Origin of the sequence: Loktanella sp. PT4BL, from assembly GCF_003201935.1 — a bacterium.
GTDB lineage: Bacteria > Pseudomonadota > Alphaproteobacteria > Rhodobacterales > Rhodobacteraceae > Yoonia.
The window spans coordinates 223290-965680 of record NZ_QJJL01000002.1 but is presented as its reverse complement, the minus strand read 5'-3'; the positions used below and the strand labels follow the sequence as shown (position 1 = coordinate 965680).

At 58.0% G+C, this 742391-nt stretch carries 711 protein-coding genes, 13 tRNA genes, 1 other RNA gene, 3 pseudogenes and 2 riboswitches (1 of these 730 only partly in view); of the genes and pseudogenes, 377 read left to right on the top strand and 351 right to left on the bottom strand.

Features of this window, described 5'->3' with window-relative positions:
• Window positions 1–16: 16 nt before the first annotated feature.
• Window positions 17–93 (top strand) — tRNA-Met (locus tag C7964_RS09655).
• A gap of 270 nt (window positions 94–363) precedes the next feature.
• Here C7964_RS09655 and C7964_RS09650 read toward each other — a convergent pair.
• Window positions 364–684, bottom strand: coding sequence for a hypothetical protein (locus C7964_RS09650; protein ID WP_110279412.1), 321 nt, complete (start codon window positions 682–684; stop codon window positions 364–366).
• Window positions 685–1353: 669 nt separating this feature from the next.
• Between C7964_RS09650 and C7964_RS09645 the strand changes: the two genes are divergently transcribed.
• Window positions 1354–2874 carry a tyrosine-type recombinase/integrase gene (locus C7964_RS09645; RefSeq protein WP_110279411.1) on the top strand — a complete coding sequence of 507 codons (1521 nt, stop codon included), beginning with the start codon at window positions 1354–1356 and terminating at the stop codon, window positions 2872–2874.
• Between the two features lie 885 nt (window positions 2875–3759).
• Here C7964_RS09645 and C7964_RS20330 read toward each other — a convergent pair.
• The 6 genes from C7964_RS20330 to C7964_RS09610 form a co-directional block, all read right to left on the bottom strand.
• Window positions 3760–4059 (bottom strand): excalibur calcium-binding domain-containing protein, encoded by a 300-nt coding sequence (locus tag C7964_RS20330; RefSeq protein ID WP_110279410.1) that lies wholly within the window; start codon window positions 4057–4059, stop codon window positions 3760–3762.
• 201 nt (window positions 4060–4260) lie between these two features.
• On the bottom strand, window positions 4261–6330 hold the full coding sequence (locus tag C7964_RS20220; RefSeq protein WP_110279409.1) for an AICE element replication initiation protein: 2070 nt from the start codon (window positions 6328–6330) through the stop codon (window positions 4261–4263).
• The gene (locus C7964_RS09625; protein WP_286163870.1) at window positions 6327–6638 is read right to left on the bottom strand and encodes a hypothetical protein; all 312 of its coding nucleotides are present in this window, start codon (window positions 6636–6638) and stop codon (window positions 6327–6329) included. Before C7964_RS09625 ends, C7964_RS20220 begins: the two co-directional genes overlap by 4 nt.
• Complete coding sequence (locus tag C7964_RS20325) at window positions 6635–6844, bottom strand: helix-turn-helix transcriptional regulator (RefSeq protein WP_110279408.1); 210 nt, start codon at window positions 6842–6844, stop codon at window positions 6635–6637. Before C7964_RS20325 ends, C7964_RS09625 begins: the two co-directional genes overlap by 4 nt.
• Before the next feature lie 112 nt (window positions 6845–6956).
• Window positions 6957–7775, bottom strand: a complete 819-nt coding sequence (locus tag C7964_RS09615; RefSeq protein ID WP_110279407.1) for a BTB/POZ domain-containing protein — start codon at window positions 7773–7775, stop codon at window positions 6957–6959.
• Window positions 7756–8934: a tyrosine-type recombinase/integrase gene (locus C7964_RS09610; protein ID WP_110279406.1), complete on the bottom strand. Its 1179-nt coding sequence runs from the start codon at window positions 8932–8934 to the stop codon at window positions 7756–7758. Before C7964_RS09610 ends, C7964_RS09615 begins: the two co-directional genes overlap by 20 nt.
• A gap of 1009 nt (window positions 8935–9943) precedes the next feature.
• Here C7964_RS09610 and C7964_RS09600 point away from each other — a divergent pair.
• The 6 genes from C7964_RS09600 (at window position 9944) to C7964_RS09575 (ending at window position 21144) form a co-directional block, all read left to right on the top strand.
• On the top strand, window positions 9944–10537 hold the full coding sequence (locus tag C7964_RS09600) for an HNH endonuclease (RefSeq protein WP_286163867.1): 594 nt from the start codon (window positions 9944–9946) through the stop codon (window positions 10535–10537).
• 358 nt (window positions 10538–10895) lie between these two features.
• Window positions 10896–11609, top strand: coding sequence for a response regulator transcription factor (locus tag C7964_RS09595; protein ID WP_110279405.1), 714 nt, complete (start codon window positions 10896–10898; stop codon window positions 11607–11609).
• A gap of 75 nt (window positions 11610–11684) precedes the next feature.
• On the top strand, window positions 11685–12419 hold the full coding sequence (locus C7964_RS09590; RefSeq protein ID WP_181417143.1) for a redoxin domain-containing protein: 735 nt from the start codon (window positions 11685–11687) through the stop codon (window positions 12417–12419).
• A gap of 367 nt (window positions 12420–12786) precedes the next feature.
• Window positions 12787–16044: a PAS domain-containing sensor histidine kinase gene (locus C7964_RS09585; RefSeq protein WP_110279403.1), complete on the top strand. Its 3258-nt coding sequence runs from the start codon at window positions 12787–12789 to the stop codon at window positions 16042–16044.
• Between the two features lie 17 nt (window positions 16045–16061).
• The gene (locus C7964_RS09580; protein WP_181417142.1) at window positions 16062–16460 is read left to right on the top strand and encodes a response regulator; all 399 of its coding nucleotides are present in this window, start codon (window positions 16062–16064) and stop codon (window positions 16458–16460) included.
• 367 nt (window positions 16461–16827) lie between these two features.
• Window positions 16828–21144, top strand: coding sequence for a PAS domain-containing protein (locus tag C7964_RS09575; RefSeq protein ID WP_110279401.1), 4317 nt, complete (start codon window positions 16828–16830; stop codon window positions 21142–21144).
• 101 nt (window positions 21145–21245) lie between these two features.
• Here the strand turns inward: C7964_RS09575 and C7964_RS09570 are convergent, their stop codons facing one another.
• The 4 genes from C7964_RS09570 to C7964_RS09555 form a co-directional block, all read right to left on the bottom strand.
• Window positions 21246–21866, bottom strand: a complete 621-nt coding sequence (locus tag C7964_RS09570) for a hypothetical protein (protein ID WP_110279400.1) — start codon at window positions 21864–21866, stop codon at window positions 21246–21248.
• Between the two features lie 137 nt (window positions 21867–22003).
• Window positions 22004–22189, bottom strand: a complete 186-nt coding sequence (locus tag C7964_RS09565; protein WP_146214846.1) for a hypothetical protein — start codon at window positions 22187–22189, stop codon at window positions 22004–22006.
• A 192-nt stretch (window positions 22190–22381) separates the two neighbouring features.
• Window positions 22382–24577, bottom strand: coding sequence for a calcium-binding protein (locus C7964_RS20215; RefSeq protein ID WP_110279398.1), 2196 nt, complete (start codon window positions 24575–24577; stop codon window positions 22382–22384).
• Between the two features lie 114 nt (window positions 24578–24691).
• Complete coding sequence (locus tag C7964_RS09555; protein ID WP_146214845.1) at window positions 24692–25402, bottom strand: thioredoxin domain-containing protein; 711 nt, start codon at window positions 25400–25402, stop codon at window positions 24692–24694.
• Between the two features lie 152 nt (window positions 25403–25554).
• Here C7964_RS09555 and C7964_RS20385 point away from each other — a divergent pair.
• The 7 genes and pseudogenes from C7964_RS20385 to C7964_RS09520 form a co-directional block, all read left to right on the top strand.
• Window positions 25555–25719, top strand: a pseudogene (locus C7964_RS20385) (IS481 family transposase); the annotation flags it as partial.
• A gap of 176 nt (window positions 25720–25895) precedes the next feature.
• Complete coding sequence (locus C7964_RS09545; protein ID WP_110279480.1) at window positions 25896–28766, top strand: monovalent cation/H+ antiporter subunit A; 2871 nt, start codon at window positions 25896–25898, stop codon at window positions 28764–28766.
• 1 nt (window position 28767) lies between these two features.
• Entirely contained in the window at window positions 28768–29124 is a 357-nt protein-coding gene (locus C7964_RS09540) for a Na+/H+ antiporter subunit C (protein WP_110279396.1), read from the top strand.
• Window positions 29121–30662: a monovalent cation/H+ antiporter subunit D gene (locus C7964_RS09535; protein ID WP_110279395.1), complete on the top strand. Its 1542-nt coding sequence runs from the start codon at window positions 29121–29123 to the stop codon at window positions 30660–30662. The genes C7964_RS09540 and C7964_RS09535 overlap by 4 nt, the downstream gene beginning before the upstream one ends.
• Window position 30663: 1 nt before the next feature.
• Window positions 30664–31164, top strand: coding sequence for a Na+/H+ antiporter subunit E (locus C7964_RS09530; RefSeq protein WP_110279394.1), 501 nt, complete (start codon window positions 30664–30666; stop codon window positions 31162–31164).
• On the top strand, window positions 31161–31448 hold the full coding sequence (locus C7964_RS09525; protein WP_055291822.1) for a K+/H+ antiporter subunit F: 288 nt from the start codon (window positions 31161–31163) through the stop codon (window positions 31446–31448). The genes C7964_RS09530 and C7964_RS09525 overlap by 4 nt, the downstream gene beginning before the upstream one ends.
• Window positions 31445–31816: a Na+/H+ antiporter subunit G gene (locus C7964_RS09520; protein WP_110279393.1), complete on the top strand. Its 372-nt coding sequence runs from the start codon at window positions 31445–31447 to the stop codon at window positions 31814–31816. The genes C7964_RS09525 and C7964_RS09520 overlap by 4 nt, the downstream gene beginning before the upstream one ends.
• A 9-nt stretch (window positions 31817–31825) precedes the next feature.
• Here the strand turns inward: C7964_RS09520 and iolB are convergent, their stop codons facing one another.
• From iolB to C7964_RS09435, 16 genes are all read right to left on the bottom strand, one after another.
• Window positions 31826–32632 carry a 5-deoxy-glucuronate isomerase gene (gene iolB / locus C7964_RS09515; RefSeq protein WP_110279392.1) on the bottom strand — a complete coding sequence of 269 codons (807 nt, stop codon included), beginning with the start codon at window positions 32630–32632 and terminating at the stop codon, window positions 31826–31828.
• Window positions 32633–32830: 198 nt separating this feature from the next.
• Window positions 32831–33736: a myo-inosose-2 dehydratase gene (gene iolE, locus C7964_RS09505; protein WP_110279390.1), complete on the bottom strand. Its 906-nt coding sequence runs from the start codon at window positions 33734–33736 to the stop codon at window positions 32831–32833.
• A complete protein-coding gene (gene iolD / locus C7964_RS09500) occupies window positions 33737–35569 on the bottom strand; it encodes a 3D-(3,5/4)-trihydroxycyclohexane-1,2-dione acylhydrolase (decyclizing) (RefSeq protein WP_110279389.1) in 1833 nt (610 codons plus the stop codon).
• Between the two features lie 10 nt (window positions 35570–35579).
• A complete protein-coding gene (locus C7964_RS09495) occupies window positions 35580–37502 on the bottom strand; it encodes a bifunctional 5-dehydro-2-deoxygluconokinase/5-dehydro-2-deoxyphosphogluconate aldolase (RefSeq protein ID WP_110279388.1) in 1923 nt (640 codons plus the stop codon).
• A complete protein-coding gene (gene iolG / locus C7964_RS09490; protein WP_110279387.1) occupies window positions 37495–38490 on the bottom strand; it encodes an inositol 2-dehydrogenase in 996 nt (331 codons plus the stop codon). Before iolG ends, C7964_RS09495 begins: the two co-directional genes overlap by 8 nt.
• 93 nt (window positions 38491–38583) lie before the next feature.
• Window positions 38584–39366, bottom strand: coding sequence for an ATP-binding cassette domain-containing protein (locus tag C7964_RS09485; protein ID WP_110279386.1), 783 nt, complete (start codon window positions 39364–39366; stop codon window positions 38584–38586).
• A 1-nt stretch (window position 39367) separates the two neighbouring features.
• Window positions 39368–40489, bottom strand: coding sequence for an ABC transporter permease (locus C7964_RS09480; protein WP_110279385.1), 1122 nt, complete (start codon window positions 40487–40489; stop codon window positions 39368–39370).
• 120 nt (window positions 40490–40609) lie between these two features.
• On the bottom strand, window positions 40610–41551 hold the full coding sequence (locus C7964_RS09475; RefSeq protein ID WP_110279384.1) for a sugar ABC transporter substrate-binding protein: 942 nt from the start codon (window positions 41549–41551) through the stop codon (window positions 40610–40612).
• A 118-nt stretch (window positions 41552–41669) separates the two neighbouring features.
• Complete coding sequence (locus C7964_RS09470; RefSeq protein ID WP_110279383.1) at window positions 41670–42485, bottom strand: MurR/RpiR family transcriptional regulator; 816 nt, start codon at window positions 42483–42485, stop codon at window positions 41670–41672.
• Between the two features lie 186 nt (window positions 42486–42671).
• Window positions 42672–43559, bottom strand: coding sequence for a metal ABC transporter substrate-binding protein (locus C7964_RS09465; protein WP_181417141.1), 888 nt, complete (start codon window positions 43557–43559; stop codon window positions 42672–42674).
• A 5-nt stretch (window positions 43560–43564) separates the two neighbouring features.
• A complete protein-coding gene (locus C7964_RS09460) occupies window positions 43565–43900 on the bottom strand; it encodes a hypothetical protein (RefSeq protein ID WP_110279381.1) in 336 nt (111 codons plus the stop codon).
• Entirely contained in the window at window positions 43897–44673 is a 777-nt protein-coding gene (locus C7964_RS09455; RefSeq protein ID WP_110279380.1) for a DUF4198 domain-containing protein, read from the bottom strand. Before C7964_RS09455 ends, C7964_RS09460 begins: the two co-directional genes overlap by 4 nt.
• Before the next feature lie 15 nt (window positions 44674–44688).
• Complete coding sequence (locus C7964_RS09450; RefSeq protein ID WP_110279379.1) at window positions 44689–45858, bottom strand: ABC transporter permease; 1170 nt, start codon at window positions 45856–45858, stop codon at window positions 44689–44691.
• Window positions 45855–46523 carry an ABC transporter ATP-binding protein gene (locus C7964_RS09445; protein WP_110279378.1) on the bottom strand — a complete coding sequence of 223 codons (669 nt, stop codon included), beginning with the start codon at window positions 46521–46523 and terminating at the stop codon, window positions 45855–45857. The genes C7964_RS09450 and C7964_RS09445 overlap by 4 nt, the downstream gene beginning before the upstream one ends.
• Window positions 46523–47101, bottom strand: coding sequence for a hypothetical protein (locus C7964_RS09440; RefSeq protein ID WP_110279377.1), 579 nt, complete (start codon window positions 47099–47101; stop codon window positions 46523–46525). The genes C7964_RS09445 and C7964_RS09440 overlap by 1 nt, the downstream gene beginning before the upstream one ends.
• 114 nt (window positions 47102–47215) lie before the next feature.
• Entirely contained in the window at window positions 47216–48244 is a 1029-nt protein-coding gene (locus tag C7964_RS09435) for a LacI family DNA-binding transcriptional regulator (RefSeq protein ID WP_110279376.1), read from the bottom strand.
• A gap of 115 nt (window positions 48245–48359) precedes the next feature.
• On the opposite strand from C7964_RS09435, the gene C7964_RS09430 reads away from it, so the two are divergent.
• The 5 genes from C7964_RS09430 to C7964_RS09410 all read left to right on the top strand — a co-directional run bounded on the left by C7964_RS09430 (window position 48360) and on the right by C7964_RS09410 (window position 53794).
• Entirely contained in the window at window positions 48360–49427 is a 1068-nt protein-coding gene (locus tag C7964_RS09430) for a carbohydrate ABC transporter permease (protein ID WP_220000167.1), read from the top strand.
• Window positions 49424–50257, top strand: coding sequence for a carbohydrate ABC transporter permease (locus C7964_RS09425; protein ID WP_110279375.1), 834 nt, complete (start codon window positions 49424–49426; stop codon window positions 50255–50257). The genes C7964_RS09430 and C7964_RS09425 overlap by 4 nt, the downstream gene beginning before the upstream one ends.
• A 96-nt stretch (window positions 50258–50353) precedes the next feature.
• On the top strand, window positions 50354–51556 hold the full coding sequence (locus C7964_RS09420) for an extracellular solute-binding protein (protein WP_220000166.1): 1203 nt from the start codon (window positions 50354–50356) through the stop codon (window positions 51554–51556).
• A gap of 74 nt (window positions 51557–51630) precedes the next feature.
• A complete protein-coding gene (locus tag C7964_RS09415) occupies window positions 51631–52731 on the top strand; it encodes a glycoside hydrolase 5 family protein (RefSeq protein WP_110279374.1) in 1101 nt (366 codons plus the stop codon).
• Window position 52732: 1 nt separating this feature from the next.
• The gene (locus tag C7964_RS09410) at window positions 52733–53794 is read left to right on the top strand and encodes an ABC transporter ATP-binding protein (protein ID WP_110279373.1); all 1062 of its coding nucleotides are present in this window, start codon (window positions 52733–52735) and stop codon (window positions 53792–53794) included.
• Between the two features lie 121 nt (window positions 53795–53915).
• Here C7964_RS09410 and C7964_RS09405 read toward each other — a convergent pair whose 3' ends face one another.
• From C7964_RS09405 to C7964_RS09400, 3 genes are read right to left on the bottom strand one after another with little or no spacing between them, the layout of a single operon-like run.
• The gene (locus C7964_RS09405; RefSeq protein ID WP_181417140.1) at window positions 53916–54137 is read right to left on the bottom strand and encodes an acyl carrier protein; all 222 of its coding nucleotides are present in this window, start codon (window positions 54135–54137) and stop codon (window positions 53916–53918) included.
• Window positions 54127–54741 (bottom strand): GNAT family N-acetyltransferase, encoded by a 615-nt coding sequence (locus C7964_RS19945; RefSeq protein ID WP_181417139.1) that lies wholly within the window; start codon window positions 54739–54741, stop codon window positions 54127–54129. The genes C7964_RS09405 and C7964_RS19945 overlap by 11 nt, the downstream gene beginning before the upstream one ends.
• Window positions 54732–56141 (bottom strand): class I adenylate-forming enzyme family protein, encoded by a 1410-nt coding sequence (locus C7964_RS09400; protein WP_110279371.1) that lies wholly within the window; start codon window positions 56139–56141, stop codon window positions 54732–54734. The genes C7964_RS19945 and C7964_RS09400 overlap by 10 nt, the downstream gene beginning before the upstream one ends.
• A gap of 167 nt (window positions 56142–56308) precedes the next feature.
• Between C7964_RS09400 and C7964_RS09395 the strand changes: the two genes are divergently transcribed.
• From C7964_RS09395 to C7964_RS09375, 5 genes are all read left to right on the top strand, one after another.
• Window positions 56309–56569, top strand: coding sequence for a hypothetical protein (locus C7964_RS09395; RefSeq protein ID WP_110279370.1), 261 nt, complete (start codon window positions 56309–56311; stop codon window positions 56567–56569).
• 401 nt (window positions 56570–56970) lie between these two features.
• A riboswitch (TPP riboswitch) is annotated at window positions 56971–57059 on the top strand.
• Between the two features lie 48 nt (window positions 57060–57107).
• Window positions 57108–57881: a hydroxyethylthiazole kinase gene (gene thiM / locus C7964_RS09390; RefSeq protein WP_110279369.1), complete on the top strand. Its 774-nt coding sequence runs from the start codon at window positions 57108–57110 to the stop codon at window positions 57879–57881.
• Entirely contained in the window at window positions 57881–58522 is a 642-nt protein-coding gene (gene thiE, locus C7964_RS09385) for a thiamine phosphate synthase (RefSeq protein WP_110279368.1), read from the top strand. The genes thiM and thiE overlap by 1 nt, the downstream gene beginning before the upstream one ends.
• Complete coding sequence (thiD, locus tag C7964_RS09380) at window positions 58519–59328, top strand: bifunctional hydroxymethylpyrimidine kinase/phosphomethylpyrimidine kinase (protein ID WP_110279367.1); 810 nt, start codon at window positions 58519–58521, stop codon at window positions 59326–59328. Before thiE ends, thiD begins: the two co-directional genes overlap by 4 nt.
• 138 nt (window positions 59329–59466) lie before the next feature.
• Entirely contained in the window at window positions 59467–60153 is a 687-nt protein-coding gene (locus C7964_RS09375) for a TenA family protein (RefSeq protein WP_110279366.1), read from the top strand.
• Between the two features lie 115 nt (window positions 60154–60268).
• Here the strand turns inward: C7964_RS09375 and C7964_RS09370 are convergent.
• The 5 genes from C7964_RS09370 to C7964_RS09350 all read right to left on the bottom strand — a co-directional run bounded on the left by C7964_RS09370 (window position 60269) and on the right by C7964_RS09350 (window position 64764).
• Window positions 60269–60343 (bottom strand) — tRNA-Gln (locus C7964_RS09370).
• Window positions 60344–60406: 63 nt separating this feature from the next.
• On the bottom strand, window positions 60407–61693 hold the full coding sequence (locus C7964_RS09365) for a mechanosensitive ion channel family protein (RefSeq protein WP_110279365.1): 1287 nt from the start codon (window positions 61691–61693) through the stop codon (window positions 60407–60409).
• Window positions 61694–61743: 50 nt separating this feature from the next.
• The gene (kdsA, locus tag C7964_RS09360) at window positions 61744–62577 is read right to left on the bottom strand and encodes a 3-deoxy-8-phosphooctulonate synthase (protein WP_110279364.1); all 834 of its coding nucleotides are present in this window, start codon (window positions 62575–62577) and stop codon (window positions 61744–61746) included.
• Window positions 62577–64127, bottom strand: a complete 1551-nt coding sequence (locus C7964_RS09355; protein ID WP_110279363.1) for a KpsE/RkpR family capsule polysaccharide export protein — start codon at window positions 64125–64127, stop codon at window positions 62577–62579. Before C7964_RS09355 ends, kdsA begins: the two co-directional genes overlap by 1 nt.
• Window positions 64105–64764, bottom strand: coding sequence for an ABC transporter ATP-binding protein (locus C7964_RS09350; RefSeq protein ID WP_110279362.1), 660 nt, complete (start codon window positions 64762–64764; stop codon window positions 64105–64107). The genes C7964_RS09355 and C7964_RS09350 overlap by 23 nt, the downstream gene beginning before the upstream one ends.
• 158 nt (window positions 64765–64922) lie before the next feature.
• Between C7964_RS09350 and C7964_RS09345 the strand changes: the two genes are divergently transcribed.
• On the top strand, window positions 64923–65507 hold the full coding sequence (locus C7964_RS09345) for a uracil-DNA glycosylase family protein (RefSeq protein WP_110279361.1): 585 nt from the start codon (window positions 64923–64925) through the stop codon (window positions 65505–65507).
• On the top strand, window positions 65504–66283 hold the full coding sequence (locus C7964_RS09340) for an SseB family protein (protein ID WP_110279360.1): 780 nt from the start codon (window positions 65504–65506) through the stop codon (window positions 66281–66283). The genes C7964_RS09345 and C7964_RS09340 overlap by 4 nt, the downstream gene beginning before the upstream one ends.
• Here the strand turns inward: C7964_RS09340 and C7964_RS09335 are convergent.
• The 8 genes from C7964_RS09335 to C7964_RS09295 form a co-directional block, all read right to left on the bottom strand.
• Window positions 66280–67212 (bottom strand): 2-hydroxyacid dehydrogenase, encoded by a 933-nt coding sequence (locus C7964_RS09335; RefSeq protein WP_110279359.1) that lies wholly within the window; start codon window positions 67210–67212, stop codon window positions 66280–66282. The two genes, C7964_RS09340 and C7964_RS09335, sit on opposite strands and share 4 nt — an antisense overlap.
• On the bottom strand, window positions 67212–68351 hold the full coding sequence (gene rodA, locus C7964_RS09330; protein WP_076657895.1) for a rod shape-determining protein RodA: 1140 nt from the start codon (window positions 68349–68351) through the stop codon (window positions 67212–67214). The genes C7964_RS09335 and rodA overlap by 1 nt, the downstream gene beginning before the upstream one ends.
• The gene (mrdA, locus tag C7964_RS09325) at window positions 68348–70288 is read right to left on the bottom strand and encodes a penicillin-binding protein 2 (protein ID WP_110279358.1); all 1941 of its coding nucleotides are present in this window, start codon (window positions 70286–70288) and stop codon (window positions 68348–68350) included. The genes rodA and mrdA overlap by 4 nt, the downstream gene beginning before the upstream one ends.
• Window positions 70285–70824, bottom strand: coding sequence for a rod shape-determining protein MreD (locus tag C7964_RS09320; protein WP_110279357.1), 540 nt, complete (start codon window positions 70822–70824; stop codon window positions 70285–70287). The genes mrdA and C7964_RS09320 overlap by 4 nt, the downstream gene beginning before the upstream one ends.
• A complete protein-coding gene (gene mreC / locus C7964_RS09315) occupies window positions 70817–71740 on the bottom strand; it encodes a rod shape-determining protein MreC (RefSeq protein WP_110279356.1) in 924 nt (307 codons plus the stop codon). The genes C7964_RS09320 and mreC overlap by 8 nt, the downstream gene beginning before the upstream one ends.
• A 24-nt stretch (window positions 71741–71764) precedes the next feature.
• A complete protein-coding gene (locus C7964_RS09310) occupies window positions 71765–72802 on the bottom strand; it encodes a rod shape-determining protein (RefSeq protein ID WP_055291896.1) in 1038 nt (345 codons plus the stop codon).
• A gap of 307 nt (window positions 72803–73109) precedes the next feature.
• The gene (locus C7964_RS09300; protein WP_110279354.1) at window positions 73110–74669 is read right to left on the bottom strand and encodes a 2-isopropylmalate synthase; all 1560 of its coding nucleotides are present in this window, start codon (window positions 74667–74669) and stop codon (window positions 73110–73112) included.
• Between the two features lie 223 nt (window positions 74670–74892).
• On the bottom strand, window positions 74893–75654 hold the full coding sequence (locus C7964_RS09295; RefSeq protein ID WP_110279353.1) for an SdiA-regulated/phytase-like domain-containing protein: 762 nt from the start codon (window positions 75652–75654) through the stop codon (window positions 74893–74895).
• Between the two features lie 63 nt (window positions 75655–75717).
• Here C7964_RS09295 and C7964_RS09290 point away from each other — a divergent pair, with 63 nt between their 5' ends.
• Window positions 75718–76380 carry an SDR family NAD(P)-dependent oxidoreductase gene (locus tag C7964_RS09290; protein ID WP_110279352.1) on the top strand — a complete coding sequence of 221 codons (663 nt, stop codon included), beginning with the start codon at window positions 75718–75720 and terminating at the stop codon, window positions 76378–76380.
• Window positions 76377–77900, top strand: a complete 1524-nt coding sequence (locus C7964_RS09285; protein ID WP_110279351.1) for a cryptochrome/photolyase family protein — start codon at window positions 76377–76379, stop codon at window positions 77898–77900. Before C7964_RS09290 ends, C7964_RS09285 begins: the two co-directional genes overlap by 4 nt.
• A gap of 102 nt (window positions 77901–78002) precedes the next feature.
• On the opposite strand, the gene C7964_RS09280 is transcribed toward C7964_RS09285, so the two are convergent.
• Entirely contained in the window at window positions 78003–78428 is a 426-nt protein-coding gene (locus tag C7964_RS09280) for a c-type cytochrome (RefSeq protein WP_110279350.1), read from the bottom strand.
• A 297-nt stretch (window positions 78429–78725) separates the two neighbouring features.
• Window positions 78726–80135 (bottom strand): MORN repeat-containing protein, encoded by a 1410-nt coding sequence (locus C7964_RS09275; protein ID WP_502693560.1) that lies wholly within the window; start codon window positions 80133–80135, stop codon window positions 78726–78728.
• 140 nt (window positions 80136–80275) lie between these two features.
• Between C7964_RS09275 and C7964_RS09270 the strand changes: the two genes are divergently transcribed.
• From C7964_RS09270 to gltX (C7964_RS09255), 4 genes are all read left to right on the top strand, one after another.
• On the top strand, window positions 80276–81937 hold the full coding sequence (locus C7964_RS09270; protein WP_110279349.1) for an NAD+ synthase: 1662 nt from the start codon (window positions 80276–80278) through the stop codon (window positions 81935–81937).
• Window positions 81927–82454: a hypothetical protein gene (locus C7964_RS09265; protein ID WP_146214844.1), complete on the top strand. Its 528-nt coding sequence runs from the start codon at window positions 81927–81929 to the stop codon at window positions 82452–82454. The genes C7964_RS09270 and C7964_RS09265 overlap by 11 nt, the downstream gene beginning before the upstream one ends.
• Before the next feature lie 151 nt (window positions 82455–82605).
• Window positions 82606–82899 (top strand): DUF1801 domain-containing protein, encoded by a 294-nt coding sequence (locus C7964_RS09260; RefSeq protein WP_353652413.1) that lies wholly within the window; start codon window positions 82606–82608, stop codon window positions 82897–82899.
• Window positions 82900–83026: 127 nt separating this feature from the next.
• Complete coding sequence (gene gltX, locus C7964_RS09255) at window positions 83027–84349, top strand: glutamate--tRNA ligase (RefSeq protein WP_110279347.1); 1323 nt, start codon at window positions 83027–83029, stop codon at window positions 84347–84349.
• A gap of 186 nt (window positions 84350–84535) precedes the next feature.
• On the opposite strand, the gene C7964_RS09250 is transcribed toward gltX (C7964_RS09255), so the two are convergent.
• Window positions 84536–85300, bottom strand: a complete 765-nt coding sequence (locus tag C7964_RS09250; protein WP_110279346.1) for an HpcH/HpaI aldolase family protein — start codon at window positions 85298–85300, stop codon at window positions 84536–84538.
• Window positions 85301–85510: 210 nt separating this feature from the next.
• Between C7964_RS09250 and C7964_RS09245 the strand changes: the two genes are divergently transcribed.
• Window positions 85511–86908, top strand: a complete 1398-nt coding sequence (locus C7964_RS09245; RefSeq protein WP_110279477.1) for an MATE family efflux transporter — start codon at window positions 85511–85513, stop codon at window positions 86906–86908.
• On the opposite strand, the gene C7964_RS09240 is transcribed toward C7964_RS09245, so the two are convergent.
• The 3 genes from C7964_RS09240 to C7964_RS09230 are packed head-to-tail and all read right to left on the bottom strand — an operon-like array spanning window position 86888 to window position 90635.
• Complete coding sequence (locus C7964_RS09240; protein ID WP_110279345.1) at window positions 86888–87433, bottom strand: gamma-glutamylcyclotransferase; 546 nt, start codon at window positions 87431–87433, stop codon at window positions 86888–86890. The genes C7964_RS09245 and C7964_RS09240 overlap by 21 nt on opposite strands.
• Window positions 87430–89946, bottom strand: coding sequence for an ABC transporter permease (locus C7964_RS09235; RefSeq protein WP_110279344.1), 2517 nt, complete (start codon window positions 89944–89946; stop codon window positions 87430–87432). The genes C7964_RS09240 and C7964_RS09235 overlap by 4 nt, the downstream gene beginning before the upstream one ends.
• Complete coding sequence (locus C7964_RS09230) at window positions 89943–90635, bottom strand: ABC transporter ATP-binding protein (protein ID WP_110279343.1); 693 nt, start codon at window positions 90633–90635, stop codon at window positions 89943–89945. Before C7964_RS09230 ends, C7964_RS09235 begins: the two co-directional genes overlap by 4 nt.
• On the opposite strand from C7964_RS09230, the gene C7964_RS09225 reads away from it, so the two are divergent.
• Window positions 90634–91317, top strand: a complete 684-nt coding sequence (locus C7964_RS09225) for an arylesterase (protein ID WP_502693564.1) — start codon at window positions 90634–90636, stop codon at window positions 91315–91317. The two genes, C7964_RS09230 and C7964_RS09225, sit on opposite strands and share 2 nt — an antisense overlap.
• 84 nt (window positions 91318–91401) lie before the next feature.
• Here the strand turns inward: C7964_RS09225 and C7964_RS09220 are convergent, their stop codons facing one another.
• Together C7964_RS09220 and C7964_RS09215 are read right to left on the bottom strand one after the other, a co-directional pair.
• Window positions 91402–91611 (bottom strand): cold-shock protein, encoded by a 210-nt coding sequence (locus C7964_RS09220; protein ID WP_055291916.1) that lies wholly within the window; start codon window positions 91609–91611, stop codon window positions 91402–91404.
• Between the two features lie 237 nt (window positions 91612–91848).
• Window positions 91849–92055 (bottom strand): cold-shock protein, encoded by a 207-nt coding sequence (locus C7964_RS09215; protein WP_055687912.1) that lies wholly within the window; start codon window positions 92053–92055, stop codon window positions 91849–91851.
• Window positions 92056–92631: 576 nt separating this feature from the next.
• Here C7964_RS09215 and C7964_RS09210 point away from each other — a divergent pair.
• A complete protein-coding gene (locus C7964_RS09210; RefSeq protein ID WP_110279341.1) occupies window positions 92632–92925 on the top strand; it encodes a hypothetical protein in 294 nt (97 codons plus the stop codon).
• Window positions 92926–92956: 31 nt separating this feature from the next.
• Here the strand turns inward: C7964_RS09210 and C7964_RS09205 are convergent, their stop codons facing one another.
• Window positions 92957–93220 (bottom strand): hypothetical protein, encoded by a 264-nt coding sequence (locus C7964_RS09205; RefSeq protein ID WP_110279340.1) that lies wholly within the window; start codon window positions 93218–93220, stop codon window positions 92957–92959.
• A 168-nt stretch (window positions 93221–93388) separates the two neighbouring features.
• Between C7964_RS09205 and lepA the strand changes: the two genes are divergently transcribed.
• Both lepA and C7964_RS09195 read left to right on the top strand, forming a co-directional pair.
• Window positions 93389–95188, top strand: coding sequence for a translation elongation factor 4 (lepA, locus tag C7964_RS09200; protein ID WP_110279339.1), 1800 nt, complete (start codon window positions 93389–93391; stop codon window positions 95186–95188).
• Window positions 95189–95345: 157 nt separating this feature from the next.
• Window positions 95346–96584: a hypothetical protein gene (locus C7964_RS09195; RefSeq protein WP_110279338.1), complete on the top strand. Its 1239-nt coding sequence runs from the start codon at window positions 95346–95348 to the stop codon at window positions 96582–96584.
• A gap of 57 nt (window positions 96585–96641) precedes the next feature.
• Here C7964_RS09195 and C7964_RS09190 read toward each other — a convergent pair whose 3' ends face one another.
• The 3 genes from C7964_RS09190 to C7964_RS09180 all read right to left on the bottom strand — a co-directional run bounded on the left by C7964_RS09190 (window position 96642) and on the right by C7964_RS09180 (window position 98047).
• On the bottom strand, window positions 96642–96998 hold the full coding sequence (locus C7964_RS09190; protein ID WP_110279337.1) for a hypothetical protein: 357 nt from the start codon (window positions 96996–96998) through the stop codon (window positions 96642–96644).
• 88 nt (window positions 96999–97086) lie between these two features.
• Window positions 97087–97200 carry an entericidin A/B family lipoprotein gene (locus tag C7964_RS09185; RefSeq protein WP_055291933.1) on the bottom strand — a complete coding sequence of 38 codons (114 nt, stop codon included), beginning with the start codon at window positions 97198–97200 and terminating at the stop codon, window positions 97087–97089.
• A gap of 109 nt (window positions 97201–97309) precedes the next feature.
• Complete coding sequence (locus tag C7964_RS09180) at window positions 97310–98047, bottom strand: alpha/beta fold hydrolase (RefSeq protein ID WP_110279336.1); 738 nt, start codon at window positions 98045–98047, stop codon at window positions 97310–97312.
• A gap of 79 nt (window positions 98048–98126) precedes the next feature.
• Between C7964_RS09180 and C7964_RS09175 the strand changes: the two genes are divergently transcribed.
• Entirely contained in the window at window positions 98127–98495 is a 369-nt protein-coding gene (locus tag C7964_RS09175) for a hypothetical protein (RefSeq protein WP_110279335.1), read from the top strand.
• Window positions 98496–98539: 44 nt separating this feature from the next.
• On the opposite strand, the gene glyA is transcribed toward C7964_RS09175, so the two are convergent.
• Window positions 98540–99835: a serine hydroxymethyltransferase gene (gene glyA, locus C7964_RS09170; RefSeq protein WP_110279334.1), complete on the bottom strand. Its 1296-nt coding sequence runs from the start codon at window positions 99833–99835 to the stop codon at window positions 98540–98542.
• Between the two features lie 187 nt (window positions 99836–100022).
• Here glyA and C7964_RS09165 point away from each other — a divergent pair, with 187 nt between their 5' ends.
• Complete coding sequence (locus tag C7964_RS09165; protein WP_110279333.1) at window positions 100023–100787, top strand: NAD kinase; 765 nt, start codon at window positions 100023–100025, stop codon at window positions 100785–100787.
• Between the two features lie 138 nt (window positions 100788–100925).
• On the opposite strand, the gene prpE is transcribed toward C7964_RS09165, so the two are convergent.
• Entirely contained in the window at window positions 100926–102818 is a 1893-nt protein-coding gene (gene prpE, locus C7964_RS09160; protein ID WP_110279332.1) for a propionate-CoA ligase PrpE, read from the bottom strand.
• Between the two features lie 98 nt (window positions 102819–102916).
• Window positions 102917–105196 carry an NADP-dependent malic enzyme gene (locus C7964_RS09155; protein ID WP_110279331.1) on the bottom strand — a complete coding sequence of 760 codons (2280 nt, stop codon included), beginning with the start codon at window positions 105194–105196 and terminating at the stop codon, window positions 102917–102919.
• A gap of 125 nt (window positions 105197–105321) precedes the next feature.
• Here C7964_RS09155 and C7964_RS09150 point away from each other — a divergent pair, with 125 nt between their 5' ends.
• The 6 genes from C7964_RS09150 to upp are packed head-to-tail and all read left to right on the top strand — an operon-like array spanning window position 105322 to window position 110952.
• The gene (locus C7964_RS09150; protein WP_110279330.1) at window positions 105322–106407 is read left to right on the top strand and encodes a cupin domain-containing protein; all 1086 of its coding nucleotides are present in this window, start codon (window positions 105322–105324) and stop codon (window positions 106405–106407) included.
• Between the two features lie 5 nt (window positions 106408–106412).
• A complete protein-coding gene (locus tag C7964_RS09145) occupies window positions 106413–106859 on the top strand; it encodes a cytidine deaminase (RefSeq protein WP_110279329.1) in 447 nt (148 codons plus the stop codon).
• Between the two features lies 1 nt (window position 106860).
• Entirely contained in the window at window positions 106861–108162 is a 1302-nt protein-coding gene (locus C7964_RS09140; RefSeq protein WP_110279328.1) for a thymidine phosphorylase, read from the top strand.
• Window positions 108162–109337 carry a phosphopentomutase gene (locus C7964_RS09135; protein ID WP_110279327.1) on the top strand — a complete coding sequence of 392 codons (1176 nt, stop codon included), beginning with the start codon at window positions 108162–108164 and terminating at the stop codon, window positions 109335–109337. Before C7964_RS09140 ends, C7964_RS09135 begins: the two co-directional genes overlap by 1 nt.
• Window positions 109334–110323: an adenosine deaminase gene (locus tag C7964_RS09130; RefSeq protein ID WP_110279326.1), complete on the top strand. Its 990-nt coding sequence runs from the start codon at window positions 109334–109336 to the stop codon at window positions 110321–110323. The genes C7964_RS09135 and C7964_RS09130 overlap by 4 nt, the downstream gene beginning before the upstream one ends.
• Window positions 110320–110952, top strand: a complete 633-nt coding sequence (gene upp, locus C7964_RS09125) for a uracil phosphoribosyltransferase (protein ID WP_110279325.1) — start codon at window positions 110320–110322, stop codon at window positions 110950–110952. The genes C7964_RS09130 and upp overlap by 4 nt, the downstream gene beginning before the upstream one ends.
• 3 nt (window positions 110953–110955) lie before the next feature.
• On the opposite strand, the gene C7964_RS09120 is transcribed toward upp, so the two are convergent.
• The 9 genes from C7964_RS09120 to C7964_RS09080 all read right to left on the bottom strand — a co-directional run bounded on the left by C7964_RS09120 (window position 110956) and on the right by C7964_RS09080 (window position 121654).
• Window positions 110956–111972, bottom strand: a complete 1017-nt coding sequence (locus tag C7964_RS09120; RefSeq protein WP_110279324.1) for a hypothetical protein — start codon at window positions 111970–111972, stop codon at window positions 110956–110958.
• Window positions 111973–112295: 323 nt separating this feature from the next.
• On the bottom strand, window positions 112296–113921 hold the full coding sequence (locus tag C7964_RS09115) for an AMP-binding protein (RefSeq protein ID WP_110279323.1): 1626 nt from the start codon (window positions 113919–113921) through the stop codon (window positions 112296–112298).
• A 253-nt stretch (window positions 113922–114174) separates the two neighbouring features.
• Window positions 114175–116373: a 3-hydroxyacyl-CoA dehydrogenase NAD-binding domain-containing protein gene (locus C7964_RS09110; RefSeq protein ID WP_110279322.1), complete on the bottom strand. Its 2199-nt coding sequence runs from the start codon at window positions 116371–116373 to the stop codon at window positions 114175–114177.
• A 22-nt stretch (window positions 116374–116395) separates the two neighbouring features.
• The gene (locus C7964_RS09105; protein ID WP_110279321.1) at window positions 116396–116878 is read right to left on the bottom strand and encodes a hypothetical protein; all 483 of its coding nucleotides are present in this window, start codon (window positions 116876–116878) and stop codon (window positions 116396–116398) included.
• A 3-nt stretch (window positions 116879–116881) separates the two neighbouring features.
• A complete protein-coding gene (locus C7964_RS09100) occupies window positions 116882–118093 on the bottom strand; it encodes an acetyl-CoA C-acetyltransferase (protein WP_055291963.1) in 1212 nt (403 codons plus the stop codon).
• 12 nt (window positions 118094–118105) lie between these two features.
• Complete coding sequence (locus tag C7964_RS09095; protein WP_110279476.1) at window positions 118106–118735, bottom strand: glutathione S-transferase family protein; 630 nt, start codon at window positions 118733–118735, stop codon at window positions 118106–118108.
• Window positions 118736–118825: 90 nt separating this feature from the next.
• Complete coding sequence (locus C7964_RS09090; protein WP_110279320.1) at window positions 118826–120601, bottom strand: acyl-CoA dehydrogenase C-terminal domain-containing protein; 1776 nt, start codon at window positions 120599–120601, stop codon at window positions 118826–118828.
• A 41-nt stretch (window positions 120602–120642) separates the two neighbouring features.
• Window positions 120643–121044, bottom strand: a complete 402-nt coding sequence (locus C7964_RS09085) for a MerR family transcriptional regulator (protein WP_055291968.1) — start codon at window positions 121042–121044, stop codon at window positions 120643–120645.
• 241 nt (window positions 121045–121285) lie between these two features.
• On the bottom strand, window positions 121286–121654 hold the full coding sequence (locus C7964_RS09080; RefSeq protein ID WP_110279319.1) for a MerR family transcriptional regulator: 369 nt from the start codon (window positions 121652–121654) through the stop codon (window positions 121286–121288).
• A 133-nt stretch (window positions 121655–121787) separates the two neighbouring features.
• Here C7964_RS09080 and C7964_RS09075 point away from each other — a divergent pair, with 133 nt between their 5' ends.
• The 3 genes from C7964_RS09075 to C7964_RS09065 are packed head-to-tail and all read left to right on the top strand — an operon-like array spanning window position 121788 to window position 124049.
• Complete coding sequence (locus C7964_RS09075; RefSeq protein ID WP_110279318.1) at window positions 121788–122228, top strand: PaaI family thioesterase; 441 nt, start codon at window positions 121788–121790, stop codon at window positions 122226–122228.
• Window positions 122225–122719 carry a PaaI family thioesterase gene (locus C7964_RS09070; RefSeq protein ID WP_110279317.1) on the top strand — a complete coding sequence of 165 codons (495 nt, stop codon included), beginning with the start codon at window positions 122225–122227 and terminating at the stop codon, window positions 122717–122719. Before C7964_RS09075 ends, C7964_RS09070 begins: the two co-directional genes overlap by 4 nt.
• The gene (locus C7964_RS09065) at window positions 122712–124049 is read left to right on the top strand and encodes an MATE family efflux transporter (RefSeq protein ID WP_110279316.1); all 1338 of its coding nucleotides are present in this window, start codon (window positions 122712–122714) and stop codon (window positions 124047–124049) included. Before C7964_RS09070 ends, C7964_RS09065 begins: the two co-directional genes overlap by 8 nt.
• Here the strand turns inward: C7964_RS09065 and C7964_RS09060 are convergent.
• Together C7964_RS09060 and C7964_RS09055 are read right to left on the bottom strand one after the other, a co-directional pair.
• On the bottom strand, window positions 124026–125078 hold the full coding sequence (locus tag C7964_RS09060; RefSeq protein ID WP_110279315.1) for a quinone-dependent dihydroorotate dehydrogenase: 1053 nt from the start codon (window positions 125076–125078) through the stop codon (window positions 124026–124028). The genes C7964_RS09065 and C7964_RS09060 overlap by 24 nt on opposite strands.
• Window positions 125078–125407, bottom strand: a complete 330-nt coding sequence (locus C7964_RS09055; protein WP_110279314.1) for a DUF952 domain-containing protein — start codon at window positions 125405–125407, stop codon at window positions 125078–125080. The genes C7964_RS09060 and C7964_RS09055 overlap by 1 nt, the downstream gene beginning before the upstream one ends.
• Before the next feature lie 151 nt (window positions 125408–125558).
• Here C7964_RS09055 and C7964_RS09050 point away from each other — a divergent pair, with 151 nt between their 5' ends.
• The 14 genes from C7964_RS09050 to C7964_RS08985 all read left to right on the top strand — a co-directional run bounded on the left by C7964_RS09050 (window position 125559) and on the right by C7964_RS08985 (window position 144913).
• Window positions 125559–127121, top strand: coding sequence for a bifunctional metallophosphatase/5'-nucleotidase (locus C7964_RS09050; RefSeq protein ID WP_110279313.1), 1563 nt, complete (start codon window positions 125559–125561; stop codon window positions 127119–127121).
• A gap of 150 nt (window positions 127122–127271) precedes the next feature.
• Complete coding sequence (locus tag C7964_RS09045) at window positions 127272–128297, top strand: LacI family DNA-binding transcriptional regulator (RefSeq protein ID WP_110279312.1); 1026 nt, start codon at window positions 127272–127274, stop codon at window positions 128295–128297.
• A gap of 95 nt (window positions 128298–128392) precedes the next feature.
• Entirely contained in the window at window positions 128393–129706 is a 1314-nt protein-coding gene (locus C7964_RS09040; protein WP_055291981.1) for an ABC transporter substrate-binding protein, read from the top strand.
• A gap of 127 nt (window positions 129707–129833) precedes the next feature.
• Window positions 129834–130697, top strand: coding sequence for a carbohydrate ABC transporter permease (locus C7964_RS09035; RefSeq protein ID WP_110279311.1), 864 nt, complete (start codon window positions 129834–129836; stop codon window positions 130695–130697).
• A gap of 4 nt (window positions 130698–130701) precedes the next feature.
• Entirely contained in the window at window positions 130702–131532 is an 831-nt protein-coding gene (locus C7964_RS09030) for a carbohydrate ABC transporter permease (RefSeq protein ID WP_110279310.1), read from the top strand.
• 12 nt (window positions 131533–131544) lie between these two features.
• Window positions 131545–132549 carry an ABC transporter ATP-binding protein gene (locus tag C7964_RS09025; protein ID WP_110279309.1) on the top strand — a complete coding sequence of 335 codons (1005 nt, stop codon included), beginning with the start codon at window positions 131545–131547 and terminating at the stop codon, window positions 132547–132549.
• Complete coding sequence (locus C7964_RS09020; protein WP_110279308.1) at window positions 132546–133316, top strand: L-iditol 2-dehydrogenase; 771 nt, start codon at window positions 132546–132548, stop codon at window positions 133314–133316. The genes C7964_RS09025 and C7964_RS09020 overlap by 4 nt, the downstream gene beginning before the upstream one ends.
• Entirely contained in the window at window positions 133316–134815 is a 1500-nt protein-coding gene (locus C7964_RS09015) for a mannitol dehydrogenase family protein (protein WP_110279307.1), read from the top strand. Before C7964_RS09020 ends, C7964_RS09015 begins: the two co-directional genes overlap by 1 nt.
• Window positions 134816–134900: 85 nt before the next feature.
• Window positions 134901–136139 carry an AGE family epimerase/isomerase gene (locus C7964_RS09010; RefSeq protein ID WP_110279475.1) on the top strand — a complete coding sequence of 413 codons (1239 nt, stop codon included), beginning with the start codon at window positions 134901–134903 and terminating at the stop codon, window positions 136137–136139.
• A 119-nt stretch (window positions 136140–136258) separates the two neighbouring features.
• On the top strand, window positions 136259–138457 hold the full coding sequence (gene glgB / locus C7964_RS09005) for a 1,4-alpha-glucan branching protein GlgB (RefSeq protein WP_110279306.1): 2199 nt from the start codon (window positions 136259–136261) through the stop codon (window positions 138455–138457).
• 28 nt (window positions 138458–138485) lie between these two features.
• The gene (gene glgC / locus C7964_RS09000; protein WP_110279305.1) at window positions 138486–139742 is read left to right on the top strand and encodes a glucose-1-phosphate adenylyltransferase; all 1257 of its coding nucleotides are present in this window, start codon (window positions 138486–138488) and stop codon (window positions 139740–139742) included.
• Window positions 139739–141169: a glycogen synthase GlgA gene (gene glgA / locus C7964_RS08995; protein WP_110279304.1), complete on the top strand. Its 1431-nt coding sequence runs from the start codon at window positions 139739–139741 to the stop codon at window positions 141167–141169. The genes glgC and glgA overlap by 4 nt, the downstream gene beginning before the upstream one ends.
• Entirely contained in the window at window positions 141166–143250 is a 2085-nt protein-coding gene (gene glgX / locus C7964_RS08990; RefSeq protein WP_286163855.1) for a glycogen debranching protein GlgX, read from the top strand. Before glgA ends, glgX begins: the two co-directional genes overlap by 4 nt.
• Window positions 143251–143281: 31 nt before the next feature.
• Window positions 143282–144913, top strand: a complete 1632-nt coding sequence (locus tag C7964_RS08985; protein ID WP_110279303.1) for an alpha-D-glucose phosphate-specific phosphoglucomutase — start codon at window positions 143282–143284, stop codon at window positions 144911–144913.
• Here C7964_RS08985 and C7964_RS08980 read toward each other — a convergent pair.
• A complete protein-coding gene (locus tag C7964_RS08980; RefSeq protein ID WP_110279302.1) occupies window positions 144910–146520 on the bottom strand; it encodes an alpha-glucosidase in 1611 nt (536 codons plus the stop codon). The genes C7964_RS08985 and C7964_RS08980 overlap by 4 nt on opposite strands.
• A 355-nt stretch (window positions 146521–146875) precedes the next feature.
• On the opposite strand from C7964_RS08980, the gene C7964_RS08975 reads away from it, so the two are divergent.
• From C7964_RS08975 to ureG, 7 genes are read left to right on the top strand one after another with little or no spacing between them, the layout of a single operon-like run.
• The gene (locus C7964_RS08975) at window positions 146876–147676 is read left to right on the top strand and encodes an urease accessory protein UreD (RefSeq protein WP_110279301.1); all 801 of its coding nucleotides are present in this window, start codon (window positions 146876–146878) and stop codon (window positions 147674–147676) included.
• A gap of 3 nt (window positions 147677–147679) precedes the next feature.
• Window positions 147680–147982 carry an urease subunit gamma gene (locus C7964_RS20120; RefSeq protein WP_110279300.1) on the top strand — a complete coding sequence of 101 codons (303 nt, stop codon included), beginning with the start codon at window positions 147680–147682 and terminating at the stop codon, window positions 147980–147982.
• A gap of 6 nt (window positions 147983–147988) precedes the next feature.
• Complete coding sequence (locus tag C7964_RS20115) at window positions 147989–148294, top strand: urease subunit beta (protein ID WP_110279299.1); 306 nt, start codon at window positions 147989–147991, stop codon at window positions 148292–148294.
• Window positions 148294–150003: an urease subunit alpha gene (gene ureC, locus C7964_RS08960; protein ID WP_110279298.1), complete on the top strand. Its 1710-nt coding sequence runs from the start codon at window positions 148294–148296 to the stop codon at window positions 150001–150003. The genes C7964_RS20115 and ureC overlap by 1 nt, the downstream gene beginning before the upstream one ends.
• Before the next feature lie 8 nt (window positions 150004–150011).
• Complete coding sequence (locus tag C7964_RS08955) at window positions 150012–150485, top strand: urease accessory protein UreE (protein ID WP_110279297.1); 474 nt, start codon at window positions 150012–150014, stop codon at window positions 150483–150485.
• On the top strand, window positions 150430–151122 hold the full coding sequence (locus C7964_RS08950) for an urease accessory protein UreF (RefSeq protein ID WP_286163854.1): 693 nt from the start codon (window positions 150430–150432) through the stop codon (window positions 151120–151122). The genes C7964_RS08955 and C7964_RS08950 overlap by 56 nt, the downstream gene beginning before the upstream one ends.
• A complete protein-coding gene (ureG, locus tag C7964_RS08945; protein WP_110279295.1) occupies window positions 151119–151742 on the top strand; it encodes an urease accessory protein UreG in 624 nt (207 codons plus the stop codon). The genes C7964_RS08950 and ureG overlap by 4 nt, the downstream gene beginning before the upstream one ends.
• Here the strand turns inward: ureG and C7964_RS08940 are convergent.
• Window positions 151726–152325 carry a LysE family translocator gene (locus C7964_RS08940; protein WP_110279294.1) on the bottom strand — a complete coding sequence of 200 codons (600 nt, stop codon included), beginning with the start codon at window positions 152323–152325 and terminating at the stop codon, window positions 151726–151728. The two genes, ureG and C7964_RS08940, sit on opposite strands and share 17 nt — an antisense overlap.
• Window positions 152326–152396: 71 nt before the next feature.
• Here C7964_RS08940 and C7964_RS08935 point away from each other — a divergent pair, with 71 nt between their 5' ends.
• Window positions 152397–152849: an Lrp/AsnC family transcriptional regulator gene (locus C7964_RS08935; RefSeq protein WP_110279473.1), complete on the top strand. Its 453-nt coding sequence runs from the start codon at window positions 152397–152399 to the stop codon at window positions 152847–152849.
• A gap of 317 nt (window positions 152850–153166) precedes the next feature.
• Here the strand turns inward: C7964_RS08935 and C7964_RS08930 are convergent, their stop codons facing one another.
• A complete protein-coding gene (locus C7964_RS08930; protein ID WP_110279293.1) occupies window positions 153167–153382 on the bottom strand; it encodes a DUF1127 domain-containing protein in 216 nt (71 codons plus the stop codon).
• 248 nt (window positions 153383–153630) lie between these two features.
• Here C7964_RS08930 and C7964_RS08925 point away from each other — a divergent pair, with 248 nt between their 5' ends.
• The 10 genes from C7964_RS08925 to murD all read left to right on the top strand — a co-directional run bounded on the left by C7964_RS08925 (window position 153631) and on the right by murD (window position 164879).
• On the top strand, window positions 153631–154704 hold the full coding sequence (locus C7964_RS08925; RefSeq protein ID WP_110279292.1) for an Mrp/NBP35 family ATP-binding protein: 1074 nt from the start codon (window positions 153631–153633) through the stop codon (window positions 154702–154704).
• Window positions 154704–155198 carry a GNAT family N-acetyltransferase gene (locus C7964_RS08920; RefSeq protein WP_110279291.1) on the top strand — a complete coding sequence of 165 codons (495 nt, stop codon included), beginning with the start codon at window positions 154704–154706 and terminating at the stop codon, window positions 155196–155198. The genes C7964_RS08925 and C7964_RS08920 overlap by 1 nt, the downstream gene beginning before the upstream one ends.
• A 641-nt stretch (window positions 155199–155839) precedes the next feature.
• Window positions 155840–156331: a division/cell wall cluster transcriptional repressor MraZ gene (locus C7964_RS08915; RefSeq protein WP_110279290.1), complete on the top strand. Its 492-nt coding sequence runs from the start codon at window positions 155840–155842 to the stop codon at window positions 156329–156331.
• Between the two features lie 3 nt (window positions 156332–156334).
• The gene (gene rsmH, locus C7964_RS08910) at window positions 156335–157315 is read left to right on the top strand and encodes a 16S rRNA (cytosine(1402)-N(4))-methyltransferase RsmH (RefSeq protein ID WP_110279289.1); all 981 of its coding nucleotides are present in this window, start codon (window positions 156335–156337) and stop codon (window positions 157313–157315) included.
• Window positions 157316–157675 (top strand): cell division protein FtsL, encoded by a 360-nt coding sequence (gene ftsL / locus C7964_RS08905; protein WP_181417138.1) that lies wholly within the window; start codon window positions 157316–157318, stop codon window positions 157673–157675. It begins immediately after the preceding gene.
• On the top strand, window positions 157672–159456 hold the full coding sequence (locus tag C7964_RS08900) for a peptidoglycan D,D-transpeptidase FtsI family protein (protein ID WP_110279288.1): 1785 nt from the start codon (window positions 157672–157674) through the stop codon (window positions 159454–159456). Before ftsL ends, C7964_RS08900 begins: the two co-directional genes overlap by 4 nt.
• A gap of 13 nt (window positions 159457–159469) precedes the next feature.
• Window positions 159470–160957: a UDP-N-acetylmuramoyl-L-alanyl-D-glutamate--2,6-diaminopimelate ligase gene (locus tag C7964_RS08895; RefSeq protein WP_110279287.1), complete on the top strand. Its 1488-nt coding sequence runs from the start codon at window positions 159470–159472 to the stop codon at window positions 160955–160957.
• A complete protein-coding gene (locus C7964_RS08890; protein WP_110279286.1) occupies window positions 160954–162378 on the top strand; it encodes a UDP-N-acetylmuramoyl-tripeptide--D-alanyl-D-alanine ligase in 1425 nt (474 codons plus the stop codon). The genes C7964_RS08895 and C7964_RS08890 overlap by 4 nt, the downstream gene beginning before the upstream one ends.
• Before the next feature lie 18 nt (window positions 162379–162396).
• Window positions 162397–163479 (top strand): phospho-N-acetylmuramoyl-pentapeptide-transferase, encoded by a 1083-nt coding sequence (mraY, locus tag C7964_RS08885; RefSeq protein WP_110279285.1) that lies wholly within the window; start codon window positions 162397–162399, stop codon window positions 163477–163479.
• Window positions 163479–164879 carry a UDP-N-acetylmuramoyl-L-alanine--D-glutamate ligase gene (murD, locus tag C7964_RS08880; protein WP_110279284.1) on the top strand — a complete coding sequence of 467 codons (1401 nt, stop codon included), beginning with the start codon at window positions 163479–163481 and terminating at the stop codon, window positions 164877–164879. Before mraY ends, murD begins: the two co-directional genes overlap by 1 nt.
• A gap of 18 nt (window positions 164880–164897) precedes the next feature.
• Here murD and C7964_RS08875 read toward each other — a convergent pair whose 3' ends face one another.
• Window positions 164898–166076, bottom strand: a complete 1179-nt coding sequence (locus tag C7964_RS08875; protein WP_110279283.1) for a BaiN/RdsA family NAD(P)/FAD-dependent oxidoreductase — start codon at window positions 166074–166076, stop codon at window positions 164898–164900.
• 186 nt (window positions 166077–166262) lie between these two features.
• On the opposite strand from C7964_RS08875, the gene ftsW reads away from it, so the two are divergent.
• The 16 genes from ftsW (at window position 166263) to C7964_RS08795 (ending at window position 183320) form a co-directional block, all read left to right on the top strand.
• The gene (ftsW, locus tag C7964_RS08870; protein ID WP_110279282.1) at window positions 166263–167432 is read left to right on the top strand and encodes a putative lipid II flippase FtsW; all 1170 of its coding nucleotides are present in this window, start codon (window positions 166263–166265) and stop codon (window positions 167430–167432) included.
• On the top strand, window positions 167429–168526 hold the full coding sequence (locus C7964_RS08865; protein WP_110279471.1) for a UDP-N-acetylglucosamine--N-acetylmuramyl-(pentapeptide) pyrophosphoryl-undecaprenol N-acetylglucosamine transferase: 1098 nt from the start codon (window positions 167429–167431) through the stop codon (window positions 168524–168526). The genes ftsW and C7964_RS08865 overlap by 4 nt, the downstream gene beginning before the upstream one ends.
• Before the next feature lie 17 nt (window positions 168527–168543).
• Window positions 168544–169941, top strand: a complete 1398-nt coding sequence (murC, locus tag C7964_RS08860) for a UDP-N-acetylmuramate--L-alanine ligase (RefSeq protein WP_181417137.1) — start codon at window positions 168544–168546, stop codon at window positions 169939–169941.
• Window positions 169905–170189 carry a DUF2484 family protein gene (locus C7964_RS08855; RefSeq protein ID WP_286163853.1) on the top strand — a complete coding sequence of 95 codons (285 nt, stop codon included), beginning with the start codon at window positions 169905–169907 and terminating at the stop codon, window positions 170187–170189. The genes murC and C7964_RS08855 overlap by 37 nt, the downstream gene beginning before the upstream one ends.
• The gene (locus C7964_RS08850) at window positions 170190–170477 is read left to right on the top strand and encodes a UDP-N-acetylmuramate--alanine ligase (RefSeq protein ID WP_110279280.1); all 288 of its coding nucleotides are present in this window, start codon (window positions 170190–170192) and stop codon (window positions 170475–170477) included.
• A gap of 106 nt (window positions 170478–170583) precedes the next feature.
• Complete coding sequence (locus C7964_RS08845; protein ID WP_110279279.1) at window positions 170584–170928, top strand: hypothetical protein; 345 nt, start codon at window positions 170584–170586, stop codon at window positions 170926–170928.
• The gene (locus C7964_RS08840; protein ID WP_110279278.1) at window positions 170925–171224 is read left to right on the top strand and encodes a hypothetical protein; all 300 of its coding nucleotides are present in this window, start codon (window positions 170925–170927) and stop codon (window positions 171222–171224) included. The genes C7964_RS08845 and C7964_RS08840 overlap by 4 nt, the downstream gene beginning before the upstream one ends.
• A complete protein-coding gene (gene murB / locus C7964_RS08835) occupies window positions 171208–172146 on the top strand; it encodes a UDP-N-acetylmuramate dehydrogenase (protein ID WP_110279277.1) in 939 nt (312 codons plus the stop codon). The genes C7964_RS08840 and murB overlap by 17 nt, the downstream gene beginning before the upstream one ends.
• Before the next feature lie 117 nt (window positions 172147–172263).
• Window positions 172264–173142, top strand: a complete 879-nt coding sequence (locus C7964_RS08830) for a D-alanine--D-alanine ligase (protein ID WP_286163879.1) — start codon at window positions 172264–172266, stop codon at window positions 173140–173142.
• On the top strand, window positions 173130–174029 hold the full coding sequence (locus C7964_RS08825) for a cell division protein FtsQ/DivIB (RefSeq protein WP_110279275.1): 900 nt from the start codon (window positions 173130–173132) through the stop codon (window positions 174027–174029). The genes C7964_RS08830 and C7964_RS08825 overlap by 13 nt, the downstream gene beginning before the upstream one ends.
• Window positions 174030–175364, top strand: a complete 1335-nt coding sequence (ftsA, locus tag C7964_RS08820; RefSeq protein WP_110279274.1) for a cell division protein FtsA — start codon at window positions 174030–174032, stop codon at window positions 175362–175364.
• A gap of 175 nt (window positions 175365–175539) precedes the next feature.
• Window positions 175540–177132 (top strand): cell division protein FtsZ, encoded by a 1593-nt coding sequence (gene ftsZ, locus C7964_RS08815; RefSeq protein ID WP_110279273.1) that lies wholly within the window; start codon window positions 175540–175542, stop codon window positions 177130–177132.
• 221 nt (window positions 177133–177353) lie between these two features.
• Window positions 177354–178271, top strand: coding sequence for a UDP-3-O-acyl-N-acetylglucosamine deacetylase (gene lpxC / locus C7964_RS08810; protein WP_110279272.1), 918 nt, complete (start codon window positions 177354–177356; stop codon window positions 178269–178271).
• 139 nt (window positions 178272–178410) lie between these two features.
• Entirely contained in the window at window positions 178411–179259 is an 849-nt protein-coding gene (locus tag C7964_RS08805; protein ID WP_110279271.1) for an outer membrane protein assembly factor BamD, read from the top strand.
• Between the two features lie 36 nt (window positions 179260–179295).
• Window positions 179296–180948 carry a DNA repair protein RecN gene (gene recN / locus C7964_RS08800; RefSeq protein WP_110279270.1) on the top strand — a complete coding sequence of 551 codons (1653 nt, stop codon included), beginning with the start codon at window positions 179296–179298 and terminating at the stop codon, window positions 180946–180948.
• Window positions 180949–181709: 761 nt separating this feature from the next.
• On the top strand, window positions 181710–183320 hold the full coding sequence (locus C7964_RS08795; protein ID WP_286163852.1) for a chloride channel protein: 1611 nt from the start codon (window positions 181710–181712) through the stop codon (window positions 183318–183320).
• On the opposite strand, the gene C7964_RS08790 is transcribed toward C7964_RS08795, so the two are convergent.
• The 3 genes from C7964_RS08790 to cobT form a co-directional block, all read right to left on the bottom strand.
• A complete protein-coding gene (locus C7964_RS08790) occupies window positions 183317–183658 on the bottom strand; it encodes a DUF427 domain-containing protein (RefSeq protein WP_110279268.1) in 342 nt (113 codons plus the stop codon). The two genes, C7964_RS08795 and C7964_RS08790, sit on opposite strands and share 4 nt — an antisense overlap.
• A gap of 76 nt (window positions 183659–183734) precedes the next feature.
• Window positions 183735–185519, bottom strand: a complete 1785-nt coding sequence (locus tag C7964_RS08785; protein WP_110279267.1) for an aminopeptidase P family protein — start codon at window positions 185517–185519, stop codon at window positions 183735–183737.
• 67 nt (window positions 185520–185586) lie between these two features.
• The gene (gene cobT / locus C7964_RS08780; protein ID WP_110279266.1) at window positions 185587–187464 is read right to left on the bottom strand and encodes a cobaltochelatase subunit CobT; all 1878 of its coding nucleotides are present in this window, start codon (window positions 187462–187464) and stop codon (window positions 185587–185589) included.
• A 150-nt stretch (window positions 187465–187614) separates the two neighbouring features.
• Here cobT and C7964_RS08775 point away from each other — a divergent pair, with 150 nt between their 5' ends.
• Window positions 187615–188199 (top strand): NADPH-dependent FMN reductase, encoded by a 585-nt coding sequence (locus C7964_RS08775; protein ID WP_110279265.1) that lies wholly within the window; start codon window positions 187615–187617, stop codon window positions 188197–188199.
• A gap of 53 nt (window positions 188200–188252) precedes the next feature.
• On the opposite strand, the gene C7964_RS08770 is transcribed toward C7964_RS08775, so the two are convergent.
• The 3 genes from C7964_RS08770 to cobS all read right to left on the bottom strand — a co-directional run bounded on the left by C7964_RS08770 (window position 188253) and on the right by cobS (window position 190182).
• On the bottom strand, window positions 188253–188612 hold the full coding sequence (locus C7964_RS08770) for a hypothetical protein (RefSeq protein WP_110279264.1): 360 nt from the start codon (window positions 188610–188612) through the stop codon (window positions 188253–188255).
• A 94-nt stretch (window positions 188613–188706) separates the two neighbouring features.
• A complete protein-coding gene (locus tag C7964_RS08765; protein ID WP_146214842.1) occupies window positions 188707–189096 on the bottom strand; it encodes a hypothetical protein in 390 nt (129 codons plus the stop codon).
• Window positions 189097–189195: 99 nt separating this feature from the next.
• Entirely contained in the window at window positions 189196–190182 is a 987-nt protein-coding gene (gene cobS / locus C7964_RS08760; protein WP_055687866.1) for a cobaltochelatase subunit CobS, read from the bottom strand.
• Between the two features lie 447 nt (window positions 190183–190629).
• Here cobS and C7964_RS08755 point away from each other — a divergent pair, with 447 nt between their 5' ends.
• On the top strand, window positions 190630–191169 hold the full coding sequence (locus C7964_RS08755) for a hypothetical protein (protein WP_146214841.1): 540 nt from the start codon (window positions 190630–190632) through the stop codon (window positions 191167–191169).
• Window positions 191170–191217: 48 nt separating this feature from the next.
• On the opposite strand, the gene C7964_RS08750 is transcribed toward C7964_RS08755, so the two are convergent.
• Window positions 191218–191853 (bottom strand): J domain-containing protein, encoded by a 636-nt coding sequence (locus C7964_RS08750; RefSeq protein ID WP_055687868.1) that lies wholly within the window; start codon window positions 191851–191853, stop codon window positions 191218–191220.
• 78 nt (window positions 191854–191931) lie between these two features.
• On the opposite strand from C7964_RS08750, the gene C7964_RS08745 reads away from it, so the two are divergent.
• Complete coding sequence (locus tag C7964_RS08745; protein WP_110279261.1) at window positions 191932–192183, top strand: BolA family protein; 252 nt, start codon at window positions 191932–191934, stop codon at window positions 192181–192183.
• Here C7964_RS08745 and C7964_RS08740 read toward each other — a convergent pair whose 3' ends face one another.
• The 4 genes from C7964_RS08740 to pepN form a co-directional block, all read right to left on the bottom strand.
• Window positions 192184–192546, bottom strand: coding sequence for a DUF4177 domain-containing protein (locus C7964_RS08740; protein WP_110279260.1), 363 nt, complete (start codon window positions 192544–192546; stop codon window positions 192184–192186). It abuts the gene before it with no gap.
• Window positions 192547–192622: 76 nt separating this feature from the next.
• Window positions 192623–194134: an Asp-tRNA(Asn)/Glu-tRNA(Gln) amidotransferase subunit GatB gene (gene gatB / locus C7964_RS08735; RefSeq protein WP_110279259.1), complete on the bottom strand. Its 1512-nt coding sequence runs from the start codon at window positions 194132–194134 to the stop codon at window positions 192623–192625.
• Between the two features lie 73 nt (window positions 194135–194207).
• The gene (locus tag C7964_RS08730; RefSeq protein ID WP_110279258.1) at window positions 194208–195077 is read right to left on the bottom strand and encodes a 1-acyl-sn-glycerol-3-phosphate acyltransferase; all 870 of its coding nucleotides are present in this window, start codon (window positions 195075–195077) and stop codon (window positions 194208–194210) included.
• A gap of 101 nt (window positions 195078–195178) precedes the next feature.
• Window positions 195179–197731, bottom strand: coding sequence for an aminopeptidase N (gene pepN / locus C7964_RS08725; protein ID WP_110279257.1), 2553 nt, complete (start codon window positions 197729–197731; stop codon window positions 195179–195181).
• A gap of 113 nt (window positions 197732–197844) precedes the next feature.
• On the opposite strand from pepN, the gene C7964_RS08720 reads away from it, so the two are divergent.
• The 5 genes from C7964_RS08720 (at window position 197845) to C7964_RS08700 (ending at window position 202238) form a co-directional block, all read left to right on the top strand.
• Window positions 197845–198000: a DUF2256 domain-containing protein gene (locus tag C7964_RS08720; RefSeq protein WP_110279256.1), complete on the top strand. Its 156-nt coding sequence runs from the start codon at window positions 197845–197847 to the stop codon at window positions 197998–198000.
• A 113-nt stretch (window positions 198001–198113) separates the two neighbouring features.
• Window positions 198114–200261, top strand: a complete 2148-nt coding sequence (locus C7964_RS08715) for a malate synthase G (RefSeq protein WP_110279255.1) — start codon at window positions 198114–198116, stop codon at window positions 200259–200261.
• 41 nt (window positions 200262–200302) lie between these two features.
• The gene (locus tag C7964_RS08710; RefSeq protein ID WP_055292099.1) at window positions 200303–200731 is read left to right on the top strand and encodes a GlcG/HbpS family heme-binding protein; all 429 of its coding nucleotides are present in this window, start codon (window positions 200303–200305) and stop codon (window positions 200729–200731) included.
• A 141-nt stretch (window positions 200732–200872) separates the two neighbouring features.
• On the top strand, window positions 200873–201640 hold the full coding sequence (locus tag C7964_RS08705) for a gamma-glutamyl-gamma-aminobutyrate hydrolase family protein (protein ID WP_076657990.1): 768 nt from the start codon (window positions 200873–200875) through the stop codon (window positions 201638–201640).
• A 67-nt stretch (window positions 201641–201707) separates the two neighbouring features.
• Window positions 201708–202238 (top strand): flavodoxin domain-containing protein, encoded by a 531-nt coding sequence (locus tag C7964_RS08700; RefSeq protein ID WP_110279254.1) that lies wholly within the window; start codon window positions 201708–201710, stop codon window positions 202236–202238.
• A 14-nt stretch (window positions 202239–202252) separates the two neighbouring features.
• Here C7964_RS08700 and C7964_RS08695 read toward each other — a convergent pair whose 3' ends face one another.
• The 3 genes from C7964_RS08695 to C7964_RS08685 all read right to left on the bottom strand — a co-directional run bounded on the left by C7964_RS08695 (window position 202253) and on the right by C7964_RS08685 (window position 206201).
• Complete coding sequence (locus C7964_RS08695) at window positions 202253–204487, bottom strand: xanthine dehydrogenase family protein molybdopterin-binding subunit (RefSeq protein WP_110279253.1); 2235 nt, start codon at window positions 204485–204487, stop codon at window positions 202253–202255.
• Window position 204488: 1 nt separating this feature from the next.
• On the bottom strand, window positions 204489–204956 hold the full coding sequence (locus tag C7964_RS08690; RefSeq protein WP_110279252.1) for a (2Fe-2S)-binding protein: 468 nt from the start codon (window positions 204954–204956) through the stop codon (window positions 204489–204491).
• Between the two features lie 81 nt (window positions 204957–205037).
• On the bottom strand, window positions 205038–206201 hold the full coding sequence (locus C7964_RS08685) for an FAD-binding domain-containing protein (protein ID WP_110279251.1): 1164 nt from the start codon (window positions 206199–206201) through the stop codon (window positions 205038–205040).
• A 104-nt stretch (window positions 206202–206305) separates the two neighbouring features.
• Here C7964_RS08685 and C7964_RS08680 point away from each other — a divergent pair, with 104 nt between their 5' ends.
• Window positions 206306–207754 carry a TrkH family potassium uptake protein gene (locus C7964_RS08680; RefSeq protein WP_110279250.1) on the top strand — a complete coding sequence of 483 codons (1449 nt, stop codon included), beginning with the start codon at window positions 206306–206308 and terminating at the stop codon, window positions 207752–207754.
• Complete coding sequence (locus tag C7964_RS08675; RefSeq protein WP_110279249.1) at window positions 207754–209361, top strand: 5-guanidino-2-oxopentanoate decarboxylase; 1608 nt, start codon at window positions 207754–207756, stop codon at window positions 209359–209361. The genes C7964_RS08680 and C7964_RS08675 overlap by 1 nt, the downstream gene beginning before the upstream one ends.
• Here C7964_RS08675 and C7964_RS08670 read toward each other — a convergent pair.
• The gene (locus C7964_RS08670; RefSeq protein ID WP_110279248.1) at window positions 209336–211063 is read right to left on the bottom strand and encodes a serine protease; all 1728 of its coding nucleotides are present in this window, start codon (window positions 211061–211063) and stop codon (window positions 209336–209338) included. The genes C7964_RS08675 and C7964_RS08670 overlap by 26 nt on opposite strands.
• 176 nt (window positions 211064–211239) lie before the next feature.
• On the opposite strand from C7964_RS08670, the gene C7964_RS08665 reads away from it, so the two are divergent.
• The 8 genes from C7964_RS08665 to glmM all read left to right on the top strand — a co-directional run bounded on the left by C7964_RS08665 (window position 211240) and on the right by glmM (window position 221875).
• Complete coding sequence (locus tag C7964_RS08665) at window positions 211240–212160, top strand: glycine--tRNA ligase subunit alpha (protein ID WP_110279468.1); 921 nt, start codon at window positions 211240–211242, stop codon at window positions 212158–212160.
• Window positions 212160–212681, top strand: coding sequence for a DUF6446 family protein (locus C7964_RS08660; protein WP_286163878.1), 522 nt, complete (start codon window positions 212160–212162; stop codon window positions 212679–212681). The genes C7964_RS08665 and C7964_RS08660 overlap by 1 nt, the downstream gene beginning before the upstream one ends.
• Window positions 212681–215017 carry a glycine--tRNA ligase subunit beta gene (glyS, locus tag C7964_RS08655; protein WP_110279247.1) on the top strand — a complete coding sequence of 779 codons (2337 nt, stop codon included), beginning with the start codon at window positions 212681–212683 and terminating at the stop codon, window positions 215015–215017. Before C7964_RS08660 ends, glyS begins: the two co-directional genes overlap by 1 nt.
• Before the next feature lie 79 nt (window positions 215018–215096).
• The gene (locus C7964_RS08650; protein ID WP_110279246.1) at window positions 215097–217652 is read left to right on the top strand and encodes a putative PEP-binding protein; all 2556 of its coding nucleotides are present in this window, start codon (window positions 215097–215099) and stop codon (window positions 217650–217652) included.
• Window positions 217653–217840: 188 nt separating this feature from the next.
• Entirely contained in the window at window positions 217841–218509 is a 669-nt protein-coding gene (locus C7964_RS08645) for a cell wall hydrolase (protein ID WP_110279245.1), read from the top strand.
• A 95-nt stretch (window positions 218510–218604) separates the two neighbouring features.
• On the top strand, window positions 218605–219525 hold the full coding sequence (locus tag C7964_RS08640; protein WP_110279244.1) for a dihydroneopterin aldolase: 921 nt from the start codon (window positions 218605–218607) through the stop codon (window positions 219523–219525).
• Window positions 219522–220535: a dihydropteroate synthase gene (folP, locus tag C7964_RS08635; RefSeq protein WP_110279243.1), complete on the top strand. Its 1014-nt coding sequence runs from the start codon at window positions 219522–219524 to the stop codon at window positions 220533–220535. Before C7964_RS08640 ends, folP begins: the two co-directional genes overlap by 4 nt.
• A complete protein-coding gene (glmM, locus tag C7964_RS08630; protein ID WP_110279467.1) occupies window positions 220532–221875 on the top strand; it encodes a phosphoglucosamine mutase in 1344 nt (447 codons plus the stop codon). The genes folP and glmM overlap by 4 nt, the downstream gene beginning before the upstream one ends.
• Here glmM and C7964_RS08625 read toward each other — a convergent pair.
• On the bottom strand, window positions 221872–222771 hold the full coding sequence (locus C7964_RS08625) for a DMT family transporter (protein ID WP_110279242.1): 900 nt from the start codon (window positions 222769–222771) through the stop codon (window positions 221872–221874). The genes glmM and C7964_RS08625 overlap by 4 nt on opposite strands.
• A gap of 86 nt (window positions 222772–222857) precedes the next feature.
• On the bottom strand, window positions 222858–223880 hold the full coding sequence (ilvC, locus tag C7964_RS08620) for a ketol-acid reductoisomerase (RefSeq protein ID WP_110279241.1): 1023 nt from the start codon (window positions 223878–223880) through the stop codon (window positions 222858–222860).
• Window positions 223881–224010: 130 nt separating this feature from the next.
• Between ilvC and C7964_RS08615 the strand changes: the two genes are divergently transcribed.
• From C7964_RS08615 to C7964_RS08605, 3 genes are all read left to right on the top strand, one after another.
• Window positions 224011–224466 (top strand): Lrp/AsnC family transcriptional regulator, encoded by a 456-nt coding sequence (locus C7964_RS08615; RefSeq protein WP_110279240.1) that lies wholly within the window; start codon window positions 224011–224013, stop codon window positions 224464–224466.
• On the top strand, window positions 224463–224915 hold the full coding sequence (locus C7964_RS08610) for an Lrp/AsnC family transcriptional regulator (protein WP_110279239.1): 453 nt from the start codon (window positions 224463–224465) through the stop codon (window positions 224913–224915). The genes C7964_RS08615 and C7964_RS08610 overlap by 4 nt, the downstream gene beginning before the upstream one ends.
• 66 nt (window positions 224916–224981) lie before the next feature.
• Window positions 224982–226109, top strand: a complete 1128-nt coding sequence (locus tag C7964_RS08605; RefSeq protein WP_110279466.1) for an aminotransferase class V-fold PLP-dependent enzyme — start codon at window positions 224982–224984, stop codon at window positions 226107–226109.
• On the opposite strand, the gene C7964_RS08600 is transcribed toward C7964_RS08605, so the two are convergent.
• Both C7964_RS08600 and C7964_RS08595 read right to left on the bottom strand, forming a co-directional pair.
• Window positions 226106–227296: a UbiH/UbiF family hydroxylase gene (locus C7964_RS08600; protein WP_110279238.1), complete on the bottom strand. Its 1191-nt coding sequence runs from the start codon at window positions 227294–227296 to the stop codon at window positions 226106–226108. The two genes, C7964_RS08605 and C7964_RS08600, sit on opposite strands and share 4 nt — an antisense overlap.
• A gap of 38 nt (window positions 227297–227334) precedes the next feature.
• Window positions 227335–227982, bottom strand: a complete 648-nt coding sequence (locus tag C7964_RS08595) for a pyrimidine 5'-nucleotidase (RefSeq protein WP_110279237.1) — start codon at window positions 227980–227982, stop codon at window positions 227335–227337.
• Window positions 227983–228083: 101 nt separating this feature from the next.
• Between C7964_RS08595 and C7964_RS08590 the strand changes: the two genes are divergently transcribed.
• Entirely contained in the window at window positions 228084–228737 is a 654-nt protein-coding gene (locus C7964_RS08590) for a GntR family transcriptional regulator (RefSeq protein WP_110279236.1), read from the top strand.
• A gap of 107 nt (window positions 228738–228844) precedes the next feature.
• Here the strand turns inward: C7964_RS08590 and carA are convergent, their stop codons facing one another.
• Window positions 228845–229981, bottom strand: a complete 1137-nt coding sequence (gene carA / locus C7964_RS08585; RefSeq protein ID WP_110279235.1) for a glutamine-hydrolyzing carbamoyl-phosphate synthase small subunit — start codon at window positions 229979–229981, stop codon at window positions 228845–228847.
• Between the two features lie 174 nt (window positions 229982–230155).
• On the opposite strand from carA, the gene C7964_RS08580 reads away from it, so the two are divergent.
• Window positions 230156–230617, top strand: coding sequence for a GatB/YqeY domain-containing protein (locus C7964_RS08580; RefSeq protein WP_110279234.1), 462 nt, complete (start codon window positions 230156–230158; stop codon window positions 230615–230617).
• Here C7964_RS08580 and C7964_RS08575 read toward each other — a convergent pair.
• Together C7964_RS08575 and ctaD are read right to left on the bottom strand one after the other, a co-directional pair.
• The gene (locus C7964_RS08575) at window positions 230598–231116 is read right to left on the bottom strand and encodes a DUF2244 domain-containing protein (protein ID WP_110279233.1); all 519 of its coding nucleotides are present in this window, start codon (window positions 231114–231116) and stop codon (window positions 230598–230600) included. The genes C7964_RS08580 and C7964_RS08575 overlap by 20 nt on opposite strands.
• Before the next feature lie 139 nt (window positions 231117–231255).
• Window positions 231256–232929 carry a cytochrome c oxidase subunit I gene (gene ctaD / locus C7964_RS08570; protein ID WP_110279232.1) on the bottom strand — a complete coding sequence of 558 codons (1674 nt, stop codon included), beginning with the start codon at window positions 232927–232929 and terminating at the stop codon, window positions 231256–231258.
• A gap of 213 nt (window positions 232930–233142) precedes the next feature.
• Here ctaD and C7964_RS08565 point away from each other — a divergent pair, with 213 nt between their 5' ends.
• On the top strand, window positions 233143–234276 hold the full coding sequence (locus C7964_RS08565) for a carboxylate-amine ligase (RefSeq protein WP_110279231.1): 1134 nt from the start codon (window positions 233143–233145) through the stop codon (window positions 234274–234276).
• Between the two features lie 34 nt (window positions 234277–234310).
• Here C7964_RS08565 and C7964_RS08560 read toward each other — a convergent pair whose 3' ends face one another.
• Together C7964_RS08560 and lipB are read right to left on the bottom strand one after the other, a co-directional pair.
• Window positions 234311–234586, bottom strand: coding sequence for a hypothetical protein (locus C7964_RS08560; RefSeq protein WP_110279230.1), 276 nt, complete (start codon window positions 234584–234586; stop codon window positions 234311–234313).
• Between the two features lie 564 nt (window positions 234587–235150).
• On the bottom strand, window positions 235151–235801 hold the full coding sequence (gene lipB / locus C7964_RS08555) for a lipoyl(octanoyl) transferase LipB (protein ID WP_110279229.1): 651 nt from the start codon (window positions 235799–235801) through the stop codon (window positions 235151–235153).
• Between the two features lie 107 nt (window positions 235802–235908).
• Between lipB and C7964_RS08550 the strand changes: the two genes are divergently transcribed.
• Window positions 235909–235995, top strand: a tRNA-Leu gene (locus C7964_RS08550).
• A gap of 49 nt (window positions 235996–236044) precedes the next feature.
• On the opposite strand, the gene C7964_RS08545 is transcribed toward C7964_RS08550, so the two are convergent.
• The gene (locus C7964_RS08545) at window positions 236045–236461 is read right to left on the bottom strand and encodes a VOC family protein (protein ID WP_110279228.1); all 417 of its coding nucleotides are present in this window, start codon (window positions 236459–236461) and stop codon (window positions 236045–236047) included.
• Between the two features lie 87 nt (window positions 236462–236548).
• A complete protein-coding gene (locus C7964_RS08540) occupies window positions 236549–237100 on the bottom strand; it encodes a pseudouridine synthase (RefSeq protein ID WP_110279465.1) in 552 nt (183 codons plus the stop codon).
• Window positions 237101–237318: 218 nt separating this feature from the next.
• On the opposite strand from C7964_RS08540, the gene C7964_RS08535 reads away from it, so the two are divergent.
• Window positions 237319–238599, top strand: a complete 1281-nt coding sequence (locus tag C7964_RS08535; RefSeq protein WP_110279227.1) for a DUF3422 family protein — start codon at window positions 237319–237321, stop codon at window positions 238597–238599.
• Window positions 238600–238664: 65 nt separating this feature from the next.
• On the top strand, window positions 238665–239975 hold the full coding sequence (locus tag C7964_RS08530; RefSeq protein WP_110279226.1) for a cytochrome-c peroxidase: 1311 nt from the start codon (window positions 238665–238667) through the stop codon (window positions 239973–239975).
• 50 nt (window positions 239976–240025) lie between these two features.
• Here C7964_RS08530 and C7964_RS08525 read toward each other — a convergent pair whose 3' ends face one another.
• Together C7964_RS08525 and C7964_RS08520 are read right to left on the bottom strand one after the other, a co-directional pair.
• Window positions 240026–241492 (bottom strand): CRTAC1 family protein, encoded by a 1467-nt coding sequence (locus C7964_RS08525; RefSeq protein WP_110279225.1) that lies wholly within the window; start codon window positions 241490–241492, stop codon window positions 240026–240028.
• Window positions 241489–242742 carry an ROK family protein gene (locus tag C7964_RS08520; protein WP_502693559.1) on the bottom strand — a complete coding sequence of 418 codons (1254 nt, stop codon included), beginning with the start codon at window positions 242740–242742 and terminating at the stop codon, window positions 241489–241491. Before C7964_RS08520 ends, C7964_RS08525 begins: the two co-directional genes overlap by 4 nt.
• A gap of 220 nt (window positions 242743–242962) precedes the next feature.
• Here C7964_RS08520 and xylF point away from each other — a divergent pair, with 220 nt between their 5' ends.
• The 8 genes from xylF (at window position 242963) to C7964_RS08480 (ending at window position 252239) form a co-directional block, all read left to right on the top strand.
• The gene (gene xylF / locus C7964_RS08515; RefSeq protein WP_181417136.1) at window positions 242963–243991 is read left to right on the top strand and encodes a D-xylose ABC transporter substrate-binding protein; all 1029 of its coding nucleotides are present in this window, start codon (window positions 242963–242965) and stop codon (window positions 243989–243991) included.
• Between the two features lie 91 nt (window positions 243992–244082).
• Entirely contained in the window at window positions 244083–245348 is a 1266-nt protein-coding gene (locus C7964_RS08510) for a sugar ABC transporter permease (RefSeq protein WP_110279223.1), read from the top strand.
• Complete coding sequence (locus C7964_RS08505) at window positions 245348–246097, top strand: ATP-binding cassette domain-containing protein (protein ID WP_110279222.1); 750 nt, start codon at window positions 245348–245350, stop codon at window positions 246095–246097. The genes C7964_RS08510 and C7964_RS08505 overlap by 1 nt, the downstream gene beginning before the upstream one ends.
• The gene (xylB, locus tag C7964_RS08500) at window positions 246097–247536 is read left to right on the top strand and encodes a xylulokinase (protein WP_110279221.1); all 1440 of its coding nucleotides are present in this window, start codon (window positions 246097–246099) and stop codon (window positions 247534–247536) included. Before C7964_RS08505 ends, xylB begins: the two co-directional genes overlap by 1 nt.
• Window positions 247533–248834 (top strand): xylose isomerase, encoded by a 1302-nt coding sequence (gene xylA, locus C7964_RS08495; protein WP_110279220.1) that lies wholly within the window; start codon window positions 247533–247535, stop codon window positions 248832–248834. The genes xylB and xylA overlap by 4 nt, the downstream gene beginning before the upstream one ends.
• A 105-nt stretch (window positions 248835–248939) precedes the next feature.
• The gene (locus tag C7964_RS08490) at window positions 248940–249854 is read left to right on the top strand and encodes a hypothetical protein (protein ID WP_286163850.1); all 915 of its coding nucleotides are present in this window, start codon (window positions 248940–248942) and stop codon (window positions 249852–249854) included.
• The gene (locus tag C7964_RS08485; protein ID WP_286163849.1) at window positions 249851–251062 is read left to right on the top strand and encodes a hypothetical protein; all 1212 of its coding nucleotides are present in this window, start codon (window positions 249851–249853) and stop codon (window positions 251060–251062) included. The genes C7964_RS08490 and C7964_RS08485 overlap by 4 nt, the downstream gene beginning before the upstream one ends.
• Window positions 251052–252239: a glycerate kinase type-2 family protein gene (locus C7964_RS08480; RefSeq protein WP_110279218.1), complete on the top strand. Its 1188-nt coding sequence runs from the start codon at window positions 251052–251054 to the stop codon at window positions 252237–252239. The genes C7964_RS08485 and C7964_RS08480 overlap by 11 nt, the downstream gene beginning before the upstream one ends.
• Window positions 252240–252309: 70 nt before the next feature.
• On the opposite strand, the gene C7964_RS08475 is transcribed toward C7964_RS08480, so the two are convergent.
• Window positions 252310–253563, bottom strand: a complete 1254-nt coding sequence (locus tag C7964_RS08475) for a cytochrome-c peroxidase (RefSeq protein ID WP_110279462.1) — start codon at window positions 253561–253563, stop codon at window positions 252310–252312.
• Between the two features lie 33 nt (window positions 253564–253596).
• Between C7964_RS08475 and C7964_RS08470 the strand changes: the two genes are divergently transcribed.
• A complete protein-coding gene (locus tag C7964_RS08470; protein WP_502693558.1) occupies window positions 253597–254097 on the top strand; it encodes a tetratricopeptide repeat protein in 501 nt (166 codons plus the stop codon).
• Between the two features lie 307 nt (window positions 254098–254404).
• Here C7964_RS08470 and C7964_RS08465 read toward each other — a convergent pair whose 3' ends face one another.
• Complete coding sequence (locus C7964_RS08465) at window positions 254405–254644, bottom strand: hypothetical protein (protein WP_146214840.1); 240 nt, start codon at window positions 254642–254644, stop codon at window positions 254405–254407.
• A gap of 129 nt (window positions 254645–254773) precedes the next feature.
• Between C7964_RS08465 and C7964_RS08460 the strand changes: the two genes are divergently transcribed.
• Window positions 254774–256036, top strand: a complete 1263-nt coding sequence (locus C7964_RS08460) for a PqqD family peptide modification chaperone (protein WP_110279216.1) — start codon at window positions 254774–254776, stop codon at window positions 256034–256036.
• Window position 256037: 1 nt separating this feature from the next.
• Window positions 256038–256622 (top strand): PepSY domain-containing protein, encoded by a 585-nt coding sequence (locus C7964_RS08455; protein WP_110279215.1) that lies wholly within the window; start codon window positions 256038–256040, stop codon window positions 256620–256622.
• Window positions 256623–256677: 55 nt separating this feature from the next.
• Here C7964_RS08455 and dctP (C7964_RS08450) read toward each other — a convergent pair whose 3' ends face one another.
• The 6 genes from dctP (C7964_RS08450) to C7964_RS08425 all read right to left on the bottom strand — a co-directional run bounded on the left by dctP (C7964_RS08450) (window position 256678) and on the right by C7964_RS08425 (window position 262580).
• Window positions 256678–257733 carry a TRAP transporter substrate-binding protein DctP gene (gene dctP / locus C7964_RS08450; RefSeq protein ID WP_110279214.1) on the bottom strand — a complete coding sequence of 352 codons (1056 nt, stop codon included), beginning with the start codon at window positions 257731–257733 and terminating at the stop codon, window positions 256678–256680.
• A gap of 22 nt (window positions 257734–257755) precedes the next feature.
• On the bottom strand, window positions 257756–259327 hold the full coding sequence (locus C7964_RS08445; RefSeq protein WP_110279213.1) for a TRAP transporter large permease: 1572 nt from the start codon (window positions 259325–259327) through the stop codon (window positions 257756–257758).
• Window positions 259327–259923 carry a TRAP transporter small permease gene (locus tag C7964_RS08440; RefSeq protein WP_110279212.1) on the bottom strand — a complete coding sequence of 199 codons (597 nt, stop codon included), beginning with the start codon at window positions 259921–259923 and terminating at the stop codon, window positions 259327–259329. The genes C7964_RS08445 and C7964_RS08440 overlap by 1 nt, the downstream gene beginning before the upstream one ends.
• Before the next feature lie 106 nt (window positions 259924–260029).
• Window positions 260030–260533, bottom strand: coding sequence for a flavin reductase family protein (locus C7964_RS08435; RefSeq protein WP_110279211.1), 504 nt, complete (start codon window positions 260531–260533; stop codon window positions 260030–260032).
• Window positions 260533–261423, bottom strand: a complete 891-nt coding sequence (locus C7964_RS08430; RefSeq protein WP_110279210.1) for an aldo/keto reductase — start codon at window positions 261421–261423, stop codon at window positions 260533–260535. The genes C7964_RS08435 and C7964_RS08430 overlap by 1 nt, the downstream gene beginning before the upstream one ends.
• Entirely contained in the window at window positions 261423–262580 is a 1158-nt protein-coding gene (locus C7964_RS08425) for an LLM class flavin-dependent oxidoreductase (RefSeq protein ID WP_110279209.1), read from the bottom strand. The genes C7964_RS08430 and C7964_RS08425 overlap by 1 nt, the downstream gene beginning before the upstream one ends.
• A 104-nt stretch (window positions 262581–262684) precedes the next feature.
• Between C7964_RS08425 and C7964_RS08420 the strand changes: the two genes are divergently transcribed.
• Both C7964_RS08420 and C7964_RS08415 read left to right on the top strand, forming a co-directional pair.
• Window positions 262685–263392: a GntR family transcriptional regulator gene (locus C7964_RS08420; RefSeq protein ID WP_110279208.1), complete on the top strand. Its 708-nt coding sequence runs from the start codon at window positions 262685–262687 to the stop codon at window positions 263390–263392.
• Window positions 263393–263397: 5 nt separating this feature from the next.
• Entirely contained in the window at window positions 263398–264486 is a 1089-nt protein-coding gene (locus tag C7964_RS08415; protein ID WP_110279207.1) for a Gfo/Idh/MocA family protein, read from the top strand.
• Here the strand turns inward: C7964_RS08415 and C7964_RS08410 are convergent.
• The 11 genes from C7964_RS08410 to pobA form a co-directional block, all read right to left on the bottom strand.
• Window positions 264483–264779: a hypothetical protein gene (locus C7964_RS08410; protein WP_146214839.1), complete on the bottom strand. Its 297-nt coding sequence runs from the start codon at window positions 264777–264779 to the stop codon at window positions 264483–264485. The two genes, C7964_RS08415 and C7964_RS08410, sit on opposite strands and share 4 nt — an antisense overlap.
• A gap of 218 nt (window positions 264780–264997) precedes the next feature.
• A complete protein-coding gene (locus tag C7964_RS08405) occupies window positions 264998–265867 on the bottom strand; it encodes an MBL fold metallo-hydrolase (protein WP_110279205.1) in 870 nt (289 codons plus the stop codon).
• Window positions 265868–265952: 85 nt separating this feature from the next.
• Window positions 265953–266324 carry a ferric reductase-like transmembrane domain-containing protein gene (locus tag C7964_RS20210; RefSeq protein ID WP_286163877.1) on the bottom strand — a complete coding sequence of 124 codons (372 nt, stop codon included), beginning with the start codon at window positions 266322–266324 and terminating at the stop codon, window positions 265953–265955.
• Window positions 266273–266563: a hypothetical protein gene (locus tag C7964_RS20205; RefSeq protein ID WP_286163847.1), complete on the bottom strand. Its 291-nt coding sequence runs from the start codon at window positions 266561–266563 to the stop codon at window positions 266273–266275. Before C7964_RS20205 ends, C7964_RS20210 begins: the two co-directional genes overlap by 52 nt.
• A gap of 115 nt (window positions 266564–266678) precedes the next feature.
• Entirely contained in the window at window positions 266679–267728 is a 1050-nt protein-coding gene (locus C7964_RS08395) for a 3-carboxy-cis,cis-muconate cycloisomerase (RefSeq protein ID WP_110279204.1), read from the bottom strand.
• Window positions 267725–268504 (bottom strand): 3-oxoadipate enol-lactonase, encoded by a 780-nt coding sequence (gene pcaD, locus C7964_RS08390; protein ID WP_110279203.1) that lies wholly within the window; start codon window positions 268502–268504, stop codon window positions 267725–267727. The genes C7964_RS08395 and pcaD overlap by 4 nt, the downstream gene beginning before the upstream one ends.
• 22 nt (window positions 268505–268526) lie before the next feature.
• Window positions 268527–269363, bottom strand: coding sequence for a 3-oxoadipate:acetyl-CoA acetyltransferase (locus tag C7964_RS08385; RefSeq protein WP_110279202.1), 837 nt, complete (start codon window positions 269361–269363; stop codon window positions 268527–268529).
• 6 nt (window positions 269364–269369) lie between these two features.
• Window positions 269370–269966, bottom strand: a complete 597-nt coding sequence (pcaG, locus tag C7964_RS08380; RefSeq protein ID WP_110279201.1) for a protocatechuate 3,4-dioxygenase subunit alpha — start codon at window positions 269964–269966, stop codon at window positions 269370–269372.
• Between the two features lies 1 nt (window position 269967).
• Window positions 269968–270687, bottom strand: a complete 720-nt coding sequence (gene pcaH, locus C7964_RS08375) for a protocatechuate 3,4-dioxygenase subunit beta (protein WP_110279200.1) — start codon at window positions 270685–270687, stop codon at window positions 269968–269970.
• Complete coding sequence (gene pcaC / locus C7964_RS08370) at window positions 270684–271067, bottom strand: 4-carboxymuconolactone decarboxylase (protein ID WP_110279199.1); 384 nt, start codon at window positions 271065–271067, stop codon at window positions 270684–270686. The genes pcaH and pcaC overlap by 4 nt, the downstream gene beginning before the upstream one ends.
• A gap of 42 nt (window positions 271068–271109) precedes the next feature.
• Window positions 271110–272279: a 4-hydroxybenzoate 3-monooxygenase gene (pobA, locus tag C7964_RS08365; protein ID WP_110279460.1), complete on the bottom strand. Its 1170-nt coding sequence runs from the start codon at window positions 272277–272279 to the stop codon at window positions 271110–271112.
• A gap of 93 nt (window positions 272280–272372) precedes the next feature.
• On the opposite strand from pobA, the gene pcaQ reads away from it, so the two are divergent.
• On the top strand, window positions 272373–273275 hold the full coding sequence (gene pcaQ, locus C7964_RS08360) for a pca operon transcription factor PcaQ (protein WP_110279198.1): 903 nt from the start codon (window positions 272373–272375) through the stop codon (window positions 273273–273275).
• On the opposite strand, the gene C7964_RS08355 is transcribed toward pcaQ, so the two are convergent.
• The 4 genes from C7964_RS08355 to C7964_RS08340 are packed head-to-tail and all read right to left on the bottom strand — an operon-like array spanning window position 273244 to window position 278173.
• Window positions 273244–274533 carry a flavin-dependent oxidoreductase gene (locus C7964_RS08355; protein WP_110279197.1) on the bottom strand — a complete coding sequence of 430 codons (1290 nt, stop codon included), beginning with the start codon at window positions 274531–274533 and terminating at the stop codon, window positions 273244–273246. The two genes, pcaQ and C7964_RS08355, sit on opposite strands and share 32 nt — an antisense overlap.
• Before the next feature lie 12 nt (window positions 274534–274545).
• Entirely contained in the window at window positions 274546–276072 is a 1527-nt protein-coding gene (locus C7964_RS08350; protein WP_110279196.1) for an acyl-CoA dehydrogenase family protein, read from the bottom strand.
• An 8-nt stretch (window positions 276073–276080) separates the two neighbouring features.
• On the bottom strand, window positions 276081–277259 hold the full coding sequence (locus C7964_RS08345; RefSeq protein WP_110279195.1) for a cytochrome P450: 1179 nt from the start codon (window positions 277257–277259) through the stop codon (window positions 276081–276083).
• A gap of 26 nt (window positions 277260–277285) precedes the next feature.
• Complete coding sequence (locus tag C7964_RS08340; RefSeq protein ID WP_110279459.1) at window positions 277286–278173, bottom strand: amidohydrolase family protein; 888 nt, start codon at window positions 278171–278173, stop codon at window positions 277286–277288.
• Window positions 278174–278270: 97 nt separating this feature from the next.
• Here C7964_RS08340 and C7964_RS08335 point away from each other — a divergent pair, with 97 nt between their 5' ends.
• The 4 genes from C7964_RS08335 to C7964_RS08320 all read left to right on the top strand — a co-directional run bounded on the left by C7964_RS08335 (window position 278271) and on the right by C7964_RS08320 (window position 282100).
• Complete coding sequence (locus C7964_RS08335) at window positions 278271–279056, top strand: crotonase/enoyl-CoA hydratase family protein (protein ID WP_110279194.1); 786 nt, start codon at window positions 278271–278273, stop codon at window positions 279054–279056.
• Window positions 279057–279128: 72 nt separating this feature from the next.
• Complete coding sequence (gene dctP, locus C7964_RS08330; protein ID WP_110279193.1) at window positions 279129–280178, top strand: TRAP transporter substrate-binding protein DctP; 1050 nt, start codon at window positions 279129–279131, stop codon at window positions 280176–280178.
• A 66-nt stretch (window positions 280179–280244) separates the two neighbouring features.
• Entirely contained in the window at window positions 280245–280775 is a 531-nt protein-coding gene (locus C7964_RS08325; RefSeq protein WP_286163846.1) for a TRAP transporter small permease, read from the top strand.
• Window positions 280772–282100: a TRAP transporter large permease gene (locus C7964_RS08320; protein WP_110279192.1), complete on the top strand. Its 1329-nt coding sequence runs from the start codon at window positions 280772–280774 to the stop codon at window positions 282098–282100. Before C7964_RS08325 ends, C7964_RS08320 begins: the two co-directional genes overlap by 4 nt.
• Here C7964_RS08320 and C7964_RS08315 read toward each other — a convergent pair.
• Genes C7964_RS08315 through C7964_RS08305 form a run of 3 tightly spaced genes read right to left on the bottom strand, consistent with a single transcriptional unit; the run spans window position 282097 to window position 285145 of the window.
• Complete coding sequence (locus C7964_RS08315) at window positions 282097–283881, bottom strand: feruloyl-CoA synthase (RefSeq protein ID WP_110279191.1); 1785 nt, start codon at window positions 283879–283881, stop codon at window positions 282097–282099. The two genes, C7964_RS08320 and C7964_RS08315, sit on opposite strands and share 4 nt — an antisense overlap.
• Window positions 283882–283895: 14 nt before the next feature.
• Window positions 283896–284663 carry an SDR family NAD(P)-dependent oxidoreductase gene (locus C7964_RS08310; protein WP_110279190.1) on the bottom strand — a complete coding sequence of 256 codons (768 nt, stop codon included), beginning with the start codon at window positions 284661–284663 and terminating at the stop codon, window positions 283896–283898.
• Window positions 284663–285145: a MarR family winged helix-turn-helix transcriptional regulator gene (locus C7964_RS08305; RefSeq protein WP_110279189.1), complete on the bottom strand. Its 483-nt coding sequence runs from the start codon at window positions 285143–285145 to the stop codon at window positions 284663–284665. The genes C7964_RS08310 and C7964_RS08305 overlap by 1 nt, the downstream gene beginning before the upstream one ends.
• Before the next feature lie 91 nt (window positions 285146–285236).
• Between C7964_RS08305 and C7964_RS08300 the strand changes: the two genes are divergently transcribed.
• The gene (locus tag C7964_RS08300; RefSeq protein WP_110279188.1) at window positions 285237–285701 is read left to right on the top strand and encodes a DUF3237 domain-containing protein; all 465 of its coding nucleotides are present in this window, start codon (window positions 285237–285239) and stop codon (window positions 285699–285701) included.
• Between the two features lie 30 nt (window positions 285702–285731).
• On the opposite strand, the gene C7964_RS08295 is transcribed toward C7964_RS08300, so the two are convergent.
• The 7 genes from C7964_RS08295 to C7964_RS08265 form a co-directional block, all read right to left on the bottom strand.
• Complete coding sequence (locus C7964_RS08295; RefSeq protein ID WP_110279187.1) at window positions 285732–286733, bottom strand: endonuclease/exonuclease/phosphatase family protein; 1002 nt, start codon at window positions 286731–286733, stop codon at window positions 285732–285734.
• Window positions 286730–287767 (bottom strand): ABC transporter ATP-binding protein, encoded by a 1038-nt coding sequence (locus C7964_RS08290; RefSeq protein WP_110279186.1) that lies wholly within the window; start codon window positions 287765–287767, stop codon window positions 286730–286732. The genes C7964_RS08295 and C7964_RS08290 overlap by 4 nt, the downstream gene beginning before the upstream one ends.
• Before the next feature lie 9 nt (window positions 287768–287776).
• Complete coding sequence (locus C7964_RS08285) at window positions 287777–288628, bottom strand: ABC transporter permease subunit (RefSeq protein ID WP_110279185.1); 852 nt, start codon at window positions 288626–288628, stop codon at window positions 287777–287779.
• Window positions 288629–288639: 11 nt separating this feature from the next.
• On the bottom strand, window positions 288640–289521 hold the full coding sequence (locus C7964_RS08280) for an ABC transporter permease subunit (protein WP_110279184.1): 882 nt from the start codon (window positions 289519–289521) through the stop codon (window positions 288640–288642).
• 73 nt (window positions 289522–289594) lie between these two features.
• On the bottom strand, window positions 289595–290896 hold the full coding sequence (locus C7964_RS08275; RefSeq protein ID WP_110279183.1) for an extracellular solute-binding protein: 1302 nt from the start codon (window positions 290894–290896) through the stop codon (window positions 289595–289597).
• A 361-nt stretch (window positions 290897–291257) separates the two neighbouring features.
• On the bottom strand, window positions 291258–293396 hold the full coding sequence (locus tag C7964_RS08270; RefSeq protein WP_110279182.1) for an esterase-like activity of phytase family protein: 2139 nt from the start codon (window positions 293394–293396) through the stop codon (window positions 291258–291260).
• A gap of 133 nt (window positions 293397–293529) precedes the next feature.
• Complete coding sequence (locus tag C7964_RS08265; RefSeq protein ID WP_110279181.1) at window positions 293530–293985, bottom strand: MarR family winged helix-turn-helix transcriptional regulator; 456 nt, start codon at window positions 293983–293985, stop codon at window positions 293530–293532.
• A gap of 93 nt (window positions 293986–294078) precedes the next feature.
• Here C7964_RS08265 and hmgA point away from each other — a divergent pair, with 93 nt between their 5' ends.
• Genes hmgA through C7964_RS08240 form a run of 5 tightly spaced genes read left to right on the top strand, consistent with a single transcriptional unit; the run spans window position 294079 to window position 299527 of the window.
• The gene (gene hmgA / locus C7964_RS08260) at window positions 294079–295437 is read left to right on the top strand and encodes a homogentisate 1,2-dioxygenase (protein WP_110279180.1); all 1359 of its coding nucleotides are present in this window, start codon (window positions 294079–294081) and stop codon (window positions 295435–295437) included.
• A gap of 34 nt (window positions 295438–295471) precedes the next feature.
• Complete coding sequence (gene fahA, locus C7964_RS08255; RefSeq protein ID WP_110279179.1) at window positions 295472–296728, top strand: fumarylacetoacetase; 1257 nt, start codon at window positions 295472–295474, stop codon at window positions 296726–296728.
• A gap of 13 nt (window positions 296729–296741) precedes the next feature.
• Window positions 296742–297692 carry an MBL fold metallo-hydrolase gene (locus tag C7964_RS08250; RefSeq protein ID WP_110279178.1) on the top strand — a complete coding sequence of 317 codons (951 nt, stop codon included), beginning with the start codon at window positions 296742–296744 and terminating at the stop codon, window positions 297690–297692.
• A gap of 24 nt (window positions 297693–297716) precedes the next feature.
• Window positions 297717–299342, top strand: coding sequence for an FAD-dependent oxidoreductase (locus tag C7964_RS08245; protein ID WP_110279177.1), 1626 nt, complete (start codon window positions 297717–297719; stop codon window positions 299340–299342).
• Between the two features lie 2 nt (window positions 299343–299344).
• Window positions 299345–299527 (top strand): DUF2783 domain-containing protein, encoded by a 183-nt coding sequence (locus C7964_RS08240; protein WP_110279176.1) that lies wholly within the window; start codon window positions 299345–299347, stop codon window positions 299525–299527.
• A gap of 108 nt (window positions 299528–299635) precedes the next feature.
• On the opposite strand, the gene C7964_RS08235 is transcribed toward C7964_RS08240, so the two are convergent.
• A complete protein-coding gene (locus C7964_RS08235) occupies window positions 299636–300046 on the bottom strand; it encodes an RrF2 family transcriptional regulator (RefSeq protein ID WP_110279175.1) in 411 nt (136 codons plus the stop codon).
• A 107-nt stretch (window positions 300047–300153) separates the two neighbouring features.
• Between C7964_RS08235 and C7964_RS08230 the strand changes: the two genes are divergently transcribed.
• Together C7964_RS08230 and C7964_RS08225 are read left to right on the top strand one after the other, a co-directional pair.
• Window positions 300154–301362 (top strand): GTP-binding protein, encoded by a 1209-nt coding sequence (locus C7964_RS08230; protein WP_110279174.1) that lies wholly within the window; start codon window positions 300154–300156, stop codon window positions 301360–301362.
• Entirely contained in the window at window positions 301359–301667 is a 309-nt protein-coding gene (locus tag C7964_RS08225; RefSeq protein ID WP_110279173.1) for a DUF6525 family protein, read from the top strand. Before C7964_RS08230 ends, C7964_RS08225 begins: the two co-directional genes overlap by 4 nt.
• Window positions 301668–301692: 25 nt before the next feature.
• Here C7964_RS08225 and C7964_RS08220 read toward each other — a convergent pair whose 3' ends face one another.
• The 18 genes from C7964_RS08220 to C7964_RS08135 all read right to left on the bottom strand — a co-directional run bounded on the left by C7964_RS08220 (window position 301693) and on the right by C7964_RS08135 (window position 312208).
• Window positions 301693–302592, bottom strand: a complete 900-nt coding sequence (locus C7964_RS08220; RefSeq protein WP_286163845.1) for an energy transducer TonB family protein — start codon at window positions 302590–302592, stop codon at window positions 301693–301695.
• A complete protein-coding gene (locus C7964_RS08215; RefSeq protein ID WP_110279171.1) occupies window positions 302592–302978 on the bottom strand; it encodes an ExbD/TolR family protein in 387 nt (128 codons plus the stop codon). Before C7964_RS08215 ends, C7964_RS08220 begins: the two co-directional genes overlap by 1 nt.
• Window positions 302975–303355, bottom strand: coding sequence for a biopolymer transporter ExbD (locus tag C7964_RS08210; protein ID WP_286163844.1), 381 nt, complete (start codon window positions 303353–303355; stop codon window positions 302975–302977). The genes C7964_RS08215 and C7964_RS08210 overlap by 4 nt, the downstream gene beginning before the upstream one ends.
• On the bottom strand, window positions 303348–303998 hold the full coding sequence (locus tag C7964_RS08205; protein ID WP_110279169.1) for a MotA/TolQ/ExbB proton channel family protein: 651 nt from the start codon (window positions 303996–303998) through the stop codon (window positions 303348–303350). Before C7964_RS08205 ends, C7964_RS08210 begins: the two co-directional genes overlap by 8 nt.
• Complete coding sequence (locus C7964_RS08200) at window positions 303995–304429, bottom strand: hypothetical protein (protein ID WP_110279168.1); 435 nt, start codon at window positions 304427–304429, stop codon at window positions 303995–303997. The genes C7964_RS08205 and C7964_RS08200 overlap by 4 nt, the downstream gene beginning before the upstream one ends.
• Before the next feature lie 159 nt (window positions 304430–304588).
• Entirely contained in the window at window positions 304589–305059 is a 471-nt protein-coding gene (locus C7964_RS08195; RefSeq protein ID WP_110279457.1) for a Dps family protein, read from the bottom strand.
• Window positions 305060–305169: 110 nt separating this feature from the next.
• A complete protein-coding gene (locus C7964_RS08190) occupies window positions 305170–305640 on the bottom strand; it encodes a hypothetical protein (RefSeq protein ID WP_146214838.1) in 471 nt (156 codons plus the stop codon).
• Window positions 305637–305897 carry a DUF1289 domain-containing protein gene (locus tag C7964_RS08185; protein WP_110279166.1) on the bottom strand — a complete coding sequence of 87 codons (261 nt, stop codon included), beginning with the start codon at window positions 305895–305897 and terminating at the stop codon, window positions 305637–305639. Before C7964_RS08185 ends, C7964_RS08190 begins: the two co-directional genes overlap by 4 nt.
• A 54-nt stretch (window positions 305898–305951) precedes the next feature.
• A complete protein-coding gene (locus C7964_RS08180) occupies window positions 305952–306434 on the bottom strand; it encodes a hypothetical protein (protein WP_110279165.1) in 483 nt (160 codons plus the stop codon).
• Window positions 306431–306595: a hemin uptake protein HemP gene (locus C7964_RS08175; protein WP_400088881.1), complete on the bottom strand. Its 165-nt coding sequence runs from the start codon at window positions 306593–306595 to the stop codon at window positions 306431–306433. Before C7964_RS08175 ends, C7964_RS08180 begins: the two co-directional genes overlap by 4 nt.
• Before the next feature lie 5 nt (window positions 306596–306600).
• Window positions 306601–306840, bottom strand: coding sequence for a hypothetical protein (locus tag C7964_RS08170; RefSeq protein ID WP_146214837.1), 240 nt, complete (start codon window positions 306838–306840; stop codon window positions 306601–306603).
• A 109-nt stretch (window positions 306841–306949) separates the two neighbouring features.
• Entirely contained in the window at window positions 306950–307318 is a 369-nt protein-coding gene (locus C7964_RS08165; RefSeq protein ID WP_110279162.1) for a glyoxalase superfamily protein, read from the bottom strand.
• The gene (hmuQ, locus tag C7964_RS08160) at window positions 307315–307641 is read right to left on the bottom strand and encodes a heme-degrading protein HmuQ (protein WP_110279161.1); all 327 of its coding nucleotides are present in this window, start codon (window positions 307639–307641) and stop codon (window positions 307315–307317) included. The genes C7964_RS08165 and hmuQ overlap by 4 nt, the downstream gene beginning before the upstream one ends.
• 10 nt (window positions 307642–307651) lie before the next feature.
• Entirely contained in the window at window positions 307652–308401 is a 750-nt protein-coding gene (locus tag C7964_RS08155; protein ID WP_110279160.1) for a ChaN family lipoprotein, read from the bottom strand.
• Between the two features lie 11 nt (window positions 308402–308412).
• The gene (locus C7964_RS08150; protein ID WP_110279159.1) at window positions 308413–309195 is read right to left on the bottom strand and encodes a heme ABC transporter ATP-binding protein; all 783 of its coding nucleotides are present in this window, start codon (window positions 309193–309195) and stop codon (window positions 308413–308415) included.
• A complete protein-coding gene (locus C7964_RS08145; RefSeq protein WP_110279158.1) occupies window positions 309192–310259 on the bottom strand; it encodes a FecCD family ABC transporter permease in 1068 nt (355 codons plus the stop codon). The genes C7964_RS08150 and C7964_RS08145 overlap by 4 nt, the downstream gene beginning before the upstream one ends.
• A gap of 3 nt (window positions 310260–310262) precedes the next feature.
• Window positions 310263–311159 (bottom strand): heme/hemin ABC transporter substrate-binding protein, encoded by an 897-nt coding sequence (locus C7964_RS08140; RefSeq protein ID WP_502693557.1) that lies wholly within the window; start codon window positions 311157–311159, stop codon window positions 310263–310265.
• Window positions 311156–312208 carry a hemin-degrading factor gene (locus tag C7964_RS08135; protein WP_110279156.1) on the bottom strand — a complete coding sequence of 351 codons (1053 nt, stop codon included), beginning with the start codon at window positions 312206–312208 and terminating at the stop codon, window positions 311156–311158. The genes C7964_RS08140 and C7964_RS08135 overlap by 4 nt, the downstream gene beginning before the upstream one ends.
• A gap of 196 nt (window positions 312209–312404) precedes the next feature.
• Between C7964_RS08135 and C7964_RS08130 the strand changes: the two genes are divergently transcribed.
• Window positions 312405–314447: a TonB-dependent receptor domain-containing protein gene (locus C7964_RS08130; protein WP_110279456.1), complete on the top strand. Its 2043-nt coding sequence runs from the start codon at window positions 312405–312407 to the stop codon at window positions 314445–314447.
• Window positions 314448–314585: 138 nt separating this feature from the next.
• Here C7964_RS08130 and C7964_RS08125 read toward each other — a convergent pair whose 3' ends face one another.
• Window positions 314586–315500 carry a hydrogen peroxide-inducible genes activator gene (locus C7964_RS08125; protein WP_110279155.1) on the bottom strand — a complete coding sequence of 305 codons (915 nt, stop codon included), beginning with the start codon at window positions 315498–315500 and terminating at the stop codon, window positions 314586–314588.
• Window positions 315501–315602: 102 nt separating this feature from the next.
• On the opposite strand from C7964_RS08125, the gene C7964_RS08120 reads away from it, so the two are divergent.
• The 3 genes from C7964_RS08120 (at window position 315603) to C7964_RS08110 (ending at window position 318572) form a co-directional block, all read left to right on the top strand.
• A complete protein-coding gene (locus tag C7964_RS08120) occupies window positions 315603–316247 on the top strand; it encodes a peroxiredoxin (RefSeq protein WP_110279154.1) in 645 nt (214 codons plus the stop codon).
• A 114-nt stretch (window positions 316248–316361) separates the two neighbouring features.
• On the top strand, window positions 316362–317234 hold the full coding sequence (locus C7964_RS08115; RefSeq protein WP_110279153.1) for an MBL fold metallo-hydrolase: 873 nt from the start codon (window positions 316362–316364) through the stop codon (window positions 317232–317234).
• Between the two features lie 120 nt (window positions 317235–317354).
• Complete coding sequence (locus C7964_RS08110) at window positions 317355–318572, top strand: TsoY family (seleno)protein (RefSeq protein ID WP_110279152.1); 1218 nt, start codon at window positions 317355–317357, stop codon at window positions 318570–318572.
• Between the two features lie 111 nt (window positions 318573–318683).
• Here C7964_RS08110 and C7964_RS08105 read toward each other — a convergent pair whose 3' ends face one another.
• Window positions 318684–319151 (bottom strand): RrF2 family transcriptional regulator, encoded by a 468-nt coding sequence (locus C7964_RS08105; RefSeq protein ID WP_110279455.1) that lies wholly within the window; start codon window positions 319149–319151, stop codon window positions 318684–318686.
• 129 nt (window positions 319152–319280) lie between these two features.
• Here C7964_RS08105 and cydD point away from each other — a divergent pair, with 129 nt between their 5' ends.
• The 11 genes from cydD to C7964_RS08050 all read left to right on the top strand — a co-directional run bounded on the left by cydD (window position 319281) and on the right by C7964_RS08050 (window position 331330).
• Window positions 319281–320948, top strand: coding sequence for a thiol reductant ABC exporter subunit CydD (cydD, locus tag C7964_RS08100; RefSeq protein ID WP_286163842.1), 1668 nt, complete (start codon window positions 319281–319283; stop codon window positions 320946–320948).
• The gene (locus tag C7964_RS08095; protein ID WP_110279151.1) at window positions 320945–322585 is read left to right on the top strand and encodes an amino acid ABC transporter ATP-binding/permease protein; all 1641 of its coding nucleotides are present in this window, start codon (window positions 320945–320947) and stop codon (window positions 322583–322585) included. Before cydD ends, C7964_RS08095 begins: the two co-directional genes overlap by 4 nt.
• Window positions 322586–322708: 123 nt before the next feature.
• A complete protein-coding gene (locus C7964_RS08090) occupies window positions 322709–324331 on the top strand; it encodes a cytochrome ubiquinol oxidase subunit I (RefSeq protein WP_110279150.1) in 1623 nt (540 codons plus the stop codon).
• A 5-nt stretch (window positions 324332–324336) separates the two neighbouring features.
• Complete coding sequence (gene cydB, locus C7964_RS08085; protein WP_110279149.1) at window positions 324337–325500, top strand: cytochrome d ubiquinol oxidase subunit II; 1164 nt, start codon at window positions 324337–324339, stop codon at window positions 325498–325500.
• A 15-nt stretch (window positions 325501–325515) separates the two neighbouring features.
• Window positions 325516–325656: a cytochrome bd-I oxidase subunit CydX gene (gene cydX / locus C7964_RS08080; RefSeq protein ID WP_110279148.1), complete on the top strand. Its 141-nt coding sequence runs from the start codon at window positions 325516–325518 to the stop codon at window positions 325654–325656.
• Between the two features lie 81 nt (window positions 325657–325737).
• Window positions 325738–326715 (top strand): SLAC1 anion channel family protein, encoded by a 978-nt coding sequence (locus C7964_RS08075; RefSeq protein WP_110279147.1) that lies wholly within the window; start codon window positions 325738–325740, stop codon window positions 326713–326715.
• Window positions 326716–326781: 66 nt separating this feature from the next.
• Complete coding sequence (locus C7964_RS08070) at window positions 326782–328098, top strand: NAD(P)/FAD-dependent oxidoreductase (RefSeq protein WP_110279146.1); 1317 nt, start codon at window positions 326782–326784, stop codon at window positions 328096–328098.
• 11 nt (window positions 328099–328109) lie between these two features.
• Window positions 328110–328466, top strand: a complete 357-nt coding sequence (locus C7964_RS08065) for a DUF5368 domain-containing protein (protein ID WP_110279145.1) — start codon at window positions 328110–328112, stop codon at window positions 328464–328466.
• 316 nt (window positions 328467–328782) lie between these two features.
• Window positions 328783–329778: a tRNA dihydrouridine(20/20a) synthase DusA gene (gene dusA, locus C7964_RS08060; protein WP_110279144.1), complete on the top strand. Its 996-nt coding sequence runs from the start codon at window positions 328783–328785 to the stop codon at window positions 329776–329778.
• Between the two features lie 11 nt (window positions 329779–329789).
• Window positions 329790–330608, top strand: a complete 819-nt coding sequence (locus tag C7964_RS08055) for a sulfite exporter TauE/SafE family protein (RefSeq protein ID WP_110279143.1) — start codon at window positions 329790–329792, stop codon at window positions 330606–330608.
• On the top strand, window positions 330602–331330 hold the full coding sequence (locus tag C7964_RS08050; RefSeq protein ID WP_110279142.1) for a hypothetical protein: 729 nt from the start codon (window positions 330602–330604) through the stop codon (window positions 331328–331330). The genes C7964_RS08055 and C7964_RS08050 overlap by 7 nt, the downstream gene beginning before the upstream one ends.
• Here the strand turns inward: C7964_RS08050 and C7964_RS08045 are convergent.
• Window positions 331327–331986 (bottom strand): helix-turn-helix transcriptional regulator, encoded by a 660-nt coding sequence (locus C7964_RS08045; RefSeq protein ID WP_110279453.1) that lies wholly within the window; start codon window positions 331984–331986, stop codon window positions 331327–331329. The genes C7964_RS08050 and C7964_RS08045 overlap by 4 nt on opposite strands.
• 206 nt (window positions 331987–332192) lie before the next feature.
• Between C7964_RS08045 and C7964_RS08040 the strand changes: the two genes are divergently transcribed.
• Genes C7964_RS08040 through C7964_RS08025 form a run of 4 tightly spaced genes read left to right on the top strand, consistent with a single transcriptional unit; the run spans window position 332193 to window position 334681 of the window.
• A complete protein-coding gene (locus C7964_RS08040) occupies window positions 332193–332405 on the top strand; it encodes a twin-arginine translocase TatA/TatE family subunit (protein WP_110279141.1) in 213 nt (70 codons plus the stop codon).
• Between the two features lie 31 nt (window positions 332406–332436).
• Entirely contained in the window at window positions 332437–332862 is a 426-nt protein-coding gene (gene tatB, locus C7964_RS08035) for a Sec-independent protein translocase protein TatB (protein ID WP_110279140.1), read from the top strand.
• Window positions 332859–333842: a twin-arginine translocase subunit TatC gene (tatC, locus tag C7964_RS08030; RefSeq protein ID WP_110279139.1), complete on the top strand. Its 984-nt coding sequence runs from the start codon at window positions 332859–332861 to the stop codon at window positions 333840–333842. The genes tatB and tatC overlap by 4 nt, the downstream gene beginning before the upstream one ends.
• Window positions 333839–334681 (top strand): ATP-binding protein, encoded by an 843-nt coding sequence (locus tag C7964_RS08025; RefSeq protein WP_110279138.1) that lies wholly within the window; start codon window positions 333839–333841, stop codon window positions 334679–334681. The genes tatC and C7964_RS08025 overlap by 4 nt, the downstream gene beginning before the upstream one ends.
• 34 nt (window positions 334682–334715) lie before the next feature.
• On the opposite strand, the gene C7964_RS08020 is transcribed toward C7964_RS08025, so the two are convergent.
• From C7964_RS08020 to purF, 6 genes are all read right to left on the bottom strand, one after another.
• On the bottom strand, window positions 334716–335912 hold the full coding sequence (locus tag C7964_RS08020) for a M23 family metallopeptidase (protein WP_110279137.1): 1197 nt from the start codon (window positions 335910–335912) through the stop codon (window positions 334716–334718).
• A gap of 61 nt (window positions 335913–335973) precedes the next feature.
• A complete protein-coding gene (locus C7964_RS08015) occupies window positions 335974–336615 on the bottom strand; it encodes a protein-L-isoaspartate(D-aspartate) O-methyltransferase (RefSeq protein WP_055292419.1) in 642 nt (213 codons plus the stop codon).
• On the bottom strand, window positions 336612–337397 hold the full coding sequence (gene surE, locus C7964_RS08010) for a 5'/3'-nucleotidase SurE (RefSeq protein ID WP_110279136.1): 786 nt from the start codon (window positions 337395–337397) through the stop codon (window positions 336612–336614). Before surE ends, C7964_RS08015 begins: the two co-directional genes overlap by 4 nt.
• Before the next feature lie 112 nt (window positions 337398–337509).
• Complete coding sequence (locus C7964_RS08005) at window positions 337510–338163, bottom strand: SDR family NAD(P)-dependent oxidoreductase (RefSeq protein WP_110279135.1); 654 nt, start codon at window positions 338161–338163, stop codon at window positions 337510–337512.
• 38 nt (window positions 338164–338201) lie between these two features.
• The gene (locus tag C7964_RS08000; protein WP_110279134.1) at window positions 338202–338468 is read right to left on the bottom strand and encodes a hypothetical protein; all 267 of its coding nucleotides are present in this window, start codon (window positions 338466–338468) and stop codon (window positions 338202–338204) included.
• 134 nt (window positions 338469–338602) lie between these two features.
• Window positions 338603–340060, bottom strand: coding sequence for an amidophosphoribosyltransferase (purF, locus tag C7964_RS07995; protein ID WP_110279452.1), 1458 nt, complete (start codon window positions 340058–340060; stop codon window positions 338603–338605).
• 238 nt (window positions 340061–340298) lie between these two features.
• Between purF and C7964_RS07990 the strand changes: the two genes are divergently transcribed.
• Window positions 340299–340493 carry a hypothetical protein gene (locus C7964_RS07990; RefSeq protein WP_146214836.1) on the top strand — a complete coding sequence of 65 codons (195 nt, stop codon included), beginning with the start codon at window positions 340299–340301 and terminating at the stop codon, window positions 340491–340493.
• Between the two features lie 74 nt (window positions 340494–340567).
• On the opposite strand, the gene C7964_RS07985 is transcribed toward C7964_RS07990, so the two are convergent.
• The 8 genes from C7964_RS07985 to pyrC all read right to left on the bottom strand — a co-directional run bounded on the left by C7964_RS07985 (window position 340568) and on the right by pyrC (window position 348006).
• On the bottom strand, window positions 340568–341158 hold the full coding sequence (locus tag C7964_RS07985; RefSeq protein ID WP_110279132.1) for a CvpA family protein: 591 nt from the start codon (window positions 341156–341158) through the stop codon (window positions 340568–340570).
• Window positions 341159–341180: 22 nt separating this feature from the next.
• Window positions 341181–342545: a DNA repair protein RadA gene (radA, locus tag C7964_RS07980; RefSeq protein ID WP_110279131.1), complete on the bottom strand. Its 1365-nt coding sequence runs from the start codon at window positions 342543–342545 to the stop codon at window positions 341181–341183.
• A 41-nt stretch (window positions 342546–342586) separates the two neighbouring features.
• Window positions 342587–343033 carry a paraquat-inducible protein A gene (locus tag C7964_RS07975; RefSeq protein WP_110279130.1) on the bottom strand — a complete coding sequence of 149 codons (447 nt, stop codon included), beginning with the start codon at window positions 343031–343033 and terminating at the stop codon, window positions 342587–342589.
• A 57-nt stretch (window positions 343034–343090) separates the two neighbouring features.
• A complete protein-coding gene (gene alr, locus C7964_RS07970; RefSeq protein ID WP_110279129.1) occupies window positions 343091–344128 on the bottom strand; it encodes an alanine racemase in 1038 nt (345 codons plus the stop codon).
• Between the two features lie 57 nt (window positions 344129–344185).
• On the bottom strand, window positions 344186–344548 hold the full coding sequence (locus tag C7964_RS07965; RefSeq protein WP_110279128.1) for a hypothetical protein: 363 nt from the start codon (window positions 344546–344548) through the stop codon (window positions 344186–344188).
• A gap of 34 nt (window positions 344549–344582) precedes the next feature.
• Window positions 344583–346070: a replicative DNA helicase gene (locus C7964_RS07960; protein WP_110279127.1), complete on the bottom strand. Its 1488-nt coding sequence runs from the start codon at window positions 346068–346070 to the stop codon at window positions 344583–344585.
• Between the two features lie 201 nt (window positions 346071–346271).
• On the bottom strand, window positions 346272–346940 hold the full coding sequence (locus C7964_RS07955) for an orotate phosphoribosyltransferase (RefSeq protein ID WP_110279126.1): 669 nt from the start codon (window positions 346938–346940) through the stop codon (window positions 346272–346274).
• Window positions 346941–346953: 13 nt separating this feature from the next.
• Window positions 346954–348006 carry a dihydroorotase gene (gene pyrC, locus C7964_RS07950; RefSeq protein ID WP_110279125.1) on the bottom strand — a complete coding sequence of 351 codons (1053 nt, stop codon included), beginning with the start codon at window positions 348004–348006 and terminating at the stop codon, window positions 346954–346956.
• Window positions 348007–348141: 135 nt separating this feature from the next.
• Here pyrC and C7964_RS07945 point away from each other — a divergent pair, with 135 nt between their 5' ends.
• Together C7964_RS07945 and C7964_RS07940 are read left to right on the top strand one after the other, a co-directional pair.
• On the top strand, window positions 348142–348429 hold the full coding sequence (locus C7964_RS07945) for a hypothetical protein (protein WP_110279124.1): 288 nt from the start codon (window positions 348142–348144) through the stop codon (window positions 348427–348429).
• Between the two features lie 111 nt (window positions 348430–348540).
• Window positions 348541–348753 (top strand): YjiS-like domain-containing protein, encoded by a 213-nt coding sequence (locus C7964_RS07940; RefSeq protein ID WP_110279123.1) that lies wholly within the window; start codon window positions 348541–348543, stop codon window positions 348751–348753.
• On the opposite strand, the gene C7964_RS07935 is transcribed toward C7964_RS07940, so the two are convergent.
• Both C7964_RS07935 and C7964_RS07930 read right to left on the bottom strand, forming a co-directional pair.
• A complete protein-coding gene (locus tag C7964_RS07935) occupies window positions 348744–349688 on the bottom strand; it encodes a phosphoadenosine phosphosulfate reductase (RefSeq protein WP_146214835.1) in 945 nt (314 codons plus the stop codon). The two genes, C7964_RS07940 and C7964_RS07935, sit on opposite strands and share 10 nt — an antisense overlap.
• Window positions 349689–349788: 100 nt before the next feature.
• Window positions 349789–351012, bottom strand: coding sequence for an acyl-CoA dehydrogenase (locus tag C7964_RS07930; RefSeq protein ID WP_110279121.1), 1224 nt, complete (start codon window positions 351010–351012; stop codon window positions 349789–349791).
• A 114-nt stretch (window positions 351013–351126) separates the two neighbouring features.
• Between C7964_RS07930 and C7964_RS07925 the strand changes: the two genes are divergently transcribed.
• The 7 genes from C7964_RS07925 to C7964_RS07895 all read left to right on the top strand — a co-directional run bounded on the left by C7964_RS07925 (window position 351127) and on the right by C7964_RS07895 (window position 359126).
• Entirely contained in the window at window positions 351127–352032 is a 906-nt protein-coding gene (locus C7964_RS07925; RefSeq protein WP_110279120.1) for an AAA family ATPase, read from the top strand.
• The gene (locus C7964_RS07920; RefSeq protein WP_110279119.1) at window positions 352032–353279 is read left to right on the top strand and encodes a vWA domain-containing protein; all 1248 of its coding nucleotides are present in this window, start codon (window positions 352032–352034) and stop codon (window positions 353277–353279) included. The genes C7964_RS07925 and C7964_RS07920 overlap by 1 nt, the downstream gene beginning before the upstream one ends.
• A 58-nt stretch (window positions 353280–353337) precedes the next feature.
• The gene (locus C7964_RS07915) at window positions 353338–354312 is read left to right on the top strand and encodes an XdhC family protein (protein WP_110279118.1); all 975 of its coding nucleotides are present in this window, start codon (window positions 353338–353340) and stop codon (window positions 354310–354312) included.
• Window positions 354309–355289, top strand: coding sequence for a molybdopterin-binding protein (locus tag C7964_RS07910; RefSeq protein ID WP_110279117.1), 981 nt, complete (start codon window positions 354309–354311; stop codon window positions 355287–355289). Before C7964_RS07915 ends, C7964_RS07910 begins: the two co-directional genes overlap by 4 nt.
• A 106-nt stretch (window positions 355290–355395) precedes the next feature.
• On the top strand, window positions 355396–355881 hold the full coding sequence (locus C7964_RS07905) for a (2Fe-2S)-binding protein (RefSeq protein WP_110279116.1): 486 nt from the start codon (window positions 355396–355398) through the stop codon (window positions 355879–355881).
• 71 nt (window positions 355882–355952) lie between these two features.
• Complete coding sequence (locus C7964_RS07900; protein WP_110279115.1) at window positions 355953–358322, top strand: xanthine dehydrogenase family protein molybdopterin-binding subunit; 2370 nt, start codon at window positions 355953–355955, stop codon at window positions 358320–358322.
• A 12-nt stretch (window positions 358323–358334) separates the two neighbouring features.
• Window positions 358335–359126 (top strand): FAD binding domain-containing protein, encoded by a 792-nt coding sequence (locus C7964_RS07895; RefSeq protein ID WP_110279114.1) that lies wholly within the window; start codon window positions 358335–358337, stop codon window positions 359124–359126.
• 54 nt (window positions 359127–359180) lie between these two features.
• Here C7964_RS07895 and infC read toward each other — a convergent pair whose 3' ends face one another.
• Entirely contained in the window at window positions 359181–359675 is a 495-nt protein-coding gene (infC, locus tag C7964_RS07890; protein WP_502693563.1) for a translation initiation factor IF-3, read from the bottom strand.
• 248 nt (window positions 359676–359923) lie between these two features.
• On the opposite strand from infC, the gene C7964_RS07885 reads away from it, so the two are divergent.
• Window positions 359924–360700, top strand: coding sequence for a hypothetical protein (locus C7964_RS07885; RefSeq protein WP_110279112.1), 777 nt, complete (start codon window positions 359924–359926; stop codon window positions 360698–360700).
• Between the two features lie 72 nt (window positions 360701–360772).
• Here C7964_RS07885 and C7964_RS07880 read toward each other — a convergent pair whose 3' ends face one another.
• The 6 genes from C7964_RS07880 to cysG all read right to left on the bottom strand — a co-directional run bounded on the left by C7964_RS07880 (window position 360773) and on the right by cysG (window position 366189).
• Window positions 360773–361621 (bottom strand): ferredoxin--NADP reductase, encoded by an 849-nt coding sequence (locus C7964_RS07880; protein ID WP_502693562.1) that lies wholly within the window; start codon window positions 361619–361621, stop codon window positions 360773–360775.
• Window positions 361622–361709: 88 nt separating this feature from the next.
• Entirely contained in the window at window positions 361710–362120 is a 411-nt protein-coding gene (locus tag C7964_RS07875; RefSeq protein ID WP_110279110.1) for a DUF934 domain-containing protein, read from the bottom strand.
• Window positions 362117–362836, bottom strand: coding sequence for a phosphoadenylyl-sulfate reductase (locus C7964_RS07870; RefSeq protein WP_110279109.1), 720 nt, complete (start codon window positions 362834–362836; stop codon window positions 362117–362119). Before C7964_RS07870 ends, C7964_RS07875 begins: the two co-directional genes overlap by 4 nt.
• On the bottom strand, window positions 362826–364496 hold the full coding sequence (locus tag C7964_RS07865) for a nitrite/sulfite reductase (RefSeq protein ID WP_110279108.1): 1671 nt from the start codon (window positions 364494–364496) through the stop codon (window positions 362826–362828). Before C7964_RS07865 ends, C7964_RS07870 begins: the two co-directional genes overlap by 11 nt.
• 2 nt (window positions 364497–364498) lie before the next feature.
• A complete protein-coding gene (locus C7964_RS07860; protein ID WP_110279107.1) occupies window positions 364499–364798 on the bottom strand; it encodes a DUF2849 domain-containing protein in 300 nt (99 codons plus the stop codon).
• Window positions 364798–366189, bottom strand: coding sequence for a siroheme synthase CysG (gene cysG, locus C7964_RS07855; RefSeq protein WP_110279106.1), 1392 nt, complete (start codon window positions 366187–366189; stop codon window positions 364798–364800). The genes C7964_RS07860 and cysG overlap by 1 nt, the downstream gene beginning before the upstream one ends.
• Window positions 366190–366324: 135 nt before the next feature.
• On the opposite strand from cysG, the gene C7964_RS07850 reads away from it, so the two are divergent.
• The 3 genes from C7964_RS07850 (at window position 366325) to C7964_RS07840 (ending at window position 368016) form a co-directional block, all read left to right on the top strand.
• Window positions 366325–366786, top strand: a complete 462-nt coding sequence (locus C7964_RS07850; RefSeq protein WP_110279105.1) for an Lrp/AsnC family transcriptional regulator — start codon at window positions 366325–366327, stop codon at window positions 366784–366786.
• Window positions 366787–366870: 84 nt separating this feature from the next.
• Window positions 366871–367206, top strand: a complete 336-nt coding sequence (locus C7964_RS07845) for a hypothetical protein (RefSeq protein ID WP_110279104.1) — start codon at window positions 366871–366873, stop codon at window positions 367204–367206.
• Between the two features lie 12 nt (window positions 367207–367218).
• Entirely contained in the window at window positions 367219–368016 is a 798-nt protein-coding gene (locus C7964_RS07840) for a DUF2145 domain-containing protein (protein WP_110279451.1), read from the top strand.
• Between the two features lie 2 nt (window positions 368017–368018).
• On the opposite strand, the gene C7964_RS07835 is transcribed toward C7964_RS07840, so the two are convergent.
• Window positions 368019–369188: a cytochrome P450 gene (locus C7964_RS07835; RefSeq protein WP_110279103.1), complete on the bottom strand. Its 1170-nt coding sequence runs from the start codon at window positions 369186–369188 to the stop codon at window positions 368019–368021.
• Between the two features lie 197 nt (window positions 369189–369385).
• On the opposite strand from C7964_RS07835, the gene C7964_RS07830 reads away from it, so the two are divergent.
• On the top strand, window positions 369386–370216 hold the full coding sequence (locus tag C7964_RS07830; RefSeq protein ID WP_110279102.1) for a cobalamin B12-binding domain-containing protein: 831 nt from the start codon (window positions 369386–369388) through the stop codon (window positions 370214–370216).
• Here the strand turns inward: C7964_RS07830 and tpiA are convergent.
• The 3 genes from tpiA to C7964_RS07815 form a co-directional block, all read right to left on the bottom strand.
• On the bottom strand, window positions 370213–370944 hold the full coding sequence (gene tpiA / locus C7964_RS07825; protein WP_110279101.1) for a triose-phosphate isomerase: 732 nt from the start codon (window positions 370942–370944) through the stop codon (window positions 370213–370215). The genes C7964_RS07830 and tpiA overlap by 4 nt on opposite strands.
• A gap of 195 nt (window positions 370945–371139) precedes the next feature.
• Window positions 371140–371502, bottom strand: coding sequence for a HesB/IscA family protein (locus tag C7964_RS07820; protein WP_110279100.1), 363 nt, complete (start codon window positions 371500–371502; stop codon window positions 371140–371142).
• Between the two features lie 95 nt (window positions 371503–371597).
• On the bottom strand, window positions 371598–371960 hold the full coding sequence (locus tag C7964_RS07815) for an SUF system Fe-S cluster assembly protein (RefSeq protein WP_110279099.1): 363 nt from the start codon (window positions 371958–371960) through the stop codon (window positions 371598–371600).
• Between the two features lie 998 nt (window positions 371961–372958).
• Between C7964_RS07815 and tgt the strand changes: the two genes are divergently transcribed.
• The 5 genes from tgt to C7964_RS07785 all read left to right on the top strand — a co-directional run bounded on the left by tgt (window position 372959) and on the right by C7964_RS07785 (window position 377904).
• On the top strand, window positions 372959–374092 hold the full coding sequence (gene tgt / locus C7964_RS07805; RefSeq protein WP_110279097.1) for a tRNA guanosine(34) transglycosylase Tgt: 1134 nt from the start codon (window positions 372959–372961) through the stop codon (window positions 374090–374092).
• Window positions 374093–374356: 264 nt separating this feature from the next.
• Window positions 374357–376762: an endopeptidase La gene (gene lon, locus C7964_RS07800; RefSeq protein WP_110279096.1), complete on the top strand. Its 2406-nt coding sequence runs from the start codon at window positions 374357–374359 to the stop codon at window positions 376760–376762.
• Window positions 376763–376889: 127 nt separating this feature from the next.
• A complete protein-coding gene (locus tag C7964_RS07795) occupies window positions 376890–377204 on the top strand; it encodes an HU family DNA-binding protein (RefSeq protein ID WP_110279095.1) in 315 nt (104 codons plus the stop codon).
• A 22-nt stretch (window positions 377205–377226) separates the two neighbouring features.
• A complete protein-coding gene (locus tag C7964_RS07790) occupies window positions 377227–377787 on the top strand; it encodes a histidine phosphatase family protein (protein ID WP_110279094.1) in 561 nt (186 codons plus the stop codon).
• 41 nt (window positions 377788–377828) lie between these two features.
• Window positions 377829–377904 (top strand) — tRNA-Val (locus C7964_RS07785).
• Between the two features lie 140 nt (window positions 377905–378044).
• Here the strand turns inward: C7964_RS07785 and C7964_RS07780 are convergent.
• From C7964_RS07780 to C7964_RS07760, 5 genes are all read right to left on the bottom strand, one after another.
• A complete protein-coding gene (locus tag C7964_RS07780; protein ID WP_110279093.1) occupies window positions 378045–378707 on the bottom strand; it encodes an aspartate/glutamate racemase family protein in 663 nt (220 codons plus the stop codon).
• Window positions 378707–379993, bottom strand: coding sequence for a TRAP transporter large permease (locus C7964_RS07775; protein WP_110279092.1), 1287 nt, complete (start codon window positions 379991–379993; stop codon window positions 378707–378709). Before C7964_RS07775 ends, C7964_RS07780 begins: the two co-directional genes overlap by 1 nt.
• Window positions 379993–380514, bottom strand: coding sequence for a TRAP transporter small permease (locus C7964_RS07770; protein ID WP_110279091.1), 522 nt, complete (start codon window positions 380512–380514; stop codon window positions 379993–379995). The genes C7964_RS07775 and C7964_RS07770 overlap by 1 nt, the downstream gene beginning before the upstream one ends.
• Window positions 380515–380534: 20 nt before the next feature.
• A complete protein-coding gene (locus tag C7964_RS07765) occupies window positions 380535–381515 on the bottom strand; it encodes a TRAP transporter substrate-binding protein (protein ID WP_110279090.1) in 981 nt (326 codons plus the stop codon).
• Window positions 381516–381735: 220 nt separating this feature from the next.
• On the bottom strand, window positions 381736–382569 hold the full coding sequence (locus tag C7964_RS07760) for a MurR/RpiR family transcriptional regulator (protein WP_286163838.1): 834 nt from the start codon (window positions 382567–382569) through the stop codon (window positions 381736–381738).
• A 356-nt stretch (window positions 382570–382925) separates the two neighbouring features.
• On the opposite strand from C7964_RS07760, the gene C7964_RS07755 reads away from it, so the two are divergent.
• The 3 genes from C7964_RS07755 to C7964_RS07745 all read left to right on the top strand — a co-directional run bounded on the left by C7964_RS07755 (window position 382926) and on the right by C7964_RS07745 (window position 384374).
• The gene (locus C7964_RS07755; protein WP_110279088.1) at window positions 382926–383864 is read left to right on the top strand and encodes a pirin family protein; all 939 of its coding nucleotides are present in this window, start codon (window positions 382926–382928) and stop codon (window positions 383862–383864) included.
• 71 nt (window positions 383865–383935) lie between these two features.
• A tRNA-Asp gene (locus tag C7964_RS07750) sits at window positions 383936–384012 on the top strand.
• Window positions 384013–384297: 285 nt separating this feature from the next.
• Window positions 384298–384374, top strand: a tRNA-Asp gene (locus C7964_RS07745).
• Between the two features lie 58 nt (window positions 384375–384432).
• Here the strand turns inward: C7964_RS07745 and mgrA are convergent.
• Together mgrA and C7964_RS07735 are read right to left on the bottom strand one after the other, a co-directional pair.
• Entirely contained in the window at window positions 384433–385500 is a 1068-nt protein-coding gene (mgrA, locus tag C7964_RS07740; RefSeq protein ID WP_286163837.1) for an L-glyceraldehyde 3-phosphate reductase, read from the bottom strand.
• Window positions 385501–385557: 57 nt separating this feature from the next.
• Complete coding sequence (locus tag C7964_RS07735; RefSeq protein WP_110279086.1) at window positions 385558–386931, bottom strand: M20/M25/M40 family metallo-hydrolase; 1374 nt, start codon at window positions 386929–386931, stop codon at window positions 385558–385560.
• Window positions 386932–387233: 302 nt separating this feature from the next.
• On the opposite strand from C7964_RS07735, the gene hemA reads away from it, so the two are divergent.
• From hemA to C7964_RS07685, 10 genes are all read left to right on the top strand, one after another.
• A complete protein-coding gene (gene hemA / locus C7964_RS07730) occupies window positions 387234–388457 on the top strand; it encodes a 5-aminolevulinate synthase (RefSeq protein WP_110279085.1) in 1224 nt (407 codons plus the stop codon).
• A gap of 116 nt (window positions 388458–388573) precedes the next feature.
• Window positions 388574–389770: a helix-turn-helix domain-containing protein gene (locus tag C7964_RS07725; RefSeq protein ID WP_110279084.1), complete on the top strand. Its 1197-nt coding sequence runs from the start codon at window positions 388574–388576 to the stop codon at window positions 389768–389770.
• A gap of 77 nt (window positions 389771–389847) precedes the next feature.
• Window positions 389848–390969: a flavodoxin-dependent (E)-4-hydroxy-3-methylbut-2-enyl-diphosphate synthase gene (gene ispG / locus C7964_RS07720; protein WP_110279083.1), complete on the top strand. Its 1122-nt coding sequence runs from the start codon at window positions 389848–389850 to the stop codon at window positions 390967–390969.
• 7 nt (window positions 390970–390976) lie between these two features.
• The gene (locus C7964_RS07715) at window positions 390977–391633 is read left to right on the top strand and encodes a hypothetical protein (protein WP_110279082.1); all 657 of its coding nucleotides are present in this window, start codon (window positions 390977–390979) and stop codon (window positions 391631–391633) included.
• A 62-nt stretch (window positions 391634–391695) separates the two neighbouring features.
• Window positions 391696–392841: a pyridoxal phosphate-dependent aminotransferase gene (locus C7964_RS07710; RefSeq protein ID WP_110279081.1), complete on the top strand. Its 1146-nt coding sequence runs from the start codon at window positions 391696–391698 to the stop codon at window positions 392839–392841.
• Window positions 392838–393992, top strand: coding sequence for an N-acetylmuramoyl-L-alanine amidase (locus tag C7964_RS07705; protein WP_110279080.1), 1155 nt, complete (start codon window positions 392838–392840; stop codon window positions 393990–393992). Before C7964_RS07710 ends, C7964_RS07705 begins: the two co-directional genes overlap by 4 nt.
• A 135-nt stretch (window positions 393993–394127) precedes the next feature.
• A complete protein-coding gene (locus tag C7964_RS07700) occupies window positions 394128–396644 on the top strand; it encodes a penicillin-binding protein 1A (RefSeq protein WP_110279079.1) in 2517 nt (838 codons plus the stop codon).
• Between the two features lie 75 nt (window positions 396645–396719).
• The gene (prfB, locus tag C7964_RS07695; protein WP_110279078.1) at window positions 396720–397844 is read left to right on the top strand and encodes a peptide chain release factor 2; all 1125 of its coding nucleotides are present in this window, start codon (window positions 396720–396722) and stop codon (window positions 397842–397844) included.
• 43 nt (window positions 397845–397887) lie between these two features.
• A complete protein-coding gene (locus tag C7964_RS07690) occupies window positions 397888–399264 on the top strand; it encodes an amidase (RefSeq protein WP_110279077.1) in 1377 nt (458 codons plus the stop codon).
• A complete protein-coding gene (locus C7964_RS07685; protein ID WP_110279076.1) occupies window positions 399243–400013 on the top strand; it encodes a DUF2189 domain-containing protein in 771 nt (256 codons plus the stop codon). Before C7964_RS07690 ends, C7964_RS07685 begins: the two co-directional genes overlap by 22 nt.
• 49 nt (window positions 400014–400062) lie before the next feature.
• Here C7964_RS07685 and C7964_RS07680 read toward each other — a convergent pair whose 3' ends face one another.
• The 4 genes from C7964_RS07680 to bcp form a co-directional block, all read right to left on the bottom strand.
• Complete coding sequence (locus tag C7964_RS07680; RefSeq protein WP_110279075.1) at window positions 400063–400557, bottom strand: bactofilin family protein; 495 nt, start codon at window positions 400555–400557, stop codon at window positions 400063–400065.
• Window positions 400547–401854, bottom strand: a complete 1308-nt coding sequence (locus C7964_RS07675) for a M23 family metallopeptidase (protein WP_181417135.1) — start codon at window positions 401852–401854, stop codon at window positions 400547–400549. Before C7964_RS07675 ends, C7964_RS07680 begins: the two co-directional genes overlap by 11 nt.
• 155 nt (window positions 401855–402009) lie before the next feature.
• Complete coding sequence (locus tag C7964_RS07670) at window positions 402010–402822, bottom strand: ferritin-like domain-containing protein (protein ID WP_110279074.1); 813 nt, start codon at window positions 402820–402822, stop codon at window positions 402010–402012.
• 11 nt (window positions 402823–402833) lie between these two features.
• Complete coding sequence (gene bcp / locus C7964_RS07665) at window positions 402834–403301, bottom strand: thioredoxin-dependent thiol peroxidase (RefSeq protein WP_110279073.1); 468 nt, start codon at window positions 403299–403301, stop codon at window positions 402834–402836.
• Window positions 403302–403347: 46 nt separating this feature from the next.
• Here bcp and C7964_RS07660 point away from each other — a divergent pair, with 46 nt between their 5' ends.
• The 5 genes from C7964_RS07660 to lpdA all read left to right on the top strand — a co-directional run bounded on the left by C7964_RS07660 (window position 403348) and on the right by lpdA (window position 411308).
• Window positions 403348–406692, top strand: a complete 3345-nt coding sequence (locus tag C7964_RS07660; protein WP_286163835.1) for a YhdP family protein — start codon at window positions 403348–403350, stop codon at window positions 406690–406692.
• The gene (gene queA, locus C7964_RS07655; RefSeq protein WP_110279072.1) at window positions 406689–407756 is read left to right on the top strand and encodes a tRNA preQ1(34) S-adenosylmethionine ribosyltransferase-isomerase QueA; all 1068 of its coding nucleotides are present in this window, start codon (window positions 406689–406691) and stop codon (window positions 407754–407756) included. The genes C7964_RS07660 and queA overlap by 4 nt, the downstream gene beginning before the upstream one ends.
• A gap of 77 nt (window positions 407757–407833) precedes the next feature.
• Window positions 407834–409105, top strand: a complete 1272-nt coding sequence (locus C7964_RS07650; RefSeq protein ID WP_110279071.1) for an MFS transporter — start codon at window positions 407834–407836, stop codon at window positions 409103–409105.
• A gap of 125 nt (window positions 409106–409230) precedes the next feature.
• On the top strand, window positions 409231–409812 hold the full coding sequence (locus tag C7964_RS07645) for a DUF924 family protein (protein ID WP_110279070.1): 582 nt from the start codon (window positions 409231–409233) through the stop codon (window positions 409810–409812).
• Window positions 409813–409913: 101 nt separating this feature from the next.
• Entirely contained in the window at window positions 409914–411308 is a 1395-nt protein-coding gene (gene lpdA / locus C7964_RS07640) for a dihydrolipoyl dehydrogenase (protein WP_110279069.1), read from the top strand.
• An 80-nt stretch (window positions 411309–411388) separates the two neighbouring features.
• On the opposite strand, the gene C7964_RS07635 is transcribed toward lpdA, so the two are convergent.
• Entirely contained in the window at window positions 411389–412240 is an 852-nt protein-coding gene (locus C7964_RS07635; protein WP_110279068.1) for a DUF4394 domain-containing protein, read from the bottom strand.
• A 298-nt stretch (window positions 412241–412538) separates the two neighbouring features.
• Between C7964_RS07635 and uvrA the strand changes: the two genes are divergently transcribed.
• A complete protein-coding gene (gene uvrA / locus C7964_RS07630) occupies window positions 412539–415397 on the top strand; it encodes an excinuclease ABC subunit UvrA (RefSeq protein ID WP_110279067.1) in 2859 nt (952 codons plus the stop codon).
• On the opposite strand, the gene C7964_RS07625 is transcribed toward uvrA, so the two are convergent.
• The 5 genes from C7964_RS07625 to C7964_RS07610 all read right to left on the bottom strand — a co-directional run bounded on the left by C7964_RS07625 (window position 415398) and on the right by C7964_RS07610 (window position 419120).
• The gene (locus C7964_RS07625) at window positions 415398–415724 is read right to left on the bottom strand and encodes a hypothetical protein (protein WP_110279066.1); all 327 of its coding nucleotides are present in this window, start codon (window positions 415722–415724) and stop codon (window positions 415398–415400) included.
• Window positions 415725–415727: 3 nt separating this feature from the next.
• Complete coding sequence (locus C7964_RS19935) at window positions 415728–415877, bottom strand: hypothetical protein (protein WP_181417134.1); 150 nt, start codon at window positions 415875–415877, stop codon at window positions 415728–415730.
• Window positions 415878–416024: 147 nt separating this feature from the next.
• Window positions 416025–416891, bottom strand: a complete 867-nt coding sequence (gene mmsB, locus C7964_RS07620; protein ID WP_110279065.1) for a 3-hydroxyisobutyrate dehydrogenase — start codon at window positions 416889–416891, stop codon at window positions 416025–416027.
• Window positions 416888–417934 carry an enoyl-CoA hydratase/isomerase family protein gene (locus C7964_RS07615; protein ID WP_110279064.1) on the bottom strand — a complete coding sequence of 349 codons (1047 nt, stop codon included), beginning with the start codon at window positions 417932–417934 and terminating at the stop codon, window positions 416888–416890. Before C7964_RS07615 ends, mmsB begins: the two co-directional genes overlap by 4 nt.
• A gap of 49 nt (window positions 417935–417983) precedes the next feature.
• Entirely contained in the window at window positions 417984–419120 is a 1137-nt protein-coding gene (locus tag C7964_RS07610) for an acyl-CoA dehydrogenase family protein (protein ID WP_110279063.1), read from the bottom strand.
• A gap of 438 nt (window positions 419121–419558) precedes the next feature.
• Here C7964_RS07610 and C7964_RS07605 point away from each other — a divergent pair, with 438 nt between their 5' ends.
• Window positions 419559–419975 (top strand): Hsp20/alpha crystallin family protein, encoded by a 417-nt coding sequence (locus tag C7964_RS07605; protein ID WP_110279062.1) that lies wholly within the window; start codon window positions 419559–419561, stop codon window positions 419973–419975.
• A gap of 187 nt (window positions 419976–420162) precedes the next feature.
• On the opposite strand, the gene C7964_RS07600 is transcribed toward C7964_RS07605, so the two are convergent.
• Window positions 420163–421662, bottom strand: coding sequence for a CoA-acylating methylmalonate-semialdehyde dehydrogenase (locus C7964_RS07600; protein ID WP_110279061.1), 1500 nt, complete (start codon window positions 421660–421662; stop codon window positions 420163–420165).
• A 100-nt stretch (window positions 421663–421762) separates the two neighbouring features.
• Here C7964_RS07600 and C7964_RS07595 point away from each other — a divergent pair, with 100 nt between their 5' ends.
• The 4 genes from C7964_RS07595 to C7964_RS07580 all read left to right on the top strand — a co-directional run bounded on the left by C7964_RS07595 (window position 421763) and on the right by C7964_RS07580 (window position 424473).
• The gene (locus tag C7964_RS07595; protein ID WP_110279060.1) at window positions 421763–422665 is read left to right on the top strand and encodes a LysR family transcriptional regulator; all 903 of its coding nucleotides are present in this window, start codon (window positions 421763–421765) and stop codon (window positions 422663–422665) included.
• A 38-nt stretch (window positions 422666–422703) separates the two neighbouring features.
• A complete protein-coding gene (locus tag C7964_RS07590) occupies window positions 422704–423138 on the top strand; it encodes a CBS domain-containing protein (protein WP_110279059.1) in 435 nt (144 codons plus the stop codon).
• A gap of 67 nt (window positions 423139–423205) precedes the next feature.
• Window positions 423206–423700, top strand: a complete 495-nt coding sequence (gene coaD / locus C7964_RS07585; RefSeq protein ID WP_110279058.1) for a pantetheine-phosphate adenylyltransferase — start codon at window positions 423206–423208, stop codon at window positions 423698–423700.
• On the top strand, window positions 423697–424473 hold the full coding sequence (locus C7964_RS07580) for an alpha/beta hydrolase (protein ID WP_146214833.1): 777 nt from the start codon (window positions 423697–423699) through the stop codon (window positions 424471–424473). Before coaD ends, C7964_RS07580 begins: the two co-directional genes overlap by 4 nt.
• A 48-nt stretch (window positions 424474–424521) precedes the next feature.
• Here the strand turns inward: C7964_RS07580 and C7964_RS19930 are convergent, their stop codons facing one another.
• From C7964_RS19930 to gap (C7964_RS07570), 4 genes are all read right to left on the bottom strand, one after another.
• A complete protein-coding gene (locus C7964_RS19930; RefSeq protein WP_181417133.1) occupies window positions 424522–424680 on the bottom strand; it encodes a hypothetical protein in 159 nt (52 codons plus the stop codon).
• 180 nt (window positions 424681–424860) lie between these two features.
• The gene (gene gap / locus C7964_RS07575) at window positions 424861–425862 is read right to left on the bottom strand and encodes a type I glyceraldehyde-3-phosphate dehydrogenase (RefSeq protein ID WP_110279056.1); all 1002 of its coding nucleotides are present in this window, start codon (window positions 425860–425862) and stop codon (window positions 424861–424863) included.
• A 71-nt stretch (window positions 425863–425933) separates the two neighbouring features.
• Window positions 425934–426077, bottom strand: coding sequence for a hypothetical protein (locus tag C7964_RS19925; protein ID WP_181417132.1), 144 nt, complete (start codon window positions 426075–426077; stop codon window positions 425934–425936).
• Between the two features lie 82 nt (window positions 426078–426159).
• Window positions 426160–427161: a type I glyceraldehyde-3-phosphate dehydrogenase gene (gene gap / locus C7964_RS07570; protein ID WP_110279055.1), complete on the bottom strand. Its 1002-nt coding sequence runs from the start codon at window positions 427159–427161 to the stop codon at window positions 426160–426162.
• A 218-nt stretch (window positions 427162–427379) separates the two neighbouring features.
• Between gap (C7964_RS07570) and C7964_RS07565 the strand changes: the two genes are divergently transcribed.
• Complete coding sequence (locus C7964_RS07565; protein WP_110279054.1) at window positions 427380–428177, top strand: phytanoyl-CoA dioxygenase family protein; 798 nt, start codon at window positions 427380–427382, stop codon at window positions 428175–428177.
• On the opposite strand, the gene C7964_RS07560 is transcribed toward C7964_RS07565, so the two are convergent.
• On the bottom strand, window positions 428174–428719 hold the full coding sequence (locus C7964_RS07560) for a DUF4329 domain-containing protein (protein WP_181417131.1): 546 nt from the start codon (window positions 428717–428719) through the stop codon (window positions 428174–428176). The genes C7964_RS07565 and C7964_RS07560 overlap by 4 nt on opposite strands.
• 18 nt (window positions 428720–428737) lie before the next feature.
• Window positions 428738–430756 (bottom strand): transketolase, encoded by a 2019-nt coding sequence (gene tkt / locus C7964_RS07555; protein ID WP_110279052.1) that lies wholly within the window; start codon window positions 430754–430756, stop codon window positions 428738–428740.
• 261 nt (window positions 430757–431017) lie between these two features.
• On the opposite strand from tkt, the gene C7964_RS07550 reads away from it, so the two are divergent.
• Complete coding sequence (locus C7964_RS07550; protein ID WP_110279051.1) at window positions 431018–431488, top strand: hypothetical protein; 471 nt, start codon at window positions 431018–431020, stop codon at window positions 431486–431488.
• Window positions 431475–431861 (top strand): cell division protein ZapA, encoded by a 387-nt coding sequence (locus tag C7964_RS07545; RefSeq protein ID WP_110279050.1) that lies wholly within the window; start codon window positions 431475–431477, stop codon window positions 431859–431861. The genes C7964_RS07550 and C7964_RS07545 overlap by 14 nt, the downstream gene beginning before the upstream one ends.
• Before the next feature lie 35 nt (window positions 431862–431896).
• Here the strand turns inward: C7964_RS07545 and grxD are convergent, their stop codons facing one another.
• The 4 genes from grxD to C7964_RS07525 form a co-directional block, all read right to left on the bottom strand.
• Complete coding sequence (gene grxD, locus C7964_RS07540; RefSeq protein ID WP_110279049.1) at window positions 431897–432256, bottom strand: Grx4 family monothiol glutaredoxin; 360 nt, start codon at window positions 432254–432256, stop codon at window positions 431897–431899.
• 70 nt (window positions 432257–432326) lie between these two features.
• Window positions 432327–432563, bottom strand: coding sequence for a BolA/IbaG family iron-sulfur metabolism protein (locus C7964_RS07535; protein ID WP_110279048.1), 237 nt, complete (start codon window positions 432561–432563; stop codon window positions 432327–432329).
• 98 nt (window positions 432564–432661) lie between these two features.
• Window positions 432662–434821 carry a phosphoribosylformylglycinamidine synthase subunit PurL gene (purL, locus tag C7964_RS07530; protein WP_110279047.1) on the bottom strand — a complete coding sequence of 720 codons (2160 nt, stop codon included), beginning with the start codon at window positions 434819–434821 and terminating at the stop codon, window positions 432662–432664.
• Between the two features lie 373 nt (window positions 434822–435194).
• Window positions 435195–436100 carry a LysR family transcriptional regulator gene (locus C7964_RS07525; protein WP_110279046.1) on the bottom strand — a complete coding sequence of 302 codons (906 nt, stop codon included), beginning with the start codon at window positions 436098–436100 and terminating at the stop codon, window positions 435195–435197.
• Between the two features lie 156 nt (window positions 436101–436256).
• Here C7964_RS07525 and C7964_RS07520 point away from each other — a divergent pair, with 156 nt between their 5' ends.
• From C7964_RS07520 to C7964_RS07470, 11 genes are all read left to right on the top strand, one after another.
• Window positions 436257–439673, top strand: a complete 3417-nt coding sequence (locus C7964_RS07520) for an indolepyruvate ferredoxin oxidoreductase family protein (RefSeq protein ID WP_110279045.1) — start codon at window positions 436257–436259, stop codon at window positions 439671–439673.
• A 69-nt stretch (window positions 439674–439742) separates the two neighbouring features.
• Complete coding sequence (locus C7964_RS07515) at window positions 439743–440654, top strand: lysophospholipid acyltransferase family protein (RefSeq protein WP_110279044.1); 912 nt, start codon at window positions 439743–439745, stop codon at window positions 440652–440654.
• Window positions 440632–441444 carry a glutamate racemase gene (locus C7964_RS07510; RefSeq protein WP_110279043.1) on the top strand — a complete coding sequence of 271 codons (813 nt, stop codon included), beginning with the start codon at window positions 440632–440634 and terminating at the stop codon, window positions 441442–441444. Before C7964_RS07515 ends, C7964_RS07510 begins: the two co-directional genes overlap by 23 nt.
• A gap of 37 nt (window positions 441445–441481) precedes the next feature.
• The gene (gene argC / locus C7964_RS07505; protein ID WP_110279042.1) at window positions 441482–442510 is read left to right on the top strand and encodes an N-acetyl-gamma-glutamyl-phosphate reductase; all 1029 of its coding nucleotides are present in this window, start codon (window positions 441482–441484) and stop codon (window positions 442508–442510) included.
• Window positions 442507–442977 carry a cytochrome c maturation protein CcmE gene (ccmE, locus tag C7964_RS07500; protein ID WP_110279041.1) on the top strand — a complete coding sequence of 157 codons (471 nt, stop codon included), beginning with the start codon at window positions 442507–442509 and terminating at the stop codon, window positions 442975–442977. The genes argC and ccmE overlap by 4 nt, the downstream gene beginning before the upstream one ends.
• Window positions 442978–443022: 45 nt before the next feature.
• On the top strand, window positions 443023–443634 hold the full coding sequence (locus C7964_RS07495) for a holin-associated N-acetylmuramidase (protein ID WP_110279040.1): 612 nt from the start codon (window positions 443023–443025) through the stop codon (window positions 443632–443634).
• Window positions 443625–444125, top strand: coding sequence for a holin family protein (locus C7964_RS07490; RefSeq protein WP_110279039.1), 501 nt, complete (start codon window positions 443625–443627; stop codon window positions 444123–444125). The genes C7964_RS07495 and C7964_RS07490 overlap by 10 nt, the downstream gene beginning before the upstream one ends.
• Window positions 444115–444318 carry a pseudouridine synthase gene (locus C7964_RS07485; protein ID WP_055292571.1) on the top strand — a complete coding sequence of 68 codons (204 nt, stop codon included), beginning with the start codon at window positions 444115–444117 and terminating at the stop codon, window positions 444316–444318. Before C7964_RS07490 ends, C7964_RS07485 begins: the two co-directional genes overlap by 11 nt.
• Before the next feature lie 75 nt (window positions 444319–444393).
• Window positions 444394–446370 carry a heme lyase CcmF/NrfE family subunit gene (locus C7964_RS07480; protein ID WP_110279038.1) on the top strand — a complete coding sequence of 659 codons (1977 nt, stop codon included), beginning with the start codon at window positions 444394–444396 and terminating at the stop codon, window positions 446368–446370.
• Complete coding sequence (locus C7964_RS07475) at window positions 446367–446807, top strand: cytochrome c-type biogenesis protein (RefSeq protein ID WP_110279037.1); 441 nt, start codon at window positions 446367–446369, stop codon at window positions 446805–446807. The genes C7964_RS07480 and C7964_RS07475 overlap by 4 nt, the downstream gene beginning before the upstream one ends.
• A gap of 69 nt (window positions 446808–446876) precedes the next feature.
• Window positions 446877–447653 (top strand): enoyl-CoA hydratase-related protein, encoded by a 777-nt coding sequence (locus C7964_RS07470; RefSeq protein WP_110279036.1) that lies wholly within the window; start codon window positions 446877–446879, stop codon window positions 447651–447653.
• On the opposite strand, the gene C7964_RS07465 is transcribed toward C7964_RS07470, so the two are convergent.
• From C7964_RS07465 to gltX (C7964_RS07455), 3 genes are all read right to left on the bottom strand, one after another.
• Complete coding sequence (locus tag C7964_RS07465; RefSeq protein WP_110279035.1) at window positions 447638–448135, bottom strand: GNAT family N-acetyltransferase; 498 nt, start codon at window positions 448133–448135, stop codon at window positions 447638–447640. The genes C7964_RS07470 and C7964_RS07465 overlap by 16 nt on opposite strands.
• 36 nt (window positions 448136–448171) lie before the next feature.
• The gene (locus C7964_RS07460; protein WP_110279034.1) at window positions 448172–449467 is read right to left on the bottom strand and encodes a citrate synthase; all 1296 of its coding nucleotides are present in this window, start codon (window positions 449465–449467) and stop codon (window positions 448172–448174) included.
• A gap of 98 nt (window positions 449468–449565) precedes the next feature.
• Window positions 449566–450960 carry a glutamate--tRNA ligase gene (gene gltX / locus C7964_RS07455; protein ID WP_181417130.1) on the bottom strand — a complete coding sequence of 465 codons (1395 nt, stop codon included), beginning with the start codon at window positions 450958–450960 and terminating at the stop codon, window positions 449566–449568.
• An 83-nt stretch (window positions 450961–451043) separates the two neighbouring features.
• Between gltX (C7964_RS07455) and C7964_RS07450 the strand changes: the two genes are divergently transcribed.
• Window positions 451044–453155: a ComEC/Rec2 family competence protein gene (locus tag C7964_RS07450; protein WP_286163832.1), complete on the top strand. Its 2112-nt coding sequence runs from the start codon at window positions 451044–451046 to the stop codon at window positions 453153–453155.
• A 12-nt stretch (window positions 453156–453167) separates the two neighbouring features.
• On the opposite strand, the gene lexA is transcribed toward C7964_RS07450, so the two are convergent.
• The 7 genes from lexA to C7964_RS07415 all read right to left on the bottom strand — a co-directional run bounded on the left by lexA (window position 453168) and on the right by C7964_RS07415 (window position 458669).
• Window positions 453168–453854 carry a transcriptional repressor LexA gene (lexA, locus tag C7964_RS07445; protein ID WP_110279031.1) on the bottom strand — a complete coding sequence of 229 codons (687 nt, stop codon included), beginning with the start codon at window positions 453852–453854 and terminating at the stop codon, window positions 453168–453170.
• 131 nt (window positions 453855–453985) lie between these two features.
• Entirely contained in the window at window positions 453986–455158 is a 1173-nt protein-coding gene (locus tag C7964_RS07440; RefSeq protein WP_110279030.1) for a molybdopterin molybdotransferase MoeA, read from the bottom strand.
• Entirely contained in the window at window positions 455155–455631 is a 477-nt protein-coding gene (gene moaC, locus C7964_RS07435; protein ID WP_110279029.1) for a cyclic pyranopterin monophosphate synthase MoaC, read from the bottom strand. The genes C7964_RS07440 and moaC overlap by 4 nt, the downstream gene beginning before the upstream one ends.
• Window positions 455631–456437: an indole-3-glycerol phosphate synthase TrpC gene (gene trpC, locus C7964_RS07430; protein ID WP_110279028.1), complete on the bottom strand. Its 807-nt coding sequence runs from the start codon at window positions 456435–456437 to the stop codon at window positions 455631–455633. The genes moaC and trpC overlap by 1 nt, the downstream gene beginning before the upstream one ends.
• A complete protein-coding gene (locus C7964_RS07425) occupies window positions 456434–457075 on the bottom strand; it encodes a uracil-DNA glycosylase (protein ID WP_110279027.1) in 642 nt (213 codons plus the stop codon). Before C7964_RS07425 ends, trpC begins: the two co-directional genes overlap by 4 nt.
• Entirely contained in the window at window positions 457075–458091 is a 1017-nt protein-coding gene (gene trpD / locus C7964_RS07420) for an anthranilate phosphoribosyltransferase (RefSeq protein ID WP_110279026.1), read from the bottom strand. The genes C7964_RS07425 and trpD overlap by 1 nt, the downstream gene beginning before the upstream one ends.
• Window positions 458088–458669: an anthranilate synthase component II gene (locus C7964_RS07415; protein WP_110279025.1), complete on the bottom strand. Its 582-nt coding sequence runs from the start codon at window positions 458667–458669 to the stop codon at window positions 458088–458090. Before C7964_RS07415 ends, trpD begins: the two co-directional genes overlap by 4 nt.
• A gap of 122 nt (window positions 458670–458791) precedes the next feature.
• Between C7964_RS07415 and C7964_RS07410 the strand changes: the two genes are divergently transcribed.
• A complete protein-coding gene (locus C7964_RS07410) occupies window positions 458792–460366 on the top strand; it encodes a divergent polysaccharide deacetylase family protein (protein WP_181417129.1) in 1575 nt (524 codons plus the stop codon).
• 35 nt (window positions 460367–460401) lie between these two features.
• Here C7964_RS07410 and trpE read toward each other — a convergent pair whose 3' ends face one another.
• From trpE to fabI, 5 genes are all read right to left on the bottom strand, one after another.
• Window positions 460402–461910 carry an anthranilate synthase component I gene (trpE, locus tag C7964_RS07405; RefSeq protein WP_110279023.1) on the bottom strand — a complete coding sequence of 503 codons (1509 nt, stop codon included), beginning with the start codon at window positions 461908–461910 and terminating at the stop codon, window positions 460402–460404.
• A 9-nt stretch (window positions 461911–461919) separates the two neighbouring features.
• Window positions 461920–463755 carry a peptidylprolyl isomerase gene (locus tag C7964_RS07400; RefSeq protein WP_110279022.1) on the bottom strand — a complete coding sequence of 612 codons (1836 nt, stop codon included), beginning with the start codon at window positions 463753–463755 and terminating at the stop codon, window positions 461920–461922.
• Window positions 463756–463817: 62 nt separating this feature from the next.
• Window positions 463818–464993: an aminotransferase gene (locus tag C7964_RS07395; RefSeq protein ID WP_110279021.1), complete on the bottom strand. Its 1176-nt coding sequence runs from the start codon at window positions 464991–464993 to the stop codon at window positions 463818–463820.
• A 21-nt stretch (window positions 464994–465014) separates the two neighbouring features.
• Complete coding sequence (gpt, locus tag C7964_RS07390; RefSeq protein WP_110279020.1) at window positions 465015–465518, bottom strand: xanthine phosphoribosyltransferase; 504 nt, start codon at window positions 465516–465518, stop codon at window positions 465015–465017.
• A gap of 11 nt (window positions 465519–465529) precedes the next feature.
• On the bottom strand, window positions 465530–466336 hold the full coding sequence (fabI, locus tag C7964_RS07385) for an enoyl-ACP reductase FabI (RefSeq protein WP_110279019.1): 807 nt from the start codon (window positions 466334–466336) through the stop codon (window positions 465530–465532).
• A 152-nt stretch (window positions 466337–466488) separates the two neighbouring features.
• On the opposite strand from fabI, the gene pdxH reads away from it, so the two are divergent.
• From pdxH to C7964_RS07365, 4 genes are all read left to right on the top strand, one after another.
• The gene (gene pdxH / locus C7964_RS07380) at window positions 466489–467094 is read left to right on the top strand and encodes a pyridoxamine 5'-phosphate oxidase (RefSeq protein WP_110279018.1); all 606 of its coding nucleotides are present in this window, start codon (window positions 466489–466491) and stop codon (window positions 467092–467094) included.
• Window positions 467095–467206: 112 nt separating this feature from the next.
• Window positions 467207–467734: a cold-shock protein gene (locus C7964_RS07375; protein ID WP_110279017.1), complete on the top strand. Its 528-nt coding sequence runs from the start codon at window positions 467207–467209 to the stop codon at window positions 467732–467734.
• Window positions 467735–467760: 26 nt separating this feature from the next.
• Window positions 467761–468207, top strand: a complete 447-nt coding sequence (locus C7964_RS07370) for a DUF192 domain-containing protein (RefSeq protein ID WP_110279016.1) — start codon at window positions 467761–467763, stop codon at window positions 468205–468207.
• Window positions 468208–468251: 44 nt separating this feature from the next.
• A tRNA-Pro gene (locus C7964_RS07365) sits at window positions 468252–468328 on the top strand.
• Window positions 468329–468391: 63 nt separating this feature from the next.
• Here C7964_RS07365 and C7964_RS07360 read toward each other — a convergent pair.
• Entirely contained in the window at window positions 468392–469471 is a 1080-nt protein-coding gene (locus C7964_RS07360; RefSeq protein WP_110279015.1) for a glycosyltransferase family 2 protein, read from the bottom strand.
• A complete protein-coding gene (locus C7964_RS07355; protein WP_110279014.1) occupies window positions 469446–469676 on the bottom strand; it encodes a hypothetical protein in 231 nt (76 codons plus the stop codon). The genes C7964_RS07360 and C7964_RS07355 overlap by 26 nt, the downstream gene beginning before the upstream one ends.
• Before the next feature lie 728 nt (window positions 469677–470404).
• Here C7964_RS07355 and C7964_RS07350 point away from each other — a divergent pair.
• Complete coding sequence (locus C7964_RS07350; RefSeq protein ID WP_110279013.1) at window positions 470405–474043, top strand: vitamin B12-dependent ribonucleotide reductase; 3639 nt, start codon at window positions 470405–470407, stop codon at window positions 474041–474043.
• A 14-nt stretch (window positions 474044–474057) separates the two neighbouring features.
• Window positions 474058–474588: an ImmA/IrrE family metallo-endopeptidase gene (locus tag C7964_RS07345; protein ID WP_110279012.1), complete on the top strand. Its 531-nt coding sequence runs from the start codon at window positions 474058–474060 to the stop codon at window positions 474586–474588.
• A gap of 128 nt (window positions 474589–474716) precedes the next feature.
• Here C7964_RS07345 and C7964_RS07340 read toward each other — a convergent pair whose 3' ends face one another.
• The 7 genes from C7964_RS07340 to tyrS are packed head-to-tail and all read right to left on the bottom strand — an operon-like array spanning window position 474717 to window position 480530.
• On the bottom strand, window positions 474717–475136 hold the full coding sequence (locus C7964_RS07340) for a cupin domain-containing protein (protein WP_110279011.1): 420 nt from the start codon (window positions 475134–475136) through the stop codon (window positions 474717–474719).
• Window positions 475133–475720 carry a GNAT family N-acetyltransferase gene (locus C7964_RS07335; protein WP_110279010.1) on the bottom strand — a complete coding sequence of 196 codons (588 nt, stop codon included), beginning with the start codon at window positions 475718–475720 and terminating at the stop codon, window positions 475133–475135. The genes C7964_RS07340 and C7964_RS07335 overlap by 4 nt, the downstream gene beginning before the upstream one ends.
• Window positions 475717–476994, bottom strand: a complete 1278-nt coding sequence (eno, locus tag C7964_RS07330; protein ID WP_055292598.1) for a phosphopyruvate hydratase — start codon at window positions 476992–476994, stop codon at window positions 475717–475719. Before eno ends, C7964_RS07335 begins: the two co-directional genes overlap by 4 nt.
• A 41-nt stretch (window positions 476995–477035) precedes the next feature.
• Window positions 477036–477926 carry a DMT family transporter gene (locus tag C7964_RS07325; RefSeq protein ID WP_110279009.1) on the bottom strand — a complete coding sequence of 297 codons (891 nt, stop codon included), beginning with the start codon at window positions 477924–477926 and terminating at the stop codon, window positions 477036–477038.
• A gap of 2 nt (window positions 477927–477928) precedes the next feature.
• Window positions 477929–478348 carry a Fur family transcriptional regulator gene (locus C7964_RS07320; RefSeq protein WP_110279008.1) on the bottom strand — a complete coding sequence of 140 codons (420 nt, stop codon included), beginning with the start codon at window positions 478346–478348 and terminating at the stop codon, window positions 477929–477931.
• 59 nt (window positions 478349–478407) lie between these two features.
• Window positions 478408–479259, bottom strand: coding sequence for a PhzF family phenazine biosynthesis protein (locus tag C7964_RS07315; RefSeq protein WP_110279007.1), 852 nt, complete (start codon window positions 479257–479259; stop codon window positions 478408–478410).
• A gap of 20 nt (window positions 479260–479279) precedes the next feature.
• Entirely contained in the window at window positions 479280–480530 is a 1251-nt protein-coding gene (gene tyrS / locus C7964_RS07310) for a tyrosine--tRNA ligase (RefSeq protein WP_110279006.1), read from the bottom strand.
• A 63-nt stretch (window positions 480531–480593) separates the two neighbouring features.
• Between tyrS and C7964_RS07305 the strand changes: the two genes are divergently transcribed.
• Window positions 480594–481682 (top strand): anhydro-N-acetylmuramic acid kinase, encoded by a 1089-nt coding sequence (locus tag C7964_RS07305; RefSeq protein WP_110279005.1) that lies wholly within the window; start codon window positions 480594–480596, stop codon window positions 481680–481682.
• A gap of 224 nt (window positions 481683–481906) precedes the next feature.
• The gene (locus tag C7964_RS07300) at window positions 481907–482536 is read left to right on the top strand and encodes an outer membrane protein (protein WP_110279004.1); all 630 of its coding nucleotides are present in this window, start codon (window positions 481907–481909) and stop codon (window positions 482534–482536) included.
• 118 nt (window positions 482537–482654) lie between these two features.
• Here C7964_RS07300 and C7964_RS07295 read toward each other — a convergent pair whose 3' ends face one another.
• From C7964_RS07295 to soxR, 4 genes are read right to left on the bottom strand one after another with little or no spacing between them, the layout of a single operon-like run.
• Entirely contained in the window at window positions 482655–483464 is an 810-nt protein-coding gene (locus C7964_RS07295; RefSeq protein ID WP_110279003.1) for an isocitrate lyase/PEP mutase family protein, read from the bottom strand.
• Window positions 483461–484522 (bottom strand): bifunctional transcriptional activator/DNA repair enzyme AdaA, encoded by a 1062-nt coding sequence (locus C7964_RS07290; protein ID WP_110279002.1) that lies wholly within the window; start codon window positions 484520–484522, stop codon window positions 483461–483463. The genes C7964_RS07295 and C7964_RS07290 overlap by 4 nt, the downstream gene beginning before the upstream one ends.
• Window positions 484523–484572: 50 nt before the next feature.
• Window positions 484573–485748 carry a pyridoxal phosphate-dependent aminotransferase gene (locus tag C7964_RS07285; protein ID WP_110279001.1) on the bottom strand — a complete coding sequence of 392 codons (1176 nt, stop codon included), beginning with the start codon at window positions 485746–485748 and terminating at the stop codon, window positions 484573–484575.
• A gap of 33 nt (window positions 485749–485781) precedes the next feature.
• A complete protein-coding gene (gene soxR / locus C7964_RS07280) occupies window positions 485782–486225 on the bottom strand; it encodes a redox-sensitive transcriptional activator SoxR (RefSeq protein ID WP_110279000.1) in 444 nt (147 codons plus the stop codon).
• 77 nt (window positions 486226–486302) lie between these two features.
• Between soxR and C7964_RS19920 the strand changes: the two genes are divergently transcribed.
• A complete protein-coding gene (locus C7964_RS19920) occupies window positions 486303–486479 on the top strand; it encodes a hypothetical protein (protein WP_181417128.1) in 177 nt (58 codons plus the stop codon).
• 2 nt (window positions 486480–486481) lie between these two features.
• Window positions 486482–486871 (top strand): VOC family protein, encoded by a 390-nt coding sequence (locus C7964_RS07275; RefSeq protein WP_110278999.1) that lies wholly within the window; start codon window positions 486482–486484, stop codon window positions 486869–486871.
• Here C7964_RS07275 and C7964_RS07270 read toward each other — a convergent pair.
• Together C7964_RS07270 and C7964_RS07265 are read right to left on the bottom strand one after the other, a co-directional pair.
• Window positions 486862–487200: an MmcQ/YjbR family DNA-binding protein gene (locus C7964_RS07270; protein ID WP_110279448.1), complete on the bottom strand. Its 339-nt coding sequence runs from the start codon at window positions 487198–487200 to the stop codon at window positions 486862–486864. The genes C7964_RS07275 and C7964_RS07270 overlap by 10 nt on opposite strands.
• A 291-nt stretch (window positions 487201–487491) precedes the next feature.
• Entirely contained in the window at window positions 487492–487779 is a 288-nt protein-coding gene (locus tag C7964_RS07265) for a hypothetical protein (protein ID WP_110278998.1), read from the bottom strand.
• Between the two features lie 370 nt (window positions 487780–488149).
• Between C7964_RS07265 and cysS the strand changes: the two genes are divergently transcribed.
• The 3 genes from cysS to C7964_RS07250 are packed head-to-tail and all read left to right on the top strand — an operon-like array spanning window position 488150 to window position 491972.
• The gene (gene cysS, locus C7964_RS07260; RefSeq protein WP_110278997.1) at window positions 488150–489583 is read left to right on the top strand and encodes a cysteine--tRNA ligase; all 1434 of its coding nucleotides are present in this window, start codon (window positions 488150–488152) and stop codon (window positions 489581–489583) included.
• Window positions 489583–491208 (top strand): citramalate synthase, encoded by a 1626-nt coding sequence (gene cimA / locus C7964_RS07255; protein ID WP_110278996.1) that lies wholly within the window; start codon window positions 489583–489585, stop codon window positions 491206–491208. Before cysS ends, cimA begins: the two co-directional genes overlap by 1 nt.
• A complete protein-coding gene (locus tag C7964_RS07250; protein WP_110278995.1) occupies window positions 491205–491972 on the top strand; it encodes a squalene/phytoene synthase family protein in 768 nt (255 codons plus the stop codon). Before cimA ends, C7964_RS07250 begins: the two co-directional genes overlap by 4 nt.
• Before the next feature lie 61 nt (window positions 491973–492033).
• Here C7964_RS07250 and C7964_RS07245 read toward each other — a convergent pair whose 3' ends face one another.
• The 3 genes from C7964_RS07245 to cobA all read right to left on the bottom strand — a co-directional run bounded on the left by C7964_RS07245 (window position 492034) and on the right by cobA (window position 495470).
• Complete coding sequence (locus C7964_RS07245; RefSeq protein ID WP_110278994.1) at window positions 492034–493248, bottom strand: MFS transporter; 1215 nt, start codon at window positions 493246–493248, stop codon at window positions 492034–492036.
• Between the two features lie 44 nt (window positions 493249–493292).
• Window positions 493293–494546 carry a cobyrinic acid a,c-diamide synthase CobB gene (locus tag C7964_RS07240; RefSeq protein ID WP_110278993.1) on the bottom strand — a complete coding sequence of 418 codons (1254 nt, stop codon included), beginning with the start codon at window positions 494544–494546 and terminating at the stop codon, window positions 493293–493295.
• A 72-nt stretch (window positions 494547–494618) separates the two neighbouring features.
• A complete protein-coding gene (gene cobA / locus C7964_RS07235) occupies window positions 494619–495470 on the bottom strand; it encodes a uroporphyrinogen-III C-methyltransferase (RefSeq protein ID WP_110278992.1) in 852 nt (283 codons plus the stop codon).
• 98 nt (window positions 495471–495568) lie between these two features.
• On the opposite strand from cobA, the gene C7964_RS07230 reads away from it, so the two are divergent.
• The 12 genes from C7964_RS07230 to C7964_RS07175 all read left to right on the top strand — a co-directional run bounded on the left by C7964_RS07230 (window position 495569) and on the right by C7964_RS07175 (window position 507161).
• Entirely contained in the window at window positions 495569–496618 is a 1050-nt protein-coding gene (locus tag C7964_RS07230) for a cobalt-precorrin-5B (C(1))-methyltransferase (RefSeq protein ID WP_110278991.1), read from the top strand.
• A complete protein-coding gene (locus C7964_RS07225) occupies window positions 496615–497337 on the top strand; it encodes a cobalt-precorrin-6A reductase (RefSeq protein WP_110278990.1) in 723 nt (240 codons plus the stop codon). Before C7964_RS07230 ends, C7964_RS07225 begins: the two co-directional genes overlap by 4 nt.
• Entirely contained in the window at window positions 497319–497963 is a 645-nt protein-coding gene (locus C7964_RS07220) for a DNA-3-methyladenine glycosylase family protein (protein WP_286163831.1), read from the top strand. The genes C7964_RS07225 and C7964_RS07220 overlap by 19 nt, the downstream gene beginning before the upstream one ends.
• A complete protein-coding gene (locus C7964_RS07215; protein WP_110278989.1) occupies window positions 497960–498628 on the top strand; it encodes an alpha/beta hydrolase in 669 nt (222 codons plus the stop codon). The genes C7964_RS07220 and C7964_RS07215 overlap by 4 nt, the downstream gene beginning before the upstream one ends.
• 163 nt (window positions 498629–498791) lie before the next feature.
• Complete coding sequence (locus C7964_RS19915; RefSeq protein WP_181417127.1) at window positions 498792–499241, top strand: EF-hand domain-containing protein; 450 nt, start codon at window positions 498792–498794, stop codon at window positions 499239–499241.
• Window positions 499242–499340: 99 nt separating this feature from the next.
• Window positions 499341–499979, top strand: a complete 639-nt coding sequence (locus C7964_RS07205; protein ID WP_110278988.1) for a TIGR02466 family protein — start codon at window positions 499341–499343, stop codon at window positions 499977–499979.
• Window positions 499980–500195: 216 nt separating this feature from the next.
• On the top strand, window positions 500196–500783 hold the full coding sequence (locus C7964_RS07200; RefSeq protein WP_110279446.1) for an HNH endonuclease: 588 nt from the start codon (window positions 500196–500198) through the stop codon (window positions 500781–500783).
• A gap of 84 nt (window positions 500784–500867) precedes the next feature.
• A complete protein-coding gene (zwf, locus tag C7964_RS07195; RefSeq protein WP_110278987.1) occupies window positions 500868–502322 on the top strand; it encodes a glucose-6-phosphate dehydrogenase in 1455 nt (484 codons plus the stop codon).
• Between the two features lie 57 nt (window positions 502323–502379).
• Window positions 502380–503051 carry a 6-phosphogluconolactonase gene (gene pgl / locus C7964_RS07190; protein ID WP_110278986.1) on the top strand — a complete coding sequence of 224 codons (672 nt, stop codon included), beginning with the start codon at window positions 502380–502382 and terminating at the stop codon, window positions 503049–503051.
• A 3-nt stretch (window positions 503052–503054) separates the two neighbouring features.
• A complete protein-coding gene (gene pgi, locus C7964_RS07185; RefSeq protein WP_110278985.1) occupies window positions 503055–504656 on the top strand; it encodes a glucose-6-phosphate isomerase in 1602 nt (533 codons plus the stop codon).
• 49 nt (window positions 504657–504705) lie between these two features.
• The gene (locus tag C7964_RS07180) at window positions 504706–505164 is read left to right on the top strand and encodes a prepilin peptidase (RefSeq protein ID WP_110278984.1); all 459 of its coding nucleotides are present in this window, start codon (window positions 504706–504708) and stop codon (window positions 505162–505164) included.
• A gap of 92 nt (window positions 505165–505256) precedes the next feature.
• Window positions 505257–507161, top strand: coding sequence for an alpha-amylase family glycosyl hydrolase (locus C7964_RS07175; protein WP_110278983.1), 1905 nt, complete (start codon window positions 505257–505259; stop codon window positions 507159–507161).
• A 6-nt stretch (window positions 507162–507167) separates the two neighbouring features.
• Here the strand turns inward: C7964_RS07175 and C7964_RS07170 are convergent.
• A tRNA-Gly gene (locus C7964_RS07170) sits at window positions 507168–507241 on the bottom strand.
• A gap of 145 nt (window positions 507242–507386) precedes the next feature.
• Between C7964_RS07170 and C7964_RS07165 the strand changes: the two genes are divergently transcribed.
• Window positions 507387–508004 (top strand): dioxygenase family protein, encoded by a 618-nt coding sequence (locus C7964_RS07165; RefSeq protein ID WP_110278982.1) that lies wholly within the window; start codon window positions 507387–507389, stop codon window positions 508002–508004.
• Here C7964_RS07165 and C7964_RS07160 read toward each other — a convergent pair.
• Both C7964_RS07160 and C7964_RS07155 read right to left on the bottom strand, forming a co-directional pair.
• Window positions 508001–510037, bottom strand: a complete 2037-nt coding sequence (locus C7964_RS07160) for an ASKHA domain-containing protein (RefSeq protein WP_110278981.1) — start codon at window positions 510035–510037, stop codon at window positions 508001–508003. The two genes, C7964_RS07165 and C7964_RS07160, sit on opposite strands and share 4 nt — an antisense overlap.
• A 93-nt stretch (window positions 510038–510130) precedes the next feature.
• The gene (locus tag C7964_RS07155; RefSeq protein WP_110278980.1) at window positions 510131–510832 is read right to left on the bottom strand and encodes a hypothetical protein; all 702 of its coding nucleotides are present in this window, start codon (window positions 510830–510832) and stop codon (window positions 510131–510133) included.
• A 108-nt stretch (window positions 510833–510940) separates the two neighbouring features.
• Here C7964_RS07155 and guaB point away from each other — a divergent pair, with 108 nt between their 5' ends.
• The 3 genes from guaB to C7964_RS07140 all read left to right on the top strand — a co-directional run bounded on the left by guaB (window position 510941) and on the right by C7964_RS07140 (window position 515995).
• Window positions 510941–512389 carry an IMP dehydrogenase gene (gene guaB, locus C7964_RS07150; protein ID WP_110278979.1) on the top strand — a complete coding sequence of 483 codons (1449 nt, stop codon included), beginning with the start codon at window positions 510941–510943 and terminating at the stop codon, window positions 512387–512389.
• 3 nt (window positions 512390–512392) lie between these two features.
• Window positions 512393–513553: an RsmB/NOP family class I SAM-dependent RNA methyltransferase gene (locus tag C7964_RS07145; RefSeq protein ID WP_110278978.1), complete on the top strand. Its 1161-nt coding sequence runs from the start codon at window positions 512393–512395 to the stop codon at window positions 513551–513553.
• A gap of 159 nt (window positions 513554–513712) precedes the next feature.
• Window positions 513713–515995, top strand: coding sequence for an ATP-binding response regulator (locus C7964_RS07140; RefSeq protein WP_110279445.1), 2283 nt, complete (start codon window positions 513713–513715; stop codon window positions 515993–515995).
• An 18-nt stretch (window positions 515996–516013) separates the two neighbouring features.
• On the opposite strand, the gene C7964_RS07135 is transcribed toward C7964_RS07140, so the two are convergent.
• The 3 genes from C7964_RS07135 to C7964_RS07125 are packed head-to-tail and all read right to left on the bottom strand — an operon-like array spanning window position 516014 to window position 519349.
• Window positions 516014–516985, bottom strand: a complete 972-nt coding sequence (locus C7964_RS07135; protein WP_110278977.1) for a glucokinase — start codon at window positions 516983–516985, stop codon at window positions 516014–516016.
• 8 nt (window positions 516986–516993) lie between these two features.
• A complete protein-coding gene (locus tag C7964_RS07130) occupies window positions 516994–518316 on the bottom strand; it encodes a GH1 family beta-glucosidase (RefSeq protein WP_110278976.1) in 1323 nt (440 codons plus the stop codon).
• Window position 518317: 1 nt separating this feature from the next.
• A complete protein-coding gene (locus tag C7964_RS07125) occupies window positions 518318–519349 on the bottom strand; it encodes a substrate-binding domain-containing protein (RefSeq protein ID WP_110278975.1) in 1032 nt (343 codons plus the stop codon).
• A gap of 276 nt (window positions 519350–519625) precedes the next feature.
• Here C7964_RS07125 and C7964_RS07120 point away from each other — a divergent pair, with 276 nt between their 5' ends.
• The 6 genes from C7964_RS07120 (at window position 519626) to C7964_RS07095 (ending at window position 526956) form a co-directional block, all read left to right on the top strand.
• A complete protein-coding gene (locus C7964_RS07120; protein ID WP_110278974.1) occupies window positions 519626–520984 on the top strand; it encodes an ABC transporter substrate-binding protein in 1359 nt (452 codons plus the stop codon).
• Window positions 520985–521088: 104 nt separating this feature from the next.
• Window positions 521089–522096: a carbohydrate ABC transporter permease gene (locus tag C7964_RS07115; protein ID WP_055292641.1), complete on the top strand. Its 1008-nt coding sequence runs from the start codon at window positions 521089–521091 to the stop codon at window positions 522094–522096.
• The gene (locus tag C7964_RS07110; protein ID WP_110278973.1) at window positions 522096–523253 is read left to right on the top strand and encodes a carbohydrate ABC transporter permease; all 1158 of its coding nucleotides are present in this window, start codon (window positions 522096–522098) and stop codon (window positions 523251–523253) included. Before C7964_RS07115 ends, C7964_RS07110 begins: the two co-directional genes overlap by 1 nt.
• Before the next feature lie 128 nt (window positions 523254–523381).
• Window positions 523382–524998: an alpha-glucosidase gene (locus C7964_RS07105; RefSeq protein WP_110279444.1), complete on the top strand. Its 1617-nt coding sequence runs from the start codon at window positions 523382–523384 to the stop codon at window positions 524996–524998.
• A gap of 18 nt (window positions 524999–525016) precedes the next feature.
• Window positions 525017–526108, top strand: coding sequence for an ABC transporter ATP-binding protein (locus C7964_RS07100; protein ID WP_110278972.1), 1092 nt, complete (start codon window positions 525017–525019; stop codon window positions 526106–526108).
• An 80-nt stretch (window positions 526109–526188) separates the two neighbouring features.
• Window positions 526189–526956, top strand: coding sequence for an HpcH/HpaI aldolase family protein (locus C7964_RS07095; RefSeq protein ID WP_110278971.1), 768 nt, complete (start codon window positions 526189–526191; stop codon window positions 526954–526956).
• 74 nt (window positions 526957–527030) lie between these two features.
• Here C7964_RS07095 and C7964_RS07090 read toward each other — a convergent pair whose 3' ends face one another.
• The 3 genes from C7964_RS07090 to C7964_RS07080 are packed head-to-tail and all read right to left on the bottom strand — an operon-like array spanning window position 527031 to window position 529378.
• On the bottom strand, window positions 527031–528098 hold the full coding sequence (locus tag C7964_RS07090) for a methyltetrahydrofolate cobalamin methyltransferase (protein WP_110278970.1): 1068 nt from the start codon (window positions 528096–528098) through the stop codon (window positions 527031–527033).
• A gap of 12 nt (window positions 528099–528110) precedes the next feature.
• Window positions 528111–529040 (bottom strand): methylenetetrahydrofolate reductase, encoded by a 930-nt coding sequence (locus tag C7964_RS07085; RefSeq protein ID WP_110278969.1) that lies wholly within the window; start codon window positions 529038–529040, stop codon window positions 528111–528113.
• A 41-nt stretch (window positions 529041–529081) separates the two neighbouring features.
• On the bottom strand, window positions 529082–529378 hold the full coding sequence (locus C7964_RS07080; protein ID WP_110278968.1) for a virulence factor: 297 nt from the start codon (window positions 529376–529378) through the stop codon (window positions 529082–529084).
• Between the two features lie 251 nt (window positions 529379–529629).
• On the opposite strand from C7964_RS07080, the gene C7964_RS07075 reads away from it, so the two are divergent.
• From C7964_RS07075 to C7964_RS07065, 3 genes are all read left to right on the top strand, one after another.
• A complete protein-coding gene (locus tag C7964_RS07075) occupies window positions 529630–530742 on the top strand; it encodes a Ppx/GppA phosphatase family protein (protein ID WP_110278967.1) in 1113 nt (370 codons plus the stop codon).
• Window positions 530743–530757: 15 nt separating this feature from the next.
• Entirely contained in the window at window positions 530758–531483 is a 726-nt protein-coding gene (locus tag C7964_RS07070) for an RlmE family RNA methyltransferase (protein WP_110278966.1), read from the top strand.
• Window positions 531484–531639: 156 nt separating this feature from the next.
• The gene (locus C7964_RS07065; RefSeq protein WP_110278965.1) at window positions 531640–532224 is read left to right on the top strand and encodes a hypothetical protein; all 585 of its coding nucleotides are present in this window, start codon (window positions 531640–531642) and stop codon (window positions 532222–532224) included.
• 51 nt (window positions 532225–532275) lie between these two features.
• On the opposite strand, the gene C7964_RS07060 is transcribed toward C7964_RS07065, so the two are convergent.
• The gene (locus C7964_RS07060) at window positions 532276–533034 is read right to left on the bottom strand and encodes a DeoR/GlpR family DNA-binding transcription regulator (protein WP_110278964.1); all 759 of its coding nucleotides are present in this window, start codon (window positions 533032–533034) and stop codon (window positions 532276–532278) included.
• A 172-nt stretch (window positions 533035–533206) separates the two neighbouring features.
• On the opposite strand from C7964_RS07060, the gene glpD reads away from it, so the two are divergent.
• Both glpD and glpK read left to right on the top strand, forming a co-directional pair.
• Entirely contained in the window at window positions 533207–534748 is a 1542-nt protein-coding gene (gene glpD, locus C7964_RS07055) for a glycerol-3-phosphate dehydrogenase (RefSeq protein ID WP_110278963.1), read from the top strand.
• 25 nt (window positions 534749–534773) lie between these two features.
• Complete coding sequence (gene glpK, locus C7964_RS07050; protein WP_110278962.1) at window positions 534774–536264, top strand: glycerol kinase GlpK; 1491 nt, start codon at window positions 534774–534776, stop codon at window positions 536262–536264.
• On the opposite strand, the gene C7964_RS07045 is transcribed toward glpK, so the two are convergent.
• Window positions 536261–536863, bottom strand: a complete 603-nt coding sequence (locus tag C7964_RS07045; RefSeq protein ID WP_110278961.1) for a gamma-glutamyl kinase — start codon at window positions 536861–536863, stop codon at window positions 536261–536263. The genes glpK and C7964_RS07045 overlap by 4 nt on opposite strands.
• 194 nt (window positions 536864–537057) lie before the next feature.
• Here C7964_RS07045 and recA point away from each other — a divergent pair, with 194 nt between their 5' ends.
• From recA to C7964_RS07025, 4 genes are all read left to right on the top strand, one after another.
• Window positions 537058–538140 carry a recombinase RecA gene (gene recA, locus C7964_RS07040; RefSeq protein ID WP_110278960.1) on the top strand — a complete coding sequence of 361 codons (1083 nt, stop codon included), beginning with the start codon at window positions 537058–537060 and terminating at the stop codon, window positions 538138–538140.
• Window positions 538141–538318: 178 nt separating this feature from the next.
• The gene (gene alaS, locus C7964_RS07035) at window positions 538319–541018 is read left to right on the top strand and encodes an alanine--tRNA ligase (RefSeq protein ID WP_110278959.1); all 2700 of its coding nucleotides are present in this window, start codon (window positions 538319–538321) and stop codon (window positions 541016–541018) included.
• A complete protein-coding gene (locus tag C7964_RS07030) occupies window positions 541015–541302 on the top strand; it encodes a DUF1330 domain-containing protein (protein WP_110278958.1) in 288 nt (95 codons plus the stop codon). Before alaS ends, C7964_RS07030 begins: the two co-directional genes overlap by 4 nt.
• On the top strand, window positions 541299–541775 hold the full coding sequence (locus tag C7964_RS07025; protein WP_502693555.1) for an MOSC domain-containing protein: 477 nt from the start codon (window positions 541299–541301) through the stop codon (window positions 541773–541775). Before C7964_RS07030 ends, C7964_RS07025 begins: the two co-directional genes overlap by 4 nt.
• A gap of 5 nt (window positions 541776–541780) precedes the next feature.
• Here C7964_RS07025 and typA read toward each other — a convergent pair whose 3' ends face one another.
• Window positions 541781–543598, bottom strand: a complete 1818-nt coding sequence (typA, locus tag C7964_RS07020) for a translational GTPase TypA (protein ID WP_110278957.1) — start codon at window positions 543596–543598, stop codon at window positions 541781–541783.
• A gap of 290 nt (window positions 543599–543888) precedes the next feature.
• On the opposite strand from typA, the gene C7964_RS07015 reads away from it, so the two are divergent.
• Window positions 543889–544797, top strand: a complete 909-nt coding sequence (locus C7964_RS07015; RefSeq protein WP_110278956.1) for a transferrin-binding protein-like solute binding protein — start codon at window positions 543889–543891, stop codon at window positions 544795–544797.
• Window positions 544798–544861: 64 nt separating this feature from the next.
• On the opposite strand, the gene C7964_RS07010 is transcribed toward C7964_RS07015, so the two are convergent.
• Both C7964_RS07010 and C7964_RS07005 read right to left on the bottom strand, forming a co-directional pair.
• Window positions 544862–546070: an NADP-dependent isocitrate dehydrogenase gene (locus C7964_RS07010; protein WP_110278955.1), complete on the bottom strand. Its 1209-nt coding sequence runs from the start codon at window positions 546068–546070 to the stop codon at window positions 544862–544864.
• A 96-nt stretch (window positions 546071–546166) separates the two neighbouring features.
• Window positions 546167–546243, bottom strand: a tRNA-Ile gene (locus tag C7964_RS07005).
• Window positions 546244–546399: 156 nt separating this feature from the next.
• On the opposite strand from C7964_RS07005, the gene purM reads away from it, so the two are divergent.
• From purM to C7964_RS06985, 4 genes are all read left to right on the top strand, one after another.
• Entirely contained in the window at window positions 546400–547443 is a 1044-nt protein-coding gene (gene purM / locus C7964_RS07000; RefSeq protein WP_110278954.1) for a phosphoribosylformylglycinamidine cyclo-ligase, read from the top strand.
• A complete protein-coding gene (gene purN / locus C7964_RS06995) occupies window positions 547440–548036 on the top strand; it encodes a phosphoribosylglycinamide formyltransferase (RefSeq protein ID WP_110278953.1) in 597 nt (198 codons plus the stop codon). The genes purM and purN overlap by 4 nt, the downstream gene beginning before the upstream one ends.
• Window positions 548037–548112: 76 nt before the next feature.
• Window positions 548113–549270, top strand: a complete 1158-nt coding sequence (gene rnd / locus C7964_RS06990) for a ribonuclease D (RefSeq protein ID WP_110278952.1) — start codon at window positions 548113–548115, stop codon at window positions 549268–549270.
• Window positions 549271–549330: 60 nt separating this feature from the next.
• The gene (locus C7964_RS06985; protein ID WP_110278951.1) at window positions 549331–549741 is read left to right on the top strand and encodes a SufE family protein; all 411 of its coding nucleotides are present in this window, start codon (window positions 549331–549333) and stop codon (window positions 549739–549741) included.
• Here C7964_RS06985 and C7964_RS06980 read toward each other — a convergent pair.
• Genes C7964_RS06980 through C7964_RS06970 form a run of 3 tightly spaced genes read right to left on the bottom strand, consistent with a single transcriptional unit; the run spans window position 549738 to window position 551300 of the window.
• Window positions 549738–550364 (bottom strand): DUF1638 domain-containing protein, encoded by a 627-nt coding sequence (locus tag C7964_RS06980; protein ID WP_110278950.1) that lies wholly within the window; start codon window positions 550362–550364, stop codon window positions 549738–549740. The genes C7964_RS06985 and C7964_RS06980 overlap by 4 nt on opposite strands.
• Complete coding sequence (locus C7964_RS06975) at window positions 550354–550542, bottom strand: hypothetical protein (protein WP_110278949.1); 189 nt, start codon at window positions 550540–550542, stop codon at window positions 550354–550356. Before C7964_RS06975 ends, C7964_RS06980 begins: the two co-directional genes overlap by 11 nt.
• 50 nt (window positions 550543–550592) lie before the next feature.
• Window positions 550593–551300, bottom strand: coding sequence for a cobalamin B12-binding domain-containing protein (locus C7964_RS06970; protein ID WP_110278948.1), 708 nt, complete (start codon window positions 551298–551300; stop codon window positions 550593–550595).
• A gap of 133 nt (window positions 551301–551433) precedes the next feature.
• On the opposite strand from C7964_RS06970, the gene C7964_RS06965 reads away from it, so the two are divergent.
• Entirely contained in the window at window positions 551434–552516 is a 1083-nt protein-coding gene (locus tag C7964_RS06965) for a PA0069 family radical SAM protein (protein WP_110278947.1), read from the top strand.
• Window positions 552517–552587: 71 nt separating this feature from the next.
• Here C7964_RS06965 and bmt read toward each other — a convergent pair whose 3' ends face one another.
• Window positions 552588–553604 carry a betaine--homocysteine S-methyltransferase gene (gene bmt / locus C7964_RS06960; RefSeq protein WP_110278946.1) on the bottom strand — a complete coding sequence of 339 codons (1017 nt, stop codon included), beginning with the start codon at window positions 553602–553604 and terminating at the stop codon, window positions 552588–552590.
• 155 nt (window positions 553605–553759) lie between these two features.
• A complete protein-coding gene (locus tag C7964_RS06955; protein ID WP_110278945.1) occupies window positions 553760–554074 on the bottom strand; it encodes a DUF1476 domain-containing protein in 315 nt (104 codons plus the stop codon).
• A gap of 132 nt (window positions 554075–554206) precedes the next feature.
• Between C7964_RS06955 and purC the strand changes: the two genes are divergently transcribed.
• The 6 genes from purC to C7964_RS06925 all read left to right on the top strand — a co-directional run bounded on the left by purC (window position 554207) and on the right by C7964_RS06925 (window position 562115).
• Window positions 554207–554971 (top strand): phosphoribosylaminoimidazolesuccinocarboxamide synthase, encoded by a 765-nt coding sequence (gene purC / locus C7964_RS06950; RefSeq protein ID WP_110278944.1) that lies wholly within the window; start codon window positions 554207–554209, stop codon window positions 554969–554971.
• 32 nt (window positions 554972–555003) lie between these two features.
• Window positions 555004–555234 (top strand): phosphoribosylformylglycinamidine synthase subunit PurS, encoded by a 231-nt coding sequence (purS, locus tag C7964_RS06945; protein ID WP_110278943.1) that lies wholly within the window; start codon window positions 555004–555006, stop codon window positions 555232–555234.
• Complete coding sequence (gene purQ, locus C7964_RS06940) at window positions 555234–555902, top strand: phosphoribosylformylglycinamidine synthase subunit PurQ (protein ID WP_110278942.1); 669 nt, start codon at window positions 555234–555236, stop codon at window positions 555900–555902. The genes purS and purQ overlap by 1 nt, the downstream gene beginning before the upstream one ends.
• 53 nt (window positions 555903–555955) lie before the next feature.
• Entirely contained in the window at window positions 555956–557701 is a 1746-nt protein-coding gene (locus tag C7964_RS06935; protein ID WP_110278941.1) for a sensor histidine kinase, read from the top strand.
• A 10-nt stretch (window positions 557702–557711) separates the two neighbouring features.
• A complete protein-coding gene (locus C7964_RS06930; RefSeq protein ID WP_110278940.1) occupies window positions 557712–559043 on the top strand; it encodes a sigma-54-dependent transcriptional regulator in 1332 nt (443 codons plus the stop codon).
• A gap of 420 nt (window positions 559044–559463) precedes the next feature.
• On the top strand, window positions 559464–562115 hold the full coding sequence (locus C7964_RS06925; protein WP_110278939.1) for an Rne/Rng family ribonuclease: 2652 nt from the start codon (window positions 559464–559466) through the stop codon (window positions 562113–562115).
• A 282-nt stretch (window positions 562116–562397) separates the two neighbouring features.
• Here the strand turns inward: C7964_RS06925 and C7964_RS06915 are convergent, their stop codons facing one another.
• A complete protein-coding gene (locus C7964_RS06915; RefSeq protein WP_110278937.1) occupies window positions 562398–562625 on the bottom strand; it encodes a sulfurtransferase TusA family protein in 228 nt (75 codons plus the stop codon).
• Window positions 562626–562728: 103 nt separating this feature from the next.
• Here C7964_RS06915 and C7964_RS06910 point away from each other — a divergent pair, with 103 nt between their 5' ends.
• From C7964_RS06910 to C7964_RS06895, 4 genes are all read left to right on the top strand, one after another.
• Window positions 562729–563484, top strand: a complete 756-nt coding sequence (locus C7964_RS06910) for a cytochrome c biogenesis CcdA family protein (RefSeq protein ID WP_110278936.1) — start codon at window positions 562729–562731, stop codon at window positions 563482–563484.
• Window positions 563485–563557: 73 nt separating this feature from the next.
• Complete coding sequence (locus tag C7964_RS06905; protein ID WP_110278935.1) at window positions 563558–564832, top strand: hypothetical protein; 1275 nt, start codon at window positions 563558–563560, stop codon at window positions 564830–564832.
• Window positions 564832–566184 (top strand): cytochrome P450, encoded by a 1353-nt coding sequence (locus C7964_RS06900; RefSeq protein ID WP_181417126.1) that lies wholly within the window; start codon window positions 564832–564834, stop codon window positions 566182–566184. Before C7964_RS06905 ends, C7964_RS06900 begins: the two co-directional genes overlap by 1 nt.
• Before the next feature lie 243 nt (window positions 566185–566427).
• A complete protein-coding gene (locus C7964_RS06895; protein ID WP_110278934.1) occupies window positions 566428–566670 on the top strand; it encodes a hypothetical protein in 243 nt (80 codons plus the stop codon).
• Here the strand turns inward: C7964_RS06895 and C7964_RS06890 are convergent.
• The 7 genes from C7964_RS06890 to ssrA form a co-directional block, all read right to left on the bottom strand.
• The gene (locus C7964_RS06890; RefSeq protein WP_110278933.1) at window positions 566667–566888 is read right to left on the bottom strand and encodes a ribbon-helix-helix domain-containing protein; all 222 of its coding nucleotides are present in this window, start codon (window positions 566886–566888) and stop codon (window positions 566667–566669) included. The two genes, C7964_RS06895 and C7964_RS06890, sit on opposite strands and share 4 nt — an antisense overlap.
• On the bottom strand, window positions 566888–567064 hold the full coding sequence (locus C7964_RS06885) for a DUF4169 family protein (protein WP_110278932.1): 177 nt from the start codon (window positions 567062–567064) through the stop codon (window positions 566888–566890). Before C7964_RS06885 ends, C7964_RS06890 begins: the two co-directional genes overlap by 1 nt.
• Window positions 567061–568452, bottom strand: coding sequence for a class II fumarate hydratase (gene fumC / locus C7964_RS06880; protein WP_110278931.1), 1392 nt, complete (start codon window positions 568450–568452; stop codon window positions 567061–567063). The genes C7964_RS06885 and fumC overlap by 4 nt, the downstream gene beginning before the upstream one ends.
• An 85-nt stretch (window positions 568453–568537) precedes the next feature.
• Entirely contained in the window at window positions 568538–569008 is a 471-nt protein-coding gene (locus C7964_RS06875) for an SspB family protein (RefSeq protein ID WP_110278930.1), read from the bottom strand.
• A gap of 66 nt (window positions 569009–569074) precedes the next feature.
• On the bottom strand, window positions 569075–570328 hold the full coding sequence (gene chrA / locus C7964_RS06870; RefSeq protein ID WP_110278929.1) for a chromate efflux transporter: 1254 nt from the start codon (window positions 570326–570328) through the stop codon (window positions 569075–569077).
• Window positions 570329–570344: 16 nt separating this feature from the next.
• Entirely contained in the window at window positions 570345–570995 is a 651-nt protein-coding gene (locus C7964_RS06865; RefSeq protein WP_110278928.1) for a DUF1194 domain-containing protein, read from the bottom strand.
• A 73-nt stretch (window positions 570996–571068) separates the two neighbouring features.
• Window positions 571069–571419: a transfer-messenger RNA gene (gene ssrA, locus C7964_RS06860) on the bottom strand.
• A gap of 44 nt (window positions 571420–571463) precedes the next feature.
• Between ssrA and C7964_RS06855 the strand changes: the two genes are divergently transcribed.
• The 3 genes from C7964_RS06855 (at window position 571464) to C7964_RS06845 (ending at window position 573916) form a co-directional block, all read left to right on the top strand.
• Window positions 571464–572102, top strand: coding sequence for an SOS response-associated peptidase (locus tag C7964_RS06855; RefSeq protein WP_110278927.1), 639 nt, complete (start codon window positions 571464–571466; stop codon window positions 572100–572102).
• A 188-nt stretch (window positions 572103–572290) separates the two neighbouring features.
• Window positions 572291–573067, top strand: a complete 777-nt coding sequence (locus C7964_RS06850; RefSeq protein ID WP_181417125.1) for a helix-turn-helix domain-containing protein — start codon at window positions 572291–572293, stop codon at window positions 573065–573067.
• 210 nt (window positions 573068–573277) lie between these two features.
• On the top strand, window positions 573278–573916 hold the full coding sequence (locus C7964_RS06845; protein WP_146214831.1) for a hypothetical protein: 639 nt from the start codon (window positions 573278–573280) through the stop codon (window positions 573914–573916).
• Between the two features lie 277 nt (window positions 573917–574193).
• Here the strand turns inward: C7964_RS06845 and C7964_RS06840 are convergent, their stop codons facing one another.
• From C7964_RS06840 to C7964_RS06825, 4 genes are all read right to left on the bottom strand, one after another.
• Complete coding sequence (locus tag C7964_RS06840) at window positions 574194–574541, bottom strand: DUF4345 family protein (protein WP_110278924.1); 348 nt, start codon at window positions 574539–574541, stop codon at window positions 574194–574196.
• Window positions 574542–574606: 65 nt separating this feature from the next.
• Window positions 574607–575956, bottom strand: a complete 1350-nt coding sequence (hemN, locus tag C7964_RS06835; RefSeq protein WP_110278923.1) for an oxygen-independent coproporphyrinogen III oxidase — start codon at window positions 575954–575956, stop codon at window positions 574607–574609.
• A gap of 62 nt (window positions 575957–576018) precedes the next feature.
• Complete coding sequence (locus C7964_RS06830) at window positions 576019–576621, bottom strand: SCO family protein (protein ID WP_110278922.1); 603 nt, start codon at window positions 576619–576621, stop codon at window positions 576019–576021.
• Between the two features lie 144 nt (window positions 576622–576765).
• A complete protein-coding gene (locus C7964_RS06825) occupies window positions 576766–577500 on the bottom strand; it encodes a FadR/GntR family transcriptional regulator (RefSeq protein WP_110278921.1) in 735 nt (244 codons plus the stop codon).
• Between the two features lie 73 nt (window positions 577501–577573).
• Between C7964_RS06825 and C7964_RS06820 the strand changes: the two genes are divergently transcribed.
• The 16 genes from C7964_RS06820 (at window position 577574) to C7964_RS06745 (ending at window position 594691) form a co-directional block, all read left to right on the top strand.
• On the top strand, window positions 577574–578341 hold the full coding sequence (locus C7964_RS06820; RefSeq protein ID WP_110278920.1) for a DUF2182 domain-containing protein: 768 nt from the start codon (window positions 577574–577576) through the stop codon (window positions 578339–578341).
• A 14-nt stretch (window positions 578342–578355) separates the two neighbouring features.
• Entirely contained in the window at window positions 578356–579066 is a 711-nt protein-coding gene (locus tag C7964_RS06815; protein WP_110278919.1) for a DUF1326 domain-containing protein, read from the top strand.
• The gene (locus C7964_RS06810) at window positions 579063–579569 is read left to right on the top strand and encodes a DinB family protein (protein ID WP_286163821.1); all 507 of its coding nucleotides are present in this window, start codon (window positions 579063–579065) and stop codon (window positions 579567–579569) included. Before C7964_RS06815 ends, C7964_RS06810 begins: the two co-directional genes overlap by 4 nt.
• Window positions 579569–580669 carry a dimethylsulfoniopropionate demethylase gene (locus C7964_RS06805; protein WP_055292707.1) on the top strand — a complete coding sequence of 367 codons (1101 nt, stop codon included), beginning with the start codon at window positions 579569–579571 and terminating at the stop codon, window positions 580667–580669. Before C7964_RS06810 ends, C7964_RS06805 begins: the two co-directional genes overlap by 1 nt.
• Before the next feature lie 102 nt (window positions 580670–580771).
• Window positions 580772–581755: an acryloyl-CoA reductase gene (gene acuI, locus C7964_RS06800; protein ID WP_110278918.1), complete on the top strand. Its 984-nt coding sequence runs from the start codon at window positions 580772–580774 to the stop codon at window positions 581753–581755.
• 269 nt (window positions 581756–582024) lie between these two features.
• Complete coding sequence (locus C7964_RS06795; protein ID WP_110278917.1) at window positions 582025–582447, top strand: universal stress protein; 423 nt, start codon at window positions 582025–582027, stop codon at window positions 582445–582447.
• A gap of 48 nt (window positions 582448–582495) precedes the next feature.
• The gene (locus C7964_RS06790; RefSeq protein ID WP_110278916.1) at window positions 582496–584151 is read left to right on the top strand and encodes a BCCT family transporter; all 1656 of its coding nucleotides are present in this window, start codon (window positions 582496–582498) and stop codon (window positions 584149–584151) included.
• Window positions 584152–584220: 69 nt separating this feature from the next.
• Entirely contained in the window at window positions 584221–585438 is a 1218-nt protein-coding gene (locus tag C7964_RS06785) for an aminotransferase class V-fold PLP-dependent enzyme (RefSeq protein WP_110279440.1), read from the top strand.
• Between the two features lie 30 nt (window positions 585439–585468).
• The gene (locus C7964_RS06780) at window positions 585469–586887 is read left to right on the top strand and encodes a cryptochrome/photolyase family protein (protein WP_110278915.1); all 1419 of its coding nucleotides are present in this window, start codon (window positions 585469–585471) and stop codon (window positions 586885–586887) included.
• Between the two features lie 125 nt (window positions 586888–587012).
• On the top strand, window positions 587013–588221 hold the full coding sequence (locus C7964_RS06775) for an SAM-dependent methyltransferase (RefSeq protein ID WP_110278914.1): 1209 nt from the start codon (window positions 587013–587015) through the stop codon (window positions 588219–588221).
• 37 nt (window positions 588222–588258) lie between these two features.
• The gene (locus C7964_RS06770) at window positions 588259–588702 is read left to right on the top strand and encodes a TrgA family protein (RefSeq protein ID WP_110278913.1); all 444 of its coding nucleotides are present in this window, start codon (window positions 588259–588261) and stop codon (window positions 588700–588702) included.
• A gap of 3 nt (window positions 588703–588705) precedes the next feature.
• Entirely contained in the window at window positions 588706–589821 is a 1116-nt protein-coding gene (locus C7964_RS06765; protein ID WP_110278912.1) for a gamma-glutamylcyclotransferase, read from the top strand.
• Between the two features lie 68 nt (window positions 589822–589889).
• On the top strand, window positions 589890–590918 hold the full coding sequence (locus C7964_RS06760) for a cysteine synthase A (protein ID WP_110278911.1): 1029 nt from the start codon (window positions 589890–589892) through the stop codon (window positions 590916–590918).
• Window positions 590915–593320, top strand: a complete 2406-nt coding sequence (locus tag C7964_RS06755) for a DUF3772 domain-containing protein (protein WP_286163819.1) — start codon at window positions 590915–590917, stop codon at window positions 593318–593320. The genes C7964_RS06760 and C7964_RS06755 overlap by 4 nt, the downstream gene beginning before the upstream one ends.
• Window positions 593317–594033, top strand: a complete 717-nt coding sequence (locus C7964_RS06750) for an alanyl-tRNA editing protein (RefSeq protein WP_110278910.1) — start codon at window positions 593317–593319, stop codon at window positions 594031–594033. The genes C7964_RS06755 and C7964_RS06750 overlap by 4 nt, the downstream gene beginning before the upstream one ends.
• Before the next feature lie 13 nt (window positions 594034–594046).
• Window positions 594047–594691 (top strand): M35 family metalloendopeptidase, encoded by a 645-nt coding sequence (locus tag C7964_RS06745; protein WP_286163875.1) that lies wholly within the window; start codon window positions 594047–594049, stop codon window positions 594689–594691.
• Here the strand turns inward: C7964_RS06745 and C7964_RS06740 are convergent.
• Window positions 594688–595833, bottom strand: coding sequence for an AI-2E family transporter (locus C7964_RS06740; RefSeq protein WP_181417124.1), 1146 nt, complete (start codon window positions 595831–595833; stop codon window positions 594688–594690). The genes C7964_RS06745 and C7964_RS06740 overlap by 4 nt on opposite strands.
• 129 nt (window positions 595834–595962) lie before the next feature.
• Between C7964_RS06740 and C7964_RS06735 the strand changes: the two genes are divergently transcribed.
• Window positions 595963–596052 (top strand) — tRNA-Ser (locus tag C7964_RS06735).
• Window positions 596053–596163: 111 nt separating this feature from the next.
• On the opposite strand, the gene C7964_RS06730 is transcribed toward C7964_RS06735, so the two are convergent.
• From C7964_RS06730 to C7964_RS06710, 6 genes are all read right to left on the bottom strand, one after another.
• A complete protein-coding gene (locus C7964_RS06730; RefSeq protein WP_110278908.1) occupies window positions 596164–596622 on the bottom strand; it encodes a hypothetical protein in 459 nt (152 codons plus the stop codon).
• Window positions 596623–596737: 115 nt separating this feature from the next.
• Complete coding sequence (locus C7964_RS06725) at window positions 596738–598393, bottom strand: phage major capsid protein (RefSeq protein WP_181417123.1); 1656 nt, start codon at window positions 598391–598393, stop codon at window positions 596738–596740.
• The gene (locus tag C7964_RS06720; RefSeq protein WP_110278906.1) at window positions 598390–598761 is read right to left on the bottom strand and encodes a hypothetical protein; all 372 of its coding nucleotides are present in this window, start codon (window positions 598759–598761) and stop codon (window positions 598390–598392) included. Before C7964_RS06720 ends, C7964_RS06725 begins: the two co-directional genes overlap by 4 nt.
• On the bottom strand, window positions 598761–599084 hold the full coding sequence (locus tag C7964_RS06715; protein WP_146214830.1) for a hypothetical protein: 324 nt from the start codon (window positions 599082–599084) through the stop codon (window positions 598761–598763). The genes C7964_RS06720 and C7964_RS06715 overlap by 1 nt, the downstream gene beginning before the upstream one ends.
• A 402-nt stretch (window positions 599085–599486) precedes the next feature.
• The gene (locus tag C7964_RS19910) at window positions 599487–599654 is read right to left on the bottom strand and encodes a hypothetical protein (RefSeq protein ID WP_181417122.1); all 168 of its coding nucleotides are present in this window, start codon (window positions 599652–599654) and stop codon (window positions 599487–599489) included.
• Between the two features lie 49 nt (window positions 599655–599703).
• A complete protein-coding gene (locus tag C7964_RS06710) occupies window positions 599704–599931 on the bottom strand; it encodes a hypothetical protein (RefSeq protein WP_110278904.1) in 228 nt (75 codons plus the stop codon).
• A gap of 48 nt (window positions 599932–599979) precedes the next feature.
• On the opposite strand from C7964_RS06710, the gene C7964_RS06705 reads away from it, so the two are divergent.
• Window positions 599980–600228 (top strand): helix-turn-helix domain-containing protein, encoded by a 249-nt coding sequence (locus C7964_RS06705; RefSeq protein WP_146214829.1) that lies wholly within the window; start codon window positions 599980–599982, stop codon window positions 600226–600228.
• A gap of 376 nt (window positions 600229–600604) precedes the next feature.
• Here the strand turns inward: C7964_RS06705 and C7964_RS06700 are convergent, their stop codons facing one another.
• The 7 genes from C7964_RS06700 to C7964_RS06670 all read right to left on the bottom strand — a co-directional run bounded on the left by C7964_RS06700 (window position 600605) and on the right by C7964_RS06670 (window position 607849).
• Window positions 600605–602968, bottom strand: a complete 2364-nt coding sequence (locus C7964_RS06700; protein WP_110278902.1) for a virulence-associated E family protein — start codon at window positions 602966–602968, stop codon at window positions 600605–600607.
• A gap of 101 nt (window positions 602969–603069) precedes the next feature.
• Window positions 603070–603264, bottom strand: a complete 195-nt coding sequence (locus tag C7964_RS06695) for a helix-turn-helix transcriptional regulator (RefSeq protein WP_110278901.1) — start codon at window positions 603262–603264, stop codon at window positions 603070–603072.
• 78 nt (window positions 603265–603342) lie between these two features.
• Complete coding sequence (locus C7964_RS06690; RefSeq protein WP_220000165.1) at window positions 603343–603768, bottom strand: hypothetical protein; 426 nt, start codon at window positions 603766–603768, stop codon at window positions 603343–603345.
• Window positions 603755–605014, bottom strand: coding sequence for a tyrosine-type recombinase/integrase (locus C7964_RS06685; RefSeq protein ID WP_286163818.1), 1260 nt, complete (start codon window positions 605012–605014; stop codon window positions 603755–603757). The genes C7964_RS06690 and C7964_RS06685 overlap by 14 nt, the downstream gene beginning before the upstream one ends.
• Before the next feature lie 206 nt (window positions 605015–605220).
• Window positions 605221–605865, bottom strand: a complete 645-nt coding sequence (locus C7964_RS06680) for a TPM domain-containing protein (protein ID WP_110278898.1) — start codon at window positions 605863–605865, stop codon at window positions 605221–605223.
• 9 nt (window positions 605866–605874) lie between these two features.
• Window positions 605875–606480, bottom strand: a complete 606-nt coding sequence (locus tag C7964_RS06675) for a TPM domain-containing protein (protein WP_220000164.1) — start codon at window positions 606478–606480, stop codon at window positions 605875–605877.
• 133 nt (window positions 606481–606613) lie between these two features.
• Entirely contained in the window at window positions 606614–607849 is a 1236-nt protein-coding gene (locus C7964_RS06670; protein WP_055292719.1) for a urate hydroxylase PuuD, read from the bottom strand.
• Between the two features lie 101 nt (window positions 607850–607950).
• Between C7964_RS06670 and C7964_RS06665 the strand changes: the two genes are divergently transcribed.
• On the top strand, window positions 607951–608871 hold the full coding sequence (locus tag C7964_RS06665) for a LysR family transcriptional regulator (protein WP_110278896.1): 921 nt from the start codon (window positions 607951–607953) through the stop codon (window positions 608869–608871).
• Here the strand turns inward: C7964_RS06665 and uraH are convergent.
• Window positions 608856–609209 (bottom strand): hydroxyisourate hydrolase, encoded by a 354-nt coding sequence (gene uraH, locus C7964_RS06660; protein WP_110278895.1) that lies wholly within the window; start codon window positions 609207–609209, stop codon window positions 608856–608858. The two genes, C7964_RS06665 and uraH, sit on opposite strands and share 16 nt — an antisense overlap.
• Window positions 609210–609358: 149 nt before the next feature.
• Here uraH and puuE point away from each other — a divergent pair, with 149 nt between their 5' ends.
• From puuE to C7964_RS06645, 3 genes are read left to right on the top strand one after another with little or no spacing between them, the layout of a single operon-like run.
• Window positions 609359–610771, top strand: coding sequence for an allantoinase PuuE (gene puuE, locus C7964_RS06655; RefSeq protein WP_110278894.1), 1413 nt, complete (start codon window positions 609359–609361; stop codon window positions 610769–610771).
• A complete protein-coding gene (locus C7964_RS06650) occupies window positions 610768–611253 on the top strand; it encodes an ureidoglycolate lyase (protein ID WP_110278893.1) in 486 nt (161 codons plus the stop codon). Before puuE ends, C7964_RS06650 begins: the two co-directional genes overlap by 4 nt.
• A 56-nt stretch (window positions 611254–611309) precedes the next feature.
• On the top strand, window positions 611310–612743 hold the full coding sequence (locus C7964_RS06645; protein ID WP_110278892.1) for a nucleobase:cation symporter-2 family protein: 1434 nt from the start codon (window positions 611310–611312) through the stop codon (window positions 612741–612743).
• Between the two features lie 52 nt (window positions 612744–612795).
• Here the strand turns inward: C7964_RS06645 and C7964_RS06640 are convergent, their stop codons facing one another.
• From C7964_RS06640 to C7964_RS06625, 4 genes are all read right to left on the bottom strand, one after another.
• Window positions 612796–613554 (bottom strand): ABC transporter permease, encoded by a 759-nt coding sequence (locus C7964_RS06640; RefSeq protein ID WP_110278891.1) that lies wholly within the window; start codon window positions 613552–613554, stop codon window positions 612796–612798.
• A complete protein-coding gene (locus C7964_RS06635; protein ID WP_110278890.1) occupies window positions 613554–614339 on the bottom strand; it encodes an ABC transporter ATP-binding protein in 786 nt (261 codons plus the stop codon). Before C7964_RS06635 ends, C7964_RS06640 begins: the two co-directional genes overlap by 1 nt.
• A gap of 53 nt (window positions 614340–614392) precedes the next feature.
• Window positions 614393–615400 (bottom strand): ABC transporter substrate-binding protein, encoded by a 1008-nt coding sequence (locus C7964_RS06630; RefSeq protein ID WP_110278889.1) that lies wholly within the window; start codon window positions 615398–615400, stop codon window positions 614393–614395.
• A 175-nt stretch (window positions 615401–615575) separates the two neighbouring features.
• A complete protein-coding gene (locus C7964_RS06625) occupies window positions 615576–616409 on the bottom strand; it encodes a bifunctional allantoicase/(S)-ureidoglycine aminohydrolase (RefSeq protein WP_110278888.1) in 834 nt (277 codons plus the stop codon).
• 250 nt (window positions 616410–616659) lie between these two features.
• On the opposite strand from C7964_RS06625, the gene C7964_RS06620 reads away from it, so the two are divergent.
• Entirely contained in the window at window positions 616660–619014 is a 2355-nt protein-coding gene (locus C7964_RS06620) for a methyl-accepting chemotaxis protein (RefSeq protein ID WP_181417121.1), read from the top strand.
• Between the two features lie 125 nt (window positions 619015–619139).
• On the opposite strand, the gene C7964_RS06615 is transcribed toward C7964_RS06620, so the two are convergent.
• Together C7964_RS06615 and C7964_RS06610 are read right to left on the bottom strand one after the other, a co-directional pair.
• Window positions 619140–619214 (bottom strand) — tRNA-Asn (locus tag C7964_RS06615).
• Window positions 619215–619574: 360 nt separating this feature from the next.
• Entirely contained in the window at window positions 619575–620477 is a 903-nt protein-coding gene (locus C7964_RS06610; protein WP_110278886.1) for an MBL fold metallo-hydrolase, read from the bottom strand.
• Between the two features lie 44 nt (window positions 620478–620521).
• On the opposite strand from C7964_RS06610, the gene C7964_RS06605 reads away from it, so the two are divergent.
• Window positions 620522–621841 (top strand): ATP-binding protein, encoded by a 1320-nt coding sequence (locus tag C7964_RS06605; RefSeq protein WP_110278885.1) that lies wholly within the window; start codon window positions 620522–620524, stop codon window positions 621839–621841.
• Here C7964_RS06605 and C7964_RS06600 read toward each other — a convergent pair.
• The 3 genes from C7964_RS06600 to C7964_RS06590 are packed head-to-tail and all read right to left on the bottom strand — an operon-like array spanning window position 621838 to window position 624919.
• Window positions 621838–622890 carry an extracellular solute-binding protein gene (locus C7964_RS06600; protein ID WP_110278884.1) on the bottom strand — a complete coding sequence of 351 codons (1053 nt, stop codon included), beginning with the start codon at window positions 622888–622890 and terminating at the stop codon, window positions 621838–621840. The two genes, C7964_RS06605 and C7964_RS06600, sit on opposite strands and share 4 nt — an antisense overlap.
• Window positions 622860–624260: a sensor histidine kinase gene (locus C7964_RS06595; RefSeq protein ID WP_110278883.1), complete on the bottom strand. Its 1401-nt coding sequence runs from the start codon at window positions 624258–624260 to the stop codon at window positions 622860–622862. The genes C7964_RS06600 and C7964_RS06595 overlap by 31 nt, the downstream gene beginning before the upstream one ends.
• Window positions 624257–624919 carry a response regulator transcription factor gene (locus tag C7964_RS06590; RefSeq protein WP_110278882.1) on the bottom strand — a complete coding sequence of 221 codons (663 nt, stop codon included), beginning with the start codon at window positions 624917–624919 and terminating at the stop codon, window positions 624257–624259. Before C7964_RS06590 ends, C7964_RS06595 begins: the two co-directional genes overlap by 4 nt.
• Before the next feature lie 142 nt (window positions 624920–625061).
• Between C7964_RS06590 and C7964_RS06585 the strand changes: the two genes are divergently transcribed.
• The 9 genes from C7964_RS06585 (at window position 625062) to C7964_RS06545 (ending at window position 635499) form a co-directional block, all read left to right on the top strand.
• Window positions 625062–626045 carry a Bug family tripartite tricarboxylate transporter substrate binding protein gene (locus tag C7964_RS06585; protein WP_110278881.1) on the top strand — a complete coding sequence of 328 codons (984 nt, stop codon included), beginning with the start codon at window positions 625062–625064 and terminating at the stop codon, window positions 626043–626045.
• 78 nt (window positions 626046–626123) lie between these two features.
• On the top strand, window positions 626124–626621 hold the full coding sequence (locus C7964_RS06580; protein WP_110278880.1) for a tripartite tricarboxylate transporter TctB family protein: 498 nt from the start codon (window positions 626124–626126) through the stop codon (window positions 626619–626621).
• 3 nt (window positions 626622–626624) lie between these two features.
• The gene (locus tag C7964_RS06575; RefSeq protein ID WP_110278879.1) at window positions 626625–628148 is read left to right on the top strand and encodes a tripartite tricarboxylate transporter permease; all 1524 of its coding nucleotides are present in this window, start codon (window positions 626625–626627) and stop codon (window positions 628146–628148) included.
• A gap of 59 nt (window positions 628149–628207) precedes the next feature.
• Window positions 628208–628990 carry a maleate cis-trans isomerase family protein gene (locus tag C7964_RS06570; protein WP_110278878.1) on the top strand — a complete coding sequence of 261 codons (783 nt, stop codon included), beginning with the start codon at window positions 628208–628210 and terminating at the stop codon, window positions 628988–628990.
• Entirely contained in the window at window positions 628987–630141 is a 1155-nt protein-coding gene (locus C7964_RS06565; RefSeq protein ID WP_110278877.1) for a M24 family metallopeptidase, read from the top strand. The genes C7964_RS06570 and C7964_RS06565 overlap by 4 nt, the downstream gene beginning before the upstream one ends.
• Window positions 630142–630199: 58 nt before the next feature.
• Window positions 630200–630285: riboswitch (glycine riboswitch) on the top strand.
• A 160-nt stretch (window positions 630286–630445) separates the two neighbouring features.
• Complete coding sequence (gcvT, locus tag C7964_RS06560) at window positions 630446–631567, top strand: glycine cleavage system aminomethyltransferase GcvT (protein WP_110278876.1); 1122 nt, start codon at window positions 630446–630448, stop codon at window positions 631565–631567.
• Between the two features lie 15 nt (window positions 631568–631582).
• A complete protein-coding gene (gene gcvH / locus C7964_RS06555) occupies window positions 631583–631942 on the top strand; it encodes a glycine cleavage system protein GcvH (protein WP_110278875.1) in 360 nt (119 codons plus the stop codon).
• A gap of 18 nt (window positions 631943–631960) precedes the next feature.
• Complete coding sequence (gene gcvP / locus C7964_RS06550) at window positions 631961–634804, top strand: aminomethyl-transferring glycine dehydrogenase (RefSeq protein WP_110278874.1); 2844 nt, start codon at window positions 631961–631963, stop codon at window positions 634802–634804.
• Window positions 634805–634971: 167 nt separating this feature from the next.
• On the top strand, window positions 634972–635499 hold the full coding sequence (locus tag C7964_RS06545) for a GNAT family N-acetyltransferase (RefSeq protein WP_110278873.1): 528 nt from the start codon (window positions 634972–634974) through the stop codon (window positions 635497–635499).
• Window positions 635500–635919: 420 nt separating this feature from the next.
• Here C7964_RS06545 and C7964_RS06540 read toward each other — a convergent pair whose 3' ends face one another.
• Window positions 635920–636378: an Lrp/AsnC family transcriptional regulator gene (locus tag C7964_RS06540; protein WP_110278872.1), complete on the bottom strand. Its 459-nt coding sequence runs from the start codon at window positions 636376–636378 to the stop codon at window positions 635920–635922.
• 153 nt (window positions 636379–636531) lie between these two features.
• Between C7964_RS06540 and C7964_RS06535 the strand changes: the two genes are divergently transcribed.
• The 3 genes from C7964_RS06535 to C7964_RS06525 all read left to right on the top strand — a co-directional run bounded on the left by C7964_RS06535 (window position 636532) and on the right by C7964_RS06525 (window position 640980).
• Entirely contained in the window at window positions 636532–637545 is a 1014-nt protein-coding gene (locus C7964_RS06535) for a 1-aminocyclopropane-1-carboxylate deaminase (RefSeq protein WP_056031896.1), read from the top strand.
• A gap of 63 nt (window positions 637546–637608) precedes the next feature.
• The gene (locus C7964_RS06530; RefSeq protein WP_110278871.1) at window positions 637609–640005 is read left to right on the top strand and encodes a thiamine pyrophosphate-binding protein; all 2397 of its coding nucleotides are present in this window, start codon (window positions 637609–637611) and stop codon (window positions 640003–640005) included.
• Window positions 640006–640143: 138 nt separating this feature from the next.
• Entirely contained in the window at window positions 640144–640980 is an 837-nt protein-coding gene (locus C7964_RS06525; protein ID WP_110278870.1) for a protein NO VEIN domain-containing protein, read from the top strand.
• A gap of 1112 nt (window positions 640981–642092) precedes the next feature.
• Here C7964_RS06525 and C7964_RS06515 read toward each other — a convergent pair.
• The 6 genes and pseudogenes from C7964_RS06515 to C7964_RS06490 form a co-directional block, all read right to left on the bottom strand.
• Window positions 642093–643361, bottom strand: a pseudogene (locus tag C7964_RS06515) (DUF6538 domain-containing protein).
• A gap of 907 nt (window positions 643362–644268) precedes the next feature.
• Entirely contained in the window at window positions 644269–646008 is a 1740-nt protein-coding gene (locus C7964_RS06510; RefSeq protein WP_110278869.1) for a DEAD/DEAH box helicase, read from the bottom strand.
• A gap of 1 nt (window position 646009) precedes the next feature.
• Entirely contained in the window at window positions 646010–646630 is a 621-nt protein-coding gene (locus tag C7964_RS06505) for a hypothetical protein (protein ID WP_110278868.1), read from the bottom strand.
• 326 nt (window positions 646631–646956) lie between these two features.
• Complete coding sequence (locus C7964_RS06500; RefSeq protein WP_110278867.1) at window positions 646957–647193, bottom strand: hypothetical protein; 237 nt, start codon at window positions 647191–647193, stop codon at window positions 646957–646959.
• A gap of 41 nt (window positions 647194–647234) precedes the next feature.
• Window positions 647235–648152, bottom strand: a complete 918-nt coding sequence (locus C7964_RS06495; RefSeq protein WP_110278866.1) for a hypothetical protein — start codon at window positions 648150–648152, stop codon at window positions 647235–647237.
• A 347-nt stretch (window positions 648153–648499) separates the two neighbouring features.
• Window positions 648500–648853 (bottom strand): hypothetical protein, encoded by a 354-nt coding sequence (locus C7964_RS06490; RefSeq protein ID WP_110278865.1) that lies wholly within the window; start codon window positions 648851–648853, stop codon window positions 648500–648502.
• A gap of 369 nt (window positions 648854–649222) precedes the next feature.
• Between C7964_RS06490 and C7964_RS06485 the strand changes: the two genes are divergently transcribed.
• Window positions 649223–649867: a hypothetical protein gene (locus tag C7964_RS06485; RefSeq protein ID WP_110278864.1), complete on the top strand. Its 645-nt coding sequence runs from the start codon at window positions 649223–649225 to the stop codon at window positions 649865–649867.
• Here C7964_RS06485 and C7964_RS06480 read toward each other — a convergent pair.
• Complete coding sequence (locus tag C7964_RS06480; RefSeq protein WP_110278863.1) at window positions 649862–650746, bottom strand: hypothetical protein; 885 nt, start codon at window positions 650744–650746, stop codon at window positions 649862–649864. The genes C7964_RS06485 and C7964_RS06480 overlap by 6 nt on opposite strands.
• A 1506-nt stretch (window positions 650747–652252) precedes the next feature.
• On the opposite strand from C7964_RS06480, the gene C7964_RS06475 reads away from it, so the two are divergent.
• Window positions 652253–652786, top strand: a complete 534-nt coding sequence (locus C7964_RS06475) for a recombinase family protein (protein ID WP_110278862.1) — start codon at window positions 652253–652255, stop codon at window positions 652784–652786.
• Between the two features lie 156 nt (window positions 652787–652942).
• Here the strand turns inward: C7964_RS06475 and C7964_RS06470 are convergent, their stop codons facing one another.
• The gene (locus C7964_RS06470) at window positions 652943–654337 is read right to left on the bottom strand and encodes a DUF6538 domain-containing protein (protein WP_146214828.1); all 1395 of its coding nucleotides are present in this window, start codon (window positions 654335–654337) and stop codon (window positions 652943–652945) included.
• A gap of 86 nt (window positions 654338–654423) precedes the next feature.
• Window positions 654424–654513 (bottom strand) — tRNA-Ser (locus C7964_RS06465).
• A gap of 148 nt (window positions 654514–654661) precedes the next feature.
• Between C7964_RS06465 and C7964_RS06460 the strand changes: the two genes are divergently transcribed.
• Window positions 654662–655495, top strand: coding sequence for a DUF2059 domain-containing protein (locus tag C7964_RS06460; RefSeq protein WP_181417119.1), 834 nt, complete (start codon window positions 654662–654664; stop codon window positions 655493–655495).
• Between the two features lie 69 nt (window positions 655496–655564).
• Entirely contained in the window at window positions 655565–655969 is a 405-nt protein-coding gene (locus C7964_RS06455; RefSeq protein WP_110278859.1) for a hypothetical protein, read from the top strand.
• On the opposite strand, the gene C7964_RS06450 is transcribed toward C7964_RS06455, so the two are convergent.
• Window positions 655966–656313, bottom strand: a complete 348-nt coding sequence (locus tag C7964_RS06450) for a hypothetical protein (protein ID WP_110278858.1) — start codon at window positions 656311–656313, stop codon at window positions 655966–655968. The two genes, C7964_RS06455 and C7964_RS06450, sit on opposite strands and share 4 nt — an antisense overlap.
• 177 nt (window positions 656314–656490) lie before the next feature.
• Between C7964_RS06450 and C7964_RS06445 the strand changes: the two genes are divergently transcribed.
• The 7 genes from C7964_RS06445 to C7964_RS06415 all read left to right on the top strand — a co-directional run bounded on the left by C7964_RS06445 (window position 656491) and on the right by C7964_RS06415 (window position 662154).
• Window positions 656491–657174 (top strand): 50S ribosomal protein L21, encoded by a 684-nt coding sequence (locus tag C7964_RS06445; RefSeq protein ID WP_110278857.1) that lies wholly within the window; start codon window positions 656491–656493, stop codon window positions 657172–657174.
• An 11-nt stretch (window positions 657175–657185) separates the two neighbouring features.
• Complete coding sequence (rpmA, locus tag C7964_RS06440; RefSeq protein ID WP_110278856.1) at window positions 657186–657455, top strand: 50S ribosomal protein L27; 270 nt, start codon at window positions 657186–657188, stop codon at window positions 657453–657455.
• 126 nt (window positions 657456–657581) lie between these two features.
• Window positions 657582–658124, top strand: coding sequence for a GNAT family N-acetyltransferase (locus C7964_RS06435; RefSeq protein ID WP_110278855.1), 543 nt, complete (start codon window positions 657582–657584; stop codon window positions 658122–658124).
• Window positions 658125–658208: 84 nt separating this feature from the next.
• On the top strand, window positions 658209–658697 hold the full coding sequence (locus C7964_RS06430; RefSeq protein ID WP_181417118.1) for a GNAT family N-acetyltransferase: 489 nt from the start codon (window positions 658209–658211) through the stop codon (window positions 658695–658697).
• 38 nt (window positions 658698–658735) lie between these two features.
• Window positions 658736–659785 carry a GTPase ObgE gene (obgE, locus tag C7964_RS06425; protein WP_110278853.1) on the top strand — a complete coding sequence of 350 codons (1050 nt, stop codon included), beginning with the start codon at window positions 658736–658738 and terminating at the stop codon, window positions 659783–659785.
• Window positions 659773–660879, top strand: coding sequence for a glutamate 5-kinase (gene proB / locus C7964_RS06420; RefSeq protein WP_110278852.1), 1107 nt, complete (start codon window positions 659773–659775; stop codon window positions 660877–660879). Before obgE ends, proB begins: the two co-directional genes overlap by 13 nt.
• 12 nt (window positions 660880–660891) lie before the next feature.
• Window positions 660892–662154 (top strand): glutamate-5-semialdehyde dehydrogenase, encoded by a 1263-nt coding sequence (locus C7964_RS06415; protein WP_110278851.1) that lies wholly within the window; start codon window positions 660892–660894, stop codon window positions 662152–662154.
• On the opposite strand, the gene C7964_RS06410 is transcribed toward C7964_RS06415, so the two are convergent.
• Window positions 662151–662744, bottom strand: a complete 594-nt coding sequence (locus C7964_RS06410) for a histidine phosphotransferase family protein (RefSeq protein WP_286163813.1) — start codon at window positions 662742–662744, stop codon at window positions 662151–662153. The two genes, C7964_RS06415 and C7964_RS06410, sit on opposite strands and share 4 nt — an antisense overlap.
• Before the next feature lie 26 nt (window positions 662745–662770).
• On the opposite strand from C7964_RS06410, the gene C7964_RS06405 reads away from it, so the two are divergent.
• The 3 genes from C7964_RS06405 to olsA all read left to right on the top strand — a co-directional run bounded on the left by C7964_RS06405 (window position 662771) and on the right by olsA (window position 664669).
• Window positions 662771–662950: a DUF3553 domain-containing protein gene (locus tag C7964_RS06405; RefSeq protein ID WP_110278850.1), complete on the top strand. Its 180-nt coding sequence runs from the start codon at window positions 662771–662773 to the stop codon at window positions 662948–662950.
• A 122-nt stretch (window positions 662951–663072) separates the two neighbouring features.
• Window positions 663073–663852, top strand: coding sequence for an L-ornithine N(alpha)-acyltransferase (gene olsB / locus C7964_RS06400; protein ID WP_110278849.1), 780 nt, complete (start codon window positions 663073–663075; stop codon window positions 663850–663852).
• A complete protein-coding gene (gene olsA, locus C7964_RS06395; protein WP_110278848.1) occupies window positions 663845–664669 on the top strand; it encodes a lyso-ornithine lipid O-acyltransferase in 825 nt (274 codons plus the stop codon). Before olsB ends, olsA begins: the two co-directional genes overlap by 8 nt.
• On the opposite strand, the gene C7964_RS06390 is transcribed toward olsA, so the two are convergent.
• On the bottom strand, window positions 664666–665292 hold the full coding sequence (locus tag C7964_RS06390) for a thiamine phosphate synthase (protein ID WP_110278847.1): 627 nt from the start codon (window positions 665290–665292) through the stop codon (window positions 664666–664668). The two genes, olsA and C7964_RS06390, sit on opposite strands and share 4 nt — an antisense overlap.
• Before the next feature lie 140 nt (window positions 665293–665432).
• Between C7964_RS06390 and C7964_RS06385 the strand changes: the two genes are divergently transcribed.
• The 3 genes from C7964_RS06385 (at window position 665433) to C7964_RS06375 (ending at window position 668878) form a co-directional block, all read left to right on the top strand.
• The gene (locus tag C7964_RS06385) at window positions 665433–666182 is read left to right on the top strand and encodes an RNA methyltransferase (RefSeq protein WP_110278846.1); all 750 of its coding nucleotides are present in this window, start codon (window positions 665433–665435) and stop codon (window positions 666180–666182) included.
• 85 nt (window positions 666183–666267) lie between these two features.
• Entirely contained in the window at window positions 666268–667404 is a 1137-nt protein-coding gene (ctaA, locus tag C7964_RS06380; RefSeq protein WP_110278845.1) for a heme A synthase, read from the top strand.
• A 4-nt stretch (window positions 667405–667408) separates the two neighbouring features.
• Complete coding sequence (locus tag C7964_RS06375) at window positions 667409–668878, top strand: carboxypeptidase M32 (RefSeq protein ID WP_110278844.1); 1470 nt, start codon at window positions 667409–667411, stop codon at window positions 668876–668878.
• Window positions 668879–668926: 48 nt separating this feature from the next.
• Here the strand turns inward: C7964_RS06375 and C7964_RS06370 are convergent, their stop codons facing one another.
• Window positions 668927–669745 (bottom strand): enoyl-CoA hydratase, encoded by an 819-nt coding sequence (locus C7964_RS06370; RefSeq protein WP_286163874.1) that lies wholly within the window; start codon window positions 669743–669745, stop codon window positions 668927–668929.
• A gap of 15 nt (window positions 669746–669760) precedes the next feature.
• On the opposite strand from C7964_RS06370, the gene C7964_RS06365 reads away from it, so the two are divergent.
• The 3 genes from C7964_RS06365 to rpsI all read left to right on the top strand — a co-directional run bounded on the left by C7964_RS06365 (window position 669761) and on the right by rpsI (window position 671283).
• A complete protein-coding gene (locus tag C7964_RS06365; RefSeq protein ID WP_110278842.1) occupies window positions 669761–670180 on the top strand; it encodes a PaaI family thioesterase in 420 nt (139 codons plus the stop codon).
• Between the two features lie 144 nt (window positions 670181–670324).
• Window positions 670325–670786 (top strand): 50S ribosomal protein L13, encoded by a 462-nt coding sequence (gene rplM, locus C7964_RS06360; RefSeq protein ID WP_055292774.1) that lies wholly within the window; start codon window positions 670325–670327, stop codon window positions 670784–670786.
• The gene (rpsI, locus tag C7964_RS06355) at window positions 670786–671283 is read left to right on the top strand and encodes a 30S ribosomal protein S9 (protein WP_110278841.1); all 498 of its coding nucleotides are present in this window, start codon (window positions 670786–670788) and stop codon (window positions 671281–671283) included. The genes rplM and rpsI overlap by 1 nt, the downstream gene beginning before the upstream one ends.
• A 411-nt stretch (window positions 671284–671694) precedes the next feature.
• Here rpsI and C7964_RS06350 read toward each other — a convergent pair whose 3' ends face one another.
• Complete coding sequence (locus tag C7964_RS06350) at window positions 671695–672588, bottom strand: LysR family transcriptional regulator (RefSeq protein WP_110278840.1); 894 nt, start codon at window positions 672586–672588, stop codon at window positions 671695–671697.
• Window positions 672589–672737: 149 nt separating this feature from the next.
• On the opposite strand from C7964_RS06350, the gene C7964_RS06345 reads away from it, so the two are divergent.
• Window positions 672738–673586, top strand: coding sequence for a TauD/TfdA dioxygenase family protein (locus tag C7964_RS06345; protein ID WP_110278839.1), 849 nt, complete (start codon window positions 672738–672740; stop codon window positions 673584–673586).
• A gap of 54 nt (window positions 673587–673640) precedes the next feature.
• Window positions 673641–674675, top strand: coding sequence for a zinc-dependent alcohol dehydrogenase family protein (locus C7964_RS06340; protein WP_110278838.1), 1035 nt, complete (start codon window positions 673641–673643; stop codon window positions 674673–674675).
• Window positions 674676–674797: 122 nt separating this feature from the next.
• Here the strand turns inward: C7964_RS06340 and C7964_RS06335 are convergent, their stop codons facing one another.
• Window positions 674798–675250: a helix-turn-helix domain-containing protein gene (locus tag C7964_RS06335; RefSeq protein ID WP_146214827.1), complete on the bottom strand. Its 453-nt coding sequence runs from the start codon at window positions 675248–675250 to the stop codon at window positions 674798–674800.
• A 252-nt stretch (window positions 675251–675502) separates the two neighbouring features.
• On the opposite strand from C7964_RS06335, the gene C7964_RS06330 reads away from it, so the two are divergent.
• The 5 genes from C7964_RS06330 (at window position 675503) to C7964_RS06310 (ending at window position 682590) form a co-directional block, all read left to right on the top strand.
• Window positions 675503–676891: an alginate export family protein gene (locus C7964_RS06330; RefSeq protein ID WP_286163810.1), complete on the top strand. Its 1389-nt coding sequence runs from the start codon at window positions 675503–675505 to the stop codon at window positions 676889–676891.
• Between the two features lie 28 nt (window positions 676892–676919).
• A complete protein-coding gene (locus C7964_RS06325) occupies window positions 676920–678215 on the top strand; it encodes a serine hydrolase domain-containing protein (protein WP_286163809.1) in 1296 nt (431 codons plus the stop codon).
• 382 nt (window positions 678216–678597) lie between these two features.
• The gene (locus tag C7964_RS06320; RefSeq protein ID WP_110278834.1) at window positions 678598–679104 is read left to right on the top strand and encodes a hypothetical protein; all 507 of its coding nucleotides are present in this window, start codon (window positions 678598–678600) and stop codon (window positions 679102–679104) included.
• A complete protein-coding gene (locus tag C7964_RS06315; RefSeq protein WP_110278833.1) occupies window positions 679101–680615 on the top strand; it encodes a phospholipase D family protein in 1515 nt (504 codons plus the stop codon). Before C7964_RS06320 ends, C7964_RS06315 begins: the two co-directional genes overlap by 4 nt.
• A 304-nt stretch (window positions 680616–680919) precedes the next feature.
• A complete protein-coding gene (locus tag C7964_RS06310; RefSeq protein ID WP_110278832.1) occupies window positions 680920–682590 on the top strand; it encodes an alpha/beta hydrolase in 1671 nt (556 codons plus the stop codon).
• 37 nt (window positions 682591–682627) lie between these two features.
• On the opposite strand, the gene C7964_RS06305 is transcribed toward C7964_RS06310, so the two are convergent.
• From C7964_RS06305 to C7964_RS06275, 7 genes are all read right to left on the bottom strand, one after another.
• On the bottom strand, window positions 682628–683386 hold the full coding sequence (locus C7964_RS06305; RefSeq protein WP_110278831.1) for a YbaY family lipoprotein: 759 nt from the start codon (window positions 683384–683386) through the stop codon (window positions 682628–682630).
• Between the two features lie 516 nt (window positions 683387–683902).
• On the bottom strand, window positions 683903–684421 hold the full coding sequence (locus C7964_RS06300) for an acyloxyacyl hydrolase (RefSeq protein ID WP_110278830.1): 519 nt from the start codon (window positions 684419–684421) through the stop codon (window positions 683903–683905).
• Window positions 684414–685046, bottom strand: coding sequence for a TetR/AcrR family transcriptional regulator (locus C7964_RS06295; RefSeq protein ID WP_110278829.1), 633 nt, complete (start codon window positions 685044–685046; stop codon window positions 684414–684416). The genes C7964_RS06300 and C7964_RS06295 overlap by 8 nt, the downstream gene beginning before the upstream one ends.
• On the bottom strand, window positions 685039–685908 hold the full coding sequence (gene ppk2 / locus C7964_RS06290) for a polyphosphate kinase 2 (protein ID WP_110278828.1): 870 nt from the start codon (window positions 685906–685908) through the stop codon (window positions 685039–685041). The genes C7964_RS06295 and ppk2 overlap by 8 nt, the downstream gene beginning before the upstream one ends.
• Before the next feature lie 81 nt (window positions 685909–685989).
• Complete coding sequence (locus C7964_RS06285) at window positions 685990–686976, bottom strand: alpha/beta fold hydrolase (protein ID WP_110278827.1); 987 nt, start codon at window positions 686974–686976, stop codon at window positions 685990–685992.
• Entirely contained in the window at window positions 686966–687883 is a 918-nt protein-coding gene (gene metA, locus C7964_RS06280; RefSeq protein WP_110278826.1) for a homoserine O-acetyltransferase MetA, read from the bottom strand. Before metA ends, C7964_RS06285 begins: the two co-directional genes overlap by 11 nt.
• Window positions 687884–687920: 37 nt before the next feature.
• Window positions 687921–688784 carry an ATPase gene (locus C7964_RS06275; RefSeq protein WP_110278825.1) on the bottom strand — a complete coding sequence of 288 codons (864 nt, stop codon included), beginning with the start codon at window positions 688782–688784 and terminating at the stop codon, window positions 687921–687923.
• Between the two features lie 148 nt (window positions 688785–688932).
• On the opposite strand from C7964_RS06275, the gene C7964_RS06270 reads away from it, so the two are divergent.
• On the top strand, window positions 688933–689277 hold the full coding sequence (locus C7964_RS06270) for a rhodanese-like domain-containing protein (protein ID WP_110278824.1): 345 nt from the start codon (window positions 688933–688935) through the stop codon (window positions 689275–689277).
• A gap of 42 nt (window positions 689278–689319) precedes the next feature.
• Here the strand turns inward: C7964_RS06270 and C7964_RS06265 are convergent, their stop codons facing one another.
• The 3 genes from C7964_RS06265 to mnmA all read right to left on the bottom strand — a co-directional run bounded on the left by C7964_RS06265 (window position 689320) and on the right by mnmA (window position 692244).
• Window positions 689320–689778 carry a YHS domain-containing (seleno)protein gene (locus C7964_RS06265; protein ID WP_110278823.1) on the bottom strand — a complete coding sequence of 153 codons (459 nt, stop codon included), beginning with the start codon at window positions 689776–689778 and terminating at the stop codon, window positions 689320–689322.
• 125 nt (window positions 689779–689903) lie between these two features.
• Window positions 689904–690968, bottom strand: coding sequence for a Hint domain-containing protein (locus tag C7964_RS06260; protein ID WP_286163806.1), 1065 nt, complete (start codon window positions 690966–690968; stop codon window positions 689904–689906).
• Between the two features lie 136 nt (window positions 690969–691104).
• Window positions 691105–692244: a tRNA 2-thiouridine(34) synthase MnmA gene (gene mnmA, locus C7964_RS06255; RefSeq protein WP_110278821.1), complete on the bottom strand. Its 1140-nt coding sequence runs from the start codon at window positions 692242–692244 to the stop codon at window positions 691105–691107.
• 131 nt (window positions 692245–692375) lie between these two features.
• Here mnmA and sciP point away from each other — a divergent pair, with 131 nt between their 5' ends.
• From sciP to C7964_RS20200, 5 genes are all read left to right on the top strand, one after another.
• Window positions 692376–692654: a CtrA inhibitor SciP gene (sciP, locus tag C7964_RS06250; protein ID WP_110278820.1), complete on the top strand. Its 279-nt coding sequence runs from the start codon at window positions 692376–692378 to the stop codon at window positions 692652–692654.
• Between the two features lie 91 nt (window positions 692655–692745).
• A complete protein-coding gene (ctrA, locus tag C7964_RS06245) occupies window positions 692746–693459 on the top strand; it encodes a response regulator transcription factor CtrA (RefSeq protein ID WP_110278819.1) in 714 nt (237 codons plus the stop codon).
• A 118-nt stretch (window positions 693460–693577) separates the two neighbouring features.
• Window positions 693578–695722 (top strand): NAD-dependent DNA ligase LigA, encoded by a 2145-nt coding sequence (gene ligA / locus C7964_RS06240; protein WP_110278818.1) that lies wholly within the window; start codon window positions 693578–693580, stop codon window positions 695720–695722.
• Window positions 695719–697809, top strand: a complete 2091-nt coding sequence (gene recG, locus C7964_RS06235; RefSeq protein ID WP_110278817.1) for an ATP-dependent DNA helicase RecG — start codon at window positions 695719–695721, stop codon at window positions 697807–697809. The genes ligA and recG overlap by 4 nt, the downstream gene beginning before the upstream one ends.
• A gap of 103 nt (window positions 697810–697912) precedes the next feature.
• A complete protein-coding gene (locus C7964_RS20200; RefSeq protein ID WP_278247265.1) occupies window positions 697913–698035 on the top strand; it encodes a hypothetical protein in 123 nt (40 codons plus the stop codon).
• A gap of 181 nt (window positions 698036–698216) precedes the next feature.
• Here the strand turns inward: C7964_RS20200 and C7964_RS06230 are convergent, their stop codons facing one another.
• Complete coding sequence (locus tag C7964_RS06230) at window positions 698217–698663, bottom strand: iron-sulfur cluster assembly scaffold protein (protein WP_110278816.1); 447 nt, start codon at window positions 698661–698663, stop codon at window positions 698217–698219.
• A 66-nt stretch (window positions 698664–698729) separates the two neighbouring features.
• Between C7964_RS06230 and hisI the strand changes: the two genes are divergently transcribed.
• The gene (gene hisI, locus C7964_RS06225; RefSeq protein WP_110278815.1) at window positions 698730–699074 is read left to right on the top strand and encodes a phosphoribosyl-AMP cyclohydrolase; all 345 of its coding nucleotides are present in this window, start codon (window positions 698730–698732) and stop codon (window positions 699072–699074) included.
• Here the strand turns inward: hisI and gluQRS are convergent.
• The 3 genes from gluQRS to gyrA all read right to left on the bottom strand — a co-directional run bounded on the left by gluQRS (window position 699071) and on the right by gyrA (window position 704070).
• A complete protein-coding gene (gene gluQRS / locus C7964_RS06220; RefSeq protein ID WP_110278814.1) occupies window positions 699071–699901 on the bottom strand; it encodes a tRNA glutamyl-Q(34) synthetase GluQRS in 831 nt (276 codons plus the stop codon). The two genes, hisI and gluQRS, sit on opposite strands and share 4 nt — an antisense overlap.
• Window position 699902: 1 nt before the next feature.
• On the bottom strand, window positions 699903–701261 hold the full coding sequence (gene trmFO / locus C7964_RS06215) for a methylenetetrahydrofolate--tRNA-(uracil(54)-C(5))-methyltransferase (FADH(2)-oxidizing) TrmFO (RefSeq protein WP_110278813.1): 1359 nt from the start codon (window positions 701259–701261) through the stop codon (window positions 699903–699905).
• Window positions 701262–701325: 64 nt separating this feature from the next.
• Window positions 701326–704070: a DNA gyrase subunit A gene (gene gyrA, locus C7964_RS06210; RefSeq protein ID WP_110278812.1), complete on the bottom strand. Its 2745-nt coding sequence runs from the start codon at window positions 704068–704070 to the stop codon at window positions 701326–701328.
• A 195-nt stretch (window positions 704071–704265) separates the two neighbouring features.
• Here gyrA and C7964_RS06205 point away from each other — a divergent pair, with 195 nt between their 5' ends.
• The gene (locus tag C7964_RS06205; protein WP_110278811.1) at window positions 704266–704532 is read left to right on the top strand and encodes an usg protein; all 267 of its coding nucleotides are present in this window, start codon (window positions 704266–704268) and stop codon (window positions 704530–704532) included.
• A 207-nt stretch (window positions 704533–704739) separates the two neighbouring features.
• On the opposite strand, the gene ocd is transcribed toward C7964_RS06205, so the two are convergent.
• Window positions 704740–705786: an ornithine cyclodeaminase gene (gene ocd, locus C7964_RS06200; RefSeq protein ID WP_110278810.1), complete on the bottom strand. Its 1047-nt coding sequence runs from the start codon at window positions 705784–705786 to the stop codon at window positions 704740–704742.
• Entirely contained in the window at window positions 705783–706712 is a 930-nt protein-coding gene (gene rocF, locus C7964_RS06195; protein ID WP_110278809.1) for an arginase, read from the bottom strand. The genes ocd and rocF overlap by 4 nt, the downstream gene beginning before the upstream one ends.
• Before the next feature lie 86 nt (window positions 706713–706798).
• Between rocF and C7964_RS06190 the strand changes: the two genes are divergently transcribed.
• A complete protein-coding gene (locus C7964_RS06190; RefSeq protein ID WP_110278808.1) occupies window positions 706799–707218 on the top strand; it encodes an Lrp/AsnC family transcriptional regulator in 420 nt (139 codons plus the stop codon).
• Here the strand turns inward: C7964_RS06190 and C7964_RS06185 are convergent.
• Window positions 707175–707666: a disulfide bond formation protein B gene (locus tag C7964_RS06185; protein WP_110278807.1), complete on the bottom strand. Its 492-nt coding sequence runs from the start codon at window positions 707664–707666 to the stop codon at window positions 707175–707177. The genes C7964_RS06190 and C7964_RS06185 overlap by 44 nt on opposite strands.
• The gene (locus C7964_RS06180; protein WP_110278806.1) at window positions 707663–708241 is read right to left on the bottom strand and encodes a YqaA family protein; all 579 of its coding nucleotides are present in this window, start codon (window positions 708239–708241) and stop codon (window positions 707663–707665) included. The genes C7964_RS06185 and C7964_RS06180 overlap by 4 nt, the downstream gene beginning before the upstream one ends.
• Window positions 708242–708579: 338 nt before the next feature.
• On the opposite strand from C7964_RS06180, the gene C7964_RS06175 reads away from it, so the two are divergent.
• Both C7964_RS06175 and C7964_RS06170 read left to right on the top strand, forming a co-directional pair.
• Window positions 708580–708665, top strand: a tRNA-Leu gene (locus C7964_RS06175).
• A 381-nt stretch (window positions 708666–709046) separates the two neighbouring features.
• Complete coding sequence (locus C7964_RS06170; protein ID WP_110278805.1) at window positions 709047–709745, top strand: Hint domain-containing protein; 699 nt, start codon at window positions 709047–709049, stop codon at window positions 709743–709745.
• Here the strand turns inward: C7964_RS06170 and C7964_RS06165 are convergent.
• Window positions 709735–710331 carry a nucleotidyltransferase family protein gene (locus C7964_RS06165; RefSeq protein ID WP_181417117.1) on the bottom strand — a complete coding sequence of 199 codons (597 nt, stop codon included), beginning with the start codon at window positions 710329–710331 and terminating at the stop codon, window positions 709735–709737. The two genes, C7964_RS06170 and C7964_RS06165, sit on opposite strands and share 11 nt — an antisense overlap.
• A 148-nt stretch (window positions 710332–710479) precedes the next feature.
• On the opposite strand from C7964_RS06165, the gene C7964_RS06160 reads away from it, so the two are divergent.
• Window positions 710480–712891 carry a GcvT family protein gene (locus C7964_RS06160; protein WP_110278804.1) on the top strand — a complete coding sequence of 804 codons (2412 nt, stop codon included), beginning with the start codon at window positions 710480–710482 and terminating at the stop codon, window positions 712889–712891.
• Here the strand turns inward: C7964_RS06160 and C7964_RS06155 are convergent.
• The gene (locus C7964_RS06155) at window positions 712888–713445 is read right to left on the bottom strand and encodes a lipid-binding SYLF domain-containing protein (RefSeq protein ID WP_110279435.1); all 558 of its coding nucleotides are present in this window, start codon (window positions 713443–713445) and stop codon (window positions 712888–712890) included. The two genes, C7964_RS06160 and C7964_RS06155, sit on opposite strands and share 4 nt — an antisense overlap.
• A gap of 158 nt (window positions 713446–713603) precedes the next feature.
• Window positions 713604–714602 (bottom strand): porphobilinogen synthase, encoded by a 999-nt coding sequence (gene hemB / locus C7964_RS06150; protein WP_110278803.1) that lies wholly within the window; start codon window positions 714600–714602, stop codon window positions 713604–713606.
• A 125-nt stretch (window positions 714603–714727) separates the two neighbouring features.
• Here hemB and C7964_RS06145 point away from each other — a divergent pair, with 125 nt between their 5' ends.
• Window positions 714728–715252 (top strand): hypothetical protein, encoded by a 525-nt coding sequence (locus tag C7964_RS06145; RefSeq protein ID WP_110278802.1) that lies wholly within the window; start codon window positions 714728–714730, stop codon window positions 715250–715252.
• Between the two features lie 38 nt (window positions 715253–715290).
• Complete coding sequence (gene mfd / locus C7964_RS06140; RefSeq protein ID WP_110278801.1) at window positions 715291–718743, top strand: transcription-repair coupling factor; 3453 nt, start codon at window positions 715291–715293, stop codon at window positions 718741–718743.
• Window positions 718744–718790: 47 nt separating this feature from the next.
• On the opposite strand, the gene C7964_RS06135 is transcribed toward mfd, so the two are convergent.
• Genes C7964_RS06135 through C7964_RS06125 form a run of 3 tightly spaced genes read right to left on the bottom strand, consistent with a single transcriptional unit; the run spans window position 718791 to window position 722129 of the window.
• On the bottom strand, window positions 718791–720005 hold the full coding sequence (locus C7964_RS06135; protein ID WP_110278800.1) for a multidrug effflux MFS transporter: 1215 nt from the start codon (window positions 720003–720005) through the stop codon (window positions 718791–718793).
• Window positions 720002–720646, bottom strand: coding sequence for a DsbA family oxidoreductase (locus C7964_RS06130; RefSeq protein ID WP_110278799.1), 645 nt, complete (start codon window positions 720644–720646; stop codon window positions 720002–720004). Before C7964_RS06130 ends, C7964_RS06135 begins: the two co-directional genes overlap by 4 nt.
• Window positions 720633–722129 (bottom strand): class I adenylate-forming enzyme family protein, encoded by a 1497-nt coding sequence (locus C7964_RS06125; RefSeq protein WP_110278798.1) that lies wholly within the window; start codon window positions 722127–722129, stop codon window positions 720633–720635. Before C7964_RS06125 ends, C7964_RS06130 begins: the two co-directional genes overlap by 14 nt.
• A 65-nt stretch (window positions 722130–722194) precedes the next feature.
• On the opposite strand from C7964_RS06125, the gene C7964_RS06120 reads away from it, so the two are divergent.
• Window positions 722195–722818 carry a helix-turn-helix domain-containing protein gene (locus C7964_RS06120; RefSeq protein WP_110278797.1) on the top strand — a complete coding sequence of 208 codons (624 nt, stop codon included), beginning with the start codon at window positions 722195–722197 and terminating at the stop codon, window positions 722816–722818.
• 85 nt (window positions 722819–722903) lie between these two features.
• Here the strand turns inward: C7964_RS06120 and C7964_RS06115 are convergent, their stop codons facing one another.
• On the bottom strand, window positions 722904–724718 hold the full coding sequence (locus C7964_RS06115) for an extracellular solute-binding protein (protein WP_110278796.1): 1815 nt from the start codon (window positions 724716–724718) through the stop codon (window positions 722904–722906).
• Between the two features lie 269 nt (window positions 724719–724987).
• Here C7964_RS06115 and C7964_RS06110 point away from each other — a divergent pair, with 269 nt between their 5' ends.
• Both C7964_RS06110 and C7964_RS06105 read left to right on the top strand, forming a co-directional pair.
• Window positions 724988–725761 carry a 3-hydroxybutyrate dehydrogenase gene (locus C7964_RS06110; protein WP_110278795.1) on the top strand — a complete coding sequence of 258 codons (774 nt, stop codon included), beginning with the start codon at window positions 724988–724990 and terminating at the stop codon, window positions 725759–725761.
• The gene (locus C7964_RS06105; RefSeq protein WP_110278794.1) at window positions 725758–726789 is read left to right on the top strand and encodes a patatin-like phospholipase family protein; all 1032 of its coding nucleotides are present in this window, start codon (window positions 725758–725760) and stop codon (window positions 726787–726789) included. The genes C7964_RS06110 and C7964_RS06105 overlap by 4 nt, the downstream gene beginning before the upstream one ends.
• Here C7964_RS06105 and C7964_RS06100 read toward each other — a convergent pair.
• From C7964_RS06100 to C7964_RS06080, 5 genes are all read right to left on the bottom strand, one after another.
• Window positions 726782–727384: a LysE/ArgO family amino acid transporter gene (locus C7964_RS06100; RefSeq protein WP_110278793.1), complete on the bottom strand. Its 603-nt coding sequence runs from the start codon at window positions 727382–727384 to the stop codon at window positions 726782–726784. The two genes, C7964_RS06105 and C7964_RS06100, sit on opposite strands and share 8 nt — an antisense overlap.
• Before the next feature lie 3 nt (window positions 727385–727387).
• The gene (locus C7964_RS06095) at window positions 727388–728113 is read right to left on the bottom strand and encodes a DUF502 domain-containing protein (protein ID WP_110278792.1); all 726 of its coding nucleotides are present in this window, start codon (window positions 728111–728113) and stop codon (window positions 727388–727390) included.
• An 80-nt stretch (window positions 728114–728193) separates the two neighbouring features.
• On the bottom strand, window positions 728194–729099 hold the full coding sequence (locus C7964_RS06090; protein WP_110278791.1) for a pseudouridine-5'-phosphate glycosidase: 906 nt from the start codon (window positions 729097–729099) through the stop codon (window positions 728194–728196).
• Window positions 729096–729989 (bottom strand): PfkB family carbohydrate kinase, encoded by an 894-nt coding sequence (locus tag C7964_RS06085; protein ID WP_110278790.1) that lies wholly within the window; start codon window positions 729987–729989, stop codon window positions 729096–729098. Before C7964_RS06085 ends, C7964_RS06090 begins: the two co-directional genes overlap by 4 nt.
• Before the next feature lie 38 nt (window positions 729990–730027).
• Window positions 730028–730828 carry a DUF4198 domain-containing protein gene (locus C7964_RS06080; RefSeq protein ID WP_286163802.1) on the bottom strand — a complete coding sequence of 267 codons (801 nt, stop codon included), beginning with the start codon at window positions 730826–730828 and terminating at the stop codon, window positions 730028–730030.
• Here C7964_RS06080 and C7964_RS06075 point away from each other — a divergent pair.
• The 3 genes from C7964_RS06075 (at window position 730827) to tsf (ending at window position 734170) form a co-directional block, all read left to right on the top strand.
• A complete protein-coding gene (locus C7964_RS06075) occupies window positions 730827–732239 on the top strand; it encodes a HupE/UreJ family protein (protein WP_286163801.1) in 1413 nt (470 codons plus the stop codon). The two genes, C7964_RS06080 and C7964_RS06075, sit on opposite strands and share 2 nt — an antisense overlap.
• A 202-nt stretch (window positions 732240–732441) precedes the next feature.
• A complete protein-coding gene (rpsB, locus tag C7964_RS06070; RefSeq protein WP_110278789.1) occupies window positions 732442–733224 on the top strand; it encodes a 30S ribosomal protein S2 in 783 nt (260 codons plus the stop codon).
• 73 nt (window positions 733225–733297) lie between these two features.
• A complete protein-coding gene (gene tsf / locus C7964_RS06065) occupies window positions 733298–734170 on the top strand; it encodes a translation elongation factor Ts (protein ID WP_110278788.1) in 873 nt (290 codons plus the stop codon).
• 385 nt (window positions 734171–734555) lie between these two features.
• Here tsf and C7964_RS06060 read toward each other — a convergent pair.
• A pseudogene (locus tag C7964_RS06060) lies at window positions 734556–735320 on the bottom strand (autoinducer binding domain-containing protein).
• Window positions 735317–735763 (bottom strand): type II 3-dehydroquinate dehydratase, encoded by a 447-nt coding sequence (aroQ, locus tag C7964_RS06055; protein ID WP_110278787.1) that lies wholly within the window; start codon window positions 735761–735763, stop codon window positions 735317–735319. Before aroQ ends, C7964_RS06060 begins: the two are co-directional and overlap by 4 nt.
• Before the next feature lie 263 nt (window positions 735764–736026).
• On the opposite strand from aroQ, the gene C7964_RS06050 reads away from it, so the two are divergent.
• Together C7964_RS06050 and C7964_RS06045 are read left to right on the top strand one after the other, a co-directional pair.
• The gene (locus C7964_RS06050) at window positions 736027–736806 is read left to right on the top strand and encodes an FkbM family methyltransferase (RefSeq protein ID WP_110278786.1); all 780 of its coding nucleotides are present in this window, start codon (window positions 736027–736029) and stop codon (window positions 736804–736806) included.
• Between the two features lie 11 nt (window positions 736807–736817).
• The gene (locus tag C7964_RS06045) at window positions 736818–737399 is read left to right on the top strand and encodes a hypothetical protein (protein ID WP_110278785.1); all 582 of its coding nucleotides are present in this window, start codon (window positions 736818–736820) and stop codon (window positions 737397–737399) included.
• Window positions 737400–737446: 47 nt separating this feature from the next.
• Here C7964_RS06045 and C7964_RS06040 read toward each other — a convergent pair whose 3' ends face one another.
• From C7964_RS06040 to C7964_RS06025, 4 genes are all read right to left on the bottom strand, one after another.
• Window positions 737447–738292: a hypothetical protein gene (locus tag C7964_RS06040; RefSeq protein ID WP_110278784.1), complete on the bottom strand. Its 846-nt coding sequence runs from the start codon at window positions 738290–738292 to the stop codon at window positions 737447–737449.
• A 148-nt stretch (window positions 738293–738440) separates the two neighbouring features.
• On the bottom strand, window positions 738441–739418 hold the full coding sequence (locus C7964_RS06035; protein ID WP_286163800.1) for a glycosyltransferase family 2 protein: 978 nt from the start codon (window positions 739416–739418) through the stop codon (window positions 738441–738443).
• Window positions 739419–739498: 80 nt separating this feature from the next.
• Window positions 739499–740533 (bottom strand): glycosyltransferase family 2 protein, encoded by a 1035-nt coding sequence (locus C7964_RS06030; RefSeq protein WP_110278783.1) that lies wholly within the window; start codon window positions 740531–740533, stop codon window positions 739499–739501.
• Window positions 740530–742391, bottom strand: partial view of a glycosyltransferase family protein gene (locus C7964_RS06025; protein ID WP_110278782.1) — the 3' portion only. 25 nt of this gene lie beyond the right edge of the window; only the last 1862 of its 1887 coding nucleotides appear in the window; its start codon lies off the right edge, out of view; its stop codon occupies window positions 740530–740532. Before C7964_RS06025 ends, C7964_RS06030 begins: the two co-directional genes overlap by 4 nt.

Here is a 742391-nt window from a genome sequence, read left to right as displayed (position 1 = left end):
AACTGCAACACGGTAGCGCGGGATGGAGCAGCCCGGTAGCTCGTCAGGCTCATAACCTGAAGGTCGTAGGTTCAAATCCTACTCCCGCAACCAAATGTAAACAAACAAAATCAATATGTTAAACGCCACCTTCGGGTGGCTTTTTGCGTTGGCGAAATGCGCGGTGCTACAGCGGTGCTACGTTTGCGGCGATTGACGAGCAGTCAGTCGGCTACGCTCCTAAGCTCGCACGAAGGGCGGAAAGCAGACCTTGGCTGCTTCTGCACACTCGCAGCTTACTCACTTCGGAACTCTCATGTGATTTCGGCTTTCTGCAGTTCTACCACCCAACGGCATCTTACAAGAGATGTATGGAGTGCACTTCTAGAACGGAACTACACCACGCATGATTGCCCATTTAAAAACAATGAGGACAATAGCTGCAATTGCAGCCAGTCTTACCCACAGGAACAAAACCAGCCAGACACCGACGAAGATCATCGCGTTCCAATAGAGCTGATCATGATAGTAGCCCATGCCCATAGGTTCGATAAGGAACGAAATCTCTGCAATTGGTCGTATGAGAATCCGGAATGATCCGCACAGTCCGATGGTAAGAAACACGCATCCAACAAACATCGAGACGACTTGCGATATTTGAAAAAGGAAACCCTCGGAAAGAGAACGCATAAGATAAACAATCATCAAGTTATGCGTGTTAGGATAAAACACTTTTCGCGTGTGGCCAATCTTATTTCGGCAATAGAAGGTAAAAAGTCGATACTTAAGACTGACAAAGTAGCGCGTTCATTAGGCTTCAGAACGTTGAGAAACCGCACCAAAAGATTTCTTGGTGTCTGCAGAGCGTTGCGACGGCGATCCTATTACCACAACAACGCTCAGCAGCATTATCAGAACTAATTCAAACATTTACTTAACTCCATTATTCGCCACAACAGGCTGCATTCGCTAATCTAGCACTGAGTATTCTTTTAGTTGTGCGACCGCCAAAAATACACCTATCCTAAAGGTCAGTGACCTAGGGTAACTGTGGCGGTTCAGACAGAACCGTGCCTGCTTCGTGCCGCATTGTGAGCTTTTGGCACTGTAATGACATAGTTGTCGGAGACGGATTGCAGCACAAAGCATACCTTGGCGACAGTGAGTCGTTTTGGGTCGGTAGGTTCTATCTCGATCTAATCCCTGCCGACCGTCACATGAACTATTGGCTATAGGATCAATTCAATGATCTTACGCGTAGACAGGCTGGATGTGGTCCAGTCTTGGGCACCGGCAACGGAGTTCTGCTTTTTGGTGTTCTCTTGCGTTTGAATACATGTTTAGATTGCAGGGGTCACACTAGAGAAAAACGACATGTCATTTTCCCGGAAAGCGACGCGATGCCTGAAGTCAGAAGAACTCGACAATCCATGTGCCTTTCAGACTTACAGGCAGATTGAAGAGCTGAACGTCCGATCTACCGCCTATTGGCATTCACTCTATCAAGGTCGGCACATCGGAATTCACAAACCTGACGCGTCAATCTGCAATTGGACTGCAAGAATACTTACGAAGGATAAATTGTATCGGCAAAAGTGCTTAGGCTCGGCTTTGGAACTTGGGAGCGGATCCATCAACTATCGCACCGCTTTGACCAGAGCGTTTGAATGGTTTGAAACGCGTGAGATCAAAGCGATGGCAACGTCACCTCGCGCGATTGGTCGGATCAAAGACGTCAACATTTGCCCGATTGGTGAAGTTTACACCGTAGGGCATGCTTTGAAGGACTATTGCGAATGGACGCGGATCGCCCGTTCAGAAGGTGGCCACTACAACAACCTGGTCCTTATCAATTATCATCTGGTCCCAAACTTCGCGTTGTTGCCTCTAGAGGAGTTCAATGCACGGCATCTCAGAGAACTTGCGCAACAAGTTCTGGAAACACCTCCCAAATATGGGTTTCGGGAACGTCTACCGCGCGTCGGCATAGAGGAGTTATCCAGCGATGAGTTACGACGTCGCAAGCGGACCTTTAACTCGCTCGTGACCATCCTAAAGATGGCATTCAAACATGCATGGGATAACGCAGCCATTGACTCCGAAAGACCTTGGCGATGTCTTAAGCGAATTCCAATCAATCACTCGCCAAGAACGATTTTTCTGGACCGGAAGGAATGCACACAGCTTCTTGAGGAATGCACCCCAGCGCTTAAGAAGCTTGTGCTTGCGGCTCTCTACAGTGGTTGCCGTGTAGGAGAGTTGGGCAACCTCATCGTGGGGGATGTAGGCAAGCAAGGTTTTGGCATCCGCGTTGATGCTTTCAAACGTTCACCTGCCCGCTTTGTGTTTCTGCCGGATGAGGGAATGGCCTTCTTCATGGCGCAGTGCGAAGGCAAATCTGCGCAGGACTTTGTTCTGACTTCGGACATGGGCAAACCTTGGCGCAAGCAGCACACGCAACTGTTTCGTAGAGCGGTTGCGAAAGCCGGACTACCGCGTGCGTTCGTGTTTCATGGACTGCGTCATACCTATGCTAGCGATCTTGTCCGAGCAGGCGTGCCCTTAGACATAGTGGCCAAACAACTCGGACACGCGAGCAGCATTACCGTCAGCAACACTTATGGCCACCTCGCCGAACAGTATCGGGAAGATCAGATCAGGACGAAATTCTCACCTTTGAGCATTCGGGAAGTCCAAGATGCAACACTACGACGAAACGAACTCAATCAGCTTTGGAGCAGTGTCCAGACTGAAAACTGGCGGGAGTATGCACAGACAGCTCCAGACAACGTCCAGCCACGGCAAGCTTTTGCCAATCCCGTCAAAGAGATCGCTGAATACTTCAGTGATGTGGATAAATTGATCTCCGGAAGCGATCCATCGAAGCTGAACTGAATGCGTGATCTAAAACAGCGCTTTTTGATACAATTCCTCAATTAATCTTCTGGCCAATTAATACTTTCTTAACCGTTTTGGGTGATCAACGATGCCAAGAAAGAGTAATATCATTATGCTAGAACCGACCTATGACTTAGAAAAGATCAGGCGCTTGGAGGCCGCACTCATTGAATATGTGGAGCGCTATGGCCTCACCGATAGTGCTAGGGACGCTCTTGAGCAGTTGGAAGGCATTCAAGGGCCTCCGAATGAGAAGACTTGATTTCAGGTCTATGGACTGCATCGCCGAATAAACCGATTGAACCGAGGTCAGCTTTGGGCCGCTAATGACCAAAAAACTGAGCAATATTGAAAATTTGGAAGTATACTAACACTGGTGATTGCGCCAATACCGATCCCATTGGAGCGCAGTTCCGCTTTGAACCATCGCGCAATTGATATCGCCGTTGACAGGTGAGACACACCATGCCGCAGTTCGTGTTCCTCCAGCCGACCCGTCAGAGACGCAACGCATTGTTGGTCCGCTAACGAGAATATGCCCATGCCTGCTAACACCAGTTGGGCTGCCTAACAGCGCAACTAAAGTGCCCCTTGCCACGTCAGCGCTCGTATCAGGGCAGGGGTGACCCGGCGAACAGCGGCCATCCATTTCCCTTGCTGCGATGCCAGACAGCCTAACGCGCGGGCCCTCGCTGCACCATATTGGACCATCGCCGTCCCATACATGAGTTGGGGTGCAGAGAAATGATTGGCCCGCCACAATTACAGGAGTATCAGCAAATGCAGCGAGCGAACTTGTGATGAAACACGTCAATACCCAGAAAGTCAGCCGAATTGAGCAATTCCTCATCTGATTTCCTTTTTTGGAGATTGGTTTGGCGACTACCTTAGGCTCTCGCACGCAATACCATCGTTGTCGGCATCAAGTCGATGTGGATCACCGCGCCCTGCGTTTTCATAGAAAGCCTGTGCTTCCCGCCATGTACGAAAGTCGCTGCAATCTCTATCACCAGAGGTCCTTGATGGTGCTGGGCGAGGGGCAGCCTGACTACGATGACAATGGTAAGGTTGCGAGCCAGCGTGACATCCCTGTGCATTCAGGCCGCCAGAGTGAGCCAATGCAAAGTTTGGGGCTAATTGTGAAGTCAAAAAAGTAAGACTTAGAACAACAATATATCGCATTGTTGAAAACCTATTTATGAATGAAGTTTGTTAAACGAGCTTGATCCTTGATACACGCTATGTGTGTCTCAAATGTGGCAACAGCAAGTTTAGATTGTACCAGGCTTTTCCAATGCAAACTGTGTCGGTCTTAGTTACTGAGCCAATAATTCTATCGTCAGTATCGTCAGTCGTGCGCTTGCTGACGATACTGACGATCAATCACGCCCTTTCTATTCTGAGAATACGCTCACCAGACTGGCCTTGGCGGGCAAAGCTGATCTCTACGCCCATCCGCCGCAGCGGCGGCGTGATCCGGCGTATTGCGGCGGAAAGTTTGTTTTCCTGACGAGGGAATGTGTAGGCGTCATCTGTCAGCAAGGGATACCGATTGCGGAGCGTGGTTTTCAGCTCCGTCATGGTCCCAGACCAGCGCACCTCGTCCTGCACCAGCTTCAGGATAGACAGTCCCACCGGGTTGCCTTCGACGGTGGCCCTGTCCCCATTGTCACGGTTCGCTGCGTAGGCCGCCAAAAACGCCCCCTCAGGCCATCTGAGCGCAGGTTCTGCAGCAGATACCCATTTGGCGAAGTCGGCCATCCTAGGCCGCTCTGAGAGTCGCACAGAGCTCAGGTTGCCAAGTGCGGCCGATACAGCGTCTAACAGACCTGCCAGAATGCGCGGCATGGCAGCGTCCAAGGCTTTGTTGAACTCCCCTTCAAAAGCCCGCTCCGTTGGTGGAATGACGGGCAGGCTGACCACAATCGCCCGATCAGCCAAGTCAGGACGGCCTGCGAGATCGGGAATGCCGTTCAGAAGGCAAGGCCGCGTTGCACTAAATAGCATTTCATCCGCATCGGTGTGCAGTTTGCGCGTCCCAAACCCGCCCCCGGTGGCGATCCGACAGAACGCATCCGCCATCATTGGTTTGATAGTGGAGAGGTTGTCGAAGGCCAGCACGTGATTGTGCTTGGCTGCGATGACCAAATCCTGCTCTGAGTTGGGCGCGCTGCGGGCAATCGGGTTAGCAGGATCGATGAGGTTACGCAGGACACGTGCCGTTGTGCTTTTGGCGCTGCCTTGTTCACCGTTGAGGATCAAGATTGGATAAGGCCCTTTGGGGTGGAAGCAACCGATCAGCCAAGCTACCAGCATTTGAAAGTCTGCCTCATTCCCCGTGTTCAGGAATGGACGTAGCAGGTTGATGTCACCGCCGTGGCTGGCAGGCAGAGGCAAGGCTTGCATAGACTTTGCACGTGTAAACCGGGCAGGGGGGTGATCTATGACCTGCCAGCCTTCCGCATTGATGGCCACGGCTTTCCAGTCAGTGTCTCCAAGGTCAAGATAGAGCGTTCGCCCAAGTGCTCCGATCCGATTGAACACGGGGTATTCTTCGCCTCCAAATAGAGCTTGGCCCTCATAGGTCCGTCGCTGATCATCCAGCGCCGATTGCGGCAACATCTTTTCGGTCGCTTGATAGTGCTGGTACGACAGGAACTTTTTGAATGTCGCAGAGGCAATCGGCCAGTGTTCAAAATGACCGTCCAAGCGGAGCGTGGCGTAGGCTTCACCCTCTGGGGTTTTCCAAACATCGATATCGGCGTGATTTCTGATTGGTTCTGGTTTGCCCGAATGCACGGGGTTTTCATCGATGTTCAGGGCGCTGGCAATCAGTGCATCAATCTCGGCAACGCCCCAACCGTTGGAAATGGCGTCTGCAGCATCCCATCCTTTGCCGATTTGCACGGGGTTTTCTTGCATATTTGCCAATTTTTGATCAGCTTTACTCCGTTTGTAAAATTCCATGATTTGCACGGGGAAATCGTCAACTTTTAGAATTTGCACGGATGCAGAAAACCCCGTGTTTAATGTAGCGGCGATCTGGTCTGCGTACTTGCGCCCCGCGTCATCATTGTCAGGCCAGATGATCACACGATGACCTTGCACGGGGGAAAGATCAGTTTTGTGCGCCGCATTCGCGCCACCGAAGGTGGTTGTCGTGATGTAGCCAAGGCTTGCCAAGGCGTCGGCACATTTCTCACCTTCCGTGATGATCACCAGACTATCGGGTTTTGCAGCCAGCAACTCTGGCAAGCGATAGAGTGGACGGCTGTCAGGTGCTGTCCAGCTCTGGGTCGTAACTGAGTAGGGCAGAAAAGACTTCTTTCCAAAAGCACGATCGAAGCGATTGGCAATGAGGACAACCTCGCCTTGTGCGTTGTGATAGGGATATTGCGCCGTTGGTGTGCCCGCTTTGGAATGGCGCAGCGCCTTGATTTCAGCGAGGTTCATTTGAGCCCCCATTCTTGGCTGAGAGCGCGGGCGGCATCGCCTTGGCGCATCCCATTGAGGTAGGCATAAAGGCTGACAGGATCGCCCCCCTTGTCGCCCGTGGCAAAGTCAGCCCATTGCCCTGTGATCATATTAATCTTGAACGAGCCCGCGTGACGGTCTGCGCGCGTCGGGTTCAATGCGACCCATTCCTGCCCTTGTTTGCGCCCGTCAGGTAGCCAAGCCGACAACAGGCTGGGAAGGCGGGCACGGCAGGCCAGATTTACGGAGTGGAAGAAGACGCTGCGCGGTACGGAATGCATGCTCATAGCCCAGACACCTCATGCGACCGAGCGGCCTCAAAGGCTTCAACATCCGACAGGCGGTAGCGCACCAATCGTCCGATTTTGACGTAGGTCAGCGGGTAGCGTTTGGTGCAACGCCACGTGGCAAGCGTAGTGATTGAGACCCCAATTCTAGTTGCCACGTCTTGTGGGGTCAGGAGGGTCGTAGGTTTTGGTAAGTTGCTGCTCATTTAAGCCTCTTTCATCAATAAACGTCGATGAAGGCAAAGTCGCAGATAAGCAGGGCAATCATCTATTGCTGTAGTCAGCAACCATTGTGCGTAACGTAGAGAAAGTGATGCTCTAATCGCTACGCATTTCCGCCTGAAGTTGTGCATGGATATTTTCGATGGCTGTCCCGGGCAAACTTTGGGCCACTGTCGGGTCAAGTTTGGCAATGATGGCAAACAGAGCATCAGCCGGTTTGCAGTCGTAGCCGCCAATCTCGTGTTTGTAGCGGCCTCGCCTGTATGGCAGCGTTGAGCATTCCTCCCATAGCGGTCGGAAAGCCCGTGCGGCCTCTAGCATCGCATGATTTCTATGAAGTGGCTTCTTGGGTGCATTATTCGCCTGATTGACGAACTCAAAAGCCTGTCGCCTGACATCTTTTTCTTCCTCGTCTTCGTATGGAAGTGGGATGATTGTCCCAATTGCTTCCTCCAAGGCCGATGCCAGCTCATGGATTGCAGTCAGCTGCGATTTGGGTCCGTTGTGGAATTGGATTGAAAGATAGGTTCTCTTTCCAAAGGGACGGGTATCCGATGCAGCAAGCGCCTTTTGCACCTCGGATTGGACGGCTTTGGAAACTTTGGCCGACTTGTTGACTTGGGATAGTTCGTAAGAAAGGCGGCGGGCAGAAAGCCCCGCGCCGATCAGATGAACACCAGAGAACTTCAGCAGATTGCTGTTTGTTGCCTTTTGCGCCCACTTTCCCATCACGTAGGCTTGGCCCGTCTCGTGGACACCTTTAAATAGATCGAACACCTTGGGGTTCCGATCAAAGTGAGATGCAAATTCATCGAAGAAGTCGGCATCGTATATATCGCATAAGTCGCCGAAGATGTTGCCGCTGGTCAGAAGTTTTTTCCAAGGGGCGAGCGTTCTAGTCTGCCGTGGGCTCATCAGCGGTCGTCCTTGCATATCCAAACATTGCGTCCGTGGCCTTGTTCACCGAGTCCCGCACCGGATCAAGGTTTAGCCGTGCATAAACGGCAGTGGATTGCTGGCTGCGATGGCCCAAAGACTTGCCGATGATGTAGCTGTTTGCCCCGGTCGCGGCCTGCCAGCTTCCTAAAGTGCGGCGCAAGTCATGAATGCGCAGATCGGCAATGCCAGCCTCTTTCAATATCCGCATCCAAGCCTTCTTTGGGTCTGCTAAGTGACCCGAGGCCCCGCCACCGGGAAACACCCACGGGCTCAGAGAATGTAGTTTGCGCTCTTTCAAGATTTCCATGGCTTGTGGCGATAGATGCACAATCTGCGGATCATCATTCTTAGTGAGGGCAATCCGCCATGTTGCACGGTGGAAGTCGATTTCATCCCAGCGCATGGCAAGAGTGTTGGATTTGCGCGCGCCTGCCAGCAGAGAAATCATAAAGAAATCCCGTGCTGCCTCATTAGGCTCGTTTGCCAGCGCCTCAAAGAAGCGGGGCAGTTCCTCAGGCTGCAAGAACCGATCACGGCTCTTTTCACGGAACTTCTTGATCCCCGCTGCGGGGTTCACGCCACCCCAACCCCAATCGGTCGCCTTGTTAAAGATCGACCGTATGCGCTCCAAAAGGCGGTTGGCCTGATAAAGGCCGTTGTCTTTGCCAACCTTGGCATGAAGTCGCTCCACATCCGCCTTTTCGATGCTGGAAATTTTGCGCTTGAACCAATGCTTGAGGAACTTGTTCACTTCGCGCTCGTCATAGGCCCAAGACCTCTTATGCACCTTGGAATGCTTTTCGAGATATTCCGTAAAGAGCGCGCCAAAGGTCATCTCGTCGCGGATTGACCGCTTGGCCTTTTGCGGGTTTTCCCCCATCGCGATCTCACCCTTGGCGCTGGCGGCCAGCTTGCGGGCATTCTCAACCGTTAGATCAGGGAATTTGCCCAGCAAGAGCCGCTCAGGACGTCCGTCGATCCTTTTGTAAAGATAGAAGGACTTGCCACCCGCTGGCGTCACTGCCAGCACGAGGCCTTTTTCCCGTTCGTCGTAATAGTAGTCCCGTTTGCCCTTTGCGGCTGCACCCGCCGCTGTCAGCGCCGCCTTGGTGAAGTTGATCTCAAAGCTGGCCATTCATCTCTCCCGGTGCGCGGTGCTACACTGGTGCTACACTGAAGCGCAAAAATGGACAATCCAGAGAGTTGCAGAGCAAAGTCATATTCTAACTAATATATTGATATATATACTATAAAATACTTACAGCAAACATGGGCAAACACTAGCCTGTTAGACTCATAACCTGAAGGTCGTAGGTTCAAATCCTACTCCCGCAACCAAATCTTCCAAATAATATCATACACTTAAACCGGCATTGCGCGGGGCTTTTGTGTTGGCAAAACCGCAATAAAAGAAATGGCGAAACAACTGGGAAGAGGTTGCTGCCGTCGAGTTGCTCCCCTGAAAAGTCCTGTGTTTCTGGTCAGTCTGTTCTCCAACTGAGGAGTGAGACTATGAAGGGAAGTGCAGATGATCGGGATATTCAAAGAGCATCAGTCAGGCGCGACGGCTGCTGATCTGTGTCGCAAACATGGTGTAAACGATGCGACCTATTAGATGTGGCGGTCACCCGTGCGTTGATACCGCGCAAAAGCGAGCATAGCCCGTAGCATCAAATATATTGTTGATGGACGCGTATCACCGCGCTCTGTCATTCACGGTGCCAGATGCCATGTTGCCGCTTAGTGTTTACTGCGTTTGTCCAAAGGACATGCTCTGTGCTCTTCCGCATTTTTGCCGCTTGGCTGCCCACGACTTTCCGGGCATCCTCAACGGCATGGCATTTGGCGTTTTTATCCACCGCACAGATTCAATCTAAGATGACGTCCCTTCGGAACGGTCTCAGTTTCCGAAGCAGTACCTGTCGCGCGCACAGCAGTGTGAAGGTTACTGGATCGTTTACCTTGAACCCAGCAAGGTCAGGAATACCAAGGGATACTTCGCTGCAGCGAAAGTACAAGAGATCATCATAACCGATCCAAGAAATGTCGACATGCACTTGGCCATCATCGAGCCCAGAACCTAACTCGACTTCGGTGATCCGGTCCCTTTTCGCGATGCTGACGATGTCGTTGAGCAAGACCTATTGAAAGACGATAGAAGAACATCTGGCCGTGCCCAAGCAGCTGTGCGGCTGCTTTCTCCGATGGACTTTGCCCGTATTGTCGAACGTGGTCTCGGAGAAGATCAGGATATTCTGCCCCGGGTTGATCAAGCCAAGCAGTCTGGCGGGTTTCAGCATACGCAAGCGCCGTTCGAGCATCTATCAGCTCGTGATCGTGTTAATCAGTTGACCAGCCGCATTGTCCGCGATCGCAACTTCAGAAAAAATGTGCTCCGTGCATACGGTGAACGCTGTGTGATTACGGGGCTCCGCCTGATCAATGGTGGTGGACGGGCCGAGGCGGAGGCTGCACATATCAGGCCTGCAGAGCATAACGGTCCCGATATCGTGAGCAACGGGCTCGCATTATGCGGAACTGCTCACTGGATGTTTGATCGCGGTCTTGTGGGGGTGGCTGAAGATCAGACCATACTCGTTTCTCGGCAAAGCAATGACCTGGATGGCGTCACGGGACTTCCAAATAGGTCAGGTAAGCTCTGTTTTCCTGTACGTCCAGTAAACCGGCCCAGGCCCGAGTTTCTGACTTGGCACAGAGAGACTTGCTTCAAGCATTAGTGGTTTTTCCGAATCCGCAAACGTTGATACTTTCGTGCCATACTGGTCCCTTTCAAGCCGAGGAAAAGTAGCCGAACACTCTATGCTCAAACGCTTCAGTTTTCATTGCGTATTGTAGAAGTGCCGCGCTTTAGACCTCGAAGTGAGCAGAAAACGTCGCCTGATCACCGACTATCATGCATTTCACCGGATGGCTGAGCAAAAGTGACACACCATTTTATATGTATGAGCAAAAAGAGATATAGGTGTTGCTTAACTGCACTAGAGGCGACATCCATGGATTATGTGTGTTTGTTAATGTCGAAGGGCGCATGTATCGCGCGAACACGAATGCAGTATACAGTCCACGGAACTTTTGATGGCCCTAGAAACAGTTCTAATTGTTGAAGACGAACCGGATATCGCATCAATGCTGGGAGAAGCGCTTTCTCTTGCGCAGTTTGATGTTGTCATGGCACCTAACCGCAAAGCAGCGTTGAATGCACTGGAAGGGCAAGCCTTTGATATCGTACTCATTGATCTGAGGCTCCCGGACGGAAGCGGTCTTGACCTGGCGCGCGAAATACGTGCTGCCTCGGCAACACCGATTGTCATGATGAGCGGTCAGGCGGATGATATTGACAGGATTGTTGGGCTGGAAATGGTCGCTGACGATTATCTGGAGAAACCGTTTTCACATCGCGAACTGATCGCACGGTTCCGTGCCATCTTGCGGCGATACGAAAACGACACAAGCGGTAGCAATAACTCTGCGATCCCTACAGCAAATACGACACTCGCGTTTCATGGTTTCACTCTGGCACGGGCAGGAAGAGAGCTGTGCGATAGCGAAGGCAATCAAGTTGAACTCACGACGCGCGAATTTGATGTTCTCTGGATTTTGGCAGAAAATCAGGGCAAGGTCCTGTCGCGTCAGGAAATCTATGTCTCTTCTGGCATGGGCAAAGGCCTTGCCGACCGGCAGGTCGATGGCCTGATCAGCAGATTACGGTCCAAACTCTATAGTAACGGGGATGGCCCGCGCAAAATTCGGACTGTGCACGGACGCGGCTATATCCTTACGGATGCCTAGAGTTTACGAGTTCTTGACTAATTTGCATATATTTCATCATTGGCGCCCTGCAGCGGGCTAATTCTTATTGCTTATTTGGATCAGTCACTCATCCGAGGTAAGCAAATGTATCAATTTTTCGCACCACGCAGTTCAAGCAAATCCCCTGTACGGCTTCCACAAGAGTATCGTGAAAGGGCACGTTGGCACCCTCGGCTTGGCGACACTTTCCCTTTTTGCACGTTTAATACAAGTGTTGGGACAAAGAGCCTCGTCGAACTTGCTGGCAGCAACTGGATCTACTTTTTTTCACTCCCCCAGGCCTTCACACCGGTTTGCACGGCAGAACTTGTCAGTTTCGCACGCTACCAGGCCGACTTTCATGCAAACGGTGTACGTTTGATCGCATTCAGCCAATCAACGGTTCAGTGTCAGCGCGATTGGTTTGCCATGGTCGATGCACAGTTCGGGATCAAGATTGATATCCCGTTTATCGAAGATCCGAACCTGGCGCTCGCCAAGTGTTTCGGGATGGTCCACCCCAAAGAAAGCTCTGAACATATGATCAGAAAGAGTTTTGTGCTGGACCCCAAGCAGACAATCCGCAGTATGGTCGAATATCCTGCTGGTATCATGCGCAACGCGGCTGAAGCTTTGGATCATGTGACAAACCTGCAGCAATATGACCGGACCGCTGGACGGATCGCAACGACACAAGAGCGCGCCAGTGCACCATTGTTGTTGCTTGATCGTGCCGAACCGGTTGTCCCGCGGCGGGTGAGCTCAAAACCTGTCTTTAAGGACGACATTTCCCTTCAGGTTGTCGACTGAAGCAGTTTGACCTGTCAGGTCCATTGTGCAGGTGAAAGACTTCCCGTTGGGCAGCTGAACAACCCGATCCATGTGTGAGTTTTTAACAAACTTTTACAAAGTTTAACAGTCTCGCGAAACAAAAGCACCTGAATGCAATATATGACCTTACGGGTGCGTTACGAGGCGATGTTGTGACGCTGGATGTTCCGTGTTTGAAGTGTTTCATAGGATCACAACGGATCGTTCCCTAGACGTTGTCGAGGGTCAGTGTATCCCGACCAGACCATAGGAGGCATGCGTGATCAAACTGTGCGAGAAATAATCATTGCCAGGCAATCCTAAGCTCGTAGCTTGGACTGAACCGGAAAAGCTTTGGAGCTGCACCATGTTACATCGTTACGCGCGTGAAAGTGCTGCAGAACCTGTGGATGCCGTTCCAAGCCCGCACCAAGACAATTCACTTTCACCATATGCGCAAGAGACCGCTCCAATAAAGAAGAGCGTGATTGCTGTCCTCGTTCTGGCGGTATTTTCATATGCGGCGAATGCCGCAGACCTGACACTCTTCAATTCGATTTCATTCATTTTTGGTTCAATCTTTGCCATTGCCGCACTGCGATTGGTCGGGCTTCCTGCTGCCGTCTTTGTCGCATTTGTCGGTGGAATCTACACTGTTTTTGCATGGGGGCATTACTTTGCTCTCATCACAGTTGTCTGTGAGGTGGCCTGCGTTGGATATCTGCTGCGACGGATGGAAAACGTGGTCTTGGCAGATATGGTCTTTTGGGCTGCTATCGGGCTACCGCTTGTTGCCTTCTTCTATGTGACAGGGCTTGATCTGTCATTTGAGAGCGGCTCGTTTATCGCCATCAAACAGGCGGTCAATGCTGTTTTCAACGCTGTCCTTGCGGGACTTTTGCTTTTCCTCTTGCTGGTTACCGGCCTGTCGAAGGCATTGATGCTGGGCGACATGACGCTCCGGGCCATGATGTTTAAAGTCGTCGCATTCGTGGGGGTTACATCGACGGTCGTCATCATCATTCTGGAAAGCCGCGCGCACTACCAACAAGCGATTGATAACATCGAAAGACTTTCGTCGGCGGTATCAACAACAGTGGCAAGAACCATCAGCGAAACAGGCGAGGTTGCACCACTTGAACCGGCCGAGTTGCAAAGGCTGCGCGATTTATTTGCCCTTTCTACAGTCACTTTCGAGCCCTTGCGTGATCTGTCTGTTTCCGTCATCGCACCAGATGGCGATGTGACCGTTCTGCTGGGCGATCCCACGTTTTCCCGGTCTGACGACGATACGGAATTTTATTCGCCGCAGTTCGGCCGGTGGTCACCGCCGGCCGAGATGCCGGAAATGCAGCGTTCATTAGACAGCCGCTATATCCACGTAGCTGAGGTGGCGACGACAGATTTCGACGGAGTGCTCACGATCGAGCTGTCTGCCATACCGGTCATCAACTTTCTGGAAAGCGACGGTCGGCAAAATTTACTGTTAATGGCCACGATTACCATCCTGATCCTGAGCGTCACCCACGTTCTGATTTCCTGGCTTGTGTCGCCATTGTCTGTTCTTTCTTCCGCCAGCAGGCAGATGGGGAACCGTATCATCTCAGGTGAGAAACTAGAGCCTTTGCCAACTTTCCACCTGCGTGAACTGGATGAACTTGCAGGGACAATGGGCGGTATGGCCGACTCTTTGTCCGAGAGTTTCAAGAAGCAAGACGATCTGGCGAGAACGCTGGAACAGCGCGTCAAAGAGCGGACAGAACAGCTCTCTTTGATGTCGCGGGTTGCGCAGCAAACCACGGATGCCGTGGTTATCACGGACGACCATGGGCTCACGACTTGGGTGAATAGATCATTCGAGCGTCTGACCGGATATAAACTGGAGGAAATGCTTGGAAAATCCCCTGGCAGTGTTCTCCAAAAGCAGCCACCGGCCGAACATGTACTTGAGAACATGCGGACCAGCCTTGCGCGTGCGGACTCATTTCATGTCGAGCTTGTGAACCATAAGAAAGATGGCACGCCTTTTTGGGTAGAGATCCGATGCAGCCCGATGGTGGGAAGCGATGGGCGGCACACCGGCTTTATCGCGATCGAAACAGATATCACTGAGCGCAGGGATCTGACCAGATATCTCAATACTTCGCTGCAGCGCCTGCAACTTGCAACCGAGGCCGCAGAGCTTGGGGTTTGGGTATATTATGAAAAAACCAAGAAGCTCGATTGGAATGACCTGAACTATAAGCTTCATGGCTTTGATGAAACTGCGACTGACGATCTTTTGTCATTCTGGCTTGCGCATGTTTTCGACGAAGACAGAGGTCTTGTCGAAGGTATTTTTGACAGTGACATATACGAAGGCGGTACGACGAAGACTTTGGAGTATCGCTTTGTGTGCCGCGAGCGCGGGATCAGAACGATGATTGCGACCTTTGGTGCATTCCGTACGTCGGATGGTGACAAGAGAGTTACTGGCGTGACACGAGATGTGACAGAAGAACGTAATACACAACGCGAAATTGAAGAGACAGCAAGTCACACACGGGCAATCCTCGATAACGTGATTGATGGTGTTATCGCAATTGATGTCGAAGGAAAGATCACTTCGTTTAACAAGGCAGCCGAGAAAATGTTCGGCTATACCGCCGAAGAATTATTGGGGAATGATATTTCCATTCTTATGATGGAAGAGCATGCCATCTCGCATTCGGGTTTTGTCAAAACCTATCTGTCAACCGGCAGAAAGAAAGTCATGGGCCGGCTGACTGATTTTCGGGCGCAGCGTAAAGACGGGTCCGTCTTTCCAATCCTGCTGGGCGTTACAGAAGTGAAAACGAAAAGCAGTCATTTCTTTATTGGGATCATCCGTGACGCCTCGGCTGAAAAGCAGTTGCAAGAGCAACTGCGTCAGTCGCAGAAACTGGAGGCGGTCGGCCAACTTACAGGTGGCATCTCGCATGATTTCAACAACCTGCTGACAGTCATCCTTGGCAGTGCCGAGATGCTTGCAGATCAGCTGGATGACCGTCCTGAGCTCAAACGATCCGCGGAACTGGTATTATCTGCAGCTGAACGTGGTGCAGAGTTGACCTCTCGTCTTCTCGCGTTTTCCCGCAGGCAAGCACTTTCACCCAAAGTCGCCGATATCTCACTTCTGCTTGATGGTATGCATGAATTGCTGGAACGCAGTATTGGCCAATTGATCTCGATCGAAATCACAACAAAAAAAGAAGAGTGTCTTGTCAAAGTGGACACAGGACAGTTTGAAGCGGCGATCTTGAACCTTGCGTTGAATTCCCGGGATGCAATGCCGGATGGTGGGACGTTGAAGATCGAGATATCCGAGAGGACAATCTCAGACGCGCGTGATCGGGAGGACCATGACCTTCCTGATGGAGAATATTTCTCGGTAGCTGTCTCTGATACCGGCGCTGGTATGGATGATAATCAGCTGATACACGCGTTCGAGCCGTTTTATACAACCAAGGATGTCGGTCGCGGTTCGGGTTTGGGTCTCAGCATGGTCTTTGGCTTTGTGAAACAGTCTGAAGGGCATATTTCAATTGCTTCCAAGATTGGCGAAGGGACAAAGGTCGAGCTCCTGTTTCCGGCCGTGTCAGGTTAACAAGAATGGACGCGTTAATGAGTACTATGAATTTACCCACGGTGGACAAAACAACGATTCTGATCGTAGAGGACAACGCGCTTGTGCTTGAACATGTTGTCGGATTGGTCAAATCTCTGGGATACAACGTCATTGAGGCGTCTGACGGCGTGCAGGCCTTGTCAAAACTGGATCAGGATATCACGGTTGACCTTCTCTTTACGGATATGGTGATGCCCGGTGGTATATCCGGCAGAGAACTCGCGGAAATTGCGCTCGAGAGGCGCCCAAACCTGAAGTTGCTTTTTACGACTGGGTACTCGACAGTTGTCAGTCATTTCAGCGACACCATGGATCAAAATGTGAATGTCTTGAAAAAACCCTACAGGAGGGCGATGCTGGTCGAGAAGTTAAACACGGCCTTAGGATTGCAATAACTTTCGGGGCCGGCACCATAAGCGCCTAGGACGCAATTCAATCAGTTTTTTTAATGGTCTTGATCTGGAATTACTAATCAATTCACTGAAGTGAGGCATATTGATGAAGGCCGACCCTTCGTTGGATTACTCCGACGGGTAATAAAAAATTACTGGAAAGCGTAGGCTACTCGAAAAGCAGAATGCAAACTTGTAATAGAACGATAAAGAGCATTTTAACCCCTTCACTTTGTGAATAGAATCTGCAACGTTTGATTGATTGCAGAGTACTGATACGCGCAAAAAATTTCTCTGAAAGGTATTTGCACGTAATTGCGATGGATAATTCCACTATTCGATAATTCCACAGAGTGATGGAGGAACGAACATGGACGTTACGAAAGACGATCTGTTCTTGTATCACCCGGACCCGATGTGGATCTATGATCTAGAGACTTTGCGGTTCCTGGATGTAAACGAAGCTGCAATCGCGAAATACGGTTATGCTCGGCGTGAATTTTTGACGATGACGATCGCTGATATTCGCCCGCAAGAAGACCTCGCTGCACTGACCGCCGATCTTGCCTTGCCAAACGAAGGGAGAAGTGAATCCGGCGTATGGCGGCATCTCCTGAAGTCCGGGGAAATCATTCATGCCGATATCACCAGTCACACACTCACACGCGATGGACGCACCGCAAAATTGATCGCAGCACGAGATGTTTCGCGTCTTGTAAGAGCAGAAGAGAGCGCGCGAAATGCTTTTGAGCGCGAACAGGCTGCCCGAAGAGCCAGTGATGGGCTGGCCCGTCACTTCCAGAGCATGTTTGACTCTGTTCCCGGCATGTTTGTGGTTTTTTCACCGGATAGCTTTGATGTCGTCGCCGTGAGTGACGATTATCTTGTGACCTTGCGCCTCAGTCGCAATGAAGTCGTTGGTCAGACGCTGTTTCATATCCTGCCGGATTTGCCGGAAGATGGCTCTTATACACAACTGCGTGCTTCGTGCGATCGTGTAGTCGGAAGTGGTGCGACAGACAATCTGGAAGTGTTTCGCGTCCTTGTGCCGTTGGCCGATCCTGCGCAGGGCGAAAGGATACACCATTGGATAGCATCCAATTCTCCGGTTGCGGGTCCGGATGGTAAGTTGCTTTATCTCGTGTTGCGTCTGCAGGCCGTTTCAGCTTCAGGGGTTTCGACTGATGTCGATATTGACTTGAATGATCAAACGTCCGCCCCTGCCAGCCTGAGCTTCGAGAGTGTTGCGCACAGCGCAGAGCTGGAAAAAGACAATCTGCGCCTGTTGAAGCAGTCAAACCAACTGAAAACGACACAGCGGCTGCTCGACACAGGGACATGGAGCTATACAGTTAATTCTGACTATCTCGAATGGTCAGGCAATCTCTATCCCATGTACGGTGCAAGGAAGCAGACCTTTGGTCATGGGTTCGAAGATTACATCGCTTTGGTTCACCCTGCTGATCGTGAACAGATCGTCGAAAGTTTCCGGCTCTTCATGGAGTCGGATGAGGCAATCTTTTCATTTGGGCACCGCATTATCCTACCCGACGGCAAGGAGGTTCACCTTCAGGGCGTCGGCGAACGTATCGAGACCGATCAAGGTGAGGTGTTGCAGGGTGTGGTTCAAAACGTCACGCAAAGCGTCGAGACCGACCGGACCCATGCCCGTGCCAGACGGATGCTGGAAATTGCCGGGCGGGCAGCAAGGTTCGGAGCATGGCGCTATGATCTCGCAGCCCAGCAAGTCTACTGGTCTGACGAGACAGCGCGTATCCACGATGAATTACCGGGTTTTTCACCAAATGCCGCAGAGGCCAGTAAATATTACCTTCCGGCAGACCGCGACCGTATTGATCAGAAATTTGTTTCCTGCCTCGAAAATGGCACGCCATTTAATGATGTTTTCGAAATCATTTCAGCCAAGGGCCGCCGTCTCTGGGTTCGGACAACCGGTGAGCCGGAACGCGGTGAGAACGGCGAAATAATCGGGTTGCAAGGCGCTTTTCAGGACATCACCGAACTGATGACCGAGAAAAGAAGTGCCATGCAGTCGAAAAGGCTTCTGGAGATCGCGGGGCGTGCGGCGAAGCTTGGTGGGTGGAGTGTGTCACTGGATGATCAGCGGGTCTCATGGAGCGATGAGATTGCGGTTATCCACGAGTTGCCACCAGGGACCCGCCCGACCTATGAAAGTGGGATTTCCTACTTCGCACCGGAAGACCAAGAAGGTGCGCGGCAGGCTTTTGAAGCATGCGCAACCAAAGGCATACCCTTTGATGACCTCCGTTATCTTATTACTGCCAAGAACAACCGGATCAGAGTGCGTTCGCTCGGGGTCCCCGTCAAGGACAACACCGGCAAGATCATCGCAGTCCAGGGGGCGCTGCAAGATATAACCGAGCTTGCGAACGCACAAAGGGAAGCTGACGAACTGAGCATGCGGCTCGCGGATACCCTGGAAAATCTAGGCGAGGCGTTCTTCACATGCGATCGTGAGCGGCGCTTCACATATCTGAACAGTTGGGCAGAAGACCTGCTTGGAAAGGACCGCGGCGAACTTGTCGATCGCTACCGTTTTGACGATTTTCCCGCGATCTTTGGGGACATGCGGGACAACAACCTTGTAGCCGCACTCGAGACGGGTCAAACCGTGCGTCTTGACCATAAGTGCGACCAAAGCGGCAAGATATTCAACATCAGCGCACACCCCACTGCGACAGGCCTTGCGGTCTACGTCAAGGATGTCACTGAAGCGCGTCATCGTGACGAGCAATTGTTGCTTCTCGGGGAGGCGGTTGGACACATCAATGATGTGGTCATCATTACCGAAGCCGACACTGTCGAGAATGCACTGAAAAGCAAAATCATCTATGTGAACGAAGCCTTTTCAAACCTGACCGGGTTCTCAAGTCAGGAGATTATTGGTCAGACTCTCCGCGTGTTGCAGGGCCCCAAAACCCAAAAGGCCGAACTGAAGCGTATCAATAAAGCGCTCTCGGCATTCCAGACTGTCACGGCCGAACTTATCAATTACACCAAAGACGGAAGGGAGTACTGGGTAGAGCTGGCAATCATGCCAATCGTCGATAGCGAGGGATGTTGCACACATTTCGTTTCGATCCAGAAAGATATCACCGCGCGTCGCCATGCAGAGGAAACGCTGCGTTTCTCCGATGAACGTTTTCGTCTTTTGTCCAAGTCGACCAAGACCGCGATTTGGGACTGGGATATCAAGCAAGAGCGCCTGTGGTGGAGCGATGAAATGGCCGATATATTCGGTCATCGCCCCGCACCAGAAGGCAGCATCCCAACAGTCTGGCAGTCACATGTCCATACGGATGATCTTGATCGTATCCTTGACGCGATGCACCGCCTGCTGTCCGGCGAGACGGACGCGATCAGCGAACGTTACCGGTTCCGCAAGGCCGATGGAACATGGACGACTGTCGAAGACCGCGGGTTTGCCATCCGCGACGAGACCGGCAAGGCGATCCGCGCCCTTGGCAGCATGATGGATGTGTCTGAAAAGATACGGATGGAAGAGAGACTTTTCCATTCACAGAAGATGGATGCAGTTGGCCAGCTCACGGGTGGTGTTGCGCATGACTTCAACAATTTGCTGACCGTCATTATGGGCAATAGCGAGATGCTCCAAGAAAGATTGGACAAGGAACATCCCTTGCGCCGATATGCCGATCTTACCGCGATGGCCGCAGAACGGGCGGCGGAACTGACCAGCCGGCTTTTGGCGTTTTCGCGCAAGCAGGCGCTGCAGCCTCAGGTTCTTGACGTGAATTTTGTGATAGCTGGTCTGGAAGGAATGCTCCGACGCACCTTGGGCGAGAACATCGACATAGAAATTGTCCGTGCCGGTGGCCTGTGGAAAACCGAGATAGATCTGGGGCAACTGGAAACAGCTTTGCTGAACCTTGTGACCAATGCGCGTGATGCGATGCCGGATGGCGGAGCGTTGACCATCGAGACCGCCAATACCTACCTCGGCGACGAATACGTCGCCGTGGAAGATGGTTTGACGGTTGGTCAGTATGTGGTCATCTCGGTAAGCGATACTGGGCATGGCATCGATAAGGGTTTGGTCGACCGCGTTTTTGAGCCCTTCTTTACGACAAAGGCGATCGGAAAAGGTACCGGCCTCGGGCTGAGCATGGTCTATGGCTACGTCAAACAGACAGGTGGACACATCAGGGTCTATTCCGAGACCGGTGAAGGCACGACATTCAAACTCTACTTTCCACGATCCTACGCCAAAGAAGCGAGCCTACGGCCGGATAAGGCAAACCAACGACTGCGTGGCGGTGCGGAAACGATTCTGATCGTTGAAGATGATAGCCTGATCAAAGAGCAGTTGACGTTGCAGTTGAGAGGACTGGGCTACACAGTTTTCAGTTCAGCAGAGGGACAGTCAGCGTTGGCCAAATTACGCGACCATCCAGAAATTGACCTGCTATTGTCGGATGTCGTTCTTCCAGGAGGAATGAACGGACGTCAGATCGCCGATGCCGCCCGTGCAGAAAGACCCGATCTCAAGGTTCTCTATACCTCCGGGTACTCCGAAAATGCGATCGTCCATCATGGGCGCGTTGATCCGGGCGTCGATCTTTTGGTCAAACCCTACAGGCGTGCAACGCTCGCGGCGAAAGTCCGCAAGGTTCTCGACAACTGATCAGGCGGTAGAGTTGCCTCAGGAAAGTGGCGCATCAAACGGCACGGATTGCCCTAAAAACAGAGGGTTCAGTGTTGTTGCGAACATGGAATGATCGCGGATTATTGCACGGCAAGAAATGTTCCGACAACCGGACCCGTGATAGCGTCATTGACAGTGGCCTCACCAGCAGCACTGCCGCCCACAGCACTTGCATCGCTCCCCAAGAAATCTCCGTTCATGGCCACATCAATCCCAATGACTGTGCCTTCATTTGTCATGAGGTTGCCAATCAGATCAAAACTGATTGGGTAGTCGGGGCGATTATCCATGTTAAATCCGCCTGTAAATGGAATTTCATTGGTCAGGCTTGGATCTGCATTTGTATCAACGACGGTCAGCTCCACGCCGTCATCGCTGTAAAAACCGCTTGCATGGCCGCTCACGCCCGTTGTCTCGAAATCCACATTGACTTGAATATCGCCTGCGATGTCAGAGATTGGCGCATTTGCGACAGACAGCATGACATAACCGGAATAGGCAGCACTGCCTGCATCGGGCCCCCGTGGCATATTGTCGAGGGGTGTTAGGTTGTTGATGTCATTTTCTCTTGCCAGTTGGCTGTAGGCACCGCTGATCTGATCATATGGTGTCTCTAACGGCTCGGATGTACCGCCTCCGCCGCAGCCAATCAGCAAAAGAACTGGTAGAAATGCTATAATTTTCGGGTGCGCAATCGCCATATCAATTTCCGCTCTAAAACTCCGCGTTCAACGTCGAACCAAAATGAGGCAGCTTAGATCTAAATCGCAGGGCCTTCGCCAGGTGAGGATATGGCGAAGGCCCTGCTTCCGGTGAGTGGCCGGGGCTAGGTAACATTTCAAATCACGATGGTTCTTCGGGTCGGATCTTCGGCCTGCATGCTGCTTTGCCACAAACCGCCGCGGGATGCCTTGGTCAGGGATTTACGCATGCGTACGGCCAACGCGAAAGCAACGGCAGTTTCCCGCGTCGAAGCTGAAAACTCCCTGAACGCATCCAGGTCGTCGCTGTGGATTTTCTTCATGCAAACATACATTGGCCTATCCTTTCGACTGCAAGTTATACCCTTCGTAAACTAAGTAGCTGATCTGATTGTGAAATGGGTTCAAGAGTTGTGAAATTTCGTATCAAACCATGTAGTCGTGCCGTTTGAGGGGCGGGGGTGCGCTCAGCACGGACATCAGCATTGTTTCGGGATCAGGCAAACGGCGTACAGTTAGAAAACGAAGTGATCCGCGTGTTCGTAAACAGTCATGCTGCCAAGGAAATCATCAATTTCGTCAACACCACGCAGGGTGAGGCTGTGATCTGCCGAGAAAAAGACTGTCGCATCACCGTCTTCAAAATGGGTATTCTCCGCCACCCAGCTTTCCAGAGACGTATCTTGCAGCAAACTGTCAGCAATCAAGATGCTATCCACACGGTCGTCGAAGTCATGGATGACGTCGTGGCCCGCATGAAAGACAAAAGTGTCAAAGCCGCTGCCGCCCCAGAGTTCATCGTTTCCAAAGCCGCCATCCAGCAGATCGTTTCCTGCAAACCCGCGCAGGCTATCGTTTCCATCGCCGGCAAATATGAAATCGCCGTGACCATAGCCAAGTTCGGTTGCCTGCGCGGCACTGTCTGCACCCTGCATCAGGTTTACGTATCCGCCGCCACCGGTGAGAGTCTCATCAAGATCGCTGCCAAGGATTATGTCGCTTCCCAAATTTCCGACAAGCGTGGTCATCGTGGGTTCCCCCATGATCAGGTTGATCGCAAGCGGGTTATCCAGCGTATAGCCGATAATCTGTTCGATTGTCTCAAGCGCAAGAAACCTCGCGCTGTCGTTCTTGTTGATTGTTAGCATCACGACTTCATGTGATTGGTCAAAGTCGATGACGACTCTGCCATCCTCCACGGTCTGCACGGCTTCGGTCAGCCGCGATTCACCGCTGGCTGAACCGTTTGCGATATCCAGATTTGTAATGGTGACAGACTCAACGTCATTCAGGACGCCTAGATCAAAGTCAAACTGGATCGCCTCATCCGCGAGACTCCCGACTGTCACAAAGACAGTGAACGCATCGTCAGTTTCGTAGTAATAGCGCATCTGGCTGCTTGCAAAGTCTCCCACGGCACCAAGGAAATCACTTTCAATGACATTCTCGGTCAACAGCTGAAGGATCGCGGCTTGCGGTGAAAGGAAGTCGGACAACCTGTCAGTCACTGTTGTCGACGACATGGTGTCTCTAAAGCGGAATTCGCTTGTGATGCCCCAGGCCGCGGCGCTATCGACACCCGCTTTCATGAAATACGCAAATAGCTCCAGCGTATTTGCCGCCCCTGCAAGCTCGTATGGCAAGCCGCCAGCGTCATTCGTGCTCGTCGTCCAGGCTGAAACGTAGTATTTGAAGTCATCTCGGCCAATCCCGTATTGGGCCAGATGTTCAGCCCAGAAATCAACGATTGCACCACGCTGGTTCAGCGCGCTTTCCGCATGACCCAGTATGTTTGAATTGACCGACAAAGCATGGTGACGCACTGCATCAATATATTGGGCGGAATCGTCAAGAATACTGGCCATAATGCGATCGATGGCAACCTGACGTTCGCTATAGCTGAGTGTCTCAGAAAGCAGATCATCCAATCCATCGAGTTCAGGTATCGGGTCGCCGGACCCATCAAAGAATGTGTCAAAGTAGCCAGCATCTTTGAGGTTGTTGAACTCGAAGCTGCCGCGGCCCATCTGGAAATTGATCTCATAGTTAATGCCACTGTCCCGCAGTTGAACAGTGATCTCTGACATCATCGCTTTTGCAATCAGGGCGTATTCGATTGGATTCGAATACGCCTCGTTGCCGATGTCGAACATGATGACTTCGGGCAAGACGCCATTGTTGAAATGTCCTGCTTTCAATCTCTCCAGAAACACTGTGACATCATCGCGGGCGATATTCATGGCCAACTGCCGCACAGATTCATCTGTGAAGTCCGCACCCTGAAAATATCGCTCTACAGGAATGATGACACCTAGGTTCACTCCGCGTGACACTGCAAGATCAAGTGCTTGGCTGAATGTCGCCACATCATCGCGCAGGAGATGATTTAGTTCGTCATATTCCAGCGCGACAGGGCTGATCAGTTCTGGATGGGTCAAGTCAAAAGCAAAGTTTGATCTGTCGCCTTGCAGTGACGCAAGGTTGACCTCGTCAGTCCCAAGACGAATACGCCCATCGATAACATAGCCAGCCTCTGAAACCTGACCGCCGGGAAAGCGTATATCGGTCAGTCCCAACGTATCGATATGTTCCTGAAAATAATTAAAGCCGAAATTATTGACGCCGATGGCACCAAAATGGTCTCTCGTCAGTTGTCCGACTATGTCAGGGCTATTGGAGGAAAAGATATCGTCATTTATTTGTATGCTCATAATTGACCCTTCCTATGGAAATGACCTGGCCGATCGGATTGTGGGCGGTCATTTTTCCATCTGCGATAATTCCAGAACAAGCACTCGGCGCTTTGCTAGCGGGGAGTTTCATTTCTATGATTGCGGCACAGGAAGTTTCGCCCGCAGATCAGATAATTTTTGTGGCTCTGACACTCTTGACGCTGCGCGCTGCATCGAGGTCACAAGTTGCATTGTTTGGTGACATGTCCGTCTGATAGGTGACGACGAGACCTCGATTGTCTTGATCCGGAGATCAGGCCCGATAAGGAAACTTTTGTGGAGTGTCGCGCTAGAACCGTCACTTTTCTCTTGCAAGCCAAGGCTTTGCGCAAGTTTAGCGCCTTGATCAGCGACCAGCCTCGCAGTCAGGGGTTGTCCCGCGATTGCCGAAACGTCTACTGACAGTTCCTGCAACAGCCCAAGGTTCATCGTGCTGACACACAAGACTTTGACACCTGCGCCATCCAGAACATCAGAAGCAACTGCATAGGAGAACAGCTGGTCGAATGATGCAGAGAAGGAACCGCTCAATTCGAAAATATGGACCCAGTTCCCTTCGGCCCAGTCCCAGAAATTCATTGGACCTGCTGTTGTCGGTGATAAGAAATTCGGAAAGATATCACCTGGACGACGGCCGTGTTTGCCGTTGAGCGCAAGCCTTGGTGTTCCGATTAGGGACTGCCGGACTTTGTTTAACAAAAGTAATGAGTTTAGCGGCATCGCGATCTCCTGTCCAAAGCGTTGCCTCATTTCTAAAAATGCAAACGGTCCGGCATTAGGACGAGGATGTAAAATTATGTCCAAAGTTTCGTCTGAAATGTGAGAATCATTTTAATGCCTAGTGAGGTGTTTGAGCCCATGGTTTGATGGGCGATCCTTTCGCAACAATGGAAGGAAGCATTATCGGACAAGTTCGTCACGGGAGCGTCACGACCATGCACGCCGTCTGAGCCGCAATAAAGCGATCGCAAGCTTTGCTCTCGTAGTTGGGCATCAATCCCAAGACCGTAGCGAAGTGGCGCAAACGCCAGACTGTTGAAGACCTCAAGACTGGTCCGAAGGCGCCGCGCTCAAATGTTCTGATCGAAGCCGGGGAGGCGACCATCGTCGCAAGCAAACAAAGCGACTGTGAGGCTGAATGAATAGCTGCCGCACAACAGAGAGCCGGCCCACCACCCCAATTCTCAGACGCATCTGCTAATAAATCCCACGTTTTGCGCCAGAAAAGCGCATTTCGCTCTTTTCAAGCCGCCCAGGATTACCCACAAGTTGAATGGCCAAAACACGGGGAGTTGCTGTGTCTCTCTTTATCATCGTCGCAATGCCATTCTTTGGGGCTCTCTTGCCTGGATTGATGAATCCTGCGGGCCGAACCGCCTGTGCAGGCGTTACATTTACCGTCACCCTAGCCGCATTTGTCGGTTTGCTGACCAACTTGCCTGCCGTCCTTGCAGGAGAAGTTGTGACAGCGGGCATCGACTGGATGCCTGCGCTTGGACTGAATTTCACATTGATGCTTGATGGTCTGGGCTTCTTTTTTGCCCTGTTAATCCTTGGTATCGGTCTGCTCATTATCGCTTATGCGCGGCAGTATCTGAGCCGCAGCGACAACATGGGCGAGTTCTTTACCTATTTGCTGCTATTCCAGGGCGCGATGGTCGGGATTGTTCTGAGCGACAACATACTCTTGTTGTTGATTTTCTGGGAGCTCACCTCGCTCTCGTCATTCCTGCTGATCGGGTATTGGAAGCATCTTCCCGCCGGTCGACAAGGCGCGCGCATGGCGCTGGCCGTGACCGGGATGGGGGGGCTTGCGATGATCGGTGGCATGCTGATCCTTGGCCAGATCGTGGGCAGCTATGATCTGAGTGTCATCCTTCAGAACCGTGACCTGATACAGGCAGACCCACTTTATCTGCCCGCGCTCATCCTGATTTTGCTAGGGTGCTTTGCGAAATCCGCGCAATTCCCGTTTCACTTCTGGCTACCGCACGCGATGGCCGCGCCGACGCCGGTGTCAGCCTATCTTCACTCCGCGACCATGGTGAAAGCCGGTATTTTCCTGATGGCACGCATGTGGCCGGTTCTGTCCGGTACGACCGAATGGTTTGTGATCGTCACCACGGCGGGCTTGGTGACCATGGTCTTGGGGGCGGTGATTGCGCTATTCAAACATGACCTGAAGGCGCTGCTTGCCTTCTCCACCGTCAGCCATCTGGGTCTGATTACAATGCTCTTGGGAACCGGCACGGCGTTCGGGGCAATGGCGGCGGTGTTTCACATCCTGAACCACGCAACCTTCAAGGCGGCTTTGTTTATGTCCGCCGGCATTATCGATCACGAGGCCCATACGCGTGACATCAGGCGCTTGGGAGGCTTGCGCAGCCTGATGCCTGTCACATTTGTCATCGTATCGCTCGCGGCTTTGTCGATGGCCGGCATCCCGTTGCTCAACGGCTTCTTGTCCAAAGAAATGATGCTGGAAGAGGCCAACCACACGGTTCTGTTCAGCAGCCCGTGGTTGGTGCCCGTGCTCGCGACGATCGGCGCGCTGTTCTCGGCGGCTTATTCCTTCCGCCTGATCAGCCATGTGTTCTTTGGTCCGGTGCGCGATGATTATCCGGCCAAGCCGCATGACCCGCCCGCGGGCATGTGGTTGCCGCCTGCACTACTGATTGTTCCCGTCGTGCTGATCGGTGTGGCCCCGTTCCTGGCCGAGCCATTCGTCAAACTGGTAACGGCTGCGGTGCTGGGGGATGCTGCGGAATTGCCGTCGGCGCATCTGAAAATCTGGCATGGGCTGGTGCCGGCGCTTTATATGTCGATCATTGCCGTTGTCGGTGGTTTGACCATGCTTGCCGTCTTCAAACCTGCCTTGCGCGTCTGGGATGCTTTGCCGCGCCCCGAGGCGAAAACGATTTTCGATGCGATCATTGCGGCAGCCGTCAAGCTGGCGCAGATGCTGGTCTTGCCGCTCCATAACGGCGCGTTTACCCGCTATGCCGCAATCGGCACCGTCACAATCGTTGTTGCCGGTTATTATGCATGGACGACCGGTACAGTGGGTGCGCCGGTTCATGCGTTGCAGACGCCTGACCCTGTCCTGCTCTCCGGATGGGGGATGCTCGTGGCAGCGACCATCGGTATGGTGTTCCTGCACCGCAACCGGTTCCTGTCACTGATCCTGATCGGGATTGTGGGGCTGATGGTCTCGATCGGGTTTGTGTTCCTGAGCGCCCCCGATCTTGCGATGACCCAGTTTACGGTCGAGGTGGTGACGATCATCCTGATGCTGCTTGCCCTGAACTTTCTGCCCAACCGGACGCCGGTTGAAAGCAGCGTACTGCGCCGGATGCGGGACGTGGCGGTTGCCACGGCCGGTGGATTGGCGAGCTTCGCACTGGCTTATTACTACATCCTGCGTGATCCGGTGAGCACGTCGATTTCCGAGTTCCATCTGGCGAATTCCTACAAGGGCGGCGGCGGCACAAATGTGGTGAACGTCATTCTGGTGGATTTCCGTGGTTTTGATACCTTCGGCGAGATCATCGTACTCAGCATCGCAGCCTTGCTGATCTATGCGCTCACCGAAACCTTGCTGGGTGGCCCTGTCCGGGCGCGCCTTTTGAACCGCAAACCCGATCAGCCGCAGGCAGGCGGTGTCCACCCGATGATGATGGTGGTTCTGACGCGGGTCATGATGCCTATCGTGATGATGGTCGGCTTCTACATCTTCCTGAGCGGTCATAATGAACCGGGCGGCGGGTTTATCGCAGGTCTGATCGTTTCGATCGGTGTTGTCATGCAATATATGGCCAGCGGTTTTTCATGGGCCTCCGCGCGCCTGAGGTACCCGTACCATGGTGTTATCGGGGCAGGGGTGCTTGTTGCGGGCCTGACCGGTATCGGATCGTGGTTTGTCGACAAACCGTTCCTGACGTCGGCCTTCACCTATGTTCGCATCCCGCCCTTCGAGAAATTCGAACTGGCGACGGCTGCCCTGTTCGATGTTGGCGTGTTCCTTTCTGTGGTGGGCGCGGTGATGTTGTCACTCGAGAGCTTCTCACGGTTGGCGCGCCGCTCTGAATCAATTGAAAGCGAATACCCGATGGATATTGATCCTTCGCGAGAAGACCTGCCCAACCAAGCGACGCGGGAGGGTGTGTAACATGGAATTTCTGATTGCTTCCGCCATTGGCATCATGACTGCTGCGGGCATTTACCTTGTGCTGCGTTTGCGGACGTTTCCGGTGATCTTGGGGATTTCGCTACTCACCTATGCGGTGAACGTCTTCTTGTTCACCTCGGGCCGCGTGATCGTCGGTGCTCCGCCCGTCCTGCGCGATAATGTCACGACATATACCGATCCGTTGCCTCAGGCCTTGGTCCTGACGGCGATCGTGATTTCCTTTGGCATGACAGCGGTGGTTGTCATGATAGGCTTGGGTGCCTTCCTTGGCTCTGATGATGACCACGTGGATGATCAACCCGACACGGCCCATGACAAGCCGGAGGGTTCAGCATGACCCATTGGCTTATTGCACCTGTTGTGCTGCCTGCGATGCTCGCGCCTTTCATCATCCTGGCGGCGCGTTTTCATATCGGTATCCAGCGCGTGTTCTCGATCGCCGGTGTTGTGATCCTTGTTGCGATCTCCGGTGCTTTGGCATGGGCGACTGCTGACGGAAGCATCATGCTCTACCAGTTGGGCGACTGGTCAGCCCCTTTCGGAATCGTTCTGGTGGGTGACCGTTTCTCGACGATGATGATCCTGCTCACCTCGGTTCTGGCACTCTTTGTGCTGATTTACGCGGTCAGTTCCGGCTGGGATAACCGCGGCTGGCATTTTCATGCGCTTTTCCAGTTTCAGCTGATGGGGATCTTGGGGGCGTTTCTGACAGGGGACCTGTTCAACCTGTTCGTGTTCTTCGAAGTGCTGCTGATCGCCTCTTATGGGCTGATGATCCACGCGGGCGGCACGGTGCGTTTGCGCGCCGGTGTCCAATACGTGCTGTTCAACCTGATCGGATCAACGCTGTTCCTGTTCGCACTGGGAGCGATTTATGCGGAGACGGGCACGCTCAACATGGCTGATCTGGCTAATCGGGTCACGCTGATCAGTGCGGAAGAGACCGTTGGTATTCGCGTGGCCGCTGTGCTGCTTTTGCTGGTCTTTGCGATCAAGGCGGCGGTGGTGCCTCTGCACTTCTGGTTGCCGTCGAGCTATGCCGAGGCGCCAGCGCCGGTCGCGGCACTCTTTGCGATCATGACGAAAGTCGGCGCTTATGCGATCATTCGCGTCTATACCCTGATCTTCCCGCCTGATTTGGAAGTAACCGCCGGTCTGCATGACACGTGGCTGCTTCCTGCGGCACTTGTCTCGCTGGCGATCGGGATGACGGGTGTGTTGGCGGCAAAACGCTTTGACAGACTGGTCGCTTTTTCGATCATCGGGTCAATGGGCATGGTGATGGTGTCCATTGCCCTGTTCACGCCCGAAGGGATCGCCGCTGCCCTTTACTACATTGTCCACTCGACGCTTGCAGGGGCTGCACTGTTCCTGATTGTGGACCTGGTGCGATCCAGTCGTGCAAATCTTGAACTGACGCCACAAGCACCCGTTGCAAGTGCGACCCTTACCGCCAGCCTGTTCTTCGTTGCGGCAATCGCCATGGCGGGCCTGCCACCGCTGTCAGGGTTTCTTGGAAAACTGCTGGTATTGGATGCCGCATTCGGCACAGATCATATGGTCTGGATATGGGCAATTGTGCTTGGCTCAAGTCTGATCAGCATCGTGGGGTTTGCACGCGCTGGCAGCGTGTTGTTCTGGAAAGCACAAAGTGTGCAACCGCCCGGCGACGCAGCTAAAGTGACGGCACCTGCAACCATGTCTTATGTGGCGATAGGCGGGTTGATCTTGTGTTTGATCCTGCACACAGTTTTCGCAGGCCAGGTGCACCGGTACACCACCGCGATTGCGGCGCAGCTGTTCAGCCCCGCGCCCTATATCACGACAGTTGTCGATACACCGGGCAAACTGAGCGAACCGACGGAGGATCAATGACATGAGCCGCGCATTCTATTGGTTGATTCCGCACCCGCTTTTGACATTGATACTGACGATCGTCTGGATACTCCTGCAAAACGAAATTTCGGCAGGGATGATGGTCTTTGGATTTATCTTGGGCATCATTATTCCTTGGGGCACCTCCGTGTGGTGGCCCGACACGCCAAAGAGCTTTCGTGTGGGTAAGATGGCTGTCTACAGTCTTGTGGTGATCTGGGACATCATCGTTGCCAATATCGAAGTCGCCTGGATCGTGCTGACAGTGCCGACATCAAAACTCAAACCGGCATGGATCGTGGTGCCGCTTGAACTGCGCGAGCCAGAAGCCATTACCATGCTTGCCGGGACGATCACGCTGACACCCGGGACCGTTTCGGCGGATCTGTCCAGCGACGGGCGCAGTCTGCTTGTGCACGTCTTGCACACGGATGATCCTGATGCGATCCGCGATGATATCCTCACACGCTATGAGGCACGTCTATTGGAGATATTTGCATGATACTTGCAACGCAGTTTCTGAATATTGCACTGGCGATTACCTTTCTGGCGCTTGCGCTGGGGCAGGTGATGTCGATGGTCCGTCTGGTCCTTGGTCCCACTTCGGGTGACCGCGTCCTTGCGCTTGATACGATGGTGATCAACGCGCTGGGGCTCGTGATTGTGCTGGGCATCTTCAAAGGCGTGCAAATCTATTTTGAGGTGGCCCTGCTGATTGCAATGTTGGGTTTCGTGTCGACCGTTGCCTTGGCACGGTTCATTTTGCGGGGGGACATCATCGAATGACAGCACAGATTATCGGAACCTATTTCGTTTGCCTGTCCCTGATCATCGGGTCCGGCTTTGTACTGGTCGGCGCCATTGGTTTGCTGAAGTTCAACGACCCCATGACACGCCTGCACGCGCCGACCAAGGTCGGGACGATCGGCATCGGTATGTTGCTGGTCGCGTCGATTATCCATTCCTTTGATATCGGGCAGCCATCCAGCCATGAGCTGCTGATCATGGTGTTCCTCTTTGTGACGGCGCCGATCTCGGCGAATTTCATCGCCAAGGTGAATATGCACCGTCAGGCCTGTGACACACCGCCACCGCCGGTGAATGGTGATACGTGGTCCACCCTTGATGTGCCTGAGCCAGACAAAGACACCTGATCGCTGATCCTAGGCGTCCCGCTCCATGATCCATGCGACCTCGGGCGCAGGGACGAAGCGCCATTTGCGCTTGGGACCCGCCATAACATTGAGATAATACATCTCGAAGCCGTAGGGCGCACCGCAGGGGTGGTGCCCGCGTGGAACGCAGACAACGTCGCCGTCCGAGACGGCCATGGTTTCGTCTAGCTGGCCATCATCCGTATAGACCCGCTGGATACCAAAGCCCGAAGCAGGGTTCAGGCGGTGATAATAGGTTTCTTCCAGATAGGTGATCCGGGGGTAGTCGTCCTCGTCATGCCGGTGGCTGGGGTAGGAGGACCAATGACCCGCCGGTGTGAAAACTTCGGTCACCAGCAGGCTGTCGCAATAATCCTCGTTCTCCATCGCGATATTGTTGATGTAGCGGGTGTTTGTGCCCTTTCCGCGTTCCGTCAGCGTAATGCCGTCAGGGCCGATCCGCCGCGCCGCGTGTCCACCAATGCCGGGTGCATTGCAAACAGCTATGACGCAATCGGTCTGGGCCGTGGCCTCCCATTCGGTGCCATTGGGCAGGTACAGGCAATGTGGCGGGGTCTTTTCAAAAACATCCATCCGCTCGCCCAGGACACCCCAGTCCTGCCCCGCACCAGTGATCTGCGCCTTCCCCTCAACCATCACCAGAATGACTTCGCGCTCACCTGTCGCCTCTGCTGCGGTATCGCCCGCCTTGAGCCGGTAAAGCGAGAAACCAACATAACGCCACCCCGCGCTTTCAGGGGTGATCTGGTGCACTTTGCCACGCGTGCCGAAAGGTTTCTTCAGAAGGTCAGACATCGATAGTTCCTTATGCTTGTGGATCCGGCTTTATGAAAAATGCGTAGATGCAAATCAAACCAAGGCACAGGGCAAAGATGGCCCATCCGGGTGCGCCGAAAACAAGTTCAAACAGGCCATAGACCGCAATCACCGCCACTGTGGCAATCCGCCGGATCAAGGGGCGGAAAAACGGATGGTGGAGGCCAAGGAAGTCTATCATTGCGCGACAGCAAGTCCGGCTTTGGCACAGGCGGCGATGATATAGTCATAGCCCATCTTGGAGTACTCATAGGGTGGGGCTGCGGCCGGGTCTTGTTCCGCCTCGACAACGATCCAGCCGTTGTAATCCATTGATTTGAGCTTGGCCGTGACTGCATCAAAGTCGATACAGCCTTCGGGATCCCCCGGAACGGTAAAGACGCCGCCTGCAACAGCATCCAGAAAGCTCGCGTCCTTGGCATGGATCGCGTCCAGGACCGGCTGGCGGACGTCTTTGTAGTGGACGTGATGCACACGCTCCGCCCATTTGTCCAAAACCGCGACAGGGTCAGCGCCGGCAAAATGCAAATGACCCGTGTCAAAAAGCAGGCCCAAGGCAGGATCAGAGCCTTCCATCAGCCAGTCGATATCCTCGGCATCCTGGATCATCGCCCCCATATGGTGGTGATAGGCAAGCTTCACGCCTTGCCCTTGGGACCATTTGGCAAGCTCGGAGAGTTTCGCGGCGTAGTCCAGCACCTCGTTCCGCGTCAGTTTTGGACGCGTGGACACCGGAACGCCCATTGCGCCCTGTATCGTGTTGGAACATTCGGCATAGACGATGCACGGCGCTTGCAGCGCTGCGAACTGTGCGACCTGTTCGGCAATCGCGTCCGCTTCTTGCGCGACGGTCGACACCATAAGATTGCCGGAACACCAGCCGCCGCAAAGCGACACGCCATAGGCGTCAAGGTATTTGCGGAGGCCTTCGGTGTCCGCTGGCATCCGGCGGCCCCGTTCAACGCCGCTATAGCCGATGCGCGCGGCGTCTGCCATCGCGCCTTCGGTCGTGTAGTCTTTGGTAAGCTCCGGCAGATCATCATTCTGCCACGCAATCAGGGAAATGCCGACTTTGACAGTCATTTAGTCAATCCTTTGGGATTTTTTGTTTTCTATATAGCTTGCATAGGCCGCGTTCACTTCGGCCCGCTCCGAGACTTCGGGGACACCGACATCCCACCATGTGCCGCCGTGTGGTGTGGACGGGTAGGGATCGGTATCAATGACGATGACATAGGGGCCCTTGATGTCGTGGCGTTTCGCCAAGGCCGCTTCCAGTTCGGCAATCGTGCCGACCTTGACCGCCGTTGCACCCATAGATGCCGCATGGGCCGCGAAATCGATTGACGAATTCTCTCCGCCTGTCGCGTGCGCCAGCAGATTGTTGAATTCCGCACCACCCGTTCCCATCTGCAACCGGTTGATACAGCCATATCCACGGTTGTCGGTGACCACGACAGTAAATGAAACGCCCAGCATTGCAGCGGTCGCCATTTCCGAGTTCGCCATCATATAGGTGCCGTCTCCGGTAAAGCAGATCACATCCCGCGAGGGTTGGGCCATTTTGATGCCCATGGCGCCTGCGATCTCGTACCCCATGCAGCTAAAGCCGTATTCCATATGGTAGGCGCCCGGTTTGTTGGCCTTCCATAGCTTGTGCAGTTCTCCCGGCATGGTGCCTGCCGCACACATCGCCACGGTTTCTTCTGTTGCACTGCGCTGGACGGCACCAATAACCTGCATATCCGTTGGCAGAGCGTTGGTGTCAGCTGGCGCATCAGTCAGCGGATCAACCTTGCCGAACCAATCGTCCTTCAACGCAGGCGCGGGTGCGGTCGCCTTGTAGCTGCCAATCGCGTCACCAAGCTCGGTAAGGCCTACTTTGGCATCGGCCATCAAAGGCATGGCACCATGTTTGGCCGCATCATAGGCGGCGGTATTCAGGCTGATGATCTTGCGTTGCGGATTGGCGAATAGCCCCCATGATCCGGTCGTGAAATCCTGAAACCGCGTGCCGACACCCAGCACGAGGTCGGCTTGCGCGCAGACCGCATTTGCTGGCTCGCCACCCGTCACGCCGATGGGCCCGAGGTTCAACGGATGGTCCCACGCAAGTGCCGATTTTCCGGCCTGCGTTTCAGCAACCGGAATACCGTGGGCTTCGGCAAAGGCCTGAAGGTCCTCACATGCGTCCGCGTAATGCACGCCACCGCCTGTAACAATCACGGGGTTCTTGGCAGCTTTGATAGCCTCTGCCACACGCGCCAACTCACCCAGATCAGGACGGATGCGGCGCTGGTGCCAGACCTGCGGCGCAAAGAAGCTTTCAGGGTAGTCAAAGGCCTCGGCCTGCACATCCTGACACATCGACAGCGTGACAGGGCCGCAATCAGCCGGATCCGTCATCGTGCGAAAAGCCCGTGGCAGTGCGGTGAGCAGCTGTTCAGGGCGCGTGATGCGGTCGAAATAGCGGCTGACCGGCTTGAAGCAATCATTCACGCTGACCGTGCCGTCATTGAAGTCTTCGATCTGCTGCAGCACCGGATCCGGCCCGCGATTTGCGAAGACATCACCGGGCAAGAGCAACACAGGCAGGCGGTTCACATGGGCAAGGCCCGCTGCGGTGACCATGTTCAACGCCCCCGGCCCGATAGAGGATGTAACGGCCATCGCGCGCTTGCGCTTCAACTGTTTGGCATAGGCGATGGCCGCATGGGCCATGGTCTGTTCATTGTGCCCGCGATAGGTGGTCAGGGTATCTTTCGCACCGTGCAGTGCCTCACCGATACCGGCGACATTGCCGTGGCCGAAAATCGCCCAACAGCCAGCGATGAAGCAATCGCCATCCTCGTTCATCTGCGCACCTATGTAGCGCACCAAAGCCTGCGCTGCGGTCAAGCGGATTGTCTTAGTCATTTTTTGCTCCTCAGGCGGCGTTCAGCCGGACATCTGCCCGCGCCTTGTCCCACGTCTTGCATAACCGATCAAAGCGGTCGGCCATTTGGGACACAGCTTCGGCATCGGTCATGTCACCCTTCATCCACGCGCGCGCCGCATCGCCAAAGATTGTGCGCCCAACGGCAAAGCCTTTGACCAGGGGCTGTTTGGCCGCCAGTGCAAAGCTTTGCGCCAATTCATCCTCGGGCGCATCAAGGCCCAGCACGACGATCCCGCGGGTGCGTGGATCATTGGTTTCAATGGCATTGACGGCATTGGACCACGCGGCGTCTGTCTTGAACGGCTCAAGCTTCCACCAGTCAGGATAGACGCCGGCATCATAAAACTGCTGGATCAATTGGGACGTCGTAGTGTCATCCACCGGACCAACTTTGGAGGGAATGATCTCCAACAGAAATTCAAGTCCATTGCGCCGCGCAGCTGTGAACAGCCGCTTTACGCGTTCTTCCTGTAAGGCGCGCAGGTCAGGCGCGTCGGTCGGGTGACAAAAGACCAGAAGCTTCACGATGTTCTCTCGTGCCCATTCGCGGAACTGGCCGAAATCCTCACCAAGTTCGGGTTCAAAGGTAATCGGGCGGCTGCCGGGCCATTCGGTCGGGCGGCCAATCCAGAGCCCAGTACCGGACGCGCGGTGCAGGGCAGAGCGGCCAATTCTGTTGTCACACAGGATGCCATAACCGTCCTGACCGTCCGCGACCTGCAGTGCTGCATGGAGGCAAAGCTCTTTGAACGCAGCCCCCTTTTGCGCGGAGTACCCGGGGATCTCTTCAAGCTGGGAGCGGTGATCAAAGGCAAAGGTGCGCACATGATCCCATGTGTTGCCGGTGCGTGTGACACGTGTGGTTGCCCAGTGCACCTGTTCGAGTATGGCGTCATTGCGCAAATCCGGTTGCTTGATGCCACGCTCAAAGAAGAAATTCAGCTCTTCCCACGTAGGATAGGCAGGGGTGCATCCGTGACGGCTGACGGCAAAGGCACCACAGGCATTGGCGTATTTCAACGCAACGGGCCAGTCTTCGCCATCGAGCCAGCCTTTGAGCAAGCCCGACATAAACCCGTCACCCGCCCCGAGGACGTTGAACACCTCGATCGGAAATCCGGGACCGGTTTCGCCATCATCAAGGCTGGCGGGAATGTCGCCGGTGAAGGCTGTCGCCCCGAGCGCGCCGCGTTTGCACACCAAGGTCGCGCCTGAGACAGCACGCACCGCGCGCAGCGCCGTCAAGGTGTCGGTTGATCCACCTGCTATATGAAACTCTTCTTCGGTGCCGACGATCAGATCGAACAGATGCAGCGATGCCTGCAGCTTTTCGGTGACTGCCGCGCTTTCGACAAAACGGCTTTCGCCGTCGCCATGACCTGCCACGCCCCACAGGTTGGGGCGATAGTCGATGTCCAAAGCCGTCAACTGTCCGTTCTCGCGCGCAAGATTGAGTGCTTTCAAGGTTGCGGCGGCCACTTGCTGGTTGCTCAGATGGGTTCCCGTGGCGACAATCGCACGCGCGCGTTTGATGAACTGCGGGTCAATGTCGTCTTCGGTCAGCCCCATATCGGCGCAATTCTCGCGGTAGAAAATCAGCGGAAACTGATCCTCGTCGCGAATGCCAAGCAAGACCAGAGCGGTCAGGCGATCCGCGTCGACTTTCACACCATCAATTGCCACGCCCTCGCGCTGGAGCTGTTCGGTAATGAAACGCCCCATGTGTTCATCGCCTACACCTGTGATAACGGCTGATTTCAGACCCAACCGTGCCGTGCCGCAGGCAATATTGGTGGGTGAGCCGCCGATGTATTTGTCAAATGACCCCATGTCTTCCAGACGGCCGCCGATCTGGGCGCCGTAAAGGTCAACCGATGAACGCCCGATCGTGATCAGATCCAGATCAGACATCTTCGATTCTCACCGGTTTGCCTTCCTTGGCCGAAAGCGTTGCCGCCTCTGCCATCGCCAGCGCGTTGACACCATCCTGCAAGGTCACGGGCATCGCCGTACCCTTGGTTACTGCGGTTACAAAGCTATCCCATTCGGCGGTGTAGGCGGGCATATAGCGCTCCAGAAAAAAGAACGTGGGTTTCGCACCGGTAACGCCCTGCTTGGTGGATTTGACCACAAGGTTTTCCAGCATGTTCTGGGCCTGCAACAACCCCTCAGAGCCAAGCACTTCAAGGCGTTGGTCATAGCCATAGGCCGCACGCCGCGAATTCTTGATCACGGCGATCCGTCCATCGGCATAGGTCATCGTCACGACAGCCGTATCGACATCGCCCGCTTCGCCAATTGCGGGGTCAACAATGCTTGTCGCCGCAGCCGTCAGACTGACCGGTGTGGCACCCATGATAAACTGCGACATATCAAAATCATGGATCATCATGTCGCGGAACAAGCCGCCAGAGACCTTTACATAGGCCACAGGTGGCGGGGCAGGGTCGAATGAGGTGATGCTCAAAAGCTCGGCCTTGCCGATCTCGCCCGCGTCCAAGGCCGCTTTCAGTGCTCCGAAACTTGGGTCAAAGCGGCGGTTGAAGCCGATCATGACCGGTTGACCGGTTTCTGCCACGACCTTTTGGCAGGCGCGCGCGCGTTCAAGGCTGAGGTCCACCGGTTTTTCGCAAAGCACGGCTTTGCCTGCGGCTGTCGCTTTCTCCATCAGGTCCGAATGCGTATCGGTGGAGGTGGCAATCAGGATCGCATCAATCGCGGGGTCCGCGATAATGTCATCTGTGCTGCGGGCCTCACAGCCATATTCGGCCGCCAGTTTCTGGGCGCTTTCTGGGATAAAGTCCGATACCGCAACCAAAGTACTTCCACCATGCGCAGTGATCGCTTTTGCATGGACCCAGCCAATTCGGCCCGCGCCGAGGAGACCAACTTTCAACATAAGATTCGCCTTCGTTTTCGTCCCAAGGCAGCAGCCGGTTGGGCGTTGATGTAAAGTGCAGCCGCACGGTGCCGGGCGGCTGTTGGTATCTGTTTACTGGCCCTGCTTGCCCAGTTCAGGCACGAGTTTGGCAAGTTCGTCGCCACCTGCCATCATATCGTGCAATTCGTCATATTCGATCTCGCCGCGTTTGGCCGTACCAAGTGTCTGACCACGGTTCAATACTGTAAAACGGTCACCCACAGCCAGCGCATGACGCACGTTATGCGTGATAAAAACAACCCCGATCCCCTGTTCGCGCACCTTATGCACGGTGCTCAGGACGTTGGCGGTCTGCCGCACACCCAACGCTGACGTCGGTTCGTCCAAAATCAGGACCTTTGCGCCGAAATAGACAGCACGGGCAATAGCTACCGTTTGACGCTCACCACCCGACAGGGTGCCGACGGCCTGATCAGGGCCACGCAGGTTAATGCCCATTTTGCGCATTTCCTGCATGGTGATTTCATCTGCTTTTTGCTGATCAAGAAAGTTGATCCCGAATTTCTTTTTCACAGGTTCGTTGCCCATGAAGAAGTTGCGGCTGACGCTCATCAGCGGGATCATCGCAAGGTGCTGGTGTACCGTCGCAATTCCGGCTTCCATGGCATCCCGCGGGTCTTCAAAGGACATGGGCTTGCCTTCGAAAAAGATCTCGCCCGCGGTTGGCTTGTGAACCCCCGACATCGTCTTGATGAAGGTCGATTTACCCGCACCGTTGTCACCCAAAAGGCAGTGGCATTCGCCGGGGAAAACATCAACCGACACACCGGCCAGAGCGATGACAGAGCCAAAGTGTTTCTGGATGTTTTTCATCTGAATGATGGGATCAGACATATCAACGCTCTCCTGTGATGAGACGGCGGATGTAGGTGTTCAGGATCACAGCACCCAAGAGGATGGCGCCCAGGAACACGCGGAAAAGTGAGCTTTCAACTCCGGCGAAAAACAGGCCCTGTTGTACGACGCCAAAGATCAGCGCGCCCAATGCGGCACCTATGACCGACCCGTAGCCGCCCGTCAGAAGCGCGCCGCCGATCACGACGGCGATGATCGCCTCGAACTCTTTCAAAAGTCCACGGTCCGCACCTGCTGACCCGAACTCCATCACCTGACAGGTGGCAAAGACGGTCGCGCAAAAAGCGGTGAACATAAACATCTGGATTTTGACTTTGGTCACCGGCACACCCGAGTTGCGGGCTGCTTCCGCGTCACCGCCGGCGGCAAAGATCCAGTTGCCAAAGCGTGTGCGGGTCAAAAGCACATGACCGAAGATAACCAGACCAAGGGCCCAGACGATCAGCATCGGAATGCCATCGACAACAGGCTCACCGGCACGGGTGCCGCGTTCGAACACGTCGATGATCCCCATGTCACCCAGCCATGTAAAGATCGGGCCGCCTATTTTGCCGCCAAAGACAGGGGCGAGCCAATCGCCCTCAGCGGCCTCTTTGATGCCGCCGATGATTGTTTTGCGCTCGAACGTTTGCGGAAAGAAAATTGTGAAACCGCGCAGGATAAACAGGAACGCCAATGTGACGATGAAACTTGGCAATCCCGTCCGGATGACGATGAACCCGTTCAGCGCACCGATCGCGATGCAAATCGCGAAAGTCAGCAGGATCGCGACCCAGACAGGCCAACTGAGCGTGACAGAGAAAATCGCAATCAACATGCCCGCAAAGCCGATCATTGAGCCGACCGACAAGTCAAACTCGCCCGCGATCATCAGCAAACAGGCACCGACAGCGATGATCATGAACTGGGCCGATACGACAGACCAGTTCAGAATGCCTTGTGTGTTGAACATACCGCTATCAGCAGCGGTCAGCAGGAAGAATGTAAACACAGCGATGGTGCCGACAATTCCGCCGAGTTCTGGACGAATAAGAGCCTTGCGGATGAACGAGGTTTCCTTGATCCGCTCGTCTGCAACTCCCGCTTGGGTACTACCGGTCATGGCGCAGCATTCCTTTGTCAGATTTGGTGGGTTTTGTTGGTATCAGGGCGTCCGGAAAGGACGCCCTGAACCACGTGTCGGTCAGGGCGCACCGCACCCTGGCACGACAGGGAGGAGACCTTAGCGGTACTCGCCGGCGAACTCTTCAATCTTCGCCAGGCCGTCAGCTGTCACAAAGCCAGGGCCAGAGTTGATGTTGTTACCGGGCAGAACGCCGTAACGGTGATAGTTCGCCAAGACGATCACGGGCAGATAGGCCTGCAGGAACGGCTGCTGGTCGATACCCCAGTTGATCACGCCGGACTTCAGGCCATTGACGATTTCTTCGCCCAGATCGAACGTCCCGAAGTAGATGTCACCAGCCATGCCGTTTTCCTCCAGCGCAAGGATGGTGGGATCAGCGGATGTCGGCCCGAGTGTCAGAACAGCTTCGGTTTCAGGGTTGGCAGACAGGTAAGCCAGAACCTTGTTCTTGATTTCCGCAGGGTCCTGACCGCTGTCGATCATCTGGTTGCCCAGTTCCACACCAAGACCATCTGCGAAGCCCTGGCAACGCTCTGTGGATGAAGGCGAGTTGATGTAGTGGTTCACGCACAGGAACGAACTGATGCCATCGCCCGCCGCGCGCTGACCGGCAGCAAAACCTGCGTCATATTCAGGCTGGCCTACATACATCAGCGCGCCCACTTCGCGGGCCTGATCCGGCGAACCGGAGTTGATGATGATGACATCAACACCACTATCGACAGCCGCGCGGATCGGACCGGACAGAACGTCATAGTCGGCCAGCGTTGTGATGATGCCGTCAGGGCCAGAGGCCGCAGCCTGTTCGATGATACGGGCCATGTCGGCCAAGTCACCCGTTGGCGGGTTGCGGTACTCGACCTCAACGCCCATTTGATCACCCGCAAGTGCGACGCCATTCTTGATGGTGTTCCACCAGCTATCGCTGTCTGGTGCGTGGCTGACCAGTACATATCTTTCGCCCTCGGCATGCGCCGGAGCGACAACACCGACGACAGCAAATGCTGCCGCAGCAATTGCGGTAAATGTCTTCTTCATGAGAACCTCCCGTTGTTTTCTCCCGGCCAGTTCCTCAGCTGACCGCACAGAAAGAATCATCTCTCCTGCAAATGGAATTATTATTCTATTTGAGGATTAATCAACATGAATTTGTCATTTATCGCGATCTTCGGGCGCCGGTTGCAACCGCCAATGAGATCGCCAGAGATAAAGTTGCCGAGAGGGAACGGAACGCGCCAAAGTCAATTTCCGAGACGATGAGCGGCACAAGAGATGTGCCTTTTATCGGCAAAGAAGGGCTGTCGCTCATCAGGATGACAGGCAGCCCGCGGCTCACCGCTTCATCCGCAAGTGCAATGGTTTCAGGACTGTAAGGCGCAAATGTGATCGCGACCAAAGCGTCTCCCTCACGCATGGCTTCGGCATGGGTCAAGCGCCCGCCACCACCATGCAATACACTGGGTATATGCAGCTTTTCAAAGGCGTAAGACAGATATGACGCAACAGGATATGCCCGTCGCATCCCTACCACATGGATCAATTGGGCCTGTGCGAGCGTTTCCACAGCCTGCTCCAGTGAAGCTTCGTTTACAGTTGCTGAAAGCTGTTCCAGGGATTTCCGGCCGGCTTCAACGAACTCTGCCAAAATTGCGGTCGGGCTGTCGTCGCCGGATTCGCGCAAGTTCTGAATACGTTCGTTGTAGTCGGGCATCTTTGGCTGGATCGTCTGCCGGACAAGCTTCTGCATGTCCGTATAGCCGCCAAAGCCGATGACCTGACAGAAGCGCATGACGGCTGACGGCTGTACATTTGCCCTTTCGCTGATTTCGGCAACAGTGGAAAAGGCAATCTCGTGCGTATTCTGAAGAATGTAGTCGGCGCACTGGCGCAAACGCTTGGGCAATGTCTGCTGCAATTGCGCAATTCTGTCGGTGAGTTCCTCTAGGTTTTCCGGCGATCGGACTTCATCCATCTCTTGCGCTCCTCACGGGTTTTCAGTGAGGGTAGAATGAAGTCTCGAAAAATGGAATGCATATTCCAGAGTGATCGCGCAGTTGCGCCTTCAGGTCAAACGAGAACTCAGGCCGCGCTGGGCCATCTGATGGGTCAAGCAGCGGCTGCCAGCGCGTCCAGACAGCGACCCCGCATCGCCTGCAATCTACGGCTTGGCTTCGGAAATTGCCGTCAAAGCGTTGGCTATAGCCTGAATGTATGTTTGGTCATCAACCCCCTGCGCGAGGGTCGGGAAGACGATGTTTGCAAGGCCAAGCTCGGCCGCGACAGCAAAAGCTTCGGCCGGGGGGGCGGCTTCCCAGATCAGGACCTGCGCGCCTGTTTGCGCGGCAAGTGCGACAAGGTCAGCCTGTTCTGCTTCGGTCGGCATGGCGCCGGCTTCCCATTCCAGTGATGAGATCGACAGGCCATAGCGCTGTGCCAGGTATTGATAGCGCGGGTGCGTTGCGATCATCGCGATGTCTTGCATGCCATCAAATGCGCCGGTGGCCTGCCTGTCCAACTCCGCAAGGTCCGCCCGCAACGCGTCGAGCCGCGTTGCAACCGCATCATCAGGTGCGATCCCGCGTGCAGTGATCGCCGCAGCAACGGCTTCGGCCTGTGCGATCGCCAGTATCGGGTCAAGCCAGGTATAGGAGGCAAGCCCTTCGTGCGAATGTTCGTCGCCGTCACCATGGCTGTGTGTGATGCTTTCGGTGCGGATGAACTGGTCTTCGATTGCGGCGGTCGAATTGACGACCTTGGCGCGCGGCAGGGAAACCCGATCAACCCAGGTGGCAAATCCCGCACCGTTCAACAGGATCAGATCGGCAGACTGGATCGTGCTGATATCGGCAATGGATGGGCGCCAGAAAGAGGGGTCAACATCCGCCGGAACCGGAAAAATGACCTCTGCTTCATCCCCGGCGAGACGTTCGGCAAAATACTGTAAAGGATAATTCACAGCAACAACGCGCGAACGATCCTGTGCCGCGACAGGGTTGGCGGCAAGAAGTGTCAACACGACGGCGAGGAACGGTCTGAGCAGGGGCATGGTCATCAACTCTGGCAGCTGCGTGCAATGTCGTCTGGTGTCACGATCCAGTAATTATCGTGGCTGCCGGTGTCGACTTCGATCACAAGACCGCCGGAGTGGTCCACACTGTCAAGCGGAATGGCGACGGTGCCATCCTCGTTGATCGGCAGCGTCAGCAGCAACGTGTTGTTGCCATCCAGCACGCGCACATCGGCGAGCATGACGGGATTTCCGTTTGAAAACTTGGCTTCGACTGTCACCATTTCGCAGTTGGTTGCGGCGAATACCGTCAACTGATGTGCCGCCGCCCCCATGGGGGCGACAGCACAAATGCTAGCCAAGGCAATGGCCCGGATCATTGTCCGGTCCATTCTTCGAAGTGAACCCAGATCACGGCGCCAAGTTCGACGGCCTTCTCTTCGCCCGATGTTTCTTCGACCAAAGTATAATCAGCGGTGTTCAGAGCGGCGAAACCCCACCAGCCATCGGATGGTGGCGCGTAGGTGAAGACACCGTTCGCATCGGCCTTGACCGTCTGCGTAATCATCAGTTCGTCCGGGACGGTCGCCCCTGCGCCATCATTGAAGAATTCGACCTCGACCTCTGCATAGGGCACGGCTTCGCCGTCCATCTTGACGATGCCCTGAAAGACGTTGTGCTCCCACAGGCCGAAGGGTTTGGACAGCGGGACAATCTCGGTTTTCAGGCCCAGTTCGGTATCCCAGCCCTCGTCGTCGCCATAGGCGGTCACATAGGTTTTTGTGTAGTGGATGATAAAGGCATCTTCGGCAGGTTCCCAATAGGGCTGTGGTTCCATCGCGAAGATATAGGTGCCAGGACGGTCCAGCGGATAATCAAGCGTGTAGCCCTGATCGTCCATCACGGTCGCACTTTCAAGATCGCCGAGCAGGTCCGTGGTGGTGCCCTCATGTGTGACCGAGAATGCCACAGGTGTATCAAGCATCATGCCGTCCATTTCGAACGGATGCGAGAACGACATCGTCAGCGCAACACTGCGTCCGTCTTCCTGACTGATCATCGGATCATTGGGAATAATCATGCCGTAATGGGCCAGGGCGGGCGTTGCAGCGATAATGCTGGCGAGTGATGCAGTGATAAAATGACGTTTCATGGAGCCTCCTAATGATCATGAACCGAGCGCGAGTAGCCAACCTACCCAGGCTTCTGAATTGCGCGACACGATGGCCGCGCCTGTTGCAGCAATAAGTGCTGAAAGAGATAGTAATGTGATTGTCTCGGCCGACAAGAGACGCAAAACCATGCCGCGACGCGCCCCCAGTTTGACGGCCGTTGCGATCTCGCGGGCGCGTAAGCGGTAGCTGAGGAACACGGCTAGCCCGATTGCCGCCAATGCCGCAACCGCAATGATCAGCGTGACCACGTCCAGCAGCGATTTGATCCTGAAAATACGGTCCACAAGGCCTTGGATCACGCCGGCGGGTTCGATCAGTTGGGCGGGATTTTCGCTATCCAGATAGCGGCCCTTCAGGATTGTGCCGGACCGCGCGTCATTGGGCACCACGATCACGGCAGAGGTCGGGAAACCGTCCTGACTGCCATGAAAATGAAAGCTGTCAATATTCTCGTCAGTGATCCGCTGATACTGCACAACGGCCGCATTCGACAGTGCCGCGGTGCCTGCCGCGACCTCGGCCGCCGTCACCACATCTTCATGGCCGTGCCCAATGCCCTGAATGACCCAAGCGGTTTTGATATCCACAAAAATCGCCTGATCATCGGGGGAATTGGTGGGTGCCAGAACGCCGACAATCGGCATCTCGAGTGGGTAGACACCATCCAGATCAAACAGGTTCTCAGGCGAGGACACCAGAGTGTCACCAACGCCTTTGCCAAGTGTTTGCGCAACATCCGCGCCAATCACCGCATCACCAAGAATGGACAAGCCACGCCCGTCCGACACGGTCAGGCCGCGAAAGTCGAAGTAGTCCAGCGTCGTGCCCACAATGCGGAACCCGGCCGATGAAAAAGCAGAATGCACAGGGATCGGCACCGCCAGCCCGCTGTCCCAGACCGCTTCAACCTCGCGCATAGTCACAGGGTCGGGCCGTTCGTCCGAAAAATAGAGGGCAGCCATTGTCAGGTCCAATTGCGATCCCCGGCTGCCCAACAACAGCGGCGTCGCATCGCCCCGCGCAACCAGCGCACGTTCGCTGGTGGACAGCAGGATCTGCGTTGCAATCGGAACAAACATGATCAGTGCGGCCACCAGTGTCAGCACAAGGCTGCGCCCCCAGTGATAGCGCAGATAGGCAAAAGCAAGGTAGAGCGCGTTCATGCGTCGGCCCCCTGTCTGAACTGCGCGAAATCCAGCACACGCTCGAACCGTGGCAAGAGTTCGTGGTCATGGGTCACGGCCAGAACGGCTGCACCCGCTTCGCTGGCCTGCTCAAACAGCAGATCAAGGATGCGGGCCTTGCTTTCAGGGTCAAGGTTACCTGTGGCCTCATCCGAAAGGATCAGTTTGGGCTGGGTCACCAAGGCGCGGCAAATAGCGACGCGCTGTTGTTCACCCTGGCTAAGTGCCGTCGGATGACGGTCCAGTTTGTCGCCGATCCCGCAGGCCGCAGCCAGCGCTTCTGCCCTTTCGCGGGCGGCGGCGTTCAACGTCAGGGCAGGTGTGATCCGGTAAGGGTAGAGGATGTTCTGCCGCGCCGACAGATAATCCAGCAGCGCAAAATCCTGAAACACAAAGCCGATCGTGCTGGCGCGAAAGCGCCGGCGCTCCACCTCGGAGAGGGTGGCGACATCGGTGCCTGCAACGTCGATCCGGCCCGCCTCGGGTGTCAGGATGCCCGCGATCAGGTTCAGCAGTGTGGTCTTGCCGCTGCCGCTTGGGCCCACGATAGCCACGCGTTCGCGGTCTCGCAGATGAAACGCAGGGACGCGCAGACCAAAGCTGGTCGCGCTATAGCGGAAAGAAAGGTTTTCGACGGTAATCATCAGTTGATTTGCGGGGCCAGAAAGGTTTCGCCGGCTGCATCCCGATTGACTTCCAACAGTTCGAAATCGGTGATCCGCCAGGCGCCCTCGACAGGGGATACCAGAAGATCGGCACTATAGGTGTTGCCGCGCACATGCAGGTGTTCGGCATGTCCGACCGTGCCGATGACCTGCCATGAGGCGTCAATAGCCAATGCGTCACCATCGCGCGAAACGCGTGTGTTCAGCAGCTTGATTTCGTGGATTGTCTGATCAGCCTCTTCAAGGCCACCGCCCGCCATCGCACCCACGCGCTCCAGATAGAGGTACTCGAGGGCGTCGCCATGTGTGACACTGGCAAGGGTGTCATAGATCGCATCTTCTTGGGTCTGGCCGAATGCATCATAAACCACCAACAGCAACGCGGGTGTTAGGCGCCAGAACTCTGTGCGCGCCTCTTCAATGGTCATCGGATCAAGGCCGGGTGCGGCAAACGCGTCTGTTTCCGACACCGTATCCCGCATCGGCATCATGAGAAAGGCACCAACAGCCACAGCGCCCAAGACGGCAAGACCGGAAAAAAGAGAAATTCGGTTCATCGTCCGCGCGCGTCCGTGTGAAAAATCAGCTATCCCAATAATTTGTCGCATAGCGGCAGGGACTGCAAGCAGGCAACATCACAATGTCGGCATCCACAGCGCGGCAAAGGGCCACTAGGGGGCAGATCTGTGCGAGGCGCGCAGAACAAGCGGACATTCCATCCGCTCTATCACAACCAGCTGTGCGTCTGGCGATAGAAGCTGTTCGACACACCATTGGCCCATTTCACGGTGAGGCAAGAGCACGGTTGAGAGGGCAGGGGACAGGTGCTGTGCAATTTCCTGATCGTCATAGCCCATCACGGCGACAGACTTGCCAACCTGAACACCCAGTTCCTTGAGTGCTTCATAGCAGCCCACTGCCGTCAGATCGTTCGCACAGAAAATTGCATCTGGCGGCACGGATGCCTGCATCAGTTTCAGCGTCGCATCACGCCCGCCACTTGGCAGAAAATTCCCTTCCATGATCAAAGACGGATCAACGGGAATGCGTGCCGCGCGCAACGCCCGCTCATAGCCTTCCATCCTTTGATCCGATGCCTCCATCCACGGTTCGCCCGAGATAAAGGCGATCCGGCGGTGCCCTGCGGCAAGCAAGGCTTCCGTCGCGACCTCGCCGCCGCGGCGTTCGGCGGGCACCACAGACGAATACTGTTTGTCATGATCATAGCAATTCAAAAGAACGGCACGGTGTCTTGCCAGCCCTTGCGGAGGGACCAGTTGGCGCGTCAGGATCGATCCGTAGACAACACCGATTGCATTGTCGCCGGACCACTTTTTCAGCACCTCGGTCTCGTAGTTCTTGTCGCCGCCAGTCATGACGACCTCTACGATCAGATCATTTTTCCATGCCTCTTCCTGAACACCCTCGATTGATATCGCGGCAAAAGGGCTGGTCGCGATCTCATCAATCATCAGGCCGATGACACCGGTCCGGTTCGACTTGGGCGGGCGGCCAGCGCCGCGGGGGCGGTAGCCAAGTTCATCGACCGCCTGCATGACGCGCTTGCGCGTTTCGCGGCTGATGCGCATGTCCTCCAAACCGTTCAACACAAAAGAAACAGTGGACTGGGAGACGCCCGCATGCAGGGCAACATCCTTCATTGTTACCCGCGTCGGGGTCTCTTTCTCGGTCAATTTCATTCCAGATCCGATTTCCCTTGTCGGATGCTAATAAATATTGCTAATAATATTAGCACAAGAGGAATCGGCATAGCTCTGGGGGGAGGGAGAGATGCGGACCAGAACTTCAAGACAAATGACCCAAACACAGGCGGCCTACACGTTGCTGCTCCCGTTTCTGGCGGTCTATGCCCTTTTCCTGATTTACCCCTTCTTTCGCGGGGTCTGGATCAGCCTGCATGACTGGAACCTGCTTGCTGTCGCGTTCAACCCTGATGCCAAGGAATTTGTTGGCCTGCGCAACTACGAGCGCGTGATGTGGGGACGCAATATCGAATGGTCGCTGTTTGCAGCGCCATTCTGGCAGGTCCTTGGCCTCATTGGACTGGCACTCGCAGTCCTGTTGCGCCTCGGGGACAAGTTAAGCCGTTTCAATGCGATTGCCCTCGGTGTGGCGTCGTTGCTGCTGATTGTTATTCCCGGTTTTCACGCGGGCGAGGGTGGTCGCTGGTTTGACCGCAGGTTTTGGCCCACCGTTGGCAATACGCTCGTCTTTGTCGGTTTGGCAGTGCCGGGCGTGACGATCTCCGCGCTCTTGCTTGCGGCTGCCGTCAATCGTGAAACCCGCGCCATGTCCATGCTGCGCACGTTGTTTTTCCTGAGCCAGGTTCTCTCTGTAACTGTTGTGACATTGATCTGGCAGATCATGTTTTCGCCCCGTCAGGGCCTGATCGCAAATATAACCCAAGCGGTGGGTGGCACGCCGATCAACTGGCTGACCGACCAGCAATTCGCCATGGCCGCCATTGTGATCGCCACAATCTGGTGGAGCCTCGGGATCGCGATGATCCTCTTTCTCGCAGGTTTGCAGGATATCTCGAAAGATCTTTATGAAGCGGCGGCGCTTGATAACGCCACGGGCGCGCGGGCGTTCTGGTACATCACTCTGCCAAACCTCAAGCGCACCATCACCGTCGTCGTCATCTTGCAGATCATCCTGCACTTTCAGGTTTTCGGGCAATCGCATCTGATGACCCAAGGCGGGCCGAATGACAGCACACAGGTCCTTGTCCGCTACATCTACCAGACGGGGTTCCGCGATAGCGAGCTTGGTCGGGCAAGTGCGATGGCGGTCTTTCTTTTTGTCATCATGGGCTGCTTTTCCATCATCCAGTTTGTTGTAGGGCGGGAGATACCGGAATGAACCGTTCATATTACTGGCTGGTCACAGCGCTCGCCATTCCCGCTTTCACCTGGCTTGTCCCGACCATCTGGATGGTCTCACTCTCTTTCCAGCCCAATGATGTTCTGGCGCGGACGACGTCCTCCACTGCCTTCGGGCTGATCCCTTTGCCGTTTACATGGGACAACTACGCAGCCCTTTTCAGTTTCGGGCAAACACCTGCATGGTTTTTGAATTCATTGATCGTTGCCGTCGGCATGACGCTCGGCGTGCTCGCGGTCTCAACAACAGCGGGCTACGCGCTTGCGCGGCTAGAGTTCCCGTTCAAGAAGACGATCACCGTGATTTGCCTGATCGGGCTGATGGTGCCCGAACAGGCTGTTTTCATTCCGCTTTATACGATGTTTGCAGATTTCGGCTGGCACAACAGCTACCACGCGCTGATCCTGCCGCGCATGGCCGTGCCGATCGGCGTCTTCTTGATGATGCAGTTCTTTCGCGCCATCCCGAAAGACATCGAAGAGGCCGCACGGCTTGATGGCGTCACATGGCTCAGGATTTTCTGGTACGTCATGCTGCCGCTCGCGCGGCCTGCCATGATGACCTTGGCGATCCTGACGTTTCTTTATGCGTGGAACGATTACCTGTGGCCGCTCGTCAGTGCCCAGCAGCGTGAATACTTCACGATCACTTTGGGCCTAGCGTCCATCCAATCCAACTTCGCGCAATCGGAAGGGCTGGGCCGTGTCATGGCCTCGGGCGTTATCGCGTCCCTGCCGGTTGTCATCCTGTTCCTGATTTTCCAGCGGTACGTGGTGCAAGCCATGACCGTGGGCGGATCAAAGGGCTAACCGCACATTCTAGGGAGGAATACCATGAAACATGTGCTACTCATCGCGGCCGCAACCGCGCTCATTGCCACCGAAAGCGTGGCATAGGAAATTACATTGGGCCGCTTTTTCGGCGCCTGCGAGGATGCAGGCACCGACACCACGACAAGCGCGGGCGAGGCTTGCATCATCCAGTCGATCATCAACGCTGCCGATGCGGAACTGGACGGGATCAGCATCAACACGCTGCCAACCGACTGGGGCAACTACTACGACCAGATCAAGGCGGCCTACGCCGGTGGCACGCCGCCCGATGTGCACGTCATGCACCGGCACCGCATCCCTGAATTTGCCGGTCTGGGGGCGCTCGCTGAGATTTCCGGTGAGCTGGAAGCGGCAGGCATCGACGCATCCGACTGGTCCCCTGCGGCACTTGATGCAGTCAGCTACAATGGCGGGATCTACGGCGTCCCGATGGATTTCCACGCCAACCTCTGGCATGTGAACATGGACATCATGGAAGCAGCCGGATTGGTCGAGAACGGCGCGCCGGTATTGCCAACATCTCCGGCTGAAATGATGGAACATGCGGCAATGGTCAAAGAGGCCACCGGTCAGGACTATCTGGCAGCGGACTTTGCACAGTTCCCGATTGGTGTGCGTCTGGTGCTTGCCCTGATGTGGCAGCAAAACGCGAACATCTTTACAGATGACGGCACCGCCACAATCAACACCGAAGCCGGCAAGAACGCCGTTGAAGCGATCACACAGCTCTTCGACGCGGGCTACGCCAACCCGCAGCTCAACTATGCGGACAGCCAGCAGGCTTTCCTGAACGGCGAGGCTGCGGTTCTTGTGAACGGCACATGGGTTGTGGATTTCTACAGCGCAGAGGCTGCGAAAGAGGAGGTGGCACTTGATAACTACTATGTTGCCGACTTCCCAACACTCTTTGAAACAGGCGCAACCTGGGCGGACAGCCACATGTGGGCAATCCCTGCATCGCTGGAAGGGGCCGAGCGCGAAGCGGCGCTGAAAGTGCTGGCTTTCATCAATGATCACAACATCGACTGGGCCCGCACCGGCCATATGTCCGTGCGTCAGTCGGTGGTGGACAGCGAAGCCTATCAATCCTTGCCACACCGCGATGAATACACAGGCACCGCCGCCATCGCCAGGGACACGCCACCATCCGAGCGTTATGGTGCAATCCAGGATGTGCTGAACCGCGAATTGCAGGCCATCTGGCTGACCGACAAACCGGTGGAAGCGGCCCTGCAGGATGCAGAGTTCGAGGTGCAGGACTTGCTTGACCGCTAGGCACGCCCCCCCCGTCGCTCCGATCTCTCGGGTCGGGGCGACGTCTTCATTATTCTAGCATTACGGACACGTGCATGGACCGCTGGACAACCAAAGACGCAAACGCATGGTGGGACGCCCAACCTTGGGTATGTGGGTTTAACTACTTGCCATCCACGGCGGTGAATTTTCTCGAAATGTGGCACGCAGACAGCTTTGATCTGCCAACAATCACACGGGAACTGCAATGGGCGGCAGACATCGGCTTCAATGCGATGCGTGTCAATCTCCACCCGCTTTTCTGGGAGCACGACCGCGCCGGTTTTCTGGAGCGTATCGACAGCCTGCTGGCGGTTGCGGACCAGTGCCGGATCAAGACCGCGCTCTGTCTGTTTGATGACTGCGGTTTTGGAGGGGTCGAACCTGTCTATGGTCCACAGCCGGATCCGATTGCGGGGGTGCATAACAGCCGCGCGATTGCCAGTCCGGGGCGCGATGTGGTCATGGATGCGGAACGGCATGACACCCTGCGGGCCTATGTCATCGGCGTTGTGCGCGCTTTCCGGAATGACCGGCGGATCCTGTTCTGGGACATCTACAATGAACCCGGCAACAGGATGCAATTCAGCAAAGACGGATTTTCGCGCTACCCCCGTGATCTCGAAAGCCATTCGCTTGCCTTGATGGAAAGCGCCTTTGCATGGGCGCGCTCGCAATATCCCATGCAGCCTTTGACGGTTGCTGCCTGGACAACACCTTTGCCGGGCGAGGCGGCACACCCCTATCAGACAGAGATTGACCGCAGCGCATTGCTGCACTCTGACATCATCACATTCCACGCCTATTGGCGCACCGATCAGGTAGAGCGCTTTATTGATTATCTGTCCGTTCTCGATCGTCCGATGCTCTGTACCGAATGGATGGCACGGGCGGTGGACAGCACAATTTCCGACCAGTTGCCCATGTACCACGACCGCAAGGTGGGTTGCTTCCAATGGGGATTGGTGCAGGGCCGCTCACAAACGCATCTGGCTTGGCCACAAGATCTCGTGCGCGCCCATGGAGGACACGCAACGGATGATCTTTGGTTCCATGATCTGCTTCATCCCGATGGCAGGGCTTATGAGTCCCGTGAAGTCGAGACGATCCGCACCCTCACAAAGGGCCACCAAAACCAGTCTATCAAAGGAGCCTGATATGTCCGGTGTCACGATGCGCAGCATCATCAAGAAATATGGCGACGTTCAGGTTATTCACGGCATCGATCTTGAGATTGATGATGGTGAGTTCTGTGTTTTCGTTGGTCCTTCCGGCTGCGGGAAGTCAACCTTGCTGCGCATGGTCGCCGGGTTGGAGGAAACGACCGAAGGCCAGATGCATATCGGTGCCCGTGATGTGACACGGCTTGACCCCTCGGACCGTGGCGTGGCGATGGTGTTCCAGACCTACGCCCTTTACCCGCATATGACCGTCAAGGAGAACATGGGCTTTGGGTTGCGCATGAACAAACACCCCAAGGACGTGATCGCGGCCAAGGTGGCCGAGGCCTCGCGCATTTTGAAACTGGATGACTATCTTGACCGCAAACCCGCCGCTCTGTCAGGCGGGCAACGGCAGCGCGTGTCCATCGGACGCGCCATCGTGCGCGGGCCGGACGTGTTTTTGTTCGACGAACCGCTGTCCAATCTTGATGCCGAATTGCGTGTGGAAATGCGGGTGGAAATCGCGCGTCTGCATAAGGAAATCGGCGCAACGATGATCTACGTCACGCATGATCAGGTCGAGGCGATGACGCTGGCCGATAAAATCGTTGTGCTTCGCTTGGGGCGAATTGAACAGGTCGGCGCACCGATGGAGCTTTACCACGACCCCGACAACAAGTTTGTCGCGGGTTTCAATGATAGCCCCGCAATGAATTTTCTGGATGGAACAATCACCGAAGCGGGTGTGGAAATAATTGGTCTCAAGCAGACCGTGCCGACCGGTCTCGCAGGTGGCCACAGGGGGCGGCGTGTCACGGTGGGGCTGCGCCCCGAGCATCTGATGATCGATCCGGCGGGTGACGCCGTGACCGTCGATCTGGTTGAAAGCCTTGGTGGGGTCTCATATGCCTATTTGCTCACGGAAGAGGGCGAACGGATTGTCGTCGAGGAACGTGGCGATAAGCGTGTTTCGGAAGGCCAGCGCGTTGGTCTGACCTTCGAGACGAAAAGACTGTATCTGTTCGATCCGGAAACCGAGCAGCGTATCCGCGACTAAGTCTTTGGGAGCGTGCCATATGCGGGATTATTGCCCGAAGAAAAGGCCTGCTTGGGCTGCCAATGCTGTGCCTTCCCATTACCGTTCAAGGCATGCGGGCCCTCTGTTAACGACAGGGGCGCTAGGCGTGGTCCAAGAGCGTCATTACCGCAGAGAAATCTATCAGAGTTGTGATTTCGACAGGGTCGAGCGGACGCCCAAGTCTTTCTTCCAGAGACAAGACAATGCGGAAATGTGCCAGACTATCCCATTCCGTGGTCGTCATCAGGCTCGTTTCTGCGGTGATGCTCTCTTCGCTCACACCAAGCGCTTTGGCGATGATCGAGACGGCCTCACTGTGCATCTGTCTTGTCCTGTCCGTTGCGTTTCTTTTGCCAGTCTTCTGCCAGCATCTCGTAATAGATTGTATCGCAATGCTCGTCTGTGACGGGGGATAGCCACGCCTTGCGATCATAGCCGATCATGCGGAACCCCATCTTGTTGTAATTGTAGATTGAACTGAAGTTGCGACTGAGCACACGCCCCTGAAACCGGACAACGCGGTCAGAGGCGCTAAAGTGATCCATGATTCCTGTACGGACCTCTTCAAAGACATCCTTGCCCCACCAACTCCGCGCATGGATGACGAGTGCAAGGCTTGCATTGCCTGACCTGTCGATTGTCACCCTATGTGTGCCGATCGTTCCTTTGATCTCTTTCGCAACAATCGCATGAAAGAACCGCGAGTGGCCATCTGGCCGCCCGATGACCTTGACCCACTGAAAGTCGGTGTAGGCTGCCTTGGGCATCATCAGGTTATGCAGAATTTCACTGTCGGTCCGCCAGGGTGCTGTGGATTTGATGGCTTGCTGACGCGTACAGTTCACCAGATTGAAGCGATCGGTAATGATCGGCTTGCACAGATAAGGATCAGGGGGCTCTTTTCGGCGCATGAGTTTCAGGACCATTTGGCAATCATCCTTGCTTTGACATCCACTCTTGCAATCTTACCACGGTCATTCTTGGGGATTTCATCAACAATTTCAATCTTGGAAGGCACCGCGTCCGCCCGCGCGTTCTGTCGGCACCACAGGATCAGATCCTGTGCAAGCAGATCAGGGGTGCGTGCCCGGACGATCGCTGCGACGCGCTCGCCTGAAACGGCATCCGGAATACCGAAACTACAGGCTTCCGCAACGTCTGGATGTGACTCAAGCAGCATGTCAACTTCTTCGGCAAGGACCTTGATCCCCGCGATGTTGATTTCGTTCTTGCTGCGTCCGACCAGCCGGAGTGACTGGTCAGCCGAGAGCTGCCCCAGATCGCCTGTCAGCAAAAAACCGTCCATCATCGTTTCGCGCGTCTTGTCTGCATCGCGCCAGAAACCCAGCATCTGGCCCGGGCTCTTGACGGCGATTTCCCCCTCGCCAGTGTCATGCAGATGCCCGTCGCGGAGAACCCTGAATTCACCACCCCAAGGGCGGCCGACATAGCCGTCGGTGCTTTCGGTTTCACCGAAGGCTCCGCCGGAAATCCAGTTTGCGGTTTCTGTCATCCCGTATGTGTTAAAGACATTTCCGGTCCCGCACCATTCACCGATTTTCCGCCACAGGTCCGCCGATAGCGGCGCTGAACCGACGTGGACGCGCTGCATCGGCGCTTTTGGCGGGAAGGATACTGCCAGAAGCATACGCCAGAATGATGGAACGGAACTGAAGAACGTAATCCCGTTGCTATCGAGAGTGGCCCCAAAAGAGGAAAGTTCGTTCATCTGCACCTTGGGCCAAAGAAAGAGATGCTGTCCTGCGTAGAGTGCCGTGAGCGCGTTTCCAATCAGCCCGTGGCCGAAGAACAGGGGCAGGGTGCAAAGGGTCCGCTGCAGCGCCGCTGGACCGATCGCCTTGAGGTTTTCTTCAAGTCGCGCCTGCAGTCCGGCAAGACTATGGGTCACGCCTTTGGGCACGCCTGTCGTACCTGACGTCATCAAAATGAGTGCGGCGTTCTTGATGTCATCATCGCGAGGATCAAAGGCAAGGGGCTGAACCGCGTGGCCGTCTTCAAGCCATAGCGATGCGCCAGTGCTTGCGATCACATTTCCCCGTTCCTTGTCTTTGATGTCCGGATTGACCATGACAGCGCATCTGCCGCACTGCCAGACAGCAAAGAGGCTGACAAGGCAGTCGATGGGGTCATTTATCGCAATGACGATGCGGGCAGGGCTTGGCGGTATGTGCTTTTTGATCTCCGTTGCACGGGCATCAACCAGCTGCCCGAACGCGGGACGATCAACCGTACGACCGGACCTGACACAGGTCATGCGCGCGGGTCCAGATATGAGGTTGCGCAAGGCGTCGTCTACTTCTGCCATCAATTTGAAACGCCCTTTTTGCCATCCTAGTGTCAACGTGCCTCGGGACGAATAAGTTGAAACCTTAGTATGCTGTTATCTTTACTATCGTTAACTTTTTCTTGCTTCAAGTAAGCCTTTTGCTTATCATATAATGCGCAAAGATTATAAAAATAAGGGTGATCAATATGCTTAAACGTTTTAAGGCCACGCTCACCGCCGCGACGGCGATTGCGTTATCGGGAACAGCTGCAACGGCTGGTGGCTTGGCCGACGAGATCGTAGAAGCGCCTGTTGTCGTAGAAGATCCGGTCGAGGTTGCACCTGCTGCCGGCAGTATTCCCAGCTGGGTTATTCCCGTTGCTGTTGTGGCGCTGTTTGTCGGTCTGGCCTCGCGTGACAGTGGCGACAGCGGCGGCGAAAGCGAGAGCGAGCTAGGCGATAAGTAGTCGTCTTCAATCGAATAGTTTTAGGATAAAGCGACTGCACAGCGCGGATTGACTAGCCTTCTCATGAATCCAATAATGTTAAATAACACGGCAGCTTAGCAATCAAGATCACACAGACCTCCGGCGTTACCGCCGGGGGTTTTATTTTATTTGCTGCCTTTGGTGCCCTGATTGTAACAGTCTTTTGACAGCTGCACGATCCCGTTCGGCGGTTGCAGATATCGCCTGACACCCGTGCGAAATTGTAATGTCGCACAGGGCGGGGCGCAGCCATCTGCAGTGCAGAGCAGCAAGGTTTGCTGTGCGCATGAAACGATGCGACCATGACGTGCGGCGTATGTCCGCATGTCGCACGTAAGCGTTTCATACTGTTTGACGAGCGGCGCGAAAACCAATAGCCATCTACTCACCAGGGGCGCCGAAAGGCTGAGATGTACCCTTTGAACCTGAACCAGATAATGCTGGCGGAGGGAGGTCGTATGTTTCTTTGCGCTGCATACATAGTCCCTCTTTTTGCCTGCAAAAAAGAGGAATGACTATGGTAGCACACGCCCTTCTGACAGCCCTACGGGACGAAAAACCCCTCGTTCATTGCATGACAAACTATGTGGCGATGAATATCGCGGCAAACGTCGTTTTGGCGGCGGGTGCCTCGCCTGCGATGGTCCACGCAGCCGAAGAAGTGGCCGAGTTCACACCGCTTTGCGGTGGGCTTTCAATCAATATCGGGACAATTTCCGCGCCATGGTTTGCCAGTATGACAGAGGCGGCGGCGGTGGCAAACACACACGACATTCCGTGGGTTCTGGATCCGGTGGCGCATTTCATCTCGGCGTATCGCCGGGGGGCTGCACAGAAACTTCTGGCCCAGCGTCCCGCGATTGTCCGTGGCAATGCGTCAGAAATACTGGCGCTCGCGGGCGAGGCCGGTGCCGGAAAAGGGGTTGATAGCGGGGACAGTGTGACGGCAGCACAGGGCGCTGCAAGGGCGCTTGCGACGCAGTTTGACACGGTCGTGGCAGTCACAGGGCCCGTTGATTACCTGACCGATGGCAAGCGAGAGGCGGAGGTCTCGGGTGGCTCGGTCTTGATGCCACAGGTCACCGCGCTGGGCTGTTCGCAGACCGCTTTGATGGGGGCTTACGCTGCGACCGGTCCTGCCTTTGATGCAGCCCTTGCAGCCCTTGCGCATTTCAAAGTCGCGGGAACCGCCGCCGCAACGCGCGCGCATGGGCCCGGCAGTTTTCAGATGCATTTCCTCGATGCACTCGCCGCTGCCCAGCCGGACGATCTGGCGGGGGTCATCGGCTGATGGGAAGCCTCAGAAAACAATTGCGTCTCTATCTGGTCACCGATCCGCTGCTTTGCGCGGGGATCGGCGTTGTGGAGACTGTGCGCCGCGCTGTGGCGGGCGGTGTGAGCATGGTTCAGTTGCGCGATAAACACGCCACCACCGCCCAGCGGACCGATCTGGCGGTCGCCCTGAAAACCGCTTTGCAAGGGTCAGGCGTGCCGCTGGTGATCAATGATGATGTCGTGGCGGCTGCGGCGGCCAACGCGGATGGCGCGCATATCGGGCAGGGGGATATCTCGCCTGCACAGGCGCGCGCGATCATGGGTTCGGGCAAAATACTCGGGCTGTCGTGCGAAACGCCGCAAGCGGTGCGTGATGCTGATCCTTCTTTGGTCGACTACCTCGGTCTGGGCCCTGTGTTTGGCACGGCCACAAAAACCGATCATGCGCAGCCGATAGGTTTCGACGGTTTGGCGCAGCTGGTCGCGCTGTCGTCTATACCGAACGTGGCGATTGGCGGTCTGAAGCCCGATCATATCAGCGGTGTTCTTGCCAGCGGTGCAGATGGCATGGCCGTTGTCTCTGCCATTTGCGGCCAGCCTGACCCGTGCATCGCATCCCGTGCATTCGCGACGTTCCAACCGGAGGGCCGCGCATGATACCCAACGTGCTGAGTATTGCGGGGTCTGACCCGTCGGGCGGGGCCGGCATTCAGGCCGACATCAAGGCGATTTCTGCCAGTGGCGCGTTTGCGATGGCTGCCATCACGGCTTTGACGGCGCAGAACACCACGGGTGTCACGGGCATCCACCTCGTGCCGCCCGCCTTTGTCCACGACCAGATCGCAGCCGTCTTTGCCGATATCCGCGTGGACGCCGTCAAGATCGGGATGATCGCCAACGCGGATATTGCAGCCGCAGTGGCGGACGCACTGGCCGGATACAAAGGGACTCCAATTGTGCTTGATCCTGTGATGATCGCGAAAGGGGGCGCGGCATTGCTGCAACCGGACGCAGTAAGAACGCTGCGTGACATGCTCTTGCCGATGGCTGCGGTGCTGACGCCGAACCTGCCCGAAGCTGCGCATTTGCTGGGCGCTGCCACGGCGAGCACGCGTGATGCGATGGCAGCGCAAGGCAAGGCGCTCTGTGATCTGGGTGCGACCGCCGTGTTGATGAAAGGCGGTCATCTTGAGGGGCCGGACAGCCCTGATTGCCTTGTGACCGATGACGATGTGACGTGGTTTGAGGGCCTGCGCACCGCAACGGCAAATACCCACGGCACCGGCTGTACGCTCTCGTCTGCCTTGGCGGCACATCTCGCCAAAGGGCTCAGCGTCGCGCAGGCCACATCCGCCGCCAAATCCTATGTCGCAACAGCCATTGAGCGGTCTGGTGACCTGTCCGTCGGCAAAGGCCACGGCCCCACACACCATTTTGCCAGCCTTTCCCCCAAATCAGAGTGAGTATGCTATGAGAACCACTATTTTAACCACTGCAATTCAAATTGGCCGCTGTGCGACATACGGGACGGTTACGGCTGATGTGGGTCAGTTCCCGTCACGCCATACTGCTGATGATACCCACTCTGCGGGGGCCGTGGCATGACCGGTTCCGTTTATGGTGAAACCTTTGCCCATTGGCGGGCCGGTTGCCCCGGTCCATGGCGCGACTATACCCATCATGCCTTTGTCGAAGGTCTGCGGAACGGTTCTTTATCGCGCGCATCTTTCCTGCATTACCTTGTACAGGACTATGTCTTCCTTGTGCATTTTGCGCGGGCCTGGTCCCTCGCCGTGGTCAAGGCCGAGACGCTGGACGAGATGAAGATTTGTGCGGGCACAGTTGATGCTTTGGTCAATCACGAGATGGCGCTGCATGTGACAACATGTGCCGCCCAAGGCATTGATGAGGCGGCACTCTTTGGCGCAGTCGAGGAATTCGAAAACCTTGCCTACACGCGATATGTGATGGACGCGGGGCTGCAAGGCGATTTCCTTGATCTGATGGCAGCACTTGCCCCATGTTGTTTTGGTTACGGGGAAATCGGCTTGCGGCTTGCACGCTCGGCTGCCCCGGACACGCCCTACCGCGACTGGATCGACACCTACAGCGACCCGGAATATCAAACCGTGATGGCGTCAGTCGGTCAGATGATAGATGGTGCAATCGCTCGGCGATTGGGCCCCGACCCAACCACATCCCAGCGCTGGCCGAACCTTCAGGCACGGTTCACAACAGCAACACGGCTCGAGGTTGCGTTTTGGGATATGGGACTGCGCGGCGGGTGACCTGCCACCGGACTTTCATACAGTTGCGACCGGAGCCAAGTGATTGCGCCGGAGTATCTTCAACGTGCCCCAAAATGTGAGCAAAGCTTTCAGCGCGAAAACAGGGGAGGAAGGCTGGCTGGGATGGTAGGATTCGAACCTACGGTACACTGTACCAAAAACAGTTGCCTTACCACTTGGCTACATCCCATCAGCGTGGGGCTAGATACTGCGAAGGCGGGATTGGTTCAAGCCCGTTTTGCAAAGAAATGTGCTATTCTTTCATGCTGTCCTGACGCAGCAAATCTTCGGTGATTTCTTCCTGCCGTTCGGCGTCCACAATCCGGTCCAAAGCGGCGTCTTCGCTGGCCTCGACAGTTTCGACCTGCGTGCTTTCCAGAAGCTCCTGCGGGAGCGGTTTGGTCTCTCTCGTTAGTTGGATGGCTTGCGTCGCATCGGGAATCACAATGCCGGCGGCCTGTATGGCAAGCTTTACCTGCCGCAGTGCTTCACCCTTGGCACGCACGATGGATGTCTCGTTCTGGTCAACCCAGCCTGTCACCACAAGCTCGACACCAGAGGCGTGCAACGCCTCGATCCAGGTTTGTGCGGCAGGTTCCTCCAAGATGAATGGAAGCTCCTGCACCGTCTGTTCCACCATCGCGCGCGCCGCTTGCAGGTCGGTATCGCGCTCAACCATGATCGAAAACATGAACCGGCGCTCGGCGTTCTGGGTGTAATTGATGATCCGGCTCTTGAAGACAGACGAATTGGGGATCCGGATGTGGTTGCCGTCAAAGGACAAAAGAATCGTTGCGCGGCTGGTCAGGCGGATGACCTTGCCGATATCGCCGTTGATCTCGACCGTGTCATTGGGGCGGAACGGTTGGCGGAATGACAGCATGACCGAGGCGATAAAATTCTCCACCGTGTCGCGCACCGCAAAGCCCAATGCCAGACCGATGATACCCGCAGCACCCAAAATTGTACTCAGAAGCGCTGTGGCATTGAGGATATCAAGCGCGATGACGATACCGAAGATCACAAAAGCGATGCGCAAAAGCTGGCGGTAGATCTCGGCGATAAAGGTATTGGGCGCGAGCCGTTCCCACGGTTGGCGCATCCGCGCCAGTGCAAAGCCCAAAAACACCACAAGCGCAAAGGCCGCGCCAGCGATCAGCGCGAGCGGCACAAAGTTAATAAACTGGTCCAGACGCGCCCTGAACCGGTCGATTGCGGGGTTCAGCCTGTCGCCGATATCGGTTGTTTCGGTCACCTGGTTGCGCACGGCCACGACACCCGCAACACGCGCGGCCAGCGGATCAAGAGCGACCGCTTCAACGGCAGAGGTGGTTGTGCCCCGCAGGGTCACGACACCTTCGCTGACCGTGACCGTCACGTCTTCATAGTTGCCCAATTCGCCAAGAATTTCACGGATGCGCAGGGCGATGGCCGCGTCCTGCTGGGCCGAGGTTTCCGTGGCAATCGTGCCGGTGGCCTCTTGCGCCGGAGCAGGCAGCGCTACCGCAAAAAACAGTAGGAAAGGGAGGAAAAGGCGCATGTGAGTAATCCAGCTGACAATGCGCCCTTATAGCAAGGAAAATCGCCCTGTCACACGCGCAGAGGGTCCGCCTTGGCCAGTGCGTCAAACGCCATCAGGCTCTTGATCACGCCGTCCATTTGATCCAGCGAGATCATATTTGGTCCATCGGACGGGGCATTGTCGGGGTCTTCGTGCGTCTCGATAAAGACCGCTGCGATCCCCAAAGACACGGCCGCGCGGGCCATCACAGGGGCAAATTCGCGCTGTCCGCCAGATGATCCGCCCATGCCACCAGGCTGCTGGACCGAATGGGTCGCATCCATAACCACCGGATAGCCGGTGCGCGCCATAATCGGCAAAGACCGCATATCCGCCACTAGCGTGTTGTAACCGAACGAAGACCCGCGTTCGGTCAGCAAAATCCGTTTGTTGCCTGTGCTTTCAATCTTGGACACGACATTGGGCATATCCCAAGGTGCAAGGAACTGACCCTTCTTGATGTTGATCACCGCACCGGTTTCGCCGGCAGCGAGCAACAGATCCGTCTGGCGGCACAGGAATGCAGGGATCTGCATCACGTCGCAGACCGCGGCAACCGTCGTGCATTGCTCGGGGCTGTGGATATCCGTCAGAACGGGGCAGCCGATGCTGTCCTTGACCGACTGCATGACCTTGAGGCCCTCATCCATGCCAAGGCCGCGCTTGCCACTCAGCGATGTACGGTTGGCTTTGTCGTAGGAGCCTTTGAAGATAAATTGCGCTCCATGGGCGGCACAGATTTCGGCCATCTTGCCTGCGATCATCTGCGCGTGCTCGATACCTTCGAGCTGGCAGGGGCCGGCAATCACCAAAAGCGGGTTATCATTGCTGACCGAAAGATCGCCGATTTGTACGTTATGCATCAAGAGCTTACCTGTTCGCGGAGGATCGAAGCGGTGATCGAAATCATCAGGTAGATGCCTGAAAAGATCAAAAACGCGAGGACCGTGTTTTCAAAAGCACGTGGATAGCTGGCCTGATCGGGAATGACCGGCCGCACGCTTTGCGACAGGTAACGGACCTGACGGTTGGCTTCAATGCGGGCCGTTTCCATCTGTGTCAGTGCCTGCTGCACCATGGCTGTCTGGAATGCGTAATTCTCTTCGGCTGTGCGCAATTCTGTATTCCGCGCCGCCAAAGACACTTCTTCGCCCGCGCCGCCGACAAGCTGGTCGCGCAATTCAGCGATCAGGTTATCGATATTGGCGATCTGGTCGCGCAAGGACTGCACTTGCACTTCGCTTGGCCGGTCCACGTTGAGGCGAGATTGGAGAACAAGCTCCAGACGCTGTTTTTCGCTCTCAAGCGAGTTGATCTGCCCCATGCGGGCGGCACTTTCGCTTTGCGGGTCGATCTGGCGCACGTCCTCTTGAATGGCAAGCCATGTGGCAAGCGCATCCGCGCGACGCTGTTCGGCCTCTTCATAGCTTTGCAGCGCACCGCGCATCTGGTCTTCGCGCAGACGCGCGGTCAGCTGATCCACCTGTTCTTCGGCGTAACCGATCAGTGCTTGCGAAAACTCATAGCTTTTGACCGGATCCGCGGCGATCACTTCCATCCGGATCAATCCCTCGGTGGGATCGTAGCTGATCTTAACATGGTTGCTGTAAAGACCGAATGCCGCTTCGTTCGTGGCGTTCTCTTCCAGCCGTTGAATGGAATCAATCGCGGGGTCCGAAAAATGTTCCTTGAACCCGAAATCGGCATCGAGCCGCAGCATCGCTTCGCGCGATGCCAGATAGGATTGCACTGCAATACTGTCCTGCTGGGTTGCCATGGACGTGCCCTGAAACAGCGTGGCAAGTCCGGTCGGGCCGCCGCCTTGGGGTTGTGCCTGCTGGATCACGATTTCGGAATTCGTGGCATACATCGGAGTGGCAATCTTGTAGAAATACCAGCCGACAAGAAAGGTGGGCAGAAAGACAAAGAACGACAGCCGCGTGAACAGCAGGGCAAGCTTGCGTCTGCGCCGCCGCGCGATGTCGCGCTGGATTTGGAGAATCTCCGATGCGTGCCGGTTCAGGGTCGCGGCACTATTGGTTGAAGGGAGAGAGATGCCGTCCTCTTGGGTCGTATCCGGCAACTGGATGCGCCCGCTCCGGCTGGGGATTTTCGCACTGTCGGGCTTGACCAGTTCAAGTATCGAACTGCGCTGGAACGGATCAATCCCTGCCGCACGCAATTGCCGCACGGCATCATAATCTGACGAGGCCTGAAACCCGTTCTTGACAGCAACGCGCCGCGCCATCCGCAACTGCCGCCCTGTCAGCCCCTCTTTGCTGATCGCGGCAATCTGTTCAGCGTGGGAAGGGGCCTTCACCTCTTCGGCTGCGTCTACGCTCGGCTCCTGCTCTTGCGCTTCATCCGTCTTGCGCCGGATGCGGAATTTTTTAACCCTGGGTTTGGTAGTCATAAAGCACGCGCGCCTCTTCCAAGGTGTCAAACATATGCAGTTGCCCGTTCTTGAGCACCGCGGCGGATTTACAAAGCCGTTCCAACGTGGCCGGCTGGTGTGAAACAATAATCACTGTCGCCTTTTCCAATCTTTGCCGCAGGATTTCACCGGCTTTGCGGTTAAATTCCGCATCTGTCGCACCCGGCATCCCTTCGTCAATGAGGTAGATATCAAAGTCCAGCGCCAAAAGCAGCGCAAAAGAGAAACGTTGCTTCATGCCCGATGAATAAGTGCCCAGCGGCATGTCAAAATATTCTTCCAGACCGCAAAGCCACCGACAGAAAGCCTCGACATAATCGGGGTCCAGACCGTAGAGGCGGGCGATGAAGCGGCTGTTTTCCATCGCCGACTGGGTGCCGTCCGTACCCCCCATAAAGCCCAAAGGAAACGAGATCCGGCAACCGCGACGGATTGTGCCCTCATCGGGTTTTTCCAGACCGGACATCATGTTGATCAGCGTTGTCTTGCCGGTTCCGTTTGGGGCCAGAATCCCCAGTGAATTGCCCAGCTCCACGCGAAAAGAGGCGCGATCAAGGATCACCTTGCGCTGCGTCCCTGTCCAAAAGGATTTGCTCACTTCTGCAAATTCAAGCATGCCGTTTCCGCTCTTGCCCGCTGACCGGTGCGTATTTTTCTTACAGGCAAGGTATTAACATGCCTATGCCGTTTTCCATACAGCGACTTTGTGGCATCAATATAGCGACAATTGCGTGAGCGGGCATACGCGCCGCATCATCAGGCCGAGAGCGTACCTTGAGAAGTCTCCAATACGAAATTTCCGCATGTCGGATCTGCGCGGATCGTTTTGCGCAGACGAAAACGCGGCATAGCCCGCGCCCCGTGGTGTGGTTTCAGAACAGCCCCCGTATTCTGATTGCAGGTCAGGCACCCGGATTGCGTGTGCATGAAGCAGGCAGGCCGTTTGCCGACCGTTCTGGCGACCGTTTGCGCGATTGGTTGGGGATGGACAGCGCAAGTCTTTATGACCGCGAAAGGGTTGCGATCGTCCCGATGGCGTTTTGCTTTCCCGGATATGACGCAAAGGGCGCAGATCTGCCGCCGCCTGCCATCTGCGGAGCCACATGGCATGACCGCGTGATGGCGGCCCTCGGCGATGTGCCGCTGACGATCCTTGTCGGCGGTTACGCGCATCGCTGGCACCTTGGCCCGCAGAAATCCGTCACTGCGACGGTGGCAGGGTGGCGCGGCCTTGCGCCGCGTGTCTTCCCCTTGCCTCATCCGTCGTGGCGCAATACCGCTTGGCTCAAGAAGAATGCGTGGTTTGAAACGGACCTTTTGCCGGCCTTACGCGCAGCAGTGAAAGATGAAATGCAATGACCGACCTTGATCTGGCCCATGCCGCAATGGAAGCGGCCCCCGATGACGACACCGCGCGCCTGCGGTTTTACGAACGCCTCGCTGATACCGAACTGTTCATGCTGCTGGGCGCCGAGGCGGAAGGCGACCAGATCACGCCCGAGCTTTTCGACATCGAAGACCAGCGCTTTGCCCTTGTCTTCGACCGCGAAGAGCGGCTGTCGCAATTTGTGGGGCGTGCTGCACCCTATGCAGGCATCCCGGGCCGCGCCTTGGCGCAAATGCTGGCAGGGCAAGGGATCGGTCTGGCGCTCAACCTCGAAGTCGCGCCTTCTGCCATGCTGATCCCTGCCGAGGCGATTGACTGGCTGGTGCAAACCCTGTCGCACGGACCCGATGAGACCGAGGCACGCCTGACCGAAGTCTCTGCCCCCAAGGGCCTGCCCGAGGCGGTCGTTACCGGGCTTGATCGCAAACTGGCAATCGCCGCGGGGCTCGCGCGTTTCGCCTATCTTGCAGCGGCCACCTATGAAGACGGCGCGCGCGGCCACGTTCTGGCCTTCGTCGATGCGCTGGAAGGTGCGGAAAAGGCGCTGGCCTCTGCGGCAGGTGAGGCGCTGACCTTCTCGGGCATCGAAGCAGGCATGATGGATGTGCTCTTTGTGCGCGCCGCCGATCCGCTGGCCGCACATCTGGCGCGCGTCGGGTTGCGCTTTGATTTGCCCGCGCTGGAAGCACCGCAAACCCCGGGCAGCGCACCGGGGATGGACCCTGCGAAACCGCCGAAACTGCGCTAGTAGCCCCGCGCGCGATCCACCAGATAGTGAAACGGCTGGCCCGCCTCGCCGCGCACGATGTTGTCCACAATCACCTGTGCTGCGGTCTCGGGCCGTGTGGTGGATGCGATATGCGGCGTGACCGTCACCTGTGGATGCGCCCAATATTCGTGCTCCGCCGGCAGCGGTTCGATCCGGAACACATCCAGCGTTGCATGGGCAATCTGGCCTGCATCCAAGGCGGCCAGAAGTGCCTCATCATCAATCAGCGGCCCACGGCCGGGGTTGATGACGAAACTGCCCTTCGCCATCAGCGCCAGCGTCTCGGCGTTCAGAATATTCGTCGTTTCGGGCGTTTGCGGTAGCAAAAGCACGACAATCTGCGCGTCGGTCAGTGCCTCGCGCAGCCCGTCATCGCCATGCAAGCAGCGCAGACCGGTGATATTTTTGGGATTGCGGCTCCACCCTGTCACCGGAAAGCCCAAAGCCGCAAGCGCCTGACCGCAGGCTGCCCCCAAGGCACCGATCCCGAGGATCGTCACAGGGCGTTTGGCGGCCACAGGCGGAAAGCTGTCATCGCGCCACACACCGTCCTGACCAAAGATATGGGTATCCATCCCCAGATGATGGCGCAGCGTATGCCCTGTCACCCATTCCACCATCCCCGCTGTCAGGCTCTCATCCACCAATCGGCAGAGCGGTTGGGTCAGGGTTTCATTGTTCACAATCGTCTCGACCCCGGCCCAAAGACCCATTACCGCCTTGGTTTTTGTATAGGGGCGAAAGTCCGTTACGGGCCCGTTGGGGGCAAAAATGATGTAGTCCACATCCTGCGGCGCGTGCGTGCGCGACAGGTTTGCGGACAGGCCAGCCTCGGTCAGGGCCGCATTCAGCGGCCCTTCATATTCCTCCCACGCGGCAGGTTTGGCAGAGAAAAGGATATTCAGCATCAGCGTGGCCTATGGATATGGGCGCTCTGAACAAGGCCGAAAGCCACCAGCAGGACGAGCATGGCGGACCCGCCATAGCTGACCAGCGGCAAAGGCACACCGACGACAGGGGCAAGGCCCATCACCATCGCCATGTTCACAGCAAAAAAGAGAAAGAAGGTCATCGCGACACCAAGTGTCAGCAAAGAGGCAAAGCGGTCACGGTTGCCCATTGCCGAAATGATGCAGAAAACGACAATCAGCAGATAGAGCACCAGCAAGGTGAAAGCACCGACAAAGCCGAATTCCTCGGCCAGGGTCGTGAAGATAAAATCGGTATGTTTTTCGGGCAGGAAATTCAGGCGCGATTGTGTGCCTTGCATGAAACCCCGTCCGGTCCACCCACCAGAACCCAACGCAATCTTGGCCTGCGTGATGTGATAGCCTGCGCCCAAGGGGTCATTTGCAGGGTCCAGAAAGGTATCAATCCGGCGATACTGGTAATCCTGCAAAAGCTGCCACGGCGTGCCGCGGCTTTGCAGGGCGGCGACAACGGCGGCGATCCCGCCCCCGCCCACGGTTGCAAAATAGGCCCAATGGACCCCGGCAAGGAACATTACCGTGGCGCCACCGATAAGCAGCAAGAGCGCTGTCCCCAGATCCGGCTGACGTAGAACCAGCAGTGTCGGCACGACAATGATGACCACCGGCACGACCACCCAAAGCGGATGCGAGGTCTTCTTGTTCGGCAGCCAGTCATAGTAAGCGGCGAGAAACATCACCAAGGTTATTTTCATCAGCTCCGAAGGCTGCAAGCGCATGAAACCCAGATCAATCCAGCGCTGGGCGCCCATGCGCACCTCGCCGAAAAATTCAACGCCCAGAAGCAAAACCAACGATCCGCCATAGGCGACAAAGGCCATGTTGCGCCAGAACCAGATCGGCACCATCGCCACGATCAGCATCAGGACCATGCCAAGCGCAAAACGCTGCATCTGTGGTTCCACCCAAGGCGTCATCGACCCGCCTGCGACCGAATAAAGCATGAGAAAACCGGCACTTGCGACCGCAATGAGCAACAGAATAATCGCCCAGTTCAGGTGCAGCACCTTGCGAAATCCGGTCGGGACATACTTGGTGTTATACTCAAGATAGCTCATACGCGGCTGCGCCCTGTTGCACCCTGCGGAACACGGGCTTCAATCCGGCGTTGTTGCTCTGCAATACGGTCACGCACTGCGGCGGGATAGGCCTCAAGCGGGGGCGGGCCGCCATATTGGGCCTGCAACAGAATATCACGCGCAATCGGTGCCGCCGCAGCCGATCCGCCACCGCCATGTTCCACGACGACCGACACGGCATAGCGCGGGTTGTCATAAGGCGCATAGCCCACAAATAGCGCGTGGTCGCGGCGTTCCCACGGCAGGTCCTCGTTGCGGGTGACACCGGCTGCGCGTTCCTCGGGCGTGATGCGGCGCACCTGACTGGTTCCCGTCTTGCCAGCCATCTTATGCGCTTCGTCAATAATCCGCGATCCATAGGCTGTTCCGCGACGGTGGTTGCACACATCCTCCATCGACGCGCGGATGCGGCGCAGGGTGTTCTCATTCAGCCCCAGACTTTCGCCCAAACCGGAGGGTTGCTCGACCCCGTCAATCAGCCGGATCAGGCGCGGTGTCACGACACGGCCCGTGGCAAGACGCGCAGTCATCACGGCAAGCTGCAAGGGCGAGGAAAGCACATAACCCTGTCCGATCGAGGCGTTCACAGTATCGCCGATCCGCCATTCTTCGCCGCGCACGCGCGCTTTCCATTCCTTATCGGGTGCCAGCCCCTCGGCCACCGCCGAGAGCGGCAGATCATGGCGCACGCCCAAACCCAGCTTGCGGGCCATCTCTGCCATCTTGTCGATACCGACGCGCTGGGCGATCTCATAATAATAACAGTCGCAGCTTTGCTTGAGGCTTTCGTGCAGGTTCATATTGCCGTGGCCGCCACGTTTCCAGCAGTGGAACCGGATGTTGAAGACATCCGTATAGCCCGGGCAATAGACTGTTTCATCAGGGGTGACGACACCCGCCTCCATCGCTGCCAAAACCGTGACCATCTTAAAGGTCGAACCCGGAGGATAGGTGCCTTGCACCGCTTTTGCGGCGAGCGGGCGGTATTTGTCTTCGTTCAGCGCAGTCCAGTCCGCCACGGAAATACCGCGCACAAAAAGGTTGGGATCAAAGGCAGGCGCGGACGCGATGGCGCGCAAATCACCATTCTCAAGGTCGATGACAACCGCACCGGCGCTTTCATTGTCCAGCCGCGCCTGCACATAGCTTTGCAGCCGGCTATCCAGCGTCAGTTGCACATCCTTGCCCGGATCACCCTCTTGGCGGTCAAGCTCGCGCATGATGCGGCCTGCGGCATTCACCTCGATCCGGCGCGTGCCTGCAGTGCCGCGCAGCGTGCGTTCCAGCCGGTTTTCCGCGCCGGTTTTGCCGATCTGGAACTTAGGAATTTGCAGCAGGGGATCAGGATCATCGATCCGGCTGAGATCATAATCGCTCACAGGGCCAACGTATCCGACAACATGGGCCAGATCAGCCCCCCAGGGGTAAACACGGCTCAGACCAACTTCGGCCTGAATGCCGGGCAGGGCGGGGGTATTGAGGTTGATCTGCGCCACATCTTCCCAAGACAGACGGTCCGCAATCGTGACAGGCACAAAAGGCGAGCGGCGGCGCATTTCTTCCATCGCACGCGCAAGATCACGGGGGTCGATCTCCACGATCTCGGTCAGCTTTGCCAAAACCTCGCCCACGTCGCCCGCATCTTCGCGGACCATGACAACGCGGTAATTCTGCTCATTGGCGGCGATCGGAATCCCGTTACGATCAAAGATCAGACCGCGCGACGGCGGAAGCAGACGAATGTTGATCCGGTTTTCCTCGGCCAAGAGGCGGAATTGGTCGGCCTGTTCGACCTGCAAGGACTGCATCCGCCAGCCCAGGGCCCCCACGATCCCAAGCTGGACACCGCCCACAACCAGCGCGCGGCGACTGACAGTGCGTGCGCCTGCAATCACATCTTTGGGTGCGCGCTTCATAGAACCTGTCCCTTACTGCCAACTTCACCCGGTGACATGCGCGACACCCCGAAGATGAAGTGCGCTGCAATAAGTACTATAGGATAAACCAGAATAGTTGCGACCATTTCAATCAATGTCGGCGCCAAAGGTGCCACTGGCGCCATGACCACCACGAGCACGATACGGTTGATCACGGTGATGGCAACAATCCCGAAGGCGATTGTGCCCCATTCGACCAGGAAAGGCATCGTGCGGAATTCGCGATGCTGGCGGCGGATCGCCTCGGAAAGCACAACAACCAGTGCCGCCCAAAGCCCCGGCGGGCGCAGGAACAAAAAGTCTGTCAAAAGCATGATCATCGCAATGATGAAGACAGGAACATAGCTTGGCTTGCGCGCGACCCAGGCAAGTGTCGCCGCCAGTAGCACATCCGGTGCGGCCCAAAGCGAAGGGCGCATATCCAGCGGCACCAGATCAAGCACGATCAACACAAAGGCCAATGCGATAAAGACAAGCCTGTTCGACCACGTTTTGCTGTCTGCCCATTCAGCCATCGCCAAACTCCGATGCGTTCAATGCGGCAGGGTTGATGGCTGCGGGGCCAAAGAACTCGGCCTCGGGCGCAAGCAGATTTCCCGGATCGCCGATGCGTTCGTGGGGTTGCGAGCGCAGAACACGCAAGAATTCCAGTCTTTGATAATCGGCCGCCAGACGGACCCGCAACCGGTTGTCCGTGCCCAAAGCAACCTGACCCACCAACAGATCAGCCGGAAACACACCGCCATCACCGGACGAGACAACCCTGTCACCGGGCCGGACAAGGGCTGCATCCTCCAGAAACTCCAGTGGCGGGTTCAGGGAATTGTCGCCGGCAAGAATAGCGCGTTGACCAGAGGGTTGGATGGTGACTGGGATGCGGCTCGAGGTATCTGTCAGCAACATCACACGGCTGCTGTTTTGCCCGACACCCGCGATCCGGCCCACCAGCCCGATGGCATCCATTGTGGGCCAGCCATCAAGAATGCCGTCGCGCGCGCCCACATTCACCAGAACCGATTGGCGGAACGGCGATCCGCTGTCTGTAATCACGACACCCGTGACAACAGTGAGTTTCGGATCAAGGCTCACGTTATTCAGATCAAGCAGCTTCGCGTTTTCCTGTTCCAGCTGTAGCGCGGCCTCGCGCCACGCGCGCATCTGTTGCAGCTCGCGGCGCAAATCCTGATTCTGGGCGCGCAGTTGCTGATAGCTTTGGAAATCGCTCACCAGATTGGCGGCACCGGTGATCGGGGCCATCGCCCAATTGAAAGACGGCACAACGGCATCAACGGTGGCCGCGCGCAGCCTTTCGACGCGCGGACTGTCGATCCGCCAGACTAGAAACAGACCGACAAGCGCCAAGACCAACACCCCAACCAGCAATCTGCGGATCGGGCCGATGAAGTCTTCACTATTCTTGTCGCGTGCCAAGGGCGGATATTCCCTCGCTATCTGTTAGCTGTCGTAGTCTATCACATGCCGCAGCTGTTTTTCATATTCCAGTGCGCGGCCCGTGCCCAAGGCTACACAATTGAGTGACTCGTCGGCGACAGAAATCGCCAGACCCGTCTGTTCGCGCAGCGCCAGATCAAGCTGGCCCAGCAAGGCACCGCCTCCTGTCAGCATCACACCGCGGTCCACGATGTCGGCGGCAAGATCCGGCGGTGTGGCCTCCAGTGCGGTCATCACAGCCTCGCAGATCTGCTGCACTGGTTCGGCAAGCGCCTCGGCGACCTGCGCCTGGCTGATTTCGGTTTCCTTCGGCACACCGTTCAGCAGATCACGGCCACGGATATGCATCGACTGGCCGCGCCCATCGTCGGGCATACGGGCGGTTCCGATAGATGTCTTGATCCGCTCGGCGGTGCTCTCGCCGATCAACAGGTTATGCTGACGGCGCAGATAGTTGATAATCGCCTCATCCATCCGGTCGCCGCCCACGCGCACAGAGCGTGCATAAACAATGTCACCCAAAGACAGCACCGCGACCTCGGTCGTGCCGCCACCAATATCGACAACCATGTTCCCGGTCGGGTCCGTGATCGGCATACCTGCCCCGATAGCCGCAGCAATCGGTTCGGCAATCAGACCGGCACGGCGTGCACCGGCAGAAAGCACAGACTGGCGGATCGCACGCTTTTCGACAGGCGTTGCACCGTGCGGGACACAGACGATGATCTTGGGTTTCGAAAAGGTCGAGCGGCGGTGCACTTTGCGGATGAAGTATTTGATCATCTCTTCGGCGGTATCAAAATCCGCAATCACACCGTCGCGCATCGGGCGGATCGCCTCGATGCTGCCGGGCGTGCGGCCGAGCATCAATTTGGCATCCTCGCCCACCGCAAGGACCTTCTTGACGCCGTCCTTGACGTGGTAGGCGACCACAGAAGGTTCAGACAAAACGATGCCCTTGCCTTTGACGTACACAAGCGTGTTCGCTGTGCCGAGGTCAATCGCCATATCTGATGAAAACAATCCGCCAAAGCCTGCCATTTGAGAGGTCGTCCCGATAATAAAGTGTTTGTCCCGCTCCACTGCGCACTGGCGGGTTTCAATTGGTTATAAAGACACTCTCGAAGGGATAGAAGCCCTCCATTTTTGAAACGCGGCGGCAATCTGCCACTTGTGATTTATCAATCTGAAAATGATAAAATTTGCCCCAAAATGCCCATTGGTTATACTTTTGCAACATCGTGTGTGATATCGGGTCCTGTCATCTGTATGACCCTTGCCGCCGAACGACAAACGGCGACCCAAGTCAATGGATCGCCGTTTGTTTATTGAGTCGGTGCAGATTGCCTCAGGTGTCCTTGTAGCTGACACCCTTTACGTCATATCCAGGCTCTGATTGTTCGCGGCGCACAAGCAGGCGGTTCAGCGCGTTGATATAGGCTTTGGCACTTGCCACTACGGTATCGGTATCGGCCGATTGTCCCGTCGCGATGCGGCCCTCTTCTTCCATCCGGACCGAGACTGTCGCCTGCGCATCTGTACCCTCGGTCACTGCGCTGACCTGATACAGTTGCAGGCGCGCACCATGCGGGAACAACGCCTTGACGGCGTTGAAGGTCGCATCCACCGGACCGTCACCTGTGGCCGATGTTTCAACATCGGCGCCGTCAATTTCCATCACCATATCGGCTGTCTGGGGGCCTTGGGTGCCGCAGACAACACGCAGGGATTTCAGCTTCAGCCGGTCCTCGGCGCTGTCGTTTTGATAGACCAGCGCCATCAGGTCATCGTCAAAGACTTCCTTCTTACGGTCCGCCAGATCCTTGAAGCGCACAAAGATATCGTTCAGCTGGTTGTCCGCAAGATCGAACCCTAGCTCCGCCAGTTTCGCACGCAGTGCTGCACGGCCCGAATGTTTGCCCAGGGGCAGGGATGTCCCCGCCAGACCCACATCCTCGGGTTTCATCACCTCGAAAGTCTCGCGGTTTTTCAGCATCCCGTCCTGGTGAATGCCGCTTTCATGGGCAAAGGCGTTCTTGCCGACGATGGCTTTGTTGAACTGCACCGCAAAGCCCGACACTGTCGCCACGCGGCGCGAGATATTCATGATCTTCCGCGTATCGATCTTGGTGGTGTAGGGCATGATGTCATGGCGCACTTTGAGCGCCATCACGACCTCTTCCAGCGCGGTATTGCCCGCACGTTCGCCCAGACCGTTGATCGTACACTCGATCTGGCGCGCGCCACCCTCGACGGCTGCCAAAGAGTTGGCGGTCGCCATCCCAAGGTCGTTGTGGCAGTGGGTTGCAAAAATCACGTCATCCGCACCCGGCACATTTGCGATCAGGCGGCGGATCAGATCGGCGCTTTCGCGCGGCGCGGTGTACCCAACTGTATCAGGAATATTGATCGTGGTGGCACCCGCCTTGATCGCAATCTCGACCACACGGCACAGGTAGTCCCATTCGGTCCGTGTCGCATCCATCGGCGACCACTGCACGTTGTCACACAGGTTGCGCGCATGGGTGACCGTATCGTGAATACGCTCCGCCATCTCGTCCATGGTCAGGTTCGGGATCGCACGGTGAAGCGGGGATGTGCCGATAAACGTGTGGATGCGTGGGGATTTCGCGTGTTTCACTGCTTCCCAGCAGCGATCGATATCCTTGTAGTTGGCGCGCGACAGACCGCAAATAGTGGCGGATTTCGACAGTTTCGCAATCTCGCTCACCGCCTGAAAATCACCTTCCGAGGCAATCGGGAAACCCGCCTCGATAATATCAACGCCCATCTCGTCCAGCAGTTCGGCGATTTCGAGCTTTTCGTTATGGGTCATGGTCGCGCCCGGAGATTGCTCGCCGTCGCGCAATGTGGTGTCGAAAATCAACACTTCGTTCGATTTGGTCATTTTGGTATTCCTTTTGTCCCTAGCATATCTTGGCGCGTTTCACCCTCTGAGCGGTCGCGCCGACAGGCACGCTCAGAGGCAGCTAAGGAGTAGGATGTCGCGCGAAAGCAGCCCTTTGCAGGCAGCAGAAGTGATATGTGCACGGTTCATCATGCGCGCGACTATAGACACGATTTCCGTGATGAAAACCCCGAAATGCCATCCCGGGCGCGGAAATTACGCCCTAAAACATCAGGCAATCGGATTCCGGTGGCAGTGGCGGGGCACCGTCGGGCAGGGTGGGCTGGTAATCAAAGGCCGCAATGCTGGCGCCGCTGTCAAAGGCGATAAAGACCTGGTTTGATCCGGGGCGGATCGCTATTCCTTCCGGGTCCCGCCCATACGGCAGCAGAGACGTGGTGCCCAACAGTTCACCTTCGGCGTTGAATTCATAAAGGCTATTGGTGCCTTCCATGTCATCCACGATCAGCAAATGCCCTGTGCGCGTGTCCCGTGCGATGCCTTGCGCCTCGGACAGGGGCGGGTTCAAGGACATCGTGTTGATTTGTCGCTCCACTTGGCCTGTGGGCGACAGCCAAGTCATCCGCTCGGGATCATCCTCGACGGTCACGATCATGCCATCGTCATCAATCACCATACCTTCGGTATCGGCCCAGCCCTGACTTGATGCGAAAGGGGCCTCAAGTGCCACCCCATCCTTGCTGATCCGCTGGAAATTCCCGAAACCGTCCGCGACCAGCAGGTGATTATCCTCAACAGTCACGGCCTTGATACGGTTCAGATCACTTTGAAAGCGGCGCAATTCATCGCCCTGCAAGGTCACCAGCAGTACCTCGCGGCTTTCATTCGCAATCCACAGGCCGCAGAACGTGGGGTCGTAATCAAGGCTGGAGGGCCGCGCGAGGTCGTAGCTCGTCTGGAACGTCAGCTCCAGCGCCGCCGCAGGGGTGGCCAGCAAGGCCAGCAGTGGAATTACCTGACGCATGGGTCTTCCTCCTTGTCCCTTCCAAAGGTGGCGCTAAATCGCGGCAAGTCAAAGGAGAAGAACATGCGTGCATTGGTGATCGGGGCAACAGGCGGCATCGGGGCGGCGGTCACAGCCCAACTACAGGGCGATGGCTGGGACGTTACCGGCCTGTCACGGTCGATTGATGGCTTCGATGTTGGCAACCCGGCCTCGGTAGAACGCTGCATGGCGGCGCAAGAAGGCCCGTTCGACCTGATCTTCGTCGCGCTTGGGATCCTTGCCCCGCTTTGGGGCACACCGGAGAAATCCCTCTCTGCGATCAAGTCCGAGGACATGGCAGCGGTCTTTACCGTCAACGCCATCGGTCCGGCGCTGATCCTGCGCCACGCCGCGCGCCTTTTGTCCAAAGACGACCGCGGGGTGATCGCCACGCTTTCGGCACGGGTCGGCTCGATCGGGGATAACAAGATCGGCGGCTGGTATTCATACCGCGCGTCCAAGGCGGCGCTGAACCAGATCGTGCATGGCGCCGCAATCGAGCTGGGCAGGTCACACAAGCAATCCATCTGCGTAGCCCTCCACCCCGGCACGGTCGCGACATCATTTACTGCGGATTATGCAGGCCGCCACAAAACCGTGGAACCACAGGACGCCGCGAAAAACCTGTTGAACGTCATCGCGAACCTGACCCCTGACAACACCGGCGGCTTTTATGATTACGCCGGTCAGGAGATTGTCTGGTGAGGCTGCTTCTCGTTCTGGGTGACCAGCTCTCGCCCAACCTGTCGGTGCTGCAAAAAGGCGATAAGGCCCAAGACGTTGTGGTTATGGCCGAAGTTGCGGACGAAGCGTCCTACGTGCCCCATCACCCCAAGAAAATCGCCTTCACTTTTGCTGCCATGCGCAAATTCGCGCAAACCCTGCGCGATGATGGCTGGACCGTGGCCTACACCCCGCTGGATGATCCCCACAACAGCGGCTCTATCACCGGCGAATTGATCCGCCGCGCGTCCGAACATAACGCTGCTGGTGTCGTCTACACCGAACCGGGCGAATGGCGGCTTATCGCGGCCTTGGGGGACATGCCGCTGAAAACCCACTGCCTGCCCGACACCCGTTTTATCGCGTCCCATCAGGAATTCGATGACTGGGCCGAGGGGCGCAAACAGTTGCGGATGGAGTATTTCTACCGCGAGATGCGCCGCAAAACGGGCCTGCTGATGGACGGCGATCAGCCCGAGGGTGGCAAGTGGAACTACGACCACGACAACCGCAAACCGGCCCCCGATCAGGTGACCTATGGCGGGCCGATGCAGTTTACGCCGGACGACACGACCAAAGAGGTGCTGGCGCTGGTCGCGGACCGTTTCGGTGACAACTTCGGCGATCTGGAACCCTTCTGGTTTGCCACCGACACCGGACAGGCGCGCCAGCATCTGGCCCATTGGATCAAGGGCGGTTTGCCCAATTTCGGTGACTTTCAGGATGCCATGCTTGATGACAACCGCTTTCTCTATCACGCGGTTGTCGGGCTTTATATCAATGCGGGCCTGCTTGATCCGCTGGAGGTCTGCCAGAAAGTCGCTCAGGCCTACCGCGACGGTGACGCGCCGCTGAATGCCGTTGAAGGCTTTATCCGGCAGATCATCGGCTGGCGCGAATATGTGCGCGGCATCTATTTCCGCGAAGGGCCGGATTACACCGCCCGCAATGCGCTAGGCCACGACCGTGCGCTGCCCGAGATGTACTGGGGCGGTGAGACCAGGATGAACTGCATGTCCAAGGCCATCGGTCAAACCAGGGCCGAGGCCTACGCCCACCATATCCAGCGTCTTATGGTGACAGGTAATTTTGCGCTGCTTGCCGGCATTGACCCCGCGCAGGTGCATGAATGGTATCTTGCGGTCTATGCCGACGCCTACGAATGGGTCGAGGCCCCCAATGTGATCGGCATGAGCCAATTCGCCGATGACGGGATCATCGCATCAAAACCCTATATTTCGTCAGGCAACTACATCCATAAAATGTCCGACCACTGCGGTGCCTGCGCCTACCGCGTGCAGGATAAGACAGGCGACAAGGCCTGCCCGTTCAACCTGCTCTACTGGCACTTCCTTGACCGCCACCGCGACCGTTTTGAGGGCAACCCGCGTATGGGCAACATGTACCGCGTCTGGGACCGGATGGACGAGGACCGCCGCGAAACAGTCCTGTCCGAAGCCGACGGGTTCCTCAAAAAGCTGGAAGCGGGTGAAAAGGTCTAGAGGCAGTGATAATCAAACGCGGCAACGGGTGCAGGTCTTTCAGAAAGCTTTGCGCCGAGCGATTTTTGGCGCATTCAGCCAGTTACACTGTGGCAAGGGCGTTCACTGTTGATCCTGGATTGTCGCAAGATAGAAGACCAACTCAAGCACACGGGCTTGTGCTGTAGGCATTCCGCTACGACCAGTCCCAAATTCCCCTTCTTGGGCAATGATATCAGCGTTAAATCTGTTTCCCCAGATTGGCATTTCGCTGGTTCCATGACCACGGTTCTGATCAGCGTCAGCGATGACTTCATAAACGCGTTTGAAAGGAAACTGCCCGCCATTTCGCTCTGAAAGTCCCGTCAGGTCAGAGGGCGCGGTCTTCAAGAAGTCGAGAATTGGGCCATTGCCGGTTCCATCCGCACCATGGCAAGCTGCGCAGTTCGCCATAAACGACGCCTCTCCAATTTCTTGCGCGGCTGACGCACCAGGAATGGCAAGGATGACTGCCATCGCCGAAAGAAAACGTTTTGTATGGTCGATCATTGCCTTCTCCAATTCCAGTAGATGAGTTCTCCAATGAAATTTCAGGCTAGATAGTTCTTGATGATCGCGTGTTGATTTTTATCAATGCGTAGGCGCCGCACTCAGACGTTTGCAGCTTTGCCCGTGGTCCGGTCATAGAGATGGTCTGCATGCTGCACGAACGGCTGTCTTCGGCGAGGCCCTGAGCTGGGTTATCTGCGCTTAGACTGGCAGCTCTTGGCATTTCCAATGCGACCTGAACAAAAGCAAAAGGGCCAGAGAAACCCCTGACCCTTTGCAATTCGTTGTCTGACGTCTTTAGTTGCCGGTTGTCTCTGACACCAAAGCGCCGTCTGACCAGATGCCAACGCTTTCCTGCCCTGTGGCATAGCGCATCGTGCCTTCGCCTTCGCGGCGGCCACGGACGAAGCCACCCTCATAGACGTCGCCATTGGCATAGGTCGCAACACCTGTGCCGTTGATCACACCGTCCTGCCATTGGCCGACATAGGTAAAGCCATCGGGCAGGGTGATTTCACCCTCACCGTTGCGCTGTCCGTTCAGGAACTCGCCCACATAGACCGCGCCGTCGGCATAAACCGCCCGGCCCAGACCGTTGCGCTGGCCCTCGGACCACTGGCCTTCATAGACATAGCCGTCAGCATAGGTCATTTTCCCTTGGCCGTGGTTGCGGGCATTCAGGAACTCGCCCTCATAGACCAGACCGTTGCCAAGCGTTGCAACACCAACACCATTGATCACGCCGGCGTCCCATTCGCCTTCATAGGTTGACCCGTCCGTATAGGTGATTTTGCCGGTGCCATCGGCAAGGCTGTTCACGAAGGTGCCGACGTAAACGGAGCCGTCCGGATAGGTCACTTCGCCTTGGCCTTCAATGCGGCCTTCAACCCACTCACCCACATAAACATACCCATCTGTACCACGGAAAGTGCCTGTGCCGTGCCGCAGATCGTTCACAAAGGTCCCTTCATAGACATCGCCGTTGGAATAGGTGGCCACGCCTTCGCCTTCACGTTTGCCATCGACGAAGTTTGCCACATAGACATCACCGTTGGGCTGCGTGAGTGTGCCAGCACCCTGAATGCGCCCATCGACCCATTCGCCTGTGTAGACCAGACCGTCCGCCATGGTCATCGTGCCGGTGCCATCACGTTCGCCGGCTCTGAGAGTGCCTTCATAGACGGCACCATCCGGATAGGTGATCTTGCCCTCACCTTCCTTCTCGCCATTCACCCACGCACCTTCATAGATATAGCCGCCGGGGCTGGTCATGGTACCGATGCCGTTATGCATGGCATTGCGGAATTCACCCTCGTAGACAACACCGTTGGCATATTCGGCAATGCCTTGCCCGGTAATGTTGCCATCGACCCATTCGCCTTCAAATGTGCCACCATCCGCAAATGTGATTCGACCCTGGCCTTCGGGCTTGCCTGCGACAAAAGCCCCCTCATAGACAGACCCGTTGGGGAATATCGCTCTGCCTTGGCCGCGGATTTCACCCGCAACCCACTGGCCGGTGTATTCATACCCGTTCGGAAGCCGGTAGGTGCCGGTGCCATCCTGCTTGCCATCGACGAAGGTTCCTTCATAGACACCGCCGTCATCATATTGTTTTGTCTGGACATCCTGGGCGAACCCGCTGGAAGCGATGGTTGCGGCCAATATCGCAATAGTCGCAGTCTTTGGTAGTACAAACATCGTCATCCGTCTCTCCGTTCACTTCCGTGTATCTGCAGCTTATGAGAGGAGTTGCCACCTGACAACGGCCTTGGGCCGAAGTCGTCTAACGGCTTTCCCCCGCGCTTCTTTCTGCTACATGCATGCCAAGGCTTTTGGACAAAACTATGACAAAATTATTTCGCCTTACAATGGCGCAGCTCAATCCGACCGTGGGCGACATCGCAGGCAACGCCGATCAGGCGCGCGCGGCGTGGTCGGCGGGCAAAGCCGCTGGCGCCGATCTTGTCGTGCTGCCCGAGATGTTTCTGGTCGGCTACCAGACCCAGGATCTGATCATGAAACCGGCTTTTGTTGCAGATGCGATGGCGCATCTGACGCAGCTTGCCAAAGACTGTGCCGACGGTCCCGCCCTGTCGATTGGTGGCCCTGCGCTGGAAGACGGCCGGCTTTACAATGCCTATTTCACGCTGCGCGGTGGCGAGATCGTCGCCCGTGCCCGCAAACACTTCCTGCCCAACTTCAACGTCTTTGACGAAGTCCGCCTGTTCAAAAGCGCCGATATCGCAGGCCCCTTTGCGCTGCCTGACGGCCCGCGCATCGGCCACCCCATTTGCGAAGATGCATGGTACCCCGATGTCTGTGAAGCCATGGTCGAAAGCGGCGCCGAGATTTTGGTGGTGCCCAATGGCTCGCCCTATTTCCGCGATAAATTCAACATCCGCATGCAGACGATGCTCAGCCGCGTGATCGAAAACGATGTGCCGCTCGTCTACCTCAACATGGTCGGCGGACAGGACGACCAGATGTTTGACGGCGGCTCCTTCGTGCTCAATCGTGGCGGTAAACTGGCGGTGCAACTGCCTGTGATGGATGCCACCATCACGCATGTCGATTTCGAACGCACCGATGACGGTTGGGTGGCCAAAGAGGGCGAGAAAGCCTCGCTGCCGGATACGCTTGAACAGGACTACCGCGTGATGGTCGAAGCCTTGCGCGACTACATGCGCAAGACCGGTTTCAAAAAGGTCCTTCTGGGCCTGTCGGGCGGGATCGACAGTGCCATCGTCGCTGCCATTGCCGTCGATGCGCTGGGCGCGGGCAATGTGCGCTGCGTGATGCTCCCCTCCGAATACACTTCCCAAGGCTCGCTCGATGATGCCGCCGCTGCCGCCAATGCTTTGGGTTGCACCTACGACACAATCAGCATCGCAGGTCCGCGCGCTGCGGTGACCGAGGCGCTTGCGCCACTTTTCGCGGGGCTTGCGCCCGACCTGACCGAGGAAAACATCCAGTCCCGTATCAGGGGCCTTCTGCTGATGGCACAATCCAACAAATTCGGGGAAATGCTGCTGACCACCGGCAACAAATCCGAGGTCGCCGTTGGATACGCCACGATCTACGGCGACATGGCGGGCGGCTATAACCCGATCAAGGACATGTATAAAACGCGCGTCTTTGCCGCCTGCCGCTGGCGCAATGCCAATCACCGCGACTGGATGTGTGGCCCCGCAGGCACGGTGATCCCCGAAGCCATTATCGACAAACCCCCTTCGGCGGAACTGCGGCCTGACCAGAAAGACGAAGACAGCCTGCCGCCCTATGATGTGCTGGACGGGATATTGGCAATGCTGGTGGATCAAGAGGCCTCGGTCGCCGATTGCGTGGCGGCCGGTTACGCGCGCGAAACTGTCAAACGGGTCGAACACCTGATCTACATCAGCGAATACAAGCGCTTCCAGTCGGCCCCCGGTCCACGGTTGTCGGCACGCGCCTTCTGGCTTGACCGGCGCTATCCGATCGTCAACCGCTGGCGCGATGACAGCTGAGACACGGATCAGGGACAGCTTTCGCATTAGGCGCGTGGCAGGCGGCGCACTGCTTTTTATCAGCCTTCCGCTCAACCTCATCCTCGTGCGTTTTGCATGGCCGAGGGTGGATGGTCCGACCGATGCGCTCTTTCTGCTCTCAGCACTCCTGCCTGTGGCCCTGGGCCTTTGGGCCGCCTTTCCCCTACGCAAGCCTGCCCTGCGCATGACAATCAGAGATCAGGCCGTGACACTCCACAGCCCTCCCAGAACGATCCAGCTTGCGGCACTCCACAGCATCCGCCTGCACAGACCTGCATTGGCCAAACATGACCAGATCATCTTCAAGACAGACGAAGATTTGATCCCTTTCAATATCGCCCACCTCACACATGACGCGCCCGATATCATCAACCTCATCGGGATCCGCCTTGAAAACCAGGGGCGCCACCTGCGCGAAAAACGCTCGGAGGTGCTGGGTGCGCGGACGGGGCTTTGGGAGGTCGTCACGGGCGCCGCCTTTGAGCAAAGGCCCTAATCTGCTAAGGTGCGGTATGCCAGCGAACAAGACACAAGCCACCGATCAGGATGTGCGCGCTTTTTTAGCGGCCATCGCACACCCCACACGTGCGGCCGATGCGCAAACTCTCGACAGATTGTTCCGGCAAATTACAGGCTAGCACCCCACAATATGGGGAGACAGCATCATCGGCTATGGCCGCTATGACTATCGGTACGACAGCGGGCGTGGCGGCTCATTTCTGGCAACGGGGTTCAGCCCGCGCAAATCCAGCCTCTCTGTCTACATCATGCCCGGCTATGCGGATTTCGGCAGCATCCTTGCAAGGTTAGGCAAACACAAAGCCGGCAAATCTTGCCTGACGATCAACACGCTCTCGGACATCGACATAGACGTGCTCGCCGAACTGATCAGCGCGGGTCTCAAAGACCTCAACACCAGATGGCCGGTCAGTCCCGGCTAACCTGTTTTCCATGTCCAATCAAACTTCGGGGTGAGGCGCAGCCGAGGGGCAGCGCCCCTCAAACCACCCCTCAACTGGACATCGCGCGCATCTCATGGTCAAAGCCCCTTCAACAGGAGATGCACCCATGACCACCACCAGATTCGCCCCATCACCCACCGGTTGGATCCACATCGGCAACCTGCGCGCCGCATTGTTCAACTATGCGATTGCGCGCCAGAACGGGGGCACCTTCATCCTGCGGATCGACGACACCGATGGCGAACGCTCCAAGCCTGAATATGTGGCGGGCCTGAAAGAAGACCTGACATGGCTCGGCTTCACATGGGACCGTGTGGAACATCAGTCCGCGCGCATGGAAAACTATCTGGCGGCCAAGCAAAAGCTCATCGACATGGGTCGGCTCTATGAATGCTTCGAGACGCCGACCGAGCTCGACCTCAAGCGCAAGAAGCAACTCAACATGGGCAAGCCCCCGGTCTATGACCGTGCGGCGCTGGCGCTCTCGGAGGATGAGAAAAACACACTGCGCGCTGAACGCGGTTCGCATTGGCGTTTCAAACTCGATCACAAACGCATCGAATGGACCGACGGCATCATCGGCGACATCTCGATCGACGCGGCCTCGGTCAGCGATCCTGTGCTTTTCAAGAACGACGGCCAGATCCTCTACACGCTGGCCTCTGTTGTCGATGACACCGAAATGGGCATCACCGATATCGTGCGCGGCTCTGACCACGTCACAAACACGGCCACCCAGATCCAGATGATCGAAGCACTGGGCGGCACCGTGCCGACATTCGCGCACCACTCGCTTTTGACCGGCCCTCAAGGCGAGGCGCTCTCCAAACGCCTCGGCACCTTGGCATTGCGCGATCTGCGCAAACAAGGCATCGCGCCACAGGCGATCCTGTCACTGATGGCGCGCCTTGGCTCATCCGAGCCTGTGGAACTGCGCGCGAATATCGACGAGGTCGTCGCCCATTTCGATCTGTCGAAATTCGGCTCTGCCCCCACCAAATTCGACGCAGCCGATCTGATCCCGCTCACCGCCCGCCATCTGGCCACGCTCAAGGCCAGTGATGTGGCCGATGTCTTGACATCGGCTGGCGTGCCCGCCGCTCTGGCCGAGCCTTTCTGGCAGCTTGTACGCGACAACATCAACAGCCTCGACGAGGTTGCCGATTGGTGGGCGCTCATGCGCGATGGTGCCACGCCGCTGGTTGACGACGAAGACCGCGATTTCGTGGCGCAGGCTTTCGCCATGTTGCCCCCCATGCCCTACACTGCAGACACATGGGGGACATGGACCACTGCCGTGAAAGAGGCCACAGGCCGCAAGGGCAAGACCCTTTTCATGCCACTGCGCAAAGCTGTCACAGGCCGCGCCCGCGGTCCTGAAATGGCCGAACTCATGCCGCTTTTGCAAAAGGCGCCCAAGCTGGATTGAGGGACAAGGAAAGGGTAGCACGATGCCTGCTCAGGAGTGTCCCACTCTGCGGGACAAGGCGACCTTTTTCGGCACCTACTGCACCGCATTTGGCAAGGCAGTGTGTCAGTGAGCCGTTCTTGCCTGTCTACATCGATGCTTTACCCATTCTACGTGGTCCAGAGCGGGGTATCCGGCAAGGTACGCCTATTGTGTCCATGATTGTGTTTCCGCAGCCATCGCCTTGAGCCACAGAATGTCAAAGCCGGCGATGATGCGGTAACCCTTCGCGAAAAGCGCATCAGCCTGTGACTTTGCGAGGCCAACGTTGCCCAGCGGGATACCTGCCGCGTTCGCGGCTTTTTCTACCTTTGCAATGGCCGCAAGAAAATCTGGGTGGTCGAACTGGCCCGAAATGCCCAAATCTGTCGATAGGTCGAATTGCGCCGGAATAATCGCATCAATCCCCGGCACCGCACATATCGCCTCAATGTTTTCAATCGCATCCCGTGTCTCGACCAGTAAACAGCAAACCAGACGACCATCGACGGTTCCGCGGTAGTCCATGAGTGACGTCCCCCAACGGGAATGTGCGAGAAATGGCCCGAAACCACGCGTGCCATTTGGCGGGTAACGCAGCGAGGCGACAGCACGGGCAGCATCTTCGGCACTACGGATCAACGGAAACACAATACCTTCAGCACCAAGATCCAGCACACGTTTTACCTGTGCCGCATCGTTTACTGTGACCCGGACAAGCGGAGCACATGACGTGCCGGCAGTTGCTGCGATCATTGCATGGGCCGACGCGTAATCAATCGCACCATGTTCCAGATCAATTATGACCGCGTCGCTGCCAGCGGCTGCCATCGCTTGGGTCACGGTTGCAGAGGGTATGGTGCAGACATGCGCCGTCAGTCGTTTGGTGGGATCGGACAACTTTTCTTTGAATGTCATAGGCTGGGATTGCATGGGGGCCTCAATTGAACGGTGCTGTCATGAATGTCATTGGTGGCCACGTTCGCGGTTGAAACAGAACTTATCAAGCGTCTTGTTGCGCCAGCGTTCAAAGCTGACGTGCACTGCGCCGCGCTGCTTCTGCTATTTGCGTATAACCCGCCTTGTCATCCCCCCGTCCTGCGCGTCATGGTGACGGTGACGCATGATGCAAGGCACCCCCGCATGGCCGACACCCAGGCAAAATTTACCCGAGGCAGCCTCTTCGGCCACATCTCCGTGATGTCCCTGACCGCCTCGGTCGGCCTCATGGCGGTGTTTCTGGTCGATTTTGTCGACATGATCTTCATCTCCATGCTGGGCAAGGCCGAGCTCGCGGCGGCAGTCGGCTATGCCGGTGCTATCCTGTTTTTCACCACCTCCTTCGGCATCGGTATGGCGATTGCGGCAGGGGCCCTCGTTGCCCGCGCGCTGGGCGCCGGCGCACGCGAAGAGGCCCGCCGCCGCGCCACCAACGCGCTGATCTATGGTGTCATCTTCGGTGCTGTCTTCGCGGCCCTTGTCTGGATGAACCTCGCCACATTCGCGGCCCTGCTCGGTGCCTCGGGCGAAACACTTGACCTTGCCGTCCACTATCTGCAGATCATCGTGCCCTCGCTGCCATTCCTGATGATCGGTATGATCGGTGGTGCAATCCTGCGTGCGCATGGTGATGCGCGCCGTGCCATGATGGCGACAATCTGGGGCGGTTTGGTCAACGCAGTCCTTGATCCGATCCTGATCTTCGGTCTTGATCTCGAACTGACAGGGGCCGCCATGGCCAGCGTTTGTGCGCGGGTGGCCATCGCCGTGACGGCGCTGCTGCCCCTGATCCGTCACTACGGCGGCTTTGACAGGCCCACCCCGGCCAGCCTGAAAATCGACCTTGCCCCGATCCTTGCCATCGCCTTTCCCGCGATCCTGACGCAACTGGCCACCCCGATCGGGCAGGCCTATGTCACCCGGGCTATGGCGCAATTCGGTGAAGAGGCCGTGGCAGGTATGGCCATCGTCGCGCGTATGTCGCCCGTGGGCTTTGCGGTGATCTTCGCGCTTTCAGGGGCCATCGGGCCCATTATCGGGCAAAATGCAGGCGCCGGACTGCATGACCGCGTGCGTGGGGCGTTCCGTGACGGGCTGCTTTTTACCGCCATCGTCGTAGTCGTGGTCTCGGGGCTGTTTTTCCTTGCCCGCCCCGCGATCCAGATGCTGTTCAGTCTCGACAACGGTGTGGCTATGACCATCGTGTTCCTCTTTGCGGGCCCGCTGTCACTGATGTTCTTCTTCAACGGGGTCATCTTTGTGGCCAATGCCGCCTTCAACAACCTTGGACACCCTTTCTATTCGACAATCGTCAACTGGGGCCGCCATACCCTTGGGACGATGCCCTTCGTGATGGTGGGTGCCGCATGGTTCGGTGCGCCGGGCGTACTGATCGGGCAATATCTCGGTGGCGCTGTCTTTGCGATCATCGCTTTTTGGCTGGCGCGAAAGGTGATTGCAGATCAGGGGGAGAAACCCGAAAAGGGCGAACCCTTTGCAAGACAGGCGCGTCTCTTTAGCCTACTTCATCACCGCCGCTAGATGCGCATCGACAAGCGCTGTCTCACGGGGGCTTAGAACCTGATGGCGGGGATAAAGCGGGGCCGCACGGTCATCAAGAACCGGCATGGTCCAGCCATCGGTTGTCTCAAAGAAATGCGCAACGCCTGCCTCGCCATGGACGCGCAGATAGCCCTGCACAACCACGTCCAGATAGCTGCGCAAGATGGGATGATCCGCAGCGTCCGACAGATGCGCGGGCTTGACCTGATAGACGGCTGTTTGGGCTTTGGCGCCGTTATGCTGGATGGCGCTGGTCACATCATGGCGCTGATATGCGGCCTCGCGTTGGTCAAGGGCCAGCCAATCGGCTCCCGGCACGCGCGCAATCACCCCGTGCAGTACGGTATCAGGGCAGGGGACGACCGACAGAAAGGCTGCCTTGCGCAAGTTTGTCCGCTGCCATACGCGCCGCCAACCGCGCAGAACTGCCGGACGCGGATCATCGTAGCTGTGGGTGGCAAGGTTGACGAGGCTGCCGTACCCGAAAAAAGCCGGATCGCTCATTCGCGCGCCCGCAGCACTTGCGCCGGTTTCGCCGCAAGTGGGCCCCACGCAAAGGCCAGCCCCGCCAGCAGCGATGCCAGAACGCCGCCGCCGATGATCAGCAGGGCATTGGACCAGATCACGGTATAGCTTGTGTCCATGATAAAGGTCGAAACAGCCCAGCCGCCCAGAATACCCGCGCCAAGTGCCACACTTCCTGCCGCAAACCCGAGCATCGCCGCACGCAAGGCAAAGCTCAGCATGATCCGCCCGCGCGAGGCGCCGAGCGTTTTCAGCACCGCCGCTTCAAAGGTCCGCGCCCGCTCACCGGCCGCCGCGGCCCCGATCAGGACCAGAAACCCTGTGACAAGCGTGATCAGGGCACCATAGCGCGTCGCAGCCGAGATGCCGCCAACCAGTTCGATCACCTGATCAATGGCATCACGAATACGGATCGCGGTAATGTTGGGATAGGCCGTCGCCAGATCGCGCAGGATCGCGGCCTCGGCCTCGGGCGTGGCATAAACGGTCGAAATCCAGCTATGGGGTGCCCCCGCCAGAGCGCCCTGGTTCATCGCGAGCACAAAGCCGATGCCTGCGTCTTCCCAACTGACATTGCGAAAACTCGTCACTTCTCCGGTGATGTCACGGCCCAGAATGTTCACAGTCATCATGTCGCCCAGTTGCAGGCCGATCTCGGCGGCTTCTTCGGCGGCAAAGCTGATCTGGGGCGGCCCGTCATACCCTTCAGGCCACCATTCCCCCGCCGTGATCTCGGTGCCGCTGGGCTGCGCGTCAGCATAGGTGATCCCGCGGTCGCCGCGCACAACCCAGTGACCGCCGGCCACTTCTTCCGCGGGGCGGCCATTGATCTGCGTAATAATTCCGCGCAGCATCGGTGCTGTGTCATACCGGCTCACGGCATCATCCGCATCAAGCCGCGCACCAAAACCCGCGATCTGGTCAGGCTGGATATCCACAAAGAAATAACTGGGTGCCACAGCAGGCAGATCATCCGAAAACGATGTGCGCAGGTTCCCGTCAATCTGGCCGACCGCCGCCAGCACCGTCAGGCCCAGCCCCAGTGAAAGCACGACCGATGTCGCCTCACCCCCGCGCGCACCAATCGCACCAAAGGCCAGACGCAGGGCAGGGCGCCCGCGTGTCGGTTTGCGAAACCGCCGCGCAATCCAGCGAATGGCGATCGCGGCAAGCACCAGAATGGCCAGCGCCCCCGCAATTCCGCCTGCGGTCCAGAGCGTCAGGAACACGGTGCCGGAAAACAGGATCGCGGCCCCGATCAATCCGGCCAGCAACACGGCAATCGCCACCAGATAGCGCGGTGCGGGCAGGGTGGCACTGGCAGCAAAGGCATCACGAAACAGGGTTGCCGCGCGAATATCCTCGGTCTTGGCAAGTGGCCAAAGGGTAAAGATCAGCGCCGCCAGCAGGCCATAGACAGCCGCTTCGAAAAGCGGTGCCGGATAAACGGCAAAGACCGCAGGAATAGGCAATTGTGCCTCAATCACAGGGCCAAGCAGCACAGGCAGCCCCGCGCCAATCACGAGCCCCAGCACCACGCCTGCAAGGGTCAACACGCCGATCTGTATGAAATAGGTCTGAAAGATCACCCTACGGGTCGCCCCAAGCGTTTTCAGCGTGGCAATCACCTGCGTCTTGCCTGCCAGATAGGCCCGCACCGCGGCCGACACACCCACGCCACCCACAGCCAGACCTGACAGCCCCACAAGGATCAGAAACGCGCCGATCCGGTCCACGAATTGCGCGACACCACCCGCACCACGGCGGCTATCGCGCCAGCGCAAACCACTGTCACGAAACTGCGCCTCGGCACTGTCTTCCAGTGCTTGCAGGTCCGCGCTCTCGGGCAAATCCAGCCGGTATTGCGTGGAAAACAACGTCCCCTCGACGATCAGACCCGAGTTTGCCAGATCCGCAGTCTTCACAATCGTGCGTGGCCCAAGGCCAAAACCACCCGCCGCATTATCCGGATAGCGATCCAGTATGGCCCGCAGGGTAAAATCCTGTTCGCCCAACCTGAAACGATCACCGGGCGCAAGGGCCAGCCGATCAGCCAGCACCCGCTCCATAACCCCGCCATGATCGGCCAGCGCTTCTGCCAGCGGGATCGGCGGATCTAGCGTCACCTGACCAATCAAAGGATAGAGATCATCAACCGCGCGAATTTGCGTGAGCCCGCGCTCTGCCGCGCCACCCCGTTCCACCACGGCCATCGAGCGGAAATCAACCGTTTCCGACACACGTGTTGCAATGCTGTTCAGCCAGGCCAGTTCCTCTGCGCGCGCGAACCGATAGGTAAATTCAACCTCCGCGTCGCCGCCCAAGAGCGCCGCACCATCCCGCGCCAACCCCGCCTCAATGCCTGCACGCACGGTGCCAACAGCCGCGATTGCCGCGACACCCAGCGCCAGACAGGCCAGAAACACACGAAAACCGCGCAAGCCACCGCGCAATTCGCGCGCGGCAAACCGTGATGCAATCGCAAGGCTCATTCCGCAGCCTTCGCAACAGGGCTGTCGATGCGCCCGTCACGCAGACGGATCACACGGTCACAACGCGCGGCCAGTTCATTGGCGTGTGTCACCAAAATCAAGGTCGCCCCGTGGCGGTCCCGCAGATCAAACAGCAGATTGATAATGGCAGCGCCGTTTGTCTCATCCAGATTGCCTGTCGGCTCATCCGCCAGCAAAATCTTGGGGCGCGGGGCCGAGGCGCGCGCCAGAGCAACCCGCTGCTGCTCACCGCCCGACATCTGGTTGGGGTAATGATCCATGCGATTGCCAAGCCCCACAGCCTCCAATTCGGCGGCCGCCCGCGCAAATGCGTCCTTCGCGCCGGCCAGTTCCAGCGGGGTTGCGACATTTTCAAGCGCCGTCATTGTCGGGATCAGGTGGAAAGACTGGAACACGACCCCCATATGGTCTCTACGAAAGAGGGCAAGCTGGTCTTCGTTCATCGCCGTCAGATCCTGGCCCAGTGCCGTGATTGTGCCCGATGTCGCCTGTTCCAGCCCGCCCATCAACATAAGGAGCGATGACTTGCCCGATCCACTTGGCCCTACCAGCCCCAGCGTCTCGCCGCTGGCCACCTCAAGCGAGATGTCATGCAGAATGTCGACGCGGCCTGCGTTGCCGTCCAGCGACAGGTGCGCATGGGAAATGGAGAGAACGGGATCGGTCATCGCGGGTGCCTTTTGTCGTATCAATGCCTCTGCATATGGGGCCGTTTTGCGCTGCAGCAACCTTCTCGCGGCGGTTTTGCTGACCACAACGCTGGCACAGGCCGAGACCGTCACAATCGCGGCTCTGGGCGACAGCCTGACACAGGGCTATGGGCTGCCGCAGGCTGATGGCTTTGTGCCGCAACTCCAAACCTGGCTGGCAGATCAGGGCGCGGATGTGAAGGTAATCAACGCAGGTGTGTCCGGCGACACCACAGCAGGCGGGCTCAGCCGTGTCGGCTGGACACTCACCCCCGAGGTTGACGCGATGATCGTGGCCTTGGGCGGCAATGACTATCTGCGCGGTCTTGATCCGGCGATCAGCCGCGCGAACCTCGATGGTATTCTGGCGGCGGGGCAGCAGGCGGGTGTCGAGATGCTCTTGGTGGGGCTGACGGTCGGGGGCAACTACGGGCAGGACTACAAGCAGGACTTCGAAAACATGTATGCCGATCTTGCCGCAAAATACGACGTTCCCCTTTATCCCGACTTTCTGGGCGCATTGCGCGCAGAGGCGGGCACGCAAGATGCCGCGCGCGCATATTTGCAAGCTGACGGAATTCACCCCAACCGTGAAGGTGTTTCCCTGATCACGGCCGCCATCGGGCCGTCTGTGCTCGCGCTTGTGAATGCCGTGCCATAGCCGGTCGGGGGCAGAACCCTGTCACATGCAAAAATGGGCGCCAAATGCAGGCGCCCATCGAACATACAGATTAATCAGCCCACTTTAGTCGGCGAGGGTCAGGTTCACAGCGCTTTCGCGCCCGTCGCGGCCTGCTTCGATGTCAAAGTTGACCTTCTGGTCATCCTTGAGACCTGTCAGACCCGACCGCTCGACAGCTGAAATATGGACGAAAACATCCTTGCTGCCGCCGTCGGGTGCGATAAAGCCATAACCTTTGGTAGTGTTGAACCATTTGACAGTGCCTGAAGCCATGTCCTTGTTTCCTTTATATTCTCCGCTCGCGGGACTGCAGCGGACCGGCTCGGTCAAACGTGATCGAGAGACTGGGCCGTAAGTGGAAACAGTGGTCGATAGGTCAACGTTGCATGCCGAAGATGCCACATTATCCGTATAAAATCAAGGAAACTTGGGTGATTGTGCGCGCTCGGCGTACAATGGGTGGCGAGCGCGCGCTCGGGCGCGCGCTACAGCCGTCTTTTCAAAATTCGCTTACGCGAGTGCGAGGTTCACAGCGGATTCGCGACCATCACGGCCAGCTTCGATGTCAAAAGTGACTTTTTGATCATCCTGCAGGCCTGTCAGGCCAGAACGCTCAACAGCGGAGATGTGAACGAAAACGTCCTTGGATCCGCCATCAGGTGCGATAAAGCCGAAGCCTTTAGTTGTGTTGAACCATTTCACGGTGCCAGTAGCCATCGTGTTTTTCCTTTAGTATCAGTGCTGTCCGCGATATTGCGACAGCTCGGCTTAGTCAGTGTCAAAATCGAGAGACTGTAGCCGAAAGGGAAAACAGTGGTCGAGTTGCATAACGTCTGCACCCCGCGTGTGAGGGGTAGCACTGCAAAAAGCAAGTGAATTCTCAAGAAAAACGCCGATAAGCGAAAAATGACCGGCGTCTTGTCATCCTTGTCTGGCTAGCGCGGTCCGGATGGATTGATCCGGCGCTGTGACGGGCGGATGGCAGTTATGACGACATGGTCCTGGCCATTCCGGCGCGGCCTGTACTGCTTGCGATTCACCAGATCAGGGCCTTCAGGCGCACAGGCCTCTTGTCATGAAATTACCGTATAGTTCCGCCCTTTTGCGTTGAAATGTTGGCAATAATTCCCGAACGACATTATAGTCCACAGATCGGCGACAGTATTAAGGCTTTTTTGGGTCTTTTGGCGTCGTCAACTTGCTTTGGCCGCCAATAAGGTGACACATATAACGAAAGAGACCTTGGCGTTTCTCGTAGGACCAGTTGGATCTGTTTGATCAAAGGATGACGTTATGACCGTGAAAGAGATTAACCAGGCGTTGGAAAGCTGCCTGACAAGCAAAAGCAATTACGCAGGTCTTGTGCATAACCTTTACGAATTGGAATGCTCTGACGAATTGATCGAAGCAATCGTTGTCGGCGCATTGGGTGAAACGGTCCGGAGCCGGATTGCACCACTGATCACCATGGTGCGTGCCTATGAAAACCTCACCTCATCCGAGCAAATCGACATGCTCTATTCCATCGTGGACAAGCAGGACGCGCGTTCACAGAGCGATGCACTCGACAAACGCCTGACAGCCTAAACCGGTCCGGCGACATCGTGTTTCCCCGTCGTTACGCAGATCGGGGAAACTCTGGCCCTGTGGCCCGTTCAATGTACCACGATAGCCCGCGCTTGTTGCCACAGCGCTTGCAGACAAAGTCCTTGGCGACCGTCTCAAGCGGGAGATGTTCGTGAAAGCGCGCATAGATGACATGGGGTGCCACCCAATAGGCCTTGTGACAGGCAGGGCAGGACACCACCAGCACATCACGTCCGGTCAGGTGGTGGACCCTGATCGCGAACTTCAATCCAAGCGTGACCGGTTCATATGGCATTCTGTAAAACTACAGTAGTGTTCATGTTATGTTCTAGCCTGAATCTGTCACCCCGAGACAAAAACGACCGTCCATCTGTCAGCCGTGGTTTGGGCGGCCCGCAAGGCACGATCATCCTGCGTCACTATCCGCATTGACGAGGCGCAAAAACCCCACCATATCCCAGTTATGACAGACCTTTCGCACATCCGTAATTTCTCGATCGTTGCCCATATCGACCACGGGAAATCGACCCTCGCAGACCGCCTGATCCAATCCACCAATACGGTGGCTGAACGGGATATGAAGGCGCAGCTTCTTGATAGCATGGATATCGAGCGCGAGCGCGGTATCACGATCAAGGCCAACACGGTGCGGATCGACTATGTCGCCGACAACGGCAAGAAATACGTTCTCAACCTGATCGACACCCCCGGTCACGTGGACTTCGCCTATGAGGTCTCGCGCTCGATGCGTGCGGTTGAAGGCTCGCTTCTGGTGGTTGATAGCACCCAAGGGGTCGAGGCGCAGACGCTGGCCAACGTGTATCAGGCGATCGACGCCGACCACGAAATCGTGCCGGTCCTGAACAAGATCGACCTGCCCGCGTCAGAATGTGACCGTGTTGCCGAGCAGATCGAGGATGTGATCGGCATCGACGCCTCTGGCGCGATCCGTGTCAGCGCGAAAACCGGCATTGGCATCCACGAAACGCTGGAGGCCATCGTCAACCTGCTGCCCGCCCCCACGGGCGACCGCGATGCGCCGCTCAAGGCGATGCTGGTCGATAGCTGGTACGACAGCTACCTCGGCGTCATCGTGCTGGTGCGCATCATCGACGGCGTGATGAAGAAAAACGACCGCGTGAAATTCATGTCCAACGGGGCTGTCCACGGCATCGACAAGATCGGCGTCTTCCGGCCCCAGATGCAGGACGTGGCCGAACTCGGGCCCGGTGAAATCGGCTTTATCACAGGGTCGATCAAACAGGTGCGCGACACCCGCGTCGGCGACACCATCACATCCGAGAAAAAGGGCGTCGAAAAAGCACTCCCCGGCTTTAAGCCCGCGCAACCGGTGGTCTTCTGCGGGCTCTTCCCCGTGGACAGCTCCGAATTCGAGGACCTGCGCGACGCCATCGACAAGCTCGCCCTCAACGACGCCTCTTTCAGCCACGAGATGGAAACATCCGCCGCCCTCGGCTTCGGCTTCCGCTGCGGCTTTCTCGGGCTGCTGCACCTCGAAGTGATCCGCGACCGGATCGAGCGCGAATATGACATCGAGCTGATCACGACCGCCCCTTCCGTGGTCTACCACGTCTATATGCGCGACGGCGAGATGATCGAACTGCACAACCCCGCCGACATGCCCGACCTGACCCATGTGGACCATATCGAGGAACCGCGGATCAAGGCGACGATCCTTGTGCCCGACGACTATCTGGGTGATGTGCTGAAACTCTGCCAGGACCGGCGCGGCGTGCAGCTTGACCTGACCTATGCAGGCTCCCGCGCGATGGTGGTTTACGATCTGCCGCTGAACGAGGTGGTGTTCGATTTCTACGACCGCCTGAAATCCGTGACCAAGGGCTATGCGTCTTTTGATTACCAGATGACAGGCTACCAGCAGGACAATCTGGTGAAAATGTCGGTGCTGGTGAATGAAGAACCTGTCGATGCGCTCTCCATGATGGTGCACCGCGACCGCGCCGAGATGCGGGGCCGCGCGATGGTCGAAAAGCTCAAAGACCTGATCCCCCGCCACATGTTCAAAATCCCGATCCAGGCGGCTATTGGCGGCAAGGTCATCGCCCGCGAAACGCTCTCCGCGCTGCGCAAGGACGTGACGGCGAAATGCTACGGTGGCGACGCGACCCGCAAACGCAAACTGCTGGACAAGCAGAAGGCCGGTAAGAAAAAGATGCGGCAGTTCGGGAAAGTGGATATCCCGCAGGAAGCGTTTATTTCCGCTCTTAAAATGGACAGCTAAGCTGGCCATTTTTGGAGCGTGTCTGGCCATTGTTGACGGGCGGTGCTGTCGCCTTCGTTATTCTTTGCCAAAAACCATACTATACGGGCGTGGGTGTTGACATTCTGCTTTAGGCCTTGGACGGTATCGCAAAAGTTGTATCCAGATTGTTTTACCAATGGCAGAAACCCAAGAAATCCGTCCTCCCTCAACAATACCTTTCCAGTTCTTTTCGAAGTCGGAGAACAAAACAACCCAGCTCGCCGATCCAGAGGGTGACGTTGTTCTGGATGGTGCGCAAAGATGGTTCGTATTTGAGTTTACTGAACCAGTCTATTTGACTCAGATTGAGATCAATTCGTCGGGTTATGAGCGTTGGGACAAGTTTGAAGTTCAAGTCTCTCACATCGATGGAACGCGACATGAAGAACAACTTAGAGTCGAAGAAGGATCAGTTAAGCTTGGATTGGGAAAGCTGTGTTCGGGCTTCCAGTTTAAACCTGATCGAAAATGGTATGGCCAAGTAAAGATTAATAAAGTGGTCGCTGAGGGTTACACCCTTAGCCAATTCCATGACCTTGAGTGGGCAGTGAAAGGCCTCACAGCGCGAGAAGCTGGAGTAGTTGAGAAAGAGACAAGTCTCGCAAACGCTGAAGATAGACTAACTACACTTCAGAAAGAGAGGAGTATCCTTCAGTCCGAGGTTGCAAAGTTAACAAACCAAAAAGTGGATTTGGATGGGCGTCTAGTATCTGCGCAAGAACAAATACAGAAGTCAGAAGCCCTGAGGAAGGACGCGCAAAAGGAAGTGGAAACGCTCCAAGAGGAGCGAAGAAATATTCGGTCGGAGATAGCAGCAGATCGCAATACTCTCGACGAACTAACTAACGAGATCAGACTTTTTCCATCAGAAATCAAAGGCTTCGTAGATCAAGGCACTCAGAACATCAAGACATATCTTTGGATTGGTCTGCCCTTTGCGGCGATACTTGCGATTATACTTTATTCGCTTTTTAGCAATGCAATAGATTTGACACAGCTTTGGCGCCTTGAAGATGGAGTAGATGTTTGGACGATATTTTTGACCAGAATTCCGTTCGTGGTTGTCGCCTTTGCTCTGATTGAGGCCTGCGGTTTTATCGTAGGGCGTTTGGTTTTCGAGATCGTGAAAATCAATAGGCAGCGACTAGAGTTTGCTAAGTTAAGTATTGTTGCAAAAGATGTGACCACTGCTGCTGCATCAGTAGCTGGATTGACCGAAGAGGAACGTTTCGCCGAGGAAACACGTATGAAGATGCAGCTACTTTCCGAACATATGAAATCCGTTTCTTCCGAAGAGTTCAAATATCAAGGGACGTCGATTAGTTCAGCCATAATCGGGCTGGCTGGCAAAATGCTAACTCCAAAAGGTGATTGAAACCGTAGGCTTCATAAAGCCCACGCGCCCCACAAAACCACCTCTCACGAAAGGGTTTCACCCACCCCGCACCTCCCGCCACGCATCCTCATCCACCGCCTTCAACCGCGCGAGCGCCGCTTCGGCCTCGGCCCGCAGCGCCTCTTTCGCGCCTGCTTTCACCGTCTCGACCTCTGCCACCAGCGCGTCGATCTCGGGCAGGGGTGTGTCTGTCGCGGCCGAGAGCGCCTGCAGGGCCTCGAGCACTTTGCCGAGTTGCTTGCCGTAGCTCGCAACCTCGCGCACGACCTTTTCCTCGATCGCGGGGCTGCCTTTGATGTCGGGGGACAGAAAGCGCGGCGTGATCTCTTGTGTCACGTCACCGGAAAACGGCGCGCGGAAAATCGGGGACCAGATGTCAAACGGGGTCGGCATGGCAATACTCCTGATGAAAAATACCGGAAGTATCGCTGCAGTGCAGAAATTCTGTCAAGTGGGCAGGCGGGCTGCCCTTGCCCCGCCCTTAGAGCGAGCGGTCGATCGCCGCGCCCGCGTTGGTGATATCACGCCCAACCCCTTGAACGGTTTCACAAGCGGCAAGACCAAGGATGGCGATGATCAGGGCGATACGGGTCATGGAAGGCTCCTTCGAGAGTGATGTTTCCGCAATCCTAGCACTGCCCCCCGCCGTGGCAAGAGAGTGCATCGCGTATGTACAGGTTGTGTACACGTTGTGTACAGGATGTTTACGCCAGAAATGCGCTGACCGCCGCCGTGAACTCGCGCGGCTTTTCCGCGTGCAGCCAGTGCCCCGCGCCGGGAATTTTGGCAAAGATCGCACCCGGGAAAAGCGCCTTGATCTGCGGCCGTGCCTCGCGCTGGACATAGGGCGAATTGGCCCCCGACAGGAAAAGCGTCGGCCCGTCGAACTGCCCAGAAATATCCGGAAACCCGATGATCTTGTCCATCTCGGCGGCCAGCACATCCAGATTAAGCCGCCAGCGTTTCTCTTTTATATCAAGGCTTTGCAGCAGAAATTCCGCCACCCCCGGTTCCAGCCCTGTCAGTTGCGCCTTGGCGTCCCCGCGGGTCTCGATACCTGCCAGATCAACCGCGCGCATCGCCGCAATCGGCCCCATCTGGCTATGGGTATAGGTCACCGGCGCGATATCGGCGACAACCAGCCGGTTCACCAGCGCAGGCTGCGTCAGCGCCAGCACCATCGCCGCCTTACCCCCCATGGAATGTCCAATCACATCAGTGGGTTGCGTGATAACCTCGCCCAGATCCGCCGCCATGTCGGGATAGCTGTGGCTGTCATACCACGCGCTGCCCGCATGATTGCGCATATCAACGGTGATCACAGGTCGCGTGGCCGACAACCGCTTGGCAATCACCCCCCAGTTCCGCGCGGACCCGAACAGCCCATGCGCGATCAGCAAAGGTGTGCCCGCAGGCCCGTCATATGTCACCGTGTTCAACATGCATCTACTTGCTACCTGTCTGTGCCATCGGGTGCCAGAGGGATTGAGCAAATTTCCGACACGCACTAACGGTGGCCCCATGGCAGAAACGATGCGTCAAATGGTGGATGAGGTGCGTGCCGCGTTGCAGGACAAGCTGCGCGTGCGCGGGCGTACGTTGGATGCGCAGATCCGCAGGGCAGGGCGCCAGTTGCCTCGCCACGTCCGCAATGATGCCACCTATCTGGCGCAGGCCGTGGCGCTGAGTGACAACCCCAAACTTGCGCGCATGATCGATATGGCCAAGGCAAAAAAGGCCCATCGCAATATACTGGCCCATCTGGAAACGGTCGATATTGGCGCGCAAAGACGCAACGCCGCACTGAATATGCTGGCATCGGTCATGTTTGCATTGCTGATGACGGGGGTTTTGCTGCTTGGCGTGCTGTGGGTGCGCGGGTTTATCTAGGCAGCGGGGGTGCGCCCGGCGTTGCCGCCGGGCTGCTTGATCTTTTACAGGTTCGGATAAATCGGGAAGCGGTCACAGAGCGCTTCGACTTCGGCGCGCACTTTGGCTTCGACGTCACCGTTGCCGTCCTCACCATTGGCGGCAAGACCTTCGGTCACTTCCACGATCCAGTCGGCGATCTGGCGGAATTCAGGTTCGCCAAAGCCGCGTGTCGTACCGGCAGGGGACCCCAGACGGATGCCGGATGTGACCATCGGGCTTTCCGGATCAAAGGGGATGCCGTTTTTATTGCAGGTGATATGGGCGCGCTCCAACGCCTTCTCGGTCGCGTTGCCTTTGACGCCTTTGGGGCGCAGATCAACCAGCATCAGGTGCGTGTCGGTGCCGCCGGTGACGATATCAAGGCCACCTTTCATCAACTGGTCGGCCAGCGCCTGCGCGTTTTTGACAACCTGTTCCTGATAGGTCCTGAATTCAGGGCGCAGCGCCTCGCCAAAGGCGACAGCCTTGCCTGCGATCACATGCATCAGAGGCCCGCCCTGAATGCCCGGGAAGATGGCCGAGTTGAACTTTTTCGCCAGCGCCTCGTCATTGGTCAGGATCATGCCGCCGCGGGGGCCGCGCAGGGTTTTGTGCGTTGTCGTTGTCGCGACATGTGCGTGCGGGAAAGGCGAGGGGTAGAGGCCAGCGGCCACAAGACCTGCGAAATGCGCCATATCCACCAGAAGGTAGGCCCCGACGCTGTCCGCGATTTCGCGCATTTTTGCAAAGTCGATGATGCGCGGAATGGCCGAGCCACCGGCGATGATCAGCTTGGGCTGATGTTCGGTTGCCAGTTCCTGTACCTGATCATAATCCAGCAGGCTGTCCTGCTGACGCACGCCGTACTGGATGGCGTTATAAATCTTGCCTGACTGGTTCGGTTTTGCACCATGTGTCAGGTGGCCACCCGCATCAAGCGACATCCCAAGGATGGTGTCGCCCGGTTTGATCAGCGCCTGAAAGACACCCTGGTTGGCCTGAGACCCGGAATTTGGCTGCACATTGGCAAAGCTGCAGCCGAAGAGTTCGCAAGCGCGCTCAATGGCGAGGTTCTCGGCCACATCCACGTGCTCGCAGCCGCCGTAATAGCGCCGGCCGGGGTAGCCTTCGGCGTATTTGTTGGTCATCACGCCGCCTTGCGCTTCCATCACGGCGGCACTGACAATGTTTTCCGACGCGATCAGCTCAATCTCTTTGCGCTGGCGTTTCAGCTCCGCCTGCATCGCAGCGTGCAGTGCTGGGTCGCGTGTTTCCAGTGTTTCGGTGAAAAATCCGTTGTCGCGGACAGTGACGTTCATGGGTGCATCCCCCCTAAAGGTGCCAAAAAATAACAGACTTGCGCCCTCTTACCCTAGGTCGTGCCGCGCCAAAAGCATCAAAACGACCAAGATGTTTATGAGCGCGCCATTAAGGGTTTCGTATCGGCGGCTTGCGTTTCGGGTCCGATCACCGCACAACTTATCGGAACTGAAAGGTTTTTATGTCATGCCGCGCCCCAAGATCGCCTTTGTCGCCAGTCCTGTGCCGATTGCACAAAACGCCTTGCGCGCTTTGGCCGCAAAGCATGGGGACGTGCCGCAGGATGAGGCTGATGTGATCGTTGCCCTCGGGGGGGATGGTTTCATGCTCCAGACCCTGCACGCCACACAGGGATTGGATGTGCCGGTCTACGGGATGAACCGCGGCACTGTCGGGTTCTTGATGAACGAATATCACGCCGATGATTTGCAGACGCGGCTGGATGAGGCCGAGGAAGAGGTGATCAACCCGCTGACCATGACAGCGCTGACCGTTGATGGCGCGATGCATGAGGCGCTGGCAATCAACGAGGTGAGCCTGTTGCGCGCGGGCCCGCAGGCGGCGAAACTGCGGATTACTGTGGATGGCAAGCTGCGCATGAACGAGCTTGTTTGTGATGGCGCGCTGGTCGCAACACCTGCGGGGTCAACGGCCTATAACTACTCCGCCCACGGGCCGATCCTGCCCATCGGGTCGGACGTTCTGGCGCTGACGGCGATGGCCGCCTTCCGCCCGCGCCGCTGGCGCGGGGCGCTGTTGCCGAAAAAGGCCGTGGTGCGGTTTGATGTGATTGATCCGGGCAAACGCCCCGTGATGGCCGATGCCGACGGGAAATCGGTGCGCAACGTGGTGAGTGTGGAAATTCATTCAGAGCCCAGCATCCGCCACCGGATCCTGTTTGATCCGGGGCATGGGCTGGAGGAACGGTTGATCAGGGAGCAGTTTGCCTGAACCCACGGGCCATGAGGCGCGGATGGAGAACTGCAATGCGAACACAATTGCCTTCTTCGTTTCACACAACGACACCCCCAAAGCACAACCGGCCCGCGCCTCGGGCGGCACATTCGGCGCGAAGCCACCATGCGCGACTTAACCGCCCGCATACCCTAACGGCTTCAGCGCTTCCTTGATCTCGTCCAGAATCGCCGGATCATCAATCGTCGCGGGCATCTTGAAGTCTGCCCCATCCGCGATCTTGACCATTGTTCCGCGCAGGATCTTGCCAGACCGTGTTTTTGGCAGACGGTCCACCACGGCGACCAGTTTGAACGCAGCCACAGGGCCGATCGTATCGCGCACCCGTTTGACGCAGTCTTTCACGATCTGTTCCGGCGTCGTTTCGCAGCCTTTGTTGAGGCAGACAAACCCCATGGGCAACTGCCCCTTAAGCTCGTCTGTCACCCCGATCACAGCGCATTCACCGATGTCGGGATGCCCCGCGAGCACCTCTTCCATCGCACCCGTCGAAAGCCGGTGCCCCGCCACGTTGATCACATCATCCGTGCGCGCCATGATATAGAGGTACCCGTCCTCGTCGATCATGCCTGCATCGCCGGTTTCATAGTAACCCGGGAAGGTCGTCAGGTAGGATTTCACAAAGCGGTCTTCGGCGTTCCAGAGCGTCGGCAACGTGCCGGGGGGCAGGGGCAGTTTGACAGCAATGGCACCTAATTCGCCGGGTTTCATCGGGTGGCCCGCTTCATCCAGAATTTGCACGTCATAGCCCGGCATCGCGACAGTGGGCGAACCGATCTTGACGGGCAGCGCCTCGATCCCCGCAGGGTTGCCCGCGATGGTGTAGCCGGTCTCGGTTTGCCACCAGTGGTCATAGACCGGCACGCCCATAATACGCTGGGCCCATTGAATCGTGTCAGGGTCCGCACGCTCACCTGCCAGATATAACGCGCGCAGGCCGGAAATATCGTAGTTCTTGATCAACTCGCCCTTGGGGTCCTCGCGTTTGATCGCGCGGAAGGCCGTGGGGGCGGTGAAGAAGGATTTGACGTTATATTCTTCAATGACACGCCAGAAGGTGCCTGCGTCGGGTGTGCCTACCGGCTTGCCCTCGAAGACGACGGTGGTGTTGCCGTGGATCAAGGGCGCGTAGCAGATATAGGAATGGCCCACGACCCACCCCACATCCGAGGCGGCCCAGAAAACTTCGCCGGGATCGACGTTGTAGATCGCCTTCATCGTCCAGTTCAGCGCCACAAGGTGGCCTGCGGTGGGGCGCACAACACCTTTGGGCGCGCCGGTCGTGCCCGAGGTGTAGAGGATATAGGCGGGGTGATCGCCTTTGACGGGCACACATTCAGCAGGTTCAACACCGGCCTGAAACCCGTGCCAGTCGTAATCACGCCCCTCGATCAAGGCGGCAACTTCCTGTTCGCGTTGAAAGATGACGCAGAAATCGGGCTTGTGCGTCGCCATCTCAATGGCCCCGTCCAGCAGAGGCTTGTAATGCACGACGCGCCCCGGCTCGATCCCGCAGGACCCCGCGATGATCGCCTTGGGGGTGGCGTCATCAATGCGCACTGCCAGTTCGTTTGCCGCAAAGCCACCAAAAACAACCGAGTGGATCGCGCCCAGTCGCGCACAAGCCAGCATCGCCTCGAGCGCTTCGGGGATCATCGGCATGTAGATGATGACGCGGTCACCTTTCTCGACGCCTTTGGCGCGCAAGGCCCCCGCAAGCGAGGCCACGCGCGTCTGCAATTCGGCATAGGTGATCGTGTGCTTGGTATGGGTGACGGGGCTGTCGTAGATAATGGCCAGCTGTTCGCCACGCCCGTTTTCCACATGGCGGTCTACAGCGTTATAACAGGTGTTCACCTCGGCATCGGTGAACCAGCGGTAAAGCGGGGCCTTGCTGTCATCAAGCGCCTTTGTCGGGGGGGTGACCCAGTCGATTGACTTGGCCTGCTCCATCCAGAAACCTTCCGGATCGTTCTGCCACGCGCCATAAACCTCAGCATATCCCATGTCGTCCTCCCAAACGTGTTGGCAGGATTGTTAAGGTTCGGGTCAGGCCTCTGCAAGCATCGCTGCGGCGCAAATGACCGATCTAGTCAAAAACTTAACTAGCCGTAATGCGCCACGGGCGTCCCTGCGATGGCGGACATGTTCAAAAGACCGCGCGCGGTGATCGACGGTGTCACAATATGACAGCGGTTGCCCATGCCCATCAGGATCGGCCCGACTTCAAGCCCGCCACCCTTCATCTTCAGGATATTGCGCACGCCAGAGGCTGCATCTGTGTTGGCAAACACAAGCGTATTTGCCGCACCGGGCAGGTGCGCCGCAGGGAAGACGCGATTGCGCAGTTCCACGTCCAAAGCGGCATCGACATGCATTTCGCCCTCATAAGCAAAATCACGCGGTGCGCTGTCGAGGATTTCCATCGCCGCACGCATCCGGCGTCCGCTGTCGCTTTCAAGGTTGCCGAACTGGCTATGCGAACACAGTGCGATTTTGGGATCGACACCAAAGCGGCGCACGTGCCGTGCCGCTCCGATCACGGTCTCGGCGATTTGGGCGGGCGTTGGTTCGGGATGCACTTGGGTGTCGGCAATAAAGAGCGGGCCATCCTCAAGGATCATCAACGACAGGCCCGCAATGGGGTGATAGCCGTCAGTGCCCAGCACCTGACTGACGTAGTTGAGGTGCCAGAGATACTGGCCGAATGTGCCACAGATCATGCTGTCAGCCTCGCCGCGTTGCACCATGACGGCGGCAATCGCGGTGCTGTTGGTGCGCATCACGGCCTTGGCCAGATCAGGGGTCACCCCCCTACGGGCCATCAGATCGTGATAGGTGCCCCAATAATCCCGATAACGCGGGTCGTCCTGGGGGTTCACGATGCTGAAATCCACACCCGGTCTGATTTTCAGGCCTGCGCGTTCGCAGCGTGCCGCGATCACCTCGGGACGGCCGATCAGGATGGGCGTATCTGTGGTTTCTTCCATAATCGCCTGAGAGGCACGCAGCACGCGCTCGTCCTCGCCCTCGGCAAAGACGATCTGGCGGGTGACTGTGCGCGCAGCCTCGAACACAGGACGCATGATCATGGCGGATTTGAACACGGAACCGTCAAGTGCCGCCTTATAGGCCTGCATATCGTCGACAGGGCGGGTGGCGACACCTGTTTCAATCGCGGCACCGGCCACGGCGCTGGCGACAACACCCATCAGGCGCGGATCAAAGGGTTTCGGGATCAGATAATCGGCCCCGAAGGTCAGTTTCTCGCCTTGATAGGCCGCTGCGGCCTCGGCGCTTGTTGTGGCGCGGGCAAGTGCGGCGATGCCTTCGACGCAGGCAATCTTCATCTCGTCGTTGATCTCGGTCGCGCCAACATCCAGCGCCCCGCGGAAGATGAAAGGGAAGCACAAGACGTTGTTGACCTGGTTTGGAAAGTCGCTGCGCCCCGTGGCGATGATCGCGTTGGGGTTCACTGCGCGGGCTGCTTCGGGGTCAATTTCAGGGTTGGGGTTGGCCAATGCAAAAATGATCGGGCGCTCGGCCATTTTGGCAACCATCTCGGGCTTGAGAACGCCAGGTCCGGACAATCCAAGGAACAGGTCAGCGCCTTCAATCACTTCGGCCAGCGTTGCAGGCGTTGTCCCTTGGGCGTATTCGGCCTTTTGTGGCGTCATGTCTTTTTCGCGGCCTTCGTAGACAAGGCCCTCGATATCGCAAAGGTAGACATTCTCGCGCTTCACGCCCAGTTTCAGCAGCATATTCAGACAGGCAATGCCCGCCGCACCGCCGCCCGTGCTGACGATCTTGATCTCTTCGAATGTTTTGCCAGCGATCCGCAAAGCATTGGTTGCCGCGGCACCTACGACAATTGCTGTGCCATGCTGGTCATCGTGGAAAACGGGGATATTCATCCGCTCGCGGCAGATTTTCTCGACGATAAAGCAATCAGGGGCCTTGATGTCTTCAAGGTTGATCGCGCCGAATGTCGGCTCGAGCGCGCAGACGATATCGGCGAGCTTTTCCGGGTCGGGTTCATTCAGTTCGATATCAAAGCAATCGATATTGGCGAATTTCTTGAACAGAACCGCCTTGCCTTCCATCACCGGTTTGGAGGCCAGCGCACCGATGTTGCCAAGGCCCAAGACGGCCGTGCCATTTGTGACAACCGCCACCAGATTGCCGCGCGAGGTATAGTCGCGGGCGGTGTCGGGATCATTCTTGATCTCGATACAGGCCTCGGCAACACCGGGGGAATAGGCGCGCGCAAGGTCGCGGCCTGTGGCCAGCGGCTTGGTGGCGCGGATTTCGAGTTTTCCGGGCTTGGGGTACTTATGATAGTGAAGTGCGGCCTCTCTCAGGCTGTCTTTTGCATCGTCTGTCATAGCGTCCTCCAAATATGGTTTAACGTTAAACCATTTTCCCTTGTCCCTACGGAAAGCACAGCGCGGGGTCAATTGCGTAGCGCCTACTCTTGCAAATATTTTGCGACAAGGACAGGGTGCAAAAGATGACAGAGTTGAATGAAATACGCGCCGAACTGTGCCTGCCGACAACAGACCTGCGGGCTGATCTTGGATTTTTCGGCGGCACCTTGGGGATGCGGCTGGATATGATTTATCCTGCCGATGACCCCTCCGTGGCGGTTTATTCCGGTCACGGTGTGCGGGTGCGGCTTGATCAAGGCACCGGCGATAGCCCTGGCCTTTTGCGTATTCTGACGGATGATGCAGGATTTGCGGATGGGCAAAAGACGCTGACATCCCCGGGTGGCACACGGGTTGAGGTGCATCCGCTGCACCCGCCCTTGGAACTGCCGCCAACCGATCACGCCTTTGTCGTTCGCCGCCTTGCGGATCAGGCCCCTTGGGTGATTGGCCGCGCAGGGATGCAATACCGTGACCTGATCCCGACCCGATTGGGCGGGTCGATAATTGCCAGCCATATTCGTATTCCAGACGGCGGGCCGGTTCCGGATATGGTGCATTTTCACAAGGTCGGGTTTCAGTTGATCTTCTGCTACCGTGGCTGGGTCGATGTGGTCTATGAGGACCAAGGTCCCCCGATCCGCCTAACCGCAGGTGATTGCTTTATCCAGCCCCCCGAAATCCGCCACCGCGTGCTGGAAGCCTCGGACGGGATTGAAGTGATCGAAATCGGTGTGCCCGCAGAACACATCACCGAGATTGATCACGACATGACGTTGCCGACACCGCACCTGCGGCCTGATCGCGAATGGCAGGGACAGAAGTTTGTCTTCAACGAAGGGGCAAAGGCCGCGTGGGAGCCTGCCCGCCTGCCAGGTTTCATCGCGCGTGACACGACAATTGCGACAAATACGAAAGGCGTTGCAGGTGTACATGTCCTGCGCAAAGGCGCGGGCGACCCGGTTTGGTCCAGCCATGATGCCGACATCCATTTTACTTTTGTGATGGAAGGCACGATGACATTGGAAGGAGAGGGCAAAGACCCGTTCACTTTGTCCCCCGGTGATGCCTTTGTGATCCCTCCGGGTATGCAGACGCGCTATGCCGATCCTTCGGATGATCTGGAGCTACTTGAAGTAACCTTGCCGGGCGTCTTTGCAACGACCTAAGCCTCTTGCATCCGCACGCGGTCCGTCACACTCTGGACACCATCAATACCGGAGGTCTCATGTCATTGATTGATCACGCGCGCGCGGTACGCGAAAACGCCTATGCGCCATATTCGAAATTCAAAGTCGGGGCGGCGCTGCGGGCGACCTCGGGTGCTGTACATGTCGGCTGCAACGTCGAGAACGTGGCCTATCCCGAAGGCACCTGCGCCGAGGCTGGCGCGATTGCCGCGATGATTGCGGCAGGTGATACTGCAATCGCCGAAATCGCTGTCATCGCCGACAGCCCCAAACCCGTCAGCCCCTGTGGCGGATGTCGCCAGAAAATAGCTGAATTTGCCAAGGGCGACGTCAAAGTGACCCTTACGACAACCGATGGCATCGTGCATGAAACCACGGTCGCGACCCTGTTGCCGGGCAGTTTCGACGCAGACTATATGAGCCGCGTCTGACATGGACGCCCGTGCCATCATCGCCGCTGTCAGGGACAAGAAGGCCCCCACGCAGGAGGAACTGACATGGTTCGCCAAAGGGTTGGCCAGTGGTGCGGTAAGTGACGCGCAAGCGGGTGCTTTTGCCATGGCGGTGGTGTTGAACGGGCTGGGTGATGCGGGGCGCACGGCGCTGACGATCGGGATGCGTGATAGTGGCGACGTGATGACATGGGATTTGCCGGGCCCAGTGATTGACAAACATTCAACCGGTGGTGTGGGCGATTGCGTGTCGCTGATCCTCGCGCCGGTGCTTGCGGCCTGCGGCGTCTATGTCCCGATGATTTCAGGGCGTGGTTTGGGGCATACCGGCGGCACGCTGGACAAGCTTGAAGCGATCCCGGGTGTGAACATCAACGTCTCTGAAAAGCAGTTGCGCCTGATCACCCGCGAGGTGGGTTGCGCGATTGTCAGTGCGACCGGCCAGATTGCCCCTGCCGACCGCCGCCTTTACGCGGTCCGCGATGTTACGGCGACCGTCGAGAGCATTGATCTGATCACAGCGTCGATCCTGTCCAAGAAGTTGGCGGCGGGGCTGGATAGCCTGATACTGGACGTCAAATGTGGTACGGGTGCGTTTATGAAAACGCATGATGAGGCGCGTGCGCTGGCACGGGCGCTGGTAACTGCCGCCAATGGTGCGGGTTGTACCACGGCGGCAATGATCACGGATATGAATGAACCTCTGGCCCCCGCGCTGGGCAATGCGGTCGAGGTGGCGATCTGTATGGAGGTGCTGGCGGGCAATACAGAGGTCGCACCGCGGCTCTATGACCTGACTGTCGGGCTGTGTACCCAGCTTTTGATGATGCAGGGCGAAGAGACCGCTGCTGCCGTGCAGCGTGTCAAGGAGGCCCTGAGCAGCGGTGCCGCGATGGAGCGGTTTTCCCAGATGATTGCAGCCTTGGGCGGCCCGCCCGATATGGCGCAGGACTGGCATACGCATTTGCCCAAGGCGCCCGTTGTGGGCGATGTGACTGCGCCTGCGTCGGGCTATATCTCGGCCATTGATGGTGAGGCGCTGGGCCTTGCGGTCGTGGCCCTCGGGGGCGGACGGAATGTGGAAACCGATCAGGTCGATCCGGCGGTGGGTTTAACCGAGGTCGTCCGGCTTGGTGCAAAAGTTTCGCGCGGCGATCCACTTTGCGTGGTCCATGCCGCTGATGAGGATGCGGCCATTGCCGCTGCGATGGCGGTTCAGGCCGCCATGACAATCGGTGAGGCGGTCACCCCCGGCCCGCTGGTTATTGAAGGAATGACCTGATGGCACGCGCCTTTTTGATCGTCATTGACAGCGTCGGGATCGGCGGGGCACCGGACGCGGACCAGTTTTTCAATGGTCAACTGCCCGATACAGGTGCCAATACCGTCGGTCACATTGCGCGGGATGTCGGCCTCAATGTGCCGACACTTGAGGCGCTGGGTCTGGGAGCTGCGGTAAAGCTCGCGTCGGGCGAGGCAGCGGTCGGTCTGGATGCCACCCCAACAGGCGCATGGGGCGCAGCAACGGAAATCTCGCGCGGGAAGGATACGCCGTCAGGCCATTGGGAACTGGCCGGTGTGCCGGTGCCGTGGGACTGGCATGTGTTTCCCGATACCGATCCTGCCTTTCCACCGGAGCTTACTGCGCTGATCTGTGAATTGGCGGGCACCGAAGGTATCCTGGGCAATCGTCATGCATCGGGCACGGCGGTGCTGGATGAAGAGGGCGAAGCACACCTGCGCACGGGTTGGCCGATTTGTTATACATCGGCCGATAGCGTGCTTCAGATCGCCGCCCATGAAGAGGCGTTCGGGTTAGAGCGGCTGATCAAGCTCTGCCATGACCTTGCCCCCGCCGTGCATGACATGCGGGTCGGGCGGGTCATCGCCCGTCCGTTCCTTGGCGAAGTCGGCAATTTCAAACGCACCGCCAACCGCAAGGATTTCGCCATCGCGCCGCCGGCGCCTACGATTTGCGATTATGTCCATGATGCAGGGCGCACTGTACATGCCGTCGGAAAAATCGGCGACATCTTCTCGATGCGTGGGATTGATGATCTGCGCAAAGGGCGGGATGCGGCCCTGATGGGGCATATCCATGATCTGGCGGACGAGGCGGCGGACGGGGATTTTGTTTTTGCCAATCTGGTCGAGTTTGACAGCGAATACGGACATCGGCGCGACGCGGCTGGATACCGCGACCATTTGCAGTGGTTTGACGGGGAACTGGCGGCACTTTTGCCCAAACTCAAACCCGATGATCTGTTGATCGTCACCGCAGACCATGGCAATGACCCCACATGGGCCGGCACCGATCACACCCGTGAACGTGTTCCGGTTTTGGTGCATGGCTTGGGTGCGCGCGCGCTGGGCCAGCTGCAATTTGTCGACGTGGCCGCCACCGTTGCCGCCCATTTGAATGTGCCTTACGCAGGCCAAGGAAAGAGCTTTCTATGAGTTTTCGCACCCTCCCCAAAGTCGAGCTGCATACACATCTCGAAGGTTGCGCGCCGCCGGATTTTATCAAAGGGCTGGCTGCGGAGAAGAAGATCGACATCAGCAAGATATTCACGGCCGACGGCGGCTATGCCTTTCGCGATTTCGACCATTTCCTGAAGGTTTATGAGGCCGCTTGCACGACGTTGCAAACGCCCGAGGATTTCCGCCGCCTCACCATGGCTGTGCTGGAAGAAACGGCATTTCACGGTGTCGTCTATATGGAGACTTTCGTGTCACCTGATTTTTGCGGCGGTGGCGATCTGGCGGCGTGGAAAGACTATCTTGCCGCGATACAAGATGCGGCAGCCGAAGCGGACGAAAAGCTGGGGATTACGCTGAAAGGGATCGTGACAGGCATCCGCCATTTCGGGCCCGAGGCCTGCAAACCCGCTGCGCGCTGTGCGGCTGAAACCTTTGGCGACTTCATCGTGGGCTACGGCATGGCCGGTGGTGAGATGGTCGGTCGCCCCGGTGATTACAGTTACAGCTTCGATATGGCCCGCGAGGCTGGAATGCCGTTGACCTGCCACGCGGGTGAATGGGGTGGGGCGGCAATGGTGTCTGAAACCCTGCGCGATTTGCAAGTGGCGCGGATCGGCCACGGGATCGGGGCGATAAGCGATCCTGCCCTGATTGAAGAGATCGCCGAGAAGGAGATCGTGCTCGAGGTCTGCCCGGGCTCGAATGTGGTTTTGAAAGCTGTCAAAGACTGGGACAGCCACCCGATTGCGAAACTGCGTGACGCCGGTGTGAAGGTGACTGTTTCAACAGATGACCCGCCCTTCTTTCACACGACAATGACCGACGAATACGAGATGCTGCACCGCACCTTTGGCTGGGATGAAGACGATCTTAAATCCCTGAATGAAACGGCACTTGCCGCAGCCTTCTGCGATGACGCCACCAAAGCCCGCATTGCCAAAAGACTGGAGCCCACCCCATGACCGAACACGTCACACACGTCACCCACCCGTTGGTCCAGCATAAGCTGACACTGATGCGCCAAAAGGATACGTCCACAGCCGTTTTCCGGCAGTTGTTGCGTGAGATCAGTCAGTTGCTGGCCTATGAGGTGACCCGCGACCTGCCGATGACAACCAAACGTATCGACACGCCGCTGGAACCCATGGATGCGCCGGTAATTGACGGCAAGAAGCTGGCACTTGTGTCGATCCTGCGGGCGGGGAACGGGCTTCTGGATGGGGTATTGGAATTGATCCCGTCTGCCCGTGTCGGTTTTGTCGGCCTTTACCGCGATGAGGAAACACTCAAGCCGGTACAGTATTATTTCAAGGTACCAACAGAACTAGAGGACCGTTTGGTCATTGCCGTCGATCCGATGTTGGCAACCGGCAATTCCTCTGTTGCGGCAATTGATTTGTTGAAACAGGCAGGGGCAACAAATATCCGGTTCCTTTGCCTGCTGGCAGCCCCCGAAGGGATTGCGCGCATGCGCGAAGCCCATCCCGATGTGCCGATCGTGACAGCCGCGATCGACAGCCATCTCAACGAGAAGGGCTATATCGTGCCCGGGCTCGGCGATGCCGGTGACCGGATGTTCGGGACAAAGTAACGCCTAGATATTGCAGATATTCTGTAGGCTGACCCAGTCGCTATCTGTCAGGATGAGGGGGACGGTCTGGCCGTCAAGCGGATCAGGGCCGATTTCTGGCATCGTGCCACTGCGGGCATCTACGGCAGCCAAATAAGGGGTCTGGGGTATCTGTGCCGCCGCCAGCGTTTGACGCAGAAGCGTCGGATCTGGTGTCGCGGCAGCGCCCGCCAATAGCATTGCCGCATTGTCGCGCAGGATTGCGTCCGGAACTTCGCCGGTTGTCAGCAGGCGGAATGTGGTGCCAAGCCCGGCCTGTTGCAGCAAGGCTTCCAGCGGATCCATGTGCAGGACCGAGGCGCGCGCGGCAAGAATAAAACCCGCCGCAACCGCCGGATCATCCGAAAGCTGCAATACCCCGTAATCCAGTGCGACGATGCCACCCGGCAAAGCCAACGCGCCCTGCGCAAGCGCGGGTACCACAATGATCCGCGCTGCGGTTTGCGGCCCGAAAAGCCGCCGTGCCAGACGTCCCGCCGCAGCATTTGCCCGTGGCGACTGACAGGCCGCACCGGTGTCTTCCTGCACATAGCCCAGAAGTTTCGTTCCGATCTCCATGCGCTTGGGGGCTGGCACCACAGCAAGGGTCTGCCGTGTCAACGCACCGGGTAGCCAGAAGATGGCCAAGAGCAGGGTTACAACGATCAGACCGGCCGTCAGCCAATGGCGCAGTGTTCCCGGATGGGGCCGCGACTTTGCCAAGGCCTTGCGCACCTCCTCGATCGCCTCGATCATGGTGCTGTCAGCAATCTCCAGTATCTCGCTGGCCTCTTCGTCTGGCGCGTAGATTGCGGGCGTCTCCTCGGGGTTTTGCCGGATCAACGCAGGCAGCGACCAATGGGCCAAAGGACGCCCCGTAGCATCTGCAATCACAAGTGTCGCATCGCCGAACGACAGCGTGACATCACGACGCTGCCCTTCCGGCTCAGACCGCCAGAGCGCTTCGCTTTCCAGCCGTACATATCGGTCCAGTGCCGTCATCTGCTCTTATGCCCTTTTGGTAACAGAGTACTGATTTCGGACTGGGTTGTCATGTCGGAAACAACCAGCGGGTGGCATCATGCGGAGCACGACCTGATGCCTCCGGCGGAAGTTTGATTGGACATGGAAAGTGGAAAGGTTGCGCGCTGGCCGGTTGCCCGGTCCAGGCTGATCTTTTCAGATCCCCGCCAGCGCGACTTTCCACGTCACGGTCATCAACGCTTCCGCCTGTACCGTAGCCGCGAGTCTAGAGTTGCTTGGTTAACGAAGCCTTGATTTTCCATGTCCAATCAAACTTCCGCCGGAGGCATCCTGCCGCCTGCCTAAAACGTCTTCGCCAGATTGCGCAGCTCAAACTTCTGGATTTTTCCGGTCGAGGTTTTGGGCAGTTCCTGGAACACGACTTTCTTGGGGCATTTGAACCCTGCCAACCGCGTCCGCGTGAAAGCGATGATGTCTGCTTCTTCCGCGCTGGCGCCATCCTTCAGTTCTACAAAAGCACAGGGCACTTCGCCCCATTTGTCGTCCGGTTTGGCAACCACTGCACAAAGGTTCACTGCCGGATGGTGCATCAGCGCGCCCTCGACTTCGACCGAACTGATGTTCTCACCGCCGGAAATGATGATGTCCTTGGCACGGTCGGAAATTTGCATCGCCCCGCCCGGGTGCTGGATTGCGAGGTCCTCGGAATGGAAATACCCGCCAGCAAAGGCCTTTTCCGTGGCTTGGGGGTTCTTGAGATAGCCTTTCATCACAGCGTTCCCGCGCATGACGATCTCGCCCTGTGTCGCTCCGTCACGCGGGACTTGCCGCATGTGTTCATCGACCACGGTCACATCTTCCATGATTGGAAAGCCGACGCCCTGGCGTGCCTTGATCGCCGCCTGGTCGGCTTCGGGCAAGCTATCCCATGCGTCTTCCCAGATGCATTCGGTGACATGCCCGTAGGTTTCGGTCAGCCCGTAGACCTGTTTCACGTTGAACCCCAGTTTGCCGATCGCGGCCAGCGTTGCAGGGGCAGGGGGCGCGCCGGCAGTAAAGACCTCAACCACATGATCAAAGGCGCGGCGTTCGGCGTCTTTCGCGTTTACCAGCAAATTGAGCACAATTGGCGCGCCGCCAAAATGCGTAATCTTTTCATCGCCAATCGCGTCATAGATTGCCTTGGCCGTTATGTCGCGGCAACAGATCGCAGTGCCGCCCAAGGCCGGTAGCATCCACGTGTGGTTCCAGCCATTGCAGTGAAAGAGCGGGACGATTTGCAGGTAGCGCAGAAAGAGCGGTAACTCCCAGCTGATCGGTGTACCCATCGTCATCAGGTATGCACCACGGTGATGATAAACCACGCCTTTGGGGCGGCCGGTGGTGCCGGATGTATAATTGAGCGCGAGGCTTTCCCATTCGTCCTGTGGCAGGATCCAAGCAAATTCGGGATCTCCTGTCGCCAGAAAATCTTCGTAATTCTGCTGCGCGCCCATTGCATGGACCCCGGCCTGATCATCAGGCACTTCGATGATCAAGGGGGCAGGGCCCTCCATTATGTCGATTGCGGCCATGGCAAGCGGCAGGAACTGGCTGTCTACCAAAGCGACCTTCGCTTCGCCGTGGTCAAAGATATAGGCCACCGTATCCACATCCAGACGGGTGTTGATCGTATTCAGGACGGCACCACAGGCGGGAACACCAAAGGCTGCTTCGGATTGCGCAGGGATATTGGGAAGGAGTGTTGCCACGACGTCACCCGGTTGCACACCAACCTTGGTCAGCGCCGAGGCCAACCGCGAGACCCGCCGGTAATATTGGGCATAGGTTATTCTGGTCTTGCCATAGACCACCGCTTCACGATCAGCAAAGATCAGTGCGGCGCGCTGCAAATGCGACAAAGGCGTCAGCGGGACATAGTTCGCCGCCCGCTTCTCAAGCCCGGTTTCATCGCGCATCCAACCCATGACATGATCCTCCCGCAGATTGTCTTTGGACGGCGAGTATTGCGCTATGTTGTGGACTTGGAAAGTGGGAATTGGCCTGCGAGGGGTCCGCGGGATTGCCCTCCGTACATCAATACTTAGCTATAATACTAAATATAAATTTGAAGGCAGCGCTGTGTGTCGAAACTCTCGCCTTGAAATACGCAATTCAAAGCATTGATTATGATAGAAAAATACTATGGCGCACCCCATGGGTGGGGTGCGCCATAATCGTTCAGGCCGCTTGGGCTGCTGCGCTGAAGCGCTTGTAGAACTCTTGCCCTTTATCAGCCATTTCACGCAAAAGAGCAGGTGTTGTGAAACGTGCGCCGAATTCTTCGGTCAGTTGATCACACCGCTCCGCGGCATAAGGCGCGCCGATGATATCCAGCCAGCTGAACGGGCCACCCGACCATGGTGCAAAGCCCCAGCCCAAAATCGCGCCGACGTCGCCTTCGCGGATGTCCTCGAGAACGCCTTCTTCCAACGCGCGGACCGCTTCGAGGACCTGTGCGAACAGCAGGCGGTGCTGGACCGTGATCAGGTCAGGCTGTTCATCGGCTACAGGGTACTGTGCGCCAAGCCCATCCCACAGACCCAGACGTTTGCCCTTGTCGTCGTAGCTGTAGAAGCCCGCGTTGGATTTGCGGCCCAGACGGTTCTGATCAAACATCCAGAACAGCACCTCGTCCACCTCACCATCAGGATAGGCATCGCCCATCGCGGCTTTGGTCGCCTTGGCGATCTTCACGCCCAGATCGACAGAGGTTTCATCGACCAGTTGCAGCGGTCCTAGCGGCATGCCGACCAGTTTGGCGGCATTTTCGATCAGGGCCGGTTCCACCCCTTCCTTCACCATCCGAATACCTTCGTTGATGTAGGGAATGATGCAGCGGTTGGCGTAGAAGAACCGTTCGTCATTGACGACGATCGGGGTCTTCTTGATCTGGCGCACATAGTCGAGCGCCTTTGCTACTGCCACGTCTCCGGTCTCTTTACCCTTGATGATCTCGACCAGCAGCATCTTGTCCACAGGGCTGAAGAAATGGATGCCGATAAATTTCTCGGCATCCTTCGATGCCTTAGCCAGTTCGGTGATCGGCAGGGTCGATGTGTTGGTTGCGAAGATGCAGTCAGGGCCGGTTACGGCTTGCACCTTGGCTGTGACTTCTGCTTTGACACCCACGTCTTCGAACACCGCCTCCACGATCAGATCGCAGCCCTTGAGCGCGTCATAATCGGTGGTGGCATTGATCAGGCCAAGGACGGCGTCTTTCTTCTCTTGGGTCACTTTCTTGCGGGCCATGCCTTTGTCGAGATGTGCCTCGGTATAAGACTTGCCCTTGTCTGCGGCCTCTTGCGTACTGTCGATCAGGACAACTTCGATGCCAGCCAGCGCCGAGACCAGCGCAATGCCCGCACCCATCATGCCCGCGCCGATGACGCCCACTTTTTTGACCTTCTGGTCGGGGGCTTCGGGACGGTTGGCACCTTTTTCCAAAGCTTCCTTGTTGATGAAAAGGCTGCGGATCATGGCTGAGGACGAGGGGTTCATCAGGACATTTGTGAACCAGCGCGCTTCGATTTTCAGGGCCGTGTCAAAAGGTACCAGCGCCCCTTCATAGACAGCCGACAGCAGGGCCTTGGCCGCAGGGTAAACGCCCTGGGTCTTGCCGTTGACCATTGCCGATGCGCCCACGAAGGTCATGAAACCGGCAGGGTGGTATGGTGCGCCGCCAGGCATTTTATAGCCCTTTTCATCCCATGGTTTGACGATATTCGGCTCGGAAAGAACCCATGCTTTCGCAGCGGACAGCAGTTCGCCCGCAGGAACCACCTCGTCAATCACGCCAGCCGCTTTTGCCTTTTGCGGGTCGTTCAGTTTGCCCTCAAGCAAGAGCGGCGATGCGCCCATTGCGCCCAGCTTACGCGACAGACGTGTCGTGCCGCCAGCACCGGGGAAAATACCGACCATGATTTCCGGCAGGCCGATCTTGGCCTTGGGGTTGTCGGCAGCAAAAATGCGGTGACAAGCCAGCGGCACTTCAAGGCCGATGCCAAGGGCTGTGCCGGGCAGGGCGGCTGCTATGGGCTTGCCGCCTTTATTTGTCTTGGGGTCCATGCCTGCGCGTTCGATCTTGCGCAGGATCGCGTGCATCCCCATCAGGCCGTCAAACAGGCCGCGCGCAGGATCGTCTCCTGCGCTGTCTTTCATCTTGGCGATGATGTTCAGGTCCATACCGCCCGCAAAAGAGCCCTCCTTGCCGGATGTGATGATGACACCCTTGATGCCGTCATCTGCAAGCGCCTGATCAATCAGTGCGTCCAGATCGGTGAACCCTTGCTGGTTCATCACGTTCATGGATTTGCCTTGCGTGTCCCAGACAATCGTTGCGACGCCATCGGCGTCAGTGGTCATGGTAAAGTCGGTCATTTCATTCTCCAAATCCGGGAGGTTATTGTTCAGTCCGCGCCGGGCGCGGTGTATCTTTGAGTGTGGCGCCTTGGCGAAAGGCCATCGCCTGCCACGAGGTATCGTTGATGGCATTCTCGGACGATGTGACCCGCCATGTACCTTCGATGAATTCCAAGGTTGCCCAGACCTCATAGGGATCACGCAACCGGTTGCCGTTGCGCAATAACTCGGTGGTGTGTGACGCGATGATTTTAGTTGGCGTCAATACCGCAGCACCGGTGCAGATCCGGATGAAATCGGTCACACCAAGCCCTTTCAGGTAACCGCGAAACGCGTCAAAGGCCTCTTTCATCTGGGCACAGGTCGTGATCAGCTGCTCATTTCCCTTGGTGCTGTATCGATGGGGGACATGTAAGGCGTTCTGAAAAGCGTCGAAATCATTCTCGAAATAGGCAGCGCAGATTTTGTCCAGCAGGTGCTGGTAAATTTCGACTGCCATTTCTTCGGTGATTTCTGACGCCATTGCTTATACCCGCTCGATAATCGTCGCGGCCCCCATGCCGGATGCGATGCAAAGGGTGGCAAGGCCTGTGCCTTGGCCCGTGCGCTCCAGTTCGTCCAGCAATGTGCCGATGATGATCGCACCGGTCGCGCCCAGCGGGTGACCCATCGCGATGGAACCGCCGTTGACGTTGACCTTGCTGTTGTCCACATCAAAGGCCTGCATGAAGCGCAGCACGACCGAAGCGAAAGCTTCGTTGACCTCGAAAAGATCAATGTCGCTGATGCTCATGCCGGAATCCTTGAGGATTTTTTCGGTCACAGGAACAGGCCCGGTCAGCATGATCGTTGGATCGGTCCCGATCTTGGCAGTCGCCTTGATCCGCGCGCGCGGTTTGAGGCCCATCGCCTCGCCCCATTCCTTGGACCCGATCAGAACACCAGCGGCGCCGTCCACGATCCCCGAAGAGTTGCCCGCATGGTGGATGTGGTTGATCCGCTCCAGATGCGGGTACTTCATCAACGCAACCTTGTCGAAGCCGGGCATGACTTCGCCCATGGCCTGAAACGCAGGGTTCAGTGAACCCAGTGTTTGCATGTTCGTCTCGGGGCGCATGTATTCGTCGTGATCCAGAATGGCCAAACCGTTGATATCGCGCACAGTGACGACGGATTTATCAAAGCGCTTGTCGTCCCAAGCGGCTTTCGCGCGCTTCTGGCTTTCCATCGCAAGCTGGTCGGCATCATCACGGCTGAATCCATATTCGGTGGCGATGATATCGGCAGAGATGCCTTGCGGGACAAAATACGTCTCCATTGCAATCGACGGATCAACGGCAATGGCCGCGCCATCCGAACCCATGGCAACACGGCCCATCATTTCAACGCCGCCCGCGATATAGGCCTGACCTGCACCGCCCTTCACCTGATTGGCGGCAAGGTTCACCGCTTCCATGCCCGAGGCACAGAACCGGTTGATCGCGAGGCCGGGGATGGACTGATCCAGATCCGATGCCAGCACGGCCGTGCGCGCAAGGCAGCCGCCCTGTTCGCCAACTTGCGTGACGTTGCCCCAGATCACATCTTCAACGGCGTGACCTTCGAGGTTGTTACGCTCTTTCAGCGCATTCAACACGCCCGCGGACAGGCGCGCGGATGTCACCTCGTGCAGGCTGCCGTCCTTGCGGCCCTTGCCGCGCGGGGTGCGGATGGCATCATAGATATAGGCTTCGGTCATAGTGTCCTCCGGTTACGCAGGCGCAGGAAAGGCGCGCTGCATCAATTCATAAGGTGGTTTCCAACCGGGCTGGGCGGCGATGGCATCAAGCCAGCGGTTGATATTGGGGTAATCGGCACGGTCAAATGTGAACGGCTCGGGGTAAAACAGGTAGCCTGCGCAACTCAGGTCGGCGACGGTGATGTCATCACCGGCAAGCCACGCGTGATTGCTCAACTGGTCGTCAAGCGTTTTGAGTGCGCCGGCCAGACGCCCCGCCAGAAAGGCGATGACATCGGCATTGCGTTTCTCTTCCGGCAGATAGTTCATTTGGAACCGCAGAATGCCTGCAATGCTCGAGACTTTGTGGTTGTCAAAGAACATCCACCGCAGCACTTCACGGCGTGCATCAGCGGAACGGCCGCCCATTTTGCCTGTCTTTGAGCTGAGGTAATCAAGGATCACGCCCGATTGCGTCAGGGTCAGTTCACCGTCTTCCAGCACGGGCGCTTCGCCCATAATGTTGAGTTCGCGGTATTCCGGGCTGCGGCTTTCGCCTTTGAAGAAGTCGACGAAAACCGGCTCCCACTCGACATCCATCATCGAGAGCGCCATCGCGACCTTGTAGGAATGGCCACTTTCGCCAAAGCAGTGCAATTTCATCATGTCGTGCAGGCCTCCCAACCCGATCGCGGCTACGGTTGTTTCCGCAGCGGACAAAGGCGCGTCAAAAGCGACGCGCCTTTGTCGAGCCTAGAAGTTTGCAGCTTCTAACGCCATGACAGTCTCGCCGCCGGTGTTGATGCGTGCGAGGTGCATCGCAGTGGCAGGCAGTTGGCGGGCCATATAGTAGCGGCCGGTCGCGATCTTGGTTTCATAGAACGCGGTGTCGGATGCGCCGCTTTCAAGTGCTTCCATTGCCGCTTTCGCCATGCGCGCCCACATCAGGCCAAGGCAGACGTGGCCCATCATGTGCATGAAGTCATATGACCCTGACAGCGCGTTGTTCGGCTTGGTCGCGTTTTGCATGAAGTACATGCCGGCAGCTTGCAAATCCTTTGACGCCGCTTTGAGTGGAACCAAGAAGTCCTTGTTCAGGGCCTCATTGCCTTCGTTTTCCTTGATGAAGGTTTTGACCATCTCAAAGAAGGCCATCACATGCTTGCCGCCATCCAGCGCCAGCTTGCGACCCACGAGGTCAAGCGCCTGCACGCCGTTCGCGCCTTCATAGATCATCGCGATCCGCGCATCACGGGCGTATTGGGACATGCCCCATTCTTCGATGTAGCCGTGGCCGCCGTACACCTGCTGTGCGGCTGTCGCGTATTCAAAGCCCTTGTCGGTCAGGAAGCCTTTGATCACAGGCGTCATGAGAGAAATCAGGCCATCGGCGTCTTTGTCCTGGTTTTTGTGGGCCCGGTCGATCAGGTAGGCCCCCCAGAATGTGAATGCGCGTGCACCTTCTACAAAGGACTTCTGGTCCATCAGGTTACGGCGAATATCAGGGTGCACGATCAGCGGATCGGCGGGGCCGTCAGGGTTCTTGGCACCGGTCACATCGCGCCCTTGCAAGCGGTCGTTGGCATAGGCAACCGCATTCTGATAGGCCGCTTCCGCTTGCGCATAACCTTGCAGGCCCACGCCCAGACGCGCTTCGTTCATCATGGTGAACATAGCGCGCATGCCCTTGTGTTCCTCACCAACAAGGAAACCGGTCGCCTCGTCATAGTTCATCACGCAGGTCGAGTTGCCATGGATGCCCATCTTTTCTTCGATCTTGCCCACGGACACGCCGTTGCGCGCACCCAGCGAGCCATCATCGTTGACCATGAACTTTGGCACGATGAAAAGCGACACACCTTTGATGCCCTCAGGCCCGCCCTGAATTTTTGCAAGAACAAGGTGGATGATGTTTTCCGCCATGTCGTGCTCACCAGCCGAGATAAAGATCTTCTGGCCAGAGATTTTGTAAGACCCGTCACCGTTCGGCACAGCCTTGGTGCGCATCAGGCCCAGATCGGTGCCGCAGTGCGGTTCGGTCAGGTTCATTGTGCCGGTCCACTCGCAAGTGGTCAGCTTTGGCAGGTAGGTCTGCTTTTGCGCGTCAGACCCGTGCGCATAGATCGCGGAATAGGCGCCGTGTGTCAGGCCCTGATACATGTTGAACGCCATATTCGCGGACACAAAAGGCTCCTGTGCCGCTGTGTGCATGACATAAGGAAGGCCCTGACCGCCATACTCGGGGTCACAGTCCATCGCGGTCCAGCCGCCGTCTTTCATCTGCTGGAATGCTTCCTTGAAACCGGTTGGCGTGCGTACAACACCGTTTTCCAGCACACAGCCCTCTTTGTCGCCGACCACGTTCAGCGGATGCAGCACTTCAGAGGCCACTTTGCCCGCCTCTTCGACCACAGCGGCGGTAAAGTCGCGGTCAAGGTCCTCGAAACCCGGAATGTCCTGTTCACTGACTTTCAACAGGTCATGCAGTACAAACTGGATGTCTTTGGTGGGTGCATTGTAGCTTGGCATCTGTAGTCTCCGGTTGGTCGTTTTGGGGCTTCACCTAGGTGTCAGGCAGCAGCCGTTTTTTCTTTGGCCAGTTGGGCAAGCTTTTCAGCGCCCCACGCCATCTGTTCTTTCAACTCGCCAATCGCCTCTTCCAACTCGGCCTTCTGGGCCTCCATGTCGGCAAGGTGGCGTTCAGCAAGAACGTAGGTCTTTGACAGTTGCGCTTCTTGCCCGTCGTCCATGTGGTAGAGGTCAAGCAATTGGCGGATTTCTTCCAACGAGAAGCCAAAGCGTTTGCCGCGCAAAATCAACTTCAGGCGCGCGCGGTCGCGTTTGGTGAAAAGGCGGCGCTGGCCTTCCCGAATTGGAAAAAGCAGTTCTTTGGCTTCGTAAAAACGAAGCGTGCGTGGTGTGACATCAAAGGCGTCACACATCTGACGGATATTCAATGTATCGGTCGTCATCACTCATATCTTTCTGTGCATGGGGTTAACGAATGCCACGCAACTGCAAAGGATATAGACAGCATACAAGTAAAGTTGACGCGCACGTAAACGTAACGTGGCGTCACGGTTCGGTTGACGAAAGGTCAGGAAAGGTGACGCTGGGTGATGCGCAATAAAAAAACGGGGAAAACGCGGCGTTTTTCCCTCTAAACCGTAATTTTTACTGGTGTTGCTGAGTCGCGTTGACGGGCGCTGTCGCCTATCCGAGGGTCTTTGCCGTCTCGTCCCGCAGGTTCTTGAGTTCGGCAATCGTATCTTCAAGCTGCTTTTTCTGCTCGGCAAGCTCGACCAGTTGCTTGTCCGCCAGTGTCACCCATTCGTGCATCTGCGCCTCGGTGCCCTCATGTTCGTAGATCAAGAGCCATTGGCGGATATCCTCCAACGAAAAGCCGAACCGCCGTCCGCGCAGGATCAGTGTCATGCGCGCAAGTTCTTTTGCGCCATAAAAGCGCGACCGTCCTTCGCGTTCGGGCCGCAAGAGTTCGATATACTCATAGTATCGCAAAGTGCGCGGTGTGACGTCGAATTTCGCGCACATCTCTTTAAATGACAGCCGTGTTTCGGACATCTGCTTCTCCCTCGGCGCAATGGTAGCGGCAACAAAGAAACGGGGCAATATGGATTGCTAGCCACCAGGCGCGTAGAGGTGGTCAAAACCGCAATTCAGCGTTACCCATCTCAAGAACCTTTCAGGAGCACACATGTCTGATGCGCAGAAAACCCGCCGCGATAAATTGGCCCGCCAGTTTATTGCCGCAATCCCGCATGCCCAGGCCTTGGGCATGCAGGTGACCGAAATTGATGACGGCAAGGCTGTGATCGCCATGGATTATGATGCCCGTTTCATCGGTGATCCCGAAACAGGGGTCATCCACGGAGGCGCTGTTTCGGCGCTTATGGATACCTGCGCAGGGGCGGCCGTGATGGCGCATCCGGCGGCAGCACTTGCGACGGCGACGCTGGATTTGCGCATCGACTATATGCGCCCCGCCACCCCCGGTGACCGGATCACGGCGACGGCAGAGTGCTATCACGTGACCCGTTCGGTTGCTTTTGTGCGCGCCACGGCTGTGGATGCAGACCCCTCGCGCCCGGTCGCCACGGCAACGGGCGCCTTTACGATTGAAAGGGGCAAATCATGAGCCGTCGCCCTGAACCCGTGCAAGTCATCAAACAGCGCCGCGATGCGACCCTTGCTACGCTGGTCGCAGGCGTGCCCTATATCCAGTTTCTGGGGATCAAGATTGACCGGCGCGGCGATGAGCTGACCGCTATTCTTCCCTACGATGATAAACTGATCGGCAACCCGATGTTGCCGGCCTTGCACGGCGGTGTCACGGCCGCCTTTCTGGAAGTGACCGCGATTGTTGAACTGAGTTGGGCCATGATCTGGGAGGATATGGAGGCGGGCAAGTACACGGACGATGCGCCGCGCATTCAACTGCCAAAGACGATCGACTTTACCGTCGATTATCTGCGGTCGGGTCTGCCGCGCGATGCCTATGCGCGTGCGCGTGTCAACCGTTCGGGCCGGCGCTATGCCTCTGTCCATGTCGAAACATGGCAGGATAACCGCAGTCGTCTTTTTGCCTCTGCCACGGGTCATTTCCTGATGCCCGAACGCGATGGCTAGCGCACTCACCCACAAACGGGTGCTTGCAATTGCCTTGCCGATTGTGCTGTCGAATGCGACGGTCCCGATCCTCGGTGTGGTCGATACCGCTGTTGTCGGGCAGTTGGGCGAGGCCGCACCGATTGGCGCAGTGGGCATCGGCGCGATTATCCTGTCCGCGATCTACTGGATTTTCGGTTTCCTGCGCATGGGGACTACGGGCCTGACATCTCAGGCAAGCGGGGCAGGGGACAGGGATGAGGTAGATGCGCTTTTGTCGCGCGCGCTCTTGATCGGCATATCGGCGGGCCTTGTCATGATCATCGCGCAGGTGGTGATTTTCAACGCCGCCTTCTGGATATCCCCTGCAAGCGCCGAGGTGGAAGCCTTGGCGCGCGACTATATGGTCATCCGCGTCTGGTCTGCCCCTGCCACAATTGCGCTTTATGGTATTACCGGCTGGCTGATCGCGCAGGAACGCACGCGGGCGGTGCTGGTCATTCAGGTGGGGATGAATGGAGCGAATATTGCCCTGAGTTTCTGGCTTGGCCTGCAACTGAGCTGGGGTGTTGAGGGGGTGGCTTGGGCCACGTTCATAGCGGAATGGGGCGGTCTGGTGTTGGGGCTGTGGTTTTGCCGCAGTGTCTTTGGGCGTGCTGCCTGGTTGTCGGCGGCGCGGGTGTTCGATCTGATACGGCTGCGGCACATGGCGCTGGTCAACTCCGACATCCTGATCCGCTCGGTGCTTTTGCAGGCGATCTTTGTGAGCTTCCTGTTCTTCGGCGCGGACTTTGGCGATGTGCAATTGGCCGCCAACCAGATCCTGATGCAGTTTTTGCAGGTCACCGCCTACGCGCTTGACGGGTTCGCTTTCTCTGCAGAGGCGCTCGTCGGTCAGGCGCTGGGCGCGCGTGTGCGGGCCGCGTTGCGGCGCAGCGCGCTATTAAGCAGTCTGTGGGGCGGCATTGTTTGTGCAATCCTCGCGCTGAGTTTCGCGCTCTTTGGCGGGCGGGTGATTGATGTCATGACAACTGCACCCGAAGTGCGCGAGGTCGCGCGCATTTACCTGCCCTATATGGTGCTGGCCCCGATTGTAGGCGTCGCGGCATGGATGCTGGACGGGATTTTCATCGGTGCCACCCGCACCAAGGACATGCGCAACATGATGGTGATTTCCGCGCTGGTCTATTTCGCCACGGTGTTGCCGCTGATGGCACTTTTCCAAAACCACGGGCTCTGGATTGGCTTGTTGCTCAATTTCGTGGTGCGCGGTGCAACGCTGGCGTGGAGATACCCCGCGCTCGAGGCCGAGGCCGACAGGCCACGCTCAAGTCCAGTCGCCGCGCCCTGATCCCACAGCGTCGGCGACAGTCGCGAAACCATCACGTTGCAGCAGAGTGTCGAGGCCTTGTGCGATCTCACCTGCGAGGGAAATGCCGCTGTAGACAAGGGCTGTGTAAAGCTGCACCGCAGAGGCTCCTGCGCGGATTTTCTGATAGGCCTGCTCCGCCGATCCAACGCCGCCCACACCGATAATCGGCAGTGTCGTCAGCCCTGCCAGTTGCGCGAGCACCCGCGTGGATTTTTCAAACAGCGGTTGGCCGGAGAGCCCGCCCATTTCCGCCTTATGCGGCCCATGCAGACCCGCGCGATCAAGTGTGGTGTTCGTGGCGATGATCGCATCAATGCCTGACGCATTTGCGACCTCGGCCACTTCGGCAATTTCATCGGCGCTGAGGTCCGGTGCGATTTTCAGGAATACAGGGATCGGGTCAACCAATGCCGCGCGTGCCTCCATCACCCCGTCCAGCAACGCGGCAAGGGCGGCCTTGCCCTGCAGATCACGCAGCTTTTCGGTGTTGGGCGAGGAGACATTGACAGTCGCAAAGTCCACGACCGGACCGCAGCGCGTCAGCACCGTTGCGAAATCTGCGGCCTTGTCGGCACTATCCTTGTTGGCCCCAAGGTTGAGGCCGATCACGGTACCTTTAGGCCGCTGGGCAAGGCGGGCGGCAATCGCCTCCATCCCGTCGTTGTTGAACCCGAAGCGGTTTATCGCGGCCTGATCCTGGGTCAGGCGAAAGAGGCGCGGTTTCGGGTTGCCGGGCTGGGGGCGGGGGGTTGCGGCGCCGACCTCAAGAAAGCCAAAACCGGTTTTGGACAGGGCGTGCAAAGCGGTGGCGTTCTTGTCAAAACCGGCGGCAAGACCGACAGGGTTCGGCAGGTCCAGTCCGGCCAAGGTGGTGCGCAATCGCGGGGACGTCACGGGACCGCTGCGCGGACCAAGCCCGGCGTTCAACGCCTTGAGCGCGAGGCCATGTGCTGTCTCGGGGTCAAGCAGGCGCAGCGCGGGCAGACCGATTTGTTCTAGCGCCTTCATCACAGCTCCGGAAACTGATGCACGCCGTCCACCACAGGCAGTGGCTTGCTCCATACCACATCGTCCATGCGCAGTTTGCGGTAAAGATGTGGGAAGAGCACACCTTCGCGCGCGGGCTCCCATTTCAGCGGGTCCAGCGTGTCGGCCTCGACCGCCAAAAGCACCAGCCCTTCAACGCCGGAAAAGTATTTGGCCGCCGTCTCGGCCACGGTCGCAGCGGTCGAGAAATGGATATAGCCATCTGCCACATCAATTGGTGCACCGACGGTTTCGCCAGCGGCCTGCAGGGCGGCCCATTCATCGGCCCGGAATATTTTATAAATCAGCATGGGCGTGTCATGGCTTTTACACATGCGTTGGTCAAGCATCCACGCACAGTCAGTTGACGCAAGGGCCACTAAACTAGGCAGTTATTAAATTTGACTCTCGCAAATCGCCTCGCCACTCTGACAACATTCCAACCTTGGGGGACCTAGACCTATGATGTTACGTATCATGACAACGACCTGTGCCATGGCCATGATGGCAAGCACAGCTATGGCTGATTATACTTTGCACGTTATTCACACCAATGACCTGCATAGCCGGATCGAGCCGATCAACCGCTTCGATTCCACCTGTAGTGCCGAAGATAACGCGGCTGGTGAATGCTTTGGCGGGATCGCGCGGGTGATTACGAAAATCAACGAATTGCGCGAAGAGTTGGCTGGCGAAAACGTCATTCTTCTTGATGCAGGCGACCAGTATCAGGGCAGCCTGATGTACACGACCTACAAAGGGGATGTGGAAGCTGAATTCATGGAACTGATCGGCTATGATGTCATGGCGGTTGGCAACCACGAATTCGATGACGGTGACGAAGGTCTGCGCAAGCTGACTGACGCTGTGTCCTTCCCTGTAATCTCGGGCAATATTGATGTTTCAAGCTCGAACATTCTGGCAGGGCAGGTGGACAACCACGTCGTTCTCGAAGTCGGTGGCGAGCGGATTGGTATCATTTCGGCACTGGCTGTTGATACGGCTGAAACATCCAGTCCGTCGGACGCCGTGATTTTCACACCCGAGACCGAGAGCCTTGCGGCGGACGTCGCGGCTCTGGAAGCGGACGGTGTGACCAAGATTATCGCGCTCAACCACGTTGGTGTGACTAAGGATATGGCGATTGCCGAAAGTGTTGCAGGCATTGATGCGGTTGTGGGTGGTCACTCGCACACGCTGTTTTCAAACACCGAAGAAGGTGCGATGGCCTATCCGACGATGGTTGGTGACGTGCCCGTTGTGCAGGCCTATGCCTATTCAAAATACATTGGTCATCTGACACTGGTGTTCGACGACGCCGGCAATCTGACATCTGCGACGGGTGATACATATCTGCTGGATGCCAGCGTGGCTGAGGATGAAGCCGCAGTTGCGCGTGTCGCCGAACTGGCCGGTCCTATCGAGGTCATGAAGACCCGCATTGTCGCCGAGGCTGCAGATGTGATCACCGGTGACCGCGAAGTCTGCCGTGCGATGGAATGCCCGATGGGCAACCTTGTGGCGGATGCGATGCTTGATCGTGTCAAGGATCAGGGTATCCAGATCGCAATCCAGAACGGTGGCGGTCTGCGCGCAACCATCGACGCCGGTGAAGTGACCATGGGCGAAGTGCTGTCGGTGCTTCCTTTCCAGAACACGCTGTCGACCTTTCAGGTGACTGGCGCAGATATCGTCGCGGCGCTTGAAAACGGTGTTGGCCAGATTGAAGAGGGTGCAGGCCGCTTCCCTCAGGTCGCAGGCATGTCCTTTACGGTTGATGCTGCTGCAGCGCCCGGTTCGCGTATTTCTGACGTGATGGTCGGTGGCGCGCCGATTGATCTGGCAGCAACCTACGGCGTGGTTTCAAACAACTACGTGCGCAATGGCGGTGATGGTTACAGCATGTTCGAGGATGCGATGAATGCCTATGACTATGGCCCCGATCTGGCTGATGTCACGGCAGAGTACCTTGCCGCGAACGCACCCTACCAGCCTTATACGGACGGTCGCATTACCATGCGCTAAGCTGACTTGGTGAAACATCGGATGCGCCGCGGGAAACCGTGGCGCATTTTTTGTTTCGGCTTGTAAAAGATTAATCAAACTTCATTCTTGACGCGCGCAAAGAAATTGTTTCCGATGGAAAAGTGCGCTCGGTACAAAGGATGGGTCGCGATGGCCGAGAAAAAGATCAAGAATATGGAAGAGTTTTCAGCCGTCAGCGGTATTTCGCGGCCGACGGTGTCAAAGTTCTTCAACAATCCCGACAGCGTGCGCCAATCGACCCGTGCCAAGATCGAAGCGGCGGTTGAGAAATACGACTACCGGCCCAATATTTTCGCGATGAACCAGAACCGCAAGCTGACCAAGAATGTCGGGATTGTGGTCCCATTGCTGACAGACCCTTATTTCGCCGAAATCGCGCGCAACCTGGAACAGCGCTGTCTTGATGCGGGCTATCGGCCCACGCTGTTCAGCGCGCATGGCGATCCTGCTCTCGAAGTCGAGGTTCTTGACAACCTTCGGTCGATGAAGCCGGCAGGTGTTCTATTGGCACCCTTGGGGCGCGCATCGGACCGCGTCGCCTTGGAGAAATTCTGTCGGGATGTGCCGACTTTGATTTTTGACAGTAGCGTGGATCAGCTGGGTCTGGCCTTTGTGGGATCGGATAACTTTCAGTTTACATCGCATATTACGGACTATCTCTGCCGCACCGGCGAACCCCCTTGCTTTTTCGAGATGAAGACACCGGCAAACCCGAACGCGCACAGGCGCAGGCAAGCCTATCTGACCGCCATGGAAACCTTCGGCTATACGCCGCAGGTGATTTCGGTTGAAGGTGAAGGCTGGGGCTTTGAAGAGATCGGGCGTCTGGGGGGGCATGATGCCTTGGCGAACCGGAGCTTTGGCACCAATACGGTCCTGTGCAGCAATGACCGTTTGGCGATCGGTCTTTTAACGGCCTGTTATGAACGGAACGTCCGTGTGGGGCGCGGACCTGACTGTACGATTCGTGTGGCCGGGCAGGACGGGCATCCGCATTCGCGCTATACCTGCCCGCCGCTCACGACGATTTCACATGACTATGACGCCGTTTCGAAGCGTGCCGCCGAGGCGCTTTTTGAGGCGATCGACGGCGATGTATCACCTTGGAAAAGCACGCGAATAGAGGGCAAGCTCGTCCTGCGGGACTCGGCCTAGCCTCTAAATACTTTACGCGCGTAAAAATTTAGTTGACGGCGCGTTGTTCTTTCCCTTAGCGTGGGTTCATCACATCCAATAGGGAGGAACACCGGATGTCTTTGAAGAGCACTCTTTGTGCTGCCACTGCGCTTACGCTGGTCACAGCTGGCGGCGCTTTCGCAGACGCACACTCCGCAACGATCACCATCGCGACCGTGAACAACGGCGACATGATCCGTATGCAGGGTTACACCGATCAATTCACTGCAGAAACAGGGATCGCCGTTGAATGGGTGACGCTGGAAGAAAACGTTCTGCGCCAGCGCGTAACAACTGACATCACCACAAACGGTGGTCAGTTCGACATCATGACTATCGGCATGTACGAAACACCGATCTGGGGTGCAAACGGCTGGCTGGTTGCACTGGATGATCTGTCCGCAGAATACGATGCGGCCGATATCCTGCCTGCGATGGCCGGCGGTCTTTCCTATGACGGGACACTTTTTGCAGCGCCATTCTACGGCGAAAGCTCAATGGTCATGTATCGCACAGACCTGATGGAAGCCGCTGGCCTGGAAATGCCAACTGCGCCGACATGGACATTCATCCGCGAAGCCGCGGCTGCGATGACTGACCGCGACGCCGAAATCAACGGTATCTGCCTGCGCGGCAAGGCCGGTTGGGGTGAGGGCGGTGCTTTCATCACAGCAATGTCCAACTCTTTCGGCGCACGCTGGTTCGACATGGACTGGAACGCACAGTTCGACACAGAAGCTTGGGCGAACACGCTGAACTTCTTCAAGGGCATGATGGATGAAAGCGGCCCTGCCGGTTACGCGACCAACGGCTTTAACGAAAACCTGTCGCTGTTCAACCAGGGCAAGTGCGGCATGTGGATTGACGCGACTGTTGCGGCATCCTTCGTGACAGGCGCTGACTCGACTGTTGCTGACAGCGTTGGTTTCGCACTGGCACCTGACAACGGTCTGGGCAAGCGTTCCAACTGGCTCTGGGCATGGGCGCTGGCAATTCCTGCGGGCACACAGCAGGAAGCAGAAGCCAAGCAGTTCATCGAGTGGGCCACGTCCAAGGACTACATCGAGCTGGTTGCAGCCAACGAAGGCTGGGCAAACGTTCCTCCCGGTGCGCGTACATCCCTGTACGAAAACCCCAACTACCAGGCGGTGCCTTTCGCGCAGATGACGCTGGACTCGATCCTGTCGGCTGATCCGAACAACTCGACCGTTGAGCCAAGCCCATATGTTGGTGTTCAGTTCGCTGCGATCCCGGAGTTTGCAGGCATTGCGTCGGAAGTAAGCCAGGAATTCTCTGCCGCATATGCCGGTCAGCAGACTGTCGAAGAGGCGCTCGCCAAAGCTCAGGCGATCACCAACGAAGCAATGGAAGCTGCTGGCTACCGCTAGCACTCCTCCCAGGCCAAGGGGCAGTACCCGTAGCTGCCCCTTGGTGCAAAACCCTTCTGCACTTACACTTTCACCTGACAACAACGCGTAATTATTCCGTGGTTGTGACCAGAGGAGATGCATCCAAATGGCGACCAAAGCTTCCCGATCCGCTGCCAGACTAATGATGGCACCCGCTGTGATCCTGCTCTTGGGCTGGATGTTGGTTCCCCTCATCATGACCTTGTGGTTCTCTTTCCGTGTCTATCTGCCGCTGCGTGGCGGCGACCAAGGCTGGGCCGGATTTGACAACTACATCCGCTTTGTGACCTCGAGCGCCTTTTGGCCCTCGGTCCAGACCACCCTGATTATCGTTATCGGCGTTTTGGCCATTACAGTAATCTTCGGCATCCTGATCGCGCTCTTGCTGGATCAGCCGATCTGGGGGCAGGGCGTTGTCCGTATCCTTGTCATCGCACCATTCTTTGTCATGCCGACTGTGTCGGCGCTGGTGTGGAAGAACATGTTCATGGATCCTGTGAACGGTCTTTTCTCGCACCTCTGGCGCTTTTTCGGGGCCGAGCCTGTCAGTTGGCTATCGGACGCCTCCTTGCCCTCGATCATCATGATCGTCAGCTGGCAGTGGCTGCCGTTTGCCACACTCATCCTGCTGACGGCGGTCCAGTCGCTTGACAGTGAACAACTCGAAGCCGCTGAAATGGATGGCGCGCCTTGGCACAAACGTTTCTGGTTCCTTGTGCTGCCGCATCTCAGCCGCGCGATAACGATTGTGATCCTGATCCAGACCATCTTCCTGCTTGCGATCTTTGCCGAGATTTTCGTGACCACAGGGGGCGCTTTTGGAACACGGACACTGTCCTACCTCATCTTCCAACGCGTGCTGGAAAGCCAGAACGTGGGTCTTGGTTCCGCCGGTGGTGTCTACGCCATCATCCTTGCAAACATCGTCGCGATCTTCCTGATGCGGATCGTCGGTAAGAACCTGGACTAATATCATGGCACGCTCTGTTACCCCCCGCCGGAAGCTTCTCAACACCACCGCCGCATGGGCGATTGGCCTGCTGATCTTCTTTCCGATCCTCTGGACGATCCTGACCAGCTTCAAGACCGAAGCACAGGCGATTGCGGCGCCGCCGATCTTTCTCGGGTTTGATTGGACGCTCGAAAACTACCGTGTTGTGTTGGAGCGCTCGGACTATGCCCGCTTCTTGTGGAACTCGATCATCATCGCGGGTCTGTCGACGCTGATAGGTGTTGCGATTGCGGTTCCCGCTGCCTGGTCGATGGCGTTTGTGCCATCCAAGCGGACGAAAGACATCCTGCTCTGGATGCTCTCGACCAAGATGTTGCCTGCGGTGGGTGTGCTTTATCCGATCTACCTGCTGTTCATCCAGCTGGGACTTCTGGATAGCCGTGCCGGTCTGGTGGTTGTCCTGATGCTGATCAACCTGCCGATTATCGTCTGGATGCTCTATACCTACTTCAAGGAAATTCCCGGCGAAATCCTTGAGGCGGCCCGCATGGACGGTGCAACCTTGCCACAGGAACTGCTCTATGTGCTCACGCCAATGGCAATCCCGGGCATTGCGTCGACCATGTTGCTCAACTTCATTCTGGCATGGAACGAGGCCTTCTGGACCCTGAACCTGACAGCCGTCAACGCCGCACCATTGACCGCCTTTATCGCCAGCTATTCCAGCCCCGAGGGTCTGTTCTTTGCCAAGCTCAGTGCGGCTTCGACCATGGCGATTGCGCCGATCCTCATCCTTGGCTGGTTCAGCCAGAAACAACTTGTCCGCGGCCTGACGTTCGGCGCGGTGAAATAAGGAACTGTAGACATGGGACAAATCGAACTGAAGCAGGTGACCAAGTCTTTTGGCGACGTACAGGTCATTCCACCGCTTGATCTGACCATCCACGATGGCGAGTTCACGGTCTTTGTCGGCCCATCTGGCTGCGGTAAATCCACACTTTTGCGGCTGATCGCAGGGCTTGAGGACATCTCATCGGGCCATATCGAGATCGACGGCAAAGACGCCACCGATCTGGTACCCGCCAAGCGCGGCCTTGCGATGGTGTTCCAGTCCTATGCGCTTTACCCGCATATGTCGGTGCGCAAGAACATCGCTTTCCCGTTGCGGATGGCCAAGATGGACCCCGCCGAAATTGACCGCCGCGTGAATGCCGCAGCCGAGGTGCTGAACCTTGCCGATTATATCGACCGGCGTCCCGGGCAGTTGTCTGGTGGTCAGCGTCAGCGCGTGGCGATTGGCCGTGCCATTGTACGCGAACCTTCGGCCTTCCTGTTCGACGAACCTTTGTCCAACCTTGATGCGGCTTTGCGTGTTGGCATGCGGATGGAAATCTCCGAGCTGCATAAAAAGCTCAAGACGACCATGGTTTACGTGACCCACGATCAGGTCGAAGCGATGACAATGGCCGACAAGATCGTGGTCTTGCAGGCCGGTGTGATCGAACAGGTCGGCTCTCCGCTCGAACTCTACCGCCGCCCGCGCAACACTTTTGTGGCAGGCTTTATTGGCTCACCCAAGATGAACCTGATCGGTGGCGAAGAGGCTGCCAAGCATGATGCGGCCACGATCGGAATTCGCCCCGAGCATATCGACGTGGTCGAAAGCGACGGCATGTGGCAGGGCTCTGTCGGCGTGGCCGAACACCTTGGTTCTGATACGTTCTTCCATATCCACAATACTGGTCTGACAGAGACGATCACTGTCCGTGCAATTGGCGACATCAACCTGACGCATGGTGACACGATCCATCTGAATCCGCGGATGCACGAACTCCACCGCTTTGATGCTCAAGGTCTGCGGATTGACTGATGCAACTGGCCGGTAAAACTGCGCTGATTACAGGGGCCGCCCGCGGCATCGGGCTTGCCTTCGCGAAGGCCTATACGGCTGAAGGCGCGCGCGTTGCGATTGCGGATATTGATCTGGCGCGGGCGCAGGAGGCGGCGTCCGGGATCCAAGGTGCTGTGGCTGTAAGGATGGATGTTTCCGATCAAGCCAGCATTGAGGCGGCGGTTGGCGAGGCCGCCGAGGGGCTGGGCCAGATCGACATTCTGATCAACAACGCTGCGATTTTTACGGCAGCCCCGATTTCAGAGATCACGCGCGCCGACTATCAGCGTGTCTTTGACATCAATGTCGGAGGCACCCTGTTCACGATGCAGGCCGTTGCAGCCCATATGATCGAACGGGGTATCAAGGGCCGCATCATCAACATGGCGTCACAGGCAGGCAGGCGGGGTGAAGCCCTTGTTTCGGTCTACTGCGCATCCAAGGCAGCAGTGATCAGCCTAACGCAATCGGCAGGGCTAAACCTGATCGCCCACGGGATCAACGTCAACGCCATCGCACCCGGAGTGGTGGACGGCGAACACTGGGACGGGGTGGATGCGTTTTTTGCCAAATACGAAGGCAAGGCCCCCGGGCAGAAGAAAAAAGAAGTGGGCGAGGCGGTACCTTTTGGCCGGATGGGCACTGCCGAGGACCTGACAGGGATGGCCGTCTTTCTGGCCAGCGATGCGGCAAATTATATCGTTGCGCAGACTTACAACGTCGATGGCGGGAATTGGATGAGTTGATGAATATCCGGCAGAGAACCGATCTGGTGAAACTGAGTGATCAGACGCTTGCAGAGTTGCCTGAGGATATCTTGCGGCCAACCTACGACCGCTCCGCGCTGACGGCGGGGATCGTCCATATCGGTCTGGGCAATTTCCATCGGGGGCATCAGGCATGGTACTTGCATCGCCTGATGCAAAAGGGACTGGCCCATGACTGGGCGATTGTCGGAGCTGGCGTGCGTGCTGGCGACGCGGCGCAGCGTGAACGATTGGCCGCACAGGATTACCTGACCACACTGATTGCCTTGGATCCGGCAGGCAGCACAGCCGAGGTTGTCGGTTCCATGATCGATTTCGTGCCGGTTGAGGAAAGCAACGCCGCGCTGATTACGCAAATGGCCGACCCTGCAATCCGCATTGTCGCGCTGACCGTCACCGAAGGTGGTTACTATCTGGATCCCGCCACCAAGGGATTTGATGCCGAGCACCCTGATATCCTGCATGACGCAAAGACGCCGGACGCACCCGTCACCGCCTTTGGTGCGATGATCGCGGCCCTTAAAAAGCGTCGTGCCGCGGGGGTTGGCCCTTTCACCTGCCTGTGTTGCGACAACCTGCAAGGCAATGGCGCGATCCTGCGCCAAACAGTGGTATCCTTGGCGCGCCTTTCTGATCCGGACCTCGCGGACTGGATCAATGACAACGCCAGTTTCCCCAACTCGATGGTCGATTGCATCGTGCCTGCGACGGGTCCGAATGAACTTGCGCTCGTGCGCAGCCTCGGCATTGATGACGCCTGCCCTGTGACCCACGAGACCTTTCGCCAGTGGGTGATCGAGGATGATTTTTGCGCTGGCCGGCCCGATTGGGACCTTGTTGGTGCGACCTTCACCGATGATGTGCATGACTTTGAGGCGATGAAGATCCGCGTGCTGAACGGCGGCCACCAGATCATTGCGAACGCGGGCGAGTTGCTGTCGATCGAGACGATCTCGGGATGTATGGCCAATGACGATATCCGTGCGCTCTTTGAAAAGGTTGCTACTTCAGAGATCCTGCCGCACCTCAAAGCGGTGCCCGGCATGGAACCCAATGCCTATGTTGATCTGATTTCGCGCCGGTTCTCCAACACACGGATCGTCGACACGACGCGGCGTGTGGCCTTTGACGGCTCATCGCGGCACCCCGGATTCCTGATCCCGTCCATTCAGGACGGATTGGCGGCGGGCACGCCTGTTGCAGGGCTTGCATTGGTTGAGGCAATCTGGGCGCGCATGTGTGCAGGCCTGCGCGAAGATGGCAGCGAGATTGCGCCGAATGATCCCAATTGGGATACGTTACAGTCATTGGCGCAATATGCGCGCGAAAATCCGGCGCTGTGGCTCAAGCAGACAAAGTATTACGGCACACTCGGTCATGAGGCACGTTTCGCCGATGCCTTTGCGGCGTGGCTCGACATGCTCTGGACAAAAGGCACGACGGCAACGATCCGCGCCTATCTCACGGTTGCGGGCTAGATTTTCCTCTCTTGCATCACGATGATGGAGCTTCGGATATTTGTCTTGCAGAGCAAGACAGCCAAAGCAGGGTGCCGCAATGACGATGACTGACATACAAGGTGGAAATCCCGGAGCCGCTGACGCACAGGGTTTCTGGATGGACGATGCGCGTCATCGCGCCTGGCTTGGTGCCCAAAGTGAAAGCCAGTTGAGATTTTTCGCTGCCAGTGCAGGGGACGCGCCGGGCTTTTCAATGCTGGATCACGGCGGCGAAGTGCTGGGTTCGGATGTGCAGGAACTGCATGCGACCACGCGCATGATCCACGCCTACAGCCTTGGCCACTTGCGCGGGTATCAAGGAGCAGACCGGATCATTGATCGGGGCATGGCCTATATTGCAAGTCACCACAAAGACCCTGTGCATGGCGGCTATTTTTGGGCGCTGTCGGACAAGGGCGTGCATGATGAACGCAAGCTGGCTTATGGCCATGTCTTTGTCTTGCTGGCCGCGAGCAGCGCAAAGATCGCGGGTCATCCAGACGCTGATGCGCTTTTGACGGATATCGCCGAGGTGCTTGACCGAAGGTTCTGGGAGGAAGACGCCGGTCTGTTCAGCGACGAATGGAACCGCGACTGGACCCCGTTTTCCACCTATCGCGGGATGAATGCCAATATGCACGGTGTCGAGGCTTTGCTGGCAGCATATGAAGCGACGGGTGAGGCCATGTTTCTTGACCGTGCCGGACGTATCCTCGATTTTTTCCTCCATCAGATGGCACCGCAGAATGCTTGGCGTTTGCCCGAGCATTATACGAACGATTGGAAGATTGATCGTGCCTACGCGGGCAATCATATGTTCCGCCCTATGGGCACCACGCCGGGCCATTCGTTTGAACTGGGGCGTTTGGCGCTCCAGCACTGGGATTTGTCCGGGCGGCCTGCGAACGGCGCACCCAAAGCTGCGCGCAAACTGATTGAACGTGCCCTTGCCGATGCATGGCTACCGGAGGGTGGCTTGGCCTATACGCTTGATTTTGACGGAAAGGTTGCCGATGGATCGCGGTTCTGGTGGCCCGTTACCGAGGCGATTGGTGCGGTGACGGCCCTGATTGTCATGGACCGAAACCCAGCCGATGAAATCTGGTACAGGCGGTTGTGGGCTTTCGCGGATGCGCATTTCGTCGATCACGCGCGCGGCGGCTGGTATCCTGCCATTGACGACCATGGCCAGCCCACAAGTTCAATCTTCACCGGCAAGCCTGATATCTACCATTCATTGCAGGCCTGTTTGTTACCTTTGGCGGGTCGTCTGTCACGTCTGGTGCTTGCACCCGGGACGTAAGTCGGGTCATGTAGCGTTAGCGCTAACCCTTTTGGTTGACGTAGCGTGGTGGCACTGCTTGAGTCAGCCTCGTTAGGTAGCAGTGTCTTGCATGTAAAGAAATTCGTCGGAGTGACACCATGACAAATTCTGATCGCGTCGATAGACCGGATTTTCTGACGCAGGATGTACTGGTGGCGCTGAATGGCGGGGGACACGCGGCGCCCTATGAGGTCTTGGGGCCGCATAAAAGTGGCCGGAAACGCTGGATTGTCACGTTCCAGCCGGCAGCGGTTGAGGTTTTTGCCACTGTTGCAGGGAAAGACACCCCTCTGGCGCGTATTGCGGGCGATGTTTTTGCGGCACCTGTGGCAGGTAAAACCTATACGCTGACCATGCGCTACCCAGACGGCAGCACCTTTACCACACGCGATCCCTATGCCTTTGATCCGGTGCTCAGCGATGTCGATGAATACCTGATCGGTGAAGGCACCCATAAAGAGCTTTGGCGCGCTTTGGGCGCGCATGTGATGAAACATCAGGGTGTTGCGGGCACCCATTTCGCCGTCTGGGCCCCCAACGCCCAGCGCGTCAGCGTGATTGGCGATTTCAATACATGGGACGGACGCCGCCACGCTTTGCGACCCGTAGGGCAAACCGGTGTGTGGGAGATTTTTATCCCCCAGGTTGGCGATGGTGCCCTTTACAAATATCAGGTCACCGGGGCTGATGGACAGACCCGCGACAAAGCCGATCCGATGGGGTTTGGCTCGCAACATCCGCCAGAACAGGCGTCGGTCGTGCGTGATCTTGCGGGCTACGGCTGGAAAGATGCCCAATGGATGAAGTCGCGCGCTGCGCGTGCTGACCGGGCCAGCCCGATGACGATCTATGAGGTGCACCTGGGCTCTTGGCGGCGGCGCTATGATGATGGTGGGCGGCCGCTGAGCTATAAGGAACATGCCCGCGATCTGATCGCTTATGCGAAATACATGGGCTTTACCCATATCGAACTGCTGCCTGTCTCCGAGTTTCCTTTTGACGGATCATGGGGCTATCAGCCTGTAGGGCTTTATGCACCCACAATCCGATTTGGTCCCCCGAATGAATTCCGTGATCTGGTGGATACAGCCCATGCCGAAGGCATCGGCGTCCTGCTGGACTGGGTGCCGGGGCATTTCCCGACGGATGCGCATGGTCTCGCGAAATTTGATGGCACGGCGCTTTATGAACATGCTGATCCGCGCGAAGGGTTCCATCAGGACTGGAACACGTTGATCCCGAACTACGGGCGGCGCGAGGTGAAGAATTACCTTCTGGCCAACGCGCTTTATTGGCTTGAGGAATACCATCTTGACGGTCTGCGGGTCGATGCCGTGGCGTCCATGCTTTACCGTGATTATTCGCGCGCCGATGGCGAATGGGTGCCCAACAAAGACGGCGGGCGCGAGAATTACGAGGCGATCGCCTTTTTGCAGGATATGAACATTGCAGCCTATGGGGCTGATGCCAGCATCATGACCGTGGCCGAGGAAAGTACATCTTTCCCCGGTGTGTCGCAGCCGGTGCATGCGGGTGGGCTTGGGTTCGGGTACAAATGGAACATGGGGTGGATGAACGACACCCTGCGCTACATGGAAAAAGACCCGATCTATCGCCAGTATGATCACCATCTGATGACCTTCCCGATTGATTGGGCCTTTACCGAGAATTTCATCCTGCCGATCAGCCATGATGAGGTGGTCCATGGCAAAGGCTCTATGATCGCCAAAATGCCCGGAACCGAATGGGATAAATTCGCCAACCTGCGCGCCTATTATGCTTTCATGTGGACCCAACCGGGCAAGAAGCTTTTGTTCATGGGGTGCGAGTTCGCCCAGCCCGAGGAATGGAACCACGACGCGGAGTTGAATTGGGGTGCGGCCGAGCAGCCCGCCAACAAGGGCGTGCAGCAGTTGGTGCGTGACCTGAACAGGCTGTACCGTGAAACGCCCAGCCTGCACGTCAAAGACTGCGAAGCGGCGGGTTTCCAGTGGATTAGCAATGATCCGAGCCAATCGACAATTGCTTTTCTGCGCCGTGGCAACGCGGGTGATGCACCGGTTGTGGTGGTTTGCAACCTTACGCCCGTGACCCGTGAGGGCTTTCAGGTCGGCGTGCCAGAGGCCGGTTTCTGGGAGGAAGTGCTGAATACTGACGCCGCCGTCTATGGCGGTGACAACCGTGGTAATCTGGGAGGATGCACGACGGAAAATAGCCCCGCTGACGGGCAGGCGCAGTCGATCCGGCTGACGCTGCCGCCCTTGTCGGTGGTCGTTCTGCGTAAGCAAACTACGTAAAATTAAAGATAAAAGAGGGGGAGACGACATGCCAACAAAGCGTATCACACAAAGATCTATGGTTTTCGTGCTGGCAGGGGGACGGGGAAGCCGCCTGAAGGAACTGACCGACCGCCGCGTCAAACCTGCGGTGCCGTTTGGCGGCAAGGCACGAATTATTGACTTTGCTCTGTCGAATGCCGTCAATTCCGGCATCCGCAAAATGGCGATTGCCACGCAGTACAAAGCGCACAGCCTGATCCGTCATACCCAGCGCGGCTGGAACTTTTTCCGTGCTGAACGCAACGAGTTTCTCGATGTGCTGCCCGCCTCTCAGCGCGGAGGTAATGAAAGCTGGTACAAAGGCACCGCCGATGCCGTGACCCAGAACATCGACATCGTCGACAGTTATAATGTTGATTACGTGATCATCCTTGCGGGCGATCATATCTACAAGATGGATTACGAAATCATGCTGCGCCAGCATGTGGAATCCGGCGCTGATGTCACCGTCGGTTGTCTGACTGTTCCGCGTCAGGAGGCCACGGCCTTTGGTGTCATGGATACCGACGCCGAGGGGCGGATCACCAGTTTTCTGGAAAAACCGGCCGATCCGCCGGGCATGCCCGACAACCCCGATATGGCGCTGGCGTCGATGGGGATTTATGTCTTTGATTGGAAATTCCTGCGTGATCTGCTGATCAAAGACGCCGAAGACCCCAATTCCTCGAATGATTTCGGCAACGATCTCATCCCCGATATCGTCAAGAACGGCAAAGCCATGGCGCACCGTTTCGACGAAAGCTGCGTCCGCGCCGACGGCGCGCCGGCCTACTGGAAAGACGTCGGAACCGTTGATGCCTTCTGGCAGGCCCATATCGACCTGACCAATTTCACGCCCGAGCTTGATCTCTGGGACAAGAACTGGCCGATCTGGACCTATAACGAAAGCGTGCCGCCTGCAAAATTCATCCATGATGAACGCGACAGGCGCGGGATGGCGATTTCGTCGATGGTATCGGGCGGCTGCATCATATCGGGGACAGAGGTGCGCAATTCGGTGCTTTTCACCAATGTGCACACCAATTCCTACGCCGTGCTGGATCACGCCATTATATTGCCTGATGTCGTCGTCCACCGCTCGGCCAGACTGCGTCAGGTCGTTGTCGATGGTGGTGTTGTGATCCCCGAGGGTCTTGTGGTGGGTGAGGACCCGCATGAGGATGCCAAGTGGTTCCGTGTCACCGACCGCGGTATTACCCTGATTACCCAGGATATGCTGAACAAAAGGGCCGCTGCTTTATGACCAAAGCCCTCTTTGTCGTCTCGGAATGCGCGCCGCTGGTGAAGACCGGCGGGCTCGCGGATGTGGCGGGCGCTTTGCCCGGCGCATTGGCGCAGCACAGTGTGGCTGTGCGCGTTCTGCTGCCCGGGTACCGTGTGGTGCTGGGGCAGATTGGCAAGGCAAAGGTGGTGGCGACCTACAAAGACCTGTTTGGCGGCGCGGCGAAACTGCGCGCCTGCAACATCGCGGGTGTCGATCTGCTGATCCTTGACGCCCCGCATCTTTATGATCGCGATGGTGCGATTTATGGTGATGCCACGGGCCGTGACTGGCCTGATAACCCCGAACGCTTTGCAGCGCTTTGCAAAGTGGGCGCAATGATCGCGGCCGAAGGGGTGGACGGCTGGACGCCTGACATCGTGCATGGTCATGACTGGCAAGCGGGCCTTACGCCTGAATATATGCGGGACTTGGACGTTGATGTGCCCTTTGTTTTTACGATCCACAACATCGCCTTCCAAGGGAATGCGGATGCAGGCAAGCTGAAAGCACTTGGTCTTGATCCTGCGCGCTTTACGACCGAAGGCTTTGAATTTTGGGGGCAGATATCGGCACTCAAGGCGGGATTGGTCGGTGCTGCCAAAATCAATACGGTCTCGCAAACCTATGCAGAAGAGTTGCTGACGCCTGAATTCGGCATCGGTATGGACGGCGTTTTACGCATGCGACAGGCGGACCTTTCGGGGATCGTTAACGGGATTGATCTGGATGCGTGGAATCCGCAGACCGATCCGAATATCACACCATACAAAACGGCAAGCGGGAAAGACGCTAACAAGAAAGCGCTCCGCAAAACCTTCGGGCTTGGCAAATCGGATGGTCCGCTCTGTGTTCTCGTTTCCCGCCTGACCGAGCAGAAGGGGATTGATCTGTTGTTGGAGGCGCTGCCTGCACTGTTGGATCGCGGCGGTCAGTTGGCGCTTCTGGGTTCGGGTGATCCCAAGCTTGAGGTGGCTTTATTGGAAGCCGCAACAAGTAACCCAAATGTTGCTGTCAAAATCGGCTATGACGAAGCGCTGTCCCACAAAATGATGGCAGGGGGCGATGCAATCCTTGTGCCTTCACGGTTCGAACCCTGCGGCCTGACCCAGCTTTACGGGTTGCGCTATGGCACCGTGCCACTGGTGGCGCTGACTGGTGGTCTGGCCGATACGGTGATCAATGCCTCACCCGCAGCCCTTGCGCGTGGTGTTGCAACTGGCGTCCAGTTCTTTCCGATCAATGCACAGGCGCTTGCCAATGCGTTCACCCGCCTTGGCGATCTTTACGCGGACGGCAAAACGTGGAAAGCGATGCAGCGCAACGCCATGAAACAACCTGTCGGCTGGGAGACCTCGGCCTTGGCGTATAAAGCCATCTATGCAGACCTGACAGAGGCAACACCTTGAACCTTGGACCTTTCGCAATCCGGCCCGGTCGTCCGACACCTCTTGGGGCAACGGTGGACCCTGACGGCGTAAACTTTGCAATTTTTTCGCGCCATGCCACCAAGGTGATGCTGTGTTTGTTTGATGAGAATGGTGTTGAGAACCAGATCATCACGCTGCCAGAACGGGAAGGCCATGTCTGGCACGGCTATTTCCCCGGAATGAAGGCAGGCCAGCAATACGGTGTCCGGATGGACGGGCCATATGCGCCCGAAGAGGGGCACCGCTTTAATCCGTACAAACTTTTGATTGATCCCTACGCCAAGCAACTGACGGGCCATCCGACGTGGCATAATGCGCTCTTCGGATATCAAACAGGGCATAAGGACAAGGACCTCAGTTTCGACAAGACCGACAGCGCGCCATACATGCCGCGCTGTGTCGTTGTTGATCCAACGTTCAACTGGAACAACGCGAACGAGCCCCACCATGCGATGGAAAGCACAGTCATCTACGAGGCCCATGTCAAAGGCCTGACAGCCGGTCGTCCCGATATTCCCAATCGCGGAACCTATCTGGCGATGGCCTCGGACCCGATCCTTGAGCATCTCAATAATCTTGGTGTTACGGCCGTCGAGCTTTTGCCGGTCCAGGCCTTTATAAACGACAAATTCCTGCTGGATCGTGGGCTGACGAACTATTGGGGTTACATGACTTATGGGTTCTTCGCCCCCGATCCGCGCTATATGCAAGGCACGGATATTGCCGAGTTCCAGCAGATGGTGCGCCGCTTCCATTCCGCGGGCATCGAGGTGATTTTGGACGTGGTCTATAACCACACCGCCGAAGGCTCAGAGCTTGGGCCGACACTGATGTTCCGGGGACTGGATAACGCCAGCTACTACCGTCTGGCCGATAATCCGCGTTACTACATCGACGACGCAGGTTGCGGGAATACGCTTGATTTCGAAAACCCCTTTGTGATCCGGCTTGTGATGGACAGTCTGCGCTACTGGGTTGAGGTCATGCATGTGGATGGCTTCCGCTTTGATCTTTGCACAGCACTTGGGCGCACCGCTCGGGGGTTTGAACGCGACGGGCCGTTCTTCCGTGCGATCGGGCAGGACCCTGTGCTGAACAAGGTCAAGCTGATCGCGGAGCCTTGGGATATCGGGCCGGGGGGATATCAACTTGGTGCATACCCGGCACCCTTTGCCGAATGGAACGACAAATACCGCGACAATGTACGTGAATTCTGGCGCGGGGATGCGGGCAAGGTCCCTGACATGGCGGAACGGCTCACAGGCTCTGCGCCCTATTTTGACCATGACGGGCGTGCGGCGACATCGTCTCTGAATTTCCTGACGGCGCATGACGGCTTCACCTTGCACGACACCGTCAGCTACAGCCGGAAGCATAACAAGGCCAATGGCGAGGATGACCGCGACGGTCATGCGCACAACTATTCGGACAATATGGGTATTGAAGGGCCAACCAAGGACGCGGATATCAATGCCGCGCGTATGCGCCGCAAGCGCAACATGATGGCCACATTGATGCTGTCCCAAGGCACGCCGATGGTGCTGGCGGGGGATGAGCTCAGCAATTCGCAAGGTGGCAACAACAATGCCTATTGTCAGGACAACGAGATCGGCTGGGTCAACTGGCCTGACAAAGAAGACCCGTTTTTTACCTTCTGCCAGCAGGCGATTGCCTTTCGCAAAATGCATCCGCTGTTGCGCCAGACCCGTTTTCTGCATTCGCGCCAACGCCTGATTGATGGCGAGCCTGATCTGTTCTGGCGGCGTGTCGACGGCAAGGCGATGAGCCAAGAGGATTGGGACGACGCGGGCCTCGATACCTTGGTGGTCGAAATGCGCATGGCGTCGGGATCACCGGAATATGTCAAACGTGAAGGCGCTTTGTTGGTCGTTCTGAACCGCGGGGAGGCGGTTGAGATTACGGCACCCGAGTTGCCAGAAGGCGACCAGTGGGTGCGTCGCTTTGATACCAGCCAGGAGGATGCCATTAAAGTGACGCCGGGGCTCACCGTCGCGGCAGACAGCGTTGTGGTATTTTCACACGAAAGCGCAGAGAGGTAATCTGCGACAACGACGAAAGGGAGGACGAGATATGCCGATGCAAAATGTACGGACCACTCCGATCGAAGGGCAAAAGCCTGGAACCAGTGGGTTGCGCAAGAAGACAGCCGTGTTCCGCCGTCCGCATTTTCTGGAAAACTATGTCCAGGCGATCTTTGACGGGATCGGCGGTGTCGTGGACAAGACGCTGGTCGTGGGTGGCGATGGGCGGTTCTTCAATGATGACGCGGTTCAGATCATTTTGCGCATGGCCTCTGCGAATGGTGCCGCGAAATGCATCGTCGGGCAGGGCGGTATTCTGTCCACGCCTGCTGCGTCGCATATGATCCGCCTGCGCAAAGCGGATGGTGGTTTGATCCTTTCGGCCAGCCATAACCCCGGTGGTGCGGATGCGGATTTCGGGTTGAAATACAATGGACCGAACGGTGGCCCCGCTTCCGAGGCCGTCACTGATAAGATTTACGAATGCACCAAGACGCTTGACCTTTACCGTATTGTTGCAGCCGCGGATATCGACCTTGGCGCGCTGGGCGAACAATCAGTCGAAGGGATGAAAGTCGAGATCGTTGATCCGGTCGCCGACTATGCGGCTCTCATGCAAACTATCGTTGATTTCGACAAAATCCGTGCGCTCTTTGCCGGTGGTTTTACCATGTGCTTTGACGCCATGCATGCGGTCACGGGGCCTTACGCCCACGCGATCCTTGAGGGGATGCTGGGTGCGCCGAAAGGCACGGTCATCAACGGCATCCCAAGCCCCGATTTCGGCAAGGGCCACCCTGACCCCAACCCGATCTGGGCCAAGACTTTGATGGACAAGATGTATGGCCCGGGCGCACCTGATTTCGGTGCCGCTTCTGACGGGGACGGTGACCGCAATATGATTGTGGGGCGGGGGGCCTATGTCACACCGTCTGACAGTCTGGCGCTCTTGACAGCCAAGGCGCATCTGGCCCCTGCCTACCGGGGTGGTCTTGCTGGTGTGGCACGCTCGATGCCGACTTCGCGTGCGGTGGACCGTGTGGCGGAAAGCCTCGGGATTGATTGCTTTGAAACGCCGACGGGGTGGAAGTTCTTTGGCAACCTGCTGGATGCGGGCAAGGTCACGCTCTGCGGCGAGGAAAGCGCCGGTACAGGTTCGGATCACGTGCGCGAGAAAGACGGGCTTTGGGCGGTGCTGCTGTGGCTGAACATTCTGGCCGAGACCGGGCAATCCGTGTCTGACCTGATGGCGGATCTTTGGAAGGCGCACGGGCGCTGCTATTACGCGCGCCACGATTATGAGGATGTCGAAAGCGCGCCAGCCCATGACATGATGGATGCTCTGCGTGGCAAGCTCGCCACGCTGGCAGGCACCACGATTGGCGGTATGACCGTTTCAGAAGCGGATGAATTCGCCTATCTCGACCCCGTTGATGGCTCAAAATCCACAGGCCAGGGCATCCGGATCAATTTTGAAGGCGGCGCGCGTGCGGTGTTCCGCCTGTCAGGAACGGGCACGCAGGGTGCAACGATCCGGCTTTATCTGGAACAGTTGGTGACCGATCCGGACCGTCTCATGGACGATCCGGAACAGGTGCTGGCTGCTGTGCGCGATGCAGCACTTGGTCTGTCGGATTTGCAGGCGCTCACCGGACGCGATGCGCCCGATGTGATCACCTAGAGCGGCGCTTTCGGCCCGTGCTTGAGGTAGGCAAAACCGTTGCCTTCCAGCGTCAGCGTATCCACATTGATGCTGGCCGCTTGTCCCACGGCAATCTCTGCGGGGGCTTTCAACGCGAGCTCATGGGTGATCTTGGAGAGGTTGAAAACACAGGTCAGCGTTTCGTCCTCGGCTTGGCGGGTGAAGGCCAAAAGCGGTTCGGGCAGGTTGATGAACGTGGTCTTGCCGCGTGTCAGCGCGGGGCTGTTTTTGCGGTAGGCAATCATGTCTTTGTAGTAGGACAGGATGCTGTCCGGCCCTTGCTGTTGATCCACCGCTTTTGCCGCTTGTGGGGCCTTGACGGGCAGCCAAGGCTTGCCCGTTGAAAAGCCGGCATTCGGCGCGTCCTTTTCCCAGACCATCGGTGTGCGGCAGCCGTCGCGGCCTTTGACCGACGGCCAGAACCGCAATGCGGGCGGATCGGTCAGCTCGTGATATTCCATTTCGGTTTCGGTCTGGCCCAGCTCTTCGCCCTGATAGATGCCGATTGTGCCTTCAAATGACATCAGCATCGCACAGGCGAACCGCGCCATACTGTCTTCTGACACCGCATGCTCGGCCCAGCGGGTCACCTGACGCGGTACGTCGTGGTTGCTGAAGGACCAGTAAGGGTGGCCGTCGGGCGCGCCGCGCTGAAAGCCTTCGATGCAATTGCGGAAATGCTCGGCGTTGAAATCAGGGCCCAGCATCGCAAAGCTGTAGGCCATGTGCAGACGGGTATTGCCAGCGGTATATTCGCCCATAATCTCGATAGAGCGGTGGCCCATTTCGCCCACTTCGCCGACCATCATGATGTCGTCGTATTGGTCGGTCAGCTTGCGCAGCTTTTCCAGAAATCCGAGGTTTTCGGGCCGTGTCTTGTTATAAAGATTGCGTTGCATCCCATAGAGATCGGTCGCCATCACCTGCGGGCGTGTTTGTGCCGGCGGGTTTGAGCGCAACTCTTTGTCGTGGAAATAATAGTTGACCGTATCAAGGCGGAACCCGTCAAGGCCGCGATCTAGCCAGAATTTGCAGGTCTCGAGGATTGCTTCAACGACATCAGGATTGTGGAAGTTCAGATCCGGCTGCGAGGTCAGAAAGTTATGCTGGTAATACTGCCCGCGCTGCGGATCGAATTCCCAAGCGGGACCGCCAAAATGGCTATGCCAGTTTGTAGGCGGCGAACCGTCAGGCAGCGGATCAGCCCAGACGTACCAGTCTGATTTCTCGTTATCGCGGCTCAGGCGCGATTGCTTGAACCATTCGTGTTTGTCCGAGGTGTGTGACAGCACCTGATCGACGATCACCTTCAGGCCGCGCGCATGGGCCTCTGTGATCAGCGTATCAAAGGCGGCCAGATCACCGAACAGCGGATCCACGGCCAGATAATCGGACACATCATAGCCCATATCGGCCTGTGGCGATTTGAAGATCGGCGACAGCCAGATGCAATCGACCCCCAGTTCCGCGATATGGTCAAGGCGGCTTGTGATGCCGCGCAGGTCACCAACGCCGTCGCCGGTGCTGTCCTGATACGACCGCGGATAGACCTGATAAATCACGGCACTTCGCCACCATTCGCGCATGATGCGGCTCCTTGTTTTAGCGCTAACATTCCTGAATTGCGTAGTGCGAAACGCGCAAGAGGTAAACCGTCTCGGATGCAAGGCCGCGGGATTTATTGCCGCGGGTGATAAATAGCCTGCCGTGCCGTGTTTTGCCTGAGCGCGTTGTTCGCGCAACTGTGGGTTCGCCGCCAGTCCAATGGGCAGTTTCCGGGTTTACTGCACAATATATAGGCATTTGAGAAAAGCGGTGTCGCATGCAGTGTGAAGGCCTGCCTTCGCCGCACAGTTTATGCGCAAACTCTAAGCGAAATAAGAATCTCCGGAGCATCAAATTAACCGTCCCGTCCATATCACGCCGCAAGACGCGCAAGCAGTGCAACTGCGTGCGCGGGGCAGTGCGTCTTTGACTGTGGCAGGGGATGTGACTGGGCGAACGGGGCTTGTTGATCTGCGCCATGCGGGATCGTCCAAACTGGTTTTTCCGCGCAATTTCAACAAAGGGCTGGAAGCAATCCTTGTGAATACCGCAGGCGGGATCACTGGAGGCGATCATTATACACTAGCCGCGACGGTCAAGGGCGGCGGTGCGCTGACACTGACCACACAGGCTGCCGAGCGCGCCTATCGCGCGCAAGTCAGCGAAATTGGCCGCGTTGAAACCACCCTGACGGTTGACGCAGATGCTACGCTTCACTGGCTCCCTCAGGAATTGATCCTCTTTGATCATTGCGCCCTGCGGCGGCGGTTGCAGATTGACCTGCATGGCAACGCGAACCTGCTGATGGTTGAGCCCGTCGTGCTGGGGCGTGCTGCGATGAAAGAAACACTCCGCCAGATCTACTTTGAGGACCGTATCCGCATCGATCGTGATGGTGCGCCGATCTATATCGACGGCATAGATTTTTCTGGTGACGCAGCCGCCCATGTTGCCCGCCGTGCGATTGCGGATGGTGCACGTGCAATGGCGAGTCTTGTTTTGGTCCGCCCGGATGCCGCTGCGCAACTGGACGTCCTGCGCGCCATGTTGCCGCCCACTGCAGGTGCCAGCCTGCTGGCCGATGATGTGCTGGTCATACGCCAGCTGGCCGAAGACAGCTTTGTGTTGCGCCGTGATCTGATGCCGATCCTCAGCCGTCTGACGAACAATTCCCTGCCCATTTCATGGAGGCTTTGAGCCATGCAACTGACCCCCCGCGAAAAAGACAAATTGCTGATCGCCATGGCCGCCGAGGTGGCGCGCAAGCGGCTGGCGCGCGGTGTGAAACTCAACCATCCCGAGGCAATTGCCCTGATCACCGATGCGGTCGTTGAGGGCGCGCGCGATGGTCGCTCCGTTGCCGATATGATGGAGGCGGGCGGGCGCGTCATTACCAAAGACCAGTGCATGGAAGGGATCGCCGAGATGATCCACGAAGTGCAGGTCGAGGCCACATTTCCAGATGGCACCAAGCTTGTCACAGTTCACAACCCAATCAGGTAGGCGCATATGATCCCCGGAGAACTCTTTCCCGCCGATGGCAAACTTGTTCTGAACGCAGGCGCTGATGCCATCACACTCATGGTTGCCAATACCGGCGACAGGCCGGTGCAGGTCGGCAGCCACTATCATTTCGCCGAAAGCAATCCAGCGCTTGAGTTTGATCGTTCTGCCGCGCGCGGTATGCGGCTTGATATTGCCTCGGGCACCGCTGTGCGTTTCGAACCTGGTCAACGCCGCGAAGTGCAGCTGATCCCGATCAGTGGCGCGCGGCGCATTTTCGGCTTTAATCAACAGATCATGGGGGACCTGTAATGCCCGTCGAGATTTCCCGCGCGCAATATGCCGCAATGTACGGCCCCACCACCGGTGACAGGCTCCGCCTTGCCGACACCGATCTGGTGATCGAGGTTGAGCGCGACCTGACCACCTATGGTGAAGAGGTGAAATTCGGTGGTGGTAAGGTGATCCGCGACGGTATGGGCCAATCCCAGGTCACCCGCGCAGGCGGGGCCGTTGACACGGTGATCACCAATGCGCTGATCGTGGATCATTCCGGTATCTACAAAGCAGACGTTGCTTTGAAAGACGGGTTGATCCATGCCATCGGCAAGGCCGGGAACCCCGACACCCAGCCCGGTGTCGATATTATCGTAGGCCCCGGCACCGAGGTGATCGCGGGCGAGGGCCGCATCCTGACCGCAGGTGGCATGGACAGCCATATCCACTTTATCTGCCCCCAGCAGATGGAGGATTCCCTGCATTCCGGTGTGACCACCTGCTTTGGCGGCGGCACGGGGCCAGCCCATGGCACGCTGGCCACGACCTGCACGCCGGGGCCTTGGCATATCGGGCGTATGTTGCAGTCTTTCGATGGCATCCCGATGAACATCGGTCTGTCGGGCAAAGGCAACGCCAGCCAGCCTGATGCTCTGGTGGAAATGGTCAAAGGCGGGGCCTGTGCGCTGAAACTGCACGAGGATTGGGGCACGACACCCGGCGCGATTGATTGTTGTCTGTCGGTCGCTGATGACATGGACGTGCAGGTGATGATCCACACCGATACGTTGAATGAATCGGGCTTTGTCGAACATACCGTGGCGGCGATGAAAGGCCGCACGATCCATGCCTTCCATACCGAAGGGGCAGGTGGCGGGCACGCGCCGGACATTATTAAAATCTGTGGCGATGCGAATGTCCTGCCATCCTCGACCAACCCCACACGGCCTTTCACGGTGAACACGTTGGAAGAGCATCTGGACATGCTCATGGTCTGTCACCACCTCGACAAATCCATCCCTGAGGATATCGCCTTTGCGGAAAGCCGTATCCGCCGCGAAACCATCGCAGCCGAGGATATTCTGCATGACATGGGCGCGTTTTCGATCATCGCCTCCGACAGTCAGGCCATGGGCCGCGTGGGTGAGGTGATTATCCGCACATGGCAGACCGCCGATAAGATGAAAAAGCAACGCGGGCGGCTGGCTGAGGAAACCGGCGAGAACGATAATTTCCGTGTGCGCCGCTACATCGCGAAATACACGATCAACCCCGCGATTGCCCAAGGTGTATCCCACGTGCTGGGCGATATCAGTGTCGGCAAACGGGCCGATCTGGTGCTGTGGTCGCCCGCGTTTTTTGGGGTGAAACCCGAGATGGTGCTGATGGGCGGCATGATTGTGGTGGCGCAAATGGGTGATCCCAACGCCTCGATCCCGACGCCCCAGCCCGTTTATACGCGGCCCATGTTCGGGTCTTATGGTAGCGCGCTGCGGCACACCTCTGTCAGCTTTATTTCCGGTGCGGCAGAGGCTGCGGGTTTGCGCGATACCCTTGGTCTGGCTAAACAGACCGTGGCGATCAAGAATGTGCGCAAAATCAGTAAGACCGACATGGTGCTGAACGCCGCTCTGCCGAAAATCGACGTCCATCCCGAAACTTACGAGGTGCGCGCCGATGGTGTCTTGCTGACCTGCGAACCGGCTGAGACGCTGCCAATGGCGCAGCGCTATTTCATGTTCTGAGGGGCACCATGCAACAGTTACCTATCGCGCAAACCATTCACCGTGCAGGCCATTGGTCCGGCCTTGCCGCGCAATGCGAACTTGATTATGCCGCGCGGTTCCTGCGCCGCAAACGGCTGATGACCACCACCGGCGAGCCTTTCCTGATTGATCTGGCGCAGACGATGTCGCTGGATCATGGGGACGCTCTGGAACTGGACGACGGGCGTCTGGTTGAGATTTGCGCGGCCCAAGAGGCGCTTTATCGCGTCACCGCCGCCGACCTTGTGCGCGTGGCGTGGCATGTGGGCAACCGCCATACGCCTTGCCAGATTGCGGATGATCACCTTTTGATCCAGGCCGATCCGGTGATCGGACACATGCTGGAACATGTCGGTGCCACGGTCACACCTGTGACGGCAGCATTTACCCCCGAAGGTGGCGCATATGGCCACGGACGCACCCATTCCCACGAACATGTCGCCACGGCCCATGACCACTAACCGCGACATCCTGACCTTGGCGCAATGGCTTTCGCCTGCCTTTCCGGTCGGGGCCTTCGCCTATTCGCACGGGCTTGAGGCCGCGGTTCGGGCGGGGTGGGTTACCTCGGGCGATGATCTGGCAGCATGGCTGGCGGATGTGATCGCCCATGGCAGCGGGCGCAATGATTGTATCCTGTTACGCGCGGCTTATGCCGCCAAAGATGATGCCGCACTTGCCGCAGTTGATGCGACCGCGCGGGCCTTTGCCGCCTCGCGTGAGCGGCAGTTGGAACAAGCCTTGCAAGGAGCTGCCTTTTGCAAAACCACCGGTGCGATCTGGGGTGCTCAGGGTGCTGAATACCTTTATCCCGTCGCCGTTGGTGCTGCCGCCGCAGAGCTACGGATTGACGTCACCCTAACCGCTGCCATGTATCTGCACGCCGTCACCAGCAACCTGATTTCTGCGGCGCAACGCCTGATGCCATTGGGTCAGACCGAAGGGCAGGCGGTGCTCTCGGACCTTGCGCCGCTCTGCGAAGAGGTGGCACAAGCCACGGCCGCGCTAGGATGCGATGACTTACAAAGCACCGCCTTTCTGTCCGATATCGCCGCCATGCGGCACGAAACACTTCAACCAAGGATTTTCCGGTCATGACGGCTATGAATGGACCGCTTCGCGTGGGTATCGGCGGCCCTGTCGGGGCAGGCAAGACAACGCTGACGGCAGCATTGGCGCGTGCGCTGCACCCGACCTATTCGATCGGTGTGATTACCAACGATATTTACACACAGGAAGACGCCGAGGCCCTGATGCGGATGCAAATTCTGCCGCAAGACCGTGTGATCGGCGTGGAAACGGGCGGCTGCCCGCATACGGCAATCCGCGAGGATGCCTCGATCAATCTGGCGGCGGTGGCCGAGATGCAAAAGCGCCACGCCGTGCTTGATCTGGTGCTGATCGAAAGCGGCGGTGACAATCTCTCTGCCACGTTCAGCCCCGAACTGGCGGACCTGACGATCTATGTGATCGACGTCGCGGCAGGCGAGGAAATCCCCCGCAAAGGTGGCCCTGCGATCACGCGGTCCGATCTGCTGGTGATCAACAAGACCGATCTGGCCCCCCACGTGGGCGCTTCATTGGACGTCATGGACCGTGACAGCAAGCGGATGCGCGGGGATGGTCCGTTTGTGTTTTGTGCACTTCGCCACGGTAAAGGCGTCGATGCCGTTGTGGATTTCATCAAAGAGGCAGGCGGGCTTAGTGCGTCAGCATAGGGTAGAGCGAGACCACCAAGAGAACGGCCATCGTCACGTTGAAGCCCCTTAGGCGCCGTGCGGTGCCGAGCCAGCGGCGCACCTGTACGCCCATCCATGCCCAAACGGTGACGGACGGCAGGTTCACAGCGGCAAAGACGACGGCGACCATCACAGAGCCGACAATCAATCCGCGATCTTGCGGCGCATAGGCGCTGATCGCGGTGATCGCCATGAACCACGCTTTGGGATTGACCCATTGAAAGGCTGCGGCCTGAAGGAAAGTGAACGGTTTGCCCGTCACCTCTTTTGCCTCAGGCGGGACAGCGTTGGCGATTTTCCACGCCAGCCACAGCATATAGGTGGCGCTGAGCACCTTTAGCGCGATGTTCAGCACTGGATAGGTCATGAAAATCTGCAGCAAGACAATGCCGACCATCGCCACCATAAACGCATGGCCAAGGGAAATCCCCAGCATATGCGGCAATGTGCGCCGCAACCCGTAGTTTGCGCCCGAGGCCATGAGCATCAGGTTGTTCGGCCCCGGTGTGACCGAGCTTGCAAAGGCAAAGCCGACAAGTGCGATGAGGATTTCATAAGTCATAAGCAATATTGCGCGACAACTGGCACAATGAAATTGCCAAGTTGTGCGTTTTTACAATATCTCTGCAACTTATGATGAAAATTGATTCAATTAACCACAATATATTGCGCTGTCTTTCTCGTGACGGGCGGATCAGCAATATCGAACTTGCGGACCGGGTCGGCCTGTCGCCGTCGGCTTGCTTACGACGCGTACAGGAACTGGAAAAATCGGGCGTGATCAAGGGCTACCGCGCGCGTCTGGACCCCGCCCAGACCGGTCGCGCTTTTGTGGTTTATGTTGCCGTTGGCCTGTCGGAACATACAAAGGCTGCGCAAACGGCATTCGAACAGGCGATGGAACGCACCGATGAGGTAACTGAATGTCACAATGTCGCAGGGGCGTTCGAATACATGCTGCGTGTCGAGGTTGCGGATTTGCGCGCCTATAAGGCGTTTCACACCGATATATTGGGAACTGTGCCGCATGTGCGTTCGATCACGAGCTATATGGTGATGGGGTCGCCGAAAGACGTGCGCGCATAAAAAAACGGCCATGCCCGGGAGGAGGTGGACATGACCGTCTTTATTTATCAGCGCCTCCTTGCGTCTCGGGAGGAGAAGAAGCAAGGCGCGTCCTCGCTGGCGTTGCTCGGGAGGAGGTGAGCGCGGCCTGCGGTATCATCGGTTCCACCCGGGAGGAGGATGGGCGGTTCCGAAACTGGTATGATAAAGCGGCGGCACCCGGGAGGAGGTGGATGCCGCCACCTTATTGCTGACCCAAAGCCTCGGGAGGAGGTGAAGCGATGGGCCTTGGTTCAAATCTGCCTAAAGGGAGGAGGTAGCAGATCTGAATTCGTGAATTACTTTCCGTATGCGGCCTCATAGGCGACAGACTGGATCATGCTGCGCGACATGCCCAGATCGGCAAGGTCACGCGAAGACAAGCTTTGCAGTTCGCTCAGCGTTTGATTGTAAACGCGGCGCTTGGCGGCTTTCACGGCAAGCTCGGCGCGGAATGAAGCGATACGCTCACCCAAGGAAGTGCCAGTGAAGAATGTTTCGGTACGAACGGTCATTTTACTACTCTATTATCTGTTTGCTCTGCGACTTCTGCCGCTGTGTTGTGACCAAGATGTATGATTATGCTGCAGTTGCACAATAGATCTTTCTGCAATGCAGCTATGCGGTAAATGCATAAGCACTCCTGACCTATTGTTATGAAACTGTCACAAAATTAAGCATCGGCGCCCGAGGCCTTGCGCTCCGACATAAACCTGCCAAAGGTTGGCGCGAATTTGAACACAAACGAAACAAGGGTCCTGTAATGGCTGTCACACGCGATGAAATTTTAGGCGCTCTGTCCCGACTCACTTTGCCCGGCGGAGAGGATCTCGTGTCGCGCGACATGATCCGCGCCTTGACGATTGAGAATGGTGCCGTTCGTTTCGTGATTGAGGCGGCTGATCCGGCCGAGGCCGCCAAAATGGACGGGGTCCGCCGCGCAGCGGAAGATATCGTGCGCCGTTTGCCCGGTGTTGAGGCGGTCTCTGTAGTGCTCACGGCGCATGGTCCGGCACCAACACCTGCCGCGCCACCCTCGCTGAAGGTCGGGCGTCACCCGACGCCGCAGGCTGGACCTGCAAAGGTGTCCGGTGTCGATCGCATTCTGGCGATTGGTTCAGGTAAGGGCGGGGTCGGTAAATCTACTGTGTCTTCCAATCTTGCGGTTGCGCTTGCGCGCGAGGGGCGTCGGGTGGGCCTGCTGGATGCGGATATCTATGGCCCGTCGCAGCCCCGCATGATGGGCGTGAACAAGCGCCCCGGCAGCCCGGATGGCAAGACCATCATTCCGCTGCAGGCGCATGGCGTCACGATGATGTCCATTGGTCTGATGCTGGAGGAAGGAAAGGCTGTTGTCTGGCGCGGACCGATGTTGATGGGGGCTTTGCAGCAGATGCTGGGACAGGTCCAGTGGGGCGAACTTGACGTGCTGATCGTCGATCTGCCGCCCGGGACAGGTGATGTGCAATTGACACTGTGCCAGAAAACCGAACTGACCGGAGCGGTTGTCGTCAGCACGCCGCAGGATGTGGCGCTGATTGATGCGCGCAAGGCGCTCGATATGTTCAACAACCTTGGCACACCGGTTCTGGGGTTGATCGAGAATATGTCGACCTTCCACTGTCCGAATTGCGGGCATGAATCGCAGATATTCGGTCATGGCGGTGTTGCTGCCGAGGCCCAGAAGATCGGGGTGCCTTTCCTCGGTTCACTGCCGATTGATCTTGATACGCGGCTTGCAGGCGACGGTGGGACGCCGATTGCGGCGGGCGACGGGCCGATGGCCGATGCCTACCGTGCCTTGGCGCGGCGCTTTATCGAAGGTGGCATGGCCTGATGATCCGCAAGGCCGGGGCTGCGGACTTTGATGCCATCTGGCCGCTGTTGCGTGATGTCTTTCGCGCAGGCGATACTTATGCGGTGGATCCCGCAATCGGCAAGGAAGATGCCCTGCGTTATTGGACGGGCCGCGCGGCCTGTTTCGTGGCTGAAGACACCCGCGGGATCATCGGCACCTACTATATTAAGACAAACCAGGCCGGTGGCGGCGCGCATATCTGCAACTGTGGTTATATCGTAGCACCTGCCGCGCGGGGGCAGGGGCTGGCCGCGCAGATGTGCGTCCACAGCCAGAAGGCGGCACGCGCGCTGGGCTACCATGCGATGCAGTTCAACTTGGTTCTTGCCAGCAATACCGGCGCTGTCCGGCTGTGGCATCGGTTGGGCTTTACCACTGTCGGCACGATCCCTGATGCGTTTGCACATCCGTCGCAGGGCTTTGTTGACGCCTATGTCATGCATAAACGGCTGATTGATACGGCGCCTGAGTGAAGAGAGCACCGCAGCCAAAATCAGCTTCAGACTCCTAGACAGCAGAACCTGCCGAGCGCCGACAGGATCAAATCGGGATTTCATGGAATCTTCTTGTTCAACGAATCAAACGCGGCAAGGATTCTTCGTCTGAACTGATCAAATTTGCTCTAGTTTCAGTTCTGACGTTGAATAGCTGTTTCCATGGCCGGAAAAACCGGAAGATTTAGCGGCATCAAGAAGTCATAAATTTATCACTACATATTGTGTTTGACGTCAAAATTACCGCTACAATTGCGATACTCAAGTGCGATTTCATCCACATGTTGTTCGCGGGGCACCCTTGAAACACCATGTAGTACCATAAAATCCCAAAAAACTGTTGATCGAAGCGGCAACTGGTGCCACAACTGTTTCACGGTAATGACGAACACGACTTCAAAGGGGCAAATTAAGAACCCCAACCGGCAAAAGCAGGTTTCATACAGGCTTCGCCATTACCGAAACTAGATCCGGCGCGTGAGCGAGCAGACATCCCCCCAGGTGGCACGCGCAGTCGGACTTCCCGTAAGGGACGAGACGGCGGATTGATCAGTGGCAGCAGATCAATCCGCCGTTTTCACATCTAAGGCAAATTCGGGGGTGTAAGGACGCAAGGGGCAGTGGATCAAAGTTTCACGGGCACACACACCCAGAAGGTGGACGGAAAGGGGCGCATGTCGATCCCTGCTGATTTCCGCCGTGTGCTTGAAGCGGGCGATCCTGACTGGGCTCCGGGCCTTTTTCCCCGCATGTATCTGCTTTACGGCGATCACCTGAAAAATAACCTGCAGGGCTATACGGTTGATGAATTCAACGCGCTGGCGGCCCAGATCAAGGCCTTGCCGCGCGGTTCGGAACGCAAGCGCAAGCTGTCGCTTCTGATTATCGGTCAGTCCATCAAGCTGGACGTTGATAAAGACGGGCGCACCGTCATGCCGATCAAACAGCGCGAAAAACTGGGCCTGACCGATGGCGAACTGACGTTCGTGGGCCTCGGTGACTATTTCGAAATCTGGAAAGCAGACGTCTTTGGCGCGGTGTCCGAAGGGGTCACCGGCTGGCTGGACGAGCAGGGGGAAGACTTTGACCCGCTCATCCTATTGGATGAATGACCCATGTCTGCTGCCGCTGAAAAATCACCGCATATCCCCGTACTGATCAGACCGCTCATTGCAGCGGTCTCGCCTGTTTCCGGGGTCTGGCTGGATGGTACATTTGGTAACGGTGGCTATACGCGCGCATTGCTGGCAGCGGGGGCGGATAAAGTCATCGGCGTGGACCGTGACCCGCTGGCCTTCGAGATGGCGGCGGACTGGATCGGCGACTATGGCGACCGGATTGAAACGGTCGCGGGCGTCTTTTCGAAACTGGATGAATATGGCACCGATCTCGATGGTGTCGTGCTCGATCTCGGGGTCAGTTCAATGCAGCTTGATCTGGCCGAACGTGGCTTTTCCTTTATGCGCGACGGGCCGCTTGATATGCGGATGTCGCAGGACGGGCCTTCTGCCGCTGATCTTTGCAATTCGGCTGATGAAGCCGAGTTGGCCGACATCATCTATCTTTACGGCGAAGAGCGCGCATCGCGGCGGATCGCCAAGGCGATTGTTGCAGCGCGCCCGCTGACGACAACACTACAACTGGCCAAGATCGTTGAGGGCTGTCTGCCGCGCGCAAAACCCGGCCAATCACATCCCGCGACGCGCACCTTTCAGGCGCTGCGCATTGCGGTGAACAACGAATACGGCGAATTGGCCGAAGGCCTGATGGCCGCTGAACGCGCCTTGAAACCCGGTGGCCAACTGGCAGTTGTCACCTTCCATTCCGTCGAAGACCGTATGGTGAAACGGTTCTTGCAGGCACGTTCCGGCAATACGGCTAACGCAAACCGTTATGCACCAGAAACGGAACAGGTGACGCCTGCCTGGCGCATCGAGAAGCGCAAGGCGATCGGACCGGATGAACAGGAACTGGCCGAGAACCCACGGTCGCGTTCGGCCAAGTTGCGCGTGGCCATCCGCACAGATGCGCCAGCCGAAGCGATTGATCCGGCGCTCTTGGGGATGCCGATGAAAAAGAAGAAAGGGGGCCGGTAAGTGCGGGGTTTGTTTTATGTTTTGACAGCTATGGCCGTCATGGGGCTCGCGTTTTGGGCCTATCACGAGAATTACAAGACCCAAGCAGCCATCGCGGAAGTGCGTGACCTGCACGGGCAGATTGGCGCGGCACACGAACGTATCAGCATGTTGCGTGCCGAATGGGCCTATCTGAACCGTCCCGACCGTCTGGCCGATCTGGCGGATCTGAATTTTGATCGTCTGGGTCTGCTGCCCCTGATGCCGGATGCCTTTGGCGCCGTGGACCAGATCATTTATCCGCTTCCGCCGATCCTGCCGATCACAAACCCGATCGAACTGTCGTATGATCAATTGAAAGCGATGGAGAACGATCTGTGAGCCGTATTCCCCTTCGCCCGCTGGCCCGTATCCTCAATGCCCGTGCACGGGGCGAAAACCCCGATGTGATCGAAGCCGAAAACCGCGCCCGCCGGCATGAGGCCATGGCCGACAAACAGCGCCAGCGTGCCGAAGGGCGTCTGCTGGTGCTGGGCCTTGCGTTTTTCTGTGCTTTTGGGGTGATCGGTCTGCGGATGGGGACTTTGGCTTCGTCTGTGCCTGAAGAGCCGCGCGTCTCGGCCGTTGGTAACCCGATTATCGGTCAGCGCTCTGATATTGTTGACAGAAACGGGCGCATTCTGGCCACGAACCTGCAGACCCACTCGCTTTACGCGCACCCGCGCGACATGATTGATCCGGTCAATGCCGCCAAAGGTCTGGCCGAGATTTTCCCCGAACTTGATGAAGAAGAACTGCTCAAGGATTTCCAGGGCGACCGCCGTTTCCTGTGGATCAGGCGCCAGATCAGTCCCGAGCAGATGCAGGCTGTGCATGATATTGGTTCGCCCGGTCTGCTTTTCGGACCGCGTGAAATGCGGCTTTATCCCAACGGCCCGCTGGCTGCACATATTCTGGGTGGTGCCAGCTATGGCCGCGAAGGTGTCGCCAGTGCCGAAGTCATCGGTGTGGCCGGGGTTGAGCGCCAGTTCGACAGCTACTTGCGCGATCCCGCAAACGAAGGTGCGCCGCTGCAATTGTCGCTTGATCTGACAGTGCAGGCCGCAGCCGAGCAGGTGCTTGCAGGTGGCATGTCGATCATGAATGCCAAAGGGGCTGCGTCGGTCTTGATGGATATCCACACCGGCGAGATTATTTCGATGGTCTCATTGCCCGACTTTGACCCCAACAACCGCCCGCGTGTCCTGACAACAGGTGACCAATCGGACAGCCCTTTGTTCAACCGTGCAGTGCAGGGGGTCTACGAGCTTGGCTCGGTCTTCAAGATATTCACGACCGCCCAAGCAATGGAGCTTGGGCTTGTGAACGCCAATACGATGATCGACACGCAAGGCCCCCTCACATGGGGCCGGTTCCGCATCCGTGACTTTCATGATTATGGACCGGAGCTCAGCACCACGGACGTGATTGTCGAGAGTTCGAACATCGGGACGGCGCGGATCGCGATGCAGATTGGCGCCGAACGTCAGCGCGCATTTCTGGATTCGCTTGGATTTCTGGAACCAACACCGCTGGAAATGATCGAGGCCCCAACCGGTCGCCCCTTGCTGCCGCCCAACTGGTCCGAGATTTCGACGATGACCATTTCTTACGGCCACGGTCTGTCTTCTTCTCCGGTCCATCTGGCGGCGGGATATGCGTCGCTCTTGAACGGCGGCACGCGCGTCACGCCGACCTTGCTGCGCCAGACGTCGACAGAACCAGGCCCGCGGGTGGTGTCCGAAGCCGTAAGTGCCGCGTCGCGCAGCATGCTGCGTCAGGTGGTTGAGCGCGGAACGGCCTCTTTCGCAGAGGTCGAGGGTTATGCTGTAGGTGGCAAAACGGGAACCGCGGACAAGCCGCGCGCCGCAGGTGGCGGATACTATGATGATAAGGTCATTTCGACCTTTGCATCTGTGTTCCCTGCCAATGATCCGCAGTACGTTCTGGTCGTCACGCTTGACGAGCCATCAGAGAATTCAGGCGCAGAGCCGCGCCGCACTGCGGGTTGGACTGCGGTCCCGATTGCGGCCGAAATGATCCGGCGGACCGCACCTCTTTTGGGGCTGCGACCACAAGTAGACAGGCCTCAGCAGGTCGGTGTAACACTGACCTCAAACTGATCGAGGGCGGGCAATGAAATCACTGGCGGAACTTGGGCTGACAGCACGCGGTGGCGCAGAGGCGCAGATCACGGGGCTGGCCGTGGATAGCCGCGAGGTAAAGCCGGGGTATCTCTTTGCCGCATTGCCGGGCGCGCGCGTGCACGGAGGCGAGTTTATCCAATACGCATTGCGCATGAAGGCCGCAGCGATCCTGACCGATGCGCAAGGCGCCGAGATTGCCGCCAAAGAGTTGGTTGGTAGCGATGTTGCGCTGATCGTGGCGCAAGACCCGCGCGCGACGCTTGCGCAAGCGGCGTCACTTTGGTTTGGCGCACATCCCGCCACGGTTGTTGCTGTTACCGGCACCAACGGCAAGACATCTGTGACGACATTTTGCCGCCAGATCTGGGAAGAACTGGATTTGCCTGGTGTGAACCTTGGCACGACTGGCGTAGAGGGCGCATGGAACCACCCGCTCAAACACACAACGCCCGAGCCGATCACGCTGCATCGTGTGCTGGCCGAGGCGGCAAAAAACGGCATCACCCATGTCGCGATGGAGGCCTCATCGCACGGCTTGGACCAACGCAGGCTGGATGGCGTTATTTTGGCCGCCGCCGGTTTTTCGAACTTCAGTCAGGATCACCTTGATTATCACGAAACCTTCGAGGCCTACTTCGATGCCAAAATGGGGCTGTTTCGTCGCGTCCTCTCCGAGGACGGTGTCGCAGTGATCAATCTGGACGACCCCAAAGGCCCCGAGGTTGCAGCAATCTGCGCCGCCCGCGGCCAGGAGGTGATCGGCGTAGGCCGCCACCCCGATGCGCGCTTACGCCTGACCGGACAGCGCTTTGATGCCACCGGGCAGGACCTGCTGTTTGAATGGCAAGGCCGTTCGCGCCAGACCCGGCTGGAACTGCTCGGCGGATTTCAGGCTGACAATGTATTGCTGGCCGCTGCCTTGGTAATCGCGGCAGGCGCTGATGCGGCGGATGTCTTTGACACTCTGCAATATCTGACGACTGTGCGGGGCCGGATGGAGCTTGCAGCGACACGCGAAAGCGGCGCTGCGGTATTTGTAGATTATGCCCATACGCCTGACGCGATTGAAACCGCCCTGAAGGCGATGCGCCCGCATGTGATGGGGCGGATCGTTGTCATTATCGGCGCAGGTGGTGATCGCGATGTGGGCAAGCGGCCTTTGATGGGGGCGGCAGCGGCGCGCAATGCGGATACGGTCATTGTGACCGATGACAACCCGCGCTCTGAGGACCCCGCCGCAATCAGGTCAGCCGTGATGGCGGGCGCACTCAACGCAGGCGGCACGCAAAGCATCAGTGAAGTGGGCGACCGTGCCGAGGCAATTTTGCGCGGCATTGATATGCTGGGGGCAGGGGATGCGTTGTTGATCGCGGGCAAAGGCCACGAAACAGGCCAGACCGTGGGGGACACGGTGCTGCCATTTGACGATGTGGAACAGGCCAGCGTGGCCGTCGCTGCTTTGGAGGGTTGGGTATGACCCCGCTCTGGACCTCAGCCGAGGCGGCTGCGGCGACGGGTGGACATGTCACCCAACAATGGCAAGCAACAGGCGTTTCGATTGACACGCGAACCTTGCAGAAGGGCGATCTTTTCGTGGCGTTGGCTGATGTGCGCGATGGTCACGATTTCGTCGCGCAAGCCTTGGAGAAAGGTGCCGCTGCCGCTTTGGTGACGCATGTCCCTGATGGTGTGGCCGCCGACGCGCAACTTTTGATCGTGCCGGATGTGTTGGATGCATTGGGTGCCATGGGCCGCGCCGCCCGTGCGCGCACTGCTGCGAAAGTCGTCGCGATCACCGGTTCTGTTGGCAAGACATCGACAAAAGAGATGCTGCGCGCTGTGCTGGCGCGCCAAGGCAAATGCCACGCGGCAGAAGCCTCATATAACAACCATTGGGGTGTTCCCTTGACCTTGGCGCGGATGCCTGCCGATACCGACTATGCTGTGATCGAAATCGGGATGAGCAACCCTGGCGAGATCACGCCCTTGTCGCAAATGGCGCGCCCGCATGTGGCGATGGTGACGACGGTGGCAGCGGCGCATCTTGCGTCATTCGAAAGCCTTGCGGGCATTGCAGTGGAAAAAGCCTGCATCATGGACGGGCTGGAGGCGGGTGGTATTGCGGTCCTGAATGCGGATATCGAGACCAGCCACATTTTGCAGGACCATGCCAAGGCACGCGGTGCCAAACCGGTGCTTTTCGGTGAGACTGCCCCTGACTGGGTCGTCAAAGACGTGCGCATCGCAGGCGATGTCACGGTTATCACCGCCGCGGGCGATGGCGTGGATTATCTGTTCAAACTCTCCGTCCCCGGCCGTCACTTTGCGATGAACGCTGTGGGTGTGCTTGCTGTGGCAGAGGCGCTCGGGGCCGATCCGGTGGCCGCTTCACTTGATATCGCCGCTTGGGTGCCGCCTGCGGGGCGGGGCACGCGCGAAATCATTGTCACAGATATGGCCAATGACGGCGAAAGCCTCGAATTGCTTGATGATGCTTTCAACGCAAACCCCACATCGCTTGCCGCGTCACTTGAGGTGCTCGCGGCGTCCTCACCTTCAGATAACGTAGGACGGATCATCAAGGGGCGGCGTGTGGCGATCTTGGGTGATATGCTGGAACTGGGCACCGCCGAGGTCGCAATGCACCGCGACATGGCGCAAAACGAACACCTGAAGTCACTTGACCTGATCCATTGTGCGGGTCCCTTGATGCGCCACCTCTGGGAGGCGCTGCCGGAAGAACAACGGGGCCGCTGGGCCGAAACGGCAGCGGAGCTTGTTCCGCAAGCGTCGCAACTGGTGGATGCCGGCGATGTTGTGCTGGTCAAGGGCTCAAAGGGCAGCAAAGTCAGCCTGATTGTTGACGCCATCCGAAAACTGGGGCATCGCCGCCTGTAACAAGATTAAGGTATCAAAATGCTCTATTGGCTTACGGCACTTTCGGACGGCGGCGACTTTTTCAACCTGTTCCGCTATATCACTTTCCGTGCAGGTGGGGCGTTCATGACAGCGCTGCTGTTTGGCTTTATCTTCGGCCCCCCGCTGATCAACGTGCTGCGGCGCAAGCAGGGCAAGGGTCAGCCGATCCGTGATGATGGCCCCGAAGGGCATTTTGTGAAGGCAGGCACGCCAACGATGGGTGGTTTGCTGATCGTGGGTGCGCTAACATTCTCGACACTGCTTTGGGCGCGGCTGGATAATCCCTTTGTCTGGATGGTACTTTTCGTCACGCTGTCTTTCGCAGCCATCGGTTTTGCGGACGACTATGCAAAGGTGTCCAAGCAGAACACCTCGGGCGTGTCAGGCAAGGTGCGGATTTTATTGGGAATTCTGATCGCAGGCATCGCGGGATATTGGGCGGCTGCCTATCATCCCGATGATCTGACCAACCAGCTGGCACTGCCGATCTTCAAGGATACTCTGATCAATCTGGGCATCCTGTTTATTCCCTTCGCGATTGTGGTGATTGTCGGGGCGGCCAATGCGGTGAACCTCACCGACGGTCTTGATGGTCTTGCTATCATGCCGGTGATGATCGCTGCAGGCACATTTGGCGTGATTGCCTATGCTGTGGGGCGGACCGATTTTACCGAATATCTGGACGTGCATTATGTGCCGCAAACCGGCGAAATCCTGATCTTTACCATGGGCCTGATCGGGGGCGGTCTGGGCTTTTTGTGGTACAATGCGCCACCGGCAGCGGTCTTTATGGGCGATACAGGCTCGCTTGCCTTGGGCGGTGCGCTTGGTGCGATTGCCGTGGCCACAAAGCACGAAATCGTGCTCGCGATCGTAGGCGGGCTTTTTGTGGTCGAGGCGCTCTCGGTCATCATTCAGGTGCTCTATTTCAAGCGCACCGGGAAGCGCGTGTTCCTGATGGCTCCGATCCACCATCACTATGAGAAGAAAGGCTGGGCCGAACCGCAGATCGTGATCCGGTTCTGGATCATCTCGCTGATCCTCGCGATGATCGGCCTTGCGACGCTGAAGGTGCGGTAATGATACCGGTTCAGGGATATGCGGGCCAGACTGTGGCTGTTCTGGGTCTGGGGCGGTCCGGGCGCGCGACCGCCGCGGCATTGCAGGAAGGCGGCGCGCATCCGGTTGTCTGGGATGACAGCGCAGTAGCTCGCGATGCGGCTGAGCAAGCTGGTTTTGATCTGCGTGACCTGACCAAGCCACGTGCGTTTGAAGGCGTGTCTTTGCTGGTTGTCAGCCCCGGTATTCCGCATCTTTACCCCACGCCAAACCCGGTGATCGCGGCGGCATGGGACGCAGAAGTGCCGGTGGATAACGATATCGGTTTGTTCTTTCGGTCCTTTGCGACCGCAGAATGGGAAGACTTCGACACGATGCCGCGCGTGATTGCCGTGACGGGGTCGAACGGGAAATCAACGACTTCGGCATTGATCCATCATATCTTGGTCGAGAACGGCCGTCCTGCGCAACTCGCAGGCAATATCGGACGCGGCGTTCTGGATATTGAACCTGCCCATGATGGCGAAGTGGTGGTGCTGGAACTCTCCTCATACCAGACCGATCTCGCGCGCAGCCTGACGCCGGATGTGGCGGTGTTCACGAACCTCAGCCCCGATCATCTGGACCGCCATGCCGGACCGGGCGGCTATTTCGCCGCCAAACGCCGCCTTTTTGCAGAAGGCGGGCCGGATCGTGCGATCATCGGTGTGGATGAGGTCGAAGGGCGCTACATGGCCAATCAACTGAGCGAAGGGCCGGGGGATGACCGCGTGATCCGGATTTCCTCGGGCCAGAAGCTGACAGGTGAGGGGTGGAACGTTTTTGCGCGGAAGGGGTTTTTGGCCGAGCACCGCAAAGGGCGGCAGATCGGGTCGATTGATTTGCGCGCGATTGCCGGATTGCCGGGCGCGCATAACCATCAAAATGCCTGTGCGGCCTATGCGGCGTGCCGGACTTTGGGGTTGGGGCCCAAGGGGATCGAAGCTGCGATGCAAAGCTATCCCGGATTGCCGCATCGCAGTCAGGTGGTTGCGGTGAAGGATGGCGTCACCTTTGTAAATGACAGCAAAGCGACGAACGTGGACAGTGCAGCCAAGGCGCTGGCAGCTTTCCCGAAGATCCGCTGGATTTGCGGTGGTTTACAGAAAGAGGGCGGGCTTGACGGTCTACTGCCGTATCTGGACCACGTCAGCAAAGCCTATGTCATCGGGCGCGAGGCCGAGAGTTTTGCCCGCCAGCTGACTGGTGCGGATGTGGAGGTTTGCGGCACGATGGCCACGGCGGTGGCGCAGGCAGCGGCTGATGCAGAGGCCGGAGAAGTCGTACTCTTGGCGCCTGCGGCGGCATCGTTTGATCAGTACGACAGTTTTGAGCGGCGCGGCGAGGATTTCATCCGCTGTGTGACAGAAGCGGTGGGGTAAGGTGGATTGAAATCCACCTTACTGGTTGGCAATGGCTTGCCCTGCCGCCCACCCCGAGGACCATGCCCACTGGAAATTATAGCCGCCCAGCCAGCCGGTGACATCCACGCATTCACCTATAAAATAAAGTCCCGGCACTGATTTTGCGGCCATGGTTTTGGAAGACAGCGCGCCGGTATCAACGCCGCCCAAGGTCACTTCTGCCGTGCGGTAGCCCTCTGATCCGGCAGGCGTCAGGGTCCAGTCGGCCAGTCTCTCGCAAAGTGCCGTCAGCTTTGCATCACTTTGATCGGCGATATTTCCTTCAAGCGGCAACTCTGCCTTGAGGTGATCCACAAGTCGGGCAGGCAGGTGTTGCGCCAGTACAGTGGTCAGCGCTTTGCGCCCGTCGCTTTGGCGATGGCTTTGCAGACCTGCCAGAAGATCGCCTTTGGGGATCAGGTTCACGCTGATCGTCTCGCCCTCGTGCCAATATGATGAGGCTTGCAATACCGCAGGCCCAGAAAGGCCGCGGTGGGTGAAGAGGATCGCTTCGTCAAAGCTGGCGTCATTGGCCGATACGCGCGCATGGGTTGCGACACCTGCAAGCGGTTTAAATCTTTCATCCGAGAAGGTCAGCGGCACCAGCCCCGGACGCGGGTCGATCACGGGCAGGCCGAACTGTGTCGCGATCTGGTAGCCCAGCCCCGTCGCACCCATTTTCGGGATGGATTTGCCGCCACACGCCACGACCAGATTGCGTGCGGTTACCGTTTGATCGCTTCCCTCACGGGTCAGGGTCGCGCGAAAGCCACTGCCGTCGTGGCTGATCTCGCTCACAGCGGTTTGCAGCCAAAGCTGCGCACCCGCCTTGTCCATTTCGGCGCGCAGCATTGCGATAATGTCTTTGGCACTGTTGTCGCAGAAAAGCTGCCCAAGCGTTTTTTCATGCCATGCGATCCGGTACTGATCGACCAGCGCAATGAAATCCCACTGCGTATAGCGCCCGAGGGCAGATTTGCAGAAGTGTCTGTTCTGACTGATGAAGTTCTGCGGGCTGGCGTAGAGGTTTGTGAAATTGCACCGTCCGCCGCCCGAGATCCGGATCTTTTCACCGGCCGCTTTGGCATGATCGACAACGAGCACGCCGGGCCCTGCGTGGGCCGCGCACATCATGCCTGCGGCACCTGCGCCGATGATCAGAGTTTCTACCTTCATAGCGGCCCATATGGCGCAAGCGCCGCGGGAGATCAAATTCAGAAAATTTGATCATGCCTCCGGCGAAAGTTTGATCGGACATGGAAAGTGGCAGGGGGCGGTTTTTCAGTGGAATCGTGGTCAATTGACGGTTAAGGTACCAGCAGACCCGGCAAACGGGCGATATAGGCAAGTGAGCGGTGATCCATGACGGAAATGGTCTATGGGACGGTCCCGGTGCAGTCCGGCGACCCGGTTCTGCCCCGATGGTGGCGGACAATTGATAAATGGACAATGTCCTGCATCCTGATCCTTTTCGGGATCGGGTTGTTACTGGGCCTGGCCTCGTCGCCGCCTCTGGCTGCCCGAAACGGGCTGGAGCCGTTTCACTACGTCACCCGACAGGCGATTTTTGGCGGTATGGCAATGATCGTGATGTTTGTCGTCTCGATGATGTCGCCGACACTGGTGCGGCGTCTGGCGGTCTTGGGGTTCCTGTGCGCCTTTGTGGCTTTGGCCTTTTTGCCGGTCTTCGGTACCGATTTCGGCAAGGGGGCAACCCGCTGGTATTCACTGGGCTTTGCCTCGGTGCAGCCGTCCGAGTTTCTCAAACCCGGTTTTGTGGTGATGGCGGCGTGGCTTTTGGCGGCGTCCCAGCAATTGGGCGGACCGCCAGGCAAGGCTTATTCCTTTGTGCTGACGATCATGATCGTTCTGATGCTGGCGCTGCAGCCGGATTTCGGGCAAGCCGCACTGATCCTCTTTGCCTGGGGTGTGATGTATTTCGTGGCCGGTGCGCCAATGCTATTGCTGATTGTTCTGGCTGGTCTCGTCGTCTTTGGCGGAACCATCGCCTATAGTTATTCCGAGCACTTTGCCCGCCGTATCGACGGCTTTCTATCGCCTGACCTCGACCCAAATACGCAGTTGGGTTATGCGACAAATGCGATCCGTGAGGGCGGATTTTTCGGCGTCGGTGTCGGCGAGGGGCAAGTGAAATGGTCGCTGCCTGACGCGCATACCGATTTCATTATTGCGGTCGCTGCTGAAGAATACGGGCTGATCTGCGTTTTGGTGATTATTGCGCTTTACGCCGTGATTGTGGTGCGCTCTCTGCTGCGGCTGATGAAGGAGCGCGATGTCTTTATCCGTCTTGCGGGCACGGGGCTGGTTTGCATCTTCGGGGTGCAGGCGATGATCAACATGGGCGTTGCTGTGCGCTTGTTGCCTGCCAAGGGCATGACCCTGCCTTTCGTGTCCTATGGCGGCTCCTCGCTGATCGCGGGCGGAATTGCTGTCGGGATGCTTTTGGCGTTCACGCGCAGCCGGCCGCAAGGCGAAATGGCCGATATCCTGATGCGCAGGGCAAACCGCTGATGGCGCCGCTGCTGATCATTGCCGCTGGTGGCACGGGCGGGCATATGTTTCCGGCACAGGCCCTGGCCGAGGCAATGCTCGAGAAGGGCTGGCGTGTGCATCTTTCGACGGATGCGCGCGGGGCGCGGTACACGGGTGGTTTCCCTGATGCGGTCAAGGTCAATGTCGTCGGCAGTGCGACCTTTGCACGGGGGGGCATCGTGCAAAAGCTGGTGGTGCCGTTCCGGATTATAGCAGGCATTGCTGCTGCCAAGTGGCGGATGTTGCGTGATCGACCCGCGGTTGTTGTGGGCTTTGGCGGTTACCCTGCGATCCCGGCCATGACTGCCGCATGGGTGCTGCGTGTCCCGCGCATGATCCACGAACAAAATGGCGTGCTTGGGCGCGTGAACCAGCTTTTTGCCAAGCGGGTGAACCAGATCGCCTGTGGCACATGGCCTACTGAGTTGCCGGGTGCGGTGGAGGGTGTGCATACCGGAAATCCTGTGCGGGCGGCGATTTTGGAACATGCCGGTTCGCCCTATATTCCGCCGGGTGATTACCCCATGTCGATCCTCGTCATGGGGGGGTCGCAGGGTGCGCGGATCATGTCAGATATCGTGCCTCCCGCAATCGCAGCCTTGCCGGAACACATCCGCCGTAATATCCGGGTCAGCCATCAGGCACGCCCTGAGGATCTTGACCGCGTCTCTGCCTATTACGAGGCCGAGTTGATTTCGGCGCAGGTCCAGACCTTTTTTGATGACGTGCCGCGCCGGATGGCGGATGCACAACTGGTGATTTCCCGTTCGGGGGCTTCAACCGTTGCGGATGTCAGCATCATTGGCCGCCCCGCGATCTGGGTGCCCTATGCCGGTGCAATCCGTGATGAGCAGACCGCAAATGCGCGCCAGCTTGTCGAGGCGGGGGCGGCGGTGCTGATGCCTGAGGCGGAATTCGAGGTGGCGGCTTTGACGGCCAAGCTGACCGAGCTGCTGTCCGATGAGAAGGGCATGCTGCAAATGGCCCAAAAAGCACTGGCCTGTGGTGTGCCGGACGCCACGACGCGGCTTGTACAATTGGTTGAAAATCTGGCAGAGGCGGGAAAGAAATAATGGATGGGAACCCTGTGATGAGCGCTGCAACCAAACTGCCACTTGATGTGGGCCCGATCCATTTTGTGGGCATTGGCGGGATCGGGATGTCCGGCATTGCCGAGGTCTTGCTGAACCACGGCTATACGGTTCAGGGGTCTGATCTGAAGGCATCGAAGATTACGGACCGCCTGAAGTCACTGGGTGCGATCATCTTTGAAGGTCAGCGTGCGGATAATCTTGAAGGCGCGGAGGTGGTTGTCATTTCCTCTGCCATCAAACCGGGTAATCCTGAACTGGATGCGGCCCGCGCCAAAGGGCTGCCTGTTGTGCGCCGCGCGGAAATGCTTGCCGAATTGATGCGCCTGAAATCCAACGTCGCGGTTGCTGGAACCCACGGAAAAACGACGACGACCACGATGGTTGCGGCACTTTTGGATGAAGGCGGGATTGATCCGACAGTCATCAATGGCGGCATTATCCATGCCTATGGCTCGAATGCACGTATGGGGCAGGGCGAGTGGATGGTGGTTGAGGCTGATGAGAGCGACGGGACATTCAACCGTTTGCCCGCGACCATCGCGATTGTGACCAATATCGATCCTGAACATATGGAGCATTGGGGAACGGAAGAGGCGTTGCACAAGGGCTTCTACGACTTCGTGTCGAATATACCGTTCTACGGGCTCGCTGTCTGTTGCACGGACGATTCTGATGTGCAGTCTTTGGTGGGCAAAATTACCGACCGCCGTGTGGTCACCTATGGCTTCAATGCCCAGGCCGATATCCGCGCCATCAACCTCACTTATGCAGCAGGTGTCGCGCATTTTGATATCGCGCTTCAGGCCGAAGGCGCGCTGATTGAGGATTGCGAACTGCCGATGCCGGGGGACCATAATGTGTCGAACGCGTTGTCGGCTGTCGCAGTCGCCCGTCACCTTGGCATGAAGAAAGAGGAAATTCGCGCGGCGCTGAAAGGTTTCAAGGGCGTGAACCGCCGCTTTACCAAAGTTGGCGAAGTGAACGGCGTCACAATCGTTGATGACTACGGCCACCACCCTGTTGAAATCGCCGCCGTTTTGAAAGCGGCGCGTCAGGCAACCGACGGGCGCGTGATTGCTGTGCACCAACCCCACCGTTTTACCCGCCTGTCGCATCACTTTGATGAGTTCTGTGCCTGCTTCAACGACGCAGATGTGGTGGGGATCGCCGAGGTCTTTTCGGCAGGCGAAGCCCCGATTGAAGGTGCGAGCCACCGTGATCTTGTCGCCGGTCTGATCCGCCATGGTCACCGTCACGCGCGCGTGGTGGAAAGCGAAGACGATCTGGAACGACTTGTCCGCGAACAGGCCGGTCCGGGTGATATGGTCGTCTGCCTCGGGGCAGGGACGATCAGCACTTGGGCGAACGCATTGCCGGCCCGCCTGAACGCGTGAAAGACCCGGTCATTCTGATCGGGCTTTGGGTCGTGCTGGCCTTTGCCTTGTCGGCATTCCCTTCAAACGACAGTCATTGGCGGCGGGCCTATGTGCTGCTGGCAATCGGAGCGCCGCTTCTGGTTTGGATTACAATCCAGCACGGGATTTTCATGGGGTTGCTGGGTTTGGCAGTTGGCGGCCTCGTTCTGCGCTGGCCGGTCTACTATCTGTGGCGCTGGATCAAGAACAACATCGCGAGGTCATAGATGGCGGATCTTTGGATATTCCTTGGCATGCTGCTCTGCGCGATGATCCCTTTCGCCGCGTTGACAAGGTTCATGCGGGCGGGGCGGTCCGGCCTGTCACTCAGTATTGCGTCGGCCATCGGTGCCGTGCTGGTCATCGCGATTTATGCGAGCGGCCGTCCCTTTGGCGTTGATCCTGTACTTGCCATGACTGTTGCGATGCTCGCCTGTGTGCCTGCGCTTCTGGGCGCTTTGGCCGGGGCACTTCTGGGATGGTTGCTGCGTCGTCGGGATGACCGTCTGCTATAATGGGCGGCTGCACTATCGCTTAAATTCCATAAGCGCTGAAAATAACTATTGAACATCGTTCATCATTCGCGTAAATATTGAACATTGTTCACGTAAGGGTAGAATCATGGGTAGCGAAGAAATTGCATTGATCGGGATCGGGTGTGGCAGCTTTCTTATTCCGCTGGGTCTGACCCTTGTGGCAGGTTTGCGCAGAAGCAAGATGGCACTCGCCGTGATGACCTTCTTCTGGGCGGGATTTACCGTGCTCATGTTTTATCAGCTAAGCATCACCGGAGGATGGGATGCGCTTCTTTACGTTCTTCTGCTGCTCTTTTTCAGTGCACCGGCGGCAGTGGGCGGACTGATTGGCGGCCTTGTTGGATGGAGCCGAGCGGATCAGGCTCAGCCAATAGAAGCAACACCTGCCGTATTGGCCAGCGGTGTTGATGAAAAAGGATCATCGGCATGACCTTTGGTGATTTCATGGCTTACGGGATCCCATTTTCCATCTTTCTTGCCACAGGCTTTGGCAACTACTGGTTGGCCAAGCGCCACCTAACCACTGGCATCAAGATCTACTGGATTGTCTGGGTACTTTTCACGGTTGGCATGCTTTCTGGCATGGCCGCACTAGGAAGTTGGGACGGACTGCTTTATGTCGCACTCCTGATGGGCATCAGCGCACCTTCGGGGCTTGGCGGCGTGGTTGGTGCCTTGGTCGGAAGGGCAAAGCAAGAGAGAGCAGAGGATGATCAGACTCCCTGAAGTGCGGGGCACATTGACGGCCAATCGCCCGCTGGCCGATTTGACGTGGATGCGCGTGGGCGGCCCTGCCGAGGTGCTGTTTCAGCCTGCCGATATGCAGGATCTGTCCGATTTTCTGGCGGCTCTTGATCCTGCGGTTCCGGTGCTCCCGATGGGCGTCGGCAGCAACCTGATCGTCCGCGATGGCGGGATCAGTGGTGTGGTGATCCGCATGGGGCGTGGCTTTAACGGGATCGAGGTCAGTGACGATGCAGTTATCGCAGGGGCGGCGGCGCTTGATGCGCATGTGGCGCGCAAGGCTGCCGATGCCGGTTTTGATCTGACGTTCCTGCGCACGATCCCCGGCACAATCGGCGGGGCGGTGCGCATGAATGCCGGTTGCTATGGCAGCTATATGGCGGATGTGCTGCGCGCGGTCACCCTGGTGCTGCGTGACGGGACAATCACCGAACTGTCGGTTGATGCGCTGCAACTTGCCTATCGCCAAAGCGACCTGCCTGCGGGGGCAGTGATCGTCTCGGCCACGCTTGCACCGCCCAAAGCCGCGCCTGCGGACCTGCATCTGCGGATGACAGAGCAACTGGCCAAACGCGACGAGACCCAACCGACTAAGGACCGTACAGCGGGGTCTACGTTCCGCAATCCAGCCGGTTTTTCCTCAACAGGGCAGGCTGATGACGTACATGATCTGAAGGCCTGGAAAGTCATTGATAACGCGGGCATGCGCGGCGCGCAGCTGGGCGGGGCAGTGATGAATACAAAGCATTCCAACTTTCTGACGAACGCAGGTGATGCGACCGCCGCTGACCTTGAGGATTTAGGCGAGTTGGTGCGGAAAAAGGTTTACGATTCCCAAGGGATCAAGCTAGAATGGGAAATTATGCGGGTCGGTGATCGTCTGGACGCAGACACCGCAAAATAATTGGCCAAAAGGCCGTGATCCGAGGCAAGGATCAAATCAATATGACAGGTCGCAAAAGGCCTGCGTTTAAGGCGGTAGGGTATGTCGAGCAGGACAAACCCGAGAGTTGTTGTTCTGATGGGTGGCCCATCGGCTGAACGCGAAGTGTCGCTCAGCTCGGGCCGTGAATGTGCAGCAGCTTTGCGGGAAGCAGAATGTGACGTGATCGAGGTCGATGCCGGCCCCGACGTCGCTGCGCGTTTGATCGAGATTGCACCCGATGTTGTCTTTAATGCGCTCCATGGGCGCTGGGGCGAGGACGGCGCGATACAGGGCGTTCTGGAATGGCTGAAAATTCCATACACACATTCGGGTATTCTGGCCTCTGCACTGACATTGGATAAGCAGCGCACGAAGGACGTATACCGCAAGGTAGGTTTGCCGGTCGTTGAGAGTATCTTAGCCTCCGCCGATGCCGTGCGCGCGGCCCATGTCATGCCGCCGCCCTATGTTGTGAAGCCCTATAACGAGGGGTCGAGCGTCGGCATCTACATCGTGGATGAAGCCGCAAACGGCCCGCCGCAACTGTCCGATGATATGCCAGAGAAGGTCATGGTCGAAGCCTTTGCGCCGGGCCGTGAATTGACCACGACAGTGATGGGCGACCGTGCGCTGACGGTCACCGATATCATCACCGACGGCTGGTATGACTATCACGCCAAATATGCGCCCGGCGGATCACGGCACGAATTGCCGGCCAAAGTGCCGGCCGAGATTTTTGATGCCTGCATGGAATACGCCCTGCGTGCGCATCAGGCCTTGGGCTGCCGCGGTGTCAGCCGGACCGATTTTCGCTGGGATGAGAGCCGCGGGCTTGACGGGCTGATCCTGCTGGAAACAAACACCCAGCCGGGGATGACGCCCACGTCTCTCACGCCAGAGCAGGCCGCCCATGTGGGTATTTCCTTCCCTGAACTGTGCCGCTGGATGGTGGAGGACGCATCATGCGATCGCTGATCCGCCGCACCTCTCCCGATGCGCTGCCGCGTGATCCCGCACCCTCACGGATGGGGTACCGTTATCAGCGGATGATGCTGACACCGGGGTTTCGCGGGACCGTGCGGATCGGGGTGCCGATCCTGTTGATCCTGATCATTGCGGGCTCTTGGTATTCCAAGCCCGAAAACCGCGCAGCGCTTGCTGCGACGATCGAAGAAACAAAACAGAGCTTTCAGGAACGCCCGCAATTCATGGTGCAAAGCATGAATGTCGTGGGCGGCGATTTGGCAGTGCTGACAGAAGTGGCCGCGCTGCTGCCTTCTGAATTCCCCGTGTCGTCCTTTGATCTCGACCTCGAAAAAATCCGTGCAGATATCGAAGCACTGGACCCGATCAAGTCCGCCTCGGTCCGCGTGGGGCAGGGCGGTGCTCTGGATGTGCAGTTGAACCCGCGTGTGCCTGTGGCGCTTTGGCGGGATGGCACAGTGCTGCGCTTGATTGATGCCGATGGCGTGCAGTCCGGCGAAATCATGGCACGGGCCGACCGTCTTGATTTGCCCCTGATCGCAGGGGACGGGGCCGAAGACAACATTGCCGAGGCGCTGCGCCTCTTTGCGGCAGCTGGCCCCTTGATTGACCGCGTGCGCGGCCTTGTCCGTATGGGCGAGCGGCGCTGGGACATGGTACTGGACCGCGAGCAGCGGATCCTTCTGCCCAGCGAGAACCCCGTTGCTGCCCTTGATCGGGTGATCGTGCTGAATGACGCGCAGGATATGTTGAGCCGCGATGTCGCCGTCGTGGATATGCGCAATACAAAAAGACCCACACTCCGGATGAACGAAGAAGCCGCAGAGGCGCTGCGCCGGGGAAATACAACAATAAGCACAAATGAGGCAGGTAACTAAATGGGCGATCTCTACGACAGCCAGCGGGCAATGCGGCAAATGCGTAAGGCGGCGATGCAGCGGGGCGTCGTGGCCATTCTGGATGTGGGCACTTCCAAAATCGCCTGTCTGGTGCTGCGCTTCGACGGGCCCGAGCAGTTTCGCAGCAGTGATGGTGTCGGGTCACTTGCGGGCCAATCGCAGTTTCGCGTGATCGGTGCCGCGACCACACGGTCGCGCGGTGTGCGCTTTGGCGAAATTGATGCGATGCAGGAAACCGAGCGCGCCATCCGCACTGCGGTACAGGCCGCTCAGAAAATGGCGAATGTACGGGTGGATCACGTCATCGCCTGTTTGTCGGGCGCGCGTCCGCGGTCTTATGGGTTGGACGGTACGCTTGACGTCAGCGGCGGCATGGTGACCGAACAGGACATCAGTCAGGTCATGGCGTCTTGTGATGTGCCCGATTATGGCGCGGACCGCGAAGTCTTGCACGCGCAGCCGGTGAATTTTGCGCTGGATCACCGGTCAGGTCTGGCTGACCCGCGTGGTCAGGTTGGCAATCAGCTCAAGACCGATATGCACATGCTGACGGTCGATGCGACCGCGATCCATAACCTCTTTTACTGCATCAAGCGCTGTGATCTCGAACTCGCGGGGCTTGCCTCTTCGGCTTATGTCTCGGGCATGTCGTCTTTGGTCGAGGACGAGCAGGAACTGGGTGCGGCTTGTATTGATCTGGGCGGTGGGTCGACCGGTATCTCGGTCTTTATGAAGAAGCATATGATCTTTGCCGATAGCGTTCGGATGGGTGGGGAGCACGTGACCTCTGATATCTCGATGGGTCTGCAAATCCCTGCGGCAACGGCTGAACGGATCAAGACATTTTATGGTGGCGTTGTGGCGACCGGCATGGATGACCGTGAAATGATCGAGATCGGTGGTGACACCGGCGATTGGGAACATGACCGCCGCACAGTGAGCCGTGCCGAACTGATCGGCATTATGCGCCCCCGTGTCGAAGAAATTCTGGAAGAGGTGCGCGAGCGTCTGGACGCGGCGGGCTTTGAACACCTGCCGGGCCAGCAGATCGTATTGACTGGTGGCGGCAGCCAGATTCCGGGGCTTGACGGATTGGCCAGCAAAATTCTGGGCCAACAGGTCCGTTTGGGGCGTCCGTTGCGCGTACAGGGGTTGCCGCAAGCTGCCATTGGCCCTGCGTTTTCCAGTGCTGTCGGCCTGACGCTTTTTGCGGCCAACCCGCAAGATGAATGGTGGGATTTCGAGATTCCCGCAGAGAATTATCCCGCGAGATCGCTCAAAAGAGCGGTCAAATGGTTTAAGGACAACTGGTAATGCGCAAGATATTGCCCATTGGCCGAAATCCGGCAGTAAAGCGAAGGTTTTTGTCCAGATTTGGTGGCAATTTTGTGTTTTTGTCGTGACCTTTCGGCATCACTTGGTTATCATGAGTCTCAATAAGCAGTAACGGCCCGCGGGCACGGGCAATTTAAAACAGGCGGATCGCGTTATGACATTGAACCTCTCCCTTCCGGGACATGAAGAACTGAAGCCACGGATTACTGTGTTTGGTGTTGGTGGCGCGGGTGGTAACGCCGTGAACAACATGATCGAGCAAGAGCTTGATGGCACTGAGTTCGTTGTCGCGAATACGGACGCGCAAGCGCTGCAGCAGTCGCGTGCCGCGGCGAAAATCCAGATGGGCCTGAAAGTTACCGAAGGTTTGGGTGCTGGCGCGCGTGCATCTGTTGGTGCGGCCGCTGCAGAAGAGAGCATCGAGCAGATCGTTGACCACCTTGCCGGCGCACATATGTGTTTCATCACTGCAGGCATGGGTGGCGGCACCGGTACCGGTGCGGCCCCGATCATCGCGCAGGCTGCGCGTGAACTGGGTGTTCTGACTGTCGGCGTTGTGACCAAGCCCTTCCAGTTCGAAGGCGCAAAGCGCATGAAGCAGGCTGAAGAAGGCGTTGAAGCCCTTCAGAAAGTTGTCGACACGCTGATCATCATTCCGAACCAGAACCTGTTCCGTCTGGCCAATGAAAATACGACATTCACCGAAGCCTTCGCGCTGGCCGATGATGTCCTGTACCAGGGCGTCAAGGGCGTAACTGATCTGATGGTGCGTCCCGGCCTGATCAACCTCGACTTTGCGGACGTGCGCGCCGTGATGGACGAGATGGGCAAGGCGATGATGGGCACAGGCGAAGCCGAGGGCGAGAACCGTGCCATTCAGGCCGCCGAAAAGGCCATCGCGAACCCGCTTCTGGACGAGATTTCGCTGGAAGGTGCAAAGGGCGTGCTGATCAACATCACAGGTGGCTATGATCTGACACTCTTTGAACTCGACGAAGCCGCCAACAAGATCCGCGAAAAGGTTGATGGCGACGCAAACATTATCGTCGGTTCGACACTTGATCCAAGCATGGAAGGCCGGATGCGCGTGTCTGTTGTTGCAACAGGGATTGACGCGCTGGCCAAGACGACAGTGACACCTGTGCCGCGTCGCTCCATGGCGGCACCGCTCGCACCTGTTGCAGAAGTTGCCGCACACGTCGAAGAGACCTTGCACGAGGCACCGGCTGCGGCTGCTGCCGAACCTGTCGCGCAAGAGCGGACGCTTTTCGAGGAATTCGAAGCACCTGCGCCGGTGCAGCAACCTGCTTCCGCAGCCTATCAGCCGGCACCACAGCCGCAGGCCGTGGCGGATGATCTGCCACCACCGGCATACACCCCGCGCCAAGAGCCGGAAATGACAGAAGCCGACAACTTTGTTGCACCACGTGCGGCAGCGGCCCCGGGCACACCATCACCAGAGGCGCTCGCGCGGCTGCAGGCGGCTGTGAACCGCGTTCCAAATAATGCTGGCGCGGCACCTCAACAGCGCGCATCCGCACCGGCCGCTACGGCAACGGAAGCAGACAAACCGCGGTTCGGGATCAACTCTCTGATCAACCGTATGACAGGCGCGCAGGCTGAAACAGCAGCGCGTCAGCCGGCACGGGCGCAGCCGCAGGTGACCGCAATCCGTGAAGAGCCAGAGCACAACGAAGAGCAAGATAAGATCGAAATTCCTGCATTCTTGCGCCGTCAGGCAAACTGATCTCTGCACATATGTTGCTTTGACGTGACGTCGAAGTTGATAGGAAGGCCGCCATTGTGCGGCCTTTTTTCATTTGTTTCGAATGGCTTGTGCGATCAAAAGTGAATCTGCGAGCGTTTGTAACACAAGTGTTTCAGTCCGTCGCAAAGAGTGAGTTGAGTGATCTGATGTCGCAGCCTAATTGAGGGTAGCGTATAAAATGCTGCAAGGGCGAAATAGGCGTGCAAACGACACTGAAATCCGACGTTGTTTTTGAGGGCACCGGTTTGCACTCTGGCGAAGCTGTGCGTGTCGTTCTCAAACCCGCAGCGGCAAATACGGGTGTCGTCTTTCGGCGCACCGATGTTGCAGGGCAACCGAAACTGCCAGCCGATTTTCGCAATGTGATTGTATCGCCGCTGAATACCCGTCTCAGCAATGACACCGGTGTTATCGTTTCGACCATCGAGCACCTGATGGCAGCATTGGCTGGCTGTGGTGTGCATAACGTCCTGATCGACATTGACGGCCCTGAAGTGCCAATTCTTGATGGCAGCGCGGCCAGCTTTGTACGCGGGATCGTGGCGGCGGGTCTGGTGCGCTTGTCCGCACCGCTGAAAGCGATTGAAATCCTGCGCGATGTCGAAGTGGTCGAGGGCGAAGCACGCGCAAAGCTGTCGCCCTCCACGACGCTGCAGATTGATTTTGAAATTGCCTTTGCCGATGCCGCGATTGGCCGTCAGCAGAAGATGTTGAATATGGCCAATGGTGCCTTTGTACGTGAACTCTGTGACAGCCGGACGTTCTGCCGCTCCGCTGATGTTGATGCAATGCGCGCAAATGGTCTTGCCTTGGGTGGTACCTATGAGAATGCGGTCGTTGTTGATGGCGATAAGGTTCTGACACCCGGTGGTTTGCGCCACGCAGATGAGGCCGTGCGTCACAAAATGCTTGATGCCTTGGGCGATCTTTACACTGCTGGTGCACCGATCCTCGGGCGCTACACCGGTTCGCGCGCGGGCCATGCAATGACGAACAAACTTTTGCATGCCTTGTTCGATCAACCTGACGCGTGGCGTTTCGTGACCTGTGACGTACAGATCGCTGCCCGTTTGCCAGGTGTTGGCGTTAGTCTGGCCGATCTGGACGCAGTCGCCTAAATTCCGTCTCCCACTGACAGTTGATCACCCGTGCTGTCAAAAGGCATTTTGCACCCGATTTTTCTATGTTAGACCAAGGCGGAACGACGCGGGGCTACTCCGCAGGTCAAGCAGCCATTGTGTGAGTGAGGACGCGAAAATGTCAGTCAGGAAGGGCACCGCCAGCCGTTGGGTGTTTCGTGTTGGCGCCGTCGTCAGCTTGGCCGTTTTGGTGGCCTGTAGTGGCGAAGGAAGCGGTGAACCGCTTGATAGTCTCAGCGCGCAGGCCATTTTTGAACGCGGTGAGCGGCAGATCGAGAACGGCAATCCCGATGATGCAGCCTTTACCTTTGGCGAAATTGAGCGGCTTTACCCCTATTCGGAATTCGCAGAGCGTGCGCTGATCATGCAGGCCTTTGCCTATCACCGCGATGAGGACTACCCCAACAGCCGCGCGTCTGCGCAGCGTTACCTTGATTTCTATCCTGCCGAAGAAGACGCCGCCTATGCGGCCTACCTCTTAGCACTTTCCTACTACGACCAGATTGATGAGATCGGTCGCGATCAGGGTCTGACCTTTCAGGCCTTGCAGGCCCTGCGCCGCGTGATCGAACAGTATCCAGACAGTGAATATGCGCGCACATCCGTGCTCAAGTTTGATCTCGCCTTTGACCATCTTGCCGCCAAAGAGATGGAGATCGGGCGCTTCTACCTCAAGCGCGGTCACTATGTTGCAGCCGCCAACCGGTTCCGCACGGTGGTTGAGGATTTCCAGACCACAACCCACACGCCCGAGGCGCTGCACCGTCTGGTGGAAAGCTACCTGTCTTTGGGTCTTGTGGAAGAGGCGCAAACCGCAGGCGCGATTCTGGGCTATAACTACCAATCAAGTGAATGGTACGAATCCAGTTTTGCTTTGCTGACTGGCAGGGGTCTGGCCGCCGAGGCTGCGGGCGACAACTGGCTGGCTTCGATTTACCGGCAGGTGTTGCTCGGTGAGTGGTTGTAAACATCGCGGGGCAATCCCCGTCCCTTGGACTTTGACATGCTCCGCGGATTAGACATCAGGGACATGCTGATCATTGACCGTCTGGAACTTGCGTTTCAGCCGGGGTTGAACGTGCTGACTGGTGAAACCGGTGCGGGCAAATCCATCTTGCTTGATGCTTTGGGCTTTGTGTTGGGCTGGCGCGGCCGTGCCGAACTGGTCAGGCAGGGGGCAGAACAGGGCGAGGTGACGGCCTGGTTCGATCTGCCCGCGGGTCATGCGGCCCATGCCGTGCTGGAACTGGCGGGGATTGCGGCAGACGACGAGTTGATCCTGCGCCGGATCAACACGCGTGACGGGCGCAAAACGGCATGGGTCAATGACCGCCGTGTGAGTGGCGAGGTGCTGCGCAACCTTTCCGAAACGCTGGTTGAATTGCACGGACAGCACGATGACCGCGGTTTGCTGAACCCGCGTGGTCACCGCCAGATGCTGGACAGCTACGCGGACCTTGGCGCGGTTCTGGACACGACGCGGGATAGCTGGCGCGCGCTTTCTGTCGCACTGCGCAAGCTTGAAGCCACAGAAGCAAAGATTGCCGAGGCGCGCGCGGAAGAGGATTTTCTGCGCCACGCCGTCGCAGAACTGGATGCTTTGGCCCCAGAAGCCGGCGAGGAAGCCACGCTTGATACACAGCGCCGGCTGATGCAAGCCGCTGAAAAAATCCGCACCGATATTGCAAAGGCGGCCGAGGCGCTGGGACTGCAAGGTGCCGAAGGCTTGGTTGGTGATGCGTCGCGCTGGTTGCAAGGAGTGGCAGGCGATGCCGAGGGGCGGCTGGATGCGCCGCTCGAGGCGCTTGAGCGCGTGATGATCGGGCTGGATGAGGCGCAGCGGCAGGTGTCGGATTGTCTGGACGCCTTGTCTTTCAACACATCTGAATTGGAAGAGGTGGAGGAGCGCCTTTTTGCCATCCGTGGTCTTGCACGCAAACATGGCGTTCTGCCTGATGACCTGAGCGACTTTGCAGATGAATTGCGCGGCCGGTTGGCGGTCTTGGATGATGGCGCGCGCGATCTGGCGACGCAGAAGGCGGCAGTGAAGGCGGCAAAGGCCGCTTATGATGATGCAGCCCAAACCTTGCGAAAACGTCGCGAGACAGCTGCCGCGCAGCTCGATGCTGCAATGGCCAAGGAACTGGCCCCGCTGAAGATGGAACGCGCGGTTTTTGCCACGCTGATCTCGGAAGCAGACCAACCGGGACCGGAAGGGATCGACACAGTGGCCTTCACGGTGGCCACCAACCCGGGTGCACCCGCAGGCCCCTTGAACAAAATCGCCTCAGGCGGCGAGCTGAGCCGCTTCCTTTTGGCCTTGAAAGTCTGCCTCACGCAGGACGCAGGCGGGCTGACGATGATCTTTGACGAAATCGATCGCGGTGTGGGTGGTGCGACCGCTGATGCCGTCGGGCGACGGTTGGCAGAACTGGCGGCGGACGGGCAGGTGCTGGTGGTGACACACTCGCCCCAGGTGGCGGCGCTTGGTGGGCATCACTGGCGCGTCGAGAAACAACAGACCGCTGATATGACCCGCTCGACTGTTGTGCCCTTGGATGCAGATGCGCGGGTGGATGAAATTGCCAGAATGTTGTCAGGGGACAAGGTGACAGAGGCGGCTAAGGACGCTGCACGCGCGCTGATTAACACCTGAAATCGAAGTGGGCGCCGCAATCAAGCGACGCCCTGAACATTCACCGGTTACCATTCCCACTCGTACTTGCATGTCTCGGCCACTCACCTCCTCGACATACATTGTTCATTTTCCGAGAGCCTTGATCGGCCCTCAAATACCAACAAGTGCTTTGCAATATTTCTGAGCAAGCACTCTGCTACTCACCACAGTCCGAGGCCGAAACACGCCTCTTGACGTAAAGGTAACAGACTGGCACGCCCGAGCAACCTGTACCAAAGTATATCAATATTGCTGACCTAACTATCGAAGGTTGCAATTTTTGCCTGATGTCGGGGGGGCCAATTTTTCTGATACATTGTCAATAATGCATTAAAACAACTTAATATTGATACTTGGCTGCTTCGCCGTGAACTTTTCATGCCGTATTTCAGTACGTCATTGAAAATGATATTTTAGACGGCTTATTCATCCACAGGTAGATTTTGTGCGGCATGTCGGTGCAATCCAAACCGTTGCAGGTTTTTCGCAAGATAGCGTTTATCGCCGCAACCTTGCAGTACCAAATCCGGCAATCAGCGCGAATCGCGCCTGAATTTCCGCTTGGAAGCCCTTGGCGCATGACTTAGACCTGCAGGGGCGGTCATGAAGCAGGGGCCGCAAGTTGCATGTCCGCCAAAGCCACCGGCAAGAGAGCAAACTTGATGGGGAAGTCAGCCAGAGCGTTGCTAGAGCAAGGGATTGCTGGTGTGGCGACGGCTTGCAAAGATGCCGCAGTGGTCATGAAGACCCACGGTCCCAACCAAATACAGTTCTGGTTCATCGCATTGGCGATCGGGATCGCAGCTGGGTTTGCCGCCGTGTTGTTCCGGCTCGGGATTTATGCAATTCAAACAACCGCCTACGGGACCGATGATGTTCTGACGCTGCATTCGTTTGCCGCTGGGCTGGCATGGTATCAAGTGTTGCTCATTCCCATCTGCGGTGGCCTGATCGTTGGCCTGATCCTTGACCGTTTTACGGACGATGGTCGCGTCCGCTCGGTGGCTGATGTGATCGAGGGTGCCGCCTTGTCGGAAGGCCGCGTCGAAGTGCGGCGGGGCCTTGCTTCTGCGGCGGCTTCGATGATTACCCTATCAACGGGCGGCTCGTCTGGCCGGGAAGGGCCGGTCGTCCACCTTGCAGCGGTTATTTCAACAGCCGTGTGTCGCTGGATCAACGCCAACGGCATCACCGGCCGTGATCTCTTGGGCTGCGCCGTCGCGGCCGCCGTTTCCGCCAGCTTTAACGCGCCCATTGCAGGGGCGCTCTTTGCGCTGGAAGTTGTCTTGCGGCACTTTGCTGTGCATGCTTTTGCTCCCATTGTTATCGCCTCTGCCGCAGGGACCGTCATCAACCGTTTGACCTTCGGGGATGTGACGGAATTCACGCTCTCGGGCCAGAACGCGCTGGCGTTTTATGTCGAACTGCCTGCCTTTCTCATTCTTGGGCTGGTTTGCGGGTTTGTTGCGGTGGCATTGATCAAGGCGATCTTCTGGGCCGAAGATCTTGGCACTTACCTGCAAAGGGAAACCGGCATTCCCCGCTACTTGCGGCCCGCGATTGCGGGTGCACTTCTGGGCGGGCTTGCCATCTGGTGGCCACACATCATTGGCGTGGGTTACGAGACGACCTCTTTGGCGCTGACGGGCGAGTTGTTGTGGCATGAAGCAATCGTCTTTGCTGTGCTCAAGGTTGTTGCCGTGGCGATCACCATGGGCGGACGAATGGGGGGCGGGGTGTTTTCGCCGTCGCTCATGGTGGGCGCGCTGACCGGCCTTGCATTCGGTATTATCGCAACGGCGATCTTTCCAAACGTGTCGGGCAGCGGCACGCTCTATGCGCTCGCCGGTATGGGGGCCGTTGCCGCAGCTGTCCTTGGTGCGCCAATATCGACGACGCTGATCGTGTTCGAATTGACAGGTGACTGGCAGACAGGTCTGGCTGTCATGGTCGCTGTCTCGCTCTCTTCGGCGCTTTCGTCGCGTTTGATTGACCGGTCGTTCTTTCTGACCCAGTTGGAACGGCGCAACGTACATCTGGCGGCAGGGCCACAGGCCTATTTGCTTGCGACCTTCAAGGTCTCCTCGATCATGCGTGAGATGGACGCCAAGAATGCGGCAGAAGAGGACGCGTGCTGGGATATGATCCGCGACGGCGTCTATATTGACGGGAACGCCACGCTGGAACAGGCCATGCCCATGTTTGACGGCGGGGGGCACCGCTTTATCCCTGTGGTCACGCTGGGTGGCGAAGATGCCCCACCAGAGCTTTGGGGGGCTTTGTTCCATGTTGATGCTCTGCGCGCGATGAACCGTGCCTTGTCAGAGACAGCCGCCGAGGAACACTCCTAGACCTGTTCGACCGCTACTTTGTCGGTATAGAAGGCCAGATGCTCTTTGATCTGGGCAACAGCGTCTTTGGGGTTTTCGTACGACCACGCCGCATTGGCGATCGGCCCGCTTTTCGCTTCAATCGTAAAGAAGCTGGCCTCACCCTTGTAGGGACAGGTCGAGCTCAGATCCGTGCGCTCAAGAAATGCCATCGCAAGATCAGCGCGGGGGAAGTAGATCACCGGCGGGTAATCCCCCTCGACAAGTTCAAGCGCATTTGTGCTTTCGCCAATCACAGCACCCGCTGCGCGCACGACCCAAGTCCCCGTTGCAGGACGAATTTTGATATGATCAGCCATGGTCGCTTCCTTTTCATTAGACGACCTGCCACGGGAACACCCAAGCAGGTTCAGTATGCCTAGCAGTTACGCTATCTCAGAGTGGCGCGCAGGCTTTTGCCAGCCAATCCCGGGTTTGTGTATCCAGTCGCGGCGCCAGAAGCGCAAATGTATCGCTATGATAACGATCAATCCAGTCCCGTTCTGCATTTGTCAGTAGGTCGGCGTCAATCAGACGCCTGTCGAACGGAACATAGGTCAGCGTTTCAAAAGACAACATCGCGCGTGCGTCAGCACCGGCCAGGGCAGGGGCATCAACCGTAACGATCAGGTTTTCAATGCGAATCCCAAACGCGCCTTCACGGTAATAACCCGGTTCATTGGACAGGATCATACCCGCCTTGAGTGCCACTTCGGACCGCCGCGATATGCCCTGCGGGCCTTCATGTACGCTCAGATAACTGCCAACACCGTGGCCGGTGCCGTGGTCATAATCCATGCCCGCCATCCACAACGGCGCGCGCGCCAGCGCATCAAGATGCTGCCCGCCGACCCCTTGGGGAAAACGGATCCAGCTGATTGCGATCATGCCCTGCAGAACACGGGTATAGCAGGCCCGTTGTTCTTCCGTTGGCGTGCCAATCGCGATTGTGCGCGTGATATCGGTTGTGCCGTCGATATACTGCCCGCCACTGTCTACCAGCAAAAGCTCACCCTTTTGGACAGGGCGGTTTGTCTTGTCGCTGACGCGGTAATGGACAATCGCCCCGTTCGGGCCGGACCCGCAGATCGTCTCGAAACTAATGTCGCGTAGCGCATTGGTCTGCGTGCGAAACCCTTCCAGCGCTTTGACCACATCAATCTCGGTGAGACCACCTTTCGGCGCCTCTGTATCGAGCCACGACAGAAACTGCACCATCGCCACCGCGTCACGCGCGTGCGCCGCCTTTGAACCGGCAATTTCGGTCGGGTTCTTGCAGGCCTTTGGCAGGATGCAAGGGTCTTGGCCCTGCACGACGTCACAGCCCGCCTCTTTGAGGGTGGACGCCACGATGTCGGGGCAGGTCCGGCTATCGATCAGGACCTTACCCTGAAGGTTGGCCAGTGCCGGTAAAAAATCACCAAAGTCATGCACAGTCACATCCAGACCCAGATGCTCTGCAATGCCGGCGGTTTTGCCGGCACCGGCAAAAAGATCAACGCGGCCGCTCTGGTGAAGGATCGCAAAGGCCTGTGGCACGGGATTGCGTGCAATATCCGTGCCGCGGATGTTCAAGAGCCAGGCGATGCTGTCGGGCAATGTCAGCACCGCCGCAGTCTCTTTCAGTGCAGCCGAGAGACGCGCGCGCTTTGCGCCATGGGCCTCGCCCGCATGTTCCAGCGCATGGGCTGTGAAAGGGGCTGATGGCGCGGCAGGTTGATCCGCCCAGATCGCATCGACCAGATTGTCGGTTGCCACCAGTTCAAAACCGGAAAGCTTTTCCCGCAACCCCGCAATCTCGGAGACCGTGTGCAACCATGGATCATAGGCCAGTTTGCCACCCTCCGGCCTTTGCGCGGGCAACCAGTCTGCCAGTTGCGTCTCGGGCCAATGGACAGGGGTGAAATCATCCGCGACCTGCGCACGGACCTGCACGCGGTAACGACCGTCAATAAACACACCCGCCACGTCAGAGAGCACAGCACAAAAACCTGCCGATCCGGAAAAGCCTGTCAGCCATTCCAGACGCGCATCACGCGGGGCGACATATTCGCCCTGATGGGCATCGGCACGAGGGACGAGAAAGACATCAACGCCGCGTTGTGCCATCAAGGCGCGCAGAGATGCCAGCCGTGGTGGGCCTTGTTCAGGTGAAGATGACGCTTCAAAGCTTTGAAACATTTCAAAAATCCCACTCTTCTTTATGTTGGTCGTGCGTGCTGGATGCCTGAGGCGGTCCAATCACACCCTAGCTGGCCCGGCGCATCCCCAACACACGGGCGCGTTTGCGCGGATCGCTGTCAAAGAGGCTCGCGAGCTGCTCGGTCATCGCGCCAGCAAGCTGTTCGACATCGGTGATTGTCACCGCGCGTTCGTAATATCGGGTGACATCATGCCCGATCCCCACTGCAACAAGCTCGACCGCCTTGCGTTTCTCGACCATCGCGATGACGTCGCGCAGATGTTTTTCAAGATAATTGGCAGGGTTCACAGACAGGGTTGAATCGTCAACCGGCGCGCCATCGGAAATCACCATCAGGATTTTTCGCTGCTCTTGGCGACCGACGAGACGACGGTATGCCCATTCCAGCGCCTCACCGTCGATATTCTCTTTCAGAAGGCCCTCTTTCATCATCAGCCCAAGGTTGGGCCGTGTCCGGCGCCAAGGCGCGTCAGCCGACTTATACACGATATGGCGCAGGTCGTTCAGACGGCCCGGGGTGGCCACGCGCCCGTCGCCCAGCCATTTTTCACGGCTCTGGCCGCCTTTCCACGCTTTGGTGGTAAAGCCGAGGATCTCGACCTTCACGTCGCAGCGTTCCAAGGTGCGTGCCATCACATCGGCGCAGATCGCAGCGATCGAGATCGGACGCCCGCGCATGGAGCCGGAGTTATCCAGCAAAAGGGTTACGACGGTATCGCGGAAATCGGTGTCTTTTTCGACCTTGAAGGACAGCGGTGTCGTTGGTGAGGCCACGACACGCGCAAGGCGGCCTGCGTCAAGAATGCCCTCTTCGCGATCGAATTCCCATGACCGGTTCTGCTGGGCCTGCAGGCGGCGTTGCAGCTTATTGGCCAAACGTGACACGGCACCTTTCAGCGGCTCAAGCTGCTGGTCAAGATAGGCGCGCAGGCGTTCCAGCTCGACCGGTTCGGCCAAGTCCTCGGCAGCGATTTCCTCGTCAAACTCGGTGGTGAACACGCGGTAATCAGGATCGGCATCGGACACAGGCTGCGGGGCAGGCGGTTCCAGCGGGGCCTCGCCCTCGGGCATCTCGGCCTCTTCGCCCATTTCGGCGTCGGCCTGATCATCCATGCTGACCTGCGCCTGGCTCGCGTCCTGACTGTCCTCCTGGCTCTGCTCGGGCGTGCCTTCGGCCTCTTCGCCTTCGCTGTCATCCTCGCCGGTGCTATCGGGTTCGTCCTGATCGTCGCTGCCTTCCTCGGCCTCATCTTCCTGATCATCATCAAGGTTGTCGGGATCATCGCCCAACTGATCGCCATAGCCCATATCGCTGATCAGCTGGCGTGCGAATTTCGCAAATGCCTGCTGGTCATTCAGGGTGTCTTTCAGGTCTTCCAAGGTGTCGCCGCAGTGATCCTCGATAAAGCCCCGCCAGAGCTCCATGACGTTCTGCGCACCTTTGGGCAGGTCACGTCCCGTGGCAAGGTGGCGGATCAGATAGCCCGCAGCAACCGCCAGAGGCGCGTCGGATGCTTGGGTGATCTGGTCATAGCCCTTGCGCATCGCCTCATTGCCGATCTTGGCGTCAATGTTGCCTGCGGTACCCGGCATATGCTGCGCACCAACGGCTTCGATGCGGGCTGTCTCCATCGCCTCATAGAGGTCTTGCGCCATCTGGCCCTGCGGCATGTAGCGTGCCGAAACCTTGGGGTCGTGGAATTTGTGCCGCAATGCATAGGCATCGGCTGTGCCGCGCGCCAAAAGCACCTCGTCCCGTGTCATGCGGCGCGAGACCTGCGGCAGACGGATTGTGTCTGCTGTCTGGCCTGCAGGATCAACCGAATAGGTGACGGCCAAATCAGGATCGTCCGCCATGACTTTCGTCGCTTCGGCGAGCGCTTTCTTGAACGGGTCAGCGGGATTGTCAGATGGCTTTTGCATAGCACCGATAAAGCACCGGATGCGCGCAGGAGCAAGAGGGACAGCACATCTATCCTATTTTTGCACAGGTGCTGTGTTGTGGTGTGCCTGTGCGGGGCAGGGGGCACTGCCTAAGTCCATGACACAACAATTCAACGCCCGGAGATTACCATGACTGTAAAACCAAAAATTGCCCTCATTATCGGTTCCACGCGCCAGACCCGTTTCGCCGATAAACCCGCCGCCTGGATGCTGAAACAAGCGCAGGCGCGCGATGATATGGAGGTCGAGCTTGTTGACCTGCGCGACTATGACCTGCCACTCTTTGATGAGGCCGCAAGCAACCTGTGGATGCCATCAAGCGATGAGCGCGCCGTCAAATGGCAGGGCAAGATCGGCGAATTCGACGGCTATATCTTTGTTGTCGCCGAATATAACCGCTCGATCACCGGCGCTTTGAAGAATGCGCTGGATCAGGCCTACAAGGAGTGGAACCGCAAGCCGATGGCGGCAATTGGTTATGGTGCCTTGGGTGCGGCCCGCGCTGTCGAACACCTGCGCACCATCGCCGTCGAACTGCAGATGGTGCCAACGCGTAACGCCGTCCACATCGGTGGGAGCGATTTCTTTGCCGTGCACCCGATGGGCGCAAATGCCGAGATCGACACAATCGCGGATCACCTGTCGGCCTCAGTGACCGCAACGCTGGATGATGTCGTCTGGTGGGCCAATGCCACGAAGGCCGCACGCGGCTAAATATTTGGTGCAGGGCGAGTCATGATCTGCCCTGCGCCACAACTTCGGCGGAACTACTCGACCGGATCGATTGCGAATGTGATTTTTGCCTCAGGCGCGATTTCAAAAGGGTCTTCGGCCAGCTCGTGCAGTGTGACCAGTTCGGCAACACCGGGCAAGATTGCGCCTGTGTCGTCGACGAAGGCCAGGCGCGGGCGGTAGGTTTTTCCACCGATCTCGATTTCGCCTTCATCAAAAAGATATGCCAATTCGGTCAAAATCCCTTCGACGTTCGCTTTGGCGATGTCCTCGGGCATGTTTTCGGCGAAGAGGGGCAGCAACACCTGCGCCATCAAGGCTGTTGTCGACTCAGCAAGGTCTTCATGGCTTGGTACATAATCTGCTGGCAGTTCTGCCCCGATTTTCATCTTCATGATTGGCTCCGGTCTGTTTCGTGTTGCCCCGATATCATGCGTAGAAAAGACACTTCGTTAAGACAAGCGTTTGTTTTCGGCCTGCCCCGGCAATCTAGCTGAGCAAAAGCCCCGTACATTCCTGTTCAAGGCGGCCTGCTTGAGTGCGTGCCCATGCAGCATCGCGGGTGTCGTTGTTAAAGCTTGCGCGGCTCAAAAGCGCGGCTTGGGCCACCTTCGCAGAGATGCGCCATTGCAACACTTCGCCCCCGCGCTCTGCGGGCATGACCGCCTCGACCAGTTCAAGCACAGCGTCGCGGAGGTCTTCGGTGTGTTCCGAGGCGGGGCCATCAAACATCCACTGATGTTCCATCACGGCTGACAGACGGCCGGCGCAGATGGCAAAGGTTCTTAATTGTTCATCAGGATCAATGGGTTGTGCATTGGCAAACGGCGCGCTGAGGAGCGCTGCCGTAAGGGCCAGACTACGTGCAATAGTTTTCATACCGCTCATACATCAAGCATGACGGTAAATTGACTGCCTATCAATCAGGCATTTTGAAAACTATTTATCTGCTGCGTCCGGCGGGGCGTGCCTTGTCCTTTACCCGAGGCTCAGGCTCGCAGCACTTTCTGGCAGTTCTTCGTCGAAGCAGCGCTGATAGAACTCGGCAACGGTCTGGCGCTCAAGCTCGTCACATTTGTTGAGGAACGAAAGGCGGAAGGCGTAGCCCACATTCTGGAAAATCCGCGTGTTCTCGGCCCAGGCCAGAACGGTCCGTGGTGACATGACGGTCGACAAATCGCCGTTCATAAAGGCGGTCCGTGTCAGGTCTGCGACAGTCACCATCTGGCTGATCGTCTTGCGGCCCTTCTCTGTATTGAAGTGCGGCGACTTGGACAGGATGATCGCGGCCTCGGCGTCGTGGCTGAGGTAGTTCAGCGTTGCAACAAGGGACCAGCGGTCCATCTGTGCCTGGTTGATTTGCTGGGTGCCGTGGTAAAGGCCGGTCGTGTCCCCCAGACCAACGGTGTTCGCCGTGGCAAAAAGGCGGAAATAGGGGTTGGGCGTGATGATCTCGTTCTGATCCATCAGCGTCAGCTTGCCGTCGGTTTCCAGAACGCGCTGGATCACGAACATCACGTCGGCGCGGCCAGCGTCATATTCATCAAACACGATTGCAACAGGGTTTCGCAGCGCCCATGGCAGGATGCCTTCGTGGAATTCTGTGACCTGAACGCCGTCGCGCAGTTTGATGGCGTCCTTCCCGATCAGGTCGATCCGGCTGATATGGCTATCGAGGTTTACGCGCACGCAGGGCCAGTTCAGGCGTGCAGCCACCTGTTCGATGTGGGTCGATTTGCCGGTGCCGTGATAGCCTTGGATCATTACGCGGCGGTTATATCCAAAACCTGCAAGGATCGCCAAAGTCGTATCGGGATCAAACTTGTAGGTGCTGTCGATTTCAGGCACGCGATCGGTCCGCTCGGCGAACCCCTTGATATGCATATCGCTGTCGATGCCAAAAACTTCGCGGACCGAGATTTCTTCGGTGGGTTTTGCTTGCATGTCAGTCATACCATCCGCCATTTTTGGAGCCTTTGTATTTCGTCAAACCTTCTGACGACCGAGATGCAACATAACGCGCGCCTCTGCAAGGGAAAGGGCGCATTGGTCTGGTGGGACGCCCAAGACTGGACGGAGAAGGGCTGACAACTGCCCTGATTGCCCGATGCTGAATGCTTGATTCGAGCCGTGGATCGTCTCGCAAGCGTGTTTTGCGTAGGAGAGTTAACGAAGCATTTACAAAGAAGCGTTCCGGTCAAGCCAGCCATTTCTAATTGAAGCACAAAGAACCCCAAGAGAACGCATTGTTCATAAATACGGTTCAATCTTTGCTTCTTTCTTGAAAATTGTGACATTTTGTGGCAATTTCATGCCTATAGATGATGCTAAGGTTGTGACAAATTACACAGATCCAACCCTAAGTTCCTGTGTAAAGAGTCGGTATATTAAAGAGTAATGGGAGCCAACGCGATGTTTACGCGTTTCGCAGAAAAATTCTATCTTACAAGAGACCGGCGGCCTTACGCCTTTGGCTGTGCGGCAATTGTCGCACTAACGTCGCTTGTGACCGTTTTGATCATGATCGGGCTTGATGAACCTTACACGCTTCAACTCACAGCATCGAATGCGACCTATTGGGTGATCTTTGCTGGCGCGCTGAGCGGTGCGATTGCGCTTTACCTTGCGCGTGGCTGGATGGGGGCATTGGGCGCTATGGGCTTTGCCAGGGCCATTGTCGGCAGCCTCGCAATTGCAGTGATTGCTTCCATCGTGGCCGGAACGCTGATTGTACCTGCCGGCGGCACAATTTATGCGCCGCTTCTGATGGTTTCGGCCTTTCTTGCCAAGCCATGGATCGCTGCCATCTGGTTTGCGGGCACGCTCGGTGCGCACTATCTCATGGCGTCCGTGCAGGACGATCAGGACTACGTTTACAAACAGCCAACCGGTCGGCTTGCCACCGAAGAATTGAGTTCATTGTCACGCGCGAACCTGTACCGTCGCAACTGACCTGATGAACAATTCTATACTGACGATGAAAGGCGCCTGCGGGCGCCTTTAGTCTTTGTCGCGGAAGTTGCGGCTGACCTTGATCTGATCCCAGGCCCAGACAACCTCTGACAGTTGTTCTTCCTGGCTGCGGTCGCCGCCGTTCATGTCAGGGTGCAGAACCTTGATCAAAGCCTTATATGCCTTGCGGATTTCCTGCTTGGACATGTTGTCCTTTGCATCGAGGATCTCAACCGCGCGCCGCTCTGTCGGAGGCAGTTTGCGCCCAACAGCGGCCCCGCGGCCCGGATTGCGCGTTGCGTTCTCACCCAGCACCTGATGCGGGTCATCCACACCCAAACGCGCCCATGCGGCCTCTTCGACGGTACGTTTGAACGGTTTGGTCGGGCGGTCCCACACGCGGTCGCTGTCCATCTGTGCCGCCAATTCAGCCTCGGACGTGGTGTCGAAGAAATTCCACTTCAGATTGTATTCGCGCACGTGCTGCTGACAGAACCAGAAGTAATCATCCAGAACGTCGGGCGATTTCGGCGCGCGATACTTGCCTGCCTCTTCACAGCCCTCATGATCACAAACCCGCGTTGATGTCTCGGACGCACCGGACATCCCACGCCGCCCGCGCGGGTTCTTCTTCTTCGAACTCGACACGGACATGTCGAAACCAAAGGGATCATCTTTCTTCATTCTGTCTCTTACCTTTTCGACTCGGAGAAGTAACATTAAACTCTGCAGCAGAAGATTGAAGAGGGCAGAGGAAAAATAATGGCACTTGAAACAGAAATTCGCGCAGCACTTGGCGAACTTGCGCCCGAGCATCTAGACGTGATCAACGAAAGTGCCTTGCACAGCGGACATTCCGGAGACGACGGATCAGGCGAAAGCCATTGGCGGATCGTGATCAGGGCCGCCAGTCTGGACGATATGTCGCGCATCGCACGCCATCGCGCGATCCATAACGCGCTGGGAACGGACATTATCGGGCGAATTCACGCCCTCGCCATTGATATTCAGTAATTACTGGGCCGCAACGTCGGGCGAGGGGGGCGCAGGTTTTTCGGAATCCGGCTTTGCGACGATTTTCTTTGGAGTCGTTGGGGCAAGGGGCGGCGCACTCACCGCTGGGGCAGGGGCAGAAGGTCTGGCGACCGATTTCGCACGGCGAAAGACCAGCATGTTCTGATAGACGGTGGTTTTGCTCATCAGACCTTCGCGCTGTTCGCTTGGCAGCGTATCCGCACGCAAATATTCCCAACCGTCGCGGGCAAGGTCGTTCATTGCGGTTTCCAGCGCCAGCGCAAACCGGTCTTCTGCGGTTTTCACGCCTTTGGCTTTCAGTCCGCGCAGGGGGGCGGGAACGACTTTGTACTCATAGGTCATGGCAATACCCCTAATTTATCCTGACGGATGTACCAAAACTGGCGGTGGCTGCCAACGCATTCCGCGTTCCGGAGCATTAAATCCCCAGTTTCGCCGATACGATTTCGTTTACAGCCGCAGGGTTTGCCTTGCCGCCGGTTGCTTTCATGACCTGGCCGACAAACCAGCCCACCAGTTTCGGGTTCGCCTGCGCCTTTTCCACCTGTGCGGGATTGGCAGCGATAATTTCATCCACCGCAGCCTCGATCGCGCCTGTGTCCGTGACCTGCTTCATGCCTTCGGTCTCGACGATTTCGGCAGGGTTACGACCCGTTGTGTAGCAAATCTCGAACACATCCTTGGCAATCTTGCCGCTGATGTCGCCTGACTTGATCAGCCCGATCAGTTCACCCAGCTGCGCCGCCGAGACGGGGCTTTCCTCGATCCCGTGGTCCTCTTTCTTGAGACGACCGAACAGTTCATTGATGACCCAGTTCGCGGCCAGTTTGCCGTCGCGCCCTTCGGCGACTTTTTCGAAATATTCCGCGTTTACCACTTCGGCGGTCAGCACCGAGGCGTCATAGTCAGACAGGCCAAAATCATTGATAAACCTTGCCTTTTTCTGATCGGGCAGTTCCGGCAAGGCGGCCTTGATGTCATCCACCCATGCCTGCTCGATCTCCAAAGGCAGCAAATCGGGATCGGGGAAGTAGCGGTAATCATGCGCCTCTTCCTTGGACCGCATGGACCGTGTCTCGTTCTTGTCCGGATCATAAAGGCGGGTTTCCTGCACCACCTCTTTGCCGTCTTCGATCAGCGCGATCTGGCGGCGGGCCTCATAATCAATCGCCATCTGGATAAAGCGCATCGAGTTCATGTTCTTGATCTCGCAGCGGGTGCCAAGGTGGCTGAAATCCTGCGTCGCCTGATATTTCTCGTAGTCACCGGGGCGGCAGACCGACACGTTCACATCGGCGCGCAGGTTGCCGTTCTGCATGTTGCCGTCGCAGGTGCCCAAGTACCGCAGGATCTGACGCAGTTTCAGCACATAGGCCGCGGCCTCTTCCGGGCCGCGAATGTCGGGGCGGCTGACGATCTCCATCAGCGCCACACCGGTGCGGTTGAGGTCCACAAAAGACATATGCGGGTCCATGTCGTGAATGGATTTGCCCGCATCCTGTTCAAGATGGATGCGCTCGATCCGTACGCGGCGCGCCTGACCGTTGCCCATCTCAACCAGCACCTCACCTTCGCCCACAATCGGGTGGTAAAGCTGGGAAATCTGATAGCCTTGCGGCAGGTCTGGGTAGAAATAGTTCTTGCGGTCAAAGGCCGACACCAGATTGATCTGTGCGTTCAGCCCCAGACCTGTCTTCACCGCCTGCGCCACGCAACCTTCGTTAATCACCGGCAACATCCCGGGCATGCCCGCATCAACGAATGCCACATTGCTGTTGGGTTCCGCGCCGAATTGCGTTGACGCGCCCGAGAAAAGCTTGGCTTTGGTCGCGACCTGCGCGTGCACCTCAAGTCCGATCACCAGTTCCCAATCACTGGTGGCACCAGCAATCACTTTGGGGGTCGGGGCTTCATAGGTGAGGTCGAGCATCAGGCGCTTCCTTTTACTTGGGATACGTTCATGTAAAAGAAGGCGGGGGCAGCTTCAAGAGAACATCATGGCTCTAGTCAAGTTGTGTACGGCGTGCCCAAGCGCGCGATGTTGACACAAGGTTCACCGCAGGCGCGTGTTTGCCCCCCAAGGCCAGCGTCGCCTTGCGCAACATGGCAATCCCGTCTTCGGAATTGCGCGGGATTGCTGCGGCAGAAATCGGCTCACCCACGGTGACCTGAAAGGGCTGTCGTGCTTTGTTCAGGGTCTCGTGGAACAGGGTGATGTCGCGCATCGTCGGGTGGATCTTGTCAAACAAATAAAAGAGCGCGGAATTGCGGGCCTGAATGTTGACGGGGATCACGGGAACATCAAATTTGTGCGCCAGCATCGCAGCCGATGCCATCCAGGGCCTCTCATGCAGACGCAGGCCGCGCCGTTTCGCCAGACGGCCCGAGGGAAAGATAATCCCAAGGCGGCCAGCGGTGGTGGCGTCGCGCACATAAGCCATTGTTGCACGGGTCTTGGCGTGGCTGCGTAGTTCTTTGCGCCATTCAACAGGTGCGATCATCGTGTCCATCTGCGGAAAAACCCGCAGGATATCGCGATTGGCGAAGAAATATGCGTCGGGTCGCATTGTTGCGATCAAGCCATGCAGGATGATCCCGTCGGCGATCCCCGTGGGGTGGTTGGCCACGATCAGCGCAGGCCCGTGGGTTGGAATATGCCCAAGGCCGCTGGCCGTCACCATTGTGGAGAGGCGCCCAGCCATTTGATCCATGATCTCGTTGGCGGGCGCGTCTTTAAGGGTTGTGGCGATTTCAACGGTTTTATCGTACCCCAGCAAACGGTGCAGGCAGCGTTTGGCGATACCTGTGCCAAGCCTGTCGCTATACAGCCAAGGTGCGCGTTCAGCGATCAGCGGTTCAATGCGGTGTTCCATTGCTTATCCTTGCGCTGCGTGATGTGACGTGACTACGACAAAATGACGAAGGCTTTGTAACGGCAATGACTTGCGTTAATGGGCCTGATCCTCGGCGACATTCAGCCTAGCAGTCGTGTCACCATCTCGTTTGTATCGCCAGACAGTCCTGACGTTCCTGCAATGCGTTCCAATGCCACGCGGATTTTCCTCTGCCTCTCCATATCATAGCGTTTCCATGTATCAAAGGCCGTGATCATCCGTGCGGTTGTTTGCGGGTTCAGAGGATCAAGCCTGATCAGCCAATCGGCCAGCAGTTCATACCCCGCGCCAGAGCGGTGATGAAACCCCGCTGTATTCCCGCGCAGCCCGCCAAAGACCGCACGAAAGCGGTTCGGGTTCTTGATATCAAAATCAGGATGCGCAGTCAGTTTCTCTGCCGTGGCCGCCGCTAGTTGCGCGGGGGCAAGGCTGACCTGAAGCGCAAACCATTTATCCATGACAAGCCGGTCGTGCCCCCACTGCGCCGCAAAGGCCGCCAGTTCGTTTTCGCCTTTCGCGATTTGCAGCAATGCGCGCAACGCGCCCAGTTGCTGGGTCATGTTGTCGGCATTGGCGAATTGCTGGGCCGCAGCCTTGCCACCATCAAGTTTGCTTTGCAGCGCCAACACAGCGTTGCCCAAAGCGCGTTTGCCTGAGTGTTTCGCGTCAGGCGTATAGCGGCCTTCTACGGTCATGTCGGCGTAAATGCGGGGCAGGGTGTCTTGCAGATGTTGGGCGATGTGCAGCTTCAGCGTTTCATGTACATCATTGATCACGGCGGGGTCGGGGGTGTGGCCTGCGTCAAACAGCGCCTGTGCGGTGTCCTCTTCGCTGGGCAGGCGCAGGACCAGCGCGCGGAACGCAGGATCCAGTGTGTCATCGCGCAGCACGGCTGCAAGGCCATCAAGGAAGTCGGCGTCAGGTGTGGCGTCATCGCAGACCATACGCATGAGCAGGTCTTGCGCCAGTGTGCGGCCCGCGTCCCAGCGGTTGAACGGATCGGTGTCGTGGGCCAGCAGGAAGGCGCGTTCGGCGTTTGCCTTGTCATGTTTGACAATCACGGGGGCCGAGAAATTGCGCAGAATGGACGCCGTCGGCCTGCTGGACAGCCCCTCAAAGCTGAAGGTCTGTTCCGCTTGCGTCATTTCCAGAACAGTGGTCGGCACCACCTCGGCACCGTTTTCATTGAGCAGCCCCACAGCGATCGGCAGCACGAGCGGTTCTTTCGTATCTTGACCGGGCGTTGGCAGCGTTTCCTGACGCAGATGCAGCTGATACGTGCCATCCGCGTAGCTTTCATTCACGCTCAGGCGCGGTGTACCGACCTGACTGTACCACCGGGCGAACTGGCGCAGGTCGCGTCCGGTGACTTCTTCGAACACGCGCAGCCAGTCTTCGATGGTGGCGGCGTCGCCATCATGGCGGTCGAAATAAAGATCAAGCGCTTTGGCATAGTCCGCATCGCCCACCAGAAGCTTCAGCATGCCGATGACTTCCGCGCCCTTCTCGTAAACGGTGGCGGTGTAAAAATTGTTGATCTCGACAAAACTGTCAGGACGGACCGGATGCGCCAGGGGGCCGTTGTCTTCGCGGAACTGATGCGCGCGCAGGACCATGGCATCGTCAATCCGTTTGACCGCGTGACTGCGCATATCGCCGGTGAACTGCTGGTCGCGGAACACCGTCAGACCCTCTTTCAGGCAAAGCTGGAACCAGTCACGACAGGTGATCCGGTTGCCGGTCCAGTTGTGGAAATACTCGTGGGCGATGATTGCCTCGATCCGCTCGAAATCCGCATCTGTGGCGGTTTCGGGCGAGGCAAGCACGGCGGAGGCATTGAAGATGTTCAGACCCTTGTTCTCCATCGCGCCCATGTTGAAATCATCGACCGCGACGATGTTGAACAGATCAAGATCGTATTCGCGGCCATAGACCTCTTCATCCCAAGCCATGGATTTTTTCAGCGCTTCCATGCCAAAGGCGCGCTTGGCCTCATCACCCCCGGGGCGGACCCAGATGTTCAGGTCAACCTTGCGGCCAGACCGGGTAGTGAAACTGTCGGACAGTGCGACCAGATCACCGGCGACAAGCGCAAAAAGATACGCAGACTTGGGCCAGGGATCGTGCCATTCGGCCCAGCCCTCACCTTGTGCGACAGGGTTCCCGTTTGATAGCAGCACCGGCAGATCGCCCTCGATCCGTACAGTGAATACAGCCATCACATCGGGGCGGTCGGGATAGTAGGTAATCTTGCGAAAACCCTCGGCCTCGCATTGGGTGCAATACATGCCGTTGGACATATAGAGCCCTTCAAGCGATGTGTTGGTGCTGGGGCTGATCTCGACCTCGGCTTCAAAGACAAAGGGGGCATCGGGCGCATCATAGCGCAGGCCCTCCGCGCTCAGATCGGGGGTGATCGGCGCGCCGTCAATCCTTGCACCGATAAAGCGCAGGTCCTGCCCGTGCAGAAGGAATTCCTTGCTGGTGGCATCCGGGTTTGGCCGGAACGCGATGCGCGAGATGACACGGGTGTCGGTCGCGCCCAGTTTGAACGTCAGATGGACACTGTCGACCAGATAGGCCGGCGGGGTGTAATCGGACAGATAGATCGTCTGTGGGGCCGGGTTTTTCATGGTGGTATCCTTACTGGCTTGTCCAAAGCTAGGACGCCAGGTGCGGATGTTCCACCGTCAATCGGGTGCAATAAAATTTTTGATAAACCTACCCCACGGTATATCTTCATCCCATGCCTAAGATGCGCCGCAAAGCTGACCTGCCCCAAAAAACCTGTGCCACCTGTGGCCGGCCTTTTGCATGGCGCAAGAAATGGGCCAAGGTGTGGGACGAGGTCCGCTATTGCTCGGATCGCTGCAAATCGGGCCGCACGGCCGCGCCCCGCTGATTTGCGCGCAGAAATCTTGCCGCTGTTTGTTGCCTATCGGAAACTTTCGCACTAATTCGTGGCGCGCAGGCATGTGTGTGCCGCCGTATGCAGACCGCTGAGGGGAAAGAGTGATGACAGACCGCATTGAAAAGCACGGGCTTAAGGTGGCCGCAGAGCTTGCCGATTTTATCGACGCACGCGCGCTTGAAGGAACGGGCCTCTCGAGTGACCAATTCTGGAAAGGCTTTGCCGGATTGGTCGAGAAGATGACCCCGCGCAACCGCGCTGCATTGGCCAAGCGTGATGAACTGCAAGAAATGATCGACGCGTGGCATGTGGCCCGTCGTGGCGTGCAGCTGGACCGGACCGAATATGAGGCGTTCCTGCGCGAAATCGGGTATCTGGTTCCCGAAGGCGATGATTTCACGATTGAGACCCAAAACGTCGATCCCGAAATTGCGACGGTTCCCGGCCCCCAGCTTGTCGTGCCGATCACCAACGCGCGCTTTGCGCTGAACGCCGCCAATGCCCGCTGGGGCAGCCTTTATGATGCGTTCTACGGCACGGACGCGATGGGCGTGCAGCCCCCGAAAGGCCCCTATGACCGCGGCCACGGTGCCCGCGTTGTGGCCCGTGCCCGTGTCTTTCTTGACGAGGCGTTTCCGATTGTCGGGACCAGCCACGCTGATGTGTCGCGCTACTATGTCCATGACGGCGCCTTGCTGGTGGATGACCAGCCGCTGCGCGAGCCCGAGAAATTCGTAGGCTACCGTGGCAACCCAAAAGCACCAGATGCGATTGTGCTGCGCAACCACGGCCTTCACGTGGAACTGGTCTTTGACCGCGCGCACCCGATTGGTAGCCGTGATCAGGCGCTGCTGGCCGATGTGCGATTGGAAAGTGCTGTGTCTGCGATCATGGATTGCGAAGACAGTGTGGCTTGTGTGGACGCAGAAGACAAAGTCGAAGCCTATAGCAACTGGCTTGGCCTGATGCAGGGCAACCTGACGTCCGAGTTCGAAAAAGGCGGCAAGACGATGACCCGCCGTCTGGCCGATGACATCACCTACACCGCCGCGGGCGGGGGCGAACTGACCCTGAAAGGCCGCGCGCTCTTGTGGATCCGCAACGTGGGTCACCTGATGACGAACCCGGCAATCCTTGACGCCAACGGCGATGAGGTGTTCGAGGGGCTGATGGACGCGATGATCACCGTGATGATCGCGATGCATGACCTCAAGCGCGATGGCGGCAACTCGGCCCTTGGCTCGGTCTATGTCGTGAAACCCAAGATGCATGGCCCAGATGAAGTTGCCCTGACAAATGACATCTTTGAAATGGTCGAGGATGCGTTGGGCCTGCCGCGCGACACCGTCAAGATCGGCATCATGGACGAAGAACGTCGCACAACGGTTAACCTGAAAGAATGTATCCGTGCGGCGAAATCACGGGTGGCCTTTATCAACACAGGTTTCCTTGATCGTACCGGTGATGAAATCCACACCTCGATGGAGGCGGGGCCGTTCAGCCGTAAGGACTTTATCAAGCGCAAACAGTGGATTGGCGCCTATGAGGACCAGAACGTGGATATCGGTCTGGAATGTGGTTTCTCCGGCAAGGCGCAGATCGGCAAAGGCATGTGGGCCATGCCCGATATGATGGCGGCGATGCTGGAACAAAAAATTGCGCATCCGCAATCCGGTGCAAACTGCGCTTGGGTGCCTAGCCCGACAGCGGCAACATTGCATGCGCTGCACTATCACAAGGTTGACGTGATGGCGGTGCAGGACAAGCTGCGCAAAGGCGGACGCCGCGCCTATGTGTCCTCTATTCTGGACATTCCGCTGGCACAGTACCAGCGCTGGACAGACGCGCAGAAGATCAAGGAAGTGGAAAACAACGCCCAAGGTATTCTGGGCTATGTCGTGCGCTGGATTGATCAGGGCGTGGGCTGTTCCAAGGTGCCGGACATCAACAACGTCGGCCTGATGGAAGACCGCGCCACCTGCCGGATTTCCAGCCAGGCGCTGGCCAACTGGCTGCACCATGATGTTGTGAGCGAGGAACAGGTCATGGAGGCGATGCGCAAGATGGCGGCTGTGGTCGATGAGCAGAACGCAGGCGATCCGGCCTATCGTCCGATGGCCCCCGAATATAACGGGATTGCATTTCAGGCCGCCTGTGATCTGGTGTTCAAAGGTCGCATCCAGCCGTCAGGCTATACCGAACCTGTTCTGCACCAGCGCCGGTTGGAGCTCAAGGCACAGCGCAATCATTGATGACGCGTGGGTTTCACCCACCCTACGAGGAAGGAAAAGAAATGGCTGAAATCTCGGCAAACAAAGCCCGTACGATCATCCGCAAGGCGCTCGCTAAAGGTGACGAAATGGGGTTCAAACCGCTTTCCGTTGTGATCCTTGATGCGGGCGGGCATGTGAAAGCATTCGAACGCGCGGATGGTGCGGCGCCCGGGCGTTTCGGGATCGCGCATGGCAAGGCCTATGGTTCGGTCATGCTTGGCATGGCAGGCACCGCGCAGATGGCACGCGCCGAGCAGCAGGCCTATTTCATGGCCGCTGTGAATGGTGTTTACGGCGGGCAGGTCGTGCCTGTGCCAGGTGGCGTTCTGGTCCGTGACAAACGCGGTGCCGTCATCGGCGCTGTAGGTGTCACCGGCGATACCTCGGACAATGATGTGATTGCCGCAATGGCAGGGATCGAGGCCGCAGGCCTGATCGGCGAAGCCTGATTTTCGTCAAAGCCCCGAAAATTTCGCATATGCTGCCGAAAAAAGCGGCATATGCGCCATAATGAGCGTTTCAGCACGCCGGACCATCTTTCAAACCCGCTGCAGAAACGCTAGTTTCTCGGCGAACTGAAGGGGAACCACATGGCGCGTCCTGTTGTTGGCATTATCTCGAATTCACATCTGATCAACGACCAGTATCTCGTGCAGGGAGCGGGTGCGATGAACGTGCAGGCTTTGTCGCGGGTGTCCGGCGTTGTGCCGGTGATCATTCCTGTCGAGCCTGATCTGGTCCATATCGAGGAATTGATGACATCCTGCGACGGGTTCTTTTTCCCCGGCGGGCGCCCGAATGTGCACCCTGAAGAATACGGCGAAGAAGAAACCGAGGCGCATGGCACATTTGAACGCAACCGCGACCGTCTGACCCTGCCGCTGATCCGCGCTTGTGTGGCACGTGGCCAACCGGTCATGGGCGTCTGCCTTGGTTTTCAGGAAATGAATGTCGCGATGGGGGGCTCGCTTTATCCCGAAATCCGCGACCTGCCAGGGCGGGATAACCACCGGATGCCCCCTGATGGGACATTGGAAGAAAAGTTCGAACTGCGCCACGAGGTCACGCTGACCGAAGGCGGGCCGTTTCACCGTCTGTTCGGCAGTCACAAAGTCATGACCAACACATTGCACGGGCAAGGCATCAAGGAACCCGGGCCACGCATTGTGATCGACGGACACGCGCCTGATGGCACGCCCGAGGCGATTTATGTCAAGGATGCGCCAGGGTTCACCATGTCGGTCCAGTGGCACCCAGAATGGAACGCCGCAGATGATCCCGTGTCGCGGCCGCTGTTTGAGGCCTTTGGCGATGCATGCCGCGCATGGGCATCCGGTGGGCTGCGCAAAGCAGGCTGACTGATTTCGATCAATCAGGCGTCACGCGCACTTTGCTATGGTCCCACCAGCAGCAAGGAGCATCACAATGAATATTCTGATCGCCTATGCCTCGACCGAGGGGCAGACCCGCAAGATCGCACGTTACGCCGCTGATTATCTGAACGGGCAGGGGCATACTGTTGAACTTGTAGGCGCTGAAGACGCCAAAGACGCGGAGCTGGCCCGTTTCGATGCGGTCTTGCTCGCAGGGTCGGTTCATGCGGGCAAATATCAAAAACCGCTGGTGGCCTTGGCCAAGAATAAAGCGCGTGATCTGGCACACGTGCGATCCGCGTTCCTGTCCGTCTCATTGGCCGCTGCCGGTGATGACCCCGATGACTGGCAAGGCTTGTCGGACTGCGTGACCCGATTTGCGGAAAAGACAGGCTGGACACCCCCGACCGTGATGCATGTCGCAGGGGCGTTCCGTTTCTCGGAATATGATTTCTTCAAATCATGGGCAATGCGTTGGATCGCAGCGACAAAAGACCAAGAGGTGAAGCCGGGGCAGGACAAGGAATACACCGACTGGGCGGCCCTGAAAAAGACGCTCGATGGGTGGCTGGCAGGCGGGTGAGACCCGCCCGCGCCTTATAAAATCAAGTCAAAGGTCTTGATCAGCGGCAATTCACGCGCCCGCGTCCCTGTCAGATCGAACAGTGCATTGCCCAGTGCGGGCATTGAAGGTGGCGTGCCGGGTTCACCGGCCCCGCCCATGAAGGGGTTGGTTTCCAGCAGGCGCACTTCGAATTCCGGCACCGTGTGCATCCGCATCGCATCATAGTCATAGAAGTTGCCTTGCTCGACCATACCGTCAGCGAATGTGATCTCTTCCTGCATCGCTGCAGAGAAACCGTAGATCGCCCCGGAGGTCATCTGCGCCTCCACGATACTTGGGTCCAGCACCGTGCCCAGATCGGCGGCGATCCAGCATTTGTTGATCCTGATGCCGCGTCCTGTGTCCTCGACCTCGACGACCTGTGCCACCGGCGTGCCGAACGAAAAGCTGAAGGCCACACCGCGCCCGATATTGGCGGGGGTCTGGCCGGTCCAGCCTGACATTTCGCCCACCGCTTCAATCACGCCCGCCGATGGGGCATGTTCGGCGCGCGCCAGATCAAGCCGGAATTGCAGCGGGTCGGTGCCTGCGGCATGGGCCATCTCGTCGATAAAGGTATCCAGCATAAAACCGTTGATCGAGGCCCCCACCGAGCGCCAGAACCCGATTGGCACGTCGATATTTGTCAGGTGACCGGCAATGCGGAAATGCGGGATCGCATAGGGTTGGTCGGCGGCCCCTTCCACATGCAGACGGTCAGGGCCGGGGGGGGCTGCACCGGTCTGGCGCAGTGATGAGTTGTGGAAGACCGAAGGTGCTGCGATCTTGCCGTCCAGCAACACCGCTTTGCCATCCTGCACCACACCGCGGAACTGCGCGATGGCCGCGGGCCGGTAAAAATCGCGCCGCATGTCTTCCTCACGGCTCCAGATCATTCGGATCGGCGTGCCAGGCATTGCGGCGGCAATGCGCGCGGCAAGCACCGAGAAGTCCATCTCGCCACGGCGCCCGAAACCGCCACCCAGATAGGTTGTGTGCAGCGTCACCTGTTCCGGTGTCAGACCCACAGCCTTTGCACAGGCATCGCGGATCATCGTGGGTGCCTGATTGCCCGACCAGACCTCAAGCTTGTCACCGGTAAAGAGGGCTGTCGCACTCATCGGTTCCATTGTCGCATGGGCAAGCCAGGGCACATAGTATTCTGCCGCAATTTCAGTGCCTTCCACGGCGCTTGTGACGTCGCCATCATCGCGCACCATACTGTCGGCATCTTCATCGAGAGATGCAGCAATCGCCGCGCGCAATGCGTCGGTGTCGGCTGGGTAGTTCGCAGGCGTCCATGTGATATCCACGGCATCGGCCGCCTGCATCGCAAGCCATGTATTGCTGGCAATCACCGCGATCCCGTCGCCCAGATCCACAATCGCCTCGACCCCGTCCATGTCGCGGGCGGCGCTGTCATCATAGCTGTCCATCCCCGCACGCGTCGGGCTCATGCGGACGGTGGCAAATTTCATGCCGTCCAAACGGGTGTCAGTCGCAAACTTAGCCGTTCCGGTAACTTTTCCAACCATGTCCACGCGGGGCATGGATTTGCCCAGATATTTCCACGTTGCAGGGTCACGCAATTCCACGTCAGGGGGAGTGATTTCACGCAACGCCTCGGCCAGTTCACCATAGGCGATTGTCGTGCCGTCGGGGGCGATCACGTTGCTGTTTTCGGTCTGCAGGTCGCTGGCAGGTACGCCAAGCCGTTCTGCTGCCGCCAGTTTCAGCGCCTCACGCGCCGACGCGCCCGCATGGCGCATCCGCTCGTAAAAATCCTTCATCGATGTTGATCCGCCGGTCGCCTGCAAGTCCAGCAATTTGCCCACCTTGCCCACCTGTTCGCGCATCGCGTGCTTGAACGGCGTGTCTTTATAATGCGCGCCCGGGATCGCCATGCCAAGGAAGACCGAGTTGTAATAGGCCTGCGCCGGTGGGCCGTGCAGCACGGTGATGTCTTCCCATGCCACGTCGAGTTCCTCGGCGGCGAGTGCCGCCAGCGTGGTCTGCACCCCCTGGCCCATTTCCGCGCGGGGCGCGATCAGGGTGACGCCGTGACGGGTGATCAGCACGAAAGGGTTCAGTGTCGCCTCACCATCGCCAGCCACGAGCGGATTCGGCGCGTCCTTGTTGATCTGGTAGATGCCAAATGCGGCACCACCCACGATCGCGGCAGAGCCGATCAGGAACGTCCGGCGGGCGATTGTCTTGATACGGCCCATCTTATGTCTCCTCTGCCAGACGCTGGGCGGCATCTTTGATCGCCGCGCGGATACGGGGATACGTGCCGCAGCGGCAAAGATTGCCCTGCATCGCGTCGTCAATGTCCTGATCTGTCGGCTGGGGCGTTTGCGCCAGAAGGGCCGCCGCGTTCATGATCTGGCCCGATTGGCAATAGCCGCATTGTGCCACCTGATGATCGACCCATGCCTGCTGGATCGTGGCCATCGCGTCAGGTGTGCCAAGCCCTTCGATCGTTGTCACCTCGCCCCAGACATCGGCCAAAGCCACCTGACATGAGCGGACCGCCTCGCCGTCAATATGCACAGTGCAGGCGCCACAGGCGGCCACGCCACAGCCAAACTTGGTACCCGTCAGCCCGATCTCGTCGCGCAAAACCCAAAGCAGAGGCACATTTTCAGGTAAATCCACGTCATGTGCGGTGCCGTTGATCGTAAGGCGGGTGGCCATGTTAATGCTCCAAATATGAACTGGATAGTTTAGTTTAGGTCAGATATTTGTACCGTGCAATGGGCTGTGTCGTCGCGTCATTTACGCAAGGCGCAAACCCTTGATGTCGCCCAGCAGAGAGGGAATTCTATCCTTGAACCGGAAGAACCCGTGTGTGGCATGCGGCCAGGCGGCACTATCATAAGGCCGGATGATTTGGCAGAGACGGACATCCTTCAGCGCATCACGCGTCGGGCCGGTTGGAATGTAGGGGGTGACGATTTGCTCGATGTTATGCGCCGCCGCCCAATCCGCCACAGTTTCGGGCGTGACCTGCGCGATTGACCCCAGTTTGTCGGCATAGCGCGCTGCTGCATCTTTTTGTGCATCAGCCACAAAGGCTGTGACACGCGCGCTCACGGTCAAAGGGCTGCGCGCGGCGGTCGTTTGCACCATCGCCACTGCGCAGGGCTGAAACTGATGGGCCAGCCATCCCGGTGACAGGTCTTCTTCAGTGATCAAAAGCCCCGTGCGTAATGCGGGATCATAGCTATCCGACACAGGTACAGCCCCGCGCGGCGGCGCGGGTGGTCCCTCTAGCGGTGCCGCAAAAGTCGCAAGGCCCTTGGGATCGAACCGCCCTTCGGTGTATTTCGCAATATTGTCAGGTCGCGCCAGATACGTTTTCCCAACCGTCTGCAACCCGCCCACCCAACGCCAAGAGAGGGTATTCGAGGCCGGATCGCCATCCAGCAGGTGCCGCATGAAAAAATCCGCGCCCAAAGTCCATGGCAGGCGCAGTGTGAAAATCCAGATCGAGGCAAACCACATCCGCGCGTGATTATGCAGATATCCGGTATCCGCCAACTGCCGCGCCCAGTGGTCGAAGCACTCAATGCCGGTCTCACCTTTGCAGGCCGCCTCCCAATCCTGCCGCAACCCGCTTTCTGTCTGGATGCGGTTTAATGCCCCGTTCAGATCGGCGCGGTACATGTCCCAGACGGCAGGGCGCAATTCAAGCCAGCCCTTCCAATAGGTGCGCCAATAGACCTCTTGGATGAATTTTTCTGCCGCAGTGGCGCTATGGCGGGCCAGAACGGTTTTGAGCACGTCTTCTTCGGTGATCATCCGGTGCCGGATATAGGGCGACAGGGCCGACACATGCGCGATGTTATCATAGTTGCGTTTGCCCGCATAATCGCGCCCCGCTTTTGGGGCAAAGGCGTTCAGGCGGGACAGGGCTGCGGCATAAGTGGGATCAAACATGGCTCAGAGCTAAGCCGCGGGTTCGGGCTTTCAAGCGACAGTCTGTCGCGAATATCGCTGTGGTGTTCTTGACACCGGCGAGAGGGCAGGACAACGCTGCCTGCATGGTTGATTTACGCCCCGTGGGATATGTGATCGGTCTGCTTGTGGCATCGCTTGGCCTGACCATGCTGGTCCCATTGGCGATTGATTTGCTGGCAGGCAATGGACATTGGTTTGTCTTCTTCGAAAGCGCGGTCATCACGATCGTGACCGGAGGTCTGATTGCGCTTGCCTGTGCAAACGGCGTGTCCGAAGGGCTGAGCCTGCGGCAAACCTTTCTGCTGACGTCGCTTGTCTGGCTGATGTTGCCCGTTTTCGGGGCGATCCCCTTTGTGCTGGGTGCGACAGACGCCAGTTTCACGAACGCCTTTTTTGAGGCGATGTCTGGCCTGACCACCACGGGGGCCACCGTCTTGACGGGGATCGAAAACCTGCCTGACGGGCTCAAGCTCTGGCGCGGTATCCTGCAATGGCTGGGCGGGGTCGGGATCATTGTGGTCGCGATGGTCTTTCTGCCCGAACTACGCGTGGGTGGCATGCAGATCTTCCGGTCAGAAGCATTTGATACGATGGGAAAAATCCTGCCCCGAGCAGGTCAGATCGCAAGCCGTATTTCCGTGATTTATATTATCCTGACTATCAGCTGCGCGCTGGCTTACTCTGTCACCGGCATGGTGCCTTTCGATGCCATTGTCCATGCGATGACCACGGTCTCGACCGGTGGCATGGCGAATTCTGATGCCTCTTTCGGGCTTTACGGGGCAGGTGCCCACTATGTAGGCTCCGTCTTCATGCTGCTCGCGGCATTGCCGTTTGTGCGCTACGTTCAACTGATTGCCGGCACCGCACAGCCGCTCTGGCGGGATACGCAGATTCACACGTTTTTGTGGATTGTGCTCGTCACGGTTCTGCTGATGACGTCATGGGTCTGGGGACGCGAAGGCGTGATGTCAGAGATCGCATTTCGTGAAGCGCTGTTTAACATAACGTCAATCATTTCAGGGACCGGCTATTCCAGTGCGGATTACATGACATGGGGAACCTTCCCTGTTGTGTTGTTTTTTCTGATTGGTTTGATTGGCGGCTGCGCGGGCTCGACCTCCTGTTCCATCAAAGTGTTCCGGTATCAGTTGGTCTTTGCCGCCATCAAAAGCCAGATACGGCAAATCCATTCACCTCATGGGGTTTTCACACCGCGCTATGACGGGCGTCCGATCAGTGAGGACATTCTTAATTCTGTGATCGCCTTCCTTGTCGCATTCATCTTGGCGCTCGGGGCCACGTCAGTTCTCTTGGGGCTGACAGGGCTCGATTTCATCACGTCGGTTTCGGGGGCTGCCGCAGCCATTGCCAACATCGGTCCGGGGCTTGGGACCGAGATCGGGCCGGCAGGCAACTATGCGAACATCAACGATACGGCGAAATGGATATTGGCGATTGCCATGTTTGTGGGGCGCTTGGAAATCATGGTCGTGCTGACCATCCTGACCATCAAATTCTGGAGAAACTGATGACGACACGTCCCCTTGGTGCGCAAATTTCACATATGCTCAGGGATCGTGGGGTCGATACGATCTTCGGCATCCCCGGCGTGCATAATCAGGAAATGTATCGCGGGATCGAAGAGGCGGGGATCACCCATGTGCTGGCGCGTCACGAACAGGGTGCGGGCTTCATGGCCGATGGCTATGCCCGTGCGACGGGCAAGGTGGGGGTGGCCTATGTGATCTCGGGCCCGGGCCTCTGCAACATCATGACGCCCATGGGGCAGGCCTATTCCGATAGCGTGCCGATGCTGGTGATTTCGTCGGTGCTGGATGAGACCGAGGCCAAACGCGGCCAGTTGCACCAGATGAAAGATCAGGAAGGTGCTGCGGCGACCGTTTGCGACTGGTCCGTCACTGCGCGGTCGGCCGAGGCGAGCTATCAGTTGATCGACCGCGCACTGACCGAACTTTCGACCGGGGTGCCATCGCCCAAACACATCCAGGTCCCGATCGCGCAGCTCGAAGCCAATGCCGCCCCCTCGCCAGAGCGTGCGGATGAATGGCCCTGCCGCCCCGAAGCGGCACCCCTGCAGCGAATTTCCCTGATCGACCGACTGAACGCGTCCAAGCGCCCGCTCTTTATTTTTGGCGGTGGTGCGGCGCATGGCGTGGAGCGCTGGATGCCGCATTTTCAGCGTTTGAATGCGGCCTCTTTCACGACCTACGCCGGACGCGGGATCATTCCCGATGACAGCCCGCTGCACTTTGGCGCAACGCTTGCCCGCGCCGGAAGCGAGGCCGTGATCGCCTCGGCCGATCTTGTGGTCGCTGTCGGCACGCGGTTGAGCGAGGTCGATCTGTGGCGCGATCATCTGGGCCATACGGCACCGCTGGTCCGGATTGATCTGGACCCAGAGAGCCTTTCAGACCGCCACAATGCCGACACCCGCATCCTTGCCGATGCCAGTGCGCATCTGACCGAAAGCCTGATCCAGATGGAAGGCGTCAAAAAGACCACATGGACTGCCGAAGAGGTCAGATCCACCCGTGCCAGATGGCGGGCCGAGCTTGATGCCGAACGGCCCGGTATCCTGCCTGTCGCGGATGCGCTCAAAGAAGCCGTCCCTGCCGACACCATGTTCTTCTCCGACATGACCCAATTCGCCTATGCCGCCAAAGAGGTCTATCCGATGGACCGCCCCGGCCACTGGCACCACCCTTACGGTTTTGGCACACTGGGTTACGCGTTGCCCGCGGCGATCGGCGGCAAGATCGGGGTTGGCGACCAACCTGTTATCGCCGTTCTCGGCGACTATGGCTTTCAATACACCGTGCAGGAACTGGCCGTCGCGGTTGAGCTGGAATTAACGCTGCCGATTATCATCTGGGACAACGGCAAGTTAGGAGAAATCGAGGACAGCATGGTGCGCGCCCAGATCGCGCCGAACGCGGTGATCCAGCGCAACCCTGATTTCCTCAAGCTGGCAGAGGCCTACGGCGCCGCAGCAATCCAGCCTGCAGATCTGGACGCATTCAAAGCGGCTGTTCAAACGGCCCTTGCCACAAAAGGCCCGACTGTCATTCGGGTCATGTCGGATATCGCGCTTACCAGCAGCTCACCAACACGGTGACATTCGCGGCTTTTTCGGTCAGTGCATGGGCTGACAGGGCAGGGCCTGCATCATTGCGCTCAGGCGTGATGTTCAGCGTCTCAAGCGTCGCCGCGATCAACGCGGCATCCAGCGCGAATTGCACGTCCGCAGGCAAGGTCTGACCGCCATCGCCATTGCGGGGCAACAGCATGCCCAGCACATTGCCGCCCTGATCCAGTACAGGACCGCCCGCATTGCTGGGCTGGGTGGCGACCGAGAGGCGCGCGATCCGGTCATCACCCGTCAGGTCGCGGATATCTTCCAGCGTGCCGAAGGTCAGTGTCGGTGCATTCAGGGCGCCGTTGAAGGGATAGCCCGCCACTGCCACCGGATCTTTCAGGCGCGGTGTCCGCGGTTGGAACGCAGCGACTTCGATAGGGGACAAGGCCTCAAGCGGGCGCAGGAGCGCAAAGCCGAGAGCGGGGTCGCTGGCCAGCACTTCGGCCTCTGTATCGCGGTCAAAGGTGATCCGCACGCAGCTGTCGAGCGCTTCGGGGGTCGTCACGACCAGACCCTCGCTTGATACATAAAACCCGGACCGTGACAGTTTCGGCTGCCGCACCGAAAGCCCTGCGATCATATCTATGGCCTGATCCTCACTGGCGGGCACAAGGTTCGGATCAAGCGTGCCGTCCAGCCGTGCGAAACTGGAATTCATCAGATCCAGCACCCGCGCACGACGCCGGTCGTCACCTGCGGGCCAGACCAGCACAAAGCCCTTGATCTCGCCGTCCTGCAAGCTGGCAGTGGCATAGGAATGGACACCGTCGCCGATGCCTTCAATGGAAAAGCTATTGCCCTGCAAACTGCGCGGTCCCTCGGTCGGCATGATGTCGAGAACCTGCAAGACCTCATAGAGCCCTCTCAGACGCCCCGCATCACCCGTTTGCGAGATCATCAGCACCCGCGCGGCAGAGAGCTCACCCTGACCATCGTATTGCGCAAAGGGTGGCTGATACTCTGTGAAAGCCACCGCAGCCGTAGGCAGTTGCATTTGAATGCCTGCGGCATTGTCACGCACAAGCTGCATATCCAGATCGGCGATCACAGCATTGTATTGCAACAATAGCAGCGCACGCTGGCGGGCCGTCAGAACCCCCGTCGGCTCTTGATTATAAGCGCTCTGCCAAGCAGCCATGGCACTGCGTGTGCCGCGCCCGAATGCGCCATCAATCGCTGAATTGTAGAACCCGGCCCACCGCAGTGCCAATTGCATTTCCTCACGCGCCTCACGCGGCAAGGCAGCCTCGGATGCGCGGGCCTCGCTGAGTGTTTCTTCGGGTGCGGTCACGTCCACCTGCGGCAGGGCAGGTAGCTCTGGTGCGCGGTCCGGTGTGGTTGACACATTGGATGCTTGCGCGCCGCCAATGGGCCAGAACTGCTGCTCGAAACGGCGTCCGTTTTGCAGGTAGCTGTCAGAGGGGATTTGTCCGCTGCTCAGCAAGCGGGACAACTCGGCGCGGGCAAGACTTTCGCTATAGGGCCCTAGAACAATGCCATAGAAGCCGCGCCCCAGATAATATCCCTCAACATCGCTGAACCGCCGCGCGTAAAAACGTGCGCGCTCGCTCGCCTCGGTCAGTGTCTGGCGCGCCTCGATCTGAACCCAATAGCGGTCCTGTGCCTGAGCCTGCCCGGCCAAAACGAAAATGATGAGTGCTACGACGAAAGCCCTGAACATGGAAAACCTCGGAAGTAAAAAGCCTTTCGCTTGTGGTGGCGGCCAATACGCTGCTGTGCAAGCCAAACTCTGGGCAAACCGCGTATTCACGCTTAAAAAAATCCGCAGGCGTTGCCCAATTGACCCTGTCGGCCCAGCACCCTATTGAGCGCACAAAGCACTTGAAGGGTTTTGAGATGGCAGACAAACCACGCAGTTTTCAGGAAATCATCCTGCGGCTCCAGACATATTGGGCGAGCAAAGGCTGTGCGATCCTGCAACCTTACGACATGGAAGTGGGGGCGGGCACATTCCACCCTGCCACGACCCTGCGCGCTCTGGGCAGCAAGCCTTGGGCGGCAGCCTATGTGCAGCCATCACGCCGTCCGACCGATGGGCGCTATGGTGAAAACCCCAACCGGTTGCAGCACTATTACCAGTATCAGGTGCTGATCAAACCCTCGCCGCCTGACATGCAGGACCTCTATCTTGGCTCGCTTGAGGCGATCGGGATTGATGCAACCCTGCACGACATCCGCTTTGTCGAGGACGACTGGGAAAGCCCCACGCTTGGGGCATGGGGTCTTGGCTGGGAAGTCTGGTGTGACGGCATGGAAGTCAGCCAGTTCACCTATTTCCAGCAGGTCGGCGGGCATGACTGCAAACCGGTCTCGGGCGAGCTGACCTATGGTCTGGAACGTCTGGCGATGTATGTGCTAGGCGTCGATCACGTCATGGACATGCCCTTCAACGACCCGCAAACGCCGATCCCGCTGACCTATGGCGATATCTTCAAACAGACCGAGCAGGAATATTCGCGCTGGAACTTTGACGTGGCTGACACTGCCGTGCTCTTGCAGCACTTTGTCGATGCCGAAGCCGAGTGCCAGCGCATCTTGGACGCCCCCGCGACGGACCCCAAGACAGGCGCGAAAATCATCATGGTGCACCCCGCCTATGACCAATGCATCAAGGCAAGCCACGTCTTTAACCTTCTTGACGCGCGGGGCGTGATTTCGGTGACCGAACGGCAGGCCTATATCGGACGGGTTCGGGCGCTGGCTAAGGCCTGTGCCGACGCCTTCGTGCAAACCGAAGCAGGCGGGGCGGCGGCGTGATAGCGAGAGTTTTCATTGTGGGCATGCTTCTGGCGGCGGCTGTGCTGGGGGGCGTGCTCTACTACCAGCAGGTCTATGCCTATTATGATGAGGTGCAGGCAAGCGGTGACGCCGTGCGCCTGACCTCCGTCAGCACCGGTGAGGCCGAACCGATTGTCGTGGAAAACTTCCAAGGCATCGACGCGATCAGCAGCCCGCTGCGCTACCGGGCCTGCTTTGAAACCACGCTCAGCCTTGCGATGCTGACAGAGACGTTTGAAATCGTAGATAACGCCGAACCGCGTGTGGCACCCCGCTGGTTCGATTGCTTTGATGCAGCCCAGATCGGGGCAGACCTGCGCACCGATGCCATTGCCTTCATGGGCGTTGAAAACATCGTATACGGGATCGACCGGATTGTTGCCATTTACCCCGACGGGCGGGGTTATGCGTGGCACCAGATCAATGAATGCGGCGAGGTTGTCTTTGACGGCAACCGCCCGCCCGAAGACTGCCCCCCAATTCCAGAAAGCACCGAGTGATGCCTGATCTTCTGATTGAACTCTTTTCCGAAGAAATCCCCGCGCGGATGCAAACCCGCGCCGCCGACGACCTGCGCAAGCTGGTGACGGACGGTCTGGTCGAGGCAGGGCTGACCTATGCGGGTGCAGCCGCCTTTTCGACGCCCCGCCGCCTGACACTGTCGATCGAGGGGCTGACGGCGGAAAGCAAAGCGGTCCGCGAAGAGCGCAAAGGCCCCAAAGTGGGTGCGCCGGATCAGGCAATCGAGGGCTTTTTGCGCGGTGCAGGCGTGGCCCGCGAAGACCTAGAGGTGCGCGACGACAAGAAGGGCCAAACCTATTTCGCTGTGATCGAAAAACCGGGGCGGATGGCGGCGGATATCATTGCGGAGGTGTTGGAAAACACGGTGCGCAACTTCCCTTGGCCCAAGTCCATGCGCTGGGGTGATGGCCCGCTGAAATGGGTGCGCCCGCTGCATTCCATCCTGTGCATCCTCAGTGACGAGGCGGGCGCGCAGATCGTGCCGCTGGATGTGGACGGGATCACATCGGGCAACACCACGCGCGGGCATCGTTTCCTTTCGCCAGATGCATTTACCGTCACGAATTTCGATGACTACGAGGCGAAGTTGAAGCGCGCCAATGTGGTCCTGCGCGCCGACGAACGGGCCGAGGCGATCTGGCATGACGCCACCCATCAGGCCTTTGCGCTGGGGCTTGAGGTGGTCGAGGACCGTGGTCTGCTGGCCGAGGTTGCGGGGCTGGTGGAATGGCCTGTGGTCCTGCTGGGCCGGATTGATGACGCCTTCCTTGGCCTGCCGCCCGAGGTACTGCAAACCTCGATGAAAGAGCACCAGAAATTCTTTTCCGTGCGCAACCCCAAGACCGGCCGGATCGAACGTTTCGTGACCGTCGCCAACATGGAAACCGCCGACAACGGTGCCACCATTCTGGCGGGCAATCAAAAGGTGCTGTCCGCGCGCCTGTCGGACGCAAAATTCTTCTGGGAAAACGATCTGCGCACGGTCGAACGGCAGGGGATGAAAGCCTGGACCGATCAACTCGCCAACGTGACCTTCCACGCCAAAATCGGCAATAAATTGGGCTCGCAGGCCGAGCGGATCGAACGCATAGCATCGCTGTCGCGCGAAATCGCGCCCCATGTGGGTGCCAAGCCTGATCTGGCCGAAGAAGCCGCACGAATCGCCAAGGCGGATCTGGCGTCTGAGATGGTCTATGAGTTTCCAGAGCTTCAGGGCCTGATGGGACGTTACTATGCGCAGGCTGCGGGCCACGATGATGGTGTACCAGCGGCATGCGAAGAACACTATTCGCCGCTTGGGCCGTCAGATGATGTGCCAACTGGGCCAGTATCTGTAGCAGTGGCACTGGCCGATAAGATCGATACGCTAAGCATCTTCTGGGCAATTGACGAGAAGCCGACAGGGAGCAAGGACCCTTTTGCGCTGCGCCGCGCTGCGCTCGGAGTTATTCGGTTAGTAGTCGAGAACAGAACCGCGCTAAGCATAGATGAGATAATCAATGCTTGGTGGAAGAAGCATATGTCAGCCCTCAATGAATGCTATAACTTCTTTGTACTTGATCGGCCTGAAGAGCGTGAAAATGAGTACGGTTTAGACAAAGTTAGAGTAAATCATGGGATGTTTTCCGCCTTTCCTGACGTAGATGGTGGAAATGAATTCAGCGTTCTTTGTGTGCAGACTCCTGACGCTGACAAATTCATAGCGGAAAATAGTTACAGCCTGACCTTCGTAAAAGATGGCGAACGAGTTATTGATGCTACCCAGCGCATATTGCCGTCATACTGGAAAGCCGACCTCCTCTCCTTCTTCCACGACCGTCTCAAGGTATTCCTCAAAGACAAAGGCATCCGCCACGACATCATCGACGCTTGCATCGCGATGCCGGGCAATGATGACCTGACGCTGCTGGTCAAACGGGCAGAGGCGCTGGCCGAAACCCTCGCCACCGATGACGGCGAAAACCTCATTCAGGGGTTCAAGCGCGCGAATAACATCCTGACCCAGGCCGAGGAAAAGGACGGGGTGGAATATTCCTTTGGTGCGGACGTCAAATTCGCCGAAGACGCCGCCGAAAAGGCGCTTTTCGCGGCCCTTGATGCTGCGGATGCAAAGATCGCCCCCGCGATGGAAGCCGAGGATTTCAGCACCGCAATGCATGCTATGGCAGCACTCCGCGCGCCGATTGATGCTTTTTTCACCGACGTGCAGGTAAACGCCGACAGCGAGATTTTGCGGCGCAATCGCCTTAACCTGTTGTCACGCATCAGAAATATCTGCCTCAGCGTCGCTGATTTGACAAAAATCGAAGGCTAGACACAAAATCTGTAAAGTTATGTGTACAGTGGGCCGGATTTCCTTCTATGCTGCAGGTGAACAATAAATCGGTGCCGCAGTGCAGCAACAGTCAACATACGGGCCATTGACGCTTATCACGCCAACTGCGGCCATGAAGGCTTCGGTCCATGGCGGGCGGGCGAAGTGTCTGCAACGGCTGGTGCGTCTGGATATGCCGGTGCCTGTGACGGTCGCTTTGTCATTCGATGCGGTCCACGCGGCGGCAATTGGCAATCTGCCCGATATGGACACCTTGCTGGCGCCCTTTGGCGATGCCCCGCTTCTGTCCGTGCGCCCCTCCAGTCAGGACCCCGACTGGGGTGGCCCAAGTGCGATCCTGAATGTGGGGATGAATGATGCGCGCCTTGCCGAACTGACCCAGCGGATCGGGGCCGCAGCCGCAACGAAACTCTACCTGCGTTTTGTCCAGTCCTACGCGATCCATGTGGCGCGCCTTGATCCGGATGAATTCTACCTGCCCGATGTGGCCGATGCCGCCAGTCTCAAGACGATGCTCGATACCTTCGAGATCGAGACAGACGAACCCTTCCCGCAGGACCCCGCTGTGCAACTGGCCGAAGTGCTGCGTTCCATGGCCCGTGCGTGGGATGGGACCACCGCGCGACTGCTGCGGCAGGCCAAGGGGGCACCGGCCAATGCAGGTCTCGGGCTTGTCGTGCAGGCGATGGCCTTGGGGACAGGGCAGGGCGAATGTGGTCAGGGTGTGATGCAGTTTGTGGATTCCACATCCGGCGCGCCCAAGATTATTGGCCGCTACCTCAGCGCCAGCAGAAGCGACGCCTATGATCTTGGCCCCGATGCCGAGGGCGCGCTGTATCTGACGCGTGACGCGCGTGGTCCGGCACTTGAGGATATCTGCCCCGATCAATACGCCCAGCTTGTTTCATACGGCGATATCTGCCGCCGCCGGTTGCGCGAAGAGATGGAAATCAAGTTCACGCTGCAAGACGGTGTCCTGCAGATTTTGGATGCCGTGCGCGTCCAGCGCAGTTCACGCGCGTCGGTGCGGATCGCCGTGGCCTTGGCCGAAGACGGTGTGATCCCCCGCGAAGAGGCGGTGATGCGCGTGCAGCCGTCAGCCCTGTCAGAGCTGTTGCACAGGCAGGTTGATCCGGATGCAAAACGTGACGTGATCGTCGGCGGGATCGCGGCAAGCCCTGGTGCGGCCACGGGCAGGATTGTCCTGACCGCGCACGAGGCGCAAGCCAGTGCCGCGCGCGGCGAGGCCTGCGTTCTGGTGCGGCGCGAAACCACGCCGGAGGACATTCGCGGCATGCATGCCGCCCATGCGGTCCTGACGATGCGGGGCGGGGTCACCAGCCACGCCGCTGTGATCGGGCGGGGGATCGGTTTGCCTTGCGTTGTGGGGGCGTCTGACCTGACGATTGACCGCAAGAATGGTGTAATTACGGCCCCGGACGGGCGGCAGTTCAGGGCGGGTGACATCATTACGGTGGATGGCAGCCGTGGTCAGGTTCTGGCCGGTGAGCCGCCTATGCTGGAAGCCGCTCTTGATGGCGCCTTCCAGACCTTGCTGGAATGGGCTGATGATTTTCGCGACATCGGGGTGCGCGCCAATGCCGACACCCCCGCCGACGCGCAAACCGCCCGCAACTTTGCCGCCGAAGGTATCGGGCTGTGCCGCACCGAGCATATGTTCTTTGAAGGCGACCGTCTTGGCGTGATGCGCGAGATGATCTTTGCCGAAGAAAGCGACGACCGCAAAGAGGTGCTCGACCGCCTTTTGCCGATGCAGCGCGCCGATTTTCAGGCCCTCTTCGAGATCATGGCAGGCAAGAACGTGTGCGTGCGCCTTTTTGATCCACCGCTGCACGAGTTTCTGCCCTCCGATAAGGCAGGCATGCGTGATCTGGCCGAGCAAGTGGCCTTGCCGCTGCCGGATGTGATCGAGCGGATTGATGCGCTGGCAGAATATAACCCGATGCTGGGAATGCGGGGCGTGCGTCTGGGAATCGCTATTCCCGAGATTTACGACATGCAGACCCGTGCCATCTTTGAGGCTTTGGTGGCTGTCGGGAAGAAAGGCATCTCGATCAATGTCGAGATCATGATCCCGCTTGTCAGTGCCATGCGCGAAGTCGAGTTGCAAAAGGCGCGGATCACCGGGGTAGCAAACGCTGTCAGGGCGAAAAGCAAAGCGGATTTCACTTATCGGCTCGGCGTCATGGTTGAGACCCCGCGTGCGGCACTGCGCGCACAGGACATTGTCGAGCATGCCGAATTTTTATCCTTTGGTACCAATGACCTGACCCAGATGACCTATGGTCTGTCACGCGACGATGCGGGCCGCTTCATGTCGTCTTATGTGCAGCAGGGCGTCTATGTCGAAGACCCGTTCCATACGCTTGATATCGAAGGTGTGGGCGAATTGATTTCTATCGGCGCGGCGCGTGGCCGGTTGGGCCGCAGCGATGTTGTCTTGTCGCTTTGCGGCGAGCATGGGGGTGATCGTTCGGCGATCGCGTTCTGTCGTGCCCAGCAGTTCGATTACATTTCCTGCTCCCCTTTCCGGGTGCCGGTGGCGCGCCTGACGGCGGCGCAGCTCGCTTTGGCCGATAAGGTGTCACCTTAATACAACGCTGCATTTAGTGGTGAAAGCGCGGCAATCCACTGCATATTGTGTCGATAAGGCTGCACCCTGTGCGTAATCTTGCCGGTTTTGGACCGTTCGGGCCCAAGGGGTAGACCTTCGCGGTTGTTTCCCCTAAAGACTGCCGCGCTGGCGCGGAGCTAACCCGCGAAGTTTCCTGGGTGGGAAAAATGACTGTATTGAAGGCGATTATCGCCGCATGTTTTGCGGCAGTTATTTCTGTTGGGGCAACATCAGCCTTTGCAGATGAAGTGATGGCAAGCCGTTTGGAAGCCATCCTGGGTCAAGAACGTCAGGCTTTATCGGTCGTGCCTGACAGCCGTTTGAGCATGTTGACCAGTCTGCCGCCTGCACAAGAGCGTGGCGTCGAGACACAGACCGGACTGGTCTATGATCGTGACTATCTGGCCGAGTTGCCTGCCGCAGATGGCGGATCAGAATGGCAATGTCTGGCTGAAGCTCTCTACTTCGAAGCACGTGGCGAATCTGTCCGCGGGATGTTCGCAGTTGGCGAAGTCATCATGAACCGCGTTGACAGCAGTGCCTATCCGGATTCGCTTTGCGCCGTGATCAATCAGGGTACAGGCCGCCGCTACGCTTGCCAATTTACCTATACATGTGATGGCAAACCCGAAGTGATTGCCGAGCTCCGTTCGTGGGAGCGTGTCGGTAAGGTCGCCCGTATGTTGATTGATGGTGCACCGCGCGCATTGACCGGTGGTGCGACACACTACCATACCAAAGCTGTCAATCCTTCTTGGGCACAGCGTTTTCCGCGTACTGCTTCCATCGGGTTCCATTACTTCTATCGCCAGCCTGTGCGCACGGCATCAATGTAAGTCGCATGATTGCGGACGAGCGTCGCGCCTGACGCTTGCCGCACCGCGTCGGCCCTTGTATCCCACACGGGTAACTTGACGTGTTGGACGCCCCCATGACTGATGATATCCGCCTTGCCTTTGCCCACCCAAGCGAGAGGGCAGAGGCCAGCAGCAGCATCCCTTATGATCGCATTTCGCTCCGCGACTATGTGGTCGAAGTCGAGATTGGTGCGTTTCAACAAGAGCGCGGGACCCTGCAGCGTGTCCGCTTCAATGTTGTCGTCGAGGTGTTGCCGCTCAGCGGGCCGATTGATGACGATGTCGACCGAATTTTGTCTTACGACAAGGTGACCGAAGCGATCAGCAACGAGCTGGAAGCCGAGCGGATCAATCTGCTTGAAACGCTCGCGGCGCGCGTGGCTGAGCGCATTCTGCTCGAGCCTCAGGCAGAACGAGTTTTCGTACGGATCGAGAAACTGGACCGCGGTCCGTTCTCGCTCGGGGTCGAGATCGTCCGTGCGCGCGATGGTGTCGATCCGGGTGGGCAGACTCATGTGGCCGCTCCGCATCCGCGCATCGTCTATTTGTCGAACGCCGCGATAGAAAGCCCGCAGATCGGGGATTGGATTGACCAGTTGGCAGCAATGGACGCGCCGCTCATCCTTTGCGTCGGACCTGCTGACGTGCCCGCGCCCCAGGCGGATAATGCCCTTGCGCAACGCCGTATTGATCTGCTGGCGATCGAACAAAATGCATGGAGTTTGGCCGCGCGCGACCGCCGCTGCATGGTTGTCAATTCGCGGACGGAACTGGATTGGGCAATGAAGAATGGCCAGATCTGTATTTGGGCCCCCTCGAAGATCGTTCTTGATGCGGTTGATGGTCCCTCTGCAAGTCCGCGCGATGCCGTAGCCCTCGTGGCATGGTTTGCCGACGAGATGCAGGCGAAGGAATTGCTTGTCATCGGCCAGCCTGCGCCGCAAACGGAAGTGCCTGTCCGTGCCGTTCCATCAGAGACCTTTGACCTGTCATGACCCAATATTATCGCCCGATTGCGCGCTTCGGTGAAACGCCGACACCCCAAAGCTTTCCACTGGCGGGTGGTCTGTGCTGGTTTGATACCGTTGCGGTTCACACGCGCGGCGGCGGTGTCCGGTCCATTCCTGCGGGCGACGTGCCTGCAGAAGTGCTGGAAAACCTGACACGCGCGCGCACGCCTGTCGCGGGTATGGCGATGACTGGCCCGCGTATCATGGGTATTTTGAATGTCACGCCCGATAGCTTCTCCGATGGCGGACAGTTTGATGCGCCCGACCTTGCGCTGGCACATGCGCTGGCCATGCAAGAAGAGGGCGCCGAGATCATCGATGTGGGCGGAGAAAGCACACGTCCCGGTGCGGCCGAGGTGCAGATTGCCGAGGAAATCGGGCGGACAGCCCCTGTGATTGCAGCCATTCGCGCGCAGAGCAATGTGCCGATCTCGATTGATACGCGCAAATCCGACGTGGGATTGGCGGCAGTTGAGGCGGGCGCGACCCTGATCAATGATGTGGCGGCCTTTACCTTTGATCCGAAACTGGCCGAGGTCGCCGCCGAAGCCAGAGTTCCGGTTTGTGTCATGCATGCCAAAGGGTCGCCCGAGACGATGCAGAACGATCCCACCTATGATGATGTGCTGCTCGATGTTTATGACTTCCTCAGCGCGCGGGTTGAGGCCGCTGTGGCCGCAGGGATTGCGCGTGACCAGATCGTCGTGGACCCCGGGATCGGGTTTGGCAAAACGCTTGAACACAACCTGACCCTCTTGCGCGGTATCGCACTTTTCCACGCGCTTGGCTGTCCGGTGCTGCTGGGCGCGTCGCGCAAGCGGTTTATCGGAACAATCGGCGGCGGCAAGGACGCATCGGACCGCGTGAGCGGATCTGTGGCAGTCGCTCTTTTTGCCGCAAGGCGGGGCGTGCAAATCTTGCGCGTTCACGATATCTTCGCAACAAAGCAAGCACTAGACTTGGAATGGGCAATTGGCGGGGCGGCAATGACATGACACGGAAACTCTTTGGCACCGACGGTGTGCGCGGCAAGGCAAATACCTTTCCCATGACCGCAGAAATGGCGCTCAAGATCGGTGCCGCTGCAGGGCGCTATTTTCGCAATGACGGGTCCAACGGGCACCGCGTGGTGATTGGCAAAGACACGCGTTTGTCCGGTTATATGTTTGAAAACGCGTTGACCGCCGGTCTGACCAGCACGGGCATGAACGTACTGCTCTTGGGGCCTGTGCCGACGCCGGCTGTTGGCCTTTTGACAACGTCTATGCGCGCCGATCTGGGCATCATGATTTCCGCCAGCCACAACCCGCACCATGACAACGGGATCAAATTCTTTGGCCCTGACGGTTTCAAGCTCTCGGATGAGGCAGAAGCCGAGATTGAAGCGATTATCAGCGGGACCATCGAACCGGCGCAGGCGCAGAATATCGGGCGCGCCAAGCGTATCGACGATGGCCGTTTCCGCTATGCCGAGCGGATCAAGTCGACATTTCCGTCAGGTATGCGGCTTGATGGTCTGAAGGTGGTGATTGACTGCGCGAATGGTGCCGCCTACCGCGTCGCCCCCGAGGTATTGTGGGAACTTGGCGCAACGGTGATCCCTATGGGTGTGTCACCTGATGGTTTTAACATCAACGAAGGCTGCGGCTCGACAAACACGGCTGCTGCTGCGGCAAAAGTGGTGGCCGAGGGCGCGCATGTGGGTATTTGCCTTGATGGCGATGCGGACCGCGTGATGATCCTGGATGAGAACGGCGAGGTCGCCGATGGTGATCAGCTGATGGCGCTGATGGCGGGCCGCTGGGCGGATCAAGAGCGGCTGAACGGTGGTACTCTGGTTGCAACCGTGATGTCCAATCTCGGGCTTGAGCGGTATCTGGACGGGCGCGGTTTGCGCCTTGAGCGCACAGCTGTCGGTGACCGCTATGTGGTTGAGGCGATGCGCGCGCATGGCTGGAACCTTGGCGGCGAACAATCCGGCCATATTGTGATGACCGATTACGCAACGACCGGTGATGGTCTTCTGGCGGGCCTGCAATTTCTGGCCGCCATGATCGAAACCGGACTGCCTGCCAGCGCGCTGACCAAGAGCTTTGAAACTGTGCCCCAGATGCTCAAGAACGTGCGCTTTGCGGCGGGCCAGGACCCGCTGGGCGCAGAGATGGTCCAGAAATCCATTGCCGATGCGGAGGCCAAGCTGCAAGGCAAAGGACGGTTGTTGATCCGCAAGTCGGGCACCGAACCACTCATCCGTGTGATGGCGGAATGCGAGGATGATGCGCTCTTGGCGCAGGTCGTGGAAGGGATCGTGGCCGAGGTCGAGGCTGCGGTCTAGCGCAACAGCAGCTTGCGCAGATTGCTCCACTGGCTGATGGCAAGGCCAAAGAGGATCAGCCCCAGTGCCACGAAGAACCGCAGCGGCAGCACCTCGCTGAGCACGATTGCGCCAAAGAACATCGACCAGAGTGGCACCTGATAGTTCACCAGTGTCATGAAAATCGCGCCCGCTGATCGGATCGTTGCTACGCGGATCAGGGCCGCCAATGCTGTCGGGATGAAGCCGAGGAAAATAATCGCAATGGTCGGACGCATGTCCCCGATCGCGGGGACCCCTTCGATGAGCAGCATCGCAGGGATCAAGGCGACCGAACCCACCGTCAGCAAGAGTGCGGCCATTGTGATCGGATCAATCGGCGGGCAGCGACGGGTCATGATACTGGACACCGCATAGGATACCGAGGCTGCGACGCATGCGATTTGCCCCAGCGGTTCCCACCCTGTGCCGATACGCAGAACGCCAGGGCCAATCAGGACGGTCGCCCCGATAAAGCCCATGATCACGCCAAGTGTATTGCGCAGGCTCATCTTTTCGTCGGTGAAAAGATGCGCCAGCGGCAGCACAAAGAGCGGCAGCGCGGCCATGGAGATACCGGCAAAGGCGGAAGGCACATACTGCTGCCCCCAGCTGAGCAGGGCAAAGGGCAGTGCGGTGTTCATCAGGCCAATGACCACCAGATAGCGGGTCATCACAGGAGTAAAGACCGGCAAAGGACGGTTCAACACTCGCATCAATAACAGCAGTGCAATCGCCCCGACTGTTGTACGGGCACAGGCCACGGTCAGCGGGCCGTAACCTTCCAGCGCGATGGCAACGACCATGAAGGTCGCGCCCCAGATCAATCCGAGAAGGGCGATGGAAAGCCAGTTGGCTGGTGTGGGTTGCGCGGTCATGGTGGGGCCTTTTCAAGACAAAAGGCCCGGACAGTGCCCGGGCCTTTCGGTGCGTAAGGTGGATCATGATCCACCTTACATGTCGATCAGTTTTTCGCTTTGTCGACCATTTTGCCTGCGGAAATCCAGGGCATCATCGCGCGCAGTTTTTCACCGACCTGTTCGATCTGGTGCTCGTCGTTAATGCGGCGTGTAGCCTTGAAGTAGGGCTGGCCAACGGCGTTTTCCTGCATGAAGTCACGCACGAATTTACCGGTCTGGATGTCGGACAACACGTCTTTCATGCGCTTCTTGGTTTCCTCGTAAGGCAGGATGCGCGGACCAGAGACATATTCCCCATACTCGGCTGTGTTCGAGATGGAGTAGTTCATGTTCGCGATACCGCCTTCGTAGATCAGGTCCACGATCAGCTTCACTTCGTGCAGACACTCGAAATAGGCCATCTCGGGCTCGTATCCGGCCTCGACCAGTGTTTCAAAGCCCATGCGGATCAGCTCGACCAGACCACCGCAGAGAACAGCCTGTTCGCCAAAGAGGTCGGTTTCACATTCCTGACGGAAGTTCGTTTCGATGATGCCGGAGCGTCCGCCACCGATGGCAGAGCAGTAGGACAGGCCGATTTCCATCGCCTTGCCGGATGCGTCGTTGTGGACCGCTACAAGGCAGGGCACGCCGCCACCTTTGGTGTACTCGCCGCGCACGGTGTGGCCGGGGCCCTTTGGCGCCATCATGATGACGTCAACGCCGGGCTTTGGTTCGATCAGGCCGAAGTGTACGTTCAGGCCGTGTGCGAACGCGATGGCAGAGCCTTCGCGCAGGTTGTCGTGGACGTATTTCTTGTAGGTTTCTGCCTGCAGTTCGTCGGGCATTGTGAACATGATCACATCGCACCATGCCGCAGCTTCGGCGATGCCCATCACGGTGAGGCCTTCGCCTTCGGCTTTGGCCGCAGAAGGGGAGCCTTCGCGCAGCGCCACAACAAGGTTCTTCGCACCGCTGTCGCGCAGGTTCAGCGCGTGGGCGTGCCCTTGTGAGCCATAGCCCAGAATGGCAACTTTTTTGTCTTTGATCAGGTTCACATCGCAATCGCGATCGTAATAAACGCGCATAGTCGTCGTCCTTTATGTGGTTTCTGGGGTGGGTATAACGTATCTCCCGCCTGAAAATAGTGTTGTTCCTTGAGTATTTTTGGCAAGATGATGATTGTTATGCGTATTCTATTCAAATAACGTGATTTCTATGCTTGATGATACTGATCGCCGCATTTTGCGCCTTTTGCAGGCAGAACCCGCGACCGCGATGCCGGAACTGGCCGAGGCAACGGGGCTGACACCCGCACGCGCGATGCGACGCGTGGACCGTTTGCGTGAAGACCGGATTATTCAGGGGAGCCATGCCATCATTCATTGGCCAGCATTAGGTTATGCTGTCTCGGTCAGTTTGCGTATTACACTGGACAAGACGGTAGCGCGCGCCTTTGACGAGTTTATTTCGGCCGCACGGGCGGTGCCGGAAGTGATCGAAATCCAGACCTTTCTGGGGCGTGTTGATGTACGCCTTTCGTTGATAGCAAAGGATCTGTCTGATTATCAGCGTATTTACCGCGAAGAGGTCCTGACCTTGCCGCATATCGCGGACATCGAGGCACTGATGACCGTCGCATCGGTGAAGTCTGACGAAAGCCTGCCGCTATGACGCTAGACGAGCTCGACTTCGCCATCCTGCGCGCGCTTTCGGCAAACGCGGATCAATCGACAACTCAGTTGGGTCAGAAGCTCGGGCTCAGCCAGCCTGCGACGTGGCGGCGGATCCGTCGCCTGCAGGAAGCGGGGGTGATCGCGGGGCGCAGGCTTGTGCTGGATGCCGAAAAACTGGGGTTCGGCGTGACGGTATTTCTGGGCGTCAAACTGGCCACCAAGGGGCGTGTGAGCCTTGAGGATTTTGAGCGCGCGGTGGGGGCCATTCCCGAAGTGCAGACAGTTGATCACGTGCTGGGTCTCTATGACTACCGTCTGCGCGTCGTGGCCCGCGATCTGGCTGATTTCGAACGTGTCTTGCGGCGCCGCATCATGACGATGCCGGGTGTCGGTAACGTCGAAGCAAATGTGCTCTTGTCAGAAGAACGCTGGCCGGGGCCAATTTAGGCAGGCGCCGCTTGCTTTGTGCCGGTTCTGCACATAGCCATACGGATAAGCAGCTAGGAGATGGCAATGGACAACGCAATTTCAGGGGTCGACCCGGACGGTTTGATGGAGTTCTCGGTGGTTTTTACCGACCGGTCACTCAACCACATGTCGAAGGTTTTTCAAGGTGTGATGACCGATATCTCGGACATGCTCTGCGAGGTCTATAATGCCGATAGCGTGGCCATCGTGCCGGGCGGTGGCACCTACGCAATGGAGGCCGTTGCGCGCCAGTTCGGTGCCGATGCCCATGCCTTTGTGGTCCGCAACGGATGGTTTTCCTATCGCTGGAGCCAGATCTTTGAAGCAGGCAAGTTTACGGCCAAGACAACAGTGATGAAGGCGCGGCAGGCGGGCAATGATACGCGCGCGCCATTTGCACCGGCACCGATTGAAGATGTCACAGCCGCCATCAGGGATGCGCGCCCTGATGTTGTTTTCGCCCCCCATGTGGAAACCTCTGCCGGGATCATCCTGCCGGATGATTATATCAAAGCCCTTGCCGATGCGGCCCATGACGTGGGTGCGCTCATGGTGCTCGATTGTATCGCATCGGGCTGTGCTTGGGTGGATATGAAAGCAACCGGCGTTGATGTGCTGATCTCGGCGCCGCAAAAGGGGTGGTCGTCCACGCCTTCTGCGGGACTTGTGATGTTGTCGGCACGTGCCGAGGCACGGATGGCGGAAACTACTTCCAATTCATTCACCGTCGACCTGAAGAAATGGCACAGCATCATGCAGGCCTACCTGAATGGCGGTCACGCCTATCACGCAACAATGCCGACCGATGGCTTGCGGGCTTTCCGTGATACAATGCTCGAAACCCGAGAATTCGGTTTTGATAAACTCAAAGAGGCGCAATGGGCCTTGGGCGATGCTGTGCGCAAGGTGCTGGCCGATAAGGGGATCAGATCGGTTGCCGCCGAAGGGTTCGGTGCGCCGGGTGTCGTGGTCAGCTATACCGACGATCCGGCCATCCAGAATGGGTCGAAATTTGCCGCCGAAGGCATGCAAATTGCCGCTGGTGTACCGCTGCAATGTGACGAGCCGGACGATTTCCGCACATTCCGCCTCGGCCTTTTCGGGCTGGACAAGCTCTATGATGTGGACGCCACGCTGGCGCGTCTGGTGCCTGTGCTGGACAAGGTGCTTTAACGCGCGCCAAGGCCCAACTGCATCAGTGTCTGCCGGACGGGCGTAACACCATAAAGTGCCTCAATCCCTTTGGCGCGAAGGGACTGCATCATCGGGCTTCCGGCAATTGACGCGCGATTGAGCGCGTCAATCCCTGTAACCCGCAATTTGATGTCGGGATGGCGTTTGCGCGCATAGGTATCCAGCATCGCAGGTGCGCCCAGTTGGTCGGGTGCCGCTGCGGCGAGATCAAGCAGACAGGACAGATCACGCAAGGACATGTTCAGACCCTGCGCGCCAATCGGCGGCATCACATGCGCAGCCTCCGCCACAAGCGCCGTGCGCGGCGCTGTCAGGTGATCCGCAATCTGGCTTATGATGGGCCAAAGGGTCCGCTTGCTGGCGAGTTTCAGGGGCCCGTAAAGATAAGCGGAGCGGTCGTTTGCCGCAGCCTCGAACGCCGTTTCCGGCAGGGCATGCAAACGGTTGGCTTCAGCGCCGCCTTCCATCCAGACCACGGCAGAGCAGGGCTTGCCCTCGTGGTCCGGCAAAGGCACCAGCGTGTATGGCCCGCCAGAGCGATGGATTTCGGTTGAGACATTGTCGTGCGGTGCATCATGGGTGACGGCAAAGGTCAGTGCCTTTTGCCCGTATCGCATTGTTTTCACGCCAATTCCGGCGCTCTCGCGCACGGCTGATCCGCGCCCGTCAGCCCCGATGACAAGTTTCGCCGAAAGCTGGGTATTGTCCGAGAGCGTCACCAGCGCCTCATGACTGCGCGCCACCATGCGGGCAAAGCCGACACCTGCGCGGAACTCGACATTTGGCAGCTCAGTCAGCCGCGCAACCATTTCGCGCCGCAAAAGCCAGTTGGGCAGGTTCCAGCCGAAGGGCTGGTCCGAAATCTCGGCGGCATTAAAATCGCGGGAGACATGTTTGTCGGTCCCGATATCAACGATCCGCATGACCTGAAGCGGCGCAGCAAAGGGCGCCAGCCGCGTCCACAGCCCTGCGGCTTCCAGAAACTGCTGGGCGGGCTGCAAAAATGCGGTGGTCCGCAGATCGGACCCTTCGGCATCGCTTGTGGTTATGGGGGGCGTGGGGTCAACGATCGTTACGTCAAAGCCCGCGGTGCCAAAGGCGGCTGCGGCGGTCAGGCCTGCAACTCCGCCACCACTGATCACGATATCTGTTGTTTTGCGTTCCATGGGAAAGACATAGGCCGCTTGGCCGCGCCCTGAAAGGGCTAGCGCGTAAGCTGCGACAAGAAATCCGTCAGATGATCGGTATGATGGTGGATATGTGGGGCAGGAAGGGGCGTGTCGTGTACGTGCACCGTTCGCATTCCCAAGGCATGGGGCACCGCCAGATTGCGGGCTTCGTCCTCGAACATGGCGGATTTTGTCGGGGCTAGCCCGTCTTTTGCAAACACGCGGGAAAAGGCGTCTTGCCCCGGTTTCGCTTTGAAATCAGCATGCTCAACGCCGTAGACGGCGTCAAACTGGCGTGTCAGGCCACGGGCGGCCAGAACACGTTTTGCATGGTTTTCCGAGCCGTTGGTAAAGACAATTTTCCGCCCCGGCAGTGCGGCAATCGCAGAAGCCAGCAGCCCGTCTTCTTCCAGATGTGAAATGTCGATGTTATGCACATCCGCAAGAAAATGATGGGGATCGACATCGTGATTGTCGATCAAGCCAAGCAGGGTCGAGCCGTAGTCGTTCCAGTATTGCTTGCAAAGGTCCAGCGCACGCTGCTGATCGTGCCCCGTCAATCGCGCGACATATGCCGCAAAACGCGCGTCCATCTGACCGAAAAGATCAGCCGAAGGTGGATACAGCGTATTATCGAGATCGAAGACCCATGTGTCTACATGGCTAAAGTGATTGGCTACCATACGCGCACACTATGATGGGCGGAAGCGCGCTTCAATCGCTTTGGCTTGATTGCAGGGCGGGCAGAGGCATATGGTGAAACAGTTACGAAAGGTCCGACCCGATGCAAGATACCCGCGTGTCCCAGAAAGACGCCTACGCCCTGATCCTCGAAGCGATCGACAGCCATATCTACAAGCCGGGTGACCGCCTTGTGGAAAGCGAATTGGCCGAACGGTTTGGCGTATCGCGCACCCCGATCCGCGAGGCCCTGCAACGGCTCGAGACGCAATCGCTGCTGACGCGGGACGGACGGTCGCTGATTGTGGCATCTCTGGATCATTCGCAACTGTCCGAGCTTTATGTCGTGCGCGGTGAACTGGAAGGGCTTGCCGCCCGTCTTGCGGCCCGCCACGCGGCCCCGGAAGAGGTGAAGGTGCTGCGCGATATGCTCGAAGCCGATCAGAAACTGGTTGGTGATCCAAAGGCCATGAGCCGTGCGAACCGCCGCTTTCACAAGCAAATCCATCTGGCCTCGCACAACCGTTTTCTGGTGCAGCAACTGGATCTGGTACATCGGTCCATGGCGCTCTTGGCGACGACGTCAATTGCGGCCGAGGGGCGGGGGGCGGAGACGCTGCGCGAGCATGCGGCCATTGTCAAAGCAATTGAGGATGGCGACGGCGATGCGGCCTATCAGGCGCTGCGCGACCACATCTCACAGGCCTTTGTCACGCGTCTGAAACTGGACGCAGAGGCTGTGGAAGCTGCAGAATAACCCCGAACTGCAGCCCACACCGGTAAAGTGCACGAAGCAAACTTAACACCGTCGACTCACATGACGGCTTCGTGTGAGCAATTTGAACAAAATAAGTTAATCAGAGGTTAAGCGCTCATCGCCTCGGCAAATCTTTCGAACAGATAATAGCTGTCCTGCGGACCGGGGCTGGCCTCTGGGTGGTATTGCACGCTGAAAACCGGCCGGTTTGCGATGCGAATACCGCAGTTGCTGCCATCAAACAGCGACACATGGGTTTCTTCGACACCTTCAGGCAGCGTTTGGCTATCAACGGTAAAGCCATGGTTCATCGAGGTAATCTCGACCTTGCCGGTCTCCATGTCTTTGACCGGATGGTTGGCACCGTGGTGGCCGTGGTTCATCTTGATCGTCTTGGCACCGACCGCAAGCGCCAGCATCTGGTGCCCGAGGCAGATGCCAAAGACCGGCAGGTTGGCATCAAGCACACCCTTGATCATCGGGACGGCGTAGACACCTGTCGCGGCAGGATCACCGGGACCGTTCGACAGGAACACCCCGTCAGGGTTCAACGCCAATACGTCTTCGGCGGTGGCCGTCGCTGGCAACACGGTGACATCGCAGCCGGCGCTGGCCAGACAGCGCAGGATGTTGCGCTTGGCACCAAAATCAATCGCGACAACCTTATGCTTGGGTGCTGTCTGCGGCTTGTAGCCTTCGGGCCAGGCCCATCGCATCTCATTCCACTGATAGGACTGGGCACAGGTCACTTCCTTGGCGAGGTCCAGCCCTTCCAACCCCGGGAATGCGCGGGCTTTCTTCACCAGAGCAGCAATATCGAACTGTCCGTCCGGGTTATGGGCCAGTGCCACATGCGGCGCGCCTTGCTGGCGGATCGCCCGCGTCAGACGCCGTGTATCGACGCCGCCCATCCCGATCCTGTTACGTTTGGTCAACCATGCGGTCAGCTCTTCGGTCGCACGCCAGTTTGATGCCTGCGTCGGATCCCATTTGACGACCATGCCCTCTGCAACAGGATCAGCGGTTTCATCGTCCTCAGGGTTGACGCCCGTGTTGCCGATATGCGGGAAGGTAAAGGTCACGACCTGTCCCGCATAGGACGGGTCTGTCATGATTTCCTGATAGCCGGTCATGGCGGTGTTAAAGCAAAGCTCGGCCACCGTTTCGCCGGTGGCGCCAAAGCCCATCCCATAGAAGATCGTACCGTCCGCGAGTGCCAAACAGGCTGTTGGTTTCTGCGCCATAATCGATCTCCCCAGATGTCAAATTGGTGCGGGTGTACGCAGGCCGGCGGCGCGGGTCAAGGCCGGATTGCGCCCTTGCAAACAAGGGTGACGTTGCGCACTGGGCGCTTGTCACGCTGGCGGGTTCACACTATGTTAGCGGTTCGTTTGACGTCAGATGTACGGGACACATTTATGGACATGCGTGACAGGGTCTCAGCGGCCCTTAAAGATGCGATGCGCGCGAAAGAAGCAGATCGCCTATCAACGCTGCGGCTGATTAATGCCGCAATCAAGGACAAAGACATCGCAGCGCGCGGCACAGGAGATGATGAAGGCGGGGTGTCGAACGAAGGCATTCTGGCAATCTTGGGCCGGATGGTAAAGCAACGTCAGGAAAGCGCGCGTGCCTATGAAGAAGGTGGGCGGCTTGAGCTGGCAGAGAAAGAGCTGTCAGAGATCAAGATCATCGAGGAATTCCTGCCCAAGCAATTGAGCAAAGACGAAGCCGAAGCGGCCGTTGACGCAGCAATTGCCGAAGTTGGTGCCGAAAGCATCCGCGACATGGGTAAAGTCATGGCCGCACTCAAGGCCAAGTACACAGGACGTATGGATTTCGGCAAAGCCGGGCCGATGGTCAAAGACCGGTTGGGGTAACCGGCTCGCGCCCTGCGCGGAGCGCGATTTGTAGCTCATCAAAAAGGACAAGGCGTTCTTCGGCATCGAGGAACGCACCGATCTCGACCTCGCGGTCCCCGCCGCGCAGGGTGATATAGTTTTCAACCGGCCCGCCTTTGGGGTGCAAGTGGGCTGTCACCCAATAGCGGTTGGCCTCCCATTGCTGCACATCGCCTTTGGGATTGTGCCGCGTCAGGTAGGCGCGGGCGTCATCCACGGTCAGTTCTTCCAACACCTCGCCACGCCGGTAGCTGACGTGTAGCGCGTACCAGACCCCTGCGAGCATCATCCCGAAGAAAGGCAGAAGACCCCAAAGCACCGCTTGCCCCAGAAGTGTGAGCAGGGGGAGCGACACGAGCGCGGCGGTGCCGCCGATGAACAAGACAAAGTCTTTGCGCAGCAGCGAGCGGTAGGGCCACAGGCTCAGTTGCCAACGGCGATCATTATGGGGCGGGGTCGGGGTCCATTCGTAGGGCATGACGCAGTTGTAATGCGCGCCGCGCCGCCGTCAAACCGATAGAATGCCGCAGGACATGGTGGCTGCTTTCAGGATGTATCGCAGCATAAAAAAAGCCCCGCCAGATGGCGGGGCTTTCTTTTTCTTATCAAAGCGACGTTTAGTGCGCGTGCTTTTTGTCCCAGTCAGACTGCTTTGGCAGCGTCTCGAACGTGTGCTCTGGTGGCGGGCTTGGCAGTGTCCACTCCAGTGTGTCCGCATATTCGTTCCAAGGGTTGTTCTCGGTGACGCGCTTGCCCTTTGTCAGGGTCCAGACCATCACACCGATGAAGAACAGGAAGGACGCGAAGGACAAGAATGCACCCCAGCTGGAGACATAGTTCCAGTAAGCGAAGGCTTCGGGGTAGTCGATGTAGCGGCGTGGCATGCCCTGACGGCCCAGGAAGTGCTGTGGGAAGAAGGTCAGGTTGGCACCGACGAACATCGCCCAGAAGTGCAGCTTGCCTGCCCACTCAGGGTACATGCGGCCCGACATTTTCGGCAGGTAGAAATAGATACCCGCGAAGATCGAGAAGACCGCACCGAGCGACATCACATAGTGGAAGTGCGCCACAACATAGTAGGTGTCGTGATATACACGGTCCACACCGGCCTGAGACAGCACGATGCCGGTCACACCGCCCAAGGTGAACAGGAACAGGAAGCCCATCGCCCAGAGCATTGGTGTTTTGAACTCAACCGACCCACCCCACATCGTGGCGATCCAGCTGAATATCTTCACACCTGTCGGTACCGCGATCACCATCGTGGCCAGCATAAAGTAGGACTGCTGTGTCAGCGACATACCCACGGTGTACATGTGGTGCGCCCAGACGACGAAGCCCAGAACACCGATTGCGACCATCGCATAAACCATCGGCAGGTAGCCGAAGATCGGCTTGCGGCTGAAGGTTGCGATGATGTGGCTGATGATACCAAAGCCGGGGATGATGATGATGTAAACCTCGGGGTGACCGAAGAACCACAGAATGTGCTGGTAGAGAACAGGGTCACCACCACCTTCAGGCTGGAAGAACGTCGTGCCGAAGTTCCGGTCCGTCAGCAACATTGTGATCGCGCCAGCCAGAACGGGCAGGGCGAGAAGGATCAGCCATGCTGTCACGAAGATCGACCATGCGAAGAGCGGCACTTTGTGCAGCGTCATGCCGGGTGCGCGCATGTTCAGGAAGGTTGTGATCATGTTGATCGCGCCAAGGATCGAAGACGCACCTGACAGGTGAACCGCGAAGATCGCAAGGTCCATCGACATGCCTGTCTCGGAGGTCGAAAGCGGGGCATACATAACCCAACCAACGCCGGAACCGGCCTGACCGTTACCACCTGGTGCCAGCATCGACGCGATGCCAAGAGATGCACCAGCGACGAACATCCAGTAGGACAGGTTGTTCAGGCGGGGGAACGCCATGTCCGGTGCACCGATCTGCAACGGCATAAAGTAGTTACCGAAACCACCGAAAAGGGCCGGAATAACCACGAAGAACATCATCAGGACACCGTGATAGGTGATCAGAACGTTCCAGAGGTGGCCGTTTGGCGTACATTCACCTGCGGCTGCCGCGGTAAAGCGTGCACCTTCAAGGCACATGTACTGCACGCCGGGCTCCATAAGCTCCATGCGCATGTAGACGGTGAACGCCACCGAGACAAAGCCCAAGAAACCTGCGGTAAACAGGTACAAGATGCCGATATCTTTGTGGTTTGTGGACATAAACCAGCGGGTGAAGAAACCGCGCTCGTCTTCGTGTGCATCGCCGTGGATGGCTGCGTCTGCCATTTTGGCTCTCCTCGTATTGGCTACTTTTTGATGTCGCCGAGTCGTTGCCCGACGCACATTTGCATCGGTTCTAATGGGTTGATGCTAAAGGGGCAACAAAGGATACGCGGAATTGGCTGGGTTAATTTGGCGCAGGCAAAGGCTGGAACTGATCTGTTGCGCTGACAGACGAAGTAATTCCCGCTAGGCTGAAGCAGAAACTGGAGGTGACGCATGGTAGACAAAACCCCGCCATTCACGATGGGCATCGAAGAGGAATACCTTCTGGTCGACCAGACGACGTTTGCATTGGCGCAAGCGCCCGACAGTCTGATTGCAGCCTGCAAGAAAGACCTCGAAGGGCAGGTCAGCCCGGAATTCCTGCAGTGCCAGATCGAAATTGGGACGGGGGTTTGCCAGACAATTGGCGAGGCGCGCCGCGATCTGGCGCATCTGCGCCGCACCGTAGCGCGCCATGCAGCCGACTATGGGCTGGCGCCCATCGCTGCCTCATGCCATCCGTTTGCGGACTGGAAAGAGCAGCACCACACCGACAAGGAGCGTTATCATCAACTGCGCCGTGACCTTGCCGGCGTTGCACGGCGGATGCTGATCTGCGGGATGCATGTCCATGTGGGCATTCCCGATCAGGATACGCGCATCGATTTGGTCAATCAGCTCAAGTACTTTCTGCCGCATCTTCACGCGCTTTCCACCTCGTCGCCCTATTGGCAGGGTGAGGATACAGGCATGAATTCCTATCGTCTCACGGTCTTTGACAATCTGCCCCGGACCGGCCTGCCACCCGCGATGGCGGACTGGGCTGAGTTTTCGTCAACGGTTGATACGTTGATTGACCTTGGGCTGATCGAGGACGCTTCAAAAATCTGGTGGGACCTGCGCCCATCGTCGAAATTCCCCACAATTGAATCCCGCATTTGTGACGTCGCCCCGCGCATGGAGGTTACGCTGACATTGGCGGCGCTGACGCAGTGCCTCACGCGGATGCTATGGCGGAGGTCGCAAACGGGAGAGGGTTGGCCTTTGGTCCAGAATTTCATGGTGGAAGAGAACCGTTGGCGCGCCCAGCGTTATGGCACCTCGGAGGGATTGATCGACTTTGGCCGCAAGGCGTTGATCCCGTTTTCGCAAGCGGTAGACGAAATTCTCGCGTTGATCGCAGAGGATGCTGTCGCGCTTGAATGTGAGGCCGAGGTGAAAGCCGCCCGCGAGATCGTGGCCAATGGCACCAGCGCAGACCATCAACGCGAAGTCTTTTCCCAAGCCAAACAGGCAGGTGCGACAGACAAGGAAGCACTCAGCGCCGTCGCTGCGTCATTGGTGGCGGCTTTTTCGGTAGATTTATAGCATAGACTGTCTCGGGGCCATGCAACGAAAGCTGCTAAAACGGTGCGCCGTATTTTATCATAGCCCATTTGAAAAGAATGAGCCCGATCGAAAACAACGCGGCTTGTTTAACCCAGAAAAACATGATCAGCCACACACCTGTCGCGGTCAGGACGCTCCAATAGAGTTGGTCATAATATGCGCCCAGACCCATCGGTTCGATCAGGAAAGAAATCTCGGAAATCGGCCGCAGGAAGACCCCGAAAATGCCGCTCAATCCAATGGTCAGGAATACCGCCCCGACAAACATTGTGATTGCCTGGGAGAGCATGAAAGTTACTTTTTCGTAGACTGAACGCGACATCGTCACACCAATGCTTTCGGGAGGCATGGTACGGTCGCTAGCATACTAAATTATGGACGTAAACGCTGGCTGAAACAGTTTAGGGTTGTTTTATTGACTTCTGCCGGCTTTGAACAACGCACAGTTAGACATGCTTTTCGCATGCTGGAGAATCATCACATTTGTTCATTGCGCACGGTCGTTGTGAAGATGGACCGATCAACACGACGACGGCCAAAAGTACGATGAGAAACAATTCAAACATTTAACAAACTCCGAGTACGCAACGCCCGTGATTCTTCTGAGAGCGTCGATCTACGCATGGTCTTAAATGCTGCATACAAAAAAGCATACCTATCCTAAAGGTCAGTAAAATATAGTAAATTTGGCATTCTCGCCACAATAGCGCCCGCCTTGCGCCGTAATCTAGGTGTTTGCCCAAAGAAAGCCAGATTGCGACTGCGCAATCGGCAAAAAAATGTATACGCGCTGACGCATGCTTGTCTCGCGCATTCCGATGAGCTGCTGTGGTCTGGCGGCTGAAGGGATAGGCTATGGGCCAAAATGACGGTGAAAAGTCTGCCTTAGCGCCACGTCCACATCATCCATTGTAACCGGCAACCCTAGGTCGACGAGCGATGTCACGCCGTGATCACGAATCCCGCAGGGAACGATACCCTCAAAGTGGCTCAGATCGGGTTCTACATTGATTGATATGCCGTGAAACGACACCCATTTGCGCAAGCGGATGCCAAGGGCTGCGATTTTGTCTTCTGCACATGAGCCGTCAGCGTTGCGCGGCTTTTCGGGCCGTTCCACCCAGACACCGACACGCCCCTCGCGAATTTCACCTTTGATATTGAAGGTCTCAAGCGTGGCAATCACCCATGCTTCAAGATCTTTGACGAACCGGCGCACGTCATGCCCGCGTTTGCCGACATCGAGCATGACATAAACCACCCGCTGCCCCGGGCCGTGGTATGTGTATTCGCCACCGCGCCGCGCCTCATAAACAGGAAAACGGTCCGGATCGACCAGATCATCAGGTTTTGCCGAGGTGCCCGAGGTGTAAAGCGGGGGGTGTTCAAGCAGCCAGATACACTCATCCGCGGTGCCTTCAATGATGCCCGCAACACGGGTTTCCATGAAGGACAGCGCCTCTTGGTAATCGGTCAGCCCGTCTGTTGTGATCCATTCCACCATGCATGTGAGGTAACGCCGGCATGTTGCGTTGAAAAGGGGGTGTTTTCCCTCTTGGCATCGCAAAACGCCTCGTCTATGAGTGCCGCACTTACCAAGCTAGTGGTCTTGCGGTCGTGGCGGAATTGGTAGACGCGCAGCGTTGAGGTCGCTGTGAGGTAACACTCGTGGGGGTTCGAGTCCCCCCGACCGCACCAGTCTTTGTCGTGATTGTTGATCGGACAGGCGCCGTAAGCCCCATATACATTACGCGTCGCGTCCCGGCTCACTTTGGTCGTTCGAAAATAATGCGATCTTGTTGCCATGTGGGTCGCGCAGGTAGCCAACGTAAAAATGCGGACCATAGGACGCGCGAAAACCCGGTTTACCCTCATCCGTTCCACCGGCGGCTACAGCTGCAGCGTGAAGCGCGCGCACCTGCGCCTGATTGCGCGCCTCGAATGCGATCATTGTCCCGTTCCCGGCAGTGGCAGGTTGCCCGTCGAAGGGCGCTTTGACATAGAAGTCCGGTAGCGCAACGGACTGCCCCGGTTGTTTGGGCAAGATGTAACTTAAGTCACCGTGAAATTCTTCCAGCGCATAACCAAGGTCAGGCAAAAAGGCGGAGTAAAACTGTTCTGCGCGCGCGATGTCGTCAGCACCAACGGTCACATAGGCAATCATCGTGTGCTCCTTCTTGCGCTGTGGGGGCTTGCCAGTGTTCTGGCACAGCTTGTCATGCCCGATCAATCCTGTGCAGCGAACCGGCACTTATGTCGGGTTGGCTTCTAGCCATGCCCCGCTTTCAATCCCGTCCAGTGTCCAGTTCCCGACACGCCATCGCACCAGCCGCAGTGTCGGAAAGCCGATATGCGCCGTCATCCGGCGCACCTGACGGTTCCGCCCTTCGCTGATGGTCACCTCGATCCATGTATCCGGCACAGATTTGCGAAACCGAACGGGCGGATCACGTTCCCACAAAGCGGGCGGATCAATCAGGCGGGCCTTTGCGGGGCGGGTGGGGCCGTCTTTGAGCGTGACGCCTTCGCGCAGCGGCGCGATGTCTTTGTCCGTTGGCGCGCCCTCGACCTGTACCAGATAGGTCTTGCTCATCTTGTTTTTGGGGTCAGCGATGCGGGCCTGCAACTTCCCGTCGTCGGTCAGCACCAAGAGCCCCTCGCTATCGCGGTCCAGCCGCCCCGCAGGATAGACCCCGGGCACGTCCACAAAAGAAGAAAGCGTCGGCCGCGGTGTCGGGCTTTTCGCGTCTGTGAACTGCGACAGCACGCCAAAAGGTTTGTTCAGAAGGATCACACGCGTCATATGCCTGACTAACGCAGGCGGTGCCATGCCGTCCATGGTCTTCTGGGTTTCGGTTCACTTGGTCAGTTCGGTGCCGTCACGTGCGCTGCGCAAACGCCAAACCAACCTGCGGTATACAGATGTACTCTGGTAACATATTATAAATGAATAACTTTTTGATTTACTTGCGCGCAAACGCGACTAGATTGAAGATCATTGAGTAGTAAAAAGGCGCGCCAATGCCCCCGATCGCCGACCACCCCTTGCGCTATGCGATGGCGAATGAGTTGCACGCCCGGCCGTTTCCCGCTGTCGGAGCCCCCAGCCGTGCGGCCTTTCTTGCGATCAAACCGGCCAGCAACGCCGCGGGCCGTGATCGCGGGGCGGACCGTACCCATCTGATTGATCTGCTCGACAGATTTGGCGCGCAGCATCCCCAGCCCGACGCGACCCACTACTTCGGGAAAATCGGGCGCCATCATCTGAAATGGGAAAGCCATACCGAGTTTGTCACCTACACGATCTTCGGCGAGGGTGTCGCGGATCAGCCTTTCGACGCCGCAACCTTTTCAATCTTTCCCCAAGACTGGCTTGAGGCGGCACCCGGCGTGCGCGTCACATCCGCGCTGATCCGTATCGAGGTGGCCGATGGGGATGAGGGGATCATCGAGAAAGCGCGCGACTGGTTTGTTCCCGAAAGCCTCGCCATCAGTCGGGTGATCGAGAATGATCTGGTTGTCGCGGGTGATTTCCGCATTGATCATGCCGGACACACACGTTTTGCCGTCTTTGCGCGGCCCCATGTCGGCAACCGTCGTGTGGGCCGGGTTGTCCAGCGTCTGTGCGAGATCGAGACCTATAAATCCATGTCCATGCTGGGTCTGAGCCGCGCGCGTGAACTGGGCCCGCGGATGGCGGCCTTCGATGAAAAGCTCACAGGTCTTCTGGAAGATATGCGTGGATCAGAGGGTGATCCGGCCAAGGTTCTGCAGTCCTTGCTCGAAGTGTCGGCCGAGATTGAGAATACGATCGCGCAAACCTCGTTTCGTTTTGGCGCCACGGTGGCCTACGAGAAGATCGTAAACCAGCGGATCGAAGTCCTGCGCGAAACCCGTTTTGAGGGGCGTCAGACCTTTAGCGAATTCATGATGCGCCGGTTTGACCCTGCGATGCGGACCGTGAATTCCACCAAAGAGCGGCTGAACGCGATGTCGGACCGTGCCTTGCGTGCCGGTGATCTCTTGCGCACACGGGTGGATGTGGAACGCTCGGCACAAAACCAGGAACTGCTGACCAGCATGGACAAACGCGCCGACCTCCAGCTGCGTCTCCAGCGCACGGTTGAGGGGCTGTCGGTTGTTGCAATCAGCTACTACGCCGTCAATCTGGTGCTCTATGTCATCGCGCCGATCAGTGAGCCTCTGGGCATCGGTAAGGTGCTGATGGCCGCTCTTGCAACGCCTGTTGTTCTGCTGTTCGTCTGGCTGATGATCAATCGCATCCGCAAACATATGGAATAATCCGTCGCACTTGTGCGCGAAGGAAACCATGGTAACACTTTGCCAAGATAGGGGGTGGAGGTACTATGCGCATTGTCTTGGGATTGGTTGCCATCATCGGCGCGGACGCCGCTTTTGCCGACGGGCTGCCCGCACCTTTGACCGAGGCGGATTTCGCCCCCGTGCGTGAGGTCGAGGCCCGTTTGGGCCAGCTTTTGTTCTACGATCCCATCTTGTCCGGCAACCGCAATGTCTCATGCGGCACCTGTCATCATCCCGCGTTTGGCACCGGTGACGGCTTGTCGCTCGGCCTTGGCGATGGTGGCATCGGTCTTGGGCCAAAACGTGTGGCAGATCCTGACAATATGCCCGAACAGCGGATACCGCGAAATGCACCGGCTCTCTTCAACCTCGGCGCATATGAGTTCACGGTGCTCTTCCATGATGGCCGGATCGAGGTAGACCCCGACCGCCCCGGTGGACTGCGGACACCGCTTGATGCGGATATGGTCACCGGTTTTGCCTCGCTTCTTTCGGCGCAAACCATGTTTCCGGTCCTCAGCCCCGATGAAATGGCAGGTCACTATAGCGAAAATGAAATCTCCCAAGCGGTGCGGCGTGGCGTGATCACAGGGCAGGGTGGTGCTTGGGACCTGATTTCGCAGCGCGTGCGCGACATCCCCGCCTATGCTGACAGTTTTGTCGCGACCTATGACCATATCGACGCGCCCGATCAAATCACCTTCGCCGATATCTCGAACGCTATTGCGGCCTTCATGGAATTCGAGTGGCGCTCTGACAACGCCCCTTTCGATGCGGTCCTGCGCGGCGAAGCCACGTTACCCGAACCCGCCGCCACCGGCATGAGCCTGTTTTACGGTGACGCAGGATGTGCAAGCTGCCACAGCGGCCCGTTCCTGACAGATCATGAATTTCACGCGATGGGCGCCCCCCAGATCGGCCCCGGCAAAGCCGCGCGCTTTGAAAGCCACGCCCGCGACGAAGGGCGTTTCCGCGTGACAGGTGATCCTGCCGATCTTTACGCCTTCCGTACGCCGTCGTTGCGCAACGTGGCCTTGACCGGCCCTTACGGTCACGCGGGCGCGCACCGCGATTTGCGCAGCTTTATTGAGGCACATCTCGATCCGGTTGCGGCGCTGGAAACCTATGATGTCACCAACGCGGTCCTGCCCGCGCTTCCCGTCGATGACACGCGCGGCCTGGCGGATAGCCCTGCGATCGCGCAGGCCGTCACCTATGCCCCCCGCCGGATAACAGACGCGCAGATCACGTCCTTGGTGGCGTTTCTGGACGCGCTGACTGACCCCGCCGCGATTGATGGAAAACTGGGCATTCCTGACGCCGTGCCAAGCGGGCTGCCGATAGACCAGCCCTGACCCTTATTATCGGCCCGTAAATATCCCCGCCGGAGGCATCTTTCCGCGCGTCAGCGCACCAGCCGCAGCCGCTGATTTGCTTGGGCCTGATGGCTGGTTTGCTGCCCACCCGGCCAAACTACGGTCACGTTGACAGTCTCTGCCGCACCCAAGCCGAAGTGCAACGGCAATGCTTTGCCACCGCCATGCCCGCCACCGACGGTCAGTTGCTGGCTTTGGCGGTTTCCTTCTGCTTCCACCACGACAGTCGCACCCACAGCATTCATATTGCCGCCGGGCTGGCTGAGCGCAATCTCCAGCCAGTTTCCGGTGTCCGTTGTGACATTGCGGTAAAGCTCCATCGGCGCACGCCGGTTCACAACCACAAGATCCAGACGACCGTCACCGTCAAAATCGGCCAAGGCCGCGCCGCGCGCGCGCTCTTTGGTGGCAACACCTGCAATCGCTGCAGTCTCGCGAAAGGTGCCATCGGCATTTTGCATCAACAGGTTATTGGGGTCCTGGATCGCCAGCCCCGGCATCTGGTCGACGTTGCCTTTGGCGATGAACAGATCCGCGCGCCCGTCATTGTCCACATCCGCAAACTCGGCATGCCAGCCCGTAGAGGGGCGCCCGTCATCGCCGGTATGGGGGCGCTGGGCATAGGTGCCGATCGTGAAAGGGGCTGCGGCATAGGTGCCGTCCTCTTGGGCCAATTGCATCAATTGATCGCCCATGGAGGTCAGCATGACCTCATCGCGCCCGTCACCTGTCAGGTCCCGGCTCGCGATGCCCATCCCCCAGAGCGAGACGTTCTTCCATCCGTCATCGGAGCCCAGAAAACGCCGTTCGGCAATGTCCCACATCTGCTCATAGCCTTCACGGACATAGTAGTGCCGGTCATTCGAGAGCCGCAGGGTCGGGCGTCCGCGTGCGTCGTTGGCCGCCAATATCGACAGAGGGCAGAAACCCGGGGTCAGCAGGGTGCTTTGATAGCCTGATGCGCCGGGACGCAGGATCATATTGTCATCGCAAGCCCCGAAAGGTCCCTCAGGATCGGCACGGTCTACATAATTGCCGATGGCCATGACAGGTTTGCCGTCATCCTCCCACCAGGCGGTGAAAGCGGTCGACCACGCATCATCTTGAGGAAGCTCATTGCTGGCGGTAAAGCGGCAATTACCCCCTCCCATCAACAACTGGTTTTGGCCAACGCGCAGCACGAAGAGGTCCATGGCCCCATCTGCGTTCACATCCAGCGGATAGGCTCCGGTGACGCCTGTCAGTTCAGGTGCCGCACCTTTGGCGAACGTAAATTCCCCGCGGTTGATCATCAGCTGCGCGGGGTTTTCGCCGCCTGCGGCAAAGAGATCAGGCAGTGCATCGCCGTTGCAGTCGAAGACCGCAACGCCACCGCCGACGAAATGCTCCCACTCTCCGCCATAGATATGTTCCGGCAACCCCGCCGAGCGATCCTCGAACAAGGGGTCTGCCGCAACCGGTGCGGCTGCGACAAGCAGCGCCAAGAGCCGGATCATCCGCGGGCCTCTCCCAATGCAGCGGCCGTGACGGCCTCAAGCGCGAGCGCCGTGGCACCGCGCGCCCAGATCATGCCACCCCAGGCGTGGACTTCGACCTCGCAAGGCGTGCGCCCGTCGCTCAGGGTCAGTTTCTGCATCTCGGCCAACACCTCTTTGGAATAGAGGTAGTCGTATTGCATCCGCTCGCCCGACAGAATGATCAGGCCGGGGTCGAAGAGCTGGATCACGTTCGAGAGCCCCAGCGACAGATACCGTCCCGCACGGCGAAAGATCGTGCGCGCGGCCTCATTGCCGGATTTGGCCTGTGCAAAAAGCGCATCCAGCATCACATAGGGGCTTTGCGGGGTGCGGGGGTTGCGATCGAGTGCCGTCGCAGCCTCACGCGCCAATGCGTAGTCCGCGAGATAGGCCTCAAGACAGCCGCGCTGGCCGCAGCGGCATAGCGCACCATCAAGCTGCACCTTTGTGTGACCCAGTTCCAGCCCCATGCCGCGCGCGCCACGGAAAAGCCGGTTGTCCAGCACAAGGCCCATACCGACGCCATTCTCGATTGTGACGACAACGAAATCCGCAATTGTGCGACCGGCCCCGAACCATAGCTCTGCAAGGCTGAGCACATTCGTATCGTTGTCCACGTAAACCGGCATGCCAAACCGCGCCATAAAGGCAGTGCGGATATCAACCTCTGTTTCAATCAGGAAGGGTGACCAAGTTACGGTGCCCGTGTCGTGGTCCACAATGCCAGGAATACCCATACCAACTGCCGAAATCTCTAGCAGGCTCATGTCCGCATCCTTAAGGACGCGGTCAATCAGGATATCAATTTCTTCCAGAACCGTATCGAGCGATTTGCGCCCGGGCGATGAGGGCAGGGTAGCATCTGCAACGGGGCGACCTGCAAAATCAGAGAGCACGGCAGAGTGCGTTTCATCCGAAAGTTTTATCCCGATGACGTAGCGTGCCTCTGGCACGACCTCGAGCGCAACGGGCGGGCGCCCGCGGCCGCTTTCACGGGGCAGGCCTTCGACTTCGCGCAAAAGCCCCGCGCAGATCAGGTCGGCAGTCAGCGTTGTGGCTGATCCGGCACTAATGTTGAGTGCGCGGGTGACATCGGTGCGTGCGGCACGCCCCGTCGCGCGGACGTGTTCGAAGACTTGTTGTCGCAACGGCTTGGCGTCGGGCGAATCTGACGCCAACAATGGACCACAGCCGTTCGGACCTCCCGATTCGTCGTTTTGGTCAGCCATATTGTCGTACATAGTTTAATCTCTGAATTAATAGGCCTGCCGCGCATCCTAAAATTCGCTCGCTTTTGTACAGTGCCTAAAAATTTTGCGTGTTCAAAGCGTTTTTTTCACAATTCGCGTCAATTTTTATTTTGACAACTGAATTTAATAAGTCATTCTAACGACCGTAGGGTCAAATGGCCCACGCCCCAATGCATGGGGCACACTATGGGAGGAAAACATGCATAAATCCGTTATCGCGGCAGCAATTGTGGCTGCCGGTTTCAGCACGTCTGCCTTTGCTGACGCCCACGGCATCACTGTCGGCGTAAGCTGGTCGGACTTTCAGGAAGAGCGCTGGAAAACTGACGAAGCAGCGATGCTTGGTGCGCTGGAAGCCGCTGGCGCTAGCTACCTGTCTGCCGATGCGCAGTCGTCCGCTACAAAGCAGCTGGCCGACGTTGAAAGCCTGATCACACAGGGTGTTGATGCCCTGATTATCCTTGCACAGGACGGCGCGTCCATCGGCCCGGCACTTGATGCTGCCGAAGCTGCCGGCATTCCTGTCATCGGTTATGACCGTCTGATCGAAGACCCGCGCGCATTCTACCTGACATTTGACAACGTCGAAGTTGGCCGGATGCAGGCGCGTGCCGTGTTCGATCTGGCGCCCGAGGGTAACTACGTCATGATCAAGGGCTCGCCAACCGATCCGAACTCCGACTTCCTGCGTGGCGGTCAGCAAGAGGTGCTGCAAGCTGCCATCGACAGCGGTGCGATCACCATCGTTGGTGAGACATACACCGATGGCTGGCAGCCTGCGAACGCACAGCGCAACATGGAGCAGATCCTGACACAGACCAACAACGAAGTTGACGCTGTTGTGTCTTCCAACGACGGCATGGCCGGCGGTGTTGTTGCGGCTCTGGCCTCTCAGGGTATGGACGGTATTCCTGTCTCCGGTCAGGACGGCGACCACGCAGCTCTGAACCGTGTAGCACTGGGTACACAGACCGTATCGGTCTGGAAAGACAGCCGTGCGCTGGGCCGCAATGCAGGCGAAATCGCTGTTGCATTGGCCAATGGCACAGCTATGGCTGACATCGAAGGGTCTGCCACATTCACATCACCCGGAGGTGTTGAAGTGAACTCCATGTTGCTGGCACCTTTGCCAATCACGCAAGACAACCTGGACGTTGTTCTGGAAGCTGGCTGGATTGAAAAAGACGTGCTCTGCCAGGGTGTGACAGGCCTCGCAGTCTGCGAATAATCTGAACCTACAAACAAAGGCCCCATCCGCAGTGTCGGGTGGGGCTTTCTTACAAGCCAACCCTGCCACGGGTTGAAAGGGGAGGGAACCAATGTCTGGCGGACTTGGTAAGCTAATCAAAACATTGCAAATCGACACGCGGCTCTTGGGCATGATCGGCGCATTCGTCATCATTGCGCTGGTGTTCCACGTTGCAACGGGGGGGACGTTCTTGACCCCGCGCAACCTGTTTACGCTGACATTGCAGACCGCATCGGTCGCGGTGATGGCCACGGGGATGGTGTTTGTCATCGTGACCCGCAACATTGACCTGTCCATCGGGTCCCTGCTGGGGATCGTGGGCATGATCATGGGTGTCATTCAGGTGCAAATCCTGCCTGATATCGTCGGTTTCGGCAGTCCCTCCATCTGGATTATTACTGTCCTTGCGGGCCTTTTGCTTGGCGCTGCTATTGGCGCGTTCCAAGGCTGGTTGATCGGTTACCTTCTGATCCCGTCCTTTATTGTCACCTTGGGCGGCCTGTTGATCTGGCGCGGTGGTGCTTGGTGGGTGTCCAAGGGCACAACCATTTCACCGCTTGATCCCAATTTCATCATGCTTGGCGGTGCGACCGGTACGATTGGTGTCACGGCAAGCTGGGCGCTGGCGATCGTTGGATCCATTCTGACAATCCTTTTTCTGATCAACACACGGCGCAAACACATCAGCCATGGCTTTGCGGTCAAACCGATGTGGGCCGAGTATGCGCTGGGCGCGATCCTTGTGGGTGCGATTTGCGGAGTCACCGCGATCATGAACGCCTATATGGTGCCAACACGCATCTTGCAGCGCCGGTTTGAAAGCGAAGGGCTCGAGATGCCCGAAGGCTATACCGAAGCCTACGGTTTCCCCATCTCGGTCCTGATCGTTCTGGCTGTCGCCATCGGTATGACGATCATCGCCAAGAAAACGCGCTTTGGCCGTTATATCTTTGCGATGGGTGGCAACCCAGACGCGGCAGAGCTGTCAGGCATCAATACGCGTTTGCTGACGGTCAAGGTCTTTGCCCTGATGGGCGCGCTGACAGCCATCGCTGCCGTCATCGCCTCGGCCCGTCTGGGATCTGCCGGATCATCCTTGGGTGAGCTGGACGAATTGCGCGTGATCGCGGCGGCCGTCATCGGTGGTACCGCACTGGCAGGGGGCGTCGGCACGATCTATGGCGCAATCCTTGGCGCATTGATCATGCAGGCACTCGTGTCAGGCATGGGCATGGTGGGCGTTGATTCACCACTGCAGAACATGATCGTGGGTGGCGTTCTCATCATCGCTGTCTGGATCGACATCATCTACCGCCGTAAAACAGGAGACGCATAATGAGCACCCCACTTTTGGAAATGCGCAATATTTCGATCCATTTTGGCGGGATCAAAGCAGTCGACAATGTGTCTATTGACGTGATGCCGGGCGAAGTTGTGGGCCTTTTGGGCCACAACGGGGCGGGTAAATCGACGCTGATCAAGATTCTCTCGGGTGCGTACAAGAAAGACGCCGGCGAGATTTTTGTCGACGGCAAGAAGGTTGAAATCAACAGCCCGATTGATGCGCGTATGCACAATATCGAGACGATCTATCAGACACTTGCCTTGTCGGATAACCTGGATGCGGCCTCGAACCTGTTCCTGGGTCGTGAGATCACAACCAAGTTCGGTTTGCTGGATGATACCGCGATGGAAGCGGAATCGCGCAAGATCATGGCGCGTCTGAACCCGAACTTTCAGCGTTTCTCGGAACCCGTCCGCTCGTTGTCCGGTGGCCAGCGCCAGTCCGTGGCAATTGCCCGTGCGGTCTATTTCAACGCGCGTATCCTGATCATGGACGAACCGACTGCGGCACTTGGTGTGCATGAAACGGCGATGGTTGCGGACCTGATCAAAGAGCTGAAAGCGCAAGGTCTGGGCATCTTCCTGATCAGCCACGACACGCGTGAAATGATGGAACTCTGCGACCGTGTGTCGGTGATGAAGAACGGCCAGTTGATCGGGACCGAGCGCGTCGAGGACGTGACCGAGGATGATATCCTGTCAATGATCATCATGGGCAAAAATCCCAAACGGGCCGCCTAATGTTCATTGGCCTTGATCTGGGAACATCGGGTCTCAAGGCTGTTTTGATCAACGATAGTCAGGCGATTATCGCGGAAGCGACAGCGCCACTGACTGCGGCACGTCCTCAGATGGGTTGGTCAGAGCAGGATCCTGCGGCGTGGCTGGATACCGCAGATGCCGTCATGCAGGCCCTCGCTGGGCAGGTCTCATTGGCGCAGGTGCGCGGCATCGGTTTGTCGGGGCAAATGCATGGTGCGACCTTGCTGGACCGCGATCATGCGGTGCTGCGCCCGTGTATCCTGTGGAACGATACGCGCGCGGCTGTGGAAGCGGCAGCGCTGGACGCCGATCCAAGGTTCCGTGAACTGACGGGCAATATCGTCTTTGCAGGCTTCACCGCACCGAAACTTGTCTGGGTGGCCAGACACGAGCCGGAAATTTTTACAAAAACGGCCCGTGTGCTCTTGCCCAAGGACTATCTGCGCCTTTGGCTGACGGGTGAGGCCGTGGCCGAGATGTCGGATGCCGCAGGCACAAGCTGGCTTGATGTCGGTAAACGCGACTGGTCGGATGATCTCTTGGCCGCGACCGGCATGTCGCGTGCGCAGATGCCACGCCTGGTCGAAGGCTCTGAGGTATCGGGGCAGTTGCGCGATAAGCTGGCCGAGCGCTGGGGCCTGCCCAAAGGTGTCGTTGTGGCAGGTGGCGGCGGTGACAATGCCGCGAGTGCCGTGGGCGTCGGTGTGGTCAAAGCGGGCGATGCTTTTGTGTCGCTGGGCACTTCTGGCGTGTTGTTTGCGGCTTCGGATGCCTATCAGCCGGATGCGGCGACAGCTGTGCACACCTTCTGTCACGCCCTTCCGGATACATGGCACCAGATGGGTGTGATCCTTGCCGCCGCCGATGCGCTGAACTGGTTTGCGAGGATCACGGATAAACCCTCGGCCACCCTGACGGGTGTTCTCGGGGAGTTGCAGCCTCCCGGGCGCACATTGTTTTTGCCCTATTTGGGCGGCGAGCGCACACCACATAATGATGCCAACATCCGGGGATCGTTCCTGCATCTGGACCACGGCACCGATCAGGTGGCGATGACGCGGGCTGTGCTTGAAGGCGTCACACACGCAATCCGCGACTGCTTTGACGCGCTGTCGGCGACAGGCACGCAGATCAACCGCCTGATCGCGGTCGGGGGCGGGTCGAAATCGGACTATTGGGTACAAGCGATCGCGACCTCTCTGGAGATGCCGGTGCAACTGCCTGTCGCAGGTGATTTTGGCGGTGCATTCGGCGCGGCCCGCCTTGGCATGATGGCTGCAACTGGTGCAGGGGTCGAGATTGCAATCGCCCCGCAAATTGCCCGCACGATTGATCCTGAACCCTCACTCACCGGCGCCTTTCACGAGGCGCACACAAGATACCGCGCTAGCTATGGCGCGTTGAAAGGACTGACATGACCGATTTTTTCAAGGGCATCCCCGCCATCACCTATGAAGGCCCGTCGACAGACAATGATTTCGCATTCCGCCACTACAACCCCGACGAGGTGGTGATGGGCAAGGCGATGAAGGACCATCTGCGTTTTGCGGCCGCCTATTGGCATTCCTTTGCATGGCCCGGTGGCGACCCTTTCGGTGGACAGACCTTCGACCGTCCATGGTTCGGCGACAGCATGGATGCCGCGCGGATGAAGGCCGATGTGGCCTTCGAGATGTTCCAGATCCTTGGCGTGCCGTATTTCTGCTTCCACGACGCCGATGTGCGGCCCGAAGGGGCGAGCTTTGCCGAGAGCACAAAGAACCTTGAGGCCATTGTCGATTACTTCGCCGAGAAGATGGAGGCGACCGGCGTCAAGCTGCTGTGGGGCACCGCGAACCTCTTTTCGCACCGCCGCTTCATGGCAGGGGCAGCCACGAACCCTGACCCTGATGTGTTTGCCTATTCGGCGGCCACCATCAAGACCTGCATGGATGCGACGATGAAGCTCGGCGGCGAGAACTATGTCCTCTGGGGCGGGCGTGAAGGCTATGAGACGCTGCTGAACACCGACATGGGCCGCGAACGCCAGCAGGCGGGGGCCATGTTGCAGATGGTTGTAGATTATAAACATAAGATGGGTTTCAAAGGCGCGATCCTGATCGAACCAAAGCCGCAGGAACCCACAAAACATCAGTATGATTATGATGTGGCGACGGTCTATGGCTTCCTGAAAGACTTTGGTCTTGAGGGCGAGGTCAAGATGAACATCGAACAGGGCCACGCGATCCTTGCGGGCCATTCTTTTGAACATGAGCTGGCCCTGGCGCGCGAATTGGGGATTTTCGGCTCGATCGATATGAACCGCAACGACTATCAGTCCGGTTGGGACACCGACCAGTTCCCCAACAATGTGCCCGAGATGGCCTTGGCCTATTACGAAGTGCTGCGCGCCGGTGGTTTCACCACAGGCGGGACGAACTTTGACGCCAAACTGCGCCGGCAGTCGCTGGATGCAGAGGATCTGATCCTCGCGCATGTGGGCGGGATGGATGCCTGTGCGGCGGGCCTGAAAGCGGCTGCGGCGATGCTGGAGGACGGCAAACTTGAGGCTGCACGCAACGCCCGTTATGCAGGTTGGGATACCGCCGAAGGGAAGGCGCTGCTGGCCAGTGATCTGGACAGCATCACGGCCAAGGTGCAGGCCGAGGGCATCAACCCAGAACCCCGTTCCGGCCGTCAGGAGCGGTTGGAAAATCTGGTGAACCGCTACCTGTGATCCCGCGCTCTTGTGCCGCCTGCCGCCCGTGCCTAACGTGGCTGCGGGCGGCAGAGGTGTGACAGCGTGATCGGCACAATTTTCAGAACTCTCGGGCGTAGATACATGGATGTGTCATTGCGCGCCGGTGCCGACTTTGAGGTCCGTATTGTCGAGTGTCCCGGGGTGTGGATGGATGAGGCCGCCCTTTCCGCGCTGAGCGCTGATCTGCGCCAAGTGGCGGCGCGCACGCTCGATGCGGGCAGCCTGACTTATGGCGTGTTTTCAGGGGATAAGTCGCGGATGGAAGCGGTGATTATCACGCTGGTCTCGCGCCGCGATGGCACCCCTGTTGCATTTAACGCTCTGGCGGTAATGAAGTTGGACACGGCCCCGCACCCGACTGAAGTCTTGCATCTCGGTCTGGTTATGGTGGACCCCGACGAGCGATCCAAGAACCTGTCATGGGTGCTTTATGGTCTGACCTGTTTTCTGATCTTTTTCCGCCGCCAGTTCCGCCCTGTCTGGGTCTCCAACGTCACGCAAGTCCCCGCTGTCGTGGGCATGGTCAGCGAGATGTTTTCCGATGTCTGGCCCAGCCCGAACAAGGGGCGGCGCACGCTGACACACCTGCTCCTTGCGCGCGAGATCATGGCCACCCGGCGGCATGTTTTCGGAGTGGGCGCAGACGCGGGTTTTGATGAAGAGCGCTTTGTCATTACCGATGCCTACACGGGCGGGTCCGATGATCTGAAAAAGACATGGGAGAGCGCGCCCAAGCACCGCGATGCGCGCTATAACGCCTTTTGCCAAGAGGCACTGGACTATGCCCGTGGCGATGATGTGCTGCAATTGGGTCAGATGGATGTGGCCGCTATGCGCACATACCTGACACGCGAAGTGCCGAAATCCGCGGTGATCGGATTGCTGCTGACAGGGGGGATCGTGGCGCTCAGACGTATTGTTTTGCCAGCGATCCATTGGGCCGATAGCACGCAGGAATGGGGGCACCTGCGCCCATATACGCGGCGCAACAAATGATTGCCGCCGCCACGATCATGACGCAGCTTTTCCTGTCTGCGGCGGCGTTGACGGGGCTCTTTGTGTTGCAAACCGTGCTGACGCGCCGTGATCGCGATGATCCGATCAACCGGCGGTTTCTGTTTGGCGTGCGGGTCACGATGGTGCTTTTTGCTGGGCGCGCGCTGATGATCCTCACAGGGATTGAGGCGTTTCGTATTCTCACCCTGCTTGGAGCTGCAATCATTCCTTTGGCGGTCTTGATCCTGACCGAGGGCTTGTTGCGCCGCCACGCGCCGCCATTGGTCAAGGCGGTGATCGGGGGCGGGGCTGTGGTCTTTGCGGTATCTTCGCTGTGGTATTCAGGCAGCATTGATCCCGCGCGGCTGTTTGCGCTTTTGGGATTTCAGTTACTGGGCTTCGTTTTGTCGGGGTGGCTGATCATAAGTCGCGACAAGGCCTCGTTATCTGTCACCGAAAACGCAATGGTCGTGCGCTTGGGGCTGTCGCTGATCCTGTTCATTCCGCTTGCGGCGGGTGATTTTCTGCTGCTCTCCATCGGTTTGCCGATCCAGTTCTCTGCGCTCGGGGTGCTGATCCTGTGCTGGCTGGCCATCGGCTTGGGGCGACCGCATCTCGGGCATCGCGCAACGCTTGTGAACCTCGCCGTTATGGTCGGGGCGGCTTGCGGCGTGGGGGCGATGATTGCCGCTTTTGCGCAATTGGGGCGCGATGGATATTTGCTTTCCATTGCCGCCATCATGACAACCCTGTTTGTCGTGGCGATCCTGAATGATGCCCGCGCGCTGCGTCTGGAAGAACAAAGCGTTGGTTTGTTGCGCCAGCTGGCTGTGGCGCGCACCGATGATCCGATGACGTTCCTGCGCGATCTGCAAGACCATCCGCTTGTGGAAGGCGCGGTTGTCGTCAGCGAAGAGAGCCTGCAGGGTTTGCAGGATGATGTGCTGGACCGGATTTTCGCAGCCGCCCCCGTCTTGCGCAGAAGCGACCCGCCGCAACTGGGACCAGTGGCCGATGATCATATCGCCTATCTGTTCGCGCGCTATTCTGCGACCCATGTGATGTTGGCGGCTTCGCGCCCAAGGGTGCTGGTCGCATTGGCGATGCCTTCGCTTGGCGCGTCGCCTTCGGCAGAGTTGGAATTGCAGATCGTGCAGCGTATGGCGGCTCTGATAGCCATGAGGAAAGGGGATCGTGATGAAGGATGACCGCGCGGAGGTGTTGCGGATTTTTCAGGCGGGCGTGAAGGCGGCCGATCCGTATCTGGCGGTTTCGGAAGCTGTGGACGACGTGCCTGTTCCTGCCTTGATCGTCGCGGTCGGCAAGGCAGCGCGGTCGATGGCCAAGGCGGCCTTGGTGCGGTTTGCAGGTGTGAAATGCCTCGTTGTGACGAACTACGAGAACGTCAGTGATCTGGATGGAGCAGTGGTGATGGCGGCTGGGCATCCCGTGCCCGATGAAAACGGCGCAGCGGCAGCGAAGGCCGTAATTGCAGCCTTGGATGCGGTGGAGGGTCCGGTGCTGGCGCTGATATCGGGGGGCGGGTCAGCTCTGTTGCCTGCGCCGGCGGGGGCGTTGACCCTTGCGGATAAAGCACGGGTGAATGACCTTCTGCTGGGATCGGGTCTTGATATCGTGGCGATGAACCTGATCCGCCAGCAGTTGTCTGACCTGAAAGGTGGCGGGTTTCTGCGTCATGCGGCCCCTTCGAAAGTAACGGCGCTGATCCTGTCAGATGTGATCGGCGATGATCTTTCGGCCATTGCGAGCGGTCCGACGGTTGGACCGATCGGGACAGCCGGACAGGCGATTGCTTTGTTGCAGGCGCATGGGTTGTGGGAGGACCTGCCCAAGGTCGTGCGTGATCATTTGCTGCAGGCAGCACCGCCCGCACCCTTGCCGGAGGCCCGCAATATATTGGTGGGGTCGAACGGGAAAAGCGTGGCCGCGATGAAAGATGCAGCCCCCGCAGCCCATATGATTGCAACACCGGTCACCGGTGATGTGGCCGATGCTGCGCGGATGATTTGTGATCAGGCGGTTGTCGGTACGACGGTCTGGGGAGGTGAAACCACCGTCGTTCTGCGCGGTACGGGACGCGGGGGACGCAATCAGGAACTGGCGTTGCGGATCGCGCAGGAGGCCGCGCTGCGCGGCTGGACAGACTGGACCTGCCTGCAAGCGGGCAGTGATGGCCGTGACGGGCCGACCGATGCAGCGGGGGGAATTGTCGATCAAGATACTCTTGGCAGGATTGGTAATCTGGACAGGCTGTTGGCAAATAACGACAGCTATGCCGCGCTGAAAGCTGCGGGTGATCTTCTGATAACAGATGCGACGGGCACCAACGTGGCCGACCTCGGGGTGATGATCCGGCGGGGCTAGGCACTCTACGGCGGTGTCGGAGCCTCCGGCGGGGATATTTTCGGGCCAATAATAACAGGGTGTAGTGAATTCAATCGACGGGGATGCCGCTGGGGACGCTGTCAGGGCGGCCCATCGGGCGGGTGTGGGCGGTTTCGCCGGTCAGCGCGTTCAGAAAGGCGATGAGGTCTGTGATTTCTGCTTCGGTCAAAGCAACGGGGCGCATGTCGATCGCGGCGGATTGTCGGGCCATTTCCAAACGGTCCTGACGGATCGCAAAGTCAGCCGCGGCGAGCCAGGGGACTTCGGGCAGGTTAGCTTGTGCCGGTGTCCATGCCGCACCCGTGCCCATGGGGTCGGCGTGGTGGCGGATGATACCGTCCAATGTGGCATAGGCACCGTTGTGGCCGTAGGGCGCGGTCAAGGCCACATTGCGCAATGAGGGTGTTCTGAACTTATAGGCATCCTGTGGCAGGTTCGTTTCGGCCATACGGCCCACATCGCGTGAAATCTGGTCCCAGGGCCGCGTGCGCCCGGGGCCGAAAGCGGGCAGGCCGATCGCATGGAAACTCTGATCGGTAAAAAGCGGCCCTGCGTGACAGGATGCGCAGCGACCCGTGAAGAAAAGTTGACGGCCCCGTTCGGCGTCCTCGGGCAGTGGCGTGCCCGCGAGCCATTTGTCATAGGGACTATCGTAGGATTGCCATTCGCTGATGATGAAAGCGCCCAAAGCGTTGCCGATTTCCACAATGGTCACATCAGCGGGTTCTTCAATGTGGTCAAAGGCCTGGACAAACATGTCGCCATAAGCGGGGATCGTGCGGACGCGTTTTGCAAGGATCGGCCAGGCCACATCAATGCGGTCATGAGTGGCGCCTGCGATTTCGTTTTCGCGGGGGTTTCCGGCCATCTCGAATTGCGACACCATGGGGAAAAGTGCCTGTGCAGCCACGAGGTTATCAAGGCCCGCAGGCAGCCATTCCTCGGCGGGGGAATCGTAGCCGTTGCCGTAGATATCCGAGCGCGTCAGGCGGCCGTCATGGAACAGCGTCTCAATGTCATTATGCCCGAGATTCCAAAGGCTTGGCGCGTTGCGGGGAATGCGTTTGCGGATCGCGTCTGGCCCTGATCCGGCGGTGCGCTCGGGGCCGACGCCGATGCCGCCTTCGCCAATCCCGAGCGAGAGGCCGTCACCGCCTGCGTGATCGTGATGGTGACAGGTCCCGCAGGAGATATTCTTGTTTCCTGACAGTATCTTATCGTAAAAGAGAAGCTGGCCGATGCGGGCTTGATCCGGGTCGACTTGGATGTAATCATCGGGGCTTATCCCCTGTGCCGTCGCCAGACTGGTGCCCAGAAAGAGCCCGAGGACTGCTGTATGGAACGCGTACACAACCTGTACACAACCTGTACATACATTTGTGCAACCTTGTTGTTTTTTGCGGCACCTGCGCAGGCCGATATGGAAGTGGCGCGCGATCTGATGGAGGCGGGCGACTATGCCGAGGCGCGCGCGCTCTTTGAGGTTTATGCGCGGTCCGGCAACGCCGAGGCTGAAGAGTTGATCGGTGTCATGTACGCGCTTGGCCTGGGCGTTGCACGCGATGACGAGCGGGCGTTTGACTGGTACTTGCGGGCGTCTTTGAAAGGGCATCCTGGCGCACAATCCGGCTTGGGGTGGTACTATGAAGTGGGCCGGGGCATCCCCGCGCCTGATATGGTGAGAGCGTATCTTTGGTACGCATTATCGGCAATAGGCGGGGACCCTGATGCGCTGGATTCGCTGGAATTGATCACCCCGCGTCTGACGCCGGAAGAACGCGCGCGGGCGGAAGTGCTGATTGATGACTACAAAGGCTGGATGTATCCGTTTCGCTGAATGGGTGGATATTTCCCAACAAAAACAGGATTTTTGTTTGTTTTCAGTGGCGCAAAGAGCGTGAAGACCTGCATATACCTTCGGTTTATTTCGCTGGTCTAAACCTTTGCTCGATTGAGAGGCCCTGTTTTTTGGGGCCAAGGTGGTCGCACTCACCTGCCGCGTTCGAGTGGCAATACTTCACGCCAAGGTGCGCAATACCGTACCGAGGACAAAGAAAAGAAAGACAGGATACGATGACAGACAAGACAACTTCAGTTTCACGCCGCCAGCTTTTGACACGGATCGGTGGCTTGGCCGCCGCCGCTTATACGGTTCCTGCATTTACAACGATGTCGATGGCGCATGCTTCGGACGGGGCCTCTGCACCTTCCTCCAACAGCCCGGCAAGCGCACCGAGCAACCCCAGCGCACCAAGTGACCCCAGTGGCCCAAGCAACCCGAGCTCACCAAGCAGCCCGAGCACACCAAGCATGTCTTCCGGACCAAGTGACTCTTCCACCGATGCGAATGGTTGCGCTGCGGGGACAAGCTGGGATGGCAGCACATACAATTCCAACGGAAAGGTTTGCACGCCCGACTAAGATGAATGTGTCCTTACACATCGCTTTGGTCAGTCTGACCCGTGTGGGCAGGTTGACCCATATCGCGGCCCCTGCAAAGGGGCCGCTTTGCCATGGCTGACAGTCCAGTCCAGTCTCTTGGGTTTGCCGGTCTGGATACACCCTTGCGTGTTGCCAATCCTGCTGTCGTGCGTCCTTTGCTGGATCCGGTGATGGCGGCTTGGCCCTTCACCGTGACCGAAAATGACCCGCCAGCCTCCGCTGCGTTTGCAACGATCAGTCCGGCAGAGACGGGTAAGTGGCGGCTCGAAGCGCCGCTGGCGGCCAAACCGGTCACCGAATATGATCCGGTAAACGCGATCTGTGATCTTGTGGTCGAAATGTCGTGGGAACGCCTGCGCAGTCGTCCGGATCTCTTGTGCCTGCATGCTGCTGCGCTCACTTTCAACGACCGCCTCGTGATCTTTCCCAATGCCCGCCGTGCCGGCAAAAGCCTATTGTCCGCGACGCTGGCACAGCGGGGGCATGCGGTCTTCTCTGATGATTTTGTCCTCTTACAGGTCACGCCGCAAACCGGTGCAATCAGCGGGATCGCCAATGGCATTGCGCCGCGTTTGCGTCTGCCTTTGCCGGATAACCTCTCTGCAACATTGCACAGTTGGATCATGGACCGGATTGCCGTGCGGAATAAGCAATACGGGTATCTGACGGGTATTGATTTGCCGCAATCAGGCACGACCGCACCGGTTGGTGCGATTGTTGTGCTTGAGGGCGATCCGACGATGACAGAGCCTGCGTCGCTGACGCCAGTGACCCAAGAAGCGGCGATGGCCTCGCTGGTCACACAGAATTTTGGCCGTCAGGTGCATGCCGGGGCCATTTTGCGGGTGGCGGAGGCATTGACCCGCACGGTGCCTGTGCTGCGGTTGCGCTATAACAGCGTTGAGGACGCAGCGGCGCTTTTGCATGAGACCCCGCTCTTGCGTGATTTGCCTGCAGCGCAGATGGCCGAGGCGGATATGTCTGCAACCTTGCCGCTGGCGCCGCTCGACCTTCCGGATGTGATGGTAGACAGGCCGGTTGATCTTGATTGCCACTTTGCAAAACTGCCGGATTTTACGGCCCTTGAGACCGGCACTGCTTTGTATCTTGCCGACGGCGACGGTTTCGCGATCCATCGGTTGAACCCGGTCTCTGCGATCATCTGGACACTGCTGGATGAAGGGCTGACCGGTGCCGAGATGGCTGAGGTCATGCAAGAGCTATACGGGGACGTCCCTGCCGAACGCTTGCGCGCGGATGTTGCGGGTGCATTGGAATTTTTATGGCAAGAACGGCTGATCGCGCCTTGCTCAACAAGACAAATGGAGGTCTGAAATGACCAAAGCCCAAGTTCTCAAAACCTTGCGCAGCCTGCATGGCTGGCTGGGGGTGATATTGTTGCCTTGGATCATCGTGATCGGTGCGACTGGGTTTTACCTCAACCATGCGCGGATGATCCTGGATGTGCTGGAGCCTGCCGCTTTCGAGGAAAGCAGTCTGCGCGCATGGGTGGGGGCGGCCCCTGTTGATGCCGATGCGGCGGCGTTGATTGCAGGACGTTCTTGGCCTGATGCGTCGTTGGCCGAGGCTGAACGCGTCGACTATCACGGGTTTGCGGCCTTTCAGTTTGAACATGACGATGGCAGCGTGATCGTGGCCGCTGATACAGGACATTACTGGGTGAAGACAGATTTCACCCGCAAGACCTTTGCCCCGGATGGCACACAAGTGCACAGCAAGATCTATTGGTCCACGATTTTCAAACGCATCCATACGCGGGGGTGGTTTGACAGAAGGTTCGCGAGCTGGCTGGCTGATATTACGGCAATATCGATGGTGCTGTTCGGGCTCACGGGCCTGCTGTTGTTCTGGCTGCCACGGGCGCGCCGCTTCAGACGGGCGGTTGGCTTGAAAGTATAGCCGACAAAAAAGGCCGCCCCGATGGAGCGGCCTTTCGTTTTTTCCGTGCCGGACCTTAGTTCAGGTCGCTGGCATAGTCGGCGGCCAGTTCGGCCTCGACCTCGGCTGTGGCTGCGATCAGCGCGTCCAGCATCTCACTACCGCCGTCCACGTTTTCACGGAACCATGCATATACGGGGGCTGCGGCTTCTGCGAAGGCCGCCTTCTCTTCCGGGCTTGGCACATAGATGTCGCCGCCACCTGCAACGAAGGCCTCGTAGGCTTCGATGGATTTGCGCTTGGGGGATGCGAAGGTTGCCTGCTGTAGCGCAGAGAAGCCGTCAACCAAAACGCGACGCAGGTCTTCTGGCATCGCGAGGAAGTTGTCGTTGTTCATCCACCACAGCGCACCCATGTAGGAGTGGCCGTCCAAGGTGAGGTATTGCAGGCCTGCATCGGGGAACTTCATGCCCATGATGTCGGTGATGCCATTGGCTGTACCTTCAACAACGCCTGTTTGCAGCGATGTGAACAGTTCCGGCCACGGGATCGGTGTCGCAGAGGCACCCATGGCTTCGACCAGTTGCACAGGCAGATCGGCCACAACGGTGCGCAGTTTCAGGCCGGCCAAATCGCTTGGCCCCTGCACGCGGCGTTCGGTGTTGGCAAAGTTGCGCCAGCCGCCGGTGTTGCCGACGGTCATCAGGCGCACGGTGTTGCCGCTGTCCTCAAGCGCCTTGTCGCGCAGGGTGCGGACGAAATCACCTGACAGAACGGCCTCGGCCACGCGGTCGGATGACATCAGGTAAGGCAGGTCAAGCACTTGCACATAGGGGAAGATGCCTGCGGCACCGCCGGATGTGGAAATGTAGACGTCGATGGAGCCTTCAGAGACACCTTCGAGGCATTCCGCACCGGTCGCGCACAGCTGGGTGCCGATGAAGAGTTCCACGGCAATGCGTCCGTTCGAGGCCGCTTCTACGTAGTTTTTGAACACGACCAGACCATCATAGTCCTCGTCGTTCTCGTTCGAGTTGGCCGTGGCGCGGATTGTGAAATCCTGTGCCCAGGCCGCCAGCGGGGTCGCCAGCAGTGCGGCGGTGGCCGCGATTTTTGTGAACTGTCTCAGCATTATTCTCTCCCTGTTGATGCTGTTAGTTGATGCCCGGTGGTGGGCTAATGCAGGCGCTAAACCCGACTTCGGGGCCGCAGCCCAAGAAGCCTGCAAGGTATGGCACTGTCATGGAAATGGCGGGAATATAGGTGATCAGGAAGATCACCAGGATTTCCACCGCAAGAAATGGCAGGATCGCTTTGGCAATGGTCTCGACCCGTTCACCCGACACGGTACTGGCCACGAATAACACAAGCCCCATGGGCGGCGTTGCCAGCCCCACGGTCAGGTTCACGCTCATGATGATGGCGAAGTGGACGGGGTGCACGCCAAGATCCACAAAGATCGGCCCGAGGATTGGCCCCAGAATGATAATCGCGGGGCCTGCATCGAGGAACATGCCGACGATAAACAACAGGATGTTGATCAGGAACAAGAGCATCAGCGGGTTTTCTGACAGCGACAGGATATAGTCGCTGAGGATCTGCGGGGCGTATGACAGGGATACGACAGTCTTGAAAGCAACCGCCGCCCCGACCAACAGGAGCACCGCCGAGGTGGCCAGCGCCGAACGCGTCAGCACCTCGCCCAGATCGCGCAACTTCATGGAGCGCAGTACAAAAAAGCTCACGATCAGCGCATAGGCCACCGCCACGGCAGAGGCCTCGGTCGGGGTGAAGACACCCACAAGGATGCCGCCCAGAATGATGATGGGGGTTTGCAGAGGCGCGATGGCCTTCTTGCAGACCATGCGGAAATCGTGGGTCACGCGCTTGCGGTAGCCCATCAGCATGAAATGGGCGGCAATCAGCAGCAGGCCGAAGACGATCCAGAGGTTCAGGCTATGCACCTTGTCGCCGGCGTCATTGATTGAAGACAGACCAACCAGGCCCGACAGCCCCGCGTAAAGCGCCATCAGGAGGCCTGCCAGATTGATCCGCACGAGCGCAAAGCTGACCCAGTATTCAATCGGCGTGATCGTCTGGTTCTTGGTGACGATCCGCTCTGCCTTGGGCAGGTCATAGCGGTCGGCCATCAGGCGGACCATCACCATCAACCCGACGCCGACCATGATGCCCGGCAAGATACCCGCAAGGAAGAGCGAGGCCACGCTTTCGCCCATCACATAGGCGTAGATGATCATGATGCCCGATGGCGGGATGATCGGGCCGATGACCGATGAGGCGGCGGTGATCGCGGCGGCGAATTTGCGGGTGTAGCCGTTTTTCTCCATCGCGGGGATCATGGTGGAGCCGATGGCAGAGGTATCTGCTACGGCAGAACCGGAAAGGCCCGCGAACAGCATGGATGACAGAATGTTCACATGGGCCAGACCGCCGCGCAAATGGCCCATGAAGGCCTGCGCGAATTCCACCAGCCGCAGGGTAATGCCGCCACGGTTCATGATCTCGCCTGCCAGCATGAAGAAAGGCAGTGCCATCAGTGGAAAGCTGTCCATGCCGTTGTAAAGGTTGCGGTAAAGCCCTGCGACGACGTTGCGGTTGTCGCCTTCGAGCATGATCAGCGCGAAAGGCGAGGCCAGCAATGCAAAGACCACTGGCAGGCCGATCATGATCAGGACAAGGAAAAGGGGAAGGAACCATAAAAGCATCAGTCGGCTCCCTGAAAGTCATCGGCATTGAGCGGTGTGAGGCGGTCGCCTTGGCCCAAGAGCTTGATGATCTGGCGGATGATCAGTTCCACATTCACAAGGATCAGCAGGTTCACCCCCACAAAGAGCGATGCATATTGATAGTTGTTCTGGAACTTGGCACCGCATTTACCGATCTCGATCCCGAAGGGCCAGCGCAGCGAGGACGAACACCCGCGCCCTGAAAGCGTCTGGACATGGTTGTTCAGCCCGCGTTCCCACGCGATGACAAGCACCCAAAGGGCGATGCTGAGGATCAGCAGCGTGAGCAGGCCGGAGACAACGCGGGGCAGGGCGCGTTCAAGCATGTCGATCGACACAAACCCGCCCATGCGGAATGCAAGCGGCGCCATCAGCCCTGTCATCCAGAGCATCCCGAAGCGCGCGCCTTCTTCCGTCCAGTTCGGGGCATCGCTGAGCACATAGCGGAAGAAGACCTGCCCCAGGATCAGCGCGACCATGATGGCGAGTGCGATCACCGCGATCACCTTGCCGATGGCAAGGACCACGGTGTTGAACCGTTCAAGCGGCCATAAAAGACCAAACAGGACCGACATCGGCTCCTCCCCTGTTTATGTGCGGGCTTGCGCCCTTGTGTTCTTGGGGCTTTGCCCCCGCCGCATGCTGCGGCTGCCCCAGAATATTTAGGGCAAAATGATAAGATCAGGTCGCGCTGAACTCTCCGTATTTTCCCGCGTGAAAGACGAGCGGATCGCCGCCACGGTGGTGGGCCTTGGTGACAAGGCCTACGACAATCACGTGGTCGCCAGCGTCATGTGTGGCCTCGAGATTGCATTCGAACGTGGCCAGCGCGCCTTCGATGATCGGCATGCCGCAGTGCGACAGATGCGTTGGTACGTCTTTGATCGCGGTCTTGGATTTGATGATGGCCGCACAGATATCGCGCTGGTCCGCCGCCATAACATGTACGGCAAAGCGGCGCGAGCCGGCGAAATGTTCAAAGCGCTTGGATGATTTTGCAGGCGACCACAGCACCAGTGGCGGATCGAGCGACACGCTGGCAAAGCTGTTGGCGACGATAGCAACAGGTCCTTCAGGGCTATCGGTGGTGATGATGGTCACACCGGTGACGAAGGTGCCCAAGGCACCGCGAAAGCTGTCGCTGTCGGTGCTGGGGTCGAATGTGGCGATCGTGCCTGCGTCCATTATGGTACCTCTGTGCCGAGTGCGGCTGTGTAAAGTTCGAACCATGTTTCACGGTCCATATTCACTTTCAAAGCGTCCGAGAGTGATTTGATACGATTGATATTATTCGTGCCCATGACCGGCATGATGTTTGCCGGATGCGCCAGTAACCATGCCACTGCGACGGTGGCATTGTCTACGCCATTCTCGGCCGCCACTTTGGCCAGCGCGTCCTGGGCTGCCCCTGTGCCTGTCATCAGGCTGCCACCGCCCAAGGGGGACCATGCCATAATGGGGATATTACGCTCTTGCAGGTAGGCCACATCGCCGTTGGTAAACCCTGCATGCGCGGTCAGCGACAGTTCGATCTGGTTGGTCACCAGCCGCGTTTTCATCGCAGATTGCAGCAGGGTCCAGTCGTGCAGTTTGAAGTTGGACACGCCGACCGAGCGGACCTTGCCAGAGGCCACAACCTCATCCAGTGCGGCACCTGTTTCATGGTGGTCCATCATCGGATCGGGGCGATGGATCAGCAGGGTGTCGATCTTGTCGATGTTCATCAGCCGCAGGGAATGATCTACGGATGCGAGGATATGCGCGCGGCTGGTGTCATAGTATTTCACCCGTGCATCCGCATAGCGCCCTGCGGGGGCCACGATATCGCATTTTGTGACGATCTCGATCTGGTCCTTCAGGGCAGGGGCTGCTTTGAGTGCTGCGCCCAGCACCTCTTCGGCCTCATAGCCGCCGTAGATATCGGCCTGATCCATCGTCGTGATGCCTTGTTCAAGGCAGGCCTCGATCTTGGCCTGAACGTGCGCCACGGACGTGTCGCTGTCATCGCCCAGACGCCACATGCCATAGACGATACGGCTAAAGGAAAGGTCGTTGGTGATCGAGATACGGGTCATTAACGGCGGGGTCCTGTTCCTAGGGGTGTTGCGGGTGTTTCGGCCGGGACACGCCCGTAAGCGTGGGGCAGCGAGCAGGTTTTCAGATGCGGCATAACGCGCGCGCCAAAGTGTTCGGCCTCGTCGATATGCGGGTAGCCCGAAAAGATGAAAGCACGGATGCCCATCTTTTGATAGGCTTCGATTTTGGACATGACCTGATCGGTCGAGCCGACCAATGCCGCACCGCAGCCCGAACGGGCGCGGCCTACGCCGGTCCAGAGACCGGGTTCGGTGTAACCGTATTTATCCGCCAGTTCGCGGGCCCTCGACTGATGTGCGACACCCAGCGAAATGCTGTCATGGGCGCGGTCGCGGATCAGTTTGCCGTATTCATCATCCAGCTTGGAGGCGATGTAGTCGGCGTATTCCTTCGCTTCGGCTTCGGTATCGCGCACGATCATATGGACGCGCAGCCCGTAGTCGAGTGTCCGGCCATGTTCGGCCGCGCGGGCGTGCACGTCTTTCATGCGCTGTTCCAGCATGTCGGTGGTTTCGGGCCACATCAGATAGACATCGCATTGCGCGCCGCAAAGTTCGAGAGCCGCAGGCGAGTAGCCGCCAAAGTACAAGAGCGGCCCGCCGTTCTGCTGATAGGGTTTGGCGGGATCGGTGGTGAGTTTGGAGATCTGGTAGATCTCGCCGTCATAGCTGACTTCATCCTGCGTCCAGCATTTACGCAGGATTTCAACAACCTCGTGGCTGCGTTTATAGCGGAAAGCACTGTCTGCGACTTCGCCTGGGAAGTCCGAGCTGATGACGTTGAGCGTCAGGCGCCCTTTGAGCATGTGATCGAGTGTCGCGATGGTGCGGGCAAGCATGATCGGTTGCACTTCGCCACAGCGGATCGCGGCGAGGAAATTGATCTTTTCGGTGAGCGGGGCCATGCCTGCGACAAAGGACAGCGTGTCTTGACCGACCTGATAGGACGAAGGGGCGAGGATGTTGCGGAACCCTTGTTTTTCAGCCGTGAGTGCGATGTCGCGGCAGTGCTCCCATGAGGAGCGCAGTTCGCCGTCAGGCACGCCCAGAAACTGGTAATCGTCCGAACAGAGCGCGGAAAACCATGACACTTCCACAGCATCCAGATCGGGGCTGGTGATGGGCACGATGGTCATTGATTCTCCTCCCCAGAAGATCGTGTTTCCACTTGCCTAGCACGCAAATATCTGTGCAACAATAGTGTATCAATTTTCATGTGTCGGCTCGGGGAGGTGCCGCCATGGCGACAACCTCTGCACTGCCGAAGTTCATTCAGTTGAGTGAAATGCTGATCCGCGAGATTGCCGCGGGGCATCTGGCGGATGGTGCGCGATTACCACCCGAGCGCGAGATGGCGGATGAATTGGGCGTGGCCGTGGGGACGTTGCGCAAGGCGCTTGCAGATGTCGAGGCCAAGGGATTGCTGGACCGTGTGCAGGGGTCGGGCAACTATGTGCGCCACCGCCCTGCGGTGAATTCGGTCTATGCGTTTTTCCGGCTGGAGCTGCTCAAGGGGGGTGGTTTGCCGACTGCAAAGGTGCTGTCTGTTGATCGCTTGGCCAAGCCGATGGGCTTTGCGCGCTTGGGTGGTGATCCGCAGGGTCACCGGATCAGGCGTTTGCGGTCGCTGGATGGCGTGTTGGTCGCGCTGGAAGAGATCTGGCTGGATGGGGCGGCACGTGACCGGATCGCTGTGTCGGATCTGTCGGACTCGCTCTATCACTTCTACCGCCATGAACTGGGTGTGGTGATTGCATCGGTCGAAGACCGGATCGGCGTTGATGTGGTGCCCGATTGGGCGCCAGCCGCCTTTCATCTGCGCCCCGGCGCACCTGCGGGTTATATCGAGCGGGTCAGCCTGACCGCCGCCAAAGACCCCGCAGAATTTTCGCGCACTTGGTATGACGCCAAGCGCGCCAACTACATCTCTCGTATGGGCAAAGGTTAAGCAACGTGGATACGGTAAACTACGGCCTGATTGGCTGCGGCATGATGGGCCGCGAACATATCTTGAATATCAATCTGCTGCCACAAGGCCGCGTGTCGGTGGTTTATGATCCGGTGGCGGAGCTCGCAGAATCAGCCGCGATCTTGGCGGAAAACGCCCATGTTGCGGGGTCGATTGAAGAGCTTTTGGCCTTTGAGAATCTGGATGCGGTGGTGATCGTCAGCCCCAATTACCTGCATGTCCAGCAACTCCAGCAGATCGTGGCGACCCGCCCGCTGCCGATCCTGTGTGAAAAGCCGCTTTACACTGACCCCGCCGATGCGCCCGTGTTGGAGGCGCTGTTCAAGGATTACCCGCACCCTGTCTGGGTGGCGATGGAATACCGCTATATGCCTCCAGTCGCGGCCCTGATTGCACAGGCCGAACAGGCGACAGGCGGCATCAAGATGCTGACGATCCGCGAACACCGCTTTCCGTTCCTGCCCAAGATCGGTGACTGGAACCGCTTTAATGCCAAGACCGGTGGGACCTTGGTGGAAAAGTGCTGTCACTTCTTTGACCTGATGCGGCTGATTTTGCAGGATGAACCGGTGCGTGTGATGGCGAGTGCGGGGCAGTCGCTGAACCATATTGATGAGCGCTACGATGGTCAGGCGCCGGATATCTGGGACAACGGCTATGTGATCCTGGATTTCGCCAAGGGCGCGCGCGCCATGCTGGAATTGTGCATGTTCGCCGAAGGGTCCAAGTATCAGGAAGAGATCAGCGCCGTGGGGCCGAAAGGCAAGATCGAGGCGCTGGTGCCGGGGCCGGGGCGGTTCTGGCCGCAACTGCTGGGCGCGCCGCCGGTGCCGCAGATGATCATCAGCCCGCGTGCGCCCAAGGGCCCTTATGTGTCGGAAATTCCGGTTGACCCCACTTTGCTGGAAGCGGGCGATCACAACGGATCGACCTTCTATCAGCATCAGCGTTTCAATGCGGTCGTGCGCGGTGAAGGTGACGTCGAAGTCACCCTTGCCGACGGGGCAAGGGCAGTTGCGATCGGGATGGCCGCGCAGGAGAGCGCGCGGACGGGACAGGCGGTGACGCTCTAGCTGTCCGCAATCATGTTGGAGGTGGCTGCCTCACAGGCGGCCCCTTCACATGAGACCATCGCCGCAGGAACGCGCATTTCGCCGTTTTCTGTCATGATGATATAGGCACCTTCGGCGAAGCCCACATACTGTCCGACAACTGTGAAGTTTTGCTCCTTCAACGTCAGTGAGATCTGTTCTGCACTGACGCCTGAAGGGGAGATGAGTGCGATGGCACCCAACATCATCGTACCAATGATACCGTTTACTGATTTCAACATTTTACTCGCCAATTTTCTAATTTTTTTACACATCAACAAGGTCCACCTATTGAACCCGCACTGACCGCGTCAATGAAATAATGCCCAAAAATATCATTCCCTTACCTAAAGGACAGCCGCATCATTTTTTGCACGAGAAACGGCCTGATTGCTGCCGCAATTGGGCATTGAAACGCCATATTTTATTGGGTCTAGGGGTGTTTTTCGGTGATCAGCCGTACAGGTGAGTCGCAGCCAAGGACCGCTGCAGTCTAGCCATGATCGGGCAGGTCGATCCTGAGCCCGTCAGATCCGACAAACAACGTCCCGTCGAAATGACCGGCCACAGCCTTGTGCCAGTCTTCAACGCCGTAGGCGGGGTCATCCGAGGGCAGCAGATGGGACAAGGCCAGCCGCTTGACGCCGGCATTTGCGGCTGTTCTCGCGGCTGCATCGGCGGGGCTGTGGGAGCGGAGCAGGTGTTCCATCAGTTTTTCCGAGCCGTTGCCGACACGTTCGGTCAGTGCCGGAAGCGCCTGTTCCAGCATCGCTTCATGGATCAGAAGGTCTGCGCCGCGCGCGAAATCCTCAAGTGCTGCGATGGGTGCGGTGTCGCCTGAAAAGACCACATGGGTGTGGGCGGATTTGAAAGAGAAGGCAAAGCAATCAATCAAAGGCGGATGGACTGTGCGCATCGCTGTGACTGTCACGCCGCCATGTTCTATGACGTGGCCTGCCTCTATGTCGTGTAACTGCACCAGCGCGCGTAGGTCAGGGCGGCCTTCGTCGGCGATCCGCAGGTCGATGTCGGCTTTCATCGAGGCCAGAAAGCTGTCCCAATAGGTTTTGATCCCGACCGGCCCGTAGATATCGAGCTGCGTTTTCAAGCCTGCGGTCCATGCGGTGTGGATGAGCGGGCCGAGTTCAAGGTAATGATCGGAGTGCAGATGGCTGATGAAGATCAGCGAGATGTCCTTGAGTTGCATCCCTTGATCGACCAGCCCTTTGGTCACGCCCAATCCGCAATCCACGACCATGCGTTGCCCGTTGATGCAAAAGAGGTTGGCCGTCGGCATGGAGGACCCAGGCCGGATGGCAGGGCCGCCTTTGGTGCCCAAAAGCGCGACGTAGTTTTCGGACATGCTGGCTCCTTTTCGATCCCTTGATCCATTATGGAGGGCAGGCGCCGTGAAGCAAGCACCGCCGCGCACGGTGTCTGCAATTCTTTCAGGCGGCTACGGTGCGCCTGCCGGGGCGCAGGTACCAATACCAGACGCGGTAGGCCTCAAGTGCGATCAGCGGGCCGAAGTGGGTCATCGCCGGCGCAATGCCGCCCCAGTCGTGCAGGGCTGCCCAGTGGATCAGGGTCAGCACGGCGGCGGCATATGTCCAGCGTTGCAGCCATTTCCACCATGTGCCCATCTTGCGCACGAAGTAATCCATCGACGTCAGGGCAAGGGGAATAATGACGATAAACGCGATCCAGCCTGTCCAGATGTAGAGCCGCGAGAGTTCGCCTGTTACGGTCGCAAGCGATCCTTTGTCGATCAGGTAGAACACGGTGTGCAAGAGCGCGTAACCGAAGGCAGCAACACCCAGATAGCGGCGGTTCTTTTTGAGCCACTGCGGCCCGCGCCACCCTTCAAGAGCATTGCCAGCGGTGTGGCCATCAGGGTGACGATCAGAAAGCGGGCGGAAAACTCGCCCGTGGGATGGACCAGAATGTGAAAGACCCGGGGATCATCCGAGGTGAGGGCCTCATAGCTCATCAGCACGGCAGGCAGGGCAAAGAGCGCCCAGAGCCAATAGGGGTGCAGGGCAGAAAGGGTTTTGCGCATAATCTCATCCTTGAAATGTCGTATTCGCTGGGGATTACACGCAAGGGCGCTGGCTTTCCGTCGCGGGAAAGTCCGAAAAATCAACTTTTCAAACTTGGTCAGGCTCTTGGTGGCCTCATCCGATCCGCGTGATCCGCGTTGCCAGATCATGCGCAACCGACAGGCTGCGCGCCGTGACTTCGGCCATTTGCGGCAGGATCATCCACTCCAGCACCCATGCCGCGCCAGAGCGTTCCTGTTCATGGATCAGCGCGTGGTGCATCCCGGCAAGCTGTGTCGCGTTGAACCGCGCGTTGGTGACCAGCAGTTCGGCTAGCACGGGGTTCTGTTTATGCGGCATGGCAGAAGATGCGCCGCCGCCTTCCAAGCCGATCTCTTCGATACCCTGTTGTGCCATCAGACAAATATCCTGCCCCATCTTGCCGAGGCTTCCGGTGATCAGGGACAAGAGGTTGGCATAATCGGCGATATGGTCGCGCATCGCATGGGGCGCCTTGGGCGGATTTTGCAGGCCAAGGTCTGTCGCCATGGCCGCCGCGATGGCATCGCCATGGTCGCCGAGAGCTGCCCGATCTCCGACGGCCCCGCCAAGGCTGAGCACCTCGATCTCGGGGCGCAGGCGGGAGAGCCGCAGCGCGTGCCGCGCCATAGGTTGCGACCACGTGGCGAGCCGTTCCGAAAAGGCGATGGGCAGGGCCGCCTGCATGCGGGTGCGCCCCATGATGGTGCGGTCGCGAAACTGGTCCGAGAGCGCGTCAAAGTCAGCGGCCAAGGACGTGAGCCTGTTGCTAAGCAGATCGTTAAAGGCCTTGAGCGTCAGTGCCAGCGCTGTGTCGATCACATCCTGCGATGTGCTGCCTGTATGGACCGCACCGGCATCCGGACCCGCTGCGCGTTTGAGTTGCGCCACCAGTTCAGGGACGGGCACGCCGTCGCGCATCGTGGCGCTGTTGATCGCATCAAGATCGGGTTTGAAATCGGAAATCAGCGCGGCGACTTTTGCGGCCTGTTCTGCGCTGATCCGGCCTGTGTGCCCCATGGCGCGGGTAAAGGCCGCCTCGCATGCCAGCATATGCTGCATCTGCTGCGCCGGACCCCAGATCGCGGCGGTTTCGCTGTCGCCGAGCAGCCCATTCAGCCATGGATGATGCGTGAACCCTGTCATTGGATCCTCTTATGCACCGCATTGATCGCTTGGGCCACCGTTTTGGGGGCCTCGATACAGGGCAGGTGGCCGCAGTCCGCGATCACCTCAAAGGTTGCACCTTGGATCAGCGCGCTAAGGGCACGCACAAGGTCAGGTGGCGTGGAAAGATCCGCGCTGCCTGCGATGCAGTGGGTGGGTACGGTGATGGTTCGGGTGGCCGCAGTTGAATCCGTGTCGCGCAGGGCGGCGCAGACGGCGGCATAGCCGTCGGCGGGGGTGCGGGTCAGCATGTTGCGGTAAATCGCAAGGGCGGTGGGCTGTTCGGCCCTGAACTGCGCACTGAACCACCGTTCTAGGATGGCAGGTGCCATCGCGCCGATTCCGTCGGTCTGGACCGCGGCAATCCGCGTGTTCCACATGTCGGCATCGCCGATCTTTGCGCCGGTACAGCACAGGACCAGCCCCGAAACGAGGTCGGGCCGTGTTGTTGCCAAACCCTGCGCAATCAGGCCACCGACGGAGACGCCGCATATAAGGGCAGAGGTCAGACCTGTGTGATCCATCAGTGCGGCCACATCACCGACCAGATTTGGCATGGTGATATCATTGCCATCGCTGAGACCGTGGCCGCGTTTGTCGATGCACAGCACGGGCGTCTTTGCGGGCAATTGGGCAATCACCGCGTCCCAGATACGGAAATCCGTGCCGAGCGAGTCGAGAAAGACCACAGCACGCCCCTGGCCCGCGCGGAAGCGGTAGTGCAGGGTGGCCTCGTTGAGTGTTGCAAACATCATTGGACGCAGTCCTGCGGGCTGATCATGCAGCGCTCTTTTGCAGGCCGAGGATCGCGCGCGCCTCTTGCCATGTGGCGACGGGGCGTTCGTATTTTTCGCACAGGTCTACCGCGCGCTGCACCAAAGCCGAATTCGACGGGGCCAGCGTGTTGCGATCAAGGCGGATGTTGTCTTCAAGGCCGGTACGGGTATGCCCACCCTTTGATATAGCCCATTCGTTGACCGTCAGTTGCGCAGGACCAATGCCAGCAGCGCACCACTGCGCGTCGGGGGCGAGCCGTTTCAGCGTCTCGATGTAGAAGTCAAAGATCGGTTCATCCGCAGGCATCGCGTTTTTGACGCCCATCACGAATTGCACGTAGAGCGGGCTTTTCAGCCGCCCGTCACTGGCCATGCGGGTGGCCTGGACAATATGGCTGAGGTCAAAGGCCTCGATTTCGGGTTTGACGTTATAGGCCAGCATTTCCGAAGCCAGCCAGTCCACCAGATCGGGGCTGTTTTCATAAACCCGTGTCGGGAAATTGTTGGAGCCTACCGAAAGCGACGCCATGTCGGGGGCCAAGGGCAGCATGCCGCCACGTTCGCGCCCCGCGCCTGAGCGCCCGCCCGTAGACAGCTGCACGATCATGCCGGGGCAATGTGCCTCGATGCCCTCTTTCAGTCGCGCAAAGCGTTCTGGATCAGAGGTGGGTTTGCCCGCGTCATCACGGACATGACAATGGGCGATGGTGGCACCGGCCTCGAAGGCGGCATGGGTGCTTTCGATCTGTTCGGCGATCGTTACAGGCACTGCCGGATTGTCGGCTTGTGTCGGGACAGAGCCGGTGATGGCCACGCAGATAATACAGGGGTTTGTCATGGTCGGTTACACATCCAGAAAGACGGTTTCATTCTCGCCTTGCAGGCTGATGTTGAATTCATAGGTGTTTGCCTCGCCCTTGGCGATCAACGTGTCGCGGCGGTGCGCCTGTTCGATCAGGTTCAGCACCGGATCGCTGGCGTTGGCGGTCTCATCGTCAAAATACATCCGCGTGTTCAGGCCCACATTGATGCCGCGCGCGACCAGCCAGAGGTTCAGGTGCGGTGCCGCCATGCGCCCTTCTGTGCCCGCAACGGGGCCGGGCTTGACGGTTTCAAAGGTGAATTTGCCGGTGTCAAAATCGGGGATCACACGGCCCCAGCCGCGAAAGCCCTCTTCGACATCGCCCGCACCGGCATAGATGCCTGCGGCATTGGCCTGCCAGATCTCGATCAGCACGTCCTTGACGGGGGCACCTGTACCGTCCGTCACCATGCCTGTGACGGTGATCCGTTGGCCCTTGGCGTTGGGTCCGGCGATATCGCGGCCCAGTTCCTGTGCGTAGATGTCAAACCCCGCATCACCGGGGGCGAGGCCGATATGCACGTAGGGGCCTGCCGTCTGCGAGGCGGTTTCTTTGAGGTAGTTGAGTGATTGGGTCATATCAATTTCCCTCCGGACGGTTTTCAAAGAAGGTCGAACGCTGGCCGCGCAGGATGATGTCGAACTTATAGGCGATACTGTCGAGCGGGATCGTGGCGTTCAGGTCGAGGGCTGCGACAAGTTGGTCCACCGCGCGCTGGTCGGGGATGGATTTCACGATCGGGCATTTCGCGATCAGCGGGTCGCCTTCGAAGTACATCTGGGTGATGAGGCGCTGGGCAAAGGCCGTGCCGAAAACCGAGAAATGGATATGTGCCGGACGCCAGCTGTTGATCCAGTTGCGCCACGGGTAAGCGCCCGGTTTTACGGTGCGGAAGGTATAGTAGCCGTTCTCGTCTGTGAGGGTCCGGCCGCAGCCGCCGAAATTGGGGTCAATCGCGGCAAGGTAGCTGTCTTTCTTGTGCCGGTAGCGCCCGCCTGCATTGGCTTGCCAGATTTCTACAAGCGTGTTGGGCACTGGACGCCCGTTTTCATCCAGAACACGGCCATGCAGGATAATCCGTTCGCCGATGGGGTCACCGGATTTGGCGTAGTTGCGCAACAGGTCATTGTCGATGGCGTCGATATCGTTATGGCCGAAGGTCGGGCCTGTGAGTTCGCTGGGCGAGCCCTCGAGCGACAAAAGCGCGTTTTTCGGGGACCGGCCGAGGCTGGTCTTGTAATCCGGTGCCAGTGCAGGGGGGTGCCATTCGCGGTCGCGTTGGTAAAGCGGTGATGTCATGTCTGATCCCCTTCCATTTCGGCATAGGTTTGTTTGGCAAGCTTGATCGCGTGATTGGCCGCAGGCACACCCGCGTAGATCGCGACATGCTGAAAGGCCTCGATCACGTCCTGTTTGCTTGCGCCGGTGCGCGCTGTGGCGCGGATATGCATCGGGATTTCCTCAAAGTTCTTGGTCGCAGCCAGCAGCGCCAGTGTGATCATCGACCGTTCACGCTGCGTGATCCCATCCGACGCCCAGACCGTGCCCCAGGCGGCTTCGGTGATCAGCGTCTGGAACGGTAGATCAAAGTCGGTCTTGGCGGCTTCTGCCTTATCCACATGCGCGTCACCCAGAACGGCACGCCGTGTCGCCATGCCTGTGTCAAACCGGTCTGTCATTGTGATCCTCCGTCGTGAGTGAATGTCAGACGCGCGCGTAAATCAATACGGCAAGCCAACATAGTTTTCCGCCATCGCCTTTTGCGCGGCTTTGTTGGACCGCAGGAATTCGAGATCGGCGACCTGCATTTTCAGATCGAATTCGGATTGATCAGGGTAGCGGTGCATCAGGGACGAGAACCACCAACTAAAGCGCTCGGCCTTCCAGACGCGGGCGAGGGCCTTTTGCGAAAAGCTGTCGATGCCGTCAGTGCTGCCGTTGGCGTAGAATTCGGTCAGGCCGTTATAGAGGTAATGGACATCAGAGGCCGCTGTGTTCAGGCCCTTGGCCCCCGTGGGCGGCACGATATGGGCCGCATCACCGCAAAGGAACAAGCGCCCCCAGCGCATCGGTTCGGTCACGAAGGACCGCAGGGGCGCGATGGATTTCTCAATGGACGGGCCTGTCACCAGATTTGCCGCCTGATCGGCAGGGATACGGCGCTTGAGTTCCTCCCAGAAGGCCGCGTCCGTCCAGTCCTCGGGTTTGTCGCTGAGCGAGCACTGGATGTAATAGCGGCTGAGGTTTTCATTGCGCATCGAACACAGCGCAAAACCGCGCGGTGAGTTGGCGTAGATCAGTTCATGGTTCACCGGCGGGGTTTCCGACAGAATCCCAAGCCAGCCGAAGGGGTAGACCTTTTCATATTCGCGCCGCACGTCCAGCGGAATTGTCTGGCGGCTGACCCCGTGAAAACCGTCACAGCCAGCGATGAAATCGCATTCAAGGCGTCGCTCTTCGCCATGCACGTTGTAGGTGACGAATGGGGTGTCGGTGTCGGCGCCATGGATCACCACATCCTCGACATTAAACTCGATCTGCCCGCCTGCTTTTTCGCGCGCGTCATAGAGGTCCCGCGTCACTTCTGTCTGGCCGTAGACGATGACCGGCGTGCCTGTGTGTTCGGTAAAGTCAACGCGGAACATCTCGTCGCCATATGAGATCAGCGTGCCGTCATGCAGGATGCCTTCGGCATGGAGCCGGTCGGCACAGCCTGCTTCTTCCATCAACTTGACCAAGCCTTGTTCCAGCACGCCCGCACGGATGCGTCCCAGCACATAGTCGCGCGTCTTGCGTTCCAAGACGACGCTTTCGATGCCACGTCTGTGCAGCAATTGGGACAACAAAAGGCCCGATGGCCCGCCACCGATGATCGCAACTTGCGTTTTCATGTTCGAGATGCCTCCTGCAAAAGGGAATGGCATATTGAAACGGTGATGAAAATTGATTATTCGCGTCATTTAGTTGCTATTTTGGGGAAGTAAATGGATCACAGGATCAAGTTTCGACATCTGAATGCGTTCAGCGCGATTGCACGGGCGGGCAGTCTGAAGGTTGCGGCCGAGCAGTTGCATCTGACGCAGCCTGCTATCTCAAAGGCCCTCAAAGAACTTGAAGAGATCATTGGCGTTGTATTGCTTGAACGCAGCCGTGCGGGCGTGAAGCTGACGGCAGAGGGTGACACATTCCTGCAATTTGCCGAGCAAAGCACCTCGGCCTTGCGGCACGGGTTGCGGAGCGTGCGGGCGACGGGATTGTCGGCAGGAAAACTGCGGGTGGGCGCGTTGCCCAGTGTGGCGTCACATTTGCTGCCGCAAGCCGTGACGGATTTCTGCGCGCGTAGTCCCGACACTTTGGTCGAGCTGCATGAAGGTCCGCATCAGGACCTGACGACGCGGTTGCGCAGCGGGGGGCTTGATCTGGTCGTGGGGCGGTTGGGGCGGCCCGAGACGATGACGGGGTTGGAGTTCTTGCAGCTTTATACCGAACGCGTGGTGGTGGTAGCCCATCCCGATAGCCCTGCCGTGACGGTGCGCCAATTTGCGGAACTGGATGCGTTCCGTGTCCTTTATCCGCCCCAGAACTCCGCCATCCGGTCGCTTGTGGCGCGGCTGTTGATTTCACAGGGTGTGCCACTGTTCCGTGAGCGTATTGAATCGGCGTCTTCGGCCTTCGGGCGGGCCGCCACGCTGGCTGATCCGAACACCGTCTGGGTGATCAGCTATGGTGTCGTGGCCGATGATCTGGCCGAGGGGCGGTTGGTCGCGCTTGATCTGGATACATCGGCCACGACAGGGGCCGTGGGCGTGATGTCGCGCGCCGAAGAGGTGCGTTCGGTCGCTGCACGCGCGTTCATCAGTGCGCTGGTACGTGCGGTGCCGGCGTAGGCGCAATCGTCGGCGGCGCTGCATTCAGCCGGTCGATGGCAAAGCCGGCGGCGGCTTTGTAATCGGCCATAAAGGCCGCGCGCTCGGCCGCGGGGATCACGTCGTCGATATTGTCGAACACACCGCCACAGCGGTCATCCAGCAGATTGAGCAGGCCGAACGGCCCTGCGCCGCGGTTGCGCAGGATCAAGGCAGAAACAGGTGCGCAAAGCTGCGCGTCATAGGCTGCAAGTGCCGCAGGGGTCACGCCATGTACCAGCATTTGTGCACCGATCACGCGGGCGTCCACGATGGCCTGGCTCGCTCCGTTGGACCCTGTGGGATACATCGCGTGGGCCGCGTCACCCATCAGGCCGACGGGTCCATCGACCCATGTCGGGACCGGATCGCGGTCGATCATGGGGTTTTCATAGGCATTGTCGGTGCGCGCCAGCATGGCGGGTACATCAAGCCAGTCATAGCGGAATTGATCGAAGTGATGCGCGAAACTGTCAACGTCGACCGGGCGGAACCAGCCCTGTTCCTGCCAGCCGCCCGCGTTGTCACGCGTCACTTCGGCAATCCAGTTGATCAGGGCTGTGCCATCTGCGGCAGGGGCCGAGATCGGGTAGATCACCATGCGGTGTTCATGCGTGCCCAGTCCGATAAAGGATGAGTTCGTGCGCATCGGCTTGGCACGGATCGTGCCGCGCCACATGACGGCACCGCCCCAATGGATGGGCGGTTGGTCAGGGTGCATCTGGGCACGGATGGCCGAATGGATGCCGTCGGCCCCGATAAGCAGCTTAGCTTTAAGGTCGCGTGTCGTGCCGTCGGCATCGTAAAGTTCTGCGACCACGCCGTTTTCCGTCGTGCGATAGCCTGTGACCCGCGCGCCGAGGATCACGGCATCGGCCCCCAGACGCTCCACGACCTTGCGGTAAAGCAGCATGTGGAATTCACCGCGATGGGCCGCGTATTGCGGCCATTTGTATCCGGCCTCGGTGCCACGGGGTTCGGCGTAGACCTCCTTGCCGTTCAGCCCCACCAAGGCCCATTCGCGTGCGGGCACGCCGACGGTATCCAGATCGGTGGGCGTGATGCCCAAATCAAAAAGCTCCCGCACGGCGTTGGGTTGAATGTTGATGCCCACACCCAAAGGCTGCATGACAGGTGCGGCCTCGATCACGCGGCAGGACACCCCGATCTGGTGCAGCGTCAGCGCCATGGTCAGCCCGCCGATGCCGCCGCCTGCGATAATGACGTCTGGGTTGGTCATGGGGTGATCCTTCTAGCGTGCTGTTTGCGCAAGGCGCAGCAGGTCTTGGGGGGCATGGTGATGGTGTGCCACATGGGCGATCTGCGTCCAAGAGGCTGCGCAGAACAATTGCGCTGTCTCCTGCGCGAAAGCGTGGGCCTGAGGAAGGGGATCGGCGGCGCGGGTCATCTCTGCGCGCCAGCCTTGCCAAGCGTCAAGACGGGTCAGTACCGCCTCTGATCCGTTTGCGAGTTCGGCAATCAGGTCCGCGAATTCATCTGCGCCGCCCCCCGGGCGCAGGCCGCGTGTGGCAATGCTGCGTTCGTGGATACCGTTTGCGCCTTCGTAGATCGCGCAGATGCGGGCGTCACGCCAGATCTGGTCAAGCCCGTATTCGGTCAGGTATCCATAGCCGCCCAAGATCTGGATCCCGAGATCGGCGGCGCGGATACCTGCCTCGGAGCCGAAAACCTTGCACAGCGGGGTCAGGAAATCGCCCAGGGCAGGACGGTCGTTGCGTGCAAGCGCCACCAGCGCGATATGGCACATGGCCCGCGCGCCGATGGCGAGCCTGCGTTGTTCGTCCAGCATCCGCTGCACATCGGCATGGTGATGCAGTTGTGCGGGCGCGCCATCTGCCTGACGGCCTTGTGTGCGCTCGGCGGCATAGGCGGCGGCGATCTCGGCGGCGCGGCTGGCGTGGGCGACCCCTTGCAGCGCCACATCAATGCGGGCGTGGTTCATCAGGGTGAACATCGCTGCAAGCCCTTGGCCTTCCGCGCCGATCAGTTCTGCCCCTGCGCCGTCAAAGCGCATCTGGCAGGTGGGCGAGGCGTGCAGCCCCATTTTGTCTTCGATCCGAGTGACGCTGACCTGTGCCTGTGCGGGGCAAAGGTATAGCGAAAGGCCCTTCATCCCCGAATCCGCAGCCCCGCTGCGCGCCAGCACCAGATGCAGGATATCTGCGGACATGTCCTGATCGCCGCCAGAGATGAAGATCTTTTCGCCGGTGATTTTCCAGCCATCGCCCGTGTTTTCCGCGCGGCAGCGGATGGCGGACAGATCAGACCCCGCCTGTGCTTCGGTCAGACACATGGTGGAGAGTGTATCGCCCGAGGCGAGTTTGGGAATCCAGTGGTCCTGCTGGGCGGGGCTGCCGTATTTCAGCAGTGTCGTAATCGCGCCGGGGACCAGATTGCAGACCATTTGCAGCGCGTGGTTGGCGCCGGAAAACACCTCGGATACTGCCGCCGCGATCAGTGGCGAGGCTGCCATGCCGCCAAACCGTTCGGGCGCTGTCAGGCCTTGCCAGCCATCGCCCGCAAGCTGTGCATAGGCTGCGCCAAAGCCTTCGGGCATCCGCACGCGGCCATTGAGCAGCTGTGCATGCTGCTGGTCGCCGATGGCGTTGAGCGGGGCGATGACGCCTTCGGCAAAGCCTGCGAAATGACCAAGAATATCACCTGCAAGCTCGGCGTCCCAGTCATCAAGCCTGTTGGCCTGTGCGACATGGTTGAGCGAAAAGAGGATGTCTTCGGTGGGAGCTTTGAAGGCTGTCATGAGCGACGTTATTTCAGCAACACAGGGATTTGCACGGGCCCGCGGAAGCCAAAGCCGCGCCAGATGACGGCGTCGGTGTCGGGGATTTCCATGTTAGGAAAACGGTCAAACAGGATCGGCAGCATCACCTTGCCAACCGCGCGGCGTGCCACATGGGTGCCCTGGCAGAAATGCGGGCCGTTTCCAAAGGACTGATGGGGGTTCTTGTCGCGATAGACCTGAAATTCCTCGCCGTTGTCGAACAGCTCTTCATCGCGGTTGGCGCTGGCCTGAATGGTCATGACCGTATCACCCTTGGGGATATGGTAGCCGCGGATTTCTGTGTCCTCGGTGACGAGCCTTGATGAGGCCGAGATCGGTGCAACCCAGCGCACGCCTTCTTCAAAGGCTTTGTCCCAATCGTCTTTGCGCTTGACCTCTTCCAACTGGTCGGGGTTGGTCAGAAGGCCGTAAAGGATGGTGTTGAGCGCATCGCGCGGTTCGTTGATCCCGCCGCCGATGGCGATTTTGATGTTGGCGTAGATTTGCGACATCGCGATCGGATCGTCGGCGTTCAGCATGACCGAAAAGGCCGAGTTGTTGGGTGCGGCGCGGTGGCGGTCCTGAATGCTGTCGAGCAACGCATCAATCGCGTCATTGGCGCGGTCGCTGCGCGCAAAAGGCGCGTCGCGCCAGCCAAAGTTGCCCGCCCCTTCGATCAGCGCTTGCGACCATTCGAGCATGTCTTCGTCGCTGGCCTCTTCCATCCCCAGCAGGATCGCAAGGCCGCGCGCGGCGTAGGCACCCGACAGGATCGAAAAGAGGTCAACCACCTCGCCGCGCGGCAGGCGGCCAACATAATCACGTGCGATTTCCTCATAGCGGGGCATCCAGTCGTTCTGGATGACCCGTGCCGCAAAGGCGGGGGCCATGGCCATGCGTTCGCGGCGGTGTTCTTCGCCGTCCTTGCGCATCAGGGTATGGGCGCGGAAGGCGCGTTTCATGGGGGTGTTGGGGTCGTCAGAGCTGAAGATCTCGGGGTTGTCTTTGACGTATTTGGTATCGGCAGCTTTGGTCAGAAGGGTGCGGCCAGCGGATTTGACGCGCAAGACGGGGGCCTCGGCGCGCAGGCGGCGGTAGATCGGAAACGGATCGCGGTCCAACTGTTCCAGCGTGATCGTATCGTCCAGAGGTGCTTGTTTGGTCATTGTCGCAACCTTTCCGGTGTGGGGGCTTAAACGCTTTCACCCAAAATGCGCAGGGCGTTTTCCTTCAGGATCAGGGGGCGGACCTCGTCTTTGAAGGGCGCGTTTTCGAAATCTGCCAACCAGCGGTCCGGTGTGATCGCGGGCCAGTCGGAGCCGAACAGCATCTTCTTTTTCAGGATCGAATTGGCATAGCGGATGAAGGTTTCGGGAAAGTATTTGGGCGACCAGCCGGACATGTCATAATAGACATTGGGCTTGTGCTGGGCGACGGCGAGGCCTTCTTCGGTCCATGGGAAAGACGGGTGGGCCAGCACGATGGGCATGTCGGGGAAATCGACCGCCACATCATCAAGGTGCATCGGATTGGAATACTTCAGCCGCATCCCCATGCCGCCGCGCATCCCCGAACCGACACCGGTCTGGCCGGTGTGGAAAAGCGTGATCGCCCCTTCTTCGGCGCATGCTTCAAGCACGGCATAGGCGGTGTCGCGGTCGTTGGGAAAGAACCCCTGCATGGTGGGGTGGAATTTGAAACCGCGCACACCGAAATCGCGCACCAGACGGCGCACTTCGCGCGCGCCGGCCTTGCCCTTGTGCGGATCAACCGAGGCAAAAGGGATAAGGATGTCGTCGTTCTCGGCGCAGATTTTCGCGACTTCTTCGTTCGAATACCGCCGGAATCCGGTTTCGCGTTCTGCATCGACCGGAAAGATCACGGCGGCGATATTGCGTTCGCGGTAGTAGTTGGCGGTGTCCTGTACGGTGGGCAACATGCCCTGCGCACCGGCGGGATTTTTGAAATAGGCAGCCATGCCAGCCTGAAATTCATTGTACCCGTCATCGCGATGGTCACAGCAGGGTTCTTCTGCGTGGGTGTGAAAATCAATTGCTTTCACCGAGGCGAAATCGACCATGTAATCCTCCCGCATGACCAGTCCGTGCAAAAAAAGATATACAGCAAAACTGTTAACCTATACAACAGTTTTCAGAATTGAGTTTTTTATGGAGAGAATGATGCGGTCTTCGGAGCTGGATACCTCTGTCACACGCGTTGACGTGGACGGCGATATTGCGACCATCGTTTTCAACCGTCCTGACAAGCGCAATGCAATGAACGACGCGCTTGTCGATGCGCTCGACGCTTTCTTCTCCAACCCGCCAGAGGGCGTGAATGCCGTTATTTTACGGGGTGAGGGCGGGCATTTCTGTTCCGGTCTTGATCTGGCCGAACATGAATGCCGCAAACCGATCCCCGGCGTTTTCCATTCACGCAACTGGCACCGTGTGTCCGAGTTGATCGAGTTCGGCGGGCTGCCTGTCATCTCGGTTCTGACCGGTGCGGTCATTGGTGGCGGGCTTGAAATTGCGACATCGACTCACGTGCGGGTTGCTGAGCCATCGGTGCGGTTTCAACTGCCCGAAGGACGACGCGGCATCTTTGTGGGTGGCGGGGCGACTGTCCGGGTTGGCCGGATTCTGGGTGCTGACCGAATGCGCGAGATGATGTTGACGGGCCGCAGTTACGGGGCCGAGGATGGACTGGCGTTGGGGCTGGCCCATTATGCCGTTGAAGAAGGCGAGGGTCTGGCCCTTGCACAGAAGCTGGCGCGCCGGATTGCGGATAACGCGCCGTTTTCAAATTACCTGATGATCAATGCGATTTCGCGCATCGGGGATATGTCGCGGAGTGACGGGCTCTTTACCGAGAGCCTTGCGGCAGCAATGTCTCAGTCATCTGATGGCGCAAAAGAAGGGCTGCGCGCCTTTCTTGAGAAGCGGGAGCCAAAATTCAGGTGACAAGAGGCTGGATCAACGCGCAGTGTGAAAAACGCACGACGCACTAACTCAAAATCTTTGGGAGGAGATACCATGAAAAGAAGAGACTTTCTGAAAACCACTGCTGCCAGTGCGCTTGCCGCTGGTGTTGGCCCCAATCTGGCCTTTGCACAGGATGCGACCTTGCGGTTCCACCAGTTCCTGCCGCCTGTCGCACCGCTGCCTGCCGCTGCGTTCAAACCTTGGGGTGAGCGTCTTGAGGCGGCCTCGGGCGGGCGTTTGCGCATCCAGCACTTTGATGCGATGGCCCTAGGCGGGCGTCCGCCGGAGCTGCTTGATCAGGCGCGTGACGGTGTTGTCGATATCGCGATGTCTGTTGTGGGCTACACCCCCGGACGATTCCCGCGGACCGAGGTGTTCGAATTGCCTTTCATCATGAAGGATTCGATCGCCACCTCGTTGGCATTCCAGCAGATGATCGAAGAAGACTTTGCCGAAAGCGAATACGGCGACTTCAAAGTGCTGGCCGGTTGGGTCCACGGACCGGGCCTGATCCACTCGGAAGAGCCGATTACACGGCTTGAGGATATGGCAGGCAAAACCCTGCGCGGTCCGACCCGTATCATCAATGATCTGTTGTCCGAGCTGGGTGCCGAACCTGTCGGTATGCCGCTGCCCGCAATCCCCGAGGCGCTGTCCAAAGGTGTCATCAACGGCACGGTCATTCCATGGGAAGTGACGCCGTCGATCCGTTTGACGGAACTTGTCAGCAACCACACCGAATTCGGCGGACCAGAGGCGCTCTATACCGCGACGATCATCATGGTGATGAACAAGTCCGCTTATGAAGCGCTGCCAGATGATCTGCGTGAAATCCTCGATGCCGAAAGCGGTGCGGCGATGGCGCAGGCCTTCTCGCAAGTGATGTTTGATTACGATGCACCGGGGCGCGACATTGCGGTAAATGCGGGCAACAACATCATCACGCTGGATGAAGCCGAGGTGGCGCGCTGGAAAGAAGCCGCACAGCCGGTCATCGACAGATGGGTTGCCGAAATGGATGCCAAGGGCATTGATGGTCAGGCGCTGATTGACCGCGCGAAACAGCTGATCGACGAGAAAACAGCGATGCTTGCGGGCTAGCAGTTTCGCTATTGATCCGGGCGCCTGCGAAGACGCCCGGATTTTTGCTGCGCTTGGGAGGGTGCAATGTATGTGATGCTTTCACGAATGGCTGGTGTTGTGGCACGCCTTCTGGCGCTTGCGGGCGGTGCGTTGCTTGTGGCGATCGTGGTCCTGACGGTCGTGTCAATTGCGGGGCGCGCGTTGTTTTCAGCCGGTGTCTGCTGTGGCCCGATCCGTGGAATCTATGACTATACCGAGATTGCCGTTGGCGCCGCGATTTTTGCCTTTTTGCCGTGGTGTCAGTACATGAACTCCCATGCGGCTGTTGATCTGTTCAAATCGACATTGCCCGATATCATGAACCGGTCTCTGAATGTTTTGATTGATGTGGGCATGCTGGTTCTGGCGACGCTGGTTGCCCATCGGCTTTGGTTGGGCCTGCTGGATAAACAGCGCTATGGCGAAACCACCCTGATTGCCCAAATTCCTGTCTGGATCGGCTATGCCGCCTGTCTGGTGGGGGCTGTTGGTTTTGTGCTTGTTGCCGCATTTTGTGTGATCCGGTCCGCTCGCGGCCTGATCTGGAAAAACGCCCAAATGGAGCCCCAGTCATGAGCGATCTTGCGCTGGCCCTTTGGTCGTTTCCGGCCCTTTTGCTTTTGGTGTTTTTGCGGGTTCCGATTGCCTTGTCGATGATGGCTGTCGGCGTCTGCGGATCCTATCTGATTTACGGCACCTCGCTGCCGGTGCTGAATGCGTTCAAGAATGTGACCTATGGCACGTTCTCGAACTATTCGTATTCGATTATTCCGCTGTTTTTGCTGATGGGCCAGTTTGCCACCCTGTCGGGCATGTCGGCCTCGCTTTTCCGTGCAGCCGAAAGTTTCCTTGGCCACCGCCGCGGCGGTGTGGCGATGTCGGCGATCGGTGCCTGTGCCGGCTTTGGTGCGATTTGCGGCAGCTCTCTGGCAACCGCCGCCACGATGGGGCAGGTGGCACTGCCCGAGTTGAAGCGCTATGGATACCCCGGATCATTGGCGACGGGCGCTTTGGCAGCAGGGGGAACGTTGGGGATCCTGATCCCGCCGTCGGTGATCCTCGTGATCTACGCCATTCTGGCCGAGCAAAATATCGAAAAGCTGTTCGTGGCCGCTCTGGTGCCGGGCATCTTGGCGGCACTCGGTTATATCATCGCGATTTCGGTCTGGATGCGTGTGTCTCCCAATTCCGCGATGGTCAAGGACCGCGTGCCGTGGTCCGAGCGTCTGGTCGCGCTGGGCAAGGTCTGGCCCGTCCTGACGATCTTTGTGGTCGTCGTAGGCGGTATCTATATCGGTGTCTTTACACCGACGGAAGCTGCCGCAGTGGGGGCCGCGGGCACGGGGCTGATCAGTATTCTTTCGGGGCAGATGACGTGGGCGAAACTGGGCCAGGCGATCCTTGCGACCGCAAGCGCCTCGGCGATGATCTATCTGATCATTCTGGGTGCGGGGTTCTACAACAGCTTTCTGGCACTGAGCCAATTGCCACAGGTCGCTGCGGCCTGGGTGGGTGATGCGGGGCTTTCGCCTTGGGTCGTTTTGGCCGTGGTCCTGTTCATGTATCTGATTTTCGGCTGTGTGATGGACAGTCTGTCGATGGTGCTTTTGACGGTGCCGATTATCTATCCGATTATGATCGTGCTGGATTTTGGCATGTCGCCGCAGGATTTCGGGCTGTGGTTCGGCATTCTGGTGCTGATCGTGGTCGAGGTCGGGCTCATCACGCCGCCAGTGGGTCTGAACCTGTTCATTATCAACGGGATGGCCAAGGACACGCCGATCAAGGAAACCTATAAAGGCGCGTTGCCATTCGTAATCACCGACCTGATCCGCGTGGTTATCCTGACCGCGTTTCCGGCGATTACCCTCTGGCTCGTCTGGTTTATCGACAGCTTTTAGACAGCGATGACCGCAGGATCATCGCTGTAAAGACGGGCGAGTGTCTCTGCGCGGTTGCTGCGCAGGGCGCGCTGGTTGAGCGAGCCTTTTTCGGTCACTTCGCCTTTGTCGAAACTGGGTTGTTCCGTCAGCACGATGATCCGCCGCACGCGGCTGGCGGACCCTGTCGCGGCCTTTGCTGCCGCGGCCAGTTTCTCGGCCAAGGCGGCGCGCAGCGCGATCGCATCCATCTGTGCGGCGGCGGGTGACAAAAGCACCATCGCGCCAAGTTGGGCCTCATCCTCGCCGGTGATCACGGCGTCACGGATTAGCCCGTCCATCGCATCGACCAATCCGGCGCGCACGGCACCGACGGCCACCCATGTGCCGGTGGAGAGTTTGAAGTTTTCCGCGATCCGCCCGTCAAAGAAAAACCCTTTCGAGAAATCATCGGGGTCAGCAGGGCGCAGGGCGTCGCCCATACAATAGTAGCCTTCTTCGTCAAATGCTTTGGCGGTCTGTTCGGGGTCGCCATAGTAGCCCGGAAAGATCGTGGGGCCTTTGATGCGCGCCTCGAGCTTGCCGCCATTGGGCACAAGTTTCAGCGCCAGCCCCCGCGAGATGACACCGACATTGCCGGATTTTTCCTGCGGTTCGGTGCAGGCCAGCGCGAAGGGTGCAGTCTCGGTCGCACCAAGCCCTGTGGCCAGCAATACTTCATGGCCGGTGGTCGCACGCCCGGCGGCGCGCAAACGGTCCCATGTGCGCTGGGCCATGCCCGCTCCGGCATAGAACATCATGCCAAGCTTGCCAAAGAAGGTCTGCGCGAGGGCAGGGTCCGCCTCAAGCTGGTCGACCAGCATGTCGTAGCCCATGGGCACGTTGAAGTACCACGTGCAGGAGATTTCGCGCAGGTTGCGCAGGGTTTCGTCAAACTTGCCCGGCACAGGTCGGCCATCGTCGATGTAATAGCTGCCGCCATTTGTCATCACCAGATAGAACACCTTGTTGCCCGCCGCGGTGTGGTTCCATGGGCCCCAGTCCAGAACGACGGGCGGTTCTTTGGTCAGGAAGCGGTAGCAATCGCGCACGACGGCCTGCATGGCACAGATCATGCGGTTGGTGTTGATCACCGCCTTGGGTGATCCGGTGGACCCTGAGGTGAAGAGATATTTGACCACCGTATCGTGGGTCAGATTGGTGCGGGCGGCCTCGGCGGGCGCGGGGTCTGTCGCAAGCAGGCTATCGAAGCTGACGGCCCCATCCACAAGGTTGCGCAGATTGATCACCTTGCGGTCTGGCGCGCTGATCGCTTCTAATGCCTTGGCGAATTGCCCCCCATCGTCGGCGAAAAGTGCGCCGGGATTAAGCAGCGCGGCGATATTGCGCAGTTTGGCGTGATCGGTCGAGACCAGCGCATAGGCGGGAGAGAGCGGCGCATAGGGCACACCTACGTAAGCGCAGGCCATGCCAAGAAGTGCATGTTCAAGGCTGTTCTCAGAGAGCACCAACAAGGGGCGGTCTGGTCCGAGGCCCATGGCCAGCAGGCCCGCGCCAATCGCTTTGGCCATCACGCGCCCTTGGGCATAGGTGATATGCCGCCAGTCGCCGCCATCCGCGCGGCGCGCAATCCAGGTGGTATTCGGGGTTTCTTCGGCCCATTTGTCGAGATAGTCGGCCAGCAATTGGGGGTGATCCGGCAGGTCGCCTTGCTGCCGGATGATGACCGTGCCGTCGTCGCGGCGTTCGTAGTCGAAGGCGGGGTTCCAGAAATCGGCGGAGGCAGAGGTCTGTGCCGTCATGGCCTTGGGTCTCTCTAGCGTGGCGCCATACGGATTGCGCCATCCAGACGGATGACCTCACCGTTGAGCATCGGGTTGCGGGTGATGTGATCGACCAGTTCGCCATATTCGGCGGGATCGCCCAGACGGGACGGGAAGGGCACCTGTGCGCCAAGCGAGGCCTGCACTTCTTCGGGTAGTTCGCGCAGGAGCGGCGTGAGGAAAAGCCCCGGTGCGATGGTGCAAACGCGGATGCCCTTGTCGGCCAGATCGCGGGCCATGGGCAGGGTCATGCCCACGATGCCGCCTTTACTGGCAGAGTAGGCCAACTGCCCGATCTGCCCGTCATAGGCCGCGACCGAGGCGGTGTTGATGATCACACCGCGCGCGCCGTCCGCATCAATCGGGTCGGCGGCCACCATACGCGCGGCCGCCTGACTGGCGCAATTGAAGCTGCCGATCAGGTTCACGCGGATCACGCGGTCGAACATATCCGGATCGTGGGCTTCGCCGCGCGACACGGTTTTGGCGGCGGCGGCGATGCCTGCGCAATTGACCAGAACGCGGATCGGGCCATGGGTGGCCTCGGCCTTGGCAATCCCGTCTGCGACAGATTGGGGGTTTGAAACATCGACGGCGGCAAATGTGCCGCCGACCTTGTCGGCCTGTGCTTGCCCCGCGGTCGCATTCATATCAAAGATCGTGACCTTCAGCCCGCTGGCTGCAAGCCTTTCAGCGGTTGCGGCCCCCAGCCCCGAGGCCGCACCTGTGACGATTGCGCCATGTCCCGACCAGTCCTGCATTACAGGCCCTCCTTATCTGTGAGGCGGATTTTTTTCAAAAGCTGCATCAGCGTTTCTTTGTCCGAAGCGGAGAGATCGGCCAGAAGGCGATCTTCATGTGCCTGAACCGTTGCCAGAGTGTCGTGATAGGCCAGCTGACCATCCGACGTGGCAACCAGCGCCTGTATACGGCGATCATCAGGCACAACGCTGCGCGTCAGAAAGTTGCGGCGTTCAAGTTCGTCAATGATGGCAACGAGGCCGGAGCGTTCGATCCCGAGCATCCTTGCGAGGCTGCTTTGGCTGATATTGGGGTGGGCGACGACCAGTGACAGCGCCGAGAAAGTGCGTGGCGAAAGCCCACCCTCGCCAAGTGCTGCGCGAAAGTCTTTCTGGATTGCCACATAGGCCCGTTTCATGTTGTAGCCAATCAACGTCTCGAGATCCGAGACGACGCGTGTCGTGTCGGTCTTTATCTGTTTCGCAGCCGCGCGAGGTGCCATGATGTGCCTCCCTAAGTCTCTCGACAGACATAGCGTATATTGTTAAGTAGGTAAACAGTTTTGCACGCGTGCCGCAGAAAGGATGACTGTGATGAACTTGCCCGAACCAAAGCTTGTCTGGGTCACTGATCTGACGGTGCAGCTGGACCCGATCCGCGCGATGGGGCAGGGCCGTGCTGGCGCGCGCCGGATCATTCCGATTGTGGGCGGTACGATGGACGGCCCGCAACTGAAGGGCCGGATTCTGAACGTCGGGGCAGATTGGCAGACCATCTTTGCCGACGGTCTGGCGGAACTGGACACACGCTATGCGCTGGAAACCCATGACGGTGCTACGATCGAGATCGTGAACTACGGGTTTCGTCATGGCCCGCAAGAGGTGATCGCCGCTATTGCGCGCGGCGAGGACGTCGCGCCCGACAGCTATTACATGCGGACCCATGCAAGGCTGGAAACCGGCGATAGCCGCTACGGCTGGGTGAACCGCACGCTCTTTGTCGGCGTTGGCGCGCGCAAAGAGCAAAGCGTGCTGATGCGGCTTTACGCGCTGATGTAGGCGGTTGCACGCCGGATCAGACGGGCGCGATCAGGTCGTAAGCGCGATCCGCGCATGGACTGCGTCATGGTCCGAGAGCGGGCGCCCGCTTGGATCGAGCGACGCCAGCACACCCTTTGACAGGCAACTCACCCCACGCCCGCAGATCCAGTCGAGCTTCATCTGGCGTGCCGGGTGCAGCGTGATCAGACTGGGGCGGGTCGTCATCCCGTCGGCCGTGAAGGACCAGTCGTAGCCTCGCGCCTCGGCATTGGCAAAGAGGGCTTCATCGCGCCAGTCAAAGTCGGGCGGCATGTGGTTGCCCGTGTTCAGGTCACCGCCGATCACAACCGGCAGACCGGGGGCAAAAGCATCGACTTTTGCCATCAGCAGGTCGAACTGTTTGGCGCGGTGCGCGCCATCCGCGTTGCTTTCAAGGTGGGTCGAGACAACGCATAACGGGCCGTTGATTGTCGGAACGACCGCTGCAATCGCATTGCGCCCACCTACACGTGGCTGGCCCGCATCACCGCCCGCGTCGGGGGTGAACCAATGGCCGTGATCGTCAAGGCGGATCATTGTTACCCTCTCAAAAGGGACAGCGCTGAGAATTGCGTTGCCGTGCCAGCCGCACGCGTTGAAATCATCATCGCAAAACGCTTGCTCGGTCGGACCACCAAGATCCATCTCATAGAACTCCACCCCGAAGGCGTAGGTCATCCCAAGCGCCTGCGCCATGTCGGCTGTGGTATGGCGCTGCTTGGTACGGGCCATGCCGTGGTCCATCTCGGACAGCAGAACGATTTGCGGAGCAATGCCGGACAGATGGGCGGCGCTGTCTTGCGGAAAGAGGCAGCGTTCGAGGTTCCATGCAACGATTGGAAAAACGCCGGGAAGCTGTTGCGCGCCTGCCGTCCCGCCCTGCTGCACCGCGTTCAGCCCCGGCAGACTTGCCAGAAGCGCGCGATGCGCCGCAGAGGTGCGCGGTGCGGCCATGATCCGGCTGCGATCCGCGGCGCTGACGATCTGCAGCGTATCCACTGTGGGGGTCATAGGCGCTTGCCGTCGGTAGCGTTGAAAAGGCAGACAGCATCAGGCCTGACCGACAGGCGCTGCAGGCCGGTTGCCGCTGAGATGTCGTTGCTGACATGCACCGTCACGGAATGCGCGCCAAGCGTGCCGTGCAGCAGCCGGTGCGCGCCAAGCTCTTCGATGATCTGTACGTCCATCGACAGCGGGCCGGTTGCATCAAGGGTAAAGTCTTCGGGCCGGATGCCTGCCGTTACTGCACCCTGTGCCGGTGCGGCACAGAGCGGCTGGTCGCCCAGCATGACCTGACCGTCCGTCACCTTTGCCGGAAACAGGTTCATCGGTGGTGCCCCCATGAACGCGGCCACAAAGGTGGATGCGGGGTTGTGATAGACCTCGGAGGGTGTGCCGATCTGTTCGATCCGGCCTGCGTTCATGACGATGATCCGGTCTGCCATCGTCATCGCCTCGACCTGATCGTGGGTGACATAGATCGACGTGACACCAAGGCGGCGCTGCAAGGCCTTGATCTCGATCCGCATTTGATTGCGCAGCTTGGCGTCAAGGTTCGACAGCGGTTCATCAAAGAGAAACAGGGCCGGATCGCGCACAATGGCGCGGCCCATGGCCACGCGCTGGCGCTGGCCGCCCGACAATTGGCTTGGCTTGCGATCAAGGTAGTCGCCAAGGTTCAGCAATGCTGCCGCCTCATCGACTTTCTGCGCGATTGCCTGCTTGGAGGTACCGCGGTTTTTCAGGCCGTAACCGATATTCTTGCGTACCGTCATATGTGGATAAAGGGCGTAGTTCTGGAACACCATGGCGATGTCGCGTTCTGCGGGTTCGACGTTGTTCACCACGCGTCCCGCAATCTGCAATTCACCCGATGTGATGTCCTCGAGTCCTGCCACCATGCGCAAGAGCGTGGACTTGCCGCAGCCCGACGGGCCGACAAGGACCGTGAATTCGCCCTCGGCGATCTCAAAGCTGGTGGGGTGTAGCGCCTCGAACCCGTTGGGGTAGGTCTTGCCGATATTGTTGAGTTGCACCTGTGCCATGTATTTTGCCTATTTGTCGGATTCAGTGAGGCCCTTGACGAACCAGCTTTGGAAAAACACCACCACAAGAACCGGTGGAATGACGGCCACGAGGGCCAGAACGTTGGAGCGCCCGAACTCGGGCACCACCGCACCTTCGAGAACCTGCACGATCTGTTTGATACCCCGCACAAGCGTGTACATGTCTTCATCTGTCGTGATCATTGTGGGCCAGAGGTATTGGTTCCAGCCATAGACGAACATGATGATGAACATGGCCGCGATCATCGTCTGGCTGAGCGGCACAAGGATATCGATGAAGAATTTCACAGGCCCTGCACCGTCGATGCGGGCGGCCTCGACCAGTTCTTCGGGGACAGAGCGGAAAAACTGCCGGAAAAAGAAGGTGGCCGTGGCAGAGGCGATCAGCGGGATGATCAGTCCTTGGTAGGTGTTGAGCATGCCAAGCCACTGCACCACCTCGTAAGAGGGCAGGATGCGGACTTCGAGCGGCAAAAGCAGCGTCGTGAAGATCAGCCAGAAGGCAAAAGTGGCAAAGCGCAGGCGGAAGTAGACGATGGCATAGGCAGCCATCATCCCGAGGACGATCTTGCCAAAAGCAAAGCCGATGCCAAGGATCATGCTATTCTTGAGCATCGACAGACCGGTGTTTTCACCGGAAAAGCCTGATGCTTCGAACATGGCTTTGCGAAAATTGTCATCCAGCTGGTCGCCAATGGTCAGCGACGGGCCGGTACGGATGATTTCGGTGTCCGGCACGGTTGTCATCTGCAAAAGCATTAACAGTGGCAGTATCATGAACAGGCTGCCCGCAATGAGAACAGCGTGATCGAGCACGGTCGACAGTTTGAGTTTACGCATTGAACCGACCCTTATGTATAGTGGATGCGTCTGTCGATCAGACGGAACTGGAAGATCGTGAGCGCCAGCACCAGGACCATGAGGATGACCGATTGAGCTGAAGACCCGCCAAGGTCATTGCCGCGAAAGCCGTCGACATAGACCTTGTAGACCAGTGTCATCGGGTTGTTGCCCGGCTCTCCTTTGACGACGATGTCAACGATGCCGAAGGTGTCAAACAGTGAATAGGTGATGTTGATGATCAACAGAAAGAAACCGGTTGGTGCCAGCAGTGGAAAGGTCACGTCCCAGAACCGCCCCGAAGCCGAGCGATTATCAATCAAAGCTGCCTCGCGCACCGAACGCGGGATCGATTGCAGGCCGGACAGAAAGAAGATGAAGTTCACCGGGACCTGTTTCCAGACCGAGGCAAGGATCATCGAAAAGGCGGTATCGTTGAAGTTGACCCCGACCATGTAATCATGGCCGAAAAACCCGAAGAATTCGGTGAGCGGCCCCCAGCTTTGGTTGAACATGATGACGGCGATGAAGCCTGCCACCGGAGGGGCGACCGCATACACCCACATCAGCAGGGTCCGGTAGGTGCGTGCGCCGCGCAGCACCTTGTCGGCCTTGACGGCAAGGACCAAGGCGATTGCCAGCGAAAAGAAGGTGACCAGCAGTGAAAAGACCACGGTGAAGGACGCAATCCTGCGATACTCGCGACTGCCAAAAAGGTCGATGTAGTTTTGCAAGCCCACGAATGTGGAGCCAAAGCCGAAGGGGTCTTGCAGGTAGAACGAAGACTGCAAAGCCACGACCGTCGGCCAATAGAAAAAGACCGCGATGATCACAAGCTGGGGCAGCAAGAGCAGCACAGGTAAAGAGACAGTCGTAAATCCGGCCCGTTTCATAAGTGTTCCTTTGGGTACGTGAGAACGGCCGCCTTTTCCGGCGGCCGTTCGGGTATTATCGGATGATTTGGCGCTAGCCTTGGGTCTGCGCGAAGCGTGACAGAAGCTGGTTGGCTTCTTCTTCGATCGTCGCAAAAGCGTCCTCGACCGAGGTTTCACCGGTCAGGATGCGGCCGTATTCACGGTTCATCACGTCACGGATCTGCACGTAAAAGCCCATGCGGTACCCGCGGGTGTTTTCGCCTGCGGCAAGTGACAGCTGCTTAATGCCGATTTCAGCGGCAGGCTGCTCTGCGTAGTATCCTTCGGCAGCGGCCATCTCATAGGCGGCTTCGGTGATTGGCACGTAGCCTGTTTCCTTGTGCCACAACACCTGTGTTTCAGGCGCTGTCAGATACTCGAAGAACCGTGCTGTTGCTGCATTTTCCGCGTCAGATTTGCCGGACATGGCAAACAGCGCTGCGCCACCGATGAAGGTCTGCTTTGGCTCTGATGTGACGGCTTCCCAGTAGGGCAGGTAGGTTGCCGAGAAATCGAACCCGAGGTCTTTCTGGGCAAGGCCACCAAAGGAGCCGGACGAGCCGAGCCAGATTGCGACTTTACCTTCTTCGAAGGGGGTCTGGTTGTCGCCCCAGCCTGTGCCATACCATTCAAAATAGCCCGCATCCTGCCATTCGGTCAGCGCGGTGAAATGGGCCTTGATAGCATCGTTGTTGACGAGGATCTGTGTGTCCAGACCGCCGTAACCGTTGTCGTTTGTCGCGAAGGGCAGGTTGTGGCGGCTGTGGAAGTTTTCAGTGAAGATCCATGGCAGGTGCGATTGTGCCAGCGGGATATAGCCTGCGGCTGCCAGGGCCGGTGCAGTTGTTTCCTGGAACTCTTCCCAAGTGGCGGGCGGTGTGACGCCGGCAGCTTCGAGCGCATCGACATTATAGTACATGATGGGCGAGGAAGAGTTGAACGGCATGCCGATCATCTTGCCGTCGCTATCGGCGAAGAAGTAACGCACGCCGGAGATGTAATCTTCGATGTCGAAGTCTACGCCGTTGTCGGACAGCAGATCCTGCACGGGGATTGTGGCACCTTTCGCGCCGATGACCGTTGCGGCACCGGCATCGAATACCTGCATGATGTGCGGCTGTTCGCCCGCACGGAACGCGGCGATACCAGCGGTCAGGGTTTCTTCATAAGTACCCTTGAACACAGGTGTCAGCCGGACATCATCCTGAGAGGCGTTGAAGTTCTCGGCGATCTGGTTGACGGATTCACCAAGAGCACCGCCCATGGCGTGCCAGAGCTCGATCTCGGTCTGCGCAGAGGCAGCTGTGGTCAGCGCAAGTGACATGACGGCGCTGGTAAGCGTAATACGGGACATTTACGTTCCTTCCATTGAACATTGCCGCTTGGGCAAAAAGAGATGGTTGTCTGTGGAAGGGGGCGCAAAACCTGTCTGGCAGAGCCGTCTGTCCGGCCGAATGAAACTGCCGCAGCAGGGCCCCCACCCACACTACCAACGCTCCAATGGTCCCCGAAGGTCACGCGTATTTAACAAACATGCAAAGTTTTTGTAACATCGCAGAGGTTGTAGTGCGTGTGGTGCATTACTCGTGTCATACAACGGTTCAGGTCAGATTTTGAACCAGTAAGAAGGCATCACAATATTCTGTAATTAATAAATAAAATGCGCCCGTGGATGTAATCCACAGGCGCAGTAGTCATGTTGTTTAGGGCTGTGGTCAGGGTTGTATTGCGAAGAACATCGTCTCACCTGAGTGGTCATCTACACCATCGTTGTCTGTCGAGACCCACATGGTCCCGTCGTCGGTGATGGCCAGACCCTCGACCTTGTCCAGAACGTAGCCACCCGTAGAGGTGAGCGCGGGTAGCAGATCAACAACCAGTTGGGGCTCCAGAACCGCAGGGGTTTCGCCCAGCGGAACCATTGCATCCATCGCGCTCAGCGGCACGCTGGTGATCTGCTTAGTCACGGCACGCGCATCAAGCTGGTTGTCGCGCTCGATGAAGTAAACCCTGTCATCATGGGCTGTGATTTCGGAAAGGCCCACCCAGCCTGTTGCTGGCACGGTCAGCGGATAATGGATGACGGACCATTCCTCGCTGTCGAGGTTATACCCCAACACCTTTGCGTGGTTTGCCGGATCATCGCGCCATTCGCGCTGCACGGCGATGTAAAGCATATCGCCCACCCGCGTGATGCCTTCGAACCCGAATCGGGCTTCGACGGCAAGCAGTGCGTTGGGCAAGGTGATGTAGTCTTCAATCGCGCCATCAGATCCGACGTGGTAGATCGCGTGCGGGACAAGGCGGTCGGAACGACCTTCGGACGCGATCCAGAAACCGCCCTCACCATCCAGCGTGATACCTTCCATATCCATCAGCTGTGCCGGCTGGCCTTCGCGCGTGACACGAATGGCATCGACGATCTGCGCGGGTGTCTGGCTGACGTCGATGTGGAAGATTGTCGGCTGCATTGCGTAAAAGCTGTCGTTGACTGCGTAGATCGTCCCGTCCTCGGCAGCGACCTGACCGGAAATCGCACCCCAACCGGTCAGCGTCTCGATGCCTGCGGATGTCAGATGCGGATAAGCGGCAGGCGCGTCCTGATATTCAAAGATCATGACATGGGCGCGCGGGCCTGCGTCGTCGGTCTCATTGGCAGAGATCAGCAGGTTACGTTCCGGAATGGTCACATAGCCTTCCGGCCCGATGCCCGATGGTAGCAATTGGGTCAACACGGGTGCGGCGGGATCGGTGATGTCATAGACACCGACGACCGATGCGCGTTCCGCGCCGACGAAGACGTAAGGTGTGCCACCGAAGGTATCGAAGGTCACGCTTTCGGGTTCCACACCCTTGTTGCCTGAACGTTCCTCAGGGTAGTGGCCGATCTGGATGATCGCATTTTCGAAATCCATCCCGCTTTCATAAACAAGGTCGCCGTCCTGGCTGAAGATCGTCCAGCCGCGCGATCCACCGTCCATGTCGCCTTCGTTGGCCATGGCGAAATGGGTGTTGTCGATCCAAGTGATGCTGTCGGGTTCGCGCGGGACAGTGATGGTCTGGTCAAACACCAGCGCGCCTTCTTCTTCTGTATCGACGCCTTCAAGCGTTACTTCGCCGGCAGAGAAGTGGCTCAGCACCGCGCCCGCGGAGGACAGAACGACAATGTGGTTGTTTTCCTGCAGGGTGACCACAACTTCGTTTTCGGCGTTGATCGAGACAAACTCGGGCTCGGGGTCTTCGGGGGCGATATCGGCCAGACCGGTGATATCGGCGACGCGGGCTGTCGCACAGTCGATCAGGCCGTCGGCGGTCAGGTCAACCATGAAGACAGAGCCGGCAGGCATCTGGCCGACGCGACCATCGCCAAGGTCCTCGTCGCGTTCGTTTTCAATGGCCACTGCAAGGAATGATCCGTCCGGCGCGATGCCCACGCTGTCAGGCTGGCCCGGCAGGTCGCAACGGCCGACTTCCTGTTGTGTGGTCATGTCGATTTCGACAAGAAAGCCTGAGGGTTCAGTGTAGCTGGGGGATGTGTTCACACCGGCCAGTGCGTAGTTGCCGATAACGGCCACAGATGTCGGTTCGCCGTCGGGCATGAATACACCGGCTGCGACAGGGTTTGCCGGATCCGTGATGTCGATAAAGCCGATCGAGGCGCCTGGGCTGTCTGTATAGACCAAGGTCATACCATCTTCGGAGGCCGCGATGATCTCGGCAGACGTCTCCTCCGCTTCGGGCAGGTTGTCTGCGACCATGAAAGAGGCGATGCGGTTGAAGTTCATGTCCTGCGCGAATGCAGGGGCCGCAAGCAAGGCAAGGGCAGACGTCATCGTCAGCGAGCGATAGGTCATTCGTTCTTCCTGTGTGATATCAAATGGACAGGGGGAGGATGACCTGTGACCAAGAACAAAAAGTCACAGAAAGACGACAGATTTGTAAAATAATGGTGGCAAGGCTGTTTCAGCACAGCCTTGTCATCTGGTCCTAAGGCAGGTCCGCCAGTTGCCGAAGGCAGCGGCGCAGAATTGCGTTTTCCTCGGCTGTGAATTGCGCGGAAACTTCGCGATCAAACTCTCCTGCTTTTCCACACAGGGCCTTGTAGGCCTTGTATCCCTCTGGTGTCAGGCAAAGGGTTTCGAAGCGGCGGTCATCTAGGTCTTTCTGACGCCTCAGAAAGCGGAGTCTTTCTAAAGCGCTGACAGCACGGCTCACTTTTGTTTTATGCGTCCGCGCACGGGCGCAGATATCACGCGCGGTCATGGCGCCGTAGCGGCCCAGATGAAACAGCACACGCCATTCGGTGCGGGTCATGCCGTACTGGGTCTTATAGCTGGTCTGGAAACCGCTGCTTGTGACCTCGCCGGCAATATTCAGCAGATAGGGCAGGAAGTCTTTCAGGTCGAAATGCGCGTCATCGTCCTCGGGGGGCGGGGCTCTCATAGGACATTTCCGTTGATAGTTACATTTTCAACTAATACCAAAGCGGTAGTTTCAAATGCAACGATTCGATCTGATCTGCCGGAAGGGTTTCCCATGAACAAGCAATCGCCGCGTTCCATGCAAGTCGCGCAATCTCCCGTCGGGACAACCGAGGGCTATATGCCGGGGTTCGGCAATGATTTTGAAACCGAGGCACTGCCCGGAGCCTTGCCTCAGGGCATGAACAGCCCGCAGAAATGCAACTACGGTTTGTATGGTGAGCAGTTGTCGGGAACGGCATTTACAGCCCCCAGCCATCAAAACGAACGCACATGGTGCTACCGCATCCGCCCGTCGGTCAAACACTCTGGCCGTTACAAGCGCATTGACGTGCCCTACTGGAAATCCGCACCGCATGTGATTGATGACGTCACCAGCCTCGGGCAGTACCGCTGGGACCCGCTGCCCCATGCCGACAAGCCGCTGACGTGGGTGACAGGCATGCACACGATGACCACGGCGGGCGATGTGAACACGCAGGTCGGCATGGCATCGCATGTCTATCTTGTGATCCAAAGCATGAAGGATGCATATTTTTATTCGGCAGACTCCGAATTGCTGGTGGTGCCGCAAGAAGGGCGCCTGCGGTTCTGTACGGAACTTGGCATTATTGATCTGGAACCCAAAGAGATCGCAATCCTGCCGCGGGGGCTGGTGTACCGTGTCGAAGTGATCGAGGGGCCGGCACGCGGTTTCGTGTGCGAAAACTACGGCCAGAAATTCGAACTGCCCGCGCGCGGCCCGATCGGGGCCAACTGCATGGCCAACCGACGTGATTTCAAAACGCCTGTTGCCGCCTTTGAAGACCGCGAGGTGCCAAGCACGCTGACGATGAAATGGTGTGGTCAATTCCACGAAACCGAGATCGCCCAAAGCCCTTTGGATGTTGTGGCATGGCACGGCAATTACGCGCCGGTCAAATATGACATGCGCAATTACTGCCCGATCGGGGCCATCCTGTTTGACCATCCCGATCCGTCGATCTTTACCGTACTGACGGCGCCATCCGGTGTGCCCGGCACGGCCAATATTGATTTTGTCCTGTTTCGCGAACGCTGGATGACGATGGAGGATACATTCCGCCCCCCTTGGTATCATAAGAACGTCATGTCCGAGCTGATGGGCAATATCTATGGCAAGTATGACGCCAAGCCGAACGGCTTCGCCCCCGGATCCATCAGCCTGCATAACATGATGATTCCGCACGGCCCTGACAAGGAAGCGTTCGAGCGGGCGTCGAATGCGGATCTCAAACCGGAAAAGCTCGACGAGACGATGTCGTTTATGTTCGAAACGCGGTTTCCGCAGCACCTGACGGCATTCGCCGCGAAAGAGGCACCGTTGCAGGACGATTACATTGATTGCTGGGCGTCGCTGGAAAAGAAATTCGACGGGACACCGGGCAAGAAATGACGCGCCGTGCATATCCAGACGTGAAAGGCTGCCGATGCCCTTGATGAAAAGCTGGGTGGCCAGCGCCAACTCCGCCGAGACACCTTTTCCACTGAACAACCTGCCATATGGCGTCTTTTCACTGGCGGACGAAGATCCGCGCTGCGGTGTCGCAATCGGGGATATGATCCTTGATATTGCGGCGCTGGAAGCGGCTGGACTGATTGAACTGGACGCGGAAGCGGTATTCGATCTGCCTTTCTGGAACCAGGTCATGGAACTGGGGCCAGAGGTTTGGGCCAATCTGCGCGCGCGCTTGCAAGAGATGCTGGCCGAGGGGTCTGGCGACCAAGCCACCATCACACCCTATCTGGTGCCACAGGCCGATGCGCAGTTGCACATGCCCTTTAAGGTGTCCGAGTACACGGATTTTTACGCCGGTCGCCAGCACGCGGAAAACATGGGCGCAATCCTGCGCGGATCCCCTGATCTGCCGGCAAATTGGCTGCACATTCCGATTGGCTACAATGGTCGCGCGTCATCGGTTGTGGTCTCCGGTACCGAGATAACCCGCCCCAATGGCCAGTCAAAGGCACCGGATGCCGATAGGCCGTCTTTTGGTCCGTCCAAACGGTTGGATATCGAGCTCGAAATGGGCGCGATTGTCGGCACACCCTCGGACTTTGGCGCACCGGTCACAGTGGATCAGGCCGATGCCATGATCTTTGGCTTTGTTCTGCTCAACGACTGGTCGGCGCGTGATATTCAGGGGTGGGAGTACCAGCCGCTCGGGCCGTTTCAGGGCAAGGCCTTCGGGACCTCGATCTCTCCATGGATTGTCACGAAAGCCGCACTGGAACCGTTCCGCGTGCCGACACCCGCGCGCGAAAAGGCATTGCTGCCCTATCTGGATGGCACAATTGACGGGCTCTACGACATCGCGCTTGAGGTCCTGATGCAGCCCGAAGGTGCCACCAAAGCGACGTCGATCTGCAAGACCAACGCCAAGCGGCTGTATTATTCTGCTGCCGAGCAATTGTGCCACCATGCAAGCGGCGGCTGCGGTATGAATGCGGGTGATCTTTTGGGGTCGGGGACGATCTCGGGACCTGAAAAATCCGAATTCGGATCACTGATGGAACTCAGCTGGGCAGGACGCACGCCGTTGACGCTCGACACCGGTGAGACACGCACATTCATTGAAGATAACGACACGTTGATCCTGCGCGGTGCCGCACTGGGTGACGGGTATCAAATCGGCTTCGGGACCTGCGAGGGCACGATCCGCCCTGCGGTCAAATTCCCTGCATAAGAGGACAGATAAAATGGCAAAAGCATTCGCATCCCAAGGGGATATGATCGAAAAGAAGATCACCTTTGACGAAGTCGGCGAAGGGCTTTGGGCCTTTACAGCCGAAGGCGATCCGAATTCGGGCGTGATCATCGGCGATGACAGCGTCATGATTGTCGAGGCGCAGGCAACGCCGCGGCTGGCCAACAAGGTCATCGAAAAGGTGCGCGAGGTTACCGACAAACCGATCAGCCATGTCGTGCTGACCCATTACCACGCGGTGCGCGTGCTGGGCGCATCGGCCTATGGTGCCGATCAGATCATCATGTCCGATACTGCCCGCGCCATGGTGGTCGAGCGGGGGCAAGAGGATTGGGACAGTGAATTCCAACGCTTCCCACGTCTTTTCGAGGGCCATGAATCCATCCCCGGCCTGACCTATCCAACCACGACCTTCAGCGATGCCATGACCGTCTATCTGGGTAAACGCCGTGTCGATATCAAACATATCGGCCGTGCCCATACGGCGGGTGATGCGATCATTCATGTGCCGGACCAGAACGTGATGTTCACAGGCGATATCGTGGAAGACCATTCCGCCTGTTATTGTGGTGACGGCTATTTCGGCGATTGGGGCCAGACGCTCGACAACATCAAGGCCTATGATGTGGATGCAATTGCACCGGGGCGCGGGGGGGCGTTGATCGGCAAAGAGGCTGTGGAGCGCGCCATTGAGAGCACCCGTGAATTCGTCGCAAGCACGTTTGAACCTGCCAAGAAGGTCGCCATGCGGGGTGGTTCACTCAAAGACGCATGGGACGCCGTGCGCGCGGAATGTGATCCGAAATTCAGCGATTACGCAATCTACGAGCACTGCCTGCCGTTCAACGTCAGCCGCGCTTACGACGAGGCCCGCGGGATCTGGCACCCGCGCATCTGGACCGACAAGCGCGATCTGGAAATGTGGGCGCAATTGCAGGGCTGAGGGTTCGTCAGGGGAGGTCAACATATGGTCGACGTGCGCTACGACATCGCATTCAAGCTCTATCCTTACGAAAAAGTGGCTGCCATAGGGGCTGCACCTGTACGCCATCCTGTCGTCATCATCGGGGGCGGGCCTGTGGGTATGGCGGCTGCCCTTGATCTGGGACGCAAGGGCACGCCGGTGCTGGTGCTTGATGACCATGAAGGGGTCGGGCAGGGCAGCCGTGCCATTTGTTTTGCCAAACGCACGCTCGAGATCTGCGACCGGCTGGGCGCGGGGCAGGCGATGGTCGACAAGGGCGTCGTCTGGAACGTGGGCAAAGTGTTTCATGGCGACCAGAAGGTCTTTGAATTCAACCTTCAACCCGAAGACGGGCACAAGGCGCCTGCCTTCATCAATCTGCAACAACCCTATTTCGAGAAGTTCCTCGTGGATGCCGTCCGCGAGGCCCAAAGCAATGGTTGCCCCATCGAAATCAGGGGGCAGAACGCTGTCACCGCCATAACCGTGCATGAGGATTTTGTCAGTGTCGATATCGACACGCCTGACGGGCCCTATCAGCTTGAGGCCGACTGGCTGATCGCCTGTGACGGTGCGCGTTCGCCCACCCGCGATATGTTGGGGCTGCGGTTTGACGGGCGCGTGTTCGAGGATAACTTCCTGATTGCCGACGTGAAAATGACAGCGGATTTCCCGACCGAGCGGTGGTTCTGGTTCGAGCCGCCTTTCAAGAACAGCGGCGCGTCGGCCCTGTTGCACAAACAACCCGACGACATCTGGCGCATTGATTTTCAGCTTGGATGGGACATTGACCGCGCCAAGGAACTGAAGCCCGAAAATATCCGTGCGCGGGTTGATGCGATGTTGGGCGAAGGGGCGGACTATACGCTTGAGTGGACTTCGATCTATACATTCCAATGCCGCCGCATGGAAAGCTTCCGTCATGGACGCGTGTTGTTCGCAGGTGACAGCGCGCATCAGGTTTCGCCTTTTGGCGCACGTGGTGCCAATTCGGGCGTGCAGGATGCCGACAACCTCGCATGGAAGCTGGATCTTGTCGTCAAAGGGTTGGCACCGGAGAGTTTACTCGACAGCTATTCCGAAGAGCGGGTGCATGGGGCGGATGAGAACATCCTCAATTCAACCCGCGCGACAGACTTCCTGACGCCAAAGACCGCGATCAGCAAGGTCTTCCGCAATGCCGTTCTTGAATTGGCGCAGAAACACGCCTTTGCACGGCCCCTGGTCAATTCCGGCCGCCTGTCGGTTCCTTGTGTCTATGACGGGCTGTCGTTGAACGGGCCGGATGAACTGAACGGACCCGCGCGGAGCCGTGTCGGGGCCAGTTGTGCCGATGCGCCTGTGGCGGATGGTTTTCTGTTGGAACAACTCGGCGGCGATTTCACGGTCTTGGCACTGAACACCGCGCCGTCTGATGTTGCGGATGTCGATGGCATTGCAGTGCGGACGATCAGGCTGGACACGAGGCATGATGATCCGACGGGGGCCATTGCGGCAAGGTATCTGGGGGATGAGCCCTGTGGGATCTATCTGATCCGGCCCGACCAGCATGTCGTCGCGCGCTGGGCTGTGGCAGATGCCGCAGATATCAAGGCCGCCGTGCGGACGGCAACAGTACGGGGAGGGTGACTATGGAACTCAATCTTGCACCAAACATCAATGATCCTGACGGGTTCTACGATGAACTTCTCGGCGCGCATAACGGGCTGAGCAAAGACGAAAGCGACGCGTTCAACGCGCGGTTGATCCTTGTTCTGGCCAACCATATTGGCGACCGCGCTATCCTGCGCGCCGCGTTGGAAGCCGCGAAATAGCGCGGCTAAATCTCAGGTCGTCTTGGCGGTGCAACTGCCGTGGCCAGAGTATTACGGACTGTCAGGATTTTGCGAAAGCAGGCGCGTTCGATTTACAACGCGCAGCGATCAATCGGCGGAGTCGCGGATTTCAAGGATCGTTGTTTCGGACAGTTTCTGGATCAGGGTCTGCTCCACCTCGGCCATCACCTTGGACACACGATCATACAGCGCATGTTCGACGCTGCATCCGTGCGCAGTGTCGTCAATTTGTGGCGCGGCCAGACGCTCATCAAGGGCAAGGTAGACATCCGCAAGCGTGATCTCTTGCGGTGGTCGGGCGAGGCGCCAACCGCCAGAATGACCCGCCTCGGATACCAGAAGCCCGGCCTGCCGTAAATTCCCCAGAACCCTGCGCACCACGACCGGGTTCGTGCCGGCATGGGCGGCAATGTCGGCGGATTTGCGCAGACTGTCGGGCGCATGGGCCATATGGCTGAGCGTGTGTAGGGCCAGTGACAGGCGGCTGTTGCGTTTCACAAGGTGATCTCCCGATGTGCGACCATTCACGTAACAATGTGAGTTGCGGGAATCGCGTAACTTCTCTAGTTACGGGAGTCAACGCCCACATTGCAAGGAAGCCAGCCATGAACCAAGACCGTCTCCCCGTCACAGTCCTGTCAGGCTTCTTGGGTGCTGGCAAGACAACGCTGCTGAACCGCGTCCTGAACAATCGCGAGGGGCGGCGCGTTGCGGTGATCGTGAACGATATGTCCGAAGTGAACATCGACGCCGATCTGGTGCGCGCCGAAGGCGCGCTGTCGCGCACCGATGAGACGCTGGTCGAGATGTCGAACGGCTGTATCTGCTGCACGCTGCGTGACGATCTCTTGCAGGAGGTGCGCCGCCTCGCGGCCATGGGGCGCTTTGACTATCTGCTGATCGAGTCCACCGGTATCTCTGAACCCTTGCCTGTCGCGGCCACCTTCGATTTCCGCGATGAGGCTGGGCAAAGCCTGTCGGATGTGGCGCGGCTTGATACGATGGTGACGGTCGTCGATGCGGTGAACCTGTTGCGTGACTATGCCAGCCACGATTTCCTGCGTGACCGCGGTGAGACGCTGGGCGCGGAGGACGACCGGACGCTGGTAAACCTGCTGGTCGAGCAGATCGAGTTTGCCGATGTGGTGATCCTGAACAAGATCAGTGATGCCGGACCCGAGCGGAGGGATGCGGCGCGCAAGATCATCCGCAGCCTGAACGCCGATGCACGTATCATTGAAACAAACCATTCAGACGTCGCAGCGGATGCGATCCTTGATACGGGTCTTTTTGATTTCGAAAAGGCGCATGAACATCCGATGTGGGCAAAGGAGCTTTACGGATTTGCCGATCACGTGCCGGAAACCGAAGAATACGGCGTATCATCCTATGTCTACCGTGCCCGCCAACCCTTCGCGCCTGAAGGCATTCTCGCCGTTCTGAACGGCGATTTGCCCGGCGTGATCCGTGCCAAGGGCCATTTCTGGATCGCGACACGGCCCGATTGGGTGGCTGAATTCTCGCTTGCGGGTGCGCTCTCGTCGGTCAAGCCGCTTGGCACATGGTGGGCGGCAGTGCCCCGCGAGCGTTGGCCAGACGATGACAGCGCACGGGCCTATGCCGCACAGCATTGGTCCGAGCCGTGGGGTGACCGGCGGCAGGAGATTGTCTTTATCGGTGCGGGGATCGACTGGCCTGCGATCCGGGCGCGGCTGGACGCCTGTCTGGTGCCCGAGACTGTGGCTGCCGGGCCTGACACGCTGCCCGATCTACCCGATCCTTTCCCGCTCTGGCGGCGTGCGGACGGGACATGACCGGCAATCTCGGTGAAACGGGTCTGAAGCGGAAACGGCGCAGGCAGGATCCGATGCGGGCCTATGACGCCCTGCCGCCTGCATTGCGGGGGTGGCTGGCAGATGCCGCCTTGCCATGGTCGCCCGTGTCATGCCGCCGCATCTGGCAACGTGCCCGCGCGCGGGGTGAGCCGATCGAGGCCGTTCTGGCGCGCCTTGAGCGCGCGCAGGCGCAAACACTTGCCAAGGATCCGATCTGGCGTGCCTCTCTGGCGGGGCAAGAGCGCAGTCACAACCGGGTCACGTCAAGTGATCTGTATCCGTGACAACGCCGGTCTTGGTCGCTTCCCGCTAACGCCCTTCGATCTGGATCGAGAAACTGCGCCGCGCGCCTGCTGGCGGGGTCGGAAAGGGGCCTGCGCCGCGCACCAGTTGCAGCGCTGCCTGGTCCAAGGCGTCCGAACCTGAAGGGCGGGCCAATGACACCGAGGCCAATCCGCCCTGCGGGCCAATGCTGAAGGACACCACAGCGGCGCCGCGCGCGCGCACACGCGGTTTACCCGCCTGTGACAGGATCCGCATGACCAGACCAGGGTAGTCGCTTGCAGCGGCATTTCCCGCAGCCTGCTGGCGCCCGCCAGGCCCGCTTTGTTGCGCGACGGCGTCCTGATTTCCCGATGCTTCACCCGCCTGCGCGTTGCGATCTGCATTTCCCGGCGCGGGTCTGGCGGGTGGTTGCTGGCGGGGAGCCGCCACCTGCACGGGCGCCTGCGTTTCCGCAAAATCTGCGCGGCGTGCCTGAGGGCGCATTGAGCGTGCCACAGCAAGGCTGTCGGCGGTTTCGGCGACGATCCGTGCCGGTCGCGGCTGTACCGCTTCAGGCGTTGCGGAGGCGGTGTCGCGCATCACAGGCAAGGCTTGCGTGGGTACGATACGCTCGGGCGTTTCGCTTTCGGCAGTCGCGGTCACGTGTTCGGGTGGCACTGTCTCTGCTTCAACTGGCACGGCCAGATCGGCTGTCTTTGCCGGTGGTATCTCTGTCGGTGGCGTTTCTTGGGCCGCTTCCGGTCGCGTAGCACTCAGGGTGCCGGCCGCCATGTCTGCAAATGCGCTGCCCAGCCGGACCTCGGCGGCACCTCCACCACCCTCGGTCTGTGGCGTTTCCGGCGCGACAAACGTAATGGCCAGCGCGCTATGGGCAACAAGGGCCAGAGACAGGGCCACCAACTTGGCCGGACCGGTATGGCGCATTATTCCAACCCCTGTTCGGTCACGATCACAACGTGCTCCGCGCCCGCCGCGCGCAAGGCACGGCCTTGGGTGACCAGCATTGACGCCGGCAGATCACGGTCCGGGATGATCCGCACGCGCGCGCGCGCCGTTTCGGGGAGGCTGGCGACAAAAGCTGCGGTCGAGGTGACGACTGCACCTTCATAGGTCATGCGCCCGTCGGCGTGCAAAACCAGCGCATCTGCGGGTGCAGCACCCGCAAGATCAGCGGTGCGTACCAGCCGCAGATCCTTGTCCAGTGGTGTGGCCAGTGAGCCTGCGACAAGAAAGAAGATCAGCATCAGGAAAACGATATTGATCAGCGCGATGGTCGGTTCGCGTTCGCTTCGGGTGCGGCGATGTCTCATGTCGCCTCCAGAACCGTTACAGTGATATGCGGGATCGCACGGAGAGCCACTAGCAGGTCAGTCAGTCGCTGCGCCGTCACATCAGCGCCGGTCGAGACCAGCACCCCAAGGGGGGTATCACCGGTCCTGTGCGCGGCGAGCGCCGGGGGCAAACTGTCAAGAGCCGTTTCCGAGCCGTTCAGGCGCAACGATACTGCGGCCAGTGATAAAAAGACCGGACGTTCAGAGGAGGCAGTTCCCCCTGAGCGGGCCGCGGCAAACTCGACCTCGGAGAAGCGGGTGAATGTCGAGGACAGCATGAAAAACAGAAGCAGCAGGAAGATGACGTCAATCAGGGATGTCATCGACAGCCTGCGCCTGCGGCGTATATTACGCATGGGCGGCGACACCGTGCAGGTCCGTGACTATACGATTACCTGAAGGCGACAGCACCGTGTGCAGGGCCTTTTGCGCCAGCACGCGGTCTGCATCCATGCGGGTCTCGAGCCAACTCAGGATGACAGAGGTCGGCATCGCCACAGCAAGGCCTGCAGCAGTGGTTAACAGGGCCACCCAGATGCCACCTGCAAGGATCGCGGGGTCGACTTGGGTCCCTGCCTGCTGAAGCGCCTGAAACGCAGAAATCATGCCAAGAACGGTGCCGAACAGACCCAAGAGGGGGGCAAGCTGTGCGACGGAGTCGAGAAACCTGAAGCCGCTTTCCAGCCGGGCAAAGCGTGCCTCGGCCTCTGCTTCAAGGCGGGCCGCATCCGTCTGGCCGTCAAGCGCCATGGTGACAACCGGAACAAGGTAGCTGCGCGACCTGCTGAGGTGAGCGCGTGCTGCTGTCCTGTCGCCTGTATCCCATGCTGCGATGGCATCCTGCAGCGCCTTGTGGCGTCCGACACCTGCCGCCGCGAACTGCCAGAGTTTGAACAGAACCATTGCCAGAACCAGAACCGAAAGCACGCAAAGCAGCAGGACGACAGGTCCGCCAAGCGCTGCCAGCTGCCGTACACTCTCTTGAAGCTGGACGATCATCCCAGCACCTCGACATCGGTGCGGCTCTGAAGTGCGAGCCCGTCGCTGCAAGCACCTGCAGGCAGATTGTCTCCGGCGCAGGTTTCTGCGCCGTTGATCAGAAGGCTTCCCATTGACGCACAGGCAAGACCGGGCACCACGAATTGCCGCACGCGGGGCCGCGCTGCGGGCAGGGCGCCGAAATCAAAGAGTGTGAGCCGGTCAACACGTCCTTGCGTGTCAAAAAGCACCGCCTCGTAGACTGCTTGTTGGATATCAATGCTGTGTCCGTTCCGGACAAGAAAACTGATCCGGCAGGCCTCTTCGACAGGCTCTACGGCATTGAGTTCAATAGAGATATGCGCGCCCTGTGCCTCTTGTGCGAGGGCAGGCGCAGCCAACAAACAGGCAGCCAGAACGGTAGCTGCACGCACTGATTTGAATTTGGACATTCTTCCAGCCTTCGATTTCCCGATGGGTCATCTGGCTGGGGCGCCACGCCCTTGCTGGATGGCGCTTTGTTACCATCCAGCAGGTTCGTGTTCAATACCTGATTAAATTAGTATGTCTTTTTCTGCAGGGGGCGCAGGACGAGGACCGTCCTGTCCGCTTCAGGCCAGGTGTGACCGCAGCATCCAGGCGAATTTTTCATGTACCTGGCCGCGCGCAATGCAGAGATCTTCGGTCAGCGTGTCACCATGACCTGCGGCAAGTTCACCTGCACCGGCAATTGTTTCGGCCAGCGTTTCCTGTGCTTCCTTCATAAGACGGATCATCTCTTCGGCAGCGGGTACACCATCAACTTCCGCGACTTTGGAGCGTTTCAACATTCCGGCGAGCGTTCCCTCTGCATGGGCGTCGAGCGCCTTGATCCGTTCGGCCAGATCGTCCTGAGCAACGAAATGGTCCTCGTAGATCTTCTGGAACAGATCATGCAGGGGGCCAAAGGCCATGCCGGTCACATTCCAATGGAAGTTTTGTGCCAGCATCGTGGTTACTGCGGTTTCCGCAACGCACTGATTGAGTGCCTCGGCAATCTGTGTGGTTGCGTCGGTTGAAAGTGTCTGGGCGGTTTGGGTCAAGGGGGCCTCCTGCATCAAAAAAATAACTTTTGTGCTGGCTGGCAGTTAGCTGGCTTGCACCACTTTTATATATGGTGGAATTGCATCGGACAAGCGGTTTTAGAACGATTCTAAACTTGAGTAAAACTGTCAGTTACATTGCGTAGAAGGAACACCAGATTCCGGTGCGCATGCTTCGGAACACGCGAATTCAGAAGGAAAGTTGCGCTGGCCTCATCATCGTTCTTGAGGCTGCGGGCCAATGCGAGCAGCCATTTTTCATCAAACGAGGTTTCCTTCTCTCCGACACGAAAGAAAGCCGGACGGCGTTGCAAAGCCTGGGACAGGCACCGCACCAGCACTTCGGCTGCCGCATGTCTTGCGATATTGCGGTTCGCCGACAGGGCGGCACAGGCACCGAAAAGCTCGATATACGCCTTGCACCGGTTGGTGCGCGCGACACCGCGCAGGTGGTCGATCAGGCCTTCCGAGGCATCCGAACCATCCGGCGCCAAGGCGCGTTTGGAAGAGATCTGACGAACGGATGCGGGCATCTCGTCATGGTCCTTATTGTTGGGACTTTCGCGGCGCAATCTGTTCAAGCGGCCTTCCCGCCATCCAGCATCGTGAGGGTCACCTTTTTCTTGCGGCACCGCTTTTCATACACCTGTTCCCAGTGTTTGTAGCGCCCCATGACGGACTGTTGGGCGACGACAAGCGCGACAAAGGCCTCGCGGTGTTTGTTCTTTTTCAAAGCCTTGAAGGTCGACTTCTGCGCTTTGGTCATGGAACATCCGATGCAATGGCCTTCGCGTTTGAATTTGCAGACGCTGATGCAGGGGCTAGGGATCTTGGACATGATAGGCTCGCTGGATGTGTGGGCACGGTGCCCGTTCTGGCTGGGGCGTGTTGTTCAGTGAAGGGTACGGTCCTCGGGTTTGTGTCGGGGCAGGGGTGTGGCGAGCCCCGTTTGGACCATGCGCTGCATTGCGAGGCCGACCCGCGCCGCCATAAGGGCAACCGGTTCGGCATGGCGTGCGGGCACAATCAAGCTTGCGATCATCGCCGCCTCGGCCAGATCGCCGCGCGCGGCTTCGCGGACAAGGGTTTGCAGGATCGCTTCGTCAGAGCCGATACAGGTGCACCCAAGCCCGTGCCGGACAAGCGGCCTGCGAGCAAACCTGCACAGATCGGACAGCAGGCACTCGAAGTTACGCAGTTCTGCAAGCCCCTCAACGGTGCCAAAATTCTGCGCAAAACCGTTCCAGACTTCGGCCTGACTATCAGGACCCGCCATCCAGAACCGCACCGACATGATCAGTTCGGCTTCCCAAGGTGCGATGTCGGTCAAATGGCCGACCACGCTGGAGCCTGTGGTATGTGCGGTCCCTGTCATTTGGTCAGGATCAGCTTGCCTGCGCGCGTGATGCGCAGGGTGTAGGTCTGGCCATCCAGCACAATGTCGGCCTTAAGGCCGTTGCGGATCAGATCGCGTGCGTCGTAGGTATCCGTGTCAGCGGTCCGGTCGACTGGACTGGGGCGCGGCATTTTCTGCATCAGGCTCATCGACCCTCTCCTGCCGTGCGCATGCGATTGCGTTGCAGGTCGATCAGATGTTCAAGCGCGAATCCCTCTATCTGTGCGCTATCAGCGCCGGATTGCACGATTTCACGCCATGTAGAGCTGGCAGTATCAGGCTTCTGGTTGGTTGCCTGGGCGGCGGGTGTCATCACGATTTCATCCTTTACATTGACATCCGGGCTGCCGTTCGCGGTGGCTTGGACGGGCATCGAACGATGCATTGAAAAATCCGACAAATTAGGTCGGGAATTATTTCTTACTAGGCTATTCTGATTTATTTTGTCAAGTATAGATGCTGGGCGGAGAAGCCTTCAAACATGCCGACGCCGATCAAGCGGCATCGGTTTGTTCGAGAAATCTCAAACGATTGCCGAACGGGTCCGTGATGACCATTTCAATGCCCCAGGGAAGCGTTTCCAATCTGGGTCGCATGTTCGGGTAGGGCGGAAGGCGTTGATGCCATTCCGCCAATCCTGCAACGTATACGATTGCGGTTGATCCCGGGGTGGCATCGCCATGATGCTCACTCAGATGCAGATGGAACGCACCTAGTCTGAGGAAAGCGTAGAGGGGTGCACCGGGGTGAAACCGATGCTCGCCCTCCCACGTAAAGCCGAGCCATTCGAGGTAAAAGGCCCGCGCTTTGGCCTCATCGAAGCTGCGAAAGACCGGAGCTGATCGGATGATTTCAGGCGTCATGCGCTTTGCAGTGCGTCGATCTGCTGGATTGCGGTGAACCCCTCAAAACGTGGCGCGCCCTCGTGCAGCTTGCGGCTTTGGCCTGCGCGGGCGTGCGAGGCGCGGAATTCTGCGCTGGTTGTCCATGCGCGGAAATGTGCCTCGGACTGCCACAGGGTATGCGAGGCATAGAGAATTTTGCCGTCGTCCTCGGGGCCCTTCAGCATGTGGAAGGACACGAAACCGTCCATGTCCTGCAATTTGCTTTCCCGGGTCAGCCAAAGCTCTTCGAATTCAGCGGCGTTTTCCAAGGGTACAGTGAAACGGTTCATCGCGAGGTACATCTTTTTCTCCTTAGTTGGATGTCAGGGATTTACAGGGATCGTCACGTTCCGCGGGTGGGACGATGCGGACCTCGTCGAAAGGAAGTCCTGCGTCTTCTTCGACAAAGCCGATCGCATAGGTTGTCACCTCAGGGGCCGCTCTGGCGATCTTGGCGGGTACGCCCCAATCGGTGCGGGCGTGGCCGTTTCCGGCGATCACGGCGACGGGTGGTCCATAGGTTTCGAGCGCCGCAAGGGCGGCGCGGGCAAAAACCGCATCGCGGTAGCGCTGCACGCTGACCATACCCGCCATCATCGCAAACGGCATGGCTTCGCAATGCGCCTCGAATTGCAGTTGCATGCGTGTCTCTTGCTGGCTTTCCGGCAAAGCCACATCCAGACCGAAACGCGCGGCGTCTTCACCGAAAAGGGAAGTGGCACCATCACTGTAGACACTCTGGATCGCGTCGCGCGGGGCTGCAGCGCCGACGATGCGCGCCTCGCCCATGGCCTCAAAGATCGGTGCATAGATCGGGAAATCACCCCAACCGCTCGCCTCCCAAGCGGCGGCGATCTGGGTCCGGTCGGCGTCGGCACGCGCGGCTTGCTCTGCGGTCAGCATCTCGAACACGACCGCGGTGGGCCGCAGGTCCTGCAGGGCGGCGGCCTGGCCCAGATGCGCATCAGGGTTGTCATGGACCTCGCCAAGAATAACGATGTCGGCCACAGGTTCGGCCGCGGCAGGCAGGGCGAGCACCAATAACAGAGCAGTCAGTCGCATAGGGGTTCCTTTTAGGCCGATGCCGCATGCGGCAGAACAAAGGGGATGCCGGCGGGCGGTGGGGCCGAGACGCGCAAAGCGCAGCCGTAGGCGTCCGACAGTATCTCATCTGTCAGTACCTCTTGCGGCCGCCCGAAGGCCATGCGTTTGCCTGTCGCAAGCAGCGCGACACGGTCGGCATAAAGCGCTGTCAGGTTGAGATCATGCATCACGGCGATGACCCCGCCACCGGCGCGGGCAAATCCGCGTGCGATGTCCATCACCTGGAGCTGGTGCGCGATATCGAGGCTCGAGACCGGCTCATCCAGCAAGAGCCAGCGCGGTTGACCGTTCTCCACAGGGGCCCATACCTGCGCCAGAACGCGGGCAAGCATGACCCTTTGCGCTTCGCCGCCGGACAATTCCTGAAAGGTCCGGTCGGCGTAATGCGCGAGGCCGACGCGTGCCAGCGCCTGCATCGGCACCTCGGGTCTGTCTCCTGCCGTGCCAGATTGCAGGCCGAGCCGGACCACCTCAATGACTGTAAACGGAAACGCAAGACGCGACGCCTGGGGGAGGACAGCACGTTGTGCTGCAAGTTGCCAAGGCTTCATGCCGCATATGTCCTGTCCGTTCAGACTGACCGTGCCGCGATAGGGCAGGGAGGCCGTAATCGCCCCGAGCAAGGTGGATTTGCCGGAGCCGTTGGGGCCAACGATGGCGGTCACTTCTCCGGGCAGGGCTGTCAGGCTCACGCCGCGCAGCGCCTCGTGCTTGCCGTAAGAGACGCGGATATCTTCGGCAATCAGGCTCATAACTCGACCAGTCCCCGACGTTTCAGCAGGATCCACAAAAAGACCGGTGCGCCAAGGACGGCTGTCACGATCCCGATGGGCAGTTCTGCGGGGGCAATGACCACGCGTGCGATGACATCTGCGAGGATCAGCAGGGTCGCCCCCAGAAGCGCTGAATTGAGCAGCAGCGTCCGGTGATCCGGACCGGAGGCAAGACGCAGCAGATGCGGCACCACGATCCCGATAAACCCGATTCCACCCGAAACAGCGACCGCCGCACCGGTGGCACCGGCGACGGCAAGGATCGCCACGGATTTCATGCGCTGCACATTGATACCGATATGGGCAGCGGTCGCCTCACCCAGGGCCAGCCCGTTAAGTCCGCGCCCCAGCATCATTGCCGTGCCGAGAGAAAGCAGGATCAGCGGCGCGGCGGACAGCACCTTGGCCCAGCTCGCACCCGCAAGCGAGCCCAGACCCCAGAACGTCAGATCGCGCAGTTGTCTGTCATCGGCGATATAGACGAGGATACCCGACAAGGCCCCTGCCAGCGCGCCAAGCGCGATGCCCGCCAGAAGCATCGTCGCCACAGATGTGCGCCCGTGCCGTGTGGAGACGCGATAGAGCAGGATGGTCGAGCCCCAGCCGCCCAGAAAGGCGGCAAAGGGCACAAGGTGGTTGCCTGCGCGGTCGATCATCCAGACGGGCAGGAGTGCGCCCAGCACGATGGCAAGGATCGCACCCAGCCCCGCACCGGCCCCCACGCCAACGATGCCCGGATCGGCCAGCGGGTTGCGGAACAGACCTTGCATCGCAGCCCCTGATACGGCCAGGGCTGCACCGACGAGTATACCCATGGCAAGCCGGGGCAGGCGGATGTCAAACAGCACCACGCGCTCGATCTGGCTCAGCGTCTCTCCCTGCGCCAATTTTGCCAGCACGGATGACAGGGTGACGTCTGTTGCGCCAACCTGCAGGTTCACAAGACAGGCCAGCCCCAAAGCAACCGCAAGAACCCAATGCAAGGCGCGGGCGTGGTTCAACTGGTCGCGCGGGGCGACCGCGATATCCGATACGACAGTCACCGGTCAGGTTCCCTTTGCATAAAGCGCGTCGTTCAGCATCTGCACGGCCTGCGCCGTGCGCGGCCCGAAGCCCAGCATCAGCAGGCCATCCATGCGCACGATCGAACGCGTTTGCGCGGCGGGTGTCAACTGGACCGCAGGCATGGCGAACAATTCGTCATCTGCCAGCCCATGATCGCCGCCCCTGTCCATCATCAGGATCACATCGGGCGCGGCCAGCCCGACCGCTTCGTCGGTGATCTGTTTGTAGCCTTCGTAATCGGAGACAGCATTCACACCCCCCGCCATCCGGATCAGCGCGTCCGCTGCGGTACCTGTGCCAGAGGCATTGATCTTGCCGCCCTGCGTGGACAGCACAAAAAGCACGCGCTTCTTGTCATCCTCGGGACGTTCAGCGTCCGCAAGCGCCGCCACGAGATCGGCCTCAACTTCGGCCATTAATCCGGCAGCGTGTTCCGGCACACCAAGTGTCTCGCCCACGATCTCGATCTTGCGCAGGATGCCTGCAACGCTCAGGGCGTCGGGCACCTCGACAAGGGCGACATTCGCCGCACGGATCACATCGAGCGCTTCGGGAGGTCCAGCGCCTTCTTCGGTCAGGATCAGTGATGGCCCAACCGAGAGCACACCTTCGGGAGAAAGGGCGCGCATGTAACCCACATCGGGCAGGTCGGCGACACTGGGTGGATAACTGGACGTTGTGTCGCGCGCCTTGAGGCGGTGTTCCTGACCGAGGGCTGCAATGATTTCGGTGACTGAACCGCCGATTGACAGCACATCGGCCTGTGCCTGCGGCGTATCTGCGCTTTGTTCGGCGCTGACGGCCATGGCAAGAAACGTGCTGCACAAAGCTGCGCAGAGCCCTGTCCGGAAAGCGATTTTACTGGGCCAATGTCTCATGCGGGCACCTCCACAAGCGTTGATAGGCAATCCACGATCTGGCCCCATTCGGCGCGTGAATCGCGCCCCTCCTTGCCGACGCCGAACACCTGAAAAATCATACCGCCTTCAGCATCGAAGGCTTCGACCGATACGGCAGGTCCGCGTTGCGTGGGTTTGTGCACGGCCCAGACCTCGGCCACCTTGTCGAGACGCAGATGCAGGTTGAACCCCGGATCCATCACGTTCTGCCAAGGCCCCATCGGTTTCAGGCTATGGATCTTGCCTGTGTGGATCTGGATGCAGCCACGGTTTCCGACAAAGATCATCACCTCGATCCCGGCATCGCGCACAGCCTGAAGCATCGTATCAGCGGCCTTCGGGGCAAGCTGGCGCACCCAAGGTGCACCGGCAACCCGGTAGGCCCCGAGCCGGTTCATCTTGAGTTTGGCACACAGGCGCAGGAATTGGTGTGTATCCGTCAGCTTTGCCCATTCTGCCCGCAGAATGTCGGCTTTGTCGGCGCGCGATTTTGCGCCCTCGACGGGCTTGCGCGCGGCAACCTGTTGACTGTCCGACTGATCAGTGATGGCCAGATCGGCGACAATTGCGGGCCATGCCGCGTGGTGTGATCCGTCGCGCAGATGGATTTTGTGTACCGCGTCGCCTGCTGCATCGAAAATCTGCAAAGAGCGTCGCACGCCCTGCGCGGTCTCTGTCTCGACGGCGAAAGCATGTACCCAATGTGACGGAAAGATGCGCAGGTCGATATTCTCGGTCAGGGTCATCGCCGCATGATCGCCACGGTGATAGTTGCCGTATGCGCCTACCTTTTCATGTACGCAGGCATCAACACGGGTCAGCGCCATGACTTCGCCCAAGGCTTCGGCTGCGGGGATGATCCGGTCGGGGTGGGCCGCGATTCGGGTAGTGCCATAGCCGATGCTGGCAGCAACGAGCTGCGCCTCGGCAATGCCTTGGGCGTCTGCCGCATCGCGGGCGCGCAGTTTCGGGTTTTCTGCAAGAAAGGCGCGAATATCGGATGGTTTGCCAGCGGATTGCTGTGTCATGGGCGTCCTCGGATGTTTGTTTATGGTCCGATGGCTGCGCCCGAAAGACGTGGTGCGTGGCTGTCTAATTACTTGACTGTTTTAGTTGGGTAAGTTTAAAGCTGCAACCCGTTGCGGTACGTTGTAGCGCAAAATTATGAAAACTGCCGCGCCAGCCTTCGCAAGCTTCGGCCTGAAACACACGAAGGATGGCGCAATGCTTACCTCTTTGATGCGCGGCACGACCGCGCTTGTCTGCTTGTCGCTGGCAATGCCAGCCATGGCACAAGACAGTGATCCCGGCTTTCTGGGGACACTTATCCTCACTGGCGGCAAACGTGATCTCAGCTTTGGCACTGCGCTGTCGCGCACAGTTGTCGGTGAAGAAGAGATCATGGACCGTCAGGCCAGCACGGTCGCGCAACTGATCGACAGCGTGCCGGGTGTCACGCTGGTGAACGGCACGACCCCGCAAGGGTCGGGTATCAATATCCGCGGATTCGGCGCGAATACGACCTTTGGCTCGGACCAGAAAATCGCGATCCAGATCGACGGCGCCTCGGTCGGGTCGGAAGAGCTTTACCGCATCGGAACACAGCTTTTCACCGACCCGCTGCTCTATCGCGAAGTCGAGGTCTTGCGCGGCACCATCGGAAGTTTTGCCTATGGGTCCGGTATTGTCGGTGGGGTTGTGAGGCTGGAAACAAAGGACGCGTCCGATTTTACAGGGGGTGTCCCTGGCTTTGGGGGCTCACAGACCCTTTCGTTCAGCTCGAACGGCAGCGGTTTGGTCAGTTCGACCAACCTTGCATGGATGCCGACCGGAGGTGCCGAATTTCTGTTGAACTATACCCTGCGTGATCAGGACGACCTGAAGGCAGGTGACGGGACGACGATCGGAAACAGCGCGTTCCGCACGCCTTCTTTCCTCGCGAAAGGCACATTTACTTTCGGGCAGGACGACGCACATTCCCTGATGTTCAGCCATTCAAGCACGGTCGCAGACGACAAGGATGTCCCCTATGACCAATTCGTCACGACGGCTGATTCCTTTGGTCGCGTAGACCGCCTGACCGAAACGACACAGACAGCTGTCGAGTATCGCTTCAATCCGGTTACGGACCTCGTCGATCTGCGTGCCAATCTGTCTTATGCCGATCAGGCAATTGAGTCCGACTACATACCCGGGTCCTCGCCTTTGGAAGGGACGCCGAGCTTCCCGTTCCTTCTCGAAACGGTAAATGCCGACCAACGCTATGAAACGGCCAAGTTGACCGTGACAAACCGCGCCTTGTTTGACACCGGCGCAATCGCGCATGACATGCTTGCAGGAGTTGAGGCGCAGCGCCGTATCCGTGCCGATAACGCGGCCGGAGGTGCGCCGGGTGGCACAAACGATCGTTTTGCCCTCTTTGTCGTTGACGAAATGACGATGGGGCAATTCACGGTGACACCTGCAGTGCGCTATGAAAGCTCCAGCATTGAAAGCGAAAACGACCTCGCTGGTGTTCCAAATACCTATGAAAAAGACGCCTTGATGGGCGGTCTGGCATTGGCTTATGATTTTGGCACGGGGCTGTCTGTTTTCGGCTCGGCGGCCTATACCGAAGGTCTGCCCATCATTGATGATCTGGGGACCAGCGACACCGCACAGCGGCGGATCGGCATGTCAGAGAAATCCAACACATTCGAGCTTGGGGCCGAATACACAAGCACAGATGTCTTTGCCAATGGTGACACCTTCACCATGCGCGGCAATCTCTATCGGACCGAACTTAGCGACATCACCAGCTACACGGTGGCAGGTTCTATGTCGACGGAACTGGACCGTGTGGAGTCGAGCGGGATTGAACTGGAAGCCTCATACGGCACGGCGAGCGGCCTTTACGCCGATTTTGCCGGACATATCGGCGAGGGTACTGAGTTCAACCCCGATGGCACCGATGCAACATGGCGCAACACGCCGGCGGATCGGGCGCAGCTGACTTTGGGCAGAAAATGGGAAGACCGCCTGGATCTGAGTTGGGAAATCATTCATGCGGTTGATCGCCGCGATGCCCTTGGCGATGATCTGCCGGACAGTACTGTGCATAACCTGCGTGCAACATGGACGCCCCAAGCCCAAGGATGGCTTGATGGCAGCGAACTGCGCCTCGGGGTCGAGAACGCTTTTGACGCCGATTATGTGGGACATCTGTCATCCCCCAGCAGGAAAGCGCCGGGCAGGTCGTTCAACGTGTCGCTGACGAAATCTTTCTAGGCGGGACAGGAAGTGTCTGGTCCGCCCTTATGAAGGGCGGGCCAATGACCGGTGTGAACGAAAACGCCTTCGGGCTTACGACAAGCGTTTTACGATCATTTTCCATATGCCCCTTTGGGTGTCATCGAACCGGTCGTCTTACGCGCGACCGGACAGATGGATGTCTTGCCGTAAACGGCTTTGACGCAGCAATTCCGCCAGCTTTTCAAACAGTCCCGCGCGGGCGGAATTCGGTCGCCACGCAAGGACAACCTGTCGTGGGCAGGCGTCAGGAAGCGGGGTTAAGCGCACTGTGGACTTGGACACGATGCCGGCATCAACGGCCAGATTGGGCAACAGCGTGACGCCAAGCCCCTCTGACACCATGGCCACCAGCGTTGTCAGGCTGGTCGCCGCAAAGGTCTCATCCTGGGCGAGGTTCCGGTCAGGATAAGCCTGAAGGGCGTGTCGCTGAAGGCAGTGACCTTTTTCCAGAAGCATCAGTTGGCCTGCGTCCTTCAGGGCGGAATGGCCTGTGGTTCGTGGCCTTGGCGCGTCTGGCGGGGTTGCCAGCTGATAGCCGTCTTCGAACAAATGCGCGATTTCGAGCGATCCTGTGTCGAAGGGCAGGGCGATCAGGATCAGATCCAAACGCCCTGCGTTCAGGCCCTCGATCAGGGCTTCTGTCATTTCCTCGCGCAGGTAGAGCCGCAGGCCGGGAAACTGCGTACGTATCAGCGGCAGGGCCTGCGGGATCAGATAGGGGCCAATCGTGGGAATGGCCCCCAGCCGCAAGTCACCCTCTTCGGGGTTTTGATGTGCGCGCGCCAAGTCCTCGATCTCTTTGGCATCCAGCAGCAGTGCACGGGCGCGGGCCACGATCTGCTCGCCCAGCGGAGTGAGCATCACACTGCGCCTTGTGCGCTCGATCAACTGCACGCCGAGACGGTCTTCGAGTTCCTTGATCCCCGCGCTCAGCGTCGGCTGGGTGACAAAGCTGATGTCTGCGGCGCGCGAAAAGCTGGCGGTATCAGCGACGGCAATCAGGAACTGAAGATGGCGGAGTGTAAACATATAGAGAAATCCTATTACTATAAGCAATATATTCAATTTCTCTTATAAGTAGCAAGTGACTACCTCTGGGTCATCGCAACGATCACCTGAAGGAACAAAGAAATGACTGACACAGTGACACCCACCGGCCCACGCCTGAACGAACCTGCCCCTGCATTTGATGCGCCCACCACCGATGGTCGCAAAACGCTTGAGGACTATCGCGGGAAATGGCTGATCCTTTTCTCGCACCCCGCCGATTTTACGCCTGTGTGCACCACCGAATTTATTGCCTTTGCGAAAAAGCATGATGAATTCACCGCCATGAATACCGCACTGCTGGGTCTGTCGATCGACAGCCATTACAGCCACATCGCATGGATGCTGAACATCAAGGAAAAGTTCGGCGTGGAAATCCGGTTCCCGATCATTGCCGACCTGAATATGGCGGTTGCCCAAGCCTATGGAATGATCCAGCCGGGTGCATCTGATACGGCTGCTGTCCGCGCGACATTTATTATCGACCCCGAGGGCGTTCTGCGCGCGATGGTCTACTATCCGATGAACGCGGGCCGGTCGGTTGACGAAATCCACCGCCTGCTGGTGGCGTTGCAAACCGCAGACGCGAACCAGTGCGCAATGCCTGAAAACTGGAAGCCGGGTGATGAGGTCATCGTGCCGACACCGGCCACACCAGAGGCCGCAATGGCCCGTGCGGGTGAAGGGTATAATACGGTCGATTGGTATTTTTCGACACGCGCCCTTTGACGCTTTGCGGTTGGGCAGGGCGGGGTACCACCCCGCCGGTTCACCGCAGCAAGCCGAAACAAACGTGAGGTTGCCGCGCAATGCGTGCGGCAATCACAGATGAAGGAGAAACCCATGTCTAACCCTATCGTAAGACCTTTCTGGGACGCGCCGACTGGAAGCTGGCAGTACGTGTTCCACGACCCCGACACCATGCAAGGTGCCATTGTCGATCCTGTGCTGGATTTTGATCCGCTTGCGGGGGCCACATCGACAGCCAATGCGGAAAAGATCCTGGCCTACATTCAGGATGCAGGGATCGAGATCGTCTGGGTTCTCGACACCCACCCGCATGCTGATCACTTTTCCGCAGCACCATGGCTGGCTGAAAAGCTGGGGGCGCGAACTGGGATCGGCGCACGGGTGACCGGTGTGCAGAACCTGTGGAAAGATATCTACAACCTGCCGGCAGATTTTCCCGCCGACGGAAGTCAATGGGACCACCTGTTCGAGGATGGTGCGCAATTCATGGTCGGGAATGTGCCTGTGAAGGTCATGTTTTCGCCTGGCCATACTCTGGCATCCATCACCTATGTTGCCGGAGATGCGGCCTTTGTGCATGACACGCTCATGATGCCGGACAGCGGATCATCGCGCGCGGATTTTCCGGGCGGCAGTTCCAAGGCCCTCTATGACAGCATTCAGGCCATTCTGGCGCTGCCGGAAAGCACACGCGTCTTTGTCGGTCACGACTACGCGCCGGAGGGGCGTGATGCAGCCTGCGAAGCGACGGTTGCTGCGCATAAAGCATCCAACATCCATTTTCAGGATGATCCCTCCGAGGACGCCTTTCGTGCTGTGCGGGATGCCCGCGATCAGACCCTGCCTTTGCCGAAACTGATGCTGGCAGCCCTGCAAGTGAACATCCGGGGTGGCCGGTTGCCCGAGGCCGAAGACAACGGACGATCCTATCTCAAGCTGCCGATGAACTACTTTGTTTCGCGCTAACGCTGCATTTGCGCAGGGGTAAAACCCCTGCGCAAAGTGCCTATTTGATCTACATCAAGGAAACATTTCATATTTGGAATGTATTGTGGGCGCAATCATACAATTGCTGGAGTAAATGCAATGGACAGAAACCACACAAGACCCGCTGATACCTATTCACCGCTCTATTTTCTTGCGTCGCTTGGCGCAGGCGGGCTGAGCGTGACGTTCTTTATGTACCTGATGTTCTGGGTCCCTCATGTCGGGCGCCCTGTGCCAATCTTCGAAGATCTGATGGCTGTCTTTGCCAACGGGGCATTGCCGCTTCAGGTGGCTGTTGTCGTTGCGATGGCGGGGATTGCCGTGTTTGCCTTTCTGAACGTCAAGTCCCTGATCTGGAACCTGTCCGCGCTCTCGCGCTTTCGCAAGACACCGCAATACGAAGCGCTGCGCGCGTCAAATGGTGAAACCACCTTGCTTGCCGGACCATTGGCTGCGGCCATGACTGTCAATGCAATGTTCATTGTCGGGCTCGTCTTTGTGCCCGGCCTGTGGCTGGTTGTAGAGTACCTATTCCCTTTGGCGCTGATCGCATTTCTTGCCATTGGCGTCTGGGCATTGCTTCTGATCGGTGACTTTCTGGGGCGTGTGCTGACCAAAGGTGGCGTGTTCGATGTGACCGCGCACAACTCTTTTGCGCAGTTGTTGCCTGCCTTCGCCCTTGCAATGGTCGCTGTTGGTCTGGCAGCTCCATCTGCCATGAGTGGGAACACGCTGGTTGTTGGCACGTCGCTTGTCCTGTCGACCTTCTTTGGAACAGCGGCCATCCTTTACACCGTCGTTGCCGCTATCACGGCTTTCAGCTCCATGCTGCACTATGGGACTGCCCGCGAAGCAGGGCCGACACTGATGGTGATCGTGCCGATCATGACCGTGCTGGGCATCATGTCCCTGCGTCAAAGCCACGGTTTGCATATCGGGTTTGACCTGCACCAGACAGCGGGCGAAACCATGGTCTTTCTTGCGCGCCTTTTGACTGTGCAGGTCCTGTTTGTGCTGCTCGGGATGCTGGTGCTGCGCCGTCAGGGATATTTCGCTGACTTTGTTCTAGGTGACAAGACTTCGCCCGGTTCATACGCGCTGGTCTGTCCCGGGGTTGCCTTGTCGGTGATGCTGCACTTCTTCATCAACAAGGGTCTGGTGGCTGCGGGGCTGATCGCCCAGTTCGGCATCGCATATTGGAGTCTGACCGCCATTGCACTGCTGGCCCAGATCCTGATGATCGCCCTGGTGTTCCGCCTGAACCGCCAGCACTTTTCCGCACGCGGATCCTCTGCCAACATGGTGCCTGCCGAATAAAGCTCACCTGAAAAATGAAATACCCCCGCCCTGTTCAAACAGAGCGGGGGTAATTCATTTGCGAAACAACAGCTTCGTCATTGGGCCTGCGTTTCAGGCCACGATTGCTGGCTACGCAGACAGGCCGCAAGACATGGGTGGTCTGGGCGCCATATCCAACAGCGCAGTCAGCCCGCAGTTGCCTTTTACAAGATCGGCGAGTGTCACCATGTCCAGTTCGTGATAGAAGGCTTCGAGTGCCCGTGAAATATAACTGCGCAGACGACAGGTTGGGGACAGGGGGCAAGAGTTGGCTTCCGTGTCAAAACATTCCGCGAAAGGCACCCCGCCTTCGAAGACGCGAAAGACAGCACCGATCGAAATCTGGTCCATTGACCGCGCGAGACGGAGCCCGCCCGTGCGCCCGCGGATCGTTTCCACAAACCCGTTGCTCTGCAAAAGGTTGACGACCTGCAACAGGTGATGCGTTGAAGCATTGCATTTTTCAGCAATCTCGGATGTGCGAACTGTCACGCCGTCGTTGACGGCGCAGGCCATCAGAATGCGGGCGGCAAGGTTCGTGCGGGTGGTGAGGCGCATATAAGTCCCATCAAGGATTCGTGTTTCACCACTTTGGTCCGCATCGCAGGACATTTGTTTGATCTAGATCACGCCCTTGCCAAGAAAACTTCTTTATCTGGTATTCAAGAATCAAGTTATGAGGTTTGCGTGGCGCATAAGAATGGCCTGACCGACGCACAGGACAAAACAATTGGCCCACGTGATTGGCTGTCACCTGGCCGTAGCCTTCAGAAAAAAGCGGCTGTTTTTGCAGTTTTGGCCAACCTTGTCTGGCCGGTGCAGGCAGGGCTTGTCGCCTTCGCGTTGGGCGGGCTGCTGACGGGGGCGCAAGTGTCGCCGTTTCTGTTGGCGGCGGGCTTTTTCATGCTTGGGGGGCTCCGTGTCATTCTGGGATACAAATCTGAAGCACTTGCGGAAACGGCCGCGCAGCGCGTGGTTCATGCGGCACGTTTGCAGATCGTGGCGTCCGAAGCGCGGCGTGCATCCGATAGTGCCTTTGGCGGTGCCGGTAGCATTTCAGCCCTGGCCGCGGAGAAGCTGGATCTTCTGATCCCTTACATCACCCGCTATGCATCGGCCCGGGCGCGCGTGATGATCTTACCGTTTGTCATCTTCGCCCTTGCGCTTTGGTTTTCATGGGCGGTCGCCGTGGTCCTGATGATATCGGGGCCCTTGATCCCTGTCTTCATGGCACTTGTCGGACTGGCGGCCAAAGATGCCAGCCGCCGCCAGATGGCCGAGATCGGCACCCTCAACGATCTTCTGGTTGAGCGGTTGTCGGCACTTGTCGACATCCGTCTTTTGGGGGCAAGCAAACCGGTGCTTGATGGCTTCTCTGCGAAGGCAAGCGACTTGCGCCACCGCACGATGGCCGTCCTGCGGGTTGCGTTTCTATCCTCGACCGTGTTGGAGCTTTTTGCCGCGATTGGTGTTGCAATGGTTGCGGTGTTTGTCGGTTTCTCGCTTCTGGGGGCCCTTGAATTCGGCACTTGGGGTGGTCCGCTCACGCCGCAGGCCGGTATCTTCTTGCTGTTGTTGGCCCCTGAATTCTATCAGCCGATGCGCGATCTGGCCGCGGCATGGCATGACAAAGCCGCCGCCGGTGCGGTGTTTGAAGATTTAAGCGCATGGGACGGGGCCGAGACGCTGACCTTGCTGGGGCAGGGTGCGCCGGAAAGCCCGCTCAGCGGCCCTGCCAGTGCGTCATTGCAGGGCTGCGCTTTGCCGGGTGGTGCCGTTTTGGATGATATTGCCATAGCGCCCGGCGAAACAGTTGCCCTGATGGGGCCAAGCGGGGCAGGCAAGACGTCTGTCCTGCGCATGATCGCTGGCCTGCTTCAGCCAGCATCGGGCAAGGTGACGGTGGCAGGCCAGCCGCTTGATCAGGATACGGCGGATGCATGGCGGGCCCGGATCGGATGGATGCCACAGTCGCCGCATTTCCTGAATGCCAGTTTGCGCCACAATCTGACACTGGGGCGCGCGACCGATCCGACGCAGGCCTTGGAACTGGCGGCGGTCGGCGATGTTGTGGCCGGACTGCCGCAGGGATTGCATACGCGGCTTGGCGAAACCGGTGGGGGCCTCTCGGGCGGTGAGGCGCGCCGGATCACATTGGCGCGGGCCATTCTTGGTGCGCCGGATGTCATTCTGGCGGATGAACCGACGGCGGATCTTGATGCAAAGACCGCGGCGGCAGTGACCCAAGGTCTGCTGACACAAGCGCAACGCGGTGCAACGCTGATCGTTGCGACCCATGATCGCAATCTCGCGGCAAAGATGGACCGGATCATCCGGATCGGAACCATGCCATGAAGGCTCTGTGGCGTATTTTCCGACTGATCCTGCGTGAACAGCCCACCTCTCTTTGGCGGGGTGCCGCGCTCAGCTTTGTTGTGCTTGCGATGGGTGCCGCTTTGCTTGGGTTGTCGGGCTGGTTTATCACAGCCGCCGCTGCTGCAGGTCTGGCAGGGACAGGTGCGGTCTTTGACGTTTTTCGCCCGTCCGCGATGGTGCGCTTTCTGGCGCTCGGCCGCGCTGCGGGACGTTACGGAGAGCGCGTGCTGACCCATGACGCCACACTTCGCGCGCTGGAATCGTTACGTGTGCGGTTGCTTGGCGGATTTGTTGCGGCCTCATACGACAGGATGATCCGCACCCGCGGGGCACAGGCGCTCAACCGTTTGACGGCTGACATTGATGTTCTTGACGGGGTGGTGCTGCGGCTTGTGCTGCCGGTTCTGGCGGGGGTGCTCGTCCAAGCGGCTGTGTTCGTCGTACTCTGGGCCTTGATCGGACTGTCGGTCGCACTGTGGATTTTCGCGGGATACGTTTTGGGCAGCGCCGCGATCTTTTTATACGCGACGCGCAAGACCGCGTCTCTGTCCCGCCGCACAGAGGCAGCGGCTCAGGCGTTCCGGTCGCGTCTGATTGATCTGATCCGGGGGCGGCGCGATCTGGCCGTGCAGGGCAGATTGATTGCGCAGGCTGATTTCGCAGTGACGGCGGACAGCCGACGCCGCGCATTACAGGTACAACAAGACCGCGCCGAGCGTCTGACCGGTGCGGCGCTGCAAATGCTTGGGACGCTGGTGGCGGGTGGCACTCTTTGGCTGGGTATGACCAAGGCGCAAGCGGGCGAATTTGCGCCGGCATTCGCAGCCCTCGGGTTTTTTGCCGCTCTTGCATTGGCAGAAACGATTGCGTCTCTGCGCCGCGCCGCAAGCGATTTGGGACGCATGGCAGAGGCGGCCAGACGTGTCTCTCGCGACATCAAGGTGTCACCCGCAGAACGGCCGGTTTCTGCGGGGGCGGGCGGATATCTGAATATCCATGGTGTGCGGCTGACCCGTCCGCTTTCCAGCGTTCCTGTCTTTGACGATCTGACCCTCACTGTGGGGCCACGTGAGACCGTCGCTCTGACCGGTCCGAGCGGGTCCGGGAAATCAACCCTGCTTTTGTCTGTTGCGGGCCTGCATCCGGTTGCGGCGGGCATGATGACGCTGGGCGGTTTGCCGGTCGCGGATTGGGATGAGCCGTCGTTGCGTGATACTGTCGCGCTCTTGCCGCAGCGCAGTGCTTTGATGGGTGGAACGATCGCAGAGGCGCTTCGCCTCGCGGCGCCTGAGAGCGACGATACCACATTGTGGCAGGTCCTCGATGCGGTTCAGCTTTTGGATGTCATTGAGGCAAGAGACGGGCTGCAAACCATGCTCGGTGCGCGTGGCGAAGGGTTATCGGGGGGCGAGGCGCGCCGATTGGTTTTGGCACGTGTTCTGCTGCGTCGCCCAAAGGTTTTGCTGCTTGATGAACCAACGGAAGGGTTGGATGAAACCACTGCCCAAGCCGTACTCGAGGGTGTCCGCCGGTTCTTGCCCGATGCGGGCATCCTGATCGCGGCCCATCGCCGGATCGAAACCGCATTTGCGGATCGGACAGTGAGCCTCATTTAAGTTGTATATGAAATACATCTTATTGATCTAGATCAAGGTCGCCCGGGTCTTCGCATCAGATACATTCCATAGTTGGAATTTGAAATCGGGGGGATTCGTCCCCCGATATCCGGAGCAAGAGATATGGAATTTGGGATCGTTGAGCTGTCGCGTCTGCAATTTGCGCTGACAGCGATGTATCACTTCCTCTTCGTGCCGCTGACGCTGGGTCTGTCGATCCTCGTGGCGATCATGGAGACGGTCTATGTGATGACAAACCGCCCGATCTGGCGGCAAATGACGAAGTTTTGGGGCACACTTTTCGGGATCAACTTTGTTCTCGGGGTGGCAACGGGCATTACGATGGAATTCCAGTTCGGCATGAACTGGAGCTATTACAGCCACTATGTCGGCGACATCTTTGGTGCGCCCTTGGCGATCGAAGGTCTGATGGCCTTTTTCCTTGAGGCCACCTTTGTCGGGCTTTTCTTTTTCGGTTGGGACAAGCTGAGCAAAGTCGCCCACCTGACCGTGGCCTGGCTGGTTGCCATTGGCTCGAACTTCTCAGCGCTCTGGATCCTGATCGCCAATGGCTGGATGCAAAACCCGGTCGGGGCTGAATTCAACCCGATGACTATGCGTATGGAGATGACGGATTTCTTTGCCGTGCTCTTTAACGAGGTCGCGCAGGCGAAATTTGTGCACACTGTTTCGGCAGGATATGTCACTGCGTCGGTCTTTGTGATCGGTGTCTCTGCCTGGTATCTGCTCAAGAGCCGTCACATCGAACTGGCCCGCCGATCCATCACGGTCGCTGCCGCGTTCGGTCTGGCCTCTGCGTTCTCGGTTGTCCTGCTTGGTGACGAATCCGGTTATTCCGCGACACACAGCCAGAAGATGAAGCTCGCGGCGATCGAGGCAATGTGGGAGACGCACGAAGCACCTGCACCCTTTAACCTTGTCGGTTTTCCGGATCAGGAAACACGCGAGACGCATTACGCCATCGAAATCCCTTGGGCGATGGGCCTGATCGGAACGCGGTCGCTGACCACCGAAATTCCCGGGATCAATGATCTGGTGGCGCAAGCCGAGGATCGTATCCGTTCAGGACTGATCGCCTATGACGCCTTGATGGAAATCCGCGAACTGCGCGATGCGGCCACCCCAGCAGTGAGCGCGCAATTCGAAGCGCACTCTGCCGATCTGGGCTTTGCCTTCTTGCTGAAACGCTATGTGGATGACCCGCGTGACGCGACCGAGGAGCAGATCGTCTTGGCCGCAAACGACACGGTACCGACGGTCTGGCCATTGTTCTGGGCTTTCCGCATCATGGTCGGCCTTGGCTTCGGGTTCATCGGGACGATGGCCTATTTCTTCTATCGCGCCTCGTTCAAGGGCATGAACTTCCCACGACCAGCCTTGCATCTGGCGGTCTGGATGATCCCTGCACCATGGATTGCCGCCGAAATGGGCTGGTTCGTGGCCGAGTTTGGCCGCCAGCCTTGGACGGTGGACGGGGTGTTGCCCACTGCCATGTCCGTATCGGCCCTGTCGATGACAGAGGTGGCGATCACACTGGCGGGTTTCATCATCTTCTACACGGTCCTGTTCATCATCGAGATGGGCCTGATGATCAAATACATCCGCAAGGGACCGTTCCAGGATGTTGAAGAAACCGACGCGTGGGTGGCGCGCCACCATGATCGCCTTGCCGGCCGGCGCAATGCAGACGCAATCGCCCAGCCCGAAATGCAGCCAGCGGAGTAACAGTTATGATCCTGCATGAATTAGTCAGCTATGAAGTACTGCGCGTGATCTGGTGGGGCCTGCTTGGGGTCTTGCTGATCGGATTTGCCCTGACAGACGGGTTCGACATGGGGGTTGGTACCCTGCTGCCCTTCGTCGGCAAGACCGATCTCGAACGCCGCGTTGCGATCAACACGGTCGGCCCCGTTTGGGAAGGGAACCAGGTCTGGTTCATCTTGGGTGGCGGCGCGATCTTTGCCGCATGGCCACCACTCTACGCGGTCAGCTTTTCAGGCTTCTATCTTGCGATGTTTGTCATTCTCGCGGCCTTCATCGTGCGGCCCGTTGCATTCAAATATCGCTCCAAGCGGGAGGATCCGCGCTGGCGCAACGCATGGGACTGGGCGCTGTTTGCCTCGGGTGCGGTGCCTGCGCTGCTCTTTGGCGTGGCCGTAGGCAATGTGATCCAGGGCGTGCCGTTCCACTTCACCGATGACCTGCACACGATCTATGAAGGCGCGTGGTACATGAAGTTCATCGGCCTGCTTGATCCGTTTTCGATCCTTGCGGGTGTGGTGTCCTTTGCGATGCTGGTCATGCACGGGGGCGCTTGGCTGACGCTGAAAGCCGAAGGTGTGGTGCAGACACGTGCCCGTGCAATCGGATCGCTTGCCGCTCTGGTGGCGGTGGGCACCTATATTCTGGCAGGTCTGTGGATGGCTGTGGGGATCGACGGTTTCCGCATCGTCGGTGACTATGTGACCAACGGCCCGTCAAACCCGCTGCACTTCGAGGTTGAACGCACAGCAAGCTGGCTTTCGGCCTATGCTGATCGCCCGTGGATCGTTGTGGCGCCTGTCATGGGCATCATGGGGGGCTTGCTGACCTTTGCCGGTCTGCGGGCAGGGCGCGAAGTCTCGACCCTGCTGTTCTCCAAAATGGCGATCCTTGGTGTGATCTCGTCTGTTGGGCTGACGATGTTCCCCTTCATCATGCCCAGCTCCAGCGATCCGCAATCGTCGCTGACCGTCTGGAACAGTTCATCCTCGCACCTGACGTTGTTCATCATGCTGGTGGTTACGGCGATCTTTATGCCGCTGATCCTGATGTACACCGCCTGGGTCTACAAAGTGCTGTGGGGCAAGGTCACCGAGGACGATGTCTCGGAAAACTCCCACTCCGTTTACTGAAGAAAGGAAACCCCGATGTGGTATTTCGCTTGGCTCCTTGGCCTCCCGCTGGCCGCTATTTTCGCCGTTATGAATGCGATGTGGCTTGAGATGAAAGAAGACGAACAAACAATTGCTGAAGGTTCGGCAACCCGAATTCAGGATCGTCGATCCTGAGTTGGCGGCGGTGCGGCGGTGGCCCTCCCCTTGTTGCCGCCGCACCTCCAACCCGACATTTCAACGCCAAAGAGTAGACCCATGACAGACACAGCGACGGATCATCAAAGCCACGCGCGGCTTGCCAACTTTCCGATCACACTCTTTGCCATTGGCATGGGAATGATGGGGCTGACGCTTAGCCTGCGTGCGGCAGAAACCACCTTTGACAGGACGCATACCGTCTCAATGGCGGTGCTTGCGCTATCCGTGGCGATGCTGGCTGCCGTGGCGCTGGGCTATCTGGCCAAGGCGCTGCGGTATCCGGACAAGGTGGTCGAGGACTGGCACCATCCGGTCAAAATCGCGTTCTTTCCAGCAATCTCGATTTCGCTGCTCCTTCTGGCGACAGCCCTTGTCGAGGTCGCACCACGTGTTGCCGCGCCACTTTGGCTTTTTGCCACTGCCTTGCAGGGCGTTCTTGCCCTTGCGGTGATTTCTGCATGGATCGGGCACCGTCCGTTCCAGACCGGTATGATGACACCGGCATGGTTCATTCCTGCGGTTGGTAACGTCATCGTGCCGCTTGCGGGGAGCCACTTTGGTTACATCGAAATTTCCTGGCTGTTCTTTTCGGGCGGTCTGATGTTCTGGGTGGTGCTGCTGACCTTGGTCATGAACCGCCTGATGTTCCACGATCCCATGCCGGGCAAGATGGTACCCACGCTGATGATCCTTGTCGCACCGCCTGCTGTCGCCTTTACGGCATGGCTGCGTCTGGAGGGCGACGTCGGCGCTTTCGGGCATTTCCTGCTGAGTGCGGCCTATGTTTTTGCACTGCTGGTGACGACACAGGCCGCCAAGCTGCGCAAATTGCCGTTCGCCCTCTCGTGGTGGGCGCTTTCGTTTCCCATCGCCGCACTTTCCATCGCCAGTTTCGGCTATGCGCAGGCCGTCGGATCCGCTGCACACCGGTTTATCGGGGCAAGCCTCTTGGTGCTCCTCATCGCGGTTGTGGCCCTTTTGATATTTCGCACAGCACTGGCCGTCCGCGCAGGTAAAATCTGCGTGCCGGAATGAGTTTTTGGTCCAAATACGTCCGCTTGCGCCACCCTTTTACGCACGGACAAAAAGAAGGATGTCGAGATGAGAGACATGAATGAATTGAAAGCCTCGCGCCGCGCATTTCTGGCGCTTGCCGCTGGCGGGCTTGCAACAGCGGCGGCTGTCCGCCCGGCAATGGCACAGGCGGTCCAAACCAGCGCCCGTATCGTGATTATCGGGGCAGGGGCCGCCGGCACGGCGCTGGTCAACCGGCTGGTCAGACGGTTGGAGGGCGCGGATATCACGATCCTCGATCCCAGTGCCGAGCATCTCTATCAGCCCGGTTTGTCACTGGTCGCGGCAGGCCTGAAGCCTGCGTCCTACACCCAGTCGAGAACCACGGACTGGCTACCTGCGGGCATCACTCTGGTTCCAGAGGCCGCCGCTGCAATTGATCCGATCACCAAGGTTGTTGATACGTCCGGTGGACAATCGCTGCCTTACGACTTCCTGATCGTCGCGCCCGGTCTTGTGCTGGATCATGACGCTATCGAAGGGTTCTCGCTGGATATGGTCGGCACAAACGGCATCGGTGCGCTTTATGCCGGACCGCAATATGCGGCCAAAACATGGGAAGCAGCATCGCGGTTCGCCGAAGAGGGCGGTGTCGGTGTTTTCACGCGCCCTGCGACGGAAATGAAATGCGCGGGCGCGCCGCTCAAGCATACCTTCCTGATCGAAGACATCGCCACCCGTACGGCTGGTGCGGGCAAGCATGAAATGCACTATGCCGCCAACAACAACAGTCTGTTTGGCGTGCCGATCGTCTCCGAGAAAGTGCGGATGCTGTTCGAGGACCGCGGGATCACCCCCCACTATAGTCATGTGCTGAAGGCCGTTGACGCGGGCCGCAAAATCGCAACCTTTGACACCCCAGACGGGGACACCGAGATGGCGTATGACTACCTTCACGTCATCCCGCCGCAACGCGCACCCGACGTCATTCGGCAGTCGGGTTTGAGTTGGGCGGACAAGTGGACAGATCAGGGCTGGGTCGAGGTTGACCAACATACGCTTCGCCATCTGCGCTATCCCGATATCTTTGCGCTGGGTGATGTGGCGGGGGTACCCAAAGGCAAAACTGCGGCCTCTGTGAAATGGCAGGTCCCTGTCGTTGAAGATCACCTGATCGCAGCGATTGAAGGGCGTGACGCAAGCCTGATCTACGAGGGCTATACATCCTGCCCGCTGATCACCCGCGTCGGTCGCGCGATGCTCATTGAGTTCGACTACAACAACAACCTGACCCCGTCCTTTCCGGGTGTCATCGCACCTTTGGAAGAGCTCTGGATCAGTTGGTTGATGAAGGAAGTGGCGTTGAAAGCCACCTATAACGCCATGTTGCGCGGCAAGGCTTGAGGAGTAGCCAGATGGAACAACTGACTTTTGAAACAATGATCGCTGTGTTCGAAGAGATTTTCGGGCGCGGTCTGTTCTGGACCATGGTCGCGGCGGCGGCTGTCGTCACGCTGGCCTACCTCTATGTGCTGTTCCGCGACCGCGCGATGTCGATGCGCAAGTTCCTCATGGCGCAACTGTCCATGCCGATTGGCGCCGTGGCTGCGGTTGTCTTTGTGCAGGCCATGACGCACTCGCATCTGCGCGACATTGGTGGTCCTGTTGACGTGATTGTGCTGTTGGGTGTTGCCGCGATGGGGGCAATCGGGATTGCGATATTGGTCTATACCGCACAATCGCTGATCCGTGGAAAGACGGATGGCATCTAATTGCCAAGCAAGAAGAGCGGCCTGGGCAAGCTTGGGCCGCAAAACTTGACCGCCCAGCCCCAACGGACAAGGGATAAACCGTACACGAATGGCATCGCGCGAAGGCGCTGATGCCATTCCCGAGCTTGCACTTGAAACAGCGAAGCGATTGGAAGCCTTCAGACATAAGTCAGGTGGTGATGCCAGTGTGGAGCGCGCATAAGGCTGGATGCGCGCTTGTCCTCTCCCGCTGCGGGGCTGGACTGTCCCAAGGCGCCTGCAGTATGTGTGCCCCATGACCCTGAGAACCGGACCACGCACCCGAGACGTTGGCTCAATGCCCAACAATGCAGCCACTCAGGCCGCGCGGTTGTCTGTTGCTCCCATGATGGACTGGACGGACCGCCATTGCCGGTTTTTCCATCGCCTGATGTCGCGGCACGCGTTGCTGTACACTGAAATGGTGACAGCGCCGGCTGTGGTGCATGGCGACAAAGAACGCTTGTTGGGGTTTGATGCGCGCGAGCAGCCTGTCGCACTTCAGCTGGGCGGGTCTGATCCAGCGCAGCTGGCGCAAGCGGCGCGGATTGCCGAAGACTTTGGCTATGCCGAGATCAACCTCAATTGCGGTTGCCCGTCCGACCGTGTCCAGTCAGGCAGTTTTGGCGCCATCTTGATGGAAAACCCCGCTTTGGTGGCCGAATGCGTGGCGGCGATGATTGCGGCTGTGCGCGTTCCTGTGACCGTCAAGTGCCGGATCGGCGTGGATGATCAGGACCCGGCCGTGGTGCTGCCCGACTTTCTGGCCCAAGTTTCGGCTGCGGGGGTGGACAGGTTTTCGGTGCATGCGCGCAAGGCGTGGTTGCAAGGGCTCAGCCCCAAAGAGAACCGCGATATCCCGCCGTTGAATTATGATTTAGTGATGGAAATGAAGGGGTTATTTCCCCATCTTCATATCAGCGTCAATGGTGGTATTGCCACATTGGACGATGCGGTGGGTTTCCTCGATCGCGGGTTGGATGGCGTCATGATCGGGCGTGCGGCCTATCATACACCTGCGGATATCCTGCTCGAGGCGGATGCGCGTATCTTTGACGATCCCTTAGGGCGGACAGCCGAAGAGGTTGTGCATCTGATGTTGCCCTATATTGCGGATCACCTTGCAAAGGGCGGCCGTTTGGGGCAGGTCACGCGCCATATGTTGGGGCTGTTTCAGGGCCGCCCCGGTGCGCGGGGTTGGCGCAGGCATTTGTCCGAGAACGCCCATGTCGACGGGGCAGGGCCGGATGTTGTCTTGACCGCCCTCGAACACGTGACGCGGCTCGCGGCCTAAAGGAAAAATACATGGACGATGTGATGCTGCTGGTCACAATGGCGGGCCTTCTTCTGGTGCTGGGTGCGGTTGCCGGCGTGTTGGCGGGCCTCTTCGGTGTGGGCGGAGGTATCATCCTTGTGCCTGCATTCTTCTATGTCTTTGGCCAGCTTGGCTATGACAGCCCCGAACTGATGCAGATTTGTCTGGGCACTTCATTGGCGACGATCATTGTGACGTCGCTGCGCTCGGTTGCGGCACACCACAAAAAGGGCGCCGTTGACTGGGCAATCTTGAAGGGCTGGGGGGCTGGTATTGCAATCGGTGCCGTTGTCGGCGTGCTTGTGGCGACATCGCTGCGCTCGGGGACGTTGCAAGCGATCTTTGGCGTGCTGGGTGTTTTTGTGGGTGCCTATATCACTTTTGGACGCGAGCGCTGGCGTTTGGGAACACAAATGCCAGGCGGGGTCTTGCGGGCGCTCATTTCTCCGGTGATCGGGTTTTTGTCGGTCCTTGTCGGTATTGGTGGAGGCTCTTTCGGCGTGCCGACGATGACATTGTTCAACGTGCCAATCCACCGCGCTGTGGCGACGGCTGCGGGGTTCGGTGTTATCATCGCAGTCCCTTCGGTGATAGGATTTCTCTTGGTCGATATCGCTGTGGTGCCGCCCTTTACCATCGGAGCGGTGAACTTTCTTGCCTTCGGTCTGGTTGTGACGATGACCCTGATTACGGCACCGTGGGGGGCTGCATTGGCGCACCGGATGGATGCCAAACCACTCAAGCGTATCTTTGGTGTTTTCCTGATCCTGGTTGCGCTGAATATGTTGCGTAAAGCGTTGGGATGGTAGGGCCGGACGGCTTTCGCGTGTTTCCGCATGATCCTGCGGTGGAGCATTGGGTCGCGGCTGCAAGACTGGCCGCCATCGAGGTGCTTGCCGGTGGTGGTGAGCGACGGCATGGCGGCACTTGGTTTGTCGGGGTCGATGCCTTGCCCAGTGCCCCTGACGGGAGCATCGGTGGCGTGCCTCTGGCGGGTGCTTGGCACGCCCACGTAAAGGCGCCGCCCAATTGGCACCGTGCGCAGCTTTCTGTTGTTTTTCCGGGGTATCCCCAACAGGACCCCGGCGAAAGTGACGCCGCACATCGGTTCCGGCGGGATCGTGATGCCGCGCATGTGGACGGGCTTTTGCCGGAAGGGCCGCAAAAGCGGCGGCATCTGCGCGAACCACACGGGTTTATTCTGGGGCTACCGCTTGATGAGGTGCGCGCCAGCCCGCTGGTGGTCTGGCGCGGCAGCCAAGACATCATGTGTGCGGCGTTCCGTGCGGCTTTTGCAGGTATCCCGCCTGCGCAATGGGGTGATGTGGATGTCACCGAGGTCTATCAGGATGCGCGCCGCAAGGTTTTCGCGACCTGTGACAGGGTCGAAATTGTTGCCGAACCCGGTCAGGCGGTCTTGCTTGATCGTCATATTCTGCATGGTGTCGCACCTTGGGCGCAGGATGCAGATGGCGAGATGCGTATGGTCGCCTATTTTCGGCCGCAGATCAATTTTGCGGACTGGCTCTAGGCCTTGAGCCGGTTGAAATCCTTCAGCGATTTACCTGGTTCGTCGACAAAGAGGCTTGGCAGAATACGCTGGCTGGTGATCTGGTCGACCCTGATTTCATCAAATTGCGCTGTGGTTTCACACCAGACGACGCAGGTCCAAAGGCGGCCCCAGTAATCAAGCTGTAGCGGCCGCACGATGCGCTTTTTGTTGTCCATGACAAGTTCCAGTTTCTGCCGCGTCCGCATGGCCTGACGCAGTATCGGCAGATGCTGAAAGCCCCGCGCGGCATCGGCAAACGGATAGATTGCAAAGCCATAGCCGCTGGGTGCACGTCCGCGGTCCTCGGGCATCACGGCATCAATCTTGCCCGAAAGGGCGCGGGCAGCCGAAGAAAGCTCGGGATCGTTGCTTTGGATCACGGCGCTTAGTCCCAGATGCAGGGCCTCGACCTCGGTCATGGTTAGGTTCAGCGGTGGCAGGGTGATGGCGGCGGTCACGCGGTAGCCGATCCCGCGTTCGCCCTCGATCGGGACGCCCGATGCAGCGAGCGTTTCCATGTCACGGTAAATCGTGCGCAGCGACACATCGGTTGCCTGCGCGAGATCACTGGCGCGGTGCAGTGATCCGTCCCGCATGATTTGGACAAGACGCATGAGACGGTCGGCGCGGCGCATGATTTTCCTTTCGATTCGGCCCAGTTTTGTCAATTTTCTGGCAACTGACAAGTTTTTGTCACAAGTATGATAAAAGCCTTGCAAAAAAGGTCTTTCAAGCCACCAAAATTGCCAGTTCCCGCTTCCCTTGTAGCGCATCCGGCCCTATTTGTCCTAAATAGAGAATGAAATGACGCAGGGCGCGCCCGCGCTATAGGAGAAGAGACATGCTTAACAATATCGGCCTTCCCGGCCTTCTTTTGATCGCTGTTGTGGTTCTGGTTCTGTTTGGCCGCGGCAAGATTTCCAGCCTGATGGGCGAAGTCGGCAAAGGTATCACAGCGTTCAAGAAGGGCGTTGATGATGGCAAGAAAGAGATCGAAGACGGCATGGCCGAGGCCAAGGACGTGACCCCCGCAGAAGAAAAAGACAAAGTCTGATCGCTTTGCCGCATAAAAAGGACTGCGTCTGATGTTTGGTCTTGGCTGGAGCGAATTGCTTGTTGTCGGCATTGTGGCCCTGATCGTGATCGGGCCCAAGGACTTGCCGGGTTTGTTCCGCACGATGGGGCAATTTACCGGTAAGGCCCGGATGATGGCACGCGAGTTTTCGCGCGCCATGGAACAGGCCGCTGATGATGCAGGCGTCAAGGATATCTCCAAGACGCTCAACGCGGCAGCAAACCCCAAGAAATTCGGCGTCGACAAGATCAAGGAAGCGACCGGTGTCACCGAGACACCTTTGTCGCCCGAACGTCAGGCCGCAAAAGAGAAGATGAGTAAGGCGATGGGTGACGCAGCGCTTGCCCGCCAGGCGCGCGAGGCCGAAGAGGCCGCCGCCAAGGCCGCGGCTGAGGCCCCCAAACCCGAGACGCCCGCACCAGAGGCCAAGACATGAGTGCCCGCGACGAGATTGAAGACAGCGCAGCGCCGCTGCTGGAACACCTGACCGAGCTGCGCTCGCGGCTGATCTATTCCGTGATGGCTTTCCTTGTGGGCATGATCATCTGCTTCTCTTTTGGCGGCGCGCTCTTGGATTTTCTGCTGGGGCCGATCGAGCGCACCATGCGGTCCTTGGGCAACCCCAATCCGGTGATGCAATACACGGCGCCGCAAGAGTACTTCTTTACCCTGATCCGCATTTCGGTCGTTGGTGGGCTTGCGCTGTCCTTTCCGGTGATCGCCTATCAGCTCTGGCGTTTTGTGGCGCCCGGCCTTTACCGCAATGAAAAGAACGCGTTTTTGCCGTTCATTATCGCCTCGCCTGTATTGTTTCTGATCGGCGCGGCCTTTGCGCATTACATCGTCGTCCCGCTGGCGATGGCGTTTTTCCTTGGTTTTGCAGATTTGCCCTCTTTCGTGCAGGCCATCGCGGCAGAGGCCGTGCCCAATCCCGGAACCGCTCTTCTGCCGGGGGCAGGCGGCGGGCTGTCATTGCCGAGCGTTGCGCCTGATCTGAGCCAACAGGGTGTCGATATTGTCTTTAACGGCAAGGTGAACGAAACGCTCGATATCACGCTGAAAATGATTGTAGCCTTTGGCGTGTGTTTCCAGCTGCCCGTGCTGTTGACCCTGATGGGATCGGCTGGATTGGCCAGTTCGCGCGGGCTGCGCGGGACACGCAAATACGCCGTCGTTGGTATCCTGATTGTGGCCGCCCTTGTCACACCACCTGATGTCACGACGCAGTTGATCCTCTTTGTCGTCGTCTATGGCCTGTATGAGATTTCAATTCATCTGGTCGCCGCTGTCGAGCGCAAGAAAGACCGTGCCGCCCGTGCCGAAGGCATTATCGGCGAAAACGAGAGCCTCTTTGACATCGACGAGGATGATCTGTCGGATGGCGAGGCTGCGGCTGATGAGGGTACCAAAGGGTGAGCAAGAAGGCCCTGAAACGGATCGCTGCCGCGCTTGAGCGTATCAGTCCGGCCCCCATCGGGACCCCTGATTTTGGCGCAGCCTCGGCCTTTGTCTGGCATCCTGATCCTGATCGCCTTGTCCCTGTCGCGCGGGTGAACCGCGTCGGTGTCGAACTGCTGGTTGGCGTTGACCGGTCGCGCGACACACTGATGGCCAATACGGTGCAGTTTGCCGCCGGATTGCCTGCGAACAATGCCCTGTTGTGGGGTGCGCGGGGCATGGGAAAATCGAGCCTTGTCAAAGCCATACACGGCGCTGTGAATGCAGATTATGCGGGATTGAAGATTGTCGAGGTCCAGCGCGAGGACCTGCCCAGCATCGGCCGCTGCCTCAACCTGCTGCGCGGCGCGCCCGAGCGGTTCATCATGTTTTGCGATGACCTGTCGTTCGGACACGACGATGCACATTACAAGTCGCTCAAGGCCGTTCTGGATGGCGGGATTGAGGGACGGCCTGATAATGTCGTTCTTTATGCGACATCCAACCGGCGGCACCTGATGCCGCGGGATATGATCGAGAACGAACGCTCATCCGCGATTTCGCCGTCCGAGGCGGTGGAAGAGAAGGTATCGCTGTCTGATCGCTTTGGCCTGTGGCTCGGGTTCCACCCCTGCGATCAGGACGAGTATCTTGCGATGATCCGCGGCTATTGCGATGCCTATGGCGTGGCGATTGATGATGCGACATTGCGGGCCGAGGCCATCGAATGGCAGGCCACGCGTGGCAGCCGCTCGGGCAGGGTGGCCTGGCAGTATTTCACGGATCTGGCCGGCAGGCGCGGTGTGAGCCTGTCGTAAGGTGGATCATGATCCACCTTACGTGGATCAGCCCTTATTGCAGGAAATCATTCGGATCGAGGCTTTGCAGGCCGCGCCGCACTTCAAAGTGCAAGAAGCTGGGGTTTGCGGCCCGTACCTTGCCGATCACCTGACCGCGTGACACGCTGTCGTCCTTGCTGACGGTCAGACCTTCCATCTGTGTATAGACTGTGAGCAGGCCGTCACTGTGCTTAAGCACAACAATCGCGCCGCCACTGGTGTCTGTGGTCACAGCGGCAACAGTGCCTGAACCGGCGGCCCGCACGTCCGATCCGGCGGATGCACCAATATCAATGCCTTCGTTGGTGCCGGGCGCGTAATCGCGGATGATCGACCCCTGGATCGGCATGATAAAGCGCGCGTCGCTGCTTGCGGGCTGTGCTGTTGTCGTGCCCAGATCCGGCGTGGCCGGAACGACGGCTGCAGCTGCAGGTGCGGCGGGCGTTTCACTTGGCAGCGGGAGTGCTGCACTCGGTGGTACAGGTGTCGCGGTGCCAACGCCCGGGGCTGTTACAGCAGCAGAGGCTGCCGCCGGTGCAGGCGCGCTGCCACCCTGCGGGATCAACAGATACTGGCCCTCACGGATCGTAAATTCGGTGTTGAGACCATTCCATTCAGCGATATTGGTGACAGGCACGTTATAGAGCCGCGAGATCGAGAACACGGTTTCACCGCGCTGCACCTGATGGCGAATTGGCTCGGTGCCGCGCACAACAGGTGCGGCGGGGGCCGTTGCGGCAGGTGCAATCGGCGTTGCTGTCACGACGCCAGCCGCATCAGCGCGGTCAAGCGCGGTTGTTGCCACCGCTGTTACATCAAGCGGTTGGATCGGTCCTGTGCCAATGGCACCCGTGGCAGGCGAAGGTTCGGTGACGCGTGAAGGCAGGGCGATGATCTCATCGCGGCGCAGGATCACATCAGGCCCGATCCCGTTATATTCAGCCAGTTCATTGGCATCGAGGCCCAGACGGATCGCAATGCCGCGAATGGTGTCATCGCGCCGCGCAACCACGACCTGATAATTGGGGTATGAAATCACGCCGCGATCATCGGGGCGTGGCCTGCCGGGCAAGTTTTGGACCGCTGCGGATGTATCAAATCCGTTGCCAATATCACGCAGGTCGGCGTCAAAGCCTTCACATGCCGCGAGGGCTGCCAATGTCATGCCTGTCAATGCTATGCGTCTTACAGGGAAATTCCTGTTCGCCATCCTACCGCTCCTTTGCCAAGTCGCCCCTTATCTATGGGATCGTACTATATTTTGGGGTAGTTTACTCTTGTCCGAGCCCTTCTAGCAAGGGCACAAAGCGGACAGCGCGCAATTCATCGTATTCAAGACCGGTTTCCGTGCGCGTGACGCGGATCAGGCTTTGTACCGCATCGGATTGACCGACAGGTAAAACCATGATCCCCCCGACCCGCAACTGCGCCAAAAGAGGACCCGGGGGGTCCTCTGCTGCGGCGGTCAGCAAGATGCGGTCAAAGGGGGCCTGTTCGGCAAACCCGTGGCTGCCATCGGCGGTAAAAGCCGTGATGTTGGTGATATCATTGGCTTCAAATACCGCGCGCGCGGCCTGCACCAGACGGCGATAGCGGTCCACAGTGTAAACGCGTCGCGCAAGCTTGCTGAGGATCGCAGCCTGATACCCTGATCCGGTGCCGATCTCGAGAACCTTGTCCCGCGGGGTGATTTGCAGGGCCTGCGTCATCAATCCAACGACAGAGGGCTGGCTGATGGTCTGTCCGCAGGCAATGGGCAGCGGCATGTCGTCATAGGCGCGATCCGCGAAAGTGCCCTTCACGTAATCGGCACGGTCGACCTGTTCCATCGCTGTCAGCACCCGCGTGTCCGTCACGCCCTTGCTGCGTAAGGCGTAGAGGAACTGCATCTTGGTGGCGGCATCGAATGTCACTTGAGCACGTCTTTCAGGGTCTCAACCATTGTGTAGTCAGTCAGGTCCACACGCATCGGTGTGATCGAGACATAGCCGTCAAGGTTGGCTGCGGCATCCGTTCCGGGGCCTGTCGGCTCATGCTGGGGGCCGCCACGGACCCACAGGAACTTACGCCCTGTGGGCGAGGTCTGTGCCTCGGCGCGGAAACGTGTGTTCAGGCGGAACCCTTGGGTCGTGGCCTGCATCCCTTTGACCTTTTCGGCAGGAATGGGGGGGAAGTTCACGTTGTAGAAAACCTGATAATCCGCATCGTCCCAAAGCGTGTCGTTCATAAGCTTTCGCACAACTTCTGCTCCATGCGCCGCTGCGGCCTCAAATGGATTTTCCAGATTGGTATTTTCCGGGCCGTAGAACTGCGACAAAGCAATGGAACGCACGCCTTGCAGCGCCCCTTCGATGCACGCGCCGATCGTGCCGGAGTAAAGCGTGTTTTCAGCGGCATTATTGCCCCGATTGACGCCTGAGATGATCAAATCAGGGGCCTGATCCTTCAGCACATCATGGATTCCTGCAAGCACACAGTCCGCAGGCGAGCCTTCTGCCGCAAAGCGCCGGGGTTCGAGTTCCGTGATCATTGTGGGGTGGGTGTAGCTGATACAGTGGCCGACACCCGATTGCTCGAATGCAGGGGCCACGGTCCAGACTTCGCCCTTTGGTCCTGCGATCTCATGGGCGATCTCGGTCAGGACCCGCAGGCCGGGTGCGTTGATGCCGTCGTCATTGGTGATGAGAATGCGCATGCCGCCGCCTTTTAACTGTCGCCATGTTCCTAAGCCGTGACGCGGTGGGCGGCAAGCGCGGAACGCGCCGACAAGGCGTGTTCAGGTCAGACCGTAGACAAGCGGTCACGGTTTAGGCAGTCGCACCCTCAAGGATCGCAGGCAAAAGCCGTGCGGCCTCGTCTGCGGGGCTGGACAGGGCATTGCGATCCTCGCCAGGATAGAAGCGCGCGCGGGTCGCGGTTGGCATGGGCGCAGGCGTCAGCACATCCACACGCGGTCCGGTCTTGGCGGTTTCCGCGGCCCAGCTGCGCGCAAGGGCAATCTGCGCGGCTTTTGTTGCGCCGTACGCACCAAAGAACTGATCGCCGCCACGCGGGTCATCGAAAAAGACGGCTTTGCCTGTTTGCCCCAAAAGCGGGCTGACATAGGCGATCAGCCGCGATGTGGCCTCGATATTGACGGTCATGGATTTCGCCAGATCCTTTGGCCCGATATGGCCCGCAGGGGCCAACGGCGCCGCATGAATGGCCGTGTGCAGCCAAAGATCAAGGCTCCCCCAGCGATCAAAGATGCCACGGCAAAGCTGCTGCATGGCTTCATCGATGCTGATGTCCATCGGTGCCAGCGTCGCCTGTCCGCCAGCCGCCTGAATGGCGTCGTCAAGCTCTTCCAGCGCGCCTACGGTTTTGCCGACGGCGATGATGTGATGGGTGGGGGCAAGGGCCTTGGCCAAGGCTGCCCCGAGGCCGCGCGATGCGCCGGTGATGAGTGCTGTTTTTGTCATGGCGCGGTCATGTGCCGAACTGCGCCCGACGTCAAGCATTAGCTGTGCGGCAACCCCAAGGATTGGGTCCGACCCCAGCGATCTGTGAGCAGAACCTGCGCATCACCAATCGCCGTGATCTGCACGCCGAATGCGCTATCACCAACCTGCACCCGTGCGATCTCGCCACGCGAAGACCGTAGCAAGGCGGCTATCCCGTCATGCGCGTCCATCAGGCCGATAACCGACAATTCACGCAAATCAAGCGTGTCGGGCAGTGTTGCCTTTTGCCCGGGAAGGGGGGAGGTCGTTGTCTCGTCTGCCATACGTCACTGCTTCAGCGTTAAGAATTTCTGAAGCCGCCATGCCAGAACAGGACCAGAAGTAAAAGGGGCTGGTATGACGCACCGCAAAACCGTGCGTATCGTGCGCGGCTATACGCGTATTACCGCAGCGGGGGTCATTCTGCGGCTGTCTTGGCCTCGAAACCCTGCTCGATCATATCGGAGGGGGCGACGGGATATTCGCCAGAAAAACACGCATCACAATAGGCGGGGGCCTTGGGATCACGCCCGCCGGCTTCGCCCACCGCACGGTAGAGCCCGTCGAGTGAAATGAATTTGAGGCTGTCCACACCCAGATGTGTGCGCATTTCCTCCTCGGACATCGTCGCCGCCAGCAGCTTCTCGCGCTGCGGCGTGTCTACACCATAAAAACAGGGCCAGGCGGTGGGTGGTGATGCGATCCGGAAATGCACCTCGGCGGCCCCTGCATCAAGGATCATTTCCTTGATCTTGCGGCTGGTGGTGCCGCGCACAACGCTGTCATCCACCAGGATCACCCGTTTGCCTTTGATCAGGGCGCGGTTGACGTTGAGTTTCAGACGCACACCCATGTTGCGGATGCTCTCGGTCGGTTCGATAAACGTGCGGCCCATGTATTGGTTGCGGATGATGCCCATCGCATAGGGAATACCCGATTGAAGCGAATACCCGATGGCTGCGGGTGTGCCGCTGTCAGGAACGGGGCAGACAAGATCCGCCTCGACGGGGGCTTCTTTGGCCAGTTCGCGACCGATGTTCTCGCGTGTCTCATAGACCGAACGCCCGCCCTGAATGCTGTCGGGGCGGCTGAAATACACGTGCTCGAAGATGCAGAAACGGGACCGGGCAGGGCGGAAAGGATAGTGGCTGGACACACCCTTTTCGGTGATCACGACCATCTCGCCTGGTTTGATTTCGCGCACGAACTCGGCCCCGATGATATCCAGCGCGCAGGTTTCCGACGAGAGCGCCCAGCCTTCGCCGATCTTGCCCAGCACCAGCGGGCGCACGCCCAGCGGGTCACGGCAGCCGATCAGCTTGGTGCGTGTCATGGCCACGATGGAAAACGCGCCTTCGACTTTGCGCAGCGCTTCTTCCATGCGGTCAGGGATCGTGCGGCCCATGGAGCGCGCCATCAGGTGGATGATGCATTCGCTGTCGGATGAGCTTTGAAAGATCGACCCCCGTTCGATCAACTCGCGGCGCAGGGACAGCGCATTGGTGATATTCCCGTTATGGGCAATCGCCGCGCCCCCCATGGAAAATTCACCAAAGAAGGGCTGCACATCGCGCATCGCGGTCTGGCCCTTGGAGCCAGCGGTCGAATAGCGCACATGCCCGATGCCGATTGTGCCGGGCAGGCGTTCCATCATGGATGCCGAGGTAAAGTTATCGCGCACCAGCCCCATGCGGCGCTGTTGGTTGAACCCTGTTTCGGGAGCATGCGTGACAATGCCTCCCGCTTCCTGGCCCCGGTGTTGCAGGGCGTGCAGGCCGAGGGCTACAAAGTTGGAGGCGTCAGTGACACCAACGACACCAAAGACGCCGCATTCCTCCCGTAGCTTATCATCGTCGAAAGGATGGGCGGGGGGCATCTGTGTGGACAAGAGGTCAGCTCCGAATCCGAGTATGGGCGGTTGTCCCTGTCTTAGTAGGTCCAAGGCCGCGTGTCACGGAACGATCATCGCCTAGACGCTAAAAACATGGCTGCCATCGCCGCTGAAACAGTTCCTGTTAAGGCTTGCGCGCAGGATCATCCGGTGTGCGGCAAGGACTTGCGCACCAAAAAGATGTGCATATTGAAATCGGCACCACGCCGCATAGTTTAGAGATATGACAATGCTCACAGCCTTATACTTTTTCGTCCCAGTCGTGATTTTCTTAATCATGGTGGTTGTTGCTTACCGTAAGATCGGCCCTGATCGCCCAACGCGATTTGACGAAGATATCAACCAAGCAGCGCAGCAGGCGTGGCAAGCAGGTCGCGAGGATGCACAGGTGCGCCATAGCGACCGTGATGATCGGTAAGCCTTTCCAACGCCCCTAACGGAAAAGGCCACCGACAAAGCGGTGGCCTCTCAGATGTCTTTGGTTCGTGTGCCTTACTCGGTCGGAACAGTTGGCTCAACCGGTGCATCCGGTGCGCCACAGCTTCCGACCAGCTGCTGGTACTGTTCAGTGATCCAGCCCAAGGCCTGCTCGGGGTTTTGCTGTTCGATCTGGCCCGTCAATTGGGCGAACACCTCAGCCGAGCGGCTGTCATCAATTGCGGCGAACTGCTGGGTGGCGAAAATTGTGTCGTAAACAAAGAACGCGACCGCAACCAACAGAATGCCGCGCAGCACGCCAAAGAAGAAACCAAGCCCCTGATCAATGCCACCCAATGCAGACCGCTGAACGACAGTTGAAAAGAGCGGTGTGAAGATGGACACAACGACCAGTGCCACCGCAAAAACGGCTGCAAATGCCGCGATGATGGCCAACTCACAGCTGTCACCAATGAAGTCGCCCAAAATCGGGATCTGGCGGATCAGCGGTTCGACCTGATCGGCAAAAATGAATGCAACGACGGTCGCGCCGATCCAGCCGACAATCGCCATGGCTTCGCGGACGAAACCCCGACTGTAAGCCAAGACGCCAGACACCAAAATAATGATTGCGACGCCTGCGTCGACAAGTGTGAAACCTTCCATGGTCCGTCTCCTGCGATTGGCGCTATCTTGCGCCAAATACCTCTTCTACAAATCCAGCCAAGTCTGTCGCATTGCGCAGGCTTATGCCGTCCACGCGGGGCTGCTTGGCCTGTTGTGGTATTATCGCAGTTGTAAAACCAAGTTTTTGTGCTTCTTTCAATCTATTTTCAGTTTGCACCACAGGACGGAGCGCGCCCGACAAACTGATTTCACCGAAAATCACGGCTTCCGAGGGGAGCGCAGCATCTTCGCGTGCAGAGACGAGGGCGGCGGCAACAGCAAGGTCTGCGCCGGGCTCCGAGATGCGCAAACCCCCTGCTACATTGAGATAAACGTCCAATCCGGTGAAAGGGACACCGCAGCGCGATTCGAGCACGGCAAGGATCATGGCAAGCCGTCCGCCATCCCATCCGACGACCGAACGGCGGGGTTGGCTGTGTGGCGAAGGTGCCACAAGTGCCTGTATCTCGCAGAGCATGGGGCGGCTGCCTTCAATGCCTGCAAACACGACCGAGCCAGGGGCAGGGGTGCCGCGTTCGGACAGGAACAGCGCCGAAGGATTCTTGACTTCTGCCAGGCCCTTGCCGGTCATTTCAAAGACGCCGATCTCGTCAGCGGGGCCGAAACGGTTCTTGACCGAACGTAATATTCGGAACTGATGGCCGCGCTCGCCCTCAAAATAAAGCACGGTATCGACCATATGTTCGACAACCCGGGGGCCCGCGATGGTGCCGTCTTTCGTGACATGCCCCACCATCACCACGGCCATGCCGTTGCGTTTCGCAAAAGTCGTCAACTCATGCGCGGATGAACGCACCTGGCTGACGCTGCCCGGTGCGCTGTCGACGTTGTCAGCCCACATCGTCTGGATGGAATCGATGATCGCTAGGTCCGGCTTTTCGGCCTCGAGCGTCGTCAGGATATCGCGCAGGTTCGTTTCCGAGGCGAGCATGACAGGGCTTTTCTCCAGTCCCAGACGACGGGCGCGCATCTGCACTTGCGCGTTCGATTCCTCGCCAGAAATATAGATGACTTTCAGGCCGTTACGGGCAAACCTTGCAGCAGCCTGTAAGAGAAGCGTTGATTTGCCGATGCCGGGATCGCCACCCACAAGCAGGGCAGACGCCTTGACCAGACCACCGCCCAAGACGCGGTCCAATTCTCCGACGCCCGCTTGGGTGCGGGGCGGCTCTTTCTCCTGTGTTTCCAGATCGGTGAGCGCGATCATTTTGCCACGGATTGCGCCCAGTGATTTGCCTTTGGGGCCGCTGGACAGGGCCTTGGATTCACTGATTGTGTTCCATGCCTGACAGGCATCGCATTGCCCCGACCATTTGCGAAAGGACGCGCCACATTCAGAGCAGGAAAAGGTGAGATCTTTGGCCATGTTCACCTTTTGGACCAAAAGGTGAACCTTGGCAATGATGCTTAGGCTTTCGCCTTGCCCTGCGGTGTGAGGGCCGAGATGACGATTGAGGCCAGAATACAGGCGGTGAAGAGGTAAAGCCCCCAACCTGTTTCGATCTTGCCGATACCGACGCCCTTGAACAGCACGATGTAGAGCGCAATCAGGAACACATCTGCCATCGCCAGTTTGCCGATCCATGACAGCACAGGCAGCGTCTTGTCTTTCAACAGGTCGAAATGCACCAGCGCGATGCCGATGGTCTTGAGGTAGGGCGCGAACATTGCAAAGGCTGTCACCAGCAGTGCCAACGCAACATCACTTTCCCAAAGCGCCTGCATGCCCGAGATGACACTGATTTCGCTGAGGCCGAAAACGGGCAACAACCCTGCGCGCATCAGTGGCGCAAACCAAGCAATCGGAAAGAGAACAAGAAGGGCAAGGTTCGCGATGCGCAATATGTTCAGCATAATAAATCCTAGATATGACTAGGGGTTAAGTAATGAAGCTCGTGCTTTGAGACAAGTTTATTTGCCAAAAATCTTGCGATTGTAGCGCGCACCGAGCTGTGTGAGCACCTCATACCCGATGGTATTTGCCGCGCGTGCCAGATCATCCACGGTCTGCTGCGGGCCGATCAGGGTCAGCTTGCTGGGTGTTTCTGGCAGGTCGGTGACGTCGATCGTCAGCAGGTCCATCGACACCCGTCCAACCAGCGGGCAGGCGGTGTCGCCATGATAAAGCGTGGCCTTGTCGGACAGGATTCGTGCGATGCCGTCGGCATACCCACCGGATACGGTGGCGATCCGTGAAGGACGCGACGCTTGCCATGCATTGGCATAACCGACGACTTCACCCTCGGCCACGTCACGCACTTGCACCACGGGCAAATCCAGTTCGATCACGGGTGTCGCATTCTCGAAAGGCAGGCCGCCGTAAAGACCGATCCCCGGACGCGTCAGGTCAAAGTGATATTCAGGTCCAAGCAAGATACCGCCCGTTGCCGCCAGAGAGCGGGGCGCCGTGATCCCGTCGGTCATCTTTTTGAACTGGTCGAGCTGATAGGGGTTCATCGGATGGTCGGGTTCATCGGCACAGGCCAGATGCGACATGACCAAACGCGGGTCTTGCGACAGGGCCACTTCGGCCACCGCCGCCCATTCCTGCATTTCCATGCCCAGCCGGTTCATGCCGGTATCAAGCTGAATGCCGAAAGGATGGCCGGGCAGGGCTTCGAAATGGAGCGTCAGTTGTTCCACCGAATTCAACATCGGCGTCAGGCCCAGATCGCGGATCAGCGCCGTATCGCCCTTCATGTGGCCAGAGAACACACAGATTTCGGGCTTCGGGCCCAGTTCTTCGCGGATCGGGAGCGCTTCTTCGGCGACGGCCACGAAAAACTGGCGCACACCTTCCTTGAATAGCGCCTTTGCGACATTGCCTGACCCCAGCCCATAGCCATTGGCTTTGACCACTGCACCGGTCTTGCAATTTGTCATCGCATCCAGAGCGCGCCAATTGGCGACTACAGCGTCAAGGTCAATGATCAGGCGTCCAGTACTCATGGCGACCTTTTGTCAGGGGCGTTCGGGTGGGGCAAGTGTTTTACGAACGCAGACCTGTTATTCCGGGCAGTCGCCCAACCCGTTCAGCGCATCGACCATTTCCTGCGCACGTTCCAGCGGCATGGCTTGCGTGATTGCAAAGCCGGTTTCGATGGGGGCCTGTACGGCAATGTCCTCAAACGATTGTCCGCAGACTGTGAAGGTGACGGACTGATTGACGTGGGTTCGGGTGAACAGCGCGAAGGCAGCCGTGGCCTCTTCATTCATAGCAATAGCCACTTGCGCGGTCTCGTCGGTTTCTCCCGACAGTCCTGCGCGCACGTCAGGTTGGAACAGCCGCAGATCGCCCAGGAATCCGGTAAAGCGCACCAGATAGTCTTGCGAGGTTTGCGCCGCAGCGGGCGGTGCCAACAGGGCCAATACAAATACAAGCCGTTTGATAATGCGTTCCTTTCTAGAACTGCTGGTCGTCCCCTTGTTGCCAGGGTTTGACCAAATTGCCGAACCGCGTGAACTCTGCGGTAAACGAAAGCTCGACCGTGCCAATCGGGCCGTGCCGTTGTTTGCCCACAATAACCTCGGCTTTGCCGTGAAGGCTCGACATTTTTTCCTGCCAGGCCGCGATTGCTTCCATATTGTGGTCTTCAGGTTTCTCACGCTCGACATAGTATTCACCACGGTAAACGAACATAACAACATCCGCATCCTGCTCGATAGAGCCGGATTCGCGCAAGTCCGAAAGCTGTGGGCGTTTATCTTCCCGGCTTTCAACCTGACGCGACAATTGGGACAGCGCGATGACAGGAATGTTCAATTCCTTGGCGATGGCTTTGAGGCCCATCGAGATTTCACCGATTTCCTGTACACGGTTGTCCGACGTGCCGCGCACAAGCTGCAAGTAGTCCACGATTAAAAGATCAAGCCCGTGTGTCCGCTTGAGCCGCCGCGCACGTGCCGCCAGTTGCGAAATCGGGATTGCAGCAGTGTCGTCGATAAACAGCGGGCAGGATTCAAGCTCTTTGGCGGCATCCACGAAGCGACGGAATTCGCCCTCGGTCATGTCACCTTGGCGGATTTTATGTGACGAGATCTCGGAGGCTTCCGCCAGAATGCGCCCTGCAAGCTGCTCTGCACTCATTTCGAGCGAGAAGAACCCGACGACGCCACCGTCGACTGCGCCTTCGGTGCCGTCCTGCAACTGGCCTTTGCGGTACGCCTTCGCGACGTTGTAGGCAATGTTGGTCGCAAGCGAGGTTTTCCCCATCGAAGGGCGACCGGCAAGGATCAGAAGGTCGGATTTGTGCAGGCCCCCCAGTTTCTTGTCCATATCCACAAGACCGGTCGAAATACCTGCCAGCCCGCCATCGCGTTGATAGGCTGTATTGGCGACATTCACGGCCTCGGTGACGGCGGCAAGGAAAGACTGAAAGCCCTTTTCCGACACCCCCTGTTCGGCCAGCGAATAAAGCGCCTGTTCGGCCTCGACAATCTGTTCGCGGGGTTCGTGATCAACGTCGACCTTGGCGGCCTTGTCGGTGATGTCACGGCCCAGTTTGATCAATTCGCGCCGTGTCGCCAGATCATAGATCATCTGCGCATAGTCGCGCGCGGCAAAGGCAGAAATCGCAGCCCCCGCGAGGCGGGCAAGATAGGGCGGGCCGCCCAGTTCCTTGAGACCTTCGTCGTCTTCCATGAACGCCTTGAGCGTCACGGGGCTCGCCAGCATGTTGCGGCCAATGCGCGTGGCGGCGGTTTCGAAGATGCGCGCATGGACGGGATCGTAGAAGTGCTTGGGGCCAATGATCGACGCCACACGGTCAAACACATCGTTATTGGTCAGAATGGCACCCAGAAGCTGCTGTTCGGCCTCAATGGAATGCGGCATCAAGTCGGCGTCGGCTTCTTGGACGCCGGAAGCATTAAAAGTTGTTATTTCATTCATTGCTGCTCACCTGTTCCCGAGGGCGTCCTAGCAGTTCAGGCCTGCGCTACGCCAGCCAAATAGCTGTGGATACTCTCGGATAACTTTCCGAGAGCATCGCGGATTATGCTGATTCGATCAACATGTAGCGCCAGTGCCATCACTGCCTCCAGGATGTACGCCGAACCCCGTGAATTTTATACACAGCTGTGGAAAAGAAAATCAGGCGGGCGTCCAGCCGGCCGGATCATTCAGATAGGCCTCAACCGCGCCCAGTGTCGCCTCGTCATAGGCACCGCGCGCTTTGGCCTCTGCCAAGACATCCCACCATGTGCACAGCGAAATCAATTGCACGCCGTGGTCAGCCAGCGTTTGTTCCACGCCTTCGAAGATGCCGTAGTAGAAGATCACGGCCGTTGCCGAACAGGTGGCACCAGTCTCGCGGATCGCGTCTACGAAGGAGAGTTTCGAGCCACCGTCGGTGGTCAGGTCTTCAACCAGAATGACACGCTGGCCTTCGGTCATCACACCTTCGATCCGCGCGTTGCGCCCGTATCCTTTGGGCTTTTTGCGCACATATGTCATCGGCAGGGCCAGCCGTTCCGCCACCAGCGCCCCAAAGGGGATACCCGCCGTCTCACCGCCTGCGACGTTGTCGAAGGCTTCAAACCCGGCTTCGCGCATGATCGATACGGCCATGAAATCCATCAGCGTGGAGCGGATGCGCGGGAAGGAAATCAGCTTGCGGCAATCCACGTAGGTCGGGGCTTTTTTGCCCGAGGCATGGGTGAACGGCTCGGTCGCGTTGAAGTCAATTGCACCGATTTCAAGCAGCATGCCAGCGGTCAGGCGCGCGATCTCTTCTTTAGCTGGAAAGGATGTGGGGATCATTGGGTTGGTCTTTCTATTCTTCAACGCGCCAGTGCAGGTCAAACCCGGGGTCAAAGACGGTCACAGGCCCGTCCTCGGTGTCGATATGGGCGGGATAGCTGACAGGATCGCCCTTGGTCAGGGTGATCGTGTCTTCGTTCGGTTTCAGGCCATAAAAGCGCGGGCCATTGAGCGAGGCGAAATCTTCCAGCTTGTTGATTTTACCGGCTGCATCAAACACTTCAGCCAGACAGGACATGGTGTTTGGCGCGGTAAAGATACCCGCACAGCCGCAAGACTGCAGTTTCAGCGCATCGGTATGAGGGGCGCTATCGGTCCCGAGGAAGAACCGTTTGTCGCCCGATACGGCGGCCTGCACCAGTGCCACGCGATGCGCTTCGCGTTTCGCGACCGGCAGGCAATAGAAATGCGGTTTGATCCCGCCCGCCAGAATATGGTTGCGGTTGATAATCAGGTGATGGGTGGTGATTGTTGCAGCCAGGTTCTTGCTGCTGTCGCGTACGTAATCCACTGCGTCTTGGGTGGTGACATGTTCCATCACGACCTTCAGGTCGGGCACTTTCTTGCGCAGCGGTTTCAGGATTTTGTCAATGAACGTCGCCTCGCGGTCGAAAATATCAATCTCGTGATCTGTCACCTCGCCATGCACACAAAGCGGCATGCCGATCTCGGCCATCACCTCAAGCACAGGGCGCACTTTTTCAAAGTCCCGCACGCCAGAGGCCGAGTTTGTCGTCGCCCCTGCGGGATAGAGTTTCACCGCCGTCGCAATCCCTGCGGCATGTGCCGCGCGCACGTCTTCGGGGTCGGTCGCTTCTGTCAGATAAAGCGTCATCAGCGGGGTGAATTTGGCACCCTCTGGAAGGGCCGCAAGGATACGGTCGCGATAGGCGGCAGCATGTGCCGCGGTCACAACAGGGGGCACCAGATTTGGCATGATGATCGCGCGGGCGAAATGCCGTGTGGTTTCGGGCAAAACCGCCCGCAGCATGGCACCGTCACGCAGGTGCAAATGCCAATCATCAGGGCGGCGGATGGTGAGGCGGGTCAGGTTTCTATCTGGCATGTTTTCCGATTACACCGTTGCGCCGCAGGACGCCATAGCCCTTTCGCGCGCAAACCGCTTTCCTGAATGCCCTTGCACAGCCTGCGGCAATTCATGATATTTCCGGCCAAGACACTGGTTCAAGGGAGAGACAGGATGCTTGGATTTCTGATTGCGGCAGCCGCCGGGTTTCTGACACCACAGATCGAGGGCCCCGTTGCAGCGCCGATCGTCAAAACGCTTGAGGGCTATTTTGAAGTAACACCGGCAGAAAAGCGTCTTGTGGCCTTCATGGTGGCGCTGCTTGGCGCGGCAATCATCGCCGCCGCTTTTGATAGCGGATCGGTCTTCGGGATCATCATCGGCGCAATCCTGGGTTATTTCGGCACGCGGATCTTCAATGTGCTGAAAAAGGTGATCGAAGGCCGCCAAGACGCGGGCTAAACACTCTGGCATGCGTTTGCTGCATTGCAGCAATGCAGGTTTGGCTGTTTTCATGGCTGATAGGGCGTCTATCTAGCGGGGGAAACAAATGATCCCGATAGGACAGCCATTATGGCCAGACATACTTCTTCCCACACGGCGCCGTTGCCGTTCCTTGCTTTCTTTGGCGCCATTGCAAGCGGCGTCTCACGGCTTTTGGCCGCGCAAAACCGGTCCGCGCAGGTGCTTCGCCTGCAAAAGCTCAGTGATGACGAATTGGCCGATATCGGTCTGAGCCGTGAGACAATCCTGCGACACGTCTATCGCGATACCTACTACGTGTGAATGTCTTCGGTCGGCGTGAGCTCTTCACGCTTGTCGATGAAGAACGCTTTGTGGCCACGCCGGATCATGTATTCACAGACGATCAGGCCCAAACGGGGATGGCCCGTCACCACCAAACGGCGCACGAGCGCGCGGACATAGGTAGGATCATAACGCCGTGCGCGTAAAAGCCGCGTGAAACGACGACGATCCAGCATATCATCCATGGCCAGTTTGATAATCACATCATGGATGCCCAGGCGGTCAAACGCCTGATCCAGATCATCACCCAGCAGCGGGCAGGGCAGGGCGATCACTTGTGGCCGCCGGAAGAGTGCAGCGTGGCAGGCGTCAAGCCGCTGGATCGGGTCATAGGCAACAAACACTTTGTCCGCTGCATCAATCATCTCGGGTGCATAGCCGTAGCGGTCGTTAAAGTTCTTCCGGCGCACGTGTTTGTAACGCGGGTCCCAGCCGGCCAGTTCCGCATCAAGCGTCGCCTGGGGGCGCAGCGCGATGACCGTCGCACCCGGTGCAGTCACCGAATAAGCTGCGGCAGCGTATGACGCACCGCCGCCGCCACCATGAAAGATGATCTTTTCGAACTGGTCGAAAAATCCTTCATCGACCAGCCGGTCAAAGAATTCATAAACATGGTGATCGCGAAACCAGCTCTCCTTGAACGAAAACAGTGACAGCAGCGACCAGCCTTCGTGGCGGGTATAGGCAAAGCCGCGCGGTTCCGCATCGAGGTTATTCTCGCGGACCAGTTGCGCGTTCTCAAAGGTGACCAAAAGCTTGTTTCCGGCCTCGAGAAAGCCCGCGCAATGCTCGCGTCCAAGCTGCTCGAAGAAGCCGTGATCTTCGCAAAAATCGTCTATCCGACCCAACCAATCGTTGGCGCTCAGGTCCGTCAGACTGATATCGATGGCTAACTGCCCGTCATTCATACTCATTACCCCGGGGGCGGAAACACACCCGCCCCTGTCATCTGAGTATATACAAATCGGGCAGTAAAATAAGCAACAAAGACAGGTTTAATGTTGCGCTGCTGGCCTAAAAGAAGGCCTGCAGCCCCGTTTGTGCACGGCCAAGGATCAATGCGTGCACGTCATGCGTGCCCTCGTAGGTATTTACCGTTTCGAGGTTCACCATGTGGCGCATGATTTGGAAATCTTCGCTGATTCCATTCCCGCCATGCATGTCCCGCGAGGCCCGCGCGACATCCAGTGCCTTGCCGCAGTTGTTCCGCTTCATCATGCTGATCATTTCCGGAGCGGCTTTGCCTGCTTCCATCAGGCGGCCCAGTTGCAGCGCGGATTGCAGCCCAAGTGTGATCTCGGTTTGCATATCCGCCAGCTTCTTTTGGAAAAGCTGGGTCTGTGCCAGAGGCTTGCCGAATTGCTTGCGGTCGAGCCCGTATTGGCGCGCAGCATGCCAGCACGCTTCGGCCGCGCCCATCACACCCCACGCAATGCCGTAGCGCGCGCGGTTCAGACAGCCGAACGGCCCTTTCAGACCTTGGACGCCCGGCAGCAGGGCATCTTCACCCACGGCGACGTTATCCATCACGATTTCACCGGTCACAGAGGCACGCAGGCTGAGCTTGCCGCCGATTTTGGGGGCCGACAGGCCTTTCATGCCTTTTTCCAGCACAAAACCACGGATCTTGCCGCCGTGTGCCTCGGATTTGGCCCAGACGACAAAGACATCGGCTATCGGCGCGTTGCTGATCCACATCTTTGATCCGCTGATCACATATCCATCATCAGTCTTTTTCGCGGTGGTCTTCATACCGGCAGGATCGCTACCTGCATCTGGTTCGGTCAGGCCGAAACAGCCGATCAGCGTGCCCGCCGCAAGCCCGGGCAGGTATTTCTGGCGCTGTTCCTCGCTTCCGTATGCGTGGATCGGATACATCACGAGCGAGGATTGCACCGACATCATCGACCGATAACCGCTGTCCACCCGCTCAACCTCGCGCGCGACCAGCCCGTAGGTGACATAGCCCGCACCCAGACCGCCGTATTCTTCAGGGATCGTCAGGCCGAGCAAGCCTGCGGCGCCCATTTCTGCAAAGATATCAGGATCAACGGTCGCATCGCGATAGGCGGCGGTCACGCGCGGTTGCAGCGTATTTTGCGCAAACTCATTGGCCGCATCGCGCAACATGCGCTCGTCCTCGGTCAGCTGGTCTTCAAGGCGCAGCGGATCGGACCAGTCGAATGGTCCAAGGTCAGGACCGAAACCTGTGGCTTTTATTGGCGTGGAATCGTTCATTGTCTTTGCTCCCAACTTGTCGCGCGCAGGGTAGGACGTCTGCGGGTCAGGGGCAATGGACGGCTTGACGCGGCGGTGCGGGGATGCAGTTCTAAGGCATGGGAGGATCACAGAATGGCATTTGCAGACATTGATGAGGTGCAGGCCGCACTGGCGGCAGAGAATTACGTCTGCGGGAGGGCATTGGCGACGGTGGTGTTTCTGAGCCTCAAACTGGGCCGTCCGCTGTTTCTGGAAGGCGAGGCAGGGACCGGCAAGACCGAGATTGCCAAGGTGATCGCGCAGGCTTTGGGCCGCCGTTTGATCCGGTTGCAATGCTATGAGGGGTTGGATGCGTCTTCGGCGGTTTACGAGTGGAACTTTGCCGAACAGATGATCGCGATCCGCACTGCCGAGGCCGCAGGCGGCACCGACCGCGACATGCTGAAATCCGAGCTTTTCACCGAAGATTACCTGATTGAAAGACCGCTCTTACAGGCCATGCGCCCGCAACCGGGTGGCGCGCCGGTGCTCTTGATTGACGAAATCGACCGGACCGACGCCCCGTTTGAAGCGTTCCTGCTTGAGGCGTTGAGTGATTTTCAGGTCACAATCCCCGAACTTGGCACGGTCACTGCACCGGAACCGCCCATAGTGATCCTGACCTCGAACCGGACCCGCGAAGTCCATGATGCGCTCAAGCGGCGGTGTCTCTATCACTGGGTCGATTACCCCGATTTTGATCGTGAAATTGAAATTCTCCATGCCCGTGCGCCCGAGGCCTCCGAGTCCCTGTCGCGCGAAATCGTGGCCTTCGTGCAGCGGTTGCGCGAAGAGGACCTGTTCAAGAAACCCGGGGTTGCGGAAACGATCGACTGGGCCAAGTGTTTGCTGGCTCTGGATGTGATTGACCTGTCACCGGCCACCATTGCCGATACATTGGGGGCGATCCTCAAGTATCAGGACGATATCCAGAGGCTACAGGGGTCCGAGGCCAAACGTATCCTTGATGCCGCCAAGGCCGATCTGGAAAAGGCCTGATGGTCCAATACCCCGCACTGACCCTGCCGGATGAGCCCAAACTGGCGCAGAACATCACGCATTTCGCGCGTGCCCTGCGCCGTGCAGGGCTTTCGATTGGTACGGGGCGGGTGATTGATGCGATCCATGCGGTCAGTGCCGTGGGGTTCTCGCAAAAGCAGGATTTCTTTTGGACGTTACATGCGTGTTTTGTCAGCAAACCTGAGGAACATCTGATCTTTGCCCAGCTATTCCGGCTTTATTGGCGTGATCCGGAGTACCTTGAACATATGATGTCATTCCTGCGCCCGATGGTGCGCGGCACACAGGAGGAACGCTCAGCCGCCCCCGCAGAGAAGCGCGCGGCCGAGGCGCTATTGGACGGGGAAGAACGCCCGCTGCCGCCGCAACCCGACACCGATGATGAGATCGAAATTGATATTGACGCGACGCAGACCGCATCGGCAGAGGAACGGCTGCGGACACTGGACTTCGAATTGATGAGCAACGCGGAAATGAACGCGGCAAAGGCGGTTCTGGCAACGCTGTCGCTGCCTGTGCCGCCGGTGCTCAGCCGCCGGACCGCGCGGTTGGCGGGGATGTTACCCGACTGGCAGGGCACGATGCGCAGCGCCATGCGCAAAGGTGGCGAAGTCACTGATTTTGCAACGAAACGGCGCAAGCTGCGGTATCCGAACCTTGTTGTGCTTTGCGATATATCCGGCTCGATGTCGCAATATTCGCGCGCAGTTTTGCAGTTCGTCCATGCGGTGTCGAACCGGCAGGGGCAGGGTTGGGCGCAGGTCCATGCATTTACCTTTGGCACACGGCTGACAAACATCACCCGCCACCTGCGCAGGCGTGATGTGGACGCGGCTCTTGCGGCGGCGGGGGCCGAGGCGCAGGATTGGCAAGGCGGCACACGGATCGGGGCCTGTTTGCATGACTTCAACCGCGACTGGTCGCGCCGTGTCGTGGGGCAGGGCGCGGTTGTACTGTTGATCACCGACGGGCTTGATCGTGACGCGGGCCATGATCTGGGCCGCGAAATGGAGCGCCTGCGGCTGTCCTCGCGCCAGTTGATCTGGCTGAACCCATTGCTGCGTTGGGACGGGTTTGCGCCCAAGGCGCGGGGGATCATGCAGATGCTGCCGCATTGTTCGAGTTTTCGCGCAGGCCACAATATCGCGTCGCTGGCAGGCTTGGCAGAGGCGCTGTCACGTCCTGACGATACTGGAGAAAAAGCGCGCCTGCTGGCGCGATTGTGATGCGGGCAGTGTTGAGCTGTGATAAAGCAGGCAGCACGCGAACGAGGGTATGGCTACCATGACAGATGACATCAATGACCTGCCGAAACTGGCGCTTGAATGGTACCGCGCGGGCCGTGGTGTGGCGATCGCGACAGTCGTGCAGACCTGGGGCTCTGCTCCGCGTCCTGTGGGCAGCCAACTGGTGATTGATGCCGATGGCGCAATGGAGGGGTCCGTGTCGGGGGGCTGTGTCGAAGGGGCCGTAATCACCGAGGCGATTGACGCCATTGCCGACGGCGAACAGCGTTTGCTGAGTTTTGGCGTGAGCGATGACGAGGCTTTTGCCGTCGGTCTGGCCTGTGGCGGCGAGATCAAGGTGCTGATCGAGCCTGTGGGCCCTGTGATGCCGGTAGATATCCTTGAACGGCTGGCCGATGCCCGCGCTGAGGCCACGCCTGTCGTCTACGTCACCGATATTATCGCAAGCCGCCCGCGGCTGCAGGCGGCATGGACTTATCCTGACCGGCAGCGCACCGATACGTCAGGGATTGAAGAGGACGGGCGCACCTTTGTGGCCGTGCATAATCCGCCTTTGCGGATGGTTATTGTCGGGGCGGTGCATATTGCACAGCATCTGGTGCCCATGGCGCGCGCCTGTGGATACAGGCCGATCCTGATTGATCCGCGTCCGGCCTTTGGATCGCAGGCACGGTTTCCTGACGAAATCATCCTTGATGACTGGCCGGATGAGGCCCTGCGCGCGCTCAGGATTGATGCCCGCACGGCGGTGATCACGCTCACCCACGATCCAAAGCTGGACGATCCCGCGATTGTGACGGTGCTGGAATCCGAGGCTTTCTATCTGGGTTGCCTTGGATCGACGCGCACCCATGCCAAAAGGGTCGCGCGCCTCAAAGAGGTGGGTTTCACCGATGAAGAGATCGGCCGCATCCATGCGCCGGTCGGGCTTGATCTTGGGGGGCGCCAGCCTGCCGAAATTGCGGTGAGCATCATGGCAGAGGTGACGCAGGCCTTGCGGAAAAAACCGTGAAATTCGGACCTGTTCCGACACAAGAGGCGGCGGGCGCCGTCTTGGCGCATTCGGTGCCGGTGAAGACGGGCGCGCTGCGCAAAGGGCAGGTCCTGTCTGATGCGGATATCGCGGCGTTGCTGGCGGCGGGACACGCGCAGGTAATCGTCGCGCGCTATGATCCCGGTGATCTGAACGAGAACACTGCAGCAGCACAGTTTGCTGCAGCGATTGCAGGCGCCGGGCTGCACATCAGCAAGGCCGCGACAGGGCGTGTGAACCTTTATGCCAAAGGCCCCGGTATTGTGCAGATCGATGCCGCGCGGATTGACGCCGCAAATGCCGTCAATCCGATGATCACGGTCGCCACAGTCCTACCACTGCAAAGGGTAGAGGAAGGGGCGATGGTCGCGACGATCAAGATCATTTCCTATGCCGTTCCAGCCGATGATGTGACGGCTGCCTGTGCGGCTGGCAACGGGGCCTTGGCGCTGTTGCCGCCCCGCGCGACGACGGCGAGTCTGATTGAAACCGATATTGGCAAACCACCCGCAACCAAAGGCAGGCGCGCATTGGCGTCACGGTTGTCACGATTGGGCGTCACGTTGACACCCCGCGTGATAGTGCCGCATGCGCATGCGCCCTTGGCGGAAGCCATCAAGGGGGCGGAAGGCGAGGTGATCTTTATCCTCACCGCCTCAGCCACGTCGGACGTCGAGGATGTGGGGCCTTCGGCGCTGCGGCAGGCGGGGGGCGAGGTCACGCAATTCGGGATGCCTGTTGACCCGGGGAACCTGTTGTTCTTAGGAAACTATGGAGAAAAACCCGTTGTGGGTTTGCCGGGATGTGCCCGCTCGCCGGCTTTGAACGGGGCTGACTGGGTGCTGGAGCGTGTCATCTGCGGCCTCAGCCCGACACCTGCCGATTTTACCAAGATGGGCGTCGGGGGACTGCTGAAGGAAATCCCGTCCCGCCCCAAACCACGTGCCAGTCTCTAGGCACAAATCCCCGTTACTTTGCAGGTGCAGCGGAAGTAGGGTGTTCTCAAGTGCCTTTTGCCGTGTTTAACTCATCTCAAAGCAGAACTGTTTTTGGGAGGAAACAATGGCGTCGGTAACTATGACCGTGAACGGAAAATCCGTGTCGGGTGAAGTGGAGGGCCGCACGTTGATGTCGGATTTCCTGCGCAATGACCTGCGACTGACAGGCACGCACGTGGGGTGTGACACCTCGCAATGCGGGGCCTGTGTCATCCATGTAAACGGCGAGGCGGTCAAAGCCTGCACAATGTTTGCAGTCGAGGCGGATGGTGCCGATGTGGCAACAATTGAAGGGCAGGCGAATGCAGATGGATCGCTGAATGTGATCCAGCAGGCGTTTCAGGATCACCACGGTTTGCAATGTGGTTTCTGCACACCCGGGATGGTGATGTCTGCGGCGGCATTGCTGAAAGAGAACCCGACACCCACGGAACGCGAAGTCCGTGAATATCTGGAAGGCAACATCTGCCGCTGCACCGGATACCACAACATCGTCAAAGCGATCATGGCCGCATCCGGTCAGGATGTGTCGGCCATCGCCGCCGAGTAAGCAAATTTTCGAGGAAAATTTGGGGCCAATTTTTCGATGAAAAATTGCGGCTCCGACAGGGAGGAATGAGAATGCCAAAAGATGGTGGAATAGGTGCCAGCACAACGCGCCGCGAGGACGTGCGCTTTCTGACTGGGAAGGGAAAATATACCGCAGACATCAATGTCTTCGGGCAGGCGGCGGCGATTTTTGTCCGCTCGACCGTGGCGAACGGTGTAATCAAATCCATTGATACATCGGCGGCAGAGAGCATGCCCGGTGTGCTGGCGGTCTTTACCGGCGAGGATTTCGTGGATGTGGGCGGCAACCCCGCAGGCTGGCTGATCAACAGCCGCGACGGCGAGCCGATGAAAGAGCCCAAGCGTCCTGTGCTGGCCCATGGCAAGGTGCGCCACGTGGGGGACGCCTATGCCGCCGTGATTGCCGAGACCGAACAGCAGGCGCGCGATGCCGCCGAGGAGATCATTGCCGATATCGAGGAGCTGCCTGCGATCATCAACATGGCTGACGCCTTGGCCGGTGACAATGTTGTGCATGACGAGATCGGCACCAACCAGTGTTTTGACTGGGGCTGGATTGAGGACAACCGTGCCGCCACCGATGAGGCGATCAGGAACGCACCGCATGTGACCACGCTGGAGCTTGTGAACAACCGTCTGGTGCCCAACGCGATGGAGCCACGGGCCTCGATCGGGACCTATGATGCGGCAGGCGATTCCTATCTGCTGCAAACAACTTCGCAGAACCCGCACCTGACGCGGTTGCTGATCTCGGCTTTTGTGCTGGGCATTCCCGAGAACAAACTGACCGTGATTGCCCCTGATGTGGGTGGGGGTTTTGGCTCGAAAATCTACCACTACGGTGAAGAAGCGCTGGTACTGGCGGCCTCGAAAAAGGTCGGACGCCCTGTAAAATGGGTGGCGGATCGCACCGAGAGTTTCCTCAGCGATGCGCATGGGCGTGACCACGTGACCAAGATTGAACTGGCCTGCGAAAAGGACGGCACCTTTATTGCTTTCCGTACGACCACGCTGGCCAATGTGGGGGCGTATCTGTCGAACTTCTCGACCGCGACGCCGACGTTCCTGCATGGCACCTTGATGGCGGGTAACTATACGGTGCCCAACGTCTATGTGAACCTCAAAGCAGTGTTCACCAATACCGCCCCTGTGGACGCCTATCGCGGAGCCGGGCGGCCCGAGGCGACCTATTCGATTGAACGCGTCATCGACATGGCGGCCCGCGAACTGGGGATGGACCCCGTGGAACTGCGGCGCAAAAACTTTATCAAGCGCGACCAGTTTCCTTTCACCAGCGCCGCCGGACTGGAGTACGACAGCGGCGACTATGATGCGCTGATGGACAAGATGGAGGCAATTGTAGATCGCAAGGCCTTTGAAGAGCGCCGCAAGGCGAGCGAGGCGAAAGGCAAGCTGCGCGGTCTGGGCATCAATGCCTATGTCGAAGCCTGCGGTATTGCGCCCTCAAATCTTGTTGGCGTGCTTGGGTCCCGTGTGGGCCTGTATGATGCCGCCACGGTACGCGTGAACGCGACCGGCAACCTCAGTGTCATGGTGGGCGCGCATAGTCACGGGCAGGGACATGAGACGGTGTTCCCGCAGATCGTGGCGGATATGCTGGGGATTGATCCTGCATCGGTCGATATCGTGCATGGTGATACTTCGAAAATCCCATTCGGGATGGGCACTTACGGATCCCGCAGCCTCGCGGTTTGCGGATCGGCCATGGTTCGTGCGACCGAAAAGATCATCGCCAAGGCCAAGAAAATCGCAGCGCATATGCTGGAAGCTTCTGCCGATGACGTGGATTTCGCGGAAGGCCAATTCACGGTCAAAGGCACGGATAAGTCCGTCAGCTTTGGTGAGGTCGCGCTCAAGGCCTATATCCCGCACAACTATCCGCTCGAGGATATTGAGCCGGGACTGGAGGAGACAGCCTTCTATGATCCGGCCAACTTTACCTATCCGTCAGGCGCCTATGCCTGTGAGGTGGAGGTTGATCCAGAGACTGGCAAGGTCACGATTGAACGCTTTACCGCCTGTGATGATTTTGGCAACGTCATGAACCCGATGATCGTCAGCGGACAGGTGCATGGCGGTGTTGTTCAGGGTATCGGACAGGCCCTGCTGGAAAACACCACCTACGACGAAAACGGCCAGCTTTTGTCGGCAAGTTACATGGATTACGTCATGCCACGCGCCGATGATCTGCCGTTTATCGCGGTCAGTCATGATGGTGGGACGCCCTGCACGCATAATCCTCTGGGGGCCAAAGGCTGTGGCGAAGGCGGTGCGATCGGATCGCCACCGACGGTCGTGAATGCGGTGATTGATGCGCTGCAATCGGGCGGCAAGAACGTGACACATATCGACATGCCTTTGACGCCTGCGCGCGTCTGGGCTGCGATGAATAACGCATAAGGGAGACCACAGATGTATGCTTTTGATATTGAACGGCCTTCCACGATTGCGGATGCGGTCAAAGCTTTGAAAGAAGAGGACGCGCAGGCGCTGGGCGGGGGGCAGACACTGATCCCCACGCTGAAGCAGCGCCTGGCGATGCCCTCTGCCTTGGTCAGTCTGACGGGCATTGGCGAGATGAAAGGCGTGTGTCTGGCCGATGATGGTGCGGTTTGCATCGGGGGCGCGACGAACCATGCCACTGTGGCCAAAGAGGCGGCCGCACATTATCCGGGGTTGGCGGGTCTTGCCGCCAATATCGGTGATCCTGCGGTGCGTAACCGTGGCACCATCGGCGGATCGCTTGCCAACAATGACCCGTCCGCCTGCTATCCTGCGGCGGCATTGGGATCAGGCGCCACGATCATCACCAACGCGCGCGAGATTGCGGCGGATGACTATTTTCAGGGGATGTTCGAGACCGCCCTTGAGGATGGCGAAGTGATCACCGAAGTACGCTTTCCGGTGCCTGAAAAAGCGCACTACCAGAAGTTCGTACAGCCCGCGTCGCGTTTTGCCTTGGTGGGTGTCTTTGTGGCGAAATACGCGGATGGCGTCCGTGTGGCCGTAACAGGGGCCTCTGAAAACGGGGTCTTCCGCTGGAGTGAGGCAGAAGCCGCATTGTCGGCGGACTTCTCGGCCGCGGCACTTGACGGGCTGACTGTGCCCGCTGATGAGATGATCGCCGATTTGCACGGCTCGCCGGACTATCGCGCACATCTGGTCAAAGTCATGACGGGCCGGGCGGTTACTGCTGCGGCCTGAACCAAAAAGCCCCCGCGATTGCGGGGGCTTTTTTCAATTCCAGACGTTCCGGTCTTACTTCGTCAGTGGTCCGATCAGCATAACCATCTGACGGCCTTCCATTTTTGGGAAGTTCTCGACCTTGCCGGCTTCTTTGGTATCTTCGGCAACACGCTCCAACAATTGACGGCCCAATTCCTGGTGCGCCATCTCGCGGCCGCGGAACCGCAGGGTGATCTTTACCTTGTCGCCGTTTTCAAGAAACTTGAAAACATTGCGCATTTTCACTTGGTAGTCGTTGATATCCGTGTTCGGACGGAATTTGACTTCCTTGATCTCGATGATCTTCTGCTTCTTACGCGCCTCAGCTTCTTTTTTCTGAGTCTCGTATTTGAACTTGCCGTAGTCCATGATCTTGCAAACCGGCGGGTTGGCGTTTGGTGAGATTTCCACCAAGTCCAGGCCAGCTTCGTCGGCCATTTCCATTGCACGTGCGGGAGTTACAACGCCCACATTTTCGCCATCCGCCCCGATCAGGCGGATTTCATCCGATCTGATACGCTCGTTAATACGTGGGCCGGTTTCGCGTTGTGGTGGTGCGTTATGAGGTCTGCGTCCTATGGTCTTTATCCTTGCGTTGTTCCAAAAAGGTAAGGGGCAAACTAAACCTCTCGCTGGTTACCTTCAACCCGGAAAAGATGCGGTTTTCCGCCGATTTTTCCCCCGCGATTGCACTTTCTCATTCACTGCCCATCTGACATACCGCACAGCAAGGCCCAGTGGGGGCCCAAATATATCAATTTGGAAGGAGATGACCCATGCGTGCGATCATTATTCTCGTCGTTTTGGCGGTCGCTGGTTTTTTTGGATACCAATATGCAGCCCAAGGACGGACACCGGGTGAGGCCGTTGGTGTCTTGACAGGGGCCACACAAGAAGCAGAACGCGCCGCTGCCGAGGCGCAAGCCGCCGCCGAGGCTGAAGCTGCAGAAGCAGCGGCATTGGCAGCCGAGCAAGCCGCTGCAGCCGAAGCCGCGGCAGAAGCCGAAGCCGCTGCTGCACAAGAAGCGGCCGAGCAAGCCGCTGCCGAAGCAGAAGCACTTGCCGCTGAACAGGCTGCCGCGCTCGAAGCTGCAGCGCAGGCCGCTGCTGAAGAGGCCGCAGCTGCAGCACAAGCCGCCATCGATTCCGCAACTGCTGCGGGCGATCAGGCAGCGGATGCTGTTCAAGACGCGCTGGATAGCGCAACGGACGCAGCAACTGACGCCGTCAACGCGCTGAGTGGTACAACCGAGGAAGCCGTTGAGGCGACCGAAGGTGCCGCAGAAGCTGCAACCGAAGAAGCCGTCGATGCCATGACCGAGGACGCAGCCCCGGCAGAAGCTGACGCCACACCGGACGCCATGCTGTCCGAGGATGGCGAAGTGCTGACAGTTGAGGGTTTCGACTTTGATAGCGTTCTGGAGATCGTGCAGAACTCCGAGCTGTCAGAAATGCAGAAGACAGTGTTGACCACGTCGCTGGAAGGCGCACGGAACCAGCCGGAATTGCTGCAGCCTGTGCTTGAGAGCATCCGTGAAGCGCTTGGCATGTAAACCCGCGATAGCAACAAACAAAGAAGGCCGCGTGGTCACTCACGCGGCCTTTTTCTTTGTCTTGTCAGGTTGTTAGTCGAGGAATGCTTTTTCCACAACGTAATGCTGGGGGTTCGAATTCGCCCCTTCGACCAGCCCATATTCTTCCAGCATATCCTTGAGCTCAAGATTGAAGGCAAGGTTGCCGCAGATCATTGCGCGGTCGGTTTCGGGCGACAGTGGCGGTACGCCCAGATCGGCAAATGCCTCGCCCGAGCGCATCAGGTCAGTGATCCGGCCCATCTTGGGGCTCTCTTCGCGTGTGGTTGTCGGGTAGTATTTGATCTTTTTCCAGAACCCTTCGCCGATCACCTCGTTCAGCAATTCGTCGGTCTTCAGGGCTTCGATCAGGTCGCGGCCGTAGGTCAATTCACCCACTTCACGGCAGGTATGGGTGATGATCACCTCGTCATAGTCTTCATAGGTCTGCGGTTCGCGCAGCAGCGACGCAAATGGCGCAAAGCCTGTGCCTGTGGCAAAGAACCAGATGCGTTTGCCGGGCAGCAGGGCGTCATGCACCAGCGTGCCCACAGGTTTGGGGCGCAGGATCAGATCGTCACCGGGCTGGATGTGTTGCAAGCGGGACGTCAGCGGGCCGTCCTGTACTTTGATTGAATAGAACTCCAGCTCTTCATCCCAAGAGGGCGAGGCGATGGAATAGGCCCGCAACAGCGGCTTTTGCTTGCCGGTTTTGGGGTCGGGATCGCCCATCAGGCCAATCATCACAAACTCGCCCGACCGGAACCGCAGCGAGGCAGGCCGCGTTACCCGAAAGGAAAACAAACGGTCCGTGTAGTGCTTTACTTCGGTCACGGTCTGCGCGTCAGGCAGGGTGGGCACGGCTTTGGCGGTATCTAAGGTCACAGGTTTTTGCTCGGTCATATCATTCATGGCAGCCCTGATAGGGCCGACCTCCGGTTTAGTCGTTGATCTGGATCAGGGAAAGGGGCGGTGGCCTTTTCTTTGCCGATTAGCCGCGCAAACGGGCCTGATAGTGGTGGTTTTGCCAGTCTGCACGGTAGAGCCATTGGTCTTCGGGCTGGCGTGCGGCGAGGGCGTCATCAATCTCGACCTCGTCAAAGCCGGACCGGCGCGCCATCGCGTATTGATCGGCCAGCACATGACCCTTGGCGCGCAAGCGTCCCTGATAGCCCGCCCGCCGCAACAGTGACGCAAGCGTAAAGCCGCGCCCGTCTGCCGAGGATGGAAAGTCAATCCGGATCATCTTGGCCTGTGTCAGATCGGCCAAGGCGTCAGGTGACGTGTCGGACGGCAGGTCGATGCCATAGCCGCAATCATTTGCGGCTTTTTCACCCAAGCCGACAAAACCTGCGGTGAAATCATCCGTTTGAAACCCGCGGTCTGTTATAATCACACTCATGCTGCCTGTCCTTGTCGTACGGCTTTGCCATTCTCAAAATGAATCCCGCATTCGGTTTTGTCGCTACCACGCCAGCGCCCTGCGCGCGGATCTTCATGGTCGCTCACGCGGGTGGTGCAGGGCAAACAGCCGATGGAGGGATAGCCTTTGGCCACCAGCGGATGGCGTGGCAGGTTGTGATCCGCAATGTAAGCGTTCAGATCGGCAGAGCTCCACTGGACAAGCGGGTTGATCTTGATCTTGCGGCCGTCCTTTTCGAACAAAGGCAAGGTTGCGCGGCTGCCACCCTGAAACTGTTTGCGGCCGGTGATCCAGCCGTCAAAACCCTCAAGCGCCTCAGCCAAGGGCCGGGTCTTGCGCAGATCACAGCAGGCGTCTTTGTCGGCCTGATGCAAAAGCCCGTCCACATCCTCGGTCAGCACCGCGTTGCGGTTTGGCGTAATCACGCGCACATCACGCAGGCCAAGATGTTCCGCGACCTCTTTTTGATAGGCCAGTGTTTCCGCGAACAGCATTTCGGTATCGAGAAAGATGACCGGCGCGTCCTTGTCGATCTCGGACAGCATGTGCAAGAGCACGACACTCTCGGCCCCGAAGGATGACACCAAAGCAATTTTGCCAAGTTCCACATCATCCAACGCATGGCGCAGCACAGTTTGCGCATCACTCTTGCGGTGCAGGATATTGCGACGTTCAACGAGTTCTTTAAGCGGCATTTGCTTTATCCTCTCGTGGGTAAAGGATGGCTTTGAAAGGCTCCATGCCCAGACGGCGATAGGCCTGCAGGAAGGTTTCATCCGCGTCTTGGCGCAGCGACAGGTAACCAGTCACAAGGCGTTCGATGGCAGGCACGATTTCATCCGCAGAAAAGCCGGGACCGGCGCGTTCCCCGATTGTCGTGGTCTCTGTGCCGTCACCGCCCAGCGTGATCTGGTAGTTTTCCACGCCCGCACGGTCGAGCCCAAGAATACCGATGTGGCCCACATGGTGGTGCCCGCAGGCGTTGATGCAGCCCGATATTTTGATCTTAAGCTGCCCGATTTCGTGTTCGATTTTGAGTTCGTCGAAACGGGTCGCGATCTCTTGCGCAATAGGGATCGAACGCGCGGTGGCCAGCGCGCAGTAATCCATACCGGGGCAGGCGATGATATCTGACGCAAGGCCGATATTGGCGGTGGCCAGATCTGCCTCACGCAGTGCTGCATAGACCGCAGGCAGATCGGACTTATGCACATGGGGCAGGATGACGTTCTGCTCGTGGCTGATGCGCAATTCGCCGTGACCGTATTGTTCGGCCAGATCGGCCATCACGCGCATCTGGTCCGAGGTCGCATCGCCCGGTGTGGCACCGTGTTTCTTGATGCTGATCGACACGATGGCATAGCCGTCGGCCTTGTGCGCGGAGAGGTTTGTGTCACTCCACGACCGGAAAGCGGGGTTTGCAAGACGGGCGGCTTCATACCCGTCAGTGGATTTCGTCACAAAGGCGGGTGGCGCAAAGGCGGCCTCAATCTCGGCCAGCAGGGCCTGGTCGTGGCCTTTGAAATCAGCGCGGATATCGGCAAAGCGGGCCTCGACCAGCTCTTGCATCTTTTCCAGCCCGTTTTCATGGACGGTGATCTTGATCCGCGCTTTGTATTTGTTGTCGCGACGGCCCAGCAGGTTGTAGACGCTGACGATGGCCTCGCAGTAAGGCAGCAGATCCGCCTTGGGCAGGAACGCCCGCAGCACTTTGCCCACCATCGGCGTGCGGCCAAGACCACCACCGACGATGACCTCAAAACCGGGCTCGCCCGCGTCGTTGCGCACCATGCGCAAGCCGATGTCATGCGCTTTCGTCACCGCGCGGTCATGGGCGGCACCGGTCACGGCGATCTTGAACTTGCGCGGCAGGAACTGGAATTCGGGGTGGTCGGTGGACCACTGGCGCAGCAGTTCGGCGATGGCGCGGGGGTCTTCGATTTCATCCGCTGCCGCACCGGCAAAATGATCGGCGGTCACATTGCGGATTGTGTTGCCCGAGGTCTGGATCGCATGCATGCCGACATCGGCCAGCGCATCAAGCATATCCGGCACGTCCTGCAGTTTGGGCCAGTTGTACTGGATGTTCTGGCGCGTGGTGAAATGGCCGTACCCCTTGTCCCAACGGTCCGCGATATAGGCAAGCTGGCGCATCTGCGCGGGGTTCAGCGTGCCATAGGGCACCGCGACCCGCAGCATATAAGCGTGCAATTGCAGATAAAGACCGTTCATCAGGCGCAACGGTTTGAATTCATCCTCGGTCAAAGACCCGTCAATGCGGCGTTCTACTTGCGCGCGGAATTGGGCAACGCGGGTGCGCACGAAGGCTTCGTCAAAATCGGTGTAGGTATACATGATTACAGTTCCACTTGCTTGCCGTGGGCGTAGTTTGAAGGACCGCGTGTGCGGAATTCTTCGCGGAAATGGGTCGGCGCAGGGCCGTCTTCGGTGGCTTTGGCATCCGCCAGATAGGCCCCTGCGATTTCATCCCGGCGCGATTGCGCCTCAAGCAGGCGAAGCTCGGCGTGGGCCTCATCTGTCAGCAGCTCGGCTTCGCGGATGTCGCGTGTCCATGTGTCATCCTCTGCCAACCAGACGGCATCGCCTTCCAGCAAGGCGTTGGCGGTGACCACTTTGGGTGTGAATGTACGGGCCATTATGCAAATTCCTTTTGGCTGATCGCCAGTGCTGCGGCGTCACGGGGGGCAAGGCCGAGGAAGGTGATGGCCGGGCCCTGCAAATTGGCTTGGGTCAGGGTGGGTTCGAGTTCGGCCAGCGTGGTCGCGATGATCTGTTGATCGGCGCGGCTGACGTTTTCGATAATCGTCACAGGTGTTGCCGGATCAGCGCCGTGCATCAGCAGGCGGCCCTGGATAAAGCGGGCCGATTTCTTGCCCATGTAGATCGCCGCCACTTCACCGGGGGCGGCCAATGCCCGCCAGTCGTGGTCGGCATAGCCTTTGGTGTCGTGCCCCGTGATCAGGCGCACCGCTGAGTTGCGCCCGCGCTTGGTCAGGCTTTGTCCGATGTTGGCAACAGCGGCAGACGCCGCCGTGATGCCCGGGATGATGGTGTAGGGAATGTCATGCGCCGTGATTGCGGCAATTTCCTCGTCCAAACGGCCAAAGACCGTGGGATCACCTGCCTTAAGCCGCACAACGTGCTGGCCCTCCAGCGCATGCTGCACGATCAGCGCGTCGATATCGGACTGCGCCATAGCGCGGCCAAAGCCCTCTTTGCCGGCATCGATGATAATCGCTTCGCGGCGGGCAAGTTCCAGAATCTCGGGCGTTACCAACCGGTCGTGAATAACCACATCGGCCTTATCCAGCGCATTGCGGGCCTTCAGCGTCAGAAGTTCCGGATCACCGGGGCCCGCGCCAACAAGATCGACGGAACCGGATTTCCGCTCCTGCATGATGTGGCTGTCCAGAAGCGTCTCCAGTGCTGGCACAACCGCCTGTTCGCCTGCATCGGCCAGCGCCTTGGGGCCTGTGCCAAAGTAAAAGGCCGACCAGAAATCACGGCGCTTGCGGCCCATCGGCAGCACATCAACCGCGTGGCGGAAGGTCTTGCCGATCCGCGCAAGCACACCCAGCGATGTGGGCAGCCGTGCTTCCAGATCGGCTTTGATCGCGCGTGCCAGAACAGGGGCGGCACCCTCTGTCCCGATTGCGATTGTCACCGGATCACGGTCAACGATGGCCGGGGTAATGAACTGGCTGTCAGCAAGGTTGTCGACGATATTAACCAAAGCCCCCTCGGCATGGGCAATCGCGGCCACGCGGGCGTCTTCGGCGTCATCCTCGTTGGCGCCATAGAACAGCGCAGCGCAAAGTGCGTCACCTGGCTCCATGGCGCGCTCGATGATCCGCAGCTTGCCCTGATCGGCCCATTTGCGGATATCGGGTGCGATCTCGGCGGCGATGACGGTCAGATGCGCCTCGGTCTTCATCAGCAAACGCAGCTTGGCCATTGCGGCATCACCACCGCCCGACAGAACGATGCGGCGGCCTTCGACGGCAAGGAAGATCGGGAAATGCTTCATAGCGAACCTCAAATTTCTTATCTTCAATATAGAACATCGTTCTGCTATTTGCCTCCCCATGATGCCAGTTAAGGACATATGTTCTGCCTTGCTGCGAATTTGGACTGCCTGTCCTATGATTGAGGGGATTTAAGAATGTCGGTACGCATAGACGCCACAGACCGGAAGATTTTAGCGGCACTTCAGGCGGATGCGGCGCAATCGCTGGACGATATCGCCAAGGCTGTGGGGTCCTCCAAGACGCCTGTTTGGAATCGCATTCGCAAATTGCGTGAGGCGGGGGTGATCGGCCAGCACACCGTCTTGCTCGATGCCGAGGCGCTTGGGTTTGAGGCCTGTTTCTTTGTCCTGATCCGCACGTCCGAGCATGACGCAGAGTGGCAGGGGCAGTTCCTCAAGGCATTGAAGTCACGACCTGAAGTGCAAGAGGCGCATCGTTTGGCGGGGGATATTGACTATATTCTAAAGGTGCGCGTGCGCAATGCGCGGGCCTATGACACGTTCTATCAAGCCCTGATTTCCGAGGTGAAAGTGCATAATGTGACAGCACTTTTGTCGATGGAAGAGATTAAGTCGACCGTGGCTCTGCCACTCTAAAATGAACGATGTTCAATATTTTTGTTGACGGCGCAATTCTGGCTCTCTAGGTATGTGAACAATGTTCATATCTGGAGAGACACCATGCAAACGATAAAGATCACAATTGCCCTCGCGACACTTGCTTTGGCGGCAGCCTGTGCTGCACCCAGCGCACAGCATACTGCCCAATCCGCCAACCACAGCGCGGAAGCCGCCAGTCATGGCGCGGCGGCGGTGGCATCAGGTGCCGCGACTGTTTCGGCGGTGCCGATCATCGCGACAGGAGCTGCGCTTTCAGTAACCGGCGCGGCAATTGAGAGCGTCGGGACCACCTCTGTGGCGGTTGGTAGCGACGTGTTGGAGGCGGGACTGGGCACCTGCCAGACCATGCAAACGGCAACATGTGTAGCGGCTGATGGCCCGCCACGGTTGGACTAAGGGGAGGCCATGATGAAACGTCTCTTTATTATTCTTGTGTCGGCGATAGCTGCCTTCACCACGCCGTCCTTCGCAGGCAGCAGTGCAGCCGGCAACCCCGTTCTGCCCGCTGATGAGGTCGCCAGTTTCGCCAACCGTGTGCAGCGCGATCTTGCGTCGCGCGGCGCCAATGTGGCCATTGTTTCGCGGGTCGGGCGTGATCCGTCCGTCCTGCCGGAAGGCATCAACTATACTCATGTCGCTTTTTGGGTTTACGCGCAAATCACCCGCGCCGACGGCTCAACAGGGCAGGGGTACCGCGTCTATAACCTCTACCAGCGCGAAGGTGATCTGACCCAGAGCGACCTTGTCCAGGACACACCTGCCGATTTCTTTGCTGGTGCGCATAGTCTGGACGCCGGTGTGATCATCCCTGATCCGCGCCTGCAGCGCAAACTGCTGGCCGTGATTGACAGCCCGACCTATGCCGCCCTGCACAACGCCAACTATTCGGTGCTGGCCAATCCGCGCACGGCACAGTTTCAGAACTGTACCGAGCACACGTTGGATGTGGTGATGGCAGCCCTCTACGACACGGATGATCGCGCGCAAATCAAAGCCAATATCGCCGCCTATTTTGTACCACAGCCCGTGCCAATCAACGGATTGCAACGCCTTCTAGCGCCCGCTGCGTCACAGGCGCTGACCACGGTCGATCATGGTGCGCAGGTCGGTACAGCAACCTTCGGATCCATCGCGCGGTTTATGGGCGATAATGACCTTGCAGCAGAGATTTACCGGATCACGCCCACGGCGCTGACACGGTTCTGAGCCTAACGGCTGGTGGAGACCATCAGCCGCTCCAGCCCGTGAAAGTGGTAGACATCGCCATAGACCGGAGCTTCGGTCAGGCGCAGATCGGGGCAGCGTTCAAACAGGACCTCAAGGGCGATCTGAAGCTCAAGACGGGCCAGTGGCGCGCCAACGCAGAAGTGGATGCCGCCCCCGAAACTGTTGTTCTGCGGGGCTTTGCGGGTCGGATCAAAGGAATCAGCGTCCGTATAGACCTGCGAATCGCGGTTTGCAGAGCCCAGCAGACAGGCGATCTGGTCACCGCGCTTGAAGGACTGGCCGCCCAATGTCACATCCTCATAAACCCAGCGCGTGAACAGATGCAGGGGCGGATCGTAGCGGATCACTTCTTCGACCAAGGCTTCGTCGATCTCGCGCAGACCCTGTTCCAGCAGCGTCTTGGTGCCATTGCCCAAAGTATGCACTGTCGCCTCGTGCCCTGCATTCAAAAGCAGGATGCAGGTGCTGATCAACTCATCCTCGCTCAGACGTGCGCCGTCTTCTTCGGCGGCAATCAGGGTCGAGATCAGATCATCGGCAGGAGTCTTGCGGCGGACCTGAATGTAGCCGCGCATGAAGGCGACAAAATCATTTGTGGCGGCCACAGCGGCCGCCTCGATCTCGGGGGTGCGGCGGGCCTGATACATTGCCACCATGGCGTTGGACCAGCGTAGCAAATCATCGGCGCGTTCTTCGGGAACACCGAGAAGGCGCGCGATAATGAGCACCGGCACCGGTTGGGCATAATAAGTCAGCAAATCAAAGGGTTGATTTGGAAACATATCAATCAACTCATGGCAGAGTTGGCGGATGTCAGGGCCGAGTGCGGCGACTGTCCTGCTCGTAAACGCACGCAGAACAAGGGATCGCAGACGGGTGTGGCGTGGCGGTTCAATCGCCAGCATCGAATGGTCCTCAACGTCATAAAACGGCCGAAGATGTGCGGGGATATCGGGTGCAAGTTCAGGTGGACATTCGCGCCCCATCCGTTTGTCGCGTAGCACTGCATGCACCATCTTATGCGACACAGCACAGGCCATCTCAAAGTCGTCCCACCAGATGAAATCACCTGCACCACGGGCCTGCGCATAGAACGGATATGGGTCTTGAACAAAGGCCGGATCAGTGGGGGATTTTTGAAATTTTTGCATGGCAGAACATTTGTCCGACCGCCCTGCAGATTGCAAGCGGCAGCGAATTATTTGCATGTCATGCTGCACCTGCGCCGCGACGTTCTGACGCGGTATGCGGCCAGTTTTCCCATGTTAACGTGCATACAGTTGGATACAAATAGTCGTCGGGAACAGATGACATTGTGAATTCCGTAGCCAACATGGGAGGGACGTTCATGGCCAACGCGCCTATGGACGAGAACGCGTTTGATCGCTCAGAGTATCGTAGGGCCGACCGCCATTTCCGGTTGGTCGGAGAGAAACTGCCGGAAGAGGCTGTCTCGGCCCTTGCGCGCGAAGTTGTAAGGCGTCTTGCTTTTCGAATGCCACATGCGTTGAAAAAAGAAGATTTGCCAACGAAGTCAGATATCGAGCAGTTGTGTGGCGCATTGCTGTCGAAAACTGATGATGCGGCAGACAACTTTATTCTGTCGGCGCGACGCGACGGTGTTGCGCTTGAAGCGATCTATCTGGGCTATGTAGCAGGTGCTGCCCGCCGCTTGGGCGAGATGTGGGACAATGACGATATTTCGTTCATTGATGTCACGCTGGCCTGCGGCAAGCTCTATCGCATCATCCGTGGCCTGCGCCATGTGATTGCCCCCGGAATTTTCGGCGACAGGGACGACTGGCCTGCGATGTTCGCGCTGGTGCCAGGTGAAACCCACACGATCGGGATCGAGATCGCCACTGATGTGTTCCGCCGTGAGGGCTGGGATGTGGATATGATGGTGGCGCTGGATCATGACACGCTCATCGAACAGTCGGAGCGGCGCAACTACAAAGCTATTGTGCTGGTTGCCAATTCCGACGGGATGATCGAAGCGCTGACACGGTTGGTGCTGGCCTTGCGTATCTCGCAACCGCTGGCGCATGTGATTGTGGCGGGCAATATCCTGACGCACCATGCGGATATCATTGATGTGGTCGGTGCGGATGCTGTGATGGAAGACATCGAAACCGCGGTCCATACACTGCGTGATCTGATAAATATCGACGCGGGCTAGGCCTTTTCGAGTGCCGAAATGATGGGCGAGAAAGCCTCGGCGGTCAGGCTGGCCCCGCCAACAAGGGCACCATTCACATTTGGCACGGCAAAGATTTCCGCGGCGTTACTGCCTTTGACAGAGCCGCCATAGAGCAGTGACATTTCTGTCCCGTCACTAAAGCGGTCTTGCAGGCGTTTGCGTATATGGGCGTGGACTTCGGCAATCTGGTCGTTTGACGGCACTTTTCCGGTGCCGATCGCCCAGACGGGTTCGTAGGCAATGACCGTATTCAGCGCATCCGCTGTTGCCGGTAGCGAGCCTCCAAGCTGCCGATCAATGACATCAAGCGTTGTGCCGTTTTCACGCTCGTCGAGTGTTTCTCCGATGCAGATGACCGCAATGAGCCCCGCATCATAGGCCGCTTGCGCCTTTGCCGCGACCAGCGCGTCGGTTTCCCCGTGGTCGGTGCGGCGTTCGGAGTGACCCAGCAGCACATAACTGGCCCCGGCGTCTGCAAGCATTTCAGCGCTGATGTCGCCGGTATGTGCGCCCGCCTGAGCTGTGTGGCAATCCTGACCGCCGATATCAAATGGCGTGTCTTCGCAGGCGGAAATCAGGGTGAAGGGGGGGCAGATCAGGATCGCGATATCCGCATCGCCATGTTTGTCTTCGAGCTTCTCCAATTCGGCCAGTGTGCTTTGCGTCCCGTTCATCTTCCAGTTACCTGCGGCGATCTTACGGGGCATAGCGGCGTCCTTATTCCGGTGAAGCAAGAGTGCGTTTAGCTAACTCGCAGGCCTCTTGGCCCACGTCAAGGGCAGCCACGGCATTGGACCCGCAGCACCGCAGTGAATTCACAGGTCACCGACATTTTTCGGAACAGGCCGGCCGTCGCGGGTGGCTCTTGCCGGAACCCGCAAAAGGACTCTCTGCGCGCTTGCTCAGTTGGCGGAAAGGTTCTCGTCAAACTTGATCGACTCGCCGCAACCACATGCGTCAACAACGTTGGGATTGCGGAATTTGAAGCCCGCTTCGAGGAGTGAGACTTCGTAATCAATCTCCGTGCCGAAAAGGAACATCTGCGCCATTGGCGCAATCATGACGCGTGCGCCATCCTGTTCTACCACCTCATCCAGCGGATCAACCTCGGTCACATAGTCCATGGTGTATTCCATGCCCGCACAGCCGCCTTTCTTGACGCCGATGCGCAAGCCCTGATGACCGTCCTTTGCCATCAGCTTGGCGATTTGTGCCGCGGCTTTGTCGGTGATGGTAACCGCTTGTTTGCCTGGAATGCCGAACATGAAGTGCTCCTTTGCATCCAATGTAGGTGAGATGGACCGCGCACTCAAGGTGCGGCTGTGCCAATGCCAAAGAATGTGATCAGGCTGGCGGCAGTTTACATAAAGCCCAGTTCAAGACGCGCTTCGTCTGACATCATGTCCATACCCCATTGCGGCTCGAACGTCATCTCGACATCAACCTGTTTCACGCCCGGCAGGGGTTCAACCGCATCGGCGACCCATCCGGGCATTTCACCAGCCACCGGACAACCCGGGGCAGTCAGGGTCATGATGATGTTAACGGCGTTATCTTCCGAGATATCAATCGTGTAGATCAAACCAAGGTCATAGATGTTCACCGGAATCTCAGGGTCGTAGACAGATTGGCAGGCCTTGACGACATCCTCGTAAAGGGGGTGATCGGTCGTTGACGGCGCAATCATTGGCGCACCTTCAAGCTGAGCGTTACTATCTGTCATGGTCTTGGTTCCCGCAATTCCTGAGCAAACATATAGGGATTGGGCGCGGGGGCGTAAAGGGGGTGCGAGGCAAAGTGCCAGATCGATGACACGGTCGGTCGGGGCAACGCGGGCCCGTACAGCCAAGATTGGCGTAGGATCAATGACGCCGTGTCTTAAAGGGCCATAAAGCGACCCAGTCCACGGTGTTCCAGTCGATTGTCTCTGGGGGCAGTTTCTTAATCAGTTCGCGCCTGCATTGCTGCGCATCCTTTGGGCAGGCGCTGGCGGAGCGCATCACCGCGACCAGTCTTTCGATATCTAGGTTGACCGGGACATCGCCCTTGGCGCAGTGCTGCGGGCGGATCGCCTTTGTTTGTTTTTGTTGCACGGGCTCTTGAACGGGGGGGACCGGTGCGAAGGTATGTGGGAACATTTTCATCAGACAGAACTTTCACTAGTACACTTACGGCCCAGCTGCATGTCCATGCCAAGGTTCGGCACATTCTTCGCCGGGATCGATAGACGCGATGGCAACTGCCAAAGCGCCGAGTTTGCAGCAAATATACAAGCGGTCTATTCGCTGCGGCAGACTGTGGCGACCACGCGATTGAGGCGGAAGCCACTGGTTGCAGCCTGATCAGTAAATTTCAGGAATAACTGAAGGACATTTACTCATCATAAGGCGCTGCGTTCTATTCGAGAGGCTAATTTTGATAAGCAATGATCAAGATATAACAATTTTTATGTATGAAGTACACCTGACCTAAAGACTAGTAAGCAGTTGTAATTATGTCATTTTTGACATATTTCCGCACGTTTTCTGCCGCAATTCCTCTACATTGCCACTATCCGAGGCAGCATTTGGGTCTGCATTATTGCTCTGCCTATCGTGTCATTCAGCGAGCAACAGGCGCCTGATGCGCTCAGACTGATCTTGCGGGGTTACTCATCCGAGGGAGGTCTGCCAAAAACCGAAGCCCCTTGGCAAATTCAGCGATATCGGGGAAGAGAGGCATATGACCCAACGCTTTTCATTCGCCCTGAACGCCACTGACGGCAAAGCCCGCACCGGCGTAATCTCAACCCCGCGCGGGGATATTCGCACGCCTGCATTTATGCCCGTCGGCACCGCCGCCACCGTCAAGGCGATGATGCCTGAAAGTGTGGCTGCGACCGGTGCTGATATCTTGCTTGGCAATACCTATCACCTGATGCTGCGCCCAACGGCGGAACGGATCGACCGCCTTGGTGGTCTGCACAAATTCATGAACTGGGACAAACCGATCCTGACTGACAGCGGTGGTTTTCAGGTAATGAGCCTTGCCGAGTTGCGCAAGCTGACCGAGAAGGGCGTGACCTTCAAAAGCCATATTGACGGCTCCAAACATGAACTGACGCCCGAACGGTCGATGGAAATTCAAAAACTGCTCGGGTCGGACATCGTGATGTGTTTCGACGAATGTCCGGCACTTCCTGCTGATCGCAAGCGGATCGCGGAAAGTATGGAATTGTCGATGCGTTGGGCGCAGCGGTCGCGCGATGCCTTTGGCGACAGGCCGGGATACGCGCTCTTTGGGATACAGCAAGGCGGCTTGGAACAAGACCTTCGAGAACAAAGCGCCGAAGCGCTGAAAGCGGTGGAGTTTGATGGGTACGCCGTGGGTGGTCTGGCCGTGGGCGAAGGGCAGGAGGCGATGTTCGGCGTGCTTGATTTCGCGCCCGATCAATTACCGGTCGATAAACCCCGCTACCTGATGGGCGTGGGTAAGCCCGACGATATCGTGGGTGCTGTCAAACGCGGGATTGATATGATGGACTGTGTGCTTCCCAGCAGGTCCGGCCGCACCGGCCAGTTATTCACCCGCCGCGGTGTGATCAATATCAAGAACGCGCGCCATGCGGATGATCCCCGGCCACTGGATGAACATTGCACATGTCCGGCTTGTTCCCATTATTCCCGCGCGTACCTGCACCATGTGTTCCGTGCGCAGGAAATGATATCGGGTATGCTTCTGACATGGCATAACCTGCATTATTTCCAGGAGATCATGCAGGGGATGCGTAATGCGATTGCAGCAGGCCGCTTTGCAGATTGGGAGGCCGAATTCCACGCCACCCGTGCGCTTGGGGATATCGCGCCCGTCAACTAGGGCTGGAAGCTTGGCAGGGGCAGGATTGCCTTCGGCGAAAGTTTGATTGGACATGGAAAGTTGGGATGCAGAGGCAGTCTTTTATGGGATATTTTCCGCAATCGCGCCTTGCGACTCCGGTCTGTGACGGGCAAGTTGCCATGAAGAGATAATGGATGAGTTGAAACCTATGGTAGGTCATCCCACATATTGATCCCAAGAGGAGACGCTCCATGTTGCCGCTAAAGCGGGACCGGCGCGTCTTGCCGAGAAAAGGAAAAGAGCATGCAAGAACCGTTGAGTTCATCCTATCCCGTCCTGCCGTTGCGCGACATTGTGGTGTTTCCACATATGATCGTGCCGCTTTTCGTGGGCCGTGATAAATCTGTCCGCGCCCTTGAAGAGGTGATGCAGGACGACAAGCAGATTTTGCTGTCCAGTCAGGTCGACCCCGGTGAGGACGACCCCAAAGAGGACGGCATCTACAAGACAGGCGTTCTGGCCAATGTGCTGCAGCTGCTGAAGCTGCCGGACGGTACCGTGAAGGTGCTGGTCGAGGGCCGTGCGCGCGTCAAGATCACAGGTTTTGTTGCCAACGACAGCTTCTTTGAGGCGTCATGTGAATACCTGACTGAAACCGATGGCGATCCTGCCGAGATCGAGGCGCTTGTGCGCAATGTCTCGGCCGAGTTCGAGCGTTATGCGAAGGTCAAGAAAAACATCCCCGAAGAGGCCATGGCCGCTGTCGGCGATGCAACCGAGCCTGCGAAACTGGCCGACCTTGTTGCCGGTCATCTGGGTATTGAAGTCGAACAAAAGCAGGGGCTTTTGGAAACGCTTTCCGTGTCCGAGCGGCTGGAAAAGGTCTTTGGCATGATGCAGGACGAAATGTCCGTGCTGCAGGTCGAGAAAAAGATCAAGACCCGCGTGAAATCCCAGATGGAGCGCACCCAGCGCGAGTACTATTTGAATGAGCAGATGAAGGCCATTCAGAAAGAACTTGGCGATGGTGAGGACGGCCAGAACGAGGTGGATGAGCTTGAGGCGAAAATCGCCGAGACCAAGCTGTCCAAAGAGGCCCGCGAAAAGGTGGATGCCGAGCTGAAGAAGCTCAAGAACATGTCGCCGATGAGCGCCGAAGCCACTGTTGTGCGCAACTATCTGGACTGGATCCTGGGCGTGCCATGGGGCACCAAATCCCGCACGAAAAAGGACCTGCACAAAGCGCAGGCGATCCTTGATGCGGATCACTACGGTCTTGAGAAGGTCAAAGAGCGGATTGTCGAATACCTTGCGGTGCAACAACGCTCTGCCAAGCTCAAGGGCCCGATCATGTGTCTGGTCGGCCCTCCGGGTGTGGGTAAGACGTCGTTGGGCAAATCGGTCGCCAAGGCCACAGGGCGCGAGTTTATCCGCATCAGTCTTGGTGGTGTGCGTGACGAATCTGAGATCCGCGGCCACCGCCGGACCTATATCGGTTCGATGCCCGGCAAGATCATTCAGGCGCTGAAAAAGGCGAAAACCACGAACCCGCTCATCCTGCTCGACGAGATCGACAAGATGGGTCAGGACTTCCGTGGTGATCCCGCATCCGCCATGCTTGAGGTGTTGGACCCTGAACAGAACAGCACATTCGTGGATCACTATCTGGAGGTCGAATATGACCTTTCGAACGTGATGTTCCTGACGACGGCGAACTCCTACAACATGCCGGGGCCGCTTTTGGACCGGATGGAGATCATTTCGCTCTCGGGTTATACCGAGGACGAAAAGGTGGAAATCGCCAAGCAGCACCTGTTGCCGAAGGTCATGAAGAACCACGGTTTGAAGGCCAAGGAGTTCTCGGTCTCCGATGACGCATTGCTGGCCATGGTGCGGGTCTATACCCGTGAAGCCGGTGTGCGGAACATGGAACGCGAATTGGCGAAAGTGGCGCGCAAGGCCGTGACCATGATCGTCAAGAAAGAAGCAGATGTGATCGAAGTCACGGCTGCCAATCTTTCCGACTTCCTCGGCGTGGAAAAGTACCGCTTCGGTCTTGCTGAAGAAAGCGATCAGGTCGGTGTTGTGACGGGTCTGGCTTGGACCTCTGTGGGTGGCGAGCTTCTCAATATCGAAGCGCTGCGCCTGCCGGGTAAAGGCCGGATGAAAACCACCGGTAAGCTGGGCGATGTGATGAAGGAATCGATTGATGCGGCGTCATCCTATGTGCGTTCAATCGCGCCCGAAATCGGGGTGAAGCCGCCGAAATTCGATACTATCGACATTCACGTCCACGTGCCGGACGGGGCGACACCAAAGGACGGGCCAAGTGCCGGTCTCGCGATGGTGACATCCATTGTGTCGGTGCTGACGGGTATTCCGGTCCGCAAGGATATCGCCATGACGGGCGAGGTGTCTTTGCGCGGCAACGCGATGCCGATCGGTGGTTTGAAAGAAAAACTGCTGGCGGCGCTGCGTGGGGGTATCACCACAGTGCTGATCCCGCAGGACAACGCCAAAGACCTGCCCGATATTCCGGACAATGTGAAAGAGGGGCTGACCATCATCCCTGTCAGACATGTCTCTGAGGTGCTGGAACATGCGCTGGTCCGCAAGCCCGAGCCGATCGAGTGGGACGAGGCCGCTGAAGAGGCAGCCGCCGCCGCACTCAAGGCGCAGGACGGCGGTGAAGGCGCACGCGCGCACTAAGTCCGGAATTCTGGCTAGAACAATAAGGCGCCCTTGCTTGCAAGGGCGCCTTTTGCATGTGCTATCTGCTTGACGTTGCTGGCCGCAAGGGACGTAATGCCGCCAACTGGCAAAGGGATGAATGCACATGGCACGGACGCCGAAAGAAGAGCCGGAAACTGCGAAAACTGATGACGCAATGCTCAAAAAGCCGGAACTGCTTGATGCCGTGGTGGCGCGTACCAACCTCAAGAAGCGGGATGTGAAGCCCGCCGTTGAGGCCGCTTTGGCCGTGCTGGGCGAGGCACTGCGCGACGGGCAGGTCGTGAACCTGCCGCCTTTGGGCAAGCTGCGTGTGGTCAAGACAAAACCACTCGATGGTGGTGCTGCGGTTGTCACGCTGAAATTACGGACACCGAAGGATGCGACTGTGGCTGCCTCGTCCGATCCTGACGACACGTGAACGAGGCACCGCTTTACCCGCAATGAGCTTTCCTGAACTCTATATCCTGCGCCACGGCGAAACGACGTGGAACGCCGAAAACCGGATGCAGGGGGATTTGAACTCGCCCCTGACTGACAAAGGTCTGCGCGATGCGGCAAAGCAGGGTGAAATTCTCGGTGCGCGCGATTTGACGGGCTTTGTGTTTCTTACAAGTCCGCAGGGCCGTGCGTTCCAGACAGCAGGAATTGCTCTGGCAGGGATTGCGGATCATATCCGCACCGATGATCGTTTGCGCGAAATCGGGGTCGGGGATTGGTCGGGGCGCTTGCGCCATGAGCTGCCCATGCCGAAGGGCAAAGACCCGTTCATGGCACAATACGAGATCGCTCCGAACGGCGAAGGCTTTGCGCGGCTCAAGCAGCGATGCCTTGATTTTCTGGCAGATTTGCGCGGGCCGGCGGTGCTTGTCACGCATGGGATCACCAGCAGCATGATCCGTGGTCTGGTCGTGGGCGAAAAGGCCCATGCGCAGCGTAACAGCCATGGCGGGCAGGGCTGTGTTTACCACCTCAAAGATGGCGAACAATTCCTCTTGGAATAGGCTTGCACTACCCTGAACACTCGTCTAAATGATGCCGCATCGGGTGATTAGCTCAGTTGGTAGAGCGCTTCCTTTACACGGAAGATGTCGGGAGTTCGAGCCTCTCATCACCCACCATTCTTCATGACATCAAAGTGATACCGTGCTTGAAGGTGATTTGGCTTTCAATAGCACACTGATCGGCCACCTATTTGATCAGGTCATGCCCTTTGGACCTGTGATCGCGGCTTTAACACTCGACATCCTGTTTTTGGATTTCACTGCGGCGATGTGCCGAGCGTCGCGCTGCGTATGATACTGATCGCGCTGCTCGTGCCGTCAATCAGCGGCACAGGGCAATGCGCGCCGATCTTGGCCGCAAGACCTGCCAAAGGACCGCCGCCCATCACGATGCTGGTGGCGCCACGCTGCTGCATTTCGGAACACAGCTGGCCAAGTTCACGCCTGTATCGGCATTGCACCGTGCCGGGATCGCCGAAATCATTTATCGCGAGCGCATCAACGCCAATCAGCTGGCCCCCGACACCTGCTTCTTTCGCTTTGTCTGTCAACCCCGGGACAAGGCTTTGGCCAAATGTCACGATGCCGAAGGGTCCGCCAAGGGCGCCTGCGACGGCAAAAGCCGCGGTGGCGATCCCGATGACGGGGACATCCGGCCGCAGCGCTCGGACCTCTTCTGCGCCCGTATTGCCGAAAGATGCCAGCACAATTCCGTCGCAGGGAGCGTTGTAGGCTTTCACAGTCTCGACCACAGCACGGCTGGCCAGTTCGGCATCTTGCGGTGTCACGATCAGTTCAGGGCCGAATGACGGGCATATCGTCGTGAAATGGTCGTCAGGCTCTGCTGCGGCATTTGCGGCCTCTCTGATGCGTTCAGTGACACCTTTGGAGGTGTTTGGATTGATGATCAGCAAGCGCATCAGAGGATGACCGATGGCAGCCAGAGAGACAGCGCAGGAAACAGATTGATCAGCAACAGGGCAATCAGCATGGCCCCGATGAACATCAGCATCGAGGGGATGATCTTGGCGATGGAAATCTTGGCGATGGCGCAGGTGATCAAGACAACCGAGGCAACCGGTGGCGTCTGTTGCCCGATCCCGAGGTTGATTGTCAGGATCAAACCGAAATGCACGCGGTCAATGCCCAGCTGATCTGCCAGTGGCAGGAAAATGGGCACCAGCATCAGGATCGCAGGTGTGCCATGAATGATTGTGCCGGCCAACAGAAAGAAGATGTTGATGACAAGCAGAACAACCCAGTAGTTGTCGGAAAGGCCCAGAATGGCCTCTGCGATGTCCTGCGGAATGCGCTGGTTGGTCAGATACCAACCCAAGAGTGTGGAGGTTGCGACGATAAACATCAGCATCGCCGAGCGCTTGCCGGCAATACGCAGCGTATCGACAACAGTGCCCATGCGCACCGTCCGGTAAACACCCATCGCCAAGACGATCGACCAGAAGGCAGCAATGGCACCGGCTTCTGTCGCTGTGAAGACACCGCCAAGGATGCCCGCCAGCACAAGTATCGGCAGGGTGAGCGGAAGGGCGGCGTCCTTACCTGTTTCAAGCACACGCGCGAAAGAGAACGCGCCTTCGGTCGGGTAGCCGCGCTTGACGGAAATTGCATAGGCTGTGCCCATCAGAAGCGCGCAGACCAGCAGACCCGGCACAATCCCGGCGGCAAAAAGTTCGGCAATCGACGCGTTGGCGACATAGGCATAGAGGATCAGGTTCAGGCTGGGCGGCACGATGATCGCCATTGTGGCCGATGTCGAAGTCACAGCCGCCGCAAATGCGACCGGGTAACCGCGCTTTTTCATCTGCGGGATCATGACTGATCCGATCGCGGCCGCGTCCGATGTAGCTGTGCCCGAAATCTCGGAAAAGAACAGCGATGTCAGAATGTTGACATGCGCCAGACCACCCCGGATATGTCCGACGAGTGAGGAAGCAAAGGCGATCAGTTTCTCCGCGATCTTGCCCTGGTTCATGATCTCGCCCGCGATCATGAACAAAAGAGCAGCCACAAGCAGATAGTTGTTCGCACCACCAAAGGGGATCAGACCGATGATCTGCGGCATGACCGCCGGATCGAGAATGATCATGGTTGCGGCCGTAACACCCAACACAAAGGCGATCGGCAGGCCTGCGATAAGCAGGGTGACAAGCAGGATGAGAATCATCCATCCGGGATCAAGAAACATCAGGCGTCACTTTCGGGCAAAAGGTCCAAAGGGTCGATACGGCCGGACACGATGCCGACCAGCCTTACCGCACAAAACAGAGTAATCAGGGCGCCGCCAAAGGGCATTGCCCCACGGAACAGGGCCATCGGGGCGTCAACAGAGATCAAGGAGCGCGTGCCAAAGCTGGCTGCGGCAATCCCGCCGTACCACGCGAGAATCAGCCCGAAGAACCCCATCAGGATCAGGTTCAAAGCGGTGACGACGCGCATCATCTTTGGTGGCATGACACGCAAAACCGCATCAAACCCCAAATGTTCATTGGTCCGCGTCAGGTAAGCCGCGCCAATGAATGTCAGCATTGCCAAGAGATGGGCTGGCAATTCCTCACCCCATGACACGCTGTCATTCAGAACGAACCGGGCGAAGACCGCCCAGTTCAATAAAAAGAGCAGAAGGCCGGCAAGACCGATCACAACCACATCCAGCACGGCGCCAAGCCAGCGGTCCAATTGCGAGAAAAAGGCGTCAAAACGGTCCATGCGTGCTCTCCTGTCCCGCTTTACTCGATACCGAGAGCGGTTTTGGTCGCTGCGATCATATCCGCGCCGATCACGTCAACGAAGGTCGGGCTTTCATAGAGCGGTGCGGCAGCACTTTGGAACGCGGCAAAGTCAATCTCGTTAATCGCGATCCGGTCAGAGAGGGCTGCGATGGTTTCAGCGTCGGTTGTCTCGCCCCATGCAAACGACCACGGTGCTACCTCTTGGGCCACGGAAATCACGGTTGCGCGCAGCTCGTCGTCCAGTGATGCAAGGAAGGGTTCGCCGATCATCAGAAACGTGGGCAGATAGACGTGGTTGGACAGCGACATATAGTCCTGCACTTCGAAGAGCTTGGCCGTATCAACAACGTTTGCGGGGTTTTCCTGCCCGTCAATTGTGCCCTGATCCAGAGCGGAATAGACCTCTCCAAACGAAAGTGGTGTGGCGTTGGCACCCAATGTATTAAACATTTCAACGCGCTGGCGGTTGGTGGGTGTGCGGATTTTGAGACCGTCAAGGTCGGCCGGCGTTACAATCGGGCGCACGTTATTGGTGATCTGGCGAAAGCCGTTGTCCCACATTGCGGCCAATACCATACCGGTACCATTGAACCCGTCAGCCAACATCTTGCCCGCAGGGCTGTCGATGAAGGTTTGCACTGCTGCGCGGTCCTCGAACAGATAGGGCAGATCAAAAATTGATGTGCGTGTATTGATCTGCGCGACAGCAGATGCCGACAAAGAGGCCTGATGCGTGCCGAAACCGAGGCCTTGAAGAACGTCTTCTTCCTTGCCCAACGTGTTGGACATGAAAATCTGGACGTCGATTTCGCCGGGTGCAGCGGCCTCAAGTCGCTGCTCGTATTCCAGCAGGAAGACATGCGCGAAAGAGCCTTCGGGCAATGATGAATTGATCTGCATCACAGCTTCTGCGCTGGCAACGGCTGGTAGAAATGCGGCGCTTGCCACGGCGAATAATTGGGTACGGGAGAAAGTCATGCTTTTTTCCTTTGCAACGGGTTGGGATCGAAGAGAATCGAGGATTACGTCTGGAAAAAGATTTTCTTAGTAACGTACTTAAGAAAACATTTTTTCTTGTATTTGCCCTAAGTTTTCATGCGCTGCCTCATTTTGCGGCAGCGTTTTTGCGCTTTTCTCTGGAAATGATCAGGTTTTGTACAAGTTCCGCGACGCCCTGCAGGGTCTGGGGCGCGCTGGCTTATAGTTCGTCAAACCGTCTGTGGCCGTCTTCAATGGCTGCCATCCGGCTTCGGCCTGATGCGCCGGACAGCGCGATTGTGCGCGCAGCAACAAGATTACACACGGCCATGGTACTGACGTGGTTCATCAATGGACCGTCGGCAGAGGTTACGCATGTCATCTGCCACCGCGCGCCAACGGTTTCAGGGCTGGGTCGGTCTTCGATCACCGCAAGGGCGGCTCCAGCGTGCACGACCGCATCCGCCACTGCGGCAAGGAGCTTTGGCTTGCGGCGCAAGGCGATAAGCACGACAACGTCCTGCGGCGACAAGGATGCAAGGCTTTCCGCCAGTGTTTCCCCCGCTCTGGGCATCACGCTGACATTTGCCAGGACCTGCGATGTCTGCCAGCCCAGATATTGCGCAAAGGGCTGGCCCGCACGAAACCCGACAAACCACACCCGTGGGGCGGCGATAAGCGCCTCGGCGAGATCGTCGATCAGTGCATCATCTATCGCACCATAGGTCAGTTCAAGGTTCTGCTGGCTTGTTTCGAAATGCGCAGCAACCGCGCCCCCGCGTTGCGGGGTTTCAGACGAAAAGCGCAGCAGAGCGGTACCTGCGCGCTGTTCATCCCTGACCGCGCGGCGCGCTTCGTCAAACGATCCATAGCCGATCCGCCGTACAAAGCGCGACACGGTGGCGTTGGACACATTCGCAAGCTCGGCAATTTCGGTTGCGGTATAGCCCGCCATCTCGCCCGGGAAATCCAGCACAAGTTCGGCAAGCTTTTGTTCGCTCGGATGCAGTTCCGGCAGGGCGTCGCGTACGCGCAACAAGAATGGCTTGGTCACATCTGTGGTCATATGTGCAAAATGCGTTGAGTTGGTGGCGAGGTAAACAGATTAAAGTTGTCAGTCAGGATTATTCGCTCTTGTCGGGAAAGGCGCGATACGCATGACCAAGACATGCTAGCAGCGCATAAGTTTGGATTCTGTTACCCCTGAGAGCAGCAAGAGGCGATTAAGATATGATGCTGGTCTCTCCCGCTCGGGTTTGACAGCTGCCTTTCACCTGCCCTTAGGCACCCCCTTTTAAGCGTGTTGGGGTCAGTTATGCGCAATTTTGCACATATCGTATAAAATGAGTGATGTATCATATTTCAGTGCACATGTTAAATTGGCTGAGACATAAATGATGGAGCACACAGATGAGCTGGAATCCGAGTTTGAATACGCATAACCCGACCGGTGACGCGATTGATGCGATCGACACCGTCATCGTTTCTCGTGCCCGTGATCTGGGTGGTTTTGAAGTGCGCCGCGCTTTGCCGGCACCCCGCCGGCAGATGGTTGGGCCCTTTATTTTCTTTGACCAGATGGGTCCGGCCGAGTTTCTGACGGGCGAGGGCATTGATGTGCGCCCGCATCCCCATATCGGGCTGGCGACCGTCACCTATCTGCATAGCGGGACGATACATCACCGCGATAGTCTGGGGACGGACCAGTGGATCGAAGCAGGCGATGTGAACCTGATGGTGGCGGGTCACGGGATCACCCATTCGGAACGCATTGACGGAATCCAGCGGATGAAGCCGCAGCGGATGTTTGGCATCCAGTCATGGATCGCGCTGCCCAAAGGGGCCGAGGATCGCGAAGCGGGTTTCATCCATGCGCCCAAGGCGGAATTGCCCTTCATGGAAGGTGAGGGCAAGCAGGTGCGCCTGATTATGGGCGAGGCTTATGGCGAACGCGCGCCGGTCGAGACGCCGTCTGAAATGTTCTATCTCGATGCAGTGCTGGAACCTTTTGCGGCCATGCCGCTGACGGACAACCACGAAGACCGTGGGGCCTATGTGCTTGAAGGAGAAGTGGAAATCGCAGGGCAGGTGTTTGATCAGGGCAAGATGGTCACCTTCCGGCCTGGTGACCGGATCAGCATGAAAGCGGGGCCTTGGGGGGCCCGTGTGATGTTGCTGGGCGGGGCGACCATGGAAGGCGACCGTTATATCTGGTGGAATTTTGTGGCGTCGAGCAAGGAACGCATTGAGGAGGCCAAAGAGGCCTGGCGCAAGGGAGATTGGCAGAATGGCCGCTTTCAATTGCCCCCCGGTGATGACACGGAATTTATTCCGCTGCCTGAGCGTTAAGGGCGCTTGACGGGGCGGGTTTGCGCACTTAGAAGCAGCGCACGTTCAGCGCAAGTTGAACAAGCAGATGCGCGGTTGTAGCTCAGTTGGTTAGAGTACCGGCCTGTCACGCCGGGGGTCGCGGGTTCGAGCCCCGTCAACCGCGCCACTGCCTTCCCCCCGCCGATCAGAAGATGACGCAACGCCCTTGGCGGCACCGTGGCGTTTGACTGCGTTTACCGTTATTTTCCTGGCAAAAGTCCGGTGCACAAGCGGTACAGCATCCGTACACAGCCTGTACACACAGATGCGGACATCCGCGCAGGTTAACGCACCGCGCGCGGTCAATTCTGAACAGGATGTAAATTCTGTCGGACCATTTCGGAAAAACCACGCCGCGATGAAGATTCGGCGTTGACGCCCCGCGCATCCACGACTATTCCGCCCCCTACGCGCGGTTGTAGCTCAGTTGGTTAGAGTACCGGCCTGTCACGCCGGGGGTCGCGGGTTCGAGCCCCGTCAACCGCGCCATTTTCCCAAGTTGCTGCTTAAAAGGTGGGTCATGGCCCACCTTCTTTTTGACGCGCGCTTAATCCAACTCCGACGAGCGGGCCCAGAGGTTGATCGCTTCCTCGGAACTGATCTCGTCGATCTGTTTCAGCTCGGCCTCGGTAAAGTCGAGGTTGTCGATGGCACCAGCGCAATCAATGATCTGTTCGGGTCGTGACGCACCGATCAGCGCTGTGGTCACGCGACCGCCGCGCAGAACCCATGCGATGGCCATTTGCGCAAGGGTTTGCCCCCGTGCCTGTGCCATGTCATTGAGTGCGCGCACGCTCGCGAGCGAGCTTTCGTTGATCATGCCGTCGAGAAGCGATTTGCCTTGGGTCGCACGGCTGCCTTCGGGAATGCCGCCCAAATATTTTGACGTCAGGATACCTTGCGCCAAAGGTGTGAACGCGATGGAGCCAACGCCCAGATCATCCAGCGTATCCAAGAGGCCGTCATGCTCGACCCAGCGGTTCAGCAGGTTGTAGGACGGCTGGTGGATCAGGCAGGGCGTGCCGAGGTCTTTGAGGATCGCCACTGCCTCGCGTGTGCGTTGGGAATTGTAGCTCGAGATGCCCGCATAAAGCGCGCGGCCTGAACGCACGATATGATCAAGCGCGCCCATAGTCTCTTCCAGCGGAGTATCGGGATCGAAGCGGTGCGAATAGAAGATGTCGACGTAATCCAGCCCCATCCGTTTCAGCGATTGGTCACAGGATGCGATCAGGTATTTGCGTGATCCCCATTCGCCGTAAGGGCCGGGCCACATGTCGTAGCCTGCTTTGCTTGAAATGATCAGTTCGTCGCGGTGGCCGTTGAAGTCGGTCTTGAGGATGTCGCCAAAGGCCTCTTCTGCCGACCCTGCGGGCGGGCCATAGTTATTGGCCAGATCAAAATGCGTGATCCCCAGATCAAACGCCGTCTGGCACATGGCGCGCTTGGTGGCGTGCGGCGTGTCCTCGCCGAAATTGTGCCACAGGCCAAGGCTGATGGCGGGAAGTTGCACACCCGAGTTGCCACAGCGGCGGTAGACCATTTTGTCATAGCGGTCAGCGGCCGGGTGGTAGGGGGATGTGCTCATATACGGGGGGCGTGATGTATTACTCATGCGCCTAACATGGGCGAATGCGGGGGCATGTCAAACGGATCCTGCCCCCGCGCTATACTAGCTTGTCATCGCGTGCAGGATACGTGCCCAGCTGCGGATGCCTTTGTGAAAGGAGAACAGATCGAATTTCTCGTTCGGGGAATGCAGCCCGTCGTCGTCTTTGCCAAAACCGATCAGCATCGTGTCCATGTCGAGGATTTCCTTGAAGTGCCCCGCAATCGGGATCGACCCGCCGCCGCCGGTAAAGGCCGCCGCATTCGGCCATTCGTCCGAAAGTGCCTTGCGGGCCTGCGCAAAGGCCGGATGCGTGGTGGTCATCACCGAGGCCTTGCTCGCGCCATGGTCTTTGAAGCTGACGCTGCAATCGGCGGGCAGCATATCCTGCACCATTTTGCGGAAGGCCTTGCGGATTTCGTGGGGATCCTGTGTGCCGACAAGCCGGAAGCTGATTTTCGCCGAGGCCTTGGACGGCAGCACCGTTTTGAAGCCATCGCCGGTATAGCCCGCCCAGATACCGTTTACCTCGCAGGTGGGACGCGACCAGATCATTTCCAGCGGGCGGCGGCCTTTCTCGCCTGCAGGCTCGGACAGGCCGACTTCGCCCAGAAAGCTTTCGTGATCGAATTTCAGGCCGTCCCAGGCCGCGGCCAATTCGTTCGAAAGCTCGGGCACGCCGTCATAGAAACCGGGCACGGTAATCCGGCCCTCATCGTCGTGCAGTGCTGCGATGATGCGTGCCAGCACGCGGGCAGGATTCATGGCGATCCCGCCGTACATGCCCGAATGCAGGTCGCGGCTTGGGCCTGTGATAGTCAGCTCTTCGCCCAGAAGACCGCGCAGTTGTGTCATGATCGCGGGCGTATTCGCGTCGTAGAGAGAGGTGTCCGAGATCAGCGCGATATCGGCGGTCAGCTCGGCGCGGTTTTCTTCCATGAACGGCGTCAGCGAGGGCGAGCCGGATTCCTCTTCGCCCTCGAAGAACATCGAGATATTGGCGGGCAGGGTGCCATGCACGGCTTTCCATGCGCGGCAGGCCTCGACAAAGGTCATCAGCTGGCCTTTGTCGTCCGCGGTGCCACGACCGCGGATAACCTTGCCTTTTGGTGTTTCCTCGATGCGGGGATCAAAGGGGTCGTTATCCCAAAGTTCAAGCGGATCAACGGGTTGCACGTCGTAGTGCCCGTAAAACAGAACATGCGGCCCGTCGCCGCCGGTATGGCCGACGACCATCGGATGTCCGGGTGTCGGGCGCTTGGAGGCGTCAAAACCAATGGATTTCAGATCTGCCACAAGCCAGTCTGCGGCCCGATCACAATCTGCCTTGTAGGCAGGGTCGGTCGAGATGGAGGGGATGCGCAGCAGTTCAAACAAACGCTCTGTGGCTTGGGGCAGATCGGCGTCGATCCGTGCGAGGACGGGGTCTAGGGTCATGGCGGGCCTCATATTTGGGATTTTCGCGCAGGGTTGTCGGAAACCGGCACAAGGTCAATGGGGGGCGTAGAAAGGGGCGCTGCCCCTCGCGCCTTTGGCGCTCACCCCGAAGTTTGAGGGGACATGGAAAGTTGTTGATGCAGATCAATGAACCGGCGGAGGATGCTCTCCAAAAAGGGACGGAAAGGGGGGTGACACTTTGTAACGGCTTGTCCCGTGCGGTTGTGCCCTATATGACGCTTAGAACGATTCAAAAACCGCTACATAAAGTGGCTTTTGGTCCGACAAAGAGGACGAAAGACGTGGATTATAACGCCAAGTTGGACATTGCGATCGAACGGTTGCACACCGAAGGTCGCTACCGGACCTTCATTGATATCGAGCGCAAACGCGGTCAGTTCCCCCATGCGACGTGGCGTAAGCCCGACGGATCAGAGGCGCCTGTCACCGTTTGGTGCGGGAATGATTATCTGGGCATGGGCCAGCATCCTGTCGTTTTGGCCGCCATGCACGAAGCGATCGAGGCCACCGGTGCGGGGTCTGGCGGGACGCGCAATATTTCCGGCACAACGGTGTATCACAAGCGTCTGGAGGCCGAGTTGGCCGACCTGCACCACAAGGAAGCGGCGCTGCTTTTCACCTCGGCCTATATCGCGAATGATGCGACGTTGAGCACTTTGCCAAAGTTGTTTCCGGGTCTGATTATCTATTCCGACGCTTTGAACCATGCGTCGATGATCGAAGGTGTGCGCCGCAACGGGGGCGCCAAGCGGATTTTCCGCCATAATGACGTAGCGCACCTGCGCGAACTGCTTGCGGCTGATGATCCTGATGCGCCAAAGCTGATTGCTTTTGAATCGATCTATTCGATGGATGGTGATTTCGGACCAATCAGGGACATCTGCGATCTGGCCGATGAATTCGGTGCGCTGACCTATATCGACGAGGTGCATGCAGTAGGCATGTACGGACCGCGCGGGGCAGGCGTTGCCGAGCGTGATGGTCTGATGGGGCGGATTGATATCATCAACGGCACCTTGGCCAAGGCATATGGTGTGATGGGTGGCTACATCGCCGCCAGCGCGAAAATGTGTGACGCCATCCGCTCTTACGCGCCGGGGTTCATCTTTACGACATCGCTGCCGCCTGCTGTTGCAGCGGGTGCTGCGGCATCCGTCGCCCATCTGAAGACAGATCAGGCGCTGCGCGTCCAGCACCAGACCCAGGCGAAAATCCTCAAGCTGCGTCTGAAGGGAATGGGCCTGCCGATTATTGATCACGGCAGCCATATCGTGCCGCTGATTGTCGGGGATCCGGTCCATACCAAGAAGCTGTCCGATATGCTCTTGTCCGACTTTGGCATCTACGTGCAGCCGATCAATTTCCCGACCGTCCCGCGTGGCACCGAGCGTTTGCGCTTCACCCCGTCGCCGGTGCATGGTCCGCGCGAAATGGATGCATTGGTAGGCGCTTTGGATGGATTGTGGTCACATTGTGCGCTGAATCGTGCTGAGTTGGCCGGTTAACTCTATATACACCTGTGCATAACTCTTTGTGACGTGCTAACGTCTTGATAGGCGCAGGCTTTGTTTCGATTCGTTGAACGGTACGCGCTTAGGGGCATTAAGCGACGGGACAGTCGATGATCGGGAAGACCTTCAAGCGTGCGGACGCGTCGGAGGACGCAGAGGCAAGAGGCTTTGACGCCTATGACCTGCGCTTGGGTGACGTGATGCGTGGCGAGCGTGCGACATTGGGCAAAAGCCTTCTGGATGTGCAGCGCGAGCTGAAAATCAAAGCAGCCTATATCGCAGCCATCGAGAATGCAGACCCTTCTGCTTTTGACACGCCCGGCTTTATTGCGGGTTATGTGCGCTCTTATGCACGCTACCTTGGCATGGACCCCGAAGAGGCGTTTGCAGGCTTTTGTGCCGAAAGCGGGTTTGCCACCGCCCACGGGATGTCGGCTGAGGCCTCTTCTCTGAAGGGCAAGACCTATGACCCTGCGGGTGTACCGCTGGGCAAGGATATTTTCTCTGCCTCCGCCACGCCTTTTATACCGGCAGGCGACGCGATGCTGGCCGGTATCGAACCGCGCGCCATTGGCTCTGTTCTGGTGCTGGTTGCGTTGATTGGCGGTCTGGGCTTTGGCGGTTGGACCGTGTTGCAGGAAGTCCAGAAGGTGCAATTCGCACCCGTAGAGCAGACACCCGTTGTTGTCTCGGATCTTGATCCGCTGGCTGGTGCCACAAATGCAATCGAGCCGAGCGATGCCTTGGCCGGATTTGAAGCGCCTTCCGCGCAGTCCCTCGACCGGCTTTATCGCCCTCAGGCGTTGGATGTGCCTGTGCTTGTTGCGCGTGATGCGCCGATTTCCACTTTGCGGCGTGACAGCATTGGCGCAATCCTGCCGCAGGAAGACCGCGCCTTGTCACCTGATTTGCAGTTGGCAGAAACGGTGACCACCGAAACCTTGCCACCGGTGCAGGTGGTCGAGCCTGACGTGCCGGAACTGCAACTTGTTGCTGTGCGTCCCGCGTGGGTGCGTATCCGCGCCGCCGATGGCACAATTATTTATGAAGGCGTGATGGAGCCGGGGCAGAACTTTGTTGTGCCCGCGACCGAAGAGCCCGCAACGCTGCGTGTCGGTGAAAGCGGTGCTTTGTACTTTGCGGTCAACGGCGTGCACTACGGCCCTGTCGGCCCATCGGGCGTGGTGACGTCCAATGTGGCGCTGAGCACCGACAACCTGACGCAAACCTATGCCGTTGCGGATTTGAGCGCAGATGAAGATCTGGCCGAAATCATGAATGTGGCCGAGGTTGTCGCAGAGGAATAGCACGACTGTCGCTTGATGATGTGCGCCTGCCGACATAGGTTGGGCGCAACGCTAACGCATCTGAAAGTCGATCTGACATGTCCCTGAACCATATCCGTCCGTGGCGCAATATCTACCGCCGCAAGTCGCGCCAGATCATGGTGGGTAATGTCCCCGTCGGGGGGGATGCGCCGATTACCGTGCAAACCATGACAAACACGCTGACCACGGATGTCAAAGCGACCATTGCCCAAGTGCAGGCCGCCGCCGATGCCGGTGCCGATATCGTGCGTATTTCTGTGCCGGATGAGGCGTCAAGCGCTGCGTTGAAAGAGATTGTGAGCGAAGTCTCCGTGCCGATCGTGGCCGATATTCATTTCCATTATAAGCGCGGCATCGAAGCCGCAGAGGCGGGGGCTGCGTGCCTGCGCATCAACCCCGGCAATATCGGGGATGAAAAGCGCGTCAAAGAGGTGATCAAGGCCGCACGGGACCATAATTGTTCCATCCGGATTGGCGTCAACGCGGGGTCGCTGGAAAAGCACTTGCTTGATAAATACGGCGAGCCTTGTCCCGATGCGATGGTGGAAAGCGGTTTGGATCATATCAAAATCCTGCAGGATAATGATTTCCACGAATTCAAGATTTCCTGCAAAGCCTCTGACGTGTTCATGGCCGCCGCGGCCTATCAGCAACTGGCCGATGCCACCGACGCGCCGATCCACCTCGGCATTACCGAAGCCGGTGGTTTGACCTCGGGCACCATCAAGTCGGCGATTGGGCTGGGAAATCTGCTCTGGATGGGGATCGGTGATACGATCCGTGTCAGCCTTTCTGCCGATCCGGTGGAAGAGGTGAAGGTCGGTTACGAGATCCTGAAATCTCTGGGTCTGCGCCATCGCGGTGTGAACATCATTTCCTGTCCGTCCTGCGCGCGTCAGGGCTTTGACGTGATCAAGACCGTCGAGGCGCTGGAAAAGCGGCTGGAGCATATCAAAACGCCGATGTCGCTGTCGATTATTGGCTGTGTCGTGAACGGCCCCGGAGAGGCGCTGATGACCGATGTGGGCTTTACGGGCGGCGGGGCAGGGTCCGGCATGGTCTATCTTGCAGGCAAGCAGAGCCACAAGCAGTCCAACGAAGATATGGTCGATCATATCGTCGAACAGGTCGAGAAAAAGGCCGCTGAACTGGAAGCGCAAGCCGCAGCGGCGGAGTAGGCGCAGGTTGCGCGGCCTGCCTGTCTTGCTGGTTTTGCTGCTTGGCAGTTCTGCCGTATCTGCGCAAACCTGCCCTGATTTTTACCGTTTTGTAGATTTTGGCCTGACAGGCGGCGATGGCGTGACCTATCGCGGCGGCATTGTGCTGCGCGCCGAAGGGTTTGATGGTGCGCCCTTGCTGCTGACCGCGCAGACCCTTTGCCGTGATGTACGTGATCTGGCGGTGGACGGGCGCGGCAATCCGATCCCTGTGGTCAGTTCGGTTGCCTATGATCCTGCGGCGGCGGGGATTTCTCTGCGCGATTTGCGCGTTGCGCTCTGGCCTGATGCCCTTGCCGAAGCGCAAGAGGCGGCAGTGGCACATCTGGCGGCGGTCTCTCATCCCGACATGACGGTGACGCGCGGGGAGGATTACCTCTGTGCTCTGGCGCCAACCGGCGCAGTCAGCTGTCAGGTGCAGCCGCCCTTTCCCAATCAGGCGCCTGTTGTCGCCTATTGTGATGCGGGGCTGTGCCGGATGCCAGTGATGGCGATCAATGCGACTTTGGCCGTCAATGCGACATGGGCCAGTGACGTGGCCGATCCCGCAGCGATCGGCGCGCAAGTGTCGCAAAAGGCGCGGCAGATCCATGATTTTCTGGTACCGCTTTCGGCGGCCTTCTAGCGGGCCATTGACCTTGACCGCCTGACAGGGGCAAACAGGCACCCAAACAAAAGAGGCAGGCTATGCGACGCTCAGACAGAGGTAATGTCGATCCTTTCATCGTGATGGACGTAATGGAGGCCGCGCGTCAGGCCGAGGCGGCAGGACGGCATATCATCCATATGGAAGTGGGCCAGCCTGGCACCGGTGCGCCGGAGGCGGCGAAGGCGCGGTTGATTGACGATCTGGCGGACCCTTTGGGTTACACGGTGGCGCTGGGTCTGCCGGAGTTGAAAGCGCGGATCGCGAAGCATTACGCCGATTGGTACGGGGTGACGCTTGATCCGGCGCGCGTGGTGATCACCAGCGGGGCGTCGGGCGCGTTCCTGCTCGCGTTTTCGGCGTTGTTTGACAATGACGCGCGGGTCGGGCTGGGCACGCCGTGCTATCCGTCCTATCGCCAGATTTTACGGGCCGTGGGCCTGACCCCGATTGATATTCCCACGACATTTGCGCAGCGTTTTCAGCCGGCACCTGCCGATGTGGCAGCGCATGATCTGGACGGGCTGATCGTCGCCTCGCCCGCGAACCCGACGGGGACAATGCTGGATCGTGACGGTTTGGCCGAATTGGCGGCGGCCTGTGCAGCACAGGGTGCTGCGTTCATTTCAGACGAGATCTATCACGGGATTGATTATGATGTGGCCCCTGTCTCGGCGTTGCAGGTCACCGATGACGTCTATGTCGTGAATTCCTTTTCCAAGTATTTCTCGATGACCGGTTGGCGTGTGGGCTGGATGATTGTGCCCGAAGATCACATCCGGCAGGTCGAGCGTCTGGCGCAGAATATGTTCATCTGTGCGCCCCATGCCGCCCAGCGGCTGGCGTTGCATGCGATGGATTGCACCGATGAGCTTGAAGCGAACAAGGCTGTGTACCGCGCCAATCGGGCGCTGATGATTGAGGGGTTGCAGGCCGCTGGCCTGACCCGTTTTGCGCCGCCTGACGGGGCATTCTATGTCTATGTGGATGTGTCGGAATACACCGATGATGCCTTGGCATTTGCTGCCGAGATTTTGGAAAAGGCAGGCGTTGCCGTCACGCCGGGACTTGATTTTGATGCCGCACGCGGCCACCACTGGTTGCGGTTTTCCTATGCGCGCTCCACGGCGGATATCACCGAAGGGCTAGACCGGCTGGCGCGGTTCATGCAGGGGCGGCGGGCATGATCCGCTGGCTACTGTCTTTCCTCTTTATCGCCAATCTGGCCACCGCTCAGGTCACGGTCGACCCTGAGCGCACCAGTGTCAGCGACGGCTGGTGGACGCTTGAGGTTGCCATGGGGCTGGACCGGATCACGCCGTACCGCGTATTCACGCTGGATGACCCGCGCCGTCTGGTGCTGGATGTGGAAGGGGCCTCGTTTACAGGGCTTGATGCCGCTGCGCTGTTGTCGGGCGATCGGGCAACAGATGTGCGCTTTGGCCCGCTGCGCCCCGGGTGGTCGCGGATGGTGGTTGATTTGGCTGAACCCCTTGTCATTGCCGAGGCGGGCATGGTGCGGACCGATGCGGGCGCTGATCTGACAATTGTGCTCGAGCGTGCGAGCGCCGATGAATTTGCCGCCGCCGCAGGCGCGCCACCCGATCCGGGCTGGGATGTTGTAACGGGGTTTGATCCCGATGCCGCCGCAGCCCTTGCTGCGAGTGAGGATTTCATCGTGGTGATTGATCCCGGACATGGCGGCATTGACCCCGGTGCCTTTCAGGGCGGCATCAAAGAGGCCGATCTGATGCTGATCCTTGCGGCCGAGCTTGCAGTCATGTTGAACGCGCAAGAGGGCGTGCAGGCGGTGCTGACACGCGAGGATGACGTATTCGTCCCGCTTTCGGCGCGAATGACATTTGCGCGGCAGGTGGGGGCGGATTTGTTTCTGTCATTGCATGCGGATGCCTTGGGCGAAGAAGACGTGCGTGGTGCCTCGGTCTATACGCTGTCATCCGATGGTGGCGATGCTGCGGCCCAGCGGATCGTCGAGCGCCACGAGCGCGGTGATCTTTTGGCGGGTATCGATCTGAACGACGCCGAGGACCGCGTGGCGACCGCGCTGATGGATTTGGCGCGCGCCCGCACGGGACCAGAGGGCGTGCGGATAGCCGACGCACTTGCGGCGGCGATGCAGGCGCAGGGCGTTCCGATGAATTCGCGTCCGCGCCGCGAAGGGCAGTTTGTGGTGCTGACGGCGGCGGATTTTCCCAGTGTGCTGATCGAGGCGGGGTTCTTGTCGAATGCGCAGGACCGCGCGTTTCTGGCGACCCCCGAAGGACGGGCACGGATTGCGCGCGCGATCCGCGACACCGTGGTGCTTTTGGCGCGGTAAAAACCAGCGGCCTGCTGCTCAAAAAGTGACCGAATTGCAGGCATCTTCTGGCCGAACGTGGCATTTGGCCTTTTGACCATAGGGGGTGGAGCGCGTATAACGGCGCCTGAAACTATCAGGACTGGGTTCCCTTTCGTGTTGCGCTTTATTCTTTCTTTCTTCGGCGGCTTGTTCACACTGCTGACGCTCGGGGCCTTTATGGGGGCGCTGGCGATTGGTGCTGTGCTTTATATGTATGGCCGCGACCTGCCGAGTTATGAAACCCTGTCGCAGTACACGCCCAAGACAATCAGCCGGATTTATTCTGGTGAGGGGCAGATTATCGACGAATTTGCGGTCGAGCGTCGTCTGTTCACCCCCGCCGAGGAAATCCCCGATATCGTCAAGCAGGCCTTCATTTCTGCCGAGGACAAGAATTTCTACGAACATGGCGGTTATGACGCCATGGGTATGGTGTCGGCCTTTGTGGATGCGGTGGAATCGCGCGGCGAAAACCTGCGCGGGGCGTCCACGATCACCCAGCAGGTGATGAAGAACTTCCTTCTGGATGGATCACGTTCGGTCGAGCGCAAGATCAAAGAGATCATTCTGGCGGTACGCATTGAGGGTGCGATGCCCAAAGAGCGTATTCTGGAACTCTATCTTAACGAAATTTTTCTGGGCCAGAACAGTTTTGGCGTAACCGCTGCCGCGCTGACCTATTTCAACAAACCTCTGACCGAACTGACCCCGGGCGAGGCGGCTTATCTTGCGTCTTTGCCGAAGGCGCCGAGCAACCGCCACCCTGTGCGCGACCGTGAGGCCGCTGTGTTCTGGCGCAACAACACCCTGCGCGAGATGTTCGAGAACGGTTATATCGACGAAGAGACCTATGAGACCGAGCGCGCAGCCCCGCTTCTGTCTGTACAGGGCGGCGACTATGAGGATTTCCGCGAGACATTGCCCGAGCGGGATTATTTCACTGATGAAATCCGCCGCCAGTTGAGCCAGAACTTCGGGGAAGAGGAATTCTTCTCGGGCGGTTTGTCGATCCGTGCGACCATCGATCCCGAGTTGCAGGTGACTGCGGCCCATTCCCTGCAGCGCGCACTGGAGGAGTATGACCGCGCGCAGGGCGCCTGGCGCGGCACCGAACTGACGATCCCGCAAGAAGCTTTGGCCAACGAAGAGGACTGGCGCGCAGCCCTTGCCGGTCTGAACGTGCCCCGCAGCATTGATCTGGACGGTCAGTGGTATCCGGCGGTGATCCGCGAGGTGGCCGAGAACACGCTCACGATCGGCATTGAAGGTGTGGAAGACACAGAGGCCGAACCCTTTGTGGTGCCGCGTGTCGATATCCGTTGGCTGGTGGGTGATTTCTTTGACAATTTCACGCCCGGTGACGTGGTTCACGTGCGTCGTTTGCTGGACGGCGACGGCAATTTTGAACGCTGGTCCTTGCGACAGGTGCCCGAGGTGCAGGGCGGGTTTATGGCGATGGACGTCAACACCGGCCGTGTGATCGCGATGCAGGGCGGCTTCAGCTATGAAAGCTCGGTATTCAACCGCGCCACACAGGCGCAGCGCCAGCCCGGATCATCGTTCAAGCCGTTTGTCTATGCAGCAGCTTTGGACAGCGGCTATTCGCCAGCCACGATCATTGTAGACGCACCGATCACGATCAACACACCGCAGGGCACATGGCGTCCGCGCAATTCATCCAACCAGTTCTATGGCCCCACACCAATGCGGACGGGGATCGAGCGGTCGCGGAACCTGATGACGATCCGTCTTGCCCAGGAAATCGGGATTGATACGGTCGGGCGCTATGCGGAACGCTTTGGTGTCTACGAGGATATGAACCGCGTGCTTGCGGCCTCGCTCGGGTCCGATGAGACCACTTTGTTCAAGATGGTTGCCGCCTATGCGATGTTCGCCAATGGTGGTGAACGGGTCGAGCCGACGCTGGTTGACCGCGTGCAGGACCGTTACGGCCACACGGTTTACCGCCATGACCAGCGCACATGTCTTGATTGCGATCAGGCCAATCTGCCTGCCGGTGACGGGCCGCGGATCATGTCGAACCGCGACCGCGTGATGAATGAAATCACCGCCTATCAGCTGACCTCGATGATGCAGGGTGTTGTGCAGCGCGGCACCGCAAGCGGTACGGTGAACCTTCCTGTGCCGATTGCGGGCAAGACCGGTACGACCAACGACGCCAAAGATGTGTGGTTCGTGGGCTTTTCGTCCAATATCGTGGCAGGCTGTTATATCGGCTATGATACGCCGCGCACCTTGGGCCGTGGTGCCTCGGGTGGCGGGTTCTGTGGGCCGGTGTTCAACCGGTTCATGGAAGAAGCGATCGAGAAGTACGGCTCGGGCTCCTTCCGCGTGCCTGCCAATTGCCAGTTCATCAATATCGACCGTTTCAGCGGCGCACGCCTGCCTGATGATGCTACCGGCGATAACGTCGTCCGCGAATGTTTCCGCCCCGGCGAAGAGCCTTTGTTCGGCATCATGTTTGACGGTGGTTTTGCAATGGCGGCCGATCTGCCGCTCTTTGAGGAAGCACAGGCCGCACAGCGTCAGGTGACCACATCGACAGGTGAAACGGCGACTGTGGGTGATAAGGCGACCTTCGGGACGCTGTCTTCGGGTGGTCTCTACTGACCATGTGCTTGTCGCGCTCCTAAGGGCGCGCTAAGACCGCATCATCAAATATCATTGACGAACAACAGGTGCCCCATGCGCGCGGAAATGCAAAATACTATTGCGGCCATTCAAAAGTCGCTTGCCTTGCTGGCGCAGCGGATGGACCGCGAAACAGCGCCCCACCGCCTCGAAGAATTCAACGCGCGCGTTGAGGACCCAACCCTTTGGGATGATCCTGAAGGCGCACAAAAGCTGATGCGCGAGCGTCAGTTGTTGCTGGATGCCATGACCGGCTATGACAGCATCCAGACCGAGCTGTCCGACAACATCGAGTTGATCGAGATGGGCGAAATGGAAGACGACGCCGAGATCGTCGCCGAGGCCGAGGCAGCTCTGACCGCGCTGGCCGAAAAGGCCGCCAAGAAAGAACTGGAGGCCCTGCTGGATGGCGAGGCTGATGGCAATGACACCTTCCTTGAAATCAACGCAGGGGCCGGTGGCACCGAAAGCTGTGACTGGGCCAATATGCTGGCGCGGATGTATGTGCGGTGGGCGGAAAAGAAGGGATATAAGGTTGAACTGCAATCCGAACAGCCCGGTGACGAGGCGGGGATCAAATCGGCCGCCTATAAGATCAGCGGCCATAACGCCTATGGCTGGCTGAAATCCGAAAGCGGTGTGCATCGTCTGGTGCGGATTTCACCCTTTGACAGCGCCGCTAAGCGCCACACGTCCTTTACCTCGGTCAAGGTCTATCCGGTTGTCGATGACAACATCGAGATCGAGGTGAACCCTTCGGATATCCGCATCGATACCTACCGGTCCTCCGGTGCGGGTGGTCAGCACGTCAACACCACCGACTCGGCTGTGCGGATCACGCACATGCCCACAGGGATCGTCGTGACAAGCTCCGAGAAATCGCAGCACCAGAACCGCGATATCGCGATGAAGGCTTTGAAATCGCGCTTGTACCAAATCGAATTGGACAAGCGTTCGGCCCTTGTGAACGAGGCGCATGAGAACGCCGGTGATGCGGGTTGGGGCAACCAGATCCGGTCGTATGTCCTGCAGCCTTACCAGATGGTGAAGGACCTGCGCACGAACTATGAAACTTCCGACACCAAAGGTGTGCTGGACGGTGATCTGGACGGGTTCATGGCGGCCACCCTGGCGATGGCTGTCTCGGGCAAGAGCCGCGCGGAAGCGAACGCCGAATAAGCTTGGTGCTTGCCAAAGCCGCGCCTGCGCGCTTGGATAGCGCATGGGAGATTTTCTGGAATGGACTGCGCATGACCTGATTGCCGCCTTGCGGGGTGGCGGGCTGAGTGCGGCCGAGGTGATGCAGGCGACGCTGGCGCGGATCGCAGCGGAGAATCCGCATTACAACGCAATCGTGTCGCTGCGCGACCCGGATGTGCTCTTGCAAGAGGCCCGCGCAGCCGATCAGGCCGTCAGCAAAGGGCCGCTGCATGGTGTGCCCTTGGCGGTCAAGGATCTGGCAGATGTGGGCGGGATGCCGACATCGCAGGGCTCGCCCCTTTTTGCCGGACAGATTGCACCTGCAAGCGAGATTATGGTGCAGCGGATGCAGGATGCGGGCGCCATTGTGATCGGCAAGACCAATACGCCCGAATTCGGATTGGGCAGCCATACGTATAACCCTGTCTTTGGTGCGACCCAGAACGCGCTTTTGCCGGGCTGTTCAGCGGGGGGATCATCTGGCGGTGCAGCGGTTGCTTTGGCGCGGCATATGGTGTGTCTGGCGGACGGGTCCGATGCCATGGGCAGTCTGCGCAATCCCGCCGGATGGAACGGTGTCTACGGGATGCGCCCCACGTGGGGGCGGCTACCGGGCGCACCAGCAGGTGATCTATTCATGCATCAGCTTTCAACCAATGGGCCGATGGCGCGGAACCCGCGTGATCTGGCGCTCTTGCTTGGGGTCCAGTCAGGCCCAGATCCGCGCCTGCCTTTTGGATTGCCGCAGGCGGACTATGCGCATGACCTTGATGTGGATGTCACGGGCCGCAAGATTGCGTGGCTGGCCGATTGGGGCGGGGCCTATCCGATGGAAGAGGGCGTGTTGGCTGCGGCACAGGCCAGTGTCGCACTGTTAGAGGAGATGGGCTGTATCGTCGAGGCAATTGCGCCCCCCTTTGATGCAGCGGCACTCTGGGAGGCATGGACGGTGCTGCGCGCATGGTATCAGGCGGCGAAATTCGGTGCGATCTATGACGATCCTGCACGCCGCGATTTGCTCAAGCCCGAGGCGGTCTGGGAGGTTGAGAAGGGCCGTGCGCTGACGGGTGCCGCCATTCAAAAGGCCAGCACGCTGCGGTCGGATTGGTACCGTGCGGCGCATGAATTGTTCGATCACTTTGACGCCTTTGTTCTCCCAACCGCACAGTGTTGGCCGTTTCCGGTGGACTGGGACTGGCCCAAACAGATTGGTGGCGTCCAGATGGATACCTATCACCGCTGGATGGAGGTGGTCATTCCGGTCAGCCTGATCGGGCTGCCTTGCGTGGCGGTGCCCATGGCGGGGGCACGGCCGATGGGTTTGCAGATTGCAGGACGTCGCGGAGACGACCTTGGTGTGCTACAATTGGGGGAAGCATGGCACAGAGTGACATCATAGAAGCAGAGCCGGCGGTCGTTCTGAGACAGTTGACACTGTCGGACATAACGGCGGTCTTGCGGGCGGGTGTGCGCGATTTCCGCCGTGCGCCGCAGTTCGGTCTGTTTTTTAGCGCCGTCTATGTGGTGGGTGGATTTCTGCTGATCTGGGTCGGGGCAGGGCATGTGAGCTGGACCTTGGCCACATCACTTGGCTTTCCGCTGGTTGCACCGTTTGCGGCGGCAGGGCTTTACGAAGTCAGCCGCCGGATGGAGGCGGGCCAACCGCTGGAATGGCGCGCAATCTTGGGGATCGTCTGGAACGAGCGCACAAGACAACTGCCGTGGCTGGGCGCGATCATCGTGATTTACTTTCTGTTCTGGACCTTTTTGGCCCATATGATCTTTGCCCTGTTCATGGGGCTGTCGACGATGACGAATATCAGCGAGAGTCTGGAAGTGTTTCTGACGCCAAGCGGCCTGATGATGATCGCAGTGGAGTTGGGGGTGGGGGCAGTGCTGGCGTTCTTGCTGTTTTCCATGACAGTGGTGAGCCTGCCATTGGTGCTGGATCGCGAGGTGGATTTTGTCACGGCGATGCTGACCAGTATGAAAGCCGTGCGCGAGAACCTCTTTGTGATGCTGGTCTGGGCGATGATCATCTCCGTGCTGTCACTGCTGGCGCTTTTGCCGTGGTTTTTGGGGCTGATGGTGGTGCTGCCCATTCTGGGCCATGCGACGTGGCATCTTTATCGCAAAGTCGTTGCCTGAAACGAAAAGGGCGCCCCGAAGGACGCCCTGATACAGAATAATACCAGTCTTACGACTTGGCGTCGGTCGCGGCCGTTGTCGGCATCTTCTTGGACCCAGTGGACAATGGATCGTCCTGACGCTGCACGGAGCCTTCGAAGTGGGCGCCGCTCTCAATCGCGATGGTCTTGTGGATGATATCACCCTCGACACGTGCGGTGGATGTCAGACGCACCTTAAGGCCGCGTACACGGCCAACGACACGGCCGTTGACGACAACATCGTCTGCAACCACTTCGCCTTTGACGGTGGCACCTTCGCCGACGGTCAGCAGGTGGGCGCGAATGTCGCCCTCAACCTGACCTTCAACCTGAATGTCACCGGTTGTCTTCAGGTTGCCGGTGATCAGCAGATCAGAGGACAGCACAGACGGAGCCGGCTTTGCCTTTGGCGTTGCAGATGCCTTGAAATCAGAACCTGCGGGCTTGGCTGTGTCCGTCCCTTTGGAGGTGTCAGTTTCGGACGCTGCTGGTCCGGGTTCGTTGATTTTGGATTTAGAAAACATCTTGTCCAGCTCTTATATAAGTCATGGGGTTGACGGGGTTGCCGTTCACACGGACCTCGTAGTGAAGGTGGGGTCCGGTCGAGCGACCAGAATTCCCCATAGCACCAATTCGCTCGCCGCGCGAGACCCTTTGGCCGACGCGTACATCCATTGCGTTAAGATGGGCATAACGCGTCTCGATGCCAAAGTCATGTTGGATCTTGATCAAACGCCCGTATCCGGACGACCAACCTGCATGGGTAATCACACCATCGGCGGTGGCGTAGATTGGTGTGCCGATCGGACCGGCAAAATCAGTACCTGCATGTAACCGCCCCCAGCGTGGCCCAAAACCGGAGGTATAGCGAAAGTTCGACTTTACGGGGATCGAGAAGGGCGCCTTTTCAGCGGCGATCCGGTAAAGGTTGATGCGGTCCATGGCCGTCAGGATCGCATTAGCGCGCAGTGCATCGGGATCAGGATCACCGCCGCGCGTCGAGAACTGGATCGGGGTGAGCGGACCTCCCATGCCGGAATAGCCACGGCGCACCTGTTCGATCAGATTGTCCGGGTTCATGCCTGCTGCGCGGAACATGTCGTCAAGCGGTTCGACAGAGACCAGCATCGCCTCTTCCAACTGGCGGAAGATCTGGTCGTTGCGTTCCTGCAGGAGCCGCAGTTCAAGCTGCATTTCTTCGGCCTGCGCGATGGCGAATTCCGCATCGGCGGCGATCTGGTCGCGCTCTGACGCGGTATCCGCAAGGGCCGAAGCCAACAGCCCGACGGTGCCTGCCGCGTCATCGCTGATCGAGGCGGACCCTTCATTCTGGTTTTCGGACGATAGGGTTGCAACCTCGCGGCGGGCTTCTTCGCGGGCGCGCATTGTGTCGCGCAACGTGGCCTGAACAACTTCAAGGCCGGTTTCAAGTTCGCGGCGTTTTTCTTCGGTGGCAAGCAATTCCGACTGCATGATCGAGATCTGTTGCAGCGCGGAGGTAAAGCGTTCCTGTGCGGCGAGTGCCTCCATCGCGCGGGCGTCACGTTCGGCGGAAAGCGCGTTCAGGCGTTGTTCGTAAGTGAGCTGGTCGCGCTGCGCCTGTGCACGGAAATTTCCGGCACCGATACTGTCCATCAATAAAATAGCAGTGGCGATGATTGTCCAGGCGACGACGATGATGCTGCCGGTCCATGCCACCAGCTGTGTTTCGGATGTCAGACGGATAAAGCGCGTCTCACTGTCGGAGCGCAGGAACAAACGTCTTTCAGGGAAAAATCGTTCCAAAACGCCATGAATGCGTGCTGTTATGCGTGATCTCACGTTGGTGCCTGTCCTGTCCTGTTAGCATGCGCCGGTGCCTCGCCAGCAGTGATCCGTTCCCGTTTAAGTGCCTCTGCCGCGGGCTGCAAGAAATTTGCGGGATTTTTATGCCAAGATCCCGCGCTTAATCGTGGCTGGGCGGGGTTTTGCCGATGTCAGGAAGAACCCGCCGAAACAGCGCCCGTTCCGGCGAGCGGCCAGTAGAAATCGGGGGGGATTCCGGCCTCGGCGCGCTTTTCTTCGTTGAAGGGCGGTTTGAGATTGCCGTGGAAATACTTGCGGACCAGATCGTGGAACACGCCGGTCGGGTCAAGGTCATGGCGGCCACACAGGAAGTGGAACCATTTGGACCCGTAGGCCACGTGGTGAACCTCTTCGGCGTAGATCGTTTCAAGTGCGGCGACAGCAGAGGTGAGTTTGGCCTGTTTGAAGATCTTGATCATCCCGGGCGTCACATCCAGCCCGCGCGCCTCAAGCACCATGGGCACGACCGCAAGCCGGCCCATCAGATCGTCCACGGTATCTTCTGCCGCGCGCCACATGCCGGCGTGGGCGGGCAGGGCACCATAGTGGCTGCCAAGCTCTTCAAGGCAGTCGCATATCAGGTTGAAGTGTTTGGATTCCTCATCTGCCGCTTTGACCCAATCATCATAATAGCCCAAGGGCAGCTTTGTGTCGGAAAACCGCGCGATGATATCCCAGTGCAGATCGACGGCATTGAGTTCGATATGCGCAACGGCGTGCAGGAGCGCGATGCGCCCCGCCTCGGTGCCCGGTTTGCGGTGGGGGACGTCGCGTGGATCAAGCAGTTCCGGCTGGTCTGGCCGCGCAGGGCGCAAGGGCGGCGTCGCTGTCCCGATTTCGATGACTTCACCTGCGGCGCGTGCCGCTTGCCAACGCGCGGCGTATTGGCGCGACAGGGCGGTCTTGGCGCGGCCGTCGGCGGTAGTCAGTACCGCGACGGCCATCTCTGTGAGGGTCACGCCGCGCGGACCGCTTCGAGTACGGCTTCGACGTGGCCGGGGACTTTGACCTTTCGCCACGCTTGGGCAATCTTGCCATCCGCACCGATCAGATAGGTTGCCCGCTCGATGCCCATGTAGGTCTTGCCGTACATGCTCTTTTCCACCCAGGTGCCATAACGCTCGCACACGTCGCCTTCCTCGTCGGACAAAAGCGCGATTTTCAGGTCATGTTTGGCCACGAATTTATCGTGCTTTTTGACGCTGTCCTTTGAGACGCCAAGGACGATGGTATCTTCGGCGGCAAATGCATCGACCATATCGGTAAATCCGATGGCCTCTTTCGTGCAACCGGGCGTGTCGTCTTTGGGGTAGAAATAGAGCACGACCTTTTTGCCTTTGAAATCGGAAAGGTTCACGATCTCGCCACCGTCGCGGGGCAGGCTGAAGTCGGGGGCTGTGTCACCGATTGCGGGCTGTGTCATGGGTGCGTCCTTTTTGCGTTTCACTTTCCTGGTTTTGTTTTAGGTCATGACAGGCAAAGATAAAGAGCAAAGCGCGCGCCGTGCCGCGCAAGATAAGGCCATAATGACCGAAGAGACCGACCCAAACCAGACGAGGCCTGCACGGCCCAAGGGAATGCGCCCTTGGGTGTTCTGGCTGCGTGCGGTGTTTGTGGTCTGCATGATGCCCCTTGTTTTTCTGGCCGCAGCCGCCGTCATGGTCATTGACCGCGATATTACCGCACCCAGCTGGATCACGGATCGGATCGAGGCGCGGGCCGATGCGCTCTTGGAGGGTGGAAGTCTTGAGTTCGGGGCGATGACCGTGCGGATTGGCCGTGACCTGCACCCGACCGTGCGCCTTGTGGACACGCGGCTGGTGGATGCCGGCGGGTTAACGCTCACGCGGGTGCCGCTGGTTGAGGGCGGGATTTCGCCGCGCGGATTGATTCTGCAACAGGAGGTCCTGATGCAGAACGTGCGCCTGATCGGTGCGCAGGTGAATTTGCGTCGTGCGCGCGACGGCTCGGTGTCTTTTGCGCTGACGGCAGGGGGCGGAGATCTGGGTCAGGCGCGGTCTTTGCCTGAATTGCTTGAACAGTTTGACCGCGTTTTCGAACGCCCCGCACTTGATGCGCTTGAAACCGTGCGGGCGGACGGGCTGATCGTGAATTTTGATGATGCGCGTGCGGGTCGGAGCTGGATTGTTGATGGCGGCAGTGTGGCGCTTGATCTGCGCGGCGGCGAGACCGCGATTAATGGCAGTTTTTCGTTGTTGTCGGGCCGCGCCGATGTGACAGGGGTGACCCTGTCCTATATCAGCCCGCGCGGCAGCCGTGCTGCGCAGGTGGGCATTAACCTCACCAATGCCGAGGCGAGCGATATTGCAGCGCAATCCCCTGCGCTTCGGTGGTTGCAGGGCGTCGAGGCCCCGATTACCGCCGCTTTGCGCACCGAGCTTGATGAAGACGGCGCCCTTGGGCCACTCAATGCTTTCCTTGAAATCGGTACCGGTGTTTTGCAGCCGAACCCTGCGACCGAGCCTATCGCCTTTGATGATGCCAAGGCCTATTTCACCTATGATCCTGTGCGCGACCTCATCGCCTTCAGCGAGGTGTCGCTGGAAAGCGCATGGGGCAGTTTGCGCGCCGAAGGCGATGCATATCTGCGCGAATTCCGCGATGGCTTGCCGCGAGCCTCATTGGCGCAGTTCCGCTTTCGCGATGTGGCGCTGAACCCGCCGGGTTTCTTTGACGCACCACCTGAGATTACAGAAGCCTCGATTGATATGCGGCTGCGGTTCGAGCCCTTCTCTGTCGAAATCGGGCAGGCGGTAATGACGGATGGCGATGTGCGGCTGGATGCAAGCGGCGCGTTGGCGGCAACTGACGCGGGCTGGCAATTGGCGCTGGATGCGCAGGTTGCAGCAATCACGCCCGAGCGGCTTGTGTCCTTCTGGCCGATAAACATGAAACCCGGATCACGGCAATGGGTGTCCAACAACCTGACAGACGGGCGGTTGTTTGACGTGGATATGGGACTGCGGATCGCGCCCGAGCGTGCGGCACAATTCGCGGTGGATTTTGAGTTCGAAGGCACCTCGATCAAGTTTTTGCGCAACATCCCACCCGTCACCGGTGCGCGCGGTTCTGCCAGTATCGCGGACAGCCAGTTGGTTGTCGGATTGGATGATGGTGTCGTGAACGCGCCACAGGGCGGGCCGATGCAACTGGCCGGATCGGATTTCACCATTGTGGATATGCGGCTGAACCCGTCGCCTGCGATCCTGAACCTCAAGATCGACAGCTCTCTGACTGCCGCCCTGTCTGTGCTCAATCAAGAGCCTTTTGCCTATATGGACAAAGCCAATCTGCCGGTGACACTCGGCGACGGGCGGGCCCTGACAGAGGGTCAGATCACGTGGCCTTTGCAACCGCGCCCCGCACCGGGAACCGTTCTTTTCGAGATGACATCGCAGTTGCGCAATGTGCGCAGCGATGTGCTGATTGCGGGTCGCAGTTTTGCGGCCCCCCGTCTGACCGTGACGGCCAGCAGGCGCGGCGTGAATATCGCGGGTCCCGTGCGTGTTGGCGATGTGACCGGCGTTGGCACATGGGACCAGCGGTTTGGCGATCCTGACCGTCCTGGCAGCCGTGTGACGGCGAATGTGGCACTATCGCAGGCATTTCTGGATGAGTTCAACATCACACTGCCGCCCGGCACGATCCGGGGCAATGGTACAGGTGCGCTTGCGATTGATTTTCAGCGCGGACGCCCCCCCGCCTTCAGTTTACGCTCCGATTTGCAGGGTCTGACGGTGGCGATTCCGGCGATCGGGTGGTCCAAAGGGCCCGGAACGTCCGGGAACCTGCTGATCGCGGGAACTCTGGGCGCGGTGCCTTCTATCGACACGCTCGAGATTGCTGGTGGCGGCCTGCAGGCGGCGGGGCGCATTACGCTGGACCCTTCAGGGGCGCTGCAGACCGCACAGTTCACCCGGTTCCGCGTCGGCGATTGGTTCAATGCGCCGCTGACGCTGCGCGGACGCGGTGTGGGCCAGCCGCTGGGCGTCGAGATTACCGGCGGCACGCTTGATCTGCGCAATGCAGCTTTCGGCGGCGGGCAGCAAAATGGCGGGCCTGTGGAGATTGCGCTGGATCGCTTGCAGGTGACCGAAGGGGTGGCCCTGACGAACTTCCGCGGCGATTTTCGCGGTCAGGGCGGATTTCGGGGCGAGTTTAGCGGGCAGATCAACGGTGAAACCGCAATTGCAGGCACCGTCGCGCCGCGCGACGGGCGCTCTGCGGTGCAGTTGCGCAGCGATGATGCGGGCGGTGTTCTGCGCGCGGCAGGGTTGCTGCGCAACGCGGTGGGTGGCACGGCTGAGTTGACGCTTCTGCCCGCGATCGGGCCGGGGACCTTTGACGGGACCCTGCGGGTACGCGACATCCGTGTGCGCGATGCGCCTGCAATTGCGGCCTTGCTGGATGCGATCAGCGTCGTCGGGCTGTTGCAGCAGCTGGACGGGCAGGGGCTGGCCTTTGACGAAATGGATGCGCGGTTCCGTTTGACGCCCCAACAGGTGATCGTGTCGCAGGCAAGTGCGGTCGGTCCGGGGCTTGGCATTTCGGTGGACGGCCTCTACACGCTGGCCAATAAACATATTGATCTGCAGGGCGTCGTGTCACCATTTTATCTGGTCAACAGTATCGGTTCTTTCCTGACCCGCAGGGGTGAGGGATTGATCGGGTTCAACTTCAACATTGGCGGTACGTCTGACGCGCCGCAAGTGGCTGTGAACCCTTTGTCGGCGCTGACACCGGGGATGTTCCGCGAGATCTTTCGCAGGCCAGCACCGGAACTTTCCCAATGAAACTGAGCGAATTTGATTTTGACCTTCCAGAAGAATTGATTGCCACGCGGCCAGCGCGCCCGCGCTCGTCAGCACGGCTCTTGCTGGCGCAGGGGACGGCCATCGAGGACCGGATCGTCAATCAACTCCCAGACATTTTGCAGCCGGGCGACCGGTTGATCCTGAACGATACCAAAGTGATCCCTGCGCGTCTGTTCGGCGTCCGTCATCGCAGTGGCGAGGCGGGCGAGACTGCTGCGAAAATGGATGTCACTCTGCTGGAACCGCGGGCGGATGGCGCGTGGTCGGCGCTGATCAAGCCGCTGAAAAAGGTGCGCGATGGCGAGGTGATTGTCTTCTCGGATGAATTAAGCGCCGAAGTTGTCGGGCGCGGTGACGGGCAGGGGTACCTGCAATTCAACCTCAAAGGTGATGATTTTGATGCAGCGCTGAATGCGGTGGGGGCCATGCCATTGCCGCCCTATATCGCGGGTAAACGGCCAGCGGACGAGGCGGACAAGCAGGATTACCAGACCTATTGGGCGCGTCATAGCGGGGCTGTTGCTGCGCCGACGGCGTCACTACACTTTGATGGCCCCTTGCTCGCGGCGCTGGCCGCGCGGGGGGTGGAATTTACCCATGTCACATTGCATGTGGGGGCGGGGACATTTCTGCCGGTGAAGGTGGATGATGTGCGCGATCACAAGATGCACGCGGAATGGGGCGAGGTCACGCCGCAGGCAGCGGCAGAGATGAACGCGACGAAGGCCGCAGGCCACCGTGTGATCCCTGTCGGTACAACGGCGCTGCGCCTGATCGAGAGCGCGGTGCAGGACGGCAAAATGCAGCCCTGGACGGGACCAACGGATATTTTCATCACGCCTGGCTTCCGTTTCCAGATGGCGGACGGGTTGATGACGAATTTCCATTTGCCCAAATCAACGCTGATGATGCTCGTGTCGGCGTTGATGGGCACGGATAACATTCGTGCGATTTATGACCATGCGATTGCGGAAAAATACCGCTTCTTTTCCTATGGTGACAGCTCGCTTCTCTTGCCCGCGCAAGAGGGCGTGAATGGTTGAGGCCCTGTCGCTTCTGTGATGAATTCTTAGGAGAATCGTGACATTGCACGGTTCTTGCTGTGCTGAAAGGGCGTGTCATGTTTCAGGTATTTACCGGCTCTTGGGCTTTGTTCGTCGGCATGTTCATGTTGATGGTGGGCAATGGTCTGCAAGGCACGCTTCTTGGTCTGCGCGGCGAGGCAGAGGGTTTCAGCACCTTTGAGCTCTCGATTGTCATGTCGGCCTATTTTTTGGGATTCTTGTTCAGTTCGCGCTACACGCCCGAGTTGATCCGCCGTGTCGGACACGTGCGGGTGTTCGCAGCCCTGGGCTCGATGATTTCGGCGGTGCTTGTGGCCTATCCGGTGCTGATCGAGCCATGGGCATGGACCATTGGCCGTGTGATCATCGGGTTCTGCTTTTGTGGCGTCTATATCACCGCTGAAAGCTGGCTGAATGATGCGTCCAGCAACGAAAACCGTGGCAAATCCCTGTCGCTTTACATGATCACGCAGATGGCGGGGATCGTGTTTGCCCAATGGATCGTCAGCCAGGGGGATGTTTCGGGCTATGTCCTGTTCATCATCCCGTCCATTCTGGTGTCGCTGGCCTTTGCGCCTGTGCTTTTGTCGGTGCGCCCGATGCCTGCCTTTGCATCCACCAAACCGATGAAGCTGCGTGATTTGATCAACGCCTCGCCGCTGGCCTGTTTCGGGATGTTCATGCTGGGCGGCGTGTTTTCGGCGCAGTTCGGCATGTCGGCGGTGTACGGCAGCCGCGTGGGGCTGACAGTGTCCGAAATCTCGTTGTTTATTTCGGCCATTTATATTGCAGCACTTGTCTTGCAGTACCCGATCGGGTGGCTGTCTGACCGCATGGACCGGCGGGCCCTGATCGTGTGGATTTCCCTGTTCGGTGCGGCGGGATCAATGATCGCCTTCCTTGTGCCCGGCCACTATGTGCTGATCGTGATAAGCGGGGCCATTGTGGGCGGCATGTCGAACCCGCTCTATGCGCTGCTGATCGCCTATGCCAACGACTATCTCGAGAAAGAGGATATGGCGGCGGCCTCGGGCGGGTTGTTGTTCATTAACGGGGTGGGGGCCATTGCGGGCCCGCTGACCGTAGGCTTCATTATGGATAGCATCGGTGACAACGGGTTCTGGTTGTTTACAGCCGTCCTGATGGCGTCTGTCGGATTTTATGGCATCTACCGCGCGACACAGCGGAGCCGCGAACATCTTGAGACCGAGAGCGTGACTGTCCCCTATGCGCCGGTCTCCGCGGCTTCCACACCTGTTGCGGCCGAACTGGCGCAAGAGATGTATATCGAAGAGGTTGAACTCGAAGAAGAGGCGACACAAACGTGATCTTGCGGCACCAAGCCGACCTCTCATGTCATTTCGCAAGATGATGTGACCTTCTAAACACTTGTCAGGCTCCAATTAGTCTGTTTGCAATGGGACAGGAGTGAGGATCATCAAGGAGCGGTGCCGTGGTAACCCCCCAAGAGGTGTTGGCGTTTTGGCTGGACGAATGTACGCCTGCCGACTGGTATAAGAGTGATCCTGCGTTTGACGCATTGATCCGGGACAGGTTTGGGGTGGCTTGGCAGGAAGCGACCGAGGGCGCTTACGGACTTTGGCTCACATATCCATCGGGCGTCCTGGCCTATATCATTCTGACCGATCAGTTTCCGCGCAATATGTTTCGCGGGAAAGGCGAGGCCTTTGCCACTGACGGGATTGCGCGTGCGGCTGCCAAGATGGCGATTGATCGCGACTGGGATCTGAAGATTGACGAGCCTGCACGCCAGTTTTTCTACCTGCCCCTGATGCATTCGGAGAATCTGTCGGATCAGGATCGTGCCGTCCGCCTGATTCACACGCGGATGCCGGAGCATGGAGCGGGCAATCGTGATCATGCCTGCGCGCACCGCGCTGTGATCCGCGATTTTGGCCGGTTTCCCTATCGCAATGATGCCCTGGGGCGCAAAACAACGCCGGCCGAACAGGCGTTTCTGGATGAAGGCGGCTATGGTGCGGCTTATCGCGCGCAGCAGGAAGCCGCAAAATAGCGCCGTTGCGCCAACCGGTTGGCTGTTATGACCTAAGGTCACTGGAGGTCGTCCGGAAAATAGTTTAGTGTTCAACTAAATTTGGAATTGGAGGGCCACCCATGGCTGCACAAAACTTTGACCTGATTGTAATTGGTGCCGGACCGGGCGGCTATGTGGCGGCAATCCGTGCCTCGCAGCTTGGCATGAAGGTTGCCATTGTCGAGCGCGAGAACCTTGGCGGGATTTGTCTGAACTGGGGCTGTATTCCCACCAAGGCGATGCTGCGGTCATCGGAAGTCTTCCACCTGATGCACCGTGCCAAGGAATTCGGCCTCAAGGCGACCGGCATTGACTATGATCTGGATGCGGTGGTCAAGCGCAGCCGCGCGGTTGCGGGGCAGTTGTCGGGCGGGATCGGTCATCTGATGAAGAAGAACAAAGTGACCGTCTTCATGGGTGAGGCCACGATCCCAGCCAAAGGCAAAGTCACCGTGAAGAGCGAAAAGGGCACGGATGAGCTGACAGCCAAGAACATCGTGCTGGCGACAGGCGCACGCGCACGCGAGTTGCCAGGCCTCGAGGCCGATGGTGATCTGGTCTGGACCTACCGCCATGCGTTGCAGCCCAAGAAAATGCCAAAGAAGCTTCTGGTGATTGGTTCGGGCGCGATCGGGATTGAATTTGCCAGCTTCTACAACACGCTGGGCGCTGACACGACTGTGGTCGAAGTCATGGACCGCGTGCTGCCTGTGGAAGACGCCGAGATTTCGGCCTTTGCCAAGAAGCAATTCGTCAAACAGGGCATGAAGATCATGGAGAAATCCACGGTCAAGCAGCTTGATCGTGGCAAAGGCAAAGTCACTGCCCATATCGAAACAGGTGGCAAGACCGAGAAAATGGAATTCGACACGGTCATTTCCGCTGTCGGCATCGTGGGCAATGTGGAAGGTCTGGGGCTGGAAGAACTGGGCGTGAAGATTGACCGCACCCATGTGATCACCGATGAGTTCTGCCGCACCGGCGTTGAAGGGCTTTATGCGATTGGTGATGTCGCGGGCGCGCCATGGCTTGCGCATAAGGCCAGCCACGAAGGAGTGATGGTGGCCGACCTGATTGCGGGGAAACACGCGCATCCGGTCAAGCCGGAAAGCATCGCGGGTTGTACCTATTGCCATCCGCAGGTTGCGTCAGTCGGCTATACAGAGGCGAAGGCCAAAGAACTGGGCTATGACATCAAGGTCGGGCGGTTCCCGTTCATCGGCAACGGCAAGGCGATTGCCCTTGGTGAGCCCGAGGGCATGATCAAGACGGTCTTTGACGCCAAAACAGGTGAGCTGTTGGGCGCGCATATGGTGGGTGCCGAAGTGACCGAGCTGATTCAGGGCTATGTTGTGGGGCGTCAGCTCGAGACGACCGAGGAAGACCTGATGAACACCGTCTTCCCGCATCCGACGCTATCGGAAATGATGCATGAAAGCGTGCTGGATGCCTATGACCGTGTGATCCACATGTAAGGTGGATCGAGATCCACCTTACGCCATGCAGAACCCGCCCCTTGCTGAAAAGGGCGGGTTTTTTGTTGCCAGTAGAAAGCCTAGTTCGGCAGCATCGCAGCGAAACCTGTGTAGGCGCGCATGCCCGCATCGGCCATCATGGTTGCCTCACCGGTGGTCAGGTCGATGCTGTAAAGACCCGATGTATCCGCACCTTCGAGCATCAGAATGGCATAGGCCATGTTTTCGCCTTCGGCAGGCGAGACAATTTCAAAACCGCCCATGATCGACAGATCGGCAACTGCACCGTCAATCGTGATCGGAGCGACCGTGGTCAGAGTACCCGCGTTATTGGCAAGTGTGACCAGCGCGTTGGTTTCGGCATCCAGCGCGTATTGCGCGGTTTCTGATGCTGTCATGCCGTTGATGGCGTTGGTGTAGGCGTTGGCAAAGATCATGGGTGCACTGCCTTCGTTGGCATCACCGGCGGCATAGGCCAGATCGGTAAAGCGCAGGACCGAGTTCGCGCGGGCGTCCATGTCACCAAAGCCCATCGGGAAATAGACAAGATTTACACCATCTGTCGTGACAGCGCGCACCGCGTCGATCTGGTTGTTAAAATCAAAACCCATCGCGGCATCTGCACCGATCATCACTTCGGGGGCGACAGTATTCTCCATGGACGTTACCGCACCAGTCGCGGTGTCGATCCCGTAGACCATGCCGTCACGGGTGATTCCGATCACATCTCCGGTCACAGGGCGGTAGGCGATAGCGTCGACAGGGGTGGAGAGATCAACGGATGCGCCTGCCTCGACAAGGCCGGGAAACATCACGAGCGTGCGGCCGTCGTTCGTCAGGCCATAGCCTGAGGCAGGGCTTGCGTGGCCTGCGGAAAATGCGGGGGCGGCAAGGATTGTGAGAGCTGCTGCAGAAATCAGTGTTTTTTTCATGGTCGTTTTCCTTTCGGTTTGCGTCGGCTGCTGGGCCTGACTTGACATAAGAAATCCGACCTAACTCATTGAAAGTAAATAGATTAAACTTTATTGTGAAAGTGAAACTATCGGCTTCGTGCTTGCGTGTATTCTCTCTGTTTGTGCCTGATGGCGTGGCTGTTTTTTGCCAAGTTGCGTGAAGGCTGGTCTGTCCTTTGGCGAAGATTTCTGCAAAATGTTTCGCGAATGTTCCCAAGACGGGCTGGCGGTTCGCTTCGGGACTGCTATCTGATGTCTGCAGGCTCTGGGGGTCGAGATGGCTGAACTGAAGAATATCGAAGTGCGCGGTGCGCGTGAACATAACCTGAAGAACATCGACGTGGATATTCCGCGCGACCAGCTGGTCGTGATCACGGGCCTTTCGGGGTCCGGAAAATCGTCTTTGGCGTTCGACACGATCTATGCCGAAGGGCAGCGGCGCTATGTTGAGTCGCTTTCGGCCTATGCGCGCCAGTTTCTGGATATGATGGAAAAGCCGGATGTCGATCACATCAGCGGCCTGTCCCCCGCGATTTCGATCGAGCAGAAGACAACATCAAAGAACCCGCGCTCGACCGTCGGCACCATTACCGAGATATACGACTATCTGCGCCTGCTGTTTGCCCGTGCCGGCACCCCTTACAGCCCTGCCACCGGCCTGCCGATCGAAGCACAACAGGTGCAGGATATGGTCGACCGCGTCATGGCGCTGGAAGAAGGGACGCGTGGCTATCTGCTCGCGCCGATCATTCGGGACCGCAAGGGCGAGTATCGCAAGGAGTTTCTGGATCTGCGCAAGCAGGGCTTTCAGCGCGTCAAAGTGGATGGGCAGTTCTACGAGCTGGATGAACCGCCGGTGCTGGACAAGAAATTCCGCCACGATATTGATGTGGTCGTTGACCGGATTGTTGTACGCGAAGGGCTTGAGACACGGTTGGCCGACAGTTTCCGCACGGCACTGGATCTGGCAGATGGAATCGCAATTCTCGAAACCGCGCCCAAAGAGGGTGAACCCGAGCGTCTGACCTTTTCGGAGAACTTTGCCTGTCCGGTGTCCGGCTTTACCATTCCTGAAATTGAACCGCGCCTGTTCTCGTTTAACGCGCCATTCGGTGCGTGCCCGTCCTGTGACGGTCTGGGCGTCGAGCTGTTTTTTGATGAACAGCTTGTTGTGCCTGATGTGACCCTGAAAATTGCTGATGGCGCTCTGGCGCCGTGGCGCAAGGGCAAGAGCCCGTATTTTCTGCAAACCATCGAGTCGATTGCCAAACACTACGGCTTTAACAAAAACGCCCGCTGGAAAGATCTCGACCCGAAGATACAGCAGGTGTTCCTGTACGGCTCTGGCAAGGAAGAGATCAAGTTCCGCTACGATGAAGGCGGGCGCGTCTATCAGGTCGAACGCGCATTTGAGGGCGTGATTCCCAACATGGAGCGCCGCTATCGCGAGACAGACAGCAACTGGATCCGCGAAGAATTCGAGAATTTCCAGAACAACCGCAATTGCGGAACTTGTGGTGGCTACCGTCTGCGCGAAGAGGCTCTGGCGGTGAAAATCGGCGGCCTGCACGTGGGACAGGTTGTGAAGATGTCGATCAAAGAGGCCTATGACTGGTGTCAGGATGTGCCGTCTGCACTCAGCAAGCAGAAAAATGAAATTGCGGCGGCGATCCTGAAGGAAATCCGCGAGCGTTTGGGCTTCCTCAATAACGTCGGTCTGGAATATCTGACCCTGTCGCGCAATTCCGGCACGCTGTCGGGGGGCGAAAGCCAGCGCATCAGGCTGGCCAGCCAGATCGGTTCAGGCTTGCAGGGGGTGCTTTACGTGCTGGACGAGCCGTCGATCGGCCTGCACCAGCGCGACAATGACCGTCTGCTGACGACGCTGAAGAACCTGCGCGATCAGGGCAATACCGTGATCGTTGTGGAACATGACGAAGAGGCGATCCGCGAGGCGGATTATGTCTTTGATATTGGCCCCGGGGCAGGGGTGCATGGCGGTCAGGTCGTGGCCCAAGGGACGCCCGCCGAGATTATGGCGAATGAGGCGTCTGTGACCGGTCAGTACCTGATCGGGGCGCGTGAAATTGCGGTCCCTGCCAAACGCCGGAAGGGCAAGGGCAAGAAGCTGACGGTGGTCAAGGCCACCGGCAACAACCTGCAGAATGTGACCGTGGATTTCCCGCTGGGGCAGTTCGTCTGTGTCACAGGTGTCTCGGGCGGGGGGAAGTCGACCCTGACAATCGAAACGCTGTTCAAGAATGCGTCGATGAAGTTGAACGGTGCGCGCCAGACGCCGGGCCCGTGCGAGACGATCAAAGGGTTCGAGCATCTGGACAAGGTGATCGACATTGACCAGCGCCCCATCGGACGCACGCCACGCTCGAACCCTGCCACCTATACGGGGGCCTTTACCCCGATCCGCGAATGGTTTGCGGGTATGCCGGAAGCCAAGGCGCGCGGTTATAAGCCCGGGCGGTTCAGTTTCAACGTCAAAGGCGGGCGCTGTGAGGCCTGTCAGGGTGACGGCGTTATCAAGATCGAGATGCACTTTTTGCCCGACGTCTATGTGACCTGCGAAACCTGCAAGGGTGCGCGCTATAACCGCGAGACGCTGGAGATCAAGTTCAAGGGCATGTCGATTGCCGATGTGCTTGATATGACCGTCGAGGACGCGCAGACCTTCTTTACCGCCGTGCCGTCGATCCGTGAAAAGATGGATGCGCTGATGCGTGTGGGGCTGGGCTATATCAAGGTCGGCCAGCAAGCGACGACGCTGTCAGGCGGAGAAGCGCAGCGTGTGAAGTTGTCCAAGGAACTGGCGCGGCGGTCAACGGGGCGGACGCTCTATATTCTGGACGAACCGACAACCGGCCTGCATTTCGAAGATGTGCGCAAGCTTTTGGAAGTGCTGCACGAATTGGTCGATCAGGGCAATTCGGTGATTGTGATCGAACACAACCTCGATGTGGTGAAAACGGCTGACCATATCATCGACATAGGCCCTGAGGGCGGTGATGGCGGTGGTCAGGTTGTTGCCACGGGAACGCCCGAGGAAGTGGCAGAGGTGCCCGAAAGTCATACGGGCCGATATCTCAAAGAGATGCTCTCGGCCCGTAAAGTTGCTGCTGAGTGATCAGTCGTAATTGTAACTGAAGGTAAAGACCTCACCGTCGCTGGTGGTGACTGTGCGGGCATAGATCTCTGGCACGGGGCCGTCATCGACAAGCCCTGCAACAGTGACGTCAGCACCTACGGAAACCGGAACGAGGTTAGGTCCCAGATAAACCTCGATCTCGCCGCTTGGGTCGCGCAGGATGAATGTGTCCTCGTCCGCGATACGGTCGACCACGCCGGTGATCGTTACTTGCGTGTCAGGCTGCAGGTCTGCAATTGTCAGTTCGGCAAGCGCAAATGAGGGCGATGCCAGCAGAAGGGCGGTAACAATAGCTTTTGTTTTCATGGCTTAATCCAGTGCCACGCCAAGCAGAATAACTGCCACCGCAGCGGCAAGGGCAAATGCCCAACCGGGTGCGCTGACGGTGATGTCTTTCTTCAACCAGTGGGACACTGACGAAGCGTTAAGGGTGGTTATCTTGTTGTCTTGCACGGTCATCTCCTTTTTCCTGACTGAATGTGTCGGAAATCGGAGGCGCCCAGATCACTTTCAAGATGACTCACTTTTTTGTCAGTGGCTCTGCGCCGCTGAATAGCGGATTCCCGCCTATCAGGGTGTTTGTCGGCTATGCGGTCACAGCCGACCCTAGCTGCGCTTGCGCGTTTCAAATCGCGGCAGCATGGCGGAGAAGTCCTTGCCCCGCCCGTCCTCATCATCCACAAAATGTGCATAAAGATCGCGTGCGGCCAGCCCCATTGGTGTATCGGCATCGACGGCCTCTGCTGCCATCTGGCTCAGGTTCAGATCTTTGAGCATCAGTTCGGCAGCAAAGCCCGGCTTGTATCCGTTGTCTGCGGGGCTCTGCGGGCCAATCCCCGGGGCGGGGCAATAGGCATTCACGCTCCATGATGCTCCGGATGACGTGCTGACCACATCGAACATTGCCTGCCGGTCCAGCCCCAGTTTGTCGGCCAGCGCGAATGCTTCGCAGGTGGCGATCATCGTGACGCCAAGGATCATGTTGTTGCAGATCTTGGCTGCTTGGCCGTTTCCTGACGGCCCGCAGTGCACCGCCTTCTGCCCCATGATCGCAAAGAGCGGTTCGACAGTGGCGAAGGCTGCGGCAGGACCGCCCGCCATGAAGGTGAGCGTGCCGTTGGTGGCTCCGCCAATGCCCCCTGAGACGGGCGCGTCGATAGCGGAAAGCCCTGCGGCCTCGGCCTCTGCGGCTACGGCGCGCGCGCTTTCAACATCGACGGTCGAGCAGTCAAGGTGGATAGCCCCTGCCTTCATGGCGGGGTGAATTTCGGCTGCGACTGCACGCAGGATATCGCCGTTGGGCAGCATGGTGATGACGACGTCGGCGTCTTTTGCAGCATCTGCAGCGCTTTGCGCAAGGGTCAGGCCGGCGGGTACAGCGATGGTATCAAAGCCCACGACCTCATGCGATTTGGCGAGGTTTGCAGCCATGGGCGCGCCCATGTTGCCCAGTCCGATGAAACCGATTTTCATGTTGTTTCCTTCCATTGCAAGGCGTTTGGCCCGAGGTCTTGGGTCATTGCAGAGACGTCTTCGTCTTTTACAGCCTCCCAACTGGCGTGCTGCCATTTCGGGCTGCGGTCACGGTCAATGATGGCCGCGCGGATGCCTTCGATAAAGTCCCCCTGTGCCACACAGCGATAAGTGTAGCGGAATTCGCGCTCCAAAGCCTCTTCGATGCCGGGGGTGCGGCGGGCGGCCTGTATGATCCTGACCGCGACAGCCATGCCCAACGGGGCGTTCCGGTCCATCAGTTTGCGCGCATGGGTGATGGCAGGGCCGTCCGGCGTGGCCGCCATTGCGCGGTAGATGTCAGAAAGTGCAGCACCGCCAAAGCAGTTGTCGATTTCGTCTTGCCATGCGGCCAGCCGTGCGGGCGGCGGGGGTGCAGATGCGGCTTCGACAAAGGACGCGTCGCCCGTGCTGATCAGCGTCTCTTTCAGGTCCGCCCAACCCTCTTGCGGGATAAAGTGGTCGGCGAAACCGGCGTAGAGCGCATCGCCGGTGTCCATACGGTCCCCGCTGAGCCCGAGGAATTCACCGCAATGCCCGGGTGCTTGCGCGAGTAGGAGTGAGCCTCCCACATCGGGGACAAGACCGATGCTGCACTCGGGCATGGCGATCTGGCTGTTTTCGCAGACGATACGGTGGGACGCATGACAGCCGACACCAACCCCGCCGCCCATGGTAAAGCCGTGCAGGAAGCTGACGACGGGCTTGGGGTAGCGCCTGATCTTGGCATTGAGGCGATATTCGTCACGCCAGAAGCGGCGGCCATAGTCGAGATCGCCCTTTTGGCCAGAGGCGTACATTTCCGCAATGTCGCCGCCGGAACAAAAGGCCCGGTCGCCTGCGCCGTCGATGAGGATCAGGGCGACCTCGGGATCGGACCGCCATGCATCCAGTGCTGCCTCGATTGCCAGACACATATCCCATGTCAGCGCATTCAGTGCTTTGGGACGGTTCAGCGTGATGAGGCCTGCTTTGCCGGATTTGTGGATGATGATGTCGGTCACTTCGGTGGGCCCTTGTGAGGTTCCGGATCGGGGTCCGGGACGGCGTGAGTTACTGGATCATATGGCGCGCTGTAATCAGACGCATGATTTCGTTGGTGCCTTCCAATATCTGATGCACGCGCAGATCACGCACGATCTTTTCGACCCCGTAGTCAGCCAAATAACCGTAGCCACCGTGCAATTGCAGGCACTGGTCTGCCACATTGCTACCTGTTTCGGTGCAGAGTTTCTTGGCCATGGCGCAGAATTTCGTGGCGTCCGGTGCGCCTGTGTCAAGTTTCCATGCCGCTTGGCGCAGGAAAGTGCGGGCCGATTGCAGGGCGATTTCCATGTCCGCAAGCCGGAATTGCAATCCCTGAAACTGGTCGATGGATTTGCCGAAGGCGCGGCGTTCGGCCATATAAGCCACGGTTTGATCAAGGGCGGATTGTGCGGCACCGATCGAACAAGCCGCGATGTTCAGACGCCCGCCATCAAGACCGGCCATGGCGTATTTGAAGCCTTGGCCTTCTTCGCCCAGCAGGTTCTCTGCAGGGGCAGGGCAGCTGTCCATCTGCACCTGCCGCGTGGGTTGTGACCGCCAGCCCATTTTATCCTCAAGCCCGCCGAATGACAGACCCGCCGCACCATCCTCGACCACGATGGCACTGATCCCTTTGGGGCCATCATCGCTTGTGCGCGCCATCACGATATAAGCGTCGGAATAGCCGCCACCCGAGATGAACGCTTTGGTGCCGGTCAGAAGATAGCCGGAATTGTCGCGTGCTGCTTTGGTCTTGAGTGCCGCCGCGTCCGAGCCTGACCCGGGTTCAGTGAGGCAGTAGGACAGGATCGTTTCCATGCTGAGCGCCTTAGGCAGCATGCGGTCCTTGAGCGCGTCGGTGCCATAGGCGTCAATCATCCGCGCGCACATGTTATGGATCGACAGGAAGGCCGCGACAGAGGCGCAGGACTGCGACAGCGCCTCGAAGACCAATGTCGCATCAAGCCGCGACAGGCCGGTGCCGCCGCGCTCTTCGGACACATAGAGCCCGCCGAAACCGAGTTCCGCAAGCTTGGGCCAGAGTGCTTTGGGAATGGTGCCTTCGGCCTCCCATGTGCGGGCATGGGGCGCGATATGTTCGGCACCGAAATCGCGGGCCATCTCGAAAATGGCAGACTGTTCTTCGGTCAGAGCGAAATCCATCTTTGCCTCCCGTCAAGGAATTGAACGCTTGTTCATATCTTGCGCGGAACAGATGTGGTTGGCAAGTCCTAGGTGAGGCGGAGGCCTTGAAGGCGTGCAGATAATGCCGTCATCCGATTGCGCCCGTTGACCAACCCGAAAAGCCTTCACTGAAGAACGCGAACGTCGCAAAAGCGCAAGCGCCTGGAATTCATCTGAAGCCCGAGAATTTCGCGCGTGCTGGCTCGCCATGCAACGCTAAGATCAATGCTGCATCTGGCCTGCCGTCATCCCGTTCAAGATGTTCGGGGGCACCGTCACGCGTCAAAGCCTGCACCATGTTCACGGCTTCGCGGGCATGAACCCTTTTGCGGCCCCGCGTTTGAGAAAGATCAAAACCCGTTGATGCTGGGTGAAGTACGTCCTTTCGCAGGAAACCTATTAAAGAGGAGTACGGATATGGTTGAGAAATCCCACACCAGCGGTTTTTGGCCATCACTCTACGATCCATTTCGCCAACTGGGTGAACGCGTCTCGGAATGGCTGGCGCCAGCGTCCGAAGCTTCAGGAGACGATGATGCGTACCGCATTGCTGTCGAGCTGCCCGGCGTGGAAGAAAAGGACATCAACCTCAGCGTCGAGGACGGTGTGGTTCTGCTGAAGGGCGAAAAGCGCACCGAGCGCGAAGACAAGGGGGATACATGGTACTTTTCGGAGCGGCACTATGGCGCCTTCAGTCGCTCGTTTCGTTTGCCCCCTGACGCCCGCGGCGAAGATGTGGATGCCCAGCTCAAGGACGGTGTGTTGACCATCACCATTCCGAAGACGGCCCCGAAGCAACGTGAAGCCGCGAAGGTCGAGATCCGCAAGGGCTAGTGCCTGAAGAAACCGCCGGAACGGCACATGAAAGGGCAATCGGTCTGACCAAGTGCTGCGTTGTTGCGCGCCGCTGTAGTGCGGGCATCTTCTGTCTATAGGCAGAACCCCTGCACCTGGCGCTGGCCGGGCAAAGCAGCCTGCAGCAACCAAAAAGGCCCACCGTTTCCGGTGGGCCTTTGATGTTTTAGTCCATCAGCGGGATCGAGAACTCGCCGCCTTCTTTGATGCCCGAGGGCCAGCGCGATGTGATCGTCTTGGTCCGTGTGTAGAACTTGAAAGCATCGGGGCCGTGCTGGTTGAGGTCGCCGAACATGGATTTCTTCCAGCCGCCAAAGGTGTGGTAGGCCAGCGGCACAGGGATCGGCACGTTCACGCCAACCATGCCGATGTTGATGCGGTTGGCGAAATCGCGGGCGGTGTCGCCGTCGCGGGTGAAGATCGCGGTGCCGTTGCCATATTCGTGGTCCATGGCAAGGCCGATGGCCTCTTCATAGGTTTTGGCGCGGATGGTGGACAGGACAGGGCCGAAGATTTCGGTCTTGTAGATGTCCATGTCCTTGGTGACGTTGTCAAAGAGGTGCGGGCCGACAAAGAAGCCGTCCTCGTATCCTTGCAGTTTGAAATTGCGCCCGTCGACGACCAGTTTCGCACCTTGGTCGATGCCGGTTTGCACCAGACGTTCGATGTTGGCCTTGGCGGCGGCGGTGACAACGGGGCCATAGTCCACGTCATTGCCTGCGGTGTAGGGGCCGACCTTCAGCGCCTCGACTTTGGGGACGAGCTTTTCGAGCAGACGGTCAGCGGTCTCATCACCCACGGCCACAGCCACCGAAATCGCCATGCAGCGTTCGCCAGCAGCACCGTAGCCCGCACCGACCAGCGCGTCGGCGGCCTGATCCATGTCGGCATCGGGCATGATGATCATGTGGTTCTTGGCACCACCAAAGCACTGCACGCGTTTGCCCTGTGCGCAGCCGGTGCCGTAGATGTATTCCGCAATCGGCGTTGAACCCACGAAACCGACCGACTGGATCGTGTCGTCGTAAAGGATCGCGTCAACCGCCTCCTTGTCGCCGTTGACGACCTGCAGGATGCCTTTGGGCAGCCCTGCTTCTTCCATCAGTTCGGCCAGCATCAGCGGCACGGATGGGTCACGCTCGGAGGGTTTGAGGATAAAGGCGTTGCCGCAAGCTATTGCGGGCGCGAACATCCACATTGGGATCATGGCAGGGAAGTTGAATGGCGTGATGCCCGCGGTGACACCCAAAGGCTGTTTCATGGAATACATGTCGATGCCGGGTCCCGCGCTGTCGGTGAATTCACCTTTCAGAAGCTGCGGCGCACCGATGCAGTATTCCACAACCTCAAGACCGCGGATCACGTCGCCTTTGGCGTCTGGCAGGGTTTTGCCGTGTTCGCGGCTGAGTGCCTCGGCCAGTTTGTCCATATCGCGGTTCAGAAGACCCACGAAGGCCATCATGACGCGGGCGCGGCGCTGGGGGTTTACTTTGGCCCATGCCGGTTGGGCTTTCGCTGCGATTTCAACGGCTTTGGCCATTTCAGCGGCGTTTGCGAGCGGCACTTTCGCCTGCACTTCGCCGGTGGCGGGGTTGAAGACGTCGGCAAAACGGCCGGACGTGCCTTTGACGTGTTCGCCGTTGATGTAGTGGGTCAACTCTTGCATGGGATCCTCCAAATGTTGGTTTGGAGCGACTATATCCTTGCGTTTTTCCGCGTAAAAGAACCAATATCCCAAAATCATTTTGCAAAAATGCAAGGGTGCTATGGAAAACTGGGATGATATGCGGGTGTTTCTGGCGGTCGCGCGGGCCGAGGGCCTGTCGGCGGCCGCACCTGTGCTGAAAATGGACCCCTCGACCTTGGGCCGCCGGATTGCGCGGTTGGAGCGCAATCTGGGGGCCGCGCTTTTTGTGAAATCACCGCAGGGCTATGCGTTGACCGATCTGGGTGAACGGATGAAGGAACGTGCCGCAGAGGCCGAGGTTCATCTGGCACGGATCGCGGATGAGGGGCAGGGGGAACGTGCGGGGTTGACAGGGCAAATCCGGATCGGTGCGCCGGACGGGGCGGCGAATTACCTTTTGCCGCAGGTTTGCGCGGCTATTCAGGAAAGGAACCCTGATCTTGAGGTGCAAATTCTGGCACTCCCCCGTGTCGTGAACCTGTCACGGCGCGAGGCAGATATGGCGATAACCGTCAGCCCGCCCGCCGCAGGGCGGCTGACAGTGCAGAAGATCACGGACTATCAGTTGCATCTTGCGATGCGTTCAGATGCGCCCCCTTTGCAGAGTCTGGCCGATCTGAAAGGGCGGCGGATCGTGGGCTATATTCCGGATATGATTTTCGACAAAGAGCTGGATTACCTCAGCGCGATTGATGTGGCTGGCGTGCAGATGGCGTCGAATTCCGTGGCGGTACAGTTACAGATGATCCGGCAGGCGGGTGTCGGGATCGTGCATGATTTCGCGCTGCCCTTTGCGCCCGAGGTGCAGATGGTGTTGCCTGACCAAGTGGCGCTGACGCGGTCGTTTTATCTGGTGCGTCATACTTCGGACCGGCGGCTTGACCGTTTGACGCGGTTTGCGCAGGCGCTGCGGGCGGGAATACAGGACGAAGTTGTGCGGCTCGAACGCACAGCACGCTTGACAGCTGGCCCCCCCGTTTGACACGCTGAAATTCCGGAGGAGAACCAAGGAGTCCACCCATGTTAGTTTCCCAAATGTTGAAGTCGAAACCTGAGGTTGGTGTGATTTCGGTGACGCCCTCATCCTCTGTGGCTGATGCGGCCAAGCTCTTGTCAGAGCACCGTATCGGTACCGTTGTGGTGTCTTCTGATGGTGAATCACTGGATGGCATCCTGTCCGAACGTGACATTGTGCGTGAATTGGGCAAACGGGGGGCTGCCTGTCTGAGTGATCCGGTCAGTGCCCTGATGACAGCCAAGCTGACCACCTGTACCCCTGCGAATTCGGCGCTTGAGGTGCTGGAAATGATGACCGCCGGGCGGTTCCGCCACCTGCCGGTGATGGATGAGGGCCGTATGGTGGGCCTGATTTCGATCGGGGACGCCGTAAAGGGCCGTTTGTCGCAGTTGGCGATGGAAAAAGAATCGCTTGAAAGCATGATTATGGGCCACTAGGCCGTGCTTGCATTCTGCTGCGCAATAATGTTGCTTGGCAAAAATTCAGAACACCAAGAGGTTTGCCATGCGCGTAGGACTTTATCCCGGTACCTTTGATCCGGTCACGCATGGACATCTTGATATCATCCGCCGTGCTGCCACGCTGGTGGATCGGCTTGTCATCGGTGTGGCGATCAACCGAGACAAAAGCCCGTTATTCACCTTGGAGGAACGGGTTGAGATGATCGAGGCCGAGGTGAAGCTGCTCTCTGCAAAGAGCGGATGTGAAATTGTGGCCCATCCGTTCGAGAACCTGCTGATTGACTGTGCCCGTGATGTGGGCGCGTCGATGATTATTCGCGGTTTGCGTGCGGTGGCGGATTTTGAGTATGAATATCAGATGGTTGGCATGAACCGTGTGCTGGATAATTCAATCGAGACCGTGTTTCTGATGGCCGAGGCCCAACATCAGGCGATTGCGTCCAAGCTGGTGAAAGAGATCGCGCGCCTTGGGGGGGATGTGTCTAAATTCGTGACACCCGCCGTCAACACCGCGTTGAAAGAGCGGTTCGGCGGTTGAGCTGGCTCTGGATGCTGGTCGGCACCTACCTGCTTTATGCTGCTGTGATGGTGGTTGCTCATCCCCGCATCATCTATCCTTTTGGTGCTGACGCCTTTGAGAACCCTGCGTTTCGCCAAGAGACGGTATCAGACCGTGATGTTTCTATCGCGATCTCTGAGGGCCAAGATGACATGGCGGTGTTGTTCTTTATGGGGAACGGCGGGTCGCTGGCCTATTTCACCTATTCGCTGGATGCACATCAGGATGCAGGCAGGACCGTGGCGGCACTGGAATATCGGGGCGGGGCCGGTATCGCCGGGCGCCCGTCCGAGCAGGGTCTCAAGGCCGATGCGCTGGCCGCCTATGATTGGCTCGCCGCACAGCACGACGGGCCGATTGCGGTGCACGGGTTTTCGCTGGGCACGGGGCTAGCCATTCATGTGGCGGCACGACGGGATGTGGCGGCGGTGTTGCTTGATGCGCCCTATCCCACGCTTTGTACATTGATGACCAAAGGGTCCTATCTGCCAGCCTGCTATCTGCCTTTCGTGCAGAAGTGGCGGTCGCTGGACGATGTGCCTGCTCTGAATGCACCGGTTCTGATCCAGCACGGCACGGCCGATCAACTGATCCCCATCGGATATGGTGCGCAACTGGCGAACGCAATGGATGTGGCGGGCCTGTCTGTCACCTTCCATGAGGTCGCAGGTGCCACCCATAACAATCTGGCCGGACAGGCGGGGTATCAGGACAGGATCAATGCTTTCCTGAACGGGTTGCCCAAAAACTAAAGCCGCACCCGAAGGCGCGGCCGGTCTTCTGTCAGTGATCGTAAGCGTTTAGCCGTAGATGCGTTTGGCTGCGATTTTCGCGGCGTCCTCACGGAACATGCCAAGGTCGATGGCTGTTTCCAGTGGCATTGAGGCCAGTTCATACTTCAGACGACTATAGGCCACGCGTTTCTGGACGGCGGTGCGAACTATGTTCAATACGGTCATATGCGTGCTCCTTTGTGTGCGTTTTGCTTCATTACGTGCACTACAGATAGCAATGCTGCAGCGCAGAACAACTGACAGTTAGCGCTAGCGGTTATGCATCCTTTGCATGGCGGTTTTTGCAAGTTGCACAAAAAAAAGCCGATCCAGGGGACCGGCTTTTTCACGTCTAAGGTGGCTGGATTAGATCAGCTTGCCCATCGCAACGGCTGTATCCGACATGCGGTTCGAGAAGCCCCATTCGTTGTCGTACCACGTCAGGATCCGCACCATGTTACCGTCCAGCACTTTGGTTTGATCCAGATGGAAAATCGAGGAATGGGGGTCGTGGTTGAAGTCCGAGCTGACCATCGGCAGGTCGGTATAGCCGAGGATTCCCTTCAACGGGCCATCGGCGGCGGCGATGATGGCGGCGTTCACCTCTTCGACGGTCGTGGCGCGGCTGGCCTCGAATGTCAGGTCCACGACCGACACATTGGGCGTTGGCACACGGATCGCCACACCGTCAAGTTTGCCGTTGAGTTCCGGCAGCACAAGGCCCACGGCTTTGGCCGCACCGGTCGAGGTGGGGATCATGGACAGGGCGGCTGCACGGGCGCGGTAAAGGTCTTTGTGCATCGTATCCAGCGTCGGCTGGTCGCCTGTGTAGCTGTGAATTGTAGTCATGAAACCTTTGGTGATGCCGATCGCATCGTTCAGCACCTTGGCCACGGGCGACAGGCAGTTGGTGGTGCAGGAAGCGTTCGAGACGATGATATCGTCAGCCGTCAGCATCCCGTCATTCACGCCGTAAACGATTGTTTTATCTGCGTCCTTGCCGGGGGCCGAGATCAGAACACGGCTTGATCCGTTATCAAGATGCGCCTGGCAGGCCTCTTTGCTTGTGAAGATGCCGGTGCATTCCATCACAACATCCACGTTCGACCAAGGCAGGTCTGCGGGGTTGCGGATGGCAGTCACCTCAATCGGTCCGCGCCCCACGTCGATGGTGGTTTCGGTTGTCGTCACCGTGGCGGGGAAGCGCCCGTGCACGCTGTCAAAGCGAAGCAGGTGTGCGTTGGTTTCGACCGGTCCCAGATCGTTGATCGCGACAACCTCGATATCGGTGCGCCCGCTTTCGACGATTGCCCGCAGGACGTTGCGGCCGATGCGGCCAAATCCGTTAATTGCTACTTTGACGGCCATGGTACTCTCCTCAGGGTCAATGTTGGCGCTAACATTGCGATTTATACGGAAAGGTCAACCGTTGATCGCCTTTAGCGCCAAAACGCGAGCCACTCGATAAGTTCGACAAATTTGCGCGAGAGAAACAGCGCATATGTCCCGTCGTACTGCAGGTAGTCAAAACCAAGCAAGGCGACCAAGAACAGACCAAGAAGAACAGCAATGGTATTTGTCATGGGCCGAGGTTTAGCCCAGATGCCACAAATGGCAAAGCCCGCGTGAGCGGGCTTGCAGCGTTTTGTGCCTTGCAGGTTGTGTTTAATGCAAGCGCCCCATGGTGGCCGCAACATCGGCCATACGCGCCGAAAAGCCCCATTCGTTGTCATACCATGCCAGCACCCGCACGGTACGGCCGCCCACGACCTTGGTTTGATCCGGTGCAAAGATCGAACTTTCGGTGGTGTGGTTGAAGTCGATGCTGACCTTTGCCTCGTCGTCGTAGGACATCACCATGCCCATATAGCCAGAGGCCGCTTCGGCGACGATGGCGTTGACCTCCTCGACGGTGACGGACTTGCCGGCCTCGAATGTCAGATCGACCGCGCTGACATTGGGGGTAGGGACGCGCATGGCGGTGCCGTCGAGTTTGCCTGCGAGTTCCGGCAGCACCTCTCCTAGGGCTTTGGCCGCACCGGTCGAGGTGGGGATCATCGCCATTGCGGCGGCACGCGCGCGGTAAAGATCGCTGTGGCGACGGTCCAGTGTCGGCTGGTCGCCGGTATAGCTGTGGATCGTTGTCATGATGCCGCGTTCAATGCCGATGGCATCATTGAGGACTTTGGCCAGCGGCGCCAGACAGTTGGTCGTGCAGGACCCGTTCGACACCATGTTTTCGGTTGCGATCAGTTCGCGGTGGTTCACGCCGTAAACGACGGTGCGGTCCACGTTCTTGGCGGGGGCCGAGATCAGAACCTTTTTCGCACCGCGCGTCAGGTGGATGTTGGATTTCAGACCATCGTTGAATTTGCCGGTACATTCCAGCACCACATCGACGCCATCCCAATCAAGCTCTTCGGGATCGTAGGTCGACATCACATCAATCGGGCCGCGGCCCAGATCCATTGTGTTGCCCTTCACAGTGATCGGGCTGCCAAAGCGGCCGTGCACGCTGTCGTATTTCAGCAGATGCGCGTTGGTTTCGATCGGACCGGTGGCGTTGATTTTGACGACCTGCACATCGTTGCGCGCGGCCTCGGTGATATGGGCCAAAGTGCAGCGTCCGATACGCCCGAACCCGTTAATCCCGATGGTCACTGTCATAGCTGAAGTTCCTTGCCGCTCTGTCGTCGTTGCAAGTGGTATACGCAGGTGTACGTCCGAGGGGAACGAAAAACGTGTTATTCATCAATATGTTAACGATAACATTTGGTGTTAGCGATAACGCGATTGAGGACCAAAGGGATGTTAACGCAAACAATCAGTGCGGCTGTCGAATCATGGTTTGATTGCGTAAGAAGGGACAGCTGAAAGGACACCAGATGCATCCGCTCATTACGCAAGACCATATCGAGACCTACCAGCGCGACGGGGTTGTCCTGATCAAGGGCCTGTTTGCCGATTGGGTAGAGCCGCTGCGTGAAGGCATTGCCACCAACATGGCAGAGCCCGGGCCCTATGCCGCCGAAAGCCTGCATGACGGTGAAGCAGGGCGTTTTTTCGACGATTACTGCAACTGGAACCGGATTTCCCCGTTTGAAGATGCTGCCCGCCATTCGCCTGCCGCCGAGGTGGCCGCAGATTTGATGGGGTCGCAGACCTGCCAGCTCTTCCATGATCATGTGCTGGTCAAAGAGCCCGGCACCTCAAAGCCGACGCCGTGGCATCAGGACAGCCCCTATTATTTTGTGGAAGGTCAGCAGACCGTGAGTTTCTGGTCGCCGCTTGATCCTGTCCGTGAAGCGTCGCTGCGCTGTGTTGCGGGATCGCACAAATGGCCCAAAGAGGTCTTGCCGACGCGGTGGCTGTCAGAGACGGATTTTTATCCCGATGACAAGGATTTCATGCCGGTACCCGATCCCGATGCGGAAGGGATGGAGATTGTTGAATTCGCGATGGAACCGGGCGATGCGGTGGCGTTTCACTACCGCATACTGCATGGGGCACGCGGCAATGAGGCCAAGGCGCGTCGCCGTGCCTTTTCCTTGCGTCTGCTGGGTGATGATGCGCGCTATGTCGCGCGGCCCGGACCAACATCGCCGCCGTTTCCGGGGCATGGCATGGTGCCGGGGCAAAAGCTGCGCGAAGACTGGTTTCCTGTGCTGTTCAGCCGCAGCTAGTCGAACCGTGCTTCGAGTGCTTCCAGCGTAAAGCTGCGCGGCACGTAACCTGCGTCGTCGGGATTGTCATCCGGGTCCGTCGTGACGCAGGGCGCGCGGCACAGCTGGCGTGCGATGCGCAGCTCGTGGTCGATCAGCCACAGTCGTCCGCCGGGGGTACTGATATATCCGTCGATCCCCGTTTCGATATCGCCACGCATATCATCAAGCGAAGGCACCTCGTTGTCATAGACGTCCGAATAGCCGCCATGCGTGTGGTAAGAGGCAATGACGTTTGCGTCGGGGGCGGGCAGATCGCAATAGTCTTCCTGACCGGCCCTTGGCGCGGTTGCGGCCATCCCGCCATCCGTCGTAAGAAAGATATAGCCGCAGTATTCGCGGCTTTGCGCAATCGACCGCGCCTGCACGCTGTTCAGCACCGTTCTTGCAAAAACGTCAACGTCGTCGGTTGATGCAACAATGGGCGGTGTGTCGGGCGTGCAGCTGACAAGCGCTACGAGCCCCATTGTCGCCACTGCGGTGCCGACTTTCATCCATGTCATCGCAGTGGCGTTCATTGTTTACTTGATCAAAGACTTGACCTTTGCGGCCGTATCCTCGGCGGTGATCCCGAATTCCTTGTACAGACGCTCGGCCGGGGCAGATGCGCCAAAGCCGTGCATGCCGACAAAGCCGGATTTTTCGCGCTTGCCGCGCTCGCCGAACAACCAGCGGTCCCAGCCAAAGCGGATGCCCGCCTCGATCGCGACGCGCACAGGGCCACCAGGCAGGACACGCTTGCGGTAGCTCTCTTCCTGCTCTTCGAAGAGTTCCCAGCACGGCATTGACACAACGCGGGTGCCGATCCCTTCAGCCTGCAACAGATCACGCGCGGCCAGCGCGATGCTGACCTCGGAGCCTGTGGCCAGCAGGATCGCTTGGCGTTTGCCCTCGGCGTCGGCCAGCACATAGGCGCCCTGCGCGACCATGTTCTTGTTCTTATGCTCGGTGCGGACCGTTGGCAGGTTCTGACGTGTCAGGGCCAGCACGCTGGGCGTTTTCTGCGATGTGAGCGCAATTTCCCATGCCTCTGCGGTTTCCACCGTATCGGCAGGGCGGAAGACGTTCATGTTTGGCGTGGCCCGTAGCATGGCGAGGTGTTCGACTGGCTGGTGTGTCGGCCCGTCTTCGCCAAGGCCGATGCTGTCGTGTGTCATGACGTAAGTGGTCGGCACACCCATCAGCGCGGACAGACGCATTGCACCGCGTGCATAATCGGTGAAGCACATGAACGTCCCGCCATAAGCGCGCGCACCGCCGTGCAGCGCCATACCGTTCATGGCCGCTGCCATCCCGTGTTCGCGCACACCGTAATAGATGTAACGGCCCTTGCGGGTGTCAGGGTGGAATGTGCCCATGTCCTTGGTCAGCGTGTTGTTGGACCCTGTCAGGTCCGCCGAACCGCCAATGGTTTCCTGCATGATCGGGTTGATGACTTCGAGGGTCATTTCCGATGATTTGCGGGTCGCGACGGATGGCGCGCCTTCGCTGATCTGCTTTTTCAGCGCGCGGATCGTGGCGGACAAGCGCTTGGGTGCTTCACCGGCATAGATGCGTTTGAATTCGGCCTGTTTATTGGCAGAGAGTGCGTTGAAACGGTCGTGCCATTCTTTGTGGGCCGTGGCCCCGCGTGCGCCGATCTCGGCCCATTGCTTGAGCGCATCGGCTGCGACTTCGAAATCACCCATCGGCGCGCCGTAAGCCTCTTTTGCGGCCTTCAGCTGGTCGGCGTTGGTCAGGGCGCCGTGGCCTTTGGAGGTGTCCTGTGCCGCATGGCCCAATGCGATATGGGTTTTGCAGGCGATCATGGACGGACGCGGGTCCTTTTTCGCGGCGATGATGGCCGCGTCGATGGCCTCTGGATCATGGCCGTCGATGGACTGGACGTGCCAGCCCGAGGCCTCGAACCGCATCGGTTGGTTGGTGATGTCGGCGATATCGACGGTGCCGTCGATGGTGATGTTGTTGTTGTCCCAGAACACGATCAGATGCGAGAGTTTCTGCATGCCCGCCAGCGCAATCGCTTCCTGGCTCACGCCCTCCATCAGGCAGCCGTCGCCGGCCATGACGTAGGTGTGGTGATCAATGATTTTTTTGCCCCATGTGGCGCGCTGGATTTCCTCTGCGATGGCGAAACCGACCGAATTGGCGATCCCCTGGCCCAGTGGACCTGTCGTTGTCTCAATCCCGCGCGCATGGCCGAATTCAGGGTGGCCTGCGGTGCGGGCACCCCATTGGCGGAAGTCCTTGATCTGCTCAAGCGGCATATCCTCGTATCCGGTGAGGTACATGAGGGAATAGAGCAGCATCGAGCCGTGGCCTGCGGAGAGGATAAAGCGGTCCCGATCTGGCCAGTGTGGTGCTTTGGGATCGAACTTGAGGTGCTTTTCAAAGAGCACAGTTGCCACATCGGCCATGCCCATCGGCATGCCGGAGTGGCCGGAGTTCGCTGCGGCGACCGCATCCAGCGTGAGGGTACGGATGGCGGTGGCTTTCATCCAGTGGTCGGGGTGTGCGGTGCGCAGGGCTGCAATATCCAAGTGATCAGGTCCTAATTACGAATGGTGAACGTCAGGCGTTGGCAGCGTCATATCAGGACCGAACCCAAGATCAAGCGTGACGGCTAAGTTACTCATATTCTTGGCACGCTGTGGTTTGCGGCAGGGCCATTGTTGGCATACGCTTGTTCTCAACAGGCACGATTCGGCTCTCTCGGCCGGGGCAGTCGGGCCGAAAAACAACTGGTTGCAAAGACGATGGCAAAGACGGGCGCGCCTGTTGCGCCATGAAAGGACGGGCGGATGAGTGATATCAGTACATTGGAAAGCCGCATCACCGCAGCGCTAGACCGGATCAGGCAGGGCCTTGATGCCGCCGGTGGGCAGACTGCCGCCGATCCCGCGTTGCAAGCGGCCCTTGATCAGGAGCGCGCGCAAAACGCCGAACTGGTTGAACGTGTCCGTGTCCTGAAAGAGCGTCAGGATACGCAGGTGGCCAGCCTGACCCTGCGTGCCGAGACACAAAGCAAGCATCTGATGAAGCTGGACGAGGAGTTGCAGCAATTGCGCGCCTCGAACGTGCAGTTGCGCGAGATGAATGCAAAGCTGCGCGAGGCTGTGACCACAGGCCTTGCGCCCGAATTGCATGATGCGGCCGTTAATGCCGAAATCAAGGCCCTGAGCGCACAGCGTTCTGCCGATGCGGCCGAGATTGATGCCATTCTGGACGAATTGAAGCCCCTGATCGAGGAGACATCCCATGCCGCAGGTTGAGATTGCTATCGGGGGGCGGACCTTTGAGGTCGCCTGTCAGGACGGCGAAGAGCATTTCCTGCATTCCGCCGCGGCGATGCTGGATGCGGAAGCCAGCCATCTGGCGGATCAGATTGGCCGGATGCCCGAGGGGCGCATGCTTTTGATGGCCGGTCTGATGCTGGCGGATAAGACCGCATCACTTGAAGACAAGGTGCGGCAGCTGGAAACAGAAGCGGCCAATATGCGCGCGCAGATGGAAAACCTGCAAAGCCAACCGGCACCTGCGCCCCTGCGTGTCGAGGTGCCTGTGGTGCCTGCGGCTGTGACGGATGCTTTGGCAGAGATCGCGGCGCGGGCCGAAGCTTTGGCGGATCAGGTCGAGGCGCGATAGACAAAAGGCGGGCAGGGCGCCCGCCTCTTTCTTTGTTAGCTGTTTGCTTCGCGGATCTTTTCGGCCGCGTCTTTATCGAATGCGACACCGCTTTCTGAAAACAGCGTGTCGAGTTCGCCCGAAAGCGTCATTTCCGTGATAATGTCGCAGCCGCCGACGAATTCGCCTTTGACGTAAAGCTGCGGGATGGTCGGCCAGTCAGAGTAGTCCTTGATCCCCTGACGGATGTCGTCATCGGCCAGCACGTTCACATCGGCATATTCGACCCCCATGAAATTCAGAACGCCTGCGACACGGGACGAGAACCCGCACTGCGGCATGCTTTTGGTGCCTTTCATGAAAAGAACCACATCGTTGGTTGTGACGGTGTCTTTGATCTTGTCTTGGGCTGTCATGTTCTTCGGTCCTCTTGCTCGGCGTCAAAGTCTTTGAAGACTTTGGGCCAAATTTTTCAAAAAATTTGGGCTAGTTGGGCGCTTTGGTTGTCAAAGCGAGCGCGTGTAACTCGCCATTGCTGCCATCCATCTTGCCTTTGAGCGCGGCATAGACGGCCCGTTGCTGTTGAACGCGGTTCTTGCCACGAAAGCTTTCGTCGATGACTTCGGCAGCAAAATGGGACCCGTCGTCACCCTGCACGTTGATTGTGGCGTCAGGGAAGGTTTCGCGCAGGAGGGTCTCGATCTCGAAGGCGGTGATAGGCATTTGCGGTCCTTTTGGTCGGTTGGTTCTAAATTAGGGCCGCTTGCGCCGGGGGACAAGTGGGGATGCCTCCGGCGGGAGTATTTTGGGCAAGATGATAATCAGGCGACCGCGTTTTCGAATGAGGTGCGGAACACCCGGCTGAGTTCTGAGAGCGGTGCGCTCTGGCTGCCAAAGGTGATCTGGTCGCCGCCCACTTTGCCCACTGTCGCCAGCGGAACGCCTGCCTGACTGGCCGCGATCATCAGTGCTTCGGCCTGATCGAAGTTGCAGGCAATCAGGTAGCGCGCCTGATCCTCGCCAAAGAGGGTTGGTGTGTCTTCGGCATCCAGCGTGATCCCGACCCCTGCCGCCTCGGCCAATTCGAAGGCCGCAAGGGCCAGACCGCCGTCGCTGAGGTCGGTGCAAGCCTTGATATAGGCGTGGTTGGCGCGGATGAAATCACCATGCGCTTTCTCAGCGGCAAGATCGACGGGAGGCGCATCGCCTTCGGCGCGCCCGTAAACTTCCGCAAGCAGCGCGGATTGCCCGAGGTGGCCTGCGGTTTCGCCAAGCACCAGCAGCACATGGCCTTCGCGGATATCGCCGGTGATCATGTGATCGGGGTGGTGGATGATGCCGACGGCGCCGATGGTGGGCGTGGGCAGAATGCCCTTGCCGTCGGTTTCATTATAAAGTGACACGTTGCCCGACACGATCGGCATGTCGAGCGCTTTGACAGCCTCGCCGATGCCTTGGATCGCGCCCACGAATTGCCCCATGATCTGGGGCTTTTCGGGGTTGCCGAAGTTCATGTTATCGGTCGTTGCCAAGGGGGTCGCACCCACGGCGGTCAGGTTGCGGTACGCCTCGGCCACCGCCTGTTTGCCACCCTCAAAGGGGTTGGCTTTGACATAGCGGGGGGTAACGTCGCTGGTGAAGGCAAGCGATTTCTCGGTGCCATGCACGCGCACGATGCCCGAACCGGCACCCGGGGTGCGCGCGGTGTCGCCCATGACCTGTTGGTCATATTGCTCATACACCCATTGTTTGCCGGCATAGTTGGGGCTGCTGATCAGTGCCTTCAGCCCGTCGATGGGATGCACACCCGGCACCTCGCCCAATGGGGCCGCAGGGGGTGTGGGTTCCCACGGGCGGTCGTATTCGGGGGCAGAGCCGGAGAGCGTGGCCAAGGGCAGATCGGCCATGATCTTGCCATTGTGCTCGATGATGAAACGATCTTCTGCGATTGTTTCGCCGACGATGGCAAAGTCGAGGTCCCATTTGACGAACACGGCGCGCGCCTCGGCCTCAAGCTCGGGCTTGAGCACCATCAACATGCGCTCCTGGCTTTCGGACAGCATCATCTCGTAGGCGGTCATATTCTCTTCACGCTGGGGAACAGCATTCAGGTTGAGTTTCACACCCAAACCGCCCTTGTCGCCCATTTCCACGGCAGAGCAAGTGAGACCAGCGGCGCCCATATCCTGGATCGAGATCACGGCGCCGGTGGCCATCAGCTCCAGTGTGGCTTCCATCAGGCGTTTTTCGGTGAAGGGATCACCGACCTGCACAGTGGGGCGTTTTTCCTCGATGGTGTCGTCGAATTCGGCGCTGGCCATTGTCGCACCGCCGACACCGTCGCGGCCCGTCTTGGCGCCCAAATACACCACGGGCATGCCAACGCCGGAGGCGGCGGAGTAGAAAATCTTGTCCGCATCCGCGAGGCCTGCGGCGAAGGCATTCACAAGGCAGTTGCCGTTATAGGCGGGATCAAAGCGCACTTCGCCGCCCACGGTGGGCACGCCAAAGCAGTTGCCGTAGCCGCCGACACCGGCGACCACGCCGTTGACCAGCTGCCGTGTTTTAGGGTGTGCCGGCTCACCGAAGGAGAGCGAGTTCATCGCCGCAATCGGGCGCGCGCCCATGGTAAACACATCACGCAGGATACCGCCGACGCCTGTGGCCGCCCCCTGGTAAGGTTCAATGTAGCTGGGGTGGTTGTGGCTTTCCATTTTGAAAACCACTGCTTGCCCGTCACCGATATCAACGACACCTGCGTTTTCTCCGGGGCCACAGATCACTTGGGGGCCTGTCGTTGGCAGGGTCCGCAGCCATTTCTTGGACGACTTGTAAGAGCAATGCTCGTTCCACATTGCCGAAAAGATGCCGAGTTCTGTGAAGGTCGGTTCGCGGTCTATGATCTCAAGGATGCGCTGATACTCATCAGGCGAAAGCCCATGGGCTGCGATCAGGTCTTCGGTGATTGCTGGCTCTTGCATCTTGGTCCCCCGCGCTTGAGTCGCGCGTGTTTTACGGGGTTGCGCGTAAGAGGGAAAGAGAGCTGTTGATTTGTGCGCTTTAGAAACGTGCTGATGCGGTATTTCCGGAATGCCGGCACGGACGGCACGGCGCCAAAAAAAATGCCGGGCACAAGGCCCGGCGAAGTCCAACAGGGAGGTGAAGGTGATGAGCGCTATCGCATCGTCGCCTTCGAGAGATCAAATAGGGTGCGTTTTTTGACCAATCAAGAAAAAATGGGTCAAATTTTCGCAATGCCGCTATGTCCTCAATGCATAGCTTGCGGCTCGGTTTACATGCGTGAGGGGCTTGGCGTTGTTTTTGAAACGAAATTCTTCTTAGGGTTGTCTCGGGCTAGATTTCGACCGCTTCACGCATTTTCCGCCGATGCGTGAAAATCTCGTCCTGAACGAAGTCGCGAAAGGCCGCGATGCGTTTGGATTGCCGCAATTCTTCGGGATATGCGAGGAAAACGGGCACTTCGCCGCTTTCCAGATCCGGCAGGACGCGGACAAGATCGGGGAAATCCTCGGTCAGGTAGTCAGGAAGGACGCCGATGCCGATATTGTTGATCACCCCCTGAAGCACCCCGAAATAGTTGTTCACCGTGAACGTGTTGGGAATGTCATAGGTCATCAGGTGTTGCAGCAGTGTGGCCCCCGCAGCGACCTGAATGGAATTGAGGCTTTGACAGATCAGCCTGTGGTCAGAGATATCCGATATCTCGACTGGCGCTTTGTTGGTTTCCAGATAAGTTTTCGACGCATAGAGGCGCATCCTGACCGACATCAGCCGCTTGCGGATCAGGTCTGCCTGCGAGGGCTCTTTCATGCGGATCGCCACGTCAGCCTCGCGCATGGGCAGGTCAAGGACGCGTTCTTCCAGCATCAGGTCGATTTTCAGATCAGGGTAGAGTTCGTAGAGCTTGGGCAGGCGTGGGGCGAGCCAGAGCGTGCCAAAGCCGGTGGTCGTGGTGACGCGCAATTCGCCAAATACTTCTTCTTCGCTGTCACGGATGCGTGCTGAGGCGGCCTCGAGCCGTTTGTTCATGCTTTTGGTGGCGTCAAACAACAATTCGCCCTGTTCCGTCAGGATCAGGCCGCGCGCATGGCGGTGAAACAGTGTTGTGTTGAGTGATTCTTCCAGCGCACGAATTTGTCTGCTGACCGCCGATTGCGACAGGTGCAGTGTATCTCCGGCGTGCGTCAGCGATCCCGCATCCGCGACGGCGTGAAAGATTCTTAGTTTATCCCAGTCCATAACGGCCTTTTTAAAAATAATTTCTTGTATTTGATTTACAGACATTACCCGAAACGGATGTTTTTATGCAAACCACGATCTGATTTATTTTGTGCTTTGTAGGTCAGCAATTTTGACCTATAGTTGAGGGATATTCGACGCGCGGGGAGGTGCGGGATGTCACATCAGAATGTGTCGCTCAATGATCGTTATGACCTGACGAAACACCAGATTTTGCTGAACGGCACACAGGCGCTTGTGCGTCTGATGCTGATGCAGCGCGCGCGGGACGAAAAGGCGGGGTTGAATACCGCAGGCTATGTGACCGGCTATCGCGGATCGCCGCTGGGTGCCGTTGATATGCAGATGACACGGGCGAAAGATGTGCTTGAGCCTGCGCAGATCACCTTTCAGCCCGGATTGAACGAAGATCTTGCTGCCACCGCCCTTTGGGGCAGTCAGCAGGCAGAGCTTCGGGGTGAAGGCAAATACGACGGTGTCTTCGGCCTGTGGTACGGTAAAGGGCCGGGCGTGGACCGTTCGGGTGATGTGATGCGCCATGCCAATATGGCAGGCACGTCGCCCCACGGCGGGGTGATCATGGCGATGGGCGATGACCATACCGGTGAAAGCTCGACCACGCTGCACCAATCGGACTGGGCGATGATTGATGCCTATATGCCGATTGTGTCGCCGGCGGGCGTGCAGGAAATACTCGATTACGGGCTTTATGCGTGGGAGCTGTCACGCTTTGCCGGCGTCTGGGTCGGCCTGAAGACGATGAAAGACACAATCGAGGTCACGTCCGTGGTAGACGGTGATCCCGACCGGATGTCCTTTGTGCGCCCCGAGCTGGACTTGCCCGAGGGCGGTTTGAATATCCGCCTTGTTGATACACCGCAGCTGCAAGAGGCGCGGATGATTGACCATAAACGCTTTGCCGCCGAAGCGTTCAGCAGGGCCAACAAGATGGACCAGCGCAAATGGGGCAAGCCCGGTGCAAAAATCGGCTTTGTTGCGGCTGGCAAGAACTGGCTGGATTTGCAGCACGCGCTGGCATTGCTGAATATTGATGAGGCCGAGGCCGAACGGCTGGGCATCACCACCTATAAGGTGGGGCAGGTCTGGCCGCTGGATATGGCGTCGTTCCATGAATGGGCCGAAGGGCTCGACCTGATTGTGGTGGTCGAGGAAAAACGCAAGCTGATCGAAGTGCAGGTCAAAGAGGCGCTGTTTGACGACCGCAACGGGCGGCGGGTTTACGGCTGGCACAAGGGCGATGAACATTCCGCTGGGCGCCGCGAAGAGGTGTTCCAGACCAAGGCGGATCTGAACCCGATAGTGATCGCCGAAAAACTGGGCGGCATCTTGGTGGAAGAGGGCTGTGGATCGGCGGGTGTTGAGGCGGGCCTTGCGCAACTGGCCGAGGCGCGCCGCGCCGACAACGCGCCCGAGATTGCGCAGCGGTTGCCCTATTTCTGTTCGGGCTGTCCGCATAACTCGTCCACCAAAGTCCCCGAAGGATCGCGCGCCTATGCGGGCATCGGCTGTCACTACATGGTGCAGTGGATGGACCGCGAAACCGTTGGTTTTACCCAGATGGGGGGCGAAGGCGCGAACTGGGTCGGCGAGGCGCCGTTCTCGACCCGCGACCATGTGTTCCAGAACTTGGGCGACGGTACCTACAATCATTCAGGCGTGCAGGCCATTCGGTTCGCGCTGATGGCGGGAACCAATATCACCTATAAAATCCTCTATAATGATGCGGTGGCCATGACGGGCGGTCAGGGCAATGATGGTGGGCTGACCGCCGATCAGATTTGTCGCGAAATTCAGGCGATGGGGGTGCGCAACGTGGCCCTTGTCTATGATGAGAAAGAAGATATCGACCTTGCACGCTTTCCCAAGGGATTGGATGTGCATGAGCGGGCAGAGATGCCGATCGTCCAAGAGAAATTCAGCAAATACAAAGGTGTGTCTGCCATAGTTTATGTCCAGACTTGTGCCGCGGAGAAACGCCGCCGTCGCAAACGCGGTCAGTTTCCTGATCCTGACAAGCGGGTCTTTATCAATACCGATATCTGTGAAGGCTGCGGCGATTGCGGGGTGCAATCCAACTGCGTGTCCATCGTGCCGGTTGAAACGGAACTGGGCCGCAAGCGTGCGATTGACCAGTCGTCGTGCAACAAGGATTTCTCTTGTGTCAAAGGGTTCTGCCCGTCTTTTGTGACGATCGAAGGCGCGAAAATCCGCAAGGAGGCGACAGCGGACGTTGATCTGCCCGACATGCCGGACCCTGTGCTGCCTGCGATCAATGGCACCCATAATGTCGTGATTACGGGTGTTGGTGGCACCGGCGTTGTGACCATCGGCGCTGTGCTGGCGATGGCCGCGCATATCGACGGCAAAGGGGCGGGCATGATGGAGATGGCGGGGCTGGCCCAAAAGGGCGGCGCGGTGCATATCCATTGCCGGATCGGCGAGAAGCCGAGCGATATCAACGCGATCCGCGTCGCAACAGGTGAGTGTGACGCGCTGATTGGCGGTGATCTGGTCGTCTCTGCGGGTGCCAAAACACTGGGGTTGATGAAAACGGGGCGCACCAAAGGTGTGGTAAACAGCCATGAGATTATCACTGGCGATTTCACCCGTAATACCGAATTCCGGCTGCCAAGTGATGAATTGAAGGTCTCGCTTGGCGCGCGTTTGTCGGATGGTTTGGCGATGTTTGATGCCTCCGATCTGGCCAAGGCGCTTTTGGGCGACAGCATCTATTCAAACATGATGGTCTTTGGGGCGGCTTGGCAAATGGGTGCAATTCCAGTGGGGTACGATGCGATCTTGCAGGCGATTAAGCTGAATGGTGCTGCTGTGGAGCGCAATATCCGTGCCTTCGAATTGGGCCGCTGGGCCTATCTGCATCCGGCGGATGCGCAGGCTTTGCTGACGCCGAATGTTGTGGCATTGCCCAAATCCACGGCCGAGAAAATTGCCTTCCGCGAGGCGCATCTGGTGGCCTATCAGGGCAAGCGGTTGGCCAAGCGGTATCGTAAGATGGTGGACCGTTTCATGGATGACGGGATGCGCGCTGCGGTCGCAACAGGCTATCACAAGCTCTTGGCGTACAAGGATGAATACGAGGTGGCACGCCTGCTGACGCAGACCGAAGAAAAGGCAAAGGCCGAGTTTGATGGCGATCTGAAGCTGACCTATCACCTTGCCCCGCCCATGCTGACCAAGACAGGCCCAGACGGGCGGCCTGCCAAAAAGGAATTCGGCCAGCGCATGGCCTGGGCGTTTCCGAAGCTTGCGAAGCTGAAATTCCTCCGTGGTACGCCCTTTGATCCGTTCGGGCGCACAGCCGAGCGCCGGATGGAGCGCGCATTGATCAAGGAATACGAGGCGGATATGGCGGAGGTCCTTCAAATCATGCGCCCTGACACGCGGGATGCGGCGATGGCCTTGGCGGCCTTGCCCCGTGAAATTCGTGGCTTTGGTCCGGTAAAAGAGGCGAATGCGCGCAAGGCTGCCAAGCGCCGCGAAGAGCTTTTGGCGGTCTTGCGGGCGGCCCCGATGCAGCAGGCGGCGGAATAGTCACTTTGTCATGGTATTTTCGTATTTGGCAGGTAAACGACCCGGAATCGTTTCTTGGATAACCCTGCCATGCCTGCAACCGCCCGTGATGCCGCCCGTGATATTACCTATGCTTCCTCCGCCAAGCGCCGTTCCGGGCGTGCGGTCATCCGTGTCATGGAGAACGCAACGGGGCGCTTGCGGCTGATCCGCAAGGCGAAAGGCTATGACGCTGAGGTCGCGGCGGGGGCGGATTTCTGGGAGGTCATGTGCACCCGCTATGGTGTCGAACTGGATGTGATTGGCGGATCGCTTGAGAATATCCCGTGCACGGGGCCGCTGATTGTGGTGTCCAACCATCCCTACGGGATACTTGATGGGCTGATGATGGGGCGTATCCTTTGCGAGCGCAGGCAGGGCAATTTTCGCGTGCTTGCGCACCGGATTTTCCGGCGGGCGGCCGATCTTGAACGCATCATCCTGCCGATTTCCTTTGATGAGACCAAAGAAGCCGCCAAGCTGAACCTTGAAACCCGCATGAAAGCAATTGCCTACCTGCAAGAGGGCGGCGCGATCGGCATTTTCCCGGGCGGGACGGTGTCCACTTCGGCCACGCCCTTTTCCAAGCCGATGGACCCCAGCTGGCGCACCTTTACCGCCAAGATGGTTGCAAAGTCGGGGGCAACAGTGGTTCCGGTGTTTTTCGAAGGGCACAACAGCCGCCTGTTCCAACTGGCCAGCCACCTGCACAGCACCCTGCGCACGGGCATGTTCATCCGTGAATTCAAGGCCAAGATCAACAAACCAGTCCGCGTTGTCATCGGTGAACCGATCCCGCAAGCGACCTTGGAGCGTTTCAAAAAAGACCCCAAAGGATGCATGGATTTTCTGCGTAAAGCCACGTATGAGTTGAGCACAAGCCCGGTGGACCCGACCCACCTGGGGCATGAGTTCGAAGCGAAATACAAGGTACGCAGCAATGGCAGTGGGCATATTCGATAGTGGTCTTGGCGGGCTTACGGTGCTGGACGCTGTGGCCAAACGCCTGCCTGATCTTCCGCTTGTCTACATGGGTGACAGTGCGCATGCGCCTTACGGTGTGCGCACGCCGGATGACATCTACAACCTGACCACCAAATCCACACAGCGCCTCTTTGATGCGGGCTGTGATCTGGTGATTTTGGCCTGCAACACGGCCTCGGCAGCCGCTTTGCGCCGGATGCAAGAGGGCTGGGTGCCCGAAGGCAAGCGCGTGTTGGGCGTGTTTGTGCCGCTGATCGAGGCCTTGACCGAACGGCAATGGGGCGACAACTCGCCACCACGCGAAGTCGACGTCAAACATGTGGCATTGTTTGCCACACCTGCCACGGTCTCAAGCCGCGCATTCCAGCGTGAACTGGCCTTCCGCGCGATCGGCGTGGATGTCGAGGCGCAGGCCTGTGGCGGTGTTGTGGATGCTATCGAAGATGGCGATATGATCCTTGCCGAGGCGCTGGTGCGCAGCCATGTGGATGCGCTCAAGCGCAAGATGCCGGAACCTGATGCGGCGGTGCTGGGCTGTACCCATTACCCGCTGATGGAAGAGGCATTTCAGGCCGCCCTTGGCCCGCATGTGAAAGTCTTCAGTCAGGCCAATCTGGTCGCAGAGAGCCTTGCCGATTACCTGCAGCGCCGGCCCGAGATGGTTGGCCCGGGGATGGACTCTGCCTTTCTGACAACGGGTGATCCGGACCGCGTTTCCAATCGGGCGACACAGTTTCTGCGACGGAAAATCACCTTTACCGCCGCATAACCGATTTCAAGACCTTTTCATCCTGAGGGATAACCAAATGACCTATAACGTCGCCATTCTGGGCGCTTCCGGCTATACCGGTGCCGAACTTGTCCGCCTGATCGCAACACACCCCGGCCTGCAAATCGTGGGCCTGTCGGGCAATTCCAAAGCGGGCATGGCCATGGCCGATGTATTCCCGCACCTGCGCCACCTTGATCTGCCTGTACTGACCACCATTGAGGACATGGATTTCGACGGTGTCGATCTGGTGTTCTGTGCTTTGCCACATGCCACATCGCAGGCCGTGATTGCGGAACTGCCCAAAACGCTCAAAATCGTCGATCTGTCTGCGGACTTCCGTCTGCGCGACCCTGCCGATTATGAAAAATGGTACGGCAAAGCCCATGCGGCGACCGAGATGCAAAAAGAAGCGGTTTATGGCCTGACCGAGTTTTACCGTGAAGACATCAAAGCGGCACGGCTGGTTGCGGGCACGGGCTGTAACGCGGCCACAGGCCAATATGTGCTGCGCCCGTTGATTGAGGCGGGCGTGATTGATCTGGATCAGATCATCCTTGATCTAAAAGCGGCAGTATCGGGCGCAGGACGCAGTCTGAAGGAAAACCTGTTGCACGCAGAATTGTCAGAAGGGGCGCATGCCTATGCGGTCGGGGGGACGCACCGGCACCTTGGTGAATTCGATCAGGAATTCTCGGCTATTGCCGGTCGGCCTGTGAAAATCCAGTTCACCCCACACCTGATTCCCGCCAACCGCGGCATTTTGGCCACCACCTATGTGCAAGGCGATCCTGACGTTATATATAACACGTTGAAAGCCGCTTATGCGGATGAGCCGTTTATTGAGGTACTACCGATGGGACAACATCCGTCGATCAAACATATCCGGGCATCGAACTTCTGTCATATCGGTGTCGTGGCCGACCGTATTCCGGGACGCGCGATCGTGATTGCAGCCCTTGATAACCTGACCAAGGGTTCTTCGGGGCAGGCGATTCAGAACGCCAACCTGATGCTGGGCTTGCCGGAAACAGAGGGCCTGATGATGGCGCCGGTGTTCCCATGACGGGTGGTCTCAAGAGCCTTAAGAAGCGCCGCCGCGTTCAGGTGATGTCGATGGCGGGCGTCAGTGTGGCACTGGTTCTCGCTCTTCTCTGGTTCCTGCCTGATGACAGCTTCCAGTTCTTCCGCTCACCCTCAGAAGTGACCGAAGCACCGCCGCCACCCAATGAGCGTTTCCGCATTGGCGGGTTGGTTGCCGAAGGCTCGCTCGTGCGCGGTCAGGGCGAGCAGGTCAGCTTTTCAGTGACGGATGGTGGCGCCGTGGTGCCTGTGGTCTACACCGGCATCCTGCCTGATCTGTTTGAAGAGGGTCAGGGTATGGTTGCGCAAGGGAACTACATCAACGGCCGCTTTGAAGCTGTTGAAATTCTTGCAAAACATGATGAAACCTACATGCCTTCCGAAGTGCTGGATGCGCTCAAGGAACAGGGTCTCTATGTTGATCCGGACGGTGCTATCGTCACGAATTAACCAATTGAGAGCAGGCTTTGCCCCATCCATACGGAAGGGGCGAAGATGCCGACAGTCACCGAAATTGCCACCGATATCGTGGACCGCGAAGGCGGCTATGTTAACGACCCAGATGATCCGGGCGGGCCGACAAATTTTGGCGTCACGGTGCATACCATGCGCCGCTTGGGGCTTGATCTGACGAAGGACGGCCAGATTGACAGCAGCGATGTGCGCGTGCTGACACGCGCCCATGCGGTGTCGATTTTTGTGGAACATTATTTTCGCGGGCCACGGATTGACCGTCTGCCTGTGCCGCTTCATGCCAGTGTTTTCGATATGTATGTGAACGCAGGGGCCAATGCGGTGAAAATCCTGCAACGCTTGCTGTGTGATATGCGGATTGAGGTGACCATTGACGGGATCATCGGGCCCAAAACGGTTGCGGCGACGCGTCAGGCGATGGCCGCTGCCCCCGATCATCTGGTCGATGCCTACGGGATTGCGCGGCGCAACTATTACTATGATTTGGCCGACAGGCGTCCGGCGAGCCGCAAATACGCGATGCGCCGCGACGGGGGCAAAGGCGGTTGGATCAAGCGGGCCGAGGAATTCATTGCCGCCCGCTATCACCTGACAGAAGCACAACATAAAGCGAGGGTTGCACAATGGGTCTGATTCCAACCGTGATGTCTTTTCTCTTTGGCGATAATCGCAATGTGATCGTCGAGACGGCACAGATATTCCGTGAAAACGCGGAAAACGGGGCGGTGCGGGATGCGTCGGCACGCACAGACAGCCTGACACAGCTTGCCGCCGAGTTTGCCCGCCCGCAGCGCGGGCTCTTTGACCGGATCGTTGACGGGCTGAACCGTCTGCCGCGTCCTGCGCTTGCGTTGGGGACAATCTGGCTCTTTGCGATGGCGTTGCAAAACCCCACGCAGTTTGCAAAGGGGATGGAGGGCCTTGCGCTGGTGCCGGAACCGCTCTGGTGGCTGATGGGGGCGATTGTAAGTTTTTATTTTGGCGCACGCCATCAGGTGAAATCGCAGGAATTTCAACGCTCTGTGGTGCAAAGCCTGAGTGTGTCAAAGGCGCTGCAGGCTCCGTCTGCACGGCCCGCCGATAATCCGGCACTGTCGGAATGGCAGGCCAAAAATGGAGAATAACTGGGCCAGCCAGCTCGAGCGCCGTATCGTCGCGCTTGAGATGCGTAATGCGGTGGATGAGGTGCACAGGGCCAATGTGGCCCGCCGTCTTGGGGCGATTGAAGACACGCTCAAATGGTTGGTACGGCTTGTAATTGGCGGGCTGTTGATGGCCGGGCTGACCTATGCTGTGGGCGGTGGTCTGGCGCTATAGGCCTGCGCCAAAATGTACCGCATATGTGACTGCTCGGGTATGTTGCCTGCCAGATAAATGCGTTATCTATAGTTCATGTTGATAGAACTTGGACACTTCGCTCTGATTCTGGCTTTTGGCATTGCCATTTTCCAGATGATCGTGCCGATGATCGGCGCGCACCGTGGCAACGCAAGCTGGATGGCTATGGCCGAACCCGCGGCCACCGTACAATTCCTGCTCACCGCATTTTCCTTTGCGGTGCTGACATGGGCCTTTGTGACATCCGACTTTTCGTTGCAGCTGGTCTATCTGAATTCACATACCGACAAGCCGATGATCTACAAGATCACGGGTGTTTGGGGTAACCATGAGGGCTCGATGCTGCTCTGGATGGTGATCCTGACGCTCTTTGGCGCTTGTGCCGCGTGGTTTGGTGACGGCCTGCCGGCGCGATTGCGCGCAAGGGTGCTGTCGGTGCAGGCGGCAATAGGTGTCGCGTTTTTCGCTTTTGTTTTGTTCACCTCGAACCCGTTCCTGCGGTTGGAAGTTCCACCCCTGAACGGGCGTGACCTGAACCCGCTTTTGCAAGACCCCGGTTTGGCCTTTCACCCGCCGTTCCTTTACCTCGGCTATGTCGGCCTGAGCATGTCTTTCTCTTTCGCGATTGCCGCCCTGATCGAGGGGCGCGTTGACGCCGCCTGGGGTCGCTGGGTCCGTCCGTGGACCTTGGCGGCCTGGATGTTCCTGACCGTTGGCATCGCGCTCGGCTCATGGTGGGCCTACTATGAGCTGGGTTGGGGTGGTTTCTGGTTCTGGGATCCGGTCGAGAACGCTTCTTTCATGCCTTGGCTGATCGCGGCCGCCTTGCTGCACTCGGCCATTGTGGTCGAGAAGCGCGAGGCGCTGAAAAGCTGGACAATTCTGCTGGCGATCATGGCCTTCGGCTTCTCGCTGCTTGGCGCGTTCATTGTGCGCTCGGGCGTGCTGACCTCGGTGCATGCCTTTGCAAACGACCCGGAGCGCGGCATGCTGATCCTGATCATTCTCGCGGTATTTCTTGGGGGTGCGCTGACACTCTTTGCCTTCCGCGCAGGCGCGATGGAATCAAAGGGCGTCTTCTCGACCGTCAGCCGTGAAAGCGCGCTGATCCTGAACAACATCCTGTTGTCAGTAAGCTGCTTTGTGGTGTTCATCGGGACGATCTGGCCACTGGTGGCCGAGATGCTCTTTGACCGGACGCTTTCCGTGGGACCACCGTTCTTTGACGCGGCCTTTACACCCTTCATGGTGGCGCTGGCGATTGTCTTGCCGCTCGGGTCGCTTCTGGCATGGAAGCGCGGAAATCTGGCGCGGGCGTCAAAGTCACTGGTGGGGTGGCTTGTGCTGTCTGTCGCCATTGCCGCACTCGTTTACGCGGTGCAAAGCGGTAACTCGGCCCTGGGGCCGGTGGGTGTGGCACTTGGTGTTTGGGTCGTTGGTGGCGCCCTTCTTGATCTGTGGTTGCGCAGTGGTCGCGACGGTTTGATGTCGCGCCTGCGCCGCATTGCGCGCCTGCCGCGCGCGGATTGGGGCAAGGCGACGGCACATATCGGGATGGGTGTGACGATCTTTGGTATCGCCGCGATGCTGGCGTGGGAAAAGGAAGATATCCGTGTGGCCCAGATCGGCGACGCATGGACCGTTGGCCAGTTCGAGTTCCGTCTTGATGACGTCAACCAACTACAAGGGCCGAACTATATGACCACGATGGCCGATATGTCGGTCTGGCGCGGCGATACGCAGGTCGGCGATCTGCACCCTGAAAAGCGGTTCTATCCTGTCGCGAACATGCCCACGACCGAAGCCGCGATTTTGAACGGTTTTGTACGCGATATCTATGTTGTCGTAGGTGATCCGCAGGCAAATGGCGGCTGGGCGGTGCGCGTGTACCTCAAACCCTTTGCGAACTGGATTTGGGGCGGCGCGATCCTGATGGCGCTTGGTGGCTGCTTCTCGCTCTCTGACCGGCGTTTGCGGGTGGGCGCGGCTTCTGCCAAGAAAAACCCTGTCGGGGCGGTGCCCGCGGAATGAAGCGTCTTTTGCTCATTCTTCTCCTCCTCGGCGGGCCTGTCTGGTCCGTCGAGCCCAGTGAAATCCTTGACGATCCTGTTCTGGAAGAGCGCGCGCGGGATCTATCGCAGGGCCTGCGTTGTCCGGTCTGCCGCAACGAGAATATTGATGCCAGCAACGCGGCCCTTGCCAAAGAACTGCGGATCGTGCTGCGTGAACGACTGGTTGCCGGTGATACAGACGAAGAAGCGGTTGATTTTCTGGTTGCGCGCTATGGTGAGTTTGTTTTGCTGCGGCCGACGACCGAGGGTGCCAATATCCTGCTGTGGCTTGCGGCACCTGTGCTGCTGCTGATCGCACTGGGCGTCGGGTGGTCCACCATTCGTGCCAAACGCGAAACAGCGCCAGCCTTATCCGAGAGCGAACAAGCGGAACTGGAGAAAATACTGCGGTCGTGACGTGCCGTAGTGCTTTCCTAAACGGATCAGTTCACTAGAGTGTCGGGAAACTGTTAAGGGATCCCGCTCATGGACTATCAGGCCATTCACTTCGCCATTCGCAATTCTGTCGCAGAGATTACGCTGAACCGCCCCGACATGATGAATGCGCTCAACACACAGATGCGCGCCGAGATCACCCACGCCTTCAAAGCCGCCGAGAAAGACGCGCGGGTGGTTGTCCTGACAGGGGCGGGCAGGGCGTTCTGTTCCGGTCAGGATCTTGGCGATGGCGGCAGTGCGGCGACGCTTGATCTGGAACGCACCCTGCGCGATGAATATGTGCCGATGCTGAAGGCGATCTTTGATTGCCGCGTGCCGACCATTGCGGCGGTGAACGGTCCCGCAGCCGGGGCCGGGGCGAACCTCGCACTGGCGGCGGATGTGGTCATTGCTTCCGAGGATGCGTATTTCATCCAGGCGTTTACCCGTATCGGCCTGATCCCCGACGCCGGTGGCACCTATTGGTTGCCGCGCCAGATCGGCGCTGCCAAGGCGATGGGGGCCGCCCTTTTTGCCGACAAGATCAGCGCGCAACAGGCGGAGCAGTGGGGGATGATCTATGAAACCGCCCCCGCCGCGACATTCAAAGACCATGTGGCCGGGCGCGCCGCCCATCTGGCACAGGGTCCGACGGTGGCTTACCGGCAGTTGAAAAAGGCCATCCGTGGATCATTCGAGAACTCATTGGACGAGCAACTGGCGCTGGAGGCAAAACTGCAAGGGCGCTGCGGCAAGACGCGTGATTTTCAGGAAGGTGTTGTCGCGTTCCTGGAAAAGCGCAAAGCGGTCTACGAAGGCCGCTGAAGCGCGAAATACACGCTGTCTGACCATTCCCCGTTGATGCAGTATGTCCGCTCTGCCCTGTGGGTCTCCTTGAACCCCAGTGATTTGAGGATACCAACAGAAGCTGAATTTCTGGGGTCTGCGTCAGCGGTGAGTTGCGCGTGATCCGTCACGGCAAAGAGGTGCGGAATGATCGCGCCCATCGCCTCGGATATGATGCCTTGCCGCCAATATTCCGGATGCAGGATAAAGCCCACCTCATCGGCTTGATGCATGCCTGCGGTCCCGATCACGCGTCCGTCTTTTTCAATCACGAAATAGGTCAGCAACCCGTCGGCATGGGCGATCAAACGGTCAAGGTTTTCCTGTGTGCGCGCGGGGCTGTCGTGGGGTAGTGTCGACCAATAGCGCATGGCGCGCGGATCACTGAAGATCGCATGGAGATCCATCAGGTCGCCTTGCCGCGCAGCGCGCAGGACCAAGCGTTTGGTCACAAGGGGCATGAATGAAAAGGGCTGCCCGAAGGCAGCCCCAAAATCTTAGCGCTTTTCGATATCGACATATTTGCGTTCCATCTCGCCCAGATAAAGCTGGCGCGGACGGCCAATCTTCAACTGTGGATCGGCAAGCTGTTCGGCCCATTGCGAAATCCAGCCCACGGTACGGGCAACGGCAAAGATCGGGGTAAACATCGAGGTCGGGAAACCCATCGCTTCAAGGATGATGCCGGAATAGAAGTCGACGTTCGGGAACAGCTTCTTTTCGGCAAAATACGGATCGGCCAGCGCTTGTTTCTCAAGCTCTTTGGCGACTTGCAGCACGGGGTTGTTTTCGACACCCAGAAGCTCCAGCACCTCATCGGCACTTTGCTTCATCACAGTCGCGCGCGGGTCGAAGTTCTTGTACACGCGGTGGCCAAAGCCCATCAGGCGGTAAGGATCGTTCTTGTCCTTGGCGCGTGCAATGAACTCAGGGATACGGTCGACGGTGCCGATTTCCTTGAGCATCTCAAGACAGGCCTGATTGGCGCCACCATGGGCAGGGCCCCAAAGACAGGCGATACCGGCCGCGATACAGGCAAAGGGGTTGGCGCCAGAGGAAGACGCCAGACGCACGGTCGAGGTCGAAGCGTTTTGCTCGTGATCGGCATGCAGCGTGAAGATACGGTCCATCGCGCGCGCGAGGATAGGATCAACGTGGTATTCCTGCGCGGGCACAGCAAAGCACATGTGCAGAAAATTCGCGGCATAATCCAGATCATTGCGTGGATACACAAACGGCTGGCCGATGGAGTACTTGTAGGCCATCGCCGCAACGGTTGGCATTTTGGCAATCAGACGGATCGTGGCGACCTCGCGCTGGTGCGGGTCATTGATATCGGTGCTGTCGTGATAGAATGCAGACATCGCGCCGACGACACCCACCATCGTGGCCATCGGGTGCGCATCACGGCGGAAACCACGGAAGAAGTTGTGCATCTGTTCGTGGATCATCGTGTGATTGGTCACGAGGGATTCGAACTTTTCCAATTCGGTCGAGGACGGCAGCTCACCGTAAAGCAGCAGGTAGCAGACTTCGAGGTAGTGCGACTGGGATGCCAGCTGGTCAATCGGGTAGCCACGGTGCAGCAGGACGCCTTTTTCACCATCAATAAATGTGATGGTGCTGTCGCAGGCTGCTGTGGACGTAAAGCCAGGGTCATAGGTGAACACATCGGCTTGGGCGTAGAGCTTGCGGATATCAATCACGTCTGGTCCGCCCGTGGGGGAGTATACGGGCAATTCGTAAGTCTTGCCTTTGAGCGTCAGCTTCGCGGTATCAGTAGTGTCAGCCATATTTCATTCCCTTTCGGTCCTGCGACCAATCCAGTCGCAGCAGCAGCATCAATCAACATTGGTTACCAGCGGATAATCACGCGTGTATGACGCAGATATCAGCGGCTGGCATCCTGCAGGCGGGCGATGGTTTCATCTTGCCCGAGGACCAACATCATGTCGAACACACTCGGTGAGACCGCGCGTCCAGCGAGAGCCGCCCGTAACGGTCCGGCCAGCTTGCCTAGTTTCATGTCATGAGCTTCGGCAGTGGATGCGACGACCCCTTCCAGGATGTCACGAGACCAGCTAGCATTTTGCAACTGCGGCGTCAATTCTCCCAGTATACCACGGAATACATCAGTCAGATTGGCTGCAGCCTTCTCGTCCGGTACAATCGGGCGGGACGTCAGAACAAAGTGAGCCTTTTCAATCAGTTCCGGAAAAGTCTTGGCCCGTTCTTTGAGGCAGTACATTGCTTTCAACATGCCATTTTTTTGTGCCTCGGTGAACGGCTCAGCCCCTGTTGCCGCAAGGTAACCCTGCATTTCTTGCAGCAGTGCAGCATCGTCTGCGACGGCAATATGCTGGCCGCAGATGTTCTCGAGCTTTTTGAAATCGAACCGGGCCGGTGATTTGCCGATTCCGTCCAGATCGAACCATTCCTTGGCCTGCGCGTCCGAGAAGAACTCGTCATCCCCGTGGCTCCACCCCAGACGCGCCAGATAGTTGCGCATTCCGGCCGCAGGATACCCCAGCGCCTGATATTCGGCAGCACCCGTCGCCCCGTGGCGTTTTGAAAGTTTCTTGCCGTCAGGGCCAAAGATCAGCGGGATATGGGCAAGGACCGGTTTCGCCCAGCCCATCGCCTCGTAGATCATGTTCTGGCGGAAGGCATTGGCAAGGTGGTCGTCGCCACGGATAACGTGCGTCACGCCCATGTCGTGATCATCCACCACGACCGCCAGCATATAGACAGGTGTGCCGTCCGAGCGTAGCAGGATCATGTCGTCCAACTGGTTATTGGCGAATGTCACATCGCCTTGCACCTCATCGTGCAGCGTTGTCTGCCCGTCGCGCGGGGCCTTGATGCGGATCACGTAGGGCGCATCAGGATGGTCCGCTGCGGCCACATCCCGCCATGGTGACCGGAACAGGGTGGATGTCTTCTCCTCGCGGGCCTTTTCACGGAAAGCTTCGATTTCCTCTTGAGTGCTGAAGCACTTATAGGCCGCGCCTTTGGCCAGCAGTTCGTGGGCAACAGCCGCGTGACGGTCGGCATTGGCGGCCTGGCTGGTCGGTTCGCCATCCCAGTCAAGGCCCAGCCATGTCAGACCATCAAGGATCGCCTGGCGGTTTTCGTCTGTGGAACGCGCTTTGTCCGTGTCCTCGATCCGCAGCAGGAATGTGCCGCCATGTCCGCGGGCGTAAAGCCAGTTAAACAAGGCCGTGCGCGCGCCCCCGATATGCAAGGCGCCAGTGGGGGACGGGGCGAAGCGTGTGACAACAGACATGGGTATATTAACCTTTCGCTAACCAGCTTTCCGGTAAGATCCCGGCTTGGACGTGGGATAGAAGACTGCGGGGTGAAGGACAAGTGCGTGCGCGGATCGAGGACGCACTTCTGGCGCAACGCGGGCAATTGATCGGCTGGGTGCCTGTGTGTCTCGGCGTTGGTATCGGCACCTATTTTGCACTGTCTTTTGAACCAGATGTCTTGCTTATGGCCGGTTTCACCATTGCTGCGGCCGGTTTGCTGCTTGCTTCACGTCTGGTGCCCACGGCTTTTGCGCCTTTGCTGATGGCTCTTGTTCTGGTGGTCGCAGGCGCGGGCGTTGCCAAGCTGCGTGTTGCGGCGGTCGAGGCGCCGGTCCTGACCTTTCGCTATTATGGGGCAATCGAGGGCCGGATCGTGAATATTGATCGCTCGGCCAGCGATGCGGTGCGGCTGACGCTGGACCGGGTGGTTCTTGAACGCATGTCGCCTGACCGCACACCGCACCATGTGCGTGTGTCGGTCCACGGACAACAACCGCTTGCGGTGTTTACCCCCGGCGATGTGATCATCCTGACGGGGCATCTGTCACCGCCCGCAGGGCCCGCAGAGCCGGGCGGGTTTGATTTTCAACGCCATGCATGGTTCATGCAACTGGGCGCTGTGGGCTATACGCGCACCCCCGTCCTGCGCTTGATCGCGGCCGATAATACCACCGTTGCCGCACGTCTTTTTGCGCTGCGCATGGCGGTGTCGCGCGCGGTGCAAGCTTCCATCCCGGGCGAGGCGGGGGCTTTTGCCGCTGCCATCATGACCGGTGACCGCTCCGGTATGGGGCAAGAGACGTTGCGCGATTTGCGGACCTCCAATCTTGCGCATCTCTTGGCCATTTCCGGACTGCATATGGGGCTTTTGACGGGCTTTATCTTTGCGGTCGTCCGCTATGGTTTGGCATTGATCCCCGGCATCGCCTTGCGTTGGCCCACCAAGAAGATCGCTGCAGTCTGTGCGCTGGCCGTGGGGGCGTTCTATCTGGCCCTCTCGGGGGGCAGCGTTTCCACCGAGCGCGCCTATATCATGGTTGCGGTTATGCTGGTTGCAGTCTTGCTGGGGCGCAAGGCGCTGACACTGCGGGCGGTTGCGATTGCAGCAATTCTCGTGCTGTTGTGGCAACCCGAGGCCCTGATCGGGCCGGGTTTCCAGATGTCATTTGCGGCCACTACGGCACTTGTCGTGGCGTTCGGGGCGCTGCGAAAGGTTGATTTGCGCCGCCTGCCGCGATGGGCGCGAGCGGTTCTGTCCGTGATCCTGTCATCCTTTATTGCGGGGATTGCGACAGCACCTTTCGCTGCGGCACATTTCAACCAGATTGCCCACTACGGATTGATCGCCAATGTTCTGAGCGTGCCGTTGATGGGTGTTCTGGTGATGCCCGCGGCGGTGCTGGCGGTCTGCCTTGCACCTTTGGGTCTGTGGTGGATCGGGCTTGGGTTGATGGATCTCGGCCTGCGCTGGATCCTGTGGGTGGCGCGGACCGTATCCGCACAAGAGGGGGCGTTGGGGCATGTTGTGGCGCCGGATTGGTATGTCTTGCCGCTCTTGGCCATTGGGCTTCTGGCTTGTGTGCTGATCGTGGGACGCGGGCGGTTGATCGGGATTGCAGTCGTTTTGCTGGCCGCTGTGCTTTGGCAACAGACATCGCGCGCCGCGCTGCTTGTTGCCGATAGCGGGGCGCTGATTGGGCTGAATGGAGCTGAAGGGCGGGCGCTGTCCAAGCCCACTGGCAATGGTTTTGTGGCGGATATCTGGCTTGAGAATGATGGCGCGCCCGTGGCCCAAGAGGTGGCCGCCGCGCGTGACGGGCTCTTGACCGAGGGGCGTGTCACGCGGGCCGATCTGGGTGGATGGCAGGTGTTGCAGGTATCCGGCAAAACAGCTCTCGCGGCATTGCGGGACTGTGATGGGGCCGATGTGCTGATCAGCAACCAGATTGATGCAGGGCCGCGTCCCTGCGCGGTCTATAATGTGGCGCGGTTGCGCAACACGGGCGCTTTGGCGCTGGATGTGGCGGGGAATGGTGACTTGCGGATCACGACGGCACATCAGATGACAGGGCAGCGCCCGTGGAACAGTTGGCAAGGACCATGGCCCGCGCCCGTCACGCTCCCTTATGCACAACAAAAAAGGGCCGCCGAAGCGACCCTTCCGAGATGAATTGGAGCGCCCCTAGTAGGTGCGGATCAGGCCGACCAATCGGCCTTGGACCTTGACCTGATCATCACGGAACACCCGTGTTTCATAGGCAGGGTTCGCAGCCTCAAGTGCGATAGCAGAGCCGTTGCGGCGGAACCGTTTCAGCGTGGCTTCATGGCCTTCAACAAGGGCCACTACGATATCACCGTTATCGGCAACGGAAGTTTCACGGATCACGACGACATCGCCGTCGTTGATGCCCGCCTCGATCATCGAATCGCCTTTGACTTCAAGCGCGTAGTGATCGCCGCTGCCCAGCATGGACTGCGGCACAGAGACGTTGTGCGAGGCTTCGCTGATTGCCTCGATCGGGACACCTGCAGCAATGCGGCCCATCATCGGCAATTCGATCGCACCGGATTCAACGGCCATCGCGGCAGCGGGGGTGCTGTCGGGTTTGTCCCCGTCAATGACGCGCGGCTGGAAACCGGTCTTGCCCTGCATCGCATCCGGCAGTTTCACGATCTCAAGCGCACGGGCGCGGTGCGCCAAACGCCGGATGAAACCACGTTCTTCCAGTGCGGTAATCAGACGGTGGATACCGGACTTGGAGCGCAGATCGAGCGCTTCTTTCATTTCATCGAAACTGGGCGGGACACCATCGCGCTGGACACGCTTGTGAATGAACTCCAGAAGATCGAGCTGTTTTTTCGTCAACATATGACTGCTCCATTACCACGTTTTGCATATGTTCTATGCATGTTCTTGTTTTGTGTCAACTGATGGCTGTTCCGTGCGGATAGTCCGGGATGCCTCCGGCGGAAGTTTGATGGGACATGGAAAGTCCAGGTTCAGAGGCGGATGATTTCGATCTGGTCGCCAGTGTCGCGGGCGGGATCGTTGATCGGGCGCACGGCAAGGCAATTGGCCTCGGCCAGCACGGTGAGCAGCGCGCTGTCCTGACGGTCAAAAATCGTGACACCCTCAGGGCCGAGATGCGCGCGCATGTAGTGTTCTCGGGGCCCGTTGGCGGGGGCGGGTTTGGCGAGAGCGTGGGTTTCGCGCAGGGCAGGCTGCGCGCCCATCCCCAGCATTTTGCGGATCATTGGGGCGAGAAACACATGCCCGCAGACCATGGCAGAGACAGGGTTGCCGGGTAGGCCGATCATTGTGGTGCGGCCCATGCGCCCTGCCATCAGCGGTTTGCCCGGGCGCATGGCGACTTTGTAAAAGGCGCGGTCCATGCCTTTGTCGGTGGCGACTTCGCCCACCAGATCATGATCACCGACGGAGGCACCCCCGATTGTGACAATGAGGTCTGCATCCGCGGCCAGATCAAAGGCCAGCGCGAGCGACGCGCGGGTGTCGCGCGCAATCGGGAGCAGACGCGGGTCGGCGCCAAGCTGGCGGATAAGCGCTGCGAGCCCGTAGCTGTTCGAGGCGATGATCTGATCCGGCCCCGGTGTCTCGCCCGGTTGGACGAGTTCATCGCCTGTTGCGATAATGGCGACCGATGGCCTGCGGGTGACAGACACGGTTGCGATGTTCATCGACGCGAGCAGGGCGATATCGGACGGGGTGAGCACACGCGGCGCGCGGATGGCATCGCCTGCTTTGAAATCGGCACCGGCAGGCCGCACGAAGGGGGTGTCATTGGCGCTGTCATCTAGGGTGATTGTGTCGCCCGCGCGCGTGACGTTTTCCTGAATAATGACGTGATCGGTTCCTTCGGGTAAGGGCGCGCCGGTGAAGATACGCACAGCCTGCGCCGGACCAACCTTACCCTGCCAAGCATGGCCAGCGGCAGCCTCGCCGATGACCTCATAGGTCTGGCCGGCTTTAATGGATTTGGCGTCAACCGCATAACCATCCATTGCGGAGGCGGCGAAAGGGGGCTGGTTGCGCGTGGCATATGCGTCTTTTGCCAGCACACGGCCGTCCGCCCTGATCAGCGGAACGTCTTCGGCGTCCAGCGGTGTGGTCAGCGCGAAGAGATGGGAAAGGGCCTCATCGACCGAAATCATGGGTTTTCGAACCGTCCCGATTTGCCGCCGTCCTTGAAGGTGAGCCGCATGCCGCCGATTTCCATATCTTTTTGTACGGCTTTGACCATGTCGTAAACGGTCAGGGCTGCGATGTTGACGGCCGTGAGCGCCTCCATCTCGACACCGGTTTGACCGCCTGTCTTTACAGTGGCGGTAATCCGGATACCGGGCAGGGCGGTGTCCGGCGTCAGATCAAGCGCGACCTTTGTGATCGGCAAAGGGTGGCAGAGCGGGATCAGATCGGCGGTTTTCTTGGCGCCCATGATCCCTGCGATCCGCGCGATCCCCAGCACATCACCCTTGTCGGCGCGGCCTTCGGTAATCAGTGTGAGCGTCGCGGGCGCCATCCTGATATAGCCTTCCGCAATCGCCGTGCGCGCGGTCACGGGTTTATCCGAAACATCGACCATATGCGCTTTGCCGTCGGAATCGAAATGCGAAAGCCCTGACATCACAAGCCCCCTGTGGCTGGATTGGCAAGCAGGATCCGGGTGGCTGTGGCCACATCATCCTGCCGCATCAGGCTTTCACCGATCAGGAACGCACGCGCGCCGTAGCGGGCCATATCAGCCAGTTCCTCGGGCGTGTTCAGGCCGCTTTCGCAGACGATCATGCGGTCTGCGGGCACCAGTTTGGACAGGGTGCGGGTGGTATCGAGCGTGGTTTCAAAGGTTTTCAGGTTGCGGTTATTGATCCCCATCAGCGGAGATTTCAGCAGTGTGGCGCGTTCCAGTTCTGCCGCGTCATGCACTTCGATCAGCACATCCATATCCCATGCAAAGGCGGCCTCTTCCAACTCTTGCGCCTGGGCGTCGCTGACGCTCGCCATGATGATCAGGATGCAGTCGGCGTGCAGGGCGCGGGCCTCGGCGACCTGATAGGTGTCATACATGAAATCCTTGCGCAGGGCGGGTAGATCGACGGCGCTGCGGGCCGCGGTCAGATAGCTGTCGTCGCCTTGGAAAGAGGGGCCGTCGGTGAGGACGGACAGGCAGGTGGCCCCCCCTTCGGCGTAAGCTTTGGCAAGCGCGGGCGGGTCGAAATCGGCACGGATCAGGCCCTTTGAAGGGCTGGCTTTCTTGATTTCTGCGATCAGGCCATACCCTTCACGGATGGCGCCCGCCAGCGCATCGGCGAAACCGCGTGTCGGCGGGGCTTCTTTGGCGCGGGCTTCGACCTCGGCCAGAGGAACCGCTGCTTTGCGCGCGGCCACATCGGCGAGTTTGTATGTTTTGATCTTTTCGAGAATATCGCTCATGGGTCCGCCCAGTTGATTGGCTCTTGGCCTTGTTCAATAAGCCACTGGTTCACCTTTGAAAATGGGCGCGACCCGAAAAACCCGCGATGCGCCGAAAGCGGGGACGGGTGCGGTGCGCGCAGGATCAGGTGATCGGGGCCAAGGTGTTTGGCATAGGCCTGTGCAGGTGCGCCCCACAGGATAAAGGCGCGGGGGTGATCGTCGAGACGTTTCAGCGCTTGGGTGACCAGCGTTGACCAGCCCAGTCGGGCGTGGGCTTTGGGTTGGCCCGGTGGCACTGTAAGGGCTGTATTGAGCAGCAAAACGCCCTGGTCTGCCCAGTCCTGAAGGCCGGTCTTGGTGCGGACATGGCCTGTATCAGTCTGAATTTCCTTGAAAATATTGCCCAGGCTGTCAAGGCGTCCGCCAAAGTCATCTGGAATGGAAAACGCCAGACCACCGGCTTTGCCGGGGGTATGATAGGGGTCCTGGCCGAGGATCACGACACGGGTGTCATCGGGTTGGGTGCGTTTGAGGGCGGCAAAGGTGAGCGCAGGAGGCGGCAGCAGATCCCCCTCAATCCGGGCGGCTATCTCCGGCAGGTCCTGTGCAAAAAACGGCAGATCATCCCACGCGCCAAGATCCGTCAGATCAAACATCACGCGGCAGAGGTAATCCGTGCCAGTGTTGCGAGCGCCTTTTTGGCTTTGCCGCTGTCGATGCTGTCGCGGGCAAGTTCAACCCCTTCTTTCAGATCACCGGCTTTGTCGGCCACGACCAAGGCGGCTGCGGCGTTCAAAAGCACGGCGTCACGGTACGCGCCTGTCGCGCCATCGAGCAAGGCCGACAGGGCCGCGGCATTTTCTTCGGGCGTACCCCCGATGATATCGCGGAAACTATGGACCGGAAGGCCCGCATCCTCTGGGTGGATTTCGCGGGACCTGATCTTGCCGTCCTCAAGGGCCGCGACAGCCGTGGGGCCGCAGATCGTGATCTCGTCGGTGCCGTCGCTGCCGTGGACCAGCCATGCTTTCTCTGTGCCAAGCTGTTGCAGGGTTTCGGCCATGGGAAAGATCAGGTCAGGGGCGAAAGCGCCGGTTAGTTGGCGCTTCACACCTGCGGGATTAGTCAATGGTCCCAAAATGTTGAAGATCGTTTTTGATCCAAGTTCCACGCGGATAGGCCCCACATGTTTCATCGCCGGATGATGTATCGGCGCCATCATGAAACCAATACCTGCCTCGGCGATGGCGCGTTCCACGATCTCAGGGCCAACCATGACGTTGATGCCAAGCGCGCCCTGCACATCTGCGGTGCCCGATTTCGATGACAGGTTCCGGTTGCCGTGTTTGGCAACCGGCACGCCGGCACCAGCCACAACAAAGGCGGTCGCGGTCGAGATATTCAGCGTGTGTTTGCCATCACCCCCCGTGCCAACGATATCCATCGCGCCCTCGGGTGCTTTGACGGGGATGCAATGCGCGCGCATGACGGCAGCGGCAGCGGCGTATTCGGAGACAGATTCGCCGCGCGCACGCAGCGCCATCAGAAACCCGCCAATTTGCGCAGGGGTCGCGGCCCCTTCAAAGAGATAGCCGAAGGCCTCTTCCGCCTGCGACCGCGACAGCGGACCTTCGGAGGCTGCGAAAATCAGCGGCTTCATTGCGTCACTCATGCGGGTACCTTCGTGTTGGCAAGAAAGTTCTGGAGAAGCTGATGGCCGTGTTCGGACCGGATGCTTTCTGGGTGGAATTGCACGCCGTGGATCGGCAGGTCGCGGTGTTGCAGGCCCATGATGGTGCCGTCTTCCAGCTCTGCCGTGATCTCAAGGCAGTCGGGCAGGCTGGCGCGGTCCACCACCAGCGAATGATAGCGCGTGGCCTCAAAGGGGCTTGGCAGTCCGGCAAAGAGCCCTTTGCCGGTATGATGCATCGCACCCATTTTGCCGTGGACGATTTCATGGCACCGCACGACATTGCCGCCGAAGGCCTCGCCAATTGCCTGATGGCCAAGGCAGACACCCATCAGCGGCATCTTCACCTCAGCTGCGGCATGCACGAGTGCGAGACAAATACCCGCCTGTGCCGGATCACAGGGACCAGGCGACAGCATGATCGCTTCGGGGCGCATGGCCATCGCTTCCTGCACATCAAGCGCGTCATTGCGTTTGACCACGACTTCCGCACCCAGCTCGCCCAGATAATGGACCAGATTATAGGTAAAGCTGTCATAGTTATCGATCAGAAGCAGCATAGTAAAAACCCGCGCATGTGACAAAAAGGGCTACCGTTTCCGGTGAAGTGAACGGTATAAGCCCGCCATACATGGGCCGGGACGCAAGGGCACGTCAAGGTCGAAGAAAAAGGTGTGGGCAGATGAAGGGCTATGTAAAGGGCAGTCTTTGGGGGCTGATTTGCGGCGGCGTTGGTTTGGGTATCGTCTCGCTTGCCAACGAACAGCCGGATTTTGCAACCGGTCCTGCCGAACCGCAGTTGGCATCGCCTGACATGGTGCCTGCTGTGACGACAACGCAACTGCCCGTGCCGCTCCCCAGCAGCCCTGAAGATGTGCCGAATTTCGCAGATTCTGTCCCGCTGAGCGTTGCAGCGCCGGATAGCGAGACCCCACCGGAAGTGTCGACGGAAACCGCCGAATTACCCGCCGTAACGGCCGTGGAAGAGCCAGCACCGCAAGCGGCAACGACGGCCACAGCACCTGTGTTGGCGGATGATGCCGTTGAGGCACTCGACGTGACGCCGCCTGTGGCCGCCGCACAGGATGAAACACCAGCCGCCGTTGCGCCGCCTGTGATTGTTGTTGAGGATCAAGCCGAAGCGGTTGCTGCGGATGCTGAGACCACAGCGACCGCGCCAGCGGCAGAGCCCGCTCCTGAACCGCAAGAGGCGGCACCGGCAGCAGAGGACAACTCGCAAAACGAAGTTGCCGAGGTTCCACAGGACACGCCGGTGGAAGTTAAAGCAAGTGATGAGCCTGTGAGCGAAGCTGCAGTTGAGACCGCGCAGGCTCCTGCCGCAGCCGAGACCGTGATGGTATCGCCCGAAGAAACACCTGCGCCCGAGCAGGAAGCCACTGCTTCAGAGCAAGAAACGACCGTGCCAGAGCAAGCAGCCGTCGCGTCAGACCAGCAGGTAATTGTGGCACAATCCTTGCCACAAGCATCAGGCGGGGTTCGGATCAACCGCCCAGGGGCAGAGCCGGAAGAGACCGAGACCGTCGCACCGACGCCCACCGAGACCGACGCATTGCCAGATGACGCCCCCGCCTTGTTGCGCTTTGCGGCACCGTTTGAAGCGACAGAAGGCCTGCCAAAGATTGCCGTTGTGCTGGTCGATACCGATGCGATGGTGGATGCGGCACCTGCACTCGCGGCGCTGGGTTTTGCGCCGACGGTTGCGATCAACGCGCTGGCCGAAGGGGCAGGCGAGAAGATGGCGGCCTATCGCGCGGCGGGGCTTGAGCTGGCACTTCAGGCTGATCTTCCCTCGGGTGCGCGCCCTGCGGATGTGGAAGTGGCCTTCGAGGCGGCGTTCCAGCTCTTGCCCGAAGCCGCGATGCTGTTTTCATTGGGCGCAGGCGCGATCCAGGACCGCGCCGTCACTGCGCAGGTGATGCAGATATTGGCGGCTGACGGCCTTGGCTTTGTCACCGTCCAGCGTGGGCTGAGCGATGCGACACGCGCGGCGGAACAGGCCGATGTGCCTGCCGCGACGATCCTGCGTGATCTTGATGGTGAGGGCGAAGACAGCGGCGCAATTGCGCGCGCGCTGGATCAGGCCGCGTTCCGTGCGCGCCAGACCGGTGACGTTGTGATCATGGGGCGGATGACGCCGGAAACACTCGCAGCGCTACGCGAGTGGGCGGGTCAGCTCGACCAGTCGACACTTGCGATTGTGCCTGTCTCGGCGATCCTGCTTTCACAGGGTGAATAAGGGCCAAAGCCGGACTTCAAAAAGCCGTTAAGGCGCTAGTTGCCACTGCCGCGGAACATCGTGGCATCTGCGGCGGCCTTGCGGATGGCGTTCGATTTATGCACGGTTTCCTGATATTCCGCCTCGGGGTCACTGTCGTAGACCACACCACCGCCGGCCTGAATATAAAGCTTTTCGTCCTTCAACACGGCTGTGCGGAGCGCGATGCACATATCCATGTCGCCGTTGGCGCTGAAGTATCCGCACCCGCCGCCATAGACGCCGCGTTTTTCCGGTTCCAGCTCATCGATGATCTCCATCGCGCGGACCTTGGGCGCGCCCGAGACGGTTCCCGCGGGCATGCCTGCAAAGAAGGCGCTGAGGGCGTCCTGATCATCGGCCAATTCACCCACCACGTTGGACACGATGTGCATGACATGGCTGTAGCGCTCGACGATGAATTGCTCGGTCGGGCGGACGGTGCCGATTTTGCTGACCTTGCCGGTGTCGTTGCGGCCCAGATCAAGCAGCATCAGATGCTCGGCCAATTCTTTCTGGTCGGCCATCAGATCGGCTTCGTTCGCGTTGTCTTCTGCGGGGGTCGCACCGCGCGGGCGGGTGCCTGCAATAGGGCGGATCGTGACCTCTTTGCCGAAGACACGGACAAGAATTTCAGGGCTGGCTCCGATCACCTGAAAGCCACCGAAATTGAAAAAGAACATGAAAGGCGACGGGTTTGTGCGCCGCAATGACCGGTAAAGCGCGAAAGGGGGCTCCACGAAATCCTGCGTCCAGCGCTGGGACGGGACCACCTGAAAGATGTCACCGGCGCGGATGTATTCCTTGGCCTTTTCGACGGCGGCCAGATAGGCCTCATGCGCGAAATTCGAGACAGGCGGTGCGACCTGCGCAGGTTCTGCCAGATCACGGGCTTCGCTGGGCATCGGGCGCTCAAGGGCGCGCTGTGCGTCCATCACACGCTCTGCCGCTTGTGCGTAGGCCGCGCGGGCGGACACGCCCGGCGTCACATAGGCGGGCGCCACAAGGATCACGTCGCCTTTGACCCCGTCCAGTACCGCAACGACCGAGGGGCGCAGCATCATGGCATCCGGCAGGCCAAGGGGGTCGGGGTTCACATCGGGAAGATGCTCGACCAGACGGATCATGTCATAGCCCAAGTACCCGAAAAGCCCTGCCGATGCCGCAGGCAGACCATCAGGCAGATCAATGCGCGACTCGGCGATCAATGCCCGCAGGGCGGTCAGCGGGTCTTCGGCCATGTCCTCGAAAGCCGCGTCATCAAAGCGGGCAGTGCGGTTGACCCGCGATGTGGTGCCGCGACATTCCCAGACCAGATCAGGGTTCATGCCAACGATGGAATAGCGCCCGCGGACTTCGCCGCCCGTGACACTTTCCAGCATGAAGGCGTTTTTGCCCGCACCGGACAGTTTCAGCATCAAGGAGACAGGCGTGTCCAGATCGGCAGCGATACGTGTGTAAACCACCTGACTGGCGCCCGCGTCATATTGTGCGGCGAAACTGTTGTAATCGGGCAAGAGTGCCATAGGGCCGCCTTAGAATTGCGCGTTGACCGCGTTGATGGTTTGCTGGTTCAGAGATGTCTCGGTGCGTTGCTGCACCGACGTCGCATAAGCATCAAAGATATCCTGTGCGATACCGGCACGCGCGTTTTCTGCCAGCGCATCGCGTTGTGCGATGACCGATGGATCAGTCAGGTCAGGGGCCGCGATATTGTCCAGACGGACGATCAGGGCGCGATCAAAGGCGTCCACGACGCGAACCTCGCCAATCGACATGTCGAACAGCACATCATTGAAGTTGGGGGGGGTGCCCTCCACAAAGCTCCGGCGTGTCAGACCTTGATCGATCACAGGGTCAAGGCCCAGCGTGTCAAAGCCCGTCAGTGGCAGGATGTCGGCGGCAATCTCCTCGGCTCTTGCAAGGATTGCCTCCTGGCGGGCCTGCGCCTGCCAGGCTTGCGCGACCGCATCGCGCACATCCTCAAGCGGTTGCAGTGTCGGCGGGGTGATGCCGTCCAGTGTCAGAGCAAAAATACCGCCATCCGCAAGGTCGATGATTTCGGGGAAGGCACCTTCCTGAACGGTGGCCGCAGCATCGCGGAAGGCGTCATAGGCGGCGATCCCGTCAATCGTGTCCGGTGTCCAGTTCACGGTGCCAAGTTCCATTTCCGTGCGTTCGGCCAGATCGGCCATGGTCGCGCCGCCCGCCAGAAGGTCAATAATCGCATCCGTACGGTCATTGATGTAGTCACGCGCGGCATCTGCCGCCAATTCCTCGCGCAGGTCCGGTGTCGCCTCTTCGAGCGTCGTCACTTGCTCGGACAGAACGGCATTCATGCGGAAGATGGCAGGGCCCAGGTTTGAGTTGAATGGCCCGACGACATCACCGGTATCAGCGGCAAACACGGCGTCACCTGCCGCGCGCAGATCATCCTTGCTCACATCGCCAAGGTCCACGTCTGTGAGCGACAGGCCACGCTCTGCGACCAGTTCCTCAAATGTGGCTTCGCCTGCATTGAGCCGCGCCATCGCTTCCTCGGCACGGTCGGCATCCAGATAGACCAGACGCTCGACCAGACGGCGCTCGGGCTGGACGAACTCGGAAATCCGTTCATTGTAAAGACGCTCGACCGCTTCATCGGGAACGACCATCTCGTCGAGAATCATCGTGGGCGTCAGCCATGCATAGGTAATATTGCGGGCTTCGGGCAGGGTGAATTCGGCGGGGTTGGCGTCATAGTATTCCTGCTGTGCGGCTTCCGTGGCACCCGGCACAGGCGCGGTCAGGTCTTCGGCGTCTACGACGGCCCAACTGATATCACGGCTTTCGCTCATGTACTGTACCATGGCATCTGCATAGGCCTGGGGTGCAGGCACGCCGCTGACGACAGCGCCCTGCAGCAGGGTGCGGGCGGTTTCTTCGCGGATGCCGGCTTCGAACTCGGCTGCGGACTGGCCTGATTGCTGCAAGGCAAGGCGATAGGTCTCGCGGTTAAAGCCACCGGCACCCTGAAAAGACGGGATCGCCCGCAGGCGTTCAAAAACGCGTTCGTCGCCGACAGAAATACCCAACTGGTCCGCTTCGTTATCAAGGGTGCGCAGCAAGACAACCTGACTAAGCGCAAGCTGGTCAATGCCGAAGGCCTGCGCCTGCTGGAAAGTAATCTGTTGGCCAAACTGGGCCGATACCGCGCGAATTTGATCGTTCAGGGCGCGCTGGTAAGAGGCAACGCTCACCTCTTTATCACCCACTGTCCCGATGTTGCGGATGTTCCCGCTCAGGCCGCCCGAGCCAAAGCCTGCAAGGCCTACAAGAATGACGCCGACAATGATCCATGCGCCATAACGAGGTTTGTCTTTTTTAGCCATTTGTTGCCGCTCCACCCGCTGGTTTGGGTCTGAATAAGGGGCCGGACGCGGCGGTGCAAGGGCTAGAGTTCCAGCAGTGACAGCCTGTTGAACAGGGTTTCGACCCCCGCGCGGTCGATGTTGGCAAAAGCGATCCTCAACTGGTGGTCGCCGCCTGCGACATCATCGGGCATGAACATGGTGCCGGGCAGCAGCAGAACGCCGACCTCCTTGACCAGAATCGGTGCGAGATCAGCGGAAGACATGGCAAACGGGTGCTTCACGTAGGCAAAATATGCGCCACAGCCCAAAAGTTCCCAGCCTTTGTCCGCGAGCAGATGGAAATTCTCTTCAATCGCTGCGCGCCGGTCGAGGATTTCGAGGCGCTCGCCGGCTAGCCACGCACCGAGGTTCTGCATCCCCCAAAGGGCGGCACGTTGGCCCAGTTGGTTGGGGCAGATCGTGACGGTATCGAGGAACTTTTCGATTTCGGCCAAGCGGGCAGGGCTGGCGACAACGGCTCCAATGCGGTGACCGGTCAGGCGGTAGGCCTTTGAAAAGGAATAGAGCTGGATCAGCGTGTCATCCCAGACGGGATCCGCGAACAAATCATGTGGTGCGCCCGTGCGGCTGTCGAAGTCGCGGTAGGTTTCATCGACGATCAGGGCAATGCCATGCGCGCGCGCCAGATCACGGAAGGCGTGCAGGACGGCAGCGGGGTATTCCACGCCGCAAGGATTGTTGGGGCTGACCAAGGCAATGGCGCGGGTTTTGGCAGTGATCAGTTTCGCCGCATCATCCACTTGCGGGATCATCCCGTCGCCTGCCAGCAATGGGACTGTTTTGACGCCCGACATATCCAGCCACATCCGGTGGTTGAAGTAATATGGGACGGGGACAATCACCTCGTCACCCTCGGTGCAGAGTGTTGCGATCGCGGCTGCAAAGGCCTGATTGCACCCTGACGTGATTGCGACCTGATCTGCGGCGATATTTCCGCCATAGCTGGTGCTCCACTGTGCGGCGACTTCCGCCCGCAGTGCGGGCAGGCCGAGGACAGGGCCGTAGAGATGCGCATCGGCGTCGTTCAGGACGATGTCTGCCATCGCTTCGCGCAAAGGTGCGGGGGGCGGATCGACAGGGGCCGCCTGACTGACGTTCAAAAGCGGGCGGTCAGCCGGATGGGTGACACCCGCAAGCCAGCGCCGCGCCTCCATGACAGGCGGAGGGAAAGTGGCGCTGGTGCGTGTGCCTATCATAATGTGTTCCCGAAGTGCTGTTCAGTCTTTGCCGCGGTAGGGTTCGACGTATTGCAATGCCATGTCCCAAGGAAAGAAGATCCATGTGTCCTGGCTGACTTCGGTAATGAATGTGTCAACCTGCGGGCGGCCCTTGGGTTTTGCATAGACTGTTGCGAAATGCGCTTTGGGGTACATTTCGCGCACCAGTTCAAGGGTTTTGCCGCTATCCACCAGATCATCAATGATCAGAATCCCGGTGCCATCACCCATGAGTTCGGCATCAGGGGCCTTCAGCACGCTGGCCTCCGATTGGTCCTGATGGTCGTAGCTTTTGACGCTGATGGTATCGACGGTGCGGATATCCAGTTCGCGCGCGGCAATCATCGCGGGGGCCATGCCGCCCCGTGTGATTGCGACAACGGCGCGCCATGCGCCATTGTCGGGGCCTTTGCCGTCAAGGCGCCATGCCAAGGCACGGCTGTCACGGTGGATCTGGTCCCAACTGATATGGAACCCTTTTTCATGTGGCAAACGGTCGGTCATAGCGCGCAGTCCTATTCTTTGGTGATATCGGGGGCGTCTACGGCCTTCATGCCGACGACATGATACCCTGCATCCACGTGCAGGACTTCGCCAGTTACAGCGCTGCCCAAATCTGACAACAAATAAAGCGCGGAATTGCCAACTTCTTCTTGTGTGACGGTGCGGCGCAGGGGCGAGTTATACTCGTTCCACTTCATGATGAGACGGAAATCTCCGATGCCCGAAGCTGCCAGTGTCTTAATCGTGCCTGCGCTGATTGCATTGACGCGAATCTTATCCTTGCCAAGATCCTCGGCCAGATACCGGACCGAGGCCTCAAGTGCGGCTTTGGCCACGCCCATGACGTTGTAATGTGGCATGACTTTCTCGGCGCCATAATAGGTCAGCGTCAGGCAGGAACCACCATCTGTCATCATCTTCTCGGCGCGCTGCACAACCGCCGTAAAGGAATAAACCGAGATATCCATGGATGTCAGAAAGTTGCCGCGGGTGGTATCAACGTAACGGCCCCGCAATTCGTTTTTATCTGAAAAACCAATTGCATGTACGATGAAGTCCAACTTGCCCCAACGCTCTTCCAATGCCGCAAAAAGTGCATCTATCGAGCCTTCATCACCCACGTCACAAGGCAAGACAATGTCAGAGCTAACCGAAGCAGCAAGCGGGTCGACACGCTTTTTCAGCGCTTCGCCCTGATAAGAAAACGCAAGTTCCGCGCCGGCATCCGCACAGGCTTTGGCAATGCCCCAGGCAATAGATTTGTCGTTGGCGAGGCCCATGATCAGGCCACGTTTGCCTTTCATCAGTTCCGATGTCATTGCGCAAATTCCTTTGTTGTTTGCCTCTGGCTCATACTTCGTTTAGGCGATTGCGCGCGGGCCAGCAAGTATCTGAACAATGATGCAAAATGCTTGCCACTGTTCCTATTTCCCCATAGCGTGGCGGTGGGGGTTTTGTTTGGGGATCAGCTATGTCTGACCGTGGCGGCATTTTTGCGGGTACAGATCCGTTTGTTATTGCGCAGGAATGGCTTGACGCGGCGGCTGAAACGGAACCCAGTGATCCGAATGCGATCGCTCTTTCTTCGGTTGATCAGAACGGCATGCCAAACGTGCGCATGGTGCTGTTGAAAGATATCGAAGTAGACGCCTTCGTTTTTTACACTAATTATGAAAGCCAGAAGGCGCAAGAAATCGCGCAATCTGGGAAGGCTGCATTCGTTTTGCATTGGAAATCACTCGCAAGGCAGATACGGGTGCGGGGGCTTGTCTCGAAAGAGGATGGCCCAATCGCTGATGACTATTACAAATCGCGTTCTCTTAAGAGCCGAATTGGAGCATGGGCATCACAACAGTCTCGTCCTTTGGCGTCGCGTGCGTCGCTGATGGCTGAGGTTGCAAAAGTAACGATACAAAAAGGTGCGGACCCGGAACGGCCACCTTTTTGGGGCGGTTTCCGGATTGTGCCTCTGGAAATCGAGTTTTGGTCTGATGGCGCATTTCGTTTGCACGACCGGTTTCGGTGGTCGCGCAGTGAAGTTGGCCAGGAGTGGGAGATTACCCGACTGTCACCGTAATGTCTTATGTGAAGGCTTATGGGCTAGTCTGGTTAACTCGACGTCTTGGTTGGGGCGATAGACAAATACGGATAGCGGCAAGTAAATTGCCGCTGTTCAAAAGGAAGACATGATGGAAACGCAGGATACCGGTACGCCGCGTAAGGTACTGGGCCAGGTGAAATGGTTCGATCCCACCAAGGGATTTGGGTTTGTTATCTCCGAGGAGGGCGGACCCGATATTTTGCTGCATGCGAATGTGTTGCGCAATTTCGGTCAGGGGTCCGTTGTGGACGGGTCCGAGATCACGATAATGGTGCAGGATACCCAGCGTGGATTGCAGGCAACGGAAGTGCTTTCAATCACACCGCCGGCAAGCGAAGAAGCGCTCCCGCTGCGCGATATGGTCGAGTTTACGGCCGAAGATATTGCCAGTCGGCCGATCGAGCCCGCTCGGGTGAAGTGGTTTGACAAGAGCAAGGGCTTTGGTTTTGCGAATGTCTTTGGCAATAGCGAAGATGTTTTTGTGCACGTCGAAGTGTTGCGGCGTTCTGGCTTGTCCGATCTGCAATCAGGCGAGGCAGTTGGATTGCGCATGGTAGATGGCGAACGTGGCCGTATGGCCATCGAGGTCATCGGCTGGGAGGCTGCAGCCAAGTGAAGCTAGCCAGTTTTGTGGGGGTGCTCATGGTGGCCGCTGCGCCACTTTGGGCCACATGTGCCGATGACCGGATCACGATCAGGGGCGAATTTGGTCAGGCGACCTTTACCATTGATGTGGCCGATGATGCGCGCGAACGCGCACAGGGGCTGATGTTTGTGGAAGAGCTGCCTTTGCTCTCGGGGATGCTCTTTATCTATGAGCAGCCCCAAAGCGTGAGCTTCTGGATGAAGAACACGCTGATTCCCCTCGATATGTTGTTCGCCAGCCCGACAGGTGAAATCCTGCATATCCATGAAAACGCGATTCCCGGAGACACGACGTCGATCTCGGGGGGCGAGGGTGTGCAGATGGTTTTGGAGATCAATGGCGGTCTTTCTTCCCGTTTGGGCATCGCTGCAGGCGACGTGATGCAGCACCCCAGCTTTGGGACAGACGCTATTTTGCCTTGTGCGAAAAACGAGGGCAATTAGGGCTTTTCAAATCAGTTTCGGGGGGCTAAAGACACGCCATGGTTCGGGGCGTAGCGCAGCCTGGTAGCGCATCTGTTTTGGGAACAGAGGGTCGGGAGTTCGAATCTCTCCGCCCCGACCATTTTTCAGGAAAATGATTGTTTTGGAGTTAAGGCGAGAAGCCGCGACCTGGCTGTGGACTTTTTTATCCTGCCTGAGGGGGTTCGGTGCTCGTGGACGTTACAACACCATAGCGTCGAGATGCTTTGCCGAACACATAGGGTACAACAGCGTATGCACGCGTCATATGTTCAAGCCCGATCCCGATTGTCTTTTTGCCAAGGGAACGGTCGAAGGGGAGTGTCAAGGCGCCCGACGTGAGGGCGACCAGACCCTTCCCGATGCTTTTTATTGTGCGACGCGTGAGCATGATAGCCATGGGGCGCGGTTTCTTCAGTATGTGGTCTTTCCTATGCAGCGCAGCAATGTAATAGCCGCACATTTGCGTGCAAAGGGTCCGGTTTAAATGGTAGCGCAGTGTCAACCGATGTCCGCGTTGTTCTTCATAAACACGGGCCTTTGGCCAGCCGGACAGGACAATTCCATGCTGACGCTTAGCCCTGAGAAAGAACTCTGCGTCCTCTCCACCGATATGATTGAAATCGGGATGAAAACGTAAACCCAATCCGCCATTACGTGCAAAGACTTCGCGCGAAATGGCATAGTTCCCAGTTGCAAGTACCCGTGGCGGTTTCCCTTCCGCTGGCTGCGCAAATTGGCGCTGAGGGATGAACGGACTGACCGCGTCAGAGAACGTCAACTGGATATCGCTGAGCAATATCTTGGCCTGCATCTTGGTGGTTCCCTGCACCCACTGAGCCAACCAGTCTTTGGCTACCGTGGCATCATCATCAACGCCGATCAGCCAATCGGTGCCGGTTTCTTCAGCCAGCTCAAAAAGCCGGTTGCGGGCATGAACAAGGCCTGTGCGCGGTTCGTGAACGATCCTGACATTGTAAGGGGTGCTGTGCCGGACGCGATCTTTTGGAACTGAAGGTGTTGGATTGTTGTCGACGATGAGAATGACTACGTCGGCATCGATTTGGCCTGTCTGGGCGCCGATTGATTCAAGCAACGCAATCAACGGTTCAGTGCGCTGGAACGTGCAAATCCCGACAGCAACAAAGGGCCACGAGGATATTCTCGCGGCCCTTTCGGCCTTACCAGATTCGTTCGCAGTTAATGCGAGCAAGATTAGTTCAGCCGGCGTAAGGGTCGCTGCCATCTTCTTCGTCGTCACCGCCGGACACAGCAACGCCGATCAGCACCAAAGCGATTGCCGCCGGGATGAGCCAGCTTGGCACGCTTGATTCTGCTGCGACAGGCTCGACCATCGGTGCAGTTTCGGTAATCGCATCGGCCAAACCGCCTGCGTATGCGGATACGCCAGCAACAAGCAGCGCACCCAGAATGATCCAGAATTTGTTCATTGATTTTCTCCTAATCAATCGTGTTTCTTCGACAGCTTGCACGCAAAGCGCACAAAGTCGCTGCAAACCGGCAAACTACACACCCAAGGCCTAGTCAATTGTTATCGCTGGCTGATCGTACAAGGTGTCACAGCCTGTGTTGATTTGACCACGTTTATCTGTCGGGGGTTGCGCGCAACTGCATGCCCGATGAGAGCCAATAGGTAATGCGGCGAAACAGAACCTTTCGCAGCGTGACTATCATGCAACGGCCCGTCTGGTGTGCATTCCGCAGTGCTGATTCATTTCCCGCCTGCGTCGTGAGAGTTGACAGGTTGCTTGAAGCGGCATGGCTAAGTTTGCGAAGTCAAACAGTTTCTCGTAACGCGGCTGATTGCACAGATCTGTGGACAAGTTTGTGAGTGAATCACCTGCCCAAAAGGGCGGGCATGTGAGGACCGACAGGTCAATCAATTTAATCCACATTTTGTGTTAAAAAGCCGTTGACCCACGAGGGCTAGATGCGTCAGGTTGTGCAGGCCGACGAACACGACACAAGATGTGGTAGCGGCACGGGGACAGTTCAACAGGCGGGCGTAGCTATTCAGCGCCCAGAGACGTGCGCTCGATCTTGGATCGTAGGCAGTGTGGCGTCGACAGCTGACACGTTCTTTTCCGGATTGGTCGCGCAGGCGGCCTTGTTGAGAATTTAGCCGCAACGACGGCGCAGACTAGAATGGGGCAGACCAATGAAAATTGACCGTAATTTCACGAAAGCGAAAACAGGCGCCTATGGCGAGCTTGAGTTCAAGACGACGACGTCGGAGATTCGCAATCCCGACGGCACAGTTGTTTTCAAACTCGACAATTGTGAAATTCCGGCCGGTTGGAGCCAGGTTGCCTCTGACGTCATCGCGCAGAAGTATTTCCGCAAGGCGGGTGTACCCTCCGAAGTGAAGCGCGTGAAGGAAAAGGGCGTGCCTGAGTTCCTGTGGCGCTCGGTTCCAGCAAAGGACGCCACATTTGGTGGCGAGACATCCGCCAAGCAGGTGTTCGACCGTCTGGCCGGTGCCTGGACATATTGGGGCTGGAAGGGCGGCTACTTTACATCCGAAGAGGATGCGCGCGCCTATTTCGACGAAATGCGCTACATGCTGGCGACACAGCGCGCAGCCCCCAACAGCCCGCAGTGGTTCAACACAGGTCTGCACTGGGCCTACGGCATCGACGGCCCGGCACAGGGGCACTACTATGTGGATTATCAGACAGGCGAGCTGACAAAATCCGCCTCCAGCTATGAGCACCCACAGCCGCACGCCTGTTTTATCCAGTCCGTTGACGATGATCTGGTGAACGAAGGTGGTATCATGGACCTCTGGGTCCGCGAAGCACGTCTGTTCAAATACGGCTCCGGCACAGGCACCAACTTCTCGTCGCTGCGCGGCGAGGGTGAAGCGCTGTCCGGTGGCGGTAAATCATCCGGCCTGATGGGTTTCCTCAAAATCGGTGACCGCGCCGCCGGTGCGATCAAATCGGGTGGCACAACACGTCGTGCGGCCAAGATGGTGATCGTCGATGCCGACCACCCCGATATCCAGGAATTCATCAACTGGAAGGTCATTGAAGAGCAGAAAGTAGCGTCCATCGTTGCGGGCTCTAAAATGCACGCCCGTTACCTGAACGCGATCTTCGCGGCGATCAAATCATGGGACGGGCAGGAAGTTGCGGCCTATGATCCCAAGACAAACGAGACACTGGCCGCCGCTGTCAAAGACGCGAAACGCTCTGCGATCCCCGAGACTTACATCAAGCGCGTGTTGGATTACGCCAAGCAGGGCTACACCAGCATCGAATTCCCGACCTATGACACCGACTGGGATTCGGAAGCGTATTCTTCGGTTTCCGGTCAGAACTCCAACAACTCGATCCGCGTAACCGACGCCTTCCTCAAGGCTGTTGAGGACGACGCCGACTGGAAACTGATCAACCGCAAGAACGGCGAGGTCGCCAAGATCATCAAAGCCCGCGAATTGTGGGAGCAGGTGGGCCACGCCGCTTGGGCCTGTGCCGATCCGGGTATCCAGTACCACGACACGGTCAACGCTTGGCACACATGCCCCGAAGACGGTGAAATTCGCGGCTCAAACCCTTGTTCCGAATACATGTTCCTTGATGACACGGCCTGTAACCTTGCGTCGATGAACCTGCTGACATTCTATTCGGACGGGAAGTTCCAGGCCGAAGACTATATGCACGCCACACGTCTGTGGACCGTGACATTGGAAATCAGCGTGATGATGGCGCAGTTCCCCTCCAAGGAAATCGCGCAGCGGTCCTATGACTTCCGCACGCTTGGTCTGGGTTATGCCAACATTGGCGGCCTCTTGATGAACATGGGCCTTGGCTATGACAGCGACGAAGGCCGCGCCATGGGTGCTGCCCTGACCGCGATCCTTTCGGGTGTCTCCTATGCCACCTCTGCCGAAATGGCAGGCGAGCTGGGCGCATTCCCTGGTTATGCCAAGAACAGCAAGCACATGCTGCGCGTCATCAAGAATCATCGTCAGGCGGCCTTGGGCAAGAAAGACGGCTATGATGCACTGGAAGTGAAGCCTGTGCCGCTGGACCATGCAAATTGCCCTGATCAGCGTTTGATCGAACTGGCAGTCGGCAGCTGGGACGAGGCGCTGAAGCTGGGTAAAAAGCACGGCTACCGCAACGCGCAAGTGTCCGTTATCGCGCCTACAGGCACCATCGGTCTGGTCATGGACTGCGACACCACAGGGATCGAGCCGGACTTTGCGCTGGTGAAGTTCAAGAAACTGGCCGGTGGCGGTTACTTCAAGATCATCAACCAGTCGGTGCCAGCCGCCCTTGAAAAACTGGGCTATGGATCTGCGCAGATCGAAGAGATCATTGCCTATGCGGTCGGTCACGGTTCGATCGGGCAGGCGCCAGCGATCAACCACACCTCGCTGATCGGACACGGCTTTGGTCAGGCGGAACTGGATAAGGTCGAAGGCGCGCTGGCCTCGGCATTCGACATCCGCTTTGTCTTTAACCAGTGGACGCTGGGCGAAGAGTTCTGCACCAAGACGCTGGGTATCCCGACCGAAAAGCTGAACGATCCGACCTTCGATCTGCTGCGCCACCTCGGCTATTCGAAGCAGGACATCGAGGCCGCCAACGATCACGTCTGCGGAACCATGACGCTGGAAGGTGCCCCGTTCCTGAAAGAAGAGCACTATTCTGTATTCGATTGCGCCAACCCATGCGGCAAAAAAGGCAAGCGTTATCTGAGCGTTGACAGCCACATCTACATGATGGCTGCGGCCCAGTCGTTCATCTCGGGTGCGATTTCCAAGACAATCAACATGCCGAACGACGCGACAATCGAGGACTGCCAGAAGGCCTATGAATTGTCGTGGTCATTGGGTGTGAAGGCGAATGCGCTCTACCGCGATGGCTCCAAACTGTCCCAGCCTCTGGCGGCAGCACTGGTCGAGGACGATGAGGACGCGCAAGAGATCCTTGAGAGCGGCAACCACCACGAGAAAGCCGCCGTTCTGGCCGAAAAGATCGTCGAGAAGATCATCGTGCAAGAGGTACGTAACCGCGAGCGTGAGAAGATGCCACAGCGCCGCAAGGGCTACACCCAGAAGGCCATCGTTGGCGGGCACAAGGTGTATTTGCGCACCGGTGAGTATGAGGATGGCCAGCTTGGTGAAATCTTCATCGACATGCACAAGGAAGGTGCCGGTTTCCGCGCCATGATGAACAACTTTGCCATCGCGGTGTCGGTTGGTCTTCAGTACGGTGTGCCGCTTGAGGAATTTGTGGATGCCTTCACATTCACCAAGTTCGAGCCCGCAGGCATGGTGCAGGGCAACGACAGCATCAAGAATGCGACGTCGATCCTTGATTATATCTTCCGCGAACTGGCCGTGTCCTACCTCGACCGCACCGATCTGGCGCACGTCAAGCCGGAGGGCGCATCGTTTGACGATATCGGCCGTGGCGAGGAAGAGGGCGTGTCCAACGTGAAGACACCGACCGAAAGTGCGGCTTCACGCTCGCTCGAGGTGCTCAAGCAGATCTCGTCCACAGGTTACCTGCGCAAGCGGATGCCGCAGGATCTGGTCGCCTTGCAGGGCGGCGTGCGTCTGGCGCCGGTGGACAGCAGCATTGACCCTGTCGCGACCCTGCAAACAATCGTGAGCGAAAGCGTGACGTCAACGACCGCCACAGCAACAATCTCGGCCCGCGACAAGGCCAAGATGCAGGGCTATGAAGGCGATCCTTGCGGCGAATGCGGCAACTACACGCTGGTGCGCAACGGCACATGCATGAAGTGCAACACCTGCGGCGGGACCAGCGGGTGTAGCTAAGGGAGATATTGAGAATGCGTACCTTTAAAGAGTTGTTCAGAGCTATTGATGGCGATGGCGATGCAAGGCACAAACTGAGAAGTTTCAATATCTCTCAGCGGCTTGACGGCAAAGCGAAGTCAGTGAAGCTGCTCGCAGAATCGCTTGGTTTTTCGGTAAGGGCTATGGAATTGCCACGTGGAATGGCAGGTAGGCTTGTGAGGGACGCATTCTCAGACAATGGCTTTGAGATTCAAGTCAATCAGAGTTACAGCGTTCAGAGTCAACGCTGGGCCGTATTGCACGAAATGGGCCATTTTTTCCGAAAGCACGTTGATCGTTCTGACTATCTAGCTGCCGATATGTTTTTGGATCGGTCGAGCGAAGCGTTCTATGTAGATCAAAAAGAAGAAGTTGAAGCGAACGAGTTTGCCGCTGTTGTACTGTATGGTGATGGAGCCTTAGAGGCTGCTAAGAGCCTTCATGGAGCAAATACAACGAAGTTGGCGAAGGTTTTCGGCGTATCTGAAAAATCTATCGAATATGCGTTGAAGAAATTCACGTGAGAGCTTCGGAGCGGGTGCGCTCGCTCCGGCGCGGATTGGGCCGCAGGCAAACAAACCGAGCGGTATAATGAGTGAGCCTGATCAGCGAAACTATGGGGGAACTTCGGTTCCCCCTTTTTTATTCTGGATTAGCGCGGGATATCCACGCCGGGTGCGGCGAGCGTGAAGCCTGCGAATTCGAAACCGGGTGACACCGTGCAGCCGACCAGCGTCCAATCACCGGTGGTGGCCGCCATCTGCCAATGACCTTCGGGCACGATCGCCTGCGGGAGTTGCCCTGCGGCCAGGTCCGGTCCCAGCAAGTAATCGGTCGCAGGCCCGTCGAGGGTAGGTGCCAATGACAGGATCAGCGGCGCGCCTGCGTAGTAATGCCAGATTTCAACCGCATCGACCGCGTGCCAATGGCTGGCTTGGCCAGCTTTCAGCAGGAAATAGATGCAAGTGCCCGTGGCGCGACCCTCATTCTCCGCGACCCAGGTTTGGCGGTAATACCCGCCTTCAGGATGCGGAGCGAGGTCGAGCTGGGCGATGATGTCGTCGGCGGTCATGTCAGGCATGGCACGTGGGGTGCTGTGTCTGGAGAATGATGGCCGTGCAGGCGCGGATCGGGGAACACCTCGACTGCGGTCTGATAGGGGACAAACCCTGCTTTCTGGTAAAAACCCAAAGCACGCGGATCGTCCCAGTTGCAGGTATGCACGGAGAATCGGCGGATCTTGCGGGCAAAGGCGCGGGCTTGCGCCAGTGCCATCATCGGGCCGCCAAGCCCTTGGCCTGTCGCCTCTTTCACGATCCCGAAATAGGCCAGCTCACATTCATTCTGGGGGCGGAAATCAAGCTCGGCAAGGCCGATAGCTGCGCCGTTCTTGCGGACCACCCATGTCTCGGTCCTGTCGTCGCTCAGGATCGCCGCCAATGCGTCATCATCCATGACGAGGCGCAGGGTCCAAAGCCAAGGCTCACCGACCGCGCGAAACAGCGCGCGGTAGCTGTCGTTGTCCATCCGCTCGCGCGTGGCGGTCACCCCATCGGGAAATGGCTTTGGCGTCATCGCGGGGGCTGTCATCTGCAGATAGGTGACAACCGCCGCGACGTGTCCTTGCGGGATAGGGTGCATCCCTTCGGTGATCATCCTTTCAGGATGCTCCGGCCAGCATAGACAGCCGTTTCGCCCAGCATTTCTTCGATGCGGATCAACTGGTTATACTTTGCCAGACGGTCGGAACGAGAGAGTGAGCCGGTCTTGATCTGCCCGCAGTTCGTGGCCACGGCAAGGTCGGCAATGGTCGCATCCTCGGTTTCGCCTGAACGGTGCGACATCACGTTGGTGAACTTCGCACGGTGCGCCATATCGACGGCCTGCAATGTCTCGGTCAGCGTCCCGATCTGGTTGACCTTGACCAGCATCGAATTGGCAGAGCCTTTGGCGATACCGTCGGCCAGACGCGCAGGGTTGGTGACGAAAAGGTCGTCGCCCACAAGCTGCACCTTGTCACCAATCATATCGGTCAGCGTCTTCCAACCGTCCCAGTCATCCTCGGACATGCCGTCTTCAATGCTGATGATGGGGTAGTCTTCGACCAGTTTCGCAAGGTAGGCCGCGTTTTCGGCGGATGTCAGGGACACGCCTTCGCCGACCATCTCGTATTTGCCGTCCTTGTAATACTCGGTCGCGGCGCAATCGAGCGCGAGGTAGATATCCTTGCCCGGCTCATAGCCTGCCTTCTTGATCGACGTCATGATGAAATCAAGTGCCACACGGGTGCTGGCAAGGTTTGGCGCAAAACCGCCCTCGTCGCCGATGCCTGTGTTGTGACCCGCGGCAGAGAGTTCCTTTTTCAGCGTGTGGAACACCTCGGACCCCATGCGCACGGCTTCGCGGATGTTTTCCGCAGCGACCGGCATGATCATGAATTCCTGAATATCAATAGGGTTATCAGCATGTTCGCCGCCGTTGATGATGTTCATCATCGGGACGGGCAGGGTGCGGGCAGAGGTGCCGCCGATGTAGCGGAACAGCGGCTGGGCGGTAAAATCTGCCGCCGCTTTGGCCACCGCCATGGACACGCCAAGGATCGCATTTGCGCCAAGGCGGGCTTTGTTCGGTGTGCCGTCCAGTTCGATCATCGCCATGTCGATGGCGACCTGCTCGGTCGCGTCAAAGCCAAGGATCGCTTGGGCGATTTCGCCGTTCACGGCCGCCACGGCCTCAAGCACGCCTTTGCCCATATAGCGGGATTTGTCACCATCGCGCTTTTCGACCGCTTCATGCGCGCCTGTTGATGCGCCCGAAGGGACAGCGGCGCGGCCCATGGTGCCGTCTTCCAAAATCACGTCAACCTCGACGGTCGGGTTGCCCCGGCTGTCCAGAATTTCGCGGGCGTGGATATCGATGATCGTGCTCATGGGGATGCTCCTGAGGGCGGGTGTTAGCGTTATCAGCGCTTCTATAGCGCGGGTCCGGGTTGAAGGGAAGCGCGGTGCAGGCGGGCCTCGCGCCACAAGGTATAGATGCCGGTGGCCATGATGATGGCCGCCCCGATGACCGTGGGCATATCGGGAACTTCACGGAACATCAGATAGCCGACCATGAGTGCAAAGATCATGCGGCTGTAACGGAATGACGAAATAATGCCTGCATTGCCGCCACGGGTTGCCGCGAGGATCGCGAGATAGGCAATCATGCCGACCACGATGGTGCCGAAAAGGATCAGTGATTGATACGCATCCGGCATGACAAAGCTTTGCCCGCGCAAGACTGTGACCAGCAAACCTGCTGGCACGATCAGGGCAAAGGTGTGGGTTGCAAGTTGTGGGCCATTGAGTGTGACCGTCAGGCTGCGGGTGATTAGATCACGCGCCGCAAGTCCGAGCATCCCTGCAACTGCCAGCAGGGTGGCGGGGGTAAAGCCTTCCATGCCGGGGCGGATGATGATCAGCACGCCGATGAACCCGATCACAATTGCGACCCAACGCCGCCAGCCGACCGCTTGTCCAAGAAAGAGCGCGGCCCCAAGGGTGACCACCAGTGGCGTGGCCTGAATGACCGCCGAGGCCGTCGTGAGCGGCACGAGCGCCAGCGAGGTGGCGAAAAGGATAGAGCCTGCGGTGTCGGAGGCACTGCGCAGCAGGACTTTGCGGTTGAGATAGTCCGGTTGCCACAGCGCATCGCCCTTGATCGCAGACCAGACCAGAAAACCGATCAACCCGCCAAAGCAGGCAATGGAAATGATCTGTCCCACGGGCATATCCGCCGCCAACAGCTTGATCATGCCGTCCTCGACGGCAAAGCAGAGCATCGCAAAGACCATGAAGCCCGCGCCGCGGATATTGTCCACGCTTAGTCGTCCTTATCTGTGAGGGGAACCGCGTAGAGCTCGAGCCGGTGTCCCATCAAACGGTACCCCAGTTTCGCCGCGATCCGTTCCTGAAGCTCTTCGATTTCAGGGTCTACAAATTCGATCACCTCGCCCGAATGCACATCGATCAGGTGGTCATGGTGTTCGCGGTCCGCGGCCTCATAGCGCGCACGGCCGTCGCCGAATTCATGCTTTTCAAGAATACCGGTCTCTTCAAACAGTTTGACTGTGCGGTAAACCGTTGCCAGCGAAATCCGCGCATCGACCGCTGAGGCACGGTTATAAAGCTCTTCGACGTCCGGATGATCCTCCGCTTCCTGCAATACCGCAGCAATCGTGCGCCTCTGGTCTGTCATCCGCAGCCCGTTGGCTTCGCAGCGCTCAAGAATGGTCGTCGTCATACCGGCCTCTTTTTGTCCTGATCTCGTGATAACGGGGCAAGCCGCCGGTTTCCAGAAGATTAGACCACAAGCGTGCCTTGCATCGTCCGCACAGCTTTGCCCGCGATGGTGACAGTAACAGGATTGCCATGGCGTGTGGTGGCGGAAATATTGGACGGGCGGCCCATCTTTTCGCCCTGCAGGATCTCAAGCGTCAGGTCTTGGCCCAGTTCCTCGGTCAGCAAAGCAGCGAGCGTTGCTGCCGCACTTCCCGTGGCGGGGTCTTCGGGGATATTGTCAAGCGGTGCGAACATGCGTGCGTCAATGTGGTTGCCGTCGCGGACATAGGCGTAGAGCGCGAAATCTATGCTGGCAGGGTAGGTCTTGGCCCCTTGCCGGATATGGTCAACCGAAGGCGCGCTGGCATCCAGATCGTCTTTGCTGCGCAGAGCAACCAGCACGAAAGGCAGCCCGATCGTGGCTTGCAAAGGGGCATGTGTGGTCAGATCAATCGCCGATTTCTCCAGCCCAAGCGCCTGTGCGACCAATGCCGGATCGGGGGTCGCAAGCCGCGTGAGCGGTGCGTTGATTGTGAACGCGGCGCTATCGCCTGCAAACTCACAGATGATCGGGCCAATGCCCAGCTCAAACGTCAGCGGGCCTTCGTGGCCTGCATCGCGCAGCGCGATTGCCGTGCCGATGGTGGGATGACCCGCGAAAGGGATCTCCATTGTCGGGGTGAAGATGCGCACCTTTGCAGTATGTGCGGGATCCTTTGGCGGATACACAAAGGTCACTTCCGAGAAGTTGAATTCGCGCGCGATCTTTTGCAGATTTGCCTCGGGCAGCCCCCGCGCATCAGGGAAAACCGCAAGCTGATTGCCGCCAAAAGCCGTGTCGGTAAAGACGTCGTAGACCAGATAATCAGTCATTGCTTTACCTCTGCCTTCCGCTAGCCCAGTTGCACCAAAGCGTGACGTTTCTTACCCGCGCTCAGTTTGATCGGTTTGGCAAGCTGGCTTGCATCCACCATCAGGCCCGCATCGGTCAGCGGTTCATCATTCAACCGCGCACCGTTTTCGGCGATAAGGCGTTTGGCCTCTTTCCCGCTTTTGGCAAGGCCCGATTTCACAATCAACTGCACGATCGAGATACCATCGCCCAACTCATCGTCTGTTAACGTCAGCGTCGGCAGATCATCACCGACGCCGCCCTTCTCAAAGACTTCGCGCGCGGTCGCTTCCGCTGCCTGGGCAGCCTCGGCGCCGTGCAATAGGGTTGTGACCTCATTGGCCAGAATAATCTTGGCCGCGTTGATCTCGGAGCCTTCCAGCGCGCCGAGCCGTTCACATTCCTCAACAGGCAGTTCGGTAAATAATTTCAGGAACTTGCCTGTGTCGGCATCAGTTGTATTGCGCCAGAACTGCCAGAATTCATAGGGCGACAGCATATCGCCGTTCAGCCAGATCGCGCCGCCTTGGGACTTGCCCATTTTGCGCCCGTCCGATGTGGTCAGCAGCGGCGTTGTCATGCCGTAGATTTCCTGATCCAGCACGCGCCGCGTCAGGTCGATCCCGTTGACGATATTTCCCCACTGGTCCGAGCCGCCCATTTGCAAAAGACAGCCATAGCGGCGGTTCAATTCAAGGAAATCATAGGCTTGCAGGATCATGTAGTTGAATTCGAGGAACGAAAGTGACTGTTCGCGGTCCAGCCGTGATTTCACGCTTTCGAAAGACAGCATCCGGTTCACAGAAAAATGCCGCCCGATATCCCGCAGGAAAGAGAGGTAGTTCAACCCGTCAAGCCATTCGGCATTGTTGAGCATGATCGCGTCTTTCGGACCATCCCCATAGGTCAGGTATTGCGCAAAGACTTTCTGCATGCCTGCAATGTTGTCGGCAATCGCCGCATCGTCCAGCAAGGGGCGTTCATCCGCACGGAACGACGGATCACCCACCTTGGTGGTGCCGCCGCCCATCAGGGTGATCGGCTTGTGTCCGCATTTTTGCAACCAGCGCAGCACCATGATGTTCATCAGGTGCCCGACATGCAGCGATTTGGCGGTGGCGTCATAGCCGATATAGGCAGGCACGACCCCTTTGCTCAGCGCCTCGTCAAGGCCCTGATAATCCGTGCAGTCGGCCAGAAAGCCGCGCTGCATCATGACGTTCATGAATTCGGATTTCGGATGGTAGGTCATTGGCTTGTTCCCGGCATTGTCTCGGTGCACTCTATAGTGAGGACGAAGGCATAGGGAAAGTACATGTTGCAAGATGGCGTGATCACCGTGCTTGGCACCATGTCGGGCACCTCGCTTGACGGGGTGGATGCGGCGGTTTTGCATACCGATGGCAGGCAGATTGCGGGTTTCGGGCCCAGTGCCTACCGGCCCTATAGTGCCGCAGAACAAGCGGTCCTCAAGGCGCATTTGGGCCGCTGGCAGGACGCGGATTGCAGCAAGGCGGCACAGATTGTCGAAGACGCCCATATCGCCCTGATGAAACCTTTTAAAGAAATCCAGCTTGCGGGTTTCCATGGCCAGACCCTTGCCCATGATCCCGGTGGCCGCGGGACCCATCAATGCGGTGACGGGGCGCGGCTGGCGGCGGCTTTGGGGTATCCTGTGGCGTGGGATTTTCGCAGCGCCGATGTGGCCGCAGGCGGGCAGGGCGCGCCGCTGGCGCCTTTCTATCACTTTGCCTTAGCCAAATGGATCAAGGCGCAAGCACCGGTCGCCTTTCTGAACCTTGGCGGTGTCGGCAATATCACGTGGGTCAATCCTGCCTGTGAGGTGCCCGAAGACCCCGCGGCCCTGCTGGCCTTTGATACCGGCCCTGCCAATGCTCCGATGAATGACCTGATGCGTCTGCGCCACGGGGTCGACTATGACGCGGACGGCGCGCTTGCGGCGCAGGGGCAGGCGGATGCCGGTATCCTTGCGGCTTTCATGGCCCATCCGTATTTCACCAAACCCGCCCCCAAATCGCTTGATCGCGATGCCTTTGACGGGCTGGTCCGGGCCGTTGCGGATTTACCTGACACGGATGCACTGGCCACAGTTGCCGCAGCCGTGGTGCAATCTGTGGTCGCGGCCCTGGCCCTTTGCCCCACCATGCCCGCGCAGCTTTTGGTCACGGGCGGCGGGCGGCACAACAAGACGGTCATGGCCGGTCTGGCGCGGGCGCTGTCCAGCGATGTGGTTCCCGTCGAAGCCGAGGGTCTGAACGGCGACATGCTCGAGGCACAGGCCTTTGCCTATCTGGCGGTGAGGGCTGTACGGGGATACCCTTTGTCGAGTCCGCAGACGACGGCCGTGCCGACCCCGCTGACGGGCGGGCGGCTGAGCCCTTAGGCAAAGCCATCAATTGTACAACATCACAAAATCGTGCGATTGATATAAGGCAAAAAACGGGTATTTGACTGATTTTCCTAGAAAATCGGCTAGTTTTGGCCGATGCGATGCGCCGCACTCCGCCAGTTTTGGCCGATGATTGTCACAGCCCCGTGAGGCCGGTTGAATACGGTAAACGAAGTGTCATCTGTGGCTCGTACAACAACCGAAAAACGGAGACTACAATGTTTATGACTTCAAAAATCGCCCGCACGAGCATGTTGGCTGCACCTTTGGCGATCGTCGCCGGTATGGCAACCGCTGGCGGACTGTCCGAGCCAGTTGCAGCACCTTCACCTGCACCTGTTGCTGTTGCGCCTGCCCCTGTGATGATGGGCAACGACTGGACCGGCTTCTATGTCGGTGGCCAGCTTGGTTATGGTCAACTGGATCCTAACGCGGCAACAACTCCATCCGAGCCTGACGGTGTGATCTACGGTGTCCACGCTGGCTACAACTATGATTTCGGCTCCATCGTTCTGGGTGGTGAGGTTGATTATGACCTGACAGATATCTCGTTCGATACGCCAAACTCTGATCTGGATGGCGTTGCACGCGCAAAAGCCAAACTTGGCTATGATGCAGGCGCATTCATGCCATACATCACCGCAGGCTACGCACAGGCGCAAACATCTGATGATCTTGACGGCGACACAGACGGCACATTTGCCGGTCTCGGCCTGTCCTACATGATGAGCGACTCCATCGTGTTGGGTGGTGAAGTTCTGCAGCACCAGTTTGAAGATGTTGCGGACAACGACGGCCTCGACGTCGATGCGACAACGCTGACACTGCGTGCATCGTTCAAGTTCTAAGAACTGACCAATAAGGTATCCAACCGCACTGTCCCTTCCCCAAAAAACAATTGCATTGGATGCTTTGATGGGGCCTGTCAGAATTCTGACAGGCCCCATTTTTATGGCTTGGGCCTGTCTATGTCAGCAGATCGTCAATGATATCGCTGCTGATGCCTTTCTGAAGCGCGGAAAAATCACCTGATCCGAACATGGCAGTTGCGGCATCATAGATCGCGCGGTGGGTGATCCGTGAAAGCGCAGAGCCAAGCGACAAGCGCGCCACCCCGATGTTTGCGAATTCAGCCTGGGTGTGGCGGTTGAAAGGCCCTGCAACCAGCGCATTGACCGGTGCTGTTGTAGCTGCACAAATCCGTGCCAGCGCGGCCATATCCGGTGGCAACGGGGCGTAAAGGCAATCTGCCCCCGCCGCCTCAAACGCCCGCAAACGGCGGATTGCTTCATCCGTGTCATAAGCACCAGTCAGAATGCCGTCGGCACGAGCTGTCAGCACAAAATCATGCCCCAAACCACGCGCTGCCGCCGCAGCCGCCGCAATCCGTTCGACGGCGAGGTCGAAATCATAGGCCGTCTGATCGGGCAGGGCGGTGTCTTCGATGCAGATGCCAGCCAAACCTATCTCGGCGGCCATCCGCACGGTCTCAGCGCAAGTTTCGGGATCATCGCCGAACCCGTTCTCGAAATCACCTTGCACAGGCAGTGGTGTGGCGCTGACAATATCCTGCGCATGCGCCAGTGCCTCGTCCCGCGTGAGTGTCCCGCCATCGGGCCGGCCGAGCGTAAAGGCATGGGCCGCCGACGATGTCGCAAGGGCCTTGGCCCCCATGGTCGCCATCATCTTGGCCGACCCGCCATCCCAGACGTTCACCATCAAAAGCGGATCACCTTTGATGTGCAGTGCGCGAAATGTAGCACCAATATCGGTCATGGCTGTCTCCTGTCAGCATAGTGTTTTTCAAGGTCGATCAGATATTGCTTGCGCCAAAGCCCGCCGCCATAGCCTGTCAGCGATCCATCCGCGCCAATCACGCGGTGGCACGGGATGACGATTGCGATCTGGTTGGCGCCATAAGCGCGGGCCACAGCGCGGGTGGCAAGCGGCGCACCGATGGCGGCGGCAATCGCGCTGTAACTGCGCGTTTCGCCCGCAGGAATGGTGCGTAAGCTGGCCCAGACGTTGCGGGTGAAGGCGGTTCCATGCAGGGCAAGCGGCGTGGCAAACTGATCCGAGGTCTTGGCAAAAAATGCCTCAAGTTCCGCTTCGATCTGGGCATGTGTTAAAAAACGCCCGATCCCGACGCTGCCCTTGGCCGCTTTGCGCAGCCGCTGCATTTCCGCAGGGAGGGCCTTGCGGTCTGCGAATTCCAGCAAGTGCAGCGCGCGATTATCGCAAACCGCAATCATATCGCCCAGCGGTGTTTTGATGTGGTCGGCGCGTAAAAGCGCATCCTTGGCAAGGCTGCCGGGGGCCACCCCCATCAATTTGCCAAAGGCCGCGCGAAAAGCGGAGGGGCTTTCAAAGCCCGCATCCAGCTGTGCGGCGATGACCGATCCGCTGCTCAGGGCTGTGAACCCCAATGCCAACCGCCTGCTGCGTGCCATTTCAAGGAATGTCAGCCCAAAGTGCCGTTTGAAGGCGCGGCGCACCGTTGAAGGATCAAACCCCATCCGGATGATATCTGTCTCGGACCAGCGATGCTCCGGTTGTGTCTCAAGCGCTGCAAGCAGTGTCGCAACCGCCGGATCGCCCTGCGCCGCAGGTGACAGCGGGTGGCAGCGTTTGCAAGGGCGAAAACCCGCCTGAAGGCAGGCTGCTACATCATTGTAAAAATGACAATTTTCGCGCTTCGGTTTGCGCGCGGGACATGTCAGCCTGCAAAAGATACCTGTCGAGGACACACCGACAAACGCCCGCCCGTCATAGTCGGGATCACGCGCCAAAAGTGCATCATAGAGCGTGTCATCATCAGACAGGTCAAACATCATGACCCGACGCTACCCGATTCTATACCGCAGTGCCGCCTGAAATCGGGCGCCTATTGCGCAGCCAGGCCGCTGGCGAAACGGATCAGGCGCTTGAGCGCATCCAGATATTGATCATCCGCAATCGTCATGGCGACCCGAACATGGCCTGCCGCCGCCGCACCAAAGCTTTCGCCGGGCATAACTGCGATATGTTCGGCATCAAGCAGCGCATTTGCGAAGTCTTCACCGCTCATGCCGGTCGCACGCAGGTCAAGCATGACATACATCGCACCCTGTGCAGGCACCGCGCGCACCACGTTCTGGCCTGAGAGCGCCTGCATCGTGAGCGCACGTCTGCGGCGGAAGGGGGCAGCGACCTCTTCTTCCACCGCATCACCCTGATTCAATGCGAAATCTGCGGCGTCCTGAATGAAACCGGCCACGCCATATGTCGTGTGTGTGGCAAGGTTGATAATCTGGCTGATCGTCTCGGTCGGGCCGCAGATCCAGCCTACGCGACTGCCGGTCATGGCATGGCTTTTGGACATGGATCCCACGACAAGCGTGCGCTCTTCCATGCCGGGCAGGCTGCGGGGGCTGACATGGCGGCCTTCCCAGACCTGCGTGTCATAGACCTCGTCCGAGATCAGCCACAGATCATTGGCGATGCAGGCCCCTGCAATGGCTGCGAGTGTCTCTTGCCCGTAGACAACACCTGTGGGGTTGTTGGGGGTGTTGACCAGCAAAGAGGCCGCACCTTTCGTCGCCTCTTGCAGCGCCGAAGCGGTCGGTTGAAAGGCGGTGTCCGGTGTTGTCACGATTGCTTTGGGCACGGCTCCCGCGCCGCGGATCGTGCCCGGGTAGGTGGCATAGTAGGGATCGATATAAACCGCGGTGTCCCCGGGATCGCAGACAGCCATATGGGCCGCAAAGAGCGCGGCCTGTCCGCCCGGTGTGATCAGGATGTTTTCCGCAGTTGTGGGCACGCCTGTGCGCGCGGCAATCCTTGCGGCAACCGATTTGCGCAAAGCAAGTGTGCCCGGAACCATGGCATAGCCCGTGTGGCCGCCCTTGGCCGCCCTGTTCATCGCCTCCAGAATGGCAGGGCTGGTGCGGATATCATGTTCGCCGATGGTCAGTTCCGTGACAGAAATGCCTTCTGCGATCATGCGCCGCGCTTTGTAAAAGACGTCCCAGCCGTCAGAGCCGCCGCCGGTGATATTTGTGATGCGATGCGAGAGTTTCATGGGGCGCAGAGGAACCGCCTGCAACGGGGAGAGTCAAGTGGTTGTGGCGATGAGATTGCGCGGCCCGACACCTTCGGCCGCTTTCACGTCTGCAGGGTTATAGAGCGCACAGGACTTCAGGCTCAGACAGCCGCAGCCGATACAGCCATCGAGCTTATCACGCAGGTCCTCCAATGCTGCGATACGCGCGTCGATATCGTGGCGGAAGGCGGCACTGATCCGTGTCCAGTCGGCTTTGGACGGTGCTTTGTGGTCGGGGAGGCGACGCAGATGGGGCGCGATTTCCGACAGGCTGAACCCCAGCTTTTGCGCGGCCATCACAAAAGACAAACGCCGGATGTCAGACCGCCCGTAGCGGCGATGACCGCCCTTGTTGCGCAGGGGGTTGACGATGTCGTGGGTCTCATAGAACCGGATGGCGGACACCGCCAATCCGGTCCGCGCGGCTAGGTCTCCGATGGTCAATCCCTGGGGCATGAAAATTAATCCTTGATCTCAAGTTAACTTGAGGAATGAAAACAGATTCGCACTCAATTGAACAGAGGAGAGAACTGATGCCAAACCACCGCACAGCGCGCTATTGCGCAGACCCCGAGGCGCTTTCAGCCATGAAACGTGATGGCTTGGGCTGGGGGCATGACCTTGAATGTGGCTGTTTCCTTGCTGTTGCCCGCAGTACGGCACCTGGCCCAATTGCCCGCGTCATTGCGGCGCTCAAAAGGAGGGGCTGAAGATGGCACAGCTTGAACATGTCAACGTCACCGTGTCGGACCCGCGGCAAACAGCGGCCATGCTGGTGGACCTTTTCGGCTGGCGCGTCCGCTGGGAAGGGTCTGCCATGAACGGAGCGGGATATACCGTCCACGTCGGGACAGACGAAAGCTATGTCGCCGTCTATGCAGGATCACAACCCGACCAGACAGTGCCGAAAACGGATGCAAGCTATCAGACACGCGGCGGGTTGAACCATCTGGGTGTCGTTGTGGATGATCTGGATGCGGTTGAGGCGAAGGTGAAGGCCCGGGGTTTCACCCCCCACAGCCATGCCGATTATGAACCCGGTCGCCGGTTCTATTTTCACGACAGTGACGGGATCGAGATCGAGGTCGTCAGCTACGCCTGACCGATTACATCTCGGACCTTCTTTGGCAGCGCTTTGAAGATGATGTCATATGACACGGCAATCCTATGGCGCAATTCATCTTCTGCGCTGTCGAAACTGACCAGCACCCAGCTTCTGTGGAAATAGGGGGCCTTGGTTGCAGCGCCTGCATCAATCAGCATGGCCGCGGTGTCCACACTGTCTGTTTTGACGCAGACACCGTCGATCCGGTCACCGAAACAGGCAAACATCTTGCCGCCCACCTTCCAGCTGTCCAGCTCGGTCGCGGGATCGGCGGCGGTGGCACCGGGCAGGTCGACGCAGATCTGGTTGACGAGGGTGCGTGACATGGTGTGAGGATGCCCGAGATGTGGGCGATTTGGAAGGGTCCTTTGCGGCACTTTTGCGCGTTTCACAGCAAGCGAAATACGATTGGATTGAAAGCCCGCGGCGACACCAAGGACAGAAACCATGCCTACTCAAGCTGACAGCACGCATGAAAGTGCTGCGTTCGTGTTCTTAAATGTTAAAATTCCTACGATCCGTTACCCCACTTGGACGAGCGGGATAACGGGGGACGTCTTCAAGTCCGCACTTTGTCTGACAATGATTGACCGCACAAAGCACGGCTCATCGGCTGATCATTTGTTTGCAGAACTCGGGCCGTCGCCCTTGTCGCCCGGTTGCGCGAACGGATTGTCCGTCCGCTGACCTTCCATAGGCGCAGCACGCGGTCCCGGATTGTTGTTGCCGCTATTGCCCGTAATGCCGTCCCAAGGACTGTTGCCGACAGGCTTGGCATTGCCGGGGTTACTGCCTTCCGGTTCCTCCGGCGGCGGACAGGGGCAACCATCTGCGAAGCTGGCTGAGGCCAATCCCAGGGACATGACGGTAAACGTGCTGAGCATCGTAGTTTTAAGGATATTCATCTTACTTCCCTTTGCACTATTAAACGCGCCCAAGAAACGCTGGACGTATATAATTTTAGCAAAAACTGCATGAACGCGGAATTAACGGTCATTCGGGACGACGGTTTCGCGGTCCTTCCCACTTTGACCGGAACGCGTTTTGCGTTGTCTTGCACGTGCGGTTCATCTGGGCTCAAACCTGACTTCCCCACTCAATCCAAGTTCATGTGGACGCAGTTGTTGTGACCTGCTATCCCGTCCCCATGAAGAGTAACTGCATCATTACCTGCTGCATTATTATCTGCTGACATCTGTCGCGGGTTGCTCTTTCACGTTTCAAAACAAAACTGAACTTGGTAAGCCCGCGGCGTAACGCACGTGCGAGGCACCTATGACGACGATCCGCTTGAACAATACAAAGACCCGCCGCCGCGAGGACTTTGTCCCGATTGATCCGCAAAACGTGCGTTTGTACCTCTGCGGGCCAACGGTCTATGACCGCGCGCATATCGGGAACTTGCGGCCCTCGCTGGTGTTTGATGTGCTGTTTCGGCTGCTCAAAGAGGTTTACGGCGCGGATCACGTCACCTATGTGCGCAATTTCACGGATGTGGATGACAAGATCAACGCGCGTGCGGCCGAAACGGGCCGTGCGATCGGTGATATCACGGCGGAGACGATCCAGTGGTATCACGATGATCTCGATGCCGTGGGTCTGCAACGCCCCACGCATGAGCCGCGCGCCACGGATCACATTCCGCAGATGATCGCGATGATTGAGGACTTGATCACCAAGGATCATGCCTATGAAGCCGAGGGGCATGTGCTTTTCGCGGTGGAAAGCTATGAGGCTTATGGCGCACTCTCTGGCCGGTCGATCGACGATATGATCGCCGGTGCGCGGGTCGAGGTGGCCCCTTACAAGCGCAATCCGATGGATTTTGTGCTATGGAAGCCCTCGGGTGACGGTGTGCCGGGGTGGGACAGCCCATGGGGCTATGGCCGCCCCGGCTGGCATATCGAATGTTCCGCCATGAGCCATGAATTGCTGGGCGAAAGCTTTGACATTCACGGCGGTGGCAACGACCTGCAATTCCCGCACCATGAAAACGAGATCGCGCAATCTGCCTGCGCCCATCCGCAGGGTGAGTTTGCCCGCTATTGGATCCATAACGAGATGCTGCAGGTGGAGGGCAAGAAGATGTCCAAGTCCTTGGGCAATTTCTTTACCATCCGCGACCTGCTGGACCAGGGTATCCCGGGCGAGGTGATCCGGTTGGTCATGCTGGGCACGCATTACAGCAAGACGATGGACTGGACAGAGGCCCGCCGCGCCGAGGCCGAAGGCACCTTGCGCAAATGGTACGGCATCCTGCACGGGCATGGTTTTGGCCCCGAACTCATTGCTGCGCTGCGCGCCGAAGGCAAATGGCAGCCTGATGCCGAATTTCTCGGTGTTTTGGCCAATGACCTGAATACCTCGGGCGCATTGGCACGGCTGCATGTGTTGTCGAAGGGCAAAACGCCGGTGGCGCTGGCAGGTTTTGCTTACGGGCTTCAAATGCTGGGGCTGGTGAACGACTGGGCCCACATCCCACAATTCGATGGCGGCGAGGCCGGTGATGGTGTCGCCCCCGCTATTGCCATGCGCGTTGATGCTTTGCTGGCCGAGCGCGCGGCGGCGCGGGCCGCCAAGGATTGGGCGCGTGCGGATGAGGTGCGCGATATACTCAATGCCGCTGGCGTGCAGGTCACGGATGTGGGCGGGCAGGCGACATGGGCGCCGGGCCCTGATTTCGACGCAGCCAAGCTGGAGGGGCTGTGATGGCCAAAGAACGCCTTTACCTCTTCGACACCACCCTTCGCGACGGGGCGCAGACCCAAGGGGTACAGTTTTCAGCCGCGGAAAAACACCAAATCGCGGCCGTGCTCGATGGTCTGGGGATCGACTATATCGAAGGTGGCTGGCCCGGGGCGAACCCGACCGATACGGATTTTTTCGCCAATCCGCCGCAAACCAAAGCCACCTTTACAGCCTTTGGCATGACCAAGCGCAACGGGCGCTCGGCCGAGAATGACGATGTGCTGGCGGCGGTGATGAATGCGGGCACGCCTGCGGTCTGTCTGGTGGGCAAGGCCCATGATTTCCATGTGACGACCGCCCTTGGCATCAGCCTTGCGGACAACATCGAGAACGTCTCCGCGAGCTTAGCCCATCTCACAGCGCAAGGTCGTGAGGGGCTCTTTGACGCCGAGCATTTCTTTGATGGCTACAAGGCGAACCCGGACTATGCCTTGCAGGTCGTGCATGCGGCCTACAAGGCTGGTGCGCGCTGGATTGTGCTCTGCGATACCAATGGCGGGGTGCTGCCGCATGAGGTGTCGCAAATTGTCACCGAGGTGATTGCCAGCGGAATTCCGGGCGATCATCTGGCAATCCATACACACAACGACACCGAAAATGCGGTGGCAAATTCACTGGCGGCTGTGCTGGCTGGTGTGCGGCAGGTCCAAGGGACACTCAATGGCTTGGGCGAGAGGTGCGGGAACGCGAACCTGACGACGCTGATCCCAACGCTGCTGCTGAAAGAGCCCTTTGCCAGCCGGTTTGAAACGGGTGTCTCGCCGGAGGCCCTGAAAGGTCTGCGTCGGGCGTCGCGCCTTTTGGATGATATCCTCAACCGCGTGCCTGCCAAGCAAGCGCCATACGTCGGTGCCTCGGCCTTTGCGCATAAATCGGGGTTGCATGCCTCGGCCATTGCCAAGGATCCCAGCACCTATGAACACGTCGACCCCGCGCTGGTCGGCAACACGCGGATCGTGCCGATGTCCAACCAGGCGGGGCAGTCCAACCTGCGCGCGCGTCTGCTGGAGGCAGGGCTTGAGGTCGCAGCCGATGATCCCGCCTTGGCGCGGATTGTCGAACGGGTCAAGGAACGCGAGGCGCAGGGCTATTCCTATGACACCGCACAGGCGAGTTTCGAGCTGCTGGCGCGTGAGGAACTTGGCGCTTTGCCACGTTTCTTCGAGGTCAAACGCTACCGTGTCACCGTCGAGCGGCGCAAGAACAAGCGCAACCAGATGGTGTCAATCTCCGAGGCGGTTGTTGTCACCAAGGTACGCGGCCAGAAGATGCTGAACGTCAGTGAAAGCCAAGGGCCGGACGGGTCGGATCAAGGCCCCGTAAACGCGCTGTCACGTGCTTTGTCCAAGGACCTCGGCCCTTATCAGGACATCATTGATGATATGCAACTTGTTGATTTTAAAGTGCGTATCACCAATGGCGGGACCGAGGCTGTGACCCGCGTCATCATCGACAGCGAGGATGGCAAGGGCAGGTCATGGTCGACGGTAGGGGTCAGCGCCAATATCGTGGACGCGTCCTTTGATGCGCTGATTGACGCGATCAATTGGAAGCTGATCCGCGACGGCGCAAAGGCAGATGCATGAGCTTTGAGGCCTGCGCTGCACTGGTTGAAAAGGCCGATCCGCTGCGTTTTCGCGCGGCCATGACAGCACCCGTGTCAGCGCGCAAGATCCTGTTTCCGCTCTATGCTTTCAACATCGAGATCGCGCGCGCCCCTTGGGTGACGCAGGAGGCGATGATCGCCGAAATGCGCCTGCAATGGTGGCGCGATGCGCTGGAAGAGATTGCCGACGGCAAGACACCACGCCGCCATGAGGTAGTGGATGCGCTGGCAGGGTGTCTGGACGCTGAAGGCGCGCGCTGTCTGGACGGTTTGGTCGCCGCGCGGCGGTGGGATATCTATTCCGAGCCTTTCGAGGACCGTGCGCATTTTGACGAATACATCAACGCCACCTCGGCCCATCTGATGTGGACCGCGGCGCGCCTCTTGGGGGCGGCAGACGAAGGGGTCGTGCGTGATTTCGGTTATGGCGTGGGGGTTGCGAATATTCTGCAGGCTTACCCCGCGCTGACCGCACAAGGGCGCAAGCCTTTGTCGGACAACACTGAAAAGGCCATTGCTGAATTGGCCAAGTCTGGACAGGCGCGGATGGAACAGGCGCGCAAGAACAGGCGTGCGGTATCAAAGGCGGCGGGAGCTGCGTTGATCGCGGGCTATCATGCGCGGCCTGTTCTGCAAAAGGTTCGGCGTGAACCGGCACGTGTTGTGACGGATGCGCTTGATGTGAACCCTGCGCGCGACAGTTTGCGGTTCCTCAACGTAACCTTGCGCGGCTGGTGGCACTGAACAATTTTCGTCGAAAATTGTTGGCGCTCCCCCAAGATTTTTCGTCGAAAAATCTTGGTCTCTAGACCGCCATTCTGGGTTGCCGCACCAGCCAGATCAGTGAGCCGCCAGCCAGCACGAGGAAAGGAACCATCGCAAGGTTCACCGCATTCCAGCCCTCAACCGGCGTGCCACCCGAGCAGTTCATCAAACCGCCCGAGGCCAGCGAAGCCACAGTCACCATACCAAAGACGATCATGTCGTTCATGCCTTGCACTGCACCGCGCTCTTCTGGACGATGCGCACCTGCCAACATTGTGGTGGCCCCGATAAAGCCGAAGTTCCAGCCGAGCCCCAACAGGATCAGCGCAATATAGAAATTGGTCAGCGCGACACCGGACAGGGCCACGACACCGGCGAAAGCAAGAATGACCAGCCCGAGCGAGACGATCCGTTCGACCCCGAAACGCGCAATCAGGTGGCCGGTAAAGAAGGAGGGGGCGAACATCGCCAAGACATGGGCCGAGACGATGTCATTGGCGTTATCTGTGGTAAAGCCACAGCCCACCACCGCCAAAGGCGTCGAGGTCATGACAAGGTTCATCAAGGAATAGGAGACCATTGCACAGATGATCGCCACAAGCACCCGCGGGTCGCGCAGCAGTTCCAGCCGCGAACGCCCGACCACCGCTGTGGTTTCCGGCTCGCGTCTGGTCCCCTTGGGCAGGTCGAGCCAGAGAAACAGGAGCATCCCCACGAGGTTCAGCACAATGATGGCCATATAGGTCCCAAGGAAGGGCACCACATAGGCGTCCTGCACCAGCTTGTTGAGTTGCGGTCCGATCACCGCCGAGAGAAGCCCGCCGGCCATGACATAAGAGATCGCCTTAGGGCGGAACGCCTCCGAGGCGGTATCGGTTGCGGCAAAGCGGTAAAAGCCCTGTGCGGACATATAGATGCCGGTGAGATATGAGCCAGCCAGCAGAATAAGGAATGAGCCGGTGTAGAGACCGTAAGCCGAGACAGCTGCCCCCATTGCCCCCGCAAAGGCCCCGATAAAAAAGCCAAAGCGGCGTCCGTTACGCTGCATCAAGGGGCTGATCCACGGCGCTGTGGTCATGGATCCAAAGACAATGACCGAGATCGGCAGTGTGGCAAGGCAGGGGTTCGAGGCCAATTGCCCGCCCACAAGTCCGCCCACAACAAAGATCATTGGAAGTTGCGCACCCAGAATGGCTTGGGCGAGCACCAGAACGGCCACATTGCGTTTGGCCCGCGTGTCATCAGCTATTATCATTTTGATATCGTTACGCCTGCGCCTGAGGCAGGGCAAGGCCCTGATTATGCTGCGTCAATAATATGGGCGAAGCTGCCGCTAACATTGTTTTGGATCAACCCCATTGCGGGCAAGGAGGCGCCTTCGGCATCGGCGGCTGCAAAAAGCGGTGTGCCGCTGGCCTTGACGGTCGTGGCATAGTGGAATTCATGCCCGTTCCATGCCCCCGCAAAGGGACCCGACAGCGCTTGCAGGTCGCGATAGCCCAGATGCAGCGCGCGTTTCTCAAAAGACGTTTCCAGCGCAAGCAACCCTGCCATGGGATGAGCTGTGCCGTCCGCGTCAATCATGACCTCGCCCAAGGTCATATACCCCCCGCATTCCCCGTAGATCTGGGCGGTTGATCTGCGCAACGATCCCAGAAAGCGGGCGTTCGCCGCAAGGCGACCGGCGTAGAGCTCCGGGTAGCCGCCGGGCAGATAGATAAGGTCTGCATCCGGCGCGTCCTCATCTGCGAGGGGCGAGAAGAACTGCAAGTCCGCCCCTGCGTCGCGCCAGTCTTGCAGCAGGTGCGGATAGCTAAAGGCAAAGGCCGCATCCTGGGCGATTGCAATGCGTTGGGCTGGCGGAACGGCTTTGTGGGACGGACCGGATGCGTATGCTGGGGCGCGTAGCATCGTCTGGAGTGTATCCATGTCGCAGTGATGCGTGATCAAGGCGGCGGCTGCGTCCAGATAGGCTTCAAGGTCAGGCCTTTCCTGCGCTTGCACCAGACCGAGGTGCCGTGACGGCTGGCTCAGTGCGGCTGTGCGGGCAATTGCGCCGAAGATAGGTACACCGGCAAGTGCGCGCCGGAGCATGGCTTCGTGTCGGGGCGACCCCACGTTGTTGAGGATCACGCCGGCAATCCGCACATCCGCGTCATGGGCGATGAACCCTTGGACCAAGGGCGCGACTGACCCTGCCATTTTGCCGGCATCCACGATCAGGATCACAGGCAGGCCCAGGATACGCGCAAGATCGGCAGTGGCACCTCTTCCGTCGGGGGGAGCCCCGTCAAACAGCCCCATCGCCCCTTCGATAACGAGTGGCAGGGGACCGGCGGCAAGTGACGTGATGCGCGCGGCGGTCATGGCCCAAGCATCAAGGTTCAGACAGGGCTGTCCGCAGGCGGCTTCGTGAAACCGCGGATCGATGTAATCCGGACCGGACTTGGCGCCCCGCACAGAAAGGCCGCGGTTCTTGAGTGCGCGCAGTATGCCCAAGGTGACGGTTGTTTTGCCGCTGCCGGAAGCGGGGGCTGCGAGAATGAAACTCATCGCGCGAGGAGGCGCAGGGATGCCTCCGGCGGAAGTTTGATCGGACATGGAAAGAGGGGTGGCATCTATGCCTCAGGCAGATTCGGCGGGGCGGCCACGGCCCAAGGGGTCAAGGTTGCGCGGCGCGTTCCCTGCGGCCATACCCTGCCAGTCGAGCACCTGCCGCATCAGCACGGATTGCCCGATGCAGATAATCGCGGGCGGGGCCAGTGCGGCGGCGGCGATGTCTTCGACAATGGTTCCGAGTGTGGTTTCGAGCACCTGTTGGTCTTCGGTTGTCGCTGTTGTGACCACAGCGACAGGTTCATGCAGGCTGCGTCCTGCAGTGATCAGTTGCTCGGCGATCTGGGCGATGTGTTTCATGCCCATATAGATGACGATGACCTGACTGCCCTTTGAGATGCTGGCCCAGTCAAGCGAACTGGGTGTGTTGCCGGACTGGTCATGGCCGGTCACGAAGGTCACCGACTGGTTCACATCACGGTGGGTGACGGGGATACCCGCGTAGGCCAGCCCGCCGATCCCTGCAGAGATTCCCGGAATGATACGGATCGGAATATTGTGCTGGACGAGGGTCTGGGCCTCTTCACCGCCGCGCCCGAAGACGAAAGGATCGCCGCCTTTGAGACGCAGGACGCGTTTGCCTGCACGCGCGAGATCGACCAGCCGGAGCGAGATATCGCGCTGCTTGGCAGAGGGTTTGCCGCCGCGTTTGCCTGCATAGATATGTTCGGCCAGCGGGGCCCATGACAGGATTTGTTCCTGTACCAGCGCATCATAGATCACCACATCTGCCTGACGCAGCGCATTGACCGCATGGAGCGTCAACAGCCCCGGATCACCCGGACCCGCGCCACAAAGCCAGACCCAGCCGCGTTCTAGCGTGGGCCATGTGTGGGAGGGAAGGGGGATATCGGTGCTCATGTCCCCTTTATGCCGCCGATTGCGGGGCTTGGAAAGGTGGCAAACGACCTCGTATTGGTGATTGCCGTCACCGCCCACCCTGCCTATCGTCGCGCGCAATGAGTGATGACACCACACCCCGATTGCGCCGTGGCTGGACCACGGGGGCCTGTGCAACGGCGGCGACCAAAGCGGCTTTGATGCGTCTTTGGGGCGGTGCCTTTGTGCGCGAAGTGGGGATCGTGCTGCCCAAGGGCGAAACGCCGGTCTTTCCGCTTGCCTTGGCGGAGGCAGGCGAGGGCTGGGCGCGTGTGGGGATTACCAAGGACGCAGGCGATGATCCTGATGTCACGCATGGCGCGCTGATTGTCGTGACAGTGCGCCCGTCCGATAGGGGCATTGTTTTTCAGGCAGGTGAAGGGGTGGGGACCGTCACCAAACCCGGACTGCCGATTGGCGTGGGCGAGCCTGCGATCAATCCGGTGCCCCGTCAGATGATGACGGACGTTGTTGAAGAAATGGCAGCGCACTACGAGCAGCGCCCTGATGTGGTGATCGAGGTGTCCGTGCCCGGAGGTGCAGAGATTGCGCTCAAGACATGGAACCCGCGACTGGGAATTACGGGGGGGCTGTCGATCCTTGGGACGACAGGTGTTGTGCGGCCCTTTAGTTGCGCGGCCTGGATCGCCTCGATCCATCGCGGAATAGATGTGGCACGTGCGGCGGGTCTGACCCATGTGGCCGGATGCACGGGGGCCACATCGGAGGCAACTGTGCAGGCGCTTTATGCGCTGCCTGATCATGCCATGCTGGATATGGGCGATTTCGCGGGGGGGATGCTGAAGTATCTGGTCAAAAATCCTATCGGGCGCGTCACGATTGGAGGCGGTATCGGCAAGATCACGAAACTGGCGCAAGGGGCGGTGGATTTGCACTCTGCGCGCAGTCAGGTGGATTTTGCAGGGCTTGCGGCGATGGTGGGTGATCCGCGCTTGGCCGAGGCGAACACTGCGCTTGAGGCCTATGAGATTGCAGGGCCTATGATGGCGCAAAAGGTTGCTGATCAGGCACTGGCGCAGGTGCAGGCGCGGTTCGGCGCGGCGGGGATTGCCTATGATATCATCATTATCGACCGCAAAGGCACGATTATCGCAAGGGCTGGCGTATGACTTTGTTGATCCTTGGCGGCACCGGAGAGGCGCGGCAGATCGCAGAGCACTTGCAGGGGTATGATGCGGTGATCTCGCTGGCCGGTGCAACGCGGGCGCCGGCGGCGCAGTCTTTGCCGACACGGATCGGCGGCTTTGGCGGGGCAGACGGGTTTCGCACCTATCTGCAAGAGGCGGGCATCACGGCCGTTCTCGATGCGACGCATCCTTTTGCAGACCGCATCACGAAGCGGACAGCATCCATTTGCCAGTCACTTGGCCTGCCTTACGTACAATTTCTGCGCCCCCCATGGACGCCGGAAGCAGGGGACAACTGGATCGAGATTGCCTCGGAAACAGACGCCGCGGCCCATATTCCAGAAGGCTCGGTTGTGTTCCTTGGAACGGGGCGTCAGACGCTCGACCGTTTCGCCAATCTGACCGGACGCGAAGTGATCTGCCGCCAGATTGATCCGCCCGACAAGCCGTTTCCTTTTGCGGGCGGGCGGTTTCTGGTCGGGCGGCCACCGTTCTCGGTCGCGGATGAAGTGGCGCTCTTCAACGCGCTGGGCGTGCAGTATCTGGTGGTCAAGAACGCGGGCGGTGCAGCCAGCGGCACCAAGCTGACGGCTGCGCGGCAACTGGGTATTCCCGTGCTTATGATCGCGCGGCCACCGCAAGGCGATTGGCCTGTGGTCGCGTCAGTGGAGGCCGCACTCGCTTGGGTGAACGCCTTGTGAGAGAACGCGTGATCATCGGGGATGCCTGCATTGCGGAGGGGGCGGACTGGCTTGGCCGCAACGAGCCGCGGTTTGCGCGCGCCATGGACGGGTTGCCACCTTTGCCGCTGCGCCTGAAACCGGATGGCTTCGCGGAACTCCTCAGTGCGATTGTCAGCCAGCAGGTCAGCGTCGCTTCGGCCAATGCGATCTGGGCAAGGTTGCAGGGGGCAGGGATGACAGAACCGCATCCGGTGGCCGCCGCCCGCACGGATGAACTGCGCGCGCTGGGCCTGAGCCAGCAAAAGGCGCGCTATGCCCATGCTTTGGCCAGTGCCGGAATTGATTATGAGGCTCTGCGCCAAATGCCAGCGCATGATGTGATCAAGACCCTTACCGCTGTTCCCGGCATCGGTGCTTGGACAGCCGAGATATATGTGATGTTCTCGTTGGGGCGGGCGGATGTCTTTGCGCCGGGTGATCTTGCGTTGCAGGAGGCAGCACGTTTGATCTTTGATCTGCCCGCGCGCCCCAAAGAAAGAGAACTGCGGGCGATGTCTGAGGCATGGTCGCCGTGGCGATCGGTTGCAGCCCGCATCATGTGGGCCTACTACAAACATAGCAAACAAAGAGAAGGCATCAGATGACAAGGGCTTTGGAAGCACAGCGGCGCGAACCGGTCTCGGGCGAGACACGTTCTTGTGTGGTTTTTCTGCATGGCTATGGCGCCAATGCGGCGGATTTGATCGGCTTGGCCGATCCGCTGGGCGAGCATATGCCGGATACGCTTTTCATTGCGCCTGACGCGCCGGAGGCCTGTATCGCAGCCCCGATGGGGCTGCAGTGGTTCCCGATCCCGTGGATTGACGGCTCAAGCGAGGAAGAAAGCCGCGCCGGTATGGAAAATGCGGCGGCTGATCTGGATGCGTTTCTTGATGGGGTGATGGTGGATGAGGACTTGCTGCCCGAGCAGGTCATCGTGCTTGGCTTTTCTCAGGGTACGATGATGGCGCTGCATGTGGTGCCGCGCCGTGAGGATGCCATTGCGGGTGTCGTTGCCTTTTCGGGGCGTCTGCTGGAGCCGGAGGCACTTGCCGATGAGGTGCAAAGCCGACCACCGGTCCTTTTGATCCACGGTGATGCGGATGACGTTGTTCCGCCACAATCGCTGCCGCAGGCGGCCGAGGCGCTACAAGAGGCGGGCTGGACCGAGGTCTATGCCCATATCATGAAGGGCACGGGACATGGCATTGCACCTGACGGGCTTTCCGTGGCGCTGGCCTTCATGCGGGATCGTCTGGGTATGTCATAAGACCGGTCTTTGGGCGGGATGATGTTAATATTTCAGACCATGGTCCGATGATTGATCGGACCAATGCGTGTCATTCTTCGACCCTGGACCGATGTCGCGGGCGCGATTTGCGGCCATCTTCGTGACATCACCGCCCGGCAAGGGCCTTCACAGGAGAAGACATATGAAACTTTCCCAGCTTTTGATGACCACCTCGCTTTGTGCCGTTGTATCGGCAGCCCCTGCACTCGCACAAACGCGTGCATTCGCCGATGTTGATACCAATGGCGACAACACGCTGTCACGAAGTGAGCTGGAAACAGCCTTTGGTGCGGCAGGCGCAGATCTGTACCTGCGACAGAACGACCGCGACAATGATGGCAGCGTCAGCATCGGCGAGGTCCGGCTGTCACAAGACGACGAATCCGACGATGACGAGAGCGACGAGTCGGATGAGAGCGACGAGTCCGACGAAAGCGATGAGTCGGATGAGAGCGACGAATCCGACGAAAGCGATGAGTCCGACGACGAAGACGATGACGAAGACGACGACGAGGATGACGACGAAGACGATGACGAGGATGACGACGAAGACGATGAGTCTGATGAAAGCGACGAGTCCGACGACGACTGATCTTTAGGGTCGGTTCTGCAAATTCCGGACTGCGGCAGCCACATCGCTATGGCTGCCGCGATCTTGGCAAAAAAGACTTAAGACAATAGGGCGATTACCATGGACACGCTTGCCATCACCAAATTCGAAAAACTGTTCTCCACGCCGGTGTTCCGTTTCAACCTTGCGGATTCAGCGGCGCTGAACAGAGACCTGCTCGCCGAGGGCGCCCGCCTGCGCAGCACTTCCGACGGCGTTGACAAGTCCAATCGCGGCGGTTGGCATTCCGCAGGTAATCTTTTTGAAAATGAGGCTGCTTGTATCCAGTGTTTGAAGTCCGAGGCGTTGATAGCCGTTGACACTGCGTCAAGGAAAATCGGCGCCAAGGCTGATCTGGATGCGCTTGATGTGAAGCTCTTTGCGTGGATGAACGCCAATCCGCCCGGTGGCTTCAACGCCCCCCATACCCATCCGGGTGCGCATTGGTCAGGCGTCTATTATGTGGCTCAGCCCGAAGTCGACGAAGGTTCATCCGGCAAGATCGAGTTTCTTGATCCCCGCAGCGATTTGCCAAGCTGGCGTTTGCTCAAAGCGCCCCCCTTCAATGCGAAAAAGGCAATCCGGCCCATGCCCGGAGAGATGATCCTGTTTCCGTCCTATCTCGTTCATTGGGTCTATCCCAATGAAGCGCCCGAAGAGCGGGTCACGATCGCCTTCAATGCGACCTATCGCAAACAGCGTAAAGCAGCGGCCAAATAGACGTGTGGTGCCTCTCAGACGCGCCACACGCAGGCGCGGTGCTCTAGCCACCGTGCCAAGGGGGATTGCAGCCTGTGCAAAGTCTGCCAAAAGTTGCGGCATTTGTCGCACATTCTGGGACTTGTCACATTTCTGACGCGATATATAGTCATTTTCAAGAAGACTGCGGGACTGCCGCTTTGTTTGGTCTCGCACAGCCTTGTTGGGGTGTGGCTTATGACGCAGACGGACTTCAGAACTGATTTTGTGCGCGAACCGGGTGCGCTGAAACACTATCCCGCGTTGGTTCTGAACGCAGATTATCGGCCCCTGTCATATTATCCGCTCTCGCTCTGGCCATGGCAGGAGGCGGTCAAGGCGGCCTGGCTCGACCGCGTGGATATCGTAAGCGAATATGACGAGGTGGTGCGCAGCCCTTCGACGATCATCAGAATCCCGTCGGTTGTGGTGCTAAAGGACTATATCAAGCCGCAAAAGCAGGTGGCGTTTACCCGTTTCAACCTGTTCTTGCGGGATGAGTTTTGCTGTCAGTACTGCGGCGCACGTGGTGATCTGACGTTTGACCATGTCGTCCCGCGCGCCAGTGGCGGAATCACCAGTTGGGAAAATGTGGTGGCGGCCTGTTCGCCCTGCAACCTGCGCAAAGGGGCGCGGTCGCTCAAGCAATGCGGTATGAGCCTGCAAAAACCGCCACGCCGGCCTGTTCCCGAACAGTTGCATAACGTCGGGCGCAAATTTCCGCCCAATCATTTGCACGAAAGTTGGCTTGATTTCCTCTATTGGGATGCAGAACTCGAAGCCTAACTGCGCAGCAGTGCTAGACTTGGGGCACGCATCGGGTTAGGTAGGCCGCGTTAGCGCTAACGCGGCATCCTATGGGGGTTTATTTTGGTCTCTCGCGTCATTCCTGTCGATGAATTCGATCTCGTGATTTTTGGCGGCACCGGCGATCTGGCCCGGCGCAAGATCCTGCCCGGTCTGTTCCGGCGCTTTCTCTCGGGGCAAATGCCTGCCGGGTCACGGATTATCGGGGCTGCGCGGTCCGAATTGGATGGCGACGGCTATCGCCAGATGATCGCGGATGCGGTGGCTGAATTCGGCGGCGAAGAATCCAGAAATAAGAAAGGCTTGGAGGCCTTTCTTAAACAGCTTGAATATGTTGCGATTGACGCGCGCGGTGAGGGCGGATGGTCCGATCTGGCAGCGATTGTCCGCCAGGACGTGGTGCAGGCGTTCTACTTTTCGGTTGCACCGTCCTTGTTTGGTGATCTGGCGGAACGGCTGCACACCAACAAGATTGCCAATGCGCAAAGCCGCATCGTGGTGGAAAAGCCCTTTGGCCGCGATCTTGAGACAGCGCGCGAATTGAACCAGACGCTGGCGGCGCATTTCGACGAAAGCCAGATTTACCGGATCGACCACTATCTGGGCAAGGAAACGGTACAGAACCTAATGGCCGTGCGCTTTGGCAACGTTCTGTTCGAGCCGCTTTGGAACAACCACTACGTTGATCACATCCAGATCACCGTGGCAGAAACCGTCGGTGTCGGCGGGCGCGGGGCCTATTACGACAAATCCGGCGCGATGCGTGATATGGTGCAGAACCACCTGATGCAACTTTTGTGCCTGATCGCGATGGAACCTCCGGGCCAGTTTGAGGCCGATGCAGTACGCGACGAAAAACTGAAGGTTATCAGGGCGCTACAGTCCATAGATCATCATCATATCGTACGTGGCCAGTATGATGCAGGCCCCGATGGCCCCAGCTATCGCGAAGATGTCGAAAATCCCCGCAGCTTTACCGAAAGCTTTATTGCCATGCGTTGCCATATCGCCAACTGGCGGTGGGCGGGTGTGCCGTTCTACTTGCGGACAGGTAAGCGGATGAAGGCGCGGTCTTCGGAAATTGCTGTGGTGTTCAAAGACCTCGGGCATACGATCTTTGAGGGTGATGAGGCTCGCCACCGCAATATTCTGGCGATCCGCTTGCAACCCAACGAAGGTATTGATTTGCAGGTGACGATCAAGGAACCGGGGCCGGGGGGCATGCGCCTGATTGATGTGCCGCTGGACATGACCTTTGCGGATGCTTTGGGCGACGGGGCCGAGGATGTGACGGACGCCTATGAACGCCTGATCATGGATGTGATCCGTGGCAACCAGACGCTCTTTATGCGTGGTGACGAGGTTGAGGCGGCATGGGCCTGGACTGATCCGCTCATCAATAGCTGGGAAGCACGTAACGACGTGCCCAAGCATTACGACGCAGGCTCAGCGGGGCCGGAGGATGCGATGATGTTGTTGCACCGTGATGGCCGGAAATGGCGTGAAATCAAGGGCTAAGCCATTCGGGCGCGCGGCATGTTTGAATTGACCTGACCGAAGAAGAGGATTGGTCCTATGAAGCTCGTTGAATATCCGGACGCGGAAATGATGATGATGGATCTGGCTGATAAACTGGCCAGTGAGCTGTCATCAGCCTTGCGCGCAAATGACACCGCATCGCTTGCTGTGCCGGGCGGAACAACGCCGGGGCCGATTTTTGACAGCCTCTGTGCCGTTGATCTGGATTGGGCGCGTGTGCAGGTGATGTTGACCGATGAGCGTTGGGTGCCGGAAACGTCCGAGCGGTCGAATACGCGGTTATTGCGCGAAAGGTTGCTGACCGATCGCGCCGCTGCGGCGACCTATCTGCCGCTCTACGCCGATGCGCCGACACCGGAAGAAAAACTCCCTGAACTTGCGGCTAATCTTAGCCCCGCTTTGCCACTCACGGTGGCACTCTTGGGGATGGGGGCGGATATGCACACTGCGTCCATTTTTCCCGGTGCCGACCAGCTTGATCTGGCATTGCACGGCAGTGATCGCTTGGTCGCCATGCGCGCGCCCGGTGCGCCAGAGCCGCGGATTACACTGTCTGCGGCGGTCCTGAACGCTGCGATGAGCCGGCACATTGTGATTGTTGGGGCGGAGAAACGCGCCGCGCTGGAAAAAGCGCGGCATCTGTCACCGGAAGAAGCACCTGTGGCTGCTGTCTTGAACGGTGCAACGGTACACTGGGCGGAGGCATAAGCGATGTGGCGCAAACTGAAAGATCATCACGAGGCTGTCGCAAGCCGCCGGATCGAGACGATGCTGGACGCGGCACGCGCTGCTGATTTTGTGGCGCAAACGGGTGATATGCGGCTGGACTACGCCAAAACGAATATCGACGCCGAAGGCCGCGCCTTGCTGATTGCGCTGCTGGACGAAGCGGGCGTTGCGGAAAAGCGTGACGCGATGTTTGCGGGCGCGCCGATCAATGAAACTGAAGGCCGTGCCGTGCTGCACACCGCTTTGCGCAACCTTGATGGCGGGCCTGTCATGGTGGACGGTCAGGATGTGATGCCAGAGGTTCTGGACACGTTGGCGCGCATGGAAGGCTTTGCCAATGATGTGCGAAGCGGAAGGTTCAAAGGGCAGGGCGGTAAGATCACCGATGTGATCAACATCGGTATTGGCGGGTCCGATCTGGGGCCTGCGATGGCGGTACAGGCTCTGGCACCCTATCACGACGGTCCGCGCTGCCATTTTGTCAGCAACGTGGACCCTGCGGATATTGCAGGCGTGTTGCGCGGCTGTGATCCGGCGACAACCTTGGTAATTGTGGCCTCCAAGACCTTTACCACGATTGAAACCATGACCAACGCGCGGACGGCGCAAGCGTGGATGGGCCAAACCGTTTCAGATACAGGCGCACAGTTTGCGGCCCTTTCGACGGCCGCTGAAAAGACGGCAGCCTTTGGCATTGATTCCGCGCGCGTCTTTGGCTTCGCCGACTGGGTCGGTGGCCGTTATTCCATGTGGGGCCCGATTGGCCTGTCCTTGATGATCGCTGTTGGCCCTGACGCATTCCGTGCCTTCCTGCGCGGCGCGCAATCCATGGACCGCCATTTCCAGGCAGCGCCCTGGCAGGAAAACCTGCCAGCGATGCTGGCGCTGGTCGGTATCTGGCACAACCAGATTTGCGGCCATGCGACCCGTGCAGTGCTGCCCTACGATAACCTTCTGGCGCGTCTGCCCGCCTATTTACAGCAGCTCGAGATGGAAAGTAACGGCAAGGGCGTCAGCATGGACGGGGCCGATCTGACCATCGACAGTGGCCCCGTGGTCTGGGGTGAGCCGGGCACGAATGGCCAGCACGCTTTCTACCAGTTGATCCACCAGGGCACCCGCGTGATTCCTTGTGAATTCCTCGTGGCGGCGCGCGGACATGAGGATGATCTGCACCATCAACATCAGCTTTTGGTGGCCAATTGTCTGGCCCAATCAGAGGCGCTGATGCGCGGGCGCTCATTGGACGAGGCGCGTGCAAAGGTGGCGGATAAATTCGAGGGTGCAGAGCTGGAGCGCCAGGCCCGCCACCGTGTGTTCAAGGGCAACCGCCCTTCGGTAACCATCGCCTATCCGCAACTGACACCCGAGGTGCTGGGCCAGATCGTGGCGCTTTATGAACACCGCGTCTTTGTCGAGGGCGTCGTGCTTGGCATCAATTCCTACGATCAATGGGGTGTGGAACTGGGCAAGGAACTTGCCACAGCCCTGCAACCTGTCGTGGAAGGGAAAGAGAGTGCGGCGGGCAAGGATGGCTCAACTGCCGCACTTGTTGACTTTCTTCAGATGCATGGGGTGTCTTAGGGTGCGGGCTTTGTCATAAGCAGCGCGATACCTCACAAAGGACCACCACATGATCGTTGAAATGATCCCCTTCGCTGTCGCGGCCATCATCGTTGTTGCGATGTTGCTGGAAATCAGAACGGGGCGTATCCCCAACTGGCTGACGGCGTTGCCGTTTGTTCTGTTTGCGGTGCTTCTGGTTGTGGCCGAGGACCGCACGCCACTCTACTGGCAGGTGGCACTGGCGGCAGGTGTGTTTCTTTTCGGGATTGTCATGTTCGCCATCGGTGGATCAGGGGCGGGCGCAGTGAAGCTGATGACAGGTGTCGCGCTCTTTGTGCCGGTGTCGAAAGCGGGCTACGCGGCTCTAATTTTCTTGTTGGTTTTCTTTGTCAGCACCTTTTTCTTTGTCCAGTTGCGCAAGATTTTCGGTTCTGAAAACAGCAAATGGCACCTGATGGCAAATGCTGTTCTTCCACTGAGTTTTTCGATCGGCGTGGCAGGACTTTCGGGGATGTTTCTGCTCTAGGGTCACCTTGGCGCGCGCTTTAAAGCCCTTGATATCGCGCGGTGTTATCGTGACAGTCGGTCCATTCCGACCTTGATTTTAGGTGTGCTTCAATGCTCTCGACGACGCAACAACGCAAAGCTGCAAAAAGCTATGTTCTGGCCGCTTTGGAAGACGCGGGCCTGTCCCGCGACGATGACGACGGGCGTGCCTTTCACGCGCGGTTCGAGACGCATTTCCCGCAGCTTTTTGACCTTTTCGCGACGCTCTATGGTGAACATGAAAGCTGTCTCGATCAGTTGGCAAAACTGATCGTGCTGGCGCAGACATCATGGCGGGACCGCGCGGATGATCTCAAGGCACTGGACGCCGCGCGCGAGGCGACCCCTGACTGGTTCCAGTCAAACCGGATGCTGGGCGCATTTTGCTATGTCGACCGCTACGCAGGCAATCTGGCCGGTCTGAAAGAGCATGTTCCCTATTTCCAGGAACTGGGGATCACATATCTGCACCTGATGCCGCTTTTCGATTGCCCCAAGGAGAACTCTGACGGTGGCTATGCTGTGTCGAGCTACCGTGAGGTGCGCGCCGATCTGGGGACAATGGCCGACCTGCGCAGGCTGGCCAAGGACCTGCGCGAAGCGGGGATATCGCTGGTTGTGGACTTTGTTTTCAACCACACCTCGAACGAACATGAATGGGCGCAAAAGGCGGCTGCGGGTGATCCGGAATATTCCGATTACTACTGGATTTTCAACGACCGCCGGATGCCAGATGCCTTTGAACGTACGGTGCGCGAGGTGTTTCCGGACGACCACCCCGGTGCCTTTATTCAAATGGAGGATGGACGCTGGATCTGGTCCACCTTCCATTCCTTCCAATGGGACCTGAACTATTCCAATCCCGCCGTCTTCTGCGCCATGGCAGGGGAAATGCTGGCTTTGGCCAATCAGGGTGTCGACCTGATCCGCATGGATGCTGTGGCCTTCATCTGGAAACGGCTGGGCACTACCTGCGAGAGCCAGCCCGAGGCGCATCTGCTTTTGCGCGCATTCAACGCTGTGTGCCGCATCGCGGCGCCGTCGCTTTTGTTCAAATCCGAGGCGATCGTGCATCCTGACGAAGTCGTTTCCTACATCGACCCCGAGGAATGCCCGATTTCCTACAATCCGCTTTTGATGGCGCTGAGTTGGGAGGCTTTGGCCACGCGCAAAGTGGAACTGATTGATCAGGCCATCACCCGCCGCCAGCCGATCAACGCAGACTGCGCATGGGTGAACTATGTGCGCAGCCATGACGACATCGGCTGGACATTTGCCGATGAGGACGCCGCCGAGCTGGATATTCTGGGTTTCGATCACCGGCGCTTCCTGAACAGTTTTTATACAAACCAGTTCGAAGGCAGCTTCGCGCGCGGTGTGCCGTTCCAGTACAACCCCAAGACCGGTGATTGCCGTGTGTGCGGTACGACCGCCTCACTGGCGGGTGTCGAGGCGGGAGATGCCGGCGGTATCGACCGGATGATCCTGCTTTATGGCATTGCGTTCTCGGCAGGGGGTATTCCGTTGTTGTCCCTGGGGGATGAGGTCGGCCAACTGAATGACGACGCCTACAAGCAGAACCCGGGACAAGCCAAGGATCAGCGCTGGGTTGGGCGGCCCCTGCGGCCTGATGCGCTCTATGCGCAGCGGTTTGATCAAGACACTGATGCAGGCAAGATATTTGCGCGCATGAAACAGCTGATTGATGCGCGCCGTGCCGCACCGGGGCTGGCGGGCAACGCGATCAGACCTTTCCCGACGGATAACCCCCATGTGCTGGGATACCTGCGCAGCGGTGGCGGTCAGGAGATTTGCGTGCTGGCGAATTTTGCGGATGATGCCCAAGAGATTTCCGCCGACCAGTTCCTCGATTTGCCACCGCGCATGACGGATCTGATTACTGGAGAATCCTTTCACGTGCGCACCGGTGTGACGCTGGCCGCGCATCAGATACTTTGGCTGTCACTGTCTGTCTGATTTGTCTGGAGCGGGTAACGGGAATCGAACCCGTAACTGAAGCTTGGGAAGCTTTCGTGATACCTTTTCACCATACCCGCGCAGCCGTTTGCATAAGCCGCACCGCGATGCGCGTCAATGGCTCTTCACATCGGCGAGGATCCGCTTTGCGCTCTCTGGTCTGTGATTTGTGCCAGCAGGTGCACGGACTTATCCTGCGACGCAACCACGCCGAGGAGTACCGTCATGTCCAAAACACGCCGCACCGTGCTGGCCCAGATAACCGCCTTTGTTGGCGCCTTGGGTCTTGGCACGCAGGCCCGCGCGGCCACGCCCACACCCGCCGCCACAGAAGGGCCGTTCTATCCGACCCCGTCCATGCGTATGGCCGATGTGGACAACGATCTGGTCAAGGTGACGGGGCTGGTGCAAGAGGCGGGCGGCGAGGTGATGATCCTCAACGGGCGGGTGCTTGATACAGATGGCCGGCCGCGCGCAGGCGTACGCGTGGAGATATGGCAATGTAATATGAACGGCAAATATCTGCACAGCGGTGACAGGCGTGATGTGGTCTATGACGCAGGCTTTCAAGGCTTTGGCCATGACATCACTGATGCGCAAGGGCAGTTTCGGTTTCGCACGATCAGGCCGACGGTGTACCCGGGGCGGACGCCGCATATCCATGCCAAAGTGCTGGATGGATCATCCGAACTACTGACCACACAATTCTATCTGGCGGATCACCCCGAAAATGCGCGCGACCGATTGTTCAACCGCATGTCAGACGCGCAAAAAGCGCAGGTGACCATGATTTTCACCGCAGGGCCCGACGGGCCGGAAACGACGGTCGATATCGTCATCTAACGCGGCCGGCGCCGTCTGCGGCCGGCGTCTCCGCCGCCACCAGTGTTATGATTGACCTGCGGGATCGCCACGATGCTGTTGAGGATCGGGAAGGGCTCAACCGCGTTGGGGATGTTTGAGGCATTCACAAAATGCTCTTGAAAGCGCGGTTCAATCGCGGTTTCGATCTTGTGGATATTGTGCACGGTCTCTTCGATTTCGTGGCGTGCATCGGTGTTTAAGAGCGCGATCCGCGCGCCGGTGCCTGCGGCATTTCCCGCACTTGTCACCTTATCCAGCGGTGCGTCGGGGATCATCCCCAGCACCATCGCGTGTTTGGGGCTGATATGCGCGCCGAATGCCCCTGCGAGCACCACGCGGTCCACCTTGTCGACGCCGAATTTATCCATCAGCAGGCGCGCGCCCGAATAGAGGGCCGCCTTGGCCATCTGGATCTGCCGGATGTCCGTGTTGGTGACAGTGATTTTGGGGCCGCCATTTTCGGTGCCATCATAAAGCAGGTAGGAATTCGTGCGCCCGTCCTGAAAACAATTGGGCGATCCGGTTTGCTCGGCCGAACCGATCAGGCCCGGTCCATCAACGATACCGGCCATGCGCATTTCGGCGATCACCTCGATGATACCTGACCCGCAGATACCGGTAATGCCCGTTTGCGCAATGGCGGCTTCGAACCCGTCTTCATCAGACCAGATATCGCTTCCGATCACTTGAAAACGCGGCAGTTTCGTGACCGGATCAATTGCGACATGTTCAATCGCACCCGGGGCTGCGCGCTGGCCGGAACTGATCTGCGCACCCTCAAAGGCGGGACCCGTGGGCGAGGAACAGGCAAGGACCTTTTCCTTGTTGCCCAGCAGGATTTCCGCATTGGTGCCCACGTCAACCACCAGCACAAGGTCATCGGATTTATCCGGTGCCTCGGACAGGGCGACCGCGGCGGCATCTGCGCCGACGTGGCCTGCGATACAGGGCAGGATATAAACCCGCGCGGCAGGGTGCAGGTTCAGATCAAGCTCGGTTGCGCGCAACGAGATGGATTCGGACGTGGCCAGCGCGAAGGGTGCTTGGCCCAATTCGTAGGCGTCGATGCCCAAAAAGAGATGATGCATCACAGGGTTACAAACAAAGACCGCGTCCATGATCAGATTGCGGTCGATACCTGCCTCGGACGCGATTTGCACAAAGAGCGCGTTCATGCCTTCGCGCACCGCTTTGGTCATTTCGTCGGAACCGGTGGGGTTCATCATCCCGTAACTCACGCGGCTCATCAGGTCTTCGCCGAAACGGATTTGCGGGTTCATAATGCCGGATGAGGCGACAACCTCGCCGGATTGCAGATCGCAGAGGTGGGCGGCGATGGTCGTGGACCCAAGATCAACCGCCAGCCCATACAGCGTGCCTTCATAAAAGCCCGGCCAGATCTGGATGATCCGCGGGCTGAAGACCGCATCGCCCAGATGAACGGCGACGGTGACTTTCCATTCCCCTTTGCGCAGCGCTTTTTGCAGGGTTCTCAGCACCCCGAGATCGGCTTCCAGCGCGGGCAGGTTCCACTCGCGGCGCAGCGCGGCCACCAGCCGTTCCAGATCGCCCGAAGGGTCGTGCATGTCCGGTTCGGCCACTTCGACGTAGTAGAGTTTGGTCGAAGGGTTCATGATGATTTCACGCGCTTCGGCCCTTTTGCGCACGACCTGTTTGTGCACCTGGCTTTCGGCGGGCACGTCGATCACAACATCGCTTTGGATCGTGGCCTGACAGCCCAGACGCCGCCCTTTCTTCAGGCCCCGTTTGTCGTCATAGCGTTGCTCGACGCTGTTCCATTCCGAAAGCGCGGTATCGGCAACGGTCACACCATGTTTGGAAAATTCGCCATAAGAGGGCGTGATCTGGCATTTCGAACAGATGCCGCGCCCGCCGCAGACACTGTCCAGATCAACACCAAGCTGGCGCGCCGCCGTCAGGACCGGGGTGCCGACAGGGAAATTGCCCCGTTTGCCTGAGGGGGTGAAAATGACGAGAGGATCTTTGGACATGATATGCGCCTGTTTGTTCTTGTCGCGAATGTAGCGTCTGTCCGCATAAAGAGAAGGCCCGTATCCGTCATAATGACTATGAGTAGCGGCATCCTATTGCAGGACATCAGTGCCGAGCAGCCAGACGGACAAAGGCACAGGCAATGTCGCGATGATAATCGTCATTATTGCGTACCGGGTCTCGAACAACCGGCTGAGCCCGCCTGCCAGCATGATCCCGCCACCGCCACCAAGTGCCACATTGCCCGGCAGGTTGATCGCAAGCCCGAGAGTGACGTAGCGATAGTTGCAAAAGAGCGGGGCAAGCCACTTGGGCAGACGGTCTTGCATCGCTTGCAGCCGGTCGTCGCGCGGGGTCTCGTGGATTCGTTGCAGCAAACGTGCAGGCCGCGCCAGATAGAAGTCCTCGCACCACCTTACAAGCCGCGCCATCGGTACGTATTGTCCGATGCAGAAGGCCAGCGCCAAGCCGCAGATCGTCGCGAAATACACGAACGGTGCCGCCTGCGCGCCTTCGAGCAGCAGAATAGCGATGCCAATCTCGACCCCGGGCACAAAGGGAATAGCGAGAAGGATCGCGTATCCAACCATCACGGTGATCAGCAGCCCGGTCATCATACGCGCGGCTTCGTCTGTTTCGAACAGCGCGATCTTCGCCATCAGGAAATCAATGCCCGTTTTAGCAAGATAAACCAGCACAAAGACCGCCAGCAGCTTGGATGCCATGCGCGCGAACCGTTTGGCCGCTGTTCCGATTGTCGCGCCACTTTCTGCCATAAGCGTGACAGTGGTCACATTCGTGGCCAGTCACAAGCTTGCTTTTCACCCAGTTAGGTCTTTCGGTTCTTCATTATCCATGCAATAGGGACGTGCCAACGATACCACGACAAAGGAGACTGGTTGATGGAGATTCGCGAGGCACTCACCTTTGATGATGTTCTGTTGGTGCCGGGGGCGTCCAGTGTGCTGCCATCGACGGCAGATACACGCACCCGCGTGACCCAATCCATCAGCATGAATATCCCGCTTTTGTCCAGCGCGATGGATACCGTCACCGAAAGCCGTATGGCGATTGCCATGGCGCAGGCGGGTGGTATCGGCGTGGTCCACAAGAACCTCAATATCGAGGAGCAGGCCAAGGAAATCCGCAGGGTCAAACGCTTTGTCTCTGGCACCGTCTACAACCCCGTCACCCTGCGCCCCGATCAAACGCTGGCCGACGCCAAAGCCCTGATGGAGCGTTACCGGATCACAGGTTTTCCCGTTGTCGGCGAAGGCGGCAAGGTTGTCGGCATCGTCACCAACCGTGACATGCGCTTTGCTCAAGATGACAACACACCTGTCAGTGTGATGATGACGACGGATAATCTGGCTATTCTGCGTGAACCGGCCGATCTGGACGAGGCGCGCTCGTTGATGCAATCGCGCCGGATTGAAAAGCTGTTGATCACCGATGACAAGGGCAAGCTGACCGGTCTGCTGACGCTCAAGGACAGCGAGCAGGCGGTGCTGAACCCGATGGCCTGCAAGGACGGGCTGGGCCGTTTGCGTGTGGCTGCGGCCTCGGGTGTGGGGGATGCCGGTTTTGAGCGGACCGAGGCGCTTGTCGATGCAGGCGTTGATATGATCGTGATTGATACCGCGCACGGCCATTCCGAGGGTGTCGCCAAGGCTGTTGAACGCGCCAAGATGCTGTCCAATGAGGTGCAGATCGTGGCCGGTAATATCGCGACAAGCGAGGCGGCGAAGGCGCTGATCGGTTCGGGTGCGGATGCGGTGAAAGTCGGTATCGGGCCAGGCTCGATTTGTACAACGCGCATGGTGGCGGGTGTCGGTGTGCCGCAACTGACCGCGATCATGGATTGCGCCGCAGGTGCAGGCGATGTGCCTGTCATTGCCGACGGCGGCATCAAATTCTCGGGCGATTTCGCCAAGGCGATTGCGGCGGGTGCGTCCTGCGCCATGGTCGGCTCAATGATCGCAGGCACAGACGAAAGCCCCGGCGAAGTGATCCTCTATCAAGGGCGGTCGTTCAAGTCCTATCGCGGGATGGGCAGTCTCGGGGCAATGGCCAGCGGCTCGGCTGACCGCTATTTCCAGAAAGAGGCTGCAAGTGACAAACTTGTGCCCGAGGGGATTGAGGGGCAGGTGCCCTACAAGGGCTCGGCCCATGCTGTTGTGCACCAACTTGTCGGCGGTCTGCGCGCCGCAATGGGCTATACAGGCTGTGCGACGATCGACGAGATGCGCAAGAATTGTACCTTCGTTAAGATCACCGGTGCGGGCCTGAAGGAAAGCCATGTCCATGACGTGCAGATCACCCGCGAAAGCCCGAATTACCGGATTGGATAGGGTATGACCCCCGGCGCACGTGTGGCCGCCGCGATTGCGGTGCTGGACCAGATACAGGCGGGCGCTGTCGCGGAACAGGCGCTGACAACCTGGGCGCGGGGCAGCCGCTTTGCAGGCTCCAAGGACCGCTCTGCGGTGCGCGATCATGTTTTTGACGTGCTGCGTGCGAAACGCTCGCTCGGTGATGGCGCAGGTCGCGAATTGATGCAGCGTCTTGCCCAGCGTGAAAGCTGGCCCATCACAGAGCTGTTTTCCGGCGATGGCCACGCGCCCGACCCGCTCACGGCTGAAGAAATGGCGGGGCTTGATGCGCCGCTGACGCTTTCTGTCCCGGCCCGCTGCGATTTGCCTGATTGGCTCTGGCCGCTGTGGCAGGAAAGCCTGGGTGAACGCGCCGAAGCGGTTGCATTGGTGCAGCAGGGCCGTGCCGACGTCTTCTTGCGCGTGAATATGCGCAAAGGATCGGTGACTGCGGCCATGGATGCGCTCGCTACAGACGGTGTGACGGTCATGGCGCATCCCGATGTTGCCGGCTGTTTGCGTGTCAGCGGCAATCCGCGCCGTGTCAAAACCGCGGCGGCCTATCTGTCAGGGCTGGTCGAATTGCAGGATGCGGCATCGCAACGGGCCGTGCGCCGTATTGATGTGCCGGATGGTGCGCGTGTGCTGGATTATTGCGCCGGTGGCGGGGGCAAGGCGCTGGCCTTTGCCGATCTTTATGAGGCAACGGTTTTTGCCCATGATATTGCCCCGCAGCGGATGCGCGATCTGCCCGCCCGTGCGGCACGGGCCGGTGTGACGATTACGACTCTCCCGAGTGATGCGCTTGCCAAGGCGGGGAAATTTGATGTCGTGTTTTGCGACGCACCTTGCACCGGAAGCGGGACTTGGCGGCGCACGCCGGATGCAAAATGGCGTTTGGGGCCTGAAGATCTGGCGCACGTGATGCAATCACAGGATGAAGTGCTTAACGCTTCAGCCCCATTGGTCGCGGAGGCTGGCCTGCTGGTTTATGCGACCTGCTCGATCCTGTCAGATGAAAACAGCCACAGGGTTCAAGCCTTTTGCCAGCGTAATCCTGACTGGCATATCATTGAAGAGCATCAGGACCTTCCTGATGCAAACGGCGACGGCTTTTATACCTGCGCTCTGCGCAGAAGGTAATACAACCTAGAATTGCAATCAACCCTGTGCTATCTTGCATTAAGGTTAACTTAAGCGTTCTGCGTTTAATGTGCCTTATCGCGTAGTGAGGTGTGTGTATTGCCTTTTGATCAGTCGTTTGCAGCGGAGCGGCCCAAGGTGCCTGCAGGTTTGCCACCGATGCTGCATCTTCTTGTGGCAGGGTGTTTGTGCTTTGTTGTGGCCGTTACCATGCCTGTTCCTGCGCTTTACCTGGGTTTTGCAATATGCGGCGGCATTCTGATCGTCACGGCGGGTTTTGTGGGGTTCGCGCGCAAACTTGATCGTCGGGCAGCGCACCGGCTACGGGCGATGGCGCAAGCGATCATCACACATGATACGGGCGTAGGTTTTGTGACGGACGGGACCGGGCTTATCCGCTATGCGAACGCTGGCGCAATCGACCGTTTTGGTGCCACTGAAGGAACCAGACTGGCACAGGTGCTGGGTTCAATGCTGGCAAATCCGGTCAATGTGCTGACGCAGATTATTGCGCAGGCAGGTCCGACTGGCGCGAAAACAGAAGATATTGTGACCCGCGGTGGGCATTTCCGCTTGCGTGTTCTGATGATGGGCGAAGCTTGCCAGATCTGGTGGCTCGACGATCTGAGCGTTTCCGGACGGGCCAGGCGCGCACTGCGGAACCCCACAAGTTTTCCGATGCTGACGGTGGGACCAAGTGGTCAAATGATCCAGATGAACGACGGCTTTCGCAAATTGGTGGGGCCGTCTTTTCGGACCCTTGAAGACGTGTTTGACGAACTTCCGCTGCGGTCCGGTCATTCCTATGGTCTGCGCGGATTGCAGGGCCGGATGGATGTAGTGCTGGCAATCACGGAAGGCAGCGATGAAACACGTGATATCTATGTTCTTCCCGGCGCACCGGCCGCAGCGACACCGCCAATGTTCGAGCCAGGCTGGGAGGCGATCGAGAACCTGCCTGTGCCACTGTTGAAAATTGCGCCGGATGGTGTGCTTTTGGCCTCGAACCGTGAGGCGCGACAGCTTTTGAACATCGGGGCGACGGGTGGTCGTCACTTGGCCGATGTGCTTGACGGGCCGGGGCGGCCGATCAACGACTGGCTCGCCGAAGCACTGGCAGGGCAGGCGGGGCACGTGTCACAGTTTCTCCACGGGCGCGGCGACAAACAGGATACCTTTGTGCAGGTCACGCTGAATACGGCTGGTTGCCCCGATGACCTGCATGTCATTGCCGTGTTGAACGATATCACAGAGCTGAAGTCACTTGAGGCACAATTTGTCCAAAGCCAGAAAATGCAGGCGATTGGTCAGCTCGCGGGTGGCGTGGCCCATGACTTCAACAATCTGCTGACCGCGATTTCGGGACATTGTGAACTTTTGCTCTGCAACCACGATGAACATGACCGTGACTACAGTGATTTGATCCAGATCCACCAGAATACCAACCGCGCCGCGAGCCTTGTTGGGCAACTGCTGGCGTTCTCGCGCAAACAAACCTTGCAACCCGAGGCGCTTGATCTGCGCGATACGCTGTCCGACCTGACGCATCTGTTGAACCGTCTTGTGGGTGAGAAAGTGTCGCTCAAGCTGGACCACGACCATCAATTGGCACGGATCAAGGCAGACAAACGTCAGCTGGAGCAGGTTTTGATGAACCTCGTTGTGAATGCGCGCGATGCGATGCAGGGGGCCGGTGAAATCCGTGTCGTGACGAAAAATATGCACCTCAAAAACCCATTGCACCGCGACCGTGCGACAGTTCCGGCAGGTGACTACGTCTTGGTCAAGGTGATCGACGAGGGACATGGTATTCCAAGCGATAAGCTGGAAAAAATCTTTGAACCTTTTGTTACGACCAAGCGGGTCGGCGAGGGAACAGGGCTGGGGTTGTCCACAGCCTACGGGATCGTCAAACAGTCCGGCGGCTATATTTTTGTCGATAGCGAGGTTGGTGTCGGGGCCACGTTTTCATTGCTGTTCCCGAGCTATACGCCAACAAAGGACGCGGCCGTGCCTGCAGCCCCTGTTGCAACCCAGCCCATCAGAACCAGCGCGGATGGCGTAGTTCTCTTGGTCGAGGACGAAGCCCCTGTACGCGCCTTTGCTGCCCGCGCCCTGCGTCTGCGCGGCTACACTGTTCTGGAGGCGGATTGCGCCGAGGCCGCTTTGGAGCTCTTGGAAAACGAGGAACTGCATATCGACATCTTTGTGACCGACGTGATCATGCCCGGTCAGGATGGCCCGACATGGGTGCGTAAAGCGCTGCTGCAACGCCCGCAAACGCGGGTTGTTTTCGTGTCCGGCTATCCCGAAGACGCCTTTGATGATGGCCAGCCAGAGGTGCTTGGTGCCGCATTCCTGCCCAAGCCGTTCTCGCTCAAGGCTTTGACCGACACCGTGCAGGAACAGCTTCAGGGATTACCCGCGCTTGAAACTGTCTGATGATTGGCATCACGCCATCTATCGCCCAAGCGCAACCAGATGCGCGGCAGATCCGGTCAGGGCGGCATAGTCATCTTCGATCACATGGACCGCAAAATTGCTCATGAAGCCTGCAAAGCGGCCTTTGTCGCGGAAGGCGTCACCAAAGCCGAATTGTGTAAGATGCGGCGCAAAAGCCCGCGCGACGCCGCCGGCCAGATAAACGCCGCCAAAGGGCAGCTGGATCAGTGACAGGTTGCCACAAACCGTGCCAAGCATACGCGTGAAGAGCTGGGCCGCCTCCACGGCGCGGGTGTCTGACCCGTCGGCACAGGCAGTCATGATCTCTTGTGCGCTGCGTTCCCGCGGATCATCCGCTTCACGCCCGAGGAATGCATACACACGCTCAAGCCCGCGACCGGAAAGGACATCTTCAACCGCAGGAAACCCGTGCGCTGTGGACACAAACTGGCACAGACGCAATTCCATCTCGTTGCGGATCGGCAGGTTCGCATGGCCGCTTTCAGACGGCGTAACAATGCGTCCGTGTTCAAGGTCATAGACCGGGGCCGCGTTAAAGCCGGTGCCGACACCGATCACAAGTTTCGCCGCATTCTGGCTGCTGTCAGGGCCCGGCAGAATCGTGCGAATATTTGCCGGATCAATATGCCCCAAGGCGTGGCCCTGTGCCTGCAAATCATTCAGGATCGCGACGGTTTCCGCCTTGGTGGCGCGCGCCAGTGTGTCTTTGTCGATTGTCCAGTCAAGGTTCGTCATCGTGGCGCGCCCATCGCGCACGGGGCCTGCTACGGCAACACAGGCAGCAATCGGATCAACCCCGCCTTCGTCGTCGATGTAGCGGCGCAGCACGCTTTCAAGTCCGGGAAATTCACTGTTGCGATAGCGCCGGATCGTGCTGTCGATGATCTTGCGCCCTTCGGCCAAGGCCACGCGCGTGTTGGTTCCGCCGATATCGGCAACCAGTGAATAGGTATCTGCGGGATGTGCCATGGTGTTCCTTAACGCGCAATCGCGGATTTGAGTGCGTGATAGGATGCTTTTGGTGTGCGCTTCAAGGTCTCAAAATCCACGTGAATAATGCCGAACCGCTTTTCATAGCCGAAGGCCCATTCATAATTGTCCAGCAGTGACCAGTAAAAGAAGCCCTGCACATTCGCGCCTGCATCAATGGCGCGCTTCGTCGCCATGACGTGGTCATTGATGAATTGCGTGCGTTCGGGATCGGACACGGCGCCGTTTTCAAGATGGTCATCCCATGCCATGCCGTTCTCTGTCACAAAGATGGGCAAATCGCCGACATAGTCCTGCGATAGGCGCGTCAGGAAAGATTGCAGACCGTCCGGATAAATTTCCCACCCCATCTGGGTCTTGGCACCGGGGCCTTCCTCGGATGCCACATGTGGCCAAACCATGCTGGCATCATGGGTGACTTTGTGGCGGGTGTAATAGTTCACGCCCAGAAAATCGATCGGTTGGCTGATCTGCGCCATATCGTCCTGCCAGCCTGCCGGCATATGCGAAGCGAGACCCGCCAGCGCCTCTTCGGGGTAGGTGCCTTTGGTGACGACTTCGATGAACCAGCGGTTGTTGATCGCGTCCATAGTGGCGGCGGCCTGTGCGGCCTCGGGCGTGTCGTCCTTGGGGTCGGTATGGTCAAAGTTGAGCACGATGCCACAATTTTTCATACCTTTGCCGCGCAGGCGCGTCATCGCCTCGCCATGGGCAAGATTGATGTGGTGCATCGCGCGTGCTGCGGCGCGGATATCCTTGAGGCCCGGCGCATGGTGGCCCAGAAAATGCGACAGATAAGAGATGCACCACGGCTCGTTGATCGTGGCGATCGCGTGGATCCGGTCGCCGATACGGTCTGTAATCACATCTGTGAAATCACCGAAATACTTGCAGGTGTCACGGTTCATCCACCCCCCCTGATCGGCCAGGGCACTGGGCAGTTCCCAGTGATAGAGCGTCTGAAACGGCTGTAGGCCACGTTCCAGCATGGCGTCCACCAAGCGGTCATAGAAATCGAGACCTGCGGGGTTGGGTGTGCGACCGTCCGGCATAACCCGCGCCCATGAGGTGGAAAAGCGGTAGGCATCCATGCCGGCGTCTTTCAGCAGATCAAGGTCCTCGGCAAAGCGGTGATAGTGGTCGCAGGCCAAGGCGCCATCTTCTGCGCGCACCACATTGCCGGGGCCGGCCGCAAAAGTATCCCAATGGGTCGGGCCCGCACCGCCGAATTTATGACCCTCGATCTGGTAAGCCGCCGTGGCAGCCCCAAAGACGAAACCCTGGGGGAAATCTGAGCGTTTGAAGTCCATGTTAGTCCTTTCGCGGGGCAGGGCCGGTGGAACATCCGACAACCAGTTCCGCTTCTAGCAATTTGGTTTGTGGTGGGCGCGCGGGGTTCTCGATCGCGTCAAGCAGCATCTGGGCCAATTGGCGGCCTGCCTCGCGCACCGAAGACCTTGTCGCGGTAAAGATCGGTGTATCGCCGCCGTTCTTCAGATACGACAACACGTCGTCATGGCTGATGACGGAGACATCCTTGCCCATGACCAGCCCTTTTTCCTCGATTGCGCGGCGCACGCCAAGGGCGCTGATCATCGAAGAACACATGATTGCAGTTGGCGCGTCATCAAGCGCAAGCATCTGGCGTGCACTGACATAGCCGAAGTCTTCGGTCATTTCACCAGACCGCATCAAGGCAGGATCGGGTGTCACACCGTGGTCGGACAGAGAGGCAGTATAGCCGTTGCGCCTGCGGTGGGCGAAATCCATGAACTCTAGACCGTTCACCAAACCGATCCGTCGATGCCCGAGATCGAACAAAAAATCCGTGGCGCGTTTGAACGCATTACGGTTGTTCATATCGAGCCACGCATAGGGCGTTTCGTTGACCGATGCACGGCCATGCACAGCAAAGGGCAGGCCAAGTTTATGCAGCAAGGGAATGCGCGGGTCATCCATCACGGGACCATGCACAATCACGCCATCAACCGCGCGCCGGGATTTGAGCCCCTGATAAATCCGCCGCTCGTCTTCGTCGGGGACAATCGACAAAATCATTTCATATCCGTTGCGCGAGTAGGTCTCGCCGGCACCAGCAATGAAGTCACCAAAGACAGGGTTTACCATCTCATGTTTGCTGGACAAAGGGATCACATGACCAATGGCCAGCGCCTTGCCGGTCGCCAGACCTTTGGCGCGTGTGGACGGGCTATAGTTGAAGGTGCGGGCAGCTTCTTCAACCCTGCGGCGTGTCGCGGTGCTGACCTCCGGGTAGCCGTTCAAAGCCCGGCTCACGGTTGTTTGGCTAAGCCCCAGATTTTGAGAAAGTTCTTTTAAATTCATGGGGTCAGGCGGTGATCCAAAGCGCTTTCAAGCATCAGGTTGACGTATGCGCGACCAAGGCAGATCACGCGACTTGCCTTTTGAGTAGCATGATTTCTTGGAAATCCAAGGCAAATTTTAGCGCTAACAGTGCTGTATTGACAGACGCTTAAACTTGGCCGACTGTGAGCAAATCCAAAGCGCTTTGGAATTTTGATTCCTTGACGCGGAAGGGAATGATCGCACGAAAGTGCACTAAAGGACGCGTCCAGCTTGGCGCGATTGGGAGGAAATTCTATGATTACGAAACTGTATGCCAGCGTGGCAGCGGTCGCCTTGACTGCGAGTGCAGCAACTGCGGCAGGCCATCTCGCGTTTACACCTGGTGAAGGTGACTTCAGCTGGGACGCGTACAATGAGTGGGCGGCGAATGCGCCAGATCTGACCGGCCAGAACGTGACCGTCTTTGGTCCATGGCTGTCACCAGAGGACGACATTTTCCGTTCGATGATTGCCTACTTCACAGAAGCAACAGGCGCAAATGTGACATACACAGGTTCTGACGGCTTTGAGCAGCAGATCGTGATTGACGCAGAAGCAGGCAGCCCGCCGAATATTGCGGTATTCCCGCAGCCTGGTCTCGCAGCGAATATGGCGGCCCAAGGGCTGTTGGACCCGCTAGGTCCAGAGATGGCCTCCTGGGTTGCCGACAACTACGCCGCCGGTCAGTCCTGGGTTGATCTGGGCACCTATGCCGACGCCAATGGTGAAGACCAGTTCTACGGTTTCTTCTACAACGTCAACGTGAAGTCGCTTGTCTGGTATGTGCCAGAGAATTTTGAAGATGCAGGGTACGATATTCCGGAAACCATGGAAGACCTGATCGCATTGTCCGAACAGATCATTGCTGATGGTGGTACACCTTGGTGCATCGGTCTGGGTTCGGGTCCTGCAACAGGTTGGCCAGCGACTGACTGGGTTGAGGACATCATGCTGCGCACACAATCCCCCGAGGATTATGATGCGTGGGTCGCAAATGAGCTGCCGTTCAATGATCCAAAGGTGATCGAAGCCATTGAAACATTCGGCATGTTTGCCAAGAATGACGCAATGGTTGCAGGCGGTTCTGCTGCGGTCGGTTCAACCGACTTCCGCGATAGCCCTGCCGGTCTCTTCTCGTCGCCGCCACAGTGCTACATGCACAAACAGGCATCGTTCATTCCGGCATTCATGCCCGAGGACGTTGTGATCGGCGAAGATGCAGACTTCTTCTACTTCCCGTCCTTTGCCAGCAAAGATCTGGGTAATCCGGTTCTGGGTGGTGGTACATTGATGGCTGTAACAGACGCATCTGATGCGACAATGGCCTTCATGGAGTTCCTCCAGCAGCCGATCGCACACGAAGTGATGATGGCGCAGACAGGCTTCCTCACACCACACTCTGGCGTGAACCTCGACACATATGCAGATGCAACGCTGCGTGGTCAGGGTGAAATCCTGCTGAACTCCACCACATTCCGTTTTGACGGGTCTGACCTGATGCCTGGCGCCATTGGTGCTGGTACATTCTGGACGGGTATGGTCGACTATGTGGGCGGTGCATCCGCGCAGGAAGTCGGCGATGCGATCCAGCAGAGCTGGGACGCGCTGAAATAATCAGCCCAAGCTGACACGACATAGGGTTCGGGCGGGCAACTGTCCGGACCTTTCAGCGGCGCAACAGGCGGCCGCATGAAAGATACAGCGAAGGGGAGGGCGCTATGAATCCGGCATTACAGGGATTGATCACCATCATTATCGGGGTCGGGGGCTGCGTAGGGTACTTCTACGGCGCGAACCTCTTTCTTGATAAGGTGCTATTCAAAGCAGAAGGTCCCAATGCGGGCCGCAATATCAACCGCGCCAATATGATCCGGCCTTGGGTGTTCCTGATGCCCGCCTTGCTGGCCCTGGGTCTTTATCTTGCGTATCCCGTCTTCGCGACACTCCGTCTCAGCTTCCTCGAGCGTTTGCCCGGCAACGAATATGCTTTTGTCGGTTTTGAGAATTACAGCAAGATGTTCGCCGAGCCGAAGTTCATGGAGGCGATGCTGAACAACGTCCTCTGGCTGGTCGTTGTGCCTGCCGCCGCGACTGCCTTTGGTTTGCTGGCTGCACAGCTGACCGACCGCCTGAAATGGGGCAATATCGCGAAATCCATCGTGTTTATGCCGATGGCGATCTCCTTTGTCGGTGCGGCCGTTATCTTTAAACTGGTCTACGAGGCCCGCCCCGAGGACGTGGCCCAGATCGGTATCCTGAACCATCTTTACCTGACATTTGGCGGCGACGCGCCGGTGCAATGGTTGCAGGTGCCATTCTGGAACAATTTCTTCCTGATGGCCGTGCTGATCTGGATCCAGACCGGTTTTGCCATGGTGATCCTCTCTGCCGCCCTGCGCGGTATTCCAGAGGAAACGATCGAGGCCGCGGTCATCGACGGCGCGAACCCTTTCCAGATTTTCTTCAAGATCAAGGTGCCGCAGATTATGTCCACGATCGTGGTGGTCTGGACGACGATCACGATTGCCACGCTCAAGGTCTTTGACATCGTCTTCGCGATGACCAACGGCCAGTGGGAGACGCAGGTTCTGGCCAATTACATGTATGACAAGCTGTTCCGCGCCAACGATTGGGGCATGGGCTCGGCTTCGGCGATGATTATCATGCTGATGGTGACGCCGATCCTTGTCTGGAACGTCTATAACGCACGCAAGGAGATGCAGTAATGGATGCGATTGCAGGACGTAAGCCCGCCGTCGTATGGGCGCTGAACATCTCGGTTGTGGCGCTTGTGGCGCTGTGGTTGTTCCCGACTTTGGGGCTCTTGGTGTCATCTTTCCGCACCGGTGACCAGATCACGGCATCGGGCTGGTGGTCGTCATTTTTGCCAGCCGAGCAGACGATCCAACTGCGCGTCGCGGACCCTGATGAGGCCCGTGTCGATCTGGGCAACGGCCGTTTCATGGTCGAAGGCAACATCTTTGAGGGTGAAAATTTCGAGGGAGAGCTGCGGTCTTGGGCCACATCCAGCCGCGATCTGGGCGCCTTCCAGCCCGGTGACGTAAACGATCTGGGCGACGGTGAGACGCTGACGGTGCAGGCCGACGGCTCTTATGTCTGGGAAGGCAATGATGACCAGATCAGTGGCCGTGCCCAACGGGTGTTCCTTGATGTCACAACGCCGCCGGATTTCACGCTGGATAACTACAGCTTCGTGCTCTTTGATGAGGATAACTCGGAAGGCATGGCCAAGGCGTTTATGAACACGCTAACGGTTGTCATTCCTGCCACGATTATCCCGATCCTGATTGCGGCCTTTGCTGCCTATGCACTGGCCTGGATGGATTTCCCGGGGCGCGCCTTGCTGATTGCGATCATCGTGGGGCTCCTGGTTGTGCCGCTGCAACTGGCCCTTATTCCGCTCCTGTCGCTTCACAACGCGATTGGTATCGGCAAAGGGTATTTGGGCACATGGCTTGCGCATACCGGTTTCGGCCTGCCTTTGGCGATCTATCTGTTGCGCAACTACATGGTCGGCCTGCCGCGCGATATCATCGAGAACGCCAAAGTGGATGGTGCGACGGATTTCCAGATCTTTACCAAGATTATCCTGCCGCTCAGTTTTCCGGCGCTGGCCTCCTTTGCGATCTTCCAGTTCCTGTGGACATGGAACGACCTTCTGGTGGCCTTGGTGTTCTTGATTGACGCGACCGGCGAAACGACGGTTATGACCAAGCAGATCGTGGAATTGCTGGGCACCCGTGGCGGTGACTGGGAAATCCTTGCGACCTCGGCCTTTGTGTCGATCGCGGTGCCACTCGCCGTCTTCTTTGCGATGCAGAAATACCTTGTCCGTGGCCTTCTGGCAGGGTCAGTCAAATAAAATCACGCGCCCCGGGCCAGTCCCGGGGCAACACTTACGCCCCCTGAGATATCCCGGATCAACACCCGGGCAGGGGCATGGAATAGGAACGACACATTATGACGACGGCGCTGGCCAATAATACCGAAATGGCTGTAGACCACGATTGGTGGCGGGGGGCGGTCATCTACCAGATTTACCCGCGCAGCTATCAGGACAGCAACGGCGACGGCATTGGCGATCTTTTGGGGATCGTGCAGCGCTTGCCCTATATCGCGTCGCTGGGTGTTGATGCGATCTGGATTTCGCCCTTCTTTATGTCTCCGATGAAAGACTTCGGCTATGACGTCAGCGACTATTGCGACGTTGACCCGATGTTCGGCTCGATCGCGGATTTTGATGCGGTTGTCGATACCGCACACCGTTTGGGCATCCGAGTGATGATTGATCTGGTCCTCAGCCACACGAGCGACCAGCACCCCTGGTTCGCCGAGAGCCGCAAGGACCGGACGAATGACAAATCCAACTGGTATGTTTGGGCCGACCCCAAGCCGGATGGCACGCCGCCGAACAACTGGCTGTCGATCTTTGGCGGCTCGGCATGGCAGTGGGACGCCCGGCGCGAGCAGTACTATCTGCACAATTTCCTTGTGTCCCAGCCGGACCTGAACTTCCATGAACCGCAGGTGCAAGAGGCGTTGCTGGATGTCGCGCGGTTCTGGTTGAACCGCGGCTGTGACGGCTTCCGTCTGGATACGATTAATTTCTACATGCACGACGCGCAGCTGCGCGACAATCCACCATTGCCCAAGGAAAAGCGCAACGCCAATATCGCGCCTTCGGTGAACCCCTATAACCACCAGGAACATCTCTACTCCAAGAACCAGCCAGAAAACATTGATTTTCTGCGCAAATTGCGGGCCGTAATGGAACCCTATGGCGCCGCCGCCGTGGGCGAAGTGGGCGATGCGCAGCGCGGGCTTGAGATCATGGGCCAATACACCGCTGGCGATGATCTGATGCAGATGTGCTATGCTTTCGAGTTTCTGGCCGCCGATCAGCCAACCGCTGCACGCATCGTGGATGTGATGGGGCAGGTGGATGAAAAGGCCGCTGACGGCTGGGCCTGCTGGGCGTTTTCCAATCACGATGTGGTGCGCCATGCGACGCGCTGGCATTTGCCGCCAGCGGCACAGCGTATGTTCGCGACGCTCATCATGTGTCTGCGCGGGTCGGTCTGTATCTATCAGGGTGAAGAGCTTGGCCTGCCAGAGGCCGATGTCGCCTTTGAAGACCTACAGGACCCCTACGGCATTGAGTTCTGGCCCGAGTTCAAAGGCCGTGACGGGTGCCGCACCCCAATGGTATGGGACAGTGACAACCAGAATGGCGGGTTTTCTGACGCACGGCCGTGGTTGCCGGTCGCGTCCGAGCATCTGCATCTGTCGGTCAAGGCACAAGAGGACGAGCCAGGCGCCCTGTTGCACCACTACCGCAAGGCCATCGCTTTCCGGCATTCGCATCCGGCACTCAGCATCGGTGAACATGACCGCATGCAAGCCAAAGGCGATGTCGTGTATTTCACGCGGACTGCCGGTGCGCAGACGATATTCTGCGCTTTCAACGTCAGTGAAACACCATCCGATTTCGATCTGCCCGAGGGGAACTGGACACCGATCGGTGCCGAGTTGGGCAGTGCACATACATCTGCAGACGGAAGACTGCACCTTGGGCCGTGGCAGGTCTGCCTCGCGCTCAAGACATAATTATAAGGGGAGTGAGATATGGCTGATCTGATACTGACGGACGTTGCCAAGACCTATGGCGGTACGGTGGATGTGCTCAAGCACATCAATCTGGATATCAAAAAGGGCGAATTGATCGTTTTTGTTGGTCCGTCCGGTTGCGGCAAATCCACTTTGTTGCGGATGATCGCGGGTCTGGAAAAGATCACGGGCGGCGAGTTGCAGATTGACGGTCAGGTCGTCAATGACGTGCCCCCTGCGCAACGCGGGATTGCCATGGTGTTCCAGTCCTATGCGCTCTATCCGCATATGACCGTGCGCGATAACATGTCGTTCGCGCTCAAGCTTGCCAAGAAATCGCAGGCCGAGATTGATGAGGCGGTAAACCGCGCCGCAAAGATCCTGCAGCTGGATGATTATCTGGATCGTTTGCCCAAGGCACTCTCTGGTGGTCAGCGCCAGCGTGTCGCGATTGGCCGCTCGATCGTGCGTGACCCCAAGGTCTATCTCTTTGACGAGCCGCTTTCGAACCTTGACGCCGCCTTGCGTGTGGCCACACGGATCGAGATTGCCCAACTCAAGGAGTCGATGCCCGACAGCACGATGATCTACGTGACCCACGATCAGGTCGAGGCGATGACGCTGGCCACCCGCATTGTGGTGCTGGCCAACAAGGGGATCGCCCAGGTCGGCACCCCGCTCGAGCTTTATGAACGCCCCGAGAACGAATTTGTGGCGCAGTTTATCGGCTCGCCAGCTATGAACCTACTGGCCGGTGAAATCGTGGAAACCGGTGCGCAAACCGTTGTCAAACTTGCCGGGGGTGGTCTGGTGAAATCGGCCGTGCCGACGCAGGCGTCGGACAAGGGTTTGCAGGTGAACGTCGGTATTCGCCCCGAGGATATGGTTGAATCGTCGGGTGACGACTATGCCTTTGAAGGCAAGGTCAATATCACCGAAGCTCTGGGTGAGGTTACCTTGCTCTATTTTGACAAAGTTGGTGACAATGACGCCGTCATTGGCAAGCTGCCCGGTATTCACGCTGATCTGCGCGGAAAATCCGTCCGTATGGCCGCAACACCTGAGAAGGTGCAGATATTCCACAACGGACAGTCGCTCTATTACAGATAAGGGTTCCTCCCGAGCGTAACGAGTTGCTTGTATTGCGCCGATGTGATCGCATCGGCGCAATTAATCATTGAGGTTCCATCATGCAAACACCCATCAACCGACTAAAAGCCTCGCTTCAATCCGGTCAGATCCAGCACGGTATCTGGCTGACATCCGGCACAGCTGTGCTGGCCGAGCTTGCGGGGAACGCAGGCTTCGACTGGTGCCTGATTGATGGCGAACACGGGCCCAATACGGTGAGTGAGATGCTACCGCAATTGCAGGCGCTGGCCATCAGCGGCACACCCGCTGTCGTGCGGATCGCAAATGCCGAGGCGTGGATGGTCAAGCAGGTGCTTGATCTGGGGTGCCAGACTGTGCTGATCCCGATGGTCGATGATGCGCAGACGGCGCAAAAGATGGCCCTGGCGATGCGCTATCCGCCCGAGGGTAATCGCGGGATGGGGGCCGTTCTGGCGCGCGCGACAGGCTGGGGCGCGGTGCCGGACTATCCGCATAGCGCCAATGCGCAGGTTTGCCTGATGGTGCAGGCCGAAAGTGCTGAGGCCGTTGAGAATATTGACGCAATTGCCGCGACGGATGGCGTGGACGGAGTGTTTGTTGGGCCTGCGGATTTGTCGGCTGACATGGGCTATCCGGGCCAGCCGGATCATCCCGAAGTGGAAAAAGCAATCGACCATTTGATTGCGCGCACCGTTGCGGCGGGCAAGATTGCGGGGATCATCACCTTTGATGAGAGCCGTTTTGCCGAATACGCCGAAAAAGGCGTGACGTTTCTGGGTGTTGGCGGTGATTTGGCGGTGCTCAACACCGCCCTGCGCGGACTTGCAGGGCGGGTGGGGCGCTAGCCAATTTCTGACATAGAGATTGCGGCCAAATCCTCAAAGAGGATTTGGCCGCTGCCATTCGTCAGAGTCTGCTCCTAGCCGCGCTTGCGCCGCCCTGTCCGTGCGCGCCCTTCGCCCTCTTTGGGGGCGACGCGGTTGAACTTGATCCATTCGGACCCCGAAGGATCATTATCCGTCAGGAAGTTGGCCGCGCGGATCGCTTCCATCTCTTTGCCCGCACGTGGTTTGGTCGAGCCAAGGCCAAAAAGCGTCACGAAAGTCTCGTCGTCGATGTCATCCGGCAGGATAATTCCCGCAGCCAGAATCTCTGCTTTCTTTTCCGCGATCTTCTTGGGCCCGACCGGCAGTGCCACAGGGTTCATAATGGCCGAAGTCATGCCGGCAGTCATTGCCATCGGCAGGAAAGCGTTGTTGATGCCATGACGGTTCGGCAGACCGAAGCTGATGTTCGATGCACCACAGGTCGTGTTCACGCCCAGTTCTTCGCGCAAGCGCCGCACCAGCGTAAAAACCTGCAAACCGGCTGTTCCCATCGCGCCAATCGGCATGACCAGCGGGTCGACCACGATATCATGGGCTGGAATGCCAAAATCAGCGGCGCGTTCCACGATCTTCTTGGCGACCGCAAAGCGCACGTCCGGATCTTCTGAAATACCTGTGTCATCGTTTGAAATCGCCACCACCGGCACGTTGTATTTCTTCACCAGCGGCAGCACCAGTTCCAGTCGCTCTTCCTCGCCGGTGACAGAGTTCAGCAGGGGCCGCCCTTCGGCCGCGGCCAGACCGTTTTCCAAAGCGCCGGGAACCGAACTGTCGATGCAGAGCGGCACATCCACAATCGCCTGCACACGTTCGATCATTTCCTTCATCAAAGGCGGTTCGACAAAGTTGTTGTCCGCATAGCGCGGGTCTTCGGCCATCTTGTTGGAAAAAACCGCACCCGAGTTGATATCAAGGATATTCGCGCCTGCCGCGACCTGTGCGATGGCGTCCGCCTCGACGCGGGAAAAATCACCGCGCTCCAGCTCTTCGGCCAGAATTTTGCGGCCCGTGGGGTTGATCCGTTCACCGATCACGCAAAAGGGCTGGTCGAACCCGATAATGGCAGTCTTGGTTTTGGATTCAACAATCGTGCGTGTCATTATGAGCGGTCCTTAGGATTGAGATGCTGGAACGGCAGAAGCGCCGCCATTTTCGATGGCCCAGTTGGCGTTCGTCTTGATGCCGCCAAGGGGGAAGAAGTGGACGTTGGTGATATTGAAGTCCGGGTTGGCCGCCTTATGCGCTGCCAGTTCCGTCAGGACTTCGGTTGGCTCATAGGGCAGCAGCAGCTTGGTCACATCCATCGCACGCTTTTGCAGCACCTTCAAAGAAGGCCCAACGCCGCAGGCAATGGCGAATTTGATCAAGGTTTGCAGTTTTGCCGGACCGGCAATGCCGATGTGAACGGGGATCGTGATGCCAGCGTCTTTCAGGGCATCAGCCCAAGCGATAATCGGCCCTGCTTCGAAGGCGAACTGCGTGGCCAGCGCCATTTCCGCGTCAGTGGTTTCAGAGAATTTCTGTTTCCAGCGCAACGCCTCCATGACGTTCTTGTCCGACCCGTCCTTGTCGATGTCGCGGTTGCCTTCGGGGTGACCCGCGACATGCAGGCGTTTGAAGCCAGCCTTGTCGAACAGTCCACTTTCCAGCAGTTGCATGGATGAATGATAGTCACCATGCGGTGTCGCCACGCCACCGGCCAACAACAGCGCCTGATCGACGCCCGCCTCGCCCTGATAGCGCGCAATCCAGTCGGCCAGCGTTGCCTCATCCTTGATGATCCGTGCGGGGAAGTGCGGCATCACCTTATAGCCGTCCGTGGCCAGCCGTTTGGCCGTTGCGACCATGTCTTCAATCGGTGTGCCCTCGATATGGGCGATATAGACCCGCGTGCCAGCGGGTAGCAGTTCGCGGAAGTCTTCCACCTTTTCGGCGGTGCGTGGCATCACTTCGATGGAATAATCCTTCAGGAAGGCTTCCATCTGGGCATTGACGGTCGGCGTGGCGACCTCTTTGGATTTGCGGAATGAGAGCAGTGACATAACGACCTCCGATAGGCGCGTGGGGAAAGGGGGCGGGGTCTTCAAGCCCAGCCATCATTGGCAATGAGCGTCTTGATGCGCTCCAGGTCATATTCAGCATCGATCCTGGCGACAGTGGCTTCTGCTGCTTCTTGATCGGTGCCATCGACAGGAATGGGATCGGCTTTGCGAAAACCGGCCATGTAATCATCGGACTCAGCCGCACCTGATTTCATCGCAGCACGGTCAATCGCCTGTTCAAACCGTTCCGGCAGGGGCAGCTTCACCCCGCGCCGTCCACGGCCCACAATGACCTGCGCTGGCATGTCGCGCCAATAGACGATCGTGACGTCGGCCATATGTGATTCCTCTCGTTTCTCTTGCTCTCGTTCTATCATCGCATTGCCCCCTTCAATGTCGGTTTTCGACCTCCATTGTGCAGTGAGCGACGACGCGTTTGCTATCCGATCCGCAGCGGGACGGCTATCGGCAGGCATCTTCAAATTTTGCATAATCGTTGTGAGCCGCGCGGGGGAATGCACGACAAGACTTGTGCAAAGTCCTTTCCCCGCCTAGCTTGAGGGTAACTCGAAAATGGAGGGCGTAGACAATGGCGCCCAAGCGTCCCGATGGTGCGGGCGCGTTCCCGAAAGCGGTCGATAGCCCCGCGCCGAATTCGCCTGATCCATCGCAGCTTTATGCTGCGCTGGATTTGGGCACAAATAGTTGCCGGATGTTGATTGCCCAACCCAAGGGCAGTCAATTCCATGTGGTCGACAGTTTTTCGAAGTCGGTGCAATTGGGCCATGGTCTGGAAAGCACCGGCAGGCTTTCGCGCGCGTCGATGAACCGCACGATTTCGGCGATGCGGATCTGCCGCGAGAAACTCAAACGTCACGGCGTTGAACATATGCGTCTTGTCGCCACAGAGGCATGCCGGCGTGCGCTGAACGGCGACAGTTTTGTAGCGCAGGTGCGGCGCGAGACCGGCCTCAATCTGGAAATCATCAAACCCGAGGAAGAAGCGCGTCTTGCGGTGATCTCTTGCGCGCCTCTGGTCAGTGTCAACACCGAACAGCTTTTGGTGGTGGATATTGGCGGCGGGTCGACCGAACTGGTCTGGATTGATCTGACCAATGTTCCCAAGCGCGAACGCCCGCGCGCGATCATGCGGTTGCATGCGGGGTTCAAATCCGATCCCGGGCCTTTCGCTGCGGCCAAGGTCGTGGACTGGATTTCTGTGCCTTTGGGTGTCGCCACGCTGCGCGACCAGTTCCAGGATGTCGAAGACGACGCCGCACGTTTCGCGCTGATGAGCTGGTTTTTTGAAGAGAACCTTGAAGAATTTTCGCCCTATGCAGCCGCTCAGGCGCGCGAAGGATTTCAGATCATCGGCACCAGCGGCACGGTGACAACAGTCGCCGCGAGCCATCTGGGCCTGAAACGCTATGACCGCACCAAGGTGGACGGTTTGCGCATGACGACAGACCAGATTGATGCGGTGATCCGTGATTACCTCTTGCTGGGACCCGCAGGACGCCGCAATGACCCGCGCATTGGCAAGGACAGGCAAGCCCTGATCATGTCGGGCTCGGCGATTTTGCAGGCGCTGATGCGGCTTTGGCCCACCGACCGGCTGTCTGTGGCGGACCGCGGCCTGCGGGAAGGGCTGCTTTATGCCCAGATGTCGGCGCATGGGGTCTTGGAAGACACCCCGTTTTAGGGTTAAGGCGCTGTCATGGTGAAACGTCCGACAAAAAAGAATACCTCCGGTCGCGGGCAACGCGATCTGCACGTGAAGGTAAAGACCGCCCGCGGGCGTAAGCTGAGCTCGACCCAATGGTTGCAGCGGCAACTGAATGATCCTTACGTGAAACGCGCCCAGGCCGAAGGCTATCGCGGGCGGGCGGCTTATAAAATCCTTGAGCTGGACGATAAATACCGGTTCCTCGTGCCAGGTGCGCGCATCGTTGATCTGGGCTGTGCGCCGGGTGGTTGGCTGCAGGTGGCGGTCAAACGCGCCAATACGCTGGGTGAGCGCACCAGCAAGGCGCAGGGCTTTGTTCTGGGTGTGGACCTGCAAGAGGTCGAACCGATCGCAGGGGCCGAAATCCACCAGCTCGATTTCATGGAAGACGACGCCGACGTGAAGGTCAAGGAATGGCTGGGCGGCAAAGCCAATGTGGTGATGTCCGACATGGCGGCCTCGGCCTCGGGGCACAAACAGACCGACCACAACCGCATTATCGCGCTCTGCGAGGCGGCAGCCTATTTCGCCTTCGACGTGCTGGAAGAGGGCGGGACCTTTGTGGCCAAGGTTCTGGCAGGCGGGGCCGAGGGCGATTTGCAAAAGCTTCTGAAAGCACGGTTCACCAAGGTTGCGAACGTCAAACCGCCTGCATCACGGTCGGACAGTTCAGAGAAATTCGTGGTGGCAACAGGGTTCAAGGGCAGCGACGCCTAGGTTGGCTGCGTTGCGGCACCGGGCAGGCCTTTGTAAAGCAACTGCCAGTCTTCGTATGAAACCCATCTGACCTGCTGTCGGCCTGTTTCCAATAGTCATGGTCATAATTGGCCGACATCCTTAAGCTATGAATTCTTTGAACCCCGGGAGCGAAAAATGACTGATAGCATCAGCGAATTGGTGGACCGTATCCGCAGCATGGAAGAAGAGCTTGAACAAAAGCTTGAGCGCCGTCGTCGCGAGTTTCGCTACCATATCGAAAGGGGACGGGTCATATTCGAGCGCGAAGTGCGGCAACGGCATCAGATGCTCAAGCGAAAACTGTTGTCCTATGTGGCCGGTGCACGCCCTCTTGTCATAGTGACCGCACCTGTCATCTATTCCGTCATCATCCCGTTTGTTTTGCTGGATATATTCGTCACACTTTATCAGGCGATATGTTTTCCGGTTTATCGGATCGAAAAGGTGCGTCGCGCCGATTTCATAACCTTCGATCGTAGGCATCTTTCCTATCTGAACGGGCTGGAAAAACTGAACTGCATGTACTGCTCTTACGGCAACGGTTTGTTGGCCTACTCTGCGGAGGTCGCTGGTCGCACCGAAAAATACTGGTGTCCGATCAAACACGCGAGACGGATGGCAGGCGTACATCGCTACTATCCCGAGTTTTTGGAATACGGGGACGCAGAGGGCTATCACAAGCACCAAAGATCATATGATAGCGCATCAACAAAACCATGACGTTTGCTGACGGTTCGTTGGGCTCATATCTGCGGTTCCATTGCAGGTGCTTTATACCAAGGCCACCTTGGTCCCCCAATCCGCACACCGGTTGATCAAAGCCTCCGAGGGCACGCGATCCGTCACGAAATGGTCCACCTGCGCCAGTGACGCGATTTTCACAGGGGCCTTGCGTGTGAATTTCGTGCTGTCCGCCACGAGGATCGTGGCGCGCGCGGCCTTGATCACCTGTTGGCTCACCCGCACCTCTTCGGGGTCGAAGTCCAAGAGGTCGCCGCTCAGGTCGATGGCCGACGCGCCGATCACGGCGAAATCAACCTTGAAACGGTCGATCGCCAGCGCGGCCAGATCCCCCACCAGCCCGCCATCCGATCGCCGCAGGCTGCCGCCCGCCACCACCACTTCACAACTGGGGTTGCTGGCAAGGATATTGGCAACGTTAAGGTTATTGGTCACTACCATCAGGTTACGGTGGGCATGCAGGGCATGGGCCACCGCCTCGGTCGTGGTACCGATGTTGAGGAAGAGCGAGGCGTTGTCAGGGATAAGCTGTGCCGCCCTGCGGGCGATCCTGATCTTGCTGTCGCGGTTCAACGCGCGCCTGTCACCATAGCCGATGTTGCTGACACCCGAGGGCAGGACGGCCCCGCCATGAATCCGCTCCAGCAGACCTGCGGCGCAAAGCTGACGCAGGTCGCGGCGGATGGTTTGTACCGCAACGTCAAGATCGTGGGCCAGCGCGGTGGCCATGACCTTGCCTTCGGCTTGGGCCAGCGCGCGGATGCGGGAGAGGCGGGTTTCGGTGTCCATATGTTCGTTTAAGATAAAAAGCGAACAGAACAAACCGGAAAACCACAATATACAAAGCAAAAATTGCTTTCGTGTCGTTTTCGTGTGTCATTCGGCGAACACTGGCGGCGTTGTGCCTTGCGCCCGTTGGGCTGTCACGTCAAACGCGGGAAAAATCGCAAAGAGACAGGTTATGAGCGCAGATTTCGACGTTTTTATCATCGGTGGTGGCATCAATGGCTGCGGGATCGCGCGTGATGCGGCGGGACGCGGGCTGAAAGTGGGTCTGGCCGAGATGAACGATCTTGGGTCGGCCACATCATCGGCCTCGACCAAGCTGTTTCACGGGGGCCTGCGGTATCTGGAGTTTTTCGAATTCGGTCTGGTCCGCAAGGCGCTGGTCGAGCGTGAGGTTCTGTTGCGCAACATGCCCCACATCAGCTGGCCCATGCGCTTTGTGTTGCCTTACCACAAGGACATGCGGTTCGAGAATGACACGCCAACGTCGAAGCTGCTGTCGACAGTGATGCCATGGATGAAAGGCAGGCGGCCTGCGTGGCTGATCCGGCTGGGGCTTTTCCTCTATGATAATTTAGGTGGTCGCAAAATCTTGCCTGGCACGAAAACGGTTGATCTGAGCACTTCTGACACCGGAAAACCGCTGAAGGGCAAGTTTCAGAGAGCCTATGAATACTCCGATTGCTGGGTCGAAGACGCGCGGCTTGTCGTGCTGAACGCCCGCGATGCAGAGGCGCGCGGTGCCACGATCATGACGCGCACCAAAGTGATCAGCGCCGCGCGTGTCGATGGGCAGTGGGAGATCGTGACCGAACATGACGGCGTGCAACAGACCTATACCACGCGTTCTTTGGTCAATGCAGGCGGGCCTTGGGTTGAAAACATCGTGCGTGATGTCGCGCGGCTCAACACATCGGAAGGCGTGCGACTGGTGCGCGGCAGCCATATCGTGACCAAGAAACTGTTTGATCACGACAAAAGCTATTTCTTTCAGGGCGAGGACGGGCGGATCATCTTTGCGATCCCCTATGAAATGGATTTCACCCTGATCGGCACGACCGATGCAGAGCATGAGAACCTGTCGGAAAAACCCTATGCCACGGATGCCGAACAGGATTACCTTTGCGCCTTTGCATCGCAGTATTTCGAAAAACCCGTGACCCGTGATGATGTGGTCTGGACCTATTCGGGCGTGCGGCCACTTTATGACGACGGCGCCAAATCCGCGACAGCGGCGACCCGTGACTACGTTTTGTCGCTGGATGAAAACGGCGCGCCGCTGTTAAATATCTTTGGTGGCAAAATCACAACCTACCGCAAACTGGCCGAGAATGCGCTCAAGAAGCTGATCCCGCTGATTGGTGGCGGCGATCCCTGGACGGCCGATGCGGCTCTGCCCGGGGGGGATTTCAAGGTCAAAGACCGTGACAAGCTGGTTGCTGATCTTATGTCGGACTATCCGTTCCTGACCGACCGCTGGGCGCTGCGCCTGATCAAGGCGTACGGCACCGAAGCGCGCGCCATCTTGGGCGAGGCATCGGCAGCAAAGGATCTTGGGCAGGACTTCGGCGCGACCTTGACCGAGGCCGAGGTGAAATGGCTGATGGCCCGTGAATATGCGCGGACCGCCGAAGATATTGTCTGGCGGCGCTCGAAACTGGGCCTGCGCCTGACGCCCGAACAAGTTGCAGGCCTTGACGCTTTCATGGCGTCTTGAAACAAAAAGACAAACGGGGGGAACCATGACCTATATTCTGGCCATCGACCAAGGCACGACATCCAGCCGCGCGATTATTTTTGACGCAGAGATGCGGATCAAAGCGACCGCGCAAGAGGAATTCACCCAGCATTTCCCCAAATCGGGTTGGGTTGAACATGACCCGTCCGATATCTGGTCCTCTGTTGCCTCGACCTGCCGTGGTGCAATCGAGAAAGCGGGGATCACAGCCGCTGATGTGGCCGCAATCGGCATTACCAACCAGCGCGAAACCACGCTGGTCTGGGATAAGAAGACAGGCAAGCCGATACATAATGCCATCGTCTGGCAGGACCGCCGGACAGCCGCCTTTTGCGAGGAACTGCGCCGCGAAGGGTTTGAAGCGACGATCACGCAGAAAACGGGTCTTTTGGCTGATCCCTATTTTTCGGGCACCAAACTGCGGTATATTCTGGAAACAGTGGAGGGTGCGAAAGATCGCGCCGCGGCGGGTGAGCTGCTTTTCGGCACCGTCGACAGCTACCTGATCTGGAAGCTGACAGGCGGCAAGCGGCATGTCACAGACGCCACAAATGCCGCGCGAACCATGCTTTACGATATCCGCAAAGGGCGGTGGAGCACCACGATCTGTGACCGCTTCGGTATCCCTGCCGCGATGCTGCCAGAGGTATTGGATTGCGCCGCCGACTTTGGCACCACGCGCGCCGATCTCTTTGGCAAAGAGCTGCCAATTCTGGGCGTGGCAGGCGACCAGCAGGCCGCGACCATCGGGCAGGCCTGTTTTGAACCGGGTATGCTGAAATCGACCTATGGGACAGGGTGTTTTGCGCTACTCAACACAGGCGACACACTGGTTGAGAGCCAGAAACGCCTGTTGGGCACAATTGCCTATCAATTTGATGGCAAGCCCACCTACGCGCTTGAAGGGTCGATCTTTATCGCAGGCGCTGTGGTGCAATGGCTGCGCGATGGTCTGAAGATTATCCGCGAGGCAAAAGAGACACAGCCACTGGCAGAGACGGCCGATCAGGGACAAGAGCTCTATCTGGTGCCGGCCTTTACAGGGCTCGGTGCACCTTATTGGGATGCGGATGCGCGTGGGGCGATCTATGGTCTGACCCGCAATTCTGGGCCTGCCGAATTTGCGCGTGCAGCCCTTGAAAGTGTTGGTTTTCAAACCCGTGACTTGCTGGAGGCAATGAAGAGCGACTGGCAAGGTGCTGAGAAAACGGGCGTTTTGCGGGTTGACGGGGGCATGAGCGCATCCGATTGGTCGATGCAGTTTCTGTCCGACATCATCGGCGCGCCGGTAGATCGGCCCACGGTGCTTGAGACCACAGCACTGGGTGTCGCGTGGCTGGCAGGCATGCGGGCAGGTGTTTATCCAGATCAGGCAGGGTTTGCCGCGAACTGGATGCTGGACCAGCGGTTCGCGCCGCAGATGGATGAAGCCACACGCGAACGCCGCTATGCAGGCTGGCAGGATGCGGTGCGGCGCACCCTGACGCAGGGCTAGTCCGAACGCCGGGCCAGTTCCCAGACTGCGAATTCTTCGGCACGTTTGTCGCGCAGCTTTGCTTCGGTGTCGGGCGAGAGGGTCAGCGCCATCACAGGCGAGACGTTCTTGTGTTTCAGATTGATTGTCATGTCGAGCCGCTCTTCAAGATATGCAATCACCTTATCCCATTGCTCGTATTGGAAAAGGTGATCAGCGCCGATCTCGCCGTCATTGATGCGCAGGAACTTGTTTTGCGACCCGACATTGGCAAAAGGGGCCGGATCACCTTTGCAGTATTCCAGCACAAAATCGTCGAAACTGATGTGCGCTGTGCTGTTTTCGTGTCCGATCAGATCGGGGCGTGTCCGGTAGCGATACCAACTGCCCAGCCAGTCGATGGGATTGCGCACCACGGCCATCAATTCGGGGTCCTGCCCGCCAGCCTGTTTGAAGAAAGGCTTCAAGAATCGTTTGTAGCGATAGCACGGCGCATGCTTCAGATGCGGCGGATCACGCAGCACCATGGATGCACGCGGTGCCAAAGCGCCCTCGAGCGCGGTTGATCCGGTCTTTGGAACTGCCAGCAGAACCAGATTTTCTTTCCAGAAAACAAGCATTTGATCGCTGTCTTTCGTCTATATCCGAAACAATGCTAGGCCATAAACCATTCCTTAACCACCATTCGTTGAATGTGAGCTATGAAAATTTATGTTGCAATGTTCTACTTTTGATCTCATTAACAAAGAGAACACAATGAGAACAAAAGCAGTGATTGCCGCCCATGGGACGGCGTGAAATAAGGACAGGACAGATGGCAACGGCAGAACTCCTCAAAATGACTGACAAGAAAACAGCAGACAAAGAAAAAGCACTCGAAAGCGCGCTGGCACAGATCGAACGACAGTTCGGCAAAGGCTCGATCATGAAGCTGGGCGGTCAGAACCAGATGGCTGATATCGAGGCGACATCGACCGGTTCGCTGGGGCTGGATATCGCATTGGGGATCGGCGGTTTGCCCAAAGGCCGTGTGATTGAAATTTATGGCCCTGAATCATCGGGCAAAACGACGCTGACCCTGCATTCCATCGCGGAAGAGCAGAAAAAGGGCGGTGTTTGCGCCTTTGTCGACGCTGAACATGCGCTTGATCCGCAATATGCCAAGAAGCTTGGCGTGAACCTTGATGAGTTGCTGATTTCACAGCCCGATACCGGCGAACAGGCGCTTGAGATTGTGGATACGCTGGTGCGCTCTGGAGCGGTGAGCCTTGTTGTTGTCGACTCTGTGGCGGCGCTGACACCGAAATCCGAACTCGAAGGCGATATGGGCGATAGTTCGGTCGGTGTGCACGCGCGTTTGATGTCTCAGGCGATGCGCAAGCTGACAGGCTCGATCAACCGGTCCGGCTGTATGGTGATTTTCATCAACCAGATTCGCATGAAGATCGGTGTGATGTTCGGCTCGCCCGAAACCACGACCGGTGGTAACGCGTTGAAGTTCTATGCTTCTGTCCGTTTGGATATCCGCCGCATCGGCGCGATCAAGGACCGTGATGAAGTCGTGGGCAACGCAACCCGCGTCAAAGTGGTGAAGAACAAGGTCGCACCGCCGTTCAAACAGGTCGAATTCGATATCATGTATGGCGAAGGCATTTCCAAGACGGGCGAATTGCTAGATCTGGGCGTGAAGGCGGGGATTGTCGAGAAATCCGGTGCCTGGTTCAGCTATGGAGATGAGCGGATCGGGCAGGGGCGTGAGAACTCGAAGATTTTCCTGAAAGAAAATCCGGCGATTGCGCTCGAGATCGAGGATAAGATCCGTGCGGCGCACGGGCTTGAGTTCGATATGGCTGACGGGATTGATGGAGACGGCGATGACGACCTTGTCGAAGTCTAAGCGCCACAGGTGACTGACGCTGAGAAGGGTGCCGCTGCAGCGGTGCCCTTTTTTGATGGCTGCCTCCGGCGGAAGTTTGATTGGACATGGAAAGTATCACCCCCGTTTGTTGGTGGACAGTGCCAAGAGGCGGGGCTATTTCTGCGGGCTAACAGACATATTTGCTTGAAAGTGCGCTATGACCAGTCTTGCCGACATCCGTTCGACCTTTCTGAATTACTTTGGTTCTCAGGATCATGAGATCGTGGCCTCAAGCCCGTTGGTGCCGCGCAATGACCCGACCCTGATGTTCGCCAACTCGGGTATGGTGCAGTTCAAGAACCTGTTCACGGGTGTGGAGACCCGCGATTATACGCGTGCCACCACCAGCCAGAAATGTGTGCGTGCCGGCGGCAAGCACAATGATCTTGATAATGTGGGTTACACAGCGCGCCATCACACGTTTTTCGAGATGCTGGGCAATTTCAGTTTCGGTGATTATTTCAAGGAAGAGGCGATCCCCTATGCCTGGGAATTGCTGACGCGGGAATTCGGCATCGACAAGGACCGCCTGTTGGTCACCGTCTATCACACCGATGACGAGGCCGCCGCGATCTGGAAGAAAGTGGCCGGTTTCTCGGATGACAAGATCATTCGCATTCCGACCGATGACAACTTTTGGCGCATGGGCCCGACTGGCCCCTGCGGGCCCTGCACAGAGATTTTCTACGATCACGGCGATCATATCTGGGGTGGCCCTCCGGGATCACCGGAAGAGGACGGCGACCGGTTCATCGAGATCTGGAACATCGTTTTTATGCAGAACGAACAGTTCGAGGACGGCACGCTCAAACCGCTTGAAATGCAGTCAATCGACACCGGCATGGGGCTGGAGCGTATTGGCGCTTTGCTGCAAGGCAAACATGACAACTATGATACCGATCTGATGCGCGCACTGATCGAGGCCTCGGCGCATGTGACCTCGACCGACCCGGATGGTCCGGGCAACACGCACCACCGCGTGATCGCAGACCACCTGCGGTCCACGTCCTTCCTGATTGCCGAAGGCGTGCTGCCATCGAACGAGGGGCGTGGCTATGTGCTGCGCCGCATTATGCGGCGCGCGATGCGCCATGCCCATCAACTGGGTGGCAAAGACCCCGTGATGCACAAACTTGTGCCTGCGCTCATCCAGCAGATGGGCGGGGCCTATCCTGAACTGGGGATCGGCCAGCGTCTGATTGAAGAAACGCTGCTGAACGAGGAAGTGCGTTTTAAACAAACGCTGGATCGGGGTTTGAAGCTGCTTGACGACGAAATCAGCGGGCTGGCCGAAGGTGCGGCATTGCCCGGTGCCGCGGCGTTCAAGCTTTATGACACCTACGGTTTCCCGCTTGATCTGACGCAGGACGCCCTGCGCGAAAAGGGACGCGCGGTTGATACAGCCGGGTTCGATGCCGCTATGGCAGAGCAGAAAGCCAAGGCGCGCGCCGCTTGGTCCGGCACGGGTGAAGCTGCCGATAGTGCAATCTGGTTCGATATTGCGGATGCGCATGGCGCGACAGATTTTCTTGGGTATGAGACCGAGACTGCCGAAGGGCAGGTCGTGGCGATTGTTGATGAAGCAGGCCAGAGCATTGATGCGCTGAGCGCGAAAGGTGCTGCGGGCTGGGTCGTCGTGAACCAGACACCTTTCTACGCGGAAAGCGGCGGTCAGGTGGGCGATCAGGGCTATGTGCGTGCACTCGTTGGTGACCCCAACGCGCAGGCGCCTCAGTTTTCAGGCCACGTCTCGGACGTCAAGAAGATGCCGGGCGGTGTCTTTGCCCATTATCTGACGGTTGATCACGGTGAACTCTCTGTAGGCGAGCCTGTCCGCCTCGAGGTGGATCACATCAATCGGGGGAAGATCCGCGCAAACCACTCGGCGACGCACCTGCTGAACGAGGCACTGCGCGAGGTGCTGGGCGATCATATCGCACAGCGCGGGTCGTTGAACGCCCCCGATCGCCTGCGGTTTGATTTCAGTCATACCAAAGCTTTGAGCGCCGAAGAACTGGCGCAGGTCGAACATGATGTGAATGCGATCATCCGTCAGAACACCCCTGTCGAGACACGTATCATGACACCGGATGATGCCCGCGCCATGGGTGCTCAGGCGCTCTTTGGCGAGAAGTATGGCGACGAGGTGCGTGTCGTGTCGATGGGCCGGCAGGTGGGTTCGGGCAAGGGCGCTGACGGGAATACCTATTCACTGGAACTTTGCGGCGGGACGCATGTGAAGCAACTGGGTGAAATCGGGGCCTTTGTGACCCTGGGCGATAGCGCATCAAGTGCCGGTGTCCGCCGGATCGAAGCGCTGACAGGGCAGGCGGCACTGGATTACCTGCGCGCGCAGGATGCCCGCCTGAACCAGGCGGCGGCTGTGTTGAAAGCGCCGGCATCAGAGGTTGCTGACCGGATCAAGGCGTTGATGGATGAACGCAAGGCGCTTGCCAACGAAGTGGCGCAACTGCGCCGTGAGGTGGCGATGGGCGGGGGGGCGAAAGAGGCAGCACCCGCCGAGGTGATCAATGGTATCGCGTTTCAGGCACAGGTGCTCAGCGGTGTGACCGGCAAGGACCTGCCCGCGTTGATCGACGAGATGAAGGCATCAATGGAGAGCGGTGCCGTTGTGTTGATCGCCGATGCGGGTGGCAAGGCTGCTGTTGCGGTTGGTGTCACAGCGGATCTGACCGACCGTGTCTCGGCGGTGGATATTCTGCGGGCTGTCACGCCTGAACTGGGCGGTAAAGGCGGGGGTGGCCGTCCTGATATGGCGCAGGGCGGTGGTGCTTCGGTTGAAAATGCTGATGCTGCGATTGCGGCGGCAAAGACTGTTTTGGAGGGATTGAAATGAGCGCACTCTGGATTGCCCATGTGAAGGTCACGGACGAGGCCGCTTATGGTGAATATGCCAAGCGCGCGACAGGTGCGATTGCCGCGCACGGCGGCGTCTTTCTGGCCCGTGGCGGTGCTTATGAGCAGTTGGAAGGGCCTGATCGCCCGCGCAACGTGGTTGCCCGCTTTCCCAGCCTGCAGGCCGCCCATGACTGCTATTACTCGGACGCTTACCAAGAGGCGCTGAGCTTTGCCAAAGGTGCCAGCCAGCGTGAATTGAGCATCGTCCAAGAGATCGCTTGAAAGGCCAGCTTGGCGACATGATGGCCCGCCACGCGCGGGTGGGCCGTCTGGAGTGGATCGGGCTGCGCAACGCGCGCTACGATCCGGTGGAAGTTGTGCAAAGTGTTGAAGTCACCATGGCAGGTCTGCTGGGTGATCACGGACGCGCAGGCAAGCGGGCGGTGACACTGATACAGGCAGAGCATCTGCCGGTCATCGCCGCGTTTTCCAACCTGTGCGAGATCGCGCCAGAGGTGCTTCGGCGTAATCTGGTGGTGTCGGGGCTTAACCTGCTTGCGCTACGCAAGGGGCTGCTCCGCCTGGGTAATGTGATTTTGGAAATCGAGGGGCCGTGCCCGCCCTGTTCACGCATGGAGAAGGCACTGGGACCGGGCGGATATAACGCGATGCGCGGCCATGGCGGCTGGTATGCCAGTGTCACCAAGCCGGGCGTTGTACGTGTCGGTGACGCGGTGGAACCCGCGTCACCTTAAGTCAGTTAGCTCGCGCGTGACTGGCGTTTGCGCTCGTGCGGATCAAGGTAGCGCTTGCGCAGCCGGATCGCATTTGGCGTGACTTCGACCAGTTCATCGTCGTCGATATAGGCAATCGCCTGTTCCAGTGACATGGTCACCGGTGTGGTCAGGCGGACCGCTTCGTCGGTGCCCGAGGCCCGCACGTTGGTGAGCTTTTTGCCCTTCAGCGGGTTCACCTCAAGATCGTTCTCGCGGCTGTGCTCGCCGATGATCATGCCGGTGTAGACGGGTTCCTGTGCGCCGATGAACATCTTGCCACGGTCCTCGAGGTTCCACAGGGCAAAGGCAACCGATGTGCCGTTTTCCATCGAGATCAGAACACCCTGACGGCGGCCATCAATCTTGCCTTTGTAGGGGGTCATGCCGTGGAACAGGCGGTTCAGAACGCCGGAGCCGCGTGTGTCGGTCAGGAATTCACCGTGATACCCGATCAGGCCACGTGACGGCACATGCGCGATGATGCGGGTCTTGCCGGCGCCGGCCGGTTTCATCTCGACCAGATCGCCCTTGCGCGGGCCAGTGAGCTTCTCGACCACGACGCCGGTATATTCGTCATCCACGTCGATGGTCACTTCCTCGACGGGTTCCATGCGTTGCCCGTCTTGCTCGGAAAAGATGACCTGCGGGCGCGAGATGGAGAGCTCGAAACCTTCGCGGCGCATGTTTTCGATCAGAACGCCCATCTGTAATTCGCCACGGCCAGAGACCTCGAAGGCGTCACCGCCGGGGGTGTCTGCGATCTTGATCGCGACGTTGACCTCGCTTTCCTTCATCAGGCGTTCGCGGATGACGCGGGACTGCACCTTTTTGCCGTCACGGCCAGCCAGCGGGCTGTCATTGATGCCGAAGGTCACGGTGATGGTTGGGGGGTCAATCGGTTGCGCAGGGATCGGCACATCAATGCTGACATCACAGAGCGTGTCGGCCACGGTGGCTTTGGTCATGCCTGCGATGGTCACGATGTCACCGGCCTCGGCCACATCGATGGGCTGCTGGGACAGACCACGGAAGGCGAGGATCTTGGACACACGGAACTGTTCGATTTTGTCGCCGGTACGCGAAAGCGCCTTGATCGTATCACCTGCTTTCAGGGTGCCTGCCTCAACGCGGCCCGTCAGAATACGGCCGATGAACGGGTCAGCGGACAGTGTGGTTGCCAGCATCTGGAACGGTTCATCCTTGCGGGTGATTTGCGCAGGGGTCGGCACGTGTTCGACGATCTTGTCAAACAGCGCATCAAGGTTTTCGCGGGGGCCGTCGAGTTCTTCGTCACACCAACCGGAACGGCCCGAGGCGAACATGGTTGGGAAATCAAGCTGTTCGTCGGATGCTTCGAGTGCTGCGAAGAGATCAAACACGTCGTCGACAGCGCGATCAGGCTCACCATCAGGTTTGTCGACCTTGTTGACGACCACGATGGGGCGCAAGCCAAGGGCCAGCGCCTTGGACGTCACGAATTTGGTTTGCGGCATCGGGCCTTCGGCGGCATCGACCAGCAGAACAACACCGTCGACCATGGACAGGATGCGCTCGACCTCGCCACCGAAATCGGCGTGGCCGGGGGTGTCGACGATATTGATGCGGGTGCCTTTCCACTCAACGGAGGTACATTTCGCAAGAATAGTGATCCCGCGCTCGCGCTCGATATCGTTACTATCCATGGCGCGCTCTTGTGTCGCCTCGTTTTCGCGGTAAATGCCCGACTGTTTGAGTAGTTCGTCAACGAGGGTCGTCTTGCCGTGGTCAACGTGTGCGATGATCGCGATATTGCGAATGTCCATTGGTCTGCCTTTGTGCGGAAGTTGCCGCGCGGATACCGTGCAATTGCAGCAAAAGCTACCCCTTATTGTCGCAATCCTCTTTTCGCCGGCCGCAACGTTCCGTTTTCGTGGCATATAGGCCGTCAAAGCCGTCGCAAGCCGCACCGGAAACCTGCTGTATTGCGAAAAATTGCCTGCACTGAAATAAGGATGGGAGGGCCGCCAAGATTTGGCCACATAGTTATTTAAGATGCCGAAAAGAAATGTGTTTCAGGCCTGTTTGGGCGCAAATAGACTTTAGGAATGACTATATGATTTCTCATCTCGTGAAGCCTCTGTCTTTCGTCACATTTTTAACACTGTCCGCCTGTGGCGGCGGTGGCGGCGGTGGTGACGATAGCGGTGGTGGCTCCGGCGGAGGTGGTGGGGGCGTTGACCCAACGCCAGGGTCGAACGGCCTGCCATTTGGTGCGGTGGGGCAGACGCTGCCAGATGACGCCGTGGATCAGGCAATCACCATGCGCAGCGCAAGCTTTCAGTCAGGCGGTGCTCCGACTATTGAAAATGCGAGGATCACGGTTGATGCAGGGTTCTTTCAGGGCGACACGCCCAATCTTGATGGGACAATCACGATTTTTGGTAACTCAGCGCCAATCACCATCACGAACGGTCAGGGCGTTCTGGCAAGCGGCGAGACCGTGACACTCACCTATGAACCAAATCGCACAGGCGCCTATGCAGCCGCAATCGAGGCTTCCGTCGGTAGCTTGAACGGCATCAACGGCGAAGCCGCCTATGTTTTCGGTTTTGAAACCGATCCTGCGACGATTGCGGCGCGGAGCGGCGGAACAGTGACCTACACCGGCGCGTTTCAATCTTTTGGATCTCTGTCGGGCGCGCCAAATTCCGACACGGAATATGCAGGCGGCATGATCTTCGACGTCGACTTTACAGGCACAGGCAATGCCAGTGTTGCACTGGATGGCCAGGTGAATGGCGCAGGAAATGTCGACATGGGCGGCTCGCTCGGCTTGGCCGGAAACGGCTTTGCAGGCGGTCTGACATGCACCACGGGATGTGTGAACAACGGATCAGAGATTGACGCAACCTTCTATGGCCCCAACGCGGATGAACTGGGCGGTGTGCTCGCCATAGATATAACGGTGACTGGTGTCGGGGCCTATGACGGGGTGGGAAGGTTCATCCTGCCAGCGGAATAGACCGAAGACCTCATCATCAAGGCAAAAGAGCCGCGCGACCCACGCGGCTCTTTATATTTTTGCCTTAAAGCGCCTTGTTCAGGTTCTCGTCGATCTTTTCAAGGAACCCCATGGTTGTCAGCCACCCCTGATCGGGGCCGACCAGCAGCGCCAGATCCTTGGTCATGAAGCCGCTTTCCACAGTGTCCACGACAACCTTTTCCAAGGTTTCTGCAAAATTCATCAGTTGCGCATTGTCATCCAGCTTCGCGCGGTGCTTGAGCCCGCCGGTCCAGGCGAAAATCGACGCGATAGAGTTTGTCGAGGTCGCTTGCCCCGCCTGATGCTGGCGGTAGTGGCGCGTGACAGTGCCGTGGGCGGCTTCGGCCTCGACGATCTTGCCATCGGGGGTCATCAACTGGCTGGTCATCAGGCCCAACGACCCGAACCCTTGCGCCACAGTGTCGGACTGCACATCGCCGTCATAGTTCTTGCAGGCCCAGACGAATTTGCCCGACCATTTCATCGCTGAGGCGACCATGTCGTCGATTAGGCGGTGCTGGTACTCAATCCCGGCTTGCGCGAACTTGTCTTTGAATTCCGTGTCAAACACCTCTTGGAAGAGGTCTTTGAACCGTCCGTCATAGGCCTTGAGGATTGTATTCTTGGTCGAAAGATAGACCGGCCAGCCAAGGTTCAGACCATAGTTGAATGAGGCACGGGCGAAATCGATGATCGAATCGTCGAGATTGTACATGCCCATCGCCACACCTGCGCCGGGGCTGTCGAAGACCTCTTTTTCAATCACGGTGCCATCGTCGCCCACGAATTTCATGGTTAGCTTGCCGGGGCCGGGCATCAGGAAATCGGTGGCTTTATACTGGTCGCCAAAGGCATGCCGCCCGATCACAATCGGGTCGGTCCAGCCCGGTACAAGACGCGGCACGTTCTTGCAGATGATTGGCGCGCGGAACACCACACCGCCCAGAATGTTGCGGATCGTGCCATTGGGCGAGCGCCACATTTTCTTGAGGCCGAATTCCTCAACCCGATCTTCATCGGGCGTGATGGTTGCACATTTCACACCAACGCCGATTTCCTTGATCTTTTCGGCGGCATCAATCGTGATCTGGTCGTTGGTCTCGTCGCGGACCTCCATCGCAAGATCGTAGTAGAGCAGGTCGATATCCAGATAGGGCAGGATCAGCTTTTGCTTGATAAAGTCCCACATGATGCGGGTCATCTCGTCACCGTCGAGTTCGACGATGGGGTTTTCTACCTTAATCTTTGACATAATGTGTCTCCGTGGCGCGGTTAATCTGCTGCAGCCATAGCGTATCATGCGTCACACGGGAAGCCCCGGTATGCATTCGCATACTGTTTGGGGAGATGGTAGGCCCGGCAGGACTTGAACCCGCAACCAAAGCGTTATGAGCGCTCTGCTCTAACCAATTGAGCTACAGGCCCCCTCGTGAAGATTGGAGTAGCAGACTGGACGGGTGGGTCAAGCGGCAGCAATTGAAAATTCCGTGCCACAGGGCCACCGCCGGTCCGCGCGCCAATTGTTGTTCCATTTGCCGAAATGATGCGGTAACGAACGCCAAACACGACAGGAGCCCCGCTATGACCAAGAAGAATGGCCTGACCTATGCTGATGCAGGGGTCGATATTGACGCCGGAAACACCTTGGTCGAGCGGATCAAACCCGCCGCCAAACGCACTGCACGGTCGGGCGTGATGGCGGGGCTGGGCGGCTTTGGCGCGCTTTTTGATCTCAAGGCTGCGGGCTACACCGATCCTGTGCTGGTGGCTGCAACCGACGGGGTTGGCACGAAACTGCGGATCGCGATTGATACCGGCAATGTGGACACGATCGGCATTGATCTGGTGGCGATGTGCGTCAACGATCTGGTCTGCCAAGGGGCCGAGCCTCTGTTTTTCCTTGATTATTTTGCCACCGGCAAACTCGAACTCGATCAGGCGACCCGCATTATCGAAGGCATCGCTGCAGGCTGCGAAGCCTCCGGTTGCGCGCTGATCGGTGGCGAAACCGCGGAAATGCCCGGCATGTATCACGCCGGTGATTTTGATCTGGCAGGTTTTGCCGTGGGTGCGTTGGAACGGGGCGCGGAACTGCCTGCTGCTGTGCAAGAGGGCGATGTTCTGTTGGGGCTTGCATCAAACGGGGTGCATTCCAACGGCTATTCGCTGGTGCGCCGCATTGTCGAGGTGTCCGGTCTGGGATGGGACGATCCCGCGCCATTCGCGGATGACACGCTCGGCGCAGCGCTGCTGGCACCGACGCGGCTTTACGTCAAACAGGCGCTGGCGGCTGTGCGGGCAGGGGGCGTGCATGCGCTGGCCCATATCACCGGCGGTGGCCTGACCGAGAACCTGCCACGCGTGCTGCCCGAGGGCACGGGCGCCGACATTGGTCTGAACGCGTGGGAATTGCCACCGGTGTTTCAGTGGCTGGCGCAAAAGGGCGGCATGGCCGAGGCCGAGATGTTGAAGACCTTCAATGCTGGCATCGGCATGGTGCTGGCGGTTGATGCAAACGAGGTTGCGAAAATCACCACAGTTTTGACCGACGCGGGCGAGACCGTCCATCAACTGGGCACAGTCACGGCGGGTGAGGGCGTGCGCTACACAGGCGCGCTTTTGTGACCAAAAGGGTTGCGATACTGATTTCGGGGGGCGGGTCGAATATGGTCGCGCTCGCGCAATCTATGCAAGGGGATCACCCCGCGCGGCCCGTCTTGGTGATGTCCAATGATCCGCAGGCCGGTGGTCTTGCCAAAGCGCGGGCGATGAATATCCCGACTTTGGCGATTGATCACAAACCCTACGGCAAGGACCGTGCCGCGTTTGAAGCGGCTTTGCAAAAGGCTCTTGAGACGGCCAAGCCTGACATCATCTGCCTTGCCGGGTTTATGCGCATCCTGACGCCGGAATTTACCGCGAAATGGGAAGGGCGGATGCTGAATATCCACCCGTCGCTCTTGCCCAAATACAAAGGGCTGCACACCCACGCGCGCGCGCTTGAGGCCGGCGACAGCGAACATGGATGTTCGGTGCATGAAGTGACCGCCGCACTGGATGATGGCCCGATCCTGGGGCAGGCGCGGATCACTGTCCATGCGGGGGACACGCCTGAGACATTGGCGACCCGTCTGCTCCCGCTGGAGCACGCGCTTTACGTTGCTGTCCTGCGGCGCTTCGCGGCAGGTGATAGGACCCCTATCAATCTGGACGGGTGAAGCTGCACTTTTCATCGCCCAGGCTTTCGCTTATCAGTGAACGAACGATAATTGAAAGTGCGGTTTGCGGGCAGAAATGAAGACAATCACAACGACCGAGGACTTGGCAGCGTTCTGCCAAGAGGCTGCAAAACGCCCTTATGTAACCGTCGATACCGAGTTTCTGCGCGAGCGCACCTATTATTCCAAGCTCTGCCTCGTCCAGCTGGCTTATCAGGATGAGAAAGGCTCGGATGCCGCACTTGTCGACCCACTTATTGAAGGGCTGTCGCTTGAGCCGCTCTATGCGCTTTTCCGCGACCAGGGCTGTGTGAAAGTGTTTCACGCGGCGCGACAGGACCTTGAAATTTTCTATGTTGATGCGGGCGTGATCCCAGAGCCACTGTTCGACACCCAGGTCGCGGCCATGGTCTGCGGTTTTGGTGAACAGGTCGGCTATGAGACGCTGGTGCGCAAAATTGCGAAATCCGATCTGGATAAATCCTCGCGCTTTACGGATTGGTCGCGCCGTCCGCTGACGGATGCGCAGGCAACATATGCGCTGGCTGATGTGACGCACCTGCGTGACATTTACGAGTATCTGTCGGCGCGTCTGGCCAAATCAGGCCGCAGCAAATGGGTTGCCGAAGAAATGGCAGTTCTGAAAGACCCCGCCACCTATCAATCAGACCCCGAAGATGCATGGAAGCGCGTAAAGACGCGCACACAATCAGGCAAGTTTCTGGCGATCGTGCGGGAACTGGCACGCTTCCGTGAAGAATACGCGCAAAGCCGGGACATCCCGCGCAACCGCGTGTTCAAGGATGACGCGCTGGTTGAACTCGCGTCGACCAAACCGCTTTCGGAAAACGATCTGGGCCGGTCCCGTTTGTTGCTGCGTGAGGCCCGCAAGGGCGACATCGCCAATGGCATCTTGGCTGCAATCAAGGCAGGTATGGCCGTTGCACCCAAGGACATGCCCAAGGTTGATGGCGCGCGTGCGAAACTGCAGGTGAACCCCGCCTTGGCGGATATGCTGCGCGTGCTGTTGAAGGCCAAGACCGACGATGCTGAAGTTGCCACAAAGCTGATTGCAACTTCCGCCGACCTTGATGCGCTGGCCGCAGGCGAGCGTGATGTTGCAGCCCTGCGCGGCTGGCGGCGCGACGTGTTTGGCAATGACGCGCTGGAGCTATGCGAAGGCCGCGTCGGATTGGCTGTGAAAGGTCAGAAGGTCATCACCGTCGCACTCTGATCTGGACGACGCAGGGGCGCGGACCTACATCTGCCCCAGAACCGAACCAAAGGGAAAACCATGGCGAACCCTGACTTTGAAGACCTTGTCGAGACCTTCGAATTTCTCGACGACTGGGAAGACCGCTATCGCCACGTGATCGACATGGGCAAGGCGATGCCGCCGCTCGAAGACGCGCTGAAAGTGCCTGCCACCAAAGTGGACGGTTGCGCCAGTCAGGTCTGGCTGGTCCCCAAGATCGAGGACAACGTCTTTACCTTCCGTGGTGAAAGCGACGCGATGATCGTGCGCGGCCTGATTGCGGTGCTTTCAGCGCTATACAACGAACAACCGGTCGGTGACGTGATGAAAATTGATGCAGCGGCCGAGTTGGGCCGTCTGGGCCTGAACGATCATTTGTCCGCGCAACGCTCGAACGGGCTGCGTGCCATGGTCGAGCGTATTCGTGAAACCGCGGCGGCCGCAGCCTAGGCGATTGCCGTCAGCGTTGGCGTCAGATCGCCATAGCCGGTAAAGTGCCGCTCGAATTGCAGCCCGAGCTTTGCCGCGCAAGCCTCTGCTTTTGTGGTTAATTCCGGATCATCCGTCTGCGCCTGATAGACCAGTTTTTCGTAATTCCCGAAATACATGTCACGCAGTTCAGGGTGGCGGCCAAGCCCAAGGGGCTCCCATACAAAAGCATCAAACTGGCGCACCAGAAAGTCAGTCAGGTAGAACGCGGTGATCTCGTCATGAGCTGCAAACACCTCATTACCTTCGAAAAACGAATAGCAATGTGGCCCCGCAACCATGCCGATCCCCAACTCGGCGCAAGCGGCCTGTAATTGGCCGCCGGTGCCGCAATCCGCGTAAACGACGAAGAACGTCTCGTAAGCATCGCGATATTTCGCCACGGTTTCGCGGACCGCAGGGACGATTTTTTCAGGATGGTTGTGCAGGATCGCTGGCAGGCATTGGAGATCAAGGTGATCAAGGCCGTTTGCCGCTTTGATTGCCAGTATCTCGCGTGCCAGTGCACCGCAGGCGATCAAAAGCACGCGCCCCTGTCCTTTGGGTGCGATTCCTTGGGTGGTCAGGATGGCATCAGTTGTCATTTCGGTCACTGTACCTGCGCCACAGATACGCCGCGCAGAGTGCAATCAGGCTAAGAGTGGCCAAACCCGTCACAGGGGCTGCTTGCAGGCCGTCCAATGCAGCAAACGCGACAGCAATGGTGGCTGCAGCCGCAGCCATGACAAACACAAGTATAAAGATCAGTCGTTCAACGGGCATGTCGTTCTCCTACACTTCGCAGATAAGAACGACATACCCGCTTTGAAAGGTCAGACTGCCGCAGCAGCCTGATTATGCTTGCGCGCCATAAAGGTCTTGGCCGTTTCCACCGCGACCGCCGCATCACGGCAATAGGCATCAGCACCGATTGCCTTGCCGAACTCTTCGTTCAGCGGGGCGCCACCAACAAGGACGACATAATCGTCGCGCATACCCTTTTCGACCATCGTGTCGATCACGACCTTCATATAGGGCATCGTGGTGGTCAGCAGGGCGGACATGCCAAGGATATCGGGTTTTTCGCTTTCCAACGCGTCAAGATAGGATTCGACCGCATTGTTGATCCCCAGATCGACAACCTCGAAACCCGCACCTTCCATCATCATGGACACAAGGTTCTTGCCGATATCATGGATGTCGCCCTTGACGGTTCCGATCACCATCTTGCCCACACGCGGCGCGCCAGTTTCGGCAAGCAGAGGTTTAAGAATAAACATCCCGCCCTTCATGGCATTGGCCGCCAGCAGCACCTCAGGCACAAACAGAATACCATCGCGGAAGTCGTTGCCGACAATGGTCATGCCGCCCACGAGCGCCTCGGTCAGTACGCGGTAAGGCTCCCAACCACGTTCGATAAGGATATTCACCCCTTCCTCGATCTCTTCCTTCATTCCATCGTAAAGGTCATCGAACATCTGGGCGACGAGATCTTCGTCATTGAGTTCGGACAGGATGATGTCATCTTCTTCGTCGGACATGGCCAAGCCTTTGTATGAGTTTACACCGCAGTATTGCGCCGGATTGGAAAATTCTAGCGGTTGTTTTCCGACATGTCCAAGAACATGACCGACCTTGTGTTGCTGATGTTCGTGAATTGTTCTAATAAAGATTATGGAAGATTTGCCAGTTCAGAAATCACACCTGACGCCTGGTCGTGCAGCACTTTCAAATCCGGACAACCGGTATGACAGATTGCACGCCGAGGCGGTTGATGACGGCTGGGCGCCAGAGCACGACCTGCCGGTGTTGCGCACGGAAATCACCGATGAGGTGGCCCGCAAAGTGATCACGCGCAATACATCGCCTGATTTGTCCTTCGACCGTTCAATCAATCCCTATCGCGGCTGCGAGCATGGCTGCATCTATTGCTTTGCACGCCCCAGCCATGCGTTTCTCGGCATGTCGCCGGGGTTGGATTTTGAAACCAGGCTTGTCGCACGCCCTAATGCGGCCGCACAGTTGCACAAAGAACTTTCAAACCCGCGCTATACACCGAAAACCATTGCAATCGGGACCAACACAGACCCCTATCAACCGGTTGAAAAATCCCGTGAAATCATGCGCCAGATCTTGGAAGTGCTGGACGCATTCAACCATCCAGTCGCGATTGTCACGAAAGGCACCCTGATCACACGCGATAGCGATATTCTGGCACGTATGGCGGCCAAGGGGCTTGTCAGGGTTGGCATTTCGATCACGACGCTTGATCCCAAAACATCCCGTGCATTGGAACCCCGCGTGCCTGCGCCGGCGGCCAGACTGCGGACGATCCGCCAATTGACCGACGCAGGCATTCCCGTGCGCGTGATGGTGTCGCCGGTTATCCCCGCGCTGACCGAACATGAACTTGAGGCGATCCTGCAAGCCGCCAAAGACGCGGGCGCCGTTGCGGCCTCTTCCATCGTTCTGCGCCTGCCACGCGAAGTGGCCATGCTGTTTCGCGATTGGCTGGCCGCCCATTATCCGGACCGTGCAGCGCGCATCATGGGACGCGTGCGGGAATTGCATGGTGGCAAGGACTATGACCCTGAATTTGGCAAACGCATGGTCGGGCAGGGCCCGTGGGCCAAGATGATGCAGCAACGTTTCAAGCTCGCCACCCGCAAACTGAACCTCGACCGCAGCCTGCCACCCTTGCGGACCGATCTCTTCGCCCGCCCCGCACAAAGTGGCGACCAGCTTTCGCTTTTCTGATGCAAATCCCGTTATTACTGGCCCGAAAATATCCCGGGGGAGGCCACCGCAGGTGGCCGGGGGCAGCGCCCCTAGCTGCGCCGCCGCCGTCCGCGCCGTGGCGATGCTTCCGGACCGGCCCCGTCTGTGCCATCGGATTCCGAAGAAAACCCGCCCAAGGCCGCGGTAATCTGCTCCAGCGTCGGCAGCTCACCTTTCGGACGCGTCTCAAGTGCGGCGCGCATCGCGCGCAGGTGCTCGGGTGTCGTGCCACAACAGCCGCCAATAATTGTGGCGCCACAGTCGCGTGCAAGGACGGCATAATCGGCCATCAATTCAGGCGTGCCATCATAGTGGATGTGCCCGTCGTGGTACTTTGGAATACCCGCATTGCCCTTGGCGATAATGGGCAGCGTCGGGTGGGCGGCGGTAAACCCCAGCACCGTCCGCAACAGGTCTGACGCACCAACACCGCAGTTCGCGCCAAAGGCCAGCGGCTGATGCGCGAGCTTGCCGACCTTCTTGACCATATCGGCCGATGTCAGACCCATCATCGTACGCCCTGCGGTGTCAAAACTCATCGTGCCGCACCACGGCATATCGGCCAGCGCAAAGGCCTCGGCCGCTGCGGCGTATTCTTCGGGTGCGCTGATCGTCTCGACCCAGAGCACATCTGCGCCGCCTTCTTTCAGGCCCTCGGCCTGCTCGTGGAACATCTCGACTGCGATTTCATGGGTCAGGCTACCCATCGGGGCCATAATCTCGCCCGTAGGGCCAACCGAACCTGCAACAACGATGGTACGGCCTGATGCATCAGCGACCTCACGGCCCAGTTCGGCGGCAGCTTTGTTCAACTCGCGCACGCGGCCCTCGGCACCGTGCAGTTTCAGACGTGATGCATTGCCTCCGAAGCTGTTGGTCAGGAAAATATCGCTGCCCGCATCCGCCGCACCTTTGTAAAGGGCTGTGATCTTGGCGGTTTCGTCGATATTCCACATCTCGGGCGCATCGCCCGACATCAGACCCATGTTGAACAGATTTGTCCCTGTCGCCCCGTCGGCCATCAGCCAGTCGTTGGTTTCAAGAAGCTTTGAGAGGGCATTGGTCATAGGGGGCTCCGGCTTGCGCAAGGGTTTTTCTGTGCGGTGTCATGTCTGTGCATCAGATGCAAATTCAAAGAATGCATGGTCTTTATGCAAGAAATGATAAAACCGCGCCGGTTGATGGCGCGGTCAGGGGACGTTTGGCAAGGCCGCAGTCCGGCCTACACTTCTTTCATCAATTGCGCTTTGGCCTCGGCCAGAAATTCGACCATCTTGGTGCGGATGGTGGCCTCATCGGCCTTGTCGCCCAGATCGCCGGACACCTTGCGATAAACATCTTCGTGCCCTGCTTCCTCGAAGTCGGACTTGACGACCTCTTTGGCGTATTCAGCGGCTTCCTCACCCGTTTTGCCCAGCAGTTCTGCAGCCCACAGACCTAGCAATTTGTTGCCGCGCGCTTCGGCTTTGAATTGCATTTCGGCATCATGGGCGAACTTGTTTTCAAACGCATTCTCGCGATCATCGAAGGTTGTCATGGATTTGGCCTCTTGATTTGGAAGATCTTGCTTATGATATGCCTCTCACGGTGCTTGCCCGCAAGGGGGGCTTGCACTATGACGCGCAGATGATGCGGTCCACGCCGGGCCGGAATGGGGCAAGGGGTCAGCATGTCACGTCGTAAAAAGATTTATGAAGGCAAGGCAAAGGTTCTTTATGAAGGCCCCGAGCCGGGCACTTTTGTGCAGTATTTCAAGGACGATGCCACCGCCTTCAACGCCGAGAAGAAGGCCGTGATCGAAGGGAAGGGCGTGTTGAACAACCGCCTGTCCGAGTATTTCATGACCGGTCTCGGCCAGATCGGGATACCCACACATTTCATCAAACGTCTCAATATGCGCGAGCAGTTGATCCGTCAGGCCGAGATTATCCCGCTTGAGGTGATCGTGCGCAACTTTGCTGCGGGGTCGATGGCCAAGCGTATGGGTATCGAAGAAGGCACGCCGCTGCCGCGCCCCATTGTCGAGTTCTCCTACAAGGACGACAAACTGGGTGACCCGCTTGTGCCCGAGGAATACATCATCGCATTCGGCTGGGCGTCACAGCAGGAAATGGACGATATCGTCAGCCTTGCCTTGCGCGTGAACGACTGGATGTCGGGCGTCATGTATGGCGTCGGCATCAAGCTGATTGATTTCAAGATCGAGATCGGCCGTGTCTGGGACAATGAATTCCAGCGCCTTATTCTGGCGGATGAGATCAGTCCCGACAGCTGCCGTCTTTGGGATATCGAAACAGGCCAGAAACTCGACAAGGACGTCTTCCGCCGTGACCTCGGGAGTCTGACAGACGCCTATACCGAAGTCGCAAAGCGTCTTGGTGTGATGCCGTCAAACGTCACCCACACACCCAATAAACCCACATTGATCAACTAATCTTGCGACCCTAGCGAACAAAGGACCTGCCCATGAAAGCCCGCGTACATGTCATGCTCAAAAACGGTGTGCTGGACCCACAAGGCGAGGCAGTCCGCCACGCGCTTGGAACACTCGGCTTTGACGGGGTCAACGGTGTGCGCCAAGGTAAGGTCATCGAGCTTGATCTGGCCGATGGCACATCAGAGGCCACGATCAACGAGATGTGCGAAAAGCTGCTCGCGAACACCGTGATCGAAAGCTTCAGCGTCGAGGTGGTCTGATGCGCGCAGCGGTCATCGTTTTTCCCGGGTCCAATTGCGATCGCGACATGGCGGTTGCGCTGAAGGCGGCTGGTGCGGATGTCAGCATGGTCTGGCACAAGGACGCGAACCTGCCTGACAATGTCGATCTTGTTGCCATCCCCGGCGGTTTTTCCTTTGGCGACTACCTGCGTTGCGGTGCGATTGCGGCGCAATCCCCGATCTGTAAGGCCGTAGTTGCCCATGCCGACCGTGGCGGGTATGTGCTGGGCGTGTGCAACGGGTTTCAGGTTTTGACAGAAACAGGGCTTTTGCCGGGTGCGCTGATGCGCAACGCGAACCTGAAGTTCATCTGCAAAACCGTTGGTTTGAAAGTGGAAACATCAGACTCGGCCTTCACCGAGGGCTACAACGCCGGTGACAGCGTGGCATTCCCCGTGGCACACCATGACGGCAATTACACTGTCGATCCAGAGGGTCTGGCCGCGCTTGTCGCCGAGGATCGCATCGCGTTCACCTATGCAGACAACCCCAACGGGTCGATCAACAACATCGCAGGCGTGCTTTCTGCAAACCGCCGTGTGCTTGGCATGATGCCACACCCCGAACGCGCAGTGGATGCGGGCCACGGCGGCACCGACGGGCAGGCGCTTTTCCGCGGGTTGGTGGGGCAATTTGCCCAAGCGTGATCTGCTCGCTTGCCGCGTTGGGGCTGTGGCTCTAAACTCGATACATGTTGCGTATGACTGATCTCGGCAGCGGCCGACGCCGCGGCAAATGGTACTTGCGGCTGGCTGTGCTGGTCGTTTGCCTGTTTGGCGTGATCGTGATCTATGTCTCCAACCAGCTTCTGACACAGCGTTTTACCGAGACCATCAGCAACCGCTCTGATGTGCGGCTGGCGCTCTATGTGACCAACCTGATGAACGAGTTGCAGCGCAATTCGGTTGTACCGCAGCTTTTGTCGCGTGACCCCGATTTGATCAAGGCGCTGGAAGACAAGGATTATTCGCTCTCGACGGCACGGCTTTTGTCTTTCGTGGATGAAATCGGTGCGGCATCTTTGACGCTTTTGGATCGCGACGGGCGCGCAGTGGCCGCAACCGATCGCAACCGGATCGGGACAGACCATCGGCAAAACCCCTATTTTGTAGATGCGTTGCGCAGCAACCAGACCGTTTACACCACATTCCAGCGTGATGAAGGCGGATTTGCCTATATTTACTCTCGGCGTGTTGAATTGGCGGGTACGCTGCTGGGTGTGATTATGGTCGAGGTCAACGGCCAACGGCTTGAAACCGGTTGGGCAGGGGTGTCTGACGCAGTGCTGGTGATGGACAGCGAAGGCACGATCATCATGGCCACCGAACCGCGTTGGCGTGGTTTGAATGAAGAAGAGGCCCTAGCGCGCCAATCCGCGCCCTCGGCCATCGAGCGTGCCATCCGCGCAACCCAAGGCTGGGGTGCCTTGCCGGCTGATGCGTATTTGCGCGGCGAGGCGGTCTTGCGGCGTGAAATGCGGGTGCCGCATCAGGGTTGGCGGATGGTCAGCTATACGACCTATGCTTCGGTGCGCGAGCGGGTGAACGGGATTCTTGCGCTCGAGGTCATGGGATTCGCGATCCTTCTGGCGCTCTTATTCTGGGGCAGTTCACGGCGCACGGCGTCACGTCTGGTTTTCTTCCAGCGCGAGTCAGCAGAGCTTCGCGCATTGAACCGCCGCTTGCAGCGGGAAATCGCCGAGCGCGAGAAGGTCGAGAAGACCTTGCAGGTGGCCGAACAGACCATCGCGCAGTCGTCCAAACTGGCCGCTTTGGGCGAGATGTCGGCAGCCGTGAGCCATGAGTTGAACCAGCCCTTGGCGGCGATGAAAACCTACCTCGCCGGCGCGCGTCTCTTGCTGCAGCGCGACCGCCCCGAAGAGGCGTTGTCATCGTTCCAGCGCATTGATGATCTGCTGGAACGGATGGGGGCGATAACGCGTCAGTTGAAGTCTTATGCCCGTAAGGGCGCGGAGGCGTTTGAGCCAGTAGATACAAGGGCTGCAGTGTCGACGGCGCTGTCTCTGATGGAGCCGCAACTCAAAACGCGGGCGGTCAATATCATCCGCACATTGCCCAACGAACCGGTCATGATTTTGGGCGATCGTCTGCGGCTGGAACAGGTCATTATCAACCTGCTGCGCAACGCGCTGGATGCCACCAAACTATCGGCCAATCCGACCATCGAAATCCTGCTTGCAGCCGGTGATACGGTCAGCCTGCAAATCCGTGACAACGGCGCGGGGATCGACAATCTCGACGAATTATTCGAGCCATTCTACACGACCAAACAACCTGGTGATGGGGTGGGTCTCGGGCTTGCCATCTCCTCCGGGATCGTCAACGACTTGGGCGGGCGCCTGACTGCGCGCAATGCAGTTGATGGCGGGGCTATATTCGAGGTGCAACTGCCGACGTTAAGGCAGGATGTCGCCGCGGCAGAGTAAGGAAAAGACCATGAGCAAAGTCATGAAGATTGCGATTGTCGATGACGAGAAAGATATGCGGCAGTCGATTTCACAGTGGTTGGCACTGTCTGGTTTTGACACCGAAACATTCGCCTCTGCAGAAGAGGCGCTGCGGGGTCTGGGAAACGACTATCCCGGCATTGTTGTCAGCGACATCAAGATGCCGGGGATGGACGGCATGCAGTTTCTCAAAAAGCTCAAGGGCGTTGATAGCTCACTGCCTGTGATCATGATCACAGGCCACGGTGACGTGCCCATGGCGGTTGAGGCAATGCGCATTGGTGCATTCGATTTTCTTGAAAAACCCTTCAACCCCGATCGCATGACCGAACTGGCGAAGAAGGCCACCACTGCACGTCGTTTGACCCTTGATAACCGTGCGCTGCGCCGCGAACTGTCCGATGGCTCCGCGCTGATCAAGAAACTGATCGGCCAGTCGGCCCCTATGGAGCGGCTGAAAGAGGATATCCTCGATCTGGGGCAGGCGGACGGGCATGTGCTGGTCGAGGGTGAGACGGGGACCGGCAAAACGCTTGTCGCCCATGCGCTGCATGCAGTGGGAGCACGGGCCAACAAGAAGTTCGTGCTGCTCAGCTGTTCGGCCTATGACGAAGAGACGCTGGGCCGGATTATCTTTGGGCCTGCCAATGATGACGAACCGATCCCGGCGATGGAAGAAGCGCGCGGTGGCACGCTGGTGCTTGAAGACATCGAGGCGCTGAGCCACTCGTTGCAGGCGCGTTTGCTGACGGCAATCAACAATCAGGGCACACCTGCCGAAACCCGCATCGTTGCGATCTGTAACCTGCAAGAACAGGACCAGACCTGCGAAAGCGTGCTGCGGCCCGACCTCTTTTACCGCCTTGCCGCCTTGCGCATCACAGTGCCGCCCCTGCGCCAGCGCGGCGAGGATATCCTGACGCTCTTTACCCGTCTGGGTGAGCAGTTCGCCGATGAATACGGCTGCGACGCCCCCGAGGTCAGCGCGCAGGAAGCAGCACAGCTTTTGCAGGCCCCATGGCCGGGCAATGTGCGCCAGCTGATCAATGTGGCCGAGCGCGCAGTGCTCCAGAACCGCCGTGGATCGGGGTCGATTGCGTCGCTTTTGATGGCGGACACGGATGAGACCAAACCCGCAATGACCACCGAAGGCAAACCGCTCAAGGAGTTTGTCGAAGCGTTCGAGCGGATGCTAATCGACAATACCATGCGGCGGCACAAGGGGTCGATCGTGGCGGTGATGGACGAGCTTTGCCTGCCGCGCCGGACGCTGAACGAGAAGATGGCGAAGTACGGGCTGCAGCGGTCTGACTATCTTTAGGGCCAAGCTGCGATAAATCCACGATGATTTGAGGCACCCTGCACACAGGCACTTGTGTTGGGGGCCGTTCGTCCCTTATGTATTGGTTACGGATGCTCGCGCGACAGTTGCGCGGTGACAGCCGATAGAGATTCTCTGTTTTTGTTTTTTGACCACACATCAAAACAAGACAGCTGATTTGATCCCCCGGGGTCAGGAGAACGCCACGGTTCGTGCGATAACGCCGACTGGGCCATGAACGGGCCGCGCTTATGCGGGGTCGGAGAAGAAACGCGATGCAAAGCGCGCAAACATGCAGGCAAGATGCAGCCGCCCCAAGGGGCGCTGGCACAGCCCGCGCGCAGATCGCCATAATCAGACATATAACACGGAGCCCGGCACCCCCAGGGGCGCCACCGCGGTTATGTGCGAACGGACAAAATGCCAAAGAAAATGCTAATAGATGCCACACACGCGGAAGAAACCCGCGTTGTTGTGGTCGACGGAAACAAAGTCGAAGAATTTGATTTTGAAAGCCAGTTCAAGCGCCAGCTTGCCGGCAACATCTACCTCGCAAAGGTAACACGGGTTGAACCATCGCTGCAGGCAGCGTTTGTAGACTATGGCGGTAATCGCCATGGTTTTCTTGCGTTCTCGGAGATCCATCCCGATTACTACCAGATCCCGATTGCGGACCGCGAGGCACTGATCGCCGAAGAAAAAGCCTATGCCGAAAGCCTGAAAGCCGAAGCAGAGGCAGAGGACGAAAAGCCAAAACCGACGCGCCGCCGCCGCAGCAGATCGGCCGCGGCAAAAACAGCCAGCGATGACGCGGTCATCACATCCGAGGTGGAAACCGACGAGGAAGAGACATCCGGCGATATCGCGGGCATGGAAACCATTGATCTGGGTGACAGCGAAGAGGGCAGCTCACCTATGGAGCTGGTCGGTGAAACGCCTGTCGATACGCCTGCCGCTGACGAAGACCTCGATGATGACGAGGATGGTGACCGTGCAGACGCAGAGAGCAAAGACGACACCATCGAGAGCGTAGCGGAAGAGGACGACACGGACGAGGTGCGCCCTGTGCGCAAGCCGCGCCCGAAGCGCTATAAAATTCAAGAAGTGATCAAGGTACGTCAAATCCTTTTGATCCAGGTCGTAAAAGAAGAGCGCGGCAATAAGGGTGCGGCGCTGACCACCTACCTTTCGCTGGCTGGCCGCTATTGTGTGCTGATGCCCAACACCGCGCGCGGTGGCGGTATCAGCCGCAAGATCACCAATGCTGCCGACCGCAAGAAGCTGAAAGAAATCGCCAATGACATGACCGTGCCGGAAGGCGCGGGTCTGATCATTCGTACGGCTGGTTCGCAACGCACCAAGGCTGAGATCAAGCGCGATTACGAATACCTGCAACGTATGTGGGAACAGATCCGCGAATTGACGCTGAAATCGACTGCGCCCGCGAAGATCTATGAAGAAGGCGATCTGATCAAACGGTCGATCCGCGATCTCTATTCCAAAGAGATCGACGAAGTAATCGTTGCGGGCGAGGCAGGGTACCGCACGGCCAAGGACTTCATGAAGATGATCATGCCGTCCCATGCCAAAAACGTGAAATACTATGCCGAACAGATGCCGCTTTATGCGCGGTATCAGGTTGAGGGATACCTCAACGGCATGTTCAACCCGACGGTCCAACTGCCGTCTGGCGGCTATATCGTGATCGGGATCACCGAGGCGCTGGTGGCCATCGACGTCAACTCTGGTCGCGCGACCAAAGAAGGCTCGATTGAACAGACCGCGCTGAAGACGAACCTTGAGGCCGCTGATGAGGTTGCGCGCCAGTTGCGCCTGCGCGATCTGGCCGGTCTGATCGTGATCGACTTTATCGACATGGACGAACGTCGCAACAACGCCGCTGTTGAAAAGCGGTTCAAAGACAAGCTCAAGACCGACCGCGCGCGCATTCAGGTGGGCCGGATTTCTGGCTTTGGACTGATGGAAATGTCCCGTCAGCGTCTGCGCCCCGGTATGCTTGAGGCCACAACCCAGATGTGTCCGCATTGTCATGGGACCGGCCTGCTGCGTTCGGACGACAACGTGGCGCTTTCCATCCTGCGCGCACTTGAAGAAGAGGGCGTGCGCGGACGGTCCAAAGAGGTGCTGATCAAGGCGCCGATCTCGATTGCCAACTTCCTGATGAACGGCAAACGCGAACATATCGCCGATATCGAAGCGCGCTATGGCATGTCTGTCCGGATCGAATGTGATCCGACACTCGTGTCGCCTGACTTTGCGATTGAGAAGTTCAAGACAGCCACACGTGTGGTTCCCGATGCTGCGCCGATCGTCGCATCAGCGGTCATGATGGATGATGACGATGTCGTCGCCGATGCAAATATCATCATCGACAGTGACGAAGAAGGCGATACGGGCACGCATACAGGCGATGGTGAAGACAAGCCCAAGCGCAAGCGCCGCAGGCGTCGGCGTCGTCGCAGTGGCAGCGGCAACAACGGTGAGAACCAGAATGGTGATCATCAGAACGGCGATGAGGAAAACGAAGACAACACGGCCGATGCTTCACAGCAGGAGGCAGATGCCGCGCCAACCGAAAACGCACCTGCGCCGGAGGCGAAGCCCAAGCGCACGCGGAGTCGGAGCAAGAAGCCTTTGGAGACTGAAGCTGAGGGCGAAGCGGCACCGGTTGAGGACAAATCTGCCGAGGATGCTGCCAAGGAAAAGCCTGCACCGAAAAAACGGACGACTTCCCGCAAGAAGGCGGATGTGGATTCAGAAGCATCTTCTACTGACGCGGCGCCAGAGGGTGAGGCCGTAGCGGTCGCGGAAAAGCCCAAAAGCCGGAGCCGCGCCAAACCGAAACCAAAGCCGAAGGAAACGGCGCAACCTGCGGCGCAAGAGCCGGCGGTTGAGCCCGCACCTGCGCCCGCTCCGGAGCCTGCTTCTGCGCAGGAAGCTGAACAACCCGCGCCGGAAGCCAAACCGGAACCTGTGCCTGCAACAGCGGAAGAGGGGACGCCGGAGAAGGCAAAGCCCAAGCGCAAGGGGTGGTGGTCGCTCGGCGGCTGATGTCCGCAAGTGTCGTCATCGCAAAAGACTTCGGTTTTTTGGATGCGGCATTTGGAATGCAGAACGCAAAAACTAGATTGGCGCTGTCTGATGGGCAGCGCCTTTTTGCGTCATGGACCAATATATCAGACCGGCCCGCACAAAGGTGCGGTGCTGTCGGTCACATGTACGCAGCCCACGATATCGCCGTTGATCTGACTGAACTGAAACCTGATCAACACATGATCGCCAATGTCGGCACGTGGCTCAGGCTTCTGGCTACGGCCTTACCGCAATCCCCAATCAGGCCTTTTTGATGAAATAAAGCTGCCCGTCGGTCGTGTCTTCTGTCGCAACCAAGGCATGGCCTGCCTCGGCGCAAAAGTGCGGGACGTCTACGATCGCCGCCGGATCATCGGCGAGCATACGCAGCACCTGACCAGATGCCAGAGCTTGCAAGCGTTTACGTGCTTTCAGCACGGGCAGTGGGCACAGCAGCCCTTTGGCATCAAGGTCGGCATCGTATGTCATAGCGTGGAGGTAGGCGCGATGTTTCAATTTGTCCACCAACTTGTGACAACTTGGACCGTGACCTTGTACGAAAGCTCGCTTAAGCAGGGGCAAAGGAAATGAAATGCTCGACACTGCCCTGATTTTTGACGCGGCTTTGCTGCCTGCAATGTTGATCGCCATGCTGGCGGGCATCCTGTCGTTCCTCAGCCCCTGTGTCCTGCCTGTCGTGCCGCCCTATCTTGCATATATGGGCGGTGTGTCGGTCAGCGAAATGGAGGAGACAAGTGCCGCGCGCAAGCGCGTCTTTGTTTCGGCTGTTTTCTTTGTGCTGGGGCTCTCGACCATCTTTCTGCTGTTGGGCCTCGCGTTTTCCACCATGGGGCGGATGCTGTTGCAGGCACAAGACTGGTTTATCGTCGTCTCTGGCGCGATGATCATGATCCTTGGCGCACATTTTATCGGCGTCTATCGGATCGGATTTCTTGACCGCGAATTGCGCGTTGACGCGGGTGACAAAGGTGGTTCAGCTTTCGGCGCCTATCTTTTGGGTCTTGCCTTTGCCTTTGGCTGGACGCCGTGCCTCGGGCCGATCCTTGGCGCAATCCTCAGCCTTGCGGCCTCCGAGGCGGATGTTGGACGCGGGACTGTTCTGTTGGCGGTCTATGCCTTCGGTCTGGGCATTCCTTTCCTGCTTGTCGCGGCGTTCTTTCCGCGCCTCAAAGGGGTCATGGGCTATATGAAGCGCCGTATGGAGCGGATCGAAAAGATTTCGGGCCTGCTGTTGTGGACCGTGGGCCTGATGATGATGACCGGCCAATTCGCCGCCTTCAGCTTCTGGCTGCTTGAGCGGTTCCCCGCGCTTGCCTTGATTGGCTAGGTCCTGACCCTTGGCTCTTATCCTTTCTTGCAGAACCCGCTAACCTGCGGTCGATAAGCCAAGAGGGGCAGGGATGAACGCGCAGGCAGGACAGGTCAGGAAACGGCGGGTATTCCATATCCCCGGCTATGACCCTTTTCATCCACGCCGCTACCGCGAGCTTTACCGGACTGAGGGGGCCGCACAGGCCAAGATCAGCGGCTATGAAATCGGTGTGAAAGCAGAGACATCCGAGACCTCGTTCCGCTGGACCGTCGGTGCACGGATCGCAGGGCAGCCTGTCATGTCTCAAATCGATGTCTTGGTCTGGTCCGACATCGTGCGGGACAGCATGGCGCAATCCATTCCGGCAACCTACCTGCAACTGGTGCAAACCGCATGGACCTATATCAGCACCGGCACGCTGCGCCGTCTGATGTGGATGCGCAAAGGGCCTGTGATCGCAGCGCTTTATCCGGCGGTGATGCTGCTGTCACAACTGGCGCTGGCGATCGGAATCGGATCATGGCTTGGCGGGTTTGTAGAATCTGTCGGGCAGGGCGGTCTTGCCTCGATCGGCTTTCCCGAAGGCGCGGTTTTCACAGGCATTATATGGGGCCTCTGGGCCTTGGGCTGGCTTGTGATGGCGGTGGTCGTGGTGGCGATCCTGCGCTGGTTCAAGGCGCGTGATAACAGGCTTTTTGCCTATTACCTCATGCACGACTACGCCTATTCGGCGCAATTGCGGGGGCAAACACCGCCCGCCCTCGCGGCACGTATGAAAGAGTTCCAAACGCTCATTGCGGCCGCGTTGGCCGAGGATGTGGACGAGGTGCTTGTCGTCGGGCATTCATCGGGCGCGCATCTGGCGGTGTCGATCCTTGCCGATTTGCTGCGTTCTGGGCGGGTGCCCAAGGGTGGGCCTGCCCTGGCGTTTCTGTCACTGGGGCAGGTGGTGCCAATGGTGTCATTCCTGCCACGCGCCCGTGAACTCAGGCGCGATCTGGCGGTCTTGTCCGCCAGCGATAAGCTGACATGGGTTGATGTGTCGGCCCCCGGCGATGGTTGCTGTTTTGCCTTGTGCGATCCGGTGGCGGTGTCGGGCGTTGCCCCTGACAACAAACGCTGGCCTTTGGTGATATCGGCAGCCTTCACCCAAAGCCTGACGCCTGCACGGTGGAAAGCCCTGCGCTGGCGGTTTTTCCGGCTTCATTTCCAGTATCTTTGTGCCTTTGATCGGCCCAAGGATTACGACTATTTCCAGATCACAGCGGGCCCAATGACGCTCGGGGCGCGCTATGCGGGGCGCAAACCGTCAGGGTCTCGGATTGATGTACCTGTGTCCAAATATACCGCGCAGGCATCGTGATGCAGTTGCCGCCCAAACCACCGTCGCGGGCTGAGAAGACATCGCTTTGGCAGTATATGCGTTTGTTCCGCAAGGATATTCTCTCCGCACAGCCTGCCAGGCTTTACCGCGCATGGATGGCCGAATTTCGCACACCCTTCTTTCGCAGCTATCTGGTCAATGATCCCGACCTCGTAAAAGAGGTGCTGGTGCGCAATCCTGATGCCTTTCCAAAGTCGGACCGCATCGGTGCGGGGTTGCGCCCCTTGCTGGGCAACAGTGTCTTTCTGACAAATGGCGAGACGTGGAAACGCCAGCGGCGCATTATCGACCCTGCGTTCGAGGGCGGTCGGTTGCGCGATACCTATCCGGGGATATGTGACGCGGCCGATGCGGGCGTGGCGCGGCTTGCAGGCCTGCCGCCCGATGTGCCGCAAGAGATCGAGGCGATCACCAGCCATATCGCAGCGGATGTGATCTTTCGCACCCTGTTTTCGATCCCGATCGAGGACGAGACCGCGCAAGAGGTGTTTCATGCGTTTCGGGCCTATCAACGCACACAGCCGATCCTGAACCTTGCAGCCTTTGTGCGTGGTCCCGCGTGGATGCCGCGGTTTTTCCGCTCTGAAACGCGGCGTAACGCACGCCACATTCGCGTACTGATAACAAAGCTGACCGAAGACCGGCTTGACCTGATTGCGGCAGGCAAAGCGCCGGATGATCTGGCGACAAAGATCCTCACGACCAAGGACCCCGTGACGGGCGATGTGTTTTCACGAGACGAGATGATTGATCAGGTGGCGATCTTTTTTCTGGCAGGGCATGAGACCAGTGCAGCTGTCCTCGCTTGGGCGCTCTATCTTTTGGCGCTGTACCCTGAATGGCAAGACAAACTGCGCGAGGAGGCCGACAGCTTTGGCGGTGCGTTCGCCGATCTGTCAAAGCTGAAACACACCCGTGATGTGTTCCGCGAAACTCTGCGTCTTTATCCGGCGGTGCCCATGATGGTGCGGGAAGCATCCGAGGCGCAAGAGTTTCGCGGCCGCACAATCAAACGCGGTGCGCAGATTGTCTTGTCGCCTTGGCATCTGCACCGGCACACGCGGCTTTGGGACAATCCGGATGGATTTGATCCCTCACGTTGGGAGACCGAGAACGGCAAATCCTGCGCGCGTGATGCCTATGTCCCGTTTTCGGCTGGGCCGCGCATCTGTTCGGGTGCGGGGTTTGCACTGATCGAAGGGGTCGTGGTTCTGGCGCGTTTGCTAAAGGCCTATGAGTTTACGACGGTTGAAGGACGTATACCTGTTCCCGTCGCGCATCTGACGGTGCGTTCGACGGCAGGTATTTGGCTGCGAATCAGATCGCGCTAGGGATGCATTGTTGCGATTTTGCTTACAAATTGGGCAATTTGGGCGGTTTTGTCGGCAGGTGGTGCAGCGATTATGGCAAAATTATCTGAAGGTTAAGCGCCCGTTTTTGTAATACGCATTTAAAAACAATGCTTTAAGTGATGTTATCTAAATATGGCATTGCAACGGACATTTGCCGTGTTGCCTACATTGTGCCATCCTCGGATAAATAAAGAGTGTGGATTATTTAGGGGGATCGATGTCATGACTATTTCGCTGCCAGGTTCGTCTAGAAAAGGTCTCACAGGCCTGTTCAAGCGCAACACTGAAACTGCTGCAAAGCGTCCGACTGCTAAGAAGCAGCTGGATGGTACGCAAATCGCGAAGCTGTTTGATAAGCAGGCCCGGACGGCAAAGCCGGTCAAGCCAGCGAAGCTGAGCGAAGGCGAGTTGAGTGCAAGTGAACAACTGTCCAGCCTGCGTGGCGCGCTTTACTCGAAGAACTAGTCGTTCGCGAGCGCGCGCTCCAGCACAAAAATCCGTATCGCAGAGGCAAGCCCGAGATCACCTCGGGCTTCATCTATTCTAGCAGCCAGCCCATTGATTGTATCGCCATCCTGTTCTGCATAGCGGCGGAACGCATCCCAGAAGATATCTTCAAGGGATACGCTGGTGCGGTGCCCGCGCAGGGTCAAAGACCGTTTGACAGGGCGCCGGTGATCCATCACTCGTCTTCGAACTTGAGTTGGTCGAGGCGCTTACTGGCGTGCTGAGCGCGGGTGGCGTCCAGTACTTTCTCGGCCTTCGTGCGCCCAAAGCGGACGGCATTTTCGTCCGCTTTGGCCTTCGCCTCGGCCCGCGTTTTCGCCTTGCGCACCTGATTGAGGTTCACAGGCTTCATTTTGGCCCGATCATGTCCTCGGGGCGCACGACCTTGTCAAAGGTCGCTTCATCCACAAAGCCCAGCTTGATCGCTTCTTCTTTCAGCGTCGTGCCGTTCTTATGCGCGGTTTTGGCGACCGTCGTGGCGTTGTCATAGCCGATGGTGGGGGCCAAAGCTGTGACCAGCATCAGCGATTCCCGCATCAGTTTTTCGATCCGTGTCCGGTCGGCGCGGATGCCGACAACGCAGTTATCGGTGAATGTGACGGATGCGTCACCCAAAAGCTGCATGGATTGCAACACGTTATAGGCCATCATTGGTTTCATGACGTTCAGCTCAAAATGCCCCTGAGAGCCTGCAAAGCCAACGGCGGCATCATTGCCCATGACATGCGCGCAAACCTGCGTCAGCGCCTCGACCTGTGTCGGGTTCACCTTGCCAGGCATGATGGATGAGCCGGGCTCATTCTCTGGCAGCATCAACTCGCCCAGACCACAGCGCGGGCCAGAGCCCAGCATGCGGATATCGGCCGCGATCTTGTAAAGGCTGGCAGCGACGGTTTTCAACGCACCCGACATTTCGACAAGCGCGTCATGTGCGGCCAAGGCTTCGAATTTGTTGGGGGCTGTGACGAAGGGCAGGCCGGTGATCCCGGCCATATGCGCGGCGACGGTTTCACCCCAGCCTTTGGGCGTATTCAGGCCCGTGCCCACAGCGGTGCCACCTTGTGCCAGCTCATAAATCGCGGGCAGGGCGGCCTTGATCCGGCGGATGCCCATGGCGACCTGATGGGTGTAACCCGAAAATTCCTGACCCAGTGTCAGTGGCGTGGCATCCATCGTATGTGTGCGGCCGATCTTGATGATATCATCAAATTCCGCCTGTTTTGCCGCCAGAGCCGCGTGGAGCTTCTCGAGACCCGGCAGCAGCACGTCGCGGGCTGTCATCGCCACGGCGATATGCATTGCGGTGGGGAAGGTATCGTTGGACGACTGGCCCATGTTGCAGTGATCATTGGGGTGCACGGGGTCTTTCGATCCGATCACACCGCCGAGCATTTCAATAGCGCGGTTTGACACCACCTCGTTGGCATTCATGTTCGATTGCGTGCCCGATCCCGTCTGCCAGACCACCAGAGGAAAATGATCATCGAGCTTGCCTGCCACCACTTCGGCGGCGGCCGCAATAATCGCATCGGCCAGTGCGGGGTCCAGTTTGCCGCGCTCTTTGTTGGCCATGGCACAGGCCTGTTTGATCACACCCAAACCGCGCACGATGGCAACCGGCTGCTTTTCCCAGCCGATAGGGAAATTCATGATCGAGCGCTGCGTTTGCGCGCCCCAATAGCGGTCGCTGGGAACCTCCAGCGGGCCAAAACTGTCGGTTTCTGTACGTGTATCGGTCATGATGTTCCCCTTAGGCTTTTCGCATCTGACCTATAGGCAGCAGGGGGCGCTTGCGCAATATCGCATCACCGCCAGGGGCGGGTGATTACTTGCGAAATTGATCAAGGCTGACGACTTCGGCCTCTTTGGGCGCTTTGTCATCTTCCGGTTCGACCATTTCGTCCATCGGCGCCTCTGCCACCTCATCGGGGGTGTCGTCTTCGTTTTGCGTCTCAAACCGCAGGCCGAATTCGACGGACGGGTCCACGAAGGTCTTGATCGCATCATAAGGGATGTAAAGAGTCTCGGGGTTATCCCCGAAGTTCAGCGTGATCGTAAAGCCCTCATCGGTGACGTCCAGATTGTCAAACCAGTGCTGGATCACCACGGTCATTTCGCCGGGATAGCGGTCTGACAGCCAATCGGCGATTTCCACGTCAGGGTGCATCGTGTCAAAGGTGATGAAGAAATGGTGCTCACCCGGAAGCCCCTTTTTCTGCACATCCATCAGGACCTCTTGGATCAACCCGCGCATGGCGCGGTGCATCAGATTTCCATAGTCGATCGTCGTCGTCACGGCTGTGCTCTCCTTGCGGTCTGCTCACTAGCATACGGGATTCGATGCGGGTTGAAAGGGGGGCTGTCAGATTGTGCCGCTGATACCTGCCGCACCAAGGCTAAGTGCTGCCGAAATGAGCAAGACAAGCGGCAGCGGCCAGTGACGCCAGAGCAAAAGCAGCCCTGTGATCGCGGCAAGGCCAAGGGCCAGCGGTTGCAGCGTGTTGAGGGCAGGCCAGATGAACTGCAAAGGGCCAAAAAAGACTGTATCAACCTGACTAAAGACCACATGCAGGGCGAACCAGAGCGACAGATTGGCGATGACCCCGACAACCGCCGCTGTAATTGCAGCCAGGGCGCCACGCAGCCGTGGCCGCCCGTCCAGCCAGTCGATCAGGGGCGCGCCCGCGAAGATCCAGATAAAGCAGGGCACAAAGGTGACCCAAAGTGTGAGTATGCCAGCCAGTAACGCCATCGCCGCGCCGCCTTCGGCCATGCCTGCGATCATGCCCACAAATTGCGTCACAAGGATCAGCGGACCCGGCGTTGTTTCCGCCAGTCCCAAAGCATCCATCATCTGGGCAGTGCTAAGCCAGCCAAAGGACACCACGACCTCTTGGGTCATATAGGCAAGCACCGCATAGGCCCCGCCGAAGGTGACCACCGCAAGGGTCGAAAAGAAGATGCCGACATCCAGAAGAAACGCGTTGCCGGAAAGGGCGATCAGGCCAAAGGGTGCCGCCCAGATCAAACCGCCAATGAGCAAGACCGACAGGCTGTTGCGTAAACTGCCGGTACGGATGGTCGGTGTTGTGACGGCACCAGTCTGGCCCAACGCGCCGATCAATGCGGCAAGGGCGATGACCAAGGGAAATGGGAGGGCAAAGAAGAACAGTGCGACAAAGGCCGCAACGGCAAGAAAGAGATGCGCCCGCTTAACCAGCGCCCGCCGCGCGATCTTCAACAGCGCTTCGATAACGATGATCACAACGGTCGCCTTGACGCCCAGAAACAGCGCCTGCACGACGGGCAGGTTGCCGTAAGCGCCATAGGCCAAGGCCAGCACCATGATCACCAGCGCGCCCGGCAACACAAAAAGCCCGCCCCCGATCAGCCCGCCGATCATTCCCTGCCGCTTCCATCCGGCATAGGTGGCCAGCTGCATCGCCTCGGGGCCCGGCAACAACATGCAAAACGACAGCGCGCGCAGGAATTGCTCTTCGCTCAGCCAGTCGCGTTTCTCGACAAGTTCTTTGTGCATCAGGGCAATCTGTGCGGCAGGCCCACCAAAGGACAGCAGGCCGATGCGCCCGAAGACTGTGACGAGCTCAGAGGTCATGCGCGCAGGTCCACCCCTAGCCAAAAATGCGGCTGATCTCGCGCAGGATCTTCGCGCGGATCGTTGCGGGATATTCGCGGTGGGTGCGTGCGGTCATGACAAAGCCGTCGCGGGTAATCACGGCACCGCGGAAAAAATTGGTGATCGCAAGACCCATGGATTCGATGGCTATGCCGTTGATCGTCACACCGGCACGTTCAGCCGCGGTGCGCGCGGCGCGCACATCCGAGCCGCCGTTCGGCGTGCCGTCCCCAGAAATATCAATGACCTTGCGGGCGCAATTCGGCACCTGATCGAAAAGCCGCAGGGAAAAGAAAACTGCTTCGGCTGGCGCGGTATCGGACAGGATGAATGCGCGTTCCATCATCCGCGCCTTCTGGGCGAAACTCTCGACATCCAGGGCGGTGCGCATCTGGGTCCATGGGATTGAGACCGCTTGCCGGTCAACACCGGACCATTGCACGACCGTGAGATAATTTTCCCCGGCCACCATCGTTTCCACAATCTCGGGGTCGCGCAGGGCGTCGGCCAAGCCGTCGGTTTGCAGCCGGTATTCGGCGCTGTCGATTGAATTCGAGACATCCATGGTCAGGATCAGCGCCGTATCGCAAGCCTGTGCTGTGACGGGCAGGGTGGAGATAAGGGACGCAAAGACAAACCGGATCATAGGTGGGATCGTGCGCAGAGCCACCGGTCAATGCAAGTGACAAGATCGCGCAGCGGCCTCAAAAAGGGGGGAAGGTGCAGGTTTCTGTTGCCAGGTACCTGCGGACCCCGCCTATGGTCGCAAAACCATAGGGCTTAAGGTTTCGATATTACGCACAGCTTACGCTGCGAGTGCCATCGGTGCTTTGTTGTCATTTGCAACTAGCTTTATTGTACCGATAACGGTGGTAACTCACCGGGACAAAGCAAAACCCCTTTAGACGTTCGTCGATCCTATTTCGTCCCCATTGCTGCCAAATGAGCAGGTTTTGGTGGAGACGCCGGGTACCGCCCCCGGGTCCGATCCGCTTATTACGAGCGCGTTTATGTCCATAGTCCCGAAGGACGTCCTACACATAGGCCTCAGACACCCGTCCTGCAAGGGGGTGATGCATTGCGCCCGTCCGGATTTGCACCGTAAGATCGGCGCATGTGTAACCTTTATTCTCTCACCACTGCGCAATCCGCGATCGCGGATTTGGTCAATTTGTGGCGCGATGACACAGGCAATTTGCCTGCCTTGACGGGCATTTACCCAGACTATCCCGCACCCGTGATCACGCAGACGCCCGAAGGCCGTGTGATGCAGATGATGCGCTGGGGGATGCCGTCGCCCGCGTTCGTCCTGAAAGGCAAGAAAACCGACAAGGGCGTGACCAATGTGCGCAACACCGCCTCACCCCATTGGCGCCGCTGGCTGGGCCCTGCGCACCGCTGTGTTGTGCCCTTCACCAGCTTTTCGGAATACCAGACCGTGAAGGGCGAAAAGCCCAGAGCCGTCTGGTTTGCGCCCACAGGCCCGCAAAAGACGCTGTTCTTTGCAGGGATCTGGACGGAATGGACCTCGGTCCGGACGCTGAAAGAGGGCGAGACGACCAATAACCTCTTTGCCTTTCTGACTGTGGAGCCCAACAGCGTGGTGGCCCCCATCCACCCCAAAGCCATGCCCGTGATCCTGCGCAGCCCCGAGGCCATGGCCCACTGGCTGGACGCCCCCGTGGAGGCCGCGCTCAAACTGCAAAGGCCCTTCGCGGATGACGGGCTGGAGGTTGTGGAGGGGGCGGTTTAGGGGGCGGTGAGGGTGGACGTTCTTTCCACCTGTCAAAAGGTCGCGCTACAAAGCAAACAGCCGACCTTCATATGATGAACGATGCCGCCATCGCCGCACTCAGACGAGTCAGCCAACCCTATCACATTATAGACAAATTCCTTCTTTTTTGACCAAAATAGAGCGTGATGATTGCAAAGGGAGCAAAGATGGAAAAAGTCACAACTCGGATCAGGAAACCGGAAATTCTCGTTGATATCCTGAACCAACTTGCAGCGGGTGAAAACCAGAACGATGTTTGGCAAACCAGCGTCAAGATCGCGAGGGACATAGGTGCAGATGCGCTGAATGTCATCAGGTACCAAGCGGGTAACCCTATGCCGGTTTGGTTTCGTGTCTCGACACATGAGCGCGGCGGGATGGAAGAATATATCGCCAACGACTACATGAGCGTTGATCCCATCTTGGTCAGCTGGGCAGAAGGCACCATGAAAGATGTCGACCACATCTCGCTGCTTCAGCAGATGGAAGAATTGGAACTGTCAGAGAAAACACGTGAATGCTATGAGCACCTTCTCAAGTATGGACAGTCAGACTACATTACATTTCGCCTGAACGACAATCTTGATGACGGCGCAGAGGTGCTTGTCGTGTTCGCATGTACAGCTACTGTCGCAGAAGAGTTTAAGGTGGGAATTGATCTGCTGGCCGTTATCGCGAACCTGTTTGCGGTCTATAACGGTCCGCCAACGCCGAACCAATCGGTCGGCAAGGTCCCATTACTATACGACTTTCTGACACCTCGGGAGAAGGATATCCTCACCTGCCTTGCAAAGGGTATGAACAATGCGCAAATCGCGCATCACATGGGTATTTCGGAAGTAACCGTGCGGATGCATACGACGAATGCGCGTAAGCGCATGGGTGCGACAACACGCGCTCAGGCCATTGCGCTTGCTTTGGTTCGGAACCTCATTTCAGCGTAACTCCAGAACACCTATCGCTTTCGATAGATTGATCGAAACCAGCCGCCGCCTTTTAGGTGTTTGTGTGGTTGATAGCTCTTCGCCCTAAAGATGATCAGTGCTTGGGAATCCAGGCAAGGCAATGAATTTTGCGCGTCCACAGAAGGTGGCGAAAGGGGCTCTCAAGCATCTGCAGAATAGAAAATGCTATGGAGACCAATGAGAATGAGAATGATGGTAAAGCCGATCGCCGGCGTTTGTATATTAATGCTCGCGGCGTGTGGCGGCGGGAGCGACAATGGCGGCGAGGACCTGATTGTATCGGACGGCCTTTTGCAACTTGAGTATCCGGCAGACATCGCGGAGCAGTTGGCAGGAACACCTTTTCTTGAGACTTTCAACAATCTTGAACGCGTGAATGAGACCGGGTTGGTAGACGCGGCGCCCACAGGAGACTCTATCTATAGCGGTACATTCGGTTTCCAACTGGATGATGCAGGTGCTCTGATTACTGGTGATTCGACGCTTACCGTAAACGGCGCTTCGACGAGTGTTGAAGCTGTGTTCGTGCCAACCGCAGTGACTGGCGGCCCGAACGATCCGACAGGGATTTCGGGTGAATTCAGGGGAGACACAGTTCTTGGAGCTGTAGAAGCCGGCTATTACTCTGGCGGTCTGAGCGGAGACATTATTGTTGAATATGGCGCAGACCCCAGCCAGACCTTTGATATCAGTGCGGACCTTCAGGGTGTGTTTGCGCAGGGTGGTGAAACCATTGGCAGCTTTGAAGGCCGGCTTGACTCTGATGCAACCATCGGAACGGACGCGCCCCTCGATACCTTTGGCGGTCTTTACTACGCTGTGGACTGAGCATAGCTCGCCGATCCGCTCTGGTGTGGGATTGCTGTAAACACGGAGAGAGCATCTTGGACACACGTAGAAGAGAGCGGAGCATTGATACCGCGTCATCGCTTTGATGACGCGGTAATTCTTTTTGAAGGTTCTGATTTGGAGCGACCACGCCCGTTTCAACTACTGAAACATCTTTGTCGCGGTCTGTCACATCCGACTTATAATGGGCCTGAAATGATTGATGCAGATGGTTCGAATGCGGTGGCTACAAGGCAAATTCCCGCTCCCAAACACCCTATCCCAAATTCAAACCAATCGCAGCCAGTCCAACCACAGCTTCCACTGCGAAATACGTCCATTTCTGCCGTGTCGCGCCGTCCAGCACCAGTGACGTCAACCGCCCCATGGCGGCTCCTGTCCAGCAAAAGCCGAGCATCAGGTAGGCCTCGGGCGTGCCGAGCCACAGCGCACCTGCGCCCATGCCCACAAACAGCGCACCGGCCGAGGCGCGCACCTCGGACATGCCCATCGTGGTCTCGCCGCCCTTCAGGTCGAGGGCACCCATCGTATAGCGCGGGGCCAGCCAGCCAAAGCAGCCCAGACCGATGCTGAGGATGGCAAAGATGATATTGAGGATGTCCATGGCGCTGCTTTCAGTTCAATTCTGTTTCAAAGTGGCGCAGTGGACCGCAACTTCAACCGCAAAAGCTAGGAGGCCTGCGAATACTGTGCTGCGATCCCCGCAAAACCGTCATAGCGTTGGGCAATAATGCGGGTGAGTGCGCGCCCTGCGGGTGTAATGCGGATGTGCCCCGCGTCTTTGACAACCATGCCCGCGAAATCCTGCAAAATGGTGTCATGGATCGGGGCGAGTTCTGCTGCACCTGCGTGCTGCGCAAGCCGCTCCAGATCAATTGCGAAGTCGCACATCAGCATGTTGATCGCGGTGGCGCGCAGACGGTCCGCTGCTGTCATTTCATAGCCGCGATGCCCTGCAAGCTGGCCTGCCGCAACACGTTCGATATAGGCGGCGGTGGCCGAGGCGTTCTGCACATAGCCTTGCGCGAATTGCGAAATCGACGAGGCCCCGATCCCGATCAGGGTGGGGCAGGTGTCGTCTGTGTAGCCCTGGAAGTTGCGGCGCAGGTGGCCTGTCTTTGCCGCAATGGCAAGGCTGTCTGCGGGTTTTGCGAAATGGTCGATCCCGATGGCCTCGTATCCGCTTCCCCCAAAGGCGGCTGCGGCCTGGCGTGCCAGATGATAGCGGTCTTCTTCGCCGGGCAGGGCCGCATCGGGGATCAGTTTCTGGCGCTTGGAAAAGCTGGGCACATGGGCATAGCCGAAAAGTGCGATGCGATCAGGATCAAGCGCGCGCACCTTTGCGATGGTCGCGGCGAGCTTGGCTGCGGTCTGAAACGGCAGCCCATACACGAGGTCCGCATTCAGCGATGTGATCCCGGCCGCGCGCAGGCTGTCCACGCAGGCGCGGGTCTGGGCAAAGCTTTGCATGCGTCCGATCGCCTCCTGGACGTCACGGGCGAAATCCTGAATGCCGATGCTTGCGCGGGTCATGCCCATCTCGGCCAGCGCTGCGATCTTGGCGTCGTCCACCAACGTGGGGTCAATCTCGACAGAGAAACTGAAATCGGGCGCAGGGGGGATCACGTCTTTGACTGCCTGCGCGAGGTCGCGGATCATCTCGGGCGGCAGGATCGTGGGCGTGCCACCACCCCAGTGCATCTGGCCCATAGTCACGCCCGCAGGCAGGGTCGCGCGCAGCAAAGCAAGCTCGTCCTTCACGACCTCAAGGTAATGCGCCACGGGTTTGAGCGTGCTTGTGCCTTGGGTCCGGCAGGCACAAAACCAGCAAAGCCGTTCGCAAAAGGGGATATGGATATAGACCGAGACAGGCGCTGCAGGATCAAGCGCTTGCAGGCAACTGACCTGAAAGTCAGCCCCTTGCGCAGGGGTGAACGCAGTCGCCGGCGGATAGCTGGTGTAGCGGGGCACGCGGGCGTCAAAAAGGCCCATGCGGCGGAGGGTATCGAGATGTGTCATACACCTCTTTTCGCCCATCGCCCGTCAGCTTTTGTTGCGCCAGATCAAGTGGCGCGTTTTTTCTAGCTGTTTTGCGCCATGAAACAGGCCGAGATTTCTGCGACCGCTTCTGCGGGTGTGTCGCGCCGGAAGAAGGTCGCGAACCCTGTTTCGGGGAACATCAGGTAGGTCTGCGTCGAGTGGTCGACGAGATAGTATTCGGGGTCACCCTCAACCGCGCGGTAGTAGGTCTTGTAGGCCTGGCTGGCCGCCTTGACCTGCTCAGGTGATCCGGTCAGTCCGATCATGTCTTCGTGGAAGTTGTCAGTGAAATCGCGCACGACCTCGACCGTGTCGCGCTGTGGGTCAACCGAGATAAAGATGGTTCCCAGATCAAGCCCTTGCTCTTCCAGGATATAGGCGGCCTGTGCATTCCGCGCGGAATCCAGCGGGCAAACATCGGGGCAGAATGTGTAGCCGAAATAGACCAGTGTCGGTTTGGTGATCACATCGGCATCCGTCACCGTTTCGCCGGTTTCGGACACCAGCTCGAACGGCCCGCCAATGGCGCTGCCTGCGACAGCAGTGTCGCCACAGGGGGCAGGTGTGTTTTGTGACTGCCATGCATAAACGCCAAGTGCGGCAGCGGCGGCCAGTGTGACTGTTCCGAAGATCGCGGCTTTCATCAAATCCTCCGGTGATGGCGGGCTTTCGTATTTTGGAGCCGTGCTTACCTGCGTTTGTCTTGGATGGACAGCCATAGATCGTGCAAGGCATGATCAAAAAACGGTGTGATCAGGGCAGTAAGGTGGATCAAGATCCACCTTACCCTAACCACGCTTGGACTGCCTTTCGGCAATCACATTCTGTGCCAGCTCCTGTGTATAGGTCGCCAATGCCGCCAGATGGGCGTCTGCGGCTTGCGCGTCCTGCGCTTCGATCGCATCGGCGATGGACGTATGCAGTGCGACGATCTTTTCCCGTGACCGCGCGCTGAAGGTGATCATATTCATCAACGGCTGCATCGCCTCGACGGCGCCGGCCAGCTGGTAGGACAAAACAGGATTGCCCGCCGCATCAACGAGGGCGCGATGAAACGCGACATCCGAGGCGCAAAAGGCCTCATCCGTCAAACCGGGCTGCAACTGGCGGTGGGCTTCCGCCCGCATGGTCGCAAGGTGGTCGGCGCTGCGCCGTGATGCCGAAAGCGGTGCGCAGGCGCGCTCCAGCGCATAGCGCGCCTCGCAGGCAGTCGCAAAGCTGACGTCATTCATCGAAAGCAGCAATGTTGATGTGGTAATCTGTTGCCCGTAGGCGTCTTCAAACCGCAACCGGTTCACAAAGGCCCCGCCGGTTGCCCCGCGCTGCGTGCGGATCAGCGATTGTGCGGCCAGCCGTTTCAGCGCCTCGCGCACGGTGGGTCGGGATACATCGAACTGTTCGGCCATCTCCGCCTCTGACGGCAGACGCTCGTCCACCGGCAAAGCGCCAGAGATGATCGCGTCGCGGATAGCCTTGGCGATCTGGGCAGAGAGATCTGCGGGGTTGTGCGGATCAATTTTCATTTGTCAGACAATTAAACGTCTGACATATCTTTGTGCAAGTCTTGAGTCGCAAACTGGTCTTCGGGAGAGCCGCTTGTCGCATTTGATCAGATCATCGCTTTGGCTGCTCTTTTTCGGCACGATCCTGTTGTCCTGGCTGATGCTCTATATGATGGCGGTCGATATGGACCTTGATCTGCTGGGCCGTCCGGGGCCGATGGGGCAGGCGATGGCCGAGATGGACCCGCGCATGCCGATGGATATGCCGATGGCACGTTTCGGCCCGCTCTTTGCGATGTGGGCTGTAATGATGGCCGCGATGATGCTGCCCACCTTGGTGCCTACGCTGACAACTTATGAAAAACTGATGGTCAGTGCCGATGGCACACGGGCAGGGTGGGTCGGTCTGTTACTGGGCTATTTCATTGTCTGGGTGGGCTTTGCTGCCGTGATCGCCGCACTTCAGTTGGCGCTGCTCTTTGGCGGCATCATCAATATGTTGGGAATTGCGCCGGTCTGGTTCTCCGCTGCCTTGCTGGTCATCGTGGGGGCATTCCAGTTTACCCGCATCAAGGAGGTCTGCCACGGCGTGTGTCATGCCCCGATGACCTATTTTCTCGGACACTGGAAAACCGGTTTCTCTGGTGGTTTGCGTATGGGGATCGGGCTGGGCGCATTTTGTGTGGTCTGTTGCTGGGGCTATATGGCGCTCGGATTTGTGGGCGGCGTGATGAGCCTTGCCTGGATGGGGTTGGCAACGCTGCTCATGGTTTTTGAAAAACTGCCCGAAATCGGGCATCGTGTGATCAAGCCTGTCGGCGTGGTCTTGATTGCTGCCGGCCTTGGCTTGGCAATTCTTTAAAGAAGGGACGAGAGATGGCTGACAAGACACGGGCCCCAGCAGATCGGCTGCCGATTTCGCAGCGTATCGATCAACGGATGGACAGCAATCCGCTGCGCCGCAAGATGAAACCCACTGAATGGGCGATCAAGGGCGAGTTGTTCCTCAACTGCTCATGCACGGTCTTTTGTCCCTGCGTCGTCAGCCTTGGTGCGCACCCGCCGACCGAGGGACATTGCCATGCGTGGATGGCCATTGCCATTGATGAGGGGCACTTCGAGGGCGAGGACCTGTCCGGTCTGAACGTCGGTCTGCTCGTCGATATTCCGGGCCGGATGGCCGAAGGCAACTGGAAAGTGGCCGCCTATGTGGATGAGCGGTCAACACAGAAAGCCTACAATGGCATTCTGAAGATATTCAGCGGGCAGGCCGGGGGCACCACGGGTCTGTTCACCATGCTTGTCTCCGAAATCATCGGCGCCGAGCGTGAAAAGGTCGAGATCGTCCGTGAAGGCACCAAGCGTGGCATCTATATCGGCCGCAAAATTCAGGGCGAGATCGAAATGATGGCGGGCAAATCCCCCGATCATCCGGTTATGGTCAGCAATTCCAAATACTGGATGGGGCCGGATATCATCGCCGCTACAGGCACGAAGTCCAAGGTCCGCGACTATGGCCGTGTCTGGGATTTTGGCGGCAAATCCGCCGAGATTTGCCCGATTGACTGGAAAGGTCCCAAGCCTTGATCACGCCAGAGTATTGCCGGACGATGGCGCGCTATAATGCGTGGCAGAATTCTGCTTTGCGCGAGATTGTCTTGACGATGGACAAGGCCGAGTTGCGCAAGGATCGCGGGGCGTTCTTTGGCTCGATCATGGGCACGCTGAATCATCTGCTGTGGGGCGATACCTTGTGGATCAGTCGTTTTGACGGCGGGACCGGCACGGATGTGACGCTTAAGGAGAGCGTGGATATGGCGGTGACGCCCGCTGTCTGGGCTGCTGATCGGTTCCGGATGGATGCGCGGATTGCGCTTTGGGCGCAAAGCGTCCAAGCAATTGATTTGGTTGGCAATCTGGACTGGTACTCTGGCGCTTTGGGCAGACAGATGTCCAAGCCGATGGCGCTGTGTGTCATGCAAATGTTCAACCATCAAACCCATCATCGCGGGCAGGTCCATGCGATGATGACCGCGGCAGGGCACAAACTGCCCGACACCGATCTTCCCTTTATGCCTGAGGATATTTGATGGCTGTGATTGCACCTTCGCGCCGTGTTCGGCGCACCCCCTTTAGCGATGGCGTCGAAGCGGCCGGGGTCAAGGGATATACCGTCTATAACCATATGCTGCTGCCCACGGTGTTTCGCAGCGTGGTGGAGGATTATCACCACCTGAAGGCTGCCGTGCAGGTATGGGATGTGGCCTGTGAGCGGCAGGTGGAATTGCGCGGCCCGGATGCCGCACGCCTGATGCAGATGCTGACGCCACGCGATTTGCGCGGCATGTTGCCGGGGCAGTGTTTCTATGTGCCGATCGTGGATGAAACCGGCGGGATGCTCAATGATCCGGTCGCACTGAAACTGACCGAGGACCGCTGGTGGATTTCGATTGCGGATAGTGATCTGCTGTTTTGGGTCAAGGCCCTGGCCTATGGCTATCGTCTGGATGTTTTGGTGGATGAGCCTGATATTTCGCCTCTGGCGGTGCAGGGCCCGCTGGCCGATGATCTGATGGCGCGGGTCTTCGGGGACGCCGTGCGCGCGATCAAGTTTTTCCGCTTTGGCTGGTTTGATTTTAACGGGGTCAGCATGGCGGTAGCACGCTCGGGCTATTCCAAGCAGGGCGGGTTCGAGATTTACGTTGACGGTACAAAGAACGGGATGCCGTTGTGGAATGCACTTTTCGAGGCGGGTAAGGACCTTGATGTACACGCAGGTTGCCCCAATCTGATCGAGCGTATCGAAGGTGGGCTTTTGTCCTATGGCAATGATATGACCCGCGAGAACACGCCGCATGAATGCGGGCTTGGCCGGTTCTGTTCGACACAGACCGCGATTGGCTGCGTGGGGCGCGATGCGCTTTTGCGGGTGGCCAAAGAGGGGCCCACGCAGCAGATCCGCGCAATCGCGATTGAGGGTGATATTCCGGTATGCAATCAGGTTTGGCCATTGATCGCCAAGGGCAAGAAGGTGGGCCAGATCACGTCCGCTGCGGCATCGCCGGATTACGGGACCAACGTCGCCATTGGCATGGTCCGGATGACCCATTGGGACGAAGGCACCCAGCTTGAGGTGCAGACGCAGGATGGCCCGCGCGTGGCCACCGTGCACGAGAAATTCTGGATCTAGGTCCGGTGGCTGCGTCGGAGCCTCCGGCGGAAGTTTGAAGAGACATGGAAAGTGGGGGCCTCAGCCACCGAAATGAGAGGCCCCGAAATGAAAGGAATGACGATGTTTAAGGCTTTGATGGTCGAGAAAGATGCAGAGGGAAAAACCAGCGCATCTGTGCAAGAGCTGTCGCTGGAGCAGTTGCCCGAAGGTGATGTGACGGTTGCAGTGGAATATTCGACCGTGAACTACAAGGACGGGCTTTGCATCGGGCCGGGCGGTGGGTTGGTACGCAATTACCCTCATGTGCCGGGCATTGATATGGCGGGCACAGTCGAGGCGTCGGATGATCCGCGCTATCAGCCCGGAGACAAGGTTGTGCTGACCGGATGGCGCGTGGGCGAGGCCTATTGGGGCGGGTATTCCCAAAAGGCGCGGGTGAAAGCCGATTGGCTGGTACCACTGCCAGAAGGTCTTGATACACGTCAGGCGATGGCGGTGGGCACAGCGGGCTTTACGGCGATGCTGGCGGTGATGGCGCTTGAGGATCACGGGATCAAGGATGGTCCGGTCCTCGTCACAGGTGCGGCAGGTGGTGTTGGGTCCGTTGCGACAGCGATCCTGGCCAATCTGGGGCATGAGGTGGCGGCGGTAACAGGACGGCCCGAGACGGCCGATTATCTCAAATCCCTTGGTGCGACACAGATCGTGCCCCGCGAAGAGATCAATGCAATCACCCGTCGCCCGCTCGAAGCCGAGACATGGGGCGGTTGTGTTGACGCGGTGGGTGGCGAGATGCTGGCGCGTGTCTTGGGGCAGATGAAATATGGTGCCTCTGTCTCTGCTGTGGGTCTGGCGGGCGGGGCCGGGTTGCCTGCATCTGTCATCCCGTTCCTGCTGCGCGGTGTGAACCTTTTGGGGATCGACAGCGTGATGCAACCCTATGAGAACCGCGTCCGCGCCTGGGCGCGCATTGCCAAGGATTTGCCGATGGATAAACTCGAGGCGATGATCCAGCCCGCGACGCTGTCAGACCTGCCAGCACTTGGGGCGGGCATCTTGCAAGGGCAGGTCAAAGGCCGTGTTGTGGTTGATGTGAACGCCTGATCCCGCCCTGAAAAACCAGAAATCTGCAAGGCCGCCGAAAAAAACTTCGGCGGCTTTTTTGTGTTTCATGGCAGGGGCTTGAAGCATGTTTTGGCAAGATATGGTGGCCAAATTGGGCTGAATTTGCGGTCATCCGGTTGTTTCTTGGGCAGGCGGCTTGTTAGGCATGGGGTAAGAACGGGGGCCAAAACCCTGTCTTTGAAGATGAATATTCGGGCCGTTTGCCTGCGTGATGGTGCGTGTGTCAACGCCCGGAAAAGGAGGGGACGATGTATAGAAAAATCGTTGTGCCGATTGATTTGGCACATGCGGACCGGATGGAAGGCGCGATCACCATGGCGGCTGATCTGGCGAAGCTTTACGGTGCAACCGTCTGTTATCTGGGGGCGACAACACCAACGCCGTCGTCGGTTGCGCATTCCCCAGAGGAATACAAAGAGAAGCTCGCGGCTTTTGCGCTGAAAGAGGCGCAGGCGCATGGCCAGGATGTCACGACCCACATGATCCTGTCCCATGACCCGACCGCCACGCTGGACGACGATCTGGTGAAGGCTGTCGATGAAATGGATGCCGATCTGGTTGTGATGGCGACGCATGTGCCGCACATCGGCGACCGCATCTGGGCTTCGAACGGCGGCAATCTGGCCCGCCGCACCAAGGCATCTGTTTGCCTTGTCCGCGCGCCTGCCTAGGCCGGCGCCCGCAACAATCAGACCGAACAATAAGAAGGAAGCCAAGTTATGGCCACACAAGACGAAACCGATATGGGCATTCCGTTACCGGAAGGCGCCTCGGATATGATTGAGACCGATTACACGATCGGTCAGGACAATATTGAAACGCAGATCGGGCCATTCGGGCTTGATATTCACAACCCCGTCTTTCTGATTTCGGGGCTCTCGGTGGTGATCTTTGTGCTTTACGCGCTGATTGCCCCGAACCAGGCCGCAGAGTTCTTTGGCTGGCTGCGGCCCGCTTTGACATCGACGTTTGACGGGTTTTTCCTGACGGCGGCGAATATCTTTGTGATCTTCTGTTTGCTGCTGATCGTGTCGCCTTACGGATCGGTCCGTTTGGGCGGTGCAGACGCCACGCCCGACTACGGCTATCTGGGTTGGTTTGCGATGCTTTTTGCGGCCGGCATGGGCATTGGCCTGATGTTCTTTGGTGTACTTGAGCCTGCCTATTATTTTGGTACGCCCTGGGGCGACGAACCTTTGGGCGCGGTGCGGCCATTTGCAGAAGACGGCACGCTGATTGCCGCCAATGTGGACGAAGCCAAGCGCATGGCGCTGGCGGCCACGTCCTATCACTGGGCATTGCATCCTTGGGCGATTTACGCGGTTGTGGCCCTCGCACTTGCGCTATTCAGCTATAACAAGGGCCTGCCGCTTTCGATCCGTTCGGCCTTCTATCCGATCCTTGGCGAGCGTGTCTGGGGCTGGTGGGGCCATGTGATCGACATCGTTGCCGTTTTTGCCACGCTCTTTGGTCTTGCGACATCGCTTGGCTTGGGTGCGCAGCAGGCGAATGCCGGTCTTGAGTTCGTTTATGGCATTCCCAGCAGCGTCACGGCGCAGGTTGTCCTGATCGTTTTGATCACGCTACTGGCGTTGATTTCCGTGATCCGTGGTCTTGATGGCGGGGTGAAAGTCCTGTCCGAGATCAATATGGTGCTGGCCATCGGGCTATTGCTCTTTGTGCTGTTCACCGCCGGTGCGGTTGGTATCTTTACCGACTTCTTTGCGACGCTAATGGCCTACGGTCAGGAAATCCTGCCGCTCTCCAATCCGATCGGGCGGTCTGATGACGGTTATCGTGAGGGCTGGACGGCGTTCTACTGGGCGTGGTGGATCAGTTGGTCACCATTTGTCGGCATGTTCATCGCGCGTGTATCCCGCGGACGCACCGTGCGTGAGTTCCTGACCTGCGTTTTGATCATCCCGTCACTGGTGTGCATCTTCTGGATGACTGTCTTTGGTGGCACGGCGATCAACGATATGATCGCTAATGTCGATGTCAGCGCGGTAAAGGCCAATGTGATTGACAGCTATAGTCCGGAACTGTCGCTCTTTGCGATGCTGGAGAGCCTGCCGTTGGCATCGATTACATCGACCCTTGGGATTGTACTGGTCATTGTGTTCTTTGTGACGTCCTCTGACAGCGGCAGCCTTGTGATTGATACGATCACGGCCGGTGGCAAGATCGACGCGCCTGTGCCGCAGCGTGTGTTCTGGTGTACCTTTGAGGGTCTGGTGGCGATTGCGCTGTTGATCGGGGGTGGCCTCGGGTCGCTGCAGGCGATGGTGATTTCAACCGGACTGCCGTTTACAATTGTCCTTCTTTTGATGTGTTTTGCCATCTTCCGTGGCTTGCAAAGCGAACTGAGGGCCTGACACGGCTTAATGCGAAAATGATGGGTCCCGGTGCTTGCGCATCGGGGCCTTTTTCGTATCCATATGCGCATGACACTAGATATCGCATGGGTGCGCGCCCAATTCCCCGCCTTTGACCAGCCTTCATTGCAGGGGCAGGCCTTTTTTGAAAACGCTGGCGGGTCCTATACCTGCCGTCAGGTCATAGACCGCCTGTACCGCTTCTACACCGAACGCAAAGTGCAGCCCTATGCGCCCTATGCGGCGTCGCGCCTGGGTGGCGAAGAGATGGACGAAGCGCGCAGGCGCTTGGCGGAAATGCTGGGGGTTGCCACGCATGAAGTGTCCTTTGGGCCCTCGACCACGCAGAATACCTATGTGCTGGCACAAGCGGTGCGCAAATGGATCAAGCCGGGCCAGAGCATTGTCGTGACCAATCAGGACCACGAGGCCAATAGCGGCCCGTGGCGGCGGTTGGCTGAGGATGGCATCAATATCCTTGAGTGGCAGATTGATCCCGAGACGGGCGAGTTGCACCCGGAGGACCTTGCCAAGCTCTTGGAGCAGGATGTGGCGCTTGTGGTGTTCCCGCATTGCTCGAATGTTGTGGGTGCGATCAATGATGTGGCCGGCATCTGCGCCTTGGCGAAATCTGCGGGCGCGCGGACCTGTGTGGATGGCGTATCCTATGCGCCGCATGGTTTCGCGGATGTGGGCGCGCTGGGATGCGATGTCTATCTGTTCAGTGCATATAAAACCTACGGGCCCCATCAAGGCATCATGGTGATCCGTGAGGACTGGGGCATGGAGCTGCCCAATCAGGGACACCATTTTAACGGTGATAGCCTTTACAAGCGGTTTACACCTGCGGGTCCTGATCATGCGCAGGTCGCAGCCAGTGCGGGGATGGCCGATTATTTCGAGGCCTTGTCCGTGCATCATGGCGGCGGCACTGGGGCTGCGGCTGCGCGCAAATCCCATGATCTGATGCGCGCGCAAGAGGTGGCCCTGTTGCAGCCCTTGCTGGATTACGTCTCGGCGAAAAACTCGGTACGGCTTATCGGTCCTGCGGACGCTCTGCGCCGCGCACCCACCGTTGCGCTGTCACTCGAAGCGGATGCTGAAGAGACAGCAGCGAAACTAGCGCCGCATGGGATTATGGCCGGTGGCGGTGATTTCTACGCGCAGCGTCCGTTGTCCGCAGTCGGTGTGGACCCTGCGAAAGGCGTGTTGCGCGTCAGTTTCGTACATTACACCACCAAAGATGAGGTTGACGCGCTGATGGGGGCGCTAGATCAGGTGCTATAAAGCAGGCAAGCCGTCCTGCGCGGAGGTCTGATGAGCAAATCCCCCATTCTGATGTGGTTCCGGCGCGATCTGCGCCTTGGCGATCATGAAGCGCTGTCGGCTGCTGTGGCCACAGGTCATCCGGTTATTCCGGTTTTCATTTATGACGAACTGACAGAGACACTTGGTGCTGCGCCAAAGATGCGGTTGGGGCTGTCGATGGGTGATCTGACGAAATCGTTGCAGGAAAAAGGCAGCCGTTTGATTTTGCGCCGTGGGGAGGCGCTGACGGTGTTGCGCGATCTGATTGCCGAGACAGGGGCAGGGGCTGTCTACTGGTCGCGGATGTATGATCCGGAGCACCGCGCGCGCGATACCGCGGTGAAAGCGGCACTGAAAGAAGACGGAGTCGAGGCGCAGAGCTTCAAAGGTCATGTGCTGTTCGAGCCCTGGACGGTCGAGACGAAGACCGGCGGGTTCTACAAAGTCTATACGCCGATGTGGAAATCCGTGCGCGACAATGAAGTGCCCGACGCGCTGCCAACCCCCGCCACGATCCCCGCGCCTGACAGCTGGCCCGCCTCTGATGATCTGGCAGACTGGCGCATGGGCGCTGCCATGCGGCGTGGTGCGGAAATTCTAACATCGCATTGCACCGTGGGGGAAACGGCCGCATCGCATCGTTTGGGGGCCTTTATCGCCAATCACGTCGCCAATTACGTCAAGAACCGTGATCTGCCTGCCGTGGACGGTACCTCGGGGCTGTCGGAAAACCTGACCTACGGCGAAATCAGCCCGCGCAAATGCTGGCACGCGGGCTGGCGCGCGCTGCATGACGGCAAGGGCGATGCCGAGACATTCCTGAAAGAACTGGTCTGGCGCGAGTTTGCCTATCATTTGGCCTTCCACACGCCGCGGATCATATCGGACAACTGGAAAGAAGACTGGGACGCCTTTCCATGGAACACGGACGAACGGCTGGCGGAGGTTAAGGCCTGGAAGCAAGGGCGCACTGGTATTCTTTTTGTCGATGCCGCCATGCGCGAGATGTATGTGACCGGGCGGATGCACAACCGTGGCCGGATGATTGTGGCATCCTATCTGACAAAGCACCTTTTGTGTCACTGGAAGATCGGGCTGGATTGGTTTGCCGATTGCCTGATCGACTGGGACCCGTGCAGCAATGCAATGGGCTGGCAGTGGTCGGCAGGGTCTGGGCCGGATGCGACGCCCTATTTCCGCGTGTTCAATCCGGTGACGCAGCTGGACAAATTCGACAAGGATCGCGCATACGTCAAGAAATGGATTGCCGAGGGCACCAAAAGCCCGAGCGCGACAGCTTTGTCCTATTATGATATGATACCTCTCAGTTGGGGCATGACAGCGCAGGACCGCTACCCTGATCCGATTGTTCCGGCAGATGTGGGTCGAAAGCGTGCGCTTGATGCCTATCAAAGCCGCGGCTTCTGATTGCCCCGAGGTCAGTTGAAACTTTTTTGAACGTTCTCCGTGACTTCACCGTATCAAAGGTTAATTTGGGTACAGACAGGCCGCGCAAACTGCCCGAGTGCCGAAGACGACGACAGGAAGAAAATATGATCTTAACGAGTACAGACGGCCAAACCGGTCTGCCCCGCTATTTTGCGCGGGTATTTGATCAGGTCAAAGACCTCCAGAAAGGCCGCGTTGATATCATTTTGCCCGATGGGCGCCATTTCCGTGCCGAGGGCGCGAAACCCGGTTATGTTGCCGAGGTGCATGTGCACAATCCCGACCTTTTCGCGCGGACGGTGCGCGAAGGCGATATGGGGTTCTCCGAGGCCTATATGGATGGCTGGTGGACCACCCCCGATCTGATGGCGGTGATGGATTTCATGCATGATGAGGCCGATCATATTTACGATGGGTTCCCCGCACAAAGACTGATCCGCTTTTATGAGCGCGTCCGCTTCTGGATGCAGCGGAACTCGAAAACACAGGCACGCAAGAACATCAGCTATCATTACGATCTTGGGAATGATTTTTACGGGCTCTGGCTTGACGATACGATGACCTATTCCTCGGCGATCTTCGAGACAGGTCAGGAAAGCACGGAAGCCGCCCAGATTGCCAAATACGCCAGCATGGTCGATCAGATGGGGGCCAAGGCGGGCGACCATGTGCTTGAGATCGGCTGTGGCTGGGGCGGATTTGCCGAATATGCCGCCAAGGAACGCGGCATCAAGGTGACGGGCCTGACGATCAGTCAGGAACAGCATGACTATGCAGTGGCGCGGATGGCCAAGGCGGGTCTGTCCGACATGGTCGAGATCAAAATGCAGGATTACCGCGACGAAACAGGTCTTTACGACGGGATCGCCAGCATCGAAATGTTCGAAGCCGTGGGTGAACAATACTGGCCCAAGTACTTTGAAACGGTGCGTGAACGTCTCAAACCGGGCAAACACGCAACACTTCAGATCATCACCGTCAAAGACGAGCGCTGGGAGAGTTACCGCAAGGGCGTTGACTTTATCCAGAAATATATCTTCCCCGGAGGTATGCTGCCAAGCCCGACTGTTTTGCGCCAAGAGGTTGAAAAAGCGGGATTAAATGTCAAAGGCTCGATTGAATTCGGCAAGAGCTACGCGCTGACCCTGCGCCGCTGGCACGAGACATTCAACGAAAAGTGGGATCAGGTGGCCGCTTTGGGGTTTGACGCGCGTTTCAAACGGATGTGGGATTTTTATCTGACCTCTTGTGCCGCGACATTTGATAGCAGAAACTGCGACGTAACGCAGATTACCGTGACGCGGCCAGGCTAACGCAGGGTCGTGCGCGTCAAGAGAGAGGACGCATGACATGCCAACTGCTGGACGTCTTGCCGGTGCAGTCATTTTTGCTTTGTTTGGTTGGTACCTTGCGGGCCTGACGATCCCGTTCTTTCCCGAGGCGAACGCGCCCACGTTCTGGCTTCCGGTGGTCAGCTTTATCGGCCTTGTCGTGGGATGGCGGGTCTGTGGAAGCCGCGCCGGACACGGCTACAACCCAGCGGTAGGCATCGGGCTTACCAGTGGTGCGACGATTGCTTTTTGCGCGATTTTCGCTCTTTCGTTCAATAAGATGATCTCGAATGCGCTGCGCAACCGCTACAACGACGGAACGATGGAAGCGGTCATCGATATCTTCAACCAGATGATCGAGTACGCAATTATGTTCACTGATGTGACCCTGATTGCCACAGTCCTGATCGGCGGAATTGTTTGTGCATGGATTACCGAATTCTTCGGTCAGCGTTTTCCCTAGCACATGGATCTTTTTGTTTACGGGACATTGCGGTCCCAGAAGTTGATGGCGGCTGTCGCCGGTGGTACAGTGCGTTGCGCTGTGCCGGCAGAGCTTTCGGGGTATGGCGTCTTTCCTGTGGACGGAAATGTGGTCCCTTTCATCGCGCCGCAGAGTGGCGCGACGGCGCAGGGGTTGGTCTACGAAGATCTCGACGATCAGCAAATAGCGCGTCTTGATCTTTATGAGGGTGCGTTCGGCTATCGTGTCGCAACGGTTGACGTGGCCACAGCGGCGGGGCCGCGTACCGTCCAGTGCTATCTTCCACCCGATGGGGCCGCACCCGGTGTCGGCGCTTGGTCGCTGGACGTGTGGGAGGCGGATCACCTCGCACCTGCCGTGCTTGCCGCAACAGAGCTGTTTTCCTACGACCCGCTGCCGTCGTTTGCGGCGGCACGCGGGATGTGGCCGATGATCGAGGCGCGGGCGTGGTCCAAGCATCGTGCCAAAGCAGCCCCTGCCACGCGTCGTTTCGTGCCTGAACCTGCGGATTTCCAGATTACAGGCGCGCGCACTCCGCAGGGGCGTTTCTTTCGCTTCGAAAGCGTCGATGTCAGGCATCGCAAATTTACAGGCGGACAGTCGGACGTTTTGGTGCGCGAGGGGTTTATCGGGACAGATGCTGCCGTTGTCCTGCCTTACGATCCGGTGCGTGACAAGGTACTGTTGGTCGAACAGGCACGTCTGGGGCCGCGTTTGCGCCATGACGCGAACCCGTGGATGTTAGAACCTGTCGCAGGCATCGTCGATGCGCGCGAGACGCCGCAGGCGGCGGCGCTGCGTGAATGCAAGGAAGAGGCGGGTGTGGTCGTCACCAGGCTGGAAGAGGCGGGGGCGTTTTATGTCTCACCCGGGGCCAGCACGGATTATTTCTATACCTATGTCGGGCTGTGCGATCTGCCGCAAACAGAGGCTTATCTGGGCGGGTTGGACGATGAGGCGGAGGACCTCAGGCTGCATCCGATGGCATTCGACGATGCGCTGGCCCTTGCTGACAGCGGGGAAATCGCAACAGGTCCGGCGCTCTTTCTGCTCTACTGGATCTTGCGCCACAAAGCGCGCCTGCAGGGTGCTGCCTGACCTTGAGTTTGCTTGATGTTAGGCCCTTGCAGGCCTACACAGAGAGGAACAGATGAAAGGGCCGTGGAATGACAATTAAGACCGATCTCGCAGATGCCGTAGGGAACACGCCCCTGATCAAACTCCGGGCCGCCTCTGAGGCGACGGGATGCACCATTCTGGGCAAGGCCGAATTTCTGAACCCCGGCCAATCGGTCAAAGACCGCGCCGCCCTTTTCATGATCAAGGATGCGATTGCGCGCGGTGATCTGAAACCCGGTGGCACGATTGTCGAGGGAACCGCAGGGAATACAGGCATCGGTCTTGCGCTTGTGGGTGCTTCGATGGGGTTCAAGACCGTGATTGTTATTCCTGAAACACAGAGTCAGGAAAAGAAGGACATGATCCGCGTGGCCGGCGCGCAACTGGTCGAAGTGCCGGCGGTGCCTTATGCGAACCCCAACAACTATGTGAAATATTCGGCCCGTCTGGCTGCCGCGTTGAATGAAACCGAACCCAATGGTGCTGTCTGGGCCAACCAGTTTGACAATACCGCCAACCGGCAGGCCCACATCGAAACGACGGCGCCCGAAATCTGGGACCAGACTGACGGCAAGGTTGACGGGTTTACCTGCGCCTGCGGTTCCGGCGGCACATTGGCGGGTGTCGCGCAGGTGTTGCAGGCCAAAGGGGTCAAGGTCGGCCTCTCTGATCCGGATGGATCGGGGCTCTACAAGCTTTACACAGGTCAGGTTCCTCCGGCAGGCGATTCCATTACAGAAGGGATCGGGCAGGGGCGGATCACCGCAAACCTCGAGGGCTTTACCCCTGATTTTGCGTATAAGATCCCTGACTCCGAGGCGCTGCCGATTGTTTTTGATCTCTTGCAGCACGAAGGGCTGTGCATGGGTGGTTCCACCGGTATCAATATCGCGGGTGCGATCCGGCTCGCGCGCGAAATGGGGCCGGGGCATACGATCGTGACGATCCTGTGTGACTATGGCACGCGCTATCAGTCCAAGATTTTCAACCCCAGCTTCCTGCGTGGCAAGGGCCTTCCGTTTCCGGCATGGATGGAGCAGGAGGTAAATGTGCCCGAGGTGTTTGAAGCTGTATGACACGGGTCCTCGCGGCATTCTTTCTGATCGGGCTCTTTGCTGTCTTGCAGCCAGCAACTGCCATTGCGCAGGAGACGTCGCAGGCCGATGCGCCGGCTGAAACCGAAAGCGATGTTCCACCGGTCGAGACGGCACCTGTTGCGCAGTCTCCCTTGCCTGCCGATAGTCCGGTCGATGCGGTTTCAGAAGACATGGCCAGTTTTGAAAGACTGGCGCAGCGCGCAGAAGAGCTTGCCGGTCGTGATGATGTTTCTATGTTTGGTATCAGTAGGTTGCGCGCTGAACTTGTCGTCTGGCGTGATCGTTTTTTAGAACAAACCAACGTCAATTCCGGGCGGATCGCCACGGTTGACGCACAGATTGCAGCGCTCGGCGTTGTGCCCGAAAGCGGCGAGGAAGCCCCTGCCGTTGCCGCCCGCCGCGCCGCATTGGTCGCCCAGCGCAATGCGCTCGAGGCACCTCGTTTGCTCGCGCAGGAGTCTTTTGCCCGCGCGAATGGCCTGATCGGTGAATTCGACGCGATGTCCTTGCAGCAGCAGACTGCTGAATTGTCGGTGCGGGGGCCATCTCCGCTCAATCCCTCAAATATTGCTGAGGCTGTTACAGCCCTCTGGCAGCTTGTGGATGTCGTCGGGATCGAGATTGTGGCCGGTTTTAACGTCCGGCGTGAAAGCGGCGAGCTAGCCCGCGATTTGCCGCGTGTGGTGCTGCTTCTGGTTATTGGGGTTGCGTTGCTGAGTGTCGGGCGGGGTATCGTGACGCGCTGGCGCATGTCTTTGACGACACGACAGGGACGTTGGCGTCCCCTGACGCTATTTGTGGCGTCACTGATCCAGATTGCGGTGCCCATGCTGGGGCTTTTGGCAATGACCGAAGCGTTGCAGGCGCTTGATATCTTTGGCTTGCGCGGAGGAGATATTCTGGAGGCTATCCCGCAGGCCGGGTTCTATGTGATTTTTGGCTGGTGGCTGTCGCGCCTTGTTTTCCCTTTGGGCGAACACCCGGGTTATCTTGGCTATGATGCGCAAACCCGTGCCGCAGGACGGCGGGCCAGTAGCGCGCTTGCATGGGTCATGGCTTTCGGGACATTGGCGCAGGCGGGGTTTCGGACTTTGGAAATGTCTCAGGGCGCCGCGGCAGCTTTCGCATGGCCCGTGCTTGTTGTTCTGGGCCTACTTTTCTGGCGGCTTGGCCGTGTCATCCGGACCAAACCTGAACAAAGGGAAGATACTGTCGTGTCGGCGGGGCGCTTGCGCAATCTGCTTGGGCGTTTTGCAACCATCGTCGCGATTGTCGCTCCTGTAATCGCGGGGTTCGGATATATTTCTGCCGCGATTGCTATTCTGGGACCCTCGATAGTTTCGGTCGCACTCGTCTCCTTGCTGTTTCTGTTGCAACAGATCGTCAGCGAACTGACGCAACCGCCCGATAACGGTGAAGATGTGCGTGGCCTTCACGCGCTGATCCCCGTCATGGTGAGTTTTGTTCTCTATATGCTCAGCCTGCCTGTTTTTGCGCTGATCTGGGGCGCGCGGGTTGATGACCTGATCGAGATTTGGGCCCGTTTCCGTGAAGGTTTCGCGATTGGCGAGACCCGCATTTCGCCAACCGATTTCCTGACCTTCGCGATTGTTTTTGCGGTGGGCTATCTGTTGACGCGCTTTATTCAAGGCACTTTACGGCGCACGGTATTGCCGCGCACGCGGCTGGATCTCGGCGGGCAGAACGCCATTGTCGCCGGTTTTGGGTATGTTGGTATCATGCTGGCGGCGCTTGTGGCGATCTCTACAGCGGGGATTGATCTGTCGAATTTTGCGATTGTGGCCGGTGCCTTGTCGGTCGGGATCGGTTTTGGCCTGCAGAATATCGTGTCGAATTTCGTGTCCGGAATTATCCTGCTGATTGAACGTCCTGTCAGTGAGGGTGACTGGATCGAGGTCGGCAATCAAATGGGCTATGTGCGGTCGATTTCCGTGCGGTCTACGCGGATCGAGACATTCGACCGGACCGATGTCATCATTCCCAATGCCGATCTGGTCAGCGGGCAGGTGACGAACTGGACCCGTGGCAATCTGGTGGGGCGCGTGATTGTACCTGTCGGCGTGGCCTACGGCACGGATACTAACAAAGTGTCGGACATCCTGCGCGGCATCGCAGAGGCGCATCCTCAGGTCATTATGACACCGCCACCTGCCGTCTTGTTTATGGGTTTCGGTGCGGACTCCCTTGATTTCGAGATCCGTGCGATCCTGCGAGACGTAAACTATGTCGTGGTCGTCAAATCTGAAATGAACCACGCGATTGCCAAGGCCTTTGCCGAAGAAGGCATCGAAATTCCCTTTGCCCAGCGTGATATATGGCTGCGGAACCCCGAAGTTTTGAAGGAGACCAAGACAACATGACCGAACTGCTGTTCCGTAAAGATGCCTATGCCCGCGAAGCGATTGGCACGGTCAAAGCCATCACGACGGAAGGCGGTATCGTGCTGGATGGGACACTCTTTTACCCCACCTCGGGTGGGCAGCCGGGGGATAGCGGGGCACTGCGCTGGAGAGGCGGCGAGATCGAGATCGCCACCACTGTCAAAGGTGACGGTGATGATGTTGTGCTCATCCCCGCCGAACCTGCCGGTATGCCGGGCGTTGGCCAGGAGGTGACGCAGGTCCTGAACTGGGACCGCCGTCTGCGTCACATGCGTGTGCATACCGCGCTGCATCTGCTGTCTGTCGTGATCCCGCTGCCGGTTTCGGGCGGGTCTATCGGGACGGATAAAGGCCGTCTGGATTTCGATATGCCCGAGGCACCAGAGGACAAAGAGGCGCTCGAGGCAGACCTGAATCGCCTGATCGCCTGCAATATGGATGTGACCGATGAGTGGATCACCGACGCGGAACTTGATGCACAGCCGGATCTGGTGAAAACTATGTCTGTTCAGCCACCGCGCGGTAGCGGACAGATCCGCCTTGTGCGGATCGGCGTGGGCGAAGAAACCGCCGATTTGCAGCCTTGCGGTGGCACCCATGTCGCCAACACCGAAGAGATCGGGCGCGTGCGGATCGGCAAGATCGAAAAGAAGGGCCGCCAGAACCGGCGTGTCTATCTGCATCTGGAGTAGGCCTTTGCTGCGTGTGATACCCCTCTTGATCGTGATGCTCTGCGCGGGCCTTCCAGCGGCGGCCGAAACGCGCCATCCGGGCTGCACGATGGAACAGGCCAAAGTCGTTGATGCCGCCATTGCGACCGCCAAGGACCTCACGCTCAAGGCCGCAGTGGCGGTGGGCGACACATCCGATTATCAACGCTGGTTCGGCACCTATTCGCAGACCAACGCCGAGCGCGTCCGTGCCAGCTTGAAATCAGTGGTGACAGCGTTGCGGGGTGGTGCTGTGACCGCACAATGTGACGCGGCCACGGATGACGGGTGCAGGGCGGGTGAATACGCCTGGGTTTTTGCCAACCAACCTTACCTGATGCACCTTTGCCCGTCATTTTTCACACTCCCGCCGCTGACAGCCTTGCGGCCAGGCGACCGCCGCTCGAACAACGGCACGCGCGAGGGGACGATCGTGCATGAGGTGTCGCATTTCCTGCATGTCGCAGACACCGAGGACCATTGCTATTCGCGCACCGAATGTTCGCGGATGGCGCAGAGGGATGCGCGCCGCGCGATCGAGAATGCGGATAGCTATCAGTATTTCACCGAGGATGTGACCTATTACGCGCGTCAGCCCATCGGGGTTAAACCGCCCCCTGCGATGCGTTCTGACCGCTAGTCGCGCTTGATGTCCTGTCCGAAAAGATCGCGCTCGATCGGCTGATCCAGCATTTTCTCGGACTCCGGCAACCCCTCACGCGACAAAAGTACCGCGAATGGCCGCAGCTTGGGAACGTGGCTGCAGACCACCAGTAACATCACCATGATGGGCACCGACAGGAACATGCCGGGGATGCCCCAGACAGCCCCCCAGAATGCCAGAGACAGGATGATCCCGAAGGATGACAGCCGCAGCGCGCGGCCCATCAGCATGGGGTCGATGATGCTGCCGTTCACAAACTGGATCACACCTGCAATACTGAAGACTGCCAGCGTTGTGGTGGCGTCTCCGATCTCGACATGGGCGACCAGCGCGATCAGCGCTGTGGCCACGATTGACCCGATGTTCGGGATGAAGTTGAGCACAAAGGTGATGATCCCGAGTGAGGTCGCCAGCTCCAGACCGAAGGCCTGTGCGAGAACAAAGATCATCGCACCGGTGATGGCGCTGATAACGGTCTTGACCAGCAGGTAATAGTTCACACGGTGGATGATGGACTGAATGATTTTGCCCACGCGTTCGGCCTGCGCCTTGTCGCCCACAAGGCTCAGGAGTTTGGTTTCGAACCAGATCCGTTCGGCAAAAAGAAAACCGACGAAGAGAATGATCAGAACAGTGGCTTGGGTGACGCCGCTCGCCTGACTGGCGGCGCCGCGTAGGTAGTTTGAAATGTCGACGGATCGCAGGGCGTTCAAGATCGCAAGTTCACTGTCTTCACCGAGCCATGCAAAAAGTGACGCGACAGCGGATGGGGCGCGTTCTGCATAAGACAGCGTTGTGACCAGCACCGTGTTGATCTGCGCCAGCAGGATCGAGGTCAGCGTCAGCAGGGCTGCTGCAATCAAGACCATGGCAGCGATGCTTGCGAGGGTGTTTGGCACGCGGAACGGGCCGATCCGCTGGCGGGCGATGAAATTGATGACATCGCTTGTCAGGCTGAAAAGAATGATCGCCGTGGCCAGCGAGATCAGGACAAACCTTGCTTGCACAAGCAAGAAAAGCACGACAGCAAAGGCGATTATCAGCAAAGCACCCGTTTGCAGACGTGCGGTCTCGCTGGGCCGTTCGGATTTGCCGGTTTTGGGCGGATCATGCAGCATACGTCGGGTGGCCTCTTATCGCGAACCTCTCATTTGTAGGGGTCGGGGAGGGCTGCGGTAAAGGGGGATCACAAACATATGTATAGGGTCTTGCAAAAGGGGTGGGGTTAGGGCTAAACCGCGCTCCACGGACAGGTGGCCGAGTGGTCGAAGGCGCACGCCTGGAAAGTGTGTAGGCGGGAGACCGTCTCCAGGGTTCGAATCCCTGTCTGTCCGCCACTAAAACCCCATAACATGTTGTAAATAAGAGCTAAATTGGTCTGCCAATGGATTGCAGATACAGACGCGGATACACTTTGTATTTTTTGCGTTGGCCGCTCAAAATCAGCCTCAGTCGATCAGAATAGACGGCAACCGTTCTTCTTCACCCAGCACAACTGCCTCGAACGCGGCTTCAATGCGGGGTTTCAGGGCTGTGAGATAGGCGTTGGCAACACTGCGTCCTGTCGGATCCTGATCGACCGCACCGCGCTTGATCGACCCGAATCTGGTCCAGCCCATTGCATAGGCTTCGACATCCACGCGGTTATCGGTGCCCAGCCTTACGGTCGCTTCAAAGGCCGCACGGTCACCTCTGCACGTTTTATGTCGGAACGATGCTCGCAGCGTAGCCTTCGGCTTGTCGCCAATAAAGATCTCGACATCGGCTTCGCCCCAGTATTCTGCGAACGGCTCAAGTGCTTCTTTGATATGGGGGGCGGCATCTAAGCAAAGTTTGGTCAGACGCCTTGTCAGGCCTTCGGTGTGCCGCCTGCGGGCAATTAGGGGGGCCTTGTCTAGATTCAGCATTGCCAGTCTGCCTTTGTGTTGGTTCCCGCCCCCCGACCCGTAAAGGCCTAGCTAAGAGGGGCGGGATAACGGCTGCCCGAGGGTGCGCTACCAGCACCCATTCAGCCGTGTTCGCTTATACGGTCAGTGACACCACATTAAACGCTTGTGGGTGACGCACGTTCACATCGGCCATCATGTGCGATGTGATCCCGATCTTCGCGGACGCTGCGTTTGTGTAGGGATCCACCACCAGATCGACCCCGCCAAACATTGCCACCAGTAGGTGCTCAAAGATCCCAAGGTAAACGTTGCTCTCGGTTGCCTTTGTGGTCTGCAGAACGCGACGGCCCAAGATGCTGTTGCTCGGCGCATCAATCACAAACTTACCGGATCCAGTATCCACCACCGTTTGCGCAATGCGCGCATAATCGTTGGGGTGCATGATGAACACGGCATCGGTTGTGTCGATGTTATCCGCCTCAATCGCTGCCAGCGCGGTCAGCGCCTCTGCACGGGTGAGCGTGTTTCCAGCTGCGGTGAGCGTGTTCACACCAGACGTGTTCAGGACCCCCGTAGGTTGCCCGTTCGCGCCAGTGCCTTCCAGCCCTGCCAGATCGATCGCTTGGCTCAGAACGATCCCAAGGTTTCGGCGCACCAGATCATCGAGATTTGGCTGTGCCTGCAGCAATGCCTCGCGTGTGAAAGATTGCGACGCGGACACACGTTTCATCGACATCGAGATGCTGCCAATGTCCATCGCGCTTTCGGTCACTGCAGCGCCTTCTGCCAGCCATTCTCCAGCTGTGTCTGTCACCAGCTTCGGAACGGTAAAGTTCCGGTCCATTCCGGACATGACAGTCGCGCCTGCGGCCATCACCGACGATTGCGGACGCAACCGATCGATAAACATGCTCGCGTTAAGATCCGTTGTCACGGCTCCGGACGCATTGCCTGTCGATGTGATCGACGCGCGGCCCAGAATGGCCTCGGTCGGCACAACAACACCGCGCGGTGCAGACGGATAATTGCGCGCAGCTTCCTGCGATTGCTCACGCTCAAAACCAGCTTGGGAATAGTCACCGGTCACTTCAGCGCGCAGGATGTTTGCGACGTTGAATGTGCGGTTGCCACCCTTGTGATATGCAGGCGTCCCAAGATCGCTGTCATCCAGCGGCTTGGTTTCAATGGCACTCAGCAGATCACTGCGGAAGGTAGAGATGCTCTTTCCCTCGCGGATTGCTTTCTCTGCCAGTGCTGTGCGGTCGTATTTCTCACCCAGTGCGAGAATTTCAAGATTGTCGGACATATCGGCCTCCTTATGGCGTTTTCCGTCCGTAACGGCTCTTAAACTCAAGGCTGCAGCTATCCGGCTATTACCTCGGTTAAGATAAGCAACATTCAACGCTCGATCGCCTGTCATAAAGGCCTTGCCAGCCTCGCGACCCTTTTCCGATCGAGAAAAGGTGACGATTGCGCGCCCATCTTTCGTGACTTGCACCGCGCCCACTTGGTCGCGTGTGTTTCCGTCAATCAGGATGGGCAGCGGGCTATCCTGCCCACTTTCCAACACCGTGTTGCTCGGTGCTGTAATTTCATATGCCTCGCGGCCATTCGCGCGGGCTGCGCGGTAACTGGTCGCCAGCGGTGTCTCATGCGGATCCAGACAACTGACCATCGTGGTCGCTGTTGCGGTCTTATCCAGATCGCGGGTCGCCATCGCGCGGATCGCATCGGCCTCGGCTGCGCTCAGACGCTTTCCAGCAGTCGGCATTGCTCTCAGGTCGGTCATGTGTCGGCCTCCTTCAAAGGTGTAAAGTGCACCCATAGGGCAGTGGGCGATTGCATTTTCAGCGCCAGCAAATGCCGGTGCAGGTAAAGTGGGGTAAAGCCTTCACCTTGGCGCACCAGCATCACACCAGCGATGTGATCGCGCATCGCCCAAGCCTCCGTGATAAGATCAGCGGTCCGTGCGAGCGTGTTTGCCGTGATAAGCGGCCCACGCCCCCATAAAGTCATCGAGGCCTCTAGCAGGGCGTCTGTGCGGCTCTCAGGCCACTCAGGGAAAGCGGCCTGCACCATTGCCATTGCGGTTGTGACACCGTTCTTGCGTGTTTGTGCGGCCTCTGCAGGTGTTAGCCATTTCGCGGTAGCTTGCATCAGATCACCCCCTGCAGATGGGCTTGCGTGACTTCGCCCACATCAATCAAAATAAAGTCGGCTTCAGTCAGGGCTTCCAACGCGGCCTCACGGCTTGTGAACACCCCAGAATAGTCATCCAGTTCTGCCCAGCTTGGGATCGCCACTAGAACACACGCGACTTCGCCAGCCTCGAATTGATCCAAAGCAGACGCCAGCGCGGTTTCATCGATCAAGTCGATCAGGGCCTTGTGCTGTGCTACTGGGATCCGGAACGCCCTCAGTCGGGACATCACGATCGCCTTGGCAAGATCCACCGTGCCATATCGCTTGGCGTTGCCCACGCGGACACCCTTGCCAAACGGTAGGCCATTCCGGTGCATTTCGTTCGTCAATTTTGCTGCGGTTTTGAAACCGGCGGTCTGCGCCAGATCTTGCGCTGTAAATAGCATTGGAAACCTCGCTTTCGGTATCTAGGTCCTTGTAATAACTATACATTATGCAGTGCTGCGACAAAACTACTGCATCACTCAAATGATGGTATTTGCGCTAATTTTGGCGGACAGTGGGTGCAATAAACGCATAACGCGTACCCGCCTTCGGATCCTCACCAAAGGACCCGTCATCAGCCGGTTCTGTCGATAGAAATTCTGCGGGCCTTAGTGCGAGACCTTGCCGGAAATTCTGAATGGGCAGGACATCATCGCATAACGCGTACCCACCTTCACGCTCTCAGGCGGGACCCGCTATTGCGCCTCTTCGTCCGCCAGCTCATCGATCGCCTGCGCCTCTTGGCGTAGGTGCGCAGCGGTCAGGCGTAGCTTGGTGACATAGATCTCAGTCTGCGCTGCGGTGTTGCCCGCCGCCCACCGATCGAGGACGCCTTCTACCGCGCGCTCGACGGCACGTCGCACCAGTATGTCTGTGGTGGCGGTCTTGTGCGTTGGTTTTTTGGGGATGTTTCTAACCAATGATGTTGAGCGGCGTTATGTCTTCATCGTTGCCTAACTGCTCAATGCGCCAGCGCAGGGCTTGAGCGGCCACCTGTGCCTGCGATAGCACCGCTAAATAGGCGTCATCATCCGCGCTCCCGTTCACATCGGGGTATAATTGCACCAGCGCTTCGATCAAACCCGCGACCACAAATGATTGCTCTTCGATCTTTACCTGTGCTTTCGTTTGGTCGTACATCTATTTTGCTTTCTACTAACGCCACACATTAACGGGATAACACTCAAATTGAGCGATAACAATCAAAATAATGAAGTGACTCCCGAGCAGTTTAGAGCAGCACGCAGCTTGCTCGGCTTAGATGTAAGGCAGATTTGTGATGAAATTGGCATTTCAACCGCGAGCTTGCGCAGAGCGGAACGCGATGAACAGATCAAACCATCAACCAAAATTATTGTGCTGCTCACCCTTTTCTATGAGCAACGCGGCATCGAATTTCTATTCGAGGACGGCGTAGGCGTTAGGCGTCAGGCGTGAACCAATAACCTCACCGGCGCGTCCCTCGCGCGCACGCCATAATTGCAGCCAGCAGGCTTAGTCGTTGTTTTTAACCTGATGCGGACTTAGCCACCGCCAGCGATGGGCGCGACGGGCGCGACTTCTTACGTAACTTACCACTAATAATGGGCCTGTGGGCTCTATATCCCTATTAACGCATTAAAATACAATGTTTACATATACTTACATTCACCCCATTTGTTATGTGGGAAAGTCGCGCCCGTCGCGCCCATTTTGGGTAAATAGGGAAAAATGGGCATGAAAATAAGACATTCCATAAAGTCACGCCCCGCTGGCAAGACAAAGGGGCAGTCGTGAGACCGCCCCTTTTGATACTTTCATTCACGTATACAGGTCAGAACAAATCATCCATGCCACGTGTGAATATCGTCTTGTCACGAAAGCGTCCGCTTTTGCCCCGCTTGGCTGCTTTGGTAAAGCCTAGTTCTGTCAGGATACTGCTGATCCGGTTCTGCACGGTGCGGTTAACATCTTTTGTCTGAAATTCCAGCGCCTTCTCTGCTACTTCCAGAATGTAGGTTGTCTCGATGTTTTCGCGCGTGACCCATTCTCGGATTGCGTCGGCCCATGCGTCCTCGCTGTAGCGGTGTTCTTGCTCTTGTCGCGCAGCTGCGTCCTCGTCGGCGTTCAGCCACCACGGCTCACCGTTTTTGAACGCTACGACGGCTGCTGCAAACAGTTCATCACGATGTTCTTTGAGCCATTCCAGATCAATCTTACCGCATTTAATCGGCCAGAAGCGTCGGTTGCCTGTATCATCACGCAAGTAGTCTGTTTTGTTTGTGGTGCCGACGAATACGCAAGATCTTGGGTAGCATATTTCGCTGCGGCCATAGGCGGGGCGGAACCGTTCTTCGGTGCGGCTGACGAATGCTTTGACAATCTCCACCTCGGCTTTGTTTATGTTGGACAGTTCGGCCAGTTCTACGATCCACTTGCCTCGCAGATAGTCGGATGCGTCCTTTGAGGTCATCGGCGGCAGGGCGTCACCGAACCAGTCATCGCCAGCGAGGATCCGGCTCGCTGTCGACTTGCCTGCGCCTTGCGAGCCTTCGAGGATCAGCACGGCGTCGGCTTTGCAGCCGGGCTTGATCGCGCGTGCGACCGCTGCAATCAGCCACTTCTGACTGACTGCCTCCACATAATTCTGCTTCTCGCTTGTCTCGACATCAGTGCCAAGCGCCGTCACGGCCCACGTAGTGAGCAAACTCATGTCCGGTTTCGGGTGTTTTTCGGCGAGTCCCTCTAGCCAATGTTTGACAGGTGATATGATGTTTTCCATGCAAGCGGCATCTACCACATCACAGACCGTAGCCTTGTTGGCCCGCAGAAAGCCATTGAGGTTGAACCAACGCAAAACGTCCACATAATCGCTGTCTTTAATCTCGCGTGGTTTGAAGAAATTGCGATTTCCGGCCACATTAGGTGGCATAGTCATCACCATTTTGCGCTGACTAAACTCGTCGAAGGCGAACACGTCACGCCATGCTTCATCTTTTGTGATAATCTCCATAGCGTTATGGTGGTTGAAAGGGATGTTGCCCCTGCTATCCACTGCAAAATACTGCTGATATGGGTCTGTCTCTGGCGCCGGCGGTTTTGCCGCGTTTCGCGAAGTTTCACTTGGCACCTCATCAAAATCATCCAGCGATACATCTCGCTGGCTGTTTAACCCTGCTTCCCGCGCATATGCAGTTACTGCTTCAGCGTACTTGTCACCGTGTTCGTAGTGAACGTACAAGTCAAAGGCATCGCCCCATCTGCCGACTGCACCATCCCGCCCGATGCCAGCGTCAGATTGGGTGAGACTGCACCAGCGGTCGCCATACAATCGAACAGACGCGCCTTTGCTCTCGCTATTCGGGCTGATCCAGTGATCCTTGTGGGAGTGCACATAACCGTATAGCAGCATCAGGTCGGGCAACGCGTTGGCTGCGTTGAACGCGTCGACGGGGGATGTGCCCTCCCCATATTCCTTCACCCGCTCAGCGCGCCTTTGCGCGGCCTTCTGCCGCTCTATTTCGGCATGTCCGGCCGACGCCGCTTCGACCTCTGCTCGCGCCTGTAAGCGGCTCTGTAGCGGCTCTGACGCTGCTGTGTTGAACCGTGCCCCTTTGTGGATCTCATGCTGATAAAAAAGCGGCATACCGTCGGCATCACGTTTGTCCGGTGGAACGTTCGGTAAGAACACCGGCTGGCCTGTGCGGCAGAGGGCACGATCACAGATAAGATCATGCTCGGCCAGCAGGTCACACAAGGCTTCTTGCTGTTCGGTGTAGTCAGCACCTCGCGTTGGCTGGGCCAGCGGTATCAGCACCCGCCACTTGCGGTTATCGGCGGTTGAACCCGATGTTGAATAAATCAGCATGGTGGTTTCTTCGCCAAACACCGCCTGAAACGCCGCTTTGACTTCAGCCAGCGTTAGATTGCCGGTGTCGATATCAAAGCAGGACCATGGATAGCTGCCGTGTTCGCGTTGTTTTGCGTGTTCTCTGGCATTGTAGGCGCGGTATGTAGAAGGAATGATCGCCAGTGCATCCGCTTTTGGCTTGTCCCGTGGGGCTTTGCACAATGCAACGATCTGTTTCGGCGTGATCGTGGCATATTCAGCCGACGGATCGTGAATGCGCGTATCCCTGCTTCCGTTGAACAAAACAACAGAGCGGTCTTGCTCCGTTTCTTTTATATCGTGTGTCATCAACTCGATGCCTTCATACTGGCACCGGTACACAAAGCGTGCTAAGGTTGGGACAGTTCAAAGATCCCTAAAAGCGCCGCCGTTGCTACCGGTGGCGTTTTTTACTGTGCGGTGCGGGCTTCGTCGGCTGCGTTCAGCCCATTGACGTCCCAGCGGCTCATTCGTCCAGAAAATTGGATAGGGGCCGGTATCTGGCCGCGCTTGACCATCCGGTAAACTGTGACGCGACCGCATCCATAACGTGCGGCGACTTGCTCGGCATTTAGCCAACGCTGTGTGGTTTGTGTGTCAGGCATGGAAACTCTCCGGTTGCTTATGACACTTGGATACGCTTTTGGGTACGAGCGGCTCAAAGGACAAAACTATGGTTTGTCCTATTTCGAATTCAACTCATTGTATAATTGATTGAATTCCGCTTCTCTGTCTATCAACACTGTGGCGTATTTTCTTTCAATAACCTTATGAACACGGTCAAACGATACACCAAATTGAGCACCAATTAATTCCTTTGACTCTGTCTTGCCATAACCATCCCGCAGATTTCTATAGTGATGCCAAAAAAACCAGCCTTCTTCTCTTCGCTTTGTAGTCGTTTTGTTTTCGCCGTCCTGAAACTTGTCAAACTCACGCAAAATAGAGATCAGCTCCTGCCAAATTTCTTTGGTCATAAAAAATTCAGCGTTCGACGCCATCATATCCGCAAGCATAGCGGCATTTTTTCTGCCGTTCTTTTTACTTATTTTGTAAAGCTCCCAAAGGGCGAGAAACTCTTCTCGGGCAGATTTATTAGCGTTGTTCATCATCACCCCCCATCACAAAGTCACACAAACGCGCCGCAAGATCCGCGCGTTCTGTGGAAGTGTCACCGCGACGATAGGCTGCGTCCAGCCCTCGCAAGCTATGGTCACAAAACGCATCTGCGATGTGATCCGGCACAGGCGGCTTCGCGGTCCTGCACCATCCCTTGATCGCGTTCCGAAAGCCGTGTGCCGTTAGATCAGCGTCAAACCGTTTCAGCGTTTTGCGGATAGCATTGGGCGATATTGGCCCTGTCGTTGTCGGGCTTTCGAATACATATTGCTGATCTGGATCTTTGCGAAGGACTCTCAGACGCTCTAGCAGCGACTCAGGTAGGCGTAGGGCGTATTCCCTGCCAGACTTCATCCGCCCCTGTGTCGTGCGGTCTGTGCGCGCTGGCACGGTCCACACACCACTTGCATCATCGATATGCGCCCATTCAGCGTAAACGATCACACCGATCCTGTGGCCGGTCGTCATGGCCGTCAGGATCGCCAGCTTGGCGGTGTCACTTGCATCTGTCGTGCCCAGCCAATGCCAAAGTTCTGGCATCCGCTCAGGTGCCAAGGTGCCGTGGTGCTTCACCTCACGTCGCGCTACGGCATCCGCGAAAGCCGACTTGCGGGGCGTTGGGTCGGCCTCGATCAACTCTTTATTCGTAGCACGATCAAACACCGCTTGGATGTGTCCCAAAGCATGGCCGGCGGTGACCGGCTTTTCGCGGAATAAAGGTTCAAGCAGGTTGAAAATTTCACGCCGCCTGATTTCTGTGATAGGTCGATCGCCCAAAACCGGCTTGATATGGTGCAGGTGGATAGCCTCAGGGCGGCGGCGGCTTGGGCCTTCTTGCAGCTTGTGTTTGCGCCCTTCATACCACTCGCTCCAAAGGTCATGGTAGGTCGGGGCGTTGGTCGCGCCCACATCAGCAAAACCGGCCAACACCTCGCCCCTGATAACGGCTTCAAGCTCTGTCGCTGTGGTCGCATTGGCAAACCCACGACTCAGTGCGTCAACGCCAAAGCCTTCGCGGGCCAGCCGCTTGGCAACCGTTGACAACTCACGTGCCATTGCAAGTGATGTGTCAGGATAATCGCCCATCTTGATCCAAGTCTTGGCCCGAAAGTAAAAAGCCTTTGTGCCAGTTTTCCAGCCGCGAACATAAAGGCCTGTGCGGCCACCCGTGCCGATCGCCTCGCCATCCTTCGTCGGCTTCCACTTACGAATTGCCAGATCTGTTGCTAGTGTCATCATGCCCTCTGTGGATACACTACGGATACACTAAGGGTATGACATTTACAGAATCCGCAGGCAACACTCAGATACAGAAACATACAATAACTGTTGTTTTACAGTAGGGTAGGGGGGATATATCTCATATTGACAAGGTGGGTATCTCTCCCTGTCTGTCCGCCACTTCCCCCCACCGTTTGCGTGATTACTTTGTTCGCCGCTGTTCAGCTGACGTATGGCGCGTCGTCCAGTTCAATCAGGTGATTGGGTAAATCGTTGGTTTTCGGGCGATCGAGCGGAAAGTGTTTGATCAGCAAATCGCCCGCACCGCCGATAATGGACAAGAACCCGTTTTCCATGTCGTCGGCTTTGATTGCCGTTACAAAACCTGCGATCAGATCGTCCCAATCCGATTGCTGGACCCGTTCATTGATACCCCTGTCGGCAATGATCGTGACATAGTGCTCCTCCCACGAGACAAAGATCATGATTGCGTTGCGGGCAGGGGTTTCATGCAGGTTCTGGCGGAAGAATTGTTCCGTGCTGTAACGCGCGCAGTTTTGCTGTTGGAGCCATTTAGGTGTCACCCGATGCCGGAGCGGCGTCGCTGCAAACGCGACGGCGAGGATCGCAAAGACGACCGCCTGATGCTGAAACTGTAGAGTAAATCCGTAGAACCCAAGGAGCTGCGCAACCCCTTGCGCCAGTGGCAGCATCAACGCAAGAATTGCTGCTGTCAAAAGGGGATAGAGCACATAGCGCGCAGACCGCTTGGTCACGACGCAGACCAGTTCGCTGTCACAGATCTTTTCGACCTCGGCGATCCGGTTCTGGATCAGGGTTTTGGTGGCAGCATCAATCTTGCGCATATCTTGTCCTCACCAACTGCCCGAGGCGCCGCCGCCGCCAAAGAGGCCGCCACCACCCAAAAAACCGCCGCCAAATCCGAAGAAACGGCCGATGGCAAAGAAGGGCAGAAACAACAGGAAGAGAAACGATTCCCAGTTTGTCGGTTCGCGGTATTCTCCACCCAACGCCGCAATAATTGCCTGATGTCCCGCGACGATGCCGCCTTCTAGGTCGTCATCACGGAAGCGCGGCAGGATTTCGTTGTCGATGATGCTTTGGGCAATCCGGTCCGGCAACCTGTCTTCCAGCCCGCGCCCGACCTCGATCCGCACCCTGCGATCATTGGGGGCTACCAGGAGCAACACACCATTGTCCGCATTTGCCTGCCCGATGCCCCATGTATTCCCGAGCCAGCGCCCGTAGCGTTCGACCGTCCAGCCCGCAAGCGTGTTGACGGTCACCACCACGACCTGATCGGTTGTTTGCGCCTCGAAGGCTTTGGCCGTGTCGGTCAGGCTCTTGATGGCCGAGATGCTCAAAATGCCGGCCTGATCCGTCACCCAGAACTGATCTTCGGGGGCGTTGTCAGGTGCTTGGGCGAATGCGGCCGTGAACCAGAGGAATGGCACCAGCACGCAGGCCCAAAACAATCTTGGGGAGAGACAAAAGACTGTCCTTCGCATGTCTGCCCTTTCGTCCGGCACTGTCTGCTCCGGACCATACGACAAGGACATTGATTTTCATATACTTTTGCGTTGCTGCATGAACCTAGCTGCCGTTGCGTACCTCACGCACCCAGGCAACAAGTGTTGCGCGCGCCTCGGGGTCCATCTGGACGGCGTTGGGCGGGGGCATGGCGTGGCTGACACCTGCTTGCAGGTAAATCTGGCTGGCATGGCGCGCCACATCGCTGGGGGTTTCCAGATACACACCTTTGGGCGCCCATTGCATATTGCCCCAGACGGGTTCGCGTGCGTGGCACATCGAACAATTGCCGATGACCGTGTTGTAGGCCGCATCAAATCCTTCGGCCGACGCGAACCGTTCCTCATAAGCGGTCAGCGGGCGGGCTTCGGCCTCTTGCCATGTGTCGCCCGTGCGCACTGTAGACAGCCATGCGATGATGATCATCAGCAACACGGTCACCGCCCATGTCCAATGTGGCCCTTTGCCGGTCTTGTGCATCGTGTTGAAGTAATGCCGGATCGTGACACCAGTCAGAAAGATCAGGCTTGCGATGATCCAGGAATACTCTGTGCCAAAGGCCAGCGGATAGTGGTTCGACAGCATCAGGAACACGACGGGCAAGGTCAGATAGTTGTTGTGGGTAGACCGCACCTTGGCGATCTTGCCGTATTTGGCATCGGGCGTGCGGCCCGCCTTGAGGTCAGCCACCACGATGCGCTGGTTCGGCATGATCTGGAAAAACACATTTGCGGTCATGATGGTGGCGGTGAAAGCGCCCAGATGCAGCAGCGCTGCGCGGCCCGTGAAGACCTGGTTGTAACCCCATGACATGGCCACAAGGATGACGAACAGCAGCAACATCAGCAGGGTCGGCTGTTCGCTCAGTTTCGATTTGCACATCGCGTCATAGGCCAGCCAGCCGATTGTCAGCGATCCACCCGAGATCAGGATACCTTGCCAGAGCGCCAGGTCGGCCTTGGTGGGATCCAGCAGGTAAAGCTCACCCCCGACCCAGTAGACGATCATCAAAAGCGCAGCACCCGAGAGCCACGTGGAATAGCTTTGCCATTTATGCCATGTCAGATGCTCGGGCATCTGTGGCGGTGCGACCATGTATTTCTGGGTATGATAAAACCCGCCGCCGTGGACTTCCCATTCCTCGCCGGACACACCCTCGGGCATGTTTGGCGCGGGCTTCAGCATCAGATCAAGCGCGATGAAATAGAACGACGCGCCGATCCACGCCATGGCGGTAATGACATGCAGCCAGCGGACCGAAAAAGCGATCCAGTCCCAGAAAATAGCAAGATCATACATGGCGTGTCCCCGTTTTGCGTTGGCTTCAGCCCATCCTATGCGAGCGCGGATTGTTCTGCTATTCCTTGCAGAGGCCAAACAGCATCAAAAAAAACAATCAAATGTCTTATCTCGACAATATCCGCACATTCGTCCGTGTCTATGAGCTTGGCAGCATGTCCGCCGCCGCGCGCGATCTGCGGATTTCGCCTGCGGTCACGTCCGCGCGCATTTCCCAGCTTGAGGGGCATCTGAGCGTGCGTCTGTTCCAGCGCACCACGCGGAGCCTGACGCCGACCGAACAGGGCAGGGCGTTTTATGGCGGCGCTTGCGAGATTCTGGAAAGCGTGGCGAATGCCGAAACCCAAGTGGTCAATATCACCGAAAACCCCAAGGGCGCACTCTATGTTGCGGCCCCGTTAGGGGTTGGCAGGCGTTTGATTGCGCCACATGTGCCGGATTTTCTGGCACTTTATCCCGAAATCACCCTGCGCCTGCGTCTGACGGATCGCAAAGTGGACCTGACGACCGAAGGTCTGGACCTCGCGTTCTTTCTGGGTGAGCCGGAAGATAGCAACCTGCGCATCCGCAAGATCGCTGATGTGCAGCGGATATTGTGCGCCGCACCGGCCTATATTGCCAGGCGCGGAACCCCTGCCTCGGGCGACGATCTGATCGCGGACCGCCATGAATGCCTGAACCTGCGCTTTCCCGGTGCGTCGGAATTTCAATGGCGTCTGATGACGCAAGAGGGACCAAAGAAGTTTCGGGTCCAGGGCCGCTACGAATCCGATGATGGCGATGTGCTGACCGATTGGGCGCTATCGGGCAACGGGATCGCGATGAAACCTGTCTTCGAAGTGGCCGAGCATATCAAAGCGGGCCGTTTGGTGCCTGTTGCGACCAAGACGCCGCCCGTGCCGATCCAGATGGCGTGTCTGTTCACGCATAGGCGGCGGCAAGACCCCAAAACGCGCCTGTTTATGGATTTCGTGATCGACCGGATCAGCGCCGTCGTGCGCGGTAATCAGGACCCGCGATAAGTGCTATAGCCGAAGGGCGACAGCAGCAGCGGTACATGATAATGCGATGCTTCCGACATGCCAAAGCGGATCGGAATGATGTCCAGAAAACGCGGGTCTTCGGGCGGGGTGCCGATAGCATCAAGATAGGCCCCTGCGTGGAATACCAACTCATATGTACCGGTTACGAATTGATCCGCAGGCAGGATTTGTTCATCCGTGCGCCCGTCATCATTCGTGACCAAGGTCTTGAGCAGGCTGCGCGTCTCGCCCGCAATCGCAAAAAGCTCAATTTTGAGGCCTTGCGCCGGACAACCGCGCGCCGTGTCCAGAACATGTGTTGTCAGATAACCGCTCATTGCGCTGCTCCTTTGATGCTGTTCCACTTAGTGCCAGAAAGGCAGATGAAGCGCAAAGCGACGCAAACAAGAGGCTCTTTCGCATTTTTTTTGAAAAAGAAAATCATTGCTTTGCTTTATAGGAAATTAACTTTGAAGAGGAACATGGCTTGACCCGCTACCCCCGCGACATGACCGGATATGGACCGAACCCGCCCGCTGCCAACTGGCCGAACGGGGCAAAAATCGCTGTGCAGATCGTGCTGAATTACGAAGAAGGCGGCGAAAACAATATCTTGCACGGCGATGCTGCATCCGAGGCATTCCTGTCCGAGATAACCGGTGCATCACCTTGGCCCGGCCAGCGGCACTGGAACATGGAATCAATCTATGAATACGGGTCACGCGCCGGTTTCTGGCGTCTGCACCGTTTGCTGTGCGATCTGCCGATTACCATTTATGGCGTTGCCACCGCCTTGGCCCGTGCGCCGGAACAGGTGGCCGCGATGCAGGCCGCAAGCTGGGAAATTGCCAGCCACGGCTTGAAATGGGTTGAACACAAGGACATGCCCGAAGATGTCGAGCGAGCGCAGATCGCCGAAGCGATCCGCCTGCACACCGAAGTCACAGGTGCGGCGCCGCGTGGCTGGTACACGGGCCGCTGTTCCAACAACACGGTGCGTTTGGTCGCTGAAACTGGCCAGTTCGCCTATGTGGCCGATAGCTATGCCGATGATTTACCCTATTGGTCACGCTTTGGCCGCACTGACCAGTTGATCGTCCCCTATACAATGGACTGCAACGATATGCGCTTTGGTATTCAGGCGGGGTTCACGAATGGCGACCAGTTTGAAAGATATCTGCGCGACAGTTTCGATATGCTCTACGCTGAAGGTGCCGCAGGTGCGCCCAAAATGCTATCCATTGGTCTGCATTGCCGTCTGATGGGGCGTCCAGGCCGCGCGGCGGCACTGGCGCGGGTGATTGACTACTTCAAATCTCACGATGACGTCTGGTTCGCCACCCGCGAACAGATTGCGGATCATTGGGCGGCGCAGCATCCTGCGCCAAACGCTGTGCGCCCTTCTGAAATGGACCGCGACACTTTCGTTGCGGCTTTTGGCGGTATCTTCGAGCATAGCCCGTGGATTGCCGAAGGCGCCCATGCGCTTGAATTGGGGCCAACCCATGACACCGCCATTGGCGTGCATAGCGCGCTGGCGCGGGTGTTCCGCTCTGCGTCCGAAGAACAGCGCCTGAATGTGCTGAAAGCGCACCCTGATCTGGCGGGTAAACTGGCGGCGGCGGGCAAGCTGACGGCGGAAAGCACGGCCGAGCAGGCAGGGGCGGGGCTTGACCTGCTGACCGACGACGAACGCGCGGCGTTCCAGTCGCTCAACGCGCAATACGTCGCGCGGCATGGTTTCCCTTTCATCATCGCGGTGAAGGATCACGACAAGGCCTCGATCCTTGCCGCATTTCACCGCCGGATCGAAAACGATCGCGACACGGAATTCGCCGAGGCCTGCCGTCAGGTCGAACGCATTGCGCAGTTGCGCCTGATCGAAAAGCTGGGCGCATGAGCACGGAATTGCATCTTGAACCGTTGACGAAAGAGGCGTTCGCACCGTTCGGTGATGTGCTGGATGTGGCGGGTGATCCGGACAAGATCATCAATCAGGGGCTTTGCGGGCGCTATCACGACCGCGCAAATATCGACATGGTCGACGGGCGCGCAGGGATCAGCCTTTTCAAGGCTGAGGCGCGGCAGTTTCCGATCACGCTCGATATGATGGAACGTCACCCGCAGGGCAGCCAGGCCTTTCTGCCGATGAGTTTTGATCCTTTCGTTGTTGTCGTCGCGCCCGATGCGGGCGGCAGACCAGGCCAGCCGCGCGCGTTTCTGACAAGCGCCGGGCAGGGCATCAATTTCGCACGCGGGACATGGCATGGGGTTTTGACGCCGATCCATGTGCCCGGGCTTTTCGCTGTTGTGGATCGGATCGGGGAGGGTCCGAACCTGCAAGAGCATTGGTTCGACACACCATTCACCATTCTGGGGTGAGAAGAAATTTGCCAGCGGGAAGACTGGCAAGATCGTCCAAAGGGAGGGACAATACTATGGCTGACAACACAATCGGAACACCGGAGCAGCTCCGCGATCCGAACTATACACCGGCACTTCATCGGGCCATTCCGCTCGGTATCCAGCATGTGCTGGCGATGTTTGTATCCAACGTCACGCCTGCGATCATTATTGCAGGGGCGGCGGGTTTCGGGTTTGGATCAGATGCAGGCGCCCAAGGGTTTCCCGATATGACCTATCTGATCCAGATGTCGATGCTGTTTGCCGGTATCGCGACATTGTTCCAGACCATCGGGTTTGGCCCCGTGGGTGCTCGTCTGCCCATCGTGCAGGGCACCAGTTTTGCCTTTATTCCCATCATGATCCCGCTTGTGGCGGGCAAAGGCGTGGATGCACTGCCTGCGCTTTTCGGCGGTGTGATGATCGGTGGTCTGTTTCACATGCTTATTGCAACCTTCATCGGCAAAATCCGCTTTGCGCTTCCGCCACTGGTCACCGGCCTGGTGGTCACAATGATCGGTCTGGCCTTGGTCAAGGTCGGCATCCAGTATGCCGCCGGTGGCGTGCCTGCGATCAATTCGCCTGAGTATGGCTCGCTACTGAACTGGTCTGCGGCGCTGGTCGTGATTTTCGTGACTCTCGGGCTCAAGTTCTACGCCAAAGGGATGCTCGCTGTTTCGGCTGTAGTGATCGGTATTCTGGTGGGCTATTTCTATGCGATGCTTATGGGGATGGTGACCGTTGAAGGGATCGCCGCAAGCTGGAACCGCGCTGCACCTATCGCATTCCCCAGCCCCTTCAAATATGGGTTTGAACTCAGCTTTGCCGCCATTATCGGGTTCTGCCTGATGGCCTTCGTCTCGGCGGTGGAAACCGTGGGCGATGTGTCGGGGATCACCAAAGGCGGCGCCGGACGCGAAGCCACCGACAGGGAAATCACAGGTGCGACCTATGCTGATGGTTTCGGCACAGCGGTTGCTGGCGTGTTCGGTGGTTTTCCGAATACGTCCTTTAGCCAGAACGTGGGCCTGATCGCCATGACCGGCGTGATGAGCCGCCATGTGGTGACCATTGGTGCGATCTTCCTGATCATTTGTGGTCTGATCCCCAAGGTGGGTGCTGTGATCAATACAGTCCCGATTGAGGTCTTGGGTGGCGGTGTCATCGTGATGTTCGGCATGGTTGTTGCGGCGGGTATTTCGATGCTGTCGGATGTGAACTGGAACCGCCGGAACATGGTGATCTTTGCGATTGCGCTGTCTATCGGTCTGGGCCTGCAGCTTGACCCGCTGGCGGTACAGTATCTGCCGGATACGCTGCGCATTCTGATGACATCGGGTCTGTTGCCCGCTGCGGTGATTGCCATCGTGTTGAACCTGATTTTGCCAGAGCAATTGTCAGATGAAGCGACCGAAGAAGTCTCGGGCGGTATGACAGGACATGGCCACGGGTCGTTGCCAAAGTCATAAAAGCAACAGGCAAAAATCAGAAAGGCCCGGTCATCCGACCGGGCCTTTTTTGCTAGGTCGCTTCGCGGTCAGCCCAGCCTGCGAATATCCGTTCCAGAAAGATCACCGCGTAGTAGAGAACGATCCCGAGGAAGGCGAGCGCGATCAGCACGGCAAACATCAGCGGGTAGTCGCCATTCGTTTCGCCGGATTTGAATAACGCGCCTAGGCCGCGACCATGCGGGCTGACGATCTCCACAAGGTTGGTGCCGATAAAGGCCAAAGTGGCCGAGACCTTCAGCGCGCCAAAGAACTCCGGCAATGTCTTGGGCAGGGCGATTTTCCAGAAAATCGTGGCTTTCGATGCGCCAAGTGCGCGCAGGATATCGCGGTATTCGGGCTCCAAGGTAGACAGCCCGATGCCGACCGACACGGCGATGGGAAAGAACGAGATCATAAAGGCCATCAGCACGGTGTTGAAATCATGCTGCCCGATGAACAGCAGGGAAATCACTGGCACGAGGGTCGCTTTGGGGATCGCATTGAAGCCAATCAAAAGCGGATAAAGCGCATCACGCGCGATCCGTGAAAAGCCAATGATCATGCCGATGACTGTGCCGACGATCACGGCAAGGAAAAGGCCCACAACCGTCCGCCAGAGCGTCTGCCAGCCCATTTCAAGGAACAATTCCCTGTACTTCCAGAACGCCGGCGGCAGGTCGGACGGCGAGGCCATTTTGAAATTCGGCCAGCCATTGGCCCATACAAGAAGCTCCCACAGCCCCAGAAAGACAATGATCGCGATGATCGGGGTGGCGATTTTACTGAACATCAGTGGTCAACCTCGCGGCCTTGGGCGATCTTGATCTGGTCGCGCAGCACATGCAGCATATCGGCGGCCTTGGGGGTGAAAAGCACATCCAGCGTGCGGTCGGCGGGCAGGTCCACGTCCATCACATATTGCGTGCGGGCAGGGCGCCCAGACAGCACAATAACCTGATCGCCCAGAAACACGCTTTCGCGCAGATCATGGGTGATCAGAACGGCCGTGAAAGGTTCTGCGGCGCGCAGATCACGCATCGTTTGCCACAGGTCCTCGCGCGTGAAGGCATCAAGCGCGCCAAAGGGTTCGTCCATAATCAAAACGTCGGGTTTATGCACCAGCGAACGGCAGAGCGACGCGCGCTGGCGCATGCCCCCAGAGAGCTCCGAAGGGCGTTTGTTCTCGAACCCGACGAGCCCCACCATTTCCAGCAGTTCCATCGCACGCGCTTCCCGGTCTTTGCGCGGCATACGGGGGGCCACGATTTCCAGCGGCAGAATGACGTTATCAAGGATCGTACGCCATTCCAGCAGGACAGGGTTCTGAAACGCCATGCCCACGGTGTTGCGCGGGCCTTTCACACGTTCGCCGTGCAGCCAGACCTCGCCCTCATCAGGGGTCATAAGGCCCGCAACAAGCCGCGTCAGCGTGGATTTCCCGCAGCCCGAAGGGCCGACGACGGCGGCGAACGTGCCTTCAGGCACGGTCACATCCAGACCGTCCAGAACCTCAAGCGGGCCATGGACGGTCTTATAGGCGTGCTTGACGCCTTTGATTTCAATGAGGTTTTCGATGGTCTTCAGCCTTGATGGAAAAGGGCCGCTGCAATGTACAGCGGCCCGTTTGTTTATTGCAACATCAGCATATCCGCTGTGGGTAGATAGCTTCCATCAAAATAGAGCGACGCATCGGGCGCGTTTACGAACTCATAGACCGATTTGGTCTGCTCGATCGCGCTTGCCATGCGGGCGTCATCAATTCCGCCCATGCCGTTCGCGATGACATAGTCAGTCAGAACATTGGCGTCGATCGCCATTTGCAGGCGTTCGGTTTCAAGGGCGGCATCCGCAGCAGGGTTGCGTTCAATCAGGGCGGCAATGGCCGCGTCAGGCGTGGCAATTGCGTCTTTCCAGCCTTTGGCGATGGCCGTCAGAAAACCGGTCACCAGTTCAGGGTTTGCTGCGGCAAAGTCGGTGTTGACGATGATCGCATTGCCGTAAAGATCCACACCATAATCGGCCATCAACAGCACCGAAATATCATCCTCGGGAATGCCCAGACGCTTGAGGTTCAGTGTGGAAGAGAATGAAAAGCCGGTGATCGCCGCGACATTGCCTTCGGCAAGCATCGGTTCGCGGGTCGGAAAGCCCACCGGCTCGACGGTAATTGCATCGACGTCCAATCCGGTCTCTGCGGCAAAGATCGGGAACTGCGCCCATGCGCCGTCAGGAGGCGGGGCGCCAAGCACTTTGCCTTCCAGATCGGCGGGTGCCTCAACGCCCAGGGATTTGCGCCCAACCACGGCAAACGGTGGTTTGTCATAGACCATCATAACGGCGGTAACCGGTGCATCGGGGTTCTGGTCCAGAAACCGCATGAGCGAGTTTATATCGGCGAAACCTACAGGAAACGCCCCCGTCGCGACCTTTGGAATGGCGTCAAGCGAGCCCGCACCTTCGCTGATGGTGACGGTCAGGCCCGCATCCGCGAAATAGCCCGCGTCAAGAGCGTGGAAATAGGGTGCCGCTGGCCCTTCGAATTTCCAGTCCAGCGCAAAAGGCATATCGGTTTGCGCGATGGCAGGTGAAGCGAGCAGGCTTGCAGCAAGCGCAAGCATCTTTTTGTCGAAAATCATTGGCGTGTCCCGTGAAATTGTTAACCTTCAAAGGAATACCAAAGGGAGCCGACGCAATACAGGGATCACAGGTGTTAAAACCTTTTTAGTGCACGATCTTTAGATAGCTGCTCAAAAAATAGGCAAAGAGGCCTGTGCCAGACCAACTTCCTACGCAGTTTTTGCGCTGCGGCGCCTATCGCGCACCTCCAATGCGCAGGTTCATGTGCCGGTTCACATCCTTATAAAGCAGATAGCGGAATTTGCCCGGACCACCAGCATAACAGGCCTGCGGGCAAAAAGCGCGCAGCCACATGTAATCACCCGCCTCGACCTCGACCCAGTCGTTGTTCAGCCGGTAGACAGCCTTGCCTTCCAGCACATAGAGCCCATGTTCCATCACATGGGTTTCCAGAAACGGAATAACCGCACCCGGTTCAAACGTGACGACGGTCACATGCATGTCATGGCGCAGGTCCGCGGGATCGACAAAACGCGTCGTTGCCCATTTCCCGTCAGTCCCCGGCATCACGGTGGGGGGCACATCACGATCGTTGGTGACGATGACCTCCGGCAGATCAAGCCCGGGGACCGGTTCATAGGCCTTGCGGATCCAGTGAAACCGCAACATCCCGTCGGTCGTGTTGTGCAAGGTCCATCCCGAAGCAGGCGGAAGATAGGCGTATCCACCCGGCACCATTTGATATGTTTGCCCTCCGACAGTCAGGGTTGCTGTGCCTTCGACGATAAAGAGCACGCCTTCGGCACCGGCATCTGCCTCCGGCTGATCCGAACCACCGCCTGGCCCGACCTCCATGATGTATTGCGAAAAAGTCTCGGCAAAACCGCTGAGGGGACGCGCGATCACCCAAAGGCGGGTATTTTCCCAAAAGGGCAGATAGCTGATCACGATATCGCGCATCGTCCCTTTCGGTATGACGGCATAGGCCTCTGTAAAGATCGCGCGATCTGTCAGGAGCTGGTCCTGGCTTGGATGTCCCCCGGTAGGGGCGTAATATTTGCCTGACATATCGGCTCCTGTCGGTTGTAATTGCATAGAAATATGGGGCTGCAAGGCATCAGACACCACCCGCTATCGTCAGACAAGGCTTATCGGATAAATTTGATAATGGCGCATGGATTTCAAACGGTATCGTATGATTGCGATGCCTTGATTGGTCATGCCCCAGGCGCTCGGGAGGCGTCAAAGCCGGCTTAAGCTGTTCTTAAACCCCATCGTTCATAACGCTGCCAAGCATTGCATATTCTGTGAGGGGCTAATGGGATTCTCGACTTCAATCGCACTATCGCGAAAACTACCGTCAATCATCGCTGCGCTTTGCGTGGTTGCCAGTGTCAGTATCGCCGTTGTTGGCTATCTGGATTTTCGACAGGCTGTGTTTCAGGATGCGCGCAAAAATTTCCGTATCCTGACGGAAAGCCGTGGCAACAGCTTGGTTGCATGGTTTGAAAACATGGGACGGAATGTTGCAGGCTATGCAAATGATCCGACGGTCGTCGCGGCCCTTGGCTCGTTTGGCAGCTCTTATGATCTGATGATCGATAGCGCCGGTTTGCGTGATGCCTATATCACGAATAACCCCAATCCGGCCGGCGAGCGTGACCAGTTTGATCAGGCGCCTGAATCTGTTCCTTACCACTTCCAGCACGGGCGTTTTCACCCGTATTTCCGCGATATTGCGAAGACCTCTGGCTACTATGATTTCTTTTTGTTCAATCGCCGTGGCGATCTGATGTACTCGGTCGAGAAAAACGGGGATTATGCGACAAACTTCGCTGACGGGCCCCACGCCGATAGCGGCCTTGCATCGGCATTCACTGCGGCGCGGGACGGCGAGCAGGGCCAGATATATTTTGCTGACTTTGCGGGATATGAGCCGGACGCCGGCAATGCCGCAGCATTTCTGGCGACACCGGTTTTCGATCAAAGCAATCAGCTGCTTGGGGTTGTGGCTGTTCAGGTGCCAACAGGTCAAATTGATGAAATATTTAATGATCCGCTCGGACTGGATGAGACCGGACGCATATATGCCATTGGTCCTGACAGGCGGACACGTAATGCGCCGCGCTTTGAGACCGGGGTCGGGCGTCTTTCGGATGTGTCGGACGCTGCCCAAGTCAATGCGATATTCAACGGTGGCGATACGTTTCAAGGTCTGACTACCGGGATTAGTGGTGATGATATGCTCTCCAAGGGCGCTTTGATTGACGTCTTCGGACAGACGTGGGCGATCATCGGCGAGATTGCCTCTGCTGAAGTCCAGGCCCCTGTCATTGCGGCGCGCAACAAGATGATTCTGGTGACTGTCTTCGTTGCCGGTATTTCTGCGTTCTTGGGCTGGCTCACTGCGCGGTCGGTCGTGGGGCCGCTGGCGCGTCTTGGTGAGGCGATGGGCCGTGTTTCAGACAAAGACTATGATGTTGATCTGTCGGATCAGAAACGTGGTGATGAAATCGGTAGCCTATTCACTAGTCTGGATAATTTCCGTGAAAAATTGCGCGCGTCCGACCTGGCAGAGGAAGAACGCGAGACACTGCAGGTGAAACAGGCAGAGGTCGTCAACAGGTTGAGTATCGCACTCACCAAACTTGCCGATGGTGATCTGCAACATAGGATCGAAACGCCATTTGATGGCGACTATGATCAGCTGCGCCAGGACTACAACCGCACCGTACTCAATCTGAACAAGACAATCGGGTCTGTTGTCATCCGCTCTGGCGCGATCCGACAGCGTTCGGACGGGATGAGCCGCGCCTCGGATGATTTGTCTCGCCGCACAGAGAATCAGGCCGCGACACTGGAAGAGACAGCCGCGGCACTGGACCAGATGACCGCCAGCGTCAAATCTGCGGCCGATGGTGCCCGTCAGGTCAAAGAGGTTGTGGGCAGCGCACGTGATGACGCGGATAAGAGTGCGCCGGTGGTGAAAGACGCTGTGCATGCCATGACGGAAATTGAAGGGTCCTCACAGGAAATATCACAGATCATCGGTGTCATTGACGATATTGCGTTCCAGACGAATCTGCTGGCGCTGAACGCGGGCGTCGAAGCGGCGCGCGCTGGCGAGGCGGGACGTGGCTTTGCCGTTGTCGCATCAGAGGTGCGTGCGCTTGCGCAGCGTTCCTCGGATGCAGCCAAACAGATCAAATCACTGATCAGTGAAAGCTCTGGTCAGGTCGAGCGCGGTGTCACGCTTGTCGGGCAAGCCGGCGAGGTGCTGACGAAAATTGCAAGTCATATCAATCATATCTCTGATCTTGTCGCCGAAATTGCATCAGGCGCGGAAGAACAATCAATTGGTCTTGGCGAGATCAACATCGGTGTGACCCAGCTTGACAAGGTGACACAGCAAAATGCGGCAATGGTGGAAGAAGCAACTGCCAGCAGCCACGCGTTGAATGGCGACGCAGCGCAACTTGAGGAACTGGTCACGCATTTCCGCCTGGATGAAACCGCAATCGGTGGTTCTGCCGTTCAGGACAATATCATGCAATTTGTCCCGCAACCGGCACAGCATGCCCCCGACTTGCCTTCCTATCATGACGCAAGGCCTGCAGCGGCCAAGGTCATTGGCGGGGGAAGTCCCCGTGACGATATCTGGCAGGACTTTTGATTTGCCCTGAACGCGCTTAATGAAACGGTATTTGCCGCGCGTTGCAATACGACGCGCGGCATCGGCGTGCCGTTACGCGTTTTAAGGCCAATACGACCCTAAAAATCTTCATTTAGATGGGGAATTGGCTCCGACGGTAGGGATCGAACCTACGACCAATTGATTAACAGTCAACTGCTCTACCGCTGAGCTACGTCGGAACACTCGGGCCCATATAGCAATGCGATTCCGAGACGTCCAGAGGGTTTTGTGGTGTTTTTGCGAAACTTTTCAAATGCATCCGTTGCGCGCGTTTTGACCCATTAAAACACGGCGTCAGCGCGATTTTGAAAAAACATCCATGGCTTGGGGAGTGGTTGCGATAGTCGCTTTATGTCACAGCGGCCAAAGTTGCTGGAATCATATGAAAATCACGGCTTACGGGCTTGGCGCAGACGGGTCTCGGATTGCTTTGCAAAGCGTGGAAACAGTGAGGTCCTTTCCCTGATCTTGCTGCGATCTTGCACCATGTCAGCGCGAAATCCGGCAGACTGTTGCTCTGGCGTGAACGGGTCCTGACCCTACGCGCGCAAGGTGAATATTGCACCTGTTGCGAGCTGCGGTGCGGCACTGACTTTGCCGCGTTTGTAAAGGTCGACCAAATGCGCAAAGACGTTACGCTCTGCCGCTGTTGCCAGGCCAGCTGTAAGGTTCTCATAGATGGCTGACGTGATCATGGCGGGGGTTGCAGGTGTGTTGGCGAGTGTTGCAAGGATTTGCGCCTCACGCATTTTGCGGTGCGCGATCAACCACGCGAGCCGCGCCGCCGGTTGCGTGACCGGCGCACCATGCCCGGGATAATAGACACGCGCATCGTGGCTCTGGAGCTTTGCGCAGGAGGACATAAAATCGCTCAGGTCCCCATCGGGCGGAGAGACCAGCGAACTGGCCCAGCCCATGACGTGATCGCCGGTAAAGATCGCGTCGTTCCAGACAAAACAAAGGTGGTTCCCGATATGCCCTGGCGTGTGCAGGGCGGTGATGTCGCCCCAGGCACCAGACAGCATTTCGCCGTCACTGAGTGTACGGTCAGGCGAAAACGCATGGTCAATGCCTTCGCCGCCTCCGGCAAGCCCTTCTGCGGCCAGTTGCTGCATCACGGCACTGCGCCCTGCGCGACTGTCGCCAAACGCATAGGTCGGCGCGCCCAGTTTCTCACGCAAAGTTGCGGCAAGTGGAGAATGGTCCAGATGGCTGTGCGTGAGCAGGATATGTGAGACCGGACGCCCCGCAATAGCTGCTTCCAGCGCCGCCAAATGTGCCGAATCGTCAGGCCCCGGATCAATGATGGCAAGCGTCTGCCTTCCCAGGAGAAATGTGTTGGTTCCCAGATAGGTCATGGGCGAAGGGTTTGGTGCCAGCACCAGTTGCAAGTCGTCGGACAGATCCAGCGGCTTGCCTGCAACGGGAGAAAATTCTGCCATCACAACCGCTTTCCGTTTCGTCCATGGCACGCTAGCGTGGCAAAATGTTCTTTGGTTGGCTCAAAAAATACATGCCGAGAGGCATTTACGCGCGCGCGGCGCTGATTTTGGTTATGCCAATTCTGCTGCTGCAATTGCTTGTCTCTGTTGTCTTTATCCAGCGCCACTTTGAAGGTGTCACCCGCCTGATGACAAGTGCCGTCAACATTGAACTGCGCTTTTTGGTGGATACGGCAAATACCGAGACAACAGTTGCAGACGCACGCACAGCCCTCGCGCGGATTGATGGGCCCTTGGAAATCGACACTGTTTTGCCGGCGGATGATCTGATCACGCAGGATATTCTTCCCTTTGTAGACCTCACCGGCGGCACGGTCATTGAAACGCTGCGCGCGGGTGTGAATGGTATTCTGGCTGTCTCGCTGGAACAGCGTAGCAGGGTGGTGGTTTGGGTGGATACCCGGCACGGGCCCTTGCGCATGGATTTGCGGCGCGCGCGCGTGTCTGCTTCAAATCCGCATCAACTGCTGGTGATCATGGTCGTATTGGGCGGTATCATGACGGCGATTGCCTATGTCTTTTTGCGCAACCAGCTCCGTCCGATCAAACGCATGGCCCGTGCTGCCACGGATTACGGCAAGGGCCGGATCACCCCGTTTACACCAACCGGCGCAATTGAGGTCCGTGCTGCCGGAATGGCGTTTCTCGATATGCGCAACCGCCTCGAGCGCCAGACCCAAAGCCGCACAATGATGCTGTCAGGGGTCAGCCATGATCTGCGCACACCGCTGACCCGCCTGCGGTTGGGGCTTTCGATGCTGGACCCCGAGGACGCAGCGCCGCTAACGCATGACGTGGATGATATGGAGCGGCTCTTGGACGCATTTCTGGATTTTGCCCGCACCGATGCCGGCGACAGTCTTGAACCAACGATCCCGGGCCGCATTATCGAGGACGTCTTGGCTGATGCAACGCGGATGCAGCAGAATGTGACGCTGGGGGGGATCGAGGGCGCGGAGGAAGAAGTCAGTCTTCGCCCATTGGCCATCCGCCGTGCAATGGACAATCTGGTGGGCAATGCACTGCGCTATGGCACACGGGCCGAAATCGGGGTCAGTGTGACGGATCGGGCGGTCCGGTTCTGGGTTGAGGATGACGGTCCCGGCATTCCGCCAGAGCGCTATGACGAGGCGCTGAGCCCCTTCGTCCGCCTTGATCCGGCGCGCAATCAGGACAAGGGCAGCGGTGTCGGCCTTGGCCTGTCGATTGTCGCCGATATCGCGCGTACCCATGGGGGGGTCCTGCGCTTGGGGGTGAGCGAAAGGCTCGGCGGGTTAAAGGCCGAGTTGGTTCTGGCGCGCTAGGGATTGTCCGCAGCGTCCTGCAGCATGGCATCGCTCCACGCGCTCAGAAACGCGTTTCTGTTCAGCCGATCAAGATAAACCAGGAGTGCGGGGCCAAGCCGGATCGGGCCATAGGCGCGGGCTTCGGGTGTCTCGGCGGCGCCCAAAGGCGGCAGGGCCCAAACGCGCGACTCGTCGCGCATCCCTTCCTGCAAAAGGCGGTCGATAAAGAGCCCCGCGCTAGCCGTCTCCGTCGCCGTTGCAGGGATGAGTGCTGTACGCAGCATGACCGTGGCATAATCCTGCAGGTCCAGAATTTCCAACCGGTCATCACGTGCGATCCGTTCGGCTGCATAGGACCCCAGCACGTTATAGGCCAATGACAACCGGCCTGCGGCCACATCATCGATCATCTGCGCCGAACAGCAGTAGAGTGCTGCACCCCGCAAACCCATCAGTTCGGACAGCCGCCAGTAGGTATCGGAATTGCGGGCCTCTTGGGTCGCGAAAAGATACCCCAGACCGCTACTTCGGACATCATAGGTGCCAATCGCATCCTGAAAAATCTCGGGGTTCTGGCGCAGCAGCGCGATCAGGTCTTGGCGTGTTGTTGGGCGTTCGATACCTGCGAAAGTCTCGCGCGAGATGACCGCGACGGCGGGTTCTGCAGTGAAGGCAAAGACCTGATTGCGCCATTGTGCCCAGACGGGCAGGGCCTGCGTCACGGGGGATGTATAGGCCTGTGCCGCACCATCATTGGCCAGTTGGAATTGCAGGTCCATCGCCGAAGAAATGGCGACATCAAACACCGCACCCTGCGTAAGGGCGCGATGCAACTCGGCGCTTGAGGTCACCGAATAGTCGATACCGATCGTGGGGTTTTCGGCCTGAAATGCCAGAATGAAGGGCTCGAAAACCTCCAGGTCACCGGTCGAGATCACTTTGAGGACAACCTCACCCGTGCCGGGGTAGAATTTCTGGTCTTCAAGTTCCAAGGCGGCCAGTGGCCCGCCCAGACAGTGCAAGAGTGCTGCCGCAATCAGGCTGCGGGCAAGATCAGGGAAACGCATGCGCCTGCTCCATCTTCGGGAATTGTCAGTTCGATACGGCCACCATGGGCATCAAGCACTTCTTTTGCGATGGTGAGCCCAAGGCCGGATCCGACCACCTGATCGACGTTGGTGCCGCGCTGAAAGCGCGCGGTCAGATCCGGTAAGGAGGGCGCGGAAAACCCGCGCCCATGATCGCGCACCGTCAGGCGCCAGAATTTGTCGTCCATGCGGTCAAGGGTGACATTGATGTCGGTTTCCGCAGGCGAATATTTGACAGAGTTGTCCAGAACATTGCGCAGCGCGCTTTCCAGCAAAATCGCATCACCGCGCACATCAGCGGGGCCGCGGCAATTCAGGATGATCGCGATGTCTTTCATGTCGGCGGTCGGTGCAAGCCCGTCCGACACACGCGCTGCCAGTTCCGCCAGATCAACGTGGTCCTGCGCCAGCGCATCGGCACGAAAGCTGACCGTGGCATGATCCAGAAGCTGGCTGGCGGAGCGTGAGCTTTCATCGACTGCACGGATAATCCGTCGCAACATTTGTTTTTCTTCTTCTTTTTCAACTGTATGCAGCGCCAGTTCTGCCTGCACCCGTACCGTCGCCAAGGGCGTGCGGACGCGGTGCGCAGCTTCGGCAATAAACTCCTCGGACCGCCGGATGGATTGTCCCAACCGCTCCATCAGACGGTTGAGGGCAATCAAAAGTGGTGACAGTTCCGCGGGAACCTGGCGGCGCAAGGGTCGCAAATCGGCCGGGCCGCGCCGTGATACGGCCTGTGCAAAGCTGTTAAGCGGCTTCAATGCGTTGCTCGCTGCAACGGCCCCGAGCCCCACGGCAAGCACAAAGAGCGCCACGGAAAGCCCTGCGGCTGTTTGTGAAAGTTCAGAGCCAATCGCCTCTACTCCTGTACGCGTCTGAGCGACAGTGACCAGAACGGGGACTGGCTGTTGGCCTGCCAGAACCGTGCGTTGGACGGTGACCGCACGGACCATGTCATCGCGATAATTCATCGTGCGGACAGTCGCAGCCCCGGGCCGGCCGACCGGATTAACGGGTTCGGCCAGATCATCATAGCCGGTCAGCGTCACACCCTCAGCAGACACGCGGTAGAACACGCGGTCCTGACCGATCGCATCCAGCATCGCAAAGGCTGAATAGGGCAGTTCCAGCAGAATCGTGCCCTGTTCACTGCGCAACGCCTCGGCGATCGTGGTGGCCGAGGCGACAAGCACGTTGTCTTGGGTCTGTTCGGCCGCTTCGCGTGCGAAGGTCGTAACGGTCCACCATGACAGGATAGCCAGCACAGCCGCGACACCCGCAAGCAGGATCGTCAGGCGTTGGCCGATGGAGCGCCACCAGAACGGCAGCGAATTGATGGTACTCATGGCCATGTCATCCGGTATCCGATACCGCGCACTGTTTCGATCTCGACCCCGGCCTCTTGAAGCCGCTTGCGCAGGCGGCCGACATAAACCTCGATTGCGTTTTCGCTCACTTCGGCATCCTGCGAGAACAGGCGGTCAAGCAGTTGGGTCTTGGACAGGATTTGCCCCTTGTTGCGCGCAAAGACTTCGAGCAGGCGCAGTTCGCGGTTGCGCAGGGGCTTTGTGTCGCCGTTTTGCTGCAGGGTCCCGCCTGACGGGTCAAAGAGCGCCGTGCCAAGCGGAATAAGTGCGGGTGTCGGCGTGCCGCGACGGCGCAGAACTGCACGACATCTGGCTTCTAACTCACCGAAATCAAATGGTTTTGTGATATAGTCATCAGCGCCCATATCAAGCGTATCCACGCGGTCGGACACTTGGCTGCGCGCGGTGAGCACAATCACCGGAAGTCGCTCGACTGTCCGTGTTTTGCGCAAAAATTCACGACCGTCACCATCGGGCAGCATCACATCAAGCAGCATCAGGTCATAGTCCGCAATGGCCAGCCATTCCTCGGCCTCGGCCAATGTCATGGCATGATCCACAGCATGTCCGTCAAGCGACAAGCGCGCGATCACGGCCTCCCCCAGTTCTTCGTTATCCTCAACGAGCAAAAAGCGCATTGATCGGTTTCTCCTCGGTCCGCACAGCCCCAAATCGGGACGTGCGTGAATTAATTCATCTGGTGTCAGGCTCGTGTCAGCTTCGCATGCGGTTATTTAGCATGGGCGGGGAAACCGCGCCTGTCAAATGGGAGGAATACAGATGACATTGAACATGACCCGCCGGGTCGTGATGGCCGCTGCGGCCGTCACACTCGCTTTTACAAACCCAGCAACCGCTGGCGGCCATCAGGTGATGGACGAGATTAATTTCCTGATCCCCGGCGGCGCTGGTGGTGGTTGGGATGGCACTGCCCGTGGCACTGGTGAGGCGTTGACTGCTTCCGGCCTTGTCGGCACCGCATCTTACGAGAACATGTCCGGTGGCGGGGGCGGTGTTGCGATTGCCCACCTGATCGAAAATGCGGAATCACTGCAGAACACCATGATGGTGAATTCCACACCGATCATCATCCGCTCGCTCACAGGCGTGTTTCCACAAAGCTATCGTGACCTGACACTGATCGCCGGCACCGTTGGTGACTATGCGGCGATTGTTGTCAGCATCGACAGCCCGATCCAGTCGATGGATGATCTGCTGGCTGCGTACCGTGAAGACGGCATGGGCTTCGCCGTTGGTGGTGGGTCTGTGCCCGGCGGGCTTGACCACCTAGTTGCGGCATCTGTAATGCAGGCCGCTGGCGAAGACCCCACAGCGTTCAACTACATTCCATATGACGCTGGTGGCGCTGCCATGGCAGGTCTGCTGTCCGGTGAAATCCAGGCGCTCTCAACCGGTTTTTCCGAGGCGATTGCGCTGGCCGACCAGGGCGAAGTCCGCATTCTCGGCGTGACATCCCCCGAGCGTGTACCTGCCTATGACAGCGCGCCCACAATGGTCGAGCAGGGTCTCGATACCACATTCATCAACTGGCGCGGCTTCTTTGCTGCACCCGGTTTGGCGGACGAACAGGTTGCGAAAATGCAGGCCGCCATTGCTGCGATGTACGACACACCCGAGTGGGAAGAAGTCCGCGCGCGTAACGGCTGGGTCAACATCTACAACAACGGTGAAGACTTCCGCGCATTCCTGGACAACCAGGAAAAGGAAATCGGTGACCTGATGCGGACACTCGGCTTTCTCTAAGAACTAAGCCGCAATACCTTACCGTCCCGCGATCATGCGGGACGGTTTCACTACACGAATTTTCAGGGAGGGGAATTCATGGCGCTGGATCGTTGGATCGCGCTGATCTTTGTCTTATTTTGCTGCGTTTATGGCTATGCCGCATTCTTTACGATGGATCAGCTTCTTCCCCCCTTTATGCAACGTAACCCTGTGTGGCCCTCGACCTTTCCAAAGGTGCTGGCCGTTCTCGGGATTATCGTTGGTCTGGTTGTGCTTTTGGGTCTGGAAAAGACCGACGACAGCGACGCGGGCCCCTCGGCCACTGAAATCAACTATCGCCGTTTGCATGAATACAAACTCGGTCAGGCGCTGATGCTGCTGGCGCTGATGGTGCTTTACGCGCTGATGCTGCGGCCTGCGGGTTTTCTGATCTCGACCACCGTCTTTCTGGTGGCCGGCAGCGCGATCCTGGGTGAGCGCAAGTTTCACATCATGATCCCCGTTGCGGTCTTCGCCACAGGTTTTGTGTGGTATCTGGTCCAAGAGGTGCTTGGCATCTTCTTGCGGCCCTTTCCGTTTTTCATGGGGATGTAGGCAATGCTTGAAGGAATTTTGATTGGCCTTGAAGCGGCCTTTTCCGTGCAGAACATCCTTATGGTGGTGTTCGGTTGTCTGATCGGAACATTCATCGGCATGTTGCCGGGTCTGGGGCCGATGTCGATTATCGCCATCATGATCCCGGTGGCGATTACCTTGGGTGATCCGGCCGCGGCGCTGATCCTGTTGGCCGGCGTCTATTACGGTGCGATCTTTGGCGGCTCGACCTCGTCGATCCTGCTGAATGCGCCCGGCGTGGCAGGGACCGTCGCCACCAGCTTTGACGGCTATCCGATGGCGCGCAAGGGGCAGGCTGGCAAGGCGCTGACCATCGCGGCCGTCAGTAGCTTTGCGGGCGGTACGATCGGGGCGATCCTTTTGATGGTTTTTGCACCCGCGCTTTCATCCGTTGCGCTCTTGTTCCATTCGGCCGAGTATTTTGCGCTGATGGTCGTTGGTCTGTCGGCCATCGCAGCCTTCGCCGGCACAGGGCAAGTGGGTAAGGCGCTGATGATGACCCTGCTGGGTCTGATCCTTGCCACCGTGGGCGAGGGCGCATTGTTCAGCATGCCGCGCTTTACCATGGGCATGATGGACCTGCAGTCCGGCATCAGCTTTATCACACTGGCGATGGCGATGTTTGCCCTGCCAGAGGCGCTTTTTCTTGTGCTGAACCCCGCACGCGGGGCCAGCAATGCCGAAGGCGGTAGCAACAAGATCACCAATCTGCGCTTTTCGCGCGCCGAAGGGCGGGCAATGTTGCCGGTGATCGGGCGTCAGTCTGTCCAAGGCTTTTTCATCGGCGTTTTGCCCGGTGCAGGGGCGACGATTGCGTCTTTCCTCGGCTATGCTGTGGAACGCAACCTTGCCAAAGGCGAAGAGCAGGCCGAATTCGGCAAAGGGTCGATCAAAGGCCTCGCTGCGCCGGAAACAGCCAATAACGCGGCCTGTACCGGATCATTTGTGCCGCTGTTGACCTTGGGTATTCCGGGGTCGGGAACCACAGCGATCCTGCTGGGCGCGCTGATTGCATTGAATGTCACCCCCGGTCCGCGTCTGATGACGGACACGCCCGAGATTTTCTGGGCTGTCATTATCTCGATGTTCATCGGCAATCTGGTGCTCTTGGTGCTGAACCTGCCGCTGATCCCCTATATCGCCAAGATCCTCTCGATCCCGCGCAACTACCTGATCCCCTTCATTCTGTTTTTTACGCTGATGGGGGCCTATATCGGGCAGAATAACGCGACCGAGCTCTTGATCCTTGTGGGCTTTGGTGTGGTCGCCACGATCCTGCGGTTTGCGGATTATCCGCTGGCACCGCTTTTGATCGGGTTCATCCTTGGCACGATGCTGGAAGACAACTTTGCGCGCTCCATGCAGCTTTATCAGGGGCTTGGCTTTATCCTTGAGCGTCCGATGACATTGGGCCTGCTGGTTTTGGCCCTTCTGCTGGTGCTTTTGCCAAGTTACCGTGCACGCCGTGCGCGCAAGCGGGCGGAAGGTGTCGCCGACGGCGATTGATTATAGCAGGCGCGCAGATTTCGTTTTGGAATCTGCGCGTGGCGACCTAACACTTGGGCATGATCCTGTCCAAACCCCGTACACCCGAAATGGACGCAGGCCGCCACCATCGCGCGCGGCTGGGATTTATCCTGATGTCCACTGATCTGGCCTGCGAGGCCGATTGCATGGATATGGCCCCCGATGGTGTGGCCGTCCATTTCACCCGTTTGAAAACGGATGATCACACCACCAATGAAACGCTGGCGCGACACATCGACGATATGGCCGATGCCGCCTCGCGCCTGCAGCCCGATATGCGCCCCGAGGTGATCAGCTATTGCTGTACCTCCGGCTCGATTATCTGCGGCGAGCAAAGCGTCTTTCGCGAAATCCGCAAAGGTGCGCCATGGGCCCAGCCTATGTGCATCGTCACCGGTGTGATGGATGCGTTGCGTGAAGTGGGCGCGCAAAAGATCGTCGTCGGCACGCCCTATCTGGACGAGATCAACACCGCCGAGGCCGCTTATCTGGCACAAGCGGGTTTTGACGTGCTGGATATTCAGGGTTTGCAACTGGCAACGGGCATTGAATTTGGCCGTGTCACACCCGATTACTGGAAGCAGTTTGCGCTGGACCTCGACCGCCCGGATGCGGATGCGATTTTTCTGTCCTGCAGCGGCATCCGCGCGCTTGAGGTCGTCGACGAGATCGAACAGATCGTGGGTAAGCCGGTCATTACCTCAAATCAGGCGCAATTCTGGTCGTGTTTGCGCAGGGCAGGGATCATGGATGACCTGCAGGGGTTCGGCCAGATTTTCAAACACAGCGGGCGCGCGATATCAGGCACGGTGCCCAGATGACGGCACCATCGACACGCGGGTTTCCGGAGGCTGAATATCGCACGCGTACAACGCGCGCGCAGGAAAAGATGGCGGAGCAGGGACTTGATGGCCTGTTGCTGATGACCGAAGCAGAGGTCACCTATTTCACCGGCTTCCAAACTCTGTTCTGGCAAAGCCCGACACGGCCATGGTTTGTTTTTGTGCCGCAAGCCGGCAAGCCCGTCGCGATCATCCCTGAAATCGGCGCTGCTCTTATGCGTCAGACATGGGTGGATGACATCCGCACGTGGTGCGCGCCTTGTCCTGCGGATGACGGGATCAGCTTGCTGACTGAGCTGTTGGCGCCTTGCACAAAGATCGGGGTCATGCTGGGCCACGAGACACATCTGCGCATGCCTTTGGCAGATTGGAACAGGTTGATGGCGGGATTGCCGGGCATTCAGGTCTCCGATGCGGGGCCGCTGGTGCAAGGCCTGCGCATGGTGAAATCTGACGCCGAGATTGCGAAACTTGCGCATGTCTGCGCGATCGGGTCGGCGACCTTTGCGCAGGTGCCCGCGTTTGCACAAGAAGGCACGCCGCTCGATGCTGTGTTCCGCGAGTTTCGGCGCGCCGCATTGGCACAGGGTGCCGACGGCGCGCCCTATGTGGTGGGGGCGGCGGCACAGGGGGGCTATGCGGATGTCATCTCGCCGCCGGACGGCACACCGCTTGCCAAGGGCGATATCCTGATGCTGGACAGTGGCATGGTCTGCGACGGCTATTATTGCGATTTTGATCGCAACTGGGCAATCGGGCGGGCCGATGACATGGCCAAACTTGCCTATGACGTACTCTGGCGCGCAACAGAAGCAGGGATCGCCGCAGCGCGCCCCGGAACCACCTGTCAGGCCCTTTGTGCCGCAATGAACGCAGTGATCGCCGAGATACAGGACAGCGGGGGTGACATCGGTCGTTTGGGGCACGGATTGGGACTGCAACTGACCGAACAACCCTCGCTCGCGGGCTTTGATGCGACGGTCTTGCAAGAGAATATGGTCATTACATTGGAACCCTCTGTGTCTTACGGTGACGGGCTGATGATGGTGCATGAAGAGAACATCGTGGTGACACCCGAAGGGGGGCGTTTGCTGACGACCCGTGCCGCGCCGGAACTGCCGATCATTTAGAGGTTTCGCGTGTATCGAATCTCTTGCGCGCAGGTCGGGAACGGGGCAAGTTGCGTCGCAATCGACGTCGGGAGAACCAACCCAGTTGGTGCCGAAGGAGCAACCGCCCCGGAAACTCTCAGGCCACAGGACCGACGTAGGCAAGAAAACTCTGGAGAGTGGCAGGTCGCTGCCCGCCGAAGGGATAGCAATCTCAGGCATCAGGACAGAGGGGGCATCACGCACGTCGGCATCCGCTGCCGTGCCCACGTGGTGCCGTTTGATCGCGAGATCGTGTCGGCCGGAAAGAAGGAACGGCTTGGCAATGTCTGATCTGCACCAAACCCCGCTACATGCGCTTCACCTTTCGCTGGGGGCAAAAATGGTGCCCTTTGCCGGTTATGATATGCCTGTCCAATATCCGATGGGCGTGCTGCAGGAACATCAGCACACGCGGACAAAGGCAGGCCTGTTTGATGTCAGCCACATGGGGCAGGTGCGTGTAACGGGTGCCGATTACACAAGTGCTGCGGCGGCACTGGAGCGGCTGATCCCAGTGGACATTCTGGATCTGGCCGAAAACCGTCAGCGCTATGGGTTTTTCACCAATGCGGCGGGCGGCATCCGCGATGATCTGATGCTGGCGAACCGTGGCGATCATGCATTCATCGTTGTGAACGCCGCCTGCAAAGCAGACGATATTGCCTATATGCAAGCCGAACTGACCGATGTGTCCGTGACCGAAATCACCGACCGCGCGCTTTTGGCGCTGCAAGGTCCGGCGGCAGAGGCTGTGCTGTCCACCCTCGATCCGCGCGCCGCTGATATGCGCTTTATGGATGTTGCGACGCTGACACTCGCAGGTGCGGAATGCTGGGTCTCGCGGTCGGGCTATACCGGCGAGGACGGCTATGAAATCTCGGTTCCTGCGGATGAGGCGGTGGCCTTGGCAGAGGCGCTATTGGCACATGACGATGTGGCCCCCATCGGGTTGGGCGCGCGCGACAGTCTGCGCCTTGAAGCGGGTCTTTGCCTTTACGGACATGATATCGACGCAGGAACAAACCCTGCCGAGGCCGCCCTTGGGTGGGCGATCCAGAAGGTCCGCCGCGCAGGCGGCGCACGCGCTGGCGGGTTTGTCGGCGCGGAAGTCATTTTGCCCGCCCTTTCAGAGGGTGTTGCGCGCAAACGTGTGGGCCTGCTCCCGCAAGGCCGCGCGCCGATGCGCGAAGGTGTGCCGCTTTTTGCCAGCGAGGACGCTGCCACTCCGGTTGGCACGATCACATCGGGCGGTTTCGGCCCGACCGTCGGCGCACCTGTCGCGATGGGCTATCTGCCCACGGACCTTTCTGCCACCGGCACCACCGTCTGGGGCGAATTGCGCGGCAAACGGCTGCCGCTGACTGTTGCCGCGATGCCTTTTACCCCTGCCAATTTCAAACGTTAACTCTGGAGAGCCCCGATGAAATACACCGAAGAACATGAATGGCTGCGCCCCGAAGACGACCTGATCGTTGTGGGCATCACCGAGCACGCCACAACCCAACTGGGCGATATCGTTTTTGTCGAATTGCCCGAAGTCGGCGCGACCGTGACCAAGGACGACGAGATTGTTGTCATCGAAAGCGTCAAGGCGGCTTCTGATATCCTTGCGCCACTGGACGGTGAAATCGTTGAAGTGAACACAGCCCTTGCCGATAATCCCTCCCTCGCCAACGAGGACGCCATCGGGGATGGCTGGTTCTTCAAGATCAAGCCGTCCGACCCGTCACAGATGGACGAATACATGGACGAAGCAGCCTATAACGCAATGATCGCCTGAACACGCGCGGAGCCTGACATGCCTTTTACCCCGACCGATTATCTGCCCTATGACTTTGCCAACCGCCGCCATATCGGACCCTCGCAGACCGAAATGGCGCAGATGCTGGAAGTGGTCGGGGCGAAGGACCTTGATGCGCTGATTGACGACACATTGCCCGCTGCGATCCGGCAGAAAGACCCGCTGGATTTCGGCAAGCCGCTGTCCGAGGCAGAGTTGCTGCGCCGCATGAAAAAGACGGCCCAAAAGAACAAGGTGCTGACCTCCTTGATCGGGCAGGGGTATCATGGCACGGTCACGCCCCCCGCAATCCAGCGCAATATTTTCGAAAATCCGGCGTGGTACACCGCCTATACGCCCTATCAGCCCGAGATTTCACAAGGCCGGCTTGAGGCATTGTTGAACTTCCAGACCATGGTCTCCGACCTGACTGGACTGGAGATTGCCAACGCGTCCCTGTTGGACGAGGCAACCGCCTGCGCCGAGGCGATGACCATGGCGCAGCGTGTCGCCAAGAGCAAAGCCAAGGCGTTCTTTGTTGACGAAAACTGCCACCCCCAAAACATCGCTGTCATCCAGACCCGCGCCGCACCTTTGGGGATCGAGGTGATCGTGGGTGATCCGGACACATTGGATGCCGCGGCGGTCTTTGGCGGGATCTTCCAGTTTCCCGGGACCCACGGGCATTTGCGTGACTTCACCGACCAGATTGCGGCCCTGCATGCCGAAAACGCCATTGGTGTGATTGCGGCTGATCCGCTGTCACTGACCCTATTCAAAGAACCCGGTGCAATGGGCGCCGATATCGCCGTCGGCAGCACCCAGCGGTTTGGCGTGCCCATTGGCTATGGCGGCCCGCACGCGGCCTATATGGCGACGAAAAAGGCCTATGCCCGCTCCATGCCCGGCCGCATTGTGGGTGTGTCGATCGACAGCCACGGCAACCGCGCATACCGGCTGTCCTTGCAGACGCGCGAACAGCATATCCGCCGCGAAAAGGCGACGTCCAACGTGTGCACGGCACAAGCGCTTTTGGCGGTGATGGCCGGGTTTTATGCCGTTTTCCATGGCCCCGAGGGGTTGAAAGCCATTGCCCAACGCATTCACCGCAAAACCGCGCGGCTGGTTGAGGGGCTGAAAGACGCGGGCTTTGACGTGCGCCCCGCAACCTTCTTTGACACGGTGTCGGTCGATGTGGGGCCCTTGCAGGCGGCCGTCATGGCCGCGGCGGTGAACGAAGGGATCAACCTGCGCGCGGTGGGCAAAACCCAGGTGGGGATCACGCTGGATGAACGCACACGGCCCGAGACAATCGAGGCCGTCTGGCGCGCGTTTGGCATCACGCGGGCGGACAAGGATTATACGCCGCATTATCACATGCCCGAAAAGCTGATCCGCACGTCCGACTATCTGACGCATCCTGTGTTCCACATGAACCGCGCCGAGACGGAAATGATGCGCTATATGCGCCGCCTTGCGGATCGTGACCTGGCGCTGGACCGCGCCATGATCCCGCTGGGGTCGTGCACGATGAAGCTGAATTCCGCCGCCGAGATGATGCCAGTCTCCTGGGACGAATTCGCGCTGCTGCACCCCTATGCGCCCCGCGATCAGGCCGAAGGCTATCACGAAATGATCGACGATCTGTCCGCGAAACTCTGTGATGTGACCGGCTATGACGCGATCTCGATGCAGCCCAATTCCGGCGCGCAGGGCGAATATGCGGGGCTTTTGACGATTGCGCGCTATCACGCTGAGCAGGGGCAGGGGCACCGCAATATCTGCCTGATCCCGATGTCCGCGCATGGCACGAACCCAGCCTCGGCGCAGATGGTCGGCTGGACTGTGGTGCCGATCAAATCAGCTGCGAACGGTGATATTGATCTGGACGATTTCCGCGCCAAAGCCGCACAGCACGCCGACAACCTCGCAGGCTGCATGATCACCTATCCCTCGACCCATGGTGTGTTCGAGGAAACCGTGATCGAGGTTTGCAAGATTACCCATGACCATGGTGGCCAGGTCTATATCGACGGGGCCAATATGAACGCTATGGTCGGCCTGTCGCGCCCCGGTGATCTGGGGGGCGATGTCAGCCACCTGAACCTGCACAAGACCTTCTGCATTCCCCATGGCGGCGGTGGCCCCGGCATGGGACCGATCGGTGTGAAATCCCATCTGATCCCGCATCTGCCCGGTGATCCCAATGGCGGGACAGGGGCGGTGTCGGCGGCGGCCTACGGCTCGCCCTCGCTCTTGCCGATCTCTTGGGCCTATTGCCTGATGATGGGCGGTGAAGGGCTGACACAGGCGACGCGCGTTGCGATCCTGAACGCCAATTATATCGCCAAGCGGCTCGAAGGGGCCTTTGATGTGCTCTACAAAGGGCCAACCGGCCGCGTGGCGCATGAATGTATCATCGACACACGCCCCTTTGCGGATAGTGCAGGTGTGACAGTAGATGATATCGCCAAGCGCCTGATCGACAACGGTTTTCACGCCCCCACGATGAGCTGGCCTGTGGCCGGAACGCTGATGGTGGAACCCACAGAGTCCGAAACCAAGGCCGAGCTTGACCGGTTCTGCGATGCGATGCTGGCAATCCGCGCCGAGATTGCCCAGATCGAAAACGGCCAGATCGACGCGGTCAATAACCCGCTCAAGAACGCCCCGCACACAATGGAAGACCTCGTGCTGGATTGGGACCGCCCTTATTCGCGCGAAGTAGGGTGCTTCCCGCCCGGTGCGTTCCGGATCGACAAATACTGGCCGCCCGTGAACCGCGTCGACAATGTCTGGGGCGACCGCAACCTGACCTGCACCTGCCCGCCGATGACAGACTATCTGGAAGCGGCAGAGTAGGGGCGGCATCAGGACAGCATAGCCGTAAAGCGCCGGCAGCCAACGGATGGTGGGCCGGCGCTTTCGGGCAGGTTTGTGCAACAGCCTTGCTGGAATCCCTGCGTTGGATCACATTGCAGGGACAGCCGGCGCCGCCAAACGTGTTCGGCTGAAGATGGAGCACTGCAATGCACGATATCACGATCGCACTATGCGAGAGCCTGCCGCCCAAGGACGAACTCGATGACATTTTGTCCCAGTACTATGCGCTTATCGTGGTCCGGATGCGGGAGATGGGGTTTGAAATTGATCCCGCTGCGCCAAAGAGTGCGCTTGCCGAGTTCTGGGCGCATGCGGACGATTATTTGCCTCCGAACGGCTGTCTTGTGGTTGCGCGTAAAGGGGATGGACAGATCGTTGGCTGTGGTATGATGAAGCGCCTCGATCACGAAACAGGCGAGCTGAAACGGGTTTTTGTCACCCGGGATGCGCGGGGAACCGGCACCGGCAGAGCATTGATCGTGGCGCGGGAACAAGCGGCGCGCAACATGGGGTTAAAGCGTCTGGTGGCAGATACGCTCACACCCAATGTCGAGATGCGCAGTCTTTATCCCAAGCTTGGGTTTGTGGAATTGGACGAACCTATCGAGACCACGACCTATAAGGACCAGCCCATGCTGCGCCCGCATCTACATTATTTCGCGAAAGACCTGTGAGTGCAGCAAGCGGCTTGTGTCTTGCGTTGTGGTGATAGTCTTTGCCTGTATCCGGCTGACAATGCTACCCCGTAACGCTGAGCGCCCGAGGCTTTGGGTGCGCCGATTGTGATTGAGCAGGTCCGGCCTGATTAATCAAGGAACCGGATGGCAGAGAGACAGTCCGAAAATGCATACGCATCAAGGGCTTAAATCTTTGATATTGCGAGAAATGCATTTCTGCAGTGTTGCGTTTTGTGCAGCAAAAAATCCGGTAGATCGTCATCATGTGACATTCAAGCCAGAAAAACAGTCGCTGGCAATGAACCAATCAGCTTAAATGTGGGGCATACCAGCCATTCAACCGTGCCGCAGCGAAAGTCTGCTTTGAGCCCAAGATGACCGATGCTGCGCCTTACACGAACGTCCGCTTTGGGAATTTCAGAAATCTAGCGGAGCACCGTCCTTCACTTCCTTCATGACAAAAAACGTTCGAGCCTGTCTGACTTCTGGCAACGCAATTAGGACCTTTCCGTGGAACCTATTAAAGTCTGCCATGTCGGCTACTCGGATTTTCAACAGGTAGTCGAAGTCACCGGCGACGAGGTGACAATCGAGGATCATTGGCAGATCAAGGACTGCTGCCTCGAATTTGGCAAAACTCTCGGGCGTTGAGCGATCCAGCACAACACCAACCATCGCAATCGCGCCCAGCCCCACGCTTTCAGGGTTAACAACCGCCCGAACGGTTTGAATATAACCATCATCAAACAGCCTTTGGGTGCGCCTATGGCACGTCGCAGGGCTGACGTTCACTGCCATAGCAAGGTCTGCGTTGCTCATCCTGCCGTCCGCTTGCAGCAAGCGAAGCATCCGTTTGTCGATTCGATCCAGGGGCATGGTGAAATATTCTTCCGTTATCGGGCTCGATGGCAGACTTATCACGCTGAATTCTCCGGTCCAATAATCTTTTTGTCAAATTTTTGATACAACTTTGAAAGCACCCCTCACGCGACCTTTGTTACTCTCGACAGTAGAAAAAAGGAGCACACCATGCTGGAAAAATTTGAACGCTATCCTCTCACTTTTGGTAAAACGCCGATTGAGCATCTTCCCCGTCTGACCCAGACCCTCGGCGGCAAAGTCGAGATTTACGCCAAGCGTGAGGATTGCAACTCGGGCCTCGCCCAAGGCGGCAACAAGCTGCGCAAGCTCGAATACATCGTGCCAGATGCAATTGCGTCGGGGGCGGATACACTGGTGTCTATTGGCGGCGTTCAATCCAACCATACGCGCATGGTTGCGGCGACGGCGGCCAAGATTGGGATGAAATGCCGGTTGGTGCAAGAGGCGTGGGTGCCTCATGATGATGCGGTCTATGACCGTGTCGGCAACATTATGATGACCCGCCTGATGGGCGCGGACAGCCGTTTGGTGGACGATGGCTTCGATATCGGCATCCGGACCAGCTATGAAAAAGCCATTGAGGATGTGAAGAAGGAAGGGGGCAAGCCCTACGGCATCCCCGCCGGTGCGTCTGTGCATCCGTATGGTTGCCTTGGCTATGTAGGCTTTGCCGAAGAAGTCCGCGAACAAGAGGCAGAGCTTGGGTTCAAGTTCGACTACATCGTGGTTTGTGTTGTTACCGGATCGACCCAAGGCGGCATGATCGTCGGCTTTAAAAAAGATGGTCGCGCGGATCGTGTGATCGGCATCGATGCGTCAGGCACGGTTGATCAGACACGCGCGCAGGTCAAAGAGATTGCCAATAAGACCTGCGATTTGATCGAGTGCGGCTATTCGATTGAAGACGAGGACATTCATATCAACCCCGACTACGCCTATCCGGCTTACGGCGTGCCAAGCGCCGAGACCAATGATGCGATCCGTCTGGCCGCTCGCACAGAGGCGATGATCACGGACCCTGTCTATGAAGGCAAATCCATGCAGGGGATGATCGACCTGATTAAGAAGGGCTTCTTCCCCGACGGATCCAAAGTGCTCTACGCGCATCTGGGCGGTCAGCCTGCGTTGAACGGCTACAGCTACACCTACCGTAACGGCTGATCCCACCTGCTGCGCCGCTGAACGGGCGGCGCGGCGATCCAATTTCCCCGCGAGGCGTTTCACATGACTGACCAAAACACCCACCTGAAAACCGTGGAACAACGCCTGCTGTGGCTGTCCCACTGGATGATCCACCATGCCAACCACATCCGCCCCAAGGCGGACGGGATCAAGGTTGGCGGGCATCAGGCGTCGTCTGCATCCATGGTGTCGATCATGACCGCGCTTTATTTTGGCGTGCTGCGGCCCGAAGACCGCGTGGCGGTCAAACCCCATGCCTCGCCCATTTTCCACGCCATGCAGTACCTCATGGGCAACATGACACGCGAGAAGATGGAGAACTTTCGCGGGCTTGGCGGTGTGCAAAGCTATCCGTCGCGCACCAAGGACATTGATGATGTGGATTTTTCGACCGGTTCTGTCGGGCTTGGGGTGGCAATTACGTCCTTTGCGTCGATGATACAGGATTATGTGCAGGCCAAATCGTGGGGTAAAGACCTGCCGCTTGGCCGCATGATCGCGCTAATGGGCGACGCCGAACTGGACGAAGGCAACATCTATGAATGCCTGCAAGAGGGCTGGAAAAACAATCTGCGCAATACGTGGTGGGTAATCGATTACAACCGCCAATCGCTCGACGGGATCGTGCGCGAAGGGTTGTTCGAGAGGGCCGAGAAGGTCTTTGATGCCTTCGGCTGGGATGTGGTGCGGGTAAAATACGGCACCTTGCAACGGGCCGCTTTTGCCGAACCCGGTGGCGACAAATTGCAGGCATGGATCGATGATTGCCCCAACCAGCTTTATTCCGCGCTGACCTATATGGGCGGGGCCGTTTGGCGCAAACAATTGATGGACGATCTGGGCGATCAAGGTGATGTCACGGCGTTGCTGGATGCACGCAACGATGACGACCTTGCCGCTTTGATGGAAAACCTCGGCGGCAACTGCGTGGACACAATGGCCGAAACATTCGCCGCCATTGACCATGACCGCCCCGTCTGTTTCCTCGCCTATACGATCAAAGGCTGGGGCACGCCGATTGCAGGCCACAAAGACAACCACGGCGGCCTGATGAGCAAGGCGCAGATGGCCGATTGGCAGGCGGATATGGGTGTGGATGCGGGCGATGAGTGGGAGCCGTTGGCGACTGTGAGCGACCCCGCCGCGTTCCAAAAATACCTCAAGACGGTTCCGTTTTTCGCCAAGGGTTCGCGCCGATTTACTGACGATGCGATCAGCTTACCCAAGATCGACATTGCCAGTGACCGTGAAATCTCAACCCAAATGGGGTTTGGCAAAATCCTTGATGATCTGTCAAAAGGCGACAGCGAATTGGCGTCACGGATCGTCACCACGTCGCCCGATGTCACCGGCACGACGAACCTTGGCCCATGGGTCAACCGGCGCAAGCTGTTCGCACGCAAAGCGCAGGCTGACACCTTCAAAGACCACAAAATCCCGTCAACCGCGAAATGGGAATTCGACCCCGCAGGCCAGCATATCGAGCTTGGCATCGCCGAGATGAACCTGATGCTGCTCTTGGGCGCTGCGGGGCTGTCGCATTCGCTGTTTGGCAAACGCTTGATCCCGATTGGCACGGTCTATGATCCCTTCGTGTCCCGCGGCCTCGATGCGTTGAACTACGCCTGCTACCAAGACGCGCGGTTCATGTTGGTGGGCACCCCGTCCGGCGTCACGTTGGCCCCCGAAGGCGGGGCGCACCAATCCATCGCCCCGCCCCTGATCGGCATGTCACAGGACGGGCTGGCCGCGTTTGAACCTGCATTCGTGGATGAGCTTTCGGTCATCATGGAATGGGCTTTTGATTACATGCAACGCAGTGGCGATGGCGACCCTGACGAGCGCACATGGCTGCGCGATGAAACCGGCGGGTCAGTCTATCTGCGGCTGACAACCAACCCGATTGAACAACCGGGCAAGCGGGTTGACGATGGCTTTCGCCAAGGTGCGATTGACGGGGCGTACTGGCTGCGCAAACCCGGTCCAAACTGCGCAATCGTATTCGCGTACCAAGGGGCCGTCGCCCCCGAAGCCATCGCCGCAGCGGGTATCATCAGCGAATACCGCCGCGACGTCGGTGTGCTGGCCGTCACGTCCGCAGACCGTCTGAATGCCGGTTGGACGGCGGCCCAACGCGAACTTGCGCGGGGCAATCCAGAGGCCGTGAGCCATGTTGAGACGCTGCTGAATACACTGCCAAACACCTGCACAATCGTCACCGTGATCGACGGCCACCCTGCAACGCTGTCATGGCTTGGGGCCGTCGCAGGCCACAAAACCATCCCACACGGCGTTGAACACTTCGGCCAAACCGGCACGATAAATGACCTCTACCGCCACTTCCGCATCGATCGCCACTCGCTTGCTGAATCTGTCAGCGAACTGACGACAGGCGGCCGCTCGCCATCTGCGGCTTGGAAGACCCTTTTGCCATCGTGAAAGTGTAAAAGCGGATATTGGCGCGGATGCAGCGAATGGCAACTTGGTCCCGCGTTGCGGACTTTGACGCGGACCACGCCGAAAGTCCGCAACCCGTGCTTTCGTGACAAACTCCGAACCTTCCCCTAGCCTGGCGCAATGTCGAGCCAAGCGTGGACAGATGCTGAAAATGACCTGATCGTCGCGGATTACTTCGCGATGCTGGCTGACGATGTGGCGGGCCGTCCCTACAACAAGGCCGAGCATCGGCGGCAGCTTCTACCGCGCCTTAACGACCGCTCCGACGGGTCGGTCGAGTTCAAACATCAGAACATCAGCGCTGTGCTCAAGGGTCTCGGTGAGGTCTGGATCACCGGGTACAAACCGGCGTTCAACTTCCAGACCAGCTTGGTCGACGCCGTCGCACGATGGTTGGCGATGAACCCCGGCTGGACGCAGCGCACCCTTTCTTCCCGGCTGATGGAAGGCATGGCCGAGACGGCGCAAATCTGGGTCGGGCCTGCACCGACCTTGACCAACCAACCGCCGCCGGACGAGCTTGAGCAGATGCTCCACATCGCCCGAAAGTTCGACGTGGCCGCGCGGGATGAACGCAACCGCGCCCTTGGCAAGGCTGGAGAAAAGCGCGTCTTGAAACACGAGCACGACACTCTGACTGCAGCGGGCCGGGAGGACTTGGCGCAGAAAATCCGATGGGTTTCCGAAGAAGACGGGGATGGCGCGGGCTATGATATTGCCAGTTTCGATGCAGACGGACGGCAGCGTCTCATCGAGGTGAAGACCACAAACGGGTGGGAACGCACACCGTTCCATATCTCGCGCAACGAGTTGGCCGTAGCAGAAGAACGGCGCGAGGAATGGTGCTTGTTCCGCCTATGGAACTTCGCGCGGACGCCCAAGGCTTTCGAGTTGCGCCCGCCGCTTGATGCACATGTGTCGCTCACGGCGACCAGCTTTCAAGCTAGCTTTCACTGAATTGTTTTGACGAGACATGGCCTGAAAGCAGCGCATCAATGGAGCGCGAGATAAAAGGGTTGCCGCATTCGGCAGGCAACCGGTTGTGGTGACGGACTTTATTCAGCCGCACCCCTTTACGTGATGCGGCGACAATACAGGTAACGCACTGACTTTGAGGCAATAATTCAGCAGCACATTCCCCATGGGCGCTTTTTGCGGCGTCAAATTCAACGCAAAATCAGATATTTGGGTGCCCTTGAGCGGCAAGGGTTGGAGGGTTGCCATGCGATTTGTTCATCAATATCAGACACCTAGGCACGTGTTGCCGCACCTCTTTTATCTTGCGCTCCCATTGTTGGGCGCGAGATACCATCGCTCGACGCTCGATGCTCGATGCTCGATGCTCGATGCTCGATGCTCGATGCTCGATGCTCGATGCTCGATGCTCGATGCTCGATGCTCGATGCTCGATGCTCGGACTCGTCGCCTCGTCTACGGAGTAGCTGCCAAGAGCAGGTTTCCTCATTGTGCATACCAGCGGTCTGAAAACACTGCGAAATTGCAGGAAACCTGCACACGACCGATTTGCATGCACGCGAAAACGGTAGTCACGTCAGTGACTTGCGGCATTCGTGGCAGGCGCTTTTATCTAGCCCTTCTTCCTGTTGTCTTCCGCTGCCCTCCGAAATCAGCTCTTGGCGGCGTTCAAAGCCCCAAGAATGCAGGCTCGGACGACGCTCTCAGACGCATGAGTCGGGGGCCGGGCGCGACCGCCAAGATGCTCACTTCGGTGCTTCGATTTGAGCCGCGCGTTTGGAAGGCTCCCCATCCGATTTGCACGCTCTGACAGGCCGCTTTGCGCAGCGCGTTCGCTTACTCTGCACATGACGCACGCGCCGCCTCATGCTGCTCGACATGGCACCGTCACGCCCATCAGCAACACGCACCGAACCGGCGCAGCCGGTCGATACTGCACGGATAGAGGCGGCGCTTCTGAAGGTGGCTGCGCTGGTTTCCGTTGACCCGGCCTTCGCGCCGATCTTCGAGCGGTTGGAGACAGAGCTGGCCGCGGCCGTGAAGAAAGAGAAGCGGCTGTCGGAGGCGCAGCGCCGGGCGCGGGCGCTGCTGGCTCAGAAAGCGATGCGGGCAACAAGTTCTGCGACGTGTTCCAGCGATGCGCCCTTGCCGTATCGTTCGCGGTCGAGCCGGTGACCGAAGAGGTCGCGGCGAATACGGTCGTCGATCCCGGCGGCGAGCATCCGGTCCTCGAAGGAATGGCTCAGGGAATACATCGAGTGGCGCGGCGTCTCGAGCAGGCCATTGGCGCGGAGAAACTTGTTCACGACCGCGCTGAGGGTGGCACGGTTGCGGTAACGCGGGAATCCTTGAGGGTACTGCTTGAAAGCCTCGAGGGAGACGCCGGTGAGCGGGATCATGCGGCGGGCATAGTGCGACTTCAATTGCCGCCCCTCGGGTTCGATCGAGATGTGTGGCACGTCACCATTGAGCCGGATCGTCTCCGCCGTGAGCGCTGCACCTTCGGAGGGCCGGTAGCCCGTGTTGATCATCCCGAGCAGCAGGGCGCGGGCCTGACCGTTCAACCCGTCCAGCGCGCCTGGGGCGAGCAGGCGCGTCCTGATCCAGTCGTCGCCGAAGGGCGGGCGCGTCTGCTTCTCGCCCTCCTTGAAGGACAACTCGCCCAACGGCAGCGCCAGGCCCAGACGCTTCATCGTGTTCACGGTCTTCAACACGTCGCCCAGGTGGATCAGATACTTATTGGCGGAGTTCGCGGTGACCTCTCCCGCTTCGATCCGGTCGAGCCAGTGCTGGCGGAAGTCGAGCATGTCGTCGCGGGTGATGTTGGCGATCTCCTTGTTGCCGACGACCGCGAAGAAGTTCTTCACCGCCTTCTTGCGGGGCGCTTCCCAGCGGCGCAGCTGTTCTTCGCTCTTGCCGAGGGTCTTTTCCTTGGCCAGGCCCCAATAGAGCTCCAGTGCCTTGGTGACCGAGATCCGGGGGTCAGGAACGGTGCCGAGAAGAGAGACGGCCTCGATGGCATCGGGCTGGTTGGCAGGGGCCGGGATCGCCTCGACGCGCTCGACCACGTACTCCACGGACAGCTTGGCGACGGCCCCCGCGTCCAGATAGCGAAAGCCTCGCGCCCGCGCCAAATCACGCGCGGCTTCGTAGCGCGCTTACGCGTCCGCGCTATTCCCGGCCAGACGGGCCTCCCAAGCCTCAATCATCTGGGACCACGCGCGATCCACCTTGCTGCGCGCGATCATCTCCGAGTCGGTATGCAGGCTGATCCAGACGGTTTCGCGCCGCTCGATCCACCGGTACCGGCGCGGGACGCGGCGGCGGAGGTGGTAAAGGCGGCCTCGTTTCGCGATGCTCATGGCGGAGAAATCCCCCGTTTGTGCAGCAAATTGCGGTGCAAAATGTGCAGAAAATCAAGCGGACCAAACACCGCCATCAGCGCGCAAGCGCCGATTTTCGCCCTACTATCAGTGTGTTGGGAAGGGTCGCGTGGAGCCCAAAATGGCGGAGAGACAGGGACTCTACAAATCTTATAAATAATTAGCAATATCAATACTTTACAAACTGCATAGGGTCCAGCTTAGGTTCCAATTTAGGTTCCATTTGCCGAAGTTGCGTAGGTCAAAAGAAACGTCCCCATGGCATCTAGATAGGCGTAGCAAACACGATCCGCATAGCTTTGACATTGCCCTTCTGACCACATGCTTTGCACTTGGCTGCTCTGGTGACTTGATCGACCGTTGTGGTGTCTGGTAGGCGTTCCAAGAGGTCAGACACAGGCAAGCTGGCTTGGTGACCACAGTGGCAGAGAAGGTAAATCTTATGCCCTGTTATAACGGATAGCTTTGTCATGCTTTCACCCTGAATGTCATAGAGTGTGTCGAAAGTGTCCACCAACGATAGTGGACATCTTGAGGGCAGATTTGACTGTATTCCCCGCTGATATTTGCAAGATAATTTGTGGAATCTGATCATCCGATAGAAAATAAAAACGTTAGATACTTCGCTTTTTAGAGTGCGTCTCGCAATGCTGCACTCGCCGTTGCTCCAATTTCGGTACCTGCCTCAGGTGATGCCCCCCTAGTGTAATGCTTGGGGGGCATTCTTTTTACTGCGCTCTACCCAATCCCGCATGACGCAATAGTACAGCTATGTTCTCATAATGTTCTAGTCAAAAAGAAAGGGACCAGTCACTTAAGACCAGCCCCTAGATAGCTGGCTATCGCCAACCCATAAGTTGCCACTTATTGAAATACCCCTAAGAGTTTAGAACCCCTTACCTACAAACTTGGCAGGTTCACCATATCGGCCCTTTACTGTCGGTATGAACTCCCACCCATGCATTTTGAACATATCGTTACATTCGGCAAACTTCTTGGTGTGCTTCTTGGCGTTAGGAATCCATGTGCAGACTTCCTGTAGACTTACTTCTACCCTGTCGTGATACTTTTCTTTGAGGGTATGTAGGACCTTCTGAGGGACTGGTTGTTTGCTAGTCACCCTAGGCTTGAGGCGGTCTTCTGTAGGTGTGTGTGTCCTGTATTGCAGATTAGGAAAGATGCCCTTTAGCTGTGCTTCCTCAAGACCATCCCAAGACATGATAAGGTGCATAGGTGCGCAGATACCATTGTCGTCTACGTTACGTGCAGTCCCCCTACAGCCCATCTGTTTAATACCAGCTAGGAGTTGGCCTTGTTGTAGCCCCTTAGGTCTACCTGTGAACCTACCACCTTCAACTTCACTTAGGTTGTGGTCATTAACCCGCTCTTCATTCCTAGCTAAGAGTTCTGAGAAAGTGGTGTGCTTAGGTTTATACAGATTAGACCAGAGTATGACTGTCTCACACTCCCTGTAAGCGTTACTACCGACGTCTCTGCCCCAATTGGTGACATACACCTTACGACCTTGGAACATACCCTCATGTGCGCCCTGACCGTCCTCTTGTGAAGCATTCAGGCTGTAGGCTACATCGGTCTTGATTAGTTTAGGAACGACCACAAGAGTAGTACCAGAACCTAGGTCAAACATGCTCTTGATGTGGTCTGTAGCAAGCTGACGCATAGCCCGATTACCGACGATCTTAGGGATGTACTTATCCAACTTAGGCCAAGGGACATGAGTGAACTTTAGGTTGCTATAATCTACCAGAACACCGTCAACGTCCAATAGCCTGTCTTTGTCCTTATGGAATTGGAACCCGTCCAAGTGAGATGTGGCACTAAAGATAACCTGCTTATCGAACCACTGATTACAAAACTTGAAGCAGGCAAATAGTACCTGAAAGCCACCTGTAGAGGTATTACGAACCTTACACTTGTAAGCACGACCATCTTTAGCCGCCTCAAGTAGTGTAGTTACCTTTCTGATAGCCTTCTTGTCTTCCTCTCGGTCTACCTTCTTGAGAATTTCTTTCTCTACATCAGCTAGGGAAGTACTGCTCTTGCTGGGGCGGTATTCCATCTTTTCATAAGAAGGGCGTACATCATCAGAGGCTAGTTGATCCTGCACCCAATCCTCTAGCTTTAGGAAGCTACCTACAGACTTAAGATTGTAGGCTTCTGCTACCTCCCTAGCGCGTATTACATCCGAACCTTTAAGATCAATCGCAGTAATATCGTTTGGGACTTCATCAATAATCAGTAGACGGTTCTTACCTGTGTGGCCTGTAGGGTTAGCATCGCCCAAGAGCCACTTATGTGTACCGATCACAACCTTACTAAACTTGGCGTCCTCTTTGACTGTACCGCTACCCACATACCATTTCATAACGGCAGGGTGGCCCATATCAATAAAGGCTTTGTAGACGTTATCCACATCCTCAGTGGTAGGCACAGCGATAGCTACATCCAGACCGTAGTTCTCTACAGCTTCAATGAAACCAGTCGTCTTACCTGTGCCTGTGTCCGACCGAAAGAACCAAGTCCCATTCTGGTCTGTAGCTACAACCTTGTTAAGTAGGGTAGCAACTTTAGCTTTGGTTTCTTCTGTTACTTTACTGGTATGCATCTCAAATATAATCCTCAAAAATGAGTTCTGACCTGATCTTGGCTAGGAGTTCGTTTCTGTCTTTGGTGAGGTTGTTTTTACCTACGGAGAACTCAGCGATAATATGCTTGGCCATACACTCACCCATGACCCAATCTAAGATCGCATTTTCATACTCACTGGTGGCAAAAGACCTGATCGCTTGGGCCAACTGCTTACGCTGTAGTATCCGCTCAGGGTTTAGGTCTTCTTCATTAGTGGTAGCCTCAAAGAACCCTGACGGCAGGCTTAGACCTTCATCTTGGTCGCTAATGAGTTTATCGTAGCTTTCGGTGACTACCTGTTGCTCTGCGATAGTCTTGCGCATCACATCTAGGGCTAGGTAGCTGATCTTGGTCTTTGCCTGTCTCAAGCAATCAATGTCACCTTGCCAACCTTCGTCGATGTACGCCTTCTCAGTTATTTTCTCGACTAGGAGAATCCAAACCTGAGCGGCCAATTCTTCCTTATCAGGACCGTGATACCTACCAAGATTGGAATAGATCGTACTGTTTAGGACTTTGTAGTATTGGGTTACGAATTGGTCTTGCCGTGGTTTAACATCACTATAGAGGGCGAAGCGCTCGCTTCTAAAGTCCCTCATAGAATTTCCCAACCTGCATAGATTTGGACCATTGCGACTAAGATTGGGGTTGTGATAAATATCGTCATGTTTTTCTCTTCCTGTAGGTTAAAGGAGGCATAGGGAGGCCCCCAGATGCCCCGTAGAGGCGCTGTGAGGCCCCTTATAGGCCCATCTCTGTATTTTGGTTATATGGGTAGCCTGGGAGTGTTAACGGCTCTCTATGGGCTTATTTGAAGCTATCGGGAGAATTCTCCCTATTGCTCTTTGTCGTGGGTATTTTACCTAGGGAGAATTCTACCTGGGTTCTTTGAAATGTCACGCCGACGTGAGGTTCTTACGTTTGCTCACCAATCGTTCTTCACAATTAGCCACTCAGGTTTGATTGATCCGTCCTGCCTAAGTTTGTGTAGGTCACTGCGTACTGTATGGATTTGCTTTGAGAGCGCATCAGGCATTGCTGGCAATGGCTTCTCTTGGGCGAATTGTAATACCTGTTTGAAGGTACACGGGTGGTTCTGTTCACAGTAGAGGGCGATATGATCGCGGCGTAGTTTAACGGGGTAACTGGCGGTGCGTGCCATTTTTATGTTCCTTTCTAGGGAATGTTGGGTTTTATGATTGTTCAGTTGAGTTTGTTTAGGTCGGGCTTGGTTTGATACATCGCCTGAAGCTCATCCTTTGTTTCCATGATGGCCTCAGCCAAGAGAACAAGAGCCTCAGCTTCATACGGCTGAAACCTGACGGAAGTATCAAGAGCGTGACGGACGTGTTCGATGATTGCAGCCTTGCCGCCGTAGATACGAAGTCGGTTCAAACTATTGAGTACCGTGAGTGCTGCATTGTACGGGACGAAGTTTTCCTCAAGTTTATTGTCCAGCTTCTCCTGATCCACGAACTTCTGTGGCCCACCTAAGTATTCCAACTGTTCATCAGGCGTGAGTTTACTGAGGTCTTCACGTATCTGGTCTGCCCTACTTTTGGCTTCCTCCTCAACAATCCAGTCATCCTTATTCTCATTCAGGAAGTTGAGTTCAGCGATCATACCATTGTCATCACCATCAAATGCTTTCTCAAGCCATTCATGGACTCTGGCCTCGCGGAATTTGGTGTTCTCAGGGTCAAAGATGATGTCCGTGATAGCTTCCAATACGGGCTCCATATCGTCACCACAGCCCGCCAGATCACGGATAGCCTGAGCCATCTCCTCAGAAGGGCCACGGTATTGGCTGTTATTGTGGGCAGTAAGTTTTTCCGCAGGCGCGGAATATTTCCGAGCGTTCAATTCCTGAAGAGTGACCTTGCCTTTGGCGATACTGATAAACTCATAGGCGGCAGTTTTACCAAATGGCAGATGCTCTTTGCAGAAGTCCGTCAGGTTCACCCCTGTCTCTTTCAACACTGGTTTTAGATCAATCAGAACCTGACCAATACGCCGTGCGCGGGTTTCACTGTCCTCTATCGCTGCAAGCATCCCCTTATGCTCGGTGTTGATTTCACTGGCGGCGGCTACCAGCTTGGGGTTTGAATTATGTCCGATCATCTTCTCTCTTTCTCTCCTTTGGTTTTTGAACTGCGGACATGCCAATAGCGCCACCAGTTAGCCACTGTGACGTACCTGCGGGTTAGAGCAGGCTAGCGATGTAAAGTTCGAGGTTTAGAAGGCTTGGGGAAAGAAAAAGGCCAGCGTTGCCACCAGCCGATATTTTTTCCGCCCTCATGTATATACACATCCCTTTTGGGGCCAAAATACAAGGGTCAGGAAATATTATTTTATAACTGTTTGAAATATAACGATAGAAAGTTTGGGCTTGGGGTTGCCATATAGGGTTATCTCTGGGGTGTAGAGGCGCTAGTCCCTAGCTTAGTGTGCGTTAGCACGCCCTGTACCTACAGCTTGAGCACCCAAGTAGTGCCACCGTCGGCTGTCTTACGGATCAGCTTACCACTGCTAAGGTCTTTCTTGGCTACGGGTTGATCTAGACCTTTGTTGATACAATCTTCAGCTTCACAGATACGATGGTACACCTGAGAGGATGATAGACGACCACCGCTCTTACCAGTCTGGTTCTGTAATTCCATCAATTGCTTACCGATAGCTACAACATCTTGGGACTTTGATTTATCTGTGATCCACTGCTTAAACGCTACTTGGAAGTCGCCTTGGAGATCGGCCATCTTGACCAAGGCATCCCATTCTTCTTTGGATTGCTTCCGGCTTTGTGAGGAGTGTTGTTCAGTCATTATCTTGGGTGTCCTTTGTATCGTTCATTAGCTGTTGGATAATCCACGCATTAACCTGCTCTTGGGTGTGGCCATGCTCTAAGCAAAATGCCTCGAGTTGACTTACAAGCCATTGAGCGTCTGCTAGTTCTCTCACATCATACGGGGTGGGTAGGTTTATCATTTAAGGTATCTCTATTTGCGAACATGCACCTAAGACAAAGGTGGCTGTGCTTCAGAACGTGGAACGGGTTCAACTCACCGTCAAAATAGACAGGATTACTACAGGCAACTGTGGTGCATTGTTTAAGGGAAGTGGGTGTCATGTGGGGGTGGGTGCTTTTGAAGTGCGTCATCGTGCCATTTGGATGCCAACAGATTGACACATAGATGATCGTGATTACGGTGGTTGACGCTCATACAACGGATAGGAATCACGCAGTTATGTTCAAAACGAAACTAATTACTACAGCAGCAACAATCTTGCTTTTTGTTTCAGCCACAGGGGCATCTGCACAGGCATTCGGGATCGAGAAGGGAACTCCGATTGAAAACCTCGAAGTCGTGAGAGAAATATCTGAGTTTGAGTTCAGCGTTATTGTTCCAAAACCTCATTCAGAATTTGAATCGTATACAGTGTTTGCGGCCCCTGAAGTAGGTGTTTGCCAAGTAATCGGCATTGGCAAAGACCATGATAATGATAGGTACGGTTCATCTGTAAAAAGCGCATTCGCGGACCTTAGTAGTGCACTCACGGGCATTTATGGTGCGAGCAAGAACTATGATTTTATCAAAAATGGAGCACTGTGGGACGGACCTGAAGAATGGGTGATGGCTCTACGTCAGAACGAACGCCACCTTGCCACTTTTTGGACTGAGGACCAACAATCTGAGCTGCCAGAGGGACTGGAAGGCGTATCTTTATCGGTATCTGCGCTCTCCAGCGACTTGGCTTATATCTTGCTCGGGTACGAATTTGACAACATGGACGAATGCATTCGGATTAGAGACAACCAAGACCAAGGCGGATTATAATGTGTCTTTAGGGCGGTCCACTAGACCTGCGCTCTGGCGTAGTAGCTGCATCGTGGGCTGACCTGTTACTGTAGCTACAGAACCAAAATGGTCTTCAATCTCAGCATAGAATTTAACAAGGTCTAGTTTCCAATGGCGGAACCACGGACGTGTGATCTGCTCAAGGAAGGTGGGGAAGTCTTTAGCCCATTGACTGCACACAACGAACGTAAGGGCTGTGTCGCTATCGTCATCTATCAGTAGGCCCATATAACCGGAGCGGGTCAGTTCCTTGTGTACGACCTGACGAAATTCTTTGGTGAAGTCCTTACCACCGGCGATATCATCCAGAGGCTCTAGCTTACCCAATCGTGGGGGTAGGTCTTGGCCGTTTAAGATGTATTGGAAGGTGGTCGCAACATCGGGGAGTGTAACGGTGCAGGCACGATTACCTGAGATAAGACTTACAGCCTCAGGGCAAGGGACAGCCTTAGCGGAGGGGTAGTTTACATATTCACCAGTCACACGAAACTTGAATTCATTGGGTAGATCAGGCCGCACTTTAGTGGGTTTCTTGATCTTGTCAGATACACGGTAGAGGTTCTTTTCACCGGTGATGCCTACCAACAAGTCACCCATGAGGTGGCGCAGTACCTGATCTATGGCTACTTTTTGCCCTTTGGTGAAGTTCACCTTGTCATGGGACTTGAGTAGCTTGAAAGCCTTAAGGTCACGCATCCCAAGAATGGCACAGATGATGCCCTGTAGGTCTTCTTTATTGCAAGCGGCGCGACCATCGCAGGTAGCTACAAAATCTTTGACCACTTCGGTGGTTGTGACATCCGCAGGGAGGTAGGGAATGTCCTTAAGGAATGGATAGCTTGGGTAATCTTTATTCATTGTGGGGATGTTCTTTCTAGGTAGCTCTTCAGCCAGAGGATGCCCTCTAGGGAAAGGCTACGATACTCACCAAACCAATAGCGGCCATTAGCATAGCTGATCCCTTCGGGGAGGTTGTCCCTCTGGTGAGCGTTATAATCTTTGAGGGGGTTCATGGGGGGCGGGCCTATAATTTTAGGAGGAAAAAGGTGAAGAACCTGACCATGCCACTGCTAACAACAGTACTAAGCATAAGGGGGAGGACTACCGTTGTTAGGATTTGTCACGGGAGGAGACGGTAGTAGGTGAAACATGAAAATCCCTACCACCATAAGAGTAACCAGCTCTTTGGGCCCTGACTATCAATCAGGTTCTTCTGTACATATATACTGCTTGTGTAGGGGGATATTCCTAATGCTCAGAGAGACTCCCGAATTGTCAGAATGACTCAAGAGATATTCTATACTCTTACCCTTCTAGTATAGGGCCTAAGATGTACTTCCAGTTTGTCAGGGTACTCTTGGTCTACCCTCTTAAGGATTGAACACTCAATCTGTATAACTACAAAAAGAAGTAAGACTTTAAGAATTGATTACTTGTTAGTGTAGTGGGCGAAGCTCACGCTTCTGGTTAATAATCCTCATTGTTGTAGGTACAAGAAGCGACAGCTTCGCTCTCTATAGAGGGCGGTAGCCCGACACTTAAGATCAGAACACTTTGAAGTTCCGGTTTCCTACAGATATTTATTAGAGAACAGGAAGTCTAAAATGTTCTTTGAGTACTCTGACAAAATGGTACTATAGACAGAATGATTACAAAGGATGGTGGCCTAGGCAAATTCCCCTAAATTCCCTATACATTCCAATAGTGTAATATGATACACAGGCATTATTCAGCATCATAGGGAATTACCTTAGGTTGCTGCGCCATCGGAATCCTCTGTCAAGTATTTTCTTCGAGAAAAGTGCATTTATTTATATTTATTTTTGTAGGTATCCCCTTGTAAATAAGGGCGAATCACAGGTTTGATGGCCACTGGTTGCTCTGCGACCAACTCAAAATACTTGGTCAAAACATAAGCAATTTCTACCTGTAGGTAGGCACTATGGTGAGCAATTTCCTCTTGCTGTATTTCCACCTAGGGGTGTAGTTGCCCAAAATTCCCTTGTCCGTTAATTTCCACCGCCCCTCTAAATCCCTACGTCCCTTGATTTCCACCTAGGGCTATTTCCGCTGTAGTGGCGTTAGCCTAGTAGTCAGGACTACGCCCTTCAGCTAACTTGGGTAGCTACACCAAAGGGATCAGCTTTTGTTGGTAGCCTAGATCGCCAGCTCGAAGTCAAAAAGTCTTGAACTACCCAAGGTCCCGCCAACGGGACTTCTCACCAGTACCCCAAAAGGTGTCCGACTGAGGTATACCGTAGCAGAGCGGTTCTATCGGACACTATTGGCGTCTTATTAGGGTTGTATTTGGTTATATCGGACACTATATTGAGAGGGTCTAGAATCATAAAGGACACTATTGATATGAAATATGGTTACGCGCGTGTTAGCAGCACCTCACAGGACCTCTCTATTCAAACTGAGATGTTGAAGAACGCTGGTTGTGATGTGGTCAGGAGTGAGAAGGTATCTGGCACAAGCATGAAAGGCAGGTCTGAACTTGAGACCCTGCTAGAGTTCCTACGCCAAGGGGATACGCTTGTAGTCACACGCCTTGATAGATTGGCCCGCAGTCTGTTGGACCTGTCTGTTATCGTTGAGCAGCTACAGTCTAAGGGTGTTGATCTTAAGGCTACTGAACAACCTGTGGACACATCTACCCCAGCAGGTAAGGCTTTCTTGCAGATGCTTGGTGTGTTCTCCGAGTTTGAGACCAGCCTAAGGAAAGAGCGTCAGATGGAGGGTATCCAGAAGGCTAAGGACGACGGTAAGTACACAGGTCGTAAGCCTAGCATCCCAGTAGATCAGGTGAAGCAGCTACGCTCAGAAGGTTTGTCACCGTCAGCTATTGCCAAGCAGTTGGGTATCGCTCGTTCATCAGTCTACAGACTTTTGTAGCTACAACCTTGCGACGTCGCATGCTTTAGGTGGTACACTACAAGGTTGTGGGACCCTAGTAATCACCCGCTAAGGTTTCACGGGGGCTTGGTACACCCATAGAAATTCACAACCAAAATTTAGGTTAGGTATAATCTTGGAATTATTGCCAATTATTTAGGCTAACCAAGGGTGAGCTACAGAATTAACAGCTTTATACTTTGTCTCTAGGCTTGGACCTGATCCGTACTTACCAGCATCACCACCCTGACTATGACCCGTTATGAAGTCATTAATCTCTTTCGGTATACCAGCATCCCGTAGCAAGTCCTTTAGATTGCCCCTGAGCGAGTGTACCGCTTTCAGCTTATCTGTAGTAACACGCCTGACAGCCTTCATAAGCGCCCTAGAAGCTGCATTCTCAGCCTTACCATCTTTGTCCAGCTTGTAGTCAAACAGGCGTCCTGTGGCTCTCTCAGGAAGTATCAGGCAGTCAGGAAGGGCAACTAGTCGTCTAGACTGTGAGTTCTTCACGATCACTTCCTCTGACCCGCTCTGAATAAGAGAAAAGAACCTGATCCCGTCTATCTCTTTTACTCTTTCCCACGTGAGTAGGGCGGCTTCATCTAGTCTCATGCCAGTCGTGATAAGGATACTCAGCAATAGGCGCTCTTGGACGTCCATATCCTGCTTGAAGAGTTGGTGCAGTTCCTGCCTTTCTAGGGGTAGGTAGCTTTGTGAGGCTGTACCGTAGTTTGACAGTTTAAGGTTCACAAAAGGACTGATTTTCAAGAAGCCCCATTGTTCGAAGTGATCCAGCATAGAAGCTACAGCACTGACGGAACTACGGATCGTCTTGTGTGCATATCCTGCGTCGTTCATGGCCTGAGCGTACTTGTAGGCGTGGATTTTTTCTAGCTCGGTCAGCTTTAGATTGCCTACCATATCAGTAAATCGCTTGATCTGACGCCTAGCAGTGTCCTTACTCTTCTCTCTGGTCCAGTTGCGGCGCTCTAGGTAGGTCTCTAGCGTTCCTAGGATGGTCTCACCGTCTGTAGCCTTAATTTTATCAGTGGGCAGCTCTCTGGCTTGTAGCTTATCCCATTCCTTATCATCAAAGCTCTCCCAAGTGAGGTATTCAGTAGCGGCATCAACCTGCTCTTGGGTCACACTGTTGCTTTTGTTCTTGTGGTGATCTGTGAGGAGGGCTTGGACTTCTTCATCTAGGAAGCGTCGATAGCGTTCAGGTTCGTAGTTCTCACGGTAGAGGCCAAGTGACTTGGCAAGCCTTATCGCATCCTCAGACCATTCGTCTTTGAGTGTACCTGTCCACTTCTTGAAAGCAGCTTCCCACACTTCATCCATGTACCTGTAAATTTCTGTAGTCAGGCTATGCTGCTTTTGCTTTGCCAGTGACCTATCGCTTGTTCCTGTGGATCGCCTAATCTGCTTTGTGTTGAACAGACCACTAATCTCATGCGGTACAGTGGCCGAAACATAGTATTTCCCTTTCCGTAAAGTACAGCTTGAGGGGAGGTAGGTAGGTCGCTTCTCGAATGCTTTACGGTCCATTTTCAGCCCTAGACTAGGTTCCAAAGTAGGTTCCATCTTAGGGTCTATGTGCCAACAAATAAAGGAAAAAGGGGGATGGAGCCTATTGGCGGAGAGACAGGGATTCGAACCCTGGGTAGGCTTGCACCCACAACGGTTTTCGAGACCGCCCCGTTCGACCACTCCGGCACCTCTCCGCGGGGGTCAGAGCGGGGTGTTACTGTGGCGCGCGCGCCCGTGCAAGACCCAAAGCACGGATAACTGACATTTCCGTGGGGGGCCTTGGCAAAGAGCGGTCAGGGTGCATAACTTTCCCTACAGGTTTTGTATTGATAGGATATGTGCATGTTCCGCTTCGCAGCCCCCTTCGCTTTCGCCGCGACCCTCACTGTCGCACCGCTTTGGGCGCAAGATAAAGATGCCGATGCAGTCGATCAGCTGTTTGATGCGCTTGGCATGCCCGAGATGATCGAGATCATGCGTGAAGAGGGGCTTGCATATGGCGAGACGCTGGCCAGCGATATGCTGCCCGGCGGGACGTCTGCGGAATGGTCTATGGCGGTCTCTGCGATTTATGATGTCGAGATGATGACCGAGGAGGTCCGCGGTGTGCTGGGCGAGGCGCTTGAAGGCGACGATGTCGATGCCATGCTGGCGTTTTTCACCTCTGAGCAGGGCGCGCGTATTGTCGGGCTCGAGGTCAGCGCCCGCCGCGCTTTGCTCGATGATGCGGTCGAAGAGGCCAGTAAAGAGAACGCCGCACTTGCCATGATGGATGAGACGCCCCGTTTTCAGATGGTGCAGGATTTTATTGATGCCAACGATTTAATCGAGGCCAATGTCATCGGATCGCTGAATTCCACCTACGCGTTTTACTCGGGGCTGATTGACGGGGGTGCTCTGCCTGCTGGCGTGACGCTTGAAACCGCGCTGCAGGACGTCTGGGCGCAGGAACCAACCGTGCGGGCTGACACAACCGAGTGGCTCTATTCGTTCCTGCTTATGGCCTATCAGCCGCTCTCGGATGATGAGTTGGAGGCCTATCTTGCCTTTTCACGCAGTGACGCAGGGCAGGATATGACGGACGCGCTCTTTGAGGCGTTCAATGGGATGTTCGACGATATTTCACGTGCGCTCGGTCTGGCTTCGTCGCGCTTTATGCTGACCCAAGAACTGTGATCCCTGCCTCTTGGAATCGCTGATTGGCAGGTTATGCTGGGTCGGCAATATCGAACAGAGGAGCCCGTCTTGCCTGCTTTCAAACCCGCGTTTTTTGCTCTTTTCCTGCTGGCCGCCTGCGATCAGACCGCTGCAATTGCCCCGCAGCCGGATTTGCCGGCGGATGATCCGCGTCAGGCGGAACTGCTCGCGGCGGAATGTACAATCTATTTTGCGGCGGTGGTGAAACTTGAAGCGGATGGGCGCGCTGTCAATGGCAACCCCACACGGGGCTGTCCTGCGGAAGCGGCGGGCATTCCGGCCGATATCAATCCGATGGTCAGCGTACCGCCTGTCACCCCGGGCTATCCGCAAACGCTTTTTGATCGCATGGTCGCACGCGGCATTCCTGCCGATCTGGCCGGTGATATCGCAAAATCCAAGGCGTTCTGGGATATGGTCGCCAAGCGGGACAGCCTGTTGGCGGATTTCTAGCCGCCATAGACCATCAGCGCAGTGACCAGTGCGCCCGGATTGGCCTGATACAGCCCCAAATTGGATTGAAGCTGAATGATACGGGTCGGCCGGTCGCGTGGCGGAATGCCTGCGGCCTCCATTGCTTCCGTCAGAGTAGGGCCGACGCCACTGGCGATGTCAGAGATGATCGCGTCAAAGCTGGATTTTACGATGACTTCGACAGTCCCGCGGCGCTGCGTATAGGCGGCATTGTCAAAAAGGGTGCTGGCCCCGGTTACCGGTAACATCAACGGATTGCCGATGTGCCCGCCGTCCTGTGTGCAGGCCGACGTCAGGACGGTTGCGAATACGAGCCAGCGCATGGGGATTTATCCTTCTTTTTATGTTGACTTATGGGGGCATTGGTCAGATATAGCGCGAACTCTGCAAGGGTATTGCAGGGCGATATGCGAAAACTCGCCCACGGGCGCGCTGTCCACAGGTACCAAACGCCGGATCGACCCGGGGCCTCAGCGACGCGAAAGATAAAGGAAATACATATGTTTGCGGTTCTCAAAACCGGCGGCAAGCAGTACAAAGTGGCCTCTGGCGACGTACTTCGTGTCGAAAAGCTTGCGGCAAAAGCAGGCGACAAAGTTCAATTCAACGAGATTCTTATGGTCGGCTCAACAGTGGGCACACCCACTGTTGAGGGTGCAGGCGTACAAGCCGAAGTCATCGACCAGATCAAAGGCGAAAAGACGATCAACTTCGTCAAGCGCCGTCGTAAGCACGGCAGCCAGCGCACCAAAGGCCACCGTCAGCAGCTGACACTGGTCCGCATCGCCGAGATCCTTGAAAAAGGTGCCGACAAGTCCGGCGTTATGGCAGCTGTTTCCGGCGCGGGCATCGCGCATGTAACAGGTGCGAATGGCGCACCGACATCCAAGAAGGCAGCTGCGGCTGCCGCGCGTGCATCAACACCCAAGGCTGACAAGCCGAAGGCAGCACCGAAAGCAAAAGCTGAGCCAAAAGCGGCTGCTGGTGCTGATGACCTGAAAAAGCTGTCCGGCGTTGGTCCGGCACTTGAGAAAAAGCTGCTCGAGGCTGGCGTGACCACATTCGCCCAGATCGCAGCATGGACGGAAGCTGATGTGGCTGCTATGGACGAGAAACTGTCGTTCAAGGGCCGTATCGAACGTGAAGGCTGGATCGCGCAAGCGGTTGAGCTGGCAAAAGGCTAAGGAGAGACCAAATGGCACATAAAAAAGCAGGCGGCTCATCCCGTAACGGACGCGACTCAGCTGGTCGTCGTCTTGGTGTAAAGAAATACGGTGGCGAGACCGTCGTTCCCGGCAACATCATCATGCGCCAGCGTGGCACAAAGATGTGGCCAGGCATGGGCGTTGGCATGGGCAAGGATCACACGATCTTTGCAACCGTTGATGGCGCTGTGAAGTTCCACAAAGGCCTCAAGGGCCGCACCTTTATTTCGGTTCTCCCAGTGGCGGAGGCCGCTGAGTAAGCCGAAATTTCCAAAAGATACAATTGGAGGGATCGGTGAAAACCGGTCCCTTTTTTTGTTCATATTTCTGCCATCAAATAATTTTAGACGGTGGCGCAGATGCAGTTGTTTTCGGGGAGGGAAACAATGAGACATGAAGAGATTACCGTTCAGGAAACCATAGAAGCCGCGCGTTTCGTGCTGCGCCCGTGCCGCAAGTCTGACGCAGGTCTGATCGCGATGTATGCGAGCGATGACCGTGTTGCGCGCGGTACCCGTGCTATGCCCCATCCGCTGCCCCCCGGATCGGTTGAGGCGATGATTGAACGCGCAAGCCAGCCTGACCGCGACGAAGATGTCTGGGTCATTGACGGGTCTGCCTATGGACATGCCGAGGCACTCGGGCTGATCAGCCTTGCGCGCATGGACCGCGCGCAGTCCGAGATTTTCTACTGGATTGCACCGGCTTTCTGGAACACGGGCTTTGCGACTGAGGCCGTGCGCACCCTGATTGCGGCCAACCCGCATCAGTCCGACCGGATTTTCGCCGAAGTGTTTCAGGACAATCCCGGCTCTGCCCGCGTGCTGACCAACTGTGGTTTCGACTATCTGGGGGACGCCGAAGCGTTTTCCGTGTCGCGCAAGGCCACTGTGCCCACTTGGACCTATACGCTCAAACTGGGGTCATGATCGTCTGATGCTTTGCAAACCAGATATCTGGGTGCAGTATCCTGCCATCACCTGACACCAGCTAGGTCTCCAATGACGCCTGATTTGACCTATCGTGCACTCGGAGCCGACGATTTCGCAGCACTCCATGCCATGGCGTCCGACTGGTCGATCGTCCGCCAGTTGGGCCGCTGGCCGTGGCCCGCACAAGAGGCATTCACCCGCAGCAGGTGCAAACCCTATGCTGGCCACGGCTTTGTCCGGGCCGTCTGTCTGGACGGGCGCCTGATCGGTACGATGGCTGTCACCGGCGGCGAGCTTGGCTATATGTTCGCGCCTGATGTGCAGGGGCGCGGAATTGCAACCAAGGCCGCCCGCGACGCAATCGCACATGCATTTGACGATTACGATTTTGCAGCGCTGAAAGCCACGGTTTGGGTGGATAACGCGGGCTCTGCTGCTGTCTTACGCAAATGCGGCTTCACCCTTTGGCAAACCTACTATGACCAAAGCCCGTCGCGCCTGCCAACCCTGACACACAGCTACCGTTTGTCCCGCGACACATGGGACCGCTTGAGAACTGCCGCGCAGTAGTTTATCGCGCTCCTGAACAGCCTCGGAAGGCCAAACACATGAAGTTTCTCGATCTTGCAAAGGTCTATATCCGCTCTGGCGCCGGTGGTGCGGGCTGCATCTCGTTCCGGCGCGAGAAATTCATGGAGTATGGCGGCCCTGACGGGGGCGATGGCGGCCGCGGGGGCGATGTGGTGGTTGAGGCGGTTGAGGGCCTGAACACCCTGATTGATTTCCGCTACCAGCAGCACTTTTTTGCGACGAACGGCCAGCACGGTATGGGCAGCCAGCGGACCGGGAAAGACGGTGAAACCAAGGTCCTGCGTGTGCCGGTCGGCACCGAGATCATTGATGAAGATGAGGAAACGGTGATCGCTGACCTCACCGAAGTAGGCCAGAAGATCGTGATTGCCAAAGGCGGCAATGGTGGCTGGGGCAACTTGCGCTTCAAAACCGCGACAAACCAGGCGCCCCGTCGCGCCAATCCGGGCCAAGAGGCGATTGAGCGCACGATCTGGCTACGCCTGAAACTGATCGCGGATGTAGGGCTCTTGGGGATGCCCAATGCCGGCAAATCGACTTTCCTTGCCGCTACATCTAACGCGCGGCCTAAAGTTGCCGACTATCCCTTCACAACGCTGATCCCCAATCTGGGCGTTGTCGGGATTGATGAGGTCGAATTTGTCGTGGCCGATATTCCTGGCCTAATCGAAGGCGCAAGCGAGGGGCGCGGCCTTGGTGATATGTTCCTTGGCCATGTTGAACGCTGTGCAGTACTGCTACACCTGATTGACGGCACCTCGGGTGATCCGGCAGGCGACCTGACGACGATCATCAAAGAGCTTGAGGCCTATGGCGGTGCGCTTGCCGACAAGCCGCGCATCACGGTGCTGAACAAAATCGACGCGCTTGATGAAGAAGAGCGGATCTTCCTGCGCGATGAGATCGCGGCTGTCGCCAAGGGCCCTGTCATGATGATGTCGGGTGTGACCGGCGAGGGTATTCCCGAAGTGCTGCGTGCCTTGCGGGCCGAAATTGACGACAACCGCCTGCGCCACCGCAAAGCCGAGGAGCAGGACGAAGGCGGGGATGCGCCATGGCAACCCTGACGGCGTCCAAGCGCCTTGTGGTCAAGATCGGCTCGGCGTTGCTGGTTGATGCGGCCACCGGCGCGCTTCGCCAGAACTGGCTCACTTCACTGGCTGACGATGTGGCACGCATACGTGCACGCGGGACCGATGTTATCATTGTGTCGTCGGGGTCTATCGCCTTGGGGCGGGGCATTCTGGGCCTGCCGCTGACCTCGCTTGCGCTGGAACAATCGCAGGCGGCCGCCGCTGTCGGCCAGATCCGACTGGCGCGCGCCTATGAAGAGGCCTTAACGCCGCATGGCATTATCACCGGCCAAGTCCTTGTGACCCTTGAAGATTCACAGGATCGTCGGCGGTATCTCAACAGTCGTGCAACGATGGAAACGATGCTTGGTCTGGGCGTCACGCCGATCGTGAATGAGAACGACACAATCGCGACGGACGAAATCCGCTATGGCGATAATGACCGGTTGGCGGCACAGGTTGCAGTGACAGTCGGGGCCGATCAACTGGTGCTCTTGTCGGATGTTGACGGGCTTTATACCGCCAATCCGAGGATTGATAGTGCTGCAGAACACATTGATCTTGTTGATAAATTGACACCGGAAATCGAAGCAATGGCAGGTGATGTGGGGTCGGGCCTGTCCAAAGGCGGCATGATCACCAAACTGATTGCCGCGCGCATCGCGACCGAGGCAGGTTGCGCCATGGCCATTGCCTTGGGCACCGCGATGAACCCGCTTGCCAAACTGGAAGACGGGGCAAGGGCCACGTGGTTTGCCGCACAAACCGATCCGCAGGCGGCACGCAAACGCTGGATTTCGGCCATGAAACCGCGCGGCACTGTGACGGTGGATGCGGGCGCACAGGAAGCGCTGCACCACGGCAAGAGCCTGTTGCCTGCCGGTGTCACGCAGATCAGCGGCAGTTTCGGCCGCGGTGAGGTGGTGACAATCGTCGACACGGCTGGTGTGACACTGGGCCAGGGCCTGATCCGGTATACAAGTGCCGAGGCGCGCCAGATCATGGGGCGCCGTTCGGCCGAGATTGCCGAAATTCTGGGCTATGACGGTCGCGCGGCGCTGGTGCACCGCGACGACATGGTGCTGTAAGAGGAAAAGAGCATGGGTGATCAAGACATTAGCACGATGATGGCCAGGATCGGTGCGGATGCACGCGCCGCGTCGACCGTGTTGGCCACCGCCGGATCAGAGCGCAAATACGCGGCCCTCATTGGTGCGGCTGACGCGATCTGGGAAAACCGCATGGCGATCATGGATGCCAATGCCGAAGATCAGGTTTACGGTGAAGAAAAGGGCCTGAGCCCCGCCATGATGGACCGTTTGATGCTGGATGAACCCCGCATCCGCGCCATGGCCGAGGGGCTGCGCAATGTGGCAGCCCAATCCGATCCGGTGGGCGAGGTGATGACCGAATGGGACATGCCCAGCGGTCTGCACATCCAGCGTGTGCGCACGCCTTTGGGTGTGATCGGCGTCATCTATGAAAGCCGCCCCAATGTGACAGCGGACGCAGGCGCACTTTGTCTGCAGTCGGGCAATGCGGTCATTCTGCGCGGCGGGTCCGAGAGCTTTCATTCCTCCACCGCGATCCACGACTGCCTGCAAACCGGATTGAAACAGGCAGGGCTCCCTGCAACGGCGATCCAGCTTGTACCCACCCGCGACCGCGCGGCGGTCTCGGCAATGTTGACTGCGACAGACCATATCGACGTGATTGTGCCGCGCGGCGGCAAGGGGCTTGTCGGGTTGGTCCAGCGCGAAGCGCGCGTGCCTGTCTTTGCCCATCTTGAAGGCATTTGCCATATCTACGTGGGCGCGACGGCTGATCCTGCAATGGCGGTCGAGATCGTTCTGAACGCCAAGACACGCCGCACCGGCATCTGCGGGTCCATGGAATGCCTGTTGATCGACTGGCGTTTTTATACGCAACACGGCTCACTGCTGGTTGATGCCCTGTTGAAGGCCGGCGTTGATGTGCGCGCCGATGGTGAACTGGCCAAGATTGCAGGCACGACGCCTGCGCAACCCGATGATTTCGGAAAAGAGTTTCTGGATATGATTTGTGCGGCCAAGCTTGTCGATGGTGTCGACGAAGCGATCGCGCATATCCGCACTTACGGGTCAAATCACACCGATGCCATTATCACCGCCGATGATCAGGCCGCGGCGCATTTTTTCAAAGAGCTGGATAGCGCGATCCTGATGCGTAATGCCTCGACCCAATTTGCCGATGGTGCCGAATTCGGGATGGGTGCCGAGATCGGGATTGCGACGGGAAAACTGCACGCACGTGGGCCGGTCGGGGCCACACAACTGACCAGTTTCAAATACCTCGTGACAGGAAACGGGGCCGTGCGCCGCTAGAACCGCGCGATCAGGTGGTCACTCATGTGGCGGAACTGCAAACGACGCTCCGCTTGCGCCAGCACATCGGGTAGAAGTGCAAATTGCACATGCGCCGCTGTGTATCTGAAGCCCATTTGTGGTGCGGTGATGTTATCCCACAACTCCTGATCCACGGCCAGCCGCGGCCCTTCGGCGCGCATGACCCACATCTCGCCGTCCTGCGTGATCTGGATGTCACCGCCCAGTGGCATGGCGGATTCTAGCGCCTGCAACATCAAGAGCGCGGCCCGTACAAGACGGCGCGGCTGATCACCCGCGATCTTCCAGATATAATTGATCCTGCCACCGCTCGCCGTTGCCGCAAGGATCGACAGAATCTCGGCACGGCTGACGGATTGCTCTTCGCTGGCCGCACCGTAGGCGATCCGGAAATACCGGATCCGTGCACTGGCGTTCTGTACGCTTTCGCTGATCAGGTCCATTTCGGCACCGGTATCGCCATCGGTCAGTGCCAAAAGCTCGACACCATTGCCGATTGCACCAATTGGGCTGATAAGATCATGGCAAATCCGTGATCCGACCAAAGCTGCGAGATCAGGTTGCATCATGCAGCCTCCGTTGTAAGAGAGAGTAGATGTCAGATATAAATGCAATCTTTGAGCCCGGCGTGCTCGTGCGCCATCCTGACCAGCCGGAGTGGGGCGTTGGGCAGGTGCAGTCCAACATTGGTGACCGGATTACTGTCAACTTCAGAGAGATGGGTAAAATCGTCATTGATAGCCGGCGTGTCTTACTTGAACTCGTTAATGATTAAAATACAACCTAAAGGAGAGTTGCGCAAGTCAGGTTCCTATGTCCTGTCAACGTGTCGCATTATGGTTGCTAAAAAGTTAACGGCCGCCAGGAATTCCACAAAAATGAAGGCTTTCCGAAAAAATGACGCTGGTGCAATCGCCTGTATTTGAAACCCGTGTGAGCCGCGCGTCTCAGGACATCCGCGCCGCACAGCGCCTGCGCTATGAGGTTTTCATCGCAGAGTTGGGTGGGAATGGTCCGATGGTCGATCACGTTGCCCGCTTGGAGTGTGATGAATTCGATGCCCATGCCGACCACATCCTGTTGCTGGATAAGACGCGCCCGAGAGACGATCAGGTCGTTGGTGTTTACCGTGTTATGACCGCTGAAATGGCGCAGGCGGCGGGCGGTTTCTACTGCGAAACCGAGTATGATCTGACGCCGCTCTGCCAAAGCGGGCAACGCCTCTTGGAGCTGGGGCGTTCTTGCCTGCATCATGACTATCGCGGCGGGGCAGGCATGCTGCATCTGTGGCAGGCGCTTGCGGATTATGTGGAAACCCACCAGATCGCGGTGCTTTTCGGGGTGGCCTCATTTCACGGAACTGATGTACAGGCGCTATCTTCCCCGCTTAGTCTCTTGTACCACAAACATCTGGCACCTGCGGGTCTGCGCGTCACTGCGAAAGGTCAGACAGCCGTGCCGATGAATATCCAGCCCCTCGACACGATCGACCGGATCTCTGCCGTGCGTGAAATACCTGCTTTGATCAAAGCCTATTTGCGCTTGGGCGGGAAAGTGGCACCTGATGCCTTTGTGGATCATGCCTTTAACACGGTTGATATCTGCCTGATCCTTGAGAAAGATGCCATCGATGGATTGCAGCGGGCCATTCTGGCCAAAGGCGGGGCAAATGGCTGAGACTTGGCAGAGCAAAAGCGCGCCGCCGGACTGCCGTTTGAGTGTTCTTGGCTGGCTCAGGGTCGTGTTCCGCGCGATCCCGTTGGGTGTTCTCGTCTTTGGTGGATTGCTGATCTTGCTTGCTGTCCGCCTTGTGGAAAGGCCGCTTTGCGGGCTGGGGCGACCGGTTACCCCCTATATCACACAGTTTGTGTGCCGAATGTCCTTTGTGGTTCTGGGGATCAGATATACCTCGGAAGGTGCGCCAATGGCAGGTGCGGGGGCCGTTGTGGCAAACCATACCTCTTGGCTGGATATCTTCGCACTGAATGCCCGCAAACGCATCTATTTTGTGTCGAAAGCCGAGGTTGCGGGCTGGCCCGGGATCGGATGGCTGGCGCGCGCGACAGGGACGGTGTTCATCCAGCGCGACCGCAGCGAAGTGCAAGGGCAGATCGCGGTATTCCGCGAAAGGCTTGCCGCGGGCCATAAGCTGTTGTTTTTTCCTGAAGGCACCTCAACCGATGGTTTGCAGGTGCTGCCGTTCAAACCAGCCCTGTTTGCCGCCTTCTTCGATCCATCCTTACGCCAGACGCTTCACATGCAGGCAGTGACGTTGCAGTATCATGCACCCGCAGGGGCCGACCCGCGGTTTTATGGCTGGTGGGGTGATATGGACTTCGGGCCGCATCTGCTGGCAACACTGGCCGCCGCCAAGCAAGGCAGTGTGCATGTGATCTACTACGCGCCCGTCAAGGTCGCGGATTATGCGGACCGCAAAGCTCTGGCAAAAGCAATGGAGGATCAGGTGCGCGCAGGTCTCGCGGCAGGCTCCTAGCCCAGCATCGCACGTCTGAGGGTGCCAAGGGTTCCGGCGGGGTTATCTGTGTTCCAGACCTCATCACCGATACCGAAGAAATCTGTGTGTGGGGCCAGCGCGCGGATCAAACCCTCATCCAGCGCACCTTCTGCGACAACCGGCACTTCGATCATCAGGGACCACCACTCGAAAAGTTCCAGCTCCGCCCTGCGGCCGTCACCAAGGGCTGTCTGGCCCACGGGACCGAAGCTGACGTAATCGGCGCCCAACTCACCTGCGGTCATGCCGTCATGGCGGGAATTGGTGCAGTAACAGCCGACGATGGCATCATCACCAAGGTCTTTGCGCACCTGACGGACCGACCGTGCGCCGTCTTGCAGGTGGACGCCGTCGAGACCAAGGCGTTCGACAAGCTGGATATGCGTATCGATCACCAGCGCCACATCGCGTGCATGGGTGACTTCACGCAGGGCGTCGGCGGCTTTGGCGATCCGCGCCTCATCGGTCGTGCCCAGCGCAAGGCGGACGCAGGCCACCTCGGTGCTGTCCAGACAGGCGGCCAATTCGGCCGGATAAGTCGAAAGATCGAATTCCGACGGGCTGATGAGGTAGATTTGCGGGTGGTCCTGGGCGTCCGACATGGGGGCGTTCCGATTTATTTGATGTTTCAGGGGCTTTTAGCGGGGAAAATCGGGCTTGGCTATGGGGGGCGTGCTGCTGCGGTTCTTGCCTTGCACAGGCGCGCGGCGTATCAGGCGGCGATCTTATCAAAGGAAGTCTTATGCCCAGCGCCCAGCCTCAGCCTGCGTTTGTCCTGATCCGCCCCCAGATGGGTGAAAACATTGGTGCAGCCGCCCGTGGCATGTGGAATTTTGGACTGGACCGCATGCGGATTATTGATCCGCGCGATGGCTGGCCAAACCAGAAGGCTGTGGCGATGGCCAGCGGGGCAGGGCGACTGCTGGATGAGGCGCAGATCTATCCTGATACCGCTGCTGCCATTGCTGATTGTGATTATGTCTATGCCACCACGGCGCGGCCACGTGGGCTGACGAAACTGGTGCTGACACCCGAGGCTGCGATGCAGGATGCGCGCGCGCGGATTGCGCAGGGACAAAAAGTTGCCGTGATGTTCGGCCCCGAACGCGCGGGCATGGAAAACGATGATATTGCACGCGCGAATGCGATTATCTCGGTGCCCGTGAACCCTGTCTTTCCGTCGCTCAATCTGGCGCAATGTGTGTTGCTGACAGGCTATGAATGGCGGCGCGAGGCGGTTGCGGTTGATCCTGCGCGCGTGGATGCTGTGGGCGATTGGGCCGAGCAGATCGAGATTGAAAAGCTTGCCGCGCATTACGAAGAGCGGTTGGAAGATGCCGGGTTCTTTTATCCCGAACACAAGGCCGAGAACATGAAGATGAACCTGCGCAATATGTGGTCGCGCATGCCCATGACGCGGGCGGATGTGCAGATGCTGCATGGCATGATGCGCCAGATGGTGCGCTGGAAAGAGCGGGGTAAGGTGGATTGAAATCCACCTTACATGTGGCACCCTGACGCTTGCGGTCGCCGCACGCGGGTTCTAGTTAACCGGTAACACCTAGCGGAGACCGATGATGGCAACCAAACGCACAATATTCGAAGATGTCGGTGACACCCCCAAACAGACAGCCGCCCCCGGCGGGATTAACCGTGCAGGGCAGGGTGCGCGGCGCGCGATCCGCGCATGGTTGATGGCGCTCTTCGGTCTGGTTGTGGTGATGATCGTCGTGGGCGGGTTGACCCGTCTGACCGATAGTGGCCTGTCGATCACCGAATGGAAGCCCGTGACAGGGGCCATGCCGCCAATGTCCGAGGCCGCCTGGGAGGCTGAATTCGACAAATACCGTGCGATCCCCGAATACCAGTTGCAGAACCGTGGCATGACCATGGCCGAGTTCAAGGTGATCTACTGGTGGGAATGGGGGCACCGCCAGTTGGGCCGCTTTATCGGGCTGGTCTGGGCTGTGGGCTTTGTCGCCTTTGCCGCCTCGCGTAAGGTCCCCGCGGGCTGGACGCCCAAGCTGCTGTTTATCGGCGCCTTGGGTGGCTTGCAGGGTTTTATCGGCTGGTGGATGGTGTCGTCAGGCCTTGAAGAGGGGATGCTGGACGTGGCCTCCTACCGTCTTGCCACGCATCTTGGGTTGGCTTTCGTGATCTTCGGCTTCATCGCGTGGTACGTCTATCAGTTGGGCCGCAGCCAGGCCGATCTGCTGCAAGCGCGCCGCAGCGGGAATGCAAGCCTTGCGCGGTTGAGCAGTATTCTTGTGGGTTTTGCTTTCCTGCAAATCATCCTCGGCGCATTGGTCGCGGGGATTGACGCGGGCCGCGCCTTCCCTGACTGGCCGCTCATGGCGGGCGGGTTCCTGCCGCCCGAGCCTTTGTCACTCACCCCGGTTTGGCGCAATTTCTTTGAGGACGCGGGCCTTGTGCAATTCATGCACCGGATGGTGGGCTATGCGCTCTTTGCCTATACGGTCTTCGTTTGGATCCGCGCACGCCGTTCGGCCAATGACACCACGCGCTTTACCTTCAACGCGATCATGGCGGTGATGACACTTCAGGTCGTGATCGGCATTGTGACGGTGATGTATTCCGCCCCGTGGCAGATCGCGATTGTGCATCAACTGGTGGCGGTGATCCTCTGGGCGCTGATCCTGCGGGGCCGTTTTGTGGCGCAGTATCCTGTACCACAAACCATCAAAGGGGCCTGATACCATGGGTGCATATACCGAGCTGATGGCGTTCCAGCGCGAGACCGAGGCGCTGTCACAGATCGCGGGCCGCCTTGGGTGGGATCAGGAAACCATGATGCCTGATGGTGCCACCCCCCAGCGTGCCGAAGAACATGCAGCGATGGCCAACATCCTGCATGCCCGCAGGATTGATCCGCGGATCGGGGAATGGCTGGAGACAGCGCAAGCCACCGATGATGTGGCCGCGGCCAACCTGCTCCACATCCGGCGGGATTATGAGCGCACCGCCAAAGTGCCCGCACGTCTGGCAGCGGAGCTTGCGAAAACCACGTCGCTTGCGCACCGCGTTTGGGCGCGTGCACGCGCCGAGGAGGACGTGGCCGCATTCTTGCCGATGTTGCAGAAAGTCGTTGATCTGCGCCGCGAGGAAGCGGCTGCCGTTGCAGGCAATACCGACCCCTATGATGCGCTGCTTGACGATTACGAACCGGGTGCAACGGGCGCGCGCCTGAGTGCGATGTTTGCGGCGTTGCGCCCGCGTCTTGTCGCGCTGCGTGCGGCGATTTTGGACAAACCGGTGCCTGCGCCGTTGAGCACACACTTTGACGAAGCCGCACAATTGGCGCTGTCGGAGAAGCTGGCGCTCAGCTTTGGCTACGGTCTTGCAAACGGACGGATTGACAAGGCGGTGCATCCGTTCTCGTCGGGCTCCGGCCTTGATGTACGGATCACGACGCGGACCAATCCGACCGATCCATTTAACTGTTTTTATTCCACCATCCACGAGGTCGGCCATGCCGCATATGAGCAGGGGATTGATGATGCGCATCTGCTCACCCCTTTGGGGCGCGGTGTGTCGATGGGCGTGCATGAAAGCCAAAGCCGGATTTACGAGAACCAGCTTGGGCGCAGCCGCGCCTATACGGGCTGGCTTTTCGGGCAAATGCGCGATGCATTCGGTGATTTCGGGGTGGCCGACGAAGAGACCTTTTATGCCACTGTCAACCGCGTCCATGACGGGTTTATCCGCACCGAAGCCGACGAGGTGCAGTATAATCTGCATGTGTTGCTGCGCTTTGATCTGGAACGCGCGCTGATTGCGGGGGATCTGGCTGTGACTGATCTGGAAGCCGCATGGAACGACCGCTTTCAGGCGGATTTCGGCTATCCGGTCGACAAACCGTCAAACGGTGTCTTGCAGGATGTGCACTGGTCCGAGGGGCTTTTTGGCTATTTCCCGACCTATACACTGGGCAATGTCTATGCAGGCTCTCTGCATGTGGCGTTGCGTGATGCGGTGCCTGATCTGGATGCAGATCTGGCGCGCGGCGATACATCGAATGCAACGGATTGGCTGCGCGCGAACCTGCAACAGTATGGCGGGCTGCGCACGCCGGTTGAGACGATCACCCATGCAACCGGCACAGCGCCCAGCGAGGCGCCTTTGCTGGACTATCTGGAAGAGAAATTCAGCGCGATCTACCGGCTGTAGGTGTCGGAGCCTCCGGCGGGGATATTTTCGGGCCAGTAATAACGCAGGTTAGGACCAGTTCGGATCGCGCTTTTCCAGAAAGGCGTTGATGCCTTCGTTGGTGTCGTCGACCAGCATGTTCTGCACCATGACATCGCCGGTATAGGCGTAGGCCTCTGCCGTTGTCATCTGGGCCTGCGCATAAAAGGCCTGTTTGCCGATCTTGACCGCCGAGGGCAGTTTCTTGGCGATGGCCTGGGCAAGCTCTTGGGCGTCGCGTTCCAATGCATCGGTGTGGACCGCCCGGTTGATCAGGCCGAGGTCCTGTGCCTCGCGGGTGTTGATAAAACGGCCTGTTGTCAGCATTTCAAAAGCAGCTTTACGGTGGATATTGCGGGTCAGGGCCACCATGGGGGTGGAGCAGAACAGGCCGATATTCACGCCATTGACGCCAAAACGCGTATCGTCAGAGGCCACAGCCAGATCGCAGGTTGCCACAAGCTGGCAACCGGCCGCCGTGGCGATGCCATGGACCTGGGCGATGACGGGTTGGGGCATGGACTGAATACGCTGCATCATCGCGGCACAACGATCGAAGAGGTCCTTGAAATAGGCCGCACCCCCATCGGGCGATTGCCGTCCGGCCTGCATTTCCTTGAGGTCATGGCCCGCGCAGAACGCTTTGCCGGACCCCCGCAGGATCACGGCGTGAATGCTGCTGTCCTCTGCGATCTGATCAAACGCCCCGTGCAGCGCGGCCAGCATCGCATCTGAAAGGGCATTCAGACGCTCGGGCGCGTTCATCGTCAGGGTGGCGATATGGCCTGTGTCTTCGCGAAGCAGGATTGTCATTTTGTTCCTTTCGGTGTTGCTTGGGCGGAGCGTAATGCAGCGGAAGGCGATATGGAACACAAGATGGATATTCCGGGACTTCAATCCTTTCTGGTTGAAGCCTTTCCGCAGGTTGCCGGCGAAATTGAGGTGACCGATCTTGCAGAAGACGGGCTCACCGTGCGGCTGGCGGTGCAAGACAAGCATTTGCGCCCGGGTGGCACGGTATCGGGGCCGACGATGTTCATGCTCGCGGATGTGGCGGTTTATCTGGCGATTTTGTCGCGGATCGGGCCAGTGGCCTTGGCGGTTACAACCAATTGCAGCATTGATTTCATGCGCAAACCGGCTGCGGGGGCGGATTTGTACTGCATCGCGCGGATGCATAAACTGGGCCGTGTTCTGGCTGTGGGGGATGCCATGATCTATAGTGCAGGGCAGGAGGCGCCCGTCGCACGCGCCACGCTGACATATGCCATCCCGCCAAAGTAATGGGGTAAATAGATACCTAAATTGCAAGCCATTGATTTGCAAAGATTTTATCGTGATGAACGTGCTTGACTGCGCGCGGGCTCCGTTTATAACGCCCCAATCGAATGACACGTGGCGTGAGCCACTCCAAACTTTTGGTGGAATATGAAAACCTTTACCGCAACTCCTGCGGATATCGACAAGAAATGGATCCTGATCGACGCTGAAGGCGTTGTTCTGGGTCGTCTTGCCTCGATCATCGCAATGCGCTTGCGCGGCAAGCACAAGCCTTCTTTCACACCGCACATGGATATGGGCGACAACGTGATTGTCATCAACGCCGAGAAAATCCAGATGACTGGTAACAAGCGTGATGAGAAGTACTACTGGCACACCGGTCACCCCGGCGGCATCAAGTCCAAGACAAAGGCAGAGATCCTTGAAGGTGCGCATCCCGAGCGCGTCATCATGAAAGCCGTTCAGCGCATGCTGCCCGGTGGCAAACTGTCCCGTCAGCAGATGACCCACCTGCGCGTTTTTGCAGGCGCTGAGCACGGTATGGAAGCCCAGAAGCCCGAAGTTCTGGACGTGAAGTCCATGAACAAAAAGAACACGAGGACTGCATAATGGCCGATCAAGTAAACTCGCTCGAAGAGCTGGGCCAAGTTGCAACAGGTGCCGAGGCACCAGCTGCAGCGGTCGAAGCAACTGTCACACGTGAGCCCGTGCGCGACCATCTGGGACGTTCCTATGCGACAGGCAAGCGCAAAGATGCGGTTGCCCGCGTCTGGATCAAGCCCGGTTCCGGCAAGGTCACAGTCAACGGCAAAGCCATGGACGCCTATTTCGCGCGTCCCGTTCTGCAGATGATCCTGCGCCAGCCTTTTCAGGTTGCCGGTGTTGTTGACCAGTTCGACGTGATGGCAACTGTTGCCGGTGGCGGCCTGTCCGGTCAGGCCGGTGCGGTCAAGCACGGTGTGTCCAAAGCCCTTCAGCTTTATGATCCGACCCTGCGCGCCGCACTCAAGGCCGCTGGCTTCCTGACACGCGACAGCCGTGTGGTTGAGCGTAAGAAGTACGGTAAAGCGAAAGCCCGTAAGAGCTTCCAGTTCTCCAAGCGTTAATCGCTGGACGGCAGAGATACGAAAGGGCGGTCCTTGGGGCCGCCCTTTTTGCATCTGAGCTGCGATTTGGAACTAGGTCCGCTTTGCGAGCCAGCTGCCGTTCGTTTCTGATGGTCAAATGACTGCTCGCAGCCCAAGGCTGAACGCCGACATTCGCCGAAGATGCAAAGTTTATGATCCGTTCTCGCCAAAGGTTTCATTTGTTGGAAAGCCGAACCTTATAGAACTTCAACCGGTCGAGTATCCGCTTTAGGCAAAACAGCACTGTGTTCTTTCAATTGCCAGTTTGAAAGAATTGATAGTATTCCTCAAAATACCCCGTCCGTTTGAAGCGACTGGTGAAAGGTTGCTAGAACGAAGCGCGGTCTTTCAAAGCGTCCCTTTCTCATCATATACCCTATCTGATCAGGCTTATGATCCAAGATGGAATTCTCCAATCGAAACGGCCTTTAGCAGTGCAGTCTCTGCTGCTTGAATGACCATGGCCTTGGGCGAGTCTGCGCGACTGACAAGTCCAAGCAACCGGCTTGGAACATCATCCCCCAAATGTAGCCTTTCCAGGGGAAGATGGTCGCTTTCGATGATGCATCTATTTGGCACGATGGAAATGCCGAGTCCGGCTGCGACCATGCTGGAAATGGCTTCAAGCCCTTCCAGTTCCATCACGTCATTCACGGCTATCCCGTTCGCCTGCAGCCAACCTTCAATTTGCCGTCCCACAACCGCATCCCGATTAAAGCGAATGAATGGTTGGGATTGCAGTAATTCAAGCACGGGCAATTTTTCCGTGCTTTCGGTCACGAGCAGGACCAGATCTTCGGCAGCAATTTTGGAAAAGCGTAAAGATCTTGGTAGCAGATCCGGCTTGGAAATGACGGCGGCATGAATCTGTCCGCGTTCAATTTGCAACAAGAGCTGATTGGACAGGCCAGGCACAACCCGGACCCGAATGCCGGGGTGCGACATCTTGAGTTGAGTCAGAGCAAGCGGTACCAGACCAGTTAAGGTGGTTGGGACTGCGCCCAAGATCAGTTCACCAGCAACTTCAGCACCAGAGCGAACCTTGTCAGCGAGGCCGTCATAGACCGCGACGATGGCTTCGGCCTCTTCAACCAAGGCGAGGCCGGTTGGCGTGAACTTTGGCGATCTATGGGACCTTTCAAACAGCGCGAGTTGCCATGACGCCTCTAGATTGCGCATCTGTTGACTGACGGCTGCCGCAGTCAGGTTTTCAGCCTCGGCAGCGGCACGAAAACTACCATGCCGGTGAATTGAGATAAGCGTGCGGAGTGCGCGCATGCTCATGTCTGTGCGCCTCCCTGACAGTGACATACTATAATAATTGTAAAATATTTCTTAAGTATAAGTCAAAATGTTATCGTTTTTATCAAATAATGTTCATGTCTATGCTGGGCGCAATTCAATAATTTCCGACCGAGAAAACTGGAGTTGTTATGGTTGCCCCGAAAACAAATGACTACAAACTGATCGTTGCAAAACCTTTTTGCCCAAACCTTGGTGCAGAGATTTATGGTGTTGATCTCAGTCAGGACGTCCCAGACGATCAGTTCGCTGAAATCCAGGACGCTTTCCTGAAATATCAGGTCCTGTTTTTCAAAGACCAGAAGGAAATTCCACCGGAGCAACACGTGAAGTTTGGCAAGCTATTTGGTCCATTGCATGCACACCCGGCAGCACCCACCATGGTTGGCCATCCAGAGATTTTCGAGATCCATGCAACGAAAGACTCCAAAATTGCGAATGGCGAATTCTGGCACTCTGACGTTTCGTGCGACGAAACTCCGCCGCTTGGAACGATGCTTCAAATCCATATCGCACCGCCGTGTGGCGGCGACACGATGTTCAGCGATATGTACGCGGCCTACGACGACCTGTCAGAGCCGATCAAATCAATGCTAGAGGGCCTGTCTGCACTTCATAGCTCTGAGCATATCTACAAGGGCAGGTATAGTGATCGCGGTAGGCAGGACGCTGACATCGACTGCCCGCAGGCCGTGCACCCGATCGTCCGGACCCATCCCGATACGGGCAGGAAGTCGTTGTTTGTGAACCGTACTTTCACAACAAAGATCCTGGGGTTGTCGGATCGTGAGAGCGAAGCCTTGCTTGCCCTGCTGTTTGAGCATGCAGAGCATATAAATTATCAGATCCGCTTTCGCTGGACACTGAACGACATGGCATTCTGGGATAATCGGTGTTGCATGCACCGCGCGATTTGGGACTATTGGCCGGCGGAACGAAAGGGACGCCGCGTCACCGTCAAGGGTGACCGGCCCAGATAGGGATCGCCGGACTTACGGTCAGGCAGACAATCCACAAGTAGCAAGGACAACATGATGCGCGCGGCAGTGGTAAGAGACTTCAACGATGATCTCTCAATTGAAAAGGTAGATGATCCGGTATGCCCAGATAATGGTGTTGTGCTCGAGGTTGCTGCTTGCGGCGTCTGTCGCTCTGATTATCACGGGTGGACAGGTACGCACCCCAAGGTCCAGAACGGTTCAATCCTCGGGCACGAATACTGCGGGACAGTTGTCGAGGCAGGACCAAATGCACGGCATAAAATCGGCGACCGCCTGATCGCGCCCTTTATTCTTGGCTGCGGTAGCTGTGCTGCCTGCTATACTGGCGTGTCAAACACCTGCGCCCACCAAATTGTTCCCGGGTTTGGCACACCTGGCGCTTATGCCGAGTACGTAGCCGTACCGTTCGACCACAACCTCGTTCATCTTCCCGAGACAATATCACCCGCACTTGCGGCAGGTCTTGGCTGTCGCGTGACAACCGCATGGCACGCCCTCACGGATCGGGCAAATGTAAGGGCAGGAGAATGGGTGGCCATTCACGGAACAGGCGGGATCGGCCTTTCGGCATTGCTCTTGGCCAAGATGCTAGGGGCGCGGGTCGTGGTCGTCGATATTGTTGACGAAAAATTGGATCACGCCATGCAACATGGCGCGGACGCTACCGTGAATGCAGCGAAGGTTGATGCCGCGACGGCAATTCATGATATTACTGGTGGCGGCGCGCAGGTCTCACTGGAAGCGCTCGGGATCGCGGCGACCACGAACGCGTCAGTGGAATGTCTTGGCACCCTTGGGCGGCACGTTCAGATTGGCATGCCGTCTGGCAGCGGTTTTATGGAAGTGAACATGCGTGCCATCTATTCAAAGCAACTTGCGTTTTTCGGGACACGCGGGATGCCGTCTTGGAAATACCCGGATCTTTTGGGCATGATTGAGCGTGGGGATGTGGACATAAGCCCGATGGTTGCAAGAGAGATTTCTCTGTCCGGCGCGACCGATGAGTTGCGCTCAATGAAAGGTCCAACGTCTCCGGGAACTGCGGTCATTACGGATTTCCAGCACTAGATGTGACAGTCCAAAGGTTCCGGCGCAAAAGCCGGACACCGCTTGTAGGCTGTTGTTGCGCGACATTAGGTCAAATTGCTTGCGTGGAAATCGGGAAAATGGCCCTTTCGCCGCTATGGCGACTATTTGATATCGTCCTCGCCATCGAACACGGTCCGTAGAGCGGCGAGATAGGCAATTGTCGAGTCTGTTTCGGAGGCAAGTCCCATTGCGGCAGTGTCGGTTACCGAAAGTCGCCCATCTCTATCGCGTATCACCCAGCCTTTGTCTTGCAGAATGCCAACTTTTCGACGGACGGTCTCACGGGGAATTCCCGAAAACTCAGCAACTGACTGGATGTTGATTGGATATTGGCTGGAATAGCTACTGTCACTGCTGGTCATTTCCTCAGCCGACACCAACTGAGGCTTCCATATTTCCGGCCGAGTCCGGCCTCCGATCACGGCAAGCACTAGCATCAGGTCCAGATCACCATCGAAGCGCTCACGTAGCTGGATGAGCAGCTTGGTAAAGCCGGCAAGGTGCACAGGCCAAATCTTGTCGAAATTGTTTCGGATAAACTGACTATTGCCCAATTATTAATCGCCTCGTTTGTATATGCGCGCGGACGCCCATTTTGGGCGCGAACTCTGTTGCATGTCAAGCGGGGCCGCTTATCATTTGGAATATGCGGTGCTTCGGGGGGGGGGGGGACGGCAGACATGATGTTCTTTCGTAACATTGATGGCGGCTCAATATCATTTTGGGTTTCGGGACCGGTCGGGCGTTTGCGTGCCAGAAGCTCTCACAATTCCTCATCGGCAAATTTGACAGCGACATTGGCTGTTATGGCAACGCTCGCCGCGACTGCAACGCGAGCAGAAGACAGTGATCCCATGCTCTTGCACAGCGCCGACGGACTGGAAGTCCGCACTCATTTTCAGTTCGGACTGAATGCTGCGGTGGAAAAAGAGCTGTTTTGGGACCTTGCTGGCGTAACAGCGCCGACCGCCCCGTTTGAACCAAATACCGAATGGCTGGAGACCTATATCAAACCCGGCGTGAGTTTTGAATATGCGCTCGAGACAGGTGCAACGCTCTACGGAAAATTGTCAGCGGTTGCGTCATATACGCTGGGCACTGATGCGTTTGACACGGGCGATACAGGGGCCACAACGCTCGAAGAGGCCTATCTGGCCTTGCGTGGTGATCTGGCGAACGGGATGTCCTATGACGTTTCTTTGGGTCCGCGTGAATTGGTTTTGGGCACGGGAATGCTGGTTGCAAACGGCGCGACCAGCGGTTTCGAACGGGGGGCCCTGAAATTTGGCCCGCGCAAGGCTTGGGAAAGTGCGGCGATCGCGCGGCTGTCCCAAGGAAGCCTTACGGGAACGGCCTTTTATCTGGACCCCAACGAGATGCCGTCGAAAGACGCAAACAACGAGATCGCTGGTATTGATCTGCGATATGCAGGTCCACAGGGCGGATACCTCGGCGCGACGTTTGTCGAAGTACTGAATTCAGAGTCACCCTATCCGCAAGCAAACCCTGGCTCGGCCCCACCGAGTGTGATCGATGGCGCGCGCGAAGGCACGACTGCCTTAAATGTATATGGCAAGACAGATCCTTTTTCAGGTGTGTTGGAGAACTGGACATTTACCGGCGATATAGCCATCGAACGCAATGATGCAATTGATCTCGAAGCATGGGCGGGCCGCGTCACCGCGGGATATGCATGGCAAGAATTGCCGTGGTCGCCCTCACTGACCTACAGCTATCAGTCCTTCTCGGGTGATGATCCGGAGACACCAGAGCTTGAGCGGTTTGATCCATTGTTCTATCAGGGGAGCCCGAGTGCATGGGCTACGGGATCAAAGTCTGCATCCACGTTCATCAACTCCAACGTAAATGCGCACGCGCTCACGCTGCGGGTCCAGCCCAGTCCGATGGATACGCTGACACTTCGCTATGCCCATATTCGCGCCAATGAACTCAATAGCCCCGTCCAATTTGGTCAGGCAACCCGGGTTGATGAAACTGGGAGTGTCGTCGTTGGCGTCACAGACGCACACCTCGCGGATGATGTCTTCCTTGAATACAGCCGCATCATCAATCCCAATACTTTTCTAACGTCGGGAATTTCGGCCTCTTTCCCGGGCGAAGGCATTAAGAATGTGGCCGGCAATGACGCACCAACTTGGACAGGAGTATTCATCAATGTTGTCTTCAACTACTAAACTCATTGGATTGGCAGCGGGGGTAGCAATGGCCGCAATGTCTTCAACGGGTGCATTTGCGCAAAGCACACCCCTGAGTGCGCAAGAATCTGATCCAAACGTGATGGGCTGGATGCAAGGCTTCCCGCCGCCTGACGACAAGATGATTACGCAACCTGACAGTGTCTACTTCAGTTTCCCAAGGCTGCGCTGGTCGGTCTGCCACTTGCGCGAATTCCTGCCCTCTGAGGAAATCAGCCGCGGTATTGGCGCGCCTGTGCCGCTGACCTATCCGTCGCCATCCGATTTTGCCGATATGCGCGCGCAGATTGATGCGCTGACATTCACGCCGCAGAACAGCGACACCGAAATGACCTGGGAAGAGTCGCTCTACGCCAACTACACCGACGGTATGTTGATCCTGCACAAAGGTGAGGTCGTTTACGAGCGCTACTTCGGATGCCTCGAAGAGGACGGCAAGCACGCGATCATGTCGATGACCAAGTCATTTACCGGTCTTTTGGCTGAGATCATGGTAGTCGAAGGCACGCTTGATGACACCGCATTGGTCAGCGACGTCATTCCCGAGATTGGAGACAGTGCTTTTGCGTCGGCCACGGTCCGTCAGGTCATGGATATGACCACAGGCGTGAAATATTCCGAGAACTATTCCGATCCAAATGCTGATATCTGGGTCTATTCCGCCGCCGCTAGCCCGCTGCCCAAGCCAGCAGATTATGAAGGGCCCAATGGATATTGGGAATACCTGCAGCAGGTTGAACCCGAGGGAAACCATGGCGATGAGTTCCACTACAAGACAATCAATTCCGACATGCTGGGTTGGATCATCAGCCACGTGTCGGGAAAATCCGTGACCGAGCTTGCGTCTGAACGGCTGTGGCGCCGGATGGGTGTTGAACAGGACGCGTATCAGTTGGTCGACGGCAAGGGTGTACCCTTTGCTGGCGGCGGAATTTCCGCAGGTCTGCGGGATCTTGGCCGGCTGGGCCAGTTGATGCTGAATGAGGGTGAGCTGAACGGAGAGCGGCTGTTCCCTGCTGAAGTTGCGCAAAACATCAGCGCCGGTGGCGACCGCTCCAAGTTTGGCACAGGCTTCCCGACTTTTGGTGCGGGCAGCTATACCAGCCAGTGGTGGGTTTTTCATAATGACCATGGTGCCTATGCCGCACGCGGTGTGCACGGTCAGACGATCTATGTTGACCCGACTGCAGAGATGGTGCTGGTGCGTTTGTCCTCTTTCCCGCAAGCGCCGAATGGGCTGATCGACCCGACCTCGCTGCCGGCCTACCAAGCTGTCGCCGAATTCTTGATGTCGCAGGAGTAATGGCGCCAGTTGCCGAAAGTCATGGCAGCTTGTTAAACATTGCCAAAAAGCGCGCGGGCCCATTTCGCCTGCGCGCAGTTATCAGGCCAATCACCGTTTGGTGGCGTTTCAGCGTTGCGATCGCGCGAACAGCCCAAGCGACCAACGCAGATGTTCTTCATTGCAGGCATTTACCACCGCGCGCCACGACAACAGAAATGTCGTGCCGGCACGTCGCCGTGAACCGCCCGCCGGATGCGATCATGGATGAAACCGAACAGGGATCACCAGTTCCGCCGCAAGACATGGTGGCGTATCGTCACAAGACTTTCTGCCGCACACCATCCGGGCCGGAGGAGAGTGTCCCCAGACAGGGCCGCAGATTTATGTCGAGGAGGTGGAGATGACTGTAGATACTTCACAACAAGGATCAGGATTGCAGCGATTGGACAAAGCGGCATTCGGCCTCATCTACGGCGCGATCATGGTTCTGAGTATCCTGTTGGCGGCCGGTGATCATCCAGATACGCCGATAAAGACAGCAGTCGTCCTTTTTGGGTCTGTTCTGGCAATCACGCTGGCAAAAGCCTTTGCCGAACTGATGGCACATGCGCTTCAAACCAAAGAGCGCGTAACGCGAATTGCGTGGCATGCAGCTTGGCATCATAGCAGTCCCACGCTGGCGGTAGCGAATGTGCCTACGTTGTTCTTTCTTGCGGCTTCTGTGGGGTGGCTGAGTGTGCAGACTGCTGTCTTCCTGTCACAAGGCCTTTGCGTGGCGCTGCTGATGATCCTTGGATTGCGGGTTGGCTGGGTCATCGACGGACGCGTCATGCCAGCGGTTCTGGGTGGCGTCTTTGCAGGGTCGGCGGGCTTGGCTCTCGCTGTTCTGAAATTGGCAATCCATTGAAGTCGTTGCGCTCATTCCTCTATGCGGCAATGGCGCTACAACTGATCGCATGCACCTATGTGCCGTTTGATGTGCAGCGCGAAGTTTCTAGCGCAATCTCGCCCGAAGGCACGCGTGCGGCCCTCACAGCCACGCGATTGACGGGTGGTGGTGAGGAGGATGTCATTCTTGCGCCGCTGGCCGATGGAAACGACGCACTTGGCGCGCGGCTTGGCATGATAGAAACTGCCGAACGCTCGATAGATATCAAGACTTTCCTGATCAAGCCTGACATCGCAGGCACATTGGTCTGGCTTAAACTCTATGAGGCAGCAGAGCGTGGCGTGCGTATTCGGCTGCTTTATGATGATGTCTTTACCAGCGCCAGAGACGAGCAGATCGCAACGCTTGACGCGCATCCCAATGTTGAAATCCGCGTCTTCAATCCCTTGTCGCGGAACAGCGTTTTAGCAGTGAACTTTCTGCTGGATTTCGGACGCGTGAACCGGCGGATGCACAACAAGGCATTTATCACTGACGGGTCATTCGCGATTATTGGCGGCCGGAACTACGCGGACGAATATTTCCAGATTGGCATAGATCACGAATTCGCGGATTTTGATCTTTTCGTGGCAGGGGAACCCGTGCACGAACTCTCTTCCGCCTTTGATCTCTATTGGAACGATCCGTGGTCTGTGTCGCTGTCGTCGTTCGCATCGTCAAACGATTTCCCAGCGGCGCAAGCTCTGCAGGCCTTTAGGGAAAGGGCAGACACGGACGAAGCCAAGATCTACCAACGCGCAATCGCATCTGGCTATCTTGCGGATCTAAGGGCGGGACGCGTGCCACTTTTTGAAGGCAGGGCGCGCGTTGTCGTCGATGATCCGGACAAACTGCGCGCACCTCCCGGGGTTGGTCCCTTTGCGGTTGGCAACGCCCTCTTGCAAACCATCAATCTGGCGCAGCACGATGTTCTTGTGATGACACCCTATTTCGTACCCGAGGAATACGGCGCGTTGTTTTTTGAAGACCTTGTGACGCGTGGGGTTCGTGTGCGTATTGCGACGAATTCGCTTGCCTCAACCAATCATGCCTATGTTCACGGCGCATATGCGCGGTACCGTGACAGGTTGTCGGCGGCAGGCGTTGAATTTATCGAGGCCCGCGCCGATGCTGCAATTCTGACCGGCTCTGCCGATGCGCCGCTTACCATGCACACCAAGCTTGTGATCGTGGATGACCGGTATCTTTTTGTCGGGTCGCCGAACTTTGATCCCAGATCTATCCGCCAGAATGCCGAGGTCGGAATGGTGATCGACAGCCCTGATCTGGCCTTGAGTATCCGTGAACGGGTTGACGAGATCGCCAAGGACTATGCCTTTCGCTATGAGACAGATTCAAACGGCGCCGCGATCTGGCGGTATGACGGAACACGACAGCAAGAGGTCTTCACACGTGAGCCTTTGGCAAGCTTTTGGCAAACATTGATAGCGACCGTCGCGGGCCTCTTGCCGATTGAAAGCCAACTTTGACGATCACGCGGAGATGGACGATTTCGGAGTGTATTGCACCCAAGGATAAGTACCAACCGCAACCAGCTCTGAACCTTTAGCAGCGCGCCAATCAAACAACGCGGCACCAATGTGAAGCGATACATCGTTGCCCGCTTCGCCCAGGCCTGACGGGTTGTTTACGCCAAGTTACCTCTCAGGGACCGCGGGATTGGAGGAATGATACGTGGTCTGTGCGCATACTGGTGTCGTTAAAGATGTTCATTTGCAGTACAGTAGGCCAATATTCCCGTAACGCTGGCATATCTATGGGGAGATCGTCACTATGAACCTCGTTGCGCGGGCGATCGGCCCCTTTTCAATTCCGTGTTTCTTGATCGGCGTTTTGTTTTTTGCGGCCTCCCTGACACCATCGCTCATTCCGCGGAATCCTGAAGTGCAGGGCATTTTGGGCGGACTGGTTACTGCCTTGGGCTATCTATTGGGGCAATTCATTGCACTCGTGTGGCGCGCCTTGGACATGCCGGGATTGCCGAAGCGTCTGGCGCGGGGCGTGACCTTGCTTGCCGCAGTTTTGATTGTCGTTTTCTTCCTGTGGGTGCTCAGTTCAAGCCTGACTTGGCAAAACGACCTGCGCGATAAAATGGGAATGGCACCCGCTGATGCGCTGAATCTCGTCAGAATTCTTGCTTTTGCGGCGCTGACGTTCGCCTTGGTCTTTGCCATAGGACGGATCGTTGCATCCTTCTTCCGGCTTGTGCGCGCACGGCTCTATCGCGTGATGCCGCCACGGCGGGCCAATGTGGTCGGGTTGATCGTGGTTGCTTTTGTCTTGGTCGTGGTCACGCGGGACGGGATTCTTGATCGTGTGATTGCAGGACTTGATATCAGCTATGAGACAGCACAAGCCCTGTTTGAAGACGCACCTCCCGCGCCAACCGACGCATGGAAAACCGGTAGCGATGCCTCGCTGATCGAATGGTCGGAGATCGGTTCGCCGGGGCGCGACTTCATCACCTCCGGACCGGACGCAGATGCGATTTCGGCGTTTACAGGGCGACCAGCGCTTGACCCGATCCGTGTTTATGTCGGCCGGGCGAACGGCGAAACACCTCTGGAGCGTGCCGAGCTTGCACTTGCAGAACTCAAGCGGCAAGGCGCTTTTGAACGAAGTGTTCTGATTATTGCGAGCCCTACAGGCACCGGTTGGATGGACCCCGGCTCGCACGATCCTGTTGAATATATGCATAATGGCGACATCGCCACGGTTGCAGCACAGTATTCATACCTTCAATCGCCACTGGCACTGGTTCTTGAAACCAATACCGGCCTGGAACAAGCGACCGCCTTGCAGGATGTGGTTCATGGGTATTGGAAGACCCTGCCGAAGAACTCACGTCCCCGTATCTATGCGCACGGACTCAGCCTTGGCGCATGGTCGTCCATGCATGCAACGAACCTGTTCCGCTTGCTGGATGACCCAATCGACGGAGCCTTCTGGGCAGGGCCGCCATTCCCCTCAAATTTCTGGAACTACGTACAGAACCAACGCGCCACTGGAAGCCCGTGGGTTTTGCCCAAGATCGGCGATGGATCATTGATACGCTATGCATCGCATACGGCGGATGCATCTGAAGCGGTGGCAGGGTGGGGGGAGATGCGCATTGTCTTCCTGCAGTACTCCAGTGATCCGGTGGTCTTCTACGATCCTGCTTCACTCTGGCGTGCGCCACCTTGGATGCGCGATCCGCCAGCCGAAGATATGTCCGAGCATTTCATCTTTATGCCCGTCGTTTCGCAGTTTCAGCTTGCGCTTGATATGGCCTTGTCGTTCGGGTCACCCCCGGGACACGGGCACGCCTATTACGCGCAGGACTACATTGCCCCGTGGATACAGGTGACAAACCCAGAGGGATGGACCGATAGCGATACCAGACGGCTGAAAGCGCATTGCGACCTTGGATTTCAGTCCGGATGCTCGAATGATCTTCGTTAGTGGCGTTTCAAAGCAATTGTCCGGCCAAAAACGCAAACTACTCCGGCCGCTGCGTGAAGTGCATTATGGCGGTGCCACCTGCATCCATAAACACGAGCCCTGTCCGGTATCGCACATAGCTGGCCACGCGCGGTAAAGCCTCCAAGACACTTCTTTCAAGCGTCTCAACCGCGTCGGGGCAAGCCATCATCGTTCCTGCAAAATTTGCCGGAAATGAAATCTCGCGATCAAGTCGCAGTAATCGCCCCACGAAACGATTGCAGCCACCGAAAAGAGCAAAGTTCATTTCATCGTCAATGATAAGGGTTGCAGGGTCTTCGTTCGACCACGGTTCACCTGCAACTTCGGTGACCGCCCATTCAACCCCTGAGATACGCTGCCGGGTAGGAGAGGCTGCTTCAGCTTCATCAACCGCGAAGAGGATCATTTCCAACGGTGCGTCCTGGGAAGCCGACAAAGGATCATATCTTTCAGTGCTCCGGAAAATCTGGACATCGCCAGACCAGATTGATGCTGCCAAGGAATACACGCCCTGCGGGTCAATTAGGTCCGCATCATAGTGCAGCATCACTTGCATAGGTACGCCAGTCATCCGGTATCGCTGCGATGCAAGCGTTTTCCCTGCTGCATCAGCGCGTGAAACATCAAACAATTCTAAATGAAGCTCAGCAAGAGGGGGAAGCGCGATGCGCTCCCGATATGAGACTTCGACTTCAATGGTCGTCTGGGCATATGCGAAGTTTATCGGCATGAAGAAACAAAAGAAAAAAGTGAGGCTCTGAATGACTCGCCGCATATCCACTCTCCTGTGCTTTTAGGGCACTCGTCGTTGACCGCCAGAACCAGATTTTCCTGCCCAGTGACTTGGACGAAGAAACGCGTGTGGCGGGAACTGAGTATGTCGAAAGTGTAACTCCATAGACAAACAGTGCAAGTGCGGGCTTTTTCGACCAAGAACTCTTTCTCGCCTGATCCACAAAGACTGATTTGCCAACCAGGTTGTTGCGTCGAGTCTGGGTCATGGCTTCAAGACAGGGTAGCGAACCGGACCGTCGTCCCATTGAGCAGGAATCGAACCCTCAGAAATGTTGCAAAACTAACATCTGGTCTGCTTTCAGGAAGCTGCGGTGCAGCGTTGAAGGCATAGGAAATGCTGCTAAGGGCCGAAGTGACCGAATGGTGGCCCAAATCGCGCCTCTTCAAAGCCCCCTTCCTGCGCATTGCCACCGTTCGAGCTGAATGCATTATCTGCCGAACTGGCCTCAAGCAGCCGTCGTAATGACCGTCGCGCATGCGTATGCGTTCATCATCGTTATTCGAACTGATAGGTCAGTCTGACCCCCACGGTCTCTAACCCTGGGTTCACCTCGGACAGATTGGCGTTCGAGCGGTGGTCTAGAAAGACCGAGAGACTGCCGACGTCACCGAATTTGACACCAGCGCCAACCGATCCGCGCCACTGGAGCGGAAAGCCAAGGTCGGGGCCGTCACTTTGCAGGTATATTCCGGGCATCACGGAGGCCTCGATATAGATCGGGCTGTCGCTGATGCGTTCGCTGGACCATTTGGCACCGGCACCGAACCACAGATCATTGTCACTGGTGAGGCTGGCACCCACCGTCGGTTGGACCGCGCCAATGCGCTTGGGAAGATCGTAGCTGACGAAGACCTCGTCGCCGATCACCTCTTCCTGAAAGTACGTATCGCCATATTGCACATGGATGCGGGCGCGTGCCTCGCTTTGCTGAAAGCAATCGGTCTGGCAGTCGTTCAGGTAGGTATCGGTTGCGCTTACGATGATAAAAATCCAGGCAAACGTACTATCAGCCATTTGGGTCCTCACTGTCGGGTGCGATCAGGCCGAGCCCGCGCAGGTAGATGCCGATGCCCGTTTCAAGCAGGTCTTCGGGGGGAAAGGGGCTCTTGGTGCCGGGGCTGGCACGCGCAAAAAGCTCGACCACGCCATGTGACAGGGCCCAGATATGGGCGCTGAACATCTGGGGCGGCGGGCGCTTTTCGGCCGGAATATGTTCTGACAATTGTTCTGCCGCTTTTTCCAGAACGCCCATCGCGCGGGCGGCGACGGCATGCAGTTCGGATGAGCGGTTTGTCGAGATGCCGCTCTCGAACATCGCGATGTAGTGGCCGGGATATTTGCGCGCAAAGGCCAGATAGGCCCGTCCTGTGGCTTCGAAAGCTTTGAGTGCCGAAGGCTGGCCATCGCCATAGGCGTATTCCATCAGATCGCCGAACATCTCGTAGCCTTGCAGCGCTGCCGCCGCGATCAGATCCTCGCGGCCCTCAAAATGGCGGTAGACGGCGGCAGGGGTCACACCGGCCTCGCGCGCGGCCTCGGACAGGGTAAACCCCGTCGGGCCGCGCTTTTCGATCAGCGTCAGACAGCCGTCGATCAGCGCTTCGCGCAGATTGCCATGATGATACCCGCGTTTAGCCATGCCAGAGGTCAGGCCCCCCCAGGATCTTGTCATCTGTGGGGGTGACGGCAGTTTCATCCTTCATCGGGTAATCAAGCTGGCCCAAGAGATGCCGGATCACCTGCACGCGTGCGCGGCGCTTGTCGTCTGAGCGGACAATCGTCCAGGGAGCGTAGTCCGTGTGGGTCCGCTCAAGCGTCTCCGCGATCGCATCTGTGTAGGCGTCCCATTTGCTCAGGCCCTCGACGTCGATCCAGCTGAGCTTCCATTGCTTCAGCGGGTCTTTTTCGCGGTCGAGAAAGCGTTTGAGCTGTGTGGCACGCCCGACATTAAGCCAGATTTTGACCAGTGTGATCCCTTCATGGACCAGCATGTCTTCGAACTCGGGGACCTGCGCAAACCAGCGTTCACGTTGTTCCGGCGTGCAAAAGCCGAAAACATGCTCGACCACGCCGCGATTGTACCAGCTGCGGTCAAAGATCGTGATTTCACCTTTCGCGGGCAGATGGGCAATGTAGCGCTGGAAATACCATTGCGCGGCTTCCACGTCAGTTGGCTTGGAGAGTGCGACCAGTTTGGCGCCACGCGGATTAAGGTTCTCGCGCAAGCGTTTGATTGTGCCACCTTTTCCGGCTGCGTCACGCCCTTCGAAAACCACTGCGATCCGGCGTCCCGTTTCGCGCGCCCATGCCTGCATCCGGACCAGTTCGATCTGCAGGGCTGCCAGTTCGGCCTCGTATTCGCTGCGCTTCCAGCGGTCCTGATAGGGAAAGGCAGGGTTGATGATGTCATCCTTGTCGGCGGCTACAACCGCGTCACGCACGTCCGCAGGAGCATCTTCAGTAAAATAGCGGCTGATCCCGCCATCAAAAGGTAAATCCATGAAAACTCTCCCGAACCTCGCACGCCATATATGGGGGTTTGTGTCCAGAAGCGCAATTCGGCTTTCTGCGCATAGGGCCGGCTAGGGCTGGATACCCGCGCGCAGTGCTGCGCGGTCAATCGCGCTGATCGCGGCAAGCGGGTCTGCGTGATGGGGCATATGGCCAACGCCGGGCAGGCGGGTTGTGTTCACTTGTGGCACGATTTTCGCGATCTCTTCGGCGTGAATGTGGATCGGCACGGTTGTGTCTTCCTCGCCGTGCAGAATCTCAATCGGCAGCGTGAGCTCCGGATACCGCTGGGAGAGTTGCACCACATGCGGGCGCGATGTGTTCACCTGCCGCGTATTGGCGCGCATGCTGGATGGCCGCAGCGTCAGCCCAGCGCCGATGTAGTCGGCATAGCCTGCAGGCGCGCTTTGTGGGGCAAAGGTCGCTTCAATGCTGCTATCCACCACCGAAGGCGGCACAAAGGCCGAGATTGCCGGGATTGTGATGACACCGCCAAAGGCGCTGCCATTGACGGTATAGTATCTGTCCAACCCGCCTGGCCACGGCATGGTCACGCCGGCAAAGGACACAATTGCCGACGCATTCGCTGGGCTATCTTGATCCAAACCAGCAACGGCCCAGGCATAGGACACGATCCCGCCAAAGCTGTGCCCTGCCACAATCGGATCTGTGATCCCGAGTTTTTCGGCGGCTTCACGCAGCATGGCCGCTTGCGCCTGCGGGCTGTCGCCCTCGGTCGCGGTCAGGCCGGTGGCAATGCCGGGCACCCTGTCGGTATACCCCAACCCCGGGCGATCAAAGGCTGTGACCGTATAACGGTCGGTCAGCCGGTTCATCAGATCAAACGTCCATTCGCGCAGGTTACCACCCGCACCATGCAACAGCACCAAGTGCGGTCCGCTGCCGTCCTGGACGTAATGCACCTGTCCGCCGGTGACATCGACGAACTGACCCAGCGGCGGGTATTGCGTGGTTGCCTGCGCGGCGCGGTATTGCGAGATCACGGCGGTTGCGAGCGCTGTTACACCGAGAATGACGGAAAGGGTTTTAACTGCCAATTTTATCCAACTCAAAATGGGTGGTCTGGTAAATTTCGTTTATCCAGTTTCCATATAGGAGATGCGCGTGACTTCTCCACCTATTTTGAGGTTGTTTCGTAGGGTCATCACCCGGATAGTAATTCATAGGCACATTGATCGGCGTGCCATTGCTGATATCGCGGTCATATTCCTGCTTAAGCGTGCCGCTATCATATTCAAAATGATTGAAAATATAGAGCGCGCGATGTGCCGGGTCCTCGACAAGGGCAGGACCCGCGTCATCGCTGGTAATCAGCGTCTTCAGGCCGCCCGCGGCATCAATTTCATCCTGACGCATCTCTGTCCAGCGGCTGACAGGGATCACGCAATCATCCGAGAACCCGCGCAAATAGGGTGAGGCAGGATCGGTGACATGGTGACGAAAACAGCCAAAGGCTTTGTGATCCAAGAGATGTTTCTGCACACCGTGGAAATAATTGATCATCGCCATCCCGCCCCAGCAAACGCCAAAGGTGGAATGCACATTGCTCTGGGTCCAGTCGAAGACCTCCGTCAGTTCATCCCAATAGGTCACATCATGGAACGGCAAATGCTCGATCGGGGCGCCTGTGATGATCAGCCCGTCGAATTTCTCGTCCTTCACCTCTGAAAACGGGCGATAGAATTCTTCCATATGCTCGGCGGCGGTATTCTTGGTCTGGTGCTCGGACATCCGCACAAGCGACAATTCAATCTGCAAAGGTGTTGCCCCGATCAGGCGCGCGAACTGGTTCTCGGTCTGGATCTTTTTGGGCATCAGGTTCAGCAATGCAATCCGCAGCGGGCGGATGTCCTGACGGGAGGCAGTGTCTTCATCAAGCACCATAACGCCTTCGTTCGACAGAACGTTATAGGCGGGCAGGGCACTGGGCAGTTTAATAGGCATTGTTCACATCCAAGATAAGACGGCAGAGATAGGCGGCTTAGCCGCGCATCTCAAGGGCGTCAGCGATCATGCTGACAAAGCCCTCCGTATCCTTGACCTTCTCAACGGCATGTTGCGGGACGGTGATGCCCCATTTGTCCGCCATCGCCTGATAGCGCGGCTGGCGGTGCGCCAGCGCCTTGGCAAAGGCCCAACGGATGAAATCATCGGGATTCACCTTGTCAGGGGCCACGTTGAACTCATCCAGATAGGCATTCCATGTCTCCAACAGGAAGGCCGGATCATAGGACATCGGCTTGGGTTCGCGATCAAAGCGCCGGATCAGTTCGGCGGTATGCTCGTCAGTGCCTTTGATCCAGACCATCAGGGTCTTGGCGGCCAGATCGGTCATGATCGGATCATCAGGGTCATTCACATCGACCCATTCACAGATGGATCCGCCCGTGTCACAGACAAAATGCGGATACTGGTAAAGCCTGCTGGAGCGTTCGATGAAATGCCCCGTGTCATGCAGTGCCGCGATTTCGGCCTGCTGGAACTGGTCCTGACGGCGGGTGTATTCATCCCACGGCAGCCCACCCAGGGCAGGATCACCCGGTTTGCCCAGATAGGACGACATCGGGCGCAGATCGTTGAACGAGATATTCGAGCCGATATAGATGCTGTCCGAGCGCAGGAGATCGCGCAGGAAGGGCACCTTCATGGCTTCGCGCTTGGCGTTATCCGCAATCAGCTCACCCATATAGCGGGTCCCGATCCGGTAATCGATCGAGTAGTGAAACCAGTCACCTGTGCTGCGCAGCATGTTCGACAGATAGGTCTTGCCCAGACCGGACATGGCAAACAGCAGAACACGTTTTTGGGGGGCGTTACGCCACTGGGATGCGGATGTGTAAATCATGGCGCTTTGGGTAACGGTGTAGACAAAAATCCGCCAGTGATTTTTTCATTGGCATCTTTTTATCCACGGTTGGTGACTTCATCACTGATCCGGGCCGATAAGCGCGGTAGTCAGGCCCCCGACGGTTTTCAAACACAGGATCAACCCCATGGCATATACAGAGAAATTTCAGGCAATGGCTGATGCGGCTCGCGCGCAGGTCGAAGAAGTCAAACCCGAAGATGTGGATGCGCTGATTGCGGCGGGTGCGGTGGCGCTCGATATCCGGGACAAGGAAGAGCATGACGCCTATCATATCCCGGGTTCGATCAATATCAGCCGCGGGAAGCTCGAGATGAATGTCGAAGGCGAAATCAGTGACCTCGACACCACCATCCTGTGCTATTGCAACGCCTACAACCGTGGTGCGCTCTCGGCGGCAACGCTGAAAAACATGGGCTATCGCAACGCCAAGTTCATCGCAGGCGGCTTGGGCGCTTACCGCAAGCTTTAGACCTATCAGGTTCGGGCGGACCATTTGGTCCGCCCAAAGCCGTTACGCCAGAACGCCGGGCCAGTTGGCATCCGCCGCCGCGATATGGCCGGGAATATCGCGTTCCCAACGGCGGCGCACGCTGGTTGAGAAATTCAGGTAAAGCTTGTCGTCCACGATCGACCATGCCTCGGGCACGGTGGGTGCGGTGTAGCCCTGGCTGACCGCATAGGCGCAATAACCGCCGTATTGCGGCGCATAACGGGCAGGATCAGCGGCAAATGCATCGCGGTTCTCGGCTGATGCGAAGAGCCATGTCGCACCCATATAATCAAACGTGATCTCGGGATTGCCCGCAACGGGGGCGCCTTGGGTGAAGTACCCGACAACATCAGAGCCATCCACGGCAATGCCGTTCTCGGCATAAACCTCGGGCGTGGCCGCCATGACGCGGGGTGCAAAGGCGGCGAAAGCGGGTGCAGCGATGGCTGCGGTCAGAAGGTGGCGTCGTGTGATGGTCATGTCAGGGCTCCTTGTGCGGGTGTCGCTTATCTGGTCCCTAATTGGGGCAAGTCAGCGCACAAAAAGCCAGAGGGCACACAGACATGTGACCTTTCGTTGCATGCCGCTGCTCTGCAGTCTGAGCGTTAGCCAACGCTGCTAACGAATGGCACTGCGTTACGCTGATGTCGTCTAATCAACTGATCAATGCGTTTGCCACGCTCAATCTGGCGGGCCGGTTCTGGTATTTCTTGCAAGATGTTCGGAAAGATCGCCAACAACTCGTCAAGTGCTTCATCAGGCAGCGCCTCAATGGCATGAGGGCCAGTCAACAGCGTTTCGCTTGGCGTACCCTCGGCATAGATTATGTCATGATGATCGGTCATCATATGATAATAATTAACGGGCTCTGCCGTTTCTTCCACATAGACCCCGGCAAGATCTGTCAGCCGAATGGCTGGTACCAGAATTTCGGCACTGCCAAACATCCGCTCACAAACGCGCGACGACACCAGCATACGGTGCTGTCGTGACACCAGTAGGTCGCGTGCCGGGGTGTTTGGACCAAGTGCCCCCGCGACAAACCGCACTGGAGCCAGCTTGCCTGTCCCGATCACTTGGCTCATGCCAATCCAGCGGATGGGCTGCAGACCGCGATCACGGGTTTCTACCAGATCGCCAACAACAAGCCTATCGATAGGGCACTCTCCAGTTTCCGTCATGATCATGGTGCCTGCGACATAGCAAGTTACGAAATTCCATGCCTGCCGGTCTGCTCCCATACCGGAATAGGTGTCCTGAAACAGCGAATCCAGGGTCAGCGAGCGTATCGCCGCCGCTTCCAACGCCGTTTGGTCAATGTTTGGTGAGAACTCGGGAGCGAGATAGGTGTTTCCGGCGGTATCTTGGAAGAGAACCGCTGTAATCGTTTCCGTTGTTCCATCTATATACGTGATCGTCGCGTTATAGACGACTGAAGAGTCAAATGTCTGCTCAGGCCCACCATCAATGGTGAATGTCTCGGCCGGATTATTGTCTTGATCATATGCGTTTGGCGTTCCGCCACCGAAACCGGTGCTGCCGGGCGCAAAAGTGACTGCTGAATTCAAAAGTGCGTCACCCACACCACCGAATGTTAGTCCAACAAGAGCGTCTGCATTTTCGGCAGTCGTGTTACCTTCAATTGTGTCGATATCAGCAAGGTTGCCCAAGCTGAAAACCGTGAAAGTGATTGGCATATCAAGTCCTTCGCTGCTTAAAGGCGCCGGATTTCATGACGGCGACAGCATTACCCTTATTGCGGGAGATTGGATTTTTCTACCGTTTTTTTGTTAGTCAAGAATGCAGCTACGCGCCGCGCCAGATCCAGCCGCCACCCAGCACGCGTGTGCTGTCGGGGTCATAAAACACGCAGGCCTGCCCGGGCGAGACGCCTTGTTCGGCGACCAGCAGTTCCACCTCGGCTTCCGTCTCGGAGATCGGGCGCAATACAGCGTCCGTCGGTGGACGGGTGGAGCGCACGCGCACCGCAATCTGCCGTTCGCCCATATCCATCAGGTTCCCGCCACCGATCCAGTTGATCTCACGGATCGGCACGCGGCGGGTGGCCAGCAGGTCCTTGGGCCCGACGACAACCTGCTTTTTGTCGACATCCAGTTTGACCACATAAAGCGGATCGGCCAACCCGCCGATACCCAGACCACGCCGCTGGCCGATGGTGTAGTGGATCACGCCCTTATGGGTGCCCAGTACATTGCCTTCAGTATCCACAATTTCACCGGGGGCCGCGGCACCGGGGCGCAGCTTCTCGATCACCGCAGCATAGTCGCCATTCGGCACAAAGCAGATATCCTGACTGTCGGGTTTATCCGCGACACTCAGCCCGTATTTGCCCGCCAGCGCGCGTGTTTCTTCCTTGGACGCATGATGGCCCAGCGGGAAGCGCAAGTAGTCCAGCTGTTCCTGCGTCGTCGAGAACAGAAAATAGCTCTGGTCCTTGGTGGGATCGGCGGCGGCATGAAGCTCGGCCCCCTCGGCGCCTATTTTGCGCTGGATATAATGGCCGGTCGCCATGCAATCGGCGTCAAGGTCCTTGGCGGTTTCCAGCAGGTCCTTGAATTTCACACGTTCATTACAGCGGATGCAGGGCACAGGGGTGGCACCGCCCAGATAGCTGTCGGCGAACTCATCCATCACGGCTTCGCGGAAGGTGTTCTCGTAATCCAGCACGTAATGCGGGAAACCCATTTCTTCGGCCACACGGCGCGCGTCATGGATATCACGGCCCGCGCAGCAGGCACCCTTTTTGGCCAAAGCCGCGCCATGGTCATAAAGTTGAAGGGTCACACCCACCACATCATAGCCCTCTTCGGCCAGTTTGGCGGCCACGACAGAACTGTCCACGCCGCCGGACATGGCAACGACGACGCGCGTCTGTGCGGGCGGCTTGGCAAAGCCGAGCGAATTAAGCGGCGAATCAAGTGACATGTGGTGTTGCGGAGCCCTCTTTTACATGGATAAATATAGGAAAATGCGATGCAGTCTCAAGGCCTCCCTATACCACTCATTAAACCCTTCACCTGATATTTACCCCCGGAGTGACACAAAGGGGTGCAAATATGTACATTCGTAAAATCGAAGGACCAAGATCGGTGACCTTGCCTGATGGAACAGTGATGACGCGGGCGGACCTGCCCAGTCATAAAACAAGGCGCTGGGTTGCGTCACGCAAGGCCGCGGTGGTGCGGGCTGTGGGTGCGGGGCTGATCACACGCAAAGAAGCATTGGAAACCTACGCGCTTTCAGAAGACGAGTTTTCTGAGTGGGAGACAGCCGTGGACCAGCACGGCGAGGCGGCGTTGAAGGCCACGGCGTTACAGCGCTATGGACAACTATAGGTTGTTTTTGGTAAAGGTACGGTGGGGGTAACGGCTAATTAACCTTTATTGGTTTAATTGAAGACTACCGAACTCATAGCGGAGAACTGCCATGCGAGTCTTGCTGGTTGAAGACGACCCCACAACGTCCAAAAGCATCGAACTGATGCTGACCCACGCCAATCTGAATGTGTACGCAACAGACATGGGGGAGGAAGGGATCGATCTGGCAAAGCTCTATGATTATGACCTGATCCTTCTGGACATTAATCTTCCCGATATGAACGGGCATGAGGTTTTGCGCCAGCTTCGGTTGAGCCGCATTGATACGCCTATATTGATCCTTTCAGGGGACGATGGGACAGAAAGCAAGCTAAAAGGCTTCGGTTTTGGTGCAGATGACTATCTGACAAAACCCTTCCACCGCGAAGAACTCGTGGCGCGTATTCATGCAATTATCCGGCGGTCCAAGGGACACGCGCAATCCATCATCAAAACCGGTCAGATTGCGGTGAACCTGGATGCCAAAACGGTTGAGGTCGAAGGTAGCACCGTGCATCTGACGGGCAAGGAATACCAGATGCTCGAACTTCTGAGCCTGCGCAAGGGCACAACCCTGACGAAAGAGATGTTCCTGAACCATCTATACGGCGGGATGGATGAACCCGAACTGAAGATTATTGATGTGTTCATCTGCAAACTGCGCAAAAAGCTGAGCGAAGCCACCAACGGTGACAATTATATCGAAACGGTCTGGGGGCGGGGTTACGTCCTGCGTGATCCGGACCCTGTTGCGTCCCATGCACCGATAGCAATCGGGGCGTAGGGTCCGGTCTGTTCTCTGCGCTCCGTCCCCGCTCATCCAGCACTGGACGCCGCTGTGCAGCCCGCCTAATTATGACGCACATCCCCCGTCACGGGGCGTCATTGGGTGGGGGGCCGGCATGGTTCAAGAGACAGCGCAACATCCGGAAACAGGCGACACACCCGTTGCGCAGCTCACCACAGCACAGGCGCGCGCCGAATTGGCTTGGCTGGCCGAACAGATCGCGGCGGCAAATAGGGCCTATCACCGCGATGATGCGCCCGAGATCAGTGATGCAGATTATGATGCGTTAAAACAACGAAACGCGGCGATTGAAGCACATTTCCCGTCACTCAAACGCGCCGACAGCCCCAGTGATGTTGTTGGTGCCGAAGTCGCCGAAGGGTTTGGCAAAGTCCGCCACGCAGTGCGGATGTTGTCCCTTGGCAATGCCTTTGCGGATGAAGATGTGCACGAATTCGATACGCGCATTCGCAAATACCTCGGTTTGGCTGCGGACACTGCATTGCGCTACACGGCCGAGCCAAAGATCGACGGTCTGTCACTTTCGTTGCGCTATGAAAACGGCGTGTTGATGCAGGCCGCAACCCGTGGTGACGGCGAAACCGGTGAAAACGTCACCGCCAACGCCCGCACGATCGCCGATATTCCGACAGAAATATCTGATGCGCCCGCCGTGCTCGAGGTGCGCGGTGAAGTCTACATGAGCCACGATGACTTTGCCGCACTCAACGCACGTCAGGCAGAGAGTGGCGGCAAGAAATTCGCCAATCCGCGCAACGCCGCCGCCGGATCATTGCGGCAACTGGACGCCGAAATCACAAAATCTCGTCCGTTGCGTTTCTTTGCCTACGCATGGGGTGAACTCTCGGCGCCTTTGGGTGACACGCAATCTGATGCAATCGCGCAACTGGCGTCTTTCGGTTTCGTCACGAACCCTTTGACGCGCACCTGCGACAGCCCCGACGAATTGTTGCAACACTACAAAACGATCGAGGCGCAACGCGCAACGCTCGGCTATGACATCGACGGCGTGGTCTATAAGGTCGATGACCTCGCGCTGCAAAAACGCCTGGGATTCCGCTCAACGACCCCACGTTGGGCGATTGCGCATAAATTCCCCGCCGAACTCGCGTGGACAAGACTGGAAGCCATCGACATCCAGGTGGGCCGCACCGGCGCGTTGTCACCCGTCGCGCGGTTGCAACCGGTCACTGTTGGCGGCGTGGTGGTGTCAAATGCCACGCTGCATAATGAAGATTACATCGCAGGGCGCGACGGGAACGGTGCACCGATCCGTGAAGGCCGTGATATCCGTGTGGGTGACTGGGTTCAGGTATATCGCGCCGGTGATGTGATCCCCAAGATCAGCGACGTGGATCTGGCGCGCCGCCCTGAAGATGCGGTACCCTATGTGATGCCGAAAACCTGTCCCGAATGTGGGTCGGATGCGATCCGCGAAGAGGGCGACGCCGTGCGCCGTTGCACCGGCGGCATCATCTGCCCTGCGCAAGCCGTTGAAAAGCTGAAGCATTTCGTTTCGCGTGCTGCCTTTGATATCGAGGGGCTAGGTGCCAAGCAGGTCGAGCAGTTCTACGCGGACGGTTGGATCACCACGCCTGCCGATATTTTCACCCTGCGTGCGCGCTATGGTACAGGCGTGCAGCAGCTTAAAAACCGTGAGGGCTGGGGTGAGAAGAGCGCCAGCAATCTCTTTGATGCCATTGACGAGAAACGTGAAATTCCGCTCGCGCGCGTGATTTTCTCGCTCGGCATCCGGCATGTGGGCGAAAACAGCGCGGCCCTTTTGGCCAACCACTACACGTCTTGGGATGCGTTCGAGCAGGCCATGACCACTGCGGAAATCGGCGCCGGCGCTGCCTGGGAAGACCTGATCGGGATCGATGGCGTGGGCACTGTGATGGCCACATCGCTGGTGACGACCATGCAACAAGAGGCTGAGCGCGCATCAATTGACCGCCTGATCGCAGAGCTTTCCGTGCAGGATGCAGAGGCGCGGGCCACAGACAGCCCGGTTGCGGGCAAGACGGTGGTCTTTACGGGCACACTCGAACGCATGACGCGGGCCGAGGCAAAAGCGCGCGCCGAAAGCCTTGGCGCCAAGGTTTCGGGATCGGTCAGCGCAAAAACCGACATCCTGGTCGCGGGGCCCGGTGCGGGGTCAAAGGCCAAGAAAGCGGCTGATCTGGGGGTTGAGACAATGGACGAAGACGCCTGGCTTGCCCTGATCGGCGACGCATGAGCGGGCGCCCCGAAATCCTTTTTCCGCTGTTCGCAGAACTGACGAAGCTTGACGGGATCGGCCCCAAATCGGCGCAAATCCTTGAGGCTGTGGGCATCGCCAAGCCGCTTGATATCCTGATGACATTGCCCGCCTCAGGCGTGGACCGGCACAGACGGGCCAGCATCCGTGAGGTTGTGCCGCCCGCTGTCGCCACTGTCGAAGTGACTGTGGGCGAGCACCATCCGCCGCGCACGCGGGGGCGGCCTTACCGTGTGCATGTTGAAGATGCGGAAACGTCGTTTCAACTGGTCTTTTTCCATGCGCGCGGTGACTATCTGCAGCGGCTTCTGCCGACGGGCCAAAGGCGGGTTGTGTCCGGCAAGGTCGAGATTTTCGACGGGATCGCGCAGATCGTCCATCCTGATCACGTACTGCCCGTGGCCGAGGCGGCCGATATTCCGGCATTCGAACCGGTCTATCCGCTGCATGCCGGTATCACGCAAAAGGCGATGTGGAAGGCCACGCGCTCGGCGCTGGCCTTGCTGCCGGAGCTGGCGGAATGGATTGATCCGGCTTTGAAGGCACGCGAGAACTGGCCGGATTGGGCGGCGGCGATGCAGGCCGCACATAACCCGCAATCGACGTCCGATCTGTCGCCCCATGCGGTTGCGCGGGAACGACTGGCCTATGATGAGCTTTTCGCGCACCAGTTGACGCTTGCTTTGGCGCGGGCGGCCACACGGCGGGCCAAAGGGCGTGCGTCGCAGGCAACAGGCGTGCTCAGTGCAAAGGTTCTTGCTGCTTTGCCGTACAAACCAACCGGCGCACAGAGCCATGCCATCGCAGAAATCGTCGCGGATCTGGCCACGCCTTTGCGGATGAACCGGCTGCTTCAGGGCGACGTCGGGTCGGGCAAGACGCTTGTTGCACTGATGGCATTGCTGGCTGTGGTCGAGGCAGGCGGGCAGGGCGTGATGATGGCGCCTACCGAGATTCTGGCTCGCCAGCATCTGGACGGATTGCGGCCTTTGGCGGAATCCGCAGGTGTGACCTTGGACATCCTGACAGGGCGCGACAAGGGGGGCGCGCGTGCAGCCAAGCTTGACGCCCTTGCAAAGGGAGAGATCGACATCCTTGTCGGGACCCACGCGGTGTTTCAAAAAGACATCTCCTTCAAGGACTTGCGTCTTGCCGTCATTGACGAACAGCACCGTTTCGGGGTCGCGCAGCGGATGCAACTTGGCGCCAAGGGGCAGGCTGTTGATGTGCTGGTGATGACAGCCACGCCCATTCCGCGCTCGCTGGCACTGGCACAATACGGTGATATGGATGTCTCCGTACTTGATGAAAAACCGCCCGGGCGGACACCTGTGCAGACGGCATTGGTCTCGGCTGCGCGGATGGACGAGGTGGTGGAAAAGCTCCGCCATGCGGTGGCGCAAGGGCGGCAGGCCTATTGGGTGTGTCCCTTGGTCGAAGAAAGCGAAGTCGTTGATATGACCGCAGCCGAAGAGCGGTTCAAGCGATTGCGCGCGGCTTTGGGCGAAGGGGTTGTGGGGCTGGTGCATGGCCAGATGCCACCGTCCGAAAAAGACGCGGCTATGGCGCGGTTTGTGGCAGGCGACACCAAGGTGCTTGTCGCAACCACGGTCATCGAGGTGGGTGTCAACGTTCCCAACGCCTCGATCATGATGATCGAACATGCAGACCGCTTTGGTCTGGCGCAACTGCACCAACTACGGGGCAGGGTCGGGCGGGGCGCTGCGGCATCGACCTGTTTGTTGATCTATCAAGCGCCCCTGAGCGAAAGCGGCCGCCGCCGGCTTGAGATATTACGCGAAACAGAAGACGGGTTCCGGATTTCTGAAGAAGACCTCGCGATGCGCGGTGCGGGCGATGTGATTGGCACGGCACAATCCGGCATTCCGCGGTTCAGAATTGCGGATCTTGAACGGCAGACAGGGCAGATGGCGGTAGCCCAAACCGACGCACGCAAACTGCTCAATGACGACCCGAAACTGGAATCGCCCCGTGGCAAGGCCGCCAGAACGCTCCTTTGGCTGATGGAGCAGGACAAAGCGATCCGTTTAATATCAGTGGGTTAACCTCAAAAATCACAAAATGTTCTCAAATGTTCTATAAAAGTTCTTTACAGGTGGTTAATGATGTGAGAACAAAGTGGCAACAGAACATGAGGAGAACAAACCAATGGCTGAAGAGATCAAATCCGTTATCGCACGCTCCCGCGACACGATTGTCGCCGATGCTTTGGGTGTTGCCGCCCTCATGGTCATGCTGATTGTTGGATTGGCCTTGCCCGGGCTGATCTGACCTGCCGAGGCGATCACGGCCCGGTCTGTCACATTGCCCTGTCCCAAGAATGCAATGCTTGATGACCTGCCTGTCTGATATCCAAAGCGGGGGTTTTGCCTCTCCCCATGGAATACTGGATCGGGTCGTGATCGTTTTCAAACCTGCCGCCGCCATCTGCCCGGATGTGCGGCGGTTTTTTTTATGCGCTGGCCTGTTGGCTGTGCAAGGCGTCCAGAGTGGCATCAAAGGCCAACATGATCGACGCATGGCGGTTTTTATAGTCTTTGGCAGGTTGGAGAACCTCCAGATCGCCAAAGGGGGCAGCAGGTACGGGGCCATTTGATTTGAGCATCGCATAGAGCGCATCACGGCCGGCTTGCACTTGGTCGAGGGTCAGGCCCACGATATGCGCGCCAACAACAGCTGCCGCGGCCTGACCCAAAGCGCAGGCTTTCACATCCTGCCCGTAGTCCGTAATCACGCCATCGGTCAGTTCCAGATCCACGGTCACTGTCGAGCCGCACAAAGGGGCCCGCTTTTTCGCGGTCGCTGTCGGATGGTCCAGCCGTGCTGTGCGCGGCATATCCGCAGCCAGCGCCAGAATACGCCCCGAGTAGAGTTTGATCAGATCGTTTTCCGCCGACATCGCGTTGCCCTTTTTCTTGCACTTCATTAGATAGTGCCGACTGCCCTGCTTGCAAAGGTTTTTGATATGCCCTTCGATCCCGCAACCCTGCTTTATAACGACGCAGGCCTGATCCCCGCGATTGCGCAGGACGCTGCAACCGGTGAGGTGCTGATGATGGCGTGGATGAACGCCGATGCGGTGGCGCAGACGCTTGAAACGGGGCGCGTCACCTATTGGTCGCGTTCACGTCAGGAATTCTGGATAAAGGGCGCGACCAGTGGACACACGCAGGAACTGGTGGATTTCCGCGTCGATTGTGACCGTGATTGCCTCCTGGTGCGGGTTAACCAGACGGGGCCAGCCTGTCACACAGGCGCGCGCAGTTGCTTTTTCACTGCTGTACGTGACGGGGATGAGGTCACCGACTAATCGCGCCAGCCGATCATGGTTTTAATATCTGCGGGCGTCGCACCTTCGGCACGGTAACGGGCCAGCGCCTTTGAATGATCAATCTTCGCAAGCCGCTTGCCATCCGCGTCCGTGATCAGCGCGTGGTGATGATAGACCGGCGTCGGATAGCCCAAGAGCACCTGCATCAGCACATGCAGCGGCGTCAGGTCATAAAGGTCCATGCCCCGCACCACATGCGTAATCCCTTGCAGCGCATCATCGACGACACAGGCAAGGTGATAGGCCGGATCGCCCGTATCCTTGCGCCGCAGGATCGGATCGCCAATGGTGTTGAGCAGGGTCTCGTTGGTGATCTTTATCAAATCGGGTGCGCCGGACCCGATTTCAAGATACGCGAGCGGGCCATCAACCCGTTCTAAAACCTTGGAAATATCCAACCGTAGACCATCGGCGGCCTGCGCATCACCCATTGTGCGGTGGCGACAAGTGCCAGGGTAGACGAGCCCGTCGGCCCCGGGCACGGCACCTGCATCCGCAATCTGGCGGCGTGTGCAGTTGCAGGGATAGATCAGACCCGCTTTGCCAAAGTCTTCCAGAACGGCGTCATATTCCGCGTAATGCTCTGACTGGCGGCGCACCGGTGTCGGCCACGACAGCCCGAGCCATGCCAGATCTTCGTAGATACCCGCCTCATGTGCGGGGCGCACCCGCGTGCTGTCGGTATCCTCGATCCGCAACAGGGCGGTGCCGCCCATGTCACGCGCGACCTGCCACACGGTCAGCGCCGAGAAGGCATGCCCGAGATGCAGCGGTCCTGTGGGTGAGGGGGCAAAGCGGGTGATCACGCTATTCGGCGGCGTCCAGCATCGTTTGGCCGAGCCATGCCTGCCAGTCGATCTTGGCGCGGTCGGTATAGGCTTTGTAACGCTCTTTTCGGCCACGACGCCCGCTTTTCACCCCGTCAAGGGGCGGGAAGAGCCCGAAGTTCACGTTCATCGGCTGAAACGTCTTTGCCTCGGCCCCGCCGGTGATATGCGTGACAAGCGCGCCCATCGCGGTGGTGTTCGGCACAGGCGCAAGGTTGCGCCCCGTCAGTTCTGCAACCGCCATACGCCCCGCCAAAAGGCCCATTGCAGCACTTTCGACATAGCCTTCAACACCCGTGATTTGCCCTGCAAAGCGGATATTGGGACGGCTCCGCAGGCGCATCTGTTCGTCCAGCAAGGTGGGCGAGTTGATGAATGTGTTACGATGGATGCCGCCAAGACGCGCAAACTCTGCATCTTCAAGGCCGGGAATCATTTTGAAAACAGCCTTCTGTGCGCCGTACTTCATCTTGGTCTGAAAGCCCACGATGTTATAGAGCGTGCCCAATGCGTTATCGCGGCGCAGTTGCACCACAGCATAGGGCTTGTTTTGCGGATCATGGGCGTTGGTCAGGCCCACAGGCTTCATCGGTCCAAAGCGCAGGGTTTCGCGCCCGCGCTCAGCCATCACCTCGATCGGTAGACAGCCGTCAAAGTAGCCAGCGGTTTCGCCTTCCTTGAATTCGGTTTTTTCGGCGTCCAAAAGCGCATCAATAAACGCCTCATACTGGGCCTTGGTCATCGGGCAATTCAGGTATGCGGTGCGTTCCGCCTCGGTCTCACCCTTGTCATAGCGAGACTGCATCCATGCCACATCCATGTTGATGCTCTCATGATAGACAATCGGGGCGATGGCATCGAAGAAGGCAAGCGCTTCGGCGCTGGTTTCGGCCTGAATCGCCTCGGCCAAGGCGCCCGAAGTCAGCGGACCTGTCGCGATGATCCAGTTCCCACTTTCAGGGAGTTCGGTAATCTCTTCATAAGACACAGAAATATTCGGATGTGCCTTGAGCGCAGCGGTCACGCTTTCGGCGAAAGGATCACGGTCCACGGCCAGTGCACCACCCGCAGGCAGGCGGTGTTTATGGGCGGTGTGCATGATCAGCCCGTCCGCCTGCATCATTTCCCAGTGCAGCAATCCAACGGCATTCTGTTCATGGTCATCCGAACGGAACGAATTGGAGCACACCATTTCGCCAAGGTTGCCTGTGCGATGCGCAAAGGTTTCGACCTTGGGGCGCATTTCGTGAATGACAACCTTCAGGCCCGCGTTCGCCGCCTGCCAGGCTGCCTCTGATCCGGCCATGCCGCCGCCGATGATATTGAGTGTTTTATCCATATGCGTGATCTAATCCGCAGCCCCGCAAAAGAAAAGGCCCGCGACAATCTGCGAGCCTTTTGCGTTATTCTGTGACGGGCGTTTCGTCCTCTTCGCCCTGATCGGCAATCCAGGCCACGCTGACCACCGTTTCGCCCTTGCCGGTGTCGAACACTTTGACGCCACCAGCCCCGCGCGAGCGGAAGGAAATCCCCTCAACCGGCACACGGATCGACTGGCCGGTCGAGGTGACGAGCATGATCTGATCGGACATTTCCACAGGGAAGGATGTGACCAAAGGACCGCCGCGCATCGCTTTGTCCATCGCGGCCACACCCATGCCGCCACGTCCGCGCACAGGGTAGTCATGGCTCGAGGACAGCTTGCCCGATCCTTTGGCCGTGATCGTCAGGATCAGGTTTTCGGCCGCAGACATTTCCGCATAGCGTTCGGGGCTGATTGCCCCTGCCACGGCCTCTTCCTCGTCATCGACCTCGGCATCATCGGCAAGACCTGCCATCGCGCGGCGCATTTTCAGATAGGCGGCACGCTCTTCGGCCTCGGCCTTGAAGTGGCGGATGATCGACATGGACACGACCTTGTCGTCGCCTTGCAGACGGATCCCGCGTACACCCACCGAACTGCGCGAGTTGAAAATGCGCACGTCGGTCGCAGGGAAACGGATCGCGCGACCGCTGTCGGTGACGAGCATCACATCATCATCATTTGATGCAATGCGTGCGTTGATCAGCGTGGTGTCGGCGTGTTCATCCTCGAACTTCATCGCAATCTTGCCGTTGCGCATGACATTGGTGAAATCCGAAAGCTTGTTGCGGCGCACGGTACCTGCCGAAGTTGCAAAGACCACTTGCAGATCGTCCCATTCTTCCTCGGGGCGGTCCACAGGCATGATTGCGGCGATGGAAACACCCTGCGGGATCGGCAGAATATTGACGATTGCCTTGCCCTTGGCGGTGCGGCTGCCCAGCGGCAAACGCCAAGTTTTCAGCTTGTAGACCATGCCATCGGTCGTGAAGAACAACAGCTGCGTATGCGTATTGGCCACGAAAAGGGTGGTCACCACGTCTTCTTCTTTGGTGGCCATGGATGACAAGCCCTTACCACCACGCCGTTGCGCACGGAAATCGGCCAAGGCGGTGCGTTTGATATAGCCGCCCGAGGTCACGGTCACGACCATGTCCTCTTTCTCGATCAGGTCCTCGTCTTCCATGTCGCCGGACCAGTCAACGATTTCGGTGCGGCGCGGCACGGCGAAAAGATCGCGCACCTCGGTCAGCTCATCACGGATGATCTGCATGATGCGTTCGCGTGAGCCCAGAATTTCAAGGTATTCGCGGATCTTGCCAGCCAGTTCCTGCAGCTCGTCGGTGACTTCTTTGACACCGATCTGTGTCAGGCGCTGGAGGCGCAACTCAAGGATCGCGCGCGCCTGCGCCTCGGAGAGGTTATAGGTGCCATCCTCGTTTGCGGGGTGGGTCGGGTCATCAATCAGCTTGATATATTCAAGGATCGCCTCGGCAGGCCAACGGCGTGTCATCAGCTTTTCGCGTGCGGTTGCGGCGTCGGCAGAGGACCGGATGGTCGCTACAACCTCATCAATATTGGTGACAGCCACGGCCAGGCCGCAGAGCAGGTGCGAGCGTTCACGCGCCTTGCGCAATTCAAACGCAGTGCGGCGTGCCACCACATCTTCGCGGAAATCCACAAAAGCGGTCAGGAAGGCGCGCAGGGTCAGCTGCTCAGGCTTGCCGCCATTCAGCGCCAGCATGTTGCAGCCAAAGTAGGTTTGCATCGGCGTAAACCGGAACAACTGGTTCAGTACCACTTCGGCTGTGGCATCACGCTTGAGTTCGACCACCACACGCACACCATTGCGGTCGGATTCGTCCTGCACATGGGCGATGCCCTCGATCTTCTTGTCGCGCGCCGCCTCGGCGATCCGGTCAATCATTGAGGCTTTGTTCACCTGATAGGGAATCTCATTGATCACAATGGCATAGCGGTCTTTGCGAATTTCCTCGACCACGGTTTTCGCGCGGACAATCACGGATCCGCGCCCCTCCAGATAGGCCTTGCGCGCACCGGACCGGCCCAGAATGATCCCGCCGGTCGGGAAATCCGGGGCAGGGATATACTCGATCAGTTCCTCGGACGACATATCGGGGTTGTCGATCAGCGCGAGCGTCGCGTCGATGACTTCGCCCAGGTTATGGGGCGGAATATTCGTGGCCATACCCACGGCGATGCCGCCCGCGCCATTGACCAGCATATTGGGATAGCGCGCCGGCAGAACCGTCGGTTCACGATCTTTACCGTCGTAGTTGTCCTGAAAATCGACAGTGTCCTTGTCGATATCCGCCAGCAGATAGACAGCCGGCTGGTCCATCCGCACCTCGGTATAGCGATAAGCCGCCGCGCGGTCGCCATCCATGGAACCAAAGTTACCCTGACCGTCCAAAAGCACCAGCGACATCGAGAAATCCTGCGCCATCCGCACCAGCGCGTCATAGATCGCACTGTCACCGTGGGGGTGATATTTACCCATTGTCTCGGCCACAGGTCGCGAAGATTTCCGGTAAGGTTTGTCCGGCGTGTTGCCCGTGCCGTGCATCGCATAGAGGATACGGCGGTGCACCGGTTTCAGACCGTCCCGCAAATCCGGAATCGCGCGCGACACGATGACGCTCATGGCGTAATCCAGATAGCTGGTCTTCAGCTCATGCTCGATCGTGACAGAAGGCCCCTCATACGCAGGGCGCATGGGTGGGTTTTCTTCATCGTTTTCAGGTGTTTCTGGGGTATCGTTCACGTGATCCGCCTGTTGGTTTTTGGACTGCTACATCTGGTTGCGCCTACTCTATCAGACACTTGATGTGGGGTGCAATGATGGATGCTATCAGGCATTAGCAGCCACCGGCACGTGCTGCTAAAATATTGTTTTTGTTGACATAAATTTATCCCGTGGAATCATCAGGCTGAGGTTCACCAGAGCAGAGGAAAAAACATGCCGTCCGAAACCGAATTGATGTTGAAAGGCTACGGGCTGACCACAGCCGAGATGTTCTATCACATGCCGGACTACCCGCATGTCCTGAACACCTTTGTCTGGCAGGACTATGATCTGGCACCCGACCACGACAAGCTTCTGAATTTTATCAGCTTTTGGCGCGACACACTCGACGGACCGCTGCATTCAGTCCGTTTTGTCCACCGCAAGATGATCAGCCCCGGAGAGTGGCGCCATGTGACAGGCGAATTTACCTATCATTAAGCGTTAGAATTGTCCCGGCGTCGGTTGTGGGACAAGCGGAATATCACGGGCAGGCGCACTGCATGCCGCCAGTGTGAGGAGGCCAATCAGTGCGGTCAAAACAAGGGCGCGTTTATGCATTCAAGAATACCTTCTTCGTTCTTTGCCCAAAGTAATCGCAGCAAATTCTTTCGAAAAGATAGATAATCAAAATTCACAAAATTCCGCCTATCCCGCGCGTTTGATCATCCCGAAAAGATCACGCGGATCATCAGGATCTGCGATCAGGTCCAGATCAATATAGAAAGGCGTATCCTGGATCTTGCGGTGCACATAGCGCAGTGCGCTGAAATCCTCTATGGCAAAGCCGACGCCATCAAAAAGCGTAACTTCACTCGCCGATTTGCGACCGGCCTGCGCGCCAGTGATCACCTGCCAAAGTTCGGTCACGGGGTGATCGGCGGGCATCTGCTGGATTTCACCTTCGATCCGCGTTTGAGGCGGGTATTCGACGAAGACCGAGGACCGTGCGACGATATCGCGGTGCAATTCGGTCTTGCCGGGGCAGTCGCCGCCAATAGCATTAATATGCACGCCCGCACCGACCATATTGTCGGTCAGGATGGTTTGCATGTCTTTGTCGGCAGTGGCCACAGTGATCACTTCTGCACCTTCAATCGCCTCTTCCGGCGTTGCGCAGGGGGAGATGTGAAAGCCAAGACCGGCTAGGTTCTTGGCGCATTTCTCGGTCGCGGCACTGTCGATGTCATAGAGGCGGATATTGTCGATCCCGCAAACCGCCTTGATTGCGAGGCACTGGAATTCCGACTGCGCGCCATTGCCGATCATCGCCATCGTCTTGGCGTCTTTGGATGCAAGGTGCTTTGTCGCCACGGCCGACATCGCACCGGTGCGCAATGCCGTCAGGATCGTCATTTCGGAAAACAGCACCGGATAGCCGCTATAGACATCGGATAGCACGCCAAAAGCGGTGACCGTTTGCAGGCCTTCTTTCATATTCTTGGGGTGGCCGTTGACGTATTTGAAGCCGTAGAATTCACCATCAGACGTCGGCATCAACTCAATCACGCCCACGTCCGAATGGCTGCCCACACGGGGTGTTTTGTCAAAGAGTTCCCAGCGGGCGAAATCCGCTTCGATCTCGGCGGCAAGATCGGCCAGAAACGCCTCGATCCCGATGTGATGCACCAGGCGCATCATGTTATCGACGCTGACGAAGGGCACCATGGCCCGTTGGGATGCTTTCAGGCTCATTTTTTGTCTCGTGTTGGGCGGTCAAAGACGCGACGGCCGAGGAGTGAGGCGGTCAGATCGACCATCAGGTTCGCGGTGGTGCCGCGGTCATCAAGGAAGGGGTTCAACTCAACCAGATCAAGCGAGGTAACGAGTTCACTGTCCGACAGGATCTCCATTACCAGATGCCCTTCGCGCACGGTCGCACCGCCGGGCACAGTGGTGCCGACGGCTGGGGCGACAGAGGGATCAAGGAAATCGACGTCCAGCGATACGTGCAGCATGCCGTCCACAGCCGCGACGCGTTCCAAAAACGCTTTCAGCGGGGTGCTGATGCCTTCCTCGTCGATCCGGCGCATATCGACCAGTTCAACATCACCGCCCGCAAGAACCGCATGTTCGGCCTCATCGACCGAACGCAGACCGATCATGCAGATGTTCTGCGTCTCAACCTTCGCGGGCAGGGGTGGAAAGGCGTCAAACCCGTCGCGCCCAGTCACGTAACCCACGGGTGTGCCGTGCAGATTGCCACTGTCAGAGGTGTCGGGCGTGTGAATATCGCTATGGGCATCAAGCCAAAGCGCAAAGAAAGGGCGGCCCTGTTTCTTCGCATGTGCGGCCATGCCCGCTACGGTGCCAGCGGCCAGAGCGTGATCGCCACCCAGGAAAATGGGCATCCCGCGCGGCGCTGCCTCTTGTGCGGCGGCCATCAGTGTCTGGGTCCAGCCGACATTTTCCGCCAGCTTGTGCACCAGCGGGTTCTTCGGGGCAGCGACAGTCACATCGGCTGGTGCCAGATTACCCACATCCTCAACCGTATGGCCAAGTTTCGTGATTGCCTCGGCAATGCCGGCAGTGCGGTAGGCGTCGGGGCCCATCAGGCAGCCCTGGCGGCGTTTGCCACAGTCCACAGGGGCGCCAATCAATATGCAGTGTTTTTGTGTCATGGCCGGAGTGTTGCCCAAAACAGGGGGTGGGTTAAGCCAGCAAATTGTGCAAAATGGGTATGGATTGACCAAAATGGATAACAGAAATGGACGAACTGGATGCTCATCTGATCGCGGCGCTGAAACGCAACGGGCGCGCGTCGCTGTCAGAGCTTGCCGCGCAGCTTGGTGTCACCCGCAGCACGGTGCGCGTGCGGCTGGACCGGTTGGTCCAGGGGGGCGAGATCGCGGGGTTTACAGTGCTCACACGGTCAGACGTACGGCCTGATCCTGTGCGCGGTCTGATGATGCTGGAAATCGCCGGACGCGGGGCCGAAAAGGTGATGAAGCAACTGCAGCGGATGACCGAGGTGCAGGCCGTCCATTCTACAAATGGCACATGGGATCTGATCGCCGAGATCGGGACCGACACGCTGGAAAAATTCGATCAGGCGCTCTTTGCGATCCGGCGTCTGGACGGCGTTACGCGATCCGAGACGAACCTTTTGTTGTCGACGCGGCGCTGAGCCTGAACGCGATGATCCAGCCGATCATCAGCACAAGCGACAAAATCACGTTCCAACTGGCCATAGAGAGCGAAAACAGCTCCCAGCTGACCTGATCACACATTACAACGCGCGGGCCTGCGACGCTCAGAAGGTCCGCGCCGGTCAAACCTTCGAGGCTACTTCCGCCGGTACAGCTGCTGGGGCCTTCCCACCAGTCACGTTCTACGCCGGTGTGAAACACGCCAATCGCTGCGGTTGTCGCGGCGGCCAGTGCCCCAAGCAAAGGCAGAACACGGCCCGGAAACCGCAAGGCCAGCACACCGATCAGGATTGCTGCCGCATGGGGCCAGCGTTGCCACAGACACATCGCGCAGGGCGGATATCCAAGCGCCTGAAACAGGAAGGCGCCGGCCAGCAATGCGGCAGATCCACCCGCAGACAGCAAGATCATCAGGTTTCTGGTCATAACAGCCCGATCATAGCGAATCCTCCGATCAGGAGCACGCAAAAGACGATGAATACCAACCCGAGCCGACGTTCGATAAAGTCGCGAATGGGGGCGCCGAACTTCCACAAAAGTGCAGCAACAAGGAAGAACCTCAGCGCACGTGCAAAAATGGACGACACGATAAAGACGGACAAGGGCAGACCGGTGACACCAGAGGCGATCGTGATCACCTTGAACGGCAGGAAGGTGACGCCTGCCACCACCACGGCCCATGCGCCATATTCGTTGAACACCGCCGACATCTCGGCAAAGCTGTCACCCTTGCCATAAAGCTCAAGGATCGGCTGGCCGATCGTCTCCATCAAGACAGCGCCAATGTAATAGCCGAATAGGCCACCCGCGACAGATGCAATGGTGGCGACGGCCGCAATCAGGAAGGCACGCGAAGGCCGTGCAATAATCATCGGGATCATCAGCACATCGGGCGGGATAGGAAAAAACGAGGATTCAATAAAGGACACAAACGCCAACACCCAAAGGGCATAGGGCGATTGCGCGCTTGATATGGTCCAGTTGTAAAGCCTGCGTAACATCGTCTGCCCGGTGGTTTTCTGCCTTAGGCCATGAAGTGCCCCTATCGTCAAGCTTGTGTTATGCGCGTTGGTATATTGTCCCTCTGTATTATCGTGGCGGGCAGGTGCGAATGGCTGCATGCGCCACCAATGTGAAAACGACCCGCGAAGTGCGCGATGACACTCCGCTACGCAGGTCAGAGTGTGGAACCTCATACCATGACGCATGGCACTGCAACCGTGGTTCCAGCGTGGACAGGATGGCGGAAACCGCGTGGATTGCGATCCGTTTACTACCAACCGTTTGTCGTAAATCGCGATTGACGCGCCCTGGCTTGCATATTAGGAGATGCGCTGTTGCCGATGTGGCGGAATGGTAGACGCAGGGGATTCAAAATCCCCCGATAGCAATATCGTGAGAGTTCGAGTCTCTCCATCGGCACCACTGGTCCTGCTTGTATGACCAGTCCGCACCTATCTACCAGCGGTTGTGACTTTCTACAGGAAAGACACAAGATGAGCACAATTTAGCCAAATTTGTCATGTTTGAGCACAGAGGGTCTTTCCTTTAACGGTGCATCTATGTCTTTTTGCTTAGATAGTATTTTAGCCGTCGGGATACCCATCAAATTGAGACTGTGACGCGCGTCGGTATAGATAAACGGCGCGGTAGAAAATCCGGATTGTTGGTCTCGTGCCGACGTGTTCGTAGCGGCCTGTTGTTGGGCTTGGTTCAAGAGTTGAATTTGCGCGGGCCCGACGTGGGGTTTCGCCGCGATGTTGAGAAGAGTGGTCAGATGCCTGCGGATATTGAGGCTGGTTTGAAATGACGAGAGATACGCAAAACGTGCTGTCAACCGACATTGATAGCGATAACACGGATGCAGGTGCAGGCGTTGATTTCGTCAATACGTCTCCCGAAATTGAGCGCGTGGTGCCTTGCTTTACCCCCGGGACAATGATTGCCACCCCTCGGGGCGAGGTGGCAGTTGAAACGCTGAAAGCAGGCGACCGTATTCTGACCCGCGACAACGGTATTCAAACCATCAACTGGGTTGGTCAAAAGCGGCTCGATTTCATGGAGTTGAAAAAAGCGCCACAACTGCGGCCTATTCTCATCGCGGCCGGCGCGCTTGGCGACGGGATGCCGGAACGGGATATGATGGTGTCGCCGACTCACCGTGTCCTGATCACGTCGCACAAGGCCGAACTCTATTTTGGCCAGTCCGAAATTCTTGTGCCCGCCAAATATATGCTGGCAATTGACGGGGTATCAGTCTCGGATCAGCCCTATGTCACCTATATCCACATGATGTGCGAAAATCACGAGATCGTACTTGCTGACGGGGCATGGAGCGAGAGCTTCCAGCCCGGCGACCATACACTCAAGGGCTTTGACGAGGATCAGCGCGAAGAACTCTTTACACTGTTCCCAGAGCTGGCAACCGAAGAGGGGCTTGCCGCCTATCGCGCAGCACGGCGGACATTGGGCAAGCGTGAAGCGGCACTTTTGTTCACGTCCTAGTCAATCGCCAGGCGTCCCAGTCTTCTGGCGTATCAAGATCGAAACGCGCGCGTGCATCGGGCAGTGCGACAAGATGCGTGGCACCACTGTGCTCTTTCACGAGCGCATCCGCGCCTTTGTCGCCCGCAAGACCTGCAAAATCGGGCCGCAATGATGTATCGAACAGGATAGGGTGGCCCGGTTTCCCGTCAGCGGTCGTGCCCCGCCAGATCAAGGCATCAGGGGCCGCGTTGCGGGCATCCAGAACTGCCACAAGATCTGCGGTCTCAAGTGCCACCAGATCGCCCAGCATGACCAGAAAGGCCGGTGCATCTGGCAATTGCGTCACGCCACTGCGCAGACTTGCGGACAAGCCTTCGTCAGCATCGGCAACGATCAAAGCTGTTGCCTTGCTTTCGTCAATGATCGCCCGGCGGGCGATGGCATCAGGGGGGACGGCCACAAACACCGGCTGACCTGTGGCCTGTGCCATTGCAATCTGGCGGTGCAGAAGCGGCAGGCCATCGACATCTTCCAACAGCTTGTCACGCCCGCGCATCCGGCGGGAGCGGCCTGCTGCAAGGATCAGGATCGGGATGATGGCCATCTCGGGCACTCCTCATTGCGGCGTCGTATGTATCGCGCTGAAAAAACCGCTGACGGTTCGGAAAACGACAAAAGGTGTCGGTCGGCAGCTATCGCTTGTTCTTACCATTGCAGACGGTGGACCTGTCATCAAACGAAAGGTTCTACCGATGCGCACCCATGCCCAAGCTGTTGTCATCGGAGGCGGTGTGATCGGTTGTTCTATCCTGTACCATCTTGCCAAACTGGGTTGGACCGATGTTGTTTTGCTGGAACGCGATGAGCTGACCTCCGGTTCTACATGGCATGCGGCGGCGAATATCCACGGGTTGCATGACAGCACCAATATCAGCCGGATCCAGCATTATACGATGAACCTCTATAATGCATTGGAAGAGGAAACGGGCCAGTCTTGCGGCGTGTTCCAGCCCGGATCGCTCTATCTGGCGCAAACCGAAGCACGCGAACACCAACTGCGTTTGCAGGCCGCCAAGGCCAAATTCTACGGGATGAATTTTCACGAAGTTGACCGCGCCGAGGCTGAACGCCTGCACCCGCTGGTCGATTTTGATGGCATTCGCTGCATCATGTTCGAACCCGACGGCGGCAATGTCGATCCTTCGGGGGTGACCAACGCCTATGCCATCGGCGCGCGCCAGCGGGGTGCGGAAATTCACCGCTTTACGCCGGTAACGGCGACCGTCCCGCAGCCGGATGGAACATGGATCGTCGAGACGCCCAAAGGCAATCTCCACACCGAATGGGTCATCAACGCAGCGGGTCTTTGGGGGCGCGAAGTCGCCCAACTGGCAGGCATTACTTTGCCGCTCCTGCCGACCGAGCATCAGTATTTTGTCACCGAAACGATCCCCCAGATTGCCGCACTGGACCGGCGTTTGCCTTCGGTCGCGGACCGTGACGGAGAATATTATCTGCGTCAGGAAGGGCAGGGCCTTTTGGTCGGGGCCTATGAAAAAGACGTCCGCTTCTGGGCCGAAGACGGCACACCGCAGGGCTTTGGCCATGAGTTGTTTGCCGACGATCTGGAACGGATCGAAGACAATATGATGCGCGCCATCGCCCGCGTACCGGCTGTGGGCGAGGCGGGGATCAAGCGCGTCATCAACGGGCCGATGATCTGGTCACCTGACAGCAACGTCCTTTACGGTCCGCATCCTGATTTGCACAATTACTTCTGCTGCAACGGCATTATCCCGGGGTTCAGCCAATCGGGTGGTATGGGCCTGATGGCAGCACAATGGATCATCAACGGCGAAAGCGACTATGACATGTTCGCGTGGGATGTGGCGCGTTTCGGGCCTTGGGCGGACGCGAAATTTACCAAAGCCCGCGTCGGCGACCAATACGCCAAACGTTTTGCGATCCATTTTCCCAATGAGGAGCGCAGCGCAGGACGGCCTGTCCGCACACGCCCTGTTTATGAGAAGCAAAAGGCTATGGGCGCGGTCTTTGGCCTGAACTACGGCTGGGAACATCCGCTCTGGTTCGCCGATGCGCCTGATGTCGCCGAAACCAATGGGTTCACCCGCCAGAACTGGTTCGCACCCGTGGGCCGTGAGGCGCGGATGCTGCGCCAAGCTGCCGGGATTATTGATATATCAAACTTCGCCAAATACTTGGTCAAAGGCCCCGGCGCCGCAGATTGGTTGAACGCCGTCTTTGCCAATCATATGCCCAAAGCGGTCGGACGGTCGTGCCTGACGCCACTTATTGGCGTGAACGGCGGCATCGCAGGGGATTTCACGGTCACGCGGCTGGCCGAGGATGCCTTCATGATCATCGGCAGTGGCGCGGCAGAGCGCTATCACCAGCGGTTCTGGAACGCGGTGCCGCTGCCGGCAGGGACGACATTCGAGAGCCGCACCGATACGATGTGCGGCTTCAACGTGGCGGGGCCACTATCACGCGCTTTGCTGGCCAAACTGACCGACGCGGACCTCAGTAATGACGCGTTCCCCTTCATGCGCTCGCAACAGATCACGGTCGCTGGCGTCGATGTCGTCGCGCTGCGGGTGTCATTTACCGGTGATCTGGGCTGGGAACTGCATTGTGCGCAAGCCGATCAGTTGCAGCTCTATGAGGCACTTCTCGCGGCAGGGCGTGATCTGGGCGCAGGGCCGGTCGGATCGCGGGCACTGATGTCGCTCCGGATCGAAAAGGGCTATGGCAGCTGGGGCCGCGAGTATTCGCCCGAATACTGGCCGCAAGAGGTGGGGCTGGATCGCCTGATCAAGGTTGAGAAGGATTTTCTCAACAAAAGCAGCTACCTGAAGATCAAAGACAATGCACCGCGTGAACTTTTGCAGGTCATTGAGGTGACTGAAGTCACCGATGCGGATGCATCGGGCGGTGAGCCGATCTTTTTGCCGGACGGCACGCCGGTCGGGCGTGTCACCTCTGGCACCTACGGCTATAGCGTTGAGAAATCACTTTCCTTGGGTTATCTCAAAAACGTGCCGGCAGGCACCGTTGTTGACGTCATGATCCTTGGCAAGCCACACCGCGGTGTCGTTCTGGCGGAGCCACCGTTTGACCCCGCCGGAAAGCGGTTGCGCGCTTAGGGAATGATGCGCGTGTATTTGGTGCCCTCAAGCGTGGCACCAAGGCGCAAACCTGTCTGCGCAAAAACCACGGCAATGACCGGAGCCAAGGAGGTTGTCGTCTCGGCGCGGATCATTTCGCTTTGGTCGCGGAACGCGTATTCCATATCCGCACCCGCGGCCCAACCGGGGCCTTGGCGGAATTCCATCAAAGCCTCTGGCGTCATAAAGAACAGCACATGGCTGAACTGCTGTGCGCCAATCTGGAAACCCGCACTGCCGGATGTGGCCGAATAATAGTCAACCGTCGACCCGCCGACGCGCAATGCGCCACGGCCGAATGAACCGCCCACACCGAGTCCGACTTCGGTCACCAAGGGCATCACCAGGAGCCCCGAAGCCCGCGCCGCAAGATCACGGGTGCCCGGATACTGTTGGAACATACCGTTCAGCGTGCTGTCGACGCGCGCGTCAATTGTCGCACCACCGGGGCTGCCAATGCCGTTGCTGCATGCTGCCAGCGTTGACGCTGCCAATGTCCCCAACGCAAAACTGCGCCTTGTCAAATTGCTCATGATATATCCGCCTATTGCCTGTGATGGGGCCGTTTTTCGACCCTTATGCACATTTTTATAGGGCAGGATCACAGCGGTGTCACCCTTCAAGGTGCCCCGCGCGCCAAAGTTCGCCCTTCAAATTGTGCGGGACAGGACGCGCGGGTGCAAAAATATGATTAACCGTTCAGGACTTTTGCCGCCGCAGGTGCGAAATAGGTCAGGATCCCGTCACATCCGGCACGTTTGAAGGCCAAAAGGCTTTCCATCATGACCTTTTCTCCGTCAAGCCATCCGTTCTGGGCCGCCGCCTGCAACATCGCGTATTCACCGCTGACCTGATAGGCATATGTGGGCACGCCGAAATTGTCCTTCACACGGCGGCAGATATCCAGATACGGCATCCCCGGCTTGACCATGACCATATCGGCCCCTTCGGCCAGATCGCGGGCCACAAGGCGCAAGGCCTCGTCACTGTTGCCGGGATCCATCTGATAGGTTTTCTTGTCACCCGTGAGCGCAGAAGACGCGCCCACTGCATCACGGAAAGGGCCATAAAAGGCCGAGGCATATTTGGCGGTATAGCTCAGGATCGTCACATTCTGTTGCCCTTCGGCTTCCAAAGCCGTGCGGATTGCTGCGATCCGTCCGTCCATCATATCGGACGGGCCCAGAATATCCGCACCTGACGCGGCCTGTGCGAGCGCCATTTTGACCAGAGCCTCAACGGTCCGGTCATTCACGATCTCGCCGTTCTCGACGAAACCGTCGTGGCCGTTGATGTTGTAGGGATCAAGCGCGATATCGGTCATCACCGCGATATCGGGGGCTGCATCCTTGATCGCGCGGATTGCCTGATTGGTCAGGTTATCGGGGTCCCATGCCATGGCACAGTCCTCGGTCCGCGCCTCCATGCCTGTATAGGGGAAAATACAAATCGCTGGAATGCCAAGGGCTTGCGCCTCTTTTGCGGCCAGCGCAACGCGGTCAACCGTGCGCCGCACAACGCCGGGCATAGATGCTACCGGCGTTTCTTCATCCTTGCCGTCCATCACAAAAACCGGCCAGATCAGATCATCCACCGTCAGCGTGTTCTGGCGGGACAAGGCGCGCAAGGCAGGGCTCTGGCGCATCCGGCGCAGACGTGTGGCAGGGAAAGGTGCAACGATCGGTTTCATAGTCTGTGGCCTCAAATGACGTGAATTTCTTGGTGCCACGGATTTTGCGCCATCACAAGGCTGGGCAAGTGCGGTCCCGGGCGCTAGGTTCCGGCCAAATACGCAGAGACAAATGGATAAGACGCTTGGAATCGACGATTGCGCTGCTCCGGTTACTTGATTTTCAGACTTTTGGCAGCCTCTGGTACTGGATGGCCGTGATGGTCACGTTTGCCGTGGCCAGCAATTGGTTACTTGGCGTACCTTTTGATGTGCTTTTCCGGGCGCGCAAACTGGACGCCCCGCATCTGGCCGATCTTGAAGCGCTTGTGGATGTGAACGTCCGGCGGATTGTTGAGCTGAACGCATATCTTGGCGTCGCCATTACGATGATGGTCGCCTTCAGCCTGAGTGTTCTTGTGGTCCTGAGCATCTTCTACCGTATGGAACTAGCGCAGGGGCTTTTGGCGCTGGCCGCGCCGCTGACGTTGATCATGGTGATGAACATGCGTCTGGCACATCAGTTGAACGCAGCACCACTGCACGGGCGTGACCTGGTGCAAAGGCTGTTTCGCGTGCGGCTCTGGACACAGGTAGTCAGTATGATCGCGCTGTTCTTTACGGCCATGTACGGCATGTATGCGGTAATTTCCGCGCAGCATTTCTTCTAAGCAGTTGACACTGCAGGCGCGCGGGGTAGGTCAGCGGCATGTCTGATCCCAATCATATTACCGTCAGTGGCGCGCCCGAAGGGTATGATGCCCAATTGATCCTTGCCGAACTTGGCAAAGGTGCACCCGTTCTGCATGTCGCGCGCGATGACAAACGGCTTGCTGCAATGCAGGCCGCTTTGGCGTTCTTCGCGCCCGATATGCCCGTTTTCGTCTTTCCTGCATGGGATTGTCTGCCTTACGACCGCGTCTCGCCCAACACCGATATTTCTGCGGCGCGCATGGCAACGCTGGCGGCGCTGGTGCACGGGATGCCGCAGCAGTTCATCATCCTGACAACGCTTTCGGCGGCGATGCAGCGGGTACCGGCGCGCAGCCTGCTGCGCGAGGCGGCGTTCAAGGCCACTGTCGGCAACCGTATGGACGAAGAGGCGCTGCGCCATTTCCTTGTCCGTATGGGGTTCACCCAAAGTCCGACTGTGATGGAACCGGGGGATTATGCCATTCGCGGCGGGATCATCGACATTTATCCCCCCGGTCAATCGGGGCCTGTGCGCCTTGATCTCTTTGGCGATGTGCTTGATGGCGCGCGTCGCTTTGATCCGGCGACGCAGCGCACCACCGAAAATCTGACCGAAGTTGAACTGGCGCCCGTATCCGAGGTGATCCTCGACGAGGCCGCGATCACCCGTTTCCGCCAGAACTACCGGCTTGAATTCGGGGCCGCCGGTACGGATGATCCGCTTTACGAGGCGGTTTCGGCGGGGCGCAAACACGCAGGCGTCGAACACTGGTTGGGGTTCTTTCAGGACGATCTCGAAACGCTGTTCGATTACCTGCCCAAGGCAACCGTCACACTGGATGACCAGATGACACCCATGCGTCTGGCCCGCTGGGACAGTATCGCCGACCAATACGGCACGCGCATGCATGCGCTGAGCCAAAAGGGCCGCATGGACAGCGTCTATAAGCCGGCGCCGCCGCAACTGCTCTACCTCGATGATGCCGCGTGGAACAAGGCAGTGACCAACCGCCGCGTGATGCAGTTTTCACCGCTCAAGCAGGCCACGGGGCTTGGCGTGATTGATGCAGGCGGGCGGATCGGGCGGAACTTTTTGCCAGAGCGCCAGCAGGAACAGATCAGCCTTTTCAGTGCTTTGGCGGACCACATTAAGGCAAAGCTCAGCGACGGTCCTGTCGTGATCGCGTCATATTCCGAGGGCGCGCGCGAGCGTCTGGAAGGGCTGATCGAGGACGAAGGGATCGGCGAGACGATCACGGTTTCTGACTTCAGCCGTGTCGGGAAACGTGGTGTGCATCTGGCGGTCTGGCCGCTGGATCACGGGTTTGAAACACCGGGTCTAACGGTGATTTCCGAGCAGGATGTGCTTGGCGACCGCCTGATCCGGCAGACCAAGCGCAAACGCCGCGCCGAGAATTTCCTGTCCGAGGCCAATAGTCTCTCCCCCGGTGATCTTGTGGTGCATGTCGATCACGGCGTCGGGCGTTACATGGGCATGGAGGTGGTCACCGCTTTGGGCGCGGCCCATGAATGCCTGCTGTTGGAATATGCTGAGGAATCAAAGCTTTACCTGCCTGTCGAGAATATCGAACTACTTTCGAAGTACGGCCACGAGACGGGGCTCTTGGACAAACTGGGCGGTGGGGCGTGGCAGGCCAAGAAGGCCAAGCTGAAGGAACGCATCCGACAGATTGCCGAACGTTTGATCCGTGTCGCGGCAGAGCGAGAATTGCGCACCGCACCCGCGTTGGACCCGCCTGATGGGTTATGGGACCAGTTCCTTGCGCGCTTTCCCTATGTCGAAACCGACGATCAACTGGCTGCGATTGCCGATGTGCTCGAAGACCTCGGGTCGGGCAAACCGATGGACCGCCTCATCTGCGGCGATGTGGGCTTTGGCAAGACCGAGGTCGCGATCCGTGCGGCTTTTGTTGCCGCACTGTCAGGCGTGCAGGTGGCGATCATTGCGCCCACGACCCTGCTGGCGCGCCAGCACTACCAGAGTTTCGCCGAACGTTTCCGCGGGTTCCCTGTGAACGTGCGGCCTTTGTCGCGCTTTGTGTCGGCAAAAGACGCAAATCTGACCCGCGAAGGTCTGGCGGGCGGGACAGTGGATATTGTGGTCGGCACCCATGCGCTTCTGGCGAAAGGGGTGAAGTTCAAGAACCTTGGACTGCTGGTGATCGACGAGGAACAGAAATTCGGGGTGCAGCACAAAGAGCGCCTCAAGCAGTTGCGCACCGATGTGCATGTGCTGACGCTGACTGCGACGCCGATCCCGCGGACGTTGCAACTGTCGCTCTCTGGCGTGCGTGATCTGTCGATTATCGGCACCCCGCCCATCGACCGGCTGGCGATCCGGACCTATGTCAGCGAATTCGACACCATCACCGTGCGCGAGGCGCTGCTGCGCGAACACTATCGCGGCGGGCAGTCTTTTATCGTGGTGCCACGCATCACCGATATGGCAGAGATGGAAGAGTTCCTGAAACGCGAGGTGCCAGAAGTCACCTATATATCCGCCACGGGGCAGATGGCGGCTGGTGAACTCGATGACCGGATGAATGCGTTTTATGACGGCAAATATGACGTGCTGCTGGCCACGACGATTGTAGAAAGTGGTCTGGATATTCCGACTGCGAACACGATGATCGTCTGGCGGGCGGATATGTTCGGTCTCAGCCAGCTTTATCAGATCCGGGGTCGTGTCGGGCGGTCCAAGACCCGCGCCTATGCCTACCTCACAACCAAACCACGCCAGAAACTGACCGATACCGCACAGAAACGCCTGCGCGTGTTGGGGTCCATTGATAGCTTGGGGGCGGGCTTTACGCTGGCATCACAGGATCTGGATATTCGCGGTGCGGGCAATCTTCTGGGTGAGGAACAATCGGGCCAGATGCGCGAAGTGGGTTACGAGCTTTATCAGCAAATGCTTGAAGACCAAATCTCCGCAATCCGGTCGGGCGAGGCGGAAGGGATTATCGACGATGGCCAATGGGCGCCGCAGATCAATCTGGGCGTGCCTGTGCTGATCCCCGAAGATTATGTCCCCGATCTGGACGTACGTCTGGGGCTTTACCGTCGCCTGTCAGAGCTTGCCACCAAGGTCGAGCTGGAAGGGTTTGCTGCGGAACTGATCGACCGTTTCGGCAAGCTGCCGCGTGAGGTGAACACGCTGATGCTGGTCGTGCGGATCAAGGCGATGTGCAAACGCGCAGGTATTGCCAAGCTGGATGCAGGGCCCAAGGGGGCCACGATCCAGTTCCACAATGACAAGTTTGCCTCGCCCAAAGGGCTGGTTGATTTCGTCCATGCACAAAACGGCACGGCAAAGATCAAGGACAACAAGATCGTTGTGCGCCGCGATTGGGACAAGGAACGCGACAAGATCCAGGGCGCGTTCAATATCGCCCGCGATCTGGCGCAAAAACTGGCGGATGAGAAGAAAACCAAGGCCAGCGCCTAAGAGATTTGATGCCTCCGGCGGGGATATTTATGGGCCAGTAATAGACCCTAGGTTTCGCCGGGCCGTTTAATCTGCGTTGTCAGCCACAGGGCGATTGAGGCCAGCACCAATGAACCGATCGCGGCGGGCAGGGGTGTGCCGTCAAAAAGCAGTGCGATGGGAACTGCGATGAGCACGCCGCCCACCGTGGCTACCGATGTGAGCACTGAGGCGGCAAGCCCCGCCATATGTCCCATTTCTTCCATGCCGAGCGCGTTGAGGTTGCCGATACTCAGGCCAGCCTGAAAGAAGTTCGACAGCACCCAAACCACGTAGACCGGAAAGGCGATTTTGTCCGGTGTCCCGGCCAAAAGCACAGCAATCAGCAGAAGCGTCATGAAAATTTGTGCAGTGTACATCGCCTTGATGATCGCCCGCATCCCCAGCCTGACAACAAGGCGCGCGTTCAGAAAGCCTGATGAGGAAGCCACCACCGCGATGCCGCCGAACCACAGGTGAAAGTTGTCGCCTTGCCCGTAAGTTAGATCAAAGATCGGCTGCGTCGAGGACAGGATACTGTAGAGCATCGCGAATGTGAACGTCTGGATCAGGATTGAAAGGCGCGCAGTTGGGTGGGTGAACATCTCGATCAGGGCGCGCCAGAGCGCACTGACGCTCAGCGGGCGGCGGTTTTCAGGGCTAAGGGTTTCCGGTTGGCGGATCAGCAACCAGGTGGTCGTGATGAATGAAAACAGGATGCAGGCCACAAAGATCGCGTGCCAATCGAAGGCTGCAACAATGTAATGCCCCATTGTGGGTGCGATGGCAGGGACCAGCGTGAAGATGATCATGACGAATGACAGGATACGCGCCATTTGCGGGCCTGCGTAAAGATCGCGGATCAGGGCCATGGCCACTACCCGCGGCCCGGCGGCACCCAGCCCTTGCAGGACACGGGCCGCCAGCATCACCTCAAGCGTCTGGGCCTGCCATGCGGCGGCACTGCCGAGCATATAGACGATTGTGCCCCCGATCATCACGGGCTTGCGGCCGAAGGCATCGGACAGGGGGCCGGTAAAGAAAGTGCCCACGCCCAACCCCAGAATAAAGCTCGTGACGATGAGCTGCGCGCGGTTGAAGTCATCCGGTGAAAGCGCCGCCGCCATTTCCGGCAGCGCTGGCAGCATCGCATCAATCGAGAACGCGACTGTCGCCGAGACCATCGCCATCAACGCGATGAACTCGCCTTGTGGCAGTGCGCGGGCTTTGGGTGGCTGGCTCATTCGTCGGCAGCGATCTGTTCCATGATGTCCTTGATGACATTCACCCAGATTTCGGGCGGCTGCGCGCCGGGCACCGCGTGCTGATGTGCGACAATAAAGGTCGGCACCGAGTTCACACCCATCTCGCGGCTGTGCTTGTCACGGGCACGGATGTCGGCGGTGTCGGCATCAGAGCTGAGCAGTTTTGTCACCATAGCCGCGTCCATTTCGGCAGTGTCGGCAATATCGGCCAGCACTTCATGATCGCTGATATCGCGGCCATCGACGAAATAGGCTTTGAAAAGCAGGTCCACGACAAAGGACTGGCGCTGTTCGATACCGGCCCAATGGATCAGGCGGTGGGCGTCGATCGTATTCGGTGTGCGTTGGATGGCTTCAAAGTTGATATGCGCGCCGGATTTTTCGGCATGTGCAACGACGGGCGCATAGGCTTTCACAGCGCCTTCCTTGCCGCCGAATTTGCCTTCCAGATAGGCGCGGCGGTCCATGCCTTCTGACGGCATGTCGGGGTTGAGCTGGAAGGGGTGCCATTCGATGGTGAAGGGATGGTCAGGGAATTGCACCAGTGCCTTATCCAAGTTCGTTTTGCCGATATAGCACCAGGGGCAGATCGGATCGGATATGATATCAAGCTTGACCATAGGTGGTCTCCCATTCGTCGCGCAGCACGCGGCGCAAAAGTTTGTTGTTGGCCCCGCGGGGAAGTCTGTCTCGGGCGATCAACAGGCGGGGCATCTTGTAAGTGGCAAGACGCGCGGCTGCGAAATCGCGGAGTTCCTCTTCCTCTATCACGTCTGTTGCCACGTAAAACCCCGCAATGACATGAACCCCTGTGCGCAGTTGCACAGCACAGGCTGCGGCTTCGGTAACAAGCGGATGCGCTGTCAGCGCCTCTTCCACTTCAATCGGACTGACGCGGTGTCCGCCTGCGTTCATCATATCATCAGCGCGGCCTGCATAAGTGATGGCACCGTTTTCGTCCATCGTGGCCAGATCGCCCGTCAGGAACCAGTCGCCCTGAAAGCGTGCGGCGGTGTCATCGGGGCGGTCAAGGTATCCAAGCATCAGGCCGGGGTCATCCTTGTGGACCGCGATTGTACCGATTGTGCCACGCGGGACCGGCCCGTCAGGGCCAATCAGCGCGACGGTGCGCCCCTGTTGGACAAATCCCGACGTGTGATCCGGTGCCTGATTGGCAGGTGAGGATGAAATGAAAGTCGAGCATTCGGACATGCCGAACGCCTCATAGACCGGCTTGCCCGTTGCTTCGTGCCATGCGTCTCTGACGGGCTGTGCCATTTTTTCGCCAGCGGAGAGGCCGTGGCGCAAATATGGCAGCGCCGGTATGGCCGCGCGCAAGAGCCTGCGGTAGATGCCCGGCGCTGCTGCGAAAATCGTGGCCTTGTGGGCCTGCATAAGCGTGGGCAACTGGGCTGGTGTGATATCCTGTGCAGGAATCAGTGCCGTCGCGCCGGTCGCCCAAGGATCCAGCAATCCGGTGCCCAAAGTATAGGTCCAGTTAAAAGCGCCCGCATGCAGCATACGGTCATCTTCGCGCAGCCCGTACCAGCCGTCCCACATCATCTGGCGCGCCCAGATCGCACGGTGTGCGTGCACCACAGGTGTTGGCCTCCCGCCCGTGCCTGAGGTGTAGATGATAAATGCAGGGCGCGCAGGGTCGCCCATGGCATAGTCGGCTGCGGGAAGGTCGCGGAAGGCGCGCAAGAGGGCCATGTCCGCCTTGTTGATACTGCGTAAGGCAAGGGCAGGGCGGATTGTGTCAACGACCTCTCGGTACTCGATTTCTGTCAGCGCGCTGGAGAGTGACACAGGCACAATTCCGGCAGCAATCGCACCGAGAAAAGCAATCGGAAATTCGGGCGTGTTCCCGAGTTGCAGAATGATCTTTTCGTCAGGACGGACGTGCTGCAAAAGGCCCGTTGCGGTGCCAAGGATCGCCTGTTTGAGGGTCCGATAGTCAAACCGTTCACCATTGCCTGCTGCATCCATGATGCACAGGGCGGTCTTGTCACCCAGACGATCCGCATGGCCCAGCACATGGGCGGCCATGTTGAACCGGCGCGGGGCGGGGGGATACCTATCTGATTGCACAAGCGACAGCATGTCTCACCGCTACCCACACCTCGGTGCTGTTGCAAGATGCATGCGGTCTGCTTAATAGGAAGCGCATGACAGACAACGGGCCCAAAGATATGATCCGCGTCGCGCGGGAAAGCGGCGAAGCAAGCGTCGCACAACCGCTTGACCTTGGCGCGCGTGTGCGTGAACTGCGCAAGGCCCGCGACTGGACGCTGGAACAGGCGGCACAGCAGGCGGGGCTTGCACGCTCGACCCTGTCCAAGATCGAAAACGGCCAGATGTCACCCACCTATGACGCGCTGAAAAAACTGGCCGTCGGGCTTGAGATTTCGGTGCCACAGCTCTTCACACCGCCCTCCAAGGGGCAGGTCAACGGGCGTATGGCGGTCACACGCAACGGCGAGGAAACCGCAAAGGTCACAACGACCTATGAACACGCGATGCTGGCCGAGGCGCTGACGACCAAGAAGATGCTGCCCTACCGTGCCCGTATCCGTGCGCGCAAGATCGAGGATTTTGACGGCTGGGTACGCCATGACGGCGAAGAGTTTCTCTATGTGCTCACCGGCCACATCCGGCTCTACACCGAGTTTTACGAACCAATCGAGCTAAAACGCGGCGACAGCGCCTATTACGATGCGGCCATGGGGCACAACGTGATTTCAATCAGTGCCGAGGATGCAACGATCCTCTGGGTCACTTCCCTCAGCTAGCGCCGTTATTATTGGCCCGGAAATATCCCCGCCGGAGGCCTGAGAGTCGCGCGCAGCGCGCAGGTCTCCGGCAGTTATCGCGTTGCTATTCTTCGTACCACCAGACATCGGGCTGCCAGCCCGGCCAGTCGCCAAAGATCGGCAGTTCTTCGGGGAATTTCAGTTCTTTGGCATGGGCAAGACGGCTGATATTCCACTGATAAATCGGGATCACATAGCGGCCAGCGGTCAAGGTCCGGTCGAGTGCTTTGACGGCTGCAACAAAATCATCCTGACTTTCCGAGGTCAGCAAACGGCCGATCAGCGCATCCACCGCAGGGGATTTGACACCCATCAGGTTGCTGCCACCGGGCGTGTCGGCGGCCTCTGAGCCGTAATAGACATATTGTTCGTTGCCGGGCGACAGCGACACACCGCGCCGGTAGTAGGTCATGTCAAAATCAAAGGCATCGGTGCGTTCGGCAAATTGTGCGCTATCCACCACTGCAACGGTGGGAGAAACTCCGATCCGTGCGAGCGATTCCGTATACATGTCGATGATCGCCTGATTTTCCGAACCACCCTGCGGGAGCAGGATTTCAAAGGTAAAAGGCTCACCTGCGGCATTGGCCATCACGCCGTTCTGCACCGTCCAGCCTGCGGCTTCCATCTGCGCAAGGGCCGCAGCGGTGCCTGCACGGTTGCGCTCGGATCCATCGCTGACGGGCAGGGCATAACCCTCAAGCGTGCCGGGCGTCAGATCGGCGGCGAATGGTGCCAGAAATTCCGCAACGCGCCCTTCTGCGGGGCCATGTGACATGCCCAGGGGCGAGTTGGACCAATAGGAGGTGATGCGCGGCTGGGCCGATCCTGTCATCGCCTCGTTGATGAACTCAAAGTTGAAGGCATGGATCATCGCATCGCGCACACGCCAATCGGCAAACTGGTCGCGGCGGGTGTTCATGACAAACCCTGTCATCCCCGATGGGCGTTCATGCGGCAGAATTGACAAAACCACATCACCGTCCTGCACGGCGGGGAAATTGTACTGGCTTTCCCAACGGGCCACGTTGAATTCGCGGTTGGAATTCACCTCGCCCACCTTGAAAGCCTCGAACGCGGCGGTTTCATCGCCGAAAAACTCCAGCCGGACCTCATCAATGTTGTTGGTGCCCACACGGAACGGCACATCCGCACCCCAGTAATCGGGATTGCGGCGCAGCGAGACGAAACGACCCGGATCATAATCGGCAATCACATAGGGGGCGGATGTGATCGGCACGACCTCGGTTGTGCTTTCGGCAAAGTCGATGCCGTCCCACTGCGCCTTTTTCAGGATCGGGCGCAGGCCTGCCAGCAAGGCCAATTCGCGGTCTTCTTCGGTGAAGGTAAACCGCACGGACCGTTCGCCGGTTTGTTCCATACTGGCGACCTTTGCCCAGAAACCCAGATAGCGGGGGTGGCCGACGGTGCCCAAGGTTTCATAGGACCACATCACGTCTTCGATGGTCACGGGGCTCCCGTCCGAGAATTCCGCCCCTTCGCGCAGGGTGAATTCCACCCATTCGCGGTTCGGTCCTGTCTCGACCGATTCGGCCAGAACGCCGTAAAGCGAGAAGGGTTCGTCCAAAGAGCGGCCCATAAAGCTCTCGCCCAAGAAGAACCGCAATTGCCATGGAGTCGAGCCTTTGCGGATAAACGGGTTGAGGCTGTCAAAGCTGCCGACCTCTGCCGTAACGATCTGCCCGCCTTTGGGCGCATCGGGGTTGGCGTAGGGGAGGGACACAAAATCCGGTGGTAGGGCAGGATCGCCATACATAGCTATGCCATGGCGGGGTTCGGCAAAGGCTGATTGCCCTGCCAGTCCCAGCACCAATGCGATGGCGGTGCTGCGGATCGCGCTGCGCGAAAGTCGTCTCATTTTGGTGCTCCCTGCGGCCTCATTTGCTCTTATCACCGGATCGTAGAGAGGGTTACCAACCTTTTCAAACTTTTAGCTTGGAGGCGGGCAAGGGATTGCTTATAAAGAGGGCACTGCTCGATAGGTTTCTTGCCTGTATGAAACCTGCCTCAATAACTTTACGCCCGCCTTGTGCGGGCGTTTTTTTTATGGCTCACGCAACCGTATCGTGGCTTTCGCAGTTGCAGCATATAAGGTGAGTCGCAACGCAGCAGAATCGGAGCCAAACTATGTCCCTGACAGGAAAAACCGCCGTTATTACCGGATCGAACTCGGGCATCGGCCTTGGAATCGCGCGCGAATTGGCCAAGGCGGGGGCGAATGTCGTCTTGAACTCTTTCACCGACACGGAAGAGGATCACGCGCTTGCCGCTGAAATCGCGGATGTGACAGGGGTTGAGGCCAAATATGTGCAGGCCGATATGTCCAAAGGCGAGGATTGCCGCCGCCTGATCGTGGCGGCTGGCGGATGCGATATTCTGGTCAATAATGCCGGTATCCAGCACGTTGCACCGGTGCAGGATTTTCCCACTGCCAAATGGGATGCGATTATTGCGATCAACCTGACATCGGCATTCCACACGACCGCTGCCGCCGTAACGGGGATGCGCGAACGCGGCTATGGCCGGATCATCAACATCGCCTCGGCGCATGGTTTGACGGCGTCACCCTATAAATCCGCCTATGTCGCCGCAAAGCACGGCATCGTAGGGTTCACCAAGACCATCGGTCTGGAAACAGCGCGCGATCCGATCACCTGCAACGCGATCTGTCCGGGCTATGTGCTGACACCGCTTGTCGAGGCACAGATCCCCGACACGATGAAGGAATACAACATGTCCCGCGAGGACGTGATCAAGAACGTCATGCTGGAACGTCAGCCCTCCAAGGAATTCGCGACCACCGAACAGTTGGGCGGCACAGCGGTTTTCTTGTGCTCGGATGCGGCAGCACAGATCACCGGCACCACCATCAGCGTGGATGGCGGCTGGACGGCCCTGTGAAGCGGATCAATCTGGCACTCCAGGGCGGGGGCGCGCATGGCGCCTTCACCTGGGGTGTTCTCAACCGGTTGTTGCAGGACGAAGATATCGAAATTGCCGCCATTTCCGGCACATCGGCCGGGGCGCTGAATGCAGCGGCGCTCAAATCCGGCTGGGTCGAGAACGGGCGTGCGGGCGCGTTGGAGAACCTTGATTGGCTTTGGAAACAGATCGGCGCGGTCACTGATCCGCAATTTACCCCGTGGATCGGGGCTGCATCGCCTACGGCCGAACTCTGGGCCAAGGCACTGAAGTATTCGCCTGCCTATACGGCTTTTGACATGACCACGCGGATGTTTTCACCTTATGTCTACGGCCCCGCCATGCAGAACCCTCTGGCCAAGATCGTGAAGAAATTCCACTACGATGCGGTCTGCGCCGGCACCGGCCCCGCATTGCACATCTGTGCCACGAACGTGCGCTCGGGCAAGATCCGCGTGTTCACAGGTGACGAAATCATGCCCGAAGTCATCATGGCCTCTGCCTGTTTGCCCAGCCTGTTTCAGGCCGTGGAATTCGAGGACCCGCAGACCGGCACGGTCGAGGCGTTCTGGGATGGTGGCTATACAGGCAATCCCGCGCTTTTTCCATTGTTTGCCAGTGACTTGCCGGACGATATTCTGATTGTGAATATCAATCCGCTCTACCGAGAAGAGCTGCCGATGGACAGCCAGTCCATCGAAAACCGCGTCAATGAAATCAGCTTCAACAGCTCATTATTGCGGGAATTGCGCGCCATTGATTTCGTCAAACGCCTGCTGGCCGACGGGTCGATCAAACGCGGGACAATGAAGGACGTGCTGGTGCATATGATCGCGGATGACGCGCTGATGAACGGGCTGAATGTCGCCACCAAAACCATCCCGACACCCGTGATCCTAGCGCGCCTGAAAGAAGCGGGCGAAGCGGCGGCGGATGCATTCCTTGCGCAGCACAAGCAGGACATCGGCAAACGCAGTTCGGTCAATCTGACCGAGATGTTCAACTGAGAAGTTTGACTGCCAGCGCCCACATCACGACCCCGATCAGGATATCAAGTATCCGCCATGCCCTTGCGGATTGCATGACAGGGGCCAGTAGGCGCGCGCCATAACCAAGGCTGAAGAAGAAAACGAACGACGAAGTGACCGCCCCGATCCCGAAAGCTGTCTTTTCGATCGGATCAATAAACTGCGTGGATATCGCACCCACAAGACCAAGCGTATCAAGATAGACATGCGGGTTCAGCCACGTAAAGGCAGCACCAGTTGCCAGTGTGGCCCAAAGACCTGCGCTTTTGCCGGCCAGTTGCAACGTATATGCGCCTTGCCACGCCGCCCACAGGCGCAACGCTCCGTAAACCGCAAGAAACGCGGCACCGCCCCAGGCCATGATCTGTGGCAGCATCGGATAAAGCGTGACGATATACCCGAAACCAAGCACACCTGCCGTGATCAGGATCGCATCAGAGGCCGCGCAAAGCAGGCAAAGCCAGAAGACATGCGCCCGCAACAGGCCCTGCCGCAAGACAAAGGCGTTTTGTGCCCCGATCGCAAGGATCAAGGCAAATGCCGTCGCAAAACCGGTCAGCGCAGCCGCGATCATGTGTTACGCAGCTGGGTTCGTGACGGGCAGAGCGGTTTTGTCGTTTGGATAAACAAGTCCAGCCGAAATCACGAGCTTGGCTGCGTCCTCGACCGTCATGTCCAGCTCCTTGATGTCGCGTTTGGGCAGGAACAGCAGGAACCCTGAAGTGGGGTTCGGTGTGGTCGGCAGGAAGACCGTGACGAACGGCTCACCATCATTCAGTTTGGTATCAATCTCGCCCTTGGCATTGATCGAGATAAAGGCAATCGCCCAGATGCCCTTGCGCGGATATTCGACGAGACAGGCCTTGTCGAATGATGTCTCGCGCTGCGAAAAGACCGTTTCCGCAATCTGTTTGACCGCGTTGTAGATGGACCGGACAACCGGCATCCGGTCGACAAAGCGTTCCCCGATACCAAGAAACGAACGCCCGATCAGCCCCTTGCCGACCCAACCGACGATGATGGTAAAGATCAGGAAGATCACAACGCCAACACCGCGGACGTTGACCTCGATCTGGTCTTCGCCTTCCAGCCCCAAGAGGCCATTCAAAAGCGCGGTGGGCTGATAGGCTTGCGGGATAAAGGGCCAGACCCAGCTATCGACCCAGCCGACAGCCGTCCAGATCAGCCAGATGGTCAACCCGATAGGGGCCACAATGATCAGACCCGCCAGAAAATTACTGCGCAATCTGGCAATGATGCCCGGCTTGTGGCGCCGCTTGTCGTCTGATTGTGGGTCGATCATTTTGATGGTCTCGGACTCTCTTGCCGAACACTTAGGTGTTGCGCGGCCTTGCAGCAAGCAGTCATCGGACCGTGCTGGCGCTATTTCGTCATTGCGATGGCAATTTGTGCAGCTAACCGCGCATTGTTCCGCACAAGTGCAATATTTGCAGTCAACGAACGGCCTTCGGTCAATTCAAAGATACGTCCCAGCAGGAAGGGTGTGACGGCTTTGGCGGTGATCCCTCGTGCCTCGGCCTCTTGCAGGGCCTGCGTGATGATCGGATGCAGCACCTCGGCGGGAATTTCATCTGCTTTCGGGATCGGATTGGCCACCAGCTGTCCACCCTGCAGGCCCATTGCGGTGCGGGTTTGCTGGGACGTGGCGATGTCTTCGGGCGTATCCATCCGCAAAGGGGCAGGCAGATCAGAGCTGGCAGACCAGAAAGCGGGCAAGCGGTCTTGCCCGTAGGCAATCACAGGAACACCCAGTGTTTCCAGCACTTCGAATGTTTTCGGCAGATCAAGAATGGCCTTGGCGCCCGCACCGACAACTGTGACAGGGGTTTGCGCCAATTCGTGCAGATCAGCAGAGATATCAAAACTCAGTTCCGCCCCGCGATGCACGCCGCCAATCCCGCCTGTCGCAAAGACATGGATACCTGCCAGATGTGCGGCAATCATGGTTGCGGCAACTGTCGTTGCTCCTGTCCCACCCGTTGCGATGCAGGCCGCCATGTCGGCACGCGACAGTTTGGCAACATCCCGGGCCTGCCCCAATGCTTCGAGCGTCTCGGGCTCCAGCCCTACGTGCAGCTTGCCGTCCAGCACGGCGATTGTCGCAGGTACCGCACCGGCGGCGCGCACGTCGTCTTCAACCAGCCGTGCGGTTTCCACATTTTGCGGGAAAGGCATACCGTGGGTGATGATGGTGCTTTCCAAGGCCACAATGGCTGTGCCGGCGGTGCGGGCCGCGGCGACTTCGGTGCTGTAGTGGATCGGGATCATAGGGGTGTTTCTCCGGAAACATAGGTGGCGGCGGCGTTCAAGGCGCGGGTGAGGGAGGCTGCACGGTCCATGCCTTGCGCCTCTGACGCGATATGCGCGGCCATAAAGGTATCGCCTGCGCCGGTCACGCGCGTGACCATGACGGCGGGCGGAGTTTGCGTGATGATATCGCCTGCGGTGCCTTCGGATGCGGACTTGCCACCATCGGTCACCAGAACACGGTGGGCGCCACGTTTGATCAAGGCTGCGGCGGCATCAGCGGATGTCTCGAATGCGGTCTGGCAGAGCAGCCCCGCCTCTTCAAGGTTCACATAAAGCGTCGCTGAGGGATGACCGACAAGCGCCAAAAGCCGCTCGGCCTTGCCGGGGGATGCAGGCGCGACACGCAAATCAGAGGCGGTAAAAAGCGGTGAGATTGCAATGATCTGCAACAACTCTTCGGTCAGGTTGCCATCAAGGGCAACAATCCCCGCGAAAGGGGTTTCAGCCGATCCCAAGCGGCCATCGGCCATCGGTCGCAGGATTTTTTCGCCAGCGGCTTCGAGCGAATGCGCGTCGGCAATGGCCGCGACCAGCCCGTTGGCCCCCTCGATTGCCATATAGACATCCGTGGGAAGATCTTCCGAGCGATACACATAATCGCAGATCATCCCCATGCGGTTCGCCTCGCCCATCAGTTCCTCGCCCTCCGCATCGCGGCCAACAGTGGTCAGCAGGGCGGGCGTCATATCAAAGCGGCGCAGGGTCATCGCGATATTCATGGCCACACCGCCGGGCAGGCGGGTGATCCGGCCCGGCACATCAGAGCCCACGCGCATGTGGCTGGCAGCGCGCCCGATCACGTCCCACAGGACGGACCCTATGCATAAAATATCAGATGTCTTGGTCATACCGGTCTTCTGACCGAGAGCCGCGCCCAGAGCAAGCCCTACTGCGGGACAGCAAACGTCAGGTTTGCCCAGAGCGTTTCCCAGACCGCACCGGATTGTTCCGCAAGGCGTTCACTGGGTGCGCGCAGCACAACTGCGTCAACCATGTAACTGTAGCCCGGGCGCACGGGGAAAGTGGCAATCCCGTTCTCATCGGTTTGGTAAAGCGAGATTGAAACCCGTGAATCAGCGGCTTTCTCAAAGACCTCTACCTGCGTGTTGGCGCGCAGATCATTGCGGTAATAGACCTGCACCTGAAATCCCTCGCTCAGATCATCTGTGTAAGGATTTGTCAGGGCCACGATCTCGGTCTCCAGTCCAACGCGGCGATCCGCACCTTCGCTATTGCCGACACCGAAAAGGGTCTTGGCATGACGGGAATAGACCTCCGTGAAATTCTCGAGCGGCAGGCCACGCGCCTCATGCTGGGACAGCACATCGCCAAAGTCCTTGTGATCCACGAAACGTTGGAACTTTTCCCAGTTCTCGTAATCCACCGTTGCATTGTTCGCCTGATAGGCCGCGATGTTCAGCCCCTCTGCCACAGGATCCTGCTGCAAGGCGGGAGTGTCACCGGTACGACCGGTCACGCGGGCCGAGCTGTCTGCGGCGAAAAGAACGAAATTCACAAAGCGCTGCGGAAGATAGGCCAGTTTAACGCCTGCAAACTCTTCCCCATTGACAATATTTGCCTCAAGACTACCGTCGGCCTCCACTTGATAGTCGGTTGGTTCAATCCAGAACTCGTGGGCCGCTGCAGGTACTGCAAACATGATGAAAGCGAAGGCAAGAATGCGCATGGATATTTCCCCTTTTACTCGCGTGAGGGTGGCCTTTCTGCGGTTGTTGTCAAGCGCTGTCCTCATTTGGTTCACGACACTGTCAACTGCGCAGGCCCATGAGGTGATCCCTGCGATCGCCGATATGCGCGCTGTCGATGGCGAGTTGCGTTTCGAAATCCGCGCGAACATCGAAAGCTTCATCGCCGGTGTAAACCTGTCCGAAACAGAGGACATAAATGAAAGCGACCGCGCCGAGATTTATGATAACTTGCGCGCGCTTCCGGCAGCCGAGCTTGCCGCGCAGTTCGAGGCCTTCTGGCCGCAGATGGCCCAAGGGATCACCCTGACGGCAGATGGCACGCCCTTGGTGCCGATCTTCGGATCAGTCGCGGTGGAACCGGTGGGCAATGTCGAGGTCGTGCGCTTTTCCGTCTTTGAATTCAGCGCCACCCTGCCGGAAGGGGCGGAAACCGTGCAAATGGGGTGGGCGCCCGAATTTGGCGTACTGGTTTTGCGCCAAATGGATGTGCCTCTGCCTTACGACGGCTATCTGGCCGGTGGTGCGCTGTCGGATCAGATCTCGCTTGCGGGTGGCGGACAGACAACATGGTGGGTCACCTTTGCCAATTATATCCCTGTCGGGTTCGACCATATCGTTCCCAAGGGTCTGGATCACATCCTTTTTGTATTGGGGCTGTTCTTTCTGGCGGCACGGTTCCGGCCGCTTTTGTTGCAGGTGTCGCTCTTTACGCTGGCACACACGATCACACTGGCGGCAGCAGCCCTTGGCTATACCGATTTTGTTGATGATTTCACCCAAGGTGCCTTTGGTATTGCCTTTATTGATATCGTCGAGCCGCTGATTGCGCTGTCTATCGCCTATGTCGCCATTGAGAACATATTCACCAAGGGCATCAGCCCATGGCGGCCTTTCGTGATCTTCATTTTCGGACTGTTGCACGGGCTTGGCTTTGCATCGGTGCTGGCGGAATTCGGTCTGCCGGAAGAAACCTTTGTTGCGGCCTTGATCGGCTTTAACGTGGGCGTCGAAGTGGGACAGCTTGCCGTCATCGCGGCGATGTTCTTTTTTGTCTGGCAGGCATTGCGCATTGATCGTGGCGCGAATGAAATCGGTCGCGGGTTGGCGCTTTACGGCTTCCTTGCCGTGATCGGCGTGGTCCTGATCGTCTTCGACAGTGCGCAGGTTCCTGCGGTGCTGGCATCTCCGCTTCTGATCCTCGATACGCCTGCGCTGCTTTTCGCTGTTACATTTGTCGCAATGGCGGTGCTTTGCAGTATCTCGATTGTGCTGCGTGACCGGATCGACGCCTACCGCCTTTTTGTGGCTGTTCCGGCCTCGGTCGTGATCGCCGCGATTGGCCTTTACTGGTTCATTGCGCGATCATACGGCACGCTCACGGGCATATAATGCGGGTCTGCATCGCATCTTGCCCTTAAAAACGCCCGCCGGAGGCATCCTAAGGCTTGCGCAGCGCATCTACCCCCGCTATAGCGCGCTCACTTAATCCCGCAGGCGGGGGCGGGTCCGATGGGGAGACATCCCAAAGGATCCACCGGTTGGCACAACGCTGATCCCCCGCTGAGGCTTGAAACCGGAAAAGGAAAACGACATGGCTCTTCCCGAGTTCTCCATGCGTCAGCTGCTTGAAGCAGGCGTACACTTTGGTCACCAGACCGCCCGCTGGAACCCCAAGATGGATCAGTACATCTACGGTTCGCGCAACGGCATCCACATTATGGACCTGACACAGACTGTTCCAATGCTGGACCAGGCGCTGCAAGTCATCCGTGACACTGTCGCCAAAGGCGGCCGCGTTCTGTTCGTCGGCACCAAGCGTCAGGCAGCAAAGCCGATCATGGAAGCCGCAGAGAAATCCGCACAGTTCTACATGAACCACCGCTGGTTGGGTGGCACGTTGACAAACTGGCAGACAGTTTCGCAGTCCATCAACCGTCTGAAAGCGATCGACGAAGCTTCCGCAAACGGCTTTGCCGGTCTGACCAAGAAAGAGCGTCTTGGCATGGAGCGTGAGCAGGGCAAACTGCAGGCGTCGCTGGGCGGTATCCGCGAAATGGGCGGCATTCCTGACCTGTTGTTCGTCATTGACGTGAACAAAGAAGATCTGGCCATCGCCGAAGCCAACAAGCTGGGCATCCCGGTTGTTGCTGTCGTTGACACCAACTGTTCGCCTGCTGGTGTTGACTACGTTATCCCCGGCAACGACGACGCGGCACGCGCCATCGCACTCTACACCGATCTGGCTGCTCGCGCGGCACTTGACGGTATGACCGCACAGATGGGCGCCGCAGGCGTTGATATGGGCGAGCTGGAAGAGCTGGTTGAGGAAGTGGTTGCTGAAGACGCAGCCGCCGAAGCCGCGACAGCCGAGTAAGCGTCATAAAACTGTAGGGCAGGGGCCTTATGTCCCGCCCGACCCCCTGAAATACCTCCAAAGGAGAAGAAACATGGCAATCACCGCTGCAATGGTGAAAGACCTGCGCGACAGCACAGGCGCAGGCATGATGGACGCCAAGAAGGCGCTGACCGAAACTGATGGCGATATGGAAGCCGCCGTGGATTGGCTGCGCACCAAAGGCCTTGCAAAAGCCGCCAAGAAATCCAGCCGTACCGCAGCCGAGGGCCTCGTGGCTGTTGCTGTATCCGGTGGCAAGGGTGTGGCTGTTGAAGTCAACTCCGAGACCGACTTTGTCGCGAAAAACGCTGACTTCCAGAAAATGGTTGCGGGCATCGCCGATGTGGCTCTTGGCACTTCTGACATTGACGCCCTGAAAGCGGCCGACATGGGTGGCAAGACCGTCGAGCAGACCGTGACAGACGCTGTTGCCGTGATCGGTGAAAACATGTCCGTGCGCCGTATGGCGACGCTGGAAGGTGGCTCCGTGGTCAACTATGTCCACAATGCAGCCGCACCCGGCATGGGCAGCATCGGTGTTCTGGTCGCAATGTCCGGCGACAACGAGACCTTTGGCCGTCAGGTTGCGATGCACATCGCCGCCGCAAACCCTGCGTCCCTGTCCGAAGCTGATCTTGATCCGGCAGTCGTCGAGAAAGAAAAGCAGGTCCAGATGGACATCGCCCGTGAAAGCGGCAAGCCTGAAGCGGTGATCGAAAAGATGATCGTGGGCCGGATGCAGAAATACATGGCCGAGGTCACATTGCTGAACCAGCAGTTTGTTGTGAACCCCGACCTGACCGTTGGTCAGGCGGCCAAAGAGGCCGGTGTGGACATCACAGGTTACATCCGTCTCGCCGTGGGTGAAGGCATCGAGAAAGCCGAAGAAGATTTCGCAGCCGAAGTTGCAAAGCTGAACGGCTGATCAAAGCGTCTTGAAAAACGAACACGGCCCGCGAATATCAACGCGGGCCGTTTCCCGTTGCGGGGATAAAAGCGCGACACCACGCTCGGAAGAAAGCAGGTGCCGCAACGAGAATACTCAGTTCAGTTTCGGGACGAATAACTGAGTGCAATCGTTAAAGCGCTGACGCAAACAGGCAAACCTGCCACGCCAGCATCCGGTTACCCGGAACAAGGACGCAGAGCCATGCAATCACATGGTGATACGCCCTCATGTTCCCAGGCCTAAGGCCACCACTCACGGAACGTCGCCACCTTGCCAGCTTACGTGAGGTCACGAAAGTAAGGTAAACCTGACTTCACAAAAAGTTTATAGCACAGTTGCGCATCAGACTTTTGTGGTGTCTTCAGGCGATTTCGGGCTCCATCAGAAACATCTGATTGTAGAAGGCGGCCTTCAAGACAGCCTGAGCGGTGGTTTCGACGCCCAGCGTATCGCGTGCCAGTCGCAAATGTTTTTCAACGGTCGCAGGTGTCAGTTTCAGTTACTCTGCAATGTCTTGTGTGGTTTTGCCGTCGCCCACCCATTGCAAAACCTCGCGCTGCCGCTTGGTCAGGTTGCGATCACCAGAGTAAGGCAGGGTCAGCAGTTTAAGGTGCATGACGTTGTTCATGACGACAATCTCGTCACCGTGTTCGCCCCAAACCTGCTCAACTGCGTCTTGGTTCATGCCCGGCTTGGCAGTGAGCGCAATGGCACCCTTGGTGCGTTCAGAGACCGAACGAAAGCTGATCGTGTAACCGGCCGTCACGTTCATGGATTTGTTGAATTCAACCACCCGCAATTCACTCGGGGTGAGGTGATCAACACGCTCCATATCCAACATCCAGCGCCAGCTGCAGGCGCCATTGTTCTCCAACGCCCACCGCAACATCGGGGCGTGGGCATAAAGCCCCTCGTGAATGAATACATCCATGTATTCTTCGCTTTGGGTTGAAAGCAGGACCCAGTCCTGCGGATCACCGAGACCTGTTGATGTCCGGTAACGGGTGAATCCATACATCAGCCTGTCGAAACCATAGGTGGCCATCTGGCGGGTGTGAATATCCCACAATTCCTCGACCGAGTGGGCATTCGTCAGCCTTGCGAGCTGCGCTACCAGTGCTGTCATTGGACCCGCCCGATGTAGGAGACGAGCGCATCCATCGCCAAAGGATAGCCGGCTGCGCCAAACCCGCAAATCTGCCCTACTGCAACGGGTGCGATATAGGATTTCTGGCGAAATGCCTCGCGGGCGTGGATGTTTGACAGGTGCAATTCAACCACAGGTAACATGATGCTTGAAATCGCATCCATCAAAGCGACCGAGGTATGCGTGTAGGCACCTGCATTCAGGATCACACCCGCATGAACACCGCGCGCGCCATGCAGCATATCAATCATTTCACCTTCATGGTTGGATTGCACAAAAACAATCTGAACCCCTAGCGCCTTGGCCTTTTCGAGGCAAAGGGCTTCGATATCGGCAAGCGTCGTTGGCCCGTAGACTTCGGGCTGGCGCGTGCCAAGCAGGTTCAGGTTGGGGCCGTTTAGGATCAGGATAGAATGTGTCATCCGGTTTCATTACCAGCTTTAACTATTTGGCCCAACGGATTTTTCACCATAAGTTTTTTGCAGTTTCCGACAACACCCGAATATGCCATTCACAGTGGCGTGTTTCACCCGCAAATTAAGGCCCAAGTGCGGTAGGTGCTCGCAAATGCTAGGCCCATGGCCCACGGAATGCTGAAAGGGAAGTTGTTGTTACGTGAATTTCTGGAGCAGGTTTGCACCCCTTGTCCTTTTGTCGCGCAGGTCTTGCGGGAAGGAGCCCTGTTGTGACTGCAAATGGCCCCGCGCGCAGAGCTTTGCCTGAGGCATCTGTCGTAGATGACTTTCTGCGCCCCTACGCCACGGACACACCATTAATCCGAGTGGGTGATTTTGGTGACGGCGGCTATCTGGTCCCGGACGATTTTCGCGGCATTGCTGCCTGCTATTCGCCGGGTGTGTCGCAACAGGCCAGCTTTGAGATGGATGTCGCCAAACGTGGTGTACCGTCGTTCATGGCGGATGCCTCGGTTGAAAACCCGCCGCTACAGGTGCCCGGCGCGCAGTTCGTTCCAAAATTTCTGGGTGACAAGGACGCGGGGGAGTTTATGACGCTCGCATCTTGGATTGCCGCGACCGACCCAGACCCGGCGGCTGATCTGCTTTTGCAGATGGATATCGAGGGCGCGGAATACGAGACCCTCGGCGCTGCCCCCCGAGATCTGCTGCGCCGCTTTCGGATCATCGTAATCGAGCTTCACCATCTGCCATCAATCCTGGCCAAACCGAAATTCTTGAACCGTGCACTGACAGCAATCAAGAAACTGCAAGATGATTTCGTGACTGTTCATCTTCACCCCAACAACGTTTCGGGAACTGTGGAGATCGAGGGCGAAATGATCCCGCGCGTGGTCGAGGTGACGCTGCTCCGGCGTGATCGCGCACAGGGGCTACGGCCGGTTGAGTCCTTGCCGCATCCGTTGGATGTCCGTCACAACCTGCGCAAACCTGCTTTGGTCTTGCCTGATCGGTGGATCGGTGGCCCAAAAGCAACGCAAGAAATTTAAGGTATTTGAGGATGCAACGGCCAGAACTCACTTTTTCCCCAGAGGTCAGCGACTGGGTGCGTGAAACATATCAAGCGTCAGATGTCATCTTGGAATACGGCAGCGGCGGATCGACTGTTCTTGCCTCTGAAATGTCGGGAAAAACCATCTTCTCCGTCGAGAATGACAAAGAATGGGCGGATCAGCTCGGCAGTTATCTTGATCAGGCGAATGGTGCGTCCAAAGTGCGTTTGCATCATGTGTTTACAGGCAAAGTCGGGAAATGGGGCCGCCCTGTTGGTACCGAAGGGCACCGCTACTACCACGACTATCCGCTTGGCATATGGGGACATCCTGATTTCAAGGCACCCGACTGTGTGCTGATCGACGGGCGCTTTCGTGAGGCATGTTTCTATGCCGTCATGCTAAGCTGTACCAAAAAGACCGTTGTACTCTTCGATGATTATACCGACCGCCTGCGCTATCATCGCGTAGAGCATTTCTTTCAACCTGTAGAAGTACGGGGCCGCATGGCAAAGTTTATGCTCGATGAGACGGCTTTGCCGCGTCAAGACATGGCGCGCATCATTGGCGCCTTTGCTAACCCGTTTTGATCGGTCTGGAGGGCCGGTCGCGATCGTCGCCTTACACTGTCAAAGCATCAGATGAGAATAGCGTCCGGATCATTCTCAAGACCGTGCTTGAGAATGAGGCGACCGACAAAGCTGTCGCGCCGGATTTGATAGTTCCGCCGTGCGAGGTTCGTCCGGAAAACCGACGAAAAGAAATGGATCGAGGTCTTGGATTGCCAGTCATGGACGTCAAGCTGCCCCTTATCCTTGGCAAACCATTGCAGACGTGTCGAAAACGGCAGCGCATAATATTCAGGTTCCGGCAAGGTCAGGTCGATTTCCCCGCTTTGCGTCAGGAAGTAATGCGCCGCAAGTGGCCCGATCACGCCCAGAGGTAGCGTCGAAAATGTTGCTCGGCTGCCATAGAGCTTTGTGTATTGGGTCTTCAACTGGGGATCCCACCATGGCGGGACGCAAGGCGTCTCGCGGACGAAAGCAAGCCAATTCAGCAAAGCTGGGCTGTCTTTGGGTAGACTGATCACGCCATTGCGCAGCCTCCCGCGTCCGTTGCGGCGTCCGCACAGAAGATACCCGTCCTTCGCGCGGAAGGGCTTGACCGCATAGGCATCACAATCCACCCAGATTTCGTCAGTCTGATGCAACAGGTTCAGGCGGAACACGTCGGCATGGACTGCGGGAGAATGATTGACCGGATCACGGTAAATGCGGCCCGTGCTATCCAACGGCATGATCGTCGCTGCATCGCGCCATTCGATGTAGTCGGGCGTTTCGTCCAATGGCTCATAGGTATATAGGATGGGGGTCTGACCCACGTCCGCAAACGACTTGAGGCAGAGCTTCTCCAGAATGGACAGCCGCTTGCCTATCCATAAACTCGCTACGCGGTCCGGCACGGTTTCAACGGCGGGCGTCATGCCAAGCCTGCCTTCCTGATTGCGTCGCTTCCACGATCTGATCCCCCGCACGCAGACCGGCGGTGCAGTTCAGTTTCACACATTTGATATGACCTTCTGACGTCGCGACGTAAGCACTCGCAGCCTTCCCGTTTCACACATCGCATCTTCATTGTGACGTCTCTCCGGGCGTCAGTGCGGCCATCAGTTCGCTGAAATCAGGTCGCGTCTGCAAGTCCCTGATCAAGATGCGATGATTTTCGCAGCACGCGTCATGCAGGTTGCGCAGTTCGCTATCCGCAAGCAGCTCTTTATAGATCGCGGCTTTGCGCGGGCGGATTGCGTCGATTGTGCGATCTTCGATCCGGTTGTGGTTCATCTTTTGCCAGTATTCGAGGCCCATTGCCTCACCACTGTGATGGGCGCGGCCGCGCGCCTTTTTGACCAGATAGGATTCGCATGACTTCACGGCATAATGGTTGATTTGTACCAGATCATAGCCGAGTGAATCCGGGCCCGACCGCCAACTGCCTTGCATGTATCTCTCCGGCATGGGCTGGCCCGACCCGTTGTACCATTGTGTTTCGGCAAAACGCGCGACCGCGGGGCGTTTGGGGCGATGCACCCCGATATGCCCCCAGAGACTTTGCTGGAACATGGTCTTGAACCCCCATGCCTGCGGCGGTCGCGGTGTATGATCGGCGGCGGCAGAGCGGAATTGATCTGTCAGGAACTTGTCTTTGTAATTGACCACGCCCGCATTCCCGAAAAGGCGCCACGTCATCGAGAGGGTACGCGCATAGGGGACAGCACGGGTCAGGGCCTGCAGTGTATGATCGCCTGTTTTGATGTTGATATATTCGTCCGCATCAATCGGGATCACCCAGTCTTCGGGGCCCGCCAGCTCCATCTTCATAAAGCGTCGGAAGGCGCGCCGCTGGGGTGCCGGTTTGCCACCGCGCGTATTGTCGAAATGGCGCACCTTGCCCATTGCATCAAGCCGGTCGAGCAGCGCATCAGAGCCGTCAGAGCAATCATTTGAAAAAACGGCAATTTCATCGACACCTATCGCCAGATTATGCGCAACCCATTCAACGATAAATGGCCCTTCATTCTTCATCGGGGTCGCGATGACAAAGCGTGTCATGTCTGTGTCCTTATCCAAAACGGCACGCTTGACACTGTGCCGTTCGTCCTCACCGCGGTTGGCGTCACCGCAGCATGCGTTCAATAATCTGTTTGTTCAACGGCAGCCGTGGTTTCAATCCGGTTCTCATAGAGCCAGTCATAAAAAGCGTCCCAACCGGGACGGTCTTTCAGTTCGACAATCTTCGCGCGGTGCCATGCGCAGGCCTTGTCATGGAGAGGACCCAAGACCGGATCAGCCTTCAGCGCCGCAAGCAAAGGCCGCGCGCGATCCGCATGTGGGGCCATCGTGTGATCCTCCGCGCGGTTGATGTTCATATCCGACCAGTAATGTTCGGTCTGTTCGCGGGCGATATGGTTCGTGCGGCCACGATCACGCTTGACCAGAAAACTCTCGAGCGAGCGCACGGAATAATGGTTCAGCCGCGCGTATTTGTGGCTGAAGCCTTCCCATGCGCGCCACCCGATCTCGTCCATCGGTTTCAGGTTCCCGCCGCAATCGGACCACCGTACCTCGGCCTCTCGCCCGTTTGGAACGTTCTTGGGCCGGTGGGGATTGAAGCGCCGGAACAACCCGTTGTTGCGGAACAGTGTTTTAAACCCGGTGGCGCGTCCGTTGGCAGGGTCATCTTCGATATCGGCCAATTTAAACTGCTCCATGACAGGGCGGTCCTCATAAGGACCGATGCCGCCACAGCCAAACAGTTTCCAGACAAATGAGACCGCATCGCAATCCCCGATCTTTGCCATCATCTGGTCAAGTGTCGTCAGCCCCTCACGCAGATTGATGAACTCATCCACATCAAGACACATCAACCAGTCTGCGTCGGTCACCCAAGGGTGGGTTGTGGCGCGCCGCAGCGCCTTGTGCTGCGGGGGTGATCCGTCTGACACGTCATTTGGCCGGTGACTGCAATAGCCCAGTTCTTCCAGCCGTTGCAGCATCAGATCCGTGCCATCCTCGCAATCATTGGTGAAGACCACAAAACCTGTGAACCCGATCGCCAGATTATGGGCAATCCATTCAAGCAGGAACGGCGCCTCGTTTTTCATCGTGGACATGATGACATGGCTGCCGCCAAGGGCAGGGGGTGGCAGGGCCGCGGTATCTGTCATTCTGCGCGTTCTCTTTTGAGTTTGCGAAAGGCAGGCGTGACGCGTGCCGCGAGTTGGTCGTGCCCACGTGCTTGCAGGTTTACGATCAATGCCTTGCGATACCAGGGCAAAGCGCGTCGCGCGCGGATCATGTCGTAAAAGACCGCAGGTGTCAGCGTATCGTCAAAGGCGTGCTGCATCAGCGGCTTCAGCAAACCTGCACGCCGCAAAAACACAGGCGAATAATGTCCTGAGCACCATGTCTTGAGAAGGATCAGCTTGTCACTCTCAAGCCGTTCGACATGCCGCCGGTCAGGGGTGAAGAACGGGTCATAGATCACATAAGCCTTTTGCACGTCGTCGATTTCAAAGGCGCAGTCGCTGTGGGGCAGGGACCAGTCACGCGCGCGCCCCATGGCAAAGCGTTCCTCCCATGGCACCAGGGCCTCTTCAAGCGTGGTTTGCGGATTAAAGCTGATGACGGTTGCACCAGGCGACAATGACGCGAAGGCAAGCGCTGCAAAGCCGCCCATGGAAGTGCCTGTCAGGATCACCTTGTCAAAGGCCGCAAAGAACCCGTCAGAGGACAGCTTTTGGAGATAGGTAATCAACTGTGGGTCGCGGAACCAGTCCTTGCGGCGTGCCATGACGGACAGGTGCGAAAAACCGTTGTCATGGACGAATTTATAGGCCCATGGCTCGCGCTCGGCTGACATGTCATTGACGCTGGACAGATTATCGAATGTCACAACAAGACGGGCGGGATCGCGTTCAACGAATGACACCGCATGATTTTTCAGGCGGGTGTAGAACCCCTGATTGTCACCGCTGGTATGAATTTCGGCAAACCAGCGGGGCAGCTTTGCTCCGCCCTCGGGTCGTGGATCATCGTCTGCAATGCTGGTCTCATCGGTTTCGATAACCGGCTTGGACGGCTCCATTGTCTTCGCTGGGGCCTCACCATTCAGGGCCGCGATGACGGCCTGGAAATCAGGCGATGTGTTGCGCAGGATTTCGCGGGTGACGGTTTCCGTGTCGCACAATGCGGCCTGTGCCGCTGCCACGTCAGGTAAGGCCAACAGTGCAGATACTTCCGCGCTTGTTGCATCCGGGCGCATGTCCACTGTCCAGCGTGCGCCGGTGGTCGAGGCCAAGACTTCCAGCCGTGCTGTGTGAACCGCGACACTTGGGTGCTGCTTGGCGGGCAGGGCTTGCTGGTGGACGAGATAGGTCTCCACTGATGGCGCGGGAATTTTCAGAACCGATGCTTTGCTGCCGGCCTGGGCGGGACCGGTCGCGCCGGCAAGGCTTTGGGGGGCAGGGATCACACTGCCGTCACCATTAACCCAAACTGAGTCTGCGTCACCTTGCACCGGTCCGACGGGCCGTTCCGGTGTGCGTGATGCAAACAGGCCAAGCCGCGTCACACTGCGCTGTGTCCCCGTACCCGCAAGCGATATCGCGTGTTGCAGAAGCCCGCCCGGAATATGGGGCCGTTTCGGCGCAATCCCTGCAAGATGAACGGGCGCGCAGAGCACATCAGCATCACCGCAGGACTGCATCAGCGCAGGCAGGCTCTGTGACGGATCACTGATGCAGAAATACTCATCCGGTGCGAGGTAGAGCCCGTAACCGCCTGTCTCTGCCGCCTCCATGCGGGCCGCACGGATGGCCGAATTGTGGATCTCTTCTTTGATGTCGGAATCAACGGCCACAGGAACAATGTCGATCACGCCTGCCGCGCCCAGCGCATCGAGCAGAGGTTCTTTTCCATCCTGTCTGCGATCAACGTAAATCACCGTCTGTGTGACGCCAAGAGTGCGGTGATAAGCAAGCCACTCCACAAAGGCTGACGTGGGTTTCCACACGAAGGCGCTGA

Bases quoted from the DNA above. Each gene is read 5' to 3' on its own strand.
- C7964_RS09650 (WP_110279412.1), bottom strand. From the start codon at position 684: ATGATTGTTTATCTTATGCGTTCTCTTTCCGAGGGTTTCCTTTTTCAA.
- C7964_RS09645 (WP_110279411.1), top strand. From the start codon at position 1,354: ATGTCATTTTCCCGGAAAGCGACGCGATGCCTGAAGTCAGAAGAACTC.
- C7964_RS20330 (WP_110279410.1), bottom strand. From the start codon at position 4,059: ATGCGATATATTGTTGTTCTAAGTCTTACTTTTTTGACTTCACAATTA.
- C7964_RS20220 (WP_110279409.1), bottom strand. From the start codon at position 6,330: ATGAACCTCGCTGAAATCAAGGCGCTGCGCCATTCCAAAGCGGGCACA.
- C7964_RS09625 (WP_286163870.1), bottom strand. From the start codon at position 6,638: ATGAGCATGCATTCCGTACCGCGCAGCGTCTTCTTCCACTCCGTAAAT.
- C7964_RS20325 (WP_110279408.1), bottom strand. From the start codon at position 6,844: ATGAGCAGCAACTTACCAAAACCTACGACCCTCCTGACCCCACAAGAC.
- C7964_RS09615 (WP_110279407.1), bottom strand. From the start codon at position 7,775: ATGAGCCCACGGCAGACTAGAACGCTCGCCCCTTGGAAAAAACTTCTG.
- C7964_RS09610 (WP_110279406.1), bottom strand. From the start codon at position 8,934: ATGGCCAGCTTTGAGATCAACTTCACCAAGGCGGCGCTGACAGCGGCG.
- C7964_RS09595 (WP_110279405.1), top strand. From the start codon at position 10,896: ATGGCCCTAGAAACAGTTCTAATTGTTGAAGACGAACCGGATATCGCA.
- C7964_RS09585 (WP_110279403.1), top strand. From the start codon at position 12,787: ATGTTACATCGTTACGCGCGTGAAAGTGCTGCAGAACCTGTGGATGCC.
- C7964_RS09580 (WP_181417142.1), top strand. From the start codon at position 16,062: ATGAGTACTATGAATTTACCCACGGTGGACAAAACAACGATTCTGATC.
- C7964_RS09575 (WP_110279401.1), top strand. From the start codon at position 16,828: ATGGACGTTACGAAAGACGATCTGTTCTTGTATCACCCGGACCCGATG.
- C7964_RS09570 (WP_110279400.1), bottom strand. From the start codon at position 21,866: ATGGCGATTGCGCACCCGAAAATTATAGCATTTCTACCAGTTCTTTTG.
- C7964_RS09565 (WP_146214846.1), bottom strand. From the start codon at position 22,189: ATGAAGAAAATCCACAGCGACGACCTGGATGCGTTCAGGGAGTTTTCA.
- C7964_RS20215 (WP_110279398.1), bottom strand. From the start codon at position 24,577: ATGAGCATACAAATAAATGACGATATCTTTTCCTCCAATAGCCCTGAC.
- C7964_RS09540 (WP_110279396.1), top strand. From the start codon at position 28,768: ATGGAATTTCTGATTGCTTCCGCCATTGGCATCATGACTGCTGCGGGC.
- C7964_RS09535 (WP_110279395.1), top strand. From the start codon at position 29,121: ATGACCCATTGGCTTATTGCACCTGTTGTGCTGCCTGCGATGCTCGCG.
- C7964_RS09530 (WP_110279394.1), top strand. From the start codon at position 30,664: ATGAGCCGCGCATTCTATTGGTTGATTCCGCACCCGCTTTTGACATTG.
- C7964_RS09525 (WP_055291822.1), top strand. From the start codon at position 31,161: ATGATACTTGCAACGCAGTTTCTGAATATTGCACTGGCGATTACCTTT.
- C7964_RS09520 (WP_110279393.1), top strand. From the start codon at position 31,445: ATGACAGCACAGATTATCGGAACCTATTTCGTTTGCCTGTCCCTGATC.
- iolB (WP_110279392.1), bottom strand. From the start codon at position 32,632: ATGTCTGACCTTCTGAAGAAACCTTTCGGCACGCGTGGCAAAGTGCAC.
- iolE (WP_110279390.1), bottom strand. From the start codon at position 33,736: ATGACTGTCAAAGTCGGCATTTCCCTGATTGCGTGGCAGAATGATGAT.
- iolD (WP_110279389.1), bottom strand. From the start codon at position 35,569: ATGACTAAGACAATCCGCTTGACCGCAGCGCAGGCTTTGGTGCGCTAC.
- C7964_RS09495 (WP_110279388.1), bottom strand. From the start codon at position 37,502: ATGTCTGATCTGGATCTGATCACGATCGGGCGTTCATCGGTTGACCTT.
- iolG (WP_110279387.1), bottom strand. From the start codon at position 38,490: ATGTTGAAAGTTGGTCTCCTCGGCGCGGGCCGAATTGGCTGGGTCCAT.
- C7964_RS09485 (WP_110279386.1), bottom strand. From the start codon at position 39,366: ATGTCTGATCCCATCATTCAGATGAAAAACATCCAGAAACACTTTGGC.
- C7964_RS09480 (WP_110279385.1), bottom strand. From the start codon at position 40,489: ATGACCGGTAGTACCCAAGCGGGAGTTGCAGACGAGCGGATCAAGGAA.
- C7964_RS09475 (WP_110279384.1), bottom strand. From the start codon at position 41,551: ATGAAGAAGACATTTACCGCAATTGCTGCGGCAGCATTTGCTGTCGTC.
- C7964_RS09470 (WP_110279383.1), bottom strand. From the start codon at position 42,485: ATGGATGAAGTCCGATCGCCGGAAAACCTAGAGGAACTCACCGACAGA.
- C7964_RS09465 (WP_181417141.1), bottom strand. From the start codon at position 43,559: ATGCCCCTGCTCAGACCGTTCCTCGCCGTCGTGTTGACACTTCTTGCC.
- C7964_RS09460 (WP_110279381.1), bottom strand. From the start codon at position 43,900: ATGATCCGGGCCATTGCCTTGGCTAGCATTTGTGCTGTCGCCCCCATG.
- C7964_RS09455 (WP_110279380.1), bottom strand. From the start codon at position 44,673: ATGAAACGTCATTTTATCACTGCATCACTCGCCAGCATTATCGCTGCA.
- C7964_RS09450 (WP_110279379.1), bottom strand. From the start codon at position 45,858: ATGAACGCGCTCTACCTTGCTTTTGCCTATCTGCGCTATCACTGGGGG.
- C7964_RS09445 (WP_110279378.1), bottom strand. From the start codon at position 46,523: ATGATTACCGTCGAAAACCTTTCTTTCCGCTATAGCGCGACCAGCTTT.
- C7964_RS09440 (WP_110279377.1), bottom strand. From the start codon at position 47,101: ATGAACCGAATTTCTCTTTTTTCCGGTCTTGCCGTCTTGGGCGCTGTG.
- C7964_RS09435 (WP_110279376.1), bottom strand. From the start codon at position 48,244: ATGAAATTGACCGAGAAAGAGACCCCGACGCGGGTAACAATGAAGGAT.
- C7964_RS09430 (WP_220000167.1), top strand. From the start codon at position 48,360: ATGACCCAAACACAGGCGGCCTACACGTTGCTGCTCCCGTTTCTGGCG.
- C7964_RS09425 (WP_110279375.1), top strand. From the start codon at position 49,424: ATGAACCGTTCATATTACTGGCTGGTCACAGCGCTCGCCATTCCCGCT.
- C7964_RS09415 (WP_110279374.1), top strand. From the start codon at position 51,631: ATGGACCGCTGGACAACCAAAGACGCAAACGCATGGTGGGACGCCCAA.
- C7964_RS09410 (WP_110279373.1), top strand. From the start codon at position 52,733: ATGTCCGGTGTCACGATGCGCAGCATCATCAAGAAATATGGCGACGTT.
- C7964_RS09405 (WP_181417140.1), bottom strand. From the start codon at position 54,137: ATGCACAGTGAGGCCGTCTCGATCATCGCCAAAGCGCTTGGTGTGAGC.
- C7964_RS19945 (WP_181417139.1), bottom strand. From the start codon at position 54,741: ATGGTCCTGAAACTCATGCGCCGAAAAGAGCCCCCTGATCCTTATCTG.
- C7964_RS09400 (WP_110279371.1), bottom strand. From the start codon at position 56,141: ATGGCAGAAGTAGACGACGCCTTGCGCAACCTCATATCTGGACCCGCG.
- C7964_RS09395 (WP_110279370.1), top strand. From the start codon at position 56,309: ATGCTTAAACGTTTTAAGGCCACGCTCACCGCCGCGACGGCGATTGCG.
- thiM (WP_110279369.1), top strand. From the start codon at position 57,108: ATGGTAGCACACGCCCTTCTGACAGCCCTACGGGACGAAAAACCCCTC.
- thiE (WP_110279368.1), top strand. From the start codon at position 57,881: ATGGGAAGCCTCAGAAAACAATTGCGTCTCTATCTGGTCACCGATCCG.
- thiD (WP_110279367.1), top strand. From the start codon at position 58,519: ATGATACCCAACGTGCTGAGTATTGCGGGGTCTGACCCGTCGGGCGGG.
- C7964_RS09375 (WP_110279366.1), top strand. From the start codon at position 59,467: ATGACCGGTTCCGTTTATGGTGAAACCTTTGCCCATTGGCGGGCCGGT.
- C7964_RS09365 (WP_110279365.1), bottom strand. From the start codon at position 61,693: ATGCGCCTTTTCCTCCCTTTCCTACTGTTTTTTGCGGTAGCGCTGCCT.
- kdsA (WP_110279364.1), bottom strand. From the start codon at position 62,577: ATGCATAACGTACAAATCGGCGATCTTTCGGTCAGCAATGATAACCCG.
- C7964_RS09355 (WP_110279363.1), bottom strand. From the start codon at position 64,127: ATGACTACCAAACCCAGGGTTAAAAAATTCCGCATCCGGCGCAAGACG.
- C7964_RS09350 (WP_110279362.1), bottom strand. From the start codon at position 64,764: ATGCTTGAATTTGCAGAAGTGAGCAAATCCTTTTGGACAGGGACGCAG.
- C7964_RS09340 (WP_110279360.1), top strand. From the start codon at position 65,504: ATGACCGACCTTGATCTGGCCCATGCCGCAATGGAAGCGGCCCCCGAT.
- C7964_RS09335 (WP_110279359.1), bottom strand. From the start codon at position 67,212: ATGCTGAATATCCTTTTCTCTGCCAAACCTGCCGCGTGGGAGGAATAT.
- rodA (WP_076657895.1), bottom strand. From the start codon at position 68,351: ATGAGCTATCTTGAGTATAACACCAAGTATGTCCCGACCGGATTTCGC.
- mrdA (WP_110279358.1), bottom strand. From the start codon at position 70,288: ATGAAGCGCGCACCCAAAGATGTGATTGCAGGCGCACGCACTGTCAGT.
- C7964_RS09320 (WP_110279357.1), bottom strand. From the start codon at position 70,824: ATGGCTGAATGGGCAGACAGCAAAACGTGGTCGAACAGGCTTGTCTTT.
- C7964_RS09310 (WP_055291896.1), bottom strand. From the start codon at position 72,802: ATGGCAGGCTTTGGCGGATTGTTTTCATCAGATATGGCGATTGACCTC.
- C7964_RS09300 (WP_110279354.1), bottom strand. From the start codon at position 74,669: ATGACCAAATCGAACGAAGTGTTGATTTTCGACACCACATTGCGCGAC.
- C7964_RS09295 (WP_110279353.1), bottom strand. From the start codon at position 75,654: ATGCGTCAGGTAATTCCACTGCTGGCCTTGCTGGCCACCCCTGCGGCG.
- C7964_RS09290 (WP_110279352.1), top strand. From the start codon at position 75,718: ATGCGTGCATTGGTGATCGGGGCAACAGGCGGCATCGGGGCGGCGGTC.
- C7964_RS09280 (WP_110279350.1), bottom strand. From the start codon at position 78,428: ATGATCGACCATACAAAACGTTTTCTTTCGGCGATGGCAGTCATCCTT.
- C7964_RS09275 (WP_502693560.1), bottom strand. From the start codon at position 80,135: ATGACGATGTTTGTACTACCAAAGACTGCGACTATTGCGATATTGGCC.
- C7964_RS09270 (WP_110279349.1), top strand. From the start codon at position 80,276: ATGACAAAATTATTTCGCCTTACAATGGCGCAGCTCAATCCGACCGTG.
- C7964_RS09265 (WP_146214844.1), top strand. From the start codon at position 81,927: ATGACAGCTGAGACACGGATCAGGGACAGCTTTCGCATTAGGCGCGTG.
- gltX (WP_110279347.1), top strand. From the start codon at position 83,027: ATGACCACCACCAGATTCGCCCCATCACCCACCGGTTGGATCCACATC.
- C7964_RS09250 (WP_110279346.1), bottom strand. From the start codon at position 85,300: ATGCAATCCCAGCCTATGACATTCAAAGAAAAGTTGTCCGATCCCACC.
- C7964_RS09245 (WP_110279477.1), top strand. From the start codon at position 85,511: ATGGCCGACACCCAGGCAAAATTTACCCGAGGCAGCCTCTTCGGCCAC.
- C7964_RS09240 (WP_110279345.1), bottom strand. From the start codon at position 87,433: ATGAGCGATCCGGCTTTTTTCGGGTACGGCAGCCTCGTCAACCTTGCC.
- C7964_RS09235 (WP_110279344.1), bottom strand. From the start codon at position 89,946: ATGAGCCTTGCGATTGCATCACGGTTTGCCGCGCGCGAATTGCGCGGT.
- C7964_RS09230 (WP_110279343.1), bottom strand. From the start codon at position 90,635: ATGACCGATCCCGTTCTCTCCATTTCCCATGCGCACCTGTCGCTGGAC.
- C7964_RS09220 (WP_055291916.1), bottom strand. From the start codon at position 91,611: ATGGCTTCAGGCACTGTCAAATGGTTCAACACTACCAAAGGTTATGGC.
- C7964_RS09215 (WP_055687912.1), bottom strand. From the start codon at position 92,055: ATGGCTACTGGCACCGTGAAATGGTTCAACACAACTAAAGGCTTCGGC.
- C7964_RS09210 (WP_110279341.1), top strand. From the start codon at position 92,632: ATGACCGTGAAAGAGATTAACCAGGCGTTGGAAAGCTGCCTGACAAGC.
- C7964_RS09205 (WP_110279340.1), bottom strand. From the start codon at position 93,220: ATGCCATATGAACCGGTCACGCTTGGATTGAAGTTCGCGATCAGGGTC.
- lepA (WP_110279339.1), top strand. From the start codon at position 93,389: ATGACAGACCTTTCGCACATCCGTAATTTCTCGATCGTTGCCCATATC.
- C7964_RS09195 (WP_110279338.1), top strand. From the start codon at position 95,346: ATGGCAGAAACCCAAGAAATCCGTCCTCCCTCAACAATACCTTTCCAG.
- C7964_RS09190 (WP_110279337.1), bottom strand. From the start codon at position 96,998: ATGCCGACCCCGTTTGACATCTGGTCCCCGATTTTCCGCGCGCCGTTT.
- C7964_RS09185 (WP_055291933.1), bottom strand. From the start codon at position 97,200: ATGACCCGTATCGCCCTGATCATCGCCATCCTTGGTCTTGCCGCTTGT.
- C7964_RS09180 (WP_110279336.1), bottom strand. From the start codon at position 98,047: ATGTTGAACACGGTGACATATGACGGGCCTGCGGGCACACCTTTGCTG.
- C7964_RS09175 (WP_110279335.1), top strand. From the start codon at position 98,127: ATGGCAGAAACGATGCGTCAAATGGTGGATGAGGTGCGTGCCGCGTTG.
- glyA (WP_110279334.1), bottom strand. From the start codon at position 99,835: ATGAACGTCACTGTCCGCGACAACGGATTTTTCACCGAAACACTGGAA.
- C7964_RS09165 (WP_110279333.1), top strand. From the start codon at position 100,023: ATGCCGCGCCCCAAGATCGCCTTTGTCGCCAGTCCTGTGCCGATTGCA.
- prpE (WP_110279332.1), bottom strand. From the start codon at position 102,818: ATGGGATATGCTGAGGTTTATGGCGCGTGGCAGAACGATCCGGAAGGT.
- C7964_RS09155 (WP_110279331.1), bottom strand. From the start codon at position 105,196: ATGACAGACGATGCAAAAGACAGCCTGAGAGAGGCCGCACTTCACTAT.
- C7964_RS09150 (WP_110279330.1), top strand. From the start codon at position 105,322: ATGACAGAGTTGAATGAAATACGCGCCGAACTGTGCCTGCCGACAACA.
- C7964_RS09140 (WP_110279328.1), top strand. From the start codon at position 106,861: ATGGACGCCCGTGCCATCATCGCCGCTGTCAGGGACAAGAAGGCCCCC.
- C7964_RS09135 (WP_110279327.1), top strand. From the start codon at position 108,162: ATGGCACGCGCCTTTTTGATCGTCATTGACAGCGTCGGGATCGGCGGG.
- C7964_RS09130 (WP_110279326.1), top strand. From the start codon at position 109,334: ATGAGTTTTCGCACCCTCCCCAAAGTCGAGCTGCATACACATCTCGAA.
- upp (WP_110279325.1), top strand. From the start codon at position 110,320: ATGACCGAACACGTCACACACGTCACCCACCCGTTGGTCCAGCATAAG.
- C7964_RS09120 (WP_110279324.1), bottom strand. From the start codon at position 111,972: ATGACGGCACTGGACCGATATGTACGGCTGGAAAGCGAAGCGCTCTGG.
- C7964_RS09115 (WP_110279323.1), bottom strand. From the start codon at position 113,921: ATGGGTTGGATGCGCGATGAAACCGGGCTTGAGAAGCGGGCGGCGAAC.
- C7964_RS09110 (WP_110279322.1), bottom strand. From the start codon at position 116,373: ATGACCGACTTTACCATGACCACTGACGCCGATGGCGTCGCAACGATT.
- C7964_RS09105 (WP_110279321.1), bottom strand. From the start codon at position 116,878: ATGGCGTCAGAAATCACCGAAGAAATGGCAGTCGAAATTTACCAGCAC.
- C7964_RS09100 (WP_055291963.1), bottom strand. From the start codon at position 118,093: ATGACCGAAGCCTATATCTATGATGCCATCCGCACCCCGCGCGGCAAG.
- C7964_RS09095 (WP_110279476.1), bottom strand. From the start codon at position 118,735: ATGAAATTGCACTGCTTTGGCGAAAGTGGCCATTCCTACAAGGTCGCG.
- C7964_RS09090 (WP_110279320.1), bottom strand. From the start codon at position 120,601: ATGCCAAGCTACAATGCACCCACCAAAGACATCCAGTTTGTACTGCAT.
- C7964_RS09085 (WP_055291968.1), bottom strand. From the start codon at position 121,044: ATGACGACCGATACATTGAATATCCGTCAGATGTGTGACGCCTTTGAT.
- C7964_RS09080 (WP_110279319.1), bottom strand. From the start codon at position 121,654: ATGTCCGAAACACGGCTGTCATTTAAAGAGATGTGCGCGAAATTCGAC.
- C7964_RS09075 (WP_110279318.1), top strand. From the start codon at position 121,788: ATGTCTGATGCGCAGAAAACCCGCCGCGATAAATTGGCCCGCCAGTTT.
- C7964_RS09070 (WP_110279317.1), top strand. From the start codon at position 122,225: ATGAGCCGTCGCCCTGAACCCGTGCAAGTCATCAAACAGCGCCGCGAT.
- C7964_RS09065 (WP_110279316.1), top strand. From the start codon at position 122,712: ATGGCTAGCGCACTCACCCACAAACGGGTGCTTGCAATTGCCTTGCCG.
- C7964_RS09060 (WP_110279315.1), bottom strand. From the start codon at position 125,078: ATGAAGGCGCTAGAACAAATCGGTCTGCCCGCGCTGCGCCTGCTTGAC.
- C7964_RS09055 (WP_110279314.1), bottom strand. From the start codon at position 125,407: ATGCTGATTTATAAAATATTCCGGGCCGATGAATGGGCCGCCCTGCAG.
- C7964_RS09050 (WP_110279313.1), top strand. From the start codon at position 125,559: ATGATGTTACGTATCATGACAACGACCTGTGCCATGGCCATGATGGCA.
- C7964_RS09045 (WP_110279312.1), top strand. From the start codon at position 127,272: ATGGCCGAGAAAAAGATCAAGAATATGGAAGAGTTTTCAGCCGTCAGC.
- C7964_RS09040 (WP_055291981.1), top strand. From the start codon at position 128,393: ATGTCTTTGAAGAGCACTCTTTGTGCTGCCACTGCGCTTACGCTGGTC.
- C7964_RS09035 (WP_110279311.1), top strand. From the start codon at position 129,834: ATGGCGACCAAAGCTTCCCGATCCGCTGCCAGACTAATGATGGCACCC.
- C7964_RS09030 (WP_110279310.1), top strand. From the start codon at position 130,702: ATGGCACGCTCTGTTACCCCCCGCCGGAAGCTTCTCAACACCACCGCC.
- C7964_RS09025 (WP_110279309.1), top strand. From the start codon at position 131,545: ATGGGACAAATCGAACTGAAGCAGGTGACCAAGTCTTTTGGCGACGTA.
- C7964_RS09015 (WP_110279307.1), top strand. From the start codon at position 133,316: ATGAATATCCGGCAGAGAACCGATCTGGTGAAACTGAGTGATCAGACG.
- C7964_RS09010 (WP_110279475.1), top strand. From the start codon at position 134,901: ATGACTGACATACAAGGTGGAAATCCCGGAGCCGCTGACGCACAGGGT.
- glgB (WP_110279306.1), top strand. From the start codon at position 136,259: ATGACAAATTCTGATCGCGTCGATAGACCGGATTTTCTGACGCAGGAT.
- glgC (WP_110279305.1), top strand. From the start codon at position 138,486: ATGCCAACAAAGCGTATCACACAAAGATCTATGGTTTTCGTGCTGGCA.
- glgA (WP_110279304.1), top strand. From the start codon at position 139,739: ATGACCAAAGCCCTCTTTGTCGTCTCGGAATGCGCGCCGCTGGTGAAG.
- C7964_RS08985 (WP_110279303.1), top strand. From the start codon at position 143,282: ATGCCGATGCAAAATGTACGGACCACTCCGATCGAAGGGCAAAAGCCT.
- C7964_RS08980 (WP_110279302.1), bottom strand. From the start codon at position 146,520: ATGCGCGAATGGTGGCGAAGTGCCGTGATTTATCAGGTCTATCCGCGG.
- C7964_RS20120 (WP_110279300.1), top strand. From the start codon at position 147,680: ATGCAACTGACCCCCCGCGAAAAAGACAAATTGCTGATCGCCATGGCC.
- C7964_RS20115 (WP_110279299.1), top strand. From the start codon at position 147,989: ATGATCCCCGGAGAACTCTTTCCCGCCGATGGCAAACTTGTTCTGAAC.
- ureC (WP_110279298.1), top strand. From the start codon at position 148,294: ATGCCCGTCGAGATTTCCCGCGCGCAATATGCCGCAATGTACGGCCCC.
- C7964_RS08955 (WP_110279297.1), top strand. From the start codon at position 150,012: ATGCAACAGTTACCTATCGCGCAAACCATTCACCGTGCAGGCCATTGG.
- C7964_RS08950 (WP_286163854.1), top strand. From the start codon at position 150,430: ATGGCCACGGACGCACCCATTCCCACGAACATGTCGCCACGGCCCATG.
- ureG (WP_110279295.1), top strand. From the start codon at position 151,119: ATGACGGCTATGAATGGACCGCTTCGCGTGGGTATCGGCGGCCCTGTC.
- C7964_RS08940 (WP_110279294.1), bottom strand. From the start codon at position 152,325: ATGACTTATGAAATCCTCATCGCACTTGTCGGCTTTGCCTTTGCAAGC.
- C7964_RS08935 (WP_110279473.1), top strand. From the start codon at position 152,397: ATGATGAAAATTGATTCAATTAACCACAATATATTGCGCTGTCTTTCT.
- C7964_RS08930 (WP_110279293.1), bottom strand. From the start codon at position 153,382: ATGACCGTTCGTACCGAAACATTCTTCACTGGCACTTCCTTGGGTGAG.
- C7964_RS08925 (WP_110279292.1), top strand. From the start codon at position 153,631: ATGGCTGTCACACGCGATGAAATTTTAGGCGCTCTGTCCCGACTCACT.
- C7964_RS08920 (WP_110279291.1), top strand. From the start codon at position 154,704: ATGATCCGCAAGGCCGGGGCTGCGGACTTTGATGCCATCTGGCCGCTG.
- rsmH (WP_110279289.1), top strand. From the start codon at position 156,335: ATGTCTGCTGCCGCTGAAAAATCACCGCATATCCCCGTACTGATCAGA.
- C7964_RS08895 (WP_110279287.1), top strand. From the start codon at position 159,470: ATGAAATCACTGGCGGAACTTGGGCTGACAGCACGCGGTGGCGCAGAG.
- C7964_RS08890 (WP_110279286.1), top strand. From the start codon at position 160,954: ATGACCCCGCTCTGGACCTCAGCCGAGGCGGCTGCGGCGACGGGTGGA.
- mraY (WP_110279285.1), top strand. From the start codon at position 162,397: ATGCTCTATTGGCTTACGGCACTTTCGGACGGCGGCGACTTTTTCAAC.
- murD (WP_110279284.1), top strand. From the start codon at position 163,479: ATGATACCGGTTCAGGGATATGCGGGCCAGACTGTGGCTGTTCTGGGT.
- C7964_RS08875 (WP_110279283.1), bottom strand. From the start codon at position 166,076: ATGAAGGTAGAAACTCTGATCATCGGCGCAGGTGCCGCAGGCATGATG.
- ftsW (WP_110279282.1), top strand. From the start codon at position 166,263: ATGACGGAAATGGTCTATGGGACGGTCCCGGTGCAGTCCGGCGACCCG.
- murC (WP_181417137.1), top strand. From the start codon at position 168,544: ATGAGCGCTGCAACCAAACTGCCACTTGATGTGGGCCCGATCCATTTT.
- C7964_RS08850 (WP_110279280.1), top strand. From the start codon at position 170,190: ATGGCGGATCTTTGGATATTCCTTGGCATGCTGCTCTGCGCGATGATC.
- C7964_RS08845 (WP_110279279.1), top strand. From the start codon at position 170,584: ATGGGTAGCGAAGAAATTGCATTGATCGGGATCGGGTGTGGCAGCTTT.
- C7964_RS08840 (WP_110279278.1), top strand. From the start codon at position 170,925: ATGACCTTTGGTGATTTCATGGCTTACGGGATCCCATTTTCCATCTTT.
- murB (WP_110279277.1), top strand. From the start codon at position 171,208: ATGATCAGACTCCCTGAAGTGCGGGGCACATTGACGGCCAATCGCCCG.
- C7964_RS08830 (WP_286163879.1), top strand. From the start codon at position 172,264: ATGGGTGGCCCATCGGCTGAACGCGAAGTGTCGCTCAGCTCGGGCCGT.
- C7964_RS08825 (WP_110279275.1), top strand. From the start codon at position 173,130: ATGCGATCGCTGATCCGCCGCACCTCTCCCGATGCGCTGCCGCGTGAT.
- ftsA (WP_110279274.1), top strand. From the start codon at position 174,030: ATGGGCGATCTCTACGACAGCCAGCGGGCAATGCGGCAAATGCGTAAG.
- ftsZ (WP_110279273.1), top strand. From the start codon at position 175,540: ATGACATTGAACCTCTCCCTTCCGGGACATGAAGAACTGAAGCCACGG.
- C7964_RS08805 (WP_110279271.1), top strand. From the start codon at position 178,411: ATGTCAGTCAGGAAGGGCACCGCCAGCCGTTGGGTGTTTCGTGTTGGC.
- recN (WP_110279270.1), top strand. From the start codon at position 179,296: ATGCTCCGCGGATTAGACATCAGGGACATGCTGATCATTGACCGTCTG.
- C7964_RS08795 (WP_286163852.1), top strand. From the start codon at position 181,710: ATGAAGACCCACGGTCCCAACCAAATACAGTTCTGGTTCATCGCATTG.
- C7964_RS08790 (WP_110279268.1), bottom strand. From the start codon at position 183,658: ATGGCTGATCATATCAAAATTCGTCCTGCAACGGGGACTTGGGTCGTG.
- C7964_RS08785 (WP_110279267.1), bottom strand. From the start codon at position 185,519: ATGTTTCAAAGCTTTGAAGCGTCATCTTCACCTGAACAAGGCCCACCA.
- cobT (WP_110279266.1), bottom strand. From the start codon at position 187,464: ATGCAAAAGCCATCTGACAATCCCGCTGACCCGTTCAAGAAAGCGCTC.
- C7964_RS08775 (WP_110279265.1), top strand. From the start codon at position 187,615: ATGACTGTAAAACCAAAAATTGCCCTCATTATCGGTTCCACGCGCCAG.
- C7964_RS08770 (WP_110279264.1), bottom strand. From the start codon at position 188,612: ATGAAGATGAAAATCGGGGCAGAACTGCCAGCAGATTATGTACCAAGC.
- C7964_RS08765 (WP_146214842.1), bottom strand. From the start codon at position 189,096: ATGAAAACTATTGCACGTAGTCTGGCCCTTACGGCAGCGCTCCTCAGC.
- cobS (WP_055687866.1), bottom strand. From the start codon at position 190,182: ATGGCGGATGGTATGACTGACATGCAAGCAAAACCCACCGAAGAAATC.
- C7964_RS08755 (WP_146214841.1), top strand. From the start codon at position 190,630: ATGTTTACGCGTTTCGCAGAAAAATTCTATCTTACAAGAGACCGGCGG.
- C7964_RS08750 (WP_055687868.1), bottom strand. From the start codon at position 191,853: ATGAAGAAAGATGATCCCTTTGGTTTCGACATGTCCGTGTCGAGTTCG.
- C7964_RS08745 (WP_110279261.1), top strand. From the start codon at position 191,932: ATGGCACTTGAAACAGAAATTCGCGCAGCACTTGGCGAACTTGCGCCC.
- C7964_RS08740 (WP_110279260.1), bottom strand. From the start codon at position 192,546: ATGACCTATGAGTACAAAGTCGTTCCCGCCCCCCTGCGCGGACTGAAA.
- gatB (WP_110279259.1), bottom strand. From the start codon at position 194,134: ATGCTCGACCTCACCTATGAAGCCCCGACCCCCAAAGTGATTGCTGGT.
- C7964_RS08730 (WP_110279258.1), bottom strand. From the start codon at position 195,077: ATGGAACACCGCATTGAACCGCTGATCGCTGAACGCGCACCTTGGCTG.
- pepN (WP_110279257.1), bottom strand. From the start codon at position 197,731: ATGAAAAACCCGGCCCCACAGACGATCTATCTGTCCGATTACACCCCG.
- C7964_RS08720 (WP_110279256.1), top strand. From the start codon at position 197,845: ATGCCTAAGATGCGCCGCAAAGCTGACCTGCCCCAAAAAACCTGTGCC.
- C7964_RS08715 (WP_110279255.1), top strand. From the start codon at position 198,114: ATGACAGACCGCATTGAAAAGCACGGGCTTAAGGTGGCCGCAGAGCTT.
- C7964_RS08710 (WP_055292099.1), top strand. From the start codon at position 200,303: ATGGCTGAAATCTCGGCAAACAAAGCCCGTACGATCATCCGCAAGGCG.
- C7964_RS08705 (WP_076657990.1), top strand. From the start codon at position 200,873: ATGGCGCGTCCTGTTGTTGGCATTATCTCGAATTCACATCTGATCAAC.
- C7964_RS08700 (WP_110279254.1), top strand. From the start codon at position 201,708: ATGAATATTCTGATCGCCTATGCCTCGACCGAGGGGCAGACCCGCAAG.
- C7964_RS08695 (WP_110279253.1), bottom strand. From the start codon at position 204,487: ATGGGCCGTATCAAGACAATCGCCCGCCGGACGTTCCTGATCGGCTCT.
- C7964_RS08690 (WP_110279252.1), bottom strand. From the start codon at position 204,956: ATGGCCACCCGCCTTACGATCAACGGCACCGCACATGACGTGGATTTA.
- C7964_RS08685 (WP_110279251.1), bottom strand. From the start codon at position 206,201: ATGTTTGATCCCACTTATGCCGCAGCCCTGTCCCGCCTGAACGCCTTT.
- C7964_RS08680 (WP_110279250.1), top strand. From the start codon at position 206,306: ATGGTTGATTTACGCCCCGTGGGATATGTGATCGGTCTGCTTGTGGCA.
- C7964_RS08675 (WP_110279249.1), top strand. From the start codon at position 207,754: ATGACGACACGTCCCCTTGGTGCGCAAATTTCACATATGCTCAGGGAT.
- C7964_RS08670 (WP_110279248.1), bottom strand. From the start codon at position 211,063: ATGTTCAGGGCTTTCGTCGTAGCACTCATCATTTTCGTTTTGGCCGGG.
- C7964_RS08665 (WP_110279468.1), top strand. From the start codon at position 211,240: ATGGCAGACAAACCACGCAGTTTTCAGGAAATCATCCTGCGGCTCCAG.
- glyS (WP_110279247.1), top strand. From the start codon at position 212,681: ATGCCTGATCTTCTGATTGAACTCTTTTCCGAAGAAATCCCCGCGCGG.
- C7964_RS08645 (WP_110279245.1), top strand. From the start codon at position 217,841: ATGACTGTATTGAAGGCGATTATCGCCGCATGTTTTGCGGCAGTTATT.
- C7964_RS08640 (WP_110279244.1), top strand. From the start codon at position 218,605: ATGACTGATGATATCCGCCTTGCCTTTGCCCACCCAAGCGAGAGGGCA.
- folP (WP_110279243.1), top strand. From the start codon at position 219,522: ATGACCCAATATTATCGCCCGATTGCGCGCTTCGGTGAAACGCCGACA.
- glmM (WP_110279467.1), top strand. From the start codon at position 220,532: ATGACACGGAAACTCTTTGGCACCGACGGTGTGCGCGGCAAGGCAAAT.
- C7964_RS08625 (WP_110279242.1), bottom strand. From the start codon at position 222,771: ATGACCGCGCAACCCACACCAGCCAACTGGCTTTCCATCGCCCTTCTC.
- ilvC (WP_110279241.1), bottom strand. From the start codon at position 223,880: ATGCGCGTTTATTACGATCGCGATTGCGATGTGAACCTGATCAAAGAC.
- C7964_RS08615 (WP_110279240.1), top strand. From the start codon at position 224,011: ATGCTTGATGATACTGATCGCCGCATTTTGCGCCTTTTGCAGGCAGAA.
- C7964_RS08610 (WP_110279239.1), top strand. From the start codon at position 224,463: ATGACGCTAGACGAGCTCGACTTCGCCATCCTGCGCGCGCTTTCGGCA.
- C7964_RS08605 (WP_110279466.1), top strand. From the start codon at position 224,982: ATGGACAACGCAATTTCAGGGGTCGACCCGGACGGTTTGATGGAGTTC.
- C7964_RS08600 (WP_110279238.1), bottom strand. From the start codon at position 227,296: ATGGAACGCAAAACAACAGATATCGTGATCAGTGGTGGCGGAGTTGCA.
- C7964_RS08595 (WP_110279237.1), bottom strand. From the start codon at position 227,982: ATGGTAGCCAATCACTTTAGCCATGTAGACACATGGGTCTTCGATCTC.
- C7964_RS08590 (WP_110279236.1), top strand. From the start codon at position 228,084: ATGCAAGATACCCGCGTGTCCCAGAAAGACGCCTACGCCCTGATCCTC.
- carA (WP_110279235.1), bottom strand. From the start codon at position 229,981: ATGGCGCAGAAACCAACAGCCTGTTTGGCACTCGCGGACGGTACGATC.
- C7964_RS08580 (WP_110279234.1), top strand. From the start codon at position 230,156: ATGGACATGCGTGACAGGGTCTCAGCGGCCCTTAAAGATGCGATGCGC.
- C7964_RS08575 (WP_110279233.1), bottom strand. From the start codon at position 231,116: ATGCCCTACGAATGGACCCCGACCCCGCCCCATAATGATCGCCGTTGG.
- ctaD (WP_110279232.1), bottom strand. From the start codon at position 232,929: ATGGCAGACGCAGCCATCCACGGCGATGCACACGAAGACGAGCGCGGT.
- C7964_RS08565 (WP_110279231.1), top strand. From the start codon at position 233,143: ATGGTAGACAAAACCCCGCCATTCACGATGGGCATCGAAGAGGAATAC.
- C7964_RS08560 (WP_110279230.1), bottom strand. From the start codon at position 234,586: ATGCTCTCCCAGGCAATCACAATGTTTGTCGGGGCGGTATTCCTGACC.
- lipB (WP_110279229.1), bottom strand. From the start codon at position 235,801: ATGGTGGAATGGATCACAACAGACGGGCTGACCGATTACCAAGAGGCG.
- C7964_RS08545 (WP_110279228.1), bottom strand. From the start codon at position 236,461: ATGATTGCCTATGTGACCGTTGGTGCTGACGACATCGCGCGCGCAGAA.
- C7964_RS08540 (WP_110279465.1), bottom strand. From the start codon at position 237,100: ATGACGCGTGTGATCCTTCTGAACAAACCTTTTGGCGTGCTGTCGCAG.
- C7964_RS08535 (WP_110279227.1), top strand. From the start codon at position 237,319: ATGCCCCCGATCGCCGACCACCCCTTGCGCTATGCGATGGCGAATGAG.
- C7964_RS08530 (WP_110279226.1), top strand. From the start codon at position 238,665: ATGCGCATTGTCTTGGGATTGGTTGCCATCATCGGCGCGGACGCCGCT.
- C7964_RS08525 (WP_110279225.1), bottom strand. From the start codon at position 241,492: ATGATCCGGCTCTTGGCGCTGCTTGTCGCAGCCGCACCGGTTGCGGCA.
- C7964_RS08520 (WP_502693559.1), bottom strand. From the start codon at position 242,742: ATGGCTGACCAAAACGACGAATCGGGAGGTCCGAACGGCTGTGGTCCA.
- xylF (WP_181417136.1), top strand. From the start codon at position 242,963: ATGCATAAATCCGTTATCGCGGCAGCAATTGTGGCTGCCGGTTTCAGC.
- C7964_RS08510 (WP_110279223.1), top strand. From the start codon at position 244,083: ATGTCTGGCGGACTTGGTAAGCTAATCAAAACATTGCAAATCGACACG.
- C7964_RS08505 (WP_110279222.1), top strand. From the start codon at position 245,348: ATGAGCACCCCACTTTTGGAAATGCGCAATATTTCGATCCATTTTGGC.
- xylB (WP_110279221.1), top strand. From the start codon at position 246,097: ATGTTCATTGGCCTTGATCTGGGAACATCGGGTCTCAAGGCTGTTTTG.
- xylA (WP_110279220.1), top strand. From the start codon at position 247,533: ATGACCGATTTTTTCAAGGGCATCCCCGCCATCACCTATGAAGGCCCG.
- C7964_RS08490 (WP_286163850.1), top strand. From the start codon at position 248,940: ATGGATGTGTCATTGCGCGCCGGTGCCGACTTTGAGGTCCGTATTGTC.
- C7964_RS08485 (WP_286163849.1), top strand. From the start codon at position 249,851: ATGATTGCCGCCGCCACGATCATGACGCAGCTTTTCCTGTCTGCGGCG.
- C7964_RS08480 (WP_110279218.1), top strand. From the start codon at position 251,052: ATGAAGGATGACCGCGCGGAGGTGTTGCGGATTTTTCAGGCGGGCGTG.
- C7964_RS08470 (WP_502693558.1), top strand. From the start codon at position 253,597: ATGGAACGCGTACACAACCTGTACACAACCTGTACATACATTTGTGCA.
- C7964_RS08460 (WP_110279216.1), top strand. From the start codon at position 254,774: ATGGCTGACAGTCCAGTCCAGTCTCTTGGGTTTGCCGGTCTGGATACA.
- C7964_RS08455 (WP_110279215.1), top strand. From the start codon at position 256,038: ATGACCAAAGCCCAAGTTCTCAAAACCTTGCGCAGCCTGCATGGCTGG.
- dctP (WP_110279214.1), bottom strand. From the start codon at position 257,733: ATGCTGAGACAGTTCACAAAAATCGCGGCCACCGCCGCACTGCTGGCG.
- C7964_RS08445 (WP_110279213.1), bottom strand. From the start codon at position 259,327: ATGCTTTTATGGTTCCTTCCCCTTTTCCTTGTCCTGATCATGATCGGC.
- C7964_RS08440 (WP_110279212.1), bottom strand. From the start codon at position 259,923: ATGTCGGTCCTGTTTGGTCTTTTATGGCCGCTTGAACGGTTCAACACC.
- C7964_RS08435 (WP_110279211.1), bottom strand. From the start codon at position 260,533: ATGGACGCAGGCACGATCGCCACATTCGACCCCAGCACCGACAGCGAC.
- C7964_RS08430 (WP_110279210.1), bottom strand. From the start codon at position 261,423: ATGACCCGTATCTCGATCACCAACGACCTTTCCTTTAGCCGTATCGTC.
- C7964_RS08425 (WP_110279209.1), bottom strand. From the start codon at position 262,580: ATGACCATCGTGCCCATCACCAGCCCCGATCTGGATGCTGTGGAAGTG.
- C7964_RS08420 (WP_110279208.1), top strand. From the start codon at position 262,685: ATGGCGACAACCTCTGCACTGCCGAAGTTCATTCAGTTGAGTGAAATG.
- C7964_RS08410 (WP_146214839.1), bottom strand. From the start codon at position 264,779: ATGTGTAAAAAAATTAGAAAATTGGCGAGTAAAATGTTGAAATCAGTA.
- C7964_RS08405 (WP_110279205.1), bottom strand. From the start codon at position 265,867: ATGTCCGAAAACTACGTCGCGCTTTTGGGCACCAAAGGCGGCCCTGCC.
- C7964_RS20205 (WP_286163847.1), bottom strand. From the start codon at position 266,563: ATGCGCAAAACCCTTTCTGCCCTGCACCCCTATTGGCTCTGGGCGCTC.
- C7964_RS08395 (WP_110279204.1), bottom strand. From the start codon at position 267,728: ATGACAGGGTTCACGCATCATCCATGGCTGAATGGGCTGCTCGGCGAC.
- pcaD (WP_110279203.1), bottom strand. From the start codon at position 268,504: ATGATGTTTGCAACACTCAACGAGGCCACCCTGCACTACCGCTTCCGC.
- C7964_RS08385 (WP_110279202.1), bottom strand. From the start codon at position 269,363: ATGACAAACCCCTGTATTATCTGCGTGGCCATCACCGGCTCTGTCCCG.
- pcaG (WP_110279201.1), bottom strand. From the start codon at position 269,966: ATGACCCAATCACTCAACTACCTCAAAGAAACCGCCTCGCAGACGGCA.
- pcaH (WP_110279200.1), bottom strand. From the start codon at position 270,687: ATGACATCACCGCTTTACCAACGCGACCGCGAATGGCACCCCCCTGCA.
- pcaC (WP_110279199.1), bottom strand. From the start codon at position 271,067: ATGACAGACCGGTTTGACACAGGCATGGCGACACGGCGTGCCGTTCTG.
- pobA (WP_110279460.1), bottom strand. From the start codon at position 272,279: ATGAAAACGCAAGTTGCGATCATCGGTGGCGGGCCATCGGGCCTTTTG.
- pcaQ (WP_110279198.1), top strand. From the start codon at position 272,373: ATGGATCACAGGATCAAGTTTCGACATCTGAATGCGTTCAGCGCGATT.
- C7964_RS08355 (WP_110279197.1), bottom strand. From the start codon at position 274,533: ATGACCAACCCAGACGTCATTATCGCAGGCGGCGGCATCGGCGGGCTG.
- C7964_RS08350 (WP_110279196.1), bottom strand. From the start codon at position 276,072: ATGACAGCCTTCAAAGCTCCCACCGAAGACATCCTCTTTTCGCTCAAC.
- C7964_RS08345 (WP_110279195.1), bottom strand. From the start codon at position 277,259: ATGACCAAACAAGCACCTCTGGACGATACGATCACGCTGGAACAGTTG.
- C7964_RS08340 (WP_110279459.1), bottom strand. From the start codon at position 278,173: ATGGTCGATTTCGCCTCGGTGAAAGCAATTGATTTTCACACCCACGCA.
- C7964_RS08335 (WP_110279194.1), top strand. From the start codon at position 278,271: ATGATGCGGTCTTCGGAGCTGGATACCTCTGTCACACGCGTTGACGTG.
- dctP (WP_110279193.1), top strand. From the start codon at position 279,129: ATGAAAAGAAGAGACTTTCTGAAAACCACTGCTGCCAGTGCGCTTGCC.
- C7964_RS08325 (WP_286163846.1), top strand. From the start codon at position 280,245: ATGTATGTGATGCTTTCACGAATGGCTGGTGTTGTGGCACGCCTTCTG.
- C7964_RS08320 (WP_110279192.1), top strand. From the start codon at position 280,772: ATGAGCGATCTTGCGCTGGCCCTTTGGTCGTTTCCGGCCCTTTTGCTT.
- C7964_RS08315 (WP_110279191.1), bottom strand. From the start codon at position 283,881: ATGACGGCACAGACCTCTGCCTCCGCCGATTTCTGGAACCCCGCCTTC.
- C7964_RS08310 (WP_110279190.1), bottom strand. From the start codon at position 284,663: ATGCAGGACTGGTCGGGACATGGCGCAATCGTCACAGGTGCGGCCTCG.
- C7964_RS08305 (WP_110279189.1), bottom strand. From the start codon at position 285,145: ATGGCACCTCGCGCGGCTGCGAAACAGATAAAGACCGACACGACACGC.
- C7964_RS08300 (WP_110279188.1), top strand. From the start codon at position 285,237: ATGAACTTGCCCGAACCAAAGCTTGTCTGGGTCACTGATCTGACGGTG.
- C7964_RS08295 (WP_110279187.1), bottom strand. From the start codon at position 286,733: ATGACCCCCACAGTGGATACGCTGCAGATCGTCAGCGCCGCGGATCGC.
- C7964_RS08290 (WP_110279186.1), bottom strand. From the start codon at position 287,767: ATGGCACAGGTGCAACTCAACAATATCGGCAAGACCTACCCCAACGGG.
- C7964_RS08285 (WP_110279185.1), bottom strand. From the start codon at position 288,628: ATGCGTAAACTCAAACTGTCGACCGTGCTCGATCACGCTGTTCTCATT.
- C7964_RS08280 (WP_110279184.1), bottom strand. From the start codon at position 289,521: ATGAAACGGGCCGGATTTACGACTGTCTCTTTACCTGTGCTGCTCTTG.
- C7964_RS08275 (WP_110279183.1), bottom strand. From the start codon at position 290,896: ATGTCCCGTATTACGCTTACCAGCGCCGTCATGTCACTTGCGCTGACC.
- C7964_RS08270 (WP_110279182.1), bottom strand. From the start codon at position 293,396: ATGACCTATCGCTCGCTGACGATGACGTCTGCCCTTGCCTTGCTTGCG.
- C7964_RS08265 (WP_110279181.1), bottom strand. From the start codon at position 293,985: ATGAGAGCCCCGCCCCCCGAGGACGATGACGCGCATTTCGACCTGAAA.
- hmgA (WP_110279180.1), top strand. From the start codon at position 294,079: ATGAACAAGCAATCGCCGCGTTCCATGCAAGTCGCGCAATCTCCCGTC.
- fahA (WP_110279179.1), top strand. From the start codon at position 295,472: ATGCCCTTGATGAAAAGCTGGGTGGCCAGCGCCAACTCCGCCGAGACA.
- C7964_RS08250 (WP_110279178.1), top strand. From the start codon at position 296,742: ATGGCAAAAGCATTCGCATCCCAAGGGGATATGATCGAAAAGAAGATC.
- C7964_RS08245 (WP_110279177.1), top strand. From the start codon at position 297,717: ATGGTCGACGTGCGCTACGACATCGCATTCAAGCTCTATCCTTACGAA.
- C7964_RS08240 (WP_110279176.1), top strand. From the start codon at position 299,345: ATGGAACTCAATCTTGCACCAAACATCAATGATCCTGACGGGTTCTAC.
- C7964_RS08230 (WP_110279174.1), top strand. From the start codon at position 300,154: ATGAACCAAGACCGTCTCCCCGTCACAGTCCTGTCAGGCTTCTTGGGT.
- C7964_RS08225 (WP_110279173.1), top strand. From the start codon at position 301,359: ATGACCGGCAATCTCGGTGAAACGGGTCTGAAGCGGAAACGGCGCAGG.
- C7964_RS08220 (WP_286163845.1), bottom strand. From the start codon at position 302,592: ATGCGCCATACCGGTCCGGCCAAGTTGGTGGCCCTGTCTCTGGCCCTT.
- C7964_RS08215 (WP_110279171.1), bottom strand. From the start codon at position 302,978: ATGAGACATCGCCGCACCCGAAGCGAACGCGAACCGACCATCGCGCTG.
- C7964_RS08210 (WP_286163844.1), bottom strand. From the start codon at position 303,355: ATGCGTAATATACGCCGCAGGCGCAGGCTGTCGATGACATCCCTGATT.
- C7964_RS08205 (WP_110279169.1), bottom strand. From the start codon at position 303,998: ATGATCGTCCAGCTTCAAGAGAGTGTACGGCAGCTGGCAGCGCTTGGC.
- C7964_RS08200 (WP_110279168.1), bottom strand. From the start codon at position 304,429: ATGTCCAAATTCAAATCAGTGCGTGCAGCTACCGTTCTGGCTGCCTGT.
- C7964_RS08185 (WP_110279166.1), bottom strand. From the start codon at position 305,897: ATGTCCAAGATCCCTAGCCCCTGCATCAGCGTCTGCAAATTCAAACGC.
- C7964_RS08180 (WP_110279165.1), bottom strand. From the start codon at position 306,434: ATGACAGGGACCGCACATACCACAGGCTCCAGCGTGGTCGGCCATTTG.
- C7964_RS08175 (WP_400088881.1), bottom strand. From the start codon at position 306,595: ATGCAGAAAATGCCGCGCCCCAGTCCAGTCGACCGGACCGCTGACACG.
- C7964_RS08170 (WP_146214837.1), bottom strand. From the start codon at position 306,840: ATGCATCGTTCGATGCCCGTCCAAGCCACCGCGAACGGCAGCCCGGAT.
- C7964_RS08165 (WP_110279162.1), bottom strand. From the start codon at position 307,318: ATGACGCCTGAAATCATCCGATCAGCTCCGGTCTTTCGCAGCTTCGAT.
- hmuQ (WP_110279161.1), bottom strand. From the start codon at position 307,641: ATGTACCTCGCGATGAACCGTTTCACTGTACCCTTGGAAAACGCCGCT.
- C7964_RS08155 (WP_110279160.1), bottom strand. From the start codon at position 308,401: ATGCGACTGACTGCTCTGTTATTGGTGCTCGCCCTGCCTGCCGCGGCC.
- C7964_RS08150 (WP_110279159.1), bottom strand. From the start codon at position 309,195: ATGAGCCTGATTGCCGAAGATATCCGCGTCTCTTACGGCAAGCACGAG.
- C7964_RS08140 (WP_502693557.1), bottom strand. From the start codon at position 311,159: ATGAGACATTGGCCCAGTAAAATCGCTTTCCGGACAGGGCTCTGCGCA.
- C7964_RS08135 (WP_110279156.1), bottom strand. From the start codon at position 312,208: ATGACACAGCAATCCGCTGGCAAACCATCCGATATTCGCGCCTTTCTT.
- C7964_RS08130 (WP_110279456.1), top strand. From the start codon at position 312,405: ATGCTTACCTCTTTGATGCGCGGCACGACCGCGCTTGTCTGCTTGTCG.
- C7964_RS08125 (WP_110279155.1), bottom strand. From the start codon at position 315,500: ATGTTTACACTCCGCCATCTTCAGTTCCTGATTGCCGTCGCTGATACC.
- C7964_RS08120 (WP_110279154.1), top strand. From the start codon at position 315,603: ATGACTGACACAGTGACACCCACCGGCCCACGCCTGAACGAACCTGCC.
- C7964_RS08115 (WP_110279153.1), top strand. From the start codon at position 316,362: ATGTCTAACCCTATCGTAAGACCTTTCTGGGACGCGCCGACTGGAAGC.
- C7964_RS08110 (WP_110279152.1), top strand. From the start codon at position 317,355: ATGGACAGAAACCACACAAGACCCGCTGATACCTATTCACCGCTCTAT.
- C7964_RS08105 (WP_110279455.1), bottom strand. From the start codon at position 319,151: ATGCGCCTCACCACCCGCACGAACCTTGCCGCCCGCATTCTGATGGCC.
- C7964_RS08095 (WP_110279151.1), top strand. From the start codon at position 320,945: ATGAAGGCTCTGTGGCGTATTTTCCGACTGATCCTGCGTGAACAGCCC.
- C7964_RS08090 (WP_110279150.1), top strand. From the start codon at position 322,709: ATGGAATTTGGGATCGTTGAGCTGTCGCGTCTGCAATTTGCGCTGACA.
- cydB (WP_110279149.1), top strand. From the start codon at position 324,337: ATGATCCTGCATGAATTAGTCAGCTATGAAGTACTGCGCGTGATCTGG.
- cydX (WP_110279148.1), top strand. From the start codon at position 325,516: ATGTGGTATTTCGCTTGGCTCCTTGGCCTCCCGCTGGCCGCTATTTTC.
- C7964_RS08075 (WP_110279147.1), top strand. From the start codon at position 325,738: ATGACAGACACAGCGACGGATCATCAAAGCCACGCGCGGCTTGCCAAC.
- C7964_RS08070 (WP_110279146.1), top strand. From the start codon at position 326,782: ATGAGAGACATGAATGAATTGAAAGCCTCGCGCCGCGCATTTCTGGCG.
- C7964_RS08065 (WP_110279145.1), top strand. From the start codon at position 328,110: ATGGAACAACTGACTTTTGAAACAATGATCGCTGTGTTCGAAGAGATT.
- dusA (WP_110279144.1), top strand. From the start codon at position 328,783: ATGCCCAACAATGCAGCCACTCAGGCCGCGCGGTTGTCTGTTGCTCCC.
- C7964_RS08055 (WP_110279143.1), top strand. From the start codon at position 329,790: ATGGACGATGTGATGCTGCTGGTCACAATGGCGGGCCTTCTTCTGGTG.
- C7964_RS08050 (WP_110279142.1), top strand. From the start codon at position 330,602: ATGGTAGGGCCGGACGGCTTTCGCGTGTTTCCGCATGATCCTGCGGTG.
- C7964_RS08045 (WP_110279453.1), bottom strand. From the start codon at position 331,986: ATGCGCCGCGCCGACCGTCTCATGCGTCTTGTCCAAATCATGCGGGAC.
- C7964_RS08040 (WP_110279141.1), top strand. From the start codon at position 332,193: ATGCTTAACAATATCGGCCTTCCCGGCCTTCTTTTGATCGCTGTTGTG.
- tatB (WP_110279140.1), top strand. From the start codon at position 332,437: ATGTTTGGTCTTGGCTGGAGCGAATTGCTTGTTGTCGGCATTGTGGCC.
- tatC (WP_110279139.1), top strand. From the start codon at position 332,859: ATGAGTGCCCGCGACGAGATTGAAGACAGCGCAGCGCCGCTGCTGGAA.
- C7964_RS08020 (WP_110279137.1), bottom strand. From the start codon at position 335,912: ATGGCGAACAGGAATTTCCCTGTAAGACGCATAGCATTGACAGGCATG.
- surE (WP_110279136.1), bottom strand. From the start codon at position 337,397: ATGCGCATTCTCATCACCAATGACGACGGCATCAACGCACCCGGCCTG.
- C7964_RS08005 (WP_110279135.1), bottom strand. From the start codon at position 338,163: ATGACAAAAACAGCACTCATCACCGGCGCATCGCGCGGCCTCGGGGCA.
- C7964_RS08000 (WP_110279134.1), bottom strand. From the start codon at position 338,468: ATGGCAGACGAGACAACGACCTCCCCCCTTCCCGGGCAAAAGGCAACA.
- purF (WP_110279452.1), bottom strand. From the start codon at position 340,060: ATGCCCCCCGCCCATCCTTTCGACGATGATAAGCTACGGGAGGAATGC.
- C7964_RS07990 (WP_146214836.1), top strand. From the start codon at position 340,299: ATGACAATGCTCACAGCCTTATACTTTTTCGTCCCAGTCGTGATTTTC.
- C7964_RS07985 (WP_110279132.1), bottom strand. From the start codon at position 341,158: ATGGAAGGTTTCACACTTGTCGACGCAGGCGTCGCAATCATTATTTTG.
- radA (WP_110279131.1), bottom strand. From the start codon at position 342,545: ATGGCCAAAGATCTCACCTTTTCCTGCTCTGAATGTGGCGCGTCCTTT.
- C7964_RS07975 (WP_110279130.1), bottom strand. From the start codon at position 343,033: ATGCTGAACATATTGCGCATCGCGAACCTTGCCCTTCTTGTTCTCTTT.
- alr (WP_110279129.1), bottom strand. From the start codon at position 344,128: ATGAGTACTGGACGCCTGATCATTGACCTTGACGCTGTAGTCGCCAAT.
- C7964_RS07960 (WP_110279127.1), bottom strand. From the start codon at position 346,070: ATGAATGAAATAACAACTTTTAATGCTTCCGGCGTCCAAGAAGCCGAC.
- C7964_RS07955 (WP_110279126.1), bottom strand. From the start codon at position 346,940: ATGATCCCCACATCCTTTCCAGCTAAAGAAGAGATCGCGCGCCTGACC.
- pyrC (WP_110279125.1), bottom strand. From the start codon at position 348,006: ATGCCAGATAGAAACCTGACCCGCCTCACCATCCGCCGCCCTGATGAT.
- C7964_RS07945 (WP_110279124.1), top strand. From the start codon at position 348,142: ATGCTTGGATTTCTGATTGCGGCAGCCGCCGGGTTTCTGACACCACAG.
- C7964_RS07940 (WP_110279123.1), top strand. From the start codon at position 348,541: ATGGCCAGACATACTTCTTCCCACACGGCGCCGTTGCCGTTCCTTGCT.
- C7964_RS07935 (WP_146214835.1), bottom strand. From the start codon at position 349,688: ATGAGTATGAATGACGGGCAGTTAGCCATCGATATCAGTCTGACGGAC.
- C7964_RS07930 (WP_110279121.1), bottom strand. From the start codon at position 351,012: ATGAACGATTCCACGCCAATAAAAGCCACAGGTTTCGGTCCTGACCTT.
- C7964_RS07925 (WP_110279120.1), top strand. From the start codon at position 351,127: ATGGCATTTGCAGACATTGATGAGGTGCAGGCCGCACTGGCGGCAGAG.
- C7964_RS07920 (WP_110279119.1), top strand. From the start codon at position 352,032: ATGGTCCAATACCCCGCACTGACCCTGCCGGATGAGCCCAAACTGGCG.
- C7964_RS07915 (WP_110279118.1), top strand. From the start codon at position 353,338: ATGACAGATGACATCAATGACCTGCCGAAACTGGCGCTTGAATGGTAC.
- C7964_RS07905 (WP_110279116.1), top strand. From the start codon at position 355,396: ATGGCGTCGGTAACTATGACCGTGAACGGAAAATCCGTGTCGGGTGAA.
- C7964_RS07900 (WP_110279115.1), top strand. From the start codon at position 355,953: ATGCCAAAAGATGGTGGAATAGGTGCCAGCACAACGCGCCGCGAGGAC.
- C7964_RS07895 (WP_110279114.1), top strand. From the start codon at position 358,335: ATGTATGCTTTTGATATTGAACGGCCTTCCACGATTGCGGATGCGGTC.
- C7964_RS07885 (WP_110279112.1), top strand. From the start codon at position 359,924: ATGCGTGCGATCATTATTCTCGTCGTTTTGGCGGTCGCTGGTTTTTTT.
- C7964_RS07880 (WP_502693562.1), bottom strand. From the start codon at position 361,621: ATGACCGAGCAAAAACCTGTGACCTTAGATACCGCCAAAGCCGTGCCC.
- C7964_RS07875 (WP_110279110.1), bottom strand. From the start codon at position 362,120: ATGAGTGTGATTATAACAGACCGCGGGTTTCAAACGGATGATTTCACC.
- C7964_RS07870 (WP_110279109.1), bottom strand. From the start codon at position 362,836: ATGCCGCTTAAAGAACTCGTTGAACGTCGCAATATCCTGCACCGCAAG.
- C7964_RS07865 (WP_110279108.1), bottom strand. From the start codon at position 364,496: ATGTATACCTACACCGATTTTGACGAAGCCTTCGTGCGCACCCGCGTT.
- C7964_RS07860 (WP_110279107.1), bottom strand. From the start codon at position 364,798: ATGGCCCGTACATTCACACCCAAAGTGGTCACCGCCAACGCCTTGCTG.
- cysG (WP_110279106.1), bottom strand. From the start codon at position 366,189: ATGAAGCATTTCCCGATCTTCCTTGCCGTCGAAGGCCGCCGCATCGTT.
- C7964_RS07850 (WP_110279105.1), top strand. From the start codon at position 366,325: ATGTCGGTACGCATAGACGCCACAGACCGGAAGATTTTAGCGGCACTT.
- C7964_RS07845 (WP_110279104.1), top strand. From the start codon at position 366,871: ATGCAAACGATAAAGATCACAATTGCCCTCGCGACACTTGCTTTGGCG.
- C7964_RS07840 (WP_110279451.1), top strand. From the start codon at position 367,219: ATGAAACGTCTCTTTATTATTCTTGTGTCGGCGATAGCTGCCTTCACC.
- C7964_RS07835 (WP_110279103.1), bottom strand. From the start codon at position 369,188: ATGCAAAAATTTCAAAAATCCCCCACTGATCCGGCCTTTGTTCAAGAC.
- C7964_RS07830 (WP_110279102.1), top strand. From the start codon at position 369,386: ATGGCCAACGCGCCTATGGACGAGAACGCGTTTGATCGCTCAGAGTAT.
- tpiA (WP_110279101.1), bottom strand. From the start codon at position 370,944: ATGCCCCGTAAGATCGCCGCAGGTAACTGGAAGATGAACGGGACGCAA.
- C7964_RS07820 (WP_110279100.1), bottom strand. From the start codon at position 371,502: ATGTTCGGCATTCCAGGCAAACAAGCGGTTACCATCACCGACAAAGCC.
- C7964_RS07815 (WP_110279099.1), bottom strand. From the start codon at position 371,960: ATGACAGATAGTAACGCTCAGCTTGAAGGTGCGCCAATGATTGCGCCG.
- tgt (WP_110279097.1), top strand. From the start codon at position 372,959: ATGACCCAACGCTTTTCATTCGCCCTGAACGCCACTGACGGCAAAGCC.
- lon (WP_110279096.1), top strand. From the start codon at position 374,357: ATGCAAGAACCGTTGAGTTCATCCTATCCCGTCCTGCCGTTGCGCGAC.
- C7964_RS07795 (WP_110279095.1), top strand. From the start codon at position 376,890: ATGGCACGGACGCCGAAAGAAGAGCCGGAAACTGCGAAAACTGATGAC.
- C7964_RS07790 (WP_110279094.1), top strand. From the start codon at position 377,227: ATGAGCTTTCCTGAACTCTATATCCTGCGCCACGGCGAAACGACGTGG.
- C7964_RS07780 (WP_110279093.1), bottom strand. From the start codon at position 378,707: ATGCGCTTGCTGATCATCAATCCAAACACCTCCAAAGGTGTCACTGAA.
- C7964_RS07775 (WP_110279092.1), bottom strand. From the start codon at position 379,993: ATGTTTCTTGATCCCGGATGGATGATTCTCATCCTGCTTGTCACCCTG.
- C7964_RS07770 (WP_110279091.1), bottom strand. From the start codon at position 380,514: ATGGACCGTTTTGACGCCTTTTTCTCGCAATTGGACCGCTGGCTTGGC.
- C7964_RS07765 (WP_110279090.1), bottom strand. From the start codon at position 381,515: ATGACTTTCTCCCGTACCCAATTATTCGCCGTGGCAAGCGCCGCATTT.
- C7964_RS07755 (WP_110279088.1), top strand. From the start codon at position 382,926: ATGAGCTGGAATCCGAGTTTGAATACGCATAACCCGACCGGTGACGCG.
- mgrA (WP_286163837.1), bottom strand. From the start codon at position 385,500: ATGAGTAATACATCACGCCCCCCGTATATGAGCACATCCCCCTACCAC.
- C7964_RS07735 (WP_110279086.1), bottom strand. From the start codon at position 386,931: ATGACCCTAGACCCCGTCCTCGCACGGATCGACGCCGATCTGCCCCAA.
- C7964_RS07725 (WP_110279084.1), top strand. From the start codon at position 388,574: ATGATCGGGAAGACCTTCAAGCGTGCGGACGCGTCGGAGGACGCAGAG.
- ispG (WP_110279083.1), top strand. From the start codon at position 389,848: ATGTCCCTGAACCATATCCGTCCGTGGCGCAATATCTACCGCCGCAAG.
- C7964_RS07710 (WP_110279081.1), top strand. From the start codon at position 391,696: ATGCGACGCTCAGACAGAGGTAATGTCGATCCTTTCATCGTGATGGAC.
- C7964_RS07705 (WP_110279080.1), top strand. From the start codon at position 392,838: ATGATCCGCTGGCTACTGTCTTTCCTCTTTATCGCCAATCTGGCCACC.
- prfB (WP_110279078.1), top strand. From the start codon at position 396,720: ATGCGCGCGGAAATGCAAAATACTATTGCGGCCATTCAAAAGTCGCTT.
- C7964_RS07690 (WP_110279077.1), top strand. From the start codon at position 397,888: ATGGGAGATTTTCTGGAATGGACTGCGCATGACCTGATTGCCGCCTTG.
- C7964_RS07685 (WP_110279076.1), top strand. From the start codon at position 399,243: ATGGCACAGAGTGACATCATAGAAGCAGAGCCGGCGGTCGTTCTGAGA.
- C7964_RS07680 (WP_110279075.1), bottom strand. From the start codon at position 400,557: ATGTTTTCTAAATCCAAAATCAACGAACCCGGACCAGCAGCGTCCGAA.
- C7964_RS07670 (WP_110279074.1), bottom strand. From the start codon at position 402,822: ATGGCCGTCGCGGTACTGACTACCGCCGACGGCCGCGCCAAGACCGCC.
- bcp (WP_110279073.1), bottom strand. From the start codon at position 403,301: ATGACACAGCCCGCAATCGGTGACACAGCCCCCGACTTCAGCCTGCCC.
- C7964_RS07660 (WP_286163835.1), top strand. From the start codon at position 403,348: ATGACAGGCAAAGATAAAGAGCAAAGCGCGCGCCGTGCCGCGCAAGAT.
- queA (WP_110279072.1), top strand. From the start codon at position 406,689: ATGAAACTGAGCGAATTTGATTTTGACCTTCCAGAAGAATTGATTGCC.
- C7964_RS07650 (WP_110279071.1), top strand. From the start codon at position 407,834: ATGTTTCAGGTATTTACCGGCTCTTGGGCTTTGTTCGTCGGCATGTTC.
- lpdA (WP_110279069.1), top strand. From the start codon at position 409,914: ATGGCTGCACAAAACTTTGACCTGATTGTAATTGGTGCCGGACCGGGC.
- C7964_RS07635 (WP_110279068.1), bottom strand. From the start codon at position 412,240: ATGAAAAAAACACTGATTTCTGCAGCAGCTCTCACAATCCTTGCCGCC.
- uvrA (WP_110279067.1), top strand. From the start codon at position 412,539: ATGGCTGAACTGAAGAATATCGAAGTGCGCGGTGCGCGTGAACATAAC.
- C7964_RS07625 (WP_110279066.1), bottom strand. From the start codon at position 415,724: ATGAAAACAAAAGCTATTGTTACCGCCCTTCTGCTGGCATCGCCCTCA.
- C7964_RS19935 (WP_181417134.1), bottom strand. From the start codon at position 415,877: ATGACCGTGCAAGACAACAAGATAACCACCCTTAACGCTTCGTCAGTG.
- mmsB (WP_110279065.1), bottom strand. From the start codon at position 416,891: ATGAAAATCGGTTTCATCGGACTGGGCAACATGGGCGCGCCCATGGCT.
- C7964_RS07610 (WP_110279063.1), bottom strand. From the start codon at position 419,120: ATGGATTTCGCTCTGACCGAAGAACAGTCTGCCATTTTCGAGATGGCC.
- C7964_RS07605 (WP_110279062.1), top strand. From the start codon at position 419,559: ATGGTTGAGAAATCCCACACCAGCGGTTTTTGGCCATCACTCTACGAT.
- C7964_RS07600 (WP_110279061.1), bottom strand. From the start codon at position 421,662: ATGCAAGAGTTGACCCACTACATCAACGGCGAACACGTCAAAGGCACG.
- C7964_RS07595 (WP_110279060.1), top strand. From the start codon at position 421,763: ATGGAAAACTGGGATGATATGCGGGTGTTTCTGGCGGTCGCGCGGGCC.
- C7964_RS07590 (WP_110279059.1), top strand. From the start codon at position 422,704: ATGTTAGTTTCCCAAATGTTGAAGTCGAAACCTGAGGTTGGTGTGATT.
- coaD (WP_110279058.1), top strand. From the start codon at position 423,206: ATGCGCGTAGGACTTTATCCCGGTACCTTTGATCCGGTCACGCATGGA.
- C7964_RS19930 (WP_181417133.1), bottom strand. From the start codon at position 424,680: ATGACCGTATTGAACATAGTTCGCACCGCCGTCCAGAAACGCGTGGCC.
- gap (WP_110279056.1), bottom strand. From the start codon at position 425,862: ATGGCCGTCAAAGTAGCAATTAACGGATTTGGCCGCATCGGCCGCAAC.
- C7964_RS19925 (WP_181417132.1), bottom strand. From the start codon at position 426,077: ATGACAAATACCATTGCTGTTCTTCTTGGTCTGTTCTTGGTCGCCTTG.
- gap (WP_110279055.1), bottom strand. From the start codon at position 427,161: ATGACAGTGACCATCGGGATTAACGGGTTCGGGCGTATCGGACGCTGC.
- C7964_RS07565 (WP_110279054.1), top strand. From the start codon at position 427,380: ATGCATCCGCTCATTACGCAAGACCATATCGAGACCTACCAGCGCGAC.
- C7964_RS07560 (WP_181417131.1), bottom strand. From the start codon at position 428,719: ATGACATGGATGAAAGTCGGCACCGCAGTGGCGACAATGGGGCTCGTA.
- C7964_RS07550 (WP_110279051.1), top strand. From the start codon at position 431,018: ATGAGTGATATCAGTACATTGGAAAGCCGCATCACCGCAGCGCTAGAC.
- C7964_RS07545 (WP_110279050.1), top strand. From the start codon at position 431,475: ATGCCGCAGGTTGAGATTGCTATCGGGGGGCGGACCTTTGAGGTCGCC.
- grxD (WP_110279049.1), bottom strand. From the start codon at position 432,256: ATGACAGCCCAAGACAAGATCAAAGACACCGTCACAACCAACGATGTG.
- C7964_RS07535 (WP_110279048.1), bottom strand. From the start codon at position 432,563: ATGCCTATCACCGCCTTCGAGATCGAGACCCTCCTGCGCGAAACCTTC.
- purL (WP_110279047.1), bottom strand. From the start codon at position 434,821: ATGCAAGAGCCAGCAATCACCGAAGACCTGATCGCAGCCCATGGGCTT.
- C7964_RS07525 (WP_110279046.1), bottom strand. From the start codon at position 436,100: ATGGACTGGGATAAACTAAGAATCTTTCACGCCGTCGCGGATGCGGGA.
- C7964_RS07520 (WP_110279045.1), top strand. From the start codon at position 436,257: ATGTCACATCAGAATGTGTCGCTCAATGATCGTTATGACCTGACGAAA.
- C7964_RS07515 (WP_110279044.1), top strand. From the start codon at position 439,743: ATGCCTGCAACCGCCCGTGATGCCGCCCGTGATATTACCTATGCTTCC.
- C7964_RS07510 (WP_110279043.1), top strand. From the start codon at position 440,632: ATGGCAGTGGGCATATTCGATAGTGGTCTTGGCGGGCTTACGGTGCTG.
- argC (WP_110279042.1), top strand. From the start codon at position 441,482: ATGACCTATAACGTCGCCATTCTGGGCGCTTCCGGCTATACCGGTGCC.
- ccmE (WP_110279041.1), top strand. From the start codon at position 442,507: ATGACGGGTGGTCTCAAGAGCCTTAAGAAGCGCCGCCGCGTTCAGGTG.
- C7964_RS07495 (WP_110279040.1), top strand. From the start codon at position 443,023: ATGCCGACAGTCACCGAAATTGCCACCGATATCGTGGACCGCGAAGGC.
- C7964_RS07490 (WP_110279039.1), top strand. From the start codon at position 443,625: ATGGGTCTGATTCCAACCGTGATGTCTTTTCTCTTTGGCGATAATCGC.
- C7964_RS07485 (WP_055292571.1), top strand. From the start codon at position 444,115: ATGGAGAATAACTGGGCCAGCCAGCTCGAGCGCCGTATCGTCGCGCTT.
- C7964_RS07480 (WP_110279038.1), top strand. From the start codon at position 444,394: ATGTTGATAGAACTTGGACACTTCGCTCTGATTCTGGCTTTTGGCATT.
- C7964_RS07475 (WP_110279037.1), top strand. From the start codon at position 446,367: ATGAAGCGTCTTTTGCTCATTCTTCTCCTCCTCGGCGGGCCTGTCTGG.
- C7964_RS07470 (WP_110279036.1), top strand. From the start codon at position 446,877: ATGGACTATCAGGCCATTCACTTCGCCATTCGCAATTCTGTCGCAGAG.
- C7964_RS07465 (WP_110279035.1), bottom strand. From the start codon at position 448,135: ATGCCCCTTGTGACCAAACGCTTGGTCCTGCGCGCTGCGCGGCAAGGC.
- C7964_RS07460 (WP_110279034.1), bottom strand. From the start codon at position 449,467: ATGGCTGACACTACTGATACCGCGAAGCTGACGCTCAAAGGCAAGACT.
- gltX (WP_181417130.1), bottom strand. From the start codon at position 450,960: ATGTCTGTTGTCACACGCTTCGCCCCGTCCCCCACTGGCGCCTTGCAT.
- lexA (WP_110279031.1), bottom strand. From the start codon at position 453,854: ATGTTGACGAAAAAACAGCTCGATCTTCTGGAGTTCATTCACAAGCGT.
- C7964_RS07440 (WP_110279030.1), bottom strand. From the start codon at position 455,158: ATGATTTCGGTCGATGAGGCCCTTTCCCATCTCTTCGCGCTGACCACA.
- moaC (WP_110279029.1), bottom strand. From the start codon at position 455,631: ATGTCAGGGCTTTCGCATTTCGATTCCGACGGCAAAGCGCATATGGTC.
- trpC (WP_110279028.1), bottom strand. From the start codon at position 456,437: ATGAGCGATATTCTCGAAAAGATCAAAACATACAAACTCGCCGATGTG.
- C7964_RS07425 (WP_110279027.1), bottom strand. From the start codon at position 457,075: ATGTTTGATCTGACGGATCTTGGCGCGTGGGATGATCTGCCGTTTTTT.
- trpD (WP_110279026.1), bottom strand. From the start codon at position 458,091: ATGAGTGACGCAATGAAGCCGCTGATTTTCGCAGCCTCCGAAGGTCCG.
- C7964_RS07415 (WP_110279025.1), bottom strand. From the start codon at position 458,669: ATGCTGCTTCTGATCGATAACTATGACAGCTTTACCTATAATCTGGTC.
- C7964_RS07410 (WP_181417129.1), top strand. From the start codon at position 458,792: ATGAAGGGCTATGTAAAGGGCAGTCTTTGGGGGCTGATTTGCGGCGGC.
- trpE (WP_110279023.1), bottom strand. From the start codon at position 461,910: ATGGCACTCTTGCCCGATTACAACAGTTTCGCCGCACAATATGACGCG.
- C7964_RS07400 (WP_110279022.1), bottom strand. From the start codon at position 463,755: ATGGCTAAAAAAGACAAACCTCGTTATGGCGCATGGATCATTGTCGGC.
- C7964_RS07395 (WP_110279021.1), bottom strand. From the start codon at position 464,993: ATGATAGGCACACGCACCAGCGCCACTTTCCCTCCGCCTGTCATGGAG.
- gpt (WP_110279020.1), bottom strand. From the start codon at position 465,518: ATGACCGACCGTTTGCCACATGAAAAAGGGTTCCATATCAGTTGGGAC.
- fabI (WP_110279019.1), bottom strand. From the start codon at position 466,336: ATGACATCGGAACTGATGAAAGGCAAACGTGGCCTGATCATGGGCCTC.
- pdxH (WP_110279018.1), top strand. From the start codon at position 466,489: ATGTCTGACCGTGGCGGCATTTTTGCGGGTACAGATCCGTTTGTTATT.
- C7964_RS07375 (WP_110279017.1), top strand. From the start codon at position 467,207: ATGGAAACGCAGGATACCGGTACGCCGCGTAAGGTACTGGGCCAGGTG.
- C7964_RS07370 (WP_110279016.1), top strand. From the start codon at position 467,761: ATGGTGGCCGCTGCGCCACTTTGGGCCACATGTGCCGATGACCGGATC.
- C7964_RS07360 (WP_110279015.1), bottom strand. From the start codon at position 469,471: ATGGCAGCGACCCTTACGCCGGCTGAACTAATCTTGCTCGCATTAACT.
- C7964_RS07355 (WP_110279014.1), bottom strand. From the start codon at position 469,676: ATGAACAAATTCTGGATCATTCTGGGTGCGCTGCTTGTTGCTGGCGTA.
- C7964_RS07350 (WP_110279013.1), top strand. From the start codon at position 470,405: ATGAAAATTGACCGTAATTTCACGAAAGCGAAAACAGGCGCCTATGGC.
- C7964_RS07345 (WP_110279012.1), top strand. From the start codon at position 474,058: ATGCGTACCTTTAAAGAGTTGTTCAGAGCTATTGATGGCGATGGCGAT.
- C7964_RS07340 (WP_110279011.1), bottom strand. From the start codon at position 475,136: ATGACCGCCGACGACATCATCGCCCAGCTCGACCTCGCTCCGCATCCT.
- C7964_RS07335 (WP_110279010.1), bottom strand. From the start codon at position 475,720: ATGATCACCGAAGGGATGCACCCTATCCCGCAAGGACACGTCGCGGCG.
- eno (WP_055292598.1), bottom strand. From the start codon at position 476,994: ATGAGCACGATCATCGATATCCACGCCCGCGAAATTCTGGACAGCCGG.
- C7964_RS07320 (WP_110279008.1), bottom strand. From the start codon at position 478,348: ATGACGACGACCATTCTTGAGCGCTGCGAAGCCAACGGGCTGCGGATG.
- C7964_RS07315 (WP_110279007.1), bottom strand. From the start codon at position 479,259: ATGACTGATTATCTGGTCTACGACGTCTTTACCGACACGGCTTTTGGC.
- tyrS (WP_110279006.1), bottom strand. From the start codon at position 480,530: ATGACCTACCATCCGAAATCCGAATTCATGAACGTCATGATGCAGCGC.
- C7964_RS07305 (WP_110279005.1), top strand. From the start codon at position 480,594: ATGTTGCAAGATGGCGTGATCACCGTGCTTGGCACCATGTCGGGCACC.
- C7964_RS07300 (WP_110279004.1), top strand. From the start codon at position 481,907: ATGTTTATGACTTCAAAAATCGCCCGCACGAGCATGTTGGCTGCACCT.
- C7964_RS07295 (WP_110279003.1), bottom strand. From the start codon at position 483,464: ATGACCGATATTGGTGCTACATTTCGCGCACTGCACATCAAAGGTGAT.
- C7964_RS07290 (WP_110279002.1), bottom strand. From the start codon at position 484,522: ATGATGTTTGACCTGTCTGATGATGACACGCTCTATGATGCACTTTTG.
- C7964_RS07285 (WP_110279001.1), bottom strand. From the start codon at position 485,748: ATGAAACTCTCGCATCGCATCACAAATATCACCGGCGGCGGCTCTGAC.
- soxR (WP_110279000.1), bottom strand. From the start codon at position 486,225: ATGCCCCAGGGATTGACCATCGGAGACCTAGCCGCGCGGACCGGATTG.
- C7964_RS19920 (WP_181417128.1), top strand. From the start codon at position 486,303: ATGCCAAACCACCGCACAGCGCGCTATTGCGCAGACCCCGAGGCGCTT.
- C7964_RS07275 (WP_110278999.1), top strand. From the start codon at position 486,482: ATGGCACAGCTTGAACATGTCAACGTCACCGTGTCGGACCCGCGGCAA.
- C7964_RS07270 (WP_110279448.1), bottom strand. From the start codon at position 487,200: ATGTCACGCACCCTCGTCAACCAGATCTGCGTCGACCTGCCCGGTGCC.
- C7964_RS07265 (WP_110278998.1), bottom strand. From the start codon at position 487,779: ATGAATATCCTTAAAACTACGATGCTCAGCACGTTTACCGTCATGTCC.
- cysS (WP_110278997.1), top strand. From the start codon at position 488,150: ATGACGACGATCCGCTTGAACAATACAAAGACCCGCCGCCGCGAGGAC.
- cimA (WP_110278996.1), top strand. From the start codon at position 489,583: ATGGCCAAAGAACGCCTTTACCTCTTCGACACCACCCTTCGCGACGGG.
- C7964_RS07250 (WP_110278995.1), top strand. From the start codon at position 491,205: ATGAGCTTTGAGGCCTGCGCTGCACTGGTTGAAAAGGCCGATCCGCTG.
- C7964_RS07245 (WP_110278994.1), bottom strand. From the start codon at position 493,248: ATGATAATAGCTGATGACACGCGGGCCAAACGCAATGTGGCCGTTCTG.
- C7964_RS07240 (WP_110278993.1), bottom strand. From the start codon at position 494,546: ATGAGTTTCATTCTCGCAGCCCCCGCTTCCGGCAGCGGCAAAACAACC.
- cobA (WP_110278992.1), bottom strand. From the start codon at position 495,470: ATGAGCACCGATATCCCCCTTCCCTCCCACACATGGCCCACGCTAGAA.
- C7964_RS07230 (WP_110278991.1), top strand. From the start codon at position 495,569: ATGAGTGATGACACCACACCCCGATTGCGCCGTGGCTGGACCACGGGG.
- C7964_RS07225 (WP_110278990.1), top strand. From the start codon at position 496,615: ATGACTTTGTTGATCCTTGGCGGCACCGGAGAGGCGCGGCAGATCGCA.
- C7964_RS07215 (WP_110278989.1), top strand. From the start codon at position 497,960: ATGACAAGGGCTTTGGAAGCACAGCGGCGCGAACCGGTCTCGGGCGAG.
- C7964_RS19915 (WP_181417127.1), top strand. From the start codon at position 498,792: ATGAAACTTTCCCAGCTTTTGATGACCACCTCGCTTTGTGCCGTTGTA.
- C7964_RS07205 (WP_110278988.1), top strand. From the start codon at position 499,341: ATGGACACGCTTGCCATCACCAAATTCGAAAAACTGTTCTCCACGCCG.
- C7964_RS07200 (WP_110279446.1), top strand. From the start codon at position 500,196: ATGACGCAGACGGACTTCAGAACTGATTTTGTGCGCGAACCGGGTGCG.
- pgl (WP_110278986.1), top strand. From the start codon at position 502,380: ATGAAGCTCGTTGAATATCCGGACGCGGAAATGATGATGATGGATCTG.
- pgi (WP_110278985.1), top strand. From the start codon at position 503,055: ATGTGGCGCAAACTGAAAGATCATCACGAGGCTGTCGCAAGCCGCCGG.
- C7964_RS07180 (WP_110278984.1), top strand. From the start codon at position 504,706: ATGATCGTTGAAATGATCCCCTTCGCTGTCGCGGCCATCATCGTTGTT.
- C7964_RS07175 (WP_110278983.1), top strand. From the start codon at position 505,257: ATGCTCTCGACGACGCAACAACGCAAAGCTGCAAAAAGCTATGTTCTG.
- C7964_RS07165 (WP_110278982.1), top strand. From the start codon at position 507,387: ATGTCCAAAACACGCCGCACCGTGCTGGCCCAGATAACCGCCTTTGTT.
- C7964_RS07160 (WP_110278981.1), bottom strand. From the start codon at position 510,037: ATGTCCAAAGATCCTCTCGTCATTTTCACCCCCTCAGGCAAACGGGGC.
- guaB (WP_110278979.1), top strand. From the start codon at position 510,941: ATGGAGATTCGCGAGGCACTCACCTTTGATGATGTTCTGTTGGTGCCG.
- C7964_RS07145 (WP_110278978.1), top strand. From the start codon at position 512,393: ATGACCCCCGGCGCACGTGTGGCCGCCGCGATTGCGGTGCTGGACCAG.
- C7964_RS07140 (WP_110279445.1), top strand. From the start codon at position 513,713: ATGCTGCATCTTCTTGTGGCAGGGTGTTTGTGCTTTGTTGTGGCCGTT.
- C7964_RS07135 (WP_110278977.1), bottom strand. From the start codon at position 516,985: ATGGCACATCCCGCAGATACCTATTCACTGGTTGCCGATATCGGCGGA.
- C7964_RS07130 (WP_110278976.1), bottom strand. From the start codon at position 518,316: ATGGACTTCAAACGCTCAGATTTCCCCCAGGGTTTCGTCTTTGGGGCT.
- C7964_RS07125 (WP_110278975.1), bottom strand. From the start codon at position 519,349: ATGAATTTAAAAGAACTTTCTCAAAATCTGGGGCTTAGCCAAACAACC.
- C7964_RS07120 (WP_110278974.1), top strand. From the start codon at position 519,626: ATGATTACGAAACTGTATGCCAGCGTGGCAGCGGTCGCCTTGACTGCG.
- C7964_RS07115 (WP_055292641.1), top strand. From the start codon at position 521,089: ATGAATCCGGCATTACAGGGATTGATCACCATCATTATCGGGGTCGGG.
- C7964_RS07110 (WP_110278973.1), top strand. From the start codon at position 522,096: ATGGATGCGATTGCAGGACGTAAGCCCGCCGTCGTATGGGCGCTGAAC.
- C7964_RS07105 (WP_110279444.1), top strand. From the start codon at position 523,382: ATGGCTGTAGACCACGATTGGTGGCGGGGGGCGGTCATCTACCAGATT.
- C7964_RS07100 (WP_110278972.1), top strand. From the start codon at position 525,017: ATGGCTGATCTGATACTGACGGACGTTGCCAAGACCTATGGCGGTACG.
- C7964_RS07095 (WP_110278971.1), top strand. From the start codon at position 526,189: ATGCAAACACCCATCAACCGACTAAAAGCCTCGCTTCAATCCGGTCAG.
- C7964_RS07090 (WP_110278970.1), bottom strand. From the start codon at position 528,098: ATGACACGCACGATTGTTGAATCCAAAACCAAGACTGCCATTATCGGG.
- C7964_RS07085 (WP_110278969.1), bottom strand. From the start codon at position 529,040: ATGTCACTGCTCTCATTCCGCAAATCCAAAGAGGTCGCCACGCCGACC.
- C7964_RS07080 (WP_110278968.1), bottom strand. From the start codon at position 529,378: ATGGCCGACGTCACGATCGTCTATTGGCGCGACATGCCAGCGCAGGTC.
- C7964_RS07075 (WP_110278967.1), top strand. From the start codon at position 529,630: ATGGCGCCCAAGCGTCCCGATGGTGCGGGCGCGTTCCCGAAAGCGGTC.
- C7964_RS07070 (WP_110278966.1), top strand. From the start codon at position 530,758: ATGGTGAAACGTCCGACAAAAAAGAATACCTCCGGTCGCGGGCAACGC.
- C7964_RS07065 (WP_110278965.1), top strand. From the start codon at position 531,640: ATGACTGATAGCATCAGCGAATTGGTGGACCGTATCCGCAGCATGGAA.
- C7964_RS07060 (WP_110278964.1), bottom strand. From the start codon at position 533,034: ATGGACACCGAAACCCGCCTCTCCCGCATCCGCGCGCTGGCCCAAGCC.
- glpD (WP_110278963.1), top strand. From the start codon at position 533,207: ATGAGCGCAGATTTCGACGTTTTTATCATCGGTGGTGGCATCAATGGC.
- glpK (WP_110278962.1), top strand. From the start codon at position 534,774: ATGACCTATATTCTGGCCATCGACCAAGGCACGACATCCAGCCGCGCG.
- C7964_RS07045 (WP_110278961.1), bottom strand. From the start codon at position 536,863: ATGCTTGTTTTCTGGAAAGAAAATCTGGTTCTGCTGGCAGTTCCAAAG.
- recA (WP_110278960.1), top strand. From the start codon at position 537,058: ATGGCAACGGCAGAACTCCTCAAAATGACTGACAAGAAAACAGCAGAC.
- alaS (WP_110278959.1), top strand. From the start codon at position 538,319: ATGACCAGTCTTGCCGACATCCGTTCGACCTTTCTGAATTACTTTGGT.
- C7964_RS07030 (WP_110278958.1), top strand. From the start codon at position 541,015: ATGAGCGCACTCTGGATTGCCCATGTGAAGGTCACGGACGAGGCCGCT.
- typA (WP_110278957.1), bottom strand. From the start codon at position 543,598: ATGGACATTCGCAATATCGCGATCATCGCACACGTTGACCACGGCAAG.
- C7964_RS07015 (WP_110278956.1), top strand. From the start codon at position 543,889: ATGATTTCTCATCTCGTGAAGCCTCTGTCTTTCGTCACATTTTTAACA.
- C7964_RS07010 (WP_110278955.1), bottom strand. From the start codon at position 546,070: ATGTCAAAGATTAAGGTAGAAAACCCCATCGTCGAACTCGACGGTGAC.
- purM (WP_110278954.1), top strand. From the start codon at position 546,400: ATGACCAAGAAGAATGGCCTGACCTATGCTGATGCAGGGGTCGATATT.
- rnd (WP_110278952.1), top strand. From the start codon at position 548,113: ATGAAGACAATCACAACGACCGAGGACTTGGCAGCGTTCTGCCAAGAG.
- C7964_RS06985 (WP_110278951.1), top strand. From the start codon at position 549,331: ATGGCGAACCCTGACTTTGAAGACCTTGTCGAGACCTTCGAATTTCTC.
- C7964_RS06980 (WP_110278950.1), bottom strand. From the start codon at position 550,364: ATGACAACTGATGCCATCCTGACCACCCAAGGAATCGCACCCAAAGGA.
- C7964_RS06975 (WP_110278949.1), bottom strand. From the start codon at position 550,542: ATGCCCGTTGAACGACTGATCTTTATACTTGTGTTTGTCATGGCTGCG.
- C7964_RS06970 (WP_110278948.1), bottom strand. From the start codon at position 551,300: ATGTCCGACGAAGAAGATGACATCATCCTGTCCGAACTCAATGACGAA.
- C7964_RS06965 (WP_110278947.1), top strand. From the start codon at position 551,434: ATGGAAGATTTGCCAGTTCAGAAATCACACCTGACGCCTGGTCGTGCA.
- bmt (WP_110278946.1), bottom strand. From the start codon at position 553,604: ATGACCAATGCCCTCTCAAAGCTTCTTGAAACCAACGACTGGCTGATG.
- C7964_RS06955 (WP_110278945.1), bottom strand. From the start codon at position 554,074: ATGACAACCTTCGATGATCGCGAGAATGCGTTTGAAAACAAGTTCGCC.
- purC (WP_110278944.1), top strand. From the start codon at position 554,207: ATGTCACGTCGTAAAAAGATTTATGAAGGCAAGGCAAAGGTTCTTTAT.
- purS (WP_110278943.1), top strand. From the start codon at position 555,004: ATGAAAGCCCGCGTACATGTCATGCTCAAAAACGGTGTGCTGGACCCA.
- purQ (WP_110278942.1), top strand. From the start codon at position 555,234: ATGCGCGCAGCGGTCATCGTTTTTCCCGGGTCCAATTGCGATCGCGAC.
- C7964_RS06935 (WP_110278941.1), top strand. From the start codon at position 555,956: ATGACTGATCTCGGCAGCGGCCGACGCCGCGGCAAATGGTACTTGCGG.
- C7964_RS06930 (WP_110278940.1), top strand. From the start codon at position 557,712: ATGAGCAAAGTCATGAAGATTGCGATTGTCGATGACGAGAAAGATATG.
- C7964_RS06925 (WP_110278939.1), top strand. From the start codon at position 559,464: ATGCCAAAGAAAATGCTAATAGATGCCACACACGCGGAAGAAACCCGC.
- C7964_RS06915 (WP_110278937.1), bottom strand. From the start codon at position 562,625: ATGACATACGATGCCGACCTTGATGCCAAAGGGCTGCTGTGCCCACTG.
- C7964_RS06910 (WP_110278936.1), top strand. From the start codon at position 562,729: ATGCTCGACACTGCCCTGATTTTTGACGCGGCTTTGCTGCCTGCAATG.
- C7964_RS06905 (WP_110278935.1), top strand. From the start codon at position 563,558: ATGAACGCGCAGGCAGGACAGGTCAGGAAACGGCGGGTATTCCATATC.
- C7964_RS06900 (WP_181417126.1), top strand. From the start codon at position 564,832: ATGCAGTTGCCGCCCAAACCACCGTCGCGGGCTGAGAAGACATCGCTT.
- C7964_RS06895 (WP_110278934.1), top strand. From the start codon at position 566,428: ATGACTATTTCGCTGCCAGGTTCGTCTAGAAAAGGTCTCACAGGCCTG.
- C7964_RS06890 (WP_110278933.1), bottom strand. From the start codon at position 566,888: ATGGATCACCGGCGCCCTGTCAAACGGTCTTTGACCCTGCGCGGGCAC.
- C7964_RS06885 (WP_110278932.1), bottom strand. From the start codon at position 567,064: ATGAAGCCTGTGAACCTCAATCAGGTGCGCAAGGCGAAAACGCGGGCC.
- fumC (WP_110278931.1), bottom strand. From the start codon at position 568,452: ATGACCGATACACGTACAGAAACCGACAGTTTTGGCCCGCTGGAGGTT.
- chrA (WP_110278929.1), bottom strand. From the start codon at position 570,328: ATGACCTCTGAGCTCGTCACAGTCTTCGGGCGCATCGGCCTGCTGTCC.
- C7964_RS06865 (WP_110278928.1), bottom strand. From the start codon at position 570,995: ATGATCCGGTTTGTCTTTGCGTCCCTTATCTCCACCCTGCCCGTCACA.
- C7964_RS06855 (WP_110278927.1), top strand. From the start codon at position 571,464: ATGTGTAACCTTTATTCTCTCACCACTGCGCAATCCGCGATCGCGGAT.
- C7964_RS06850 (WP_181417125.1), top strand. From the start codon at position 572,291: ATGGAAAAAGTCACAACTCGGATCAGGAAACCGGAAATTCTCGTTGAT.
- C7964_RS06845 (WP_146214831.1), top strand. From the start codon at position 573,278: ATGATGGTAAAGCCGATCGCCGGCGTTTGTATATTAATGCTCGCGGCG.
- C7964_RS06840 (WP_110278924.1), bottom strand. From the start codon at position 574,541: ATGGACATCCTCAATATCATCTTTGCCATCCTCAGCATCGGTCTGGGC.
- hemN (WP_110278923.1), bottom strand. From the start codon at position 575,956: ATGACACATCTCGATACCCTCCGCCGCATGGGCCTTTTTGACGCCCGC.
- C7964_RS06830 (WP_110278922.1), bottom strand. From the start codon at position 576,621: ATGAAAGCCGCGATCTTCGGAACAGTCACACTGGCCGCCGCTGCCGCA.
- C7964_RS06825 (WP_110278921.1), bottom strand. From the start codon at position 577,500: ATGAAAATTGATCCGCACAACCCCGCAGATCTCTCTGCCCAGATCGCC.
- C7964_RS06815 (WP_110278919.1), top strand. From the start codon at position 578,356: ATGGCTGACAAGACACGGGCCCCAGCAGATCGGCTGCCGATTTCGCAG.
- C7964_RS06805 (WP_055292707.1), top strand. From the start codon at position 579,569: ATGGCTGTGATTGCACCTTCGCGCCGTGTTCGGCGCACCCCCTTTAGC.
- acuI (WP_110278918.1), top strand. From the start codon at position 580,772: ATGTTTAAGGCTTTGATGGTCGAGAAAGATGCAGAGGGAAAAACCAGC.
- C7964_RS06795 (WP_110278917.1), top strand. From the start codon at position 582,025: ATGTATAGAAAAATCGTTGTGCCGATTGATTTGGCACATGCGGACCGG.
- C7964_RS06790 (WP_110278916.1), top strand. From the start codon at position 582,496: ATGGCCACACAAGACGAAACCGATATGGGCATTCCGTTACCGGAAGGC.
- C7964_RS06785 (WP_110279440.1), top strand. From the start codon at position 584,221: ATGACACTAGATATCGCATGGGTGCGCGCCCAATTCCCCGCCTTTGAC.
- C7964_RS06780 (WP_110278915.1), top strand. From the start codon at position 585,469: ATGAGCAAATCCCCCATTCTGATGTGGTTCCGGCGCGATCTGCGCCTT.
- C7964_RS06775 (WP_110278914.1), top strand. From the start codon at position 587,013: ATGATCTTAACGAGTACAGACGGCCAAACCGGTCTGCCCCGCTATTTT.
- C7964_RS06770 (WP_110278913.1), top strand. From the start codon at position 588,259: ATGCCAACTGCTGGACGTCTTGCCGGTGCAGTCATTTTTGCTTTGTTT.
- C7964_RS06765 (WP_110278912.1), top strand. From the start codon at position 588,706: ATGGATCTTTTTGTTTACGGGACATTGCGGTCCCAGAAGTTGATGGCG.
- C7964_RS06760 (WP_110278911.1), top strand. From the start codon at position 589,890: ATGACAATTAAGACCGATCTCGCAGATGCCGTAGGGAACACGCCCCTG.
- C7964_RS06755 (WP_286163819.1), top strand. From the start codon at position 590,915: ATGACACGGGTCCTCGCGGCATTCTTTCTGATCGGGCTCTTTGCTGTC.
- C7964_RS06750 (WP_110278910.1), top strand. From the start codon at position 593,317: ATGACCGAACTGCTGTTCCGTAAAGATGCCTATGCCCGCGAAGCGATT.
- C7964_RS06740 (WP_181417124.1), bottom strand. From the start codon at position 595,833: ATGCTGCATGATCCGCCCAAAACCGGCAAATCCGAACGGCCCAGCGAG.
- C7964_RS06730 (WP_110278908.1), bottom strand. From the start codon at position 596,622: ATGCTGAATCTAGACAAGGCCCCCCTAATTGCCCGCAGGCGGCACACC.
- C7964_RS06725 (WP_181417123.1), bottom strand. From the start codon at position 598,393: ATGACCGACCTGAGAGCAATGCCGACTGCTGGAAAGCGTCTGAGCGCA.
- C7964_RS06720 (WP_110278906.1), bottom strand. From the start codon at position 598,761: ATGCAAGCTACCGCGAAATGGCTAACACCTGCAGAGGCCGCACAAACA.
- C7964_RS06710 (WP_110278904.1), bottom strand. From the start codon at position 599,931: ATGTACGACCAAACGAAAGCACAGGTAAAGATCGAAGAGCAATCATTT.
- C7964_RS06700 (WP_110278902.1), bottom strand. From the start codon at position 602,968: ATGACACACGATATAAAAGAAACGGAGCAAGACCGCTCTGTTGTTTTG.
- C7964_RS06695 (WP_110278901.1), bottom strand. From the start codon at position 603,264: ATGCCTGACACACAAACCACACAGCGTTGGCTAAATGCCGAGCAAGTC.
- C7964_RS06690 (WP_220000165.1), bottom strand. From the start codon at position 603,768: ATGAACAACGCTAATAAATCTGCCCGAGAAGAGTTTCTCGCCCTTTGG.
- C7964_RS06685 (WP_286163818.1), bottom strand. From the start codon at position 605,014: ATGACACTAGCAACAGATCTGGCAATTCGTAAGTGGAAGCCGACGAAG.
- C7964_RS06680 (WP_110278898.1), bottom strand. From the start codon at position 605,865: ATGCGCAAGATTGATGCTGCCACCAAAACCCTGATCCAGAACCGGATC.
- C7964_RS06670 (WP_055292719.1), bottom strand. From the start codon at position 607,849: ATGTATGATCTTGCTATTTTCTGGGACTGGATCGCTTTTTCGGTCCGC.
- C7964_RS06665 (WP_110278896.1), top strand. From the start codon at position 607,951: ATGTCTTATCTCGACAATATCCGCACATTCGTCCGTGTCTATGAGCTT.
- uraH (WP_110278895.1), bottom strand. From the start codon at position 609,209: ATGAGCGGTTATCTGACAACACATGTTCTGGACACGGCGCGCGGTTGT.
- C7964_RS06650 (WP_110278893.1), top strand. From the start codon at position 610,768: ATGAGCACGGAATTGCATCTTGAACCGTTGACGAAAGAGGCGTTCGCA.
- C7964_RS06645 (WP_110278892.1), top strand. From the start codon at position 611,310: ATGGCTGACAACACAATCGGAACACCGGAGCAGCTCCGCGATCCGAAC.
- C7964_RS06640 (WP_110278891.1), bottom strand. From the start codon at position 613,554: ATGTTCAGTAAAATCGCCACCCCGATCATCGCGATCATTGTCTTTCTG.
- C7964_RS06630 (WP_110278889.1), bottom strand. From the start codon at position 615,400: ATGATTTTCGACAAAAAGATGCTTGCGCTTGCTGCAAGCCTGCTCGCT.
- C7964_RS06625 (WP_110278888.1), bottom strand. From the start codon at position 616,409: ATGTCAGGCAAATATTACGCCCCTACCGGGGGACATCCAAGCCAGGAC.
- C7964_RS06620 (WP_181417121.1), top strand. From the start codon at position 616,660: ATGGGATTCTCGACTTCAATCGCACTATCGCGAAAACTACCGTCAATC.
- C7964_RS06610 (WP_110278886.1), bottom strand. From the start codon at position 620,477: ATGGCAGAATTTTCTCCCGTTGCAGGCAAGCCGCTGGATCTGTCCGAC.
- C7964_RS06605 (WP_110278885.1), top strand. From the start codon at position 620,522: ATGTTCTTTGGTTGGCTCAAAAAATACATGCCGAGAGGCATTTACGCG.
- C7964_RS06600 (WP_110278884.1), bottom strand. From the start codon at position 622,890: ATGCGTTTCCCTGATCTTGCCCGCAGCCTGATTGCGGCAGCACTCTTG.
- C7964_RS06595 (WP_110278883.1), bottom strand. From the start codon at position 624,260: ATGAGTACCATCAATTCGCTGCCGTTCTGGTGGCGCTCCATCGGCCAA.
- C7964_RS06590 (WP_110278882.1), bottom strand. From the start codon at position 624,919: ATGCGCTTTTTGCTCGTTGAGGATAACGAAGAACTGGGGGAGGCCGTG.
- C7964_RS06585 (WP_110278881.1), top strand. From the start codon at position 625,062: ATGACATTGAACATGACCCGCCGGGTCGTGATGGCCGCTGCGGCCGTC.
- C7964_RS06580 (WP_110278880.1), top strand. From the start codon at position 626,124: ATGGCGCTGGATCGTTGGATCGCGCTGATCTTTGTCTTATTTTGCTGC.
- C7964_RS06575 (WP_110278879.1), top strand. From the start codon at position 626,625: ATGCTTGAAGGAATTTTGATTGGCCTTGAAGCGGCCTTTTCCGTGCAG.
- C7964_RS06570 (WP_110278878.1), top strand. From the start codon at position 628,208: ATGATCCTGTCCAAACCCCGTACACCCGAAATGGACGCAGGCCGCCAC.
- C7964_RS06565 (WP_110278877.1), top strand. From the start codon at position 628,987: ATGACGGCACCATCGACACGCGGGTTTCCGGAGGCTGAATATCGCACG.
- gcvT (WP_110278876.1), top strand. From the start codon at position 630,446: ATGTCTGATCTGCACCAAACCCCGCTACATGCGCTTCACCTTTCGCTG.
- gcvH (WP_110278875.1), top strand. From the start codon at position 631,583: ATGAAATACACCGAAGAACATGAATGGCTGCGCCCCGAAGACGACCTG.
- gcvP (WP_110278874.1), top strand. From the start codon at position 631,961: ATGCCTTTTACCCCGACCGATTATCTGCCCTATGACTTTGCCAACCGC.
- C7964_RS06545 (WP_110278873.1), top strand. From the start codon at position 634,972: ATGCACGATATCACGATCGCACTATGCGAGAGCCTGCCGCCCAAGGAC.
- C7964_RS06540 (WP_110278872.1), bottom strand. From the start codon at position 636,378: ATGCCCCTGGATCGAATCGACAAACGGATGCTTCGCTTGCTGCAAGCG.
- C7964_RS06535 (WP_056031896.1), top strand. From the start codon at position 636,532: ATGCTGGAAAAATTTGAACGCTATCCTCTCACTTTTGGTAAAACGCCG.
- C7964_RS06530 (WP_110278871.1), top strand. From the start codon at position 637,609: ATGACTGACCAAAACACCCACCTGAAAACCGTGGAACAACGCCTGCTG.
- C7964_RS06525 (WP_110278870.1), top strand. From the start codon at position 640,144: ATGTCGAGCCAAGCGTGGACAGATGCTGAAAATGACCTGATCGTCGCG.
- C7964_RS06510 (WP_110278869.1), bottom strand. From the start codon at position 646,008: ATGCATACCAGTAAAGTAACAGAAGAAACCAAAGCTAAAGTTGCTACC.
- C7964_RS06505 (WP_110278868.1), bottom strand. From the start codon at position 646,630: ATGAGGGACTTTAGAAGCGAGCGCTTCGCCCTCTATAGTGATGTTAAA.
- C7964_RS06500 (WP_110278867.1), bottom strand. From the start codon at position 647,193: ATGGCACGCACCGCCAGTTACCCCGTTAAACTACGCCGCGATCATATC.
- C7964_RS06495 (WP_110278866.1), bottom strand. From the start codon at position 648,152: ATGATCGGACATAATTCAAACCCCAAGCTGGTAGCCGCCGCCAGTGAA.
- C7964_RS06490 (WP_110278865.1), bottom strand. From the start codon at position 648,853: ATGACTGAACAACACTCCTCACAAAGCCGGAAGCAATCCAAAGAAGAA.
- C7964_RS06485 (WP_110278864.1), top strand. From the start codon at position 649,223: ATGATCGTGATTACGGTGGTTGACGCTCATACAACGGATAGGAATCAC.
- C7964_RS06480 (WP_110278863.1), bottom strand. From the start codon at position 650,746: ATGAATAAAGATTACCCAAGCTATCCATTCCTTAAGGACATTCCCTAC.
- C7964_RS06475 (WP_110278862.1), top strand. From the start codon at position 652,253: ATGAAATATGGTTACGCGCGTGTTAGCAGCACCTCACAGGACCTCTCT.
- C7964_RS06470 (WP_146214828.1), bottom strand. From the start codon at position 654,337: ATGGACCGTAAAGCATTCGAGAAGCGACCTACCTACCTCCCCTCAAGC.
- C7964_RS06460 (WP_181417119.1), top strand. From the start codon at position 654,662: ATGTTCCGCTTCGCAGCCCCCTTCGCTTTCGCCGCGACCCTCACTGTC.
- C7964_RS06450 (WP_110278858.1), bottom strand. From the start codon at position 656,313: ATGCGCTGGCTCGTATTCGCAACCGTCCTGACGTCGGCCTGCACACAG.
- C7964_RS06445 (WP_110278857.1), top strand. From the start codon at position 656,491: ATGTTTGCGGTTCTCAAAACCGGCGGCAAGCAGTACAAAGTGGCCTCT.
- rpmA (WP_110278856.1), top strand. From the start codon at position 657,186: ATGGCACATAAAAAAGCAGGCGGCTCATCCCGTAACGGACGCGACTCA.
- C7964_RS06435 (WP_110278855.1), top strand. From the start codon at position 657,582: ATGAGACATGAAGAGATTACCGTTCAGGAAACCATAGAAGCCGCGCGT.
- obgE (WP_110278853.1), top strand. From the start codon at position 658,736: ATGAAGTTTCTCGATCTTGCAAAGGTCTATATCCGCTCTGGCGCCGGT.
- proB (WP_110278852.1), top strand. From the start codon at position 659,773: ATGGCAACCCTGACGGCGTCCAAGCGCCTTGTGGTCAAGATCGGCTCG.
- C7964_RS06415 (WP_110278851.1), top strand. From the start codon at position 660,892: ATGGGTGATCAAGACATTAGCACGATGATGGCCAGGATCGGTGCGGAT.
- C7964_RS06410 (WP_286163813.1), bottom strand. From the start codon at position 662,744: ATGATGCAACCTGATCTCGCAGCTTTGGTCGGATCACGGATTTGCCAT.
- C7964_RS06405 (WP_110278850.1), top strand. From the start codon at position 662,771: ATGTCAGATATAAATGCAATCTTTGAGCCCGGCGTGCTCGTGCGCCAT.
- olsB (WP_110278849.1), top strand. From the start codon at position 663,073: ATGACGCTGGTGCAATCGCCTGTATTTGAAACCCGTGTGAGCCGCGCG.
- olsA (WP_110278848.1), top strand. From the start codon at position 663,845: ATGGCTGAGACTTGGCAGAGCAAAAGCGCGCCGCCGGACTGCCGTTTG.
- C7964_RS06390 (WP_110278847.1), bottom strand. From the start codon at position 665,292: ATGTCGGACGCCCAGGACCACCCGCAAATCTACCTCATCAGCCCGTCG.
- C7964_RS06385 (WP_110278846.1), top strand. From the start codon at position 665,433: ATGCCCAGCGCCCAGCCTCAGCCTGCGTTTGTCCTGATCCGCCCCCAG.
- ctaA (WP_110278845.1), top strand. From the start codon at position 666,268: ATGGCAACCAAACGCACAATATTCGAAGATGTCGGTGACACCCCCAAA.
- C7964_RS06375 (WP_110278844.1), top strand. From the start codon at position 667,409: ATGGGTGCATATACCGAGCTGATGGCGTTCCAGCGCGAGACCGAGGCG.
- C7964_RS06365 (WP_110278842.1), top strand. From the start codon at position 669,761: ATGGAACACAAGATGGATATTCCGGGACTTCAATCCTTTCTGGTTGAA.
- rplM (WP_055292774.1), top strand. From the start codon at position 670,325: ATGAAAACCTTTACCGCAACTCCTGCGGATATCGACAAGAAATGGATC.
- rpsI (WP_110278841.1), top strand. From the start codon at position 670,786: ATGGCCGATCAAGTAAACTCGCTCGAAGAGCTGGGCCAAGTTGCAACA.
- C7964_RS06350 (WP_110278840.1), bottom strand. From the start codon at position 672,588: ATGAGCATGCGCGCACTCCGCACGCTTATCTCAATTCACCGGCATGGT.
- C7964_RS06345 (WP_110278839.1), top strand. From the start codon at position 672,738: ATGGTTGCCCCGAAAACAAATGACTACAAACTGATCGTTGCAAAACCT.
- C7964_RS06340 (WP_110278838.1), top strand. From the start codon at position 673,641: ATGCGCGCGGCAGTGGTAAGAGACTTCAACGATGATCTCTCAATTGAA.
- C7964_RS06330 (WP_286163810.1), top strand. From the start codon at position 675,503: ATGGCAACGCTCGCCGCGACTGCAACGCGAGCAGAAGACAGTGATCCC.
- C7964_RS06325 (WP_286163809.1), top strand. From the start codon at position 676,920: ATGGCCGCAATGTCTTCAACGGGTGCATTTGCGCAAAGCACACCCCTG.
- C7964_RS06320 (WP_110278834.1), top strand. From the start codon at position 678,598: ATGACTGTAGATACTTCACAACAAGGATCAGGATTGCAGCGATTGGAC.
- C7964_RS06310 (WP_110278832.1), top strand. From the start codon at position 680,920: ATGAACCTCGTTGCGCGGGCGATCGGCCCCTTTTCAATTCCGTGTTTC.
- C7964_RS06305 (WP_110278831.1), bottom strand. From the start codon at position 683,386: ATGCGGCGAGTCATTCAGAGCCTCACTTTTTTCTTTTGTTTCTTCATG.
- C7964_RS06300 (WP_110278830.1), bottom strand. From the start codon at position 684,421: ATGGCTGATAGTACGTTTGCCTGGATTTTTATCATCGTAAGCGCAACC.
- C7964_RS06295 (WP_110278829.1), bottom strand. From the start codon at position 685,046: ATGGCTAAACGCGGGTATCATCATGGCAATCTGCGCGAAGCGCTGATC.
- ppk2 (WP_110278828.1), bottom strand. From the start codon at position 685,908: ATGGATTTACCTTTTGATGGCGGGATCAGCCGCTATTTTACTGAAGAT.
- metA (WP_110278826.1), bottom strand. From the start codon at position 687,883: ATGCCTATTAAACTGCCCAGTGCCCTGCCCGCCTATAACGTTCTGTCG.
- C7964_RS06275 (WP_110278825.1), bottom strand. From the start codon at position 688,784: ATGATTTACACATCCGCATCCCAGTGGCGTAACGCCCCCCAAAAACGT.
- C7964_RS06270 (WP_110278824.1), top strand. From the start codon at position 688,933: ATGGCATATACAGAGAAATTTCAGGCAATGGCTGATGCGGCTCGCGCG.
- C7964_RS06265 (WP_110278823.1), bottom strand. From the start codon at position 689,778: ATGACCATCACACGACGCCACCTTCTGACCGCAGCCATCGCTGCACCC.
- mnmA (WP_110278821.1), bottom strand. From the start codon at position 692,244: ATGTCACTTGATTCGCCGCTTAATTCGCTCGGCTTTGCCAAGCCGCCC.
- sciP (WP_110278820.1), top strand. From the start codon at position 692,376: ATGTACATTCGTAAAATCGAAGGACCAAGATCGGTGACCTTGCCTGAT.
- ctrA (WP_110278819.1), top strand. From the start codon at position 692,746: ATGCGAGTCTTGCTGGTTGAAGACGACCCCACAACGTCCAAAAGCATC.
- ligA (WP_110278818.1), top strand. From the start codon at position 693,578: ATGGTTCAAGAGACAGCGCAACATCCGGAAACAGGCGACACACCCGTT.
- recG (WP_110278817.1), top strand. From the start codon at position 695,719: ATGAGCGGGCGCCCCGAAATCCTTTTTCCGCTGTTCGCAGAACTGACG.
- C7964_RS20200 (WP_278247265.1), top strand. From the start codon at position 697,913: ATGGCTGAAGAGATCAAATCCGTTATCGCACGCTCCCGCGACACGATT.
- C7964_RS06230 (WP_110278816.1), bottom strand. From the start codon at position 698,663: ATGTCGGCGGAAAACGATCTGATCAAACTCTACTCGGGGCGTATTCTG.
- hisI (WP_110278815.1), top strand. From the start codon at position 698,730: ATGCCCTTCGATCCCGCAACCCTGCTTTATAACGACGCAGGCCTGATC.
- trmFO (WP_110278813.1), bottom strand. From the start codon at position 701,261: ATGGATAAAACACTCAATATCATCGGCGGCGGCATGGCCGGATCAGAG.
- C7964_RS06205 (WP_110278811.1), top strand. From the start codon at position 704,266: ATGCCGTCCGAAACCGAATTGATGTTGAAAGGCTACGGGCTGACCACA.
- ocd (WP_110278810.1), bottom strand. From the start codon at position 705,786: ATGAGCCTGAAAGCATCCCAACGGGCCATGGTGCCCTTCGTCAGCGTC.
- rocF (WP_110278809.1), bottom strand. From the start codon at position 706,712: ATGACACAAAAACACTGCATATTGATTGGCGCCCCTGTGGACTGTGGC.
- C7964_RS06190 (WP_110278808.1), top strand. From the start codon at position 706,799: ATGGACGAACTGGATGCTCATCTGATCGCGGCGCTGAAACGCAACGGG.
- C7964_RS06185 (WP_110278807.1), bottom strand. From the start codon at position 707,666: ATGACCAGAAACCTGATGATCTTGCTGTCTGCGGGTGGATCTGCCGCA.
- C7964_RS06180 (WP_110278806.1), bottom strand. From the start codon at position 708,241: ATGTTACGCAGGCTTTACAACTGGACCATATCAAGCGCGCAATCGCCC.
- C7964_RS06170 (WP_110278805.1), top strand. From the start codon at position 709,047: ATGACGAGAGATACGCAAAACGTGCTGTCAACCGACATTGATAGCGAT.
- C7964_RS06165 (WP_181417117.1), bottom strand. From the start codon at position 710,331: ATGGCCATCATCCCGATCCTGATCCTTGCAGCAGGCCGCTCCCGCCGG.
- C7964_RS06160 (WP_110278804.1), top strand. From the start codon at position 710,480: ATGCGCACCCATGCCCAAGCTGTTGTCATCGGAGGCGGTGTGATCGGT.
- C7964_RS06155 (WP_110279435.1), bottom strand. From the start codon at position 713,445: ATGAGCAATTTGACAAGGCGCAGTTTTGCGTTGGGGACATTGGCAGCG.
- hemB (WP_110278803.1), bottom strand. From the start codon at position 714,602: ATGAAACCGATCGTTGCACCTTTCCCTGCCACACGTCTGCGCCGGATG.
- mfd (WP_110278801.1), top strand. From the start codon at position 715,291: ATGTCTGATCCCAATCATATTACCGTCAGTGGCGCGCCCGAAGGGTAT.
- C7964_RS06135 (WP_110278800.1), bottom strand. From the start codon at position 720,005: ATGAGCCAGCCACCCAAAGCCCGCGCACTGCCACAAGGCGAGTTCATC.
- C7964_RS06130 (WP_110278799.1), bottom strand. From the start codon at position 720,646: ATGGTCAAGCTTGATATCATATCCGATCCGATCTGCCCCTGGTGCTAT.
- C7964_RS06125 (WP_110278798.1), bottom strand. From the start codon at position 722,129: ATGCTGTCGCTTGTGCAATCAGATAGGTATCCCCCCGCCCCGCGCCGG.
- C7964_RS06120 (WP_110278797.1), top strand. From the start codon at position 722,195: ATGACAGACAACGGGCCCAAAGATATGATCCGCGTCGCGCGGGAAAGC.
- C7964_RS06115 (WP_110278796.1), bottom strand. From the start codon at position 724,718: ATGAGACGACTTTCGCGCAGCGCGATCCGCAGCACCGCCATCGCATTG.
- C7964_RS06110 (WP_110278795.1), top strand. From the start codon at position 724,988: ATGTCCCTGACAGGAAAAACCGCCGTTATTACCGGATCGAACTCGGGC.
- C7964_RS06100 (WP_110278793.1), bottom strand. From the start codon at position 727,384: ATGATCGCGGCTGCGCTGACCGGTTTTGCGACGGCATTTGCCTTGATC.
- C7964_RS06095 (WP_110278792.1), bottom strand. From the start codon at position 728,113: ATGATCGACCCACAATCAGACGACAAGCGGCGCCACAAGCCGGGCATC.
- C7964_RS06090 (WP_110278791.1), bottom strand. From the start codon at position 729,099: ATGATCCCGATCCACTACAGCACCGAAGTCGCCGCGGCCCGCACCGCC.
- C7964_RS06085 (WP_110278790.1), bottom strand. From the start codon at position 729,989: ATGACCAAGACATCTGATATTTTATGCATAGGGTCCGTCCTGTGGGAC.
- C7964_RS06075 (WP_286163801.1), top strand. From the start codon at position 730,827: ATGGATATTTCCCCTTTTACTCGCGTGAGGGTGGCCTTTCTGCGGTTG.
- C7964_RS06080 (WP_286163802.1), bottom strand. From the start codon at position 730,828: ATGCGCATTCTTGCCTTCGCTTTCATCATGTTTGCAGTACCTGCAGCG.
- rpsB (WP_110278789.1), top strand. From the start codon at position 732,442: ATGGCTCTTCCCGAGTTCTCCATGCGTCAGCTGCTTGAAGCAGGCGTA.
- tsf (WP_110278788.1), top strand. From the start codon at position 733,298: ATGGCAATCACCGCTGCAATGGTGAAAGACCTGCGCGACAGCACAGGC.
- aroQ (WP_110278787.1), bottom strand. From the start codon at position 735,763: ATGACACATTCTATCCTGATCCTAAACGGCCCCAACCTGAACCTGCTT.
- C7964_RS06045 (WP_110278785.1), top strand. From the start codon at position 736,818: ATGCAACGGCCAGAACTCACTTTTTCCCCAGAGGTCAGCGACTGGGTG.
- C7964_RS06040 (WP_110278784.1), bottom strand. From the start codon at position 738,292: ATGACGCCCGCCGTTGAAACCGTGCCGGACCGCGTAGCGAGTTTATGG.
- C7964_RS06035 (WP_286163800.1), bottom strand. From the start codon at position 739,418: ATGACACGCTTTGTCATCGCGACCCCGATGAAGAATGAAGGGCCATTT.
- C7964_RS06030 (WP_110278783.1), bottom strand. From the start codon at position 740,533: ATGACAGATACCGCGGCCCTGCCACCCCCTGCCCTTGGCGGCAGCCAT.